The organism is Shewanella japonica (assembly GCF_002075795.1).
Lineage (GTDB): Bacteria > Pseudomonadota > Gammaproteobacteria > Enterobacterales > Shewanellaceae > Shewanella > Shewanella japonica.
Genome location: NZ_CP020472.1, coordinates 2,121,170 through 3,043,915 on the forward strand (window position 1 = coordinate 2,121,170; position 922,746 = coordinate 3,043,915).

A 922,746-nucleotide genomic window follows, 5' to 3' on the forward strand; every position below is an offset into this window, starting at 1 on the left:
TGATGAAATACTCTTCGGTAAGTTAGAGGCTGGCGGTATTGCCAAAGTCGACGCTAAAGATAATGAAATTGTTATTAGCTGTGAATGCGAAGAAAAAGTGTCATAACTTAATCGTGTTAATTCTGGTAATAAAAATGGCTATCTGAAAACAGATAGCCATTTTTGTTTGCATCAACGTTAATCATTAGCCAACAAAAAACCCGACAATCAAGCCGGGTTTTTAAATAGATGAGGCAGAATTAACGTGCGCGGAAGACGATACGACCTTTACTTAAATCGTAAGGAGTCAATTGAACCGTGACTTTATCACCCGTTAAAATACGGATGTAGTTTTTGCGCATCTTGCCAGAAATGTGTGCAATCACGACATGACCATTTTCAAGTTCTACGCGGAACATTGTATTTGGCAAGGTCTCAAGGATTGTGCCCTGCATTTCAATGTTGTCTTCTTTCGCCATTAATTGGTTACCTTTATGCCTTCAAATATAAAAAAAATTCGCAGTATCATGCCCCAAAAAGCGCTTGCTGTAAAGGATTGAAACACTAAAGCGTGGGTTCTTTTTCAATATGTTGCCATCCATTCGCTGTTAATATTTGATATGGACGATATAAACGTTTGTAATTCATTTTTCTATTTTCATCAATTTGATAGCCCAGATATACAAATTGCTTACCTAGTTGCAGGGCTAAATCACACTGCAACAAGATCATGAAGCTGCCGAGTGAGCGTTTAGCATAGTCAGGATCAAAATAACTATAAATGGCTGACAAACTATTATTGAGTTGATCCGTTACTGCTACTCCAATGAGTTTATCTTGGTCAAAAACTTCAATGTAAGTGGGTTTAAGCCAGCTGCACAGCAGGAAGTCATTATATTGATCTTCACTCGGAGGATACATTGGCCCATCAGAATGGCGGCCACTGATATAACGTTCGTATAATGCGTAGTGTTCAGCTGAACACTCATCTGTGACTTGCCATCTTAAGTCCTGATTGTTTTTGATGGTGCGTTTTTGTCGTTTAGAAAGTTTAAATTCAGGCACCACAACGCGAATAGATTGACATGCTGAGCAACTCGGACAGCGTGGTTTATAAATAGAGTTGCCATTTCGCCTAAAGCCCATGCCAAGTAATTGTTCAAATAGCGCGCCGTCCAACTGTGGCTCTTGAATAATTAATAGCTGCTCTTGAAGCCCATCAATATAGCTACAATCAAAAGGGTGACTAATGCCGACACTGATGCTTCTAGATGTCAAAATATACCTCTTGAGTAACCCAAGCTTGATTATCAATAACTTGATTACGTAATTGTTTTAAGGTTTGTAAAAACTCATTTCTAGGTACAGGTTTCGCACCTAAGTTTTCTAAATGTGGGTTCATAATTTGTGCATCAATCAGCTTAAAACCATGTTTGGCAATATGCTGATTAAGCATTGCAAATGCAGCTTTTGATGCATTAGTTTGGCGATGAAACATTGATTCTCCACAAAATACACTGCCTACCGCTATTCCATATAAACCGCCAACAAGTGTTTTATCATCCCACACTTCAATTGAGTGAGCTTTACCCAAAGAGTGTAATTTAATATAGGCATTTTGAATATCGGATGAAATCCAAGTGCCTTGCTCACTGGCTCTTGGTTCTGAACATGCTTTGATTACCTCTGCAAAGGCATGATTAATGGTAAATCGCCACGTTGATTTTTTCAGGCATTTTCGCATTGTTTTGTTTAGCGGCTGAGTTTGTGGAGTAAATACCGCTCTTGGGTGAGGTGACCACCATAGGATGGGATCATCATCGTTAAACCAGGGGAAAATGCCTTGATAATAGGCTTCGACTAATCGAGTTGGTGATAAATCACCGCCAACCGCCAGTAAGCCATTTGGTTCGTCAAGTGCTTGCATGGGATCAGGAAATTGAGGAAGGTGATTTAAATAAGACAGTGAGTTCACAATTAAGTATATTATTAAATAGGTCTTATCTATACGTTAGCGGAATTTTGCTTATGTTGAAACTCACAAACAGCTCAGTGATGGTTTTTAGTGCACTTTTGGTCATATTATCAGGGGTAATGAGTAGCACAGCACTAGCGGCATATGAGCGTAATCAGGCAGTGCCAGTTGAAAAGGTAATCTATGGCCAAGTCGAATCAATTAAACACGTTACTCAAACGCAATTAGTTGAAGATCGTAACCTTGGCTGGAAAACCTTTGGCGGTGCATTAATAGGTGGCGTTATTGGGCATCAGTTTGGTGGTGGCTCAGGACAGGATGTCGCAACCGTATTAGGCGCATTACTTGGTGGTGCTGCAGCCAACCAATACGGCAACTCAACTCGTACACTTGAATATAAACTAATTGAAATGATGATTAATTTAGACGATGGAACACAAGTCATGGTGATACAAGACTTAGATCCTGGAATGTCATTTGTTGCAGGTGACGAAGTGCGTGTTGTGTATTTAACCGGTTATGTTCGTGTTGATTTAGCCATGTAATGAGCGGGTAGTAAAATCACATTTTTTGTGTGATTCGCGCAATAAAAAAGGAGCCTCAGTGGCTCCTTTTTTGATTGGTCGCTAGATCAGTAACAGTAAGCTTGTATTAGAAACCGCGAGGTAAGGTATTTTTACCTGCATTTGCTAATTTTTCACGCCATAGTTCTTTAGGTGTTTTACCGCCTGAAGTGTTGGCTTTTTTAGCAGTAGGCTTTTTCGCTTCAGTTTTGGCTGTAACAGCTTTTTTAGCTGCAGGCTTTTTAGCGACAACTTTTTCTGCAACAGTTGCTTCTGTTTGACCTTGAGTCACTTCAAGGTGCATTTTCTCAAGATCGCTAAAGCGTAAAGACTTGCCGCCATCAATTTTATACCAGCTGCCTTTCTGCTCGATTTCAACAGTTTTTGAAGTTTGTTTTTCAAGAGCAGCTTTAAGTTCGGCGATAAGCGCTTCTTTAGTCAAGTTTGACATATTGAGACCTATTTTTCTGTAATGAATAGTTTTATTTAATGTTTTCAACATCCCTTAGCGCTAATTTTAGTGTTTAAAGTACCCAAAAGTCCAATTTAAGCCAAAATCGCTTAGCAAATAAGCAATGTTAACAAGGGTTTTTCAATAAGTATTGGTCTGCGTTACACTATTAATATCAAAAATTTTAGGGTTAGTTTTATGTCATTAACGTCTGTATCTCGCGAGCAATTATCCAACTATCTAAATGATTTCCTTAGCGTTAGCCAATTTAAAGATTATGCACCTAATGGACTGCAGGTTCAGGGCACAGATACGATTAGTACCATAGTCACTGGGGTAACAGCCTGCCAAGCGCTCATTGACCAAGCGGCTGCAGTGAATGCTGATGCCATATTGGTTCATCATGGATTTTTTTGGAAAAATGAACCAGAAGTGCTTACAGGGATGAAATATAAGCGAATTAAAACGCTTATGAGTCACGATATGAATTTATTCGGCTATCATTTACCACTAGATGCCCATGAAACTATTGGGAATAATGCAGAACTTGCTAAAAAGTTAGGATTAGTCGATGTTGAAGTGTGTGCAGATATTCCACAAAATTTACTCTGGAAAGGAAAGCTTGCAACGCCACTTTCGTCACTACAATTAAGTGAGTTATTGAATCAAAAATTATATCGCCAACCACTTCATATAGGCGATGATGAGCAGTTAATTTCATCGTTGGCTTGGTGTACTGGTGGAGCACAAGATTATATTGATCATGCTGCGGCTTTGGGAGTTGATGCATTTATTAGTGGTGAAGTTTCTGAGCACACGTATCACTGTGCAATGGAGCAGGGAATCCATTATTTTGCTGCTGGTCACCATGCAACAGAACAATTTGGTATTCAAGCATTAGGTGAACATTTAGCTGAAAAGTTTGGTTTGACACATCAGTTTATTGATATTGTTAATCCTGTTTAATCAATAGAAAAACCAAAGGTTAACGCCATGACTGAATATTTTATTCAAGCATTTATTTATTTATCCGCAGCGGTTATCGCAGTGCCTATTGCTCAACGCATGGGCTTAGGTTCCGTACTTGGCTATTTGATCGCAGGGGTTGTCATTGGACCGATTGTTGGGTTAGTCGGAAGTGAAACCAACACCATTCAGCATTTTGCAGAATTTGGCGTCGTCATGATGTTATTTTTAGTCGGTCTGGAGCTTGAACCTAAAATGCTCTGGTCGATGAGACATCGATTAGTGGGCATGGGTGGGCTGCAAGTCGGCTTATCGGCGGGTATTGTGATGGCTATTGCTATGATGTTTGAAATGTCATGGACGGTCGCGTTAACTATTGGCTTAATTTTCTCCTTATCTTCCACAGCGATTGTTTTACAAACATTAAATGAAAAAGGCTTAACCAAAACAACGGCTGGTAAGAATGCATTTGGCGTGTTGTTATTTCAAGACATCGCGGTAATCCCTATGCTTGCGCTTATTCCGCTCCTAGCGCTTCCTGAATTAGTTGAAGCTGCGCAGTCCTCAGTGGCAGCTGCTGCTGAGCACCACGAAGAACTTTCTTTAGTTGCAGACTTACATGGTGGTTTATATGCGCTGGTATTAGTGCTTTCAATCGGCTTGGTTGTTTTTGGGGGGCATTACTTGAGTCGGCCTGTATTCAGGTTTATCGCAGATTCAGGGGTGCGTGAGATCTCAACTGCGGCGGCTTTACTTTTGGTGATTGGGATTGCAACACTAATGAGCTTGGTGGGGGTATCACCTGCACTTGGTACTTTCTTAGCGGGTGTCGTACTTGCAAACAGTGAATTTAAACATGAGCTTGAAACACATATAGGTCCATTTAAAGGGTTATTGCTAGGCTTGTTTTTCATTACGGTCGGCGCAGGTATCAACTTTGAAATCCTTTGGAATTATCTCGGAGTGATATTAGGCGTCACAGCCGCTGTGATGATATTGAAAGCGCTGGTATTATTAGTGCTGAGCTTTATATTTCGCATCAAAGGAAGTGATAGATGGTTATATACTCTTAGCTTGGCGCAAGCAGGTGAGTTTGGCTTTGTATTGTTAAGTTTTAGTCAGCAAAACCATGTAATTTCGCAAGAAATTGCGCAGCCGTTATCTATAGTCGTTGCGTTATCTATGTTCCTTACTCCTGGGTTATTCATTTTTTACGAAAAAGTCATCTTGCCTAAATACGAGAAAACCTCGAATGATCGAGAGCAAGATGAAGTCGATGAGCAGGGAACAGTCATCATTGCAGGTATTGGTCGTTTCGGACAGATTGTGAATCGTTTACTGCTGTCTAATGGCGTTAAAACCGTCGTGCTGGATCACCAAGCGACCCAAGTAGACAACTTACGTAAAATCAATACGAAAGCTTACTATGGTGATGCAACTCGTCCTGATTTACTTGAGGCGGCTGGCGTTGCCACAGCGTCGGCATTTGTTGTCGCGATTGATAACCCACAAAGTAGCGTTGAGCTCGTCAAGCACCTTAAGCACAAGTATCCTCATTTAAAAGTGATCAGCCGTGCATTTGATCGGGGACATGGTCATTTGTTACGTCAAGCTGGAGCCGATTATGTTGAATCTGAAACATTCAGGTCGGCATTGAAAGTAGGCGCTGAATCAATGAAAGCAATGGGGTTCTCTTCAGAGTTGGTCGAGCGACAAAAACAAACGTATATGAGAGTGGAAAAAGAAGCTTCTGAAGTACTGTATAACGAATGGGCTGGTCGTTCTGATGGTGAGAAGTTTGGCGGTGACTTTATTAATCTATTCATTGAATATGAAGAGCGTTTGAAGGAAGCGATTGAAGCGGACACAGAGGCTTATAAAAGTCAGCGTTTTGCTCAAGAAGCGCCATGCGATCCTGAAAATGTGAACGCTTGCGAAGATGCTAATCTAAAGGTGATGTCATAATATGTTTTCTGGGTAGCTAGAAGCTGACTGATAAATAAAAAGGCCGTCAATTGACGGCCTTTTTTGTATTAACTCACCAGAGACTACATCACTCGCATGCCTGGTTTAGCGCCAGCGTGTGGTTCTAAAATCCAGATATCTTTTCCACCAGGGCCTGCTGCTAACACCATGCCTTCAGATTCGCCAAACTTCATCTTACGCGGCGCAAGGTTAGCGACCATGACAGTGTGTTTACCAATTAAATCTTCTGGCGCATAAGCCGATTTAATGCCAGCAAATACTTGTTTAGTTTCACCGCCTAAATCAAGCTCTAAACGAAGGAGTTTATTCGCTTTTTCAATGTGCTCAGCTTTAGCAATGAGTGCAATACGTAAATCAACCTTAGCAAAATCATCAAAAGTGATTTCAGGTGCTAACGGCTCTTTTTCAAGTTCTGTTTGCACTTGCTCAGCTTTAGGGGCTTTGGTTTCTGCAACTTGAAGATTTTCAGTTGACGCTTCAATAATCGCCTCAATACTCTTCATTTCAATACGTTGCATTAACGCTTTAAACTTAGCAATTTCGTGGCCTGCTAAATCTTGGTTTAAATTGTCCCAAGTTAAGGTTAACTGTAGGAAGCTTTCAACTTTTTCAGCTAACTGAGGCAACACTGGTTTTAGGTAAGTCACCAAAATACGGAACAAGTTAAGTGCATTACTACAAACTTGATGCGCTTCTTCTTGTTTTGCTTCGTCTTTGATTAACTGCCAAGGTGCAGCATCGGCAACATAAGCGTTCGCCATATCGGCAAGTGCCATGATTTCACGCATCGCTTTACCGAATTCACGGGTTTCATATAAATCAGCAATAAGATCTTGTTTAGCTAAGAAAGCCTCTGTTAACGACATATCGTTAATTTTAGCTAACTTACCTTCAAATCGTTTACTGATAAAACCAGCCGTGCGAGATGCTAAGTTTACCAATTTACCGACTAGATCTGAGTTTACGCGTTGAGCGAAGTCTTCAAGGTTTAAATCTAAGTCATCAACACGGCTATTTAATTTAGCGGCATAGTAATAACGAAGGTACTCAGGGTTTAAGTTATCTAAGTAGGTACGGGCTTTGATGAAGGTGCCTTTTGATTTAGACATCTTTGCGCCGTTCACTGTGACGTAACCATGAGCAAAAACACTCGTAGGTTTACGCACACCTGCGCCATCAAGCATTGCAGGCCAGAATAAACCGTGGAAGTTTACGATATCTTTACCGATAAAGTGATAAAGCTCGGTGCTTGAATCTTTATTCCAGTATTCGTCAAAGTTCAGATCATCACGTTTATCACATAAGTTTTTGAATGAACCCATGTAACCAATTGGGGCATCTAGCCACACATAGAAAAACTTGCCTGGTTGCTCTGGAATTTCGAACCCAAAATACGGCGCATCACGTGAGATATCCCACTGTTGTAATCCTTGGTCGAACCATTCTCTTAATTTGTTAGCAATTTCAGGTTGTAAAGAACCTGATGAAAGCCACTCACCGAGCATGGTTTCAAATGCTGGTAAGTCAAAAAAGAAGTGTTCACTGTCTTTCATGACTGGAGTTGCACCTGATACAACAGAGTAAGGATTGATTAAATCTGTTGTGCTGTAAGTTGCACCGCAGTTGTCACAGTTATCACCGTATTGATCTTCACTTTTACATTTAGGGCAGGTGCCTTTAACGAAACGATCCGGTAAAAACATTTCTTTTTCAGGATCATATAATTGCGAGATGGTTTTGGTTTTGATGTAACCGCCATCGCGTAATTTTAAGTAAATATCACTGGCTAATTCACGGTTCTCATCACTGTGAGTACTGTGAAAGTTATCAAATTGAATATTAAAGTCCGCGAAATCTTGTTCATGCTCTTTTTGTACTTGAGCAATCATTTCTTCTGGGGTAATTCCCATTTGTTGAGCTTTGAGCATGATTGGGGTGCCATGGGCATCATCAGCACAAATATAGTGACATTCATGTCCACGAAGCTTTTGGTAACGAGACCAAATATCAGTTTGAATATACTCAAGCATATGACCTAAATGGATAGGACCATTGGCATATGGGAGGGCACTTGTCACCAGGATTTTACGTTGTGAATTTGTCATTTTGTCTCAACAATCGATTACACTAAATATATGGTCAAGATACTAACCGATCAAAGTGATTATTTCATCAAACAACAACAAAAACGGCTAAATTAGCGCTCATTTTTCTCTAATTCTGGTACACTTGGGCAAATTTTTCGCTGGGAGTTCTGCTTTTGTCTACTTCGCATACAGATTATCAATTAAGTGATGACCTTCTTGGTCCAGTATTGAGTATTTTAGATGCATATCAAGATCCATATTTAGCCGAAGGGTTAGTGTCTGCAGGTTGTGTTAATAAGCTTGCGATAGAAGGCAAACGACTGCTTCTTGGCTTGGTATATCCTTACCCTTGTATGACGCAATATCGCGATACGGTTATGGATGTGACAAAAAAGCTCGCCGTGTTAGACGCCATCGACGAAGTCGAATGCGAAATTGATTTCCAGCCTCGCGTATTTTCAGCCATTGCTTCAGTAGAACCTATTCCAAATATCAAGCAAGTGATTGCTGTGGCTTCTGGTAAAGGTGGTGTTGGTAAATCGACAACCGCTGTCAACCTTGCGTTGGCATTAAAAGCAGAAGGCGCTGAAGTCGGTATTTTAGATGCTGATATTTATGGCCCATCAATCCCAATGATGTTGGGGCTTCAAGGTTTTCAACCTACATCACCAGATGGCAAAATGATGACAGCAGCTTCTGCACATGGCATTTCAGCTCAATCAATTGGCTTTATGCTAGATGATGGTGAAGCCGCTGTTTGGCGCGGTCCAATGGCAGCAGGTGCGTTGAACCAGTTATTAACTGAAACTCAGTGGCCAGAATTAGATTATTTGGTGATTGATTTGCCACCAGGGACTGGTGACATACAATTAACACTGTCACAAAAGTTTCCAGTCAGTGGCACGGTTGTTGTTACAACACCACAAGATATCGCACTTGAAGATGCTAAAAAAGGCATCACCATGTTCCAAAAAGTGGATATTCCAGTTTTAGGTATCATCGAAAACATGAGTTTTCATTTATGTCCTGAATGTGGTCATAAAGAACATCCTTTTGGTACCCATGGCGGCAGCAAGATTGCTGAACGTTATGAAGTGCCATTATTGGGCGCATTGCCGCTCAATATTAATATTCGTGAGTCAATGGATGAAGGTAACCCTGCGGTTGCCAGTAAGCCAGACTCAGAAGTTGCTGCTATTTATCGTGAAATTGCCCGTAAAGTGGGGGCGCAACTTGCCAAGCAGCAAAACAAAAACACAGTTTCAATCAGTATTTCAGACGACGAGTAAGGTTAAGTAATGAATTCTCAGCAATGTGTCATTATTGGTATCGCAGGTGCTTCAGCATCAGGCAAAAGTTTAATTGCCCAAACGATTTTTGAAGAACTAAAGCGCGACCTGGGCACCGATCAAATCGGTGTGATTAATGAAGATGCGTATTACCGTGACCAAAGTCATATGACAATGGAAGACCGTGTTAAAACCAATTATGATCATCCTAAAGCACTGGATCATCAACTATTAGCTGAACACCTTAAGCAATTAAAGAAGGGTGAGCAGGTAAATATTCCTTGTTATAGCTACAAAGAACATACTCGCATGAGTAAAACTCTGGATATGCAGCCTAAAAAGGTCATTATCTTAGAAGGTATTTTATTGTTAACTGATCCTAAATTACGTGAACTTATGGATGCGAGTGTATTCATGGACACACCGCTGGATATTTGTTTCTTACGTCGTTTAACTCGTGACGTTGCAGAGCGTGGCCGTACAATGGAGTCGGTCATTGCGCAATATAAAGCAACAGTGCGCCCAATGTTCTTACAGTTTATTGAACCTTCAAAACAGCATGCTGATATCATTGTACCTCGTGGTGGTAAAAACAGAATTGCGACGGATATTTTAAAAGCTCGTATTCAGCATCTATTAGCAAGATAATATCTTCGCTTTTATACAGATGCTTGTTTAAGTGATAAATTATAGGCTCTAATTCAGAGCCTATTTTTTAATGACGCTTTTAAATAGTATTACACCGCTTGTTATTTTAACTATCACCTACAAGATAAGTAAATAGGGCGTTGCGGCGGGGTGTTACAAATGGCTTGCAATAACTCATTGATGTAAATTGATAACAGATTAAGTAAAAAAGTAGTTTTCACCCGCAGGGATAGATTCAGGATAAAACATGGCTTTAGTATTTGTGAACGGACAATCTGAGAATACTATACAAGCGCTTGACAGAGGGCTTGCATATGGCGATGGCGTATTTGCAACTATGCGAGTTTCCAATAGTCAGGTGATGTTTATTGAAGCGCACCTGTCTCGGTTAAACCAAGCTTGCCTTAGATTAGGTTTCCAACCTCCAGTATTATCTGATCTACAGTCCCGTTTGCAAAAGCATGCACAATCACTCGGTGAGGGATGTATAAAGCTCTTAATTAGTCGTGGTGTTGGTGGACGCGGTTATACCGCCCCATCGAATCCGACCATAACTGAAGTGATATCTCTGCATGAGATACCAAAGCATTACCAAGGTTGGCAGCAGCAAGGCATTAGTTTGTCAGTTTCATCCGTACAGTTGGCTAAACAGCCGTTATTAGCGGGAATGAAGCATTTAAATCGCCTTGAACAAGTGTTGATTAAACAGTATGAATTAACAGCTAAGGCAGATGATTGGCTTATTTTAGATACTGATAATCATGTTGTTGAAACTTCAATGGCTAATATATTTTTGGTCAAAGGTAACCAAGTGATTACCCCAAAACTTTCTGATAGCGGTGTGGCGGGCGTAATGCGAGAGCAAGTCATCAACACATTGCTAGATAATCATTTTGCTGTCATGGCGACAAAAGTGACAATGGATGATATTAAAAACGCTGACCATGTCTTTATCACCAATAGTTTATTGGGTATGGTAAATATTAATTCAATTATTGATCGCCAAGTTAATGCCAGCTTAAGCTCGACCACTCACTATAAACCTTGGCAGTACACCACACCATTATTAACCCAGCTAACATTGTCACTATAAAATAATATGAAAAAAACACTCACGATACTTCTTACATCTTTGATGACACTGACTACGGTTGCGTGTGTGGTAGGGTTTTGGGCCTACCAACAGATTTTGGCCTACCCCAAACAAGTACTCAAGCTTGAAGAGCCGACCGAGTTAGTGATTGCCCAAGGTATGAATATTACTAAGCTAGGAAAAGAACTTGAAACAAACGGAACGCTTTCTGATAGTTGGAAATTTAAATATTTATTAAAAATTAAGCCTGAATATGCGCATATAAGAACAGGGTTATATCAAATTAATCCTGGAGACAATATCGAGACATTATTAACAAAACTAAACCGAGGCGACGAAATGACTTTTTCGTTGACCTTAATTGAAGGTAAAACCATTAAAGAATGGCATGAAGCATTAACTGATTTGCCGCATTTAACGTTTGATGAGGACGTATTTAATCGAGTGCTGCTAAAAAATGGTGATGATTCAGGATTACCTGAAGGAAAGTTTTTTCCCGAAACTTATCAATATCAAGCCAACGAATCACTTGAGTCAATTTTAAATCGCAGCTATCAGATGATGCAAAAGACCTTAGAGCAAGCTTGGGAAGAGCGAGATAAGGAACTTAAGCTCAAGACGCCTTATGAATTACTAACAATTGCATCTATTATTGAGAAAGAAACAGGTAAGCCATCAGAGCGTGATTGGGTTGCCGCAGTGTTTAATAACAGATTGAAACTTGGGATGCGCTTGCAAACCGATCCAACAGTGATTTATGGCATGGGTGAGCGCTATAACGGAAATATCACGCGCGCTGATTTACGCGAGAAAACAGCATTTAATACCTATCGAATAAATGGGCTACCGCCTACACCAATCGCTGCCCCAAGTAAGGCTGCTATTTTTGCCGCTGCGAAACCAGCTGACGTGAAGTATTTATACTTTGTATCAAGAAATGACGGTAGTCATGTATTTTCAGAGACATTAGCACAACATAATCGTGCCGTTAACGAGTATCAGAGAAACAGAAAATGATTGAACAAAAAGCGAAGTTTGTCGTAATTGAAGGCCTCGAAGGCGCAGGAAAATCAAGTGCGATTGAACTTGTAAAAACACTCATTACCTCCCATACCGGAAAAGCGCCGGTGTGTACTCGTGAGCCTGGTGGAACACCATTAGCTGAGAAAATGCGCGATTTAGTAAAAGTTGCTGATGAAACCGATCCTTTATGTGATGAAGCAGAATGCCTACTTTTTTATGCTGCAAGGGCTCAGCTTATTGCCAATGTAATTAAGCCTGCACTTGCTGACAATACATGGGTATTAGGCGATCGCCATAACTTGTCATCTTTAGCCTATCAAGGCGGTGGAAGAGGGTTGATGCCGCTTGTAAAATCAATCAGTGATATTACCTTAAAAGGGTTTAAACCGGATTTGACCTTGTACTTGGATATTGAGCCAAAACTTGGGCTTGAGCGAGCTGCAAATCGTGGTGCACTGGATAGAATTGAAGTTCAAAAAATCGAATTTTTTGAACGCGCGCGAGCAACATTTTTAGATTTTGCGGCAAAAGATGACTCTATTATTGTTATTGATGCCAGTAAAACCCTTGAAGAAGTGCATCAACAAATTACGACAGAATTAACGGCAAGATTATCTTGAATAGCACCACTTCACGACAAACAGTGAGCCAATAATGCAGGCATTTTATTTGAACCAACTTCCGTGGTTAGATGCGCCATTTACGCGTTTTGTTAACGAACGACTTAGTGGTCATAGTGCTCATGCGCAACTGGTAAGCATTGAACAAGGGTATGGCGGGCATATTCTTGCTAGGGAAATGGCTGAAGCTGCAATGTGCACTCAACTAACACCTGTTGGCGCATGTGGGCAATGCAAAAGTTGTTTATTGTTTAAAGCAGGAACACACCCAGATTGTCATGTTATTAAAGCTGATGGTGCACAGATTAAAGTGGATCAAATACGCGACTTGTGCCAAAAACTCACGGTGACAGCGCAGCAAGGTGGTCAACGGGTTGCAATTATTCAAAATAGTGAGCAATTCAACCTTGCTTCAGCAAATGCACTATTAAAAACATTGGAAGAACCTGGGAATAATATTTTAATTATTTTACAAACTGATGTGCCGTCTCGATTACTTGCTACAATTAAAAGTCGTTGCCAACAGGTGGCTTACCTTAAACCTAACAAGCAACAAGTGCTTGATTGGTTAAATCAATTCCAACTACTGCCTCCTGCACCAGAAGGCCAAAAAACACATGATGTCACTTGGTGTTTAGGTATGATGGGTGGACCGTTAAAATTGGCTGAGAGTTTAGAAAATGAGCATTATCATAAGCTATTAACTTTCCGACAAGATTGGGCTAAAAGTATTCAGTCAGGTCATCTTAGTGGCAGTTTAATCAAGGTTTCTGAACAGCAAATTGTTGACGCACTTAATGTTTTATATTTGTACTTGCGACAATATGTGTTAAAAAGTAAAAAGATAGATCCATTAGCGACAAGTAACATTATTGGTTTGTCTTCGAAAGTGGCACAAATGTGTCAGCGATTAACGACAATGGCGAGTATTAATGCCCCAGCATTATGCCAAGACTATATACTCGAATTTAGACAACTTATTCATCTTAAATAATAGACTGAGACTATGACCGATCTTGTGGTAAATTTTGATACTCTGCACCAATTGTACAGAGCTTATATGCCTTTTATTAAACCTGCGGGTTTATTTATTTCAACGACTGAAAGCCATTTTTTAGGGCAAGAGTTGTCTATTTCATATAAATTACCTGGTACATCTCAAATGACCGACTTTAAAGGTGTTGTGGTTTGGATTAACCCTTTAGGCGCATCAGGTGGCAGGCCAGCAGGTATTGGTGTCAAAATTAAAACCGATCCTGAAAGCCATAAACACCATATTGAAAAATTGCTTTCAAGTGAACTTTCTTCAAGTGATTTGACCTGCACTATGTAGCTAGGTATTCTTGCTGGCTTATTTTCGTTTTAGATAAAATACCCATGTTAATTGACTCTCATTGCCACTTGGACCGTTTAAAAGCGGCGCCAGATCAACCTAGTTTACAAGCTATCATCGACGCTGCTAAATCTCGCGGTGTAGATTACCTGTTATGCGTTAATGTACGCCAACAAGGTTTCGAATCAATGCGTGAGAAAATGGCGCAATTCGATAACGTATTCCTTTCTTCTGGTGTGCACCCATTAGATGTTCAAGAAGGGCTAAATGTAGCTGAAATCAAACAATTTGCGACTGATAAAAAGGTGGTTGCAATTGGTGAAACGGGTTTAGATTATTTTTACGCACCAGAAACGAAAACGCTGCAACAACAATGTTTCGAGCAGCAAATTGCCTTGGCTGTTGAAGTGAATAAACCGCTGATTGTCCATACACGTGATGCCCGTGAAGACACTATTTCAATGTTAAAAGCAGGCGGCGCTGATAAAGTTGGTGGTGTATTACATTGCTTTACTGAAAACTGGGAGATGGCGAAGGCGGCGATTGACTTAGGTTTTTATATTTCTGTGTCTGGTATTGTGACGTTTAAAAATGCTGGTGAATTACGCAGTGTTATTCGTCAAGTGCCGCAAGATAGATTACTTGTTGAAACTGACTCACCGTATTTAGCGCCCGTTCCGCACAGAGGTCAGGAGAATCAACCAGCTTATGTGCGTGATGTCGCTGAATTTGTCGCTGAACTTCGTGGTGAGAAATATGAAGAGTTAGCTCGTTATACCTCTGAGAACTTCTTTAACCTTTTCACAGATGCAGCGAAACTCATTGGTCGCTAGTTTCAGACAAAAAAAGACCCAAAACTATCCAATTGTTCTGGGTCTAGGGGAATGGCTCTTCATAAAAGAGCCTTGCGCTACTGTTGAGAGGCTATTCTCAGTAAATCAGTTAAGTTGTATTGTGGTCTACATTCAAGAATGTTTCGCGAGCACAACTTGATTCACAAATTATAGTTATCATTTGTCATATTGCACATTTATTGAACGATAATTATGCGAATAACCTACTTTGGGATGACGCTAGTGTATAAAAGCAGCCACGAATTGACTTCGTGCATAGCTTATATTGGTTTGATTTAATTAAACTTTATCTATTTTATCTTTAACCAAGTCACGTGGTAGGTTGTTCTTCAATCTATGGCCTAAGTGCTTGACGACACCTAATGGTGTTTGATTAAAACTAACCAACATTTCTCCCATTGCCGACTGTTCAATCCCATCAATCTCTTGAGTTGAAATGTCTCTGCCCATCAAAAACTCAATGGCTTGACCGCGGCTCAGTTCAATGACTCGCTCTGTATTTTGGATATAATGACTTAACGCCATGATGGCTTCGTGCTTAACCTTAAAGCCTTTCTTCATCACATCTGCGAGCTTAAACCCGATACGTTGGTAGCGCATCAAACCAATAAACTCGTTGAACTTAGTAGGGAATAGCCAGTACTCATCATCACGCAGCATCACAGTATAATTTTCAGGAAGCTGGATATTGAATTGTTGGCTGAAGTAGGCTTTGATAGCCATTACTTGTTTGCTATTAGCCGATACAAACGGGAAGTTGCGTTGCGGTTTGGGGCATTTTTTCAATCTTGGTACTGAGGTTATTTTTTTATTTTAGCGACAAAAAAACCTTCACTGTCGTAAATCTGTGGCCAAACATGTAAAAAGCCTTCTTCAGTACATGCTTTTTCAGCACCAGGAAATAAACCATTAAGTGGCATAAACTCAACCGCATCTGGATACTGTTGCTGAATATAGTGACAAATCTGCTGATTTTCGATTTGGCTGAGTGTACAAGTGGAATACACTAAAGTTCCACCAGGCTTGAGCGCTAATAATGCTGATTCTATAAGGACTTTCTGTGTTTCAGCTATGTCAGTAACGTCATCTAATTGCCAATGCTTTAGGGCGTTCGGGTCCTTACGTACTGTGCCTTCACCGCCGCACGGGGCATCAAGTAAAATAGCATCAAACTTTTCATATAAGTATTCACCGAACACTTTACCGTCGAAATGGGTAAGGGCACATTGATTCACTCCCATACGCTGCACATTAGCATGTAATATTTTAACTCGGCTTGATGAGTATTCATTTGCTATGAGTAAGCCATGGTTATTCATTAGGGCAGCGAGTTGTGTGGTTTTAGAACCGGGTGCAGAGGCAACGTCGAGTACCGTCTCCAGTATGTTGCTATCTGTGCTATCAAATAGTGCTACGGGCGGCAACATAGAGCTAGCTTCTTGAATATAAAATAGCCCTTGTATATGTTCTACCATGTTACCTAGTTGCTGATCTTCAGAATGAGTAATCCAAAAACCTTCACTACACCAAGGGATAGGTTCATAACTCCAGTTTTTTTGCTTCATTATGTCGATAAAAGCAGCCACAGAAATTTTGAGAGTGTTGACTCTAATGGACTTTCTAAGCGGACGCTGACACGCTGCAATAAACTCATCTAGATCAAGATGTTCAGGTAGTTCTGAAGAAATGTGAGTGAGGTAATTTGGGTTAATTTGCGCCATAGTAAAAAAATTCGATAAAACAACTGTGTAATTATGGATTAGATTATATCATGCATTTATCACCGTGAGTTCCTTGGGCAATAATGATGGAGTATTAAGTGCTGAATCGAGTTTGGTTGTTCTTTTTTGTAACGGCTGCTATTGCGATTGTTATTCAACTATTCAATGGTCATGTCGGAGTATTGAGTGATGCTGTAAATGGCATATTTAGTAGTGCGAAACTCGCCGCTGAGATATCAATTGGCTTAATCGGTGTGCTTGCTCTGTGGATGGGGCTAATGCAAGTAGGAGAGAAAGCTGGTGTAGTTGGTGTTTTCGCCAAATTATTTGAACCGTTATTATCTAAATTAATGCCAGAGGTACCTCGAGGTCATCCCGCTTATGGCAGTATGACGATGAACCTGACAGCTAATATGCTTGGTCTAGATAACGCAGCAACTCCACTTGGCTTAAAAGCCATGCACGACTTACAAAGCTTGAACCCGGATAAAGCTGTCGCTACCAATGCACAAATTCTTTTCTTGGTATTAAATACTTCATCTGTGACTTTAGTACCTGTAACCGTTTTTCTATATCGAGCGCAGCAGGGCGCGGCAGCGCCGGCTGACGTTTTCTTACCGATATTATTAGCAACGGTTGCATCAACCGTTGTCGGCTTGACTGTGGTGGCGATAGTGCAGCGGTTATCATTGCTAAATACCGTGGTACTGGGGTATGGCGCAGTTCTATTTAGTGGTTTAACCGCAAGTGTATTCTATCTGCTAACCTTATCAGCATCAGCCATTGGCACCATTTCTACAGCGCTCGGTAACGGGATTTTATTATTATTAATTTTGAGTTTTATCTTAATTGCAGGCTACCGGAAAGTCGCAATATACGATGAGTTTGTAGAAGGTGCCAAAGGAGGTTTTTCTCAAGCTATAACGTTAATCCCTTATTTATTAGCGATGCTGTTAGCGATTGGAATGTTAAGGGCATCCGGTGCGCTAGATTATGCATTACAGGGGCTTGCAGGCCTTGTGTCCATGATGGGGTTTGATAATCGTTTTGTTGATGCCATGCCTACTGCGTTAATGAAGCCTTTTAGTGGTTCCGGCGCACGGGCCATGATGTTAGAAACGATGGAGCATCATGGTGTTGACTCTTTTGCTGGCCGATTATCAGCAATTTTCCAAGGTAGCACAGAAACCACTTTTTATGTGTTAGCTGTTTACTTTGGTTCTGTAGGGATCCGAAATAGCCGCCATGCACTGGGCTGTGGTTTGGCTGCCGATGTCGGCGGAATAATTACTGCTATTGCAGTGTGCTATTGGTTCTATGGTTAAGTGAACGTCAGACATTTACCAATTTATTTAAGCGTTTACTGTGAATTCAGGTTTTAATGAGCTTATTGATGTTTGATTAGAAAAAGTCGGCAAATGCCGACTTTTTAAATGTTCCTTGAAGCTAACGTCACTTAATCTAATGTAACTAGAAAACTAACCCAGTTCAGTTTACATAGTGTCATTTTAATGATTACGGCTTCACTTGTTCTGGCTGCCATCTACGCCACTCTTCTTTCATCTTGTTGTAAAGGTTAAATCTCGCACCTGAAGCGATTTGATTTGCTGGGGTAGTGATGTCTTCGGTAACAACAGAAATTCCCCCTGACAGCAGTGTTTCTAGTGAACCGGTTTCGATTTGTGCACCAGAGAAAATCCCAACCTCAAGTTTGATACCGGATGCGTCCCAGAAGCGGCTGCTTTGATTAACTAAGTGCGTGTATTGCTTTTCGATATGCGAGTACATCAATACCTTGTTGCCGTTTTCTGATAATGAATAACCATCAACTTGGCCAATAGAAATACCTCTGAAGAAAATAGGGGTCCCCACTTTGATAGAACCCAGTTGACTATCTTCAAGGACTAACGTGACTGCATCAGCATCTATATTTGCATCATATCGGGCTGACAAATGTGCGGTAAAGTTATCGCTAATATCAGTTTGATTGCCCGGTAAAACACCGATATAAGGGCCGGTGATTAGGGTTTCTGGGGCTGTTATACCCGTTAAAGATATTTGCGCATCAACCACAAAATATTCACTGTCCGCTTTAGTAAAGTGATCAGCATATTCACCGTATAAATAGGCACTTGCTGTTAACGTATCGAGGTTTTGATTTAACTTCACCTGCTGCACTACACCAATTTGATGGCCTTGATAGCGAATCGCTGCTTTTTCAGAAACTTTTGCTTCAGCAGGCAAGATTAAGGTAATGGCTTTAGCCTGTTTAAGCGCTAAGGCTTTGGAGTCATACAAGCGAGATACATTGCCTGGTTGGTCATTATCAAGTAAACCAAGGCTAATACTGCCTTTGAGTGCACCTTCTAAAGGTGCCACATCGACTTCGATACCAGACAAGCTTGCATTGATATTTGCTGCATCGTTACGCCAAAATACACTTGAGTCTTTAATCAACTGTTTAAACTTATTTTGTATTGCGATACGAATCGAGAATTGGTCTGTATTGCTGTTCCAATAAACTTCTTTAACACTACCGATTTGCATTTTTTTGTAATAAATAGGAGAACCTGTAGATAACCCCGCGCCATCGATACTGTCGAGTGTTAATGTGGTGATGTTATTTTTATTAAGGGCGATAAGTGCGTCATCATTAGAACGATACAAGGCAAATTTTGCCTGCGGGGTAACTAATGCTTTATTTTTTCCTTTAACCAAGGAAACCGCACCTTCAATAACAGTGTTTAAATCTCTTGTTGTTACAGATACGCCGTCTAAAGAGGCGTCAATACTTAACGCTGACTCTGTGACGAAATAACTATCAGTTGTTAATAGTGAGGCGAACTCAGGTAAAATTTCGACTTGGTACAGAACACCGGTAAAGTCTTCGGTTAATGTCACTTCAGTGATAGTACCAATAGGCATCTGTTTAAATCTAACTTCTGCGCCTGCGGTTAAGCCACTGTGTTCATCAGAAGTAAGTTGTATTGTGAGCTTTTGCGCTTGAAGTAAATCTGGCGCTTCAGGTTGTAAAGTAAATAGCTCTGGTAACGCTTGGTCACTGGTGCCTGGGAGCACATTGACGACACTCCCAGTTAATAAACGTGCTGCATGTTTCACACCTTCAAGCGAAATGTCGGCACCAGCAATCCAGAATTGGCTATCGGCATTTAATAAGTGCTGATATTGCACATCAAACTTGGCTAAAAATTTAACGCCGGATTCAGTCAATTGAGTTTGATGAACTTTACCCACCTCAACGCCACGATAAACCAGCGCTGAACCTTGGTTTATCTCATCTGCATTTTCGGCGGTAAGTACAAATTCAATCCCTTTAACTGCACTTTCTTCATCAGGGTAAAGTACGTAGGTATCGCCACTAACTGCTTTGTTCGCTTTTGTATCTGAGTTGAAACTGATCCCGCCAGCGAGTAATGATGCCAAACTTTCGGTATTCACCTTAATTCCTGACATAGAGGCATCGATTTTGAGCCCTGAGACATTCCAAAATTGTGACTCTTGATTGACCAAGTGTGCGTATTGCTGCTCGATAAAGGTACTGATAGTAATGGTATCACTATCGATTAACCGGTAGTTAACCACCTTGCCGACTGGCACTTGGCGGTAAAATACCATTGAGCCGACATCAAGGGAGCCTAGTGTTGAAGTGGTAAGGTTCACAACTATGCCTTCTTCATCATTGGGGATCATCGTAGGGGCTTCTGTTAAAGCAACAAACTCTGAAGCAGAACTGCCATCTCCTGGCTGAATAGCAATATAGTTACCTGAAAATAAGGTATCTAATCCTTCTATCCCTGTGATACTTGCTTTTGGAGTCACAAGCCAAAACTGGGTATTTTTGTTTAAAAATGGATCAGAGCGATAATCCATAATGATTTTAACATTGACGCCAGAAAGGTCTTTATCAATGCTGATATCGGTGACTTTACCGACCGTTAATCCCTGATATTTAACTAGGGTTTTACCGATATCGATACCGATAGCACTAGGGAAGTGCACTTGAACTTCAATTCCCGACTCTTTGATACTTTTAACACCTAGCCAAGCCCCTAATACCAGGGCAACAATAGGAAGTAACCAAATCGGAGAGAAAAGTTTCTTTTTAACGACTTTTGGTGATTCAATTCGTGTCATTTTTTTTGTCCAAGCGATCCCAAAGTAAACGTGTATCAAGCACCTTAGCTGCCAATTGAGTCAGTAAGATAACGAGTGCAAATGCGGTTGCTGCCGGAGCGGGTTTAGCATCTAAAAGTTGACCCATATTGACTACCGCAACTGTCAGTGCAATAACGAATAAATCCAACATAGACCAACGGCCAATCCATTCAATAATATGAAACCCCACCATGAGCTTCTTTTTTGAAACTGGTAAGTTAAAACTAATCGCAGTTAAATATATCGCTAGTCCAGCAATTTTTAGCCATGGTACTAAAATACTGGCGGTGAATACGATAATGGCAATAGGGATCATATCCGAATGCACTAAATGTACTATCCCAGTAAAAATAGTATCGTAAGTCACTTTGCCTTGGTTTGTGAGCATAGTGATTGGATAAATATTGGCTGGTATTAATAAAATCGCTGCAGTAATTAATAACGCCCAGCTTTGTTGCAAGCTCTGTTCATTACGGGGTTGTATTTTTGATTCGCAGCGGCTGCAATACCCTTGCTCAATAGGGTTAATGTTGCGACATACCCCACACAAGGTCATTCCGATATCTTTACCTTGCTGGTAATCATTGCTTTTAGCTTGTTCTATTTTATTAGTCATGAGTCAGCTTCCACATATGTTCCAGATTATACTCACGTTGCAAAAACAAAATAACCAAAAATAACATTCCGAAACAAAAAGTTCCCATGCCTAAATAGATATCCGCAAAGTCAGATAAATTGAATGCGGCCACCAAGAAAGAAATGACATAAATTTCTAACATTGATAATTGGGTGAGTAAGGCTTGGTTTTTCAGCAAACGCCGATAAGTTCGTTGCCAAAAATAGCTGTGTAAGTTGCTTTTTACGATAATGATTTGTAGCAATATCGACAGTATTAATAAGCCAGGGGCAATAACTGCTGAGGCAATAACAGCAACAGCGACAATCCAATAACCTTGTGCCCAAACTGCGATGGCTGTCTCGTAGACAGTCGTTGCACGGATGCTACCCAAAAAATGGATTTCTAAAACGGGTAAAAAATTAGCTGGGATAAAAAAAGTAGCGCGGTAATACACAAAGCTAGCATGCCGTTAATAGAACAATATGGCACATCATAGAGTGCCGTATGGCAGCGAGGACATAGGGCTCTGACATTCGAAGGTAGCGCACGGCGCTGAACTGCTAAGTCACAAGAGCGACATAAAACGATGCTCTCTTGATCTACATTTTTTGGCATATAAAGCGCAAACCATCCATCTATATAATTAAGAGCTCTAAATTACTGAACAATATCTGACTAAAGTGCACAAAATATGGCTTTAAATAGTCAAAACGTCAATTATTCAAGATACAATAAAACCAGATAATACCAGAATAATCAGAATACTTGCATCAGAAGTTAGTTCTATGACACTCTATGCACTGTATATAAAAACAGTAAGAGGTTAATCATGGCGGTAATTACAAAGTTTGTCGTGGTAAGAGAAGGGGTGGAAAAGATGACATTTACATCTAAAAAGGAAGCCGATGCCTATGACAAAATGCTCGACATTGCTGATAACTTAGTTCCTTTTATTACTAGCGCTGAACTCGAAATTGACGAGAATAGTGTAGAGAAGCTTGCTTTTTACTTAGCTTCTAATAAAGATGAGCTAGCTAATTTATTAAAAGGCGTAGTAAAACCTAAGCCAGTTGCCAATAAAGCAGCCACGAAAAAAACTAATAAAAAAGCGCCAACAGAATAAAATATTTTAGGAAGTAGAATGAAAGCTGAGTTTTATGACACATTGAACCGTCAAGTATTAGCATTAATGGAAGGCGAAGATGATCTGATTGCTGGCATGGCAAACTTTTCGGCGTTGTTAAATGATAATTTAGACAATATAAATTGGGTTGGCTTTTACATTAAAAAAGCAGACCAATTAGTCTTAGGCCCGTTTCAAGGTAAAGTTGCCTGTACTCGTATTGTGATAGGCAAAGGAGTTTGTGGGACAGCTGCGGCACTAGATCAGACTCAACTTGTTGAAGATGTACACCAATTTGAAGGGCATATTGCTTGTGATGCAGCCAGTAATTCAGAAATCGTTGTGCCGGTTCGTAACGGAAATGATGTGGTTGCCGTGCTCGATATTGACAGTCCATTGTTGAATCGTTTTGAAACAGACGATCAAAAAGGTCTCGAAATCTTAGTAAAAAGCTTCGAATCTTGCTTATTTGCTTAATTTGCGAACAAATAATCTAAATTGCAGGTCGCAATCGCTGTGATGCGCTTTATAATACTGAGCTGCACGCATTAACTACTGGAAAATTTATTTACTGTAAAATTGCAGCTAACTAAGTTAATTTGTTAAGGCATGTTTCAATTGCTTTAGCAATCATGTAGGAAGTGCTAATTTGAACGTTAAGCAAGACTCTGTTTAACGAAAGATAAACGACTGTACTAGCCAAGAAAGCTATTAACCAGTCCCCTTATATAACGTGGAAGTAAAAATGGAATCAACAGACAAGTTGACCGACACCAACGCAGTTTTAGCGTATTTATATGAAACTTTTCCTTTATGCTTTATTGCAGAAGGTGAAACTAAGCCATTAAAAATTGGTTTGTTTCAAGATTTAGCTGAAAGGTTGGCTGATGATTCTAAAGTAAGTAAGACACAATTACGTGTTGCACTTAGACGTTATACAAGTAGCTGGCGCTACCTTAAAGGCGTTAAAGCAGGCGTACAGCGTATCGACTTAGATGGCCAAGATTGTGGTGAGCTTGAGCAAGAGCATATTGATCACGCTCAGCAAACTCTAAAAGAAGGCCAAGAGAAAGCAAAGGCGAAGCGCCAAGCACAAGCTGCAAAAGCAAATCCAAAGAAGCCTGCTAGAAAAGCACCTTCAGCAAAAACTGCTCCAGTTAAGAAAGACCGTCCAGCAAAAGCGAAAAAGCCTGCTGAACCAAAAGTTAATTATGTGCCAGCAAAATTTGACGAGCTTAAACAAAAACAACGTGTTAGTGTGAAGTTAGGGCAAAATCCAGTTGCCGGCGTTATCACTGATATCAAGAAAGAAGATGTCCATGTACAGCTTGATTCTGGTTTAGTCGTTAAAGTACGTGCCGAGCATATTTTATTATCGTGATCATTTAAGGAGTAACTTGTTGATGCGAAAACTCACTTTGGCTGCGTCGATTGCCACTTTATTTGTCGGTTTTTCGGCTTGGGCAATTTCACCCACTATTCAAATCAACGAGTTACCCAAACTTGAGCAAGAGCCTCAACATAAGGTTGCGAGTAAAAGAGTAACGAATTTATTTACCCGTTCTCATTACCATCGCTTTGAACTTGATGATGCTTTTTCTAAGCTCATTTATGACCGTTATCTGCAACAGTTAGATTTCAGACGTAATGTGCTTACCCAAGCTGATGTTGATAGCTTCAAGCAGTATCAAACTCAGTTTGACGATATGGTCAAAACGGGCAATATCGCTCCTGCCTTTGATATGTTCTCTTTATTGCAAAAACGTCGCTATGAACGTTTTGCCTATGCGTTAACTTTACTTGATAAAGAATTCGACTTTACCGAAGCTGGTGATGCTTATGAGTTCGATCGTGAAGAAGCTGCTTGGCCAAAAGATGAAGCTGAACTTAATGAGCTTTGGCGTCAGCGTGTTAAATACGATGCATTGAATCTTAAACTTGCTGGTAAAGACTGGGAAGAAACAGTCGAAGTGCTCGGTAAGCGTTATAACAATGCTATCAAGCGTCTGAGCCAAACTCACAGTGAAGATGTATTCCAAGGTGTGATGAACGCGTTTGCGCGTACAGTAGAACCTCATACAAGTTATTTATCTCCTCGTAATGCTGAACGTTTCCAAATGGAAATGAACCTAAGCCTTGAAGGCATTGGTGCTGTGTTACAGATGGATGACGATTACACTGTCATTAAAAGTCTTGTTGCTGGTGGCCCTGCGGCCAGTAGTGAAAAACTATCACCTGAAGATAAAATCATTGGTGTAGGCCAAAAAGACGGTGAAATTGTTGATGTTATCGGCTGGCGATTAGATGATGTAGTTGAATTAATCAAAGGGCCAAAAGGCAGTGAGGTTAATTTACAAATACTACCTAAAAAAGGTGGCGCTAATGCGAAAACTTTCGAAGTAACTATCATTCGAGATAAAATTCGCTTAGAAGACCGAGCTGCAACATCTAAAGTGGTTGAACCAACAGAAGGTGAATATGCCAACCGTAAGGTCGGGGTTATTCAAATTCCTGGTTTCTACATGAACTTATCTGTAGATGTAGAAAAAGAAATTGCCAAACTGAAAGAAGATAACGTCGAAGGCATTATTATCGATTTACGTGGCAATGGCGGCGGTGCGTTAACCGAGGCTACTTTGCTTACCGGATTATTCATCGATATGGGCCCAGTGGTTCAAATTCGTGATGCCAATGGCCGCGTAACTCAAAATCGTGATAACGACGGTAAGAGTGCTTACAACGGTCCACTAACAGTAATGGTCGATCGCTATAGCGCTTCAGCTTCAGAAATTTTTGCTGCAGCACTGCAAGATTACGACCGTGCACTCATTGTTGGTGAAGCAAGTTTTGGTAAAGGTACTGTGCAACAACACAAGAGCCTTGGCCGCATTTACGATATGTATGAAAAACCAATTGGTCATGTTCAATACACTATCGCAAAGTTCTATCGTATTAATGGTGGCAGTACTCAGCTTAAAGGTGTAACTCCTGACATTAAATTCCCAAGTGCCTTAGAGCCGGGTGAATATGGTGAATCTGAAGAGAAAAACGCCTTACCTTGGGATAAAGTGCCAGTTGCGCAATACGGAACACTAGGCAATATCTATCCTGAGCTGATTACCAAGCTTGATACTAAGCATCAGCAACGTATTAAAACGGATGTCGAATTCGGTTATATTTTTGATGATATAGCAGAATTTAAAAAGCATCATAACGATAAGACGATTTCATTAGTTGAAAGTGAGCGTATTGCATCACGTGAAGAAGACGAAAAACGTATTCTAGATCGTACCAATGAGCGTCGTGTTAAGAATGGACTCGAGCCTCTTGCATCTTTAGATGATGAAGATGAAGAGTCAGCTGAGACTGAAACAACTGAAGTTGCAGAAAGCGAAGCCGCTGAAAGTGAAACAGACGCGTCAGATGAAGATGAATTAGAAGTGCCAGATGCGTTCTTAGAAGAAACAGCATTAATCACTTTAGATATGGTTGATGCTAAAAAACTAGCTGCGAAGTAATCATTATTTCGCCAGAAAAAAACGCGCTTTAAGCGCGTTTTTTATTAAGTAAAATTTATCGCATAATTTGCTAAGTGTTATTCAAGGATTATTTATGACTCAAGCTCAAGCAAAACACCTAAAAGATTACCAAGCACCCGCTTATACCATTAGCCATATTGATTTAAATTTCGATTTAAAGGGCAATGAAACCACAGTTGTAGCCACCAGTAAGGTGCAACGTGTTGGTCAACATACCGAAAATTTAATCTTGGTTGGTGAGCAAATAAATTTACAGTCTGTTTTGATAAACGGTGACAAAGCTCAATATCAAGAAGCAAATAACGAATTAGTGATTCAAACGAACCTTGATGACTTTGAATTAACCCTAGTGACCTTACAAGATCCTGAGGCTAATTCTAGCCTAGAGGGCTTGTATATGTCAGATGGCGCATACTGCACCCAGTGTGAAGCCGAAGGTTTCAGAAGAATTACTTATTTCTTAGACCGTCCAGATGTCCTTGCTATTTATACTGTGAGAGTTGAAGCGGACAAAACTGCATTTCCTTTCTTATTAAGTAACGGCAACCTTGTCGAGAAGGGGGAAACAACTGCAGGCCGTCATTATGTCCGCTGGGAAGATCCATTTCCAAAACCAAGCTACCTTTTTGCGCTAGTCGCGGGTGATTTTGACTTATTAGAAGATAAGTTTGTTACTCGTAGCGGCCGCGAAGTCAAGTTACAGGTGTTTGTCGATAAAGGTAATTTACACAAAGCTAATCATGCAATGGTATCACTGCAAAAGTCGATGGCATGGGATGAAAACCGTTTTGATTTAGAATATGACTTAGACATCTACATGATTGTTGCTGTTGACTTTTTCAACATGGGCGCCATGGAAAATAAAGGCTTGAATGTCTTTAACACCAAATATGTATTAGCTGACACAGCAAGTGCTACCGATGAAGATTATCATGGTATCGAGTCTGTCGTGGGTCATGAGTATTTCCATAACTGGACGGGTAACCGTGTCACGTGTCGTGATTGGTTCCAACTAAGCTTGAAAGAAGGCTTAACTGTATTTAGAGATCAAGAGTTTAGCTCTGATTTAGGTTCCCGTGCTGTTAATCGTATTCAAGCAATCCGCGTTATGAAAAATCAGCAGTTTGCTGAAGATGCAGGCCCAATGTCGCATCCAATTCGTCCAGAATCAGTCATTGAGATGAATAACTTTTACACCGTGACTGTTTACAACAAAGGTGCTGAAGTCATTCGCATGATGCACACCATTTTAGGTGAGAAAAATTTCCAATTAGGCATGAAGTGCTATTTCGAACGTCACGATGGACAAGCTGTGACTTGCGATGACTTTGTTAATGCAATGGAATCAGCGAGTGGTATCGATTTAGGTTTATTTAGAAATTGGTACAGCCAAGCAGGTACCCCCGTTGTTAGCGTGACAGACAGCTTTGATGCCGATAAAAAGCAATATCAGTTAACAGTTAAACAATCAGTGCAATCACAAGGCGAGAAAGGCAAATTGTTGCATATACCTTTCAGCGTAGAATTATTAGATGCCGAAGGTCAGTCGATAAATAATCAAGTGTTGGCAGTCAAGCAAACTGAGCAAACCTTCACCTTTGACGGTATTGAGTCAATGCCAGTGCCTTCATTACTGCAAGATTTTTCAGCGCCAGTGCGTCTAGATTATGAATTTAATGTCGATCAATTAGTGCACTTAACTCGATTTGCAACCAGTGAAGTCGCTCGTTGGGAAGCATCTGTTGGTTTATTCAGCCAAGCGGTTTGGCAAAATGTGGAGAGCCTTTCAGCAAAAGAATCAATGCATCTTGACCCAAGAGTTATTGAAGCGGTTCGAGGCGTAATTTTAGATGAGAATATCGATAAAGCGCTAGTTGCTGAAATACTTGCTTTCCCAACAGCTGCGGCGCTTATTGAACAAGTTGATACGGTAAACTTAGATGCTTTACAAGCTGCTAGAGAGTTTGTTGTAGATGAGCTTGCTGAAGCCTGTTTAGATGAGTTAGTCACTCGCTATCGTTCATTAATTACTGAAGATAACCCTGCAGCACGTGCATTTAAAAACATCTGTTTAGTCTTGTTGTCTCGAGTGTCTTCTGAATATGAACAGTTAGTGACTGAACAATATAAAGCAGCAGCCAATATGACCGATAGCTTAGCAGCACTTAAAGCCGCTGTTTCTGGTCAATTAAGCTGCAAAGATGCATTAATGCAAGATTTCGAACAAAAATGGTTATCGACTCCGTTAGTGATGGATAAGTGGTTTAGCTTACAAGCATCTCAAAATACACCAGAGGTACTCGAGGTTATCAAATCACTGACCAAGCATGAAAGCTTTAGTTTTAATAACCCAAATCGTGTTCGTTCTTTGATTGGTTTCTTTGTGGCGGCAAACACTTACCAATTCCATGAGGCAAATGGCTCTGGGTATGAGTATTTGACTGATATTTTAATTAAGTTAAATGAGCTGAATCCACAAACGGCAGCAAGAATGATAACGCCACTGATTCAATTCAGTAAGTTTGATCTCGAACGTCAGCAAAAAATGAAACAGTGCTTACTTCGCTTAAAAGGCTTACCTAATTTATCAAAAGATTTATTTGAAAAAGTTGAAAAAGCCCTCGCTTAACCCTTAATAAATTACCACTGATAATGTGATGTTATCAGTGGTAATCTTCATATTAATTACTTCAATTACCGAGTGACAATACCTGCCAAATTAATTAGCATTACCTTTCATATCACAGCGCCTAGAGTTTGTTTCTCACCATGCAATTTACTTTTTCCATGTATATTAGTTTTGAAGACTTCCTTCCTTATTACCGAGGCTATGTAAAAAATGTTGAGGTGAGGGATGTAAGAGGCAAACTATTACACATTAATGGTAAATATTTCAGACCATTTGTTACCACTTCTGGTATTCAAGGTCAGTTCGTTTTGCAACTGGATGCCTCTGGAAAATTTATTTCTCTAAATAAAATTTAGAGTAAATACTTCAAACGTTCAATTGATTTTAAAAAAGTAAATTAGCTAAGTCTTGTTTCAATTAACTTTATGATTTTATTTGTTATTTATTAACTAATATCATCTAGTAGTCAATTCGTGTGATCTAATTCAAATAAAGTTCAGTTTAATCTCTCAAAAAATCTCCTAACTACACCAATTCGTTAACAAATTTTCTGTTTTTTGAACTTGCTCAATGATGTTAATTGCTGTAACAATGGTGTTGCCTGCAGGCTAACAAAATGTTGGTTCAAATCCTATAACAACGAATCCGGCAGGTTACGGAGAGAAGCAAAAATGAATATTGTTAAAAGACGCTTTAACAAGTCGGCACTCGCTTTGGGGGTGATGTCGGCATTGACTTTAGGGATGAGCAGTAGCGCTAGTGCTGTTTCATTTGATTGGGGTGAAGTACGAGGCACTTTCGATTCTACTTGGACAGTCGGGGCTAGCTGGCGTGTGTCTGAGCGTGATTGGGAAGGGCAAATCGGTAAAGTTAACCAGCCACAATTTGATTGGTCTGGTTATTCTGCTTTTGGTGCGCCTTTTGGGCAAACACCAAAGTACACCACTTCTCAAATCTGGAGCCAACCAGGCTCATATTCAAGTAACAATGACTTAAGTAATCTACTTTATTCTCAAGGTGATACCACCTCAGAAATTTTTAAAGGCTTACACGAGTTATCGTTGGAATACAAAAATTATGGTTTATTCGTTCGTGGAATGTATTTTTACGATCGTAAATTAAACGATGGTGATTATGATTTTAACGATCCTCTTACTGGTAACGAATTTGATCCGTGTGAAGATGACCGCGCATCAGAAGTTCAGTGTAAAGATGTTCGCTTATTAGATGCCTTTGTTTACGCTAACTGGGACTTTAATGATGGCCAAAACCCATTATCTGTTCGTGTTGGTAACCAAGTGGTTTCTTGGGGCGAAAGTACTCTAATTCCTCATGGCATTGGTGTTATTAATGCTGTGGATTTAAACATTTTGAATGCACCAGGTGCAGAGCTTAAAGAAGCGTTCCGTCCACAAGGTATGGTGTGGGCTTCTTTGGGTATTACAGATAATTTATCGGTTGAAGCTTATTACCAATATGACTGGGAGCCAATTTGGGTACCTACACCTGGTTCTAACTTCGCAACCAATGATTTTGCCGGTTTTGGTGGTTATGCCCAAAATGCTCAATTAGGTTTTAATGCCAACCCAGACATTAATATGGAATTTTTAATGTCTGAGTATTCTGCTTTATACGGCGCTGCAGCTGCTGCTAACTTCGACCCAGCTTATGCCGCTTATATGGTGCCATATGCGACTAAGGTTGCATTAGTACAAGATGAAGCCAAGCCAAGTGATGATGGTCAATATGGTATCAAGTTAGGTTATTACGCGCCAAGTTTAGGTGAAACTGAATTTGGTCTGTATTACATGAATTACCATAGCCGTCGTCCTTTAATTAGTGGTACTGCTTCTAACTTTACTTCTGAAGCGGTTGCTCGTGATTATGGACGTTTAGCTGCAAGTGGCGGTGAAATTGACCGTGAATTGCTGTTAAGTATGGAAACCTTCACTAAAGCGCAAATTGTTTATCCTGAAGATATTCAACTTTATGGTTTCAGCTTTAACACTTTAGTGGGTGATACTTCGGTTGCGGGTGAAATTGCTCACCGTGTTGATGAGCCATTACAAATTGATGACGTAGAGTTATTGTTTGCTGGTATGCCTCAACAATTGGCTGAAGCGGGTCTTCGTCCTGACTTAGATGGTATCTCACAAATTGAAGGTGTTAAACCTGGTGAGTCAATTGATGGCTTCATTTTATCTGATACAACTCAAGCTCAAGCAACATTTACTCATTTATTCGGACCTACATTAGGTACGGATAACCTGACGATGCTTGCTGAAATTGGTGGTGTGTGGATCCATGACATGCCTGGCTTTGATGAGCTTCGCCTAAATGGTCCTGGTACCGCTCGTTCTGGTGGTAATCCTGATATGCCAGGTATTATCGAAGCTCTGCATGATGGTCCTGAAACCAATCCATTCCCAACTGATTTTGCTTGGGGTTATCGCTTAGTGGCTAAAGCCGACTACAATAATATCTTCGCAGGTGTAAATATGTCACCACGTGTGATTTTCTCACATGATGTTGACGGTATTACACCAGATCCAATGTTCTTATTTACTGAAGGTCGTAAGTCTGTCGCTGTCGGTGTTAACTTTGATTACCGCAGTCGTTGGGGCGCTGATATTTCTTACAACAGCTTCTTTGGTGGTGTAGGAACAACTAATGCAATGACTGACCGAGATTATGTCTCGTTTAACGTCAAGTATTCTATCTAGAAGGACAATAATAATGAAGAAACTGACGATATTATCGGCTGCAGTAATCATGGCGTTTAGCGCTCCTGCAGCGATGGCGAAAGTATCTGAAGCTGAAGCAGCGAAATTGGGTAATGAGCTTACTCCAGTGGGTGCTGTTAAAGCAGGTAATGCTGATGGTTCTATCCCTGCTTGGGATAACGGCATTACTTCTCCAGTTGCTGGATATGAAAAAGGAATGCATCATCCAGATCCTTTTCCTTCAGATAAAATTTTATTCACCATTACTAATGCAAATAAAGCGCAATATGCTGAATTTTTAACGCCGGGCCAAAACAAGCTTTTTGAACTGTATCCAGATACATACAAAATGAATGTTTACGAGACTCGCCGTACAGCCTCGCTGCCTCAGTATGTTTATGATGCAACTAAGGCTAATGCATTAAATGCTGAACTTGTAGCAAATGGTAATGGTGTAAGTGGTGCGTCGATCAGTGTACCGTTTCCAATTCCAAATAACGGGTTAGAGGTCATTTGGAACCATATTCTTCGCTATCGTGGTGTCGATATTAAAACTGCACGTAGCCAAGCGGCTCCAACAGCAAGTGGTTCGTACACATTGATTGAAACTGCTGAAGAAATTCGTTTCAGTTATAGCCGTCCAGAAGTGACGTTAGATCAATTAAAAGAGTCGAACACCTTGTTCTTCTTCAAGCAAGTTGTACGTCAACCTGCGCGTCTAGCGGGTACGGCACTACTTGTAAAAGAAACGATGGATCAAGAAGCGCTTCCACGTCAGGCTTGGACCTATAACACAGGACAACGTCGTGTACGTAAAGCACCAAACGTTGCCTTTGATACTCCAGGTACTGTTTCAGATGGTTTAAGAACCACTGATGACTTTGATATGTTTAACGGTTCTCCAGTGCGTTATAACTGGGAATTAGTCGGCAAGAAAGAGCTTTATATCCCATATAATGATTACAAGCTTCACTCTGACGCACTTGAATACGATCAAATCTTAACACCTGGCCATATTAATCCAGAGTTTGCTCGTTGGGAAAAACACCGTGTATGGGAAGTTAAAGCAACCCTTAAAGATGGTATGCGCCATATCTATAAAACACGTGTTTTCTACATCGATGAAGATTCTTGGCAGGTTTCACTAACGGATATGTACGATAACCGTGATGAGTTATACCGTGTAGGTACTGCGCACTCGATTAACTACTATGAAGTTCCGACCCATTGGAGCACGTTAGAAATCTTCCATGATTTACAATCTCGTCGTTACTTAGCGATGGGGTTAGACAACGAAGGGCGCATGTATGATTTTGATGCAAACCTTTCTGAAGCTAACTTCACGCCTGATGCGCTTCGCCGTGCAGGTATTCGTTAAGACCAAATAGGGGCGCAATGCGCCCCTACAATTTCTAAGGAAGTTTGTATGTCGTTCCGCACACTTCGCAATGTTGTCGCTTTTAGTGCCAGTTGTTTTTTAGCTCAAGCGCCAGTCCATGCTCAATTCGATCCACTTTCTGTTCAGATCCAACCTTTAGCGCAATCTTCTCTTGTTCTTGATTTAGCCAAAGCAGGTAACAGCCTTGTTGCCGTGGGAGAAAGAGGGCATGTGCTTGTTAAGCAAGATAATCAATGGCAACAAGTTGCTACGCCAGTCATCTCACAATTAACTAAAGTGTTCTTTCTTGATGACAAAAAGGGATGGGCAGTTGGTCATGATGCCACCATTATTCACACCGAAGATGGTGGGTTGACTTGGCAAGTACAGTTTCAGTCTATCGAAGTAGAAAAGCCATTACTTGATATTTTATTCTTCAATGAAAATGAAGGCATCGCAGTGGGTGCTTATGGTTTGTTTTATCGCACAACCGATGGTGGTAAGCAATGGCAGGAAGAGTTTCATGAAGAGCTACTATTTCCGGAAGATGTTTCCTATTTAGCAGATTTAAAAGCAGAAGATGAAGCATTGTATCTATCAGAGCGAGCTGCATTATTACCGCATTTTAACCGTGTTATTCAATTAAGTGATACTCAACTGCTCATGGTTGGTGAACTTGGGTTAGTAGCAACTTCAAATAATAATGGCCAAACATTTGAGACCAAAGATTTTTATTATGAGGGGTCTATGTTTAATGCTATTGAAACAAACGATGCTATTTATGTCATGGGGCTTCGTGGTCACGTGTTTAAAACTGATAAACAATTTACTCAGTGGAATGAAATCGCACTGCCTGTTAAGTCATCCATTAATAATGCCTATATCAAAGATAACTTAGTCTATTTAGTGGGTAACGCTGGGGTGGTGATTGAGCTTGATACTAACGATGCCGCTAAAATTGTCACTCGAAGACAAGGCGAAAACATTGTAGCAATCGAAAGTGACGCTAAAGGTGAACTTTGGTTTGCAGGTTCTAAAGGGTTATTTCAGCTTAAATAGATAATTTAGGCTAAGTTTAATCGAGTTATTCAAGATAAGTTCTAGGCTTTGACATTGAAATTCATTTTAGACTGATATTTGATTTACGTTAGATAAACATAAAAATAAAACAACAATAATAGGGCCGATAAGATGTTAGAAAAACTGGTCAATGGATTTGAAACCCATCTTTTCAGAAACCGTATGTGGGTGATTTTGTCATTCATACTCATTACAATTTTTTTGGGTTACCAAGCTAGCCAATTAAAAATGGATGCGGCGTTCAGCAAAAATATTCCGCTGAATCATGAGTACATGAAAACGTATACCAAACATCAAAAAGATTTTGGTGGGGCGAATAGGATTATGGTGTCTGTTGAAGATACCAGTGGCAATATTTTTAACCCTGAATACTTCGAAACACTTAAAAACGTTCACGATCAATTATTTTTCATCCCTGGAGTTGAATGTTCTCAAGTTAAATCACTTTATTCGCCATCAACTCGCTTTACTGAAGTCGTTGAAGACGGTTTTGCTGGCGGCCCTGTCATTCCAGCAGACTTTCGTAATGATGAATACGGCTTAAATGTAGTCCGAGATAACGTTGAAAAGGCAGGAATTGTTGGACGTTTAGTATCAAATGACTACTCATCAGCCATGTTAACGGCTCAGTTAATGGATTTTGTGGCCAAAACTGACGAAGAAATGGCAGAGTCTGAAGGCGCAGAAAAAGATATTACCACCAAACCATTGAATACCATTCAATTTGCTAAGCAACTTGAAGAAGAGCTACGGGGTAAATACGAAACTGATACGATAAAAATTCATATTATTGGTTTTGCTAAAATGGCAGGTGATGTCGCTGAAGGTGCAAAAGGCGTTTTACTTTTCTTCTTGATTGCGATTTTAATCACCGCTGTCATGGTTTACCTTTTTTCTAAGTCATTAATTTTAACTTTATTGCCTTTGATTTGTAGCTTGGTTGCAGTTTGCTGGCAATTGGGATTATTAACGGTAGTGGGTTTCGGACTTGACCCTATGTCAATTCTTGTACCTTTCCTGGTATTTGCTATTGGTGTAAGTCATGGCGTACAAATGATTAATGCTGTTAGACGTCGTGTTATTGATGGTCAAAATACAAAAGCCGCTTCAGCGTCAGCTTTTCGCAGTTTATTAGTTCCAGGTGGCGTCGCATTACTGTCTGACACAGTGGGCTTTTTAACCTTATTAGCTATTGATATCGGCATTATCCGTGAGCTAGCTATTTCAGCATCCTTAGGTGTTGCGGTTATTATTTTAACCAATCTCATTTTATTGCCTTTGGTGATTTCATACACCACGATAAAGCCAGAAAAAGAAGACCCAGTTAAAAAAGCAAAAATTGAAGGCTTATGGAGGTCGCTATCACGTTTTGCAACGCCAAAATATGCCAGTGTAGTATTAGCCTGTACGGCACTGCTTTATGCCTTTGGTTTTCAGCAAGCTAGCAATATGAAAATTGGTGACTTACAAGGCGGAGCGCCAGCATTGCACCTTGATTCGCGTTATAACCAAGATACTTTTCATATTACCGATAATTACTCAATTACTACCGATTACATGACGGTAATTGTTGAGGCGACACCTGAAGCGTGTACTTATCATTCGATTCTTAATGAGATAGACCAATTTGAATGGATGGTAGGTAATACGCCAGGTGTTGAGTCAACAGCAAGTCTTGCGTCGGTGTCGAAGCAGGTGAATGCTGGCTTTAATGAAGGTAATCCTAAATGGCAAGTGCTTCCACGTACTACAGCAAGTTTGGTTTAAGCTGTAGGGCGGGTGCCTACTACATCTGGTTTGCTTAATGGTAACTGTTCGGTCATGCCAGTGTTTCTTTTCTTAAAGGATCATAAAGCAGAAACGATTGAAGTTGTTACAGCAAAAGTTAAACAAGTTGCAGCACAACTAAACACTGATACCTTGCAATTTAAACTGGCATCAGGACCTGTAGGAGTAATGGCTGCCACTAATGAAGCTGTCAGTGAAGCGCAATTGCCTATGATGATTTATGTGTATGGCGCTGTATTTGTTCTTTGTTTGATAAGTTTCCGTTCAATTAAAGCCACCATAGCAGTCATCGTGCCTTTGTATGTCGTGTCGACTTTAGCTCAAGCATTAATGACTTGGTTAGATATTGGTCTTGCAGTGAGTACGTTACCTGTTATTGCGTTAGGTGTCGGGATTGGTGTTGATTACGGTATTTATATTTTATCGACCATGTCCGGCAAATTAACCCAAGGAATGGCAGTTCAACAAGCGTACTTCGAAGCACTTGTTGAACGAGGTAGTGCGGTTATCTTTACAGGCTTAACATTAGCCATTGGTGTAAGTACTTGGTTCTTCTCGGCACTTAAGTTCCAAATGGACATGGGTATTTTGTTAACTTTCATGTTTTTAGTGAATATGTTGGGTGCGATAATTATTTTACCTGCATTATCAGCAGTATTTTGGCGCAAACCCAAGTAGCTAAACGGTTTAGAATTATAAAGAGGAGCTTAGCTCCTCTTTTTTTTTGCATACTTACTCTATCTAAACGCTTGATTGGTCAAATAGTGACTATAATTGCTGTGTTAACAAGGATTTTAGAGGATCTACCACTAAAATAGTGCTCGAAATAGCATTAAATTAGTAATAAACTTTGCTCCAGATCTCAGTTCTAAAACTGAATCAACAAGCCGAAGCATCCAATATAATGATAAAAGCGCTGCCATAAACGCTTAAGGAAACTGCAACATGGCCTTTAAAGATGCAATGCCTTCAGTACTACTAGAAAATGTAGTCAATTTAATTCATAAAAAAATCCCTAATTCTCAAGCTAAACAAGTTGAGCAATTTGCCAATTGTATATATGCACATATGTCTAAAGACGACTTAAATGCTCGTAATGACAGCGACCTTTATGGTGCAGTATTAAGCCTTTGGAATGCCCTCAATAAATCTGCTGAAACCAACAGCCACATCCGTGTGTTTAACCCAAGTCAGTCAAAACATGGCTGGCAGTCTACCCATAGTATTATTGAAATTATTCAACCTGATATGCCATTTTTGGTTGATTCAGTGACTATGGCATTAAACCGCATGGGCATTACGGCGCATATGGTGTTACATACACCACTTGCTTTACAACGTGATGAGGAATTGGTTAAAGAAGTGTCATTTATTAAAGATGCGCCAGAAGCAACTGAAAATGTTGCGGTATTTTTAATTGAAATTGACCGTCAAAGCAGTGAAAAAGATATTAAAGCCATTGGTAAAGAACTAGAGTCAGTTTTTGCCGATGTCGTGTCATCTGTTGATGATTGGCAACAGATGTCTGACAAATTATCAGAAACCATTAAAAAGTTACCTAAGCAGCCATTTCCTGGTGAAAAAGCCGAAATGGAAGAAGCGACTAACTTTTTAACCTACTTGAATAATCATCATTTCACACTGCTAGGTTATCGTTATTATGAGCTTAAGCGAGTAGAAGGTGATGTTGAGCTTGTTCCAGATTTAGAATCAAGCCTTGGTTTGATGGGACGTTCAAGCAATCAACATAGTGACCGTGGCTTATTACTGTCAACGTTCTCAGCATCTGCCCGTAAAGAAGCATTAGATTCTAGCCTACTCGTATTAACGAAAAGCTCGACTAAAAGTCGTGTTCACCGCCCTGCATATGTCGATTATGTTGGGATTAAGCGCTTTGATAAAGCCGGAAACGTGATCGGTGAAGATCGCTTCTTAGGTTTATATGCATCTAACTTATATAACCGTAGCCCTCGCGAAATTCCTTTGCTTGCGGGTAAAGTTGAGCGTGTTATGGAGCAATCAGGTTTAGCGCCTCGCTCCCATGACTATAAAGCCTTGATGAATATCCTTGAGAACTTACCACGTGATGAGCTAATACAAGCTAAAGAAAATCAACTCGCTGATATAGCTCGTGGTGTTCTAGAAATGCAAGATCGTGACAAATTAAAATTATTTGTCCGTAAAGATGGCTTTGGTCGTTTCTTATCTTGTTTGGTGTATGTATCAAAAGACCGCTACAACACTAAGTTACGTCAAGATACACAACGTATTTTAGCTCAGCATTTTAACAGTAGTGAAGATGTTGAATTTACTACTTACTTTTCTGAATCAACTTTAGCGCGTACGCATTACATCATCAAAGTTGATAATAATAATATGGATGTCGATGTGGCAGCTATTGAGAAAAACCTAATTGAAGCTGCTCGCTCTTGGGAAGATAAATTACACAGTTCTTTAAATAATGCCTTAGGTGAACAGTCTGGTACTGGATTAACCAAGCGTTACTTAAATGCATTTTCACCAAGCTATAAAGAAGATGTTCTACCAAGTTCAGCTGTGGTTGATATTCAACACCTTGAAGCATTAAATGATGAACATAAGTTAGGAATGTTGTTCTATCAGCCTCAAGAAACGGCATTAAATGACAATAAAGTTAGGTTAAAACTGTTCCATAAAGATGAGCCAATTCATCTTTCTGATGTGCTACCTATGCTTGAAAACTTCGGTTTGCGTGTGATTAACGAGCGCCCATATGAAGTGAAAACAGCTGATGGCCATACATACTGGATTTTAGATTTCTTAATGACAGTTCAAGGTGCTGCAGTCGACAATTTAGCGGACAGTCAAGATCGCTTCCAAAATGCGTTATCTCAAGTTTGGGATAAAGAGCTGGAAGATGATGGATTTAACCGCATGATTTTAGCGACTAGCTTAACCGGTCGCGAAGTGTCTATTTTACGTGCATATGCAAAATATATGCGCCAAATTGATGCGACTTTCAGTCAGTCTTACATTGAAGAAACATTCAATCGTTACCCACAAATTGCTGATTTGTTGGTTAAAATGTTTATTCGTAAATTCAATCCTAAGCTCAAAACTCGTACCTTGAGCAAGTTCCTAGAGCAAGTTGATTTACGTCTTGAAGATGTTTCAAGTTTGGATGACGACCGTATTATTCGTCGTTATTTAGATTTAATTAATGCCACATTGCGTACTAACTTCTATCAAACTTTAGAAACAGGTATCAATAAGCCTTATATCTCGTTTAAGTTTTCGCCAGAAGATATCCCAGAGATGCCACGCCCATTACCAAAGTTTGAAATCTTTGTGTATTCGCCGCGTGTTGAAGGTGTTCATTTACGTGGAGGTAAAGTCGCACGTGGTGGATTACGTTGGTCTGATAGACGAGAAGATTTTCGTACCGAAGTACTCGGCCTTGTAAAAGCGCAACAAGTTAAAAACACCGTCATTGTTCCAGTGGGTGCTAAAGGTGGTTTTGTTTGTAAACAACTCCCTACTGATGGGGGACGTGAAGCGTTCTTTAATGAAGGCCAAGCATGTTACCGTCTATTTATTCGTGGCTTACTCGATATAAGCGATAACATTATCGAAGGTAATGTCGTGCCACCTAAAGATGTGGTCCGTCACGATGAAGATGATGCTTACCTTGTTGTTGCAGCTGATAAAGGCACAGCGACTTTCTCTGACATTGCTAATGAAATTGCTATCGAATACGATTTCTGGCTTGGTGATGCCTTTGCATCGGGTGGTAGTAATGGTTATGACCATAAAAAAATGGGCATTACTGCAAAAGGGGCATGGGAGTCGGTTAAACGTCACTTCCGTGAAGAAGGCATTGACTGTCAAACCACAGACTTTACCTGCTTAGCGGTTGGCGACATGGCGGGCGACGTATTTGGTAACGGTATGCTGTTATCGCGTCACACTAAATTAGTGGCTGCATTTAACCATATGCATATCTTCGTTGACCCAAATCCGGATGTGGAGAAAAGTTATCTTGAGCGTGAACGCTTATTTAACTTACCACGTTCAAGCTGGGAAGATTACAACACTAAGTTAATGTCTAAGGGCAGTGCTATTTTCCAACGTTCAGCTAAATCATTGAAGCTGACTAAAGAAATTAAAGCGATGCTTGAAACTGATTTAGACACCATGACGCCAAATCAATTGATGCAAGCATTACTGAAAATGCGTGTCGATTTAATTTGGAATGGTGGTATCGGAACTTACGTTAAAGCAACTTCAGAAACACATGCTGAAGTTGGTGATCGTGCTAATGATGCTATTCGAGTAAATGGTAATGAACTGAAAGCTAAAATCATTGGTGAAGGCGGTAACTTAGGTGCGACACAATTAGGTCGTATTGAATTTGCAGCCAATGGCGGCCGAGTCAATACCGACTTTGTTGATAACGTTGGCGGCGTAGACTGCTCAGATAACGAAGTTAACATTAAGATTTTACTTAATACATTGGTTGCTGACGGCGAACTGACTGTTAAGCAACGTAACCGTTTACTTGAAGACATGACCGATGAAGTTGGTGAAATTGTACTTCAAGATTGTAACGACCAAACTCGTACTATTTCAGTCACTCAAGCCCATGGCATTTCTCAGTTAAAAGAGCACATACGCTATATCCAATATCTTGAAAAAGATGGCAAATTAGATAGAGCGCTTGAATTCTTACCGACTGATGATGAGCTTGCCGAGCGTTTAGCTAATAATCGCCCACTGACTAGACCTGAGTTATCAGTATTGGTGGCTTACGGTAAAATGGTGCTGAAAGAGCAGTTAGTGACTGAAGAAATTACCGAAGATACTTTCTTAAGTAAGTTGCTTACGGATTATTTCCCGCAGCAATTACAAGCTAAATATGCTGACAAAATGATTGCACATCCACTGCGTGGTGAAATTATCGCAACATCATTAGCCAATGAATTGGTTAATGACATGGGCTTTAATTTCGTTCAACGCATGCAAGATGAGACAGGTGCCACAGTCGCAGAGGCTGCTATTTGCTATACTATGGCCCGTGAAGTTTTTGGTCTAGCAGAGTTAACTCAGTCAATCACTGAGCTCAATGGCGTCGTATCGGCTGATGTGCAAAGTGAGATGCTACATCAACTACGTCGTAATATGCGTAGAGCCTGTCGTTGGTTTATTCGTCACCGCAATAAAGGTGAGAACATTGAGCAAACAGTGGCATTCTTCAAACCAGTATTTGAAGAGTTAAAAGCCAATGTTGATCAATATATGATTGCTGCAGAAGTGATTGCGATTTCAAGTGAAATAAAATCACTAACAGAGCAAGGTGTACCTGAGTCATTAGCGCAAGTTGTTGCTAAAATGAGTACATTATTTTCAGCGTTAGATATTGCTCAGATTGCTGAACTCGAAGGAAAGACTGTTCAATTAGTGGCAGAAACTTACTTCAGATTGGGTGCGAAAGTTGAATTGCATTGGTTCCTAGAACAAATCAGCAATCAACCTGTATCGAATCATTGGCAAGCTTTAGCACGTGCAGCCTTCAGAGAAGAGCTTGATTGGCAGCAACGAGCATTGAGCTCTACAGTACTTAGAGCATGTACTGATACGTGCAATGCAGACACAATCATTCAGCAGTGGATTGATAATAATGAGAAGCTATTGGAACGCTGGTTCCATCTACTAGCGGACTTTAAAGTGTCTCAAAGCCATGATTTCGCAAAATTCTCGGTGGCGTTACGTGAACTTAATTTATTGATCCTTCATTGCGAAGGCCCAAGATAATTATTTATAATAAGTGAACAAGCCCTGGCAAATAGCCGGGGCTTTTTTTAGGTTTAGGAGAAAGCATGTTTTTTTACAAAGTTGCACAAAAAGTGATGTTTCAAATGGATCCAGAAGTAGCGCATAACATCGCTATTGGAAGTTTAAAAAACACTGGAAACAACCCTTTAAACCTATTTTATAGTCAAAATGTAAGTGCTGCTCCAGTCACATGCATGGGAATTACATTTAATAACCCTGTAGGGCTTGCTGCGGGCTTAGACAAAGATGGCGAATCAATTGATGCATTTCATGCAATGGGCTTCGGTCACGTTGAAGTAGGGACTGTAACACCACGTCCTCAACCTGGTAACGAACAACCACGTTTATTTAGACTTAAACCTGCTAAAGCGATTATCAATCGAATGGGTTTTAACAATAAAGGTGTTGATAACTTAGTTAGAAATTTAATGGCTAAGAAAACTGACATTATTGTTGGTGTTAATATCGGTAAAAATAAAGATACTCCAGTTGATGAAGGTAAAAATGATTACCTAATTTGTATGGAGAAGGTTTATCAGCATTCAGATTATATTGCAGTAAATATTTCTTCACCAAACACACCAGGTTTGCGTACTTTACAGTATGGTGAGCTTTTAGATGACTTATTAAGTTCTTTAAAAGCAAAGCAAGCTGAATTAGCTGAAAAACACAATAAGTATGTTCCTATTGCGCTTAAAATTGCGCCAGATTTAACAACAGAAGAGATTGAAAAAATTGCTCAGTCTTTATTAAAGAGTAAATTTGATGGTGCTATTGCCACAAACACCACATTAACTCGTGATGCAGTCGTTGGTTTAGATAATGCAAATGAGATGGGTGGGTTAAGCGGTAAGCCATTAACTGATCTTTCAACTAAAGTGATCAAACAATTAGCTGAATTTTTGAACGGTGAGATCCCAATTATTGGCGTCGGTGGAATTAATAGTGCAGAAGATGCATTAGCTAAATTCGATGCAGGATCGCAATTGGTTCAAATATATACAGGCTTTATTTATCAAGGGCCTGGTTTAATTAATGATATTGTTAATGCTTATAAAGCGAAATAAGATCTTAATAGCTTAAAAACCATACTAAGATCTAAATAATAGATCTTAGTGAGTTATAGCGATCGCGTTTTTGATCTTTCGATCGTTATAACTTTTTGATCTCTATATCAATTATTTGAAATAACTTTTGATATTGTTGGAAATATAATCTATTATCAGACTGTATTCTTATAATTAGGTACTAAAAATGTTATTAATGCCAAATAAGGACTGGCAGTGGGAATTTAATGAATGCTATAAGCAATTAAGTATTTCATTGGGTCCTGACATGGAGTTCTTAACTCCATATAAAAGTAAATCTCTCATCCCTGATGCGTTAATAACATCAGAGTTTAGTGTCGAGCACGCTAAATTCTATATTCACATGCTTGAAACCTTACCTAAAATTGTCAATATGTCTGATGCGGCGATTGTTCAAACTGCATTAAATGCTACCGCCTCACATTTTTTGCTTAAACCACAAATGCCGAAATCATGGTTTTTTGAAATAAGCCAAGAATGTGTTTATTGCGAAGTTGGTAAACTATTTCTGTTAAATGCTAGTGGTAATAACGTACTGGTATTAGTGGTAGAAAATAGTTTGCAAGCAGCTTTAGTTATGGTGCTATCTAAAGAGTGCCCATTAACCGAAACTAAAGTTTTACAGCAATTTGAAACGATTAAAGTGATGCATAATCGATTAAACCCGCTGAAGAAGATTGCACAGGTTGTTGCTGCGTAACTGCTATAGAGTAGGGTAGTTAATTCAAGTTTATCTCTCAATGAATGCATTACATGTCTGAAAATCTAGATGCTATAGAATAATTTCTTTTTAGCTAGCTATATTTTACTTATAAATTCATATTCTTTGTTCCATTTTTCGATATCTCCTACTTTATTTAAGCTTTTATTTCCTATCCCACAATCTTGGTTTCAGTTACAACTCTAGATATATTGATTAATAAAAGCTCAGTATCACCTGATAATTAGTCACTGTATATTGCTGATAAATTGTTCGTTAAGTTTAATTATTAAGCTATAACTTCGATGCGTTTTCATTTGCATTGTTAGTTAATGAGGCTACCAGTTAATGAGGTTGATAGTTATAGCTATTGTTACTCATAATATGGTTTTTAGCTCATGATATATTTCTCATAGCGAATGGTTATTTTGTTTATGAATTAACTTTTAATTGAAAGCCTGTTAAATCGTGAGTAGCTCTTGAGCTGACTGATATGTTGTCATCATTCAAAACTTACAGTAAATTTCGGCGCTAATATTATTACTACGCGTATCCCTTTCCCTCTTCCTTTCACTAAAGCTTTCATTAACAGTTAACGCTGACCTTTAAAATAATTCTATTAACCTTGAATGCTGTTAAACACTCTTATTATCTAAACCCGAATAAAGAACCATTTACATATTTGATGCAAAGCATAGCTCTCTGTTTAAAATACACTTAACTAAACCGAGCCATTATGCAGTGTTTAGCTTTAGTTATTTGTTCTTAAATCTAAAAATGAATAAACAGGGGGAGATATGTCAAGGATGACGAATTGATATTATTTTTGATATTTCTCGCTGATCTACAATCTCATATTTCATGTCTTTTGCTACGTTTCGGTTTTTAATGACTGCTTATCAATATTGGATGTTCTTCAAGTTATTGTTTTTATAACCTATTGCAAAAATTATTTGAAAAAGTAACTTTTTAATTGTGAGCGGTAACATTTTAATGTAATGTTTATGTTACTTTCATTTGGCGAAGTATTGTTCTCCAATGAGCCTTAATTAAGAACTGTTCGAGGAAGAGACTGTGTACTTAGGGATTGATTTAGGAACATCTTGTATAAAGCTAGTTTTAGTCACTGAAGGCGGCACTGTTGTAGATACAGCGAGTGTGTCGCTCACCGTTTCTCGTCCACAACCATTATGGTCAGAACAATCTGCTGAGTCTTGGGGTGAAGCAGCGATGACAGCAATGGACAAACTTGCTGCTAAAGGTCAACTCGCAGATTTAAAAGCAATTGGACTTTCAGGCCAAATGCATGGCGCAACATTACTTGATAATCATGGTGACGTACTTCGTCCTGCAATGTTATGGAATGATGGTCGAAGTGCAATGCAGTGCTCTAGTATTGAGGAATCAGTGCCTAATGCTCGTCAGCTTACCGGTAACATGATTATGCCAGGTTTTACTGCGCCAAAGTTATTGTGGGTTAAAGAGAACGAGCCTGCGATTTTCGATAAGGTCGCAAAAGTATTATTACCAAAAGATTATGTTCGTTACCTTCTAACTGGTGAATTTGCATCTGATTTATCCGATGCAACAGGCACTGTATGGACTGATGTGGCGAAGCGAGATTGGGATGACAATTTACTGGCTGCTACAGGCCTTTCTCGTGACCACATGCCAACTCTTTATGAAGGGTCTGAAATCACTGGTTACATTAAACCAGAATTAGCCAAACGCTGGGGTATTAAACAAGTGCCAGTCGTTGCCGGTGGCGGTGATAATGCTGCTGGTGCGGTAGGTGTAGGCATCATTAAGCCTGGTCAAGCTATGTTGTCTCTTGGGACTTCCGGTGTTTATTTTGCGGTGACTGACGGTTACAAATCTAACCCAGATAGTGCTGTTCATAGCTTCTGTCATGCGCTTCCTGGTACATGGCATTTAATGTCTGTTGTATTGAGTGCTGCTTCTTGTTTGAGTTGGTTAGCAAATTTAGTCGGTAATGTCAGTGTACCTGAGTTATTAAATGAATTAGCACAACAACAATCAGATAACCAATCAGATCTTATTTTCTTACCTTATTTAAGTGGCGAACGCACGCCACACAATAATCCACACGCTAAAGGTGTTTTCTTTGGGCTTACTCATTCAACTGAACGAGCTGACATGACTAAAGCCGTGTTAGAAGGAGTGGGCTATGCATTTGCTGATGGCTGCGATGCATTGCATGCATCGGGCGTAAAGCCTGATGAAGTGTCCTTGATAGGTGGTGGTGCTAAAAGTGAATATTGGCGCAAATTATTGGCAAATATTCTTGGCCAAAATCTCGTTTATCGACAAGGCGGCGATGTTGGTCCCGCGCTTGGCGCTGCACGACTTGCGCAACTCGCGGTAACACCCAATGCCAATATTGAAGATATTTGTCCTGTACCAACATTAGTTGAGTCATATGAACCCAATCAAGCCGAATTTAACCATCACAAAGAGCGTCGTGAAAAATTCAGCCAAATTTATCAAAACCTAAATTCATTATTTTAATGATTAATAATAAGCGTATTGAAAAAGTAGTGACTTTTTACATGCGTATTTACCTTACTGTTTGGAGAGAACTATGAGTGAATTCTTTAGTGGCGTCAGCAAAATAAAATATGAAGGCCCAGAATCAACTAATCCTTTGGCGTTTCGTTATTACGATGAAAATAAAGTCGTATTAGGTAAAACAATGAAAGAACATCTGCGTTTTGCAGCATGTTACTGGCATAACTTTTGTTGGAATGGTTTTGATATTTTTGGTGCTAATACCTTTGACCGTCCTTGGTTAGAATCTGGCGAACCTTTAGCAATGGCAAAACAAAAAGCCGATGTCGCGTTTGAGTTTTTCCAAAAGCTTGGCGTGCCTTATTACTGTTTTCACGATGTAGATGTTTCTCCAGAAGGTGCCAACATTCGTGAATATCTAAATAACTTTGCTGAAATGACGGATGTGCTTGCACAGAAGCAAGAAGAGACCGGCATGAAGTTACTATGGGGTACTGCAAACTTATTCAGTAATAAGCGTTATATGTCAGGTGGCGCGACGAATCCAGACCCTGAAGTGTTCGCTTATGGCGCAACCCAAGTTTGTACAGCAATGAATGCAACACAACGCCTAGGCGGTGAGAACTACGTTTTATGGGGCGGGCGTGAAGGTTACGAAACGCTATTAAATACCGATTTAAAGCGTGAGCGCGAACAGTTTGCTCGATTCCTTACCATGGTAGTTGAACATAAACATAAAATTGGATTTAAAGGTGCTCTATTAATCGAACCAAAACCACAAGAGCCGACTAAGCATCAGTATGATTACGATACAGCTACGGTACATGGTTTCTTATCTCAGTACGGTTTAGAAAAAGAGTTCCAAGTGAACATCGAAGCGAACCACGCAACGCTTGCAGGGCATTCATTCCATCATGAAATTGCTAATGCCTTTGCACTTGATGTGTTTGGCTCTATCGACGCTAACCGTGGTGATCCTCAACTGGGTTGGGATACGGATCAGTTCCCAAATAGTGTCGAAGAAATGACATTAATCATGCATGAAATTTTGAAAGGTGGTGGCTTTAAGTCAGGCGGCTTTAACTTTGATACCAAAATCCGCCGTCAAAGTATCGATCCAAATGATCTATTCCACGGCCATATTGGTGGTATGGATACGATTGCTGTGGCATTGCTTAAAGCGGCTGACATGTTTACAGATGCAACCTTAGAGAAAAAGGTTGCGCAACGCTATGCTGGCTGGGATGGTGAACTAGGTCAAAACATTTTAAATGGCAAGCTAGATTTAGCAGGCTTAAGTGAATTCGCCCAAGCTAAGCAGCTTGACCCTAAACCGCAAAGTGGTCAGCAAGAGTTATTAGAAAATTATGTTAATCGCATGATTTTTTAATGTTCATACTTTTTCACGTAATCTCATTCTACAAGAAGGTCGCTTGTGAATATTGATTACTTTTTATTGGCTCTTATCAATGCAATGCTTGCTAAATAAGAGTTGCGATAACTTTGGTTGTCGTATTGGTAAACCGCCGTTAATACTAATTAACGGCTTTTTTATTGTCGTGACGGTTAATCGCCAATAGTATAAAAATAGATAATGATAAAAGTTAATCTTGCTCATGCCTTTCATTAAATGGATAAGCTTGGACTATTATTTTGGTTTAAAAAGTTACGGAAGATTATTGATTATATTTTGTCCATGCGACTCAGAACAATCAGAGTGGGATAAATAATGAACAAATAAGGATTAGAAATGAAGCAAGTTAGCTGGGGAATTATTGGGGCAGGTAGGATTGCTCATCAATTTGCTGCAGATATGTCATATGTCGACAATAGCAGATTATATGCCATCGCAGCACGTGACTCTAAAAGAGCTGAAGCTTTTAAGACGCAATATGATATTTGTCAATCTTACGGAGATTATGACAGTTTATTCAATGATGAAAATGTCGATGCTATTTATATTGCGACCCCACACAATTTTCATTTCGAGCAAGCAAAGGCTGCAATTCTGGCAGGAAAGGCCGTACTGTGTGAAAAGCCAATTACCATCTCTACTGAAGAAGCAAAGGCACTTTATCAATTAGCAAAGCAAAAAAAAGTTTATTTGTTAGAAGGAATGTGGACGTATTTTTTACCAGCGATTCAGCAAGCAAAGGAATGGGTTAAAGAAGGACATATTGGCAATTTAATGCACATTAAAGCTGATTTTGGTTATCCGCAGGCTTATGAACCTAACTCAAGAGAGTATGCCAAAGAGCTTGCTGGTGGCTGTGTATATGATATGGGAGTATATCCTATTGCCATTACTCAACTTTTCATTAATGAAACGCCAATATCAGGATTTGTTACCTCACATCTGGCACCTAATGGAATCGAAAATGATGCAGCTTTCATATTTGAATATGAAAATGTAACGGCCACCTTAGCTACATCTTTTAGATGCAAATTACAGAATTGGGCTTACATCATTGGTGACAAAGGTTATATTGCTATTCCAGACTTTTGGCGAGCAAGTCAGTGCTTTTTATATCAGGGAGATGAGCTAATCTCAGAGTTTACTGATAAACGTAAAAGTATCGGTTTTAATTTTGAAATAGAAGCTGCTGCAAACGATATTTTGGCAGGTAAACTCTCATCTAATATAGTGACTGAGCATATGTCATTAGCATTTCAAGCACGGATGGAATGGATCAAATCCCAAATAAACCAATAGTTTTTTGACTCGAAGATACCTTTTGAGTTTGACAAAGTGCTAGTTAATTTGGAGTGGAGTAAAAATGAATATTGAAATCAAACCGATCACACCAAATCAAGATCAGACAGTTGCAGATATTATTGCAAAAGTAGGTACAGAATTTGGTGCAATTGGGGAGGGGTTTGGTCCTTCAGATCCTGAAGTAAGTCAAATGAGCCGATATTATTCTTTAGAAAATAAAAGCCAATATTATGTAGCCACATTAAATGGCCAAATTGTGGGATGCGGTGGAATAGCAAAGTTTAATGACAGTGAGCAAACTTGTGAATTACGAAAATTGTTCCTGTTACCAGAATCAAGAGGCTTTGGCATTGGTAGAAAACTTACTAAAGTGTGTTTGGATTTTGCGCAATCTCAAGGATACGAGCAGTGCTATTTAGATACCTTAGCATCAATGAAAGCTGCTATTTCTTTATATGAATCTATGGGATTTACACATTTAGATAAGCCTCTTACAGGAACTATTCATGGTGGCTGTGATATATGGATGCTTAAGCGTTTTTAATAACATAGTGCTTAAGACGCAAGCAATGATTAATCGTTTTTGTAAGTTATCGGTATCATAATTATTCTTGTTTGGCACTTTATAAGATTAATGTTACTTATTGCTATGTTTCTATTCGTTTTATATTGGTATGTTTTGTCTTAATAAAGCATAAACAGATAATTTTAATAAGTTCAAACTGGGTTATTTGTTGAGTAATCCTGTTATTTTTTCCTTCGTATTGTTACATTTGAATTTCGTAACATTTTTAAGCTGCTGGCGAGTCTGTAATGAGTCCAATAAGTAAGAGTAATTCTAAAACAAAATCCACGATTCAGGATGTTGCTGAATTAGCTGGTGTATCAAAAATGACAGTTTCTCGAGTGTTGAACAATGATGAAAAGGTCAGTGATAAAACGCGTTTAAAAGTTAAAGAGGCGGCCAATAAATTACATTACAGACCAAATATTTCGGCTCGTCGCTTAGCCAGTGCAAAATCTTACTTCATTGGATTACTGTACGAAAACCCTAGCCAAGGTGGTTATGTCAGTCAGTTTATGATGTCAGCGTTAAAAAGCTGTCGGCAGCGTGGTTATCATTTAGTCGTTGATGAATGTGAAGGGACTCAGGTAGAAAAACTGACTATTACTCGTGATCTCGTTGAAGAAACCCGTGTCGATGGCGTCATTTTATTGCCGCCATTTTGCAATAATATTGAAATTCTAAATGAGCTTAAAGCATTGAACGTTCCTTACATTCGTGTTTCACCTGATGTCGAGCTGACTCAATCCCCATTTGTTTGTATGGATGATTATCAAGCCGCTTTTGAAATGACTAATCTATTGATAGAGCAAGGGCATAGAGATATAGCGTTTATTATTGGACATCCAGATGTAGGAGCAAGTCGATTACGTTATCAAGGCTTCTTAGATGCAATGCGTTCAAATAAGTTAACTATACCGCCAGAATACATTGAGCAAGGTTTGTTCAGTTATAAATCTGGATTAAGCGCGGCTAAGGCGTTGTTAACTTGTAATAATATGCCAACAGCTATTTTCGCAAGTAATGATGATATGGCGGCAGCGGTTATCTCTGTGGCAAATTCTTTAGGGATACAAGTCCCTCAGCAACTTAGTGTTGTAGGTTATGATGATACGCCAATAGCGACGACGATTTGGCCCAACATTACAACGGTTAAGCAACCAATTGAAGCCATGGCAGAAGCTGCAATAGCAATGTTGACGACAGGAAAGTTTGATCAAGGCTTGAGTGATAAATTGTCTGACTTACGCCACGTGCTTGATTTTGAATTAAAACAGCGTGATTCAACGAGCCGGGTTAAGTCATAGCTCATTCCTAACGCCTGATCACACCACACCAAGTGAATTTTTATTAGCAGCAATCATTTGCTGCTTTTTTGTGTCCTCGTCTGTTGTCCCTCTTGATCATTTACAATGCTTTTATTTGTCAAATTGACACTAAGCTAATTTGGTAATATGTTATCGCTAACATATGCATGTTGTATCATACTGTTAACATCCAGTTGTTTCATATTAGCGATTAAAAGAGTGTGAAGGCATTTAACTTATCAAACTGAAAAGGTGAGCTATGAATTTACCCGATATTAATCCCATACTGCCAGGGTTTAATCCAGATCCAAGCATTGTACGTGTGAATGATGATTACTATATCGCTGTATCAACATTTGAGTGGTATCCAGGGGTACAAATCTATCATTCAACAGATTTGGTTAATTGGACCTTAGTCCATCGACCGTTAAATCGAGCTGATTTATTAGATATGACTGGTGTCCCAGACTCATGTGGTATATGGGCACCATGTCTTACACACAATAATGGTAAGTTTTATCTTATTTATACCAACGTCAAACGATTTGATGGCAACTTTAAAGATTCACCTAATTATTTAACTACCTGTGAAACAATCGATGGAGAGTGGACTCGTCCGGTTTATCTCAATAGTAGTGGCTTTGATCCATCTTTATTTCACGATGACGATGGGAAAAAGTGGCTATTGAATATGGTTTGGGATTATCGGCCAGATAGAAGTTTCTTCGGTGGTATCGCTTTACAACAATATTGCGATAAAACAGAAAGATTAATTGGCGAGTCGAAAATTATTTTTACGGGTACAGAGTTCGGGTTAACTGAAGGGCCTCATTTATATAAAAAAAATGGTTACTATTATTTATTAACTGCTGAGGGGGGGACTGGGTACGAACATGTTTGTACTATGGCCCGTTCAAAACATATCGATGGCCCTTATGACGTTGATCCTCAAGGTCCTATTGTAGCAACGGTTCCTCATTTACAGCACAAATTGCAACGTAATGGTCATGGTAGCTTAGTAGAAAGTAAAGAAGGGGAATGGTATTTAGCTCATCTGACTTCTAGACCACTTGATATTGAACAACCTACATCACAGCGTAGCAGTCCTATGGGCAGAGAAACAGCAATAGAATCTGTTCAATATACCGATGATGGTTGGTTTAGGTTAGCGACTAACTCATCGCTGGCACAATTAAATCCAATTGGATTAACAGCTAAACCGCAGCGAGATTTCTCGTTTAGAGATGAATTCACAGATAGATTTATCGCGGATCAATTTCAATGGCTTAGAAGTCCAACCCCTGAAAACTTTGTAAGCACAACCCGTAAACCAGGTAGCTTATTGCTGACAGGAATGCATTCATTAGGTAGCACATTTGAGCAAGCGTTGGTTGCGACAAGGCAGCGTCATTTTTCATTTGTTGCTCAAACCAAAATCATGTTTGAATCTAACCACTTTCAGCAAACCGCAGGATTAATTTGTTATTACAACGCTCATAAATTTCATTATTTATATTTATCTTATGATGAAAAAATTGGGCTAAACCTAGATATTATGAGCTGTGAAGGTGAGCAAAGTTTAGATCTTGTATTTCCAATATTTGAACAGCGTATTCCCTTGTTACAATCATCGGTTTATCTACGAGCAGATGTGCACTATGAAACACTTAAATTTGAATACTCATTAAATGGATCTGACTGGTTTCACATTGCGTCTTTAGATTACAGTTTAATTTCTGATGAAGCAGGCAAAGGAGAAGGTTCCAGTTTTACTGGTGCATTTGTTGGTTTATGTGCTCAAGATTTAACTGGGCAAAACACAGTTGCAGAGTTTAGTTACTTTGACTACAAAGAACGCCATCAATAGGAATGGACATACATACTTTCTGACTTAATGTGAATAACATGGCGATAGAATTTGTGTTATTCACATTATTGAGTGGTGTGGTAAATTTATGACATATTTATTCAATCATATGGAGGATGATTTCGTAGCTAGTATTTGAAAACTTTGCTATATATAAAGACATAATATTAATAATGTTTTACCTGTTTTTGCTGCTTTTAAGCAAAATTTAGGAAAAATGGGTAGTCTATGTTCGACTTTATTTTACGGCCTTTTCATCAAAAACTAACCGGTTTTTCGTTATTGCGTTTTAAGCATTATCACGTCCATCAAGTCATGTTGCCGTATTCCGGATTTTTGTTATCTGTCATTCCTATTTATCTTTTATTTGGCCTTTTAGATTACCAGCACTTAACTGAGCATGCTTGGGTTGCGACACTCAGCAGAGTCTTCTTATCGATACTTTGCATAGTGGTGTTAATTACCTTGCGGCGTTATGCATCCAAGTATTTAGAGCTCGCCGAGCTGTTTTTAGTGTTAACGGTATACATGTCGATTATTACTATCGGAAAATTGGCGATGACCCAAGGTAATTTTGATTATCAATCAGGTGGCGTGTTAGTCATGGTTTACATCGGGGCATTATCTCGAATGCCATTTAAGCTGAGCCTATTTGGTTTATCACTGATGTTGTTGAGTTATTTACTGATAATCGCACCAGATAGAATTGGACAAGATTATGGTGAAGAGCTCGATAGAATATCTATCTTTTTTGCTGTGTTCCTAATTAGTTTAGTGGCTAGCTTACGCCGAGATTCTGAAACTCGTAAAAGCTTCCAGCAGTTTAGCCAAATTAGAAGCCAACAGTTACGGCTTAGAGCAAGTCAAAAAAAATTAGCGTTGCAAACAGTTACGGACCCATTAACCGAGCTTAAAAACCGTTTGTATTTAACTAAAAATGGTCCGCAAATTGAACAAAGCGCGCAACACACGAATAAACCATTAAGCGTGTTAATGATAGATATTGATAACTTCAAATCAATTAATGATACCTACGGCCACCAAGTAGGTGACAATGTTATTTATGGAGTAGCGCAAATTATACGTCAACATTGCGGTCGGTATACTGGAATGAATGTACGATACGGAGGAGAAGAGTTTTTATCTGTTTTTCAGTGCTTCAATGAGCAACAGTTATGTCAGATTGCAGAGAAAATCTTAGATGATGTTCCCAAATTGTATTGGCCGAATACCAACCTCAGGGTCACGATTTCTATTGGGGCGTCAATAGATGTAAAACAACGTTGGGATTTGAACGAGTTGGTTTCTCATGGTGATAAAGCCTTATATCTTGCAAAACAGAATGGTAAAAATCAGATTCAATTGATAACGCAGTAATGTACGTCATATAGTGATGACCTTAGTTAACTTTTGCTTAATGCTTGCTATTATTTTTTGATGAACACCTTTTCGACAAGCGTTATTACATCGCGAACACCTCTCACTATTCTATATTTAATTATTCTATTCACCACGAATCATTTGCGGCTTACCCATAGTTGCTGAGTTTATTGATTGATTTTTATTCATGTGCTTTGCTAAATAATTTCTTTAATCGGTCGATTATAAGGAATAAGGTATGTTTATAAGCTAAATTTGAATGATGATTGTTTGGGGAAATAACAATCAATTCATTACTTATACATTAGCTTTAACCATAGTCTAGTTTGTCTCGATATTTATTCTAATAATACGGTGAACGACAATGAATGCTATAGATCATTTTTTTCGTAAAACGAGTATTTCTAACCGCTTGATGGCCATGATTGTGGTTGCAGCTTTTGCAACTGTGCTCATGTTTTTGTTCGCTTTTAACCGTATCGAAAATGTATTGGTGCAAGAAAAGCAGGCCAAACTTACTGGTATTATTGAGGTCGCAAGCTCTGTCATCAATCAGTTTTATTTGGCTTCTGAGCAAGGTGATATGTCGGAGGCAGAAGCGAAACTTGCTGCTATTAATGCCTTAGATAATTTACGTTATTCTGGTAATGAATATTTTTTTACCGTTGATACCAGTGGGGTCATGGTACAACACGCATTTGCGAAAAAACTCATCAATACAAATGTGTTATCAATGCGTGACCCTGATAATGTGCCGTTATTTCAATTAATGATTGAACGTACTCATAATGCCAAAAATGCCACGGTTAACTACATGTGGAATAAACCCAATCAAGATACTCCTAGCCCTAAAATGAGTGTTGTCGAACGTTTTACTCCATGGGGATGGGTCGTTGGTACGGGGATTTATATCGACGATATCCAAACGCAAAAAACTGAATTTTTAATGCAATATTTATTTTTACTCTTATTGGTTTGGTTACCGATCCTGATTATTTTGTTTGTTATCACTAAAAGTATTTCAAAGCCGATGCAACAGACTATTTCAGCTTTTGAGAATATTGCTAAAGGTGAAGGGGATTTGACACTGAGATTAGCTGAAGATGGTCAAGATGAACTTAAGCAAATTGCCCATAATTTTAATATTTTTACAGACAAGATCCAAAATCTAGTATCTTCAGTTGCGGGAAATGTCACTCAAAGCCAAGCTCTTGCTCAACAGCTTGCATCTATATCATCTGATGCAAATCAAGTGTCGAGTAATGTTCAAATGGAAACCGAAAATGTTGCTACTGCGATAAATGAAATGTCGATGACAGCCGCAGAAGTTGCGTCAAATGCACAAGCTGCTGCACAGAGTGCAAATATTGCCGACACTGAAGCCGACAATACTGCCATGATTGTAGATAAGGCAATGTCAAAAATTGGTGATTTGTCTTCTGAGCTACAACAAACCGAATCTGTTGCAAAAGGCCTAAAAGTTAGCTCAAGCCAGATTGGGCAAATATTAGATGTTATTGTTGGTATTGCTGAGCAAACCAATTTATTGGCATTGAATGCTGCTATTGAAGCCGCTCGTGCTGGTGAAGCGGGTCGAGGCTTTGCTGTGGTTGCCGATGAGGTTAGAACGCTTGCTAGTAGAACGCAAGATTCAACCCGTGAAATCAATGGCATTATTGACGCTATTAGAGAGGCTATTGAAGATGTAAACCATTCAGTAGAACGTGCTTTAACACAATCAGATGAAACCGTGGGTGAAACGCAAAAAGTAGAACAAGCACTTCATTCAATTAAGTCAGCGATTGGGGATATTTCTCAAATGAATATTCAAATAGCAGGTGCAACAGAAGAGCAAAGTGCAGTGATTTCAGAATTAAATATGAATATTACCCGCATTAATGATATGTCGGTAGAGAATAAAAATCATAACGAGAAATTACTGGATAGTAGTGACAATATAGCAAAAGGCTCAAATGAGCTTGAAAAGATAGTAGGGCAGTTTAAAGTGTAAACCATAAATAGTCTTATTGATGAACACCTCGCATTTATAAACTAATAAAGCCTTGTTGGAAATATTCAACAAGGTTTTTTTATTCGAACTTGTAAATGCAAATTTATTTCATTTTTGTTAACTGTTTATGGTTAATTTGCATAGCTGACGAATTGATATTTGCGTTAAACACATTAAAAATAACATAAGCTATCTGATAGACCACTTATGGGTTTAGAAATGAGTGCTAGACTGGGTTGGAGATTTAATGCTGCATATATAATACAGCACATATAAATCAACGATGGTTGATAGTAGTTAGCAAAGGGTAATTATCGAAGAAGATGAATCGGTATTAAGCCAATACATTAGTAGGCCCAGTCATTACTGGTGTTTCAACTTATTCATTATGTTGATAACGTCTTGATATGAGATTTTATACTCTCTTGATAACTGTATGATTTTTGCTTTGTAGGTTTGAATATGTTCTTGCTTTACCAATTCAGTTTGTTTTTCTTCGACAATTTCAGAAACCACCTCTTCTAAGATTTTTAAGCGTCGTAAACTGTAATCCAAAGAAGATAAATACGTCTTCATTTGCATTCTATTACGTGCATTCTCAAGATTTTTAGTTGTTCTATTTTCAAAATCTAATTCATCGAACGCATTTATTACATTTTGTAAATTGATATCAGTCATATTGAAAACTACTTAAAAGTTAATTGGTATTTCGCAATAAATGAGAAATTCAAATACTGCAATGTTTTCATCCATGAACAAGTAAAGTATAGGCGACAGTTTATTCAGATTAATGAATTGTTTCAATAGCTATGGACGTTTATATTATGAGGTAACCTATTCATTTTAGTACATGGAGTGTGAGATGTTAGATTTATTACCCGACTTATTTGACCATTACGAAAATAAACTGACTTTAGTTCAATCGAATTGGAACTCTTATGGTGGTAAAACTATTTTTTATGGCGAAGTGGTCACCGTTAAATGTTTTGAAGATAACTCTAAAGTTAAGTCAGTATTAGCCACACCGGGAAAAGGTAAAGTGCTAGTGGTTGATGGTGGTGGCGTCTGTCGACGGGCCTTATTGGGCGATATGATTGCGGAGTCTGCATTTAATAATGAATGGGAAGGGATAATCATTTATGGCGCAATCAGAGATGCAGGTACTATCGCAACCATAGATATTGGTGTGCAGGCACTTGCGACAAACCCAATTAAAACTGAGAAAAAAGATGTCGGTTTAATTGATGTTGCCATCAATATTGCTGGTGTCGATATTAAACCCAAGATGATGATCTATGCTGATATCAATGGTATTGCCATTGCTGAAAAACCTTTAGATTTAACGGTTTTGAGCTAAACTGTTACATAACAACATAGTAACGCTAAATTGAGAACCAATTTACTGACAAGGAAGCAAACATGAAGGCACTTAAATGGCTGTTAGGTATCGTGGCTGGGGTAATATTAATACTTGCAGTGTACTTAACGGTATTTTTTGATTTGAATAGTTTTAAACCGCAAATTGTTGAGGCGGTTGAAAATCAAACTGGACGTACATTTGTCATTAAGGATGATTTGAGCTGGAGTGTATTCCCATCGATTGGCATAAAATTGGGCGGGATATCATTATCTAATCCAGAAAATTTTTCTACTAACAACTTTGTTGAAGTGAATGAAGCTGTTGCCAACGTAGAATTAATGCCGCTATTAAGCCAAGAAGTTGAAATCGCGATGCTTTCATTAGATGGCTTAACGGTCAATATGATAACGCAAAAGGACGGTACCACGAGTATCGATGGTTTGAGTGGTGACAGTTCGGCAGCTGTGGCAGAAGACAAAACGACTGATTCAGCAGCTAAAACAAGTGTTGAACTACAAAGTTTACAAATTGGCGGAGTATCAATCACTAATACCACTATTAATCTGATTGATGAAACGACAGATACGACTCAAGTCTTCAAGCTTAATAGCTTAACATTGGGTGAGTTTTCACTGGGTAATGACGCTGACTTTGCATATGACTTTTTAGCGCAGCTTCCTGATATGACGGTTAACAGTAACGGGGAAGGCAAGCTAAACGTCAGTAAAGACTTGGCTAAATTAGTCATTAACGGCTTCACGATTAATACTGATGTCAGCGGTAAGGGCATTCCTAATAATCAATTATCCACGCAATTAGTGACAGATATAGCCGTTGCACTTGATTCACAAAACGTAGAAGTCATTATTAGCAAATTATCTGCAATGGAAATTGATGCTACAGGTAAGCTAAGTGTCAACTATGGTGCAAAAATCCCGAAAATAAACATGCAAATGGACTTTGGTGACATCGATGTGGATAAGTTAATGCCCGCTTCTGATGAACAAACTCCAGCAGAAACAGAAAAGGTGGCGAGCACGGCACCTGCAACAGAGCCTGACTTATCCGCATTGAAAACCATTGATGTGACTATGGGCGTCACTATTAAGTCAATTAAAGTTGCTAATTTACTAACTCAAAATTGGAAAATGAATGCCACAGTTAAAGATGGTATCGCCAATTTGAGTGAATTTTCTGCAAACCTATATGAAGGTAGTATTCAAGCAACGGCAAAACTTGATGCACGCCAAAAAGTCGCAAGTTATCACTTTGAAGAATCATTGACTGGCGTACAATTCAGGCCGCTACTAAAAGACGCTGCTGATGTGGATTTAATTTCAGGTGCAGCAAACTTCAAAGTTAAAGGCTCTGGTAAAAGTTTAATCCCTGACAATATAAAGAAAAACCTATTAGCGAAAGGGGATTTTGAAATCGCTGATGGTTCACTTTATGGGGTTAATATTCCGCAAATGATCCGCAGTGCGCAAGATAAACTCAAAGGTGATCTTTCTGCGAAAAATACTGAAGAGTTAAAAACAGATTTTACAAGTCTGACAGGCAGCTTTGACTTAAATAGTGCAGTACTGACCAACCCTGATTTAGCGATGTCATCACCACTTATACGTTTAAGCGGTAATGGTAATGCCAATATAGACTCACAAACAGTAGATTATAAATTAACTACGTCTTTAGTGGGTTCTTTAGCAGGACAGGGTGGTGAGAAAGATGCATTAGCGGGCGTTGATATTCCGTTAACGATTACAGGTAGCATGCAAGACCCTAAATTTGGTATCGACACGAGTGCGTTATTTGATGCCAAAATAAAAGGTGAAACCGATAAGCTTAAAGATAGCTTGTTCAAAAAATTAGGAGGGTTTTAATGAAACGTTTTATAGGTTGCTTAAGTTTACTGTTAGTGGGCTGTAGTACAACAAGTACAGATGTCACTGCACAAAACACGGATGTCGATACTGCGAAAGAGACTAAAAGTGTCGTAAAAGCAAAATCAATTTCGCTTGGTGCTGGAGTATCAACAATGGCAGAAACCTTATTAGTCGGCTTTTTAGAAGCTGAAACCTATACAGACTCTACTAAAGCAATGTCGGTAAAACATACGGCAACTAACAGTCAGAGTTATCCTGTTAGCTTGATGTTTAATTCAGGGATGACCGCTGATTTAGGACTTTATGATCCTAAAGGTCAACAAATTTGGTCTTCTTCTCAGGATATGATGTATACCCAAGCATTGCGTACTGTTACGTTAGCACCAGCACAAACAATCGAAACTCGTTTTAGTGTCCCTGCTGCTGTGATGGCAAAAGTGTCAGGACCGGGATATCGATTCAGTGTCAAGTTTGCCGGTAAAGCTGAAGAAAGTGCAATGCCAGTGATAAATGCAGGTTCAACACCTTTGGTTGTTAACTAGCATTTCGTTTCCATTAGCACTAATCAGCGTAAAAAAATGGCAAGTGATATTATCACTTGCCATTTTTATTGGTGGGATTTAATTAGGTAAATAAAACCAATCATTTTTGGTCTAAGTAACCGATTTAAGCTTAACGAACCAGCACTTTTGTAATCAGTAATGAATAGCGAAACTCAATTAAGCGTTCACTTTTGATACATCAACAATTAAACGTAACATTTGCCCAGGCTGAATATATTTGGTGTTATGTAACTTATTCCACTTGATTAAGTCATCTACAGATACGTTAAATTTATTGGCAATACGGGCAAGTGAATCACCTGAGCGAACTTTGTAGTTAACTGTTCGCTCAGTTGCATTTGTTGATGCACGGCTACCAATTGTCAGTTCTTTTCCAATACTTAACGCGCCATTTTTAGGCAGACGGTTCCAGCGAATTAAATCATCGACCGAGACATTGTAACGCTTTGCGATAACCCACAGTGAATCGCCAGACTTCACTGTATAAGTGATATTCTTAGGTGTTAATTGATTTTGCGCTAATAACTGATCTGTTGTTAAGTCAGCGCCTTCAGGTGGCACTGGGATAATTAAATATCTGCCAGCTCGAATATTGTTGTTTTTAAGATTGTTACTTGAGCGAATAAATGATGCTGACGTATCGAAGCGTTTGGCGATATGACTCACAGTATCACCTGATTGAATCTTATAACGATGCCAATTGAGCTTGTCTTTTGGGTCAAGTTGCGCCAGTTTTTGCTCAAATACATCTCTTTTGTCATAAGGCAGCACTAGAGTGTGCGGGCCTTCGGGTGACGTGGCCCAGCGATCAAGACCTGGGTTAAGTGCTTTAAGTTGGTTTATGTTCATGTCCGCTAAATCAGCAGCCAGTTTTAAATCAATTTGGCTTTGGGTATCGACAACGGCGATATGAGGCTCATTAGCGATAGGTGTTAAGGTAATGCCGTATTTATCGGCATTTTTGATGACATCGGATAAAGCGATGAGCTGCGGGACGTAACGTCGGGTTTCTCGAGGTAATGATAATGCCCAAAATTCAGTGCTTTTACCTGCGGCTTTATTTCTGCGAACGGCATTATTTACTCTGCCTTCACCAGTGTTATACGCTGCTATGGCATACAACCAGTTTTCGCCAGTTCTGTCGTAAAGATATTCTAGAAAATCTAACGCAGCAGTCGTCGCCGCGGGTACATCTCTGCGTCCGTCGTACCACCAATCACTTTTTACCCCAAAATGATTCGATATTGGGGTCGTGAGCTGCCAAAGCCCCGAAGCTGCACTTGCTGAATAAGCAGATGGGTCAAATGAACTTTCAACGATGGGCAATAGCGCAATTTCAATTGGCATGTCACGCTTTTCAAGCTCTTCTACAATGTAATGTAAGTATGGCTCAGCCCGCTGTGAAACGATTTCCAAATGCCTTGGGTTCGCCAAATACCAGTCACGATATTGATTGACGAGCTTTTGGTCATCAATCGGCATTTTCATCTGTAGGCTAATGCGTTGCCATACATCTGTGATCTCGACGGGCTTTTCAACTTTAACGACCGTTTCTTCAGGCTCTACTGGCTTTTGAATGGTAATAGGCTCTTTAGCCGGCTTAGGTGTTGTTAGTGTTTGACAGCCACTTAAAAAGGCCACACCACCAACGATAAAATATAAAGATTTATGCATCAAAAACGAAATTCCTAAGTCTTGCAAAACTGACATGTTTAGTACGTCAGCCTAAAGTATTGGTCAAAATTGAAGCGGCATTGTAGAGCAAAATGCGCTAATTGTCTTTGTTAAGTTAACCTGCGTGGGATATCAACCCTAAACTAAAAGTGATTCTTCCATTCTCTGAGAAGAGTAAATGTTTGTAGTTCAGTCAAATTTTGTTGATTAAACTGCTTTGAAATAGATTGTTTAATTTCTGAACTACTACTTCGTAAAAATGGATTAATTGCTAATTCTGTTGCAATGGTAGACGGGATTGTTGAAATTTTGTGCTGTCTTGCTGCTGCAACTTTTTGCTCGTATTGCAGTAAAGCTGTGTTATTAGGCTCTACCGCGACCGCAAAAGTGATGTTAGCTTGGGTGTATTCATGTGCACAGTACACTTTTGTGTTGCCATTTAGTTTGGTCAATTTTGCCAATGATGCTGCCATTTGCTCAGGCGTTCCTTCAAATAATCGACCACAGCCGCCACTAAATAAGGTATCTCCGCAAAATAGAGCATCATCAATGCAATAGGCGATATGGCCGAGTGTATGTCCTGGTACCATAAGTACCTGCACTGACGAATTGATAAAAGGTAACGTTAGGGCTTGTTCGCATTCAATAGGATGAGTTAATCCTGCGATGTTTTCTTTTTGAGGACCATATACGCTCAGTTGTTGGTTGTATGCTTGCTGTAAACCTGCGATACCGCCAGTATGATCTGCATGGTGATGTGTGATTAGAATACCGACTAATTCAAGGTCTGTGTCATTGATATGGTCTAACACACTTTGACTACATCCAGGATCGACAACGTAAGCTTTATTGGTTCCTTGCTGATGAATTAACCAGATATAGTTATCATTAAATGCGGGAGTAGCGTTAACAGAAAGCATGATTTAACCTTAGTAAAATATGTCGATACAGAGTAACGGATTATTGGAAGCTCGCCAAATGTTGATCAACAGTATGATGAGCCTTGTTGGATTAATACATTCTCTCAATAAACAGTGCACTCTATATTTTGACTTTGATTAAAGACTGTCATTTAACAAGAAGTAAAGGCGACGTTATTGCCACTAGAATAAAGAATGTCATTAATTTTACTTATTGATCTCAAAACAATAAATATTTTGTTATCCCTTGACGACTTTGGGTTATAAATCGTTATACTCAATTATCGATATGTATTTTATAAGGGGCTGGGCGTTTATGTCGATTCATCACAAACCGCAACAGTGGCATCAATTACCCTGTGGTGATGAAATACAATTGGCTGTAGAACAGCGCTTAGCAAGTTGGTGGCCAAGAATATTCGGCTACCATTTATTAAAATTAGGTCCTTTAAGTCATCAAATCTCCAGCTTAAATTGTAATATCTCTCGCCATTTTTCTATTCATGAGGAAGAAGGTGCTTCGATTATTGCTGATCCACATCACTTACCTTTACAAAGTGGCTCAATGGATGCGGTTTTAATGAGTTTCTTAATTGAGTTTGAACAAGATCCTTATCGACTACTACGTGAAGTCGATAGGGTAATGATTTGTGGTGGTTATATTTTCATTTGTGGCCTAAACCCGGTAAGCACGGCGTTTGCGGGTAAATTGTTACCTAAGTACCAAACTCAAATTCCTTGGTCTGGGCAATTTTTTATGCCTGCTCGAGTCAAAGATTGGTTAGGATTGCTCGGTTATCAAATACTTCAAGATGAACGGTTTATTTATCACCCTTTAATAGGCGATATCAATCAAGGTAGTTGGTGGCAAAACCGCTTAGAGCGATGGCTACCAGGAATCGGCAGTGTCTATTTAATCGTTGCACGTAAAATGGACTCGCCATTAACACCTATACGAGAAAAGAAAAAAGCTCGAGCGCCGCAATGGGCCCAAGCATCAACAGCGGGGCGAACGGGTCATTCTAAACAGACTAACCAATAATATGGCTAGTCTGCATTATAATTGACATCTTCTTGCTCAGGCTTCGCTTCAGCAGCCCATCGAGCTAAATCATCACAACGTTCGTTTTCTGCATGGCCAGCATGACCTTTAACCCAACGCCAATCCATTTGATGGATTTGGCTGACCTTATCTAAACGTTTCCATAAATCGACATTTTTTACTGGGGTCTTCGTTGAGGTAATCCAACCCTTTTTTTTCCAACCGTGGATCCATTGCGTGATACCCTGTCGCATATATTGGCTATCACTGGTTAATATGACTTGGCAGGGCTCATACAAGGCTTCTAATGCGATGATTGGCGCGAGCAGCTCCATTCTATTATTGGTGGTAAGCTTAAATCCGTCAGACATTTCTTTGGTTTGGCGCTTATATTTCATTACAATACCGTATCCGCCAGGACCTGGGTTTCCTAAACATGAGCCGTCAGTATAGATTTTGATAAGTTTTAGTTCTGACATTGAATTGTTACCATACGTTTGACCTTATTTTTGGCAATTATACCTAAACATTTATTAATGAGTTACCTATGAATATTATTTCTAGCGCGAGCCGTCAGGTTATTTTAGATACCGAAACAACAGGTATGAACCAAGCTGGTGGCCCTGTATATATTGGACATCGCATTATTGAAATTGGTTGTGTAGAAGTCATAGATAGAAAACTCACGGGCCGTACTTATCACCAATACATCAACCCAGGTCAAGCAATTGACCCTGAAGCAATTGAAGTTCATGGCATCACTGACGAAAGGGTTGCCAAAGAGCCGCGTTTTCATCAAATTGCTCAAGAGTTTATCGACTTTATTGATGGAGCTGAAATTGTTGCACACAACGCTCCCTTCGATATCAGCTTTATGGATCATGAATTTGCTAACTTGCAGCCTAACGGACCGAAAACTGCCGACATCTGTGGCATTCTCGATTCATTAACCGTTGCTAAGCATTTGCATCCTGGTCAAAAGAACAACTTGGATGCCTTATGTAAGCGCTATGGCATTGATAACTCAAGAAGAACCTATCACGGTGCATTACTCGATGCTGAAATCCTCGCAGATGTTTATTTAATCATGACGGGTGGACAAATTAAGTTTAATTTGTCCAATGAAAAAGCTGGTCAAGAGGCGGGTGGGATTCAGCTTATCGATCAAAATGAGTTTAATCTTAAAGTGATCTCTGCAACGGCCGATGAACTAGTATCACATGATCAACGTCTTGATTTAGTTCAAAAGTCAGGAAAGTGCCTCTGGAGAGGTGAAGCGTAGCCGATGACCGCATTAAAGCCGTATTGTTTATTGTTCATTTTGCTGATTGGGAATTTGATTCCTCAATCGGCTTTTGCTGTTCCATACACTCAAGCGAGTGAACTCAAAAACCGTTTTCGAATTGATCATATGGTTGATGAGTTAACCTTGTTAGTACAGCGAGAATACGGCACTGCGCCTGTAATTGTCATTTTACCTGACGGCTCAAAATGGTATTCAGACCGTCACCCTGAATCAGTTAAGTGGGTTGATGGCTTAACTGGCGATATGATTAAAATCACCAAGCCTATGCCTGGCCCTTGGCAATTGTTGGGTAGTCTTGCTGAAGGCTCAAGTATTCAGAAAGTTTCAGAACTGGAAATCGAAGTTGAACCCATTCCGCAGCCTTTATATCAAGGTGAACGCCTAAAAGTCACTGCACGATTATTAGGTGACGGGTTAACCGTTAGATTACCTGGCTTAGATTTTATGGTGGAGTGGACCACAAAATTTGCAAGCCATCATAAAAACACCGATGCCAACTTTACAACGGGCACAATCATTGTCGGTTCCTATAAAGACAATGGCGAAGGATTAGATGAAGCACCTGATGATGGTGTGTTCACTGGTAAAAAGAATTTAAATCAGCCTTGGGGTAATTATACTTTAACAGTAGAAGCTCGTAATAATATCTTTCAGCGAGAAGTCAGTTATCCGTTCTATTTGTCTGAAAAGCCAATTGAAGTCGAAATTATTGAGCCAGAAGATAAGCTCAATGGTATTTGGCAGATTCAAGCGGTGGTAAATGAAGAAGCATTAAAACTGGAACAAACGCATTTTCACTTTGATATTGTTGGTCCCGCAGGGCTTAAATTACCGCTAAGCTTTAATGAAGTGACGAGTACTGAAACATTGATTTCGATCCCTCAAGTGACTGACTTTGGTAGTTACCGAATTAAAGGCACTGCGGTATCTACAACAGTCGAAGGACGAGAAATAGTGCTCGATTTACCCGAGCAGTTTTTTAATCTCATCGAACCGCCAGCACCGCCACCTTCAGCTGAAGAGCTCGCTAGACGAGCAGCGATACAAGCTGCAAATGAAGAAGCTGCAGCTAAGGAAGAAGCTATCTTCTGGATCCTTGTCGTTAATGGCTCTTTATTAGTCATTGGTATTCTAGGCTTAATCATTTGGCGGAAAAAACAAGCGCTTAATAAAGCATTAGCTGCGACTAAGCTGCGACTAGAGCAAGAGGGAGGCGAGAAGGAAGATGTCCCGTCTCTTGATGATCTTGATTTAACAATGCCAGATGAAAAGTAGTGTTATTTTGATGGTTGGATTTAAATCCTCTTTATAAGCAGGATGACTTGAGTCGTAAACGACTTTACAGATAGCCGCTGCAAAGCGGCTAGCTAATTCAGCAATAACCACTTTAACACCGAGTCTGTATTGATGTTTTGTCCACAGGCTTTTTTACCCTTTGTATTTTCGTGCGTTATGTTTCTACTATACTCTTAAAACTAAAACTAAAACTAAAACTAAAACTAAAACTAAAACTGATTTTTTAGCTAATTTAACAGTAAGTTTTTTAGTTCATTAGGCCTGCTTGTCGTTATAATCCTGTCCCGCTTGAAATATTAACGCTATTTGATTTGCTAGTTTTATCATCAATAAGTGTATCTTTTAGCCTTTGCTGCGCATTTTTTAACTAAACAGACAAAAAGTTCAAAAAAATGGTTGACGGTTTTTCACGACAACTTTATTATTCTTCGCAACTTAAGTGGAGCGGTAGTTCAGTTGGTTAGAATACCGGCCTGTCACGCCGGGGGTCGCGGGTTCGAGTCCCGTCCGCTCCGCCAGTTAAGTTACTTAAATTTTGTTTATCTGTTTATACAGGTGACACAGTTTAGGAGCGGTAGTTCAGTTGGTTAGAATACCGGCCTGTCACGCCGGGGGTCGCGGGTTCGAGTCCCGTCCGCTCCGCCAAACAGATTAGCCCTTGTCATATGACAAGGGCTTTTTTGTGTCTTTAATTTAACCTACTGAATATACAATATTTATTGCCACTTTTAATACTAGCTCTTCAATGTTAATCAAATTCGATAAAATGCTATCAAACTGTCAATTACTGCTTGCTCTATAATCACATTTAGTATTTTATTAAAGGTATTAGCGTCAACATTTGATGGCATAAGTATTTAGTGTCTTTATAAGGAAATAACATGGTAGAACACATCACAGGCATGCTTGCGTTAATTGGCGTCTTGTCTCTATTGTGTCAATGGTTAGGTTGGAAGTTTCGTTTACCCGCTATTTTACCGCTACTTCTTTGTGGGTTATTACTTGGCCCAGGTCTAGATATATTAAATCCAGATGCCATTTTTGGTGATTTACTTTTCCCTATCATTTCGTTAGGTGTGGCGGTCATTTTATTTGAAGGCGCACTGACGCTCAATTTTAAAGAAATAAAAGATCACGGCAGAATGGTGACCAATTTAGTGACTTTTGGCGCTTTTATTACATGGGCTTGTATTGCACCAGCAGCACATTGGTTATTAGGTTTTGAGTGGCCTATGGCTATGTTGTTTGGCGCATTAGTTGTTGTTACGGGCCCAACAGTGATTGTTCCCATGCTGCGCACCGTGCGTCCTAAATCAAACCTTGCCAGCATATTACGCTGGGAAGGTATCGTTATTGATCCTATAGGGGCTATTCTCGCTGTTCTGGTTTATGAGTATATTGCAGTCGCCGCTGCAGCAGATCCTACGACGCATGTTTTGTCAGCTTTAGGAATGACACTTTTACTTGGTTTTGGCATGGGCGCCATTGCAGGCTACCTCATCGGTATTGCGCTAAGAACCAATGTATTTCCCCATTATCTAAAAAATACCGCAGTATTAACCCTCATGCTGGGTATGTTTGTTGGATCGAACTTGCTTCAAGAAGAATCGGGGTTATTGACGGTGACGGTCATGGGGATATGGCTTGCCAATATGCGTGGCGTCGACATTGCCGATATTTTAGAGTTTAAAGAAACGCTTACTGTACTGTTGATTTCGGCACTGTTTATTTTACTCGCCGCGCGATTAAATTCGACAGCGATGTTGGATCTAGGATGGGGAGGCGTCGGTGTATTACTGGTTGTTTTATTTATTGCCCGCCCGCTGAGTATTTGGATTTCAGGAATTGGGACAAGTTTATCTCGGGCTGATAAATGGTTTTTAAGTTGGGTAGCTCCAAGAGGTATTGTGGCTGCAGCCATATCATCACTCTTTGCCATTAAATTGGAAGCCATTGGCGTTAACGGAGCAAGTTCAATCGTACCGTTAGTGTTCTTGATCATTATAGGCACTGTGGTTATTCAAAGTCTTACTGCGAGCCCTTGGGCTAAGTTTTTGGGGGTTAAGGCTGACTCATCTCAGGGATTGCTATTATTTGGCGCGTCTAAGTTCTCTCGAGAACTAGCAAAAGTTCTGACTGATAAAAATGTTAAAGTGGTATTGGCTGATAATAACTGGGACAACATTCGCCAAGCAAGAATGGCAAATATTCCGGTGTACTTTGGTAACCCTGCATCAGAACATGCTGAAAACTTCATGGATTTAAGTGGTATCGGCAGAGTACTAATTTTATCGCCTTATCGACAATTAAACCCATTAGTAAGCTTTCATTTTCAGGATTTATTTGGCGTTAAAAAAGTATACGGCCTAAATAACGCCGAAGGTGGTAGCGCAAGACACCAATTGTCAGAATCATATTTAAAACGATTATGTTTATTTGGTGAGTCTGTATCATATGCCCGCATTGCGAGCTATATGTCAAAAGGCGCAGTAATTAAAGTGACCAACATTACCGAAAACTTCACCTTGACTCATTTTAGGGAGCGTTACGGTGAAACCGCAATGCCACTGATATATTTAACCAAAGAGCAAAAAGTTAAAATTGTCACAGGTGAAGACACTGACTTACCCGTTGGAATTGAGTTAATTAGCCTGTTACCACAAGAAGCGCAAGAGCAAGCGATTATTCAACGTAATTTAGCTGAAGCAGAAGAACAAGCCAATAAAGCTGCTCAAAAGACCCTTGACTCACAAGAGCAAACAGCAGTGCTAAACAATGAAGAAGCACCAACTGAGCAAACGTTAACTGCAGTTGATTCAGAAGGTGATGCAGAAGCTGACACTACAGTGAATAATGCAATTAATGAAAAGGACGAAACAAAGCAATAGTTTTGTAGATTAAACGTCATTATTACCAACAAAAAAAGCTTCGTCGAAACGAAGCTTTTTTATTGAGGTTTTCACTCGATATCTTAGTGTTATTGCTCAGCTAATACCGAAAGGACCACTTCATGGTGATTTTTAGTTTTGAACTTATCGAATACATGGGCAACTTTGCCATCTTGGCCAATCAAAAAGCTTAAACGATGGATACCGTCGTAAATTTTACCCATAAATTTCTTTTCACCCCATACGCCAAATGCATCGGCAACAGCGTGGTCTTCATCGCTAAGTAATGAGAAGTTTAATTCTTGCTTATCATTAAATTTAAGCAGTTTGGCCACGGGATCTGGACTTAAACCGAAAACCGTAACATTGTGATTAGCTAACTCAGCTTTACTGTCACGTAAGCCTTGTGCCTGTACTGTGCAACCTGGTGTTGATGCTTTTGGGTAAAAATAAACTAATACTGGCCCATTTTTTAATGCATCACTTAACGATACGGTTTCATCAAACTGATTTTGTAAGCTAAATTGCGGTGCTGAATCACCAACGGTTAGGGTATTCATTAATAGTCCTTATTTTGATTACTTATTTTTCACTTGCTTGCATGTGATTGATTGAACAATCTAACGAAAGTTCTGCTGCGAGTTCATGGATACTGTTTTCAAGCTTAACCAGATCAACTTTTTCAGGCACATTGATGGTGAATAAAATTGTCTGAGTGAGATTATCGTCATCAGCGTGAGAACGAACTGCGGCTAAATCCAGTGAGCGGTCGGCAAGAAACTCGGTAATACGCTTCATGGTACCGCGCTGATCTTGCCCATTTACACTAACTTCAATTCGTGAAATGAAATTCTTAGGGGTGTGCTTAGAGGTACGCTTCATTACCATCAATAATTCAAGCTCAACACTTAAACCAGGTAATAGAGTTTCTATCTTAGTGATGGCAGCCCACGAGCCAGAAATCATCATGATTAAGGTGAATTCGTTTCCGAATAAAGCCATGCGGCTATCAACGATGTCACATTCACATTCACTGGCTAAACGTGATAGACGACTGACTAAACCTGGGCGATCAGCACCCATAGCAGTAACGACCAGATAGTTGGTCATGGATTTTCCTCACTTTTTCGATATCATAGAGCGTAAACTAGCGAGCTAACGCAAAGTTTTTTGCGGGTTGTAATGCTACCATAACTAAAAGAAAACCACATAAGTATGTGTGTATTTGCCTTTAATCTGTTTGAATTATGACTAGTTTAGTGAATATATTTTAATAACTGTTGATTTATAAGGAAATAAAGTTTATTTCTTCTGTAAACAACGTTGATATTTACGCAAATTATTCGCCTATTTTTGGCGAATAGTGAAACGTTTTAGATAAATGCATTTAAGAGCCCCGTTAATGCTTGTCATTAGTAGTAGGCATAAGTAACATAGCGAATCCTGAAACCTTGGGGAATTTAGATGATAAACGGAAGCATCGTTGCCTTAATCACACCAATGAATAGTGATGGCACAGTAGATTACGCGAGTCTTGAAAGGCTGGTAGAGTTTCATATTGACCAAGGCACAGATGCGATTGTCGCCGTTGGGACAACAGGTGAGTCTGCGACTTTACCGATGAAAGAACATGCACAAGTTGTAGCGCAAACGGTTAAGTTTGCTGCAGGACGCATTCCTGTTATTGGCGGAAATGGCGCCAATGCCACTGCCGAAGCTATTGAGCTGACTCAATCTATAGCCGATTCAGGCATCGTAGGCATGTTAGGCGTGACCCCATATTACAATAAGCCAACGCCAAAAGGGCTTATTGCACATTATAAAGCCGTTGCAGCTTGCACAGATATTCCTCAGATTTTATATAATGTACCTGGCAGAACTTCTGTTGATATGTTACCTGAAACCGTCGCTGAATTAGTCTCAGTACCTAATATTATCGGTGTTAAAGAAGCCACTGGCGATTTAACCCGTGTCGCTAAATTGCGTGAATTATGTGGTAATGATTTTAAGCTTTACAGTGGCGATGATGCTACGGCTAGAGATTTCTTATTACTTGGTGGTGATGGGGTCATTTCCGTTGCCAACAATATCGTTCCAAAATCCTTTAAGGCTATGTGCGAAGCTGCTCTGGCTGGCGATTTAGCGTTATCAGAAAGTATAAACCAGCCAATGAAAGGTTTATATGAACACTTGTTCTGTGAAGCAAACCCAATTCCTGTGAAATGGGCCGCTCATCAAATGGGTTTAATTAGCCATGGACATATTCGTTTACCTTTAACTGAACTTTCTGAGCAGTTTCATGGTCTGTTGTTAGAAGCGATGAAGCAAGCCCAGATAGAGGTAAACCAATAAATGTTGAAGCAAGTCACCCCAATTCTCGTTATAGCAGCACTATCTGCATGTAGCACTCCGACAGATCGACGTATTGCAAATGGCAATGATGACTTTGTTAATGCCAAAGCTGCGCCGTTATTAATCATACCTGAAGGGCTTAAAACACCAACTTATGGTAAAGAGTATGATATTCCTGAGCCAGGTAGTGAAGTTAATAAAGAACTGGTTGGTAAGCGTTTAGATATTCGTCCTCCATTACTTGTATTGCCGATGTCTGAAGGCACACGTGTGGAAGAGGGCAGCGATAATATTAAAGTTATCGTTGAATCTATCGCAACAACTAAAGACTTAAAACAAGAAGTGTTTGAAAACTTAAAAGGCTTCTTAAATAAGTACGAAGTGCCAATTGAAAAAGAAGATTACGAAGAAGGCGTTATAGAAACAGGCTGGATTGAAAACCGTGAGGTGATTGATTCAAGTTGGTTTGGTGAAGATAAAGTTTACTTATTACGCCAACGCTACCGTTACGATGTAGATGTTAGTCCTCATGGCCGTTCAGGTAGTATGAGCATTGATCTTATCGAACATGAAGAATCTTACGACGGTGAAGACCAAGAAGTATTCTTAAGTGGTGAAGATAAACGTCGCTACACAATAGATATGCTGAATAACTCTATTGCTTACATGAGTATTACTCGTGATAAGCAAATTAAAGCTGACCGTATCGAGCAGAGTCTAGGTATTACTTTAGATTTAGTGGCAGAAACTGAAGATAAAGGTGCTTATTGGATTGCTGAAGCGGATTACAGTAAAACTTGGGACCGTCTACGAATAGTTTTACCAGAGCTTGGTTTTGATATAGTCGATATGAATAATGCTGAAGGCTTATTTTATATCGTGCTTGAAGAAAGCGGAGGATTCTGGAGCTCATTATGGGGTGATGAAAAGTTACCTTTAGAGCGCGGTAATTACCGTGTTGAGCTAGAGCCTACAGAAGATAAACAGCAAACGAAGATTTTTGCTAAAAATGCCGTAGGTGATCCATTATCAAATGAAGTCATCACTGAAGTATACCGAGTACTTAGCGATGCCATGGAAGCTGACCGTAAGGTGAGATAATCACCCATTATTGTTTGTTTTGCTTCACTGACATACATACTTACAAAGAGACACATTTATGTGTCTCTTTTTTTTTATGCTAGAAATGCCAATTGAGTTGGCGAAAACGCTAGGTTTACATGACAGGTTAGGATAATCCACCAAAAGTGAACTTAGATTCAGGTTATTTCGTACTGAAGTTAAATGTTAATTAAATGTGTAATTTGTAAGTAAAGGTAAAACGCCTTGATACCGAGTTACCGCTAGGTAAACTAACGTTTGCCACAAAACTGATACTCGCTAACATCAAACCTCTTTCGATAGAGGGATGAACGGAATAACGATGAAAAAAACAATTATATTACTCGTAGCATTAGCTCTGGCTTGGTTTGGTTATCAATCAACCTTGGCTCCTGAAAAATCTAATCAACGTGTCAAACCTATCCCTAATGTCGTTGTGGCTAAAGTTGCCATGCTTCCTGTCCGTGACGAAGTTGAAGCGATTGGAACAAACAAAGCGTTTGAGTCGATAACCATTACCCCGAAAGTCACTGAGCAGGTCGCGAGCATTAATTTTAATGATGGTGATATTGTTTCTAAAGGTGATTTATTAGTACAACTAAGAAATCGTGAGCAAGTTGCAAAAGTAAGAGCTGCTGAAGTCAAAGTTACTGATAACCTTCGTGAACTTGACCGTATTAGAAGCCTAGTAACCAGTAAAACGGTTGCTGAGCTTGAAAGAGACAGACTTCAAACATTAATTGACACCACCAGAGCGGAACTTGAACAAGCTAAAGCGGCACTAGAAGACAGAGCCATTCATGCCCCATTTTCTGGGCGCCTTGGTTTAAAGCAAGTGAGCGTAGGTAGTTTAGTTTCTCCCGGCACACAAATAACCACGTTAGATGATGTCAGTAAAATTAAACTCGACTTTTCTGTACCAGAGCGATTTATTCAAGAATTACAGTTAGGCAAGAGTGTTGAAGCAAAAGCGATTGCGTTTCCTGATCGTATTTTTAAGGGCGAAGTCACATCGATAGATAGCCGAGTTAATCCATCAACCCGCGCTGTTATTGTTCGTGCGATTATAGATAACGCAGATTCTGCTTTGTTACCGGGTATGTTGATGAAGGTGAAACTAATCAAGCAAAACCGTGAAACCTTGCTATTACCTGAGTCAGCCATTATTCCCATTCAGTCAAAGCACTATGTATACATAGTGAATGATGAAAATATTGTTGAAAGTAAACAAGTTTCTTTAGGTATTAGAAATCGTGGCTGGGTAGAAATCATTGATGGACTTGTGATTGATGAGCCTGTGATTATTCGCGGCCTATTAAAGGTGAGACCTGGCGATGAGGTAAAAACAGAAGCAGCTGAAGCATTTAACTTTGCTAAGGTCGCCGGAGCGGAGAACGCCGCATGATATTAACTGATATTTCAGTAAAAAGACCGGTATTAGCCTCTGTAATTAGTATTTTGATTATCATTTTGGGTTTAGTGTCTTTTGAAAAGCTACCCTTACGAGAATATCCCAATATTGACCCGCCAGTTGTGTCTATTGATACCCGTTATCGTGGTGCGAGTGCCACGGTAGTTGAGAGTCGTATTACCCAACTTATTGAAGATAGGATTAGTGGGGTTGAAGGGATTAAGCATGTTAGCTCAACAAGCCGTGACGGTCGCTCTTCAGTGACGTTAGAGTTCGATGTTGGGCGAGATATTGAAGCTGCAGCTAACGATGTACGAGATCGAATCTCTGGATTGTTAGACAATTTACCTGAAGAAGCCGATCCGCCAGAGGTTGAAAAAGCTAACGGTGGTGATGAAGTGATCATGTGGCTAAACCTTGTCTCTGATCAAATGACAACGTTGCAGCTCACCGATTACGCACGTCGATATTTAGTTGATCGCTTTTCTGTCGTAGACGGTGTCGCCAATATTCGTTTAGGTGGCGGTAAAGTGTATGCCATGCGAATTTGGATTGATCGCCAAGCATTGGCATCTCGAAACTTGACGGTAGCGGATGTTGAATCAGCGCTTCGCTCAGAAAACGTTGAATTGCCTGCTGGTTCTATTGAATCAAAAGAGCGTCACTTTACAGTGCGAGTTGATAGAAGTTTTAGAACCGAACAGGACTTTGCCAATTTAGTGATTACCCAAGGTGACGATGGTTACTTAGTTAAGCTGGGTGATGTCGCCAAGGTTGCGATCGGCTCTGAAGAAGAGCGTATTATGTTCCGTGGTAACACTGAATCAATGATTGGACTCGGTGTATCTAAACAGTCAACATCTAACACGTTAGAAGTGGCGCGTGCGGCTAATGCACTAGTGGATGTGATTAATCCAACTCTACCTGCTGGAATGGAAATTAAACGCTCATACGATAGCTCAGTGTTTATCGAAGCTTCAATTAAAGAGGTTTATCAGACACTCTTTATTGCTATGATCTTAGTCATTATCGTGATCTATCTGTTCTTGGGTAGCGTGCGGGCTATGTTAATCCCAGCGCTAACCGTGCCTGTATCGCTCATGGGAACATTTATTGTTCTTTACAGTCTTGGCTACACAATTAATCTGTTAACGCTGTTAGCGATGATCCTTGCGATTGGTATGGTGGTTGATGATGCCATCGTGATGCTTGAAAACATTCACCGCCGTATTGAACTTGGCGACTCACCGTTGAAGGCGGCTTACCTTGGTGGTCGAGAAGTTGCGTTTGCTGTTGTCGCTACAACACTTGTTTTGATTGCTGTATTTATGCCAATAAGCTTTTTGGACGGTGATTTAGGCAAACTATTTAAAGAGTTTGCTGTGACGATGAGCGCAGCGGTCATATTTTCGAGTTTAGTGGCATTAACCTTAAGCCCAATGATGTGCTCTAAATTATTAAAGCCTGCTGGTGAGAGCTCATGGTTAGTTAAAAAAGTTGATGCCTTAATGGATTATCTGTCATCAATTTATCAGTCAAACCTTAACTCCGCGATTAAGCAGCCGTATTTAATTGGTCTGATTGTGGTCGTTGCCTTTGCTGTCAGTGGTTATTTGCTTAATAAAATTCCACAAGAATTTGCACCAAGTGAAGATAGGGGCTCAATGTTCCTAGTCGTTAACGGCCCTCAAGGTGCAAGCTTTGAGTATATTGAAAAGTACATGGATGAAATTGAAGGTAGGTTGATGCCTTTAGTTGAGTCTGGTGATATTAAGCGTCTGTTAATTCGTGCACCAAGGGGCTTTGGAACCGCGGCTGACTTTTCTAATGGCATGGCGATTATTGTTTTAGAAGATTGGTCTGTTAGGCGACCTGCGAATGAAATTATTGTCGATATCCGTAGTCGAATTTCTGATTTAGCTGGGGTGAGAGCATTCCCGATCATGAGACAAGCGTTTGGGCGTGGTGTCGGTAAACCTGTGCAATTTGTATTAGGTGGCCCAAGTTACGAAGAGCTTGCGCTTTGGCGAGATATGTTATTAGAAAAAGCCTCTGAAAATCAGATGCTCGTTGGACTTGACCATGATTATAAAGAAACCAAACCGCAGTTAAGAGTGGCGATAGATAAAGATCGTGCTGCAGATTTAGGCGTGTCTATTTCACATATTGGTCGTACTTTAGAGTCAATGCTAGGGTCACGTTTGGTGACAACCTTTATGCGTGACGGTGAAGAGTATGATGTCATTATTGAAGGTAATCGCGACAATCAAAATACAGCCTCTGATCTTGAAAATATCTATGTTCGCTCGGATAGAACCAGTGAGTTAGTGCCGTTATCTAACCTAGTTAAGGTCGAAGAATATGCTGATGCAAGTTCGTTAAATCGATATAACCGAATGCGAGCAATCACCATTGAAGCGAATTTAGCGGATGGTTACAGCTTAGGCGAAGCGTTAGATTACTTAAACGATATTGCCCATACTTATCTTCCAGCTGAAGCTGTCATCAGCTACAAAGGACAATCGTTAGATTATCAAAGTTCTGGTAATTCTATGTACTTTGTATTTGTTTTAGCACTCGGTATTGTGTTCCTTGTATTAGCGGCGCAATTTGAAAGCTATGTGCATCCAATGGTGATTATGTTAACTGTGCCATTAGCTACCTTAGGGGCGTTAATCGGTTTATGGTTTACAGGTCAAAGCATCAATATCTACAGTCAGATTGGTATTATTATGCTGGTGGGACTGGCAGCTAAAAATGGTATTTTGATTGTTGAGTTTGCTAACCAATTGCGAGATAAAGGGATTGCTTTTGATGAAGCGATAGTTCAAGCCTCGGCCCAGCGTCTAAGACCTATTTTAATGACGGGTATTACCACAGCTGCAGGCGCAATTCCTTTGGTGTTATCAAGTGGTGCAGGAGCTGAAACTCGTTTTGTGATTGGTGTTGTTGTGCTTTCAGGCATTTTATTAGCCACTTTCTTCACCTTATTGGTGATACCTGTTGCTTATAGTATTTTTGCTCGAAACAGTAGCTCACCTGAAGCTATCGCTAAACTGTTAGATGAAGAATTAAAAAATTAATTAGCCATTTAGCTGTCGGTTTATTCGGTAAAAGCCAGTTATTTAAAACTGGCTTTTTTTTTGCTAATTCATAAAGCTAAAAGGAAAGTTACTCGATGATTGTCGGAAAGGTTGGTAACGGAGAAGTGATGATATGAAAAAAACAGATAAGAAAATAGAAAAACAAATTATTCAAACACTGACAGAAGTTTGCGATAGGTTACTTGAGCAATATCCAGGTTTTGAATGGCTAACTCATACGGTTAACTTCAATGCATTTCCGACATCATTAAAAGTCGTCTGTATTTTTGAAAATGATGCTCAACTGACGGATTTATTGTTAAACAAGGAAGATGTTTATATCCAGAATTTGATTATCCATCAATTACATCAGCAGGGCATTAAGCTGCAAACCAAACAAATTGTGTTTGATAGCGAAACACGTTGTGAGGCGCAGCATAATGGCAATTGGGCAAAGCGATTGAAGTAATTTTCTTTGCTTAATTCAGTTCGTAATAATTAATCTTTTGATTAGGTAATTAACATTAATCTGCCTTTCTAATAAATTGAGTCATGTTGTAGCCATACTCACCATTGCTCACCATGTCACTTGGGCCATAATGGCGCATCAAGACATTGAATTTACCAGTGGTATTTCCTTCTAATACTGGAATATTATTTGGCTGGCCTTTACAACCAAAACGCAAGGTGTAAGTTCCATCTTTATTTTGCTTTGGGTTCATTTCACTTGATATATTGGCTACGTCATTAAACATATATCCGTCACCGTTATAAACAGTCGCTGACCAAAAGTATTTTGCTTCTGGATTGACGAATGTAGTTTCATAACATCCATTAGCGTCAAAATAGGGGCTGGTTTGATAAATGTTATCCATGACCATTGCGCCGCCCCAGCCACCTGCAACTCCAACATAGTTCATGTATGGAGTTTGACCGCTTTCAACATTACTAAAAGCACCAGCTTGGTAATAACCATCACTGAAATCAGCATTCCCTTCTTTTTCAGTTTTTTGGAAAGATGGTTTATCCCAGTTTTTTGTTTTGAATGGCTTTGGTTTCGGCGCCTCTACCACAATATTGTCACGTAATTCACTATCAAGAGTACGGACTATGACGAATGCATGATCTGTCTTAGCGGTTATTAAGTGTCTGCCAGGCCCATATATCATTCGTTGTGTTTCATGGTTTTCATCGACGATTTGTATGGTGACATATTTATCCGTTTTCGGGATGGTGATATAAACCTTCCTGCTAGATAAATCGAAAACAGAAGTTGAATAAGCCGTATCTCTGTTCATTCTGACAACGAATTGCTGTGTCGGATCACTACTTGGAACTGGCATCTTTAAGAACGTGTTTAAGCCACCCGCTTTTTCAATTATCGCAGCAAACCTAAGGTTGGTGTAAGCCTGAGGGAAGTTATCTTGATTGACGATGATAGGGTCAGCGCTCACGCTAGTTGAGGTCAATAGCGCAATAGCAGCAAGTTTGGATACAATTTTCATAGTTCTTCCTTGAGAGTAAGTGATCTGTTTATAATCTAAGCTAACTCATTGGCGCAGTTATAACAAATGACAATTAAGCTAGTGCTAATTGGCTGACGACAAGGGAAATTTGTTTATTTGTAATAGAGTTAATTTAACAGGTGCTGTGAAAGTGCTGCGTCTTTGGGCAGGAAGCTTAATGTTAAGACCATATTTTATCAGGGCTAAAAATAATGAATACGACGATTGAATACACTGCATTCGGGTGCAGAATGAATGACTCTATGCACGTTAGAGGGGCATTTTTAGGTATAAAAAAGGGAAAGCAGATGCTTTCCCTTTGGCTTTAATAGACTAAAACAAATTAACTAGCATTACGCTGCTTGTATTTGATTAGCTACGGCAGCAGTTTTTGCTTCAAGTTCTTCTGGGTCGAAATCATCCACATTGATGGTTTTCAAACGCCCAACTTCAGCTCTTTCGAGTAAGGCTACTTCAGCATCGCTTAACACGCCTAGTGCTTTACCTTCTGCGGCAACCTTGTCTAACCACATAAATGGTAGACGTTTGCCAGCTGCTTTACATACCTTGTCATACACTGGCTCAGAAGCCAGAATATCAAGTAAGGTTTGTTCTTGAATGCCCACAACGTTGTGCTCTGAAGGAGTCCAGAATTGGCCTTGACCTAAACGGTCACGACTCGCACATGGCGTTTGCATGATCTTAGAAACCTTATGATCAAGCACATCGCTAGGACGTTTTAATGGGCGACCGAATGGGAAGATAACAGCACGAAGTGCAATGCCAAGACCCATAGGGAAATTATCTAATAAATCATCAAGTGAGCTTTGTAGTTTATACAGTGAATCTTCTACAGCCCATTGAACTAAAGGTAAGTCTTCAGTTAAACGTCCTTCGTCTTCATAACGTTTTAAAGTTGCAGATGCGAGATATAGTTCACTTAACAAATCACCTAATCGAGCAGAAATACGTTCTTTACGTTTTAGGTTGCCGCCCAAGGTTGCCATCGCTAAATCAGATAGCAAAGCTAGGTTGGCACTAAAGCGGTTCATATGTTGATAATAACGTTTTGTTTTATCGCTATAAGGTGATTTAGATAGTCGACTTGACGTTAACCCCATCCAAAAGCTTCTAACAAAGTTAGACATAGCAAACCCAATATGACCGAAAATGGCATTATCAAAGTTACTTAATCCTTTTCCTGAAGTGGTATCAAAAGAAGATTCCATTTCAGCTAATACATATGGATGACAACGGATTGCACCTTGACCATAAATGATCATTGAGCGGGTTAAAATATTTGCACCTTCAACGGTAATGGCAATTGGTGCAGCTTGGTAACCACGGCCTAAATAGTTATTGGGGCCGAGACAAACACCTTTACCACCATGAATATCCATAGCGTCAATAACGCACTTTTGCATTCTGTCGGTTAAATGGTATTTAACAATGGCTGAAATAACCGAAGGTTTCTCACCTAAACCAATACCAACAGTCGTTAACGAACTCACAGCATCCATCAGATAAGCGTTACCACCAATGCGTGCCATTGGCTCTTCAATACCTTCAAGCTTACCAATCGGTAATTTAAACTGACGACGAATACGTGCATATGCACCAGTTGCTAACGCAGCAGTTTTAACACCACCTGCAGAATTAGATGGTAGGGTAATACCACGACCTACAGATAAACACTCAACTAGCATGCGCCAGCCTTGGCCGGCCATTTCTGGGCCACCAATAATAAAACTAAGTGGTACAAATACTTCATTACCGCGTGTTGGTCCATTTTGGAACATACAGTTTAGTGGGAAGTGACGACGACCCGTTTCAACGCCTGGAATATCTGTCGGAATTAACGCACAGGTAATACCTAGATCTTCAGTATCACCTAATAGTCCATCTGGATCTCGAAGTTTAAATGCTAAACCCAGAACAGTGGCAACAGGAGCTAGGGTGATGTAGCGTTTGTTCCATGTAAGCTTCATACCTAACACTTCTTCGCCTTCAAACTCACCTTTACATACAATACCAAAATCAGGAATTGCACCCGCATCACTACCAGCTTCAGGGCTTGTTAATGCAAAACAAGGAACTTCCAGTCCTTTAGCGAGACGAGGTAAGTAATGATCTTGTTGTTCAGGGGTACCATAGTGCTGTAATAGCTCACCAGGACCTAATGAATTTGGCACGCCGACAGTTGACGCAAGTTCACTGCTCAGACCGGCTAATTTTTGTAATACACGTGATTGTGCGTACGCAGAAAACTCAAGACCACCGTATTTTTTCTTAATGATCATGGCAAAGAAGCCTTCATCTTTAAGGTATTGCCATACATCTTGTGGTAAATCAGCAAGTTCGTGTGAAACTTGATGTTGATTAACCATTTTACAAACGGTCTCAACTGGTCCATTGAGGAAGGCTTGCTCTTCTGCGGTTAACCGTCCTTTAGGGTAGTTATGAAGCTTGTTCCAGTTTGGGTTACCCGCAAACAGATCAGCTTCCCACCAAGTTGTTCCCGCTTCGATGGCTTCTTTTTCAGTAGAAGACATTTCAGGCATGATGCCTTGATAAACTTTAAGTAGTGGACGAGAGATAAAGTTTTGACGAAAAGATTTTATATTCAGTGGTAATGCGAGGGCTAAAAATACTATCCATGTTACACCACCAACAATATCTAATACGCTGCCAATGAACATGACAGCAGCTGCAGCGATTGTTGCCGTTAATAACGACACCCGCATATAAGTTGCGGCGCCAAGAACTGCGATCATGGCGATGATCCAGGTAAGGGTAGTCAAAGTCTTTCTCCTTAAAGCCCTCAAAAAATTGAGCACTTACAAATTAATGATCCTATTCACAGAACTGAACGTGGTCAGACCTGTATCACATAAAATTAAACCTTACTGACCACGATTACAAGTTTTTTCAAACAATTGTTTAAAATATTTTAAGCAATAAATATCCACAAAAAGTTTTTCACTAGGTACAATAGTCATTAGGTAATTTTTTGACTTTTAAAACATTTTTAAGGCGTGTTTCATGTGTGAATTACTAGCGATGAGCGCTAATGTTCCAACTGATATTGTGTTTAGTTTCACAGGTTTAGCTGAAAGGGGTGGGGTGACTGGCCCACATGTTGATGGCTGGGGAATTACTTTTTATGAAGGTAAGGGCAGTCGAACTTTTAAAGATGCTTGCCCAAGTAGTGAGTCGCATATTGCGAAGTTAATTAAATCATACCCTATTAAAAGTGAAATAGTTGTAAGCCATATTCGTCAAGCAAATCGTGGATGTGTTTCTTTAGAAAATACCCATCCTTTTACACGTGAATTATGGGGGAAGTATTGGACTTATGCTCATAATGGTCAGCTTTCAGACTATCAAGATAAGTTTGTTGTTGAACGTTTTCAGCCTGTTGGGGATACCGACAGTGAATTAGCTTTTTGTTGGATTATGGAACAGGTGTTAGCTGAATTTGGCCATAAGCAACCAGAAGACATGAAAAAGGTCTTTAGTTTCATTTCTGGGCTTGCGGATGAGATCCGTGCTTTAGGTGTATTTAACATGATTTTAAGTGATGGGGTTGATTTGATGACTTATTGCAGCAACAACTTATGTTATATCACTCGTCGAGCACCGTTTGGTAAAGCTACTTTGATTGATACAGACGTGGTAATCGATTTTGATAAAGAAACCACACCGAATGATGTTGTTACTGTTATTGCAACAAGACCACTGACCAATAACGAGCAATGGCATATATTATCGCCAGGCGAATGGAAGTTGTTTAGACAAGGTGAACTACAAGTCTGTTAACAATATTATGGTTTTATACTGAACCAAAAATAGTCTGCTATATATGGCGAATGATTTAACAGAGATTGTTTAACAAGAATTGTTTCTAAGAGGCTGTTTTAAGAAATAGCTTTTAAGAGATAGTTGCTACAGTGAATATTACTGACGAAAAGCAATTATCTCTTAAGTCAGCATATCCTTATTCCTTAGAATGTACTGTTGGGGCTTCCATTTTTTGTGATTCAAAAAAATGGTAATTGTCTAATTGGATATCCAGTTGTTTACTGCCTTTAGAAAAATGGCTTAATCGAACAGGTAAATAATTTAAATCAGGTGCCATCCAAAAAAACGTTTGTCGCTTTTTACTGTTACGAACCACTTCAATTTTGACCGTTTGATATGTACCACTATCAATAATGACTTGTTCTTTACCCACAATTTTAAATTCGTAGTCATCAAACTCTTTTTCTTTGACCATATCGTAATGTAATGTTTTAGGGTTTGAGTACATATCCATTCTAAATTGCAGTTGTGAGGTTAATGGATCAAGCACATTTTCTGCGTATTCAAGTTTTTCTCTCTCTTCTTTATATATTGTATGAATGACACCTTGTGACGCTGCAAATGCAGTTTGCTCACTGTAGTCGCTGCCAGTACCCGAGCGTTCACTCATATAGCGAATTGGTTTTATTTTTCCCTCTACTAACTGAAATTCACTTTTAATATTGCGTACATCGGAGAGCATTAACAAACTGACATCACTATCAAAACGATATTCATAATAGCCGTCACTACTTGCTGGTAATTGATAGCGTGCTTTACCTAATTCAATACTGCCATAATAGACTTTGTATTCCGCATTGTGTGGAGTCAATGGCTTCAAAAAGTTTTGATGTAAACTTGTTTCAGCAGGCTCTGCAGCGATTACGGGGCTTGAAAAAGTCATCATACCTGTGAGTATTACAGAACATATCTTAATCAAAATTAGGCCTATACATGATGTTAAAAAGGTAAGGACAAAACCAAGGTTGCCATGTCTGGTTTCCACTCAAATTTCGACAATGAAATCTTGCCTTTGTTCACTTCTATTCCTTCTGATCTTAGTCGTTCTTGTTGATTTTGGAAATGAAGGGTGTTGAGTTTAAATGAAATTTTGCCTTGGCTATTGATGACTCGGTGCCAAGGAAGATTAAGATGCTCAGGTGCTTCTTTTAACGCTTTAGATACATATCGGGCACGACCTGGAAGTCCTGCGAGATCGGCCACTTTACCATAGGCTAACACATTTCCAGATGGGATCATGTTAACGATAAACCAAATTCGTTGTTTCGGGGATAGGGTGGTCATAACTATGTTCTATAGCAGTAAAAACAACAGCATAAATCATTCAATTCGTTATAGGAAACCCTCAGATGATTATATTTTTAATGCGAAGTAAATGATAATTAAATGACAGTTAAGTAAATACACAAGAAATGCGATAGCGCACCAGCAAGGACAAAGAGATGCCAAATAGCGTGATTGTAAGGAATACGTTTATTTACGTAAAATACCACGCCAACGCTATAAAATGCACCACCTGCAAGGAGCAAATTGAAACCTAAATCTGTCATACCTTTTATCAAATCACTCATTACGGTGACACACAACCAGCCCATGATGAGATATAGAATGACTGAAAAGGCTTTAAATTTTCCTATAAACAAGGTTTTAAAAATGATACCCCCTAGCGCTAATAGCCAAATGGATGCTAAAACAATATTGGCTTGTTCACCATCGAGGCTAATGAGCATTAAAGGTGTGTATGTACCTGCAATCAAGGTATAAATTGCACAATGGTCCGCCATTTTGAATCGTTTTCGCCAAATTGGACTGGTACTAGAGTGATATAGGGTTGATGCAAGAAACAGCAATACAATACTTAAACCATATATAGCAACACCAAGTAATTCCAAAGTCGTTAACTGCCCATATCCCTTTATTAACATTGCGGAAAATGCTGCGATACCTGCAACAACACCAAGCCCATGAGTGAGACTATTAGCCATTTCTTCAGTAGCACAATAGTCAGCCTGATGACTGCTTGTTTGATTTAATTGTTGTTGCGCTCTTAACTCAATTGACATTGTTGCATACGACCTAGATAAGCAAATAGGAAATTAGAGTAACAGCTTAAATCTGAAAAAACCACCATTTTAGCTTACACGTGTAAGCTTATTTATGGTGTTTATTTTCAGTAGCTTAGATAATTATAAGTAGAAATAGTCGGAAATGCGGATAAGAATTGAACTAAATTTAATCTTTAGTATCTGAGGTTAACTGAGTATGTTAAATGATTTGTATAGGTTATTTTATGATTGAATTCATAGGGCTAATATTTCATTAAGCCGTATTCATGCTGCCAGTATATAGAGTAAGTGACCTGCTAAATGTTAACCATCATAATGCGATAGGAAGCGCTAATGAAACAACCTCGAGACAACTCTGTTGAATCTAAAGCACATGTTGATAAAGCTTTTAAAGTAGAGTCTCGTAGTGAAGAGGTTGTGCCAATTGAGTTTAATCAATATGAATTGGCAGTTATCTCGAATAAAGCTGACCCTATTAAGTCGTCTTTGACTCTTGCTCAATATGAGAACGCGATTGTCACCCCTGTATTACCCCCTGTTATTTCATCTCAACATGAACGTCATAATAAAGCTGTTAATCCAATAAATCATTGGAAAATGGCTCTGATGATCATTGGAATTTCAGCCGTTCACATAGTAGGTTTTTGGTTATTAATGCAAGTCGCAGACAAAACGGTTGATGCATTTGTCGAGGTTGTTGAGTCACAGGAAAATGTGGCAGAAACTCCAAGTAAAAAAGAAATTAACGCCTACTTTATGACGGCAGAGCAGCTAGCCGCAATACAGGCATCTTTGCAGCAAGAAGATGAAACGCCAAAACAAAATACTCAAGATGTTGCCACAGAACTACCAGCGATTGATGAGGCATCAGATAAGCAGCGAGAACATAAAGCTGAAGAAGCATCGATAAAAGAAAATGATTTGCAAAAATCAGCACCTGAGCTAGATGAGAATGCTGCAACTGCCAGTCAAGAAAGAACAATGGCGCCTGAACCAGAAAAAGCACCTGTTGTTGAAGTGACAATGCAACAGATTCAATCACAACAGGACTCTGAACTCAAAGCGGTGGTTAAATTAAGTTATACCGTTAAAGCGAAACCTTCACTGTTACAACAAGTTGAGTCAGAACAAGCGTTTAATTGGAATAACGTTGAAAGTATGTACTTGCAAGATATTGAGCAAGTGAATAGCGATAATCATCTTTTTGACAGTGATTTGTTTTCGTCCGAATCAGGGGCAATAGGTATTGGTAGTAATGACAAGCTCGCCATTATTAATCAAGCGAGCCATGACATGTTAAAAAACTTGAATCAGCAATCGCTGGATTTATTAATCGGTAATCAAGCACGCAATGCAACATCAAACAGTGGTGCAAGTGTGAGTGAAATGACACCGGAGATGGAAGATATTGAACTCATTATTATTGAAGATACTCGTCAAGCAACAACATTTGATCACCGTTTAGATCCGAATCGAATTATGCGTCAAGGTGATACCTGCTATCGTGTTGTTAAACTGCCTACGCAAATAAATCCTCATGCTGAAGGGTTAGGTTATGCAGAGCCCTGTGATAGTGCCAAAATGAAGAAAGCCATTTCAAAGTCAATTGAGAAAAGGTTAGCTAAAATTCGACTTCCCTAAATGATTTATTCGTTTGTTAGAGATTTATTTAACTTATTTGCTGTCATTAATATTCATTCAACTTATGCTTTAATAAGTTGGTTTTAGAATACATGCAATAATATCAGTTGGTTAACTGAGTGTAATTTTCAAACGCAAGCTTAATTAACTTTATATAAATTCACTTGTAATTTGTTATTTAAGCTGAGTATACTGCTGACATCTTGTCGGAGTGCCTTATGGCTGAGACCGTTTATTCGGGATCCGTTGAACCTGATCAGGTTAAAACCTGCGAAGGAAACAAGCAGTTAATTTGCTCGTTTTTTTGCTTAGCGTGTAAATGATTCGTTTCAAAATAAAGCCGTTTATGCTTTGTTTCTAGCAAATTATTTCTAATGTAAAAGCATAGAAAGTTTACGCTCAAGGAGCATTTTTGAGTAAACTTCATCAGCAAATTACAGAGTTTTTATAACTCGCTCGTCATCAACATCATTCTCCAGACAAGCAACTCTATTTAATTAATTTTGAGGTTGCTAATGTCAAATCGTCGTCAAACCCGTGAACAAGCCCAAGCGTTTATTGATACGCTAAAACCACTACAACATCCTAACTCTGAAAAAATTTATCTGACAGGCTCTCGAGATGATTTGCGAGTCGGCATGCGCCAAATTCATCAAACGGACACCATTATTGGTGGCAATGACGAGAATCCGGTTACCGAGTCAAACCCACCAATAAAAGTTTATGATTGCGCGGGGTCTTATTCAGATCCTGATGCCAAAATTAATGTCCGTCTAGGTTTGAACAAATTTAGACAAGCATGGATTGAAGAACGTGAAGATACTGAGCAGCTTAAAGGGGTTAGTTCTAATTTTACTCAGCAAAGATTAGCTGACGATGGGTTAGATCATTTACGTTTTGAGGCTTTAGTGTCTCCTAAACGCGCCAAAACGGGCAAGTGTGTTACGCAGATGCATTATGCTCGACAGGGGATTATTACTCCTGAAATGGAATATATCGCGATTCGTGAAAACATGGCTCGGGAGCAGGTTACCGATAAGATCTTAACTCAAAAAGCTCAAGGTGAAACCTTTGGGGCAAGTATAGGTCAGCCAATAACTGCTGAATTTGTTCGTTCAGAAGTGGCTCGTGGTAGAGCAATTATCCCGCTTAACATCAATCATCCTGAAGCTGAACCAATGATCATTGGCCGAAATTTTTTGGTTAAAGTGAATGCCAATATTGGCAACTCAGCGGTGACCTCGTCTATTGAAGAAGAAGTAGAAAAACTTGTCTGGTCAACTCGATGGGGCGCCGATACGGTGATGGATTTATCCACTGGTCGTTATATTCATGAAACCCGTGAATGGATCATCCGTAATTCGCCAGTGCCGATTGGAACTGTACCCATTTATCAAGCGCTTGAAAAAGTTAATGGCGTTGCTGAAGATTTAACATGGGAAGTGTTTAGAGATACTTTGATTGAGCAAGCAGAGCAAGGGGTTGATTACTTCACGATTCATGCTGGAGTATTGCTTCGCTATGTGCCAATGACTGCAAAACGACTTACTGGCATTGTTTCTCGTGGTGGTTCGATCATGGCGAAATGGTGTTTAAGCCATCATAAAGAAAGTTTTTTATACGAGCATTTTAGAGAAATTTGTGAGATTTGCGCCGCATATGACGTGTCACTGTCACTAGGTGATGGCATGCGCCCAGGCAGTATTGCTGATGCCAATGATGAAGCGCAATTTGCAGAATTAGAAACGTTAGGCGAATTGGTTAAAGTGGCATGGGAGTATGATGTTCAAACCATTATCGAAGGTCCTGGGCATGTACCAATGCAGCTCATTAAAGTGAATATGGAAAAACAATTGGCTCACTGTGATGAAGCGCCGTTTTATACTTTAGGTCCTCAAACTACAGATATAGCTCCAGGATATGATCACTTTACGTCAGGTATTGGTGCTGCGCAAATGGCCTGGTATGGCGTTGCAATGCTGTGTTATGTCACGCCTAAAGAGCATTTAGGTCTGCCAAATAAAGAAGACGTTAAGCAAGGGTTGATCGCTTATAAAATTGCGGCTCATGCTGCGGATGTTGCCAAGGGGCACCCTGGCGCACAAATTCGTGATAATGCCTTATCTAAAGCCCGTTTTGAGTTTCGTTGGGAAGATCAATATAACCTAGGTTTAGACCCTGATACAGCAAGAGCGTATCACGATGAATCATTGCCACAAGAGTCCGCTAAAGTCGCGCACTTTTGCTCAATGTGTGGCCCTAAATTCTGCTCGATGAAAATCACGCAAGAAGTACGAGATTACGCTGCTAAACAAGAACGTGAAGCAGGTAATAACGTGGTTTCTCAAACCATTTCTGTGGTAGATGCAACTGCATTTAGTGCTTCTCAGGTTAATGATCCTCAGCATATTGAAGCGGCCATGGCACAAAAGTCGGCTGAATTTAAAGCCACAGGGTCAGAAATCTATCAACCACTCAATAAGACGAGCGATAAGCTTGAAATGGAATTGGAATCTGAGTCTGTTGAGGGGTGATTCATGGACCAATTTCATCAACAGCGTCAACAACCACAAAGTACCAAGCCTATCGTTTGGACGATTGCTGGCTCTGATAGTGGTGGAGGCGCTGGTATACAAACCGATTTAGCGACAATTAATGATTTGTCATGCTTTGGCTGCAGTGTTATCACAGCATTGACGGCGCAAAATTCCGTGACTGTTGCAAAGGTTGACGCTGTTTCTCAAGAAATGTTACTCGGCCAGCTAAATGCTTTGGCCGAGGATTTAGCGCCATCAGCAATAAAAATTGGCTTAATTGCCAATCAAAAACAGCTTGAATTAATAGCCCGTTGGATAAAATCATTTAAATGTCGCTCATTGGCCTTTAAGACTATCCCTATCATTTTAGATCCGGTTATGGTCTCAAGCTCTGGAGACAGCCTCAATAGTGAGTCTGAGTTAGATTTTACTCCATTCAAAGGGCTAGTGGATTTGATTACCCCCAATGCCCATGAACTTATAAAGCTAACCCAATCGAATATTGATATTGATGCTCAGCATGGCTTTTATCAAGCGTCATGTTGGTTAAGTGAATATCTAGATTGTCATGTGTTGGCTAAAGGTGGTGATACTCATGGTTGGCAAGGTGATAATGCCATTGATTTATTTGTCTGTGAGGCAGTTTTAGGTGTCAGTGAAGAACATCAATTTCAGCGATATTGGCTAACCGCACCACGAGTATTAACACCAAATAATCATGGTACTGGTTGCACGCTTTCAAGTGCAATAGCTGCCTTTATGGCCAAAGGTTTTGTTTTGCATGATGCGATTGTCATGGCAAAAGCATATGTTTTAAAAGGCTTAACCTATAGTGTTAGTTATGGGAAAGGCGCAGGACCTGTAGCAAAAACAGGATGGCCAAGTGATATTAGTTATTATCCTAAGATTGCATATTATATCTATAATGCATTATTACTCGATAGCGAGTTAAACAATGATGCACAAGCTAATGAGTTTGTGCGTTTGCAACGTGATATCGGCATTTATCCTGTTGTTGATGACATAGCGATGCTAGCGCAATTACTGCAAGCGAATTGCACGACCGTACAATTACGAATTAAAGCCGACAGTCTTGTTTCTAGCGAGCAGCTTGAGCGAGATATTAAGCAAGCTATTGCATTAGGTAGACAATACAATGCGCAAGTATTTATCAATGATCATTGGCAACTGGCTCTAAAACATAATGCATTCGGAGTGCATTTAGGGCAAGAAGATGCGATTCTCGCTGATTTACCAGCCCTTAAAAGTGCAGGCATTGCATTAGGTCTTTCTAGCCACAGTGTGTTCGAAATTTTATTGGCCAATCAATTAAAACCTTCGTATATCGCACTGGGGCATATCTTTGCCACCACAACCAAAGTGATGCCTTCTAAACCGCAAGGTTTAGAAAAGCTTTCGATTTATGCTGAGTTGTTAAAACATGTTTGTCCAACCGTAGCAATAGGTGGGATCAATGAATCGGTACTCGCACAAATTAAGCACACAGGTGTAGACAGTGCTGCTGTAGTGAGAGCCGTTACAACCGCAAATGAGCCAGCTAGCGCCTATTTAAAGCTGCACAAACAATGGTTAGCACCAGAGTTTAGTCCTCATCGTGCAAGTGATAGCCCTATAGATCTAGTCACTCGTAGACCTCAGTTAGAAGAGGTGTGCGATGAGTAAGGCTTATGGACTGAGTGACCAGCAATTTATGCGTTTTTCTGCGCAAATATTGCTGCCTGACTTTGGCGAGTTGGGACAGCAAACACTGCAAATGAGTAAGGCTGTAGTCATTGGACTCGGTGGCTTAGGTCATGCAGTGGCTCAACAACTCGCTGCAGCAGGTATCGCTGAATTAATATTATTTGATGATGACAAGGTTGAACTTTCTAACTTACCTCGGCAGCTGTTATTTACAGATTCGGATATTGGTAAAGCTAAAGTAACCGTTGCCGCGCAAAAACTATCGTCAGCTTATGAAGACTGCACAATAACAGCCCGCCAAAAACGCTTCACTGAACAGGATGCTGATCTACTGCAAAGTGTCGATATTATTTTCGATTGTACTGATAACTTCGAGTCTAGATTGCTGAATAATAAAGTCGCGGTTAAGTATCAAATACCTTTAATTAGTGCTGCTATTAGTGGTTACCATGGGCAATTATTGTGTGTTGCGCCGGCTTATGAGCCTTTATCAATAACCGCATCTATGCATGACACGTCACTAGCAAGTTCAACACAAGCTAATTCAATACAAACTAATTCAACACAAACTAAGTCAGCAAAAGCACTGCCAAATATCCGTAGTGGCTGTTTTCAATGTCTGTTCCCAGAAGATACCTTAATGGCTCAAAAGTGTTCTGATCTCGGTGTATTAAATGCAGCAGTGCTTAGTGTCGCATCAATGCAAACACTGATGGGATTGCAATGGCTTAGTGGTGACGATGACGCGAAACAATCATTAATAGGGCTGTTACATCTTTTTGATGCTCGCAGTTTGCAATGGCGTCAAGTTACGCTGAGTCAAGATGCTGAATGTCCCGTTTGTTATACAAGTTAACCTAACTGAGCTAGGTAAGGCTGGAATATATGATTACGATAAAATTTAATGGCTTACAAGAAGAAGTAGGTCATAAGCCGAGTTTGTTGCAGTTAATTGAGTCAAAGGAAATTAATCCTAAAACAGTGGCCTTAGTGCTGAATGAACAAGTGGTACCAAGAAGTCGTTGGGCTCAAATTGAGTGTCAAGATAGCGATAAAATAGATATTTTTTCAGCGGTAGCAGGAGGCTGACATGTTAACTATTGCCGATCACCAATTTGAATCTCGGTTATTTACCGGAACTGGCAAGTTTTCTGATACTGAAACCATGTTAGCTGCATTATCGACTTCGCAATCGCAGCTGGTCACATTAGCCATGAAACGTATCGATCTCAGCAAGAACTTTGATGACTTACTCACGCCTTTACAAGAAATGGGGGTGAAACTATTGCCTAACACCGCTGGCGCTCGTACAGCGAAAGAAGCCATTTTTGCTGCTGAGTTAGCTAGAGAAATGCTCGGCACTAATTGGGTTAAACTTGAAATTCACCCAGACCCTAAATACCTGATGCCTGATGCCATAGAAACGCTTGCTGCAGCCTCAGTGTTATGTGAAAAAGGCTTTACGGTGTTGCCATATGTTCACGCAGATCCAGTGTTATGTCGTCGACTTGAAGAAGTTGGCTGCGCTGCTGTGATGCCACTGGGCAGCCCAATAGGCAGCAATCAGGGTTTAGCGACAGAACCATTTTTAGAAATCATCATTGAGCAAGCTAATATTCCAGTCGTCATCGATGCTGGGATAGGTGCGCCTTCACAAGCGTGTCGGGCAATGGAAATGGGAGCTGATGCTGTGTTAGTTAACACAGCAATTGCGAGTAGTGCCAATCCTCAACATATGGCGACATGTTTTAAAGATGCTGTTAACACTGGGCGTATGGCTTATCTTGCAGGTCTTGGTAGTGTGACAAAACATGCTGAACATACCAGTCCATTGACACAGTTTTTAGAGAGCTGATCAAACTGAGAAGTTTATCATCAACCTTAGAGGTTATTTGATGGACGGTAGATTTTCTATCAGGATGAAACGATGAGTTTTAGTGATTATTTTAAACAATTAGACCTCGATAAGTTGTCCATGCAGTTATATTCCTGCACAGCTAATGATGTTGAGCGTGCACTTGCCGCCCCGCAGCGTGATATCGACCACTTAATGGCACTGTTATCACCAGCGGCATCTGCATACTTAGAGCAAATGGCGCAGCAAGCATATCAGATAACAAGACAACGCTTTGGTGCCAATATTGGTATGTACTTACCTCTATATCTATCTAATTTATGTGCTAACGAATGTGATTATTGCGGCTTTTCAATGAGTAATAAATTGAAAAGAAAAACATTGTCTGATGATGAGTTAATAGCAGAAATTTCGATCATTAAACAACGTGGTTTTGATTCAATCTTATTGGTGTCAGGTGAGCACGAAACCAAAGTAGGAATTGACTATTTTAGCCATGTTTTACCAATAGTTAAGCAACATTTTAGCTATGTTGCTATTGAAGTGCAGCCATTAAAAACAGAAGAGTATCAAGCGCTTGTAGCATTAGGCTTAGATGCTGTTATGGTCTATCAAGAAACGTATCAACCCATAACCTATGCTAAGCATCATACGCGTGGTAAAAAACAAGACTTCGTCTATCGGTTAACGACACCTGAGCGTGTAGCTAGTGCTGGTGTTGATAAAATTGGTCTCGGAGTATTACTCGGTTTGGATGATTGGCGTTTAGATGCACTGTTAATGGGCTATCATCTATCGTATTTAGAACGTCGCTTCTGGCGTTCTCGTTATAGTATTTCTCTACCAAGATTAAGACCTTGTACTGGTGGTGTGACTCCGAAAGTTGAGTTAACTGATAAAGGCTTAGTGCAAATGATTTGTGCATTCAGATTATTCAATGCACAACTGGAGATTAGCTTGTCAACACGTGAAGAACCCAGCTTTAGGAACAATTTACTGCCGCTTGGCGTCACCAATATCAGTGCAGGGAGCTCAACAGAGCCTGGCGGGTATCAAAACCCTAATACACAATTGGATCAGTTTGAAATAAGTGATGAACGTAGCGCCAGTGAAATGGCAAATACTATGCGTACTATAGGCTTAAACCCCGTCTGGAAAGATTGGGAAAAAGCTTGGTGCTAGAAGGTAGATTGATAAACAATATTCTTTGTGAAAGTGAAGAAAATTGAAGCTCGCTCTCACTGTACAAATTGCATATTTTGTTTGATAATTGTTGTTAGTTTGATTGTCTACAAATTAGGGGCAACGAGTATGCAAATACCTTCAGCAATGAGTTCAGGTGTTCAAGGCCTTCAAGGGGCTCAGAATGATCTTGCTCAGGCAACCACCACAGTGGCTAAACTAGAACCGGTTCAAACTTCATCTTCGGCCTATTTAGCTGAAGATACAGTTAGCTTGAGTAGTCAATCAAATTCGACAGATAAAGTGTCAGCACTAATTGATGCTCAACAAGCGGTTAATCATGGTCAAGCATCTGCAGAGGTCATTAATGTCGCCAATGAAAATGTCGGCACAATTATCGATTTATCTGTTTGATTATGATTAATGCGGTTAGCCACAGTTTAAATCCTAAAATGATTCAAACTGAACAAACTGTCACTCAATATAGCCAATCAGCTATAGCTAGGAATGCTGTAACTCCGTTAACGGCAGTTTCAAATTCCGAAAAGACCACGACTTCATCAAGCCTGGTTTCAACTCAAGCTTCAAGTCTAGCAGCGCCAACCTTTATTTCACCATCAACACTAGTCGCACCTTCAAAGACTGCACTAGTGACGTCAAGTAAGAGTGAACCTACAGCGCTACATGCGCCTGAAATATCACCTTCTCAAATTCGTCAGATGGATGGTGCTAGCCATGCTGATAAGCTAGCATTTCAAACGATAATTCCTACGGGGGCCTCATCACAGACTGCTATTTCTCAAACTTCATCAGAAAGTAGCGCAACCTATAATTTAAAAACCGGTGCGGTCAATGTTGCGGGGCTAATGGGAGCGAGTGATATCAATCAAGCCGCTACTGTCATGCTAAAGAATGAGAAATCAACGGAACAGGATCCGATCATTAATCCTAATGCTGACACTTCTCAATCTGTGAAGTCAGAACAAGCGGTCACAAGTTCTAGCCAGCAAGAGCCGACTGAACAAGAACAATCTGCAGAGAAAGATAAATTAGAAAAGCAAGACCAAGTAGAGCAGGCAGAAAAAGAACAAGCTGATCAGGAAAAGGTTCAACAACAAAAAGATGAAGCAATTATCAAGGCACTTGCAGCAAGAGATCTTGAAGTTAAAACTCACGAACAAGCTCATGCTGCAGTCGGTGGCAATTATGCTAACTCTCCTGAATATACCTACGAAAAAGGTCCGGATGGTAAGCGTTATGCAGTAGAAGGTAAGGTAAATATTGATGTCGGCGTGATAGAAGGGGATGCTCAAGCTACGGTTACTAAGATGCAGAAAGTTTACGCTGCAGCAATGGCACCCGTTCAGCCTTCATCAGCAGATTTACAAGTCGCTGCAGAAGCGACTCGAAAATTAAATGAAGCTAAAAAAGAGCTTATAGTCGAGCGACAAGAAAAAGTAATGTCGACAGAGGAAACTCAACATATTAATGACTTAGGTCAGATTTTTAACAATGATGATGGTGACAGCCTCAATAGTGGACTAGAGCTTGAACAGCTTAATTCCACATTGTCTGATCAATCAAACTTTCAACCAGCCCCTCAATCAGAACGTGAAACCAATACACGTTTATCAGCCATTGATATCGCTGTTTAATCAATTATCTGCAATATGCTACAGCGTTATCGTCTATTTAATAAAAGCCTAAAGTCGAGTAAGCCCATGCTGTTGTAGAATCAGCGATTCCAATAATTGGCTAGCAGGACCTTGTCTATCGCGGTTGGGTACAACCAGTGAAAGTTGTATTTTCCGACTTGTGCTGCCGATTAATGACAATCTATGTAGTGACTTATTAGCAATGTCTTCACTGACTAAATAAGCGGGTAACCAACAAAATCCCAACCCATTTTTTAAAATGGTAATGGCCTCATGAAAATTGGTTACCGTCCAGCGTTGTTCTGACTTAAGCCAACCTGTCTCGATGGTTTTTTCTTTTGCGGTATCTTTAATAACGATTTGCAAATGTTGCGCTAATTCTTGATCGTCATTAATCACTGATTGTTGTGCTAATGCGTGTTCAGGGGAGCATACTAATATCATTTCTGATTCACAGATAGATTCTGCAATAAAGCCTTTCGGGGGAACACAACAAATAGCGATATCTGCTTGTTGTTGCGTAATTAACTCATGAGTACCAGAAATGACAGAATCGATAATAGTGACTCGAGTGCCCCGACTATGTGGTAAGAAGGCTTGCAATGCACCGACTAAATAATGCATCGGATAGATGAGTTCTCGAGCAATAGTTAAATTTGGCTCCCAACCTTGCCCTAGATTACTGGCAAGTAACTCTAAATCATCCACAGTTTGAGTTAAATGACGGGAGCGTCTTAGTAATACTTCGCCTTGCTCAGTTAGATAGGCTTTTCTGCCTTTAACTTCAAGTAACTGAATACCGAGCTGCGATTGTAATTTAGCGACTGCATGATTTAGTGAAGATTGACTTTTATTCAGTTTTTCAGCCGCTTGCGCGTATCCACCGTAATCCACAACTGATTGTATTATTCGCCATTGTTCTAGGGTGGATTTAGCTCTACTCATTTTTTTCTCTATTTGTATTTTACTATTTTATATAAAAATGGCGCGTTGTATAACGCGCCATATAACAAGTTAAGCTTACTTGTTTGGTTTAATCTTCTCTTTTGAAGTGACTTGCACTGGCAAATACTTTTGAGTTGCTTTGATATTTGCTAAGTATGGGCCTTTATGCAGCGTTTTTGGCCAATCTAATAGCATCATTGCCAGCACATTTCGATGTTCTCCCATGACCATATCAGGATTTCCTCTTGGTGATGGAATAAGCTGATACTCAGGATTAAACGATGAGGTTATGTGATCTTGAGTTTTCTTCACCACAGGATGATCTCGCTGGCCTGTAAGTAAGAAACTAATACCTACTTCGGCAATAATATCGTCAGTGGCGTCAGTTAAAATTCGTTCAATATTGCTATCGAAATAGTCTAAAATCCATTGGAATTCTTTTTGACTCACTTCTTGTTGATAATAGCCGCTTGCAGCAAAAATAAAGTGCGTCATACCGTAGAGTTTGTTTCTAAATTGCCTTTTATCTAATTCAGAATCCTGCTCATTTGGGTAAGTCTCAATAAACGCTTTTTTATATTCTGCGACATAATCGCCAACATTAAGCTGTTTAGCCCAATAGACATAGTTTACCAGTTGTGCTGCCCATGCTTTTATCATTGCAGGATCGGTTAATGCTGGCGCTAAATCATATGATTTTACTGACTTAACCATTTGCTGATGACAAGGTCCCATAAAGCCTAATTCATCAGTTCTACTTGCATAACGTAATAAAATATCACTGTAGAAAATGAACTCAGGGAAGGGCGTTAGTGCTTTTTTACGAGCTTTAGCACGAGGGCCTTTACCTAACACGCTAATCGCTTGTTGGCTTTGTTCATTGATAAAATTAGGTTTATCTACGTTACAAGCAAAGAAGTTTTGGCGCTCAGTAATGGTAATAAGATCAATTAATGCAGCATTAGAATACTTTTCATCACCTGTCATTCGATACATTCTTAAACCATAGTGCCCTTGAATTCTTGGCGGCAAAGAATACATGTTTTGTTCTAGGTTCACTTGAATTGCACTTCGTACTTGTTCATGTGTGAGCTGGTGATCGTTGGATTCACCAGTTTTAGCGAAACTTGCACCAGAGGTGAGTAACAAAGAAAAACTAGCTAAACAAGCAAATGATTTAATCTTTCGAATTGCCGTCATTTATGATTCTCCTGATGATGGATGAAATATCAGTGGGTGGCGCTAGTATAATGGCCAATTGCTCGCTGAGAATTAAATTATCTTCATTAACAATAAAAATTTCAAAAACTTGACGCGCTGTTACTGACGATTTACGAGAGTGAATAATGACATTAACAAGTGCTTGATACCATAGCGGTAAATAATACTCGATGCCTTCGTTAGCAATGCCGTTAAAACTATAGGTTAAATCTGCCGCTTCATACCAGTGTGAATTAAAACTATTATAAAAAGTGTTGTGTAAACTTGCTGTGTCTAAATGAGATGTTGAATAGAACTGCATTATTAACTGACTTCTAAACGCTCTTAATTGCTGCTGATAAACGCTAGCGGCTTGCTCACGCGCCGAGGCTTGCAAGTGTGGGACACGCAGTTGTATATATTGGCTTAACCAATGCTGGCCAAGTTGATGGTGGTCCGCTGAAGCGCCAAATTTATTGTTTAAGTAAAATTGACTGCCTCTAGCAAGTCCCGAAATAGCCTGCGCTATCGCGTCAATAACGTTTAATGCTTGTCTTCTATTTTTGATTTTTTCTCGATAACTGATGCTAACCTGCGCAAATTGATGCCCGATCACAGGGTAACGTATGGTGTGGCTCGTTGTTTTCTCGCCAGGGTGGATAAATAACTCGCCTAATAAACGTTTGTCATGCCAAACACGTATGGTCGTGTTTTGATTTGCATTTAACGTGAGATTTTCAGTATCAGTATCAGTATCAGTATCAGTATCAGTATCTTTATCTGTACCGGTAAGGTTTAAATTATTAGTTTGTTGCGAGGGTAGATTATTATCGAGCTTATGAGCATAAGGCTTAATCACGTCGAATGTAACGCCAAAATCACTTAGCACGTCCATGCTTTGTTCGATTAACGTTAACGCTGACGTTGTGCCTTGATATGCTTGATGAGGCAGCGTTGCGAGATGCTGACCAATATTCCATGGAGCTACATTGATGTTGTTTGTTTGAGAATCTAAAAATCTTGTGATTTGTGCAGAGGTTAAATTGCTGTCGTAATATTGCGCTGAGTAAATTGATGGCTTAGCGGCATTAGATGCCATTTTAATTGTTTTAATTGCAGCAAGTGGCGTTTTATTTTTTTCTTTCGCTCTTGTTTGGTAAGCAATCCAAGCACTTTTTCTGCATTGTTCATCAGGTTGTAAAATAAGGTATTTTGCTAAACTGATATCAAAATCTTTCTTATTTCTTTCGTTAGTTTCTACGTTACTCATGTCGAGCGTTTCTTTTGACTTGATTTCCGCTGTCGCTGAGTTAATTGGTTGAGGTAATTCACAGCCAGATTGATTAAATACCATTGAGAGATATTGGCTTTGTAAGTTTCGCCTAATTGTTGCTTGCGCATTATGGAGTTGCGACTTGAGGTTAATATCTAACTGTGTGGCTTTTAATGTGGCCAGTCTTAACGATAATTTGGCGTAGGTAGGCTCATCATTTTCAAGCTTACTGATCAACTTCGTTAAGTTAGGAGAATTGAGCATGGCTTGTAATTCATCAGCAAGATGTAGCTGACACATTAAGATGCTTTCACGTTGATTATCTTGGGCTAAGTCACGATAGTAATTCAGTCTATCATTGATGTTATTAAAGCCAAGGGTGAGCTGCTCAAATTGAACTGCTTGAGTTGAAGTACTGGCTTGAGTATCAAGCTGAGATAATGTTGGCTTAAATTGCAAACATTGCTGAATGAAGAGGTTTAAAGGACTGGCAACTGCCGGAGCAGTTGCCATAAGACTAAAAACTAGGATTACTACAAAAGTGTTCTTTTGCATAAGCGACGCGTTCTTCCACTGATAACGTCGGTCCTTTTAGACCTTCGACATGTTTAAGTCTTCCTACTATCCCTTTTCCATTTGCTGTTTGAATAGCAAGTCCGGGACGTGCATTGAGCTCAAGTAATAAAGGCCCACGTTCTTTATCTAATACCATATCAGTACCTAAGTAACCCAGTTCACACATCTCATAAGCGCTTGATGCGGTATGTAACAGTGTGTCCCAATTGGGTACTTGAATTTTTGATAATTCAAAGTTGGTATCTGGGTGTTTAAGCACTGGTTTATCGAACTGTACAGCATGCAGGCTCTTACCTGTCGCGATATCTAAACCAACACCAACTGCGCCTTGGTGCAAATTAGCTTTGCCGTCTGAGGCTGCAGTAGAACATCGAAGCATTCCCATGACGGGGTAGCCTTTGAAGATAATCAACCGAATATCTGGAACACCTTCATAACTGAAACCGTCAAAAACCGGATCAAATTGAATTAAGCCTTCAACAATACCGACATCTGGCTTACCGCCTAAGGAGAATAAGCCACTCAATATGTTTGATACATGACGGTAGACTTCATTAGGGGTAACTTCATCACCATTAGGTTTGTAGTAACGTCCATTTTCTACATGGGTAATAACTAAAATCCCTTTACCACCTGATCCTTTAGCGGGTTTGATAACAAAGCCACTTCTTCCTAAAACCATTTGTGGGATTTCATTAATTTTATGTTGTTCTTCAACAACACCAATTAAGTCAGGCACCGCAATATCGTTAGCTAGCGCAAGCTGCTTTGTAATCAATTTATCATCAACACGCTTGTAAAACTTACGTGGATTATATTTGCCAATATAATCGATATTGCGCTTATTCATGTTTAACACGCCATTTCGGCGTAACTCCCAAGGCCAAGCAAAGTTCATTACTTATCTCCAGCCAAAGGCTTAAAGCGTTTAAGCTCTGTTAAGCGATATCCTGTGTATTGTCCCATCACAAGAACTAAGGCTAAAATCACCAAGTGAATACCTAAGAAGTTAAATACCCAATGTTGGATTAGCGTGTTACTCATTGCCAAATAAGCTAAGGTTGCGACAAATAGACTGCCGCCACCTGCCATCATGACTGATTTAGGGCCTTCTTCTTCCCATAAAATCGACATTCTTTCAATCGTCCAAGCAAGAATAATCATCGGGAAGAAGGTAATAGTTAATCCTTCACTAAGCCCAACCTTATAAGAGATAAGGGTAAATAAGCCAATGATGAAAATAACCACAATGATGACGGCCGATATTCGGGATATTAGCAGTAAGTTGAGCTGCGATAAGTAAGAACGAATCATCAAACCAAACGCCACAATTAGCAAGAAGCCGATTAGACCTGTCAATAATGTAGTTTGTATAAAGGCGAGGGCGATTAATACTGGCATAAACGTACCAGACGTTTTAATCCCGATGATGACGCGTAAGAATACGACGACTAACACACCAATAGGAATTAATAGAATGCCTTTAAAGGTGCTTTGCTCTTCAAGTGGTAATTGATACAAAGAGAAGTCTAAGCTATCGGTATTCATCATCATATCGATAGAGGTCGCTAAGGCTGAGCGAGTCTCTTGTAACATTGAGAAGTTAACTTGTGAATTACTCCCCCAGTTACATCGAGTACTGATAAGCCATTGTGCTGCCAAAGAACCAAGTTTTCAGGACGGCCTTGTTTATTATTTTCAACGTCAAATAATACCCACTCACCATCTTGGTAGACTTGAACATACGGATTTAATTGTTGACGACGACGCTGATCTTCAAGCATTAAGCCGCTAACTTGTTTAGCAGGAACCCCTTTAGATTGCATCATATGTAAAAATAGTTGGGTACGCGTATTTACCGATAACAATAGGGCGAGATTTTGAGATTGATTACTGTCATTAATCACAGACATAAGCTGCTGCGCGAAAGACAGATTACTGGCGCTTCGTTCCCATACATCATTGATAATTTGTTCAGCTGCACCGCGCTCTGTAACTTGCCAAAGGTATGGTTCAGGAGTTACAGGTTTTTCTTCTGCATCGACTGATAACTGACCCGTAGGCACTAATGTGACGCGATAGTACAGAGATTGGCGGCCTGAAGCTTCACGTATTGACCACACAGCACGGCGATCTTCACCTTCAGAGATGTTTAGGCCATAACCTGCAGATGTGGCATTTTCAGCAAGCACGTCAAATGCGGGATCTTGTGGTAAAGACAAAGATGCTTCAGCAGGTTTGTCTGTGCCATTGAACATCACTTTGGCTTCAACTGACCAGCTTTGAACTTGTTTGCCCGGAAAAAACGGTACGTTATGCTCAACACTTCGATAAATACTGGTACTAATGCCAAATATAAAAAGTAGGGCGACAAAGATAAAAAACGGTTTACGAGAATGCATTTTAAGTCCTATTGGCTGTTAGTCGCTGCTTGTTGCGGTTTTTTACCGTGAATATAAATTTGGCCGACATCAACAACTGCAATGTCTTTCATAAACTTACGACCGAGCAGTAATGGATATTCAAGATGGCTTCGGTCGGTTAAGTTTAAATCTGTTTCAGCTGCATATTTGCCAATTTTTAGATGAGCATGGATTACTGGGCGTCTATCGTCTGGTGCATCTGCATCTTGTTTAATACGTACAAATCGCTCAACTTTATGCTCGAATGTATTACCTGGTTGATCTTTTCCATTGGTCATTACATCAAAACGAACCCACTGAACACCGTTTCGTTCAAAAAGAACGATATTTCTGGCGTCTAATGAAGAAGACTCAGCACCGGTATCAATACGTGTTTCAAATGACGCTTTAAGTTCATCGACATAAACATGTTCAACTTCACCAAGCATGATTTTGTCAGACACTGCAGATTCAGGACATTGCGGAGCTTCACTTAGCTGTGCAAGCGCAGCTGCATCATCATTCATTTTTTTAGATTGTTTTGCTAGTGCATCGGTAATCTGTAATTTTAGATCGTTTACTTCAGCGCTTAAGCTTTGCATCTCGGCGGTAGAGTGGGCGCATTGTGCATTAATGGCTTCAATGATGGCAGTTTGAGACGAAGCTAAATTTGCATTTAACTCATCACTTCCAACTGGCGTGATTTTGTCTTTACTTGCACAACCGGCCATTAAAGTAGCGGTGATTGATAAAACGATTACCTGCTTTAACATGACAATTCCTGTTATTAATACATCTGAATTTATTATTTTTACTATTTGTTATTACTAACAAGTGTAAGGTTAGACTAAATCATGATTGGGTTGATTTTTTATTGCTATGATTGTGGCTCTTTTAGGAGCAGGGTAACCCTCTACTGTTAAGCTCACATCATTAGGGTCAAGATAATCCACTAAAGATTCATTCTTCATCCACTGCGTAGAACGTTGTTCTGCCATGGATGTAATATCTACGTCTACACATCTAATATCGGTAAAGTCGCATTTCTTTAACCATAGCATGAGTGCATCTACAGAGGGTAAAAACCACACGTTATTCATCTTGCCATATCTATCTTCCGGTACGAGAACGGCATTTTCATCACCATCTATGACTAACGTTTCAAGCACAAGTTCGCCACCCATTCTTAATTGGTCGCGTAATTGAAGCAAGTGATCTATAGGTGAACGGCGGTGGTAAAGGACTCCCATTGAAAACACGGTATCAAAGGCGTCGAGTGGAGGTAGCTCTTCAATGCCTAGCGGTAATAAATGAACAGGGTGCTCATTACCTGCTAGGCGTTTAACCGCTTCAAACTGGCATAAAAATAGTGGTGAAGGGTCAATACCAACCACACGTTTAGCACCAGCACCAAGCATTCGCCACATATGGTAACCACTGCCACAACCCACATCTAAAACCGTACGGTTTTCAAGTGGTGAAATATGTTCTTTTACTCGGTCCCATTTCCAATCACTTCGCCATTCAGTGTCAATGTTGATACCATGGATTTGAAATGGTCCTTTACGCCAAGGTTGAAATAATCCGAGTAAATTCTTTAGCTTTTCAGCTTGTCCCGTAGTTAATTGCGAGCCATCTCCAATTTGTACACCATTGAAGAGGTCTATTGTAGTTGGCGCTGGGTAATGTAGCTTATTGAGTACTTTTTCCCATTTAGGTAAATTGCCGTGTTTATGTTCACGTTGCCATTTACCTAATATTGCTGGAAGTTCTTCTAACCAATGTTGAAGATTCGAGTCTGCTATTTGCTGATAAAAAGAACTAAAACTAATCACTTTATTGCCACCATAGATGCAAAGTTAAAACATTGAAACCACACTGTCGAATGGCTAAAACCATTATCGGCAAAACGCTGTTGATGCATAGATAAGCTATCAGGGCGCATGACATTTTCTAATGCACTGCGCTTTTGGCTAATTTCTAATTCGCTATATCCATTGGCACGTTTAAAGTCTACGTGTTGCTCATCCAGTAATGTCTAAATAGTAGCATCTTCAAAGCGTAATTTTTCTGATATGACTAATATACCACCTGGCAATAGTCCTTGATAAATTTTGGCGATGATTGCGTCTCTATCCGTTACAGGTAAAAACTGTAATGTAAAGTTAAGCACCACCATTGATGCGTTTGATATTTCGATGTCTCTTATATCACCACAAATTAATTCGACTTCGGTATCGCTAACGTAGGCTGATAGATTCTCTTGGCAACGAGACACCATTGATTCGCTATTATCAACGGCAATGATACGGCATTGACGCTGCTCAATTTGACGACGAATACTTAGCGTAGCTGAACCTAACGAACTTCCTAAATCGTAAACGTTAGATTTTGGTGTTACGTAACGATTAGCAAAATCACCTATGGTGCTAATGATTTGGGTATAACCAGGAACAGAGCGACGGATCATGTCGTTAAAAACACCTGCTACACGATTATCAAACTGAAAATCTGATATTTGTTCGCTAGCGGAAGCATAAATTGTGTCTTGTTGAGAATTCATCTGCAGTAACTTGAAAAAATCGTAATTTCATTTTAGCTAATCCTAGCAAATAGCAGCAAGTATCCTATTGGTATTTTTTGTATTTTTTTATTTATTTAGCTAATTTTGCATAATTTTTTAATGTAAGAGGTCAAATGGTCGATATAAATCGGTATGATGAACATAAATGTAAAAACTTTTACATTGTTAGCAGAAGTTCTTAATAAATTTTTTACAGAAGGGAATCACTGATAAAGTGGTAAACCTCATTATAAATCATTGTAGAGTTGGGACAATTTACAAAGGAATGCGCTTGAATTTAATTAGAACATTATTAGTAATAGTACTGGTTATCCCTTTTTTCTTCTTCGTTTCAGCCAATGAAGGCACTTCTTCTGTTGCTGAATCGCTACCAAGTAGTATGACATTATCTATGAGTGAGGATGCTTATCCTTATCAATTTGTCGACGCTAAAGGTAACGCTGCAGGGGTCATGGTCGATTTATGGCGCGAGTGGTCAATAGTCACAGGTACCAAAGTGACATTTAAACCCATGCAATGGCATCAGTCTTTACAAGCCTTAACTGATGAAGATGTTGATTTACATATTGGTATGGCGGTGACAGAAGAGCGACTGCGACAATTCTCCTACGCTGATAAAGTTTCGTCACTTCACTCCTATTTATACCTGCATAAAGATATCGCAAATAAAAAATCCATTACTGAAATTAAACCTTTTAAAATTGGCATCATTGAAGGGACTTCTCACGAAGCCGATTTATTAGCCATAGAACCTAAATTAACCTTTAAATATTTTAAAACCAAACAAGCGCTATATGATGCTGTGGTAGCAGGTGAGTTATATGCCTTTGCTGCTATACAGGGTTATTACAATGGCATTCCAATCAATTTTGAATTAGCTAATAACTTTCATATTTCATCAAGATTACTGATCAAAGAAATTGATTTGTCTCCTGCAGTAAAGATACAAAATGCAGCTTGGTTACCTGCGATTAATCAAGGTTTTGAGCAAATACACACGCAGTTAGTTGATGAAATTGAAAAGCGTTGGTTTGGTTATCGTCGTGAATCAAGTGGTGTTGTCATTGCGATGCAGATGAATGTCGAACCTTTCGTTGATATTGGTTTAGATGGTTTACCCCATGGTTTGTTTGTTGATCTTTGGCGTTTATGGTCTGAAAAAACAGGCATTGCTATTGATTTTATTCCAAGTGATATGAACGGCAGCATCGAGTTGATTAAGCAAGGTCATGCTGATGTGCATATTGGCTACCCGGAAAGCGATCAAATCAATACGGGGCTTAATAGGGCTAATCATATCTATTCTGTAAAAAGTCGATTTTTTAGCTATGAAAAAGAAATAAAAGACATTAGCGAAGTTGATGGAAAGCGTATCGGTTTATTTGCGACATCGCCTTACATCATCGAATTAAGAAAATTAGTTCCTAATGCGCAAATTCGTTATTACGACTCAATCGACCAATTAATAAAGGCCAGTCGCGACGGCGATATTGTTGGATTCGTTGCATCGAGCGCGTATACCTCACACTATTTACTTAACCATAAATCTTGGTCTGAGTTTTATCAGTTTAATGCCGTAGACTTTGATACCAATATTTATAACCTCACAAATCTAGAAGATGTTGAGCTTGCAGAGCGAATTGCCAATGGTTTTAAGCTGATTAGTCAGTATGAAATGGCGAAAATAGAGCAAAAATGGCTACTCAATAAAGCTGATAGGACGTTTTCTACTATTGATAAAAAAATCTATATAAGTAATAAGGAAAAGCAATACTTAGCTTCACTAGGTGCCATTAAGTTAGGTTACTTAACCGAATGGGCTCCAATGGAATATCAAAATGAACTAGGTGAATTTTCTGGTATTAATAAAGATGTCGTCAACATTATTACTCATCAGCTTGGTATCGACATTATTCCAGTTGCGTATCAGAACTGGAGCATGCTCAATCAAGATTTAAAAATGGGGAAAATTCACCTTGTCGGGAGTATGGCTAAAAATAGCCATCGTGAGCCAAACCTTGAATTCACTGAGGGCTATTGGCCGTCACCTTGGGCAATTGCCACTACGTTAACCCAGCAACCATTGTTTAACCTAAGCCAATATAATGGTAAGCGTATTGCTGTAGTTAAAGATTACAATGTGATTAATATTTTAAGACAGCAATTTCCAGGCCTTGAAATTGTGCAAGTAGAAAGCACGAAAAGTGGCTTGAATGCAGTGTCTTCGGGTCACGTAGACTTGTTCATTGAACAGGTTGTTACACTGGCTTACGCCCTTAATGAAGGGGGCTTTCCTGATTTGAAAATGGCCTTGGTTGCTGATTTAACTGAGCAAAAAAGTCATATTGGTGTTTATCCAAAATTAAAAGAACTGGTACCGATATTAAATCGAGCAATTGAAACCATTGATGAAACTAAACAGCAGCAATTATACCAAGACTGGGTCGCAGTCGATTTACGGTCAGAAGCTGACAAGTACCAAAAGTGGTTCAACATTGTGCTATTTGGCTTGCTGATTATCAGTGTGATTACGTTTGTTGTGTTCTTAGGTAATAAGCGCCTTAAACTTGAAATTTCTCGTCGCAAGAATGCCGAAAAGAAAATAAAATTTATTGCAGAACATGATCCTGTGACCAAGTTACCTAATAGAGGATTATTAGATGATCGTTTGGCTTGCGCAATCAATAGCCATCACCGAGAGCAGGTGAAGTTTGCGTTGTTATTTATCGATTTAGATAAATTTAAAATGGTGAACGATCAATATGGTCATCATATTGGCGATGCGCTATTGATAGGCATTGCTGACTTGCTTAAGACGGTGGTGAGAAAGTCGGATACCGTGTCGCGATTTGGCGGTGATGAGTTCGTTATCTTACTTAATAAAATTGAAAGTGCTCAATGTGCAGCTAAAGTCGCCGACAACATTTTAAACGTGCTCAGTGAGCCAATTAAGGTGGGAGAGATTTCGTTAATCGCATCTGCAAGTATTGGCATCGCCGTTTATCCAGATGATGGTGATGACCCGATTTCATTGTTACAGTTCGCTGATAAAAAAATGTATACAGTGAAAAAGCAGGGTGGTGATAAACACAGCTAATCGTTGCCATTGGCTCAAAAATGGCCAAAAGCAGCCAAAACATTATTGTTTGCTGCTTTTTTGCACGCTTATGCTGCTAAGTTTTTCCTAAACTCTAGCCAATTGCAGTAAACTGATTGATACTTCCTAGCAAAAATTACGCACTCATTTATTAAACGCTAAATTGGCGTATTATAAGTGCTATAGTTGCCAGCATTATTTTAATATAATGCAAAAATACATTCTTTTAGACATCTATTTCCGAATAAAGGGTAGAGTTAAATGCGCAGTCATTATTGTGGAGACGTCAATAAGTCTCATCTTGGTCAAGAAGTCACCTTAGTCGGTTGGGTTAACCGTAGCCGTGATTTAGGCGGTGTTATATTTTTAGACCTTCGTGACAGAGAAGGGATTGTTCAGGTTGTATACGATCCTGACTTAGAAGATGTGTTCAAGGTGGCCAGCAGTCTACGCGGTGAATTCTGTGTGCAAGTTAAAGGCTTAGTACGTGCGCGTCCTGATAGCCAAATCAATGCGCAGATGAAAACTGGGGAAATTGAAGTATTAGGTAAAGACCTAACCATTATCAATACTTCAGCGCCATTACCGCTGAGCATGGATAATCACCAAAACAATAGTGAAGAACAACGCTTAAAATATCGCTACCTAGATTTACGCCGCCCAGAAATGGCTGATCGTTTGGTTTTCCGTTCAAAAGTGACTAGCGCTGTTCGTCGCTTTTTAGATGACAGTGGCTTTTTAGATATTGAAACACCAATTTTAACCAAAGCCACACCTGAAGGTGCGCGTGATTATTTAGTACCAAGTCGTACTTATAAAGGTCAGTTCTTTGCTTTGCCTCAGTCTCCACAATTGTTTAAGCAATTGTTAATGATGTCGGGCTTTGATAGATATTACCAAATCGTAAAATGTTTCCGTGATGAAGATTTACGTGCTGATCGTCAGCCTGAATTTACTCAAATTGATATCGAAACGTCATTCATGTCATCTGAGCAAGTGATGGCAAAAACGGAAGAAATGGTTCGCGGTTTATTTAACGATTTACTGAATGTGGATTTGGGTGAATTTCCAAGAATGTCATATGCAGAAGCAATGACACGATATGGTTCAGATAAGCCTGATTTACGTAACCCGCTTGAATTAGTGGACGTCGCTGACGCATTAAAAGACGTTGAATTTGCAGTATTCAGTGGTCCTGCAAATGATGAAGAAGGCCGTGTAGCAGCATTACGTATTCCGACAGGTGCATCATTGTCTCGTAAACAGATTGATAACTACACTAAATATGTCGGCATTTACGGCGCTAAAGGTTTAGCGTGGATGAAAATCAATGATTTAAGTGCTGGGATGGAAGGTATCCAATCGCCTGTGCTTAAATTCTTGAACGAAGACATCGTTAATGAAATTATCGCTCGCACTAATGCACAAACTGGTGACATTATTTTATTTGGTGCAGATAAAGCTAACGTAGTTGCGGAAGCCATGGGCGCATTACGTCTTAAAGCCGGTGAAGACTTTGAGTTGTTAGAAGGTGAATGGCGTCCATTATGGGTTGTCGATTTCCCTATGTTCGAAAAAATAAATGGTGGCTTCCATGCTGTTCACCATCCATTTACCGCACCTCGTGGTGTTTCGCCTGAGCAATTAGAAGCCGATCCAGCTGGTACTGTTTCTGATGCTTATGACATGGTACTTAATGGTTGCGAATTAGGTGGCGGTTCAGTCCGTATCCACAATGCAGAAATGCAAAGTGCAGTATTCCGCATCTTAGGTATTTCAGACGAAGAAGCAAACGAGAAGTTTGGTTTCTTATTAGAAGCGTTACGTTACGGTACACCACCACATGCTGGTTTAGCCTTTGGTTTAGATCGCATTATTATGTTGATGACCGGAGCAAGCTCAATTCGTGATGTGATGGCATTCCCTAAAACAACAACGGCAGCATGCCCACTAACCAATGCTCCAGGATTTGCCAATCCACAACAACTGGTTGAGTTAGGTGTGAGTGTCATTCCTCAAGAGAAACCTGCTGCTGACGAGTAAGCTTAATGATTAAGTCGATTTTTTTGTATGTCGACATCAAGCATTAAATGACAAACCGAGGCAATTGCCTCGGTCTGTTTTTATATAGAACAAAATAACTGAAGGAGTCGTAATGGCAGGTCACAGTAAATGGGACAACATTAAACATCGTAAAGCAGCGCAAGATGCAAAACGAGGAAAACTTTTCAGTAAATTTATCCGAGAGTTAACAGTATCGGCACGTGAAGGTGGTTCAGATCCTGATGCAAACCCGAGACTGCGTGCCGCGATTGATAAAGCCTTATCCAATAACATGACCCGTGATACAGTCGAACGTGCTGTTAAACGTGGGGCTGGTGAGCTGGATGGGCAACAACTCGATACCATCATTTATGAAGGTTATGGACCTGGCGGTACTGCAGTGATGGTTGAAACCATGACTGATAATAAAAACCGAACCGTATCAGGTGTGCGTAATGCGTTCAGTAAATCGGGTGGTAACTTAGGTACTGATGGTTCAGTTGCTTATATGTTTACTAAGTCCGGTGTTATTTCTTATGATGCAAATATCGACGAAGATGAATTGATGGATGCTGCATTAGAAGCGGGTGCCGAAGATGTTATCACCCATGACAATGGCGCATTTGATGTCATGACTACGCCGGATGCTTTTGGTGTGGTAAAAGATGCATTAGATGCAGCAGGCTTTGAAGCGATTAATGCTGAAGTAACTATGATTGCAGGAACTAAAGCTGAATTAGATGCGGATACAGCTGCTAAATTTATGCGCTTAATTGATAACCTTGAAGATCATGATGATGTTCAAGAGGTATATCATAATGCTGAAATTTCAGATGAAGTAATGGAGACCTTGGGTTAACACGCTCAAGCAATGGGTAAACCATGACAATTATATTGGGCATTGACCCAGGCTCTAGGATCACAGGTTACGGCGTTATTCAATGCCAAGGTCGCCAACAACGCTATCTTGGTAGTGGCTGTATTCGAACTTCTGCCGATGATTTACCCACAAGACTCAAGCAAGTTTTTGATGGTATAACAGAAATCATTAAACAGTATCAGCCAGATCAATTTGCCATTGAACGTGTGTTTATGGCTAAAAATGCCGATTCAGCACTCAAACTCGGCCAGGCGAGAGGAGTGGCAATTGTTGCTGCTATGAACGCCAACTTACCCGTTGCTGAATACAGTGCAACTCAGATCAAAAGTGCAGTTGTTGGAACAGGACGGGCCCAAAAAGAGCAAGTTCAGCACATGATCCAACAAATTTTCAAATTGCCAGCTGCCCCGCAAGCAGATGCCGCAGATGCATTGGGTGTTGCCGTTTGCCATCATCATACTTTTCAAAGTTTAATTGCAATGGGCGGTAAAGCCCAAAGCCGAACATACGGACGTTATAAATGATAGGAAGATTAAGTGGGTTGGTTGTTGAGAAACAAGCACCGGAAATCGTGTTGGATGTAAATGGTGTAGGTTATGAGTTACAGGTACCTATGACCAGTTTCTATGAGCTCCCTGAGTTAAATCAACAAGCAATGTTATTCACCCACTTTGTGGTGCGTGAAGATGCACAGCTTTTATATGGTTTTATAACCAAGCAAGAGCGGGCGTTATTTAGGTTATTAATTAAAACTAACGGTGTTGGTCCTAAACTCGCCTTAACAATATTGTCTGGTATGACGGCGGCTGAGTTTGTTAATTGTGTCGAACGAGATGATATAGTCACTTTAGTTAAGTTACCTGGAGTCGGTAAAAAAACGGCAGAGCGTTTAGTGGTTGAGATGCGAGGTAAGCTTAAAAGCTTACTAGAGGCCTCCGTTGGATCTGAGCGCGAGTTTGCTTTACAGAGTAATTATAAGCCAGCAGCTGTTGAAAACAATGCAGAAGAAGATGCCATTGCAGCACTTGTTTCTCTAGGCTATAAACCTGCACAAGCGAGTAAAGCTGTATTAAGTGCATACACTGACGGTATGAGCAGCGAAGTCCTGATTAAGGCTGCATTAAAGTCAATGCTATAAAGAGGCAACAATGATAGAAGCGGATCGTTTAATTCAGCCACAAGAGTTTGAGCAAGAAGTGCATATTGACCGTGCTATGCGGCCGAAAATGCTCGATGATTACACAGGGCAAGATGACACTCGTGCACAGCTTAAAGTATTTATTGAGGCTGCACTGAAACGTGAAGAAGCACTGGATCATATGTTGATTTTCGGCCCTCCAGGTTTAGGTAAAACAACATTGGCCATGATCGTAGCTAATGAAATGGGCGTAAACATCAAATCTACATCAGGCCCTGTACTGGAAAAAGCCGGGGATCTTGCAGCCTTATTGACTAATCTTGAGCATGGCGATGTGTTATTTATTGATGAGATTCATCGATTAAGTCCAGTTGTAGAAGAAATCTTATACCCAGCAATGGAAGATTATCAATTGGACATCATGATTGGAGAGGGGCCTGCTGCTCGTTCAATTAAACTGGATTTACCGCCATTTTCTTTAATTGGTGCGACAACTAGAGCAGGGGCATTAACATCGCCATTAAGAGCGCGTTTCGGTATACCGTTAAGGCTAGAGTTTTATAACGTCAAAGATTTGTGCACCATTGTGACTCGCTCTGCCAAGGTAATGGAGTTGCCGATTGATGAAGCAGGCGCTTTTGAAATAGCAAAACGCTCTAGAGGTACCCCTCGAATTGCCAATCGTTTATTAAGACGCGTTAGAGATTACGCTGAAGTTAAACATAATGGCTTTGTTACTGAAGATGTGGCTAAAAAAGCGCTGGACTTACTCGATGTCGATTTAGAAGGCTTTGACTATTTAGACAGAAAGCTATTGTTAGCCATTATTGATAAGTTCATGGGCGGGCCTGTTGGTTTAGACAACCTTGCAGCTGCTATTGGTGAAGACAGAGAAACAATTGAAGATGTATTAGAGCCATTTTTGATTCAACAAGGCTTTATTCAACGAACACCTCGAGGTCGTATTGTAACAGATAGAGCTTATCAACACTTTGATATAATAAAACCTGCAGAATAAAGTGTTAACATTTTTAAAAGGGAAAGCATTAGCTTTCCTTTTTTATGTTTTTATAAAGTGAATAACTATTCAAAAGTTACTGTTATCATTTTTATAACAATTGCTGCTGTGTAAAATTCATTCAAAAAATATTTTTCTTCAGTATGTTGTTGCTGGTTTGTTATATCTAGGCAGTATATATCTCCAATGTAAAAATATCTTATTGATTGTTCCAATAAATCAACTCGTAATTAGTACAACTAACTCAAAATAATTACCCTCCATTGTTAATAATAATGCTGATGAAATAGTCATCATTATTTGATAATCCTTGAATGCTAGTTGTGGCGGTGCTTTCAGCGTTTTCTGAGTAAAACTATCCAGTAGCTGAACCAATTCTGAATTAATTAACGATTCTCCAATCATGGTTCAATATATTTGTGTGATCTATATCACACTTTTGATTAGAAGTAAGTTTTAAAAATGTTATAACGGCACCAGTGATTAATGCTGAGTAATTTGCAATTAAATAGTTTTTTATCCTGCTTATTTAAATTGAGGGTGTTTTGGGATGTAGATCACTTATTTTTGATTACAATCGCAGTGCATATTTATTAACAAAAAATGGCTTAAAAGTTACAACTTCGTGGTTTGACGAAATATCTCTGGTTATTCAGTATCTAGGCCAACGCAATTTTAAATATTTATTTATTTGCGTAAACAGAATAAGAAAAGATATCACCAGGGAGCAACAAATGATTAAAAGATCAAAACTATCAAACAGCATAAACGTGGCTTTATTAGCCTCAGTTTCCGCTGCTTCAGCCGTATCGGTAAGTGCTTATGCTGAAGAAGAATCAGCTAACGTAGAAAGAATTGCAGTTACTGGCTCCCGTATTCAACGTCAAGACATGGAAACTGCTTCTCCAGTCACTGTGATTGATGCTGCTGCGATTCGTTCAGAAGGTTTTACAACAGTCGATGAGCTACTTCAGGCTCAAACGTCAATGGCTGGTGCTGCAGTTGGTTCAAGCACCAACAACGGTTCTGACGGTGTTGCTCAAGTCGACCTTCGTGGTATGGGCTCACAACGTACATTAGTATTGCTTAACGGCCGTCGTATGGTTAACTCAGGCTCTGGTGCTGATAGCTCTGTTGATTTGAACGCTATTCCAGTTGCAATGATTGCACGAGTTGAAATACTTAAAGATGGCGCTTCAGCAGTATATGGTTCTGATGCGATTGCTGGTGTAGTTAACATTATTACTAAGAAAGACTTTGAAGGTTTCCAAATAGACGTTCAAGGCGGCATGACTGATAAGAGTGACGGTGAAAACGGCGAAATCAGTGCATTATACGGTTTCAACACTGATACAGGTAACTATACGTTTGGTGCTGCTTACTCTGAGCGTAAAGGTGTTATTCAATCAGATCGTGATTGGACAGATCCAGGTAACAGTTCTACTACACCAAATGGTTCTCTAGATGGCATGGTTAAAGATGCTGATGGTAACTGGGTTGAACGTGAAGAAGGTTACGACTTTACTCAAGACAGTTTCTATCAAACACCAAGCAAACGTTACAGCTTATTTGCAAATATGACGCAAGAGCTAGGCAGTGACATCATCTTAACTGGTGATATTCTTTACACTAAACGTAAATCTAATCAGCAACTAGCTGCACAGCCTGCAATTTTGGCATTAGATGTGTGTGAAGCTGGAGATGATCCAACTAAGTGTTTTGAACTTGATCAAGACATGATTGATGCGGGCATGGCTCCTAATGATGACGGTCAAATCGACTACCGTAAGCGTATGAATGATGTTGGCCCACGTATTTACAGTCAAGATACTGATACTTGGAGAGTTTCTGCTGGCCTTGAAGGTTCTTTAGATATCAACACCGGTATGAACTGGGATGTATCGTATACCTATGGTAATAACAAAGCAGAGACTGCTGTAGAAAACTCAATCAATGCGACATTAATGGCTGACGCTATTTACGCTGACCAAGATGCTTGGTTAACAGGTCAACCAATGACTGATCAAGCCTTATTAGACAGTGTTGCATACACTGAAAAAGCAGATGGCGGTAACGAGCAGCATGTATTCTCTGCAGGCCTAAATGGTGAGTTATTTGACTTAGACGCAGGCCCAGTAGCTTTCGCAATTGGTGCTGAATACCGCTACGAAAGCGGCTATTACAATCCTGATCCAATCATCGTCGCTGGTGAAGGTACGGCTGCACAGCAAGATCCAACAGATGGTAACTACAATGTTATCTCTATCTTCCAAGAAGTGAGTGTACCGTTTACTGAAAAACTAACCGGTGAATTCGCATTACGCTTTGATGATTACTCTACTTTCGGTAATGCATCAACTTGGAAAATTGGTTTAACCTACGAAGCGACTGACGACTTAATGATTCGTACCGTAGCTGCGACTGGTTTCCGTGCTCCGAGTGTTAGTGAGCTATACGGTGGTAACTCAGGTTCATATGACTACTTGGAAGATCCATGGGGAAATGAACAGGATGAGCAAATCCTAGTTAACTATACGTCTGATGAAGATCTAGAACCAGAAGAGTCAGAGTCTTACACAGCAGGTTTAGTTTACTCACCTAGCTATGTAGACGGTATGTCGTTAACTCTTGATTACTGGCGCTTTAAAGTTAAAAATGCGATCACACGTTTAGATACACAAAATGGTTTAAATAACTGTTTTGCAGGTGACCAAGCAACTTGTGAGCTATTCAACATTGGTCCGAATGGTGATTTGTCTAACCTAACGAACTCGTTAACTAACGTAGGTTACCAAGACACAAGTGGTATTGATTTCAACTTAGCTTACCGTTTCGACGCGTTAAACTTAGATTGGACAATCAGCAACGATACAACTTACTTGTTGAACTTTGAACAAGATGGCATTGACTACACTAATACTATCGACGGTAACTTCGGCGCATACGCTCAAGTACGTAACAACTTTAGTATTAAAGCAGCTCAAGATGATTGGAGTGTAATGTACTTCAACCGTTATATCGGTGAAATGGATGACTTAAGTGCAGGTACTAAAGTTGATTCAGTGCTTTATCACAACATTTCAGCTAGCTACTTTATCAATGATTCTTGGATGCTAAGTGCTGGTGTTAAAAACTTAACTGATGAAGAACCATCAAGAGTGTCTAACGGTAGTGACGGTGGTACAGTACCAGAGGTTTACGACACAATTGGTCGTACATACTTTGCTGGTGTTACCATGAAGTTCTAATCGAACTTAACATCAAAAAAAGCCAGCGTATGCTGGCTTTTTTATTGGTTTTTTCTTATAAAACGAATTAACCTAAACCTTCACTCATCGCTTTCTTTTGAATAAGTTCGATTTTATAACCATCTGGATCTTCAACAAATGCAATCTCTGTTGTGCCGCCAGCAACGGGACCTGGTGCTCGAGTAATTTTTCCGCCAGCAGCTTCAATTGCTTTACAGCGTTCATAAATATCTTCTTCACCAATAGCAAGGTGGCCAAAGCCATTACCTAAGTCATAGCTATCAGTGCCCCAATTATAAGTTAATTCGATCACTGCTTGACCAGTAGACTCTTCACCAAAACCGACAAAGGCGAGGTTATATTCATATTGGGCATTTTCAGATTTTCTCAGTAATGTCATCCCCATAACCTGGGTATAAAACTCAATACTGCGTTCAAGATTACCGACTCTTATCATGGTGTGGAGCAATTGCGACATAATAAACTCTTTGTAGTTAGTTGTTTTGTTTAGGGTAACAAATTTTAAGCCTGTTAAAAAATTGATTTAGCGTGCCATTTTACTGTTTGAGTTCACATAATTACCTCTAAAAGGTAGGAAAACTGTCTAGACACGCTAAAATTAATTTATATTCATTTGGAGACAAGATAATGACAACAGAAATAAAAATGGCTCTTGGTACCTCAGTGGTAATCGTAATTTGTTTTAGTGCTTTCTTTGTTTCAATGTTTTAAGAGCATTATTCAAGTAGCCAAAAAAACCGCTTAACGCGGTTTTTTTGTGGCTGAATTTCAAGTGAGTGTTAATATTTGTGAAGAGTTTACTAACGCTATAATTCCCAATTAAAAGCAGTTTGTTGTTCTGATACTGTCCACAGCTTGCTTAAAACAGATGCATCTGTAGCAAAGGATTCAAGCTTACACTCACCAACAGGGCCAACCCAATTCCATCTTCCTGAAGGCCCATAGTATGCACGTTGCGCAATGGATTGTTCAGTTGCGCACATGACTTCAGGATAAGCACCTTGCTCGGCGGTTTGAACTAAGCCAAGTTTGACCATCACCGACCATGATGCGCGAGTAAACAGGTTTACTTTTTCGTTAATCAGTGAAGTATTTGACGCACCAGGGTGGCAAACATATACCTCAACATGCTTATTCGCGGCGGCGATTTTGTTTTGTAATTCATACGCAAACATCATCTGCGCTAATTTACTATGACAATAAGTTTTGTTTGGATGATAGTTTTTATCCCAATTCATATCATTAAACTGAATTGTTTTAAGCCCCATCTTATACCCTTCACTTGCAACAACCACAATGCGTCCTTTTGATGCTTCAATTTTGTTAAACAGTAAGCCGCACAGTAAAAAATGACCGTAATGATTTACACCCAACTGACTCTCAAAACCGTCTTTTGTGAATTCTTGTCTAGCAATCTGTGCTATGGCGCCATTACAAATGAGGGCATCTATGTTTGTTACTGTGTCAAGGATGATTTTAGCTGCACCTCGAACAGATTGAAGTTCAGCGAGATCAAGTTTGATAAAGCTGACATCGGCTTCTGAGCCAAATTCTTGCTTTAATTTTGCTATCGCAGCAGAGGATTTTTCTGGGTTACGATTAAGCATTATCACTTTAGCGCCTTTAGATAATAGTATTCTAGAAGCTTGAAATCCTGCTCCTGCATTAGCGCCTGTGATGAGATAGGTTTTACCTAAAAGTGAACCTAACTGTGTTGGTGTCCAGCCCATAGCACCAAATGGATTGTTGTGTGACATGTGTTTCTCCTAAGGCGATGGCGTGTGCATCGTGAATAGTAAAATGAGTTTCTTGTTCATTAAGGTGTCTGTTTAATGAACTGATGAAACTACTATAACTCTCACTTTTGGCGCTAACTAGGCGATATAGTCTCTAAAATATGCCTATTTGTATCACCTTGTTGAGTTGGCTGTTTTTCAGTGCTACTTTTGAGTTACATGAAAACAAACAAAACATGGTTTTATTTATTGTAGCTGTGGCAATTAGCAGCTCAGCGATTGTAGCTTGTGCCACTAAGAAGACATTTATGAGTAAATCAGAAATTAAACGATTAATAGAAGCTAAAATCACGCAAGATGGTGTAATAGAGACTGGGATAAAAGGCGTGCAACTGTTTCGCGTGACTGAATCTATGCGCTGTGCACCTGCTGTCTACGAACCTTGCGTTATTGCGATTATTAGTGGTGCTAAACAAGCCATATTAGATGGTAAACATATAATATATGATGAAAACCGTTATATGTGTTGTCCTATATCTATGCCAGTTGAAGCAGGAACCCCAACAGCATCACCTGATAATCCGTTATTAGGAGTGATGATATCACTAGATACAAAAACGATGACTGAACTTAGCATTGAAATGGCAGCGAGTGGGGGGCACAAAAATAAACATAATACCGGCTCTCAAGGCTTATCTTTAGCGCGTTGGGATGACACGTTTACAGATGCGTTATTGCGTCTGTTACAACTACAAGGTAGTGAACTTGATATTGCGGTTCTTGCTGCAAGCCGACTGAGAGAATTATATTTTGCGGTACTAAAAGGCGATGCAGGCGAAGCTGCGCGAGCAGCATTCGGAGTCGGAAATGAGATAGCACGTTCAATCGAATACCTTTCTTCACGTTTACATGAATCTGTCACGATTGAAGAGATGGCTGAGCAGCTAGGTATGAGCCGCGCAGTGTTACATCGAAAATTTAAGCAAGCAACTGCCATGTCGCCGATTCAATTTGTAAAAACAATGCGGTTAAATACCGCTGCAATGAAAATTGCTACAGGAATGAGTGTAAATGTTGCAGCAATGGCTGTTGGCTATCAAAGTTCTTCGCAATTTAGTCGTGAGTTTAAACGATTGTACGGACAATCACCTAAACAGTGGAGCCAAGCTACAGAGCTACCACAAGGGGCAATAGTGTAATGAGTTTGATGCCTTGCTGCATCTAATCAGGAGTCATGATGGAAGATAGAATACTTATCAGAGGGCTGGGTTTTATACTCCTTTTGATTGGGTTAGTGCTGTCAGCTAACCCAGAGTTAGTGAGTAATAAACCCATTCCGGACGATACGTTTAACGCTGTTGAGCGACGGATCTGGTGGGGGTTATTTATTGGTGCAGGGCTTTTGCTTCAGTTTCATTTTCAATTAACGCCATGGCAAGCGACTGTTTCTGCAACACTAACCTCACTACTCATTGGTTTGTTAATAGCAAGGCTTATTGGCATTGTGCTTGATGGCTCTGTACCTAAGCAATGGGTCAATGTCGCGATAGAACTTGTGATGTTAGTGCCTTTAGTTTGGTGGACGATTAAAACACGAAGTTAAATAATTTATTGTAGCTGAAATAAATTAGTCACTTAAGTGCATGGAGCGGCAAGGCTAAGTTTATCTCAATGGTCCTATAACGACATAAAACAAGCGTAAACCTAAAGCTATTTTCTGCTAATAATATGAAGAGTAGCTTTCAGGTTTGAAGCTTTTATTTAATGCTAGTTAGCACCATTAACTTTAGTGCTATTAACTTTAGTGCTATTAACATTAATCTCGTTCGTTTTGCCTTATTTACTTTAGTCTTTATTAGCTTGAGTCCAAGTCACTTCGGCTAATTGATTAGTTGCTGTTTGATGAATAATTAGACCATTTTCTCCCATCCTCATGTGCCGTATAAGTCCTGAATAAACCCCATCCTTACTAGGAATTTGCCAGCTTTGCATGGTTTCATTTTTAAGATCAAATCTGACTAGTGTCTCTGGTCTTTTAGCGGATTCATTAAACCAAATTGCATCATTTGCATACTCTATTGCATAAGGATGACTATATTGACCACTAGGCGTATCCCATTGTGTTATTTCCCCTGTTTTAGGGTTATACCTGCCGAGCTTTCCCATGCCTGAATTGACATAAAACACCATATCATCAGGAGTAATTGCGAGACGTCGCGTATGAGTCTGATCACCAGGCAAGCGAATTTCATCTAAAGCCATAGATTGCTTGTCTACTTTAATCAGACAGTTTGAGCCATTACATGAGACCCAAGGTGTACCTGTCGAGTCGAGTTTAATGCCATAGGGGCGAGATTTTTTACTTGGCAATGAAACAAGCTTAATGTCGCCATTTATAGGATTTAATTGGCCAATCATATTACTGTGTTGGAGGGTAAACCAAAAAATGCCGTTATCATCGAATACACCAGTATGAGGATCGCGAGCGTTTTTGTCAGGCATGTTAAACACGGTAAACTTTTCTGTTTCGAGGTCTAAATAACCCACTGTGCCATTTTTATTCCCAAGAAACCAAGGCGTTAGATTTTTATCTAAGGATACGCTGTGGGGGAAGGTGCCTTCAGGTAGAGGGTATTCCTTCATTTCACCCGTTTTGGGATCCAGTCGCCCAAGGATATTCCCCCATTGTCCGACCCACCAAATAATGCCATCTTTTCCTTGAATTGGGTCCCTTGCTCGCTGGCCCAGTGTGGGGACTTGCCAGTAGGTAAATTGTAACTCAATGTCACCATCGACTACTGTCGAAGCACGTTTGTCATTAGGCGGGGTGTTATTGGCAAGATATTCACTAATTTGACTGGCAGAGTTAGGATCTAGTTTAACCATGGATGATATAAGTGACTGCCAATGAACTTGTGAATACCCAGCACTGCGATCAATATTGTTAATGCCATGGCAACTCGAGCATAGCTGGTTAACTATTGATGCTTGATCATCACTTAACACCGACGTTGAGCTTAACGTTAATGTAAATAATGCAGTTAATGAAGCTAGCCGCTGTAAATTGCTTTGCTGATGTCCCACTGAAGCCTCCTAATCACATTGATTGAGTATCCACTATGCACCCAAAATGTAACTGTTTATTAAGCCAACATATTCGGTGATGGTTTAAACAATTACTAATTTACACACAGACTGATTATGATGGTCAAGTGATATTAAGTCACAGGTGCGTTATCGAGGGCGTTTGTAATAATCGTTGAGTGGAGATGAGGCTAAGGTAAGGCGCCTTTGAAAAGTTTAAAATACTGTTTGTTCAAAGGCGATATAGTTGAAAGACGTTGGTAAACCTTAGTCTGTTTTATCTTTAAATTCGCATAAATCTTCAATAATGCAACTGCCGCAACGAGGTTTACGGGCGATACAGGTATATCTTCCATGTAAGATAAACCAGTGATGCACATCAACTTTAAATTCAGCAGGTGTCACCTTAAGCATTTTTTCTTCTACTTGGTCGACATTTTTACCCATTGCAAACTTAGTGCGGTTTGCCATTCTGAAAATATGGGTATCAACGGCGATAGTAGGCCAGTCATAAGAAAATCATGGTAGATGTAAGTGCATGTTTAACTATCTAAGGCTGTTTTGCCAAAAGCGGATTTTAAGATTACATAATGAAACTGCTCACGATGGTTTACTATTCACCAAGGTATTCATTCACGTAATTATATAAGCATTATTTTTTGCCAAAGTTGTCAAATTAGTATTCAATATTAACGCAAGTATTAAAGCTGAGATAATTAGAACTCAAATGAGGGCTCACATCGCTAAGTGAAACTTAGGCATCTATTATTTTATGGTCAATAATGCCATTCTATGGCAACAATTTTTATTGTAAGAGCATCCAAAAATAAAATTAAATAGAAACAAATGATTCTCAGGTTTTCATACTAGGCAGACGTAAAGCAATGTGAATTGCAGTGCTGGTCTATTTATAGATATATAGAAATAAATGAGATTGAGCAACATTAGTGTGTTAGACTGGCGCCACGTTGTTATCTATTAGCAACAACACTCATTCGAGTCAGTTACTTGATGCTGTACGAACTACCTTGTTAGTAAATTTACAGCGTTGAAAGAGCTAATACCGACAACAATACCCACAAATTGTTCTCTCTTTAGATTAAATTCCCGTAATTATATTCATTCCACTGAGAGTCATTTATGCCGTTAGCAAAAACTGGAAGCAATCCGTCAACCCCTCCTTCGATATTATCGCTGGCATATGATTTACCTAATATTTGTTCTTTGGTCGGTCTTTTATCGGCGCTATTAGCATTGTACTTCGCAATGACGGGCAATTATCAAGCTGCAATGATAGGACTGATTTGGGCGGTTTTTTTTGACTGGAATGATGGCAAGATAGCACGAAAAATGAAGGGCAGAACAGCGCAACAAAGTCAGGTGGGCGCGCAAGTTGACTCACTTATTGATATTGTTAGTTTTGGCATTTGTCCCGCGGTTATTTTGCTCTCTTACGGTGACTACAGCCCGTGGCTAATCCCAGGTGCTTTTCTTATTGTTGCTGCCGGTGTTTTACGACTAAGCTATTTTAATGTTTTTGGCTTGGGTGGAAAATCTACATATCAAGGCCTAGCGTATGACAACAATGCCATCATCCTTGTATTTGTATTTTTACTTGAAAGCTTTATAACAATCTCAGCTTTCACAGTTGTTCTTTATATCACGCTGATCGCCTTGTCAGCGTTAAATGTAGCACCAGTAATAACACCAAAGCTTAATGGTGGCGTTTGGTACTATGTGCTTGCTTTATACACGCTAGCAATAACATTAATTTATGGCTGGTTGTTACTCTCTAATCCATGACGTAAATAGTGTTAATTCTTATAGAATATCCACCTGTAGTAACAATAAATGGTGGTTAGAAGTCCACATAGCATTCTATATTCGCTTTTTAAAAGGCTTCATTGTTATCTAACTTACTCAGCATAAGTAAAGCCCAAGCATAATGCAGCATTGGGTGAATACATACACTGACTAGAGAAAACTCTACAAAAGAATGCATTGGTGGCGAGATATTTGACAGAGTAGCTAACGAAAATTTTTTCGCTACCTGTTTTGTGAAGGGAGCAATAAAATGAAAAAAGTATATACCAGTGGTGTATTCGATTTATTTCACGTAGGGCATGTATCGGTTCTAAACAAAGCAAAAGAGTTTGGTGACTATTTGATTGTAGGCGTACATTCTGATGAAGATGTTGAGTCGTATAAACGTACACCTATTATTTCTTGTGAGCAAAGGTGTGAAATCATCAGGAACATGAAATGTGTTGATGAGGTTATTGTCGCACCACTGACCCCTAATATAGATGCTAGTTTTTACGAGTTAAATAAAATTGATATCCATGTCGCAGGCGATAACATGCAGCACATGTATGAGTTACCTCATAAAATGGGAATAATGCGCTATGTTACAAGAAGTCCTAAGACTGACTCGAGTTCAATTATAAATAAGCTGAATAAAATCGATAAAGTCGACAAAGTTAACAAGATCAATGTTGCTTAGTGATTTAGTCTTTTATCTTGTTTTTATGGTTAAACAACCATTTTTAGTGCGCTCAATGAATCGAGCATGTAACAGATATTAGAACGAACTCGATAGAATTTGTTTTAGGTTTAATTTCAACATTTCATTATTTTTGAAGTTTCAAATTTCCAAATTTCTACGTTTCCAAATTTCCACCGTTTACACATGCAAGGGTGAGCTTTCCCCTTGATTACATCCCTAAATTATTGAGAGAAAAAATGAGAATCGCCATCATTGGAGCCGGTAATGCTGGTTCTGCTTGTGCGTTTATGGCTGCTGAGGCAGGACATAAAGTTAGATTGTTAAAGACTTCAAATCATATTACCCATGATGAACATTTTGAAAAGATGGTCGAAAACAAAGGTATTTATTGCATCGACAATACGACAACTGGCCATTTTACCGACAGCGGTGACAATGTCGAAAAAACCTTTCAACCACTAGATATGGTCACCAGAGAGCCTAAAGAAGCGATTGAAGGTGCAGATGTAGTCATGATTTTTATTCAAACTACCTATCACCCGGTGTTAGCTGAAAGGGTCGCAAAGCACTTCCAAGATAATCAACTGGTTATATTAATCCCTGGGTATGCAGGTAGTATTCATTATCGCAGGTTTTGCGAAAATGACCCCATATTTGCAGAAGGGGAGTCGACACCTAATGACGCAAGGGTGGTTGAACCTGGCACAGTGAAAGTGTTGTTTAAAAACGCTAGAAATTCACTTTCTTTTTTCCCTGCGGCAAGAACGTCGCAAGGCATGGATATTGCCGTTAATTTGTTTCCTGCCTATAACATTGACAGAAAAAAAGTGCGAAAGCACATATTCGAATCAGCACTGCATAATCCCAATATTATTGTTCATACCGTGGGGTTATATGTCATGTATCCAATGCTTGAATATTGTATCAAACATCACCCAGATGAAGTGCCATATATGTACAGAGATGCCCTTTCAACTGATATGGCATGGCTAATGATAGAAAAACTAGATGCAGAAAAAATGGCGGTATTAAGTGCCCTTGGCTGTGAACCTATACCTTATCTAGAAGCCTGCTTATTTAGAAATGAAGAAGATTTAACACAAGATCCAAAAGAAGTATTTGAAAGCTACAAAATATCATCGCCTCCAGGACCATACAGTTTTGATAATAGATACGTAACAGAAGATGTCCCTATGGGGTTAGTTTTACTTTCTTCGTTAGGTGAAAAGTTAGGTATTAAGATGCCAGAATGTAATCGCTTGATTGAAATGTGCGGTGGTCTTTTAGCAAGAGACTTCTTTAAAGAAGGAAGAACACTCGCTTCACTAGGGTTAGGTGACTTAACAAAAGAGGAATTATTGTCCTTTGTTGAAGGTGAAAGCATCACCCTAAATCAGAACCTTGTTTGAATTACCTATAATGAGTTCTTCTAACGATAACGCCTCATTATTTGAATCTATCTCAAATAACATTGTTGATAAGGGTTATAGCATCAGCCCTTATGCTTTACCCAAAGATTTAACCAACTTGTTATTAGAACGTATCACAATGTTATCAGAGGAGAACTATGCCCGAGCGGGTATCGGCAGGACCAAGGAACATACCATTAGTGACTCTATTCGCACAGATGAAATCTCTTGGATATCAGGTGATAGTGAGGCGAGTTGTGCATGGATAAAGTGGACAACGTCACTGCAAGACTATCTAAATAGACGATCATTTCAGGGTTTATTTTCTTTTGAAAGCCACTTCTCCCATTACGCTATTGGTGATTTCTATAAGAAGCATAAAGACGCTTTTAAAGGAGAAAAGAATCGTGTGTTATCAGTCGTCGTATACCTTAATCAAAACTGGTCTGCAGCTGATGGTGTGAGTTGGTTATTTATGAAAATCACTTGTCAGCTATCCCAATTGTTGATAATCGTGTCGCCGCTGTAACGCCAAGTTTAGGTACTATTGTCGTATTTTTAAGTGAAGAATTTCCACATGAAGTATTACCTGCAAAACTTGACCGCTACTCAATCGCGGGCTGGTTTTGTTTAAACAACAGCATTGCAAATAAGGCTGAGCCACTCAGTTAATATTAAGCCATGCTGAATGAATATCTATTTATGGGAGGAAGTGGTAATTGTCGAAATCAAATGACAAGCTCCATGTGCTAAGTGAATTAACTGATATCAATAATGAACTTATTCCATTAAAGGAAATAGCCGACAGAGAACTTATTTCTATCTATGGGCTAACTGGGATGGTTTACAGGCCACACCAAGATGCCTACATGCAAGTATGTGTGAAGAAAGCAATAATATTAGCCTGTTTAAAAAGGCAAAATATTTTGCCACTATCGAAAGTAGAGCTTGTTAGTGCGGCTTTAGATAAGATACATTCGAGAGCAAAAAGTCGCGCTATCGTCGAATATCAAGGTGGTCATTATGAACGTAAATTTTTACCTTTAAAACTAAGTAAATCAGGAAAAATTGTTCAAAAGTGGGCTAAGGTTTGGTTTTTACATCACACTAATGGAAAAATTGACTCGCAATGGGAAAGCCAAGTACGAGAGACTTGGCCGACATATTTTTTGATTAGAACAGTCGATTTATAACTAGATTACTTAATTGCCTTTGCTTTATGCAATCGAGCTTTAGCGTATTAAAAGACGATATAAAGTTTCCATATTTAGAATAACATTAGGTACATTTCTTCAACATGGCGCTAAACAGGTTTTCTGTGACATCTTTTTATAACCAGAAAGGTGTCGGTAAAGTGGTAAAAGTTTCCATGCCAAATTAGTTGAATAAAACAGTCTCATATACGCGTTAGATGTACATCTAAAAAGAGCCATCTACGACGATTAAGCTCATAGTTAAGGTTAAAATAGAAGCGGAAAGCAGCCTATATTTATTCGGTTTTATCTTTAAATTCACATAAATCTTCAATAATGCAACTGCCGCAGCGAGGTTTACGGGCGATACAGGTATATCTTCCATGTAAGATAAACCAATGATGCACATCAACTTTAAATTCAGCAGGTGTCACCTTAAGCATTTTTTCTTCTACTTGGTCGACATTTTTACCCATTGCAAACTTAGTGCGGTTTGCCATTCTGAAAATATGGGTATCAACCGCGATAGTAGGCCAGCCAAAAGCAGTATTTAGTACAACATTAGCGGTTTTACGACCGACACCTGGTAGTGCTTCTAATGCTTCACGGTTCTCTGGCACTTCACCGCCATGAAGGTTTATCAACATTTCACAGGCTTTAATGACATTAATTGCTTTATTATTATAAAGACCGATGGTTTTAATGTAGGTCTTTAATCCTTCAACGCCAAGGTCATAAATTTGTTGGGCTGTATTTGCAACGGGAAAGAGTTTATCAGTGGCTTTGTTAACACTGACATCCGTTGCTTGTGCCGACAAAGTTACAGCAACTAACAATTCAAATGGTGATGAAAAGTTGAGTTCTGTTTCCGGCTTAGGGTTGTTTGCCCGTAAGCGAGTTAAAATTTCATGGCGTTTTTGTTTGTTCATGACTTAGCTAACCTTTGTTATCCGAGCACGTGCAATTGTCTCTGTTTCTTGTTGTGGTTTTCTATTTTCAATTTGCGCGTCTATGACATTTTTTAATGCAATCAATAATCCCATGGCGATAAATGCACCTGGTGGTAACATCGCCAAGAGGAAAGGGCTTTCGACATTAAATACTTGAATGGTTAATGAGCTAGCCCAATCGCCAAGTAAGAGTTCAGCACCATCAAATAATGTGCCTTGACCCAGTAGTTCCCGCATTCCACCTAGCACCACTAGAATACCTGTGAAACCCACACCCATCATGAGTCCGTCAAATGCTGCACTGGTCACATTATTACGTGAAGCAAATGCTTCAGCACGGCCGATAATGACGCAGTTAGTGACAATCAGTGGCAAGAATATACCTAATGAAAGGTACAAACCATAGGCGTAAGCATTGATAAGTAATTGCACGCAGGTGACGAGCGCTGCAATGATCATAACAAATACCGGTATACGAATTTCTTTTGGTACATAGTCCCTTACTAACGAGACTAAGATGTTAGAGCCCACTAATACCAATAGCGTCGCTAAACCGAGTCCTAACGCATTTGTCACAGTGGCAGTGACTGCCAGCAGTGGACATAAGCCTAATAGTTGTACTAAACCTGGGTTATTTTTCCATAAGCCTTGCCAAGCTATTTCACGATAATTAGTCATGTTCACGTCCACAATGATTGACGGTTGATAACAACTCATCACGATGTTGTTCAACAAATTCAAGTGCTTTATTGATAGCGCCTACATAAGCACGAGGAGTAATTGTCGCACCTGTAAATTGGTCAATGTCGCCACCGTCTTTTTTAACTGCCATTGGTTTGGAATTAGAGTCATAAGTCATACCGCTAAAACCAAGAACCCAATCAGATTTTCTAAGTTCAATTTTATCGCCAAGGCCTGGTGTTTCTTGATGAGTTAATGTACGAACACCCAGTAATTCGTTGTCATTACTGATACCAAGAATAATTTTTATATCCCCATTGTAGCCATCTGGAGCCACTGCTTCTATGGCAAGAGCAACAGCTTGCTGATCCATTTTAGCGATATAAACGGGTAATGGCTCATCTGTGCCTAAATATTCAGCATTGGCCACTAGGATACAATCATCAGTAAGTTGATTGTTGTGCATTGAGTTAGGAATGATTTGCTCTAACACACTGACAAGTTGCTTGCGCTGTTGTTCGATAATCGTATCTTTAGTTAGAAAATTAACCGACGCTACAAGGCCTGTACAACACAGCGCAAATAGCCCGAGTAATAATCCATTTTTAGAAATAATTTTTAACATTGATAATCCAGTTAGCTCGCAGGTTAATTACCCGCACGGTGGCCATATGAACGAGGACGAATGTAATAGTCAATAAATGGTGCGCACATGTTGGCCAATAATACGGCAAATGCTACGGCATCAGGGTATCCACCATAAGTGCGTATCACAAAAATTAACACGCCAATTATTGCGCCGAACAGTAATCTGCCTTTTGGACTAGTTGCTGCTGTTACAGGATCTGTAGCGATGAAAAATGCGCATAACATTGTGCCACCAGAAAACAAATGCAGAATCGGGCTTGCATGGGTGTCAGGGTTAAGTAAAAACGCAAAACCTGAACAAATAAAAATACTGAGTAATATTGCACTACTGATATGCCAGCGAATGACCTTGAGCTTCAACATCACCAAGCCACCAAGAAGGTAAGCCATGTTTACCCAAAACCAGCCGATACCTGTCATACCGTCAAATACGTTACGCTGCAGACTTTCTGTACTGGTCATTCCCATAGATAAATCTGTTTTAAACGTATCTAATGGCGTGGCCATCGTGTGTCCATCAACAGTGATTTTGAAGTAATCTAGACTCGCTGGGCTGATTTCAAAAATTTGGCTTAAAGCCGCTATTATTCCAACATGGTTGGCAGTCAGTTCTGCAGGTGCTACCCAATTGGTCATTTGCAGTGGAAATGAAACAAGCAGCAATACATAAGCAGCCATTGCTGGGTTGAAAATATTATTGCCCAGTCCGCCATATAGATGTTTAACGATCACAATGGCAAATAAACAGCCAATCACGGTCATCCACCAAGGCGTTAGCGGAGGAATGGCAACAGCAATAAGTAGTGCGGTAACTAGAGCGCTGTTATCTGATAACGCACTTTTTATCGACTTGTTTCTTAATTTCATCACAGCAGCTTCAGCAGATAATGAAACCAATACGGCAATTAATATTTGCACCAAGGTGCCCATGCCAAAAAAGTAAACTTGCGCTGCAATACCTGGAATAAGGCATAGTGCGACTCTTTGCATCACCTTATTGGTTTGCAAATTGGTACTCACATGGGGTGAAGAAGCAATTTTAAATGCCATGTTTATTCCTTTTCACTGCTCTGTTGATTCGCTAATTTTTTCGCTTTAGCTTTGGCTACAGCAGCGGCGATTCTTGCTTTTTTTACCTCAGCAGCCGATTTTATTGGCTCAATTGAGGTTTGTTCTGCTTGGGTGTCGCTAATGTCGGTTTCAACTGCTTTTGCTTCACTTTGCAGTGGTTGAGTTGCGCCTAGTGCGAGCTTTTTCGCTTTTGCTTTAGCGACAGCAGCGGCAATTCTTGCTTTTTTCTCATCTGCAGGTGACAAAGTGGCTGTTTCAGTTACCGAATCTGATTGTGTTTCAGGCTTAACGGTAACGGGAGTGTCAATTACTTGTGTTTGAGCAAGGTGTTCATTATCTTGCTGCGGTTGACCAGCACTTTGACCAGCGCTTTGAGCGAGCTTTTTCGCTTTTGCTTTAGCGACAGCTGCGGCAATTTTTGCTTTTTTCTCATCAGCAGGAGATAAAGTGGCTGTTTCAGTTACCGAATCTGATTGTGTTTCAGGCTTAACGTCAACGGGTGTGTCAATTGCTTGTGTTTGAGCAAGGTGTTCATCATCTTGCTGCGGTTGACCAGCACTTTGACCAGCACTTTGACCAGCGCTTTGAGCGAGTTTTTTCGCTTTTGCTTTGGCGACAGCAGCGGCAATTTTTGCTTTTTTCTCATCAGCAGGAGATAACGACGCTTGTACTGACGACTGCTCGTTAACTGAAGACGACTCTATGGTTTGCTGTTTATCTTCTGATTGATTTTCAGCTTGTTTAGCCAGTTTTTTAGCTTTTGCTCGTGCAACTGCAGCAGCTATCTGGGCTTTTTTATCATCAACAGGTACAGATTCATTAGTGTTATCGGGTACTTGCTCAGAAAGCTTATTATCACTCTGTTGCGCACGTTTTTTGGCTTTTGCTCGTGCAACTGCCGCAGCTATTTGTGCTTTCTTGTCATCAACAGGTGAAGCCTGTTCTGTTGTTTGATCTAACTGTGCTGATGGGTCCTGATCTGATGCTTGATTTTCTGCCTGTTGCGCGAGCTTTTTCGCTTTAGCACGTGCAATGGCTGCGCTAACTGCTGATGACTTATCTGTGGAAGCGGCAGGTTTACTATCAGCTTGAGTGTTTTGTTCTGCCATTTTCTTTTTCGCAGCTACTCTAGCCATTGCTTCAGCAACCGCGTTTTTCTTATCACTATTTTCCATCGCAGCTTTACGTTTTTCTGCGGCTAAGCGTGACTTTTCTTCCCGTGCACGTTTTTCATCTTCTAAACGCTGCAGTCTTGCCTCAAATCGGACTTTTGCTTGTTCTGCTTGTCTTTTTTCTTCTGCTTCGTTTTTAAGAGCAGATTTTGCAATACGATAATATTCAACTAAGGGGATATCGCTTGGACAAACGTAACTGCAACAGCCGCATTCGATACAGTCTTTTAAATTAAAGCTGGCTGCTTTGTCATACTCTTCTGCTTTTGCATGCCAAAATAATTGCTGAGGCAATAATAGTGCAGGGCATGCAATCGCGCATTCTCCGCAGCGTATACACGCTTTTTCTTCAGCATCAGGCGCTATTTCATTTTGACTTGGGGTCAATATACAGTTGGTGCCTTTTAGCACTGGTACATCAAAATCTGGTAGCGCGTAACCCATCATTGGGCCACCAATAATCACTTTTTGTAAAGGTGCCTCATCAAAACCAACTTGTTCAAGTATATCTTTAACACTTGAACCTATGGGTAACCAGTAGTTACCTGGTGTTGAGACTTGTTCACCAGTTAAAGTCACTAGGCGCTCAATTAACGGTTTCCCATGTAGCACGGCATCTTGAATAGCGAAAGCCGTACCGACGTTATGAACAACAATGCCTTGCTGAGCAGGAATGCTGCCAGTTGGTACTTCACGGCCAGTAATGATTTGTATAAGCTGTTTTTCGCCACCAGAAGGATACTTAGTAGGGATGACTGTCACTTTGACAATCCCTTGTAATTCAGTAGCGTTATCAAGTGCACTACGCATTGCAGTGACAGCTTCTGGTTTATTATCTTCAATAGCAATAATAATGCGCTGAGGAGAGAGCAAAGTATTAATGATGTTAATGCCTGAGAAGATCTCGGTAGCGTTTTCACGCATAATTACATCATCTGAGGTAATGTAAGGTTCGCATTCCACACCATTAATGATAACTAAATCGATTTCACTGGCTGGGTTTAATTTTATATGGCTAGGAAAACTTGCTCCCCCCATACCCGCTATGCCAGCTTGCTTGATTTTATCTAGAATTTGTTGATTAGATAAGGTTGCTAATTCACTGCTCTGATAATCAATGCTGTCGTCTTTACCATCGGCTTGTATCACACATGTCAATACGGGTAAGCCTGATGCATGATTACTTGGCTTTAACGCAATATCAGCAATAATGCCTGATGTTGGCGCATGCACTGGTAAGTACATAAAGCCTTCACCTTCAGTCAGCATTTGGCCTTTTAATACTTTGTCGCCAACCTTTACTTGTAAGCGTGCGCTGTCACCCACTTGCGGGACAGGTACAGAATAATAACGCGATAACGGTAGTCGAGCGCTACTAACTTGATTGGAAACGCTTTTTAATTGTGGTGGATGGATCCCGCCTGGAGAGTGCCATAACGTCCCTTTATCAATTTGTTCTAATAAAGTTAGCACTGAGATTCCTCTTTTACTTCACGGTTAGGCGATTGAACACCTTCTACAATGGTTACTGGGATACGGCTTAACTTCCAATCCCAATTTTTAAGGTTTTGTTCAACAGGTATCATGTCAATGCAATCTACCGGGCAGGGCTCGACACACAAATCACAGCCTGTACAGTCTTTAGCGATAACGGTATGCATTAACTTACCAGCGCCTAATATGGCATCCACTGGACAGGCTTGAATACACTTAGTGCAACCAATACATTCGTCTTCGCGAATAAAGGCGACCTTTTTAATATTTTCTTGAGCGACTTCATTTAACGGCTCAGGATCAACGCCCATCAAACTGGCAATTTTTTCCATTGTCGCAGTGCCGCCTGGTGGGCATTTATTGACATTATCACCATTGGCAATTGCTTCTGCGTATGGGCGACAGCCAGGGTAGCCACATTGGCCACATTGTGTTTGCGGTAGCAGCGCTTCAACTTGTTCAACAATGGGGTTGCCTTCAACTTTAAACTTGATGGAGGCGTAACCTAAAATGAGTCCGAATATGAGTGCTAATACGGTGAGCACGATAACTGCGATTACAATACTAGACATGATTATTTAACCAGCCCCGCAAATCCCATGAAGGCAAGAGACATTAAACCCGCTGTGATCATGGCGATAGCGCCGCCTTTGAAAGGTAGAGGGACATCTGCTGCAGCAAGACGTTCTCTCATGGCTGAAAATAAAACAAGCACTAATGAAAAACCAATAGCGGCGCCAAAGCCATAAACTGCAGATTGAATAAAGTTATGATCTTCATTGACGTTCAATAGGGCAACACCTAATACAGCACAATTGGTTGTGATAAGTGGCAGGTAAATACCTAAAGCTCGATGTAATGATGCACTGGTTTTTTGAACCATCATCTCAGTAAACTGCACGACGACAGCAATAACCAAGATAAAGCTCATGGTTCTTAGATAGTTGAGGTCGAAAGGCTTTAATAAGAACTCATTGGTTAAAAAGCTGAGAATACTAGCTAGGGTCAACACAAACGTTGTCGCCATGGACATACCAATGGCTGAGGCGAGCTTGCTTGATACTCCCATAAAAGGGCACAAACCAAGGAATTTTACTAACACAAAGTTATTGACTAACACGGTGCCAATTAACAGTAAGAGATAGTCTGTCATTACTACACTTTTTAATTCAGATATTAGTTGTATTATCTAAGGTTTAGGCTTGAGAAACAACGGATAAAAAAAAGGGTTATGTAAATATTAACCCTAATTTGTAAGATTGGACTGACATTGGTCGATTATTTATCTGTTTTAGCGATAATTTCTGGCCTAGCAATATAATAACCTTGTAATCCGTCGACTAACATTTTTTCTAATGTGAGTTTCTCATCTTGTTTTTCAACGCCTGTGGCTATGACTTTAATCCCAATTCTGCGTGAAATATCAACGATCATTCTGACAAAGAATTTGTTGTTATTATCTTGATCAATGTTTTCGCTGTAACTGCTGTCTAATTTAATGACATCTGGTTTTACTTCGCGGAAAAATTTAAACGAAGAAAAGCCTAATCCGAAATGTTGAATGGCCACTTTTGCGCCCACTTTATGCATTTCGTTGACGAAACGGCGACTGGCAGTGACATTTTTTTGCATGCCAGATTCATTAAGCTCAAATACGATTCTTGCTGAGGTAGAGCGGTGACTCGACAATATATCGCGTAACCATGACACAAACACTTCCTGTAAGGCTGATGAGGCACTGATGTTAATACCGAAGTTACCCGTTAGGCTTGGGTTTGAATTTAATAGTTGTAGCGTGTGCACCACAATCATTTTATCTAAATCCACATTTAGCCCATGACGTTCTGACATGGCAATGACACTGGCTGTGGGCAAGTTTGAACCTTCACTATTATAAAAACGGGCAAATAACTCTCGATAAACATCCACTTGATTGTTACAAGGTAAAATAGGCTGCTGGAAAAACTTGATGCCCTTACGATTAATTAATTCATTAATGGTTACTTTCCAGTGATCGTCGCCCAATTGCTGATTACCAGAAAACTTCTCGAGTATATGGTAACGATTAGGCCCTGATGTTTGAGCAATGCTGACTGCTGTATCTGCAAGTGTCAGCAGGGCATGAGAGTCACAGTTTTGTTCAAACGGCACCATTCCGCTATGGGCGATGCTATCGGTATCAACCGTTTGAGCATATTCATCCAGGTAACGTTTTAAACTGACTAAAAACTGTTCACCTTCTTTGACGGTAATATCGTTGATAAATAGCGCAAAATCACTGCTCGATACTCGATAATATTCATTGACCCCAGTTTTGGCTGCTGCTTGTCGTATGCACGTGGCAATTTTACTTAGATAATCATCGCCAGCTTCACGGCCATGAAGTTGATTAATACTTGATAATTCGGCGGCTTTAATAATGCAAAGCACTCCAAATTGTTGTTTATCTGAATCAGTAATCGTTTTTAAATAATCATTAAATCGACGACGAGTAGAGAAGCCAGTTACAGGATCTTGATAAGCGGCTTTGGTTAATAAGTCGTTTTCTTTATGGAAGTTACCAATACTGGTTTTTAGTTCAATTCGGCTTTTCTCAAGAGCAACGCCAATGGGTTTTAATGAACCACGTAAGCGTGAGGTCTCAACAGCCTGAAAAGACAGGTTGGGGATATTATCTACGTAATCACAAATGTATTTTATGCCACGGCGATGAATGGCCATAAGTATTGCAAAGCTAATCATTATCAACAAGTAAGCAACAATTGTTAAGGTTGCTGCTTTTTCAAGGTTGACAAAACTTGCAGAAATCACCGAACTTGTACTCAGTCTGACTTGTAGTCGGCCTTGTGAGAATGCTTTTGTATGGCCAAGCTCAATTTTAAAAATGGTATCTTCAAAATTGCCTTCAGTTTTAGCGAGTAAACCAAACGTGAAGTTCTTATCACTGTCACTTTCATGTATGTATTGAAAGAATTGAAAAGTAAACTGTTGAGAAAGTAATTCATATAGTGATTTGCCGTCACCTGTCCAATCAGACATTTGATTAACATATTCAGCGTACTTTTCAGTCGCTATAGAACCTTGGCGCTGCATTTCTTTATTTTCTAGATCGTAAATCCGATAAAGTAATAATCCGAAAATGACAAATAAAACTAATTGGAAAGATTTTGATAAACCCATGAATAGTCCATTTCCTATAATACACAGTTGTCTTCATTCAATTTTGGTATAGCGGAAAAATAAAAAGCTACAACAAATAAAGGAGTTAACGAATAGAATTGTAGTGTAATTTACAAAAAAATATAAGGGAATTAAAAAAAGATAGTAATAGGAGGAAGGTAGTAATTTTAACGATTGAATTCTTCTTGGCTCCCCAGACTGGACTCGAACCAGTGACATACGGATTAACAGTCCGCCGTTCTACCAACTGAACTACAGGGGAATTGAAGAATATATAAGAATTGGCTCCCCAGACTGGACTCGAACCAGTGACATACGGATTAACAGTCCGCCGTTCTACCAACTGAACTACAGGGGAATCGCTATTTCTTAATTGTGTTTTAATTGGCTCCCCAGACTGGACTCGAACCAGTGACATACGGATTAACAGTCCGCCGTTCTACCAACTGAACTACAGGGGAATCGATTAAAACTAAGATAAAATTGGCTCCCCAGACTGGACTCGAACCAGTGACATACGGATTAACAGTCCGCCGTTCTACCAACTGAACTACAGGGGAATCGCATTTTATCTTTATTTTCAACAAACTAAACTAAATTGGCTCCCCAGACTGGACTCGAACCAGTGACATACGGATTAACAGTCCGCCGTTCTACCAACTGAACTACAGGGGAATCGTTTTTAGCAATGTATTGCTGAGAACGGAGCGCATAGTAAAACGCCCTGATCAATGAGTCAACTCGAGATATAAAAAAAAGTGAAAAATTGATGTTAACTGCTCATCTAATACCCATCGTGGCTTATAAATGCCCATAATGGCTATTTTTTACTAATCAATTTGAAAAGTAACACTTTTACTCAACGGCAATGAATCTTGTCATTTAACTCATCATCTCCACTTTAATCGGTTAATTCAAGTATCAACCACACCAAAATAAGGTTTTAACTGCTGTCAGCGCCGATTTTCGGTTGTCTTTTTGCTTTTTAGGATTGATTCAAGACGAGTATGTTATGTCGTTTAGCGATTTGGACTGCCACTAAGCTTGTTTTGAACTAAGCATGAAGCATTAAATATTGAGTTAATGAACAAACAATGCACGTTAATTAATGTACAGCTGATAACCTTTAGCGAACAGCGCATAGAGTGTAAGGCGCATAGCGGCAAATGAACAGCAGATGAAGATAAGGTTCAATAGAACCGATCAAGTAATGAGAAATCTTTAGTCAATAAAGAGGCGGCAGAAATGACAAACCGACGTTATTACCTATATAGGTAGAAGGTTCGCGTTAGCTATAAAAGCACTTAATATAAAAGCAATTTGTACAAAACATTTTGTGTAGAGCGCTAAAGAAGGGCGCTAAAGAAGACCGCTAAAAGAAAAGCACTATAGAAGAGCGCTTGCAAGCGTGTGCTAGAAGCATGCTGAGTATCGAGCATTTTAACATGGGTAATTATCATTAGTTAATACTACTAGGTAATTAACAATATCGCTTTGAGTAAAGTAGCGTTAGAGCATCATCCTATAGAACTGCTTTCTATTGAGCTGCGGGAGTATTCAAAAAATACCGTCGTTTTTGATACTAAGCATTAAACCTGTTCTGCAGCCTTTACTCAAAAGCATCAAGAAATGTGCTGTAAATGGCATTGTATTATTGAACCTAAACCATAGGTTTTCATCAAACCATTGTACGAGTCTTGTATGCGCTAAAATAGGGCACTAATTTAATCAACTTACAAATGTAATTTTATTTCATGTTGCTTTTCTTACGGTTTTATTAATTTCTGTTTACGTCGATAGCCCACGATTAATGGGTTTGAAGCACTTATCCACTAAATCTGTGGATAAGCCTGTGAGTTACTCCTTAAATATGCTCTGTAACCCTTATTTTTATTGAAACAGACTTAAATTTGGCTGATATTCAACAAGATTATTTTTTATATATTTTTCAGCATGTTGAAAAAAGCAATAACTATTTTTTAGCACCTGTTATTTAGGGATGGGTAAAGTATTCAGTTATTGCACCAGATTGTGTATTAAATTGCCTAATAAACGGGGTTTTTGGCGGTTTTACGTACAAATGACATAGTGTGTAACTGTTGTAGCATTATTTCATCTTTCTTTCTTTATATTGTAATAATCTCTTGATAAGGAAGTGGGGTGCTCTATCCGTTAGCGACTTGATTAAAGTTTATAAGGGGTGGGTATTTACGCTCCTAACCCATCACTTTAGCTCATCAATTGAATACACTTTGTTTTTTGTTTTGGGAAATTCAATCGAACGGTTAGCTAAATTTATCGGGTTCAGTATAAAATAGCATGACGTTATATAAAGGGTATTTGCTTTGACTGACACAGTATTCAACCTCGTTTCAGATTATTCCCCCGCGGGTGATCAACCGACTGCGATTAAACAACTTGTTGATGGCTTAGAAGCGGGAGTGGCTAAACAAACGCTGCTTGGGGTAACGGGGTCTGGTAAAACCTTTACGGTTGCTAACTTAATTCAAACCTTAGGCCGCCCAACGATTATCATGGCGCCTAATAAAACCTTAGCTGCACAATTATATGGAGAAATGAAAGAGTTTTTCCCACATAACGCGGTTGAGTATTTCGTTTCATATTATGACTATTATCAGCCTGAAGCTTATGTGCCTGCTTCCAATACCTTTATCGAAAAAGATGCTTCTGTAAACGCCCATATTGAACAAATGCGTTTGTCTGCAACTAAGGCCTTGTTAGAGCGCAAAGATGTAGTATTGATTGCTTCAGTTTCTGCCATTTACGGTCTAGGTGATCCTGAACTTTATATGAAGATGTTATTGCATCTTCGTCAAGGCGACTTTATGGGGCAACGTGACATCATTACCCGCCTTGGTGAGTTGCAATATACTCGCAACGACATAGATTTGCAGCGTGGTACTTTCCGTGTTCGTGGTGAAGTAATCGATATTTTCCCTGCAGAGTCAGAAAGAGATGCTGTCAGAGTTGAATTGTTTGATGACGAAATTGAACAGTTAAGTGAGTTTGACCCGTTAACAGGTCAAGTCACTCGAAGATTAGCGCGCACCACGGTATATCCTAAAAGCCATTATGTGACGCCAAGAGAAAAAATCATCGAAGCGACAGAGCATATTAAAGAAGAATTAAGAGAGCGACGTCAGGAATTATTGGATAACAATAAGCTGATTGAAGCGCAGCGTATCTCTGAGCGAGTACAATATGATATCGAGATGATGGTTGAGCTTGGGTATTGCTCAGGTATCGAAAATTACTCTCGCTATCTTTCTGGTAGAGCTGAGGGGGACGGGCCGCCAACCTTGCTTGATTACTTGCCTGCCAATGGGTTATTAATTATTGATGAGTCACATGTTACCGTACCGCAAATAGGAGCCATGTATAAAGGTGATCGTAGCCGTAAAACGACGCTTGTAGAATATGGTTTTCGTTTACCCTCTGCATTAGATAACAGACCATTAAAGTTTGAAGAATTTGAGCAATTAATGCCACAAACGGTATTTGTGTCGGCAACCCCAAGTGATTACGAACTTGACCAAAGCGACGGCGAAGTCGCAGAGCAAGTCGTACGACCTACAGGATTACTTGACCCTGAAATTGAAATTCGTCCAGTGGCGATACAAGTCGATGATTTATTATCTGAAATTCCTAAGCGGGTCGCTGCTAATGAAAGGGTGTTAATCACGACCCTGACAAAACGAATGTCTGAAGATTTAACCGAATACCTTGATGAGCATGGGGTTAAAGTGCGCTACTTGCACTCAGATATTGATACTGTAGAGCGGGTGGAAGTGATACGAGATTTACGACTCGGTCATTTTGATGTGCTGGTAGGGATTAACTTACTTCGTGAAGGATTAGACATGCCAGAAGTCTCACTGGTGTGTATTTTAGATGCGGATAAAGAAGGTTTTTTACGCTCAGAACGTTCACTAATTCAAACCATTGGCCGCGCTGCACGAAACGTTAACGGCAAAGTTATCTTGTATGCCGATACGGTGACTAAATCAATGGAAAAAGCGATCGGTGAAACTGAAAGGCGTCGTGAGAAACAGCACGCTCATAATGTTAAATTGGGACAAACGCCAAAAGGTGTGACTAAAAAGATCACTGATGTGATGGATTTAGGCGATCCACATCGGGGTAACAGCAAACATAAATATACTGCATTTGGTAAAGTTGCAGAGTCTGAGCCTCAATACGATACCGCTACCAGTAAAGTACAAAGCGTTGCTGAGCTATCACAGCAAATCGACGAGCTTGAAAAACAAATGCATCAACATGCAAGGGATCTTGAATTTGAACAAGCAGCGGCGCTCAGAGATCAAGTTAAGCAGTTAAGAGAGCAAATCATCTTAAACAGTTAACAAGGTTTGATCACATCGCTTTAGTATGAAACAAGCTCAGCTTTTGCTGAGCTTGTTTGTTTGTGGCTTATGTAAACGGGGCAAGACAAAAATAATTGATATTTAACTAAAAATTATTTTGATGAAAAACTCAACTCATCGAAACAATAACCCGCCGATTTGCCATTTTACGCATTCATTTTGTTAAAAATATCTAACTTTTGGTGTAAATAGTGACATGAAACAAGATTGTTCTGGTCATTTCTCAGCAAAAGATCACCTTATAACGTAAAATATAAATACAATTTTCGAATGAAAATTTCTTCTAATTGAGGATCAATGAAAAAGAATAAAGATAAGTACAGTATAGATAATACCGATTACACAGTCGGTCAGGATAATATTCAAAAATGGGGCTTTGATGTCCACAACCCTGTTTTTGGGATCAGCGCTTCTCTCATCGGCATATTCATCATTGCCTTACTCGTTTTAGACCCTGCCACCTCCAAAGCCGTACTTGATGGAATTAAATGGAAAATCATCGGTGCATTTGACGGCTTGTTTATGTGGTCTGCCAACATTTTTGTTTTGTTCTGCCTGCTAATGATTATTTCTCCTTTTGGTAAAGTGCGTTTAGGAGGAGAAGAGGCGAAAACTGACTATTCAAGATTATCATGGGTGGCAATGTTATTTGCTGCCGGTATGGGAATTGGCTTGATGTTTTGGGCGGTTGCAGAGCCTGTTGCTTACTTCACAGGCTGGTATGAAACCCCGCTAGGCGTTGAAGCGAATACGCCTGAAGCAGCCAAATTAGCAATGGGCGCGACCATGTTCCATTGGGGACTGCATCCTTGGGCTATCTACGGTGTGGTGTCATTATCGCTAGCATTTTTTGCTTACAATAAAGGCTTACCTTTATCAATGAGATCGGTTTTCTATCCTATTTTAGGTGATAGAACCTGGGGCTGGCCTGGTCATATCGTGGATATTCTTGCGGTATTAGCCACTTTATTTGGACTTGCTACTTCACTGGGCTTAGGTGCTCAACAAGCGGCAAGTGGTTTTCATCATATCTTTGGCATTGCTAACGGGTTAACGCTACAAATTACCATTATTTTTGCCGTCACCTTAGTAGCCGTTGTGTCAGTGATGAGGGGGATTGATGGTGGTGTTAAGGTCATTAGTAACATTAATATGTTAATGGCGTTAGCCTTATTGGTGTTTGTCGCATTAGTGACGTTTGCGGTTTCAATGGGCACCATCCCGACAACGGTCATGGGTTATATCGAAAATATCATTCCCCTCAGTAATCCTATTGGACGAGAAGATGAAGCTTGGATGCACGGTTGGACTGTTTTCTACTGGGCTTGGTGGATATCTTGGTCCCCATTTGTGGGCATGTTTATCGCACGTATTTCACGCGGTAGAACCATTCGTGAGTTTATGACTGCGGTGTTAATCGCTCCAACAGCTGTTACCATCATATGGATGTCAGTATTTGGCGGTGTGGGCATTGACCAAGTGGTCAATGGCGTAGGGGCATTAGGTGAAAAGGGCTTAACTGAAGTGCCATTAGCCATGTTCCAGGTATTTGATGAGTTGCCTATTGGTAACATCATTTCGCTATTAGCAGTGGTGCTTGTTTTGGTGTTCTTTGTTACCTCTTCAGATTCAGGTTCACTGGTAATTGATAGTATTACCTCGGGCGGTAAAGTTGATGCGCCAGCACCACAACGTGTTTTCTGGGCACTGGTTGAGGGGGCAATTGCTGCAGCACTTGTTTGGGTCGGCGGCACAGAAGCTATCGAAGCACTGCAAGCTGGCGCCATATCCACCGCATTACCTTTTACCATCATTTTACTGGTGATGTGTGTGAGTTTAATCATGGGGCTTAGAACCGAGAAGCGCTAATTAAGGATTCGCTGTGCTAGCAATACTAATGTGTGCTAACGCCAGTAATGTTCATTAACGCTAGTAATGTTCGCTAACGCTAATAATCCAAACAATAGAAAAAGCCGATGAGTGTGTTGCACTCATCGGCTTTTCATTTGTGGTTTGTGAATAACAGCTTAAACACAATAAGGTTACTGGGTGAGCCAGTTAAACAAACAAAATTAGAGCCATAACTTTTTAATCGGTGTTTCGGGGCTGAAATGATGCCTAATTTGCGCTTGTAATAATTCAGCAGTAGCAATCGCATCGGTGAGTGCATCATGGGGTGGGTAAGTTGGTAAATTATAGCGTGTGCGGCTATTGGCTAAACGAATAGAGTGAGGTTTAGGTTTAATAATCCAATCAAGAAACTGCTTAGGTCTAGCTTGATAAATATCAGCTTCAATTTGCATCGTATCAATCACAGGAAACACTATGCCTTCGTTAATTAAACTGCGAAGTGCAGCATCAAAGAAATCGCGTTCAATACGGCGGTAATGCACTACTACAATCTTGCCTGCTAATTGATCTAATAGCTGTTCGAGTATTCTTAATAAATCTGGCGCACCTTTTAAATCTGAGTGGGTTATGCCGTGAATGATAATTGAATCTTCTTGTAGTTTATCTTCTGGATTAATAAACCAATGCTTAGCTTGTCGACATGCGATTCGGTTTAGGGTAAATGGAACGAGCCCAATGCTAATAATGCTATTTTGCTGGGCATCTAATCCTGTTGTTTCAAAATCTAATGCCACGAACTCAATATCTTTTAACTGAGTCTCACCATGGTAGGTGTTAGCTTCGTAAAAGTGAGTTAAGCGGGCATCTTTACTTTTTAAGGCTTTGTTTTGTAAAAAAACCTTCCAGTTAAGCACTTCTTGATTCGCAAAATTTCGCATAATTACCCTTGCATGCTATTAGCGCTATAACGGAATTTCAAAAAGTTTTGCGCGCTACTTAACACCAAAAAAGCATCTTTTAAGTTACGGCGTTCAAAACCAGACATGTTTTCAGGCTCAATATTGTTATCTGGTTCCTGATCTGCCTCAATATCCAGTGCTTGATGACGAATACGCACAAGCGAGATAAGCTCCATTGCATGCTGTAAATCTTTACCTTTGGTTGGCGGTAAAATACCAGCTTCAATAATATCTTCTAATCGATCAAATGAATTTTGAGATTGTGAACCAATTGCTAACGCATGCACACGTATTAAATCAGCCAAGGGTGCTGTGCCGCGGCGTTTTAAATTTATAGAGTTATTATGGCGACCATCTTTTTCCATTACAAAATCTTTGAAAAACCCCAGCGGTGGGGTGCGATTAAGGGCATTTCTCGCTAAACAAGCAAGAAAGCGGTTATTCTTTTTGGCTTTACGTAATATGAACGCATTGAGTTGCTCAGCCCATTTAGGGCGACCATACACCCCGTATAAATCAAAAAATATCGAACAGTTAAGTAACGCTTGTGCATTAGGGTGTTCAATCCAATCAGTAAAGCATTCTTCCCACTCTGTTTGGGTTTTACGGTATTCAGGGTTAGTGGCCATAATATTGCCAGTACAATACGAATATCCGCATGACGCTAATCCATCACATACAAATGTGGCTAAGGATGTAAAGTATTCACCATGAAGCGCTTCTTGATAATCGTTATCTAGAATAATGGCGTTATCTTGGTCTGTTACGATTAACTGCTCGTCACGCGCCATAGAACCTAATGCAAGAAAACAATAGGGAATTGGCGGGGGGCCTAATTTTTCTTCTGCAAGTTCAAGTAACCTTTGTTTAAAGCTCCTGCCAATTTCAGACATAGCGCGACCCACCATGTGGGAGTTTGCATCCTCATTCACCATGCGAACAAAGCAATCTTTAATTTGGCTTGAAAGTACGATCAAATCATCAATACTGTTTTGCTGAAAAATACTGCTAACGATTAACAGGCTGTTTTGTGATTCATAGCGAATGATGTCAGTGACTTCAATTAAACCTATTGGTTGTTTATTCTTGAGGATAGGTAAGTGATGCACGTTATAACGAAGCATCATTAACATGGCTTCAAAAATATAAGCGTTGTGATCAAGTGAGATTAATTCTGTCGACATGATCTCATCGACTTGGGTGTTTACATCTAGCCCTTGAGCGATAACCTTGGCACATAAGTCTCGTTCAGTGATGATGCCGACAAAACTGTTTCCGCCTTCACTTGGCAAGTTAGGATTATGGATCATGGCTGCTGATACATTCTCATCAGACATGATTTTTGCCACTTGCTGAATGCTGGTGGTTGTCGCAAACGTGACGGGCTCACCACTGACTAATGTTTTAACTTTTGAGGTGGTTAGCGAGTTTGCATCGTCGTTATTATCTTCAACTGCTTGCTGTAATCTAATACTGCCTTCAACTTCTACAAAGTCCGCAAAAACGTCATAACGTTCGCAAAATGCTTCAAACAATTTTTCAGGAATACAATACAGTAAGGTGTCTTTAATCGACTTAGCAGGGTAACGGACTTTATTATTGGTCAATAAGCCCATTTGACCGAATAAACCGCCTTGATCTAAACGATTGTATAACTCACCGTTGCGTCGATACACTTCTACAACGCCACTTCGGATCATAAATAAATCGTGTATTTTGTCTGCAAATTCAATGATCATACTATCAGCACGATAGTAAGAAATTTCAACGCTTTGCGAGACTTCTTCTAACGCCTGTTCAGGTAGCTGATCAAAAGGAGGATATTGGCGGATGAAGTTACGAATTTCTAATAGTTCGACTTCCATTATTCGCTCGATATTTTTAAGAATTGATTTTGTTAATACAGTATATGATATCAATGATATATATGCAGCTTAGCTAAGCCTAAATTAAAGGATTCGTTAAGGTTTAATTGATATTTTATTGACAAAGTGGGGCGAAGGTTTGATGTTAACTATCGCTATCATAATGTTTCTTCAAACAGTTAATACGGAGTGATGATGACCAATATTGCTAATACCCCTAAGCCGCCATATTACGCTGTGGTATTTTCATCAACACGTTCCGACGTTGATGAAGGTTACAGTGAAGTTGCGACCCAATTGGTAGCGTTAGCAGCGCAACAACCTGGCTTTTTAGGAATAGAGTCAGCAAGAGAAAATATAGGTATAACGGTGTCTTATTGGAGTGATATTAATGCGATTAAACAATGGAAAGCCAATTCAGAACACATGTTAGCCCAGCAGCATGGCCGAACCAAATGGTATAGTGATTTTAAAGTTCGTATCGCGAAAGTTGAACGGGATTATGGCACGTTATAGTGCGACAAGCCTTACATTGTTAAACGGAATATTGTTTGGCAAAGGTAAGTCCAAGTAGCGCAGTTAACGGGCGGCTGAAATATTCTTTTATTACATGACAGACAATGCATGGTTAACGCTTATAAATCTAACGCCCGGCTCTGCAGCTGACGAAAATGGCGCTGCTTTGCGCAAGCAAAGGGGGTGACGCTTTTGGCAGTCCGACAACAGCCGTTTGTTAGGCGCGGCCATCATAGCGTACCCGCTTCAGGCCAATTTACCCAATGTGTATTTTGTTTTCCAGTAGCCTTGTAGGCTTGTTTATTACCAGTTTCGAGCATTTTAGCGATTAGCTTGAACGTTTCAGATGAGCTTGGTAATTCTTCTCCTGAAATGTCTGGATGCGCCCATTCATCAAGCTGAAGAACTAACTCTAGCTCAGGAGAAACACTGACTCGGCGTTCAGATTCTGAGCACAGTACTTGATCCCTATATTTAGCGGCTATGAGTCGACAAAACTCAAATGTTTGCGGGTTTTCCTCTTCTAACTCGATGCCAGAGTTTTGAAAGTCGGCATTTTCAGGGATGATCACCTCGATTTCTCGTAGTATGCATTTAGAGCCAAATTTTACATACTCCAAATCCTCTTCATCTTGCCAGTCACTATTCGAAATTGGATAAATAAACCGTGACTCATTATAAACGTTGTTGGCTAGATAGTTTCTGTACGCTTCCTCCGTCAGATAATTTGAAGAAGGGTTTCTATCATGCAACTTGCTGGAAAAAGTATAAATTTGTACGTCGGGAGCACCAGACCTTGGTTAGAACCCGAACACCTCTATTACAATGGCCCACTCATCATCAGATCTATATGCAGACATTCTTGTTGCAGCGAGATAGACATATCCATTATCTAAAACTGGAAACGTGAACTCTTCTGCGCACGCATCCAAAACTTCCAATATTCTCTCTGACTTCCAATTCATACTAGATTTCTCGTCCGTTTGAATGTCTTAGCTTTATTTTTACACCTAATCCTATTTTGCATTGGGCCAAGTATAAACACCGTTATTTATGTAATATGACTTTAACTTAGGCATACAACGTTTTTTAAACAATTGAGGTACATCGCCATAGCGTTTTTCATAGATACGAACAGCTAAAATACGTCGAGAACGCCAAATAAAAAAACTAGCATGACCTTGGCGGAGTAATTTAGCTTCCCGTGTGGCAAACCTTTTAATTAATGTTTGGAGTTGCCTTTTATTTAATTGCTGCCAAATGAGTCCCTTCAATAAAGGACTACCTTTAAGCAATTTATACTTACACTTAATACCCAAATTCTCCAATAAAGCTAACGCCCGCTTAAGCGGACAAAAATTGTTTGTTAAAATGTTGCGGAACGAAAACAGCCAACTGTTTTTTGTTCTTATTAATTAGCTTGTATGGATAATAAACCCACCTAATTTACAAATACTTCCCTGTTTCGGGTAATGTGAGACCCAGGCTTTAGCTGCAACTAAAGCTTTCCTTGTCGTAGTTCGATTGATTGCTGGCTCCTCTATTGAGAGACCGATAACAAGAAAGAACGCGACAAAGGACTCCAAGCAAAACACTCGAATAGTCTACTGGGTCTCGAACCCGCATTTGCAAGCAAGAGTTAGCTTATTATGAATTCAAAAACTAATCAAAACATTAACATCGGTGTCGATACGGGTAAGTTTCAGCTCGATATTTATATCCGACCACTCGATATCTTTTTCAACGTCAAAAACAATGAGAAAGGCATTAAAGAAGCTGTTAACCTCATCAAGAAACACCATCCTGAACGTATTGTTATTGAAGCAACAGGTCGCTTAGAAATGCCATTTATCATGGCCTGCGCTGAAGCAAATCTGCCCTTCGTTATTGCGAACCCAATACATATAAAACGATTTGCTGGTGCCATTGGTCAAAAAGCTAAAACAGACAGGCTAGATGCGCAGCTCATCGCTCATTATGGAGATGCGATTAAGCCTAAGCTATCTACTTTAAAGCCTGACATCATGCAGGCTATGAGCTATTTAGTCTCAAGACGCAATCAAATTATGGCAATGCAAACGATGGAGAAGAACAGGCTGCAAATTCTGCCGAAAGAGGTCGCGATGACCATCAAACCTATCTTAACTGTATTTAAAAATCAGATAGAAAAGATAGAAGCAAAAATAGTTAAACTCATCGAGTCCAACCCCGACTACCAAGCCAAAAATATCATTCTACAAAGCATGAAAGGAATAGGTAAAATCGCCGCTGCTTCAATCATCAGTAACCTGCCTGAACTTGGATATATTAATAATAAAGAAGCGAGTTCATTAGTTGGTGTTGCACCAATGAATAAAGAAAGTGGTCGTTTCAAAGGCCAACGAAAAATTCAAGGTGGACGGCATCAGGTCAGGACTGTTTTGTATATGGCAATGATGTCAGCCATACAATCAAACCCTGTTTTTAAAGAAACTTACCAACGTTTAGTCGAAGCCGGAAAACCAAAGAAAGTAGCTATTATTGCCTGTATTAGAAAGATGGTCGTGACGCTTAATTCAATGCTAAGAGATGGTGTGATGTGGGAAGCGCCAAAAGCTTGAAATTAGCTATTGACGCCATAGTCTCTTGTTATGTTTCATTATTGCACACCAAAAGCTCAGATACTTGCTCTTTATTAGGCTGGAATGGCGCACAAATAATTTTAATTAAATCCACTTTTTCTTTTTCACTTAGATCAATCCAAACCTCAGTTTCTTTGATTCGCTTTTTGATATTTTCGAAGCCAACCCATTCAGAATCTAAGCCTCTAATACTTGCCCAATGTTCTGCTTGTTCGGGTTCATTTTGCTCTTTTAGAGTTTTGATAATATTATCGAATATCTGGTTTGAAAGGTTAGCTAAAATTTCACTATAAGGAATAGGCCCATCTTTAGGTTCTTCACTGAATTTAGCTTCTACAATTGCTCTATGTAAGGCCATAAGATCAGAGTCTTTGTTGATTTCCATATTGCCAATATCTCCGATAGTCTGATAGAAACATAACGCCCTGTTAAGGGGCTGATAATTGTTGGCTAAAATGTGTAGCGAAGCGAAACCGAGCCAACTGTTAGCAGTCCCGCTTGAACAGCTTGATAATCATTGAGCCTCCTCCCTAGCAAGCCGCATCAGCGGTATGCTTAAGGTGACCAAACCAACAGGAGAAAGCTCAATGAGATTTTATAATAACTCACATCCATACTACTGTGGTATTGATTTACATGCACGTTTACTTTATGTCTGCATCATTGATTCTAAAGGGGAAGTTGTCGCTCACAAAAAGATTGGGGCTAACAAAGATGACTTACTACTCATACTCGAACCCTATATCGGCAATGTCATTGTCGGGGTTGAGTGCATGCATTGTTGGTACTGGGTATCTGATTGGTGTGCCGAACTCGGCATCGACTTTGTTCTAGGCCATGCCCTTTATATGAAGGCCATTCACGGTGGTAAAACCAAGAACGATAAAATCGATTCTTTTAAAATTGCCACACTACTACGTGGTGGCAACTTTCCAATTGCCTACGATTATCCAAGTGAAATGCGTGCTGCCCGAGATCTGTTGCGTCGACGAATGAAGATTGTCCGTCACGGCGCCATGCTCAAAGGTCATGTGGTTAACACCAACAGCCAATACAACTTGCCAGCCACTGACCTAAACCTTAAAAATATCTCTGCTAGACAAAAGCTACGCGAGCAATATCAAAACCCTATCGTGCAGCGTAATATCGATTTAGACATGGCTCTCCTTGATTGCTATGCCAAGGAACTAGCTCAAGTTGAATGGTTCATTGAAAAGCAGGCTAAAAACCATAACCCAGTGTATCTAGAATTGCTTAAAACCGTACCAGGTATTGGTAAGATTTTATCGCTAACAATTTTGTATGAAATCGGTGATGTAGCCCGATTTGAATCGGTACAAAAATTTGCCTCATACTCTCGTTTAGTCAAATGCAAAGCTGAGTCTGCGGGCAAAACCTATGGCACTAATGGCAATAAAATCGGTAATGCTCATTTAAAGTGGGCATTCTCTGAAGCTGCTGTGCTCTACCTGCGAGGCAATGATAAAGCCCGTCATTATCTTAATCGATTACAAAAGAGAATGAGTAAGGCTAAGGCATTATCAGCACTGGCTCATAAGCTTGGCCGCTGTGTTTATTTCATGTTGAAGAACAAAACGGTGTTTGATGAACAACGATTCTTAAAAGGATAAGTCGCGCAATAAGGTGAGCTGAACACCTAACTAGATACTCTTGAAAAAGAGAAGCGAGCATGACTGTGAATGATGTGACTAATGAAGCAATGACTTCTCACCATCATCACTATGCCAAATGCGATTTAAGCTACATCGACTTGATTAGACACCTTATTGGCGCGCATTAATGAGTACAATCACCAAAGTCGTTTACACCTTAAATGAGCCTGAAACTAACTGTGCACAAAGCACCTCTGACTTGAATAGTGCCATCTTAGGGTTAACCGATAAATGTCTAGTGCCCCTGATATTTCAAAGGATTGAAAAGCGTCAGGCAGCGATAAGATCGCACTAAGAGAGCCTCTATATGTGTTTGCTGTAAACGATGATTTGACAGCTAAATGACAGACGAAGTAGATGAATTTGTTGATTGATTTTAATTTGACTGCAAAAGCAGTCAAATAAGTTAGGCTCGCCTATTGACTGGCGGAAGGCTCATATGTGTTAAGTTGCTACTGCACCGTTTGAATATGTTTAGTACCATCAGATTTAACCAAAATTGACTCAACAGTGCAAAGATAATTATCACCTGCATAAAACACAAATTTAAGCTTTAGAACACTTACGAACTCCAATTTCATTTCACGTTTAATTAATATGGAATGAAACTTATCTTTTAATGCGCCAATAGCTGATTTCAATGGTTTATACACTCGCAGATCTTTTGGGTACGAGTTATCTGCCATCAAATCTATGACAGCTTCATTAACACCTACTTCTTTGCATAGTTCACCCATATGTGGGTGCAAGTAGCTCAATCCACTTTGAGCGTGATGTGCAATATCGTACGCAACACCTTTTAACGGTTTCTGAGATGCCATGATTCCCTTAGCAACTTAACGCCCGCATAAGGTGCGGGAAACGCTTGGCTATAATTGGCGAAGAATGAGCGTCAGCCAAGCGTTGGACGTCACTCTTAATGCTCTTGTGTACGCCCAGCATGGGCATGAACTAATGAGGTGAAAGTCCTCTGTAGGAAGATCACCGTTCAAATAACATATTGTTATTAAACGTTAACTACTAGCGAATGGCAAGGGCTTATCCGTGAGGGTTGGTCTGAAGGAAGCCGCTAGCAAATTTGCGAGCTGATGAACAAGAACATCATATGAGGCGTAGGCTAGAGGTGAGTTGGCACAAGACGACGAAACCACGTGATCTAATGGCCACCGTAAATGATGCAGCAGTGCAAAGAAAGTTCATGTTCTTATCTGGGGAGATCTGCTTAACACGCGATTGGTCATTAACCAGTCAGGCTCTGGTTTATAAGTGCCTTGGCTTTTCAGCGTCATCGACTGAAAAGAGCGAATCAGATGGAAACCGATAGCGCATGGCGGGGTAACTCAGCGTGTGATTAAGCAGAAGTCAGCAGATGGCATAGTAGCCCAACGCCCATCGTAATGGATGGGATAGCATACCCCGCGCTAGCGTTGTGGGTACATGGTGAAGGCCTGAACATTTAGAAGAAGGAGGAGTCTTGTCAAACTTGTCGATACCCACTACGTCGCCAGACGATTACTATCGGCAGCGTATTGATATGCAACCGGCCTTCAACCGCGATCTATTTCAACAACTGCTCGAACCTGAAAATCTACACCGAGCTTGGCGTCAAGTTAAAGCCAATAAAGGTGCGGCGGGCATCGATGGCATGACCATCGAAGCCTTCCCGCTCTGGATGCAACAAGGCGGCTGGCAACAGTGTAAATATCAATTAGAGCGAGGTGAATACCAACCCTCAGCGGTCAGGCGCGTAGAGATCGACAAACCCGATGGCGGTAAACGCAAATTGGGGATCCCTAACGTCATTGACCGTGTGATCCAGCAAGCAATCGCTCAAATACTCACGCCGTTGTTTGACCCCTTTTTCTCGGCGAATAGCTTTGGTTTTAGGCCGAATAGAAACGCCAAACAAGCGGTACTGCAAGTTAGGGATATTATCAAACAGAAACGTAAATTTGCCGTTGATGTTGATCTGTCCAAGTTCTTTGACCGAGTTAATCATGATCTCTTGATGACTCAACTTAGGAGCAAGGTGCAGGATAAGCGTCTGTTGGCGCTTATTGGTAAATATCTACGTGCAGGTGTGATGGTCAATGACCAATTTGAAGCAAGCTTTGAAGGTGTACCTCAAGGCGGGCCACTCTCGCCATTACTATCAAACATTATGTTGGATAGTTTGGATAAAGAGCTGGAAAGCCGAGAGCATAAATTCGTCCGCTACGCGGACGACTTTATCATTTTGGTAAAGTCACTTCGCGCGGGTGAACGGGTACTAAAGAGCATTACTCGCTACCTTGCCATGAAACTAAAATTGGTCGTTAATGAACAGAAAAGCCAAGTGGTTAAGGTAGGAAAAAGTAAGTTCCTCGGGTTTACATTTAACCGAGGAAAGATCCAGTGGCATGCTAAAACATTACGCATTTTCAAACAAAAGTTGAGACGGCTAACAAACCGAAATTGGGGCGTAAGCATGGGTTATCAATTGTTTAAGGTGCGGCAATATATGCAAGGCTGGATTAACTACTTTGGCATCGCTAATGCTTATCAAGGATGTGTCGACTTAGACCATTGGATCCGCCGTCGGGTACGTATGTGCTACTGGCGTCAGTGGCGAAAACCACGGACGAAGGTGCAAAATTTACTAAAGCGTGGCGTCAGGATCCAAGCCGCTGTTGCTTGTGGAATCACAAGCAAAGGCCCATGGAGAAGTTCAAAAACACCAGGGATACAGCAAGCGCTAAGTAATGAGTATCTGAAGAAAGCGGGTTTATGTTCACTAAGAGATGGATGGATCGCAGTTCACTATTGTAATAAATAGGCTAACCAGAAAGTTTAGGTTAGGCGTTCTAAATGAACCGCCCTGTGCGGAGCCGCATGCAGGGTGGTGTGGGGGCTGGAGGCTAGATACCTCCGGCTACCCGATTAGCTGTACTACCCGACAAATAGCGCCTTTGAACATAAACCAAATGTAACGTAACAAATAATGGTGCAATTATAAAAGGCAATAAGTATACATTTGTGCCACCAACTGAATAACTTGCAATTGCTGAAGATATCACACCTAATGCGACATATACTTTAAGCCTTTTAGGTTTAGTGTTCTCCTGCTCAGGATGCAAAGTTAAAACTAATAAACTTATTGCTCCCCAGAAACCGCACAATCCAAAGAAAACCAATGCCGCATACAAGAGAACAATTAGATCCCCAGAAAATAAGCCAACAAAAATTACCGGACTAAACACAACACCTAAAGTTAATAACAATAGTGATGGTGCAAACCCAATCATAAATTCGATAATGTACGCAAAACGTTTTAATTTATTCATGTACAGCTAACAGCGTATTATATAGCTGCTCGATAATCTTCTGGCTAAAATCTAATTTAGCAGTAACCATACCAAGCCAACCGACTGTTTAATAATGATAAAAATAAAAAATTAAGACTGATATTATCAATATTAAGCCCGTATAAAGTGAGCGAAATAATAATGTAGAGGTCTCTTCAACCTTTTATCAATCATCGAAAATTCAATAAGCTAACAGTAAAGTAGATGTTTATTGAGCATAGAATATCGTTTCTTTGCTCACTTTGCTCACTTTGCTCACTTTGCTCACTTTGCTCACTTTGCTCACTTTGCTCACTGCTCTCTATTTTAGTTATTGGATGTCCACAACTCTTGCCAATTTACTTTGAGTTAGGATGAGAGGCGCTAACATCTCGATAAATTATTTAGTTAATTTGATAAAAAATACTTCTTTTTTAAATTCACTTCACTTCATTTCACTTATTGAATTGTAATCCTCTACCTGTTGTAGGTGACAGGACGGTTGTCACTACCTCTCTCACATATATGTATTCCAGCTGCCTTGTATGTAGGTATATCTATGACAGCTTGTGTGTTCACACCTGCTAGTGAATGTTAAAAATTCACACGCACTCATCATTTTATGCCAAAGCTGTATGGCAAAAGTTTTAACAGGTTTTTTATCATTTTTTCAATTACTTAAGCCATGCTGCTTACGCCTTCTTGTTGATATTTTCTCTCTATTACCATCGCTCAATCTTATCTATTGTTTATTAAATGATAAATTATTTAATGTTAATTGTTGACAATAATGATTAATTGATAGATTGTGTAATCCAACAGTATTTGCTGCTTTTTTGAACTTGCTTGCAGGTTTTTGACGCAAAAAATGCTGTTACTAACTCAGGATTATGTGCAATCAAGCTGCGGCACTAAACAATATCTGTGTGCCAAATGGGACGTTATGCAATTAGAAACTGATATTTATAGCAGGATTTTAGCTGATATTGCGCAGGGCGAATTAGTCAGTGGCGATAGATTGATTACGACCTTGTTAGCTAAACGCTATGACTCTAGCGTTAATCCCGTCCGTGAGGCGCTAAAGCTGTTAGAGGGGGAAGGGTTTGTAACCTTTAAAAAAAATAGCGGTGCTAGGGTCGCTAATTTTGCTTATTCAAGCATGAGGGATGTTTTTGAAATTTTGCAATTGTTAGAGCCATATTTTTTGTCTTGGTATGTCACTAACGCAAGCCAAGAAAGTTTAGACAAGTTAGCAAGAATACATCAAAAAATGATGTTATTACCTAAGCATGAAGCGAGTCAACTTAGGCAACTTGATACAGAGTTTCATTGGGAAATGTATCGCCATCACTATAACCAAAGTGCCTTAGTGTTGTGGAAAAACAAGAAGTTAATGTTACAGGCTTTATTGGGTAATTTGGCAGTAAAACCAAGTCGATACGAAGCTATTTTACGTGAGCACAGCCATTTACTGTATTTGATAAACGCAAAAGATGAAGAGTCTGCGGTTAGAACGTTAACAAAACACGTTAAAAGTGGCGGTGATTACTGGCAAAGCAATGTTGCACTTGAAAGCTGAAAAGTGAAACGGCTTAGGTTTAATTATGTATAGGGAATGACAGATGATCATAACGGATATTAATACCTTTAATTTCTGGTTGGGTTTTAGAAATGTTTGCCTGGTTAAAGTTGAAACCGATTCCGGCGTTTATGGTTGGGGAGAATCTGGTCTTTCTGGTCGTGAGCTTGCGGTTACTGGTGCAATTGAACATTTCAAACAGTTTTTAATTGGTCAATCTGCGTTAAATATTTCTCATATTTGGCAAGAGCTATACCGAAGTCAGTATTTTGAAGGCGGTCGAGTGCTTGCAGCTGCGATTTCGGCCATCGATATAGCGTTACATGACATTGCAGGAAAGCATTTTAATGTGCCTGTTTATCAACTATTAGGGGGTAAACAGCGAAAACAGATCCCGCTATTTGTCACTTCTACGTTAGCCTTTAATGCCGACTTTGTTGATGATGTAAAAAGACTAAAACAACAGGGTTGGCAAGCTATTAGAGCCACCACAGGCGAACATGGCTGTGCAGAACAATCAAGCTTGTTTGATGCACGAAAATCAATTGCAATCGCCGCTGAGTGGTTAACTAAAACTCGGGAGAGTATTGGCCAAGAGATTGTTTTAGGTATTGATTATCACCATAGGTTAACAGTTGCTGAGACCGTATCTTTTTGCCAAAAAATGCCTGTAGGTACCTTAGATTTTATTGAGGAGCCTATACGCGATCAGTCCTTAACGAGTTATCAAAATCTACGCTCAATGACGGACGTTCCATTTGCTATTGGCGAGGAGTTTTCCAGTAAATGGGATTTTGCTCCTTATGTTGATACTGCGCTAACCAATTTTGCTCGAATTGATATTTGTAATGCTGGTGGCTTTACCGAGGCTATGAAAGTGGCCGCGATGTGTGAAACCAAATATATCGACATGATGCCACACAATCCATTGAGTCCGATTTGTACCGCAGCTTCGATTCATTATTGCGCTGCAATAAGTAATTTAAGCTGGCTGGAGTTACCGCCTTATGATGGTGATTTATCTGAATATGACGCCATTTTTACTCATCGGCCTCGAGTATCTCACAATGCATATCCCGTTTCTGACCTGCCTGGTTTAGGCATTGATGTTGATGAGGCCTCATTACCGAAGCAGGCTTTCAAGTTCTGGGAGCCGCCAAGATTACATAAACCGGATGGCTCTTACACCAACTGGTAACAGGCAACATAACGAATTAAGTCAATCTAGCCAACAGCATCGTGCATGACTCATCTTAGAGGCTTGTATGAAGCTGTTATTAACAATGCTAACGCTTTCATGGATAGAAAATGAAACAAGAACAAGTTACACCTCATCAGCCTAAACAAAAGTTTGCTGTACTGGCGCTGATATTTTGTAGTGTGGTTATTAATTACATGGATCGCACCAACATTTCGGTTGCAGCGCAGGCAATTTCTGCTGATCTCGACATCAGTAAATTAGAAATGGGGATGATATTTTCAGCATTTGCATGGACGTATTCCATTATGCAAATTCCCGGCGGCATGGTGGTCGATGCAATCAAGATCCGTGTTTTGTATCCCTTTATATTAGTGGCATGGTCGTTAGCAACCATAGTGCAGGGGATGGTCAGTTCATTAGCGGCATTAATCGGTTGTCGAATGGCAATTGGTTTTTTCGAAGCGCCTTCATATCCTGCTAATAATAAAATCGTGACGCAATGGTTTAAAGAACAAGAAAGGGCGAGCGCCATTGCTGTGTATACCTCAGGTCAATTCATTGGTTTGGCATTTTTAATGCCTGTGCTGGCGGTTATTCAAGAGTATTTTGGTTGGCGTGGTTTGTTTTATGTTTCAGGTGCCATCGGCATTATTTGGGCTGGAATATGGTATTGGCTTTATAAAGATCCTGATGAGGCTGTCTCTGCTGAGACAGAAAAGACGCTGTCAGATAAGCCATTATCAAAGCAATCTCAAAAGCCTGTTCAACAAGCTGTAATCAACTGGTCAAATCTAAAAGTCGCCTTTACCAGTCGCAAGTTATGGGGCATTTACATAGGTCAGTTTTGTTTAGGCGGGACTTTGATTTTCTTTTTAACTTGGTTTCCTACCTATCTGGCTGAATATCGTGGATTAAGCGATATCAATACCGGATTTCTTGCCGCTATTCCATTTTTGTGTGCTTTTGCCGGTGTTTTGGTGTCTGGCTTTGTTTCTGATTGGTTGGTGCGAAAAGGCATTTCAAATGAAGTCGCCCGAAAAGCACCGATTATTATAGGGTTGCTGCTTTCTAGTTGTGTGATTTTCGCAAATTATGTCGATAGTACGGCTTGGATGACATTCTTCCTGTCAGTGACATTTTTTGGAAATGGGTTAGCGTCTATCAATTGGGTGTTTGTTTCATTACTCGCGCCTAAACATATGGTTGGTTTAGTGGGAGGGTGTTTTAATTTCATTGGTGGATTATCTGCCGTGATCGTCCCCATTGCCATTGGATACCTAGCACAAGATGGCGACTTTAAACCTGCATTAATATTAATCGCAGCCTTGGGTATGTGTGGTTTGTGCTCGTACTTGTTCTTGGTCGGTAAAGTCGAGCAGATAACTGTGCCATCTGACATGGAGCTTGATTCAGCGGCTGAACTAGTTGAAGCGTCAATCATTGAGGGCAAATCAAAATGAGTTTGCTCTTTTTTGGTGAAATGATGCTGCGATTAACGCCTTCAATCGCACAACAGCAACTGGTGTGTGCAGAACAGCTATCTGTAGATTTTGCCGGTGCTGAATCGAATGTGGCCAGTTCCTTGGCATTAATGGGCCATGAATGTCATTTTGTTACTAAGCTGCCAAGTAATGCACTGGGCGATCATGGCATTGCAAGCCTTAAAAAATACGGGATTCAGACTGATTATATCCGTCGAGGTGGTCAACGTATTGGCAGTTATTTTATTGAAATGGGCATGTCTATAAGGCCATCTAAAGTGGTTTATGACCGCGCTTATTCCGCTTTTTCGCAAATCTCTAATGACGAGTTTGATTGGCCAAGTATTTTGTCAGGTAAGCGTTGGTTGCATGTTAGTGGTATTTCTCCAGCATTATCGACCCAATGCGCAGCAGAAACGATTAAAGCGGTCAAAATTGCCAAGTCTCTAGGGGTAAAAGTCAGTTTTGATCTTAACTATCGACGTTCGCTTTGGGATGACAGCCAAAAGGCACGTGATTATTTCAGCGAAATCCTAAACTATTCCAATCTAGCCTTTGGAAATGCTGGCGTTATAAGTGACGTGTTTGATTATCAGACGCCAGATATCTCTGAAAATGAACTCGCCCACGTTATTTCTCAACATTCTCTTGAACGATTGGACAAAACTAGCCAACGCAGTTGGTATCAAGCTAATAATTTGGCTGAATTTTTACGGGCTAAATTTGATGTTGATTTTGCAATGACTGAGCGAGTGCATCATAGCGCTAATCAAAATACCTTAACTGGTTTTTATATTACTTCGACAACATGCAGCTTTTCAGCACCGATTACCGTAGAAATTAAAGACCGTTTAGGCACAGGTGATGCCTTTGCCGCTGGGGTATTGCACGGGTTAGAACGTGGTTGGCATGGGCAGCAAATTGCGCAATTTGCCAATGCTGCATTTGCTCTAGCTCATACGGGTATTGGCGATCAAAATTGGTCAAATGAAGCTGAGATTCAATACATTGCGGACGGTAATTTATCTGGCCACATTATTCGTTGAACAAGGTTATCAGTTCAGTCATTTAGGATAAAAATAGACAAAGGGAGACGACATGAGACACGAGGTGGTTGAGCAATTAATCAGTCATAAATTGATTGTCATTATTAGGGTAAAAGACCCCAGTGACATTGAAGGCATTGTTCAATGTATGTCTGATGCTGGCGTACTGGCGGTAGAAGTCACCAGCAATACTCCAGGTTATGAAATGGCTATAACTCAGCTCAGGCAGCAATTCCCACACATGTTAATTGGTGCAGGAACGGTGACCGATCATCGAATCGCAAAACGGGCAATTAAAGCAGGTGCTCAGTTTTTGGTAACGCCTAATACTAACGAGGCGATTGTGCGACATGCCCACGCGTTGGATGTGCCTGTGGTCATGGGCGCAATGACCCCGACAGATATCGTCGATGCCTCTCAATTTAACGCTGACATTATTAAGTTATTTCCCGCAGGACCTATGGGAGCAAACTATTTACAAGCATTAGCTCAAGGTCCTTTTCTTGATAGCTACTTTTTTCCCGTTGGTGGTATTGATGCCTCCAATATCGACGCTTGGTTTGACAGTGGAGCGTCAGGTGTTGGTATCGGCGGGAGTTTGGCGCAACCCGTTTACAGTCCCCAACAAGCCGAACAATTGACCAGAAATGTCAGTGAAATAGTCGCAAAAATTAATGCAAAAGAATTAACAAGGAAGGCAAGCTAATGACAATTAAACCTAGCTCAAGGCACAAACGTTTTTATTCATCTTTACTGATATCCAGTTTATTACTTGCTTGCAGTGATGGTGTTAATGATAACGGCAATATTCAAATCACCGAAAAAGACATGGAAGCAAGGGGTGAAACTGAGGCTGTAAACAGTATCGAACAGCAAAAAGCCCAAGCAACAGTTTTATTGTCGCCGTTAACAGGTTACGAAGATTTAAGTAAACCGGGAATACTAAATCAGTTTGATTTTGAAAATTCTCGTGGTGAGATTAAAAAAATTGATGATAAAGAGCAATTAGTTGTTCATCTTGATTCAAAGCAGCACCATAGCGCTAGCTTTAGTGTTAAACCTGATAAAAGTTTTAATTGGCAATCGAATGAGCCAATTGGTTTTGCTGTCTCATTGGCTAACCCGAAGTCAACCTCAGTCTTTATTCATGTCAAAGTAAAAGACAGTGCTGGCTTAAGTCATAATCGAAATATTGTGTTACCAGCTAAAAGCCAAGATAACTACTTTATGGCGTTATCTGGTGAAGACTTGTCAATTGAAACAGGCATTAGAAGTAATCCTAATCCTTGGTTAACGGATTATACGCCTATAATTTGGCGTTATGGTGTGAAAAATATTAACCTTAAAAATGTCGCTGAAATTGAGTTTAGTGTCCATGGTGTGCCAGAAGACAAGCAAATCTTGTTGAGCAATTTACAATTGATTAAAGCGACAAAACTTAATGACCAATATTTAGAAAATTTAGTGGATGAATTTGGCCAAAGCACCAAGATTGATTTTATCAATAAAGTGAAATCTACAGATGAATTAATTGCCATTTCTGCAAAAGAACAAGCTAGTTTACGTAAGACCGTACCAGAGGGACGCTCAACTTTTAATGGTTGGAAGGCTGGACCTAAGCTTGATGCAACAGGATATTTTAGAGTTGAGAAGTATCAAGGAAAGTGGAGCCTTGTTGATCCTGAAGGTTATTTATTTTTCTCAAATGGTATTGCCAATATACGCATGGCAAATACTTCTACCATCACAGGGTATGATTTTAATACCACGCATATAACCCCAAGAGCTGAAGGCGATTTCACGCCTGAGGATTCTATTGGATTAAATAGGGCGCCTGAATCTGCTTGGGATACAAGGTATGTCAGTTCTGAGTTAAGAGCTAAGATGTTCAGTTGGCTGCCTAAATATGGCGAGCCGTTATCTGAACATTTTGGTTATCGTCGTGAAGTACATACTGGTGCAGTAGAAAAGGGCGAAACCTTTAGTTTTTATCAAGCAAATCTTGCGCGTAAATATCAATCTAACGACGCTGATGTGTTTATGCCTAAATGGCGAGATACCACAGTCGATCGCATGCTTAGCTGGGGCTTTACGTCATTTGGTAATTGGGTCGATCCCAGCTTTTACCAACTTAATCGAATTCCATACTTTGCTAATGGTTGGATTATCGGCGACTTTAAAACGGTCAGTAGTGGTAATGATTATTGGAGTCCACTGCCTGACCCTTTTGATCCCGAATTTGTAAAACGGGCTCATTTCACTGCAAAGCAAATTGCCGCTGAAGTTCAAAATAATCCTTGGTGTGTTGGTATATTTATCGATAACGAGAAAAGCTGGGGACAAATGGGCAGCATAGAGTCTCAATATGGTCTTGTCATCAACACGTTAGGTATAGACGCAAGCGATAGCCCAACTAAAGCTGAGTTCGTTAAGGTATTACAGACAAAATATACCAACATCGGCGAATTAAACCGCCAATGGGGAACAAATTTTCCTACATGGAAGCGAGTTGAAACCGGTATAGAGATTACTGATTTTAAGGATGAAGTGGTAACGGATTTATCGTTATTACTTGAGCATTATACCAGCGAGTACTTTGCGGTGGTGAGCGATGCTGTTGCGCAGTACTTACCAAACCATTTGTACTTAGGTGCTCGCTTTGCCAGTTGGGGCATGACACCCGAAGTGCGATCGGCCGCGGCTAAACATGTCGATGTAATGAGTTACAATTATTACAAAGAATCGGTAAATGACTCCTTCTGGTCATTTCTGGAAGGCATTGATATGCCAAGTATCATAGGTGAGTTCCATAATGGTTCAATGGATTCTGGTTTACTAAACCCTGGACTTATTCATGCTTCTTCACAAGCCGACCGAGGCGCTAAATATCAAGAATACGTTAACAGCGCACTAGATAATCCGTATTTAGTTGGCTCGCATTGGTTCCAATATATTGATTCTCCTCTGACAGGTCGTGCCTACGATGGTGAAAACTATAACGTTGGGTTCGTGAGTGTGACAGATATTCCTTATCAGCCATTAGTTGATGCAGCAAAAGCCGTCAATCAGCAAATTTATACGAGGCGTTTTGGTGATGTTCACGTTAAATAAAATGATGCCTCGGCTAATTTGCAACACTATCTCAGCCGCTGGCTATAACCATGACTATAACAGTGTTTATAACAGTAGTGATTACAGTATCTATGGCAATACGTGCAGTAACATAACTCGCCGTTTCGGGTCACAGTTATTGGCGCTGTTAGTGATGTATTACACTTTATCTGTGAGTCATCATAGCCAAGCTGCGCCGGTGCTGAATTTACCAGAGCAAGAAAAATCAAGCTTAAGTAATATTCGATATGAGATCTTTGATGATAGGGCGTACGAAGTGTTAAACACATCTGCGCCGCTTCATACGTTAGCCTCTGGGTTTCAGTGGGCAGAAGGGCCTGTTTGGTCTTCTGCTGGCCAGTATTTGCTGTTTTCAGATATCCCTGCAGGCAAAGTGTTTCAATTTCATCCTGAGTACGGGCTTAATGAGTATTTACCTGTAAGTGGCTTTTCTAATGGGCTGATGATTAAAACATCTGATAGTGAAGCTGAGCAATTAATATTGCTACAGTCTCGATCTCGTCAGGTTGCAATAATGCAGGCGTCACTTGATAAACCTAAGGGTAACTATCAACGAGTAGTTAGTCAGTTCAACGGTATGCGCTTAAATAGCCCTAATGATGGTGTGTTAAGCCAAGATGGTAGTTTACTGTTTACAGATCCGCCTTATGGACTAGCGCAGCAGCTTAACGATCCTGAAAAGGAATTGGCATTTCAAGGGGTGTATCGGCTATCTAAGCAACATGAATTAAGCCTAATTGATGACAGTTTACGCTATCCCAATGGGATAGCGTTGGCTGCATCCGTGCCGTCGAGCGACAATACCTATACCTTGTACGTTGCAGCTTCAAATCCACAAAAGCCTGCCTGGTATCAATATACCTTGAATACTGATTGGCAAGTGATACAGCGTCAGGTATTTCATCAATTACCGCCAGTGAAAGACGAAGGACGCGGTTTACCCGATGGATTAAAAGTCCTGCCTTCTGGAGATGTTCTCGCTACAGGCCCAGATGGACTATGGCTATTTGATCATTCGGGAAAGTTACTAGCCAAAGTACATTTGCCCAGTATTGCTGCCAACCTTGCCTTTAACGATGACTACTCCACGGTTTTTGTTACTGCACATCAATATCTTTATTCGCTCGATTTGGTCAAACAACCGCAATAGCACTTGTGGTTGATATTACCTTGGTTCATTAAAAGGATGATAAAAATGAAAAGGAAGTTTTATCTTACTAATACGCAAGCATTTCAAGCATCTGTTATTCCTTCAGCAGATCACTGTGCGGCAAATTCAAGCACTTTACCTGTTACTTTTAGTCAATCTAAAACAAAATTGAGTTCGCTATTGCTAGGCGTTTTGGTTGCGTTAACAGCTTGCCATTCACAGGAGGCAAGTATCGATAAAGCAAGTAAGGGGCAAATAGTTAATACGCAAAACCATCAAACTGATGATGTGTTTGCTGACGAAGTGGTCCTTAAACACTTGGTTGATTTTAATAATGATGAGCAGCTCAGTTGGCTAAAACTTACTGATACGCAAACCGCAGTTGTTCACAATTCCAGTAATAATAGCCAAAGTTTAAAAGTGGATTTTCCGCAAACAGCTAATATTCCCAAATTAACCATCAAACCTGATTCACCTTGGAATGTTGCTGAGTTTCCTCGTGCAAACTTAGCATTGAATGTCACGAATACCAGTGATGAATCTATTCAGCTTTATGTGGACATTACAAACCCTCTTGGACAGTACCAAAGTCGCTCTATCAGTTTAGTTGCTGGATATAATGGCACGATATATTTTCCACTGAGTGGAATTGAGGCGCAAACCGATACCGGAGTATGGGGTGACGTAATACCTTGGAATACCAATGACGATATGATGGTGTGGCGTTCATGGCGTGAAAAAGGCGCCTCATTTACTGAACTGTCGTCATTATCATTTTTTACTATTGGCAATTTACGCGCTAAGTCGGTGATAATTGATGACATTCGTATCCGTCAAAACCCGCCTGTAAAGACAGATAACCCCTTTGACTATCTCGTTGGCTTAATTGATCGCTTCGGTCAAAATAATAAACAACCCACGGCGCTACATATCAATTCAGAAACGCAATTAAAAGCGCTGGCAGATAACGAGCTCAGTCAGTTACAAGCGTCTAGTGGCATGCCTAACCGTTCACAATACGGTGGGTATACCCAAGGACCTAAATTAAACGCGACTGGGTATTTTCGAACTGAAAAAGTCGATGGTAAGTGGTGGATGGTCGATCCAGAGGGCAATCTGTTTTTCTCCCATGGGCCAGCTAATGTACGAATGGCCAACATGAGTACGTTAACAGGGATTGATTATGATGAACCTCAGATAAGGGTAAGAACCAGTGATGAAATTACACCTGAAGATTCGATGGGGATTGTGGATGTTGCTAAAGAGGTGAAAGAAAAACGCTACGTTATTTCATCATTAAGACATGACATGTTCACTTGGTTACCTGACTATGATGCGCCACTAGCTAAACATTACAGTTATCGCAGAACAACTCATAAAGGGCCAATACCTTATGGCGAAACATACAGCTTTTACCGCGCTAATTTAGAGCGTAGATATAATGAGATGGATGTTGCTTCCTATCCTGCGGTATTTAAGCCATCAAACTATCTAGAAGAAAATCAGCATCTGGAACAAAAAACACAACATTCTTCGCAAGCTAAATACTTACAAGCTTGGCAGGATGTCACTGCAAAACGTATGCATGATTGGGGCTTTACTTCATTTGGCAACTGGGTTGACCCTGGTTTTTATCAATCCAATCAGGTTCCTTATTTTGCCAATGGCTGGATAATTGGTGATTTTAAAACCCTGTCAGGTAAAACTAATCATTGGGGCTTAATGCCAGATCCGTTCGATCCCGTATTCGCCGAGCGAGCACAAATTACCATTGATGCCATTGCAAAGGATATTCAATCTTCACCCTGGTGCGCCGGTATTTTTATTGATAATGAGAAAAGCTGGGGTGAGAGAGAAGGCTCAGTTGAAGCGCGTTATGGTGTGATTCTTGATGCGCTTTCAAAACCCGCTAGCCAAAGTCCAGCTAAAAAAGCCTTTGTTAAGGTGCTGCAAGAGCAATATGGCGCTATCGATAACATTAATGCAGCGTGGGGAGCGCAATATAGTCAGTGGAGCGATCTAAACCTTGGACTCGAGTTTGCAGACCATACTCCTGAGTTAATTGCCGATTTATCACTGCTGTTAGAAAAACTTGGCGAGCAATATTTTAACGTTGTTCACAACACGCTAGAGAAGGTATTGCCGAATCATTTATATATGGGGGCAAGAATGGCAAACTGGGGGATGCCTGATGAAATCATTAAAGCATCGCTTAAATACTCAGATGTACTCAGCTTCAATATTTATGAAGAAGGGTTACAAACTGATTATTGGCAGTTTTTAGAAAAAGTGGATTTACCTGTTGTAGTAGGAGAATTCCATATTGGCACAGCAACCGACTCAGGTATGTATAGCCCAGGTATTGTCCATGCTGCGAATCAAGCCGATCGAGCGCGTATGTATAAAGCTTATATGAAAAGTGTGCTAGAAAAACCGTATATGGTTGGCGCACATTGGTTTCAATACATTGATGAACCCATTACTGGCAGGGCGTTTGATGGCGAAAATGCCAACATAGGTTTTGTAACGGTCACTGACGTACCTTATCCTGAAATGATTCAAGCTGTTAAACAAGTCACCTCTACCATGTACCAACAGCGATATGGCCAATAGTGATTAGCCCTATATAAATCCAGCTTTAGGCTGGATTTATTTTTGTTCATCTTTCATTGATTGCGTGTTTTTAGTTACTGTAACATCATGAAATATAAATGATATTAATGGATTATCTGAATGAACAAGGCTGTTAAGGATACAAAGCAACAGAGTAATAAGGCGACTTGCAACGTCTTAAATACTGATACCAAAGCGCATTGCAAAACTTATGCAATAGCTGATATGGACATTCCCCAACAAAACCTCCAATCAAATCTCCAACAAACGCCTCAACTACGTACCCAAGATATTGATTCTCAGTCGGGAGCAACAGCGCCAGTTTCATCAGAACAGCATGGAGTTAAAAGCCGTGTGCGGACCCAAGTTCCTTTATTGAGTTTGGCATTGGTCAGTTTTGCTACTTTTATTGGCTGGATAATTTATCAAGCCAATACTGGTGGCAATAACATATTTTTTGATTTAGTGAGAGTCGTTCCTTACGGCGATAAAGTTGGCCACATGATGCTGTTTGGCACGCTGACATCACAGGCCTTGATTGCATCTCGAGCGGCATATTTTAACTTTTTTGAACGTAAAATTTATTACGCCATTGTCGCAATCAGTAGCTTAGTGTTTATTGAAGAAGTCAGTCAGGGATTTATCGCGACACGTACCTTTGATATCGGCGATTTAACGGCTGATGCAGTAGGCATCACTTTATTTAGTATGATCACCATTAAATGGATTAACCGCAACCGATAGTTGAGCGGGAAAATGACATAGGACTCATCAAGATTTAATAAGTAAAGTTTTCAATCAGAAAAGCTATCCTTTGTTTGACTGATTGACAGTATCGCCACAAGTATAATAGGTTTTATATAAGTGACTTATGATAATGTGTTAAATATGGACTAGACTAAGGCGCAAGTATCAAGCTGTGTCTTGCTACCGCCGAATGGCTAGCTTTTCAATTTCATTAGGTTGCACTCGTTAATAAGTTGCACGAGTTTTATTTTTCCTTTCTAGATACAAGAACTTTCATAAGGATTTTGAATGGTCTTCTTTATCGTTTCTTCATTGTGTTCACTACAGCCCATGGGCTTAAAGCTGTGGCTCACTATTCAGTTGTACATTCAAATTTCAACGACATTACTCGCTAACTCAACGACAATTTACAAAGGTGATTTATGACTGTTTGTTTTGATGAAATTCAACGCTTAAAGCAAAGTATTCAAGCATCAGTCATTGGACAAGAACATGTTGTCGATGCGCTCATATTATCCTTATTAACGAATGGTAATGTGTTGCTAGAAGGCTTACCTGGCACGGCTAAAACTCGTTCAATCAAAGCGCTTTCAAATGCATTAGAAGTGAGCTTAGGGCGTGTGCAATTTACACCCGACTTATTGCCATCTGATGTGACAGGGACTGAGATTTATCAAGAGGTTGAAGGAAAATCCACGCTGACTTTTCAACCTGGACCAGTATTTAACAACTTACTATTGGCAGACGAAATCAATCGTTCCCCAGCTAAAGTGCAAGCGGCACTGCTTGAAGCAATGGAAGAAAGGCAAATCACTGTGGCAGGTAAAACCCATGTGCTACCTAAACTGTTTATGGTGCTTGCGACTCAAAACCCAATTGAGCAAGAAGGAACTTATCCTTTGCCTGAAGCGCAAATGGATCGCTTTATGATGAAAGTCTTGTTGGATTATCCTGATGCTGAGACTGAAGTAAAGATTATTGAGTTAGTACGTGCTGAAGAAGCCTTATCAGTGGACAAACCGGCACCGATAGATCCTACTCATATCTTTAATGCACGAGATATTATTCATCAAATTCATATGAGTGATGCAATAACCACTTATATAGTTGCTATTGTGATGGCCACTCGTCAACCTTCTCGTTATCCAGATTCCCCCTTGGCTCAATGGTTATCCGTCGGTTCAAGTCCTAGAGCCAGTATTGCGTTAGATAAATGTGCTCGCGCCTCGGCATGGCTTGCTGGTAAAACCTTTGTGGATCCTGACGATGTTCGCTCCATAGTACATAGTGTATTGCGTCATCGTTTGGTACTTAGCTACGATGCAATTGCTGATGGGGTAACGCCTGATCAGGTTATCGATGAAATATTACGTCAAGTGATAGCGGCCTAGTCGAGCTTTATGATGGATAAATCTGACAGTGATATTTATGTTTCTATTGAGCAACTTAGAAAGCTGCAATACCAAGCTGTAGGGGTTAATTTTACTCCACGCCAAGCAGTGAACAGTGTCTTAAATGGCCGCTATTCATCTAAGTTACGTGGCCGTGGATTAAATTTTGAAGAACTCCGGCATTATCGTCCAGGTGACGATATCCGCTGCATGGATTGGAAAGTCACTAAACGCACAGGTAAACCCCATATAAAAGTCTATACCGAAGAGCGAGAACGCAACGTATATTTGATTGTCGATCAACGTGCTGCGATGTTTTTTGGAAGTAAAGGCAAAATGAAATCAGTAATTTGTGCCGAGTTAGCAGCACTGATTGGTTGGCGCATTGTTGGTGCAGGCGATCGAATTGGCGCGTTGGTATTTAATGATGATTCAGCGTCGGTTATTCCTGCCAAAAGAGGCGGTCAGCATCTTGCGCAAATTTTTAAATCGATAGTAAAACAAAATCATCAATTAGGTGCGAGCAACAATAGCACTCGTGCAAGTGACAGCTTGAATCAAAGCTGGCATAAAACTGCACAAGTTTGTGGTCACGACTCGTTAATTATTTATATTGGTGATGGTAATGGTTGGAACGATAAAACAACGCATTTAATGAAGAATATTAGACGCCATAATGAAGTGATCGCCTGCAACATTATTGATGCGTTAGAGCAAAAATTACCGAGTATGGCGCAAATGGTCGTCAGTGATGGAAAACTTCAAATCCAATTTGATGCTTTAGGCAAAAATCAACAGCAATATCAACAACAAATAGAGTCAAAATTGACTTTATATGCGCAAACCGCCCGTAAATATCGCGTACCCTTATTGACCATTAATACCATTGACCCTGTTAGCACGCAGTTGATCAATGCGTTTCGCCGAGGTGGTGAATGACTCAATTTGGTGATACGTGGGGCAGTAGTATTGTAAAAGACTTAATTGAAACAGATGCGCCCAATGCCATTAGCTGGTGGCCACAAACTTTTGGCTGGCAGGTTGTTGCACTAATCGGCCTTACGCTTGTTTGTCGTAGACTGTATTTTGCTTGGCGTTTATACCAGCATAATCAGTATCGTCGTGATGCGATAGCATGGTTAAACTTATTACCTCCCTTTGAACAATTATCTGCTCAACCTATCTATCGTCAATTACCGAATCTTGTTCGTAAAACCGCTTTAGGTGGTTATAAGCGCACCGAAATTGCAACATTATCAGCTGATGAATGGACACAGTGGTTGAGTAAACAGTGTCCTCAAGCCAAGTTTGAAGATATCGGCTTTACATTACATGAGTTAGCTTATGATTCTGCTTTAGAAGTGACTACTGCACAGATGACGAAGTTAATTAACCAGATACGAATTTGGATAGAACAACATCGAGGTGAGTATGATTGAGTTTGCTTACCCAGTATGTTTTGTTTTGCTGCTTGCCCCAGTCATTATGTATTTTATTGCGCCTGCTTATAAAGAAAAGCGCAGCTCTATTCAAGTGCCGTACTTTGAACAGCTAGTTGATATTACAGGTGAGAAACCGCAAAAAGGGGCGGTAATACTGTCAAGAAAGCATATTCAAAAATTGCTGTTAATACTTGCTTGGCTATGCATTGTTGTCGCGATGGCCAAACCTGAAGTTATCGGTACACCCGTCACCCAGCAAAAGTCGGCTAGAGACTTAATGATTGCAGTGGATCTATCAGGATCTATGGCGGTAGAAGATTTTGTATTGCCAGAAAATCAGTCTAACGAGGTTGATAGATTAACGGCAGTAAAACAGGTTTTACGTAAGTTTGTCAGTCAGCGCGACAGTGACAGGTTAGGGTTGATTCTTTTTGGCGATGCGCCATACCTTCAAGCGCCATTTACCAATGATTTAGATACATGGTTAACACTGTTGAATGACACGCAAGTTGGGATGGCTGGACAAAGTACCGCTTTTGGAGATGCCATTGGGTTATCCATTAGCGTGTTTAACAGCCATGAGACACAAAATAGAGTGCTTATTGTGCTTACCGACGGAAATGATACCGCTTCGAAAGTCCCCCCTGTTGAAGCTGCAAAGGTTGCTGCGGCCTCTAACATCAAAATTTACACCATTGCCATTGGCGATCCTATCGCTGTTGGTGAAGAAAAAGTTGATATAGCTGTACTAGAAAACATTGCCTCAATAACAGGCGGGCAAAGTTATCAAGCTATTGATACACAAGCGCTTGAAAATGTTTATGAAGCGATTAATGAATTAGAGCCAGAATTATTCGAGTCGCAAACCTTTAGGCCAAAAACCAGTATTCATTATATTCCCATCGCACTGTTTTTAGGTTTGTATCTAGTGTCGTTGTTAATCGTCACCTTGCGTTTCCCTAATGTGAAAAAAGGGGCTAACTAATGGATCAATGGTTAATTCAATTACAGCACTTTCACTTGCTCAGACCTTGGTGGCTATTAGCCTTATTACCGCTGGCATATATTGTTTATCGTATAAAGTACCGTCAAGATAATTTAGTGAATTGGCATGAGCATATGTCAGCTAAAATTTTACAGACATTGACAGTCAAAGGGGATAATCAACGGATTATTTCACCTTTAAATTTGACCATAGTTTTAGGCATTATCAGTGTATTGGTTTTAGTAGGTCCAACATGGAAACAGCAACCAAGCCCATTTACAGAAGATAAGTCAGCGCTGATTATTGCGTTAGATTTATCTGAGACGATGGAGCAAACGGATGTATTACCTACACGCTTAACACGTGCGAAACAGAAAGTAATTGAGTTATTGGCTATTCGCGGTGATGCCAACACAGCACTGATTGCTTACACTGGCTCGGCACATACAGTAATGCCGATAACTAATGACAGCGAGATGATAAAGCAGTTTTTAGATTCACTGAGTTTTAAGATAATGCCTAATTCAGGGAAGCAACCACAGACTGTTTTACCGATTGCCAACGGATTACTTGAAGCAACCCAAACCCCTGGAACCATTTTATTCATTACCGATGGCACCAGTGATAATGCATTTAGCGCTTTTGACACCTATTTTTCCAAGGCACAACATCAGTTAGTGGTTTGGGCGATTGGGCGTGATAATGCAAGCTCGGTCGAATCTGGCTCAACCATTATTCCAATGCAGCAAGAACGATTAGAAACCCTTACAGATAAGGCTGGTGGACGGATAGTTATATTGACTGATGATAAACAAGATATCGAAAAGGTAAATGGGTATATAAATAACAATCTCGTTATTAGTGAAGATGAAAGCCGGCCTTGGTTAGATGCTGGCTATTGGTTGGTGTATATCATTGCAGCAATATATTTACTCTGGTTTAGACGAGGGTGGACACTGCAATGGTAAATTCGTCGATCAAATTTATCGTAAATGAACTCACCATGGTGATTGTGAGTTCGTTATCGAAAGTATCTGCATGGTATACAAAGTGGCGCACTCGAATAATGGTTTTTCTTATCATTGTTGGTGCTTTATTCGCTATTTTAAAACCTCAATCTTTTGCTGATTTATGGCTAACTCGAGATCAACAAGGAATGTTGCTGTTTAATATGGGTTATTACCAGCAAGCGAGTAATCATTTTAGTCTTGTACGCTGGCAAGCATTCAGTTTGTATGGCGCAGAAGAATTTGATCAATCTGCTATTTTATATGACCAGTTTGAAGATGAAATAGATCAAATTGCTCGTGCCAATGCATTAGCGCACGCAAGGCGATATGTAGCAGCTAAAAATATCTATCAACAAGTATTACAAACAGCACCAAATAATAAGCAAGCGAAGCATAATTTAGCCCTTGTTCAAGGCATTATTGATGAAGTGAATCGCATAGCTGAAAGCCAGCAGGGTGAAGTAGGAGACTCGCCACAAGAGCTAGGTGACGATCCGCAAACTGGTGATGGTGCAAAGAAAAAAGAAATGGTGCTAAAGGTAGCTGAGCATTATGACGCAAGTCAGTTGTTGCTTGACCCTAAGTTAAATGAAATGTGGTTAAGACAAGTTCAAAAAGATCCTGCGCGGTTCCTAGCGAATAAATTTCAAATGCAAACTGCCCCAACATCGCTAAACTCGCGACCGTTAACCACCAATGAGGAGAGTCAATGATGTCTTTTCTCTGCGATGTTTTTACAAGGCAGAACTTGCTGTTTAAACTCTTAGTTTTGCTAGTTTTAGTCCTTTATAGCTTGAGCGTGGCTAAACTTAGCCACGCTGTTGAATCTGCAGACTCAAGTATCACACTTGAGTCCTTGATAGATAAGAACCAACTAAGCATAGAGATTCGTGTTCAAAGTAAAGCTCCTTTTGTCGTTAAACAACCTATTATTGTTCAAGTTGAAGTGTCCAGCGATCGCTGGTTTTCAAAAGGCGTTCATGTAACGCCTCCTGCTTATAAAGATATTGTCTTTTTACCTACTTCGAGTTCATCGATTACTGGAACAAAAAAGATTAATGGCCAAACATGGACATACATTATTCGAGAAATAACCTTATATCCCATGCAAGAGGGCGTTTATGAGCTGCCAGCTTTTGATGTATTTGCATCGGTTAATACAGAATATGGCATTGTTGAAGGCGTATTTAAAACTGACGACTTTCAAATTGAAGCTAGAATGCCAAAAGTGGTAACAGAACTGGATACAGGTGTAGGTTTTACAACTGAGATTGAAGATAACTTAATTGTTTCACCTTCTGTCACACTGTCTTTAAAGCATGATATCGGCAATGAAGTACTCGATATAACAGACGTAGCGAGAACGTTTAATGTCGGGGATGCAGTCACCCAAACGGTTTCTATCACCGCAAAAGGTGTCCCTGCAATGATGTTACCAGTTTTAGCACAAACACAATTGAGTGGGTTAAGTGTTTACCAGCAACCCAGTAAACTCAGTGATAAATCTAACCGAGGTGAATTAACTGGCATAACGTCGCAAACGACGAGTTATATATTTGAACAAGCGGGTGAGTTTACTACGCCTAAGCAAGTTTTGTATTGGTATAACTTACAACAAAATGAGGTAACAGAACTCACTGTGCCTTCAGTAACTTGGGTAGTCAAAGGTGGTGCCATAAGCGCGAGCAGTGATGGCAACGCTTCATCATTTAAAACGTGGTTGAGTAAATATAGTTTATTGATTGTCAGCCTATTCATTCTGATTTACGTGCTAACGCGACTTGCCCCGTATCGTACTAACCTTAAGGCGTTATATTTATCTTTATCTCAGTATGAAATTAAGCAATTACAAGTAAGCTTACGACAGGAATATGAGCAAGGAAATTACGCTAAAGTGTGTCAATTGTTGTACCGCTATATTGAATATCAAGATGCGCAATTATCAAAAATTGGTTCAGCAGTTTCATTGTTAAATCATCATCACTCAAATGAAAGAGGCCTAGATAATAGTCATTTAAATAATGACATTATTCTGAGTCTTAAACAGTTTTACAAATCTGACAGTGAAAAACATTCACTGCTAGAGCGGTTATTAACTCAAACATACTCAATAGATACTGCTGCACCGCTAACAGATGAACAGTTTAATACCTTATTACAGGTGACGGTATTGCTAAAATATAACCAGAGTAAGGGAAGTGGCGATATTTCTGCTAGTGCAATAAAATTAAATTAATCACAATAGCAGTAGAGGGTTATCTGATTATTTAAAGTTATAGGTAAGTGCTCGGGGCAAGTAAGGTAAGTGGCGCTTGTTTTTTATACGCGTTTTTTAATGAGGTATCCATTCTGTAATCAATATTTTTGAACCAAAAGTCAAGCTACACTTTTTCACTTATTCTGAATGTTAAGTATCTCTATCATTGTCAGTGCTATTAAAAGTTGTGAATATCAATCCATACGAACAGTCTTTGGCCTAAATAACCGACTAACTGCAACGCTCAACTGATTCATTAACTGTGATATATTGAGTTTTTAGGCTGTCTCATCTCACCGACAATGATGCATTATCTTCAGTTATGATTGGCGTGATTAATTGGCCTGATTGGTGAGTTTGATTGGTGTTAGTGAAACACTTACTTTTAATTGATGCTTATTGTCGTTTAGTTTTGACAGTACAGTATGAAACATGATGTTAACTGAGAATGTATGTCTAGCGTTTTACGATTTATTGTGGTTATTTTTGCAGCATTGGCAGTGACGTTTTTAGTGTTTTTTGTCATTGCAGCGCTAATTGAATTCCATATTCCAGAGCAAACGGCCCAACTCGTTCTTGATTCAAATGCTGATTCTTATGCTGATTTTTATGTTAATTCTTTAGCGAACAGTTCAGCTGCACAGTTTTTAATGATTTTGTAAGGCCGTTATATGTATAGACAACACCATTATCGAGCTTGGGTTTACCTGTTGGTAAGTTCTATTTTTATCGCACAACCCCTCGTAAATTATGCTCATGCGGATGATATCGTGCCATTTACCTCTGATGGTTGTAGTGTTTTCCCCGATGGCACTTTGGCCGACAATCAATTATGGCTTGCATGTTGTACTGCACATGATTTTGACTATTGGCAGGGCGGTACGGCCAAGGAACGCCTTGAATCAGATCAACGCTTAAAGCAATGCGTCGCCAACCTTGGCCAACCGCATATAGCTAGCCTTATGCTTGCAGGTGTGAGAGTTGGTGGCAGTCCATATTTTCCAACTACCTATCGTTGGGGTTACGGCTGGCCTTACCCAAGAGATTATCAAGCCCTGTCAAAACAAGAGAAACAACAAATTCAACGAGTCCTAAATAATCAGAAATAAGTAAAATATTCGCTATAACAGTAACTCAGTGCTAGGTTAACTAACAGTATATTAACGTTCAGAGTCGTTACGTTAGTAAGTTAACCCTTTTTCAAGCAAAATAAGGACATATTATGCTGAAAACATTGATTAGTAGTGCAGTGATAACGCTAATTCTAATGCTCACAGGCTGCTCGACTGCTGATAAGCAAGTGCAAGTCACCCCACAAATATCCCCACCAGCGCAAAGTGTTTTTAAAACTTATACTGCTGAGGACTTTTATAAAACCACCAGTGTGTTCGGCTCTTCTATCAACCATGATGGCACTGCAGTACTGGTAAGTAATGATAAAACAGGGATATTTAATGCTTACAAAGTGCCTGTTGACGGTTCTGAAATCACTCAATTAACATTTTCCACAGAAGAGTCAGTATTTGTAAAATCTTGGTTTCCCAATGACAATCGTTTTTTGTTTAGTGCCGATAAAGGAGGGGATGAGTTAGATCATTTGTTTGTACAAGATGTCGAAGGGAATCAAATCGATCTCACTCCAGGTGAGGGCCTCAAAGCAGTGATGTTATCCTGGCATGAAAATGATGAGTCTTTCTTTGCGTTGACCAATGAACGTGATGCTAAATACTTTGATATTTATCAATACAACACTGACGACTACAGCCGTAACTTAGTGTACAAAAACGACTTAGGTTATACCGTTGAAACCATGAGTCCAAATGGCCGATTCATTGTATTGAGTAAAGACCATTCAAACAGTAATACTGACTTGTATCTCGTTGATTTACGCTTGAAGATGGCCAAACCTCGTTTAATTACCGAGCACCAAGGTAACGTTTCTTATTCCGCCTACACGTTTACTAAAGATAACGAGCAACTATTATATTCAACTAACGAATTTGGTGAGTTTAAGCAAGCGTGGGCATATGACATTGCAACGGGTTCTCATAAAGTTAATTACAAAGCGGATTGGGATGTTAGTTTTAGTTATTTCTCAAAAGATGGTCGATATCAAGTTACTGGGATTAATGCTGACGCACAAACGCAATTAACCATCACTGATCTTGTCGAGCAAAAAGAGCTGTCCTTACCTAAGCTTCCAAGCGGCGATTTACGTGGCGTTAACTTTTCACAGGATTCTAAATCAATGGTGTTCTATATCAATTCTGATACTTCACCATCCAATTTATACAGCCATACCATTGGTTCTTCATCTGTAAAACGTCTGACCAATTCTGGTAATCCAGCTATTTTGGAGCAAAACCTAGTGACTGGTGAGGTGGTAAGGTTTAAAAGCTTTGATGGACTTGAGATACCAGCAATTTTATATAAGCCCAAACAAGCTGAGTTTAAAAAGGTACCTGCGTTAATCTATATTCATGGCGGGCCCGGCGGTCAATCTCGCAAGGGCTACTCTGCAACCGTTCAGCATTTGGTTAATAATGGTTACGCCATTATCAAAATTAATAACCGTGGCTCAAGTGGTTATGGTAAAACCTTTTTTCATTTAGATGATAAACGACACGGTGAAGATGATTTACAAGACGTGGTTTTTAATAAAAAATACTTACAAACTTTAAATTGGGTCGATGCTGACAAAATTGGCGTTATGGGAGGGAGCTATGGTGGCTACCTTACTATGGCGGCAATGGCGTTTACCGATGAGTTTAAAGTAGGTATTAATATTTTCGGCGTGACTAATTGGGTAAGAACCTTAGAGAGTATTCCGCCTTACTGGGAAGCATTTAGAAAAAGTCTTTATGATGAATTAGGCGATCCTGCAACTGATAAAGAGCGCTTACATAATATTTCACCCGTGTTCTTTGGTCATCAAGTCAAAAGCCCTGTTTTAGTGGTTCAGGGGGCAAATGATCCAAGAGTGTTGAAGATTGAGAGTGATGAAATGGTTGAATCTATTCGAGCTGGCGGTACACACGTTGATTACTTAGTATTCGATGATGAAGGCCATGGTTTTAGTAAGAAAGACAACCGTATTAGTGCATCAAATAAATATTTAGTCTTTTTACAGCAGTATTTATAGCCTATTGTTGCAAGTGATTAGAAAGCCATTTGATTATCAAATGGCTTTTTTATTAGTTGTTATACAAGGTACTTTTTAATAAATTAAAGTTAAAATCGGTATTAAGTCACTCACACTTATAGAGTAAGGATGTCAATTGAACACAGAGATCATTCATTCTGAAGCCCCAGATATTGTCGACCAACTGGTTGATGGGGTAAGAGCGTTTAACATAATGAATATGGGAAGTGAGCTATCAAAGCCATTAACTATTGTAATGCGAGATGGAAATGACAAGATCATTGCTGGTATTGCAGGTAGAACGATATATCAAAAATTTTTAATCAATGTGTTATGGGTAGATGAGACTTTGCGCAGCGAGGGATTAGGCCATAAATTAATGATACTGGCAGAAAAAGCTGCTATTGAACGTGGTTGCCTAGCTGCTCAAGTAGATACCTTAGCATTTCAAGCGGCAGGGTTTTACCAACGACATGGATTTGAAGTCATTGGTTCTGCACCTGCATTTGGTAAAAGTCCTGCACAATATTTTCTTTTTAAGCATTACGGCTAACTACTCAGCGTTAAAGGCATCAAGTAAACATTGATACTTGTCGATAAAATACTGATTTTTCGTTTAGGTAAGCCAATAATTGGTTCGTAAATTATTGATTAAACACGGCCTAGGTAAATATCAGTATTGAGCGAGTTAATAATCGCCTTTTTTACGAGAGCGAGATGCTGTCTGTACTGAATTGATCATTTTCCCTAAGGCTTTATCTTTAGCGCGTTTTTGCGCTAATGTTGCCCCGTTTAATGCTTGTTCTCGCATTAGTTTTTGGTAACTAATAAGTCGTCTTTCAGTTAACTCACCTGAAGCAAGCGCGGCTTGAATTGCACAGCCTGGCTCCGCTTGATGTTGGCAATCTGAAAAACGACACTGCGATGCAAGTTGTGTTATTTCACTGAATGTTTCACTAACGCCTTGCTCACACGCACCTAGCTGTAATTCACGCATCCCCGGAGTATCGAGTATTAATCCACCACTTTGATCACCTCGAGACATCCATTTAAGTGCTCTTGATGTGGTTGTATGACGACCTTTACTGTCATCTTCTCGTATTGCGCTAGTGAGCTGAGTTGAACTTCCCAATAATCCGTTGACTAAGGTTGATTTCCCTACGCCAGAAGATCCTAACAAAGCGATAGTCTGTCCTTGCTTACAATAATCGAGTAGCGGTAATATTTCGGTTTCATCAAGAGCATTGACTGAATGCACCATCATTAAAGGATTCAATGATTGAACTAACAGAGTTTTATCTGCCACATCGTCACACTGATCTGCTTTAGTTAATATAACAATAGGCGTGACTTGTGACTCATTGGCCAGCGATAAATATCGTTCAATTCGACTTAGATTAAAGTCATTATTTAATGAGCAGACAATGAACAAACTGTCTACATTAGCTGAAATAAGCTGCGACTCAACCTTACTTCCAGGCGCTTTTCGTTGAAATACTGATTTGCGTTCAAGTAATCGAACAAACTTATGCTGTTGATCACATAACACCCAGTCTCCAACACACAATCTATCAGTGACACTGGCTTGATGTGCCGTTTGCGACATTGCCCATTGACCGCTTGTGGTGAGTACGATCATGCCACTACGGTGTTGTTCAATAACTCGGCCAATAATTAGCCTATCATCTGCGTTGTCATCGCTAATTAATTCCATCTCATCCAGCGATAATTGTTGCTGAAAAAAAGGCTGCCAACCGAGTTGTATTAATGAAGGGGATTCACTCATTTACTGTCCTAATAAGGCGTCTTATGTGGTGTAACGTTAAGTATAGTCATCAGCTTAACTTTGCTTATTACGTGAGTCATTACTCGTGATAAATAGCATGTTATCAGATTACGAATTAACGACTTGTGACTATGGTAGCTAATTTAACTAGCGATACAGGGCGAGCAGCAAAGATACTACACGTTATCAGTACGACGGCTCAATTTGTAGCCTAATTGAAGCCTGAAAATGTCAAACTGACGAGTTGATGGTATTTTGCTCAGCAGTGTTAATTAATTGCACTACAATGGCACAAATGTTATTTAACATGTCATATCCCCACCCAGGATAAAAAACTGAACATGCTTTGTTTTTAGGCAATAAATTCACGCTTAGTATCTTTTAAAACATATCCTTCTAAGCAAAATCTAAGTTCATAAAAGCTTTAATTACAATATCTTATCTTTATGCTTAGAGCATGGGATATTTTATCGTTGTAATGCTATGATTTTGAAAAAATGATTGATTCTGCTTTAACAAATTGAATAAAAATGACTCAAAATAGATATTGCAAATACAAACATCATATGTTTACATAGTGGTTAATTTAACAAGTTTCACAAATCTGTAAACAAAATCGTTAGTAATAACAGGTTGCAATTGTGGAATGATTATTAGCTAGTATTTCCTTAATTTATTCAGATGATTAAGGTTGAATTAAAAGGACGTCCTTCAATGAAGTCTATCGTTGCCAAGCCACTATTGGTCAAATCGATGTTTAAAAAAACTGCATTAGTACTTTGTATATCTCAAAGCTTGATGGCTTGCCAAAATAAAGAAGCTAATGCAGAGGTTGAGTCTGTTGTAAATAGCGCAACAGTAGAACAAGAAACATCTACTCAAATTTTGCCTTTCTCTGATCCAACCAATTCAGGTGGTTGGGTGCTTAATACTGAAATCAGTGATGAATTTGATGGCACTGAAATTGACCAAGAAAAGTGGTTTGTCCAAGGGGAAAACGGTGATTACTACATTTGGAAAGGTCGAGCACCGTCTCAGTTTGCTCCTCATAATGTGATTGTTGAAGACGGCTTTTTAAAATTACGTAGTCAGTGGGAACCTGATTTTGAATTTGCTAATGAAAACTACGCTGACGGCAAAGTTGATGCGAAATATGGTTCATTGGCTAATGGCGATCCTATGCCAATAACAACCGCTGCCATTGTCAGCAATAAACGCTTTTTAAATGGCTACATGGAAATACGTTCCAAAGCGGTTAACGCTTCAATGACCAGTGCGTTCTGGGCCATTGGTTATCAGTCTGAGTTAGATATTTATGAACAAATCGGTAATCCGAAAATCATAGGCGATATCAAACCTGATCAATCTAAGTCAACTGTTCATGATTGGAGCCCACCAGCAAAACGTCCAACTCGTGTATTCCATCACAAGGAAAATTTACCATATCGCGTTGCTGACGAGTTTCATATTTACGCAGCAGAGTGGGGCGAAGATTACTTAAACTTATATCTTGATGGAAAATTACTGCAACGCTTTACTCAAAAAGAGCTAGGCGATCGTTGGGTGCTTAATAACCCGCTAGAAATTTGGTTGGATTCTGAAATTTTTGCTTGGTTAGGTATGCCTAATAAAGAAGAGCTTCCAGCTGATTTTGAAGTTGACTATATGCGAGTATGGCAAAAGCCTACCCCAGAACTACTCGACCGTGCATTCTTCGGATTTGAAGGGCCTATACTGTTTCAAGAAAATAAACGTCCGCTTAAATTGGTACCTGAAAATTCTGAAAATAATCAATATCAAAAGTTTTGGGATATTGATGCTAACTCAGCAAAATATGCAACCATCACTAAAGAACAGCGAATCACAGGTTTACGCAGCCTTAAAATTGCCGCAGACAAAGATGCCACAGATGAGCTAATCAAGGTTAGTTCACCTGAAAAAGCAGTGAGATTAGACAAAGGAGATTATCGTTTCTCAATGCGTCTTTGGGTTGATACTAGTAACTCTCATAGTGAGTTTAACGTGACTGTTAATAATGCAAATGGTGATGATGCAGGCTTTGTTTTAGCGCCATTCAATCTAAGCGAAATTGACCATGCGCACAAAGCACAATGGATTACAGTAAGCCAAGATATAAGCCTTAACGCGCCTGTAGCCAATGACGCTAAGTTAACAATCACGGTTGATCCAAGCCAGATTAAAGATGCGTCTGCATTATTTTATATCGACGACATTTCAGTCGTTAAACAATAAGTTAAGCTAAAAGGAAAGCCACATAATGATTTAGTTATGTGGCTAATTTTAATGGATTTAAACCGCGTTAATAGCAGATGAAAATGTATGTTGGCGCAGTAATATACGAGATTGACTGAAGTCTGATGTATCGAGCGGTCTCAAGAGAGTGATTATGATATTTCACAATAAAACGACAGCACTAGCACTTGCATGTGTCACTGCCATGGCATTGAGTGTGTTACCGATACAAGTCAGCGCAAAGGATAGCGAGAAACAGCCCGACGTGTTGATTTTGATGTTTGATGATATGCGCTTTGATACATTCTCTTATCGTGATGGCCCGGTTAATACCCCTAATATTGATGCATTAGCGCACGAAGGCATCAGATTCGATAATGCAATGACGAGTACGGGATTATGTTCACCTTCAAGAGCCGCGATGTTTACTGGTCGCTGGGGACATAAAACGGGGCTTGATGACAACGTTGGCCTGTATCATTCTCGTTTAGACGAACTGCGTGTCGAAGAAGGTGGAGTCATCAGACGTGCCGTTGATGCCGGATATAAAGTGGGCTATGTTGGCAAATGGCATATTGGCGCACAAGGCCCTGCGTTAAGAGGGGCTGAGTTTGTTTATGGTCATGATAAAGATGTAGAGCGTCATGGTCGCCAATGGGCGCCTTACGAAACGAAAGAAAATATCGCTAAATTCAAACGTGGTGAACGCGATGCTAATGGTGAAAAGCACGAATATTACCGCACAATGCCAGGCACTTTTGAGGATACCAAAGCGGGTAAGGAAGTCCGAGAAGGGCAAAAAATGCTTAAAGCAGCGGCTAAAAAAGATGAACCATTTTTTGGCATTATCAGTTTCGAACAACCTCATCCACCATACCGTGTGCCAGAACCTTACGCGAGTATGTTTGATCCAAAAACCGTAAAACTTCCTAAAAACCATGGTGTTGAACGCGTTAATAAACCAATGTCTCAAGATGATATTTGGTGGCCTTGGCATGATGTAAGTCATATGACCGATGAAGATTGGCGCAAGTCACGCACCTTTTATTATGGCGCGATTGCCATGATAGATCATGCGGTTGGTGAGTTAATTAAAACCGCAAAAGAAGTTGGTATGTATGATGATTTACGCATTATCGTTATTGGCGATCAAGGCAGTATGTTAGGCGAGCATAACCTATACGATAAAGGCCCATATGCTTATGACGAACTCATGAGAATGCCACTTATTATTCGTGATCCGAATGTCGAACCCAAAATCATTGAACGCCAAGTGTCTATGTTAGATATCGCGCCTACGTTGGCTGATTGGATGACATTACCCAATGATGGGGACGTCGATGGTCGTTCATTAGTTCCGCTTATGGAACAAGGTGATATCGTTGATAGTAACAAAGCCGATATCGCTTTGTATGCTTACGAATGGTACAACGGCGGCTGGTTTGGTATTCGGGCGATTAGAACACCAGAGATGAAGTTTGTATGGAACCCTGGGGATAGTCGAGATGAGTTATACGACTTAAAAAACGATCCCTATGAAATGACAAATTCAATTAACGACCCTAAGTTCAAAAAACAACTGAAACAGATGGTTAAGTATATGCATGATGAGCTTGTGAGAGTCGATGATCCTGCTATCACCAAATTTAAACAACATATGAAAGATATGTTGTAAACAGAATTTACGCTGGTCGGTTTGACATAACAATACTGATCACCGTAAACCTCGGCATTCATTGCCACTAACCCCTGTTTTAGATTGGAAACAGCTTTTGGCCAATGGCTAAAAGCTGGGTTTTTGCGGCTCCAATGTTGGCAAAGCAGTAAAAATAATTTCAATTAGGAGACATTATGAATAGCGTTATTAATCAAAGCATAGGTAAAACAATTCAGCATTGTTTAATGGGAACTATGTTAACGCTTTCTATTGCATCAATGACTTATAGCACGTCAACAGAAGCTGCAAGTATTGGTAATCAAGGAAGATATTTCACTAACAAAGTGACTGGAACGTCAGAAACAGTCAATTTATCAGGAAACGCATCGCAGCAAACGAGTCAGCTGCAGGCTGCAATTAACCGTGCGAGTAATAAAGCAAATGGCGGTGTTGTTAAAGTTATGGGCAACGACATCAAATTAGCTCAAATCGATCTTAAAGCGAATGTAAGGTTAGAAATTCAGTCAGGCAAAACCATTAAAATGGCAGATAAAGTGCTATTTAACTTAAACCGTAATGGCCAAGGTCCCCGTGCGCCGTTAATGCAGAATGTTGAAATAACCTCAACGGGTAGCGGTCGTTTTAATATAGACGTAAATAAAAGTGCCATCTTCTCTAATGCAATTCCAGTAAGAGTGGGGCATGTCAAAAACTTCGCATTATCAAACTTTAACATCAAAGATAACTATTCTATTTTCCCTTCGTTATTTATGGTGGCAGACAGTGACGCAAGAACGGTGGCTAATAACGCAACTTATGGCCGGATCCCCGAAAAAGGCGTAGTAGAAAATATTTCTGCAACCAAAGTGGCAGCAGGCTATGCCTTAATTCAGCTATTTAGTGGTAAGAAAATGCGTCTTAAAAACTTAGACGCTGAGGGTGGGTTAACGATTAGGTTAGAACCTGGTAGTGGCCGTCCTTCTGATTATTTAAATCAGGCTGGGCCAAGAGTGGGTAACATCGCTGATATTAAGATGATTGATATTGAAAACACTGAAGGAATGGCAGCTTTGTTCCTCAAACCTCATCAGAAGATATGTTCAGACATTACCGGCTCAAACATTCGCGGCGTGAATAGTGCTTTTACTATTATGAGCAATTCCAGCGACTCTAATACATTCAGTCGTGGTTATTTTGAAAGAACAAAGTTTACTGGGCGTATTTCGTTAACTAAAACCAAAAATACACCACTGGCAGATATTGGAGCCTCTTCACAATATTTTGTTGAACCAAGTGAAAGTGTTGGCAGAACGAAAATTGCAGATTTTCCAAATGATCCATCAGGACGTCGTTGGCATACCAAGCCAATGGCACCAGTGTTAATAGCTTCGGCGTTAAATCGCAATACGGTTGGTACCTCTGCTAAAGGTCGTTTTGGGATAGATATTTCAAATGCCAATATTATTAAAACTGGCAACTATGAGCGTTCAACGAAAGTATTTTATCGTGAAGATGCAATAAAGCTGAACAATAAGCCTGCAACTGCCTGGATTAATAAATAATGCTTAATTGCCGTGAAGCAAACCATATATTGGCTTGTTATTAATACATAACCCAGTGCGGTAATTAACTTTACCGCACTGTTGATATTTGATGGGGCTATATGGATATCACAAACAAGCGAGTTCAGCTAAGTGCATTCACTGTGGTTTTGCTCATCCTAGTTGCCAGCTTATTTTCAAGTATTGCGGGATACCGATATGCCGTTATTTCTTTAAAGGGAAATCAGTTTATTACCGCTGCTGAAGAAGCGCATCATTTAGCTAGTGAATTGCATCTTGGTAATAGCAAAGAAAACAAACGCGCTTTACAGAGTAGATCTTTCGCGAAGTTCGATGTTAATACATTGCCAAATAATGCCATAAATGAATTTACAACAAGCTGCCAATTATTGGTCGGATTAGACAATAAACTGAACAATTTAAATACGGAATTAAATTTTATTGAGTTATTGGGTGAAATAAATTCAATAAAAAACACTCAAGCTAAAAGCTTAGTAATCAACATGGTAGTTGATGAAAGTATTGGTTTTAACGAGAGGGTTGCCAAGGGGTTATATGATTTTGTACTAGATAACCCGGATGATGAAATCGCATTCGAAATATTGGAACAAAAATTTTCACATAAAATAACCTCAGAGCAGCGACAAGCGTTAAGACGTCAATTACATGCAATGACACAGCCTGAATACATTAAGCGTGCTATTCAACTCACTAGTCAAACAGGGGCAATGACAGACGCTGAAACACAGTCTTTTAATCTGGAATATCAGCCTTTTTACGACTCTCCCTATGCTGAAGTTAGAGCCGCGGCAATAGAAGTGATTGGGCTTGTACAGCGAGAAGATGAGATTGAATTACTTGAACAAGCTTTGTTTGACGTTGATAACGATGTCAGTAATGCAGCCTTAACAGTGATAGGCCAAAGGCAATTGAATGATCCTCAATTAATTAATGCCTTAACAATGTTACACGCACAAAATGGGCATAGTTTAGCTACCGAGCATCAACAACATATTGAAGCTTTATTGTATGAGTTTGGTGTCATTTGAATGAAATAATTATCAGTAATACCTTGTGTCATTACAAAGAAGATTTTAAAAATATTAAATATAAGTAATAACTTAGCGATAGAGAAATGGATGTTATGAACAATAAACGGATAAATAATATAGTTGAGGCTGTGAGTCATTGGCGTGGTGCGCTAATGGGGGAGTCGTTAACGCGTAATATCACAACTAGAAATATGACTGCACTGTTAACAATGGCAATGCTGGCCATTTCTGTATCAGCAGAAGCTGCACCAGCGTTATCGGTTGATGCTAATACTGAAATAACGAAGGGTAAACAGCCTAATATTTTATTGATATTAACTGACGATCTTGGGTACAACGATGTCGGCTTTAATGGTTCAAAGGAAATTAAAACGCCTAATTTAGATCAACTGGCAGCGAATGGGACATCTTTTTCACAGGCATATGTCGCGCATCCATTTTGTGGCCCAAGTCGAGCAGCACTCATGACTGGTCGATACCCGCATAAAATAGGTTCTCAATTTAATTTACCGACTAAAGGCTCGTTTGTTGGGGTGCCGTTAGAAGAACAGTTTATTAGTAAACTATTACAAAGTAATGGCTATAACACCGGGGCTGTTGGAAAGTGGCATCTTGGCGAAGCGCCTGAATTCCATCCAAATGCTCGTGGTTTTGATGACTTTTATGGATTCACAGGAGGCGGTCACAATTATTTCCCACAACAATTCAAAGCGCAATATGCAGAGCAGTTAAAGCAGGGGAATACGAATATCAATCACTACATTTTACCTCTTGAGCATAATGGTAAAGAAGTAGACGAAAACGAATACATTACTGATGCTCTTTCGCGTGAAGCTAGCCGTTTTGTCAAAGACGCCGCTAAGCATGATAAACCTTTCTTCTTGTATCTTGCTTATAACGCACCGCATGTGCCACTTGAGGCGAAACAATCTGATATGGATCAGTTTCCAACTATCAAAGACCAAAAACGTAAAACCTATGCTGGCATGGTGTATGCCGTTGACCGTGGTGTCGGTCAGATTGTTGAAACGCTCGATAAAACTGATCAACTTAATAATACTTTAATCGTTTTTATGAGTGATAACGGCGGCAAGTTAAGTAAAGGCGCCAATAACTATCCTTTAAAAGAGGGTAAAGGCAGTGTTTATGAAGGTGGTTACAGAACGCCAATGTTATTCCATTGGCCTGACAAGGTGGCATCAGGGCAACGTTTTGAACATCCTGTTTTAGCATTGGATTTGTATCCTACTTTTGCAGCGCTTGCTGGCGCGGACGTCCCGCAACAGAAACGTTTAGACGGTAAGAACATCTGGCCAGCATTCAGTGCCAATAAAAACCCACATCAAGATGAATTATTTTATGTCCTTCGTCATCGCAAAGGCTATAGCGATGCGGCAGTGAGACGTAATGAATGGAAAGCTGTTAAACACAGTCAACAACCCTGGAAACTGTTTAACGTCGAAACTGATGCCAACGAAACTGAAGATCTCAGTTCAAAGCATCGCAATAAATTGAATGATATGGTTCGTGAGATGGAAAAGTGGAGCTGGGATAATAAACAGCCTTTATGGTTTCACGAAAACTTTGAAGGAGCGGAATGGCGTCTACATGGCATGCCACGTTTTGACAAAACTTACTCTACTGAAAAGTAATCATCACACTTTTCCATTTTTAGTTAAGTCATCATCGTAAGCCCTTACGGTGATGCATTGCAGCAGGATGTTCAAATGCATAATTTATCAAAGCGATCCCTTTCACTTGTTAGCCTTGCCGTTATGCTGGCTATAGGCGGCTGTCAATCCACCCACGATAATAACATCGATAATGTGAAGCCTTTGGTGTCATTTAGCGACACTCATGAAGACATCAAACTTGAGAAAGTGAATCGCCGTAAATGGGATAACCCAGTCATTGCCGATTTTGATCAAGATGGCTTTCAGGATTTATTACTGACTGATCATGGATATAGCGTCAAACTATATTGGAACAATAATGGCGTTTACGACAAAGGTTATGATCTGATTGTCGGTGATATGCATGGTATTGGTGTAAGTGACTACAACCATGATGGCAAATTAGACGTACTCATTTCACGTGGCGGTGGCTCGGGTTCTAATGCTCGCAATGCAAAGCTTTACCATTTTAATGGCCGTGAAATCATCGAGGGAAATGAATTTAAACCACCGCTACAAAATTTACGAGGCCGAACCAGTAAGTTTTTTGATGCTAATAATAATGGCGACCTAGACCTGCTCTTAATGGGTTTTCCTTCAAGAGCAAAAGGGCCTAAGCCTAAAAGCGATTCTGAAAACTTTGTCTACAAAAATGACGGTAAAGGCAATATTGTACATGTGACAGATTTACCTCAAACCTATCAAGATGGACAAAAGGTACTTATCACGGACTTTAATCAAGATCAGATAGATGATTTATTAATTTATGGTCATAACAGGCTGATTGCCCTTAAAGGCACAGGGGGTTATCAATACCAAGATGTCACCGATACTTTATTTGAACAGGATATTAGGCATGTTACTGGCATTGCTGAAATAGATTATGACAATGATGGCGACTTTGATTTATACCTGACAAGAGCAAGGCCATTAGAAGCGGGTGACACCTTTTTCGATGAAAAATCTAACACTTTTGCGTTTTATACAAAACGTGGCAAATTTCGGTTTAAAGACTTGGTCATTGGCGACACTTTCGAGTTAGAAAATTATCAATCACCTTATCCGAGCCAAGATATTTTTGTGGGTGAAGGCACTTATAAATATCAATTTGAAGGTGAGCGTCATCGTGGCCAAAATGTCAAACTTGTGAGCAGTAATGCCTTAGGTTGGCCCGATAAACTGCCTAATAAAGGCATGTATGTCGGATATATAGGCAATGACACTTGGCGCATTGCTGGTAATACATTTTCGCCGACCACCGGTGTTATAAAAGGGGTAAAACAGTATGATGCGAATGTGCAACCTAGTGCACCGACTGATTTACTATTAGAAAATAAACACGGACGTTTTGTTGATGTGACTCAAAAAGCTAACTTAGCGATCAACGAGCATACTTCAAGTGTGACCGTTGCCGATTTCACTAATTCGGGACATCAAGATTTATTAGTCATAAAACAAGGTGATTTATCAACTGAAACAAGTCAATTGTTATGGCTCAATAATGGTCAAGGACAGTTTACCCTTGCAAAAGGGCATGGAGTCGTCTCGAAAGAATTAGGCGCGCTGGGTGCTGGCAGTGATAGCTTTGATTATAACAAGGATGGTTTTGTCGATATCATTTATGCTAATGAACGTGGTCAATGGCACCTATTTAAAAATGAGTCGCTAACGAAAGACAATACCAATTATGTTGTGCTAGACATTGGCAATTCGCCATCAAACGATGCCACAGCTATGGGAGCGGTGGTGTTATTGAAGGCATGTGGCCAAATTCTTTCACGTAAAGTCGGTGCAACAGGAGCGCCGTATACTCAGTCTTATAATAAGCATTTACACTTTGGTCTAGGCAGTTGTGAAAAAGTGGATTCTGCTCATGTTAAATGGACTAATGGTGAAAATCTAAATCAAACCAATATCAGACTGAATCAAATCAATGTCATCAACTAAACCTTATCAATACGACTAAGTTAACAACGCCTCGATAATATCGGGGCGTTTTTATTGGTAATAAGGGTTGGTGAAATAATCATCATAGCTTAGGATGATATAAGTCACTGTTTTTCAATCTAAGAAGTTATGGCTTATATGATTGCGACGCAGTATTCAATGGTAATAAACACAATATTGATTGGCTTAAACCTCGCACTTTTTGCCTTAATGACCTCAATATGGAGATTGAGTTATGTACGAAGAGTTAGCAATTTTAACTATTTTTGCTTTCAGTTATTGTTTAATCGCTGGCCGAGTCGAAAACTCGATGATTTCCGGGCCTATGGTGTTTGTGGTTGTTGGTTTTGTTTTAGGGCCTGAGATGCTTGGCTGGTTAGGCAAAAGCGTTGATGGTTCAGGCATGAGAGTATTCGCAGATTTAACCTTAGCAGTCGTGTTATTTTGTGATGCGTCAAACAGTAATTTATCCATTTTAAAGCGCCATATTGCGATTCCATCAAGAATGCTGCTTTACGGATTACCTGGTGCTATTTTAATGGGCTTTGCTGTTGGATACTTATTATTTCCTAATTTGAGTGTTTACGAAGTGGCAGCCCTTGCGACTATGCTGGCAGCGACAGATGCTGCGTTAGGTAAAGCCGTAGTGACGAGCCCAATAGTGCCATCAAAGTTACGTGAAGGCTTAAATATTGAAAGTGGCCTTAACGACGGCATATGTGTGCCTATTCTGTTCGTATTTCTTGCATTAGCAGCGGGCAGCGTTGTAGAAGGGCAAGTGACCCATATTGCATTTGAATTTTTATTAGAAGAACTAGGTATTGGCTTAATCGTTGGGTTATCTGCCAGTTATTTGGCCAGTAAACTGATTCATTACTGTTATAGCAAAAATTGGATTACTGAAATTTGGAGCCAAAATATTGTTCTTAGCTTAGCGCTTTGTTGTTTTGCTATTGCGCAATCATTAGAGGGAAGTGGTTATATCGCAGCGTTTTCGGGCGGATTATTATTTGGCTACTTAATGAAAGAACACAAACATAAAATGATATTACCCACTGAAGGCATCGGCGAGATTTTAGCGCTACTAACTTGGATGCTCTTTGGCGCGGTGATTATCAGTCGTGCGTTTGAAGCATTTACCTGGACTATGTTGATTTATGCGTTGCTAAGCTTAACGGTAGTGCGAATGTTGCCAATATTCTTATCCCTAGGCCTTAAAGGGGAAAACGTGGCGTCACGGTTATTCTTAGGCTGGTTTGGTCCTAGAGGTCTTGCATCAATCGTGTTTGTTGTCATCATGCTCGAGCGAGATTTACCGGGCGGAGAGTTCATGGCAATGACAGTAATCTGTACTGTGTTTATTAGTTTAATTTTGCACGGTATGACGGCAAAACCATTATCGAAATGGATAAGCAGTCGAGTGAATTAGGCCAAGACAAAGCGGCATAGACATGAGTCTGCATGTAAATCTGAGACTGATGCCTATGCCGCGAATGATAGCGTTAGTTAACTAGCTGCATAATGATAACGATAATGAGCAGTGGACAAATAAATTTGACGTAAACAGGCCATACTCGCCAGAACAAGCTATCTGCATCTACGCCTTCTTGATTGGCAATATCTTTTAATAAATCATTTCTATGCCATACCCAGCCAACAAATACCGCAATACCCAAAGCAATTAATGGCTGAGCTCTTTCAGTTGTCATGGTAATAATAAAACCAAATAAACTAGCAAAATTAAACACGATTAATGAGGCAAGGATTGCAATAACCCCGCCGACCAATAATGTCGCCTTATTTCGGCTGATAGTGGATTTTTCTACTATGTAACTGGTGGGTACTTCAACAATAGATATCGCTGACGTTAAGCCTGCTATGGTCATTAAGGCAAAGAATACAATAGCCAGTATATATTGACTATACCCACCAATTGAGTCGAATAATGCCGGTAATACTGTGAACACTAATGTATCAGAATTGAGTAAACTGCCGTCTTCTGCAAATATTTGCACCCCATTATGTTGTGCGACATACATTGCTGGAATAATCATCAGCGCGGCCAGAAATGCTACTGAGGTGTCCGTGAGAGTCACGTATGCAGTAAGCTTAGCTAAATTTTCTTGTTTATTTAAATAAGCGCCATAAACCATCATCGCACCCGTACCCACAGATAATGAAAAAAAGGTTTGTCCTAGTGCGCTAACCAAAACATCAGTATGAAATACCATAGTAAAATCGGGTACCAATAAGGCTTTTAATCCCTCAATTGCACCAGGCTGACTCAAGATATACATTGCACCAGCAATAAGCATGATTAACAGTAGTGGCATTAATCTTTTTGACCAGCGTTCAATACCCTGTTGTACACCTTGTCTGATGACTAAGATAACTAATGCAATAAACACTAATGTGAACACTAAATTACGTGATACTGAAAATTTGGTGAGCCAAGCAGAAAGTGATTGCTGTTGAGTGAGTTCTGCAACGGGGGCTAATGCAAAACTAACAAACCAACCAGATAAAATACTGTAAAAAGTACAAATGAGCGTAGCGGTAATGATGGAAACAAAGCCAATGGCTTTACCTATTTTTCTTGAAAGGGCATTTGAGCCAAGTTTTGCCATTGAATCAGCTGGGTTAGTTTGACCATGACGACCGACCATTAATTCCGCCATCAACATCGGGTAACCCAGCAATACGATCAGTAAAGCGTAAACTAACAAAAATGCACCACCGCCGTAGGTCGCCGCTTGTGTTGGAAACCCCCAGATATTGCCCACTCCTACAGCTGAACCTGCTGCAGCCATAATAAAACCGATTCTTGAACTAAATTGTCCGCTTGTATTCACGCTCATGCTTACGCTTAACTCTATATGTTAAAAAAGAGAGCGCATCATAGTGAAAATCAATAATGGGTCAATAAATTAAATAGCTTATTCGGTAAGTTATCGTGCAATAAATGATATTTTTAGATTCTATTTTTGAAATAAAATTCTTTTATTTGGTCGATTCTAGCAATTTGTTGTTATGTTTTTATCAATTGCGTTAACTGACGCAATTTAATTTGAGTTAAGTGACTTAGACAAAGTGAGAGTTACTTCACAAAGGTCAGGGTCAACCCATAGGAATTGCAGTGGTACTTTTTACTTTTTTGAGTACGAAACTGGATTGAATACCCACAATATGCGGGTTTGTGGTCAACTTATTAAGTAAGAACTCTTTGTAATCTTCCATATCCTTAACTAAGACTTTGAGTTGATAGTCAGCCTCACTGCCCGTGATCAGACAGCATTCTTGCACTTCATCATACTCACTAATGAATAACTCAAATGCGTTTAATACGTCACTTGCATGTTTGGCGAGTCTGACTTGGATATAAACGGTGAGTTTTAGGTTAAATTGTTCAGGATTGAGTAATGTTGCATAACCATTGATATAACCCGCCTCTTCAAGAGATTTAACTCGCCTTGAGCAAGGAGAAGGTGACAAATTAACCTTTGCAGCTAGATCTTGATTTGAGAGTCTGCCATGGGTTTGCAATAACGATAATATGGCAAAATCTGTGGGATCTAATACTAAGTTGGTCATAGTCTATTCAGCACTCTCGTTAAGAAATAACAACATGGGTTAATGTGAAAACGACATGTTCATTAAAACTAGTAAAGGTTAATTATAAGCGGGTTAGGACTTATTGTAATTAACTGAGTATAGCCAGTAAATACTGTTACTCATTGACTCATTTGCAATAATTAAAATCGAACCAGTAACCAATAAGCATGAAGCTGACTTCACGCGGGGAGTCGCTCAGAAAGCTTACATGCTTATTCGTTAAAACTTAACAGAAGGGCGGATACCGAGTGATACCCATACTGGCAAACAATAACGTGATGCTATCGAGTAAAACCTATTAATTTAAGACGGTAAAGAATAAATACAAGCCTTAATGAAGGTAATACACCAGAAGGTTGAATATTAAAATTACATTATGATATTTAAAGAAAAATCGACAACGAAAGTTGCAGAAAGGGATGCAAGATACGTTGTCGATTGCTTAAATACAGCGGTTAAATAACTCAGTTGTCATCATTTACCAGACGCCTTTAATAAGGAATGTAACCGTATTAATTGGAGGCTGTTGGGGCAGCCTCCACAAGGTTAGCTATATAGCAAATGTGACTTCAGTTAAATCAGTGTCAACTTAGAAAATATACTGAACACTGCCACCGTAAAAGCGATTCCAATCACGTGGGTAGAACCCTTGACCGTAACCTTCTTGGTTGGTGTTTTGACGTGTAGTGTAAGCTTGGTCAAATAAGTTTTTCACGTATAAACTGAAACGTAAATTATCTTGGCCAAAGTTAAAGTACAGATCCCAAATACTTGATGATGGGTTAGCACTTTGGTTTAGTGCTAATTCATTAATTGATTGAGTATGTGCACCGTTATAACGCCAGTTAGCTTGTAAGCTACCGTTCCAACCAGTATTACCGAACTCGGTAGAGTATTTAAGCGTACTGAACAATTGCTGCTCGGCATTATTCGGGAATGAAAGACCGGTTTGATCGAAGCGTTGTAAACCTGTTACTGGATCAGTAGTACAACGATCTGCTAACTCTCCACCGTCACCAGCAGGACAGTTGATTGGCGTATCAGAAAAGTCTTCATAACGTGCATCAAAGATAGCGTAACTTGCTGTCCAACGAAGATCTTCGGTGATATCGACAATTGCATCGGCTTCAAAACCAGTAGAGCGTGCTTCATTCGCATTAACATAACCTGCAAACACAACGCCGTTTTCTTCGTCAATAACACGTGTTGCACGAACTTGATAGTCTTCAACAGTCATATCAAAGTAGGTGATGTTAAATAACACATCATTATCGAAGAAGCCTGAACGTAAACCAACTTCAAAGTTAGTAGATTGTTCGGGTTTAGTTGGGAATTGATCGGCATCAGCTGGATTCGTATTCGTTGTTACAAAGTAAGATGCACCTTTGTAACCAGTCGAATAGTTGACGTAACCTCGGATAGAGCGAGTAAAGTCGTAACCGATAACTGCTTTATAGATAAAGGCATCATCTGAATCAGAAAACGTTGTTTTTTCAGTTTGACGTTTAATTAATGATGGGTCAGTTTGCGACATGGCTAATACATCGGCGTATGTATCCATTCCGATACCATCAGCAGGAGTGAACAAGTCTGTACGCTCAAATGTTGCTTCACCGTTTTCATGTAATGCTCGGAAACCAAAAGTTGCATCAAGCTGGTCAGTAATCTGATATTCAAATTGACCAAAAATTGCGTAGTTTTCGAAATTCGTTGTGAAGTTACCACCAGATAATAAACGCCCTGGGGTCAAGTCAGCCATCATGCTTTCATCGAATACTTGGCCTTCATACATACTTAAGAAGTTACGGGTAGATTGACGATCATAACAACCAGATAACTCTCCACCGTTAATAAAACCGAAGTTACCTGCAATACAGCCATCACGGTTTTCAGAACGTTGACCTTCAGTATTGTGGTAGAACAAACCGACAATCCAATCAAACTTTTCATTATCAAAAGAGCTTAAGCGTATTTCGTGTTGGCTCACATCGACAGATTCATTACCACCAAAGGCTGAGCGCTCTAATGGGAAGTTTAGAGTGAAGAATCCAGAGCTATTATATAAGTCAAAATCACGGTAGCTACCGTTATACGATAAGGTAAAATCGTCATTCAGATAATAATCAGCTGCGATAGAAAAACCTAAATTTTCAGTAGAACCATAGTTCGCTTCTGGGTTACGTGCAGTAACTGGTTTTCCAACATCATCAAATGATTTAGATGAATTAATACGGTTGTAGGTTGTCCCTTCGATAGTACCGTCATCTTTCACGTTAATAATAGGTCTTGGCCCGTAATCTGGGTTTACAGGTCCAATTTGAGTCATAGAACAACAGTTGGTATCTGTTTCAGCATATTCTGCACGGAATAAAATATTAAAGTCTTCGCCGTCGTCATATAACAGTTGGCCACGAAGTCCTGATTTATCTTGTTCACCGATTTTGTAGTCTTCATGACCTGGCATGGTATTGTCGATCCAACCATCAACTTCACTCCATTGTGCATTCATTCTGAATGCCCAATTATCACCGATCGGTACATTTACTACACCACTAACATCAATACCGTTATCTTGAGTGACTTCAGTTCGGATATTGCCGCCAACAGCATTTAAGTTAGGTTTTTTGGTGACATAATGCAGCATACCCGTGGAGGTATTTTGGCCGAATAGGGTACCTTGTGGACCACGTAAAGCTTCAACACGTTCGACATCAGCGACCGCAAGGTTAAGCATTGACTGTCGAGGTAAAACTTCACCATCAATGACTACTAAATTTGATGATTGCAAACCAATAGAGTTAGTGAATGTTCCAATACCACGTGATTTTAGTGTAGTTGTTCGGATCTCACTGCTTTCATCAATACCGAAACCTGGTAGGTATTTAACAAGATCAAAGCCATTTTGTACGCCTAACTCTTGAACTAAGTCGCCATCGAGTACTTCAATAGAAACAGGAACATCTTTTAATGCTTGCTCACGCTTTTGCGCGCTGACCATGATGACTTCAATATCTTTTGTTGAAGTGGCCTGTTCAGCATTATCCGTTCCATCCTGCGCATATAGATTGCTTGATGTGGCTGCAAAAGAACAACCAGCCAGCAATATTGCTTTGTGCAATTTACTATATTTCGGCATTTTCTTACTCCGTGTATTTATTATTTATGTCTCATTGCGGGAATGTGACTTCCCCCCCCATACAAAATGAACCGAGTAAACGACGACTAACTGTTCACGATGTATTAAAACCTGCTTGTTGGTATATGTATAAAAAACAGGCAATACAGTTCATGTGAAGTATTTAAACATATGATGTTTAAATGTGCAACATGTTAAACTTTTGTTATTCTCACGGTCTATCGCATTGATTTTCTGTTATTTATTGGTGAAATTGTCCTTGCTTGTGGTATTTTTGTAAATAAAAAAATCAATTTATTGTGGTGATAAGAACCCAAAGCAAAGATTTCAAAATGGATGGTTTATCAATAAAAGAAATAGAATTTAGGACAGGTTGTAGATGTCTTTTTACAGTAAGCTCAATGATTAACGTTACTTTTCATCATCATGCGAAATCGATTTACAGCTGTTCAATATTGCTAGTTGTTGGCTGACCTCGAAAACATTGTTTATAAATCCAAACATCATATGTTTATTAAATTGCTATGTTTTAGTGTTAATTTAAGGTAGGTTAACAATATGTTGCGGCTTGGCTGAGTATATGAGGTCGCCAATCCTTTAACAGTGATGTCGGTATTAATGTCATGTTGTCTAAGCACGTTTTATATAGTCGCTGGGCATGTAATTAGTCCTTATTAATGTTTATGGCGTAAAGACCTTAGCTTGTAAGTCACGATTGTCAGCATGAAGTTGTAAATCATCGTGTATATGAAATGGAGTATTTTCTAAATGAAAGCATCAATAATAGGCAGTCTGGTATTGTTATCGAGTACCTTGCCTTTTAATACCTTTGCCGAAGAAGTCACTGAACAACCTAATATCATTTTAATCTTTGCCGATGATGCAGGTTATGGAGACTTTGGATTTCAGGGCAGTAAGGTTATGCAAACGCCACATTTGGATGATATTGCACAGCAAGGGGTTATTTTTGAGCAAGGTTATGTCAGCGATGCAACTTGCGGCCCTTCAAGAGCTGGGCTTATGACAGGTAAGTATCAACAACGATTTGGTTATGAAGAAATTAACGTGCCTGGCTTTATGAGTGATAACTCGGCTTTAGATGGTGCTGAAATGGGGTTACCACTAGATCAATTAACCATGGCTGATTATCTTAAAAAGCAAGGTTATAAAACCGCTATGTTTGGTAAATGGCATCTTGGTAGTGCAGATAGATTTCATCCATTAAATCGTGGTTTTGATGAGTTTTTAGGTTTCAGAGGTGGCGACCGCAGTTATTTTCCTTACCCTGACACTACACATAGTAATATCAATGACATTATGTACGATAAACAACTTGAAAAGGGCATGGGTAACTTTGAAGAACGAGAAGGTTACTTAACTGATATTTTGGGTGATGCCGCGGCTGACTTCATCGAAAGAAACCAATCTGATCCTTTCTTTATTTACCTAGCATTTAATGCTGTGCACACTCCACTTGAGTCAAAGCCTGAAGATTTAAAGCAATTTCCTCATTTAACAGGAAAACATCAAGAACTCGCTGCTATGACATTAGCAATGGATCGTGCAACAGGTGTCGTCATGGACAAGCTAGATGCATTGAATTTAACTGATAACACTATTGTTGTTTTCACGAATGATAATGGTGGGCCATCAGATAAGAATGCATCAAACAATGCCCCTTTAGCTGGCACAAAATCAAATCACTTAGAAGGCGGTATCCGTGTGCCATTTATTATGAGTTGGCCTGCGAAAATTAAAGAAAATCAGCGTTATACTTATCCTGTAAGCACAATCGACTTACTGCCTACTTTTGTCGCTGCGGCGGGTGGTTTAGATACTGTTACTGATACAGATGGTGTGGATTTAGTTCCGTACATTAATGGTGAAAATACTTCACGACCACATCCAGTCATGTACTGGAAAAAGGAAACCAGAGCCGTTATCCGTGACGAAGACTGGAAACTTATTCGTTACCCAGATAGACCTGCAGAGTTATACAATTTAGCATCTGATACAGGCGAGCAACACGATTTAGCTGCGAAACACCCAGAGCGTGTGAGAGCAATGTTTAAGTCATTATTCGATTGGGAATTAACGCTTGAGCGCCCAAGATGGTTATTAAAGCGTAAGTTTGAAAAATATGATTTAGACAGAATGGATAAATATCGTGAGCCTGCAACTCAATAAGTATAAAAACAAAATAATAAGCCGGTGAATACAAATGAAAATTGAATCAGTAGAAGCCTTGTTGGGCTGCGTTGGCGCAAGAAATCAGTTACTTGTTAAAGTCGTGACTGAATGCGGCATCGTTGGGTGGGGCGAATCAGGTTTATCCAATCGTGAATATGCAGTGATGGGGGCTGTTAAACACTTTGCGTCATTCCTTAAAGGTAAGGACGCACGACAAATTGGCCGTATTTGGCAAGAATTATACCGCAGCCATTACTTCGAAGGTGGCCGTGTTGTCACCGCTGCCATCTCTGCAATTGATATCGCCTTGTATGACATACTAGGTAAAAAGTTAAATGTACCTGTATATCAATTACTCGGTGGCAAACAGCGTGACACTATTCCTTGTTTTGCTTGTTGTTACACAGAGGCTGATCCCGATAAACTTGACGAACTTGCCAAAGAGGCCTTGGCCTTAGTTGAGTTAGGTTGGACGACCATTCGAGTGATACCGAGTCGTTTTGATGATCCAGTTTACTTTGAACCGCAAGAGTCTATCACTCGCACAGCTCGCTGTTTAAATGACTTACGCAAAATACTGGGGCCAGATATTACCTTAGGTATTGATTATCATCATAGGTTGAGCGTGGCTGAAACCGCCTCATTTTGTCAGCGTTTAGCGCCAGACACCTTAGATTTTATTGAAGAGCCTATTCGTCACGAATCTCCTGATGCGTACAAAACTTTAAGAACCATGACAAACATTCCATTTGCTATCGGCGAAGAATTTAGCTCTAAATGGGCCGCCAAGCCTTATATTGAGCAAGGTTTGACGCAATATTTGCGTGTGGATGTGTGTAATATTGGTGGTCTCACTGAGGCGATGAAGGTTTCAGGCTGGGCAGAAGCACATTATATTGATGTCATGCCTCATAACCCCCTAGGGCCAGTTTGTACTGCTGCAACCAACCATTTTGCAGCAGCTTTACCTAACTTTAGTTTAATGGAAACCCATCAAGGGCCGTTCAGCCCATTTGGAGCCCATGATAAGGCACTATTTCCTGTGCAGCATACTTTATCTGGCCCTCAATTTACGGTACCTGAATTACCCGGCTTAGGTGTCGAAGTGAATGAAGCCGCGTTTAGAAAAGCGACGCCGATTGAAGTTGAAGCGCCGCATTTAAGCAAACGTGATGGTTCACATACCAATTGGTAGTTTGACTAGGGACTGATTGAATGCAGTAAAATAACAGCATGTGTTACAAGGGATGTTATGAGTAAGCTTTTTGATGCAAGAATTAACTATGTTGGTGAAAGCCCGTTGTGGCATCCACTTACGCAAACGCTTTATTGGGTTGATTTTCCCAATAAATTAATCAGAGGTAAGAGTGCTACACAAACTGTGGAATATCAGTTAGCAGAAATGGCTACGGCCATAGGTTGGATTGATGAAGCCCATTTATTAATTGCGACAGAAACAGGCTTATATCAGTTTCACTTATTAACTCAAAAAACAGTGTTAATTATTAATGTAGAACATACATTAACAACGAATCGCAGTAATGATGGAAGGGCAGATCCTTGGGGCGGCTTTTGGATCGGCACAATGGATAACGAGGCAACCCTCAATAAAGGCAGTTTTTATCGTTACTATCAAGGTGAGCTGACTCAATATATTTCAGAACTGACTATTCCTAATGGGATGTGCTTTGATAAGTCTCGTTGCCGGGCATATTACGCCGATTCACAGTCGCAGAAAATGTTTAGTCTTGAACTAGACCCTGAAAATGGTGCACCGCTAGCGGGCGTTAAGCCGACGTTATTTGCAGATTTTTCTTCAACAAAATTTTCACCCGACGGGGCTGTTGTTGATGCAAGTGGCAATGTGTGGGTAGCACTATGGGATGGCGCTTGTGTGGTGTGTATTTCACCATCAGGTGAAGAGTTATCACGCATTGATGTTGGGACTCTGCGGCCAACTTGTCCTGGTTTCGGAGGCGTTAATGCCCATCAACTTTATACGACGACAGCGCAATGTGGACTTGAACAAGAGCCTGTATTACCGCATGAACATGGCACAACACTGTTAGTCTCTGAGCAGATCAAGGGCGTATATGAGCCAGCTGTGATCATTGCCTAGATTATTGTTGTTTTTTCATTGAACGGAGTCACTGACTCCGTTTTTTTTATCTCGTCATTCTCATCCTGGATGAATTTCTTCATCTCTGAGTAAATCCGGACTTTCTAAGCTCAGGAATAATTTTATTAACATTCCTATAAACATATTGCCTATTTAAACATCATATGTTTAAATCTTGTTAATAAATTATAACTAAACCCTCTTATCAGTAAATTGTACCTTGGTGAAACTCAAGTGAATTTACCAGACATAAGCAAGGTTAACTGACTGCAAAAAACTGGGGATTTCACCGTGATAGAGACATCAACCGCAGACAACGCCATAACAAAAACGAATAAACATATTCAAGCCATTAAATTTTCGATGATTGCCGCTTTCGGTGGATTTGTATTTGGACTTGATGCTGCAAACATTTCTGGCGCACTTCGTTATGTGAGTTCTCAATTTGAGTTGACCAGTCTGCAAACGGGCAATGTTGTGGGCTGTGCGATTGTTGGGGTTATTCTAGCGTTATTTTTTACAGGCAGTTTATGTCAACGTTTTGGGCGTAAAAAGGTGCTGATTGGGATTTCGCTTACGTATTCACTATCAACAGTTATATCTGCATTTGCAGTAAGTTATGAAATGTTAGTGGTAGGTCGATTTATCGGTGGGGTTGCTTTTGCCTCCATCACAGTGTCCGCCATGTATATCGGCGAAATAGCGCCAGCTAAACAGCGTGGTCAGTTTGTGTCGGTCAATCAGTTATTAATTACCTTAGGCAGCCTCTGTGCATTTATTATTAATTACTTCCTTGTAAAATCAATTGGAAACATTGAATCATTAACAGATGAAAATATTTGGCGATTAATGTTAGGTTTCGAAATTATTCCTAACATCATATGGTTCTCACTATTATTGACCATCCCAGAGTCTCCTCGGTGGTTAATCAGTAAACAACGTGATCAAGAAGCCCAAACAGTCTTTGAAAGAATTACTGAGCAGGATGAAGTTGCCCCTTTGATGGCTGAGATTAAACAAACTGTTAAGCAAGACAGTAGCCAGTCAGTGATGCAGCAACTTAAATTATTATTCAGTAAGCCAATGCGGTATTTAGTGTTAATAGCCGTGTGTTATGCGGTGGTTCAAGGGGCAACGGGTATGAATGCGGTGCTATTTTATGCGCCTACCGTATTTGAACAAATAGGCATGAGTGTTGAAAACACCTTTTTGCAGACCATTGTATTAGGTAGTGTGTCGGTGTTGTTTACCTTAGTGGCTATTTTTACCGTTGAAAAACTGGGTCGAAAAGCGCTGACCGTGATTGGCTTGTTGTTAATTACCTTAGCCCATGTCTCTATTTGGTATGGTTTTGATAATGCAAGCTACGTGATTAACCAACCTGTGATTGAAAAGGTTGCAGAGCAGCAAGTTGATGCCGATAAATTGTTACCGTTATTAGGTAAACACTACCAAACTGACGTTGAACTCAAAGCTGACTTAGCGAGTGTATATACCAAAAAAGAGTTGCCGTTAGTGAGTGGCGCTGTGATTAACGCATCAATTAATATTAATCCAGCTTTTGTATTGTTCGGTTTATTTGCATTTCTCGCTGCTTTTAACATGTCAATTGGCCCAATCATGTGGGTCATATTTTCAGAAATTTTCTCCAGTCGAGTACGGAGTGTCGCTTTACCTTTCGCAGCATTAGTGCAAAGTATATCAAGTTGGAGTATTCAGCAGTTTTTCCCTTGGCAATTAGAAAATATGGGCGCTGCCAATACGTTTTTGTATTATGGTGGCGTGGCGTTTATTGGCTGCATTGTAATGTGGTTAATCTTGCCAGAAACAAAAGGTAAAACGATTGAAGCGATTGAACGAGACTTGGTCAATGCAAAATAGTGGCAAAGAAATGAGCTGCATTAATCCTAAAACTGGCTCATACAAGAAATATCAATAACACAAAACAATAATAGAGATAACTATGTCTGAACGTTTATTAGGTGAAGTTGCGATTGTTACAGGCGGCGCAGATGGTATTGGAGCTGCTATTGCACAAGAGTTTTGCCTGCAAGGTGCTAAAGTGTGTATTGCTGATAGGAACGAAGCACTAGGTATGCAAGTGGCAAGTCAACTTGTTGCTCAAGGATTTGATGCCACTTTTTTTGCCGTGGATATCTCAGATGAAACATTAGTCAATGCCATGGTTGCTCATACAGTCGCAGAGTTAGGTGAGCCAAGTATACTCATTAATAATGCTGCATTAATAAGTCCAGGCAATGATATAGATGCTGTGGGCGTAGATGCGTGGAAAAAAAGTTTTTCAGTTAACGTGGATGGAATGTGGTTTTGCAGTAAAGCCGTGTACCCATACATGAAAAAGCATCAACGAGGTAGCATAGTCAATGTGGGCTCGGTTCATTCTTTTAAAATTGTACCGGGTTACTTTCCTTACGCAGTGACAAAGCATGCCGTTATCGGGTTAACAAGAAATATGGCGGTTGAGTTTGCCCAATTTAATATCCGCGTAAATGCGTTATGTCCAGGTATGATTGAGACGCCTATGGCATTCAAGTCATGGGATAATACCGATGACCCACAAGGCTCACGTAAAGCAATGGGCGACGTACATCCATTGAAACGTAATGGCACGACAGCTGAAATTGCCAAGCCTGCATTATTTTTAGCCTCAGACGATTCAAGTTTTATGACTGGCCAAAGCTTAGTTGTTGACGGTGGACGTTCTGTTATTTATCACGATTAATTATCATTGATGTTGACGTTGACTCGTTCTTTCGTAAAGGCTTTATCAGGCAAGAAAGAAACCAATGTTGAAGTGATTACCTTAGCAAATGCACGTGTATCTATGAGCATCGTACCTGAATTAGGGGCTAAGATTGTCTCGTTAAAGTCGTTAACGAATCAATATGAATGGTTGCAGCAGTCACCTTATTCCAAGATGTCAGTGCCAGAATATGGCGACTCCTTTATTAATGGATTCGATACGGGAGGTTGGGATGAATGTTTTCCAAGTATTAAGCAAGAGATTTACTCAGCAGAAGGTTATAAGGATTTAGCGCTGCCAGATCACGGTGAACTATGGTGCTTACCTTGGAAGATAACTAAAATCATCGAAACTGATAACTTTGTGACATTGTCTTTATGTTGCCAAGGTAGGCAGCTGCCATATCAATTTACTCGTAGTATTACTTTACATAAAGACAGTCATGAATTTGTTATTCACTATCAACTGGTCAATCTTGGTCTTAATCCACTGCCTTATATGTGGTCAATGCATCCAATATTTGCTGCGCAACCAGGCATGCAAATACAACTTAGTGACAACATAAAACAATTTTATACAGATAATGGCTTTCATCGGTTTTTTAATCATTCAGAGTCTGTAATTCATTGGCCATACACTTACGCTCCTTCCAACATCGATAGCCTAATTGAAAACCATACCTTTAAAGCAGGTACTCAGGCTTTAAATCAGCCCTTCGCGAGTCAGTCCTGCGATAATCAGCGATATTCTCAATATTGTTGTTTATCTTATGTGATGGACAAACAAAGCCATTTTGCATCAAAGCTCTTTAGTAAGCCCATGAATAACAATGCTCAAAATAACTTGATCACAGTGGCACTGACTCGTGATAACGGTGCGCAGCGCTGTGGCTTTTCGTATTATTCAGATGAAGTGAGTCATGTTGGTCTTTGGCTCAATTATCAAGGATGGTCAGGAAGTGCATTAGCACCAGCCTATGTTGTTGGGCTGGAACCCTGTATAGGCGGGCATGACTCACTGCAACAGGCCATGACTAAAAATGAATATGCGCAGGTTCCTGCGAGCGGCAAGCACAGCTGGAGTGTTAGCTGTTTTATCGAATAACTGTCTGAATTTACGCTATTAACCAATCTTGCTTTAAAACCCATGTCGAGGGTAAAACATTTTTTTAACAATTTTAAGAGAATCTCTGCCGATAGGATTGTTATTTTAAACATCATATGTTTAAATAGTTATCATGTTATGTGGTTGTGAATTTTTACTTGTGATGAGACCTATTAATAGGTGACTTAGCTTTGCGCTAACTAGGCAAGCAGTTAACAACGAGTAATGTTTTAGAATGATACAAATGGAGCTGTACTAATGCTTTATAAAAAACTTTATATCGGTGGCGAGCTTGTTACAAGCAATGTAACGACAGATGTTGTTAATCCAGCAACATTGCAACCTGTAGGCAGTATCGCCGCTGCAGATATTCCACATGCTGAGCAAGCATTAGTGGCAGCAGAAAATGCATTTCCGATTTGGTCGAAAACATCGATTAAAGAGCGTACTGATTGGATGTTTAAACTCCGTGATGCGGTAGTAGAAAATGAGCAGCATTTACGAGATTGTATTCAGCTAGAAATGGCAAAGCCTTGGTCATCAACGAAAGATGATTTCCAAATGTTAGTCGATAGTTTAGAGTTTTATGCTGATGCGATGTTAACCATGGAGCAAGAGCCGCTCGAAGACAAAGAGGGCACCCATTCACATGAGTTAAGACGTGAACCGTTAGGGGTCGCTGCCGCGTTTTTAGCTTGGAACTTTCCTTTACTTAATTTGGCTTACAAAATAGGTCCTGCGATGGCTGCAGGCTGTCCCATTGTCATTAAACCATCGGTAAAAACGCCATTATCAGCTTATGCAGTAGGTGAACTTTGCGCTCAAATTGGTTTGCCAGCCGGTGTTGTTAACATCATATCGGGTCCTGATCATAAAGTCGGAGATGCTATTTCGTCATCCACTATTCCAGCACTTTTAACATTAATCGGTTCAACCAATGTAGGTAAACATGTTATCGGAACCGGTGCGACATCGATCAAACGATATTCAATGGAACTAGGTGGTAATGCGCCCGCTATTGTGTTTGCAGATGCAGATTTAAATACTGCTGCTGATGTCATAAGTGGCGTTAAATTCAGTAATGCGGGTCAAATTTGTGTAACACCAAACCGCGTATTTGTGGATGAAACGATCGCTGCACAATTTATCGACATGCTACTGACTAAAGCAAGCAATGTTAAGGTCGGCTTCGATAAAAATGCAGACATCGATATGGGACCTTTAATGGATGAGGCTTCTTGGATTCGTATTGATAATCTCGTTAAGGATGCAATCAAACAAGGTGCAACACTACTTACAGGTGGCGGAAAGCCAAAAGGATTAGAGACTGGCTACTACTATAGTCCGACCATTTTGACGGGTGTCACACCAGAGATGGCGATATATCAGGAAGAAATCTTCGGTCCCGTTATTTGTATTTCAACCTTCTCAAACGATGAGGCTGTGCTAGCTGATGCTAATGATACTGATGCGGGCTTAACCTCATATATTTTCACCCAAAACGAAACCAGAATTGCCCATTTTTCGAGTGAACTGAGGTTTGCCGAAGTGCAAGTTAACGGCATTAAATATGCGATTAATCTGCCGCACTTTGGGATCAAGCAGTCAGGAGTTGGGGTTGATTGTTCGTTGCTAGCGCTCGACGATTACCTTAGCTACAAACGTATTTCACGTGCTCTTTAATCAGTATCTAGGATAGTTACTCATGAAAATTATTGAAATAAAAAGTCACGTACTGCAATACGATCTTGAAGAAGAATTGGGTTATTCACAGCAATATTACGCTCAAAGAACAACCCACCTTGTTGAGGTTATAACAGATGCTGGGATTACAGGTTGGGGTGAATGTTTTGGTGGCGGCGGGATCGCTTTTGCAAACAAAACCATAGTCGAGAAAGTTATCCAACCAATGATCTTGGGGATGGATCCATTAGACAGAGAAGTGATTTGGCACAAAGTCTATAACTTGATGCGAGATCATGGTCAGAAAGGGATGCCAATCCAATCCTTATCAGGTGTCGATATTGCCTTGTGGGACATTGCAGGAAAATTCCACAATCAACCCGTTTATAAGCTACTTGGCGGTGCGTTTAGAGAACGTATCCCTGCTTATGGTTATGGGATGATGTTACAGCGCTACGATGATCTGGAAGCTCGATTTACTGATGAAAGTGCAAGAATAAAAGCGATGGGCTTTAACGCAACCAAGATGAAAATTGGATTAAGCCCTGAGCGCGATATTAAATTAGTCGAAGCGGTACGAAAAGGCATTGGCGATGACATGCGTTTAATGGTTGATGCTAATCATGCTTACACCGCAAGAGAAGCGATTCCACTAGGACGTGAGTTACAAAACCTCGGCGTTTATTGGTTTGAAGAACCTGTGGCACCAGAAGATAAACAAGGGTATCGCGATTTATGTGAAGCCTTAGATATGACTATTGCTGGTGGCGAAGCTGAGTTTACTCGTTGGGGCTTTAGAGATCTCATTGAAAATCGCTGCGTAGACTTATTACAGCCAGAAGTCTGTGCACTCGGTGGCATTACTGAGTATCAAAAAGTGCTCGCAATGGCGCACGCACATTTTATTCCAGTGATTAACCATGTTTGGGGCTCTGCCATTGCGGTAGGCACAAACTTACACCTTTTGGCTGCATTACCTGATTTGCCAGGTGCTGCCCATCCAGTTCAACCTATGCTCGAATATGACACAACGCCAAATAGATTTCGTGAAGACTTGTTAAAAGAGCCATTAAACATTCTTAAACAAGTTAAAGAAAATCAAGGAAGTGTTGCTTTACCTCAAGGTCCAGGGATCGGAGTCGAGCCAGATCCTGACTTTATTAAGCATTACGAAGTCTCTTAATAGCATATCGAGAACATTCTCATGATAGAAAAATCATCATCTCAACCTGCATTAATCGCGGTTGACTGGGGAAGTAGTAACTTTAGATCCTTCTTATTGGATCAACGGGGTCAAATATTATCTGAAGTAAGCGCAGCAAAAGGCATGCTTAATTTAGACAAAGAGCAATTCGAATCAACCTTATTACAACAGATAAGTCCTTGGATAAATGATCAAGGCAAAAATGAAAACAGTTCAAATACCAAAAAACGCTTGCCAATACTGATGGCCGGAATGGTTGGCAGTGCGCAAGGCTGGAGTGATGCAGGTTATATCAGCTGTCCAGCGGATGCCATGCAAGCGGCTGAACAGTTACATAAAGTGAATAATCAAGCGCAACTTAATATTCACATTGTGCCAGGAGTAAAGTGCCAAACGAGTAATTTACAACCCGATGTCATGCGCGGTGAAGAAGTACAGGTATTTGGCGCAGTGGCTTTATTGGAGCAAGAGTTAGGCTTATTAAATAACGCACAACTTGAAAAACTCGTGTTTTGTTTACCTGGTACACACTCAAAGTGGATCAAAATGGCAAAAAGTGATGCGGGTGACGCAGTAATTGATGATTTATCTACGCATATGACTGGTGAGGTTTATAACCTGATTGTTGAACATAGCATTTTAGGTAAAGGTCTATCCAACACCAATAACGAAATGGCTTTTGATATTGCGAGCTTCTTGCAAGGCGTTCATACCAGTCAACGCGAAGGTGGATTATTACATCATTTATTTAGCGCCAGAACATTAAGGTTAGAACAGCGCTTAACTGAATCAGATGTCACAAGTTATATTTCTGGTGTACTCATTGGGGCAGAACTCAATGCAGTACTGACATCATCGCCTAATCTTGAACATATTTATCTTATTGGTGGTTCACAACTTAATTATTTATACAGCGAAGCATTAAAAGAATTGGGGTATTTATCAACGACGGTTAGTAGTTCGAAAGCGTCTGCCGTTGGCATGTTAAATATCGCAAAACAAGCAAAACTTGTAACATCAAAGGACAATGGATAATGACTATTTCATTAACAGATGCATTAAAAGAATTACCTTTAGTGGCAATTTTACGTGGCGTGACTCCTGAAGAAGTGATCGCTATAGCTGATGTACTTGTAGCAGCAGGATATCGTGTAATTGAAGTGCCACTGAATTCTCCTAATCCTTATGAAAGCATCAAACGCTTAAGTGAAAAGTATGGTGAATCTGTTGTAATAGGTGCAGGGACGGTAGTATCGAAGGAGCAGGTTGATTTAGTCAAAGAGGCGGGTGGGAGAATTATTATATCGCCTCATGCAGATATCGACATTATTCAATACAGTAAAAAGCTGTCTTTATATAGCGTTCCAGGTTTTTTAAACCCGACTGAAGCTTACGCCGCAATTAATGCAGGTGCAGATTCATTAAAGTTATTTCCTGCTGATACAGTTGGTCCTAAAGGATTAAAAGCGATGTCAGTTGTGCTACCAAAAGAGATGCCGATTTTACCAGTAGGTGGCGTATCCCCAAGTACAATGAAAGCGTTTTTAGATGCTGGAGCCAGTGGTTTTGGTTTAGGTAGCGGGTTATACAAAGCGGGCATGTCAGCTGAGCAAACGAAGCAAAATGCATTGTCTTATGTTGAGGGGTTTCAAGCCGCCGTTAACATTCATTAAGTAATAAATTGCTAAATTAATTACCTTTTTATTTTACCTTGTTAGTTGCCTATTTCACTTCTGTATCTTTAGCAGCCGTAAGGCTGCATTTTTTTTAGTTTTTTATGCTACTTAACCGCTATTAATTTTTATGACCTATAACAAATGGCTAAAAATATAGAATAAAGACCAAGGTGTTGATTGTTTTCAATTGACACTGTAAACATACTATGTTTCTATAGGACTTATGAGTGAATTAATATATTACGATTTAAAATGCACCCAAGGAATGTCTCCAAGTCTATCGGTGCAAGTCGCGAAAGAGCTTGGTCGCAGAATTGTGTCAGGCGCTTTTGAAGCCCATAGTCTAATTGATGATGAAAATGCATTAGCTGCCCGTTATCAAGTTAGCCGAGTTGTTGTTCGTGACGCAGTTAAAATCCTCGTAAGTAAAGGACTGTTAGAAGTTCGACGTGGAATTGGTACTCGTGTCCAATCTAGAGATAAATGGAATATGCTGGATGACGATATTCTTGCATGGCATTTATCTGCGCCACCAAATCTTAGCTTTTTAAAACAATTGATGGATGTGCGATTAGCTTTTGAGCCTAAAGCGGCTAGGTGGGCTGCTGAGCGTGCTACTGCAGAAGATTTAGCCGACATCGAATCAGCTGTTGAGAGAATGGCTCAAGCTAATAATACCGCAGAAGATTTTATCATTGCCGATTCACTGTTTCATAAGTCAGTGATGAAAGCCGCCAACAATGGCTTTTTAGCGTCAATGGAAGGAGTGATTTACTCTGCGTTATTAGTGAGTATTAAAGTCACGAATAAAGACCCTCGTGAAAATGGGGCGTCGGTGCCTTTTCATCGAGAAGTTTATGAAGCTATTGCAGCTAAAGATGGTGATAAAGCAGAAAAGCTCACTGAAAAATTGCTGAATGATGCCAGTATTCGACTTTCTTTGACTCAAAACAGCAATTAATCGTCTCTGGCGGTTGTCTATTGTCCTAAAATCAGATAAATAGTATGTAGTTATTTTTATGGACAATATAATTACATGAGTGAATTAACATACTACGATTTAAGACGAACAAATTCGATGTCACCGAGTTTACCTGTTCAAGTGGCGAAAGAACTGGGTCGTAGAATTGTTGCCGGCACCTATACTCCTGGGACGTTAATTGATGACGAAAACAAGCTAGCTGAGCGCTTCAAAGTTAGCCGTGTTGTAGTGCGTGATGCCGTTAAAATTCTAGTAGGTAAAGGCTTATTAGATGTTCGCCGTGGTATTGGTACGAAAGTTAAAGCGAGAAATCATTGGGCTTTACTTGACGATGACGTACTGGCTTGGCACCTTTCAGCACCACTAAATCCAGAGTTCCTAACTCAGTTGATGGAGTTTCGACTTGCATTTGAGCCCAAAGCTGCATCGCTAGCGGCCATGAATGCGACCGATGAAGATATTCAAGCAATAGCCGCCGCCCTTGAAGAGATGGCTTCTTCAACCAATGATGTTGATCGCTTTGTCGTTGCCGATGCCCACTATCATGGCGCAATTCTACGCGCATCTCACAATGAATTATTTATTTCTATGGAGTGTGTGATTTTTTCATCACTTTTGGTCAGTATTCGAGTCACCAACCAATATGATGCAGAAAATAAAAGCTCAATTCCATTTCACCAAGAAGTCTTTGATGCCATTAAAGACCGTAATGGTGAGTTAGCGCAATCGTTAACTGAAACACTATTAAGTGATGCTAAAGCACGACTGACGCAGTTAATGAAGTAAGTTTCTCTTACTCGCAATCATTGTTAAGTTGTAAAACATAAGCCCAACAATAGTTGGGCTTTTTTTGTGCTGACTAAAAACTTAGTGAATATATTTACATTGTTTATCTAAACATCATATGTTTAAATTTGTTTAATAAGGAATCGAAGCAACGTGTTGCTCAATCAGTTAAAAATCAATTGATGTTATTAAAGGAATTATTGTGAGCGGGTTTAATCAAACAAAGCAGGGCGATGTGCAAGAACATCAATATTTGCACATGAACGAGGACAAACAAAAATACAGTCAATCTCAATTAGATGCCGCAACGCATTTATTAAAGCAGCGACAACAAGCTATACCTGTTTCGGATTTACGAAACAATGCGCCTAAGACACTTGATGATGCGTTTGCTATTCAACAAATCATGATGGCTCAAACCTCCAGTGAGCATATTGGGTGGAAATGCTTAATTCCACAACAAAACGGGAATGTGATCGTTGCGCCATTATTATCCCAATTAGCCGCAGAGCAGCAAGATTGTTCAATAAAATCAATAAAAGGTTATGCCCTAATCGAACCTGAAATTGCATTTGTATTAGCAAATGATTTATCTGCAGGTCAAACATACAGTAATGCTGAAATCGATGATGCAGTAGGGGAAACACGCTTAGCATTAGAATTAATTGAACCACGATTTTCTAAAGACTACGATGCCAATCATTTTGAACGCTTAGCTGATGGCTTAAGTAATCAAGGCTTGTATTTAGGCCCAGTTATTGACAAACCTATTGCTTATAAAGCTGCAAAAATTGACATTAATATTAGCCAAGAAAAAACTGAGCAAGTCTTTGCAGGTGTTCATCCATGTGAGTTACCTCAGAACCCACTCTATTGGCTTGTTTATCACTTAACAGCAAGAGGAATATCATTGAGAGCAGGGCAAGTTATTATTACAGGTTCCTATTGTGGTGTTGTAAAGGTAGCGATGAATAGCCCTGTTAACATTAATTACCAAGGGATAGGCCAATTTTCAGTGAATTTTACTGGCTAAGGCTATGGCGGGAATTTATTAAAACAAACTGAGTTATTCGTCGGTTTTACCATAACTCAGTTTTTTTATGTCGTCATATTAGTCTAGGTGTTTACTTGAATGAATCTAATTTGATTTCTCTGTCAAAAATTCTTATTTTATTTTCTATTATTGTATAAATTATGTTGACTCAGTGACATAACGACATTATTTTGCATCTCCATTTTTGACTTACATTACCAACAAGGAAAAAAATCATGACAGAGCCATCAGCGATCAGTTTGATCCCGCCAGTGGTTGTTTTGATATTAGCAATTGTATTAAGAAGACCTATTTTAGCGTTAGTAATAGGTGCTGTTGTGGGTTTATTAATGCTTGATCCTGTTGAAGCATTAAATAATTTTTCGGAAATATCGTTAAGTGTCATGGCTGATGAAACCATTGGTTGGTTAATCTTAGTATGTGGCACGTTTGGTGCGCTAATCGCTTTACTCGTTCGAACGGGCGGGGCATTCGCATTTGGAAAAAATGCACTGAAGGTAGCTAAAGGCCCTAAATCATCATTAATGATGACATTTGTTTTAGGTGTTGCCATTTTTATTGATGACTATCTTAATGCATTAACTGTGGGTGAAACCATGAAGCGAGTGACGGATAAATTTCGTATTTCTCGTGAAATGTTGGCGTATGTTGTCGATTCTACAGCCGCACCTATTTGTGTTCTCGTCCCTTTATCGGCGTGGGCTGTGTTTTTTGGCGGCTTACTTGTTGATAACGGTATAGCAGAACCTGGGCAAGCAATCTCAGTTTATATGCAAGCCATTCCATATATGCTTTATGCATGGGTTGCTGTGATTATGGTTCCTTTAGTCATTTTAGGGGTGATGCCGCTTATTGGTCCGATGAAAAAGGCTGAGTTAAAAGCAAAGCAAGGTATTGGGATACCGGTTGATGAGTCAGCTGATATTCAAACCAGTAATGACTATGCCGTTAAGGCGATGGAAGATGAATTTAAAACGGCTGATCAACAAGGAAAATTACATAATTTCCTTGTGCCGATTATGATGCTTGTTGGTTTTACCGTATATTTTGATATTGATGTGTGGCTTGGTTTGTTAGCGACCATGACAATTACGATCCCTTATTATGCTGTGCAGCGTTTAATGCCTTTTGCTGAAATGATGGAGCAAATGATTGATGGCTTTAAAAGTATGTTACCCGCAATTGGGACAGTGATAGCAGCATTTATTTTTAAAGATGTATGCGATAAGTTGCTGTTACCTCAATATGTAATTGAGAGCTTAAGTCCCTACATGACAGCACAGTTTTTACCTGCAGTCGTGTTTGTTGCAATGGCATTATTAGCCTTTGCTACGGGGTCAAGCTGGGGGATTTTTGCCGTATCGATTCCCATTGTTATGCCGCTTGCTCAAGCAGTAGGCGCGGACATTCCGTTAGTGATCGGTGCATTACTTTCAGCATCATCCTTTGGGAGTCAAGCTTGCTTTTACAGTGATTCTACAGTGTTAGCAGCGCAAGGTGCAGGGTGTAACTTAGTCAGCCATGCCATCACTCAGTTGCCATACACTTTGATTGCGGCAAGCATCACCGTGATAGGTTTTATTGTGATAGCGTAATTGTGACCACATGAAGTCGACGCGACTTATCTGTTGTGGCTAATGATGTTAAAACCAGTGCTTGTCACTGGTTTTTTATTATCTGGAGTTCAGCCTAATGAATGACAAGAACACTGAAAAGTTTACGGGTTGTAAAATGGCGTTAATTTCAGGCCGACAGTTGGTTATGTATTTAAGAGATAACCTTGCAACCATTCCTTATCCCAATTGTTGGGACTTTCCAGGTGGTGGGCGTGAGGGGAACGAAACAGCTGAAGAGTGTGTGCTTCGAGAATTGTATGAAGAGTTTTCACTTGTTTTAACTAAAGCGTGTTTGGTATATAAACAAATCGACATTAATCAAACTGGTAATGGTAACGCTTATTTTTTTGCAGCTCATATTGATAATGAACAGCTTGATAAGATTAGGTTCGGAAATGAAGGCCAATATTGGAGGCTGATGGATATTCAAGATTACCTGAATCACCCACAAGCTATTAACTCTTTACAGCAGCGACTTAAACGATATCTAGCCGAAATAGATTATTGATGAATACTTAAAATGAAATCAACTAAAACAAGGATTTGTTTTGTATATTCCAAAAAATCTAAGAATTAATGATTTAACATCACTCCATAAGTTTGTTGCTGATTATGGTTTTGCTGTCATCACAACTGCGGATCTAACAGCGTCCCATTTACCCTTATTACTTAAACCAGATGAAGGTGAATTGGGCACACTCTATGGCCATATGGCTCGAGCTAATCAGCACTGGAAGATAGCCGATGGGCAGTCAGTTTTAACTGTTTTTTCAGGCCCACATGGCTATATCTCGCCAACATGGTATGAGAGCAGTCCCGCTGTACCCACATGGAATTATGCGGCTGTACATGTAAAAGGGACTGTCACATTGACAGACGATGAAACAACCTTGTCTATACTTAACGACACTATTGCGAAATATGAACCCAGTTTACTGAGTAGTGAAACCCATGGTCATGATGGTTTTATACCGCCTGACTATAAATTGAAGCTAGCCAAAGCGATAGTGGGCTTTAAAGTAAAAATCGATTCAATTGAAGGCAAAAATAAATTAGGCCAGCATCGTTCTCTGGCCGATCAAAAGGAAGTGCTTGCTGGACTAAGCGAATCAAGTCGATTAGACGATCAGGCGTTACTGGCATATACCAAACTGCACTACCAATAACATGAGTAAGCCGCCCATTTAAAAAATCAACATGAAACACCAGTAATCAGTAGTCTATAAGCACATACAGTAAATCGCACAGTAGGGAGCGACAGTGAATCAGCATAATAAGTTTGAGTCTGTTCAACCGGTAGACGGGTATTATATCGATACGGATAAAACTAAAATCGATATAAATGTCGTCTATGGATATATTTCCAATTCTTACTGGGCGAAAGATATCCCAATTGAAGTGCTGACCAAAGCCATTGCCAATTCATTATGTTTTGGTGTGTATACCGTGGATGATCAACAAGTTGGTTTTGCCCGTCTAATTACTGATAAAGCCTCTTTTGCCTATCTCGCTGACGTGTTTATTCTTGAGCAACATCGAGGTAAAGGATTAAGCAAATGGTTAATCCATGACATTATGACTCATCCTGAAATTGTCGGTTTACGAAGAATGATGCTAGCGACACGTGATGCTCACGGATTGTATGCTCAGTTTGGTTTCCTCCCAATAGAAAATCCAGAAATTTTAATGCAAATTTGGCGTCCTTCAATCTATTTAAGCTCTCAAAATGATGATTAAAAGACGTTAAAACGATGTAATAATCCATATATCGAACAAGATAAATGTAATCAATTTGCACATTCTGTGACATTTTCAGCTGTTTATTTATTTTCAACCCAGCATTGATAAGTTAAAGTAATTACTTAATATTTTACTATTTTGTTCATTACTTTGGATTTGGTATGTCGAATTCTCAACAAATTGATAAGACACAAGATTTAGATTTTGTCCGTAAAGCAACGCTCGATACGATCGCAAAGACCATGATTCACTCAAGTGAATTACATGGGTTTGGTTTGTTTGCTACAGATGCCATTAAAGATGAGCAAATTCTTTATTTATTTGATGGCCAAGTGGTATCAATTGCAGACTATGAAAAAATCGAGTCGCTCATGGCAAAAGACATTGCCCCTTATTCGAATTACATTTTCATGGAATGTAATTACCTCAATAATGAAACCTTATTAGTCAGAAATTTCAGAACTAAATACAGTTATATTAACCACTCAAGAACGCCGAATACTGAAATCCGGTATCACCCAATGCGTCTAGTGGCTATCAAAGAGATTCAAGTTGGTGAAGAACTAACAATTGATTATCGCAAAGAGCAACTTTCTGACGACTATCTAACTAACCCAGAAAAACAATTTTTATAATAATAAGAAATCGTTATGCCGAAAATTCGCGTTATGTGTGTACAGCCTATTGAGGTTGATTCAGAGCAATATGAACAACTCATCAGTAAGAAAAGCCGTATTGGCAAGTTAATTGGGACATTTGATAGAAACCATTTCAAAATTGAATGGCTTAAACAATTCAACGCATTACATCGTGATTTATCAAATTTTAAATGTATTTATCGCAGTGAAGAAAGCAAGGTTTCAAATCTTTTATTAAAGCAAGATCTACAGTCTATAGACTTTCATGTAAATGGTTTGCATGACATCAGTGAGTATCTTGATCTTGAAAATACAACCTATGAATTGGTTTTTGATCAACGATTTTTTAACTTTGTTTTGGTTGTTGAAATACACTTAAACTTACCTGATGACAAAACAGCTGAACTATTATCAACAGAGCTGACAGCAGATGAGCTCGCAGAAAATCAAGGCGCTGATTTTTATAATAATCTGAGAAATTTATTAGTAAAAGAGCACGACACTAGCGCACTCAGTCAATGGGGTAATGCAGTACGTTTAGAAGTGTGTAAAAGAATTCAGGCTATTAGCCATATTCCGTTAAAAAGTAGCCACAGACCATTAGCTTATATCGGTAATAATTCAGGAAATTTCACTTTCTTTGTCGAAGCTAGCCCGCAAGATAAACAAATGAAGCAGCAGTTTCTAGCCTGTAATGCCAAAGCTGAGCGTGTTAAGGGTAATAATACGACAATTATCGATAATGATTGTGTACATTATGCCTTTTTCAGTCGTTTTCATACGATTATGACGTTAGATATAGGACGATATTACCGATTTGCGCCGATTCAGCATCATATTCAATCAACTTGGTATTACGTCAGTTTTTATAGCCGTGTTTTAGATAAACTAAATAGTCATATTCTTGCAAATGACTCGAAGAAAACCCTTAACTCAAAACGTAATGTTATTGATGAATATATTAATAAGATTGAGTTGCTACGAATGAATAACGAAAATTTCAAATTAGCAATTGAGTCAGACAACGAAGATGTTTATCAAAAAATTGAGTCTAAATGGAATGTCGAAAGCAGCCTAGAGCATGCTAAAACTTATGTTAGTTTTTTTAAAGACTATTTAGAACGTGCTTACGCTCGTAAAGCAGAGCAATCTAATCGTCGCCAAAATCAAATATTGTTCATCATATCCTGTATCCAAATATTGGGGTTGATTAGTATTTGGAGTGATTACCTAGGGTTAAGTAAAATAGAGCGCTTTATTAACTCAACAGGTATTCATACTGGTTCCAATGTCGACACCGTTTTGCAAATCAACACTTGGTTACCACTGGGCCTTATTGCAGTATTGGTTTTGTTGATGATGTTGGCTTATATGCGCCGAGACTAATCATCTTAGAAAAGAAAAAAGGAGCAATTGCTCCTTTTTTTATTGGCTTTGTATTTTTTGGTGTTTAAAAAAACGCGTTAATGGCAGCCAGATAAAGCCACAAAATAACCCACCGAGAACGCCAATAAAATGAGATTCGGTCGCGACACGTGCATTGATAATAGCGCTGACACTTTCGCTGGCACCAAAGTACATTTCGTATCCCACTTTGGCGAACACACCTAGCAATAATAAATAACCTGAATTATAGCCTTTTCGTATATCTAATAGGGCACCAAAGGTAAATAGGCCATGTAATAACCCGCTGAGTCCGACATAACCTTTAAGCTCTGGAAAAAACCAGTAAAGACCTAATCCTTCTAATACACACAAACTGATAAACAACGAAGCAAACTGACTTATATGGCCTTTGTAATGAGATTCATGTAAAAATAAAATAACCCAAAAGCCTGCAAGGTTCATTAATAAGTGCCACAAGTTTGTGTGTAACAAATTACCTGTGATGATGCGCCAGTACTCACCTTGAGCGATGTTATCGTAGCGATAACTTAATAGATTATCGACATCAATTGTTCCCAATGGGTTCATCGACAAAACAAAGAATACACAGCATGTAATACTGACCAAAATTGCAAAGTAATAGGCACTTGCACTGTTACGACTTCTTCTTGCCATGTTTTAAGTCCGTTTTACCTTATAATATTGTTTATTATAGTGAATCGTTAACACTTTGCTTAACTAAATGCTGTTAAACACAGTCAGGCAATAGAGGTTTATGGCTGACGTTTCAAATCACCTAGCGATTTGTTGGTAAATGATTTGATAAAGTGACACGCGTTTTAACGTGCTGACTTACGATCTAAATCAGCCATAACGCTTTGACGATTGTTAAGGTAATCTTCTAAACCTCTTTGTCTCAATAAACAAGCTGGGCAATCTCCACAACCACTGCCTTTAATGCCGTTGTAACAGGTTAAGGTGTCATCTTTAACGAGAGTGAGTGAGTGGTACTTATCGGCCAATGCCCATGTTTCAGCTTTATTCAGCCACATAAGGGGGGTAACAATATTGAGCGGTTTGTCCATACCAAGCTCTAATGCTTGTTGCATTGATTTCACAAAATCATTTCTGCAATCTGGATAACCTGAAAAATCAGTTTCACATACCCCAGTGATGATTGCATCGCAGCCTAATTGATAGGCATAAATCCCGGCTAATGTTAGAAATAATATATTGCGACCAGGAACGAAGGTACTAGGTAGGCCATTGTCCATTAATTCATGTGAAACCGGAATTGCATCTCGTGTTAATGAAGAAATGGCTAATTCATTTAATAAACTGACATCCATGACTTTATGGCTTGCTACTTTAAGCTTTTTTGCAAGCGCTTGGGCAATGTCGATTTCTTCTCTATGGCGTTGACCATAGTCAAAGGTAATGGCATGGACTTCATCGTATTGAGTCAAGGCTTGAATAAGGCATGTGGTGGAATCTTGACCACCTGAAAAAACTACAATTGCTTTGGACATTAAAATCACCGGAAAGACAAATATAAGGTAATGGACGAAAGTCATCATTACTATGTACATGTTTGTCTGTTTATTAATAACAAAAGTACATTTTATCTTATCCAGCATAAAGTTGGCAAAAACTTGCAGCTAGAAACAAAATCATCTATAAATGCGCCCTTGAAATTAATAAGGCTTGCAAATGAATTATCCTGTAAACGAAGTATTTGAAACAATTCAAGGTGAAGGTAGCTTTACCGGAGTACCTGCCATTTTTGTCCGTTTACAAGGCTGTCCAGTGGGTTGTGCTTGGTGTGATACTCAGCAGACCTGGGAAGTGTTAGCTCAAAACAAGGTAAACCAAGCTGATGTCATTCAAGTTGATGGCACTATTGGACGTTGGGCCGAGCATGATGCCAGTAGTTTAATTCAAGCTTTTCAAGCCAAAGGATATACCGCAAAGCACATTGTACTGACTGGCGGCGAGCCATGTATGTACAATGTCACTGATTTAACCAGTGAGTTTATTGCTGCAGGTTATGCTGTGCAGATTGAAACCAGTGGCACTTTTGAAGTGCTATGCCACGACAAGGTCTTTGTGACGGTTTCACCTAAGGTAAACATGAAAGGCGGATATGAGGTGCTTGAGCAGGCGTTAACACGCGCGAATGAGATTAAGCATCCCATAGCAACACAAAAGCACATTGATGAATTAGATGACTTATTAGCAAATATTGATACGCAAGATAAAGTGGTGTGTTTACAGCCAATTAGTCAAAAAACCAGAGCGACTGAACTTGCGATGAAAACATGTATTGCTAGAAATTGGCGCCTTTCGATTCAAACGCATAAATATTTAGATATTGATTGATTAAAAAACCGCTCATTGAGCGGTTTTTTATTGGTGAGGCTAATTGCTTAAGGTTTTAACGAACCACTATGATTAAATTGTGTAAGTTGCTGGTCATAAAATGCAGTATCGCCAATGTTTTTACTTATCCACTCAGGGTCGTAATAGGTGTCTAAATACCGATCCCCAGAGTCACATAATAAGGTGACTAACGAGCCTTGCTGATTGCGCTGTTTCATTTCACAAGCTAGCTGAAGAATGCCATAAAGGTTAGTTCCTGTTGATGGACCTACTTTGCGTCCAATCAGTTTGGCTAGCCAATTCATTGTTGCTAATGACGCTGCATCAGGTATTTTTTTCATATCGTCCACAACCCCAGCGATAAAAGAAGGTTCGACTCTTGGTCTACCAATCCCTTCAATTTTACTGCCGTTTTCACACGTAATGGTGAGATCTCTTTTGTGGTAATAATCGTAAAAAACCGAATTCTCAGGGTCGACCACACATAACTGTGTTGGTAATTGTTGGTAATTTAAGTAACGGCCAATGGTTGCAGATGTACCGCCAGTGCCAGGACTCATGACTATCCAAGCGGGAGTAGGGTGCGGCTCTTTCAGCATTTGGTTAAAAATAGAGTCAGCAATATTATTATTGCCACGCCAGTCGGTTGCTCGCTCTGCATAAGTAAACTGATCCATATAATGGCCATTAAGCTCAGTGGCTAACTTTTGAGATTCAGCATAAATTTTACTGCTGTGATCGACAAAGTGGCACTGACCACCATAAAACTCAATTTGTTCAATCTTGGTTTTTGCAGTTGAAGAAGGCATAACGGCAATAAATGGTAAGCCTAATAATCTTGAAAAATAGGCTTCGGACACAGCGGTGCTGCCTGATGAAGATTCGATTATGGTGGTGTTCTCGTTTACCCACCCGTTTGAAAGCGCATATAAAAAGAGTGAACGTGCTAAACGATGTTTTAAACTGCCTGTAGGATGGGTACTCTCGTCTTTAAGGTATATATCAATACCGGAGAGCTGCGGTAAATCGAGTTTGATAAGGTGAGTATCGGCACTTCGCTGAAAATCTGCTTCAATTTTGGCGATTGCTTGATTTACCCATTGCTTTGACATGATGAGATCCCGATTAACAAATAAAAAATCATCATAGACTCAAAGTGGCAATGCTAAAAGGTATACAGATCACTTTATCGATTAAATAACATTAATTGGCGCATCAAACGGGTATACATAAAGTTTATTCGACATATTTACTGCTTTAAAGAGAATAGTCTTGAATAGAGAGATAATGGGAGATATTTGAAGCGAGATATACAAGATAAGAAGTGGTGGAGGGAGAAGGATTCGAACCTTCGAAGGCTGAGCCGTCAGATTTACAGTCTGATCCCTTTGGCCACTCGGGAACCCCTCCACATTTTCTTACTTGTCTTACAGTATTGTTGGCCACAACAATATTTTTTAATAATCAATAAACCGATAAATGGTGGAGGGAGAAGGATTCGAACCTTCGAAGGCTGAGCCGTCAGATTTACAGTCTGATCCCTTTGGCCACTCGGGAACCCCTCCACGAAACGGTATATTTATCATTGGTGCAAATGGTGGAGGGAGAAGGATTCGAACCTTCGAAGGCTGAGCCGTCAGATTTACAGTCTGATCCCTTTGGCCACTCGGGAACCCCTCCTCAATTGCGGCGGCAATGATAGTCACGAATTAAATATAAGTAAAGCCAAAATCGAAAATAACTCTCAAGTATTTGTTTAAGTGGTCGATAAAATATCAATCTTAGTAATTAATGATGTTTTTATATGCAAATCGAGTTTCCTTTAGTCAATGAACTGCAGTTAGGTCGTCGTTTAAATGACGCGATTGAACATGACCGCCGCGGCGAATTTGGCTTACTATTATCAATGCTATCGGCAGACGCTAGAGATATGTCTCAATTTCAGCTTGATAAAGAACTCGATGATAATCAAAAGCTGTATAAAGCCTTTGATTTACCCAAGCAGCAGCAATTGGTTTGTGATTTATCGAAACAACAAGCAATAGATAATGCTAGTGCATTTCATCAAAGCGGCTCATCTCAATTTCAGTTGACTCAAGCATTACATCCTGAGGCCATAGTGACTCGTGGTGAGTTTGATGATGACATGCAAATAGCACTAGCAAACTGTGATGTATTAACAAAATTAAAGCATCAGCAAAAACTACCTGAAGTATCTGAGTTAGCTAAAATGCACTTTTTAGATCAGTTATCAGTACAGCGAAAAATCAGCGAAACGATTGCGAATCAGCTGTACGCAGTTGCATAACACAATATAGAGTATCGAGAAATAACCACCCGAGTCAGAATGAAATAACAGAAATCGCTAATAGTGTGAACTAGTTATAAAATTAATCTCAGTTTTTACGTTAAGCTGACGCTTTCTTTATCATTGTGATAGGTGACTAATTATGATTAAAACAATTACCCAGCAAGAAGTTCAGGTAAGCGATAGCTGTAATGATTGTGGATCATTTGTCGATATTGGCACTGTAATTGACGAGCAGGATACACGCCTTATTTTGAAAATTACTGGTGATGCAGTTGCCGAAGAAGCAGAAGATATCATTACTAAAGCAAAAATTCGTTTTGACTCAGTTAAGGTTAATAGCGAGCAAACGGAAGCAGATATTACAGTCATTATAGATTTTGAATTCACTGCTGAAAAAATGATCTTTCAATTAGAGAATGGCTTGTAAATAGCTAAAATATATCAAATATATAATGATTTATGCGGTAACAACTTGCAATTTAATTCAGTGAGTGTAACCATCGTTACATTACTACTTTATGCTTAGACATATGTCATAAGCGCCAAGGCCATTTTACATTTGCTTTGGTACATGAGGGATGTTGATTTTTATCAAGTCATCCCTTATTTTAGCTGGAAAAAGCCTCCAAAGAATGAGGTGACCCGACTGTTATGCTGTCTTTTTGGGAACAATAATGAAGCAAAATGAGCAACAACATTTATTAGAGTTAATTGTTAACTCAAAAGCAAAAGAAAAGGGCGACTTTACTGCGACCTCTGAACTTGCCTGTAAATTGTTATTGAAATACTTTAATGCGACTTGTGTATCAGTTATTTCGCTACGAAATAAAGCACTTGAGCAAAAAGTCGTTGCTTGCGCCTCACCCAACACAGCTATGGTTGAAGTCACCAAGAAATTCCGTCATAAGCACTTTGCATCAGAGCTGTATTTTGATGAAATCCGACGTTATCGACACATTGTCAGTAATATTTCTCCTACAGATAAACGCCTTACTTGCTTTTCTGAGTATTATCTCCAGTCTGGAATCCAATCAAATTTAGATGTCGCAATTCGAATCAATGGTCATATTGAAGGACTACTGTGCATTGAATTTGATCACCAAATTGAACTGCCAAAACAGTCGATTGAATTTGCTTGTCAATTTGCAGACCAATTAGCACTGACACTTGCCACCCGTTACGCTTATGACAAAGACGAACGTTTAACCTTGTTCCATAGTGCAACAGAGCAAGCTAAACATGTGTTGATGTTGGTTAACTTAAAAAATCAAATTATTGAGTATATCAATCCTGCACATGAAAAAATGACAGGGCTGTCTCGTGACGTTGTGCAAAACAATGAACTCATTACCTTGGACTTCTTTAGAGGTAAGCGTGAGCTTGCTAATGAATTAACACAAGAATTGATAGCGGGTAAAACCGTTCAAGGCGAAACCGAACTACAACGAATCGACGGCACAAATTATTGGGTACAATATCAAGCAAGTCGTTTCGTTACCGAGCAAGGCAACTATTACGCATTGGTGTCGTGTTTAGATGTTTCAGAACAGCGACGTCATAAAGATGAACTTGAAAAGCTCGCATGGAACTGCACGTTAACGGGTTTACACAATCGACTACATTTTACTCAACAGCTCGACGTCACGTCTGAAGGTGTTCTGATACTAATCGATTTAATGGGCTTTAAGCGTTTCAATGACACAAGTGGTCATGAGCAAGGGGATTCGTTGCTCACTGAAGTGGCAAGAAGACTCAAGCATTTTGCTGAAAGTAACGGTGCAATTGATGTTGCCCGAGTAGGCAGCGATGAGTTTGCGTTGATTTTACCAGCGATACATTCAAGTGACATTTTAGAAGAAACGATTGTTAAGCTATATCAAAAGCTTAGTGTTCCATCTGTGATCGGAAGAGAAAAAGTTGACCCGAAAGCCGCTATTGCTGTGGTTGATATTGCGCCTGTTGTTGGAGAGTTTTCACCGCTTTCTTGCGCTGATATTGCGCTTCAATATGCGAAAAAGAAAGCTATGATGAATTATCAAATTTTTAATGATGATTTATTAGCGACCTTTAAAAATAATGCAGAAATTGAACGTGACTTACAAACAGCAATACGTGGACGTCAGTTCGAGCTTTATTACCAACCTTTAATGGATTTAAAGAACCATAAGTTCATTGGCGCAGAAGCCTTAATACGTTGGCATCACCCTAAGAAAGGAGTGCTCTACCCAGGCGCATTCATTGATATTGCCGAACAAACGGGCATGATCAATGCCATCGGAGATTGGGTATTAGAAGCTGCTTGTAAACAACTTAACTTATGGCAGCGTAAAAATGTCGATATTGTTATGCATGTTAACGTAGCGGCAAGACAATTCTTTAGCGGGAATTTATTTGAGCAAGTTTGGAATTTAGTGACTCGCTACCGTTTAAAGCCACAAAGCTTGATATTAGAAATTACCGAAACTGAATTAATGGGTGATGTGCGCCATGCGACTTGTTTGTGTCAAGAGTTGGCTGATTTAGGGGTAGGCTTGGCCATTGATGATTTTGGTACGGGTTACAGTTCAATGCGTTATTTAAAACAGTTCCCAATCACCAAATTAAAAATCGACCGTTCTTTTATTTCAGATTTAACGACCAGTCATCAAAGCAGAGAAATTGTAAGTGCGATTATCGCAATGGCGAAAGCATTAAATATTTCACTGACGGCTGAAGGGGTAGAGACAAAAGAACAAGAGTTGTTTTTAGAAGATAGTCTTTGTAATCACGCTCAAGGCTATTTATACAGTCCCGCTATAAGAGAAAATGAGTTCTCTCGGTTCATTTCTGAGCAAAATGAAACGGTACATTAACTTCGAAACTCTCTACTCATAACTGCATATTCATAACTGCACATCCATAACAGCCAGCAAACCAAATTCTTTTTGCTAAACCAAATTAGTTAAGTCTGATTATTTTGACCTAACTGGTTAAGTAAGTTAAATCAGTTAAATCAAACCTCTTAAATTAAATCTTTATAATCACAGTGCTTTTATGAAGCGATATTTATAAAGCGAAAATGCTTACGGTGACGATGCATATCTAAGTGTGGAAATAGGTTAATGTTTGAAACGACAACCTAGGTGTTATCTGACTCATTCACTTTTCAACTAATTTATTCAGATTGTAAATTAACTTATTTTCTTTAAACAACAGGTTTTAAACTTTTTGCCGCTGTGGCAGATACACGTTTCATTACGTTTTGGTAATTTAGCTTGTTTTTGCTCGCCAGTAGTATAGAACCATTGTCCACCTACACGCTCAAATTGTGATGTTTCAAAAATGGCATCAATAATACCATCATGTAAGAACCATGCTTTAAAGGTGACAGTACCATGGTTAGCGGTTTGATTGGCCTCATCGACAGTTAATCCCAGCCAAGTTGTTGATGACGCATTTTCAGCGAGTAAGGCAATGGTAAGTCCGTTCAGAAAATCAGGGTGATGGGTATCGAGTAAATATTGAAATTCTTGAAATACAAAAGCGCAGTAACGAGAGCGCATTAATGTCTCTACGTCAGCTGCTGTATTTACGTTTAAGTGATAAGGCTCACAGCACTCAGAATAGTGTTGATTTTGACCGCAAGGGCACCTTGTATTGGCCATTTGCGTCTTAGCTGTTTGAGTATTGATTAAACGAGTATTCATTACTGGTCGCTTTAATGATTATGGGCATCTGTCGAATCTATAGGCTGCTGCGTATTTTGTTCTGATTCAGTTTCAATGATGATGTCTGGTTTGGGGGCTTGGTTGAATTGTCTGCCGTAATATAAGTTTGAAACAGGCTTGGCGGTAAAATAGTACTTAGGATCTGTTTTAGTGTTTGAATCAACAATAAATTGCCACTGATCTTTCGCTGTCTTTCGTGATACTAAAACAAACTTACCAGAGAAAACACTTGTAGGATCGCCAGTTTCTTTACGAGGATGAAACCTTACTAGGTAGTAACCAACATCTGTGGCACTTGATTCAGTTAATTCACGGTTAATCACTCTAAAATCAACTTCAATATGAGCATCTTTTTTGGCTATTTTCTTGAAAAATACCGTATAGAGATCGAGAATATTTTGTTTACCGATGACGATTTCTTGATCTAACACCTCAGATATATATGTGGCATCATCCGTGTATATTTTATTAATAAAATCCAGATCAAGATTCTCGAAACCTGTGTGGAAGGTTTTATAATTATTATTAATGATGTCGTTGTCTGACAAAGTTGTTTCAGGTGTTTTTCCTGCTAAGGCATTGATGCTGAGAAGCATAAAAGTACAACAAAACAACAATTTGATATAAGTCATCAAGATTTTTTACTCTTTACTCTGGCTAATGAATAATTTCAGGTGCAGATTTTGATAATGCATGACACTATAAATTATTCTATTAATTAGCAACAGTAAGTAATCTTTACAAAGTGTGTAGGAGTTGATTATGAGCGTTGATGATACAGCATTATTTTTAGCTGAAATGGGCGACGTTAAACCATTAACCACTAATGACAAGGTATTTGTCTCATCAAAACAACTTGATACGGATGCACATCGAGCAAGACGTAAAGCTGCAATGCAAAATGAGTATTTGGCGAAATTACCCATTGAACCAAGGTTATTAACTCCAATAGCGCCTGACGAGATAATGAGTTACAAACGAAATGGTGTCCAAGAAGAAGTGTTCCGCCATTTGCGTTTAGGCAAATACAAAAAGCAAACAGTATTAGATTTGCATGCCTATCGATTGAGTCAAGCCAGAGAGTTGCTTGTTGAAACGATTATTCAAGCACAAGAAAGAGGCGAACGAAATTTATTAATCATTCATGGTAAAGGAGTGAATAATAAACCCTATCCAGCGCTTATGAAATCTGCGGTCAACGATTGGTTGATGCAGTTTGAACAAGTACAAGCATTTCACAGTGCGACCCGTGAACAAGGCGGAACTGGTGCATTGTTTGTGATGTTAGTTAAGTCTGATGAGCAACGCATTGTATCAGGAGAAACGAATAGAAAAGGCAGTGGCTTTCGGTAACGCTTGTATATGTTGGTCTATGACATATTCACAAGGGCTTTTAATAAAGCCCTTATCAAACACCGTTATAAAACAATTCTTAAAAAGATGCTTGCAAGTTAAACGAGTAAGAAAGCTAGGATGGCAAGGAGTACAATAACAGCCACTATCATTTTAGGATTCGTTTCTCTTGGCGTCTCTTCATTATTTAATCGTTTTGAACGTTCATTTCTTAATTTTTGGTAATGACTTTTTTTCATGCTACACCTAGGCTAACAAACAACAACAAGTGTAATTCACACAAGCAGTGACGCTAGACTTTGTCACTTTCAAGGATGCTAATAACCTTGTTTGGGTTAGATTTGTGATCTTTGCAGAAAATGACTGCTTTTCATTCTAGAGATGCTAAAGAACCTAGTTAGAAATGTAAGTGTACTTTAGTGAATTTGTTAATCTCGTTATCATGTTAACGTTATTTTAGTTATCACTAATTCAGCACAAAATATAAAATAGCGATGGTAATAAACAATAAATGAATACTACTCTTATGATTACTATAATTAAGGGTTGAACCTTTACGGATCCGCTTAGCACGGCCATTTCTTAATTTTACGTAGTTTCTTTTTTTCATTAGCAATATCAAACGACAAAACAGAAATGAATCTGTATCGTTATACTCAAAATATAGAAGGTTCTAATACTTGATAAGCGTAGATAAAACGGAAAGCCGTATTGATACTTAATGTGACTTCTGGCTTTTATTACACTTGTCATAATGACGTGTACAAGTAACTCCATTCACTTTGTGTACCGCGTAAAATTATCATAAACGACAGGGTTGAGAATGGGTTTTTATGTGATCTCGATCACGCATTGGTACAAATTGACACGTGTCAGAATATTGTCGTTAAAGCACTTGGTGCTTTGTGTTTTAGGAATGTTTTTGCTCTGTTGGTTTAATGTTGATTCTTGATGGGGTATACATTAACTGAGAATTGCGATGATTGAAGCCAAAATATAAAGCACCCTAAGGTGCTTTATATTTATCTTTATATTGCTATTGATTTTAACGTATTTTGAGTCGATACATTACCAGCCACATTGACGGCTTTTAGATTGGTTTTGTTTGTCGAGCCATACATGTAAAGGCGCAAAATAATCTAAAACTGCGTTTGCATCCATTGCTTTAGTGCCAGTCACTATATTAAGTGCTTCAGGCCAAGGTTGGCTTAATCCAGCTTCTAGCATTTCATTTAACTTATGACCCGCATCTTTATTACCGTAAATACTACAACGGTGAACTGGTCCTTCGTTACCCGCTATTTCACATAATGATTGATGGAATTGGAACTGTAATACGTGAGCTAAAAAATAACGTGTATATGGCACATTACCAGGTACATGATATTTGGCGCCAGGGTCAAAGTCAGCCTCAGTTCGTGCTATTGGTGCTGCTACACCTTGGTACTTTTCACGCAGATCCCACCATGCTTGGTTATATTGCTCTGGTGAAATCTCACCGTTGAACACTTTCCAGCGCCATTGATCAATCATTAAACCAAAAGGCATGAAAGCGATTTTGTCTAATGCTTGTTTGAGTAATAAACCTATATCTTTCGATTCGTCAGGTACTTGTTCTAGTAAGCCAATTTGTTTTAAATAACTGGGTGTAATGGAGAGGGCGATAGTGTCACCAATTGCTTCATGAAAGCCATCATTAGCAGAGCCTTTAAACAAATGTGGTTGGTTTTTGTAGGCACGTTGATAATAGTTATGACCCAGTTCATGGTGAATGACTGTAAAGTCTTCCGCTGTTTTTTGAATACACATTTTAATGCGGATATCATCTTCGTTATCTAAATCCCAAGCAGAAGCGTGGCAAACGACATCACGGTCTTTTGGTTGAACAAACAACGACCGAGTCCAGAAAGTATCAGGCAATGGACTAAAACCTAGTGAAGAAAAGAAGCCTTCAGCTTGTTTGACCATCTTAATTTCATCATATTGATTCTCTTCTAGCAATGCGGTGACATCATAGCCTGGATCTGCATCTTGCGGCGCAACAGAATCATATATTGTGCCCCATTGCTGAGCCCACATATTACCTAATAAATGCGCTGGGATAGGGCCTTGATTTGGTACAATAGTATCGCCATATTGTTCGTTTAACTCACCACGTACATAACAATGTAGTGAATCATAAAGTGGTTTAATATCTCCCCATAACCTATCTAGTTCATTTGAAAAATCATCAGGTTTCATATCATATTGGCTACGCCAAAGCTCTGAGAGGTCTGTAAAGCCGAGATCGCGTGCGCCTTCATTAGCGAGCTCAACCTCGCGTTTGAATAAAGGTCGCATTGGTTTGGCAATTTCACGCCAGCCTTGCCATGCTTCTAATAAAATTGCAGGATCTTTAGAGTCTGCCATCAACGCTGACAGCTCTGGCTGAGTCATGCAACGACCATCAGCGAAACAATATTTACCTTTACCATATAAGCCATTTAATTCTGAACTAATTTGCGCAAGCTCTGCATTTTTAGCAGGATCTAATGGGGCTGGTAGTACTAAGCTACTGCGAAGGATGTGAAGTTTACGCGCATTGATTGGATCAAGTTTTACATCGGCATACTTAGCTGCTTCTGTAGCAAAGTATACTGATCGTGATGTCAGCTTTTCACCAATCGCTGCCGACATCGCTGCAGTATCTTCAGTAATAAAATTACTGTAAACCCATTCGGTTCGAGCACCTTCAACGGATAATTGAGCTAATTCAGCTTCTGCTTCATTTATAAATGCAATAGCAGATTCCGTTGAAATACTTGCTGATTGTTGAGTGACTTTTACGGTTGATGTAATGATTTCTTCTTCAGCTTGCTGGCATGCTGTTAATCCCAATACGACTGAAATGACGATTGCAATTTTAGACGGCTGTTTAAAAGGCTGGTTCATCTTACAGGTTTCCTTATTTTTATTGTCGTCGACAGTTTACATAATTAGGGTAAATATTGCATTTTAGTTAATAAACAGTGCCAGAAGAGTACTAAAGACGGCGTAAGCTTGAACATATAATCTGATTTAACATTGACAAGTGTGCGCTCAGTGTTTAATTTAAACGGGTGTTTTAAATTGAATTGGGTCACGGAATGGCAAGCAGAACTGATACAAAAACAAGAATTCTCGATGCTGCTGAAAAACTTTTTGCAGAAAGAGGTTTTTCTGAAACATCTTTGAGGCTAATTACCAGCAAAGCTGAAGTAAATTTGGCCTCTGTGAACTATCATTTTGGTTCAAAGAAAGAGTTAATTCGCGCTGTTTTAGCACGGTATTTAGATGTGTTTATGCCTAGCGCAGCATCTGAAATTAAAAGACTTTTTAAGAATCCAGAGCTGGCGAATTTGAATGAAATTTTTTCATCACTAATAAAGCCGCTTTTAGAATTAAATCAAGTTAGGCAAGGTGGTACAACCATCTTTCTTCAATTACTGGGTCGTGGATATATAGAAAGCCAAGGCCATTTAAGATGGTTTATCACTACGCATTACGGTGAATACTTACAAGTGTTTGTTAAAGCCGTTTCAGCTAGTGCGCCACATATTCCGCCTGCTGAGATGTTTTGGCGACTACACTTTACCTTAGGCACCATCGTTTTCACTATGGCATCAGCTGATGCATTAAATGAAATCGCAGAGGCTGACTACGGTGAACATAATGATACTGAAGCGATTATTCGTAAGGTTATTCCATATATGGCAGCTGGTGTATCTGTACCGATTTTAGGAAAGGAATAAGGGATTAACATGACTGTCCTCATACTCGTATTAATAGCACTGCTAGTGCTATTTGGTGTTCGAAATTTACGTATGCGTTTTATCACGCGACCTGTATTTAGCTTCTTTAAAAAAGTGTTACCCCCTCTGTCCAGTACAGAGAAAGAAGCCATGGAAGCTGGAGATGTTTGGTGGGAAGGAGAGTTATTCCGCGGTAAACCTGATTGGAATATGCTTCACAATTATGGCAAACCTCAATTAACGGCAGATGAGCAAGACTTTATCGACAATCAAGTCATGACAGCGCTCACCATGATTGATGATCATGACATTGTTAATAACCGTAAAGATTTACCTCCTGAATTATGGGATTACTTTAAGAAAGAAGGCTTCTTTGCACTTATCATTCCTAAAAAGTTTGGTGGTCGAGAGTTTTCTGCATACGCCAATTCGACCATTGTCAGTAAAATTGCCACGCGCAGTATTAGTGCTGCCGTAACCGTTATGGTGCCAAACTCATTAGGCCCAGGTGAATTACTAACGCATTATGGCACTCAAGAGCAAAAAGAACGTTGGTTACCAGCGCTTGCTAAAGGTGAAGAGTTACCTTGTTTTGCATTAACAGGTCCTGAGGCTGGGTCGGATGCTGGTGCTATTCCTGATTCTGGTATTGTTTGTCGCCGTGAGTTTAATGGTGAAGAAACACTCGGGTTAAGCCTAACTTGGAATAAACGATACATCACACTAGCACCTGTAGCGACAGTGCTTGGTTTAGCATTCCAAATGCGCGATCCTGATGGGTTACTTGGTGATACAGTTAACTTAGGTATAACTTGTGCGTTAATTCCGACTGATCACCAAGGTGTAGAAATTGGTCGTCGTCATAACCCGTTAATGATGGCATTTATGAACGGAACGACAAGTGGCGAAGATGTGTTTATTCCGCTTGATTGGATTATTGGTGGGCCACAATTTGCAGGTAAGGGCTGGCGAATGCTTGTTGAGTGTTTATCAGCTGGGCGTGGTATTTCATTGCCTGCGCTGGCGACCGCTTCTGGTCATATGGCCACTAAGACGACTACAGCTTATAGTTTTGTAAGACAACAATTTGGCATGCCAATTGGTAAGTTTGAAGGTGTTCAAGAAGCTTTAGCACGTATTATTGCCAATACATATCAACTGGAAGCTGCACGTTGTTTGACTACGACAGGAATTGATTTAAAAGTTAAACCTTCGGTTGTTACAGCAATTGCTAAATATCATATGACTGAGTTAGGTCGTGATGTAGTTGAAGATGCAATGGACATTCAATCAGGTAAAGGGATCCAGCTGGGTACTAAAAACTATCTTGGTCATGCATATATGGCAAGTCCCATCTCAATTACGGTTGAAGGGGCAAATATTTTAACGCGTTCGTTAATGATATTTGGTCAAGGTGCAACCCGTTGTCATCCATATGTGCTCGCTGAAATGGAAACAGCAGCAATGGAAGATCAAAAAGCGGCTATCAACCGATTTGATGCTTTACTCATGGGACATATGGGCTATGCTGCTCGTAATGGCTTTATGGCGTTTTTTAATGCGCTAACAGCAAGTAAAACGAATTCAGCGCCAGTGAGTGGTACAACACAGCAGTATTACCGTGATATGAGCCGTTTATCTTCTGGTTTAGCTATCATGACTGATTTATCTATGTTGATCATGGGTGGCGATCTGAAACGTAAAGAAATGATTTCTGCACGAATGGGCGATGTATTAAGTCAGTTGTATTTAGCGTCAGCGACGTTAAAGCAATTTGAAGATAATGGTCGTCAACAAGATGATTTGCCGATTGTTCATTATGTGATGACACAGCGCCTCCATTTAGCTGCTGAAGCATTGCAACAAGCTATCCGTAACTTCCCGAGTAAGTTTGTGGGCATTTTATTAAAGCTAGTGATATTCCCATTAGGCAATCATTTTAATGCGCCAACGGATAAGCAAGCGACAGTGTTAGCTGATAACTTCTTACAACCTTCTCCTGCTCGTGATCGAATTACTTTCTTATGTGCAGAATTTGAAGGTGATAAGAGCGGCATAGCAGAAGTCGAACAAGCATTTTTAGCTAAATACGCTTGCAAGCAGTTATTTAAACGATTAAAGAAAGCGCAAAAGGCCGGAGAGTTAACGCCTAAACAGCCTACATTAACGTTATTTGCTCAAGCATTAGAGAAAGGGGTTATCAATGATGAAGAGCATGCTCAACTTGTTGATGCAGATACCAAACGTTTAGCTGCTATCAATGTTGATGACTTTGAAAGTCTATAGCGTGCTAATGAAACTAGCCTGCTAAAAAACGATTTAAGCACAAATAAAAAACCACCTCTTTGAGGTGGTTTTTTTATACTTTTATTTGCTAAGTTAATTTTATAACAGACCAACTTAACTTATATTTGCGATGCCAGAATTATGCAACAACCAGCACTTTACATGTATTGGTGCCACCGACAGTTTCCATCGCATCGCCTTTAGTCATCAATACCATATCACCTGATTTTAAGTAACCCGCTTTAGCGACTGCTTTTAACGCTTCAGATGCTAATGCATCGGCAGGTACAGCTGTTGAATCAAATTTAACTGGCAATACACCACGGAACAAAGCTAATTTAGCTAATGTCTTTTCGTGACGAGACAGAGCAAAGATAGGTAAAGAAGAACTAATGCGCGACATCAACTTAGTTGTCTCACCAGATTCCGTTAAACTAATAATCGCTTTAACACCTTCAAGGTGGTTCGCTGCATACATAGTTGAAAGCGCAATCGTCTCTTCGATAGAATTGAACTTCTGGTCTAGTCTATGCTTAGAAGACATCACTGAAGGGTGTTTTTCTGCACCAGCGCAAACATTACCCATTGCGAGTACAGTTTCTTCTGGGAAATCACCTGCTGCAGTTTCTGCTGATAACATAACTGCATCAGTGCCATCTAAAACTGCATTAGCAACGTCCATGACTTCTGCACGTGTTGGCATTGGACTTGAAATCATAGATTCCATCATTTGAGTTGCAGTAATAACCACTTTGTTCAACTGACGAGAACGTTTAATTAGTTTCTTTTGAACAGCAACAAGGGCAGCATCACCGATTTCAACACCTAAGTCACCGCGTGCAACCATTACAGCATCAGATGCTTTGATAACGTCATCCATTGCTTCGTCAGTGCCTACCGCTTCAGCACGTTCAACTTTTGAAACGATCAATGCAAAACTGCCGGCTTCTTCTGCTAATTTACGAGCATAATCTAAATCAGCACCTGTACGTGGGAAAGATACAGCTAAGTAATCAACTTGAATTTGAGCTGCAGTTAAAATATCAGCTTTATCTTTATCAGTTAGTGCTGGGGCAGTTAAGCCGCCACCTTGTTTGTTGATGCCTTTATTATTTGAAAGGGGACCGGCCACAGTGACAGAGGTAAATACCTTGTTACCTTCAACTGATTCAACTTTGAGTTGAACTCGACCGTCATCCAGCATCAAAATATCACCAATGGTGACATCTTTTGGTAATTCTTTGTAATCAATGCCGACTTGCTTTTCGTCACCTTCGCCTTTTGCTAAATCAGCATCTAAGATAAAGGTATCACCTAAATTCAATTGAATTTTTTTGTTATCTTTAAATGTAGAAACGCGGATTTTCGGGCCTTGTAAGTCACCAAGAACTGCAACATGAACACCTAACTCTTTAGCGATGTTACGAGCGTCTGTAGCACGTTTTAAATGATCTTCTGGTGAGCCATGTGAGAAGTTAAGACGTACAACATTTGCGCCGGCTGCGATGATTTTACGTAGGTTGTCATCACGATCTGTTGCTGGACCAAGTGTTGTAACGATTTTAGTTCTGCGGAACATAAGATACTCCGTTAATATTAAGAAAAAGAATTCGGTACAAATATGAAACTATATTAACAGAGATTTTAGTATTTTGTAGGAAAGTTACGAACAAAAAGGTCATTTTTAATGTTTTATTTTTGTGACAGATTCGATATTTACAGAAAATAAAGGCCAAACAGTCAAGACTGTTCGGCCTTTTGGAAGTGTCATTCAACAGAAATATTTAGATAGTAAGATCTTTATTAACTCGTGATTCTTTCAATACTTCCTTAACTCGCTTCAAATTGTCACGGAATCGAGGTCCACGTCTTAGGGTAAATCCAGTTGCGAGAACATCGATAGTGACCAACTGAGCTAGACGAGATGCCATGGGTAGGTACATATCGGTATCTTCTGGTACTTCCATGGTTACAGGCAACGTACATTCATGGGACAGTGGGGAATTACGTGCTGTAATCCCAATCACTGCAGCACCATTTTCACGTGCGATACGTGCAATTTCAATCAATGATTTAGTACGGCCTGTATGGGATATCAACACAACAACATCACCTTCATTACAACCAATGCAGCTCATACGTTGCATGAGAACATCATCAAAACAAATTACTGGGACGTTAAAACGAAAGAATTTATTTTGAGCATCATGTGCAACAGATGATGAGGCACCAAGACCAAAGAATGAGATTGTTTTTGCTTGAGTGAGAATATCGACGGCTTTGTTGACAGCAACCACATCAAGGCTTTGACGTGCGGTATCAAGGGATGCCATTGAAGACTCAAAGATTTTTGTTGTGTACGACTCAGGTGAATCATCTTCTTCTACATGTCGACTTACGTATGGCGTACCATTAGCAAGACTTTGAGCAAGATGTAATTTAAAATCAGGGAACCCTTTAGTATCCAGTCGTCGGCAAAAGCGGTTTACGGTCGGCTCACTGACGTCAGCCATTTTGGCAAGGGTAGCGATACTTGAGTGGATAGCTGTTTGAGGAGAAGCTAAAATAACTTCTGCCACTTTACGCTCTGACTTACTAAACTGTGTCAGGCTCTTTTGCACCTTTTCAAGGGTATTCATAAGCAATTGTCCGCTAAAATGGATGATGTAATTTTATATCATAAATTACAATTTGAGAGGAAATGAAGTAATTTTTATCCCTCTAAAAACAAAATGTAGTCACTTTTCATCGTTGTTTTGTAACTAGACTAAGATAGTAAAGTAATTTAATCACCAAAATACTATCAGGTTTTATGTTAATAATGCTAGATACAAAACAAAGGATTATTTTCAAATTATAGATGCACAAAACTAATTCTGTTGTTATATTACAACAAAAGTGTGGTTTAAATCGTCGGATACTTAAATTTCGTAAGGTGAATCACACAAAATAAAGGAGTATGTAGAGCAATGAGTAACTCAACTTCAGGGGCTAAAGCTTGCGATTTTGTGCTTTTTGGTACAAAGGGCGATCTCGCGAGACGTAAATTGTTGCCTTCGCTTTATCAACTAGATAAAGCTAACCTGTTAGATACAGACACTAAAGTGATTGGCGTTGCAAAAGATGCCTTCACTCAAGAAGAATTTATCGCGTTAGTACAAAAAGCATTAAATACCTTTGTAAAAGATGAATTATGTGAAGAGACCTTAGAACGCTTTATTGGGCGTTGTCATTATATAGGGACTAATTTTACAGAAGCTGAAGGTTACAAAGCATTCCATGACCTATTAGAACCAACAAAACGTGTCATGGTTAGTTACTTCGCAACGCCTCCTTCTATTTTTGGCGATATCTGTCGCTGTTTAAATGAACAAAACCTCATCCATCCTGACACTCGTATCGTTTTAGAAAAACCAATCGGTACGTGTTTAGCATCATCAAAAGTCATTAACGACAAAGTTTCTGAATACTTCAACGAAAACCAAGTTTATCGTATTGACCATTATCTTGGTAAAGAAACCGTTCAAAACCTAATTGCACTTCGATTTGCTAACTCGCTATTTGCGTCAAAGTGGGATAATCGAACAATTGATCATGTACAAATTACAGTTGCTGAAGAAGTGGGCATCGAAGGGCGTTGGGGCTACTTTGATACTGCTGGTCAAATGCGTGACATGATTCAAAACCATTTATTACAAGTGCTGACACTGGTTGCAATGGATCCGCCTGTCAATCTTGATGCTGACAGCATCCGTGATGAAAAAGTAAAAGTACTTAAATCTCTTCGTCCAATTACGCCATACAATGTTTTTGAAAATACCGTACGTGGTCAATATACCGCAGGTTTCTTAAAAGGCAGCCCTGTTCCTGGTTACCTTGAAGAAGAGGGCGCTAATGTTAAGTCTAATACTGAAACGTTTGTCGCACTGCGTGTTGATATTGATAACTGGCGTTGGGCTGGGGTGCCATTTTACTTGCGCAGCGGTAAACGTATGCCGTTCAAGAGTTCTGAAATTGTGGTTTATTTTAAAAACCCACCATTGAATCTATACCGTGACAGTATGCGCAACCTGCCACCAAATAAATTAACCATTCGTCTGCAGCCTCACGAGGGTGTAGAGATCCAAATGATGAATAAAGTGCCTGGTCTTGAAGAGAAGCAGCGCATTCAAACTACTAAACTTGATTTAAGTTTTACCGATACTTTCAAAAATGAACGTATTGCTGATGCTTATGAGCGTTTGTTACTTGAAGCCATGATAGGTAATCAAGCCTTATTTGTTCGTCGTGATGAAGTTGAAGAAGCGTGGACATGGGTTGATGGCATCATGAACTCTTGGGAAAAAGGCGGTGAAAAACCTAAGCCTTATCCAGCAGGGACATGGGGCCCAGTTGCTTCAGTTGCACTGATCACTAAAGACGGTCGCTCTTGGGACGAATAAGGAATGAGTCATGATTAAAGAATCTGTATTTAAATCATTCGATACTCCTGCTGATTTAGAAGCTAAATTAGCAGAGAAAATTTCTAATCAATTGCAAGATGCTGTTGATAGTCGTGGTAAAGCCAGTCTTGTAGTATCAGGCGGTTCTACACCGTTAAAACTGTTTAAATTACTTAGTAATAAAGCAATTGATTGGAGTGATGTTTACATTACATTAGCTGACGAACGTTGGGTTGATGCTGAAGAAGCAGACTCTAATGAGCGCCTAGTCCGTGAGCACCTTCTACAAAACCGTGCTGCTAGTGCTAAGTTTCGTGGTTTGAAAAACATGTTCGATAGTCCAGAAAAGGGCTGCGAAATGACCATTGAATCATTAGCTAACTTTCCAAAGCCTTTCGATGTGGTGGTATTAGGTATGGGAACAGATGGGCATACATGCTCATGGTTCCCATGCAGTGCTGAACTTGAAAACGCTTTTACGACTGATTTGTTATGCGCAGCTGTCAATCCGACAACAGCACCGCATCCCCGCATCACATTATCCAAAGGGGCAATCTTAAACAGTCGTCAGATTTATCTTCATCTTGTTGGTGAATCTAAATTATCCGTATATCGCCAAGCATTACAAAATGACGATGTGAACGAAATGCCTATTAGAGCCGTATTAGCGCAGCGTAAAACGCCCGTTGATGTGTTCTATAGCGCTTAAGGAGTCAATTATGCACTCAGTAGTTCAAGCTGTTACCGATAGAATAATCGAACGAAGCAAAGATACACGTAAGAAATACCTTGAAGCTCTTAACGATGCTAATGCAAAAGGCGTACACCGCAGTGCTTTAAGCTGCGGTAACTTAGCCCATGGGTTTGCTGCTTGTCAGCCTGCAGATAAAGAATCATTACGTCAATTTACTAAAGCTAACATTGGTATTGTTACAGCATTTAATGACATGCTGTCGGCTCATCAGCCATATGAAGATTATCCAAATTTCTTAAAGAAAGCCTGTCAGGAAGTAGGCAGTGTTGCTCAAGTTGCCGCAGGTGTACCTGCGATGTGTGACGGTGTGACACAAGGTCAACCTGGTATGGAACTCAGTCTACTTAGCCGTGAAGTCATTGCGATGTCGACTGCTGTAGGGTTATCTCACAATATGTTTGATGGCGCTTTATTATTAGGTATCTGTGACAAAATCGTGCCGGGTTTATTGATCGGTGCGTTAAGTTTTGGTCACTTACCGATGTTATTTGTGCCAGCTGGCCCAATGAAATCGGGTATTCCTAATAAAGAAAAAGCGCGAGTACGCCAACTTTTCGCTCAAGGCAAAGTTGATAGAGAAGCATTGTTAGAAGCTGAATCTAGCTCTTACCACAGTGCTGGTACGTGTACTTTCTACGGTACTGCAAATTCAAATCAATTAATGCTCGAAGTTATGGGGCTTCAATTACCTGGTTCGTCATTTGTTAACCCAGATGATCCGTTACGTGATGCATTAACGTCAATGGCAGCTAAACAGGTATGTCGTTTAACTTCAATGGGAACGCAATACAGTCCAATTGGTGAAATCGTTAATGAAAAATCAGTTGTTAACGGCATCGTCGCACTATTGGCAACAGGTGGTTCTACCAACTTAACCATGCATATAGTTGCTGCTGCTCGTGCTGCAGGGATCATTGTCAATTGGGATGATTTTTCAGAACTTTCTGCAAACGTGCCTTTACTTGCTCGTGTTTACCCTAATGGCCATGCTGATATTAACCATTTCCATGCCGCTGGCGGTATGGCGTTATTGGTTAAAGAACTATTGGATGCCGGCTTGTTACACGAAGACGTTAATACAGTTGCAGGCTTTGGTTTACGTAAATATACCCAAGAGCCTCGATTGGTCGACGGCGAACTGATTTGGGTTGAAGGCCCAACAGAAAGTTTAGACAAAGAAGTGTTAACCCATATTGATACACCATTCCAATCAAATGGTGGCTTAACATTGCTCAAAGGTAATATCGGACGAGCTGTTATTAAAGTATCGGCAGTGCCAGTTGCTAATCGTGTTGTTGAAGCGCCAGCAGTTGTTATTGACGATCAAAACAAGTTAGACGCTATCTTTAAAGCGGGTGAGTTAGATAAGGACTGTGTTGTCGTGGTTAAAGGTCAAGGACCTAAAGCCAATGGCATGCCAGAACTTCATAAGTTAACCCCTTACTTAGGTACGCTACAAGATAAAGGCTTTAAAGTCGCACTAGTGACTGATGGCCGCATGTCAGGTGCGTCAGGCAAGGTGCCTGCCGCTATTCATCTAACACCAGAAGCGTTAGACGGTGGCATGATTGCAAAAATTGAAAACGGCGATGTAATTCGTGTTAATTCTGATACTGGTGAACTAACACTTTTAGTTGACGATGCAACATTAGCCGCTAGGACAGCTGCTAAAGTCGATTTACATCATTCAAGTTTTGGCATGGGACGTGAATTATTTGGTGCTTTACGAAGTAATTTAAGTGGTCCTGAAACCGGCGCTCGCTGTACCAGTGCCATTGATGAAAAATACTAATTGTAAGGAAGAATAACGAATGCTTGAGAATAACTGGACGATACAGCCACAAGATATTTTTAAACGCAGTCCGATTGTTCCTGTAATGGTTATCAATAAAATTGAGCATGCAGTACCGTTAGCGAAAGCGTTAGTTGCGGGCGGTATCAGTGTTTTAGAGATAACTTTACGCACAGAGTGCGCTTTAGAAGCAATTAAATTAATTGCTAAAGAAGTGCCAGAAGCCATTGTGGGTGCAGGTACAATTTTAAACGAACAACATCTTCAGCAAGCAATTGATGCAGGTTCGCAATTCATCATCACCCCTGGTGCAACAGAAGGGTTATTGAAGGCGGCTATGAAAGGCGCTGTACCTTTAATTCCTGGTGTTGCGAGTATTTCTGAAGTCATGGTCGGAATGGAATTAGGTTACACTCATTTCAAATTCTTCCCTGCTGAAGCCTCTGGTGGTGTTGGTGCGTTAAAAGCATTTTCAGGTCCTTTGGCAAATATTCGTTTTTGCCCAACAGGCGGTATTACTCCAACTAGTTACAAAAACTATTTGGCTTTACCCAATGTTGATTGTATTGGTGGTAGCTGGATAGCACCAACTGATGCTATGGAGCAAGGCGATTGGGACCGAATTACCCAGTTATGTAAAGATGCGATTAGTGCGCTTTAATTACTCTCTTTAAGTGAGCATTCGTTAAATTAAACCACCTTCGGGTGGTTTTTTATTGGTTAAAATAGACTAATGTTTAAAATGCACATTCATTAAAATAATGTTCAAAATTGAAATGGTTGATATCACTTGGTTAGGAGTTAGGAGTTAGGAGTTAGAAGTTAGGGGAGAGTTTAATTGTTAGCATCTTAACCATCGTTTTACTCTTTTATTCCTTATAAAGGTCATATGGATAAATCAGCGCAAAGTGTGGCAACATTTAATAGAATGGCACAACAATATCAAGATAAATACATGGATTGCAGTTTATATAGCCACAGTCTTGATAAGTTGTGCGACTATGTTTTCAAAATGGCTTCATTTCCCGATGTTGATCAAGTTTCGGATGTTGACTCAGTCACTTATACAAAGCCCATTTTCATATTGGATATAGGTTGCGGCCCAGGTAATGTGAGTTTGTATTTATACCAGCAGTGTAAAACTTGGCAAGCGACTCGACAAATAAGCATAGATATTTGTGTCTATGGTTTCGATCTTGCTGAACAAATGGTTGCTTTAGCAACAGCTAACAATCCACTGTTTCATTATGAAGTGTTGGATATGCGTAAGGTACGTAATGCCTCTACTGCGTTATTATCTAATAAGTATCACTTTGCTATTTGTGCTTTTTGTTTTCCGTATTTAAATCAACACGAACTGAAGCAATTTATTGCTGACTTGCCTCAGTTTATGGCCAATAACAGCATCTTGTTTGTCAGTTTTATGACCTCAAATAAGTTCTATTCACAAACTCAAACCTCAACCCAAGGACATAAAGTACATATGTATTTTTACCCGTCAAAAAATGTCGCAAATTTATTTCGTGAGAATGGCTTTGAGGTTATTGAACAATACGAAAAAGACTATTTAATTGAAGGTGAGAAACAAGCTACAGATTGTTTTATGTATCTTAAGCGTTTAGGGTAAATAAATTGATTTACTGACAGTTTTACTGATTGAAATGGACATTCATGAATATACAGCGCGTATACGTTATTGAAAAACTACCACTGGTATTTCTGATATTGATGGCTGCAAGCTGGTGGCATTTTTTTAATTATGACACCTGGCTAAATGATTTCGGCCAGTCAAAAAATGATTGGTTATTTTTGATTGATATTGGTGTTACTTTACCTTTGCTGTGTTTTATTTGCATTAAACCTAAAAAGATAGCTTTAATGAAATCAATTGGTTATTTTGCATTGTTGGTAGCTGCAGGTAGCTACATTATTCCCAATCAGTATCAAGTTGCATGGCCTTACCTTACTGACCTACGTTACCTCATTTTATTAGGCTTCATTGTCGTTGAATTGAGCGTTATTGCTTGCGTAGTATTTGCAATTAAACAGGCGATAACCAAGGGGCTTGATCCCGACTTTGCAATCGAAAAGCCAATCAAAGGTTTTATTGGTGATAGTGCTATCAGTAAGTTAATTATTTTTGAAACGAGAGTGTGGAGCTTTATTTTTTGCAGTCGATTGATTCATTCAAGTGCTTATGAAGGAGATGAACAATTCAGTTATCATTTAAAAGATACAAATCAATCTAATTCCCTAGGTTTTATATTAATGATTGCATTCGAAATTCCACTCATGCACCTAGTATTACATTTTATTTGGTCACCCTTAGCAGCTAATATCGTGACATTGTTAACTGCACTCAGTTTAGTTTTCTTTGTCGCCGAGTATCTAGCCATGTCTAGACGACCTATCTCGATTAATGATCGCCAGATATATTTACGTTATGGGCTGTTTAACGTGTTTACCATTGCGTTGGATAATATTAAAACAATAGAATTTAATCAGGGTGTGATCAGAAGGCAAAAAGGCGTTAAGCGATATAATTTTAGTGGTGCACCCAATATCCACATCGTTTTGAAGACTGAAATTGATGATGCAAAACAGATTTATATTGGTGTTGATAGCCCACAAAAAATGATTTCGCTAGTTCAGCATCGGATAAACTAACTTAGTTAACCATTATCGGTTTCCCATTTTTTATTATTGCGTAGACTATCAACAAAGCTACGCGGTGAGCTTAATGGTCTATCACAATGAATTAATAGACACTGGTTAAATGATGAGAAAAAAGATTGGATAATATTACTTTTAGAACAGCGTCACTGGCAGATATAGCCATTTTGCGAGAGCTAGAACAGAAGGTGGTTCAAGCGGAAAGGCCTTATAATTCGAGTATTAAACCCGAAAACGCTATTTATTATGATTTAGAATCATTACTGATAGACCCACTTAGTTGTGTTTTAGTTGGCGAAATTCAAAATGCCATTATCGCAACAGGTTATGCACAAATCAGACAGTCTAAAATATCTTTGAATCATGCTAAACACTGTTATTTAGGCTTTATGTTTGTTGAGTCTGAATACAGAGGCCAAGGCATTAATAAATGTCTGATAGACAAACTTGTTCACTGGAGCAAGGAACAAGGTGTTTTGGATTTTTATCTAGATGTTTATGATGCTAACGATGCAGCAATTCGAGCCTATGAGAAAGTAGGCTTTACAAAAACCTTAGTAGAAATGAAGTTAAACTTGTAGACAGTACCAAAGTTCGTTTTATGTTCGAGTGATAATTTCACTTAGGTGGTTATTAATGTGCATGACATGGGCAAGTTCATATTCTGCTTTTGTTAATGCGCCATAAGCAAAGTGGGGCATTAACGTTCCTGCGTAAGATTCAAAATCGGTTAATGATTTTCTTAGTCTCGATAAAGCCAATAAATAATAGCTAACGTCTTGATTTAATGAAAGCTGAGGTGCTCCTGGTATTGTTTCATGAAGACTATGAGTCATTTTTCCTTTAGCTGAGAATGCCGAAAAAGCGATATGGCCTAAGGTGTTTTTAAATATTGCTGATTTATGTTCAGGGTAACCTGTCATCGAATATTCAACACTCTGGGCGCAGTGTTCAAATATTTGCCCCAATTTCCATTGTCCTGCTGATGATATGTACTCGGAATTGGATTCACTCTGGGTGACTAAAATCATATGGAGTGTATTTAAGGTGTTAATCGTCTGCTTGATTGTCAGAGGTTGGTTTTCTGGTGAAATAGAAAACCAAGTTATACCAGCTGCACTGAACACTGCACCACCTGCAATTAATGATTTTAAAACCAATCTACGCTGCATCGCTTGTGAGTTACCGTCTTATATTTATTTTGTAGACTAGTAAATCAGATGTGAACGATTTCAGCAAATAGCTTGCTTTGCTAATTATCTAATCATAGAAATGCTATATAAAAAAACGCTAACAAATTCAACATTGTTAGCGTTATTCTTTATGCGTAATGAAAACTAAAGGGGAAATGTTTAGCTATCTTGATACGCCTTACCATAAAAGCTATCGAGTAATATTTGCTTTAACTCTTTGATCAAAGGATAACGTGGGTTAGCACCAGTACATTGATCATCAAATGCATGTTCTGCTAGTTCATCGAGTTTTGCTAAAAAGTCTGCTTCATTAACACCTGCTTCTTGAATTGAAGCTGGTATTCCGACAACCGATTTTAGTTCATCAATTTTTGCTATTAGTAGTTCAACTTTGTCATTATCAGTTTTAGCTTTTTCCACACCGTCAAGTTTTAGGTGATCTGCAATCGTTGCATAACGACACAGGGCTTTTGGACGATCATATTGGCTGAAAGAGGCTTGTTTAGTTGGCATGTCAGTCGCGTTAAAGCGAATGACATTACTGATTAATAATGCATTTGCAAGACCGTGGGCTAAGTGGAATTCAGCGCCAAGTTTATGAGCAAGAGAGTGGCAAATTCCTAAGAAAGCGTTAGCAAATGCAATACCAGCAATCGTGGCGCCATTGTGAACTTTCTCTCTGGCAACAGGTGCATTCGATCCTTGCTCGTAAGCTGCTGGTAGATACTCAACCAGTAAATCTAGTGCTTGTAGTGCTTGACCATCGCTAAACTCATTTGCCATCACACTAACATAGGCTTCTAATGCGTGAGTAACCGCATCAATTCCACCAAAAGCGGTTAATGATTTTGGCATATCCATTACTAAGTTAGGATCGACAATGGCGATATTGGGTGTTAACTGGTAATCCGCAATAGGGTATTTCATCCCAGATACTTCATCAGTTACAACTGCAAAAGGGGTCACTTCAGAGCCTGTTCCTGACGTGGTTGGGATGGCCACCATTTGAGCTTTTACGCCCAGTTTAGGGAATTTATAGATACGCTTACGGATATCCATAAAGCGTAGTGCTAAATCTGCAAAATCAACGTCAGGATGCTCATATAAAACCCAAATGATTTTAGCCGCATCCATTGGTGAACCGCCACCTAGTGCAATTATGACATCAGGTTGAAAGCTTTGAGCGACCTTTGCACCTTGTTTAACAATCGCTAAGGTCGGATCCGCTTCAACTTCATAAAATACTTCAGTTTCAAGTCCTTGAGCTTTTAAAATCTTGATGGTTTCGTCGCAATAACCGTTATTGAACAGGAACTTGTCGGTAACGATCAAGGCTCGTTTTTTAGTTTCAAGTTCTTCAAGTGCGATAGGTAAACTGCCACGGCGGAAATAAATTGAAGATGGAAGTTTATGCCACAACATATTTTCAGCCCTTTTCGCGACGGTTTTCTTATTAATTAAATGACTAGGACCCACATTTTCTGAGATAGAGTTACCGCCCCATGAACCACAACCTAAGGTTAATGATGGTGCGAGTTTAAAGTTATATAAATCACCAATTCCACCTTGAGAGGCTGGAGTATTAATTAAGATACGGGCGGTTTTCATTCTAAAACCAAACGCTTTAACTCGATCGCTTTGACTATCTTGATCGGTATATAGACCTGATGTGTGGCCTATACCGCCTAGGGTGACTAATGCTTCAGCTTTATCCATTGCATCGTTAAAGTCGGTTGCTCTATACATACCTAGTAATGGCGATAGTTTTTCATGGGCGAATGCTTCTGCATCAGAAATGTCAGAGACTTCGCCAATCAATACTTTGGTCCAGCTTGGGACAGTAATATCTGCCATAGCAGCAATCGTCGCGGCGCTTTGACCAACGATATCTGCGTTTAAGCCGCCATTTTTAAGAATGACACCTTGCATAGCCTTTGTTTCTTTTTTAGATAGCATGTAGCCACCATGGCTAGCAAAACGCTCTTTGACTTGATCGTAAATACTATCAACAACCACAACGGCTTGTTCAGAAGCACACACAACACCGTAATCGAACGTTTTAGATATGAGAATCGAACTCACGGCACGTTTGATGTCAGCTGTTTCGTCAATCACGATAGGGGTGTTACCCGCACCGACACCAATTGCTGGCTTACCAGAAGAATAAGCCGCTTTTACCATACCAGGACCACCAGTTGCTAAAATGAGATTAATTCTGTCATGAGTCATTAACTGATTCGAAAGCGCAACTGAAGGTTCGTCAATCCAACCAATGATATCTTTGGGAGCGCCAGCTTCAATGGCGGCTTCAAGTACAATTCTTGCTGCTGTTGTGGTTGATTCTTTTGCTCGAGGATGGGGTGAAAAAATAATCCCATTTCGCGTTTTAAGGCTAATTAGCGCTTTAAAAATTGCTGTTGAGGTTGGGTTAGTGGTGGGGACTATGCCACAGATAATACCGACAGGTTCTGCAATTGTTATTGTACCGAATGTGACATCTTCATCGATAATGCCGCAGGTTTTATCATCTTTATACTTGTTATAGATGTACTCTGATGCAAAGTGATTTTTGATGACTTTATCTTCAAGTAACCCCATACCGGTTTCACTTGCTGCCATTTTGGCCAGCGAAATACGAGCATCAGTTGCAGCGAGTGCAGCAGCTCTAAATATATTATCGACTTGTTCTTGGCTGAAATTAGCAAATTCTTTTTGCGCCTTGGCAACACGATCGACTAATTGGTTAAGTTGTTCAGAATTGGTGACAGTCATAATCACTCCCTTAAAAATAGTTAACTAAATCAGTTTAGTTAACGACTCTTTCAAATTCTTAATTTGTCCCTCTGTTATAAAATTACCTCTTTAGAGGCATTTATGTCGTGATCAAGCCCACAGATTCAAGTTAAGTGTAATTTTATTACAGTTAGCGTGAGCGGATTTAACGTTGCAGTTGCTAATCATATGCGGATTTATTGAACTAAAAATGGAAGTCATTGAATAGTGCACTTTAGTGTTAATTTAGCAGGTAAATTGATGAATAATCTCAGGTCATTAGCAGATTGCCACTAGGCTAATTTACTTATGGAATCACAGTTAGGATTATATATAGATAACGAGCGATAACGCTAAAAGTCAGCTTTAAAGGGGTTATGGGTTAATAAGGGGCATACGGCAGTGCTACTTGATAGGTCGACTGCCGTATATGTCGGGTTAGCGCTCTAAACTGATTTCAAAAATACCCGCTGACTTTGGACCGAACAGTTGCTGATGTAATCGTCCAGCAAATTCATCTGTCATTCCCGAAATATAATCGGCAATCACACGCATTTCGTTCAAATTATTTTCCTTGGCATGTTGCCAACGCTCTTGAGTATTTAGCGGTAATAAACGTTGCGGGTCGGATTCAAATGCTTCGAATAACTCCATAATGATTTGTTGTCCTTTGTATTCAAGCATTTGAATTTCAGGTTTTCGAATAACGAACTTGAATACGAAATTTTTCAGTGTCGTTAAGGCATCAGCAAATGCTGGCTCTAGTTTGGCATTAAAACGCAGCAAGGGTTCATCAAACAGGTGATCTTCATCAATGACAATCGCAGTGACAAATCCATTAACTAGGGTACCAATGGCATCTTTACGGAGGTGATGTTGATGTGAAAACAATTTCTCTGCGATATGAGTAAACTCATTGCTAAGCCATTCATCCTCACTCAGTGATAAATGAGAAGCAACATCTTGTTGCCATTGTTTTGGTGACACAACACCCATCACGATAGCATCTTCTAAATCATGGACTGCATAAGCAATATCATCAGCTAATTCCATAATGGAACAGTCAAAAGATTTATATTGCGTTTTAAGATGAGGGTAAACAGATACGCCAGTGCTTTTGTAACTGACAAACCGGTTTCTGTCTTGGGTCGACAGGGCTGATAATACCCAATCATAGATATCTTTATCATCATCGAATAAGCCTTTTACTGGCGGCCACTCGGATGGTTTAAGTTGACGATGGTTTTTAATTTCTTGCTGTCCGAGATCAATATGAAGCTGATGATAAAGGGCTGGGTACTTTAAAATACCGAGTAACGTTCTGCGGGTTAGGTTCATTCCCCAATACTCAGTGTAAGGCTCAAGACGAGCTAAAATCCGAAATGTTTGCCCATTTCCTTCAAATCCTCCGTGATTTCGCATCATATAATTTAATGCGACTTCACCACCATGACCAAAAGGCGGGTGGCCAATATCATGTGCTAAACATAATGATTCTATTAAACTCATTGAATCTAACAAATGGCTTATGTGTGGGTATTTACGTTTTAATTGAGCCGCTATACCAGTGCCTATTTGCGATACTTCTAATGAATGGGTTAACCGAGTACGAAAAAAGTCATTCATACCAATACCATGAACCTGGGTTTTAGCTTGTAGTCTTCTAAATGCTGCGGAATGTAATATACGAGCTCTATCACGTTGAAAAGGGCTGCGATGATCATTGCGTCGGGCTTTATCTTCACCTAATCGTCTTGCATGCCAAGGAGTTTCATTTGATGCGTTATTATAAGAAATGGTATCTGACATGGCGCTTCCTTTACGTGCTTGCAATTGGGTCGTTCATTGAACAAAAGATTTTAATTGTTGAACTAACTATAGATGGGGATCATCTTGGGTTAGTTTATCGAGTGTTGAAGTGCAGCTATCTAAAAATATATCTATAAAGCATTTTACTTCAGGTAAAGCCTGTTGGATCTCACTTAGTTTACGATCTAAGTTATCTTTAACATGGTGAAATTCATCATTGTTAAATCTCAATTCGTTCATAGTTTTAACGTATGCTTGTAATATATCAGCGGCTTTGACTATGGCCTTATATTCAGGATCGACCTCTGATTGCACCAGTAAAGGTTCCATTTCATCTCTAAGATCGTCAGGAAGGGATGCTAAGCATTCCTTTTCAGCTAAATCTTCAAGTTTTTTAAATGCTTTAGTAAATTCAGGGCTGTGGTATTTAGTGTTTGAATTGATATCTTGTAATTTGGTTTCTGATACTTCGTGATACAAGGCTATGGTAGCGGCTTTTTCTGGATTGAGTTGACCACCAAAGCGTTTGTTTTTAATCACGACCAAAAGGTGTGCTATGACAGCGACTTGGTGACAATGTTCAGATACATTTTCTTTTTGAAAGCAATGCATCAATGCCCAGCGTTCTAATAATGGCATACGTGTTATCCATGCCATAAAGGTACTTGGTTTCATGTTCGCCCCTTAGTGAGTAGTGACTCGCTGAATTCAAAAAGCCTCAGGCTTAAACGTTATTATAAATAAGCCTTTTTGTTGGTTAACATTACTGCAGTTATTCAGTAACTGCCAGAACATTACCTTGTTTTTATTCATTAATTTAATGATATTTGTCGATATTGTTGAATTTAGGATGTGATAGTTTTACTCTGACTTATTGATCTAATCATAGAGTATTGACATGGATGATGCCCACTGCGTTGAGTTAAATAAACGCATGACTAATGAAGATTTGTACCTCCTTGAAAACGTTAAATCCCATACCTTTATATGCGATGAATGCGGCGTTGAACTAATCCCATGTTCTTATAAAAAAGCCATTAACTTACGTAAACCTTATTTTAAAACCGGTAAGAATAAAGAACATAAGCCACATTGTTTTGCTAAAGCCGTGTCTACAATTAGAGAACAAGCTAAGAAGTCTAGGATTACTACTGAAGAAGGCTTTCCATTATCTTATCCTAATTGTTTTAATCTAACTGCAGCAAAATCGGTAAAACAAAGTCCTGAAGTGTCAGATGAAAAGGGGACTGACACGTCTCATTCTAAAAGAGCTGCTAAAGCAGATTTGGGCGTTCGTCAGAAAAATAACTATGTGACGAGTTCATTTCAAACAGTAGTTGATCAATATTTTAATTTTCCTTACGACCGAGATAGAAAGCTTAACTTTGAAGGAATAACTGGTTCTGAATATCGAGATGTTTTCCAAAAAATCTTAAATCCAGTGGGCAAACAAAAATTTCGATTTCAAAGCAAAGATGATGAAAATAAAGTGTTCTATTCCACATTATCTTGGGAGAAACCTGGCATTACAGAAAATACCATAACAGTAAAACTTTCGGCTGGCTGGTGGCAAGAAGTGGACGGTAAAAAGCAAAATCTAAAGCCATATTATATCGAAATTAATATTGCTAGTTGGACCCAAACAAGCATTAATCACTTGGTCGAACGCTTAAAACACATACAACAACTGGTCAAAGGCACTGATAAAAAGGCTGCGATCGTGTTTGTTGGTAGGCAAGACAGAGAAACTGATTTTTATCGCTTTACTTGTAATGAGCCACGTTTAATTAACCTCAAAGTCTTCTAGCTCTGCATTGTGACAGATTGAAATACAATACTAATTAGGCTCTCTAAGGGGCACCGTTATTCATTCATCAACATGAATTGTGTTTTGATCGGGTTATGATCTGATGCTGTCGTCCTATCAGAATTAGCCTCAACCAAAGTAAGCCCACGGTAATATAAATGATCTAATGGCAAGCCAAATACGCGTTTTCTAAAATCAGTTCTATAGTGCGCTTCTTGTAGTCTTATTCCCTGTGTCAGATGCTTTACGATGTTAAGCCTGCCATCACGCCATGTATTAAAATCACCAGCAAGAATAATAGGCCCACGGTGTGAACTGATTTTGTGGATGACTTGTTTAAATTGAGCTTCGAAACGATTTAATCGAATGTCAAAATTGACTCCATGGAGATTAACCACCATAAGCGTTTCACCGGTTGATAATGGATAAGATGCGACAAGCGTTGATTTTGCAAACCGTATTAAAGGCTCAGTGGTTTGATAAGCACAAGCCTGATTGGCTGGCTGTGATGAAATGTTCATGACACCCATAGGTACATTCAATAACTTAAAGCCTTTAGCCATCACTACGTGATGATGAATCTCTTCAAGATAAGTGGCAAATGTATGATTGAGTTTGGCTTCTTGTAATAATACAAGATCATTATGATCTGTTAACTGCTTAAGTACGGGTTGCCAATCTTGCTTTTTTTGCTTGTATATATTCCAGACAGCAATACTCAACCGTCCATTTCTATCGAGTGGTGAAGTGGTGTCTTTGGAAAGGCATTGGCTAGAAAAATAGGGTTTTGATTCCGTCATCATGATCTCGGGATTACCGTTAAAATAGCAAATAGCAACGATATAAATCCCTAAAATCGTTACAAACGTAAATAACAGCCAATATTGAATACTTCTTGTCTGCAATTGAGCCTCACAATAGCGAAGTTTAGTCACTAGAATGCAATTTATTAACGAAGATTAATGCCATTTGTGACGATTTATAAAGAATTGAGTACAATCAAACTTTACTATTAATCATTCTACTATTCTCTAGCACCAAGGATAACATTTTTAAAAATGGATCAGTTAACTCAAATCATTGCGGTCCTTGGTGTCTTTCTATATTGGCTGATATTAGGCGCCGTAGCGACCCGTATTGTCATTAAACGTCGCAGTATTGGCGTATCTTTTTCTTGGTTACTGATCATTTATTTTCTGCCTTTTGTCGGTGTATTTGCCTATATGCTTTTTGGCGAATTGCATCTAGGCAAAGCTCGCTCAAGCCGCTCAAAAGCAATGTATGAACCCTATGGGAAGTGGTTTAGTACGCTATATAGCCATAATTCACACCAACCAGATAAGCAAAGTGATTATGCCGCTTCAATTAGTAAGTTGTGCGACTCACAGCTTAATATTCCTTCACTCACTTCAAATGAATTAGAGTTACAGCACACGCCCGAGCAAATATTACACGCGATAATTAACGATATTAATCACGCTAAAACGACCATCAATATGGAGTTTTATATTTGGCATCCCGGTGGATTAGCGGATGAAGTTGCTAAGGCGTTAATTAGCGCTGCGAATCGAGGTGTAAAAGTTAACTTATTATTAGATGCCGCTGGCAGTAGACAATTCTTTAAGTCTGAATGGCCTAAAGCGATGAAAAAATCTGATATCAACGTAGTTCAAGCGTTAATTGTTAGTCCTATACGGATGTTTTTTAGAAGGATGGACCTGCGACTTCACCGTAAAATAGTGGTTATAGACAACCATATTGGTTATACAGGTTCGATGAATTTAGTTGACCCTAAATACTTCAAACAGGGAGATGGTGTTGGAGAGTGGATCGATATGATGGTTCGGATTACTGGACCAGTTGTTCCTGTTATCAATACCGTTAGTGCTTGGGACTGGGAAGTTGAAACTAACGAACGTTTATTGCCAGCGTTCCCAGACAAAGCACAATGTACTGATACGTCATCTTTAGTACAGGCCATTCCATCTGGTCCAGGTATGCCTGAAGAAGTCATTCATCAAGTTTTACTGCAAAGTTTGTATCAAGCGCAAAAGAAAATTGTTATCACCACGCCATATTTTGTACCAAGTGAACAATTGTTAGATGCGTTAGTTACTGCCTCACTACGTGGGGTTGAAGTAAACATTATTATTCCTAGGCGCAATGACTCGACAATGGTGAAATGGGCCAGCAGTTCGTTCTTTAGTGAGCTGTTAGCTGCTAATGTCAATATATATCAATTTAATGATGGTTTATTGCATACCAAATCCGTGTTAATTGATGACGAACATTGTTTGATTGGTACTGTTAATATGGATATGCGCAGTTTATGGCTAAACTTCGAATTGACGCTTGCGGTAGATGACATCAAATTTGCCACAAAGCTAAAGGGGTTGTTACAGACTTACATGGATAATTCTGACAGGTTATCGCATGATGAATGGCAGAAGCGTCCGATGTATCGCCGAGTCATTGAGCAAGTGTTTTATCTATTTAGCCCCTTACTATAAGCCTTTATTCAGAGGCATAAAAAAGCCACTGTTTAAGCAGTGGCTAGTTAATCTTCAAGCTTTTGATGTTTATCTTGTTTGTGTACAAGCATCGTGTGCTTTATTTATTGAGAATAATCTTCCAAGAAATTACCAAAGTCTGATAATGCTTTATGCAAATCTTCTTTATGAGGTAGAAAGACAACACGAACATGATCGGGTTCTGGCCAATTAAAAGCGGTACCTTGCACTAATAAGATTTTTTGTGACTTCAACAAATCAAGTACTAGGCGTTCATCATCTCGTAGATTGAATTTCTTCATATCGAGCTTAGGGAAAGCGTAGAGCGCTCCTTTAGGCTTTTTAACACTAACACCAGGAATACTGTTTAATACTTCATAACAGACATCACGCTGCGCCGTTAAGCGACCATTGGGTAGGATTAATTCATTAATACTCTGATATCCACCTAATGCGGTTTGAATTGCATGTTGATTGGGCACGTTTGAGCATAAACGCATTGAAGCCAACATGTCTAAACCTTCAATATAGTTTTTGGCCGATTTTAAATTGCCACTGAGTACCATCCAACCGACTCGGAAACCTGCAGCTCGATAAGCCTTAGATAAGCCATTAAACGTAACGGTTAAAATATCATCTGACAGGGACGCTGCATGGGTATGAACGGCTTCGTCATATAAGATTTTGTCATAAATTTCATCGGCGAATAAAATAATGTCATGTTGACGACATAACTCAATGACTTCTAATAATAACGCTTTGCTGTAAACAGCGCCTGTCGGGTTGTTAGGATTAATGATCACAATGCCACGAGTTCTAGAAGTGATTTTGCTTTTAATATCATCTAAGTCAGGAAACCAATCAGATTCTTCGTCACAGCGATAATGAACCGCTTTACCGCCTGCAAGGTTTGCAGCAGCTGTCCAGAGCGGATAATCAGGCGATGGAATAAGGACTTCATCATCGGTATTGAGTAATCCTTGTAACGCCATACAAATTAATTCAGATGCGCCATTTCCAATGTAAACGTCTTCAATATCGATCCCATGAATACCATGGGCTTGATAGTGCTGAACAATCGCCTTTCGGGCAGAGAATAACCCTTTTGATTCACAATACCCTTGCGCACTAGGCAGGTTTAAAATGACATCACGAACAATTTCTTCAGGTGCTTCAAATCCAAATGGGGCGGGGTTGCCAATGTTTAACTTTAAAATACGATGGCCTTCGTCTTCTAGTCGACGAGCTTCTTTGTGAACAGGGCCTCGAATATCGTAGCAAACGCTATCGAGTTTATTGGATTTGATAATGGGACGCATACTTGCTTAACCTTACTAAATACGACTTAAGTCAGCGAACAATAACGAATTTAATAGGGATATAAAAGCACTATTTAATTTTTGAGAGTATATTTTTAGCGTTTTATTCTGACGAGCAGGTTTTTAAGTGAAATTGCTGAAGTATTGTTCTGGAAAAGGTGTGGTTTAAAGTGTTTTTACTTGTTTGTGAGGGGTGAAGAAGGTAAAGACGCTAGTGAAATAAAGTCTTAATAATTTCAATGTACCCAATAAAAAAGCCAGCAATTGCTGGCCTTTGATTCACTTAATTACCACTTAATTATCACTGTATTAACAATGATCAATTATGCTGGCGATTATACGCGTTTTTTGAATTCGTTAGTGCGAGTATCGATTTCGATTTTATCGCCGATTTTAACGAATTCAGCAACAGTAACAGTCCCGCCACCAGTGATAGTTGCAGGCTTCATTACTTTACCAGAAGTATCGCCACGAGCAGCAGGCTCAGTGTAAGTGACTTCACGTACGATAGTGACAGGTAATTCAACTGAAATCGCTTTACCTTCGTAGAAAGTAACAGAGCATTGCTCTTCCATACCATCAACGATATATGCAGCAGCGTCACCTAGGTTGTCAGCTTCAACATCGTATTGGTTATATTCTGCATCCATGAATACATACATAGGATCAGCATAGTAAGAATAAGTACAGTCTAAACGCTCTAAGATGATGTCTTCCATCTTATCTTCACCTTTAAAGGTGGTTTCAGTAGTAGAGTCTAAAAGTACGTTTTTAAGCTTCATTTTAACGATAGCAGCGTTACGGCCAGAGCGAGTTGTTTCAGTTTTTTGAACAACCCATGGGCTGCCATCTAACATGATCACGTTTCCAGGACGGAGTTCATGAGCAGTTTTCATTGCATTATTCCTATATGTTTAGGTAGTAATTTTAATTGTGCAGTATCTTAGCTGGTTTTAACGAATTGAACCAGTCGAGACGCAAGATCTGCACCTGTTTTAGCATCAATTGCCCATTGTTTTGCATGCTGCAATAACGGCAATTGCGCTGAAATTAGTTTTTGCCAATGTTTAACGACATCAGCACCTTGTTGATTGAACGCAAAATTGGTTTTAGACCAATTAGTTGCAATGTCATCATCAAGTTTCTGAATGTAGATATTAACAAAAGCCTGCAATTTTACTAGATGATAATCATCTTCTTGCGGGTATATGTGCCAAATAAATGGTTTTGCAGCCCATTGAGCACGTAAAAACGAGTCTTCCCCTCGTACAATATTGAAGTCACAGCTCCATAATAGGCGGTCAAACTGAGTTTGATCTGTCATGGGCAAAACATGAATAGTTAAATGGTCTACAGTAAATGATTGACCGCTGTTGATAGAGTCGATTGGGATATCTAAAAATGACGCAAGACTCGATAAACTTTTACCTTTGGGTATCAAAGCATGAATAGGAGTAATAACATCACTAGTTTGATCAAATGTACCCTTTGTCCAATGCTTACATAACTGAGTTAATGCAGTGGATTCGTAACTAAATACACTAATTACAGTATCAGATGACTCGATACCTTTAAGATTTAGTTGGCTAAACAAGGCCATTTTATTAGAAACATCTGATTGCCATTGATCCCGTTCATCAAATAATGAAGATTCACATATTAAGCCGCCTGACTCTCGGGTAAAACCTGGGAAATAGAAATGCTTCTTGATGCCACTAGGCTGCATAGATGGAAGGCCATGACAGCTGTTTACCCAATCTTCTGCCGATAAGTATTCAAGGTTAATCCACTTTGGTGGTGCAATAGCATGACCGTTTGATTGCTTATACGCTTGATGTTGACTCTCAATTACTTCAATTACCTGTGAGGGAAGTTCACAGGCAAATCCCTCAATTAATAGCTCCCCTGGTATAAAATTAATATCTAGTGGCTGGTTCCATTGATAAATATTCACACCATAAAAGCATTGAATTGAAGCGAACGGGTCAAGCTTAGGTAAAATATGTGAGAAACTTTTGAGATCATCAACCCATAAGTTAATCGTAATGCCATATTCTGCATGTAACTGTTTTGCTAATCGCCAAGTGACACCGATATCACCGTAGTTATCAACAACAGCACAGAAGACGTCCCAGTGAGGAGTATTATAATTAACTTGTTTATTCACGGCGTTGGCATCACTTTAATTAGCTAGATTATCATGTTGAAATTATGACTTATTCTAATGAGTTTGTTGCGGACTCAAAAAAAGCGGCTTAAGCCGCTTTTTAATAGGAGAATTGAGACGAGATTAGTCTTCCAATTCTGCTAAGCACATTTCTTCGTAAATTTGCTTAACCCATGCATCAACACGTTCTTCAGTTAATTCAGGTTGACGATCTTCGTCAATACCTAAGCCGATGAAATGTTTGTCATCAACTAAGCCTTTAGAGGCTTCAAAGTCATAACCTTCGGTTGGCCAATGACCAATGATGATACCACCACGTGCAAAAACAATATCACCAACCATGCCCATAGCATCCAGGAAGTACTCTGCGTAATCTTCTTGGTCACCACAACCAAAAATAGCAACTAGCTTATCTGTGAAATCAACTTGCTCTAGATCTGGAAAGAAATCATCCCAGTCACATTGTGCTTCACCGTAATACCAAGTCGGGATACCGAATAATAGTAAATCGAATTCAGCGATTTGCTCCTTGGTGCTTTTGGCGATGTCTTTAACATCAACCATTTGCTTACCCAGTTTTTTCTGGATCATTTTGGCTACAGCCTCGGTGTTACCCGTGTCACTACCGAAAAAAAGACCTACAGTTGCCATTGTCTATCCTTTAAATATCTAGTTCGTCTTGCGAATTGTAAAAAACGGTTCAGTTGTCGATTTGTTGTTGCAGGATTAATTCGATTAACTGGCTACGGCTGATGTTACTGGCCAATGCTTGTTCGTTCAAGGCGTCATACAAAACTTGTGACACCTTTAACTCTATTCGTTTTAATCCGTTAGCGCGATCACGTTGGATCTGATTACGCTTATTGATTTTTAGCTGTTGTTCCCGACTTAAGGGGTTGCTTCTTGGACGTCCACGACGTTTTTCAGAAGCAAACAGGTCAATCGTTGTTCTGTCTGTTGATTCTTTTGCCATCGTTTTGTTTAACCGACGCCTGAGCCTTCCCAGGTCATCTGAATAATACCTTTTGCTACAAACCCGGCACAGCCAAGGAATAATACTAACCAAACGATATAACGACCAAACTTAGGTACTTTACCTTGTTTGAGCACATCGTGAATCGCCATGCCTATAAAGAAAAAGATTAAAGCAAAAAACAAGTTTAGACCTAAGGTCTCAATTTGATCCATGTATTGATTCAACATGTTTTTACCATTCGTTTTGCTTTAAGGCTAAAAAGAGGGCAGGAATATATCACATTGATGATACGTGGGCTATATCTGCTTAGTTCAATTGATTAAAATTTACGTAAAGATTTATACCGAATGCTTGTCAATAAACTCAACAACTAAACGATTAAAAATCTCTGGCTTTTGTGCATGTAACCAATGGCCAGTACCGTTTATCGTTTTAGCACTCACCTTTGGAAACTGTTGCATAATAGCGTCTGTATGTTCTGCTGTAACGTATTCAGATTCTCCACCTCTAATGAAAAAACAAGGTTTATTGAAGCTGGTGTTAGGCATATCCCAGCCAATGATTTGCGGGTAATTTTCAATGAGACCAGCAAGATTCATTTTCCATTCAAAACCCGTATCTGTGCGTTGTAGATTCTTAAGTAAAAACTGCGCAGTGCCGACATCAATGTCAGCAGCTAAAAGATGTTCTAAAGCCGTTTTACGGGTGGTTTTGCTATCAAGAGGTAAGCTTGTTAATCCAGCAAACACTTTTTGATGCCTTGGTGAGTAACTCACAGGCGCAATATCAGCGACCACCAAACTGGTTACTTTTACTGGATGAAGTAGCGCCAATGCCATTGCGACTTTGCCGCCCATCGAGTGACCAACAAAGTGGGCTTCTGGTATTGCTAATGTAGACAATAGGTTCACACATTCTTGTGCTAATTGAGGGTAATCCATTTGTTGCCAGTGCTGACTTTGTCCATGGTTTGGCAAGTCAACACGAATAACTTGATAATGAGGCTCTAATGCATTCGCTAGATTCTTTAGGTTGTCTAAATTACCGAATAAGCCGTGGATTAATACCACTGCTGGTCCTTGTCCTGTCGAAACGTAATGCATTCACTTTTCTCTACATGATGATTAATGAGGCGTGATTTTGCCTTTAAACCTAGCTGGATTTCAAGTGAGTTATCAGATTAAAAAAATCTAAAATGTTCATTAATCAATCCACCAGCAAGATTAACTGATGAAATCGACTCATTTTTAAGAGATTAAGTGACATTAGCTCTTTATCGTTTTGCCACACATGGGTAGACTGTGAACATGATTAAGATCGATCAAAATCGATCCTTTAGCCGCCCTTAACTTGTTTATAACTATCATAATGATTAAGAGTATGACGTTTTACAAGGCAATGCATTTGGCGGCATTCGTTTAAGCCAAAAGGAATAAGACTAATATGAAATATATTGAGGTAGATGAAGAGCTCTATCGTTATATTGCTAGCAAAACAGAACGTATTGGCGAAAGTGCATCTGATATTTTACGTCGTTTGTTAGAGTTATCTGTAGAAGCTGTTGAGCACGCAGAGCCACTTGATATTAGTCACCCAAGTCTAGAAGCTTCTGCAAATACCCAATCTGTTGCCGTTTCATCTGAAGCTACTTCAATAGAAAATGATCAGTCAGCCGTTGAAGCAGAAATAGAAACCAGCTCTGCAGAAGTTAGCACCGTCAGTAACACGGCTGCACTTTCAGGTAACGAGGCAAATATTGCAACGCCAAACACACCTGTTGATTTTAGTAACTTGGTTCATGAACATATGCTAGCTCAGCAAAAAGGGGCAGTAGGTCGCTTTATGTTCTTACTTGAATCACTATCAGTATTAACACCTTCAACATTTGACCAAATCCTTAAAATTCAAGGTCGCGGTCGTTTGTATTTTGCACGTTCAAAAGCTGAATTATTATCAGCAAGTCAATCTGCTAATCCAAAGGAAATTGGTGACAGCGGTTATTGGGTAACAACCAACAATAATACGGCGAAAAAGCGTACGATTTTATCGGAAGTATTATTGCAATTAGGTTGTAATGAATCTCAGGCAAAATCGATAGCAGATAACATTTAATTACGATAGGGAGATTACGGGTGGCGATTCATCAAAGAGCAGGGACTGTGGCTCAACAGTTAGATTTAATCAATTTACCTAAATTAATGAGCCATTATTATCGCATCATCCCGAATGTTGACGATGTTCAGCAAAAGGTGACTTTTGGGACTTCTGGCCATCGTGGTAGCGCATTAAAAGCGAGCTTTAACCAGAACCATATTTGGGCAATCACCCAAGCTGTCGTTGATTACCGTCAACAAGCCGGCATCAAGGGCCCAATGATTGTTGGCTTTGATACTCATGCATTATCTTATGCAGCGTACATGTCAGTACTTGAAGTCCTAACAGCAAATCAAGTCAAAGTCTGCGTTCAAAAGGATGATGGATTTACCCCAACTCCTGTGGTTTCTCAAGCTATCGTTGCAGCTAATCGAAACAGTACCGATTTAACTGATGGCTTAATTATTACTCCTTCTCATAATCCTCCACAAGATGGCGGGATTAAATATAATCCACCACATGGCGGGCCTGCTGAAGCTGAGATTACTAAACAAATTGAAGGTAAAGCTAATGAATATCTTGCCAAACAACTCTCTGGTGTTAACAAGGTTAATTATGGTGTTGCAGTAGATTCAGGTTGGATTGATCACGTTGATTTTATCGCTCCATATGTCAATGCATTAAGCAGTGTTATTGACCTTGAAGCTATTGCAAAAGCTAACATTCGTATTGGTGTCGATCCATTAGGCGGATCTGGTATCTATTACTGGTCCCAGATTGCACAAGCACATGGGTTAGATATTACCGTCATTAATGACAAAGTTGATCCGTCATTTAGCTTCATGCCATTAGATAAAGATGGCAAAATTCGTATGGATTGTTCTTCTCCTTACGCTATGGCTGGCTTATTAGCACACAGTGAAAACTTTGATGTTTGTGTCGGTAATGATCCTGATTACGACAGACATGGCATTGTTTGTCCCGGTTTTGGCTTAATGAATCCAAATCATTATTTAGCTGTAGCAATCGACTACTTACTCACTTACCGAAAAGATTGGTCTGCTGACTTAGCTATCGGCAAAGCGTTGGTTTCGAGTGCAATTATCGACCGTATCTGCCAATCCCATGAGCGTCAATGTCTAGAGGTGCCTGTCGGATTTAAATGGTTTGTTGATGGATTGGCTCAAAGTACGATTGCGTTTGGCGGTGAAGAAAGTGCAGGTGCAGCCTTTTTAAATAAAGATGGTAGCACTTGGTGTACAGATAAAGATGGCTTTATTTTAGCTTTGCTTGCTGCTGAAATCATCGCGGTAACTGGCAAAACGCCAGCACAGCGATACGCTGAGTTAACCGACAAATTCGGTGAAAGCTTTTATACCCGAATCGACAGTCCAATTAGCTTAAAGAAAAAAGCTAAGTTTGAGCAATTATCATCAGATAGTTTTACCGATAAAACCCTAGCAGGCGAAGACATTACCGCTATATTGTCTCACGCTCCAGGTAATAACGCTGCGATTGGCGGTATTAAGGTGACAACCGAAAATGGCTGGTTTGCTGCACGTCCTTCAGGTACTGAAGCACTTTTCAAAATATATGCAGAAAGCTTTGTAAGCGAAACCCATCTGCAAGACATAATCAGTCAAGCTCAGGTGATGATTGATACTGCCTTAAAAGCATAGCTATTTATTAATTAATAAATAGTGACTTCAAAGCCCTCAGTAGAGGGCTTTTTGTTTTGAGGTTGTCATTGCTACTTAGATTTCTTGTAGAAAATAAAAGCAACGATAGCGACTAATACTATCGCTGGCACTACTTCATACATGTGATGGAAAAGGCCAACACCGCCATGACCTTCATGTGCCATAGCGAGTGACGGTGTGATAGCCATGAGTACCGCTGCGATTTTAGTTTTCATAGTCGTGTCCTTTATCATTAAGTTGGTTATGTTAAACAATCAATTTTGAACAGTGTTAACTCTTTCAAATCGAATTCATTTCAAGTTGCATGAGCATCATATCTTCGCCATCAATGACTTGTGTCTTATAGCTTAAACAGTGTGGGCAAACGATATTTCGCTGAGTTAATTCAGTTTGTTGATTACATTGCCGACACTTGATAACTAATGCCTGTTGTTGCAGATTTAATTCAGCATTATTACAAATAGTGCCCAGCTTAAAGGTATCGAAAGCCGTTTGAAGTAACTGTGGTTCAACGCCACTCAAAACACCGACTTTTATATCGACCCTTATGATGTCAGTTGCATTATTATCTTTAGCGAGCTGAGTAATTTGTTCCATTAGAGACATCACAATCGAGTATTCGTGCATTAGCAAATCCTTGGTAGTAATTCACCCTGAGGGATATCTAAATATCGGCTACTACCCCAAGGTGTATTGAGCACGACTTTACCTGGATTCTTGTCTGTTACATTGCCAATAATGGCTGCTTGATTGCAATGGCAATACTGAGCCATGACTTCTAGTGCTTTATCTGCTGCACTGCGTGGCAGGGCAATAATAAACGTGCCTTCATTGGCTAAATCAAAGGGTTCAAATCCATACAGCTCACAAAGCCCTTGTACTTCCGAAGAGACTGGAATGGCGGTTTCATTGATATTGATACCAACATTAGATGCTTGCGCCCATTCATTAAGCACAGCTGAAAGGCCACCTCGAGTAGCATCACGCATCGCATGAATGTCTACATTTGATGCAATAAGTTGCTCAACTATCGGCCACAATGTCGCGCAGTCGCTTGTGAGTGTCGATTCCAACGTTAAACTGTCTCTTGCCATTAGAATTGCAGCGCCATGTCTACCTATATCTCGAGAAACGATTATCACATCGTCGTGTTGTAAGTTTTTCACGGAAATATCAGGTTTAACAATTTGGCCAATGCCTGAGGTATTGATAAAAATACCATCAGCACACCCTTTAGGCACAACTTTAGTGTCACCGCACACGATGTGTGCACCGCAGTGCTGCATCTCGTCAGCCATACTCGTCACTATTGTTTGCAGATCTGTTATTGCAAAGCCTTCTTCAATGATAAAGCTGCAACTTAAGTATTCTGGTATGGCACCCATCATGGCTAAGTCGTTAACAGTACCGGCAATAGCGAGTTTGCCAATATTTCCACCCGCAAAAAATAACGGGTCTACAGTAAAAGAGTCTGTTGTAAAAGCTGTCGTACCACACAGCTGCAGTTGTGCGGCATCTTCTTCAGCGGCCAAAATTGGATTGGCAAAGGCTTTAAAAAACATGTCATGGATCAATACATTCATTTCTTTACCGCCACCGCCGTGACTTAGTTGGATCCGATCGTTTTTACGTATTGGCATGTGCGACTCCTGCGTAGCGATAATAAGCGTTACACGCTCCTTCTGAGCTGACCATACAGCTACCTAATGGGTTGTCTGGCGTGCAGCCTTTACCAAACACTTTGCAATCTGGCGGATTAGATAACCCCCGCAGTATGTCACCGCACTGGCAAGCTTTATGGTCATCAATTTCTTCACTGGGTAATTGAGATTGAAAAATGACTTCAGCATCTCGGTGAGCATATTCATGTTTTAAAGTAAGCGCTGAATTGGGTATAGGACCTAGGCCACGCCAACGAAAAGACGTTTTAGTTGTCAGATATTGATTGATGAGTGCTTGTGCTGCGACATTGCCATCTTCAGTTACTGCGCGGCTATATTGAATTTGTAATTCTGATTTTTGCTGGGCCTTTTGTTTAACAATATTAAGAATTGACTCCATAACATCGACAGGTTCGAAGCCTGAAACCACGACAGGGGTTTGATATTGGTCTACAGCTGGACGATATATTTTAGCTCCGCTTATAACACTCACATGCGCGGGTCCAATAAAGGCATTTACTTGGGTTCTTTTATCAGCCATAACAGCATCAATGGCTGGTGGAACAAGTACATGGTTTATATGAAATAATAAGTTATTGATTTGCTGCTTTTCAGCTTGATCAATCAGTACCGCAGTCATAGGTGTAGAGGTTTCAAAGCCAATTGCAAAAAATATCACCTGTTTATCAGGGTGCTGTTTTGCAATATTTAAAGCATCCATTGGATCATATAAAGGCCTAATATCTGCACCTTGTGAGCGAATTTTGGCTAAACTGCCTTTTGAACCGGGCACTCTGATCATGTCGCCTAATGTGAGTAAAATGACATTAGGCTGCATTGCTAACGTGGCGGCATGGTCAATGCGTTCTTTTGGCATGATACACACAGGGCAGCCAGGCCCATGAATAAATTTGATATTAGATGGTAGTATTTGATTTAAACCGTATTTCATAATGGTGTGTGTATGCCCACCACACACTTCCATTATGTTAATATCTTGATTAACCGTCTTAGCATAAGATTTAATAGCATTAGCAAGTGCTCTAATGGTTTTCGGATCGCGAAATTCTTTATACAAGTTGGATAATTCCATTATGCTTATTCCTCTTGCTCAAGTTTTTCAACGATTTCTCTGTATAACGCTAAGCTCAGTTTTGCATCTTCCTCATCAATTTTATTCATTACAAATCCGATGTGTATCAACACAAAATCACCGATTAATAGAGGCTCAGACATTAGATGAGAACTAACACGACGTTTTACACCTAAGGTATCGACAGTTACTGTGGAGTCAGCATGCACTTGCGTTACTTGAGAAGGCACAGACAAGCACATAATGTTATTCCTCTAATTGCTTATTAAGCCAATTTGCTACGGCAGTGATAGATTGTGGGTCCTTAATAGATATTGGCATGAGGGTGACATCTGGATTGAGCTTTTGAAGTTGTTTACGACACTCTAGTAATGAAAAATCAAAGTGTTCTGCTAAATCCATTTTGGTGATTAATACCAGATCAGCACGTCTAAACATGACAGGGTATTTTTCAATTTTATCGTCACCTTCTGGTACTGACAGTAAAACGATATTTCGATGGGTACCAACATCATAGCTTGCAGGGCAGACCAGATTACCAACGTTTTCAATAAAACAGATATCAATAGGCGCAAGATCGATATGATGTAATGCTTGATGAACCATAAATGCGTCTAAGTGACAAGCTGAACCCGTTTGTACTTGGTATGCTTCTATGCCTTTAGCAATAAGACGATCCGCATCGCGTGAGGTTTCTAAATCGCCTTCAATGACAGCATACTTTTTAGCTAAATATTCGTGTAAGTGTTCGAGTAATGTTGTTTTGCCACTACCAGGGCTACTCATTAAATTAAAAGCACGAACCTGATTAGCTTCAAAATGCTCACGATTATGCTGAGCTTCATGATCATTTTTGTCGAGTATTTTATGAATAACCGACAAGGTTTTCGTGTCATTCAGCTGTGGGTTACTATGAAGATGATTATGATCTGTCAGTGAGCATCCGCAATCTTGGCACATATATTTACTCCTTTAAAACGCCCTGAATCTAGTACAAACCAGTATCAATAAGCGTTGGTAATACTTCTTTGATTCATATCAGCTATTTATCTCTTATCATGAGTTAATGCTGAGTTTGTGATCTATTAAGTTGCTGATACGCGTACCAAACTTGCCCAACTGAAATTCCCGAATCATTAATGGGTACTTTGTGACTAGGTAAAATACGTGTGTTTTTCATCGCATTTATTTCTGAGCGGTTGGCATAGGTTTTAAGGTTACTAACAAGGTGAGTGTCATGGGTAGTGAGCTTAATTCTTACGAGTTCATTCAAAAGTTTATTTTGAAAAACGCCGCCGCAGAGTACGACTTTAAGATGTGAAGACTGGTTGGCTATGTCATACACCATGTCAGCGATACTATTGATAAATGCTAAACAAAGGTGCGCTTGCTTATTATCTGACGAGGTTTCAGGTAATGCCTTAACTAGCTGCTGTATTAATAAAGCAGTGTTAAATACGGCCGGACTTTTATTTAGTACCTGATCTTTACTTGTATTTGCTTCCATACTCAAATGGGGAACAGGACAAGCGTCAGGCAGTGTCTGGTCTAAGCGCTGTAGTGTAAGCAGATCTAAAGCATTAACTTGATTTTGAGGGTATTGCAGCGATTTAATGGCTTCATTTGCATAAGTTTCAATTAACATGCCTGATTGAGCTTCAAAATCATTTTGTACAATTAAATCAAGTGCTACAGCGACGGCATCAAACAGTCGCCCCATAGAGCGACTATGGATACATGCCGTATCATTACGCCACATGGTATGTAAATTGGTAATCGTGCTTTTGTCCATTTGTTGTATTGCATTAATGGGTAATGACATGACTTGTTCAATTGTCATACTCTCAAATAACAAAGCCAGTAAAATTCTTACTGGTTGTTTGATAGCTTGTTCACCGCCAATTAATTTAAACGAGTTAAGATGTGCTTTAAGTTCAAAACCGTCAGCATCAGCAACCATACACTCGCTGCCCCAGAGCTGTTCATCATCTCCCAAACCTGTGCCGTCAAAACTAAATGCAATTACGTTATGCTGATAATTGTTAGCCGCTAAAACACTTAATACATGTGCATAGTGGTGCTGAACTTTAGCTAGGGGGAGTTGATGTAAATCAGCTTGTTTTGCAGCCCACAGGCTTGAAGAATAAGTCGGGTGTTTATCAGTAATAATCTGTTCAGGGTTAAATTGATAAAGCCGATTGAATGTCGATAAGGTTTTAATGAAATGCTGATCAGTTTCTAAATTAAATAAATCACCAATATAAGGGCTAACAAATGCGTTCTCATTAAAAGCGTAGCATTGGGTATTTTTTTGCTGTGCACCCACTCCTAGTAGGGCATGTTTTAAAGAGTGAGGTAATGGAATACTTAACGGTGCGCAACCCCGAGCAAGCCTTATCACTTGTAACTCATCATTTATGACCTGCACGACACTGTCATCACACGCATTGACGATATCTCGGTTATGGTCGAGTATTCCATCAATTACATCGCCTAGTTGACTCATGATGTTTTGTGAGTCCGTGATGATTGGCATAGAAGACTTATTGGCACTGGTTGCAACAATAGGTTTTTTAAATAAATCTAACAGTAAGTAATGTAATGGTGTGTAGGGTAAAAATACCCCTAAAGTATCAATACCCGGTGCAATGTCGTCGCATATTGTAGATGCAATATCATCACGTTTTTTTAATAATGTTATGGGCTTTTCAGCTGAATTAAGGATTTGCCACTCTTTTAATGAACCCGAAACTATTTGCTTAGCTTGGTTAATATCAACAGCCATAACTGCAAAAGGTTTAGTTTTACGCTGTTTACGAAGGCGTAGAGTGTTCACTGCTTTGGCGTTTGTTGCATCACATATTAAATGAAATCCCCCTAAGCCTTTTATTGCGATAATTTTACCTTGGTTAAGATCGTTAACCACTGCTTGCAATACATGTTGACTGTTGTGAGATTTGTCATTGGCATTTGATGTGATTGTTTTATCCGAGTTGATTTGAGAGTAGCGTATTTGCGGACCGCAATTAGGACAACTCACAGGTTGAGCATGGTAACGTCGATTTAATGGGTCATGATAGGCATGTGCGCAATCATCACACATTTCAAACGTTGCCATTGAGGTATTAACGCGATCATACGGCAATTGTTTAACGATACTATAGCGTGGCCCGCAATTGGTGCAGTTGGTAAAAGGATACAAATAATGTCTGTTATTAGGATCGCGCATTTCCAGTAAACAATCTCCACAAGTGCTTTTGTCTGCGGATATTGAAACGACTGCGACGTCTTCACTGTGACTGGTTTTTATTTCAAATTGTGTTAAATCGCGATCAATCGCTTCTTCTTTGATCATCAATTTATCAATTCTAGCTAGAGGAGGCGGGTTCACCTTTAATTGATGCACAACACGGTTAATATCGGTGTTTAACCCTTGTAAATGAATACAAACGCCTTGCTGATTATTCAATACTGAACCGACGAGATTCAATTCAGTCGCTAACCGGTAAACAAAGGGTCTAAATCCAACCCCTTGAACAATTCCATTGATGTTAAGTCTGACTTGTTGACGGTAACCTTGGTGTATGGTCATAAAAGACTCCTTAGTAACGTCGACGTTTAGCGAGGAATAAACCACCCACTGCGAGGTTTGCACCGTCTAAATCAAGTAGTCGATTGACGACAATTGGATAATTTTTCCCTAAGCGCAAACACAGCCTATCTGCTAACACTGAGTACCTGAAATCACTTCCGGCTAAGACAACAGCATCAAGACCCATTTCTTGGTCAAGATGATCCATCCAGTTACTTAAATAGTCAGCTAAAGAGTCAAAAAAACCAAAGGCCACTATTGCAGGGTTGGCATCAGCAAGCATAAAACTCATTACTGATGAAAGCGTTTGCTGCCAGTTAATCGAACGTTTTTGTGATTCAGAAGTGTTTGCTCCGTTATATGCACATAACGGGAAGTCGATACGTGGGGCATTGTTTCCATTGTATGATTGAGCTAATTGATGAAATTTAGCGGCTAACTGGGCGATGTGCTTGCAAGTTAGCGGTTGAGTCTCAGCAACAGTCGTTAAGTTACACGGCGTAATTGCCCGTATGTCCGCTTCAGATAATACAAACAAGGCCACTACTGCAATAAATCGCTCTAAGCTATTGCTAGTATTGTGTGAGCTAAAAGAAACAGATTTAATGACTTGGCATCGTTGACTACATTTTTGTCGAAACTTATCGCTAATTTGATGCTTGTTTTTATCTAGTTCAGCGAGAATGCTTGCGCCTGATTTAGCAATATCGGGCATCATTAAAAAGCAATCATGCTTTGCTGATGTATCTTGAGTGATCACACAACTAGGGTGTTGGTTTGATAAGTAGATACAGGCTGCACTCGTTGCTGTTTGTTTATTTATATGACGTCTATTTGCTTTATACTGAGATGCTGAGAAAGAATTCGCCAGTATCCCTGCATGTAATGCACAGCTCGCGGCTTCAAACCCTGAAAATACCTTTGCTATCGGAGTAACTGTATCTGGAATTTTTACATGTGGACTGCTTGTTATACCGCTTGGTAATAGCGTTGATTTACAAGTAATCGTCTCTTTTAAATATGTAGCCTCATATTGATCGTAAGTTTGAATATCATGTCTTGGCATAGGAGCAGGGATGTTAACCTCTGCAGCATTAGTTTTGTTTGCGACCCAGGCAAGGTTTACCCAGCTTAATGCGAGGTCATCTTGTTGTTTATCAATATAAAGCCAATCAATGCCTTGTAGTCGCAAGTGTGTTGATAGTTGCAATAGTAGCCGTGAATCTGCAAAACACACTTGATAATGGGTTTCACTTAATCTCGATTCAGACTCTGAAGGCTGCTTGTTAGCAAGTAATGTTATTGATGGTTTTTCAAGGCTTGATAAAGCATGGACTTGATGTGGCGCAATATGGAAATAACGACTGATACGCTCAGGGTTGGTCGCTAAGATCTGTGGACAAATTTGTTGACGCCATGCTTTTTTGTCAAGCTGCTGGGCTGCTAAAGGAAGTAAAGATAACCTGATGCCATTGGCTTGATCCATACTGCTTGCTTTCAGATCAGAAGTTAACTCAACCGTGTCGCCCTTAATCAGTTTTGTCGTAAGTTGAGCAATATCATGATGACTATAGCCTATCTCATAAGGTTTAAGATTATTTTCACCATGGCATTGTTGGCAAGCGAATGAGATATCAGCTGGAATTGTATGGTCTGCTATGGGCTTACTGCAAGCATGACAAAAATATTGATTGAGCTTTGAATGTAGGATTTGCTCCTGTGAGCCGATTCTTTCTGTAATACGAATAACTTCGGCTCGTTCAAGCCAAATTGAATATAAAAAACGTTCGGCTATCTCGTCTGCAATTACGGTTAGCTGATTTTCTTCAGCTTCAACTTCAATACAATATTGGTGCAACACATCAAATTGTTGCTCCCGATGCAGCTGGTGGATTGTAGTGAAAAAATACCGATTATCATTGATGTACTGATTACACAACTTTGCGTACAGCGCGATTGGTTGATTGCAAAAAAAGTTAAACCTGATTTTAGGCATACATGTTTGCTCCACGCTTATAAGAATCAGGGATTAATGAATTGATGTCTACCTCTGCAATACATTTTGAGCTAAAGCCCTGAAGACTAAGATGCTTAAGTAAGGCTTGTTCCATCACTGGCACTGCGGCCTGTATTTGAGGGGTTAAACCTAATGTCATTGGTTCAATCACAGTTGGTGTTACACCAATAACATGGGTATTTGGGCGGTCGCCCACCATTTCCATCATGATTAAGGTTTGCAGCATTTCAACTTCATGAGCACTACCTTGCCAATCAATTTCTGGTGGAGCTTGATCAAAGTTAAACGAGTAAACTTCGCCTGGTTGAACCCCAGGACTGTTGACGGTATCGACGACGATCAAATTATCGTAACGGCATAATATTGGAATTAACCCTTGGGCTAGGGTACCGCCATCTAATAAATCGAGTGTGATATTAGGATGATAAAATTGATATTTCTCTTGGATATAATTAACGAAATGTACGCCGATACCTTCATCGGCGTACAATACGTTTCCTATTCCTATAAGTAAGGTAGAGGTCAAGGCTTAATGATCCTTATGGTAGTCATAACCTGACACGATAGAATCCACAGCGTTATGTTTGAAGCGAATACCAGACCACACAGCCATATAGACATGAATGACCACAAAGACGATAAATACCCAAGTCAGAATGTGATGCCATATTCTGACTTGTGCTAAACCACCCATTATCGCAGTGAACCATGCAGACACATCCCACAGTAAGCCACCTAAACCTTCATGATAAACGTTGGCGTAAAGTACCAAGCCAGTAATGCACATGAATAACGCTACCAATGAAATGGCAACATAAGTGACAAACTGCAGTGGCCCGTAAACACCGGCTTTATCAAGGTGTCCCATCCAAATGTAGGATTTAATTTGAACAATCCAGCTTTTAACACTGAGTACATCTTTTATAGAACGTCTTTCGATACTGCTTTTTCCAAAAAAGAACAAATAAAAACGAATAAGCGTGACACTAGTTAATACAAAGCCAAAAACAATGTGAGCAAACCTGATCCAGCCTTGTACCAATACATCAGATGACTCTGGTGCCACTAAAAAAGGCCAAGAAATGTAAAAGCCTGTCACAACTAACACAACAATGGCTAATGCTCTAAGCCAATGAAATATCCTTATTGCTGGTGAAAATATGAGTTCTCTGTGATGCGTAGCAACCTGAGTCATAATTCAATCCTCTTCGACAGTCGTCTCGTTATAGTCCATTAGAGTCCATTAGGGTCGATACGAAACTCGCCTAAACTGGTACCTTTAAAGTCCATCACATGTACAGCACATGCCATGCAAGGATCAAACGAGTGGATGATACGAATCACTTCTAAAGGTTTACTAGGATCTTCAAGTTCAAGCCCAATTAAAGACGCTTCATAGGGGCCTACTTTACCGTTTACATCTACGGGGCCAGCATTCCAAGTCGTTGGTACAATCGCCTGATAGTTTTCAATTTTTCCGCCTTTAATGCGGATCCAATGACTTAGCATTCCTCTAGGGGCTTCAATCATTGCGTGACCAACATAATCCTTAGAAGAATCTATTTCTGGTGTAACAAAGGTGCTTTCGTCTGATTGCATATTGACTAGCATCGCATCAAAGGTTTTTAATCCTTCTTCAGCAACAATTACGGTTTGAAGCATGCGAGCTGCTGTGCGTCCTAATGTGGTAAATAAAGCTTCAATGGGTAATCCAGTTGCTTCAAGTAAACCATTAACTGAATTAACAACGACCTTATTACCACGGGCATAACTCACAAGTAATGATGCGAGCGGTCCAACCTCAACGGGTTCATCTTTGTATCGTGGTGATTTAACCCAAGAGTATTTACCATCACCATCGACCGTTGGTAATTTGCCGTAAACCGTGTCTCGTTCAACAAAACCGGTATAGTTAGGGACGGTAGTGCCTTCATATGGATGTTGCGCATTATCTGCTTCATACCAAGCATGAGTTACATCTTCTTTAATTGAATCAGGATCGATATCAGTTACACCTGCTAAATCACCATTCATAATGACGCCTTGGTCAAACATGTATTGACCATCAGCTAATACAAAATCATTGGTGGCCATAAAGTTTTTGACATTAACGCCGCCTAACACACTTGGTTCTGAACCAAATGCTGCCGCTGCCATGACGATATCGGCTTTATAAGCACGTAATATAAAATCCTGTACGATTGCGTGTTTTTGTTTCCATTCTTGTAAGCGAGCAGGGCTTAACATATCTCGAACCGATGTCACTCCACCAACTACTAATGATTGCGGGTGAGGGGATTTACCCCCGAATATCGCCAGCATTTCAGCTGCTACTCGTTGTACTTCTAATGCTTTGAGATAGTGAGATAGGGCTATTAGATTTTGTTCTGGCGTAAATTTATAGGTTTTATTTCCCCAGTAAGCATTGGCAAACGGACCTAGTTTACCGGTATCAACTAAGCCTTTAACACGCTCTTGAGCGGCACGTAAGTCACCTTCACCAGCTGCAATGGGATTTGCTGTATATTTTAATGCCTCTTGTGCAGCGAGCGCGGGATCAGCTGATAATGCTGAAACCACATCAACCCAATCCAAACCGTGTAAATGATAGAAGTGAACAATGTGATCATGCATATAGAGCGAGGTTTGCATTAATGAGCGTAAATACTTTGCATTCAGTGGTATTTTAACGCCAAGCGCATTTTCAACAGCCTCGGTTCCGCAACGGTAATGAGAATAGGTACACACACCACAGATCCGTTGCACAATCAGGCCAACATCCATTGGCGTTCTGCCTTTTAAAATGACTTCTATGCCACGCCATAAAGTTGAAGAAGACCATGCTTTTTGAATGACATTATTTTCATCAACTTCGACTTCAACACGAAGATGACCTTCAATACGAGTAATAGGATCGATTACGACACGTTTGTTCATGAGTTATTCCTCTAAAGGCTTGGCAAAAAGGCTAGCGACGGCATGTGCACCGATTCCTACAACGGTTGCGCCTAAAATAACTGCGCCGATAGTGTCTGCTGTTGCATCAACTCCGTGAAGTAATTGCCTCCCGAGTGGTTTTTCAAAATCAGCCATGTCATCCCAGAAGTTCGGTTCTGAGCAGCCAATACAGCCGTGCCCTGCAAGCACTGGCCAACTGGTGTGGTGGTTAAATCGTTCAGTTGGGCAATTGTTGTAGGTGTATGGGCCTTTACAGCCGACTTTATACAAGCAGTAGCCATCTTTTGCACCTTGGTCACCAAAGGTTTCAACAAACTCACCGGCATCAAAGCGACCACGTCTTTCACAATTGTCGTGTACGCGTGCGCCATATGCCCACTTAGGACGGTTAAACATATCTAAAGCGGGAAGTTTGCCAAACATAATGAAATACATCAGAGTGCCGACGATGTTTTTTTCACTTGGTGGGCAGCCTCCTAAGTTAATAACAGGTTTGTTAATGACATCTTGTACCCCTTTTGCGCCAGTTGGATTTGGCGCTGCTGCTTGAACACCACCAAAGGCAGCACAAGTGCCAACTGAAATAATTGCAGCAGCACCTTCAGCTGCTTCTTTAACGATATGAAGCCCTGTATGTCCTTTACAGCCAACGGTTAAATAGGCGCCATTATTTGCGGTCGGAATAGCCCCTTCAACTGCGAGTAAATAGTTACCTTTATAAGCTTCCAGTGCATGTTCTAAATTTTCTTCAGCTTGCCAGCCTGATGCAGCCATAAGGGTTTCATGATATTCAAGGGAGATATGATCAAATATTAAACTGTCTAAGTTAGGTGTATCAGTTCGTATAAGTGATTCTGAACAACCAGTGCACTCAGCCATATGTAGCCATATAAGTGGCACACGATCGGCCAGTTCTGCAGCTTCAGAAACTAAACTCGTAAAAGGCAAGGGCAGTGCTAATAAAGCCGTTACTGACGCACTCCAAGTCATAAATTCACGACGAGTGATGCCATTTTCCTTTAATTTTTCTTCTAGGGTAACGGTTTGGCGAGGTGCAATTTCACGAAGTTGTGCCAATCGTGTCTTGCAGCGGTTATAGAGAGCTGAGTGTGTATCCATGAATCAACCTTATTCCGTGGTGAAGGATCAAACTATATGGACAAAATATAAAGAGGCTTGAACTGAGGCATATTGATATAAATCAACTTTAAAACACTTGATTGATTTAATTGGCGAACAATGAGGTTTGATTTGATTTTAATCAATTGATGCTAATTTAGGCAGTTGGGGTTTAAGTATGAAATTGCAGAATAAACCCCTTTTTCCTTGTAAAAACAGAGTGAATTGCAATAAATATAATTGCGTTTCTATTTATTGAAAATGCAATTTTTGGATATCTGCTTTAGAGGGGGATTTGGAGTTTTAGAGGTTGTTCTTAATTCGATATAAATATAATTAACTTTTTCAGATTAAAAACGCTCACACAGACTAGTGACTCAAGATTACAGAGTTTATTGTAACCTTGAGTGCACTGTAAGGCGCGTACGTTAATCTAATAATAGTCATTCATGCTTAACGCCCAGTTAATTGCTTAATTACCTGTGGAGGAACAATTTTTGACAGTCGATTAATACAAGCATTCGTTGTTGGGTCACGATGTTTTATTTTAAACTCGCATAACGCATACAAATGTTGTGGGTTATTACCCACTTTATAAGCTTGCTCGATTGAGTTCATTGCTTTTTTTATATCTATTTTCTCTTGCGCGAGTCCTAATACATACCAGTATTGAGGATTTCTTGGTTCTACTTTCGTTGCTTGTTCGAAGTAGTCAATTGCTTCTGCAAGTTGCTGTTGTCGATATAAATTAAGTCCTGCGCTATACCTTAGTAACCCCGCTTTAGGTTGATTATTCATTCCTTGTTTTAAAATAGCTAAGGACTTGTCATCATCACCGGTTTGTCGATATAAATCAGCTAAATTGGCATAACTTGTGGCAAAAATAGGTTCAATTTCAATTGCTTTTAAATAGATCTTCTCTGCTTGTTGTATTTTTCCTTGGGCTAAATATACGTTAGCTGTATTCATCAAACCAAAACCTCGATCTGCATTAAAGGATTGAATTGCTAGATACTCATCCAAAGCGGGGCGAAGTTTTTCTTGTTGGGAATGAGTCATACTTGCCCAGTCATTAATGAGAGAACTTGCCGTTTCTGTTCTTACTGCAAGTACAGGGTCATCAAGTAACGGACTTATGATTTGCCAACGGTCAGAAAATGGATATCAGGTCACACCAGCAATAGCACCTAGCCTGATTTGTGGATCTTCATGTTTAACACCACGCATGATTGCAACTAGTGCATTTTGTCCAGGGTAATCACTTAATCTACTTAATGCTGAAGCTCTTATGATATCTGGGTTAGCATTATTTTGAGCAATATACGATAAGCTATCTCCGCTCGTCGGTACGCCTACAGCAGCTTGAGCAAACACTGTAGCAAAAGAGTCACTTTGTCGATAATTTGATTGTGGGTAACGCTGCTTAATTGCATTATCAGCCCATTGGTTGTCTTTATCGGTATGACAAGATGTGCAAACGTTAGGGGTGCCGATTTTTAAACTGATATCAGGTCTAGGAACTTTAAAACTATGATCGGCTCGAGGGTCAACGTCCATATACGTCGTTTTAGGCATATGACAGGTCACACACTGCGCTGCGTCTGTGCCTGATTTGTGTTGGCTATGAGTGTCAGCGGTATATTCACTAGGTAAGTGGCATTTAAAACAAATCGACTCGATTGGCGCATTAAGTTTATTACTATGAGGGTTATGGCAATCACTGCAGACGACCCCAGCTTGATGCATTTTGGATTGTTTAAATGAACCTAAAACAAACACTTCATCATAAATTTGGCCATCTGGATAATATAGATCTGCAGTGACAGCATTCAAAATGTATTTATCATAAAAACTGTTTTTAATGTGATCATTTTGGTCACTTATTTGCGCTCTACGGCTATGACATTGACCACAAGTGGCTAATTGATCAGATCCCTTAACTTCAGTTGGGGTTAATATTTTCTGACCTTTTTTATAGATCCATTTTCCTACTTTCGGCGATAAAGTACGCTCAAACCCGAAAGTCGCCTCATTTATTTTCGTTTTACTATCATCTTGGTGCGTCGCTTGGCTATTGCCTTTGATTTTAGCTTTTACATTTGAGGTGTTAGGTTGCTGGCTTGCCCAATACAAGTGATCGCTGGCGGGGCCATGGCAAGCCTCGCAACCTACATTAATCTCGGACCAAGTCGTATTGTATTGATTTTTTTCAGCATCATAATTTTTGCTGATGTTTGTAGAATGACAATCAGCACACATGTAATTCCAGTTCTGGCCATTATTAGTCCAGAAGAATTCATCATAGGGTTCCATATCTGGGTAAAGGTGAAACCATCTTTGCCCACCTTGCTCTTGATCTCGGGCATCCCATGCTAATGGAATAAGTTGTAGCCTACCATCAGGGAACTCAACCATATATTGTTGTAATGGATGGTAGCCAAACGTGTAGCTGATTCGATAATCATTAAACTTGCCGTCAGGCCCTTTTGTATTCACCCAGTATTGGTCATCTATTTTAAATAATCGATATACTTCACCTTTGACTGTGAGAGAGGTATTGTCGAAACTCCCTAATACCGATTCGACATTTGCATGACGCATTGACATATCATGATGTGAACCTTGCCAGTCTTTATATTCAGTTTGATGGCAATCTATACATTGATCCGTTCCGACGAACTCAGCGGCTTGTGTTATTGAGTGGTAACAATAAGAAGTAATAAGAATGCTGGCAAACAAAACTAGCTGATTGAATTTCATATTAAAACTGCTATTTATCAAAAGGACTTTTATAGTAAAGCCAATTTTACAATTTACCAACACTAACTGATGACTAATTGAAAAAGCCAAACATAAGTTTGGCTTTTTGTTTGCAATAGATATAACCACGAAACGTCGTTATTTTGTAAAAGTGATTAATCGTTAAATTGTTTAATCACTTCTTTTAATGGAAAACCAGCAGCACTCGATGGCGCATTAATACCAAGAATGGCACTTAAGGTAGTGGCCACATCGACGGTGGCGACAGGCCGTTCAATCTGTTGCCCATCGAGTTTAAATCCAGCAAAGATTATTGGAACATGAGTGTCATAACGCCATGGGGAACCATGTACAGATGCGACATTGAGGCCATCGAAATCTGCTACGAATACATTTGGCTCAAATACGATGTAGATATCACCTGAGCGGCTGGGGTAAAAACTATTAATGACCTTTTGAGTTATCTCATCTTTAGGCACTGCACCTTCTAGTAAATGATGATAACTATAGGCACGATGTATGCCTGCAACATTATTTAGAACGTTAGCGACTATAGACGTTGCATCTTTCAATTTAATTCCACTTTTTTTAAGGGCATCGTGATCTAAATTGACATAAGGTTGCCAAGCATTGGTAAACAAATTACCGCTAATCTTCCAGTCTTTTTTTAGTTTAACGATATCTTGTTGTTTTTCTAGAGAGGCTAAATCAAAATGAGTGGCTTTGGTGCCAAATTGGGTTAAATACCCCGGTGCTTCAGGTGCGCCATGATCTGCTGATAATACAATTAAGGTATTATCTAAACCTACTTTGTCATCGACATAAGAAAATAAACTGGCTAGCGTTCTATCAAGACGAAGTAAATTATCTTCTGCTTCTAAACTAGATGGCCCAAAAATATGGCCAACATAATCCGTAGACGAAAAACTAACAGATAAATAATCAATGACTTTGTTTTGACCTAATTGATTATGTTCTATGACTGATTTAGCAAAATTAGCCGTCATTTCGTCACCGACTGGGCTGACAGTTAAAAACGTACTGAAATACGGATTGTCTCGCTTTCCAAATTGATGTGGGAATGTAATACCGTAACCTGGTAATTTAGTTTTCCAGTCATGAGCCGCATTATCACCAAACAAATATTCAGTTGATTCTTTGGATAAAGTCCAAGACGTATCTGCATATTTTGCAATATCATTTTGTTGGTTGAATTCATTAACCCATTGTGGATATTGATCAAAATAATATTGACTGCTGACAAACTCACCCGCTGATTTAGAGAACCAAAAAGCTTTTCCTGTGTGACCTGCAAGTGTAATTGCACCTCTGTCTTTTACTGACACTGCAAATACTTTGGATTTACCATTGTTACTAGCAGTGAGCTCATCACTAAAGGTGGTCGCTAAGATATTTTTAGGTGAACGGCCTTCAACTTTACTGGCTTTTTGCGTGGGGTCTATTTCATTTTCAGCATCAACAGCGGCATTGGCACTGATCAAAGGGTGAGTTTTATCTTGAACGTTATAGATGGGCTGCTGTAATTGTTTATCAAACCATAAATTACTCACCATACCATGACTCGAAGGATGTGCGCCTGTCGCCAAAGTGGTGTGGCCAACAACTGTTTCTGTAATGGCATGTTGGTGATGGGCTTCGGTATAATACACGCCTTCATCAATAAGGTAGTTGAATCCTTCATCGGTAAAGTGATGTTGATAGCGGTTGAGTAAATCAGCGCGTAATTGGTCAACAGTGATCTGTAAGATTAATTTAGGCTCTTTAGCATCAACCTGATTTACAAGACAAACCGATAAAGCGGCAACGATTGGCGTCCATTTCATTTGATATCCTTTTCAACATAGTGGTCGATGTGTGTACTCAATATTGATACTTACTTAGATATGTTTAACAGAGATCCTTAAAATGATAAATAAGACAATGGTGTTGTAACGCTGTTTATTTCAATAATGCTTGCTGACAGAGTGCTAACGATAAGCGAATTGAGTCAAGATATTGTGATGCGTGATTGTCAGACAAATACCATATGCCTGCGTTTTTTTCAGGTTGTTGGTTAAAGAAAAGGGGTTCTACGTCTAATAAGTTAGATTGTGTAGAACATGCTAACCAGTGTGATAACGGTAAATTCGCTAGTTTCTCTAGCGCTATAACACCTTCAGGTGTGCTTGATTGTAAGTTGGCAATTTTAGCTAGTAGGGTAAAAGGAGAGTCGTTAATGCTTTGCTCTGATGTGACGTCTACTGCACGATAGAGGGTTTTATTGTTATCTGATGATAACAATAAAGCAGGCCAATTAATTTGTGATCTTGGTGACTCTTTAATTTGGCTTAGTGCGATTCTTCTTTCTCCAAGCCAGTTATGAACAACGCAAGGCAGGTGCTCGTTTTTTGTCATGGTGTTATTACGGGCTAAATTAGGCAATAACGACATTCTTGTTAATGAAAGGGGAATCGTTAAACGACTAAATAAGATAAAACATGCCAGTCCAGAAGAAGGCCAGCAATTCAATCTGCTTTGAAGTTCATGAGCAGTAGCGGAAAGTTGAGTGCTTAACCATTTATTATGGTGGCCGGTAACGACAAAATCTTCTGTTGAACCTGCAAAAGGGCCATTACAAATAATAATAATATGCTCTCCTTCAGCAACAGTTCCATTAAAAATTATCGAGTAGCCTTTTTTAGATGCTTGCCAATCTCCGTTGGCATTGCCAATAATTGTCACTTGGCCAAAATGTGGCGACTCAATTAATTGCATGTTAGAACCATAACGACGGATGAGAAAAAGAGTAATATTTACCAGTAAGCTTAACAGTAATCCAGTAATAGCGCTAAAAATTGCCTTGCAAACGCCTGCTTTATAGGCAAAAAATATGTTCTTTTGAATTACTGTATTTAATTAAAAACACTTTCTTGTAAATCTTAGCGTCAAAAGTGGCATTATTTGATTGAATTTTAAACTGTGTGATCTACATTCTAAATACGTTAGATTTATTCTTGTAAATTTATAAAGAACGAACATGGTTTATTTAATAATCAAATGAGGCTTTTATGTTAGGTGAAAATCACTCTCTTAGAAATGAATTTCCAGATCATTTAGACACAATCACTGCACTAAACAGTAGTGATGCGAACTTTGCTGAGATTTTAAAGCGTTATGATGAACTCGATAAACAAATACGTGATTTAGAGCTCAAAGACTCGCCAATTGCCGATGATGCAATCCATGATTTAAAACAACAACGCGTTGAAATGAAAGATGCGCTTTATCATAAAATAATGGAATCTGAAGCTAAGTAACTATCGCTATATTGTCTACTCTTTGGTGATAAAAAAGCCTGTTGATGACAACAGGCTTTTTTATCACCAAATAGGGGATCCGTTAAGTCATAGAGTTACGGTTTGCGCAGCAAAGGCGACAAAAAACGTAACTCACCATCAATATCATCGGGTATCGTTAGCCCTAAAATATTGGCAATCAAAGGGTAGAGATGAATATTATCTGCTTGAGCAATTGTTGCCTGATTAAATGCAGGCCCTTTGGCGTATAAAACTGTATTCATATCGTGAATAGTTTGTGGATCATAGCCATGCTTTCCGATCACGCCAGGTTTTGCATCTGTGGAAGTAATATAGTGATTGTTACTAATAATAACGGCATCACCAATTGAAGGGTTTCCACTAAAATGGAGGCGTTCTGGCATTTCAGCTTGTAAATAAAACGCTAAACCTTCTACCTCTTCCACAAGCGCTTTCAGCCTAGCTAAATCTTGCTTTTTATTTTCTCCTATAGCTGTGACTAATGAGAAGGCAGCATCATTATTAAAGATAAACTTATCCTTTAAATCAGCGACTTTACCCACTAATTTATCAGTGTAAATTCTATCAAATTCATCTACTTTAGCCATGCCGTGATCTGAAGTGATGATGACATTGATATCAATCGGTAAGTCATTTATTTGTTTAAGTAAACTCGCAATAAGTTTATCAATGTATTGCACTGCGTTGTATGTCTGTGTTGACTCTGGGCCGTGATGATGGCCTGCGCTATCAACATCCGAAAAATATAAGGTAACGAATTGTGGTCTTTCGCTTTCTGGTAATGAAAACCACTCAACGACTTGTTGAATGCGTTGCTCATTTGGGGTTCGGCCATCATATTTAAGCCAGTAATTAGGTCTAAAGCCAGCAATTTTAGCTTCAGACCCTGGCCAGAAATAAGTGGCAGATTTTAATCCTTGTTGACGGGCCAAAGACCATAAAGGCACACCTTGATAGAACTGGCCATCGGTGACTGCTTCATGAATATTCATTGCATAATCACGTTTTAATACTGGATTATAAAAACGATTCGACACAATACCGTGATTTGCCGGATACAGACCGGTCACTAAAGTTAAGTGATTAGGAAAAGTTACTGTAGGAAAAGCCGGAGTGAATAACTCAACCGTTGCGGCATCCTTAGCAAATTGATTAAGTGCTTGAGGGTTATGTAGCTGATTGTAATCGTATCGATAACCGTCAATAGAGATTAATAGAACATTTTGCTGTTTAGCTGCTTTTTGACTGTCTGCGTTAACATTGGCGGAAAGTAATACGCACCAGGTTAAAAGTACGACTATGAACAACCTATTTTTGAAGGGAACACTTGCTTGCATTGTGATAATTTTCCTTTGAAAGAAGTGAAGCACTGCTGAGATTAAATTTTCGTTTTCGTTAACACTAATAATGCTTTGCGCGAGTTAATATAACCTAGTTATATGACAAATCGACAAAGACAGGTTTAAAAGTAATAAAAAAAGCGAAACCTAAGTTTCGCTTTTTTAATCGTTAGCCGTTAATTCTTTTTCAGGCCAATTCAGAAGTTAATCCCTTGCTAGCTTGAACTATTCGTTAACGAATTAAGCTCTGCTAATGCTTGTTCCTTTGTTTGTGGTACATAAAGATGATAAATCTTACGTGCAATACGTCGCATATCTTCTATCGCAATATACAAACACGGGATTAAACATAAGGTAACCACAGTCGCAAACAACACGCCAAATGCTAATGAGACAGCCATGGGAATAACCATCTGAGCTTGCATGCTTGTTTCCGTCATAATAGGTACAAGCCCTATAAATGTGGTTAATGACGTTAACATTATCGCTCTAAAGCGGCGACAACCTGCATTAATAACAGCTTCATTCAGTTTAATGCCTTGTTTACGGGAATTATTGACATAATCGACCATAACGAGGGAGTCATTGACTACAACACCTGCAGCGGCGATGATCCCGAATACCGATAGGGCACTTAAATCAATGCCTAATATGATATGTCCTAACATAGAGCCAATCACACCAAACGGGATCACTGACATGATCATAAAAGGTTGCACATAGGATTTAAGCGGAATCGCTAACAAACTATATATCACTAGCATTGAAATAATAAAATCACGCATTTGAGTGTCTGCACTATCAAGCTGCTCTTGAATACTGCCTGAGACTTCACTTTTTACACGAGGATATTTGGCCAACAACTCTGGCATAAAGTTATCGCGGATATCTTTAGCCAGTTTGAAAGGCTCTGCTTGCTCTGCATCAACTGAAGCCCATACATTGATGGTGCGATTACCATTTTCACGACGAATACTACTCACACCTTGTACTACAGTAATGTTAGCCACTTCAGATAAAGGCAGTTCTGCGCCTTGTGGGGTTTTGATTAATACATCTTGAACCAAGGCGATAGAATTACGTTGTTCCTCAGGATAACGAAGCATCACTTTAATTTCTTCACCGTTGCGAATAATACGTTGCGCCTCAAGACCATAAAAACTGTTACCTACTTGCGATGCAATATTGGCTAAGGTAAGACCTAAGCTATGGGCTAACGGCTTTAAATCAAATTGAACTTCTTTGGCTGAAGATTGGCGGCTGTCATTGACGTCACTGACACCTTTTAAGGTGTTAAGTTTGTCTTTTAATGCTTGAGAAGCAGCTAACAGTTGTTGTTCATCATTTCCTTCCAACCTAAAGCTAATATCACCGTCATCACGTCCACCGCCAAATAAACTATCTTGAACAGTAAACGATTTGACTCCTGGGATTTTAGGCATTGCTTGGCGCCACATCTCTGCGACTTCAAATGTATTGATAGGACGTAAAGATGGATCAACAAGCTTAGTTCTTACTTCCGCACGAGTACGACCTTGTAATTCAACTTGTAGCTCTGCAATCATGCCTTGACCATATTGATCCTCTAGCTGCTTTTCAACGGTACGTAGGGCTTTTTCGATTGAGTGAGCTGCATCTAATGTTGCTGTTTCCGCAGCATCGACATTCATTTCCAAGCTGATGCGAGGGAAATCATGTGGGATCTTAGGTTGGCCAATAAATCTAACTAATCCACTGATATATAATGATGCGCATATAACAATTAACATCACAAAGGTTGCAATAACCGCATAACGGTATTTAACCGCAACAGTAAGGCTTGGTTTATAAACGTTTTTTATGAACCAAGTCAGATTAGTTTCGATTTTCTTCTGAATGAAATTGACCCCATTTCTCAGCCAATCCAACGGATTCTTTGAACCTGGTTGAACAACTTTGGGTTTGTTCATATGGGCTAAGTGAGAAGGTAAAATCAGCTTTGACTCAACTAAAGAAAATAATAGACACAATATGACGACATAGCCGATTGCTTGGCCAAAGGCGGATGAAGGTCCGTCATCTAAAGTAATAGGTAAAAACGCGGCAATGGTGGTCAGTACGCCGAATGTCGCAGGCATAGCAACTCGTTTTACCCCTCTAATAACACTATCTATGTTTTGGCCATTTTCTTCACATTCTGTGTGAGCACTTTCGCCCATGACGATGGCATCATCTACCACGATACCGAGGACGAGAATAAATGCGAATAAACTAATGACGTTGATTGTCACGTCAATAAAACCCATTGGCATAAATAAAAGGGTACCAAGGAAACAAACAGGTAATCCCATCATTACCCAAAAAGCGAGCCTGACACGTAAAAATAGCGCTAACATGAAAAACACAAGAACAGCACCTGTTTTCATACTATCTAGCATCAAATCTAACCGACCATCTAGGTAATAGGTCATATCTACCCAGGGCTCTAATGTTACACCTTCTGGTAACAGCGCTTGTTTCTTAGCAATGTATTCCTTCATTGTGTCAGCAACATCGGTGATACTTTGATTTTTTGCTGCTCCGACAAAAAAAGTGACGGCATTTTGTCCATTAAATTTTGAGTATTGAATACCTTCTTCAAATCCATCATTAACCGTGGCAACATCGCCTAATAAAAGGTTAGTACCATCATCTAAGGTTAACAGTGGCAAATCTTCAAATTCATAACCAACATAAGCTTGGTTTTCAACACGTAAGTTTATATAGCCGTTTTCAGCTTTGATTTGTCCAGCAGACATATTACGTGAGTAGCCACGCACAGCTTCTGCAACATCATTAAAGTTAAGACCAAATTCACGCAAACGGTCTTTACTTACCTCGACACTGATTTCGTAATTTAAGCCACCATAAAACTCCGAAATATTCACATTCGGTAATTGCATGATCTCTTTATGGATTTTTTCGCCTAAATCTTTTAGTTGTCGCTGAGATAGATCGCCATACAAACTTAAATACATGACTTCTTGACGAATTTTAATTCGATCAACTTTTGGAAATTCCATCCCCGCAGGAAAGGTTGATACAGAACCAATTTCAGATTTTACTTCATCTAAAACAATCTGTGGGTCATAAGAGTCTTCAATCCTGAAGTAGCCGTTTGCTTGGTTGCGGTTAGAGTAGGTGATGACACGTTGTAAACCTTGAACTGTTTCAAGTGCTTGTTCAATTTTTACTGTTATACCTTCTTCAACTTCTTGCGGTGCTGCGCCAGGGTAAACTGCACTAAATTCAATCCAGTTAATTTCAACGGCAGGGAAGAACTGCTTACGAATCGTATTAGCAGTCAGTAAACCACCAAGTAAAATAATGATCATCAGTAAGTTTGCAGCAACACTGTTACGAGCAAACCAAGCAATTAAGCCTTTATTTGTATCTTCCATGAATTATTCCTTGTCTTCCATGGCTACAGCGGTGTCAGAATTCACCCCAATTGTTGGCTCAGTTTGTAAAACCTTATCCTGTGGTAAAGCAACTGACATCCCTTCAACAGGATAATCTAGGGCTGAAGTGATAATGTTCATACCATTTTCTAATCCACTCGAAATAATGACGTTACTGCCATCTTGTCGAATGATATTAACGGGTAAATAACGCAGCTTATTTTCTTTATCCATGGTGGCGACAAGACCATTTACTATAAGGTGCCTTGGAACCACAGCAACTTCACCAGCATGGGTTCCACCAATATGTGCTGTAACATAAGTGCCGTAACGTAACTCTTTATGCTCCCCTTTAAGACCATAAGGATCATCGACTTCAGCCACGAGGTAGGTCATTCTACTTTTACTATCAATAATGCCTTCACTGCGGACAATAGTGCCTATCCACTCTTGCTTTTCACCGGCAAAATTACCAACAAGTTTAACTTCAGCATTGGCACCTTTACGGTCAAGATATTGCATTTCTTTATCTGCGAGAGGTAATCTCACTTCCGCTTTGTCTGTGCTATAAACCAACCCAATTGAAGCGCCATTACTGACGTAAGTGCCAAGACCTATGTTACGACTGCCAATAAGCGCATCGTATGGGGCTTTAATAATGGCACGTTCAAGGTTGCGTTTAGCCCGTAATAGTCCAGCTTCAGCGCTTTTTAGTTTAGCAATCTCTTGTGCCAGTTGTGGTTTACGAAGACTTAAGTCACTGGGTTTGCTATCAGTAATTTCTGCCCATTCACGTTCGGCTACTTGAGCGTTTGCTTTTTCTTGTACTAATGTCGCTTTTGCTGATGCAAGATTGGCTTGTGCATCTAACAGCGCTGATTCATAGTCACTTGGATCAATTCTGGCTAGAACATCTCCTTTTTTGATGAAGCCGCCTTTAACAAAGTTATCTGATAGATAGGTAATTTCACCACTGACTTGAGCGACTATTTCAGTATGGTATTTCGCATTAACAACCCCGTAAGAACTGACAGTAAACGTCATTGGTTGGTATTGTATTTTTTCAATTGATACGAGAGGCGTATTATCTATTGGTGGCTTTTCTTCAGGTGGTTTTTGCATTGAAATAAACACGCCTGAAATCAAAAGACCTACACCAATGATCCCTATTGGGAATAAAATTTGTTTTGCTGTAGCCACGACACTTCCTCTTGTTGAAGCTTATACAGGCCAAATGCCCGCTTAAATATTATGGTTATAGATATTATACGAGTATGTTACACGCTTTGTTAAAAGGTGACTGTTTCAATGTGTAATTTTTTGTGTCAATTAGGTATACATAATATGCTGCGTTTTAGATCACTTATTGTTTCCAATAATCAATCATTTAAATTCGATTATTATAATTTCTAAGGTTTGTTAAGTACGACTAAATTCATATTTAAGGTGAAGTTCAAAGGTTTATACAGTTCACTTTGTAACCATTTTGTTACTCGTGACGAGGGTGGGTAGGCCTCAGTCAGCATGTCATTGTTAATCATTCTTTGGTGAATACTGCATATCGTTAACAAAAAACAATCTGTATAAAGGTACATTTTTACGATAGACTTAATTTTATTAGCTAATTTTGTCATTAACGTTCAAAATTACGCTCAGTAAATAGCACATTTAAGTAAAAGTATTTCACAAGGAATAGAAATGAACGTTTTAGTCACTGGTGGTGCGGGTTATATTGGTTCGCATACGGTTTTATCGTTACTCGAAAATGATTGTAATGTAATTGTTTTTGATAATTTATTTAACTCAAACCTAGAATCGATTAAGCGAGTTGAAAACCTAACTGGAAAGTCTGTTCATTTTATTCAAGGTGATATCAGAGATAAGTCGCAGCTTAAATCATTATTTAGTCAAAATAATATTGATACAGTCATTCACTTTGCTGCATTAAAAGCAGTTGGTGAATCAGGACAAATTCCATTGGCTTATTATCAAAATAATGTGCATGGTTCTGTTTGCTTACTGGAAGTGATGGCTGAACATAATGTGCATAATTTTATTTTTAGTTCATCGGCTACAGTATACGGAGAAGAAAATGATGTTCCGTATGTTGAAACGATGAAATTAGGTACGCCTTCAAGTCCGTACGGTGCCACTAAAGTAATGGTTGAGCGCATTATGGCCGATACCGCTGCATCAAATCCCGATTTTAGAGGGGTGTCACTCAGGTACTTTAATCCGATCGGCGCACATGAGAGTGGTCAGATTGGCGAGTCGCCTAAAGGAATACCAAACAATTTACTGCCATATGTCGCACAAGTTATGGTTGGGAAAAGAGAAAAGTTAAGTGTCTTCGGCGATGATTATCCGACTAAAGATGGTACTTGTGAGAGAGATTATTTACACGTAATGGATCTTGCTGAAGGTCATGTAGCAGCGATGAATTGGTTAACTCGTCATCCTGCATTTACCGGGGTTGAAGCGTTCAATTTAGGTACAGGAAATGGCGTTTCAGTATTTGAAATTGTTAGCGCTTTCGAATTAGCGGTAAAAAAAGCCATTCCTTATGAAGTTAGTCCAAGACGTGCTGGTGATTTACCGGCTTTCTGGGCCAATGCTGAGAAAGCCAATAAACAGCTTAATTGGAAAGCCACTCGTACATTGCAACAAATGATGGAAGATACATGGCGTTGGCAATCTGCCAATCCAAATGGCTACGACAAAGAATAAGTTTCTAATTATAAGGGCGATGAATACATCGCCTTTTTTATTGCGTTATAAACGCCTTTATCAGGTACCGTTAAATCAGACCCTTGAATGCTTTTACTCATAATAATGTCCTTATACGGTTACGTTAAACTTTACTAAGTTAACCATCCTCAGTCAGCCGCTTCAAATCTTGAACGCGAAGAAATGAATGTCTTCTTGTCAATGTCTTTTATCATTGTCGTAACTAGTCAATAACGCTGAGCACATTCTAGTTAGCCGTTAATTTCTCTTTATATTACTCCACATCAAGCTTGTTGTTACTATATGGTTAAATTTTCATTAAAAGGTATTTACAATCTAATTTTAACCATATAGTATTTTAGACTATAACAAGTTAATTACATTTGGCTGGGGAATAAATGGAAAACGCAAAGCTGACCATCAAAGAAAAAATGGGGTATGGGTTAGGTGATACTGCCAGTAATATCGTGTTTCAAATGGTCGCTAATTTCATGTTGATTTTCTATACCGATGTTTATGGCCTGTCTGCAGCTGCAGCGGGTACCTTATTGCTGTCGGTCAGGTTATTTGATGGATTTACTGATCCAGTCATGGGCGGCATTGCTGATAGAACGAGAACCCGTTGGGGATCGTATCGTCCTTATATTTTGTTTCTTGCGATTCCTTATGGTGTTTTAGCGTGTTTAGCCTTCATTACTCCTGATTTTGATGCCACTGGAAAACTTATCTATGCCTATATCACTTATGGACTATTGATGACCTGTTATACCGCAATCAATATTCCTTATGGCGCACTTGGTGGTGTCATGGTTAATGATCCTAAGGAAAGAACGTCATTACAGTCTTACCGATTTGCAATGGCTATGGCTGCGTTAGTGATTATCGTATGGGCAATTCCTAGATTAGTTGAGTTTTTTGGTCAAGGTTCTGATACCAAAGGTTATCCATTAGCAATGGTGTTCATGGGAGCCTTAGCTGCAAGCTGCTTCTTGTTATGTTTTAAAATGACGAAAGAAACTATTCAGGTAACAGAGAGAAAAAGCTTTAGACACATTTATAAAGACTTCTTCGAATTATTTAAGAATGACCAATGGTTAGTGATAGCCATTATAAGTTTAGCGACGTTAACACTCATAGGGATCCGTGCATCTGTCGCACCGCATTACATTAAATATTATGTGGGTGACGAGAGCCTTCTATCAAACTTTTTAACAGTAGCAGCTATTGGCTCTGTTCTAGGTGCAATTTCAACAAATTTCTTATCTAAATACTTTGAAAAAAAGGTGTTGTTTCAGGTTGCTTTAGTTGTTGTCATTATCTCTCATAGCTTATTTTACGTGATTGCTAACGATCAAATACTGCTGATATTTATCATCTATTTTATTGCTAATTTTGCACACATGATTATTACGCCCATTATGTTTTCAATGGTGGCAGACACCGTTGACTATGGTGTTGAAAAGATAGGTAGACGCCTGACTGCAATTACTTTTTCGGGCCATTTATTAGCTATCAAATTTGGTTTCGCAATAGGCGGAGCATTAGCAGGATGGATGCTGTCGGCTTATAACTATATACCCAATCAACAACAAACAGATGAAACCTTGTCTGGCATATTATTAGCCTTTGCCGGCATACCTGTGATTTGCACTGTCATTTGTTTAATTGTGATTGCGAAATACAAGCTAACAGAAGTTGAAGTTAAAAAAATTCAACTCAAATTGATAGGGACTGAGCAGCAATAGGCAAAGACTTGTTAATCGCTACAGAATATAGACGGTAAGGATTGTTTCTATAACAAGTTTGCCAACGTTTAATAATGGATGAGATGTAAACAACATGGAATCGGAAAAGAAACCAGAAGCTGAAATGAGTGATGCTGAGCGTAAACAACAACTTGACTTAAAGAAAGCGGGATCTTTTAAGCCAAAGAATCCGCCTTTAGTCACTAATATTTATACAGCAGATCCTTCGGCTCATGTATTTAACGAAAAGATTTATATTTACCCTTCACATGATATTGAGACCGACAGTGCGATAAATGATGATGGCGACCATTTTGCTATGCGTGATTATCATGTTCTTTCGATAGATAACCATAGTGAAGAAGTGACTGATCACGGCGTGGCATTAAGTTTAGAAGACATTAAATGGGCTTCAAAGCAACTATGGGCACCTGATGCCGCAGAAAAATCGGGTCAATTTTATTTCTATTTTCCAGCTCGTGATTATGACGGTATTTTTAGAATTGGTGTTGCGATTAGTGACACGCCATCTGGGCCTTTTAAAGCACAGGAAAACTATATCGAAGGGAGCTTCAGTATCGATCCCGCCGTGTTTAAAGATGATGATGGCAGTTATTACCTTTATTTTGGTGGTTTATGGGGCGGTCAGCTACAAAACTGGCGTGATGGTAAATTTAGTATTCAAGATAGCTACCCAGCTGATAATGAGCCTGCGTTACCAGCAAAAATGGCTAAATTATCAGACGATATGTTAACGCTTGCTGAGCCTGTAAAAGATATTGTGATTGTTGATGAATCAGGCGCTCCAATCACAACAGGTGATAACGAGAGACGCTTTTTTGAAGCATCGTGGCTACATAAATATCAAGGCAAGTATTACTTTTCATATTCGACAGGTGATACCCATAAAATTGCTTATGGCATAGCAGATAACCCTTATGGACCATTTGTTTATCAAGGTGTGATTTTAAATCCAGTTTTAGGATGGACGAATCATCATTCAATTGTATTTCATCAAGAAAAATGGTGGTTGTTTTATCATGACTCTAGTTTGTCATCAGGAAAAACCCATCTGAGATGCGTAAAGAAAACAGAATTAATACACGATATAAATGGCAAGATTTTGCCAATAACCGCGTATGACTAGCATTAGAGCAAATTTTTTTGCTTATTTTAGTTATGGTCAAGTTGACATTAAATTATTAAGTCAATACAGACGATGTCAACGAGAATTAAAGCTGTAGTCAATTTTTTACAGCTTATGAAGCAATAAATGTACAGAGTATCGGTAAGGACTTGATAGTTAATGTTTTTAACTATTTAATAACATCTAAACCGATAGCAGTCTTTGTTAGCACTCTTTATTGATAATGATAATTAGGTTTTCAAGTTTTTTATTGGCTTGTGTAAACCAAAAAGGAGTCATTGCCGATTTGGCAATAATGAAGAAAAGGGGAGAGTTAGATGTTTAACAAAACGATTATAACAACTTCGATTCTGGCAGCATTAAGTTCAATGGCTGCTAATAACAGCTACGCTGATGAAGAAGTTGAAGTCATTACCGTTACCGGTATTCGTGGAGGCTTAGAAAGAGCCATGGATATTAAACGTGAATCAGAAGGTGTTGTTGATGCAATTTCTGCAGAGGATATCGGTAAATTTCCTGATACCAACTTAGCAGAATCATTACAGCGTATTACTGGTGTATCCATTGACCGAGCTAGTGGGGAAGGCAGTCGTGTCACTGTACGTGGTTTTGGCGCTGCTAATAACTTAATTACTTTAAATGGCCGTCAATTACCAAACACAACAGGCGACAGAACGTTTGATTTTGCCAACGTTGCAGCTGAAAGTGTTAATGGGGTGCAAGTTTATAAAACCTCTAATGCCAGTGTTACATCAGGTGGTATTGGTGCAACGATTAATCTTACTACTTTTAAACCACTTGATAATCCAGGATTAAAAGCCACTATCAGTGGTAAAGCAATTGAAGATAAGTCATCAGATAAAGCCAGTACAACACCAGAGCTAAGTGGTCTTTATTCACAAACTTTTGCTGATGATAAATTTGGTATTGCCATTTCAGGCAGTTATCAGGAACGTGAAAGTGGCATGCAGCAATTCCTTCAAGATCAAGGCTATCGTGCAAGTGACTATACTAATACTGGCTGGGGTGGTGTTCCTGCAGGTGCTGAAGGTGGTACAAATCGTCCAACTTCCGGTATTTACTCAAATGCACAACAACCTCGTTATATCTTTGAAGAACGTCAACGCGAACGCATAAACGGTCAAGTAACTCTGCAATATCGCCCAGTTGAAAACTTCACTGCAACAGTCGATTACACTACGTTTAGAAATAACATCGAAGAACAGCATACTGATGCATCTGTATGGTTCAACTATGCTGGTGATAGAAGTGAATCTGTTTGGAGCGGAGAACCTAACGCGTGGCCTGAGATTTACTCTGAAATATATAACATCAATAGTCCTGCAGATTTACAAGATACGTCATTAACTGTCGGTGCTTGGGGCCGTGAAGAAACAACAGATTCTATTGGTATCAATTTAGATTGGGATGTGACTGACGATTTGTCTTTAACGTTAGACTATCATAACTCCTCAGCGGCGATGGAAGCGAGTGATCCTAGGCACGGAACACGAAATAACGTACAACTTCCTTCTTATACCCGTAGCCGTACAGGTCTTGATTTAACCGGCAGTCTTCCGGGGATTGCGACTGGTAATATCGAAAACTTTAATCCTAGCACGATGCGTTTATCGGGAAGTTGGTTTGCTAATGACAAATACTCTTCTGATATTGAGCAAACTCAATTAAGTGGTAAATATCACTTAAATGAAGATTTAAATATCGACTTTGGTGTCGCTTACAATAAAGTGAATAACCATTATCGTCATACTCAAGTTCAGCGCCCAGATTGGGGTGGTGTTGGTGAGGTGGGTGACTTCGCTGGTATTGATTGGACTGAAGACACTATCTTAGATAAATTTTCTGGTACACCAGGCAATTTCGAAGGAACGCCTACGCAAGAAGAATATGATCTATTCAACAAAATCTTTTATGCCGATTTCGACCAGATTGTTAATGCTGCAGAACTTGCTGATCCTGAAGCGAATGTTGATGGTTTATACGGTGATTGTCAGGCTGCCCCTGGCGCGGCATCAGGCCCTAATGGTGAAGGTCAATTCTGTGCTTCAACGCAATGGGATGCGGGAACAAACCGCTTTACAGAAGAGAAAACTACAGCTGCTTATTTGCAAGCCAACTACTTTGGCGAAATCTCGGATATGCCTTTTAGTGTTCACGTAGGATTACGCTATGAACAAACAGATGTGTTCTCACAAGCGTCTGCTCCAGGTTATAGCCGTGTTGAATGGACCGAAGCAACCTCAACTTCGGTAACAGGTATCACAGGTATTGAATCTTTGAGTCAATCAGCTGATTACGACCAATTCTTGCCTAATTTAAACTTCAATTTATCAGTCACTGATGATGTTATGGTGCGTGCTGCTGCAAGTAAAACCATTTCACGTGCAAGTTACAATGATTTGCTAGGTGGAACTTCAATTAATACTGGTGGCAGTTTAAGTGGTTACTCTGGTAGTTCAGGAAATCCAGGACTTGAACCTTTAGAATCAATTAACTACGACTTCACCGGTGAGTGGTATTACGATGAAGGCAGCTATGCCTCTGTTGGTTACTTTAGAAAAGATGTTTCGAATTGGATCCGTACCGGAACAACCACCTCTAATATTTTCAATTTATCAAATCCATTAAGTGGACAAAAGTTTGATTCAGCGGTGGCTGCATTGGGTGCTGGTGCAACGAACGAAGAAATTCGTGAGTATATTTTCGAAAATTATGAAAATGATCCGAATGTTCAACCAAACTATGATGCAGACGGTAACTTAGATGGCGGAACAATTATTGGAGATCCTGCTACCGACGACGAAGTCACATTTAACTTGAATGTTCCTGTTAATGGCGATGAAGAACACACCATTGATGGCTTCGAATTTAATGTTCAGCATTTATTTGGCGAAACTGGCTTTGGCGGTATCGTTAACTACACCATGGTTAACTCAGATCTTGAATACGATAATAATTCGCTAGAAGACACCGAAGCATTAGTTGGGTTAAGTGATACGGCCAACTTAGTTTTATTCTACGATAATTATGGTTTACAAGCGCGCGTTGCTTATAACTGGCGTGATGCATTTTTAAATGAGCGTCGTGTAAATGGTGATTTAACTGCGCCTATTTATACTGACGAATATTATCAGATAGATTTCAACGTAAGTTATGACATCCCTGCTGTAGAAGGCCTAACAGTATTCTTAGAAGGTATTAACGTGACTGAAGAGTACGTGAAAGAATACGGTCGTGTTGATCAGTTAGTGTATAAAATAACTCAAACAGGAGCACGTTATGGCTTAGGAGTTAGATATACATTCTAACAATGCGTCACTGGCTCATCTATTTCGGTAGATGAGCCAGTACGATTAATTTGAATGTTTATCTGGTGGATCACAACATGACTTCAACAGCCATTAAAAATATCGTTATTGTTGGGGGCGGAACTGCGGGGTGGTTAACCGCTGCAATTTTGGCTTCTAAAATAACTCATGATGCTGTCACTATTACCTTAATCGAATCGCCCGATATCGCAACAATCGGTGTCGGTGAAGGGACGTGGCCTTCAATGCGTCAAACTTTACAAGATATAGGTATTAGTGAGGCTGAGTTTTTAACAGAGTGCGATGCAAGTTTCAAACAAGCCTCAAAGTTTATTAATTGGAATGTGAGTGATACTAGTGGTAGTGATAATTCTGTCACTCATAGTTATTACCATCCATTTTCACTAATTAACTTCCCCTTTACCGATGCTTTCAAGCAATATCAAACGGTAAAAAATAAGTTACCGTTTGATATCAAGTTTGCTGATGCTATGGGATATCAAACCCAGTTATGTCAGCAAAATCTCGCACCTAAGCAAATATCAACCCCAGAGTACCAATTCGTTTGTAATTATGGATACCATTTAGATGCAGCAAAATTTGCAAACTTATTAAAACAACATTGCGTGAATAGACTTAAGGTGAGTCATATCGCTGCTAATGTGATTGGTATAAATAACGTAAACCAATGCGTAGATGTTCAAATTTCAGATACCGAGTATTCTGAAAATAATAGCGTTACTTGCCGCCATGGGCATATTGAATCAGTGACGATTAAAGATTCAAGTAACAAGGATAGAAAGATTCAAGGTGATTTGTTCATTGACTGCAGCGGTCAGCATTCATTGTTATTAGGCCAGCATTACAAGATCCCATTAGCGTGTCAAAAATCAATATTATTTAATGACAGTGCAATAGCGGTTCAAATCCCTAACGACACTACAGCCAGCATAAACTCAAGTACGTTATCAACAGCTGTAAGTGCGGGGTGGATTTGGGATATTGGGCTACAAACAAGAAGGGGTGTAGGTCATGTATATTCATCTTCTCATCAAACAAAGGATGAGGCCTTAACTGAAATTAAGCGCTATATCGCGACAAGTACGCCTAATTTATCTGAGCAGCAACTAGAAAATTTGTCATTTAAACATCTTGCTTTTTCACCAGGTTTTCGTCGCCAATTCTGGCATAAAAACTGTGTTGCAGTAGGGATGTCTGCGGGATTTATAGAACCACTTGAAGCGTCTGCCATTGCGCTTGTTGAACAGTCTGCAATTGAAATTGCACAACAATTTCCAACAGATATGGCAATTCTTCCAATCGTTACTGAACGTTTTAATGAGCGCATGAAGTTACATTGGCAGCAAATTATCGAATTTTTAAAATTGCACTATGTCTTATCCAAGCGACGAGATAGCCAATATTGGTGCGATCATCAAACATTAAGCTCAGTACCTGATTCACTAAAAACATTACTCAATCTGTGGCAACACCAATTACCAAGTGCAGCGGATATTACTCACGTGAATCCTCTCTTTCCTAGTGCGAGTTACCAGTATGTTTATATGGGGATGAAGGAGGCGACAACAGCGAATACACCTGATCCAAAAGTTCATTTATTGAGTCCAAACTCAGGCATCACTCCTCGTTATATCGCCTTTTTAGAAGATGTGATGAGTAAGCGACAAACATTATCTCAACGAATGAAATCTAATCGGGAACTGTTAGATCTTGTTAGGCAACAAGGCTTTTCTGCTATCTAACTAAAACAAACTAACCAAGATAAACAAAATAATATGAGATTGTGGGTAAGGGCAATCTTGTCGGGAGAATAAGATGAATCATGTATTACTTAATAATGTAGAGCACAAAGAATTACGTATCAATACTCAGCGTTCAGCAAAACTTGGCGATGATTTATGGTTTGCTGCAACTTTTTTAGCAGAGATCAAAACTGCGCAAGCCCATTATCCCATCTTATTTCAGAAGCATTCTGATACTGGCGAGTTTAGCCCTGTCACCTTATTTGGTTTTAAAAACCAAGAAAATCTGTTTTTAACTGAAAACGGCTGGGAAGCGAGTTATATCCCACTATCAGTTCAAAGGATGCCTTTTTATATTGGCTATCAAAAAATAGCGCAAGACGGTGTTACTGATATGCAACGTGTCATTACTTTAGATACAGACTCTCCGAGAGTGAGTAGCAACCAAGGAACAGCTTTGTTTCTTCCGCTAGGTGGTAACAGTGATTATCTAGAACATATTGGCAGTGTGCTTGAAACCCTACACCTAGGTTTACAAGAAAATCAGCAATTTATAGCAGCGTTAATCCATTGTGATTTATTAGAATCGGTGTCAATGGACATTAAATTAAATGATAGCTCTCATCATCAATTAATTGGATTTTATATCATTAATGAAGAACGACTAGCCAAATTAGAAGATGCAGAACTCCTAGGACTTCACCATGCAGGTTATTTAGAAGTCATTTACATGATTATCGCATCTCAAGCTCACATTAATAAGCTGATTGAACGAAAAAATAAACAGCTAAACAATTAACTTCAGAGTGTTAACAGCAAAGGTTGACTTACCCCCTCACAGAGTTGATTGAAGAGAATGATATGGCCAATAAAAAATTAGTAATTAGTGAATATACTGGTGTCACGCCCCAGAATATCGACAGAACACTGCTATATTCAGAGCAACCAGTCATATTAAAAAACTTTGCCAGTGACTGGACACTTGTTCACCATGGTAAAAAGTCATTACTTAAAGCCATGGATTATTTACGTAAAAAATTTGATGGTAATAGTGTTAATGCTTGTTATTTACACAACGACCATCAAGGGCGAGTTTTTTATAATAAAGATTTGTCAGGATTTAATTTTGATCCTGTGCAGTTGCCTTTAAATGATGTGTTAGCACAACTCATTGACCAAATCTCAAAGCCGCATCCCGATACCATTTATGTAGGTTCAACGAGCATTAAGCACTATTTCCCTGAGTTATTGGAAGAAATTACAATCGATACCATGCCAGATGATGCATTAACGAATATCTGGATGGGTAATCAAACAAATATATCAGCGCATTATGATGTTGCGCAAAACTTAGCATGTTCAGTCGTTGGAAGGCGTCGTTTTACTTTATTTCCGCCTGAACAAATAGATAACCTTTATATTGGTCCAATAGATCTTGCTCCTGGAGGTCAGCCAATAAGCTTAGCTGATTTAACAAATCCTGATTTTGAGCGATATCCAAAGCTTAAACATGCATTTAACGCTTCTCAAGTTGTCGAATTAGAAGTGGGTGATGCGTTGATTATTCCTAGCATGTGGTGGCATCAAGTTGAAGCCTTAGCACCATTTAATGTGTTAATTAACTACTGGTTTACATCAGGCTTGGGGCATTTAGGACAACCGAGTAACGCTTTAATGCACGGTATTTTAAGTCTCCGTGACTTACCTAAAGTGCAAAAAGATGCTTGGAAAAAATTGTTCGATCATTATGTTTTTAACGATGAATACAGTAATTTTGAACATATCCAACCATCTGCACAAGGTGTTTTGCGATCTCCATTAAATGAAATAACGGCAAGAAAATTACGTGCGCAAATTCAAAATCAGTTAAGGCGTTAAAGTTTTAATATATAATAAAAACAATAACCTAATAATCTAGGTACAAGTGGGGATTACAATGTCCAATAAAATTAAAAATGTAATTATAGCTGGTGGCGGAACGGCTGGTTGGATGGCTGCTGCGGCTTTCTCAAAATTATTAGGAAAGCATATTTCAGTCACTTTAATTGAATCTGATAACATTCCTACCGTTGGTGTTGGTGAAGCGACAATCCCCACGCTTCATTTATTTCATGACCTGTTAAAAATTAAAGAGTCAGATTTTATGGCGGCAACGAATGCGACTTTCAAGCTTGGGATTTCTTTTGAGAACTGGAAACAAGTGAATGAAGATTATATGCACTCGTTTGGCTATATTGGCCAAAGTTGCTGGGCTGCAGGTTTCCAGCATTTTTGGCTCAAAGGTTATCAACAGGGGCTAGCGAGTGACATTGGTGACTATTGCCCTGAACATTTAGCCAGTCGATTAGGTAAATTCGCCGCTTTACCTAATCAAGACCGCAACCATGCTTTTCATACCGATGCCGGTTTATATGCAAAGTTTTTACGTGCCATTTCTGAACAACATGGTGCCAAACGTGTTGAAGGTACTATTTCAAAAGTTAACCTTAATCATTCAAACGGTTTTATAAAATCGCTGACCTTAGCTGATGGTCAACAGATCAACGGCGATTTATTTATTGATTGCACAGGATTTAAAGGATTACTCATTGAAGAAGCACTTCATACTGGTTACGAAGATTGGCGACACTGGTTACCTTGTGATAGCGCTATTGCAGTGCAAACAAGACAAACTAAACCCTTAGTGCCGTACACACGCTCAATAGCGCATCCATCGGGTTGGCAATGGCAAATACCACTTCAAAATAGAATGGGTAATGGCTTAGTGTTTTGTAGTAAATACATGACAGACCAGCAAGCAAAAGACCTGCTGCTTGAAAACATTGAAGGTGACAAGCTCAATGAACCTAGAGTCCTGAAGTTTAAAACTGGTACTCGCCGTAAACACTGGAACAAAAACTGTGTAGCAATTGGTCTTGCTAGTGGCTTTATTGAGCCACTAGAATCCACGAGTATCCATTTAATTCAACAAAGTGTCGTTAGATTGATGCAAAGCTTACCTTCTACAGAAATGGAACCAGCTGTAGTTGATGACTTTAATCGAAAAATGCGACTTGAAATCGAAAATATTCGCGACTTTATTGTACTGCACTATCATGTAACTCAGCGAGATGACAGTGAGTTTTGGCGCTATTGTAAATCGATGGAAATACCAAAAAGCTTACAAGATAGAATTGATTTGTTTGTACAAAGTGCACAAGTATATAAAACAGATCAAGAATTGTTTGGCGAAGCGTCATGGTTACAAGTGATGATTGGTCAAGGACTCATGCCCAAAGAATATCATCCAATCGTCGATAACATGTCTGACGAGGAGTTAGCGGGTTTTCTAAATACCATAAAATCAACAATTCAGAGAAGGGTAAACAGCTTACCTAATCATGTGGATTTTATTCAAAATTATTGCCGCTCTGCTGAAATGAGGTAAGTTAATTTTAAACTTCTGCCATTTGTTATTTAACGTGGCTTTGAATAATAAAGTAGGGCTAAATTTTTATAAGCTTGCTAGTAGCTGATAGTTAACTGCTAACTTTTCAAATAATTCTATTAGGAATAACAGATTATGATCAGTAAAAATTATCAGTTAACTCGTGATTTTGTATCTAGTTTTTATCAATCAAAATTACTTGGTTTTTTGCTTCTATTATTTATTTCAACTTGGTGTTGTACGATTAAACAAGTTAATGCAACGGGGTTTGATACGTTGCCTAAAAAGCAATTTAACGTATTGGTTTTTAGTAAAACCTCTGGTTGGCATCATAAATCTATATTAAATGGAGTGAAGGCAATAGAAGAATTGGCCGAGAGACATTTCTTCAATGTTATCTGGCATCAGGAAGCACATTATATTAATACACAATACCTTGTAGATGTGGATGTGGTTATTTTCTTGGCAACAAGTGGCGACATTTTAAATGAAAAGCAAAAGCAAGCACTCGAAACATATGTTCAAAGCGGTAAAGGTTTTGTAGGTATTCACAGCGCTGCTGATACTGAATACAGTTGGGAGTGGTACCATAAATTAATTGGCCATACGTTTATCATTCATCCAACAGTGCAAACTGCGCTCGTTAATAAAACTGCCATTGATTTTGTCGGATCTGAACAATTGCCAGCTTCTTTTTGGTTTACTGACGAGTGGTACGACTTTAGTGAGGCCAATACACCATCTTTGCAATACTTATTAACCGTGGACGAACAGACTTATCAAACGCAATCTGATTGGGGAGAAAAACAGGGTGATGGGATGGGAGATTTTCACCCCATTGCATGGTTTCAATATTATGATGGTGGTCGCTCATTTTATACAGGCTTAGGTCATCTGGGTGCAGTGTATCAAGACCCGTTGTTTTTAGCCCATTTATACGGAGGCATTTATTGGGCGGCAACAGGTCTTGGATATCGTCAGTAAAGTGTTCTTTAACCAGGAACTTTTGTTGTCAGTCTGAATAGCCCATTACCTGTTGTAATGAGCAGTGTTTTCATATCTTTTCCACCAAAAGCGACATTAGTCAATTTGGGGGCAATGAACACTGACTGAATCAAATTTCCTTTTTTATTATAAATTTTTATAATCCCCTTGTTATGACTTGTAGCATATAAATTACCAGCACAATCAATAGCCATTCCATCTGGTGTATCTATGCTAATTTTCTGCGTAATTTCTGCTAATGTTTTATCCGTTGTTAAGCGATAAACATAAATATGATGCGAGTAATCCCCGATATAAATGTGCTTTTCATCTTTAGATAAAGCGATTCCATTAGGTTTATTAAGTGACTTATTAATAAGCTGGGCATGACCTTGCTTGTTTAACGTATAAACACCAGTATAAGGAGTTTGCTGCTCTCGTGGCCCTAACTGCCAATCAGGATCAGTGAAATACAGTATTTCATCTTTATCCATGACGGCATCATTAGGAGAATTAAAATGTTGGCCTTGAAACTGGTTAGTAATGACGTGTTGATTTAATGACGACAAATTCATCTTGCTGATACCACGGTTAGCATGATCAAGCAGGTATAACTCATTACCTTTAGCGTATAACCCATTCGTACCAACATCATTGATTAGTTTTTTGACACCGTCTTGATGACTCCATGTATAAATTGTTGAAATAGGTCCTGATGTCTGAGGCCCGTCTAAATCCATTTCTGAAAAATAAAACTGTTGTTTCACTGATGACCAGGTTGGTCCTTCGAGAAATCCAAGATCTTTAGTAATCAATTTTGGTGTGGGATTAACAGGTAAAGGTGGAATATCTGAATGACATTGTGCTTTTGTATCTATCGCAACATTTACCATGTTGTTTGAATGAGAGTTGATTGACCTTGTATCACTTGAGTTTTGAATAAATTCTTGTTGAGTGGCTTTATAAGGTTGAACAGGGTTAGCGAAAACAGGAGAAGTAAAATAAAAGATCATGCTAAAAACCAAAACCATATTTATGAAACAAAGATGTTTGCTGCCCATTTGATCCTTTTCCCAATATTCCCTGTTAACGATTGCTTAACATCATAATCTTCTCGCACCTAATAGTCAAATTGACATTTAGCTTCGTCGTTATATATGCTTAAAAAAGTGAGGATTATTAAATCACTCATGAGGAAAAGCTAATTACAAAAGGAGGGGTAAATTGAATAGTCAAAGGTGTTCCAAGGGAAAAAGTTACAAGAATATTACCAGTTCACTATGTGGTGTTTATCTTAAGCCAATAATTATCTGTATTTTTACAAGTCTGTGTTTCTTTTCAGGGTATACGGTGGCGAATAATGAACAAACCCTAACTTTAGAGACTTTAAAAAATCACTACAATGGCCACTTTAAAGTTGGAGTTGCGATAAATGAATCAATCCTCAACGGTAATTCGCCTAAATTGACCGATATTGTTACGACTCAGTTCAATAGCATAACGTTAGAAAATGCCATGAAAGCTGAAGTTGTTAATCCTACTCGTTCATATTATGACTTCACTGAAGCTGACAATTTTGTTGAGTTCGGTTTACAACATAAGATGTTCATTATTGGGCATACATTAGTTTGGCATAACCAAACACCTGATTGGTTTTTCTTACAACCTGACAACTCAGCAAATTCTTCTGAGCAGCAATTAGACAGAATGAAACAGCACATTAAACTTGTTGCAGGAAGATATGCTGGCAAAGTCGATGCATGGGATGTTGTTAATGAAGTGATTGGTGAGGATGGATATTATCGCCAAACGAATTGGGTTAAGGCCGTGGGTGATGGGGATAAACTCGTGAAATATGCATATCAGTTTGCTGCTGAATATGCACCCGAAACAGAACTATATTACAACGATTTTAATGCATGGAGGCCAAATAAACGTGATGGCATCATCCGAATGGTCAAGTTACTACAGGATGAAGGCATTAGAATTGATGGTATCGGTATTCAAGCCCACTGGGGACTTAATTACCCTGAAATTGAGCAAATTGAAGCGGCAATTGATGCATATGCAGCGCTCGGGTTAAAGGTAATGATTACAGAATTAGATATAGACGTACTACCATTTACCAAGCATGGGCAAGTCATTGGACAGGCTTTCTCGCACCCACAATTTCAACTGTCAGAGTTTAAAGCATATTTAGACCCATATCGTGATGATTTACCTGATTCGGTTCAAGTGCAACTTACTAAAAGGTATCAGGCTTTGTTCGAATTGTTTTACCGTAAGAAGGATAAAATTGACCGAGTCACGTTTTGGGGAGTACATGACACAATGTCTTGGAAAAATGATTATCCTATTCCACAAAGAACAAACTATCCATTGTTATGGAATCGCGATTTAAGCTATAAACCTGCTCTAACTTCAATCTTGAACATACCGAAAATTCAATAACGGGCTAAATCTAGTATTGTGTAGCTAGTTCTAAGTTACGCAATATTTGATCAAACAATATTTTTAGTAACTATCTGAATTATTGTGAATAGATACATGACAACTGATTTATAAGTTGACCCCAAATCGCCAACAAATGATCTAAATTTTATCCTTGAAGCCTTTTGTAATGGGCATCAAGGGTATCTTTCAAAAATGATTGTTTATTGAAACTGCGTTAAGTGAATTTATCTGCTTAAAAATCACATCAGAAAAAATAAACAATTAAACTTTATCAAGCCCAAATTGCCATCATTTAATTTTACTGAACATTAAGTAATGCCTTTATTTGCCAATAATTTAGTAAACCAGATTGCTTATCATTTGTGTGTATTACCAGTATCGGTATTGTGCTCTTTAAAATAGATAGATTAAAAATTCAACTTGTTGTCAAAAAGACCATATGCTAGTTTTTTGTTATTCAGTTTAAAAAGCAGTCACTGAATAAGAGTTAAAACAATCAAATAATCATTTGGGCTTTCTTTGCCTTAAAACTGAATCTATTTAAGGATTAGTTAATGAACAAGCATGTAAAAAACGGTGGGTTATGCGCGTTAGCATTAGCCACGTTAACAATAAATATTGCGGAGGCTGCTCCGCAAAAAAAATCGGATTGGAGAAAGTTTAATTTTTTCAGCCATGTCGAAACTCTTGCAGATGCAAGTAAAAAAGCACGTAAAAAAGTGGGGACTGCACCAAGTTATGGTGTCATGGCTTCAGGTGAAGAAGATTATTTATCACTACTTGCATCTGAGTTTAACTATATTACTCCGGAGAACGTAGCAAAGTGGGGACCTTTGCAACCCGTTAGCGCTAATGAATGGGATTTTAGTGCTTTTGATTCCATGTTGGCGGTTACCCAAGACAACAAACAAAAAGTTAAAGGGCGCGCATTAGTTTGGCACAGACAGGCACCAAATTTTGTCAATGAACAAGTTGATGCAGCAACGCTAGCACAAATGATTGATAATCATATCACCACCACAATGCAATATTATGCAGGTGAAATTTATGCCTGGGATGTTGTTAATGAGGTTATGGGTGACGATGCTAACTATAGACAATCAGTTTTTTACAAAAAATTAGGAAAATCTTATATTGCTGATGCCTATATTTCAGCAAGGGCTGCTGATCCAAGAGCGAAATTATTTTACAACGATTATGGTATTGATTCCATCAACGCTAAATCAGATGCCGTTTATACCATGATGGCTGAATTAATTGCTGATGGTGTACCTATTGATGGAATAGGGTTTCAAATGCACCTAGATGCCGCTTCTGCACCTAGTACTGAAGAAATGACTGCAAATTTACAACGTTTTGCGGATCTTGGCTTATCAGTCAACATTAGTGAGATTGACGTTAGAATATCTTCACTTTCTTGGGACGACGTCACCAATCTAGCGATACAACAACAAGTTTATCATCGTGCTGTGAATGCATGTATGAATGTACGTCAATGTGATGCGTTTACGCTATGGGGATTCACTGACAAATACACCTGGATTGATGGAGAGTTTGGTGAAGATGATCCACTTATCTATGATGATGAATATCAACGTAAACCGGCATATTTTGGTGTTGCAGATGGTTTATTAAGAATTGAAGCTGATGAAGCAGGGCAACTACCCAATTTAATCGCTAACGGTAATTTAGAAATCGGCCTTGATGGCTGGTCGACCTGGGCTGGTGAACTTAAACGAACCGCTTTTTTTGCAAAAAATGGCCGTGGTGGATTAAGAGTAAAGAACCGTACTGAAAATTGGCATGGTGCAGTTTACGATATCAGTGAAGTAATAAAACCCGCTCAAGAGTACGATACCAGTGTTTGGACTCGCGTACTTGCACGAAATCAACAAGTATCGTTAAGTTTAATGACACAGTGTGATAGTGAAGGTGCGATATACCAATCCTTAGATACAGTCTCTCCTCGACTTTTTCGTTGGTCTCAAATTACGGCAAGCTTTACAACACCTGATTGCGACTCATTAACGGCATCTTTATATATAGAAGGCCCACAAGCAGGTATAGACTTATTTGTTGATGGCTTAACCCTTAGACCTAAACGCTTAGTGCCGAATACAGAAGGATTTGGGCCTAATCTAATTGATAATAGTGATTTTGAGCAAGTTAATCATGAATGGTTTCCATTTGGTGATCCTGTCTTAACAATAACAACTGATAATGCCTATTCGGGGTCGCAAAGCCTGCTTGCTGTCGACAGAACAGAAACCTGGCAGGGACCTGCATTAGATTTAACCAACATAGTAACAGCGGGTAATTCATATCAGTTATTTGCACAGAGTTTAATTTCAGCTTCTCAAGCCACCGTAAAAGCGACTATTCGAGTAACTTGTCCTGCTGGGGATCAATATATTGGTGTAGGAGGGACGACAGCCAGCAATACTGAGTGGCGTTTACTTGGCGGCTTGGTCACTATTCCTAATTGTAACTTCATTGAAGCTGTATTGTATTTTGAAGGGCCATCTCCTGAGGTAAATATATACTTAGATGACGTGGTATTACATGAAGCCATCACGCAACCCATTAACGCGGTTATACAATATAGTGATTTTGAAAATGGTCTTGATAGCTGGAGTGCGTGGGGCGGAGATTTACAAGTTACTTCAGCGCAGGCATATCAGGGGACTCAAAGTGCATTATTATCTAATAGAACTGGCACATGGCAAGGACCGTTAATTGACTTATTATCACGTGTTCAAGCGGGTCAATTGATTAATATTAATGGATATACACGCATTGAAGGTATTGAATCCAATTCTGTTAACATTACAGTTAAAACACTCTGTGCTGGTGAAACAGAGCAATATCAACAATTAGCCAGTGTTCAAGCAACTAATGATGGTTGGACAGCTATAAATGGTTCGTTAACCTTACCAAATTGCCAATTGGAAGAGGTATTTGTTTACTTTGATGGACCTGTTATTGATGCAAATATCTATCTAGATGAAGTGACTATAAGTACAGAATTACTTGAAGACCCAAATAATCTCATCACAAACCCTCATTTTGAACAGGATACACAAGGTTGGGTAACATGGGGAGATGCAAATATTAGCCAAACTGATATCGATGCTCATTCAGGAAATTTTAGTGCATTGGTTCAAAATAGGACTGCAGAATGGCAGGGCGCTGTATATGATTTATTACCTAAGGTAACTTCTGGTCAGACTTATCAAATCACAGCTTGGTCTAAAATCAGCAGCATGAGCACTATTGAACACAATATCTCTATTACGGTTAAATCACGTTGTGAAGGTGACAGTGAACTGTATAACGGCGTAGGTGCTGAATTGATCAATAACCTAGATTGGCAAACAGTCACAGGTGAATTAGTGGTACCAGAATGTACATTAGCGGAGTTATTTATGTATTTTGATGGATTACCTATAGGAGTGGATTACTTATTAGATGACGTATCAGTTAATCCATAACTAACATTTTTATCTCCCCCAACAAAACACCATTGATTATTGATGGTGTTTTTTTGAGGTACAAAAAAACCAGCTTTCGCTGGTTTAAAAGTTAAAGATGGTACAACTGAGTGGATTCGAACCACCGACCCCCACCATGTCAAGGTGGTGCTCTAACCAGCTGAGCTACAGTTGTATAATATCTTTTAAATGGTACAACTGAGTGGATTCGAACCACCGACCCCCACCATGTCAAGGTGGTGCTCTAACCAGCTGAGCTACAGTTGTATCGTTTAAAGACTACATATTCATGTAATCTTTGGAACGAGCGATATATTACGGTATACGTCGCTTGATGCAAGTAAAAAAACAAAAAAATTGTTTGAATGGTGAATTGCTGTTCAAATTGAATCTTATTACAGCACAAAGGCTAAGATTTATTTAATTTCCGCTGTAAAACTAAGATTTTATTTGGTTAATTCAAATTCATAGTCGCTATTAACTGCGTTCTTCAATGACTGCTTTCAATTTCCCAGATTTTTGTATGTATCTTAGACGCAGGGCAAATAATATTGCAGCACTAGTTAGGCCTGCAATAAGACCAATCCAAAAACCGTGTGCACCCATGGCTGGTACAATGATATCGGTTCTTGCTAATAAGTAACCTAACGTCATTCCGATAGCCCAATAAGACACAAGGGTAATATAAAAGGCACTTTGAGTATCTTTATAACCACGTAATGCACCTGCAGCAACCACTTGGATTGAGTCAGATAGCTGATACAGTGCCGCTAGGAACATTAAGCTACCAGCTAACGCGACCACTTCAGGGTTGTTATTATACAGTAGGGCAATTTGGGTTTTAAATAACACTGTGATCACGGCCGTAATGACGGCTAATGAAAAAGCAATGAATAACCCTATCTTGGTAACTAAGTTAGATATGTCGAGTTTGTCTTGTCCTAAGTAATAACCCACGCGGATAGATACTGCAATACCAATAGATAATGGCAACATAAATACGATAGATGAAAAATTTAGCGCTATCTGATGTCCAGCAACAACAGTTGCACCTAGTGGAGCTAACAATAATGCAATGACGGCGAATAAACTGACTTCAAAAAATAATGCCATTGCGATCGGCATACCGTGCTTCAACATTTCCCAAATGGTTTTCCAATTAGGTTTATTAAGGCGTTTAAAGGGTTCGATTTCGGCGAATTTTTGATGAAATTGCATGTAAATCATCATAGCAATCATCATGGCCCAAAATACGAGTGCTGTTGCAATACCACAACCTGCGCCGCCCATCGCTGGAACACCAAAATGTCCATAAATAAAAATATAATTAGCAGGAATATTCACAGCTAAACCAACAAAGCCGATGATCATAGTCGGTAGTGTATAGGAAATACCTTCAGAGCAACCTCTAAGTATCTGATACAAAATAAACGCTGGAACACCCCACATAAATCCATGTAAATATCCAGCACTTAACTCAGCAAGTTCTGGTTCTAATTCCATCATGTCGAAAATAGTTTGCGCAAATGAGAGGAACAGCAACACACCCAGACTACCAATTATGGCAATATAGAAAGCTTGTGACATGAGAGGTTGAATCGCTTTAGGATTATTTGCACCATGATGATGGGCAAATACAGGCGTAAATGCGAGAATAAGTCCTTGCACAAATAACAGTGCTGGTAACCAAAGACTAGTACCAATAGCAACCGCTGCCATATCAACAGCACTAACTCGACCTGCCATTACAGTGTCAATAAAGCCCATCATGGTTTGTGTAACTTGGGCAATTAAAACGGGCAAAGCTAATTGGATTAACTTTTTGGCTTGAAAGCCTGTGTGATTCATTAAGAAACCTTATAACTAACGAGTGAAAATATGTTTACTGGTATCGTTCAAGCCACTTGTGAAGTGGTTTCAATTATAGAGCAAAGTGGTTTAAAAACATTTGAAGTTAATATTCCAGAAGAACTACAACAAGGACTTGAGACAGGTGCAAGTGTTGCCAATAATGGAGTTTGTTTGACTGTCACTAAACTTGAGAATAATAGTGTTTATTTCGATGTAATGGAAGAGACCTTACAAGTGACAAACCTGAATTTTGTTGAGCCAGGTAACAAAGTTAATATTGAGCGTTCATTAACGTTCGGTAAAGAGATTGGCGGACATATTTTGTCTGGTCACGTACACACAATGGCAGAAGTGACAGAAATTAGTCAAACGGATAAACATTACAACATAACACTTGCTGTACCTGCACAGTGGATGGACTATATTTTTTATAAAGGATTTATAGGTGTTAATGGTTGTAGTTTAACCGTTGGTGAATTAAGTGATAACAACTTTAAGCTGCACTTGATCCCTGAAACATTAAAATTGACTAATTTGAGTGATATTACTATTGGCGATCGAATCAATATAGAAATCGATAGCCAAACTCAAGTTATTGTAGACACTGTAGAACGTATATTAGCTAAAAAAGCGCTAGGCTAGTCTAACCCAAACGATGAGCTTCGTTCATCGTTTAATGTTACACCAAGCACTAGCGTAGGTTAATTAATATAGTTGCTCATCATCGGTATCTATAAATAGTTGAATGGTGCGATTGGCATCATTCACTAATAAGGTCATGTGAATTGGGTTACAGCATACTCTGCAATCGTCATAATATTCTTGATCTCCGCAACTTGTATCTATATGAACATGCTGATTATGTCCACAATGTGGGCAACTGATCACTCTGCTGACTAAATTCATAACATACTCCTTTATATAGCTTCAACATTGTCCGAAACCTGTTCAATTGGGTCAAAATTACGCTTTACGAGTAAATTATAGTTGAGTGTCAAAGTAAGGATATAAAATCTTAGTATGGGATTAACTATCAGCATTTCTTTGTATTGATCATCTATTATGCTGTTCATATCAATTAATTTATCGATAACAAGCTCTATTACTCCGCATTACTTGATTGCAAAAGGGCTTTTCAATTAGAATGCAAACTCATGCCGCTATTAACTCAGGCTCCTGTAATGTCTGTAGTTTGGTGGCATTTCTTTTTTATTTATTATTACCAAGTGGCCCTACGTGTGGGTCACCACTGGATAAGGAAATACAATGCCTATTATTACATTGCCTGATGGCAGCAAACGCGAGTTTGCAGATTCTGTATCAACATTAGATGTCGCAGCCGACATTGGTCCTGGTTTAGCTAAAGCTTGTATTGCTGGCCGCGTTAATGGCGAGCTAGTAGACGCTTGCGACTTGATCACAACAGACTCAGAATTGTCTATCATTACGGCTAAAGACGAAGAAGGTGTTGAAATTCTTCGCCATTCTTGTGCGCATTTATTAGGGCATGCTATTAAGCAAATGTGGCCTGAAACCAAAATGGCGATTGGTCCTGTTATCGATAACGGTTTTTACTACGACATCGATTTAGACCACAAGCTAACGCAAGAAGATATTGATGCGCTTGAAAAGCGTATGTTGGCATTAGCAAAAACAAATTATAGTGTTGTTAAGAAAGTTGTTTCTTGGCAAGAAGCTCGTGACACTTTTGAGTCACGTGGCGAAGAATACAAAATTGCAATTCTTGATGAAAATATTAGCAAGGATTCAACACCTGCTTTATATCACCATGAAGAATATACTGACATGTGTCGTGGTCCGCATGTGCCAAACATGAAATTCTGTCATCACTTTAAACTAATGAGTGTTGCAGGTGCATACTGGCGCGGTAACTCTGATAACAAGATGTTGCAGCGTGTTTATGGTACAGCTTGGGCAGACAAAAAAGCATTAAAAGTGCATTTGAACCGTCTTGAAGAAGCGGCAAAACGTGATCACCGTAAAATTGGTAAGCAACTTGATCTATACCATATGCAAGAAGAAGCACCAGGTATGGTGTTCTGGCATAACGACGGTTGGAGTTTATATTTAGAGCTTGAGAAGTTTATTCGTCAAAAGCTAGGCCAATATACTTACCAAGAAGTTAAAGGTCCGTTGATGATGGATCGTAACTTATGGGAACGTTCAGGCCACTGGGACAAATATGCTGACGCGATGTTTACCACAAACAGTGAAAATCGTGAGTATGCGATTAAACCAATGAACTGTCCTGGTCACGTTCAAATCTTTAATCAAGGACTAAAATCTTACCGCGACTTACCATTGAAAATGGCTGAGTTTGGTTGTTGTCATCGTAATGAACCATCTGGTTCACTTCACGGCTTAATGCGCGTACGTGGCTTTACCCAAGATGATGCGCATGTTTTCTGTACTGATGAGCAAGTTCAAGAGCAGGTAAGTGAATGTATCCAAATGGTTTACGATACTTATGGCAGCTTTGGCTTCAACAATATCGTTGTTAAATTATCGACACGCCCAGAAAAGCGTATCGGTGATGATGATATGTGGGATAGAGCAGAAGAGGCACTTAAGCAAGCTTTAGATGCAAATAACATTGAATTTGAAGTGTTACCAGGTGAAGGTGCATTCTACGGCCCGAAAATCGAATTTACATTACATGACTGCTTAGACCGTGCTTGGCAATGTGGTACAGTGCAATTAGATTACGCATTACCAGCGCGTCTTGGTGCAACTTACGTTGCTGAAGATAACACTCGCCAGACACCAGTTATGATCCATAGAGCTATTTTAGGGTCTCTTGAACGTTTCTTAGGTATTCTTATTGAAGAATATGCAGGTAAATTCCCAACATGGCTTGCACCTGTGCAAGTAATTGTTATGAATATTACTGATAAACAGTCTGATTATGTTGACGAAATTGTTAAAACTTTCAAAGAAAGTGGCATTCGTGCATCTAAAGACTTGAGGAATGAGAAAATAGGCTTTAAAATACGTGAACATACGCTTAAGCGTGTACCTTATTTATTGGTCGTAGGCGATCAAGAAATGGAAAATAAGGAAGTTGCGGTAAGAACACGTGACGGTATCGATTTAGGTAAGATGAAAATCAATGATTTCGCTGCCAAGATACAAGAACAAATTTCTAGCCGTAGTCTATTATTGTTGGAGGAATAGGTCATAAAGATCAAGAGAGCAGCAGGGCGACAGCCAGCCCCTAATCGTATTAACGATGAAATCACTGGCGTACCAGAAGTTCGTTTATCGGATATCAATGGTGAGGCAGTTGGAATCGTTAGTATTTCACAGGCACAGGAATTAGCTGACGAAGCAGGTGTAGACCTAGTTGAAATCAGCCCTAATGCTGAGCCACCTGTCTGTCGCATAATGGACTACGGTAAGTTCCTTTTTGATAAAGCGAAAGCGCAAAAGGAACAAAAGAAGAAGCAGAAACAGGTCCAGCTGAAGGAAATAAAATTCCGTCCTGGCACTGATGAAAACGACTATCAGGTAAAACTACGCAACCTGATTCGTTTTCTTGAAGATGGGGACAAAGCGAAAATTACGCTGCGTTTCCGTGGTCGCGAAATGGCACACCAAAGCCTAGGTATGGATCTTTTGAACCGTATCAAAGGTGATTTGGAAACATATGCTGTAGTTGAATCTTTCCCTAAAATGGAAGGTCGACAAGCAGTTATGGTCCTCGCACCTAAAAAGAAATAGTAGGGCAACCCACTAAAAAGTAGCAAAGTCCTTTTGAGGGTTTTGCTCGCCTTACGTTTTATTAATGTCCCAATGCGGAGTTTTAGCAATGCCTAAAATGAAAACAGATAAGGGTGTTCAAAAGCGCTTCAGAAAAACCGCTAATGGTTTCAAGCGTAAACAAGCACACTTACGTCATATTTTGACAAAGAAGAGCACTAAGCGTAAACGTCACTTACGTGCTAAATGTTTAGTTGCAAAGTCTGATGTGCCAGCAATCGCACGTCAACTACCATACGCTTAATTAAAGGAGATATGAACAATGCCTAGAGTTAAGCGTGGTGTAACCGCTCGTGCTCGTCACAAGAAAGTACTTAAATTAGCCAAAGGTTATTACGGAGCTCGCTCACGTACTTACCGCGTTGCTGTTCAAGCAGTAACTAAAGCTGGTCAATATGCTTACCGTGACCGTCGTCAGAAGAAACGTCAATTCCGTCAACTTTGGATTGCACGTATCAATGCGGCTTCTCGTCAAAATGGTCTTTCTTATAGCCGTTTCATTAATGGCCTTAAAAAAGCATCAATCGAAATCGATCGTAAGATTTTGGCTGACATCGCTGTATTCGACAAAGTAGTTTTCACTACTTTAGTTGAAAAAGCAAAAGAAGCTTTAGCTAAGTAATTAGCTATTATGCTTAAAGAAGGAGCCTTCGGGTTCCTTTTTTTATGCCCAAAATTCTTATAGGATAGTAAAAACACCGAATAAAATGTTGTGTTAATACTTTAGAGAATAGGTGTACTTACATGGAACAGTTACACACTGAACGATTGCAAATTAGTTTAATGACACTCAACGATGGCGACTTGTTGTTTGAGTTAGATCAAGACCCTGCTGTGATGCAATACATAAACGGTGGCAAAGTCACTTCAGCACAAGAAATAGAAGACATTTATATTCCGAGGTTAGCTAAATACATCAACCCAGAACGAGGTTGGGGACTTTGGAAAGTATCTCTTAAAGAGCATCCTAGTTCTTTTCTTGGTTGGATACTCATTCGACCTATGCATTTCTTCACCCTGTCTCCTTCATATTCTGATTTAGAAATTGGCTGGCGTTTTAAACAATCAACATGGGGAAGAGGAATAGCGACTGAAAGTGCAAAAGCTGTGATGGAGCATTTGCTTGCAACTCAGCAAAACATAAAGTATTTTTCCGCCATTGCAGATGAAGAAAACCTAGCTTCAATTAATATAATGAAAAAACTGGGTATGAAATATATTGAAAAACTGTCGCATCCTGATGTGGAAGGCGATGTAGACGTTGTTTTATATTCAAAAGACACAAAAAAAGCCAACTAAATAGTTGGCTTTTTTCTATAATAGCATGTCCCGTCCTGAGATAAGTTGACACTTTGGAGACTTATCTATGAAACCTTCAAGCGCAATCAGCGTTAAACGAACACAGCGTGATTACACATTAGGCTTTAAATTAGCCGTCGTCAGCCAAGTAGAAAAAGGCGAGCTAACCTATAAGCAAGCTCAAGAGCACTACGGTATCCAAGGTCGAAGCACCGTCCTTACATGGTTGAGAAAGCATGGTAGATTAGACTGGACACTCCCTACTGAGCACTCTCTTATGTCTAAAAGTAAAGAAACCCGCGCCCAGAAAATTAAACGATTAGAGAAGCAAGTTTCTAACCTAGAAATGAAAAATATGATTTATGGCGATATGGTTGAACTGTTAAAAAATGAATATGGTATCGATTTAGAAAAAAAGTACTTAGCCGAGCGCTCTGGATTGCCAAAGAAAAAGGCACGGTAAAGCTAGCGGCAGCGAGTCGGCAATTTAATTTATCAAGACAAGCGATTTACCAGTGGAAACAACGTGCTGAAACAAGAACCGAAAGGCTTAAACCCGTTGTGTCGATGGTGAAGTATTGGCGCCAGTTTATGCCAAGATTGGGGACACGTAAGCTCTACCAGCTCATCAAGCCACAGTTGGTTGAGCAAGGCATAAAACTCGGTCGGGATGGGCTATTTCAATACTTGAAACAGCGAGATATGTTGGTGAAGCCGAGAAAAAACTACACCAAAACAACGAATAGTCATCACTGGCTTAGAAAGCATCCTAATTTGCTTAAAGACAAGATTGTTGAACGAGTAGAAGAAGTGCTAGTTAGCGACATCACCTACGTGAAATCAGATGAAGGAACACATTACTTATCGCTGGTGACAGACGCATATTCTAGAAAAATAATGGGGTACGAGTTAAGTCATGAGATGAAAGCGAGCGATGTCGTCAAAGCGCTGGATATGACGGTAAAGAGTCGTCAAACAACAGGTCATATCATTCATCACTCAGACAGAGGGATGCAGTATTGCTCAGAGGAATACCAAATGGCATTAGCAGTGAACGGTATGACGCCATCAATGACGGATGGGTATGACTGCTACCAAAATGCACTGGCTGAGCGTGTGAATGGTATTTTAAAGCATGAGTTTTTGCTTTATCGCTGCCGAACGATGGAGGAGCTCAGGACCTTGGTCAAGGAATCGGTAGCAATTTACAATGAATTACGACCGCATCTTAGTTTAGGGATGAAAACCCCAAACGAGGTGCATGAAAAAGCCAGTAGGGAGTACCAACTGGCTTAACAAAAACCGTCAACCTATTTTAGGGCTAGACAGCAATTTATTTTTGAGCGTCTAAGAAACGTTCAGCATCTAACGCTGCCATACAACCAGAACCGGCCGATGTAATAGCTTGACGATAATGTTGATCCATAACGTCACCACAAGCATAAATACCTTCAATGCTTGTTTGCGTAGCATTTCCTTGCAGTCCACTATTTACAGTAATATAACCATGATTCATGGTTAATTGACCATCAAAAATACCGGTATTTGGACTATGACCAATAGCAATAAATACACCCGCAACGTCTAAATCTGAAATTGCACCATCTTTAGTGCTCTTCATCTTTAGACCCGTAACACCCATATTATCGCCAACAACTTCATCGAGAGTTTGATCTAAATGTAGAATAATGTTGCCACTCGCTACTTTATCCATTAATCGGTTGATTAAGATTTTTTCAGAGCGGAAACTATCTCTACGATGAATCAAATGAACTTCTGATGCGATATTACTTAAATATAGTGCTTCTTCAACGGCAGTATTACCACCACCTACAACGGCCACTTTTTGATTTCGATAAAAGAATCCGTCACAGGTTGCACAAGCAGAAACACCACGTCCCATGAATGCCTCTTCAGAAGGCAAACCTAGATATTTAGCAGACGCACCTGTTGCGATAATTAAGGCATCACAAGTGAATTCACCGTTGTCACCTTTTAATTTAAATGGGCGCTCACTGAAATCAACTTCGTTGATATGGTCGAAGATAATCTCTGTATCAAACTTCTCAGCATGCTGCTGCATTCTTTCCATTAATGCAGGGCCAGTAAGATCATTCGCGTCACCAGGCCAGTTTTCAACTTCGGTCGTTGTCGTAAGCTGTCCACCTTGTTGCATACCAGTGATCATAACTGGTTTTAAATTTGCGCGTGCAGCATAAACTGCAGCCGTGTAACCAGCAGGGCCAGAACCTAATATCAGTAGGTTAATATGACGTGCTTGACTCATTGTTGTATATCTCCGTATTCATATGCCTAAGCAATTTGAATGGATTGTAGGGAATTTAACGGGGCGGGTAAAGCGCAGTTCGGTCTAACTTATAGATTGCTTTAATCGACTATGTACACAAAAGACACCAAAGTGGTGCCTTTTTATACTTATTTTCAGCGCTTACTTGTTAAAACGAAATATGACAGCTCGGCAAGTCATTCTTTTCTAGATAATTTTGGTGGTATTCTTCAGCTATGTGGAAACGCTTTAATGGTACAATTTCTGTAACAATTTGACGGTTTCCCCATTTTCCACTGGCGATTAATTGTTGTTTTGCTGACTCAGCTATTTCTTTTTGTTGATCATCATGGAAAAAGATAGTGCTTCTATACTGTGTGCCAATATCTTCACCTTGTTGATTCAAGGTCGTCGGATTGTGATTTTGCCAAAAAACAGCGACTAAGGTTTCGTACGAGACGATGGTTTCGTCAAATTCAACTTGAACTACTTCGGCATGGCCAGTGTTACCCGCTTTAACTTCAGCATAAGTTTGGTATTGATCATTCCCGCCCATATAACCGCATTTGGCATCTAAAACACCTTCTACTTGTTTAAAGAAGTATTCGACGCCCCAAAAACAGCCTGCACCAAATGTTGCTAATGTCATAGTTATACCCATAAAGAAGTCTAGATGGCTAAAAGTATATTTGTTCACAGCAGGAATGCAAGCAAAGATTTACATTTTGTTAAATGACACTTAACGTTAGCGTTCATTGAATGTGTTAGAATCAACACGATTATGAAACCTATTCGTTTAAACGTCTTTCAAGGAGTCTTTGTGTTTCAGCAATTAATGGACGATCATGACTTTCTCGCTTTTACTTTGGCCAATATTGATAAGCCTTTAAAAAGCCAAGCATTCACATTATCAAATCAAACAACAGTCACAATCTTAGATAATGGTGTAATCAGCTTTAGCCCCGCATCTGGCTCTACAAAGGATGTGGTTTTATCATGTGCCATTCATGGTAATGAAACCGCGCCTATAGAAATATGTAACAAACTCATCAGTGATTTACTTACTTGTAAAATAGAAACGCTGCATCGTGTTTTATTCATTATTGGTAACCCTGATTCTATATTGACTCAAACACGCTTTGTTGAAGAGAACATGAACCGTTTGTTTTCAGGTGCTCATTCAGATGGAGAAGGGCTGATAAATAAAGAGCGAGTGAGAGCTAAAGCGCTAGAACAATACGTCAGTGATTTTTTCAATGACAATGATAACTCGCAGCGTATTCATTACGATTTGCACACTGCTATCAAGCCTTCAAAGCATGAAAAGTTTGCGATATATCCCTATAGACCAGGCAGAGCATTCAGTGCAAAACAAATAATGTTTTTAGCAGGCTGCGATGTAGATACGATTTTGTTTCATCACGAACCCACAACAACATTTAGTTATTTTTCATCAGAGCAATTTAAAGCTGATGCGTTTACCGTTGAGCTAGGTAAAGTTATGCCATTTGGTGAAAATGATATGCATAAATTTGCAAATACCCACAAAATGTTAGCGGCGCTAATTACTCAAATAGAACCAGAATTAGCAGTATTCGATAGCAATAAACTCAACCTGTATAAAGTATCACGTTCAATCAATAAGCATTTTGATGATTTTGCTTTTTCATTTTCTAAGACGACTGAAAACTTTACAGGCTTTGAGCAAGGCCAGACTTTAGCAATTGAAAATAATCAACAGATAAAGGTTATAGAGCCCTACGAAGCTATCGTTTTTCCAAATGAAAATGTACCTGTTGGGCAACGCACGGTATTATGTTTAGTACCAGCGCCCAATGAAGATATTCAATAACTTGTAAAGTTAGATATACAAATTTTTTGCAAGGTTATTTACCAACAAGAAAGCACATTAGTTGATAGTAAGTTTACGTTAACGTAATGTGCTTTCGCATATAATAAATTAAGCTTTATTTTATAAGGCCTCAGATAACAAGAGCATAATATGAGCAACGCACCGCTGAATAATGAAACAGTGCATCGTGTCAGCTTCTTAGACAAAGCGTCATTGCACATTCCTATTTTAAAAATTCTGCAAGCAGACGGTACCACATATGAAAATGCGGTGATGCCTGTCATTGATCAAGCACTAGCTGAACGTATTTACGACACTTGTGTATTTACCCGTGTTTTAGACGAACGTATGTTAAGTGCGCAGCGTCAAGGTCGGATTAGTTTTTACATGACCTGTACTGGTGAAGAAGCCTCAATTATTGGTAGTACAGCTGCGCTTGATGATGGCGACGTAATACTTGCCCAGTACCGTGAGCATGCTTCTTTACGCTATCGTGGTTTCACCACAGAGCAATTCATGAATCAAATGTTCAGTAATGAGAAAGATTTAGGCAAAGGACGTCAAATGCCAATTCATTACGGCAGTAATGAACTTAATTATCAAACCATTTCTTCACCTCTAGCGACGCAAATACCTCAAGCAACTGGTGTTGCTCATGCATTCAAGTTACAAGGTAAACGTAACGTAGCAATTTGCTATTTTGGTGAAGGTGCAGCTTCAGAAGGTGATTTTCATGCTGGCTTAAATATGGCCGCAGTGCTTAAGTCTCCGACTATCTTTTTCTGCCGTAACAATGGTTACGCCATTTCAACTCCAACTGAAGAGCAATTTGCTGGTAATGGTATTGCGAGTCGTGGTGTTGGTTATGGTATGCACACTATTAGAGTTGATGGTAATGACATGCTTGCAGTATTAGCTGCAACACAACAAGCTAGAGCTTATGCACTTGAACATAATGCACCAGTGTTGATTGAAGCGATGACATATCGTCTTGGTGCGCATTCATCATCGGATGATCCTTCAGGTTATCGCTCTAAAGAAGAAGAAGCCAAGTGGGAACAACATGATCCCGTAAAACGCTTTAAGCTTTGGATGATCAATAAAGATTGGCTAAACGAAAAAGACGACGCTGCTCAGTATGAACATTACCGAGAAGAAGTGTTAAACGCAGTAAAAGTCGCAGAGAAAGTGCCATTACCGCACCTTGACTCATTGATTACAGATGTATTGGATAAGCCAACGCCAGCCCTTGAAAAGCAATTGGCAGAGCTAAAACAACATATTAAGAAATATCCAAAGTCATATCCAAAAAGTGCAGGGAGAATTTAATCGTGGCTGAAATGAATATGTTACACGCCATCAACGATGCGTTATCAATCGCAATGACTGATGATGAGCGCATGGTAGTATTTGGCGAAGATGTTGGCCATTTTGGTGGTGTTTTCCGTGCAACTTCTGGTTTACAAGAAAAATTTGGTCGTGAACGTTGTTTCAATACACCGTTAACAGAACAAGGCATTGCAGGTTTTGCCAATGGTCTTGCCTCTAACGGCATGACAGCAGTTGCTGAAATTCAATTTGCTGATTACATTTTTCCAGCCTTTGATCAAATCGTGAATGAAACTGCAAAATTCAGATACCGCAGTGGTAATCAGTTTAATGTCGGTGGTTTAACCTTTAGAACACCTTACGGTGGTGGTATTGCAGGTGGTCATTATCATTCACAATCTCCTGAGGCTTACTTCACACAAACTCCAGGATTAAAGGTTGTAGTACCCCGTAATCCAGAACAAGCTAAAGGATTATTGTTAGCATCAATTCGCGATCCTAACCCTGTTATCTTTTTTGAACCTAAACGTTTGTATCGTGCATCTGTTGGCGAAGTACCTGCTGGTGATTTTGTTATCGAACTCGGTAAAGCCGAAGTCGTTAAAGTAGGTAGCGATATAACCTTATTAGGTTGGGGCGCTCAGATGGAAATTTTAGAAAAAGCGGCCAAAATGGCAGAAAAAGACGGTATTTCTTGTGAAATTGTCGATTTACGTACTTTGTCTCCATGGGATGTTGATACCGTAGCTGCATCGGTTAAGAAAACAGGAAGACTTCTGATTAACCACGAAGCACCTTTAACAGGTGGTTTTGCTGGTGAAATTGCTGCGCAAATCCAACAAGAATGTTTTTTACACCTAGAGTCGCCAATCAGTCGTGTTTGTGGTCTTGATACACCATATCCTTTGATTCTTGAAAAAGAATACATGCCTGATGAGCTAAAAACTTATGAAGCTATTAAAGCCTCAGTCAATTTTTAGGAGCAAGATATGATTAAAGATTTTATTTTGCCTGACATTGGCGAAGGTGTGGTTGAATGTGAGTTAGTTGATTGGATGGTCAAAGAAGGCGATGTTATCGTTGAAGATCAACCTATCGCTGACGTTATGACAGATAAAGCATTAGTACAAATTCCTGCACCACATGGTGGCGTTGTGACAAAGTTATACTATGCAAAAGGTGAAATCGCTAAAGTACATGAGCCTTTATACGCCGTTGATATTGAAGCTACGTCAGCCGAGCAAACAAAACAAAGCTCATCACAGAATAACGATGCTCAAGTATCGACTGATCAGCAGAATGTAGAAATTGGCTCAACGACTGATTCAGTAACCGTATTAGGTAAAGCTGTTGAAGAATTCCTTTTACCGGATATAGGTGAAGGTATTGTCGAATGTGAATTAGTTGAGTGGCTTGTAGAAGAGGGGGATCAAGTCGTTGAAGATCAACCCATCGCCGATGTCATGACTGATAAAGCGTTAGTACAAATACCTGCAATTAAAAATGGTAAAATTGTTAAGCTGCATTATCGAAAGGGTCAACTTGCTAAAGTTCATGAACCTTTATTTGCTATTGAAGTTGAATCAACAAGCTCAGTGGTTGAATCTACGCAAGTAGAAACGGCAACGACAGCTGTGGCTTCAACGACTTCTTCTGTACCACAAGGAAAAGCATTAGCAAGCCCTGCCGTTCGTCGCTTAGCGAGAATGTTAGATATCAACATTGCTGATGTACCCGGTAGTGGTAAGAGTGGTCGAGTATATAAAGAAGATGTAGAAAACTTTGCCAATGGCAGTTCATCTAATGCTCAGGCTCAACCTGTGACGACTCCGACACAATCACCTGTTAACGACACGGTTTCACAGTCTATTGTCAAACAAGCTGCAGATACAGTAGAGCCAATTAAAGGCGTAAAAGCGGTTATGGCTAAGATGATGGTTGAGTCAGTTTCAACTATTCCTCACTTTACTTATTGTGAAGAGTTTGATTTAACAGAATTAGTTGCACTTCGTACTGAGATGAAAGAACGTTATTCATCAGATGAAGTAAAACTAACCATGATGCCTTTCTTTATGAAGGCAATGTCTTTAGCAATCAATTCATTCCCAGTGATGAACAGCCAAGTTAATTCAGATTGTAGCGAGTTAACATACAAGGCAAGTCATAATATTGGTATGGCCGTTGATTCAAAAGTGGGTTTGCTCGTACCAAATGTCAAAGACGTACAAGATAAATCTATTCTTGATGTTGCCGCAGAAATCACGCGACTAACTAACGCTGCTAGAAGTGGACGAGTCAGCCCTGCGGATTTAAAAGGTGGCACGATTTCAATTTCTAATATTGGCGCTTTAGGTGGCACAGTAGCCACGCCAATTATCAATAAACCAGAAGTCGCAATTGTTGCTTTAGGTAAACTACAGGTATTGCCTCGATTTAATGCTAAAGGTGAAGTTGAAGCACGTAAGATTATGCAAGTGAGTTGGTCTGGCGATCATCGTGTTATTGATGGTGGCACCATTGCTCGTTTTTGTAATTTGTGGAAACAATATCTTGAGCAACCACAAGAAATGCTATTAGCGATGAAGTAGTCATCATTGTTTTCAGCATAATCAAATTAAAGGACGCTAATGCGTCCTTTAATTTTGTTAAGTGTTTTTGTATAATCCTCGGACGTTGTAACTTCTCGGAACCATAATGATCACCTCGGCACCGAATATTGACTCTATTGAATATCCTTTTCCTGCTAAACCTGCTGTGTTGTCAGACGCTGAAAAAGCAGATTACAAAGCAAGAATTAAACAGTTATTAATCGAACAAGATGCTGTTTTAGTTGCACACTATTATACCGATCCTGAAATACAAGCTCTGGCAGAAGAAACAGGAGGGTGTGTATCTGATTCTCTTGAAATGGCTCGTTTTGGTCGTGATCATCCTGCAAAGAAACTCATCGTAGCAGGCGTTAAGTTTATGGGCGAAACGTCTAAAATCTTAAGCCCTGAAAAAACAGTTTTGATGCCTACTTTAGAAGCTACATGTTCGCTAGATATCGGCTGTCCAATCGATAAATTTTCTGAGTTCTGCGACGCACATCCTGATCATACTGTTGTGGTTTACGCTAATACATCTGCAGCTGTAAAAGCAAGAGCAGACTGGGTCGTGACATCAAGTATTGCCTTAGAAATCGTTGAACATTTAGACGCCGAAGGTAAAAAAATTATCTGGGGTCCAGACCGTCACTTAGGTAGTTATATTGCCAAAGAAACCGGCGCTGACATGTTAATGTGGCAGGGTGATTGTATTGTCCATGATGAATTTAAAGCAAAAGCGTTAAGAGAACTAAAAATTCAGCATCCCAACGCAGCAATTCTTGTCCACCCTGAATCACCAGCAAATGTGGTTGCTCTTGCAGATGCTGTTGGGTCAACTAGCCAGTTAATTAAAGCTGCGCAAACAATGGCTAATCAAGAGTTCATTGTTGCTACAGATCGCGGCATTTTCTACAAAATGCAGCAAGCTGCGCCAGGTAAAACATTAATTGAAGCACCGACTGGTGGTAATGGAGCGACTTGTAAAAGTTGTGCTCATTGTCCTTGGATGGCAATGAATGGTTTACAAGCAATTGAAGCTTCGTTAAGCGCTGAAGATAAAACACAGCATGAAGTGTTTGTTGATGACGCGCTGCGTGATGAAGCGCTTATTCCATTAAATAGAATGTTGGATTTTGCAAAAACCTTGAATATGAAAGTTAAAGGCAATGCTTAGTATTTCACTTTAATTTATTTCAGATACAAAAAAGCCCTGTATTAACAGGGCTTTTTATTATCTATCATTACTTAGCATTCATTAATGCGACAGTATTATCTAGCATGCGGTTACTGAAACCCCATTCGTTATCGTACCAAGCCATTACTTTAACTAAACGACCATTAACACGAGTTTGTGTTGCATCGAAGTTAGATGAGTAAGGGTTGTGATTGAAGTCAATAGAGACTAATGGTTCTTCATTGACAGCAAGCACTTCACTCAATGGTGCAACTTGAGCAGCTTTAGTGATGATCTCGTTAATCTCTTCCACGCTAGTATCTCTACCTGCAACAAACGTTAGGTCAACTAATGACACGTTTACTGTAGGTACACGAACGGCTAAACCGTCAAATTTACCTTGTAGTTCAGGAACAACAAGTCCAACAGCGGCTGCCGCACCAGTTTGAGTTGGGATCATCGACATTGCAGCGGCACGAGCACGACGTAAGTCAGTGTGATAAACATCTGATAAACGTTGATCGTTTGTGTATGCATGAATAGTAGTCATTAAACCAGACTCAATACCGATAGAATCGTTTAATGGCTTAGCAAAAGGTGCTAGACAGTTGGTTGTACAAGAAGCGTTTGAGATAACTGTCATATCTGAAGTTAATACTTCATTATTAACACCATAAACAACGGTAGCGTCCACTTGTTTACCTGGTGCAGAAATGATGACCTTTTTAGCACCCGCATCTAAATGAGGTTTAACAGCGTCTTTAGATGTGAAAATACCTGTACATTCATAAACAACATCAACGTTTAATTCTGCCCATGGTAATTTAGAAGGGTCACGTTCTTGGAAAGTTAAGATTTTGTCGCCGTTGACATAAATAGCTTCGTCATCGTGATCAACTTTAGCATTGAAACGGCCATGAACTGAGTCGTATTTAGTAAGGTGAGCATTAATTGAAGCATCACCCAAATCGTTTAAAGCAACGATTTCGATTGGATAATCCTTTTCGCTTTCATAAAGCGCACGTAAAACATTTCTACCGATACGGCCATAGCCGTTAATTGCAACACGGATAGTCATCGCATATCCCTCAAGTGATTATAAATCTGTTACGTAAATCGTATGGTAGTAAAATTACCAAATTAGAGCATTTCGTCAAGTAAAAAAGCCCAAAAAGCGACATTTATCGTGAATATGTCTGTATTTTATTTACAGAATTCAAAATAAAAGCGGTTTTGAGCTTTTTTATGAAAGTCCAATACAGCGAGTGCTGTAAATGATTTGTGTTTTAGTGTAGCTAATAATTTTACATTTGGTTATTCAAAACGATGTTTTATCTTACTGCTTGCAAACTTTCCTTGCTTGATGTCCTTTACTAGTTCTTTCGCTTCCGCATCGAGTTGCACCGCTAAGTCTGAATTGTTTGCTATTAACGCTAATAATTTTTCTTCTGAGGCAGTGTTATCACTTATTAAAGTATTAGCCTTAGTTAACAAATACTCGTTTTGTACATTTTGTTCTCTTCTATATATGGTTGCTAGAGCGAGGAGCCAATCTGAATCAATATTGCTCGCCTTAACATGGGAGAGTAAATGCAAATAAAGTAATTTGGCTCTGGCAACATCTGTTTTTATATAGTGAGAGGCAACTTGAGCGAGCATAAAGGTTTCAGTGAGCTCACCGGCTTGTTCGGCTTTAATAACAATATCGCGAGAGGGGAAGTCATTAAATTTAGTCCAACGATAATACGCAAGGTAAATATCAGGATTGTCTTTGGTGTACTCTTGTAATTGGGCTAAGTTTTGAGTGCTAACAGCATAAGCACGTTCTCTGTCTTCTGTTCGATGTGTGTTTATTATATGTTTAACGCCGGCTGCGAGTTCAATGCAGTTGCTATAAGATTCAAGTTTAATTAATTGATCATATAGTTGCTTACCCGACGGATTTTCAGTGATCTTTAATTGATAACGACTACGGATTAAGTCTCCTTTTTCTACTAAACACCAACTATCCTTGTGTAAATCGGCACAAAGTTCAGGATTTTTTTTACAAATGCTGCCACTATTTCGGCCAACATCACAACCAAATAAGCCGAATAAAGCAGCAAAAATTGAAAATGATGTAATTATTACTAAACTTTTGTTCAAAACTAGCTCCAAAACAGGAAATTATCTAATAAAATTACAGGTTTACTAAAAATTTCTTACTGGCGAAAACGCATAAATTTCATTACAATGTCGCCGACCAAAAGGGGTTAACCCTACCAAATAATGATTATTGGTCTTTTCTTTTCGTTACTCAATTCTTTCTGCGACAAAAAGCTGAAATATGAGATAAAGGATCTTTTTAATGAGCGCTGATAAACACCTACAAAGTTGGCAAGAACGTTTCGAAATGGCTGAAGCAATGCAGCCTTTATTAGGAAAACTATACCGCAATCAAGGCGTTGAAGTCTTAGTGTATGGTAAACCTCTACTAAACGCATCTACAATTGAAATTATTAAAGCGCATCGACTTGTTCGTCGCCATATTGGTGAAAAATTACGTCTACGTGAAAGCTTCCCGTTTGTTGAAGCATTAAGTAAGTTGTCAGTAAAACACTGTAAAGTTGATATCGGTAAACTAGCGATTAATTACTGGCGTGATAATAAAGACGCTTCACAAATTCAAGCTTACATGACTCGTGAGCTGGAAGCGGGTCTTAATTTTGGCGATGATGTTGAATCAAAAGACGTAGTATTATATGGCTTTGGACGTATCGGCCGTTTATTAGCGCGATTAATGATCGAAAAAACAGGTAAGAGTAATAAACTTTGTTTACGAGCCATTGTTTTACGTGGTGGTAAAAAAGGCGATTTAGAAAAGCGCGCTAGCTTATTACGTCGTGATTCAGTTCATGGGCCGTTCAACGGTTCTGTTGAAGTTGATGAAGAAAACAACGCTATCATTGCCAATGGTACGTACATTCAAATCATCTATGCCAATTCACCTGATCAAGTCGACTACACACAATATGGCATTAATAATGCTCTAGTAGTTGATAATACAGGTATTTGGAAAGACGAAGATGGTTTAGGTCTTCACCTTAAGAGCAAGGGCGCAAGCAAAGTATTGTTAACTGCACCTGCTAAAGGCGCGATTAAAAATATTGTTTACGGTGTTAACGAAAACGATATTTTACCTGAAGACATGATTGTTTCAGCAGCAAGCTGTACTACTAATGCTATTACACCAGTATTGAAAGCTGTTAACGATAAGTATGGTATTGAAAACGGTCACGTAGAAACGATTCACTCTTATACCAATGACCAAAACCTAATTGATAATTACCATAGTGCTGACCGTCGAGGCCGCAGTGCACCATTAAACATGGTTATTACTGAAACGGGTGCAGCAAAAGCTGTTGCAAAAGCATTACCCGTTATGGAAGGTAAATTAACAGGCAACGCTATTCGCGTTCCTACACCAAATGTCTCAATGGCAATTATCAGTGTTAATTTAAATGGTGAGACTAATCGCGAAGAATTAAATGAATATCTTAAGGATATTGCGTTAACTTCAGATCTTAAAAACCAAGTAGATTACACCGATTCAACTGAAATTGTTTCGAGTGATTTAGTCGGTTCTCGCTATGCAGGTGTTGTTGATTCACAAGCGACAATTGCTGATGGCAAACGTGCGATATTATATGTTTGGTATGACAACGAATTTGGTTATAGCTGCCAGGTTGTTGGTGTTATGCAAAAAATGCTTGGATTAACGACGTTATCTTTACCAGAAGCTTAAGATTTTTAATCTGTCTTTAATTATCTAAAAGTGTCTAGTCCTAAAATAGGTTGACGGTTTTTGTTAAGCCAGTTGGTACTCCCTACTGGCTTTTTCATGCACCTCGTTTGGGGTTTTCATCCCTAAACTAAGATGCGGTCGTAATTCATTGTAAATTGCTACCGATTCCTTGACCAAGGTCCTGAGCTCCTCCATCGTTCGGCAGCGATAAAGCAAAAACTCATGCTTTAAAATACCATTCACACGCTCAGCCAGTGCATTTTGGTAGCAGTCATACCCATCCGTCATTGATGGCGTCATACCGTTCACTGCTAATGCCATTTGGTATTCCTCTGAGCAATACTGCATCCCTCTGTCTGAGTGATGAATGATATGACCTGTTGTTTGACGACTCTTTACCGTCATATCCAGCGCTTTGACGACATCGCTCGCTTTCATCTCATGACTTAACTCGTACCCCATTATTTTTCTAGAATATGCGTCTGTCACCAGCGATAAGTAATGTGTTCCTTCATCTGATTTCACGTAGGTGATGTCGCTAACTAGCACTTCTTCTACTCGTTCAACAATCTTGTCTTTAAGCAAATTAGGATGCTTTCTAAGCCAGTGATGACTATTCGTTGTTTTGGTGTAGTTTTTTCTCGGCTTCACCAACATATCTCGCTGTTTCAAGTATTGAAATAGCCCATCCCGACCGAGTTTTATGCCTTGCTCAACCAACTGTGGCTTGATGAGCTGGTAGAGCTTACGTGTCCCCAATCTTGGCATAAACTGGCGCCAATACTTCACCATCGACACAACGGGTTTAAGCCTTTCGGTTCTTGTTTCAGCACGTTGTTTCCACTGGTAAATCGCTTGTCTTGATAAATTAAATTGCCGACTCGCTGCCGCTAGCTTTACCGTGCCTTTTTCTTTGGCAATCCAGAGCGCTCGGCTAAGTACTTTTTTTCTAAATCGATACCATATTCATTTTTTAACAGTTCAACCATATCGCCATAAATCATATTTTTCATTTCTAGGTTAGAAACTTGCTTCTCTAATCGTTTAATTTTCTGGGCGCGGGTTTCTTTACTTTTAGACATAAGAGAGTGCTCAGTAGGGAGTGTCCAGTCTAATCTACCATGCTTTCTCAACCATGTAAGGACGGTGCTTCGACCTTGGATACCGTAGTGCTCTTGAGCTTGCTTATAGGTTAGCTCGCCTTTTTCTACTTGGCTGACGACGGCTAATTTAAAGCCTAATGTGTAATCACGCTGTGTTCGTTTAACGCTGATTGCGCTTGAAGGTTTCATAGATAAGTCTCCAAAGTGTCAACTTATCTCAGGACGGGACAAAGACACTTTGAAAAAAGCACTTCAATTGAAGTGCTTTTTTATTGTTTGAGTTTTATTCGTATTGTTAATTATTCACTCAATACGTAGATTTAAACATCAAACAAATTCAAAACTGCTATTATTTAAAAAATCTGCATTGACAGTCATGTGTAAAACGGTAAAATCCATTTCGAAATCAACAACGGAGTTTAACTCCTTATTGATTACTTGCATTGAAATGCGACATTAGCTCAGTTGGTAGAGCGATACCTTGCCAAGGTATAGGTCATCGGTTCGAACCCGATATGTCGCTCCAATTCAATTACAAGTTTCGGCGCGATGGCAGAATGGCTATGCTGCGGATTGCAAATCCGTCGACCTCGGTTCGACTCCGGGTCGCGCCTCCACAAATTTTGTTTAATTGTATTGATTTACATACAGTTAAAACAACACTTTTGCCCGAGTGGTGGAATCGGTAGACACAAGGGATTTAAAATCCCTCGCTTAATAGGCGTGCCAGTTCAAGTCTGGCCTCGGGTACCATCATTTACATATGACTTAGTATTAAGGCGTATGTGTAATTCCAACCTTTAGAGACTCAAATCCTTCTAGGTCTAAAAGTATTAAATGCATATGCGGATATTTATTCATCATACGAGTTAAGAGGGGGAAACTTGATAGGTTCAAGATTGTTGCGAAGTTAGTGAATGCAGGATCAGAAGGGTAGCATTAAATGAAATACAGTGTGAGTAAACATCAATATAAGAACTCATTATAGTCAGCAAAATAACGATTCTACCCGCATCTTCAAAACACGTACGATAGCGAAATTGAAAACTCTCCATGTCTCGCATGAATGTCTATTTAATATGTGATATCTACTGAAGTTTTCTAAGAGAACAGAATCTTTATTGTATTTTATTTATTTTATACTGATAAAAAATGATAAATCCTTAAAGTGTGAACAATTTCTGATTAGTTGATTAAATGTCACTATTTCCAATGCCAATACAATGGTATAAATACTAAAAATTGTGGTTCACTTTATAAGTAGGAAAGAAGTAATGATATTTTCTCAAATCCCTCAAGCTCCAGCAGATCCCATTTTAGGTTTAACAGACGCATTTAAAAAAGATCCACGTGCCGATAAAGTTAATCTTGGTGTTGGTATTTATAAAGATGAAGCCGGACAAACCCCGGTACTCAAAACAGTTAAAAAAGCTGAAGCCATTTTATTAGACGCTGAGAAAACAAAAAACTATCTTGGCATTGAAGGTGTAGAGCTATACAACACAGCAGTTCAAACATTATTATTTGGTGCTAAAAATGACATTATTAATGCTAAACGAGCATACACAGCTCAAGCACCAGGCGGAACGGGTTCATTACGTGTAGCCGCTGAATTTTTAGTTCGTAACACTGATTCAAAAACATTATGGGTCAGTAATCCTACCTGGGCAAACCATCAAAATATTTTCCAAACAGCTGGTTTAACAATAAAAGAGTACGGTTATTACAAAGCAGAAACCCACGATATGGATTTCGATGCAATGATAACTGATTTACAAGCTGCTCAACCTGGTGATCTTATTTTGCTTCATGGTTGCTGTCATAACCCTACAGGGATTGATTTAAGTTCATCTCAATGGGAGACAGTAGGTCAATTGTGTGTTGACAAAGAATTAGTCCCTTTATTTGATTTTGCCTACCAGGGCTTTGGCGCTGGTATCGAAGAAGATGCGCAAGGCTTACGGATTGTTGCTGCTAAAGTGCCAGAACTATTAGTCGCTAACTCTTTCTCAAAAAACTTTGGTTTATATAACGAACGTATTGGTGCTATTACTGTCGTTGCTGCAAATGAAGAAACAGCACAAAAAAGTTTTAGTCAGATTAAAAAAACAATTCGTGCTACTTATTCTAATCCCCCTGCGCACGGTGGTTTAATTGTAAGTACCATACTTTCTGATGAGACTTTACGCCAAGAGTGGGAAGTAGAGTTGGCTGAAATGCGCCAACGTATTGCAGAAATGCGAGTTCTATTTGTAGAAACGTTAAAAAGCGAAGGTGTGAAACAAGACTTTAGCTTTATCTCTCGTCAAAATGGTATGTTTAGCTTTTCAGGTTTAAGCAAAGAACAAGTTAATCGTTTAAAAGACGAATTTGGAGTATATATTGTTGGCTCAGGACGCATCAGTGTTGCGGGTATGACTAAACAAAATATTCCTGTAATTTGTAAAGCAATAGCTCAGGTTTTATAAGTACATTAACCTATTTTTAGTTTAGAGATTGTTTTTCTTGTAAGTTAAATTAGTTGAGCAAAACAGTCTTAAATTATTAGCTAAAAATGCAAAAGCCCTTAGACATTGTTTAAGGGCTTTTCTATAACTTTAAACATTTCATTATGCTTTCTGGCTAACGACCGTTGCTATCGCTTCTGCTAATGCTTCTTTGTGATGCAAACCTAAATGATGGTCACTGACTAAAGGGAAATAACTTACTAATTCACCAATATCAACTGCATCAGAGTTTCTAATAATTTTATTAATTCTATTTGTCGATATTGATTGATTGATCCATTCTATTTTGTCATCCAAAGTTAAAGACGATGCACACGAAGGCTCTGACGTTAAATTGTCGATTAGAATCACTTTTGCAGATGAGTCTTTAATCGCATTAGCAATACTTGGGATAAGTAAGGGTGGCATTACACTCGTAAAAAAACTGCCTGGCGCAATGATGATAATGTCAGCTTTATTGATTGCTGGTAGTGCTTCACAAGTTGCAGCAACGTTAGGAGCTAAAGTCAGTTGACTTGGTATTTCTTTCATATCGTCAACATTCATTTCACCAAAAACGGTTTCACCTTGGGCATTAAGCGCACTTGGGTGAGTTGGTGATTCAGACATTGGAATGACACGAGTTTCAATTTTTAAAATGGTTCTAATTAGCTTGATTGCTTCAAGAGGGCGAACACATAGTTGCTCTAGTGCATGTAAAATAATATTCCCGAGATTATGACCGTTTAGCTCATTATCTCCATTAAATCGATGATCAAACAGCATTGTGCCAATGGCTGGCCTATGTGCAAGTTGCGAAAGGCAGTTTCTTAAATCACCCCAGGCAATGGTTGTTTCATCTTGTCGGATCCGCCCGGTGGAACCACCATTATCGGTAGTCGTTACAATACCTGTTAATTTAGGACCAAGGAAAGAAAGTGAAGATAACACTCGACCTAAGCCATGTCCTCCTCCAATAGCCACGATACTATCGACACTATTTAATTCATGTTTCATCATATTGATTCCTTTCATACAGTAATGATGATTTTTTAAGCTATTGTACTGATTGATTTATTTAAGCTGTCACAAGATGCTAAAATAGAATCATCATTAATATTAGCATAAATACTTCGCTGCTATTAATCTTGTTTCTCGGTATAATTAAGCAAATTATTTTTTAAGGATTTTTTTTGAGAACCGGTAGAATTGGAAAGTTTACCCTTGGTTTAGGGTTTGTAATCATCAGCATAATGCTAATCAGAGTGTGGTTAGTTCCTACAATTGAGAACATTCTGGTTGAAACACCTGAGATCGAACAAAATCAAGTCGATGAAGAAACTGTACCTGACTTTACAGCAATCGCAGATATACCTAGCAAAAAGTCTGCCTTTTTCGATTATATGTCTCCAGCGGTTAACCATCAAAATGCGCTGATAGAAAAAGAGCGAAATTTTCTGAAGGTGGTTTTAGTCAACCTTGCTAACGAGCAGCCATTAACTAACGCAGAGATTTTTAATTTAGAAAAATTAACTCAAAAATATAAATATACAGTTAAAAAGTTTGATCTCGTTACATTGACTCCTTTATTAGAGCGAGTTGATACAGTACCTGCAAGAATGGTACTTATTCAAGCCGCCAATGAAACCGGTTGGGGAAGTTCTCGTTTCGCCAAAGAAGGTAATAATTATTTTGGCCAGTGGTGCTTTTCACAAGGCTGTGGATTAGTTCCTTTATCTAGAAAAGCAGGGATGAATCATGAGGTTGCCTCCTTTGAAACGCCAGAGGACTCCATTGCTGCATACATGCTGAATTTAAACACTAATTCAGCATATCGCTTATTACGTTCTATTCGAGCGGATCTTCGAAGCCAAGGAAAAGAGCCTGCAGCGGAAGATCTCGTTTACGGATTATTACACTACTCAGAAAGAAAAGATGCCTATATAGACGAGTTATTAGAAATGCTTCGTCATAACAAAGCTTATTTAGCAGGATTATAAATGAATAAAATAAGAAAATTAGCTTCTTGTTTAGCGCTATTTTTATTATCACCAGCAGTTTTAGCAGATTTAGTATCAATTCCTTATGCAGGGTTTTACGAACGGCTCAAGCAAGTTAACAAAAATAACTACCAGCTAGTTGAAGTTGTATTTAGTGTCCCAAGGAATGAAAATTGTAAAATTATCTCAGGGGATATCACCACTGAGAAACATCAATATCCATTAACTTATGACAAACAGCAGCGTCTTTACTTACCCTATGATGCTCAATTGAAATCAGATAGAGGCTTAATAAATTTGCAAGTATCTGGTGACGCGAGTCAATGTGGTGTGGCCATGCAAGTAAGAGCTAAGAAAGTACAATCTGTTTATAATCAAGACGAATTAGTTGCTGTAAAAAATGACATGGATGCCTTGCTTGATGGTCAACAAGGATTTCCTATGAAGTATTTTCGTAAACCGATTACTGGATTAACGTTTTCATTTGCTTCATCTGACTTACCTGTAGAGACGAACATAGATGGTAAAGTCAGCATTGTTAGCGATAAATTACAGCTTACCTCTGCAGAAATTGAAACGATAAAGCAGCTCTCTTTTTCAAAACAGCCAATAATTTTAAGCCCATACGTAAATTAACAGTTTGCGTTTGAATCAAGCAAAGACAAAAAAGCCCTCATTCGAGGGCTTTTTATTGTGGGACGTAATGTATGTTTTTACGGTTTATAAGTCGTTACAATATCAATCTTAGCTGCTTCATCTAAATTAATGTGACCATTATTGGTCGTATCTAAAAAATCAAAAGCGGGTAAATCTGATTCAGCGACATCACCTGAAAGTGGCGCATCTGCATCACGTTGTAGTGATAAGAAATCAAACACATTTCTATCAACGCCTTGAGATGGAGAAGTATTTTGCATAGCTGTAAATATGGTTTCAATACGTCCAGGGTAATCTCTGTCCCACTGGTTAAGCATATCTTTAACTGCACCACGTTTAAGATTTTCTTGAGAACCGCATAAGTTACATGGAATGATAGGGAATTGTTTTAATTCCGCATATTCAGCAATGTCTTTTTCTTTACAGTAGGCTAGTGGGCGTATAACCATGTTAGCGCCGTCATCAGATAATAACTTTGGCGGCATAGCTTTCATTTTTCCACCAAAAAACATATTCAAAAATAATGTTTCGATAATATCGTCGCGGTGATGGCCCAAAGCTATCTTAGTCGCTCCAATTTTTTGTGCAAACCCATAAAGTGTGCCACGGCGTAAACGAGAACATAATGAGCAGGTCGTTTTACCTTCAGGGATTTTATCTTTTACGATTGAATAGGTATCTTTTTCTAAAATGTGGTACGCGATATCAAGAGTATCAAGATAAGCAGGCAGGATATCTTCAGGGAAACCAGGCTGTTTCTGATCTAAATTAACCGCAACAATATCGAACTTAATTGGCGCTCGTTTTTGAAGGTTTAATAAGATATCTAGCATTGCATAACTGTCTTTACCGCCAGACAGACAACACATTACTACGTCACCATGTTCGATCATTTGGTAATCGCCGATGGCACGTCCAACTTCATGACGTAATTTTTTTTGTAATTTAGATTGGCGTTCTGCCAATTGTTTTTCTTGTTGTTGCAATTCAGACATTAAAAAGCGCCCAGTAACTATCGTTTCAGGGCGCGTATTATTTCAGCATTCTTGCTTATGGTAAAGCCTTTAGTCTTCGAGAGGTGATTTATAACCGTCAGGTTTTACAGCGAGTAAATCACAATTAATGCTATCAATTACATGTTCAGCTGTATTACCAATCAGTGCTGCTGAAAAACCAGTACGACCAACGGTTCCTAAAATAACCAGCTCAGCATCTAATTGTTGTGAAAGTTCAGGTATTACGTCTTCTGGTAAACCTTCTTCAACGTGGCAATTTTCAAGCGGAATATTAAAGCTATTGGCTAAGTATTGAATGCGTTGCTCGTGCTGCATTCTAACTGTATCGTTATAACTAACAGCATCAAATTCTGGTAACTCAATTGCTAAATTGACTGGAGTACCAGGGTATCCATTAACTAAGTGAATTTGTGCAGAGAACTTAGCTGCTAAGTTAAGTGCGTTTTCAATGATTTTTGTGTTTAATGTAGAATGTTCTTCATCTTCTGTTGCTACATTTACTGCACATAAAATCTTACCAGCAACAGGCCAATCATGTTCTTTGACCATTAAAACTGGGATAGGCGCTTTACGTAATAAATGCCAATCCGTTGGAGTGAAGATAATTGATTTTAGCTTGTCATGTTCATGAGTGCTTTTAACAAGTAAATCATAATTTTGTTCTATGGCAAATTTAATAACGCTTTCAAAAGGGCGGTTATGCCAAACAACTTTGGTGTCAATATTTAAGCCTGTTTGGGCATACGGAGTAATAGCTTCAGCTAACCAACTTTCTCTTTGATCTATCACACCTTGACGCATGGCTTCTCTTTCTTGACTAGAAAGAATAGAGGTCATTTCATAAGAAAAATCAAATATCGTAAGGAAAGCAGTAATAGTGGCATTGGATTTGGAAGCTAGTTCAACGGCTCGAGCCAATGCAGGTTGATGGTCGGTCATTGGGTTAATGACAACTAATATCTTATTATAATCCTTCATAAAACCTCCAAGCTGTTTTATATCACTATCACTGTTATTGCGTTTTAAGTCGTTGCGTCAGATCATAAAACGGAAAATTTATTAGGTGGCAATCCGTGCATTACCAGCAAGTTGACTTAATGCGACATGATCAATAATTGTAATGTATTTACCTTTAACCTCAATTAAGCCAGACTTTTGAAAACGGCCTAATAAACGGCTGATTGTTTCGACAGTTAATCCTAAATAATTACCAATATCACCACGTGTCATGGTTAATCTAAACTCATGTGGCGAGAAGCCGCGGCTACCAAATCGATTAGCTAGGTTGTTAATAAAGGCTGCTAAACGTTCTTCTGCATTCTTCTTAGAAAGTAATAAAATCATTTCCTGATCGCCCATAATTTCATTACTCATTAGGCGCATGATTTGCTGTCTTAACTTTGGCATCGTGCCAGATAAAGTATCGAGCGTTTCAAAAGGGATTTCACATACCATTGCAGTTTCAAGGGCTTGTGCGAAACTTTGATGAGTTTGAGAATGAATACCATCAAATCCAATAACATCACCTGCAAGGTGAAAGCCAGTAATTTGTTCATCACCTTGTTCAGTGATAGTGAAACTTTTAATTGTGCCTGAACGGATTGCAAAAAGAGATTTAAGAGGATCACCAGATTTGAAAATTTGATCGCCTTTTTGAACGGGCTTTTTGCGCTCAATAATCTCATCGAGCTTATCTAGCTCGTTGTTATCTAGCGTAAAAGGAATACAAAGCGACTCCATACTGCAATCATGACAATGAATGGCACAACCACCTGTTGATGCGCGAAGTTGTTTTGTTTGATCTGTAGGCATATATATTCTCAATTAATTACTACATCACCATGTTAAACTAATAACATTACTTGAGCTAGTTTAGCTGCATGATTGCGATATAAATAGTCTGTAATCCAAATACTACAATAAGGATCCCACTTAAGCGCCTTACGTTCTTCTTTTGAACCCAAGTCGATAATGTTTTTGCAGCAACGCCGGCACTTAATAAAGCAGGTAGAGTACCCGCACCGAATGCCAACATAATTAATGCACCAGTTAAAGCATCCCCTGACGCCACTGACCAAGTTAATGTGCTATAAACTAAGCCACAGGGAAGCCATCCCCAAATCATGCCAGCAATAACAGCTTGATATCGATTCTTAATTGGCAATAATCGATTAGCTATCGGCTTAAGCGCACGCCATAACCCTTGGCCGAGTTTTTCTATCTGTACAATGCCAAACCAAAATTGAGCGATATACAAACCTGTTGCTATCATCATAATGCCAGCAAATAATCGTAGGGCGATCAAATAACTGTCAACATCAAACATATAGCCTAAAGCTGCAGTACTGGCGCCAGCTAACGCACCAGCTAATCCATAACTTATAATTCGACCTGCATTGTAGCTAATTAAAAAGCTTAACTGGTTTGCGAGTCTATTACCGCTAGTATTAGGTAAATTACTCGCAAAGGCACCAATTAAGCCACCACACATGCCGAAACAATGCGCAGCTCCCATTAGCCCTACTAGAAATGCTCCCCAAACATTGTACTCAATCAACTTGTGTAGACTCGGTTGCTTTTGTTGATTTTATCGCTGTTGAAGATTCAGATTCAGAATCAGTTTCTTGATGACTATTTTGTTGTTCGGTATTTTTCTTAAGTGTTTGAGTTGCATTGTCTTCATCAAATAAAATTGAAACACTTTGTCTATCGAGATCATCAAACTGTTCAGATTTTACAGCCCAAAAAAATACGGCGACAGCGACGGCAACAAATAACATTGCTATTGGAATTAATACATAAATAATGCTCATGGTTTTATCCTTAGCAAACGAAGGCTATTTGAAACAACAATAATTGAGCTTAATGACATCCCTAAAGCGGCAATATAGGGAACAACATGACCAGTTACCGCAAGCGGTAAAATAATTATATTATAAGCAAACGCCCAAATTAAATTTTGCTTTATGATTTGATTAGTTTTTTTAGCCACGGTTATTGCTTGGCTAAATTTAGATAATTGATCGCCAAGAAGAATGACATCTGCGCTATTTTTAGCAATAGCACTACCACTTCCCATTGCAACAGATAAGTTTGCCCCAGCAAGAACCGGTGCGTCATTGATTCCATCACCAAACATAGCGACGTTTTGCTTTTGTTGTAACTTGTTGACTAAGTCCAGTTTATCTTTTGGACTTAATCCCGCAAAGCTGTTTTTAATGTTAAGTTCTTTCGCAATAGCTAATACATGCTCTGAAGTATCACCACTCGCAATACTGACGTCTATATTTGCGCTAATTAATCCATTCACAGCGGTATAACTGTTTTCTCTTATCGCATCTTGGAGAACAAAACATGCACATATTAAATCATCTACTGATAGCCAGAGTAGTTGGCCGTGACATAAACTTGCATCAACGCCAACGAATTGTGCGTTGCCTAACTTTACGGTTGAATCATTAATAACAGCAGAAAGCCCCAAACCAACATGGTTAGTAATATTTTGAGCTGTAATCCCATCAAGCTCGATATTTGCGAATGCTTTGGCAATTGGGTGCAGTGAACCGACTTCCATTGCTGCTGCATAGCGGCTAGCAGTTAACTCATCTATGTTATCGGTGACGACAATATGGTTAATTGACACTGAACCACAAGTTAATGTTCCAGTTTTATCAAAAACAACATGTTCAATTAAAGGAAGTTTTTCAAATACACCAGGTTTACGAATGATTATCCCAAGTTTAGTCAAAATCGCTGTCGAACATGTTATTGCTGTTGGTGTTGCTAAGGCTAGGGCGCAAGGACATGTAGCGACCAACACTGACAACATGACCCAAAACGCATCTTCTGGTGAAATAAAATGCCAAAAAACATAGGTTAAAGCAGCAATAGCAATAATGGCTGTTGAAAAGTAACTTGCGGATTTATCGACCATTAACGCAATTTTAGGCTTGTTGTTTGATGCGATTTCTTGCAGCCGTATTATTTCAGCAACTAGCTGGTCTTGACCCAGTGCCGTAACAGTAATTGTGATGGGCTGGTCGATATTGATAGTGCCTGCAAACACACAGTCATCAGTGGCTTTTAAGACAGGCAGTTGCTCTCCCGTTAGCATCGCTTCATTGACGCCGGACTTACCAGAAATAATGACGCCATCAGCAGCAACAACATCGCCAGGTTTGATCAGTATTTTATCACCAATATTGAGCCTTTTAGCAGGTATATCTTCAATACTGTCAGTACCATTTTCATCGACGGTAATTCGGTGCGCTGTTAGCGGTATGAGTTTATGTAAATTACTCGAACTTTCTGATGCTGTCTGCTTGGCCTTTTGTTCAAAGTATCTTCCAAGTAACAAAAAGAAAGTGAACATAGAAACTGATTCAAAATAGACTTCACCTGTTCCATTAATTGTGGCGATACAACTTGCAATATAAGCACCAATAATGGCAATTGAAACGGATAAATCCATGTTGACTCGAGCGCCAAGTAAACTTCTTACTGCACTAAAATAAAAAGGTTGAGCTGAGTAAAACACAACGGGAGCGGCTAATGTCATACTGACCCAGCGAAAATAATCTCGCATTTCAGTATCGTAGGTTACAAAATAATCTGAATAAAGTGCCAGTGCAAACATCATGACCTGCATCGTCGCAAAGCCAGCGAGTCCAAGTCTTAACAGGAATTTTTTTCCCTCTTTCTTACTTTGTTTTTCTTGTTCATCGACTTGATACGGAGCAGCTTGGTAACCGATACGACTTATCTCAGCGAGGATTTCACTGAGTTTAACGCATTGATTATCCCATGAGACTAAAGCACGTTGGGTAGTGGAGTTTACTGAGATACTGATGATGCCATTGAGCTGCTTTAATTTATGTTCAATTAACCAAGCACAAGCTGCACATGTAATACCGTCTATTGATAATGATAGGGTACTATTGTTTTCGACTGCATGAACCAAATCCTGCTGAATTTCTGGCAAATCATACGCTGAATATTGTAATAATTCAGTTGGAACCAAGGCCGTTTGACGACTTCCTGGTTCGCTTCGATACTGATAATAACTGCTTAAACCTGAATCAATAATCGCTTGAGATACAGCCTGACAACCTGGGCAACACATCTGACGTGGCTGATTGTCGATAACCGTTATAAACTCGTCTTTTGTGATTACGGGCTCGTTGCAATGAAAACAATTCTGCATTTAAATTAGTTCAACCAATATTCAACATCGTCTGTAATTTCAATTCGTTGCTGAATTCTCCAACTTGCATCGAAGCCTTCTAGTCGAACATTCCACGGTCCAGATATAGCATTAGATAAACCAATTCGGTAATTACCTTCGCCATCAGCTGTAGCATTGATATTAAAATCTTTTTCTTCAATAGTGGGATGGATAAAGCTTACTTTAAGTGCTGCTGTATATGCTGGCCCGCCATGTTGAGAAATTATTAATTCGTGATCATCAACTTCTACCAAGTATTGCATACCAAGATTTTTAGCCTGCTTTATTTTACGCAAATCCATATTGATGGCTTTGCCTTCTTTGTAATAATCATCTGAAACTAGCGAATCTGCATTGTCGATGGCAATACTCATTGCAACCATACTTTTAAGTACAACGACTAGTAAAAGTACAATGATGAACCATGGCCAAAAATGCTTATACCAAGGGAGAGGGGCAGACATAGAACGGTCCTAAAAATAAGAATTATTATGTGTTTATTTTAACTCGAAAAGCCTTAATAATCACTTAAAAAAAAGGCTTCGTTTTCACGAAGCCTTTATGTTATCAAGCTGTAACTATTTGTTTGATAAGCTATAAACGTAAGCAGAAATCACATGGACTTTTTCTTCGCCTAGAATATCATTCCATGCAGGCATTACACCTGAACGGCCATTAGCAATAGATTGCATAACTTGTAAACGGCTGCTTCCATATAACCAAGCATCGTCAGTTAAGTTTGGTGCACCCATGAACTTATTACCAGTTCCATCCATACCGTGACAGGCAAAACAACCTTTCATGAATGATGCCTGACCTTGCGCAGCAAGTGTGGCGTCATGATCACGGCCAGAAAGTTTGAAGACATATTCAGCTAAACCTTGAATTTCGCTGTCTTCAATTGGTAATCCACCTTTAGGCGGCATCATACCGTTACGTCCGTTCATAATAGATGTTTTGATCGTAGCTAACTCACCACCGTATAACCAATTATTATCAGTTAAGTTAGGGAAGCCAATGCTACCTCTAGCATCTGAGCCATGACACTGAGCACAGTTTTGCAGGAATAAACGTCCACCAACCTTTAGAGCTTCTTCATCTTTAACTAACTCTTCTAAAGGAGTCGCTAAGTATGCAGCAAAGATAGGGCCGTATTTTTCATCTGCAGCGGCAACTTCACGGTCGTATTGTGAAAGACGGTTTTCACTTTTAGCAAGTTCAACAGCCTTTTTTGAATCAACTTTAATACCTTCTTCATAACCAACACTTTGATTAGAGCTTGTCCAACCAAATAACCCCTGGTAACTACCAAGACCAGGATATAAAGCCAAGTAAATTAAGCCAAATAAAATACTGATGTAGAACATATAAGCCCACCACTTAGGGAGTGGGTTATTGAGTTCTTCAATACCATCAAACTTATGCCCCATTGATTCACCTTCTTCAATACCTGTTTTGTTCTTTGAACAAGCACGAAGAAGTAAGAAACAACCTGCAATAACTAACAGTGTTGGGAAAATAATCCAAACATTCCAAAAGATACTCATTACTTATTATCTCCTGAATGTTGAGTTTGTTTTGCAATTTCTTCTTCTGAAAAAATTAAGTTTGCGGCTTCATCAAAGCCAGCTTTACTTTTTGAGCTATAGGCCCAGTAAAATATGCCGGCAAAAACGACCATAACAATAATGGTTAGAATGCCTTGTAACGTTCCATAATCCATAATTGCCTCCTTATTTAAGCGCGTGGCCTAAAGACTGAAGATAAGCGATTAACGCTTCTAATTCAGTTTTGCCTTCAACAGCCGCTTGTGCGCCAGCAATTTCTTCTTCGGTATACAAATTATGATCCGGGTGGAAATTACTTAAGATTTGCATCTTATTACCAGTGAGTTTGCCATCTAGTCGGTTGTCAGCTAACCATGGGTAAGCTGGCATATTTGACTGTGGTACAACATCACGTGGATTGATTAAATGCACTTCATGCCATTTGTCACTGTAACGTCCACCAACACGAGCTAAATCTGGACCTGTTCGTTTAGAACCCCATTGGAACGGGTGATCCCATACAGATTCGCCAGCTACAGAGTAGTGACCATAACGTTCAGTTTCAGCACGTAAAGGGCGGATCATTTGACTGTGACAGTTATAGCAGCCTTCACGAACATAAATGTCGCGACCTTCAATTTCTAAAGCATTATACGGCTTTAACCCTTCAACTGGTTCAGTCGTATCTTTAGCAAATAAAAGCGGAGTAATCTGTACCAAACCACCAAAACTGATAGCAATAACGGTAAAGATACCTAGCAGACCGATGTTTTTCTCGATTATTTCATGATTAAATTTCATCGTTCTGCTCCTTATGCTTTTTCTTCAGCTAATGCTGGTAAAGAATCTTTAGGGGCATTCACTGTACGCATAACGTTGTACGCCATAATGAACATACCAGTTAAGAAGAACACACCACCAATAAAGCGTACAAAGTAGAATGGGTAAGAGGCTTCTAAACTCTCAACGAAACTATAAGTTAATGTTCCATCAGAGTTAACAGCACGCCACATAAGACCTTGCATAACACCAGAAATCCACATTGCTACGATGTATAACACAGTACCAATTGTTGCTAACCAGAAATGAACATTAACAAGGTTAGTGCTGTACATACGGCCGTGACCGAACAATACCGGGATAAGGTGATATAAAGAACCAATAGACACCATCGCAACCCAGCCTAACGCACCTGAATGCACGTGACCTACAGTCCAGTCTGTGTAATGGGAAAGGGCGTTTACAGTTTTAATTGCCATCATTGGTCCTTCGAAGGTAGACATACCATAGAAAGATAGTGAAACAACTAAGAAACGTAACACAGGATCGGTACGTAGTTTATGCCAAGCGCCTGATAAGGTCATAATACCGTTGATCATGCCACCCCAAGAAGGAGCGAATAAAATCAGCGACATCACCATGCCTAACGTTTGTGTCCAATCAGGTAAAGCAGTGTAATGTAAGTGGTGAGGACCAGCCCAAATATACAGTGCAATCAATGCCCAGAAGTGAACAATAGACAGTCTGTATGAGTAAACAGGACGTCCAGCTTGCTTAGGAACAAAGTAATACATCATACCCAAGAAACCAGCAGTCAGTAGGAAACCTACCGCATTATGGCCATACCACCATTGCACCATGGCATCGACTGCGCCAGAGTACATAGAATACGATTTGAATAAGCTGACAGGTACTGCCATTGAATTCACAATGTGAAGTACTGCTACCGTGATAATGAAAGCACCAAAGAACCAGTTTGCAACATAAATGTGCGACGTCGTTCGTTTAATGATTGTGCCAAAGAACACTACTGCATATGCTACCCACACAACGGTGATTGCAATATCAATAGGCCACTCAAGTTCTGCATATTCTTTACCAGAGGTAAAACCCATTGGTAGCGTGATTGCAGCTGAGAGAATAATGGCTTGCCATCCCCAGAATGTAAATGCAGCTAATTTAGGTGCAAATAAACGGGTTTGACAGGTGCGTTGTACGATATAGTAGGATGTTGCGAATAGGGCTGAAGTACCAAACGCGAAAATCACGGCATTCGTATGAAGCGGTCTAAGACGACTATACGTTAACCATGGTGTTTCGAAGTTTAGTTGAGGCCAGATTAACTGGGCCGCAATCAATACACCTACTGCCATACCAACGATTCCCCACAAAACAGTGGTTAATGCAAATTGGCGAACAATAGTGTAGTTGTAATCAGCGCCTGTAGGCTGGGAATGATTCATCATAATGCTTCCACGGCTTATTACTTTTACTTTTAATTATAGTAAAGACGGTGCTTTACCTGTTCAGGTGACATTTGACGAAAAAACAAACTGTTTTGAAGTAGGTTTTTACCGCTATGTCAAGGTATTACCTCATGTTTTTAATATCTATCACGAGGCAATGCAATGATACTTGAGCTGCGTCAAAAAAGATACTCACTGGCCATGAGTAAACTTGATCCAGATCAATTTCCTAAAGATAATGTTATCAAAATGAGTCATGAGGTTATTATTTGTGCAGTTTTTAACAAAAGCCGTTTTCTTGTTATTTTTTATCACTAATTTAGTAGGATGCGATTCACAAACGCATGCAGAACATAAAGTATTACAATCGATCGATCAGACTTTATGTCAGTTTCATCGTGAAGTTTGTAATCAAGATGTTAATGATCTCGTAGTGGGGCTTATGATTAACCCGGTTTTTGCGCCAAGTGAAAAACCATTACAGATTAAATTACACTTTTCTGCGCCTGTTTCAGATGTTGAGATGCGAATTGAAGGGCGAGATATGTTTATGGGAGTCATCCCTGTTAATCTTCAATCTGTTGATGAAGTTAATTACACTGGCACTGGTATTTATGGTTCATGCAGCAGTGATTACATGGTATGGCGAGCATTTGTCAGCTATTCATATCAAGGTCAAACTCAATCTACTTGGTTTGACTTCTTAGCTGACAACTCCGGTTAATGTGTTCGTTGTTAGCTTGACTGATATAGGAGGGATTATTTCAATCTGTATTTAAAAACGAATAAACGCTATTGATAATCATTATCATTAAGCTATAATTAGTCTAGGTTCAATTAGAGATTAACATTATGGCTAATTTAAACATATCTATCCCATTAGAAAAAATGGCTCTACTTATTCAAAGCGGACATTTATGTGTAGCAGACTTTAAAAGTTTGGATCAACAAACAAAACAAAAGCTTTGGCAACTGTGTTTATTATCATGCAAAAAAAGGGTTAATTGTACTAACGCCAGTCAATTTATGGATCTGATTGAACAAGAAAGTCAGCTTGAAACTGACAGGATTGACATAGCCGACCTTACTTGAGTTTAAGCGTGATAGAGCTAATTAAGCTTAAAGGACTTGTTTATTCAATAGGTTACTTAGTTTCGTTGTTCAGGTTGGTATCAAGAAATCTCCTAAGAATAGATTAGCAATAACTCTGTAATTGAAGAGTATATCTTGCTTATAACTTTCATTTTATAGGCTATGTATACCTGGCAATAGCTTTGACTTCTGAGCTGTCTTTAAATCTGCAGGCTATTCTTCAAACTAAGAATACCTGCCATTAAGTATAAGAACATGGCATAACCGTGTTCAAGACAACAGCCATTGAATATACGCGCTGCTTTGGCTAAAACAATCAAGCATGAATGTCTCCAATGAGATGCTTCATGAGATCACATTTACATCTCACAAGTATTATTTATAAAGTCACAATTAAAGTCACAATCTAAAGTCATAGTTAAAACCAATAACCATAATGGTTTAATAACTGCCGAAGTTCTAACAAGAACCAATGATTGTCTCAAGAACGAATCAATGTCTTTGGAAAACAACTGAGTGATAAACTCGACATCTGTCATAGGCAAGTTAATCTAAAGATATACACATTTAAGACTACAAACACTCAATCAGCAATCATCTACACAAGACTTCGCACAATGTATATTATGTTAAATAGGATAATTATCAATATACATACTCAATTTAACTACGTAACCGAACTCACTACCTTAGCCCGTATCCTTACCCATTTCTGTTAAATTGATTAAATAACACGCGTCGCTGTGTAAATTCTATGGGTATTGCCCTTGATTACCTTTTCAGATTTTACGTAGCGACGCGATAAATTAGATGTGATCTAGCGGTTTGTTTGCTGCACTTTGGTGTCTTTCTATTTGTGTGGTGTGTAAATACTGGGATGTAGTATCAATGCTTTCATGACCCGCATCAGCTTGAACGTGCGACAATGGCCTTTGGTTTATATTAATATCATGTGTTATCCCAGTATGGCGAATATTATGCGCAGTTAGTTTTCTCATTAATAAGCTATCTTGTTCAAACCCATCTTCAAGTGCTTTATCTGCAGCCAGGTCAATGATCTTATCTAGCTCGTCTCGAATTTGTCTTATGCCTAGGTTCGCGCTAATTTGTCCAGCTTCTCGACCATGTGCTGCCGCTTTATGCCTAGTAAACAATGGATGTTGTTCAGTAATACTTGGTAAGTCTGTTAACCCTAAGTAAGCTCGGTAGTGAGTTAAACTTTTTAATAAACTTTTTGAGACTGCAATATTTCTGGCTTTGCCACTTTTAGAAAATGGCACATGGAAGTACCAAGTTTTAGTATGACTGTCTTGTCTAAATTGCGACATCATTGGTGAATAACCAGCTCTGGCACTGATTTCTGATATACGTAAATAACAGCAATACATCAGATTAATGAGAAACAAGCTACGCTGATGTTTTTCAGGTTCGTGTTCAGCCATATTGTTTACGGTACTGACAACATAAGACCATTGTAACTTCGTGAATGCATGATTGTTATCATCTTCATTCTTTACATATTTATGGTTAATCGCAAAACGGCTATGCTTAAGCCATAGTTGAGCTGGGTTTCTTTCTGTGTATTCTTCACTATTTAAATATCCATAAAATGAAGAAAGAATAGCGATTTTTGTTTTAAGTGCATTGTCACTCAATACATAAGGTTGTTTTTCACCGTACTGTTTTTTGCCAACAAATGGGCGCCATTGCGCATTTGGCACTCGTTCATCCAATGCTTTATCTTGCTTAAATTGGGCAACATTGAAGTAGCCAATAAGCTGCTCAGGTGGTTTTTCACAATAACTAATATAACGACTGATATCTTTTCTAGTGAGTTGAATTGGTGATAATGAGGCTACATCAAAACACCAGTGTAGAAATGTAGTCAGTTCGCTACGATAGGTTTTATAGTTATTTTCTGATTGTCTTTGTTCAAACAACCAATCTGAACAGTGCTCAATAATTAAACCAGCATCAGGAACTTTGGTTAAGGAAACCTGAGTAATATACTGATTAACATAACTATTTCCAGTTAATATAAATTCAGATTTATCAAACAACGGATATACAGGGGGAAATTCTTGCGACATAGTTCATCTGCAATATAAACTCAATAAGGCGTTGATTATAACAAGTTTATTCCCAAATGATTAATGCCGATAACGTTATTTATCGGCATTAAAATACCTGAAATTAAATGATGATTAGATTACAGCGAGTACTTTTTTCAACAAGGTTTCCGCATTAGTTGGTTTCACAATGTAATCTATAGCGCCAAGTTCTCTGCATTCAATAAAACTTTCTTTATCGGAATTACTTGTCAGCATAATAACTGGCAGTTTATCGAGTATGTTCATTTTGTTCATCGTTTTTAAGGTATCTATGCCATTTAGAACCGGCATGTCGATATCGAGCAATACTAGTTCAGGTTTGCAGTTTTTTAGTTTATTGATGGCCTCTGCTCCATTAGTGGCGACTTCTACATCAAACCCTTTGGGTTTTAAAATCGTGGTAATGATTTTTAACATCACATTCTGATCATCAACCACAAGAACTAACGGCATTTTCTTTTTAAAACTCGGTGTAGCGCCCTTCACTTTGCTGCCTATCTCTTTGAAATAGCTTTGGTTATGTGCCTTGAAATTTTCAACTTTAGGTTTTATTTTTGATACATGGCCATTCATTGTTTCAATTGAATCAGTAGGTTCAAGGCTACAGAGGTTATCTATCTCAGTGATGAGCTCATTTAACAATTCATGTTGAATCCCCTTCTCATCGCTGATTGAAGTTTCAACTTCATGCAATTGTATAGAGACGTTTTGTAATTTATTAATAATCGTTTTTTTGTCTTCTTCGTATAAGTGCGCTTTATCCTGACTTGTAAGCAAATCGCACATCTGGGCTATTGAAAGTCGAATTCGGTTCATATCATATATTGGTTTAAACGTTTCGTAACTGTAGAACCGCCCTTTTGAACACTCAAAATATGCTGCTTCACGATGCTCTCGACAGCAAATTAACAAAGACAAATGCTCCTTATTGAATAAATCTTTTGAATCGTTCAGTTTTTCAATAATTTCATTAAATTCTACCGCCTCTTTCGGCTCTTCAAATGCATAAATGAACAGCAAAGGTCGGGTCTTATCTTCGGTAAATTTTATAAATTGGTCTTGGTTTGTGTTTATTTCGCAATACAATATCTTTTGATACTTATTCCTAAGTATCTCTTGTATCACTTTTTTTATCTCTATAGATTGATAAAACACAACGACATTTACCAAATTGTCCATAGGTTGTCCTTCTTATATGAGTTATCGACCATGTCGTTTAACACAAGGCGCAGTTATACAACTTCTCTTTGTTTTAATATTTGATTAATTGCGCTGAGTTCTTTATCTATTTCAGGATACTTACTTTCAATACCATCAAAGTCAGTGTTATTTTTTTCTATCCATTTAAAAATATCACTCAACTCAATCGCGCCACTAGAAACTGATGCGCCTTTCGCTGCATGACTTTTACTGCGAATGATTTCTGAGTTTCTTTCGGCGCAATGTTGTTTTAATGCTTCATAGTCTTCATTCACGCTAGTCCAAAACATGGCTAAAATTTCATTAGTGATACTTTCATCATCTGTTCCAATGACCGCTTTTAATTTTTCAAAATCAATTGAATTATTGTGTTGCTCAAAACCATTTGTCATTGAGTAAGAAACACTTTCGGGCTGTTGGTGAATACCAGTAAGCGGTAAATATTGAACTAGCTTTTCTTGAAGAAGTTCTATTTCTATTGGTTTAGCTAAATAGTCATCCATACCTGCTTCTAAACAGTTTTCTGATTCGCCCACCATTGCGTTTGCTGTTACTGCAATGATGGTTATTGGTGAACAATTTTGTTTTAACTCTTGCTCTCTAATGGTTCTAGTCAATTCAAGACCGTCCATATTTGGCATATGACAATCAGTAAGTAATAAATTGAATCGACCAGACTGCCATTTTTCAAGAGCTTCAACACCATCATTTGACATTTCATATGCATAACCCAGGCTTTCTAATTGTTTACCTAGTACGAGGCGATTTGTTGGCTGGTCTTCCGCAACCAATATTAAGCTATTAGTTTGTTCTGCTTCTTCAATCGTTTGCGTAATGACTTTCTCAAACGATTGACTGTTTTCAGTTGACCAATCTAATGCAGGGCTTTCAAGGCCGCACAATACCGCCATTCCGAATATAAACTCTGTGGGTTTGTAAGGATGAGCGGCACAAACATAAGTATAAGGATCTAAATGTCCCTTTGTTGCAATAGGATCATCATTAAGAATAAGTGTTTTAATTGACTGACTTATTTCAGTAAAAGATACACTATTGTTATCGGTAATCAGTAAAGCATTAGAGGTATCCTGAGCTAGACTTTCAAGTTCATCGAACTCAACACTTGATACTCGATTACAACACAATTGATTTAGAATCATCAAACACGCATGTTTACGTTCTTCATTACTTATCGATACTAAAACATTGAACTTTTTAAAATCAAATTGTGAAAAAGCGCCGTTATCAAGTTGCGTTAGCTTTTCTATTAAGGGCAAAGTGACCGTAAAGTTACTTCCCTTACCTACTTCACTTTCAATTTCAATGTTTCCATTCATTAGTTCAGTAAATGACTTAGTAATACTTAGCCCCAAACCTGTTCCGCCAAATTTACGCGTCGTTGAGGTATCAGCCTGTGTAAATGGAACAAATAAGGTTTCTTGTTGAGACTGTGATATCCCAACACCGTTATCTATGACTTCTAAAATAAGATTCTCATTAGTTAATTGAGTCCTGATAACCACTACACCTTTTGAATTAAGGCTTTTCGAAAACTTAACAGCATTGCCCGTTAGATTTAAAATAATTTGTCTCAACCTAACTGAGTCAAATAACAATTCTTTCGGTATTGATAAATCTGGGTAAATATAAATTTCCACATTATTGTTTGAAGCATTAATCCAAAGGCTATCGATAGTTTTTTCTATAATAGACAGTACGTTACATGGGTTTATATCTAACTCTATTTGTCCCGATTCAATTTTAGAAAAATCCAAAATATCATTAATAATATCTAACAGTGAAAAAGACGAATCACGAATAGTCGTGGCCATTCGTTTTTGGTCTGCATTTAATGGCGTATTTTTGAGCAGATCAATCATACCAATAACACCATTCATCGGCGTTCTAATTTCGTGGCTCATGGTCGCTAAGAAACGAGATTTAGCTTTACTCGCCTGACGCGCTGACTCTGTTTCTTTTTCTAATTTTTGTTGAACTTGTTTTTCATAGGTCAGATCGACATTAATTCCGTACATCGTCACAGGTAAATTATTTTCATCCAGTGATAGGTTTGCAGCACACTGCAGCCAATGAATGGTTTTATCTTTTCGATTTATGATTCTAAATTCGGTCTTTAATGATGTGATGTTAGAAATAGCATCGCTGACTTCTTGTTCAGCCTGTTCTACGTCATCAGGGTGCACATTATCTCGCCAATCGTTGTATTCAATACTCTTACCGTCTTCAACTCCGTATAAGCGGTACATTCTTGAATCCCAATTTAACTGACCTGTTTTTATATCAAATGACCAATTACATACGCCGCCAGCTTCTGATGCTAAATTTAAACCGCTCAATAACTTATCACGTTCAAAATTTGCACGATGTAGCTCTTCTGCAGACTGTTGACGCTCAGTAATATCTTCCACTACAGCAATAAAGAATTTAGGTTCGTTACTGTCTGCATCTCTTACTAATGACACAGATAAATTAGCCCAGAAAAAGGAACCATCATTTCTTATATAACGTTTGTCGGTATTAAAATACGTTATTTCATCTGCTAATAACTGCTTAATGTACTGATAAGATTGCTCCAAATCATCTTTGTAAGTCACATCTTTGATACTTTTAGTAAGCAGTGTATCTTCGTCATAACCTAATATTTCGCACATCTTGGTATTAACTTCGACAAACTTAGTATCTACCCCAATCCGACCGATACCAACGGCTGCTTGGTTAAATGCCGTTCTATAAATCAATTCTTGTTCATACAATTTTGTTTGTAATGCTAATTCTCTTTGCTTAATTTGTTCTTGGAATGAAATATCTCTGATTATGGCGACATACATAGCTTTAGCATCTAATGTTGTTTCGCCAACTGACATTTCAATTGGTATCTGGTGCCCAGCTTTATGGAGTCCAAACAGTTTTTTAGGTTCGCCAATGTAATCTTTTATCCATGAGTTGAATGGAATATTGTTTGCCTGTTCTAATTGTGTTGGCTGTAAACCTGCTAATAGAATATTAATGTTTTTATCGAGTAAGTCATTACGGTTTCGGCCGAATATTAATTCTAAAGAGCGATTAGCATCTTGAATGATACCGTTCTGATTTAATACGATTGTACCGTCTAGCGCCGCATCAAAAACGGCTCTTAATCTATCAGCAGAATCTTTTGACTCTTTAGTTCGCTCTTCTAGTATTAATGACATTTCTGTCATCGTTTCTTCTTCTTTTCTTTTGTCTTCGGTTATGTCATTTTGCACGCCAATGAAGTGAGTTAACTCTTTGTTTTTATTGTATACAGGACCTATAGACAAATTATTAATAAAGGTCTCACCCGTTTTGGTGTAATTAGTAATAACCACATTACAGGACATGCCTTTGTTAATGGCATGAGCTAGCTGTTTTACTTTGTCTTTTTCTGTTTTAGCCCCTTGTAAAAAACGGCAATTTTTACCTAAAACCTCTTCGGGCCTATAGCCAGTAATTTGGGTAAAAGCTCGATTAATAAAGATAATCGGTTGATCGGGTAACCGCACATCTGTAACGATAATACCTGTGGACGTAGAATTAATCGCACTACGTTGTAACTCGAGTAGTTCTCGCTGTTCTTCGTTTTTATTAATTAGCTTTGTTCTTTCTATAAATTTGCTTTCAAGCTCTTTTAATGCGACATGTAAATCTGCTGAAATATATTTACTATCAATACTAGTTGAAGAGTCTGTAGCCAAATCACTGACAAAATTAGAAAGTTCGTTCAAAGGATTCAATAAGTTCTTAAATACCGAATACATTAATATGAAAAAGACAATAAATAAGAAAAATAAAAAGATACTGGCGTTTTGTATCATCACAACCGATGCGGAAAAGGCCTCATCATGATCAATTCTGACGAGTGTAGACCAACCTATTCCTTGTAATTCATTGTAACCCTCAAAGTGATTATAAATAGTTATTTGTTGCTCATCACTTTGATCATGGGATGATATTTCAGTACCAGAAAAACCGGCTATTGCTCTATCTGCACCGATAACACCCTCTTTAACAAGGTTAATGTTGCTGATACGGTCAAAGTTACGAACATATTTTGATTGTTTAAAACCAATTGGATCATATTCAACTATCAATACACCTTTGGCATCAATTAGGGACAGCTCTACATGATGAAGATCTTTTTCTGCAAGCTGGTTATAGATATTTTTAAATACTTCTTCGACCACATAAAAGTCGATGATATTGACCCAGATGCCTATCATTTCTCCTTCAGTGCTCAGTAAAGGTGTGCCAATAAGTAGATCAAATCTATTTTCATACTCATCAATAAAACTTCGTTGCGGACCGAATAAATAAACTTGATTACTTCTATTATTTTTATGATTTTTAATGGCTTTAAACCATTGGGAATTAGCGATGGTAACTTGGTCTAAATTAGATGGCGGTATAGAAATTGAATTGTAATTCTCTGTGTTTTCGACAAGAATTTTACCTTGTAGATCAAGTACAGCAATTTTAGTCAATGTATTGCGACTTTTAGCTAGATTATTTAATTCTTGTTGAAACAGTTCAGATGTTACCTTTGCATTAAAACTCGTTTGATCTATCTCACCTAAGAATAATGGCAAAAACACAGCATCAAGATAACTTTGATAAAGGCTCTTTTCTATTAAGCTTGTGAGTAATTTTGCTTCACGTTCATAGAAGGAAATAGTCTGCTCTTTTAACAAATTATTTATCGAAATTGAAAAGACAAGTACACCCACAAACAAGATGCATATAGATATAAAAAATATCGTTGGAATAGGCTTAGAAAGTTTCAAAGTTTTGATTCCTCTAACGAGTTTACCCCAAAGCTCAAACCGCTTTCATTTATCTCATTAACAATGTCATGAGCGGCCAGCGGTTGACTAAAATAGAAACCTTGTGCAACTTTACATCCGAGCTTTATGATTAATTGCTTGGTTTCAAAATCTTCAACCCCCTCTGCCACGGCTAACAGATCCAAATCTTTTGCTAATGAAATACTGCGTCTAAACAAGGCTTTAGATTTATCGTTGTTTAGTATGTCAGCAACGAAGCAACGATCAATTTTAAGTTCGTTAAAAGGCAACATGTGCAGTTGTTCAAGTGAAGCGAACCCAGTACCAAAATCATCTATAGATAATTTAAACTTCATCATTCTAAGACGCAGTAAGGCAACAATCATCACTGACGGATTAGAAGGAATCGCAGTTTCAGTTAATTCGCAGGTTATTGCGTCATTGTTTATGCCGTGCGTTGCCGCTGTTTCTTCAAGCCAATGTGGAATAGTCTCATCATCTAACAACTTGCCAGATAAATTAATCGATAAGTTTAGTTTTTTATATTCAGGTTTTAACATTGAAAAATACTGAAACGCATCATTGATAACGGCTTTAGTCAACGGCATGATTAAATCAGTTTCTTCGGCTTTATTAATAAACTGTGAAGGCAAGATAATTTGACCATTGTCTACAATTCTTGCTAATGCTTCAAAACCACATATTTCATTGGTCAATAGATTATATTGTGGTTGAAAAAACGCTTTTACATGTCCATTAACAATATAATCCTTGAGATCATGCTCGGTAATATCTGGCAATGGAGTTTGGTACTGCTTCATGTTTATTGATGCTGCTTGCTTAATAAACGACTGAAGCATATCGGAGGTGATTGGTTTAGGGACAATACCTAGAATATTAAGGTGATAATGGGTTGCGAGCACTTTAGCAGAGTTAAGTAAGCTCTGATCTTCTCCACTAAATAATACTATTGGGGTAGCATACTGTAACTCGATGAGTCTTTGTAAAAGGTATAAGCCATCCTTCACTGGCATATTTAAATCACAAAATATCAGGTCGAAATGATTTGTTTTTATTAATTCGAAGGCCTCTAATCCATCGGCAGCTTCTGCAATAGTGTATTGACCTAATAGGCCAAGACTTTTCGAGAAAATTTTTCGGATGACAGCTTGGTCATCAACTATTAATACAGAGCGTATTTCCTTCGTCACCGTCCCTCCGTTATGCGAATATCCCTTTCTTAAATATGAGTATAGTCAGGAATATTAAAAACGGGTAGCTAACTAAAAGTATAAGTCCTTGTATCTGATGAATGTTATGTTTTGCTTATTCGTTTAAACCACGAAGCGCTATTTTAGAAACAAAAAAGCCGCCAAAGGCGGCTTTTTTCGAATAAAAAATTTGATTAGAAATTCATTCGAGCATTTAAACGGAATGTACGACCCGTTTGATATTGATAAACGGTACGCGAATCTGTTGCTTCTCCACTAATTGGGCTTCCCTCATCTAACACATTGCCATTCACATTTAAGAATCGGCTTGTATAGTATTGGCGAATGCCTTCATCAGTTAAATTCACTGCTTGGAATGAAAAGGTAACAAAATCATTTAGTTTATAACTTGCTGAGAAATCGAGGGTTTGACGTCCTTCTTCCCATAAAGAGCCTGACTCCCAAGAACGTTTAGCTAATTGATCACTATTACCTCGGTATGACAACCTAAGTTGATGGCCATTCTTTTCCCAAAATGTGGTGACATTATAACTGTGCTCTGGTGTGTAGGCGACTTGTAAAGCAGGTAATTTCACTGAATCATCAATCGATGACACCTCTTGGTCATATTCACTATCTTGGTATGTATAATTTGTTTGAACACCTAAACCAGATAACCAACCAGGCAACATGTCAAAGGTTTGAATATATTGTAATTCAACGCCTTTAATCGTCGCACCTTTACCATTTTTAATTCGTGTGGTTTTAAATTGCGCACACATTTGTTCTAAATCACCTGAGTACATCCAGTCTTCACGGAATTCATCACTGCCTTGAAAGCGCTTAGGCATACATTGTTCAAGACTGTCTTGTCCTGCAACTAACACGAGATCATCAGGATTATATGACTCACCTTCAGTTAAACCAACATCACGTAGATCATCCATGTAGGTAACAACGGTTTCTGATTCTTCAAAGTTAGTCATATCTTTGTAGAATAATCCTGCTGAAAGCATACTGGTTTCATTGAAATACCATTCATATGATAAATCTAAGTTGACTGACTCAAGTGGGTCAAGCTTTGGTGAGGTTAATGTGATTGTATTATTACGGTTGTAACCACCCCATTGTGTTTCACTCACTTTAAAACCTGGACGTAATGAGTCTATTTGTGGTCTAGACATGGTTTTAGATGCAGCAAAACGTAAAATCGTATCGTCTAAAAGCATGTAATTTAGATTTAAACTCGGCAAAAATACGTCATAGTCATGCGTACCAGTAACATCAAAAGTTCGACGGCTGCGATCTTCTGTAGCAACTAATTGACCATTCTCATCAAACTGACGATCACCATATACATAGAATTTTTCAGTAGAGACATCACTGTGGCGCCATAACCACCAGTCACTCTCATTAGGATTTCCACGTACGGTATTTGGGTCAAAACATGGGCCTTGATCAGCAATTGAAATATCATCGGTTAAATCATTTGTTCCAACGGTATCATAACCTTGTCCATCAACTCGTCCCCAGCGCGCTTCAGCATTCCAGTCTGTACCATAAAATGGGATGCCACTACATTCAGGTAAACTAGAGTCACGTAGCTCTGCTAATTTAAAAGGGTCCATTAAGCGACCAGCGTTACCTGGGTCAAAAGCAAATTGTACCCCTGAAGAGCCTGCTGTTGATACTTCTGTTTTTACATAACGCACACCAAGATCACCTGACAATCGGCCGTCAAATAAGTCAAAGTTTGCTTTTAAATAGGTAGCAAAATTTTCAAGTTCAGCTGAGCGAGTATTTGAATCATCTGGTGTAAAACCGATTAAAGGAGAGCCTAAGGCTAAATCAAACGCTTTAAACGCTGAAAATGTTGACCAACCATCTGTCACAGAGTCACGGGCGTATCCATTACTTGACATAAAGTCGTCAACAGGGAAACCGTCATCTGCAGCAAACAAGTCACCACTCAGTGAGTTTAAACCATCATTTAATACGACTGTTGCGCCTGTATAAGGGTTGTTAATTACGACACCTTCACCAACACTGTTAAATGCATTTTGTTGATCATCAACATATTTTTCGCGTTCTGTATATTTAGCACCAAATTCAACGCTGGTGATAGGCCCAGCATCTAACACCCAGTCAAAATCTACAAATGCTGATTTTTGGGTGTCTTCAACAGCAATAACAGAACGATTCAAGAAGGTTAAATGCTGGGCATTTAATTCATCCGCATTAAAGCCTGTTGTTGAGTAATTATCCCAAACATTTAATGGGTCACCAAATTCATTGTTAGCACCAAAGTCAATTAAGCCATTGCCATCAACAATAGTACAAGGTCCGTTAGTACAGTCGTAACCTACTGGCTCGATGTCTGTTGCAGGTACATTCTTAATTAACCAACGGTTAATATTACTGTAGTTTTGTAAGGCAATATAAACTTGGTTTTCTGGAATTCGCTCTGATTTCGAATATCCTAAGCCGGCTTCCATAATGAAGTTATCTGTAATGTCATGGCGCACATCAAATGAGACTACACTGTTTTCTTCTTCATACTTGTTTTCAGACTGGCTTAAGCCACCATCACCAAAGCGGTTTAAGTATTTAGTGAATGTATTGGTTTTAGTATCAATAGTATGCCAATTTTCTTGCGGGTCAGTCCATTGTGACGGACCGCCACCTAAACCTGGGTCAACCCCTTCTATCATGTTACCTTGCTGGCCGCTGCGTACCTGTACACCATGCATTGAACTTTCAAAAGCCTGCTTTGTATAGTTAGTATTTAAATTAAATTCTGTAGAGCTTGTTGGTGCCCACTGTAAACCTAAGTTAAAATTCATACGGTCTACATCATTGTTATACAACTCATAACGAGTATTTTTATTAGTAAGACCCCAAACGTCTTGTACTTGATTACCGTCGGTATCGGTTGCTAAGTGTGAAAACTCAGACACCCAATTATCAGCAGTATACTGATCTTTACGATATGAATTTGTTTCGGATACCGCGGTAAATATAAGACCAAACGTGTCATCTAAGAATTTTTCTGAAATCGTCCCAGATAAACGATAATTTTCATCTTCCAGTAAATCGTTATAACGGCCTTCAACAGTCAAATTACGGATTTCATAATTTAAATCTAACGGCTTATTCGTTATTAAATTAATGTTTGCACCTAAAGCGCCTTCTTCATGATCAGCACTCGGTGTTTTTACTACCTCGATTTTCGATAAAATATCTGATGAATACTGCGATAAATCGACACTTTGGCTAAAGTCTGTTGAACCTAACTGTACGCCATTTAAGCTAATATTATTTTGTTGTGAATTTGCACCACGAACAGTAATTCTCGACCCTTCACCATCAACTGATTGAACAGTCACACCGGTAACACGAGATAATGCATCAGCAATATTTTGATCCGTTGATTTACCAATATCTTCTGCATTGATTGAGTCAGTTAAATTTTCTGCAAAGCGTTTATCGTTAATGGATTTTTTTAAACTCCCTTTTAATCCTTTTACTTGGATAACTTCCATTTCTTCTGTGGAGTCATTATTCCCTTCTGCTGCTGATACCTGTAATGACATCGCAGTTAGCAAAGCCAGATATACTGAGCTGTATTTATAAGTTTTGTTTTTAAATGGCATGTCTACTCCCCCAAGAGCGTTTATGTTTCTGCCTCATCGAGCTGCAAAAGTTAAAATTATGTCGCAACTCTGTTTATAGACATTACTGATCAATAAAATAACTGTCAACATAATTTTGTTAACAATCTTCAATTAATCATATTCCTAAACAATGCCATTTATAATTAAGGTTTATTTTATATTAAACGGTTTTTTTACAATATATTAACGTGTATTGCGTAAGAAATAAATTACTGACACTAATCTATTAGTCGCTGATTTTATTGATAATATCTATCTAATAATAATTAGCGGTATAGTCATAATTTTGAAATAAAGCGCAACAGCATTATCTACTGTATTGAGTCAATATCTAGATAAATACGCCACAAAAATGCAGTATTTGTTATTGAATCCTTGTTCAAATAACGGAAGATAAAAGAGTGATTTTATGAGTTGATAGGTGTGAAATGTTAATTTTTTGATAAAAATATGCCGGTAAATCTTAGTGTTTGGCTTTAGCCGGCATATATCATTTTATGAATTGTCGCTTGAAAATGGCTTAAGACCATTTGTGCAAAAAAGGCCAACCTGGAAATTGCTTGCCTTTGTTTGGATTGGTATTCCATTCCCAACATTCAAATTCAAATTGATGGGCTTTGTGGTCAACCTTCACAATACCATAGCCTTCGCTCTTCAATGAACGGTCAGCCAAAAAGTTACTCCATGAATTTTTGGTTTGTTGCTTAAAGTCATCATAAGTTACTTTCGGGTTGGCAACGGCCAATACGCGCATTTTATTACCAAAGATGTCGGTAAAGTTGCCAGTATTAGGGTCATTATTAAACGGGTTATCAAGTTTGCCTAACCCCTCAAACCAACGCTGCCAGAATGCAGCAGCTGCAGGACCGGCAAAAAATAGCGGTCCATCATCAAAGGTATCAAGCCCTTGTTTGGCCATCATTGGTAAATGTTGGTCGCCACAGATCACCACGGCACCGGCGTCTTTAATCAACTTAACTGCACGGGTTCTACCATCAGGTGGATAGCCGTTTGAGTCATAATCTAATAGCGGCTCTAAGTTGCTTTTAGTTTGAGGTGATCCCCAAATAGAGGAGGCAATACACACTTTAGGTAAGCCTTTGTCCATATCCGCCCATGCACGCAAAAACTGCTCTTGACGATGACCTAACAACTCTCCCTGAGTGTGTAATGGATTGATATTAATATTACGCCTTGATTTAAACTTTCTATCCTCAACCAGCGCAAAACTAACGCCACCATAAACAAAGGCACCATAAGTTACCGGAATATCGTGATCTATTGGCGTAGGATCATACGCATCCGGATTATGACCATGCTGCATACGGTAAACCATTTTAACCAGCGCTTTGGTTTCCATATAGCCGCCATCTTCTTCAGTGCGTTTGTCTCCTTCTAGTACCACAGGATCCCTACCGCCTACTCCCCACAAATTGCCTTGTAATACATCATGGTCATCGGCTAGCAATATCGACGGTTTATTTCGTATTGAATCTCTAAATGTCCAATACCATAAGTACCAGCGATACAACATATCTAAATGAGAATCAGGTCTGCCCCGCCATACTTGCGTGGGCGTTGCTTCATAATATTGATCACCACAAAACACATACATATCGGGTTCATGACTATCACAATTACCGACTAACTCAGTATGCGGAAATAATATGTTTTCAGGACCAAAACGACCTAATAGCTTTTCTTGTTTCAAGCGCGTTTTGTAGTGTTCAATATCTAATGACAAGTTGGTTGGAACTAAACAAGAATATAATGCTATCGACAACGTCTTAGACTGACCAGGATCTTTTAATATTTGACCTTGATAGAGCACATCTGCGTTACCGTTATCTTGGCTAACAACCCGGTAATCATATTGTTGTGTATTATCCCACCCTTCAACTCGAAATTGAATGACATAACCGGGTTCAATTTGCGAAGTAGTAGATTGCCATTCGCTGTTTGATGATTGACGATATTCAAGTGTAACCTTGCGATATTCATCGTCAGCAACAGGCATAAATTGTGCACTTAGCTTTAATACTGATTTATTCAGGCTATGCATACAGCCAATAACTGGCCCTAATCCTCTATCATCAAATTTAGACAGTTTGTCACCACCGGACTGAATATCTTCAAACGCCCATCTTGCGCCGCTTTGTTTAGATGGCATTGATGACAACAACATGACGCCGCCAAGTAATTCAGAACTAGGCACACCAGTACGTACAATAAAACCTAATTCTTTGTTGGTTTTACTGTCTATGGCGATCAAACGTACATCAAAGTTATTATTTGATACTGGGTCAATATGGCAATCTAAAATGATTTCACGGTCATGAAGTTGGCCGATGTTCACTGTATTAGTTCTAACCACTTTTTCGAAAGCCAGCGGCTTGTTGGTGTCAGAAAAATCTCTAAAACTTAGCTCACCTTTGTCATTAATGACCGCCATAAAGCCGCCATTTTTACCCGATGCGCGTTGAATTAACGCACTAGCACGGTAATCAAGTTGGTCTGCGCCTGCCGCTAATAAAAAACCACAAAACCCGGCTTTAGTCGGCGTTAAGTTACTGACTTTAGCTTTGATACGTGCCGGCTTTGGTGCGTCGTTGAGTTGGCGAGTTAAAATGGACACTGTGCGCATTTCAAAACCGCGCTCACCGCGAATACATTCAATTTTACCCGCATTCAAGCGCCAATCTTGTAAACGATTGCCCCAAAACGCTTTCCCAAGCCAAGGGCGTTGAACATTGCTTGGCAATAATTCAACGGGGGTTGTTTTTGTTAATGAGCGTCTACTAGCTGCAGCTCTTGCTGCTTGTGTCGGAAACAGCATGCTTCCTGTAGCTAACGCCGACAGCTTTATAAAACTTCGCCTATCCATAACCGCCTCATTTTTTAATTAGTCACTGACATGACTTAGATAGTTAAACCTTCAACAATTAGACCTAGTAATTAAACGGTGTTTAGTTACTGTTTTGAAATGTGCCTGCATCAAGGATTTGTCGTTTTATGCTAAAGCGACAAATATAATTCCAATTCCAGCTTGGATCATACTTATGACATAAGCCCCAATCTAAGCCTGGTTTAGCTGTTTCAGAGCCGCCACGAAACAAGCCAATAGCTTCAGGTGCACCTTTAATATGAGCTTTGATTTCGAAATTTTGGCCATCTTCAGCGAACTGTATGGTATTTTTTTCTGGTCCGTCTGTTGTTAATAAGGACGCTATGCCACCTTCAAAATTCCAAACCACCACTTCATGTCCACTATTTGAAATTGGGTTTAACTCTGATTTGATATACGGTCCTTGAATATTGTTTGCAACTGCCACACCATGCTTAATTTCACGTCCGCCAAAATTCATTTCTTCACCCATAGTTTCACCTTTGTAATAAAGGTAGAACTTGTTATCGAAAAACAGTAAACACGGATCATGTACTTTATGGCTGTCAAAACTCCCTTTGCTGGTAACATGAAAGCGATTATCTTCATCTCCTCGCCATTGCCCATCTTTACTTGGACTTAAGATAGGAGAAGCTGATTTATGCCAAGGGCCATAAGGGCTATCTGAACTGGCCAATGCAATTTCTTCATATTGTCTGTTGGTGTAAGGTGTCGTCACAGTTTGATAGACAAGGTAATAACGACCTTGGTGAGCTAATACTTCAGGTGTAAAAATAGCGCGATCATCATATTGGCCACTTTGGCCCCGTTCAATCGCTACACCTTGTTCTTTCCATGTTTCACCATCTGTCGACGTTGCATGCCAGACTTCCGTTAAATCCCAAGGAAACACTTTGTCGTCTACGTTGTCAGAACCAAAACCGACCGTTTCACCGATACCTTTGGTATACCAGCAATGTAAAACCCCATCGACACTAATTACAGATGAAGGATCCCGTCTAATTACACCTTCTTCATAGGCAAAATCACCTTTCAAAGGCGTTACATCAAACTCAACTAACCAATCAGACGTTGTTTGGTCATATCCTCTTTCGATTGCTCGTTTACTAGCAAGGCTCAACGGTTTATTCGGGTTCATTCGGGTTCCTAAAATATCTTTTGTTTTTCTAGTTAATGCGGCTATTAATTTTTAAAGTCGTAATCACTAATCACGTTTATGCACAATTATTGTTGATTTTAGATGTCATCATTTGTTGATAAACATCACCAGGGAGTAAAGCGCCTTTGTGCTGCACAACTTCACGAGCAACAAAACAAGCGTCTGCAAGTGCTAGAGAAATACTGTTGCCAGCTAACCTACTGGAGAGATACGTACCAGCAAATGAGTCACCTGCAGCTGTTGAATCAACTTGTTGAGGAGCTGGATTAAATGCTTGATGGTCTATTAACGAACTAGAGTCATATATATATGTACCATCAAGGCCACTCTTTACTACAATTTCTGATACCGCTAAGGATTGGCAATACAAAGCGACTTCGGTAGCGGTGTTATGGTTATAAATTATCTGATGTTCTTCTACACCAGGTAAGGCAATATCACAGTGCTGGTAAGCTAAATCAAACCACGTTTTTGCATGTTCCACAGACTGCCACATTGCGATGCGGTAATTAGGATCAAAGGCGATTAATGCACCCTGTTGGCGAAATTTTTGTATGAGATTAAGCAGTAAATGTTTATCTTCATCAGTGAGAATCCCTAACGAAATACCACTAAAAAACACGAGATCTACTTTACCAATACGGTTTAATAATTTATTCGTCGTTAGCACTTTCATCATCTGGGTGGCTGCAGACTGATTACGCCAATAGCTGAAACTGCGTTCACCTTGATTATCAGTAGCGATGGCATAAATACCAATTGTTGCTTGCTCAATACTTAACGCCGATTGACTGTTAATACCGTTTTTATCCCACGCAGCTCTCATTGCTTTACTAGGTTGATCATGACCAATTGCACTAAAGAATTGACAGTTAATTTTTGGCTCATATTGTTTGGCGTAGACCAAAGCATTGTATGTGTCACCAGCAAAAGCACGGTGTAACAATGACGTAGAATGTTCAGATAGTTCCATCATGCACTCGCCAATGGCTAACATAGACTTCATGTTTATGCCTCTCTTTTAGCGAGTGGGATACTATTGTCTTTGTTATCTGTGTGTTTGCCTGAGAGCAAAATTTCTATTTCTTCAATACTTTTGTTTTTCGTCTCTGGCATGATTTTGAATAACAAAATAAATCCAATTGCACCACAAATAGTATAAAACAAGAATATTTCATCAGCACCAAACACACTTAATTGCCAAGGGAAAAACTGCTGCACTAAATAACTTACGAAGCTTGTGATAAACGCAAAAACAGGAATCGCAACACCACGAATATGTGTTGGGAATATTTCAGAAAATAACACCCACATTATTGGGCCAATTGAAAAATGAAAAGCTGCAATGAAGCCAATAATACCCGCGATAATTAAGTTAGCATTGATAGTTGCAGCACTTTGCAGCAGCACACTTTCATATTGCTTAGCATCCGACTCACCTAGCACACTAATCAAGGCTGTCTTAAATTCAACGTCACTTTGAAAAACAACGTTTAACATAGATGTTAAACGTTCAATGTTCACTTGTTCTGCTAGAGACACTAATGATTGTTCTGTTAATGAATAAGTAGCCTGACTAAAGCCCCAGTAACAAGCAAATAAACTTATGGTGGCTGTAGCAAGTCCCCAAATAACTAAGGGTCTTCGACCAAGCTTATCGATTAATAAAATAGCGACCACAGTAAAGATAATACTAACGAGTCCGACTACAACAGCTTGGAAAAATGCAGCATCAGTGCCTATTCCGAGCTGTTCAAATACTGTGGGTGCGTAAAACATAATCGCATTGATCCCAGTGATTTGTTGCACAATACCTATGGTTAATCCAAGAATCACCACGCCCCGGACTTTACTATCAAAAAGACTTTTAAAGAGTACCCAAAAAGATTCTTTTTCATTATGACTTTTAAGGCTTTGTTTGATCTGGGCGACTTCATCTTCGCACTGAGTCGTATTGTTAAATTGATTAATAATTAGTTTAGCTTTGTCGTCTTTTCGCTTCATGATTAACCAGCGTGGACTTTGCGGGATGTTAAGTAGTAATAAAAACCACACTATAGCAGGTAAAATTTCGATACCTAACATCCAACGCCATGTATGGGTGTCGATATGCAATGATGAAACCCAAGGGTATGCACTTTCTGATATTTCTAATATGGCAAAGTTTGCAAAGTAAGCTATGGATAAACCCACTACGATGTTGATTTGAATTATAGAGACTAACTTACCGCGTAAATGCGATGGTGCGATTTCACCAATATACATTGCAGCTACGGATAAAGAGGTAAATGCGAGCCCGCCAACAAACCTAGCGACAACCAATGATTCAAAGCTGGTGGCCATGACTGATAACACCGCTGAAATAATGTAGATAAATGAGATAATAACTAAGGTTTTTTTACGTCCTATCTTGTCGCATATAAACCCTGTGACCATCAAAGCAAATATGACTCCGAAGCCAGGTGCACTGACAACAGTTCCAATTTGAAGATCCGTTAAATCAAATTCTGTAGTGACAAAACGCACTGTGCCAGATATCAACGCTGCATCTAAGCCAAAAATAAAACCGCCCAATGCCACAACCAGCGCACAATATAAAACACTGTGACTTTTAATAATCATATTAACATCCACTATCTATTTAATTATCTACTTATATTTGTGCTGAGCAATGTAACCCAAATGTTTGGTATGCTTTTAACAGCACACTTATTGGCTCTTCAGACTTTGACTTCATCTCGCGACCAACAATGCAATTAACATTACATTAGCACTAACAATAAATAGATAGCAACTATTGTTAACAATTTACCAAAATCAATTTAATTATTCTGCTAAAACAAAGTAAACAAATTACCCCATAACCTTAAAAGGCTATATTTTATAATTACTTAAAAATCTACAGATCGTTAATCCATAACAGTTCTGCTTAATTCAACATTCAAAATTATCAGATTTTTACCTTGTTTCAGTATTAACGTATTGCTAATAAAAAATTAACAATGTAGATTGTTAACAATAATTATTAACTGTTTAGCTAAGTCAAAATGCTTTGGGAAAAAGATGAATATAAAATTAGATACTCGAAATGCGCTTAGGTATAGCTTCATAGCGACAACAATTTTGTCCACTATCGCTTGTCAACATGACACACAAAATATAGGCCAAAACACGACACCAGCCGAAAGTGTGCCTTTGGTAGTTAACAGCAAACAAGCGATGGATTTGATTAACTTCAATAGCCAAAGTAACAACATAATTAAACCTGTTGCCGCTCAGACGAGTATCTCTGATGGCAAATTACATGTCGCTTTTAACTCAAAAGATAATAATTATAGCGGTGTCAGTTTTGTTCCAAAAAAAGCATGGGACTGGAGTGACTTGAATGACTTTAATTTAGCTTTTGATATCGTTAATACCAGTAATCATAGTGTGCAGTTGTATCTTGATATCAGTGATATTGATGGGTTTACTTATACACGAACGGTAAATGTCCCTGTTGGAGATAACATTCAAACCTATTACGCAAAAATGGCTGGCCATGATTTAGGTGTGATGAATAGCGATCATAAAGTAGAACTCAACTTCACCTCAGGTTTACGTTCGAATCCTGATACTTGGCAAAGTAATGAACATCAATTTACCTCTATGTGGGGGAAGAAGAATCTCAATACGGCTGGCATCGCCAAAATCAGTTTAAGTGTTCAAAGCAATCTGCATGACAAATCTATCGATATTAGTCGAGTACAAATTAGGCAAAATCCAAAATTTGATCCCCTCTTTCTAACTGATATCGTTGATCAATACGGACAAAATAAAAAACAGGACTTTATTGGGAAAGTTCATAATGATCTAGAGCTAGAACAACAACGTGTCGATGAGGCTAAAACATTTACCGGTAAAGTCGCAGAAGATAGAAGTCGTTATGGTGGATGGTTATCAGGTCCTAAGTTAACGGCGACAGGCTTTTTTAGAACAGAAAAAGTGAACGGTAAATGGTCATTAGTTGACCCTGATGGATATCTATATTTGGCCACAGGCATTGATATTATCCGTTTATCTAATTCCTCAACATTAACCGGATATGACTTTAAGCAAGCGTATATTGTCCAACCACCTAAAGATAATGTCACACCAGAGGATTCTCAAAAATTAAACCGCGTATCTGATGAGGCAATAGCGAGTCGATTTATCGCATCTGACACACGCACAAACATGTTCAGTTGGTTGCCCGACTACGATGCCCCTTTAGGTAAACATTTTGGTTATCGACGCAGCGCACATTCTGGTCCATTAAAGCATGGAGAAACGTTCAGTTTTTATTCGGCAAACTTAGAACGTAAATACGGTCAACAAGCTGAAGGCTATATGCAGGCATGGGAAGATACCACAGTAAATCGAATGCTAGATTGGGGCTTTACGTCCTTAGGGAATTGGACCGACCCTAGGTATTACGATAACAACAAAATCCCCTATTTTGCTAATGGTTGGATCATTGGAAATTATAAAACGGTTTCTAGCGGTGATGATTTTTGGGCGCCAATGCCAGATGTATTTGACCCTGAATTTGAAAAACGTGCCCATGCTACCGCTAAGGTCATATACGATGAAGTAAAAGGCAATCCATGGTGTGTAGGTATTTTCGTTGATAATGAAAAAAGCTTTGGCCGTTCGGATAGTACAGAAAGCCGCTATGGCATTGTTGTCAATACATTAACTAAAAACGGTGCTGAAGTACCAACCAAAGCTGAATTTACTCGTCTGATGAAACAAAAGTATGTGGATATAAATAAGTTAAATCAGGCTTGGAACAAATCGATTACTGATTGGGCAGAATTTGATAGTGGTATTGATTCGAGTATAAACAACTCTGAACAAATCAATGATTATGGATTATTGCTAACAGCCTATGCTGACAAATATTTCAGCACTGTTAATAAAGCAGTAAAGCATTACATGCCAAATCATCTGTATTTAGGCTCTCGTTTTCCAGATTGGGGAATGCCACGAGAAGTCGTTAATGCATCAGCTAAGCATGTAGATGTTATAAGCTTTAACTCTTATAAAGAAGGCTTAACCAAAAAGTCTTGGGCATTTTTACAAGAAATTGATATGCCGAGCATAATTGGTGAATTCCATATTGGTGCTAAAGATTCAGGTTTATATCATCCTGGGCTTATTCTCGCATCAGACCAACAAGACAGAGCTGTTATGTACAAAGACTACATGAAGTCTGTCATCGATAATCCCTATTTTGTCGGTGCTCATTGGTTCCAATATATTGACTCACCTATTACCGGACGTGCCTATGATGGCGAAAACTACAATGTGGGTTTCGTTTCGGTAACTGATACGCCTTATCCCTATATGGTGGAAGCTGCAAAAGCAATTAACAAAGAAATGTATCAACAACGTTTTAAGGAAAAATAAACAGATTCAATTTATAGAAGTATTTCTCTCCCCAGTGAGTACTTCATTTTGCTCCAACCTATTAAGGTTGTTTGTCATCTGAACAGGTCTTCAGGTTGCCCATTTTACCGTTAGTTAGCCATGTAATTTGTTAACAATATAATGGTAAATGGGCATTTTTTTGCTTTTTTAAAAGTAGGATATAAATCTTGCACTTTAAATTCAGACACTTATAAAAATTTAAAGTGTATATTTTTAACAATATGACATTTGACAATTGTAATAAAATAGCTCAATGTCTAGAATGTTAAATAATATGAATAAATTGGATATATCATGGCTGCAGCTAAACCTACCAAAATCTTATCGGTAAAAGACCAAATTGCTGATCAATTACGTTCAGATATTATCTCGGGAGATTTGGCCCCGAATACCAAATTAAATGAACAAGAACTTGCTAAAAGATTTGGGCTTTCACGTGGGCTAATCCGTGATGTTATCCTTCAGTTAACCAAAGAAGGCTTGCTAATTTCTAAGAACAATTGCGGCGCTTCAGTTAACAGTATATTAGAACCTAAGCTGCAAAAGTTAATGATAAATCTTCGTCAAAATATAGAGGTTTATGCGATTGAAAATCTCAAGCAAAACCCATTAACAGATGATGATGTTGCTCAATTAGAGTCGATTCTAGATGAACTACAAGCGGCGTTTGATAGAGAAGATTTCACAGAAGTCACTAAGGTTGATATTTCCTTCCATAATTACCTAATTTATAAAGCCGGTGGCGAAGATTTGGTGAATATTTGGTATCCATATGTAATGCGTATGCGTTTAAATTATAAACGTATTACATCAAGTTCTGAGTGTGTTGAGGAGCACAGAGGAATATTACAGGCCTTACGTGAAGGTGACATTAGTCGAGCATCTAAAGCGATAAAAGCTAATATTAAATAAATCAGCAAGTTTCTCTTATCTATTATCAAGGGCAGTTTTCACTGCCCTTTTGCCTTTTTAAAATTGAATGTTTTTTTCGTGAAACGCTCAACCATTAAACTTAACAGCCAACAATTAACAAGTATCGATTAACTAACAAGGATTAATCCTTGTTCCCTAGGTGAATTCGAATCCCTTGAACAACAAACACTCCAAAACTTTGGCTTCAAGCTCATTAATTAACTCAATGGTTAATTCAAAATAGTCTTGATACTCGCCTTTTCGAACCTTTAGATCAGACGTTATTACTTTCAATTTTTTACTTAGATAAGTTATTAACAATACATCGAATCACATGAATAACTCTATCTTGATGCTTGTTTTTATATTGATTAGGGATTCTTTACAGTATTTACCCGTGAATTAAATTGCATTTAAAAACCAATTGGTTATCAATTGCTATTTTTAAGTCCAAAATACAATTGTTTACACTAGCAATTTAATTCAACGCCTCAAATAGTAAAAATTAACCTTAATAAATTTTGTTAACAATATTCATTAAACAATGTTAGATTGGCGATATCTTAATTAAGGATAGATATGTTTGAAGGTGATCCGTAAATCGTCACCTTGTTGTCTACGAAGTTATTGTGTCCTGTTATGTTAATAAATAAAAGTGAACATATATGACCTCGAATAATCGAGACGATAAACAACGTCTCAACGCTATTATTATCATTGCTATGTTTATAACTTTGTTAGGTTGTGGTTCTTCAACTGCAGATAACAATGAAGTAAATGATCCCATAGTCAACAATCTCATTGTACCTGACAGCGCTCCAGATCCATTTCATTTTACGCCAACAACAAATGCGCCACTAGCGAGCAAGCATGTCTCTGAGGTTATCCATATCTCAGGAATAAATACCTCGGTAGATGTCAATGTCACCGGGGGGGTACATTACCTCTATTTCGAAGCAATATTTTGCTCAATCAAAACCACTGAAACATTTTGAATAACTGATAAGACTATTTTTATTCGTTCAGTTTATTTCTGAGCAATCATGCTCTTGCTTGTATAGCACGCAGGAGCTGAACACATCTTGTCAGTTTGTAAGTGGTATTCAATCTGGCTGGATCTATTTTTGTTTAATCAAAAATAGCCATTAGTTAAACACTTTTTACAAGAAAGTGTTCTTCATAAGAAAGGGAAATTTATGAAACCTAGTATGAATGTTATCTATGCTACTACTTTGATGGCCACCAGTGCATTAACCACTGTTTGTATTGCAGCTGATTGGGATAATATTCCATTACCTGCGGATCCTGGTAACGGTTTAGTTTGGCAACTAAATGAACAATATTCTGATTCATTTAATTATCAAGGTAAAAATGCCACTTTTAACAGTAAATGGAATGATACCTACTTTAATAATTGGGAAGGCCCTGGTTTAACTCGATGGAGTCAAAACGAATCATGGGTTTCTGATGGTAATTTAATTATTAGTGCCTCACGTAAAGCGCCAAACCTAGTTAATGCTGGTGTCATTACCTCTAAAACAAAAGTTAAGTATCCTATATTCCTTGAAGCTAACATCAAGGTTAGTAACTTAGAGTTATCTTCCAATTTCTGGCTCCTGAGTGAAAATGACGAACGTGAAATTGATATTCTAGAAGTATATGGTGGATCTCGTGAAACCTGGTTTACTCAAAATATGTCAACCAACTTTCATGTTTTTTTACGCAATAGCGATAACAGCATACGTAGTGACTTTAACGACCAAACTCATAATACTCCCACTTGGGGAAACTATTGGCGTGAAGGGTTTCATCGCTTTGGCGCTTATTGGAAAAGCCCTACGGATGTGACTTTTTATATTGATGGACAAGAAACCCCTCAAGGCTCATGGGCTGAAGTCGTAATGAAGGATAAAGATTATACTGGTGCCATCATGGACAAAAACCAATATACGATGAATGAAGAGATGTTCATTATATTGGATACTGAAGATCATTCATGGCGTTCTGAAGCTGGCAATGTGGCAACGGATGCTGATCTTGCCGATCAAAGCAAAAACAAAATGTATGTTGATTGGATACGAGTTTATCAACCAGTAAGTAATGGCGGCTCTGGAGGCGATAATGGTGGTAATGATGGCAGTATAGAACCAAATACTCAGTACAACCTTGTCGCTAAGCACAGTAATAAGTGTATTGATGTTATCAATAGTCAAACCTATAACGGCTCTCAGTATCAGCAAGCATCATGTACTAACACCAATGCTCAGAAATTCACTCTTAATCAATTAAGTAACGGCTTTTATACGATAAAATCAAACGTTAGCAATTTATGTTTAGATTTATCTGCCGGTAGCACAAGTAATGGCGCTAAAATTCAACAGTGGGTGTGTAATAGTAGTAATCAAAACCAAATGTGGAATTTAGCAGATAAAGGTGATGGATATTACGAGATAATCAGCAAAGTCAGTAATAAGTGTCTTGATATCGCCGGTAAATCCACCAATGATGGCGCTTCTCTGACTCAGTGGAGCTGCTATAATGGAACCAATCAACAATTTAAAGTAGAGTAATAGCAAAAGTGATTTAACCGACAGCACCCAATGCTAACAAGGTCGTGACTGCCATGCTAAAAGCATAACAATCACAGGTTAGCGAAGTATGGGCGCTTTTAAATCATGAGTGTTAAGTGCCATTAATATGAAGGGGTTATTTAACGTTATTATGAGCTCGTGATTCTTGGTTTAAAAGTTGATTAAAGTGATCAACCAATACAAAACACAGCTCGATATACTGTACCGCTTCTAATTTACCAACCTGATAATCTTTTGCATGGGCAACTTTGTTACGTAACTGACGTAATTCATTAAATAGCTTAGCTTTTTTAGTATCAACTAAATGCTGTGAAATCAGGGTTTCTTCAATTAATTTGTAGCGAGTACTAGATTCAAGATCCACGTTATCGAGCTTTGCTACTATCAGGTTTTCAGCTGCATCATCAACCTCTCGCCAAGCTTCTAGAATTGAGGAGCTAGGTAAGTTATCTACAGAGGCAATCAAAATTGCTTTTTTATTTTGTTTAAGCTCAGGAAAAGCCCCTTGTGCATGTTTTGATACAGCCTTTAATTCTTGGCCAAATTCAACTTCAAAGTCTTTAAACTTTAATTTTCTAGCCAAAGGGATCAAACGAGCGATGGGTTTTTGTAACATCAAAACGCAAAATACAAACACTAAAGGCCAAGCGAGTTTATCCAATAACTCTATAATAAATTGCATACCATTCATTAAGATACATATCCTTTGTTATTAAGTTTGGCGCAGCAAGAGAATAGCCTAAAACGCTTTTAATCTTCAACTGTTAACCGTTTTCGTTCTTCAACACATTCAAAAGAACCCATTTCAAACTCTCTGCATATCCAAGGCCTATTTTCATAAATCGTGCACATCAATGTGCCTCGATCAACAGCTGCGCACCAACCATCATCCAGACGCTTCATGACTTGCCCTCCCCAACTATCTTCACTGATGTATTCATCGGGTACGCCGGTATCAGAAATAATCATTACTTCTAATTTACAGCAGCAAGCCTTACAAGTTATGCACGTTGCGTTGGGATCAATCTCATTTAGGGTTTGGCTCGGAATTTCGTTGATGTCTATTTTCATGTGCTCACTTGATATTGATTAGCATCAACACCTGGATAAGAAGAACACCATAATAACTGATTGGGTAGATATTAGATAACGGAGACTTTAATAAACCCATATTGACGCATTATGCTTGTTGGCTATACATTCCGAAGGAACTAATTTCAGAGGCCGTTAAATGACGCCATTGCTTTGAATCAAGATCCAATGATACAGCACCAATTTTTTCACGATGTAGTTGATTGACTCTGTTTCCTACAGCAAAAAACATTCGTTTAACTTGATGGTAGCGCCCTTCAGTAATCGTTAATAGCACGTGTAAGTCATCAATTTTAATTATCTTAGCGGGTCTTGTGCTAGTTGACTCCCCCTGTAATAACAGTCCTTGTTCTAATTTAGTTATAGCATCTTCAGTGATCGGTTTTGCTAATGTAACCCGATACACTTTGGGGCAATCCATATCTGGACGAGTAATATTGAAGGACCAACGGCCATCGTCAGTAATTAATATCAAACCAGATGTGTCAGCATCCAAGCGACCCACAATGTGTAGCTCATCTTTATTTTCGATATCGATGTCATTAAATACAGACGGGTATTCACCATCAACATTTGAGCACAGTGTATCAGGGGATTTGTGCAGTAAAAGATACCTAAAAGGCCGTGGTGTTAACCGGTTACTATTGTAAGTTATATGATTGTTTTCGTGTACTTGAATAGCACAGTCGGTAATGATTTGTTGATTAACCGAGACTAATCCCGACTCTATGACTTTCACTACCTGTTGTTTATTCAATTGTGTACTACGAAGCACAAACTTATCTAACCGCATCGGACTTATATAGCCTTATTTATTTTCGGGCATTGATGAAAATGAAAAACGGCCTTGCGGCCGCTTAAAATGATAAAAACAACTATGCTAACTAAGTTAATACCAAACTTGTTCAATTGCATCTGCAATTACTGGCGCGAAATTACCAAGTATATTCGAGTGACCACCAGTGTACATAGCGAAGCTAGTATCTTCCTCTTCGGTTTCACCATCAGCTGTTAACACATAGGTCAATGAAGGAAACTCAACGATACTGATATCATCCATAATCTCAGCACCAGCCACTAATTTATACTCATCATTACTTAACTCAGTATAGGCGATTTCTGATAGTTCAGAATTTGAGATGGCGTCGATTGTTGTCATGTTTGCTAATGCAATTGGATTATCTGAATCACTACTTAGTACTAAGTTCGCTACGTCATAACCTTCAGGCTCTGACCATGTGTAGCTGTAACCATCATCTTGTTTGTAAGTACGGCTATTTTCAAAAAAGACTTTCGAAGCACTGTCATCGGTTTCAAGGTGAAAAACAACACGACTGACATTATACGATTTAGCATTACCATTACTGATAACGGCTTCTTCCATGGTGTACTCAACTTTTACTTCTCTCACGTTATTCGCATTAACGACATTTATACAATGAGTTTCTATTTTTTTAGTTGCAGTACATAGGCGATTAATAACAGCTTCACTTAAACCGAGTTGTGCAGCTTGGTCTTTAAAGCCAGAATCAATTTTGGCTTCTGGATCTGTAGGCGATGGATGAACTAACTCTTCTAAAATATCACAACCGGATAAACTTAACCCAATGATACAAATAGCCACTGCTTTATACATTTAAACGCCCCACCCTTACAAAATAAGAGTACACCGTAGGCTAAATAAAAATCTTAGTCAATGGAGATTATTGGCTAATTATTAGGCCTTTGACCGTCGCTACAAAATCATTAATCGGTAACTGTCAAAGTAAAACCAGATACAAACCTATTTTTAAAAAACATGACAATATTTTAAAGTTGCTGTTCTCGTTTAACCTCGGTTAACAAATAAGACAACAGACGGCTAAACTATTTTAGTTGATTACATGTTGCTTTTTGATGGGTTCAATCCTACATAACCGATTCTGCTAAGCCCTTTATTGTTTGTAACATACCAGTATTCGAACTACAGCACTTTTGAAGCTGAATGACTAGGTATATAAATGATGAAGAAAACAATAATAGCGCTAACTATGATGACGTTAAGTGCAGGTGCGCAAGCAGAATCTAATCAAGTATCAACCGATAAACTTAATTCTGCTATGGAACAACTTACCGTTGTCGATGAGCAAACGGATATTTTTATTACGGTAGATGAAGATGCAAGTTTTGAAAGCGTCACTTATCAGGGATTTATTACTGACATCTACAGTGAAATCTACGTAACTAGCCACGAGGCCAAAGAACACGGTTTAGAAAAAGTTAAAAAATTCTATATCTATAATGAAGTTGATATTGATGCATTGAGTCATAAAATAGCGGCAAGGATAGATGCTGACAAACCAACCGCTTTTTCTGTTGATTTATATCGTGATTATCGTAATGACTCTGGTAAATTTACCTTCATAGCCCGTGTTATAGAGTATAAATAATCATTACGCTTGTTAATGATAAGTTTGAATAGGAATTTACTACAGAGCTGACACAAGATGTTCAGCTCTTTTTAATAGCCTTTTGTCAGCTGTTACTGAAAACTATCCTTCAGATTTAGCCTGTTGTAATTGTTGGTTTTTTAACTTGATCAACTTTTGTATATTTCCCATCGATGCAATCATTAAATAACATGCTTGCAAATACCCTTGCTTAGTTAACTCAGTCAATGCTGCGGGTGTTAAGTTGATTAACTTAGTCTCATTAATGAAATATAAGCCATTAAACGTATGCTGTTGTCCATCAATGAATGTAACAGAAACTTCAACTGCCTCAATTAAGTCGAGTTCAATCAGTGTTGTAATAAACGCATCTGTTTTTATGATCCCTTGTGCCAATTGATACACTAGCTGATGCATGTCCTTTAAATAGGCACTGGCTGAACCATCATTCTCAAACAATCGCTTCGCATCGACATTAGAGCAAGGGATTTCAACAACGCGTTTCGCGTTCATATCGATAGTTAATGCGGTATTGTCGGTGTTTAGTGACTCGTTGTCAGCGCCACGTAATCGGGCAAGCATGAAAGGCTGTCGTTTCACATGCATAGGGATCATAGTTGCATCCCAATTATCCTTAGTTAGAAACAGATTTTCACCTGGCTCAAACCCCAATAAAGCATGTAATCCAAATTGACCTGTTTGATTGTTTTTAAGTAAACAACAGGGGTATTCAATCACAAGCTTTCTTAATTCATCAGCAATAACTGGCACATAATGGACATTATCGCCAAATTGTTTGCCATATTGGGTTAGCACGGCGGTATTAAGATGTTGTTTAGGGTCGACTATTACATTATTCATTATGATCCCTCAGGTTTATTATATTTTTTGTAAACCATACTGATGAATTAAATTAAGCAGTGCCCGATTACTCGGTAATGTATTCATTAACTGCTGCGTTTTTTGCTTTGTTAGGTTGAATTGAGTTTGCGCTAAGTCATGTTGTTTTTCATTAAGTGTCCAGGGAGCACTGTGAGTATTAAAGCCCATTCCATAAAGCACATATTGATAACTCGCTGCAGGAAAAACCTCTGTAGCATGAATAAAATCATTATCAGACGGCACTTGTGTCTGCCATAACGTTAATAGGGTCTGTAAACTGTTTGGAATTGAGGCAGCCTTTCGATTATCTATCCAAAAAGCACTGTCATTGCGCTGATTCAACATGTAATGCAATTTTAGAAAATCAATAATTCGTTCCCATCGATATAAAAATGTATCATTAAAACGTTGGGCAACAATTTCCATCGCTTCACGGTTAACAGGTAATTGTTCTGCAATCATTGCCGCTGATATTTCTACTAATAATAATGCTGACGCCTCTAACGGTTCTAAAAAACCAGCAGATAAACCCACAGCGACACAGTTTTTATGCCAGAACTTTTCCCTATGACCAGGGTTGATTGGAATTTTTCGAAACGATAATGACTCAACGTCATCTACTGAGTCAGCTAAATACCTTTTTAACTCATTTAAAGCTTCTTGCTCGCTAATGTACTGACTAGCATAAACATGGCCAACCCCCCGTCTATTTGACAGACCAATATCCCAAATCCAGCCACAAGACTGCGCAGTTGAAATGGTATGTGAAGCAATAGACGATTGCTCACTTTCATAAGGAACTTGAACTGCTATAGCAGAATCCACAAACAAAATGTCTTTGCAGCTTTTAAATGGCACATCAAAATGCTTACCCAGTAATAATGAATTAAAACCTGTACAATCAATGAACAAATCGCCATGAATATCACCTTCGTCTTCAGTGGTTAACGAATCAATATAACCATAATCATCATTATTTATGGCAACCACATCTGTTATAAGGTGACGTACATCCAGTTTATTCACACAATGGTTTTTTAAAAACTCAGAAAACCTACCAGCATCCAAATGATAAGCATAATTAGCTTCAGCATCATATTCAGCCGTTGTTATGTATTTAGGAGCAAGGCCGGCTTCGCACAGTGATTCTTGTGGACTCAAGGATGTAGAAAGTGAATGGCTATAATCGGTAGTAAACCACTGACGAATCGTGTTTTCACCGTTATTCCCTTCTGGCAACATCAAGGGATGATAATAATAGTCATCCTGTTTACCTGTCACCCACTTAGCAAATTTTGCTCCCTGTTTGAAAGATACATGACATTGTTTAATAAAGTCTGTTTCTCGGATCCCCATTTTTTTTAACGTCGTTCTCATTGTTGGCCACGTTCCCTCGCCGACCCCAATTGGCGCAACGTTGGCAGATTCAACCAAGGTGACAGAGTACTGACCAGCAAAGGTATTGTTAAGTTTAGCAGCTATGGTTCCAGCGGTTATCCAACCAGCACTACCACCACCAACAACGACAATATGTTGAATATTTTTAGACTGTTCTTTGGCCGCATTCGCGGTGTTACCCGAGTCGATTGGATTAGGCATATTAACTCCAATTCTTGTTGTGAAAACTTTTAACTGTTATTTATAAATAAAAATGTGGTTACCATACATATGGCAACCACATTAGATTTTAGCGAACAATTTTAATCATCAGACTTAGAATACTAGCCCAAGTCAGCAAGATGTTGTCTTGATGATTTGGACTGATACCTTGCTTATATAACATAGACATAAGCGTTGAGGTACTGATTAAAACTTAGCACTGATGCCAACGGTATAACGTGGACCGTATTGCTCTGCAGTTAATAACTGCTCTTCAAAACGACCATAACGTCTTACTGTTTCGTCAGTTAAGTTTAAGCCATCAAACGATACAGTGAATGTATCATTGATATCGTAGCTGAGACTTAAATCAAGTTGACCATACGCCTCAGTAAATGTTGGCTCATTACCCAAAGCGAGCAAGAACTCATCACGCCAGTTATAAGCGATACGCGCTTGGAAACTATCATTTTCATAAAATGCGACCAAGTTACCCGAGTCACTTAAACCTGTTAATGCAATGGTTTGATCAAAATTATAAGGGTCAAACGATTCATCACTGTTAACAATGGTGTAGTTAGCAACTGCGCCAAAACCACTATCCCAGAACATGTATTGAGCATTAAGCTCCCAACCGTCTACTTCACGATTTTGTAGGTTATCTGGTGTTGCCACTTCCCAAGTAATCACTGGATCGGTAGCCTGACCTAAACAGTTAGGGTTCGGCGTATCAGAGGCATCAGGACAACCCGCTCTTGGGTTAACACTTGGATCTGTTAACGCTTGACCGTTAACGTCATTGATCGATCTGTTTTCTGTGCCAGCACCGATGAAGTTTTCTACGTATTTTTTAAAGTAACCTGCAGAGGCAAAACTGCCATCATCAAAGTACCACTCCAACGACAAATCAAAGTTGTCAGAAGTAATTGGCAGTAAATTCGGGTTACCTTGTGAGGCATTAAATGGCCCACCAGGTCTTGCTGATACATTGGTCGCAGGGAACATTGCACTGATACCAGCACGAGATAAGGTTCGGCTATATGAGAAGCGGGTTACGAGTTCATCTGTGACTGACATATTAAAGTCAAAATTCGGCAAGATGCGAGTATAGCTACCGGTTAGCTCTTCAGCCGTAGGCGTATCATCATATACAGGTCGCAACTCCTGTGCATGGCGATAATTCATTGCAATGATGCCATTTTGTACTGAGTATGCTGTAACGTCAGTATCTTCGTAACGTACACCCACATTCATTTTAACAGGCATATCATTAAACTCAGTATCAAAATCAAATGATAAATATGCTGCTAACGTTTCTTCATTAACCCCGTTTGTTTTGATATTCGGTTCAGCAAATAAACCTTCTGCTTTGACAATATCGATAAATTGGTGAACATCATATTGAGAGATATATGGGAAAAGGTTATTCGCCCCAGGGAATTGATCTGCAGTGTCACCCAAAGGGATGAAACCTAAATCAAGGTCGTCAAGAGGAACATCGACAAAAGAAAATACCTCACTTAAGCGTGTATCAATCGTATAGTCCGTATTCATGATACCAAAGTTGATTTTGGTTAACGCACTGTCAGACGCTTCGTTTTCCCATGTACCAGAAAAACGATATTGCTTAATGTTGTTATCCATAGAATAACCACGCTTTTGATATAAATCAGAGACAATATTGTCTTTGTTATATGCGCCGCCTGGTAAATTAGAATCATCAACAATGACTTCTGGAATATCACCAATGAAGTTTGCACCAATTAATGCAACTGAACCCGAAGGGTTTTTAAGGTTCGCAAGGGTTTCAGCTGTTTGACCATCAGGATTTGATTTAGATGTTGAATCATGAACATCAAGTTCAAACTTTAATGTATCTGTTGCTTGCCATTCTATGTTTAGACCTAACGAATCATTTTCTTTTTCTTCATAATATTCCCAAGCCCAGAAGTTTAATTCATCGTCTTGATCTCGAGGGTTCCAAAGTGTGCCATTTGCATTTGCTGCCCCACTTGGGTTATCAAACCAAAATGCTGAACGATTGGTATAACTGGTTTGCTCGAATCGAGAAATAGTGTAATCAACAGTCGCAATGACAGAATCAACAGGCTGAATTTGCAGTACAGCTTGTGCATTTTGGCGAGTTCGCTCTGTATCAAGTAATTCAGTTTTAGCTGTCCAAGGTGTCCAAATGGCTTGTTCTGGGTTTTTATTGGTATCAATTGCAGACAAATCAACATTATCTCTGCTGCGGTTTCTTACCCAGCCATCTGTACCCACTATATCAGTATGGCTGTCACGCTCAGCATGAGAGGCAGATAATAAAAAGCCAACCTTGTCATCTGCAAATGTTTGGCTAATCATGCCCGAAATTTCGGGCGTCACAGAATCACCAGTTTCAACACTAGTATCGTAAATACCTTTCGCACTCACAAATGCTTTAAAGCCGTCATAATCAAACGGTCTTGCAGTGGTAATATCAATTGTTGCCCCAATACCACCTGACGTAATATCAGCTTTACCTGTCTTATAAACATTTACTCCAGAAACGCTTTCAGCTGCGATTTCACGGAAGTTAAAGCTACGAGACACCCCTTCTGATTGTAATGCTGACGAGTTTGGCATTTGACGACCATTTAGCGTCACCAAATTAAATTCCGGACCAAAACCACGAACCGTAACCTTGTTACCTTCGTTGTTTGCTCGGTCAATAGATACACCCGCTATCCGTTGTAAAGATTCAGCTAAGTTAGTATCGGGTAACTTACCTATATCTTCTGCACTAATGGCATCTACAACACCATCTGAATAACGTTTAGTTGACGCGGATTTGGTCAGCGAGCTTCTGATCCCTTTGACCTGAATGACTTCAGTTTCTTGTGCTTGTGTGTCAGCGGCTAGGTCATCAGCCTGTACGCCTGTACTGGTCGCAATGATCATTGCTGCAGATATCGCGTTGAGTTTGAACTTACACTGTTTCATCTTAAAACCTTCTTATTATTTGGTTTAAAAGGTGTCTTGCTCACAAGAACAATGTAAATGACATTGTCAACGGCATAGCGAAGCCTGACCCCGTTAACAATCTAGCTACTTTTTAAACATTGTGTCAACTGTTTTTTGGAGTTAGTTAATTGTTGACAATTATCAATTGCATACAATATGGTGTTCGTAAGTGGTGAATTTACACACAAAAAAGTGAGTAATTAATACAACTAATTATCTAATAAATTCTACTGAAATGAACTTTTTTAGATTTATATACAGATACTTACCAATGATTCGAGATAAAAAGGCTCAAATACCTGACAGTCAAGATAACAATTTTTTGCTTTTAAGTATTATTCTGAACAGAAAACTATCTTTAAGGTTTATTAGACTAATTGGTTACCTACTTTTTGCTGTGTTGAATCGTACTTTTTGATGACAAATAAACACTAAGGATGGAATATGTTTGCACAAAACGAAGAATACCTTATCGGTAATTCTTGGGAACAACTGAATACTATTAGCGCGACAATTAAGCCTTATCTCTACTCCATGGCTTTTATTTTCATTACGGGATGTCAGCAAGTAACAGAAACGGGTTCATTTAAAAACACTGATAATGATGTTGCACATCTTCCTGCTCAGACATCCTCCACCAATCAACTGGATAATAACTTAGGCAGTAAGAATAACAAAGACACTGACTTGGTCTCGGGCTTACCTGTTCCAATTACCTTAACCAAACCCAGGTTCAGTAATGTCACCCAAGCGGTTAATTTACATACCACTGATGCTTGGAAATATGGCGGCCCCAGTATTGCAGATATCAATAATGATGGCTTTTACGACATGGTTTTGACTAACCATGATACGACGCCCATAGTAATTTTCACATCAAGCCTCGCTGCAACACCTGCTTATAAAGATCCGATGGCGCATGTTCAATATGCCAAACAGCCAAGTCCTTTTGCAAAAGCTGACGCCCATGGTGTTGCATTAGGAGATTATGATAATGATGGTGACAATGACCTGTTATTAGCTTTAGGTGGCGGTAATGGAACACAACCACAGCCGCAGCGACTGCTTCGAAACGATAACGGTTTGTTTGTTGATGTCACTGAGCAATCAGGGTTAAGTAAAATGGGGGCTAGAGGCCGCTCAGTACGTTGGGTTGATCCGGATTTAGACGGTGATTTAGATTTTTTACAAATTAACGCGGCGCAAATGATGGGAGAAACTATCCCCAGAAACATTATTTTTGAAAACATTGGCAACGGCCAGTTTATCTATAAATCGAGCCCTACTTTTGAACAAGTTGATGCTGAACGAGTCATTGTTACTGACATCAACAAAGATCATATCGCTGATTTAATAGCATTTTCACCCTATTCTCCTGTAACAGTCCTTTTAGGACAAATAGATTTTTCGTTTAAAGATGTCACCAGCCAATACTTAGGGAAAGATCCAGATACGACACATGTAACGGCGATTGCACAAGCTGATATCGATAATGACGGCGATATGGATTACTACTTATCCAGAGGTAAAGTTCATTATCAAATTGCCAATAATGCGGTGTCTTTTAACGAACAAAAAAAGCGATTAGATTTACGTGATGAAGGTAATAAAAGCCATGATGGATTAAGCTTTAAAGCAAGCAGTGAAATCTTATTAACGGATTTTTATCACTTTCCCCGTGGCGCTGATAAAATCACTATTCCATTATTTTTAGGCGCAGATAAAACCCCATCAGAAAGACTCACAACAGGGTTTCCTGACAAGCAAATTAGCGTTTCTCCTCAGCAAGCGTTAGGGTTTCCTTCATCTGTATCTCAAAGTGGCTGGTACTTAGGTTATTTAGGTGATGATCAATGGCGATTAGAATGGTTATTAACTGATAATCTTGCTTGGGATTTACGAGCATCTATCATAGGTGTCGATAGTGTTGAACTTGATTGGATACCACAAGATTTAGGCGTCAGCGATATTTTACTTAGAAACGATGGCGATCACTTTACTTACCTAAGCCACCTCCTTCCTGCGCAGCACCATGACAACAATTGGGGCGTTATCACAGCTGATTTTAATAACGATAGCTACAATGATTTCTTTATTTATCGCTTTGGCGAGCTAACACAACGAGTCAATGATGTTATGTTGCTCAACACGCTTCATCTCAGTGAACTAGATAACACCCCAAACAGTAACCTCAGCGAAAACAATTTACCCACTCACCACAAGTCTCATATACAAGCTATAGACGATAATGCAACACCATCAAGGGGCTTTGTAGCGCATGAAAGTCACAACGCAACCATGGTAAACCGTCATGCTCATGGCGATATGGGGAGTGCATTTGATCACAATCAAGATGGTTATGTCGATATACTCAGTGGTGACGATGACAATGGCCGTTGGTACCTTTATCAAAACCGTTTAAAGGATCAACTCCTTACTGACAATCACACCAAACAAACGACTCATTCTATTCATCATCAATATTTACTCATGCATGTTGGCTATTCAAAGTCTGGGATTGACCCGCATGCCGCTGAGGTAAGGATATTTACAAGCAACAAAGCCACGCCGCAGCGCTTCTCAAACAACAAAACCATGACAAGCGCAAATACAGTTCAATTTAAATGGATCGGTTCCGACAGTGCAAGTCATTCACAAAGTTTGAAAAATATTGTGCATTTTGGTTTAGGTAACCAAGATCGTATTGATAAGATACAAGTGCGCTGGCGAGATGGTTCGGAGCAAACAATGAATAACGTTAACGCAAACCAATTAATTACAATGGGTAAAATGAAACGTTAATGTGAAAGTTTAGGTACAGGTGCAGTTTGGTTATATCAGTCCTGCTGCACACTCTATTTAAAAAATCTGTATGAATTATAAAAGCTATAAAATCAATTCTCTAAAGTCGCTTATCACTTTGCTTGCCACCGATAAATTATTGTTAATATTAAATTCATGTTGTATCGCGATAACATCACACCCACTGGCTATTCCAGCACTAATACCGGCGAATGAATCTTCAAATATCACGGTATTGTTTGGCGACATTGATAATTTATTAAGGGCTAATAAATAAGCAGCAGGATCAGGTTTATGCTTGCTAACATCTTCTTTGGTAATAATAACTTCAAACATGGCAGTTAAATTGAGAGCTTGAAGAATATCATTGACCATCCACTTGGCGGCTGACGTCACTAGCCCACAAGTTCTACCTTGTAATTGTAGATAGGTTAAATATTGAAGTGCACCAGGAGTTAACTGCAACGCTTGCAGTAGCAAAGCTTGATAGCGTTTTTTAAATATCTGATTAAATTCATTAATATCTGGAGAAATATTCGCTTTATCGAAGAAGAACTGAGTCACAATCCCCCAGTTTTGCCCCATCACTTCTTGATAATGATGATAATCAACTTTTGCGCCGTATACAGCACAGGCCTTCGCTATAGCTTGACCTTTGAGTGGCTCAGAGTTGACTAAGGTGCCATCCATATCAAATAGAAATAGTTGATAATCTTTCACTTTTTTCTCCAGCGGTGACTGCTTTTGATTACTTTACTACGATTAATCCCTTATACGCACGTTGATTTTGGGTTGATTTGGGGTTGATTTTGGCGCTAACTGGTGGATTGATTTGATATTCAATAACTATTTAATCAGTTATTTTATTAATTATACTGCTTACGGTCTTAGGTTGTGGGTAAACATGGCTAGATTTACGAAAACCAAGATAACAGGCTCTAACACCTTTACCTAGCCCAAAAAAAACCAACTGCTGGAGGGGATACAGTTGGCTTTGGTTAACACTATAATTTCTGTTGAATCTCAATACTAGGACTCTGATATAGAAGATATTAGGCTTCGTTAAAATATACCGTCTTTTTCTCTACATATTGCTCAAGTCCATATTTACCATCTTCACCGCCGACACCACTCATTTTCCAGCCATTGTGAAACCCCTGGTGCTGCTCACCCAAACCACGGTTTACATACACTTCGCCTACTTCCATTTCTGCAATAGATTGATGAATATAATCAAGGTTTTTGGTGTACAAGTAAGCTGATAATCCATACTCACTATCGTTAGTATAAGTAATAGCATCTTCAATACTGTGAATTTTAATGATAGGAAGTACTGGTCCAAAGGTTTCTTCATGCACTAAAATGTTGTCTTGCTCTACATCCACTAACACAGTTGGCTCATACCAATTGCCACCTTCAAAACCTGCAACCGATGCGACTTGGCCACCTGTCACCAGTTTCGCCCCTTGTTCAATACTCTTCTCTACCAATGTATGAATATTTTTGATTTCACTCTGGTTAACTTTTGGGCCCATATCTGAATTTGAATCCATAGGATCACCAACTTTCAGCGCATTCACCTTTGGTACAAACTTTTCAATAAATGTATCGTACACATCCGCATGCACATATAAACGTTCAGCACACGTACACACTTGACCACAATTAGCAAAGCGAGCAATCAGCGCATCATCTACCGCTTTATCTAAATCAGCATCTTCCATCACAATAAAGGGAGCTTTACCGCCGAGTTCTAACATCACTGGCGTTAAGTGCTTACCACTGGCTTGATAAATAATTTGCCCAGCTCGAGTACTGCCAGTCATTGTAATTAACTCTGTAATCGGGCTTTCACATAAATGCTGACCAACAATGGAACCACTCCCATTTATAATATTCAGCACGCCAGCGGGGATTCCTGCTTCGTTAGCAATACGGCCAAGTTCCATAGTAGCCAATGGTGTTTCTTGTGTAGGCTTAACAACAATGGCATTACCAGTAATTAATGCAGGACCGATTTTACGACCCGCTAATGCTAATGGAAAATTCCACGCTGTAATTGCGACCACAACCCCTTTGGGAACTTTATGAATATAAATTTTCTCGTTTTCATTATCTGACGGTAAAATATCACCTTGTAGCGTCAAAGCATTATCGCAAGCATATTCAACGAATGTGGCTGTTGCTTCAACTTCCATGCGTGCAACATCAATTAATTTGCCTTGCTCTTTTACAAGCAACACCGCTAACGCTTCGCCACTTTGGCGAATACCACTGGCAAACTTTCTTAGGATGGTTGCCCGGGCTCTTGGCGTTTTTTTAGCCCAGCCTTTTTGTGCTTGCTGGGCAATTTCTAATGCATCTTGTGCATCATCAACGCAGCCTTTGGGAATCACACCAACAAGCTCACCCGTACTCGGTGAAAACACCGAAATAGTGCCATCCGCTTTCGATGGCACATACTCACCGTTAATAAAGTTTACCTTATTTCTAATTTCCATTGGATTATCTCCCCATCCAACCGCCATCAACCAATAAAATACCGCCATTCATATAATCTGATGCAGCGGACGCTAAAAATACCGTTGGCCCTTTAAAGTCTTCAGGTGTACCCCAACGGCCTTGTGGAATACGCTCTAATATTGATTTAGAACGAACGGGATCATCTCTGAGTGCTTCTGTATTATCAGTGGCAATATACCCAGGAGCGATTGCATTTACATTGACACCTTTGCCAGCCCATTCATTTGCAAGCGCCTTAGCCAGTTGCCCAATTGCGCCCTTACTCGCTGCGTAACCAGGAACAGTAATTCCACCCTGAAATGTGAGCAATGAAGCCGTAAAAATAATCTTTCCTTCACCACGTGCTACCATTTTTTTGCCGATTTCACGACTGAGGATAAACTGAGAGTTTAAGTTTATCTCCATGATTTTATCCCAGTATTGATCGCGATGTTCAATGGCTGGCTCACGCAATATCGAACCTGCATTATTCACAAGAATATCAATGGTGTCATGTTGGCCGTTAACGGTTTCTACAAATTGATACAGGCTTTTTCGGTCTGAAAAGTCACACTGGTAGGCATAGAATTGACGTCCTAAAGCGGTAACTTCAGATTCAACATCGGAACCTGACGCCGCTAAAGAAGCAGATACACCAATGATGTCAGCACCAGCTTCTGCTAAGGCTACCGCCATGGCTTTACCAATACCACGACTACAACCGGTCACTAAGGCCAGCTTGCCAGTTAAATCGAATTTACTTAGTACATTATTTTGCATGATGCTTCCTTTACTCTACTGCACATGACACAAGTGCTTTCATTCCTGTTGGGTTGTTATCCATATTCTCGAATGCATTACTGATATGACTTAACTTGCTCACAGAGGTAATAAATGGCGCGAGATCTATGCTACCTGAAGCAACTAAATCAATTGCCATATCGAAATCTGCGTGTTCGTAAACTCTCGCACCGAGTAACTCGAGTTCTTTCCAGAAAAATTGAAACAAATCAACTTGTGGTTTTTGTGCATGTATTGCGACCATACATATACGGCCACGAACTGAGGCGATATCGACCATTGCATCAACTGCAGGTTGTACCCCAGAAACTTCAAACACCACATCAGCCCCTTTACCTTGCGTCCATGTATCTACAAAATCCTTAAGATCTTGCTCAATAGGGTTCACCGTTGGAATAGCAAACTTATTTGAAAAATCACGACGGCTTTCATTTGGCTCAGAAATAATCACTTCAGCCCCAACTGATTTTGCAACTAAAGCAACTAGCTGGCCAATTGGCCCGCCACCAATAACAACGGCTTTTTCACCCGCAGTTAAACGTGAACGTGCGACATCATGGCAAGCTACAGACAAAGGCTCTATCAAAGCACCTTGTTGTAAGCTAACGTTTGCGGGCAGTTTATGTAAAGTGCGAGACTTTACAGTCCACGAGTTTTGAAAGGCGCCTGGTGTATCAATCCCCATAAATTTAAGGTTTTGACAAACATGCGAATGCCCTGCATCACAGGCTGGACATTCTCCGCACCAGTCTAATGGTCTCACTACAACGCGCTCGCCAATCTCATAACCCGCTACATTTTTGCCAATTTCAGCAATGGTGCCTGAAATTTCATGGCCTATCGTGTGCGGCGGATTCACTCGAGTGTCCATTACACCATGGTATATGTGCATATCTGTGCCACAAATACCAACATAGCCTACGTTTAAACGTACCTCATCATCACCAGGACTAATTGCTTGTGATTCAACAACTCTAAACGATTTATTACCTATATATTGAGCAGCTTGCATAATCTTGACCTTATGAGCTCATTTTTAAATGAGGAGTTAATAATGCATCATCAAAAACAACGCCAGTACCTGGAATATCAGGTGCGACCGCTTTGCCATTAATGATTTTTAAAGGGGTTGTGGTGTATTCATCAATTGGAAACGAATGTACTTCGAGGTAACCAGAATGTGGCTGCGAGGCAAGTAAACTAACGTGTAATTCATGCATACCATGGCTACACACTGGAATGTTATTAGCGTATGCCAGTTGCGCCACCATTAAAAAGCCCGTTATGCCGCCAATATTTGAGGCGTCAGGTTGCAAAAAACCTAACTTAGATTGCGAAATTGCATAGGTAAACTCATGAATGGTATGTAGGTTTTCACCCATAGCCAATGGAATATCAATAGCATCTGCAATATCTGCATAGCCTAAATAGTCATCTGGAATTGTTGGCTCTTCAAACCACTTAATATCGCAATGGGCAATTGCATTAGCAAAACGAATAGCTTGCTCTTTGGTCATCGAATAATTTGCATCAACCATGAAGATACGATCGGGTCCAATTAATTCCCGTACAGCTTCAACACGTCTGACGTCTTCTTTGTAATCGCTTTTACCAACTTTAATTTTTACCGCTTCAAAGCCACGATCTAGATAAGTTTGAATATTGCTCAGTAACTTTTGATGGTCAAAATTAAGATCAATGCCACCAGCGTAGCAATTAACTTGGTTACTCGCGCCACCAGCAACTTTCCACAGAGGTAAACCTAGGTTTTTACATTTAATGTCCCACAGTGCAATATCTACAGCAGAAATAGCAAAGCTTAATAACCCTCCTCGGCCAACATAGTGAAAGTGCCATTGAAGCTCATCCCATATCGCCATAATATCTGAAGCATCTTTACCTATGAGTAATGGCTTCATTTCATCATTTAGTAAAGAATAGATAGCTCTTCCGCCCTTGCCTCCTGTATATGTGTATCCCACGCCCTCTATACCATTCGACGTTTTAATGCGTGTCAAAATCAACTCAAAATGAGTGTGATCACCATGCTTAGCATCAGACAAGACTTCAGCCAAAGGGACTTGATAGTACTCAACCTTAACCGACTCAATCTTATTGGCTTCCTTTGTCATTGACTCACCTTTAAATGAAGCTTACAAACAGTTTATTGTTAACAATCTACACAAGAGGTTTTTAAATGTAAAGTAATTGTTAGCGCTAATTTGTTTATTGAGTCAAACTCAAGTTTGCAAAAATCGAATGCTCTACCTGTTTAAATTATCTGACAATGACAGCGGTTACATGCCCTAATATCCAACACTTACCATTTAAGTGACAATTGACACTATGTTTAATTTTGTCAGTATCGCTGTTAACTAAGCTGTTTCCAGAGCGCTTTTCGATATTGATTTGGCGTCTTTGAGAAGTAGCGTTTAAACATAGAAATAAAATGAGATGGGTTTGAAAAGTTAAGATCGTAACTTATTTGGGTAATGCTTTTTTCACTTTGTCCTAACCAACGTGCGCTGGTATACAGCTTATGCTGTACAACAAACTGCGAGTAGTTACAGTTAAAGGTGCGTTTAAACAATCTAGAAAAGTACGAGGTAGAAATGTGACACATTACTGCGGCTTCAACTAAAGTAAGCTCTACCACATCTTGTTCTCTAAATAAGCTTAAAATAGGACTGAGTTTTTTGTACGAGGCGTCGGTCACTAGAGCACGCTCTGCATTGGGTAAAACCGCTTTACCTTGGGCGACAAGCCAAATAATGATTAATTTTAATAAGGTTGCACTTTTTACGCTGTGTGGGTCGTCTAAATAGCTTTGCTCTAGCCAATTAACTTGTTGTTGAATGCTTTGCCAATCTTGCTGACTAAAACGTAGTTGTAAACCACGCCTTAGTATCGCCTCTTCATACAGCAGACCATTATCAATTAAAAATTGCGGCATAAACTGGATAATATACCAAGCTTTTGCATGTTCAGTTAACTCATAGTCATGGGTCTCGAGTGCTGGGGTAAATACCACATCACCTTTTTGGATCGCTGACTGACCTTGTGAGTGATAGTACATTCCTTGTACATCTTCAAAAATAATAAACTCATGAACTTGATGAAAATGCATCATACATGCATACACTTCATTTCGTTGGTAAGCCACACGATGAACTTCAAATTGATATCCCGGTTTAATGGAAATTGGTTCGCAATGTATGCCTGCTTTATTACGCGTGTGCATTTGACTCCCTGTTTTATCTGGCTAAATAGATCGTACTATTCAACAAATGTCCTGCACACATAATAAGTGCAAATATCTAACAGTTTTTATCTTATACATATTTATCATTGTTAACAATTAACCAAAATTGCTAGTGCAGATTACAAGGATAAAATATGAATACAGCTATTCCAGCTTCCCGTGATAATGCAAGGTTTGACCCTCATGGGTTAATCATTGGTCAAGGGGAGTTCACTTATCGAGTTAATACTCAATGGAATAAAATGACCGCTTCACAGCTACCTATTGAGAACTGCCATGACTTAGCGTTTGACTCACAAGGCAGAATTATTATGGTCAGCGATCATCCGCAAAATAATATTATTATTTACAATAAAGACGGCAAATTAATTGATGCTTGGGGCGGACAATTTCCGGGAGCTCATGCAATAAAGATAAACCATGAAAATGGTGAAGACTTTTTATATGTAGTTGATTGTGGCTGGGTCATTAACCGTCAATGGACGCCAACCAATGGTTTAGAAAGAGTGATCCCTCAGACTGGTTTTATTGCCAAACTGACGTTAACAGGCCAAGTCGTTTATACGATTAGCCATCCTCAAACCATTGGCGTTTATCAGCCTAACCAAGCCTTTCGTCCCACTGATATCGCGATCGCTGATAATGGCGATTTATATATTACTGACGGCTATGGCTCTGATTATGTACTGCAATATGACAGCAATGGTCAGTTTATTCGGTATTGGGGCGGACATGATAATCTTGATACACGTTTAAATTTACAAAACACCCATGGCATTGCCATTGATAAGCGACTCGTATCAAGCTCTCATACTGATGCTTCCCCGACACTGCTGATAAGTTCTAGGGCTGAACATGCATTAAAACAATATTCTCTATCTGGAGATTACCTTAATACTATCAGTGTTCCAGGTGCCTATATAGGCGGACCCGTTTTTAAGGGAGAGCATTTTTTCGCGCCTGTATGTTGGTCACATATTAATGGTACAAATGCAGATAACTCTGGTTTCATCAGTGTATTTGATAAACACAATCAAGTCGTCGCTAATCTTGGGGGGGCTCAGCCTGAGTATGTAAACGGTGAACTTCAACCTATGCATACCAGTTGGGATGTGTTTCGTCATTGTCATGGCTTATGTATCGACGATGATGACAATATTTATGTTGGACAATGGAATGCAAATCAAAGTTTTCCAATACAATTAGTCAGAGTGTAATAACCGTTTTAAAGATTTAATGAAAACATTTTTGATTTTATAAAAAACGATTAATGACACTTTCGTTAAAATAGGTCGGCACCGCTTTTTACAAGCGGTGTACTGGTTTTGACTGAGGTTAGGTTAGCGTTGACTTAGTCGCTAACATAATTGCAGAGATAGGATCTGTATTAACTATTATCCCAGTCCGCAGCTCCTAGTTTTTCAACTAAAAAGTCAATAAATACCCTCACCTTAGCGCTTAACGCATTGGCCTTAGGGTATACCAGCCATATAGCTGTATGATCATCGACGTTATAATCGGGCAATATTCTAACCAAGCTTCCTTGCTTTATATCTTCAGCCACGCTCCAATAAGAATTCATTGATATCCCAGCTCCTGCCACAGTCGCTAACTTCATGCTGGTACCGTCATCGCAATTCAATCTAATTCGGCCATTTACCGGCGGAAACACATATTCGTTCTGGTCGTCTTGTACGGCACTAATCAGTTTACGGCCTTTAGCATCTTTAAATACAATTAACTGATGGTCTACTAAATCTTTGGGCGTGTCTAATGTGCCATGCGCCGCGATATAGTCGGGTGATGCACATAAAATACGTTGGTCATCGGCTAACTTGCGTGCTCTTAAGCCACTGTCTTTCGCCTCTGTGTTTCTTAGCGCTAAGTCTATGCCATGCTCTATCAGGTTCACTTCAGTATCACTCAACCTCAGCTCTAAATCTAACTCTGGATACTTAGCTAAAAACTCAGGTAGAACCGGTAAAATATACAATTGTGCAAAGGTATTTGATGCGGTAAATCTTAGTAACCCTTTCACTTCATTAATTTCACTGCCAATGGCAGCCATGGCTGCATCTTGCTGTACTAAAATCTCTTTCGCATATGGCAAGAAGCCTTCGCCTTCTGTTGATAACGACACTTTCCTTGTAGAGCGATGTAATAGGTCTGTACCTAATTGATTCTCAAGTTTTGATAACCTTGCAGACGCAATGGCTGGGGATATTCCTAAGGTTCTGCCAGCAGCACTAATACTTAATGACTCTGCAACCTTAACAAATAGACGTAAGCTCTCTGTGTCCATATTTATTTGTTCCTATTTAACCTTCTTCTACAACTCGCCATGTGACAGCTGCCCATCCCAAACTTTTATTCTTAAATGACCGATTAAGCAAATACAACACCAGATAGCCCTAATTTAGTTAATAGAAATACTAAATTCTCTTTATCAATAATTCGGATTCACTTAGCAGAGTCAATCGCCTACTTTTTATGAATGTGAACCAGATGATAACCAAGTGTTATTCAGCCACATAATTCATTCATGCTAGGACATTACAAGGACATCAACAATGGAATATAAGAACTTTACAACTTTTAATGTGAAAAAAGACAATGGAATTGCATGGGTTACTATCGATTTTCCCCCTGTGAATGTTCAAGGGCAAGAGATGCTAGCAGATTTAAACAGTTTAGCGTTGCGTCTTGAACGTGATAGAGAAATAAAAGTCGTGGTGTTTCAATCTGCTCATCCTGAAATTTGGGTATGTCATTACGATACCAACTTACTTAGAGACATGTCTAAGGATGCTGTATCGCGTGACGAAGCGAAATTACTCGACCTACAATCTGTATTAGAGCGTATCAGTCGTTTACCACAAGCAACCATCGCGAAATTAGAAGGCTTTGCTCGTGGTGGAGGACATGAGTTTGCATTAGCTTGTGATATGCGTTTTGCTGCCCGCGGCAAATACAAGTTTATGCAAATGGAAGTTGGCATGGGTATTTTGCCTTGTGGTGGTGGCGCTTCTCGAATGGCAAGACAAGCAGGACTTGGCAGAGCCCTTGAAATCATTCTTAGCGCACGTGATTTTACTGCAGATGAAGCAGAAGCATACGGCACTATCAATAAAGCGCTTGAGCCAGATGAGATAGGTGAATACGTAGAAAATCTTGCAAGACGTATTGCACAATTTCCTGCAGAGTCTATCAATGCATGTAAGCAAACTGTGTATGAGTCTATTGATAAATCAATTGAAGACGCACTCAAGGCCGAAGCTTATTGGTTGTATCAAGCAACCAGTAAAACTTCTGCAATTACACGATTTACTTGGGCTGATGAACAAGGCGCACAGTTTGACATTGATAACCAACGTAACTGGGAGCAACTTGTTATTAATGTCCAAGAAGTGAATGACTAAACAATGACTTAATAATAGATGTACTAACAAAAAGGTTCAGCTTATGCTGAACCTTTTTTATCTTTGGTTAAGGCGACTTTCGTTTAAAAAGTGTAATCCACTTTAACCCAAGCTGTCCGACCTGGTTCATTAACTTGAAACAATGGTTCACTGCCAGGAATATCATTGCCTGCACCTGAACGACTAATATGTTCTGCGTAGGTTAGATCAAACAGGTTCTCAACACCAAAGCTGACTAATAGGTCATCATGCTTCCATGATCCATTTACCGACAAGGTGCCAAAGCCACTACTTTCACCCAAATCTTGGCCCGATATATTGCCTTGTCCTACTGCAACTCTATCTTGCGCTGCAACAAGACGCCAAAATAGTCCAGCAGTCCAATTATTCGATTCATAGTTAACTGATAAACGCCCTTCTAATGGCGAGATTTGTCCAAGAGGTGTATCGGCGGTGTCATTGTCGCCATGGCTGTAGCTAACCGTCGTTTGTGCAGACCATTGTTCATTAAAGGGGTACATTACACCAAGTTCACCACCCCAAATGGTCGCATCAACATTGTAGGCAGATGTTTTAGCCCCATTTGAATCAATTAAAATATAATCGTCGACCTTGCCATAATAAAATGCCGTCGAGATTTCATAATCATTTTGATATATCCAACCGACATCAAGCTGGGTCGTTCTTTCAGGTTCTAAATCAAATGCCTTAATGGCCATATTGCTATCATCAGCTTTCATAAACTCCCAGTAATCAGGAATGCGCTCAGCACGGCCAATACCTGCATAGTACTGACTGTGACCAGACATGTGCTCGTAACGAATAAAACCACTGACAAGATCATCCTCTCGCTGACCTTTTTGGCCCACATGTAACTCGGTATCCCATTGATCCAATCTCAACCCTGTTAAAATTTTCCCTTGGCTTGTCGCATAACTGATATCGTAATTGGCTTCAACAAACACGCCGATATTCTCATAGCTCATGTTTTTGTTAAAAGGCTTAGCCAATAGATCATCAAGGCCATTATCCAACTCTTTGTCTATGCTTCTGCCTTCATGCGCACTGTCCATATAATCGATACCGATTAGGATTTCCCACTTATCACTCAACGCTAGATCCAACCAAAGATGCCCTCCTGTGGTCTCACGGCGCACATTGGTACCAGCATTTACTCCTTGATCAAATTGATCCATGATGTGATCGTTTTCATTGGAATAAAATTGAAATTCGACGTTGTTTAACCATGTTGAGTTAACGTCTCGTTTCGCCAAAAGCGTTAAGTTTTCATTGTCAATTTGGCGTGCTTTATTTGCTCTGTCTGCATATTCAGCTTCACCACTTGAACTGCCATAGGCCAATTCAACAACGGTATCTTCATCTGGTGTCCATCCAAGCGCCACATTGACATTACTGCGATCATAACTTGATTGTATTGTGTTTCCATCGCCATCTTCATAGTGATCGCTTTTGGATTTATTCATATCAAAGTCAATATAATGCGTCTCAGTGCCGGCTTTCATTTCAACCAAATAGTCTTCTCGGCCAAAGCTGCCGCCTGTCATACTCAATCGGCCTTCCATGTCTTTTTCTACAAAGCTATGGCGCTCTTTTTCAAATAAAACGGTTCCGGCTGAGCCCACTGGACCATATTTAACCGTTTGCGGTCCTTTAATGACAGTAATGGCGTCATAGGCTTCAGGATAAATATATGCGGTTGGAGGATCCATACGGCCACCGCAGGTACCGTAAACATGTTGGCCATCATCAACAATACTGACCCGTGATCCCCCCATTCCTCGCAAAGAAGGGTCGCCACCAGCGCCGCCCTTACGACTAATGCTAAAGCCTGGTATCGTTTTCAAGAAACCTGCGCCATCGTATGCAGGTAAAGGTAAGCGAGGTTTCTTTGGATCGGTAGTAACCTTAGATGGCTCTTTCATTAATTCACCCGTGACAACGATATAATCATCGCATTGCTCGCCATCACAGGTCTTTGTAGTATGATCTGCTATTGCCAAGTTTGGCGTTAATGTTGCCGCAATCAGCGCAGCTAAAATTGAAGTATTAAATTTCATTACAACGTCCATTTATTATTTATCTATGAACGTTTTCGCAGATTAATTCGCTTTGCTCAATCAGAAGCGTAGACAGTGCGACAATCTGTCACAGGCTAATTTGATGCGAATCACACTACTGATTTTAAAGTGCTTTTATTTGATATCGTTGCCGCAAAAAATATCCTTAAAAGAGATATGAATCCGGCATGATTTAATTGCTCACATTCACTAGATAAATACTGCCTTATCCCCACTTTATTTATTCGTAATCGCTTATTTAGACATATTGAAATAGCGGTTTAATTTTCATCCCGATATTTATATAATTACGATTATTTTTTAAGCCCATTGAGCCCATGGAAGGTATTCATTGAAAAAGCTATTTGTGTTGTTGGTCCTTTACGCCGCTTACCAACACTGGAATCAATCACCGGTCGAGCCTATCCGTGCCACCTATGCCGCCAGTAATGAAGTTATTATGTATGCAACAGCTTGGTGCAAGTACTGCCAAAAGGCACGTATCTTTTTTGACGATAATGGCATTGCTTATCAAGAGTTTGATATTGAGAAATCTTTCGCTGCTAATGAACGTTATCAAGCATTAAACGGCCAAGGGATCCCTTTATTGCAAGTTAATGGAACGCTTATCAGGGGCTTTAATCAGGATAAAATAGTCTCTTCACTGCATTAACGATTTACTTAGCACCCTATTAAATAAGGGCACTGCTAAATAAATATACCCGGTCACCAATTGTGGTGACCGGGTATATTTTTATTCGTATGGTTATTACCACCGATATTGATAATAAACCGTTAACTAGTTATTACTAGCATAGTGAACACACTGGTTTTGCACTGCTGTGGTTTTTAATAACTGAGTGAATTGCGCCTTGTTGCCATCGGCTTTTTGCTCTTTTATTAAGGTTTCCATATGCGTAGCTTGGCTCACAACCTTTTCCATCGCAATTTGCCTTGCTTGTTGTTCTGTCTGACCTGTTAATACTAATTGCTCAACTAGGTTAGAATAGTTCTCGTAAACCATGCCTTTATAAAAGTCTGCTTCTGACGCTAACGGTGTATGCGAGTAAATTATTGAGCAGCTTACAGCGCTATCGATATTGGCAATAGATTGGTCTATTTGAATGACCACAGATTGCTGAGTTGAAAAACTGGCATTAGCAGCCACTGAAAATAAACTGAATGCAATAAATGCAGTAATCGTTTTTAACTTTTTCATACTCACTCCGATTTAATCAATTATGTGCCCGGTTAATTGACACTATCTTATCCATCTCACTGACGCATTAGTTACCATTTCGCGCCTCATTAAGACAAAGAACAACTAGAAGGCACATATTTCATATTATTAAGCGACAGTAAATAATCATTATCTGACTGTTATAGTAATGAATTTTGCTAAACCTAAGCTGAACAGAAAGTTAACTTCTCAAGCTGGCAGTATTTTCTACAACTTGACCTGTTTATTTATCAAGTCGCTACACCTATTACTCACTTATCAATATGACCTCTGTCGCTCCTAGCTAAAATCCGTTCGCAAACGCACGCTTCGTTCAAAAAACCGCCAAAACTAGATAAATTATTGCCAATTTTACGGGGAGCACTATAATACTGTATAAATATACAGTTATTTTTTGTGATGTGAGATTTATGAATGTGATCCCTATTTTTGCCAGTGCTGGCATTACAGGTTTTGAGTCCCCTGCTGCTGAATATCGACAGCTACCACTCAGTTTAGATGAGCTACTAATTGAACACCCAAGCGCAACATTTATTGGTCAAGCCAGCGGCGACTCAATGGAAAAGATAGGGATTTTTGATAAAGACATTTTGATAGTCGATCGTCATGTTACTGTGGAAAATCACGATGTTATTGTGGCGAATTATAATGGCTGCTTCGTCTGCAAATTAATTGATACTCAGCGGCGATTATTGTTATCAGCAAATGACAATCACCATAGTGTACTGATTCAAGAACATGACAGCTTTACTGTTGAAGGTGTGGTGATCCGTTCAATACGTTGTCATCGTCAAAGTCCAATATTGTCGGGTCGTTAACCCATGTATGCCTTAGTCGATGCCAACTCTTTTTATTGCAGCGCAGAACAAGTGTTTAGGCCTGAATGGCGTGGACGCCCTATTGTTGTCCTATCCAATAATGACGGTTGTATTGTCGCGGCCAACCGTCAAGCTAAAGCATTAGGCATTGGTAAATTTGGCCCTTACTTTGAAGTTAAACATCAATGTGAAAAACTAGGGGTTATTGCACTTTCTTCTAATTATGAGCTTTATGCCTCTTTGTCTCATAACATGATGGATGTCATTGGTCGCTTCGCCCCCGAACAGCACATATACAGTATTGATGAATCTTTTCTCTCTTTTAAGCGTAGTTACCCAGCAATTCCATGTTTAAGCCATCACGCCTCTCTTATTCGCAGAGCAGTATGGAAAGAAACGCGTTTAGCGGTTTGTGTTGGCATTGGCGAAACCTTAACACTCGCTAAAGTGGCCAACCACGCAGCCAAAAAGCTTGCTGGGTATGACGGTGTTTGCTGCATCGAGTCCGATGAAGAGCGCCGCGCTATTCTAGCAAACATGAAAGCCACCGATGTCTGGGGGATCGGCTCAAGAATAGGTAAAAAACTCCAGGCAATGGGGGTTCATACTGCTTTAGCATTAGCGAACTTACAGCCTGGGATCGCCCGTAAAAATTTTAGTATTGAAATAGAACGTACGGTGCGAGAGCTCAATGGCGAGCAATGTAAAGGATGGGATAGCGCAAGAGCTGATAAGCAGCAAATTTTTTCCACCCGCAGTGTTGGCCAGCGGATCACTGATAGAGAATCTTTGCTGCAAGCCCTGAGTAAACATGCAGCCATCGCTGCCGCCAAAGCAAGGCAGCAAGGTTCAGCAGCCAGTAGTCTACTTATTTTTGCCAAAAACTCTCCATACGATGAGCAGCCTTCCGGTTTTAAATACCATTATCGTTGTGCATTTCCGACCAATGACACATGCGAACTCATTAGTTATGCAACAGCCATAGGGAGTCAGTTATTTAATCCAAATACACGGTATTACAAAATTGGCATTGGTCTTATTGACCTTTCTCCGGTACAGCATTTACAGGGAGACTTATTTACTCCAGCCAAAGATCCGACACTCATGCAGGTTTGCGATAAGCTTAACCAGCGCTATGGCACTGACTCAATATTTGTTGCCGCCCAAGGGATTACTGGAAAATGGCATATGCGCAGAGAACTACTGACCCCACAATACACAACCTGTTGGCAAGATATCCCAAAGGTCAGTTGTCGTTAAGTGAGTATTTAAATGAAATGTTGAAAAACAATTAAGAAGTAACGTGAATAGTTATTAAAACGGGATAGTATACAGCGACCACGAACCCAACAGGCGCAACAAATAACAAACAAGGCCATTACCCATCAAAAACAAACCTTACACCTTTGAAGCACACTAAATCAGAAAATAACTATTTTTAGGCTGAATATTGAGGCTAAAGCTGAAAACCTCGTTCAGATCAAATTAATACTGCTGAAAATATAGACAATACGCCCTTCGATTTTTTAGTGAGTATCATCTGCGTGTCTGAGTTTGCGTTTAATCAACTATTCTTTGTGCAATTACTAGGCTTCATTTCAATGGCTATCGGCTGGTGGGCAAATAGCCAAAAACAAGATTGCAAATTTATTCATGGCAATATGCTTGCATCCATTCTTACAGCCATTCACTTAGGCTTACTAGGCAGCTTTCTTGGAATTGCGAATCAACTTGTAAATGTGGTTCGATTCCGTTGTTGCCAGCAACTCGGCCATACAACGAAATCGGAATTAGTGCCATTAATGATGAGTGTTACCTTCTCTACTGTAGCGATTTTACAGGGAGTAATGTGGGCAGAACATTGGAGTGAATGGTGTGCAGTTTTTGCCGCAGTGGTAATGAGTATAAGTCTATTTTATTGTAAAGGAATGGCACTTCGCGCCGCTATGCTAGTGAGTAATGCATTGAACTTAATGCTTTCAATATATTTGATGTCATGGTCTGGAATTTTATATCAAGTGATGACAATAACGATTCTAGCTCAAAGTGTGTTTCAGCAATACAAGCAAATTAAATTGGCGACTAATAATGACACCATTTCCTCAAATCAAGCGTTAAGTCAATAAGGAGTTATTTGTTTTAACGCTCTAGGGAATCTTATTGTAAGCACGCTAAGTGATACACATAAAACACATAAAAAAGGGAGCCAAAGCTCCCTTTTATATTTCCGCAACTATCTATTACTTCTTATTACAAAGCGCTTAGGTAAGCTTTAAGGGCTTTAAGTCTGACTGTTGCAGCGCCAATAATATCCATGAAGCCTAAGAAACTCGCTGGCTTTTCAGCCGATATCCAGCCTGAACCTGTCGCGCCAATCGGGATTGAATAGCCTTCTGGCTCTTCAAATTCAATAACCACTGTACGCCCATGACTTCCAGCGTTATTACCAACATGTTGCCTAACTTGCTGAGTTCCTGCTAATGGGCTGATCATCGATTCACCTGTACCTGAAGTCACACTGTGCACTCGACCTCGAAATATCTCACCAGGAAAAGCATCAACGTAAAACTCGGCAAATTGGCCAGGCTTAATATAACGATACGATTGATCTGCAATTCGCATTTCTAAAAACTTCTTAGAGGTATCATAAAGGTGCATGTTACCAATACGACTACCTACTGCTACATTCGTAATAGAAAGTTGACCGTCAAATTGAGCTCTAATTTCACGACGTTCATCATTCCACTGAGCAGAACCAATCTGTGCATCAAACGCGCGTAACTGCGCACGATGAGTTTCAAGCTCAGCAACCACTGATGCGATTTCAGCTTCGGTAGATTGTATTTTTGCTTCTAAGTCATCTCGTGTCATTTCACTGGCATAATCACGTAAGTCTGTGACACGAACAAAGTTACGTTTGTCATTGTTAAGCGTCACTTCTAGCGCTTCCATACGCAGTTTAAGTGCTTCTTTCTTAGCAAGCTCAGCAGCTTTTTGCGCTTTTAACGATCTGATTTCTTTTTCACTGTCGACTGACACCAATTTGTAAATCAAATCGCCTTTTTTAACCATTTGGTTATGAGTAACAAAAATCTCTTCGATTTCTTGACCAAACAAAGGGCTAAGCACCGCATGAGGAGCTTTAACCGTTGAGCTGTCAGTTAAGTCTGCTGGAGACCAAAAACGATGAGCCGTAAATAGCATGAAGGCAATAAAGAACCCTAAACCAACTGAGCGAACAGCATTCGCTAGATTCCACTGTATAACACCAAGTTTAACCAGTAACCAAATGATTAATACATAAGGGAGCATAATCTCTTTCATTTACTTATCTCCTTTAATGCCGTTGCTGATAATGCTTGAAAGTCTATTGGCAAGTACATCCCAACGACCAAATGCAATGATTATGGCAAGAACCCACCAGGCTTTATCGATGAATAATCCACACAGTGACAAAGCAAATACAATTTGCGTGTGTGCACTCGACATGGCTTCAGCCTTGTGTACTGCCACTTCATGCAATCGCCAAAATAAAAGTAATGTGTAGCAAATGATCGAGACGGTCACGACAAACACAAACCCCATAAATAACTCAGAATCCAGAAGCGCTAAAATGGATGGATAACCATTAACAAAGTAACTTTCGGGTAATGATTTCCCGTGAATAGCTGTTAATAATGAAAACAGATAACTCAACAAACCGATTGTTGTTACGGCGATAATGAACCACATACTTTTTTTGGCAATAACAAGCACTATGCTTGGTTTTTCTTCTGGGATGGTGGCAAGTTCGTGCTGTTCTGACATGTATTCTCCAAGGGGTAATAAGATAACTAAATGGAATATTAACAACCTCTATATGTAAATTTGGAATAAGGCATATTCCATATGTGCAAATTAGCGAATGCCATTACTGTGTTTGACGTTTTAATGATGTAATATGAAATTAAGATGTTCTTATTTATCGGTATATTATGGATCTTAATGCACTTAATGTGTTTATTACCCTGTATAAATCAGGTTCAACCCAACGTGCTGCCAAACTACTTGGACGATCACAGTCGTTTGTTTCAAAAGTACTTGCACAATTACGTGAAGAACTAAACGACCCTTTGTTTATCCGAACAGCAAACGGTCTGCAGCCCACCAGTTACGCCGATAAAATTGCGCCTAAGATTCAAAGCTCAATAGAACAAATCAATATTGCTTTAGAGCCTGAATATTTTGATCCCAAAAACCTGCAATACATCACAGTCCATATCGGAGAGCCATTAGCGGTGATGATGGGTAAAGCGTTAATCGAAGCCATTCGCCGAGAAACCAACGCAGTAATTGAATTAAGGCAATGGCGTAAAACCAGTAATGATGGTTTGATTGAAGGCTCAATCGATATTGGTATACAAACACTGAAAGATCGCCCCCAGCAGCTATATCAGAAAAAAATAGCTTCAGGTTATGGATCATTAGGTGGAAATTTAGAGGGTGAGTTCGTTAAGTTAATCGTCGATGACTTAAACGAATACGTAGAGCTATATCGTGCCTTTGATGAGAAACGTAACCCTACTATAATTGTAGATAACTATATGGTTCAGCAGGAATTATTGAAAAATAATTACTCGTATCAATTTAATTTAGAATCGAACGGTGCACATAAGAATTTGGCCGTTGACTTAGCTATCATTACCAGTGCAGCAAGAAGACATGAAGCAAAAATTGTCTGGCTGTCTGAGCTTTGTCAAAAAGTGATATTAGAAGCGGTAAATAATAAAAACAAAATTTAACGCCTAATCGCCATTCAGCTTTAGGGTTACGTTAGCCAATAAATTCGATAGTGAGGCAATATGAGTCAACGAAGTATTCACACCTTGTTTAAGCCTAAATCAATCGCTGTCATAGGTGCCTCCAATACCGAAAAACGTGCTGGTCGAGTATTAATGAAAAACTTACTCGGAAGCGGTTTTTCTGGGCCGATAATGCCTGTCACCCCAAAATATGACGCTGTTATGGGCGTTTTGGCTTACCCTAATATTGAATCCTTACCGATAAAACCTGATCTTGCCATTATCTGTACTAGGGCAAGCAGAGTACCCAATATCGTTGAAACCTTAGCCCAATTCGGCTGTAAAGTCGTCATCATCATGGCTTCTGGCATGGCTGATGAATATGATGAAAATGGCGAAAGTTTACTTTCAGTCACATTACAAAATGCGAAACGGTTTGGCATGCGCATATTAGGCTCCAATAGCCTAGGTATGATCATCCCTACAATAGGGTTAAATGCAAGTTTAGCTCACAGTGGTGCTAAAAAAGGTAAAATAGCCTTTGTCTCTCAGTCCGCTGCAATATGTACCACTGTACTGGATTGGGCCAACAATAAAGATATTGGCTTTTCATCATTTATCTCCCTTGGTGATGCGACAGATATTGATTTTGACGAATTACTCGATTATCTAGGACGAGATAGCCGTACCAGTGCCATCATGCTCTATATCGACTCTATCAGTGAAAAAAGACACTTTCTTTCCGCGGCGCGAGCCGCTGCACGTAATAAACCAATATTTGTGATTAAGTCAGGACGCAGCCAAGAAGGCATAAAAGCAGCCATGCTTCATACTGGAGGCATGGGAGGCAATGATGCTGTATATGAAGCTGCGTTTAGACGTGCGGGTATGTTAAGAGTAAATGACTTAATTGAATTATTTGCCGCAGTTGAAAGCTTGGCTCATTCAACCCCGCTTAAAGGTGAGCGTGTTGCGATCATCAGTAATGGCGGAGGACCTGCAGTCCTTGCTGCAGATGAGTTAATTATTAAAGGTGGCAAGCTTGCCAAGCTATCGCCTGAAACAGTCGATAAGCTGAACACATTATTACCCACAACATGGTCAGGCCAAAACCCCATAGATATTGTTGGCGATGCCAATAGCAAGCGGTACACTCAGGTGTTAGAAGTCTTGATGGATAGTCAAGAAATGGATGCTATTTTAGTACTACATTCGCCATCGGCATTAGAAGAAAGCGATGAAATAGCACAAAGTTTAGTAACAACAATCAGCAATCATACAAACCGCAATAAATTAAACATCTTAACTAACTGGAGTGGTGAAGACTCTGCCTATGTGGCAAGAAAGATCTTTAATAAAGCGGGAATTCCAACTTATCGAACACCTGAAGGCGCAGTGAAAGCCTTTATGCATATGGTTGAGTATCGTCGTAACCAACGATTACTCCAAGAGGTACCTCAATCTATTCCTGATAATATTCCTGCAAATGTTAATGTGGCTCGTGGATTACTGCAAAAGGCGCAGCAAGAACAAAGATTCATATTAGAAACCCATGAAACACGCGATATGTTAAAAGCATATGGACTTAACACCATTAAAACCTGTTTTGCTGACAATGCTGAATCAGCCGTCAAATTAGCCAATGACGTGGGTTATCCAGTGGCATTGAAAGTACAATCACCGGATCTCATGTATAAGTCAGATGTTCATGGTGTCATGCTAAACCTAACTAATGATGATGAGGTCCGTCAAGCAGCGCAGTCTATTGTTAGCCGTGTTAAAGAAATCAATCCTGATGCCAAAATTGATGGCATGATAGTGCAGAAAATGGCACTGACAGCAGGTGCACAAGAAGTCAGAGTGTCAGTGATTAATGACCCCGTTTTTGGCCCTGCTATTTGTTTAGGTGAAGGAGGCTCCGAGTGGGATCCCACCCGTGATGCCGCAGTTGCCCTACCACCTTTAAATATGACACTCGCTCGTTATATGGTTATTCAGGCGTTAAAAACCAATAAACTGCGCGATCGGCATCTTCCACTCGGTCTAGATATGCATGCACTATGTGTCATGCTTACGCAAATTTCACATTTAATCATTGATTGCCCAGAAATCGCTTCACTGGATTTGAACCCTGTATTAGCGGCAGGTGAAACCATTACCTTACTTGATGTAAACATGAAGCTAAATAGTATGGATATTGATCCAAAAACACGTTTAGCCATCATGCCTTACCCTAAAGAGCTTGAACAAACCGCGATACTAAAAAATGGTCAAGAGGTCATGCTAAGACCAATATTACCAGAGGATGAACCAAAGCATTTAGCCTTTGATAACTCATTAAGTGACGAAGACCGCTATAAACGTTACTTTGGGGTGCGCTCACGTATGACCCATGAAGAAATGGCAGTGCTAACTCAAATCGATTACGCTCGAGAAATGGCCTTTATTGCAACCGCAATGGATGAAAATGGAGAATCAATAACCTTAGGGGCCGTTAGAGCATCAACAGACCCCGATAATACAGAAGCAGAGTTTGCTATGGCCGTCAGAGGCGACTATCAAGGTATTGGTCTTGGCAGATTGTTACTTGAAAAACTAGTGAATTATTACAAGGATTCAGATACCCCCGTCCTTGCTGGTTTTACAATGTTTGAAAATCGCAGTATGGCGAATTTAGCGAAAAACCTAGGCTTTACCGTGTCTTTTGATATGGAGGAGCATTTAATAAAAATGCATATGGCACTTAAGCTTGAAAATGATAAAACATAGAAGACAATAAAAACTGGGCAATAAACCAGTTAACGCTTTGCTCTTGTCTGTTTATCACCAATTAAAGGCCGGCTACCACTAGTTGATCGCAATAGATCGCAAGTGATAGTAAAAATAATCGCTTAAAAACTGCCGAAAGCTTGCTAAAAAAATGCAGGCTTAAACGCCTGCATACAGTTAACCTTTTACGCAATTCCTTCCTGATGACTTAGCTTGATAAAGCATGTCATCTGCACGTTTTAATAACGTTTCTGAATCATCACCAGGTTGAATATTAGCAAGACCAATAGACACAGTAATATGGCCTAACTGCTGTTTGTTTTCTTTTCCTATGGTGAGCTGCCTCATAGCAATACGTTCACGGATACTCTCTGCTACTGTCATCGCATCTTTAAATTCAGTATTAGGAAGCATAACCACAAACTCTTCCCCGCCGTAACGCGCAACAAAATCATTTCCTTTAACGGATTGCTTTAAAGCAAAGCCAACAAAAGCCAATACCTTGTCACCAACTAAGTGTCCGTGCGTATCATTAAAAGACTTAAAGTGGTCAATATCCACCATTAACAAACAACATGGAATTTGGCTTTGAGTAAATAAGCTCACTTGCTCAGTTGAAAATATTTCATAAGCTCGGCGGTTATTTAATGAGGTTAACTCATCTGTCATCGCTACCTTGCTTAAATTATCCATGTCCATTTTTAATTGAGTTAATTCATCACCTAAGGTTGCTAAGTCTGCTTTCATTGAATGATTTAAGCTAACGACCTTTTCGACTTCAGCACTGATGTTATTCACTAATGTATTGAGTAATTGTGGCGTAGGTTCAGACTGTAATTCATGACTGAATTCAGATAAGTGAGCAGAAAAGTCATCTGTGCCTGTTGAGATTTGGCCCATTTTATTCAGCAAGCTGTTAATTAAGATTTGAGTTTCTATCTGAACATTCTCAATCACCTCTGGAGATTGCTCTTGAATAAAATTATTGTAAAGACCTTGATTCACTGACGCAGTAAACTCAACTTCGTTAGCCAATAAACCGTCAATAGCGCGTTTTAAACTGAGGTTGGTTTCAGCATAATATTGATACCAAATAGCATAGTTTTCAGGCGTAACAGGAATATTTAGCGCTGACATTTGTGGAACAGCCATGCGTAAAATTTGCGCTGAGTTTTCAAGGTTAGTATTCAATTTAACATCCTATGTCATTAGTGTCTTACATACTTAAATGTGAACCGACATCCTAGCAAGTGCGCTTTATTTTGACGCTATATGCTGCATATTAATAAAATTAATATCATACTTAACAGCCTAATCCAACATAAAAGATATTGAAAATTAAGACTATTTATTCAACCATAACATTATAAAAAGCAGAGAGTGAAACGTTATTGAAAAAAAATTGAAAAAATAAAACCCTTTTTCAAAAAGCATCCGTTTATATCAATAACAGTCGAATCAATCTATCGTATTACATTAGCATTTTAGAGGTGAGAATCCATATGAAAAATATTCTGAATACTAAATTAAAAAGTCTAACTAAACTTTCTGCACTCAGTTTATTAACAGCCCTGACTTTCTCGGCAGCTGCAACAAGTCCAGTACCAAATCAATTTGAGAAACCACAAATGATAACCACCTATAAATATAGTCAGGACAATTACCAAGTGGTTGACGCCGCAAAAATGTTTCCTAAACCTTCAGCTAATCAAGTACAACACATACTGTCTTTGGGCACGCTGGAGAATGAAGCAGACTATAAAATTGAAATACAAATCGGCCAAAATAAGCTGGTGGATTGTAATCGCCATCATTTATCAGGCAAATTAGACAAAATTAGCTTACAAGGTTGGGGTTATCAATATTATAGCGTTGAGCAACTCACGGACGGTCCAACGACTATGATGATGTGCCCAGATCCTAAAACCATGAAATTCGTCACTATGGGCAAAAGTTTGATGATTGATTATGACAGCAGACTGCCAAAGGTATTCTATTTACCTGAAGGTGCTGAACTGCGTTATCGAGTTTGGCAAGTTAAAGACACTTATCAATTTTCAGGGCAGTAATCGACCCTGTGATGGTAACTTTAATTTATATAAGCTTAGCGTTATATATGTTTTAAGTCAGGAGCTGTATAACAGGCTACGATGCTATGTTGTTAAAATCGTTTGACACGAACAACTTGCATCACTTCAATCGAAAAGCCTGCAAGCATCTTTTCTTCTTTATAATACGTTAAACTAACGAATTGATCTTTTAGCGACTTATATTTTTTAGGTCGCTTAAAAGTGAAAGCCACATCATAACCGTCAATCATTAAAGTATGTAACACCCATTCGTCTTTATCGCGTTGGGTGTGCGAAACAACTTTTACCCCCTCTAGGTGGTTTAATTGTTCGTGTTTTTTGAGTAAACCATCAACGACTTTGTTTTTCATATTGGCTTCTTTTAAGGTTAACGACGCTCTTCAATAAGTTGAATGATTTCTTGATAACGATACTCGCCACAATAGCCAAATCCTGGTAATTGTTTCACTCGTATACGAGCGAATATTGGCAATGTCATACCAGCAAGAAATTTAGCTTTTACAGCAGTAGAGATACTTGAGTGCCCTTTTGCGCTCATATGGGACACAAATTCTGATAGATACTGCTCAACGTTGGCTAACTGATTTAACGCTATATGACTTTTTTGCGGCAGAATCGCGACTTCACCACGACAAACGCTACAATGTCCACACTGCTGCGGCGCTCTATTATCATCAAAATAATGGTTCAAACGAGCTGTGATACACGTCTTTGATTCGAAAAAATCTAACAACTGATTAAGACGTGAGATTTCTTTTACTTCATTGCTTTGAAAATATTGAGAGAGTTGAGCAACAAGATCTGCTTGAACTAGCCTACTGCTGTTAACTTCAAAAACTTGGGTAATTTTTTTAGTTTCAAGAAGAATCATCTGCTTGTCAGCCAAATAATCTAATGCTGCAACAACTCGTTGTCTTTCAGCACCAAACTCTTGATAAAGTGAGTCAAAATTTAACTGGCCCCATATTTTTTTAAAGTGAGTATGGGCAAAGATTTGAGTTAAAAATGCTTGTCTTGATTCATCAAACTGCGCTAAGACAGCCGCTTTATCTTGAACAAATTGATATTTAAATTCGGCAAAGTAAGCAAAGCTAGGTTTTAACACATTCGCCAACTCAAGTTGTACAAGCAAAGTCTTTAACGGTAAAAGTTTTATATTGGTACTGGTTGAAATAGCAGACTCTTGCATTTCCCACTGACCATTATCAGTTTCTTGACTAATATGTTGGATAAGCTTTTGTATTGCACTAGCTTCAGGCGTGTCGCCATAAACAAAATTCTCTATGGTATTTAAACCATCTTTGTTAGCTAAAGTGACACAATGAGACAGCTGGCCATCTCGCCCTGCTCGTCCAATCTCTTGGCTGTAATTTTCAATAGACTTTGGCAAATCGTAGTGAATGACAAATCGAATATCGCTTTTGTCTATTCCCATACCAAATGCAATTGTCGCAACAATAATCGGGATTTGACCTGTCATAAATTGCTGTTGGATCCGATGGCGGGTTTCAGCATCTAACCCTGCATGGTATGCAGTACAATTAACTCCCTGTGAGCGTAGATACTGCGCCACATCTTCTGCCGTTTTTTGCAACGTCACATAAATAATCCCAGCACCTTGATGATGGTGAATGGCATTCAATAATTCGATGTTTTTATCTTGTTCTAATGTTGCCTTAACACTGATATCAAGATTGGGTCGATAAAACCCCGTCTGTACAATTTGCTCCGCTGAAATAGCAAAGTGTTGAGCAATATCCTGTTTGACTTTAGCCGTTGCCGTAGCGGTAAGTAACAATACCTGAGGGATAGCAAAGGATTGACAGTAAACCGGTATTTTTAAGTAGTCAGGTCGAAAATTATGACCCCACTCAGAAATACAGTGCGCCTCATCGACCACTAATAAAGAAATCTGAATAGAAGCGAGAAATTGTCTGAAACGTTCATTTTTAAATCGTTCAACTGATACCATTAAAATTTTAGTGTGGCCACTTCGAACGTCTCGCATCACTTGTTGACTTTGATCGTAACTCTGACTCGAATCAATACTAGCGGCATTGATCCCTTTATCCTTGAGGAAAGCAATTTGATCTTTCATTAATGCTAATAAAGGTGAGATAACCAAAGTAACGTTAGCTAGCTGTAAGGCACTAAATTGATAACACAAAGATTTACCAGAGCCAGTAGGGAAAATAGCTAGAGAGGAACGTCCTAAAAGGATATGTTCAATAACAGCTTGTTGTCCTTCACGAAATTCATCAAACCCAAATTGTTGTTTAAGTTGCTGATGTAGAAATTCACTATCAGCGGCTTGTAAAACTTGAGTTGAGTCATGCATAGGATTCATTTGAATACCTTATGGAAAAAGAAGAACAGTCAAACTGTTATGATTTTCGAGCAATATACTGGTTGATTAATAATGTTAATTTATCTTCAAACGTTTCCTGTACAAGCTCTAAATCTTGTCCGAAACGATGAAGATACTTTGCGGCTTGTGCACGAGTTAACATCTTATTGGCTAAACAATAAGCCATTTCATCGCGCTTTTTATCAAATCGCGGTTCAAGAAACCATTGGCATGTTTCTGTATCTAAATTCGCTAATGTTTGTTGTGCTAGTTGGCAGAACGTGTCGATGTGCTCTATTCCATCTGGCCCTAAGCATCCTGGCTCAAGGCGATACAGCACGATTAATTTATTATCAAACATGTTGAGCGTCGCATCCTATGCGTAAACAAGAATTCTTATAACATTTATGAAAAATAACAATCATAAATTTATAGCTGATTGGCGTTAATCATAGCCTGTTTAAAGTTATCAATATAGTGCTGAATTGGAACGATATCTTCTTTAAGTCGGCGATTACGCCCAAGCAATGATGATTCAACAAATAAATCAAACCATGCTGATAATGCCAAGCCTTGTAATGGTTCATCAATTGCGTGAAATGCTAATGCAGCAACTTCTGCAGTAGATAATTGAAAATCATGGCTGCCTTTTCTTAACTCATAAGTGGCTAACGTTTCCGGTGTGAAAGATAACAATGGCAGTTTATGAAGGTAAGGGCTTTTTTTGAACATTTTAATTGCTTGGCGCCAGCTACCATCCAATAAAATCAATAAAGGTATCTTTGGAGCAGATGAACCATGTTTAGCCTGCGGGATAATATGGGGATTGTCATTCTCTGTCGAGCAGTTCAGTTGATTAATATGTTCAATCACTGGCTGACCCTCTTGGGCATACTGTTCTGGAAATATCAACATAGGTTGATATTTAGGATCATTTATCATATCGACCATCTGCTTACTCGGCTCAGTACGAGACCACAGAAAAGCACTGGTATTAGGGACAAGATCAGCTATTAGTCTGCCACTATTGGTAGGTTTTAGTACTTCATCATCGTACATTATCAACATGAAGTTAGCAGACGTTTTAAGATACTCTCTATGCAAGCAAGTGCAAAAAAGTTCGCCTAATAAACACCATGGGCAACGGACTAACTTTTTGCCTCTTGCTGCAAAAGGTTTAGTTGAAATGGATTTACGATATTGATAAAGACGATGAACAGCATGTTGCTGCTCTTTAGGTAACGCCAACATGCAAGACTCTCTTTGAAAATGACTATAGCATCATGATGATGTCAGCTAGTATTTGGAATATGGTTAACGAACAGCAATCACATAGCCATTATGGCTTAATTCAGATTATAACACGCGATTAATGCTGTTAAAATAACTCATCACCCGAAGGTGATGAATTATAAACTTAGAACTAAAGTATTCTGCGAAGCAAGAAATCTGCTTTAAGCCGCTTAATTCTAGTCATAATTTTTTTCACAGGAACAGGATACTTCTGTAACGTTTCAATTTGGCTATAATGGAACAGCTTTTCAGTATGCGTCAGAATATAGTCTTGTTCTTGCTCAAACTTTTCTTTCCAAGCGCCAGATTCATCATGCAACAACAGACCGTTTTCTAAATCTAACGCCCAAGCTCTTGGGTTTAAATTTGAACCAGTAATCAGATGCTTTTTACCATCAGCACTTATCCCTTTTAAATGGTAACTATTAATACCATTTTTCCAAAGGTGGATGCGTAGTTGACCACTTTCAACTGCCCATTGTTGGCGTTTAACAAACTTTCGTAATGATTGCTCATACATATACGGAAGCGCACCAATGGTTGAAAATTCTTTTTCTGGCGGAATATAAAAGTCATTTGCCGTTTTATCACCGACAACAATATCAATACTTTTGCCATTTCTTAAATGGCGAGTAAGTGCCCTAACCAATGCATTCGGCGGATTAAAGTAAGGCGTACAAATGAATAGTGACTCTTGTGATTCGTCAACAAGCTTTACTACTACCTCATTTAACTTATTCTTTTTTCGGCCCAAGCCAACTAGCGGTGTAACCCGGTTACCAATACGTGTGCTTTCAAATTCATATTTAGAACGACCTAAACGCACTTTAAAAGTACGAACATCATTTTTCTCAGGACATTGCTCAACGTCTTTATCTTGAGTTAATGAACATACAGCGGGATCGCTGACTAAGAACTGATGAATATATTGACGCATGCTTCGAGCTAACTCAGCAGACTCAATTAAGTGATAGCGATCGAAACGATATTTTTCAAACTGTTGGAAGTAAATATTATTGATACTGGCGCCACTAAAAATTACGGCATCATCGATAATAAAACCTTTAAGGTGCAGAACCCCCATAAATTCGCGAGATTTTACAGGTACCCCAAGGATATCGAACGGTACCTCAGCCTCTAACATAGCTTTTCGGTACATAATATAATTGCCACTATCACCTTTATGACCAATAAGTCCACGGCGAGCGCGGTGATAATCAACTAACACGACAATGTCTAAATCGGGGTTTGCTGCTTTGGCAGCAAGTAACGCAGTTAAAACTTCACGGCCAGCCTCATCATCTTCAAGATAGAGGGCTGCGATATAAATGGCATTCTTTGCCGTCGCAATACGTGATAATAACTCAGTTTTAAACTGAAGCGGTTCTAGCAACCATTTTAATGAATCCGCTTGTAATGCGATACCACCTAGCTTATCCAGCAAGGCAACCTCCTTAAATGTTCCTCAATGACGTCATTGAGCAAACGTACGCGCAATTTTACGAATACCTAATACAGAAAGTAGTTCTTTAAAGAAGTACTAAACGTATTGATGTGGTACTCATTCTGTTTGTAAATATAACGCGTCGTAAAAACTAATTAACAAAATATTTGGAAATAGAAATTACCTACTAATAGGCTGCGGGGCAAGGTTTTTCTGCATTCAAACAACTGTTTGGTTAGTTTATGAGAGGCAATTAATACAATTAAGAATAAAACCTAACGAATTTCTCACGAAATAACGCAAGTATTTACAGGTATCAAAGGTTAAAAAAATCGAAATTTTAACTGATTATAGATTCATTAGGTGTAAACCTAAGCTAAATGGCGTATTTTATCGATAACACAACCTTCCTTAGCTGCTTATGTCTTTTATAAAAAAATCTTGGCTAACCTCCTTCAAGCCAACGCCAATGATACTCTTACTTGGCTTGAGTTTACCTGTCAAAGCTAATGAGTACATCGATAACATGATGAAAATCATTAGTCCTGCGCAATCTCAAATTGCCGTGAATATTTGGGATGTATCTAATGGTAAAACTGTGTATCGCATAAATGATCAAACATTAATGTTACCTGCCAGCATTCAAAAGGTAATCACTGCCGTTGCTGCAAGTAAGCAGTTAGGCAAAACTTTTCAATATGAAACAAGTCTTACCTACGACGGCGCTATCAATGATGGCACATTAAATGGGAATCTATATCTGCACTTTCAAGGTGATCCAACCTTAAAACGCGCCCACTTAACGACGTTAATCAACCAACTCACTGAATTAAAAATCAGCCAGATCTCAGGTGATGTAACCTTGATTGCTCATGCATCTAATCAAACCAGAGCACCTGGTTGGGCGTGGGACGATTTAGGTATTTGTTATGCGGCGCCAGTATCAAATTTTATTATTGATAGAAACTGTGCCAAAGCTACATTAAGCCCAACTGAAGAACGTTCAACTGTTAAAGTAAAATCGATTTACCCTATAAACATCAAAACGACAGCAGAGTTTGATCCAACAATTCCGGTCAAAGATGCGCAAATGCATTTTTGTGAATTACACATGCAACGCTTTGACGGCAACCATTATAAAATCGAGGGCTGCTATCCAGGGAAGAAACCAATCAGACTCGCTATCGCAGTCAATAACCCTAAATTATATAGCCAACAGGTCATCAGTGATTTATTAACCCAAAAAGGCATCCAGTTTACTGAGGTCAAAACGGCCGAAAATGCCCCGACTACACAAACAGTAATCGCAACCCATTATTCAAAGCCTCTACCTGATTTACTTAAAATCATGTTGCAAAAATCAGATAATTTAATCGCTGATAGTTTATTAAAACAAATTGGCCTAAGCTATTTCCATCAAAAAAAGCATAAAGTTAATCACCATGATGATATTACTCAATCTGCTCGCAGTGATAGCTTTACTCTAGGCGCAAGAGCGATTGAAAGTATCATGCTAGAGATTGGTCTCCCGTTCATTGAAGCCAATATAACTGACGGCTCGGGTTTATCTCGCTATAACTTATTGACCGCACAACAAATGATGTCCTTATTGCAGTTCATAAAACAAGATAAAGACACTCAGTATATTGAGCAGTTATTACCTGTATCAGGTCGCTCTGGCACTTTAAAACACAAAGCTTATTATAATCAGCCACCGCTAAAAAATGTGGTTCAAGCAAAAACAGGGACTATGATGGGGGTTGAGAATTTAGCGGGTTATATCACTGCGAGTAATGGTAAACAATATGCTTTTGTCATCATCGAAAATGGCCTAAGTGCTAAGGCAAAAAAAGCTCGCCTGGCGCCATTTAGTGCCCTTTTTCTGCAAACCTTAAATGACTTACCAAATTAACAATAAAGATTTAACCTTTTAAAACGACATAAAAAAGCACTTTGAATAACTCAAAGTGCTTTTAATTTTCTTATTTGCTCGCATACAAGCCAAACGGTTTTAGCAGACGAGATTGTTCCCTAAAATAACTCTGCTGGCATATCCATAATAGCGCTATCGCCTCGAGAAACCTGCGCTAGATGGAAGTCAGCTTTAGGTAATACTTTCTCCATATAAAACTTAGCGACGTAGCTTTTTTGTTCGGTAAAGTTTGCATCGTCATGCCCTACCGCTTTGTCAGCTAGCAGTAATGAATAGTAACCATAAAGTATGTAACCAAAGGCATCTAAGAAATCTACAGCGCTTGCATTGATTAATGCAGGCTGAGTTAGCTTATTATCATTGATGTGACTCGCAATGCTAAGTAGGTTATCAAATCGAGTGCTAATAGCAGATTTATCTTCAGCTGAAACGTGTTGTAACTCATTTAGCTCAGCAGTAATTTCTGCAACAAATTGACTCAATGTTGCTAGGTTATCACCTGTCACTTTACGGCCTAAGAAGTCAATGGCTTGAATACCATTAGTCCCTTCATAAATTTGTGCGATCCGTGTGTCACGCACAAATTGCTCAATGCCTGTTTCGCGAATATAACCATGACCACCAAATACTTGCTGAGCCATAATTGTTGCATCTAAACCACGATCAGTTAGAAATGCTTTAGATACTGGCGTGAGTAGTCCAACGTATTTTGCAGCCTTTGTTTGAACGTCACCTTCGCCATGTTTGGCTAAATCTAATTGCTTGCCAGTGAAAACTGAAAGTGCTCTACCCGCATCTGTGATTGATTTAATAGTCAGTAACATTCTACGGACATCACCGTGAACGATAATGGGGTCAGCTGCAGCGCCTGTAGGTGAGCCGCCAGCAGCAACCCCTTGAACACGTTCTTTGGCATAATCAGCAGCCATTTGATACGCACCCTGAGCACTGCCTAAGCCTTGAATACCTATCGCAAGACGCTCATAGTTCATCATAGTGAACATACACACTAAACCGCGGTCGACTCTACCAACTAAGTAGCCTTGTGCATTATCATAATTCATAACACAAGTCGCTGACGCTTTAAGCCCCATTTTGTGTTCAATTGAGCCAACAGATACGCCGTTAGGCTCGCCCAAAGTCCCATCATCGTTGACTGAAATCTTTGGAACTAAAAATAACGAAATACCATTAGAGTTCGGCAGTTTAGCAAGCACTAAATGAATAACATTTTCAGTTAAATCATGATCGCCGCCAGTAATGAAAATTTTACTACCAGAAATTAAGTAACTGCCATCTTCTTGTGGTTCAGCTTTAGTACGAATATTACGAAGATCTGAACCTGCTTGCGGCTCTGTCATGTCCATGGCACCAGACCATTGGCCTGAATATAGATTTGGTAAATATTTCTCTTTTAATTCTTCTGTAGCATGAGCATTGATACATAAAGCAGCACCAGCAGTCAGTGAGCTGTATAAAGTGAAAGAGTTACATGCGCTGTAGTTCATTTCATCAACTAAAACGCCTAACATTTTTGGCATTCCCATACCGCCAAAATCCGGCTCACCACATAAGCCAACCCAGCCACCATCGGAAAATTGTTGATAAGCTTCTTTAAATCCATCTGGCGTAATAACCTTGCTACCTTCGTGCCTTACTTCTTGCTCGTCACCATTTCTGTTAATAGGTTGAATCAAGTCACGGCTAATCTTGCTAGCTTCATCTAGAATAGCGACTGCGGTGTCCATATCGACCATTTCAGCCATAGCTGGCATGTTTTGCCATGTGGTATTGGCATCAAAGACGTTTTCTAATAAGAATTGCATGTCTTTCAAAGGAGCTTGGTAAGGATTCATATCACACTCTTAAACAGATAATTAAAACAGTTGTTTCAATTTATACAAAAGGACTATGAAACACAAGCTGTATCTGTAGTAAAAAGCATAAATAATGAATAAATTTTACAAATAAACATCCCACTCACTACTTGGTTATGAGTCGCATAAATACGCCTAAAAATAGCGGAAATTAGACAAGGTTTTGAATTCGAAGTGAGTATAAAAGGAACAACTACATATTTGCTAAAGAAAACAAAAACGCAATTGAGTGAGATAACGGCTTAAACATGTTATTGAGCCGATGAACGTTCGAATGCTGCACCAAGTAGAGAAAAGTAATCTAAAATAGCAGCCATAATTTGCTCTCTATGGCCGACATTTGGATATATTAACCGAGTGGCTTGATCTGATTTAGTCGTCCCTGACACAAGATAATTATTTCTTAATGAACCAAACGATTCTATTGAAGATTCAAAAGCACGCGCCATTAGTTCTGTAGGCTTAGAGAAATAATAACTACCTTGTACCTTATCAACCTTAATTGCATTGGTTACAAACTCACTAGCAGACTGTCCATCTTCACTTAATAAAACAAGTTTAAACAAGTTAGATAGCTTATCGTTAAGCGCATGTGGTTTTAATAGATGATCATTAAGCCATAAATCTGATGCACAAGCATACTTGCTGTGACGATCTTCAAAGGCTTTTGCCACTATATAATGATCAAATGCATGCCAAAACTCATGCGCTAACGCACCAGCACCGGCATTTTTAGCTAATGCTAACTCTCTTGTGCTTGGGGAATAATGTGCTTGCACACCTTTTTGGCCACCACGACCAAATAGCATATTTAATGTCTTTCTAAGACCAATAAGTTCAGCGGGAACATTCAGTATCTGAGAAAGATCTGCTAAAGAATCAAAAACTAAATTTGCTGCAATTTTTGACTCATCAGCAGTCACCCATTTACCCACACTGATATGCCTTAAGCCAAACGTTTGTTTGATATCATTGAAATTGGCTTGCTCGCCAAGGCGATAATCTAGTCCATTGCGAAAATATTGTGTATGTTGCAGCAAAACTGAATAACCTATTCGTGGCTAAATTTAAAAAGGATAAAACAGTCATAAAAAATGCCTCAATATGAGGCATTTTTTAAGATAATGAATTACCACATAAGGTCATCAGGGATAGCATAATCCGCATATGGATCATCTTCTTTAGTCACTTGCTCTGTTTGGTTATCATCAGTATCAGTCCAAAGATAACCACACCATTCTGGAACCAATAAATTGACGCGTTCAGCTAATTTATGCGGTACTAAATAGCTTTTATCTTCGTAACGGATAATACCAACTGCACCAGAAAGTAACTGACCTTGTAATTTCTCATTCACATAAACTGATAAGATTTTATTATTAACCGTGAAGTTAAATTTGATTTCAGCATCAGTAGGAATTGAAATAGCGAACTTGGTAAACTCAGTGATGAGTCCACGCACTTGGCCTTTTTCTTCAGCTTCTGCAAAACGTTTTTCATTTAATGCACGATCTTTCTCAGCTTGCTCAAGTTTTTGCTGTGCAATTTGTTGCTTTAAATCTGCACTACCATCATCTATCTTGACTTTCTTCTGCTTACGTTTTTGAGTTTTAACATCACGCGCTTTTTGTTTGCTCGCTAATCCTGCTTTAAGCAATTGCTCTTGTAATGCGTTTGCCATTTAAATCACCTTAAAATTATTTACTATTCTGGCATGTGTTTAGCTAGTGCATCCATTGCCGCGCCTGCACCACCTAATGACCAACCACCATCAACGGGTAAAATTGTTCCAGTGATGTAAGACGCCATATCCGATGCTAAAAATAATGCTGCGTTTGCAATATCTGATTTAACTCCATTGCGTTTCAATGGAACACTGTCAGCTATCATTGATTTTAATGCTTTACTTGGTGCTAAGCGATCAAAACCTTCTGTTTCGTCAATAGGTCCTGGTACTATCGAATTGACTCTAATTCCATCTACACCCCATTCTATTGCTAACGTGCGAGTTAGCATATCTACACCGGCTTTGGCTGCACAAACATGTACTTGCAGCGCCATTGGCACATAAGCTTGTGGCGCAGAAATCTGAATAACATTGGCACTGGTTTTACCATCAGTTTGACTAATAGCTTTTGTCAGCAGTGGATAAGCTTGCTTAATAACTTGGAAACTTCCAAGCAGGTCAATGTCCATTACTGATTTAAATCCATTCGCTGATAGATCTTTAGCGCACGAAGGAAAATTCCCTGCGGCGCCGCTTACCAGAACATCGATATGGCCAAATGCTTGTTCTATATTGGCAAAACCTTGACTAACAGCCTCAATGTCACGGACATCAAAACTGACCCCAAGATGCTTTCCATTTGGGTTTGCTAATTTAAGTTCATTTACAGCTGAGTTAACTTTTTCAACACTACGACTCGCTACAGCAACATTGGCTCCTTGCTTAGCAAAAGCGCATGCTATGCCAAGGTTAATACCACTGGTGCCTCCTATAACAACAACATTCTTTCCTTGATAATCAAACATTAAACGCCCCTGATTTGTTGTGTTGTAAAGTAAACCGTATTGACACTAGTTAAACGCATCACAGGTTTACTTTTACTCTCAGCTGTAATCGACTCTATTTAAGTGAATCAACAATTTGGTGCAATGAAGCCAGTGGATCTGCCGCTTTAGTTATCGGTCTTCCAATCACTAAAAAGTCAGAGCCTGCCGCTACTGCTTTAGGTGGTGTCATCACGCGGTGTTGATCGCCTACATCGGCGCCAACAGGCCTAATACCTGGAGTCACTAAATTAAACGATTGGCCAAAAGATGACTTTAACATCGTCGCTTCTTGGGCAGAACATACAACCCCGTCAAGGCCTGCTCTATGTGTAAGCGCAGCTAAGCGCTTAACGTGCTCTTGTGCAGGCACATTAATGCCCAAAAGCGCTAAGTCTTCATCGCTCATCGATGTTAAAACAGTTACAGCGATAAGTAATGGCGCATCATTGCCGTAGTTAACAAGTGCTTTCTTGGCAGCCTCCATCATGGCTAGCCCACCACTTGCATGAACGTTGGTCATCCATACCCCTAAATCTGCAGCAGCTGACACTGCCTTAGCAACGGTATTTGGAATATCGTGAAATTTTAAATCTAGAAATAAATCAAAGTCACGGTCATGTATGTCTTTAACCAATTGTGGCCCAAATAAAGTAAACATTTCTTTACCCACTTTTAAACGGCACATCGTTGGATCAAGCTTGTCGATTAACGATAACGCTTCATTTTTATTATCGTAATCTAAGGCTACTACAATTGGTTTATCAGTCATGTTTACTCCGTAAGATAATCATTAAGCATACTCACAATGAATACGTAATGACGTATGGGTGTTCGTTTTGTAACGCTAGATTGTTGATGTCTTGGTTTACTCACCATCAAGTCCTTTAACACGCTTAATGCTGCCCCACTCTTTGCAAGATGGGCAATGCCAATACAAGCTATGCGCAGGGAACCCACATGAACAACAGCGGTAACTTGGTCTAAATTTAATTTGTTGCTCTACTAACTTTTCAAGCATCGATAAGCTTTGTTTTGCTTGTCCATCTTCAGCCTGCTTGATATGTAACTGCATTAGATGTTGAAACCCCTTCATTGTAGGATGACGATACAAGTGGTCTAGCACCATTTTTTCAGCATTCTTAGTATTCCCTTGCTCAATTTTGTGTTTAGCAAGGGCAATAATAACACTGGCTCCACCGCCGGACTCCAGTGCTTGCTGTAAAAGAGATTGATAGCCTTCTAAGTCATTACTGTCTCGGTAAACTTGTCTAGCAACACCAATAGCGTCGGCAAATAATTCTATATCTGCAAGCTTTAATTCTAAGATGGCTTTTTTACATTGGGAGACTTGATTTGAATCAAGATAGATTTTTGCGAGGGTTAACCAAGCTCTGCCACAATGCTCATCAAGCTTAATGGCTTGTTGAAGTAATTTGATTTTCTCATCGCTTTCAGTCGCTTCATCAGATAACTGGCAATAAAAATGTGCAGTGATGGATTTGAGTGCTTGCTGACGTTTGCGACTTAAGCCTTTAGTGATGTTAATGGCGTTTTGCCATTCTTTGGTCACTTGATAAATCGAGATTAATTCACTTTCTGCTTCTTTGCTATGTTCATCTTGACTAACGAGATTGAGAAAAATTTCTTCTGCTCGATCATAAAAGCCCGCTGCTAAATAATCTTTTCCCAGTTCCATCATGGCAATGTCACGTTGCTCGGTGGTGAGACTGGGCCTTGCGATGAGGTTTTGATGGATACGAATTGAGCGATCAACTTCACCACGTTTACGAAATAATGAACCTAAAGATAAATGTGTGTCGATTGTTTCATCATCGACATCTAGCATAGTAATAAAGAGATCAACCGCTTTGTCTGATTCATTTGAAAGCAAAAAATTAAGCCCAGTGAAATAGTCTCTACTGAGTTTCTTACTTTGTTGCTTTTGATTCTGTCGTATACTTCTACGCCCCATATACCAACCGTAACCGGCTGCTATAGGTAACAACAGAAAGAGGATTTCTAGCATATTATGCAGTGGTATCCTGTGCTATTGGATCAGACACTTTATCAGTTAACTGAGCAATGGTTTTGTTTCGCTTACGAATGACCATTTTCATTTTGAGAATATAGTAACCGGCAAATAACCAGCTAATCAAAAAACCTGCTAAAAACACAATGGCCAAAACAACAGGTAAACGATATTGGCCTTCTGCAACAAAATAGCTGACCGTCACAATTTGTTCGTTTTTGGCACCAAACAATAAGGCGAGAACAAAAAATAATCCAACAATGATAATGGCAATAAACGATTTCACATGCAGCTCCATTCAATCTGTGAGTGATAAAAATTCAATCTTATCAATACAACTGATTATCCAAGATATTTAGCCAAGTAACCAGCTTTGAAAAGCAATAGATACAAAAAAGCCTCCAAAAGGAGGCTTTTTAATCAAGCGTTAATCAATGATTAACCGCATCGACACGTTCGCGCAGTTCTTTGCCAGGCTTAAAGTGCGGTACGTATTTGCCTTCCAATTCAACTGAGGTACCAGTTTTTGGATTACGGCCAACACGCGGTGCACGATAGTGAAGAGAAAAACTACCAAATCCACGGATCTCAATACGATCACCGCCTTCTAATGTTGTTGCCATTTGCTCCAACATTTCTTTAATAGCACTTTCCACTTCTTTTGCCGACAACTGCGACTGCCTAGTGGCAAGTTTTTCGATCAGTTCGGATTTTGTCATCCTATACCCTCTATTATCAAGCCAAACACAGTCGCCTAAAGGGAAACACCAGGTGTTTCCCACACTACAGGCGATTTATTACTTACGAGCTGCTTTAAACGCTTCAGCCATAGCATTACTAATAACAGCATCATCTTGCTTGTTAATAGTTGCCATTGCTTCTTTCTCATCTGCTTCATCTTTCGCACGGATAGATAAGCTGATAGAACGGTTCTTACGATCTACGCCCATGAACTTAGATTCAACTTTGTCACCTACAGAGAATACTGTAGATGCGTCTTCGATACGCTCGCGAGAGATATCTGCAACGCGAAGGTAACCTTCAACAGTTTCAGCTAGTTCAATTGTAACGCCTTTAGCGTCAACAGCAGTAACTACACCATTTACAATAGTACCTTTCTTCTTGTCTGCCAAGTAAGCATTGAAAGGATCGTCTTCAGTTTGCTTAACGCCTAAGCTGATACGCTCACGCTCAGGGTCAACAGAAAGAACTACTGCGTGGATTTCGTCACCTTTCTTGCACTCAGATACAGCGTCTTCGCCAGTACCGTTCCAAGAAATGTCAGATAAGTGAACAAGACCGTCGATGCCACCGTCAAGACCAATGAAGATACCAAAGTCAGTGATAGACTTGATCTTACCAGAAACTTTATCGCCCTTGTTGAAACGAGTAGCGAAATCATCCCATGGGTTAGTCTTACATTGCTTAAGACCTAGAGAAATACGACGACGTTCTTCATCGATGTCTAGAACTAGAACTTCTACTTCATCACCTAAGTTAACAACTTTAGATGGGTGGATGTTCTTGTTAGTCCAATCCATTTCAGAAACGTGAACAAGACCTTCAACGCCTTCTTCGATTTCAACGAAACAACCGTAGTCAGTTAAGTTCGTTACGCGACCAGTTAAACGTGTGTTTTCTGGGTAGCGCTTGCTGATTTCTAACCATGGATCTTCGCCAAGTTGCTTAAGACCTAGTGATACACGAGTACGCTCACGGTCATACTTAAGAACTTTAACGTTGATTTCGTCACCAACATTAACGATTTCAGATGGGTGCTTAACACGCTTCCAAGCCATATCAGTGATATGTAGAAGACCGTCAACGCCACCTAAGTCTACGAATGCACCGTAGTCAGTAAGGTTCTTAACGATACCTTTAACTGCTTGACCTTCTTGAAGGTTCTCAAGAAGAGCATCACGTTCTGCACTGCTTTCTGATTCGATAACAGCACGACGAGAAACAACAACGTTGTTACGCTTCTGGTCAAGTTTGATAACTTTGAATTCTAATTCTTTGTACTCTAGGTGAGCAGTATCGCGAACTGGGCGAACGTCTACTAGAGAACCTGGTAAGAAGGCACGGATACCGTTTAATTCAACAGTGAAACCACCTTTAACTTTACCATTGATGATACCGATTACTGTTTCAGCATCTTCATAAGCTTTTTCTAGAACAATCCAAGCTTCGTGACGTTTCGCTTTCTCACGAGATAATTGAGTTTCACCGAAACCGTCTTCAACAGAGTCAAGTGCAACATCAACTTCGTCGCCAACAGCGATTTCTAAAACACCTTGAGCGTTTTTGAATTCGTCAGCAGAAATTGGGCTTTCAGACTTAAGACCAGCGTCAACTAGTACAGTACCGTTTTCGATGCGAACAACTACACCACGTACGATAGAACCAGGACGGAACTCAAGTTCATTTAGGGATTGTTCAAATAGATCAGCAAAAGATTCAGTCATTTTATGATTACTTTCTTTTATAAACCACCATCCATCCTAGATGTGGAGTCAATTAATTTATTTACATCATCCGTGATATAAATGTTGTTTCATAACTTCTCAGAATTAAGAAATTACGTTAAGTTTTTATTGATGTGTTCAAGCACTAGCTCAAGCACTTCATTAATACCTATGCCACTAGTATCAATCACTAGCGCATCATCCGCAGGCACTAAAGGCGAGACTGAACGATTAATATCGCGGTCATCACGTTCAATGATTTCAGATAAAAGGCGATCGATATTAACATCGAACCCCTTGTCCTGCAACTGTTTATAGCGACGCTGCGCCCTTTCCTCTGCTGATGCAGTAAGGAAGATTTTGGCTGGTGCATTAGGAAAAACGACGGTTCCCATGTCACGGCCATCAGCTACTAATCCAGGTTCAGCACTAAAAGCACGTTGGCGTCTAAGTAGTGCTTCTCTAACACGTGGAAAAGCGGCTATCTTAGAAGCTGCATTACCACATTCTTGAGTACGAATACTGGTTGATACATCTTCGCCTTCTAAAATGACTTTCACTAAATCATTTCCGGCTAAAAACTGCACGTCTAAATGAGAAGCTAACAAGGTAATGGCTTCTTCATTTTCTAATTCAACATCGTGATGAATGGCTGCAAGGGCTAAAACACGATAAATAGCGCCGCTATCTAGTAAATGCCAATCTAATCGTTCAGCAACGAGTTGGCATATTGTCCCTTTTCCTGCACCGCTTGGTCCGTCGATTGTGACTACTGGAGCACGTTCAGACATAAATTCCTCCGAAAAAAAAACAATCTTCCATGAATGTAAAAAAGGTTCATCAAAATGAGCGGGCGGCATTGTATAACAATTTGAACCAAAAAACTGGAGAATTTTGTAAGTTCATAAAGAAGATCATAACAACGGCAGTTAATTGACTGCCGTCATTATTTTTATGCTTGGTAAGATAAAATTAGCAAGCTAAACGTGCGAACTCACTGAAATAAGTCGGGAAGGTTTTAGAAGTACAATCAGGATCGTTAATCGTAATTCCACAAGGCGCAAAGGCCATCATTGAAAAACACATCGCCATACGATGGTCGTTATAGGTATCGATATCAGCAGTATTCAATTCAGCAGGAGGCGTGACTGAAATATAATCATGACCCTCTTCTACTGTTGCTCCAACCTTTCTAAGTTCTGTAGCCATAGCTGCTAAACGATCGGTTTCTTTAATACGCCAATTGTAAATATTGGTTATTTTGGTTGTACCTTCTGCAAATAATGCCGCTGTTGCAATTGTCATTGCAGCATCAGGAATATGATTCATATCTAAATCAACCGCAGTTAGTTTCGCTTGACGTGAAATAATATAATCATCACCCCACTCGATATCAGCGCCCATTTTCTCAAGGACATCTGCAAATTTGACATCACCTTGTATGCTTAATTTACCAACACCTGTTACTTTGACTTCACCGCCTTGAATCGCACCAGCAGCAAGAAAATAAGATGCCGATGAAGCGTCACCTTCAACTAACACTTTACCTGGTGATACATATTGCTGGCCGGATTTAATTTCAAATCTGCGGTAGTCGTGGTTTATGACTTCAACCCCAAATTGAGCCATTAAGGCTATAGTGATATCAATATACGGTTTAGAAACTAATTCACCTTTAATATTAATATTGACTGAGTCTTTAGTTAATGGGGCAACCATGAGTAATGCAGTTAAGAACTGGCTCGACAAATCGCCAGCTATCTCAACTTCTCCACCATTTAATCCATCAGCATTAATGGTTAAAGGTGGAAAACCATCATTTTTTAAATAAGTCACATTAGCGCCTAATTGACGCAGAGAATCAACCAAATCGCCAATTGGTCTTTCTTCCATTCTCGGCTCACCTGTTAATGTAAATTCCCCTGAACCAAGTGTTAACGCTGCGCAAAGCGGTCTCATTGCTGTACCAGCATTACCTAAAAATAGCGTTTCAGCTTGCTTTGCAGTGATAGGGTTTCCTAAACCTTCAAGTTCGCAAACGGTATTATTATCTGATAACTCATATTGAACGCCTAGCTGTTTAAGCGAGGCTAACATGTATCGAATATCATCAGAGTCCAGTAAATTCGTTAAGGTTGTTTTACCTTTAGCGAGAGTAGCCAATAGTAAGGCTCTGTTAGAGATACTTTTTGAGCCTGGAATGTTAACAACACCACTAACTTTTTCTACGGGTTCAAGACGCAACTGTTTCATGAAAAATTCTTCTTAAATGAGTTCTAGCAAAATGCAAGAATGGATATGATTAAAGACAAAGCGACGTCTATGTCAATTTATCTATACGATTCTGATTGATAGTTAGATAATAATTATTCTTGACTACAAATTTACTCATTGCAGCCCACGATACAAGGGCTTTTAATAAAAAAATGACGGATTTATGTCGAACTTGAATAAAATGAATGAAAAAACCACTATTTTACTTACTGATTTAGCTTAAATGACAAAAATTAACCTTGCACTGTAAACCTTCATTTAGAAAAACAGTTAATTTTAAAATTAGTTATTTTTTTACATTTCAATCCGCAATTAAACCACGTTATCCTAAAGCGAATCCTACCATTATTTGATATTTATAAGGTCAATGACCATGCTCAAAACATTAACAGCCATGCCAGCAGATCCAATTCTTGGTTTGCTGACACAATATCGACAAGACTCTCACCCACAAAAAATCGACTTAGGTGTTGGCGTTTATAAAGATCCTGCTGGCCATACGCCCATTTTAGACTGCGTAAAAATAGCAGAGCAACAACGCACAGACACCGAAACAACCAAAGTCTATATCGGCCCTACAGGCTCTGAAAACTTTAATCAGTTAATGTCTGAACTTGCATTCGGACAAACCCACCCCGCTTTACTCGCTAATCGTGTAAAAACGGTTTCCACACCAGGTGGCACTGGCGCATTAAGAGTTGCAGCTGAGTTTATTAAAAGCTGTAAACCAAATGTTGTTATTTGGGTAAGCGACCCAACATGGGCAAATCATACTGGATTGTTTGAAGCTGCAGGCTTAACAGTTAACACGTATCCTTATTACGATTACGATACTAAAACCTTAAAATTTGATGAAATGAAGGCAGCACTTAGTCAAATTGGTCCGGATGATTTCGTTTTACTTCATGCCTGTTGCCATAACCCTAGTGGTATGGATTTATCCACCGAGCAGTGGGATCAAGTCATTGCAATTACTGCAAAACAAGGATTTACTCCATTAATTGATATGGCATATCAAGGCTTTGGGGATGGCGTTGATGAAGATGCTTATGGTGTACGCCAAATGGCTGCTGCAGTAGAGGAAATGATTTTATGTAGCTCTTGCTCTAAAAACTTTGGTCTTTACCGCGAAAGAATTGGGGCGTGTACGCTTGTTGCTGACAATAGCCAAACTGCAAACATCGCTTTTTCTGTGCTTTTGTATGTAGTTCGCTGTATTTACTCAATGCCGCCTGCCCATGGTGCAGCGCTAGTTGAAACCATTCTCGGGACTGCAGAGCTTAAAAAGCAATGGCTAAGTGAACTAACCGTAATGCGTGATCGCATAAACGGTAATCGTCAAATGTTAGTGGATAAGCTAATTGAAAATGGTGTAACACAGGACTTTAGCTTCATTGCCAAACAAAAAGGGATGTTTTCATTCTTGGGTATTAATCCTGCTCAAGTGGAGCAATTGAAACAAGAGCACAGTATCTATATGGTCGATTCAAGCAGAATGAGTATCGCTGGTATTAGCGAATCAAATGTAGATTATCTTGCTAAGTCTATTGCTAAAATTCTGTAAGTTTTCTTTTATTCAGAAATGTAAAAGCGAATTGTTTTCATCAATTCGCTTTTTTTAAGTTTAGACTTTTGGGTTTTTACATTTGGTTAGCCTTACTTGTTAACTTAGCATCATGAATCATGTTTTTAATCAGCTAGCGTAAGGTTAAATCTTACAACTTGATTGCATCTCAAACGAACTGTCATTAATAAAAAAGCCACTCATAAAAGTGGCTTTTTTAAGGCAATGGTTTTATAGGGACGAAAGCTGAGTCATTATTTGTACTGACGTGCAAAAGCTTCCATAAATGTCACTAAGGCTTTTACGCCTTCTAATGGCATTGCATTGTAGATACTGGCACGCATGCCGCCAACAATCCTATGACCTTTTAATGCCACTAAGCCTGCCTGTTCAGCTTGTTTTAAAAATTCACCATCGAGCGAGCTATCCACTAATTGAAAAGTCACATTCATTCGAGAGCGATTATGAATTGCAACCCCATTAGTATAAAATGGATTATTATCAATGCATTGATAAAGTAAGGCTGCTTTTTGCTTATTAAGGGCCTCCATAGCTTTAACGCCCCCTTGCGCAGATAACCAATCAAACACTTCAGCAGCAAGGTACCATGCAAATGTTGGTGGGGTATTAAACATTGAGTCATTCGCTTGTGCGACTGAGTAATCCATTATTGATGATTGAGTTAGACTCGGTAATTTCAACATATCATCACGTACAATCACAATTGATAAACCTGATGGACCGATATTTTTTTGTGCACCAGCATAGATAACCGCGTATTTACTGACATCGATATCACGTGACATTATGGTTGATGATAAGTCGACAACTACAGGCCATGGACTGTCTAAGTCATCAAATATTTCAATTCCATCTACGGTTTCATTGGCACAATAATGAACGTAACGATAATCACCATCCAGTTTATGTAAGTCAGGCAAGACCACTTGATTTAAGCCATCTTGTTTTTCGACAATGTTGATTTGATCAATGTTGTTTTCACCGACTATCTTGACGGCTTCTTTTACCGCAGCCGAAGACCATTGTCCATTAACTAGATAGAGCGCTTTACCGTTGTCACCAAGAAAATTGTTAACCACACTAGTAAATTGCCCTCTTCCACCGCCATGCATAAACAGAACATGATAGTTAGAAGGTATGTTCATTAGTTCACGTAATGTTTTTTCAGCATGCTGAGTCAGGGCAATAAATTCTTTACTTCGGTGGCTTATTTCCATCACGGACACGCCAAGACCATTCCAATTAATTAATTCTTGCTGAGCTTTTTGCATCACAGCTTGAGGTAACATGGCAGGTCCGGCACAAAAATTGAAAATATCGCTCACAGCAGTATCCTTTATCGTTTGATGGTAAAACTTTCTTTTTATAGCAATTTGATATGCAGTATATAGCAACTGTTTGCTTGCTAAAATGAAAAAAAATCATTTAAATTTTGTATTAGAAACTTGTTTATATAAACTTGAACTGAATTAACTTTTTGTACACTTTTTTTGATAGAATTCACTGCTGTTTTTAATTTTTATGTACTTACTGAGCTGACCTTAAAATCAAACTCAATGAATAAATAAAAATTGATAACGGGTAAACCACTTATGATTACACAAGCGTAATCACAAATAAGTCAGTAAAATATGGTCTTAGTAATAAACTGAGACTGTAACAATAATGAATAATCCGTTTTAACGGAAATTGGATCGATTGATGTATTTAAAACCCTTTTTGCTGTTTGGCACTGTAACAATTGCCAGTATCTGCTCACAAGCCAATGCAAAACAATCTGACTACATAACCGTCGCAGATCAGTTTAAACAACACTTTCACCAGCAATTGAAGCAAAGCAAGGTACCTGGTGGGGCCTTCGTTATTGTTGAGGGAAATGAAGTTTTATCATTAAGTACCTTCGGAAAACGTAAAAAAGGTGGCAAACTCAATGTAAATCAAGACACTGTTTTTCGTTTGGCATCTGTATCAAAAACCTTCGCCGGTACCTTAGCGAGTATGTTAGTCAATGAGCGAAAGCTAAGCTGGCAACAACCTATTGTTAAGTACTTACCAGAATTCACCCTCGCCAATAAAGCTAACGCTGAAGAAATAACCTTAGCGCATGTAATTGGTCAAAGTACCGGTTTGATGCCTAATAGTTACGATAATTTAATTAATGCCAATGTTAAAATGGACAAAATTATCAACAAGCTCTCTGAGCTAACCCCAATGTGTAGCCCCGGAGTTTGTTATGGCTATCAGAACGTAGCATTTTCATTTATTGAAACGGCCATAGAGCAGCAATCTGGAATGGCTTATGAAGATTTATTGCAACAAAAGATTTTTTCGCCTCTAGATATGAATACTGCAACAGTCGGCTATGATGCTTTCATGGCAAGAGAGAACCGCGCTGAACCTCATGTAAAAACAAAATCGGGTTTTCGTAAAGTCACGGTAAAGCCTAATTACTATAAATTACCATCCGCTGCAGGAGTCAATGCCAGTATCAATGACATATCGAAATGGCTAATTGCCAATTTAGGTGAGAATCCTGGTGTCATTTCAAACAGTGTGATTAAAGATGTCACGACGCCAGGCGTTAGAACAACCAAAGAGTTACGCCGCCGTGACTGGCGAGCACACCTTGATAATGCACATTACGGTAAAGGCTGGCGAGTATATGAATTTGAAGGCCGTCCATTAATTTATCATGCTGGTTGGGTCGCAGGTTACGTTGCAGAAATATCCTACTCACCCGAGTTGAATATTGGTATGGCGATGTTGTTAAACGGTGAATCAAGAGTGATTGCTAAATTAAGCTCTACCTTTTGGAAAAATGCTTTCGAACAAGCGAATAAAAATAAATCTTAGTGCGTAACTCGCCCTATCCACCTGCTATCTTTATAAACATCCAAGCGTAAAAAAGGATGCCATTTGGCATCCTTTTTTGTATCACACTATCAGAATGTTATTGGTGATTAAGCATCTGATTCTGGTGTAGCTGAATCGTCAGCAGCACTCGTTTCAATGCTCTCAACGGTTTCGCCTTCTGCACCTTCTTCGATTTGCTCATCTTCTTCAATTTCATCAAGACGCTGCAAGCCAACCACTTTCTCATCGTCAGCTGTTCGAATAATGGTGACACCTTGCGTGTTACGACCAATCAGTGAAACACCATTTGAAGGAGTACGTACAAGCGTACCTTTGTTACTAATGAGCATGATTTCTTCTGATTCAGTAACTTGAACTGCGCCAACTACGGCACCATTACGTTCACTGACTTTGATAGAAACAACACCTTTCGTGCCACGACTTTTCGCTGGATACTCTGATAAGTCGGTACGTTTACCGTAACCGTTTTCGGTAACAGTAAGAATTGCGCCTTCTTCTTTCGGAATGATCATGGAAACAACTTTTTGACCATCTTCAAGTTTAATACCGCGAACACCTGTAGCCGTTCGGCCCATTGGACGGATAGCAATTAAGTCTTCACCAGTTTCAGGGTCTTTTTTCACTTCACCCGTTTCTGAATCACGTACTTTTTCGTTGAAGCGAACCACTTTACCTTCGTTAGAGAACAACATAATGTCGTCACTACCGTTAGTAATATCAACGCCAATTAATTGGTCATCATCTTTAAGGTTTACTGCAATAATGCCGTTTGCACGTGGATTACTATATGCAGTCAATGCCGTTTTCTTAACCGTACCGTGCGCTGTTGCCATAACTATAAACTTATCATCAGCGTATTCGCGTACAGGTAAGATAGCAGTAATGCGCTCACCATCAGCAAGAGGTAATAAGTTAATAATTGGACGGCCACGAGCTGTTCGACTTGCAAGTGGTAACTGGTACACTTTAAGCCAGTACATTTTGCCAAAGTCAGAGAAACATAAAATCGTATCGTGAGTATTCGCAACAAGCAGTTTTTCAACGAAATCTTCGTCTTTCACTTTCGTTGCCGCTTTACCCTTACCACCACGACGTTGAGCTTGGTAATCAGTTAGAGGCTGATACTTCGCATATCCCATATGAGATAGCGTTACAACAACATCTTCTTCATTGATCAAGTCTTCAAGACTCATATCAACTTCATTTTGATTAATCACAGTGCGGCGTTCATCACCATACTGCTCAAGCATTTCTTCGAGCTCTTCTTTGATCACTTCCATTAAGCGTTCAGGGCTACGAAGAATGAACAGCAAGCTTGCAATGAACTCAAGTAATTCTTCGTATTCGTTAAGAATTTTCTCGTGCTCAAGGCCTGTTAAGCGATGAAGACGTAGTTCAAGAATGGCTTGCGCTTGTTGCTCAGTTAAATAGTATTTGCCATCGCGGATACCAAAATCTGGTTCTAACCATTCTGGACGAGCTGCATCATCACCAGCTTTTTCTAGCATGCCTTGTACGTGGCCTAGATCCCACCCTTGCTCAACTAATTTCACTTTTGCTTCAGCTGGCGTTGGTGAGTTCTTAATCAGCGCAATAATCGGATCGATATTCGCTAATGCAATCGCAAGTGCTTCAAGGATATGTGCACGGTCACGCGCTTTACGTAATTCAAAAACAGTACGACGAGTAACAACTTCACGGCGATGAAGAATAAAGCACTCAAGCATTTCTTTAAGGTTGAACAATTTAGGCTGACCGTTAGTCAGTGCCACCATGTTGATACCAAAAGAACATTGCATCTGAGTTTGAGCGTATAAGTTGTTCAGAACAACTTCGCCTACTTCACCACGTTTAATCTCAACAACGATACGCATACCGTCTTTGTCAGACTCATCACGTAAACCAGTAATACCTTCAATTTTCTTATCCTTAACAAGCTCAGCGATTTTTTCAATCAAACGTGCTTTGTTAACTTGATAAGGAATTTCGGTAACGATAATACGTTCACGACCGTTATCTTCTTCAATCTCAGCTTTAGAGCGCATGACGGCACGGCCACGACCCGTTTTGTAAGCATCAATAATACCTTTACGGCCATTAATTGTTGCAGCTGTTGGGAAATCAGGTCCTGGAATATGTTCCATTAACTGTTCGATTGAAAGACTTGGTTCAGCAATCAATGCTAAACAGCCATTAATCACTTCAGTGATATTATGAGGCGGGATATTGGTCGCCATACCCACAGCAATACCTGATGAACCATTAATTAATAAGGTTGGTACGCGTGTTGGTAATACTGCTGGAATAAACTCTGTACCATCATAGTTAGGTACAAAATCTACTGTTTCTTTTTCTAAATCGGCTAAAAGTGAATGAGCCAATTTTTCCATACGGATTTCGGTATAACGCATTGCCGCAGCAGAATCACCATCCACTGAACCAAAGTTACCTTGGCCGTCTACAAGCGTATAACGCATTGAGAATGGCTGCGCCAAACGAACGATTGTGTCATATACAGCTGTATCACCATGTGGGTGATACTTACCGATTACGTCACCAACAACACGAGCTGATTTTTTATAAGGCTTATTGTAGTCGTTCTTTAATTCGTTCATTGCGAATAGAACACGACGGTGAACAGGTTTTAACCCGTCACGAACGTCGGGTAATGCACGACCTACGATTACACTCATCGCATAATCTAAATAAGAATTCTTTAGTTCGTCTTCGATGTTAATTGGCGAAATTGATGTTGCCAGATCAGTCATAAACTGCTCGTTCCCCTAAAATTAGCGCACAATAATTATTCCATTTTATTGTGTAGCTCAAAAACGTGATTTGGCATTCTAACACAGATATATAAAGTGGCTAGACCCTAGAACAACAATAAGTGAATGCAAGTGAAAAACTTAATAAAAACAGCGATAATTCCCCTAATTTGATTCGTAAGTTCTACTTTTTAATTTCCTGATATACGTGTTTTGAGAATTAATGTGTTTTTTATCGGCACAGATTGCTGCTTATATAATCAATTGAAAATTAATCTTGTTTTATCTCACTTTGTTTATTGAAACGGATGGTTATAATACCTGCAATAATCATAAATATATTATGGGTCCTGTTATGTCTAATCACGAAAACCAAAATCAACAAAATGTTGATCACCAAGAAATCGAAAAGTTTGCTCAAATGGCACAGTCTTGGTGGGATCCAAATGGTGATTTCAAACCACTACACCAACTTAATCCTTTAAGGTTAAATTATATCGATCAAACTTGCGGCGGATTGTTTGATAAACACGTTATTGATATCGGTTGTGGCGGCGGTATTTTATCTGAGAGCATGGCAAAAGTCGGCGCTAAAGTAACCGGTCTTGATATGGGTGATGCGCAAGTTGAAGTGGCCAAGCTTCATGCGCTCGAAACTGGTATCGATATTCACTATGACACTATGACTGCAGAAGAACACGCTGCTAACAATAGCGAAAAATATGATGTCGTAACGTGTATGGAAATGCTTGAGCACGTACCGGATCCATTATCAGTGATTCGTGCATGCTGCGATATGGTAAAACCAGATGGCTTTGTTTTCTTTTCTACCATTAATAGAAATATGATGTCTTACATACAAGCGATAGTAGGCGCAGAATATGTATTAAAGATGCTGCCTGTTGGTACCCATGATCACAGTAAGTTTATTAAGCCGTCAGAATTAATCAATTTGGTCGATCAAACTGATTTAATCTGTAGAGACGCCTTAGGCATTACTCATAACCCGTTAACAGGTGTGTATAAATATACCAATAAACTTGACGTAAACTATATGATAGCGACTCAAAAAGCTGGATAAATCACACAATTCAGGACATGTCCTTGATTCATAGTTAATGGTTAATGATTAAAGGACATGACCACTTATTGCCTATTAGCAGTGTTCAAAACCAGGCTAGTTGATGTTCTACACTTTTATGTAATGTCATTATTGGTCTGTTTACTTAGCTTGCTTAGTGAACCTATTTATTCGTTTGATTACTTAACCCAATATAACGTGACGTTACTCTTTCCATTATTGATAAACGAATTAAAACCTAAGGTAGTACAATGAATCAAATTAGTGCGACGGATCAGATTAAAGCAGTATTATTTGATTTGGATGGAACCTTGGCTGATACCGCACCAGATCTGGTATATGCATTAAATTTAGCCTTGCAAGAGCGCGAAATCTCCCCTAAGTCCGTCGAAGCACTACGCTATTCAGCTTCACACGGAAGTTTGGCCTTAGTAAATGCTGCTGTACCAGAGTTAAATGAATCAGAGCAAGTAACCATTCAACAGAGTCTGCTTGAACACTATAAAAAAGTGAATGGTCAAAAAGCCTCTTTATTCGAAGGTTTAGCTTCATTTCTCACTTTACTTGAAACAAAAGCAATACCGTTTGGGGTGGTAACAAATAAACAAGCAAAGTTTACTCGTCCGTTAATTGATGCTTTAGGGCTAACTGAACGTTTAACTAGCATCGTTAGTGGCGACTCTACCCTTCACCCTAAACCTCACACTGCCCCTATGTTATTAGCAGCTCAGCAAATTAACTGTGCGCCTGCAAATATATTGTACCTAGGTGATGCTGAGCGAGATCTAGTCGCAGCAAGTAATGCGGGCATGATTGGCGGCACTGCTATGTGGGGATATCTTTCAGACGATGATCAGCCAGAATTATGGCCAAGTAAAATTGTATTTAACACAGTTAACGATTTACTCCAATTTTTTGAATAACAAGAACAACTAAAATAGTACTCTTCATAAATTCAATGCTTACATGTAAATCTTAATGTAATGATGCAAAAGTGATTGGTAAATTGCTGCTTCAAATGTCACAGTTGAAACATCATTGACATGACTCACTTTCGATACATATCAGCAAGCCTTTAATGCTCTCACTATAGAGTTTCTTTACTAACGACTTTTCTGCACTAACGGCATTGCTGTCACTTCACTTTTTATCTCACTGTTCTAAAGATAACAGTAGTCAATTTAGTGCAATGAACTCATCAATGACACTGTACTTTGACTCATAAAGCTAAATGAAAACTCATTTTTCATTTTACATTCAAACATCACAAAAAAATCAAACTATTTTTATATAAAAACAATCGATCGCTGAATATTTTAGCGATCAATCTAATCACGTTAACTGTCTAAAAAAACAACGTCACAAGAAATTCAACGGCTATTTTGCGTTAGCAGGTTAGCTTTTACTAACTTGAATGACTATCCATAAGATATCCACAACTTATTAATTAAAATCCTACTTGCAAATGGTGACCAACCTCACTATCTTGTATGTTAGTTTTTATAAAACACCATATCTTGTGTGTGACATCAATACGAGGCACTAGCGATAAAAGCGCAGTATCTCGCTGTAACACTAGTATTTTTATCAATATTAGTTTGTTAATTGAATTTGGATGATCAACTTACAAGGGACGTATTGTGATTTATTGGCGATCGTAACGTAGTCGATAAAAAAAGATCCAATGAATAAATTACACCAATAAATATCGAATCAAGGCCTCTTTTTAATGAACAGCAATATGACAGTCACTAAACGCAGTGGCGAACGCGAAACAATCGATTTAGATAAGATCCATCGCGTAATCGAGTGGGCAGCCAAAGGCTTAAACAACGTATCAGTTTCAGAAGTAGAATTACGTTCTCACTTACAGTTTTTTGAAGGCATTCCTACAGAGGCTATTCACGAAACAATCATCAAAGCAGCAGCTGACTTAATCTCTCCAGAGTCACCAGATTACCAATTTCTTGCTGCGCGTTTAGCTGTTTTTCATCTGCGTAAAAAAGCCTTCGGTCAATTCGAGCCTCCAAAATTAATTGATCAAGTCAATCGTTTGGTTGAGTTGGGTAAGTACGACAAGCACATTATCGAAGACTACACAGCAGAAGAGTTAACTATCTTAGATAGCTACATCGACCACTGGCGTGACATGGACTTCTCATATGCTGCTGTTAAGCAACTCGAAGGGAAATACCTAGTTCAAAACCGTGTGACTAATGAAATTTACGAAAGTGCACAGTTTCTCTATATCTTGGTAGCTGCTTGCTTATTTGCTAAGTATCCAAAAGAAACACGTCTTGACTACATTAAGCGTTTCTACGATGCCGTATCGACATTTAAAATTTCACTTCCAACGCCAATCATGGCTGGTGTGCGCACCCCTACTCGTCAATTCAGTTCGTGCGTATTAATTGAATGTGACGATAGCCTTGATTCAATTAATGCGACTGCTTCTTCAATTGTAAAATACGTAAGTCAACGTGCGGGTATTGGTATTAACGCAGGCCGTATTCGAGCTTTAGGTAGCCCAATCCGAGGCGGTGAAGCATTCCACACTGGTTGCTTACCGTTTTATAAATATTTCCAAACTGCGGTAAAGTCTTGCTCACAAGGCGGAGTTCGTGGCGGCGCAGCGACATTATTTTACCCATTATGGCACTTAGAGGTTGAATCACTTCTTGTGCTTAAAAATAACCGTGGTGTAGAAGATAACCGTGTTCGTCATTTAGATTACGGCGTGCAATTAAACAAATTGATGTACCAACGCTTAATTAAGTCTGAAAATATTAGCTTATTTAGCCCATCTGATGTACCTGGTTTATACGATGCATTCTTCGCTGACCAAGTAGAGTTTGAGCGCCTATATCTTCAATACGAAGCGGATAGCAGCATTCGTCGTAAAGAGATTAAAGCCGTTGAATTATTTTCATTAATGATGCAAGAACGAGCATCAACTGGCCGAATCTATATTCAAAATGTTGATCACTGTAATACTCATAGTCCATTTGACCCGCAAGTAGCGCCAATTAAACAGTCTAACCTTTGTTTAGAAATCGCTTTACCAACTAAGCCAATGCGTAACATTGAAGATCCTAATGGTGAAATTGCATTATGTACTTTATCAGCGCTTAACTTGGGTGCTATCAAAGACTTATCTGAATTAGAACCGCTTGCAGACCTAGCCGTTCGTGCATTAGATAATTTACTTGATTATCAAGATTACCCAATTATCTCTGCTCAACTGGGTTCTATGAACCGTAGAACGCTAGGTATAGGCGTTATTAACTTCGCAAATTACCTTGCGAAAAATGGCATGAAATATTCTGATGGCTCTGGTAATAACTTAACCCATAAGACGTTTGAAGCGATTCAGTTCTACTTACTTAAAGCTTCTATGAACCTAGCAAAAGAGCAAGGTGCATGTCCTTTATTTAATGAAACGACTTACGCTGAAGGTGTTTTACCAATTGACACATATAAGCGTGATTTAGATAAAATCTGTGATGAACCATTACATATGGATTGGGAAGGATTACGTAGTGACATTAAAACTCACGGCTTACGTAACTCTACTCTATCAGCATTAATGCCATCAGAAACGTCTTCGCAAATTTCTAACGCAACAAATGGCATCGAGCCACCACGTGGCTTAATCAGCGTTAAAGCAAGTAAAGATGGGCAATTAAAGCAAGTTGTTCCTGACTTTGATGAGCTAAAACATCAATATGAATTGCTGTGGAATATGCCAAATAATGATGGTTATTTACAGCTCGTTGGTATCATGCAAAAATTCGTCGACCAAGCAATTTCGGCTAATACTAACTACGATCCAACACGTTTTGACGGTCAAAAAGTACCGATGAAAACCTTGCTGAAAGATCTATTAACAGCCTATAAACTTGGTGTTAAAACACTTTACTATCACAACACCCGTGATGGTGCATCAGATAACCTTGACGACATTACCGTCGTTGAGAAAGAAGATGATGGCTGTGCAGGCGGCGCTTGTAAGATTTAATTCAACAATTTGCATTTAAATGCGGGGACTTATCCCCGCTTTTTTAGGATATATAAATGGCTTATTCTACTTTTTGTCAAACACCAAATAATCCGATGAACGAACCTATGTTCATGGGACAGTCAGTTAACGTTGCTCGTTATGATCAACAAAAATATGAAGTTTTTGAAAAGCTAATTGAAAAGCAATTATCTTTTTTCTGGCGCCCAGAAGAAGTAGACGTAAGCAAAGACAAAATTGATTACCAAGGTTTACCAGAACATGAAAAACACATTTTCATTTCAAACCTTAAGTACCAAACATTATTAGATTCTATTCAAGGTCGCTCACCGAATGTGGCGTTATTACCGTTAGTATCGTTACCTGAATTAGAAACATGGATTGAAACTTGGTCTTTTTCAGAAACAATTCACTCGCGTTCTTATACCCACATTATTCGTAATATTGTTAATGATCCGTCTGTCGTATTTGATGATATCGTGGTGAATAAAGAAATTTTAAAACGTGCAGGTGATATTGCTCAATACTACGATGATTTAATTGAACTGACCCAAGTGCTTAATTTACATGGTGAAGGAACACATTTGGTTAACGGTAAACAAATCACTGTTAGTCCACGTATCCTTAAAAAGTCTCTGTATTTATGCATGATGTCTGTAAATGCATTAGAAGCGATTCGTTTTTATGTCAGTTTTGCATGTTCATTTGCTTTCGCTGAACGTAAATTAATGGAAGGCAATGCGAAAATTATTCGTTTAATTGCTCGTGATGAAGCCTTACATTTAAATAGCACTCAGCATATTCTTAATATTATGCAAGGTGGCAAAGATGATCCTGAAATGGGTGAAATTGCCAAAGAGTGTCACGATCAAGCCTACGATATTTTTTATAAAGCAGCAGAGCAAGAGAAAGAATGGGCTAAATACTTATTCAAAGACGGTTCAATGATCGGCTTAAATGAGCAAATTTTATGTCAGTACGTTGAATACATTACTAACCAACGTATGAAAGCCGTTAACTTGCCTCAACCCTATGCAGAACAAACTAACCCGTTACCATGGATGAAAAACTGGCTTGAAAGTGATGCTGTACAAGTGGCACCACAAGAAGTTGAAGTCTCATCTTACTTAGTTGGTCAAATTGATTCGGCCGTTGACAGCGATGAGTTTTCTGACTTTGATCTATAAGCCCAACTTCAAAAAAGCACCTATTGTTAGTTTAAATGGTGAGCCAGTGTTGTTGTTTAATCAACAGCAACACACCTTACTAGATGTACTCGAGATAAAAAAAGTAAATATCTTTTCTGAGTGCAGAAATGGTTTTTGCGGTTCGTGTAAAACTCGTATCAATAAAGGTTCAGTGACTTATATCTCTGAACCTTTGGTCGAACTAGAAGCTGATGAATGCTTGCCTTGTTGCTGTGTACCTGAGACGAACCTAGATCTCGATCTCACTACAGATGAACCAAGTAACCTTTATGTTCAGCATAACAAAACACTTATTACACTAGATTAAATATGAAACGAACCTTCTCGTTCGTTTCACTTTTCAATAGCAAGTATTCGTTTTTACCGATTATCTCATCACCGTAATAATCCAAATATCAACAAAAAAGTCGCTAAGATAAATAGTTAACCCTAATTTTTGTTCTTTTTAGCCTCAAGAAACATAGCTTCAAGTTCAGCAAACATCCAATTCATAATATTGCCAGCACCTTTGTCTCGTCGTTTAACTAACCCCATTTCAATCAACAATGATTCGGGTATATGGTAAGTGCTCAACTCTTTTATTTCACCTGAATACCACTGAGAACCGGCAATATGTTCTGGAACCAACGCCCAACCCAAGCCACGAGTAACAAGGGATGTCATGTAATAGTAACTGTCAACATGCCAACAATTTGCAGATATGGGTTTACTTGCAGTTTGCAAGTCACAAATTACCAGTTGTCGATATTCATTTAGCTGCGATATGTTTGGAACCGGGATATCTGCTAATGGATGATCAACCGATACGATAAGAGATTGATGAAAGCTATCAATAGTAAAAAACTCTAGACGTTCACAAAGTTGCTCGCCTTGAAATAACACACCTAAGTCCGCTTTTCCAATATCTACCCAATGGGCAATATCATCCCTTGAGCCATTTAAAATAGTGAGTTTCAACAATGGAAAAGTCTCAGCCGTTTTATCAAAAAAAACTTCGAAAGTAGAAATTGGAACAGCTTCGTCAATTGCAATGGTTAATGCTAATTCGTTATTTGTTTGAACTGACATTGCTCTTGAGTTTAAACGCTCACACTGCGCAATCACGGCTTTAGCTTCAATTAATAACTGTTCTCCCTGCTCTGTTAGTACAGGTAAACGGTGGCTACGATCAAATAGCTTAAATCCCAAATCGATTTCTAAATTTGAAATTGCCGTACTGACTCTTGATTGCGCTTTACCTAAATCACGTGACGCAGCTGAAAACGAACCTGTATTGGCAGCGGCAACAAATGCTTTTAATTGTTCTATAGACCAGTTCATCTTTTTCCAACCGTAATGGCTCATTCCAATCATTATAACTATCCGATTATCGGATGGATACTAACTTTTTCCTATCTAAAATCAGATTATAATAAGCAATATTATTTTGTGTCCTGATAGTATTGAGAAAATCATGTTAGCAATATCAACAGCGTCAATTGATCAATTAACTGTTAAACAGCATTTTTGGAAATACGCTATTCCATCCATTGCAGCAATGTTGGTGAGTGGCTTATATCAAATCATTGATGGGATTTTCGTTGGTCATTATGTAGGATTTGAAGGCTTAGCAGGCATTAACATGGCTTGGCCAATTATATGCTGTGTTGTGGGTGTTGGCATGATGATAGGTATGGGCGCTGGTAGTTTACTATCCATCACCCGTGGCGAGAAAAAGCCTTTAGAAGGACAAAAAGTACTTAGCCATGCCATAGTATTAATTGGCATAATGAGTATCGCATCAGCAATTTTCATTCACTTCTTCGGTGAGACGTTATTGCTCCTGCAAGCAGCAGATGGACAAAGCTTTATCATGGCATCAGATTATATCGAAGTATTTGCCTATGGCGCTTTTTTTACAACTGCAGCTACAGCAATGCCTTTACTCGTGAGAAATGATGAACAACCCGGTTTTGCCACTATGTTGTTAATGATTGGCGCTGTCATGAATATCGCGTTGGATTACTTATTAATCGCTGTTTATCCTTTAGGACTAACAGGCGCAGCAATTGCGACATTGATTTCTCAAGCCATTGTGATGCTACTCGGTTTTTACTACTTCTTTTCGAGGAAAGCTAACACCAGGTTTAAGTTTTCTTATAAAGATATTAAGTTTAAACAGCTACAAAAAATACTCGTGTTAGGCAGTTCGAGTTTGATTATGTTTATGTACTTTAGCTTCATTATTGCTCTTCATAATTTCCTTTTTATGCAATATGGCTCGGCAGTTCATGTCGCTGCTTTTGCAATTGTAGGTTACGTTGCAACGACTTTTTATTTATTAGCAGAAGGTATAGCTGGCGGTATGCAGCCCCCTGTTAGTTACTATTACGGTGCAAAGCAGATCCTACAGATCAAACAAACAGTGAAACTGACCGTAAAAGTTGTTGCTATTCTGGGGGTTTTTACGGTTTTATTTATAAATATTTTTCCCAACTTTGTCATAGGTTTTTTCAGTAATCATGATAATGCTCTTATGGCTGAAACTTTAATCGGTATGCGTCTACATTTATTTGCGTTAGTACTGGATGGGTTTATTTTTATCGCAACCATGTATTTTATGGCTGTCAATCAAGGAAATAAGTCATTGTTTATTTCGATGGCTAATATGGCAATACAAATTCCGTTTTTACTCACGTTGCCCAACTTGATTGGCGTCAACGGTATATGGCTATCTGTGCCACTTTCTAATGTCGCCTTATGTCTTATTCTGACGCCATTGATTTTGTCAGAAAATAAACGGATAAACGAACTACATAACTAATCAGCAATGTGTCATTACATCAGCTTTTTAGACATTTGCTGATGTAACTGATTTATTTTCATTAATGCAGCGCTGCCATACCAAGGCTTTAACTCCATAGTAAGGCTACCAGCTTTAATGGCGGGATCTGATTCAGTGAGTAATTTTGCTTCAGCAACCGTTTTTACATCAAAAATATAAATTCCACGTAAATCATCGTTACCAAGAAAAGGCCCAGCCAGAACTAATTTGCCTTGATTTGCTAACTTAGTAATATTGTCCATATGAGCTTTTTGCAAAGCTAAGGCATCCTCCTCACTTCGTTCGCGATTGGGTCCTCGTTTCAAGAATGCAACAACGTATTGCTTCATGCCATACTCATCTGCGCCAACTTCGTTAGCTAATGCAGGATCAAATTTCGGGTTATCTTTGACCTTGGTAACGGTTTCTGAAGCCCATAATGACGAAATCGACAAGAACAAAGTCAGAAAACACAATAAGCGAAAGCTTGATATGAACTGACAATGTGATGTGTTTGATGCTAAGAAAGTCATTGTTTGCTCCAATCATTATCAAAAATGAATATCATGGAGCATTTAAATTAAGATGTAAATTCGACTCAATGTGGTAAGGATAAGCTGTTATGGTATAAATTACCCTTCGCTACAAATAGTGTTTTTGCCTTGAGATTTAGCAATATATAAACGTTTATCAGTGAGTTTTATTAAATTCTCAACATCGTTTATCATGCGGCAGTCACTTGACTCAGCTAAACCGATGCTCACTGAAACAGAAAATGTATGAGTAGAATCGTTAAAATGCCTTTCAGCAAAACGACTTCTTATCACTTCAGCAGTTTGTAATGCGCCTTGTTCGTTTGCTGAAGGTAAAAATGCAATAAACTCTTCTCCCCCCCAACGACCAACAGCCCCACTATGATCTGCAAACGCATCACGTATAATTTCAGCTAGAGCTTGAATAACGAGATCGCCATTGTGATGACCATGAGTATCATTAACTAATTTGAAATTATCAATATCAAGTAAAACACAGGTCAACTGGTCACTGATTTCAATATGTTTCTGTAACCATTCTTGCACTGCACTGCGATTTAAAAGGTGCGTCAAACCATCATGACTTGCTTTAAATGCCAGTTCTTTTTCTAATTGTACTTTCTCGGTTACATCTTCCATTACCACTTGTACTGCAGGTTCTCCATCCCACTCAATAAGGTTGTCATAAATATTAAAAAACCGATGTATGCCATCAAAGCAGATATTTTCGACCACACTGTTACTGCCAACAGCCACGCCATTAACAATATCTTGATAATGCTGCTTGGCCTGTTGTTGAACTGTTTCAGGAATGAGTGTGAGTAGCGAGCTTAAACTCATCACTTGCTCTATTGAGTCTGCGTGTAAATGCTTTACACAGGCTTGGTTTACCATCAGTGGCTTAAATTCCCGATGCACCATAATACCTTGACCTGATTGTGTAATGAGCCGCTTATACATTAGGTCTTTTTCACGTATACGCTTATTCGCTTCAACTAACGCAGAAAGATCAATCACTGTCACCTGTAATGCTGGACGTCCATGCCATTCAATTAAATGATCCACTGAAAAAACCGTGAACTCACGGCCATTTCTGTCAATATTAACGAATGTATGACCACGTGGATAAAGTGTTCCATTGACTATGTCATGGTAGTTTTGAGTGGCAATTTGATGATTTTCTGCAGGTAAAAGGTCAAGAAAAGAATCGATGCTGGTAAGTAGTTCTTTGGCTGAATTATAACCATATATTTGAGCATATCGTTCATCAACATGAACAGCATTCATGTCCTGAATAATGATAACTCCATAACTTGAATCAATATTAATCTTTGGCATAAATGATTTTTATAAAATTAATCTTTTAATTGATATACAACAATTATAGGCAGAAACAACTTAACTGCACTAGCCTGCTAGGATAAAAATGTTAACTGTAATGTGCTCTAAATCTTTTAGTTATATGAAAAGACTTTTTGCTGGCCCCAAAAAAAAGTAGCGAATAATATCGCTACTTTCATTTTTAAAATCAGTTAATAAGTGTAACTTGCACCCAATCCTAAAGGTAAACCAATGGACCAGTATATGAGTAGCCATGTACTCCATATTGATAAAAGTGCCAAACTAAATGGCAACATCATCGAGATTAAAGTCCCTATCCCAATACCTTTGACATAGCGCTGACAATATACGACGACAAGTGGGAAATAAGGCATTAATGGCGTAATGATGTTTGAACTTGAGTCACCAATACGGTAAGCCGCTTGAGACAAGTCTGGACTAATATTCAGCTGCATTAACATTGGCACAAGTACCGGGCCAATCAACGCCCATTTTGCTGAAGATGACCCAACGAATAAGTTAACAAAGCCAACTAAAATAATCATCCCGACCACGGTCACTTCTGCTGGAAGGTTGAGCGCCTTAAGGCCACCAGCCCCTTCAACAGCAATTAATGCACCTAAATTAGACGCCGAGAAAGCAGCAACAAACTGAGCACAGAAAAATGCCATTACGATGTAATGTGACATGCCGCTCATGGATTTAGACATTGCTTGCACGATGTCTGCAGACGACTTAAAGCTGCCAGTCATATAACCATATACTACACCCGGAAGCATAAAGAATATGAAAATCAATGGCACAATAGATTGCATTAACGGCGCACCAAAGCTAGTCAGAGAACCATGCTCATCTCGTAGTGTTGAAGTTTCAGGAATGGTAAGCGAGAAAAAACCAATTATTGCAACGAACATAACAAGAGAAGCCACACTAAATGCACGCATTTCTTTTGGTGTTGCTTCTTCCATTGCTGGTAAGTCAACTTGGTCACGTTCTACTTTATGCGTTTTATTTAATCTTGGCTCTAAAATTTTATCGGTTAAATACCAAATCACTAAGGTAATCGGAATACACGAAGATGCCGCGAAAAACCAATTGTTCAATGGGTTAATTTGAATGTCAGGATCGACGATCTGGGCTGCCGACTGGGTAAAGCTTTGTAATAAAGGATCGATACCTGATGGAATAAAGTTGGCACAGAATCCACCAGAAACACCAGCAAAAGCCGCAGCAATACCAGCAAGTGGGTGGCGACCAACGGTAAAGAATATTACACCCGCAAGAGGTATCACTACAACATAGCCCGCATCTGTTGCGGTATGCGAAATAATACCGACCACAACAACTGCAGGCGTTAAAAGCTTAGCAGGTGTGACTTTAAGCATTTGTTTTAATGCAGTATTGATAAAACCTGACTGCTCAGCAATCCCCACACCTAGCATTGCAACCAGTACAACACCTAACGGTGCAAATGCGGTGAATGTTTTCACCATAGAAGTTAAAAATTCAGTTAACGCAGTTGCACTTAATAAGTTATTAATAACAATTGGGCTATCGGTTCTTGGATCTATCGCATCAAAACTGACGCCAGATAACAAGGCTGATATAACCCAAACAGCAAACATTAAAATTAAGAATAGCATTGCAGGATCTGGTAGTTTATTACCAATCCTTTCAATACTGTCTAGCGCTCTACCGAGCAATCCGGGTGCATTATCCCCAGATTCTGTTTTCGTCGTCATGATTCCCTATTCCTCACTATGGCACTGATTGAATCTAACTATCACAGTTTTATTCAATAGCACCTTAATATAATTATTAGCATTACATATTAAATATGCAGTCTGTAACTAAACTTAAAATTTACGACATATTGCATACAAAACGAGCGGTTAAGCTTGTTTTAATCTAAATACTCAAAAAGTGTGATGCCCAATACCATAGAAAAGATAAAAACAGAGCATACAAATTTTACCAAGGTAATGTTTGTCCGTTTGAATGTTTGAATACACCAGTTGTTGTCATATCCAGTGAGTTAATTAGCCCCACCAGTCGACTCGCTGACTCTAAGGCCGAAATATCGCCTCCGTGATTTACCATATCGGTTTGAACATAGCCTGGGTGGTATATGCCAACCGCTATTTGTTTTGGAGATAAATCATGGCTTAGCGACATCGATGCGGCATTAAGAGCAGCTTTAGACATTCGATACCCATATCGCCCTCCAGAGGTGTTATCCTCGATTGATCCCATACGTGAAGTGATCATAGCGACTTTGCCGCCAGCATTGAGTTGATGATTTAGTGCGGCAACAATGCGAAGTGGTGCCAGAGCATTAATTTCAAATTGCTGCCTAATGGTATCAAGGTTTAAGTGTGCTAATTGCTCATCACGTAAAATGCCTGCATTACAAATCAAAACATCAATATTCACTCCCGCTAAAGAAGTTTGCATATTATGTATGCCTTCATCAGTTGCAACATCAATTTGAGTGATAACATTCACGTCTAGCAGCTCAAGCTCATCTGAAGTGTGACGGCATAAAGCAAACACTTTATCACCCTGTTGCTTAAATAATTTAGCCAATGCTAAACCAATCCCTCTGTTCGCACCGGTAATAACAACATTTTTAGCCATCGTCGTTCCTTTATTTAAAATCATATTGAAAACACATCATAAAAAGTATCAATAAACCTTACACATACCAAACCCTAATTCTGAGCCATCTCTTACTAAATATTGATATTTTTTATAAAACCCTTCTTTACCTTGTGCGCAAAATAGACCCACTGTAGTGCCTTGTGTGACTTGTTGAGTTAAATACATTTCGATAGCTTGCATAATAAAATGTCCCAAGCCATTACCTTGGTATGCTTTAGCCACAATGACATCTTGAATATAGAAAAACAGCCCGCCATCACCGATCACTCTGCCGGTGGCAATCAATCTAGTTTCATGGAAGACACAAACGAAAAATAAAGAATTATTTAGGCTATTGTTTACTGTATCGACTGGAGCCGATCCCCAACCCGTTTCTGCTCTTAACCGGTTAAATTCCTCAGCACTAGGGGCATTGAGCGTAAAGTTAAACACTAGCTTGGTATCAACCTCATTATGCCAAGACTTGAAAATACCTTTTATTTCGTCCATTAATATTTGTATCATTAATAAAATATGGCGTTTAATAAAAACAAAAAACCTAGCAATTTGCTAGGTTTTATTAAGTTAACGATTACAACCTTATTAAATTCAGTGGTTAAATAGCCATTGCTAGTTCAGCACCTTGTCTAATTGCTCGTTTAGCATCCAGTTCAGCAGCAACATCAACACCGCCAATCAAATGCACTGGTAAGCCAGTTGATTTCATATCGTCTACAAGCGTGCGGTTAGACTCTTGACCTGCACACAGTACAACATTATCAACTCGCAGTACTTCGGATTCTTCCCCTACCTTGATGTGTAAGCCTTCAGTGTCAAATTTCTCATAGCTCACACCTGTTTTCATGTTCACTTTATGCTGTTTAAGAACACTTCTGTGGATCCAGCCGGTTGTTTTACCGAGGCCTTTCCCCATCTTAGTCGTCTTACGTTGTAATAAGTAAACTTCGCGATCTGGTTTATGTTCAGACTCCTCAGTTAAGCCGCCTGGATGTTGATAGGTTTTATCAATGCCCCACTGCTCAAGCCATTTGTCCGGTTGTAATGTGCTCGACTCACGTTCACATAAAAAATGTGCCATATCAAATCCGATACCGCCCGCTCCAATCAGCGCCACTTTCTCGCCAATATAGACTTCTCCTTTCAGGACTTGCTGATAATCGACAACTTTAGGGCTATCAAAACCAGGTAGATCAAGCGCACGCGGGACAACACCTGAAGCGACGATCACTTCATCAAATTTTTCATTCGCTAAAACATCCAAATCTAAACGAGTATTTAAACGTAATTCAACTTTGTGTAGCTTCATTTGGTTGTTGAAATAACGGATGGTTTCGTCAAACTCTTCCTTACCTGGGATCTTACGTGCCAAATTAAACTGGCCGCCAACTTCATTTTTAGCTTCAAATAAAACCACTTCATGCCCACGTGACGCTGCATATACCGAAAATGCCATGCCAGCAGGACCAGCTCCCATAACTGCTAAACGTTTTTTGTGTTGCGTAGGGGTGAAATTGATTTCTGTTTCATAGCAAGCGCGAGGATTAACAAGGCAAGTAGCACGCTTCATTGAAAACGTATGATCTAAACAAGCTTGGTTACAACCAATACAAGTATTGATTAGTTCACTTTGCCCAGCAGCGGCTTTATTAACAAACTCTGCATCAGCAAGGAAAGGTCTTGCCATTGAAACCATATCTGCTTGCCCAGAAGCAATGATTGATTCGCCAATTTCAGGCGTATTGATACGGTTAGTTGCAATCAAAGGAACTGACACTTCAGATTTGAGTTTCTCAGTCACCCAAGAAAATGCCCCTCTTGGAACACTTGTCGCAATTGTAGGTACACGCGCTTCATGCCAACCAATGCCAGTATTGATAATTGAAACACCTTCACGCTCTAACCATTTTGCTAATTTAACGACTTCATCCCATGTCGAACCGTTATCAACTAAATCCAGCATTGATAGTCTGAAAATTATAATAAATTCTTTGCCCACCTTCTCACGGATAGCTTTGACTATCTCTAATGGGAAACGTGCACGTTGAACAAAACTGCCACCCCATTCATCAGTACGTTTATTGGTACGAGAGCTAATGAATTGATTAATGAGATAGCCTTCTGAGCCCATGACTTCTACACCGTCATAGCCCGCTTTTTTAGCAAGCGCAGCACTGGATGCATAATCTTTAATTGTTCCAGCAACTTGTCTAGATGACATTTTTGAAGGCGTAAACGGTGTAATTGGCGATTTAATTTTACTCGGTGCTTGTGAAAAAGGATGATAACCATAGCGACCAGCATGGAGGATCTGCATACAGATTTTACCATCAGCTTCATGGACAGCTTTTGTGACAATGCGATGCTTCTTAACTTGCCAAGGAAAACTTAATTGGCAAGCATGAGGTGCTAGGCGTCCACGAAAGTTAGGCGCGATACCGCCAGTTACGATTAGCCCACAGCCACCTGCTGCACGTTCTTTATAAAACGCAGCCAGTTTCTCAAATCCGCCCTTTTCTTCTTCTAAGCCAGTATGCATGGAGCCCATTAACACTCGATTTTTTAATTGAGTGAAGCCTAAATCTAAGGGTTCTAGTAAATGTGGAAACGACATTCAAACATCCTTTTTAAACAAGTGATTTAAACTAGCATACAACGAGATTTTGTTAAGCTCAATGCTTTCGCTTTGCTATTGTTAAAAACCGTTACAATTCAATTTCCCATAGCCAAGCTTTTTCAGTTAGCATAATAGTAATGAAATGCTATAGGAGTGGCTTAATGTCCGCTAAACCCTCACTGATTAAACGAATTTTCTCTTTGATTTGGAAAACCATCAACGGAATACGTAAAGTCATTCTCAATCTTATCTTTTTTGGTTTAATTGCTATTATCGTTGTCGCGTTAAGTGCTGAAGAAGAAATAGTCATCGAAAACCAATCTGCACTTATGCTCAATCTTGCTGGCACTATCGTTGACCAAAAGCGTCATGTTGATCCTATTGAAGCGGTATTTAAACAAAGTAAAGGCAATGATCCAGAGGGCGAAATGTTGTTATCCGACATCATTTACGTCATAGACAGTGCTATTCAAGATCCTCGTATCAATACCATCGTCATTAACATGCAGCACTTGCGCTCTGCTGGTATCAGTAAGATGACGGCTATTGGCGATGCATTGAATAAATTTAAGCAAGCTGGCAAGTCTGTCGTGGCTTTTGGTAACTACTATGAACAGAACCAATATTTCTTAGCCAGTTACGCGGACACCATTTATCTTAATAATAAAGGGGCTGTTTCTCTTGAAGGTTTAAGCAGTTATCGCTTGTTTTATAAATCAGCATTAGAAAAATTAAATGTCAGCACCCATGTTTTCCGTGTTGGTACATTTAAGTCTGCTGTAGAACCTTTTATTCGTGATGACATGTCAGCGCCAGCTAAAGAAGCAAGTCAGGCGTTATTAGGCGATATTTGGCAAAGTTACGAATCAATTGTAGCGACAAACCGTGACATCGCTCCAGACAATATTGTACTAAGTCCAAATCGTTATCTAACAGAGCTTGACAGTGTATCCGGCGACTCAGCTCAACTTGCAATAAAATTAAACTGGGTAGATGAACTGGCATCTGATGAATCTTTCAGACTTGCCATGGTTGAAAAAGTGGGCGCTGATAGTGACGGCGATAACTTCAAACAAGTTTCTTTTACCGAATACTATAACGCTGTAAAACCGCTTCCTGCCCTTATCGAGAAAGACTCAGTTGGTATTATTGTTGCCAAAGGTAATATTTTAAATGGTACCCAACAAGCTGGCCAGATAGGGGGCGAAAGTACTTCAGCTCTTCTGCGCAAAGCGCGCTTTGATGAGAAAGTAAAAGCGGTTGTATTACGAGTTGATAGTCCTGGTGGCAGTGCTTTTGCTTCTGAGAAAATTCGTCAAGAAGTTATCGCATTAAAGCAAGCAGGCAAACCTGTTGTTGTCAGTATGGGCAGTTTAGCGGCATCAGGCGGTTACTGGATTTCTGCAAGTGCGGATTATATCTATGCAACACCAACAACCTTAACTGGTTCAATAGGTATCTTCGGTATGTTTGCCACATTTGAAAATGTCCTATCTAAATGGGGGATCCATTCAGATGGGGTTTCGACTTCAGATTGGGCTGGTATTTCAGCAACCCGAGCTTTAGATCCTAATGTAGCAGCAGTCGTTCAACGACATATTGAACATGGGTATCAAGAATTTATTTCGTTGGTTGCTAAAGAAAGAAATATGAGCCTAGATCAAGTAGACAGAATTGCTCAGGGCCGAGTTTGGTCTGGTACAAGAGCTGTCGAGTTAGGACTTGTTGATGCACTAGGTGATATGGACAGCGCCATTGCTAAAGCAGCTGAAATGGCACAAATTGAGGTATTTGATACAAAAGTTATCGAACAAGAGTTAACTGCAGAACAAGAGTTTGTACAACAAATGCTTGCCTCAGTAGCAACCTATCTACCAGAAGCATCAACTCAATCACCTGTTCTAAATCAAATGCTAGGTGAATGGCAAACTGTAGTTGATGAATTCAGCATGTTTGATGATCCTAAAGGCATGTATTTGTATTGCGAAAATTGTAACCTTTAAACAGTTTTTGCCTTAAACAGCCAGAAGACTGGCAAAACCTTTAAAATATAGAATATTCAAAAAAGCCCGTTTTACGGGCTTTTTTATTGAGTTTTATTCAGTTAGACACGTATAATTTAACGATTCATCAAATATCAACCCTGAGAAATGCACGAACATGACAACAAGCATGATTAAACGCTCAATTTACGTCGCTTATACTGGCGGTACTATTGGTATGCGAAAAACCGACAATGGATTCGCCCCTGTTGCTGGATTTCTAACAGATTGCGTTAAATCTATGCCTGAGTTTTATCATGAAGAAATGCCCGACTTTGTCATAAACGAATATTCGCCATTAATAGACTCTTCAAATATGGCACCGACTGATTGGCAGTTGATCGCAAATGACATTAAAGCTAATTATGATAAATATGATGGCTTTGTCATTCTACATGGCACAGATACCATGGCATACACGGCATCTGCTCTCTCTTTTATGCTACAAGGGCTATCTAAACCAGTTATTGTAACAGGCTCTCAAATTCCTTTAGCTCAGCTACGTTCAGATGGCCAAACAAACTTATTAAACTCGCTCTATATTGCAGCCAACTACCCTGTCGCTGAAGTATGTTTATTCTTTAATAACAAACTGTTTAGAGGTAATCGTTCTACAAAAGCCCATGCTGATGGCTTTGACGCTTTTGCTTCACCGAATTTTCCAATACTGCTAGAAGCTGGGATTAAAATTAACTTACGTGCAGGCAAAATATCTGAACCTACAACGCAAGCCTTAGATGTTATTGAAATCAGTCCCCAACCTGTTGGCGTCATAACCCTTTATCCTGGTATTTCGACTGAGATATTCAACAACATATTAATGCAACCTGTTAAAGCGCTTATTTTGCTGACATTTGGTGTAGGAAATGCACCACAAGATAACGCTTTATTAGATACGTTAAAACAAGCCGACGAACGTGGCATTGTCATTGTTAACTTGACTCAGTGTTTTCAAGGTAAAGTCAACATGGGAGGTTATGCAACGGGCAATGCATTAGCTCAAGCCGGAGTGATTAGCGGCGCAGATATGACCATTGAAGCGGCATTAGCAAAACTGCATTATTTGCTATCAAAAGATTTGACCTCTGCAGAAGTAAAATTTGCAATGAAGCAGAATCTGCTAGGTGAATTAACCGAGTAAAGACAAATTACAAAAGCAAATCAATAGATAATAAAAAAGCCACTGCAAACAGTGGCTTTTTTGTTAATCAAATATTCTCATCAAATGTGATAGATTTATATGTAAAATATCAAACTCACATATTGAGCGATGTATTACTGCCTTTAAATATCTGATTCTTTGAATTCAGCGATTGATTCACCACGGAATTGTTTTTTAAGTTCAGATTTAGACAACTCATTTATCTTACCACCAGCACCAATAGTAAAGTGATCAGTTTGTTCAAGTTTACGCGCTTGATATAACATGACTACCTGTAATGTTGATTCTTTTTGTTCTGGCGATAATGCCGTGCCATCTTCCCATTTACCTGTTTCCGCAGCAGAGCGAAGACGCTGATAAACTTCATCTGGCATTTCATCAATCACTTTGTTGATATCGTTCATACACTTTTCCGTTTATGTAAGACAATTCTAGCTCGCGTAATCGTATAGCCTACGAAGCCAAACACGAAACAACCCACAGCAATATACGACGTCATTCCGGTTGCTGGTTCACCACCCCAAAACCAAATAACAACACCTGCTATAAATAACGTTAAAAACACAAAGCTATGTGTCATTAACTTATTAGATTGTTGTATATGACTTATCACACGGGCAGATTGATTATCACCATCGACTTTCACTTTGCAATGCTGACACTCTTTCGCTTTGCTAGAAATACGTTTTTGGCACGAAGGACATTCAATTAACGCCATAATTGATTACTCGCTTAAATTGTCTACTACGGCAAGCATCGCCACTAACGAAGCTTCACCTAGGTATTCGCATCGCGCAGGAGACCAACCAACAACTGGATCAGGTAAGTTATCATTATCTTTAAATGGCATTTCTAACGTATTTGCAAGACACTTAAAGGTGTTACCGACCCAGTTAGAACCAACGGTTAAGTTCGCTTTTCCTGGCTCATCTTTGTCATAACCATATTTAGTTTGGAAATCAGCACTTGCCATACCTAACGCTGCAAGGAACTGTTCTTGTAACTTGGCCATATGTGGAGTGTAATTTGGTGCACCTTCACAGCCAGCAACAAACACGTAAGGTAAACCTTCATCACCGTGAACATCATAGAATAAATCGACACCCGTCTCTTTCATCTTATTGGTAACATAATAAACCTCAGGGCTTCGCTCTAAACTAGGCGACTCCCACTCACGGTTTAAGTTAGTACCAACAGCATTCGTACGTAAATGGCCTCTGACGCTTCCATCTGGATTCATGTTTGGCACGATATAGAAATTAGCTTTATCAAGTAACAGCTTGGCCGTTGGGCAATCACTGTCTAATAATTGGTTTAATAGTCCTTCTATTAACCATTCTGCCATTGTTTCGCCTGGATGCTGTCTGGCCGTAATCCAAATGTTCTTTTTAGCTGGATCGTTATCGCCAATTTTTAATAGGCTCATGTCACGGCCATCTAGCGTTAAGCCCAAGTTTTCGAGGCTAACAGCTGGATGTAATTGTACAGAGCTAATGAGATCTAGATGACGCTCGTAACTGTATGGTGCAAAGTAAGCAATTTGAATCGCTTCACAATCTAAATCAACTTGAATAGAAAGCTTTCCATCTTGATAACTCGTTGGCAGACGGAACCAATGTTGACGATCGTAACTGGCTACCGCTTGATAATCTTCCCAACCTTTTGGATAAGATGCAGTGCCCGCATTCATAATGTTCAATGTGTAAGTTTGACCGATTTCACCTTCCATACGGAAGTTAAACCATTGATAAAACTCACCACCTTCATCTGGTCGAATAGCAAGTTGAATGTCATCGTGTTTGTCTAAATTGATAGTCTCAATGTTGCCGCCATCAAAATTCGCGCTAATACGCATAGGACTTCCTTATGTAAGGTAATTATCGATTTTTTATGGCCACATCTTATCAAATGCTGTCACTCAATAAAATCTATTGCTGATTAACTGATAATCATCTGCTCAATTTATCGCTATTGCAGCCCCTCGCGTCATCACAAAGGTAAACTCCTACACAAACAGGGAACGTCACGTTTATTGAAGACATAAAAATGCCGAATAACAATATTCGGCATCATTTGAAATGTGTAAAAGAAACAAACCTAATACTCAGATAGACAAAATCGTTGAGCAAAGACCAAAGACCAAAGACCACAAATCTATATAAGGATTGGACTAAAGCAATAACCTTTACCACGAACAGTATTAATCAGCTCACGAGGTAAACATTTGTTAGCCATCTTACGCCGCGTATTACTGATATGCATATCTAGGTTGCGATCAAACTCACCGAGCTCTTTGTGTAAAACACGCATTTGCAATTCAGCTTTAGTGACAACCTCGCCTTTTCGCTGAAACAAATATTTAAATAATCGATACTCAGTTTGAGTCAGTTTTAAATGCTGTGTATTGAGCATTACAGTATTGTTTGTATCATCGAATAAGATGTCATCAAAGTCTGATTGATGAACAACCTTTTCACTTCGACGGCGCAGTACGTTTACACGCAATAATAATTCTTTCACGTTAAACGGTGATGCTATGTAATCGTCAGCACCAAGTTCAAATGCATGGATTCGTTCTAAGTCATTATTATCATTTGCCAATACGATAACCGGCGTATGGCAATGCTTAGCCATCAGTAACCAAAATGATTCCATTTTAGGTACAGAATAGTCTAATAGAATAACCTCAAATTCATTACGCTCTAATTCTACTAGTGCATTAAAACCATTATCCACGATTTCAATGCTGTAGCCCATCGATTCCATTTGCTGACAAAGGCGAAGACTGTGTGTGAGTTGTTGGTCAATTAGGAGAATTTTTTTCATAAGGGTCTTAATCTAAACGATAACAATTACCATTTAGATTATCACCGAGGATATGATATTACTACCGAATTTATGTAAATTTGAGACCTAAGTTAGCTTTTAGTTAATTTATTAACAATTTAGACGGTCAGTTCGCCAAATTTATTGCAGAAAGCAACAATCAGGCATACTATATCGTTAATCGACGATTAACTATTGAGCTAGCAGAAGCTAAGTACCTAGACAAATATAGACAGGTTTATAGTTAAGCCGTGTAACAACTACTTTAAGGAATGCCCATGGTACAAAATTGTAAACAAAGTTCTGTATCAGCTTTTGAAGTCAATGAGCTGCAATTACTCATCGAAAAAACATTCGCAGCACAAGCGAAAGCCATGTCACACCCTGCTCGGATCCGAATTCTGAAGATATTGTTTAATCTTGATGAAATTGGTGGCTGTTTAAGTAGTGACCTTGTTTCAGAAGTTGGACTTGCTCAATCTACGGTATCGGAACATATACGTATTTTAAAACAAGCCGGTTTTATAACCGCTGAACCTAAGCCTCCTAAAATTTGTTACCGCATAAACCGCACTGCACTGGCTGATTATCAGCAGCAGTTTAACGATTTATTTTAACCAGACACTGATTGTTGAATAACGGAGTATGTAGCAACATACACCACACTATCGCTATTCGACGATATACGATTAAAGTCAATATAAGAGATAGTTACTATGAATGAACCAATTTCAGAAATGGCCAGTAAAAAAATGAGCTTTCTTGAACGTTATTTAACGGTTTGGATTTTTGTAGCCATGGCAATTGGCGTGTCAATTGGCGCATTATTTCCACAAGTAGAACAGCTTGCACAATCAATGAATGTCGGTAGTACCAATATCCCCTTAGCAATTGGCCTTATTCTTATGATGTATCCGCCTCTTGCAAAAGTGGATTACAAATTATTAGGTAAAGTCACTAAAGATAAACAAGTGATTACCCTTTCATTAATCATGAATTGGATTGTAGGTCCAATACTCATGTTCATTTTAGCCATGACTTTTTTAAGTGATTACCCAGGTTATATGGTTGGCATTATCTTAATTGGTATTGCTCGTTGTATCGCTATGGTATTGGTGTGGAATGATATTGGCGGTGGAAATAAAGAACTTGGTGCAGCACTCGTCGCCATTAACAGTGTATTTCAAATTTTAACCTACAGCTTCATGGCTTGGTTGTTTATCACTGTACTTCCACCCGTGTTCGGATACGAAGGTTTTGTTGTCGACATTTCAATGGCCGACATTGCTCAAAGTGTTTTGATATATCTGGGTATCCCATTTTTAGCTGGTTTTTTAACGCGTAAAATCCTAGTCGGAAAAAAAGGAGAGCAATGGTATAACGATGTCTTTATTCCTAAAATTTCGCCTGTGACTTTAATCGCTTTACTAGCAACGATTGTCTTAATGTTCAGCTTAAAAGGTGACATGATTTTAGAATTGCCTATGGATGTATTAAGAGTTGCGTTGCCATTAGGGATCTATTTTATACTTATGTTTTTCATAAGCTTTTTTATCGGCCAAAAAATGGGACTTCCTTACGATAAAAATGCTTCAATTGCATTTACTGCCACTGGTAACAACTTCGAATTAGCCATCGCTGTTTCAATCGCAGTGTTCGGTATTCATTCAGATCAAGCTTTTGCAGGCGTGATTGGCCCATTGATTGAAGTGCCTGTTTTAATCGCATTAGTGAATATTGCCTTAAGAATGAAAGCTAAATCAGAGGGTAAATTGACAAACAAAACGATGAACACAAATTAATCAATTAATGGCCAATATATAGATTTATTTGTTTTTACTTAATCAATAAAATGAACTGCATAAGTAAATAATATTCAAAGGATTTGAAGAGTGACATTTAACGTGTTTATAAAGCGTTTATTGATATTAGCGGTAGTATTAAACCTACCGCCTATTATCACACCACTGATTTTATTAATCGGTCTTGAGCCCACATTGCTTATCATGTCTCTAGGTGTTTGGGTAAATGTACCTCAGTTATTCGGGGTACAGTTAATCGTCGATACAACACAATTGAGTTATGGATCTTTTGGGCTAAATGAAGCCCCTAGCATTGTTTGGTTTGCTATTACTTTGTTTTGGACAGCTTGCGCTGCAATATGTTCTGCATTAAGCCTTATCATATTTAAAGCTAAACCTAGCACTCAAATGTAAAGAAAAATCGCGTTTGCACTTTATTATTTACACCTTATCGTTTAAACCTTGGAAATATTAAGATACGTATAAAAAAGCCGACACATGCTGTCGGCTTTTAATTGTTGCGCTCTACTATGAGAACGGTATCGCAAGTTCTGATAAACAAATTAGGTCATGCAAACTATTGGCTAGTCATTAGTTGCTTAATGTATTTAACCGGTGCACTTCCGTAACTTAGAAACTGTTCATGGAATGATTTTAAATCAAACTCTTCACCTTGAGCTTGTTTTAACTCTTCACGTAAATCATAAATTTCACGATATCCAGAGTAATAACTGGTTAATTGTACTTGGCTTAATGTTGCACGGCGCCACTTTCCTTCCGCTTCTGCTTGCTGCTGGAACGCTTCCTTAGTCATAAGCTCAATGGCTTGCTCTTCAGTCATCCCATTGACCTGAATGCTGTAATCCAAAATGGTATTTGCGATAACACGTAAATTCCACTTGTAGTACATCAACCACATTTCAGGTTCGAAATTACCGTACCCTTCTTCCAGCATCATCCGTTCGGTGTACACTGCCCATCCTTCAACCATGGCACCGTTACCAAATAAACTTTTTATCAAGCTAGGCGATTCGTTTGAATATACAAGCTGAGTATAATGTCCTGGAATCGCTTCATGGATATTTAATACTTGTAGAATCCAATGATTGTATTCACGTAAATAACTTTCTGCAGATTCATCGCTCATACCATCAAGAGGTGTGACATTATAGTAAGTATTAGCAGATTTTTCGTATGGACCGGGGGCACTGATTGAGGCTCCAGCAAAACCACGCATATATTCCGGTGTTTCTCTAACAACTAACGGCTTTGAAGGATCTAAAGTCATCAATTGTTTTTCATTAACAAACTTCACTAGCTCCGGAATTTGAGCTCTGACTTCATCGACAAAATCATCTCGTTTTACATGCTTAACTGATAACACATCAATTAACTGTTTTATCGCGACATTGTCATCTTTAGGGATAGGTGTATCGATATATTTAGACCAAATATCATGTGTTATTTTAGCCATCTCACTTTGAACACGAAGTTTGTCAGCTGTCGCTTTTTCAAACAATGCTTTCCCTGACATACCAGCTTGAATATCTAATGCAAACTTTTCTTCGTAAAGCTCTTCACCAATTCTAAAGCTACGTGCACCTTCTTTTTCAAGTTTAGCTTCTAGTGCTGTTAACCAATCAATATGTTGATTGATCGCTGTTTTAGCTAATTCAAAACGTGTATTGAACAGTGCTTTTTCAGTTGAAGATAAACCAGATTCAGCCACTTTATTCGCTAAGTCATCTGATAATACTGAAAACGCGCCTTTATTTTGCATGATGGCAAGTTGAGTATGTTCTATCGTCGGATTCTCAATATTCGCTTGCGCAGCTAAGTAATATGCAGGCACATTTTCAAGGCGCGCAATAACAGACTGCAGTCTTTCATCTAAAGGGGCAAAATCTTCATTAATGATTTGAGCGAACCCGCCTGCCACATTGTATTGCGAAGGATTCCATTGCCATGCTTTAAACCTTTCCTGTTGCCATTTAATACTCGCCAGAAGGTTCGAAATAAGCTCATAATCAATTAATTCACTCGTGGTTAAAGCGGTTTTATCAAAAGCAGTTAACTTAGCTTGTTGCTTGGCTACAAATGCTAAAGTTTTAGCGCGAGCCTGATCATTTGGCACTTCTAGATAGCCATCATTAACGTGTTTCCCACTGTATAACGCCCAAGTTGGGGACCATTGCCATAATGCGTTGATAAACTCATCAGAGTACTGCTGAAATGATACTGCAGACTGCTGTAACTCAGATTGTTGAACATTTTGGGCTGTTTTGGTGTCATTAGTCATTGAATTACAACCGACTAAACTGGCTAGGCCCAGTGAAATTGCTAAGGTAAGCGCTGATTTTTGCATCTTAATAAGTCCTTTTTATTCATCAAAACGATATTTTTATTGTTTTAAAAGGTTAATTTTTAATATAAAAGCGGATTTACGTTTAGTTGTTATTATTTTTATGGCATAAGTAAATCATGAACGTTATGACTTTGCAGCACAATAAACGTATTTGACATCTTTTGTGACATCTTTTTGTGAATAAAGAATCACAAAGCTGCCTTATCAACAATCGGGACGAGCACATTCGCTTTACTGACATCAATCAGGAAATATCCATGACAGCCAAATATTTCAGTTTAATACTTAATGGAAAAAAAGCCGGTATACCAGAAATTAGAACTGCGGTTTATGCACTAAGAGAAAGTGGAATAAAATTAGATGTTAAGGTCACTTGGGAAGGGCCTGACATGGAAAGGTTAATTAAAGAATCAATCGAATCAGGTGTTGATCGAGTCATTATTGGAGGTGGTGATGGCTCACTCAATGAAGCTGTCACAGCATTAATGCATTTAAAAGACAATGTCTCGTTACCTGAGGTAGCTGTGTTGCCTTTGGGTACGGCAAATGATTTTGCTACCGCCTGTAATATACCACCCAGCATTACAGATGCCCTAACCTTTGCTATTCATAATAAGGCGATAGATATTGATTTGATTGCTGCAAACGATCGACACTTTATTAATATCGCTGCCGCTGGCTTCGGTGCGCAAGTTACTGCAGAAACACCAGTCGAATTAAAAGACTTTTTAGGCGGCGGTGCTTATACCCTTACAGGCTTAGCAAAAGCCATCGGTTTTAAACCCTACGAAGGTAGCATAACGACTGATGAAGGTAAGTTTACTGGTAATATCGTTGTCGGAGCCATGTGTAATGGGCGCCAAGCTGGTGGCGGACAGATTCTCGCACCTAATGCAAAAATAAATGATGGTTTAATGGACGTCACTTTGCTTAAAGGATTTACACCATTAGAACTGCCTCAGGTGTTAGAAGAAATACAATCTGAAACGGCTAAAGGCGAGTTTTGCTTTCACTTTCAAACTCAGTGGCTAGAAATTGATTTCCCATTAAGCTTACCGCTCAACTTAGATGGTGAGCCTTACCGCAGTGAAAAAGTGCGATTTGAAGTGAAACCAAATGCGATTCGATTTGTATTACCAGAAAACAGCCCACTCATATAGATTAACGACAACACCAATGTAATGCTTGCAGTTAGAGATGTAAGCATTACACCCTGAGGTTTATGTCTGCTTATCATTTTATAAACAATCTTCTTGAAGTTTATAAGGAAACTTTAACCCTGCTCCCTGTGTTCCGTAAGAGACTTCTAATTGGCATGTACCCAAGCTGTCATGATCTGGCGCTAAATGAGTTGCAGTCATAAATGAAGCGACACATAACATTAATGAAGCCATGATGGTGGCATTGCCGTAAAACAACATTAATACTTCACCCGCATTCCACTGCTCAGACAATCTATTCGGTTTCATACTCTTCCTAAAAATTGAATCAATAATCAGAGTTAATCTAGTCGAAGAATTATTAAATATTAGGGGTATTAATAGTTATCATTTCACGCCAAAGCATAAAATATATAAGAATAGTACAGGTAAAAATACGAACAAAATGATGTCAGTTGGAAAGGCAAACTGGAGAAAAAGAAGAAATATCAGAAGATAAATTGGCGGTGACGGAGAGATTCGAACTCTCGAAAGGTTGCCCTTTACACACTTTCCAGGCGTGCTCCTTCAGCCACTCGGACACGTCACCTTTTCAATTTATTGTGCTAAAAGCACCGCCACTGTCAATGAAACAAAGTGAATAATGATTTCAATATCCTGTGAACGGACGGTACTTTACGCAAATGCGCTAGGAGGGTCAAGGGAAAATCCCCTCTTGTGTTCCTATTGCGCATTTGCTGTTCAAAAAGTCGATAAAATTCACTAACACTACGGATATTAAGCCATTAATGTCGGGAACAACCCCTTTAATCCTGCAGCGACAACTTCAATACCAATGGATAGCATTAATAGACCCATTAGACGAGTGATAACATTAATGCCTGTTGTGCCCAGAATTTTGAAGATGATTGGCGCCATTCTGAATAAGGCGAAACTCATTAAACCAAAAACGACAACAGTAATCGACATACCGATTAAATCGATCAGTTTATTATGATCAGAAGCAAAAACAATGACCGAACTAATGGCACCAGGACCTGCCATTAAAGGTAACGCTAACGGAACAACAGCTACTGATTCCATACCTGATGCTTCACGATCTTCTTCTTGGTTACGTTTAACTGGACTCAATTTACCTTGCAACATTGACATCGCAATAATGGCAATCAAACTACCACCTGCAATTCTAAATGCTGATAAAGAGATGCTAAACATATTTAATATATGCTGACCAATGAAAATAGTAACAAGCAATATCACTACCACAGCAAAATTAGCAACTTTACCAGTATGATTACGTTCTTCTTCTGTTTGATGACTTGTTAAGCTGACAAATACAGGCAATAAGCCCACAGGGTTGATAATCGCTACCAAGCCTAAAAAGAACTTAACATAAAGCATTAAATCCACATTTATACCCTCAAATATCGTTAGTTTTGTGGCTGAAAAAATAGTCGCGCAACTTTACTGTTTTTTGTTTCTTTTTCAATCGTGTTTTCTTAAAAGTTTGACTTAGTTAATAGTAATTTTACACTTGCTTAATACTCTTTAGTAACGACATCGTCGCCGTCACATTGACCACTGGCGTTGGCTCGTTTTGAATCATAAAAACACATTATTGAAATTAAGTTTCAAAATTCAGTTATTATGAATAATTCTAAGCCTTAAAAGAATAATATTTGTTATAATATCCATAGTTCTGAATTTCAATTACGCTGAGTTATTTCGATAACTTTTATAATAATAAACAGCATAAAAAAGCTAAGTTAAGGTTTTCAATGGGTAAACGTAACCGAATTAGTCAAAAAAATGGGCAGCGAAAATTTACCTGCTCAAGAAGAAGATTAGCTTATTTTTTGTGGATAACAAAAACAGGCCATAAATGTCCTCCAACAGAACTCAAACTTGCTGATAAAGACTAGGTCATTACTATAAAGCTTGCGCTTTGACACAGAGTTACCGCCACTTTATTCGTAGTGATTTTTTAATATCATCAACATAAACTAGCTAAAGTGACACAAAAAAAGAGATGCCATTAGCATCTCTTTTTTATTGGTTAACTGTAATGACAGTTTTATTTATTTTCAGTCCAGCGATCCATCCAGCCTAAAACATTTTTGTACCACTGCTGTAGATTATCTTGATTAAGGATCCAGTGATTTTCGTCTGGGAACATTAATAACTCTGATGGGATACCGTTACGCTGCATATAGGTAAATGCCGCTAAGCCTTGACCATATGGAACACGGAAATCCTTTTCGCCATGAATAACTAGCATCGGCGTTTTCCAGTTTTCAACGTAATTAACTGGGTTAAATTTCTCGTATAAGTCTTTGTTTTCTGTATACGTACCGCCAAACTCGTACTCAGGGAACCATAGTTCTTCTGTGACGTGATACATAGAGCGCATGTCAAACAAACCAGCGTGGTTAACTAAACACTTAAAACCGTCGCTCCAATTACCTTGGAACCAGTTCATCATGTAACCACCGTATGAACCACCTAAGGCACATGCGTTTTCAGTATCTAACCACTTTTGTTGCTGGCCTACTGCAGCCAAGCCTTTTTGTAAATCTTCTAAAGGTTTACCGCCCCAATCTTTAGATATTGAATCAGTAAAGGCTTGGCCATAACCTGTTGAACCATGGAAATCTACCATCACCACACCATAGCCAGCACCAGCCCATAGTTGTGCATTCCAGCGACCACTAAATGAGTTGCCAAATGAACCTTGCGGGCCACCGTGAACTAAATATGCAACTGGGTACTTTTTACCAGACTCGTAGTTAGCAGGTTTAATCCAGTAACCATGTACAGTCTCGTTGTTCCAGCCTTTAAAGTTAAACTGTTGGAATTCACCAAATTGAATTTTGGCTAACTTATCTTCGTTGACATTCGTTAGGCGTGTTAAATTTTCGCCTTCTAAACTAATTTTGTATAAATCACCAGGTTCAACCAATGACTTGTTACTGAAAATAATGCTTGAATCAGTCACAGCAACTAAGCTGTTGCTGCCATCATTATAGATTGGTCGAACATCACCAAACTGTGTGTTGACCTCGAAGATACTGACTTGACCAACGTCTTGAGCTGTCACATACAATGTGCGTCCATCATCACTAAAAGTCAGTGAATGTGGGCTGCGATCCCATAACGGTGCAACTTCTTTTTCTGCCCCTGTTACAGTGTCACGTAGCATAATACGGTAGCGATCGGCTTCAAAACCTGGTTTGCTCATCGCTAAATAGGCTAATTGACGACCATCTTTTGAATAAGTCGGTTGTGCATCCCATGCTAAGTTTTTCTCAGTAAGGTTTTCTGCATCACCACCAGTTACTGGCACTTTCCATAAATCATAATTTGTTGTCCAAGCCTGATCTTTGCTTGGCGCTTTAGCGCTATAAACGATGTGTTTACCATCTGCGGTAAAAGTGACTTCTTCCATTCCTGAAAATGGCTTTGGCGGCGTTTCAGTATCTAAACCAAATGTGACGTCAACAACTTCAGTTACAGGCTTACCATTTAGCTGGCCTACAAATAAATGGCTACGGGCATGATCTTCCCAAGTATCCCAATGGCGAACCATTAATTGCTTATATTCACGCCCAGTTGTTTTCTTATTTTCTTCAGCTTCAATGCGATCGACTGTGCAAGTTAAATCTTTACAGTCTGGGAAAACACGCATATTCATGACAACTTGTTTGCCATCGTTTGAAAGCTTGTAGCCATTGACATCAAGTGGTAAATCGGTGACTTGCATTGCTTCACCGCCAGTTAACGGCAGATTAAAAAGCTGACTGGTACCATTACGAGCCGCTAAGAAGTAAATTGATTTATCATCAACACTGAAATTAACATCATGTTCGGTGCCACTGTGTGAAGTAATTTGTTTTGGTTTAGCGTCTTTATTTGTTAAGTCCAATAAATACAAATCAGAACGGCTTTCACCCTGTTCATCAATTTGTTTGACCGCATAAACCAATTTACTACCGTCATTTGACACAGCAGCAGAATGAAGCTTATTTAAATTAACCAGCTGTTGAACATTAAATGGCGTTTTGCTTGTTTCTGCAGCTTGTGCAGTTAACGCAAAACCTGCGGCAGTTAGCGCAAGTAAAAGCGATGATTTTCTCATTAGATGATGTTCTCTTGTTATTTTTTGTTGTTTATAGCAATAGCATTGCCGATATAATTCGGTTCAACTTTATACGTTGACGCCGTCTAGCGATGGCCTGTTAGATTCTCGTTGTTGTTCTGCAACCGCTATGTTTAAAAAGCTGATTAGCACAGTACCCAAACAAAAACGCTCAGGCAATAGAGCAGTTCAAAAAAATGAAGCATTCTATTTCTGAGCGTTAATTTTTATCCAATTTGGCTAAATATAAACCACAAATGGACCGGATTATCTAGCATCGCAAGCGTTAATTAGCTTTTTGCGTTAGCAATGTTCACTTTCCAGATTGCAGGACCCGTTTCGTGAGCATTCACGCCTTGAGTATCCACCGCCACAGTAACTGGCATATCTTTAACATCGAACTCGTAAATGGCTTCCATACCTAAATCTTCAAATGCAACAACACGAGACTTTTTGATTGCTTTAGAGACTAAGTATGCAGCGCCACCCACAGCCATTAAGTAAACCGCTTTATGTTTCTTAATTGACTCAACGGTTTGTGGGCCACGTTCTGACTTACCAATCATGCCCATTAGCCCAGTCTTTTCAAGCATTAGGTCAGTGAACTTATCCATTCGTGTTGCAGTTGTAGGGCCTGCTGGGCCAACCACTTCATTGCCAACAGGGTCAACTGGGCCTACGTAGTAAATAAACTTACCAGTAAAGTCGACCCCTTCAGGTAAGCCTTCACCTGATTCGATAAGGGTTTGAATTCGCTTATGCGCAGCATCACGGCCCGTTAACATTTTTCCGTTAAGTAATAAGGTATCGCCACTCTTCCAAGTTTCAATTTCAGCTTGAGTGACATTGTCTAAATCAACTCTGTGCGTGTTTTCACCTGCTTCACGGGTAATTTCAGGCCAGTCAGACAATGAAGGTGGAGATAAATCAGCTGGACCTGTTCCATCTAAGTGAAAGTGGACATGTCGTGTTGCAGCACAGTTCGGGATCATCACAACCGGTTTAGATGCAGCATGTGTTGGTACTGATTTAACTTTAATATCTAGCACAGTGGTTAAACCACCGAGCCCTTGAGCACCGATACCCGTATTATTGGCACGCTCAAAAATATCTAAACGTAATTTTTCTTCAGTTGTTTCAGCGCCTCGTTCCATTAATTCATGGATATCGACTGGATCCATCAATGATTCTTTCGCTAATACAGCGGCTTTTTCAGCAGTACCACCAATACCTATACCTAACATTCCTGGAGGACACCAACCTGCCCCCATCGTCGGTAAGGTTTTTTCAACCCAAGCAGCAATATCATCTGATGGGTTTAACATCACCATCTTAGATTTATTTTCTGACCCACCGCCTTTCGCTGCGATCATCACTTCAACATGATTACCAGGTACCATGTCGATATGAACGACCGAAGGCGTGTTATCACGGGTGTTTTTTCGAGTACCAGCAGGATCGGCAACAATAGACGCACGTAACGGGTTATCTGGATTGGTGTATGCTTGACGTACACCCTCATCGACCATTTGCTGCACGGTCATATCCGATTTATCCCACTGTACACCCATGCCGATTTTAACAAACGTCGTCACAATACCCGTGTCTTGACATAAAGGACGCTTGCCTTCAGCAGACATACGAGAGTTGATAAGAATTTGTGCAATCGCGTCTTTCGCCGCTGCACTTTCTTCGCGATCATAGGCTTTAGCCATCGCATCAACAAAGTCTTTTGGATGATAATAAGAAATATACTGTAATGAATCTGCAATGCTTTCGATAAAGTCAGCTTGCTTAATTACAACACTAGCAGAATGTGTAGACATATAGGGGCGCTCCAGCAGCCGATGCGGCATAACTTGTTTTATTTTTATTTGAATACTCTAAATTGTATTCATTTAGCTATTAATCCTTGCAAGGACAATATGATACTCTTTCCAACCTTTTTGGGCTACATCACTTTTTAAATAGGTTTAGTAATGCGTTTAATTAACTCCCCATCATTAGCTGTCAAATCACTCGATTGGGCTCAAGATAGTCATACTGTCTTTAGTGCCATTGCGCAGCAACCATGGGCAATGTTATTAGACTCATCCCATACCAGTCATCAAGATGCCAATTACGATATTATCGTATTCAATCCAGTGGCAACTATAGAAAGCATAGCTGACAATATTCAATGGAAATTTCATCAAAAAATCACAAAAAATCAGGATTTTGCCCCAAAGAGCAAAACACGAGTTTCATTAACTGTTTTTGATGTTATTCAACAATTACAAACCTATCTTTACCCAGTAAAACAATCAAGCCAGCTACCTTTTAGCGGTGGCGTGGTTGGCAGCTTTAATTATGATTTAGGTAGAATAATCGAAAAGCTACCTCAACAAGCACTGAAAGATATTCAGCTTAACGATGTAAACCTTGGTTTTTATGACTTTGCCTTACTTTATTGTCATCAGCAACATCAATGGTTAGCTGTCCATTATTTAGGTGAAGAAGCACTCAATATTGAATTGAATAAAATTGATAACTTAATATCAATAAAAGATAGTACTCACGAAACACAAGAGTTCACATTAACTTCTTCTTGGATAAATCAAACTACAAAACAGCAATATACAGAAAGATTTAATAAGGTTCAGCAATATCTTCATCAAGGTGATTGCTATCAAATTAATTTAACCCAAAGATTTAGTGCAAGTTATAAAGGTGATGAATGGCAGGCATATTGCGCGCTTTCAGATGCTAACAAAGCCCCCTTTTCAGCCTTTATACGGTTAAAAAATCACTGCATTTTATCTATTTCACCTGAACGATTTATCCAGCTTCACGACAATAAAATATCCACCAAACCAATTAAAGGCACCATGCCTCGCGGCGCCACATCAGATCAAGATTCACTGTTTGCAGAGCAGTTACGTCAATCAGAAAAAGACTTAGCTGAAAACGTCATGATTGTTGATTTACTTAGAAATGACATCAGCAAAGTGGCTACAGCGGGTTCCGTGAATGTACCGAAATTATTTGAGATTGAGAGTTTTCCTGCAGTACATCATTTAGTCAGTACAGTAGAAGCGACACTCGACAGCCAATATGATGCAGTAGATTTACTTAAAGCGGCTTTTCCTGGTGGTTCAATCACTGGCGCGCCCAAAATCCGTTCAATGGAAATTATCGAAGAATTAGAGCCTTCAAGACGCAACATTTATTGTGGCAGTATTGGCTATATCAGTCAGGATGGTCGTATGGATACAAGTATCACCATTCGTACCCTTGTCACTGAAGATAATAAGCTTTATTGCTGGGCTGGCGGCGGAATCGTTGCTGACTCGAATGTTGATGCTGAATATCAAGAATCATTTGATAAAGTCAGTAAAATTTTGCCAATACTTACTAACGTTAATCAATCCAACGTTAAATAATCTAACCTTAGACAAAGCTAAATCATCAAACGTTATGGAAATTAACCATCAATAATGCGTCAATTTCCATACCTTAAGTTTTACGCTAAGACTATTAATAACTGCCTTTTAATATCAGCATTTTGATACAAAGCGATTAATTGAAGGGTCTTGATACCGACTATTGATACCTGGCTATTAATAACAGTCTATTGATACAATTTATCTTTGTATTGTTGCGCTACACTATGCCAATCAAAACGCACATCCGCCGCCGACTGTCGCATTTTTTTGTATTGTAATAAATCATTAGTATGTAGTGATAATGCACTGACCACTACTTCAATCAATTGCTGTGATTGCTCAGCTAATCCTTGCCCCTCAAATAACCAACCATTTTTTTTATGGATTATGGTGTCTTTTAAACCACCTACACTGTGGGCTATGCAAACTTGAGCTGATTTCATCGCAAGTAATTGACTTATACCGCATGGCTCAAAGCTACTAGGCATGATAAATAAGTCCCCTTGCTTATATAAGACTTGTGATAATGCATCATCATAGCCGTTTAAAAAGACAAAATTGTCATATTTAGCCGCAATGACTTGAAACTCTTGCGCTATTTTTTCATCTCCACTGCCTAGTAATACAAATATACCATTTGGTTTATGAATATTTAGTTGAATCAAGATTGCTTCTAGCGTCGAACCATACTCATGATGTGGCTGCCTTAAGAGTAATACCTTTTGGTCGGTTAGACGGCCAACAGAGGTCATAACAAAATCAACCGTTACAGCATCAGAGCTAGTCGTAATAGCGCGATGGTCATATGAGTTTTTCATCGACAGCAATTGCAATCGCGATAGTGCAATTTGATCCACGCTTTTTACCCACTGACTTTGTCCCATCCAACGAATTAACGCGCGTTGCGCTGACGCTTCGATCTGAATAAATGCAGGTTGTGAGTCAAGTTCAACTGATGAATCGTCATAAACACAGCCATTTAGAATACCTACAACATCGCCACGTTGATGTTTATCTTGAAGTGATTGCTCCAAGCCTTCTCCACCAAAAAATCCATTTTGATGATCGGATGGCAGTAATACTTCTGTTGCATAGCTTGGCGACACTAAATGTACTTTATCGCTCAATTCTATACCCATTCTCATTGGATTAATGCACTCAGGATAACGAGGGTCGGTAATTTGCAGCTTCTGTTCGTGGGTTAATTGTCTTGCTAAATCAGGATACCAAGCACAAAAGGATGAAACGTCATCTCGAATAGGTCGTATCCCTTGTATCGCTAAATTGTGAATTGAAAAAACACAACGAATATCCTTTAACGTTTTATATTCTGTTGCGAACGCTCTTAACATCACTAAAAAGCCAGTATGCCAGTCATGCATGTGTAAATAATCAACACGGCCAAGCAAACCATCAACATACGCTTGGGCAACTGCAAGATTAAACAAGGCAAACTTACTGGCATCTTCAGCAAACGGCCTTTCACTACTGCCGTTACAGTAAACTTGATTGTTAGGCCCATTAAATAGCGGGTGATCAAACAAAAAAACCTGATTATTTATTTTGGTTGAATTGGCTGCCTTAATCGGTAGTGACACCTGCCATAAAACCACTTTCTCGCTATTAGCACCAAACTTAACAACGACCTCGCCAACGAGTGTTGCCTGCTGCTGTTTTGCAATAAAGCCATAATTAGGCATGCCCACATCAACGTTAATATCAACACCCGCCAAAGCCAAAGGAAGATCACGAATGACATCTGCCATCCCGCCAACTTTGGCTCCCTTTATGGCATCATTTTCAGCAGCAATCATCAGCACTTTTTTCAAAACATCTCCTTGCTCGTAGTTTTTCTATTTAACAAACTCACTCAACATTGAAGCCACAAGTTCTGTGGCTTCAATAGCAGTAAACTTTAGTGATTACTCATATCCAACCGGCAGTCCAAGCATATTGCGAGTAACTAAAGTGATGCCTTTTTCAGATACTCGAAAGCCGCGGTCTATATCTTGTTGTTTGTTATAGCCAATCTCCATCCCCTCAGGAATGATGCAGCCACGATCGATAATCGCATTTTGAATTTTGCAATTTTTCAACACGACAACATCTGGCAATAGCACAGAGTCTTTCACAAACGAGTATGAACATACGCGTACTTCATCAAAAAGCACGCTACGTTTAACCTTCGCACCCGAAATGATACATCCACCAGAAACGATAGAATCTACCGCCATCCCTCTTCGGTCATCGTCATCAAACACGAACTTAGCGGGTGGCAACTGTTCTTGATATGTCCAAATTGGCCATTTTGCATCATATAAATTGAGCGCTGGCGTCGGTGACAGCAATTCCATATTTGCTTGAAAGAAAGAGTCTAAGGTACCAACATCACGCCAATAAGCCGGCTCGTCAGGTACTGCACTCGTAAAAGGAAATGCAAATACATTCGCATCTTTAATAATTGAAGGAATAATGTCTTTACCAAAGTCTCTATCAGATTGATCATTGTCAGCATCTTTGCGTAACTGATCGAATAGGAATTTAGTGTTAAACACATAGTTACCCATTGACGCTAAACAAAATTCTTCATTACCGGGAATAGACTTAGGCACTTCAGGCTTTTCTTCAAAACCTATTACACGTTTATCTTGATCCACTTCCATGACGCCAAACGAACCCGCGGCTTCAGGTATCGGTGTTTCAAGGCAACATACTGTCATATCTGCGCCTGACTCTGCATGTGCAGCTAACAGCCCAGCATAATCCATGCGATAGACATGATCTCCAGATAAAATCATGATGTATTTGGGTAATTCATGTCTAATAATATCGATATTTTGGAATACCGCATCGGCTGTACCTTCATACCAATTACCTGAGGTTTGTTGTGATGCAGGTAGTATTTCAACTGACTCACCTAATTCCTTTTTAAAATGGCCCCAGCCCCGACTGACATGGCGGATCAGTGAATGTGACTTATATTGAGTCACAACCCCAACTCTGCGTATACCTGAATTTATACAATTTGATAAAGGGAAATCGATGATGCGAAATTTACCGCCAAAATATAACGCCGGTTTCGCACGCCAGTCAGTCAACTCATGTAAACGAGAGCCCCTTCCTCCTGCTAATATGATGGCGTATGTATCCCTTGTAAGATTACTGATATATCGAACGTTTGACATATATAATTAACTCCTAACTTCACAACGTAGATCGATTAAAGCGATAAATTGCTCATTGTTTAGCAAGCCAAATATCATCACGATAAGCACTGATGGTATTGTCACTAGAGAAACGGCCGCTTGATGCGGTATTTCGGATACTCATTTGGGTCCAACCTTGTTGATCGGCATACGCCAAAGAGACTTTTTCTTGAGCTTGTTTATAAGCTTCAAAATCTGCGGCGATCATCCATTGATCGAAAGGATCTTCAATTGCAGCAATAATACTGTCGAATATGCCAGGTTCCACTAAGTTAAAGTGGCCACTTTTAAGCATGTTGATGACATTCGCTAATGCGGGGGATTGCTGAATAAAATCATGGGGGTTGTAGTGAGATTTAAGCTCACTGACTTCATCAGCGCGTAAACCAAATAGGAAGAAGTTTTCTTCTCCAACCTCTTCTAACATTTCAATGTTAGCGCCATCGAACGTACCGATAGTCATGGCGCCATTCATCATAAATTTCATGTTTCCAGTACCTGATGCTTCTTTACCTGCAGTTGATATTTGCTCTGATAAGTCAGTACCTGGGCATATTTTTTCCATTGCGCTGACGTTGTAATTCGGTAAGAAGGCAAATCGTAGGTACGGAGATACAATAGGGTCAGAATTCACCATGTGCGCCACATTGTTCGCCAATTTTATTATTTGTTTGGCCATGGCATATCCAGGAGCAGCCTTGCCTCCTATCAACACACATCTTGGCTGTAAGTCTTTTGTGTCACCCGACAAAATTCGTTGATACAAATGAATGACGTGTAAAATGTTTAACAATTGACGTTTATATTCATGTATCCGTTTCACTTGAACATCGAACATCATGTTCGGTTCAAACGCCACTTCACATTCATCAAGAACCAATTTAGCTAATTCGACTTTGTTATCGTATTTCACTTGTTGCCACTGTTTGACAAATGTTTTGTCGTCAGTGAAAGCATTAAGCGCGGTAAGTTGAGTGAGATCGGTTAACCAACTCTCCCCTAAACGGCGATTAATAAGCTGGGTTAATCTTGGGTTACAATGCACGAGCCAACGTCTTGGGGTAACGCCATTGGTCTTATTATTAAACTTATGGGGCCATAATGAATAAAAGTCTTTAAATAGCCCTTGCTTAAGTAATTGAGTATGAAGCCCTGCAACGCCATTGACAGAAAAGCTTGCCACAATTGCTAGATATGCCATACGTACGTGTGGATGCGCCCCTTCCTCAATTATCGACATCGATGCCAATTTATGGGTATCACCTGGCCAATGATGTGCTACATGCTCAAGATAGCGGGCATTTATTTCATAGATGATATCTAATATCCGTGGCAGCATATTACCTAGCATTCTTACAGGCCAGCGTTCTAGCGCTTCTGGTAATAATGTGTGGTTGGTATAAGCCATCGATTCTGTGGTGACTTGCCAAGCTTCATCCCAACCTAGGCCATAGCTATCCATTAAAAGACGCATTAATTCGGGTACAGCAATACTCGGATGAGTATCGTTTAACTGCATCACATTGCGCTGACTAAATTGGCTAAAGTCTGCACCGTAAACGGCGGTATAACGCTGTAAAATATCTTGTAAGCTTGCTGATGATAAAAAGTATTGCTGCCTTAACCTGAGTTCTTTACCATTTTCACTGGCATCATTTGGGTACAGTACCATCGTAATTTGTTCTGCTAGATTTTTACGAGCAACGGCTTCGGTATAATCACCATCATTGAATTCTGCCAAATCAAAATCATCAGTTGCTTCAGCTTTCCATAACCTCAATGTATTAATTCGGCCGTTACGAAAACCTGGTACTGGCATATCATGTGGAATCGCTTGCACATCTTGTGTATCAACCCAGACATAATGGCGATTGCCACTTGGGTCGACATAAGTTTCTGTATGACCAAAGAACGGAACAGTAATGGCATGGTTGGCCATCCTGACTTCCCAAGGGTTGCCTTCACGTAGCCAACGATCAGGTTGTTCGACTTGATAACCGTCCACCAGCTTTTGTTTAAACATGCCGTACTCATAACGAATACCATAGCCAACAACAGACAAGTCTAAACTTGCACAACTGTCTAAAAAGCACGCAGCTAAACGCCCTAAGCCTCCGTTTCCAAGTCCAGCATCTAGTTCAGCTTCTTGTAGCGATTCGAGGTCTGCTGCATACTCCGCCAGTGCCTCATGTGTTTCTTTGGTCAAATCAAGACTTAACAGCGCATTACCTAATGATCTGCCCATCAAAAACTCTAAGGACAAATAAGCAACTTGTTTTTGTTGGTACTGATTGTCTTTGAGGCGTGTCTCTCGCCATTGGTTTAAAAGTTGATTTTTAACTGTAGAAGCAAGTGCACTATACATATCGTTAATGGCATGCTCATCACGGCATAACGACCCATGTATTTGACGCTTAAATTTAGCTGCCAACGTCTCGCACGGATCGCAATCATGATTACTGCCCACGACTTCCAATGTTGATTGATTTACTGCTGAATTGGTATCTAATTCATCAGGCTTCACCTGTTTGGCTTTACCTGACTTTGCCGTCTTGGCTGGCTTTTTTACTGAAGACTTATCTTTAATAGATGGTTTTTCAGTAGTCGATTTCCCTTTCGTTACTGTCATATAGACTCCTTAGCACCTTACAATGTTAATCGTTCAATAAACCGGATCTGACTCGGTTAGCTAATTTGTTAAACAACGCGTTTTACATAGTCTTTTGACGACTGAAATGACGACTACAAAGCGAATTTTCAATTGACTACCTTGTTGTTAAGCTGATGATGTGCATGAAATAATTTTAAACTTCGCCCACAAAGCAAAACTGCCTCTGATTTTTCTTTTTCATTGGGTTTAGTTTGAAATTTTTGATGGGTTAATTGCGTATCAACTAATAGTTGCCAACCTTGATATCCCTCAACTTCGGGTAATTGAAACGGCTTTGATTCTTCACAAGCATTCAATAGGAGTAATAAGGCTTGTGGGTATTGATAAGGTGGTATCACTTCTGAGGTGATCACAACTGCTAAAGTGCGAGTTTCAGCTTCGCTCCACTGTTGTTTGACCATAGGTTCGCCATGACGGCTATACCAAGTAAAGCCGTTTGCGCATTGATCTTCTGGTTCATGAATGAACTCGGCATAACAAAGAATCGGAAAACGCTGGCGCAGTTTAATAAGTTCAGACGTAAATTCTACCAATGGCCAGTCAATTTTCTGCCAGTCTATCCAACAGATGGAATTGTCTTGGCAATATGCATTGTTATTACCTTGCTGACTGTGGCCCATTTCATCACCACTGAGCAGCATTGGTACGCCCTGAGATAGCATTAATGTAGTGATGAAATTTCTTTGCTGCCTAGCTCGAATATTAATAATATTTTCGTTGCTAGTATGGCCTTCAACGCCATAGTTATGACTTAGGTTTTCATGATGGCCGTCTCGGTTGTCTTCGCCATTAGCTAAATTGTGCCTGTGTTGATAACTCACAACATCACGGAGAGTAAAACCATCGTGGCTGGTAATGAAGTTAATACTGGCAGAAGGTGCTCGACCATGATGTTCAAAAAAGTCACCAGAACCATGAAATCGTCGAGCAAACTCTGGCAACATGCCTTTATCGCCCCGCCAAAAACGTCTCATGGTGTCACGATACCTGTCATTCCATTCACTGAATGCAATGGGATAATTACCGAGTTGATAACCGCCTGGTCCAATGTCCCAAGGCTCGGCTATTAACTTAACCTGACACAATACAGGGTCTTGACTTAATGCATCAAAAAAACCACAGCCTGGATCAAACCCATATACTTCACGACCAAGACAACTTGCTAAATCAAACCTAAAGCCATCTACCCCCATGACCTCAACCCAGTAGCGTAATGAGTCCATAATTAACCTCAGAACCTGAGGATGGTTTGAGTTAACCGTATTTCCACAGCCAGTATCATTGATATACAAACGCTGATCGTTTGACACTAATCGGTAATAACTGGCGTTATCAATACCTCGGAAACTAAGTGTTGGCCCTAGGCGGTTTCCTTCTGCAGTATGGTTATAAACTACGTCTAAAATAACTTCGATACCTGCATCATGAAAACGATCAACCATCTTTCTAAACTCACCAATATCCTCGCTACTTAAATAACTGGGATTTGGCGCAAAAAAACCAATCGAGTTATAGCCCCAATAGTTGTTTAGATTTTTTTCAATTAAAAATGGCTCATTTAAAAATGATTGAACTGGTAATAGCTCAACACAGTTCACGCCCAACTGAGTTAAATATTGCAATGAGCTTTTTGAGGCTAAACCTGCAAACTTTCCTTGATGAGCTTTATTAACTTCGGGATTCAGTACACTGAATCCTTTAACGTGCATTTCATATATAACGGTGCTTTCAAGAGGAATGTTAAGTCTTTTTACAGGTGTAGATTTCAGTACTGAATCATCAATCACGACACATTTAGGCATATATTGTGCGTTATCGATTTCACAAAACGACAAGTCTGCATCAACATCATTTCGGCTAATGTCATAACCATAATTTGCATCGTTGGGTGCTAAGTTGCCTTTAAGTTGTTTTGAATAAGGATCGAGTAACAATTTATTGTGATTAAACCTGTGACCCAAGTGAGGTTGATATGGACCGTAAACACGATAACCATATAAATCCCCCGCTTTTACACCAGGCACAAAACCGTGCCAAATTTGCTTGGTTTTATGTACCAAACAAATTTGTTTTTCGTTATTGCCGTTATGATCAAACAGGCATAACACAACTTGTGTTGCATTCGCTGAAAAAATAGCAAAGTTCACCCCACCAGCAATCACCGTTGCACCAAGTGGATATGATTGTCCTTTGGTAACAAGAACATTGAGGTTATTTTCAGCGCCGTTGTTCATCTTTACGCCTCGTTATTTGTTACAAGTTGACTTGCTGCTAACACAACACAGCCTAGAGGTGGCACAGTGATAAGTCCGCTTTGCTCCATGCCTTGCCAAGGTACCTCGTCGTTAATGACAGTTTGATTAATCACATTACTGCCTCCGAACTGGCTCGCATCACTGTTAAGCAGTTCTACATAGTGATTTGGGGTCGGTAAGCCAATTCGGAAATGATGATGTACTTGCGGGGTCATATTGATGATGAAAATGAGTGCGTCATCAGAAGATTGCGCATAACGAATAAATGAGAAGACACTGTCTTGACTGTTATCACAATCAAGCCACTGAAAACCTGTTGATTGATGATCTAATTCATATAAACAAGGATGAGATATATACAGACCATTAAGCGCCTTTACCCAGTCTTGTATGCCTTGATGAGGTGCAAACTGCAGTAAATGCCAATCTAAACTTTGGTTATGATTCCATTCATCACGCTGACCAAACTCAGTTCCCATAAACAATAATTTTTTACCAGGTTGTCCCCACATCATCCCGATGTAAGCACGTAACGTGGCAAACTTTTGCCAATCGTCTCCGGGAATTTTATGTAAAACTGAGCCTTTTCCGTGTACGACTTCATCATGGCTAATAGACAATATAAATTGCTCGGTATAGGCATAGACTAAAGCAAATGTCATTTCATGGTGATGATGTGAACGGTAGATAGGATCCCGTGCTAAATAACGTAAACTGTCATTCATCCAGCCCATATTCCATTTAAAACCAAATCCTAAGCCCCCTTTTTCCGTAGAGTTAGTCACCCCTGGCCATGCAGTGGACTCTTCAGCAATCATTGTTGCGCCAGCAAAGCTCGCATAAATACGCTCATTGAGTAGTTTTAAAAACTCTATGGCTTTAATATTTTCACGACCGCCATATTCATTCGGTAACCATTGACCAGATTGACGGCTGTAATCTAGGTAAAGCATTGATGAAACAGCATCTAAACGTAATCCATCAAAATGAAATTCAGATAACCAATAACAAGCATTACTCAGTAAGAAGCTTTGCACTTCACCACGGCCATAATTAAAGATAAGCGTATCCCAGTCAGGGTGCTCACCTTGTCGAGGATCTTCATGTTCATATAAACAACTGCCATCAAATTTAGACAAGCCGTGGGGATCTTTAGGAAAGTGTGCCGGAACCCAGTCCAACAGCACAGCAATCTGATGTTTGTGGCAAGCATCGACAAACGCCTTTAAGCCATCAGGATCACCAAAACGATATGTTGCAGCATACAAGCCCACAGGTTGATAGCCCCAAGACCCATCAAAAGGGTATTCACAAATAGGCATCAGTTGCAGATGCGTAAAGCCCATTTCAACGATGTAAGGAATTAACTCGCTAATTAGATCGTCGTAGCTAAGGTAAGATTCGCCCCATTCACCTTTTCGCTTCCATGAGGCAAGGTGCACTTCATAAGTTGACATTGGCGCTTGATGTAATTGAGTGTTGGCGCGTTTAGTTAACCATTTGCTGTCTTTCCATTGATACTGGCTATTCGCGGGAACGATAGATGAGTTACCCGGCGCAGCTTCCATCGCTTTTGCATAAGGGTCTGATTTTTCAATCGACTCACCATATTGATTAACAATATAAAATTTATAAAAATCCCCCGTTTTGGCATTGGGCAAAAATATCTCCCATATGCCATTGCTTGGATGAAATCTCATTACATGTTGTCTAGGATCCCAATGATTAAAATCCCCTACAACGGATACACGCTGTGCATTGGGTGCCCATACACAAAAAAGCACACCATCTACCTTATTAACTTGTTTCCAATTAGCACCTAAAAATTGATAACTGGCTTGTTGTTTCCCTTCAGCAAATAAGTACACATCATCCGCATCTAACAAGCTTTCGAATTGATATGGGTCAATTATAGTTTCTACACTTAATGGATATGTCACTTTAAGACTATATAAAAATGGCTTAACCCTTCGCCCCATTACGCCTGCAAATAAACCTTGTTCATCAACCTGTGATAATTCAGCCACTTTTTTACCGTCTTTTATAGCAATAACCTCAACACTAACTGCCCCCTTGATAAAACATCTCACAATCAGTGATTTACCATTGGGTGCCTTGTGCATGCCTAATAAAGAAAAGACATCCGTATAATCTCCTTTCAAGATGGCAATATCCGATCCTTGATTAAATAAAGGCGCATTATTCGTCATTGTGTATTGCTCCATAAAATTAATAACTGTTCTAACTACTGATCGAATTGTGCATCAGTCATTCTGGAATGATTAATCACACTAAGGCGCTGTTTTATCGCATCTGATGTTGTTATATGTTCAAGTGACATTGATAAACGACGGCGCCAATTAGGGTATTCTTTCCATGTGCCAGGGATATTGACAGGCATGGTTTCACAAATAAGATCTTCAAGTTGTACGCTGTATAAAGATGAGTTTCCTGATGCGGAAAGTTGAAGCCAAGCCCTTAAAACTTCATCAAACTCAATGCGGTTTATATCGCCTTCAAACAGCAATATTCCTTTCTGACAAAATAGATGGATCAATTGATGCTTTTCATGGTCACGTTCATTTAGCATCTCTTGCTGTTGCTGAAGATTAATTAGATTTAGTTGCTGTCTTAATTCGATATCATTACCGTGCCACCAAGCAGATAACGTCGGCACATCATGATTCGCTAGCATCATCAAACTCTGGCATTTGTAATGCTCTGGTGATGTAAACCCATCATTTTGCTTTGAAAAATAAAACAACTCATTTGAAAATATGTTGGCATTAGAAAGGTTTTGAACTATTTCTGGCGGAACAATGCCAAGATCTTCACCTATAACGATGCATTGAGCTCGCTGACTTTCTAACGACAAAATTGCAAGTAACGCATCAAGTGGGTAATACACATAGGCCCCACCACCTAAGCTTAAGTTTTTAGGCCACCACCAAAGACGAAGTAATCCCATGACATGATCAATTCGTAAACCACCACAAGATTGCATGTTGCTTCTAATTAGGTCTATAAAGTGGAGAAAATTTAATTGCTGTAATTTAATCGGATCCATCGGGGCAAGTCCCCAATTCTGACCTTGGGGTGCAAAAGGATCTGGCGGGGCGCCAATATTAGCGTTAGCACAAAAATAATCAGCATTTTGCTGCACTTCTGATCCTGTGGGAGAAGCCCCTACGGCCATATCTCGGATTAAACCGATGGACATTCCCACAGATTTCGCCGTTAATTGGCATAAACTAAGCTGACTTGTTGCGACAAATTGTAAGTAGCACCAAAAGTCTGGGTTAGAAAATGTAGCCTGACAGCTATCTTCTTTATGATGACCTACCTGCCAGTCAGCATATTGTTGCAAGGCTTGTTCATGCTGTTTTTTGAAGTCACTAAATGCTTGAAATCGATCTGTTAAAGCCGATTGATTTTCTTCAATAAAGGTATCAAATAATAAACAGAAAACCCGCTGTTTTAATTTATAAACTTCTGCGTAATCTAACAGTGAATTCTCAGAAAGTTTGTGTTTATTTATTTGCCAATCAGGCGTTGATAAAACATGTTTAACGCTGTCATATTCTTTTACTGATTCAATATGAATATAAAGTGGATTCAGTCTACGTCGGTCATCAGGACTGTACGGACTAATATGGCTAGGTAAGTCTAGAGCATGAAGGGGATTGAGCAGAATAAAGTCAGCACCTTGCTCGGCACTGAATACAATTAACTTTTGTAAATCATTAAAGTCACCTACGCCCCACTGGCTTTCACTTTTAATGCTATATAACTGCGTAGAAATCCCCCAAGGATTGGCTTTTTTACTTAGGGAAAAGTTGCCAGTAGTTTGTTGATGATGCCTGACACTTGATAATGGCTCAGAAAGCGATCCTGAGTAGGCTTGTCTTGGTGCGAGCATCAGCTGACACAAATACTCAGTGACATGATTATCTGAGTCTAATGAACACGTCAGTTGATGATAACCAAGCCCAATCGCATTATTTTGATGCTCATTTAATAAAAAGTGATACTTGATATAGAGGCAATCATTTGTTTTATAGTCACCAATAGCAGTTAACTGACTACTGTGTATTTGAAATCTAAATGATTCATTTTGCTCACTAAAAAGATGTAAACGTATATAACCAATAAAATTTTCAGTCAAACATAACTCTACATATGGCTCATCGACGTAAGTCCACTGAAATGCCCCTATGGGTTTAAGCCAGGGTGCCACGTCTAATTCGTGGATGCGCTGCTCGATGAACTTATCATTGAGTACTGACAATGCGCCGTCGACATCAGATTGATGCGGCGCCAAACACATTGACGTTAGAATTCCTTTTCTATCATTAGGCGAAATATGAACATGATTGCCAAAGCAATCAATAAACTCTGCGCCTACGCCTTGCAAATACAGTAACTTTTCCAGTCCCATATTTGTCATCCTCGCAAATAACATGCCTGGTTAATAACTCAGCAGTTACCATGCCAGTCAAACATCACAGTTTAACTACAGTGATATTTCATCAGGATGACAGAATATATTTACAACTTTTCAGTAACTTACTCTAAAGAGGTAAAAGAGGCACAATACGCCTTTGTTTAAAACTCAATGGATAATTCACGATATTTCAATAGTTTTGGTGCAATTTACGCACAAATAACGTGCAGTTAAATAAACAACTACAGGAGTCATAAGTAAATGTTTAATCAAACCTCATTGGCAAAAGTTACACCTTATTGGTTGCAATATGATAATTTAGTTATAACTGATTAATCCATGATGCGACTTTAATGTTAGGAAGGTAAATGAACGCTCAACAGTTTAATGTCCATTTTGCACTTCAAAACCTCAGCGACAATTCCAGCGATATCCCCATTCAACAGGCATTACGTAAAGCTGCAGTGTTAATCCCGCTGATGGAGGTAGATGGCCAACTACACATGCTCATCACACGCAGAGCGCTGCATTTAAGAGCACATCCTGGACAGTACAGTTTCCCCGGCGGAAAAGTCGATAAACAAGATAACTCCATTATCGAAACAGCCCTTAGGGAGGCAGAAGAAGAAATTGGCTTAAAACAAAGTAATGTCGACGTGATTGGTCAGTTCCCCGCCCATGCGACATTCACAGGGTTTCGAATCACCCCTATTGTAGGCATAATAAAACAACCATTTGAGATCAAAATCGATCCAGGAGAAGTATCTGAGACTTTTTGGGTGCCACTAAGCTTTTTCACAACCGCTAGCAATCGATATCAATTAAGGTATATGCGTGATGGACAAACGTTTGATGTGCATTACATGCCTTATAAAGGCAAATTCATTTGGGGTGTTACTGCGGCGATTATTGATTTGTTGTGCAAACACATCAGTACCACTGATAAGAGCTAAATAACGTAACGAATATACAAGCCAGCAGCAATAGAGACCATCAGTAGCAATGGTATATTGATCCAAAAACCTATTTTCTTCGACGTTTGAGCATAAAAATTAACCCCAAGATTAACAAAACTTATTGCAGCACAAGCCCAGATAACATACTCCAGTCTCACAGTTAATTCTGGATCCCAATTTAATCTGACCTCAACACCTTTACTCATAAAATAACCTACCGCACGATCAGGTCTTGCGTCGCCAAAAACAAGCAGCGCATATACGGCCAAAGACCAACCGGCCACAGACAAAATGGTTAATATGATTTGCAAAAATTTTGTTTTGGTCACTAATTCACCCCACTACCAAGTGTTTTATTAAAATAGCGCTTTTGTTCATATGGTTACAAGATAATTTTTACAACCTATTGTACGTATATGACAGGAAATTGGCTCAATTAAGGCATTTATTAGTAAAACTTACGCATTTATCTGCGTCTAAGGGCGTTTTCGGCTTGTTAAACGCCGATATCAAGGTAATATAAAGCACTTATTTTTATCATTGATTCATTGGAGAACTAAGCAACAATGAGCATTACATCTGTCGCTTCTGTATTTAAAGGTGACTTCGCGATTGGTTCGCAAGTTACAGTTCGTGGTTGGGTTAGATCTCGCCGCGATTCTAAAGCTGGTATTTCATTCCTTGCTGTTTATGACGGTTCATGTTTTGACCCTATTCAAGGCGTAGTACCAAATAATTTAGATAATTATACTGATGAAGTGCTAAAGCTTACTGCTGGTTGTTCAGTTATCATGACTGGTGAAGTCGTGGAATCTCCAGGTAAAGGTCAAGCATTCGAAATGCAAGTTACGCAGGTTGAAGTAGCTGGGTTTGTTGAAGATCCTGACACTTATCCTATGGCTGCAAAACGTCATTCGATTGAGCATTTACGTGAATTAGCACACCTTCGTCCACGTACTAACATCATTGGTGCGGTTGCACGTGTTCGTAACTGTTTATCGCAAGCCATTCACCGCTTCTATAACGAACAAGGTTACATTTGGGTATCAACCCCGTTAATCACAGCTTCTGACACAGAAGGTGCTGGTGAAATGTTCCGTGTATCAACACTAGACATGGAAAACTTACCTCGCACAGATAAAGGCAATGTTGACTTCGCAGAAGACTTTTTCGGTAAAGAATCATTTTTGACTGTATCAGGCCAATTGAATGCTGAAACTTATGCATGTGCTTTATCTAAAGTATATACATTTGGTCCGACTTTCCGTGCTGAAAACTCTAACACTAGCCGTCACTTGGCTGAGTTCTGGATGGTTGAACCTGAGGTTGCTTACGCTGACTTAGATGATGCAGCTAAACTCGCTGAAAACATGCTTAAATATTGTTTCCGTGCAGTGTTAGAAGAACGTCGTGACGATTTAGAGTTCTTCGCACAACGTGTTGAGAAAACGGCAATTGAACGTTTAGAAGCATTTGTGACCAGTGACTTCGCGCAAATTGATTACACTGATGCAATCGAAATTTTAAAAGCCTGCGATAAAGACTTTGAATTCGATGTTGAATGGGGTATCGACTTACACTCAGAACACGAACGTTACCTTGCTGAAGAGCATTTTAAAGCACCTGTGGTTGTTAAAAACTATCCGAAAGATATCAAAGCATTCTACATGCGCTTGAATGATGATGGTAAAACAGTTGCAGCGATGGATGTATTAGCACCTGGTATTGGTGAAATCATCGGTGGAGCACAACGTGAAGAACGTTTAGATGTGCTTGATGCTCGCTTAGCAGAAATGAAGTTAGATCAAGAAGATTACTGGTGGTACCGTGATTTACGTCGTTACGGCACTGTACCGCATGCAGGTTTCGGTTTAGGTTTTGAGCGTTTGGTATCTTATGTTACTGGTGTAAGCAACATCCGTGATGTAATCCCATTCCCACGTTCACCTAAATCAGCTAATTTTTAATCGTTGGCTTTATAAAAAAACGCGCTATATGCGCGTTTTTTTTGTGCATAAGAAACGACTAATTAATTTTCTCTACGCACAGTTCAATATATCCATAAATAGCAACAAGTACCATCCAAGGTAGCAGTAACCATAAATAATGTGTACTAGCGGCTTCTTTAGAATATTGATATATAAGCAAGATAATGCTGGCAAAAATGCTCGCGCAATAGGTTAACCACAGGGCAATAATGACAGAGTTGTTTGTTTCAGTAATTTTATAGCCTGTTAACGCGCTTATTCCGAATATCAGCCCCATTGCAAGCACTCCACCGACCAAAAACTGAATGGCTGAAGCCAATATAACTAAACCCATAGATTTTTATTTCCTTATAAAATGACAGCTTCTTATCCCTTGAAGCTCCAGTGTTATGTTGTATTGTGTTTTTATAGTAACAAATGATGAATCATCAACATAAGTATTCATCTCTATGATTAACTACTCATATCAAGCTCGTTTAATTGTTGGCTTTTTCACTCCCCTTCTTAAAATTAGATAATCCCCAAAATAAAATACCCGTGCCACTACAAGAAAGAAAAAAGAATAAACCCAATCCAACAGGCGAACCCCAAGAAAATGCAAAGTACAAAACGTCCATATTTTTTCCTTTTCAACATGTCTAATAGAAGAAGATTGGATGCAATTGTGCACTATCACTGCTTTAATTAGCATTCAAGTTGTTACTTAAATCGTGCAACAACACTTTCGAACCAAGTGCCCAGCGTAGACTTTCTACTATTTAAAAATAAATGTTCGAAATCTGCAGCGACTTCCATTGCAAGAATGCAATCATCAAAATGTGTTTTGAGATTATCGTCAGTAAATACAAAAACCTCTCCATCAAATTGGATACAATGTTCGTTATCATCAAGGATAGATATCAACAAACGTGTATTGGCTATCCATGATGCACGAGCATTAAAAAACATTGCTTGTTCTATCGCTTTTTTCTCAATTTTAGAAACGCCGCTATGAATAGATTGACTCAAGCCCTTCTGTTTATTGTTTACTAATGTATTTAAAAAATCGCTACCAGAATTAAGTACGTACTGACAATAAAAACGTTTGTATTGAGATAATAACAAAGACAAATGATCTAATCGTTCTACACCCTGTTTTCTAAATTCTTTTGAACTGAGATAACTTGGCTCAATAAACTCATGAAGATTAAGCGCATTTTGCTGCGAGGAAAAATAAGACTGAGCTTCAGAAAGCGTCATGTTATCAGCAGTATTGCTACTAAGAACCTGCTCAAACGCTACTGCTTCCATCTCTAATTCCCATAAAGTGTCTGATTTATGCTAAAAGTGCGGTGTCTATTACTTATTATGGCGTTATTATGCACAAAACGAGATAACAAGGCATTAACAATGACAGTTTTATTCAAAAAAAAAGGCTAACGCCTCTTTTTTAAAACACCAATGGATTAATGTTTGGAGCGAACTAAAGATCTTTATAAACCTTGCCATCTTTCATGACAAAACTGACGCTCAATAAAGCTGAAATATCCTTAAGTGGACTTTTTTTAGTCGCAATAATATCGGCAAATTTACCGGTTTCAATGGTCCCTAATTTATCAGACATATCAATTAAATCAGCCGCGTTCACTGTTGCAGACTGTAAAATATCGCTATTGGACATACCAGCTTGGTGCATTAACACCGCTTCTTGTGCATTGATACCATGCTTTGACACGCCACTATCAGTACCAAACGCAATCTTGACGCCCGCCTTATATGACTTTTCGAAGTTAGCTAACATATCAGCGCCAACACGGATCGCTTTCGCTTTGATAGGTTTAGACATAAAATCAGACGTTTCAGCCATATCTACTACCGTCGCACCAGCCAATAATGTGGGCACTAAATACGCACCAGTTTGCTTAAATAGTTTGATGGTTTCGTCGTCTGCATAACTACCATGCTCGATACTGTCGACACCTGCACGCAATGCGGCATTAATCCCTGCAGTTGCATGGGCATGACTGGCTACTTTTCGCCCAAGATCATGTGCTGTTTGCACAATCTCTTTTAGCTCTAAATCAGTCATTTGTTGACCCGTACCCGTATTGGTATCCGATAATACTCCACCAGTTGACGCGACTTTAATCGCATCGGCGCCATATTTAATTGCGTGCCTCGTCATTTTTCGACACTCATAAGGTCCATCACAAAGCGTTTTAGGAGACTTCATTGCTAATAAATCTGGCGCCATTCCATCTGCATCTAAATGTCCTCCTGTGATAGAAATACCTGCAGCGGCAATAATTCGAGGCCCTTCTATCCAGCCCTTTTCAACACCATCTCGTAAAGCGTACATTTGCTCTGATTCACTCAGTAAATCACGCACTGTTGTAAAGCCAGCTAACAACGTTGTTTTGGCGTAATGAACACTTTTCATTGCGATATCAGCATCAGATAACTTTACTGTATCTTTCGTGTTATCTGGACCAAGTTCCATTTGTAAATGCACGTGCATGTCCATTAAACCTGGCATAACGAAACTGTTTGATAAATCGATTAACTTAGCGTCTTTTGTAATAGAGTTAGCTGAAATATAGCCTTCTCTGACATCAAGGATTTTACCATCTTTAACCACAATAGTTTGCTGAGTTAATGGCGACTTCCCTGGTATGGCAAGTAGCTCACCTGCATGAATAACTTGAGTTGCTGCGAATGCTGATTGAGCCATAACGCCACTTAATAACAAGGATACTAGGCTAACAGAACGGCGAATATTAGTAGGTTTAAATGAGTGTTTATGATGATTTAGCAGGGAATGAGTAAACATGAGTAGCGTCTTTTATAAGTTATTTATACGGGTAATATACCTAACAAAACCTAAATGTAAACTAGGATTCACATCCCTTTGATATTATTTCTTTATATGCTAATTTACAGTAAAGACTAAATTTGTTCGTCAAATCAGTATATAAAGGCTTATACAAAAGCAAAAAATTCATACTTCTCCAATGCTTATTTTACTCGTTAAGGAATACACATGAACAAAGGCATATATCTGGTGTTAATGCTGACGCCTATGGCCGTTGCTATTAGCTCAACAATGGCAATTGCGGATACTCAATCAGCAGTTACGCAAGCTAGCCCCGACAATACATTGCAACTTGAGGATATTTTTACCCTCGAATATGCCTCAAACCTTGAAATCAATAACGACGGAGATGAGGTTTACTTCGTTAGAAACTACATGGATATTCAAAGTGATAAAAAGCTCGGCAATATCTGGAAGGTCGACAACAAAAAGCGTTTAACCCCTGTAACTAATGGCTTGCATGTGGACTTTTCTCCAACTTTATCACCCGATAACAGCAAGCTTGCTTATGTATCAACCGCGAGTGGTTCACCTCAAATACATATTAAATGGTTAGAAAGCGGTGATGTAGGCCAAATGAGTCATTTTAGTCATGCGCCTAGTAACCTTACTTGGTCACCAGATGGCACAAAAATAGCCTTTACTCGTTTTGTTCCAAGCAAACCAAAGTCAGTTGCATCTTTACCCGGTAAACCACATAACGCGAAGTGGGCTAAACCAGCTGTTTATATTGATGATATGTACTACCGTTTTGACGGTGCTGGTTTTACGAAACCTGGTCATAGCCATATTTTTGTCATGTCTGCCGATGGTGGCTCTGCTCGACAAATTACCCAAGGACAATTTGATCATCGCAGCAACCTCAGCTGGACAAAAGACGGCAAACAGATAATTTATGCAACGAATACCCGTGAAGATAAAGAATTAGAATGGACTGATAGCAATATATTTAGTGTTGATGTCCAGACTCAAAAAGTTACCCAACTCACTGACCGACTTGGGCCTGACAATGCACCTCATGTATCACCTAACGGTAATCACATTGCTTATTTAGGTTACGATCAACATCATATGAATTATGAGAACACTTTATTGTATGTCATGGATATTGATGGCAGCAATAAACGGGCAATCACGACTGATTTAGATCGCTCAATCAATAGCATCCAATGGGCTGACAATAGTAAAGCTGTGTATATGAGCTATCACGATAAAGGTGAAACTTATGTCGCTTATCAACCATTAAATGGTAAACGTAAGATAGTAGCTAAGAACCTTGGAGGCCTCGCATTTGGCCGACCTTATACAGGCAGTGATTTTGATGTAGCTGAGAATGGTACTATTGCTTTCACTTACTCTGATCCACAACGCCCAGCAGATATTGCAATCACTCGAAAAGGCAAAACTCAACAGTTAACAGATCTCAACAGTGATGCTCTCGATTACAAAATATTAGCCGATATAAAAGAAATCAACGTCAAGTCGTCTTATGATGATCGTAATATTCAAGCATGGATTGCCTACCCACCTGGTTACAAAGCCGCAAAAGAGGCTGGCAAACAGTTTCCATTGATTTTAGAAATTCACGGTGGCCCAGTCACAAATTACGGTCCTCATTTTTCAGCAGAAGTGCAATTAATGGCAGCGAGCGGATATGTTGTTGTTTATGCAAACCCTCGAGGAAGTGATAGTTATGGTAAGGAATTTGCCCAAACTATACATAACAATTACCCAAGCCAAGATTATGATGACTTAATGTCTGTGATAGACGGTGTCATCGCCCAAGAGGCAATTAATAAGGACGCGCTATTCGTCACTGGTGGCTCGGGCGGAGGCGTATTAACAGCATGGATCATTGGTCACACCGATAGATTTAAAGCTGCTGTTGTCGCTAAGCCTGTCATTAACTGGTACAGCTTCGCATTAACAACAGATATTTATCCATTTGTTATCAAAAACTGGTTTAAAAAAATGCCATGGGAAGATGCAGCTCACTACATGAAACTTTCACCAATAAGCTATGTAGGAAACGTTACAACTCCAACTATGCTATTAACTGGTGATGCGGATCAGCGAACGCCTATTGCAGAAACAGAGCAATACTACCAAGCATTAAAACTTCGCAATATCGATACTGCAATGGTTAGAATTCCAGATGCGCCACATGGTATTTATAAACGCCCAAGTAACTTAATGTCTAAAGTCGCTCATATTCTGTGGTGGTTCGAGAAATACCAATAGCTTAAATAGTATTATGCCCTTTCTAAGCCAGAGCCTTTCTCTGAATTAGAAAGGGAAATGAATTTTTATATATACACTAAAACTAAAAAATATCTGAGCATATAAGATCCGTTTATAAATTGTAAAAACAAATTCAAATCAAGTTGTTGTGACACTTGTTACTACTACATTTCGCAATACTTTACTAATCAATGAATAACTGATATGCATATAACATATAATTTTCAACTCACCTTTAAATATTATTAATATTACTTTCTTAACTAAACCGCCAAGCTTCCTTAAACATACCCAGAAGCCAATGCCTAAATATAGATTACTAATAAACAAGTTGTAGATATTTATTGTCAACATTCACGATTATCGTATTACTGATAATGCCGTCTTTATAAGCCTTTAGGGTTGTTTTACCTACGTTAACACCAACAATTGAGCCTGCAGATGCCACTTTGGCAATGTTAGTATCGGCGATTGACCACACCACGGAAGAACCAAGCTTCATACAAGTACCATCGCTGTATCTAGCGAAAGCAAAGAAGAACTGAGTTTGACCTTTTGCCAATTTAAAACCTAAATGACCATGTACAGGCTGAATATCAATCGCAATAATGACTGGCTCAAGGACACTAACTTGCACGGTATTACTACTAATACCACCTTGCGATACCGTTACCGTTGTCTCTCCTGCATTAATCCCAAGCAATAAACCAGCTTCCGTCACTTTGGCAATATTAGTATTACCTGATTCCCAAGTAGATAAACATTCTACAGACGTATAGCTACCATCAGTATAGGTAGCATAAGCAGAAAACTGCTGAGTTTGGCCTTTCATTATTTTAACCGGAGAAGTGACAAATACAGGGTATAAATCAATCTTGACTATCTTCACTTGCGAGATATTAACCCTCACAGGATTGCTACTAATGCCATTTAATTCAGCTACTAGAGTGGTCTCACCAACCCCAACACCAACCAACGAACCAGCTGACACAATCTTAGCGATATTAGTATCACCTGATATCCATGTAGCTGCTCTATCAATTCTAGAATATGTCCCATCACTGTAGGTAGCATAAGCAGAGAAAAGTTGAGATTGTCCTTTCATTAATATAACCGGCGAGGACGACAAAACAGGGTTTACGTCAATGGCAATAATAACTGCTTCAGAAACATTTACCCTTAATAAATTACTGGTAATGCCATTTATCTTAGCCATTACGCTAGTTTCACCAGTCTTAACACCGACTAACAAACCCGCTGACGACACAATGACGTTATCCCCTTCAACTAGTAGCCACGTCACTACACTTGTGACGATTGAAGAACTGCCATCATCGTACTTAGCCGTTGCAACTAATTGCACAGATTGACCTCTTGCTATATTAACCACCGAGGCAGTTATTTGAACAGAAGTTATGATTGCTTCTGAATCACTGATCGTTTTTATTTCATTTTCAATACAATTTTTGTTTGCTTTAGTAAGCATAATGTCACTTACTTCAAGACTAGAATCTTGATAATGTGGGTGTAGAAAACTCATAATAAAATCCGTTAAAGGTGTAAAATGAAGCATCAAACCAGTAAAAATTTTTTTAAGCTCTAGGAACTTAAGCTCTAGGAACAGTTTAATACATATAAAACTGATAAAATCACAATTGTGTAGCTATCAATAAAAATAATAAGAATAAATCTTAATTATCCAAAGTGGTCGAATTGTGTCTTAAAAATTTAATTAGTATATAAATTAGTTTATAACCTAGATAAATATTAAATAGATAGACTTTGCAGATAAGCGCTAAAGTCTGTGTATTAGATAACAAGTTTTTTATTTAATTTAAGGCTCTACTTTTCTTAAATTAAAAAACACTGATCTTTTACTATTTTTTAAAATTATTTTTACTCGTATAAAAGCTCATTTTGCATAGACATTAAATCAATATAAACACAACATGTATATTACACTTAAGTAATATACATATAATGAGACAAATAAAAAATAGCACAATTTGGCCAAAAGGCTGCTTAAATGCTAAGTAACCAAAAACGGTAGGAAAGATTAAAGGCAACAGCACTATTTATTATGCATACACACTGAACACTTACACAAAGCCCACATAATAATCCTCATAAAATTATAGTATTGGTAAAAGGCGCGACAGTTACTAACAAAAAGGTAAAACTTCGGAATGTGGTCACTAAATGAGCGCTAAAAGTAATAGCTAGTCTGCGAGATATATCACCAAGCCATTATTTAGCTACTCAGCTAAAAAGAACTAGGATTATAGGCTCTCGACCCCATTTTAATATACAAAACTGACTCTTAAACAGATTTAACCCTGATTACTAAGGTTGATAATTGGGAGTGACAGCATCTAATTTAGCCACACTAGGCAATCTTAACTGTTCATTGGCTAATAGCATCAATTGAGTTGTGGTGATTAAGCTTTTCGTTGTTGAAATAACTGGCAGCTCTATATCAGTTACCACAAGAAAATTCTTTAACTAATACAGCGTTTGCGGTTGCTAATTAAGGACGTGGTAACCTCAAATGTTACGTTACATAGTAATCAAGTTAGTCTCTATACTAATCAAACCGACCATTTAGTTTATACGATACCAGCGAAAATTTTACGATGAGTGCATTATCTACTAAATAGAACAATGAAGTACATTATAGAAACCTTAAGACGTAATGAATACCGACAATAGGGGTTAGTACATTTATATAAGCTCAAAAGAGGTATTCTGATGAAACGCTAAGAATGTAACCAATAATGGCCAACAGTTGTTGACCAATACCCCCTCACAATATTGTAACGTATACGCCATAGGTGTCTATTCTTCTAAGGGGTCACATCTTATACCATTGCTGTAATTTAACTTTTTAAAATAGCGAAGAACAAAATAGTTCTAGCACTATAAAATAATTTAGGGCATTGAGCTCCATAATTTTATAAGAAGTGTTGAAACTATATGCCTATAGAAAGCTTAAATTCTAACTCTGAAACTAAATAACTTTCAGTTAAACTAGCAAGACTTTCTTTTTGGTCTAACAACCTTAACTTGGAGTCAATTAAGTCACTATTTTCAATAACTCCTTGTTCAATTTTTAATTTACTTTGAGCTAGTAATTTTGCTGCCAATTCCAATTCCTTTTCTTCTTGTCGGATTTTTGTTTGTTGCAATTTTACATTATCTAATTTATTTTTAATATCAGTTAATGCTGACAAAACTGTCGATTTAAAATTAATCTGTGCTTGTTTGTGCTTACTTTCATTAATACCTAAGCCTATTTGTTTTTCCTTCCAGTTAAAAAATGGCAACGATATATCAACCCCCCACGAGGAAACTGGATCACGGATAACGTCGCTAAGGTTGACACTACCAGCAGACAAAGCCGCCCCTATCGATATGTCTGGATAAAAATCGAGCTTCGAATATTCATAATCGAGCAAAGCAGTACACAACTGATACTCAGCTTCACTAACATCGTATCTATACGATATCTTACTCATTGGGATAAAATCATCTTTAAATTTTTCCATATAAACATTATTAAAATTATCTAACTCGATATCGAAATATGTTTCTCCTCCTGATAAAACATACATTTCTCTCATTAAAGAATGATTTAACACCATCAAATTTTCAAAATTTATTTTTTCATTGAGTAGCGCATTTTCCGCTTCTGTTACCATTGTTTCTACAACTACACCATTATTGTACTTTGCCGTAATAATTCTTTTTTTATCCTCAAGTAACTTTATTTTTAATTCACTTATTCCTTTCTGACTATTAACTAATATAATATTCCAGTATTTTTTTGCTACAGCAGTTATCAACTGTAACCTAGCTTCTTTTAAAGTTAATTCTTGCGTATACAAATCGTTACTTGACTTAATTCTTATAATATTATTTTTACCCCAAAGATCAACCGAATAACTAGAAGAGAGTGAAGCATTATGATTATTAGAAATTGATGAATCTTTATTTTTAAATTGCTTAGAACCAGAATAACCTATAGAGCTCGAGAATTGAATATTTTGATTATTTAAAACCAACCTATCATTGAAAACTGCTTGTTCTACCTTCAATCTAGCCACCGCAATATCTAGACTTGTTGACTCGATACTGTTAACTAATCCAACTAAAGTCTCATCAGTCACTAAATCCGAAAGACTTAGTTGACTAACAAGTGAAACGTTTTGATTAATATGCTGACAACTTGAGAACTCATTTTCCGTATTTGTTATAGAGCAACCAATTAAACACCAGGCACAAAAAAAAGATAATAATGCATTTTTCATTACAAATATAGAACCCCTGATGGATTAAGTAGTGAAGCTTTCCTTGCTGGCAAATAGCCAAATACTAAACCAAGCAATATCGAAAAAATGCTTGATATAATGATTGAATAATAACTAATAACTATAGAATACTGACTTATAAACAATGTTATTAACATAAATAGAAAATAAGATGAAACGATACCAACAAGAGCACCAATCGAGGACAATAGGATCGACTCTAGTAGAAACTGGCTCATAATATCAGAAGGACAAGCACCAACAGACAACCGAATACCAATCTCGGGCCTTCTCTCATTTACAGAAGATAACATGACATTCATTATTCCTACACCAGACACAGTTAATGTTATGAACGCTATTGATATTATGAGAACTGTAAGTCTGGTAGCTGTTTCAAGTGACATCCTAACCATCTCAATATCACTATCTACAATAAAATCTTTGCCCAGATATTTTTTTTCAAAATAATGCTGCACTTTTAACTGTGAATCTTCTAGTAAATCTTTTACCTTAACATTAACAATAATTTCGTTGAGAGGTGCTTCACCCACTACAAATTTTTTCATTGATTTATATGGTAAATAGATAACTTTTTGCTGATAGAACATTGTATTTGCATTTTCTACTATACCAATTATCTCAAAAACACTTTTACCTATTTTTAGATAATTATGAGTATGGTTTAATAAATTAATATCATTAGCTTGAGCGAAACTTTGACTGACCAATATAACCTGAGAACTTTCAGAATAATGTAAATCTGAAATTTTTCTTCCTGACACCAATTTAGTTTTAGTTATATTAAAATATTGTTCATTAACACCATAAACATCAACATTCTTACCTAATATTTTTTGATTCATTTTTAATACAGGAGATGCCTGATGAATATTGTCAATACTTAACAATTCATGTGCATCAGTAACGTCAAAACTTTTTAACCCACCATCCAAACTAGTAGATACTTTAATAGTATCTTCACTTATTTTTCCAATATTTTTTAAAATATCGTTTTTAGCACCTTCTCCCACTGAGACAGTTAGAATGATTGAAATAATGGCGAATATAATACCTAGCATTGATAAAAAAGATTGTGTTTTTTTGGCTAAAACAGCTCGAAAAGCCATCTGAAAAGCAACTTTATTTACTTCTCTTTTTCTTAAATCACTTGTAGTTACATGAGCCTTTTTTCTATGATTATTAGGGTTGTTTATTTCACTTTTTACTATTATACCGTCTTGTAACTCTACACTTCTATCACACAATGCTTTTACTTCATTATCATGAGTAACTATAATTACAGCATGACCTTCATCGCTCAATTTACTTAATACGGACATCACTTCATCACGATTTTTATTATCAAGCGCACCTGTTGGTTCATCTGCTATAATTAACTTCGGACTATTAATCAAGGCTCTAATAATACAGACTCGTTGTTGTTGTCCGCCAGAAAGTTCATCAGGTTTATGGTGTAAAATATGAGACAAACCAAAAGCATTAAAAAGCGACTTTGCCTTTCTTGTACAAGCATCCACATCAAGGCTTGAATAATGACTAGGTAGCATTGCATTTTCAAGAGCAGTTAAGTAGGATATTAAGTTATAAGATTGGAATATCATACCAATATTGGCATTACGGATCCGAGCTCGCGCCTTCGGATTGGCCGAAGAAATATCCTCTCCACAAATGCATACTGAGCCAGATGTTGGAGTATCTAAACCAGATATCAGGTTCATTAGCGTCGACTTACCTGAACCAGAACATCCTGTAATAGCAATCATTTCACCAAAACCAACCTCAAAAGAAACATTGTTTAGGGCAATAATTTTGGAGTTTTTTATATCACCCGGCTTTTGAAAATGTTTACTTAAACGACTAACTTTAACTGAGACATGTCTATTATCCATTAACTTTACTCACAATAACTGTCTCGCCAAGTTCAAGTCCTGAGATGATCTCTACATTGTCCAAGTCACTTAAACCCAATACAACCTTTTTTTTCAATGAGTTACCATTATTTAGCACCTCAACAAAGAACTCACCTTGCTTGCCAATATGAATACTTTCTTTAGGAGCAATAACTACATTTTCAACTTTATCTATAACTATTTTTACTGGCAATGTCATAGATGTGAATAATTCATTTCTATTATTAGGAATTAAAAATGAAGCATTATAAAAAATGACTTGTCCTATGGTATTCATTTTTTGTGAATTAGAGTCAGCAAGATAGTCATCAGGAACTATGCGGATAGCAGTCAAACTGGTCGTTATATCTTGGTTTATCAAAATAACTTGCTTTCCTATTTCTATTTTAGACATATCAAACTCTGAAATAGCTACGTTAGCCTTCATCATGTCAGTATTTGCTAAAACCATAATCACTGGAGAGGTCTGTGAGGAGACTATCGTTTGACCTTCACTCATGAGTAAACCTAATACCTTGCCATCTATTGGTGCTCTAATTCTTGTGTAACTTAGTTGTGCTTTAGCAGTGTCTAATTCTCCTTTTAATTGATTAATAGATAAGTCATCAATTCGTAGTTGAGACATGACCTGATGATAGTCTGATCTAACTTGCTCTAATTCTCTAAAAACCCCAGCACCTTCTTTAAACAAATTTTCTTGTCTATTTACTTCTATTTTTAGCTGGTCATATTTGATCTTTGTAATATTTCTTTGGGCCAAGCTGCTTTGATATTGAGATTCTACAATTTCAACTTCGTTTTCTTGTAATTTGGGATCAATTTCTACGAGTATCTGGCCAGCAACAACATTCTGCCCCTCCGATACATGGATTTTTGTTATTTGCCCATTCACTTGTGCACCAATATCCACCCTTTTTATGGGTTCTAGTGTTGCATTTGCAAGAATGTAACTTAAAATATCACCTTTTTTTACCATTGAAGATAGGTATCTACTATTACCTTTATCATAGATTTTACGTGAATTCTGACTCACATTGTTCCAGACAAAAGTAACTGAAACTAAGCAGAATAAAATAATAAGTATGCTTCTTATCATTTTTTTAACTCAATTATATTATCAAAACTTTCTAAGCTGACTTTATTGTGCGACGAAATGACTACAGTCCTTTTTGAACTTAACACTTTATTTATAATTTCCTCGCTATCCTTGCTATTTAAATTACTAGTTGGCTCGTCAAGTAATAAAATCGGCTTGTTAGATATCATAGCTCTAATCAATAAAAGCTTTTGCTTTTCTCCACTTGAAAAAGGATTGTTTGATTCACTTACTTTTGTATGTAATCCGTCTGGTAATGAAGTTACAATTGCATCTAAATCGAAAAAATCAATCCAATAATTAACTAATTCTTTAGGTATAAACTCCATAAATAATGTTAAGTTATCAATTAAAGAACCATCAATAAGCCTTTGGTTGTTACAGTGATAATAAGAAATACTACGTAGCATACTTGAAGTGCAAATTTCACTATCGACAAAAGCATTTCCACTGTCTATTTCATATTCACCACTTAGTATTTTAAGTAACGTTGTCTTGCCAGCCCCACTTACGCCAGTCAACAACAAACTATCATTAGCTTTAATCGAAAAATCGGGGAAAGACATGTTGTTAATATCAGTACTAGATTGAGTTTTAGTTGATTTAAAATGATTAAACATTAGGCCAGATAAACTAATCCTGTTAAAACTAAAATTAACAATCTGTCGCTCATCTTTTTTATATTCAATGAAATCAGCTGCTTTTTGTTCAGTAATAGTAAATAGAGATGACTCTACATACAAAGACACTAGACTAGTTAATGAGTCTGAAGCTACCCCTTTAATAAAAACAAATGAAAACGCAAATGATAGCGGCATTCCTTCTGATTTTACAAAATAAAACATTAACATAAGCACAATAATACTTTCTAAGGACGCTAAAACACTCTTTATAGAAGAGAAACCGAAACTGACAAAAAATCGTTGGCGGTCGACCTCTAAAGTACTTTTAACCATAATTTTAAATTTAGAAATAATTTGGTTATCAGCATTCATTGATTTTATGTCAGAAATAGATTGTGAACAATCTAACAAGAATCTTTCTTTTTTCTCTTCACGTTCAAAGTCTAAATTATGAAATTCTTCTTCTCTAGATTTTTCTAAAAAACTAACAAATATTATCAATAGAGTAAAAACTAAAAATATTAGTGCTGCCAGCCAGTTAATATATAACAAGACTAAATTTGTAAAAGTGGCTATTACAGTCGAAACTAAAATTTCATTATAGAAGATTGACTTCCTTACCTTGACTGAAACATAACTATGTAAACGATTTATAAAATCAGTAGGATGCCGTTTAGAAAAAAAAGACAACTTATTACTTAAAAGTAATTTTAAATTAAAAGAATATTGGTCATATTCAGTTTTTTGAGATATCTGTATTGTTCGTTTACCTAAATAAAAACTTGACACTAGGGATACAATGGCAAACAACAATATATAACATACTGTATCCCAGGATATTTCATTATTAGTTAGGAATGTGTCTTTCTGTATTATACCAAAATAAGGAATTGCGAATACCGAAAGGGAAGAAAAAAGAGAAAGAAAAATGATGAAAAAATCAAGTTTCTTAAAGTCAAAAAAAACTTTTTCTTTTTTAGGCTTTTCTACAGAGCCTACTTTTTCATCTTCAACTAATAGTAGAGCATAACCAGACATTAGCGGCAAAAGCTGACGAATATCAAGCACTTGCTTACCTAACGCAGGATTTAATATCTCAACACAATTATTATTAACTTTAGTTAAAATAACAAAGTGCCCCTGGTTAAGGTGCAATATAGCAGGAACAGAAATATGCCTTATATCATCGACACTAAACTCTACAGCTTTTAATTTTATCCCGATATTATCAGAAACCTTAATAAGATCTAATAAACTAACCCCAAAAACACTAGGTTGAATATAGTTTCTCAGCTCACTCAAAGAAACATACTTGTTAACATGGATGGATAGCATAGAAAGACAAGCTAGCCCGCATTCGGCAGGCTCACCTTGATAAACAATACTGGTCATTACTTACCCGTTATAATAAAAAAAAGAACTAAAATGCCAAAACATCCATTGATTACTAACCTTCGAAATTAGTACCTTCTCGACAGTCTTTGGTATTTCTCTATCAACATCTTGAGCTTCAATGTATGGAAGTGTTTCTAGCTTTAACATCCCCAATCTGATGTGGACATAGTATGGTAATATAACTGCATTTAAAGATTCAGGTAGTTTGAATGGTCCTCGATGCATCAAAGCAACTTTGTTAAACATACTAACTTTCATAAATTTATTACCCTTTAAATATTGAGCAGTATATTCAGGTATGGCATCGAGAAAGACTAAGCATTCCCCAGCCCCCCTTTTAAAGGACCTCATCATAGAAACTATTTCTTTTTTACTTGCACTCTCATTTCCTAGGACGTTTATAAGGTACAGATTATCTATGACATTATCATCATAAGGACAGCCTGAACGGTTCCAGTTTTTTTTCCACCCATTATTTCCGACATTTGATAAACACCATAAACGTTTATCTGTTGAATGAGCAGCGATTAAGCAGGCGAATTCATCAGAAAATATATGCATAGGCATCAAAATAACTTTACTCCCAGTTTTTTCAGATACATTTTTTATTGCAGATTCCAAAACAGAACCGCAATTTGCGATCTGATTTTTTAAAGATTTGTTATTCTTAGCATAATGAGACAAGTATTTTATTTTAATTTTTTCATAATCAATAATTGAATCAAAAAATGATTGTCTTAATTCATCTGAAAGCACTTCCCTTCTATTATTACGTGAAACCCTTCGCATGACCGAGTTAAACCCTAAAAGGCTATTTACAATACAAATTAAATAAGATAACAACAAAAATAAAAAAGAAGTAATAGAGTTACGCATTAATAAAGACATGATATAATTAATTAATGCGATACTCTTTACTTTACCATGTAAAAATAATGATAAAAATTTAAAGTACATATAAACCTTAAAATTACCCCTCGCAAAAACTCAATCAACCAGTCTTGAAGCAAGGAGTAATAACAAGTAAAAGTTAAACAAAAATTAGAAGTAAATTACATCTACCTGTGGCCCCGCCCCCTTACCATTAGCGCCTACGCTGCTACCCCAAACTCTAGCACCATTTGGGCTACCACCATTTGCACCAAACTTATTTAATGCCCACTGTCGACATTGAGAACCACCCATTGAATTTACTTGATTTTTCTTGAAAGTACCCGGCAATGTTGTACTTCCAAGTCCATTTGAACTACCATCATTTAGTTTAGCAATACAAGTAACCTTGTACTTTTTACCACCAAGAACCGACTCCAGCTCTTTACCATTCATTTCCCTAAACATAATTTAAACCTCTTTTTTAAAATTGTTAAAAATCTAGTTGATTAACATTCAAATAAAATATTCAAATAAAATATTCAAATAAAATATTCAAATAAAATATTCAAATAAAATATTCAAATAAAATATTCAAATAAAATATTCAAATAAAATATTCAAATAAAATAATTAAATAAACAACAGGTATAATATTAACCGATAAAGAAGCGCTACTAAATAGCACAAAGACAATACAAAATTAGCAAAATGCTAAGCCATCAATTATCCATAGCGGGCTAAATTAAAATAATAACTGCAATACTCTTAATAGAGGCATAAAAGAAGCCAACCGCCAAAAGTGGTAAGCTTTATCTCTCCAAAAAAAAGAGTATCACAATGAGTTATTAGCAGTTGACCGAGGAAGAAATACCAGATTTAAGCCCTTTGGAGCAAGGAATTCCAGTTGCAGAGATTGCGCGTACAGTAAAATGTCACCGCTCAACCATTTATCGAGAATTAAAACGGTCTGGTAAAACTAAGTGTTACTGCCTTGATGAAGCACATCTAAGAAGACTTCATTTAAGGCAATCCTCACGTAAATACCGCATACCTAGGAAACAAGTTGAATTTATTGAGTGCTTGGTAGGAAAAGACTGGAGCCCTGAGCAGATTGCTAATGTCTTAACAGCAATCGGGCAACCCGTTAGCCATGAGTGGATTTAATGCTTAACGTTCAAGCAACCATCAGTCATTTTTAATCAAATGATGATGGCAGATTGATTTTTCAAGTATCGCACTTGAGAGTTGAATTCGGGCCGTATAAAAATAATGATAAAAATTTAAAGTACATATAAACCTTAAAATTACCCCTCGCAATAACTCAATCAACCAATCTTGAAGCAATGAGTAAGGAGCAAGAACAATTAAAAGTTAAACAAAAATTAGAAATAAATTACATCAACCGTTGGCCCCCGCCCCTTACCATTAGCACCGCGGCTGTGACCCCAAATTTTAGCACCACTTTGACTACCACCAGCTGGACCGAAATGGTTTAATGCCCACTGTTTACATTTAGGGCCACCCATAGAATTTACTTGATTCCTCTTGAAAACATCCGGCAATGTTTCACTTCCAAGTTCTATACCACGAATCAGTTTAGCAGTACATGTAACCTTGTACTTTTTACCACCAAGAACCGACTCCAACTCTTTACCATTTATTTCCCTAAACATAATTAAATCCTCTTTTTTAAAAATAGATAAAGCTCTGGTTGATTAACATTCAAATAAAACACTAAAAGTAATTGAATAAACAACAGATATATTATTAACCGATAAAGAAGCGCAAATGAATAGCACAATGACAATACAAAAATAAGAAAATGCCAATCCGCCAATTATCTATAGAGGCGCTACTATTGAAGTGAAACACATATCCTGTGCAGGGGCTGATCATATTTGATCGCTTTATAGACCTATTATTTAAAAACAATGAGATATAAATAACTTGATTGATCCAACCAGTATGATCAAATAGGTTTCTTTTTCTTTGCCTTTTGACCGATTATGCTAAAACACCTTGATAACATAACCGATTGCCGTTCCTATATAAATCAACAACATGATGTTATTGACATCTGTTTCCTTGTACTAAGTGCCGTCATCTCTAGTGCTCAAAGCTGGTCTGCTTACCATGAATTCGGCACGTTGAAATTGGAATGGTTACGAAAATGCCGCCCGATTACCAATGGTATTCCCAGCCAGCTAGGCATTGGTCGCATCTTTAGGGAAGTAATCCTTGCTAGGCGCCTTGTTGAGTTGGGGCAACGAGCATCGGCCTAGCACTGGTCTATCATCTATAGGGATTGATGGCAAAGTGTTTAAAGCTGCGAAACATCAGCTTCAAGTGCTGCATTACATGTGGTAATGGCATGTGATAAAAGCTCTGGTTTAGTATTTAGAGTTAAATCAGGTGCGAGCAAAAAGAGTGAACTCAAACTCGTTCAAGTATTGCTTACGTGTCTTGATTTGAAATCGGAATTACTGACATTTGATGCATTGGGCTTTTAATCACAAATACCTGATTATAAAGTAAAAGAAGGTGGGGATTGTATTTTACAAATCAAAGGTAACCAGCCCATACTTAGGTAACATTACCTAACCAGACTTCGTTAGGTGCAGTGACAGCGAATTGTCGACCTAAGTGTTTAGGGATTTCAATATGTTCTACTGCCGCTTTTCGGTATTTGTGTTTAGGTACCTGACAGCTAACTATACCCAACTCTTTCATCAACTTAGTGGCACGATAACGGCTTAGCGAGACACCTTGCTGGGTAACCATATCTGCAATCGTTCTAGTACCTGCCGACCCATTACTTGCAGTGTGTACTTAGCTGACTAGGCTGCGAAGCTTGACCTTATCTGCGTTAATGGTTGTTGGTCTCTTTCTGCAATATTTGTCACTACTACGATGAATACTGAACACTTCACATAATGTATTTATGCTGTAGCTCTGCCTGAGTTTTCTCAATTATTAAGAATTGTTCAGTGAGTCCGACATCAACAGAGCTGCGGCTTTTTTTAATATTTCGTTGTTCTGCTGGGGGCTAGCAAGTTTCTTTTTATCTCTCGAAGTTCAATTTATTCTGCTGATATAGGTGATGCTTTAGGTTGCTTAACTTATCGCTCTTTTCTTAATTGTCGAACCCATTTATCCATGGTTGATTAACCTATACTCATGGCTTGAGCAGCTTCAACGATTGAGTCATTTTGATTTAGCACTAATTGAGCAGATTCAAGTTTAAATTCTGCGCTAAAAAGTCTTCTTGTACGTTTTTTCATAGCGTCACCTATTATCTTATGAAGTGATGAAATTACCTCTAACTAGGTGGCCAAATTAACTATGCCACTACAGTTGCCACCCTTTGAGTTCAGGGATAAGTTTATCTGTCACGCTGTTAATCGTACCGCCTGAGACGTTTATACTATACATATCCTCAACGTGTTTAATGATATCTCGCTAGCTCATATCCATACTCAACATTGAGAGGGTTTTAGGTCTATATCATCTGTTAGTATTGTTTGCCTCTTCTTTATGCGCTGTGGCTCGACAGTAACATTTCTATCTCTGTGAGTATCAAGCTCAAAGCTTCCTTAATGCTGTTTGATTGTCTTGGATGTTTTACCGTACTTGACCGTACTTGCAAGTGGGGTGAGACTCACTTTCTATGTGATGCTCTAACTCGGCTGTCAGAGCGGCTTCGGTGAATTGCTTGATAAGCCGGGCCAAGTACACTGTCTTTGCCCGTCAGGCTTTTTCCTGCTTGGAGCGCTATAAGCGCTTGGTCAACATCAAATGGTTGAGTAATGTGTCATTCCTGTTTTGGATATTCTACTGAAATGACACACAATGATGAACACAACAATATATGTTTTAACCAGTGATTATTTAACAATGGCATCAATTGTAATAGTAACCTTGCCTTGATAACTTGTTCCTGAATGATCCTTATATACCCTTTCACTTTCACCTGCTAACGTCGACATTTTAATCTCACCACGACCACGATAATCTATGCCGGAGCTACTTTTATTTGCTAACACAACTAAATCATGATTCGGTTTAAATTTAATATCTTGAGTTTGGCCAGAGTCCGTAATATGTGTTTGAGGGAGATCAATGACTATATCAAAAGGCAACAAATCACCGCTATCAGATTTGGTAGCACAACTATCTGCTGAGCTATATTCACATGTTAAAGACCAGGTATTGTTTGAATTCGACTCATATTGAAAATCAGCTTCCGCTTCCAAAATTTCAGGATATTGGCCCGTCATAAGATAACTACTTTTCGCATCATCTAATTTAATGAATTTATCTGTGGTGAATGTTGTCACAACCGGCATAGTTGCTTCTACTTGTATCGTTATAATTGGATTAGTAACCGTTGCAGGAAACGCCCCACCAGCATTAATGCTTAGATCACAGGCATTTAGTGTCCCGCATACTGTATAAGTTTCAGGTTCAAGTAAGGTATAAACACCAGCTTTCACTCTCTCTATAGGTTCCTCTGTAATATCAAGAGTCAACAAGAAATACGACAAAGATGACATAAGTTCCTCAGACAATTTAGATTCTCCAAAATTTACCGCTGCTGAATAATCAACAATGCACTCTACCCTCTCCTTAGAGACTCCTCCTATAGGGTACCAATACCTTTGGGTTCTAGTTTGGCTAGTTCCGTCCCAGCCTTCTGTCCCAAAAGTATTGGTGCAATTAGTTCCAATCATTTTATAAGGTAAAAGAAAATAATTAGGGAAAAAGAGTCTAGATATATATAATTCCGCGTTTATAATATCACTATTCTGATTCACAAGTTGGACTTTACGATGCACCGCATCTTTGCTAATAACAAATCTAGGCCAACCTTGATCAGTATCCGAATCGAAATAGTCAGTGACAACATCCCCTTTATTTATCGGCCCTTGTAAAATTTTAGCATTAACACTGACGAATGATTCAACACTGTCTGTCGTGTCTAAATTAAGTGTAATTAGTTTTGACGTTGCATTTGCTTGACTGAAAAAGCAAAAAAAGCTGAATACTACAATTGGTACTGAATTTATCATTTTTTTCATATATATCTCAATACTAAACAATCAACCACATAAAAGACTAAAAAAGTTAATAAAGTTTGAATTCCAATAATTGAAACGATTACAGTTCCCATTTTTTACTCTTCTCTCCTTCATTGATTCTTAATTTCACCACTTCACCTGCAAATTTATAAACACTACCAGGGCGTAACAAGAATCGACCTTCTGACTTGCATACCTCCCCTTTGCAGGACTTTAGTTGGTCAATAATAACCATTGAATTTCCGCTATTAGTAACAACCACTTCTTTACCCTTTCTTTCTACATTGGTGTCATATTGCTTTTTAATTGGGTCAATATAAAATATGGTCCCCATTGCCATTTTAATTGTGACTCCGGTCGCTACAACAGCACTGTCTATTTCTTCTTGAGTAAAGCCCAGTTCAATTTTCGGTGAGATTGGCGTAAAACGTACTCTGTATATTTTCAGTTTGTCACTTGGTTTAGAAATAACTCTAAAAGGTACCGTACTCAGTGGAGGTATCACGATACGACTCGGACTGATGACTAAATCTGTAGGATCTGATAGTGCAATTTCATCAAACTTTGCGGTCTCTTTATTAAAATGTAGTTCAGAAACGCTGACTTTTACAAAATCACTTTCGGTTTCAGAGATGTTAGTAATATTTTCCAATTGGATATTACTTTTGGGGTTAAAATACATATCTCTGAGCTTCAATGTTGCATGACTAGGCCAAGCAACAAATGCTAGCAGTAACACAAAAATAATCCTGCACTGACTCGGTTTTATTGAACTCATAATAAAAGGTCTCCAATATAAATTATATTTGCATCACTTGCTTGATTGACGTCAACTAGCACTTCTTGGCCATTAAAAGATATCGATGGATATTTTGCACTTACCTGCAAGATAAACACCCCATCATCACCACTGTATGTGTCTGACACATGGTTTTCAATATGAACACCACTTTTTGCAGTGTTATTATCCATTAATCGCCCAATAACAGTTACGCTATTCTCAATATCTAGATCGATTGATGCTACCTCATCGATACCTACTGTAACTGTCGCCCTATCTTTTGATAATTTGTAGTCTTTTTTATGGATAAAATTAAGCTTAGTCTCTGTAAAGCTCTGCACTGAAACAAAATTATTACCTTCTTTAAGAGGCTGCATATAACCGTCAACCATTATGTAAAGGTCCCCGTCATCAACTTCACTCTCAACATCAATAATAACTCCTGACGAGTGTTTATTTTTAGCCATCACAAGGTTTTGTCCATCAGTATACAAAGAACTCGTTAAATTGCCTCCTACGCTAGTCTGATTATCACTTCCACCACCTTGATGTTCCGCAAATATACTGCCTTTCATATACTTGTGATCTATATACGTACTCCCTCCGAATCTATACATATTGTTTTCATCAAGCTCGGCTGACAAGTTATAATTATTGAAGAAACCACCTTGTAAATTTTTCTGATAACCGGCACCCATAGCGCGTATATTTTTACCATCATCATTTCTTGCTGAAAAATCTAAACTGATGTTATCGTCAGATTCACCAAAGTTCATGTTAAAGCTTACGTAATAAACAGTATCATTTTTATCTAAATAGCTACTATGATTAGCACCGAAAGTAACCGACGGATTAAAGCCACCAATTTCAAATCTATTTTGATAAGTTATCCCTGATGATATACCTATCGAGTCACCCTCTGTGAAATTCTGGTTGTAATTAATGCCTAAGTTACTATCTTTATTTAAACGATAAACTAATGATGCTGTGAGTTGCTGTTCTTTTTCTTCTTTTCCTTTATATAAATAACCCATTGATGTAGAAATCGGGCCTTCATTATATGTCACTCGAAAGTTTTGATTAAAATAATCATCATATGTACTATCAGAATAAAACGATAAATTTTCAAAACGAGAGTCTAAGTTTAATGACAACGCTAAATCTTTATCACCTTCATAAATGGTTTTAACACCTGCGTTTAGTAAATTAAAAAAGTTCTTATTGACATAAAAGCTAGCATATATGTTGTCATCACCGCAGTAAATTGTATCGCAAAAACTGTCATTCACCGGAACACCGAAAGATGCTCCATAGCTAAAATCCTGTTGATTAGCATTATTATATACGAATTTATCCAGTGTATACTCGGTTCCTGACTTCTCCTTTACTTTAATTGTCACATTATAATTTCCCTTCGGATAGTTTTGTACCGAAAGGCGCTGAATACCTTTATTTAAATATTGCGAATCAATTAACCTTCCGCTGTAATAGACCTCAACATTACTACTATCATTTAGGATTAACACTAAATCGTTATCCTGTGAATAGGCCTGCTCTGTATTACTCAAATCAGATTGGTTTGAGAAAAATGCCCCTACAAAGCTCCTGGTTCCATTAAATAAAACACTCTGAGCACCCTGCTCTGCATCGCTTGTTCTAATTAAGCCTAAATCAAGCTGATTCATATCAAATGATTTACGATAATATAATGAATCCAATTTTACGTCGAAACTAGAATCTGAATCATAAAAACTATTAGCTTGTATAGAGCCAAACACTCTATGACCGCCAAGATTAAACATAGCATCAGAATAAATTGATGCATTACTATCTGAAAAAGATGCAAAGCTGTCTAATCTTGCAGATATCGATTCTTTATTAAAAATATTACTTTCGACTTTTGTATGTTCAACATAGGATAACTCTAAGGTCATCTTTTCTAATGAAAAGTTAACAGCGTCAAAAATACCACAAGTATCCTTTTTTTACCATCACAATCGATATAATTTATGCCTAATTTTAAGCTATCTTCCACAGCTATAGGTATATCACCTTTATAAATTTCTTTTAATAATACGCTACCGTCTTGTGATACTTTAAAAAGGCCTAAACTCGATAATTCATTATTTACTAATACCTTTATAACCATTGGCATTTCAAATAATTCATCATAAAATTGTTTAACACTCTGTTTAGATTTTAACATAGAGGGACTTTGCTTTTGCCCTTTATCTTTTACATTACTTGTTTGAAAACCTATAGCCTCTGCTACTTGTGGTTTTATTGTTGCTTTGGTTTTGTCAACAATTTGAATACGGGGTTCTGATTCAGCTTTTATTTCAGTAATTGGTTGCTCAGCTTTTTCATATTTAGAAACCGTTTCCCTTTGAAATACTGTTTGATCTTCCACTGAAAGCGCAGTTTTTATAGTTGTTTCTGCTTGTTTAGCTTCTTGAAGTTTTAGTGTTGTTTCTGTATTTACTCCTATTTTACTTTGAGCTTGAACTGTCACATTAGTGCCCCCAGTATTTTTTTTAAATACAATACTTTCAACAGTTGGCTCAGCGCTTTCAATTTTATTTATGCTAGGTGCCTTATTGATGCTAAAATCCAATAAATAATTATGTTTATTTTCAAATGAATATATTGAAAAGCCCATTACAGAAATTAAGGCTAAAGTTATTACCCTGTTCACATATACACCTTCATTTAATTACACCTAAAAAATTAAAACTTGCTCAATCATCACCATTAAATAAATCAAGATTCAAATTAAACATTCCGCATAATGAATATATCAAGATTGAGATAGTGAGCTTTGCAACAATAATTTTTAATAGGAAAGAGAAACAACTTTATAAACAACAGTAATTCATGAGTTGCTTTATTAATTTAATAAATACATTTTTACTCGGCGAATTTATCACATAGATAAATCTAATAAAGATTTATCTATATGACTCTTCTCATTCAGGTTTAAAAACTATTACACTTCTGGCACTACTGCTTCAAAACTTAATGATACCGTTGAAGTAAATGAACCAGTTTGACCAGCAGTAGGCTCGGCTGGAGTAAGTGTTAATACCTGTGAGCCTTCCTCATTATCTGACCCGCCGACAATTTCAACAGGGTTAGCCTGAGTAATAGCCTTACCATCAATATCAACCACCATGGCAATCTTTTCAGCACCGCCATCCCAAAGTGACGCATCTTCATTCAGTTCTGCAGTGATACCATTCAGTGCATTACCCTTTTTATACGAAAACGTATACGATAAAGGTTCAAGCTTTGAATTAAGAAGATTATATTCCATTTCTTGTACCCCACTAATTGGCGAAGCGGGTCTATAATGAAAATCAGCTGCAGGAATTTCTGCAGAAACTTCAATCTCTGTTGTTTCTGCTGCCATTACACCTGAAGATAAAAAGATATTCATAACGCCAAAACTGGCAACCGCAACTAATTTATTAACACTTAACACTTTCATATTTACTCACCTTATATAAATCACAAAAAAAACAACCGAATTCAACAATAGATTATTTAACCCATAGCCAAATTATATAATTTAATTACATGCAAACTTAATAGCACACAAAGAATAGACAAAAACCAAAATGCTAACTTTAAATAATTTTCACCCCACTAATTTATAAATTATTCACCACTCATCAGCACTGAACAAACAATTTATGGCACTACTGCTTCAAAGCTTAATGATACCGTTGAAGTAAAAGAACCAGTTTGCCCAGTAGTTGGCTCAGCAGGAGTAAGTGTTAATACCTGTGAGCCTTCCTCATTATCTGATCCGCCGACAATTTCAACAGGGTTAGCCTGAGTAATGGTCTTACCATCAATATCAACCACCATGACAATCTTTTCAGCACCGCCATCCCAAAGTGACGCATCTTCATTCAGTTCTGCAGTGATACTATTCAGTGCATTACCCTTTTTATATGAAAACGTATACGATAAAGGTTCAAGCGTTGAATTAAGAAGATTATATTCCATTTCTTGTACCCCACTAATTGGCGAAGCGGGTCTATAATGAAAATCAGCTGCAGGAATTTCTGCAGAAACTTCAATCTCTGTTGTTTCTGCTGCCATTACACCTGAAGATAAAAAGATATTCATAACGCCAAAACTGGCAACCGCAACTAATTTATTAACACTTAACACTTTCATATTTACTCACCTTATATAAATCACAAAAAAAACAACCGAATTCAACAATAGGTTATTTAACCCATAGCCAAATTATATAATTTAATTACATGCAAACTTAATAGCACACAAAGAATAGACAAAAACCAAAATGCTAACTTTAAATAATACTCACCCCACTAATTTATAAATTATTCACCACTCATCAGCACTGAACAAACAATTTATGGCACTACTGCTTCAAAGCTTAATGATACCGTTGAAGTAAAAGAACCAGTTTGACCAGCAGTTGGCTCAGCAGGAGTAAGTGTTAATACCTGTGAGCCTTCTTCATTATCTGACCCGCCGACAACTTCAACGGGGTTAGCCTGAGTAATAGCCTTACCATCAATATCAACCACCATGGCAATCTTTTCAGCACCGCCATCCCAAAGTGACGCATCTTCATTCAGTTCTGCAGTGATACCATTCAGTGCATTACCCTTTTTATACGAAAACGTATACGATAAAGGTTCAAGCTTTGAATTAAGAAGATTATATTCCATTTCTTGTACCCCACTAATTGGCGAAGCGGGTCTATAATGAAAATCAGCTGCAGGGATTTCTGCTGAAACTTCAATCTCTGTTGTTTCCGCCGCCATTACACCTGAAGATAAAAAGATATTCATAACGCCAAAACTGGCAACCGCAACTAATTTATTAATACTTAACACTTTCATATTTACTCACCTTATATAAATCAAAAAAAACATATTCAACAATAGATTATTTATAATCTATGTTTGAATTATATAATCCATTAACACCTAGGTGACATAGCAGAATAAAACCTGCCATAGATTAAAATGCTAATTTCAACTTTCGCTATTAAAATTTGATAAATAACTTAGCTTGAACCAATCATAATCCTATGAAAATGTCACCTTAAAAATTAATAATACTGTCTGGGTAAACCCTACTAGGTTAATTACAGCAGACGAGCTTAGGGTTAACACCAGTAAATTTACACCCATCCTTATTTCACCAAAAAATCACTTCCACAAGCATAGCCTTGGTATTGGTTTTAATCGTTTATATTGCGCCATCGATTTCTTACTCGCTCTGTAATGCTCTAATTCGAACGGACACTAGATTTTGAGTCAGTATGGTCTAATAATTAAGAGGTCGTTATTAGTCTAAAAAATCACATAAGAGTTATCCGCAAGCTTTTGAAGTTGAAGTTGTATTGATGGTGCTAGAACAAGGTTATAACGTTGCTGAAGCAGTACAGTGACGTTTTTATAAGGTGACTACACAGCGTAAACACTCCGGTTCAGTGGCTGACAACCTTTTAAACATGAACTTTACCCCTGGATCAGCTAATCAGATTTCGGTAGGTGATGTAACGTATTTAAAGACGAGTAAAGGCTCGATGTATTTAGCTGTGGTGATGGATTTATATTCACGCCGGATTGTGGGATGGCACATAGACAAACGAATGACCACAGGTTTGATATCTAAGGCATTAATGAAAGCCTACAACCAGCTTCGACCGGCCAGAGGGCTGGTATTTCACAGCGACCAAGGCTCACAGTATACCAGCAAGCAATTCGGTAAGCTGTTATCAACCTATGGTATCCGAGCCAGCATGGGGGATGTGGGTGCATGTTGGGATAATGTCGTCGTTGAACGTTTCTTTGGTAGTTTGAAACACGATGGGATTTTTAAAGTTGCTCAACCAACACAGGAATTTATAAAGCAAGATGTGACTACTTACATGAAATATTACAACTTGGAACGACTTCATTCTGCTATGGTGATCTGTCACCTGTAGAATTTGAGAATTCTCAACTACAAGTGTCCAATTTGGGTTGACCAGTACACTTATATAAATACAATGAGAATAACATTATCTATAAGGTTGCATTATTGATAATAAATTCGTGTTCTATTGATTCCTCATCAAAATAGAATTCTTTAGCACTTAGCATATGTAACGTATTTACTTTAAATAGAATCCATTTATATTGATGATTATAGAGTTTTACTCCATTTTTAGTCTTAAGCCCTTTACCTACAATTTCTGCTTCAAGCGTATCCAAAATGCTAGCGCCAGAATCATTACCAGCCCTAATATATATAGATTTTGGGAGTTCACTTACGCTCATCAAAGAATCGAGAATCAAAAGGTTACGATAGATATAAATTTCTTTAGAGGCACTATAAGTAGTAATTATATATAGAGATGAGCCTTCCTCTAACGATATTTTTTCCTGTACGATTTTAGATAAAGAATCAGCAATAAAGTTATTTTTAGCTATTATAAATAGCAAGTGCCCCATCAAAACATTATTTGAAGAATGAAACTCATATAACCCTACTTTTTCAATATTTTCATTCATACAATTAAAATTAGTTAAGTTTAATTTAATACTATTAACCTCTTCCAAGTAATTAGAATAGAAGTTTAATTTCTCTTCAGGGAGCTTTTCGTAAAAGGTTACGGTAACTTTAGAACTGGGTAACGCATATGGTGCTTCACTTTTTGAAAAAAGATTTTTATATCGTTTCTCTAGTATTTTTGAGAGCTTACCTGCATATTTTATGTCATCTACGGTAAGATCACGAATATCATTTAAAGCATCAAAAAATATCAGTAATGCAATTTGCTTTTTCCTAGAAGGTTTAGTGTGACCATTTTCCCATCGAGATAGCGTTATTTCATCAAGGGCACTGAACATTTCATGATGTGTTTGAATTTGTGCTACAAGCTGTGCTTGAGTAAAACCTGCTTTATCACGAAAGCGTTTAATATGTTTACCAAACATGATTCTCTCCAAATGTCCCTAACATGACAATTACCAGATACCACTTAAACTAATGTTCATTTGCTGTTGGAGCTAGCACCACCACAAAAACTTAAGATGTTGAAAAAATGTTAAAAGCCGAATATGGAGGTTAGCACTTTTCTATCACGGTGTAAATTTAATGCTATGTATGTACCTGCTCATTTAAATGACAATAAATGCAATTAAGCAACAACATTGGTTTTAGATTTTTATGAAAAGTGGTCTGTTTTCAAAACTCATTCGAGATTACCGGAAACAAAATAAAGTTACACAGCAAGACTTGGTTCAACTAATAGTCTCTGCAGAAGATGGTTTTAATGGTTTAGACGCTGTAACTATCAGTCGATGGGAAAATGATGTAACAAAGCCGGTATTGTATAAAAAAATTAAGATAGCAAAGCTAATCGGAATTGATTGGTATAAGTATACTATTGAAAATTTGAGTGCTATCTCACCAAAAACAGGCTCTTTGATCAACAGAAAGTTGTCATTTAGCCAGTCACTAATGATTGAAACTGTAAATATCAAATGTAAGGTAATAGACCAACTCACTTACCTTAAAAGTAAAGATGTGTGGAATGCTATAAGCAAGTATTTATTTAAAAGTAAGCAAAAATACGAAATTAATTTATTCAAAAATATTAATACGTACATATATTTATCACAAACAGGAGTTGTTGGTTACTATAGTACTTATATGTTGAATAAAGAAAGCTTTTGGTTATACCTGTCAAAAAATATTGAAATTTTTCAATTAGAAAAAAAGTTAAATGATTCGATAAATGATTCGATAAATGATTCCGTTATTATAGCCGGATATTTTGGGTTAACGGAAATAATAACACAAATATGCCTTTCTAATATAATTAGTAACATTGTCGACAATCAAATAGTAAGGGTTGGGATTATTTGCCACAACACACAACAACGTATAACTGCTGAAAAGCTTGGATTTAAAGAGCATCAGTCAGTCGAAAAATACAATAATGGAATATCCGTAATGTATGCAGAAACAGAGACATTGAAGTCTTCAAAGCTATTTTATAACTTGTATATCTACAAATATGAAACACTACAATCTAAGGAAATTTTATGATCAACATTCTTATTATTGAAGACGATGAATTCATTAGGAAAACTTATGTAGAATCGTTAAAAGAAGTCTCACCCAACATAAAAATCTTTGACATTAGTAATGGAAATCAAAGTTTAGAAATTTTAAAGCAAAATAAAATAGATTACATAATTTTAGATATAATGATGGAAAAAGGCGACGGTGTCTTTGTTTTAAGAAATTTACCAACTTTAGATTATAAATTAGAAGTTATTCTTTGCAGTTCCATTGATCATGATATGTTTAACTCTGTAAATAATCTAGCTGAGATGTATGATGTAAAAATTATAGGCATGTTAACAAAGCCTAAGCTACCCACATCTATAATAATTAATGCAATAAATGGAAAAATGTCAAATAAGGCTTTAGATAATGCTTCCAATAACCAAGTAAAATCTCACTTACATGACATTGGTCCATTTGTAAAAAATGCTGAAATATCTGAGCATCTAGTTGTTTTTTACCAGCCTCAGAAATGTCTGAAAAATATGCAAATAGTCGGTGTAGAAGCATTAGCACGTCTTACTCATCCTGAATATGGTTTGTTACTACCTTATCAGTTCTTAGATTTCCTAAGCAAAGAGCAAATGAAAGAGTTAACACATGCAGTTATAGAACAGGCAATGAGAAAAGTTTCAAGTTTGATGTTAAGAGGAATTAACATTACATGTTCTATAAATATACCTACTATTATTATGGAAGACATTAGCTTTCCTGATAATATTGATGAAATGACTAAATCTTATAATATACCAAATAGTAACGTTATTTTAGAAATGCTAGAAGATGAAATTGTAGATAACAAACTTTTGTTAGATGTATGCACTAGACTTAGAATGAAAGGGTTCAATTTATCAATTGACGACTTTGGAGAAAACCAATCGTCTTTCGAAAGATTTAAACTTTTTCCATTTAATGAAATTAAGATAGATCGAAAGTTTATCAATAACCTTCTAAATGATAATAAAAAGCTTGCTATAGTTAACTCTCTTGTAAAGATAGGTAAGGAGCTAAATATACCAGTTGTTGCAGAAGGTGTTGAAAGTTTAGATGTGCAAAGTAAGCTAAAAGACCTTGGATGTGATCTGATTCAGGGTTACTTAATTTCAACTCCGATTAACGGAATTGATCTTGACCGTAAATTACTTGAATATAAATAGGTGAAGAAATGTCCGAAGTACAATATTACAACTTGATAAATGACTTTTCAAACAAGACGTCAATATTTGAAACCGAAGTGATTGAAAGTTTATTTAACACATACTTTTCAGTTTTATTGAGTGACTATGACCAATTATGTGATGCCATCAACAACAATGACACTATTAAAATAAATAACATTAAACATAAGATGAAAGGTTCAACTCAACTTATTAACATAAGTGAAATCTACAATTTCATAACATTAGACCAAGAAAAATTGTCAAAAAACTTAATTGAATTTGGGTTGACAATTAAAGAATACCATGAAGGATTAAAATCATATTTTAAAGTTAAAAAGACAACGACATAATGAGGTTACAATGAATTTAATTAATACTTTTAATAAAGTGAAGTTTTCAGTAGCCATATCACTTTTCCTTTTATTGGCAATCACCTTATATCAAACTTTATCTCTACATGCACAAAACACGAATATAAAAATGCAGTATAAAGTAATAGAAAAAGCAAGAGCGACGTATCAAATACGTCAATTGCTAGAAAATCACCTACTTTATGATGATATAGATATCATAGAAGTTAATCATAAACTAAAACTATTAAAAACAATTTCAATTACAAATCAAGAAAATTTTTACTTAACAGAAACGATAATCCAATCTATCAATTCTGTTAATGATGAAATATCAAAAGTAAAATCTAAATCTATTGCAGACATTACATCATTATTAGAACTAAATGTTTTAAAAGAAAGACAAACAAGACTAACCACACAAAACTTAATTACTATTTATGATAACGTTTTAAAATTAAATGAACTAGAATTTAGTGACAGTAAAACAATAACATTAGCATTAAAATCTTTAGAAAAAGTAACAAAAGTAATCGAGTCAGGAAAGAAAATCAATTTTAGCAAAAATGAGATAAACAACATAAACTTACAAGGGAATAAGGTATTTGATGAATTATTCAAACTCACTAAAAACCAATTAAACACTAAGCAAAGAATACACTGGAGTGAATTGGATAAAAATCTACTACTATTACGTAGTAACTTTAACAATTTAACCGAAGCAAATGAAAAACTTGAAAATAAAAAATTAAGCTTTTTAGGATATATAGCGCAAACATCAACTAAATTTAAAAAATCAGTAGATTCAATACAAGAACAATTAGAAGCCCGCAATAAATTAACGCAAAATTTAAGTTACCCGCTATTAATACTTGTTGTAATTTTCCTATTAAATACTCTTGTATTTATTTCATTATTTAATAAATTGAACCAACAAAAAGATACCGTTTTTAACAAAACTGAAGAAAAATCAAAATTTTTAGCTGCGATGAGCCATGAAATCAGAACACCTTTAAATGGTATTATCGGTGTCATTGAATTAGTAAAAGATAATCGAATATCTGATTACGACTTAAAAATCATTAAAATTTCAGCGCTAACACTAAAAAACCATATCGACAATATATTAGATATATCTAAAATAGAATCTGGAAATACAGACGTTGTAAATACAAGTCGTTTTTTAGGCAGCACACTTCAAGATGTTAAATTAATGCTATCTTTGCTAGCTAAAGATAACTCTTGCAACATTCTGATTGAAAATACCGCAATACAGCCAGATATGAAGATAACTCTCGACCATGCAAAACTAAAGCAAATATTAATCAATCTAGTTAGCAATGCTATTAAGTACAGTGATAATTTAAAACAACACAAATTTGTAAAAATTGCTTATGAATACCAAATAATTGATGAACATCAAGGTGATTTATTTATAACAGTACAAGATAACGGTATCGGGATGACAGAAAAAGAAACGAAACAATATACTAAACCTTTTGCACAGTTCTCAACAAATTATAATATAGCAAGCACAGGATTAGGTTCAAATGTTGTAATTGAATTCATACGCGTCATGGGAGGAAGTTTTTTACTTTCATCAGAGAAATTCAAAGGGAGCCAAGCAAAATTTAATCTCCCATACAAAATTACAAACAGTGCTAACAGTGCTAACAGTGCTAACAGTGCTAACAGTGCTAACAGTGCTAACAGTGAAACACAAGATATAAGCTGTGATGAAAAAGCGACAATATCTCATCAGAAAAAAAAATCGTTGAAAGTTTTACTCGTTGAAGACCACCCTTTTAATTTATTCGTATTGCAGCAACAACTTCTAGAACTCGGCTACCTCTATGTCAGTGCTGCGAATGGCATCGAAGCAATACAGTTAATAAAAGCTAACAATGATATAGATTTAATCATAACAGATATCAATATGCCAGAGATGAACGGTGTAGAGTTTGCCCAATACTTAACGCAAGAATTACAATTATATTTACCAATTATTGCTCTGACAGCTGATGCATTTAAACAAGATCATGAAGTTTTTTTACAAAATGGAATTGATACCATACTCACTAAACCTATTTCTACAAAAGAGCTAGAAGAAGCAATACAAGAACAAGTAAAGTAGATAAAAAATGATTTCATTAGTTGCTATGACCATAGGCTTTAGCCAATTTAACCTCCATACTTTTACTTATTTGGGTGTAAAGTTGCGCCTGTTGTATAGTGACTACAGCGGTAATAAAACAATTAGCTCGTTAGTAATCAGTAAAAGCTTTTCTATATATTGTAGAGGTAGGGATTTGAACCCTACTTCGATTGCGCTCCAAACCCATTGCCAATATTTCAAAATCGAAAAAGCAAAAAGCCCGCTAAAAAATAGCGGGCTTCTTTAAATATGGCGGAGAGATAGGGATTTGAACCCTAGATGGGCTACAAACCCATGCCGGTTTTCAAGACCGGTGCATTCGACCACTCTGCCATCTCTCCGAACGAGCAAGATAATAGCTATCACTCTGGTTAGTGTAAAGTATTAATTTAAAGATTATGATTGTTTGGCTAACTATGCATCAAATAGTAAGTTTAGTGAGCAGTAGCGTAGGCTGAGTAAATCAATACTAGAATCTGCAAGAAATAAACATATGGAACTCAGATTCTACTCTTATCTTTATTTCGCTACAAATCCATTGCCAATATTTCAAAATCGAAAAAGCAAAAAGCCCGCTATAAAATAGCAGGCTTCTCTAAATATGTCGGAGAGATAGGGATTTGAACCCTACATCGATTGCGCTACAAACCTATTGCCAATATTTCAAAATCGAAAAAGCAAGAAGCCCGCAATAAAATAGCGGGCTTCTTTAAATATGGCGGAGAGATAGGGATTTGAACCCTAGATGGGCTACAAACCCATGCCGGTTTTCAAGACCGGTGCATTCGACCACTCTGCCATCTCTCCGAACGACGAGAATAATAATGCTCTCGACGTTTGCTGTAAAGTACTAAAACTAATAAAACTAATCGATTGCTTGACTTACAATCAATCTGTCGATTTTTTATCTGAATAGAGCCCTACTCTTGCTGGATCTGGCGCTACAAAACCATTCGACATACTCGCCCAACTATCTTGCTTTGATAACAAGTAACCTAAATAGACTCCAACAGCGCTCAGTAATATGCCCAATCCAATCGTCATTTCAGCATATTGAGCCAGCATAGCAACAATACTCGAAGCCCCAAAGGCCATTCCGATTTGAATAAAGTTTTGTAAGCCAGCTGCTTTAGTCGCATTCTGACTAAACTGCTGTAATGCGTTATTGACCACAATAGGATAAATCGCGCCGTTGGCCGCCGCTAAAACAGAGAAAGAAATCAGCAATGGATATATAGTTTCCATCGTCATAACTAAAGTGACTAACGCAATTACAGCAACACAAGCAAAGAATAAACCTAGTAAGTATTTAAGGGCTGATTGAGCTCCGCACTTTTTAACTAATACCTTACTCATATAACCACCTACGATAAACATGATGGTTTGAGGAATAAAACTGAGTCCAATTGCCTGCGCTTCGTAGCCAAACTTAATCATGACACTTGGCCACACAGTTAAGTAACTAAAGAATGCAGCCGAACACGCTCCAAAAATAACCACGTTCCCTAAGTAATGGGTGTTTTTCACAATGCTTTTATAACTGATGCTTTGCTGCACTTCAGCTTGTTTTGATTCACTTGCCACTAACCATTTAGTGAGTACGATAAGTAAAACGGCCACAATGACTAAAGTAACAAATACCGCACGCCAGCCAAATGAATTAACAATCGCAGCTCCAATTAACGGCGCAACAGCTGGAGATAAAGCCACTAGCGGCATAATATTCGAGAACACTTTTTGCGCTTTGTCAGCGTCGTATTTTTCAACGACGATGGCTTGCCAAATGACACCAGCACTACATGCTCCTAATGCTTGAAAAAAACGGGCAATATTTAACATCGTAATTGAATCACTTGCCACGATGACGCCACTTGCAGCGGCAAATAACGTTAAACCCGCAATTAATGCGTTTTGCTTACCAATTTTTTCAACTAAAGGACCATATAATAATTGGCCTATGGCGAGACCAGCTAGGAATGTAGTCAATGAAAAGGCGACGTTATTCAAGCTTGTTGAAAAAGAATCAGCAATATTCTGAAATGCAGGCAAGTACATATCAGTTGCAATAAAACCTAACATACTCAACAAAGCTAAATAGGCTAATAAAATAAAATACTGCACATTGGCAGTGTTTGAAGACGCATTAGTCATCTTAAAAATAATTCCAAATAAAGGGCTGTTAAAAATCAGCGTGCAGTCTAATGACTTGCAAAATGTTTGTGAAACGTTTACTTTTGATGACTGCATTCATATTTTTTCACAGCAAAGGATCGCCCTCTATGCTTTCAGAACAAGCATTGGAAATGATTGATATTGTCGCTCGTGTAGGTAGTTTCACCGCTGCAGCTAATCAATTGCATAAAGTTCCATCAGCCGTCAGTTACGCAGTAAAACAAATTGAAGATGAACTTGGTGTCATTTTGTTTGAAAGGCATCATCGTAGTGTTAGCTTAACAGAGCCAGGTAAACATTTTGTCCAACATGCAAGAGAGTTGCTGGCTGAAATGAATGACCTAAAACGAAGCACTCAACGTGTCGCAAACGGTTGGCAACCTACACTTTCTATTGCGTTAGATAACATTGTTAGAGCAGACCGAATCAGTGTGCTGATCTCAGATTTTTACCGCCACTTTAGTGATGTAGAATTAATTATTCGCATTGAAGTGTTTAATGGCGTTTGGGAAGCATTAGCTACAGGCAGAAGTGATATTGCCATTGGTGCAACCACTGCGATACCTGTCGGTGGTGTTTTTCAGTATAAAGATATGCGAGACATTGAATGGGCATTTTTAGTCAGTAAAAATCACCCATTAGCAGAAATCGATCGTCCTTTAACTGATGATGAATTACGTATCTACCCTTCTATTTGTCTTGAAGATACGTCAAGAGAGATCCCTAAACGAACCACATGGCTACTCGACAATCAACGCCGTCTAGTTGTGCCTGATTGGATTCGTGCCATTAATTGCTTTAGAGACGGTTCAGGTATTGGTTATATGCCACTTAATCTCGCTAAGCCTTTTATCCAATCGGGTTCATTGATTGCGAAAACCTTAGAAAACCCTAAAAATGCAAGCCCATGTTGTCTTGCTTGGAATCAAGAAAAAATGTCCCCAGCACTTGAATGGGTGCTCGACTATCTTGGTGATACAGACAAGCTCCATCGTGAATGGTTAGCGTAAACACGGCTTTGTCGTCCTTTAAGATTAACCAATTTAATGTTCATTTAAGTATTGTTTTCAACAATAAGGTTAATGCGCAACATATTGTCTGATTTTGCGACATTGAAGATAAATTAATGGCGTAAAATCAACTAGTTCATCATGATGACTTTAAGCTGTAGCAAAGCTGTTGTATCATCAAGTTAAGTTATCAGTAATTTACCATGTGCTGAGAGAGCATTTTGTTAAATTACACTCTTTTTAACGTCTCGGAGACTGTTATGAATCAACAAACTTTGTCGGGTCAACAAGCCACGACGATGGAAACCAACAAACTCATTAAAAACACTTATATGCTGCTGTCTATGACATTAGCATTTGCTGCTGTAATGGCGGGTGTCGCAATGGCGTTAAATATCGGCCCATTCATGTCTATCGGTTTATCTCTTGGTAGTATTGTCGTCATGATGGTCACCTTGAAAAAAGCTGACAATGCCTCAGGATTAGCGTGGATCTTTGCCTTCACAGGTATGCAAGGTGCTTCATTAGGCTATATTCTAAATCACTATGTTGGTTTGAATAATGGCCCAGAGCTTATCATGCAAGCATTTGGTTTAACGTCTGTTATTTTTGTATCTTTATCAGCTTACGCAATCACGACGAAGAAAGACTTTAACTTTATGGGTGGCTTCTTATTCGCCGGCCTACTTGTTGTTATTGGCCTTTCATTAATCAATATGTTCTTTGTTAATAGCGGTGCTATGTTCATGGCATTACAAGCTGCTGTCGCTATGATCATGGTTGGTTTAATCCTTTACGATACAAGTCGTATCGTAAATGGCGGCGAAACTAACTATATCCGCACAACAATTTCGTTATTCTTAAACTTCATCAACCTATTCATGGCACTTCTTCACCTGCTTGGTATGGGAAATGATGATTAATAGCGTCAAGTAACGGGTCAGTCACTTTATAAATCCACTGTGATTAATCAGTTAACTAGGCTAAAATGGCTCCTCATTCAGGAGCCATTTTTTATTGTTATGAGTAAATTTATTATCCAAGTTAATGGCACAGTTTATGGGTCTACTGCCAGTTTTAGAGCGCTTCGTTTTACTGAAAGTGTTTTATCACTAGGTCATCAAGTCAGCCATATCTTCTTTTATCAGCAAGGTGTATTCAACAGTAATAGCCTCGTTTGCCCAGCATCTGATGAGCATGATTTACACCGCGCTTGGACTAAACTGGCATCAGAACATAATGTCAAATTAGTCAATTGCGTCTCTGCTGCATTAAGGCGTGGAGTCCTATCAGCGCAAGATGCATTAGAAAATGACAAGCAGCAATATAATGCTAGTGAACAATTTACTATGGGTGGTTTAGGTGAGTTAGTCACGGGTATTGAGCAATCAGAAAGATTGGTTTGCTTTTAGTGATGCATACAGGAATGGATATGAAAAAAATCTGCGTCATCTTCAGAAAAAGCCCTATTGGAAATACATCCAGTCGTGAAGGCTTAGACTTTGCTATGCTCAGTGCAAGTTTCGAGCAAGAAGTCAGTATTATATTTACCGATGAAGCTGTACTGCATTTACTGCCTGAACAACAACCTGAACTTGTGGGAAGTAAAGATTACCTGTCGACTTTCAAAGCATTAAGTTTATACGATATTGAGACTGTTTTAGTCTGCCGAGATTCAGCAGTACAATTTGGTATTACAGCTAAAGATTTTAACTTTGAAGCTGAATTAGCCTCAGAAAAACACATCCAAACTTTAATTCAGCAAGCAAATGAAGTGGTGGTATACTAATGATATTGCACCTAATACAACACTCAGCAACGACAGATAACGCACTAACCTGCTGTTTACGATACATCGCAGAGCAAGACAGCATCTTATTATCAGACGATGCCATAAACTGCTTACTTAATCATGAGTGGCAACAGCGATTATCAAACATCAAAATTTACGTGTTAATTGAAGATATTGACGCAAGAGGATTAGGCGCTCGCCTACCTCAGACAAACAATATTAAGGTTATCGATTATGACCAGTTTGTACTGGCCACATTGGAACATACGAAGGTGATCACTTGGTAAACTCATTTGACTTTAACGGTCAGCAAATCGAAGTCGATGCTAAAGGTTATTTAAAAAATTATACCGATTGGAAAGCTGATATGGCGCCTATTCTAGCGGCCACAGAAGACATTGTCCTTACAGAGCAACATTGGGAAGTCATAAACTTCGTTCGTGACTTTTACTTAGAATACAAAACTAGCCCAGCTATTCGTGTTTTAGTAAAAGCGATAGGTCAAGCATTAGGCCCAGATAAAGGTAATTCTAAATACCTTTACACATTATTCCCTATTGGCCCCGCAAAACAAGCAACCAAAATAGCCGGTTTACCAAAACCCGCTAAATGCATTTAACCTACTTGATGACTTCAACAAGCCTGACACTTATTCGTTCAGGCTTTTTTAATAGTGTCGTTATCGCACGGGCTAACGGGCTAAATATCTTCAATATAAGCTTAAATAAACTATGCAATTGGCAAATGATCACGTCCAGGTTTAACCACATTACTATTCCCTACTCGACTGTCGTTAAGGGCCATACCATAATTGTCACGACAATACTGGCATGGGCTCATGGTGTTAATTAACCGACCACGCTTACTGTACTTACGAATATAAGCATGAGAAATAGTGACATTTTGTTGAGTTAATAAACTGACATCTGCAACTTTATCTTTTAGATCAATAACAGCTGCATCCTCAGCACAATGACGATCATTAGCTCGCCCCCAACCAATAAACTCATTACCCACTTCATCAACATACTTTGCAGCAACCCATGGCCCACTATGATGACCTGTCGGCTCACCATTAGGTAAGTAAGAAGGTTTATTGGCAAGTTGATATGGAATTAATTCAAGTGGGTCATTAGGTGGTTGCTCACAGCTAACTTCAAGAGCCGATTGAGGCTGTTGTGTAACGAAGAAGTGATGGTTATGGCTTAACTTAACGTCACGTAATTTAGCTACTAGTTCTGCATTGGGTTTACGAGTATCGACTTCAACAATTCGTAATATACTTGCTTGGCTTCCATTACGGGCGATTATTTTGTCACCCGTTTTTAATGATGCAGCGGTGACCCATTGTTTGTTGAAATTACTGAAGATATGAACTTGATCGACATACATTAGGGTGGTGATGTCATCTATGGTGTATTTAATTTCTAGCATGAACTCGTTGATTAAGTTTAGTGTTAAATGCTGAAAAGCATTTTAGCATTAAATACTCGACAGCGTTTACCTGCACGAATAAACAAGAGTGAATCAATACAAGCGAATCAAATTAAACCACTTTTGATGACAAGTACACTGCGCATCCTTACAGCCTAACAAAACGCAAACTATCACTATCATCACTATCGCTTACAATAAGCTGAGTCTAATTCGCTTAATGAGCCAAGCGCTGGCAATGAGAAACACACTAAAAGTCCGGTAAAGATAAATACAAGACTCAATACCAATTTAGCGTGTCCTTTACCTCGATTAGGATTTAGAACATGCAAATAAATGGTTGCGTGAAGATTGAATTAATTGATTAAACTCAGACGCTGATTGAAGATGGTTCTCTACAAAATGTTGATCCAAAAAATATGGAAACTTATCAGCTTTATTAACCAATAACTGATAACGCGTAGTGGCATGTTGCACATACGGAGAGAAACTTGTCTGCTCAGCACCTTCACATTGCTCGGAATAAAGCGTTAATAGCTTAGATGCGATAGCAATTTCATTCGGATAATCATTTATCTCATCTTGAAGTTGAGCTCGGGTTGCTTGAAAACTTGCTAATCCGTATCCGCATACAAAAACAACCAATAACGACATTCTTTTCACTTATTTTTGATCCGTAATAAAAAGGAGAATCTGGCTATTCAAAAAACTGACTAAAATTAAGCAGCGGCCTCGATAAAGTCATAAATTGTATGCTTTAGGCACTAATAACCTTCTATGAGAATCTCTTTTATACTCCTTAACAATGGTCAAATGAAGCGCGTCGTTGTAATTCCACATTTTCTCCTTATTGTTTGCAGAGATTGACGAATTTGTGTATTTCACTTATCCATTATTGCTATGTAAATCCAATAAATCACAGTGTTCATATTGCAATTTTTTATTTCAGCACATGTTTACTGCTTTCAATCCAGATTTAACTTTGCGCTATTTTATTTATGGCATAAAAAACCAAACACAGGGTTTGGTTTTTTGCAAAGAAAACTGGCTTACAGAATATTAGGCCATTTTATTAGCTAATTGCATTAGCCAATCTTCTCTAAGCCACGCATATAAGGGCGCAATACTTCAGGGATCGTGATAGAACCGTCCGCATTTTGGTAGTTTTCGAGAATCGCAACGACAGTACGACCAACAGCTAAACCCGAACCATTTAATGTATGCAGTAATGTAGGCTTTTTATCATTAACGCCACGGTAGCGAGCTTGCATGCGACGAGCTTGGAAATCCTTCATGTTAGAACAAGAAGAAATTTCACGATAAGTATTTTGTGCAGGAAGCCAAACTTCTAGATCGTAGGTTTTAGCAGCGCCAAAACCCATGTCGCCAGTACATAAAATCATTGTGCGGTAAGGTAAGCCTAACCCTTGTAATACTTTTTCAGCATGGCCTGTTAACTCTTCAAGTGCAGCCATAGAATCTTCAGGCTTAACAATTTGAACCAGTTCTACCTTGTCAAACTGATGTTGACGTATAAGGCCACGTGTATCACGGCCATATGACCCTGCTTCACTACGGAAACATGATGTTAATGCCGTCATTTTTAATGGTAAATCCGCTTCATCGATAATCGTGTCACGAACCATGTTAGTTAATGGAACTTCAGCAGTAGGAATTAAGCTTAGTCCTTGGCCTTCTTCAGTAGCAGGTTTTGTGTGGAATAAGTCTTCACCAAATTTTGGTAGCTGACCTGTACCTAATAAGCTTTCTTCATTGACTAGAAGTGGTACATACATTTCTGTATAACCATGGTTTTCAGTATGTAGATCTAGCATGTACTGACCGACAGCTCGAGTTAAACGAGCGATTTGACCTTTCATGACAATGAAACGAGAACCGGTAATTTTAACGGCACTTTTAAAGTCTAAACCATCTAAGCCTTCGCCAAGATCTAAGTGATCTTTGATTTCAAAATCAAATTTAGTCGGCTCACCCCAAGTGCGAACTTCAACGTTATCATTTTCGTCAGCGCCTGCTGGTACTTCATCATCAGGTAAGTTAGGCATGCTCATCGCAATACCATTTAGCTCTGCTAATAACGCTGCTAGTTCTGATTTCTTCGCATCGAGCTGAGAACCTAAGTCACCCACTTTCGCCATGATTTCACTAACATCTTCGCCACGAGACTTTGCTTGACCAATGGATTTAGAGATTGCATTACGGGATGCTTGTAATTCTTCTGTTTCCACTTGTAGCGACTTACGTGTTTCTTCTAAAGCAGTTAAGCGGCTAACATCAAGGATAAAGCCACGTCGTGCTAAAAGCTCAGCTGTGACTTCAAGTTCGTTACGCAAAAATTTTGGATCTAACATGTTATATATTCTTAATAGTTAAATGCGAGAAAATACTAGCTGCTGACCGACATACACCATGAATATACATAGGATGACATTCAACAACACGTTGAGAATTGCTTTAATGAAGAGTCCCTCTTGCATTAGCAATAATGTTTCATTGGAAAAAGTCGAGAATGTGGTTAAAGCACCTAAAAGGCCAACTCCGACCATCGCTTTTAGCTCTGGGCTTAAATGCGAGGTTTCGAGACTAATGGCATATACAATGCCCATTATGAATGATCCCAATATATTGACCAACAGTGTACCAAAAGGAAAACTGCTTCCAAATAGCTGAAGCATTAAAATTGAAATAACATAGCGAAAAACTGCTCCAATAGAGCCGCCGAGTGCCACAAACATGATATTGGTCAAGCTAATCATATCGTTTTACCTCACTTGTTCTGTCAAGTTCAGCCAAATGGTCCAATTTATCTTTTATCCGTTTTTCAAAACCACGTTCTGTTGGATAGTAAAATTGGCTGTCTTGTAATGATTCTGGGAAGTAATTTTCTCCTGGTGCATACGCGCCAGGTTCATCATGAGCGTAGCGATATTCTGCCCCCAATCCCATATTTTTCATTAGTTGAGTTGGTGCGTTTCGTAGATGATCTGGCACTGATTCATGGCCTGACTCACGTGCTAATGCTCTTGCGGCTTTAAAAGCAGTATAAACGGCATTACTTTTTGGGGCACTTGCCATATACACTATCGCTTGTGCAATTGCTCTTTCACCTTCTGCAGGTCCCACTCGGTGGAAGCAATCCCAAGCGTTTAGCGCAATATTCATTGCCGTTGGATCTGCATTGCCGATATCTTCTGAAGCGATTGCTAACAATCGTCTCGCAACATATAGCGGATCGCCGCCACCTTCCAATATACGACAATACCAGTATAAAGCGGCATCAGGAGCGGAACCGCGAACTGATTTATGCACTGCCGAGATTAAATCGTAAAATTGATCGCCATTTTTGTCATAAGCCGCCATTTGATGCCCGGCAACTTGCGTCAACATGTCTGGTGTAAAACTGCCGTTATCGTCAACCAAGTCACTCATTAACTCTAATAAGTTTAATGCTTTTCTCGCATCGCCATCTGAAATGCTGGCTAATTGCTGCATCACGTCATCTGGCATAACAAAATGACGAGTCCCAAAGCCACGCTCTTCGTCCGTTAAGGCTTGCTGGATAATTGTAGCAATGTCTTGGTCTGAAAGTGGTTTGATTAAATAGACTCTTGCTCGAGATAACAACGCGTTGTTTAACTCAAATGAAGGATTTTCAGTGGTGGCGCCAACAAAAATAACCGTGCCATCTTCAATAAAGGGTAAAAATGCATCTTGTTGGCTTTTATTAAAACGGTGTACTTCATCAACAAACAATAAAGTACGTTGGCCTCTGCTTTGTGCTACGGCTTGAGCTTGTTCTATAGCCGCTCGAATTTCTTTTACACCAGACGTTACAGCAGAAATTCGCTCAACATGCGCGTTAGCATAATGGGCAACGAGCTCTGCTAGGGTAGTTTTACCCGTTCCTGGAGGCCCCCAAAGTAACATTGAGTGAGCACGGTTGGCTTCAAGAGCTTGCCTTAAAGGTTGACCTTCACCTAATAGATGAGACTGCCCGACATACTCACTGATATCCCTTGGACGCATTCTAGCAGCTAATGGGCGAAAGTCAGGGGCAAAGTCAAATCCTAAATTAGCCACTATGATTTATCGCTCTGATTGACGCTGATCATCAATATCAACATCTGTAGGGATAACAAACTCAAACAACCCCTTTTCTTCTGTTGATACATTAGTCTGCTCGCTTAAAGCAAATTGACTATGATTACCTTGCTGATCAAGTAAGCTAAAATCACTAATGCCTGAATCGTTAAAGCACACAGTGACAGTCACAACAGACGTATCCAATGATTTAGGCTTAATTAAATAACACGCTTTACCAGACTCTGGTTGCACTTGGCTAACATGGTATTGTTGCCAGGTACTCTCATCTCGATGTACCAATAATGCGATTGGCGATGCTTCAACTGCATCAGCAAAATCCATTACCGTCACCTCTTCTGCAAACGGGTTATATATCCATAAATCAGAGCCATCAGCGACGATTAATGACTCATCAGGTTCAGTCAAATGCCAAAAGAATTTATTGGGGTATGCTAATGCAAAGATGCCACTACCACTTTGAATAACTTTGTCGTTAATATCTGTGACTTCTTGTGTAAAATTCGCTTTTAATGAATCAAGTTGTTCCAATTTGCTACGCAATGCTTGTGAATCATCTGCCATCACGTTAGCAGATAGCAACAAGGCTACCATTGAAATTACACCAACACTTTTTGTCATATTGTTTCCTACTACTTGTTTGAGGTGCAGAACGCTTATTACACACTACCTCATATCTGAGGTGCCATTGCCAATTAGGTTAATGTTAGCCTCTAGGCGGTGGTGGCGCTAATACTTCACGATTTCCGTTATGACCTTGTGTACTGACAATCCCCTGCGCTTCCATCATCTCGATGATTCTAGCTGCTCGGTTATATCCAATTTTAAATTTACGTTGCACACTGGATATTGAGCCACGACGCGTTTCAGTAACAAATGCCACCGCCTCGTCATAAAGTTGATCGGTATCGTCATCAGTCTCAGCTGTTTCACCTGGCAGTAATACTTGTTCACCTTCGCTTACGCCATTTAGAATTTCATCAACATATTGTGGTTTACCTCGAGCATGCCAATCAGCAACCACTTTGTGCACTTCGTGATCGTCAATAAACGCGCCGTGAACACGAATAGGAACGCTTGTCCCTGGTGGCAAGTAAAGCATGTCACCCATGCCAAGTAAGGTTTCTGCGCCTTGTTGATCTAAAATGGTTCGAGAGTCAATTCTTGAAGAAACTTGGAAAGCTATCCGTGTTGGAACGTTGGCTTTAATCAAACCAGTAATCACATCCACAGAAGGTCTTTGGGTTGCTAGTATCAAATGGATACCCGCAGCTCGCGCTTTTTGGGCAATACGAGCAATCAACTCTTCTACCTTTTTACCAACAATCATAATCATGTCGGCAAACTCATCAACCACAACGACTATTGAAGGTAATTTATCTAATTCAGGCGCTTGTTCATCCATGCTTTCCGATGATTTCCACAACGGGTCAACGATCGGAGTGCCAGCTTCTTTAGCCAGTTTAATCTTAGTGTTGTAGCCTTTAAGGTTACGTACACCCAGCGCCGACATTAACTTATAACGGCGTTCCATTTCCCCAACACACCAACGCAGCGCATTGGCTGCTTCTTTCATGTCGGTGACAACTTCACAAAGTAAGTGCGGAATGCCTTCATAAACCGACAGTTCCAACATTTTTGGGTCAATCATGATAAAGCGAACATCATCAGGACCAGATTTATAAAGGATACTGGTGATCATGACGTTCACACCGACAGACTTACCCGAGCCTGTAGTACCCGCCACTAATAAATGCGGCATTTTACCTAAGTCAACAACAACAGGGTCGCCCGCGATGTCTTCACCCAGCACCATAGATAAGTTCGACTGGCTTTCATCAAAGGTTTTACTGTCAAGCACATCTCGCATAAAGACCGTTTCACGGAATTTGTTAGGTAACTCTAAGCCAACATAGGCTTTTCCTGGAATGACCTCTACAACACGAACACTTTCAGCAAGTAAAGAGCGCGCTAAATCCTTAGAAAGGTTTGTAATTTTCGAGGCTTTAACACCTGGTGCAAGTTCAAGTTCAAACCTTGTCACAACCGGTCCTGGAAATACGCCGACCACGTTTGCGACAATGTTAAAATCAGCTAATTTAGTTTCAACAAGCCTTGCAACTATATCTAGCTCATCTTTAGTTATTGGGTTTTCTTTACGATCAGGTACATCTAATAAACTGATACTCGGTAATGGCGGCATTGCCACTCTTGGCTGACTCGTGACCACTTGTGGCTCTTGACCAGGAATAACAATGATACCTTCGGCAACATACGGTTTTTCAGCTGCACTTGCTTGAACGGGTGCGCTTTCAGTAGAAGCCACAGAATCTGATACCGAGTCTGATTGCTGGTTTTTAACCGCAGCAGCCATAACCGTTGCACCAATAGACGTCGTACGTTCAAACTCATCGCCAAATTCAGCAACACTGTTTTGTTGGTTCTGTTGAGTAAGATCAACCGCTGGTGCATCACCTGTTGCAGCCCACGCTGGCGTGTCATCAGCTACAATAGCGTCATTTGTGTTTAATTGAGGTTCGACTCTGCCCTGCTCATTTATATTTGCCTGAGCATGCTCTGAGTCATTCAAATATTCGTCATCCAAAGCATCATTTACTTGTTGACGACGTGGTGAAAGTTTAGATTTTAAACGCGAGAAAACCGAAGGTTTATCTTCGCTATTATCTTCATCAACGTAAACGGAATCATGGTTTGATTCTTCGTTGTCGGCGGTAAACTGAGGTTCTAGTTTTCCGCCATATTCACGTGTCGTTGCAGGGTTAATTTGATTGTCGCCCTGACTTTCGTCATGTTGTGGTGCACTGAATTCCGTATTAACGTCAGCAATTACATTGGCATTGTCATTGTCATTGTCATTGTCATTGTCACGACCTTGTTTGAATTTATCGACAACAGACAAGAAGCCTCGCGTATCTTCTGTTTCTGTATTTCCAGAAAAGTAGGTAGGCAAACTAATAATTTTTTTGACACACCATATCGTACCGTAACCTGTGCCTTCAATGACCGTGAGCCAGCTAATACCTGTCGCTAATGTAAAGCCTGCACCAATAAAGCAAAGCAACAAGAGTGTCGTGCCAAGATTGTTAAAGTAAGGCAGCATAGCTTGGCCAATGACATCTCCCGCAACACCACCTGCTGAAAAAACATAAATATCATCAGCATTCATACTCGCTAACGCAGCTAAGGCTAATACCATAAGCATGAACCCAATGATTCTTAATCCAACCGAAAAGTAGTCAATTTCAAACAATTTATGAGTTCGGTTAAATATGAACCAACCTGTTGCCGCAATAATGATGGGAATAAGGTAAGCAATAAAGCCGAAGAAGTAGAACAAGACATCTGCAGTCCACGCGCCCACAGCACCAGTTAAATTACTGATTTCCCCTTGATAATGGGATTGGCTCCAGCCTGGATCATTCGGGTCAAAGCTACTTAGAGCTAAAAGGATATATGTTGCTGTCATGCAACAAATGATTAGGCCACCTTCAAGAAGACGCTGTAGGCCACTAAGTGTTTGAAGACTATTTCCCTGAGACAAACGAAAACACCTGAATATGAATTAAATAAGAATGATAACAATAACAGAATATCATTGACGTTGCAGTGATTATGCAATGCTTGAAAGCCAAGCTCAACCTAATGTTTTCATATAGATGCCTGCATAACCAATATTTAATTAACAAAGCGATTTTGGAGTAAAAAGTAAGCAATTTAGGCGGTAAAAAAGCCAAGAAGTGGGATTTTAGATAAAAAAATAAAGGGCAACGCCCTTTATTTTATTTGGTCAGAAAGTTTAGTAGCTATCTGCTAATAAATTTAATGCGACTTTATTAGTTTGTTTGACTTCTTCCATGACCACGTAAGTACGAGTATCAGAAACTGATGGCAACTTAAGTAGTGTCTCACCTAATAAACGACGATATGCCGACATGTCAGATACTCGAGTCTTCAATAAATAATCAAAGTCACCAGAAACTAGATGACACTCTTGAATATCATCTAACAACTGAACAGCTTTGTTGAAGCGCTCAAAAATATCGGGCGTATCTCGTGTTAACGTGATTTCCACAAAGACAAGTAAAGATGCACCAAGATAATGCGGGTTAACTAATGCTGTATAGCCATTAATGTAACCTTGTTTCTCAAGACGCTTAACTCGCTCTAAACAAGGAGTCGGACTTAACCCAACTCGCTTGGATAACTCCACGTTTGATATGCGACCATCAACTTGAAGTTCATTGAGGATATTACGGTCAATCCGATCTAAATCTTTTACAGAATTTTTTTTATTATTTGCCATATTATTAACCTTGCTTTAGCACAAAAACAACATATTCATCTTTTAATGTGTAAAGTTTAGCAGCATAAACTGCGTCTAGGGCACTATACTAGACTTCCCTGAAATAAGCACGTTCAGGCGACCGAATATAATAACAATTGAGATGTCGACACCGACAAATTTAAATAGAGGCACAAAATGATTATTGGTATCCCTACTGAAATCAAAAACCACGAGTACCGTGTAGGTATGGTTCCTTCAAGCGTTCGTGAATTAACGATTAAAGGCCATGATGTATTCGTTCAATCTAATGCCGGTATGGGCATTGGCTTTACCAACCAAGATTATATTGACGCTGGTGCTTCTATCTTAGAAACAGCTGCTGAAGTCTTTGCTCAGTCAGACATGATTGTCAAAGTAAAAGAGCCGCAAGCTGTTGAACGCGCTATGCTTCGTGAAGATCAAATCCTATTTACTTACTTGCATTTAGCTCCGGATATGCCACAAACAGAAGACTTAATTAAGAGTAAGTCTGTCTGTATCGCATATGAAACCGTCACTGATGATCGTGGCGGCTTACCGTTACTTGCTCCAATGTCAGAAGTTGCTGGACGTATGTCGATTCAAGCTGGTGCACGCGCACTTGAAAAGTCTTTAGGTGGTCGCGGTATGTTACTTGGTGGTGTTCCAGGTGTTGAGCCAGCTAAAGTCGTGATAATTGGCGGCGGTATGGTTGGCACTAATGCTGCGCAAATGGCTGTTGGTATGGGCGCAGACGTTGTTGTGCTTGATAGAAGTATCGATGCCTTACGTCGTTTAAACGTTCAGTTTGGCTCTTCAGTTAAAGCGATTTACTCAACAGCTGATGCAATTGAACGTCATGTTCTAGAAGCGGATCTTGTTATTGGTGGTGTCCTAGTTCCTGGCGCTGCAGCCCCTAAATTAGTGACTCGCGACATGATTTCACGCATGAAAACAGGTAGTGCGATTGTCGATGTAGCTATTGACCAAGGTGGTTGTGTTGAAACGTCGTACGCAACAACTCACCAAGAGCCAACTTACATTGTTGATGATGTTGTTCATTACTGTGTTGCCAACATGCCTGGTGCCGTTGCACGTACATCAACTTTCGCACTCAATAACGCTACACTGCCTTATATCATTAAGTTAGCGAACTTAGGTTACAAAGCAGCGTTATTAGACGACAAGCATTTATTAAATGGCTTAAACGTTATTCATGGCAAGCTTGTCTGCAAAGAAGTTGCAGAAGCATTAGAACTTGAATTTACTGAGCCTAAAAGCATGCTGGCGTAAACAATATCAGCTTGATTTAGTTGATTAAATCATATTTAAAAGCCGCTGATTAAGCGGCTTTATTTATTTCCTCACCGGTTATACCCAAGCTAAACACGTCTTACTTTTTAATCCCAAATGCATAAACTTCTCAATTTTCAAACACGTTAAATGCCGTTGAAAAGCGCGTTTAATGCACTCCACGTACACACAAAAAACGGCTATAAAACGCAATATAAAATGCATCAATTTGTATCAATCGTTTGTTTTACACTCAGCTAACACGTGTTAACCTTTTCATTAGCTGTTGCTTAAGTAAATAATTTGATAATTCTGCTCTTGACAGCATTTTTAGTGTTTTTTGATTAAGCGTTTAAAGGATACCCTATAAGTCAATGCTGGTAAGGGTTTCAAAAAATACAACAAATAAAACACGCCAAATCATCACGTTAATCACCCTAATAGTGTTTTCTACTGAGTTAGTTTTTTTGAACAGTATTTTAAACTGTTGGAAAAATGACTGATTTTAACTACAATTTGGACTCATTTTTACCATTTCAGTGATTAAGTTATGTGGCTACAAAAGCAAGTACAACTCGCATCAAAAACACGTGGATTTCATATCGTCACAGACGAAATCCTCAATCAAATACCCGAACTTAATCAGCTGAAAGTTGGTTTAATGCATGTCTTTTTACAACACACTTCCGCTTCCATCACTATCAATGAAAATGCAGATCCAAGTGTAAGGCAAGATTTTGAATCTTACTTCAACCGTGTCGCTGCAGAAAATGAACCTTATTATATTCATACCTATGAAGGCAGTGACGACATGCCCGCTCATTTAAAATCTAGCTTATTAGGTTGCCAAGTAACGATACCGATTAAAAATGGCCAACTTGAGCTAGGCACCTGGCAAGGAATATATCTTGGAGAACACCGTAACCATGGCGGACGTCGGCGTTTACTGGTTACAATAAATGGTGAGTCAGATGTCTTATAGTAATCGAAAGCGGTGTTATATTGATTTTATAAGCCGACATTTCACGGTTAAATAACATCAAGTATTAAGGGTTATCTAAGCTTAGTTTATTTCAGTATTTATTTAGTTAGCTTAAGAGCAAAATTGTTTTTCAACTAATGCCAAAAACTCCTGTTGCGGCATTGGTTTATAAAAAAAGTAACCTTGAATATCGTCGACTTTTTGCGTTTTAACGAAATCTAACTGAGTTTGTGTTTCAACGCCTTCAGCTGTAACAGTTAACTCTAAAGCATTACTCATACTCGCAATGGCTTCTACTAATGCTTTATGCCGTGCACCCTGTTCAATTTTTTGGATAAACGCTTTATCAATTTTTATCTGATCGACTGGGAAGTTGGCAAGATAAGATAACGATGAGTAACCAGTGCCGAAGTCATCGACCGAGATTTTAATTCCCCACTCTCTTAATCGTATGAGTAAGTTTTCAATATTTTGATGCTGGTCCATCATTAGCGACTCGGTAATTTCCAAGGTTAATAACTCAAACGGAAATGCGGTCTTGCATGATTGTTCACTGCAGGATTTAATTGAATCAATAAATTGATGTTGTAACTCATCATTTAAGAATTCACAGGTCGATACATTTACCGACAGTGCAATAGGTGTATTTTGTTCAACGAATTGATTAATCAGCTTGATGGCTTTTTCTCTAACCCACTTTCCAATTGGTACGATTAAACCCGAATGCTCAGCTATAGGAATAAACTCCTCAGGTGACACAAACTCTCCGTGAAGCTTCCAGCGCAATAGAATCTCAGCCTTAGCAATATGAGTATTTTGAGTCGACACTATTGGCTGAAAGTACAATTCAAAGCCTTGATCATTTAATGCCTTAGTCATCTCCATTTGCAAATAAGCGGTACGTTCAGCATTTTGCTGCATTGTCTTATTAAAAAACTGATAACCGTTACGACCGGTTAACTTAACGTCATACATCGCTTGGCTAGCACAATTGACCAAAGATTCAACAATGGTAGAGTCTTCAGGGTAACGAGAAATACCAATACTAATAGAGGGGTGAACTTGTTGATTATCAATATTAATTTTATCAGTCACCACTTGGTTGATATCTTTGGCAATGCTGATTAAATCTGAGGTAGAGATTTTGCCAGGAATGAATAAACCAAATTCATCACCCGCGATTCTAGCTAATAAGCCATTTGAAGGAGCAACATTGGCTAAACGGTTTGATACTCCTTTTAACAATACATCGCCATTTTCATGTCCCAAACTATCGTTAATCTGTTTGAAGTTATCAATATCCATCAACAGAACACTACAAGCCGCCCCTTTTTGATGGGTACGCTCTATTTGCCAAACATAGTCATAGATTTTATCTAAGAAACAACGACGATTAGCTAAACTCGTTAATGCATCGTTATTTGCTTGAAAATGAATCAAACGATTAGCATTTTTGTGCTCGCTGATATCAGTAATAAGCCAAGAAAAACAATTCTGTTCACCATGATAATCCCTGAAAGTGGTGACCGTAACATCAGCATCAAAAGTTTGCCCATTTCGCTTATAAGCAAGTAACTCACCTTGCCAAGTATTGCCACGATGAATGTTCTTCAGCATTGACTCCAGTACTACCGGATCGGATTGCTCAAAAAAAACATTAGGATCGAAACATTGCTTGTCAGCAGTAAAATCTCTTGTGATGGTTTTGAACATAGGGTTAACGGACAAAATTGAATGTTCATCATTGGTGATAATCAAGCCCATTGGCAGTTTATTAAATATACGGCTTGTTAATCGTTGTAAATGCAGCCCCTGACTACGCTCTATGGCAAGGCTGCCAAGCTTTGCCGCTTCTTGGATTAACTCAAGATCAACGCCAGCAGGAGATTTAATCGTATCGTAATACATAGCAAAAGTACCAAGTACATTGCCATGGGTATCGATAATAGGCTCTGACCAACACGCTTTTAACCCAGCTTTAAGCGGTAGATCTTTATAGGCGGCCCAATTGGGGTGATTTGCAATATCTTCAACAATGACACGTTTTTTTGTTGCTGCAGCGGCGCCGCATGAACCAACATCAATACCGATTTCAACACCATGAATTGCTTGATTATATTCTTCAGGTAAACTTGGAGCAGCACCAGTCAGTAATCTTTTTTTATCATTGCTTAGCAATAATACTGAGGCTTTAGTACCGATTTTTTGCGTTTCTATGGAAAGCACTAATGAATGGAGGATTTCTCTGAGTGGTGACCCATCTAAAACCATAGAAAGTATCGTACTATAACGCACGATACTTGATGAACGATGACTTAGTACGGCATGTTCTTCAATATTTATTGGTTGATATTGGGCACTTTCCATAGAGCTCCTTAGCATTACAGCTAGCCTACAATGCTAGTTTTTATTTTTGATTTACTCTTGAGATTATTCATAAAAACAAAGAAGATCAACCAAAGTATTACTAAAATTTAACATCTCCATCTGGGACAAACACCTAGCTAGTATGATTATCTTACAAAAATATGCTTTGGTATATTTTGTTCTTAGAACAACAAAAAAAGCAGTAATGTCTGCTGACATGACTGCTTTCATAACTTGTTTTAAATTAAAACAACTGAGTTTACGCTTCGCTAACGCGTTCCATTCTCGCTAAGTAAAAACCATCAAACCCGTGCTCTGAAACTAAAATCTCTTCATCATCGATAAAGCTAAAATGCGGGTTAGCGGCTAAAAATGCATCGACTTGATTACGATTTTCATCAGGCATAATTGAGCAAGTTGCATAAACCAATATACCGCCAACTTTCACCATTCTGCTGTAGCTTTGCAAAATATCTTTCTGTAACTCCATTAGAATAGGTAAACGTTCAGGCGTATCTCGCCATTTTGCATCTGGATTACGTTTTAATACACCTAAACCAGAGCATGGTACGTCTAACAGTACGCGATCAGCCGTTAATTTTAGGCGTTTAATTGTTTTACTGCTGGCAATAATTCGAGTTTCAACATTGTGAGCACCAGCTCTTCTAGCACGTGCTTTTAAATTGTCGAGTTTCCATTGTTCAACGTCCATTGCTAGCAAACGGCCTTTGCCTTGCATTTGCGCTGCAATATGTAAGGTTTTACCACCAGCGCCAGCGCAAGCATCTACAACACGCATCCCCGGTTTAGCGTCGACTGCTGCTGCAACTAATTGAGAACCTGCATCTTGTTGCTCAAAAAAGCCTTCTTTGAACGCTGCCGTTTTAAATAATGCTGAATCAGATCGCACTTCTAATGCACTCTCAACACCTTCGACTTCGTTGGTTGCTACCAGCTCTTTTGTTAAACGTTGCTTTAACTCTTCTCGACTCGCTTTTAAACTATTCGCGCGAATATAACGTTTTGGAGGCATTGCTAATGCAGCACGCTCAGCTGGCCATTTTTCGCCAAGTTGCGCAGCGCCAATGTCATCTAACCATTCAGGACAACCATCCCACAGTGCTGGTTTAGTTTTCGCTTCAGCGAGTTTCTGCGCAAAATCATCTTGATCAACGGGTAAAGCATATTCCATTTTCGGTAGATCTAATTCATGAAACAAATGCCAGCCATTTAATAATTTCGAGCCCATACGTTCGATATCGGAAGCTTGTATATCTACAAGTTCACAATATAAGTTTAGTCGACGCAGGATATCGCCCGTTACCGTTGTAATTCGCGCAAGCTCTGCTGGCGGTAATTGACGGCCTGAGAAATTGTGAGAGTATGCTCTATCTAATGGTTTACCATCAGTTAACACCATGGTTAGCACATCTATTACCAGCTCAGAAGAACTGCCAGAAAGTGGAAAAGTCAGCATTGAAAATCTCACAGAATTATGGAAAAGAAATTTATATAGGAAAAGCGGATGGATCATAGGAGCTATCAAGCTGTAGCGCAAGTATTGATTATGATTTATCAGGTTTTAAGCCGAATTAACAAGGCCTAAGTAGAAAACTAAAAAGCAGCCATAAGGCTGCTTGTTAGTTACGACATAATTATCTAACTGAATTATGACATCTGAGAGCCTTTAGCACCGTAAAATACGATAAAAGCATAACAAACTACAGGCAATATAAATGCTGGTTGAATGCCCATTGAATCAGCCATGACACCTTGCAATAAAGGAATGATTGCACCACCAACAATAGCTAAACACAATATACCACTGCCTTGTGACGTGTGCGGCCCTAAATCTCTTAGTGCTAAACTGAAAATGGTCGGGAACATAATTGAGTTAAATAACCCCACGGCTAAAATGGCATACATGGCAACTTCACCGCTGGTATACATTGCCACTAACACCAATATTGCGGCAACCAAACCATTAAAGGCTAATACTTTACCTGCAGCAATTTTTTGCATTACAGCTGAACCGATAAAGCGCCCTACCATAGCTCCGCCCCAATAATAGGTAATGTATTTAGCAGCATCAGCTTCTTGTAAGCCAACAATGTGCTCTTCACCTAAAAAGTTAACTAAAAAGCTACCAATAGAGACTTCAGCACCAACATAAACAAAAATACCCACTGCACCTAATACTAGATGTAAGCTTTGTACCGCACTGGTTTTGCCTTTATAGCTCACTTCACCTGTGGTTTCTTGTTCTACGTGCTCTTCAATAACGGGTAAAGACAGTTTGGCAAAAATAATTGCTAAAATGGCTAGAGTGGCCGAAAGAAACAGATACGGCATTTTAACGACTTCAGCTTCGGCTTGAGCATGACTCATTTCCCCAACCGCCCCTGTAGCGACCGATAAAATCAAGATAGCGCCAAAGTATGGCGCAACTGTCGTGCCTAGCGCATTGAAAGCTTGGGTTAAATTAAGACGGCTAGAAGCTGTTTCTTCGCTCCCAAGTGCATTTACATAAGGATTAGCAGCAACTTGTAGAATAGTAATCCCTGATGCTAATACAAAAAGTGCCCCTAAAAACAAACCATAAACGGCTAAATCAGCTGCAGGGTAAAACAACGCACAACCGAAGCTTGCAATAACTAATCCTGTAACAATACCGCGCTGGTAGCCAAGTTTTTTGACTAACTTACCCGCAGGTAAAGACACTAAAAAGTAAGCACCAAAAAAACAGAATTGAATCAGCATAGCTTCGGTATAGCTTAATGAAAATACAGCCTTTAAGTGCGGGATTAAAATGTCGTTAAGACACGTTATAAACCCCCACATGAAAAAGAGTGAGGTCAGCGAAACCAATGCAAACCGGTATTTTCCATCACCTGAATGGCTAACGGTCGTATTAGAACTAGAGATAGTAGAGGCCATATTCTTGTTACTCTTGTTATTGTGTAAGACGGTTTTTAATTGAATATATGAACAGCGATCGTAAGATCGCTATTTAAGATTTAATCAATCACAGCGAAGAAACAGTTAAATGCATCGAGAGAAACACTATTGTTTTTATCTACAACTGCACTCGCCAAACCATGGTCAGTAATGACTTGTTTAATTGTAAAGTTCGAAACATCAAACTCGTGAGCTTTATTTGCCAGGTTAAATACCACTAACAAGGTTTGTGTTTCGAAATGACGTGTGAAAGCAAGAATAGGTTCACTGCTATCAATAAACTTAATATCACCTGCAATTAATGCGGGGAAATCTTTGCGCCAGGCTAAGAAATGACGATATGCGTGTAAAGTTGAATTGCTATTTTGCTCCTGAACATCGACAGCTAACTGTTTGTGGGCATCAGGTATGGGTAACCACGTTTGCTTACTTTGACTGAACCCAGCTTGCAAATGGGCATTATCCCAAGGCATAGGCGTGCGACAACCATCTCGACCTTTAAACATTGGCCAGAATGTAATACCGAACGGGTCTTGTAATTGCTCATATTCAATAGGCGCTTCAGTTAAGCCCAGTTCTTCACCTTGATAGCTGCACACACTGCCGCGAAGCGAAAACAACAAGCCATTTAGCATTTTGACTAAGTCAGGGTTCGCTTCACCTTTGCCCCATCGTGTCGCAACACGTTGAACGTCATGATTACCAATAGCCCAACAAGGCCACCCATTTCCAATACTGGCTTCTAATTCTTCAACAGTTTGACGTATATAAGCAGCACTAAAATCATTGGTGAGTAATTCAAAGCTATATGCCATGTGTAAACGATCGTCACCTTGAGTATATTCTGCCATCGTCGCTAGCGAATCTTCAGATGAGACTTCACCTAAGGTCACTGCACCAGGGTACTTGTTGATCAATGCACGTAAGTCTTCGATAAAACCAACCGTTTGTGGGCGAGTGTTATTATAATAATGGTACTGATACGCGTAAGGGTTATCTTCGCTGAAGCCTCGGCCTTGGCGTTGATCTTTAGGTTTTGCCGGGTTATCTCGAAGTTGTTCATCATGGTAACAGAAGGTAATGGCATCTAAACGGAAACCATCGACACCTTTTTTAAGCCAAAACTCCACATTATCTAGAACCGCTTTTCTCACTTCTGGGTTATGAAAGTTAAGATCTGGCTGACTTTTAAGAAAGTTATGCAAATAATACTGCTGACGACGTGGTTCCCACTCCCAAGCACAACCACCAAAAATAGCTAGCCAGTTATTAGGTGCCGTTCCATCCTCTTGTGGATCTGCCCAAACATACCAATCCGATTTATCATTATCACGGCTTAATTTACTTTGCTTAAACCACGCATGTTCATCTGAGGTATGACTCAATACTTGATCAATAACCACTTTAATATTTAACTTGTGCGCTTTGGCGATTAACTCATCAAAGTCATTCATGGTGCCAAACATAGGATCAACATCTAGATAATCACTAATGTCGTAACCAAAGTCTTTCATTGGAGACTTAAAAAAAGGAGATATCCATATCGCATCAACATTTAAGCTAGCAATGTAATCAAGTTTCGCAATAATTCCCTGTAAATCGCCTACTCCGTCGCCATTGGAATCCATTAAGCTTCGTGGATACACCTGGTATATCACTCCACCGCGCCACCATGATAACTGACTCATTGCACACCCTCTGTAATAAGAGAATTAACTATTAAACAACTTAGACATAGTTAACTCTTTGTTGCGACCCAGTAACGAGCCGTCATTATTTTTTAATTGACTCGAGGATACGTGAATATGGAAATCAGGTTCAATAGAGCTGCATACGTATGCAAAGAATTAATACAAATTTTAAAAATACAAAACCACAAGTTAAGTGCTACAATTCAACAACTTAATTAATCAACAACAAGACTTTTGAATGTTAATTAAAAGTAAAAAAACGGCCTTTTTTAGCCTGCATAACCTTTGAATACGTATGCATAACGTTGTCGTAGAAAGAATGCTAGGAGTAGTATCTTCACTGTTCCGCAACAAAACGGACATATACCTCAGCGCTTATGCAGTCATTTAAGCAAGCTGAAGGAAATACTATAAAGACTGTAAATATAAATAATAGAAATCTAGCAGCTCAACCTTACACATTAATTAAGGGCTGCTGGCCATTCAGAAGGGGAAAGATGGATGTCGCTATTTAAACCAAGCTTACTAACGTTAGCAATGGTTGCTGCCAGTACAAGTATGTACGGTTACGCAGCTGAAGCAGAAGAAGGCACAACTGCAGATGAATCAATTGAGGTGTTAAAAGTCACCGGTATTCGTCGAAGCTTACAAGAATCTCAATCATTAAAAATGTCTTCTTCATCAATTGTTGAAGCGATTTCAGCTGAAGATATCGGTAAATTACCTGATGTCAGTATTGCAGAATCACTTGCACGTCTGCCTGGTGTATCAGCACAGCGTCTTGATGGCCGTGCTAACGTTATCTCTATTCGTGGTATGGGCCCTGACTTCACAACTGCAACATTAAATGGCCGTGAACAGGCTTCTGTTAACGACAACCGTGGTGTTGAATTCGACCAATACCCTTCTGAATTATTAAATCGTGTTGTGGTTTATAAAACGCCAGATGCATCAGTAATGGCTCAGGCTATCGGTGGTACAGTCGATATGCAAACCATTAGTCCGCTAGCACACGGCGAGCAAACATTCGCAATTGGTTTACGTGGCGAAATGAACGATCTTGGCGCATTAAATAGCGGCTCAGATGACACTGGTTACCGTGGCAGCATTTCATACATTGACCAATTTGCAGATGATACTATCGGTATAGCATTAGGTTACGCTCGTATGGTGTCACCTAACCAAGAAGAACGCTGGCAGGCTTGGGGTTACCCTGAAAATGATGCTGGTGATAGTGTGTTAGGTGGTGCTAAGCCATTTGTTCGTTCATCAGAGCTTGAGCGTGATGGTGTTCTAGCGGTATTCGAATATGCTCCAAATGATTTTTACCACACAACGGTTGATCTTTATTACTCAAAATTTACTGATGATCAGCGATTACGTGGTATTGAGATCCCAGCAGCATGGGGCGCTAATGGCGGTGTTGAAGCCACTAATACTGAAGATGGTTTGGTAACTGAAGGCATCATTCGTGGCGCTGAAGTTGTTGTTCGTAATGACGTCAATAAGCGTGATGCTGAATCTTTATCTGTAGGGTGGAATAATAAATTCTTCCTAAATGATAACTGGTCTGTTGAAGCTGATGTTGCTTTGTCAAAAGCAGAACGTACTGATATCGGTATGGAAAGCTACAGTGGTACAGGTCGTGGTACTGGTGTTGGTGCTGTTGATGATTTAGGCTTCGCCTACAATGGCAGTGGTGGTTATAACTTCACTCACAATTTAGATTACTCAGATCCAAACGTTATCAAACTAGGTGATCCACTTGGTTGGGGTAGCCCGTTAGGCGCAAACACTCAAGACGGCTTTATTAACAAACCAGAGATTGAAGATGAATTAAAATCTTTCCGTTTGAGTGCTGAATATGTATTTGATGATGGTGCATTCCGTAGTATTGAATTTGGTGTAAACCGTACAGACCGTGACAAAACCAAGTTAGACAAAGGTTACTACTTAACCTTAAAAGGTTATGACGGTACAGACCCAAACTATGTAATGACAGTACCTGATCAGTATTTACTGAGCCCTACTTCTCTTGATTTCTTCGGTATGGGCGACGTATTAAGCTATGATTCTCTAGCTTTTTATAACGACGGTAATTACACAGAAACTGATGTAGCAAATGTTGACTTATCTCGTGCCACAAACTCTTGGGGCGTTTACGAAGAGATTTCTACTGCTTACATTATGGCTAATATTGAAAGCGAGTTATTTGACCTACCACTAACAGGTAACTTTGGTATCCAAGCTGTACATACAGATCAAACTTCAGACGGTACTGTTGCAACAGTTGAAAACGGTGAAGTAGTTGTTACTCCACGTACGGCTGGTGACGATTATTTAGAATGGTTACCAAGCGTCAACTTAGGTTTAGAAGTTGCTGAAGGACAAATGCTTCGTTTTGCAGCTGCACGTACATTAACTCGTGCACGTATGGACAAAATGAATGCAAACGTTAACTTTAGCTACAATGAAAACCCTAATGACGGAGTAAACTGGTCTGGTGGTGCAGGTAATCCTGAGCTTCGTCCATGGTTAGCTCGTCAATACGATTTGAGTTATGAAAACTACTTCAGTGATCAAGGTTACTTTGCCATAGCAGTATTCTATAAAGATTTAGAAAACTATGTCTATGACCAACAGTCAGCATTTGATTTCAGTACTATCTTGCCGCAAAACCCAGGCGATAACCCTATTGGCATCGTAACTCAGCCACAAAATGGTGACGGTGGTTATGTACAAGGTATCGAGGCTTCTTTCTCACTAGATTTTGGCTTCTTTGCTGATGCATTAACAGGTTTTGGTACTGTTATGAGTGGTTCTTATAACGACAGTGAAGTAAAAGAAACACCAGACAGCGATCCTACTACTTTACCAGGTCTTTCTGAGAAAACATTTAATGCGACTGTGTACTACGAAAACTCTGGATTTGAAGCACGTGTTAGCTCACGCTACCGTAGTGACTTCTTAGGTGAAGTCACCGCAATTAGTTTAACGCGTCAAAACGTGAACATCAAAGCTGAAACTGTGGTTGACGCTCAAGTGGGTTATGACTTCTCTGAAAGCGGTATTGATGCCCTTTATGGTTTATCTGTACTTTTCCAAGTGAATAACTTAACCAATGAGCCATTCACATCTTATACAGGTGAAGATGCACGTCATGTTCGTGATTATCAAAATTACGGTCGTAACTACATGTTAGGCGCTAACTATAAGTTCTAATTAAGACGCTTTTGTCTCGTTAGTAACATTGAAAGAGCCTCTGTAACCTGTTACAGGGGCTTTTTTATTATTTCATAATCTGTTTATTACAACCCGGCAAATAAAAGGCGATTACTATGAATAAAAATAAAATAAAAGACATTGTAATTGTTGGAGGCGGTACTTCTGGTTGGATGACCGCAGCCATGTTAATCAAACTATTTAAGGCTCAACTTAACATCACATTGATTGAGTCAGAGTCCATTGGCACCATTGGTGTCGGTGAAGCGACCATCCCTCCTCTTCAAATATTCAATAGTGTCCTTGGAATCAACGAGGCTGACTTTATCAAACAAACCCAAGCGAGTTTTAAACTAGGAATCCAATTTGAGAATTGGGGTAAGGATAAAGACAGCTACATGCATGCTTTTGGCCATATTGGCAAGGATATTGGCTACACTCAATTTCATCATTATTGGTTAAAATCCTCGCCTCAAAATGCTCATTCATTTTGGGGTTACTCACTCAACTATCAAGCTGCTGCAGAGAATAAATTTGCTCCTATAGACACAATTAAGGGCTCTCCTCTTGCTGGAATAACGCATGCGTATCATTTTGATGCATCTCTTTATGCCCAAATGCTAAGGCAATATAGTGAAAACTTATCAGTAAAACGTCTTGAAGGATTCATTAGCTCAGTACAGCTCAAGCAAGAAGGCGACATTCGATCGGTTACTCTTAAAGATGGCCAGGTCATTAACGGCGATTTGTTCATTGATTGTTCCGGGTTTGCAGCACTATTAATAGGCCAGCAATTAAATGTCGGTTACGAGAATTGGCAACATTGGTTGCCGTGTGATAGTGCTTACGCAGTGCCATGTGAGCGCAGTGAGCCATTAGTCCCCTACACTCGCTCAATAGCTCATAAAGCAGGATGGCAATGGCGTATACCATTACAACATCGTACCGGAAATGGGCTCGTTTATAGCAGTCAGCATATAACAGATGATGAAGCTAAATCGTTATTGCTCAGCAATTTAGATGGAAAACCACTTGCTGAACCCAAAAAGATAAGCTTTACAACTGGAAGACGTGAAAAGCAGTGGCATAAAAACTGTGTTGCTATTGGTCTTTCCAGTGGGTTTCTTGAGCCCCTTGAATCAACCAGTTTACATTTAGTTCAGTCGGCAATAATTCGATTAACAAAGTTCTTCCCACATCAAGGTATTCAACAATCCAGCGTTGACGAATATAACCGTCAATCAAAGTTGGAGTTTGAACAGATTCGTGACTTTATCATTTTACATTATCACGTGAATCAACGAAGCAGTTCATCCAATAAAACTGACTTATGGCAACAATGTCGAGATATGCCAATACCTGCATCATTACAGCAAAAAATTGACTGTTTCAGAACAACGGGAGCAGTCACTCGATATCAAGATGAACTGTTTACAGAAGCGGCTTGGATCCAGGTCTTACTTGGCCAAGGGGTGACACCAAAAGATTATAACCCACTCGCTAACAATATTAACCAAAGTGATCTCACTGAGTTTTTAAGTAATGTAAAACAGATCATTTCTGGTGCAGTTACTAATATGCCAACACATAATGACTATATTCAGCGGCTTTAAACGCTATAACCAGTAATCTCATCCCCAAATAAAATATATAAAGCAAGGTTTATAATATGACGGATCAGTTTAAATTAGCTTACCCACTACTAATAAGTTTGCTGTTTTCAGCGCCAGTTGCTTCAGAAGTATCATCATTTTCAGTTGAGCCAGAGTCATGGTGGGCTGGCATGCATAACAGCCAACTCCAATTACTGGTTTATGGTGACAATATCGCCAACAAACAAATCAGACTCGCCCAAGCTAATGGGGTTAAATTAATTGACGTTCATCAATCTAGCAGCGATAACCACTTATTTGTCGATCTTGACCTAGCTAATGCCAACCCACAAATGTTAACGTTCGCCATTTATGATAACGATAAACTAGTGCAGCATTTTGATTACCCTATCCTTGCACGTGAGCCAGGATCACGTGACAGACAAGGCTTTAGCAATAAAGACGTCATTTATCTAATAACACCCGATCGTTTCGTAAATGGTAACCCTGATAATGATAACCACCCAGATATGCTCGAAAAAGTTAATCGTGCAGACAAAGATGGTCGACATGGCGGCGATATTATGGGGATCCGTAAATCACTTCCTTACTTGAGCGAGTTAGGTGTTACCCAGTTATGGATTAACCCGCTTTTAGAAAATAATCAGCAAAAGTATTCATATCATGGTTATTCCACCACTGACTTTTACAACATAGATCCCCGCCTTGGCAGTAACGAAGAATACAAGTCATTAGTCGAAGAAGCGAAGCAGTTCGGAATTGGAATTATTAAAGATGTTATTGTCAATCATATGGGTTCAGGACATCGCTGGATGGCAGATTTTCCAACTTCAACTTGGATAAACGGCCAGCAACAATGGCAACAAAATCCATCTGATATCTTATATACCAGCCATCGAAGAACAACAGTACAAGACCCTTACGCACTGAAAAGTGACAGAGCCGAGTTCGAAAACGGATGGTTTACTGACACCATGCCTGACATGAATCAACATGATCAGTTTATGGCAAATTACCTGATTCAAAATAGCATTTGGTGGGTGGAATATGCAGGGTTAAGTGGGATCCGTGAAGACACCTATTCATATGCCGACAAGACATTTTTAACTCGCTGGTCAAAAGCGATTATGGATGAATATCCAAACTTCAATATTGTCGGTGAAGAATGGACTGCGAACCCGATTACAGTCAGTTACTGGCAAGCGGGAAAACAAAATGCTGATGGTTATGTGTCACATACTCCTAGCATGATGGACTTTCCGCTATATGAAGAAATGATTAAAAGCTTAACCGATAAAGAGGACTGGGGAAGCGGCTTAATCACTTTATATGAAATGCTTGCCAATGATGTGATTTATGCCAAACCGACGGATTTAGTCTTATTTGAGGGCAACCATGATACCAACCGCCTATACAGTTTGATGGGTGAAGACTTAGCGACGTATAAAATGGCGATGACTTATGTGATGACAAGTAACCGTATTCCACAAATGTTTTATGGAACAGAAGTGTTAATGACTAGCCCAACCAAAGACCGAAATGATGGGTTAGTGCGCAGTGATTTCCCTGGCGGCTGGCCAACGGATAAAGCCAATGTATTTGATCAAACAAACTTAACGCCAGATCAATTAGATGCGCTAACGTTTAATAAGACCTTATTAAACTTTCGTAAAAACTCACTTGCTATCCAACAAGGTACCCTGTCTCATTACGTGCCTAAAGACGGTGTTTACGTGCAAGCAAGACGTTATCAAAAATCTGATAAAAATGAAGATATTCTGATCATATACAACAAAAATGAAAACGCTGTTGAGCTTGATTTAAATCGATTTAGTGAAGTGCTCAGTCAGCATACCTCAGGCGTTGAACTGTTCAGTCAACATTCGTATTCATTAGATAAGCCACTCACTTTACAAGAAAAAGGTGTCATTATCTTAAGCTTATCTAACTAATAACAAAAATGACTGCAGCGATTAAATTATTCAACTAAACCGCTGCAATAATAAGAGATAATTATGCATACCCTATCAAGTAATAATAAACCACAACTGCGGACTTCTGTACTCGCCAGCGCACTCGTATTTTTTGCTGCAGGGTGTAGTCACTCCAGCACATCGATTGAAAATCACATTGCAGAATCAGAAGATAAGCTTCACGATACAGCACAACACAACACAAGTGCTTTGACTGGAAAGCCGGTCATATATCAAGTCTTCACGCGTTTATATGGTAATACCAATACAACCAACAAACCCTGGGGAACCATAGATGAAAATGGTGTCGGTAAGTTTAGTGATTTTACTGATGTTGCCTTACAGGACATAAAATCACTTGGAACCACGCACGTTTGGTACACAGGTGTGCCCCATCATGCATTGATCAATGACTACACTGATTATGGGATCAGTAATGATGATCCTGACGTTGTAAAAGGCCGTGCAGGTTCTCCCTATGCAGTAAAAGATTATTATAACGTTAACCCTGATTTAGCTGATGATCCTGCTAATCGCTTAAATGAGTTTGAATCACTTATATTGCGCACCCACAACAATGGCATGAAAGTGGTTATCGATATCGTGCCGAATCACGTTGCAAGGCGCTATGAGTCGATTGATCAATCATCTAGCTTACCTAGTCATCGTAATTTTGGCCAAAACGATGACACTAATGTGGAATACGCTAAAAATAACAACTTTTACTATATTGTAGATCAAGCATTTCAAGTGCCTGACAGTCATCAAGGAAAGCAGCCTTTAGGCAGCGAACGACATCCACTTTCAGATAAATTATTTGAAGAAAGCCCTGCTAAATGGACAGGGAATGGATCGCGATTAGCAAAGCCAGATGCGAATGATTGGTATGAAACTGTAAAAGTTAACTATGGTGTCAAACCTGACGGTACCTATGACTTCCCTACACTTCCTGAAGGATTCAATAAAAAGAACCCTGCTGAGCATTACTTGTTTTGGCAATCTCAACTGCCAACAGCCATACCTGATTCATGGATTAAGTTTAAAGACATCACCGAGTTTTGGTTAGCAAAAGGGGTTGATGGTTTTCGCTATGATATGGCAGAGATGGTTCCTGTAGAATTCTGGAGCTATTTGAACAGTAATATTAAACACATCAATCCAGACGCTTTTTTATTAGCCGAAGTCTATAACCCAAGTCTGTATCGTGACTATATTCACCTAGGAAAGATGGACTACCTTTATGATAAGGTCGATTTATACGACACATTAAAAGACATTATTCATGGTAAAACTGCTACATCTCAAATAGCCGTTGATCAGGCCAAAGTCGCGGATATTGAAGAGCATATGCTGCACTTTTTAGAGAACCATGACGAACAAAGGATCAATACCACTGATTTTGCTGGTAGTCCTGAAGCAGCCTTACCAGCTATGGTCGTATCGACCACGATTAGCCGTTCACCTACTCTTTTGTATTTCGGTCAAGATGTCGGTGAAAAAGGCGCTGAAAACGCAGGTTTCGGTCAGGCCACACGTACGAGTATCTTTGATTATGTGGGCGTACCAGCGCATCAACGTTGGATGAACAATGGTAAATTTGATGGCGGGCAATCAACTGAAGCAGAGAAATCTCTTCGTGCTTACTATCAAACATTGTTAAATTTAAGCCATACTGCATCTGCACTCAATGGCGAATATTTTGAGCTAGATACACATAACCGTGATGCATCTGTAGCAACAAAAAATGGTTACTCAGACAAGCTGTTTGCATTTAGCCGTTATGATGAAAACCAATTTATCGTTGTCATCAGCAATTTTAGTCAACAAGAAGCAACAGACTTAACGTTAAGTTTACCTAAAGCCTTGCTTAAAGCGGTAAGCTTAACTGATGGTGTTTATAAGATGACAGATTTACTAACGACTGAAGAACAGACTGAGATGACGGTTAATCAAGATATTGGCACAATATCGATAACGCTAAAACCATTACAATCTAGTGTGTTAATGATTGAACTATAACGTCTTTCATCATTAATCGTTTAAGCCAGATAGCCATGTTATCTGGCTTTTTATTTACATTTATTACAACGATTTATTTATATAACTCAACTTCAACAACGGTAATACTCAGCTCGGCAGTTAAATCAGCCAACAATAGCTTGCTTAACTGCGCTGCTGCACTGTATAAGCCACTATTATCGTTATCTATAACCAAGGTTAAAAACCGTTCACTCCAAGGTAAAAGATGTTGGCTCAGTAGCACCTCTGTTCGACTTGTCCCCTCTTCACCTTGGCTAGATGCTAAGCCTGAGACACTATCAAGTTCTAAACAATGCACCAAAGCAACTAACATCAGGCTAAAGTGATCTGTCGGTTCATTATGTTCAAGATTAAAATTAAGATCTTGGAGCTTACAAAAGTCCATAAAGGCAAGCGTTGTATGGTCAAATAAACGATTTTGTTTATTTAAATAGACTGATCCCCAAGGATACGCTAACTTGCCCTTCGGCCTCACAAATAAGGCATTAAAATCTTGTTTAAGTGCTAATAATGGCAGTTGTGATGCTAACTGTTTAATTTCATCTATTTTTAATAAAGCTAGATCTTGCAAATTCGTTTTATTTGTTATGAATATTGATATATCGAGTTCAGATAAGGTATTTTTAAATTCTTCATCAGGATTTCGATAAAAAATTTCAGCTAAAATATTAAACATTAACGCTATAGATTTAACGTTATCTGAATTACTCATGTTTATTCCTTATTATTTAATTTACACCATATTATTTCAGGTTATTATTAATATCTGTGATGCATTTCCAGTTATAAAAAGTAATAGCGATGATTTGTAAGCACAGTGATTTAGATCATTATTCAATGCTTAAAAAATTCGTATGATGTTTCAATGCGGTTTATTAATAATAGGTAAACTATGTTAGTCATGAGCTTTAAAGAAAGATGGCGAGCAGCCGAATTGGCCAGTGCTATCGAAAACACCTTAAAGAATGAAGCTGTGTGGTTAGCATCATCTAACCCAGCAAAATCGATAGATGCTATCAGCAGAAAGCTTGCAAGTATGGTAATTAATGACTTCAGACGTGTGGAAACCTTTCCTAAAACCTTAACGGAGTCTGAATTATTAAGCGCTTTTTTTAACGGCTTCAGCGTCGTAATTAATAAAAGTATTAATCAAGAAACCATTACAAAAACCGACTACTCTATCATTGCTTTAGCAAGAGGTTTTGCATTAGATATTGATTTATCCCATGAACAAGCATTATTAGAGCAAGCAAGTTCAGTTATTCAAGTTGCAAATAACTGGGATAAGCATATCAGAAATTTAAATCAAAGACGTAATACTCGATTTACTGTGTAATGATTTTTAAAGCTAGTTTATAAAAAAACATTAAAAACTCTGTCACCTAGATAACAAATCTTTATTTATTATTGTTCGTCTAAAAAACTATACTTTAGTATTAAAAAAGCCTGTTAAATTAACAGGCTTTTACATAACAGCATTTCATTTTGAGCTTTAAAAAGGACATTAATATTTTAAATGCTCATATTATTAACGATTTGTCAGTCACTAACCTCTTAATTTAATAAAGACTGTACTTGGCGCAGTACCTAAATCTTGATGACCATCACCTGACATACTCGCACCAGGTAACGCTAACGCCTCACTGAGATCCATCACATCAAGAACCTGTACGGGACATCCCGTTACACAGAAAGGTTTTTCACCGAGATCAAGCCTATCCTTGCACATATCACATTTGGTTAGCACACCTCGACTTGGGTCGATCTTAGGCGCATCATAAGGACACGCATAATGGCAAACACCACAACCAATACAAGTAGATTCATCTATGTATACAATGCCATCATCTCGTTGGATCATCGCACCTTGTGGACATTTCTCGACACAAACCGGTGACTCACAATGGTGACAAGACTGAGATAAAAATACCGAAACTTCTCTACCTTCACTATTTATTTTTTCGCCTTGGCTAATATCGCGCAAAGTAACGAATTCATTGACGTCGTTACCTGCTTGGCAAGCGACGGTACATGCTTCACAGCCGACACAGTTTTCTTGGCGAAATACAAAACATTTTTGTTCAGACATTTGTTTTTTCCTTAATGTAATGGATTACGCCAAAGCGATATCAACACGAGTTGAGTGGAAAGTTGAACCAAAGTTCATATCGGTTAATTCACTATTGGTAAGCTGATTAATAGCAGTGCCACTGCCGTTTTCATTGAGTTTTTTCCATGCATTTTTCCAAGCGAAAATTGTTCCTGCTGGTGTCATAGCTTCAACTCTTGCAGTGTATTGAATCACCACATCACGCTGACCATAACGACTTGCCGTTAACTTAACTTGGTCGCCATCACTGATCCCTTTGCGCATAGCATCATCTGGGTGAATATAAACCATATGTTGCGGGAAAGTGCCTTCAATATACTTAACGTTTGCCCATTGCGAGTTACTCAGCTTGGGATGCGCTGGTGAAAGTAAACGGAATTCACGTGATTTTTCATCATCTGTCATGCCTTTGGTGACAAAGTCATCTGACTCTGGCGTACCAGTATCGATAACAGGATTGAATTTTTCAGGATCGAAATAAGTACCACTGGTGTCTTTAAATTCAATTTTTCCGCTAGGCGTTGGGAAGTCATAATTTTTACGGAATGGGTAATCAACCACTGGGCTATCCCAGTTTTGAACACAGAGTTCATCGTAGCTAATGTTGCCCTTCCAAGTACCACGTAAAATATCCTCAATACTTTCACTAAACTCAGGGTCGCTGTAACCCATGGCTTTAGCTAAATCTTGGAAGATAATGGTATCTGGTTTTGACTGATATAACGGGCTAATCGCTTGCGTGCTGTGTTTAGCATAATAACAGTGGTAACTATCAATCATATTAGCTTGCTCAATGTAACTTGAGGTTGGCAGTAAATAATCAACGTAGTCCATGGTATCGGTTTGGAATAGATCAATCCCGACTAAAAATAAGTCATCCCGCATTAATCCAATTTCAATTAAATCAGCATCAGGAGCAATAGCAATCGGGTTACTTGAATATACAATCATCGCTTTAATTGGATCGCATGGTTCGTCAAACGCTAATGGGCCGACTTGACCGTCTTCATGCTGATAATCTTCTGGCAGAAGTGATTTACCAATTTCACTAATATTGACAGTATCTCTTACAGCATCTTCTGGTGTTAAATGACTACCGCCAGAATATGCCCAGTCAAACAACCCACCAGCTTGAGTGTTCAGATACACAACGCCTGCACCGACTTTACCAATATTACCTGTTAAAGCAGCTAGCGTTGGAATAGCTTTTACCATACGCCCACCATTTAGTGTACGTTGTAAGCCATAACCAATACGGATCATTGCACATTCAGCGCCAGCATAAGCTCTTGCAAAAGACTGATACTGTGACTTGCTTACCCCTGTTTCAGCTTCAATTTGCTCATGGGTAAATTCTTCTAATCTTGCCAATAACGCATCATAGTCTTGGGTATACGATTCAATAAACCCAGTATCATGCAAGCTTTCTTCAATCAATATCTTAGCAATACCAATAACCAATGTTGCATCAGTCCCTGGTGTCGGTTGTAACCAGATATCTGCCTGTGATGCTAGCGGCGTTCTTGCTGGGTTAACTACCAGTACTTTTGCCCCTTTATCACGTGCTTCATTGATAAATTTTAAGTGATGAATATTGGTCGCTTGTTCGTTTGTTCCCCACGATACAAAACACTTGGTATTGACGTAATCTTCTGGGCTCGGACCGGAGAACTCGCCTAAAATTGAGCTCATGCCAGAATAACCCGCACTAGCACAGATGTTTCGTTGTAAATTACGGCTCGCAATTCGGTTAAAGAAACGGTTAGCACCTGAACTGGCACCAATGCCGCTATAGCCTGAATAGAAATAAGGCACAATGGCATTACCAGAATAGGTATCAATAACTTCATTTAATTTTGCAGCAATTTCGCTATTAGCTTGTTCCCAACTAATTGGCTCGAAGGTTGCGCCAGGACCACGAGGACCAACGCGTTTCATTGGTTGCTGTATGCGGTCAGGACTGTAAATTGATTCGAGATACGCATGGCCTTTTACACATGGCGTACCTGCAGTAACAGGATGCGAAGGATCGCCACTAACAGAAACCGCAACCCCATCTTTAGTTGAAACTAGCAGGCTACATCTATCACCACAGTTTCTTGGACATGTTGTATGAAAAACACCGTCGGGTTCAGGTGTTGGCGGCTCTGTTACAGGTGGTTCTGTTGTATTGTCATCATCGCTACTAGAACACCCCATGATACTCGCAGAAAATGCAAAAGCACTACTGCCTTTTAAAAAACTACGTCTGTTCATTGCCATCATTTAATCCTTATTGTTATTCAAAAAAACCATAGCAAATAGTCGTGTTTTGTTAACAAAAAAAGATTAAAAAATATAATCTGTTCAAACATTTAGAAAATCATTTAACGCTATCACAGTTTCATCTTTTGGATATCAAGTTTTCACATATCAAAAGTTATTGTTAGTAAATATCTCATTAAAAATTTAAAGCAGTAAAAATAAAAACAAATGTATCAGCACGATCAATATTTACATTGTCAGTATCAAACATTCACTGTTACATCCAGTTATTTTCCTAAAAAGTGCAAACTAAGACTTACCAAAAATTTATCCCTCAGCAAAGTGTATTTAAAAACAACAAATTCTAATTTTTGAAATCAGCATTGCGAATTTTTGGTTTGAATACGTATGCAGTCAATTGCGGCAAAAATATGAACAGCTCTAGTATGAAGTTACAAAAATAATTAAATCTATAATGGAGTTGTCAATGTCGCCGGTTTCAAGGAAGTCTCAACCTAATGTCTCGCTGCTACCCAAAAGAAATTTAGCTCGTCTACCTTTATTAATTAGTCTTGTTTTGCTTGGCGCCCACCAATCGGCTCTCGCAAAAACAGTAACCGTAAATTCTCCAGATAAGCGTATTTCAGTTAGCTTGACCGATGACGGTGACAGACCGGAATATAAAGTAACTTTTAACGGTAAAGAAGCCGTACTTAATTCAAGACTAGGGTTAGTTTTTGAAACATTTGGTGAATTTGGTAGCGGTTTTGATATTACAGAGTCCAGTAAGTCAACGCACTCTTCTCGATGGCAACAACCTTGGGGCGAGCGTGAATGGATAGACGACAACCATAATAAGCTGACAGCGACTTTTTCTAATGGTCGGCACCAATTTGCACTGGAGTTCAAAGTATTTGATGACGGTATCGGATTTAGATATCTCGTCCCCAAGCAAGCGTCATTTGATAAAGTGACTCACCTTAATATCACAAATGAGCTGACAGAATTTTCCGTTCCTGATGCGCATCATGCAACTGCGTGGTGGATCCCTGGCCGAGGCTGGAACCGTTATGAGTATTTATATCAAACAACATCGGTTAACAAAGTCGACCGTGCCCACACACCTTTCACTTACAAATTAACTTCAGGGCTTCACTTAAGTATTCATGAAGCGGCTCTAACAGATTACGCAGCGATGGTATTAGATCAGCGCCGAGATGGCACGCTTAAAGCCGATCTCACCCCTTGGTCTGATGGCACCTTAGTCAAAACTCAACCTGGTTTCACTACCCCTTGGCGCACTATTCAAATTGCTGATGCAGCAACAGGACTTCTCAATTCAGATTTAATCCTTAACCTGAATGAACCGAACAAACTCGGTGATGTTTCATGGGTTGAACCTGGTAAATACGTCGGTATTTGGTGGGGGATGCACATTAATGAAAACACTTGGGGTTCTGGCGAAAAACACGGTGCAACCACCTCAGAAACGAAACGTTATATGGATTTTGCAGCTAAGTACGGTTTTGATGGTGTTCTCGTTGAAGGCTGGAATCTTGGTTGGGATGGAAGCTGGTTCCATAACGGTGATGTATTCAGTTTTACTCAGTCTTATGATGATTTTGATATTGATGCTGTCAGTGCACATGGAGCAAACAACAATGTGCGTTTAATTGGCCATCATGAAACTTCAGGTTCTGTGACCAACTACCGCAATCAAATGAGTGACGCTTATGATTTATATAAGCAACACGGCGTAACACAAATCAAAACAGGTTATGTTGCTGATGGTGGCGACATTAAGCGAGTCGACTCGCAAGGTATTGTTCGCCATGAATGGCATGATGGTCAATTTATGGTTAATGAGTATCTTCATAGCATTACAGAAGCTGCTAAACGTCAAATTAGTATTAATACTCACGAGCCAATAAAAGACACTGGTTTAAGACGAACCTACCCTAACTGGATTTCTCGTGAAGGCGCTCGCGGACAAGAATTTAATGCATGGGGAACGCCTCCTAACAGTCCAGAGCATACCTCAATATTGCCATATACACGCATGCTATCAGGACCGATGGACTTCACTCCGGGTATTTTTAATCTTGCCCCTGAGGGACTTGATGCCGTTAACCGCGTCCAGACAACCCTCGCAAAACAACTGGCTTTGTATGTTGTACTATACAGTCCAATTCAAATGGCAGCTGATTTACCAAGAAATTACGTTGAACGATTAGATGCATTTAAATTCATTCAAGATGTACCAACGGATTGGAGCGAGAGTATTGCAGTCGCTGGCGAGATTGGTGATTTTGTTGCCTTTGCACGAAAAGACCGCGCTTCAGAGGATTGGTATTTAGGCGCACTAACCGACGAATCTGAGCGGGAGTTAACAATCAAGTTAGACTTTTTATCATCTGATAAATCCTATCAAGCACAAATATATCGTGATGGAGCCGAAGCTGATTGGAAGACCAATCCATACGATTATGTTATTGAAAACAAGCAAGTAACAGCGAAAGATACCTTAACATTAGCCCTTGCCACCAGCGGCGGTGTAGCGATTCGTTTTATCCCATTCGATTAACACTCAACTTTAAGTCTCCCCCCAAAAACCTGATGCGCAAAGTGATTGTTGCCATCAGGTTTTTCTTCATTTACATTGCCTTAGCTCACAAAAAAACAACACCGAAGACGCCATGACATTTAAGAAAACACTCCACAACCTTGTTACAAATATGATCAGTTTTCGTTGTGCATAAATGATGAATACGTATGTAATTAGTTGTACCAAAATCCACCACAAGGCTAATATAAAACCTGCTAAATTTCTTCCTCTGCTTGTGGGGATGAAATGGGCTAGGTCGTTACTGGCGCATCACCTTCATCGGATTGTGTCAGGTTTAAGAACCTTTCTAACTTCTTTATCAATCGAAGTCAGAATACGAGGTCTTTGGCGAATACCCGTCTTAGGGAGATGTGTATTCGCCATTTTTTTAACTATCGTCTAATCAAGCCGAAATGAATACCTAGCAAAATAACAAGTAACAATAAGAATTCAGCCATGATGCTGAACAGCCCATTTATAATGGAAGATAAAGGAAGATACATGTCTGCCGATAATACATCGCATCAGGGTACACCGAATAAACAATCGCTTCGTCAGCAACCAGAATTAAACTTCTGGCAAATTTTCAATATGTGTTTTGGATTTTTGGGGATCCAATTTGGTTTTGCACTTCAAAACGCTAATGTCAGCCGTATTTTTCAAACCCTAGGCGCTGAGATTGATGAAATTCCAATCTTATGGATTGCTGCTCCGTTAACAGGACTTATCGTCCAGCCCATTATTGGCTACTTAAGTGATAATACATGGAATGGACTAGGTCGCCGTCGCCCTTATTTTTTAATTGGCGCAGTTTGTACCACACTCGCTTTATTTATCATGCCGCATTCTCCAGTTTTATGGGTCGCAGCGGGCATGCTTTGGATCATGGATGCCTCAATTAACATTGCCATGGAGCCATTTCGTGCGTTTGTTGGAGATAACCTACCAAAGTCTCAGCGTACTCAAGGCTATGCGATGCAAAGCTTCTTTATTGGAATCGGCGCCGTTGTAGCGTCAGCCTTGCCGTATTTATTAACCAACTATTTTGATGTGGCGAATACTGCTCCTGAAGGCGAAATTGCCGACTCGGTACGTTACGCATTTTATTTTGGTGGCGCCGTTTTATTCCTCGCGGTTGGATGGACCATCGTAACCTCTAAAGAATATTCACCTGAAGAACTGGCCTCTTTTCATCAAGAAAATGATGAAGAATTAATAGCTGAAAACAATAGTGATAGCCGCACTAGAACAGCTAAGCAATATCAATTTGCTTCTATGCTTTGGATGGCGATTGGTGGTGGTTTAACAGGTTTAGTTTTTGGCCTTTCGTTAGATAAGCAGCTTTATATATTGACCATCGGTATTTTTGTATTTGGCCCTTTGCAATTTTACTGCGCCAAAGCCCTCGCAAAAGTTAATCCAAATGACATCGCTGAGCGCGAAAGTCTAGGCATGGTATTTAACGTAGTTGATAATTTATTCCATATGCCAAAAGCCATGCACCAATTGGCCATCGTACAATTCTTTTCATGGTTTGCCTTATTCGCGATGTGGATTTATACCACTTCAGCAGTCACCTCTTACCATTACGGTACCAGTGATGTACTGACCAAAGCCTACAATGATGGCGCTGATTGGGTCGGTATGCTATTCGCTTCATATAATGGTTTTGCTGCTGTTGCTGCGATTGCAATACCGTTTCTAGCAAAAGCAGTCGGAATAAGATTCACACATACCATCAATTTAACATTGGGTGGTTTGGGGCTTATCAGCTTTTATTTCATTAGCGATCCTGCCCTACTTTGGATACCTATGATTGGAGTCGGCATCGCTTGGGCGTCAATCTTATCAGTACCGTACGCAATGCTATCTGGGATCTTACCACCTAAGAAAATGGGGGTATTTATGGGAATATTTAACTTTTTCATTGTTATCCCTCAATTGCTTGCGGCCAGTGTTTTAGGCGTAATTCTTAATACATTATTTGATGGAGAGCCAATCTTTGCATTAATTACTGGCGGTGTGTTTATGATTATTGCGGGTATCGCAGTGTTGTTTGTAGACCAACCAAAACAATAAGTTATTGAGTCATATTTCTGATTATTCAAATTATAAAACGTTTCGTGACTATACGCGGATCTTGATTGGGGAAAGTTACACATGATGGGTAAAAGCATTAACAGTTATAAAAAATCTACACTGGCAAGTGCGATCAATATTGCAATGATTGGCGCCTCTATTTTCGCTTTATCGGCTTGTTCAGAAACAACAGCCAACAAAGATGTTCCAACATCAACAGACACCAGTTCAGCAGTGACTCAAGTGCAAATAGCACCAGGCGCGCCAGGTGCTGCGCCTACATGGGCTTTTTCTGGTAAGACTGGTATCGGTACATCTTATGAGCCTTACATTGACGGTCAGTACCAAGGAACAACTGAGAACCCAGTCAGTAAAGTGTGGTTTTCACTCGCACAAGGGATCTTAACCGAAACCATGTATGGCATGATCCACAATGCACAACTAAAAGAAATGCAATTTATCATCACTGGTGAAGGGTTTGTCGATACAGAAAAAGATGACACGATCAGCACCATCGAATACCTACATCACGATGAACATGGCCGCCCACTTTCATTAGCATACAAAGTCATTAATAAAGCTAAAACGGCCAATATCAGATAGAAAAGCATTTTTTCACTGATCCAAACCGTGACAGTATGATGATGAAAGTTATTTTTACCGCTTTTGCTGATGGAATAACCCCTCATTTATACGCCAACCCGCATGTAGATAATAGCGGTGCTAACGATATTGCGAGTATTGAAGAGCAAGCACTTGTTGCTTACACCAATGCTAAAGACTCATCTGTGATGACGATTAAATCCGATGTAGACTTTACAAAAGCTTCAGCAGGATTTATTGGCCACTCAGACGGCTTAGTAGATTTGGCAGATAATGGCGTACTGGACAACATCTATCAATCTACCAGTAAAGCATCAGAAACTGTCGGTAACGTTGCGTTAACTGCTCAGTACAAGACGCTCAACAAAGCCACTGGTGAAAACACCTTAGAAATGAATGTGGCTATTGGTTTTGGTGCAGACAAAGCCCAAAGCTTAGCTAATGTTGAAGCCACGCTTTCTGCAGGTTACGACAAATTATTAAGTGCTTATTTAGGTGACGATAAACACCTTGGCTGGAAAGACTACTTAACTGGTTTACCCGCACTTAATGCCATGAGCAGCAATACTACTGATGATGGCAAATTACTTTATACCAGTGCGTTAGTGCTAAAAGCGCAAGAAGATAAAACCCATGCCGGAGCATTAATTGCTTCGCTATCAAACCCATGGGGTGACTCAGTCTCAGCTAAAGTCGGTAGTACAGGCTATAAAGCAGTTTGGCCACGTGACTTTTATCAATGTGCAATGGCCTTTCTTGCTATGGGCGATCTTGAAACGCCAAAAGTGGCTTTTGAATACTTGAAAAAAGTGCAAGTTAGTCAGCAAACGCCTGAATATGTTGGCACGCCTGGTTGGTTCTTACAAAAAACACATGTTGACGGTCAAATTGAATGGGTTGGCGTGCAGTTAGACCAAACGGCGATGCCAATTATGTTGGGGTGGAAGTTATGGCAAGCTGGCGTATTAACTGATGCTGAAATCACTCAGTGGTACCAAGACATGTTAAAACCCGCTGCAGACTTTTTAGTCACTGGGGGTAAAGTTAAATTAGACTGGAACGATACTGAAATAACTCCGCCAAGTACCCAACAAGAGCGCTGGGAAGAACAAGCAGGATTCTCACCTTCGACAACTGCAGCTGTCATTGCAGGATTAGTGGCAGCCAGTGATATTGCCCAACTAGTTAACGATGAAAAAGCAGGTGAATATCTAACGTTAGCCAAAGAACTAGAAGCAAGCCTTGAAACCACTATGGTAACTAACAATGGCGAACTTGCCAAAGAAGGTAAACCTTACTATGTGCGTATCAGTCCAAACGGAAACCCAAATAATGCTGATAAATTACTGGATAATAATGGTAAGCCAGGGTTAGATCAGCGCCAGATTCTAGACGGCGGTTTTCTTGAATTAGTTCGTTACGGTGTTAAGGATGCTACAGATGGTATCATTCAGAACAGCGTCATGCTGATTGACGATACAACTCTTGAGCATAATCTTCGTGTTAAATATGAATTTACTGCCAAAGATGGCAGCAAAATTCCGGGTTACCGTCGATATGGTAATGATGGTTATGGCGAAGATATCACAACTGGTTTCAGCTATGCTGAGCAAGGTAATACCGCCGATCAACGAGGCAGAGTATGGCCATTCTTTACCGGTGAACGTGGTCATTATGAGTTGGCACTTGCCAAATCGACCGGTAGTTTAACGCCAGAAGTCCACCAGCAATTAATTAATACCTACGTTCAAGGTATGGAAACATTTGCTAATGAAGGCTTAATGTTGCCAGAACAAGCTTGGGATGGTGTTGGTAATCCAACTCGTTATAACTACGCGATGGGTCAAGGCACTAACTCAGCAACACCACTTGCTTGGACACATGCTGAATACGTTAAGTTAGTTCGCTCGATGACTGACAAAGCAGTATGGGATTTCTATCCTGTTGTTGCGGATAAACTGGCTGAATAACTTGTAGATTTAGATAGATGGCTTGCGTTCAAAGCAAATTATTAACTATCGCTAAAAGAATGAGTTATTGAATTCAGAAAATTCAAAATCTTCAGTTCAACACCCACAAATCGAAAAATGCCACTCAATGAGTGGCATTTTTATTTTGGAGTTTGCTAAAACAAACCTAGCGAATACCTAAGCGTTTTGACGTTTATTGTCCTTGCTTTAGTTTAGCAAATAGCGAAAATATCGATACGGCAATGGCACCGGCAATAAAACCAAGAATCGCATTGAGTATGCTTGGTGTTATAAATGCCAGTACATAGCCCACATATTCGACTTCAGCAATCCATAGCGCTGTTTGTGTAATTAAACCGCTAACTTGATGAATACCATGTGTCAGAATACCTCCACCTACCATGAACATTGCTATCGTGCCGACAATTGTTAGTCCTTTCATTAAGTACGGTGCAGAGGTTAATAGACCAAAACCAAGCTTATGCCAAAAAGCAACTAAGGCCCCTTTACCTTGTCGTTTTGTTAAGTACAACCCTAAATCATCAATCTTAACAATGCCTGCTACCAATCCATAAACGCCAACAGTCATAATAATCGCAATGACACTTAAGGTTAAAAACTGACTTAACAAACTGCTTTGAGCCACAACACCCAAGCTAATCGCAATGATCTCTGCTGATAATACAAAATCAGTTCTAATTGCCCCCTTCACTTTTGTCTTTTCAAAAGCCGCAATATCTTCTGCTGATTTTTCTATAACAGCCTGCTCTGACAAGTCAGTTTGCCTATCTTTACGATGAACATACCAATGATGGACTTTTTCAAATCCTTCAAAGCATAAAAATAACCCACCAAACATGAGCAGCGGTGTTATTGCCCAAAGAATAAAAGCACTGATTAATAAAGCAGCTGGAACAAGAATTAATTTATTGAGAAAAGAGCCCTTAGCAACGGCCCACACAACAGGTAATTCACGTTCAGAGGCAACACCTGATACTTGCTGAGCATTTAGCGCTAAATCGTCTCCCAACACACCTGCTGTTTTTCTGGCAGCAACTTTACTCATAGCAGCAACATCATCCAAAATTGCAGCAATGTCATCCAATAACATTAATAAACTTGCGCCAGCCATATCTCGTCCTTGTTTGTCGTCAAAGTTCTTGTTTTGACTAATCGGGTTGCGATTAATGATGTTAATCGTATTTTTAAGGTTAAAACCTAAGCTTAATAATGCTTAACGATAGCTCAAGTCGACGTTTTACTTTCGACAAAGCGATTAAAAAGCGTATTGCCAGACTAATCCTAGTGTATCGAAATCATTCCCTATGCGTGTGATCACGCCCGTACTGGCATAAAGCTTCATACTATGATGTTGATTAAAGGCAAGTGAATACGTCAGTCCAAAACGTGAATTGTCCTCAGCATCATCAGCGTCAATTCCATTTTTGCTGGTTTCTCCGCCAACAAAGTAATTTCCGCTCAATGACACCCATTGCCCTGGTCCAATACTGTATATGACATGAGCTTGAAACGTGTATTGTGCTTGTTTCTCAAGTGACACTTGATTGTAAAACTCATCATTATCACTATAAATTCGAATTGACGTCATGGCATCGTAATACCAATTACCCACTCGGTACGACATCCCTATTCCTGGTCTAAATACCCATTGATTGGCACCAGCGTTGATCAGTTTATCTTCATCATAGGTTCCTAATGGCAAGCTAAGTTGCAAACTTGAGCCAACAACTAATCCATCTTTAGATTTAGCAAAATCTTTCCGTTGTAATGCTTGTGCACCATAAAAATTCCAAGTCAGACGCATTTTAGGATCGCCATAACCACATCTGTCAGCTTCAACAATGTCGTTTTGATAATTAGCTGAGCCTGCCATACAAATGCGAGATAAGGACATATCAAATTTTGATGAACTGCCCGCTAGCGCAAATGAGTACGCATAACCAAGCACGGCAGCATCTAACGTTAAATGTGCATCTTTGAGTGGAACTGAAGGTGATGGCGATAAGGCCCCTTCTGAGTGCAGATAGCCCAGGGCTAGAAAATGCATGTCGATAGGGATATTGGTATAACTGCGAGGTTCAAGATCTTGGCTATACACATGGGTATGCCAAAAAAGCGCTGTAATGCCTAACAAACTTATTTTGCTAAACCTTGTGAGCAATGCAAATGCACATCGATTAAATCGGGTTAATTCCTTCATAAATTACAAAGCATTTTCCATAATGACTGATATAAAACGGACTTACACAAGAAACAAAGACTTAAGTGATAGTCATTAGCGTGGCAAATGTCACTAAAACAAAATGCGGCACTGATTACCGCACTTTGAATAACATAACGTGGCTAACATAAGGTGGTTAACATAAGGTGGTTAACATAAAGTGACTATCATAAGGTAGCTAACATAAACCAAAGTCATTATTTGTTACGACTTATCAACGCCACCGCACGACTGCCTAACCACTAAATTAGTCGGAATTAACTGCGGTCCAACGTCCTTACCACGAATTAATTTCAAAAGACTTTCAACTAAAATTTCACCTGCCAGTTTAGTATTTTGTTTGACCGTAGTGAGCGCAGGGTTTGCAAAACTTGCAACCGGAATGTCATCATAACCAACAACGGCAATGTCTTCTGGTACATTAACGCCACGCTGTTTAAGTGCTCTTATTGCACCAATGGCGATTAAATCACTGGCAGCAAAGATTGAATCGAATTGATGCCCGCTATCTAATAATTTCATTGCAGCATCAAAACCTGAGCTTTCAGTGCTAATGGCATCAAATTGACATTTTTTATTGAGTTTAATACCCGCTTTTTTTAGCGCTTCGGCATGACCTAAATAACGGTCTCGAAACTCAGGGCTATGCTCTGATGCATCCCCTAAAAAGGCAATATTCTTAAAGTTTAATGAGAGAATGTGCTCTGTGGCGATAACACCGCCTTGGTGATTATCACAACCGATGGACAGCACTTCTTTGTTATTATGTTCAGCCCCCCAAATAATAAAGTGGGTATTTTGTTCTAATAACTTTTGCAGCTTATGTTCATAGTCTACGTAGTCTCCGTAACCTAATAATATAATCCCATCAGCTTTATTACTGTCTTCGTAATCTGCATGCCAATCACTCGAAAGCTGTTGAAATGAAACGAGTAAATCATACCCTTGCTGTGCAGTTGCACGGGTGATTGAACCAAGCATAGATAAAAAGAAAGGATTAATTAACGACTCATCGTTTGTGGGATCTTCACAAATTAACAGCGCTAAAGTATGGCTATTTTGGGTACGAAGATTACTGGCGTTTTTATCGACTTTGTAATTTAACTCTTTGGCAATAGCTTGAATGCGTTGTCGCGTTTCCAAGTTTACAAGTGGACTATTTCTCAACGCTCTAGAAACAGTAGATTGAGATACGCCAGCACGGTATGCGATATCAATTGAGGTAGCTTTAGATGTCATTTTGCATCAGGCCTTTTTATAGTTATTTTAGATACTCACGTATTGTTTATACCTAAAATAACGCTTCTTTTCACCGTTTAATTTTTTTTATAATCCTAACTCACTCAGTAAGTCGTCAGCATCATCAGCAACCACGACTGCTGGGTCTTTTTTCGCAGTTGATTTATCAGCTTCACCTTGTGTATTTCTGTGGGCTTCAATTAATGAGTCTGGGTCAAATTCTTCATCTAATTCAAACTCTTTTAATTTAATGAATTCAGTTTTATCCATCGCAAATTCTAAGTAAAAGATATGATTATCTGCCGTTTTGAACGACACTCTTCTTGATACTGCTTCATCTAAATTAGTATCAATCGATATGGTTAACTCTTTATTAATGGTCAACATTTTCGGCTGACTTTGACTGATAGATGTTTGTAATTCTTTAGACACAGTTTTAATGAAATCACCTAATATTTGATTCATTAACTCCCCCATGACATTACCAACGTCATCAGAGGTGTGTGAAAAAGCAAGCTCTGACTCTGGCATCCCCATATTTAACATGTATCGACGGTATATTTCTATTGCGGCTTCTTTAGAAAAGTTAATCACCACTAAACCAGAGAACCCGCCATCAAAAATTGAAAAACACCCTAAATCAGGCTTTAAACAAGTACGTGTAATGTTTTGCACCATACCGGCATGTGTAACTTGACTGTCGCTAGTGCTTGAAAGAACGTGGGAAACCGAGTGACATAATTTGAGTAAAATATCATCTGTTGTAACAACTTGAACTGAATCCATAACAATGTATACCTAGTTTTTACTTTTCCCTCATTCTGAGGCTTAACGAGTAATAAATCAAAGCCTAAACATCTCATTATCAAAAATAAACCATCAAGCTAACAAGCGTTACACTAACAAGCTGATATTGCGTATATTCTTTGTCATTTATTTGTGGGCCAACTCTACTCAACATATGTATCTTTTTGTAAAAACCTTTCAATAGATCACATATCAACTATTAAACAGTTCTTTCTGGAACTGTTTCTGTCTATATTTGCGCAATACATTGAACTTACTCTCTTTAAGGACGAACATGATCGCTTTCCTCAGACAGTTAACTATCTTAAAGCGCCTGATCATAATGCTCGCCCTGGCAGCAATAGGAACCGTTTGCTTTGCCAGCTTTTCAATTAACGAACAATACAATAATTTAATTGCCCAGAAGCAAGTTCAAATTGCTGCGCAAGTTAGCACCGCAACCTCAATGATTAATGCGCTATCAGCTGATTTGCCCCAATCTGCTGACCAACAGCAACAACAAGACATTCTTAATATTATTTCTCAACTCCGTTATGGCTCCAATGACGCTTATGTTGTTATCAATGATCAAAATGTCATTATTAGCTTTCCTGAAAGTCCAAACCTAGAAGGCCGCTCTTTTGAGCAATATATTGCCGCTGATGGCAGTAAACCGTTTGCACAACTTACCAGACAAGCTAAATCGACAACGACAAGTCACGTTGAATATAAAGATAATATTGCATCAACATCTGGCGTTGAAACTATTCTCGCAGGAGCCCAGTTCTACCCAGAATGGGGCTGGACTATTATCGCCCATGCCAGTGCGACCGACGTCATGGATAGCATGGGAAGTGTTGTTATCAACTATCTGATTATTATGATGTTGATTTCTATTCCTATCTTTACTTTCTTCTTATTACTGAATGTATCGATTACCTCCCCGATTAATGCAGCAATTGCAGCAATGGAGAATATTGCTAAAGGCGAAGGCGATTTATCACAGCGACTTGATAACAGTGGTAAGGATGAAGTGGCTAAAATGGCCGATGCGTTCAATGACTTTGTGATCAAAATTTCAGCCATGGTGTCGGATTTAAAACCACTTGGCCGTGATCTAGATAATGATGCACAACATTTATTAGTGGCTGTAGAAGAGTCGAACCAAAGCTCTGAGTTGATCCATAGTGAAACTCAAAGTGTTGCTACTGCGGTCAATGAAATGTTAGCGACTACCCATGATATGGCGCAAAACACTTATCAAGCCGCTGATGGTGCTAACAATGTTAAACAGCAAGCCGAGCAATCACACGCATTTATGCAGCAGACTGTGCATGAAACAGATCAGTTAGTAAATGAGTTAAAAAATGCAGAAAGCGCCACACATGACCTAGGCAAGTCTTCTGTAGAAATCAGTACAATACTAGATACCATTGGTGGTATTGCAGATCAAACCAACTTATTAGCACTAAATGCAGCAATTGAAGCCGCACGAGCAGGTGAATATGGCCGAGGTTTTGCTGTCGTTGCTGACGAAGTAAGAGCGTTAGCAACACGCACCCAAGCATCTACCAATGAAATTAATAAAATCATTACTGATATTCATAACGGCGTTGAGTCTGTTATCAAAAGTAATACTGAAACCCAGGAACAATCGATTCAATTGCAATCTAAGGCGTTACAGTCACAAGATGCCATGACAGAGATACTCGCCGTTATTGCTAATATCAGTGACATGAATACTCAGCTTGCCAGTGCCACAGAAGAGCAATCTCAAGTCACTGAAGAAATAAACCGTAACATTACCCGAATTTCTGAATTGACTGAAATAGCTGTAAAAACCAATGAAACAAACTCTGAAGCAGCGCAATCATTACAAACGATTAGCCAAACTGTTACTGAGACACTAGGTCAATTTAAAACCAGCTAATGTAATGACAGCTAAAGCCTAATGTATTAGTAATAAATAAGTCACCTTTTTATACCAGCAAGCGCCATCTTGTGGCGTTAATGCTGGTATATCTCTTAGTCGCTCTCCTAAATGACCTCGTAAAATTCATCTTCAAATAAGCCTTAACACGTAAAGTCTCTGTCAGCCTAAAAAGCTTTGCGGTATCATGCTTCGCAAGCCCATTATTAAGAGTTACCTGTTGATGTACGAAAAGACTGTTACCATTATTGCCCCTCACGGAATTCACACTCGACCTGCCGCATTATTAGTCAAAGCAGCAAAAAACTTTGACTGTGACGTCATTGTCGAATGTAATGGAAAACAAGCAAGCGCCAAAAGTCTATTTAAATTGCAAACTCTTGGCTTATTTCAAGGCCAATCGGTTAAGGTATTTGCTGAAGGAGAACAGGCAGAAAAAGCGGTAGAAACCGTGTCTGAATTGCTAATTACACTCAGTTAACAGGATAGTTTATGGCTTTAACAGGAATCGTAGTGTCACCAGGAATTGCTTTTGGACAAGCAGTTCATATCAATTTGCATCATCAACATGTTGATTACCGATTACTGCCTGTTGCGTCAATTAAAAGTGAATGTGACAAAGCCATTAAAGCCATAGACTTTTTGGCAAAACACCTCAAGCATTGCCAAGTTAACCTTGATACTGAAAGCGACCATTTTCATCTAATTGATGCTGATATCATGCTATTAGAAGATGAAGATTTAGCTGATGAACTCACCCAATATATTACTCGATTTCGTTTCTCTGCCGTTGCCTCCATTGAACGGATTTTTGCGCAACATGCTGAAGAGCTAGCCAAGCTAGAGGATCCTTATCTCGCTAACCGTAGTAATGATGTTATTTGTTTAGGTAAGCGATTAATGTCTGCCGTCAATGGTACGCTTCAATGGGATGTATCAAAACTCACTGATAATAGTATTTTGCTGGCTGAGGATATAACACCTGCAGAATTTGCCACCATTCCGCTTAACAAAATAAAAGGCATTGTGCTTAAAACTGGCGGGCTCACTAGCCACACCGCTATTTTGGCCAAAGCTGCTGGGATACCTGCGTTATTAAGTTGTCAATTCGATGACTATGACATTCAAGATGGTGCCCCGCTAATTTTAGACGCCTTTAGTGGTGAATTGCATGTTAATCCCGTTGCTGAAACACAGCTGCAACTAGAGCAAAAAGCCACCGCAGAAAAAGAACGCCGAGAAGCACTTTTACATTATGTTGATAAACCCAGTGTCACCCGAGACGGCCATCCTGTCTGTTTGCTTGCCAACGTCAGTAGCATGAGTGATTTCACTCAGATAGAGCGCAGCGGCGCTGCTGGCGTTGGGTTATTTAGGACAGAGTTTTTACTTATGCAAGTCGACTCAGTTCCAGATGAAAAACAGCAGTTCAAACAATACTGCGATGCATTACATAGCTTAAATGGCAAGGTCCTTACCATACGTACCTTTGATATCGGAGCGGACAAAGAAATCCCTTGCCTTACTCAACAATATGAAGATAACCCGGCATTAGGCGTACGTGGTATTCGGTATAGCTTACAACACCAACACCTTTTTACGACTCAAATTAAAGCAGTACTTCGCGCAGCGAATCATGGACGTATCCGATTACTATTCCCAATGGTTAATCAAATTGAAGAGTTGGAGTTCGCGCTAGAATTAATTGATTGGTGCAAACAACAGTTAATTGAAGAAGAAAAAGGCTTTGGTGATCTTAATATCGGCATCATGGTTGAAACACCAGCAGCAGTGTTAAATTTACCGCATCTACTGCCACGACTTGATTTTGTTAGTATCGGTAGTAATGACTTAACCCAATATACTCTAGCAGCTGATCGCGGTAATCCTGTGCTAGTTAATGATTATCCGCCAGTTTCTCCAGCAATGATAAAGTTCATAAAAATGGCTGTAGACACCTGCAAAATACACCAAACAAAAGTCTGCCTTTGCGGCGAATTAGCCAGTGACACGAAATTAATTAGTTTACTCGTCGGTCTAGGAATTGATGAGCTCAGTGTTAATACTGCCAGTTTATTGGATGTAAAAGCGACCATTTGCAATGGTCAATACCAACAGTTTTATCAGCAAGCCCAACAAGCATTAGGGTTTAGCCATATTGAACAACTTAATCAATTATTCAGCTAATTTGACTAATTTACTTGAAAACAATAATTATTGTTTATAAAAAAATCAGACAGCACTAGAATAAAACCATAATAACATTACAAAAAGAGGCTATATCTCATGGGATTTTTAAGCCGTATTCGCCGACTTATATCTGGGCAGCCGACCTTAACTGGCGGCATTGAAATTTTTGCGCCTGTTTCTGGCGACCTAGTAGACATTGAAAAAGTACCCGACGTAGTATTCGCAGAAAAGATTGTCGGTGATGGATTAGCAATTAACCCAACTGGAGAGCTTATTTTAGCCCCTATTGATGGCACCATTGGCAAAATTTTTGAAACTAATCATGCTTTCAGTATTGAGTCCCCTCAGGGGCTCGAATTATTTGTTCATTTTGGTGTCGGCACAGTAGAGCTTAGAGGCAATGGCTTTAAGCGACTCGCTGAAGAAGGACAACAAGTTAAAGTTGGCGATCCAATTTTACAATTTGATTTAGACTACTTAACCGATCAAGTAGAGAGTCTACTTACCCCAGTTGTGCTTGCTAACATGGAAGATATTCAATACTTAGTAAAAGCTCAAGGTCCTGTAACAGCTGGTAAAAGTGTCATTTTTACCGTTGAGCTTTAAATTCGATTTACATTGTAGATATGGGTTATAGCTAAAAACAGGCTTGCTTTAACCCATCATTGAACAGAGCGCGTGCAATATTCAGCTATAGATGAAAAGCAATAACTGCAATGCGTAACAATAACTTAATTCAAGGAATACATTACCCCATGAGCAACAGTGTTATTTATGGTATTAAAAACTGCGATACAGTGCGTAAAGCACGTAAATGGCTAGAAGCAGAAAATCAGCCATTCACCTTCCATGACTTTCGTGAAGATGGCATCACAGCTGATATTATCAACCAGTGGTTTGAGTTAACTGATTGGGAGCTACTGTTTAATAAACGTAGCACGAGTTTTAGAAATTTAACCGATGATCAAAAAGCCGATATTGATCAGAAAAAGGCGCTCGAGCTGATGCTGGAGTTTCCAACGCTAATTAAACGTCCTGTATTAATAACAAATAATAAAATATTAATCGGTTTCAAAGCTGCAGACTATCAAGCGTGGTTTAACTAATGACCCAGGACGTACTTGAGCTAACTAAAGATTTACTCGCACGCCCGTCAGTAACCCCACTTGATGAAGGCTGTCAAACTTTGATGGCCGATAGGTTATCTGCTGTTGGTTTCAACATTGAATCAATGGTATTTGAAGACACCACCAACATGTGGGCAAGAAAAGGCATTAAAAGCCCCGTTTTTTGTTTTGCTGGACACACTGATGTTGTTCCCACAGGCGATTTAAACAAATGGCACACTCCACCATTTGAACCAACTGTCATCGATGATTATGTTCATGGTCGCGGCGCAGCCGATATGAAAGGATCATTAGCAGCTATGGTTATTGCTACAGAACGCTTTCTGGCAAAACACCCAGATCATAATGGCTCTATAGCTTTTTTAATTACCAGCGACGAAGAAGGCCCATTTATTAATGGTACAACTCGTGTCATTGATACCCTTGAAGCTCGTAATGAAAAAATTACTTGGTCACTGGTTGGTGAGCCTTCATCGACTCATAAGTTAGGTGATGTGGTTAAAAACGGTCGTCGTGGTAGTTTAACCGGTAATTTAACGGTGAAAGGGATTCAAGGACACGTTGCCTACCCTCACCTTGCTGATAACCCTATTCATAAAGCCTCACCAGCACTTGCTGAACTCGCGCAAATGCATTGGGATAACGGTAATGAATTTTTCCCACCAACCAGTTTCCAAATAGCAAATATTAACGGTGGTACAGGCGCATCTAATGTTATCCCTGGTGATTTACAGGTAATGTTTAACTTCAGATACTCAACTGAAGTCACAGCCGATGAATTAATCAAACGTGTACTAAACATACTTGATGCCCATGGGCTCGATTATGATATTGATTGGGTATTTAATGGTCTTCCTTTCCTTACTGGCGATGGCCCATTGCTGGACGCAACGAAAGACGCCATTTTTGAAGTCACAGGCTATGAAACCGACCCGCAAACTTCAGGTGGCACGTCAGATGGCCGATTCATCGCCCCCACTGGTGCTCAAGTTATTGAATTAGGCCCGGTAAATGCGACAATTCATAAAGTGAATGAGTGTGTAAAAATCTCAGATCTTGAACTATTGGCCAAATGTTACGAGTCTATTCTGGAAAAGCTCCTTTGCTAACCTCTTCACTCAAAAGTATTGCTCATCCGGCTCTTTATGGGCTGGATGCTGAGCATCTTGTCTCTATTGATCAGTTTCTGCTAACTCAAAAAACAGCTGCAGCTTTTCAGCGGTTACAAAAGCATGCGGCAGATTCAGGTATTAATATTCAAATCTGCTCCGCCTATCGTGATTTTCATAGGCAAATGGCAATTTGGAATGCTAAAGCTCATGGTAAACGAGTACTACTCGATATTAATAACCAACCTATTGATAGCAAATGTCTTTCAGAAAATGAACTCATAGATTGTATTTTAACCTGGTCAGCCTTGCCTGGTGCCTCCCGCCATCATTGGGGGACTGATATCGATATATTTGATGCCAACAATATCCAAAAAGCTGACTTAGCTTTGATTACGGATGAATATAAGGGCAATGGACCATGTGCTCAGTTAGCCAGTTGGTTAACGCAACATGCCCATGAGTTTGGTTTCTACCTACCGTATCAACCTAATAAGAGTGGTGTTAGCCCAGAGCCTTGGCATTTAAGTTACTATCCAGAATCGTCGCAATTTATGTCACATTATCAGGTAGAATCTTTAAGACAGCTCTTGTCTCAATCAGAAATCGCTTTACAATCTGCGCTACTTAAAAGACTAGATAAACTTGTAGAAGAATATGTTTTTTACGTTGCGCAGCCGCCAAATCAATAAACATTGATAATGTTTATTGATTCCAGTAACGATAGCTGCCATGACCGTATTCAAATAATCAAACACTATCGCTAAAAACATCGAGAACCACATGACAAAGCCGCTACATTACTTAACTGCCACAATTGATGGCCAATCTATGTATTACTCAGATAGTGATAAACACAATACAGATTCACAACCTATTGTATTCATTCATGGCTTTTTAACAGACAGTAGTATGTGGCAAGCTCAAATCGATGCGCTTAAATCACAACATCGGTGTATCGCCATTGATTTATGGTCACATGGTCAATCAGATCCTATGCCTAAGGGAACAACATCACTGGTCACCATCGCTGAGCAATATTTATCATTGTTATCATCACTTGGCCTTAACCAGTTCAGATTAGTTGCTAACGGTTCAGGTTGTGCAATTGCCGCAGAGATGGCATTGATATCGCCCACATCAGTTACAAAAATGGTGATGGCGAACGGCTTTATTGGTTTTGAGCCACAAGTTAACTGCATCAAATATCAGCAATGGATTGATCAAATCAGCCAACAACAAAGCTGCTCTAAAGAGATGGCTGACCTTATTACAGAGCAGTATTTCGCTAATCTTGCAATTGAGAGCCATAACAATGAGGTGAGTCATTCGGATAATAGTAGTGATGCAAACACGAATAACTCATTAACTCCAGAAAGGTTTTCTCAAGCGCTTCAAAATCTCAGTCCAAATAACATTGCTGAGCTTGTATTGATGGCGCCACTTTTTCTATACAAGCGAGACACACTCGAGTTAGCGGAGCAATTAACTTTGCCTTGCCTCATTTTAGTTGGCGAGCAAAACAAGTTAAGAACAGTTTTAGAAGCTTACTTAATGCAGGATTGCATTACAGGTTGTACCTTAAAACAACTTACTGCAGCAGGCCACTTAGCAAATGTTGAACAGGCTGCCATGTTTAATCAACATTTGATCAATTTTTTTCGAAAACTAACCTAAAGGTTAGTCTTGTACGCTGTGCCTCACACTCGTCAATCAATGACAAATACGCTTAAGAACTCAGCTGTAGTGGCTGAGTTCGCTATTTCTAAATCAGTATTCTCAATCTATTTCGAATGGATAGACCAGCATAACAATAAATACTGATATACTCTAAAAATGATATTAATCAGACAGTTTACGAATCTGAATTAGCATACTTTTATTTATTAGGGTCTACCAAACACGATGAAATTACTTAAACCACTTTTTGATAATAACCGCCGCTGGGCCGAACGCATTAACGAAGAAGACCCTGAATTCTTTAAACAGCTAGCACAACAACAGAGCCCTGAATATTTGTGGATCGGTTGTTCTGATAGCCGTGTTCCATCAAATCAAATTATTGACCTAATGCCAGGCGAAGTCTTTGTTCATCGTAATATCGCTAACATGGTCATACACACCGACTTAAACTGTTTGTCAGTTATTCAATATGCGGTTGAAGTACTAAAAGTCAAACATATCATGGTGGTAGGTCATTACGGTTGTGGTGGTGTTAAAGCATCAATGACTACTGAGCGCTTTGGTTTAATTGATAACTGGTTGGGACATTTAAAAGATATTTATCGTATTCACCGTAGCGATTTAGAGCAGCTTGATGACGAAAAACGATTCGACAGATTGTGCGAATTAAATGTGATGGAACAAGTCGCCAATGTAAGTAGCACCTCAATTGTTCAAGATGCATGGGATCGTGGTCAAGAACTGGCTATTCACGGCTGGATCTACGGCATTAATAATGGATTATTGACTGATTTAGATGTCACGGTATCAAGTGAGCATGCAGACAATAAAGCGTAATAACCAGTAATAATCAATCATACAGCAAACTTAACGTCCATTTACACATTTACAATAATAGGTATATGGACTTGTTTGCCTGGTATTTAACCCTCTCGTATCGCTAGATACTCAATAAACCCCTTCAAATTTGTCATCTTTAGCTATTATTGAACAACATCAATCTTAAATAACGTCGGTTAAATATTAATCGAAATAGAGAAGGTTTAGCTGTTTATGCATTCTTGGGCAAGTAAACTCACCTACTTCGCTCAGATAAGGTCATATTGTTAATGCATTTAGTTGCCTAACACAGTTATAATCTTCGGGTTTATTTAGCGCGACCTCGCGCACTGCATTTTTTAGGAGATAATTTCCATGCCAGGTTTTGAATTATTTGGACCAGAGGAAAAGCAAGAAGTCGCTGACGTGATGGAAAACGGTTTTACCTTTCGCTACAACTTCGATCACATGCGTAACGATCGTTGGAAAACACGTGAAATGGAAGCGCTTCTTTGTGAAAAGATGAACGCAAAACATGCGCATCTTGTTTCTAGTGGTACCGCTGCATTACAAACGGCAATGGCTGCTGCAGGTATTGGCGCAGGCGACGAAGTTATTGTTCCACCGTTTACTTTTGTTGCATCTGTAGAAGCAGTATTTATGGCTGGTGCCGTACCTATTTTCGCTGAAATTGATGAAACACTATGTCTATCACCAGAAGGCATTGAAGCTGCAATTACTCCACGCACTAAAGCAATTAACCTTGCTCATATGTGTGGTTCTATGGCTAAAATGGATGAAATTTTAGCGGTATGTAAAAAACATAACCTAGTGATCCTTGAAGATGCATGTCAAGCTATTGGCGGCAGCTACAAAGGTAAAGCATTAGGCACAATCGGTGATGTTGGTTGTTATTCATTTGATTCAGTTAAAACCATCACCTGTGGTGAAGGCGGCGCTATCATGACTAACAATGAAACCATCTATAACCATGCACACATGTTCTCAGATCACGGTCATGACCATGTTGGAAATGATCGCGGCGCTGAAGGCCACCCAATCATGGGGCTGAACTTCCGCATCTCAGAAATGAACTCAGCGATGGGTCTGGCACAGCTTCGTAAGCTTGATAAAATTATTGATATCCAGCGTACTAATAAAAAGCTAATCAAAGATGCAATGGCCGAAATCCCTGAAGTCACATTCCGTGAAATCCCAGATCCTGAAGGTGACTCAGCAGGTTTCTTAACCTTCTTAATGCCGACCGAAGAGCGCACAATTGAAATCAACAAGAAGTTAGCAGAAAACGGCGTTGATGGTTGTTTCTATTGGTATGTTAACAACTGGCACTACTTAAACAACTGGAAACATATTCAAGAGCTTAAATCGCCAGCTGCTTTACCGATCACATTAATTCAAGATCGTCCAGATTACACTAAAGTGGAAACACCAAAGTCTGATGCAATCATGAGTCGTACTATCTCTATGTTAATCAAGTTATCTTGGACAGAAGAAGAAATTGCTCAACGTATTGAAAACATCAAGCGTGCTTTTGCTTAATTAATCCTACTCTTTCTATTGAGCTAAAGCTTACCAAGCAAGTAATAGCTCAATAGTACTTTTTACAGTACTAGTCTCAACGGAGAATGTTGTAATGAGTTTCAAAAATTTTAAGTGTGTGCCAAAAATGATTTTTGGTCGCGGTTCTTTTGCTCAACTTGATGCCGTACTTGCAGAAGAGCGTAAAGAAGCTAACGATTTCGTGGTTTTTTTAGTTGATGATGTGCATCAAGATAAGCCACTTGCAGGCCGTGTCCCTGCAAAGGACCATGATTTATTAATCTACGTGAATGTAGATGATGAGCCGACAACGAAACAAGTTGATGACTTAACCGCACAAGTTCAAGCATTTAATTCGAAAGCACCTGTAAGTGTGATTGGTTTAGGTGGTGGTTCAACACTTGATTTAGCTAAAGCTGTGTCACTTATGCTGACCAATGAAGGCGGTAGTGCTGAATACCAAGGTTGGGATTTAATTAAGAACCCTGCTATTCATCATATTGGTATTCCAACTGTATCAGGTACTGGTGCAGAAGCATCACGTACAGCTGTACTTTGTGGTCCAGTACGTAAGTTAGGTTTGAACTCAGATTACACTGTGTTTGACCAAATTATCATGGATTCAGAGTTAATTGCTGGTGTACCAACTGATCAATGGTTCTACACGGGCATGGATTGTTATATCCATTGTGTTGAGTCATTAGAGGGCACATACTTAAATGAATTTGCTAAAGCATTTGCCGAAAAATCAATGGATTTATGCCGCGAAGTGTTCTTAGACAATCATGAAGAAAAAGATGACAAGCTCATGATGGCTTCATACATGGGTGGCATGAGCATCGCATACAGCCAAGTAGGTGCATGTCATGCGGTATCTTATGGTCTAGGTTACGTGTTGGGTTACCATCACGGTATAGGTAACTGTTTAGCATTTGACGTACTTGAAGAGTTTTACCCTGAAGGTGTTAAAGAGTTCCGTAAAATGATGGAAGTTCACAACATCACTTTACCTAAGAATATCTGTAAAGACTTACCAGATGAAACCATTGCTAAAATGGTTGCTGTAACTAAGAGCATGGGTCCATTATGGGACAATGTTTATGGCGAAGGCTGGGAAGAGAAAGTAACAGACGAAATGCTGACTAAACTTTTCCGTCGTATTTAATAGCCCCCCTCGCTATAATTAAGGGCTCTTTTGAGCCCTTTTGTTTATCGAATAATGATAAGTAGGTTTTTTAATGAAAGTTACCCTTTTAATCCCTGCTAGATATGGTTCTAGCCGTTTTCCTGGCAAACCACTAGCACCTATTAATGGTAAGCCAATGATCCAGCACGTTTTTGAGCGAGCATCATTAGCCAAAGGATTAGATAATATTTACGTTGCGACAGATGACGACCGTATCAAAGAAGCGGTTGAATCATTTGGTGGACAAGTCGTCATGACAAGCCCAGAAGCTGCGTCGGGTACTGACCGTATAAATGATGCCATTAGTCAATTGGGTCTTGATGATGACGATTTAGTCATTAACCTTCAAGGTGATCAACCGCTAATTGATCCTATTTCAATTGAACAAATCATTAGTTTGTTTGAACGTCACCCAGGTGAGTTTGAAATGGCGACATTAGGTTTTGAAATCATTGATAAGCAAGAAAGAGACGACCCACTTCACGTGAAGATGGTATTCGACAATGAATTTAATGCCTTATATTTCTCTCGTTCTTGTATTCCGTTTGGCCGAGATACAGACGACTATCCTGTATACAAGCATTTAGGCGTATATGCTTACACTCGCCGTTTTGTAAATGCTTTTGCAAAGCTTCCTCTAGGTAGATTAGAAGACTTAGAGAAATTAGAGCAACTTCGAGCGCTTGAGTACGGTCACAAGATTAAGGTTGCAATCAGTGCATTTGACTCGCCTGAAGTAGATACGCCTGAAGATATTCGTAAATGTGAACAACGTTTAGCTGTTGATTAACTGAACATCAAAATTTGAGGCAACTATGGATTTATCTGGATTAGAAGTTTGGATCATTATCATTTTGGTGGTTGGTATTATTGCGAGTAATTTAGCCGTATTGAAATACAGTGCTAAATTTAAAATGCCGCAGTTTGGCGATCCTAAAAAGCCTTCTGACAGCCAAGGCAAATCTAACACTGAGCATTCAGCATCAGATTCAGAGACTCAAAAAGATAAGTAATATTATCTTCACTATCAGTAAAAGTATCCCAAGAAAAAGGTGACATTATGTCACCTTTTTTATATTCAATTGTTAAGGCCGTTATGAGTGCAAACTCGTTGGCTTAATCGGCCTTGACTATGGGTTCGCTTTCAGCATGCTGGCTGTCTGGCCAAGCATTAATAACGGCTTTAACTAGCGATGCTAATGGTATCGCAAAAAAGACTCCCCAAACGCCCCATAAGCCTCCAAAAACCAACACCGCGGCAATAATAAGTACAGGATGTAAATCAACAGCATCTGAGAACAATATAGGTACTAAGACATTACCATCAAGCGCCTGAATAATCCCATAACCAATCATTACATAACCAAATTCAGGGCTCACACCCCACTGAACAAAAGCGACAAGTGCAATGGGTAAAGTCACTAAAGTGGCGCCAACGTAAGGAATTAACACTGACAATCCTGTTAACACTCCTAAAAGTGCTGAATACCTCAAGTCCATAACGGCAAAAAAGATATAACTCACTGCCCCAACAATAACGATTTCAATCACTTTACCGCGGATATAATTAAAGATTTGCTGATCCATTTCAAACCAGACTTTACGTGCTAAATCACGGTTATTAGGGAAAAATCGTTTGCTGCTTTTAATCAGTTGTTCTTTGTCTTTTAAAAAGAAGAACACAAGTAAAGGAACTAAAATGACGTACACCATTAACACAAGTAAAGATGCTGAATAGCCCAGAAGTTGCTTACCGATATCCAGCAAGTGCTGAGTATCCAGTAGTTTTTTAAGCTCAATCACCATCGCATCAATTTGTTCAATACTGATGTATTGTGGGTACTTTTCACTCAGTGACACTAAAGATTGCATGCCTGTATCAATCATTACAGGTAAATCAGTGGCTAAAGCGATACCTTGTCGCCATAGACTTGGCACTAAACCAAATGCGATCAGCACCATCAAGCCGATAAATAAAACTAAAATTAACGAGGCCCCAACACTTCGATTAATGCCAAAACGAGAAATTTGAGCCACTGGCCACTCAAGCAAAAACGCTAAAACTAATGCGACCAATAAAGGCGCTAGCAAGCCACCAGCAAAATACAGTAGTAATCCAATTCCGAGTAAGATAAACAAAAGCGTGATAGCTTGTGGGTCGCTGAATCTCGCTTTATACCAATCGCCTAAATAAGAGAGCATGTAAAATACCTAAAAAAATGTCGCACTTTGAATTCACTATTTAATGATATTAAGTTAACTATACACATAATTAAACTTAGAAAGTGTTACCTTTCGTAATGACCATCGATAGCTTTTTTGGGTTATCATCAGTAATCTCAACCTGATGACCAATTTTTTTTAAAAATGGCGGAACATCTCGACGTGAACCAGAGTCAGAGATACTAATCCCGAGCAATTCTCCAGGCTGCATTTTTTTTAATGCGAGCTTGATTTGCACTAAAGGATAAGGACAATGATGAGCAGTTAAATCAATAATTTTCATTCTAAACTTGCTTTACATATTCTCTGGCTATTATCCTAGCAAGGAAGATAAACCACAAGCCAAACTGTGTGAGTATTATTGTCATTTTACACACCACCCTATTGAAATAATTATAATAAAGGTTTCATTTGCGCAAATTATCGTTTTCTCAGTTTTCCAAAGGTGTTATCACTACTGCAGTCTCCTTAATACTGACGGCAGGAGTTGCGAAAAGTTTCGCCAATAATGACCTTCCAGATCTTGGCACTGCCGCAGTTAATACCTTCAGCCTTGAAAAAGAAATGATATATGGCGATGCCTACATGCGTGTCATTCGTTCTTCGGCGCCAGTTATTAGTGATCCTGTCTTAAATCAATACCTATCAGAGCTAGGAAATAAGCTAGTTGCGCACGCAACAGGGGTAAAAACCCCTTTCTATTTCTTTTTACTGAGAAATGATGAAATTAACGCGTTCGCTTTTTTTGGTGGTCATGTTGGCGTTCATACAGGGCTATTTTTACATGCCGATACGGAAAGTGAGTTAGCCTCGGTTCTTGCCCATGAAATTACTCACGTAACCCAACGACATTTAGCTCGGTCATTAGAAGCCCAAGACAAAAGCTCAACAGCAACAATTGTTGGTATGTTAGGCGCTATTTTGTTAACAATTGCTGCCCCACAAGCAGGTATGGCAGCACTAGCAACCACGCAAGCATTATCGACTCAAGCTCGAATTAACTTTACTCGATTACATGAGCGTGAAGCAGATAGAATCGGCATGCAAATTTTAGCTGATGCAGGCTTTGATCCTAACGGCGCTTCTGATTTTTTCTCAAAGCTGGCCATTCGATATCGTTTTACGAGTACGCCACCACAAATGTTGCTTACTCACCCATTACCTGAATCTCGGATCACGGATGCTCGAAATCGTGCAGCGCAATATCCGCATCGCTATATTCCAGATCAGCTTAATTACCAACTTGCAAAAGCCAGAATACAGGTAAGATTTTCAAATTACAGCGACCAAGCCGCAATGTCTTTATTTGATGATCAATTACGTAAAAAGACCTACACATTTAAAAGTGCCGCTGAGTATGGTAAAGCACTGGCTTTATTCAGAGTTAAACGTTTTGACGAAGCAGAGCAGATCATTGATAAATTATTAGAACAAGATAGAAATAACTTGTTCTATATCGATACCAAAACCGATTTATTGGCGCAAAAAGACGATTATGATGAAGCCATTGCAATGCTTAATCATCACCTTAAATTAAAACCAACATCGTCAGTCATTGCTGCCAATTTAGCGAATATTTATGTAGAAGCCGATCAACCTAGAAAAGCAATTCCTTTGTTGGAAGATTTAATTTTCCTCGACAAACAAAATACCTTGCCTTATCAAATCATGACACAGGCTTATCGTAAATTAGGTAATAAAGCCCTAGAGCACTACAGCAACGCTGAAGCCATGGCACTTGCAGCAAATTATGATGGCGCCATAGACCAGCTTAATTATGCTTATCGTCATTCAGAGGGGCAAGCTTTACAGATTGCCAGAATTGAAGCTCGCATTAGGCAATTTAGACAAGCTAAACGCTCATTAGACGCATTAAAATAACCGCTAAATGAATTAGCCACTTCCATTAGAAGTGGCTAACTTTTTGAAAGATTCTTTGCTAGACTGTCGCCAAAATATAAATAGAAGTGAAGCCCATGACTACTGTGACTTTGTACCATAACCCTCGCTGTTCAAAAAGCCGTCAAACACTTGCATTACTTGAAGAAAATAATGCCTCTATTCAAATTGTTGAATATTTAAAACAAGCGCCGACGGTTGAAGATATCCAACAAATTCTCTCATTACTGAATCTTACTCCGCGCGAATTGATGCGAACTAAAGAAACGGAGTATAAAGAACAGAATTTAGCAGACTCTTCGCTCACTGAAGCAGAACTAATTCAAGCGATGGTTGCAACACCAAAACTGATTGAACGCCCTATCGCGCTTGCAAATGGCAAAGCTGCAATAGGCAGACCGCCTGAAAATGTACTAGCGATTTTATAGGATCATCATGAGCACACATTCTTTGTTTCAGCTGTGCCGGCTAGGATATGTTGCATTGCTAATGCTATTAACAGGTTGGTTTATTCAACAAGGTCTTAGTGGCGTATATTCAATGGCGTTTAGCTTATTATGGATTGTTCCTCTATTGCTCCCTATTAAAGGGATCCTAACAGGCAAGCCTTATACTTATGCTTGGGCGAGTTTCATTCTCTGCTTATACCTATTACATGGGTTAACTTTAGTCTGGGTCACAGAAGACGCATTATACTTTGCCATTATTGAGTCATTACTAATTAGTGCCCTACTCATAGGCTTTCCGTTTTATGCCCGTAAACGCGGTAGAGAGTTAGGCTTAGGCTTAAAGAAAAAATCCCAACAAGATTAATAACATCGTTATAGTTAATTTTTAAAGCGCCTCATGGCGCTTTTTTATTATTTTTATTCCAAGTATCTCGGTTTATTTTATAAGTGAATATATATTTACACTAAAGTTACCAATGGGTTAACACAATCTTTAGGTAACTTAATTCCCATGCTATAGTGAATTAAAATAACTTTGCACTAGCCTTTAGTGCTTAAAAGGTCGTCGAAGTAAGTAGTAATAAGCAACGGAGATTGTGCATGAAACTTGGCCCTATTAATTCGCTTTCAATATCTTCAACACTCGCTGTGAGTATGACAGCATTGGTTTTATCTGCCTGTGGAGGTTCATCTAGCGACTCAGAAAGCAATGGAACCCCTGATAATTCACTGCCAATTAACGCTTGTGAAACCAGTTTAGGCTTAGTTCAAGTCGAAACCGCATCAAATCTGATTTTTAATGTTGAGCAGCAATACACGGCTGGGCAATCAGCAACAATTATCGCCGGCATGAGCGCTGGTCAGTCATCTGGAATGAGCTTCAAGTGGCAACAACTATCAGGCCCTATCATTAGTACGGTTTCTGAAAACAGCCCTTTGCTATCATTTGTTATACCTGAACCAGGCAGTTATTCATTTTCAGTTACTGTTACAGGCAATCAAACCGAGCTTACTGAAACTGTCAATATTGATGCAGGCGCTGCTATTGCCCAATTAAACATCAATAGCGACCATCAAGTCGTAGAAGGTAACGGCGTGAGTTTGAGACTACAGCGGATCAATGGTCAAGTCGCAAATGATATTGAATGGTGTTACTTCTCAGGACAAGAAATCAACCTTGATTTAACCAACGAGGAACGTCCATTATTTACCGCCCCAACTGTCAGCACCGACAGCATTATTGGTTTAAAAGCAACGGGTCAAGTTTCTGGTCAAAGCTTATCTGATGAAGTGTTTGTTTTGGTAACCAATGAACCATCAATTACCTCGCCTTACTTTGATCAACCCGTAGCACGAACTTATTCATATAATACTGAATCAAGTTATGCAGATATTGCCAGTTCATGTGTTTACTCAACTCAATTACAGCAAACTTGTGAGATTGTAGATTTACCTTTAATTGGCCAAATGAATAATGCTGAAAACATCAGTTCTGTGATGGATCGTGTTGTTGTTTCACACGATTGGATGGGTAAAAATTTCGAAACATTTTTAACTCAAGCTGACCCCAATAGTGATTTTATTAAACTGTTACAATCAGTCACAGCCGTCGTAATAAGCTACGATGTTAGACCGTCATTTTATTGGGTTGCGACAGGCGCTATTTACCTAGATCCTGAATATTTATGGTTAACACCAGAGCAACGAGATTCAATTAACGAAGCACCAGATTACCGTAGTGATTTTGGTAATGAGTTACAATTTATAATGCCTTGGCGATATGTAAAGGATAATAATTACGCTTACTCCAGTGTAGAGCGAACAGAGCGCCAAACACGTAGCATTGCAGATATCACCCCCAGTCTAGCCAGTTTGCTATATCATGAATTAGCTCATGCGAATGATTTTTTCCCTCGCTCAGTACATGACACTTTAATAGGGCCAACTCTCATTGATGACTTTTATCGAAGAACCGATAGTAATTCATTGGTGTCAGACCAACTTCAAAATGTCGACCCACTCACCAGCAGTGAAATGTATGGTTTAGCCAGTGTTAGCTTTCAAGGAACTGACGCTAATGCAACCCAAAAAGCCTATTTACCGAGCGACATTACCAGCTTCTTTTTAACAGATCATGCAAATGACTTTTATGCATACTCTTCAACTCGTGAGGATGCAGCAATGCTGTTTGAAGAATCCTTCATGAGTCATAGATATCAAATCCAACGTGATGTTGCAGTAACTGATACAACGGACTTAATCGTTGATTGGGGACAACGTGGCAGAGTTGGCTCAGCTGAACTGTTAAATAGAGCAGCCTTCGTTATTGATGAAATCATGCCAGAGGTTGACGGTAAAACACTGCTTAATGCATTACCTGAACCCATTAATATGGCTGCAGGTATAAATTGGTATGATAATATTGCCATTACGCCAGTAAATTCAAGTAACCCAGCAAGAGTGAGCGGCTTAGAAGCAATATCGACAGAAGTTGAACGTCGTCCAGTTCAAACGGGAAGAGAGCACAAAAAACTGCCACCACTCATTCGTCAATAAATATGTTACGAGTTAATTTAAAATCAATACAATGATAAAAAGCCACCTAAATGGTGGCTTTTTTATGTGAAAAATGACGTTGACAATGACAAGCTAGTGGCTGAAATTATTTATTATAGTCTCAGCATTTCTTTGATAAATGGAATCGTTAATTTTCTTTGATGTACCATCGAGGCTTTATCTAACTTATCTAATACATCAAACAAGGTACGTAAATCACGTGCCATTCTAGTTAACAAAAAACGCCCGACTTCATCAGATAATTGCAATCCACGCATTGCAGCACGACGTTGGAGTGCGACTAACTTTTCTTCATCAGCCATGGGCTGTAATTGATAAATAAGTCCCCACTGCATTCGAGATATTAAATCTGGTAATGCAAAGCCAGCTTCTGTGGGTGATGAACTGCCGCTAACGATTAATCGACAGTCAGGCTGCTCAGCGACACGATTGTATAAATGAAATAACGCTTCTTCCCAGATAGGGTGACCCGCAATAGCATCTATGTCATCAATACAAATTAATTGTAGCGATTCCACACCTTCGAACAAAGCAGGAGAAATACTGGCATGAATACCTAAGGGAATATACAGGGTTCGTCTATCAAGCTCATTGGCATGGGCACAAGCAGCGTGCATTAAATGTGTACGACCTGACTTAACCGGTCCAAACAAATACATACTTGACGATAAACTGCCTTCAGCAGTCGCTTGCAGTTTTTGAATCAATTCATCATTCCCCACAGCGGGGTAATAACTTTGAAAAGTTTCATCGTCAGGTAAATATACAGGCAATGATAATTGTTTTGGTGAGTTTTGGGTCACTCAAAAATTCTCTAATAATAAAACAAGCAAAGTAAAGTATAACACAGCCAAGTTAATAACTGCTGTTGAATAACTAAGCGTTAAAGGTTCCCTAAACACACTAAGATCAACTTTCCCACTTCAACGCTGAATAAATCAGCAATTGCTAACACTTAATGCCACTGATATATCAATGTTTCTGTTAGTTCCGTCTTAAAGTCTTCCTCTGACTCTGGGTTTGGTAACACAGCGTCAACGGGTTCAGACTGATTTAGTGTATCAAGTTGGGTCAATCTTTTATTGATATTCAGTAATTTCTGTAAATCATCAGCAGTACCAAATAGTGATAATTTATAAGTCACTGTATCTGCTTTAAACTGATGTAAACTGACAGATTTTATTGCACTTAATTGGTTTAAATAAGCTTCAATCTCGACTAACTGAGCCATATTTTGGACACCAACTAACGACAAATGTGTCGTTGCACTATTACCACTATCAGCAAAGGCATATTGGCTAACAAAGTACTCGGCAAGTGTTGATAATATTTGATTAGTAGCCGTTTCATAATCAATCACTTCAGCCTGATGATGAATAAGCGGTTGCATTACAGCTGAGTCACTTTCTTTATCAAATAACGAAACTTGAAAGCGAACAAATCCGCCGACTTGATCCATATCCGCAATAGCAAAATAATCTGCGCGGTAACGCTTTGAGGCTTCAGAAACAACATCAGTAAACATACCTCGGACGTCAGAGACATTGATTTTCATCACATCGTCTAAGTCCATCAAGGGCAAAATAACGGGAATGCCTTTATTGCTTGATTCCAGCTCAATTTGAGTACGAGTATCCATATCAGAAATGTCAGACAAGATATGACGCTCGCCATTGTCTTCAATTGACACCCACAATAGGGTTAAAGGACGTTGCTTGCCCCAAACAGGTAACTCAGCCTGGCGAAGTGTTGAAATAATTCTTTTATGATCAAAGTTAGCTTTTAGGACTAACTCATCGTCAATTTCACTGTAACCATATTGAGTCAATAACACTTCAGGCTGGTTAATCTGAGCCTTTACTAATGGATGTGAAACTGCAGAAGGTAAACCGGAATTTTTTACAAATACAGCGGAAAGTGCCGTTTTTAATGCTTGTTGACGTTCAGATTTAGCACGTGAAGAGACAACAATATCCGCTTCATCTAATAAGCCGACTTCAGCAGACATGCTACTTGTTGTTAATCCTACTGAAAGCAGGACAAATAACAAAATTTGTAATAAAAATTTTGGCATATAAAAATCATAAAAAAGTAATAATGATCAGAAGTGTAGCATATTATTTTTATGACTAGAATGAGATAACCAAGACAATATAAGCAGATTTATTATTGAAATTATTCGAATAACTCTGATTAAACTTGATTTGTATTACAGACATTTACCCCTTTATGGCCTATCTTACTGAATAATTAAAACGAGACAGGATACCTACCGGCTTATGAACCGTTTATTCATTCCTTTACAAGGTGCGCAAATGTTATTTGTGGCCTTTGGTGCATTAGTATTGATGCCATTACTGAGTGGTTTAGATACGAGTGTTGCCCTTTTCACTGCGGGTATCGGTACCCTAATCTTTCAGGTCATCACTAAAAGACAAGTTCCAATATTTCTCGCATCATCCTTTGCCTTTATCGCCCCGATTATGTACGGCGTACAAACCTGGGGAATACCTGCCACCATGGGCGGGCTGATGGTAGCAGGTTTTGTTTATGTCATTTTAGGTGCTTTAGTTAAAGTGAAAGGCAGCGGTTTTATTCATAAACTCTTACCGCCTGTCGTTGTCGGTCCGGTGATTATTATTATCGGTTTAGGCCTTGCACCTATGGCTGTGAATATGGCATTGGGTAAAACGGGCGATGGGAGTACAGTGCTGGTCGAGCCTAACATCGCACTGTTTATTGCATTAATGTCATTGGCAACCACAGTCGCTGTAGCAGTATTTGCCAAAGGGGTATTGAAATTAATGCCAATCCTAGCAGGTATTCTTGTTGGTTATGGTCTTAGTTTATTTTTCGGAATTGTAGACTTCTCCCCAGTTCATCAAGCTGCTTGGCTTGCCATGCCAAATTTTGTCGCACCAGAGTTTCACTGGCAAGCCATCCTCTTTATGATCCCAGTTGCTATTGCTCCAGCGGTTGAACATATCGGTGATCTGTTAGCAATATCTAACGTAACTGGCAAAGATTACATGAAAAAACCTGGGTTACATCGCACGCTTACTGGCGATGGTGTTGCAACAATGGCAGCGTCCGCTTTTGGTGGACCACCGAATACAACCTACTCAGAAGTGACTGGCGCAGTGACGCTTACTAAAAACTTCGATCCTAGAATTATGACTTGGACAGCGATTACCGCTATCTGTTTAGCCTTTATAGGAAAATTAGGTGCGCTCATGCAAACCATTCCATTACCCGTGATGGGCGGCATCATGTGTTTGCTTTTCGGTTCTATTGCAGCTGTGGGGCTCGGTACGTTAATTCGTAACCAAGTTGACTTAAACGAACCACGTAATTTAAGTATTGTGGGAGTGACATTAGTATTTGGTATTGGTGGTATGGCTTTCGGTATCGGAGAATTTAGTTTAACTGGGATAAGTTTATGTGGCTTAGTTGCCATTGTAATGAACCTAATTTTACCTAAAACCCCCGAAACAACTAAAGCGCCATAAAAGAGAAAACAAACAGTAAAATAGACAATAAAAAACCTAAAGTGAAAACACTTTAGGTTTTTTTGTATCTGGCCATTAACGGCAACCGATATGAACCAAGCATAGAAACTATAATTTATGCAATAGTGCAGGCTATAGCATAATCTGAAGCTTACTCAGCGCCTTCTTCAGTACGGAACTTATCAGCAGTTTCTTTGATAATTGGCTGTAATTCGCCTTTTTGGTACATTTCAGTGATGATGTCACAACCACCAATTAATTCACCTTCAACCCACAATTGTGGAAATGTTGGCCAGTTAGCAAATTTTGGTAATTCAGCACGGATATCTGGATGCTGTAAAATATCAACGAATGCAAACTGCTCTCCACAGTTAATCATAACTTGAGCGACTTGAGATGAAAAACCACAGCTTGGTAACTTTGGAGAACCTTTCATATATAAAATAATTGGGTTTTCACTGATTTGCTGTTTAATCTTGTCTACTGTTTCCATTGTAATTCCTAAGTGCAACTTAATAATCTTGACCCATTGTACTCGACCCTGAGCCATAACAAAATCCCACAGTTTGTAGGGTTATAATAAAAAACGCTTTTTTAGATGGTCACTATCGACATTATTCATCAAACAATGATTCACATCACAAAAATTTTAAGTACAATGTCGGCAGAGCAATGATGCCTAAGTGGTACTCATAAAATAACGATAACCTATGTCCATGGAGAGATAATAATGGCTTTCGAATTACCAGCATTACCATATGCTAAGAACGCACTTGCACCACACATTTCTGAAGAGACTATTGAATATCACTACGGTAAGCATCACAACACTTACGTTGTTAAGCTTAATGGTCTTGTTGAAGGTACTGAATTTGCTAACAAAACATTAGAAGAAGTTGTTAAAACTTCTACTGGTGGCATGTTCAACAACGCTGCTCAAATCTGGAACCACACTTTCTACTGGAACTGTTTAGCTCCAAATGCTGGCGGCGCACCTACTGGTCCTATCGCTGATGCAATTAACGCAGCTTTCGGTTCTTTCGAAGAGTTCAAAGCTAAGTTTACAGATTCTGCTGTAAACAACTTCGGTAGCGCTTGGACTTGGTTAGTAAAAAATGCTGACGGTACTGTTTCTATTGTTAACACTAGCAATGCTGCTACTCCGTTAACTGACGAGTCAGTAACATCACTACTAACAGTTGATGTTTGGGAACATGCTTACTACATCGATTACCGTAACGTTCGCCCTAACTACATGGCTGCGTTCTGGGAACTTGTTAACTGGGATTTCGTTAACGCAAACTTCGCGGGTTAATCTACCCACAAAGTAACAATTGAGATGAAGTAAAAGGAGCCTATTGGCTCCTTTTTTATTACTCAAAATGAGATATTTTTCATTTACCCATCTAATACCAAACGCATTTATAGTTAAATAAAACTTTTGCAACAGTTGCAATTGCAACTGTTTATCATTGTTTTTATTGATAATTTTTATTTCTAATTTCTCGCCAAGTTCAAATCTCTAGCCTAGACTTAATTTAGCAAGTGGGTTTATTTACTCATTTAAGACAGTCAAATGTCACCGTAAAAACAAACCAAACATGCGCTATCACATACTTTCTTTCTGCTAAGTTTCAAGGGGTTTCTTATGGGCATATTCGAACATTTCCAACAACGTTATGAACAAAAGCTAGATGAAGAATATTCATTACAACAGTTTCTTGAAATCTGTAAGGAAGACAGAAGTGCGTATGTTTCAGCCGCCGAAAGAATGCTAATGGCAATTGGTGAGTCTGAAACAATTGATACATCAAAAGATCCTGTTTTAAGTCGTATTTTTTCAAACCGACTTATTACTCACTATCCAAGTTTTAAAGATTTCTATGGGATGGAAGAATCAATTGAACAAATTGTTTCTTACTTAAAACATTCAGCTCAAGGATTAGAAGAGTCTAAACAAATACTTTATCTACTAGGGCCAGTTGGTGGCGGTAAGTCATCTTTAGCAGAAAAACTTAAGTCACTCATGCAAAAAGTACCGATTTTTATTTTAACGGCAAATGGCGTGCGTAGTCCTGTTAACGATAGTCCACTGTGTTTATTTGACGCAGAAGAAGACGGAGAACTACTAAGCAAAGAATATAATATTCCTACTCGATACATTAAAACCATCATGTCACCTTGGGCAGTGAAACGGTTACATGAGTTTGGTGGCGATATTACTAAATTTAAAGTAGTTAAAGTATATCCTTCTATTCTTGATCAAACTGCAATCGCTAAAACTGAACCAGGAGATGAAAATAACCAAGATATATCGGCATTAGTCGGTAAAGTAGATATTCGTCAGCTTGAACACTTCTCACAAGATGATGCCGATGCCTATGCCTATTCTGGGGCTTTATGTCGAGCAAACCAAGGTGTGATGGAATTCGTTGAGATGTTTAAAGCACCGATAAAGGTACTGCATCCACTATTAACAGCCACTCAAGAAGGTAATTATAACGGAACAGAGGGATTATCGGCCCTTCCCTACAACGGTATGATATTGGCTCATTCGAACGAATCTGAGTGGACAACGTTTAGGAACAATAAAAATAATGAAGCATTTTTAGATAGGGTTTATATCGTTAAAGTGCCATATTGTTTACGTGTATCCGAAGAAATTGAAATTTACCAAAAACTGTTATCAAACTCCGAGTTATCTAAAGCGCCTTGTGCACCTGGAACACTAGAAACCTTAGCGCAATTTAGTATTTTATCCCGTCTAAAAGCACCAGAGAACTCGTCAATCTATTCAAAAATGCGCGTGTATAACGGCGAGACATTGAAAGATACCGATCCCAAAGCAAAATCCTTTCAAGAGTATCGTGATTATGCAGGCGTCGACGAAGGCATGAACGGGTTATCAACCCGCTTTGCGTTCAAGATACTATCTCGAGTATTCAACTTCGACGATACAGAAATTGCAGCTAACCCTGTGCATCTGTTTTATGTCCTCGAAAAACAAATCGAGCAAGAACAATTCCCTAACGAAATCAGTGAAAAGTATTTAGAGTTTTTAAAAGGGTATCTAATTCCTAAATATGTCGAATTTATCGGAAAAGAAATTCAAACTGCCTATTTAGAATCCTATTCCGAATATGGCCAAAATATTTTCGATAGGTACGTCACCTATGCTGATTTCTGGATTCAAGATCAAGAGTTCAGAGACCCAGAAACAGGCCAACTGTTCGATAGATCAGCTTTAAATGCCGAACTTGAGAAAATTGAAAAGCCTGCAGGAATAAGTAACCCTAAAGATTTTCGAAATGAAATCGTTAACTTTGTTCTTCGTGCACGTGCCAATAATGAAGGCAACAACCCACTTTGGACAAGTTACGAAAAACTACGAGTGGTGATTGAGAAAAAAATGTTTTCTAACACCGAAGATTTACTCCCCGTTATTTCATTTAATGCGAAAACATCTGCTGACGATCAACGTAAGCATGATGATTTTATCAACCGAATGATGGAAAAAGGCTATACCCAAAAACAAGTAAGACTGCTATCAGAATGGTACTTAAGAGTCCGTAAGTCATCATAAATGTCGCTTAGTGAGCCTAGTCGTTGTGGGCGATTTTCATCTGAAAGTTGCCCTCATAAGGCCATCTTTTAACGAGCTACATTAGGAGCTGAGTATGGCAAATTTTATTGATAGACGCCTAAACGCTAAAGGTAAAAGCACTGTAAACCGTCAACGATTTATTGAACGATATAAAAAACAAATCAAAAAGTCTGTCAGTGAAGCAGTGACACGCCGCAGCGTGACCGACATTGATAAAGGCGAGAAGATCAGTATTCCGACACGAGATATCAGTGAGCCCATTTTTCATCAAGGACAAGGTGGCATAAGAGAAAGAGTCCACCCAGGCAACGACCAATTTAATCAAGGCGATCAAATCGAGCGCCCTAAAGGTGGTGGTGCAGGTGAAGGAAGTGGCGAAGGTGATGCATCAAATTCTGGTGAAGGTAAAGATGAGTTTTTATTTGAGATATCAAATGATGAATACCTAGAATTGCTATTTGAAGATTTGGCTCTGCCTGACTTACAGCAAACCAACGCCAAACAAATGGTGGAATTTGAAACCTACCGCGCCGGTTTTACCAATGTCGGTGTACCTGCCAATATAAACATCGTTCGTTCTTTACGGTCTTCACATGCAAGACGCATTGCAATGACCGCAGGAAAAAAGAAAAAACTCGCACAATTAAAAGCTGAGTTATCAAATCTTGAAAACACTCCCGGTACCCAAGCTGAAGTTATAATCGATTTAAAACAACAAATTGACGACTTACAGAAAAAAATTGATAGCGTTCCTTTTATAGATAGTTTTGATTTACGTTTTAATAATTTTGCTAAGCGTGAAAAACCTTCAAGCCAAGCGGTAATGTTCTGCCTAATGGATGTCTCAGGTTCTATGGATCAAGCAACTAAAGACATGGCAAAGCGGTTTTATATCTTGTTATATCTTTTTCTAACGCAAACGTACAAAAACTTAGAAGTCGTTTATATACGCCATCATACTCAAGCTAAAGAAGTCGATGAGCATGAGTTTTTTTATTCACAAGAAACAGGCGGCACAATTGTATCAAGTGCATTGAATTTAATGCATGAAATCCAGCAGGAACGTTACCCTGCCGATGAATGGAATATCTATGCAGCACAGGCATCAGACGGCGACAATTGGGCTGATGACTCCCCTGTCTGTAAACAAGTTTTAGCAGAAAAGATTTTACCAGTATCTCGTTATTTCAGTTACATAGAAATTACCCGACGCGCCCACCAAACCCTTTGGCGAGAATACGAAAACCTACAACAAGATTATGCAAATATTGCAGTGCAACATATCCGTGAGGTGGATGATATCTACCCTGTTTTCCGTGAGTTATTTAAAAAGCAGCCTAGCTAAGGAGAACATGATGACGAATCATAAAGCCAAAGCAAAACAGCCATTAAGTGATGGGCCAGATTGGAGCTTTGATTTACTTGAAGCTTACATGACTGAAATTGAAAAAGTGGCTGCTTTTTATAAACTCGATAGCTACCCAAATCAAATTGAAGTGATCACTGCTGAGCAAATGATGGATGCATATGCAGGTATTGGTATGCCAATTGGTTACACTCATTGGTCTTTTGGTAAACGATTTATAGAAACTGAACAAGGTTACCGTCGTGGCCAAATGGGATTGGCCTATGAAATTGTAATTAACTCAGATCCTTGTATTGCTTATTTAATGGAAGAAAACACCATCACAATGCAAGCTTTGGTGATGGCTCATGCAAGCTTTGGACATAACAGTTTTTTTAAAAATAACTATTTGTTCAAAACTTGGACTGATGCAAGTTCAATTATCGACTATTTAGTTTTTGCTAAAAACTACATTCATGAGTGCGAGCTTAAATATGGAGTGGAACAAGTCGAGTTAACTGTAGATTCTTGCCATGCACTAATGAATTATGGTGTGGACCGATATAAGCGACCCGCTGAGGTGTCGTTTAAAGAAGAGCAAATGCGTCAAAAAGATCGTGAGAGCTACTTACAAAGTCAGGTGAACGACTTATGGCGAACGGTACCTAAAAACCTCGATGAAAACCAACAAGAAAACAGTGCATCCTTTCCTGATGAACCACAGGAAAATATTCTCTATTTTATTGAAAAAAATGCGCCACTGCTTGAGCCTTGGCAGCGAGAAATTGTAAGAATAGTTAGAAAAATGGCGCAATATTTTTACCCACAAAAACAAACCCAAGTCATGAATGAAGGCTGGGCAACGTTCTGGCATTACACCATCCTAAATCACATGTTTGATGAAGGTACTGTTACCGATAGGTTCATGCTTGAGTTCTTACAAAGCCACACAGGGGTTGTCGCACAACCTGCGTATAACAGTCCGTATTATAGTGGGATAAACCCTTATGCTTTAGGCTTTAACATGTTTGTAGATATCCGAAGAATATGTGAATCCCCTACTGAAGAAGATATAAAGTGGTTTCCTGATATCGCTGGCAGTGACTGGCTTACAACCGTTACCTTTGCGATGGAAAACTTTAAAGATGAAAGTTTTATCAGCCAATACCTTTCGCCTAAAGTGATCCGTGATTTTAAATTATTCAGTATTCTTGATGATGACAGCTGTAATCGATTATCAGTATCAGCTATTCACGATGATCGAGGTTACCACCTCATTCGTGAAAAACTATCGCAGCAGTATAATCTATCCAACCTTGAACCAAACATCCAAGTTCAACGAGTAGATATAAATGGTGATCGGTCATTAACATTACGGTATGTGCCAAACAATCGAATACCGCTAGCTGGGAGTCATGAAGAAGTGTTAAAACATTTACATCGTTTATGGGGCTTCGATGTCAGCATTGAACAAGTTGATGCAAGTGGTAAAACAACAGTCTTAGCTCAGTGTCCCACAAAGGAAGAACAGCAAAAAATGACTACACTATAGATAGCAATGGTTGATGGTTCACCTTTTTCAACACCAACAAAAAAACCAACCTCTCGGTTGGTTTTTTAATTGCTATTTTTATTTATCGTTTTTTGCAATTTCTGCAGGCATGTCATCACGTAGCTTTTGCCACATTATGCCACTGTTAATGCCGTTGGACTTCATCAGCGCAGGCACTTCAGTATATTTACCTTCCTGAGCTAATTTTTCTAGCGCTTTATAAAAATCCAGCGCAATAGTGCGTGCTTCTTGGCTTGAAAAGTAATAACGACCAACACGACTGTATAAGCCTTTAAAGCCGTTAAGAATTAATACATAAAGTGGATTTCCGGATGAAAAAGCCAAAGCATGATGTAATTCATAGTCATAATCAGCATACGCTTCAGCTGTTTCTTCTAACTCATGAATTTTGGCTAATACTTCTTGCGCTTTTTCAGGGTTATTTCGAACAGCACCACGAAAATAAATCGCACTGACGTTCGCCCTTGCTGATAACAATTGATCGACCAATAACGGAAAACCATCCGGATTAAGATCGGCAATAGTCTCAAGAATATTTAGCCCTGATGTTTCCCAAAAGTTATTTACTTGGGTTGGTTTACCATGCTGAATCTTAAGCCAGCCATCACGTGCTAATCGTTGAAGTACTTCACGTAACGTGGTTCTAGTGACACCAATTAACTCTGATAGTTCTCGCTCAGCAGGTAAAATTGAACCTGGTGGGAATTTATTTTCCCAAATAGAACGGACGATATACTTCTCTGCAAAACTTGCAGGACCTTTTGCATTGATAATTGTCAACTTGAACATCCTGTGATTACTCAATGAACTGATCATACCAGAGGTATTCCAAATAGGCACTATTGATAAAGGTCAAACACACTGTTCTTCAACGTTATTGGTGAATAAACAGACGATACAGGTGAAGAATGTGAGATAGGAGTTATATTCGTTATTTTTTTTCGTCCCAAAAATTAATTCGCATTACAATAGAAACCGTTTGCGCTAAACTAGCGCGAAAATTAATGGATGTAAGTTAGTGGTACAACTAACGAATTTTGAAACATCAAATAAAAGCAATATAAAACAACAACGTAAATAGAGTTAAGCTTTGTCATTTTGCAATCATTAGACAAAATAGTTTAGGGGCAAAATCACCAACCATAACAGCAGTTTTTGTTTTGGCTTAAATTGGTCTACAAAATTCCTTCCTCAAAAATTCACTATCGTAAATTCATAACTGGAGAGGCTATTATGCCGTCAACCACTGGTGCTGCGTTTTTTAGTAACTTTTTGGGTAACTCCCCAAAATGGTACAAATACGCAATATTATCGTTTCTTGTAATAAATCCCCTTTTATTCTTTTTAGTCAGTCCGTTCGTTGCCGGGTGGGTATTAGTAATAGAATTTATTTTTACCTTAGCTATGGCATTGAAGTGCTACCCACTTCAGCCTGGTGGTTTACTAGCGATACAGGCAGTCATGATTGGCATGACTTCCCCAACACAGGTACTGCATGAGATAGAAGCAAACTTAGAAGTTTTATTGCTACTCATATTTATGGTTGCTGGTATTTACTTCATGAAGCAGTTGCTTCTTTTTGTATTCACCAAAATGATCACTAAAGTACGCTCTAAAATCATTGTTTCAATGATGTTTTGCGTATCTTCCGCTTTCCTTTCCGCATTTTTAGACGCTTTAACTGTTATTGCCGTCATCATTGCGGTCGCAGTCGGGTTCTACTCTATTTATCATAAAGTTGCCTCAGGCAAAGACTTTAGCTGTGACAAAGAGCATGATCATACTTCAGAAGAGCGTGAACAACTTAACGATGAAGAACTTGAAGCTTTCCGTGGTTTTCTACGTAACTTGCTGATGCATTCAGGTGTTGGTACAGCACTTGGTGGTGTATGTACTATGGTTGGTGAACCACAAAACTTGATCATTGCAGCGCAAGCGCACTGGCAGTTTAGTGAGTTTTTCCTTCGCATGTCACCAGTCACTATGCCTGTGTTTATTGCTGGTATTACAACCTGTTTCTTGGTCGAGAAATTTAAATTATTCAGCTATGGTGCACAATTACCAGATGCTGTTCATAAAATTCTAAGTGACTATTCAGATTACGAAGATCAAAATCGTACTAAAGCGGATAAAGTGAAGTTACTTGTTCAAGCATTGGTAGGGGTTTGGCTAGTTATTGGTCTTGCATTCCATTTAGCTTCTGTCGGACTGATTGGTTTATCTGTGATTATTTTAACCACAGCATTTAATGGCGTTACAGATGAACATGCATTGGGTAAAGCATTTGAAGAAGCCTTACCCTTTACAGCACTATTAGCCGTGTTTTTTGCTGTTGTCGGCGTAATCATTGACCAACACTTATTCGCGCCAGTGATTCAATGGGCATTAAGCTTTGAAGGAAACGCGCAACTTGTTATCTTCTATATTGCCAATGGATTACTGTCCATGGTGAGTGATAACGTCTTTGTCGGAACAGTTTATATTAACGAAGTTAAAGCCGCTCTTATCAATGGTCAAATCACCCGCGATCAATTTGACTTACTTGCCGTTGCAATTAACACAGGTACTAATCTACCTTCAGTGGCAACACCAAACGGCCAAGCCGCATTCTTGTTCTTATTAACGTCTGCATTAGCACCATTAGTTAGATTGTCATACGGCCGTATGGTTTGGATGGCTTTGCCTTATACGATTGTGTTATCTATCGTCGGTATTATTGCAATTGAATCAGGTTTCTTAACCGATATGACGCAATACTATTATGATAATCAAATCATTATTCACCATTCAGCCAAAGATATTGGTGGAATTTCGGTTGGACATTAATGCCAATTTGAATTAAGTTTGACCTGAAAACACCCTCAATCGAGGGTGTTTTTTTATCGTCATAAATCGACAGGAGATTGATTTGACTGGTTTACAGGAATTTACTCGTTCGCGTACTGCATGGCTAATGCTACTTTTATCCGCAATAGGCCTAGAAGCAGCTGCATTATTCTTTCAGTACGTAATGGAATTAGACCCTTGTGTCATGTGTATCTATGTACGTGTGGCTGTATTAGGGTTAATCATTGCAGGAATTATAGGCGCCTTAGCACCTAAATTCTGGTTAACTCGCTTTCTTGGTCTCATTGGTTGGGGAGTCAGCGGCGTTTGGGGCTTATCGTTATCGCTTGAGTTAAATGAATTACAAGTTAATCCATCACCATTTTCTACTTGTTCGTTTTTCCCAGAGTTTCCAACTTGGATGCCATTAGATCAGTGGCTGCCTTCGGTCTTTTCTCCAACGGGTATGTGTAGCGATGATCCTTGGACATTTTTGTCAGTGAGTATGGCGCAGTGGATGGTTGTCACTTTTGTTATCTATCTACTCGTTCTGGCGGTGATGTTATTTCCAGCAATAAAACCATTAAAGCGCAGCTAACACCACGAAGTTGATTCGTTTATAAAAGAAAAAGCACTCAATCAGAGTGCTTTTTTTTGTGGTCAATCGAACCTAACTTCACTTGTTCTACCCCGTAGGGTTAATCTAGGTCTTTCAAGGGCCACAGAACAATATGGTCAAAAACATCTTTAACTCGTTTCTCGTTAATGGTTTTCCCCTTAACTGAGATACCCGCTGCGTGCATTGCCTCTTTTGAACCGGTTAATAATGGATGCCAAGAAGGAAGCTCCCTGCCATCGTGCAGACGCTTATAAGCACAAGAGTCAGGCAACCAAGTTAACTCTGCAATATTATCGACGGTAATCGCTGTACAAGCTGGCACATATTTAAATCGTTCAGGATAATGACGACAGGCGCACGTATCATCATCGAGTAGATGACAAGCAGCATCTGTGTAATACAGATCCTCGGTTTCATCATCAATTAACTTATTCAGACAACACTTACCACAACCATCGCACAATGACTCCCATTGCACGGTGGTAAGTTGGTTAAGCTTTTTTTCAACCCAAAAAGACATAGTTCAATACGGTAATAACTTACAATTCCAGTATTGTATCATTATTTAATAGGAGGATTTTTGATTCGTTCAGATAGATAGGTCACAGTCAGTAAGAAATGTTCTTTCTTTGACCAAGCTTGCAGCAGTCGGAAATTATTATAAACCAGATACTCTCGGCCCTTCTCGCCATCAGGCATTAAGAAAGACACTTGCATGTCATCACGTTTAGGTAAATCATTGCCGTTGTATCGACGAACGCCCAGCTCTTGCCACTCATTAAATGTTTGAGTGTGGTCAGCACCAATCAGATACTGCGGAACTGGATTAACTGAACTAACTTGTCTTCCCCAAGTTTCATCGTTTTTCCATCCGGTATCTTTAAGCATTGCAGCTGCAGTAGCAAAAGCGTCAAATTGGTTGTTCCAAATGTCTTTGTTTCCATCTCCATTGCCATCCTGGGCATAGGCTAGATATTGAGATGGCATTAACTGCATATGACCCATAGCACCTGTTGAGGAACCAATTAATTGCTCATAGGTAACTTGTTGGCTATCGATAATTTGCAGTGCTGCGATAAACTCATCGATGTAAAACTGTTCTTTTACACCTGAATAAGCGTTAGAAGCAGTGACAGATAAAATAGGAAAATTCCCCTTCTGTTCACCAAATTCTGATGTCATTCCCCATAAGGCGACGAGAAAACGAGGCTGAACACCGTAACGGTCACCCAGCGTAATTAACGCATCTTCTTGTTCTTTAAACATTACCCTAGCAGTGCTGACTGTTATTTCAGGTGCATTTTGTGGAATATAACTTTCTAGATTAATGCTCTTATCAGCGCCGTTAACAGTGGCACGTTTAAACACTTTTATTTTCGAAAAGTGTTTATTAATAGTATTTTGTGAAACACCAGCCTGTATTGCTTTGTCTTTTAATGAAGCTAAATAATCATCGAAAGTAACGGTTTGCTGTGCATGAGCAATGTTAAAAGTAATCAGAGAGATGACTACTGATGAAATGATCTTCCCAATCATAAAATGTCCTAAGTTAACTCATTACTGCTGTTTTTGTTCTTATTAACTAAACGTTAACACATTTGTGTTAACGTCGAAATACTAAAATTGATAACTGTATTAAAAACAAGCTATTGTAAATTTTATATCATTTAAAAAAACGCTTTTCAGACCAATAAACTATCACTGTAATAACAGGCTACGCTAGTCTTTTATCCCTAAACTTTTTCTGTGTTCATCTAACAAATTCGTGACAGGAGGCGGGATTTGTAAATAAAAGCCTTTATCAGCTAATTCTGATTTGACCTTCTCAATATCAGCCATCGCTAACTCAGTACGTTTGGATAAAGGCACCATCATAACCAATTTTGGAGTGCCAAACATTTGCATTAATGCTTCAGGTACAGCGTCAAAAACATCACGTTTTTCAACGAATAAGTAAGTATCAATTTTTCGGCTGCTTTTATATACTGCGCATATCATTTTGAAGTTAAATTCCTATGTTTCTTGCTTGATAGTCAACAACGCACACTATAACATGGACAGTCATAATTTAATTGCAAATCAGTTCACACACTGAAATTTTTGGAGATTAACGCCTGGATGGCCACACAAAGTCTTGAGCTCAAAGCGACCTCTTTTACTCTTTCAGTTCTTCATATCAATACACACGATATAAGTGCGATAGCTGCTGATTTAGACAGAAAGCTATCTCAAGCACCGCAATTCTTTATCGGCGCACCATTAATTTTAAATTTAAGTGCGATAGAACAACACGACGTTAATCTTGCTGCATTAAAACAACTTCTTACTGATAACCAATTAATCATCGTTGGTGTAACATCTGCAAACGATGATATTAGTAAACAAGCAAAATCGTTAGGCCTTGCAGTCGTTAAATCGGGCAAACAAGCCAAGAATATGCCAGCCCCAACCAAAGAAACCAAAATCATTAAACAAAATGTACGTTCAGGGCAGCAAATTTATGCAAAAAATGCTGACTTAGTCATTTTTGGTGCGGTTGGTAATGGCGCAGAAGTGATTGCGGATGGTAGCATTCATATATATGGCGCTTTACGAGGTAAAGCAATGGCGGGAGCTTCAGGTGATCGCAATAGCATCATCATAGCCAATAGCCTTGACGCCGAATTAGTATCAATTGCTGGACAATATTGGCTAGCAGAACATTTGCAGCAGCATTGTAGCGATCAACGCGGTTGTGTTCGTCTTAATGACGAAACACTCATGGTTGAATCATTGCCTCAATAGTTGGCAACATAAAAGGATATAATAACAAATGGCACAAATAATTGTTGTCACATCAGGTAAAGGTGGCGTAGGTAAAACAACTTCGAGTGCAGCTATTGCGACAGGTTTAGCACTTAAAGGAAAAAAGACTGTTGTTATCGATTTCGATATCGGTTTACGTAATCTTGATTTAATTATGGGTTGTGAGCGCAGAGTTGTTTATGACTTCGTCAACGTTATCAACGGTGAAGCTAATCTCAATCAAGCACTAATTAAAGATAAACGTTGTGATAAGCTATTTATTTTACCAGCGTCACAAACCCGTGATAAAGATGCACTGACTAAAGAAGGTGTAGGCGGAGTGCTTGATGAACTCAGCAAAGACTTTGACTATATTGTTTGTGACTCACCAGCGGGTATTGAACAAGGTGCAATGATGGCCTTGTATTTTGCAGACATCGCTATTGTAACGACTAACCCAGAAGTGAGTTCTGTACGAGATTCAGACCGTATTCTTGGTATGTTACAAAGTCGCTCTCGTCGTGCAGAACAAAATCTTGAACCAATTCAAGAGTTTTTATTATTAACTCGCTATTCACCTGCTAGAGTTAAAACAGGTGAAATGTTAAGTGTCGAAGACGTATCAGAAATTTTAGCCATTAAATTAGTCGGTGTAATTCCTGAATCACAAGCAGTATTAAAAGCATCAAACTCTGGTATTCCAGTCATTAACGATGAAGAAAGTGATGCAGGTTTAGCGTACGCTGACACTGTGGCGCGTTTACTTGGTGATGAAGTACCATTTCGTTTTCTGACAGAAGAGAAAAAGGGATTCTTAAAAAGGATATTTGGTAGCTAACTATGTCTATACTTGATTATTTTAGAAGCAATAAAAAAACCAACACAGCGGTGACAGCCAAAGAGCGTCTGCAAATTATCGTTGCACATCAACGTGGTGAACGTGATGCCCCTGATTACTTCCCAAAAATGAAACAAGAGATCATTGAAGTTATCCGCAAGTACGTTCATATCTCTGAGGATCAGGTATCAGTTCAGCTTGACCAAAATGATGACAAGCTGTCGGTACTTGAGTTAAACGTCACTTTACCTGATGGCAAATAACGTTTTTCAGGTCATAGCTTACTAAGTTGAACCTCACTATAAAAAAGCCAAGATAAACACGTATCTTGGCTTTTTTAATATCGTTAACTCAATAGCCTTGCTGACTATATAAAAGTTCCTTTCGTGTTAACCAAACTTTATTCCTTCTAGGCTATCTTTAATGATGCTCGCTCGCCAGCCGGTTAATAATAATGGCGTGTCTGTTTGTTTTTTATGATAGAGCCACAGTAAAAATTCATGAATGAGACGTTTAGAGCCAATAAACTCAATCGCGACATCATGTTGCTCAGCCAGTTGCGTGAGGATCACTTTAACTTCTTTAAATGAGGCTTTATAACCATTTTTAAGGGCTATCACGTCCACAGCTTCTGGTAAATTTTCTAAATCTGCTGTTTGAAGCAGTTTGATGATCTCTTTACCATGGAAACGCTTTTCATGATCGGTTAAGTCATTTAATTGATTCAACTCGACTACCGTTTTCGGCTGTTTTTTTGCTAAAGCGATTAAGGCATGATCTTTAATGATAAAGCCAAGTGCAGAATCTTTCTTTAATGCTTTTTGTAAACGCCAAGTGGCCAATACTTTCAAGTAAGCCAATTGTTTTGGGAATAACTGAAACGCATTTTTCACCTTTAAATAAGCAAACTCTTCATCAGGCGGCGTTAAACGCCCTTCTGTCATCCGCTCCCCCTCTTCCAGCAACCAATCCATGCGGCTGGCTTGATTAACCTTTTCAAGTAATTGTGGGTAAAGGCTATATAAATAGTAAACGTCATTCGCGGCATATTGTAATTGTGCATCGGTTAACGGACGTTTCATCCAATCAGTTCGTGACTCGCCTTTATCAATCTCAATGTCTAAAAACATATTAACCAATTTTGCGTAACCAACCCCATGTCCCAAACCACATAAGCTAGCGGCAATTTGGCTATCAAATAAAGGACTTGGCTGGCATTGTCCGTAACGTGCGAACACTTCTAAATCTTCACTACAAGAATGCACAAGTTTAGTAATTGAAGTATTTGTTAATAACTCCCAAAAACACGATAAATCTGGTAGAGCAACGGGATCGATTAGCGCCAATGTTTTGCCATCATAGGCTTGAATAAGACCCAACTTTGCGTAGTAGGTTCTTGTTCTTACGAATTCAGTGTCTAAGACCAGTAATTCACTTTGTTGATATTGTGCCACTAACGCTTCTAAACTTGCTTGGTCACTAATGTATTCGAACGATAACAAAATTCACTCCAGTATTAACTTATCGCCAATGAAAGGTCTAAATAGGATGCATTAAAAAGCCGGCAACTGCCGGCTTTACTTTACGCTGATTTAACTTCGTCTCGAAGCTCTCGTCGTAAAATCTTACCTACATTGGATTTTGGTAACTCATCTCTGAATTCTACCAGCTTTGGTACCTTATATCCTGTTAAATGATGACGACAATGTTTAATAATATCGCTATCAGTTAAGCTGTTATCTTTTGCGACGACAAATACTTTAACTAATTCACCGCTGGCTTCATTTGGAACACCAACAGCCGCAACCTCAATGACTTTAGGATGCAGTGCAATGACATCTTCAACTTCATTTGGAAATACATTAAAACCTGATACCAAAATCATGTCTTTTTTACGGTCAACAATGAAAAAGAATCCTTTTTCATCCATATAGCCAATATCACCAGTCGCTAGCCAACCGTCTTTGTCGATGACTTTTGCTGTTTCTTCTGGTCGCTGCCAGTAGCCTTGCATGACTTGCGGACCTTTCGCAAATAGCTCACCAGTTTCACCTTGGGCTAATACATTACCTTCATCATCACGCACTTGTATGTCAGTTGAAGGCGCAGGGAAACCAATTGATCCGTTATAACCATCAAGATTATAAGGACAACACGTTACCAGTGGCGATGCTTCAGTTAACCCATAACCTTCAAGTAATCGTGTCTTAGTAATGCTTTGCCATTTGTCAGCAACGGCTTTTTGTACGGCCATTCCGCCGCCAATAGAAAGCTTTAAGCGGCTGAAATCAAGACTATTAAAGTCTTCATCATTAACTAGGGCGTTGAATAACGTGTTAACCCCTGTCAGCGCTGTAAAAGGATACTTCTTTAACTCGCCAACGAACGCTGGTAAATCACGAGGGTTAGTAATTAATAAGTTTTTACTGCCTTTATGTAAAAACAGCAAACAGTTAACAGTGAGTGCGAAGATGTGATAAAGCGGCAATGCAGTAACGACAAATTCGGTACCATCTTTCAAAGCTGGCGAATAGGCACCATTGGCTTGCAAAACATTACTCACAACGTTTTTATGACTCAACATCGCGCCTTTTGAAACACCCGTAGTACCACCGGTATATTGCAAGAAAGACAAATCCTCTGGTGAAATCTCAGGTTTTACGTATTGTAAACGACGGCCTTTACTTAAAGACTGCCTAAAAGACAATGCATGGGGCAAGTTGTATTTAGGCACCATCTTCTTGATGTACTTAACCACGAAGTTGACTAAGGTTCTTTTGGGTGCACTCAGTTGATCACCTAACCCAGTGATGATCACCGATTCTACAGGCGTTTCTGAAACTACTTCTTCCAATGTACGTGCAAAATTCGACACAACGACAATGGCTTTAGCACCAGAATCAACTAACTGATGTTTTAATTCTCTTGGGGTATATAGAGGGTTAACATTAACCACGACCATGCCCGCACGTAATACACCAAATAATGCAATTGGGTATTGCAGTAAATTAGGCATCATCAAGGCGACTCTGTCGCCTTTTTCTAACTTGAGTTCATTTTGTAAATAGGCTGCAAATGCACGACTTCTTTCTTCTAACTTCCTATAAGTCAGTGTCGCCCCCATATTGATAAACGCAGGTTGGTCAGCATATTTAGCTACCGCAGATTCAAACATATCGACAAGGGTTGAAAATTGCGCTGAGTCAATTTCTGCCGGTACGTGTTCTGGTAAATTATTAATCCAAGGCTGGTCCACAAAATTCTCCTATTTATCCTGACCATTGCTAAGAAGACGGGCTTCAATTTTTACAAGGTCGAAGATCACTGCACTTAAAACTAGCTGATATTTTTATTATTGTTATGAGTTGCAGTAAAAACGTTATTGATAGTTATTATTCTTGAGCCGCAAAAAATCATACGACCGTTTTAATTCAGACCATAATCACATAAATAAATTAAAAATCCTAGTGATTTTAAAACAAAGAAAGCTTAATTTAGAATAAATGTTCTAATCGTGTTAGCAACTTGTGCTGCGCTTCCCATATGTAAATGGTGATCGCCTTTAATCTGCACATTCGTAAGCTGTGTAAACCACAGCTTAGCTTGCGGTATTGCCAATTTTAACTGTTTATAGCCCTCTTCGGCTAATATTAATAAACAAGGGGTATCACTGACGCTCATTAAAACATCAACCTGTTCAAAGGTTAATCTATAAGGAGAATCCAGTTTCAAACGAGGATCACTTTTCCAACAATATTGATGATCTTTGATTTCAAGATTTCGCTTTATAATTAACTCACACCACTTAGGATCCATACCAGTGAGCTTATGACGGGCATTTACGGCCCGCTCAAGCGTTAAGTTTGATGATGATTCAGGTTGTTTCTGCCCCTGAATCCCAGCTTGATTGAATCTGATATGCTGCTGAAAGCTTCGATTAACTCTTGCTTTAGATTTCGACACATCTTCAAATAATGGCGATAAAGCTTCAATTAATATGAGTTGCTTTAAGCTATCAGGGAAAGCCGCATTATAAGCTGCCGCAACTATCCCACCTAAAGAGTGTCCGATAACGGTTACAGGCTGGTCCTGCTTAAGTAATAAAACGAGTTCGTGCAAATCGTAGAGGTAATCAATCCAATGCAAAGGATATTGCCCTGGACGATGTTGAGATAAGCCATGACCAGGCCAATCTACGGCAATAATTTGATAATCTGTAAGTACTTGCTGCTCAGATAGCGCATTAACTAACGGTACGAAGCTGTCAGCATTATCTAACCAACCATGTAAAGCCAGTAAAACGGGTTTGTTACTACTTCCATATCGCTTTGCTGCTAAACGAATATGAGCCAATTGAAAATCGACATCTTCAAATTCTAATGCCGCATCAATTGGCTCATTCATCATTGTCTTCTTTATCAGTTATAGCGTGGTTATTTCGCTTTTTTAACAAATTTTAAAGTCATACGATCACTTTCACCAATCGCGAGATATTTGTCTTTGTCCTGAGCTTCAAGGGCTAAACGTGGCGGTAATGTCCAAACACCTTTTGGATAATCTTTTGTATCCTTAGGGTTGGCATTCACTTCCGATGACGCCGCTAATGTAAAGCCTACTTTTTCAGCCAGTGCAATCATTTCAGCCTGATCCATATAGCCGCTATCAAATGACATACCAGGGTTTGCACGATGTTCAACCACACCAAAAACACCGCCATCTTTTAGTACATTAAAAGAAGCTGTAAAAGCATTTTCAAGTTGTTTCTGGCCAGCCCAATTATGTAAGTTACGGAATGTTAATACATAGTCAGCACTGTTATCTTCACCTAAAACAACAGATGCAGGTGGCTGAAAAGTCACCGTTTTAGCATTACCTACAGCGTCTTTGTTATCAGCTAACCAGCTTTGAAACTTTTTACCTGCTTTAGCGTAATATTGAGTGCGCTTGGTATCTTCTTTTGGATTGGTTTCAAAAATACCACCGATGTACTGACCTTTTTCTGCAAGGTAAGGTGCCAAGATTTCAGCATACCAACCGCCGCCAGGCCAAAGCTCAATAACGGTATCATCCGCTTGAACACCTAGAAAAGCTAAGGTTTCAGCAGGATGACGATATCCATCACGGGCTGAATTTTTTTCGCTTCTGAAGCTACTTGCTACAGCTTCTGCGAGTTGAGGGTTAACTTTAACAGCTTGTGCTTTGTCACTTGTTGAATGACCGTGCTCATGTGCAACCACATTTGTACTGATGGTCGATAGACCAATCGAACTTAAACCTAACATTGTGGTTAACAATAACGTACGTTTCATTGTCTTCTCCCTGAAGAAATTGTTTTAAAAAACAGCAACTGATACGGCAAAAATTGCTAAGTTGATCACTCTAAACTGTTTCTGGCTTTTTGTCGTCTACTCTTCGCCAACACATCCATAACATAGTGCAGCTAAACACTAACCAGATTATTACCCAAAGCCAAGCTGGTAGCCATGTTAACTGTGATAGCTTAGCCGCATCTCCTTGAGTTGATAAACCAAAAAGAATTGTCGGGCTCGCCATAGCATTAAGCACAATCATCAAGCCCAGTGTTCGTAACAAACTGTTAAGCCAGGCAACATTATTAAATTTAAGCGGCATTAGAAACACAACGGCTAACGAAATTAAAATGAATATGGTTAATAAATCTCTCGCCCAGAAAATTAATGATGCGAGGACTGTTGTACCAAGAATGCCTAAGGTAAATTTAATGCCCGCTCGCCAAGTCGCCAATAAGAAGATGATATACCCCCACAGCGCAGCACCGAAATAGCCACTAAAAGTGATGAAAGGTGCAAAGCCCCCTTGGGTAAAACATAAGCCCGCACCATTAGGAAATAGTTGAATTTGAGTGACAATGCCACCACTGGCTATAGCCGCTAATCCGTGGGAAATCTCATGAAAATAGCTTTCAAACCATTTAAAAGGAATACTGATAATAGGCAGTTTAGTAATCAGAAAAGCAATCAGTAGTTCAAAAAAGAAAAGCCCTTTAGAAGGAATAGCGGATAAGCGAGCAGGCTTAGGATCATGCATATAAATCAATACCCACCATTTGTTGAATTTGCTCTCGTTGAGCAGCATGTTGGTTTAATAAGTATTCTTTAATCGCACCTCCACTTCCTTGAACATGCTGTTGCTGTGATGCGTTAAAATGCGTTTGCTTGTCGTACTGCAGTTTTGCATCGACGGCATCGTTAATATCAGATTGCTCAACAAAGGCAACGTGCGCATTAGTCGGTTCAGCTGCCTTGGTCAAGGTTTCTTGTTTTGTCGCAGAAGTATGATTCACTTCAGAGACTTGGCGAGAACGAGTTAACCTATCAACTGTCGATTGTTGATTACTTACCGCTTGGTTATTTTGACTATTATTATCAGCAATCTTGTTTGTGTCAGTTCTTAATGTAAATGGATTATAAGAAGACAAAGGCTGAATTGATGATTGCATTGTATGAAGCAAATTGTCCTCCTATTTAACTAAACACATGCTTAACTACATTATTAGAAAGCTAATATTAAACCTATACTTAGCTAATAATAAGCCAAGAGTTAAACATAAACTCATCAATCAAATAAAGCTAACCTATTATTCGCGCCCTGGTAATTTTTTCCAAGTCACCGTATCACACAAATACACGGGAGCAAGCTCATCCACAGGAGTCGATAAACCTTGCTTATATCCCAATTGCGCAAGTGTTAACATCGCTTTGGCATCGGGTAATTTAATATCACTCATTTGTGTAGAATCAAGATTTGACAATAAATCAGGATATGCATCAAACCCAGTGCCACACAGTGTGATCGTTTGCTCAGTATCTAACAGTATATTTACTTGCTCTGGAGTAGATACATGTTCTTCGCCAACTAACGTTGCAATACCATCTGAATTAGTAAACTGTCCCCAGTATATTTCATTCATTCTTGCATCAATGGCTACAAATACTTGTTTAGCACTGTCAGTGTCAATAACCATTTGTGCCATTGCTGCCAAAGTAGAAATACCGATAACAGGTATATCATGTCCTAGTGCTAAGCCTTGAGTCATACTTGTACAGATTCGAATTCCAGTAAAACTACCTGGCCCACGCCCATATGCAATCAAGTTTACATCTGCAATCTTAATATTTGCTTCTTTCAATACTTCATCAACCATTGGCAATAAACGCTGGCTATGTTCTCTTGGTGCGTTTGCTGAACGACAATGTAAATCTTGGTTATGCAACAGCGCTGCCGAGCAAGATTCTGTGCAAGTATCTAATGCAAGTATTGTTAAATCTGAATCAATGTGAGCCATGTAAGACGTGTTAACCCTAGAGTAATTCGGTAAATAATGGTCGCTATAATAACTTATGGGATACTTTTTAAAAAGCGTAACGCAGTATCTAAATCACGAGTCCTGCTCATTGGCGGTAATGAATTGATGAATGCTTCGCCATAGGGTCTATTTACAATACGGTTGTCACACAGTATTAATACCCCTCTGTCTTTCTCGTCCCTAATAAGACGACCTACACCTTGCTTTAAGCTAATAACGGCTTGAGGTAATGATATAGACGTAAAAGGATCGTTATGACTTCTCTCAGCGTTTGCCGCTCTAGCGCGATATAACGTGTCATCAGGAGAAACAAAAGGCAATTTGTCGATGATTACGCAGCTAAGTAACCGCCCTCTCACATCAATACCTTCCCAAAAGCTACTTGTCCCCAGCAATACACCATTACCGAGTTGGCGAAATTTATTTAACAAGCTTTGCTTACTCGCCTGTCCTTGTATCAACAAAGGATAATTCACTTTACGTTGAAGCATTCTCGCAACTTGCTGCAGCATATGATGACTGGTGAATAAAATAAAAGTCCGTCCTTGAGCTGCATTAATTGCTTGAGTACAGACATCTACGAGTTGATTAACATTAGCTTCAGTTTGACCAGACTTAGCAAGATGTCTTGGCACACAAAATAATGCTTGGTTTGGATAATCAAACGGACTATCTAAGATAATTTGCTTTGCTTTACCCAACCCCAACTCGTCAGCAAAATGTTTAAGCTGTCGGTTCACTTGTAACGTCGCCGAGGTAAAAATCCATTGAGTTTGTTTATCAAACAATTGCTGACATTGCTTTGCGATATTAATCGGTGCAATTCTTAACATAGTAAATCGACCACTAGGTTCAACACTGTAAGCGGCATTTTGATCATTACATTCAAAGTACAGTTGAAGCTGTGCAACGATTGAAGAGAGTTGACCTACTACATTATCTAACGTTTCACTGCGGCCAACATGTTCTGTAGTCACAGCAAGCAACGTCGTCAGTTCATTCAATAAATCCCAAGATTGTGTGGCTAAATCTTTATTTGAAATAACGTGGCGCCAATCTGTGACATCCTCCTCAAGCAATGCATTTTGCCAACGAGATAACTTCACTAATAGTCGTTGACTCAGCTGATCCAATTGAATGCTGTCTCTTAGCTCTGTTCGATACACATCAATAATTTGATTTAGCACTCTGTCGATATCACGCGTCGCAATTTGTTGACCAAAATAGTTAATGCAAACATCAGGAACCAAGTGAGCTTCATCAAAAACGACGACATCGGCTTCTGGTAATAATTCTGCAAATCCTGTGTCTTTTAGTAATCGGTCGGCAAAGAATAAATGATGATTAACCACAACAATTTTCGCATCTTGCGCTTTAATCTTGGCTTTACGACTAAAACAGGCATCGTAATAACTGCACTTTTTACCAGTGCAGCTTTCTTTGGTGCTGGTGACTGTGGCAATGGTGGCCGAATGTTCTGCTACTGAGGTTAAGTTACCAATATCACCATCTTTGGTCATACTAGCCCATTGATTTATCTTGATCAGCTCATCAACCACTTGCGGTGACATTTGACTTATTTTTTGTAAGTTCTTTTCCAACCTAAGTTGACATAAGTAATTACTGCGACCTTTTAGTAGCGCCGTTTTGGGCGCGACAGAAAACATGGTTAATAATAGTGGTAAGTCTTTGAAGAAAAGCTGTTCTTGCAGGTTTTTACTCCCTGTACTAATGATGACTTGCTTGCCACTTAATAATGCAGGGATCAGATAAGCAAACGTTTTACCTACACCTGTACCTGCTTCTAAAATTAAATTGTGTTTTTCACTGATGGCACTCGTCACAGCCAAAGCCATGTCATACTGACTTTGCCTTGGACGATATTGATGAACACTTTTTGCTAAAGCGCCCTGAGGAGAAAAAGCCAAGTCGACTTCTTTGTGTAATTTGCTGCTCACTATGATGCTTAATCTTGCCTTTTTAGTGGAAAAAACAAATAACCGTACTCGGCCATCTATCAAGCTTTTCATTATCCAATGATTTACAACAGTAAACAATGAAATAAAGTTTCTTTGAGTTAAAGCTTTTCATTGATGATTGCGACAATAAATATTGATTTATCAGAATTAAACACCTTACCTGTATATACAAACAGAGTAAAAATAAGCCTAAAAATCATACTGATATAAGATATATTTTTTATTTAGCAAAAAAATGCAAATAGTGTTTATTCTGTATTGCAAACAAAATTAAAAGGGGTTAGATTGTTTGTAATGAAATTACACAAGCTAATTTAATAGAGAATTTATTATGTTCATCCGAATCAATACAAACCATCATCATCACCATTTGCGGTAGCCTTCGGATGCTTACTGCCGGAGGACTATTTCCTTCAGGCGGTTGTAAAAACATACACAAACCCCTGAAAGAAATTTCAGGGGTTTTTTAGTTTTAGGCTTTAAATAATTGTTTTTATATCAAATTTAATAGGAATTACATCATGAGCGAAAATAACAGACTGCGTATTGCAATTCAAAAATCAGGTCGCCTTTCAAAAGAATCACAGAAATTACTTAAAAGTTGTGGCGTAAAGTTCAACGTAAACGAACAACGTTTAATTGTACACGCTGACAACATGCCTATCGATTTACTGCGTGTACGTGATGATGATATCCCTGGCTTGGTTATGGATGGTGTCGTTGATTTAGGTATTATTGGCGAGAATGTTCTTGAAGAAGAACAAATAGAACGTCAAACACTTGGTAAGCCAGCTGACTGTGTAAAATTACGTGAATTAGATTTCGGAGCATGTCGCCTTTCACTCGCTGTTCCAAATGAATTTAGCTATGAAGATGCAAGCTCACTAGAAGGTTTACGTATTGCGACTTCTTATCCAAACCTTCTACGTCGTTACATGCAACAAAAAGGCATTAACTATAGCGACTGTATGTTAAAAGGTTCGGTTGAAGTTGCCCCACGTGCAGGATTAGCTGACGGTATCTGTGATTTAGTTTCAACAGGTGCAACTCTTGAAGCGAATGGTTTATACGAAACAGATATCATCTATCAATCAATGGCATGCATTATTCAATCAGCTGAGGAGCAAGTACCAGCAAAACAAGCACTCATCGATAAAATCCTTTCGCGCATGAACGGCGTCGTACGTGCTCGTGAAAGCAAGTACATTCTACTGCACGCACCGAGAGAAACTCTTGATCAAATCGTTGCACTATTACCGGGTGCTGAAAACCCAACCGTATTACCACTCAATGATGATACTGATCGGGTCGCAATCCATGCCGTTAGCACTGAAGATTTATTCTGGGACACAATGGAAGAGTTAACCGCACTGGGTGCGAGTTCAATCCTTGTTATGCCTATCGAAAAAATGGCCGGTTAACTAACACATTTGTCGTAGTGGAGCTGCACATGCAAACACAGCAAACAATGCAAATTCTAGATTGGAATGAATTAAGTTCAACAAAGCAAAAAACTGCGCTAAATCGCTCGCCATTAGTTGGTGACAATAGTGTTGAGCGTTCAGTTAGAGACATCATCAACACCGTTGTGGCTGATGGTGACAGCGCTTTAGTCAAATATAGTCAGCAATTCGATGGGGTTAGTATCGATTCCATTGCTATGTCTGATGATGATATCTCACTAGCTTGTACCAGAGTATCTGAAGAGGTTAAGTCTGCTGTTGCTAATGCAGTGAATAATATTGAAACGTTTCACCAAGCACAAACATTCCAAGCAATTGATGTAGAAACGCAACCCGGTGTTCGCTGTGAGCTTCGCTCTGAGCCAATTCAGAAAGTCGGTTTATACATACCTGGCGGCAGTGCGCCGCTAATTTCAACGGTAATGATGCTGGCTTTACCAGCTAAAATTGCAGGCTGTGAGCAACGTGTTTTAGTCAGTCCTCCACCAATTAATGACGCGATTGTTTATGCAGCAAAGGTCTGTGGCATCACAGAAATTTATCAGGTTGGTGGTGCACAGGCTATCGCTGCCCTCGCCTTTGGTACAGAATCGGTGCCAAGTGTTGATAAAATCTTCGGCCCCGGTAATCGCTTTGTCACTGAAGCTAAACGTTTAGTTTCACAAGATGGCCGCTGCAGCGTCGCAATTGATATGCCAGCTGGCCCATCGGAAGTGCTTGTCATTGCAGACGAACTCGCAAATCCAGCCTTCATCGCGGCTGATTTGTTATCCCAAGCAGAACACGGGCCTGATTCACAGGTTATGTTAGTCACAGATTCTGAATCAGTGGCTAATGAAGTCAACCGAGAGCTCAGTAAACAACTTAACGTCTTATCTCGACAAGATATAGCCGCACAAGCACTCAGTTGCAGCCGGTCTATCATTGTTGATGATATGGCTCAAGCAGCCATGGTATCTAACCTTTATGGTCCTGAGCACTTAATCATACAATCTGAAAAACCTCGTGATGTATTAACCAATATTCGAGCCGCAGGTAGTGTTTTTCTAGGGGCATATACGCCAGAATCAGTTGGCGATTACGCGAGTGGAACCAACCATGTATTACCAACTTACGGATATAGTCGCAGCGTTTCTAGTTTGTCATTAGCTGATTTTTCTCGCCGATTTACCGTACAAGAATTAACTCCACAAGGCTTACAAGGTCTTGGCGAAACAGTCATGGTACTAGCAGAAAATGAGTTACTTGATGCTCATAAAAATGCCGTAGCCATTCGCTTAAATAGCTTATAAAGAGTAAAGATAGATGACAAATAACAGTGAATCCTCATCAAAATCTTCGCTAACGTTAGCAGAATCGTTAGCTAGACCAGAGCTGTTAAGCCTTGTTCCCTATGAAAGTGCGAGACGCATTGGTGGTCGCGGCGATATTTGGATAAACGCCAATGAGTCGCCTTTTAATAATAGCGATTTAGATACATTAAATCGTTACCCTGAATGTCAGCCTGAGCCATTAATTAATGCTTACAGTCAATATGCTAAGGTGCCTGTTGAAAATATCGTTTCAACTCGTGGAGCTGATGAGGGGATTGAGCTACTTATTAGAACCTTCTGCACCCCAGGCGTTGATAAAATAGCTTGCTTTGGTCCGACTTACGGTATGTATGCGATCAGCGCACAAACATACAATGTAGGTGTCAACAATTTAAACCTAACTGATAGCTATCAACTCCCAGAAAATTATGCATCGCAAATTGATGGCGCAAAAGTCGTCTTTATTTGCAACCCCAATAATCCAACTGGCACGATTATTCAAAAGCAGGATATTACAGCGGCCGTTGAAACTATGCCAAATGCCATTGTGGTGGTTGATGAAGCATATATTGAGTTTTCTCCGCAATACTCAGTGGCTGACTTAGTGACTCAGTATCCTAACCTGGTCGTGTTAAGAACCCTTTCAAAAGCATTTGCATTAGCAGGAGCTCGCTGCGGTTTTTTAATGGCTAACAGCGATATTATCAGTTTAATTATGCGGGTTATTGCGCCTTACCCAGTGCCTCTTCCCGTTGCAGAATTAGCGCAACAAGCACTGTCGATAACGGGTATTGAGTTAATGCAGCAGCAAGTTGCACAGCTCAGCACTCAAGGGCAGCGATTATCCAATGCGCTGCAACAAGCTGGCGCTAAAGTATTACCTGCCCACGGCAATTTTGTATTAGCTGAGTTTACTCAACCTGATACGGTCAGTAACGCTTTGCAGCAAGCAGGGATAGTTGCACGGGCTTATAAAGACCCACGTTTACAAAGTCGAATTCGATTTAGTTTTAGCCATGCATCTGACACAGACAGGCTTATCGATGCAATCAACAGCCTGAACTCACCCGTTTGATAGATATTACCCAATTTAAAGAATAAAAATATTTTGAAGGAAAAGAGATGAAACAAAACATTTTATTTATCGACAGAGATGGCACCTTAGTTGAGGAACCAGCAATTGATAAGCAGTTAGATAGACTTGATAAGCTAGTGTTTGAACCACAAGTCATTCCTTCTTTACTGAAACTACAAAAAGCGGGTTACCGTTTAGTGATGGTGTCCAACCAAGATGGTTTAGGCACAGATTCATTCCCACAAGCAGACTTTGACGCACCGCACAATATGATGATGCAAATCTTTGAAAGCCAAGGTGTCAAATTTGATGATGTCGTCATTTGCCCACACTTTGACGCTGATAATTGCAGTTGTCGTAAGCCTAAATTAGGCTTGGTCAAAGAGTACTTAACACAAGGTAAAGTCGATTTTATGACCTCGGCGGTTATTGGCGATCGTTATACTGATGTAGAACTTGCAAGTGCTATGGGGATCCGTAGTTTTCAATATCAACGTGAAACACTCGATTGGGCTGCCATTACAGATGCAATCTTAAATCAAGGCCGTATCAGTGAAGTTGTTCGCACAACAAAAGAGACGGATATTAAAGTTAATATTAACCTTGATGATACTAGCAAAGGCAAAATTGATACAGGTATTGGCTTTTTTGACCACATGCTAGATCAAATTCAAACTCACGGAAATTTCAGAATGGATGTGACTGTTGATGGCGATTTAGAAATAGACGATCACCACAGCGTTGAAGATACCGCCTTAGCCATAGGCGACGCATTACGCCAAGCACTAGGCGATAAACGTGGTATTGCCCGTTTCGGCTTCAGTCTGCCTATGGATGAAGCAAATGGAGAGTGTTTAATGGATATTTCTGGTCGTCCATTTATTAAATTCAATGCTCAGTTCGATCGTGAAATGGTCGGTGAAATGGCCACTGAAATGGTGCCACACTTTTTCCGCTCATTTGCCGATGGCCTGCGTTGTACATTACACATCAGCACCGATGGCGATAATGATCACCACAAAGTTGAAGCGCTATTCAAAGTTTTAGGCCGCACGTTACGCCAAGCAGTAAAAGTCGAAGGTGATTTGCTGCCTTCAAGTAAAGGTGTACTGTAAGGAGCGCAATTCATGTCAGATAACAACACAACCGTCATTCTTGATACTGGCTGTGCAAACCTAAGCTCGGTACGATTTGCATTTGAGCGTCTAAACGCTGATGTCATTGTATCTGCTGACCATCAAGTGATTAAGTCCGCCGCAAGAGTCGTTTTGCCTGGTGTCGGCACTGCTGGCGCGGCGATGGATGCGCTTGTGAGCCGCGATCTAGTGTCCATTATTAACAACCTAACCCAACCTGTCATGGGGGTATGTTTAGGGATGCAAATGCTCACGGAGAAATCCAATGAGCACGGTGGGCGCACAGAACAAGACATAACCTGCTTGGGATTAATTCCTACTCAAATTAATGAATTAGACAGCCAAGGCTTGCCATTACCACACATGGGCTGGAACCAAATAACAGTATCTGACCATCCGTTGTTTAAAGGGGTTGAAGACGGTAGTTATGTGTATTTTGTCCATAGCTTTAAGGCGCCACTCAGTCAGCACACCATCGCATCATCACAATACGGTGAAGCATTTAGTGCCGCCATCGCAAAAGATAACTTTTTTGGTGTGCAATTTCACCCAGAAAAAAGTGCAGCAATAGGCTCGCAGATATTACAAAATTTCCTAAATATGGGGAACCAAACATGATCATTCCAGCAATTGATTTAATCGACGGCCAAGTGGTGCGTTTATATCAAGGCGACTACCAACAAAAAACGACTTTTGATTTAAGTCCATTAGCTCAACTTCAGTCTTATGAATCCCAAGGAGCTAAGCTACTTCATATCGTAGATTTAACAGGTGCTAAGGATCCCGAAAAGCGCCAAATAGCATTGATTTCACAATTGGTTGCAGGCTTAAACACCGATATCCAAGTCGGCGGCGGGATCCGTAGTGAACAGCAAGTAAAAGAGTTATTAGATAGTGGCGTTAAACGTGTCGTCATTGGTTCATTAGCAGTCAAAGAACCCGAATTGGTCAAAAGCTGGTTTGTAAAATACGGCAGTGATGCCATTTGTTTAGCGTTAGATGTCAATATTAACGAGCAAGGCGAAAAAATTGTCGCAGTGTCAGGCTGGCAAACTGGTGGTGGTAAGTCGTTAGAATCATTAGTGTCAGAATACAGCACCGTTGGACTTAAACATGCATTGGTCACCGATATTAGCCGTGATGGCACTTTACAAGGCGCTAATACAGTTCTTTATGCTGAGCTTGCAAGTAAATACCCAAACATTACTTGGCAAGCCTCTGGCGGTATAGCAAGCCTTGATGATGTAGCGGCGGTAAGAGACAGTAACGCCAATGGTATTATCATTGGTAAAGCATTACTGATAAATAATTTTACCGTTGAGGAGGCAATCACATGTTGGCCAAACGCCTAGTCCCCTGCCTCGATGTTCGTGATGGACAAGTCGTAAAAGGGGTTCAATTTCGTAACCATGAAATCATTGGTGATATTGAACCATTAGCAGCAAGATATGCGGCCGAAGGTGCTGATGAGTTAGTCTTTTATGATATTACCGCCAGTGCCCATGATAGAGTGATTGATAAGTCTTGGGTAAGTCGAGTCGCAGCGCAAATCGATATTCCTTTTTGCGTCGCTGGTGGAATTAAAACCATCGAACAAGCACGACAAATGTTAGCTTACGGTGCCGATAAAATTTCAATTAACTCACCAGCACTCAGCGACCCGAGTTTGATTTCACGATTACAGGATGAATTTGGCCGCCAATGCATCGTGATTGGTATTGACTCATTCTATGATGACGAATCAGATAGCTACAAAGTAAAGCAATTTACTGGTGACGAAGCTGCAACTAAAGATACGCAATGGTTTACTCAAGATTGGGTTGAAGAAGTTCAAACTAGAGGTTGTGGCGAAATTGTACTGAACGTCATGAACCAAGATGGCGTGAGAGGCGGTTATGATATTAAACAGCTCAGCATGGTAAGAGCAATTTGTGATGTCCCATTAATTGCTTCTGGCGGCGCTGGCACAATGGCACATTTCAAGGAAGTGTTTCAGCAAGCGAATGTTGATGCTGCCCTAGCAGCCAGTGTGTTTCATAAGGGAATTATCGATATCGCTGAATTAAAGCAATATTTAGCCAATGAAAACATTGCGATTCGTATTTAACAGGCAAAGAAACTGAATAAGAAGTGAAACTGAATTATGACATTATCTGCAACTGTGACATTTGATACCTCAGCACTAGCATGGGATAAACAAAACGATTTATTACCAGCCGTGGTTCAAAACCACTTAACCGGTAAGGTGCTTATGCTGGGTTATATGAATAAAGCGGCATTAGAACATACCTTAGAAACAGGCAAAGTAACTTTTTTCAGTCGCTCAAAACAACGCCTATGGACTAAAGGTGAAACGTCAGGCAACACATTAGATTTAGTTGCCATTGATAAAGACTGTGACAATGACAGTTTACTGGTTCAGGTTATTCCAAATGGCCCTACCTGCCACACAGGAACTGAAAGCTGCTGGCCTAACGGCAATGCTCACAGCTTCATTGACAACCTCACCAATGTGATCATTTCTCGAAAAGGCCAAAGCGCAGATTCAAGCTACACGGCATCGCTTTTTGAACGTGGTACAAAAAGAATTGCACAAAAAGTTGGCGAAGAAGGATTAGAAACGGCGCTTGCTGCTGCAACACATGATAAAGAAGAGTTAATTAATGAAGCTTCGGATCTTATGTATCACTTAATTGTGCTACTTGAAGATCAACAATTATCTATGGCTGACGTTAATCAAAACCTAATGCAACGTCATTTAAACAGTCAATAGCGTTAATCTAAACCGGCCATGTAAGCACATTGCATCCAATAAAAAAGGCACCTACTCGGTGCCTTTAATTTTTTACAAAAACTGATATCTATTTGATTACGCTTGGTCTTGCCAAAGCTTTTCATCATTTTGCATGTTATATAGGCTCTCAGCGCGAGACACCAATAAGTTAGCAAATTTAAGTTGGGTCTCATCGCGAGTTGCGCCAGACTTATGTAAGTTTTCAGCTTTAATTTGCCACATCATTGAAAAGTGACGAATCGCCTCACGCGCAGTACCAGCAACTTTTACATCGACATAGTCAGAAGGTAAATCGCCTGACATTACCCAAAAAGTTTGCTTGGTAGGTTGTTTCGATTCCATTTTCCAAATTGCTAAATATGGCACTAAATAGCGGCTTTCATCAGCAAGGACTTTTGACGGGATAACGCCTTTTTCGGCAAGGAATCGATTGGCTTTTTGAAATTGTGCTTGGACCCATTGTTGTCTTAATACTTCTGGATCTTGTTGTTCTGTTTTAGGCTCAGCCACTGATTCAGTCATTCTTTCTTCCTATTTTATTGTTATATGTCGTCATCATAACACTTACATCTTTATATCAATTTGTGTGACAAATGCAACGAAACGCAAAAAAAGTTTACGTTTACGTAAAGTGGCAAGCTAAATTGCCACGTAGATCACAAAATTATATGAATCTAACTTTGTTGAGAGTATCGCTAAATGCTATCGTTCTGCAATAAATAATAACAAGCAGTCGTTATTCACTTTTATTCTGACGACTATTTAATCGCACAGCGGAGATCACAAGTGGCTCTATTTAATCATGTATCGTTTGATGACCACGAACAAGTCGTATTTTGTCACGACAAAGAAAGTGGCTTAAAAGCAATTATCGCTATCCATAATACTAACCTAGGCCCTGCAGTGGGCGGTTGTCGTATGTGGAATTATGACTCAGACGACGAGGCAATCAATGACGTGTTGCGTCTATCCCGTGGAATGACTTATAAAAACGCACTTGCTGGTTTAACAATGGGTGGCGGCAAGTCAGTTATCATCGCAGACCCTAAAACTACCGATCGTGAAGCCTTATTCCGCTCATTTGGTCGTTTTATTCACACTTTAGGTGGTAAGTACTACTCTGCTGAAGATGTGGGTACTACCACAGCTGATATTATGATTGCTCATGAAGAAACACCCTATATGGCTGGTCTTGAGGGAAAAAGTGGCGATCCATCTCCATTCACTGCTTTAGGAACGTATTTAGGTATTAAAGCCGCGGTAAAACATCAGCGTGGTCTAGATAGCTTAAAAGGCTTAAAAATTTCGGTTCAAGGCGTTGGACATGTTGGTTATTACTTATGTAAGCACCTTCATGAAGATGGCGCTGAACTGATCGTGACTGACATCCACCAAGCTTCTTTAGACCGTGTGGCCACGGAATTTGGCGCTACAGTTGTTGCACCACAAGATATCTATACCCAAGATGTTGATGTTTACGCACCATGTGCACTTGGCGCAACGATCAACGACACGACGATCCCATTGCTTAAAGCAACAATTGTTGCGGGTTGTGCAAATAACCAGTTAGCTGAAGTTCGTCACGGTGAAGTATTAAAAGAGCTAGGCATTTTGTATGCGCCTGATTATGTCATCAATGCTGGCGGTATCATCAATGTTTCTTTCGAAAGTGACTATGATGTAGCTAAAGCCACTGCCAAAGTCGAAAAAATCTATAACACGTTAATCAAAATCTTCGAGCAAGCCGAAAAAGACAACCGCACCACCGGTGATGTTGCTGACGAAATGGCGCGTGAGATCATTAACGCCGCTAAATAATCAACGCTCTCATTTTATAAGCCTATTTTTTATAAAATGAGTTACGGTTATGACCTCACTAAAGGGAGCCATCAGGCTCCTTTTTTATTGGAATTGAATCGCTAGTAATCCAGCGTTAACTTTGCTTTAGCTTCTTATATTAGTTTCTTATATTAGTTTCTTATATTAGTTTTTTATATTAGATACTTATATTAGTTTTCCTATATTCGTTTACTGCCAATGACCAAATTTTGGATCTTATTGTCTCTTAGAGCCTTACTAAATCTTATCCAAAATAACATTGCCTTGCTTAGCCTAGCACTCATTTAACTCGTCTCCGTTCACTGTAAATTGTCATCCCTTTGACATATTGGCGTCATCTTGAGTTCAAAAACCTCTCCTATGCTAGTTTAGACATTCATCGTTGAGCGATATATCAATGACTCAAAATGCTAAAGATAAGACCGGTTTACATGAACTTACACCTAATCCCACTTCTCACTTCAGCCCTTTTGAACATGCGATTACAACCAGAAAATCCCCTAAATCTAGTGGCAAAGTAAAACAAACTTTCAATGCTTTATGGATTTCAGATGTTCACCTAGACAGTGTCGATTGCAAAGCAGAATATTTATTGGATCTGCTTAATCAAACTCACACTAATAAGCTTTATTTAGTTGGCGACATCATTGATATCTGGGCACTAAAACGTAAAGTTTATTGGCCTGAAAGTCATAACCTAGTCCTACAAAAGTTAATCCAACTGGCGCAAAGCGGTATCGAAATCAAGTTTATACCAGGCAACCATGATGAAGAGTTTAAAGCTTATAGTAATTTCCAAATATGGGGTATTACCATCACCCGCCAATATATACATGAATGCATAACTGGCGATAAAATTTTAATGTTACATGGCGATCAATTTGATTCAGAAGTGTGTATAAGTCGCACCTACGCCAAACTTGGCGATCATTTATATGATGTTTTGTTATTACTCAATCGTAAATTACATCGTATTAGACACAGCTTAGGCTTTTCGTATTGGTCTTTAGCCAGTTACGTGAAACTCCGAGTCAATAAAGCACAACATGCCATCAGCATGTATCGAGATGCAGTATTGCGCTACGCACAAACACAGCAAGTACAAGCAGTGGTTTGCGGTCATATTCACCAACCAGAATTATCCCAACACAAGAATATCATTTATGCCAACGACGGTGACTGGGTCGAAAATTGTACGCTGATTGCTGAAACCCACAGTGGTGAGTTACAGCTGCTTCGCTGGAGTGATGAAGCGTGCACGACCAAAGTCATCAATCAAATCACATTGAGTGAAGCCAGTGCTACTCCAATAAAGCAAAAAGTCGCTTAGCACTGACTATTCACTTCTTATAACAATAAAGGCTATGGACATGATTTTTACAGTAGATAATGTGGTAGAAAAAAACTTACCCAAAATCCACCAAACACCTTGGCTAGCAACACCAACAAAAGCCATGTTGCGTTATTTATTAAACGAAAAACAATGTAATGATATCGCGGCAGAATTCGCTTATTTGAAAGGGGTAGATTTTGTCGAGCATGTACTAGATTGTTTTGATTTCAATTACTCAGTGCCTAGTAATGAAATTGAAAATATTCCCATCGACGGAAGAGTGGTTATTTATGCCAGTCACCCTATTGGTTCCCTTGATGCACTCGCTCTCATCAAACTTATTAGCCAAGTTCGACCTGATATCAAAGTCGTCGCGAATGAACTGCTGATGGCACTTGAACCACTACATTCACTGCTGCTTCCCGTGAATAACATGTCCGGTGGTACCCCAAGACAGCACTTAGAAAATATTCACTTGCACCTAAAAAATGAAGGCGCTGTATTAATTTTTCCTTCAGGAGAAGTATCAAGACTCAGACCCTCAGGTGTCACTGATTTAAAGTGGCATTCTGGCTTTTTAAAAATGGCCAACTCCTGCAATGCTCCGTTACTGCCAATGTTTGTTGATGCTAAAAACTCACTTTCATTCTATGGCGCTTCAATGATTTATAAGCCACTCGCTAGTTTATTGCTCGTCAAAGAAATGTTTAAACAGCAAAAGCGCACCATGCCAGTACGAATTGGACAGTTAATTCCTAAAGAAGCTATCACTGGACATGATTTTAATGTCAAAACCAAGGTTCAGTTACTTAAGAATCACCTTTATCGAATTGGAAAGAATCGTCGGCCATTATTTGCTACACAAAAAGCCATTGCCCATCCAGAATCACGAAGTGAACTGCAATCAGCTTTGCAACAATGTGAGATGCTCGGTGAGACTAATGACAATAAACAAATCTTTTTATATCAGCACCAAGGCTGCAATCCAATCATGCGAGAAATTGGCCGATTAAGAGAAATCGCATTTCGTGCCGTGGGGGAAGGTAGCGGCAACAGGCGAGATAACGATCAATATGATCCTTATTATCAGCACCTGGTGTTATGGGATAAGGATGATTTAGAAATTGTAGGATCATATCGTTTTGCAAGTGCTAAGTGGGTTCACGAGCATCAAGGTAAAACGGCCTTATATAGCCAATCATTGTTTCAATATAACGATGAGTTTGCCCCCTACTTTGAAAATGGCTTAGAGCTTGGCCGTAGCTTCGTGCAGCCAAAGTATTGGGGAAAACGAAGCCTAGACTACCTATGGCTTGGTATTGGCGCGTATTTAGCTAAGAATCCACAATTTCGCTATTTATTTGGTCCTGTGTCTATTAGTGACCAAATCCCCGAACAAGCGAAAGAAATGCTTGTCCATTTCTATCAGCAGCAATTCAGTAACCCTGAGGTGTTAGCAATCTCTAATTGCCCTTACCGCTTTACCCAAGATAAACGCCAACAACTCGATGCACTTTATTCCGCTGACGATTACGCATCTAATTTCAAAGTGTTAAAACACACAATGGCGAATATGGGGGCGGCAGTACCGCCACTGTTTAAACAATATGGCGAATTGTGCGAACAAAATGGCGTATCGTTTCTCGACTTTGGTATCGATACTGATTTTGGCAACTGTATTGATGGACTGGTACTTGTTGATGTCCATGCGCTGAAACCTAAAAAGCAGCAACGATACATTAATTACCACTTAACTAAACCATAAAATAACTGTTGAAATAAGCAATGAACTAATCAATCACGATACATGACTCAATTATTCATCATTTGTCGGCTTTTCAATTGTCTGATATAAATAGATTAATTGAAAAGGAGAACAAGATGGTTACTGTTGAGCAAATAATGAGCCACAGAGTAGTCACCGTTGAAATGGATGATCGGTTAGCCACGGCTAAAGATATTTTTGACAATGTACCCTTTCATCACCTTGTGGTGTTAGATGAACATAATCAAGTCTCCGGTATCTTGGCGCGTGCCGATCTGGTTAATGCTATCAATCCAAATCTTGGCACGGCCGCAGAACTAACTCGAGATATTGAAACGCTACAAAAACGTGTCCATCAAGTGATGGCTCACCACCCTATCACTATTCCTCCAGAGTTGGATGTTAACAGTGCTTCAGAACTTATCTTATCTAAAGGGATCACCTGCTTGCCTGTATTAGTGGATAAGGAAATTGTCGGTATTGTGAGTTGGCGTGATCTACTTGCTCATTATTGTGGTTTAGAGCCCCTGAATGACGAACAACCGTAACTAACTGTTTTATATATAAATAAAACCATATAGTTAATGGCAAAAACTATTTTATGCGTTTCTGTCTAACAATTGCTTGCTCCAAAAATAAAATAAAAAATTTTCTTCAATCTCAACAATCACATACTAATCCATTCAAAAAAACTTCATTTATCTTGGTGGAAAACGTCACATTTGTCTGCTTATCTTAAGGTAGGTTTACACGCCAAGGAGAGATTAATGACAAGTTTTAAATATCATTTAAATCATGAAAAAATCGAATTGCTTGCCAGTGATTGGTTTGGATTAGAGCGTGTTTTAGTTAATGATCAGCTTGTATCAAGTAAAATCAACTTTAGCCAAAGAAGTACTCACCGTATTGAGCTTAAAAATGGCAAACCTTGCCAACTTCAGTTACTCATTGACCCACAAACAGAGCAATTAACCTGTCGTTTATACAAACAAAACCAATTAATTGGGAGTTTAAAACAAGGTAAACAAAGCTTATTAAGCAGTAAGAAAGTATTTGAAGCCAGTGTCATGGTAACGTTTATGAGTGTTTTAGGTCTTTATTGGTTTAGTTAACGCTACCGAAATTACATTGAAGATACACATTAAAAAAGGCTGCGATATGCAGCCTTAGCGTAGCGATTATATTTGTTTTACTGTTTTTTTAGTCGCATAAACTGACAGCGTTTTCTGCAATACACACCAACTGGCTTGTTTGATAGTTTCCACTTCCAGCGGTTACCGTAGTAATATTAAGTTGTTGGCCATCACTATTATCTTTAAGGACTTCTACCGATAAAATTGTGCCACCTCTAGGAATAATTATCCCATCAGCAAAATCACCTACATCCAAGTTTTTATATAGCTTAATGCTTATGGTACCAATAGAACGTGGCTCGATACGGCCTTCAGCAATCACCACACTTTGCTGGTTAGAAAAAGAAAATGCTTTAACATAAGTGCCACCATTTGATGTAGTTAACTCGTGTACTTCGTGGGCATTAACCATACTTGCGCTGCCATACAACAAAGGCGCAATCATCAAAAACGACAGCATATTGTTTACACGAGAAGTCTTTTTCATATTTTTCATTATTAGCCCTTCCTATCCATGATGCTTAAAAGTACATCAAGTTAACTATCAACAAAACCTTAGCTTAAGCATTGTTCATATTATTACAGTTCGCGAATTTTAAGCATTAAAAAGGCTGCCATATGGCAGCCTTAATCACGAGCGTCAGTGGCAATAGTCTTTAAAAGACTCTTGCAACCAAGCCTTTAAGGTAAAATCCTTCTGGAAATGCACTACCAATAGGATGATCACTTGCTTGGCTCAATCTATCAATAAATTGAACGTCACGCTTTGCATCAAGCGCCGCATCAGCAACCACTTTTTGGAATAAATCAGCGGCCATTAACCCTGAACAAGAGAACGTTAGTAATGTTCCACCCGGATTTAATAACTGCATCGCAATCATATTGATGTCTTTGTAACCACGGCAAGCACCATTCAGTTGTGCTTTATTGTCAGCAAACTTAGGTGGATCTAGCACAATGACATCAAAGGTTTTACCTTCATCACGATACTGGCGCAGTAACTTAAACACATCAGCTTCATGGTAATTAACGTGATCATCATTAAAGCCGTTTATTTCCATATTTAATCGCGCGGTATCTAACGCAAGTTTAGAGACATCGACATTTTCAATGCTCGCTGCGCCGCCTTTTGCAGCATACAAACCGAAGGTACCTGTATAGCAAAAGCAATTAAGCACTGACTTATTTTTTACGAAGCGTGCTGCAATAGCGCGGTTATCACGTTGATCTAAATAAAAACCCGTTTTATGCCCTTTTGTCACATCAACAGAAATTTTTATACCATTTTCTTCAATTACCACTGGCATTACTGGTAATTCACCGTGCAATAAACCGGTGACAGGCTTTAAACCTTCTTTCTTACGAGAGTCGACATCAGAACGCTCGTAAATGGCACAATCAGGATAGAGTTCTGCTAATACCTCAACTAAAGTATCACGCCAGTAATCAGCCCCTGTGCTCAGTAATTGACAGACTAAAACATTCGCGTACTTATCAATGGTAATACCCGGTAAGCCATCTGATTCCGCAGCAATAAGACGATAGCCGGTAAGGCCTTGTTCTTCAATTAATGCATCACGCCCCAATTGAGCACGCTGAATACGACGAACAAAAAAGTCTTTATCGATTTGTTCTTCTTTATCAAACGTCCAAACACGCACTTGAATTTGTGATTCAGGTGACCAAGCACCACGGCCTAACCAATGACCATCATGAGCGACAACATCAACGGTTTCACCTGCTTGTGGTTTACCTTTTATGTTATGTATACCACTTGCAAATACCCAAGGGTGCTTACGTTCAAGTGATTTTTCACGCTTAGGTCTAAGCTTGATTCTGATTGCCATGATGGTGCCTTTTTAAAATTGGGATAAGGATAATAAGGATCCTGTATAGGGAACGCAAGTTAGAATCTAAAAATTATAGCTTGAAATTGAATGTCATACACTCGAGGCAACTCATCGAAAATCAGTAACATCAACTTGCAGTTAACTAAAAATCCAAATCAAATGGTTATTATAACGTGGTGGGTAATTAAATATAAAAATGCTACTCATAATTGAGTAGCATTCTAAAAAAATATTTCACAGAGTTAACTATCTCAAACAGTGAAATAATTAAGGATGATATGTAAATAACCTTATAAGCAATATTTTATTAAAATCAATGACTATTGTTTTAATAATAGTAAAGTAAATAACTGTGATTGACTCAATAATGTAATATCTTGAGGCTCGCCATCAACTGACAAAGATAGCACTGGATTTTGTAAAAAGTCTTTTGCATCATCAGCTGAGTACAACTCAGGTAAATCTAAATGATACTGCTCATTACCTTCGACATTTAGCTTAAGATAAAGTGGTTCAGACTTAACCCAATGCCCTGAGTCATCGGCGTTATCTTGAAACAGATCGCTATAGCTCACTTCAATTAATTGCTCGCCAGGGATAAGATCCACTTCACGCTGAAATTCGATAACAACACCATTCACACTATCAACATCTAAATCATCATGAAACGTAATGCTTGATGACTGAGCCGTAAAACTGGTTAACATAAAACTAAAAGCGGTCAAAATCATTATTTTGGTATTCATATTTCACTCCAATTAATATCTTCTTATTCCACTTGGCACAAAACACTGCACCGGTTAAATAAAGAGACCTTAAAATGAAAATTAAAATTTCATTTTTTAGAATTATTTTATAAATCTATAAAATATGAGGAAAAAGATATTATAAAAACCATCTATCTATATGAGTAAAAATCAAAAAATATTTTTTTATTTTTTTAAAATTTAATTCTAATCCAGTATTCTTTGATTTAATGCAAAGAAATCAACAAGCTTTAACACTAAGGTTACCTAGGTAACAAATATTCAAGATTGATAGAGGTAAGTTGTTGATGTTAAGTAATCACACGACAGCAGGTTCACGTGTAGCAGGTTCGAAATCAGATGAGTAAGTCATACAAAAGAAGAGTAACTTGCATTCATTGTGACGCAGAAATTGTGGATTTTTCATCCATGTGTCATTGCAAAAAACGTCATATCATGTTTTCCAAACTGACTATTACCATACTGGGCACATTGAGTTTACTCATGGCTATTACCACAAGCCTTTTTTGGCTTGATGTAATTTGCCATCCTTTTAGTTTTCCTGAGCACAACTCAATCACTTATGTATTAGCAGCAGGCTGTTTTTTGGTTAGTTGGTACTGCAGTCTTAAATGGTGTAAAGACACAATTAAAACGGCCAAAAAATCGTCTTAAACTAACAGTGAAGTCTGCCTTATAAAACGTTTCATCTACTGATTAAAATGTGTTTTAGATAAGCTCATTTGACTAATTTGTTTATCAAAATACACCTTTAAAAAATCGAGTAATAAACGCAATTTTTTTGAATCAGCCGCCCCAGGCGGGAATACACCATAAATATTAATATCGGATAAATGGTAATCATCGAGCACGGTTTCAAGGGTTCCTTGCTTAACCTTAGGCCAAGCATCGTAAGTCGGCACCCTTCCTATACCATGTCCTCCTTCAATAAAGGCTGTTCGTGCTGAAGCATTATTTGTGGTTATCGAGCCTTTCATTTCAATGCTGAACGATCGAGCACCTTTCTTCAGCTCCAACACTTTTTTAAGAGGTTTATAGATAACCCAATCATGTGAGCTAAGATCAGCCGGCGAACTCGGGCGTCCGTTACGATCAAAGTAATCAGGAGAACCGCACAAACAAGTCGTTAATACACAGAGTTTTGTAGCTTGTAAACTTGAATCAACTAATGGCGCACCTCTAATCGCTAAATCAAACCCTTGATTTATGATATTGACAATTTCATCAGTCAACATGACATCAAGTTCAATTTTGGGGTACAGCACTTTAAATTCATTCAAGGCTGGCACTATGGTTTCAAGCCCAGCATTAACCGGACAAGTAATACGAATTAGCCCTACGGGCTCACTTTTCATATTTTCAATTTGTCGATTCGCATTAAAAGCTTGCTCAGCAATCACTTTACATGACTGATAATAGGCTTTTCCCTCTTCGGTTAGGCTGATGCTTCTTGTTGAGCGGTTAAGTAACTTTACTGATAAATGCGCTTCAAGCTTTTTTAAATGATAGCTCACCACAGCACGAGATAAGCCGATGTGCTTTGCCGCGCCACTCAAGCTACCTTGCTCCACTACTTGTGAAAAAACCACCATGCTCTTTAACTGTTCAAACGATACGTTCACTTAACAATACTCCGCTTAAAACCTTCCGGCCATTGTATCAATTAATTAAACAATGAAGTCAAAAATATCTGCATTGTACGAATCTAAATGTATTTCTATACTGTGTTGCATTATTGAGGGCCTCATTACACAAACTTGTTTAAGGGAATATCATGACTCAAGCAACACAAACCACCAAAAAAGTATTAATGGTGCTAACTTCACATGACAAGTTAGGCGATACAGGTGAAAAAACCGGATTTTGGATTGAAGAGTTTGCAGCACCTTATTATGTATTTGCCGATGCTGGCTATGAAGTCGTTTTAGCCTCTCCTCTTGGTGGACAGACGCCTATTGATCCCAAAAGTGAATTAGCTGATTTTCAAACAGAGGACACTCACCGTTTTGACAACGACGAGCAGCTTAAATCATTGCTGGCTAACACTCGTGTATTATCTAGCATAAATCCAGCAGAGTTTGATGGCGTATTTTATCCGGGCGGACATGGGCCATTATGGGATTTAGCTGACAATGCAGATTCAATCTCACTGATTAACCAATTTGTGATCCAAAATAAACCTATCGCAGCAGTTTGCCACGCCACAGCAGTGTTATTAAATGTCAAAGACCAAAACGGTAAGCATCTTGTCGCTGATAAAGCCGTAACAGGCTTCACGAACTCAGAAGAAGACGCTGTCCAATTAACGGATATTGTGCCATTTTTATTAGAAGATGAACTTATCGCCCGTGGTGCTGATTACCAAAAAGCGGCAGATTGGCATGCTTTCTCCGTACAAGATGGCTTACTCATAACAGGTCAAAATCCTGCTAGCTCATCATTAACAGCACAAAAGTTGATTAGCCAGCTCAATGCATAACCGTCAATTAGTCTTGATCCCCACTGTGTAATACAGTGCATCACTTTATTATCAGGAACGACACATGTTAAATTTTTCTTTTCAAAACAATACAAAAATTTTATTTGGTGAAAACCAAATCAGCGCAATCAGCCAAGAAATCCCAGCAGATGCCAAAGTATTAATGGTTTATGGTGGCGGGTCGATTAAGTCAAATGGCGTATACCAACAAGTCACCGAAGCACTTAAAGACCATACTTGGTTTGAGTTCTCTGGTGTTGAGCCTAACCCGCAATACGATACGTTAATGAAAGCGCAAGCCATCATTGAAGCGGAAAATATTGATTACCTCCTAGCAGTAGGCGGTGGTTCAGTCGTTGATGGCGTTAAATTTATAGCCGCTGCTGCAAAATTTGAAGCCCAAGATCCTTGGGATATCGTTGCAAAAGGTGCAAGTGTTAAACAAGCACTGCCAATCGGTGCAGTCTTAACACTGCCAGCGACAGGTTCAGAGTCTAATGGCGGCTCCGTTATTACTCGTGATGGTAATAAACTGCCATTTGGTAGCCCATTAGTCAGACCATTATTTGCTGTACTCGATCCTTCAGTGACGCTATCACTGTCAGACCGACAAATAAGTAATGGGGTTATTGATGCTTACATTCATATTATGGAGCAATACTTAACTTACAGCGTCAACGGTAAAGTACAAGACAGATTCAGTGAAGGTTTACTGCAAACCTTAATTGAAGAAGGCCCTAAAGCACTGGCTGCCGAGACAAAACAAGATCTTGAAGTCAGAGCTAATATCATGTGGTCAGCCACCATGGCACTTAATGGCTTAATTGGTGCCGGCGTACCACAAGATTGGTCGACTCACATGATTGGTCATGAATTAACAGCCAGCCACGGTATTGATCATGCACGTACTTTATCAATTGTGTTACCTGCGGTAATGAAAGTGCGCCGAGAACAAAAACATGACAAGCTAGTTCAATATGCTGAACGTGTATTTGGCATCACTACAGGCACTGATGAGCAAAAAATTGATCAAGCGATTCTTGCAACAGAAGCGTTCTTTAAACGAATGCAAGTGCCAATTCGTTTAGGAGATATTGATTTAGGTACAGATCAAGTCGATGTAATGGTTAATGCCCTTGAAAAACACGGTATGACAAAACTAGGTGAACATGGTGATATTGATTTAACTGTCAGCCGAGAAATACTAACGACAGCGTTATAAATGATTTAACTTAATTGAACACAGATTTTTACTCTGTTGTGACTAAAAGCTAGCATCTTGCTAGCTTTTGTTTTTTATACTGTTTTAATATTTTAATCGCCACTGAAAGAAGTGTGATCTAGTGTTGAAATTTTCAATTAATTCATCAAATGTGGAATATTGATGAATTTAAATAGTAAACGAAAGACTCAGGTTGGCTTACTATATTCTACACTTGAAGAATTATTCATACATTAGTGCTTACCGATGCCCATTCTTAAAAAAACTGCTGGTAGACCGTTAACTCAGGTCGATAATCGCAATGCATTAATCGAAGCTGCTCGCGTACTCTTTGTTGAAAGTGATTACGACAAAGTATCTGTACGTGCGATTGCACAGCAAGCGAATGTTGACGCCAGTCTGATCCGTTACTATTTTCAATCCAAATTGGGCTTATTCAGTGAAATGCTAAAAGAAACATTAGCACCACTGACGCAAAAAATATCTCAAACTAACAAAGCAATGATCCACAACTCACCAGAAGAAATACTTAGCACTTATTACAGTATGATGAGTCAAAACCCAGATTTTCCGAAGCTCATTTATCGCACTGCAAGTTTGCCTGACTCACCGCAAAATCGTGAACTACAAGCAAGGCTATTAACCTTAATGCCATCACCTAAATTCGCCATCATAGACAAAATTAAAGATGCCGATATTTTAAAAGCGGATGTTGATGTAATGTGCGCCAAAATGAGTTTTATTAGCTTACTGATTTTCCCTTTTTTGATGCCTGAGCTATTTAAAAAAGCCGTAGGCATTGAAACCTCACCTGAATTTATGCAAAAGCTTGCGAAGCACAATGCATCACTTTTACGTCATGGGCTTTTTGCCGATGACAACCAACCAAGCCAGGACTGCAAAAAATGACCAGCTTAAAAAGACGTTATGTTTTCCCGGGGATTGCTGCCGGATTTATTATTTTATTTATCGCAATTGCAATGCGCTCATCGCCTGAACTGGAAGCAGGTCATGACAAATCTCGTTTAGTTGAAGTCATTAATCTCGACAAACAACAAAGTATGCCAGTGATTAAAGCGTATGGCAGAGTCGCGCCCAAGCACAGTTGGCAAGGTATTGCTGAGGTTGGTGGTAAGATTATTTATCGTCACCCAGAACTTGAAACTGGCCGCTTAATTAAAGCTGGCACCTTAGTATTAGCTATTGATCCACTCGAATACGAACTTAAATTAGCGCAAGCTGAAGCTAATGTGAATGCCGCAGAGGCGCAGTTAATTCAGTTAAACCAAAAAGAAGTTAACCTTGAAACCAGTTTGCAAATTGAAAAGCAAAAACTCACGTTAGTGGATCAAGAGTACCTGCGTAAACAAGCGCTTAATGCTAAAAATCTTATATCTAAGTCAGAACTCGAAACCCAAAAGCAAGCATTACTTGCCCAGCGTAACCTAGTTCAAGACTTAAACAGCAGCTTGAGTTTACTGCCCGATGATAGAAAAGTGACCCAAGCTCAAGTCAAAGTTAATCAAGCGTTACTGAATGATGCACAGCGACAACTCAACAATACCCGCTTTACCCTGCCCTTTGACGCTCGTATTGCTGAGGTGAACATAGAGCGAGCTCAAGCGGTGACGAATGGTTCGGTGTTATTTGAAGCCCACCAGCTCGGCGCTGTAGAAATCAAAGCCGAGCTCTCTTTGCAAGATGCTGAAACACTGATTAGCAGCATCTCTGGGATCCCACGTGACACAGCATCATTGCCATCAATCGAAAAAGTCAACTTTGATGCTTATGTTGAAATCAACATGGGACAAAAACATCACCAGTGGCAAGCAAAACTCACTCGAATAGCCGATACCATTAATCCGGATCAAGCAACCATAGGCTTTTACCTTGAAGTTGAACAAAACTTTAATGATATGGATCTGGTAAAACGCCCACCATTAACCAATGGCATGTTTGTTACAGCTTATATCCATGGCTACCCGTCAGAGCAATTTGTTATCCCTGAAAAAGCCCTCCACGGCGACCAAATCTATGTCATGGATCTTGAAGGAAAACTACAGATTATTAAGGTTAAAGTGATATATCGCACTGATAAGGGCGTCGCAATCGAAAGCCAGTCAACAACTGCACCATTAACGCAAAACATGCAAATCGTTACTAACGATCTTATTCCTGCCATTGCAGGCATGAGTTTAAAAGTGGCGCAACAAAACAGTCAAAGTGATGAGGAGTTAAACCAGTGATTAACTTTTTCACTCGACATCCAACCATCGCAAACTTGATGATGCTGGCGTTTTTTGTTGTCGGCCTAAGTAGTATTGGCAAAATTAAGCGAGAAACATTCCCAGAGTTTAGCCCGCCTTACATTATTGCCAGTGTCGTTTATCCTGGCGCCTCTCCTGCAGAGGTTGAAGAAAGCTTATGTTTGAGAATGGAAGATGCCATTGATGGCCTAAGCGACATAGAAGAAACTAAATGTGATGCACAAGAAGGCTTTGCCTCTCTTACCGTTAAGCTCACAGGTGATGCCGATATGGGCCGCAGTTTAGTCGATATTCAGACTGAAATTAACGCCATTAAAGACTTCCCATCACAAATTGACCCACCGACCGTCAAAGAGCTTGATTGGGCAGAACCTGTCGTCGATATTGCTATTGCAGCCGATGCCAGTTTGCCTCACTTAAAGTCTTACGCTGAAGATTTAAAGCGACGGTTAAAGATTGATGCAGGGGTTAATTTAGTCACGGTATCAGGCTTTTCAGATCATCAAATCCGAGTAGAGTTAAACGAGGCTGACATAAGACGTTTAGGACTTACCGTGGCAGAAGTCGCCGATAAAGTTGGCCGTCAGAACGTTCAAATGCCAGCAGGCAGCGTAGAGTTATCAGATAAAAACTTATTGATCCGTTTTGATGAGCGGCAAATTACCCCAGATAATTTGGGTAAAATAATCGTATCATCAAACCCTGAAGGCGGTGTGGTTCGCTTACGTGACATCGCTAAAATTGAAGACTTATTTGAACTAGAAGAAGAGCACACCATATTTAATGGTAAAGCTGCTGCGGTATTAAAAGTTCAAAAAAATAAAGCTGATGATGCTTTGCGCATTAAAGAGCGTGTCACCGAGTTTGTGGCTCAAGAGCAACTCGTCGCCCCTGATGGCGTAACGCTCACGCTCACAAATGATATGTCATCATTGCTTCAAGACAGATTATCCATGCTGCTTAAGAATGGCTGGCAAGGGATCATCTTAGTGTTCTTTTCAATGTGGCTGTTTTTCTCGTTACGTTATTCTTTTTGGGTGTCCGCAGGTCTGCCAGTCGCCTTCATGGGCGGGTTATTTTTAATGTGGGTGTTTGGCGTATCCATTAACATCATGAGCCTAGTCGGTTTGTTGATGGCTATTGGTATCATGATGGATGATGCCATTGTGATCGCAGAATCAGTTGCCGCCCATGTAGAAAAAGGCTTACCCATTAATGATGCTGTCACTCAAGGAGTTAAAAAGGTCGCACCAGGGGTATTCTCACCCTTTTTAACGACAGTGTTTATTTTTGGCAGTTTGTTGTGGCTTGACGGCCAAATGGGCGATGTACTATCCGTTGTACCACTCGTCTTAATTATGGTGCTCAGCGTCAGTTTGATTGAAGCATTTTTGATTTTACCGAACCATTTAAGCCACTCATTAAAATCAAATAAACAAGAAAAACCACCACTTAAATTTAAGCGTGTATTTTTAGAAAAATTTGAGCATTTCCGTAATAACAATTTAGTTGAAGCTGTCACCTTTGTGGTTAAGTGGCGTTATGCAAGCCTTGGGGCAACCTTAGGTTTACTCTTTGTCTCTATTGCCCTAGTTGCCGGCGGCGCTGTGAAATTTGTTGGCTTCCCTGAACTTGATGGTGATATCGCTGAAGCGCGCATTATATTGCCGCCAGGCTCAACACTAGATCAAACCAAACAAGTGGTCGAAAAGTTAGTCGCCAGCGCAAATAAAGTGGGTGACCGTTATAGCAAAGAGAATCAAGAAGACTCAAATTTGATTCGCTATATCACCGAACAATACAACATGAACGCCGATGCCGGTGAATCAGGTCCCCACGTTGCAACAGTCAGGTTAGATTTATTGTCAGCGGAGACTCGTGAAAGCTTAATCGATGACTTTATTCGAGATTGGCGTCTAGAAAGTGGAGACATTGCTGAGCCATTATCGCTCGTCTTTAAGCAACCAAGTATGGGGCCTGCTGGGCGTGATGTGGAAGTCAGACTTCAACATGATGACTTAGAATTACTCAAAATGGCCTCAGTCGATCTACAATCTTATTTAAGCCAGTTCTCAGGCGTAAATGGTATTTTGGACGACATGCGCCCTGGTAAAGAAGAAGTACTCGTTAAACTGCGTGACGGCGCTGAAAATTTCGGTGTCGATGGCGAGATGATCGCATCACAACTGCGCGCAGCTTACTTTGGGCAAACTGCCGATGACGTGCAAGCAGGACCTGAAAACATTGAAATTCAAGTACGCCTAAATAAACAACAAGCAGGGAATTTACAGGCATTAGCCAACTTCCCTATTATGCTTAGTGATGGGAGTCAGCTACCACTTAATGCTGTCGCTACATTGAATTATGAGCGCTCTTACGTACGTATACAGCGAATTGAAAGTCAGCGTACCGTAACCGTAATGGCTGATATTGATAATGCTAAAGCCAATGGTAGTGAGATTGTCAGCAAAGTACGTAATGAATATGCCAATGAATTACGGGAAAAATACCCAGGTTTACGAGTGGACTATGAAGGTGCGGCTAAAGAAACCGCTAAAACTGGAGCCTCGTTCATGCAAGGTTTCATCATTGGCTTATTTGGCTTGTTCGCCATTTTAAGTTTTCAATTCAGAAGTTACTTAGAACCATTTGTGGTGATGTTAGCCATCCCACTTGCCTTAATTGGGGTATTCTGGGGACACTTATTAACAGGTCACAGCTTATCAATGCCATCAATTTTAGGCTTTGTTTCATTAGCTGGTATTGTCGTCAACGACTCCATATTATTGGTGCAATACATAAGGCACCACGTTGATATAGGTGATGACATTCAAGAAGCAGTAGTCAAAGCGAGCCGAGATAGGTTTAGAGCGGTATTTTTAACATCGCTTACTACAGCTGCTGGGTTACTGCCATTACTAATGGAAACCTCATTACAGGCACAAGTCGTAAAACCGATTGTAATCTCTATTGTGTTTGGTATTTTCACCTCTACCTTATTGGTATTATTTATTATACCAAGTGCTTATGCCGTATTAGCTGACTTTAACCTCGTGCATAAGCATGAAGAATTGTCAGCCTAAACAAACCATAAGCTCAAACTGACAAGAAACAAAAGGCCGTTAATGACAACATTAACGGCCTTTTAATTGATAGATCGATATACCTGAAACTGTAAATAGACTCCCTCTTATTCATGCTCAGGCTATGTATTTATTTTATTCAACAATTGCAATAAAGTTTGCTGTTCTTGCTCATCGAGAGCTTCCAGACACTTCTCATTGACCCACTGCGCTTCATGGATCAAGTCTTGCTCTAGCGCTTTGCCCGCGTCAGTTAAGAAAATTTGGAATGCACGGCGATTGTCTGACTCTTGGTGGCGAGTGATATAGCCTTGTACTTGTAATTGATCTAGCAGACGCGTCATGGTGTAGTTAGCCACATCACATAGCTTTGATAGTTCAGTTTGGCTTATGCCCTCTTCTTGCCATAAAGAAAACAGCACCGGCCAAAGCTTAACGTCTAATTCATAACGTTTTAAGCGTTCATCAAGCTCATTTTGAAGCGTGATGTTGAGGTGAGAGATTTGATAATAAAGACTTTCGTACCGCTTCATAAAACCCTCCTACATGCTCAGCAATCCTTAGCTACTAGGTAAATTAACGAATCAAGCCAAGAATGCAGATTTCTGAGTTGTATTTTAGATTACCATCATATACTCAGGTTAACACCTTAAGCTAGGTAAGATACGTATAAGACCGCTATTTTAGTCAGTCTGTTACAAATTGATTAATATAGCGGTAGTAACAAGCACGCCCTAACCCTGCAATGACGCCTCTTTCTACTGGAAATTCAATAGCATCTTCTAACAATCTCACCAATGAAGGGTTGTTGATTATATGCTCAGTACCAATACTGCTAATTAGGGATAAGCTGTTATCATCATTTTCATTATAATCAACAATCACGAAAGCGTGACGTTCAACTGTCACCTGCACCTTTTCCACTGGCGTAATCAAGAAATACTCCCCATCAATACCATTAAGTACACTAGCAAATAACTTAGCAAACTTTTTCGGCAGTGGACTGCCCAAATACGTCCACTCGCCTTGCATATTAATATTAAATAGTGGTTCATCACTGCATAACGGTGTAGACGATTGCTGGCTTTCGTCATTATTGGGGCTTAATTGCCCCAATTGTTCGGCAATGTTAATGGGTTCAGCCATTATCTTGTTTCGCTTGAACTAACAATTGCAATAAGGCTTCAATTGGATGTTTTGGTTTGAAGCCTGCAAAACGTTTAACTTGGCTTCGACATGAATAGCCTGACACTAAAATTTGCGTTTTATCGTCAATCTTATCTAAGGTCGGCTGCCAAGACATAGCAAACAATTTAGTTGAACGACCTAAATTATCTTGTTCGTGACCGTAGGTGCCTGCCATACCGCAGCAACCAACGTTTATCACATCGAATTCAGCCCCAAAGTGACTAAATATGGTTTTCCATTCTGCTGGCGTGGCAGGTTTTGCCGTAGATTCAGTACAATGGCTGAACCAACTAAATTTTTGCTGCGTGTTATTCAGTTTTGGTATTGAATTGATGGCATCCGTTAGCCATTCATTTGCTAATAACACTTCAAAATTTCCACGACTATTGCCTAATACTTGCTGATATTCATCTCGGTAACATAAGACTAAGGCTGGGTCTAACCCTACCATTGGCATATTAAGGGCGTACACTTGATTCAAAAAATCAGCACTGGATTGCGCTGTTTTTGCAAACTTATCTAAAAAACCTTTTATGTGGGTAGGCTTACCATTAGGTTTAAATGGCAATAATACCGGCTTTAAGCCCATTTCTTTTATTAGCTGAATAAAGCGATACACCAGATCCGCATCATAAAAGCTGTTAAAAGGATCTTGAACCACTAACACATATTGAGCACGCTCTGACTCAGGAATACCCTGTAGCGCTTCTAAATCATAGCCACGACTTTCGTGTCCATCTAAGCGTTGTTTGAGTGTCGGCACCGATAATGCTGGCGCATCGACATAACCAATCGATTTTTTAATCACCCATTGGCTGAGTTTATTTTGCGATGCAAAGTTAGTCACCTTTGGCATTGCTGCCATAATAGGTAACATATCTTCAATACCTGCGACCAAATAGTCTTTTGCTGGGCGCATGTAACGCTTGTAATAGATATTAAAAAATTGCGCTCTGAATTTAGGCACATCGACTTTAACTGGGCATTGTCCAGAGCATGCTTTACAGGCTAAACATCCTTTCAAAGACTCCATCACTTCATGGGAATAATCGTAGTCACGCTCTGCGTTATAGCTATTCTGAGCACGTTGTAAAAAACTTAATGGTTTTGACTTAGCTAGGGCATCAACATCAACACCTTCAGCTTCTAGTAAACGTAGCCATTCTCTCATTAAGCCACTGCGCCCCTTTGGCGAATGGATACGGTCACCCGTTGCTTTAAATGACGGACACATAAAAGAATAACTGCTGTAGTTAAAGCAAAGGCCATTACCATTGCAGTTCATCACATCAGGAAACGCATCACGTACTTGGATTGGGATTTGACGGTCGAATGTGCCACGTTTAACACTGTCGACGTTAAACATCATAGGGCCACTGTCTTTTGGAGCAACCAATTTACCTGGGTTTAAACGGTTTTGCGGATCGAATAAACCTTTAATTTCTTCAAGCTCACCGTACAGTTCATCGCCAAATACCGCTGGACCGTATTCTCCGCGAACACCTTTACCATGTTCACCCCACATCAAGCCGCCATATTTAAGCGTTAACTCTGCCACTTGATCTGAAATGGTTTTCAATAACTTTTCATCTGCTTCATCACACATATCTAGTGCAGGACGAACATGTAACACACCAGCATCAACATGACCAAACATGCCATATTGCAGCTTATGCCCGTCTAATAAATCACGAAACTCCATAATAAAGTCAGCTAGGTTTTCAGGCGGCACTGCGGTGTCTTCGGCAAATGCAAGTGGTTTTCGGCGTCCTTTTGTTGCGCCTAGCAGACCTACTGCTTTTTTACGCATCGCATAAATTTTATTGATACTTGGTTTATCTGAAGTGATTTGATAACCCACAACACCAGCTTCTTCATTGGCAAGTTGGCTTGCCAACACAGATTCCAGTTTGCTAATACGAGCTTTGACATCCTCTTCATCACCCGCAAACTCAACCATGTTAAGCCCCTCGATGACTTTATCAGGTACAGCTTCAATCAGGTGTGAAACTGAATGCCAGATGATATCTTCGCGGGCAAGGTTAAGCACTTTTGAATCGATCGTTTCAACCACTGTGGCACTCGCTGCAACCAAAGAAGGTGCATGCCGTAATGCTGACTCAAACGAATCATATTTGATATTAAGCATCATTCGCGTGTTAGGAAGCGGTGTAATATTAAGTTTAGCTTCGGTTAAGACCGCTAGCGTGCCTTCAGAGCCTGCTATTATCCGCGATAAATCAAATTGAGTCAGATCATCATTCCAGACATGGCGTAAATCATACCCCGTTAAAAAACGATTTAACGCAGGGAATTGCTTAACAATCAAGTCTCGCTTTTCATGACAACGACTCGCAATATGACTGACAATATGTTGAGCAAAGGAATTGTGATTAACTTGTTGGTGTAAATCACCTTGTTTACCCAGTGCAATATCACCTTGCATTGGTGAAGTTGCTAGTACACTGCCATCAACCAGCACGCTGGTTAGTCCTAATACATGATCTGAGGTTTTACCATAGACAAGAGAGCCCGCACCTGAAGCATCAGTATTAATCATCCCGCCAACAGTGGCACGGTTAGAGGTTGATAAGTCAGGACTAAAAAAGTATCCATGTGGCCGCAGTGCATCGTTCAATGCATCTTTAACGACACCGGCTTGTACTCTGACCCAACCTTCTTCAGCGTTGACTTCAAGCACTTGATTCATATGCCTTGAAACATCAAGAATAAAGCCATGAGTTAAAGACTGACCGTTAGTACCTGTACCACCGCCACGGGCACTAAAAGTGACTTGCTTATATTGAGGATCTGAAGCCAGTGTTAACACCAGTTCAACATCAGTTTGATTTAGCGGATAAATTACAGCTTGAGGTAAAAACTGGTAAACAGAATTATCGGTCGCTTGGATTAGCCTTGCGCTGTAACGTTTATCTATTTCACCTGCAAACGAAGAGGCTTCAAGCGCTTCTAAAAAGCGTAAATAGATAGGTTCTAATGTTTGATGATGGGATAGCAGCGGCAGCATAGTCGACTTCTGTTATAGTAATTTTGTCATCATTATAAACAAAAAAATAACAGCTAAGTAGTTGAGTTAGTAAAATTCATTAAATTTTGATATCGATTGAATATTCTACAAAATCATGGCCGCATATTTCATCAATTGATAGATATCTGTCTCATCCTAATGAATATGATGACTTATCATTGAGCATCATTGGCACAATTGTAATGTCTGTAATTAATTGGTAGACAATAATTGGCAAAAATTAATTGGCCAAATTGATAACCGAGCCTAACAATAAACGACCTGTTAATACCTACAGAGTAAGTTCATATCGGTTTTAGAGTAATGTTCAAAATTTAAATAGCGCTTTATTTCTGCTTGATTGTTAACGGTTTACCTTCTATTCCTGCATAAAAAACAATTATCTCGACTGGTTCTACTCCTGAGTTAGTACCGTAATGCCACTTATCAACGACTTCAGCTATTGCATCACCCGCTTTCATAACGAGTTGTTTACCGGCTTTTGTCGTTACAGTTAAATGTCCTTTCGTTAATATGCCAGCATTAATGACCGGATGCTGGTGATATGGCAAAGTTGCACCGGGGGCAATGGTTATTTTTAAAATAGTGACTTCTGGTTGACCTGTTGGATAACTAGGTAGTGTACGACCATCCCAACTTTTGCTTGTTTTAAGGAGTTGCTCAACTGCAATATCATCGGTTGGCTCTATGGCAACAGCTGTACTCAAAAAACTAGAAACGAAAGTCAAGCTTAGACCTAAAAACATTACTGAACGTAAAGCGCTTGCTAGGCACGGTATCTTCTTAGCTGTGAAGTGGTAAATCATGTTATTTCCTTATAGTCGATGATTTTAAATCAGAGATGAATATTAAAGCAGAGTCAAAATCCGTTTTATACAAATCTATCTGAAGCACTAATTTGAGATGCTAAATCCAAAATATTTAATCCAAAGTACTCAATCCAAAGCACTCAATCCAAAGCACTCAATCCAAAGCACTTAATCCAAAGCACTTACTCCAAAGTTCTTAATCAGAAGCGCTAAATAGCCATAGCTGGATTGCTATCTGTTTTTATCAGATTCTTATTATATACAGCTTAAATACCAAGCTTATGAAAAACCAGTGAAAAGATATCCATAAAAAAACACCTATCGAGTCATCATGCAAACTAGATAGGTGATAAGTGTGATGATCAGAATACTAAATTACATGTGTCGTGTAACAAAATAGACGGTATTACAGACGATATAGATTACTAAGAAACAGTAACAATAACGATAAATAACACTTACTTATCTACCGCAGTCGCTCCCTCTTCCGCACTGCATATGAAGATACTTGGAGTCAGGCCTGTTTGCTGCTCGTATTGTGCATTAACCGCTTTAATCACTTGCTCAACCATCTCATCAGGTACGAGTGAAACCACACAACCTCCAAAGCCTCCACCGGTCATTCTTACTCCACCAGACTCTCCTATCTCAGCTTTAATGATCTCCACTAAAATATCGATTTCCGACACCGTTATTTCAAAATCATCTCGCATAGATGCATGCGATTCTGCCATAAGTCGTTGTAATGTTTTGATGTCATTATTTCTCATTGCCTCAGCAGCATCTATAGTACGTTGATTTTCGGTGATAATATGCCTTGCTCGCTTGGCGATAACTGATGAAAGTTCACTTTGTTGATCATTAAATCTTGCGATATCAACATCACGCAGTGCCTGAACATTAAAATAAGCTGCTGCATCTTCACATTGCTGCCTGCGAGTATTGTACTCACTGTCGACTAAACCACGTTTTTTATTGGAGTTTACAATTAATACGCTGAAACCATCAGGCAGTTTTACTGGCTGAGTTTTTAATGAGCGGCAATCAATTAATAACGCATGGCCTTTTTTGGCCTGCGCCGAAATAAGCTGATCCATAATGCCGCAATTACACCCAACAAACTTATTCTCAGCTTCTTGGCCATTTAGGGCGATTTCTTGTTGCGATATAGCTAAGTGATATAAGGTTTTAAAGGTTTGACCTATTACCACTTCTAATGCCGCAGATGAGCTTAACCCCGCGCCTTGTGGGACATTTCCACTAATAACGATATCGGCGCCATTAAAATGATAACCACGTAATAATAAGTGCTTTACCACACCACGAATGTAATTAGCCCAATCATGCTCTGCATGAGTTATTTCTTCACTTACACTAAACTCATCAACAGCTAAGCCATAATCTAAAGAAATAACTCGTACGACATTGTCATCACGACGACTTGCAGCGACTGCTGCGTTGTAATTAATGGCACATGGCAACACAAAACCATCATTATAATCAGTGTGCTCGCCAATTAAGTTGACTCTGCCTGGCGCCGTAACGACATGACTAGAGGCATAACCAAATTGCGCTTCGAAAGCGTGTTTTACATTCTTTATCAATTGCTCACTCATTATTCAATCCGTTATCTGTGTTATCTCTTTAAATAAAGCGCTTCGATGCGCCAGCTACTGGCTATATTTCGTAGTCCTTATACTTGCCCAAATGGCCGCTTATTCTGATTTATAATGCACATCACTTTGCTGACGAAGCATTGTGGCTGCTTGTTCTGGGGTGAGATCCCGTTGAGATTCGGCCATCATTTCATATCCCACCATAAACTTTCGTACACTGGCAGAACGTAAAAGTGGAGGTAAAAAGCTGGCATGTAATGTCCATTCAGGGTGGGTTTCGCCATCAAATGGAGCACCATGCCACCCCATTGAATACGGGAAAGAACAATTAAAAAGGTTGTCGTATTTAATGGTAATTTTTTTAATAATATCGGCGAGTGTCGACTGTTGTGCACAGCTGAGTTCTGTCATGCGAGTTACACTAAAACGCGGTAAGACTAATGTTTCAAATGGCCAAGCCGCCCAATAAGGCACCACAACGACCCAATCTTCATTAGCCACTACAATGCGTTCTGCATTGTCCAGTTCTCTGCCAACGTAGTCATTTAAAAGGCTTGATTGATGGGCCTCATAATACGAAGACAATGCCAGTTGTTTTTTTTGCACTAACGTTGGTAAATGATTTTGCGCCCAAACTTGGCCATGTGGATGAGGGTTTGAGCAGCCCATAACCGCCCCTTTATTCTCAAATACTTGTACCCACTGATACTGCTCGCTTAATTCTCGAGTTTGCTCTTGCCAACAGGCCACGACTTTTGTGATGGCAGCAACAGATAGCTGCGGCAAGCTTTTACTGTGATCAGGCGAAAAACAAATGACACGACTTTCACCTTGCTCTGATTCTATTTTAAATAAAGGATCGTTTTCACTGTGTTTAGGGGTGTCTGGTTTTAATGCAGCAAAATCATTTTGAAATACAAAAGTATCTTGATACTCAGGGTTCACTTCTCCATTAATTCGCGTATTACCTGAGCACAAAAAGCATGACTCGTCATAACTAGGCTTAACGTCATTATCAATGCTTTCAACTTGGCCTTGCCAAGGCCGCTTTGCTCGATGTGGCGAAACAAGTATCCACTCATTTATCAATGGATTAAATCGGCGATGAGGATGCTCAGTAGGATCAAACGTCATGATGCTTTCCATTTCAATTTTATAAACAATAATGCTAATAACTCGATGTCACACGTGCTGTTTAAAAACAATACAATGACAAAAGGGTAAACGTTTACCCTCTTTTGTGCAATAGCTATTTTTAATTGGACTATTTGTTTGCTAAACCCGAGTTAGAAAGGTAATTTACTGCTACTAATAACTTTCATTCAGGATATGTTGTGTCAAAAGCAACCATTAAAGATATCGCCAGAGCCGCCAATGTATCTGTGGCTACTGTATCGCGTGTCGTTAATAATGGACCCAAAGTGGGCGCTAAAACCCGAGAACGTATTCAACACCTAATTAGCACTATGGGGTATCAGCCCAATATTAATGCCCGTTCATTGGTCATGAAAAAAGCAGCTACCATTGGTGTGGTTATTCCTGATGTTGCTGACCCATTTTTTGCAGCACTCGCCAATGGAATCGACCAAATTGCGCGAGAAAATAAAGTGCAGCTACTTATCAGTACAGGCCAAGTGAGTGCTGAATCAGAAATGAAAGCGATAACGTCTTTGATGCAACAGCGCTGTGAATCAATCGTGATTCATAGCAAAAAAATACCAGATGAAACATTAATCGCTTTGTTTAACGATAACCCAAAGTTTGTATTAATTGATCGCTATATTGAAGCAATCAGTCACCGCTGTATTTGGCTTGATAACCACATTGGTGGTCAAAAAGCGGCTGACTATTTCTCCGAGTTAAATCATAGCAATATTGCGTGTGTGAACAGTAATCTGGATATTGATGATCCAAAAGAACGTTTGGCAGGATTTCAACGTGGTTTAGCAAGTCATGGCTTAACACTCAATGATAAATTAATCACCTATGCATCACCTAGCCTGCAAGGTGGAGAACAAGCGGCTCAAGATTTACTTAAACAAAATACTCCCTTCAGTGCCATATTTGTATATAACGACGCTATGGCAATTGGCGTTATTTCTACCCTTGAAGATAAAGGCTTGTCAGTACCTAATGATGTTTCCGTCATCGGCTTTGATGACGTGTTATTATCACGTTATTCAAGACCTAAGCTAACAACCTTACGTTACCCTATTGATTCTATGGCTAAAAATGCGGCCTTATTAGCCCTGTCAGCTAATATTAATCCAACAGCACAATCATCATCTTATTCACCAGAGTTAGTGATAAGAGAGTCTACTCAAGCCTTATAAATTATCGACCATTTTCATTGTAAAAAATTGAAGTACGTTCTGTAAATATTGCAGCAAAAAGCATTAAAACCGACTAAAATAGCGCCTTTTTAGGATCTGGCTAGATAAACTAATGAAACTCAGTAAACGCTTATTACAAATATGTCATATGGTAGAACCAGGGTTTGATCATATTTGGGATTGTTGCTGCGATCATGGTTACCTCGGCGCTGCACTATTAAAACAACAATCTGCTAAGGTCCATTTTGTTGATATTGTGCCAGAATTGATGTCAAATTTAAGCCACAAATTGAACCATTTCTTTGCTGATACCAACACTTGGCAAACCCACTGTATCGATGTTTCCTTATTACCGTTAACTCAATACCAAGGCCATCACTTGGTAATCATTGCAGGCATTGGCGGCGACTTAATGAGTGATTTAGTCACTAACATACTTCATGCTCATCCTGATCAAGTAATAGATATACTCCTGTGTCCAGTTCATCACCAATTTGAACTGCGCCAAAATCTTTCAAATCTACATTTATCGTTAAAAGCGGAAGTATTGATTGAAGAAAATGGCCGCTACTATGAAGTCATTCATGTCACCAATAACGCTGACAAGATGAAACCAATTAGTTTAACTGGTGAGCTTTTTTGGCAAACAGATTGCGAAGAGCAAAAATTGATAAATCAGCAATACCTGCATAAAACGTTAGCGCATTATCAGCGAATTCAAAAAGGACAACCCTTGCTGGTCAAAAACGTCATTAACGCTTATGAACAGTTACTATAAGCTTATGATCGTAAGTACATAAAAGCACAAATTATTGGCATAATTATCTTTGTACGTTCAATTTTATTCAGCCCCTATTAAGCAAATTTGGCTACACTGTTAATCGACATGTAATCAGTTTAATTCTAACGATGTTATTACGTTCTCATTTAAGCAAAAAAGGCACCCATGAAAATCGCACAGTACCAAGCAAGTCAAGCAGAAACCGTTATAGAGCTTTTTGCTAATGTATTTTCCGACTCAGAGGGAGCTGATGAAGGGCAAGTTATTGCAAGGCTTGTCGATGATTTAATCACAACAACTGACTCAAAGGATCTTATTGGTTTTGTTGCCACTGAAAACGAGTTTGTTATTGGTTGCATCTTCTTCAGTCGACTTGTTACTGCGAATAACGCAAACGCATTTATCTTGTCTCCTGTTGCGATTAATACCGAGAACCAAGGTCAGGGAATCGGGCAGAAACTGATTCTTGAAGGTTTGTCTTATCTTAAAGCAACTGGTGTTGAACGTGTGTTTAGTTATGGCGACCCTAACTACTACAATAAGGTTGGCTTTAAGCAGATTAACGATTCCATTATTACTGCCCCCTTCACATTAACGTATCCAGAAGGCTGGATTGCACAAACGCTTAATGAGTTAGAGATTAGCAAACAAGACAGCGTTATAAGCTGTGTTGATGCACTGAACAAACAAAAATATTGGTAATTTATTGTAAATAATTTCAATTACCCGTTCTTTGAATAAACGCTGATATATGAAATTTAATAAGGATTTAATTGTCCGATTAAGCCTGCTTGCAAGAACTTATGACTTAATTACATAACCTACCCCTGCAAGCTGGCACGACTTCCCTCATGTTTTCATTTCTATTGTAACTTTTCTGCGAATTGTTATGAGTACACAACCACATAATTGCTCAATGTTAACTGAAATCAATTCTGGTTAGACAGAAAATATACTCATGCTAATATTAATTCATCAATGTTAATTTAGTTTTAGCTTGTATTATTACCAAGTAATAATACAAGTTACTGAATTATTTATTGATTTAACCAAGGAAAGGATGCAATAGCTCAAGGAAGGAGTGCAATACTACCCCTTTATGCTTCTGAGCAAATGTTTGATTGTATTACCTTTATCTAGACATTAACTATTTTGGGATGTTAAACATGAAAACATATAAATCGATATTAACGACTTTAGGAATCCTATTGAGTTTTAGCGCAGTTGCAAGTGATGACATATCAGCTCCAAACCATAAAGACTACGTTGCAAACGAATTATTAAAAGACCTTTCTGACTGCTATGTAAAATATGATTTTATTGGTAAAGATACTAGTGCTATTGAAAGTGTGCTCAGTCTATATGATCAAGAACAAGTTCGTGTATCAATTAATAAATACAATAGCCGATTTTACCAAGCCATGGCTTTAGGGGTTAATAGTGTTGAGCGAACACAACTAGCTCGTGGATGTGGAAGAATTAATCAAAGAGCAATCTCAATTAACGAGTATGTTGACAATAAAGTAAGTAAAACTGCTGAATAATTTTGTTTATCAGTATATTATAAGTGTGGGAATCGCTTGTAATATACTGTTTTAATATGCCTAGTTAACTTCAATCCTAAAAACTCGTTATACTTTTACTTGCCAACGAATAATTACCTCACAAGAAAACCTCAACTGCTCCCTGACTTTACTCGAATCACAACATCTGATTTAAACCAAATCCGAAATAGATAGGAAGTTCACTTTACACAGGTAACGATAACAATTATCATTAACATTAGGATTTAGATTAAGTTAACCTCGGATTAGACAAATTACTTTTATGGATAAAACAGATAGTTACCAAGGTAATGCAACATTCACACATTTAAAAGCCCGTAGCTTTGCCGCTATTGTGCTGGCATTAATAACAGCGACTGTCATGATCCCAGGGATGACAACTTACCTTCCTTTTCATCAAAATGATGCTATTGGTATCCCGATTTTACTGTTTTCTTTTATTTGGACAGCTCTTTTCATCTACAGCTATATGGCGACCTCAGTAAAGTACGTGTATTTAATTATGTTGACGCTGATTATTTCTCACTCTCTTCTAGCCTATTTCTCATTAGTCGGTTAACGGTAAAGTAATGAAAAGTCTAACAATAAAAAAACTATATAAACTCCATTCCTGGGTTGGCATCATTACTGGAATATTACTGTTCATTATTGCCTTTACAGGTGCCGTTGCTGTTTTTGCAAAACCAGAATTAACTGTATGGGCAAATAACGCAATTCGAGGTCCAATTGAAAGTACCTCTGCACAATTAGCAGAAAAAGTGCATCAGCATGCCGCTGAAGTTGGTCCTGAATATTTAGAAGAAGTTCATATCCAACTACCTGATGCTAAAAACTCGGCCACGGTTCGGCTTATTTATGAAGGTCACTTTATTGATGAAAATGGCAAGGAAGAGCACAAAGGCGTAGTTTATGAGTTAGATCCCAATACACTTAAGATCACTAATAAAACCGATATGGAGAGCTTTTTTAGTCTTATTAAACTCAATATGGCCACGTTCATTGCTCATTTTCATGCAGACTTACATTTAGGGCGACCTATTGGGTTAATTCTCACCGGATTATTAGGCTTAACACTAATGGTGTCGATCGCCACCGGGATAGTTATTCATAGAAAAATTTTGGCTCAATTATTTACTTTTAGACTCAGTAAAAGTTTTTCACTTGCATTAAATGATGGCCATAAAGTAATGAGTGTTTGGGCTGTGCTTTTCCACTCTATGATTGCATTTACAGGTGCTTTTTTAGGCTTAGCAACTGTCATTTTAGTGCCTGCAGCAGCTTACGTCAGCTTTAATGGCGACCAAGAAAAATTAATTGAAACCTTTACCGCAATAAAACCACCTATCATGGCCGAAGTCGCAGCAACAACAAAGCTTGCAACAATTTTACAAGCTAGCGAACAACAAAGACCAGACTTAACATTTAATCGTGTAGCAATAATGGGCTATGGCGATAAAAATGCTTTAGTCTACTTATTCGGAACCGGTGGTGAACAGCTCGGCGGTGAGACCTTAATTTATCAAGGTAGCAATGCTGAGTATATTAACACCCAAGCAAATTTCGGTCGGCTTGAAGGCATAACAGGAAAAATCCTAGACGCGATGTTTCCATTACATTTCGGAAATTTTGGCGGCGTTTTCATTAAAGCGATTTGGGCGATATTAGGCCTGAGTACTGCACTGATACCAATATCAGGCATTATGTTATGGATAGAAAGAGGTATGAATGCCAAGCACCCTGCACATAGTCGAGAAACATATATTAGATTCAATAAATTACTTATAGGTAGTTGTGCAGGACTAGTTTTAGCTACCGTAGTGTTGTTCCCAACTCAATTGATTGTCAATAAATGGTATCCAGGTATTGATGCCACCAGCTTATTATTTTATGTGTTCTTCATAACTTGGTTTCTGGCTTGCTGTCTGCCTTTTGTTATGAGTGCCAAAAAGGCCATGCAATGCCTCACCCTTACCACATCTTGGTTATTGATTCTCATCATGCCAATGGACGCCATCTTAACCAACAGTCACCTTCTTAATGTCTTTGTTACAGGTCATTACGTCTCTGTTGGCGTCGATTTAGTATTATGCATCTTGGGTATTGCTTTATTACTAATGTATCAAAAATTAAATAGCACTTTATCGTTGAATGAAACGTATCAAACTTCAACACTGCAACTTAAAGAAGGAATCTAGCATGACATTATTATTCGCGTTAATGACGGCATATTTTGCGACATTATTATTAAATGCGGCAGGTACATTTACTAATAACAACATTCGTAAAGGTTTTTCGGCATTATTGAATATTACTTCTGTGGTGATGTTTATTACCGTATACGGTACCGCGCGTGGCGTTTTTGTATACCTTGCTGTTGTCGCACTATTCGGGATTATATTGAGTTTTTTCAATCGTAATACAACAATTTCAGCCAACGATATAAGCTAACTTGTTAGCATCAATAGTGAATGGGGCATTGAGTTAACTGTTAATTAATAGCAGTTATTGATAGGTGAGGAATAAGCTAGCCGCTTACTTATGCAAGGCAAATTTCACCGCACTCGCTGCGTGAATCTGTGTCGTATCATAAAGTGGCACCTGAGTATCTTGTTGCTGTAACAATAAGGCAATTTCAGTACAGCCCAAGATGACCGCTTGAGCCCCCTGCTGGTAAAGATCATCGATTATTTCAAGATATTGGTTACGAGATGACTCCTTAATCTCACCAAGACATAACTCTGAATAAATAATGTGATGAATCATCTTTTGTTGTGTTTCGTTCGGGACAATGACATCAATACCATGATGTTCGGCTAACCTTCCCTTATAAAAATCTTGTGACATAGTAAATTGAGTGCCAAGTAAACCCACGGTACGAACACCATCTAGAAGCAGAGTGCTAGCTGTAGCGTCGGCTATATGCAGCAAAGGAATAGAGATAGCTCGCTGTACTTCTTCTGCCACTTTATGCATGGTATTAGTGCAAATAAGTAAACAGTCAGCACCACCCGCTTCAACCGATTTAGCCGCGTTTGATAAAATTTCAGCAGTTTGTTGCCAATTACCTTGGTGCTGTAGTGACTCAATCTCAGCAAAGTTAACACTAAACAGACATATTTTGGCTGAATGAAAGCCACCTAGTGACGCCTTGATTCCTTGATTGATTGCCTTGTAATAGTTGCTGGTTGACTCCCAGCTCATTCCGCCTAACAAGCCTATTGTTTTCATTGTGTCATCCCATCTTACATGCGAAAAACATGATTCATCCAATTCAATTTGTTGTACATACTGCCATTAATACGCCACTCTTTCATACAGTCATTCAGTATGCTCATAACCTTATCGAATAAGGCTCAAATTGTTATCGGGTTTCTTTTACAATTGCCTCAATATTTCATCATTAACAACACTATAATGTGTAAAAGATTTTCAAAATTAAGTTGATATTATGCTGATTCAAGATTTACAAGTGATATTAAAAGTAGCAGAGTTTCGCAGTATAACTGCTGCTGCAAACAGCCTTGATATGCGAGTTGCGACAGCCAGTGCTGCAGTCAAACGCGTCGAGACACATTTAGGGGTTGAACTATTCATAAGAACCACACGACAGCTGAGGTTATCACCAGCGGGAGAGCGTTACCTTCCACACTGTCAACAAGCCGTTCAATTACTCGACAATGCCCAACAAAACGTACGAGATGACTCTGATGTACTACAAGGAGAAATCCGAATAGCACTATCATCAGATCTAGGTCGAAATGTTGTCATCCCTTGGATTGATGAATTCCTTATTTCTAATCCTGACGTTAGCGTTCGTAGCAATATCAGCGATAGTAATATCGATTTTTATCGTGACTCAGTTGATATGGCGCTAAGGTATGGCTCACCCACTGATGCCAGTACTTATGGGTTTAAAATCTGCGATATTCCACGTGTCGTATGCGCAGCTCCCGAATACCTTAAAAAGCAAGGTAAACCGCAGCATCCGCACGAGTTAAAAAATCACAATGCACTTTTGTATCAACTGCGTGAGGTCGTTCAAGATGAGTGGACGTTTACCCAACAGCAGGACACGATTAAAACTAAACTTGTCGGTAACCGAAGTTCGAATGATGGCGATTTAGTGCGACGTTGGTGTGTTTCGGGGCAAGGTATAGCGATAAAATCATGCTTAGATATGGCTGATGATTTACTCAATGAACGCGTCACGCCACTGTTATTAGATTATCAAGCTACCCCGACAGAGCTGTGGTTAATCTGTCCAAGCCGCCAGTCAATCACCCCTACAGTGAGACGATTACGTGATTTATTTAGGGATAAAGTCGCAGGACTGAAAACTCAACTGGTAAATAAAGGCATAATTGCCAATGGTTAATATCAAGTGTTCACGGATGTGCCCTAACCTCTGTTTTTAGTTTACCCACCTGTGACTCCTGAATAGATCATTTTTATGCCAACTAGAAATAATACCCAATAACTAAAGGTATAAATCAACTGCTGTGAAATGCGATTAACCAGCCAAACACCTGTTCTTACACCTAAAAAAGCTATTGGCACTAACAATAATGAGGTATTCAGGTTTGCTGCATCAAACTGCCCCATATAGGTATATGGAATAAGCTTTATAAAGTTAATCAGAGCAAAAAACACCACACTTGTACCAATTAATTGCGCTTTAGGTAAATTTTTAGGTAATAACGCCATACTCACTGGTGGACCACCAGCATGGGCAATCGTGCTGGCAAAACCTGACGTCAGCATTAACAGGTGATTATTAACTTTTGAAGGAGTCTGGCTTTTTTTACATAGAAATTTTTGCGCTAGAAAAGCCATTGCTAAGCCACCAATTATAAACTCCACGATATGTGCAGGCAGACTTCCCATAAAATAAGCAGCAACAATAATACCTATGATGGCAAAAGGCAGCATTTGCTTTAACTCATGGTAGTTACAATTTTTTCGATGGTAATAAAGGGCAATCAAGTCCATAACGCATAACAGAGGTAATAGTATTGCTGCGGCTTGTATAGGCGAAACAGTTAATGCCATCAGCGGTACTGACAGCATTCCCAAAATACCTCCTACGCCCCCTTTGCCCATGCCATAAAAAAACACTGCGGGTATAGCGGCAAGATAAAAGTTAACATCTGAAATCATAAAACGCCAAAAAAGCCTTGTTCAAAAAGGCTTTTATTAAATAATTAACCGATATGAGTCATTTCGTTCAATACAAACGAGTCGACAGCGCCTTCTGTCGCAGCCATGTAGTCAGCTAAATGTGTATTGTTCATATGTGTTTGCCATAACTCACGTGACTGCCAGTTTTCATAAAATAAAAAATGAGCAGGATTTTCATTATCTTGATGTAAGTCATAATTAATACAACCTTCTTCAGCTCGAGTTACATCAATCAATTTTACTAGTTCTGCTTTAACCAATTCGACTTTGTCTGCTTTTGCAATAATGTTGGCAACAATCGTTAATTTACTCATAATTTAGCCCTTAATAATGTATTTGGATCTTTGTGAACCGTGTTGATGAATACATAATATCGCTATTTTTAAAAAACAAAAACACGCTAATGATTGAAACATTTTAAAATTTTAATTGATAACTAACATCACAAATAAAGATGTTTGCTAAACACAAATAGCTGTTTTTTATTCAGGGTCGACAGCTGCAGAGAAGGCTTCTTTAATTTCGTCGCTATTAAAGCCCTTTCGCATTAAGTAGACATAAGCTTTAGATTTCTCGTTGTAATCACTAAGAACATATCTCTTTTTAGCAAGTTGCTTTTGACAGCTCTCATAAAAATCAACCTCTTGACACAAGGTTAACTGATAAACCACGTTCTCAAAGTCACTGACATCAATTAAACGTTGTGTTAGTTCTTGTAAAATGACTTTCTTACCTTTGCCTTTGTTATATAGTTTCATGATTTCTATCTTTAAATCAGCTTTCTCAGCTTTAATAGAGAGCTTTGAGCGTAAAGTGTCTTTTTGTGGGTGAATTGATAAAGCATAATCGATTTGCGCACGCGTAAAGCCTTTAGTGGTCATTTGGCTATACACTTTTTCTTTAGTGGTACTTAAAAAGTTATCATACTTATTACTCAACCTAGCGGAAGCAAGAATATTAAGATCAATATTTTGCTCAAACATAACATGCTCAATTGCACGTTCAATATCGGTTAGTTCAACTCCACGTTGTTGTAATCTACCTTTAATCGCTCCATTACCTTGTTCGTTACTATAGGCAAGCTCACAAAATCGTACAGCAAACTCGAAATTTGTTTTTAGGTAACCCCTTTCAATTAGGTGTGCCAACACTTTATCAACCCATTCAATCTTGTCTGTTTTTCGCAGCAGCTTTTGACGAATTTCTTCAATAGTGAAATCTTGTTGGCTAAGATGCCAATATGCACTATTGAATACATTATCAATTGTTTTCGCTTGCTTTAACGGAGTCCGATTCATAGTTGAATTTCTTTAATAACCAAAAACCTACTGAGTCTAGCAGATATACGTTATTCAGATGAATAGATTGTCGAGTGAGCACTCAAGTCATTTGTAAATTTAGCGCTAATTACTGTTTTTAAGGCAAAAAAAGCCGCTATTAAGCGGCTTTTTGTAAAGTCATTAAGACGTTTCAAGCAATCGATTATGCATGATCTTCTGCTAGGTATAACCAAGTGTCGATTACGGTATCAGGGTTAAGTGATACAGTATCAATACCTTGTTCAACTAACCATTGAGCAAAGTCGGCATGGTCTGATGGGCCTTGCCCACAAATACCAACATATGCACCTTTCGCTTTAGCCGCTTTAATCGCTAACGATAATAATGCTTTAACAGCATCATTACGCTCATCAAATAGATGACTGATGATGCCAGAGTCACGGTCTAGACCTAACGTTAACTGAGTTAAGTCATTTGAACCAATTGAGAAGCCATCAAAGTGCTCTAAGAACTGGTCTGCAAGCAATGCATTTGAAGGTAACTCACACATCATGATAACGCGTAAACCGTCTTTACCACGCTCTAGGCCTTGCTCTTTCAATAATTCAATCACTTGCGCCGCTTCGTCAACTGTACGAACGAATGGGATCATGATTTCAACGTTTTTAAGGCCCATTTCATTGCGTACACGCTTAATTGCTTCACACTCTAGTGCAAAACAGTCACGGAATGACTCTGAAATGTAACGGCTAGCACCACGGAAGCCCAACATTGGGTTTTCTTCTTCTGGCTCATAACGGTCACCACCAACAAGGTTAGCGTATTCGTTAGACTTAAAGTCTGACATACGTACGATAACTTTCTTAGGATAGAACGCACTACCAATCGTTGCGATACCTTCAACTAAGCGAGCAACATAGTATTCAACTGGAGACTCATAACCTGCAATCATCTCATTGATTTCTTGCTGAAGCTCAGCGGGTTGTGAGTTGAATTCAAGTAATGCTTTAGGATGAATACCAATCATACGGTTGATGATGAATTCTAGACGCGCTAGACCAACACCTTCATTTGGTAAACGGGCAAAATCGAATGCGCGATCTGGGTTACCCACGTTCATCATGATCTTCATTGGTAATTCAGGTAATGAATCAACACGATTGGTCACAACTTCAAATTCTTGCTTACCATCGTAAATGAAACCAGTGTCACCTTCAGCACAAGAAACCGTCACTGTTTGACCGTTCTTGATATGGTCTGTCACATCACCACAACCTACAACAGCTGGAACACCTAGTTCACGCGCAATAATTGCTGCGTGACAAGTACGGCCACCACGGTTAGTAACAATCGCACTAGCACGCTTCATGATTGGTTCCCAATCTGGGTCAGTCATGTCGGTAACTAATACATCACCAGGCTCGATTTGATCCATATCGTCGATAGAAGCAAGCACTTTAGCCACGCCTGTACCGATTTTATGACCGATTGCACGACCTTCAGAAACTACGTCACCTTTAGTTTTAAGGTGGTAACGCTCAATCAGCTGTACATCTTCACGGCTGCGAACTGTTTCAGGGCGTGCTTGAACGATATAAAGTTTGCCGTCGTTACCATCTTTAGCCCACTCGATGTCCATTGGACGTCCGTAATGCTGCTCAATGATAACCGCTTGTTTCGCCAGCTCCATGACTTCTTCATCGTTAATTGAGAATACGCCACGTTGCTCAGCTGGGATATCTTCGATTTTAACTTGTTTGCCATGTGAAGCATCATCAGAGTAAACCATCTGAATTAACTTGCTGCCGATATTACGGCGCACAACGGCTTGATGCCCTTGCGCTAAAATTGGTTTGTGCACGTAAAATTCATCAGGGTTAACCGCGCCTTGAACAACCATTTCACCTAAACCAAATGATGAAGTGATAAAGACTACGTCGTTATTACCTGACTCAGTGTCCATAGTAAACATCACACCTGATGATGCTTTATCTGAACGTACCATTCGTTGTACGCCAGCAGATAATGCGACACCTTGATGCTCGTAACCTTGGTGAACACGATAAGAAATTGCACGGTCGTTAAATAGCGAAGCGTATACATGCTTAATCGCAAGTAATACAGCGTCAAAGCCTTTAACGTTTAGGAAAGTTTCTTGTTGACCAGCAAATGAAGCATCTGGCATATCTTCAGCTGTTGCTGATGAACGCACTGCAAATGATGCTTCTTGGGTCTCGCTAGAAAGTTGCTCGTAAGCTTCACGAATCGCATCTTCTAGTTCTGGTTGAAATGGGGTATCGATTACCCATTGTCTGATCTGTGCACCAACTTTCGCTAATTCATTTACGTCATCAACATCCAATGTTGCTAGAATATCGAAAATTTTCTGGTTAACACCACTTTGCTCTAGAAACTCATTAAACGCATGAGAGGTTGTAGCAAATCCACCAGGGACTTGAACACCAGCGTTTGCTAGGTTACTGATCATTTCACCAAGTGACGCATTCTTACCGCCAACCTTGTTTACATCACCCATGCCTAGTTCTTGATACCAGAGTATGTATTGCTGCACAGTTATCTCTCCACAAGTTTATTTCAATGGCCCCTTCACACGAGGGCAGCGGCATTCTACACTCCCACACAAGTGACGTAAATCTATAATTTTATTTGTAATTTTATTACTACAAGAGGTCATAATGGCACCAAAAGTATTTTATATATCAGATGGTACAGCAATCACAGCAGAAGTCTTTGGTCATGCCGTACTCTCACAATTTCCTGTGGAATTTGAGACATTTACAATTCCGTTTGTCGAAACGATTCAAAAAGCAGAGAAGGTTAAGCAACAAATAAATGATTGTTTTATTACAACAGGCGAAAGACCAATACTTTTCCACTCAATCGTTAAACCAGAAATTCGGGACATTATTTATTCCAGCGAAGGGTTGGATTATGATTTTTTAAACACTTTCGTTAGCCCGTTAGAAAAACAATTAGGTATCGAAGCCCAGCCGGTGATGAACCGTACCCATGGTAAAAGTAACTTGGGCTATGACTCTCGGATAGAAGCGATAAATTACACAATGGAGAACGATGATGGCCAAACCATGAAGCATATGGACAAAGCCGACATCATTTTATTGGGTGTTTCACGCTGTGGTAAAACCCCTTCAAGTTTATATTTATCGATGCAATTTGGTATTAAAGCTGCTAACTATCCATTTACTGAAGATGATATGGATAACTTAAAGTTACCCGAGGCCTTAAAGCGTAATAAATCTAAACTGTTTGGTTTAACCATTGATCCCAACCGCCTGCATGAGATCCGTCAAGGCAGAATGGAAAATAGCCGCTACTCTTCTTTAAGGCAGTGTCGAATCGAAGTGAAAGAAGTCGAAATGCTGTATAAAAAAGAACGTATCCCGTTTGTGAACACCACCTTCCACTCAGTTGAAGAAATTTCAGCAAAAATTCTTGATGTCACAGGCTTAAAACGCCACATGTTTTAAGTTTTATTATGCTATTTAATGCCTTAAATCTAATTTAACGTATTATTCATGTTAGCGAAAATGCTGAACTAACAGCATTTTCAGCTAACTTAGGTCAAATTATCCACTTTTGTTCAATAACTTCGTCGATTTCAACGTGTCTATCGCCTGCTAATTCGTTATAATCCCGAGCAATATGATGTTAATTCATCGCAAACATGCTCGGTAAAATGAATGACAATTAAAACTGACGAACTACGTACCTCTCTTTTATGTAAGGTAATTTCACCTGCGCAACTCGCATCTGAATACCCATTAACCCAAGATGCTGCTGACTATTTGGTTGAGCAACGTCGTGACGTCGAAGCCATCATAGCAGGCGAAGATCAAAGACTTTTAGTCATTATTGGCCCTTGCTCCATTCACGATACGGAAGCTGCTTTAGATTACGCTCAACGTTTAGCGAAATTACATCACGAGTTAAAAGAAGACTTATGCATTGTCATGCGTGTCTATTTTGAGAAACCTCGTACTATTGTTGGTTGGAAAGGATTAATTTCAGATCCTGATCTAGACGGTAGTTTTAGCCCTAACAAAGGCTTAAGAATGGCTCGCCATTTATTACAGCAAATCACTGAACTTAAATTGCCAATCGCAACTGAATTCTTAGACATGGTCAATGGCCAATATATTGCTGATTTAATCACTTGGGGTGCGATCGGTGCCCGCACGACTGAAAGTCAAATTCACCGTGAAATGGCATCAGCATTATCATGCCCTGTCGGATTTAAAAATGGGACAGATGGCAATATCAACATAGCGGTTGATGCAGTACGTGCAGCACAAGTGCCACATATTTTTTATTCTCCAGATAAAGATGGAGCAATGGCTGTTTACCGTACCCACGGGAACCCATACGGCCATATCATTTTACGTGGTGGCAAAAAACCGAACTACTCAGCCGAAGATATCGAATCAGTTCGAGCGCAACTTGAAAAAGTGGATGTAACTCAGCGTATCGTTGTTGATTTCAGCCATGGCAATAGTGAAAAGAAACATAAAAATCAGCTCAACGTTGCCGATAGTATTATGGAACAAATGCGTAACGGTAGCACTGCTGTTGCCGGTATTATGGCCGAGAGTTTTATGGTTGAAGGTAATCAGAAAGTCGTTGACGGCCAGCCATTAACCTATGGCCAAAGCATCACCGATGCCTGTCTGCACTGGGAAGATTCTGAAAAATTACTTAGAAACCTAGCGCAAGCATCGAAAGATCGCCGTGCTCTACTAGCAAAATAACAATAATATTGGGTAATGCTAAATAGACTATTTACTGCAATGTGGTAGTAATAGTAATGGCTTAAACAATAACATGAGTTATAGTTAAAAATACCAATCATATGATTGGTATTTTTGTTTCTAAAGCCAAATAACTGAGCCTTTTATGAAGTCCGATTAACTAGCTGGGCAGAAATGTAACACTAAGCGGGCTTGTATCTTCATCCAGAGATTGTAGAGATAACTTTTCAAACAATGTATGAATAGCCATAAAACTCTCCACGAGTTTAGGATCAAAGTGCTTACCTTTACCTTCTAAAATTAGTGAAACCGCTTGTTGATGGGTAAAAGGCTTTTTATAACAGCGTGGTGAAGTGAGTGCATCGTAAACATCCACTAAGGCTACAATTCTTGCAGATAAAGGGATCTCAATCCCAGATAGACCTTTTGGGTAGCCACTGCCATCCCACTTTTCATGATGACCACCGGCAATATCACGACCCATTTTAATATAGCCACACTCAGGAGCAAATTGAGTGATGCTTTCTAGCACTTGGGCTCCAATGACAGGATGCGCTTTAATATGTTCAAACTCATCAGCCGTTAACTTGCCTGGCTTTAATAAAATCGCATCGGCAATGCCAACTTTACCGATATCGTGCAGTACCGAGGATAAGGCTATCTCAGTAATAAACGCTTTAGTCAGCTCTTCTGGTGCATCATGATCTACATAACGTTGTTTGGCTAACATGGATGCATACTGTTGCATTCTCAGTAAATGAGCGCCAGTTTCATTGTCTCTATACTCTGCCAATTTAGCTAACCCAATGACGGTTGCTCGCCTTGATGTTGAAGTGCTTTCTAGTGAACTTGATAACTTACCTAACAAGTAAGCGGTTGAAATGGTAACAATGGCATTGGTCACAATAAAATTGACAACCACAACGGCCCAAATTACCCAATTATAGCCATCAATACTAGGCCATATATGTAAATCAAAATGATATGCAAAACCAAGAATGACCAGTGATACAGCATTGATTACCTGTGCAAGGTTACTGGCTTTTTTTCCCAACAAAATACATGTTAATGGTGGAAAAATGAATAACCAAAAAAAACCTGCCCCACTTGGTCCTATCGCCACTAAAAAACCAAAACCTATGCTAAAAGCTAATAAGCTGCCGATAGAAAACCGAGTCCTATCACTGAGGTTTTTATCGTAAATGATGAACAGTAAAATAGCGTAAACTATGGTATCGAACACAGCCATTGAAAGTAAGTCAGCTTGAATACAAAGATAAACACTAGTGAAATAGACTGGTACACAGGCAATAGCTAACAAGGTAAAAATACGATAAAAGATAACCCGGCGCCAAAATGTAAGCGAATCCCCTTTAGCCGTTTTTTCAATGAGTACGTTATCTGCTAGTGACATATTTCTTCCCTGAAGTAGCATGAGTATTTCTATTACCCCGCTTTCCTTCAAGTAATTATTGTCGAGTTTTTCAATAACGCAACAGACAGCATCTATCATCAGCACATCAATTACTTTGATGAGTAAATTATATTGTTATGAAATAAGGCAAAGGCTACAATCCTCTAATACAACATGGAATGATGAGTAATATTCAAAGGAATTGGAATGAGTCGTAGTACAAATAATGTCAGTTTTACCAGCATACTTTTAAGCACCTTATTACTTTCTTCACAAGTAAATGCAACTCCGGAAGAATTCAAACAAGCTTACGAAGCTTATAATGTCGCATTTAAAGCTGGGAATACCCAACAAGCTGCTCACGCGGCCCAACAAGCTTATGACTTAGGTCAACATATCTACGGTGAAACCAGTATCGATTCGACCAATCTAGGTTTTAATTTAGCCATAGCGCTTAGCAATAATAAGCAACATGAAGACGCTGCACCATATTATGAACAAACATTAGAGCAATATAAAAAACATTACGGCGAAGATAGTGTCCAATTGGTTGATCCTCTCTTAACCTATGCTGATAAAACTAAGGATTTGAAACTTGCTAAAGGTTTACTTTCTAAAGCTCGAAAAATTGCTTCAGATAGCGAACAGCCAATATTATATGCTCACACCCTTTCAGCATCTTATAGCAAGCTTGTACAAACGAAATATGATAAAAAGCAAGTACGTAAATATATACTGCAAGCGAAAGAAATATACAGCGAACTCCTGCCAATGGACTCAACTGTTTTAGTTAACTCAAGATTTGAAAGTTCAGCGGTATATCTTGCTAATAAAAAATATGACCAAGCAGAAATAGAATTACTGGAAGTAATCAAACAATATCAAATGTTGGATTATTCTCACCCATATGAACTAGCAGCCCATGCGAGATTAGTAACACTTTATAGTCAAAAAAATAAAGCTGAACAAGCTACCGAACATTGCCTTGCCATAGGTAGCATGAAACCTTGGAGCCAAGAGCAACAACAAACTCCAATTTACCGTGTCAATCCAAACTACCCAATAAGTAAAGCAAGAAGTGGCGTTGAGGGAATGGTGGTACTAAGCTTTACTGTTAATGAGCAAGGCTTTGTATCTGAACCTGAAATAGTCAACTCAACAGGTGGTAAAGCATTTGAAGATGAAAGCATTAAAGTTCTTGAACAATGGCGCTATGCCCCTAAGTTTGAAGATGGCAAACCCGTTAAGGCTGAAACACGGGTTAGGCTCGATTTCACTTTAGGCTAACAACCCTGATAAATATCTGTTTCTAAAAGCCTTGATGATACGCTACTCAAGGTTTTTTTGTATCAATAGAATTAGCTAAGCCAACCACTGTTTATTACCAGAATAACAAAGTATTGTATCCGATCCTTTCCACCCTACCTCTTCTTTTACAGGTCAATTATCAACGACGCTAGGTTAAAAAGTTGACGAGCACGTCAACTTACGGCTAAGGTCTTAAACAGATAATTGTTGCAGTTCGGTTAATTCACTCTTTATTTGCACTGTAACTTTACATTTTAAACCAATACCGACTGCTAAGGAGAACCACTTGATGACACAATCTAAAACCAGTGCCAGCATTCTTGGCCTTTTATTATTCATCGGTATGGCACTGCTCGGTGTATTACTAAAACAAGCCATAATTGAATACAAGCTACTGGATAGGAGTGTCACTGTTAAAGGTCTAGCAGAAAACGAATATTCTGCAGATGTCGTCATTTGGCCGATACAATTTACCGCAGCCAGTAATCAGCTCGAAGATTTATATGTTGAAGTTGAAAAGCAGAACAAACTTATCAATGATTTTTTAATTTCACACTCAATCAAAACAGACGAGATTACAATATCGGCTCCCATGATTACCGACAAACTTGCTCAGCAGTATGGTGGCAATCAAGCAGTTGAGTTTCGCTATACCGCGTTACAAACAATGACAGTGTACTCTTCAGAGATTGACACCGTTCGACAAGTCATGCCAGAAATATCTCAGCTCGGTAAACAAGGGATTGTATTTTCGCAGAATAACTATGATGCGCAAATCGAGTACATTTTCACTCGATTGAATGATGTGAAACCACAAATGATTGAGCAATCAACCAACAATGCACGTTTAGTTGCTGAAAAATTTGCGACCGACTCACAAAGCCAACTTGGAAAAATCAAACGTGCATCTCAAGGGCAGTTCAGTATTACAAATAGAGACAAAAATAACCCTCACATAAAACGGGTTCGAGTTGTATCAACAATAGAATATTACTTAGCTGACTAATAAAAATAAAAAAGGAAGGCAGATAATGGATAATAACTATAAAAAAGAACTGAATCGAAGGTATATAACTGGTTTACTCATGACCTTTGGTTTATTGGTCATTTTAACATTAATGGTATTTTCAAGCGGTTTAATTGCAGCTGAAACCACGGTAAATGAGTCAAAAACCAAAACATTGATATTAGTTAGACACGCTGAAAAATTATCAGGTAAAGACCCTCAGTTATCAAAAGCTGGTCAACAACGAGCCCATCAATTGGCCCATTTACTATCCTCTGTTTCTTTATCCGCAATTTACAGCACAAATTACAAACGTACTCAGCTCACAGCAAAACCAACTGCTGATAGTCAAAAATTACCTATCACTTCTTACGATCCGAAAGAGCTTGCTTCGTTTTCACAATTACTCACATCATCACACGATAATCATATTTTAATCGTCGGCCACAGTAACACCACGCCTGCGTTAGTCGATTTACTTGGAGGCGAATCAGGTAAAGATATTGATGAAGCGACAGAGTATGATCGTGTTTATATTCTTACTATTGAAAGTCAAGACAACACACATTCAACGAGTGTGTCGACATTAGTTCTTCGCTACTAAATCTTTAAGCGACTCAAGATGACTCACTTTTTGCATCACTCTCGTTAAATATTGTTATTGTTAACAAACCTACCTATTTAAATCACTTATCCGTATAATCCTGCCTCCAACTAGATGTACTAAGCAATTAATTAGGTAGTTGTATGCCCTTTACCCAAAAAGAACAAAACGAAGAAACACCACAGTACTCCGATGATATTTTAGCCAGAATCGAACAATCTGAAGCCAAAGTCATTAAAGCTATTTTCCCTTCAAATACCAATCATCATAATACGCTTTTTGGTGGCGATGCCCTTGCATGGATGGACGAAACGGCGTTTATTGCTGCTACCCGATTTTGCCGTAAAGCATTAGTCACGGTGAGTTCTGACCGAATTGACTTCAAAAAAGCCATTCCTGCTGGGAGCCTTGCTGAGCTCGTAGCTCGAGTCATTCATGTTGGGAATACATCTTTAAAAGTGGAAGTAAATATCTACGTTGAGGATATGTATCAAGATCTTCGAGAGCACGCTATTAGAGGTGTATTCACATTCGTGGCAGTCGATAATGAACGTCACCCAATTCCAGTTTTGCCAGTCCAACACCCTGCTTAGTCATTTCATTATCCCATAGCAATCATTGGCGAATGTATTCATTTTTCCCAATGATTGCTTACACTGTTTATAATTTCGACTAATCAATTAGCTTAACTTTGACACTGCAACCACCTAAAAGTGGTAGCTTTTCTTACTCAAACACCCTGCTTATTAGACAAAGGTCTAAAGCCAGTTTTAAAATCATTGTTTTCGATATACTGTTTCACTTTATCGTGGATCGATTGCCCAATTATCTGTTACATTAAAATTACCTTCACGTGCAACCAAGACAACTAAAAAGCCATGAAGCTTCAAAACTTAAATATTATTATCGCCGATGACCATCCCTTATTTCGTAATGCCTTACGACAAGCATTAAATAATGCTTTTCAAGGTACTAATTGGTTTGAAGCTGACAGTGCCGATGCCTTACAGCAAGTGCTTGATGACAAAGCAGCAGATCTAGACTTAATCTTACTCGATTTGCAGATGCCTGGCTCACATGGCTACTCGACCCTTATCCATCTTCGAGGTCATTACCCTGATATCCCAGTTGTCGTCATTTCAGCCCACGAAGACGTGCAAACAATCAGCCGTGCTATTCATTATGGAAGCTCAGGGTTTATTCCCAAATCTGCATCTATGGATACACTAAAAGAAGCATTAGATGCTGTGTTATATGGTGATATTTGGCTACCTGAAGGCACGGAAATCCTTGAAGTTGATGACGATCCGACTAGCCAAATGGCAAGCAAGTTATCTGATTTAACGCCGCAGCAATACCGCGTATTACAAATGTTTGCTGAAGGTTTACTGAATAAACAAATTGCCTATGACTTTGGTGTATCTGAAGCCACGATTAAAGCCCATGCTACGGCCATTTTCCGCAAACTCGGCGTCAGAAATCGCACTCAAGCGGTAATAGCACTTCAACAATTAGAAATGGAAAAGGTAGATTTATCATAACCTCACTCTCTCAATTACCGTTTTCACAAGCCTGTGAGAACAACAAGCATGCAATCATTAAAGAGTTACAACAGATTTTAGCCACTCGCCAACAGGTTTTAGAAATTGGCAGTGGCACTGGGCAACATTGCGTATTCTTTTCTTCTCAATTACCACACTTACAATGGCAAGCGAGCGATCAACCTAGCTACCTGGCTGATTTAAATCGCCGTATTACGCTCGAAGGGTCAGTTAATCTAATACCTGCAATCGCCCTCGATGTAATGCAACCGTGGCCTCAGGCGCTGAATGAGAGTGAGATTGATGCAGTCTTTACGGCCAATACATTACATATTATGAGCCAAGCTATGGTTAACGCCTTTTTTAACCAAATTGGGAAGCAAATCTCACAAGATGCAGCGCTAATTATCTATGGCCCTTTTAATTATAAAGGCCGCTACACCAGTGAAAGTAATGAGTCATTCGATCAATGGTTAAAAGAAAATAATCCTGAGAGTGGTATTCGCGATATAGAATGGATAGAAACCCTGGTCACTGAACAAGGGTTTAAGCTTCAACATGACTTCGCTATGCCCGCAAATAATCGCTTACTGCATTTCAGCCGGTAAATTCAAAGCAAGTAATTGAGTTACAAACTCAGTTGAAATGGATATTAGAGTTAAGTTAAACGCTAAAAACTTAATCCGTAAAAACAATTAGTGAAATGCTTTTTTTATCTTAAAAACTTTGTAAGCTAACCATTAGAATTTTGAAATTAAATGATCCTCACCAATACAAGGACAGCGCATTATGGGTTCGGTTACCACTAAAAAACACCCTAACGGTTTAGATTATGTCGAAATAAATACCGATTTGTGCCAAGCCAGCATTTTTCTTCAAGGCGCACAAATTGATTTCTTCAAGCCAAAAGACAAAGCACCTCTTCTTTGGGTATCAAGCGCTGATGATTATCAACCTGGTAATGGCATACGCGGCGGGATCCCTGTTTGCTGGCCTTGGTTTGGAGCAAGTGACATCCCCGGATTCCCACAACATGGCTTTGCTAGAACCAGTCTTTGGTCACTCGCCTCTGTAAAAATGCGTAATCAAGTTGTCGATTTAGTTTTTACCTTGGCTATTACAGAGGACAATAAACAATACTGGCCTCATGATACGGAAGTTAGCGTATTATTTACCTTAGGTGAAACCCTTTCAGTCAGCATTGTTAATAAAAATAACTGTGACTACGATGTTAATCTAACTCAAGCATTACACACTTATTTTCCTATCGGTGATATTCATCAGCTTAAAGCAACTGGTTTTACTGGGGCTAAATACATCGAATTTGCAAAAGGCCCTTACCCGCAAGAAGGCGATGAAGTTAACTTTACTCGTGAAACCGATCGTGTCTATACCGATTTAGCCCCTATTCAACATTTACACACACCAGAAGGGACAATTGAAGTAGCAAGAGAGAATAGCCAGTCTGCAGTGCTATGGAACCCATGGATTGATAAGTCTCAGCGATTATCTCGCTTTAACGATGAAGATTACCTCACTATGGTGTGCCATGAAGCGGCTAACGTACTTGAAGACCAAGTTAGGCTAGCACCGGGAGCAAGCCATACATTAACAACTCATATCCGCTGGGTTTAACATTACTATCAGTCTTCACGAAGCTACGTTTAGATTTTTGCTTAAAGCTTAAAACCAAGTTTTATTAGTCGCTAATACTTGGCCAACATAGATTTATGCGCTGTGATTGGCCATGTTTTTCTTCTTACAAAAGACAACACTGTCAAATTGAAAAAACACGAAAAATCAGATTAGCCTTTTTATGTTGCTGATGTATATGACTAACTACAGCCATCAATTTTTAGCTATGCTATTCTTTACTGCACTTCATAAATCAATACCTTAAGACAGAACTTTGACATGACAGTTCGAATTTTCACTGTTAAACGACTTCTCATTGTGTGTCTCACATTGGCCACAATATTTGCTGTGTTCATCCAACAAAATTTTCGGTCGATTGCACTGAATATCGTGAACTCGTTAGCAGAGCCATACAATGTAAGAGTTTTAGATGCCAAGGTTAGTATTGATAGCGCTAATCAATGGCATTTTCCTTTCATATTAGTTCGTTATCAAGATAGTGAAATAGCCCTTCATGAAGTTAAAATCCAACTCAACAATGGGTATAATGTCTTAAAAAATATAAAGTTATCACTAGAAGATATTAGTGATTTCAGTGTGAATAAAATTGATGTTAACTTGGGAGATAGTTTTTTTCAGCCCCAACAGCAAACAGATAACGCTGGGAGTATAGGATTAAGTTTATCGCACATTCCCGAAATAAAATTAGCAGCAATAAATATCTATTTACCATTTCAAAATAATGATCGTGCAATTATTCAAGCTAAGCACCTGAATTTGCTGACACCTAAACTCAGTCATGCACAACCAAGTCGTTCTATACGTAAAACGTTAAGCGGTGAATTTTTAGTCATGCAACAGGCTGTCGCAAACCTATCTCTAACACTCGATTCCACTCAATGGCAGCTTACTCACTACACCGAACTTAACTCACTCCGTGAAGGGTTGGAACAACTGAGCCTCACCCTAAACGAATATGCCTTACATACTCAGAAAGACAGTTTACAGGATAAGGAGCGAGCCAGTTCTTCTTTAGAACAATCCTCTTTTTTATCAACATTAGACTCATTACAAAGTGCCATAAACACGCATATGCTGACAATTAAAGGGCTTTGGAATAGCACAACTTCAATAGATTTAATCACTGGGGCAATCCAAAGCAAGCAAACAATTAATGAGTTAACTATCAGCTCATCAGCAGTTAAAAACGTTGCTTTTAATCCTGCATCGCCAATTCAACTAGAAATAAACTACAAGCCTGAAGCAGATACGGTTTCGCCAAACCTAAACGTTATACTTGCCCCAATAAGCTGGCAACAAAGTACAGACAAACGCCAGTTGGAACAATTGATCCAACTACTGCAGCCTTCAATAGTGTTGCCAACAGATAAACATGAATTAATAAAACAGCTTGAGCACCCTATTCTTTGGCAACTCGCTCTTACCAAACCTCTGACTATACAAACAAGATTGGATGACCAAACAACTATTACAGCGAATTATGATGCCGCTATTAACATTTCTCATCCTGTTTTGTCAGCTGATATCACTTTAAAAAATAATCATATCGTAAAAGATAATTCAGATATCAGCTTTGACGCAGAAGTATTAAGCCACCTTAAGCAGAAACAACACATCAACCTAACCGCTATGGATTTTATCCCCCATGAGATCAGTTTCGAAAATAGTGAACTAACAACGGATATTTCAATCAAGGCAACAAATAATACTGCCGACATGGTTATTAATAGCGCGTCAATATATTCAGATAAACTCGATGCCACCATTAATCATAAAAACCTAAATACAAAAAATGTATATTGGCAGCTAACAGAGACCTCAAGTCTTGCTGTATCTCAAACGCCTTCTTTAACATCTTCTAATGCTGCTTTGCAGCCATCTAACCTTAATCCCTCGAACTCACCTGTACCATTGCGTTCAGTAATTAAGTTTAACGTAAATGGTTTTGCATTAGGCTTCGATTCCTTTTCATTTACTCAGCCAACGCCCTTAGCATTTAATAAGCCAAGTTATGAGGCTCAATTAGGCAAGTTTCGAATTGAAGCTAAACAGAACATTGAATTAACATTGAACGAAACCACGCCTAGCATTGACCTACTATCGCAAGCCTTATCCCAAACCAATCAGTCAACTCTTAGTTGGCAACTGAATAATATTAAGCTTGATAAGCTTATCCCGAGTAAGTCGAGAACACGCCGTTATAAGGCATTAAGATTCGATCAAATAAATTTAGATCAAACACTATCATTAAAACAACAATTACTGACGGGAACTGAGCAATGGCAACTTGACGCCCTTTCGCTATCTAGCTATCACTTATTAAAATTGCCCCAGCAGCACCAGCCTGCCTCACTCGCCGGACAATGGTCATTTGACACTGAACTGGCAGATATTCTTTCGACATTTGAACATACCCAGATGCTGCCTGATAACATGAAAATAGATGGCCGCAGTAAATTAAACGCTGGCTTTGCATTAATCGAGGCCCAAGGTGTGTCACTTTTTGAAATGAAGTTCGAGCAACAGCTGACCAATATCGACGCAAAATACCACGAAAATGTGATGTATGATGCGACAGCTCAAGCTAATTGCCAGTTTAATTGGCAACAAGCACATAGCACACCTGAACGACCCGAAACATTCAGCCAAAGTCGATTGCTATGCCAACAAGCACAAATAGATATTCCCGAGGCATACGCAGGGATAAACCTAGACAACATTAACTTATCAGCCAATTTATCCTTAGGTAAAAACGAACAAGTACCTGCCAAAAATTGGTTACAAGAAATCAGCGGCCTTAGTGATACTGACGTCAATTTGACTGCCAGCGGCGACTTACTTGATGGGGAGTTTCTAATTCCTGAGTTTTATTTAAGGTTACACGATATCTCAGAGGGCTACTTTGTCCTTAATGGGATCAGTCTAGAAGCCTTATTAGCAGCGCAGCCCCAAGTCGGTGTTTATGCAAATGGGATTTTTGATGGTGTACTTCCCGCCACGTTAGTAGATGGCAAAGTCACCATAGCGGGCGGTCATCTTGCCGCAAGAAAACCTGGCGGGTTAATTCAAGTATCTAATAACCCAGCACTTGAACAAATAAGGGCTTCACAACCCCATCTTGATTTTGTGGTGCAAGCTCTAGAACATCTCGAATATAGCCAACTAAGCAGTACATTCGATATGAAAGATAACGGTGATGCGAGTTTGAAAGTGCAAGTAAAAGGCAAAAGCCAAGACATTGAAAGGCCAATACATTTGAACTATTCTCATGAAGAGAACTTATTTCAACTGTATAAAAGTACCCAGATTGGCAATCAACTGCAAAATGACATCGAACGTTCCGTGAAGTAAAAGGACCACTCAGTGAAAACACCTTACGTTGTTAATATTATTTTTATCAGTTTCTGTTGCTTAGCTGCTGTGGCATGCTCGCCTACGGTAAAAATAGCGCCACCAGATAAACCCATCGAAATTAATCTAAATGTGAAAATAGAGCACGAATTATTATAAAAATAGATAAAGAGCTCGATGTATTGCTCGAAGATGACGAATTATTTTAGTTATAGGGAGCAATACCAATGAAAGTTATATTAATTGCTATACTAACCGGACTATTGTTTTCAAGTTCTGCACTTGCATTGACCTTACAGCAGGCTAAGAGTCAGGGCTTACTTGGCGAACAAACTAACGGATACTTAGGGTTAGTCGGCAACAATGAGCAAGCCAAAAAAGTCATGAATGATGTCAATGCAAAACGGAAACTACACTACCAAAAAATAGCTAAAAAGAATAAATTATCGACTGATGATGTAGCTATGCTCGCAGCAAAAAAAGCCATAGCAGCTGCAAAAAAGGATCATTATATTCAAACGATTTCTGGTAAGTGGCAACAAAAGTAATGCCAGTTAACTCATCTTTGTTTGGTTACTGATCAAGCAAAGATTTCAGCAATAGACCTATTTAGTCTTTAATTAACGTTCTTGCTAGCCCTTAACCCCACCATAAGCGCAACCTGTCATTTCCTCTCTGGTATTTTACAAAGTAAAGCTTAAACCATACATTTTTTAATGGTATTTTTTCTAGTTCAAAAGTGTTACATTTGTAACATGTCAATTTTTTGTCTGGTGCCAAATAACCACACATCCAACCGCTAAAATTATATGAATAAGACACTCACTATAATAATTACAATTTGTCTTTTCGTGGCAACCCCACTGCAAGCAAAACCCGTAGTAAACGTCGGGGGCTATTTGTTTGCTCCTTATGTTGATGTATCCGAAGACGGCTTATTTCAAGGTTTTACTATTGATCTCATTGCTGCCTTTAATCAACTACAAACTGAAGTTGAGTTTCAATTTGTTAATACAAGTATTGAGAATCGCTACCAAGCCTATGATATAAGACGGTTTGATATGATGTTTTTTGAAAGTCCTATTTGGGGCTGGAAAAGCTTCATTGCCGAATTTATTCCTCTAGACATTGTTGATGGCGAAGTGTTTATAACACTTAGAGATGGGGTGAAAGATCAGCAGTACTTTGATAGTTTTGGAAATAAATCACTCAGTTTAGTCAGCGGTTATCATTATCAGTTTGCCCAGTGGAATAACAATGAACAAGATCTAATGAGCGATTTTGATATTCAATTTGTTCATACTAACCGAGCATCGATTGAAAGCGTATTAAAAGGCAGAGCTGACATTGCCCCTGTCACCTTATCTTACCTGCAGCATTACATTAAAATGTATCCAAAAATCAGAGATAACCTGCTAATTTCAGAGAAATTAGATCAAACATATTCTCATAGTATTTTGTTAAACCCCAAAGCTGTAATTTCTAAAACGAAATTGCAAAAATGGTTATCTGATTTGCAGGAATCTGGTCGACTCAATCGAATAGCAAAAAAATATGATTTAGCGATAAAACCCAGATAAAAAAATAACCCCATTAATTGTTCAATTAATGGGGTTAATGATTAAAAAAACCAAACGTATTTCGTTCGGCTTTATATTTGATATTACATAGTAACCATAGCCCAATATTCTAGACGTGATTGCGGATCTAAGACGACTTTTTTACATAGCTCTTTATATTTTCCCATTAAAGGGCCTAAACCACTTGAGCCACCTAAACTTGCAATCTGTTGCTCTTTGGCTTCAGCAACTGCGGTAGTCACAGCATCTGCAGCCATATATTGACCAGCTAATTTTTCAGCTTCTTCACCTGAGATTTTTAATCGAGAACCCACAGCTTGCATCTGCGGCGCATCCATTCCCATGATCACACCAGAGGCAATTTCATAATAAGCTGCACATTGAACTAACTCATTACTAAACGCCGCTTCAGCCTTATCTTGCGCACTTGCCTGAAAACTTGCTGTCATCAACACAGCGGCAGATAACATATATCCTTTTTTGCCCATGAAATTTCCTTTACATATTTTATTTCTACAAGACAATCATTACCTTAGATTCACAAGGCTAACGATATTTAATTACTTGTTTTAGTTAGTAGTTTATTTCTGTATTAAGCATCGCATTAGCATATTGCTGACGATAATAATCTAAACGGTGCTTTAAATGCTTTTGAACCGTTGTCCACTCAGTATCAATAATGGAATACACAACCGTATCTCTTACTGTGCCATCTTTAAGAATTTTATGGTTTCTCAGCACACCATCTTGTTTAGCACCTAAGCGCATAATGGCTTGTCTTGATGCTTGGTTATGCCAGTGTGTTCTAAATTCCACTGCCATGACATCTAACGTATTAAAAGCATAATCCAATAACAATAACTTGGTTTCGGTATTGGCTGACGTTCGTTGGGCACGTTTAGCATACCAAGTGTAGCCAATCTCGAGACGACGATTAGGCTGATCCCAATGACAAATTCGAGTACAGCCAATAATTTCACCTGAAGTTTTATCCCTGACCACAAACGCTAATGACTCACCTTGTTTTTCTTGTTGTAGCGCTTTCTCTACATAAGCTTTCATTTCGTCTGGGTGTGGAACCGAGGTAAACCATAACTCCCAAAGGTTGCCATCTGCACTTGCTAAACTAAGAGCAGCAACATGATCGATACTTAGCGGTTCTAAAATGACATGGTCGCCGGTTAGCACACTATGACTGTCTATGTTTGCCATTCTTACTCCCTTACCAAATAGTTAACTTAGTCACACAATGACAGAATACATGATCTTAATCAGAAAAAAATCATCTTTATCAGTAGAGAAACATAATTATTGTTTTCGATTAGTGTGTTAGCGACCTAAAAAGACAAGATTTACTAAGTTGAAACGTAAAAAGGCCAATAAATCAATATTGACCTTTGACTAACCAAATGGACGCCTCAATTACGGCATAATCGTTAACGACTGTAATACCAATGCTTTTAGATACTTATTGCGCAAAAGATAGTTGATAAACACTCGTCGTTCCGCTCACTTCATTACCAACTATCAATAATGGCAAACCATTTGGACTGTTTTCTGGGCTAACAAATTTCATTCCTTCAGGACCAAGATCGCCTGCTAATTCTGGTTGACCAGAAATGTCGCTGCCGTCTATTTCAAATTCAATGTCAAAATCACGATTAACAACATAATCGACAAAACGAACATCAAAAGGGTTACTGATATCGTAAATCATAAAACCAGACGTACGCTCAAGGCCGATAAATGCATATTGTTTACCTGCAATTTGACCAATAGCTAATGCTTCTGGCTCAGGTCCTTTATCATCGCTTCGACTGTCACCTTTACTTTCTTCATTATGATTATTGAAGTTGTCAGCTAAAATTGCAGCGGTAATACGCTCAAATTGACTACCACTATCAAAGACTAATTGACCATCATGAGTCCAAATAGAAAATGAACGAGCACCATAAGAAACGATTCTATCCATATCTCCATCGCCATCATCATCCCCCATTGTCGTTGTCACCTTTAGTCGGCCCAATTGCGTTTTATCTTGAGCTGCAGCGACTTGAGGATGATTAGCATCTAAGAGTAAATCTTCCGCTCGTGCCTCTTCAGAAAAGCCATCATAATCACGGGCATCTCCTTCATTAGCACTGACCACAAATGTTTGTTCATTCCATTGATAAGAAGCGATCGTATCTGGTTGATACATACCATAAACACCTTCATAAGTTTGAATGTTAATAGCATCATCTTTATCACTTGCATCAATTTCATTTCCTACATCACCATAATGCTTAAGACCCAGGGTATTAATCTGCTCAACAGTATTATCAGTCAAATTAATCACCGCAATGGCATTATTTTCCTGCAAGCTAACATAGGCATATTTATTATCTAATGAAACAGCAATATATTCAGGCTCAAGATCTTGTGATACCGAAGCGCCGGGACCATTTAACTTAATCAAGTCGCTCATTTCATCATGGCGCGTACCACCAGCATCAAAGTCATTAAAATCAATGATTGTCGCACTATCAGCAGGACTATTATCAGCAATTGTAATCACGGCAATTGAACCTTGTGGATCAACACTATAATCACTATTGGGCTCACCTTCGTTCGCTACGATGACAAGAGCGCCGTCATGACTAAATACAAGGTTGTCTGGCAAAGCACCAACGGTAACCGCTTTAATATAACTGGCTTCACCTGCTGCTGATAATCGATAAAAGGCTATAACGCCATTGCCTTGAGTCGCATTCCCTAACTCATCGGCCCTTTCAACTGCAACAGCTAACAAGTCGTCATATATACTGATGCTATTTACATTACCTAAGCCTGTTATTTCGGCATCGGTAGCCACATCTATGCTAAACACCTTAGTTAGATTATTTAAATTAGTCGCTGCTATATCATCAGCTGTCATTACAGTGATATCACCTTCTGTAGATAGCACTGAAATATCTAACGCATCAACCTGACCGCTATGAGCATTAACCACAAAAACAAGTCTGCTTTGTGTATGGTAATCAACAATTTCAGCAGCACTTTGTCCAAAAATACCAGACTGATAACGTCCAACTAATTCTGCTGATAATGCACCTTGTTGCTCATGACACATGATTTGAGTTTGTGAAGAATCAATTTCGTCAATGTCCAGTATTCCATTACCGTTGACATCCAAGCCAGTCTCAATCTGTTGTCCGCCAAAAGGACATTGTGCATGTCCAGTCAGTAGCTCACTTGCAAGTAACAATGAACTTTGACCATTGATTCCATTACTGCCGTCCTGTCCATTACTGCCATCATCGCCATCACACCCTGATAAAGTTATTACAGACATCATTGCGACTAAAGGTAAAACTGCTGTTTTCATGTTTGTTCCTGTTGCGTACTTGTTATAAAAATTTCAAGTAAGCTACGCAAACTCAATGACAATCAAACGACGAGACTGTTAAGGTATTGTGACAAAAAACTTGGGTTAACCAGTAAATAAATTGATACAAGTTCATAAAAATTATTTCGCTCTATTAGCAAGTTCTCATGATAAAATTTAAACACTTAATTCTTCATCTACTTCATATTTCCCTATTCTTTCAATAAACTGAGGTTAGAGTGAGCCAGTCTTTAAACACGCATCACAATACTACTCCGCCAAATGTGCCGAATTTAGCAATGCTAATTCCAATGCTTGCTGCCATTGTGGCCATTACGCCACTCGCTATCGACATGTATCTACCTGCCATGTCGAATATCGCTCAAACATACTCAACGCACGTAACCACTGTGCAGCAGTCATTGAGTATCTATCTTGCTGGCTATGCATTAGGTATGCTTACATTCGGCCCGCTTGCAGATCGTTTTGGCCGCAGACCGCTAGTCATTTTTGGTCTCAGCGGATTTACCGTAATCAGCTTCTTTATTTCAATATGTAGCTCAATCGAAGTTTTTTTAGCATTGCGTTTTGTGCAAGCATTTATTGGCGCAGCTGCCACTGTGGTGGTTCCGGGTTATATCAAAGAGGTATATGGTGATAACACAGCAAAAGGGATGTCTTACGTCAGCTTAATCATGATGCTCGCACCATTATTAGCTCCCTCTTTAGGTAGCTTGATACTGGAGCTGGGTGAATGGCCGTTAATTTTTCTCAGTCAAAGCTGCTATGCAATTGCCTTGTTACTGATCGTCTTGTTCAAGTTAAAAATGCCCAGTGATAAAGCCGCTGATACACGAAGTAAGCAGTCTTTCTTTGCTGCGTATAAAACCGTATTAACTCGCCAAGGCGTCAAAGTAAACATCACGTGTGGTGTATTAACCTCATTTGCGTTTTTTTGTTATTTAACTGCTTCACCATTTATTTATATGGAAGTATTCGGACTCGATAAAACCTTATTTGCCGTTTTATTTAGTACCAATGTCGGTGCACTCATGCTGGCAAATATAATCAATTCTAGAATCGTAACTCGATATGGTTCAAGCCGTATGTTATTTGTGGCAACAGTTTTTGGCTCATTAGCTGCCACAGGATTATTAATCGTCAATATTGTCGATTTAAGTTATCACTACACTGTTGCAATGCTGATCCCTTTAATGGGCTGTTTAGGTATCATGTCTGTCAATGCTGATGCCATTGTATTGATGAAGTTTAAAAAAGAAACGGGTACCGCCACTGCGGTTATTGGAACATTACGTTTTGGGTTTGGCTCTTTAGCTGGTCCTTTACTTGCGTTCTTTTATACTGGCACCGCTGTTCCATTCTCTGCATTGATGCTGATTTCAGTGGTGATGGTCATGGCCTGTTTGCTATATCAACGCACGCAACCTTATAACCCGTAAACGACTTGCGAAAACGACAGTTAATAAGCTAACGACCTAGAATAAAACGTTAGCTCATACTGAGACTCGCTAAACAATCATACGCTTCAATTAACTTCCTCTACTTTCATTGGAACTGTAGAGGAAGTCATTTCCCTAATTGGCCTTACAAAACCATCATGTTTTACCCCGTCATTTGCCTGTCACCTGCCATGTATCCGTCATTCAAATCGAGCCTAACGCACTCAAATATCGAGATTTGTCTTGAAGTAAAAAAACAATCATATCTTTAGCTAATTCACAGAACTCTACTAGACTGACTATTGATATGTTAATGAATGAACAAGAAACGGCAGTGAATTGCACACCATAGAATGGATTAAGCTATTGTCAAAATGACACTAAATCCATAGTGACATTGAAGTGCGAATGCTAGTGCAGAGCTGCTAATAACATTTAAGGATGACACAAAGTAAGCACGTCAGCCCATGATGACATTAACGGAGTAATAACCATCATACATTCGGTACTAAAACGGCTATTAACTGATAAGCTTAAAAGACGTTTGTCAGCTTCTACAATTTGTTTAATCACACTATCCATGCTGACGAGTGCTAGCGTGATCGCTGAGCCTTTATCAACACCAGATATTGATGATATTGAATACCCAGTCGATATGCCTCCAAGTGCCGAAGAGATCATGCTTGGCAAGTACCTTTTCTTTGACCCACAGTTATCGGGAAACCACACCATTTCATGTGCAACTTGCCATAACCCTGATAACGGATTTGGTGACGGATTAAAATTAAGTGCAGGTCATGACGGCAAACCATTAACGCGACACACCCCTCCCTTATACAATTTAGCTTGGTCAAGCAGCCTATTTTGGGATGGACGAGCATCATCACTTGAACATCAAGTGCTTATGCCAATTTATAACCCTTCGGAAATGAATTTATCAGAGAAAGTTTTATTAAAAAGAATCGCTAAGAGCCAATTCTATCAATCAAAATTTAAACAGGTTTACCAGCAAACTGACATCACTCCTCATTTAATTAGCCAAGCTTTAGCGGCGTTTATGCGCAACATCATTACCAACAACTCTCCGTTTGATGAATACCTCGCGGGAGCAGAAAACGCACTAAGTCCTCAAGCAAAAAACGGATTAGCTTTATTTGAAGGAAAAGCGAAATGTATTGAGTGCCATGACGGTGCAAATTTTACCGACGACAGTTTTCATAGTTTAGGTATTGCATTTGAGGATAAAGGCAGAGCCAATGTCATTAAAGATAACTCTCTGGCATACCGATTTAAGACACCGACTCTTCGCAATATCACCTTAACCGCGCCTTATATGCATAATGGGTCATTGCCTGATTTAGAGTCCGTAATGACTTTTTATAATGATGGCGGCGGCTCTGGTCCAAATAAAGACAAGCTAATGGAACCATTAAGTCTGTCTCAATCAGAAATTCGTGACTTAATTGCTTTTTTATCAGCCTTAACTGATCCAGTTCTTATCGCGCGTCCGCCAAGCATGACAAAGGCTCAGATATCACCCAATGAGATGCATAAGTGAGAAAACATATGGAAATGAACCCTGCAAAAACGGCAAAGACGAAATGCTTGTTAACTATTCTACTCGCCAATATGCTTGCCTTGCCGGCCGCTTTCGCGACTGAAATTACTGGCACAATATCATTTATAAAAAAGCCGCCAATGGTTGGAATTGTGTATGTGCCATCAAGCCAATCAGACCAATATGCGCCGATTATCGATCAAGTTGATAAACAATTCACTAGCAAGATGGCTGTTGTTAATGCGGGTAACCTAGTGACCTTTAAAAATTCAGATGATGTTGAACACAACGTATTTGCGAATGACACAAGTCAATCCGCAAAATTTGATGTTGGATTAATGTCGCCTGGAGGAGAAAAGAAAATAAAAGTCGATTGGGATAAAAACAGTATCGTGAGAGTTGGCTGTAAAATTCACCCTAAAATGAGAACTTACCTAGCAGCAATAGATACGCCCTTTCATCAAATTCTTGAATTTCAAAAAGGGACACAAGAATATACCTTTAGCATCAAAAATGTGCCAGCAGACTCAAACAAAGTCGTCTTTAGTATTCCCAAATACGACTTACTTACCGTCGAGTTAACATCAGGTTCTATCTGGACAGCTGAGATTACCAAAAAAGGTAAAGTCCGTGGTCTTCTTACCATTAATCAAAAGTAGGCCACCATGAAATCATATCAATTTATAAAGGTTTCCCTAATATTATTGACACTTACCACTTCGACTCGGCTCGCTTCACAAACTGAAATAGCCAACACTCAAGCTTATCAAGTCGATATATTTAACTTCGATCACCAACTCATTCCTGATTCAGAAAATTATCAACAGCAATGGCGGAGACTGACAGGTTTTGAACACTCAGGTTTGCATTGGGAACAGTTCGTAGTGATTTACACTAATCATGGAGAACGTGCTTATCGCAATAACTTTCTAGAATTCAGTGCCTGGTTTGGCGACCCAGAAGATGAAGATAACCAGCCTGAGTATTTCACTTATCCAGTTGGCACCATTTTTATTAAAGAAAATTATCAAATGCTTAATGGCAAACCTGCGGATCCCAAATCCATAACAGTGATGGTTAAGCACCCCCAAGGATACGACGCTGAAGGGGGAAACTGGGAGTACATGCAATTTTCAGTCAATGGGCAACAAATGATCAAAGGGAGCCGTAAAGATAAAATGGTGAAGCAACAATGTGCTGGTTGTCACCAAAACGTTGCAGATAGAGACTTTATATTTTCAAATTTTTACAGTGGCACAAACTAACCCATGATGAATATGTTAACTCGATTTAGTCTCAAACAAAAAGCCATAGCAGCCACAATTGTTCTTGTCTTAGTGCTACTTTCTATCACGTTAGTTTCACTTGTGAGTTTTTCTTCAACCCAAGAAAAACTCACCAAGGTCACATCGCAATATCAACCTAAAATGCTCAGCGCAATGCAATTAACCTCGCATTTTTACCATAGTTTGAGTGTATTAGGGAATTACCTCATTGAGAAAGATGATTACAACATGAACCTATATAGGGAAAAGGTAAATGACATCAATTCCACATTAACTGAACTGGTTAACTTAACAAACTTAAATCCCGAACTGGATGATTCTGAACAACTATTACGAATTAGGCAGTTAGTAGACAAAATCATAACTCATAATTTATCAATGCTAGAGTTAGCTCAAAACAACAATAAAAATATGCCTGCAATTGGGATTGCATCGTCAAAACTTGAGCCTATTGCCATCAATATGAATCAAATCGTTAATGACTTATTACTGGCAACTGCAATTAATGAACAGCAAAGCATCTTACCTTTGATTGAAGACCTTAGGTATAACTGGATTATGCTCGTCAGTGAAGTCAGAAACTACCTTGCCTTTAGGCAATTGCCAACCATAGATGAAATTGCGCTATTTAAAACAGGTGTTAATCAGTCATTTGAAGCATTAGAAAAACGTCGCTATGAAATGGATGACGATCAGCTCGACCTATTGGATGAATTCGAAGCAAATACCGCGGCCTATCAGGCAGCGCTTGTTCAAGCAATTAATATTCATGCAGGCAATAATTGGCGAGCCGATCGTCAATTAATGAAGCAGAACACCACACCAACACTCAAAGAGCTCACAAAAGAATTAGAGGTTCTCGTCACCAAGCAACAACGGCGAATACATGAAAGTAACCTCGCCTTGTCGAAGCAAATTAGTGAAGCGGAAAATACTATTCGTTTCTCAATACAAGTCGCGTTAGCGATTGCACTTTTGGTGATATTCTTATCTTTTAAAAATAAACGCTTATTGAGTGATATCTTAATTCATAAAGAAAGCGAGCGTAAACTGTTCCATAAAGCGCACCATGATACTTTAACAAAACTGGCCAATCGGGCATTTTTTGATGACCGACTATTTAAAATGTTTTTAGATCAAGAAACACGTTCTAATCGCCGCTCAAAAAGAAAAGATAACCTTGATGAAAACAGTCATTTTTTTGGTTTACTGTATATCGACCTTGATGGTTTTAAAGCCGTAAACGACAATGTTGGCCATGATGCGGGTGACTTTATTTTGATTGAAGTAGCAAAAAGAATGAAAAATGTGGTGCGTAATTCAGACATTGTTTGTCGCCTTGGTGGTGATGAATTCGCTGTGTTACTGAATGACATTAATCATATCAATAGTATTGAGAAAATCTCTGAAAACTTATGCAAAACAATCAGTCAACCTTACCACTATAAAGAGCAAGTATTACAAGTCAGTGCCAGTATTGGTTTTTCATATTCTAGACATCCACAATTGCCATTACACAAAAAAGTTAAATTTAGGATGGAAGCAATCATTAAACAAGCTGATACGGCCATGTACCACGCTAAAGAGAATGGCAAAAACCAATACGCACAATTTAAATAAAGCCTGACCTTATGATGTTAAGGTTCAACGAACGAATTTGCTTACGTCAACGGTTCTAGCCGAGGTTACTTCTTCTGGAACTATTCAATAAAATGTAATTTATTAAGGTTATACCTCGTTAATATGACTAAAGAATCAATTTTATTAAATAATCATGAATTTCATTCAAGTTTAGCAAACTATTTTTAAAATCCTCTTGTATCAACGCCAAAAATAAATATGATGAAATTATCTTATTTCATTGAATCTTAGAAAAGTTTCAACCTTGAATAAGTCCATTATCTAATGTGGTTATTGACCACTGAGATAAACGAGTTTGAATTACCGTTCAAACTTAACTTTTAGAACGATTACCGTCGTTGTAACAAGATACTGTTTACCCACAACGGTAACTTAAGAGGATTTAGCAATGGAAAAATTATCCGGCGCAAGTATGATTGTGCGCTCGTTAATCGATGAAGGCGTAAAACACATCTTTGGCTACCCTGGTGGCTCAGTTCTCGATATCTACGATGCACTGCATGAAATTGCAGGTGTCGAACACATCCTTGTAAGACACGAACAAGCCGCTGTACACATGGCTGATGGTTATGCCCGTGCCACGGGTGATGTTGGTGTTGTTCTTGTAACATCTGGTCCGGGGGCAACTAATGCCATTACCGGAATAGCTACTGCCTACATGGACTCCATTCCAATGGTGGTATTATCTGGTCAAGTTCATAGTAACTTGATTGGTAATGATGCATTCCAAGAATGTGACATGATTGGTATCTCACGCCCAATCGTTAAACACAGCTTTTTAGTGAAAGATCCTCAGGAAATCCCTGAGATCATTAAAAAAGCCTTTTATATAGCCTCAACAGGTCGACCAGGTCCTGTGGTGGTCGATTTACCAAAAGACTGCTTAAATCCTGAAATTTTACATGACTATGTTTATCCAGAAAGCATAAACATGCGCTCTTATAGCCCAACAACCTCAGGGCATAAAGGCCAGATCCGCCGTGGCCTACACGCCCTTCTCGCGGCTAAAAAACCCGTATTATATGTTGGCGGCGGCGCAATTATCTCTGAGTGCGACAAGCAAATTCTACAACTTGCTGAACGCCTGAATATTCCTGTTATTAATACCTTAATGGGATTAGGCGCATTTCCTGGGACTCACTCACAATGTTTAGGCATGTTAGGGATGCATGGTCGCTATGAAGCAAACATGGCAATGCATAATAGTGACTTAATATTTGGCATTGGGGTTCGTTTTGATGATCGGACAACCAATAACGTTGAAAAGTATTGCCCTAACGCAAAAATCTTACATATTGATATCGATCCATCATCGATTTCTAAAACAGTGCGTGTCGATATCCCCATTGTTGGTTCTGCTGAAAACATTCTCGACAGTATGCTCAACCTACTTGATGAAACACAAAAATCTAATGACGCAGAAACCATTAACCAATGGTGGGAAGAAATCAATCAGTGGCGTCAACGAGATAGTTTAGCTTATGACAAGTCATCCGATAGAATTAAGCCTCAACAGGTCATTGAAACATTACACAAATTAACTGATGGCGATGCTTACGTCACATCAGATGTCGGCCAGCATCAAATGTTTGCAGCACTCTACTATCCATTTGATAAACCACGTCGTTGGATTAACTCAGGTGGTCTAGGCACCATGGGCTTTGGTTTACCTGCTGCTATGGGCGTTAAAATGGCGATGCCAGATGAAACCGTAGTTTGTGTCACTGGTGATGGCTCAATCCAAATGAACATTCAAGAGCTTTCAACAGCACTTCAATACGATACACCCGTAAAAATCATCAACCTAAATAACCGCTTTTTAGGTATGGTGAAGCAATGGCAAGATATGATTTATTCAGGCCGTCATTCACATTCATACATGGACTCAGTGCCTAACTTCGCCAAGATTGCAGAAGCCTATGGTCATGTAGGTATGACTATTAGCGATCCAAATGAGCTTGAATCAAAATTAGCTGAAGCACTCGCAATGAAAGACAAACTTGTGTTTGTTGATATTAGTGTCGACGAAACAGAGCACGTTTACCCAATGCTAATTCGTGGTGAATCAATGAAAGATATGTGGTTAAGCAAAACGGAGAGAAGCTAATGCGTCGTATTATTTCTGTATTACTTGAAAACCAACCAGGTGCATTGTCTCGTGTGGTTGGCTTATTCTCTCAACGTGGCTACAACATTGAAAGTTTAACCGTGGCGCCGACAGAGGACACCACACTTTCTAGACTGAATATCACAGTCAATGCCGAAGCCAATGTTCATGAGCAAATTGAAAAACAGCTGCATAAGCTCATTGATATATTAAAAGTATCCAACATTACTGAAAATGCGCATATTGAACGTGAGTTAGCATTAGTCAAAGTCAAAGCACAAGGTGAGCTGCGTGAAGAAGTGAAACGCACAGCTGATATCTTCCGCGGACAGATTGTTGATGTAACTTCAAGCTTATATACTATTCAAATGGCGGGTACCAGTGAGAAAATTGATGCTTTTATCAGTGCACTTGCCGAAGTCACTAAAGTCATTGAAGTTTCACGTTCAGGCGTTGTGGGTCTAGCACGCGGTGATAAGGCCATGAAAGCTTAATTGGCATTAGCCCAAAAACTAAAGGAGCCTAGTGCTCCTTTTTTATTTCACCTAATTTTTTACACTGACCTCACTTCACTAGCCTAAGTTTTTCGCACTCTGGTATACTTACCGTCTATTCTTTACTGCAGCAGTCATAAAGTCACTGTTGCGACAGTTAACTGTTGAACATTACCCGAGAAAATACATGCCATTTGCAAAACTGGGATTAAGCGATCCAATCACTAGTGCGTTGAATAAATTAGGCTATACCGAGCCTAGTCCTATTCAAGCTAAAGCCATTCCTGTTGCTCTATCGGGTAAGAATATCATTGCTGCAGCGCAAACAGGCACAGGTAAAACCGCTAGTTTTATTTTACCCATTTTAGAGCGCTTTAAAGCGGGTCAAAAAGTCCGAGGGAAACGAGTTAAAGCTTTGGTACTGGCTCCAACGCGTGAACTTGTTGTGCAAGTTGAGCAAAATATCAAACTGTACAGTCAAAATTTATCCATCAATTCGATGGTGATGTATGGTGGCGTAGACAGTAAACAACAAAAGCAGCGTTTAATTGAAGGTATCGATATCTTAGTCGCCACTCCTGGTCGTTTACTTGATATGTATACCCAACGTGCTGTTAATTTTGATGAGTTAGAAGTTTTAGTCCTAGATGAAGCCGACAGAATGCTTGATATGGGCTTTATTGAAGACATTAACCGCATTATCGAACTTTTACCTGATGACCGCCAAAATATGTTGTTTTCGGCAACGCTTTCTAATCAAGTACGCGCTTTAGCTAAATCGGCGATGAAAAAACCAGTGCAAATATCAGTCGAAGCTGACACAGATGCACAGCCAAAAATCGAGCAATGGTTAACCACGGTTGATAAAGATAAAAAATCAGCATTGTTAAGCCATTTAATTAAAGAAAATGATTGGCAACAAGCCTTAATTTTTATCGAAACTAAACATGGTGCAGCAAAGCTTGTCACTCAACTCGAAAAGCGTGGCATTATTGCTGAATCATTCCATAGCGGTCGTAGCCAGCCAATCCGAGAACAAATTTTAGCGGACTTTAAAGCTGGCAAAATCAGCTATTTAATCGCAACGGGGGTGGCATCTCGAGGCATTGATATTGATGAACTACCGTTAGTGATTAACTACGACCTGCCATTTCCTGCTGACGACTATGTTCATCGCATTGGTCGTACGGGACGTGCTGGCGCAAAAGGCTTGGCTGTTTCTTTAGTCTCAAAGGATGACTTTAAAAATTTATGCGCTATTGAACGTCGTTTAGGCCATATCATCGAGCGTAAAGAAGTAGACGGCTTTGCACCTCGTAAAGAAGTGCCTATTTCAATTTTAGATTTTGTCCCTAAAAATCCTAAAATGCCAAACTCTTCCAAAACTAAGTCAGCAAACGCTGGGGCAAAAACAGAGGATGACAAACCACGCTTGTCACGAGGTAAATCTGATAAGCCCAAGAACAATCATTACAATAAAAATAAAGCAAAGAAATTTAACCAAGAAGACAATAAAAAACCCTACGAGAATTCAAAAAGTAATGCTCGTAAACAGACAAGAGTTGACTCAGCACCTACATCTTCAGTCCCAAATGGCACTGGCGCAGTTAACCCTTGGAAGCAATAAGCACTTCGTTGGTATAGTGGTGTCAATACGATAAAGCCTGCGTTATATTTCGCAGGCTTTTTAGTTGTTGCGATTAAAGCAGCACTCAGACTACTTTTTTATATTAACTCGCCATGGCGGGTTAAGCCGATTTTCTCCAGCCCAGTACAATTTAATTTTATTACCAGACGGGTCAAATAAAATCGCTTCGCGCCACAAATAGCCGGCATCCAAAGGTAGCTGATAAAACTCAATCCCTTTCGTCAATAAATCATTAACCCATTCATTTAACGCTTCATGCTCAAAGTAAATGACACTGGAATTTACCGCATCATCCACTAACTGTGGTTTATCTTGCTTAAAAAGCGAAAATGTTGCGTCGCCGTCTGGACACATAAAACGAGCATAATGATTGCTACTAACAATTTGGATAAAGCCCAGCGTCAGATAAAAATCGCAAGCAAGCGACAAATCATGCACAGGTAAAGTGACTTGGTTTAATCGCATAATGCCTCCATTTATTCGGCTTAGTATTGGTTTCTTTCACTCGGAATATCTGTTGTATATTGAACAAACTCAACTTCATAACCGTTGGGATCGTTATAATAAACACTGTCGTAGTTAGCATCTTTTCCACCAACGATAGCGATTTCAAACCCTGCTTTTTCCATTCTGTTTCGTAAACCTTCGAGATCTGACACCTCATAAGCAAAATGAGCGAGGCCGAGATCATATCCTTCTATTGGCCTCATTGTTCCTTTACCGTTATCGTTAAGTGACAAATAGTTATTATCATCGCCAAAATGAATCCATTTACGCTGCACTCCATGCCACTCGCCCTCACCGCCACCACGAACAGTCCAATGAGGAAAAGCAGCTTGATAAAAAGCCAGCGTCTCAGTTAAGTCATTCACCACTAAATTTAAATGTTCTAATCGCATAGTTTACTCCTTTAATGTTATTAATTAGTTTGTGTACGTTTTTTATTTCACTTCGTTCTACTTGGGTTATTTCAGTGCCATCGTGTTGTGAAACAAAACGCGACTTCTGGCTATCACAGCAGCAATGTCTTGTTGATTGGCTTTTAATGCTGCAGAGCTATCACCTCTAACCAGCACCTGATTGTTATTAGCTCTTTTATTGGCTTTACTTTTTACAACTTGATCCATCATTTGTTGATTGATAATCACCTGAATCATGCTTGGCTCCTTGTCTTGATATAAGGGCTAACTTGCTTGCTATATAAGATGAAGCTACTATAAAACCTCAACCTAAGTTGAGGTAAAGTGATATTTTGAGTTTTCGAAATATATTTTTGAAACCAATTATTAATACGCAAATTTCAATAACTTAAGAATAATTAAGAAATTAATAGCGAAGAGTTTGTAAAAGATATAAGGGATAACAGATGCTCAATGAAATGGATTTAAGTGTTGGTCAAGTAGCTAAGCGTTGTGGTGTTAGGGTATCTAGCCTGCACTTTTACGAAAAAAAAGGTTTGATTAAAAGCCTACGTAATCAAGGAAACCAGCGCCGATACCATCGAGACGTGATCAGAAGAATATCAGTGATTAAAGCAGCACAAAAAATGGGGGTGAGTTTACAAGAAATTAAACATGCATTTAGTTATTTACCCAATGAACGGACACCGAATAAAGATGATTGGGCTAAATTGTCTGAGTCATGGCACAAGCAGTTAACTCAACGGATTCATTATTTGACCGATTTAAGGGACTCTCTAAATGCTTGTATCGGTTGTGGTTGTCTATCTATGAAGTCTTGCCCTATTTACAACCCTGAAGACAATTTGGGTATTGACGGTGTTGGTTCTGTCATTCTTGATAAAGCCTTTAATGATGATTAACAGTCTGTAAATTTAAAACTCGACCTATAACGTAAAAAGCCCAACAAGGAAATAAATTCTTGTTGGGCAAAATAATCAGGGAAGATGAAACTTGCGCATAAGTGCAATAGGGGAAAACTTATGCGCTAGGTTGTTGAAGTTTACTCACTATCAATAGTATTGTTTGCTGTGTTGATTTTAATCTTACGCGCTTTTAACGCTTCAGGTATTTCTCTTACTAAATCAATATTCAACAAACCATTTTCTAAATCTGCACCAACAACATTTACATGATCTGCAAGCTGGAAAGTGCGCTCAAAGCCACGCTCTGCAATACCTTGGTGTAAATATTTTCGTTCGTCATTGACGTTAGCAACCTTGTTGCCCTTAACCAATAACTTGTCACCTTCACTTGTAATATCAAGCTCTTGCATACTAAAGCCAGCAACAGCCATCGTGATACGGTAACGGTTTTCACCGAGCAATTCGATGTTGTAAGGAGGGTAACCAGTGTTACCATTTTGCACTGCAGCGTGCTCAGCCATTTTAGCTAAACGATCAAAACCAATCGCACTGCGGTATAGAGGAGTTAAATCGGGAGTTACATTAAATTTACGCATGTTCATATCCTTGTCTAAAGCAATATGTGAAAAAAATATGCCATTATTGGCGTTTATCATTACCCTTGCGGCGTAATGGCAGTTAGTACCTCTATTGAGCGTGCCTAACTTATAACTAGATATGAGAACGTTATTTTTGTTTTCAAGTAAACTTGATAAATTAATTTCATTTTTATTTTATAAATAAATTTTAATCACTAAGATTCAACAACTTAAAAATTAATTTATTTAATAAAAAAAGGCAACCTTACGGTTGCCTTTAACTATATTGAGTATTGCAGCGTCATTTTACAGCCATCATTAGGGGCTTATAAAGGTTAGTATTAATAAATACTGCACCCTAAACTGCTCTTAGACTGAACAAACTTAACTTCACCATTTGGCTCATAATCTTCAATATTAATTTGCTGTTGCGTCTTAATATAATCATAAAGCTCAATAGCATCCACATAGCCTGCTTCTAAAATATTAATCTTAGGATAGTTATCACCGCCTGCGGCGCTAAAGCTTGGGATCGAGAAGGTATAAGTTTCGTTAATATCAAAAGGCTTGTTGTTTATGCTATGGATCTCAACATCTTGATCGCGACATTTCACTGTCATATCAATACCATAAAACTGTGCATAAGCGCCGCTAGTACGCGTATTGGACGCTACTTTTGATAAGTATTTAACCAGCTTTTCACCGGTCATTTCAGCAAAACCTATGGTATTTGAAAAAGGTTGTACCGTTAATACATCACGATATGCGACCTCACCTGCTTGAATGGATGCCCTTACACCACCTGAATTCATAATGCCAAAATCAGCACGCACTTTTTCACTGTGCACTTTTGCAATCAAACGACCAAGGTTGGTTTGCTGAGAACGTACGACTTTACGCTCACCTTGCAATAAACCATTTACGCGACCAATAACAACATCGAGTTCAGCACTGCCTTTATCTTGGTAAGGTTTAAGCACAGCTTCAACTTCCGCATTTCGTTCAATTGGCTCAGCAACTGGCCAAGCTAACTTTTTACCAAAAGCCATACGCTTAAGGTTAATAGGAATTAATTGATAGTCGACTAAATAAAGTTTGTCATTAATGTACTCAAAATCTGCACGGCCTACATAACGTCCCCATTCGTGAGCTTGCATTATATACGTGCCATTTTGCTTATCTGGGCGACATGAGTCCCCCGGCATAAAGCGTTTATCATACTCACTGTTGCGACCACTCATACACACAGGGTTTTGGGAGTGTCCACCGATAATCGCATCAAGCATGCCTTCTTCAAGCTCACGAGCCATAGTGACATCACCTGGTGCATTACTACCAAATTCGCCATTTTCATAATGGCCCATGTGCGTTGCAGCAAACACAAGATCGACTTTTTCATTTGCCTTTATTTGTGGAATAAGCTGCTTCATTTCTGCAATAGGATTAGTGAAGGTCAGCGTTTCGGTATGTAAAGGATTGGTCAACTTGGGGGTATCATCTGTCGTCAGACCCACTACCGCAATATTCAAATCCCCCAAGGTAAACATCTTGTAAGGCTCAAAATATCGCTCTTGAGTATCTTTATGATAAATATTTGCCGCTAACATTGGAAAGTTGGCCAGCTTTGCTTGCTCATCTAAAACAGATAAAGGGTTATCAAATTCATGGTTACCAACGGCCATGGCATCGTAACCAATCATGTTCATACCAATAAAATCAGGTACTGCTTTTTGTAAATCAGATTCTGGTACACCGGTGTTAATATCACCGCCTGATAACACCAGTGTATGACCACCTTGCGCAGCCACTTCTTTACGAATACCGTCAATCACAGTAAATCGCGCAGCCATTCCTGCTTCGCCCGCTTTATTGTGCCAAAAGCGTCCGTGATTATCATTGGTATGTAGTACAGTAAATTTAGTACAGTTGTTATCGTCACATTGTGGCCGTTGTTCACAGCCCGATAAAGCCACCAACCCACTCGTGGCAATAAGTAACGGCAGTATTGTCTTACTCATTTTGGTTTTCAAAGTGGAAGCCAAAAACGTCGGAATCGTTTTTTTCATTATTTTATCCGTAAAGAGTCAGGTCTTTAGCACTAAAAAGCGCAATCGTTTAAACCTTGGTATTAACAGTAAACGTATATTGATTACAAAATTCGCAGAATATAATAACAAATTACCATCAATTCATGTCAGTTTTTTTAAATCAAAACCTTAAATAACAAATATTTAGTTATATATTTTGAAGTAGATTATCTTTATTTAAGAACAACAATTAAAGTGACTATTACCCATTAAAAATAAAAAAAGCTTAAGCTAGCCAACTTATTTAAGTCGCTTCACTTAAGCCTTTTATTTAACGCTATTTATTACTCTAACTGATACTTCCACCACAACAGACGCATTATCTTTTTACTGAAACAACTAGTTAATTAGTCGCCCTGTGATCCATTGGCCGATTTCAGTTAATTGTTCAGGAATAACACTGTGCGGCATAGGGAACGTTTTCCAAGTCGACGCATAACCGGCTTTATTTAACGCATCATAGGCCATCTTACCTGCAAACAAAGGGACGACCTCATCTTGCTCACCATGGTGTTGTAATAAAGGGGTTTGGCTATTTGATGGATGTAAACCTTCAGGTAACGCCTCGCCAGCAGGCAAATAACAAGACAGCGCCATAATGCCAGCTAATGTATGCTCAAAACGCAAACCAGTAAATAAACTCATCACGCCACCTTGGCTAAAGCCAGCCAAAACAATATTTTCAGCAGCAATACCCGACTCAATTTGTTCATTAATCAGCGCTTTAACCGATTTTTCTGATGCTAATACACCGTTAATATCTGCACGATCATGTAAGTCCATACTTTTAATGTCATACCATGAGCGCATGATGTAACCACCGTTAATAGTTACGGGTTGTTCCGGAGCATGAGGAAAAACAAATCGAATGCTGTGATCTTGTGGTAACCCCAATAAAGGCACCACTGGTGCAAAGCCAGCTCCCGAATCACCTAAGCCATGTAACCAAATGACACAAGCAGTGGCTGCAGTAGTAGGTTCAACAGTAATACGTTCAAGTGCAGTAGTTGCAGACGACATGATTTATTCCCTTTTAATTTTTTGCGGCTATCTTAACTTAAACAATCTAGTCCGTTAACCGAAAACTTAAGAATGAAAAACAAAAAAGGTAGCCTAAGCTACCTTTTTGATTAACTGCGTTTCTTTAAATAAAGGGCTGCTATCAACACCTATTATTCAGCACAGCTTTTAACTAGCGTACCATCACGGTAAAAGTTTAATTGACCTTCTACTGGCGCATAATCTTCTGCTGATATCTCAGGGTTAGCTACAAAGTACTCACGGAATACTGCAGCATCGGTTAACTGAGTATCAATGTAGTTAGGGTGTTGATTGATGATTGGGTAATCATCACCACCAGCAGCACTGAAATGAATCACAGAGAATGTATAGTTTTCTTGTTCATCAAATGCACGGCCACCTAATGAAGCGATATCAACAGTACCTTCTGTACATTGAACATCCATAGCAACATTGTTCAATTGTGGGTAACCACCACCAGTTTTAACTGCTACGTTAGCTAAGTAATCTTTTACTTCGCTACCTGTCATTGTCACGTAAGCGACAAAGTTACCAAATGGTTGTACAGTTAATACGTCACGGTAAGAGATATCACCTTCAGCAATTGATGCGCGAATACCACCTGAATTCATCACACCAAAATCAGCTGTAACATTGAAGTTATTCGTCACAAATTCTGAGTAAGCCGTAGTGAGTAAGTTACCTAAGTTAGTTTGCTCAACACGCACCACTTCACGGTCGCCTTCTAACTTACCGTCAGTGTATGAAATCACGACATCAAGTAACTCTTGGCCACGTTCTTGATATGGTTTTAGCATATCGTAAACCGTTTGATCTTTCTCGATTTCTTCAGTGATAAAGACTAACTCACCGTTATCATCTTCTTCTTTCAAGTTAATTGGTATCAATGAGTAGTTGGCTAACGTTAGCTCACCGTCCATGTATTCAAAGTCAGCGCGGCCTACGTATTTACCCCACTCATGCGCTTGCATGATGTAAGTGCCGTTTTGCTGATCAGGTTTACATTCATCACCTGGTGCAAAATCTGCGTACTCATCCCCTTCCATACATACTGGATTTTGAGAGTGACCACCGATAATCGCATGCAACTGCCCTTCTTCTACTGAGCGAGCTAGCATCACATCGCCTGGTGCCTCTGTACCGTGGTTGCCATCAGCATAGTGACCCATGTGTGTTACAGCGAACACCATGTCGACTTCTTCGTTAGCTTCAATTTCAGCTAAGACTTTTGGTAGCTCAACTTGAGGATCTGTGAACGTTAGATCTTCAACGTTTTCAGGATTCACGATTTTAGGCGTATCTACAGTCGTAAAACCGATAATCGCAACTTTAAGGCCATTGATATCGAATACACGGTAAGGTTCAAAGTAACGCTCATCCGCATTTTTATCGTAAATGTTAGCCGCAAGCATTGGGAAGTTTGCTAAAGTAGATTGCATATCCAAAGTACTTAGCGGGTTATCAAACTCATGGTTGCCGACCGCCATTGCGTCATAACCGAGTAAGTTCATCCCTACAAAGTCAGGAATCGCTTCTTGCATATCAGACTCTGGTACACCAGTGTTGATGTCACCACCTGATAATAAAATCGTTTCATCACCACGGCCTTCTACCTCTGCACGAATTTGGTCAATCACCGTTTTACGTGCTGCCATGCCATATTCGCCGTCGCTGTTTTCCCAAAAGCGACCATGGTTGTCGTTGGTATGAATAACCGTAAAGCTAGTACAAGCATCACCCGCTGCTTCACATGCTGTTTGGTCTTTATCGTCGTCGCTACTACAACCTGATAAGGCAGCAATCACTGCTGTTGCCACTAATCCTTTGTATAACGTGTTTTTCATGATCTAACCCCTAATCAATATATTGTTATATTTACGAGCTACCCAGCTCTGATTGAATGGTATCAAACACTGACAAAGTAATATGTCATCCACATGACAAAACGTGACATTTAACTCAATAATAACAATATCTTACAAAGGGCATTACATCGAACTTAGCAACAATAACAATGCCGTAAATAAAAACCAGTTCCGAATTAAGAACATTGAAAAAACAAACCCGATAAACTGCTAATTTCATGAAGGTTTATACAAAACATCTGCTTGGTTCAATTATGCATAAACAAAAACGCACGCTCCAATGACCAATTAAACGTCAAAATTAGCAGATTGACATTTCAGTAAATTACGATAGCAATGGAACCGATTAACTTAACCCTTCTACAAAATCGATAGATAGGGTTATATTTTTGCGCTTATGCTCTACTTAATCGACCATTATACTCAATGATTCACTATCAATCTTAGGTGCGTAATATGGGGTTACTACAAAACGGTCAATGGGTCGATCAATGGTATGAAACTAAAGAAAACGGTGGAACATTTGTCAGAGAAGACGCCCAACTTAGAAACTGGATCACTCAAGATGGTTCGGCTGGCCCCACTGGTGAAGCAGGGTTTAAAGCGGAATCAAATCGTTACCATTTATACGTATCCCTTGCCTGTCCGTGGGCTCATCGCACCTTAATTTTTCTGCAATTAAAGCAATTGACAGACCATATCAGCGTTTCAGTGGTCGAGCCTCACATGCTCAGTAACGGATGGGAGTTTAGCGGCAAAAACCAATCACCTGAGGCAAAAAGCATTAGTGGTGCAGCTTCTGTCCCATTAATGCAAAAAGACTATTTATATCAAGTTTATCAAGAAGCTAAGCCCTATTATAACGGGCGTGTCACAGTGCCGCTGCTTTGGGATAAAAAACATAAAACCATTGTCAGTAATGAATCGTCTGAAATTATTCGTATGTTTAACAGTGCGTTTAATTTGATAACTGGTAATCAAGAAGACTATTACCCGCAGCGATTACGTAGTGAAATCGATACTATTAATGAACTGGTTTATCACAAGATTAACAATGGCGTTTATCGAGCAGGTTTTGCCACGACACAGCAAGCGTATCATGATGCCGTGTTCCCGCTGTTTGATGCTTTAGACACGTTAGAGAAACGCCTTACGACACAACGCTATTTGACTGGTTCAACAATCACCGAAGCAGACTGGCGACTATTCACTACCTTGATCCGTTTTGATAGTGTCTATGTCGGTCATTTTAAAACCAATTTGCGTACTATTGAATCCTACCCACAATTATCAGGATATTTACGAGACTTATACCAACAACCTGGTATTGCAGCAACCGTCAATCAAGAACATATAAAGCAGCACTATTACTATAGCCACCAGCATATTAATCCCACCCAAGTTGTGCCAGCAGGGCCTATCATTGACTATATGACGCCACATTTTCGTGATGAGTTAAATAATAGGCTAGAAAATAAGCGATAAAAACTGCAGCAACCGAGTTGCTGCTTATGGGTTTATCTCGTCGATTAAATGATTAAAAACCACTTATTCAGAAACAATAGATTCAGGGATTTTTATTCAGGAGCTATGCCCAGAACTTCAATGGCTTCGTAAAACTGCTGATTATTATCAAGCTGTATACTCCAGCGCACAGCGCCAGCATCAGCGATAATAAGTAAACGTTCAGCAATGCATTTGATGTCATCAATCATAGCGGTCAATACGACCTTGCTGACATTTAAACGACATTGTATTTCAAATGGGGTGACGACTAATTTACCTTGAGAAAACTCAATAATCATTTATACAATCCAATCTCTACCAGCACAATACTGGAAATAAAAATCCCAAGTGATTAACTCACTTGGGATTGGCATTAATGCTCTATTAAAGCATTAGCTCGGCGTTGATATTGTGTAGATTAGTGCTGATGACCGCCTTCACCATGTGAATGGCCATGAGCAATCTCTTCATCAGTGGCTTCACGGATATCAACCACTTCAATGTCAAAAGTTAATTCACGGCCTGATAAAGGATGATTGGTATCAATCGTCGCCATAAACTTACCCACTTTAACAACTGTGACTTGGCGTTGACCTTGCTCAGTGTTAACAATCGCAGGCATGCCCGCTTTCCAGACTTTCGCACCTTGTAAATGCTTAACCGAAACTCGCTGCTCAGCCGATTCCATACGTTCACCATAGGTATCTGCTGCAGGCGGTGTCACGCTGAATTTCGCGCCAGCTTCTTTGCCAGCAATGGCATCTTCAATACCCGGCATCATGTTGTCATGGCCATGTAAATAAGCGATTGGCGAACCACCTTCGTTGGTTTCAATTACTTCGCCTTGTTCATCGCGTAATGTGTAGTTAAAGCGCACTACCATATTATCTTGAGCTGTCATCGAATATCCTTAATTCACTTCGATTTCAATAGTTGCCGCAGCTTAACAAATCGACTAACAAGCTGCCAGCAAAAAGCCGATGTTAATCGGCTTTGGTAATGATTTAGCGATTATCTGGTAAGCAAACAACACGACTCATGACTTTTTGATACCTATCTTGCTTATCGCTCACTTCGCTGCGTTACTGACCGTTAAATGGACTCTGGGTTATTGGTTACCAATATCCATTCCCAATGCCGCAAAGGTTTTCTCATCAGGAAAACCATCAGCAATTAAATTTTTGCTGCGCTGAAATGCCTGTACACCCGCAATTGAATTACGCCCCAGCACACCGTCTGGTTTACCTACATCAAAACCAAGTTCATTTAATTTGGCTTGCATTACTTTAATATCACTACGATTGAACATACCATGCTCTGGCGCACTAACATGTAAAGGGGCAGCGCCATTGATACGATCTGCCAAATGACCGACTGCAATGGCATAAAACTCTGAACGATTCCAACGCATAATCACATCAAAATTGTCATACCCTAAAAACGCAGGCCCTGTATGACCAGATGGAACATACAAAGAGGCTTTCATGTCAGGAGTTGATAACGGCTTGCCGCTAGTTTGGGTGATATTCAATGCAGCCCACTGGGTTAAAGGCTGTGAGTGTTTTCGTCCAAGATATTGATAATCATAATTCTCGGGCAAGGTCACTTCTCGACCCCAGCGCTCGTTAGCTTTCCAACCTAATTGCTGTAAAAAGTTCGCCGCTGACGTTAATGCATCTGCTGTGCTGTTCCATAAATCCACTTTACCATCGCCATCGCCATCTACAGCATATTTGGCATAGTTTGTCGGCATAAATTGGGTATGCCCCATAGCGCCAGCCCATGAGCCAACCATGGTCGCGTCGTCAAAGTTATACTTTTCTTTTAATTTTAATGCTTGCATTAATTCATTAGTAAAGTAGTCACTGCGTCGAGGATCGCACGCTAATGTTGCTAGCGAATTGAGCACCGACATTTTACCTTTATAGCCGCCAAAGTTAGTTTCTAACCCCCAGAACGAAATAATGTATTGCCCAGGAACACCATACTCTTTAGTTAACTTGTTAAGTAATTCACGGTTTTCAGCCAGTAACCGACGACCTTCTTTTACACGCCAATCAGTTACGCGTTTATTAAAGTAATTACCAAAGGTTTGGCTAAATTCTGGTTGCTGGTTATCAAGCTCAATAACACGAGGAATAAACTTCAGGTTAGCCACGCTAGTATTGATAGTTTGCTCAGACAAACCCTCACTGCGTGCTGTTACTTTGAGTTTATCGACACATTGGGAAAAATCGTCAACAGCTGCAATAGATTGAAGACTAACAAAACAGCTAGAAAAGAATAACGCTGACTTTAAAACGGAAGAATACTGTGAACTCACCATAAATGAATACTTCTACAAATAATGACTGTCCACATCGTGACTGATAGCGATACAGGAAACAAGAGCCTATAAGGCTTAAATATCGAAATTATGTGTTTATCTGGTTAATTAAGCTTCATGTTTCATCAGCTTTTGTCACATTAGATTAATAGTGTTTTGTATTGAATAGAGTTACCGTATAATCGACACGTTAATTGAATTCATCAAAGAGACTAATCATGATTGAACAAACCCCTGCTGTTGCAAGCTTTATTGAGAACGTTAAAGAACACCAAGTCCTTTGGGGCTTAGCCGATGAAACGGGCGAAGGTTGGGTTGTCTGTGACTCTTCTGAATTTGAAGAAACTGATGTGATGCCATTATGGTCAACTGAAGCACAAGCTGCTGGCCACTGTACTGAAGAATGGGCAGACTATAAAGCGGTACAAATCAGTTTAAATGAGTTTTTAGAGTATTGGGTTGGTGACTTAAATGAAGACGGCGTATTAGTCGGTATTGATTGGGTTGCTAACGAAGATTGTGTAGAAGTTGACCCTATCGTCCTTGCTAAAGAGCTTGTAGACGTAGAAGCGGAATAAGCACTGCGCTGTTAACAGCCACATAATACAAAGCTGCTAGATGTCATCGCAAATCTGTGATGCTTGGCAGCTTTTTTATATAACGTCATGTCATATAGGCCAGTAGTGAATCATTTACCTCCTTTAGTCGACATTCCTTTTGATCTCAGACATCAATGTTGGTTTTGTGCAGAGCCATGCAATGATGTGTTCAGCTATTATGCAAAACCAAGCACGCCACATCCTTCGCTAACGCTACCCGCATGCACTGAATGCAGTCGGCTTGCTAAAAAGCACCTCTTAACGTCGATCTGGGATTGCCGTGATGCCGTTAAAGACGATTTAATGAAGATTTACCACAAAGACTTGGCCATTGGTATTAATTGGACTGAAGAAGAGCTAGCAGAGTCTGGGTTTGACTGCCGTATTTTATCAGGCTTTAAAGAAAGTGCGTGGATGATGTATCAAATAGCCAAAGGACGCATCAACGCCAAAGGTTGGCCGTTAGTACTTAATGGTATTGATATTGAGCAAGGCTACCAACCCCAGTTTGAATTTGACGGACTTAGTTTTAATTCATTAAATAAAGCCATTACTCATTACTGCGACACACTGTCATTGAATAAGCATTTACTTTGCGAACTCCTCAACATTGTCGGCAAAGAGAAATTTGCTTACGCTATCAGGTTATGCCGCATGAACATTGGTATTACCCGTGAGCATCAAAAGCTATTGTTACAACAAGTTAAAGAAGAGTTTGAACAATAATCTTGCTTGAATCCAGTGGCAAAAATAAAGGCTAATCAACAATGATTAGCCTTTATTTTTTAATAGTTTGCGTTTTAAATCGTTAACTCTCTCATTGTTACTTTAATTATCTAATTCCGATAATCATTAACCCAATAAGGTCTTTAATCGTTTTTGCACAACATCAACCAATAAATCAGGTTGGAATTTTGAAATAAACTCATCACAGCCCACTTTTTCAACCATTGCATGGTTAAAGCTACCACTTAGAGAAGTGTTTAAAGTGATATATAAGGCGCTCATTTTCTCATCTGCGCGAATTTCTGAGGTAAGCTTATAACCGTCCATTTCAGGCATTTCCGCATCAGTTATCATCATCAAAAACTCAGTAGTGACATCAATGCCTTCTGCAGTTAACTTTTGTAAATAGTGTAACGCTTGCAAGCCATCCGACGCTTCAATAATTTCAATACCTAACTGACTTAATGTGTCTCTGACTTGTTTTCTTGCCGTAGAGGAGTCATCAACAATAAGCACTTTTTTACCCGGCATATGCTCTGCAAGTTGTTCATCTAATACGCCATCTGACAAACTAATATCGTAATCAATAATTTCAGCAAGCACCTTTTCGACATCAATGATAGACACCAATCGCTCAACATCATTCTCGGTTAACTTGGTTATTGCAGTGAGGTAGTTGTTCGCGCCCGCTGACTTTGGCGGCGGCATAATGTCGCTCCAGGTCATGTTAACGATATGCTCAACTTTGCCTACTAAAAAGCCCTGCACACTGCGATTATATTCAGTAATAATTAGGTTACAATCTTCAGATACAGGCATCGGGCTAAACCCAATCGCTCCTCGCAGATTTATCACAGGTATCGACATACCACGTATGTTGGCTACGCCACTAATATTGTTGTTACTACCAGGTAAGGCACTGAGTGCTGGTAACTTAACGACTTCTTTGACTTTAAAGACATTAATTGCGAATAATTGAGTTGCGCTTATTTTGAACAGTAGTAATTCCAACCGGTTCTCACCCACTAGCTGGGTGCGTTGATCTACAGTATCAAGAACTTTCTTCATTATTATTTCTCAGTTAACTCAACATCGGCTTCACGTAAATTATAAAATGATTTACATCAAAAAACTGCTGACTTCATCGTAATTACTCAGTGTTTTGCAGAAAAACATACCAATTTGCATGTAAATTAAACAATCACATTTTGAATAAGATCTTATCGGCCAAAATCGACGTATCATTAGTTTAAATTACTGAAGTCTTTGGCTGACATCAGAAAAAGCCCCTTGCTACAGACATAAAGGAAATATGATGCGTAAACAATTCATTAAAACTATCGCCTCTGCTGTATTACTTTTATCTACCAGTGCTTGCACCATGCTCGACACTAAAGTCGACGTTGTGGATGATTTTCAGCTAACCAATTACTTAGGTGCATGGCACGAAATAGCTAGACTCGATCACTCCTTTGAGCGAGGTATGAACCAAGTCACCGCTAATTACAGTGTAGAAGGCGACAAAGTCATAGTGATCAATAAAGGGTACTTAACAGACGCACAAAAATGGAAAGAAGCAGAAGGTAAAGCCTACTTCATTGAATCTGAAAAAATAGGTCGCTTAAAAGTCTCTTTCTTTGGCCCGTTTTATGGTGCATATCAAATCCACGATTTAGTTAAAGACGATAACGGAGACTATCAAGCATCATTAGTCATTGGTCCCAATAACGAATATGCGTGGATTTTAGCCCGTGACACCGTGATTTCTGATGATGTTAAGCAGCGTTTTGTATCCAAAATGCGCACATTGGGCATTAACGAGCAAGACCTTATTTGGGTAAGCCAAAACTAACCAATAAATAATGATCATAGTGTTATTTGTATGCGTATATATAGTTGATTTAAAAATAAACCTTAGCCGACAAATAACACTTTCATCATATAGGTGCTGTTATGATACTACCTTTGTTTCCGCTTTCGATTTGCTTACTACCTCAGGGGTTTACGCAACTTAGAATTTTTGAACAACGCTACAAACGTCTAGTGACTGAGTCATTAAAGTCTGGCGAAGGTTTTGGACTGTGTATGCTAAACAGCAAAAACGAACTGATGCCAATCGGTACTTGGGTACACATTATTGATTTTGAAACGTTAGATGATGGTTTACTCGGGATCAGTATCCAAGGACAGCAGCGATTCAAAATCAATGATTTCAACATCGAAGATGATGGCCTTAAACGTGGCAACGTAAGCCTGTTACCTGATTGGCCAAATTCTGACATCGTGCCCAATCAAAAGTTCTTGAGCGAAACCTTGCAGCAAATACTTGAACAATACCCAGCTCAGCTGTCCCATTACAATAAACAAGATTTCGATAACATGTCCTGGGTATGCCAGCGTTGGTTAGAAATAATGCCGATTACCGCAGAAGAAAAATATCAATGCATTAATAGTCATAACCATAAAATGACCGAAGAATTACTTACAAGCATCATTAAGTAACCCAAGCTAATACCACAAACACTGACGTTATACTCTTTCTAGAAATTTTTTGATCCATTCCTGCCGTCTCACGTAATGGTAAATAACAAGTGCATGATTGATTGGTAAAACAAATGCTAATACAGCTAATACAGCTAATACAAACCCTTTCGTCTTTTATGTACATCACCAACGTCAGAATATGCGAGCGAAAATAAATGGAAAATTTTCAATCACAAACTGTTCAAAGTCGTTATGATAAAGGCATGTTATCTAAAAATAATAATGCCATGACGACAAATGATTCCAGTGACAATAACGCAATTGATAATCAAGCCAGCAACGATGAAGCCAAGTACCTTGCAGATTTAATGATGCAAGTGGCCAACCAGCGTAGTAAAGCTGCTTTCGCCAAGTTATTTGCTCATTTTTCTCCCAAAATTCGTGCTTTTGGGGTTCAGCGTTTAAGCCAACAAGGTTTAGCAATGGATCTCGTTCAAGAAACCATGACACGAGTGTGGACCAAAGCGCATTTATACAACGCCGATAAAGCCGCTGTGAGTACCTGGGTGTTTACCGTTATGCGAAATCAATGCTTCGACATGCTTCGTAAAGTACAAAATAATCGTGAAGATGCGTACGGTGATGACATTTGGCCACTATTTGAATCTGATGAGAGTGATGAAACCGATAACGACTTCAAATTATCAGCCACATTACTAAAACATGTTGATGACTTACCTCCATTGCAAAAGCAAGTGGTACAAGGCATCTACATGCAAGAATTAACGCAGCAAGAGCTCGCTGACAAATTAAAAGTGCCCATTGGTACAGTTAAGTCAAGATTACGTTTAGGTTTAGAAAAGTTAAAAGGCTTCATGGAGAAACATTATGATTAAGTACCACCCAAATCAGGAATTGTTATCGCTCCATGCGAAGGGTCAATTACCGTTATCTTTATCTATCGCGGTATCAGCACATTGTGAGCTGTGCCCTCAATGCACTGAGCAATTAATGGCGTTAACTTTAAAAGCCTCTGACGACAGCTTTTCACTGGCGCCGATGTCCTCTATCGACACTGATAGTTCTGATTTAGACGCAGACTTAGATGCCCTACTCGCTGACATGATGCAAGATGACGTACTTGAAGCAAAAGAAGTTGAAGCAAGTAATCAAACTCATGTTGCTAGCCATGTTAACGTAACGATTAAAGGACATGAATACACCTTACCTCGAGCGTTTAGCCAGCAAATTAACAACAGCTGGCAAGGTATCGGTAAGGTCAACCGGATACGATTAGACACAGGTGAAAAGCAAGCGAGAGCGAGCCTGCTGCACATTGCTGAAAATGGTGAAATTCCACAGCACAGTCACAAAGGCCAAGAGCTAACCTTGCTACTCGCTGGTGAATTTAGTGATGAGTACAATACCTATACAGCCGGTGACTTTATCATGCTTGATTCTGAGCATGAACATAGTCCTAAAACCATTGATGGTTGTTTATGTTATACCGTCGTCGATGCACCTTTATACTTTACTAAAGGTATCAGTAAATTGCTTAATCCAATCGGTGAACTAATTTACTAAATAGCCAATCAAAATGTTCATAAACAGCCTGTATTTCAGGCTGTTCTATTTTGATAATTAGCGAATTAATACTAGGTAATCAGCTTTTAAAGTAGGCTTCTTAATAACAATGCTCAAACCTTATGTTTAAACGTTCGTAAACTCGATACGAAATGACATAATTGAGGGATACCATTTAACAAAATAGCGAAGTTAACCACTCATTAGCACACTGAATTAGTGTAACTTTATCAACACCCTTTCAGTTTTAGCTTAGTTTTTATACGACAAAAAGACGTATCGCTCACCTTTTAGTCTTAAACTGTTCTATTTTGTAAAATATGTATTGCTATATTAAAAATATACGCATATTATCCACAATGTTATTAAGTTAACTTGTATTTAACTGTTTACCCTTCTGTTATTCATAACTGCACTCGTAAACCCACACTACAAGTCACGCCTTTTGGTTAAACATTGTCATTTGTTTGTCATATGCCTGTGTTCAACTAGACAAAGCAAGTAAGTTGGCGATTAAAATAAATAATCAACACGACTTGTCAGTGTAATAAGCACAGTTAACTTAAGCACACACATTAGCTTCAATAAGCCCAAACTTACGCAACACAACTGCTTAAGGATATTTATTGTTATTACTTACTCACCAGATAGGTGAAAATTAAAAAAAGGAGTGTGGCACATGTCATACAACATTAATGGTCACGAAATTACAGTCAATTTCCCTGTAAATTCAATATCATCAAACAAAAACTCAATAGCTTTTACTGACAGCCAAGGTAAAACTAAAACAACTTTTTCAAAGCGCACTGAAGCGTTAAAATTTATGAAATGGTTGATAACGGCTAACAAGTAACACCTTCCATAACGCTTGCGTTATTCATTTGCTCAGTTACTCAATAAACATCGCTTCTCGGTATTTCCTCTCACACTTTACCGGACGTTTATTAGAACTGAGCAACATGAAACAACCCCATTCGCTTCACTTCCAGCACTAATACTTAAACAACTTTCTTTAGCTACATACAGTTAACTTACTGACCATATTTGCGTATATACCTAGCTAGCATACTTGGATTACCCAATAAACCACCTTGGTGTAAATACATAACAGGCCAAGTATTATCGACAGTTTCCGCTTTATAATCTTTATTTAAAAAATGCTCCAGCATGATAAATCCCACGGGATCATAAAGTAACTCAAACTCAATGCCAGAATCACTCACACGACGCCACATGTCATAACACTGTCGATTAAGCTTTCCAAAGTGATACTTAGTGCCATTTGATACAATATGCGGGTGAAACTCACTCTGTGAGGTTAACTGAGTAAACTGATGCGTTAGGTACTTGTTTCCCCCCACGCAACTGCAGGTTATTACATTAACTGTTACAGTAGGCTGACTCGCCTGCGGAAGGTAGCGCTTAAAAAATCGTTGCAAGAATAATGCTGTTGTGCCCGTACCTGAAGGCAAAAACAGATTTAATCTAGTCATATTCTGCTGATGCATCCAACTCAAAATTTGCAGGCCTAATGTTTCAAGCCCTTCTGCAGCATACTCACATCGTCCACCTTCAGGAATATAGATCTCATTCGCAGATGCTTGCTTCGCTAAATCTGACACATAGCTATCAAGATTGCCGCTTACATATTTAGGTTTCTCGACAATATTGGCGCCATTATTAAGCGCTGCTAGGTAGTTCCCCTGTGGGTTTTGTTTAAGATAATCAGCGATATGATCCACATGATAATCTAACTGTCATCCGCGCAACTTAGCCAACACTGCAAGTGAATGTAATGAATTAGCTTGAGGTGAACCGTATCCAATAACCTTATTGATATGAGGAAAGTCCTGGGTCAAGAAAAACTGAAACTTACGGGCTTTGTTTCCGCTAAAATCAGGATGAATCAAGTCATCTCGCTTAACAAAAACCTCACGATCAGCAAATCTCATTTTATCAACGGGCGTGTCGATTGAGATATCCGCAAGAGATACATTAGAGCCAGCTGCAAACATAAGTAACGTCGCTTAAATAAAGAGTTATAGTCTGTAGTGGTATTTTAACTAACTATTAGCGATTTTCGCTATCATCAATTGTCGACAGCCCAAACTAAGTCAAGTAATGTCTTCTAACCTTCTAAATAAATCAAAATAAAATCAATAATTATCAAACACTTAAAAGAAACTGAAAACTAATAAAAATATTGGCATAATTTTGGCTTTCTAGTGATTATTATCACCAATGGAATATTGGTCATTTCATTAACCAGTTTTGTATGACTTAGGGAGCACCAATGTCAGTCTTGAGATTAATTTTTAATATCGCATGGTTCATCATGGGCGGATTTGTAATGGGTCTAGCATGGTGGCTAGCAGGCTTATTGTGCTTTATCAGTATTATTGGTATTCCATTTGGCCGTGCTTGCTTCGTGATTGGTGAAATGGCGTTCTGGCCATTTGGACAAGAAAACGTTAACCGTAAACATTTAAAAGGATTTGAAGATATTGGTACTGGTCCATTGGGCATGATTGGCAACGTTATTTGGTTCTTATTCTGTGGTATTTGGCTCGCGATTGGTCACTTAACCCATGCTGTAGCTTGCTTTGTTACCATTATCGGTATTCCGTTTGCAATACAACACGTAAAACTCGCACTACTGAGCTTAACACCAATTGGCCAAACCGTTGTGGCAAAAGAAAGCTACTAACAAGTCACTGATGACTGAAAGCAAAGATATTGGACAGTAGCGTTAAAACAAAAACACCTTATATTCAGCTAGTAGATTATGAGGTGTTTCTGTTCAGTTTTAGATAGAGTAAACCATTCTAAATTTCGTTATTTTTGTGGTTAAAACCAGCAATAAAAAACTCTACTTTGCCACAAGATTTACAGGCAAACATATCAAAATCTTCTTTATTAACAAACAGCTCGCCAAGTTCACCTAAAACGCCCCAGCGCGTACCTTCATGAAAACTTTTAGTACCAATAAATGTAAGGCTACTCTTGCATCGAATACAATCAATACTCGCTTTGTTAGGTGAAGCGACTGGCGCTGGTTGACCCTTTTCCACAGTTACAATTCCAACAAACTTGAAAGCCATCATCATCAATGACGGTATTACAATTTTCGCATGTCCACGACATCCACTTTCTCCTATGACGCTAACACACTAACAATATACTGAAATTCTGCTTCAGTCACAGGTTGAACACTCAACCTTGTCCCTTTACTCACTAATACCATATCAGCAAGATGAGGATCAGCTTTAAGCGTTTTTAAGGTAATAATCTGCTTAAAGGTTTGCCGATAAGTTAAATCCACTGCAACCCAGCGCGGATTTTCAATATCTGATTTAGGATCATAATAACTTGACTCATTATCAAAAGCACTCTGGTCGGGATAAGGCTCAGATGATACTGTCGCCAGGCCAACAATACCCGGCACTTTGCAACTGGAATGATAAAACAATACCGTATCGCCCACTTTTACCGCATCGCGTAAAAAGTTACGCGCTTGGTAATTACGGATCCCTTCCCAAGGTTCAGTTTGGTTTTCACATTGCTGTAAATCGTCAATACTGAACTCGTCTGGCTCAGACTTCATTAACCAATACGCCATTTTGCAATCCTATTGTTTAAGCTACTTTTGATGAGTGTTGTAGTAAGTTTCTTTTTTTAGATCTTTGATTTTGCAATCGGAAGAGATGCATCACTGCCCCACTCACTCCACGATCCATCATATAAGGCAGCATCATATAACCTTGTATCTGCACCACTTGATATAAGCGCTACCAAGCCAATACAAGCAGTAATCCCTGAGCCACAGCTAAATACAACCCGCTTACTATCTTCAGGTAATATGCTGGAAAATAAATGGCGCAATTCAGTAGGACGCTTGTATGTATTACCATTTAGCACATTGGCAAAAGGGAGATTTATTGAGTCAGGAATATGGCCGCTTCTCACCCCTTGTCTTGGTTCATCAACCAAGCCATTAAAACGCGCAGTAGCCCTAACATCAATCACACTAAATTTTTTATCAGTGAGGTTGATTAACACTTCTTGTTTTGACACAAGCTGACGAGCATCGAAACAAGAGTCCATAAATGAGATAACATCACTGCCAACATTAACTAGGCTTTCTACGTTTTTCGTATCAATAGTTAGATATTCAGATGAAGTTGGATAGCCCTGTTTAATCCATTCAGGCAGTCCGCCATCTAAAATAAACACATTACTCAAACCAAACGTATGAAATATCCACCACGCACGTGGAGACGAATATATTCCCTGATTATCATATAAAACAAGTGTTGAATATTCTGAAATACCCAGCTTATTGATAACCTTATTCACTTGGCTTTGGCTCGGAAATGAGTGCACACCAGCACTGTCGGTATCGACTAAATCTACGTTAATATCAAGAAAATGACTATTAGGTATCGTCACTAATTCATCATAAATAATTGGTTCTTTGCCAATCACCTTATCCATACTGACATCAATAATCATCACAGCGTCATCATTGCATTTTTCATACAAGCAGCTAACGGACATTAACGGGTAGTTAATTGGTTTTCGATTCATGTATTTTCAACCGTGCTTTAATTAGCTAATTACTACTCATTGTTTTTTGATACATTAACACAGTGAAAAGGTGAGGTTTAAGCTGGCTTGCAAAAGAATTTTTAATTGGGATATGCAGTTGCTTCCCTATCAATATGCTTCACAAAAGATGGCAAAAAACGCCACGACTTCGGCCTTTCAGCTCCCTAACGGCAATGGATACAAAAACACGATAAAGACGTGCAATTCACAAGCTTTTATTGAGTGACAGTAGATACTTGAATGCTAAGTTAAACGACTGTCGATTGATGTTGTTTACTATCAAACAATGCGAACTCTTCTAAAATAAGATCGGTAAATAATTGCCCCGCTCGCCCTAACGGCCGCTCCAGTGTAGACACCAATTGTGGGGTAAATCGAAAGCGGTGGCCACCAACAAAATCGACAATGGCTAATTGCTGAGTTTCAATTAACTCACTGATTAAAAACTCTGGCATCCAACCAAAACCTAAACCTTTTAATAAGGCGTTTTTCTTCATGATAAAGCCAGATAGGTAAAACACTTTATCACCGCCAAATTGCAGTTCGTCTCGCTGCTTTGTTGGTGATGAATCTTCAATGGTTAATTCAACATGTTGCTGCAGCTCTGACAAGCTCACATTACTTTTATTAGCTAGCGCATGTTGGGTTGAACACACCAATAAACTGGTGACAGTCGGCAATGTGGTGGCAGAAAAATACGGCGCTGCGATATAGTCTTTCACTAGCATTAAATCGGCTTTATCTTGCTCAAATCTATGTTGCACCCCGCCTAAAAATTCCATATTAAGTTGCACTTTCGTCGGCACATTATTCTCTGACATACGTTTTAGGGCAGTCATGATTGGCTCCATTGGTAATGCGCCATCAATCACGAGCTCAAGTTTCGGCTCCCAACCTTCGCTAAAGCGGCTGGCTAAATGCTCGATATTGGATAAATGCTGCAACAAACGCTGGCCTTCGGCCAAAATCACGCGTCCTTCTGGTGTGAGCTCTGCACGATACTGTTCTCGATTAAATAATTCGACGCCTAAATGCTGCTCGAGCTTTTTAACTTGATAACTCACTGCTGATTGCGCCTTGTGTAGTTTTTCGGATGCTTTAGCAAAACTTCCTTCTTCAACAAGTACTTGCAGTACATTAAACGCTTCAACATCAATTTTCATCGTACACCCCAAGCTCAGTTGCTGTTCAGTTGCCGTGACACTCTTGTAAACAAAATAATACCATCTAAAAATCTGATGGAGTTACACGCTTTATTATTCTTTTTTTTGTTCATACTAGCAACTAAATTGATAACTAGATCACAAAGTGGTTGATTTAATTGCGCTAGAAAACCCATGTTGCAGATGCGTAAAGCATGTATTAGGCACATACAAATAACTAAAAAGAATGCGCCAATGACGATATCGATCGCTTATATTTGAATTTAAGGAGTCAGTATGCCGGTTTATGTTCAGCAAGGTCAGATACCTGCTAAACGCCATATCGCTTTTGAAAAAGAATCAGGCGAGCTTTACCGTGAGGAGCTTTTTTCAACTCATGGTTTTTCAAATATTTACTCCAATAAGTATCACCACAACATGCCAACCAAAGCCTTGGCTGTTGCGCCTTATGCATTAGATCACGGTGAAGCTTGGCAAGATTCGTTAATCCAAAACTACAAATTAGATTCGCGCCAAGCAGATTGTGACGGTAACTTCTTTAGTGCCCGTAACAAAATTTTTTATAACGCTGACGTGGCGATGTATACCGCTAAGGTAACCCAAGATACTCACGAGTTTTACCGCAATGCTTACGCTGACGAAATTGTATTTGTGCACAATGGCGAAGGCACACTCCTAAGTGAATACGGCGAGTTAGCCGTTAAACAATGGGACTATTTAGTCATTCCTCGTGGTACCACCTATCAGCTTAAATTTAATGATTTAACGAATGTCCGTTTGTTTGTCATTGAAGCTTACTCGATGGTTGAAGTACCGAAGCATTTTAGAAATGAATACGGCCAAATGCTTGAGTCTGCTCCTTATTGTGAGCGAGATATTCGCACTCCACTACTCAAAGATGCCATAGTTGAACAAGGCGAATTCCCATTAGTCAGTAAGTTTGGTGATAAATACCAAGTCACCACTTTAGAGTGGCACCCATTTGATTTAGTGGGCTGGGATGGCTGTGTCTACCCTTGGGCATTCAACATCACCGAATATGCACCTAAGGTTGGTAAAATTCATTTACCGCCGTCTGATCACATCGTTTTTACTGCTAATAACTTTGTCGTATGTAACTTTGTACCACGCCTGTATGACTTTCATCCGCAATCGATTCCTGCACCTTATTACCACAACAACATCGATAGCGACGAAGTGTTGTATTACGTCGACGGTGACTTTATGAGCCGCACAGGCATTGAAGCGGGTTATATGACTTTACATCAAAAAGGTGTCCCCCACGGACCGCAACCAGGTAAAACCGAAGCCTCCATAGGTAAAACTGAGACTTATGAGTACGCCGTTATGGTCGACACTTTTGCACCACTGAATTTAACCGCCCATGTAAAAAACTGCATGAGCGACGATTACAACCGTTCTTGGATTGAATCATAAACACTGATTCACCTTTACATAATCAAACGTCACCAAAGAGTGGCGCTAAAAGCAAAATAAATTAAGGAAAACACAATGGCGAGCGAAACAAACCCACTTGGTCTTTTAGGCATTGAATTTACAGAATTTGCCAGCCCTGACACTGATTTTATGCATCAAGTGTTTATTGACTTTGGTTTTTCTATGCTTAAAAAAGCAAAAGCGAACGATATTGTTTACTACAAGCAAAATGATATTAACTTTTTACTGAACAAGTCTAAGCAAGGTTTCTCGGCGGACTTTGCTAAGTCACATGGCCCTGCTATTTGTTCTATGGGTTGGCGCGTTGAAGATGCTGAATTTGCTTTTAACGAAGCTGTTGCACGTGGTGCAAAACCAGCTGACGATGCAGCTAAAGATATGGCTTACCCTGCTATTTACGGTATTGGCGACAGCTTAATTTACTTTATTGATGTGTTTGGTGAAGCGCAAAACATATACAAAAATGATTTTGAAGATTTAGCCGAGCCAATGATTGTTGAAGAAAAAGGCTTCATGGAAGTCGACCACTTAACCAACAATGTTTATAAAGGCACCATGGAAAAATGGGCAAACTTTTATAAAGACATTTTTGCTTTCACTGAAGTTCGTTACTTTGACATCAGCGGCGCACAAACGGCATTGGTGTCTTATGCTTTGCGTTCACCAGACGGTAGCTTCTGTATTCCAATCAACGAAGGTAAAGGCAACAACAATAACCAGATTGATGAATACTTAGGTGAGTACAATGGCCCTGGTGTGCAGCATTTAGCATTCAGAAGCCGTGATATTGTTGGCTCACTTGATGCGATGGAAGGCACTGCGATTAAAACGCTAGATATTATTCCAGAGTATTACGACACGATTTTTGATAAGTTGCCACAAGTGACTGAAGATCGTGATCGCATTAAACATCACCAAATTTTAGTTGATGGCGATGATGAAGGTTATTTACTGCAAATCTTCACCAAAAACTTATTTGGCCCTATCTTCATTGAGATCATTCAACGTAAGAACAATCTAGGCTTTGGTGAAGGTAACTTTAAAGCTTTGTTTGAATCTATCGAGCGAGATCAAATGAAACGTGGTGTGCTTTAACCTATTTGTCATGCGAATTAAGGCTTAATCCTCTCCCCGAATTACGCCCTTAAGCGCATGTTAAGGCTAAAGCAAAAGCCCGCTGTTATTAACAGCGGGCTTTTTACATTAAAGGGGTCAGGAAATATTTATCAAAGATTAACTGATGTGCAAAGGAGGTGACTAAAGTTTTCATCGACACAAGCGGCTGGCTTTTACCAAATTAAAACGGCACTTCACATTCAATATTCATCAATTGTTTGGTAACTGGATGGGTAAAGCTTAAATAGCTAGCATGCAATAGTAACCTTGACGCAAGAGCATGTGACTCACTATTGCAATATAAATCACACCCTAAAATGGGATGGCGTATATATTGGCTATGAATTCTTAATTGATGAGTACGCCCTGTTATTGGAGTGAACTTCACTTTTGTGATTGGTATTTGTTGAGTGCTAGCGCTATCTACTATTGTCAGCATAGTTCGCTCAAGTACTTCAAACTCAGATTTCGCTTGTTTGCCAGAATCAGGGCAAATCTTCATGTAAGGAAAGTTTTCAGTATCTTTCGCAATTGCGGCATTAATCTCTCCATATTGAGCAAGCGCACTCGATACGTGACCATGCAAGGTTGCATGGTATGTTTTATCAATGGTTTTATCTTGAAACTGTTTCGTCAGTAGTCCATTGATGGATTTATTTAATGCCACCAGCATAATGCCAGATGTACCAAAATCTAACCTATGCACTAAGGTTGCACTTGGAAAGTCTTGCACAAGCCGATAATGAACCGAGTCTTTATTCAATGGGTTCTTGCCAGATAAACTCAATAAACCACTGGGCTTATTGATTAGCAGTAAATGTTCGTCTTGATACAGAATTGAGATTTGCTCAGCGCAAGGTGGGGCAATAAATTCAGTCATGGTTACCTAAACCGTCAATCAAGGTTGCATAGTAATAAAAAGGTGGCCAATAGGCCACCTTTTGTACTTAACTTGCATTAAGCCAACCGTGAAATTACAACATAAAACCCACTCTTAGTGAGAGTCAGCTAACTTAAATCGAATCAACTCACTAAAAAGCAGTTGATTGACTGTCAGTAGCACCTTGGTTATCAGTTACCGTTAGCTGCACACTATTCGCTGTTCCTGCACGCCTTAAAACCAAGCGACGATTAACCATATGGCCATCATTAAATAGCCACTGCTGAGATGTGATATAGCCATCCTCGTCGGTACTAAATGAAATGAACAGATCAACGAACCAAAGGTCGATATGACGAATATTCGCAACTGGTGGAATATTCTCGATAAGATCTACCACCTCGACAACTTGGCTTTTGCTGCTAAGTAACCCTTGAGAATCTGTCACTGTCAACGTGATGGTATACGTGCCATTACTGCTGTACTCATAACCAGCCACATTACCTGAAGATGTCGCTCCATCCCCCCATGACCATTCATGCGTTAGTTGCTCATCATTATCGTCAGTTGATGTAGAAACAACATTGACAACACCACCTTGCAGAGCCCAAGTAAAATCAGCTATTGGCGCTTGATTGCTGGGTAAAAACTGTAACTCAACAATCATAGGATCATGATCCGAAGAGCGATATGCATCAGCTTGATAATAATCACTTAGTTGCGCTTGTGATTTGTTCTCTTCATTGTAATCAATCACAACTGGTTCATCGGCATTTATATGCCACTCTGACACATTTAGTACATGTTCAATCAATGCACTATTTGCTAATGCATGATCTAATTGCCCTGCTTTACCATTATATAGATACGAATAAGCGTTTGATTGGCCAGTGTGTTCAAACAACTCAATATAACCAGCTTGCTTCAATGCCGTAATAGGATCTTCTTTAGCGTAAGCATTTAAATCGCCTATCACTAATGCCTTTAACTCTTCACCATTGTCCGTAAACTCTTGTGCTAACCAAATAGCTAAACCTTGAGCGGCACGAGTACGAGTTACATTGCAATTGCCTTGAGCGTCATTCATATCTGGATCGCCAATACTACTGCAGCTGCCCCCTTTAGATTTTAAATGATTCACCGCAACCACAAACGCTTCGCCAGATGCATCATCAACAAATACTTGCGCTAACATTGGGCGGTTTTTGCTACTATCAAAAAATACAGCGCCACTTTCATCTAATGGAGAATTAGCACTTGAAAGGATTTTCGCCTCACCAACAGGGCTTACCTTATCCGCTTGATACAACAGCCCTACTGCAATTTGATCAGTACCAATAATAGAGTTAGTTGCGCTAATGAATTGATATTTTGCTTCCCCCACTGCAGCATTAAGCTCAGCGACTAAGGTAGAGATAGCTGAGTTTGCGCCAAAGCCATCATTTTCAATTTCCATTAAGCCAACAATATCTGCATCAATATTTAATAACGCACTGACAATTTTAGCTTGCTGACGCTCAAACTCACTGACGCTATCAGCGCCACGGCTGGTTGGAAATCCTTGGCCTGCGCCATCACCGTTAAAATAATTCAATACGTTATAACTGGCTATCGTGACATCAGCCGCCAAAGAGCGCACAGGCGATACTGTACGAGGGTTGGTCGACACGACATTGACCATTTCGGTCGGCATCACTCGGTATTCATTAAAACCATAATGAAGTACACCCGTTAAGCTCGATACAGAATCACCTGCACGCAGTGTATTTGTTGCGGATAATTGCGGTGCAGGATAAGGGACAACATCAGGGTTTGAAGCCGTTATTCCATCGTCAAGTATCACCCGGTCATATTGGTAGCTAGCTTCTAGTGCAAGCGCATCAGCGCCAGGACTCATTATTTGTGTCCCAATAAAATGCCTGCTGCTACCTAATTGAGCTTCACCATATTTACCTAAATTACTGACTGAATTAACCACTAAGGTCTGCTCAAAACTCACTCGCATACCTTCGTACGGTTCCAGTCCCACACCTTCTAATGTGGGTAATGTCACCATTGCTGGCGTCGGTAAATTTTGTTGGGTTTGACAAATTGTCCATGCTGAGACATCCGCGAGCTCAGTTAGGTTATTATACTCTTTCACTTCTGCCTGAAGGCGGACACGGTCACCTGCATTCACCGCAATCGATGCATTTTCGGTATAAACAAATATGCCTTCTGACGTCATCGGATCGGCATCAGATTCAGCATCTGCCATTTGTAAGTAAAAGCCTTTTAAACCAGCTTGCATATCAGCCGTAACAATTGCCTCAACAACGACAGTCTCACCCAGTAGTGGGCTAATATCGGTTGCACCTTGAATCGCATGAATAGCTGTTGCTGTCTCGCCGCAAATTAACTCCACGGGATCAGTTGGGTCTGTTGGGTCTGTTGGGTCTGTTGGGTCTGTAACTGAGCCATTAAAGCTCCCTAAATCTGAAAAGTCATTTTGAGCAAAACCGAACCAATTGGCTAACGTCACCTCGTCGTCTACAACAACATCAGCCACTACGCCATCATGATCACGTCTTAACGTATTGTCTTTAGTTGATAACTCACCTTCTCCCCATTGCGAACCGGGATCAACCCCAACTTGACCAAGCGAGTCAATAATCTCTGATTGATTAAGTAAAACAATGGCATCATCGCCATTGAAAAAACTACTCGTTGACGTTTGCTGTGCCTTGTCTAGTATTTCGCTGCTAGCATCATTATCAGCAAGAACAAACGTCGCCCCAGCTTGCACTTGGCCGACTAAGTCGATACTTGTGCCACTGGTTGTATTTCCATTAAAGTAAAACTGTAACTGATAACCCGTTAAATCAATGTCGCTTTCTGTCGGGTTATAAAGCTCAATTGCTTTATTGTTACTGCTACCTTCAATATATTCAGAAATAATAAGATCATCTGCAAAGGATGCTGAAGATATCGCCGTACAAGATAATAGCCCCAGCGATAATGCGACTTGGCTTGGCTTAATGTACTGCTTAATGTATTGCTTAACGTTATTTGGTTTAGCATTTAAAAACATGTCGAGACCCCTAGATTTTTTCTTTCGTTATGTATTCGCCTTTTTGGCGTTTTGGTAAATCTAAAAACCAATCGACTATAATGAGCATCGGTTGCAAAAATGTTAAATTCAGATTTCAATTATCTGAATTAATTAAAAATAACACTTTCGACTTATAAAACTTGATAGGTAGTTTGCCAGTCTTATAAACCTGCTCTAGGTTAAATGCCAGACACAAAAAAAACCGCTCATAGAGCGGTTTTTTTAGCTTGATGTACGCCTAACAACTAGAATATAACACGACATTTAAGCGTTAAAGTTTTCGGTTAAAATTCTGACAGCGTCTTTTTAATTTCTTTTAAGAAGTCTGCGCCAAGTTTTGGATCTCTTAATCCGTACTCAACAAACGCCTTCATATAGCCCAACTTATCACCACAATCATGGGATTTACCCGACATATTAAAGGCTTCAACCGTGTCTGACTCAATCAACATATCAATAGCATCTGTTAATTGAATTTCATCGCCTGCACCTGGTGGTGTTTTAGCCAGTAAATCCCAAATTTTTTCAGAAAGTACGTAACGACCTACAACAGCTAAGTTAGATGGCGCTTCTTCTACTTTCGGTTTTTCAACCATTTTAACGATCGGAGATGACTGGCCCGGTAAAATTGCTTCGCCATTACAATCAGCAATACCGTATTTGTTAACTTCTTTCTCATCAACTGGCGCTACCATAATCTGACTAGCCGTTGTTTCGTTATAGCGACTGATCATCGTAGACAAGTTTTCAGTACGTTGATCAGCACTGTAACCATCAAGAATCACATCAGGAAGCACAACGGCAAATGGGTTTTCGCCAATACACGGTTTCGCACATAAAATCGCATGGCCTAGTCCCTTAGCTTCACCTTGACGAACATGCATAATCGTCACGTTTTTAGGGCAAATAGATTGAACTTCGTGTAATAATTGACGCTTAACACGCTTCTCTAACGTAGACTCAAGCTCGTAAGATTTATCAAAGTGGTTCTCGATAGCGTTTTTACTTGCATGTGTCACTAAAACAATTTCAGTGACACCAGCGCTAACACATCCATCAACAATGTATTGAATCAATGGTTTATCGACAATAGGTAGCATTTCTTTTGGGATCGCTTTGGTAGCGGGCAACATACGTGTTCCAAGCCCTGCGACTGGTATTACAACTTTCATATCAATGTCCTTGTTAAAGATTAAGATTTTTGTCGATGAGATTTTTTGTCTGATGGCAGATAACGAACTTGCCAACACAACGTAATAATGGTGAGAAATAGCAATGTATTTGCAGGTGACTGTAAGTTAAAGTCGACCGAAATATGAATCAGCATAAACACGATGGCCATTGCACAACCAAAGGCGATTCCCTTATATAGTTTATTGTTTCTTAGATACATAGTTCGGCACGCTAACCACAGTGCATACAATACCCAAAGCCCTAAAAAACCCGTGACAATGACACCATACTCGATTGAGAACTGAATATACTCATTATGAGCATGGTCATAAAAACCACTGTAAAACTGGGGCTGATAAGCCGGAAAAACCGTATAAAAGCTCCCCCCACCTGTGCCTGTTAAAAGGTGTTCTTTAATGATAGGTAAACTGTCTATAACAACTTGGTCTCGAGTCTCAGAAGCAAAGCTTGTATCTTGAATTCGTTGTTTAACTTTATCGACACCAAACATCGAACCTATGATAATTAAATCAAGGATAAAGATACTCATCACTAAAGGTTTAAAGAACCTAGGCTGGCGTTTATAAATAAAAATCGCGATTAATGACGTCAAACCTAAGGCAGTAAAAAAACCTGCATTACCCATTCTAGAGCGGCTTAGCACTAAGCCTATCACCATGATGACTATGGATAAGCGCAATATTAACTTGCGGCTAAATAAAGTGGATAAGACAGAAACAACAAACTCTCTAACATCAAATTTAGCACTTGATGTTTTTAACTCAGACACTAACCAACCAAATGCTATACAAAGGCACAGACCAAGATAATTAGCGAAATGATTTTGATATACAAATGATCCTCTTGCTTGTGAGCCATCATTAAAACCAAATACCGGTGAAGCATCTAAGTTTACCAAGCTTAAACCTGTACCATAAGTTGCCTGAAAACATCCTGAAATAACAATAGCAATCAACAATAACTTGAGTGTTTTTGGGGTTTGAAAATACTCCGATAACAGCACAATATAAATGACAAAACAGCACGTTTTTATCAGTTGTTGAATTGATTGATAACTGTCAACTGTTGATATACTAGGTATCCATCCCACAATTTGAAGGCATTGATAGGCAACAAAAAACCCAACAGGTAATAGCAGTTTTTTTTTGCCACTTAAACGTCAGAAATAATCGATCATGCTTAACACAGTTAAGTAAGTGGATTAACCCTAATATGACAATAAATATTTCAAGTAAGGACAGTGCCCAAATACGATTACTACCTAGAGGAATGGGTGCCCAGATCACTAGAGCGCAAAGGCACCAAGTCATCAGCATCGAAAAGAAAGTGGTTTTAGCCATTATTAATGCACTTCTTTAATCAGGTTTTCAGAACAAAGCGCACGATTTAGCCAATCAATATTTTCTTCTGATAAAGGTTTTTGTTGATAACGAAAAAAAGAACAAAGTGTGTTCTGTCTGTTATATTTTATTGATAAGTATTCTAATTTTTTGCGTAAACGCCAATTTGAATTAACCGCTAAAAGTGATAAATCAAAAATACGACTCTTTTGCGTTGCAGATAGATTTGACCAATAAGCCAGTCCAATCGCCAAGGCTTGTTCAATATTTTCAGTAATATAAGGTCCGTATTCAAAACTTTGCTCACTGTATTGCCAAGCTTTTGGAAAATCATGCTGAATAAAAGCTAAGTTGTAGGCGTAATCAGCATAAGCATTTGGCCAGGTAGGACGGTTCTCTATTGCGCGCATGTATAAATGATTGAACAACTCATTATTTGCAACGGAGTAACCTTCAAACACTCCCCACTCCATCACTTTGGCAAATGTTAGCAAATAATGAGGGTTGGCAGGTTCAATATTAGCGGCAAACTCAGCAGCAAGATAAGCATTGGAATATTGTTCTTGATTAATGGGCTCATTTTGCCATTTATCAACATAAAACGATGACTTAAAATGATATGCACTCGCCAATATTTTTTGCCCTAAAAGCGGCAATGAAACCAGCATTGATATAATTAAAATGCAATATATGCCATTTCTGATAGTTAGATTAAATTTCATCATGATTTTTAAAATAATGACTCAGAAATGGCTCTAGGATTATCAAGCACCAATGCATCAGCGCGATGTTGACCTACGAGTTTTTCAGCGACTTGATATGCCTGTTTTAATTTAGGCGGACGACGGTTTATCGAATGAGAGTCAGAAGCAATAATAGTATAAAGATTTTGTTCTAAAAATAACTGACTTAATTGCAGCGGCTTTTCTCCCATATCACCAAGAAGTGAAGATGCAGTTAATTGAAATAAACACCCCAACCTTTGAAACATTTGAATTCGTTCAGGGTGAGTTTGAAGTTCCCTATTTCTTTCAGGATGAGCAATCATAGGAATAATATTGCGAGCAACTAACCAGCGAACTAATTTATCAGCACCAGGCGGTATATGACTACTTGGAAGCTCTAACAATAACACGTCTTTATCTTGGTATTTTCCGAGAAAAGGAATTTGACTGTTTTCAATAAATGGGATTATTTCTGGGCAAATTCTCACTTCTGCAGCTGTATTAAGGGCAAGGTTTAACTGGCTAAACCGAGTGTCATTCACCAACAATTCGTATGCGGCATTGATGGACGCCAACGTATTGTCGAAAATTCCCAAATGGATATGTGGCGTAGCAACAACATGGGTTATACCTTGCTCTGCTGCAAGCTGTAGCAGAGCAATCGATTCATCTAGTGACTTAGCCCCATCATCAATACCAGGCAAAATGTGACAATGCAGATCTATCATGATGCTTTTTCGTTATCTTGTTTAATAGCATAGTCTTGGCCATATGCTTGATAATAACCATAATCACCGTTGTAATGCTTCGCTTCTTTAGTATTAAACTGATTAAGCACAACACCAACCACTTTTCCACGTGCTTGATTGATTTTCGCTAAGGTCATTTTTATAGCATCAATCCGTGTATTAGCAGATTTTACAACGACAACTACCGCATCACATTTCGAAGATATAACCAATGCGTCACTGACGGCATGCACAGGTGGTGTATCGATGATGATTTTTGTATAAGACTTTTTCAGCTCAGCTAATAGATCAGCAAACGTTTCAGAAGATAAAAGTTCTTGTGGATTTAGCGGAATAGCACCAGCTGGCATGATGTCTACATTTGGCTTAATATTGCTAATAATACAATTTTCAACTGTGTCCGTTTTAGCCAGTAAATTAGCCAAGCCCGGTTGATATGTTGGTAAACCAAATCGCACACCCAAACTTGATTTACGTAAATCCGCATCTATAAGCAGAACCTTCTCCATCGTCGAATAAGCAAATGCTAAATTCATTGAGACATTTGTCTTGCCTTCGTTGGGCACAGAAGAAGTGACTTCAATGGTATTTAAATCACCACCAATGCTCATCAAAGAGATAGAAGTTCTAATTGTACGTACAGCTTCTGAATGTAACGGGAGGTTTTTGTCATAGAATGCAAAATTAATATCTTCGAAAGAGGCTTTTTTATTTGCTTTCGGAATGTAACCTAATGCACGTTGAGCCAATAGCTTTTCTACATCTTCATTACTCTTTACCGTGTCATTTAAGGCCTCAAGTAAAAGCACCACAACGCCACCAAAAACTAAACTTGCAAAGAAGGTTAATAAAACCAGCACTTTCTTCTTAGGTTTAACCGGTAATAACGGGACAACAGCTCTATCGGTAAACCTTGCAATCGGCGAGTCAAAATCCCCTGTCACTTCGGTTTCTTTTTGACGAGCAAGAAAGCTTTCAAACAATTGCTGATTTGTATCAATTTCACGGACCAAACGGCGATAGTCAGTATCAATACTACTCAAGTTTTGATAAGAGCCTTTTGAATCATTGAACTGTGCTTGCAGATCTTGTAGCTTTTGCGCGGCAGTTTTTGCTTCATCCTCAATACCTTGAACAAGGCGTGTAATTTGTCGATGTAGGTTTTTCTCAACGGTAGCGAGTTCTGCATAAGCTGCAATCATTTTAGGGTGTTTAGGGCCGTAAACTTGTTCTAATTCAGACACTTTTCTTTCGACTAAAACAACTTCCCGTTTCACATTTTGAATTGATTGATGTGACGTCACTTCTGGCAAGCTTTCGAGCCTACTGATGTCAGTTGCACCATATCGTTGTACCACAGACATGAAACTATCAGCTTGGGCTTTTCGTGACCGTGCTAACGTTATTTCGTCACGCAGGCTTTCGAGTTCTTTAGCATCTAGTGCAGTAACACCTTCAACGTCAATAAGTCCATTATTGATTTTAAACTCTTCAAGGCGATTTTCAGATTCATCAAGCTTAAGCCTCAACTCTTCTAAACGACCACCTAACCAGACGTTCGCTTTATGAGTCATGCCAGATTTAGCTTCGAGTTGACTTAATATATAGGTATCACCAATGGCATTCGAAACCAGTGCAGCAAGATTAGCATCAGGGCTTTCGTAACTGATTTTAACTAATTGCGTATTTCTGACAGGTGAAACTGAAATATTCTTTGAAAAGCCTTCTATCAAACGTTGTTTTACCGCATTTTCATCGACATTAAACTCCCCAGCTTGTTCTTTGGGGACAAACTTTAAATTCGATTTTAGCTGAGAAAGTAAACTAGGCGGTTGATTAAAAGTAGGATGATTAATTAAATCTAAATCATTAAAAACTCTTTCTGCAATAGTGCGAGATTTTATTATTTCAAATTGGGTTAAATAATACTCTTGTTGACCAGAGTTTATACCATACACTTCGTCAATTTTAATCGCTTTCGCTTGCTCTGATTCTATTAATAACGTTGAAGTCGCACTGAAAATCGGTGTCATACTTAATAGAAAAAACGAAACTAATACAGATACCAAAACTGAGAACGTCAGTATTCGCCATTTATATCGAAAAAGTGGCTTAAACATTTTCTTAAAATCAACAATCTGATCCATAGGTTGCTGAAGAAAAGAAGTTGCTTGATTATCGTTTTGAATCATTAAAAGAATCTCTGTTCAATTGTAATAGTATCGCCAGCATTTATTTTGCTGTTAATTGACCCTTTTTCTGAGTCGATTTTACTGTTTTCTCGAGATATGAATATTTTATCTCTCGATGCTCTTTCCGTTAATCCACCAGCTAGCGCAATAGCTTGGTTAATTGTCATTCCAGGATTGTAAGGATAACCACCAGGTTTATTAACTTCACCATGAATATAAAATGGGCGATACTCAATCATGCCAACATATACATTTGGTTTAACGAAATAGTCGCCTTTAAGGCCGTTGTAAACTAAGTGTTCAACTTCTTTAATCGTTAACCCTTTGACATTTAAAGAACCTAAAAAAGGGTAATTAATTTTACCGCTATTTGTTATTTGTGTTTCTAACGTTAATGCTTCTTCACCGTAAACTTGAATAATAATGGTATCGCCAGATCCTAAACGATAACTTTCATTGGCATAAACATTTCCAGTTATGGCAAATAAAAAAATAGCAAGTGAACAAATTATAGTTTTCAACGACCTCTCCTTTACATTGTCATTTCAGCACGGATGAAATAAACATTGCGATCATAATCGAATCTATCTTCAGTTGAAGAATTTTGATTAAAGTCGACTCCTGGTTTTATCAATAACCAACGAGTAACTGCGTACTCTAATGCAACTCTTACTGAGCTAGTGTCATCTTCTCGAGCAACCCCTGTGTATTCTTCATTTGTGAATGTATACGCAACTGTACTTGCTAAAAAGTCAGACCATTCATGTTTCCATTTTACCCCATAGTTGGTTTCTTTAACGTAGTCACCAAAGCTATTAGGATCTTTACTATCACGGCCTGTTGTGAAATCAAATTGGCTGTATGTTAATGGTTTCCACGTTAATTTCGCATCCCATGCAATACCACTAAAATCTTCTCTGTCACTATTATCAAACGATTTATTTTGATAACCAACCTTAACGTGACCTTCTGTCGTTGATGTGGCTTCCCAGCTCATACCAAGTTTGGCATTTTGAGTTTGACTATCGCGATCCCCAGTAGGGTCAAGTTCATCATAACTCGTGTCGATGTTCTTCAATTCAAGGAAAAAGCTACTTGATGATTGAGTATCATAAAAAAATGTCGCCCCTAAAATGACATCATTATAATTACGGTACTGTGTCACTGACTTAAAGTTGGTATATTGTTTCTCAAAATACTTAGCGTTAAGTTGAACTCGTGCTGGCGTCCCACGAGCACCATATTCGTAGTACCCCCCTACCGAATACAATTCATATGTATTAGGCTCATCTTGTACACCACCAGCACCAGCAAAAATCCCCGTACCTCGATCGTCATGACCATTAATATACATAGCATTAAGGTTAAATTTATTAGATTGATTTATCTCAACATCGCCATTAGCTTTTAATAAGAAATCAAGATAATTATCATCTGAACTATCAAAGTATTCAGCATACTCTAGACCCGCTTCTACTGAATAAGCATTATTACCATCAAGTAATTCGGCTTTAACAGCAGGCGTAACAGTTAGTATCCAACTGTCTTGTTTATTATCATTTGAACTAGCAATGTTATCATCGTATTTCAGAGCCGTATTTAAACCTGGTGTGATATCAACGCCAGATTCCGTTCTAATAACACTCGCATTTTCATTCGCAGAAAAAGCAGAATGACTCATAAAACTTGTAACAACCAATGCTAATGCTTTTACTTTAAACTTAGGATTCATTTCCTTTGACCTTAATAATTAATCATTAATTAAATAAACTGTTAGTAAGCGTTTTTTCCAACAAAACCTTTAAAAATAGTCATAAATACAATTTTGAAGTCCCACATTAAGGACCAATTTCGTATGTATGCTAAATCGAACTCAACTCTTTTTTCCATCTTATCTAGGGTATCTGTTTCACCACGCCAACCATTGATTTGAGCCCATCCTGTAATACCTGGCACGACTTTATGGCGGAGCATATAATACGAAACAAGGCTTCTATATTCTTCATTGTGGGCTACAGCATGAGGACGAGGACCAACAACTGACATATCACCAAATAACACATTAAAAAACTGAGGTAATTCATCCAAAGATGTTCTTCTTAAAAACCTGCCAACACTGGTGATACGAGCATCGCCTTTTGTTGCTTGCGTGACCACTGATGCGTTTTCCACCACAGTCATGGAACGAAACTTCCATACTTTAATCTTGCGACCATCTAAGCCGTATCTGTCTTGTTTAAATATCACAGCCCCTTTCGAATTCAGCATAATAGCGATGCTAATCGCGATTAATAATGGAGAAAGCGCAATAATAGCAACGGCACTGAAAATAATGTCAAACGTACGTTTATAAAAATGTTTCATTCCATTTAGCGGCGACTCAAATACACTAATAGTATCGATTGAGCCCACACTGCCAATCCTTGCTTGCATCAAGTTTTTAAGCATGAAGTCAGGGATAATGAAAACGTCCACTGTGGTATCACCGGTTTTTTTGATGATTTCGGCAATTCTTTTTTCAGCCACCATAGGTAAGCAAATATACAACTTTTGAATGCGACCAGCTTTTGCTAGATCAATCGCTTTATCGATATTTCCTTCTAACAAATTAATTGGCAGACCAGTCATTCTATCCGGCTGTCTGTCATCGTAAAAACCTGCAAAACGAAAACCTAATTCAAAGTGCTGCTCGATTTCATCGTAAAGTTGATGCCCACTTTTTGTTAAGCCAATGATGGCAATATCTTGATTGTTCCGACCACTTTTACGTCTGTTACTTTTAATAACTTTCGTAACGACTCGCCAACTGATTAATAAAATAAATGCAGAGAAAAACCAACCAACAATAACAACCCTAGAAAATGAATCACCAAGTTTAAAAATAAAAAGAATTGCCGATAAGCACATAAAAGTAAGCGACACAATACAGCTTAATAACAAAATCATTTTCGAGAACTTACCTACTCGCCAAGAGCGATATAATTGCATTGACTCTGACAAGTAAGCGTAAATTAATAGTGTACTTATGATTAAAGTAAAATAGTCTTGCGAAAATTCAATACCATATGATAATGCAGCTATAACAAATGTTGTAATAATTATAAATATATCTACCAAACGATATAGAAAACTATATCCATCAGTTTCTAATGAGAAAGAGTTATTAGCTAACATTATAAAAACCTTAATGTTGATTTAGTTGATTACGACTAAATGAGGTATTCGAACTTAAAAATAAAAATATAATGAAAGTAAGCCAAATAAAGCCAACTCCCATAAATGCACCACTTTCAGAAAATCCAAAACACAAAATAGTGACAATTCCTGAAGCGGAAAGCACTCTATTTGCTGATGCATAATGACTAAATGGAAACTTGAATATGTTAGTTAAAACAAGCGATAGAAAGGCAAATAAACCGACAAATCCTATCCCTAGAAAAACATCTAAAAACGAATTATGTGCAGACTTTGCTTCCCAACCAAAATCCAGTGAAAACTGATGCATAATCTCTGGTCTTGAAAATAGGCCTAGGCCATGACCAAATAAAGGTTTATCCATACCGACATAAAACAGTATTTCCCACAACTCCGTTCTGCCAGTTAACGTAGGGTCTTTACCTAAAGCATAGGTAATTTGCTCAAAGTACACTGAAAAAGTGAACGTACTAACAAACACAATGACGAGAAATAAATAGTAAAGAATGACTCTGACTTTAGGGTTGGACAAACTTAGAATAAATGTAAAAAAGACAAAACAAATCAATCCTAAACCAAATAAAACTAAAGATGTTGTAGATTGTGACTTTGCAACACCGATAAAGCTTAAAAAATAAATAAATGCATATAATTTATTATTACTCGCATTTTTTGAAATTATATAATACAAACAAAATAGTGAGGTTAATACGCAAAAGAAGCCAAATACATTTTTATGTAAAAAAAGCCCTCTTAACGCCCCTGCATGATTTGCTGCCATGATGCCATATTGTGGAAGAAGCAAAGCATAAATAAAGCTGCAGATTAATACAAAAAAAACAAAAACGGAGAAATTATGTACCATCGCATTTATACCAAATCGTGCACGGTAAAAACATAACGGCAAAATCACCACAACAAAAGACAATAAATATCTTACCGAAAGCCCTTTGTAATGCGACAGCACAATAGATAAGACTATAGCTAGACCAAGCAGCATTAATGAAACTGAGTTAAAACGCAGAGCCTGCAAACATTTAGGGTAAATATAAACATATACAATGATTAGCCCCAAAATTAACGCCTGAGCAAGTTTTTGAGGTAGATAACTTGCTGATCCCAATTGAGACTCAACATTTGGATAACCAATGCCGATTCCTGAAGTTCTAAAAAATACCAGGAAAAGCATCGTACTAAGCAAAATGTATTCTAATCTATCCCTAGTTAATCCCAAGATATTGCCTCAAATGTGTAATCCGAATATGAATAGTTAAATCGTTCACCTAAGCGCCATGAAGTAGGTTTATAGATACCTAATTTAATAAATGGGCCTTTGTTGTCATTAAACGTATTCGGCCCCTTCAAAGAAGCAATTTGCTCACCATTAATGTTAACTGTTAGCCATGCTGAATCGGATATTGATAATATTCCTTTTAATTCGAACTCATAGATTTTGTCAGGTTCAATGTCGTAATCAGCAAAAAATAACCGAGAAGAAATAGTATTTCCAGAGTTTGAACAATGACCAGAATCAGTTATTGATAGCTGACTTTTATCCCAACGATTAAACATACGTAATTGACCGTTTAACACTTCTAATGCCATGACAGGGCAACGCCAGTCTTCACCCATTTTTTTATCTGGAAATGAATGTATTTGGAAAATACTGTGCCACTGACTATCTGTTTTATTTACGCTGCTCGTTGAGAAACTGAATGAAAGACTAAAAGGTTTATCTAGCACTAAATCTGCCTGATTAGTTATTTCACAACGTTTCTTACTTCTTTCTCGGTAACCTAAAGACGAGTAAAAATTATCGGTATTTATTTGATGCTCGCTTGAACTGCATTCGCGTCCCCACTCGTTAAAACTCTGCGATGTTTGCGATTGTGCAGCGCTCATTAAAGTCATTAACAGGCAGCAAGCGAAAAATAGGGCTAGGTATATATTACGCATGTAAAGTTGAGTATAAAAATTTAACATTACCAATTACATAGCGCTTAAACATCCGCTTTGGCTCTATTAGAAGCCTGTAAAGCCACTCAAGCCCCATATTTCTGATAAATGAAGGGGCACGTTTCACTTTACCACCAAGAAAATCAACTATTGCCCCACCACATATAATTAATCCTTTATCTAACTCTGTGGTTAACTGCATTGCCACCATTTCTTGTTTTGGCATTCCCATCGCAAGCAAATAAATATCAGCTTGCACAGATTTCGACAGTGAAACGTAATCTTCGGCGCTTGCAAAACCATTCTTTACAGCAACAACTTCTAGGCCTAGTTTTTCAAAAGCGGGTTTAGCAGATTGAAGGATTTCATCGCTAGTACCAAAGATTGCAAGTTTCAGCGGTGTGGAGCTTTGCGATGATTTGTTTGCCAAATGGCTTAATAATTGAGGAATGAAATCAGTGCCATTTAAATTAAAACCAAAATCCATGTTTAAATTTTTAAATAACAATTTGACCCCTATTCCATCTCGAAAGACAAAATCACTATTCAAAAGGTGCTGATAAAAATCTTTATTTTGTTTTGCTAAGTTGAAACCGTGAGCATTAGCAAACGCAACAGTCACCGTTTTTTTGGCTTCTAATGCATTTTGAATGGATTGAATAGCTTGTTCTGGTTGAGAATAAATAGTTAATTTCTCAGCTAAAGTTTTAAAAGTTGAACTCACGTAAAAGCCTTTAGTTTTTGAATGACGAAATCAGCGCGGTTATCCCAGCAATTATTTTTCGCAAAATTGATGCGAAAGTGTTTTTTCGCTACTGTGTTTGTCGTTAATTCATATGAAATTTTTTGAATAAATTCATCTACCGAAGAAGTAACAGACAGGTAACCCTTTGTATTCTCATCTACATCGCAATTGGTACAAACGACAGGTAGACCATACGAGAAAAACTCATAAACCTTTAACGGGTTGCGATATGTGTTAAATGTGTCGAAAGAATATGGACAAATGCCAATATCAAAAGTAGAGATTAACTCGCTTAATTCCTCATAAGGCACATAACCTTTCTCGATAATATTTGAATGGCTATCAATAACCTCTTGCGCCTTAGCATTCGATACCGGACCAACAAGCACTATCTGATATTGAGGGTACTGTGTGGCAATTGATTCAAGTATTTCACTGCTAAAACTGTTATCAATTTGACCAATAAATCCAATAGTGACGCTATCTTTAACCACTATATTATTAGGTACATTCTGGTTAATTAAGCTTCGAGATATTGCATTTGGATAGTAGAAAGAATGACTGCGTTTAACATTTTCCTGTTGAAGTAACCTATTACTGGTAAATAAGCTTACTAAGCTGGTATTTATACATTGTTCGACAGTCTCATCAAATCGCTCATTCCGGCCGTAAAAATATCCTTTATCATCTTTATAGTTATCGTATTGTAAATACACTAAATTGTCGGTTGGAAGGTACAAAAATTGATCTGGCTTATATATCCAGTGAAATAATGAGGATTGTGAAATATCATTCTTCATTCGATATAGCGTTAGCTGACATAAGATTGGCAACTTAACAAATAAAAACAGCAAAAGACTATGCTTAAAAGCGATAGACAGAGGCAATAATGTATATAACTCTTGTTCAGTTACCTTAGATGAGCTTTTAGCGAGCGCGTTTTTATTGTTACGAGAGCCTAAAAAAAACCTTGGTCGATTAAAGAACGTACAACCACCATCCAACTTTTCTGAAATTGCCTCGACTTCGCGTTTTCTATGATAACTTGAGAAATCCTCAGAAGTTGAAAAGAAAAATATGTGCATTTTATCGCCCTGAAGCTATTCCATCATTCACAATCAAGCCGCGATAGAATCCGAGCATCCAATAAATACCGCAAACATACATAAATGGGCTGTAAATAAGTAAGTTCGGAACACTAAAGGCATACTTTAATTGACGAACGTTAATACGAGTCACTTTAGCTAACATCAATAATGGCAAGATCATCGCCATCAAAATTTTCCATAACACTTTTTCTGAGTGATTACCGTAACGAATGAAATATAGGTTATTACCCGTTATTGAAATCTTTTTAAGTACTTTTTTTAATGGAGAGTCTTGAATTTGATAGCCAATAACATCAGGAGCTAGATATAACGTTTCACCATTAGAAACCAAACGTTCTGTTAACTCAGTGTCTTGCATTCTAGGTATATCTTTAAATCCACCGTAATTAAGAAACACTGACTTATCGAAGATCATAAATGCTGAGCTTAAATTACTGCGCTTTTTAACTTTTCGTGTAGATTGAGATTCATGATTGAAATAGAAGTGCTCTACGTTAGCTGAAAAGTCATTATTGATATCACGATTTAACTCTAAAGCACCGCCAAAATTATTGAATCCGTTAGTAATATTTCGGCGTATGTTAGCAATGGCATTTTGCTCCAAAACAACATCAGCATCAATAAATATTAAATGACTGCCTTTACTTGCTTTAGCACCGATATTGCGGCCTTCACCAGGGTTAAACCGAACCTCTGACTTGATAAAGGTAACAAACTGATATTTTTCACAAATACTTTTAACTTCATCGTGTGGAGAGCAATCAACCACGATGACTTCTACATTTTCATCCTTTTGACTATCTATTGATTGCAAGCAAGGATCTAGGTTCTTTTCTGCACAATAAGAAGGAATGACAACTGACAACATCATGTTTTTTGTACTCCAATGACTTCGTTATAAATTTTTTCTAACTTTACTATTTGTTTATTAAAGCAATGTCTTGTCTTAACTTGCTCAATCGCTGCAGTACTAAATGCCTCTCTAATTGATGGGTTATCAATTAAATAAATCAGTTTTTCGGCAAGTAATTGCGTATTTTTGGGTTCGACCACATATCCTGATTGATTATTGATAATGGCTTCGGGCATTCCGCCAGAGTCAAAAACAACTGCAGGGATCCCCATAGATTGTGCTTCTACAATGGTGAGAGCCAAGGCTTCTTCATGGCCATTTTCAAGTTGGATACTAGGTTGACAATAAAGACTTGCTGTACTTAATTCTTGTTTCACCTCATAGCTTGAAAGACGTCCTTTCAATTTAATTTGAGGAGAAATGGCATTTGCTTGTTTTTTTAATGAATCATGTAAAATACCATCGCCGATAATGACCAATTCCCAATCAGGGTGATACTTTAATATGATTGCCATAGCATCAATCAAATACGATAAACCTTTGTATTCAACATTCCTTGCTACACATAATATTTTTTTCTCTTTATCAGCATTATTATTTGAAAAGTATGCTGTATCTATTCCAATATAATTGGTGATAATTTTATGTTCCGGAAATCCCTTTTTGATTAATTTCTTTTTTATAAAATTTGATACTGCAATAAATACATCACCATTATCAGCAAGTTTACTCATATCCTTATGAAATTTATTTAACAGTTTTCCATGTTTTTGTGAATTAACGTGATCAAGGGAAATATCCAATCCATGAAAAGTTGTAATATGCGGAATACTATTTTTTTTTGTTATGCCAATTGAAGCATAACCGTTTTGCCCGAAATGACTATGAACAAGTCTTACATTATTATCTTTAAAAAAGCGACTAATCGATGGAAGCTTGATACCAAGCTTATAAATAATATCTTTTATTTTTCCGAATAAATTAGTATTTAAAACTAGCTCATTATCACACCTTACCGATAATCCATCTGATAATTTTTCACTGACCAATACAACAGCGTTAAATTGCTGTAGGCCCTCGATGTGATTTTTTATAAATGTTTCAGAGTAAGGCAGGTACTTATTAGTATTAATAGCCACTGTTAACTTATTTGCTTTCATTAGAACGCCTTAAAAACGTGGTTAAGAAGCTCTTTTCAAGCAACATAATGAACGAACTATAAATCAATACACCTATAGCAATTGATGCCATTAACATGTAGAAATTATTTAGCACAAAGTTATCTTGTGCCACTAACACCAGTAATGACATAAAAAACAATGAAATAAACGTTTTAGTATGTATAGTGAACTGTTTTAAAACAGGTATATTTAATCGAACACTCATCTGATAAGTCGTAAATGGTAAATTAAACAAAGACCTAAACAAAATTGACATTACAACAGCATATAAACCTAAATATGGAATTAATAAGTAGCACAGTAATAGCGAAATAACGCTTGATAAAATATCAACTTTTAGCGTTGTTTTTGGTGTTAACAGCGCAGTCAAGACTGTTGGGATATACATCGTCGTTAATGACACAACAGTACAAATAGCTAATCCTATGATGATAGGAACTGCATCAATCCATTTTTCGCCAAATATCGTTAAAATTAAAGGTTCAGCAACCAACGCTAAGCCGACAAATAATGGGGCAAAAATTAACATCGACACTTTTGAAAACTTTATAAAATCAGCAAGTAGACAAGTCGATGTTTTATGTGCAGAAAAAGTTGGTAGTGCATAAGAAATTGCACCACTCATTAATGCAGTCCTTGGCATGTCCACAATTCGCCATGCAAAAGCAAATACACCAACGGCTCCTGCTCCGAGGGTTGCACCAATTAGTAATGGTAACCCTTTGATATACCCTTCCCAGCTTAATTTACGCAGTGCTACAGAGACACCTAGATGAGTAATGTTAATAAGCTCTTTGAAGTCCATCCGACCAGACAAAGTAATCTTTTGAGCATTAATTAAAAAGATAAGCCCGAAAAACTCTATTAAAATAGCTTGGATTACCATGGACATGGCGCCAAACCCTAACGTCACCCCTATTATACCTAAAGACGCTCCCAGTAATTTACCAATCAATAAGCGCTGAGATAATGACTTAAATGCATGTCTTCTGCGTAACAGCGCTGTATAAATAGCATTAAGAAACAATATTGGAATAAGCACAGATGAAGTAAGGGCTAATTGCTGATAATCAACACTCTCTGTCACCCAAAAACTAACAAGAACGAGAAGCAAAGCAGTCAATAAGGATAACGTTAGTCCTCCGATAAAAACGGTATTAATTGCTTGCTTTTCGAGTTTCTTAACACACACCATTGGATCTTGAAATAAAGTACCAACAACCTGCCCCAAGCCCATAGATGCGGCTAAGACCATAGTTGCGATACCAATTTCAGTTGGCGTTAGAAAATATGCGTAAATAAAAAACGAGGTCATTGAAATAAATGACGCGCCGAGTTTTTCCGATATTATCCAAATGATAGAATAGAAACTTTTAGACAACTTAATCTCCAACTATATTAAGCGTACCAACGCTTAATATATCGCTCTAATTTTTTATATTTATTATCTAAAGCTTCACAATTCATTTGTAGCAACTGGCTTAAAATCAACCCATGTAATCTATCCGTTTTGATTGTTTTAAATCCAATAAAATAGCTATAGGCTTTATGTACCAATTTTGTATGTAAATTATTTACAAGAAATCCAGTTAAACCGCGAATATTAAGTCTATTGTTTTTCTTAATGATAAACTTGCTTATTTCAAATAACCTATTGAGATGCTTTGGAATAATGTCTATCCAGTCAACAGATATTGCAGTTTCTGTATTGGGTGCCGCTTCAACATCTTTTCTTAGAAAATACAGCTTAGAATCTATAGCGGCTTCTGATGGGTTAAACGTTCCAAAAAGAACAGTCGCGATATCAGGACAAAGTGTTACTTGACTGACATTTTCAGACACAAACTGCTCAAAAGAGTGTTCATCTCTGACAAAAATGCTGAAGTTTCTACATGCTCTGTATAAGTCACAATCATCTTTAAACGTATTTAAGTTACTATAATGTATAGACTGCGGCATCAAAACAAATTGATTATTAGGGAATTTAGACAGAGCTAAATGTCTAAAATTTTGATGCAAGGAGTAAATATCTCCGAAATTACCTCCGCCTTGCAATACGCAAACAACATCTTCCTCAATTTGTAGTTTATCTAATCTCGCTGGTTCATAAGCTGAAATAGAATCAATGACTGTCACATTTAATAGTTTGAACAGTTCCAGTGTTCCTAGATATAGCAGGCTATCACCAACATTTAAATTTACAGGAACATCAAGAAACAAGACTTTTTTATTTTCAAGAAGTGGCTTAAAAACCGTCAGTAACTCTTCTTTTTGCTCTAGCAGCTTACTAACGCTGCAACTCACTTCAATCACTTTATAATTCCCTTAATCCGTCTTAAAATCCTTGTTGGTACACTGCCATCTGCACCAGGGGTATACTTCCTGTAATACTCTTCTGAATCAGGGTTAAATGCACATTCAGCAAGGTTAAAATAAAACTTATTTTTTTGATACATTTTAAAACCAGCATACGTTGCCTTTAATGTATCGATAGGCATCCCTTTTTTTAAGCCATCTATTTGCAACAGAAATGAATGAAACACGACGCTCAACATTGGAGATTTCAGCTTTAAAGATAAATATGTTTTATTTCTAGCATGATAAGTCCAACGACCCGCATTCCATGCAACCCTGTGCTCAGCAGAGACCTTGTGACCAACTCCAATATTATGTAGATACTCTATTTCATAACCTAAATTGATGAACCGTCTCGATAAGTCAACTTCTTCATGGAGAAAAAATAATGAATTATCATAGCCATTAACTTGTTCAAAAGCAGATCTTCTGATTGCGTGACCAGCACCAACAAAACGCGTAGTAAAGAAATCCCTATTGGACCAATCCACGCTTGATAAACCATAAGACCAACTTGACTCATCATTACTTTCTGTACCAAACCTTTTTATATTAAAGGCAATAACAGCAGTTTTTGGCCTAGTATCATACGCTTTTACTACTTTTTCTAATTCAAAAGCCGTTAGAAATTCAGCATCATTATCAAGTGATACAATATAATCCCCGTTACCTAATTCCGAAGCTTGATTACGCCCTTCTGGTACCCCTGTATTCGTTATATTCTTTTGTAAATGAACATTTGGATATTCATTTACAAGCGTCTCAATATCTTGAACACATTCAATCTTGGAACCTTGATCGACTACATAAACATTTAAATCTATATTTTGTTGTTCTACTGCACTAATAATGGCTTTCTTAGTATCTTCTGCACGATCCCAGGAAAGAATAATCACATCAACTTTTTTATCAATTGTCATTTAAGGGTCCAGCTTATCCAAGTAGAAACTAATTTGAACTTAATTTATTCCCGAAGAAAATAAAGTCAGAATACTTATTTTTATTAAAAACAAACTCAATAATTATTGGTCCAAGAATACCGGTAAATAAGCTTGTAAAAATGATGAGTGATGTATTTTCTATACCAAGTTTATGGCTAACGATTCTCGTAGCAGCTGTAAAAAAAACATGAAACAGGAAAATGCTATATGAAAAGCGACCTATGGCACTAAATGTTTTTGATTTAAAATTAAACACATACAATAGAATACAAACAAGCAGGCTTATAAACACTCTATTCGCTCTTTCTAGCATTTCTGCAAACTCACTAAAAAAAAGATGAGAAACAATCAGCGAACAAAAACAAGTCAGCGTAATTTTGATTAACAAACTAAAATCAATACGAAAACGAGAGAATAAACAACCTATTAAAAAAAATGGCAATAAATAGAAAGCCCCCTCTATCGAAAAGTATTTTATGTTTACGCCTAAAATGTATATAGAAGTCATGATGACTAATAATATAAGCCAGTAGGGTTTCGCATTATTACTGATAGAAAAGAATAGCTTTTCAATTAACGCTACAAACAAAAAAATGAGAAATAACGACTCAATGAACCAGTAATGCCCTACTGGTAAAATATGGATAAGGAACAAATTTTCTTCACTATTGCTTGCAGGAACCAACCATTGAGTGATCGCAAATAACGTACCGACCGACAACATGGGCAGTAAAAGCCTTCTTGCCTTTTTAGTGACAAAATTATGATAATTTGCCGAAACAGACCTTAATCCATAAACAAAACCAGCCAACAAACCAAAAAGTGGCATTCTTACATAGATAAAAATATCATTCAGTTCTCTTAAGAAACCGTTTTCGATTTTTAAACCATACTCTAGTGTTGATCCAATGACGTGATACAAGACCAACATAAAACATGCTAACCCTCTTAGACTGTCAATGTTACTTTGAAATCTAGAATTGATTGTAATGGCCGCCGTCACTTTACACACCTTGCAGGGTTATTTTGCCACGCTACCGCCCCTGAATTTATAGCTTCCAGTGCGCTAGGATTTCCAAATTTTGGTTATGCTACTTAAGAACAATCTTCTGATATCGAAAATTCTACTTAGTTAGTCGTTACTTAGCATGGCGATAAACTCTGAAAGCCAACGCTAAATCACAACAAAACAGCAACAAAGAAACACTAAAAAAGATCTTGATGTAACACTTTGTCGCATACCGTTATATTTTAACGACTTAGCTATAATTTACTTTCTTGGCTTCAAAAAAGCGCTCATTATAGTCAAGTTTTTGACACAGGTGAAAGGTTATTTTTATTTTTTTGCCAATTAATCCTGTTTAGCTACAAACGATTATATTTTTTGTTTATTACGACTAGATTAAATTGCACTACAATGAGGCGCCAAAGCACCAATATTTTCAGCACCCTGTTCCACAAAAATAAAACACTCACCTTTTCAACAAGATAGATAGATCAAAAAACTTTCTATTACTCAAAACCCTGTAAACGGTTATGCAATCAATACTTATGCCAACTCGCGAAATTATGGGGTTGAACAAAAAAATTATTATTATTGCTTATTAAATCCCAAAAGTTGGTATCATGCCCGATGACTTTTGCACATAATTCCGTCAATTTTTCGCCAAATACAAGGCACAACAAACCGCAACATCAGTTGATTTTATGTGATCAAAAATTTCTTTTACGTTATTTAATTACATAAAAGCGGCTACTAAAGAGTGGTTTAATTTAACATTTAGATGATAAATTCACCTCGACCAGAGGAAAAAGTGACAGATAACGCGGGGCTAATGTAGCTGACAGACTTAACAACAAGGTAAACACCTTGTTGTTAATTCTATGAATTCTGATGGGTTATTTTGATGAGATAGCAATAAAACAGAAATATTTGTAACCAATACTAAAGTTTAAAATAACGAGAACTAGCTCAATAAAACAACCAGACACACTTGGCATGGCTGTGTAATATATTGATTCAATTACTATAAGTATGGTTTTTATTCTAATGCCGTTACGTTATGATTGTTTAGACATTCACTCAGTTAAGCCATCAATGATAAAAGTGGACAATCGAAAATTTGCTAATTAGTCGCAATATAAATCAACTTAGGCATTTTATTCAGTTGAAAATCAAAGCGCTTAGTGTTGTAAGTCTTATTAGTTTGACTTGCATGGCTACGGTTGCCGATTACTTTTTTACCGACAATTTTTATCAAGACATTGAAAACCGTTATGGCATTAACAGTGTTCAAGATTTTAAAGACTGGCAACAATTGATTGAAGATGGTGAGAATTTAGATGACTTTAGCCGTCTCAATCTGGTAAATCAATTTGCTAATAGAAAGATAAGGTATCGATTAGATATTGATCACTGGGGTAAAAATGATTACTGGGCAACACCTATCGAGTCTTTAGGTACCCGAGGTGGGGACTGTGAAGATTATGCCATTTTTAAATTTTTTACTTTAAAGGCAATGGGGGTTGATGAGTCCAAACTGCGTTTAATGTACGTTAGAGCATTAACGATAAACGAGCCCCATATGGTTTTAGTCTATTTCGAAAACTTGAGAGACATGCCATTAGTATTAGATAACCTTAAAACTAAAATTTTACCAGCCAATAAAAGAACTGATCTGAAGCCGATATATTCATTTAATGGCCAAGGGCTATGGCTAGCAAAGGCTCAAGGTCTTGGTAATGCTAAACCGACTAGTACCGGTAATAAAAATTGGACCGAGTTACTCAAACGAATAGAACAAGGCGATTAAGAGGTATAACTTGAATTTTTCAAATGGACTTTCACTCAGAGCACAACTTTATATCTTGGTTTCAAGTTTATGCATTTTTACCTTGAGCGCGTCTTTATATAATAATGTGTCAAACATGCAAGATTATCTGAATGATCAGCTGGCCTCTCACGCACAAGGGGCTGCGCATAATCTAGGGTTATCTATTTCACCATACATGGATGAAGAAGGCTTAGTGACAGCAGAGATAATGACTAATGCCATTTTCGATTCAGGTTACTATCAATTTATCCGATTCACTGATTTTGATGACAATATTCTATTTGAGCGAACTAACCCAACGTTAGCTCACCGAGTACCACAATGGTTTATGAACTGGTTCACATTACAACCTCCTATCATGCAAAGTGAAGTGAGTGACGGTTGGCGATTGGCTGGGATATTAAAAGTACAATCTAATGCAGGGACATCCTACACAGCACTTTATGATCATAGTATCAGCGCATTAAAATCGACACTTTTACAGTTATTCATTGCCCTAATCTTTTCATACTTCATCTTAAAATCGGTGCTTATCCCGCTGCTTTCTATTGAAAAGCAAGCAAAAGAAGTGACTCAAAAACAATTTAATTTTAACCCTTCGAAGCCTTTTACAACTGAGTTACGTACTGTTGTCAATGCTATGAATACCATGGTTGCCAATATTCAGCGTTCCTTTTCTGAACAAACAGCACTTGCAGAACAGCTATCACAAGAAGTATATGTTGATTCGTTAACTCATCTCCCTAACCGTCGAGCATTGCTAAAAAGATTTGATTCGTTACAAGCTGAAGCCCAGATACAAGGGGATCGTTTTTTTGTCAGTTTAGTATCAATGCCCTCACTCCAATCAATTAATAGTAATGAGGGCTATGGCAGCGGTGATAGCTATATTAGTGAAGGATCGGAGCTGCTTTTATCTCTAAGTCATAATATAGAAGGTATCGATGTATACCGAATTTCAGGTTCTGAATTTGCAATTCTGGCTTATGTCACTGAAGAGATAGCAAATGAATTTAGCCAAAATATGCTAGATGCCTTCAACATTGCCAATTCCTCTCGTTTCGAAGAGGGTTTTGCTAACCAAGTTATTACTAAAGTGTCGTTAACCGATTCTTTTACCGACGTTACAAAGCGTTTAGATACATTACTCACACACGACAATTATTTAGCTTCTCCGATGACGTCCAATATTGCGACTCCCAACGAAGCACGTTCGCGCTCCGAATGGGTCAATATTATTTCTGAGTTCACTGACTATTATCAAAATGAAATAGCAAATGCGAGTAGTGCTGATTTCAGTATTAAATGCATCCCATTGGAAAAATTATTTGATCTCACTATGCAACCTGTAGTCGATAAAGATAATAATATTTTATATGTTGAGTCTTTTGTTCGCTTTAAGCATAACGGTAAAGAGCTTCCCACTGTTGATGTTTTCGCCATGGCAGAACGCCTTGGATTACTCGATAACTTAGAGCGTGCTGTAGTAAGCTTTATTTTTCTTAAACTACAACAAATTAAGCAAACTACTGTTGCCATCAACATCAGTAATACAGCCCTCCATGATGCTAACTTTCATCAATGGTTATTTACTTTATATCGCCAATTGCAACACCGCTTACCGCCAATTTTATTTGAATTTAATGAAACAGCAGCTATGGTATCGCTAAATTCCACGAAGCAATTTATCTCTCAGGCCAAAAGCGCAGGTATTGGGATTACGATCGAAAGATTTGGCTCTAGTTTGACCTCTTTCCAATATATAAAGAATATGGACATCGATTTTGTCAAATTAGATGGCAGCTATATCCGAGACATAGAGCAGGCAGATACGCAATTTTTCATTCAAACGGTGACACAGATTTGTCACGGCATTGGAATCGATGTTATTGCACCACAAATCGAAACAGAACAAGTATCACAGCACTGTTTACACATGAATATTGATGGCCTTCAGGGCAACGGTTTATTCGCTGTAAAGAATTTTAATCATATTGATGGACTAACAATCAATACTGCAACCATGCTAGACTTAGCAGACTTTAATTAATCTATTTATCGAGGAACGATAATGTTAAAGCAAAAATTATTAGCATTAGCTATATCTTCACTATGTATATCTGGAGCATATGCAGAAGTGAACCAAGAAGAATTCACTGCTGGTTTGGTCACTGCCTCTGCTGAAGGGAATTCCCCTGCACAGTACGCTCTGGCTCAAATGCAAAATAATCCTGCTGATAGTGCCGACATACTTGGTTTTGCTTTAATTGCTGCTGATAGCGATATGGCAATCGTTAAAAGTGTCCTAGCTGCAGCCCTTGAAAGTGGAATGGATCCAGATGAAATTCTAGCTATCGCGCTAGCCAATGGCATTGACCCTTCTATCGTTTCTGAGGTTATCGAAGAAACTCAAACTGCTGCGGGTGCATTTGCACTGGGCGCAGCCCCAACTCCAGGTGCACTAGGACTAGGTGGCGGTTCTGGCGGTGGTGGCGGAACAATTTCGGGTAACTAATCGCCTTACACAAAAAAACCTGCATTATGCAGGTTTTTTGTACCATTTTTAATATATAACTATCAAAACTGAATTAACTACATGTCCACATCGACAATGTAATGCCCCTGAAGCCAATTGCGACCAATAAGTAATTTATAGGTCATTTTGCTTCGGTCCCTTAAGTTAACATCAACTTTGAATTCTTGACCTGGTTCACCAATGGTTAACGTCACCATATATCTAATTTCACTACCCTGAGCATTACGAATAAGTGACGTGCTATGAATTCTTGCAGTAACGTCTACTGTTTCATTTTTCTCATTCATGGTTGTAAATGTCACATCTTTACCGACATTGTTTTCCATGTTTTCTTTATCTTCATCTTTAATTCTTAAGTTTGTTGCATGAAGTGAATTCTCGACCGCACCAGTATCAATACGAGTATCAAACATCAAACCAGACTCAACAATGCTAATGCCCGTTGTTGGACCGATAAATTTCTTTTCTGAAACATCAACCACATACTTTCCTTTAAGCCAATTACGACCAATAAGTAGTTTGTAATCCATGGTTGTTCTATCTCGTAAATTAACCTTAACTTTACGAGTGTTATCACCAAACTTAATCGGTAACTTTACTGCATAACGTGTTTCTGTACCTTGAGAGTTACTTACCGTAGATGTACCAACAATTTCAGCAGTAACGACTTGCTTCTCGCCTTTTTCATTAAACGTAGTAAAAGTAACGTCTTTACCCACATTATCTTTCATTTTAGTTGCGCTGCCACCAGCAACAGAAATATCTAATGCATGTAATGACGAGTTCACTGCACCGGTATCCATTCTTGCCTCAAACACGATGCCATCAGCACTGACTGACATCATCTCAGTTTGTCCTAAGACTTGTTTGTCTACAGCAAAACTTGAAAAAGAAACTCCACCTATTAATAGTGCGACAATGACAGATTTAAGCATTTGGATTCCTAATTATGACTTTTAAAAACAAGGTGCGGGTTTATCGTAAAATTTGTTCGATTTCTTTATCAAAAAGGTTTTTGATTAAACCAGAAAACTCTGTAATAAAAACTGATTGCTCTGGCGTGGCATTATGGCTAGCTACACTTGCTAAAATTTCTTCAAGATCATAGACAATAGCGTCGATTTCTCGAATCACCTTATTACGTTGCGCGAAAGATAAATTAGGGTTTTGACCACAAACCATGATGATTTGTGCAGAGAGTTGATCTTCAAATAATTCCATCACCGTTTGATTATTGATGCTGGTATCTTCTGAAGCTTCAAATAAACCAAGGTGTTCTGTTAAATATTGAATTAAGTGAATATAGCCGTCTTTATCAGTGACCATTAAATGCCCTATTAACGTGGCTTAAGCTGTTAACTATAAGCCACATTGTATAATTATTGAGACAGAGTGAGTACAAACGATACGGGAACAGCTAAGCTTATACTGCTTAATCCAGCTATTTCACGTAATTTGTTAACCCCTTCTACTAAATCGAAATCATTCGCCTGTACAATTACTGGCGCTAAACTGCTTACTACCATTTTGGTATCAGAAAGCTTTGCCACCAATACATCAAACGACATTTGGCGGGTTTTACCATGCAAATCAATAGTGCCATCAATTTGTGTCATTAACGTTGAGCCGACACTCAAATCTGCCAGCAATTTCGGGTTAATCACTGAATTTAATTTCACTTGTGGGTATTTAGCCACTTCGAATAACATGGTTTGCATTCTTTCATCACGTATTTCAATCCCTGTATCTACACTGACTAATTCAATCGTTAAATTGAATGCTCCTTCAGGGGTTAAGCTGCCACTGACCTGTTTAAAGTCATGTACTTCTGCAATATCGCCTTTTTTAACAGAAATAAAACTGACCTTTGAATGCCCTTGCTTGACCTGCCAGTCAGCGGCGAACGCCGATGCAGATAATAGCGCTGTTGACACTAATGCCACTGGTAACGCTGTTAGCCATTTTTTCATCATTAATCCCTTTTGTGAATAAAAACAGTTAAATTATAGATTAAAATTTATTAACTCGACTGGAATCAACCAAGCTATTATTTTCTGAACTTATAAACGGCTCAGCCATTTATCTAACGCCTGTGCAAATGCATGTTTATCTGCCTGAGAAAAGCTATTTGGCCCCGTTGTATGGACACCACTGCTGCGAAGCTCTTCCATAAAATCTCGCATAGTTAATCTTTGTTTTATATTGTCAACAGTGTATATATCACCTCTTGGATTAAACACGACTGCGCCTTTGTCTATCGCATCAGCAGCCAAAGGAATATCACCAGTGATCACCAAATCACCCGCGTTAAGCTGCTCAACAATGTAGTTGTCTGCTTCATCAAATCCAGAACTCACTCTAACAACAGAAATATTAGGTGAAGCAGGTACTCGAATTAACTGATTAGCAACAAGTACGAGAGGAATCGTTTTACGGTCTGCCGCTCTAAATAACATGTCTTTTACTGGGTTTGGGCATGCATCTGCATCAACCCATATTTTATGGCTCATTTTTTCTTCTTTAAAGTAAAGTCTGGCTCATTAATCTGGCTTCCCTAAGAAAATTAAGGCGCTAATCTATCGATATTCCAACCGGATGGTAACTTTTGATATATAAATCGATCATGTAATCGTTTTTCACCGCCTTGCCAAAACTCGATACTTTGCGGCTTAACTCTATAGCCTCCCCAAAACTTGGGAAGTGGCACATCGCCTTTTGCAAACTTGGCTTTCATTTCGTTAAATTTGGTTTCTAATGCTTGGCGTGCACTAATTTTACTTGATTGATTTGATACCCATGCAGCAACTTGGCTATCTTTTGGCCTTGTCATAAAGTACTTAGTCACTTCCATCATCGATAATGGCTCGGCTTCTCCGGTAATAGCCACTTGGCGCTCTAGAGGATGCCATGGGAACAATAAGCTGGTTTTTGCATTATTCGCTAAATGGGTAGCTTTTCGGCTTTCAAGGTTGGTGAAAAATACAAAACCATCATTATCAAATTTTTTTAATAACACAATGCGCTGAAAGGGTTGACCATCAGCATCCACTGTCGCAACACACATCGCAGTGGGATCTGTTAACTCAGCATGTTTAGCCTGCTCAATCCACTTTTCAAATAACACAAGTGGGTTTTCAGGTAAGTCTTTGCGGCGTAATCCACCTTGAGTATACTCTCGGCGGATATCAGTTAAATCATTCATTAATATCCCTCTTTTATTCTCATCATTATACTCAAAGATACTGATATATGATCATTACATACTGGATAAATTCAGGGAAACATTAAGCTCGACGATTCAAGTCATTTCAAAAGGCTTCACTCTGAATATAGCCACAACACGGCGTCTGCATACGACGCTAAATAAGGTTCAACCTCTTAAATATAAAAAAGCCAGCAATAATCGCTGGCTTTAATTTAGCTATAAACCTTGGTGCTACTTTTTCACCAAACCTTTACCTTCTGCCCATACGTGCAGCATTTCTAGTCCCAGTGTTGCGCCTGCTAGTGCGGTAATATCAGCAGAATCATATGCTGGAGCAACTTCGACTACGTCCATTCCGACTATGTTCATGCCACGTAATCCACGAATGATTTTCATTGCTTTATCACTTGTTAGGCCACCACACACTGGTGTACCAGTACCTGGCGCATAAGCAGGGTCTAAACAGTCAATATCAAATGTGACATACAAAGGCATATCACCTACCCGCTGTTTAATTTGCGTGACGATTTGATCTGCAGTTAACTCATTCGCTTGTGCTGCATCAATAACATCAAACAAGTGCTCCGCTTTGTTGTACTCGGTTCTGATCCCCACTTGAATTGAGTTTTCAGGCGCAATCAAGCCTTCATTAGGCGCATGATAAAACATTGTGCCATGATCATACTTACTACCTTGGCTATATGTATCGGTATGAGCATCAAAATGCAGCAATGCCATTTTTCCGTACTTTTTGTGATGAGCACGTAGCAAAGGCAATGTCACAAAATGGTCACCACCAAAACTTAGCAAGGCTTTGTCACTCTCTAAAATACGCGTTGCAAATGCTTCTAGACGAGTCGTGAAATCTTCTTGATCGCCACAATCAAAAACTAAGTCACCCGCATCAACGACATTAATGGTTTCACAAATAGAAAAATCCCAAGGCCAGCGAGTCTCCTCCCAAGCAAGGTTAACAGATGCACGGCGAATGGCTTCAGGTCCCATTCTGCCACCAGAGCGGCCTGTCGTTGCCATATCAAAAGGTAAACCGATGACAACAACATCAGCATTGGTTTCTGTTGGTTTAAAATTTAATGGCTGACGTAAATATCCAAATGCATTGGAATACAGTGAATAATCTGCTTTTTCAGCAAAAGTGCTCATAAAACTCTCCGTAAAGGCAATAAGCCAATAACTACAAATATTCTGGGATCAGTACTTCATGACAAAGTTGCTGATAATGACTGAAATCAATGTTGTAACCTTGTTCGGTTGCCAAAGAGCAACTGCCTAAACAAAGGTGAGCAGGAAATCCTTGGGTATTCTTAGGTGAATTAAACCCAATCACATCCCAACTGCCAGGGTTCAAAATTGACAGTAAACGAGCATAAATATCGACACTGTGATTGGCTAAATTAACATTGGTTTCAAGGCTCACATAAGAGCTTTTCTCTTGAGGTGTGATATGAATAGTAAAATATTCATTGCCTTTAATGCCGTTAATTGAATAACCAAATGGCTCAAATAAAAAGTCATCAACAGCGAAATCAGGAAACAGCTCAGATAACGCTAATAAATCCTGTATACCTTGTTTACTCTGATTTACGCCACGTAAATAATCCGCAGCCTTACCGTTAATGTGGTACATCAGTAATTCATTGGTTACGTCTGAATCACGTGCAATAAATGGCCGCTTAGTACTGAACATATAGTGGTGATGCGAATCTAAGTGGCCAATTCGGTATGCATTTCCTGCAATTGTTTTGCGTATTTTTTTCAAGTCATCTTGAAAAGAGCTTGATTGTAAGTGAGACAAATATTCATTTTTACGTTGGTAACTGGCAAATGCAATAGACTCTTCACCAACATGTTCGATGAATGACATCACAGCATCAGCCAGTGTTGTAGTGCCGCAGGTTAACATCACAAAACGGTCTTGCCAGACAAATAAACTAGACTCACTGAGTAAATAAGCATCGCAGTCTTCATTACTGATCGATGACAGAATTTCTGCATTAGCGCAGGCGACAATATCAGCCCAGAATGCTTGTCCAAATTCACGTATATTCAAAGATGAGTCAGCAATAATGACTTCAATCTTTTTCTCTGAACCTTCAAAAAACATATTAAAACCTACAAAAGCAGAGCCATTTTATCGGCTCTGCGGGTACTCGTATTACGAAAAATCTTCTAAATAGGTATAACCTTTAAGACCTAACTGTAACTCTTCTAGTATTGATGTTCTTTCATCCTCAGCAATATGCTGATTGACCAATTCTTCATAAGTTCGCATAAACGCAACGGCGTCTAAATTCACATAGCGAAGTACATCAGCAACTGTATCACCAGCAAGAACAGACTCAATATTTGGAATACCGCTTTCTTCAACCCTAACGACAGCAGAGTTGGTATCACCAAATAAATTGTGCATATCACCTAAAATCTCTTGATAAGCACCAACCATGAAAAAGCCGATCAAATAAGGGCTTTCAGGTGTCCAAGCAGGAACAGGTAACGTAGTCTCAATACCTTGACCGTCTACATATTGATCAACAATACCATCCGAGTCACAGGTAATATCTAACATCACAGCCCGTCTTTCTGGTGGCTTATCAAGTCCGCTCAATGGCAGAACAGGGAATACTTGATCAATCCCCCATGCATCGGGAATAGATTGAAATAAAGAGAAGTTAACAAAGAACTTATCCGCTAACTTTTCATTCAACTCATCAATAATGGGTCTGTGATAACGGTTATTATTACTCAACAAACTCTTAAGAGCATGACAAACACGCAAGTTAGTTTGCTCAGCCCAAGCACGTTGCATTAATGTCAGTTGCCCGACAGAAAATAACGAGTGCGCTTCAGCAATATCGCTTTGAGTATCATGATAAATCTCAATAATAGCCCGATTATCAGGACGCTCACTCATATCAGTCCAAGACATCCACATATTATGAAGTAGCTGCGGCGCATCTTCCTCGGGCGGTTGAATGTCCTCAGGCTTGTATGATTCAGTGCCAATAACGTCAGTGATTAACACCGCGTGATGCGCTGTTAAGTGACGACCCGACTCAGAAATAATACGTGGCATTGGCTGCTCATATTCATTACAAATATCAGTTAACACATTGACGATATTATTGGCGTATTCAGTCAAACCATAATTCATCGAGTTATTACTTTGACTTCGAGTACCGTCATAATCTACAGCTAAGCCGCCGCCCACATCAAAGGTATCGATAAGTGCGCCCATTTTACGCAACTCACAGTAAAAGCGGCCAGCTTCACTTACACCTTGGCGAATATCTCTAATATTGGCGATTTGCGAACCCAAGTGGAAATGAATTAATTGCAGCGAACTCATCATATTGAGCTCTTCTAATTCATTAAGCACCTTAAGCACTTGCGCTGCAGATAAACCAAACTTTGATTTTTCTCCACCGCTGGCTTGCCACTTACCTTTGCCTTGAAAAGCAAGTCTAGTGCGGATACCCAGTCTTGGCGTCACCCCCAAATTTTTAGATTCTTCAAGAATCAACTTTAGCTCAGAGATTTTCTCGATGACGATGTAAACTTTATGACCAAGCTTTTCACCGATGAGTGCTAAACGCACATACTCTTTATCTTTGTAACCGTTACAAACGATAACTGAGCTGGCTTTTTGCGCCATAGCAAGTACGGCCATTAACTCAGGCTTACTACCTGCTTCCAGCCCTAGTTGTGGCACTTCCTTTGACTTTTGGCTAGCCAAAATCTCTTCAACAACGGTTTGCTGTTGGTTTACTTTAATCGGATACACTAACAAGTAATCATTTTGATACTCGTATTTTTGAATCGCCGCATTAAAGGCATCACATAAGTTTTCAACTCTGCGATGTAAAATTTGTGGGAAACGCACTAAAACCGGTAAAGCAACCCCAGCTTTAACCATATCTTTAGCCAGCTCATTTAATCCGATAGTGCATTCTGGTTTATTCGGATCAGGGGTTACTGTCACCTCGCCACTATCATCAATACCAAAATACTGTTGACTCCAATGTGTCACGTTATAACTTGCACGAGCATTTTCGATAGACCAATCTTTCATATTATCCATTCCGTCTATTCAAGCAGATTATGCAGTTACCGACTGTGCGGACTTCACTGCAGTTTCAACAAAAGCGGGCAAAGCAAAGCTCGCCATGTGTAGAGCTGGCGTATAATACTGAGTGCTAATATTCGCCTTTTCAAAACGTTGCTTGAGGCTAGTCAAGTCAAGTTCTCTGGCCGATACATCATCAGTTGCCCAAGCAAACGCCATTGTGCCACCAATATAAGTAGGTACGGCAGCATTGTAAAACCAGCAATCTTTTACATAAGGACTTAACCGCCTTACAGTGTCTTGTAATTCTTCTGGTTGCATAAATGCAACCCCATTTTGAGCAACAAAAATCCCTTTTTCAGTGAGGCATCTTTTACAGTTTTCATAAAATGCAGAGCTAAATAATACTTCGCCAGGGCCAATAGGATCGGTGCAATCTGAAATAATTACATCAAATTGCTGCTGACATTGCTCGATAAAATGCATTCCATCATCAATCACTAACGATACTCGATCGTCATCAAATGCGCCCTGAGAATGTTGTGGGAAATAGGTTTTACACATTTCGACTACGTTAGCATCGATTTCTACCATAGTAACCTGCTCAACGTGTTTATGCTTCAGTACTTGGCGCAGCATACCACCATCGCCGCCACCAATAATCAACACCTTTTTAGCATCACCATGAGCAATAATAGGCACATGAGTCATCATTTCATGGTAAACAAATTCGTCTTTTTCGGTAGTCTGAATTGCACCGTTTAACGCCATTACACGGCCAAAGTGTTTATTTTCAAAAATACTTAAATGCCACTGTTCCGTTTTCTGTTCAAAAAGAACGTGTTCAACTTCAAAGTATTGGCCATAAGCCGGATGTAATGTTTCGTAATAAATATTTGATTTGTTTAGCATGTATATTGTCCAACGTTGTCGCTAATATCCAGACATTAACAACGTAGATTTAAGTAAAAATAACAATGTCGACTCAATTCAGCCACGGTGGTGATTGAGTCTCTATCCATGAGGTTCGATTCTTTGGTAGCCATAACAGTTAATCCGTCAAGCTAAACCCGACTTTTTCAAACTCTAAAACACTCATTGAGCTCAAACAAAAAAGCGGCGCAATTAAACCCTGCAAACCATTATAATGCAAGTAAGAAAAACCTATTTTAGTATAAATTTAATTCAATATTTCTATCATCGCTTTGACATATGTTTTTTTTGTTAAAAACCAGTCATTTCGCAATCTTTTTTCTTTATGATCAACTGCATTTATTTAACGAATTGCACGCCTGTTACTGATTATATTTGTTTAGTTGGCTAACCCAAGTTACATGCCTTGCATATTGAGTATATAATTAGCGTGTTTTTACATTATCTTTAAGTCAAATAGAGTCAACAATGATACAAATCGGAAAGCGTTATTCTTTAGAAGTCGTTAAGCAAGTTAGTTTTGGTGTATATGTTAATGCCCAAGAGTTAGGACAAGTATTACTACCAAACAAATTTGTGCCTAAAGACTGTCAAGTCGGCGACATGGTAGATGTCTTTCTGTATCTAGATTCTGAAGACATTGTTATTGCAACAACCCAGAAACCTTATGCTCAAGTAGGCGAATTTGCTTACCTAGAAGCAATTGCAACAGGACCTTATGGTGCCTTTTTGGATTGGGGACTAGAAAAAGATTTACTTCTGCCTTTTGGTGAACAGCACCGTAGCATAGAAGAAGGTAAATCTTATTTAGTGTATGTCCATGCCAATCATGTTGATGAACGTATTATGGCGTCGTCTAAAGTGGATAAGTTTTTAGATAAAACCCCGGCTGAATACACCGTTGGTCAACAAGTCGACCTTATTATTGGTGGCACCACCGATTTAGGTTTCAAAGCCATCATTAATAACGCTCATTGGGGCGTGTTATTTCAAAATGAAGTATTCCAACGTCTAAGTTTTGGTCAATCTATCAAAGGTTATATCAAACAAGTACGTGCTGATGGCAAAGTTGATTTAATTTTACAAAAAGCTGATAAGCAAAACCTTGATAGAAATGCTGAAACGATTATTAATAAATTGCATCGCGCAGGTGGTTTTTTACCGCTCAATGACAAAACCGATTCAGCGATTATTTATGATCAGATGGCTATGAGTAAAAAAGCATTCAAGCGCAGTATCGGCGGTTTATTTAAAGCAGGCCAAATCAGTATCGAGGATGACGGCATCAGATTGCTCAAATAGTCTGCAACACTGCTGAATTATTTGATAAAAAGCATGGTTCTGTTATAACAAACCATGCTTTTTTATTTGGAGTAATTTATGGAACTTAGCAATCAAGAAGCCCGAGTCATCGGCTGTTTATTAGAAAAAGAAATTACTACCCCAGAACAGTACCCGCTTTCAATCAATAGTTTGACCATGGCATGCAATCAAAAAAGTAGCCGTGAACCTGTAATGAGCTTGTCAGAGCAAGAAACTCAAGACATCATCGATAGCCTCACTAAAAAACGTCTTATCAGTGAACAAACAGGCTTTGGCAGTAGAGTCGTTAAATATAAGCATCGCTTTTGTAATACTGAATTTAGTGACTTACAGTTTTCTGCAGAACAATTAGCTGTCATCATCGTGTTATTGCTACGTGGCCCACAAACGCCAGGGGAGCTCAAAACACGTTGTAATCGACTATTTGATTTTGAGAGCCCACAACAAGTTGAAAGCGCCCTTCACTCTTTAGCCTCACGAGATGAGCCTTTAGTTGTGCAACTTCCTCGTGAAGCCAATCGCCGAGATAGCCGCTATGCTCAACTCTTCTCTGATAAGCATTATCTAGAGCAAGGGACAACGCAATTTGAAGTCAACACAGCGCCAGCAGCAAAAACGTCTACGAACCAAATACTGCAAGAGCGAGTAACCTCTTTAGAAGAACAGGTCGCCGATTTGACAAAGCGCTTATCCGAACTTGAACAACTACTTGATTAAGCTAATGAGTAAAAAGTACAAAGTAACATTGGCTTAACAATAATTAATCTCTAAAGCATGAGCCATAGCGTATGATGGCTTTTCTTTTATCTCTTTCTCAAGGAAATGTGTAAATGGACTCAACACCCAGTTCATCGTCTTTGCGTCAAACCTGGCTAATTGCCAGTTATGAAGTTAGCAAACGATTTACCAATACCAAAGGTATTGCAGCGCTTATCGCTTTTTCATTACTTTGGACGATAATATTATTATACCCAGTTCAAAGCGCCTCAGTTTATATGCTAGAGCCTGGTTTTAAAGAACTGGTGCAACATATTTATGGCCCAGATGCACTTAATCAATTATTTAGTTGGAAAGTCGCTGAGTTTGCTGTGTTTTGGTGTATTGCCTTATATGTCTTTCCAATGTTCAGTATTTTCATTAGTGCCGATCAATTCAGTTCAGATAAGCAGCGTGGCTCATTCCGTTTTTTAAGTTTACGTGTCAGTCGTGACAGTATCTTCTTTGGCCGATTTCTTGGACAAATGCTAATCCAAAGCTGTTTGCTATTACTTACCATTCTAGCGACGATAGTATTGGTTCTCAGCCGTGATACAGGCTTATTTATGGACGCTTTAGTCAGCGCAGTGTCAGTATTTATCAATGTCTTTATTGCTCTGCTACCCTATACAGCCGTTATGGCCGTTTTGTCTTGGTATGCCAGTAGCGCAAGACAAGCTAGTATCTACGCTATTATTTTAGGCCTTGTCAGCTTTATTCTGATCGCAATTATTAATAGCCAATTACCAGCCTTGTCTTTCTTAAGCTGGGCAATCCCAGGCTCTCAGCTATCTCTCATGATTGATACTCAAGGTTTGCAATCATTAATGTACGCACCAATACCTCTTATTCAAGCTGTCGCAATTCTTATTGCTGGGCGTATTTACATGCAACGGAGTGCATTATGAAGCTAATTACATGTGAAGGTGTCAGCAAACAATACGGCACGAAAACGGCGCTAAACAAGATTAACTTGTCCTTAGACACCGGAGCACCAATTGCGCTAGTCGGCCCGAATGGAGCAGGTAAAACAACGCTATTTAGCTTACTTTGTGGTTACCTTCACCCATCTGAAGGCAAGATAACGATTTTAGGTGAAAAACCGGGTAGCCCGCAGTTACAAAACCTGGTATCCGCCTTGCCACAAGATGCCGCATTAGACCCGAATTTTACCGTCGTATCGCAGCTCACCTTTTTCGCGAAGTTACAGGGATTTACTCGTCAAGACGCCAAGCAAGAAGCGTTGAGAGTCTTAGAGCTTGTTGATTTGTCATCTGCCGCTTTAATGCTACCAAAAAGCTTAAGCCATGGTATGAGTAAACGTGTGTCAATCGCCCAAGCATTAATTGGCTCCCCGAAGTTAGTTTTACTGGATGAGCCTACTGCTGGCTTAGATCCCGCTAATGCCAAAAAAATCCGCCAAATCGTTAAGGATTTATCACCTAAAACGACCTTTGTCATCAGTTCTCATAACCTTGAAGAACTTGAAAAATTATGTGATCAAGTGTTGTACCTCGAACAAGGAGAGCTTCAACAATCGGTTTCTATGAAAGCGGATGCAGAAACCGCCTTCTTAACCCTTACGATGCTAAACGCTGACATTGAGCAATTGGCTGATAAGGTCAGAGCGTTACCCAATATTCTTAATGTCAAAATGAATAATGATGAGCAACTTATCATTGAGCATCATATTGATACGAGTTTAGGCCTTGAAATTTCACTTTGGGCTCTATTTGTTGACAACAACTGGCAATATAAGGCCATGATGAAAGGAAGAAGCTTAGAGGAAACCTTATTCTCAAGTTAAATTAACTAGTCAGCTTGTTGTTTTAGAGCCAATAAGCACAATGACTGTTTATGACCATTCATATTTAAAAAGCCTGGTAATCACTACTGGGCTTTTTTGTGTCACCTACACGGCAACACTGGGTAAACACTAATAACGGCCGAAACGCTAATTCTGAAACGCGACTAATAACTGAACTGACAATGATTACAGTACAACAATCAGCAACAAAACTTGCATCATAAGCTCAGCTTTTGGCGGTGTTAGCCAAGTAACATGACCAAAGGCGTTAGCTAACTTAAATACTGGCCATACAAGGCCACATAGACTCATAAACAATGATGAACGGCGTATAATAGAATGCGATAGCCTGTGTTATATCAATGCTGCTAAAGACGGATAGGAAGAGTATTAAGGAGTTTATAACAATGCTTTTAAAGTCATCGATAAATTAATAAAAGGTCTAGCGACAAAAAGCCTGATGAAGATGACCCGTTATATTTTTTTCAGGCAAAAAAAACTGCAGTCATAGACTACAGTTTTATTTAATTATACTAGCCGAAGCTAGGAATAATTAAACTACAGTTACGTTCTCAGCTTGTGGGCCTTTTTGACCTTGAGTAACAGTGAACTGAACTTTTTGACCTTCGTCAAGAGTTTTGAAACCGTCTGAGTTGATAGCACGGAAGTGAACGAATACGTCTGGGCCAGACTCTTGCTCGATAAATCCGAAACCTTTGTCAGAGTTGAACCACTTAACAACACCAGTAACTTGAGACATGATATAAATCCTGTATATATAAATTAAAGCCTTAACGGCGGTAGAGCTGAAAATGCCGGTTTTACTTATGTTCACAGGACGAAACTGGTCGTATTGAAACACATAAACTAAGCCCAACCTTCAAGCCCGATAGATTATGAACCTTTTTGCGGGTATGTCAACTAACATCAGCATTTTAATTCAATTAGTTATTACCATGCCCAAAATTCATGAATTCGATAGCTGTTTCCAACTAAATATCAGATTCAAAAAGTAAAATAGCAAATTTAAATGACAAATCAATTACGTTGATGAATTTCAATACTAAAGTCTAACTCACACCTAAGTCCTTGATCTGCAATTTGGGTCTTTTGTTCTTGCGTCAACTTCCAAGCATAAGGGGTCATGTTTAAAAAATGTTCAATATCAACAGTGTCTGATAAATCCAATTGATAGCAAAGCCTTTCGTTATGCAGACAAGTAAAACCTTCAAGCTCAGCTTTTGGCTCATCATGGGGTTTAGGTTCACTGTAGATGATTTTTTTCATCGCGAAATGGTGCATAGGACCAGGCGAAACCGTAATTAAAATGCCGCCTTTTTTGATCACTCTTTGTAACTCATCCAGTTTAGAAGGCGCATAAATTCTCATAGCTAAATCAAATAACCCGTCTTCAAAAGGCATTTCATAGGCACTGGCTACACAAAAATGTAAATCAGGGTAGCGTTTGGCGGCATACTTAATTGCAGACTTAGAAATATCCAGCCCTTGCAGTACACAATCTACTTCCCTTGTGTGCGCCATGGCTTCAAATAGCCGATGACTGTAGTACCCTTCTCCACAACCTATATCTAATATATTTTCAGCATTAGCTGCGTATTCAATCGCAAGCTCATTTACCCTATCACTTAGTTTTTGGTAGTAGCCTTTATTTAAAAACTCACGACGGGCAAACATCATCGTTTTATTGTCGCCAGGGTCTTTTGAGTTCTTTTTCTGTACAGGCAATAAATTAACATAACCTTCTTTTGCACAATCAAATTGATGACGGTTTTCACAAGACCATGATTTGGCATTTAGGGTAAGCACCGTGCGGCACAAAGGACAAATATATTGCATTTTTTACTCAACAAGGAATTGAAATAACGGTTACTCAACAAGAGCAACGTTTAACATGACACTAAAAATGACAATGGTACGCAATGAGCACCCAAAAGTCAGTTATCTTCGGTTAACTTATCAACCATCAAACTCACATCCGCAGGAGCAAGTAACGCAAAACACTCTAATTTACGTTGTAAATCTTCAACATCTTTGGACAATTCATTTGCTGCTGATGCGTAATTAGTTCGCTGCTGTGATTGACTATACGTCCGTAACAGCCATTGTTGTTTATGATTAAGTAGATTATCAAGCTTTAACAATTGCGCTGCGATAATGGCGTGAACTTTATTTCTTTCTTCAGATAAATAGTGGCTAATATCAGCACGTACTTGTTCAATTTCACTAATATTCAAAGCGATAGTTGCTGGAGGTTCTTCATAATCAAAGTTTCTCGCTAAAATCGCTTTAGCCATGATCAATTCTTTGGGTTCTTGATTAAGGCGTAAATCTTTCTCTAGTGTAATCGCTTCACACACCGATTGTTCATATTCAATGACGACTCCTTCATCAGAATGAATAAAAGAAAACGTTAATGTAACGCCTTTTCTTAGCATGGCGGCAGATATTCGTGGCGCGATACCGACTCTGGCATACAAGCGGCAACCTTGACCTAATGCTCTTGTAACTTTACCGAGATGTTTACTGACGTGACATTGATGAGAAATAGTGCCAGAGCTGGGGCTTGTGTCAGGAACAGAATTTAGCGAATAACCTGCTGACGCTGTTGCCTCGCTCGCTTTATTTACTTTCCCTTGATCAAGTTTCTCTTTATCAAGTCTGTCTTGGCCATGAGTATCTTTGTCATTCAAGCTTTCAACACGACTGACAGTAAAAAAAGGCTGGCAAGTGAGAATGATGCTAGCTCCCTGCTCATTTGTATGAGAGGGTAACTCACTAATAATAATTTCTGCCAAAGGCTGACTCAGCGCAGGAAGTAACACAAAATCACTGACATCATCAGCCAAAGAGACCAAAAGAGATTGATTTGGCTTTATTTCATATTGTATTGGTTGGCTGAATAGATGGTTGTACATAAAGACTCCGATGACGTTATATAAATTGTAACCATCAAACGGACTTACGTCACCTACTTAAAAAGCGTTCAATCACTAACGCCCCCTGTAAACATTAGTAATTAACAGTGTTAAGATATTTGTAATCGAAAAATAGGATAACTCTATATTATGGCAAGCGCTTTTCAACCTACCCTTTTTGGCACGATTATGAAACATTTGGGGTGAGTCCAGCAAAAGACCGACCGTCTCAGTTTGCAGGCATTCGAACTGATTTAGATCTCAATATCATTGGTGAGCCAGAAAACTTTTATTGCAAGCAATCAACAGACTACCTGCCCTCACCTGAAGCGATTCTTGTCACAGGGATAACGCCACAGCTTGCGAATCAAAAAGGCATGGTTGAAACTGAGTTTATGGGGCGCATTAATGCCATTTTCACTCAACCAAATACCTGTGTTGTTGGGTATAACTCATTACGATTTGATGATGAAGTCAGCCGTTATGGTTTTTATCGCAATTTTATAGACCCTTATGCACGTGAGTGGCAAAACGGTAACTCACGCTGGGACATTATCGATTTAGTTAGAGCCTGTTATGCATTCCGTCCAGAAGGGATTAATTGGCCGCTTAAAGAAGATGGATCACCTAGTTTTAAATTAGAGCATTTAACCCAAGCTAATGGATTGAGCCATGAACAAGCTCATGATGCTATGAGCGATGTCTATGCAACGATTGCAATTGCGAAACTCATCAAAGAAAAGCAGCCTAAATTATACGATTACTATTTTGAGCTTCGAAATAAGAAAAAAGTCGCAGAATTAATCCAAGGCGACTTCATGCAGCCGCTAGTTCATGTGAGTTCAAAGATTAGCGCTGCCAATGGTTGCGTCACTTTAATTGCGCCTGTAGCACCTCATCCAACGAACAAGAACGCGATGATTTGCATTAATTTGGCAATGGATTTAAGCCCGCTCATTGACTTAACTGTGGCAGAAATCGTCGAACGTATGTATACACCTCGAAATGAATTAGCCCCAGATGAGCTGCCAATTCCACTAAAGCAAATACATTTAAACAAGTGTCCGTTTATTGGTACTCCTAAACTACTATCAGAAGCCGTAGCACAAAGGCATCAATTTGATATGGACTTTGCCCGCAGCCAATATAAATTATTCAAACAACACCCTGAGCTTCGCGATAAAATGCAAGCGGTGTTTGATGTAAATGATCACCCTGCTGTTACCGATCCTGATTTAATGCTCTATAGCGGAGGCTTTTTTAGTCACGCCGATAAAGCCAAAATGGAAATGATCCGCAATACCAAAGCCGAAAACCTCGCCGCTCTTAATCTCGACTTTGACGATCCTAGGCTCAGTCAAATGTTGTTTCGTTATCGAGCCCGTAATTACCCTGAAACATTGAGCCATGATGAATCAATGCAATGGCGAGAGTTCTGTCAGCAACGCCTTTCTGATGCTGATTATGTGATAAACCTCGAAAACTTATTAGAAGAAACCAGCGAGAATGAACACAAACAAAAGTTATTAAAAGCCCTATGTTTATATCTGCAATCTCTTTAAGCTTTTATCATTAACTTACTTTGTACTTATTGTATTAATAAAAGGAATTGGTCATGCAAAATCGTTTCATTGATAGCATCACCCAACTGCCCAAACCACTGGCAACAGCGCTTATCCCATTACTTAATGATGATTTTTGTGGGCACATCGATGCGAATCAACTGACGGAACTTGTCAACATCAGTCAAATGACAGAAGAAGAACTTCTATTAAGTTTACTGCCAATCGCTGCAGCACTTGCCAAACCAAGCATCAGCGAGTTTTATGTTGGTGCAATCGCTAAAGCTGAAAGCGGCGACATATACATGGGGGCTAATTTTGAATTATCTTCTGAAGCGCTATTTCACACGGTACATGCCGAACAAAGTGCAATCAGCCACGCCTGGCTAAACGGCGAACAAAAAATTATTGATATCGTCGTCAACTTCAGTCCTTGTGGCCATTGTCGTCAGTTCATCAATGAATTAGTCAGCGGTATCGATATTAACATCCACTTACCAGGTCAGCAGCCACAGCAATTAGCACACTACCTACCATATGCATTTGGGCCAAAAGACCTACAAGTCACTAAGCCATTGTTATCAAAAAGTCATATCGAATTTAGTTTACAGTCAGACGACCCAATGATCATCGAAGCTGTCGACCAAGCTGGTTTAAGTTATGCCCCCTATACGCAAAACTACGCAGCGGTGGTTATTGAAACAAAAGACGGTAAAACATACTGCGGCCGGTACGCAGAAAACGCGGCATTTAATCCGTCAATGATGCCAATGCAAATGGCGTTATCAAACTTAATTCGCCACAACAGAGACTGCAGCGATATTAATCGAGTGGTATTGATAGAATCATCTGCCGGTAAAATCAGTTTAGCTAATGCCACTATGGATACACTGCAAGCTGTTGCCGCAATTGAGCTTGAGCATATCGTTGTAGACCCAAGCTAGCCAGCTCATTTTGCTGCACGTTAATTGAAATTACACTGAATTAGCCTTTCTTAGTTTTGATATTAAGAAAGGCTTTTTGTTACCAATCATTATTTAGTACCTCGAAGGCACGTATTAACTTTTTTGTTTGCACAAAACCTGTAAAGCCTTACACTCTTGCTCTTCTCATATAAGAATTGATTTAAGAACTCTAGCCCATGCCTGATTTAGCAATACTTGCTGTATTTATTCCAACATTCTTTTTTGTTTCTATTACGCCAGGAATGTGTATGACATTAGCAATGACACTCGGCATGAGTATTGGTGTTAGAAGAACACTGTGGATGATGGCAGGTGAATTAGTGGGTGTTGCTTTAGTTGCTATTGCTGCGGTTATGGGCGTTGCCAGCGTCATGCTCAATTACCCAGATGCCTTTGCCATTTTAAAATGGCTTGGCGGCGCTTATCTTGCGTATATTGGCGTTAATATGTGGCGTTCGAAAGGCAAAATGGCCATCATTGAGGGGCAGCAAACAGACAAATCGATTAGTAATATTGCGCTAGTTTCCCAAGGGTTTGTCACAGCAATAGCCAATCCCAAAGGTTGGGCATTTATGATTTCACTTTTACCTCCCTTCATCAGTGTTGATAAAGCTGTCGCACCTCAGTTGTTTTGGCTACTTGCGATTATTATGCTGACAGAAAGCGTATCAATGCTCGCTTATGCCAGTGGCGGTAAGAGTTTAAGAATGTTTTTATCTCGGGGCGATAACATTAAACTGATGAACCGTATTGCCGGCAGTTTAATGATTGGCGTCGGTTTTTGGCTAGCGCTTGGCTAAACGTTAAATACACTGAATATCGCTAAACGAAAGAAGTATAGATAAAAATAAGCCAATAATGTAATTGATTACGCCGCTTTGTCGTAATACGGTTTAACACAGTTTCTGCCGTTTTCTTTCGCCATATACAGGGCTTTATCCGCTCTCATCAGTAAGTCTTTAAGCTCTTTCGCAGATGCTGTTTTTTCAGCGATACCAAAGCTCGCTGTGCACTGGAGGTTTTGAGAATCGGTTAACGGAATTTTACACTCAGCAATGTGTTCACGCATTCGCTCGGCCACTTTATTAGCATCATGCAAATGGGTATTTGGCGTAGCAATAACAAATTCTTCCCCGCCAATCCGCGCACATAAATCTTGTTCACGGCACAAAGCTTTAATCGTTTTAGTCACTTCAATTAAACACTTATCGCCAACGAGATGACCGTGTTTATCGTTAATCGTCTTAAACAAGTCTAAGTCGATTAGCACCAAAGTGAATGGGAGTTGATGCGCCACAGCTTTATCGAGCAATGATTTACCCTCGGTAAAAAAGGAGTGTCGATTTGCCAATCGTGTCAAAGAGTCAGTACTTGCTTGCAATGTCAGTTGCTTTTCGTTTTTATCAATCTGTTTAGCAAAAATATATAAGACAACAATCACTTCCAGCATCGTAAAAAATACCACAGATTGATAAAGCATATGGTTAACTTGAGCAGACAGTTCAATTAATGGCGCTTCGTTTACGGTATTTTCGCAATAGAAAAATAACACCATTGCCAGTGCACTTAATGTCACCTGCTCAAGTCGCTCTCTTAATTCAAATAACAAAAAAGCCCCAGTTGGCACAAGGAAGTAATAGAGGTGAAAACCACTCGCATTAGTTACATAAACATTGGTACACACAAGTAGATGCAGCATCAACACGCTAAAAAACCAAATTTTAGCGATTTTAGGCTGCTGTTTGGCGGTAAGTACATTAGTGACGAAATACGCAAACGTAAATCCAAGGTTGATAAAACCGACAGAAGGATTATCAAGAAACAAAATATAGTTAAGCGAATATAAAAATGAGATAGCAACCGTAATTAACCCTATGATATTCATAGTTCTTATTCGGTTAGCTGATGAAAATGACTGTTGATTCGTGCCCAGATTAATAATTGATTTTAAGTTCATTGGGGTAACAAATAAGTTAACGACATGTAAACTTTAGCACAATTTATATTTTTAGTTCTATCCAGATTATTAGTCAACAGAGTACCTAATTCAATTGCCGCTTGTTAAATGAAGATGACTTAACTCCTCTAAGTCGTTGTAATGCTATTCTGAATTTTGTTTATACGGAAGTTTTGCGCTCATTTGCGTCATGTACTGCTTAATGTGAAGTTGTTCTTGCTGGCAATAGTGATTAATAGCATGACTAAACTCGGCATGTGCGACATTGTGATTCGAATAGGTTTCTATAGGCTCAAAACCTCTAGCAACCTTATGCTCCCCTTGTGCCCCTGCATCAAAAGTCGTTAATCCATGTTTGATGGCATACTCTATTCCTTGATAATAACAGGCTTCAAAATGCAGACCGTCAACCTCCTGTAAGCAGCCCCAATAACGCCCGTATAAATGAGTTTTAGAAACAAAATATAACGCCGAAGCCACCATTGTTTGCTGCGGATCAGAAATGATAAGTAAGCGAATTTGATTACCCATAGTGTCTGCTAGCTGCTCAAAAAAATCGCTGGATAAATAACCTGTATGACCAGATCGTCTTAAATAGGTTTGCTGATAACATTCAATAAAGTGTTCCCACTGAGCTGAAGATGCTTGTTCGCCTGTAATAAATTCAAAATGATACTCAGAAACCATACGACGTTCTTTAACAATGGTTTTACGCTTACGTGAGACTAAGTGTCTAAGATAATCATCGAAATTCTGATAACCTCGGTTACCCCAATGAAACTGTGTAGCAAGCCTTGCAATAGACTGTTGACTGGCAAAGTTAAAATCATCTTTAGGTAAGAACAAACAGTGCCAAGACGAAAAATCCTGTTCTATACTGCGATTAAGGAAGTTGAGAATACAGCTTATAAGATGATGTCTAACTGATTTACTGGCGCCTTCCATGATCCCGAAACGCTGCCCTGTTACAGGAGTAAACGGTATAGCCGCGACTAATTTGGGATAGTATTGTAATCCGTTTCTCTCATATGCTTCAGCCCAAGCCCAATCAAACACATACTCTCCCCACGAATGGGTCTTCTCATAGCAAGGTAAAATAGCCACTACCTTATCGCCTGTCTGAACCACAATATGTTTTGGTGTCCAACCCGTAAGTGGGCAAACACATTGGCTTTGCTCAAGAGCCAATAAGTAATCAAACTGAGTAAAAGGGTTATCATCACGAAACATCAGCAGCCAATCTTGCCTACCAATAGCTTCAACTGAATCGTAAAAGCTAATGTGAATATCATCAAGAGCTGTCAGTGCTGAGTCCTCTGCTAATGAATCACTAATTAAGCCAGTTTCAGACATATTTCCTCAGAATACCGTTTTAGATATTGTGTATTAGATCATACTTATGGCACATTGCAACATATGATTATACTTACAAAGGACTGAAAATGAGCGTTTTTTCTCAGATAAAGCCTATCGTTGTTTCTACTTCTATTGCGTTACTACTTGGTTTTACTTCACTATCCGCAAGTTCTGTACAAGCTGCCAACGAACAGTCTATTTACAGTCGAGCTGCAACAGCACAACCAATTTGGGCCGAGCACGGCATGGTCGCCAGCCAAGAGTCATTAGCCACACGAATTGGCGTAGATATTTTGAAACAAGGTGGTAATGCTGTAGATGCCGCAGTTGCTGTGGGTTTTGCTCTTGCAGTCACCCTTCCTCGTGCTGGCAATATTGGCGGAGGCGGCTTTATGTTAGTCCACCTCGCTGAAACGAATAAAACAATTGCTATCGATTATCGAGAAACCGCGCCTTCAAAAGCGCACAAAGATATATTTCTAGATGAAAAAGGTAAGCCAAACCCTAAATTAAGCCGAGAACATGGTCTTGCTGTCGGTGTCCCAGGAACGGTGATGGGTTTTGAGTTAGCGCTCGAAAAGTATGGCACCATGAAGTTAAGTGAGGTGATTGCGCCAGCCATAAAGTTGGCAAAAGAAGGTATTAGTGTTAATCCAGATCTTGCTAACTCCCTTGATGGACTTAAACGCCGAATTTATCAATGGCCCAGTTCAGCCAAAATCTTCTATAAAAAGAACGGTGACAGCTTTGCAGTAAACGATACCTTAGTACAAACCGATCTCGCACATTCACTGTCTTTAATTGCAACTCACGGCAGTAAAGGATTTTATGAAGGTGAAACTGCAGAAAAAATCGTTGCCTCAATTAAGCAAGCCAACGGTATTATGACCTTGGAAGATTTAAAAAACTATCAAGTTGTTGAACGTAAGCCAATTCGCGGAGAATATCGTGGTTACGAGATTGTCTCCATGCCACCTCCTTCCTCTGGCGGAATCCATATCATTCAAATGCTGAACATGCTTGAGAACTACCCTATCAATGAATTAGGCCACAATACCGCTCAAACATTGCACTTAATGGTTGAAAGTATGAAACATGCATATGCCGATAGAAGTGAGTATTTAGGTGATCCTGATTTTAACCCTGTCCCTTTGAAGGCGTTGACGGATCAAAAATATGCTGACTCACTGGTCAAAAAAATAGCTTACAACAAAGCCACTCCAAGTGCTGAGATAAAGCCAGGTAATATAGCTCCCTATGAGAGTAACCAAACCACTCATTACTCTGTTGTTGATAAATGGGGAAATGCAGTGTCGAATACCTACACGTTGAACTTTAGTTATGGTTCTGGACTAGTTGCAGACGGCACTGGGATTTTACTCAATAATGAAATGGACGATTTTTCTGCAAAGCCAGGTACGCCAAACGCCTTTGGTTTAATTGGCGGCGAAGCTAATTCGGTTCAAGGAAACAAGCGACCATTGAGTTCAATGAGCCCAACCATTGTAATGAAAGAAGGCAAACCGTTCTTAGTGACAGGTAGCCCTGGCGGCTCAAGAATCATCACGACGACATTACAACTCATTATGAACGTGATTGATCATAAGCTTAATGTCGCAGAAGCGACTGCTGCGCCAAGAATCCATCATCAATGGCTTCCTGATTATATTGGTGTAGAAAGCAGTTTAAATAAAGATACAATTTCACTGCTTGAAGCTAAAGGCCATACGATCAAGTCCAGCAGTGCCATGGGCAGTACCCAATCAATAGTGGTGACTGAAAAAGGCGTTTATGGAGCATCAGATCCTAGACGTGCCGGTTCTGAAACCCTAGGTTATTAGTAATAACGTAAATAATAACAATGTGCTGTATCGAAAAGCAATGAGTAGATACAGCTTAAATTTAAACAAGATAAAATAAACACTCACTCCCTTTCCAAAATAAACCTACTCCCTTGCTCATTTTTATTGTTTGGATCCCCTTCTCTAAATAAGAATAACTATCATTACAACCCGCAAAAATAACAAAACAGCAACATCAAGATTCGATTTTTGTTATTTCAAATTTATTTCAATTAAAGTTTTTTATCTTTATGCCGATATTGTTATTGCAGGAACAGACCTGTTATACGGTTATTAATTAAAATTAACAAACACCTAATTGCTGATGCGTTTAATTAACAACGCAGGTTGTAAGCGACATTTAATCCGCCAGTATTTTGACAAAGACAAAATACTGGCAGCCTAAACAAAATAGAAAGAATTTAATTAATGCCTGAAATGTTAAAACTTTTATCAAATAAAATTTATTTCATACAGGCGGCAAGCTTAACTGACTGATATTGATAGATATAACTATTTATGCTCATATGGTTACATCAATTAACTGAAATAGACTATTTTTTTAGCATAAAATTCATATTATGATGCGCTAAAAATAACTCAATAATATTAAAAAACAGCAGGATTCAACTTGATGAAGTTAAACAGCTTAAAAATAAAGCACCGGATCGCTTTATTAACAGTCGTTGCAATTTCTTCGTTTGTTATTTCACTTGTAATTAACAATCAAAGCGTGCAACAAAATGCTGAACGTTTAAATGGACTTCAATCACAACTTTACCCAGTATTAAATTTAGCCACGATTAACGATGGCTTGTTATTGCAATTAAATCAAAATATTCAATCTGCAGTAACAACCGGTGAAGAAGAATCATTAATCACTGCTGAAAATATGGTTAAACAAATTAATAGTAATCTAAATACTATTAAGGGTTTATTACCTCATGAAGCTAATGATGCCAATAATATGCAACGCGATTTAGCCACTTATCATGACAATGCCAAAACCTTAGTTGCTGAATTTTTAAAAGATGATGTCGACTTTAACAAGATCACAAACCAGGCTTCAGAAAATGCCAAGCGATTTGAATCCCTAACAGCGGTTTTTGCTAAAAAACAGCAAGATTACTCCGATGCTTTCACAACGAGTATTAGCACGACCTTAGCAAGTTCAGATAATGCGGCATCATTGATGTTGATTATCGGTATTATCGCTTCACTATTTTTGGTGGTCGTTGGCGTACTAGTGAATCGCTCAATCATTGTCACCATTCAGGACGTCACCCACTCATTACAGAATATATCAGAAGGTGAAGGCGATCTTCGTTCTCGGATTGAATATAACGGTAAAGATGAAATCGCGACGCTCGTACATTGGTTCAACCAGTTTGTATCGAAATTACAAGTCTCAATTGCTGACACTAAACAAACTACAGACAGTTTAAGTGCAGTATCTCATACGTTATTAGAAAGCTGTAAAAACAGTGAAAACACCGTTATCGAGCAAAATGAGTCCGTTGAACAAATCTCTAATGCCATGCGTGAAATGTTCATCAGTGTTGCGCATATTGCTGAGTATGCCGCTAATGCTGCATCTGAAGCTGACAACGCAAATGATGAAGCTAAACAAGGTCAAGAGGTTGTGTCTCAAGCCATCACTACCATTAATAAATTAGCAGAAGAAGTACAAACGACTGCTGTTGTAGTAAATCAACTTGAGGCGTTCACCAGTAACGTCAACGATATTCTCGATACCATTCGTGGTATTGCAGATCAAACCAATTTACTTGCCTTGAATGCTGCAATTGAAGCAGCTCGAGCAGGTGAACAAGGAAGAGGCTTTGCCGTAGTGGCCGATGAAGTAAGAACCCTTGCCTCTCGAACACAAGCGTCAACGCAAGAAATTCAACAAGTATTGCAAGAGCTTCGCTCTACTTCAACTCAAGCAGTTGATGCAATGCAACGTGGAATTGAAACCGCTGAAGAAGGTGTCAAAACCACTTCATTAGCCGGAGATGCATTAATCAGTATCACCAATAAAGTGAGTGCGATTACCGTCGTTAACGAACAGATTGCTGCCGCCACTGAAGAACAACATAACACTTCAGAGCTTATCCAGCAGTATGTCGCTGATATTGAAACCAATGCCGCTAAAGTAAAAATGACCACGGATGAAATGGGCGGGATCAGTTATGACATTGAAGGTGTTAGTAAACAGCTTCAAAACATAACAGGTCAATTTAAAGTCTAACAATAATAATATTTTAAGATAAACGAGATTTATCTTGAGTAATGATAAAGATGAACAGGAGTTACACCATGAAATTCAACTTGAAAGCGCTACCTTTAGCTATTTCTGTTGCAATGCTTCCTGCCTATGTCGCAGCTGAAGAAACAAGTGAAGAGAAAATTGCCAAGCTTGAACAACAAGTGCAATCACTTCAAGCAAGCCAAAATGCAAGCTTAACAGAACGTTTTAGCTTCAATGGCTTCATGACTGGTGCATATATCAGCTCTGACAATAACACTGGTTATGCAGGTGCGACTACCTCTGCTAACTTCGATGACGGCAGTAAGTTTGGCCTTCAAGGTACCTTTGCCATTACAGATCAAACTCAAGCCGTAATGCAGCTTATGATGAAAGGCAGCAACGATTGGGAAGTAGAAGCTGAGTGGGCTTATATCTCACACCGTTTTGAAAATGGCCTTCAGGCTCGTGCTGGTAAACTTCGTGTACCTTTATTTATGTACTCTGATTACTTAGACGTGGGTTACGCACAGCCATTCGTACGTCCACCTTCAGAAGTTTATGATGCGGTTCCTTTCACATCTTACACCGGCGGTGATGCAAGTTATGATATTGAGTTTGATGACTCAACATTAACAATTCAAGCTTTTGGTGGTCAGTCTGAAGACTCAGGTATTGATATCGGAAATATTTTCGGCGCCAATGTTAACTGGACTGATTTAACATGGACTTTGCGGGCGGTTTACGGTCAAGCAACCCTTGATGGCACAGTCACACGACAAATGTCAGTAGACGGTGGAACAGACCCTTCAACAGGTTTACCAATTTCTATTGACGTTACAGTTGATATTCTAGACATTAATGATGCTACTGGTACATTCGTAGGCCTAGGCGGAAGCTATGACAACGGCTCTTTCTTAGCCATTGCTGAATGGACTCGTATCGAAACAGATGAAGAGTACCCAGATTCTGACGCAGGTTATGTCACTCTAGGTTACCGTATCAATGCATTTACACCTTATGTGACTGCATCTTATTACGAAACTAAAGATAATGACGTTCGAACTAATCCTGTTCACGCTGCAATTTTTAACGGCGAGCGCACAGCATACAGTGCAGGTGTTCGTTGGGATGCAATGGATAACTTAGCCCTTAAGTTTGACGTAACCCATGCCACTGACTTCGGTGACACCTCTGGCGGTTTTGATACCAACATAGCCCAAGAGTTTGATGACACTACAGTGTACACAGTTCAGTTCGACGTTGTATTTTAAGGAGCGATAAAATGAAAAAAATCCTATCTATTTTAGCGCTTAGCGTGTGTTCAGTTATTTCAGCTCAAGCAGCAGTTGTCGTCATTGGTGCACCTGGTGCGGCAGATATTAGCGCATCAGATGCTAAAAAATTATTTTTAGGTAAAGGCTCAAAATCTGCAGTGGTTTATGAACTTGCTGAAGGTAATGCAACACGTTCAGAGTTTCATGGTGCTGTCACTGGCAAATCTGATTCACAACTGAAAGCATTCTGGTCAAAGCAGGTATTTACTGGTAAAGGAAACCCACCAGCAACAGTAAATGATGCCGCGGCGATGAAGTCAGCAGTAGCTTCAAACCCTAATGCGATTGGCTACATTGATGAAGCTGATGTCGATGGCAGCGTAAAAGTGATTTTAAAGCCATAAAAACGACATAACACCATAGTCTTAAATTAAGTTTTAGTGATTGTGTTTTAAGCATTTCATACTCCCCCCTTCAATTGAAATGCTAGAGGGATCTGATAAACATCAGGTCCCTTTATTTTTTGTTACAAACTAAAACAAGATTGCGACCAAAACTTGATAAACTAGTCACAAATCATAATGTAATAATGATAAACAGAAGCTTAAACCGACCATTCGATTAAAAGCTCATTTTTAACCATTCTTTTGCAAACAGGGAAATAACTATGAAGGGACTAACCCTCAAACCGCTTGTTTCAGCTATGGCACTCACAGTCATGTTAAGTGCTTGTGCCAATGACAATGTACAAACCAACACGACACAAGCACCAAATGTCGTGGCTAGCAACATCATCGAGCAAAATGCTAACAACCCATTCTTTAAACCATACGGTACTTTTATGGAAATCCCTGATTTCGATAAAATAAAAGATGAACATTACTTACCGGGCTTTAAGGCAGGTATCGCCGCTCAAAAAGCTGAAATAGCCGCTATTGTTGCGAATCCAGAAAAACCAACATTTGAAAATACCATCGAAGCAATGGAGTTCTCAGGTGAATTAGTAACAAAAGTTGCTAGTGTTTTCTATAACCTTACTGGTGCGCATACAAACCCAGCGATTCAAGAAATTTCAAAAGAAGTGTCACCAATGCTATCAGCAGCAAGCGATGACATTTTATTAAATGATGAGTTGTTTAAGCGTGTTAAAGCCGTTTATTTACAAAAAGACAGCTTAAACCTCAATACAGCTAAAGCTAAATTGCTTGAAGACACCTACAAACGTTTTACCCGTGGCGGTGCTAACTTATCAGCTGAAGACAAAGCCACATTACGTTCACTAAACGAGCAAATTGGTAAGCTTAATCTTGAGTTTGGCGATAACTTATTAGCTGAAACCAATGCTTTTGAGCTAGTTATTGATAACAAGGCTGATTTAGCAGGTTTACCACAAGATATTATTGATAGTGCTGCTGCGACAGCCACTAAACGTGGCCATGATGGTAAATGGGTTTTCACAACGCAACGCCCTTCTATCACGCCATTTTTAACCTATGCAGAAAACCGTGAGCTGCGTGAAACAATATTTAAAGGTTATATCGAACGCGCTAATAACGACAACGCGAATGACAACAAAAAAACCTTAGCGAAAATTGCTTCATTACGTGCAGAAAAAGCTGAATTAATGGGTTACAAAACCCACGCTGATTTTGTACTAGAAGAGCGCACAGCTAAAACACCTGAAAATGTATATGGATTATTAGACAAAGTTTGGCCTGCAGCGCTTGCTCAAGCAAATGCTGAAGTTGTCGAAATGCAAAAGCTAATTGACTCACAAGGTGGCGACTTCAAATTAGAAGCGTGGGATTGGTGGTATTACTCAGATCAAATCCGTGTAGCTAAATACAGTTTCAACGAACAACAAACGCGTCCATATTTCTCACTTGAAGCAACCTTAGATGGCGTATTTTATACAGCCAACCGTCTATTCGGCATCACAGTGAAAGAACGTTCCGATTTACCAAAATATCACCCAGATGTTAGAACATGGGAAGTCTATGATAAAGATGGTTCATTCTTAGCTGTATTTATGGGTGATTACTACGTACGTGACAGTAAACGTGGTGGCGCTTGGATGAACTCATACCGCCAGCAATACAACATGAATGGCGTTGAATCAAAGCCTATCATTGTAAACGTACTGAACTACCCTCGCCCAACAGGTGATGAGCCAGCACTGTTGACGTTTGACGAAGCAAGCACATTATTCCACGAGTTCGGCCATGCACTACACGGGATTTTGTCTGACGTAGAATATCGCTCACAAGCTGGTACATCAGTACCACGTGACTATGTTGAATTCCCATCACAAGTCATGGAAAACTGGATGACCCAACCTGAAGTATTAGCGCAATTTGCTAAGCACTATCAAACAGGCGAAGTTATCCCGCAAGAATTAGTCAAAAAAATCCAAGCAGCAAGTAAATTTAACCAAGGTTTTGCGACAGTTGAATATATGGCAGCAACAAAACTGGATTTAGATTGGCACACATTAACTGATAACACTGTACGTGATGCAGCAAAATTTGAAGCTGAATCATTAGCCAATATGGGGCTGATTAAAGAAATTGCTCCACGTTACCGTAGTACGTATTTCTCGCACATTTTCGCGGGCGGCTACTCAGCGGGTTACTACAGTTACCTTTGGTCAGATATCTTAGGCGCAGATGCATTTGAAGCGTTTAAAGAAAATGGTATTTTCGACCCAGCAACGGCACAAGCCTTCAGAGATAATATTCTGTCTAAAGGTGGTAGCGCCGATCCTATGCAACTTTACCGTCAATTCCGTGGTAAAGATGCGGGTATTGAGCCATTGTTAAGAAGCCGTGGCTTATTAGAAGATAAGTAATTTATCTCAACCTTTAAAAGGCGCTTCGGCGCTTTTTTATTGTCTTAAGTATTTTCCTTTTAACCCTGCCAGCAACATTAAATCCTGAAATGCTTTAAAAATAAGAGTGATAACCTAATGAAATAGAGGTTTGTTCGTTCAATCGACATAGTTAATTTTATTTTGGCTAAATTATCATTCTGTAATTAACTTTGTATATAATTCCTAGCGATTAAAAAGAATACAAAAATGTGATTAATCAACATAATAAGAGCACTAAAGCATGCTCTGGGGTCAAGTAAGAGAAAAGCTATGTTAAATAAAACCTGTTTAGCCATTGTTATCGCCAGTTCACTAACGCTGGGTGGATGCTACTCATCTGATGAAATTAAATCAGCTGTAGAAGTCGAATTGCGCATCATGGAAACCAGTGATCTTCATGCCAATATCATGGATTACAATTATTATACGAGCCGAGTCGATAACACCATTGGCTTAGCAAGAACCGCTTCCCTGATAAAACAAGCACGCCTTGAAGTTAAAAACAGTGTGTTAGTCGATAACGGTGACTTACTCCAAGGCAGCCCTATGGGGGATTATATTGCGCATACTTTCCAAGCAAATAATCAACTAATCGATACTCACCCAGCTTATAAAGCCATGAATACTCTCGACTATGCTGTGGGTAATATAGGTAATCATGAGTTTAACTATGGTTTAGACTTTTTAGATCAAGCAACAGCAGCAGCCAACTTTCCATACATAAGCGCCAATGTTTATTGTGAGATTGATAATTGCTTTAGAGACGTCAAAGCTGGTGAACCTTTATTTAAGCCTTACATCATTACAGAACAAGAAGTTATTGATAATCAGGGCGCTAAGCACACCATCAAAATAGGCTACATAGGTTTTGTACCACCACAAATTAAAGTATGGGATAAACAAAATTTAGACGGCAAAGTTATCGCTAAAGGCATTGTCGAATCAGCAGAGCGTTACGTACCTAAAATGAAAGATCAAGGCGCAGACGTCATTATCGCGATTCCACACTCAGGCATTGGCTCATCTGAAAACCCAGCTAACATGAATGCTGAAAACGCCACTTGGGCATTAACCACGGTTGCAGGCATTGATGCCATCATGTTTGGTCACAGCCACTCTGTTTTCCCAAGTGCACAGTTTTCTGATGTCGCTAAAGTCAATATTGAAACAGGCACGATTAATGGTGTCGCCGCTGTGATGCCTGGCCGTTGGGGAGATAATTTAGGTATTATCGATTTAACATTACGCCAAGAGGAAGGTAAATGGCGAGTATCCAACAGCTTGTCACAGGCTCGCCCTATTTTTATAAAAGAGACCGATAAAGTAGCAGGGTTCTCTGTCAATCCAGACAAAGAGATCCATACAAAGGTTGCTTCAGACCATCAAGCCACACTCGACTATGTTAATGCCCCAATAGGCAAATCATCTGCGGATATGTATAGCTTCCTATCTTTAGTGCAAGACGATCCTACCGTACAAATTGTGTCGAACGCTCAGATAGATGCAGTCACTAAAGCCGCAGCAAAAATTGATACATTAAAACACCTTCCTGTTTTATCCGCAGCTGCGCCATTTAAAGCCGGCGGGCGTCATCGTACAAGTTCTGATGCTGACAGTTATGTACAAGTGGCAGCGGGAGAATTGTCATACAAAAATGCTGCCGACTTATACCTTTATCCCAATACCCTAGTTGCGGTAAAAGTAACAGGTAAACAAGTTAAAGATTGGTTAGAGTGTAGTGCAAATCAGTTCAATCAAATTGATCCAAATTCTGCAGCAAGTCAAAGTTTAATTAATTGGGGAACTCATCGAACATATAACTTTGATGTCATTGATGGCGTTAACTACAAAATTGATGTGACTCAGCCTAATAAATTTGACGGTGATTGCGCTGTGGTCAATGCTGATGCAAATCGAATTGTTGAGTTAAGTTACACAGATGATTCTGGCACTATTTTTAAAGGCGAAGAGTTTGCAAATAAGAGCTTTCTTATCGCGACCAATAACTTTCGAGCATTTGGTAATAAATTTGCCGGTACTGGCGCTGATTATATCGCGATGGAATTACCAGATACTAACAGAGAAGCCTTAACTCAATACATTACACAATTGTCAGAGCTCAATGGTGAAGTGGATCCTAGCGCTAATAATAACTGGCAATTCAAAACAATTGAATCAAACACTAAGCTTGATATTCGTTTTGAAACGCAGGACTCACCGTTAGCAGATGCATTTATTAAACTGAACCAACAGCGTCCTATGACCAAACTTGAAGCTGATAATATAGTTTCTGGTTTCGCGATTTATAGTATCGACTTAAGTATCGACTTAAATTAATGCGTCAATAATATGTCAACAATACTTGATGACATGTTGGCTAAAAACTATAAAAATTTGCTTAGTCAATGGTTTAAGGTCAATATTCATACGAACGACTTTTGAGTGCCTAAGTAGTATTTAAACAAGGCGCGATAATAAAATTTCCAAGATAAACCCACAGGCTGACGACATGCTCCTATACATCAGGAGCATTGTCATCAACCCTTTTCCATTACTTCATCACTCAAACACGCCCTCTTATTTAACACCAATTGCGATTAGCAAGGTAATTAAGTGAACACTCAAGTTTAAAACACTGAAAAAACGCTAAATAACTACCACAAACTTCAATCGTTAACGCAACTGCAGCTTAAATAACTTATCTTTACATTATCGTTTCCAGATCACAACACAGTAATTTATTTTGAATACAATCTTTATTGATTAATTTACATTTCATCTCTGTAAATTGCTCACAACAATATGGAGCACAAAAAATAATAAGCTCCGGGGTCAGAAAAAAGCGTTTAAAAGAGAGACTATTATGTTGAACAAAAAGCTTTTAGCAGTTGTTATTGCGGGTGCATTAGGTATTACTGGTTGTAGCTCATCAGATGACGATGTTAAAACCATTGAAGTTGATTTGCGTATCATGGAAACCAGCGATATCCATGCTAATATCATGGATTATAATTACTATAGTGGTCAAACCGATAAAACTATTGGTTTAGCCCGCACTGCAGCACTAATTCATGAAGCACGTGCTGAAGTCAGTAATAGTGTGTTAGTCGATAATGGTGATTTACTTCAAGGCAGCCCTATGGGCGATTATATTGCTCATGAATTTAAATCGACTAACCAATTAGCCGATACTCACCCAGCTTATAAAGCAATGAATACTTTAAATTATGAAGTGGGTAACATTGGTAATCATGAATTTAACTACGGTTTAGATTTTTTAGATCAGGCCACAGCAGAATCAAACTTTCCTTATATCAGTGCCAACGTCTATTGTGAAGTTGATGATTACTTCAGAGACGTTAAAGCAGGTGAACCATTGTTTGAACCCTTCATCATTAAAGATCAACTTGTCGTTGATAAAAATGGTGACGAACATACGATTCAAATTGGTTACATTGGATTCGTTCCGCCACAAATCAAAATTTGGGACAAACAAAACCTTGACGGCAAAGTCATTGCACGCGGCATCGTTGAATCAGCAGAGCGTTACGTACCTCAAATGAAGGCCGCTGGAGCAGACGTTATTATCGCGATTCCACATTCAGGTATTGGCTCATCAGAAAACCCAAGTGACATGAATGCAGAAAATGCAACGTGGGCATTAACCACTGTTGAGGGTATTGATGCCATCATGTTTGGCCACAGTCACTCTGTATTTCCAAGCTCTCAGTTTGCTGACGTTGAAAATGTTGATTTAGACAAAGGTACCATTAATGGAGTTGCAGCGGTCATGCCTGGCCGCTGGGGAGATAATTTAGGTGTAGTCGATTTAACGCTAACCCAAGAAGATGGTGCTTGGACTGTAGTCAACAGCCAATCTGATGCTCGGCCAATTTTTATAAAAGCGACTGATACCACAGAAGAATTCGCTGTTGAGCCTGATGCAGATATACACGCTATGGTTGAAATTGAACATAACGCCACCCTTGATTATGTGAATGCGCCAATCGGTAAATCATCTACCGACATGTACAGCTTCCTCTCGCTTGTTCAAGATGATCCAACCGTTCAAATCGTATCAAATGCCCAAATTGACGCTGTAGCTGAAGCGGCCTCAAAGGTTGATGCTCTAAAAGGCATTCCAGTTTTATCAGCATCTGCGCCATTTAAAGCCGGTGGACGTCACAGTACAACTTCAGATGCTGACAGTTATGTGCAAGTCCCAGCTGGGGATTTAACTTATAAGAATGCTGCAGATCTTTATCTTTATCCAAATACCATGGTCGCAGTTAAAGTAACAGGCGCTGAAGTTAAAGATTGGCTTGAGTGCAGTGCGAATCAATTTAATCAAATTGATCCTACTTCAACTGCAGCTCAAAACTTAATTAATTGGGATACTCATAGAACATATAACTATGATGTTATCGACGGCGTTAACTATAAGATAGATGTGACTCAGCCTAATAAATTTGACGGTGATTGCGCAGTAGTCAATGCTGATGCAAGTCGTATTGTTGATTTAAGCTATACAGACGCTGATGGCACGACATTTACAGGGGATGAACTAGCAAGTAAAGAATTTATTATTGCTTCGAATAACTACCGAGCATTTGGTGGTAAATTTGCAGGTACGGGTGCTGAATTTGTTGTAATGGAGCTACCAGATACTAACCGCGAGGCGTTAGCTCAATATATTTCTGAAGAATCAGAGACTCATGGCGAAGTTGACCCAAGTGCGGATAATAATTGGGACTTTGTTACTATCGACTCAGCTACTACACTTGATATTCGCTTTGAAACGCAAGACAGTGCAACCGCCGATAAGTTTGTCGAAGACCATCAAGTGCGCCCAATGACAAAACGAACTGACTTAACTGATGAGTTTGGGTTTGCAATTTACAATATTGATTTGCAAACGCCTGTATCTAACTAGATAAGAATCAGTTTATTAACGTAATTCTCTGTAAAGTTAATTACTTCTGCTAACTAAAAAGGCGCATAATGCGCCTTTTTTCTCATTAGAACTTAATCAAGTTCAAACAACCTCGCCATTGTTTTGATATGGTTCAGTGGCACTTTATGTGTATTTCTTTGAGCACACAAAGCTTGATGCTGACTATCTTTAGGATCACCGATAACTACAACACGAACTTGATATCCTAGGGCTTTAGCAGCAGCCTCGTAAGCCATATATTCCCATTTTGCCACATTGGTATTATCACATATAACTAATGGTTCATTGCTTGCCAACGCATTGATAAATGCCGTTAAATTAGCCTGATGATATTGGCTTAAAAACTTAGGATTAAATAGATACTGACCTTCTTGCTCAAAGTATTTATCCGTTGAAAAATATCCATATTGTTTAACATGTAATGCGGTATCAATACCCTGCTTTGTTAAAAATTCATTCACCCAGTATGACTTACCACTACCAGGTAAACCTCGCATGATAATGGCTAACTTTATATTGGTTTGATTCATTAATTCTTATTTCGAAAGTGACATACGTATAAATACTTAAGCCGATAAAGCATTGGCTAATTGTTCATTGAATGATGGGTTACCCACAACCTCACCTGCTAAAATAGTTTCTACTAATTGCGGCACAATATCACCTGCTTTTCCAGTCAAATGATATTGAAACTGACTGTGTCGATCTGGCTTCGCCAGATTAACCTCAACGGTTTGTGCGCCATGATGATTAGCACTATCGACAAAACCTGCTGCAGGATACACAGTACCAGAAGTCCCTATTGCAATGAATAAATCACAGTTGTCCAGTGCATCATGGATTCTGTCCATGCCAAAAGGCATTTCACCAAACCATACGATGTGAGGACGTAAACGTTTAGCTGGAATACAACAGGTGCAGCAATTATCTTCACTAAATGGTTCGCGTAACACGAACGTTTGCTGCGATTGAGGGCAACGGCCTTTGTTTAATTCTCCATGCATATGTAATAAACGTTTAGAGCCAGCACGCTCATGCAAATCATCCACATTTTGTGTAATAACAAGTAGCTTGCCAGAAAACTCCGCTTCAAGTTTTGCTAAAGCAACATGGGCTGGATTGACCGTAATTTCATCACTGTTAAGGTTATCCCAACGGCTATTATAAAAGCGTTCCACTAAATCAATATCTCGAGCATAGCCTTCCGGTGTGGCGACATCTTCAATATGATGTTGTTCCCACAACCCATCTTGATCTCGGAAGGTTTTTATCCCCGACTCAGCTGAAATACCTGCGCCAGTTAAGACTACAATCTGCCGATACATATTGATTTCCTTATTGTTATAATATGAAGCAACTCAATCACTAGCTTAGCAAAAGATCACTGTAAATTTTATATTGCTAATCATGAGTAAAATACTAACCCTATAGTGATATAAATGCTGCAAACTCACAATAATCCCTTAGTATAAGTAAGACTATTGTGTATTTTTTAACTAAAATGAGCAGCTTATTGAGTAGATCACAGAAAAATCTAGTTATATTGTCGATTAACCTTCAACAAAGGTTCCAGTTTCTGATTTCAACACATATAATAAACTTAACTATCCACGGATGAACCTTTAGGTTCTGCAATCAAGAGATTAGCAATGACAGATGGAAATCAAGCACTCAAAAAAGCAGGTTTAAAAATTACTCTGCCACGAGTTAAAATCCTAGAATTAATGCAAGCCCCTGAAAATCAACATATCAGTGCTGAAGATTTATACAAAAAATTGCTCGATGTTGGTGAAGAAATTGGCTTAGCAACTGTCTACCGTGTATTAAACCAATTTGACGATGCAGGTATTTTAAACCGTCATCATTTTGAAAGCGGCAAGGCAGTTTTTGAAATGTCGACTCAAAAGCATCATGATCACCTTGTTTGCTTAACATGTGACAAAGTTATTGAGTTCTCTGATGAAGTTATTGAGCGTCGTCAGGACGAAATCGCTATGCGCCACAATATCAAATTGACGCACCATAGTTTATATCTATATGGTCACTGCACAAATGATACCTGTGATCACGCAGACGAATAGCATTTATTGTTTTAGTTAATTGACTTTAACAAATAAAAAGCCAGCATTAAGCTGGCTTTTTTTATCGCTAAAATGACTAGACTAAAATCGACCATTCACTCCAATACTATAAGAGAAACCATCAATATCAGAATCCAGCTCTTTTGCTGCGGTAAACACCGCTGCCATTGTGTCAGTTATAGGTAAATAATAATCGGTGCTTAATAACCAGCTGTCATACTCACTTTCATCAAAATCATAAAAATATGAAGCACCTACAGACCAAGAATTAGTGACATACCAATCCGCTTCCACTAAAGCGGTAGAATTACTATCGCTATAGGAACCACCACTATCACTAATGTCAGGGTCGTTAAACACTGAATCTACAGTGTAATCACTGTAAGTATATCGACCACTTAAATACAAACCTTCAGTCCAATCAAATTGAACGTAAGTATCAGCACCTAAAGTAATACTATCTTGCTCAGTATCAGACTTTCTAAAAGATGATGATTCACTGATATCATAGCCCCCTGAACTACGAATATACTCAATATAAAAAGAACTAGATGGATTGAAATAGTGCCCAAGCGTTACACCATAATTATCATTTTCGAAACTAGAGTCAGCTTCAAAATTAGAATATTGTGCTTTGATAAACCATTTTGAATCAAACACATATTCACCAGAAATATTGTATTGGTCAAAATCATTCCCAATTCCTGAGTAAAACCCGCCTATATTTGACACCTGACCAAGATAGCCTGATAGCAAATAAGGGATTTTATTGTCATTTATCGACGAGAAATAATAGCGGTAATCGAGTTTAAAGGTTCCGTCTGAACTTGATTCTGTTTGATCAAAATATGTCACAGTGCCGTCATGTTGGTAATCATCATCTGCCATCACTAGTGTAGATAAAGAAGAAAATGCGGTGAGAATGGCTAAATATAAACCTTTTTGAATCATATTTGTTCCTTGTTTAAATAACAAGAAAGAGCCATAGAAGATAATATCCATATCTTTATTCCTACATCGCAATGTTGCGATCGACTCTTTCCTTAGAGTTTTTTGGGGATACTTCTAAGGCAAAGATAGAAATAACAATATCTACCTTTACTTAGAAGAATCTAAACTAGCGAAGTATAAATTAAATTGCAATCAGATAGGTTAATAATTTATAACATTCTTTGATATACCTGTACCTTATGACCTTTGTACATGTTTTGTTCATACAACGACATGCCATTGTTTACTGCAACTTTTTCAGAGCCTACATTTCCATGTAAGATGAGCGCAATAACTTCATCAATATCAAACATTGGCTTAAGTGTATCCATTACCGCTTTTGCTGCTTCTGTACCTATTCCCTGCCCCCAATATTCTGGAAGAAAGCGATAACCCAGTTCCACTTTATCGTATTCGGGAATGTATTTAGGCCCACAAAAACCAATCACTTTTTTATCTTCTTTATGGTACACCGCCCAGCGTCCAAAACCTTTATCGTTATAGTCTGCTTGTATCACTTCTTTGAAAACTTGTTCAGCCTCTAATAGGCTTTTTAAGGGCGATTGTGGGATGTAAGTCAGCACATCAGGGTTACTATTCATTAATAAAATAGCTTCTATATCGTGCTGATTAAATGGACGAATGAGTAGACGATCTGTTTCTGCAATCACAGCGGGGATCACGGGCGTTATATGAGACACGATTATCCTTAACCTTTATTATTCTGAATTGTTGTGGGCTAACTACATGTTTAACTTTAGTAAAATAACCTTATCAAGATTTGACGATTTATCAATAACCACATGATAAAATGAATAATATTTCACCATCAACCGTTTGTTGCCCAACAAAAAAGGCGCCGAAGCGCCTTTTATATCACTTGCTAGTATTTACCAGCCAGTTTTAGTACGTAACGCTTTACCGATATCAGCTAAAGAGCGAACTGTGCTTACGCCAGCAGCTTCTAGTGCAGCAAATTTATCTTCTGCAGTACCTTTACCACCAGCGATAATTGCGCCAGCATGACCCATACGCTTACCTTCTGGTGCAGTCACACCAGCAATGTAAGAAACAACAGGTTTAGTAACGTTAGCTTTGATGTATTCAGCCGCTTCTTCTTCAGCAGTACCACCAATTTCACCAATCATTACGATTGCTTCAGTTTGTGGATCGTTTTGGAACATTTCCAATACGTCGATGAAGTTAGTACCAGGAATTGGGTCACCACCAATACCAACACAAGTTGATTGGCCGAAACCTTCGTCAGTAGTTTGCTTAACCGCTTCGTACGTTAATGTACCAGAACGTGAAACAATCCCGACTTTACCAGGCTTGTGGATGTGACCAGGCATGATACCAATCTTACATTCACCAGGAGTGATAACACCTGGACAGTTAGGACCGATCATGCGAACGCCAGTTTCTTCAAGCTTAACTTTAACTTGAAGCATATCTAACGTAGGGATACCTTCTGTGATACAAACGATTAGCTCGATGCCACCGTCAATTGCTTCAAAGATAGCATCTTTACAGAAAGGAGCTGGTACATAGATTACAGTAGCAGTCGCGCCTGTTTCAGCTACAGCATCTTTAACAGTGTTAAAGACTGGCAGACCTAAATGAACTTGACCGCCTTTACCAGGAGATACACCACCAACCATTTTAGTACCGTAAGCAATTGCTTGCTCAGAATGGAAAGTACCTTGACCGCCAGTGAAACCTTGACAGATAACTTTAGTATCTTTGTTAATTAATACAGACATTATTTGCCCTCCGCAGCTTTAACAACTTGCTCAGCTGCGTCAGTTAAACTGGTAGCTGCAATGATATCAAGATCTGAGTTAGCTAAAACTTCACGACCTAATTCAGCGTTAGTACCTTCAAGACGAACAACAACTGGTACTTCAACACCCACTTCTTTAACAGCGCCGATAATACCTTCTGCGATCATGTCACAACGAACGATACCACCAAAGATGTTCACTAGAACGGCTTTAACATTTGAATCAGAAAGAATGATTTTAAATGCTTCAGCAACACGTCCTTTGGTTGCCCCACCGCCCACGCCTAAGAAGTTAGCTGGCTTGCCGCCATGTAAGTTTACGATGTCCATAGTACCCATTGCTAGGCCTGCACCGTTAACCATACAACCAACATTACCATCTAGTGCAACGTAGTTAAGTTCAAACTTAGCTGCGTGTGCTTCACGAGCATCATCTTGTGATGGATCGTGCATTTCACGGATTTTAGGTTGACGGAACAATGCATTACCATCGATACCAATTTTGCCATCAAGACAGTGAATGTTGCCTTCGTCAGTGATAACAAGTGGGTTGATTTCAAGTAAAGCGAAATCATGGTCTTCGAACATTTTAGCTAAGCCCATGAACACTTTAGTGAACTGCTTCATTTGAGTTGGGTTTAAACCTAACTTGAAGCCAAGATCACGTGCTTGGTAAGGTTGTGGGCCCGCTAGTGGATCGATGATTGCTTTGTGAATTAACTCAGGCGTTTCTTCAGCAACAGTTTCAATCTCAACACCACCTTCAGTTGATGCCATGAAAACAACACGACGTGTTGCACGGTCAACTACAGCACCAAGGTATAATTCGTTTGCGATATCAGTACAGCTTTCTACTAAGATTTTAGCAACCGGCTGACCTTTTTCGTCAGTTTGGTAAGTGACTAAGTTCTTACCTAACCAGTTTTCAGCAAATGCTCTGATTTCTTCTTTATCGCCGGTAACTTTAACGCCACCTGCTTTACCACGGCCGCCAGCGTGTACTTGACACTTAACAACCCACATATCACCGCCAATGTGACCAGCAGCTTCTACCGCTTCTTGGGCTGTATCGCAAGCGAAGCCTTCAGAAACTGGTAAACCATATTCGGCAAATAAGGATTTTGCCTGATACTCATGCAAATTCATGATGATCTATCCATATACTTCTTAAAAAATCCTACTAGCCCTTATGAGCCAGCTACGAGGGTATTGTCTAGTTGACTCTTAAAGGTCAAGCAATAGACGAGTTGGGTCTTCAAGGAAGTCTTTAATAGCAACCAAGAATCCAACTGACTCACGTCCATCAACAATACGATGGTCGTAAGATAGTGCTAGGTACATCATAGGTTGAATAACAACCTCACCGTTCACTGCCATTGGGCGATCTTTAATAGCATGCATGCCTAAGATTGCACTTTGTGGAAGGTTTAGAATAGGTGTTGACATTAGTGAACCGAAAACACCGCCATTAGTCACTGTAAAGTTACCGCCAGTCATATCATCAACAGATAATTTACCGTCACGGCCTTTAAGCGCTAATTCGCGAACATTCTTTTCGATTTCAGCAAGGCTCATAGTGTCAGTGTCACGTAATACTGGTGTAACCAAACCACGTGGAGTTGATACTGCAATGCTCACATCAAAGTAGTTGTGGTAAACAATTTCGTCACCATCGATAGAAGCATTGACTTCTGGGAAACGTTTCAGCGCTTCAGTTACAGCCTTCACATAGAAAGACATAAAACCTAAACGGATTCCGTGGCGCTTTTCAAAGATTTCTTGATATTGCTTACGAATGTCCATAATTGGCTGCATGTTAACTTCGTTAAACGTTGTTAGCATTGCCGTTGAATTTTTCGCTTCAAGCAGACGGTTAGCAATTGTTTTACGTAAACGTGTCATAGGTACACGTTTTTGACTGCGACCTTCAAGCGGCGCAACAGGTGCTGATGCAGCTGCAGGTTTCGCTGCTGGAGCAGACTTAACAAATGCTTCAACGTCTTCTTTAGTAATACGTCCGCCAACACCAGAACCTTTCAATTGGCTAGCATCAACATTGTGCTCAGCAATTAGACGGCGCACTGACGGGCTTAGTACATCGTTTGATTCATCAGATTCAACAGCAGGAGATGCTGCTTCCGCTTCAGCTTTAGTCACTTCTTGACCAGAAACTGCACCAGCAACAAAGTTAGCAATAACTTGTTCGCCAAGGACAGTATCGCCCTCTTGGAATAATAATTCGCTAATAGAACCATCTTCTGGCGCAACAACTTCAAGTACGACTTTATCAGTTTCAATATCAACTAGATTTTGGTCACGAGAAACCTGTTCTCCAGGCTGCACATGCCATGTCGCGATAGTTGCATCAGCAACTGATTCTGGCAAAACGGGTACCTTAATTTCGATACTCATGGAAAGCTTTCCTTTTTATAAATTTTATTACGACAGTTTTAATGCGCTATTGATTAATTCTTCTTGCTGGCGAGCATGAAGCGCTGGATAACCACAAGCTGGTGCAGCAGATGCTTCACGGCCCGCATAAGTTAATTGAGCTCCAGCTGGAATCGCTGCCCAGAAATGATGTTGGCTACAATACCAAGCACCTTGGTTCTGAGGTTCTTCCTGACACCATACAAAATCTTTAACATGCTGATAATCAGCAAGTGCTGCTTGCATTTCTTCTTGTGGGAACGGGTACAGTTGTTCCACACGTAAAATAGCAATATTGGTAATTTCTTGCTTACGACGCTTGTCGAGTAACTCGAAATACACTTTACCGCTACAGAAGACAACGCGTTCTACTTTGCTTGCATCTAATGCATCAAGTTCACCAATGACACTTTGGAAACTTCCGTTAGCTAATTCATCTAAAGTTGAAACAGCTAATGGGTGACGCAATAATGATTTAGGCGACATAACAACAAGTGGACGACGCATAGGACGTACAACTTGACGACGCAACATGTGATAAACCTGTGCAGGCGTAGAAGGAACACACACTTGCATATTATGGTTTGCACAAAGTTGTAAGAAACGTTCTAGACGTGCCGATGAATGCTCAGGACCTTGCCCTTCATAACCATGAGGTAGCAACATAGTTAGACCACATAAACGGCCCCACTTTTGCTCACCAGATGATAAGAACTGATCGATGACCACTTGGGCACAGTTAACAAAGTCACCAAACTGGGCTTCCCAAATAGTCAGACCACCTGGCTCAGCTGTTGCGTAACCGTATTCAAATGCCAGTACTGATGCTTCTGATAATACTGAGTCAGTAATATCAATTTCACCTTGCTCATCAGCCACATTACGTAATGGCAAATAAGTGGTACCGTCATTTTGATTATGAAGGACCGCATGACGATGGAAGAAAGTACCACGGCCAGAATCTTGACCTGTAATACGAACACGTTTTTTATCTTCCAAGATTGACGCATAAGCCAAGGTTTCAGCAAAACCCCAATCAACTGGTTTTTCACCATCGGCCATAGATACGCGGTCTTTGTAAATCTTAGCGACACGAGACTGTAATTTGTGGCTTTCAGGGATATCAACGATCTTTTGCGCTAAATTATTTAAACGCTCAAGTTCCATTGACGCTTGGTAGCTTTCGTCCCACTCACGGTTAAGGTATGGCGTCCAGTCAACAGTATGTAACGTCATTGGTCGCCATTCTTTAACAACACAATCACCGGCATCTAATGAGTCACGGTAAGTATTAACTAAACCAGTAACATCATCAGCAGAGATGCTGCTTTCTTCGATTAATCGATCGGCATATATCTTACGTGGCGTAGGATGTTTTTTGATTTTTGCATACATCAACGGCTGCGTTGCACTTGGTTCATCAGCTTCGTTGTGACCATGTCGACGGTAACAAACTAAATCAATGACGACGTCACGTTTAAATTCATTACGGTAATCCACTGCTAACTGAGAAATAAAGGCAACAGCCTCTGGATCGTCAGCATTAACGTGGAAAATGGGTGCCTGCACCATTTTAGCGATGTCAGTACAGTACTCTGTAGAACGCACATCTTCATGGTTAGAAGTGGTAAAGCCAACTTGGTTGTTAATAACAATACGAATCGAACCGCCAACCTTAAAGCCACGAGCTTGAGACATGTTGAATGTCTCTTGAACAATACCTTGGCCTGTTATTGCTGAATCACCATGGATAGTAATTGGCATAACTTGTAAGCCATCTTTACAACCACGTCTGTCTTGACGAGCACGAACAGAGCCAATAACAACAGGATTAACAATCTCAAGGTGAGATGGGTTAAACGCTAAGGCTAAATGAACATTACCACCTGGTGTTTCAAAATCTGATGAGAAACCTTGGTGATACTTAACGTCACCAGAGCCTTGAACTTCATCGTGTTTACCAGCGAATTCATCAAATAGTTCTGCAGGACGTTTACCCAGTACATTAACAAGTACGTTTAAACGACCACGGTGAGCCATACCAACTACGATTTCTTTCGTTCCAGCTTCACCTGCGCGGTATAAAATTTCGCGCATCATTGGTACTAATGCATCGCCACCTTCAAGAGAAAAACGTTTTGCGCCTGGAAATTTTGCGCCAAGGTATTTTTCCATACCTTCAGCAGCATTTAGGCCTTCTAAGATACGTTTTTTGGTGCTGATGTCGTAATTAGCTTTACCTAAAGATGGTTCAAGACGTTGTTGAATCCAACGCTTTTCATCCGTATCAGTAATATGCATGTACTCAGCACCAATTGAGCCACAGTAAGTGCTCTTAAGTGCTTTAACGATGTCGGCTAATTTCAATGTGTCGCTACCGTATGCAAACGAACCTGTATTGAATTCACGTTGCATATCTTCAGCATCTAGACCATGAAACGCTGGGTCTAATTCAGATACTGACTCACGCTGCCATAACCCTAATGGATCGAGATTGGCATTTTGGTGACCACGAAAACGGTGAGCATTGATTAACTGGAGAACTTTAACTTGTTTAGCATCTAATTCAGGATCGGTTACACGGCTGGCGCCTTTGGCTCGACCTTCTAATGCTAAACTGCGGAAATAATCACGTACTTTAGAGTGTGCAGTTTCAGGTATATCTTGAGAAGTACCATTTACCGCAGGGAGATTATCAAAAACAACTTGCCAGTCTTCAGAAACTGAACTTGGATCTTCTTGATAGGCTTCATACATCTCTTCTACGTAGGTCGAATTAGAGCCACTTAAATGTGACGATTCGAGCCAAGCTTTCATGATGCCTTGGTGCATTACTTTTCCTTACAAAACTTGATACACGTGCTTCGACATAATCATAATTACGATACCTATTGCACCGCAATCGAATCGTATCTAACTATATAATTTTAATCAGTTAAATACAAAGGACTTCCTAATACACACAATAGAGTCATCTCCAAAGATGAAGATGACTCTCAATGAGAGCTAATTAAACTGTAAACCTAGCTCTAAACTGTGCATTTATACTGCTCGCTTCAATAGCATTGACTTAATATGGCCAATTGCTTTAGTTGGGTTTAATCCTTTAGGACAAACATCAACACAGTTCATGATGCCATGACAACGGAACACACTGTAAGCATCATCTAAACCAGCTAGACGTTCTTCAGTTGCCGTATCACGACTATCAATCAAGAAGCGGTAAGCATGCAATAAACCACTTGGACCGATAAATTTATCCGGATTCCACCAGAACGATGGACAAGCAGTAGAACAACAAGCACACATGATACATTCGTACAAACCATCTAAATGAGCGCGCTCTTCAGGTGATTGTAAATGTTCACGAGCCGGGGTTTTCTCATCATTGATAAGAAACGGCTTAATTTTTTCGTACTGAGTGTAGAACTGAGTCAGGTCAACAATTAAATCACGCACTACAGGCATGCCTGGTAAAGGACGGATTTCAATTTTCTTACCCTTAAAAGTAGAAACAGGCGTAATACACGCTAGACCATTTTTACCATTCATGTTCACGCCATCACTACCACAAACGCCTTCACGGCATGAGCGTCTAAATGATAACTCAGGGTCTGACTCTTTCAGCTTCATCAGTGCATCCAGTACCATCATATCGGTACCTTCTTCCACTTCTAAGCTGTAATCTTTCATATAAGGCTTAGTATCTACATCAGGATTGTAGCGATAAACTGCAAATTCCAATTTCATCGTGGCTTCTCCTAGTAAGTACGCTTGATAGGCGGGAATGCATCACGAAGCTTAGGCTCCATGTTGACTTCACGCTTAGTCATTTGTTCAGTGACAGGATCAAAGACACTGTGACATAACCAATTATCGTCATCACGGTCTAAGAAATCTTCACGAGAATGCGCACCACGGCTTTCTGTACGGAAGTTAGCAGCATAAGCAGTTGCAATAGCTGTAGCCATTAAGTTATCTAACTCTAAACACTCAATACGTTGAGTATTAAATTCTGAAGAATTATCAGATAACTTGGCGTTAGCTAAACGTTCACGGATCTTCTTAAGCTCTTTAAGGCCTTCAGCCATTGCATCGCCACTTCTAAATACAGAGAAGTTAAGCTGCATACATAACTGTAAGTCTTTACGGATTACTGCAGGATCTTCACCTTCTTTATTGCTTTCCCAGCGATTAAGACGATCAAGTGAAGCAGCAATTTGCTCTTCTGAAGGTGCTTTAGGATCAGCAGTCTCATCTAACGCTTTACCTAAATGCTGACCTGCAGCACGACCAAATACCACTAAATCAAGCAGTGAGTTACCACCTAAGCGGTTTGCACCATGTACTGATACACAAGCAATCTCACCAACTGCAAATAAGCCTACGATATCTTGCTCTGAACCATCTTCGTTTTGGCGAACAACTTGGCCACTAACTTTAGCGGGTAGACCACCCATCATGTAGTGACATGTTGGCAATACAGGGATTGGGCCATCTGCTGGATCAATATGCGCAAACGTACGAGAAAGTTCACAAACACCAGGAAGACGCGCTTCTAATGTTTCTTTACCTAAGTGATCAAGTTTAAGTAAACAGTGCGGGCCTAATGGACCATCTAATCCACGACCTTCACGGATCTCAGTCATCATTGAACGAGCAACGACGTCACGAGAAGCCAAATCTTTTGCGTTAGGAGCGTAACGCTCCATGAAGCGTTCGCCATCTTTATTTAAAAGATAACCACCTTCACCACGACAACCTTCAGTTACAAGCACACCTGCGCCAGCAATACCCGTTGGGTGGAATTGCCACATTTCCATGTCTTGCATCTGAACACCAGCACGCATTGCCATACCAACACCGTCACCAGTGTTAATGTGAGCATTGGTAGTAGAAGCGTAAATACGCCCTGCACCACCTGTTGCTAAAATTGTTGCCTTCGACTTAAAGTAAACAATTTCGCCAGTTTCGATTTCAATTGCAGTACAACCCACAATTGCGCCGTCATCGTTTTTAACTAAATCTAATGCATACCATTCAGAAAACACTTCAGTTTTGTGTTTAACGTTTTGTTGGTATAAGCAATGAAGCAAAGCATGACCTGTACGGTCAGCTGCTGCTGCAGTACGTGCCGCTTGTTCGCCACCAAAGTTCTTTGATTGGCCACCAAATGGACGCTGGTAAATAGTGCCGTTTTCGAAACGTGAGAATGGAAGACCCATTTGCTCAAGTTCGATAACCGCCTCTGGACCTGTCTTACACATAAACTCAATCGCTTCTTGGTCGCCGATAAAATCAGAACCTTTCACGGTATCGTACATGTGCTGTTCCCAGTGATCTTCATGGGCGTTACCTAACGCAACAGTGATACCACCTTGCGCAGAAACCGTATGAGAACGCGTTGGGAATACTTTAGATAAAAGCGCACAGCTCTTACCTTCTTTAGAAATTTGTAAAGCCGCTCGCATGCCAGCGCCACCAGCGCCGATCACTACTGCGTCAAATTCGCGAACTGGAATAGCCACTTAAACACCCCACACTATAATGATGCCTGCAGCTAGATAACAAAAAGCCGCTACGACAAATACGAACTGAAGTAATCCACGTACTGATACATTTTTAACGTAATCAGTTAGCACTTGCCAAATACCAATCCAAGAATGAATAAGCACAGCGACTAACGCTAGCAGAGTGAATACTTTCATCGGCAAAGTGCTAAATAACCCATGCCAGATTTCGTAAGTTAATGGGGCGCTACACGCAATAAAACCCACCATAAAAATGGTATAACAGGTTAAAATTACGGCACTAGCACGAATTAAAATAAAGTCATGAACACCACTGCGTCCAAGGCTTGCTGCATTAGTTACCATACCCAAATCCCCACAATGATTGAAAACGCCGCTGAAAGTACAAAGGCGATTTTTGCTGAAGCTAAGCCTGAGGCTAACTCTTCCCAACGACCGGTATCCATAATCAGATGACGTAAGCCAACGATTAAGTGGTAACCCAACGCAGTAAGAATTCCCCAGATAACAAACTTAACGAGCAAGTTATCAAAAAGAGATTGTAGGCCAGCGAAACTCTCAGGAGATGCTAAAGATTCATTTAGCATCCAAATAAGAATACCGACAGCAAACAGCATGATAACACCGGAAATACGGTGAAGAATTGACGCAATCGCTGTTGCAGGAAAGCGAATGGTCTGTAGGTCTATATGGACAGGTCTTTGCTTTTTCACGTTCTGCTCACTCAGCTCCATTGAGCATTATTTTTATTATTCATCTTGCTTTGCTTCTATTTGCAACACCAACATACATATGTAAACAAAATGTTGAAACACAACAGACTACTATCAAACACTTAACTATTTGAGAAACCACTAATTTAGCTAGGTAAAAAATGTTTTCAAAAATGTGATGTCTGTCGCCCTTTGTGGACGCAGGCAAGTATACTCAAGCCCATTGTCAAATACAAACGTCACACTATGCAAAATTTGTTTTTTTGCATTTTTTTTGCAAACAAACCACAGCTGGCAAGGCGTCTAGCAAGGTTTATACCATGGTCTAATAAATTTAAACGCTTATTTAAATTGAAATGTGATCACGATTCACTGTAAAGTAATGTCCGCTTAACATGCCGCACTCACAGAAAAGAATGAAGTAAGGAGAACGGGGTATGGCTGACAATATAGCCAAATTAGAGTTACCGGGGAATGATTCAATCGATTTACCAATTAAGCAGGGAACTGCTGGTTTTGATGTAATCGATATCAGTAAATTAGGAAAGACAGGTCATTTCACCTTCGATCCTGGTTTTCTAGCAACAGCCTCTTGCGAGTCTGCAATTACATACATTGATGGCGAAAAAGGTGTACTAACACACCGTGGCTATCCAATTTATGAGCTAGCGACTGAATCTAACTATTTAGACGTTTGTTACTTACTGCTTTACGGTGAATTACCAAGCAAAACTCAATACGAAGAGTTTGTTGCAATGGTAAAAAACCACACAATGGTTAATGAACAATTAGCTTCTTTCTTTAGAGGCTTCCGTCGTGATGCACATCCAATGGCAATGCTTTGTGGCGTTACTGGTGCATTATCTGCGTTCTACCAAGATTCTCTTGATGTAAATGATGAAAAACATCGTGAAATTGCGGCTTTCCGCCTAGTTTCTAAAATGCCAACGATTGCAGCAATGTGCTACAAGTATTCAATTGGCCAACCTTTCGTCTATCCACGCAACGATTTAAGTTACGCAGGTAACTTCTTATCGATGATGTTCGCTGTCCCATGTGAAGAATACAAAGTCAATCCAGTTGTTGAAAAAGCAATGGACAGAATCTTTGTTTTACATGCGGATCACGAGCAAAACGCCTCTACGTCTACAGTACGTTTAGCAGGTTCATCAGGTGCTAACCCATTTGCATGTATCGCGGCAGGTATCGCTTCATTATGGGGTCCAGCTCATGGTGGTGCTAACGAAGCTTGTTTAAACATGCTTGAAGAAATTGGCAGTGTAGACCGCATTCCTGAATTTATTGCACGAGCAAAAGACAAAGCGGATCCTTTCCGTCTTATGGGCTTTGGTCATCGTGTATATAAAAACTTCGACCCTCGTGCGAAAGTGATGCGTGAAACTTGTCATGAAGTTTTAGCTGAATTAAACGTTAAAGATCCACTACTTGACGTAGCAATGGAACTTGAGCGTATCGCACTTGAAGACGAGTATTTCGTTTCTAAGAAGCTTTATCCAAATGTTGATTTCTACTCAGGCATCATCATGAAAGCAATTGGTATCCCAACAAGTATGTTTACAGTGCTATTCGCACTATCTCGTACAGTTGGTTGGATTGCTCATTGGAAAGAAATGCTTGACCAACCAGGTCATAAGATCAGTCGTCCACGTCAGTTATACACTGGCTCAGAAGACCGTGATTTTGTTAGTTTAGATAAGCGTTAATTCGTATTAAATTAACTTCTAAAGCGCCTATAAGGCGCTTTTTTATTGCCTGAAATTCATGCAAACCTGAATGAGAAGATTTAACAAGTAAATATTGATTAGACTTGATGCCATCGTGTACTCTCGATAGCTCACAAACATTCAAATAAACACCTATCACTAACTGAAATAAGATCTATATTAGCGTGTGAATTAATTGCCCTTGCCTGCGTTAGCGATAAACAAGTTACCTTCTCATTAACTCATCATGAGTATTTGTGCATTGACTAAAGTTATCACTCTCTCCTGATTTTATTCCGTTTGAGCCACTAGCAATAACAATCCGATACGTAAAAATAAACTAAGATAACCATACAAAAACACATAAATATTCATTGAGGTATTGGCCGATTAAGAGAAAGTAGACATCGCAATGTTATAAAATAAAGTCAATTAGGCCATATAGTATGACTCTCACTCCATTCCCACACAATCAAACCATGCACTAAAACGGTGAAAAGTAATTTAATATGCTTGCAAAGGCACATTTTTATGCAAAAAAGTTATAAGTGTACAAAGTAAATTATAACGAGACACTATAACTCAGGAACAACGGCGAAGTATTTGTGCTTTTAAAGGTCAATAACAGCTATTTGTAAAAAAGAAGGATAAACCAGATTGTAAATTTCGCACCATAGTAAAACATGCTTGCTCAGCTATAGTGCGAAAATAATTTAGATGAATTTAATTCATTGTTGAATCATCAATAGTAAAACAGTAACTAAATGCATGCTCTAGAGCAAAATAATACAAAGCATAAGCTTGCATCAGCGAATAATGAAGAATTACATATAGGCACTTACAGCTGGCATAGCAGCGCGAACTAGTGTGTTTAACTTGTCTAACATCAGCATCAATAGATCTTTTACAAACTTATATGTAATATCAACTACCTTGACACTGGGTTTGCCGACGAAATTTAAAATATGTCCCAATAACCCTTTAGCATCAGCTGCATACTCAGTCGTCATTTTTGATATTTCAACAACCCCTCTCGCAAGAGCATCGTATAATGTTAATGTCCCCCCAACCGCTGCTTGCGCTAGAATACTTGATATCTTTCCACTTTCACGCAATAAAGTAAGTAAAGCGTCCCCAATTTTGTCTGACCAATGCGTATTAAAACTTGCTAAATGTCTCTTATCATATTGTAGGCGCACTATTGCTAGATTCTGAATTGAACCAAGTTGCATTTCTTTATAGCTCGAATACTTAGCTGCCGTATTGAGGTAACCAGGTGCATTCCCAGCCATTTTATGAGAAGAAGCATTGAAAGAAACACAGGAACTAAGGCGGTATTCATTACCCGTATGCACAAAGGGCCAAACAGGTACCATCGGAACGGGATCGCTTCTGTGCACAGCTCGATATATACCATTTAATTCTGTTTCTGTTTGCAAGGCAAAGGGACCAAAGCCTACTCTTGGTGCACCAAAAGTATACAAATTCACATTGACTTTGTATTGGGATCTTATCCAATTCGCTGCCAATGTAGCCAAAGCTCCACCTAAACTATGACCGACACAATGTACGGGACGATTGCCAGCTTTTGCCATTAAAGTTGCTAACTGAGGTTTTATAGACTCAAAAGTGCGATTAAAGCCAGCATGTACAGCTTTATAGTTTGGCCCAACAGTAACCCCACAATGCAGGTCGGTTAAAGTATCAGCAAGCCCAGCAGTACCTCTGAAAGCAATTACAACATCACCAGCAAACTGACCTCCTTTTTTACCTAACCCAAAAAAACCAAACCCACTGGAGTGATTTAAAACATGTTCTGCCACAGTGCCACTTATACCGACCAATTTTGAATTGCTACTACTAAAAGCAAAATTTCTATTAATTAACATGCTGGTATCTGTGACACCGTTTTTATTGCTTTTTAGACTTTTATAAGCAAATTCAGCCAGTTCCACAGCTAAAGTAGGAGATAAAGTGTTCATTACAATCCTTTGTATTTATTGTTAAAAGTTTTCGAAGTAATCAATTCCATCGTCTACTTCATAAATTTCAAAATCTTTTTCCCAGCGACAAATCCCCGAACCACTAAAATCCAAATTACGATTCTTCAAATTAGGAATAGTAAAGTGAACCTTTGAAGATAAAAGATCACAATTTAAACTAGCTAACTTTGATTTATACTCAACTAGTTCAGTGATTCCTCTTAAATTAATGCTCCAAAGTACATAGGTTTCATCTTTATAAGTCACAGTTATAAACTGAGACGTCGTTTCTTGTGAAAACATATCACCTGGAATTTTTGAATTGATATTAATAGCTGGTAGATAAAATCGACCATCTGTATCAGTTTTAGTTACATCTTCTTTTTCGACTTTATAAGCGAACTCTAGGCTACGATTAATAACTGCACCCGTTACTGGTTTTCCATCCAATAACACAACACCTTTAACTTCTGAGCACATATGTACGTCAAAATTTTTTACCAAACCGAACATTATCTCCATCCCTGTCAAATATTAACTTTCAAAAAGCCTGTCATATTCATTAGAATTGCAATATACGCAAAAGCAAATTAAGACTTAATTTAAATACTAAATTAAAAATACGTCCCTTCAACTAAAAAGCGCGGTAGTGCGTCAGCCTCAACGGTGACTTGATTGCCTCGGTCGTGCCACATGCAGGCCATACCAAGTAGTTGCAATGAAAGAAAAGACTTCACTGGTGCACGGTCTGGCCCCGAATCTCTGATGTGATATTTTTCTTGGAGTGTTAGGTTTTTGGCTAGTACTTCGTTAAAGTCTAACTCCATATCGGTGGTGAGTGCTGCAAAGGTTTCTAAATAACCCATAGCGATATCTAGTGCCCAATCATTACCTTGTTTAACTGCCATTCCCATACATTCGTTCAACAGTGATGGGTAGCTCTCTAATCCATGGTGGTAGGCCTGAAACACTTCAACTAACTTATAAGAAACAGGACCTGATTGTGTTGCACTTTGTTTCATGGTTTCGATAGGAAAATCCGCCAAACTATTCATGCTTTCGGTATCACGAGTAATCACGGATAAAAAATAAGCATCAAACCATTGACTTGGATGACACCTACCGTCTTCTAACATTCCTTTACCATTCCAGGTCACAGAAGGTAAGTCGTAGATAGTCAATGTCTGCTCTTGCTCTGGATTTATTCCTAATTTCAAAAAGCTGGCATACATTTTAGCAGCATAGCGCAAGCCTGTGGCCGATTCTTTTGTAACCTCTGGGGTTTGCTCTTCCCATGTGAGCCAGCGGGCAAGTCTAATCCTCTTATCGGCGCAGCTTATTAAATTATCACGATAATCACCAAAATAGTCTGGGGTTTCTTCAATTTCTTCTCGTGGAAATTCTAGCCAGTCATCCAAAGGGTTTTTTTCAAAATCAGGCTGATAAGCTCTTGCTACTTTCATTTTTTAACCTTTTTTACTAATATCAAATTCAGAAATTCTCACTTCGCTAACGGATGAACCACGCGCAGTTTTATTAATCGGAGTCTCTACATGTAAATATTGAACTTTATTTCTCTTTCTATCGAATGCTTTTTCAATTGCCTTTGCCGATATTTTATCTGTACTGCCTTTATCACGTTCCCCCATTTCCATTGTTATCGCTGCAGCATATTCCTTTGTGCCTTGTTGATAATCATCATCGCCAATTTGCTTCTTCCCTAACGGACTTTTACCGCCTTTTGCTTCGACAATAATGACATCGCCGTTGGCATTCTGATAGACCATATCAAAACTCCCCGCCCCGGGGCTGGACCTATCTAAGCTCTCGGGATGAATCCGTTCATAACCTGGATATTGCGCTTTAACGGCCATATCTGCAGCTTTTTCACCAATCGTTTCTGTGCTTTTATTAATCGATGAAATCTGTTGATTGTATTCTTCTGTGCCGTATTCGCCACGCAGCGATATCGCCTCATCACGTTCATCTAGATGAGATGCTAATGCTTCTTTCTCTTTTTCTGTGAGGATATGTATCGCCTCGGAACCTTGTTTCTTTTTCGCTAAAATTAATGGTCTTGCATTATTTTGTTTAATTATGCCTTTGGTAGCCCATGCTTCATCGACCACCTTACCATCAAATTCATGCATGCCAGCGAATTCTTCGATGGTCAAATCCATTTCTTTTATTTGTCCATCAATATTTCGTTGCACTGTTATGGTGTTATTCACTTCATCCATCGATTCAAGTGTGTAGGCGTAATTTAATTTATTCACCCCATCAGGCTTTTGTATTTTTAACTTGGCCTCAGGGTCTGTGATAGCTGCGCTGTCAATGGCACTTTGTAGTATCTTCTCTTTTGTTTGTTTATCAATGCCATTACCAACTAATGTACTCAGCATGGCCGATAACTTTTCTCGACCTTCTTTACAAAGTAGCCCAAATGGATCAACCCAATTAACGTGATTCGGTGCATATTGGTAGTGGTTTAATCCCCCAACTAGCCCTATTGGATCTTGATGAATAAACCTTGCCTGCTCAGGGCTATAATACCTAAATCGGTTGTAATGTAGGCCTGATTCGTCATCGAAATACTGACCTTGAAAGCGAATAGGGTTTACTATCGAATTTTCAAACTCATCATCTCTTGCAACATTGCTTTCAACAACAGTATCAAAGGCTTTTCCAAACACATCTAACTGATTACGCCATACTGTTTGGGCATTAGCATCAGTAAGACAAATGGGCGTGTCTAGTTGGTCTAAATGATAATAATAAACCTGACCAGCTTTAATGAGAGCAACCGGCGTAAAGGTATCGGGCTGATAGATGTACCAGGTATATTGACCTAAGGTGCACTCGCCAATTAACTGATTATTATCCCAAATAAAATCAGTACGGCCTTGCTCGGTCACTTTTGTGCTGCGTCTACCTAAAGCATCATATTCATATTGCGTCAGTTTGCCATTATCATTAATTTGAATTAACTGGTTTAAGCCATTAAAACTGCGCTGTTGTTTATTGCCCGTTCCAATTTGAGAGATTTGATTACCACTGGCATCATAACGATAATCCACTCCTGCCATACTCATTAGTCGGTCATTGTTAACGACCACATCTTGAATGGATTTATCAGGACGATTTTGTTCAGAGGTTAATACCTGAGCGTCATGTTGACGAATATGTTGAGTCGGGTTGTCAAATGCATCCCAATGATACTGTTCTTTGTGATGATGTTTTACAGCCATGGTGTTAGAGGTAGTACCGCTCTTACCATTCGCGCTTAATGCTTTTGGTTCATTCTCTCGCGAATGGCTAATCAATTGGCTAACTTTATTGTATTCAAATTGGGTTAAATCGACATTTGGCTCATTCTCATCCTGCAGGCCATTGCGGTTTAATTGACTTTCAGATGCTTTAAGCTGGTGCTGGTTATCATAATGATAGCGTCTATGTTCAAATAGCGGTGAACTTGACACAGTTGTTGCTGCGCTCTCGCTTTCAATTTCACTTTCACTTTCACTTTCTGCAAACTTAGCGTGTTGCCACTGCTGTTCAATAAGCCTTGAATAAGCATCATATGTGTGGGTTGATTCGAGTTGATTACCTAATCTTGTGTGCTGTAATAAGCCAGCATCTGTATATTGATATTGAGCAATATCGATAGTTTGCTGATTATCGGTTAGTACAACACCAATATCCGCTAACAAGCCATTACGATTATATTGATAGTTTACTTGGCTTCCATCAGGTAAGGTTAAGCCACTTCGATTACCTTTAGCATCGTACTGATAAGATAAGTGCCATGCACCTTGATTGACCTGAGTGACTCTACCCTTAGTGTCATATTTTTGCTCTAGCGTGCGATGCTGATTGTGCGCGCGAGTGATATTGCCAATGACATCATATTGGTAAAAATTTTGAGTGTTTAACGTAGCAGAATGAACATTAGCATCAAGTTTTACATGACTGCTTTGCTGAATAATACGACCTAGTGCATCACGCTTTAATTCAATAAAACGAATGTCACTGTCGTTTACTGCCACTAACTTATCATTGGCATCATATTGGTAAACTTGCTCGCGACCATCAAACCCGATTAATTTTTTTGGCTGTTCTGTCGGGGTGTATTCAATTCGATATTGAGCACCATCACTTCGCTCAATTTTGTTTAAATTACGCTCTTTATCATAGAAGAATTTAAGCCAGCTACCATCTGCAAAAGTTTGTTGACACGGTTGAGCTAATCCATCATAGCTAAGCAGCGTTTCAATATCGCTCTGATTTGCATTATTTAAATCAGATGCGTTTTCATCAACAACTGCTTTATCAGCCAATAATTTTTGACTAATTTTTCTACCTGCTTGATCAAACTGATATTGGGTGATAATTGCCTGTTCCGGCTTATCTTGAGGGTATGCTTTTTCTTCAATTATTTGCCCATTGAGGTCGCGAATGTACTCAGTAACTAAACCTTGCGGGTTAATTGTTGCATTTACTCGTCCTAAGCGATCATGACTATAGCGAGTTAAAGCATCGCCAATTTGTGTTGCTAATAATTCGCCATCTCTATCCCAATGATATCGATGTATAACACCATCAAGCTCTGTTTTTTGAGTTACTTGTCCAAAATCATTGTATTGAAAATACCGCTGACGACCATCAAAATGACTTTCAGATAAAATGCGTCCTGTTGCATCAAACTGCTTTGTAAATGTTCGGCCAATGGGATCTTGCGTAAGAATACACTGACCTAAACGGTTGTATTCAAATTGTGTGACACCACCATCAGCATGAATAATGGCTTCAATTTGTCCTGAGGTATTGTATATGAATTGGGTTTGATTATTGTTTGCATCAATGGTCGCTATTTTGCGGCCAACACTGTCATATTGATGCCGTGTCACCGCACCATTAGCATTATGATGTTCAATCAGCAAACCTTGAGAATTATGAACGAATGTTTCTTTATTTCCGAGAGAATCAACACAACGACTTCGCATGCCATTTGGATGTGACTCATAAGAAAAATGGTAGTGATAGATCTCATTATCACCCCACTGCTCTATGCATTTAGCGTTTACGTCCTCAGCATTCCATAAAAAGTGGTGGCTAAACCCTGAAGCTCGAGTTCTGGCTTTTAATAAATAAGTTGTTTTGTGATTACTTCGGGTTGAAACTTTAGCTCCCTGAGTTTGGCTAGGTTTATGATAGCTGTATCGTTCAACTAGACCATTCATGTCAGTTGCTGCAATTAAGGCTTGGTGGTCATCATATTGATAGCTTGCAAGGAGTTCAGGGTGTTGCTGCTTATTACCTTTCTCGTCAAGTATATAAGAAGCAACTTTTAGTAAGTTACCTTGGGCGTTATAACTAAGAAGTACACCGCGTTTAGGCCCTGTGGTTATTTGATTAAGCTTGCCTTGCTTATCATAGTACAGCTGAAAATATTGGCCTTGGTGATTACTAATCGTTTCTAGTAACCACACATCTTGATTGTCTATTTGACGCTTTTTAAACGCCCAATGACTGTCATCTGGTTTTAATAATACCTGTCGACCATCAGCTTGATGAACTAACGACCAACCTGTCGTACTTTGAATACTGGTTTGGCCGCGTTTAACTTCATCAAAAACATGTACTCGGCCTTCTTCATCAGTGAGCTCAAACCAGTATTTACCAGGCTTTTTCGGCCCCACTTTGGGAGGCGCTTGATATTGGCGATTGAGTTGTAAACTAAAATTATGTCGCCAACCAAAACCAAGCCCAACATTTCGATCAACTTTACTAGAGCGGTATAAACGTCGCCAAGTTAACGGCATTAAGCCATTAATTTCAAAATCAGTTAACGGTAAAATTTCCTCGCCAGATAACATAGACACTGGATCACTACGGCATTCTTGTTGATCAATTGGTACTTCAGTTGGAGTCGTATTAGCAATGGTGCCAGACTCAGTTGATTGAGCAGTCTGCTTACCTTTACTTGAAACAGGCGCTTTAAATTTACTTGAGCTGTTTCCGAGTGAGGCCGTTTCGGTAGAAGTTTGAATATTTGCTTTAGGGGTTTCAACATAAACACGTAATAGGTTACGTGAAATTGCTTCATTTAATTTGGTGACGATTTGTTTTCGATTTAACGAAGCATTCAAGCCCGCTTGCAATACTAATGCGCGCCCTTGCATTAAGGCATTTCTATCACGTACCAAATGAGGACTTATTTCATTGACCAACTGCTCAATTTCATTAGCTTGGCTAAAGGTTTGTAACTGGAAACCAGAAGGTGTTGATGCACTGCTGGGAACAACAACGATATGCCGATTGAAACCATTAAAATAAAAATTACTGACCGTCATTGGTACTAACGCCTTCTCTATCCATGAGACTAATGTTAAAAACAGCTAAATGCGTTGTCAGCCATACAGGCTGCATTTGATTCTGATTAGCCATTTGATTCACCGCTGCAACCTAGCCACTCATACCTTAACAGGCCAAGGTAACGTTGCTCAGAAACCTCTAACTGAACGCTTACTCCTGACAAAGCTTGTTCTTTATAGCGATTAAATACGTGTAATAAATTATATAACCCCGCTGCGGCACCAATATTCCCAGTGTAATAATTAGTTTGAGTAATTTGGGTATCTTGATCTATTTTTCCCGCTAGCTGCTCATAGGCATTAAGCCAGCTATCTTGGGTGGATTGATTATCACCGGGGAAATATAATTGTTTTAGTAAACTTGATTCATCTTGCTCAGTAAGCTGAGTAAATAAACGCTTAATTGATTGTGTTAATTGAACCTGGGTAGCAGCGTCTTGAAATACATCAGTCACATGTAGCCCTAGTGATGTTTTTTCTTCAGTGGAGACTTGAACCTTAGTCATTATCGCGGCCTCAGAGGGCCTAATGCCTTCATCAATATCTGCATTAATCAATTGACCAGTTCGATAAAGTTCAGGCATATCAAAATACAAACTATCCACTGCGATAAAGACAATCGAGTCAACACGGCTTCCCATCGTCTTAGCTGCATCAAACGCAATAGGTAAAGATGCACTTCCCATAGGAAAAATTCGCCCATTTGGGTGTTCAAAACAATGAGGAAAAGCTTGATGTAATGCGTTTACCCACTGAGTTAACATTTCAGGTGCTAAATTAGGCAACAACCAAAAAACAGGATTGTGTTGATACGGCCCCCATGCGCTGGCATCAGTTATAGGCAGCTTGCTTAGCAGTTCGATAATGCGTGTTAATTTACATTTCGCACTTAGATCACTGCGCATACCTGAGACTAATTGAGTTCCGTTTGGTAATTGCAGATTGAAATTGAGTCCTTCTGTATAAGGTAAATTAATCAACTGCATTTGATTATCGCATTGACCTACGATTAACTCTGATTCGAGTACATTAATAATCATGAGGCCAACTTTATAGTCATTGACGAAGTTCGCACTTCACCGGTTAATCTAAGCTGATGTAATTTAGCCACCCTTTGATGAACAGGGCTCGATTTAAGCAATATTTTATCGACCGTTTCTAGGCTAACTTCCACGCCATTGAGTAGGCGAACTCCAGGTGTATCTGGCGCATATAATTGCCAGCGATTAAGTAACTTAGCGCTATAAAATTGTAGAAATTCAGCGCGTCTTTGTGTGTTTTCTTCAAATTGTCTTTGGTAAGGGATTGACGAGTCAAGTCCAGGGCCTAAAAGCGTTCTTAAAGCATCAAAAGCAATTAATGTCTTAGCGGGGTGCTGCATTGCTTTTGCTAAAAATGGCACAAATTTACCAAAACCTGAAAAACCCATAAGCTGAATCACTCTATCATTGAGGTTTTCATCACGACTCATTAAATTGAAAATTTGAGTTAAAACCTGTTCATCAAGAGAGGTCACAAATATTTCAAACAAAGGGCTATGGCAATATTCATTTTCAACAAAACGGCTATATAGCGCTAATGGCTCAGAAATTTCTTCTAACAACATTTCTGCATATAGTGCATTCAGCGGCGTAAGATTTAGTGAGGCAATACCTGCAATACTTTTTAGTCGTTTACCTCGGTAGATACAAAACAAAATATATTGGTTAATTTGTTCAGGCGTTTTACCAACCATCGAGAACTGCAAACCTTCAACACCAAACTGGCAAGCCACTAGTGCTAAACTAGGAATGTATTTAGTTAAATCTATTTGATTGTTATTTAATAATAATTCAAATACTTTTGCTTGGTCGTGGGTTCTTTGTTTGAGATGAATTTGCAACAGTAGTTGCAAAACAACCAACTGATTTTCCGTACTGAAATACACATCATTTTCAAACGCTGTCACTATTTCAACGACGCTATTAGCACAGAGAAATGCTTCGCTATTATGTTCTTCGTGAGCTTGCTGCTGGATCATATTGAGTGTGACTAATAAAGATCGGGTGTTATCTTCAACATTTTTAGGGGCACACTGAAACGACGACATTAATATTTGTCGTTGTGCTAAGAGAAGTTCAAAATTCTCAATCAAGTTCATTCAACGCAATCCTTGCTCATACTATCCAATCATTACAGTAGGGTTTCCTACTACAATCTTACCTCCATGGGCAGTACTGTCTCCGAGTCTCGCTGCGGGTTTTCCATTAATCAGTACCGAACTTGAACCTGCGTTGATTGTATCTGGTGGGCCAACACAAATTAACTTGTCACCTTTACGAGCAGCAGGCATAGAACCAATAAGCACGTTTCCTGAGCCCATAATGACAGGTCCGCCTACATGTGGGACTGGGCCTGGGTTAGTTTTTGGGCATACATGCATAGATGTCAGTGTAGCTGCGGGCATTCCCATAAAATCTTCCTTGAATTGTTAGTCTTACATTGGAGCTATCGGCAGGGTATTAATCACTTTCTAACGGTATAACGAGCAAGTCTTGTTGCATTAAGGCTACCGCTATTTCTTTGATTAATTTTATTTGCTCACCCCTTCCTGATGCATACTCGTCATTCATCAAATAGTTGTAAATATGGCTAATTACATCCTGATGATTACGCCACATATGACGATTAGTTAAGAATTGTTCACCATAGGTTGTACTAGTTACATAGGTCTTATCAGGTATATCCAATAGTGGATCTTGAGGTTTATCAACGGGTTTGCAAATCAAATACCGATAACCAAATTGGCAAATCAACTCGTGGCCACGACAAAACGCACCCGTTAATCCAACGCCAGGGTAACTTGAAATTTGCATTGTTAATTCAACTTAATTTGCGCTGCTTTCAACGCAATACTGGTACCGTTTACTTTCACATTAGTACCTTTAATTTGAATGTTGGTACCTTCTATTGATATCGAGCCATCGCTGCTCATTTTAATCGAGGCACTACCCGTTTTAATCACGACTTCTTTCCCAGCTTCGATATTAAGCGCTTTGCCCACTTTAAGCGTGTCGTTACTGCCAATATCATCGCTACGGTCTTTACCGACTTTAAGTGTATCGTTATTGACGACTTCAGTAGTTCTATCATTACCAATTTTGCCGCTGTCATTATTAACAATATCTAAAAATCTATCATTGCCTATAGTATCTTTCTGATCGTTCTTAACATTTAATTGATGGTCTTTTTCTGCTTGTAAAAATAGCAGCTCTTTACCTTTTTCATCATCAAAGCGTAATTCATTAAAATTATCTGCGCCGCCCTCTTTAGTGCTATGCGATTTAATCCCTGACTGCGTTTTTTTAGCCGGTAAAGCATAGGGTGGCATTAGATCCGCGTTATAAACTGCGCCACTGATTATTGGTTGATCAGGATCGCCATTAATAAACTCAACTAAGACTTCTTGACCTACTCTTGGGAAGAAGAAAGCGCCCCATTTATTACCAGCCCAACTTTGGGCAACACGGATCCAGCATGAACTTTTACTATTAAATTCACCATCTCTATCCCAATGAAATTGCACCTTAACTCGGCCAAATTTATCAATATGCTGTTCATCACCAGATTCTCCAGTAACGACTGCAGTTTGCACTCCATTGATAAGCGGTTTATTGATTTGAAGTGTTGGCCGATACGGAGTTGATTTAGGCACACATTCAAAATCATTTTGATAAACACCAATTGAAGCCGATTGACCAGCGCCAGATTGGTTAGGCTGTGTTGCAGATGTCCTTAGGGCAGTAATAAGAAAACTCTTACCTTTATAACTGCTGTTTTCGTGATCCTTAAAACTAAAAAATTTACCTACACTAAAGCTGCGGCAGTCGCCTTGACCACTGCATTTATTCATGTCTTTTTGTAATGCTTCTAGTTGATTATTAGCAAATGGCTGTGCACGTTTATTTAACTCTGACTCGCCAAGGTAGTCGTAAACTTCAAGTGTACTTTGATCAGGTAAACTGGCATTGGCATGGCTGCCTGACGGATATAATTTAGGTTGTTCATAATCATAACCCTTTTGCATAAAGCCGCCACTCACCATACTCATACCGCCTTGCCAGTGAGCAACGTGTGACTCTGCTAAATGACCAGAAAAACAACGTACTTTCTCTTCTGCACAAGGTTTATAAGCTGTAATATCATCGGCAAGTACTAAGGTATGTGCACTCACGCTGTGTTCAAAAAAGAAGAAAATACCTTCTTGCTGTAATAAACGGCATACAAAATCTAAATCAGATTCAAGGTACTGAACACAATATTCGTATTTAGGGTATGTGCGCGTGGTTTTATTTTGGAAGGCAACGTTATGTTGACCAAACAAGTCACTAATAATATCGATTACTGACATGTTTTGAAAAATTCTGCAGTTACTGCGCTTTTTCATCAATGCCATTCTAGGCACGATAACAGCTTGATAATCAATATAATCTTGGGATACATCGGAAGCAGCAGTTCGCATGCCAGCTGATTCTAAGTGACTGACTACACCATGAAAATATCGAGCAGCTCCATCACTTTCTGCGTTGCGTAAAGTGATGCAAACATTTTTGCCCACAAGGCTATCTAAACTAATTTGTGTCCCAACGGTAAACATGGACACATTGATAGAAAATAACTGAGAAATGGCTTCTGTGGCAGTAAGATGCGTTAGGTATAGCGTGTCTTTACCTAATGGGGTGCTGATACTGATTATATTATTTTTTTGAGTCGCCTTTAGCATTCCTTGCCTCAGTCATTAAGAATTAAGATCTTGAGGAAACTGACGTTCCCTCAAGATTAAGATCGCAAATGGATTACATTTGTTGACCTTTAACACCGCTGTAGCCGTAACGTAGCGCTGCAGTAATGTTGTTTTTATCATCAGTAGGCGTTACTGCCATCATCATTTCAGTGTAACTGATAGTGATAGTTTCTACTGGACGATCGCCATGAACTGAAACACTGTAGCTAGAGATCATTGCATCAGTTAATTCGATTTGCATGATTTCTTCAATTTTGTCACCTTGCTTGGTCACATGGAAAATAGCTTTTTTACCTTTACCGATAGTTGCTTCTTTGAAAAGATCAGTAGAGGCATTATCTTGTAATTTAGTGATAGTTACATCACCTAAACGTGTAGAGCTCGCTTCACGGTCTTTTGCAGTACCAGTAAAAGAAGTAATTTCACGGCTAACATTCCAGTCTACTGATAACACAGTAATCATGTCTTTGAATTCTTCAGCAGTAGTTTCGCCTTTAATACCTTCATAATCTAAATACGTGTTCGCTTGCATTATTAATGCTCCTTTTGCGTGATTGTCATCCATTAATGGACAGTTTTATATAAGTTTAATAACAAACTTAATATTTCAATTTATTAAAAATGCACTTACTAACAAATAACACCCAAAAGTATTATTTATTGATAAAAGTAGATATATATTTTTAAAGCCAAAAGATTATAACAAAGGTTTTTTTTAAATCAATCGACCTTACAAAACAAGAGTTAATAATTTACAAAAATAATTAAAAGATATTAATTCAGACACTTATAAGAACCCACTACAATAAAGCTTTATATAAACCCTTATCATTTGTTATTATTAACACTGGCTAACTAATACCTAATAATTATATTTTGTAAGTCATCTCTTACTTTAAAAAAATTAAATTTATACTTTATAGGTAAATTCTTCCTTACTTACATTAACTTTGACATTATTTATTTTTTTATTAGTCGCCATATTCTGTAATATTTGTACTGAGAGTTCAGGTAACATTGAGTTTTGTAAAATATTGTGAACATTTCTGGCTCCAGAACCTGCATCTTGGCACATCGAAACGATCTTACTTACAACGTCATCGGTAAAACTAAATTTCGCCTGATAATGACCCGCAAGGCGATGACCAACTCTCGCTAACTGTAATTTAGTAATTTCACTCAACATGTCTTGAGTTAATGGAATATATGGAACCACATTGGTTCGTCCTAAAAATGCGGGTTTAAAGTAAGTCAGCAAGTCATCTTGTAAAGCTTTTCTTAAACCATTGATTGAGGGCGCCGTTTGCTCATCTTCAAATAAAGACATAGTGGTATCTGTCCCAGCATTAGAAGTCATGATGATAATTGTATTTTTAAAATCAATATCTCGCCCTTCACCATCTTTAATCATGCCTTTATCGAATACTTGATAGAAAATATCCTGTACACCAGGGTGCGCTTTTTCCATTTCATCCAATAAAATAACGCTATAAGGCTTACGACGAACAGCCTCTGTTAGCACGCCACCTTCGCCATAACCCACATAACCAGGAGGTGAACCTAATAGTAAAGAAACTTTATGTTCTTCTTTAAATTCAGACATGTTGATCACAGTCACGTTATCTTCACTACCATAAACATGCTCTGCCAAAGTTAATGCCGTTTCTGTTTTACCTACACCACTTGGGCCCGTCAATAAGAACACCCCTATTGGGCGTTTCTCATCACCTAACTGCGCTCGCGACGTTTGCACTGTCTTCGCAATCAAGTCCAAGGCATGATCCTGACCAATAACTCGTTTAGCCATAATGTCCTTTAGATTGAGCACATTGGTAATTTCATCATCCTGCATTTTACCAGCAGGGATCCCGGTCCAGTCTGAAATCACTTCTGCAACCAGTTGCTCATCAACTTGCCAATGCACCATAGGTTGTTTATTGCTTGCTAATTGTTGTTTTAGCGTCGTGAGTTCGGCAACTAACTGATCAGAATCTTCCTCTCCCTCTTGGATTTTGGTCACTAATTCTGCAATGGTTTCCACTGTTTTAAGTTCGGTTTCCCATTGCTTCATTAAAGGCTTGAGTGCTTTCTCTAACGTTTTTTGCTCTTTATTTATCTCGCTAATGACTTTCTTATGATCGGTACCCGTTTTCTGTTCTCGGGTTAAAATATCAATTTGCGTCTCAAGTTGCTGAATTTGTCTTTGTAATGATTCAACACTGCCTGGTGTTGAAGCCTGACTCATTGCAACGCGCGCACATGCCGTGTCTAACAAACTTACCGCCTTATCGGGTAGCTGCCTGCCGGTAATGTAACGATGTGATAAATTAACAGCTGCACAAAGCGCCTGATCTGACACCAAGATCTTATGGTGACTTTCCATAACAGGTAGCAAACCTCGCATCATTGCTATAGCCTGTTCTGGTTCAGGTTCTTCAATTTTAACCACCTGAAAACGTCGAGTTAACGCTGCATCTTTTTCAAAAAACTTCTTATATTCAGCCCATGTTGTAGCAGCAATTGTACGAAGTTCACCACGAGCTAATGCTGGTTTTAAAAGATTTGCAGCATCATTTTGGCCTGCCTGCCCTCCACTACCAATCATGGTATGCGCTTCATCGATAAATAGAATGATGGGTTTAACCGAGTTTTTAACCTCGTTAATCAGTGCTTTTAAGCGATTTTCAAATTCACCTTTAACACCCGCTCCGGCCTGTAGCAGGGCTAAATCCAAAGTATGAATACGGACATTTTGTAACGCTAATGGCACTTCTTTTTGGGCTATTTTTAACGCTAACCCTTCAACTACCGCTGTCTTACCCACACCTGCTTCACCAGTTAAAATAGGGTTATTTTGGCGACGACGGGTTAAAATATCGATCATCTGACGAATTTCGTTATCTCTACCTAGAATAGGATCAATTTTTCCTGCTTCAGCTTGCTGCGTTAAATTTTGGGTAAACCGATCTAAACTCGGCGTTTTACTGGGTGCATTTTCCATTGCCTGAGTCTCTTCAATATCACTACTTGATACTTTATGCTCAGTAGATTGTCTCTCAAGTTGTGACCATGCGTGCTTTAATTGCGCTGAATCGATTTTGAACAGCTGTTTCGCTGAACGAGAAACTAACGAGTTTAACGAGTCATCGGTCAATAATGTGAAAATCAAATAAGCGGTTCTGATTTCATTATCATTAAATTCAATACTGGTATTTAACCAAGTTTGTCTCAGTAGACTAACAATATGCGGCGATAAACTTGGCGCTGCGCTATTACCTGTTTTAAATTTCTCAAGGCCTTGCCTTACTTCATGAATTAATTGGTCTTTTTGGATTGAAAAACTGGCCATAATGATATCTAAATCACCTGACTCAGCCTCTAACAGCGCAAGTAACCAATGTTCAATTTCTACCGTAAATTGACTTCGGCTGTGACACACACTGGCCGCAGACTCTAAAGACTGGCGACACGTTGGATTAAGTTTCCCTACTAACTTACTTAAAGTCATCGCTGACATATTGATAATCCTTTATTAATTAAATCATTAAGCGTTTTGTTTGTTGCCCATGTTCGGTTCGGCTTAATAAACCACAACCTAACCCTAACGGCACGGCCGCTTTTGAAAGCTGAGCTTTTGGAGCATCTTGTTGTTTTACATCGAGATAAATTTTAAATTTCGCCGTTTGGCCTAAATAGCTTGATACGAGATCTTTTAACGGCTGATAACACTTCTCACCAGGCATGAATGCACTAACGGTTTGACCGTCTTTAGGTGTGAGTTGAATACTAATACTGGAATTAATATCCCAAACTCGACTGCCAATACTCGCATCTACACCTAAACGCGCGTACTGGCCTTCTGGCATTGCTCTGGAAGATAACTTGGTTTGTTCATTGGCTGAAAGCTGCTGCCAACGACCTTGAAATGACGCAATCTCGACTTCACAACCAGTAAAGTCTTTCAGCATGATTCTAAGTGATTCAGCACTCGGCGTTTTTCTATTCAAAAAACCACCGTAGTAACAGTTCAACGACTTTTTACCGCTAAGCAGACTCAGCACATGCGTAAAACTGTCTTTTTGATTATTGAAAGCTGACACACTATCTGGCGGACTATCTTGAAGCGGTTGATAGTTAACAGAGAATCGATACTTTTCCCATGCTCGATAAAATAACGAGATGATGCGATGATTAAATAAATCATAAAAATCCCGCATACCTGTGTCTTTTAAGCGCAATCGTTCAAGTAATAGCTCTGTATAATGTTGAGGTAGCACACCACTTGGGCCAGTTAACCCCATAAAGGAGACATGCATTTCTGCAGCAATTTTTTTAGCAGCACTTGCTTGGGTTAAATTCACTTTACTGATTGCTTGCCCAGGAAAACCCAAATGTTGATCAGACTTAAACCGCAATAACTCTTCTGATGGAATGGCATCATGGCCCACTTTGTGACCTTGCTCTTTTCCTTGAAGTAATTGCTGCTGAAATTGATATACAGCCTGATAAAAGTCATGCTCTGTCGGTGAATCAGCAATCGCTTGTAACTGTTTTGCAGGTGCACTCATGTTCGCCGACTGATTGATTAACTCATCAAAGTCTACTTCTGTGCTCATTGTCATAGTAATGGCCTATTTCCAGAACGAGCTGGCCACGTATGCGTGATGGCATCTTGATCTTTAAACCTCATGCTTAAACGCGTAAAACTATTTACAACAGAAAACTGGGCAAAGAAATGGTCTAAAATGCTGCAAAAAAAGAACACTCCACTACCTGAGTAATGATCTTTGATGAACGTAATTTCAATATGACTACCACTGCAAAAACTGATACGTCCATTTTGATTGACCCGAGCAGTATCGGGGGACACTGATACTTGATAGATGTTTTCAATCAAGTTTTTATTCTCTGGTGAGCATTTGAAGTCATACAGTTTTAACGTTTCTTTTAAATGCGTCAGCGCATCAGGGCCACTAAAACTGTCTATAGATAAATGGCTGACCAATTGCCAACGAGAAGCATCGCTTAATGAAGCTCTCACGGGCATAGTTGGTGCTAAAAGGCATTTTACGTGTTTGATAATATCAGCACGTTCTGGCACAAACATTTTAGGTTCATCGGTGCCAAATGGCAGGTGAGCGGGTAGATTTCTGTTACTGCATAAAGCATTAATACTCAGTATCCAAGCGCCATAATCTTCTTCGGCTTTAAAGCCCTTAAAATTATGATCCACCAGCGATAAATAGGATTCAGTCCCCTGCTCTGCATACCCTCCAGACCAACTCGATGACTCACGCCTTAAGTGCCAAAATAAGTTGTCATGGCCTAAATACTGTGGGTGGGATTCACCATAAAACGGTGTAACCTCAACTTGATTATCTTTAGGATCATAGGCAATGACTTGTTTAACACCGATTATCTCTGCAACTTCTGCATCAGCATAACGCGCTGCCAGTTTATATTCATATTGAGATGCATCGATACTGACAGGCTCAAGTTTTTGCTCAAATAAATTTATGACTGGAGTACACCCAAGCAAAAAGTGATTCGCTGTAACTTGTTTTTCAAGGTCTTGCGAGCCTTCTTTTAAATAGATATAAAGCGAAAACTTATCGTTAATCCCTTGCCACTTTCCTTCAGTGTCATCAATATCAAAAAACAAAAACTTTTCAGGAAAAATGAAGTTTTCAAGTAACATACGGTATCCAGCACTACTGCGTTGGCTGTATGGTATGACTTGCTGATCATCTTCAAAACCCACCGACTTTAAGTGCCGCTGAGTTAAGAAATGACACACGGATTGCTCGTCATTCACTAAGGCAAAGCCTAAGCTATGTTGAAACAGTAATTGGTATAACTGGAAAGTTTGATGGTCCTGACCATTCAAGAAAAATCTCAGTCTGTTAACACCTAAACTCGGCATGCTAATTTCTTCAAACTCACATGCTATATCCAGTTTGATAATGGCTTTAGCCCGTTCTGGCCATTGAGGTTCTGGCGCATTGAATGGAGCATTTTGAAATTGCACTTTTTGCACTTCAATTGGCCACAGTTTCATGTCATAACATGTTTGAAAATGACATGGCTTCATACCATCAACTTGAGTATCAACCTTAGTATTCTTAGGTAACTGTACTCCTGTTGTCGACAAGTTTTCTGTGGTGACTTTTATCACTGACATTGAAGGAATTGGTGCTTGATAATCAGGATACAGTTGACCTAATAACGCTTCTGTCAATTCAGGGAAACTGTCATCTAACTTCTGCCTTACTTGCGCTGTTAGTAGCGAAAAAGCTTCGATAAGTCGCGACACATGTGGATCTTCGACATGTTCATCACTTAATCTTAATCGACCAGCGACCTTTGGGTATTGCTCCGCAAACTCCGAGCCCATATGCCTAATAAATGCTAACTCTCGGTTGTAATATTCTAATAATTCTTGGTTCACAACGCCCCCTCATTCACAATCATCGCCAGATGAACTGGTTCAACTTCTGAGTCAAATGTAATAAATTCAGGTTCAGGATCCGCATATAAAAGTGCATTAATCTTTAACCTTAATACCCGATCTAATGGTTGCTCGTTATCTACCGTTTCAACCATGACTTCAAGAAATCGAGGCTCAAACCGTTTAATCGTGTCAGCAACCTGTTTACACAGAAGTTGTCGCCCATCGAGGCTTGCAACAGGCATAGAAGAAAAATCACGTAAACCATAATTCATTAAAGAATGATCCAGTTCGCTTAAATGTTCTGGCCAAGTTTGCCATTGTAACTTTGCATTAAGCAGATTTTCTAAATCACGACGAACATTGGTTCTTAACTGACGTAAATTAAGGCCTCTATGGCTATCTTTGACATCTTGCTCATCTGGCGCATCATCGATTAAACGATCAAGTACTGATGCCATAATAGGTTGCTGGTTTTGGCTCAAAATGACTTCCTACTGTAAAACGGGAGTGTGGATTTTAGTCACTTGATTCAAAGGCAGTGCATTGTCATCTGCAAACCACATTTTTAATCCTTTACCTGTCATAACGTCTGTGGCGACTTCTTGCCAATCCGTTTCACGACCTAATTTTTGCGCATCTGTTTCGCTATTACCGTAAACAAGTGGGATATGTGCTTCGCCACTTGGGCCGTTTTTAATCGCTAGATCAACACGTCTCCAAACGGTTTCAACCAATGATGAAACTGGTTGAAAATTGATATATTCAATTTCTGAAAGTTGCGCTAAATAGTAATAGCCATCAGTTCCGAAGATTTCTATAAAGCCACCTAAGGTGTCATCCAAATCTCTTATCTCTTCATTAACTTGATCGTCTAATAACAAACTCACTTGAGGGCGTTGAGCTTCTAATCCTTGACTACACTGAGCCACTTCATTGGCAGTATCATTGCCTTTTTGGGCATCAGTTAACGCTAAACGTAACTTCATTAGCGCTTCAACGTGATCATCAGAGTCAGCGAACAGTTTAGGTACTGAGTTGCCTTGCATATAATCCTGTCTACTTTGCTCTGCACGAATTAATTGACGTAAGTTTGAAGCACCGATTAAGAAATCAGGATGTTTTTGCACAAGAAGATTAAGCTGCTTGTCAGCACGCTCAAGTTCACCGTTAATACAAAGCAGTTCAATGAATGCACTTTTTAAATCAACATTCATTGGGTCTTCTCTTAACTGAGCTTCTACATATTTAATTGACTCTTGTAGCTGACCACTTTGCAGCATCTGTTGTATTTTTTTCATGTGATACCTTTTAATTAATTCCTTGAGGTCAGCTCAGTCACTAACTTAATGCTAGAAACCATCTGATCTAATTGAAAATGGGGTTGTAATTGAATAATTGAGTAAAAATGCCCTGGTTTTCCGCGCATTTCCTTTACTTGGACTTGGGCATTTCTTAAGGGATATTTGCTTCTAACATCGTCAGAAGACACATCGGATGCAGTCGTGTAATTATGAAGCCATAGTTGTATATCTCGCTCACAAGCCTCTGCAGAGCTTAATGAACCGATTTTTTCTCGACCTATCACTTTGATGTAATGTGCAAACCGAGATACGCAAAGCGTATATTGAAGCATGGTTGATAGTTTGGCATTGATGGTGTCTTCCAAACGTTCGTACTTTATGGGTTTCTGGGCTGATGCATTGCTGTAAAACACTAAATGTTCGCAGCCTGAAACGGGAGACAATGGAATAAAACCTTGGTCAGAAAATGACTTTTCAGCTCTATCACTGACAAGTAAATCCACTGACGGTTTCTTACGCTTGCGGTATAAGTCAGTTTCATACTGGCTAACTGCTAAGTCACACACTAGCCCTTTTTTACGACTACCAGGCTCTAAGCCTCGAATATGGCCAAACCAGCCTGAATCACTAAATGAGCGGATTAATACGCCACCAAAGGCGTAAGCGGCATTTCCCCATAAATGATCAGTCTTTGGGTGCTTTATTGATTCTTTAAACTTGAAGCCTTCACTGCGCGTCCCGTCAATCAAATATGGCGATCGCATCAGTATGTGAGGCATGGTGAGTCCAATAAACCTCGAATCATCCATTTCACGAAGTGAGTTCCACTTTACATATTCAGTTTGCTCGAATATTTTTTCAATATTCATGTGAGCCGACAAATCAGAGAAGTCATCAACACCAAATAATGTTGGACATGCAGATGTAATGAAAGGAGCAAAAGCTGCAGCAGCGGTGCGTGATATGTCTTTTAGTACATCTATATCATTAGTCGCAACACCTGACCTAGATTTATGGCTAAGCTGATAATCACCAATAAGCGTGCCAAAGGGTTCGCCACCTGACATGTCATATTCATTGTTATAAATGAGTTTGAAAAATTCGCTTTGGTCAAATTCAATAGCCCGATTGATATCTTTAGATAACGTCTGTCAACAACAATCGAGAATTTTTACTTTAACTTTCTGATCTTTATCATGTAACTCTTGCTGCTCTACAAGATAAAACACGCCACGCCAACTCGCCTCTAATGACTGAAAAGCTTTGTTGTGGATAATGCTATTGATTTGTTGCTCGAGCTGCTTATCGATAAGATCTACCGCTTTTAATAAAAGAGGTAGCACTGAATGCTTGTCAAACTGAGTTAAAGAATGACGCGAGTTTTCAAGCCACAATAATAACGATCGGGTTGAGTCTGATTCACGAAGGAATCGTTCAACAAGATGTTTATTTTTCAGCTTTTGTGGTGTTGATGACACAGGCTGTTTAAAGCCTGCGTCATCATTGAAAATTTCACTTGTAACAAATGAAATGGTTTCTTGCGTCATCGTTTGTTTCTATCCTTGAAAACAAATGAGGGTCACTGTCAGTGATTATCCTACTTTAGGAATTTTCGCCACTAGACGTAGCGATGCAGTTAACTCTTCCATTTGCAACCAAGGACGTAACCAAGCTACAGCATTATAAGAGCCCGGTTGACCAGGGATTTCCTTCACTTCCACTTTTGCGTCAGCTAATGGATATTTAGCACGAATATCTTGTCCGCCACCTTCTGATGCATTGACAAAAGAAAGGATCCAACGGTTTAACCATGCTTCAACATCATCGGCTTCCATAAAGCTACCAATCTTGTCACGAGCCATCACTTTTAAGTAATGTGCAAAGCGAGAAGTTGCCATTAAGTAAGGTAGTCGAGATGAAATTGCAGCATTAGCCGTTGCATCGTGACTAGAAAAGATTTGTGGTTTTTGACAGGTTTGTGCACCAAAAAATACGGCATAATCAGTATGCTTGTAATGACATAATGGTAAGAAACCAAGTTTACTTAACTCTGCTTCTCGACGGTCTGTAATACCGATTTCAGTTGGGCACATTAAGTCTGGGTCACCATCATCACTGGTAAAGACATGAGCAGGTAGACCTTCAACTTTACCCCCACCTTCTGCACCACGAATCGCAGTACAGAAACCATACTGGCTAAATGCTTGTCCCATATTGGTTGCCATAACATATGCTGCGTTCATCCAGCAATAATCATCATGAGCTGCAACTTTAGAACGGCCACTTGCCGCATCCATTTCAAACTCTTCGTAGCAGAACTCTTCTACTGGTTTAGTTGCACTACCGTATGGTAAACGCGCAAGTACTCGTGGCATAGTCAAGGTCACAAAGCGTGAATCATCACTGTCACGGAATGAACGCCACTGTGTGTACTCTAATGATTCGAATACTTTTTCAAGATCACGTGGTTTACTTAATTCTGTCCAGTCATCAAATCCAAATAACGATGAACCAGAAGCAGAAATAAATGGGCAGAAGCCAGCAGCAGCCACATTAGACATTAAAGATAAGGTTTCAATATCTGATGGATGATTAGTAAATTCATAATCGCCGACTAAACAACCATAAGGTTCGCCACCTGGTGTTCCGAACTCAGACTCATATATTTTCTTGAACATTTGGCTTTGATCAAACTCAACAGCCTTACTTAAATCCTTATGAAGCTCTTTTTTAGATAAGCTCATTACACGGATTTTTAATGTCGCATTGGTTTCAGAGTTCTTAACTGTGTGATGAAGACCACGCCAGCTTCCTTCTAATTTTTGCAGCTCATCATTATGCATAATCGCTGCAAGCTGTTTCGAAATAACTTCATCCAAACTATCAATCGCTTTGTTAAACGTCACAGTTAAGTTTTTATCCCACTGAACTGTCCCTTTCAACGCTTCTTCAGTCAAAGAGCGAATAAGCTCTTCAGCACGTGTTGAATCAGTTTGTTTCGTAGCATCTATCGCTTGGTCAAGAATCGACACACTCAGTGTTTCTTCGTTTACAGGCTCTAATGTAGCGGCATCCGTGCTCATCATTCAGCTCCTTTAAGATTTAGTTCACCGGCTAGTTTGTCTAAGCTAGTGGTATTGTTTAATACGTCTTCTAAAATATTCTCAAGATTCTCTGAGCGGTCTACTTTAGTCATCAGATCACGCAATTTGTTACGTGTTTCCATTAACTTTTTCAAAGGCTCAACTTGATTGACGATCGCTGCAGGTTCAAAGTCTTCCATGCTCTTGAACTCTAAATCGACATTCATTTCAGAATCATCGTCAGCTAACGTATTTTTCACAGAGATATTTAACTTTGGGCTCATGCGCTTTAGCACGTCATTAAAGTTATCACGGTCGATTTGTACAAAACGACGGTCTTTTAATGGTTTTAAATCTTCAGTGTTATGGCCGGTAAAGTCACCTGTAATACCAATCACAAAAGGCAGCTCTTTTTTTACAACTGTACCTTCTGTTTCTACATCATAGGTAATATGGACGCGGGGTTTTCTCACTCGCTTTAATCTATCATGTACACTCATTTGAACTCCTTTCAATAAAATTGTGAGTAATCGATTACAGATTATTCTTCAGTTTTTATTCCAGATAATTTAAAGAAGCCATTCCTCGCTTCTCCATCTTGGATTAATTCTTGTAACAACTCAGGTAAACTCAGATCACTCCACCTAATGACTTGCTCTATGGCATAGGACATCGGTGAATGTGGCTCAGTATTCTTAAAAAATTCTGCGATTTTCTCTAAATTCTCGATAGCTTGAGCGCGAGAGTTTAGCTGTTGCTCAATGCCATTCGAGCTACTTTTCGCCGTTAGTTCGTCATCAGTTTCTACTTCAACTTCCGTAGATATTGAAGACGTTTGGCTCTTAGCTAAAATAGGTTCGGTTATCGTATGAATTTGAAGCGCACAGGCTTCTAATGCTTTTCGAATATAGCTCGTCGGTTGTGGTAAGCCTCCCATCGCCGTATCCATGACTTCCGACAACCTTGAGAATGCAGCGATTGCAGCATTGACATCAGCATCAAGTTCAATAAAAAAGCTATCTGATGTTTCCTTAATACTTAACTCAACTTCTTCAAGTGATATAGCACCCGCATCGAAACGTTTTTCTTGTTTGTCGCTATCTAGCCTATCGACCTCTAATGCTTGCTCATATTGCCAAGTTGAATAGGCGAACGCCCCTTCTGTGATGGGAATGGTTTTGATTGGTTGAATTAATGAACCTTCGCTTTCAACACCGTTTAAACCAATTAATGGCGCAATTCGTTCTTCAAGATCGTCTGGGTCAGGTATTGGATATAAGTTTTCCCAATAGCGCTCAATTAATTCAGCGGCCAAGGTAAAACCAAAACTTAATCCCTTAAAGCCATGTAAACGGCATGCAGCTTCAATAAACCAAGCGATGTACTCGAGATCTTTGGCTTTATCTCTAGTGATATCTGGCACTTGCTCAAAGATTGGGCGCCACTCAATAGCAACAGAAAGCACATCTTCTTCGTCTATTAACGCTTTTCGTTCATTAGCCCTTGCTGTGCTTCTTACATCTTTAAGTAAGTAATAGGTAGATGTTGGACTGATATCAGAACGCGGATCTTCTCCCGTTACAGCATCATCTGTAATAGGTTCAATTAATTCTTCAATCGATAGATTATTTAATTGGCTCAACTTTATTCAATCCTTGAATATATTATTATCAATATTCGATAACAAAATGTGCTTCTACACAAAACTAATAAAACACTAATACTTAATAGTGTATATTTAAAATTAATACTAAAAATAATACTTTTTGATGTTATATATCAGATCACATATTAGTTAATACTTTATAATGTAAAAAACATCTAATACGCAATAATCATTAAGTATAGATTTATTTTAAATAACATACTTATTAACTATTAATATAATAATTACCATGTAACATTTACACTTTTGTTAATTTATCAACAAGAAAACTTCCGATTTATTCTTTAAATAAATACAGGAATGGTTTTATCAAAGTCATCATTTGACTCACTTATGTCTTTTGAAGATAAACCCGACGTAACTTGAGTATTTTTTACTAAAATACAAGTGACATTATCACGCGCATTTCGAACTAACGATGCATGTAATAAGGCCAATCCAGAATCAATAATATTACCAGAGTTAATTGTGGCTTCGATTTCAGTATCACTAAGTTCTTTATTTAGGCCATCACTACAAAGTAAAAACGTATCGCCTTCAACCACTTTACCCGTCCGATAATCAATATCTAATTGACTATCGACTCCCACAGCACGTGTGATTACATTTGCTAATGGATGTGACTCAGCATCTTCAGCGGCCAACAAACCTTCATCAACCATGTCATTCACTTGACTGTGATCTTTGGTAATCATTGTCATTTTCTGTTGTCTTAACAGATAAATCCTACTGTCGCCGACCCAAAGCAGGTGATAGTCGCCTTGATATAACCACAACACTACAACTGTACTGCCGGCGACTTTACCTTCAAAATCAGTTTGGCTCATTTGCTGAAGCTGGGTATTACTGTTTTGTAATGCGAGCTTTAAAATATCAACACTGATTAACTCTGGAGATAATCCATCAACAGCCTGTTGAATATTGTCGATAACTAATTGACTCGCCACATCACCAGCAGCATGACCTCCCATACCATCAGCAACAACCCATACACCGATATGCGGAAGTTCTAACATGGCGTCTTCATTAATTTCTCGTACTGTGCCTCTGTGGGTTAAAGCTTGACTTAAGTGCACGTATTTTGCTCCTTCACTAAGGCGGCTGTATTCCATCCTCTTTGTATCCATTACCCGCTTAACATAGAGACAAACTGGCTAATTTGAGGCAGCCCTTCTGTGATAATCATGCATGCTTCAACCTCTGATGAACCCTCTGTCCACCAAATACTGTATCGTTCAAACTGTTTACGGTATTGCTGATCAAGTAGTGACAATATATGAGGAGCATTACTACCCTGAATAACCCAAGCTTTTTTTGTAATGTCACTAGATTCACTTTGAGATGAACACAGAGCAGCAACCGGAACCGTGTACTGTTGCCCAGAGACATCATTCAACCAAGTCTCAAGATTGATATCATCTTCAAGTACCTGCAAAATCTGTGCTTCAAACTGTGTCGACCATTCGTTTTCATGCCAACCACATACCGCAGCTTGCTGATGAAAGCCTGCTAAAGTAAAAGGATAATGACGCCCAACATTATCCACGCTCGGAATAAGTGTCCCCACTACTGCTTGCTCGCAGCATACTCCAGCTGACAAAGAAAAATGCCAAACAGGGCTTGTGAGATAATAATCCAGCCATTCATTGCCGCTTTGCTCTTTACTCACCGCAATGACTGCTTGTAACCACTCATTCCAGTTTTTAAAAAAGTCTATATCTAGATTTTCTTGTAAAAAGTCACCCTTTGAGGGGACTTTACCGCAATAACCTAATCGCATTAAAGATTCGACGGACATGAGAAAGTCTCCATATTAGCCATCCAAAATGGATTGTTTACGCTGTTAGCAATCAGTTTCAATTCAGCGTTATATCCACTGAGGTTGATCATTAACTTGCCGTCTTTCTTTGTTTGCGGACGTTTTTTACTCAACTCATCGAGTAAGCGGAAGAATGACCATTCGCCTTCGTACTTCTTATTGATTGAACGGCCACCATTAGGCGGTGAAAACGCAATGCGAGTTTCATTATTGGCGCCTCGACCTGGCCAGAAAAATAACTCTTTACGTGTTGGTCCATGGCGGTATTTAAGTTGTTGTTCATCCAATTCTAATAAGAATAGGCTGACACTACTGTCCAGTAGTTGTGGCTCAAGAGAGAAGTTAATTTTAGGGAATTTAGTTCCCGGCTCAAAGAATGCCTCTTTAATGATTTCAGCTCGTTGGTACATTTCTAACACGTCATAGCTAATACCAATGTTACGTTTAAAGCGCCATGGCTTTTTACTGGTATCAACATGCGCTGCCAGATATTGGTCCCAAAACTGATCTAAGGTGCCGCCATAGCCAAAGAACTTGCTAAAGTCTTTTAGTCTCACATCTTCTTTTGCACGACGATTGAACGGGTAACGACCTGATATCGCACGATTAAACTCAGCTAAGACCTCTGAGCGCCAAATGCCATTAAATCGCTGACTTTGGTTAGTTTTAGCAAATGATCTAGTTTGATAAGCAACATCATTTAACCAATTTTTGACTGGGTATGGTAAATCCATCAATTGCTCTGATAATGTCATTCCCATCTGAGCAAAGTTTTCTTCTACAGCCTGGTTCACAACTCTGCCATCCGATTGAAGGAGTAACTTGCTGTAATTTCGATTCAATGCGCGCAAAGTAGTTTGAATTTGATCGACTTCTACTAAGTTAATTTTAATCAACTCACTAAAGGCAACTTCCACTTCTTTACCAGGCAAGTCGACATTTAACTCAATTGCGGTATCAGGTAGCAACCGATTTAACTGCGCTTTTTTAGAACGAAAGGCAACATCAGTGACATTGGCAGCCACTTCAGATGCAGCCTTTAAATTATTAGACTCCATAGGAAGTTTGGTTAGCTGCACATTTTTTTGCGCCGCGGCTATGATGGTTTTTATGGGTTGATCAGGACTTGATAACGCCGCTGTCACACGCTCAGCTTCTTCAAGACTTGAGTATGGTTTTACAGAAATATCACTTAAAAAGTCTTCCCAATAAAATATATAGTCACGAATATACTTACGTTCTAATTCAGCGGTCAGACGTTTTTTAGCTTGCTCATCTAAATTAGCTAAGTCATCTCCATATACCCAGCTGTCAGCAGTCAGGTTTTTAATGATTTTGGTTTTTTCAATATTGAAAATCCCGTGGAATCCATTAAAAGTATACAAGCCTGGAATACCATCATTAAATGGTCTACCACTCATAAATGTTAAGCCATCAAGACTGTCTAAACTAAGAATATCCACTAGTTTAAAATCAGGAATACTGCTTTGAGAGAAGTCGCTTTTTAATCTCTGATAAGCTCGCTCCACCAGCGGCAACATGGTTAAATTAGCTCGAGCACCATCAACAACCATGTCATCGTATTGATTTCCACGGATCCCTAACGTTAAAAGTGTCTCAATATGTTGATTTAACTGCTCGCGGATTTCGGCATTAACATTCCCAGTAATGTTTCGATCAATATAAGCAGAGAACCAAATTTTGATGTTGCTTTCATCAAAATGCTCCGGCAGATACAACATGAGATATGTTTTTAAGGTTTCATATAAATAATTAAGGTGCTGACCGTTAGCATCCATTTCTTCGCTTAACACATCTAACATAAACGGCAATAAATGCGCTTCTAATGCTCGCTCATATGCCGCTGAAGCAGGTTGCTTTAACTTATCCCCTTGGTACAAACCAAACGTTTGTGCATCCTCAGGTTTTTCTGAGCCAAACCCCACAGGTAAGTCACGAATCAGTGTCAAACCTTTAGTTAACGTGATGACATCAGTGTTCGCATTCAGGCCACCATGAGTAATATCCTCATACTGAGCAAGTTCAGTAAAAGTATTATCGATAAGCTCATGGTTCCAATCATAACTTTGCCACCAAATGTAACTCGCAAATAAAGTGACCACTGCGGCTACACCCACCGAAACCTTACGCAGCATTCTGTTTTGGTTGGTATGTTTGCGGTTTGTAGAGGCTAAGTTCTTCTCAGGAAAAATGACATCTTCCAAAAGTCGTTTAATAAAGTAACTACGCTGCTTATTAGTATTATTGCTTTTAGTTTTACTTTTGATACCGCTGGATAAGTGAGTTGAAAGATGGTCAATCGGCGTGCCTTCTTGGGTCGCACTGGTTAAGTATACGCCACGCAAAAGAGGGGCTTCTTCGTAAGCATTCGGAGCAAATATTTCCTTTAAGAAATCATCAGCCGAACTTTGAAGTAATCGTAGTTGTTTTGGGAACTCATAAATTACTGCTCGGCGCTCAAGATCTCGCTCATTTTTAAGGCGACTATTTAAGCGAGCATTTAAGTTCAATAACAAATGATGAAACTCTTTATTGAAAGTACTCACGATGTCAGTTTCATCATCTTCGGTATTTAACGGAAAAGTCACGCCCCAAATTTGTTCGCAATCTTCTTTGGTTAAATCATCAAAAAACTCGTTAAATCCTGCAACTAAATCAGATTTAGATAACAACACATAAACAGGAAATGTCATGCCTAACTGGTTTTGTAATTCCTGCAAACGCTGTTTAATCGCTCTTGCGTGTAGATTGCGTTCAGTTTTAGTTTGATTAAGTAACTCCGACATTCCCATACTAATAATGACGCCATTGATTGGCCTTACTGGTCGGTATTTCTTCAATAACCCCAAAAAGCCCTGCCATGCACGTGAGTCTTGTTTAACATGACTATCTTGGGTGGTATAACGTCCAGCCGTATCAATAAGTACCGCTTTGTTAGTAAACCACCAATCACAATGACGTGTACCGCCAACACCTTCAATCATGTCGACACCCATTTTATCTTTTAACGGGTATTCCAATCCTGAATGCTGAATTGCAGTCGTTTTACCACTTCCTGGTGGGCCAATCATGATGTACCAAGGAAGCTCATAAATACTTTTGTTTTTGGTTAATTTAGTTTGCTTTAAAATATCTAACGCTTGGGTCATTTTGTTTTGCAGCAGCGTTATCTCACTTTTTACTAGCTCGTCTCCATTAACCGCGGCGCCTTCTTCACCATTAATCAAGCTGTCAGCCATTTCTTCACTTTGTTTTTTACTTTTAATTTGTCGTGAAAAATGAACGCCACCCCAGACCATGACAATAACCAAAAGTACAATGACACGAACTGCTGCAGACGCTAATGGCTCATAACCTGCAATAGCGACTAATGGGCCACCAAACCAAATAAGTAGTGCTAAACACACAAAGCCTAAAATGGTAATAACCCATTTAGATTTAAGTGTTTCGACAATTCCCTTGCCGACTGATTTTAAAGACATTTATACAATTCCTTTTGTCACTCTAAAACAATAAGTCAATTTCAATTCGACGATTTAAAGCACGATTAAGTTCGCTATCATTAGCAAAGCGAGGCTCAGACTCTCCCCTTCCTTCAGGCCATAACCGACCACTCAATGACGCGTTATGTGCCAACACATTGCCAATCGATGTGGCTCTAGCAAGTGAGAGATGCCAATTTGATGGGTATTTTGAAGTAAAAATCGGTTCGTCATCAGTATGGCCAGTGATCAAGATTTTCCCTTTGGTTCCTTCAAGTGTCCTAGCAATCTTAGCTAAAATCGCTTCAAAATCTGATCTCGGCTGAGTGTTACCCGATGCGAATAATTCACCAGCACCAATTCTGATCCGAACTCTGTCACTTAATTGCTCTACTTCAAGTAGTTGCATACTAATTTCTGTCTGCAATAACTGTTGTAGTAAAAGGGCTTCTTCACGGCTTAATTGTTGCTGTGCAGCAACGGTTTTTTCCCATGGTACGATAGATGTCAATTGCTTATATGCCTGTGACGAATAGCTATTAATACTGTAGTTAAATCCCATGTAGACGAATAAAATAATCACCCCAAACAACGCACCAATCACCCATAAAGGGAAAGGCTGTTGAAATGATAAATTTGGCACAATATTATTTCGCCAGTCAGGTGATAACTCCCGATGGAAATCGCCTTTACAAGATTGGATAGCAAGGTAAGTCCGCTCTCTTAACGCTTCCAGTTTCTGGTCGCCTTGAGGCTCAATACGCATTTTCCCTACAAAACCAAGCGTTAAACATAAATACATCAATTCCAGTAAGTTACATTTCTCTGCAGGTTGTAATAAAGACGCATCAAGTAGCGTATAGAAATATTCACCACCGAGTGTTTCATTATGAAAAGTCGACAGTAAACTTTCAGAAGCCCAGTAACTTTGGCCGCCCCATGCTGTATTCAAAACCACTTCATCAATAAAACAGCATAAGCAATAGCGCGCTGACTTTATGTCTTCGGCAGCAATATCAGCATTACGAAGTTGTTGTTCATAATGTTTAATCAACTCAACACAATGCACACGTAAGGTATTCACATCATCATGCTGAGTACTCGTGCGTAATTGAGTACAAATAGATAGTAACGTACCTGCATAATCAACAATTGGATTTTGTGCCAAGCTTAATACAGCACTTTGCGCTCTGTTTTCAACGCTTTGTTCTTGTATTAATGTTTTCTGATTATCATCATTAACTTTAGGTTTTTGGATTGCCATCCCCGCGCCTTTCCCTGGACGTGGTTTAACAATGGTTTTATCGTTCACAAAAATTATCCTTAATATTGTGGTTGTTAAACGCTTACAGCCCAAAGCTCAAGTTGTAAATCCGGATAAGCGCCAGAAATATGCATCGCAACCCCACCACTGGATTTAAGTTTGATCCAATGGCTGTTGTTCTTATCTAATTGGAAATAATGATAGCCAGCATGATATGGCACTTGTCGCGGGGCAACAGGTAGGTTCGTGATTCCGATACCGGCCAGTTGGTTATTTACCAGTTCTCGAATCGTTTCTACCGAGCCAATTTTAATTTGTGACGGCAAACGCTGACGTAAATCATCATTTGGTACATTCGCTTTCACCGCTAAGATGAACTCTGCGCTATCAAGTAAACTCTTATCGGCAATGGTTGAGAAGTACACGCCAAATTTGGTTTTTTCGAGTACCAATTCTGTTGCTGTTTGCTCAAGGACAGTGCTTAAGCCGTGGTTAACAATGACCATGATATTACCGAATACATAGGTCAAATTATCATGCTGATAAGTAGGCAATTTCGGTGGTCTTTTATCTTGGCTACTAAACGTCGATAGCTCACCTGCAAAACTCACTAGAGTTCTAAATAACACTTCAGGATGGATATGATTGATGACACTATAATGCTCAAATAAAGGTTGGTATTTATTCAATAGTTGTAGCATTAAAAAGTCAGCAATTGAGCTTGAAGATCCTTGAGCTTGACTCAATCTGCCAGCAATTGCTTCTGCACGTTGGTTTATCATTCCCGTCACTTCTGAAGTGACATTAAGCAAGGCTTTAATATGCTCTATGCCGGTACAAGCTGGAATAAACTTTTTATCAAGCCTAATTGCCCCTTCTTCAGAAACATCAATAACTCGAGCGATGGCTATGGATACATAGCCTGAACGGTCTTCACTTTGCAGCTTTAAGCGGCAATCAAATTTAGCAACTTGCAACACTTCCATTGCATCAGAACCCACACTAGTATCAACAATATTATGATCTTCGTACAAGTAGCGAGTTATTTGATTTTGTTCAGATGACGAAATATTAAGGCCGTTACTTTTCGCTACAGGAAGCACTAAATAAATCAGTTGATCGATTGTCCCTGCTGGTATCGATAACGCATTAGGAAGCGGACTTTGCTCAGGCATTAACACTAAGGTTTGATCTTGAAATACACACTCAATTCTATCTAAACCAAACTGACCTAGTGGCAACAAGCTATAATTAATTTCGTATTGGGTCACTCCCCATGCAAATGGGTTAGCTTTATTCGCTATTTGAGTTTGCTGATACTGTAAAAAACGTTCTTGTTGTTGCATATGTTGAGGGCGCAAAAACATCCCTTCAGTCCATGCTATTGGGCTAAAATCGCTCATAACTTCCTTATTATTTCCAATGCTTGATATCGTTGTTGAAATATCCGTTATTTCAATTTAAATAAAATCTTTACTGCTCAGAGTTATAAACTGCTATTTTTTCTATATTGACTGTGACACTGTCATATCCAGTAGGGTCAACCTCAACAACTGAGCGCCAGCGAGAAGCATCGATATCGCGATAAGCCACAATCACCCCTACGTATCGTGTGTTTTGACCTAAGCTCATTGGATACTCGTGAATTTCAGAAGGTTGCAATTCAAGCTCATCTTTTCGAATTAAGTCAGGTCCTAATACCGATTCAGCAGACTCGTAAAGAGTGAAAAAATCCTGATTATCAAAGATGGTACGGGAAGAAAGTTCGAATATTTTTACTACCACAGGCGACGGACGCTTATTGATATCAGGGTTAATATCTGCGCTCGCACTAAACGTGATATCGGTATAAGCAGGTACCACGGCATTAATGGTTTTACAGCCCGTATTTATCAACAATACTGAGGCTAGTAAAGCTTGATACAATCCTAATTTTAGTTTCATCGCTTAATCCCTTAAAATTATAATGATTTGATTTTATTATCGTAAGCTTCTACAAAATCATCAGATAATGCTGCGGTGTTTGTGTTAGCAAACTCAGCCTGTAAATCTTCATGTAAACTTTTGTAGACTTTCCATTGTTTAAATTGCTTTTGGCCTGGCACTAACATTTCAGCAAATGATTGGCTTTGACTTTTTTGCTCAACAAGATCGGGATCAAGCTGATTTAACAAGCCTCTTAAAGCACCAAATGTCCCAGCAGTAAGTGCAATGTCATGTTTACGCCCATCATTAAATGCTTCAATAATGGCCTGTTGAGATGACAGAAAACTCGCACTTTTACGCAAATACAAATTTTGAAAAACATCATCAAGACTGGCTGAAAACTTGAGCGGATTATTTTCTCTTTGCTGAAATGTCGTTTGGTTAATTCTGAATTCTGTTTTCAACTTCGAGCGTTGACGCAAAGAGTCCATTAAGCCAGTGAGCATGAGTTGCATGCTTTGACCAAGCTCGAACATTAATTCTTCAGTGAGTACTTTGCTGTACTCTTGCTCATCAATACCAAAACCTTTAAAAAAAGCTTGGCTTAATGATGAAGCAGCTTGTACCTGATTGCTCACTTGTGGTTGAGGTTCTGCTCGAGTTGCTTGTTGAGCTGTTGATTGCGCTGCATGTGGGTTAGTCACTTGCTGCTGACTTGCCATACTTGTTAATTGTTGAGGCGGCATTGATTGCGGCTGTTGGTGAGCGGGTTGCGGCGCAGCTTGATTCGTAACAGGTTGACCAACTGGCATACTAACTTGTGGCTCTGCCACTGGCGCAGACTCATTAAAGAAATCTTGGCCCCACTCTTCTGGAATTGCCATCCCGGGAGGCTGAAAATGATCTTGTAAGTCACCGTTGACATCAGGTAGCGGTTGAGACTGACTCGGCGCTTGATTCAACAAACTTTGTGCGTCAAAGCCAGCAATTTGTTGTTCAAATTCGTTTTCAAACGGATTACTGTCAAGCACTTGGTTAGTCTGAAACGGGTCGGCACTAACACTTGCAGCTGATTGAGTGCTAGAAGCAGCCTCTGTACTAATACCATTAGTCATCTTTGCTGACACTTCATAATCACCCAAGGTGAGTAGATCATCATGCTCAATTTTATGAGGCTTTGTAGATCCTAACGCTTCAACTGAACGGTTTATATATAAGCCATTCGTTGATAAATCTTCAATATAAAAGCCGTCAGAACGTTTCGTAATACGAGCATGTGTACCCGACACCACCTTTTCAGGATCAGGTAAATGCCAATCACTAGTATCAGCTCGACCTATTGTAAGCGAACTGATTACGTCCTTAGATGTGACTTGCTCAGGTGATAACCGATGAAAGCTCACTATCTCTAGCGTTAATTCCATTTTAAATACATTCCTTTAAACAACTTATGCGCAAACAGTCACTCAACACATTTAAAAGCGTAATGCATATCAATCCTTAAATTGATATGCAGTTAAATAAGGTGATTTCATCACCTTACTTGTTATTAGCCCACTCTTTGCAATGCGGTTTACAGTCTCTCAACACCGTTTAGACGTTCATACATCTCATTACCACGAGCAAATAATTCACGGGCAGTTTTTAAATATTGTTTCTCTAAATAAATATTGGCTTGTCTTAGGTAAGAACCCGCTAAACGTTTATCCAAAGTCAATAAGGGTTCAAAATCTTCCGGTACAGTCTCAGCTAGCACTCTGACTTCATCGTCAAATGCTCGAAGATCTTTTGGATTATCAATGGCATCTAATCTGACAGTCAGCTCTTCAAAGGTGTTTCTGTAATAGACCTCTGCATCTTGGTAAGGATATTGCGCATTTTTACCGCTTTGGACAGCATTGTTGTATGCAGTGAGCTGTTCAACCGCCACCTTCATTTCAGCGCCATAAGTCAGTAAAGGCTGTGCTTCAGCTTGCTGTGAAAAAATAACCTCGCCCGTTGTGATAAGTGCCTTTATTTGAGTGACATCATGGGTTTTAAGCGCTACATCGAAAGCTGTTGCATAAAGAGTAAAATCTTCTTCTGATGGCATATAAGTGAACTTAGGCTCGATAAAGGCTAAGTCTTCAACAATCGCTTTTATATTATTTCCGCCTGTTTCATCGTATCTTGACTGACTTAACAGTAAAGCTAATCGCTCAGATAACGCATCTATCACCGACTGCTTGCTACGTTCTGCTTGGTTTTTCATTTTTAATAAGCGTATTGAGTCAGGGTAATAGCGCTCAGTGGCTTCAATGATTAATGAAATTCGGCCATAGTCTTGATATAAACCGTTACTGCTTTTCGGAACTGAAGCAATTCGTTTTTCAACAATATCTAATACTTCAGTTTGGTGTTTTCTTAATAATCCATTACGAATTAGTACTTTATCTTCAGGTATTTCAGCTAGGCGCTCTAATAATGCGGAAGCTGGAATGTATTCATATGACTGAGTTTCATTTTGCACTTGATCAGTCATTGATACTTTTTGCTCTAAATTCGCAAGTTGCAGCTGATGATGATGTTGGACTTGTACTCCCACAACAATCAGCGCCACTGCCGCAGCAATAGCAGTAGGTAGCGGCCAGGCTTTACTCTCAAACTTTTCAATAATCGTCGCTATAGAGTCAGCTCTTTGCGCCTTCTTAATAGCAAGACCTTTTTTGAGTGTAGGCCATAAACGTAAGCTAATATGACTTGGTTTACTCAACGATGCTTTGGCCAAATCGACTTCATTTGCCGCAACTCGTTTGTAAGGGTGTTTACTGGTTAACAGTTCATAGGTAATGCAAGAAAAGGCATAAATATCATCGGCGGCACAAGCTTCTTCACCTATCAGCTGCTCATAGCTGGCATAGGCTGGTGTGTAACCTGTCAGTGGCGAGTCTTGATCAACTTGTTCTAATGCATAATGGTCTTTTTCATGTTGGAATGATTTAGCTACGCCAAAATCAAATACCTTGATATTGCCTTGACGGGTTAAGAAAATATTCGATGGTTTCAGATCGGTATGCACAATTCCTTGTTTATGGGCATAAGTTAATGCCGAACCAATCTGCTCAATAATCTTCATTGAACCTTTAAAGTTAAGTCCAAGCGGCTTAGAACGTTTAATCACTTGATCTAAAGATTCACCATCTAGCCATTCCATGACCATAAAATGGTAACCTTCGTCAGTATCAACGTCGTATACACGAATAATATTGGGATGCGAGAGCTGTTGTGTTTGCACAGACTCTTTAATTAACACCTGTTGCGCTTCTGGAATGTCAGTAAATTGTGATAACAGTACTTTAATAGCGACAAACGGTTCTGCGACGTTTAATGATTCTAAATATAGATCTTTTGCACGGTAGATATCACTCATACCGCCATGACCAATTTTAGATTCTATTAAGTAACGCTTTTTAAAACATTTACCGATTAAATTCGTATTATTTTTGCTATTTGAACCGTTATTAATGCCAGCGACCAAAGTCTTGTCATCAACCATATGTTCGGGGGTTTGACTCTTATCCATAAGTACAGGTAAATCCCTTTATATTACCCTTAAGTATGTAAACTAATGCACTACTCTATTTAATTTACCCCAATATGTTGCAGCATCAATTTAAAAAAAACAATATTAAAAACCATTTATCATTGTAAATATAAAAATAGAGCAAATATCTCACACCCTTTAGTATGTATTTAATTAAAATATAATTAATTAGGATATAAATTTAATTAAACTTATAAAACATTCATTAAAAAACCACCTATTTCTATTGACCAAGCATTCCATAATGGGTAATTTACGAATACTTTTTTAACGGACTAAATAATAGAAGTAGATATGGCATATTCTAAATTATCAGTACCTCTTTTGATCTTACTTGCAGCATCTGGATGTAAATCAACCCCAGAAGTTCAACCTGAACCACCTAAAGTCGTTTCGCTTTCTCCTGCGTGCATGGAATACGCTTTAGAAAATGATAATGAAGAGCTTGTTGGTTTTAGACCGGTTTACTTTGAAGTCAACAGTGCAAAACCTTACAGTAGCTTAGACAGTAATATGTCTTGTATTGTCACTTACCTATCTAGAAACCCTGATAAGTCTGTTGATATTCAAGGGTATACCGACGATAAAGGTACAATTGAATACAACAAGGCGTTAGCTAAAAAACGCGCTGATGGCTTAGTTGAACACTTAGTACTGTTAGGCGCCTCACCAAAGCAGCTTCAGTCTAGTGCACACATTATCGAAGACAAAGGCGTTAAATTGACGACTTCAGAGCGCTCAAAAATACGTCGTGTTAATTTTGCTATTACAGACAAATCTTTATAGTAGCGATGGAAATAGTTCTATTATTTGTCGAACTAACACCTATCCTACTAGCATGAGCATCACGATATAAATACAGGTATACCGAGTTTCGGCTTACCTGTATTTATATAATACTTAGTGATAACAATTTAATAAGTAGACTTTAAAAATCATACTTTAAGGTTTCATTTTATGTCACTTTTAATTTAGGTTAGTTTTAATTGAAGTGACTTTTCAGTTTAAGTTACCTTCCACTTTAGATTAAGTTAAAATTTACTTATTAAAAAACCAGCTTGCATTAATACATTACAAACAACCATTAATTAATCAGTCCTAATAACACAGCCTGACTTGTATCATTGATAACCTAAAAAGATAAGCTTGCGTTGGTCGCGAGTATATTTAAAAATCACAGGCAGATGCTAAGTTTCAAGCTAGCACCCTGTTTTTATTTTGCCTATAAACAATATAATGCGCGATATCTTCAATAGAGTGAATGTCTCCAATATCTACTTTTTCACAAAAGTCTCTGGCTTCACCGCTGAAGAAAAGTGACTTTGCCAATTCATAAACTTGCACAACTTTGCTCGCAACAGCCTCCATTGGATCAATAAAATCAATTGATGAAAAGTGGTTCTCTAAAATAGAGCGAACTAAAGGTAACTCCGTACAGCCCAAAATAACGGTATCAACACCTTGAACTTCTAACGTTTCAATCGCCTTAATCAATAATTTTGCATTACTTGCAAATTCACCAGATTTAATACCAAACGGTTCTCTTATATCCTGACCACATGAGGATTTCTCGCCAGTTTTGGCACCATATATTGCGCTATGTACATATCGTTCTTGAATTTCTAATGACGGCTTAATAAACGGCAAATTTGCCATTGTTAGATAATCATCGTAGATACCCGAATTGTAAGTACCATTGGTACAAAGTATGCCAACGATTGCTGCAGGGTTGTCGCTATGAATTTGCTCTGTGGTTGCTTTCAACATGTCGAGTAAATAAACATCTGTTTGTTCTTGTAGTCTTTGCCTAAAATAATGCGCTGTATTGCATGTCATCACCGCAAAATTGACTTTATTTTTTTCAAGAAATTTTACTGATTCAAGCATCTCAGGAACGGGATCTTCTCCTCCCTCATTGATAGCTTCAGAGCGATCAGGTATATCTGGATTCTTAATGACAACCATTCCCATATGGTCTTGATCCTTCATCGCACCATGCGCGACTTCTTCCTTAAAAACAATATCCTGAAATAGAATGTCAGCTTCCGGCCCCATATTGCCTACAACACCAAATAATAACTCTTTCATATCTAACTGGCCTTTCGCCCTCTGTAAATTTAGGCTTATGGTAAAAGGCAGGTGCAATAGACGTTAATCCCAATTGAAGGATCTAACCCTCTATTATAATGGCGTAGATGTTGTTAAATAAGCGTAATGGGTTAATCAACACGCTTAATATAGTGATCAAACTGGTTGAGTTGTCGGTATCCCTCCCTCTCGTATAATGCTTTAGCCGCGCCATTATTCACCTCTGTTGATAATTTAACACTGTCCGCATGAGTAAATTTAGCGAAAACGTCAACCTGATGCAGTAAAGCTGTAGCAACACCTTGTTGTCTAAAAGCGTGTTCTACATATAAATCGTTTAAAATCCATGTTCTTTTCATCGCAACTGATGAAAATGACGGATACAACTGAGCAAAGCCAACCAACGTATTTTGCTCATTCATCGCAATAAAAATGATTGAATCAGCTTCGACTAACCTTTCCTTAATAAATTTATGGCTTAAATCCAAATTTTCTTCCTGACCATAAAACTGTCTATAGGCGTCAAAAAGCGGTGAGACTTGTAAAAGGTTATCGATTGTTGCTTGTATGATCTTAACCATTTTCCTATTCCTTGACTGAGCCATCGGCTTTTTCGTTGAGTGTCAGAAGTACTCACTGCCACTATTAACCATTAACACCAAAAAATAAACATTTTCACCACATCTTAATATTCACCTTTGCTAACTTAAAGTACAAAAAACACATAAATTACTGTTTAAAAACAAATTAATCATCTTGGCACAACTTATGCCTATTCAAGATTAAATAAGCATTAGCAACAAACCGATTACAAAATAAATTAGCAGGTACCCCATGGATAGGTTAATCAGCATGAAAAAAATGACAATCTCACTACTTTGCTTTGCAACATTAACGTTAACAGCTTGCGGTGGAGAATCTGAAATAGAAAAAGAGGAAGAGAAGTACGCCATTCCTGTTGAAGTATCACCAGTTACTCAAGGAGATGTATCTTCGTTTTATAGCACAACTGCAACATTAGAAGCGCCAGAAGAAGCTCATGTCGTCACCCGCATTGCAGGTCTCATTGAAACAATTGAAGTCGAGGAAGGCGATAGAGTCACCAAAGGTCAAGCTTTAGCCACCATTGACGCAAAACGTCAGCACTACGATTACAAACGCTCTCAAGCTGAAGTTCAAATCATTGAGCAAGAGTTAAATCGACTAAAGCAGATGAAGAATAAAGAATTTGTCAGTCAGGATGTCATGGCGAAGTTAGAATTCAATTTACAAGCCGCTATTGCGCAGCGTGATCTAGCTAAACTGCATGTTATTGAAAGTCAGATAGTTTCGCCAATTAATGGTGTAGTCGCTAAACGCCACGTTAAAAAAGGCAACATGGCTAAAGAGTTTGAAGAGTTATTTTATATTGTTAACCAAGACGAGCTTCATGGCATCGTTCACTTACCTGAGCAACAATTAGTGAGCTTACGCTTAGGGCAAGAAGCTAAAGTAACAAATCAATATGCTAATCAAAGCATCAACAACCAAGAAATCATCGCTAACGTATTGCGTATCAGCCCGATTGTGGATGCCCAAAGCGGTACATTTAAAGTCACCATTGCTATCGATAATAGCGATGCCAAACTAAAAGCCGGTATGTTTACCCGAGTAGAATTAAAATATGACACTCACAAAAACGTTGTTACCGTTCCTTTCAACGCTGTTATTAATCAAGATGATACTCAAGCCTTGTATGTTATCGAAGATAACACCGCAACCCGTCGAGAAGTCAAACTGGGCTATCGAGAAAAAGATAAAGTTGAAATCCTTTCAGGTGTTGAACAAGGTGAACAAATCGTCATTCGTGGTCAGCAAAACCTGAAGGATCAATCTTTGGTCGAAGTGATCACGCCCCTTTCTTATGCCAAAAACAGCCTAGCAGCGCAATAAGGAAGTCACTATGTCATTGATTAATACTTCGGTTAAACGCCCGGTTACTGTGTGGATGTTTATGCTTGCCATTATGTTGTTTGGCATGGTGGGCTTTACTCGACTTGCGGTTAAATTACTACCCGACCTAAGCTATCCAAGTGTGACGGTACGTACTGCCTACGATGGCGCTGCGCCAGTTGAAGTTGAACAGCTTATATCTAAACCCATTGAAGAAGCGGTTGGAGTCGTAAAAGGTTTACGGAAAATCAGTTCTATTTCTCGCTCTGGAATGTCCGATGTTGTCCTGGAATTCGAATGGGGCACGAATATGGATATGGCAAGCCTCGAAGTACGTGAAAAAATCGATACTATTGAGTTACCTCTAGATATTGATAAGCCGCTTTTACTGCGATTTAACCCTAATTTGGATCCCATCATGCGTTTGGCGTTATCGGTTCCTGACGCAACTGAATCTGAATTAAAAACCACACGCACTTTTGCTGAAGAAGAACTAAAACGTCGCCTTGAAGCATTATCTGGTGTGGCTGCAGTTAGGTTATCTGGCGGATTAGAGCAAGAAGTTCATATTTTACTTAACCAGCAAAAATTACAGCAGTTAAACTTAAATGCTGACGATATTAAGCGCCGTATTAATCAAGAAAATATAAATTTATCAGCAGGTAAAGTGATACAAGGAGATAAAGAATACCTTGTACGCACCCTCAATCAATTTAATAACCTAGATGAATTACGAAACGTCATCATCTACCGTGAAGGCCAAACATTAATTCGATTATCGGAAGTGGCTGATATTGTCGACAGCTATAAAGAACGCAGTGATGTCACCCGTATCGGTGATGTCGAGTCTATAGAACTGGCTATTTATAAAGAAGGTGATGCTAATACCGTTTCTGTTGCTAAAAAGGTGCAAGCAGAGCTTGCTAATATCAATCAAGAATCGGCAGATAATCAACTAAAAGTCATTTATAACCAATCAGAGTTTATCCAAAGCGCAGTGAGTGAAGTCACCACAGCAGCCCTATTGGGTAGTTTGCTTGCGATGCTAGTCATTTATTTATTTTTAAGAGACATCATTGCCACACTTATCATTTCAATTTCAATCCCATTCTCTGTTATCGCCACATTCAACATGATGTACTTTGCAGAGATTAGCTTGAACATAATGTCGCTTGGCGGGATCGCATTAGCCATAGGCTTGTTAGTTGATAATGCTATTGTGGTACTTGAAAATATTGACCGCTATAAATCAAAAGGCATGGCAAGATTAGATGCTGCCGTTACTGGCAGTAAAGAAGTGGCTGGTGCTATCTTTGCTTCAACACTGACCACCCTCGCCGTATTTGTCCCGCTTGTGTTTGTTGATGGTATTGCTGGGGCGTTATTTTCTGACCAAGCACTCACAGTGACCTTCGCCTTACTGGCTTCATTATTTGTCGCTCTCACAGCGATTCCAATGCTTGCTTCTAGACAAGGTTTTACTCAACTACCTGTAGAGCAAACCACTACTCCGATTGAAAAACCAACGAGTAAAAAAGCAAAGTTCGCCTATTACACCAAGGCTATTTTAGGTTTTCCTTTTAAACTTATGCTCAGTTATCTACCGACCTTATTGCTTAATCTTGTCATCATACTAACCCGCTTTACGTCTTGGTTTTTCAGCTTGTTCATGCGTCCATTAAGCGCAGGTTTTAATTTGTTTTATCGATTCATTGAGGCGATATACCATCGTGTATTACGCCAAGCAATGAGCCATAAAATGGTGACTGTGGTTATTGCACTCATGTTAACCGTGGGGGCTGGTAGCTTATTCCCAAGATTAGGTGTGGAGCTTATTCCTCCAATGAACCAAGGGGAGTTTTATGTCGAAATTTTACTTCCACCAGGTACTGCCGTTCAAAAAACTGATGCAGTGCTTGAGCAATTGGCATTTTCCATTAGCGATAGTGACAATGTGAAACACACTTTCAGCCAAGCAGGTAGTGGTGGATTAATGACTTCTGATACCGCTAGAGGTGGAGAGAATTGGGGACGATTACAAGTTGTACTAGCCAATCCTGACGCATTTACAATAGTGGTTAATACGTTACGTGAAACCGCTAAGCGTATTCCAGCCTTAGATGCAAAAATTGAACATCCTGAATTGTTTAGCTTTAAAACACCGCTTGAAATTGAACTCTCTGGCTATGATTTAGCCCAGTTAAAGCAAAGTGGTGACCAACTGGTTTCTGCCTTGTCACAATCAACAAGATTTAGCGATATCAATACGAGTCTACGTGATGGACAACCTGAAATCAGTATTCGCTTTGATCATGTCCGTTTAGCAGCCCTTGATATGGACGCACCAACCGTTGCCAGCAGAATTGCTCACCGTGTAGGCGGGACTATAGCAAGCCAATACACAGTTCGTGACCGTAAAGTTGATATTTTAGTGCGAAGCGAACTAGATGAAAGAAATCACATTGAAGATGTCAATTCGCTGATTATTAACCCTAATAGTCAATACCCGATTCCATTAAGTGCTGTAGCTGATGTCTCATTGCAAGTGGGCCCATCAGCCATTAACCGTGTTAGCCAACAACGTGTCGCAATCGTATCGGCAAACCTCAGTTATGGCGATTTAAGTGAAGCAGTAAAAGAAGCCCAACAAATACTTAATCAACAGCAATTTCCGTCTTCCATTCAAGCACGCTTCGGCGGACAAAACGAAGAAATGGAGCACTCGTTTGATTCATTAAAAATTGCCTTGGTATTAGCTATCTTCTTAGTTTATTTGGTCATGGCAAGTCAGTTCGAGTCTTTACTGCATCCTTTACTAATCCTAATTGCTGTACCCATGGCTGTTGGTGGCAGTGTTATCGGTCTGTTTATAACAGGCACTCACATAAGTGTGGTTGTCTTTATCGGCCTAATAATGCTCGCAGGTATTGTTGTTAACAATGCGATTGTTTTGGTCGATAGAATCAATCAACTTCGAAAAGAAGGTCATGATAAAGATGAGGCGATTAGCACCGCAGCTAAATCGCGATTACGCCCAATTATGATGACAACGTTAACCACAACACTGGGCTTGTTACCAATGGCAATTGGTTTAGGTGATGGTAGTGAAATACGTGCACCTATGGCAATTACTGTTATTTTTGGTTTATCAATGTCGACCATGTTAACGCTGTTAGTTATTCCAGCCCTTTACGGCATATTTGATAAAAAACGTTATCAAGTAACGCAAACGGAAGTGGCGCCGACCTTAGCATCAGAGGGGCAGTTATAATGGATAACAATAATATTAATCAAGCTAAACAAAGCTTTAGCATAACTAGATTAGCCATTAAGCGCCCCGTGACCACCAGCATGTTTTTTCTGGCAATATTATTATTCGGCATGGCCTCTAGCAGGCTACTGCCACTAGAAATGTTTCCAGGTATTGATATTCCACAAATTCAGGTAAACGTGCCTTATAAAGGGTCAACGCCTGCTGAGGTTGAACGAGATATCACCAGTGTTCTAGAAGAGTCGTTAGCAACAATGAGTGGTATTGAAGAGGTACGCTCTAATTCATCTCAAGATGGAGCAAATATTCAGCTCAATATGAAATGGGGGCAAGATGTCGCCACCAAAAGCCTAGAAGCACGCGAAAAAATCGACTCGGTAAGGCATTTATTACCCAGAGATGTTGAACGAGTGCTCATTCAGCAATTCTCTACTGCTGATATGCCAGTGCTCACTATTCGTATATCAAGTGAGCGCGAGTTATCCAATGCATTCGACTTGCTAGATAAGCAACTTCGCAAACCCTTAGAGCGTATTGAAGGCGTATCAAAAGTCACTTTGTATGGCGTTGATAAAAAGCAAATTGAAATTAGGCTCGATGCCGATAAGTTAGCAGCTTCTGGTATCAACCCTGCACAGCTTCGCCAACGACTACAAATGGAAAACTTTGTCATAAGTGCTGGTACCATCCGTAACAATGACCGTGTTTTTCAAGTATCTCCAAAAGGCGAGTTTTTATCTATTGAAGATATCAAAGCAGTTAAACTCAATACCACAACCAGCCTAGGTGACATAGCGTCAGTGACCTTTACGCTTCCTGAGGCGTTTGAAGGTCGACATTTAGACCAAAAATATGCTGTTGGTTTAGATGTGTTTAAAGAATCTGGTGCAAATTTAGTGCATGTGTCAGAGCGAGTATTAAAGGTCATTGAACAAACTAAACAAGACAGACAATTTCAAGGCATCAAGTTATTTGTCATGGAGGATCAGGCCTATGGTGTTAAGTCTTCACTTAAAGATTTGCTGCTATCAGGATTGATGGGCGCTTTTCTATCATTCGGCGTACTGTACTTATTTTTACGCAACTTAAAAATGACATTAGTGGTGGTGTCGTCAGTACCTATTTCAATTTGTATGACGTTAGCTGGTATGTACTTACTGGGTTATAGCTTGAATATCTTATCAATGATGGGGTTATTACTGGCAGTGGGTATGCTGATTGATAATGCGGTTGTTGTAACCGAAAGCGTACTGCAAGAAAAGCAACGTAGTGGTATTACAGGTCAGCAAGATACCTTAGCACGCTGTCAAAAAGCCAATGAAAATGCCGTGTTAACTGGTGTTGAAAAAGTTGCTTTAGCAGTACTTGCTGGCACGCTGACCACTGCCATTGTCTTTTTACCTAATATTGTGGGTGTTAAAGTTGAGCTGACCATTTTCCTTGAACATGTAGCGATTTCAATCTGTATTTCTCTTGCCGCATCACTGTTAGTGGCAAAGACATTAATCCCATTATTATTGACCAAATTACATTTCGAAATTGATACCGAGGAAAAAGAGTCTAAGTTACGTCAGTTTTATCAAAAAAGCTTAACTTGGATTTTAACGCATTCGAAGGCCTCAGGGGTGTTAGCCGTGTTCCTATTAGCCTCAACAGCATTGCCATTGAGCTTGGTGCAACAGGACCAATCAGATGGTGAAGGTAATGACCGTTTATATATTAATTACCAACTTGAAGGCAGACATAACCTCAAAGTCACTGAAGCGATGATCAATCAAATGGAAGACTATCTTTATGCCAATAAAGACGCCTTTCAAATCGACTCTGTATATAGCTATTACTCAGCTGATAGCATTCAAACCACCATCTTGCTATTAAAAGATATCGAAACCCCGATGTCTGAGTTAAAAGCGCAAATCCGAGAAGGATTCCCTAAATATGCCGCCGCTTCACCACAATTTGGTTGGGGAAATGAAAACTCAGGATTACGCATTACATTAACGGGCCGTTCAACGTCTGAACTTATCAAGATTAGTCAGCAAGTTGTACCATTGCTGAGTGCGATTGACGGCTTAGAAGACGTGCGCTCTGAAGTGAATGCAGCGCAACAAGAGGTTGTGATTAAAATTGACCGTGAAATGGCTGCTAGGCTTGACCTAAACCTCAATGAAATAGCCTCTCATATTTCAATGGCACTTCGAGGCTCACCACTGCGTTCATTCAGACACGATCCTAATGGCGAGTTACGTATCGAATTAGCCTATGATAAAAGTTGGCAACACTCTTTAGAAAAGTTAAAACAACTGCCTATTATTCGCCAAGGTCAGCGAGTATATAACCTCGACAACTTAGCTGAAATCAATATTCAACCTCGTTTTGATACGATTAGACATTACAATCGCCAAACAGCCCTATCCATTGGCGCTAATGTCAATGACATCACTACAGAAGAGGCTCAAAAGCAAATTGAACAAGTCATGGAAACCATTAATTTCCCGTATGGTTATGGCTACAGTTTACGTGGTGGGTTCCAACGACAAGATGAAGACCAATCGATTATGGCCGTCAATATGATATTAGCGCTAGCCATGATTTATATCGTCATGGCCGCTTTATTTGAATCCCTGTTATTACCAACAGCTATTATCAGCTCAATCTTGTTTTCAATCACGGGTGTTTTTTGGGCACTGTGGATTTCAGGTACGCCGATGTCGGTTATGGCAATGATTGGGATCCTTATCTTGATGGGCATCGTAGTAAATAACGGTATTGTATTGGTGGATCAAATAAACCAAATGACGCCAAAATTATCTGACTTATCAGACACCATTATTGCCATCTGTGTTACACGATTACGTCCAGTATTGATGACAGTCGCGACCACTGTGCTAGGGCTTGTTCCTTTAGCCATGGGTGATACTCAAATCGGCGGCGGTGGGCCACCATACTCACCTATGGCCATTGCCATTATTGGCGGGTTAAGTTTTTCTACCGTCACCAGTTTGTATTTAGTGCCTCTTTGCTATCAAGCGCTATATCGAATTCGTTATCAATCATCAGTTAAATTAGGTTTAGCTGACAAGAGAGCGAAAAAGCTGTTACCTTGGACTGTGTAATATGGATGCCTCATGCCTTTGTGCTAGTTAATCTAGCCAAAGGCGTGAATATTAAAACAGGACACAACAGATGAAACTAAGATTGTTCAGTAAATTACTCGCACTATCATTAATTAGCACTGCAGTTTATGCTGATGATGACCGCTTTAAAGATGTTCAAATCACCTCACAGCAACTTACACCCACAACCTATATGTTTACCGGCTCTGGCGGTAATATCGGTGTATCAGCTGGTGCAGATGGCATATTAATTATCGATGATCAATTTGCACCACTCGCAGATAAAATCAGTCAATCATTAAATAAAATTCAACCAGGACAACCTAAGTACGTCATTAATACCCATTATCACGGCGATCATACTGGCGGTAATGCCCACTTTGGTGAACAAGGGATCATATTTGCTCATCACAATGTACTGAAAAAACTCAGTGCCAAGCAAGATACCCCAAAAGCAGCCCTGCCCGTTGTGACTTATTCCGAGGATGTTGCCATTCATTTTAACAATGACACGTTAACTCTGAAGCATATGGGGCCAGGACATACTGATGGAGACAGTGTGGTGTTTTGGAAAAATGATAACGTTATACACATGGGGGATTTATTTTTTAAAGACCGCTTCCCTTACGTTGATTTAAATGGTGGTGGCTCTGTTATTGGTTACCGAGACAATGTTTCAAAGGTTATATCATTAATAGACAAACAGACACAGATAATCCCAGGTCATGGTTCGCTGGCCACTCAGGATGATTTATTAAAGTTCAAACATATGCTTGATGAAAATATTCTATGGATGGAAAAAGAGCTCACTGAAGGTAAAACACTAGCGCAAGTACAAGCAAGTGGCGTACCTGAGAAATGGAAAGATTGGAGCTGGGGTTTTATCACGGAGAAAAAGTGGATCGATACTTTATATAAAGACTTAAAACCTCGCTAATCATCTACTTATTTGAATAAAGCGATTCATTCTAAAACAAGCCGCTTATCAGCGTAGCAGTGACAAGCGGCTTTTTATTTAATGGTACCTAAAGTGCCATAGCACCCAATACACTGGTTTTAAATCTTTACCACCTATACCTTGAAACGGTTTTGCAAAATAGTATAACCATTGCCAAGACTTTAAAAATTGCTTGGCTTGTTGCCAAATAACCTCACCACCAGCTTGTCGATAAGCCGTTATCGCAGCCGAAATCTTTTCTTTATCATTTATGTAGCGGTATAGGCTATGCACATAAACTAATACATCTCGAATTTGTTGGTTCAACAAGGTGCCCTTTTGCTGATTGGCCTCAAAATCGATAAATTTAACTTCACCGGCATCCCAGCTTATGTCGCGTAAAGCCGGTCTTCCATGTGCATGATCCATCAAATGCAAATGAGCTAAACCTTTACTGGTATCATTCAAAATACGCTGTAATTCATCACTGGCTATATCATCACTTTCAAGCCAATCCCTAACCGTGCGCCCTGCATCTTCAACAACGAGATATCCATCGCCACTGGCATGTACCTTGGGAACTGGTGCACCATCGTTTTGTAAAAGTTTCAAAACTTGAGTTTCTTTGTATAAGGCTTCGGCTGAATCAGATTTTAAAAAGCGCATCGCTCCAGAAAGCCTTTCAACTTGTTTAAGCCAATAGCGCTTACCTTGATATTCAAAATGACTGATACGCACACCTTCATTTAAAATAAGCATTTGTGCGACTTTGTCCTGAAAAGAATGCATTTGAGTCATTTTTTGTCCGCCATACCGAATTAAGTATTCAGTATCTAAGCTATAAGACATAGACTTCAAATTTTTCGAGGTGAACTGGCTGACTTTTACGTCAGCGCATAAATAGTGCAATTACTCTATAATCAGTACCTACATACTAATAACAACAAGTGCACAATAGTTAACCAACGAATTGATATGTAGCATGGAATTTAAATCAAAAAAAAGCGCCTTAAAGGCGCTTTTTTAATAATGATTTTTTAAGACTCTAGCGGTAATGCTCGGTTTTCAAGCAACACAGGAATGCCTTCAGTAATTGGATAAGCGAGCTTGTCAGCTTTACAAATCAATTGATCTGCTTCTTTATCAAATTCCAACTTACCTTTACATACTGGGCAAGCCACAATCTCAAGTAATTTTTTATCGAACGCCATGGAGGTTTCCTTGTTTAACTTTGACGACTTGTTCTAGTCTATTCAAAAATGCTTGATCAAAACTTTTATTAAGCTTCGCATTTACTGGCAGATACCACCAGTTTTGTTGTGCAAAATCGCGACATTTAACCGCATCTTTCTCTGTCATTATCAATGGATTCTCTTCAGAGAGTTGCGCTAATGCCTGTTTATCAAATGCCTGATGGTCTTCAAACTCATGAGTTTGAACAATGTCGTACTCTAACGCGCTGAGACTATCGAAAAAACGTTGCGGATTACCAATCCCCGCCATAGCCACTGCGGGTTCAGATTGCCAAGATGAGGTGTTAGAAGACGCTGCAGAGTCCACCCTTGTTAATGAACACGGTGCTAATTGCATTGCCACTTCATCATTTTGCGCTGAACCACCATTGTTGATCACCCAATCAATAGTGTTTAATCGCCAAATGCCTTCTCGTAATGGCCCTGCAGGAATTAAGCATTCATTACCGTATCGTCTTTGCCCATCTACAATCGCAAGTTCGATATCTCTGGCTAAGGCATAATGCTGTAAGCCATCATCACTAATAATCACATCAACATCAAAATCAGATAACAACTTCTGCGCCGCATCAATACGCTTAGCGCCAACCACCATGGGAACGTTTGTACGCGCCACAATCATGGCTGGCTCATCACCCACATCTACCGCTTTATCGGTTAAATTAACGGATTTCACGCCATTAATTTTAACCCCGTATCCGCGGCTTATTACCCCAGGCTTATAGCCATGCTGGCGAAGTAAATCAATTAAGTAGATAACGGTAGGCGTTTTGCCACTGCCCCCAGCTGTGATATTACCCGCGACAATCACAGGTACAGGTAAAGTTTCAGCTTGTTTTATCCCGAGTGAAAACCCAAGGCGACGCAACCAAGTAATAAGCCCAAATAACCAGCTCAATGGCATAAGTAACCATTTTGCCGGATGACCTTGATACCAAATTTTGTTAACTAACGCCTGCATTTAATTACCAAATTGCATTTTGTACAAGTTAGCGTAAACGCCTTCTTGCTCAACTAGCTCAGCATGCGCACCGCGCTCGACAACTTTACCTTGGTCGATAACAAGAATTTCATCTGCAGATTCAATCGTTGAAAGTCGATGTGCAATAACAATGGATGTACGGTTGTGACGTAAGTTATCTAACCCATGTTGAATGGCTTTTTCAGATTCAGTATCTAAAGCCGAGGTTGCTTCATCTAAAATAAGTACAGGCGCATCACGTAACATAGCACGAGCAATGGCAATCCTTTGACGCTGTCCACCCGATAGCAAAACGCCATTCTCACCGACTTCGGTGTCTAAGCCTTCTGGTAGGGTTTCGATAAACTCCATTGCATAAGCAAGTTCAGCGGCTTTAACAATTTGCTCTCGAGTCACTTCACCTGGGTAGGCATAAGCAATGTTATTCGCGATAGTATCGTTAAATAAGGTCACCTGTTGTGATACTAAGGCGACTTGATTACGCAAAGACTTCAATTTGTAATCATAAATACTGACATCATCTAAGGTAATATCACCTTCAGATACACCAGTGTAAAAACGCGTCATTAAGCTGGCAATGGTCGACTTACCTGATCCACTTCGGCCAACCAAAGCAATGGTTTTGCCTTGTTTTACTTCAAAGTCAATATTGGTTAACGCTGGCTTTTCAGTGTCTGGATAACTGAATGTCACGTTATTGAATTTCAAGTTACCTTTAACTCGCGCCACTTCATATTCACCCGTATCAGATTCAGGGGCGGTATCAAGTAGCTCAAACACGGTTGTACACGCTGCAATACCACGCTGAAATTCAGCATTCACTCGTGTTAAATTTTTAATTGGCTGCAGCATCGCCATCATAGCGCCTAAAATAGCGGCAAAAGTACCAGCGGTCAGTTCTTCTTTTAATCCAGGAAATGTTGCGGCATACAATACAAACGCAAGAGCAAATGAGCCGATAATCATAATCACTGGCTGACTGATTGCTTGGGCGACAGCTAACTTCATATTTTGATGACGGTTAGAATCATTCACCTTGAAAAAACGATTAACTTCCGTTTTTTGACCACCAAACGCCAATACATTTTTGTGGCCTTTGATCATTTGTTCTGTCGTCGCTGTGACCCCACCCATAGCTGATTGGATTTGCTTAGAAACCTTGCGAAAGCGTTTACTAACAAGGCTTATAACTATCCCCATTAATGGGCCAATCACTAATATGCACAGGGATAATTTCCAAGAATAAAAGAACATGATAGCTAACATTGCAATGACTGTAATCGAGTCACGTACTATAGAAATAAGTGCACTGCCGGATGCTCGGGCGATTTGTTCAGTATCGAATGTAACTCGAGAAATTAAATTACCACTGTTTTCTCGGTCAATATAACTGACAGGTAAGCGTAAATAATGTTCAAACACTTGCTGACGCATATCCATGATTAACTTAGCACTCATGTAGGATACACAATAGGTCGATACGAAATTCGCAATCCCCCGAAGTGTAAACATACCAATGACCACAAGTGGCGCCATTAACATAATGTCTTTGTTGGCATTAAATCCGCCGTGGGTCGGAACTTCTACGCCACCAACGACATTAGGCGTTTGACTAAAGCCTTCATCGATAAAAGGTTTAATGAACGCAATAAAAGCGGCGTCGACTAAGCCGTAAGTTAACAGACCTAAGATTGCTAACAAAAACATTCCTTTCATCGGAATGAGATAAGTAAGAAGGCGTTTAAATACGCTCGACATTTCGTTATTAGTTGTTGTCATTGATTACGTTAACACTTGAATAGCAAACAAAGGGTTATTCTACTCTGCTTTAACTTTCTCACCAAATCTAAACAGGCTGTTATACCAAAATGGTGCAATATCTGAACGATATTCACGAATAGCATAGTTTGATGGTTCAAAATCTATACTAATCTGACCCGAGTCACCGCTAACAAGTGTTTTAGCTCCTTTAAGTTTGTAACGATTTTGAATATCTTCTTTAGGAAATCCATATTGATTCGCGTAGCCTGCGGTAAAAATAACATGCTTTGGTGACACCGCATCGATAAAGTCTAGTGTAGACGATGTTCGACTCCCATGATGCGGTGCAAGTAACACATCAACGGGGGCTAAAACTTCTCGCTTAAGGAATTCATACTCAGTTTCTTTTTCAATATCCCCAGCCAAAAATAACCGCCGTTGAGTATCAATAATATAAGCAACACAGGAGCGGTTATTATCATTACTTTCAAGTGTATTAATATGCATCTCAATGGTTAAGTTAAGCCACTTTATTTGGTTATTTTCGCAAAGCAAATGTGCTGGCGCTTCATTAGCCAACTCAGAGCTTACATTAATACTTTTATCGATAACGGCTTGCTCTGCTATGACAATCACCTCTGGGTAATGTTTGGTTATGACATTTAACCCTCCAGCGTGGTCATTATCATTATGGCTCACAATAACGTAATCTAATTGAGTAACCCCTTTTGCTTGTAACATAGGGACAATAGCTCGCTCTGCATAAGAAAAACTCTCCCCATACGCGGCGCCTGTATCATAAAGTACACCACGATTTCCCTGCTGCAATAGTACTGACATGCCTTGAGCTACATCAATAACATGCGCTTGCCAATGAATCGGCTTTAGCGTTGCATCTGTAATGATTGGCTCATTAACGGCGTGCTGAAATTGATCAATGTGATGTAAAGTCCAATGCTGCACTGTCAACATGACAAAGGGAATACACAATAAACTTGATACGACTCGCCATGTTTTATGCACTGACCATTTTATTAAAAATAGTCCCAATATGAAGAAAGCCACACTCAAGATGAGATTATCAGGCAACCTCATTAAAGCGAGTGGCCAGGCGTCACTAAAGCCGATTAACCACTGAAAAGGGCTAAGTGACAAATCAGCTAATTGCATTACAGTTTCGCCAAGTATGTACGACCAGTTTTGCGGTATGGGCATTATCATCAACAGTAAATTGAGCACCAAAGCGATAATGCTTAATGGAATAACCACAAAGCTAAACCAAGGCACCATAAGGAAATTAACCCAAATACTGTGAAATGAGAAAGTGCCAAACAATACCGCTTGCACCAAACCTAAAGCTAATGCCAACCGCCATTGCACTGCCCAAAATACAACAATAAAAGCCTTACATTGACTGATTAAACGTCTAAACCTAGTTTGATGTTCTTGAACAAAACGCTGATAAAGGCTTGGTTGTTCCCTATTAGAGTCAACACTATCTATACAATCAGTGCTATCACTTTCTTGTGAAAGCGCGGTTTGTTGTTGAAGCGAGGTATAGTCGATGGTTAATAAAATAATGGCAAGCGCACTAAAAGACAGCCAGAAACCAGCGCTTAAACTCGCAAAAGGATCAATTAATAAAACAGCAAATAACGCCCAAATGAGTCGCTGCCATGTTGAAGCATATTGATTGACCATGGTGAGGACCACAAGTGCAAGCAACATCACCAAGGCACGTTGTGTTGAAATTGCAAAACCAGCTAAATAGCCATAACCCAAAGCAAACACAGTTGCTGTGAGCATAGATAAAAGCAGATTCCTGCGACTAGAATGCGGCCAACATGTAAACAGCATCCCACGTGATAATAATAGAAAAAGTCCAAAAACAACCGATAAATGCAAGCCGGAAATAGCCACTAAATGCCCAGTTCCAGTTTGACGTAACTGTTGCCATTGCTGCTTGGATAATAATGATTTGTCGCCAAATAGTAACGCCTGCATAACAGCGCTATTGTCTAAGCTCCTTAATACAGGTGTTAGGTTATCTATGATTGTTTGCCTAAAAGGCGCAAAATAGGCGACTAACTCCCCTTGCTTCACCGTGCCTTTTGCGACGATATGACGGCTTAATAGGTACTTTTGTTGATTAAAACCACCTTGATTAAGCGGGCTGGTAATCGGTTTAAGTCTGGCATTTAACAGCCAAGTTTGACCGACTTTTAATTCAGGCGGTTGCTGCCAAATGAGTCTATAGTAGTGGTCATAAAAGCGACTTTGTTCAGAAAGCAGCCGAATATCGAAACTTATCCAGTCGCTGTTTACGCTAACTAGTGATACTATCTCTGCCTTAAATTGTTTTTTGACAGGGATATTTGATTCTTGTGAAGAAAATAGTGAATTAAAACAAATAGAAACTAGCAACACTCCAAAAAGTGTTCCACTGATGAACGACCACTTTTTAAAAGTTACTAACACTATTATCAAAGTGATAGACGCCATCCATATAGGAAGTAGGCTTGGCAGCAAATTGCTAAAAAGCATACTGGCGCAAAAACCATAAATGAATCGATTTATCATTGATTAATTAAAGACAGTAATCGCGTATATGCCAAAAAAATTATTACAAAAATTTATGCCGAAGCCTGAAACAATACGTAATCATAAGTATTTACGTATATTTGGCAGCTTATTAAATGATCCCAATTTATGGACGTTGAATCGAAAATCAGCGCCAGGATCATTTGCTATTGGCCTTTTTGTTGCTTGGCTGCCTTTACCTTTTCAAATGGTTATTGCTGCAGGTATGGCCATTTATTTCAAAGTTAATATTCCCCTCGCCGTTGCGCTAGTTTGGTTAACTAATCCGATTACCATGCCGTTTATGTTTTATGCTGCCTACCTATTAGGTGCAAATATCCTCGGGATGGATACGACTGACTTCGCATTTGAAGCCAGTTGGCAATGGGTTGAAAGTTCAATCGGTACAATCGGTCCACCATTTTTGTTAGGTTGTGTTATTTTGGGGGCAATTTTTGCGTTAATCAGCTTCTTTGTGATTAAAAGTCTATGGAAATATTCGATACTATTTAAGTGGAAAAAAAGAAGCTAACCTAAACCGTGATATTGAATGAAAAGCCAGCATTTAAGCTGGCTTTTTACTTTCTAAAATCGACTTTAAGCAAGTGTGATTGAAACGAGAATACATGAGAGTTAGCTGCACATATTTATTCAGATGCTGATAATTTTCGATAAATCAGTACCACTAAGTGCAAACTTAACAGTCCAGAAAATGCAATGCAGAAAAACAGTAACGCAATCGATTCAACCAACGTCGGGTTATCAGCATAATTCCACCACCACAACGGCCAACAGATAAGACTCAATACAGTAAGTTGCATCATACACGCTCGGCAACGACCTATCTTTTGCTTAAAAATGGACTCTTCACAGTCATTGCAAGACATCACCACTCCCCTTTATATACTTCAAGCAGACTCATAGGAAAGGTGCTCTTTATTTAATAGTGCAAAAGCGCATTCATCCCCCCATTTTCCTTTAAAAAATATGTTTTGTATAAAATGCCCTTCTTTTCTAAAGCCGAGCCGCATCAATAGTGTCATTGAAGCACTATTTTCAGCATCAGTTGTTGCGGTAATTCTATGTTTTTTCAATACAGAAAATAAATAATCAATCACTGATTTCATCGCTTCAGTTGCGTAACCTTTTTTTTGTGCCGTTCTTGCTAAGGTAAAACCGACTTCAACCTGCTGCTCATCAACAAAATGTAGTGCGATATCACCAATTAACTGTTGCGAGTCTTTTTCAATTAAGGCCAATTGAAACCAAAGGCCTGCAACACCGAACATTTGGTAATCCATATTAGAATAAAACCGCAGGGCATCTTCTTCAGTGTAATCATTCCAGCTTTGGTATTGAGCAATGATGGGATCCGCTCGATAAGCTGCAAAATTAGCTAAATCATCAGATTGAAAAGCCCGTATTGTTAATCGTTGTGTATTCAATTGCGGTACTTGAACGGGCTTATTGGTTGTCTTCATTCCTAATACCTTACCTTTTGTGAATGATTAATAGGTTAAGCATGTTTAATTCTCGCCACTAAAAAATCCACTGCTGCTTTGACTTTTGGCACATGGTAGCGGTGTTTTTGATAAATCAAATATACGCCAAAATCTTCACTTTGAGTGGCTGACAAAGGTGGCTCAAAGTGTAACTCAGTTAATTCACTACTGGCTAAAAACGGCGATAAAACCCAGCGTGGCATCATCAAAATACCTTGATGTTGTTTTGCCTTTGCAATTAGCCACTCCCCCACATTGCTAATCGCTGCAGCTGGTGCTGATACGTCTTGCCACTGACCATTTATTTTACTCAGCCAAGGTACACGACCATTTGGTGAGCGATAATATAACCCTTTATGATCTTGCAGCTCTGATGGATGTGTTGGCGTTCCCATTGTGTCGAGGTATTGCTGAGTTGCAGCAGGGATAAATTGATTGTCCATTAATCTAATCGCCATAACGCGATCATTTGGGGCATAACCACCTCTAATAGCGATGTCTACATCATCACGACCAACCGAGGACAATTCATCACTAAGCTCAATATCTAAAATAACTTTTGGGTATAAGCGAGAAAACTCATCTAAAAGCGGAATAAGCACTTCTCTGCCGATACCAACCATGGCGCTTATTCTCAGCTTTCCCATTGGCTCTGTTTGATACGTTCTTACTGCTTCATTGCTTTGTTCAAGCTGCAGCAAAAGTTGTGATACTTGTTGATAGTACTCTGCGCCAATCTCAGTCAATGATACGGCTCTAGTTGACCGTTTCAATAACGTCGCACCTAAGCTTGCCTCAAGATCTGCCACTCGCCTTGATAATGAAGAAGCAGGTACCGAAAAGCTTTTGGCTGCGTGAGTAAAACTGCCAGTTTCTACCACTTTGATAAAATATTTAAGCGCTCTTAATTGATCCATACCCCACCCATTATTGCCATAAAAGCAATAAAGAAAGACAATTAGCCCACTATATCTTATTAATAATCAAAGTAATAATACTGTTTATCTTATTCACACCGATACCTAATTATCGATCTCATTGAAGGAAGCAAAATGAGTACATTTACTGCAATTAACTTAGTCAAACGCCCACAAGGCGGACCAATTACTCAAGATATTTTTGAAATCGTATCCTTACCAACGCCAAAGGTTAACCCGGGTGAAATTCTCGTAAAACAAAACTATATGTCACTGGATCCCGCTATGTTTGGTTGGATGCAACCAGATACTGACAGCTATATCCCCCCAGTTAACTTAGGCGAGGTCATGCGCAGTAGTGGCGTTGGCGAAGTCGTTGAAAGTCATCATCCTGATTTTAAAGTAGGCGATCGAGTGATGGGTATGATGGGTTGGCAAGAGTATTTCCACAGTAACGGAAAAGGCTTAAATAAAGTAGATGCACCTTTACCTGATGAAACTATTCTATCCGTGTTCGCGCTTCCAGGGCTTACTGCAACACAGGGGTTGTTCAATGTTGGCAAACCTAAAGCGGGTGAAACAATAATAGTAACAGGCGCTGCGGGCTCTGTCGGTTCTATTGTTGGCCAACTTGCTAAAGCAGATGGACTTCACGTCATTGGTGTTGTTGGTAGTGATGAAAAAGCCAATTGGATTGTTGATGAGCTGGGATTTGATTCAGCCATAAACTACAAAACAGCTGATTTAGCTGCAGAATTAGACAAGTTAGCTCCACAAGGTATCGACTTATTTTTTGAAAATACTGCAGGTCCAATTCAAAGCCTGATAGTAGACAGAATGAACCCTCACGGACGCGTAATGGTTTGTGGTCTGATTGCTGATTACAGTAAACAGACACCTGCGCCAGGACCAAGCTGGATGAATATTCTAAAAAGACGTATTACAGTGCAAGGTTTTACCATGCCAGATCATTATTCTGAAGTACCAAGCTTACTGGAAAAGCTCACTCCCTATGTGCTGCAAGGTAAAATCAAACACAGATCGCATATTCTGGATGGATTAACGTCATCTATTGAGGGGTTAAACTTATTCTTTAGCGGAGAAAATAAAGGGAAATTGATGGTAAAACTCTAGTTTTACATTAGCTTTCCAAGATAACGATCGCGTCTAACTATCGCGCCTATGTTTAATTAAACATAGGCGTGTTACTAATTAAATTATTTTCTCTAAAACTTATTTCGATTAGGAATAATGTCGATAGTGGAACTGAACTGTTCAAGTAACGTTTTTACGACTCTTTCTGAATCAGAATAAATTTGATCTTGGTGATTGGCTTGCAAATAATACAAGGCGTAACTTAACTGCGATGGTAACAAGCTTGCCAAGCGTTTCGGCGCTTCATAATAATAATGGTCAGGATAGTAATGGCAAGAAAACTTGTCTGCTAACAAGATGGTGTTTTCTTTTTGTAAATAATGAGACAGCAAAGAATGCGACTCTGAACGATATTTAAACTTAAAGCCTTTTGTCAGATCATTATTCTCTAAAATTGGCTGTAAGCGGTTAATGCCCGAAAAAATAATCCCTGCAAAATCATGATCAACAAAGCCAGTCTTTTGCATGCCATCCTCAATCCATTGATTCGGTTTAGCAGAAATAAATACAGCTTGATTAATCACAAGTGGAATTTGTCTGATTTCTTTTGGTGCATTGATTGGAAATAAGTTCAAACCAATGTGCACATCTCCATTAATAATTTGGTCTAAGCTATGATCATTCCAGTGAGTAAAATTAATCTTAGCTTTAGGTAATACCTTCTCAACTGTATCCATTAACGCTTTTGCAATCACATCAATAATCGGACTCGCAATTGAAAAATTAATTTCTCCATCAAAGTCATCTTGATTGAGAAAATCTTCAGGATAGAATCGTTTATCTAATTGAATAAGTTCGCTTGCTAACCCTTCACCTATTTCTGTGGCACGCACAGTCGGCACTAACTGCCCTTGCCCTTTGATAAACAAAGGATCACCTGTGGCATTTCGTAATTTGGACAAAACTTGGCTTACTGCAGATTGGGTTATACCTAATTTGGCCGCCGCAAGTGTTGTACTACGAGAGCGATATAACTCATTAAAAATTCGTAAGTAGTTTAAATTAATTTGTTCTGAATACTTTCTATACACACGCCAATACCAAATCAAAATTCAACACTGATATTAGCATAGCTTATAGCTGTTATAAGTAGCACTCGTCACATATGTTAACTAGGATTTGCGTCGTCTATTTAATAACGTAATCCATTTCACATATGTATCCAGGGGGAAGATAGTGACGACGCAGCTCAATGAAGCAGTTTTTTGCAAAGAAAACTTTGCTACCGTATTAAGACAGTTTCGTAAATCATACCGCTTATCTCAGCAATCACTTGCCGATGATTTAGCGACTAACCATAGCTTATTTAAAAACATCAATCAGTCAATGGTCAGTCTATGGGAAAAAGGCACTATCTTGCCTTCGCTAAATCGCAGAGTCGGTTTAGCCAACTTCTTCAACCAATGTTATCAATATGACGAACATGAATTGAAAGTGGTTATCAAGGCACGTAAGCACAAAACTGCTATCAATGAAAAACCGAATATTTATAATTATAATATCAATCAAATCAAAGAGTTTTGGTTTGATGAAATGACTGAAGATGAGAAAGCATTAATCTATAACGCACATGCGTCTCAAAGTGGATATGACTTTAATGAAACCATCGAGCACATTGACTGTAAAAGACTAAAAGTAGTCTGCTTTTACTACAATAATTCAATCATCGGGCATTTGGCCTTTTGCGCAGCACAAAACGGTTTAATTAAGTTAGCCAGTGTGGTCGCTATCGATAAAAACATTAAAATGAATATCTTTAAATTCATCCAGACATTGTCATCTGACTTAATGTTAGTTATTCCAAGCTTTATTAAATATTACAGCCATATGCTCAATGATATTTACCTTGAAGAAATTAAAAATGACTCACCTATTACACTGCACGCTGGTAAGAGTGAGGTTGTTTTCAATAACCCGTTTGTTAAGCACGTTTTAGACGGTAATGATGATTTAGCCTTGCTTCGTTTCGAACAGCACAATGACTAATCAACCTGTTTTTCTCTGAACGATTTATTGCTAATCGATTTATAGTTAGTCGATTTATAGTCAGCCGATTTATAAGAATTACGCAAAAAAGTATAGCGCCTTGGATAAACGATGTATCACAAGTCGCTGTCTTTTCTGTGTAAACTTTACCGGTATGAACACTACCCAGATTCATCCAACAGCAAACTTAATCACTGAATTTAAAATTGAAAATACATCAATAACCACTAGCTTCAACTTGGCTTAATTAGGCGTCTACCATCTTATCAGCACTCACATTAACTAAGTCAGCCCAACTTTCTAGAACATTTATAGCCTGGTGACAATGATAACTGCTGCACTACTTCAGATAGATGTTCAGATAGATGTTCAGATAGATGTTCAGATATATGACTAACTTGTTGAACTATCTAATGCTGTTAAAGCGAATAACATCTTTATGTAAGCCATAAGCCATATTTACACCTGATGTATGATTTATGAAAAACTGAATCCAACCGTTATTAATTCCAGCTTCCCAGTCATTAATTTCACCGTAACGATTTAAATAGCGATTGACCTTTGAATTAATGCCTTCTTCAGTTTCTCTACCTGCCGAATCGTTATACCAAGTTGAAGTTACGATACCGTTTCTCTCATAGAAACCACATTCCCAATTATCAAAGACGATTTTATAAAATTCACCTTCTTTATCAGTACGCTTTTCTATTTCAGAAGAAAATGACTCAAGTATTTTTAAACCTTCATCTAAACTAATCCCTAATGGAATATGTGGTGACTCTAATTGCATGATACTCCTTACGCATAACGCCACGCCAAGCGTGCAAAAAAATTGTTTGAGGAAATAAGCAAGGAACATACAAGGCTAACTGTATTTGGCCGTTCTTGAGCGCCTTTAATGTGAATTTATTCGTGATATTTACGAATGACAGCCACTTTTCCATCCTCAATTTCTAGTACTTCCATCATTGTTTGAGAGTACTCAATAGGCTGATTACTTTGAGGATGAATACCTTTAGCATAGTCTTTATATCTAATGGCAATGGCTGATTGATTGAAAGCAAATACGTCTAATAATTCAGCTTTGTACTCAGTATGAGCACCTAAATAGAATGTCATCCCTTTACGCATATCACTTTTACCAGACGGTAAGCGAGAATCATCAGTAACCCAAGGCAAATGCGAGTGACCAACATCGTCGGTTAATAATGCTAAATATTCTTCTAATTCTTTTTTTGTAGCTGTCGGGCTTTGCGTGGCGACCATTTTATCAAAATACAACTTCGCAAACGCATCGAGATCTATTTTTGAATCATTAGCTAATAACGAACCGGAAAACAAAATAATCAATGAAAGTATCAATAGTTTGTTCATAAGAACTCCTTTTCTAAGATTTACATAGCGCCTACTAATGGACGCATAAATATCTGGCTAAAATTATCGACGTATAAGCGCAAGCCGAGCGATTTGCGCCCTTTTGGGTAACTTGTTATGTACCGATTTCGTACAAAACTTTGATTACATTAACGTGCTCATCACCGACAAGCCCAAAATCTTGGTGGTACTTAATTCCTGAACGCTTAACCTCTGCGACATCCAATGCCAATTTTGCCTGTTCAGGATCATTATTTATTAACGCAAATGATGCATGCCATTTAAATTTGTCTAACGAAAAAATTAGATGACTCTTATATTTATGAAGCACTGAAAGTATATTGGAATACTCACTCTCAATTGCTTGAGTCGCAACAATATATGGGTAATCGACATAAACTGTTGTCTGGTGATTTGGAAATTCATCTTCTCGTTTAAGTACAGCTCGATAAGCTTTCATTGAGTTATCTATATCATCGATAGTCATAAAAGCGCGAGCTTGCGCAGAGTATGCGCGAACATCTTCATATTTATCTGTTCGTGTTTCAAAATATTCATTTATTAAGCGTAAGGATATTAAAGGATATGAATTTGCTAAATATGAAGATTGAATAACAAGATATTGATCTCGTTGAGTACGAGCACGTTTTAACTTTGCGTAAAACAGCGTTTCTATTTGATCATTCCATTCATTATTTCTATACCAATCATCAGATGACATAGCTTTCCTTAGGTACATAACGAGCTTGTAGAATTACTCGTTTAAAATTAATTGTTCAATCAATAAACAGTATATGAGTTCCTATTTTGATTCAAGCATTTAGCCTAGGTTTCATTATGATTTCAAGCATTGATTTTAAGTGGGGATAATTGCGGTTTAAGTGAAGCTTTAGACGTCACTTTTAAAGGTAAAAAGGGCTTCCCCTCTTAATGCATACTATGTTGCAGTTTCTCGATATTATGAACAAGACAATACAGTTGCCATTGGGCGTTTACTTTTTCTTGGCCTCGTAAGGTCAGTTTGTTCATGCCTTTATTGACCGTAATATTGCCAAATACTGGCTCAATACAACCGAGCCGTTTGCTGTATTGTCGTCGTCCCATCGGGCTGTCTATCTTCACTTTCATCTTATCAATGTAACTGAGCTTTTTGCGTGATTCATCATTCTTAAACTGTACTTGCCGACCCGTTTTTATCGGCGGTTTGCGCATGCATTGCTGTTGTAGCGGGCAGTTTTTACAGTCTTTTAAGTAACCACAGAATCGGGTGCACTCTTGGTTATAACTTTTAACATTGATACCACTTCGCCACATGTCATTGCCCGCAGGACAGCGGCAGGTCTGAGTGGTTTCATCATAATGAAAGTCACTAGAGGTAAATAAGCGCGGCTTGCCCTGACGTCGTTTAAATCTGCGTTTTTCTTGTTCTGTTTCGTAAGTTTCACTGTCTTTAAACAGCGGGTTTCGTTTTCTAAATTGGTTATCGGCAATGTAAACATCAAAGCCACTTTGCGCCATAAATGCCAAATTAGCTTCACTATTGAACCCGCTGTCTGCGGTGAATTTAATGGTGTGTTCGTTTGAGGGCATATCGACATGGAGTTTATCGAGCTGTTGTTTTAATTGCGTGACTGCAGGCTTGAGCGTTTGTTGTTCACCGACCGAGCCCCACGCTTTTGCTTGTAGGATGATTTGATGTTTATCATCATTTATCGCAATCCCGTTATAACCTTGTATGGTGCCTTTAGATGTCGTCATCTTGGCGCTGTCAGGATCGGTGATATTACTTTTTACAGGCTTGCCTTGACTGCCTAACTTCTCTTTGTGTGTCGCAAGGAATGTCGTAATTTTATCCGCACTTTTATCCAGCTTTTCTTTTTGCTTTAAATCTTGTGTGGCGAGCTCTTCACTTAGCCCATCTTGCGCTTGATGACGCTCAATAATACGCTGACTTGCACGCTGTAGCTTAACTCTTTTACGACCAAGTTCATCGAATGTGCCGCTCCATTCTTTACTCGCATTTGACTTCATCTTACAACCATCAATAGCGAACATATTACGACCGATTAATCCTTCTTCGTCACATATCATCAGCACTTGGGTAAAAAGGGGTTCTATTTGCTCATGCATTTTAGCCACAAACCCCGCTATAGAAGTGTAATGTGGCTGAACGTCACCGGACACACTCATGAACAAAATATTGTTTTCGCAAGCTTTGGCAATGCGTCGGCTACTGATTAAACCATGAGCGTAACCGAGTAAAATAACCTTCAACATCACAGCGGGAGAATACGCCGCTGCCCCCCGTTTTATCATTGTTATACCAGGTATCAAATGTCGATAAATCAAGTTTATTCTCGATAATATAACAAAGCGCATACTCAAACGTACCAGGCAGAATTTGCTCTGAAAAATTGATGGGAATGAATTTACTTTGACAGGATAAGTCAGGCTTGTAGTTGGCCATAACAATTTACTGTAGGTGAATAATATCTATTAGATCACAGACATTGATACGCCGCAAGGTTAAAAAACAACCAGATAAGTTTATTTGTAAAAGACGTTGAAAACATCATTTGGAGAGAAATTCTACAGCCTCAACGCCCTAATAATGGGCAAAAAATTGTTTGCTAAAATGTTGAGGGACGAAAACACCAAACTGTTTTTTGTCCTTATTAATTAGCTTGATAATCATTGAGCCTCCTCCCTAGCAAGCCGCATCAGCGGTATGCTTAAGGTGACCAAACCAACAGGAGAAAGCTCAATGAGATTTTATAATAACTCACATCCATACTACTGTGGTATTGATTTACATGCACGTTTACTTTATGTCTGCATCATTGATTCTAAAGGGGAAGTTGTCGCTCACAAAAAGATTGGGGCTAACAAAGATGACTTACTACTCATACTCGAACCCTATATCGGCAATGTCATTGTCGGGGTTGAGTGCATGCATTGTTGGTACTGGGTATCTGATTGGTGTGCTGAACTCGGCATCGACTTTGTTCTAGGCCATGCCCTTTATATGAAGGCCATTCACGGTGGTAAAACCAAGAACGATAAAATCGATTCTTTTAAAATTGCCACACTACTACGTGGTGGCAACTTTCCAATTGCCCACGATTATCCACGTGAAATGCGTGCTGCCCGAGATCTGTTGCGTCGACGAATGAAGATTGTCCGTCACGGCGCCATGCTCAAAGGTCATGTGGTTAACACCAACAGCCAATACAACTTGCCAGCCACTGACCTAAACCTTAAAAATATCTCTGCTAGACAAAAGCTACGCGAGCAATATCAAAACCCTATCGTGCAGCGTAATATCGATTTAGACATGGCTCTCCTTGATTGCTATGCCAAGGAACTAGCTCAAGTTGAATGGTTCATTGAAAAGCAGGCTAAAAACCATAACCCAGTGTATCTAGAATTGCTTAAAACCGTACCAGGTATTGGTAAGATTTTATCGCTAACAATTTTGTATGAAATCGGTGATGTAGCCCGATTTGAATCGGTACAAAAATTTGCCTCATACTCTCGTTTAGTCAAATGCAAAGCTGAGTCTGCGGGCAAAACCTATGGCACTAATGGCAATAAAATCGGTAATGCTCATTTAAAGTGGGCATTCTCTGAAGCTGCTGTGCTCTACCTGCGAGGCAATGATAAAGCCCGTCATTATCTTAATCGATTACAAAAGAGAATGAGTAAGGCTAAGGCATTATCAGCACTGGCTCATAAGCTTGGCCGCTGTGTTTATTTCATGTTGAAGAACAAAACGGTGTTTGATGAACAACGATTCTTAAAAGGATAAGTCGCGCAATAAGGTGAGCTGAACACCTAACTAGATACTCTTGAAAAAGAGAAGCGAGCATGACTGTGAATGATGTGACTAATGAAGCAATGACTTCTCACCATCATCACTATGCCAAATGCGATTTAAGCTACATCGACTTGATTAGACACCTTATTGGCGCGCATTAATGAGTACAATCACCAAAGTCGTTTACACCTTAAATGAGCCTGAAACTAACTGTGCACAAAGCACCTCTGACTTGAATAGTGCCATCTTAGGGTTAACCGATAAATGTCTAGTGCCCCTGATATTTCAAAGGATTGAAAAGCGTCAGGCAGCGATAAGATCGCACTAAGAGAGCCTCTATATGTGTTTGCTGTAAACGATGATTTGACAGCTAAATGACAGACGAAGTAGATGAATTTGTTGATTGATTTTAATTTGACTGCAAAAGCAGTCAAATAAGTTAGGCTCGCCTATTGACTGGCGGAAGGCTCATATGTGTTATATTTCTATTTCACCACTTTTGGCGGCAAATAAATAGTAAATTCATTTATTGGTTCAACCAGAACACTATGAGCTGTTTGTTGCTCTTCTTGAGTGACCAAACCTAAACGCGACAATAACCCAAAGCTGGCAAACTCAAGTTTTGCAGAAGACACTTCGAGTTGCTTATGCCAAACCCTATACGTACCCAATTTACCATCACGTCGATGATAATAACCAGCTAATGGGTGAGTTAAATACACTAGGCCAGTTTCAGTATCAGGAAACCCTGCGAGCTCAATTGAAGCACCTTTTGTTTGAGACAGCTCGACACTAGCTGGAGCCCAAGTAGCATCTGTAGTCATTTTATATTTACGATATATTTTTTGTGATTCGTCAAAGTCACAATCAAATTTAACTTCGCCTGAATACCAAGGTAAATTCCACAAAAATCTTGGTACTGCAAGCGTCCATGAATCCAATGTAGTTCCTAGAAACCAGACACAGCGTTCGTTGGTTTCTTTATCGATTATATAGATTCGATAATTGGTTTGACCCATAGTGAATTTAGGGAATAGATAAACAGCGGAAGTAAAATCGACATCGATAAATGGGACTACTGAAATCAGAGCTTTTTCTACTCCGTTGATTTCAACGGTATCCAATTTAAAACGTTCAGGGAAAAGTCCATCAAATCTTGAAGGATCTACAGCGTAAGTAATTATGGAAAAATGCTGTAGTTTACATAGAACATCAATCCCTTTTGGCGGAGGTCTTGAATGGAGATGATCATTTAACTTTAGTGAATCCAATGCCTAATCATCCTTGAAATATAACGCCCGCATAAGCAGCGGAACAATTTGGGACGCATTTATGCGTCGTTTCTTTTTGCATTAAATGAGGCCGATGTTGAGGCCGTCTGCCTTAATGCCCTTGTATGGATAATAAACCCACCTAATTTACAAATACTTCCCTGTTTCGGGTAATGTGAGACCCAGGCTTTAGCTGCAACTAAAGCTTTCCTTGTCGTAGTTCGATTGATTGCTGGCTCCTCTATTGAGAGACCGATAACAAGAAAGAACGCGACAAAGGACTCCAAGCAAAACACTCGAATAGTCTACTGGGTCTCGAACCCGCATTTGCAAGCAAGAGTTAGCTTATTATGAATTCAAAAACTAATCAAAACATTAACATCGGTGTCGATACGGGTAAGTTTCAGCTCGATATTTATATCCGACCACTCGATATCTTTTTCAACGTCAAAAACAATGAGAAAGGCATTAAAGAAGCTGTTAACCTCATCAAGAAACACCATCCTGAACGTATTGTTATTGAAGCAACAGGTCGCTTAGAAATGCCATTTATCATGGCCTGCGCTGAAGCAAATCTGCCCTTCGTTATTGCGAACCCAATACACATAAAACGATTTGCTGGTGCCATTGGTCAAAAAGCTAAAACAGACAGGCTAGATGCGCAGCTCATCGCTCATTATGGAGATGCGATTAAGCCTAAGCTATCTACTTTAAAGCCTGACATCATGCAGGCTATGAGCGATTTAGTCTCAAGACGCAATCAAATTATGGCAATGCAAACGATGGAGAAGAACAGGCTGCAAATTCTGCCGAAAGAGGTTGCGATGACCATCAAACCTATCTTAACTGTATTTAAAAATCAGATAGAAAAAATAGAAGCAAAAATAGTTAAACTCATCGAGTCCAACCCAGCCTCTCGTAATAAATCAGCCAAGCCAAAAATATCATTCTACAAAGCATGAAAGGAATAGGTAAAATCGCCGCTGCTTCAATCATCAGTAACCTGCCTGAACTTGGATATATTAATAATAAAGAAGCGAGTTCATTAGTTGGTGTTGCACCAATGAATAAAGAAAGTGGTCGCTTCAAAGGCCAACGAAAAATTCAAGGTGGACGGCATCAGGTCAGGACTGTTTTGTATATGGCAATGATGTCAGCCATACAATCAAACCCTGTTTTTAAAGAAACTTACCAACGTTTAGTCGAAGCCGGAAAACCAAAGAAAGTAGCTATTATTGCCTGTATTAGAAAGATGGTCGTGACGCTTAATTCAATGCTAAGAGATGGTGTGATGTGGGAAGCGCCAAAAGCTTGAAATTAGCTATTGACGCCATAGTCTCTTGTTATAAAGCCGTTCTCGGAACCCAATACATTACTTTGTTTACCCCCTGATTTTCAACAACTTGAGGGTGTGAAGCAAATTGCATAATTTTTGCGGTAACTTGCTCTTTACCAAAGGATTTAATACAGGGCTCAATGAACCACCTATTAAAGCTTGGGTCATGCTCCATTAATGCTGCGAGGACTAAATCGTCAAAAAGAGACTTTGGGACAGGGTTTACTTTTTCCAAAAGTTTTACAACAAACCACTTTTTCTCAGAATCAATTAAGGCTGCAGTAAACCATGCTAGTGAATAGGAATTATCTTTTGGAAAATTTGAAGAAATTTTTCCTATTAATTTTCGCACTAATTGATGGCTCTGGTTTTTATCTTTGAGCGATTTAATTTGAGTATATTCTTCGTAATGTGCTTCGAGGTTCATCCCTTACCTTGGGCTTTATAACGCCCCATTCAGGGGCTTTTTATTGTTGGCTAAAATAACGAACGCAGTGAGAAAAGCCAACTGTAAAAAGTCCCGCACTGCAATGGCTTGTTATATGGCGCTAACTTTCAAGCCATACGTCTTTTACCCAATCCCAAATGCTATCCCAAGATTCATCTACTACGCCATTATGAGACCAAAAAACTATTCGACCATCAGATTCCATACAATAAAAGTCACCATTATCGTAACAAATAGGTATTAGATTATTATTTACTCCGCATGTTCTCGCATCATCCAAAACCGTTTTAAAATATGTGTAACATGAGGGTTCGGCAATAGTTACAGGTTCAATAGTTCCAAAGACCACATCGCTAACTTTTAGCAAGTATTCTTTAAAATCGGAGGGAAAATGTATATTAAGTTCTTTTTCTAAAGTTAAAAGTTCACTTTCAGAAGGCAACCGCATTGGAATTGGCACTTCCTCATTATTTTCTCGCAAAAATTTGATTACATCTTCCATACTTATTTAGCCATACAACGCCCCATTCAGAGGCAAAAAATAGTTGGTTAAAATTAGCGACGCAGGAGCAAAAACCAACTGTTTTTTGTCCTTTGGAATGGCTTGTTATGTGAAAAACTTCACTAGCTTAGCAAACAAATTAAATTTTACAGGTTTTAATGCATCATGCCTAACCAATGCATGTTTTGAACCTTGAACTAGAGAATACTGAAGCATGTTAGATATATCAGGGTTAGCAATATACTCAATTTTCCACTGTTGATTTTGAACCCATTTTTTATCTGGAACGATCTTGGTAGAGCCATCTCTATTTATATAGCGAATCTTGCCAGGAACGAACTTAACGAGAGAACCCACTTTGTATGGTTTGATAGAGCTTAAATCATTTGTCTCATTACCAAGAGCTGCCCATATTGAAATAAGTTCCATGTTGATTTGTTTATAAAATTTATGAATTGCATCATTAACATGAAGGGGGTGTTGTGCATCATTTAATGAACCCATACCACCATTTAACGATTCTAATCCTTTCATAAATTTATATTTTTCCTCCATGGTTTTATCATCATATTCAGACTCGTAAACATCAGATAAATTTAAAAAGTAACCTTTCCAAGATTCCATTTGAATATTATCTGCAATGTAAGTGATTAGTTCACCAACGCTATCAGGCTTGCTCATGATTCCCTTTTCACATAACGCCTCATTAAGAGGCAAAAAATTGTTGGTTAAAATAAGCGACGAAGGAGCAAAAACCAACTCCTGCTTTAATGACTTGTTAGGCTACCTTTCGAATAAAGTATGTTTGTTCATCATCGCTATGGAAAACACCAATCTGATGAGTATTTAAGTTAATAATACTCTCTAATTCTTTGTTCTCTATATTCCAAGTTACACCATCATATTTAAATGGAAACTCTGAAGAATTTGGGTTTTCACTATGAATATAAATAGAGTTGTCCATTGTGTCCTCTTTGACTATGGCAAAGCACTGGACTTCGGTATTTCTATGATTAATTAAGGCTTCAGCTTTAACTAAAAATTGAAAAGTTAACTCAATGGCTCGTTTTCTATTTTCAGGCCTAGCGTTTCCTTTGCCATCCCAATCCGGATGAGTATGCCAAAGATCAAACCAATCATTTGGGTCAATTCTTGATAAGGCATCCGCACATTGCTTTTCCATTTTTGACCAATAGCGATCAATTCTTTTTTTATAACGCCTATCCATGATATTTCCGTGGTAGCCTAACGCCCGCTTAAGCGGACTAAAATTGTTGGCTATAATGTGGAGCGAAGCGGAACTAAGCCAACTGTTTTAGTTCCGTTTAAAGCGCTTGTTAACTGGTGTATTCAGGCTGATAACCCTGCGTGTATTCAGCGCCACCGATGATAATTTTTTGTGATGTATTATTTGGTTGAAAGAACTCTACTAAATCGAGATCTACGATGTTATCAGAATAGACAATATCAACAGTGTATTTACCAACAGTGTAATAAATATGGGCGTACTGTAATTTACCGCTTTCATCCCTAGATACTTGAATATCAGAAAGCGCACAGTAGCTATCTGTTTTTCCGTTCTCACTATTACGTATTTTAAGGTAAAGGTGTGGGCAATACATATTTGTTTTGATGCATTCAGCTAATATTTCTAAATCCAAGCTGAAACCAGATTCGGACACTGCACAACCAAATATCTTCGCAAAAAATAGGTGAACATTAATCAAATTAGCATCGCTATCATTACCAAAGACCTTGTTTAATTCTAGCTCTTCACCAGTATTAAAAGAGGCTGTACTAAGATAAGTTGAAAGGATATCCCAACTATAGTCATAAGGTTGCGACAAAGATCCATTACAGTTTGCACAAATGCTTTTATTAAATTTCAGGGCTTCTGCTTTAAGACTACCAATAGGTCTCTTATTTTCACCATTCGAACGGTGATAAATTGGAGAGGTTTGGGAAGGTTTACCACTCATTGAAAGCTTTAAATCACTTTTCTTAATACGATGCTCACCACTATTCGCTTGAGCATTACAAATCCAACACTTTGTCATTTTCTACCTTACAAAACCAGTTAACAGCGTATTAGCGAGAATTCCGATAAACACCCTTAGGTACTTTACCAAAACTTGATCACTAGCAGCTCTATTTATTAATAATTTTAATAACTTAACAGCCACCATTATCTAAATCAATCAGCTTAACTAAGGATAAAAACGAGAATTGAGTTAACCGAGAATTATTTGGGGTCGTTATGTAAATAGTCTTACTGTAAAAGTTAATTATTTTCAGTATCTTAAAAACCTTTAAAATATAAAATGAGAATTTGGCTATTTACATAACGAGAAGCAAAGTTTGCATTTATGTAACATCGGCATATAACTATATGTATATACAGCCATATGCCAGTAGGATATTTATGCGTTCATCACCGTTCATTGAATCTATTAAAAAGAATTACGTACTCGACGCTACAGTATAAAAACTGAGAAGGTTTATTTATTTTGGATTAAGGCATTTATTATATTTAATGATAAGAACCATTAACAATGGGTGGCAATTCATTCAATAACTTACCACATCAAGAAGAAGCAATTCTCGAAAACGCGAGGTTTGAGTGGGTTGCAATTCCTTCTGCACTATTAGGTTAATGTCGTGGCTACACTCGCGAGAAACCATGTCTATTTAATAACTCGCTCATTTAATATTATCGGGGAATAATAGTTGCGACACTAACTATACACCTGTACAACCGCCGCCAATTATACATAAACATATACACGTGTAAAGCAAAGGTATTAATCCTTGATTAATGATCAAAGTTTCCTTTACCCAATTTGTCTCCACATGGAAGTCCGCTTTAAAAACCGCTACCCGGTTGCTGTAAAAACCTCAGTTCTTCTTCTGTAGATTCACGGCCTAACAGCATGTTTCTATGAGGGTATCGTCCAAACCTTTCGATAATCGCTAGGTGTTTTAGCTCAAATTGATAATTAGACTCCAAGCCATCTTGTTTAAATAACGTTAATGCTTGCTGGTGAATCGATAGTGATTCGCTGTGCATGAAAGGCATATACAAAAAACTTCGCTCTGTCGGCTTGAGCCGTTTATCGTCACCACAATGAATAGCTTCTTGCGCCAATACTAAAGCCAGTGAGTCAGAAGCAAAGGCTTTGGACGAATCTCGATAAAGGTTTCTTGAGAATTGATCTAATACGATGATTTCTGCTAAACGACCTAACGCAGTATTACGCCAATGGAATAACTCTCCGACTATAGCTTGACGGTGAAAATGATTAAATTGTTGCTTAATCGTCGCATCAAATCCCTTGTCTTTTGTAAACCATAAACCCGAGTCAATATCAGTAAACCAAAACTGAATAATGTTGGCAGCATCGCCATTCAATTCATGACTTATTATGCAATTACTCATCAACTAATCCTTTATTGTTTTATTCGTCATTTATCTTCATTTTCATGAATAATTTCAGTAACTCAACAAATATATGCTAGGTTTAATTTAGACACTTAGTCATCTTTTACTAAGTCATTTGATAGTAGGAATTATGGACCTAATATGGCTAATACTCCCGACACGTCTTCCAGCAAGTCTATCAGACAAGATCCTCTTATCGAAAAAGTGCTCAAGCGCAGTCCTTCAAATATTGCAGAAACCTTTACTGATGAACAGCTCAATGCAATAAAAATGGCCTTAGGCCCAAATACTTGGGGAGGCCATTTTTTAGATAGTCGAGGAACATTTAAATTTCCCTTTATCAAATGGCGATTTTATTACGTTTTTTACTGGGTAAAAACAAGCGTGCTTACACCCGTCGAGAAAAGAATATGTCGATGTTAATGATGTTTGCCACCATCGGAGGGTTTATTTTGATGAGTACCTTATTCGGCTTATTACTTTTATATCTATTGAAGTCTTGGTTAGGTATAGACCTATTTCCTGACACCTCTTTAGGTATTTGGGATGCTGTTAAAAGTCGATTTGAATAGCGAGGCTACAAAATAAACGCGCCTCAGCGCGTTTATTTTTGCCTTTATCGGCCAGCTAAAGCTGTAGCAGGTGCTATTTTTGTTGCTTTATAAGCGGGGTAAATTGTCGCTAATAAACTCATGACTAACCCCATTGCCACAACAACTATGACATCTTGCTGTTGTAGTTGAGAAGGTAAAAAATCAATAAAATAAATATCAGAAGCGAGTAACTGTATTCCTAAAGTTTGCTCTATTGCACTTGCGATAGCACTCAGGTTCGTTGCTAACAACACCCCAATTACTGCGCCGATAGTGCAGCCTAAAAAGCCATTCAACCCACCTTGCATAATGAATATTGACATAATTGCTGGTCGTTTTAGGCCCATGGTCATCAAAATAGCAATTTCAGAGCTTTTGTCCCTGACAGCCATCACAAGTGTAGACACAATATTAAAACAAGCCACAGCAATCACCAGAGCCAGCACCAAATACATTACCATTCTCACAAGTTGAATATCTTGATACAAATGCCCTTGTGAGCGAGTCCAATTATTTAAATGTAAGTACTGACTTTGGGCATAGCCTAAATCTCGAGTAATGCGTGGCGCACTAAATACATTATTAACCGTGATCCTAAGCCCTGTTGCTGAATTGGCTGGCAGTTTAAGAATGTTAGCTAAATATGCCATTGAAACATAAGCCTGTGTTGACTCTATTTCGCCACCAACATCATAAACTCCCGCAACAATAAAGCGATGACTCTTTGCTGCCGACAATGTATTTGATTGGCTCATATCAGGTGTATACATGGATAAGGTATCGCCAATATCTAAACCCAATTTATCGAGTAACGAACGACCTAAAACGATATTATTTTCAGCTACTGATAAGGTATTCCATGTTTCTTCTGGCATAAATTCAGCAAGAGTTGAAACTGACTGCTCATATTTAGGCTCAATACCGTTAAGCACAATTCCTTGGAAACCACCCGGTTTTTGCACTAATCCCTGCATTCTGATAAATGGCGCTGTAGCAACAATATCTGGCATGTGTGTGGCTGTTTCAGCAATCGCTTGCCAATCATGTAGCGGCTCATTAACGCTTAACAACTCACCATGGGAGACCACACCTAACAAACGTTGTTCTAATTCTCTTTCAAAGCCATTCATTGCAGAAAGAACCAGAATTAATACAGCCACACCAAGGGCAATCCCTGCTGTAGAAGCAAAAGAAATAAATCCAATAAAACCATTCGATTGTCTAGCTCGATAAAATCGCCAACCTATCGTTAGCGGTAATAAAGACTTCATTAATGCTTGTCCGCTGCTGTTGGTTGAACCGAAATATCAGCCATGTCTTGTAGAACTCCATCTTTCATTGTTAGCTGACGATCCATTTTCGCCGCTAATTTATAATCATGGGTTACGACAACAAACGCTGTGCCAAGTTGATGGGCAAGTTCACGAATAAGCTCGTATACACTATCGCCACTGCTTGCATCAAGGTTGCCTGTAGGCTCATCAGCCAAAACAAGCTTAGGTTTGTTGATTAACGCTCTAGCAATGGCTACACGCTGGCGCTCGCCACCAGATAGTTGTGCGGGTATATGTTGAAGTCGATGACCTAGCCCTACTCTTTCAAGTAATGCCTGCGCTTCTTGTAACGTTTGTTTTTTATCACGACCTTGAATGAAGGCTGGCATCGCCACATTTTCAATCGCTGAAAATTCAGGCAATAAATGATGAAACTGATAAATAAAGCCTAAATCCTGATTGCGAATTTCAGCTTGTCTTGAAGCCGATAAGGTATACAAATTCTCACCATCCAGTGTCACTTCACCCGATGTTGGAATATCTAAAGTGCCCATAATATGCAGCAAGGTACTTTTACCAGAGCCAGAACTCCCCACAATGGCCAGTTGCTCACCTTTATAAACACTCAAATCGACATTTGACAGCACTTTTGTTGTCGTTTCACCGTCATGAAACTGTTTACAAACTTGGCTTACTTGCAGGATCACTGAGGTTTTTTCATTCATTATTCATATCTCAAAGCAGTGGCAGGCTGAACCCGCGCAGCGGTTAATGCTGGATAAATTGTGGCAATTAATGTCATTGCTAGCGTGCCCACCACAATTATACTAATTTGGCTTAGTGATACCTCAACAGGTAGCATTTGCCCTGCGCCTAAAACTGATATGCCCAGCACATTTAAAATAATATTCAAATTCAACGTAATCATTACACCCACAATTGCACCAAGTGCGAGGCCAATAATGGCATTCAGTGAGCCTTGAACGATAAAAATGTTCATCACCGCTTGAGTGGTTAAACCTTGTGTTTTTAACACTGCGACATCGGTAGTTTTGTCTATCACCATCATCACTAGCGCTGACACAATGTTAAATGCTGCAACGGCAACAATTAGCGATAACATCAGCGACATCATGTTCTTTTCCATTTTAACGGCTGCAAACAAGTGTCCGAACCCTTCACGCCAATCACGAGTGGTGATGGGTATGCCTTGTTGAGCGAGATCTGCAGTGATTTTCTCCCCCACTTGCGGTGCAGAAAACGGATCAGCTAAATACACTCTTAGCTCGTTAATCTCTTTAGGGTTAATTCGCATTAATCGCCTTGCATCTTGATAATGAACATACGCAAGTGCGGCATCAACTTGTGATCCCATTTCAAATACACCAGCCACGGTAAATTTACGCTGACTAGGTACTGGTCCTAACGGAGAGTAAACCACTCCATCACCGCTTAATAATCTGACTTTATCACCAATATTAATAGACAGTTTACGAGCTAATTCACTGCCTAAAACAATGTTATAACTACCCGCTTGTAGCTGCTCAAACGCACTTGAATAGGTATTTGCGATAATTGCAGATAAGTCCTGTTCATATTCTGGAAAAACCCCATACACTTGAACTGCGCTGATATTTTGATTGGATTGCACCATCGCCTGGGTGGTTACTGATGGGGCAATGCCATGGATACCATTTTGCTGAACAATAATACTGGTATCACCTTGCCAATCATTAAACCCAGCTTCAGAAACTAAAGTTAATTGCGGAACTGCACCTAAAATACGCTGTTTAAGTTGACCTTCTAGCCCATTCATCACAGAGCTAACAATAATCAGTGCAGCAACACCTAAAAAGATACCTGATACGGCAAAAAAGGTAATGAAGGATGCGAACGCATTCGCTTTTCTGGTTCGCCAGTAGCGATAGCCAATGAATAATGAAAACCGAAAGTTCATAAAGGAAACGGCACCCCGAGTGTAGAAAGTAAATATAACGGCTTAGTGAGTCTATTATGCATGAAAAACAGCCGTTTATTTACGTAAGCAGGCTAAAACTTGCTAAATGATAAAGATGGGCATGATAATAGGGGTATTAGTTTGATAAATAAAGAGGCAAACCTTGTTCACTGAATCTAACGCATATTTTACTGTGCCTCATCAATTCAATGTTTATTTGGAAACTTGGCCTGAATCTAACGCTATCCCAACAGAAGAGGATCTTCGCTCAATGCAGTCTGTCGGGCTTAAGCTGTTGTCAGAAGTCAAAGAACTTGAAGCCAATTGCTTATTGCAGCTACGTCAATTAGATAATGAAGCAAAAGCTGTGGTCGACTTTTTAAAATTACAGTCACGTAAAGTCGATTTAGTGTTACAGCATGTGTTAGAAAAAGAAGTGCAATCGGGTGAGCGTTATCAAGGTACCCAATTTGGTGGCAGCGGTATAAGCATCGTCAGCCCTGCTCCCCTTACCATTGGCGATTACTTTAAATCTTCGATTTACATCAGCAGTGAACTCGTTGCGATATTATGTTTATGCCAAGTCAGTCAGTGCCAAAGCACCGAAAACGGCTACCTTGTAACATTCGAATTTAGCCAGATACTCGACTCTGATGTAGAGCAACTCGTCAAAGCCAGTTTAAATGTGCAGCAAAAAATGTTGAAAATGCGAAAACAAAGTCGCCAACAAGTCTCTGACTAATAATATTTGCCTGCAACTTGTTATTGGCTAGCTTATAATAGTAAGCCAATAATAAAGGCAATGAGGATGCTTGCTTTTATTCATATCCGTTACCAATACTTTTACTATTGAGTCCCTTATTAGTATCGGCTGGAACATCACACATTGACAGAAGTAAACTTAATAATTCAATGAAGAATTTTAGCGTTTTAACACCGCCTAGTGTAAAAAAAGGCCAACAATTTCAGACATTAGCAACACTAGGGGGCGTATCTCAAGCCATTACCCTGTCGAGTTTAATTCAGCAACATTCTGGCACAACTCTGATTGTCACAAGTGATACGCCAGCAGCGCTACAACTTGAAGTTGAACTCGGTTACTTATTGTCTCATTACGACGTCAATGTCTGCTTGTTTCCTGACAGAGAAACCTTGCCTTACGACAGTTTTTCACCGCACCAAGATTTGATTTCTCAACGGTTAGAAACCTTAGCGCAAATGAGCCAAACACAACACAATGTTATTATTGTGCCAGTTAACACGCTCATGGTTAAACTGCCGCCTAAATCATTTTTAACTGCAAATGTCATGTTGCTGAAAAAAGGCGACACTTATAGTCTCCAACAAGTAAGACAACATTTAACAGATACCGGTTATTACATTGTTGACCAAGTATACGAGCACGGCGAATTTGCGATTCGTGGTTCTATTCTAGACATTTTTCCGACGGGGTCAGATCAACCATTAAGAATTGAGTTATTTGACGATGAAGTCGAGTCAATTCGATACTTTGATGCTGAAACCCAGCGTTCTCAGCAAGAAATAGACGCAGTAAGAATGCTGCCAGCAAAAGAGTTTCCTACTGACAGTGCCGGAATCGAAGGCTTTAGGCAGCGTTACCGTCGTCGATTTGAGGTCATCTCAAAAGAAGCAGAGTCGGTTTACCAGCTCGTGAGTAGAAACCTTATGCCTGCGGGTATTGAGAATTACCTACCACTGTTTTTTGATGAAACAGCCAATCTGTTTGATTATATTCCTGAGAACACTCAGCTCATTACACTGGGTGATATTGAACAAGCAAGTCAGCACCATTTAAGTGAAATCAACAGCCGCTATGAAGACCGTAGAGTTGATCCTTTACGCCCCTTACTCGCGCCACAAGAACTGTATCTGCTCATCGATGAGTTATTTGCACAATTCAAACGCTATCAGCGCTCGCAATTTGCTCTACCTAGTGATGAAAATGACAAAGCGCAACACGCTAGTGTGTCTGCGCTGCCTGATATCAATGCCAATCACAAACTCAAGCAGCCATTAATCAGTCTGCAAGAATATAATCAAACACATCAACAATTGGTGTTCTGTGCTGAATCAGAAGGTCGACGTGAAGCATTAATTGAGTTGCTAGGCAAAATCGATATTAAGCCTAAGTTGTTCAATCATTTAGATGACTACATCAAGGCAAAAGATCCTATTGGGTTAATTGTCTCGCCGCTATCACGAGGCTGTGTTATTCACGATACGCCTAAAGGTGATATCAGCGTTATTTGTGAAACTGAATTATTCGGACAACGGATTTCTCAGCAACGACGTAGAGAAAAACAAAAGCAAGTCAGCTCTGATGTATTAGTCAAAAATTTAGCTGAATTAAAAGTCGGTGAACCTATCGTTCACCTTGAACACGGTGTTGCGCTATATCAAGGCTTAGTCACACTTGATACTGGTGGTTTAGTCGCTGAGTACTTACAGCTTGAATATACTGGCGGCGATAAATTATATGTTCCAGTATCTTCACTGCACCTTATTAGTCGTTACAGCGTGGGCGCCGATGAAAGCCCAACCTTAAATAAACTAGGTAACGAAACGTGGGCTAAAGCCAAGAAAAAAGCCATTGAGAAAATTCGTGATGTTGCCGCTGAATTACTCGATGTTTACGCCCGAAGACAGGCCAGACCTGGCGATGCAATGAAAATTGAAGCTGAAGAATATGCCCAATTTTCTCAAGGTTTTCCTTTTGAAGAAACTGTCGATCAAGAAACCGCAATCGAAGCAGTGCTTGACGATATGCAAGCGCCAATAGCCATGGATAGACTGGTTTGTGGTGATGTCGGTTTTGGTAAAACTGAAGTTGCTATGCGAGCAGCTTTTGTCGCGGTCAATGCTGGCAAACAAGTGGTAGTATTAGTACCAACCACCCTGCTTGCTCAGCAGCATTATGAAAACTTTAAAGATCGGTTTGCAGACTGGCCTGTCGTCATTGAAGTCATGTCACGTTTTCGCTCTGTAAAAGAGCAAAATGGGGTGCTTAAACAATTGTCTGAAGGCAAAGTCGATATTGTTATTGGTACCCATAAATTACTCCAAGCTGAAGCCAACTTTGACAATTTAGGCTTACTTGTCATTGATGAAGAGCATCGATTTGGTGTCCGCCAAAAAGAAAAAATTAAAGCACTACGGGCAAATGTTGATATCCTGACATTAACAGCAACCCCAATCCCACGAACCTTAAATATGGCAATGTCGGGGATGCGAGATTTATCTATTATCGCAACTCCACCAGCAAAACGCTTAGCTGTAAAAACCTTTGTTCGTGAGTACGATATTGCAACGGTACGTGAAGCTATACTGCGGGAAATACTGCGTGGTGGCCAAGTTTACTTCTTGCACAATAATGTCGAAACCATTGAAAAATGTGCCCAAGACATTCGCGAATTATTACCTGAATCTCGCGTCGTTACCGCTCATGGTCAAATGCGAGAACGTGAACTTGAGAAAGTCATGTCAGAGTTTTACCACCAACGATTTAACGTATTAGTATGTACAACCATTATTGAGACCGGTATCGATGTACCTAGCGCCAACACAATCATTATCGATCGTGCTGATAAATTTGGGCTTGCACAATTGCACCAATTACGGGGACGTGTGGGTCGCTCGCATCACCAAGCTTATGCCTATTTAATGACGCCACATCCAAAATTAATGAGCGCAGATGCTCGTAAACGACTCGCCGCAATTGATGCCTTAGAAGATTTAGGCGCAGGCTTTATGTTAGCCACTCAAGATTTAGAGATTCGTGGTGCGGGCGAGCTCTTAGGTGACGAGCAAAGCGGCCATATTTCTAAAATTGGTTTTAGTCTATATATGGAAATGCTGGAATCAGCAGTTAAAGCATTAAAAGAAGGCAAAGAGCCGTCGCTTGCTTACATGCTAAATTCACAATGTGAGATTGAATTACGTATTCCAGCCCTACTCCCTGATGACTATGTCTCAGACGTTAATATGCGTTTATCTTTGTATAAACGTATTGCCAATTGCGAAACTGAAAAAATGCTAGATGAACTCAAAGTTGAATTCATTGATAGATTTGGTCTACTGCCAGATCCTACTCGCAACTTAATGGAACTAACCTTATACAAACACCAAGCAACAGCGTTAGGCGCCAGTAAGATTGAGATGCATGCCAAAGGTGGTAGCATAGAGTTTAATGACGGCCATAAAATAGATCCTATGTTCATCATTGGTTTATTACAAAGCCAGCCACAAATTTATCGAATGGAAGGCTCAAATAAGTTAAAGTTCACTATCCCTGCTGAAACCAGCAAACAACGTCTAGACTTAGTGAAGACGTTACTAGAACAATTAGCTCAACACCGTATTGGAGAAACCCACTAGTGCTGCGTAACCTTGTTATATCAATTGCCGCTATCACAGCGATAAGTTCGTCAGTAAGTGTTCAAGCCAAGTCGTGGTTTGAAGTCGAAGTTTTCGTGTTTGAAAGACAATCTAACAGCCTAGAACAATGGCAAGAAAATGCCGCAGTTGCGCCTAATCGCAAAAATGTCGACTTAATTACCCCTATGATCAGTAACGACATCACTGGCGTTGCATTAGGGTTATCAGGCTGCACATCAACAGACTGGACGAGTGGTGAAGTTGATTGCCAAGATCCATTGGTCAGTGCCAATAAAACCACCTTCCCAAGTCAGGTGCCTTTTTCTATTGCTGCCGATGAACCTCAAGTCGCCTATTTAGGTGAAGGGCCAATTTTATTAGCTGAGTCCCAGAGCCAATTTGCCGAGATAATCAGCGCTGTAAAGCGTGAACGAGACGTGCGTAGTTTATTGCATATGACATGGCAACAAGATATGCAGTCCCGCAACCGTGCCAAACCGATTCGCATCTACGCAGGTAAAGATTTTTCAGAACAGTTCGAATACGCTGGTAACCCAGTCACAGAACAGCAAGAAGATGAGTTTTCAACTTTTGATTTCAGTTCATCATTTGGCAGCTTTATTGATGAACCCAAAACGACCCCAGTGTGGGAGCTTGATGGTAATATCAATATTTACTTAAGTCATTATTTATTTATCGAAACACGACTGGCGCTTCGTAAACCGATCCAAAAAGAAGTGGTGCAAAATGATTACTATCAATACAGCACCCAAGCGGAAAATGAAAAAGTATTAAGTCCATTTTTGCAATCTATCCCTATGGTGCAAAACAGACGAGTAAGATCAGGTGAAATCCACTACTTTGACCACCCTAAAATGGGGATTGTGATGCAAATTAGAAAAATGGAACAACCGACAACCACTAAGCCAGAAGATCTAGTTTTGGAAGAATCGCTTGAGGAAAGTGCTCAACCACTTAGTGATGATACTCCGACATTGATGACTGAAGGCAATGCAAGCCATGAATCATTAAAGTAAGCGCAAAACTGATTGAATCTAATATAGTCTGGTCAGATGTTGAGCAAACGATTCCGTTAGCATTAGTATCACTAAACCGAATGCACATGAACAAATCTGTTTATGTCATTCGGTTTTTTATTGGCCAGTTTACGCTTGTGAGTGTGTTATTTGATTGGCAAGTTGCTGGGCTTTTTGCCAACGCTCCTCACAACCTAAGGCGCTCATGACTTGTTCCTTATTTGCTTTAAGCTTGGTCGCATTAACACTTGGTGGTGTTTGCGGCCATTCAAAATTAGCTAAAAGCGTGTTAACGCCTTCGGGGTCATTACACACTAAAATCATGTCACAACCCGCTGTTAAAGCCGCTTTAGCCCTACCGAGATAATCTCCCGCAAAAGAAGCTCCTTTCATACCTAAGTCGTCAGAGAATATCACCCCATCAAATTCAAGCTCTTGCCTTAATACCTTTTGCAGCCAAAAAGAAGAAAAACCAGCAGGGTTGGGGTCTAACTGACTATAAACCACATGCGCTGGCATCACCCCATTGAGTAATTTTTTACCCATAAGTTGCTTAAAAGGGACCATATCATGTTCAAATATTTGTGCTTGGCTTCGATTGTCTTCTGCCATAGCAACATGGGTATCCGCTTTAACACTGCCGTGACCAGGAAAATGTTTTCCTACTGCGGCCATCCCTGCTTCATTCATTCCTTCAATAAACGATTCAGCCATCGCGCTCACTTGACTAGGTTCGGCACTAAAACTGCGTTTACCAATCACATCACTAATGCCGTTTACATCTAGCACTGGAGCAAAACTTAAATCAATGTCGCAAGCAAGTAATTCAACTGCCATCAAAAAGCCCAGTTCTTTACTCCAGCTTTGCGCAAGTGTTATGTCTCCAGCGGCAGCGGGTAATATATCCCCCATGGCAGGAATAAGTGAAAAGCCCTCTCTAAACCGTTGTACTCGGCCACCTTCATGATCTACAGCAATCAATAATTCAGGACGTATTTGCCGAACAGATTTAATTAAGTCAATCAATTGTGTTTTATTAGAAAAATTGCGGGTAAATAAAATAATTCCGCCAACTTGTGGATGCGAGAGTAAGCTCGCCTCTTCTTCGCTAACGCTATGGCCAGCTAAATCCATCATTAAATAACTCACGAGAGCTCCTGTTTATATTGGCAGTACAACCTCATAATTGTTCATATTTATGAATAGTTACCATTGAGTTTCCCCTTGCAATAACCTCAACTAATGTGAAGTATGTCGCATAAAAAAATCTAATGAACGAACTCGTAAAAAGTATGGGATACTCAGTAAAATAACTATCGTGATTTGAACCTAGATTATATTTAAGCCATTAATCTAAACATGTTTAGTGGCGACTATTATGCAGAGAAATCTCCTATAGAGAAACAGTTAATAACGAAAACAACCCGCCTATTACTTGTTTTGTTATCTGCATATAGTGACGCATTGGCTCAGGCTCTTATGCTGACAAATCTATCTCAAACGACACGACGAATATAATAAACGACTATAATAAAAAACGACTGAATTAAAGGTTGATAACAATGATTAGTGTATTTGACATGTTTAAAATCGGTATTGGACCATCAAGCTCCCATACTGTCGGTCCAATGAAGGCTGGTAAGTTATTTATGCAGCATTTAGCTGCACAAAATATACTTGCGCAAACCGATGAATTACGCTCAGAATTATTTGGCTCTTTAGGCCAAACGGGTAAAGGTCACGGTACAGGTAAAGCGGTCATTCTTGGATTAATGGGCGAAGATCCTGATACCGTTGATACTGACACCATCGACGCCATTTTAGAGCAAGTATCAGCCAATCAAACCCTAACGATTGCAGATGGACGAACAGTCAAATTTACCCGTGATAACGGGATTACTTATCATCGTCGTAAAAGTTTACCTGCTCACGCCAACGCAATGACGCTATATGCATATAGCGAAGGCAGTTGTATCTATGAACGTACTTATTATTCTGTCGGTGGCGGTTTTATTCTAGATGAAGATGAAATCACCCAAACGAATGCCTCACCTGCAACACCGATAAAATCAGCCCCTTATGATTTTGATTCAGCCACGCAACTTCTTGATGTGTGTTGTGAAAATGGTTTAAGCATTTCGTCATTAATGATGGCCAATGAACTGAGTATTGCTTCTGAAGAAGAGGTAAAACAGGGCTTATGGGACATCTGGCAAACGATGAAAAACTGCATCGAACGTGGTTATCAAAAAGAAGGCATGCTACCTGGTGGCCTTAAACTTCGTCGACGTGCACCCGCTTTATATCGCCGCTTACAAGCCGAAGGCCGTAATAATATGGATCCATTAACAGCAATGGATTGGGTCGATTTATTTGCGTTATCAGTCAATGAACAAAACGCTGCAGGCGATCGCGTCGTCACCGCTCCGACTAATGGCGCAGCTGGCATCATTCCAGCAGTGCTTTGCTACTATCACACCTTTGTGCAAGAAGTGGACATTGATGTATGTTGCCGCTACTTGTTGACTGCCGCTGCTATCGGTATTTTGTATAAGAAAAATGCTTCTATTTCTGGTGCTGAAGTGGGTTGTCAAGGCGAAGTGGGCGTCGCTTGTTCAATGGCAGCTGCAGCACTAACAGAAATTATGGGCGGCACTGTAGAGCATGTAGAGAATGCGGCAGAAATCGGTATGGAGCATAATCTTGGATTAACATGCGATCCTGTTGGCGGATTAGTGCAAGTACCGTGTATTGAACGTAATGCAATGGGCGCTGTAAAGGCAATTAACGCCTCTCGTATGGCGTTGCGTGGCGACGGTAACCATAAAGTCACACTTGATAAAGTGATAAAAACAATGATGGACACCGGTAAAGACATGCGTAGTAAGTACAAAGAAACGGCCAAAGGTGGCTTAGCAGTCAATATAGTTGAGTGTTAACCTATCCACAATAAATTGTTTTTTGCGGAATCACCAAAAATGGTTCCGCATTCCTCTCCCAAAGCTCACTTTCGCTTTTTTTGCTTAAATCATGCACACTACGATTGTTTTTTACATAAAAATGCCTTTATATGATGAAAGCATTCATCAATAAAGAGTAATCAATGAAAAATATTATCTGCGATATCGATGGCGTTTTACTGCACGACAATAAACTGATCCCCGGAAGTGATAAATTTATCCACAGAGTACTCGAGCAAGGCAATCCACTGGTTATTCTTACCAACTACCCTGTTCAAACAGGAAAAGATTTACAAAACCGCCTTGGCGCTGCTGGCATTAATGTTCCTGAAAGTACCTTTTACACTTCTGCAATGGCAACTGCGGACTTTTTAAAGCACCAAAAAGGCAGTAAAGCATACGTCATTGGTGAAGGCGCCCTGACTCACGAGCTTTATAATGCTGGCTTTACGATTACTGATATTAATCCTGACTTTGTGATTGTTGGTGAGACTCGCTCATTTAACTGGGACATGATCCACAAAGCGTCCCGTTTTATCGCTGATGGTGCTCGCTTTATTGCTACAAACCCCGACACTCATGGTCCAGCATACAGCCCTGCTTGTGGCGCTTTATGCTCACCAATTGAACGCATTACCGGTAAAAAGCCATTTTATGTGGGCAAACCTAGCTCATGGATTATTCGATCAGCGTTAAACCACATTAAAGGCCATTCAGAGAATACCGTCATTATTGGCGATAACATGCGCACCGATATATTGGCAGGTTTTCAAGCGGGTCTTGAAACGATTCTAGTCACCAGTGGTGTCAGCCAAATGGCAGATATCGACAAAGAACCGTTCAGGCCTAATCATGTGTTTAAATGTGCTGGCGATATTGACGTCGTTTAATTTCCGACAAAAACTCCATTTATCTACTCAAGTCATCCACTCAGCTAAAATTAGCCTCTTAGGTATCAAGATCTCAGAGGCTAACTAGCATAATCCCATATTTACATCAGCAAAAAAGTTATTTAACAGTTTAAATAACTGAAAATTTCTCTGATTAACATTAGGTAACATAATTTCAAGCCTTCTCTATTGAATGCAATATAGGCTTGATTCATTATGCCTGCATAGTAAAACCGCATTTATACTACATTGAGCGGTTTTAACTCGGATTAAGACTAAAAATAACAATAGGACAACCTATGAAGCAATTGCTGCCATTTTGTGCGTTAGCACTCATCACGGCTTGTAGCCCACAAAATGCCCCTACTGCTCCGAACCAAGCGGAAAAAAACACCTCTGCGGTATCTACAGATACAAAAGTAACGTTTGATGAATCTCGTTTTAGAAACGATATCAAGACCTTATCATCAGATGAGTTTGAAGGCCGCGCCCCGACAACAAAAGGAGAAAAACTCACCCTTGATTACCTATCTGCAGCATTTACTGAAATGGGTTTAACAGGCGCTTATCAAGGCAGCTTTTTACAACCGGTTCCTATGGTGAGTTATACCGCAAGTGAAGACCAAGCTATCAGCTTGGCGGGCATTGATATGCATTATCGCCAAGATATCGTACTGGGAAGCCGTCACGATAAAGGTGGGGTTAATATTAAAAATGCGCCTTTGGTGTTTGTTGGCTACGGAGTTAATGCACCTGAGTATCAATGGAATGATTATGAAAACCTTGATATGAAAGGCAAGATAGCGGTCATTTTAGTTAACGATCCAGGTTTTGCTCACCCAGAGTCAGATAAATTCAACGGCAAAGCAATGACGTATTACGGCCGCTGGAGCTATAAGTTTGAAGAAGCCAGTCGTCAAGGTGCATTAGGTGCAATCATAATCCATGATACGGCTCCTGCATCTTACCCTTGGTCTGTTGTTGAAAACAGCTGGACTGGTGCACAACAAGATCTTGTCTTAAATCAAGCCGAGCAAGATAAACGCGTTGCTGTTGAAGGTTGGATGACAATGGAAAGCGCTAATGCCTTGTTCAAAAAAGCCGGTTTTGAATTGGAGCCATTAATGGCACGTGCTGCAGATAGCGCGATTCATCTTGAGTTAAATCAAACCGCAGATATTCAATTTACCAGTAAGGCTGAATACGCTGACAGCTATAATGTGGTTGCAACTCTTGAGGGAACTGAAGCAAGCGATGAACACATTCTATTTACAGCTCACTGGGATCACATTGGTATAGACCCAAGCAAAGATGGCGATAACATCTATAACGGTGCATTAGATAATGCCTCGGGAACAGCTGGGATAATGGAAATTGCACGTCAATTTGCTGCACAAGCCAAAAATGGCCAAGGCGTGAAACGTTCATTAACTTTTATAGCAACAACAGGTGAAGAACAAGGGCTGTTGGGATCGCGTTACTATGCTGCAAATCCAATCTACCCGATTGATAAAACCGTTGCGGTATTCAACCTTGATAGCACTAATGTTTATGGCAAGACGCAAGATTACACCATTGTTGGCAAAGGCCAGTCAGAACTTGAGCGCTATTTAATTGATGCTGCAAATAAACAAAACCGTCACGCTACTCGCGAACGTAACCCTGCATCAGGCGGATTTTTCCGCTCAGATCATTTCAGCTTTGCAAAATTAGGGGTACCAGCGGTATTTGCTGGTGGTGGTAGTATTCCGCTAGATGACGAAACTGCAGAGTATAAAAAAGCGATGCAACAAAAAATGAAAGGATGCTATCACAGTGTTTGCGATCATTATCATGAAGACTGGGACCTTTCTGGCGCTTTACAAGATTTAGCCGTGTATTTTGAATCAGCGAAATCTTTAGCCAATAACGATGATTGGCCTGGCTATTATCAAGGTTCGGAATTTAATTCGCTTAGACCAGCAAAGGACTAACCTTTACTAATTTTGCAGGAATTAATAACATATTGAGCTAATCGCACATTGAGTTAATCCTGCAATGAGTTAATAGCATTGACCTTTAACAATATAAGTCGTATTAACAGTATCTTTAATTAATATCCCTTGAGTTTGTATACCTCAAGGGATTTTTTGTATAAAACTACCTCAAGCCTCCCCTATTAAAATACCTGAAAAATTTAATCACTTTCGATTCCACAATCTTAAAATTCTTGGGCTATCTGCCCAGTCAAAATAAATATTCATCAATGGTAGCTACAAAAAAATAGATAAACCTCAAAAATAAGGCCAACAAAAACAGATTTAACCAACTAAAAACCTAATAATATTGACGATTATTCAAAAATTACAGTTGAACCTTGAGAAAAATGCTGTCAAAGTAATTTCCAGATAAAGATTATTAAGTGTAGATATAGCGATTCTGGAGCCAAATTATGTGTTCAATTTTTTCAATATTAGATATTCAATCAGACGCAAAAGAATTGCGTCAAGTGGCTTTAGAAATGTCTAAGCTACTGCGCCACCGTGGACCCGACTGGTCAGGTGTTTATGCTGACGATAAAGCAATTTTGGCACATGAACGTTTGGCGATTGTTGACGTTGACCACGGCGCACAACCGCTAATTAGTGAAGATGACAACATTGTACTGGCAGTAAATGGTGAGATTTATAACCATAAACAGCTAAAAGAAGAGCTAGGCGAAAAATACCGTTATAAAACAAACTCAGACTGTGAAGTGATTTTAGCTTTATATCAAGAATACGGCGTCGATTTTTTAGATAAACTAAACGGTATTTTTGCGTTTGTGCTCTACGATAAAGCACAAGATGCATTTCTAGTTGGCCGTGATCATATGGGCATTATCCCGCTTTATTCTGGTCGTGACAGTCTAGGTAACTATTACATCGCATCAGAAATGAAAGCGTTAATGCCGGTATGTAAAACAGTAGAAGAGTTTACACCAGGCCATTACCACTATTCTAAAGACGCAGGATTAACCCAATACTACCAACGTGATTGGCAAGATTTTGAAGCAGTAAAAGACAATGCCGCGAGTAAAGAAGAATTGCGAGATGCTTTAGAAGCTGCGGTTAAACGTCAATTAATGTCAGATGTACCTTATGGTGTATTGTTATCAGGCGGGTTAGATTCATCAGTTATTTCGGCAATTACGCAAACCTTTGCTAAACGTCGTATTGAAAATGACAGCGAAACCGATGCCTGGTGGCCACAACTACATTCATTTGCTGTTGGTTTAGAAGGCGCACCAGATTTAATCGCAGCTCAAAAAGTGGCCGATGCAATTGGCACAATTCACCACGAAATCCATTTCACCTTCCAAGAAGGGTTAGATGCGATTAAAGAAGTTATTTATCACCTTGAAACCTATGACGTTACGACTATTCGTGCAGCGACACCAATGTACTTAATGGCCCGTAAAATTAAAGCGATGGGCATTAAAATGGTGCTTTCAGGCGAAGGCGCTGATGAATTATTTGGCGGTTACTTATATTTCCATAAAGCACCTAATGCACAAGCATTCCACGAAGAGTTAGTACGTAAACTCGATAAATTACACCTATTTGATTGTTTACGAGCAAACAAAGCCATGGCGGCTTGGGGACTAGAAGCACGTGTTCCATTTTTAGACAAAGAGTTTATGGATGTCGCTATGCGTATCAATCCTGAAGCTAAAATGTCAAAAGAAGGTCGTATTGAGAAAAACATTTTACGTGAAGCATTCGAACATGCATTGCCACATGAAGTCGTTTGGCGTCAAAAAGAGCAATTCAGTGATGGTGTTGGTTACTCTTGGATTGATGGCCTTAAAGACATCGCTGCAGAGCAAGTGGATGATTTACAATTAGCCAACGCTAAATTTAGATTCCCGTACAACACGCCAGAATCAAAAGAAGCCTATTACTATCGTTGCTTCTTTGAAGAGTTCTTCCCATTAGAGTCAGCAGCTGAAACAGTACCGGGCGGGAAAACGGTCGCTTGCTCTACACCTGAAGCATTACTTTGGGATGAGAGTTTACAAGGCATTAATGACCCTTCAGGTCGTGCTGTTAAAAACGTCCATGACAGTGCTTATTAGTTGTTATAAATAACCTATTGATAAAAAAGCCATCGACTGTCGATGGCTTTTTTATGCTTGTTTTTATGCTATATTTTCAATGCTAGTTTAACAGTTACTTATAAACTCAATATTTAAAGGATTAAATAATGTCAATTAATGCCTCTTTTATTGGACAATTACTCGTGGTGCTTTGGGTGCCATTTACCATTTTTATTACATGGAGCAGTTATAAATTAGGGAGTAAAAAAACCTCTTCACCTAAGTTAGCCACAGCGATTGGCTTCTTACTCGCATTCTTTCCACCTTTAGCACTAATTTATATTGCAGTTTTAGTCATGATTAAAGATAATTCGCCTTTAGAACCAGTAAGTTGATATCTGCAATCTTATAATCACTGCTCCAGCTATTTTTAAAGGTTTTCCATGTCTGATGTGACAATTTTTCATTTAGAAATGACCCATGCAAGTCAATTAAACGCAAAATCAGATGCTAAAGGTTTAATTGTCACTAAAGCCAAGCTTCCCCAGTTTGAATTCAATCGGTTTCTATATCAGTTTGCTGGGGAAGCGTGGGAGTGGACCGACAAATTGGGCTGGTCAGAGCAACAATGGAAAAGCTATAGCGAAGATCCTCACTTACATTTGTACGTTGCTTATTTTGAAGGTTCACCTGCAGGCTATTTTGAGCTGCAACAACAAACCAACGGCCAAGTTGAAATAATGTACTTTGGACTAGGAGTAAGGTTTATCGGTAAGGGAATGGGCGGCTACTTACTTAGTGAAGCTATAAAGCAAGCTTGGGCACTACCAAATACTAAGCGAGTATGGGTACATACGTGCTCTTTAGACCATCCTAGCGCCTTAAAAAATTATCAGGCTCGTGGGTTTAGCTTATTTAAAACTGAGACTGAGCAATAACAATATTTTGAAATAACAATATTTTGAAATAATGAGATAGAGCAATCACTTCGTCGTCTCAACTGCTACCTGGTTGGCCCTCACATATGTTTGTAATGTATCGGTGGCTTTATCAATTAACCACTTCAGAAGGTAATCATTCGCCTAGAAGACAATTCATTTAGGCGACGTTAATCGTTGAGATAGTGCCTGTATATGCTCTCTTTTTTGGTTGTCGGTCATTTTATGCCACCCCAATATTTCATCTAACCTTCGGTGACAACCCAAACACACATCTTGCTCATCTAAACAGCAATTGCCGATACAAGGTGAATTAACGATCGTATTTTGTTGATTTTCAGCAATGTTATTAGTCTTTAAGTTGGCCATTTTACTCTGACCAAACGGCATATTCGTTGCCATTATTATCACTAAAATGAAACCTTTTCCCACCAGGAAAGCTAAATACAGCTTTAGTAATCAATCCACCAGCAGCCAAAATTCTACGTTCACTGGTTTCAAGGCATTGACTATAAAGCACGATTAACGGACAACCTTTTTCAAGGTTAAAGTGAGTTGATGACAAATAGAAACCACCATCAATGCCAACGTCCAAAAAGCAGCTGTATTCAGGGCCATAATCTTTAAAGTGCCAACCAAAAGCGTCAGAAAAAAACGTTTTTGTTTTAGTAAGGTCGTTAACCGGTATTTCTAAGTAATTGACTTTATGATGATTTGACATAAGCATTCCCTTAGTTATTGGCGAAATGGTCATCCAGCCCAAATTAAGCGATAAGATGTCGAAAAAGTTGATTCTGATTATCCAAAATAGTGGATTTATCAACGGATGTCGAATAACTCAACTAAACTTACTGTCCAGATTGATGAAAATAATGAAATAAAAAGCCACCTTAGTAAAGGTGGCTGAGGTAATATTTGAAGCATTTAAGTCGCGCCAAATACACACTTAACAGAGGCTGTTAGCGTGTTAAATAACGAATTGTTTTAGGCCTGAAGCACTGCTGCAATAGCCCCGATGACACCGCCAAAAACACCGCCCCACACCACTAACCAGCCCAAATGTTTACGTATCATTTCTTGAACAATATCTTTAACCATTGTTGGAGTTAACTCATCCAAACGTTGATCGACAATGTTAGATACTTTAGCTTGCAGATCAGCCATCACGTTGGGCTGTTCTAGTTCATTAACTAAAATCTGATTGAACTCTTCACTCTGTGTTAGTTCAGTTAATGACGCTTTCATCTTTTCAATAAAAGGCTCTTTTAAAGGTATTAGGGCCTCAGTACCACCGAACATCGACAGCATTCCGCCAAATGAAGAGTTTTCTACCGTATTAACTAACGCATCAAATGACGGTTCAAGATCAACTTTGTCGATCACTGGCGTTAAATCAATGGCTGATGCACTGTTCTCTGTTAACAGGCGGTCAATATTTTCTTGAGTAAAAAATTGCGACATCATTAAATGCTTAATGCCTGCTTTAAACTCCTCAAACCGTGAAGGGATCACACCAGAACCATACAAACCAGGGACTTTTTCAAAAAGCATATGCACAGCTAACCAATTTGTTATCGCACCAGATAACGCAAATAACCCTATAGTGAACACCATAGGTAAAGCGGCAACATAACCTACCAATACAAATAATGCAGCAATGATGTTAGTGACTAAACTCTTATTCAACCTAAAACCCTCAGACATAAAAAAACCTTTGGCATTTTATCAATTTCCAAAGGCTAGATGCTAGTTTACAAGCTAATTAAATCAACGCTCACTTACATATCGGAATGGTATAAGTACATCCCTTCTGTCTCGGTCATGTTAGTTAAGTTTTTCTCGAGTTCGTTATCGAGCACTTTTGTTCGTTTAACCAAAATAACCTCAGTACCATCAGCTAATAACTTGGCCTTAGCAATGAGTTTAGCGGCAATGCCTTCGCCACGTCTGGCTGAATCAACATAAACATCGTCAAAGTACCAAACAGGTTTTAGCAATAAAGAAGAATAAGACGGGTAAAGTTGGATGAAGCCAAGGCAATGCTCTTGTTCCCAAGCCAAAAATATCATCGAATCATTTTCTTGTAGACGAGTTCTCACAAAATTTCGACAATTTTTTGGTTCAGATTTAAACCCCATACTTTGACGGTATTCATCAAATAAATTGACCAATACATCGGTATCAAACTCTGAAGCCAGGCGGATTTGCATTGTTTCGTCCTTGAAAATGTTGTTGCTGTTCACTTGCCATCCTTTATCGCTACTGAATGATACAGCTCAATTGCGAAATAAGTCAGATGAGAGTTCATTCTACTGTTATAGCAGAACAGTCAGCTCAATTTTAAAATAAAAATCTCATTAATACATTAGCTTAAATTGAAATACTACTTTTGTCCATTTAAAAACAAAAGTGAATCTTTTTTGTAAAAATATTTAAACAAGCAAGTAACTGAACGATAAATTAGATAAAATGTCAAAATATTCACTGTCTAAAACCAAAAGAAGCAGTCGTACTATGATGTCGTTGTTGACTAAAATGAAGCTCGCCTATTCAAATCGCCCTCGTTACCAAAAAGCTGCGATAACAATTTCATTTATTTACTTATTATTTATTTTGACTTTAGGCTTACTGGTTCCGTTTATTGCCTCAAAACAGCTTCCAAAAATTCTTGAGGAACAACTTGGCAGACAAGTAAGCCTTGAAGATATTAAAATCAACCCATTTACTTTTGAAACCAGCTTACATGGTTTTTCTATCGCGGAGAAAGACAGTACAACTGACTTCATTTCTATCGAAACGCTATCGGTTGATTTTCTCTTTTGGCAGTCGTTACTTAATCTTAACGTTACATTAGATTATCTCACTATTGAAGGAAGCCAGTGGGCAGTCACCCGCCTAAATACCCCTTCAAATCAATTTAACTTTTCCGATATTCTCGATACTTTAGCGGCTAATAACAACAGTTCGGAACCAACAGAAAGCGACAATCAAGCAACGCCGATAGCACTTCACCTTAACCGATTTGAGTTAAACAAAGCGCGTGTTAACTTTGACGATAAGGTAACACAATCAAGCCTTACCTACCCTAATATCACAATTAACGGTCAATTGATTAGAACCGATGCCTTACTGGCTAATTCAGTCGATGCAAATAAAATTAGCCTGTCTATCACTGATGATAAAAAAGGCGTTTTAGCGTTAAACACTCAATTTCAATTGTCGCCTATATTAGCCAATGGTCAGGTTACATTGACTCAAATTACTTTGCCGCAATATTGGTCATTCATTGACAGTATGTTTGATGTGTCATTAACGTCAGCAAACTTGAATGTTTCAACTGATTTTGCCATTTCTGAACCAGTGGCCGCTCAACTTGAGGCAAATGTCGACTCATCAGAATTACCCGTTAATATTGAGCTCACTAATACTGATATTGCACTTGATAATATCGTCACAAAAGATACTGAACGTAATGTCGCAACCATAAGTTTATTAGCATTAGAAGGTCTTAGTGCTTCTTCTAAAGACAAACTCATCGATATCCCATTATTAACAACCAACAATGCTGACTTTTGGTTAACGGTTGCGCCTAAACGAATAAACTTAGTTGAGTTGTTCACTCCTAAACAGCAGCAAGCAATTAATACACAAAGTAAAGATAACGCACCGGATAACCAAGCTACGGCCAATAATCTCAAGAGCCATGACAATAACAACAGCGCGCAACAATGGCTGGTCACGCTGCATCAATTCAAACTTAATGATTACCAGTTTGAACTCACAGAAAGTGTGGCAAACAAAACGAGTAATTTCTGGAAGATGTCCAATATCAATTTATCAACAGGTGTTATCAAATCAGATTTCTCTGCTCCGATTGACTATCAACTTGATTTATCGATTAACGACCAAAGCCAATTCGCCTCACAAGGCCAGATCGATGCGAACTTGATGAGCATTGAAGCTGATATTGATTACCAGAATATGGATCTCACCAAGCTACAACCTTACATTGCTCCTTTTATGAATATCACCTTAGAGGATGGTTTATTTAATACAAAGGGCCACGTAAGTGCCAACAATCAGCAAAAGCTCATTTTTAAAGGGCAAGCATCGGTATTAGATTTAAAAATAAAAGATAACGTATTAAAGCAGCCCTTACTCAACTGGGATGCAATGAAGATTAACCAGCTTACATTCGATAATTTAGCAAGATCATTATTAATCGATGAAATCCAATTTAACCAGTTATTTAGTCGCTTAGTCATTGCTGAAGACAGAAGTACTAATATTGCAGACTTAATCGTACAGCCAGCCAGTAAGGAGGTTGAAGATATTGACCAGTCAGACACGGCGTCAAAAGAAGCGCCTATTGATGTCGAACTCAGTTCAACAGGCTCAACTGAGCCAGCTTTCGCTATTAGCATTAACCGTATCGGATTAAAAGAGAGCTCTGCTTTCTTTGCGGATAACTCACTTACACCTAATTTTGCTTCAGGTATTGAGCAGCTAACAGGCGAAATCACCCAAATTTCAACCAATCCACAAACAAGAGCATCAGTGAATCTTGAAGGTAAAATTGATAAGTATGCGCCTGTCACTTTAAAAGGGGATGTTAACCCGTTACTTGCTAACCCATATCTAGATCTTAATCTTGCTTTTAACAAAGTAGAATTAACCTCAATCAATCCTTATTCAGGAACCTATGCTGGATACTATATTGATAAAGGCCAACTCTCATTGGCTCTTAACTACAAGCTTGAAAACAATCAATTAGTGGGTAGCAATCATTTAGTTGTTGATCAGTTACAACTAGGTAAGCCAAGTAATAGTTCACTCGCGACCTCACTGCCAATCACCCTTGCTATTGCTTTATTACAAGACAGGCATGGGGTGATTGATTTAGGTGTCAATGTAGATGGCGACTTGGATTCTCCAAGCTTTAGTTTTGGCAGCATCATCATGACAGCCATTACCAATGTGATAACTAAAACGATTACTGCGCCATTTTCGTTACTTGCAGGTCTTGTTGATAGTGATGAAGAAATGGATAAAGTGAGTTTTGAATATGGTCAAGCCATCATTGATGCCAATCAACAATCGACGCTTAGTAAACTAGCAACTGCACTGAATGACCGTCCATTATTGATGCTAAACATTAAAGGTAGCGTTGATTTAGTTAACGACCAACAAGCGCTGCAGCAGCAACAACTGCACAGTAAACTAGCTGCACTCGCCAAGCTCGATATAAGTGAACTGCCAGCCAATTTATCTGCGAGTCAATTTCCAACTCAAGGTGAGTTAGTGACAGCATTAATGAACCTATATCAAAATGAAACTCAACAAGATCCACAACTCATCAAACAACAAATACAAGCTGAAACACCAGAAATTACAGCAGAAGAACTAGCAAGAAGATGGCATATCGCGCTGTATAACTTAACGCTAAATCAACAAAACGTTAGTGAATCTGCACTGGGTCAACTTGCCCAGCAACGTGCTAAAGCGGTTAAAACCTACTTGGTTGAGCAAGCACTGATTGACCCAAGTAGAGTGTTCATTCTTGAAAGCCGGGTGCATATGGAAGAATCAGAAGCACAGGCAATACTTACTTTAGATGCTAATTAACATTGCCGTATAACAAAGCCTAGTAATGCAATTGAGCCTTAACCTGCAAGGATAAACACGTTAAGGCTCACAAGTGACTATTATCTGTGAATAACATCACGTAAACTGTCGCTAAATTTGAATGTAAGTGCACTTTTATATGCTGCATTCATCCACAAATATAATTAAATTGATTCATCCAGTTTAAAAAGGAAGCAGTATGTTTGTTATTCGTTGGATCCTCGGTCGTATTATCTTATTAGCTAACTTTATATTTCCAGGTAAAAAACGTCAGCGCCCAGTTGCAGAGCAAGCAAAAATCGATGAGCAAACAAATGGTTTAGCCCTTTACCAATACGCGGCATGTCCATTTTGCGTCAAAGTACGCCGTGCGATTCGCAGACAAGGTTTAGAAATAGCTATTGTCGATGCCAAACAAGATGCCAATAAGCAGCAGCTCATTGAGCAAGGTGGCCAACTAAAAGTACCTTGCTTAAAAATAGACAAAGATGGAAAAACTCAGTGGATGTATGAATCCAATGACATTATTGCTTACCTAGAAAAGCAATACGCATAGTCAAAACGTCAGTAAAACCTATGGTCGCAGTTTACTTTTGTAGACTGCGATATAGCTTCTTTACAGGCGGGATAACACCTTGTTAGTTGACACTCTTCTCACCAATACCGAAGTGCTCAATTCGTTATAAATAACTATCAATAAAAATAAATTTCGTTTTTAATAGACCCAGTTGATTTTAGAAATAGGTAAAGGGATATTCAGGTGCTAAAGATTTTTGCTATTGCAATCAGTATTGTTTTATTAACTGCATGTACTTCTGCCCCTTTGGAGCCTGAAGCTTATGCAGGACAATTCAAAGATAAATTTAGCACTTCCATAAAAGGTGAAGGTATTAAGCTTTTTACTTACAAAGCAAAAGTTGCAACGGCAAGTGACCGTGGCATTGAAGACCCACTCCCCCACCAACAAAGAATCGATCGCCGCCGCCAAAACGCACGAAGTTATGCCATTGAGCAAGAACAGCGTGCAGAACGATTAGAGCTTTGGGGTCAACAAGTTGAAGTCGGTTTACAAAAAACCATCGACATGACTGGTTACTGTAAAGAAGGTTACATGATCCTTAACCGAAGTGTGAGTGAAGGCCGTGGAGAAATCCGTGGCGAATGTAATGACGGTGCAACTGCTGAAGATATTGAAAAATTCAGCCGCAACTTTTAATTAACGCCTTAACTTCAAATATCCATTAATCTATAACTAAGTATCCTATTGCTTAATTTAAAGCGGCATTAACTGATTCAACAGTGCTTTATTCGCCCACTATAGATTATATAAGTAGTTTAACTATATCCTGCAGCCAGTTTGAGCTAAACTTAGCTTAATCATTTAAAGCAACTATGAGCCACTCTTATAGTTGTGAGTTAGACAGTAAAGTGCCACCGGCACCATTAAGCGAGTTAGCAAGTCCCATGAACAGAAAACAGCAAATGATCAAAAAGACCGCTAAGCGGGCTAAAGCGAAGCAAAATAAAATCGTTAAAGATAACCCACAAAAAAATCCAAAAGTGGGGTATATCTCGAAAGCCGTTCGCGCTCAAATGGAATTAGAAGAGCAGCAGAAATTAGCTGAAGCGGCACAAGCTGAAGCCTCGCCTGAACAAGCCCAAGCTGAAGAAGAGTAACCGCAGTATTTGTTATCTAAATAGATAATAATAAAGCCCAGAAACGTCATAGTTTCTGGGCTTTATTATTTAATAGGCCTTATTTTGAAATATAAGTTACTTATCTTTTGATGATAAAGGGTTGTCTAAATCACCATCTCGAATAATCTCTTCACAAAAAGGCTCTTCATTTAACTGGGCTAAATGCACATAAGATGACGATTGCGGTGAAGAGCTAGGACTCATTTCCAGTTCTATTTCACTGTCTTCGGTTTGTTGGGCTTGTTGATGCAGTTTTTGTTCATGCTCTTTATTGGTAATTTTATCAATGAGTCGATAACCAACCCAAACCCCACCGATACCAAATAAAATAGAGCCAACCGCCTGTCCAATAAGTACGCCATACACCCCACCAATTTGGGCGCCAAAATACACAAATGGAATTGTACCTATAGTAGCTTTACCTACATTAAAGAAAGTTGAGTATTTCGCTTTGCCCAAATTGTTAAATGAAGCATTAGCAACAAATAAAATGCCATTAAATATAAAGAAGATAGCGATATAATTACAAAAGAATAAAATCAGTTCCTCAGCCTCTCCTTGCATATCAAATGCCGACACAATTTGATGTTTAAGGACAAATAAAATAATCGACACACCTAATACAAATACCACACAAAATTGAATGGCTTTTGTTAAGCTTTCTCTAACTCGGCCAAACTCAAGTGCGCCATAGTTTTGGCCGATAATTGGCCCCACTGCGCCACTAAGAGCAAAAATCACCCCAAAACACACAGGAATTAATCGCCCTAACACTGCCCAACCAGCTACATAACTATCACCGAAGTCTGCAATGGCTTTAGTTACTACCGCATTACCTATCGGTGTCGCCACATTGGTTAGCATTGCAGGTAACGCAATGGCAAAAATAGTTCGAATATCTTCCACAAAATGTTGGCGATTAAATTTACCCAACATTTTATGTTTAACTACAATGCCGCGAGCAGAAATAACAAATACCGCAATACGAGCAAATACTGACGCTACAGCTGCCCCTTCAATTCCCATACTTAATGCAAAGATAAAAATTGGATCAAGGACTAAGTTAACCCCACCACCTGCAAGTGTAGACATCATAGAGAGCTTGGCATCACCGATCGCTCTTAGTGCCCCACCAAGCGCCATCGCTAAACAAATAAAAGGTAAAGAAGGAACTAAAATGCGAAGATAACTCTCAGCAAGTACAGCGGTTTCGCCAGTAGCTCCTACCAATGCAAGTAACTCAGGAATAAAAATAAATACAGTAATGGCAACAAATACACTGGTGATTAACGAGACAACGGCACTGTTTAATAGCATCCTTTTAGCCAGAACCATGTTCTTAGCACCAACGGCTCTCGATACCAGTGCACCCAGTGCTATCGACAACCCTATGCCGATTGATGTCGTAAAAAATGAAATAGCGCCAGCATAGCCAACCGCAGCAGCTAACTCCACTTCGCCCAATAAACTTAAGAAAAAGATATCTAATAAATCGACCACAAACAGCGCTGAAATTCCCACTGCCGCCGTTGAGCTCATGACTAAAATGTGCTTTAAAATCGACCCTTGAACAAACTTAGCTTCGGTCATGATTTCCCTTCTGATTGATGTTGCTCTAATTCACTACCACAGTGATGACAAAATAAAGCCTGTAAATTATGGCCACGAGTACCACAATTGCTGCACTTTCTTAAATCTCGCTCAGCAACCATTTCATGTGATATTTCAGCGGTTAATATTCCTGTAGGAATCGCAATAATTGAATAACCAATTAGCATGGTAAGTGAAGCAATCGCCTGACCTAAATTAGTCTGTGGCGTGATATCGCCATAACCAACTGTTGTGATAGTCACTATGGTCCAATACATCGATTTTGGAATTGAAGTAAACCCATTTCCAGGTCCTTCAACCACATACATTACGACGCTTAATGCCATTATGATCAAGCTCACTGAAAAGAAGAAAATAAACACTTTCCTGCGAGACTGAATCATCGCTTTTAGCAGCAAGTTTCCTTCACTGAGGTAGCGCAATAATTTTAATACTCTAAATACCCTAAATAGCCTTAATATCCTGAACGCTAATGAGACGTTTGCCCCTGGGAATATCAATGCTAAAAAACTCGGTAAAATCGACAGTAAGTCGACAATACCGTAAAAACTACGCATATAAGCCCAGCGGTTGATTGAGCCATAAAGCCGCAACAAGTATTCAATCGTAAATAGCCAAGTAAACGCCCATTCAGCATAGTAAATTGCTTGGCCATATTGTTGATGATAACTGTCGATGGTATCTAAAATTATCAGTAATACACTGAATAAAATACAAATGATGAGTCCGATATCAAACCATCGACCTAGCTTAGTTTCCGTGCCAAAAATGACAGAACGTATATGCCGTTTTAATGGCGTGTCTTGCTTTTCTTCTGACGTCATAGTTCACTCAAAAATGACCATTAATTAAGTACCGCATAATATGAAAAATACGGTATTATCTTTGTAAATAATAAATTCATTATGACAATTATTGATGCTTCTGCTAGATTGCTTAACGAATTAACCTCATGTTAACACTATTAATAATAAACATATCGAAAAAACTGCTTTTGGAGACTTCATGTACTTGGTTAAATACCTCTTTTTGCTCGCCATTATCACGCCTACTTTCGTCAATGCTTCAGTCGATCAACTTATTAAAGCAAAAGTAGACCTCGTCGTGGTGAATAAATCTGAATCAAGTATGTCGATTTACCATCAGGGTCAAAAGCTAAAAACCTACCGCATTGCCATGGGCGATACCCCTCAAGGACATAAGCTTAAAGAAGGCGACCAACGAACGCCTCAAGGAAGATACACGTTAGATTATAAAAAATCTGATAGTGCTTTTTATAAATCTATCCATATCTCTTACCCAAATGAAGAAGATCGCCTGCGAGCAAGTGCCTTAGGGGTCAGTCCTGGTGGCATGATCATGATCCATGGCCAAAACCCCAACTCACCTTTAACACCTGAGCAAGCGCAACAGTTTAATTGGACCAACGGCTGTATTGCTGTAACGAATAAAGAGATGGACGAATTGTGGCGAGTTATCGAAGAAGGAACTCCCATTGAAATTTGGCCTTAGCCAGTTCGTCGTTTTTCCACCTTATAACCATAAAAACACCTTCAGGATCCCTAATGAATTATGCTCAGTTACAGCAAAGCTGGCCTAAATTTAACCAGCGTATCACTCACTTCCTACATCAATTAGGTTTAGCAGACTTAGCTCTAAAGTGCGATCATTGTGCCCTGAGAGTTAATAGCAAAGAGAAAGCTGAATTACTTGTTGACGCATTTGAACAAGCTGGTCAAGTGATCTCAAACAATATGATTAACGGTCGTCCTATCCTAATCATAAAATTACATACACCAATGCAATTAAATGGTGCTAGCGTGCCATGTGTCGAGCTGCCCTTTCCTTCAGATAAGGTTTACCCTCAAGAAGGCTGGGAGCATATTGAACTTGTCTTACCCACTACAGCAACCACTTGTGAAGCACTCATCTCGGATTTATCAAGAAAAGTCCCGTCAATAACGGCTATTATTGAAGGAAAAACTGATATCAAAGTGAAGTTAAGCTCACCTCAAGGTGATAATGAGCGATTAGCAAACCCTACGGTTGCTTTTAAAAAAGACGGTATTTGTATTAAAGTTCACCCTCATAGCATTGAAACTATTATTGCTAGTGAGCAATAAGGTCTTACTTTATTCGCCATTAGTCATACAAAAACACTAGCCACAAACTTGTTAGCCTGACCCTGTGGCTAATGTTTAACATGAATTTAATAGAATAGGTTTATTTAGTGAGCAAAGTAACCTTGCCAGTTTTTTGTTATGACTTGAAAGTGTTCAATACAAAACGACTTTCTATCAACTCGATAATCCTTTTCAATTTCATTCAGTAATGCCGGATACTTTTCTGGTTCAGAGCCATAGACTAAACACAGGCTTGAAAAGTACCTTTGTAAATCAAAACTATGCTCATCGATATACTCGCCTAGCTCATAAAAATCAGGGCGGTGCTCTGATTCTAAAGCAAACAAATCTGCTGCATTGAGTAAAGCATCATCGCCAGCATCAATATAATTAAGCATGATAATAGCGGCAAAGTTATCTGCAGCATCCTCTTCTTTGCCCAATATTGGAATACCATTATCAGCAATATAAGCATGAGCAATCTCATGGAGTAGCGTATGTAATAACGCATCAACTGCGGCTTGCTCCGCTGAGTCAGCAAGCTCGGCCTTATAAGCATTTTGAATAAAATAGTCTATTGAATCGACGATAAATGAGTACGGGATGTGAATGGTGTGAGAGTTGGGGTCATATAAAGGGCCATCTTGGCTCCCATACTCAATCTGCAGAGGATTGTTAAAAGTGAAGTAGGTTTCAGCCAATGCTTGTACTAACTGATTAATTTCACTTCTTTTTATTATACCTTGATAACGTAAATCAGCTTTACTTGCAGGCAAATAAGTTACACTCATTTTCGCTTTTTCAGATGCTAAGCTGACACCAGATAACAAATAAATCGGTATTATTAGGGCGAGCAATAATTTATTCATAATAATCTCCTTACATCGCCCTGTGATAAATAGCTACACTTAGCAGCGGCTTAACTTACTATTTATATCAATATCTGTATCGGTAATATTATTCTTTTATAGCTTTCTCAGCAGCTAATATTTCTGACATTGGTGGCACGACGGTGACAGGATCTAAACGCATTTGATACCAATTTATGCGCCAATCAAGGTGTGGGCCAGTAGCGCGTCCTGTTGCACCAATCTCTGCTAAATTTTGCCCTTGTTTTACTTCATCACCGACTTTGGCATACAACTTACTTAAATGCAGAAATGTAGAATTAATACCATAACCATGATCAATAATAAGCGTGCCGCCTGAATAAAACATGTCAGGTTCAGCTAGAGTAATCACGCCATCGGCAGGTGAAACAACAACGGTTCCTGTTGGTCTTGCCACATCCACACCATAATGCGGATTGCCTGGTTTACCGTTGTATACACGCTGGCTTCCATAAACCCCTGATATACGCCCTGTAACAGGCCAGATAAAATCCTGCATGAACGCCGTTTGTTCACTAAATGTATTTCTTGCCGTGCGAGTTAGTTTCGCATCTTTAGCAGCGCGTTCTTGTGCAGCTGGATTCGGCTTCATTATTTTTTTACTGATGCCAGTGACGCGATCAATTTTGTATTCTTTTGCTTTGACCGTCATTGGTTTTAATTCAGTTAATCCGTCCGGATATACCACTTCGAGCATTTGCTCTTTAGCGGCATCTCGTTCAAATCCAAACGCAAACTTACCTTGAGGCGTCACTTGAATCGCTTCGCCATTAAGTTTTACAACGCTACCTTCAGGAACAGCGCCTCGGATCAGTGCACCTTGTTCAAATTGTCCTTGAAGCTGGATTTGAGCATGAGCGGTAAAAGCGATAAAACTAGCACTCAGCAGTGAAAGCACACAAAACTTTTTACATTTATTGTCAGACATGTACGATGCATTCCTAGTGTGTATGTATTCTATTTAGATTCAGGTCGTTAAAGAATTAACGAATAGGCATCTTTTCAGCCAATTAATACAATAGTATGGTTTTAAACTAATAGATTCAAACTGTTAATCATGAGCGAAAGTTAACCCATTCAAGACAGCACTCTTTATAGATAAAAGATAGATTAAAAAGAGAATAAAAGGATTCTTGTAAGGCTAAAAAGAACTAATCAGGGGATGTTGATTTGAAAAATGTATAAAGCTTAATAGAGCATCTTGACTCTATTAAGCTTTGTAAAACATGCTACTTAACAGCAATAGCACCTTTGCCAATACCTTCAAAGGCAATCACTTTAAATTCTGACTCAGGTGACTGTTTTGACATAGACTCTGCTAAAAATTGTGCCAATAACTCTACTGTGGTGTCATGGGGAATGATGTCACAGCAAGATTTAGGCATAGCAAGCTGAAAGTCACCTTGGGGGGCTTGATAGTGAAAGCCGTAATGAGTTGCATCATTCACTTTAGCTTGCTTTGATAAAGACAGAGTGCTGAGATCAACAATATCTTCTTCACTTCCTAAATATATATCTTGCCATCTATCGGCCCAATATTGATCCCATTTAGGTGCTGCAATACCGTTTTCAAATACAGTAATTGGACTACGATGTCCGTGGGCGATACGCTGGCAATTGCCGTCGTGCTTTCTAAGACCGTGACTGTAATGGTAGTAAGGCGTATCTAACACTTCATTACGAAGCGTTAAGCTAATACCTTCAACATTATCAGGTAAAGCTTCACGTAGCGCTTTGATTAAGAATGAATTAACACTTTCAAAGTCAATCACTTCGGTAGGCACAAGTGCAAATGCTTGTGACGGACACGCAAGATGAATGTCACCTTGTTGGCTTGAAAAATCCATCCAAACTCTGTCACCCTTTTGCTGCCATCTCACTTCACTGCATGCTGTAGGAATTAATAGGCGGTGGTCTGCGACATCATCGATGGTATTTTTAATGGTTTTTTTAACTTTTGAAAAGTCCAAAACCATATTCTGCTCATCCAGACCGCCATCAAGCAATACATCGACAATCCAGCTTTCTCCCACCATGCCGCGAATTGGACACAAATAAGAGAAATCAATAACGGTTAAATCTTTTACAAACAATTGCATTAAAGCTCCTAGGCAGAAAAACAGTCCGCCTCAGTCAACGTATCCCAATATAGCAATGGCTAAAGGGAATAATAAATATTGTTGGCTATTCTAAACAAAACAAGCGCTAGGAGCGAGTAAACAAGCTGAGAATATGAAATTGTTTTCAAAGGGGCTTATTCTATTTTGTAACCCACACCATAAATTGAATGAAGTAAGTCAATTTGAGTTTGGTGCATTGTTAGTTTGGCTCTTAGGTTTTTAATGTGGCTATCAATGGTACGAGAACTCACTACGCGGTCATCGACATAACAAACTTGCATTAAACTATCACGGCTATGAACTACCCCAGGACGTTTTAACATGGTTTGCAGTAGTCTAAACTCGACAGGGGTTAACTCCACTTCGACACTCGAAACAAAACACTTAAAGCGCTGGATATTGATTAAAATATGTTTATAAGCAATTTCATCTTCACTAATTTTAGGTTCAACATCTATCCGACGTAAAATAGTTTTGACTCTGGCAACGACTTCTCTGGCTGAAAACGGCTTACATACATAATCGTCAGCGCCAACCTCTAATCCGATAAGGCGATCAATCTCATCTACTCTTGCCGTGAGCATTAATAAAGGAATAGATGAGAATTGGCGTACTTCTTTGCAGATCGTTAAACCATCTTTATGAGGCAACATGAGATCTAAAATAACAAAATCAATATTGCCATTTTTAATGGTTTCGACAGCGTGAAGCCCATCATTTAACACCTGAGTCTCGAAGCCTTCTAACTCAAGGAAATCAACGAGTACTTGCGCAATTTTTTGTTCATCTTCAACAATTAACACTTTCATATTAGGGTAATCTATACTCATTATTTTTTATGACTCTTTTTGCAAAGGTAGAACAATTTCAATACATAGGCCACCTAAATTAGATGGTCTTGCGCTAATCAGCCCGTCATGAGCCTCAACAATATTTCTGCTAATCGTTAAACCTAGACCTGCACCATTATTTCGCCTAACTCGTGAGCTATCTTGCCGATGTAGAGGGTCAAATAAAAGTTCGCACTCTGATGCATCGACAGACGGTTTTGTGTCATTAAATACAATCAATAGACGTTCTTTCTCAGTAATGAGGTCTATAGATAGGCGCCCAGGGCTATCAGTGTAGGCAACTGAGTTTAAAATCACATTGGCTAACAATTGCCGAAGCCTCATCGCATCACCAGTGATAAAAATGGGCTCATCAGCGGTAAAACTCACTGCGATGTCTTTTTCACTGATCTTATCTTCTAGTGATAGTAATGTTTCATTAATACATTGGGTAATATTAAGAGACTCAAACTGATACTTTAAGCCGCCAACATCAGATAAAGAAAGCTGATATAAGTCGTCAACCAAATGCTTAATTCGCATCACTTCCTGCTCTAGTGAAGTCAGTTGCTGTTGATTAAAAGGTCGGATGCCAGCTTTTATAGCGTCGATTTCACCACAAAGAATGCTCAATGGCGTGCGCAGTTCATGTGAGATATCGGCAAACCAACGATTTTTGGCACTGCGTGTATTTTCTAAAGTCACAGCAAGGTGATCAATATCATTCATTAGCAGCCCCAGTTCGTCTTGGCGGTCTAAATTAAAGCGTTCTGAGTAATTCCCCTTAGATAAATGAGATATCCCTTTTACAACTTCTCTTACAGGCATAAGTAACACCCGTGCCAATAGCCATGAAATAATAATGGCTAACGATAAACAAAGTAGACCTATCCAAATGCTGGTCCATAATTGTTGCTTCGCAAACGCCTTAGCCGAAATACTATTTACTTCAAAAATAGGGTTACTGTATAACGTGGCAACGACCTCATCGTTATATAAAACAGGCATGCTGATGCTGCCATCAATATCGTCAAATGCATCACCAGCTAAACGCTCACCCGCTGGATTATATATTGATGTTGGTGGGCCTAGTCTTCTGGGCGGCCCTGCTTTTCTAGCATCTCTTAAATGCGGTGGTGGCCCACGCCTTACTCTTTCTTCAGGACCCGAATCAACGCCTTTGATAGCATCAACGAAAAGAGGTCTAGGAGGTAATTTCCTGTCACCATTGGTAACTAACTTTAATGGGTCTGCAGAAAACACTCTTAACAAGGTATTTAATTGTTGTACAGAGACGTTATCCCAACTTTGGCCTGATTGACCATATAAAGAAGAAAAAGAATTGGATAATGTATGTAATCGTTCTTCTTCTAAGGAATGAATGTAATTAACAAAGCCTTGATCAAAACTCCACCTCGCAAGTGATAAGGTTGCGATAAGAACAATACTGGTCAGCCCAATGAATGCTAAAAAAAGTTTTTGAGATATCTTCATGAAACCAAACCCAACAAGCTCTATAAAATTACCCTAAATGATTGCATCTACATTTTGAATCAAGCACATAACTTGATAAATTAACGGATAAATTAGGAAACAGTTCAACAGTATATATAGCTTACACAAATCCCACTACCAAACCTTTAAAACTCCATAAAATCTGCACATTTTCTACATACTTGATTGTTACTGTGTTTATCAATTTAAGGCAATAAGGAACTCAAATGATTAAAACACTTAAAAGCTTTACCGTATTGAGTCTGGTTTTGTGCTTCTCATCCGGCTTGATGACTGAAGCTGCTGAACGTCAAATGCGTAAACCGCCACAAGAAGCGTATGACATCTGTGAGGACAAAAATGAAGCCGATGTCGTCACCATTACAACCCCAGACGGAGATGAAGTGGAAGCAACGTGCCAGCTAATGGATGATGAATTGGTTGCAGTGCCTGATAATCATCCACAACGTGGCCGCTCTAAAGGAAATAGAGGTTAGCATGCAATTTGAAGTCTGTTTATCTGGCAGGAATGTTAAAGTCAACCAATGGAATAAGACTGATAACCATAGGCGGCTAACGCATCAATTACACATACTAGATATAACAGATGATCATATTCATGCTGCGGTTAACTCGCTTTCTGAGGTTGAGCAAACATCAATCTCAGAAATGCTTTCTTTACTAAATATTGCTCAACAAAGTGGTCTTAGAATGTCTATAGAAGGATTAAAGCCACATGTAAGTAACTTATCATATCAAGACTTGGCCACGGTTTTTGTTGATATTTTAAGACAGATTAGTCAGCTAGACTCAGATTTGTTCATGCCTAACTGACTAAAAAGAGGTCAGAATAATAGAATGACAGCATAGTATTAGTGGCTAATAATGCGAAGATGACACCGATGTAAGACACCATTACATTTGGGGCAGTATTGGGGTCAGGGTTGCTGGTAATTGTGGCTTACTGAAAAAGTAACCTTGTGCTTGGTCGCATCCATTTTCTAACAAGAAAGCAGCTTGTTCTTTCGTTTCCACACCTTCAGCGATAACGGTCAGTTTTAATGCATGCCCCATCGCAACTATCGCTTTAGCAATCGCAGTATTGTTACTGTCATCTGGAATATCCGCGACAAACGATTGATCAATCTTTAGTACATTGATCGGCAATTTTTTTAAATAACTTAATGATGAATATCCGGTTCCAAAGTCATCAACAGATAACTGAATCCCCATATTTCCTAATCGCTTTAGATCGTTAATGACTTTCTCAGGCTCATACATCATACAACTTTCTGTGATTTCTAGTTCAAGTCGATTAGCAGGAAAGCCAGTGTCAGCAAGCACCTTTTCAACATCGTCAATAAAACTTGAACGTTGAAACTGCAAACTCGCTACATTTACCGCTAAATGACCAAATTGATAACCTGCTTCAAGCCAGGTTTTACCTTGCTTACAAGCCATCGTTAATACCATTAAACCGATTTGATGAATTAATCCAGTTTTCTCAGCAATCGGGATAAACTCAGCAGGTGAAATGACACCATGCTCTGGGTGTTGCCAACGGATCAATGTCTCTAAACCGACAAGTTTACTATCAAGCAGAGATAGTTTGGGCTGATAAACAAGATGAAATTGATTCTCTTGAATAGCTTCGTGCAGCGCACTTTGAATTTTTAAATGTTCAACAGAATTGAGCGTCATAGTTGAATCATAAAAAGTGACATTGTTACGTCCATTTTGTTTAGCAATGTGTAACGCTGTATCTGTATTTTGTAATAGCTGTTCAAAGTTTAATGTGTCATTTGGGAATACTGACACGCCCATACTTAGCGTAACTCTAATAAGCGGCCTATCATCGAACTTGAAAGGTTGTTCGATCATAGATTTTAATTTATTAATCTTACGTAAAATCAATTCATGTTGATGAATATCAGTCAGTAGAAGCACAAACTCATCACTACTAAGTCGAGCCACAATACAATGCTCACCACTAAGTTGAGATAACCTTTCGCCTACTTCGATTAATAATTTATCCCCAACGTCATGCCCTAAGCTGTCATTGATATGCTTAAAGAAATCAATATCAAAAAATACGACCGCTAATTGTGTTTGCTGATGTAATGCTTTTTCAACCCGCTTTTGTAGAATTGACCTAAACAATAACCGGTTAGGCAATTGCGTCAAAGTATCGTAATAAGAAAGATTTGCGAGTTTTTCTTCATTGCGCTTTTGAGTCGAAATGTCAGCAAACACTGCGACAAAGTAATTAATTTTATCTTCTTGGCTGTAAATCGCATTAATGGTGACTGACTGAGGGAAGATTTCGCCTGACTTACGTCGGTTCCAAATTTCACCATGCCACTTACCTTTTACAAGTAAGGTATTCCACATTTTTGAAAAGAATAGTGAATCGTGTTTGCCAGAGTTTAAAATTCTTGGATTTTGACCCAATGCTTCACTCCGCTCATAGCCAGTTATTTTACTGAATGCTGCATTCACCTCAGTGATATTGCCGTCGCGATCTGTAACTAAGACGCCTTCAACAGTGTTTTCAAATACACTTTCAGCTAATAACAGTTGCGTTTGGGTTTCTTTATGTCGAGCAATGTTACGCGTAATACCAATAATACCGACCAGCTTATCTTGGCTGTCATAGAGCGGCGCTTTTGTAGTTTCTAACCAATGTCGCTTGTTATTTTCATCAACCCGTTCGCATTCTCCGACAACAACTGGCTTTCCTTCTATTTCAGCTTGCCTATCACCTTGAACAAAGGAGTCAGCCGTATCAGAATCAAATAAATCGTGATCATATTGGCCAATAATTTCAGAATGTGATTTATTCCAAGCTATATCCACACTTTGATTACAAACAGCATATTGACCAGAGAGGTCCTTAATCCAGATATGTTCTTCAAAAGCGTTAATAAAATTCTGTAAATTAATCCCGTTTAAATGGACATTTTCATCAAATTCACATTGAAACGACAAACTTTGGGCAGCCATAAGCAAAGTCGCATCAACTTGTTGTGAATCATGGGTTAACTCACACACTGAGCAAATAAATGAAATGACTTGCCCTTCTCTGTCATTACCAAAATATACAGGAAGACTATAGAGCTTATAACGTTTGTCTTGGTGACAAAAATCGGAATGGTTTACGTTAAGCAGTGACGTTGAAGTATTAAAATCTTTGATAAGACTTTTGCTTTCTTTAACGACTAAATGGGTAAACTCAGAAACTGAATCACAAGGTAATTCAATCTGATGTTCAGATGTGATCAATAGGCTTTGCTCATCAACAGAAACGACATATACAGATGAATGTAATGCTTTGGCTGCTAGATCGATAGTTTGCTGCCAGCGGTTCACTGCAGCTTCTGTTAATTTATGCATTATATTAGCTAATCCCTACCAAGTGGTAGTCATCAATTCGCAAAGTATATAACCCCAAATTCAAAATTTGAATAACCTAATTCAGTATATGCTAACCAGATCATTATTGTGCCCAAACAAAATAAAACACACGCAACAAAAGTGCAGCAAAAAACTTACAACTACCTATCTATTTACGCTTTTGTGCTGCGGAGGTATCAGCAAAAAATACCTAAACGAACGCGTTATAAATAATAAAGCGACCCAATCTTATAATGAATGTAATGAAATTATCCCAAACATTCATGATCATACCTTAAGCACAAGATATTAATTCATCTTATTAAAAAGCAAATAGCGTTAAAAATCATGTTTATGTCACTTATTATTAAGAAAACTTATGCACTTAACGATGGTCTATTTTTGCATGGGCATACCGCCCACACTGTATATCGCTACATTCAACTCACTTAACAATCAGACACAAAAAAGCCCGTTACGTCAGTAACGGGCTATCTGCTCTCTTAAAAGAGTAATTAAGCGCTTGGCGATGAGCTACTTTCACATGGGTATATCAATCACACTATCAGCAGTTGATGTGTCTAAACTTAAGCTTTAGCTTCGTTCCTGAACCTGTTTACCTTAAATTACAGACACAAAAAGCCCGTTACGTGAGTAACGAGCTATCTGCTCTCTTAAAAGAGAAATTAGGCGCTTGGCAATAACCTACTTTCACATGGGTATATCAATCACACTATCAGCAGTTGATGAGTCTAAAATTGAGCTTTAGCTTAGTTCCTGAACATGTTTATCTTAAATTACAGACACAAAAAAGCCCGTTACGTGAGTAACGGGCTATCTGCTCTCTTAAAAGAGAAATTAGGCGCTTGGCGATGACCTACTTTCACATGGGGAGACCCCACACTATCATCGGCGCGATTGCGTTTCACTACTGAGTTCGGGATGGGATCAGGTGGTACCACAATGCTATTGTCACCAAGCAAATTCGGGTGTTAATCGCTTATCGCAATTAACTAAATTCGGAAAGCTGTTTGTTTCTTTGAGTTTTCTACTTTATTAAGCGCTTTATAATCTTCACTAAGTCTTACCTTCACAGTAAGTAATAAATCTAGTTACCATCAACTCAGATAAAACTCATCTGGGTTGTATGGTTAAGCCTCACGAGTCATTAGTACAGGTTAGCTCAACGCCTCACAACGCTTACACACCCTGCCTATCAACGTCCTAGTCTCGAACGGCTCTTTAGAGGAATTAAATTCCTAGGGATGACTCATCTTAGGACTCACTTCCCGCTTAGATGCTTTCAGCGGTTATCGATTCCGAACGTAGCTACCGGGCAATGCTATTGGCATAACAACCCGAACACCAGCGGTTCGTCCACTCCGGTCCTCTCGTACTAGGAGCAGCTTCCTTCAATCATCCAACGCCCACGGCAGATAGGGACCGAACTGTCTCACGACGTTCTGAACCCAGCTCGCGTACCACTTTAAATGGCGAACAGCCATACCCTTGGGACCGACTTCAGCCCCAGGATGTGATGAGCCGACATCGAGGTGCCAAACACCGCCGTCGATATGAACTCTTGGGCGGTATCAGCCTGTTATCCCCGGAGTACCTTTTATCCGTTGAGCGATGGCCCTTCCATACAGAACCACCGGATCACTATGACCTACTTTCGTACCTGCTCGACGTGTATGTCTCGCAGTTAAGCTGGCTTATGCCATTGCACTAACCGTACGATGTCCGACCGTACTTAGCCAACCTTCGTGCTCCTCCGTTACTCTTTGGGAGGAGACCGCCCCAGTCAAACTACCCACCAGGCACTGTCCCGAACCCCGATTAGGGGCCACGGTTAGAACATCAAAACTACAAGGGTGGTATTTCAAGATTGACTCCACTCCATCTAGCGATTGAGCTTCAAAGTCTCCCACCTATCCTACACATGTAGGTTCAATGTTCAGTGCCAAGCTATAGTAAAGGTTCACGGGGTCTTTCCGTCTAGCCGCGGGTATACGGCATCTTCACCGCAATTTCAACTTCACTGAGTCTCGGCTGGAGACAGCGTGGCCATCATTACGCCATTCGTGCAGGTCGGAACTTACCCGACAAGGAATTTCGCTACCTTAGGACCGTTATAGTTACGGCCGCCGTTTACTTGGGCTTCGATCATGAGCTTCTCCGAAGATAACCCAATCAATTAACCTTCAAGCACCGGGCAGGCGTCATACCGTATACGTCATCTTGCGATTTTGCACAGTACTGTGTTTTTGATAAACAGTTGCAGCCACCTGGTATCTGCGACTCCCAACAGCTTAGAGAGCAAGTCTCATCACCGTCAGGAGCGTACCTTCTCCCGAAGTTACGGTACCATTTTGCCTAGTTCCTTCAGCCGAGTTCTCTCAAGCGCCTTGGTATTCTCTACCCGACCACCTGTGTCGGTTTGGGGTACGATTCCTACTAACCTGAAGCTTAGAAGATTTTCCTGGAAGCATGGCATCAACTACTTCATCACCTTAGTGACTCGTCATCAGCTCTCAGCCTAATGTTCACCCGGATTTGCCTAAGTGAACAACCTACAACCTTAAACGCGGACAACCAACGCCGCGCTAGCCTAGCCTTCTCCGTCTCTCCATCGCAGTTAGCAAAAGTACAGGAATATTGACCTGTTTCCCATCGACTACGCCTTTCAGCCTCGCCTTAGGGGTCGACTCACCCTGCCCCGATTAACGTTGGACAGGAACCCTTGGTCTTTCGGCGTGGGGGTTTTTCACCCCCATTATCGTTACTCATGTCAGCATTCGCACTTCTGATACGTCCAGTGTGGGTTACCCCTTCACCTTCAACCGCTTACAGAACGCTCCTCTACCGCTTGCTCCTAAGAGCAAACCCATAGCTTCGGTGTATTGCTTAGCCCCGTTAAATCTTCCGCGCAGGCCGACTCGACTAGTGAGCTATTACGCTTTCTTTAAATGATGGCTGCTTCTAAGCCAACATCCTAGCTGTCTAAGCCTTCCCACATCGTTTCCCACTTAGCAATAACTTTGGGACCTTAGCTGATGGTCTGGGTTGTTTCCCTTTTGACGACGGACGTTAGCACCCGCCGTCTGTCTCCCGAGTAGTACTCACTGGTATTCGGAGTTTGCAAAGGGTTGGTAAGTCGGGATGACCCCCTAGCCTTAACAGTGCTCTACCCCCAGTGGTATTCGCTCGAGGCGCTACCTAAATAGCTTTCGAGGAGAACCAGATATCTCCGAGTTTGATTGGCCTTTCACCCCCAGCCACAAGTCATCCGCTAATTTTTCAACATTAGTCGGTTCGGTCCTCCAGTTGATGTTACTCAACCTTCAACCTGCCCATGGCTAGATCACTCGGTTTCGGGTCTACGCCTTGCAACTAAACGCGCAGTTAACACTCGGTTTCCCTACGGCTCCGCTATTCGCTTAACCTCGCTACAAAACGTAAGTCGCTGACCCATTATACAAAAGGTACGCAGTCACGGTCTCAAGAACCGCTCCCACTGCTTGTACGTATACGGTTTCAGGTTCTATTTCACTCCCCTCACAGGGGTTCTTTTCGCCTTTCCCTCACGGTACTGGTTCACTATCGGTCAGTCAGGAGTATTTAGCCTTGGAGGATGGTCCCCCCATATTCAAACAGGATGTCACGTGTCCCGCCTTACTCGATTTCATCTATGGTTAGTTTTCGTGTACGGGGCTGTCACCCTGTGCCGCTGTGCTTTCCAACACATTCCACTAACACCCCATAGACTTAAGGGCTAATCCCCGTTCGCTCGCCGCTACTAGGGGAATCTCGGTTGATTTCTTTTCCTTCGGGTACTTAGATGTTTCAGTTCCCCGAGTTCGCCTCATACAGCTATGTATTCACTGTATGATGACCACTTATGTGGCCGGGTTTCCCCATTCGGACATCGTTAGCTCAAATGCTTGTTACTAGCTCGCCAACGCTTTTCGCAAGTTACTACGTCCTTCATCGCCTCTGACTGCCAAGGCATCCACCGTATACGCTTAGTCACTTAACCATACAACCCAAATAAGTTTCAAAGAAACTTAAGTTGTACCGTAACTAGCTGGTTTATTACATAATTTGCATGTGAATTAACACTACACAAATTCGCCTTAGTTTTAGAATATTCAAGACACTTAATAAAGTGTTTTGAGAACTCAATGTATTACTAAAAAGGGATTAACTTCTCAGTAATACGATTTGTAATTAATACAACGACAGACATCATCGTATTAAATACTATCAGCTTTCCAAATTGTTAAAGAGCGGGCTTAAAAAAGCCAAAGATAAAACTGTCGTTTTATCTTTGGCGTCTCTATCCATGAGCAAGTAAATGGTGGAGCTATGCGGGATCGAACCGCAGACCTCCTGCGTGCAAGGCAGGCGCTCTCCCAGCTGAGCTATAGCCCCATTTACATGCAGTCAAACAAATTTACGTTAATACAAAATCTTGTTTAGGAGAAAACAAAGATTTTGGTGGGTCAGAGTGGACTTGAACCACCGACCTCACCCTTATCAGGGGTGCGCTCTAACCAGCTGAGCTACAGACCCAACGTAATTTGCTCTTACTTTCTATCAAGTAATCTGTGTGAACACTCAACAAACATTAAGTTAGTCGTATAGGTAAGGAGGTGATCCAGCCCCAGGTTCCCCTAGGGCTACCTTGTTACGACTTCACCCCAGTCATGAACCACACCGTGGTAAACGTCCTCCCGAAGGTTAGACTATCTACTTCTGGTGCAGCCCACTCCCATGGTGTGACGGGCGGTGTGTACAAGGCCCGGGAACGTATTCACCGTAGCATTCTGATCTACGATTACTAGCGATTCCGACTTCATGGAGTCGAGTTGCAGACTCCAATCCGGACTACGACGAGCTTTATGAGATTAGCTAGACCTTGCGGCTTTGCAACCCTCTGTACTCGCCATTGTAGCACGTGTGTAGCCCTACTCGTAAGGGCCATGATGACTTGACGTCGTCCCCACCTTCCTCCGGTTTATCACCGGCAGTCTCCCTAGAGTTCCCGCCATTACGCGCTGGCAAATAAGGATAGGGGTTGCGCTCGTTGCGGGACTTAACCCAACATTTCACAACACGAGCTGACGACAGCCATGCAGCACCTGTCTCAGAGTTCCCGAAGGCACCAATCCATCTCTGGAAAGTTCTCTGGATGTCAAGAGTAGGTAAGGTTCTTCGCGTTGCATCGAATTAAACCACATGCTCCACCGCTTGTGCGGGCCCCCGTCAATTCATTTGAGTTTTAACCTTGCGGCCGTACTCCCCAGGCGGTCTACTTAATGCGTTAGCTTGGGAGCCCAGTGCTCAAGGCACCAAACTCCGAGTAGACATCGTTTACGGCGTGGACTACCAGGGTATCTAATCCTGTTTGCTCCCCACGCTTTCGTACATGAGCGTCAGTCTTTGTCCAGGGGGCCGCCTTCGCCACCGGTATTCCTTCAGATCTCTACGCATTTCACCGCTACACCTGAAATTCTACCCCCCTCTACAAGACTCTAGTTCACCAGTTCCAAATGCAATTCCCAGGTTGAGCCCGGGGATTTCACATCTGGCTTAATGAACCGCCTGCGTACGCTTTACGCCCAGTAATTCCGATTAACGCTTGGACCCCTCGTATTACCGCGGCTGCTGGCACGAAGTTAGCCGGTCCTTCTTCTGTAGGTAACGTCACAGTAACAACGTATTAAGCTGCTACCTTTCCTCCCTACTGAAAGTGCTTTACAACCCGAAGGCCTTCTTCACACACGCGGCATGGCTGCATCAGGGTTTCCCCCATTGTGCAATATTCCCCACTGCTGCCTCCCGTAGGAGTCTGGGCCGTGTCTCAGTCCCAGTGTGGCTGATCATCCTCTCAGAACAGCTAGGGATCGTCGCCTTGGTAAGCCATTACCTTACCAACTAGCTAATCCCACCTAGGTTCATCCAATCGCAAAAGGCCCGAAGGTCCCCTCCTTTCCCCCGTAGGGCGTATGCGGTATTAGCAGTCGTTTCCAACTGTTATCCCCCTCGACTGGGCAGATCCCTAGGCATTACTCACCCGTCCGCCGCTCGTCAGCAAAGTAGCAAGCTACTTTCTGTTACCGCTCGACTTGCATGTGTTAGGCCTGCCGCCAGCGTTCAATCTGAGCCATGATCAAACTCTTCAATTAAAGTTTTTTTGAGACTAAGTCTCGGCTCAATGAATTCTGATTACATTATGCAGACTCGGAAGAATCTACATCCTGTTTGTTACATATTGCTATGAACACTCATCACTTTCGTGATTCAGAAAATATTGATAATAATTTTGATTGCTGCATTGTTTACGAGAAAGAAAGAGCAATTTCGATTAACTCAACACCTGTGAGTGTCCACACAGATTACTTGATAAATTGTTAAAGAGCGGACTCGGTAACTAGCGTTTGACGCCTTGTTCCGTGTCAGTGGTTGCGCATTATAGGGAAATCATTTTATCCCGCAAGTGCTTTTCTTAATTAATTTATAAAAAAACGCTCAAAAGCACACTTTTTAAACGTTTCGAGCTAAAATCCATCAAAAAAGCTCGTTACAGCACCTTTCATGGCAATTTTATCGTTAACTAAGAGATGTTTTTATTACGACTTTAAGAAAGCTGGTACATCGGCAATGCTGTCTACTACTCCATCGGCAAGCTCAATACCCGCTTCATCAACGACTTTACCACTTCTCACTAATATAGCTGTGTTAATGCCCGCTGCTTTTGCAGCTCTCATATCATCAGCTTTATCACCCACCATAATTGAATTAGCCATATCAATTTTTAAAAACTTTGCTGCATCAAGCATCATTCCCGGTTTAGGTTTTCGGCAATCACAATCTTGCTTATATTCCCCGAGTCCTTTTTCTGGATGATGCGGACAATAGTAGATGCCATCTAATTCAACACCTTTATCTGCAAAGTTCCAATCCATCCATTCGGTTAAATGGTGAAAGTCATCCTCTGAGTACATTCCACGAGCAATACCAGACTGATTAGTCACCACCACGATTTTATAACCCATTTTCTTGAATGCCAGGCAGGCTTCAAATACGCCTTCGATATATTCAAAGTCATCAACAAGGTGTACATAACCTTTATCAATATTAATGACTCCGTCACGATCTAAGAACACGGCTTTATTCACGGTACTATTACTCCTAAATTCTTTATTATTCTGATTATCCCATTACTGGAAAAATTATGCACTTGTATTATAAAAGGAAGATTTTTTAAGGTTGTACTTTATAAAGCGTTCAGTAAAGGTTACCCTTCCGTAGATATTTTGTGGCATTTATTAAGAAGTAATGAGTCAAATAACACCAATAATTCATAAAACACGAACTCAAGCAGTGGTAGAAGTCTTGCGTGAGCGCATATTATCCGGCTTTATCAAAGCAGGTGAGCCACTTAGACAATCAGCTATAGCTGAGCAGCTTAATGTTAGTCGAATTCCTGTGCGAGAAGCGCTTGTTCAACTAGAAGCTGAAGGATTAGTTAAATTCGAAGCACACAAAGGTGCAACAGCCACTGAACTTTCTGTTGAACAAGTCACAGAATTATTTGAATTAAGGGCTATGATTGAAACAGATCTTCTCGCAAAAGCCATTCCCAACTTGCAAGATGAAAATTTCGAACAAGCTGATCAAGTGCTGTCTCAATTAGAGACTGCATTAAAGGAAAAAGACTCTGTGGCCACATGGAGCGAACTCAATACTCAGTTTCATACCTGTTTATACGAAGCCGCTAACAAACCGCATACACTTGAAGTCGTTCATGGACTGAACAATAGCTGCGATCGCTATATACGCTTACAGCTATTATTAACAGGCGGAATTCCAACAGCAGAACGCGAGCATCGCGAACTGTTTGAGTTGTGCAAAAACAAAGATATCGATAAAGCGACCCAACTTTTACGCCAGCACATTTTAGGTGCAGCAAAGGCAATTAAGAAGCTAGTGATTCAACAAATAGACTAACTATTGCCTCTACGTCGTTTATCAAAAGATTAATTTAAAATTTATTTGAGAGAAAACCACATGCAGTATGCTCATATTACCGGTTGGGGAAAATGCGTCCCACCAGCAAAACTGACTAATGACGACTTAGCCACCTTCATGGATACTTCTGATGAGTGGATTAAGACACGTACTGGGATCAGCGAACGACATATTTCTCACGTTAACACATCTGAGTTAGCGACTGTTGCAGCGAAAAATGCACTCGCTGCTGCAGGTATTGACGGTAGTGAACTGGATTTAATCATACTTGCAACAGCAAGCCCAGACACCTTGATTCCTAATATTGCTTCTACTGTTCAAGCTAATGTAGGGGCAACATGCGGCGCTTTTGATATTAACGCTGCTTGTAGTGGTTTCTTATATGCCCTTGGTATGGGCAGCTCTATGATAAAAAGTGGCCAGAACAAGAAAGTGCTTGTTATTGGCGCAGAGCGATTATCTTTTTATCTAGATTGGTCACGACGTGAAACCGCCGTATTATTTGGCGATGGTGCAGGCGCTGTTGTTATTGAAGCTAGTAATGAACCAGGTGGTGTTTTAGGTTACGAGCTTAATAATGATCCAGCTGCACGTGATATCTTATCATCAGGGTTCGGCACCCAGATGGACCGATTTGATTCTGCATCTCTGGATTTCTTTATTAACCTAAACGGACAAGAAGTCTTTAAACGCGCGATTCATGGTATGGGTGGGTTAAGCACTAAGGTCTTAGCTAATTGCGACATGACCAAAGAAGATGTTGATTTAGTCATTCCACATCAAGCAAACGAGCGTATTATTGATACTTTAATTAGTCGAATGAAGATCCCTAAAGATAAAGCCTTCGTCAACATTGCGAAATACGGCAACACGTCTGCAGCGACTATTCCTATTGCGATTTGTGATGCATTAGAACAAGGCCGCATTAATTCAGGACAAACTATTTTATCATGTGCATTTGGCGCAGGATTAACATCAGCGGCTCTATTATTAAAATGGGGTGAGCGAACAACTCCGATTAATGCACCTACTGCGGAGCTGCCTCCGTGTGAAGTTTCAGCACTTGAATTAATTAAACCTGCAGTAGAGTTTTTTACTAAGCGTTAAGCATTTTTAACCTTTAAGTATTTAACCAAACTCATTACTAAAAAAACCAGCAAAGTGCTGGTTTTTTTTTATTTTAATCATCACAAATAACTACAGTTAAATTGATATGAACTCCGATACGGCAAGTTTTTGACTATCACCAATGGAATTCACTTGAGCAATAAAAAGCTCTGCACACGCAATTGCGTCAACCAATGCTGCATGACCTGAATAGGTAGGTAAACCATATCGCTGCCTGCAAGCATCTAAACGTAAGCTTCCCTCTTTTAATACATCATGCTGACGAAGTAGCCGCTGTTTTTCAGTCGCTAAAGTATCGATAAAGGGTAACCGAATTTGCCTGTTATACACTTTAGCCAAATGAGATTGTATAAAGCTAATGTCCATTGGTGCATGATGAGCTACCAGAATATGTCCCTGAGTACGGTCAATAAACCATTCCATCGCATCAATTAGCGAGGCTCCTTCAGACACATGCTGATCGACAATGCCATGTACTGTTGCACTTTGCCCTACACTCCCATCAATATTAACCATGCACTGCTGAGCTTTTGTTAAAGGGATTGAACATGGGATTGTATCTAATTCAATAGGCACAATGCCGATACTGATTATTTCATCTTTTAACGGGTCAAGCCCCGTCATTTCGAGATCAACGGCCATCAATCTCGATGTGGAAAGTGGTTTGTTTATCACATTGAAATACGCTTTTTGATAGTCATAAAGCTTATCTTTATGGCCAAACATTTCATAATGTAAACGTGCTTTAAGCCAGAGTTCATTCACAGGTTAAAAACTCCGCATAAATTTCATTCTAAGACCTGATTGAGCATCGTGAACGACTTTAAAGGCATCACGTAACTGATGACGCATTAGTGATGACATTTGTTGTGGTTTTAAATAGTTAGTGACGTTTTGTTGGCTTGTATATTGCTCTCCTTGATTTGAAAGACGCATATGAGCAATAAATTCAAGCGCATCGGCGAGGTTGAGTGCATCCTTACGGTTTATGATATTGGCATCCATTAATGCACGAATTCGTTTTGGTGTATTCACTTCGGCAATACCGGCACTTAGTGCATAGACTCTGGCAATATCATTGATTAATGCGACGCCTTTGTGCTTTAAATCCATTCCTTTCACTTCACTGCCATCACGCTCAAGCACAAACTTTCTAAAAAAACCTAATGGCGGCGATTCCACTAATGAATTACCAGCCATTCCAGCGAGAAAGATATCGTTATCTTTAGTACGTTCAAGTACATGACTTTGCAATTGATCAAACAAGCTTTGTGGACCGTATACGGCACGCATATCAAAAAAGATACTGGCATGCATTAACGCTTTAGGTTCAGGAGAATTTAACCAGCTTTCAAAATGTTTTTGCCATTTATCAAGAGGTAAACGCCATTTAGGGTTTTGCGCCATAATATCCCCGGGGCAATAGACATAACCACATTTATCAAGCCCTTCACAAACCGCATGGGTTAGCGCATTAAAATAACCTTTAGCATGTTCATCAGGTTCATGAGCAAGTAACAATCCATTATCTTGATCAGAACAAGCAGCTTGATCTTGTCTCCCTTGAGAGCCAAATGCTAACCAACAAAAAGCCATCGGCGCAGCCCCTAGAATTTGCTGATTTAACACAATTAGCCTACGAGTTAACGCATCGGTGACTGAAGTTAGCACCCGACCAACTTCTTCAGCTCGCGCATCGGCACTTATGAGGTTTTGCAGTAAAACAGGGATTTGTTTACTGACCTGAATTAAACTAGCAATGTCATGTTGCCGCTCAATTTCTCCTATTAGTAAAAGAGGTTGCGAACTTTGACCACGTAATATATCTGTACTGGTCAAAATGCCGACAGGTTTAGTAACTTCATCATCGTTCACTTCATTCGTCATTATCGGCAAATGGTGAATACCGTGCTCACTCATCAATAGCATGGCTTCGAATACGAGATCGTTTTCAAACAATACTTTGGGATTTGCAGTCATTGCTTGATGCACTGCTAATGTACCGTCAAACCCCTCAGCTAAAACCCGATTTCGCAGGTCTCTATCAGTTAATATCCCGATTAGTTTGCCGTTATCTATCACAAGTACCGACGATACCCTAGCGACACGCATTTTTTTAGCAGCTTCACTTACACTAGCGTAAGCATTAATCGTTAGGGGAACAGGTGACATCAAGCTGTTAATCCGACTCGTCGTTGTTAAATCCTTTGCCTTAAAACGAGCTTGATGGCGTAACCTTTTAGCAAAAGCACGATTAAAAAAGCGATCAAACTCTCGGCTTTCTTTTCTTAAGTAATTAAAGGTTTCAGGGTTTAAGTGATAAACCAGGCTATCTTCGAGAATTTGCACCTGATTACTGACTTTCTCACCCGATAACAAAGATGGAAAACCAAAATAATCCCCTTCTCCAAGTCTATCTAACAACTCACCTCCTTGATCCCGTACTTCAAAGGAACCAGAACGAACAATGTATAGCTGTGGATGAGACTCATCTAACGGGACCGTGCGGCTAGCTTTGCTGTAATAGCCAATAGAGAGTTGCTGACAACATCGAGCTAAGTCTGATGAAGATAAAGAATCAAATGGAATTAACCCACTGATAAATTGTGTGATCGGTTGAAGTTCACTTGCGTCTTTCATAACACTCCATCATTTTCTCACCTCGATGAATTCACTATATGAAAAACCACTGCATGACACTATTCGACTTATGGCCAGTAACTTGATGTAAAATAATGTTTGGTTAAAAACAAAAAGAGCGCCGAAGCGCTCTTTACCGTTCAAGTTCATCTTGTTAGTGATCTTGAGCGCCACCAGCTCCTTTAGGGAAGCGAATAGACTCAACCATCTCAACAACATCTTGTGGTACATCTTTAGTCACTTTACTAACAGCGAATGCGACACCAAAGTTAATGAACATACCTACCATACCGAATCCTTCAGGTGAAATACCTAAGAACCAGTTATCGCTGACGTTAGCTGCAGGGTTCACGAATTTGAAGTAAACGATATAACCAGCAGTAAACAGTAGACCCGTTAACATACCAGCAATTGCCCCTTCCTTATTCACAGTCTTAGAGAAGATACCCATAATAATTGCTGGGAATAATGACGATGCAGCCAGACCGAATGCAATCGCAACAACCGCAGCCACAAAGCCTGGAGGATTAATCCCGAAGTAACCCGCCATGACAACACCTAACGCTGCGGCAATTCGGGCATACTTAAGCTCCTCTTTATCAGAAATATTGGGCATTAAATTTTTCTTCAATAAGTCATGAGAAACAGACGTTGAAATTACCAATAGTAACCCTGCCGATGTAGAGAGTGCCGCCGCTAAGCCACCTGCTGCGACTAATGCAATCACCCACGCTGGAAGTGAAGCAATTTCAGGCGTAGCAAGTACCATGATATCGCGGTCAATCTTCATTTCATTGGTATCGCCTTTAGAATAATAAATGTTGCCATCGTTATTTTTATCATCCCAAGTAATTAAGCCTGTTTTTTCCCAGTTTTTAATCCAGTTAGGCGCACTTTCATATGACACACCTGTAGATTCTGGACCATTGATTGTTTCAATCATATTTACACGTGAGAAAGCAGCAAGTGCAGGAATTGTTGTATACATAATCGCGATAAATACAAGCGCCCAACCAGCAGATAAACGTGCATCTTTTACTTTAGGTACAGTGAAGAAGCGCACGATTACATGCGGTAAACCCGCAGTACCAAACATTAATGCGCCCGTAATAAAGAACACATCAATCATGCTCTTTGAGCCTTCCGTATATTGGGAGAAACCGAGTTCCGCTGATAAACCATCGAGCTTATCTAAGAGGTAAACCCCAGTCCCATTACCAGCAGCATCAACAAGCTCAGCACCAAAACCGATTTGAGGTAAAATATGGCCTGTCATCATCACTGAGATGAAAATGGCTGGTACCATGAAAGCAAAAATAAGCACACAATACTGTGCAACTTGAGTGTAAGTAATCCCTTTCATACCACCAAGTGCAGCGTAAAAGAACACCACTGCCATACCGATATAAACACCCGTTTCTACTTCAACTTCTAAGAAGCGGGAGAATACAACACCCACACCACGCATTTGACCTGCTATATAAGTAAAACAGATGAAAATGGCGCAAACGACCGCAACGGTTCGTGCAGCTTGTGAGTAATAACGGTCACCAATAAAATCTGGTACGGTAAATTTACCAAACTTACGTAGGTAAGGAGCCATACACAGCGCTAGCAGAACATAGCCTCCCGTCCAACCCATTAAGTAAACTGAGCCATCATAACCAGTAAACGACACGATACCTGCCAGCGAGATAAATGATGCCGCTGACATCCAATCGGCAGCAGTTGCCATGCCATTCATTACAGGTGGAACCCCACCACCAGCAACATAGAACTCTTTAGTAGAACCAGCACGAGACCAAATGGCGATACCGATATATAGGGCAAATGTGACCCCAACAATGAGATAAGTTAACGTTTGAACATCCATGATTTATTCCTTAGTCTTCGTGTACGTTATATTTTTTATCTAAAGCATTCGCTTTCGCTACATACACAAAAATCAGTGCAACAAACACATACATGGCACCTTGTTGTGCAAACCAAAAACCTAATTTAAAGCCCATAAAGGTAATTTCGTTCAAAACATCTACGAGTAAAATACCGCAACCAAAAGACACGAATGCCCAAATTGCGAGTAACCCCAATACTAAGCGTAAATTTTCACGCCAATACCCCGTTGCCTTGTCTTCATTTTCAAAAGCCATTGTGACTCCCCTGTCTTAATTATTTTTAAAGTCGTTAGTTAATCTAGCAACTAAAAATGTGACGACAATCACGACCTTAGTCTAAAGGTGAACAAAATCAAAAAAGAAAATCAACAATAAATCCCTACAAAAACAGCAATTTACAACGGAACGGTATAAATAAATGGTATACGAGAGAGTTATCTGAGTTAGACCAAGGTCGAATTAAAAATTGAAGAAAAGAGCTTGTGGGTATGCATATGAAGATAGAGAAACGGTGTAATTAGCAGTTTGTCGTACGTACATAATCATGAGAGTGACTCTCTGTCACTCTCATGGTCATAGTCATAATGAAGGGTGTAACCCTATCATTGGCATTAAGATATAACCGACATTCCTCTGCATTCAAAGCCTTCAATCAACCAGCGCCGCTTCATACAATTAAAACAGCTTCTAGGTACATCATCGATCATTTCATCTTCATCATCTTCCATAAAGTGATTGCAATGAAAAGCCGCTTGTTGCGCCATATCCGTGGCTTCATTTGTAAAACGAAACAGCCAACGACCTTGATCTAAATAAAACCAATTGGTGACCATAACTGACTCTTTATTAACCATTTATATTCGCTTATTAGTATTTTTTTAATTGCTGTTTTAAGGCGTTACGCCAATGAAACTCACCAGTCGTTTCATCTTGATGCTGGTACACCAATAACGCGAACTTATGATTGTGCATGACAGCTTTAATTTTACCGCTGACATCAATAAGCTCATCTTCATTGAGTAAAAAACCGTTTAACTCTATTACCGCATCTAAGCCAGTTAACTGCTTAATCTCTCTTACGCTTATGGTTAATTCAGAATGCGCGTCTTTTAGACCGACTTTAAGCTGGCCTTTCACACGTCCATCGTGTCCAGATAAACGTAAGCCCATACCCGCTATTGCACCAATAATTCCCTGACCCGTTCCGCCATGCTCAGATAAATCGACTCCAATTTCAGCTGCTAATTCATAAGCATCTTTCTTGGTTTTTACCAAGCGCTTTGCGTCTTGACCAAATGAAATCAATTGCTGAATGTCATCAGCCGTTATTAAGTCTTTATCAGCTATCGCTAGACCTGGATCAGCTGCTGATGCACACTCAGCGGCCAAATGTGCAATACAGATATCTTTGATTTCAGCTAATGCTAAGCCAGAGGTGACTTCAAAGCACATGGCACTATTATGTGATGTATACGGAATGTCTGGGTGTACAAATAATTGATGCCTTGTTACCCAAGTGGGTGAGTGAACGAGACTCAAACCATCCGAATCATTATCGAAACTTGCCTTTGAAAGCAATAGCTGCAGAATTTCCTCTGCAATCTCACCAGTCCCTTTTGTGCCAATATCATCAGTATCATCAATACAAATTAACCAAGTTCTAATCATTGTTATGACATCCTATTTCTTGTGATTAAATCATGGGCATCCAATCGATTAATAATGATTGGGACAAGTAAAGCACCAGCTATTGCAAACAAACCACCTTTAAAGCTGCTTAGCCCAAACTGCACAAGTGCAACTTGCGGATCCATTCCCACTAGCAGGTTTTGTATCCAAGATTTGCTTGCCCAAGCGATACTGCCAATAACAGCCAATAAAATGCAGCGCCAACGTAAACTAAATAAATTAGCGATAAATATGAGCGCTACATCCATCGCAAAAGCCGGTAATGCAAACTTAAGCAATATAAATGGTCCGCCTTTCCCGACGCCTAAGATCATGGCTAACAGGCCAGCTAACAGTCCGCATAACGTCATGCTGCCAATTTTATTCGTAGCGCCGTAGCAGACTAAATAAAATAAGCTCATTAAAAACATCGAGTGTCCTGTTAAACCTAGTTTCATTCGCATCATGCTTTTAATCGCCACCAACAAGGTGGCGCAAAATCCGATGAACAATGCATTTTGAAGTGTGAAGCCTTGCTTCATTAATGATTCTCCTAAATTAGACGTTAAATAAATGGCCAATGGGAATGATGCCTTTGCCTATCGAAATGCCTTTGCTGTGCAGACTTGGCGATATGTTTTGATAGGCTTAGTAGTTGAATTAGCAAAGGAAATAACACGCAGCGAATAAGCTCGACCCAATTTAAAGGGTTAATCAACTGTTTAGGCGTTATTCGGGCACCACGTAGACATTGGATATGATAAATATCTCGTACTTCTTGAGTGATATAAGGTAATAGTTTGATGGAAGTGGTAATAACGAACGCCCACTTACTTGGTAAAATAAAGCACAATACTTGGCTCATATGGTGTGACGTTTGAGTACTCGCAAGCCACCAACTCGGTAACATCACTAACATAATTCTAAGCACGACAATCAATGCTTCAATGACTTTATCGCTGCCATAAAATAAAACATATAAGCCGACAGTAATGACCAACTGAATAGCAAATAGTTTAAGCAATGGGCTTAATCGCGCTTTGTAAAAACGAGCATGAATAAGTAAAGCAATATTAATGAGCAAAATGTAGCTAAGCTGCGAAGTCGTCACTAAAAACGCACTGCTTGATAAGACAATACTAAACACCATGGCAAGCGCACACAGGCATTTGGCTTTAAAGGATTGTCGAAGCATTTTTGAATACTCGCACCCTTTAGTAGCCTGATTATCATTGCTTGAAGCCAGCTTATGACTCTTCATCATGTGATTTACACTACAACCTTGAAGTCGCTTTTTAGTCATAGGTTAACCTCACACATATCGGCTAAGGCAGGTTGCCTGCCTGAAGCTTGTCCCTTTTGAAAGGCCTGCCCTTGCTGAGAGAGCTGCTCGAGCTGAGAATCTTTCTCGTGCAGAAAGTACCGTTCGCGCTGAAAGCACTGGGTTAATTTCCCACCAGCAATCTGCCAGACTTTACTTAAGTGCGTTTTCATTATTGGCCTATGACTTGTTATAAGAATGGCTCCACCTTGCAAACAAAAGTCTGTCAATGCATCAATCACATAAGAAAAATACTGACTATCTAAACCCGCAAAAGGGTCATCAAGTAATAACACTTTAGGCTTCAAACAAAGTACTGAGGCTAAGGCAACTAAATGTTGTTGACCGTATGACAGCTTATGCGGGGATTGAGCCGCCAAATGACTGATATTGAGCTGAGTTAATATTTCACTCGCACGTGACACTGGTAAACCAAATCGCTTTAAACTAAATTCAACCTCTTGTTGCACAGACACTTCAAATAACTGTCTAGATGGACGCTGCATCAAAAAGCCCAGGTCCTGTCCAAAAGTACCAAGTTTAACCGGCTTGCCTAACATCAAAATCGCGTGCTGATTTTTATCATCAATACCGACAATTTGATTCAACAAGCTTGTTTTTCCGCAGCCATTTTCTCCAAACAACCCAACCATTTCACCAGCGTAAAGCTGCAACTCTTGGCTAAGTTCAATCAATGGCGGCTTATCAGTAAATTGAACCGTCAAGGGTGATATAGCTAACCTGATGTCAGTTTGTACAGATACCGTTATAGCTTGAACAGCTGGCATATTTAACCGCCAAAGTTCAGTATTTTCTCTCAGTTGTGGCTTGTTAGCTAAATGCGTTAAAGGGCAAGTTTCTGCTTTCTGAATGGGCGCTTTATCCTGTTTATTCAGCACGCCGTTTTTTAATAGCCAATGTGTATTGATAACTTGGGAGAATGCCGCAGAATGGTGCTCTGTCATCACGACACTTACCCCCGAATCCACAAGCTGTTTTAGAGCCTCATTTAACTCAACAACACCAGCATCATCCAATTGTGCCCATGGTTCATCAATAAAAATCACATTGGGACGAAGCACAAGCTGCGCAGCTAACATCAGCCGATATTTTTGTCCAAGCGACAAATTACTCACTTGCGTATCTAATGGTAAATCGAGTCCTACCTGCTGTAATGCTTGCAAAACAAGTTGCAGCATCTCAGGTGCAGGAAAGGCTAAGTTTTCTAAACCAAAGGCAACTTCTGCACCCACAGTTTCTCGAATAAGCTGTATATGGGGATCTTGCATAACGAGGCCTAAACGAAGGCCATCGCTATGTAATATCTCACCTTTAAAATCAAATTCACTTGGCATTGCCATCAGCTGTAGCAAGGAGGACTTACCTGCGCCAGTCTCACCACAAATACAGTGGCACTCGCCCGCTATCACGGTAAAGTTCAATTGCTTAAAAAGCGCTACAGATGATGACTGATGTCGAAAACTAACTTCATGCAATGCCAATAATGTCATTGGTTACAACTGCCAATTAATACCAACAAAGATCTGTCTGCCTGCTTGAGGCAATGCTTCACTTTGATAGTAGTTTTCATCCAGTAAATTAGTCGCTCGAATATAGGCTTCTAAATGATCCACCATCAATGGCTGCACAATATTGATATCAACTAATGTGTAGTTATCCACTTCATTTCTAACTGAGATTGTTTCACCTGAAATTTTCTCGCTGGTGTAATAAATTTGATCGGCAATATATTCAACGTTCAGGTTTACACTCATACCGAAATCGAATTGATAAAGGCCTTGGAATCTAAACTGATGTTTTGGTCGATACTCTAATTCGTTCATAAGATCATTATCAGAATCTTCAGCATCTAAATAGCTGTAAGAGACTGTCAAATCTAAGTCATCGAAGTATTCGTTTCTTACAGAAAAATCGACCCCTTTAAACGCGTAGTTACTGATATTTTGATAAACACCGTCATTGTCTTTGGCAATGTAGTTTTCAGCGTCAGTGTAATAGCCGGTAATATCTAAGCTGGTGTTATAAGCTAACCCTTGATTCAGACCTAACTCAACATGTGATGATTCCTCAGGCTCTAGCTCACTGTTACCTGATGATTGCGCATAGAGGTTTCTTAATGATGGAAAACGCACTTTACGAGCAATACCTGCATGCAGTTTACTGTCCTCAGTCACTCGCCAAAAACTAGAAAGTTGCGCCGAGTAATTAGTATCGTCAGCATCATCACGCTCTTGACTGTGCGCCGCACCACCGATAGTGACACCGTACTTACCGTCATTCTGGTACTGATATTCGACGGCCAGCGTATTTAACCAGCCATCCTTATTAAAATCATCACTTGAACCTGAACCATCGCCACTTCCAGAACCTGAACCACTGCCACTGCCACTGCCACTGCCACTGCCACTGCCAAGAATAGAGACGCTACTTGTATTAGCCTCGTAATTAACGGATTCCCAACTTTGCTTTTCGCTAATAATTGAGCCTGTTAATAAACCCGCTGTATCAAAATCAGCAATCAGCTGTAAGTTCCCGCCCTGCACCGTTGATATGCCATCTTGCGTAGAATCAATATCGCTGTAATCGCTACTGGTATAGACAGTTTCAAATACCTGACTTTCGTTATGGTAGCCATAGCCTCGTAACGCGAGACGATCAGAAAACTTATGTGCAAAGCCTAACTGAACAATGGTGCTTTCAAAATCATCAACTCGTTCAAACTTAGATTTACTGGTTCCTGTGCCATCCGTGCTTGGTTTACCCCAATTGCCAGACTTATAGTTTACATTTGCGCTCAACATCGTTTCATCAGAAACAAAGTAGCTTCCTTGGGCGTAAAAATTATCGACAGTCTTATCAGCATTTAAACGTGTATCACCACTTTGCTCATCCGTGTCTTCAAAATCTGATGACATCGGAAATCCATCAGTTTGCTGGCGGTTATAACTAGCAAAACCTTGCCACTTTTCACCGCTTCCAGCTAAGTTCACATTGCCATTTATTGTGTCATTTTCTGCGAACTCAAGGTTACCGGATACACTTGGAGCGCTATCGCCTTGTCGAGTGATAATATTGATCACACCACCCGCACCACCTGGTCCGTAAAGCACAGACGTTGGGCCAACTGAGACTTCAACTGACTCAATTTGTGAAGCTGGTATGACACTTGGATCAAACTGACCGTCTTCAGCATCATTGGCAGGAACACCATTAATTAAGTAAATAACATGGCGCGCTTTAAATCCGCGAATATCGACTCTCGGCGTTCCCTGCCCGCCAACTCGTACGTATATGCCAGGTACATTTGCCAGAATTAAGTCAAGACTTTGTGCGCCTGAGGCTTCTATTTCTTCTCGTGAGATATCCCAGTGAGCCATAGAAGACTGCGCCGCTGTAGGGCCTTCACCTTTTACAACAATCACCTCTTGAATCTTCAGAACGGGATCGCGTTCAATCGTTTCTGCATAGGTATTTAAGCTGGCTAAAATAGCAATGGATAACACTGAATAACGCAATGATTTTTGCGCAGGCTTGCTCATGTTCATTGTGCGACAACATCCTAATTAATAAGTCCTATTTGAGTGCGAGCATTGTTGCGATCGCAATCTAAAAACTCAACTAGGACCCATTAAAACTACAACCAACACGACAAAATCTGACAAATTGGAAATCAAAACCAAAAAAAAGGACAAAATGTCCTTTTAAAGTGCATAAATATCAAACTAGAGGCAAACTTGATGCAATCAGCATTTATGAATTAGTGATGAATTATTGGTTTTCAGTCTTTCGCCCATTCATTTAATTTTCTATCGATGGTTTTGCGAGAGATATTTAAGTGTTCTGCTGCTAATAGCTTATTGCCTTGGTAAATATTCATTACCCGCAAAATATGGGCTTTCTCGATGTGCTTAAGATCCCACTCAATGGGAAAGAAGTGCTGAGTAGATGAAGTAGCCTCGCTAATACTTTGCCTATCAGCCTGTTGGCAATCGGTATGAGGGTTTTGCTTAAAGTACTCATTGGGATGTACATTCATCATCAAACACTGCTCAACCGTATTTTTTAACTCTTGAATATTCCCTGGCCAATCATATTCTGTCAGGGTTTGATAATCAGTAATCCGCCACGCGTTAAAACGTGTGAGTAAATCTTCAGCAACAAAAACGTCAGTTGCAATCAATTGACTCACAAAAAACTTAACGAGTAAGACAATATCCTCAGAACGTTGATTCAAAGGAGGTAAATGAAGGTAGAGACACGCCAAACGATGATACAGCTCTGATGAAAAAGCCCCTTGTTGAACTCGCCTCAAGAGTGAAGAATGACTCAAACTGACTACTCTCAGCTTTAGAGTAGACAACAAACTAACTGAGTCTAACAATTGCATTAAAGCAATTTGACCAGTAACAGATAGACTATCCACATGTGTCAAAACAAGCTGTACATATCGCATTGGATTAGAGGTTGCTTTATCACAACCAGCTAAAGCCGTTTTCGTCAGCTGCAACTCATCACGGCAGTCTATAACAACTTGTTGGTAAGGACTGTCTGCCAACTGCAATAATTGATGAGTCGCTAACTTCTTACCGGTACCAACAAGGCCTTCGATCAATATAGGAGAATTAGATACACTGGCACTGAGTATGTTAGCTCTCATCGTTTCTGCAATGCTACTGTCACCAACAAGCTGTGAGTATGACTTAACGGGCTGACGTGTTTGCAGGGAAACTTGCTTAGATGACAATCGATAACGCTTACACCAATTCGCAATGATAGATTCTGAGTCACGATACTTAATCGGCTTACTTATAAAATCCTTCGCCCCCTTTCTCATCATGGCTAATATATCGTCAGCCTCAGGCACACGACTAAGCACAATGAAATGCTCTGGGTAACAATACTTATCATCAGCAGATTTAAGTTCGATGTTATGGGTTACAGCGTCAAATGAAGAATCGAGTATTGGAAAGTCACTGTTATTAATACCTTGATGAATAACATCACCTGCAAGATGTTGACGGTTTAGCAACTGCCAAAATGTTTCGACCAACTTGATATCGATAACAACCAAATCGAAATTGAATCGCCGAAAATTGACTACCGCTAATTCAAGCGTTCTTGCGTGCTGAATCAACCTGAAGTATCGAGATAATATCGGCTCAAGACTTTGCCAAGCACTTAAGTCCGGCTCAATCACCATGACAGCCATATCCAATTGCATTGGGTCAGAAACATGCTCGTTTAATTTAGCCTTATTCATTAACGGTTATCCAAGCGTAAGTCATCAAATATTATCAATTCAATCAGATAATCTGGATAAATATGATCTCAAAGCGCACATTAATTACAAGTAGGATAAATCCAACATTGCCCACAAAAGTTAACTTTAACTGCTAATGCAGATATGCATCGACGCTCGCAATTATTACACTAACGAATCATTGCCACCTAAGCAGCATCTGGGATTACTATGCCAATTGATTCAAGCATTATCTATATGAGCACTAAGCAAGTCGCTGAATACTTGGACTTAAATGAGAAAAAAGTTTACTCGATGGCCAACCAGCGCATCCTACCTGCAACAAAAGTGACAGGAAAATGGCTATTTCCCAAAGTGTTAATTGATCGTTGGCTTATGGATTCATGCCATAGCGGTATGCTGTCAGATAGAATGCACATCACTGGCAGTGACGACCCTCTACTTTCAATGCTTGTTGCACAATTAATGTCTGAAGGGGAACATCAAGAAATCATCAGCTATAGCGCAACAGGCTCTAAGTCAGGCTTAACTTTGCTTTCCCGTGGTTATGCTGATGTCTGTAGTATTCACTGGGAAAGCCAACATGGCAGTCGAGACAGTTTATACACCCTATTGAAAAGCTACCCTAATCATCAACAATGGATTTTAGTGAGTGGGTTTGAACGACATCAAGGCTTAATGGTTCGCCAAGAAATGGCATCACTTTTTGATAATGTAAACCAAGGCACATTACAGTCTTTAAGATGGGTTTCAAGACAAAAAGGTGCAGGTAGCCAACTTCATTTAGAGCAATGGTTAACGCAGCAGCATATCAATATTAATGAATTACTTTTTACTGCCACAGCAAAGTCGGAACGAGAGCTAGCGGCTTATATAGCTCGTAATAATGCTGATATTGGTTTTGGTTGTCAGGCCGTTGCTGTAGAAAGCGGGTTACATTTTATTCCTCAGCTAACTGAGTCGTTTGACTTTGTCATGTCTCAGAGCATCTTTTTCAGGCGCCAACTGCAAGCGCTATTAACCTTGTTAAATCAACCTCAAACCACCCAGCTAGCTAATTTATTATCGGGTTACCAGTTAACGAAAAGTGGCGAGCTCCTTTGGCGTGGTCAGTAAAAAATCAAGAATAAGCTCACTCACGTTTAGTCAAAGCTTATAGAATGATTCATCCTTAATAGATCAAAGGCTTGTACTACCTGAATAAGGCAGGTAGTATTTTTTTATAATAATGACAAGGATGATTCATTGAATAAAAAATCCATCAATCCACAACACCTTATTTTAGCACTGGTTCTAGGTGTCATTGGCTTTATCGTCAACTGTTACCCCATTCCTATTTTTGCCAACGTCCAGCTGGTCATGGGTAATACCTTTACGGTTGTATCTGCCGTTATTTTAGGCCCTTGGTATGCCCTATTAACAGCTGTTTTCAGTGCAACAGGCTTAATGGTCACTTGGGGAAGTCCTCATGTTTACTTACTGTTTTGTATCGAAGCGGTATTTATAGGTTTTATTCGCCGTAAAGGGGTTTACCCCCTATACGGCAGTGCCATTTACTGGATACTTATCGGAATGCCACTGACGTATTTATACATGAAAATAGTCAGTGATTTACCAGCAAGTCATATGCCGTTTGCCATCATTAAGCAAAGCATTAATGGTCTAATATATGCCTGTTTAGCTTCTTTAATTATTGTATTGGTCCCTAAACTTTGGCAATTTAATGGCCAAGGTACGGCGAAAAAAAGACGTTCATTCAATGCTCAAGTAACCTACTTTATGACATTGATGATCACCTTATGCTTACTTATCTCTGCCCTTAGTTTTAATTATCTGTTTTTAGAAAAGCAGCAGCAGCTATTAAAACAAAACTTAACTGATACGACGCAACATTTAAGCTCTGCAACCGAGCAATACATAGACGATCACAAAAAAGTGATTGAATACGCAGCCAACTTTCTCAGTTTAGCCAATACCACGAACGACGAATGGCAGCCAATGCTGAGTCAACTGCACACAAGTTATCCTAGTTTCATTACCATGTTGATTGCCGATAACAATGCGCGAGTCAAAGCAGGTAGCCCTGGTGTTATGATGCTGGACGAAAAAAACAATATTAAAAATATGTCGATAAGTGACCGGGATTACTTTATTCAATCCTTCCATAATCGCCAATTATATGTCTCATCCGTATTCAAAGGGCGTGGATTTGGTAGTGACTCAATCATCGCTATCAGTGCGCCGTTTTACCAAAATAATAATCAAGCACAAGTTGCTGGTATCATTGAAGGTTCCTTGAATTTACAGTTTTTCGCTAATATCGATAATCAAAATACTTATGGTGAAAAAGAGTTGCTGGTACTTATAGATGACAATAAAAAAATTATCTATGCATCCTCAGAACTTGAGCTCAATGAAGAAGATGAATTTACTTACTCTGATGATAAAGGCGCATACCATATTGCGTTAAATACCATCAATATTCGTGATCTTGAATCCACTTCGCCAGAACATGTATTTGTAAAAAAACGCCTTAATAATGGTTGGGAGTTATATGTATTAAAACCCCTCTCACCGTTGCTTAAAACTGCCGAGCAGCAAATGTTAGGCACCTTTTTGATGCTGATTATTTCAATTATTTTCACCTTTATCATTTCAAGAAAGGTGTGCCAATTATTAACAGCGCCACTCGAAATCGTCGCTAACCAATTTGGTAATATCAATAATGATGATTTAAAAAGCCAAGTGCTGGATGAAAACTCGTCTAAAGAAGTATTTAACCTCTACCAGCGGCTCACCAACAGTAAGCGTGAACTGCTAACACATCAGCTAGAACTTGAAGAGACGGTGGCAATCCGAACTGATGAATTAGAGCAAGCCAACAAAAAGCTACTTGCCTTAGTGGATAAAGATCCATTAACGGATCTTAAAAACCGCCGTTATGCTGAAGATAAATTTGATGGCTTATTAGATTTTTGCTTACGTGGTGAACATGCAATTACCATAGCAATTCTTGATTTAGACTTTTTTAAGCAGGTCAACGATACCTATGGACACTTAGCAGGAGATGAATGTTTACGTACCGTCTCAAGTTTACTTAAGCAAGAGTTTAAACGTGATACGGATATTGTATCTCGCTACGGTGGAGAAGAGTTTTTACTTATTTTACCGATATCAAATGCCCTTAAAATTGAGCATCATTTAAATCAATTCAAACAAAAGTTAGCAGCACTTGTGATTACTTCTCCAACAGATCAACAGCAGTTTTCTGTGACCACCAGTATCGGCGCAATTACTGCTAATGCCAGCTTTTCAACTGACATTGATGTATGGATTAAAGTGGCCGACGATAATCTGTATGCGGCCAAAGAACAAGGTCGAAATAAAGTTATCATTAATGTGATTAATGAGTAAGACGGTTATACCTATGGGTTTATAACCTCATCCATTTTATTAAGCATATACGGGTAAAATGGATTCCACTTCTGACGTAACATTTCAGCAGCAGGGATCCCAAATAAGCCACGTTCGCCAGTAAAAATAGCTTGGCCAATTTGAATGTGGCTCACCTCTTTCAAAAAATCTGGACCATACAAAGGATCCGCTTTAGGGAAAGGTAAAGCCACGTGAGATAAGGAATATACCCCACGTGGCCATTCAAATGGTAGCGCTTCACTTGTCAAGGATTCAGCAGAAGCTAATCTTGTCTCTTTTACAAAATGCTCACGGTCAATATCATTTTCAATCAAGGTCAGTTGATAACCCATTGGCTCTTGTAACCATAGCTTTGCCATTTCATCCATCGGATCATTAATAATCAACTGATGATTATTAGGATTTCGATTAATATCAAAAATGACTAACTCGTGTTGTTTTGAAGGTAAGTACTGATAAAGGTTATTCACCACTGCATTGGAAGAAACGGTATCATCAGCGAGCGACTGGAAAGTTAAAATCGGTGCTAAAGAGCCTAATTGCTCAGTTGAAAGTGATTCAATAATTTGATGATTTCGCTGAGATAATTGATAAACAACATCACCAGCGTTAACTGCAAAAGAGCTATATTTAAACGGGTCGTACTCAACTGAAATACTGTTCCAAAATAACTTTTCATAACCTAAAAACCGGCCTAGCATTGCTTGCCATTTAGCACCTGCTGCAATGGGTTGTAGCCCTATTGCAGGGGAAAGAAAAATCATACCTTGATAGTGCGTTTCATTGCCTCTGGCAATGGCTTCTAACTCAATGTTTAACGCTAAGGCAGCCCCCGTTGAAAAGCCAACCACGTATAACGGCTTACCATTAAGTTGTTGCTTCATATGCTGCGTCGCCAAATCTACAGCGCTGGCTAAATCAGGCCAAGTAATACCGGTTAATCCTGCGGGAATGGTGCCATGTCCAGGTAGCCTTAACCCCAAAATATGAGCATTTTTCTTAAAGTGTTTAGCAAGATGAGACATTGCATAGGGTGAGTCAGGCATACCATGGATCAATAAAACACCAAACTCAGCATCGGCTTTTTTCCATTCAAACGAGCGATTCCAGTTATAATTCCATCCATTGGGATCAGATAAGCTACCAGTTTCATACCGGTTAATGACAGAAGGCGTTTCTGGCAAGTAACTTTGATAAATTTTATTCTCAATTTCACTGAACAAGTCACTTTCGAGCGACAGATATTCAGCAAAGTTTTTTAATCCCAACTGCTGATGGTATTCGTGTTTGAGTTCAGTTGTGTGCCAGATATCTAACTCAGCTCTGGCATTTAATAACCAAACTAAAATCGCAATAAAAACGATAATACTGCCGATAAAGCCATAAACAGCAAAAAATAGAAGTTGCTTTGTTGAGCCGATCACAATCGCTTTCATTGATCTTTCCTTGAACACTAAGCGCTTTGTAAATCTGTGGCTAAAAGACACATCTCGCTGCTTAATGATATCGTTACACTTATCCGATTCTATAGACTCATGTTTGCCTAAAAGCCTATTCGAGTCTAGAGATTAATCATGATAATCTAGTAAAAATGAGTGAATTAACAGACATTAAAATGACATCAGACCTGTCACCAACCAATAATGAACAAATAAAATTTGGCCATAAAAATGCCAAAATGGCGTTTTATTTACCGACTGCACCTATCATCCCAACAGACACTGAACTCACGCTGCCTGATACCAGTAAGATAATCGAACTTAATGGTAATCATTGGCGTAAAATCTTTACCATAATGGCCAAAATTACCGCCGAGAATAACTCAGCCGATTGCTGGAAAAAACGAAGAGCAGATTTGTTTACGACAAAAAGTGAAGCACATGACTCAACATGTTTAATCATCAATTCAGCAGGTATAGACCCGCATGCAGAAGTGCATATTTTATGTGGCCAGGTGACTTATGAACGATTACAACATTCAATAGAAACGCATATGGGCGTGAATTGGCAAGATGAATTAACAGAACTGGGTGAAAAACAAAAAGTAATGGCGCATAAGCAAGTCCTTATTGCGCCATATTTAGATTATCGACAGTTTCCTAACCAGCTCATAGAAGCAGTGAGAGACTACCTAAAACAATATTGAACTTATCACTAATCATAGATTGTTGGGATAGGTTGACGCTTGTGCTGCGTGCGTTTGTATATCGCGACCAACTTATCTTCAACATGACTCTCTACGTCTTTACCTTCTAAAAAGTCATCAATTTGATCGTACGTTAGGCCTAATGCCACTTCATCTTCAAGTTGTGGCTTATCATCTTCTAAATCTGCTGTTGGTGCTTTTTTTACTAATATCTCAGGAGCACCTAAGAAACTTGCAAGCTGTCTGACTTGACGTTTATTAAGACCAAACAATGGCGCTAAATCACACGCGCCATCTCCGAACTTAGTGTAAAAACCAGTAATATTTTCAGCGCTATGATCGGTTCCTACGACTAAACCACCTGTTAATCCTGCAATATGATATTGAGCAACCATGCGCATTCTGGCTTTCACATTTCCTTTAACAAAATCAAGATTATCATTGTTACTTACCCCAATGCCAGCCTCTTCTAAACCAGTCACTGTCGCATTATGTACACCGACAACGCCATCAGCAATATTAACAGTCACTTGTTTAGATGGCTGAATAAACTGACACGCTAATTGAGCCTCATCTTCATCTTTTTGCACTTGGTAAGGCAGGCGAACAGCAATAAATTGATAATTTTGTTCAGGGTTGTCAGCGTTTAAGCTATCTACAGCTAACTGACATAATCTACCTGTTACCGATGAATCAACACCACCACTAATGCCTAGTACCAAACTACGTGTATGTGCTTCAACTAACTTGGTTTTCAAAAATGCGACACGACGTTCGACTTCATAAGCTGGTTCAATCGCCTTAAGTACTTTCATTTCTCTTAAGATTTGTCCCTTCACAACGCTCTCCAATTTCTGTAGTCAATGCTGTTTTATTTACCCGATGGTACTTACAATGAGGTATTTACGCTCTAATTGGTATCCTACTGAATTTTACCACAGGTACCAAGTACTACTTATGCAATTTAAGTGCAATTTACGTAATAAAAAAGGCGAGCATATTACTATGCTCGCCTTTCAATTTATGGTGTAAATTTAACGTTCCCAGTATGACTCTTCAAGACTATCTTCACGCTCTGGTAAGCCACGAGAAAGTCTTGGACTATGTTGTGCCAAAACTTCATAAGCTACACGGTTTGCGTATTTACACACTTGTGAGAATGACGAGTAACATAAACCATCACGTTGATGTTTACTTGAACCAGGTACATTTGTCTTATGGAAGGTATTAGCAGATAAGTCATGTAATAAGGCCGCTAATGCTCCGTCACCCGCTCCGTTAGTGTTTCTAATCAGTTCAGGTCCACCCATATATGGTGAAATATGTGCGAAGACTTTAATCGGAGTTTCACAATCTGCTTTTAATTTCGGGCGAGAAAACTCATAGCGGTTAAATTCAGGGATAGCGCCAGGCAATAGAGTATGACTGGTTGCACGCTTTTCTGAATCTTCTGCGTAGCCCGCAGTATATAAACCCAAAGGTCCTGCGGTACAAAGTACCATGTCACACCATTCAAGTGCCGCATCAGCAGCCAATAGTGGGTCGCTAAAACCTGTTAACGCTTCGCCTTCATCTTCATTCATTGCTAAAATAGTCACATTTTCACGAATAAAGTTTTGCCACCAAATTGGATCTTCTTGAATAAGGAAGCGGGTGCCCAATGTCAATACTACTGGGACCTCTGCTGCTTTTGCATATTCAATTGCTTTCATCGCAGCGGATGTCATGCCATCACCTTCACTGGCGCGCATTAAATAGGCTGTAATAACTAGCGCAGAACTCCCCTGAATGACTTCTTGATTAATATATTCTGGGGTTAACTTATCCATTGAGCCTTTACTAATAGCAAAGGTACGCTCACCACTTTCAGAAATTAACGTAAAACAACGACCGATAGGACCATCTACAGGCTGTAAATAGTTTAAATCTACCTTTGATGAGGTATTACATAAATAACGGTAGGCGTAGCTCCCTACCATAATATTCTGGCTCATCACCCCGAATAACACAGAACGGTCATCCGCTAAAATTGAATAGTTATGAACTGTGTTACCAATGGTACCACCTGCAAATTCATCGCTGATCATCTCATTGTTTTTTAACTCGTTATAGAGTTCATGGGCTTGTTGGTCATCAATAAGGGTTGAGTTACCTTTTGGTAAACCATAACGCTCTAATAGTTCGTCTTCTACTTTGGCTTCAATATCCACCAAGGTTTGATCGATACCGCAAATGTAAGTTGAAAAAGATTGCTCTTGTTGGGTTAACTGAGCCAGTAATGGATCTCTGTTATTTACCGGGAAGTAATGCTTAGATTTGCGTTGACCAGGAAACTTCATCTTAAACTCTCTGAGTAGGCATCCGTGCTTAAAAGGATTGTGGATTGAACAGCATTTTATGCTTTATACCAAACGCTAATTTTAACACAAAAACAATCAACACCAATACTGATGTCAATCTTTGTCTCTTTTTGTGACAACTATTTTATTTATGCCATAAAAAAACCTGCAATGCAGGTCTTTTTATGAACAACAGTCGTTGGAACTGTAATTTTAGCAGCTAATTAACCTAGTAACTGTTTAACTTGCTCACTCACTGCCGCAACAGTTTGTGTGCCATCAAACTTGGTGTACTGAGTGTTACCTTCAGCAGCCACTTTACCGTAGTATTCAACCAATGGCTTAGTTTGCTCATGGTAGATACCTAAGCGCTTACGTACTGTTGTTTCTTCATCATCTGGACGAATTGATAACTCTTCACCAGTTACGTCATCTTTACCTTCCACTTTTGGTGGATTGTAAACGATGTGGTAAACACGGCCAGAACCAGAATGCACACGACGGCCACTCATACGTTTAACGATTTCTTCATCAGGTACGTCAATCTCAACAACGTGATCAATTTCAATACCGTTTGCAACCATTGCATCAGCTTGTGGAATGGTACGTGGGAAACCATCAAGTAAGAACCCTTTAACACAATCATCTTGTGCGATACGTTCTTTAACTAAACCAATAATTAGGTCATCTGATACTAACTGGCCTGCATCCATTACTGATTTAGCTTCTAAGCCTAATGCTGTGCCAGCTTTAATTGCTGCACGAAGCATGTCTCCAGTTGAGATCTGTGGGATACCGTACTGCTCCATAATAAACTGAGCTTGTGTACCTTTACCGGCACCTGGGGCACCCAATAGAATAATGCGCATCTCAAAAGTCCTCTTTATTGCTTTCATATTTTTAGGCGGCGATTTTCGCACATTTAGTCCATCTTTAGAAGGTAAATAACCAAAGAGTTAGACCAATATCTAATAGCTCGCAACCT

Annotated in this window: 756 protein-coding genes, 20 tRNA genes, 3 rRNA genes, 16 pseudogenes and 1 riboswitch (1 of these 796 running past the window's edge); of the genes and pseudogenes, 372 read left to right on the forward strand and 423 right to left on the reverse strand. The window is 39.2% G+C overall.

Features of this window, described 5'->3' with window-relative positions:
• Positions 1 to 106, forward strand: the 3' end of a protein-coding gene (gene clpA / locus SJ2017_RS09050) for an ATP-dependent Clp protease ATP-binding subunit ClpA (protein WP_080915543.1). 2,153 nt of this gene lie to the left of the window's left edge; only the last 106 of its 2,259 coding nucleotides appear in the window; its start codon lies off the left edge, out of view; its stop codon occupies positions 104 to 106.
• Between the two features lie 133 nt (positions 107 to 239).
• On the opposite strand, the gene infA is transcribed toward clpA, so the two are convergent.
• The 3 genes from infA to aat form a co-directional block, all read right to left on the reverse strand.
• Complete coding sequence (infA, locus tag SJ2017_RS09055; RefSeq protein ID WP_011496276.1) at positions 240 to 458, reverse strand: translation initiation factor IF-1; 219 nt, start codon at positions 456 to 458, stop codon at positions 240 to 242.
• 85 nt (positions 459 to 543) lie between these two features.
• Positions 544 to 1,257, reverse strand: coding sequence for an arginyltransferase (locus SJ2017_RS09060; RefSeq protein WP_055024442.1), 714 nt, complete (start codon positions 1,255 to 1,257; stop codon positions 544 to 546).
• Complete coding sequence (gene aat, locus SJ2017_RS09065; protein WP_055024443.1) at positions 1,247 to 1,954, reverse strand: leucyl/phenylalanyl-tRNA--protein transferase; 708 nt, start codon at positions 1,952 to 1,954, stop codon at positions 1,247 to 1,249. The genes SJ2017_RS09060 and aat overlap by 11 nt, the downstream gene beginning before the upstream one ends.
• A gap of 53 nt (positions 1,955 to 2,007) precedes the next feature.
• Here aat and SJ2017_RS09070 point away from each other — a divergent pair, with 53 nt between their 5' ends.
• Positions 2,008 to 2,499 (forward strand): outer membrane lipoprotein, encoded by a 492-nt coding sequence (locus SJ2017_RS09070; protein ID WP_055024444.1) that lies wholly within the window; start codon positions 2,008 to 2,010, stop codon positions 2,497 to 2,499.
• Between the two features lie 106 nt (positions 2,500 to 2,605).
• Here the strand turns inward: SJ2017_RS09070 and SJ2017_RS09075 are convergent, their stop codons facing one another.
• Entirely contained in the window at positions 2,606 to 2,968 is a 363-nt protein-coding gene (locus SJ2017_RS09075) for a hypothetical protein (protein WP_080915544.1), read from the reverse strand.
• A 198-nt stretch (positions 2,969 to 3,166) separates the two neighbouring features.
• On the opposite strand from SJ2017_RS09075, the gene SJ2017_RS09080 reads away from it, so the two are divergent.
• On the forward strand, positions 3,167 to 3,934 hold the full coding sequence (locus tag SJ2017_RS09080; protein ID WP_080915545.1) for a Nif3-like dinuclear metal center hexameric protein: 768 nt from the start codon (positions 3,167 to 3,169) through the stop codon (positions 3,932 to 3,934).
• Positions 3,935 to 3,961: 27 nt separating this feature from the next.
• Positions 3,962 to 5,899 (forward strand): monovalent cation:proton antiporter-2 (CPA2) family protein, encoded by a 1,938-nt coding sequence (locus SJ2017_RS09085; RefSeq protein ID WP_080915546.1) that lies wholly within the window; start codon positions 3,962 to 3,964, stop codon positions 5,897 to 5,899.
• An 83-nt stretch (positions 5,900 to 5,982) separates the two neighbouring features.
• Here SJ2017_RS09085 and metG read toward each other — a convergent pair whose 3' ends face one another.
• Positions 5,983 to 8,025 (reverse strand): methionine--tRNA ligase, encoded by a 2,043-nt coding sequence (gene metG / locus SJ2017_RS09090; protein WP_065108260.1) that lies wholly within the window; start codon positions 8,023 to 8,025, stop codon positions 5,983 to 5,985.
• 155 nt (positions 8,026 to 8,180) lie between these two features.
• Here metG and apbC point away from each other — a divergent pair, with 155 nt between their 5' ends.
• The 8 genes from apbC to SJ2017_RS09130 all read left to right on the forward strand — a co-directional run bounded on the left by apbC (position 8,181) and on the right by SJ2017_RS09130 (position 14,846).
• Positions 8,181 to 9,296: an iron-sulfur cluster carrier protein ApbC gene (apbC, locus tag SJ2017_RS09095; protein ID WP_080915547.1), complete on the forward strand. Its 1,116-nt coding sequence runs from the start codon at positions 8,181 to 8,183 to the stop codon at positions 9,294 to 9,296.
• 9 nt (positions 9,297 to 9,305) lie between these two features.
• The gene (gene udk, locus SJ2017_RS09100; RefSeq protein ID WP_055024449.1) at positions 9,306 to 9,944 is read left to right on the forward strand and encodes a uridine kinase; all 639 of its coding nucleotides are present in this window, start codon (positions 9,306 to 9,308) and stop codon (positions 9,942 to 9,944) included.
• A 247-nt stretch (positions 9,945 to 10,191) separates the two neighbouring features.
• Positions 10,192 to 11,037: an aminodeoxychorismate lyase gene (pabC, locus tag SJ2017_RS09105; RefSeq protein WP_080915548.1), complete on the forward strand. Its 846-nt coding sequence runs from the start codon at positions 10,192 to 10,194 to the stop codon at positions 11,035 to 11,037.
• A 6-nt stretch (positions 11,038 to 11,043) separates the two neighbouring features.
• Positions 11,044 to 12,054 (forward strand): endolytic transglycosylase MltG, encoded by a 1,011-nt coding sequence (gene mltG / locus SJ2017_RS09110; RefSeq protein ID WP_080915549.1) that lies wholly within the window; start codon positions 11,044 to 11,046, stop codon positions 12,052 to 12,054.
• Positions 12,051 to 12,680, forward strand: a complete 630-nt coding sequence (gene tmk, locus SJ2017_RS09115; RefSeq protein WP_080915550.1) for a dTMP kinase — start codon at positions 12,051 to 12,053, stop codon at positions 12,678 to 12,680. The genes mltG and tmk overlap by 4 nt, the downstream gene beginning before the upstream one ends.
• A 34-nt stretch (positions 12,681 to 12,714) precedes the next feature.
• Entirely contained in the window at positions 12,715 to 13,674 is a 960-nt protein-coding gene (locus SJ2017_RS09120; protein ID WP_080915551.1) for a DNA polymerase III subunit, read from the forward strand.
• 12 nt (positions 13,675 to 13,686) lie between these two features.
• Positions 13,687 to 14,013, forward strand: a complete 327-nt coding sequence (locus tag SJ2017_RS09125) for a PilZ domain-containing protein (protein WP_055024454.1) — start codon at positions 13,687 to 13,689, stop codon at positions 14,011 to 14,013.
• A 44-nt stretch (positions 14,014 to 14,057) separates the two neighbouring features.
• Positions 14,058 to 14,846: a TatD family hydrolase gene (locus SJ2017_RS09130; RefSeq protein ID WP_055024455.1), complete on the forward strand. Its 789-nt coding sequence runs from the start codon at positions 14,058 to 14,060 to the stop codon at positions 14,844 to 14,846.
• Between the two features lie 300 nt (positions 14,847 to 15,146).
• Here the strand turns inward: SJ2017_RS09130 and rsmF are convergent.
• Positions 15,147 to 16,588 (reverse strand): annotated as a pseudogene (gene rsmF, locus SJ2017_RS09135) (16S rRNA (cytosine(1407)-C(5))-methyltransferase RsmF).
• Between the two features lie 98 nt (positions 16,589 to 16,686).
• Between rsmF and SJ2017_RS09140 the strand changes: the two are divergent.
• Positions 16,687 to 17,913 carry a nucleoside recognition domain-containing protein gene (locus SJ2017_RS09140; RefSeq protein WP_080915552.1) on the forward strand — a complete coding sequence of 409 codons (1,227 nt, stop codon included), beginning with the start codon at positions 16,687 to 16,689 and terminating at the stop codon, positions 17,911 to 17,913.
• A gap of 190 nt (positions 17,914 to 18,103) precedes the next feature.
• On the opposite strand, the gene SJ2017_RS09145 is transcribed toward SJ2017_RS09140, so the two are convergent.
• The 3 genes and pseudogenes from SJ2017_RS09145 to SJ2017_RS09155 form a co-directional block, all read right to left on the reverse strand.
• The gene (locus tag SJ2017_RS09145) at positions 18,104 to 20,743 is read right to left on the reverse strand and encodes an MlaD family protein (protein WP_080915553.1); all 2,640 of its coding nucleotides are present in this window, start codon (positions 20,741 to 20,743) and stop codon (positions 18,104 to 18,106) included.
• Positions 20,730 to 21,380, reverse strand: a complete 651-nt coding sequence (locus SJ2017_RS09150; RefSeq protein WP_055024459.1) for a paraquat-inducible protein A — start codon at positions 21,378 to 21,380, stop codon at positions 20,730 to 20,732. Before SJ2017_RS09150 ends, SJ2017_RS09145 begins: the two co-directional genes overlap by 14 nt.
• Positions 21,373 to 21,998: pseudogene (locus SJ2017_RS09155) on the reverse strand (paraquat-inducible protein A). The gene SJ2017_RS09150 and the pseudogene SJ2017_RS09155 overlap by 8 nt, the downstream one beginning before the upstream one ends.
• Positions 21,999 to 22,212: 214 nt before the next feature.
• Between SJ2017_RS09155 and SJ2017_RS09160 the strand changes: the two are divergent.
• From SJ2017_RS09160 to SJ2017_RS09260, 21 genes and pseudogenes are all read left to right on the forward strand, one after another.
• A complete protein-coding gene (locus SJ2017_RS09160; protein ID WP_055024461.1) occupies positions 22,213 to 22,506 on the forward strand; it encodes a YebG family protein in 294 nt (97 codons plus the stop codon).
• A gap of 18 nt (positions 22,507 to 22,524) precedes the next feature.
• Positions 22,525 to 22,983 (forward strand): GAF domain-containing protein, encoded by a 459-nt coding sequence (locus SJ2017_RS09165; RefSeq protein ID WP_080915554.1) that lies wholly within the window; start codon positions 22,525 to 22,527, stop codon positions 22,981 to 22,983.
• A gap of 268 nt (positions 22,984 to 23,251) precedes the next feature.
• The gene (gene proQ / locus SJ2017_RS09170; RefSeq protein WP_055024463.1) at positions 23,252 to 23,887 is read left to right on the forward strand and encodes an RNA chaperone ProQ; all 636 of its coding nucleotides are present in this window, start codon (positions 23,252 to 23,254) and stop codon (positions 23,885 to 23,887) included.
• A gap of 22 nt (positions 23,888 to 23,909) precedes the next feature.
• Complete coding sequence (gene prc / locus SJ2017_RS09175; protein ID WP_080915555.1) at positions 23,910 to 26,024, forward strand: carboxy terminal-processing peptidase; 2,115 nt, start codon at positions 23,910 to 23,912, stop codon at positions 26,022 to 26,024.
• A 94-nt stretch (positions 26,025 to 26,118) separates the two neighbouring features.
• Entirely contained in the window at positions 26,119 to 28,674 is a 2,556-nt protein-coding gene (gene pepN / locus SJ2017_RS09180; protein ID WP_080915556.1) for an aminopeptidase N, read from the forward strand.
• A gap of 140 nt (positions 28,675 to 28,814) precedes the next feature.
• Positions 28,815 to 29,030, forward strand: coding sequence for a DUF2835 domain-containing protein (locus SJ2017_RS09185; RefSeq protein WP_055024466.1), 216 nt, complete (start codon positions 28,815 to 28,817; stop codon positions 29,028 to 29,030).
• Positions 29,031 to 29,345: 315 nt separating this feature from the next.
• A complete protein-coding gene (locus tag SJ2017_RS09190; protein ID WP_080915557.1) occupies positions 29,346 to 31,397 on the forward strand; it encodes a DUF1302 domain-containing protein in 2,052 nt (683 codons plus the stop codon).
• A gap of 13 nt (positions 31,398 to 31,410) precedes the next feature.
• Positions 31,411 to 32,775 (forward strand): DUF1329 domain-containing protein, encoded by a 1,365-nt coding sequence (locus SJ2017_RS09195; protein WP_055024468.1) that lies wholly within the window; start codon positions 31,411 to 31,413, stop codon positions 32,773 to 32,775.
• A gap of 48 nt (positions 32,776 to 32,823) precedes the next feature.
• On the forward strand, positions 32,824 to 33,834 hold the full coding sequence (locus SJ2017_RS09200; RefSeq protein ID WP_080915558.1) for a YCF48-related protein: 1,011 nt from the start codon (positions 32,824 to 32,826) through the stop codon (positions 33,832 to 33,834).
• A gap of 132 nt (positions 33,835 to 33,966) precedes the next feature.
• Positions 33,967 to 36,321 (forward strand): annotated as a pseudogene (locus SJ2017_RS09205) (efflux RND transporter permease subunit).
• Between the two features lie 267 nt (positions 36,322 to 36,588).
• Positions 36,589 to 41,433 (forward strand): NAD-glutamate dehydrogenase, encoded by a 4,845-nt coding sequence (locus SJ2017_RS09210; RefSeq protein ID WP_055024471.1) that lies wholly within the window; start codon positions 36,589 to 36,591, stop codon positions 41,431 to 41,433.
• Positions 41,434 to 41,498: 65 nt separating this feature from the next.
• Positions 41,499 to 42,521: a quinone-dependent dihydroorotate dehydrogenase gene (gene pyrD, locus SJ2017_RS09215; RefSeq protein ID WP_055024472.1), complete on the forward strand. Its 1,023-nt coding sequence runs from the start codon at positions 41,499 to 41,501 to the stop codon at positions 42,519 to 42,521.
• Positions 42,522 to 42,708: 187 nt separating this feature from the next.
• Entirely contained in the window at positions 42,709 to 43,242 is a 534-nt protein-coding gene (locus tag SJ2017_RS09220) for a cell division protein ZapC (protein ID WP_065108241.1), read from the forward strand.
• A gap of 1,074 nt (positions 43,243 to 44,316) precedes the next feature.
• Positions 44,317 to 45,771: a xylulokinase gene (gene xylB / locus SJ2017_RS09225; RefSeq protein WP_080915559.1), complete on the forward strand. Its 1,455-nt coding sequence runs from the start codon at positions 44,317 to 44,319 to the stop codon at positions 45,769 to 45,771.
• Positions 45,772 to 45,844: 73 nt separating this feature from the next.
• The gene (xylA, locus tag SJ2017_RS09230; RefSeq protein ID WP_080915560.1) at positions 45,845 to 47,161 is read left to right on the forward strand and encodes a xylose isomerase; all 1,317 of its coding nucleotides are present in this window, start codon (positions 45,845 to 45,847) and stop codon (positions 47,159 to 47,161) included.
• Between the two features lie 360 nt (positions 47,162 to 47,521).
• Positions 47,522 to 48,484 (forward strand): Gfo/Idh/MocA family protein, encoded by a 963-nt coding sequence (locus SJ2017_RS09235; RefSeq protein ID WP_080915561.1) that lies wholly within the window; start codon positions 47,522 to 47,524, stop codon positions 48,482 to 48,484.
• A 64-nt stretch (positions 48,485 to 48,548) separates the two neighbouring features.
• Positions 48,549 to 49,031, forward strand: a complete 483-nt coding sequence (locus SJ2017_RS09240; protein ID WP_065108238.1) for a GNAT family N-acetyltransferase — start codon at positions 48,549 to 48,551, stop codon at positions 49,029 to 49,031.
• A 269-nt stretch (positions 49,032 to 49,300) separates the two neighbouring features.
• On the forward strand, positions 49,301 to 50,359 hold the full coding sequence (locus SJ2017_RS09245; protein WP_065108237.1) for a LacI family DNA-binding transcriptional regulator: 1,059 nt from the start codon (positions 49,301 to 49,303) through the stop codon (positions 50,357 to 50,359).
• 259 nt (positions 50,360 to 50,618) lie between these two features.
• Positions 50,619 to 52,226, forward strand: a complete 1,608-nt coding sequence (locus SJ2017_RS09250) for a glycoside hydrolase family 43 protein (RefSeq protein WP_080915562.1) — start codon at positions 50,619 to 50,621, stop codon at positions 52,224 to 52,226.
• Positions 52,227 to 52,454: 228 nt separating this feature from the next.
• On the forward strand, positions 52,455 to 53,603 hold the full coding sequence (locus tag SJ2017_RS09255) for a GGDEF domain-containing protein (protein ID WP_080915563.1): 1,149 nt from the start codon (positions 52,455 to 52,457) through the stop codon (positions 53,601 to 53,603).
• Between the two features lie 367 nt (positions 53,604 to 53,970).
• The gene (locus SJ2017_RS09260) at positions 53,971 to 55,617 is read left to right on the forward strand and encodes a methyl-accepting chemotaxis protein (protein ID WP_080915564.1); all 1,647 of its coding nucleotides are present in this window, start codon (positions 53,971 to 53,973) and stop codon (positions 55,615 to 55,617) included.
• Between the two features lie 363 nt (positions 55,618 to 55,980).
• On the opposite strand, the gene SJ2017_RS09265 is transcribed toward SJ2017_RS09260, so the two are convergent.
• On the reverse strand, positions 55,981 to 56,295 hold the full coding sequence (locus tag SJ2017_RS09265; RefSeq protein ID WP_055024481.1) for a hypothetical protein: 315 nt from the start codon (positions 56,293 to 56,295) through the stop codon (positions 55,981 to 55,983).
• A 184-nt stretch (positions 56,296 to 56,479) separates the two neighbouring features.
• Between SJ2017_RS09265 and SJ2017_RS09270 the strand changes: the two genes are divergently transcribed.
• The 3 genes from SJ2017_RS09270 (at position 56,480) to SJ2017_RS09280 (ending at position 59,402) form a co-directional block, all read left to right on the forward strand.
• Positions 56,480 to 56,974 carry a putative 4-hydroxy-4-methyl-2-oxoglutarate aldolase gene (locus SJ2017_RS09270; RefSeq protein WP_055024482.1) on the forward strand — a complete coding sequence of 165 codons (495 nt, stop codon included), beginning with the start codon at positions 56,480 to 56,482 and terminating at the stop codon, positions 56,972 to 56,974.
• A gap of 62 nt (positions 56,975 to 57,036) precedes the next feature.
• Complete coding sequence (locus SJ2017_RS09275) at positions 57,037 to 58,857, forward strand: AsmA family protein (protein WP_080915565.1); 1,821 nt, start codon at positions 57,037 to 57,039, stop codon at positions 58,855 to 58,857.
• Positions 58,857 to 59,402: a BsuPI-related putative proteinase inhibitor gene (locus SJ2017_RS09280; protein ID WP_055024484.1), complete on the forward strand. Its 546-nt coding sequence runs from the start codon at positions 58,857 to 58,859 to the stop codon at positions 59,400 to 59,402. Before SJ2017_RS09275 ends, SJ2017_RS09280 begins: the two co-directional genes overlap by 1 nt.
• A 177-nt stretch (positions 59,403 to 59,579) precedes the next feature.
• Here SJ2017_RS09280 and SJ2017_RS09285 read toward each other — a convergent pair whose 3' ends face one another.
• Together SJ2017_RS09285 and gloB are read right to left on the reverse strand one after the other, a co-directional pair.
• Positions 59,580 to 61,097, reverse strand: coding sequence for a LysM peptidoglycan-binding domain-containing protein (locus SJ2017_RS09285; RefSeq protein WP_055024485.1), 1,518 nt, complete (start codon positions 61,095 to 61,097; stop codon positions 59,580 to 59,582).
• A gap of 143 nt (positions 61,098 to 61,240) precedes the next feature.
• Positions 61,241 to 62,017, reverse strand: coding sequence for a hydroxyacylglutathione hydrolase (gloB, locus tag SJ2017_RS09290; protein WP_080915566.1), 777 nt, complete (start codon positions 62,015 to 62,017; stop codon positions 61,241 to 61,243).
• A 316-nt stretch (positions 62,018 to 62,333) separates the two neighbouring features.
• Here gloB and SJ2017_RS09295 point away from each other — a divergent pair, with 316 nt between their 5' ends.
• Positions 62,334 to 63,059 carry a class I SAM-dependent methyltransferase gene (locus SJ2017_RS09295; protein ID WP_055024487.1) on the forward strand — a complete coding sequence of 242 codons (726 nt, stop codon included), beginning with the start codon at positions 62,334 to 62,336 and terminating at the stop codon, positions 63,057 to 63,059.
• A 5-nt stretch (positions 63,060 to 63,064) separates the two neighbouring features.
• On the opposite strand, the gene rnhA is transcribed toward SJ2017_RS09295, so the two are convergent.
• Positions 63,065 to 63,538 (reverse strand): ribonuclease HI, encoded by a 474-nt coding sequence (gene rnhA / locus SJ2017_RS09300; protein WP_080915567.1) that lies wholly within the window; start codon positions 63,536 to 63,538, stop codon positions 63,065 to 63,067.
• A gap of 68 nt (positions 63,539 to 63,606) precedes the next feature.
• On the opposite strand from rnhA, the gene dnaQ reads away from it, so the two are divergent.
• From dnaQ to SJ2017_RS09325, 5 genes are all read left to right on the forward strand, one after another.
• Positions 63,607 to 64,341 (forward strand): DNA polymerase III subunit epsilon, encoded by a 735-nt coding sequence (gene dnaQ, locus SJ2017_RS09305; protein ID WP_055024489.1) that lies wholly within the window; start codon positions 63,607 to 63,609, stop codon positions 64,339 to 64,341.
• A gap of 3 nt (positions 64,342 to 64,344) precedes the next feature.
• On the forward strand, positions 64,345 to 65,640 hold the full coding sequence (locus tag SJ2017_RS09310) for a TIGR03503 family protein (protein WP_080915568.1): 1,296 nt from the start codon (positions 64,345 to 64,347) through the stop codon (positions 65,638 to 65,640).
• Between the two features lie 462 nt (positions 65,641 to 66,102).
• Positions 66,103 to 66,179 (forward strand) — tRNA-Asp (locus SJ2017_RS09315).
• Between the two features lie 50 nt (positions 66,180 to 66,229).
• A tRNA-Asp gene (locus SJ2017_RS09320) sits at positions 66,230 to 66,306 on the forward strand.
• A 236-nt stretch (positions 66,307 to 66,542) separates the two neighbouring features.
• Positions 66,543 to 68,549: a cation:proton antiporter gene (locus SJ2017_RS09325; protein WP_080915569.1), complete on the forward strand. Its 2,007-nt coding sequence runs from the start codon at positions 66,543 to 66,545 to the stop codon at positions 68,547 to 68,549.
• A gap of 89 nt (positions 68,550 to 68,638) precedes the next feature.
• On the opposite strand, the gene bcp is transcribed toward SJ2017_RS09325, so the two are convergent.
• Both bcp and SJ2017_RS09335 read right to left on the reverse strand, forming a co-directional pair.
• Positions 68,639 to 69,109 (reverse strand): thioredoxin-dependent thiol peroxidase, encoded by a 471-nt coding sequence (bcp, locus tag SJ2017_RS09330; RefSeq protein WP_055025875.1) that lies wholly within the window; start codon positions 69,107 to 69,109, stop codon positions 68,639 to 68,641.
• A gap of 22 nt (positions 69,110 to 69,131) precedes the next feature.
• Positions 69,132 to 69,659, reverse strand: a complete 528-nt coding sequence (locus tag SJ2017_RS09335) for a glycine cleavage system transcriptional repressor (RefSeq protein WP_055025876.1) — start codon at positions 69,657 to 69,659, stop codon at positions 69,132 to 69,134.
• Between the two features lie 354 nt (positions 69,660 to 70,013).
• Here SJ2017_RS09335 and dapA point away from each other — a divergent pair, with 354 nt between their 5' ends.
• The 5 genes from dapA (at position 70,014) to SJ2017_RS09360 (ending at position 76,965) form a co-directional block, all read left to right on the forward strand.
• Positions 70,014 to 70,901 carry a 4-hydroxy-tetrahydrodipicolinate synthase gene (gene dapA, locus SJ2017_RS09340; RefSeq protein ID WP_080915570.1) on the forward strand — a complete coding sequence of 296 codons (888 nt, stop codon included), beginning with the start codon at positions 70,014 to 70,016 and terminating at the stop codon, positions 70,899 to 70,901.
• Positions 70,902 to 72,002 carry an outer membrane protein assembly factor BamC gene (gene bamC, locus SJ2017_RS09345; RefSeq protein ID WP_055025878.1) on the forward strand — a complete coding sequence of 367 codons (1,101 nt, stop codon included), beginning with the start codon at positions 70,902 to 70,904 and terminating at the stop codon, positions 72,000 to 72,002.
• A 322-nt stretch (positions 72,003 to 72,324) separates the two neighbouring features.
• A complete protein-coding gene (locus SJ2017_RS09350; protein ID WP_080915571.1) occupies positions 72,325 to 73,407 on the forward strand; it encodes an efflux RND transporter periplasmic adaptor subunit in 1,083 nt (360 codons plus the stop codon).
• Complete coding sequence (locus SJ2017_RS09355; RefSeq protein WP_055025880.1) at positions 73,404 to 76,496, forward strand: efflux RND transporter permease subunit; 3,093 nt, start codon at positions 73,404 to 73,406, stop codon at positions 76,494 to 76,496. The genes SJ2017_RS09350 and SJ2017_RS09355 overlap by 4 nt, the downstream gene beginning before the upstream one ends.
• 133 nt (positions 76,497 to 76,629) lie before the next feature.
• Positions 76,630 to 76,965 (forward strand): hypothetical protein, encoded by a 336-nt coding sequence (locus SJ2017_RS09360; RefSeq protein WP_080915572.1) that lies wholly within the window; start codon positions 76,630 to 76,632, stop codon positions 76,963 to 76,965.
• A gap of 55 nt (positions 76,966 to 77,020) precedes the next feature.
• Here SJ2017_RS09360 and SJ2017_RS09365 read toward each other — a convergent pair whose 3' ends face one another.
• Both SJ2017_RS09365 and fadE read right to left on the reverse strand, forming a co-directional pair.
• Positions 77,021 to 78,001, reverse strand: a complete 981-nt coding sequence (locus SJ2017_RS09365) for a DUF1254 domain-containing protein (protein ID WP_080915573.1) — start codon at positions 77,999 to 78,001, stop codon at positions 77,021 to 77,023.
• Between the two features lie 353 nt (positions 78,002 to 78,354).
• Entirely contained in the window at positions 78,355 to 80,802 is a 2,448-nt protein-coding gene (gene fadE, locus SJ2017_RS09370) for an acyl-CoA dehydrogenase FadE (protein WP_080915574.1), read from the reverse strand.
• 241 nt (positions 80,803 to 81,043) lie between these two features.
• Between fadE and SJ2017_RS09375 the strand changes: the two genes are divergently transcribed.
• On the forward strand, positions 81,044 to 81,820 hold the full coding sequence (locus tag SJ2017_RS09375) for a class II glutamine amidotransferase (protein WP_055025884.1): 777 nt from the start codon (positions 81,044 to 81,046) through the stop codon (positions 81,818 to 81,820).
• A 178-nt stretch (positions 81,821 to 81,998) separates the two neighbouring features.
• Here SJ2017_RS09375 and SJ2017_RS09380 read toward each other — a convergent pair whose 3' ends face one another.
• The 3 genes from SJ2017_RS09380 to trhA form a co-directional block, all read right to left on the reverse strand.
• On the reverse strand, positions 81,999 to 82,748 hold the full coding sequence (locus SJ2017_RS09380) for a DUF3108 domain-containing protein (RefSeq protein ID WP_080915575.1): 750 nt from the start codon (positions 82,746 to 82,748) through the stop codon (positions 81,999 to 82,001).
• Between the two features lie 53 nt (positions 82,749 to 82,801).
• Entirely contained in the window at positions 82,802 to 83,146 is a 345-nt protein-coding gene (locus SJ2017_RS09385) for an MGMT family protein (protein ID WP_055025886.1), read from the reverse strand.
• A 98-nt stretch (positions 83,147 to 83,244) separates the two neighbouring features.
• The gene (gene trhA, locus SJ2017_RS09390) at positions 83,245 to 83,925 is read right to left on the reverse strand and encodes a PAQR family membrane homeostasis protein TrhA (RefSeq protein ID WP_080915576.1); all 681 of its coding nucleotides are present in this window, start codon (positions 83,923 to 83,925) and stop codon (positions 83,245 to 83,247) included.
• A gap of 336 nt (positions 83,926 to 84,261) precedes the next feature.
• Between trhA and SJ2017_RS09395 the strand changes: the two genes are divergently transcribed.
• From SJ2017_RS09395 to SJ2017_RS09435, 9 genes are all read left to right on the forward strand, one after another.
• Positions 84,262 to 85,569 (forward strand): hypothetical protein, encoded by a 1,308-nt coding sequence (locus tag SJ2017_RS09395; protein WP_080915577.1) that lies wholly within the window; start codon positions 84,262 to 84,264, stop codon positions 85,567 to 85,569.
• A 197-nt stretch (positions 85,570 to 85,766) separates the two neighbouring features.
• A riboswitch (TPP riboswitch) is annotated at positions 85,767 to 85,865 on the forward strand.
• A 219-nt stretch (positions 85,866 to 86,084) separates the two neighbouring features.
• Complete coding sequence (gene thiC / locus SJ2017_RS09400) at positions 86,085 to 88,103, forward strand: phosphomethylpyrimidine synthase ThiC (protein ID WP_080915578.1); 2,019 nt, start codon at positions 86,085 to 86,087, stop codon at positions 88,101 to 88,103.
• Positions 88,104 to 88,106: 3 nt separating this feature from the next.
• The gene (gene thiD, locus SJ2017_RS09405) at positions 88,107 to 89,789 is read left to right on the forward strand and encodes a bifunctional hydroxymethylpyrimidine kinase/phosphomethylpyrimidine kinase (protein ID WP_080915579.1); all 1,683 of its coding nucleotides are present in this window, start codon (positions 88,107 to 88,109) and stop codon (positions 89,787 to 89,789) included.
• Positions 89,782 to 90,666: a HesA/MoeB/ThiF family protein gene (locus tag SJ2017_RS09410; RefSeq protein WP_080915580.1), complete on the forward strand. Its 885-nt coding sequence runs from the start codon at positions 89,782 to 89,784 to the stop codon at positions 90,664 to 90,666. The genes thiD and SJ2017_RS09410 overlap by 8 nt, the downstream gene beginning before the upstream one ends.
• 29 nt (positions 90,667 to 90,695) lie before the next feature.
• On the forward strand, positions 90,696 to 90,899 hold the full coding sequence (gene thiS / locus SJ2017_RS09415; RefSeq protein ID WP_080915581.1) for a sulfur carrier protein ThiS: 204 nt from the start codon (positions 90,696 to 90,698) through the stop codon (positions 90,897 to 90,899).
• Position 90,900: 1 nt separating this feature from the next.
• Entirely contained in the window at positions 90,901 to 91,665 is a 765-nt protein-coding gene (locus tag SJ2017_RS09420) for a thiazole synthase (protein ID WP_080915582.1), read from the forward strand.
• A 72-nt stretch (positions 91,666 to 91,737) separates the two neighbouring features.
• A complete protein-coding gene (gene thiH, locus SJ2017_RS09425) occupies positions 91,738 to 92,847 on the forward strand; it encodes a 2-iminoacetate synthase ThiH (protein ID WP_055025893.1) in 1,110 nt (369 codons plus the stop codon).
• Between the two features lie 129 nt (positions 92,848 to 92,976).
• Complete coding sequence (locus SJ2017_RS09430) at positions 92,977 to 93,261, forward strand: hypothetical protein (RefSeq protein ID WP_080915583.1); 285 nt, start codon at positions 92,977 to 92,979, stop codon at positions 93,259 to 93,261.
• 2 nt (positions 93,262 to 93,263) lie between these two features.
• Positions 93,264 to 94,502, forward strand: coding sequence for a putative metalloprotease CJM1_0395 family protein (locus tag SJ2017_RS09435; RefSeq protein ID WP_080915584.1), 1,239 nt, complete (start codon positions 93,264 to 93,266; stop codon positions 94,500 to 94,502).
• 48 nt (positions 94,503 to 94,550) lie between these two features.
• On the opposite strand, the gene SJ2017_RS09440 is transcribed toward SJ2017_RS09435, so the two are convergent.
• The 8 genes and pseudogenes from SJ2017_RS09440 to cmoA form a co-directional block, all read right to left on the reverse strand.
• Positions 94,551 to 95,447: a LysR family transcriptional regulator gene (locus tag SJ2017_RS09440; protein ID WP_080915585.1), complete on the reverse strand. Its 897-nt coding sequence runs from the start codon at positions 95,445 to 95,447 to the stop codon at positions 94,551 to 94,553.
• A 75-nt stretch (positions 95,448 to 95,522) separates the two neighbouring features.
• Positions 95,523 to 96,647 (reverse strand): DUF3541 domain-containing protein, encoded by a 1,125-nt coding sequence (locus SJ2017_RS09445; RefSeq protein WP_080915586.1) that lies wholly within the window; start codon positions 96,645 to 96,647, stop codon positions 95,523 to 95,525.
• Positions 96,625 to 98,433 carry a hypothetical protein gene (locus SJ2017_RS09450; RefSeq protein ID WP_080915587.1) on the reverse strand — a complete coding sequence of 603 codons (1,809 nt, stop codon included), beginning with the start codon at positions 98,431 to 98,433 and terminating at the stop codon, positions 96,625 to 96,627. The genes SJ2017_RS09445 and SJ2017_RS09450 overlap by 23 nt, the downstream gene beginning before the upstream one ends.
• A gap of 4 nt (positions 98,434 to 98,437) precedes the next feature.
• Positions 98,438 to 99,394: an alpha-L-glutamate ligase-like protein gene (locus tag SJ2017_RS09455; RefSeq protein WP_055025899.1), complete on the reverse strand. Its 957-nt coding sequence runs from the start codon at positions 99,392 to 99,394 to the stop codon at positions 98,438 to 98,440.
• Positions 99,394 to 100,898: pseudogene (locus tag SJ2017_RS09460) on the reverse strand (inactive transglutaminase family protein). The gene SJ2017_RS09455 and the pseudogene SJ2017_RS09460 overlap by 1 nt, the downstream one beginning before the upstream one ends.
• A gap of 8 nt (positions 100,899 to 100,906) precedes the next feature.
• On the reverse strand, positions 100,907 to 101,671 hold the full coding sequence (locus tag SJ2017_RS09465) for an ATP-dependent zinc protease family protein (RefSeq protein ID WP_055025901.1): 765 nt from the start codon (positions 101,669 to 101,671) through the stop codon (positions 100,907 to 100,909).
• 69 nt (positions 101,672 to 101,740) lie between these two features.
• Positions 101,741 to 102,733, reverse strand: a complete 993-nt coding sequence (cmoB, locus tag SJ2017_RS09470; RefSeq protein WP_080915588.1) for a tRNA 5-methoxyuridine(34)/uridine 5-oxyacetic acid(34) synthase CmoB — start codon at positions 102,731 to 102,733, stop codon at positions 101,741 to 101,743.
• Positions 102,730 to 103,461 (reverse strand): annotated as a pseudogene (gene cmoA, locus SJ2017_RS09475) (carboxy-S-adenosyl-L-methionine synthase CmoA). Before cmoA ends, cmoB begins: the two are co-directional and overlap by 4 nt.
• Before the next feature lie 292 nt (positions 103,462 to 103,753).
• On the opposite strand from cmoA, the gene SJ2017_RS09480 reads away from it, so the two are divergent.
• From SJ2017_RS09480 to SJ2017_RS09515, 7 genes are all read left to right on the forward strand, one after another.
• A complete protein-coding gene (locus SJ2017_RS09480; protein WP_167692904.1) occupies positions 103,754 to 106,579 on the forward strand; it encodes a diguanylate cyclase domain-containing protein in 2,826 nt (941 codons plus the stop codon).
• A gap of 261 nt (positions 106,580 to 106,840) precedes the next feature.
• Positions 106,841 to 108,622: an aspartate--tRNA ligase gene (gene aspS, locus SJ2017_RS09485; protein WP_080915590.1), complete on the forward strand. Its 1,782-nt coding sequence runs from the start codon at positions 106,841 to 106,843 to the stop codon at positions 108,620 to 108,622.
• A 112-nt stretch (positions 108,623 to 108,734) separates the two neighbouring features.
• The gene (locus SJ2017_RS09490) at positions 108,735 to 109,481 is read left to right on the forward strand and encodes a YebC/PmpR family DNA-binding transcriptional regulator (RefSeq protein ID WP_055025906.1); all 747 of its coding nucleotides are present in this window, start codon (positions 108,735 to 108,737) and stop codon (positions 109,479 to 109,481) included.
• Between the two features lie 23 nt (positions 109,482 to 109,504).
• Entirely contained in the window at positions 109,505 to 110,026 is a 522-nt protein-coding gene (gene ruvC / locus SJ2017_RS09495) for a crossover junction endodeoxyribonuclease RuvC (RefSeq protein WP_080915591.1), read from the forward strand.
• The gene (ruvA, locus tag SJ2017_RS09500) at positions 110,023 to 110,640 is read left to right on the forward strand and encodes a Holliday junction branch migration protein RuvA (RefSeq protein ID WP_080915592.1); all 618 of its coding nucleotides are present in this window, start codon (positions 110,023 to 110,025) and stop codon (positions 110,638 to 110,640) included. The genes ruvC and ruvA overlap by 4 nt, the downstream gene beginning before the upstream one ends.
• Positions 110,641 to 110,650: 10 nt before the next feature.
• Positions 110,651 to 111,658, forward strand: a complete 1,008-nt coding sequence (gene ruvB, locus SJ2017_RS09505; RefSeq protein ID WP_080915593.1) for a Holliday junction branch migration DNA helicase RuvB — start codon at positions 110,651 to 110,653, stop codon at positions 111,656 to 111,658.
• Positions 111,659 to 112,392: 734 nt separating this feature from the next.
• A complete protein-coding gene (locus SJ2017_RS09515) occupies positions 112,393 to 114,906 on the forward strand; it encodes a TonB-dependent receptor (RefSeq protein WP_080915595.1) in 2,514 nt (837 codons plus the stop codon).
• Positions 114,907 to 114,973: 67 nt separating this feature from the next.
• Here SJ2017_RS09515 and gloA read toward each other — a convergent pair whose 3' ends face one another.
• Together gloA and SJ2017_RS09525 are read right to left on the reverse strand one after the other, a co-directional pair.
• The gene (gloA, locus tag SJ2017_RS09520; protein ID WP_080915596.1) at positions 114,974 to 115,384 is read right to left on the reverse strand and encodes a lactoylglutathione lyase; all 411 of its coding nucleotides are present in this window, start codon (positions 115,382 to 115,384) and stop codon (positions 114,974 to 114,976) included.
• Between the two features lie 349 nt (positions 115,385 to 115,733).
• Positions 115,734 to 116,684 (reverse strand): SDR family oxidoreductase, encoded by a 951-nt coding sequence (locus tag SJ2017_RS09525; protein WP_080915597.1) that lies wholly within the window; start codon positions 116,682 to 116,684, stop codon positions 115,734 to 115,736.
• 287 nt (positions 116,685 to 116,971) lie between these two features.
• Here SJ2017_RS09525 and SJ2017_RS09530 point away from each other — a divergent pair, with 287 nt between their 5' ends.
• Both SJ2017_RS09530 and SJ2017_RS09535 read left to right on the forward strand, forming a co-directional pair.
• Entirely contained in the window at positions 116,972 to 117,862 is an 891-nt protein-coding gene (locus SJ2017_RS09530) for an AraC family transcriptional regulator (protein ID WP_080917444.1), read from the forward strand.
• A 38-nt stretch (positions 117,863 to 117,900) separates the two neighbouring features.
• Positions 117,901 to 118,266 carry a DUF4345 family protein gene (locus tag SJ2017_RS09535; protein ID WP_167692905.1) on the forward strand — a complete coding sequence of 122 codons (366 nt, stop codon included), beginning with the start codon at positions 117,901 to 117,903 and terminating at the stop codon, positions 118,264 to 118,266.
• 242 nt (positions 118,267 to 118,508) lie between these two features.
• Here the strand turns inward: SJ2017_RS09535 and SJ2017_RS09540 are convergent, their stop codons facing one another.
• Together SJ2017_RS09540 and SJ2017_RS09545 are read right to left on the reverse strand one after the other, a co-directional pair.
• Positions 118,509 to 119,747 carry a Vgb family protein gene (locus tag SJ2017_RS09540; RefSeq protein WP_080915599.1) on the reverse strand — a complete coding sequence of 413 codons (1,239 nt, stop codon included), beginning with the start codon at positions 119,745 to 119,747 and terminating at the stop codon, positions 118,509 to 118,511.
• A 267-nt stretch (positions 119,748 to 120,014) separates the two neighbouring features.
• Positions 120,015 to 120,263 (reverse strand): annotated as a pseudogene (locus SJ2017_RS09545) (endonuclease III); the annotation flags it as partial.
• 624 nt (positions 120,264 to 120,887) lie between these two features.
• Between SJ2017_RS09545 and SJ2017_RS09550 the strand changes: the two are divergent.
• The 6 genes from SJ2017_RS09550 (at position 120,888) to SJ2017_RS09570 (ending at position 124,855) form a co-directional block, all read left to right on the forward strand.
• Positions 120,888 to 121,550, forward strand: coding sequence for a CDP-alcohol phosphatidyltransferase family protein (locus SJ2017_RS09550; protein WP_080915600.1), 663 nt, complete (start codon positions 120,888 to 120,890; stop codon positions 121,548 to 121,550).
• Between the two features lie 271 nt (positions 121,551 to 121,821).
• The gene (locus tag SJ2017_RS09555) at positions 121,822 to 122,250 is read left to right on the forward strand and encodes an FAD synthase family protein (RefSeq protein WP_080915601.1); all 429 of its coding nucleotides are present in this window, start codon (positions 121,822 to 121,824) and stop codon (positions 122,248 to 122,250) included.
• 239 nt (positions 122,251 to 122,489) lie between these two features.
• Positions 122,490 to 123,662 carry an NAD/NADP-dependent octopine/nopaline dehydrogenase family protein gene (locus tag SJ2017_RS09560; RefSeq protein ID WP_080915602.1) on the forward strand — a complete coding sequence of 391 codons (1,173 nt, stop codon included), beginning with the start codon at positions 122,490 to 122,492 and terminating at the stop codon, positions 123,660 to 123,662.
• 10 nt (positions 123,663 to 123,672) lie between these two features.
• The gene (locus SJ2017_RS09565; protein ID WP_338057694.1) at positions 123,673 to 124,191 is read left to right on the forward strand and encodes a 2OG-Fe(II) oxygenase; all 519 of its coding nucleotides are present in this window, start codon (positions 123,673 to 123,675) and stop codon (positions 124,189 to 124,191) included.
• Positions 124,149 to 124,334 carry a 2OG-Fe(II) oxygenase gene (locus SJ2017_RS21910; protein WP_338057695.1) on the forward strand — a complete coding sequence of 62 codons (186 nt, stop codon included), beginning with the start codon at positions 124,149 to 124,151 and terminating at the stop codon, positions 124,332 to 124,334. The genes SJ2017_RS09565 and SJ2017_RS21910 overlap by 43 nt, the downstream gene beginning before the upstream one ends.
• A 47-nt stretch (positions 124,335 to 124,381) precedes the next feature.
• Positions 124,382 to 124,855: a hypothetical protein gene (locus SJ2017_RS09570; protein WP_080915603.1), complete on the forward strand. Its 474-nt coding sequence runs from the start codon at positions 124,382 to 124,384 to the stop codon at positions 124,853 to 124,855.
• Positions 124,856 to 125,151: 296 nt separating this feature from the next.
• Here the strand turns inward: SJ2017_RS09570 and nth are convergent, their stop codons facing one another.
• The 13 genes from nth to SJ2017_RS09635 form a co-directional block, all read right to left on the reverse strand.
• Positions 125,152 to 125,784 (reverse strand): endonuclease III, encoded by a 633-nt coding sequence (gene nth / locus SJ2017_RS09575; RefSeq protein WP_080915604.1) that lies wholly within the window; start codon positions 125,782 to 125,784, stop codon positions 125,152 to 125,154.
• A 3-nt stretch (positions 125,785 to 125,787) separates the two neighbouring features.
• Complete coding sequence (locus SJ2017_RS09580; RefSeq protein WP_055025917.1) at positions 125,788 to 126,483, reverse strand: electron transport complex subunit E; 696 nt, start codon at positions 126,481 to 126,483, stop codon at positions 125,788 to 125,790.
• Positions 126,476 to 127,111 (reverse strand): electron transport complex subunit RsxG, encoded by a 636-nt coding sequence (rsxG, locus tag SJ2017_RS09585; RefSeq protein WP_119969704.1) that lies wholly within the window; start codon positions 127,109 to 127,111, stop codon positions 126,476 to 126,478. Before rsxG ends, SJ2017_RS09580 begins: the two co-directional genes overlap by 8 nt.
• Before the next feature lie 23 nt (positions 127,112 to 127,134).
• Complete coding sequence (rsxD, locus tag SJ2017_RS09590) at positions 127,135 to 128,184, reverse strand: electron transport complex subunit RsxD (protein WP_080915605.1); 1,050 nt, start codon at positions 128,182 to 128,184, stop codon at positions 127,135 to 127,137.
• Between the two features lie 2 nt (positions 128,185 to 128,186).
• Positions 128,187 to 130,850 carry an electron transport complex subunit RsxC gene (gene rsxC, locus SJ2017_RS09595; RefSeq protein ID WP_080915606.1) on the reverse strand — a complete coding sequence of 888 codons (2,664 nt, stop codon included), beginning with the start codon at positions 130,848 to 130,850 and terminating at the stop codon, positions 128,187 to 128,189.
• Positions 130,844 to 131,443 carry an electron transport complex subunit RsxB gene (rsxB, locus tag SJ2017_RS09600; RefSeq protein WP_055025920.1) on the reverse strand — a complete coding sequence of 200 codons (600 nt, stop codon included), beginning with the start codon at positions 131,441 to 131,443 and terminating at the stop codon, positions 130,844 to 130,846. Before rsxB ends, rsxC begins: the two co-directional genes overlap by 7 nt.
• Positions 131,444 to 131,445: 2 nt before the next feature.
• Positions 131,446 to 132,024, reverse strand: coding sequence for an electron transport complex subunit RsxA (rsxA, locus tag SJ2017_RS09605; protein ID WP_055025921.1), 579 nt, complete (start codon positions 132,022 to 132,024; stop codon positions 131,446 to 131,448).
• 125 nt (positions 132,025 to 132,149) lie between these two features.
• On the reverse strand, positions 132,150 to 134,051 hold the full coding sequence (locus SJ2017_RS09610) for an EAL domain-containing protein (RefSeq protein ID WP_080915607.1): 1,902 nt from the start codon (positions 134,049 to 134,051) through the stop codon (positions 132,150 to 132,152).
• A gap of 186 nt (positions 134,052 to 134,237) precedes the next feature.
• Positions 134,238 to 134,313: transfer RNA gene (locus tag SJ2017_RS09615), tRNA-Asn, on the reverse strand.
• A gap of 20 nt (positions 134,314 to 134,333) precedes the next feature.
• Positions 134,334 to 134,409 (reverse strand) — tRNA-Asn (locus SJ2017_RS09620).
• A 27-nt stretch (positions 134,410 to 134,436) separates the two neighbouring features.
• A tRNA-Asn gene (locus SJ2017_RS09625) sits at positions 134,437 to 134,512 on the reverse strand.
• 23 nt (positions 134,513 to 134,535) lie between these two features.
• Positions 134,536 to 134,611: transfer RNA gene (locus SJ2017_RS09630), tRNA-Asn, on the reverse strand.
• Positions 134,612 to 134,650: 39 nt separating this feature from the next.
• Positions 134,651 to 134,726 (reverse strand) — tRNA-Asn (locus SJ2017_RS09635).
• Positions 134,727 to 136,396: 1,670 nt separating this feature from the next.
• Here SJ2017_RS09635 and uvrB point away from each other — a divergent pair.
• Positions 136,397 to 138,436, forward strand: coding sequence for an excinuclease ABC subunit UvrB (gene uvrB, locus SJ2017_RS09640; RefSeq protein WP_055025923.1), 2,040 nt, complete (start codon positions 136,397 to 136,399; stop codon positions 138,434 to 138,436).
• A 318-nt stretch (positions 138,437 to 138,754) separates the two neighbouring features.
• Positions 138,755 to 140,326 carry a BCCT family transporter gene (locus SJ2017_RS09645; protein WP_080915608.1) on the forward strand — a complete coding sequence of 524 codons (1,572 nt, stop codon included), beginning with the start codon at positions 138,755 to 138,757 and terminating at the stop codon, positions 140,324 to 140,326.
• A gap of 203 nt (positions 140,327 to 140,529) precedes the next feature.
• Here SJ2017_RS09645 and SJ2017_RS09650 read toward each other — a convergent pair whose 3' ends face one another.
• Positions 140,530 to 141,246 carry a 3'-5' exonuclease gene (locus SJ2017_RS09650; RefSeq protein WP_055025925.1) on the reverse strand — a complete coding sequence of 239 codons (717 nt, stop codon included), beginning with the start codon at positions 141,244 to 141,246 and terminating at the stop codon, positions 140,530 to 140,532.
• Positions 141,247 to 141,248: 2 nt separating this feature from the next.
• Complete coding sequence (locus SJ2017_RS09655) at positions 141,249 to 143,132, reverse strand: DUF294 nucleotidyltransferase-like domain-containing protein (protein WP_080915609.1); 1,884 nt, start codon at positions 143,130 to 143,132, stop codon at positions 141,249 to 141,251.
• Positions 143,133 to 143,327: 195 nt separating this feature from the next.
• Between SJ2017_RS09655 and SJ2017_RS09660 the strand changes: the two genes are divergently transcribed.
• Positions 143,328 to 143,648 (forward strand): antibiotic biosynthesis monooxygenase family protein, encoded by a 321-nt coding sequence (locus tag SJ2017_RS09660; RefSeq protein WP_080915610.1) that lies wholly within the window; start codon positions 143,328 to 143,330, stop codon positions 143,646 to 143,648.
• A gap of 230 nt (positions 143,649 to 143,878) precedes the next feature.
• On the opposite strand, the pseudogene SJ2017_RS21960 reads toward SJ2017_RS09660, so the two are convergent.
• Positions 143,879 to 144,613: pseudogene (locus SJ2017_RS21960) on the reverse strand (DUF7003 family protein).
• A 51-nt stretch (positions 144,614 to 144,664) separates the two neighbouring features.
• On the reverse strand, positions 144,665 to 144,922 hold the full coding sequence (locus SJ2017_RS09670; protein ID WP_167692906.1) for a hypothetical protein: 258 nt from the start codon (positions 144,920 to 144,922) through the stop codon (positions 144,665 to 144,667).
• A 375-nt stretch (positions 144,923 to 145,297) separates the two neighbouring features.
• Between SJ2017_RS09670 and SJ2017_RS09675 the strand changes: the two genes are divergently transcribed.
• On the forward strand, positions 145,298 to 146,248 hold the full coding sequence (locus tag SJ2017_RS09675; RefSeq protein WP_080915613.1) for an IS110 family RNA-guided transposase: 951 nt from the start codon (positions 145,298 to 145,300) through the stop codon (positions 146,246 to 146,248).
• A gap of 28 nt (positions 146,249 to 146,276) precedes the next feature.
• Here SJ2017_RS09675 and SJ2017_RS09680 read toward each other — a convergent pair whose 3' ends face one another.
• Positions 146,277 to 146,654, reverse strand: a complete 378-nt coding sequence (locus SJ2017_RS09680; protein ID WP_080915614.1) for a hypothetical protein — start codon at positions 146,652 to 146,654, stop codon at positions 146,277 to 146,279.
• Positions 146,655 to 146,856: 202 nt separating this feature from the next.
• Here SJ2017_RS09680 and SJ2017_RS09685 point away from each other — a divergent pair, with 202 nt between their 5' ends.
• The gene (locus SJ2017_RS09685) at positions 146,857 to 147,900 is read left to right on the forward strand and encodes an IS110 family RNA-guided transposase (protein WP_080915615.1); all 1,044 of its coding nucleotides are present in this window, start codon (positions 146,857 to 146,859) and stop codon (positions 147,898 to 147,900) included.
• Between the two features lie 494 nt (positions 147,901 to 148,394).
• On the opposite strand, the gene SJ2017_RS09690 is transcribed toward SJ2017_RS09685, so the two are convergent.
• On the reverse strand, positions 148,395 to 148,763 hold the full coding sequence (locus SJ2017_RS09690; RefSeq protein WP_080915616.1) for a hypothetical protein: 369 nt from the start codon (positions 148,761 to 148,763) through the stop codon (positions 148,395 to 148,397).
• 653 nt (positions 148,764 to 149,416) lie between these two features.
• On the opposite strand from SJ2017_RS09690, the gene ltrA reads away from it, so the two are divergent.
• Complete coding sequence (gene ltrA / locus SJ2017_RS09695) at positions 149,417 to 150,757, forward strand: group II intron reverse transcriptase/maturase (protein WP_080915617.1); 1,341 nt, start codon at positions 149,417 to 149,419, stop codon at positions 150,755 to 150,757.
• 82 nt (positions 150,758 to 150,839) lie between these two features.
• Here ltrA and SJ2017_RS09700 read toward each other — a convergent pair whose 3' ends face one another.
• The gene (locus SJ2017_RS09700) at positions 150,840 to 151,265 is read right to left on the reverse strand and encodes a hypothetical protein (protein ID WP_080915618.1); all 426 of its coding nucleotides are present in this window, start codon (positions 151,263 to 151,265) and stop codon (positions 150,840 to 150,842) included.
• Positions 151,266 to 152,133: 868 nt separating this feature from the next.
• On the opposite strand from SJ2017_RS09700, the gene SJ2017_RS09705 reads away from it, so the two are divergent.
• The 20 genes from SJ2017_RS09705 to SJ2017_RS09800 all read left to right on the forward strand — a co-directional run bounded on the left by SJ2017_RS09705 (position 152,134) and on the right by SJ2017_RS09800 (position 174,994).
• Positions 152,134 to 152,844 carry a GntR family transcriptional regulator gene (locus tag SJ2017_RS09705; protein WP_080915619.1) on the forward strand — a complete coding sequence of 237 codons (711 nt, stop codon included), beginning with the start codon at positions 152,134 to 152,136 and terminating at the stop codon, positions 152,842 to 152,844.
• Between the two features lie 43 nt (positions 152,845 to 152,887).
• Positions 152,888 to 154,042, forward strand: a complete 1,155-nt coding sequence (locus tag SJ2017_RS09710; protein WP_080915620.1) for a mandelate racemase/muconate lactonizing enzyme family protein — start codon at positions 152,888 to 152,890, stop codon at positions 154,040 to 154,042.
• A gap of 110 nt (positions 154,043 to 154,152) precedes the next feature.
• A complete protein-coding gene (locus SJ2017_RS09715) occupies positions 154,153 to 155,505 on the forward strand; it encodes an MFS transporter (protein ID WP_080915621.1) in 1,353 nt (450 codons plus the stop codon).
• The gene (locus tag SJ2017_RS09720) at positions 155,502 to 156,572 is read left to right on the forward strand and encodes a sugar kinase (protein ID WP_080915622.1); all 1,071 of its coding nucleotides are present in this window, start codon (positions 155,502 to 155,504) and stop codon (positions 156,570 to 156,572) included. Before SJ2017_RS09715 ends, SJ2017_RS09720 begins: the two co-directional genes overlap by 4 nt.
• A 52-nt stretch (positions 156,573 to 156,624) precedes the next feature.
• Positions 156,625 to 157,278: a bifunctional 4-hydroxy-2-oxoglutarate aldolase/2-dehydro-3-deoxy-phosphogluconate aldolase gene (locus SJ2017_RS09725; RefSeq protein WP_080915623.1), complete on the forward strand. Its 654-nt coding sequence runs from the start codon at positions 156,625 to 156,627 to the stop codon at positions 157,276 to 157,278.
• 122 nt (positions 157,279 to 157,400) lie between these two features.
• Complete coding sequence (locus SJ2017_RS09730; protein ID WP_167692954.1) at positions 157,401 to 159,683, forward strand: agarase; 2,283 nt, start codon at positions 157,401 to 157,403, stop codon at positions 159,681 to 159,683.
• Entirely contained in the window at positions 159,667 to 160,854 is a 1,188-nt protein-coding gene (locus tag SJ2017_RS09735) for an SMP-30/gluconolactonase/LRE family protein (protein ID WP_167692907.1), read from the forward strand. The genes SJ2017_RS09730 and SJ2017_RS09735 overlap by 17 nt, the downstream gene beginning before the upstream one ends.
• A gap of 45 nt (positions 160,855 to 160,899) precedes the next feature.
• A complete protein-coding gene (locus tag SJ2017_RS09740; RefSeq protein ID WP_167692908.1) occupies positions 160,900 to 163,467 on the forward strand; it encodes an agarase in 2,568 nt (855 codons plus the stop codon).
• A 225-nt stretch (positions 163,468 to 163,692) separates the two neighbouring features.
• Positions 163,693 to 164,211 (forward strand): VanZ family protein, encoded by a 519-nt coding sequence (locus SJ2017_RS09745; protein WP_156003438.1) that lies wholly within the window; start codon positions 163,693 to 163,695, stop codon positions 164,209 to 164,211.
• A gap of 425 nt (positions 164,212 to 164,636) precedes the next feature.
• Entirely contained in the window at positions 164,637 to 165,605 is a 969-nt protein-coding gene (locus SJ2017_RS09750; protein ID WP_080915626.1) for an AAA family ATPase, read from the forward strand.
• 9 nt (positions 165,606 to 165,614) lie between these two features.
• Positions 165,615 to 166,544 carry a DUF58 domain-containing protein gene (locus tag SJ2017_RS09755; RefSeq protein WP_080915627.1) on the forward strand — a complete coding sequence of 310 codons (930 nt, stop codon included), beginning with the start codon at positions 165,615 to 165,617 and terminating at the stop codon, positions 166,542 to 166,544.
• Entirely contained in the window at positions 166,541 to 167,044 is a 504-nt protein-coding gene (locus SJ2017_RS09760) for a DUF4381 domain-containing protein (protein ID WP_080915628.1), read from the forward strand. Before SJ2017_RS09755 ends, SJ2017_RS09760 begins: the two co-directional genes overlap by 4 nt.
• Positions 167,037 to 168,032 carry a vWA domain-containing protein gene (locus tag SJ2017_RS09765; RefSeq protein WP_080915629.1) on the forward strand — a complete coding sequence of 332 codons (996 nt, stop codon included), beginning with the start codon at positions 167,037 to 167,039 and terminating at the stop codon, positions 168,030 to 168,032. The genes SJ2017_RS09760 and SJ2017_RS09765 overlap by 8 nt, the downstream gene beginning before the upstream one ends.
• Positions 168,032 to 169,000: a VWA domain-containing protein gene (locus SJ2017_RS09770; RefSeq protein ID WP_080915630.1), complete on the forward strand. Its 969-nt coding sequence runs from the start codon at positions 168,032 to 168,034 to the stop codon at positions 168,998 to 169,000. Before SJ2017_RS09765 ends, SJ2017_RS09770 begins: the two co-directional genes overlap by 1 nt.
• Positions 168,994 to 169,755, forward strand: a complete 762-nt coding sequence (locus SJ2017_RS09775) for a hypothetical protein (RefSeq protein ID WP_080915631.1) — start codon at positions 168,994 to 168,996, stop codon at positions 169,753 to 169,755. Before SJ2017_RS09770 ends, SJ2017_RS09775 begins: the two co-directional genes overlap by 7 nt.
• Positions 169,756 to 169,841: 86 nt before the next feature.
• On the forward strand, positions 169,842 to 171,278 hold the full coding sequence (locus tag SJ2017_RS09780; protein WP_167692909.1) for a BatD family protein: 1,437 nt from the start codon (positions 169,842 to 169,844) through the stop codon (positions 171,276 to 171,278).
• Between the two features lie 473 nt (positions 171,279 to 171,751).
• Positions 171,752 to 171,961 carry a hypothetical protein gene (locus SJ2017_RS09785; protein WP_080915633.1) on the forward strand — a complete coding sequence of 70 codons (210 nt, stop codon included), beginning with the start codon at positions 171,752 to 171,754 and terminating at the stop codon, positions 171,959 to 171,961.
• 9 nt (positions 171,962 to 171,970) lie between these two features.
• Entirely contained in the window at positions 171,971 to 172,408 is a 438-nt protein-coding gene (locus SJ2017_RS09790) for a hypothetical protein (RefSeq protein WP_244899792.1), read from the forward strand.
• A 113-nt stretch (positions 172,409 to 172,521) separates the two neighbouring features.
• On the forward strand, positions 172,522 to 174,441 hold the full coding sequence (locus SJ2017_RS09795) for an alpha/beta hydrolase family protein (RefSeq protein ID WP_080915634.1): 1,920 nt from the start codon (positions 172,522 to 172,524) through the stop codon (positions 174,439 to 174,441).
• 136 nt (positions 174,442 to 174,577) lie between these two features.
• Positions 174,578 to 174,994 (forward strand): GNAT family N-acetyltransferase, encoded by a 417-nt coding sequence (locus SJ2017_RS09800; protein WP_055024043.1) that lies wholly within the window; start codon positions 174,578 to 174,580, stop codon positions 174,992 to 174,994.
• Between the two features lie 135 nt (positions 174,995 to 175,129).
• On the opposite strand, the gene rsgA is transcribed toward SJ2017_RS09800, so the two are convergent.
• Positions 175,130 to 176,227 (reverse strand): ribosome small subunit-dependent GTPase A, encoded by a 1,098-nt coding sequence (rsgA, locus tag SJ2017_RS09805; RefSeq protein WP_080915635.1) that lies wholly within the window; start codon positions 176,225 to 176,227, stop codon positions 175,130 to 175,132.
• Positions 176,228 to 176,941: 714 nt separating this feature from the next.
• On the opposite strand from rsgA, the gene SJ2017_RS09810 reads away from it, so the two are divergent.
• The 7 genes from SJ2017_RS09810 to SJ2017_RS09840 all read left to right on the forward strand — a co-directional run bounded on the left by SJ2017_RS09810 (position 176,942) and on the right by SJ2017_RS09840 (position 187,800).
• The gene (locus SJ2017_RS09810) at positions 176,942 to 178,480 is read left to right on the forward strand and encodes a family 16 glycosylhydrolase (RefSeq protein ID WP_218919246.1); all 1,539 of its coding nucleotides are present in this window, start codon (positions 176,942 to 176,944) and stop codon (positions 178,478 to 178,480) included.
• Between the two features lie 154 nt (positions 178,481 to 178,634).
• Positions 178,635 to 180,155: a sulfatase-like hydrolase/transferase gene (locus SJ2017_RS09815; protein ID WP_080915636.1), complete on the forward strand. Its 1,521-nt coding sequence runs from the start codon at positions 178,635 to 178,637 to the stop codon at positions 180,153 to 180,155.
• 176 nt (positions 180,156 to 180,331) lie between these two features.
• Complete coding sequence (locus SJ2017_RS09820) at positions 180,332 to 181,699, forward strand: hypothetical protein (RefSeq protein WP_080915637.1); 1,368 nt, start codon at positions 180,332 to 180,334, stop codon at positions 181,697 to 181,699.
• Between the two features lie 101 nt (positions 181,700 to 181,800).
• The gene (locus SJ2017_RS09825; protein WP_080915638.1) at positions 181,801 to 182,748 is read left to right on the forward strand and encodes a HEAT repeat domain-containing protein; all 948 of its coding nucleotides are present in this window, start codon (positions 181,801 to 181,803) and stop codon (positions 182,746 to 182,748) included.
• 95 nt (positions 182,749 to 182,843) lie between these two features.
• A complete protein-coding gene (locus tag SJ2017_RS09830) occupies positions 182,844 to 184,403 on the forward strand; it encodes a sulfatase family protein (RefSeq protein ID WP_240433858.1) in 1,560 nt (519 codons plus the stop codon).
• Positions 184,404 to 184,478: 75 nt separating this feature from the next.
• Positions 184,479 to 186,371, forward strand: coding sequence for a CRTAC1 family protein (locus SJ2017_RS09835; protein ID WP_080915639.1), 1,893 nt, complete (start codon positions 184,479 to 184,481; stop codon positions 186,369 to 186,371).
• 235 nt (positions 186,372 to 186,606) lie between these two features.
• Positions 186,607 to 187,800: a cation:proton antiporter gene (locus SJ2017_RS09840; RefSeq protein WP_055024037.1), complete on the forward strand. Its 1,194-nt coding sequence runs from the start codon at positions 186,607 to 186,609 to the stop codon at positions 187,798 to 187,800.
• A gap of 73 nt (positions 187,801 to 187,873) precedes the next feature.
• On the opposite strand, the gene SJ2017_RS09845 is transcribed toward SJ2017_RS09840, so the two are convergent.
• The 3 genes from SJ2017_RS09845 to SJ2017_RS09855 form a co-directional block, all read right to left on the reverse strand.
• Entirely contained in the window at positions 187,874 to 189,229 is a 1,356-nt protein-coding gene (locus tag SJ2017_RS09845) for a sodium-dependent transporter (protein ID WP_080915640.1), read from the reverse strand.
• A 259-nt stretch (positions 189,230 to 189,488) separates the two neighbouring features.
• Complete coding sequence (locus SJ2017_RS09850) at positions 189,489 to 189,962, reverse strand: Lrp/AsnC family transcriptional regulator (RefSeq protein ID WP_055024035.1); 474 nt, start codon at positions 189,960 to 189,962, stop codon at positions 189,489 to 189,491.
• 610 nt (positions 189,963 to 190,572) lie between these two features.
• Positions 190,573 to 193,119, reverse strand: a complete 2,547-nt coding sequence (locus SJ2017_RS09855) for a TonB-dependent receptor (RefSeq protein ID WP_080915641.1) — start codon at positions 193,117 to 193,119, stop codon at positions 190,573 to 190,575.
• A 768-nt stretch (positions 193,120 to 193,887) separates the two neighbouring features.
• Between SJ2017_RS09855 and SJ2017_RS09860 the strand changes: the two genes are divergently transcribed.
• From SJ2017_RS09860 to SJ2017_RS09950, 19 genes are all read left to right on the forward strand, one after another.
• The gene (locus tag SJ2017_RS09860) at positions 193,888 to 195,306 is read left to right on the forward strand and encodes a sulfatase-like hydrolase/transferase (protein ID WP_080915642.1); all 1,419 of its coding nucleotides are present in this window, start codon (positions 193,888 to 193,890) and stop codon (positions 195,304 to 195,306) included.
• Positions 195,307 to 195,340: 34 nt separating this feature from the next.
• Positions 195,341 to 196,504, forward strand: a complete 1,164-nt coding sequence (locus SJ2017_RS09865) for a mandelate racemase/muconate lactonizing enzyme family protein (RefSeq protein WP_055024032.1) — start codon at positions 195,341 to 195,343, stop codon at positions 196,502 to 196,504.
• Between the two features lie 57 nt (positions 196,505 to 196,561).
• Positions 196,562 to 197,428, forward strand: a complete 867-nt coding sequence (locus SJ2017_RS09870; RefSeq protein ID WP_080915643.1) for an SMP-30/gluconolactonase/LRE family protein — start codon at positions 196,562 to 196,564, stop codon at positions 197,426 to 197,428.
• 291 nt (positions 197,429 to 197,719) lie between these two features.
• A complete protein-coding gene (locus SJ2017_RS09875) occupies positions 197,720 to 199,309 on the forward strand; it encodes a sugar porter family MFS transporter (RefSeq protein ID WP_244899793.1) in 1,590 nt (529 codons plus the stop codon).
• Between the two features lie 82 nt (positions 199,310 to 199,391).
• A complete protein-coding gene (locus tag SJ2017_RS09880) occupies positions 199,392 to 200,171 on the forward strand; it encodes an SDR family NAD(P)-dependent oxidoreductase (RefSeq protein ID WP_055024030.1) in 780 nt (259 codons plus the stop codon).
• Between the two features lie 18 nt (positions 200,172 to 200,189).
• Positions 200,190 to 201,296, forward strand: a complete 1,107-nt coding sequence (locus tag SJ2017_RS09885) for an aldose epimerase family protein (protein ID WP_167692910.1) — start codon at positions 200,190 to 200,192, stop codon at positions 201,294 to 201,296.
• A 258-nt stretch (positions 201,297 to 201,554) separates the two neighbouring features.
• Positions 201,555 to 202,979: an aldehyde dehydrogenase family protein gene (locus SJ2017_RS09890; RefSeq protein WP_080915645.1), complete on the forward strand. Its 1,425-nt coding sequence runs from the start codon at positions 201,555 to 201,557 to the stop codon at positions 202,977 to 202,979.
• Between the two features lie 22 nt (positions 202,980 to 203,001).
• Complete coding sequence (locus SJ2017_RS09895; RefSeq protein ID WP_055024027.1) at positions 203,002 to 204,162, forward strand: mandelate racemase/muconate lactonizing enzyme family protein; 1,161 nt, start codon at positions 203,002 to 203,004, stop codon at positions 204,160 to 204,162.
• 21 nt (positions 204,163 to 204,183) lie between these two features.
• Positions 204,184 to 205,218: a 2-dehydro-3-deoxygalactonokinase gene (locus SJ2017_RS09900; protein WP_080915646.1), complete on the forward strand. Its 1,035-nt coding sequence runs from the start codon at positions 204,184 to 204,186 to the stop codon at positions 205,216 to 205,218.
• Positions 205,218 to 205,856, forward strand: a complete 639-nt coding sequence (locus SJ2017_RS09905; RefSeq protein ID WP_244899794.1) for a 2-dehydro-3-deoxy-6-phosphogalactonate aldolase — start codon at positions 205,218 to 205,220, stop codon at positions 205,854 to 205,856. Before SJ2017_RS09900 ends, SJ2017_RS09905 begins: the two co-directional genes overlap by 1 nt.
• A 226-nt stretch (positions 205,857 to 206,082) precedes the next feature.
• On the forward strand, positions 206,083 to 206,820 hold the full coding sequence (locus SJ2017_RS09910) for a FadR/GntR family transcriptional regulator (protein WP_065108157.1): 738 nt from the start codon (positions 206,083 to 206,085) through the stop codon (positions 206,818 to 206,820).
• A 75-nt stretch (positions 206,821 to 206,895) separates the two neighbouring features.
• Positions 206,896 to 207,627, forward strand: coding sequence for a FadR/GntR family transcriptional regulator (locus SJ2017_RS09915; RefSeq protein WP_167692911.1), 732 nt, complete (start codon positions 206,896 to 206,898; stop codon positions 207,625 to 207,627).
• 202 nt (positions 207,628 to 207,829) lie between these two features.
• On the forward strand, positions 207,830 to 208,660 hold the full coding sequence (locus tag SJ2017_RS09920; RefSeq protein ID WP_080915648.1) for a hypothetical protein: 831 nt from the start codon (positions 207,830 to 207,832) through the stop codon (positions 208,658 to 208,660).
• Positions 208,661 to 208,896: 236 nt separating this feature from the next.
• Positions 208,897 to 210,276, forward strand: coding sequence for a Na+/H+ antiporter NhaC family protein (locus SJ2017_RS09925; RefSeq protein WP_080915649.1), 1,380 nt, complete (start codon positions 208,897 to 208,899; stop codon positions 210,274 to 210,276).
• Positions 210,277 to 210,373: 97 nt separating this feature from the next.
• Positions 210,374 to 210,805: an NUDIX hydrolase gene (locus SJ2017_RS09930; protein WP_080915650.1), complete on the forward strand. Its 432-nt coding sequence runs from the start codon at positions 210,374 to 210,376 to the stop codon at positions 210,803 to 210,805.
• Between the two features lie 40 nt (positions 210,806 to 210,845).
• Positions 210,846 to 211,463 (forward strand): FMN-binding negative transcriptional regulator, encoded by a 618-nt coding sequence (locus SJ2017_RS09935; RefSeq protein WP_080915651.1) that lies wholly within the window; start codon positions 210,846 to 210,848, stop codon positions 211,461 to 211,463.
• Positions 211,464 to 211,557: 94 nt separating this feature from the next.
• Entirely contained in the window at positions 211,558 to 212,034 is a 477-nt protein-coding gene (locus SJ2017_RS09940) for a GNAT family N-acetyltransferase (RefSeq protein WP_080915652.1), read from the forward strand.
• Positions 212,035 to 212,198: 164 nt separating this feature from the next.
• Positions 212,199 to 212,672, forward strand: a complete 474-nt coding sequence (locus SJ2017_RS09945) for an SET domain-containing protein (protein ID WP_055024018.1) — start codon at positions 212,199 to 212,201, stop codon at positions 212,670 to 212,672.
• A gap of 15 nt (positions 212,673 to 212,687) precedes the next feature.
• Positions 212,688 to 214,061, forward strand: coding sequence for a hypothetical protein (locus SJ2017_RS09950; protein WP_080915653.1), 1,374 nt, complete (start codon positions 212,688 to 212,690; stop codon positions 214,059 to 214,061).
• A 39-nt stretch (positions 214,062 to 214,100) separates the two neighbouring features.
• On the opposite strand, the gene rrtA is transcribed toward SJ2017_RS09950, so the two are convergent.
• Together rrtA and queC are read right to left on the reverse strand one after the other, a co-directional pair.
• Positions 214,101 to 214,736, reverse strand: a complete 636-nt coding sequence (gene rrtA, locus SJ2017_RS09955; protein ID WP_080915654.1) for a rhombosortase — start codon at positions 214,734 to 214,736, stop codon at positions 214,101 to 214,103.
• 164 nt (positions 214,737 to 214,900) lie between these two features.
• A complete protein-coding gene (queC, locus tag SJ2017_RS09960; protein WP_080915655.1) occupies positions 214,901 to 215,590 on the reverse strand; it encodes a 7-cyano-7-deazaguanine synthase QueC in 690 nt (229 codons plus the stop codon).
• Positions 215,591 to 215,771: 181 nt separating this feature from the next.
• Here queC and queE point away from each other — a divergent pair, with 181 nt between their 5' ends.
• On the forward strand, positions 215,772 to 216,440 hold the full coding sequence (queE, locus tag SJ2017_RS09965; protein ID WP_055024014.1) for a 7-carboxy-7-deazaguanine synthase QueE: 669 nt from the start codon (positions 215,772 to 215,774) through the stop codon (positions 216,438 to 216,440).
• Between the two features lie 47 nt (positions 216,441 to 216,487).
• Here queE and SJ2017_RS09970 read toward each other — a convergent pair whose 3' ends face one another.
• From SJ2017_RS09970 to SJ2017_RS09985, 4 genes are all read right to left on the reverse strand, one after another.
• A complete protein-coding gene (locus SJ2017_RS09970; RefSeq protein WP_055024013.1) occupies positions 216,488 to 217,552 on the reverse strand; it encodes a PLP-dependent cysteine synthase family protein in 1,065 nt (354 codons plus the stop codon).
• 213 nt (positions 217,553 to 217,765) lie between these two features.
• Positions 217,766 to 217,850: transfer RNA gene (locus SJ2017_RS09975), tRNA-Tyr, on the reverse strand.
• A gap of 70 nt (positions 217,851 to 217,920) precedes the next feature.
• Positions 217,921 to 218,005, reverse strand: a tRNA-Tyr gene (locus SJ2017_RS09980).
• A gap of 30 nt (positions 218,006 to 218,035) precedes the next feature.
• A tRNA-Tyr gene (locus SJ2017_RS09985) sits at positions 218,036 to 218,120 on the reverse strand.
• A 124-nt stretch (positions 218,121 to 218,244) separates the two neighbouring features.
• Between SJ2017_RS09985 and SJ2017_RS09990 the strand changes: the two genes are divergently transcribed.
• From SJ2017_RS09990 to SJ2017_RS10000, 3 genes are all read left to right on the forward strand, one after another.
• Positions 218,245 to 218,748, forward strand: a complete 504-nt coding sequence (locus SJ2017_RS09990) for a VC2046/SO_2500 family protein (protein WP_080915656.1) — start codon at positions 218,245 to 218,247, stop codon at positions 218,746 to 218,748.
• Between the two features lie 142 nt (positions 218,749 to 218,890).
• Complete coding sequence (locus tag SJ2017_RS09995) at positions 218,891 to 219,178, forward strand: DUF406 family protein (protein WP_156003208.1); 288 nt, start codon at positions 218,891 to 218,893, stop codon at positions 219,176 to 219,178.
• A 247-nt stretch (positions 219,179 to 219,425) separates the two neighbouring features.
• Entirely contained in the window at positions 219,426 to 221,603 is a 2,178-nt protein-coding gene (locus SJ2017_RS10000; protein WP_080915657.1) for a sensor domain-containing phosphodiesterase, read from the forward strand.
• Positions 221,604 to 221,921: 318 nt separating this feature from the next.
• On the opposite strand, the gene SJ2017_RS10005 is transcribed toward SJ2017_RS10000, so the two are convergent.
• Positions 221,922 to 222,437 carry a YchJ family protein gene (locus SJ2017_RS10005; RefSeq protein WP_156003211.1) on the reverse strand — a complete coding sequence of 172 codons (516 nt, stop codon included), beginning with the start codon at positions 222,435 to 222,437 and terminating at the stop codon, positions 221,922 to 221,924.
• A gap of 11 nt (positions 222,438 to 222,448) precedes the next feature.
• Positions 222,449 to 223,054 (reverse strand): YybH family protein, encoded by a 606-nt coding sequence (locus SJ2017_RS10010; RefSeq protein ID WP_119969566.1) that lies wholly within the window; start codon positions 223,052 to 223,054, stop codon positions 222,449 to 222,451.
• Positions 223,055 to 223,220: 166 nt separating this feature from the next.
• On the opposite strand from SJ2017_RS10010, the gene smrA reads away from it, so the two are divergent.
• The gene (gene smrA, locus SJ2017_RS10015) at positions 223,221 to 223,811 is read left to right on the forward strand and encodes a DNA endonuclease SmrA (RefSeq protein WP_080915658.1); all 591 of its coding nucleotides are present in this window, start codon (positions 223,221 to 223,223) and stop codon (positions 223,809 to 223,811) included.
• 98 nt (positions 223,812 to 223,909) lie between these two features.
• Here smrA and SJ2017_RS21435 read toward each other — a convergent pair whose 3' ends face one another.
• Together SJ2017_RS21435 and SJ2017_RS10020 are read right to left on the reverse strand one after the other, a co-directional pair.
• Positions 223,910 to 224,050: a hypothetical protein gene (locus tag SJ2017_RS21435; protein WP_156003214.1), complete on the reverse strand. Its 141-nt coding sequence runs from the start codon at positions 224,048 to 224,050 to the stop codon at positions 223,910 to 223,912.
• Between the two features lie 829 nt (positions 224,051 to 224,879).
• Positions 224,880 to 226,742: a M2 family metallopeptidase gene (locus tag SJ2017_RS10020; protein ID WP_080915659.1), complete on the reverse strand. Its 1,863-nt coding sequence runs from the start codon at positions 226,740 to 226,742 to the stop codon at positions 224,880 to 224,882.
• Positions 226,743 to 226,936: 194 nt separating this feature from the next.
• On the opposite strand from SJ2017_RS10020, the gene psrA reads away from it, so the two are divergent.
• Both psrA and SJ2017_RS10030 read left to right on the forward strand, forming a co-directional pair.
• Positions 226,937 to 227,581: a TetR family transcriptional repressor PsrA gene (gene psrA / locus SJ2017_RS10025; RefSeq protein WP_055024008.1), complete on the forward strand. Its 645-nt coding sequence runs from the start codon at positions 226,937 to 226,939 to the stop codon at positions 227,579 to 227,581.
• A gap of 9 nt (positions 227,582 to 227,590) precedes the next feature.
• On the forward strand, positions 227,591 to 229,867 hold the full coding sequence (locus tag SJ2017_RS10030) for an acyl-CoA dehydrogenase (RefSeq protein ID WP_080915660.1): 2,277 nt from the start codon (positions 227,591 to 227,593) through the stop codon (positions 229,865 to 229,867).
• 139 nt (positions 229,868 to 230,006) lie between these two features.
• Here the strand turns inward: SJ2017_RS10030 and pyk are convergent, their stop codons facing one another.
• Positions 230,007 to 231,446 carry a pyruvate kinase gene (pyk, locus tag SJ2017_RS10035; RefSeq protein WP_055024006.1) on the reverse strand — a complete coding sequence of 480 codons (1,440 nt, stop codon included), beginning with the start codon at positions 231,444 to 231,446 and terminating at the stop codon, positions 230,007 to 230,009.
• Between the two features lie 205 nt (positions 231,447 to 231,651).
• A complete protein-coding gene (locus SJ2017_RS10040) occupies positions 231,652 to 232,506 on the reverse strand; it encodes a MurR/RpiR family transcriptional regulator (RefSeq protein ID WP_055024005.1) in 855 nt (284 codons plus the stop codon).
• Positions 232,507 to 232,836: 330 nt separating this feature from the next.
• Here SJ2017_RS10040 and zwf point away from each other — a divergent pair, with 330 nt between their 5' ends.
• The 7 genes from zwf to SJ2017_RS10075 all read left to right on the forward strand — a co-directional run bounded on the left by zwf (position 232,837) and on the right by SJ2017_RS10075 (position 240,109).
• Positions 232,837 to 234,309, forward strand: coding sequence for a glucose-6-phosphate dehydrogenase (zwf, locus tag SJ2017_RS10045; RefSeq protein ID WP_055024004.1), 1,473 nt, complete (start codon positions 232,837 to 232,839; stop codon positions 234,307 to 234,309).
• Positions 234,310 to 234,319: 10 nt separating this feature from the next.
• Positions 234,320 to 235,018: a 6-phosphogluconolactonase gene (gene pgl, locus SJ2017_RS10050; protein ID WP_080915661.1), complete on the forward strand. Its 699-nt coding sequence runs from the start codon at positions 234,320 to 234,322 to the stop codon at positions 235,016 to 235,018.
• Positions 235,019 to 235,028: 10 nt separating this feature from the next.
• Entirely contained in the window at positions 235,029 to 236,855 is a 1,827-nt protein-coding gene (gene edd, locus SJ2017_RS10055; protein WP_065108140.1) for a phosphogluconate dehydratase, read from the forward strand.
• 19 nt (positions 236,856 to 236,874) lie between these two features.
• Entirely contained in the window at positions 236,875 to 237,516 is a 642-nt protein-coding gene (locus tag SJ2017_RS10060) for a bifunctional 4-hydroxy-2-oxoglutarate aldolase/2-dehydro-3-deoxy-phosphogluconate aldolase (protein ID WP_080915662.1), read from the forward strand.
• Positions 237,517 to 237,744: 228 nt separating this feature from the next.
• Complete coding sequence (locus SJ2017_RS10065; protein ID WP_080915663.1) at positions 237,745 to 238,482, forward strand: class I SAM-dependent methyltransferase; 738 nt, start codon at positions 237,745 to 237,747, stop codon at positions 238,480 to 238,482.
• 44 nt (positions 238,483 to 238,526) lie between these two features.
• Positions 238,527 to 239,522 carry a PH domain-containing protein gene (locus tag SJ2017_RS10070; protein ID WP_080915664.1) on the forward strand — a complete coding sequence of 332 codons (996 nt, stop codon included), beginning with the start codon at positions 238,527 to 238,529 and terminating at the stop codon, positions 239,520 to 239,522.
• 125 nt (positions 239,523 to 239,647) lie between these two features.
• Entirely contained in the window at positions 239,648 to 240,109 is a 462-nt protein-coding gene (locus tag SJ2017_RS10075) for a GNAT family N-acetyltransferase (protein ID WP_080915665.1), read from the forward strand.
• Positions 240,110 to 240,127: 18 nt separating this feature from the next.
• On the opposite strand, the gene SJ2017_RS10080 is transcribed toward SJ2017_RS10075, so the two are convergent.
• From SJ2017_RS10080 to yfbR, 4 genes are all read right to left on the reverse strand, one after another.
• On the reverse strand, positions 240,128 to 240,700 hold the full coding sequence (locus tag SJ2017_RS10080) for a DUF1569 domain-containing protein (protein WP_080915666.1): 573 nt from the start codon (positions 240,698 to 240,700) through the stop codon (positions 240,128 to 240,130).
• 180 nt (positions 240,701 to 240,880) lie between these two features.
• Positions 240,881 to 243,493, reverse strand: a complete 2,613-nt coding sequence (gene adhE, locus SJ2017_RS10085) for a bifunctional acetaldehyde-CoA/alcohol dehydrogenase (protein WP_080915667.1) — start codon at positions 243,491 to 243,493, stop codon at positions 240,881 to 240,883.
• A gap of 438 nt (positions 243,494 to 243,931) precedes the next feature.
• On the reverse strand, positions 243,932 to 245,302 hold the full coding sequence (locus tag SJ2017_RS10090) for an anti-phage deoxyguanosine triphosphatase (protein WP_080915668.1): 1,371 nt from the start codon (positions 245,300 to 245,302) through the stop codon (positions 243,932 to 243,934).
• A 66-nt stretch (positions 245,303 to 245,368) separates the two neighbouring features.
• Positions 245,369 to 245,977 (reverse strand): 5'-deoxynucleotidase, encoded by a 609-nt coding sequence (gene yfbR / locus SJ2017_RS10095; RefSeq protein ID WP_055023994.1) that lies wholly within the window; start codon positions 245,975 to 245,977, stop codon positions 245,369 to 245,371.
• Positions 245,978 to 246,236: 259 nt separating this feature from the next.
• On the opposite strand from yfbR, the gene SJ2017_RS10100 reads away from it, so the two are divergent.
• A complete protein-coding gene (locus tag SJ2017_RS10100; RefSeq protein ID WP_156003217.1) occupies positions 246,237 to 247,109 on the forward strand; it encodes a hypothetical protein in 873 nt (290 codons plus the stop codon).
• A 56-nt stretch (positions 247,110 to 247,165) separates the two neighbouring features.
• Here the strand turns inward: SJ2017_RS10100 and SJ2017_RS10105 are convergent, their stop codons facing one another.
• Entirely contained in the window at positions 247,166 to 248,014 is an 849-nt protein-coding gene (locus SJ2017_RS10105; protein ID WP_080917455.1) for an endonuclease/exonuclease/phosphatase family protein, read from the reverse strand.
• A 153-nt stretch (positions 248,015 to 248,167) separates the two neighbouring features.
• Between SJ2017_RS10105 and cls the strand changes: the two genes are divergently transcribed.
• Positions 248,168 to 249,619 carry a cardiolipin synthase gene (cls, locus tag SJ2017_RS10110; RefSeq protein WP_080915670.1) on the forward strand — a complete coding sequence of 484 codons (1,452 nt, stop codon included), beginning with the start codon at positions 248,168 to 248,170 and terminating at the stop codon, positions 249,617 to 249,619.
• Between the two features lie 104 nt (positions 249,620 to 249,723).
• On the opposite strand, the gene SJ2017_RS10115 is transcribed toward cls, so the two are convergent.
• The 7 genes from SJ2017_RS10115 to SJ2017_RS10145 all read right to left on the reverse strand — a co-directional run bounded on the left by SJ2017_RS10115 (position 249,724) and on the right by SJ2017_RS10145 (position 255,184).
• Entirely contained in the window at positions 249,724 to 250,938 is a 1,215-nt protein-coding gene (locus tag SJ2017_RS10115; RefSeq protein WP_080915671.1) for a pyridoxal phosphate-dependent aminotransferase, read from the reverse strand.
• Positions 250,939 to 251,273: 335 nt separating this feature from the next.
• Positions 251,274 to 251,834 (reverse strand): elongation factor P, encoded by a 561-nt coding sequence (efp, locus tag SJ2017_RS10120; RefSeq protein ID WP_055023990.1) that lies wholly within the window; start codon positions 251,832 to 251,834, stop codon positions 251,274 to 251,276.
• 47 nt (positions 251,835 to 251,881) lie between these two features.
• Positions 251,882 to 253,105: an elongation factor P maturation arginine rhamnosyltransferase EarP gene (gene earP / locus SJ2017_RS10125; protein ID WP_080915672.1), complete on the reverse strand. Its 1,224-nt coding sequence runs from the start codon at positions 253,103 to 253,105 to the stop codon at positions 251,882 to 251,884.
• A 123-nt stretch (positions 253,106 to 253,228) separates the two neighbouring features.
• Positions 253,229 to 253,756, reverse strand: a complete 528-nt coding sequence (gene fldA / locus SJ2017_RS10130; protein WP_080915673.1) for a flavodoxin FldA — start codon at positions 253,754 to 253,756, stop codon at positions 253,229 to 253,231.
• Positions 253,757 to 253,805: 49 nt separating this feature from the next.
• On the reverse strand, positions 253,806 to 254,078 hold the full coding sequence (ybfE, locus tag SJ2017_RS10135) for a LexA regulated protein (RefSeq protein ID WP_055023987.1): 273 nt from the start codon (positions 254,076 to 254,078) through the stop codon (positions 253,806 to 253,808).
• A gap of 8 nt (positions 254,079 to 254,086) precedes the next feature.
• Positions 254,087 to 254,308: a DUF2788 domain-containing protein gene (locus tag SJ2017_RS10140; protein ID WP_055023986.1), complete on the reverse strand. Its 222-nt coding sequence runs from the start codon at positions 254,306 to 254,308 to the stop codon at positions 254,087 to 254,089.
• Positions 254,309 to 254,419: 111 nt separating this feature from the next.
• Positions 254,420 to 255,184 carry an alpha/beta fold hydrolase gene (locus tag SJ2017_RS10145; protein WP_080915674.1) on the reverse strand — a complete coding sequence of 255 codons (765 nt, stop codon included), beginning with the start codon at positions 255,182 to 255,184 and terminating at the stop codon, positions 254,420 to 254,422.
• Between the two features lie 340 nt (positions 255,185 to 255,524).
• Here SJ2017_RS10145 and seqA point away from each other — a divergent pair, with 340 nt between their 5' ends.
• Both seqA and pgm read left to right on the forward strand, forming a co-directional pair.
• Positions 255,525 to 256,193: a replication initiation negative regulator SeqA gene (seqA, locus tag SJ2017_RS10150; protein ID WP_080915675.1), complete on the forward strand. Its 669-nt coding sequence runs from the start codon at positions 255,525 to 255,527 to the stop codon at positions 256,191 to 256,193.
• A gap of 20 nt (positions 256,194 to 256,213) precedes the next feature.
• Entirely contained in the window at positions 256,214 to 257,854 is a 1,641-nt protein-coding gene (gene pgm / locus SJ2017_RS10155) for a phosphoglucomutase (alpha-D-glucose-1,6-bisphosphate-dependent) (RefSeq protein ID WP_080915676.1), read from the forward strand.
• A 71-nt stretch (positions 257,855 to 257,925) separates the two neighbouring features.
• Here the strand turns inward: pgm and SJ2017_RS21585 are convergent, their stop codons facing one another.
• From SJ2017_RS21585 to SJ2017_RS10225, 16 genes are all read right to left on the reverse strand, one after another.
• Positions 257,926 to 258,090 carry a hypothetical protein gene (locus SJ2017_RS21585; protein WP_167692912.1) on the reverse strand — a complete coding sequence of 55 codons (165 nt, stop codon included), beginning with the start codon at positions 258,088 to 258,090 and terminating at the stop codon, positions 257,926 to 257,928.
• 64 nt (positions 258,091 to 258,154) lie between these two features.
• The gene (gene hypA, locus SJ2017_RS10160; protein ID WP_080915677.1) at positions 258,155 to 258,502 is read right to left on the reverse strand and encodes a hydrogenase maturation nickel metallochaperone HypA; all 348 of its coding nucleotides are present in this window, start codon (positions 258,500 to 258,502) and stop codon (positions 258,155 to 258,157) included.
• Positions 258,502 to 259,515 (reverse strand): hydrogenase expression/formation protein HypE, encoded by a 1,014-nt coding sequence (hypE, locus tag SJ2017_RS10165; RefSeq protein WP_080915678.1) that lies wholly within the window; start codon positions 259,513 to 259,515, stop codon positions 258,502 to 258,504. The genes hypA and hypE overlap by 1 nt, the downstream gene beginning before the upstream one ends.
• The gene (gene hypD, locus SJ2017_RS10170; protein ID WP_080915679.1) at positions 259,502 to 260,632 is read right to left on the reverse strand and encodes a hydrogenase formation protein HypD; all 1,131 of its coding nucleotides are present in this window, start codon (positions 260,630 to 260,632) and stop codon (positions 259,502 to 259,504) included. The genes hypE and hypD overlap by 14 nt, the downstream gene beginning before the upstream one ends.
• Before the next feature lie 2 nt (positions 260,633 to 260,634).
• Complete coding sequence (locus SJ2017_RS10175) at positions 260,635 to 260,871, reverse strand: HypC/HybG/HupF family hydrogenase formation chaperone (RefSeq protein ID WP_055023979.1); 237 nt, start codon at positions 260,869 to 260,871, stop codon at positions 260,635 to 260,637.
• A gap of 4 nt (positions 260,872 to 260,875) precedes the next feature.
• Positions 260,876 to 261,589 (reverse strand): hydrogenase nickel incorporation protein HypB, encoded by a 714-nt coding sequence (hypB, locus tag SJ2017_RS10180; protein WP_080915680.1) that lies wholly within the window; start codon positions 261,587 to 261,589, stop codon positions 260,876 to 260,878.
• Positions 261,590 to 261,692: 103 nt separating this feature from the next.
• Positions 261,693 to 264,221, reverse strand: coding sequence for a carbamoyltransferase HypF (gene hypF / locus SJ2017_RS10185; RefSeq protein WP_080915681.1), 2,529 nt, complete (start codon positions 264,219 to 264,221; stop codon positions 261,693 to 261,695).
• Between the two features lie 10 nt (positions 264,222 to 264,231).
• Positions 264,232 to 266,082 (reverse strand): hypothetical protein, encoded by a 1,851-nt coding sequence (locus SJ2017_RS10190; protein ID WP_156003220.1) that lies wholly within the window; start codon positions 266,080 to 266,082, stop codon positions 264,232 to 264,234.
• Between the two features lie 127 nt (positions 266,083 to 266,209).
• A complete protein-coding gene (locus tag SJ2017_RS10195; protein ID WP_080915683.1) occupies positions 266,210 to 266,764 on the reverse strand; it encodes a HyaD/HybD family hydrogenase maturation endopeptidase in 555 nt (184 codons plus the stop codon).
• 3 nt (positions 266,765 to 266,767) lie between these two features.
• The gene (gene cybH, locus SJ2017_RS10200) at positions 266,768 to 267,433 is read right to left on the reverse strand and encodes a Ni/Fe-hydrogenase, b-type cytochrome subunit (RefSeq protein ID WP_065108119.1); all 666 of its coding nucleotides are present in this window, start codon (positions 267,431 to 267,433) and stop codon (positions 266,768 to 266,770) included.
• Between the two features lie 38 nt (positions 267,434 to 267,471).
• Positions 267,472 to 269,175: a nickel-dependent hydrogenase large subunit gene (gene hyaB / locus SJ2017_RS10205; RefSeq protein ID WP_080915684.1), complete on the reverse strand. Its 1,704-nt coding sequence runs from the start codon at positions 269,173 to 269,175 to the stop codon at positions 267,472 to 267,474.
• 3 nt (positions 269,176 to 269,178) lie between these two features.
• Entirely contained in the window at positions 269,179 to 270,315 is a 1,137-nt protein-coding gene (gene hyaA, locus SJ2017_RS10210; protein WP_055023972.1) for a nickel-dependent hydrogenase small subunit, read from the reverse strand.
• 453 nt (positions 270,316 to 270,768) lie between these two features.
• On the reverse strand, positions 270,769 to 271,374 hold the full coding sequence (locus SJ2017_RS21630) for a tetratricopeptide repeat protein (RefSeq protein ID WP_218919247.1): 606 nt from the start codon (positions 271,372 to 271,374) through the stop codon (positions 270,769 to 270,771).
• Positions 271,375 to 271,479: 105 nt separating this feature from the next.
• A complete protein-coding gene (locus SJ2017_RS10215; protein WP_218919248.1) occupies positions 271,480 to 273,075 on the reverse strand; it encodes a multiheme c-type cytochrome in 1,596 nt (531 codons plus the stop codon).
• Positions 273,076 to 273,230: 155 nt separating this feature from the next.
• The gene (locus tag SJ2017_RS10220; protein WP_080915685.1) at positions 273,231 to 274,919 is read right to left on the reverse strand and encodes an alkaline phosphatase family protein; all 1,689 of its coding nucleotides are present in this window, start codon (positions 274,917 to 274,919) and stop codon (positions 273,231 to 273,233) included.
• Between the two features lie 115 nt (positions 274,920 to 275,034).
• Positions 275,035 to 275,850 (reverse strand): hypothetical protein, encoded by an 816-nt coding sequence (locus SJ2017_RS10225; RefSeq protein ID WP_080915686.1) that lies wholly within the window; start codon positions 275,848 to 275,850, stop codon positions 275,035 to 275,037.
• Positions 275,851 to 276,143: 293 nt separating this feature from the next.
• Here SJ2017_RS10225 and SJ2017_RS10230 point away from each other — a divergent pair, with 293 nt between their 5' ends.
• Positions 276,144 to 276,392, forward strand: a complete 249-nt coding sequence (locus tag SJ2017_RS10230; RefSeq protein ID WP_055023969.1) for an HP1242/YdcH family protein — start codon at positions 276,144 to 276,146, stop codon at positions 276,390 to 276,392.
• 95 nt (positions 276,393 to 276,487) lie between these two features.
• Here SJ2017_RS10230 and SJ2017_RS10235 read toward each other — a convergent pair whose 3' ends face one another.
• From SJ2017_RS10235 to SJ2017_RS10245, 3 genes are all read right to left on the reverse strand, one after another.
• Entirely contained in the window at positions 276,488 to 277,750 is a 1,263-nt protein-coding gene (locus SJ2017_RS10235; protein WP_080915687.1) for an alkaline phosphatase family protein, read from the reverse strand.
• Positions 277,751 to 277,968: 218 nt separating this feature from the next.
• A complete protein-coding gene (locus SJ2017_RS10240) occupies positions 277,969 to 281,172 on the reverse strand; it encodes an efflux RND transporter permease subunit (RefSeq protein WP_080915688.1) in 3,204 nt (1,067 codons plus the stop codon).
• Between the two features lie 3 nt (positions 281,173 to 281,175).
• Entirely contained in the window at positions 281,176 to 282,372 is a 1,197-nt protein-coding gene (locus SJ2017_RS10245; RefSeq protein ID WP_080915689.1) for an efflux RND transporter periplasmic adaptor subunit, read from the reverse strand.
• 498 nt (positions 282,373 to 282,870) lie between these two features.
• Here SJ2017_RS10245 and galE point away from each other — a divergent pair, with 498 nt between their 5' ends.
• The 9 genes from galE to SJ2017_RS10290 all read left to right on the forward strand — a co-directional run bounded on the left by galE (position 282,871) and on the right by SJ2017_RS10290 (position 296,294).
• On the forward strand, positions 282,871 to 283,899 hold the full coding sequence (galE, locus tag SJ2017_RS10250; RefSeq protein WP_080915690.1) for a UDP-glucose 4-epimerase GalE: 1,029 nt from the start codon (positions 282,871 to 282,873) through the stop codon (positions 283,897 to 283,899).
• Positions 283,900 to 284,297: 398 nt separating this feature from the next.
• On the forward strand, positions 284,298 to 285,644 hold the full coding sequence (locus SJ2017_RS10255) for a glycoside-pentoside-hexuronide (GPH):cation symporter (protein ID WP_080915691.1): 1,347 nt from the start codon (positions 284,298 to 284,300) through the stop codon (positions 285,642 to 285,644).
• A gap of 94 nt (positions 285,645 to 285,738) precedes the next feature.
• Positions 285,739 to 286,791, forward strand: a complete 1,053-nt coding sequence (locus tag SJ2017_RS10260; protein WP_080915692.1) for a glycoside hydrolase family 43 protein — start codon at positions 285,739 to 285,741, stop codon at positions 286,789 to 286,791.
• Between the two features lie 317 nt (positions 286,792 to 287,108).
• Positions 287,109 to 290,120, forward strand: coding sequence for a TonB-dependent receptor (locus SJ2017_RS10265; RefSeq protein WP_080915693.1), 3,012 nt, complete (start codon positions 287,109 to 287,111; stop codon positions 290,118 to 290,120).
• A gap of 77 nt (positions 290,121 to 290,197) precedes the next feature.
• Complete coding sequence (locus SJ2017_RS10270; protein ID WP_080915694.1) at positions 290,198 to 291,883, forward strand: tryptophan halogenase family protein; 1,686 nt, start codon at positions 290,198 to 290,200, stop codon at positions 291,881 to 291,883.
• 73 nt (positions 291,884 to 291,956) lie between these two features.
• Complete coding sequence (locus tag SJ2017_RS10275; protein WP_080915695.1) at positions 291,957 to 292,682, forward strand: SapC family protein; 726 nt, start codon at positions 291,957 to 291,959, stop codon at positions 292,680 to 292,682.
• A 62-nt stretch (positions 292,683 to 292,744) separates the two neighbouring features.
• Positions 292,745 to 293,761, forward strand: coding sequence for a cupin-like domain-containing protein (locus SJ2017_RS10280; protein WP_080915696.1), 1,017 nt, complete (start codon positions 292,745 to 292,747; stop codon positions 293,759 to 293,761).
• A gap of 58 nt (positions 293,762 to 293,819) precedes the next feature.
• Complete coding sequence (locus tag SJ2017_RS10285) at positions 293,820 to 295,310, forward strand: tryptophan halogenase family protein (protein WP_080915697.1); 1,491 nt, start codon at positions 293,820 to 293,822, stop codon at positions 295,308 to 295,310.
• A 135-nt stretch (positions 295,311 to 295,445) separates the two neighbouring features.
• Complete coding sequence (locus tag SJ2017_RS10290; RefSeq protein WP_080915698.1) at positions 295,446 to 296,294, forward strand: ThuA domain-containing protein; 849 nt, start codon at positions 295,446 to 295,448, stop codon at positions 296,292 to 296,294.
• An 8-nt stretch (positions 296,295 to 296,302) separates the two neighbouring features.
• On the opposite strand, the gene SJ2017_RS10295 is transcribed toward SJ2017_RS10290, so the two are convergent.
• The gene (locus tag SJ2017_RS10295) at positions 296,303 to 297,355 is read right to left on the reverse strand and encodes an SMP-30/gluconolactonase/LRE family protein (protein ID WP_080915699.1); all 1,053 of its coding nucleotides are present in this window, start codon (positions 297,353 to 297,355) and stop codon (positions 296,303 to 296,305) included.
• A gap of 289 nt (positions 297,356 to 297,644) precedes the next feature.
• Here SJ2017_RS10295 and SJ2017_RS10300 point away from each other — a divergent pair, with 289 nt between their 5' ends.
• Positions 297,645 to 298,745 (forward strand): endo-1,4-beta-xylanase, encoded by a 1,101-nt coding sequence (locus SJ2017_RS10300; RefSeq protein ID WP_244899795.1) that lies wholly within the window; start codon positions 297,645 to 297,647, stop codon positions 298,743 to 298,745.
• A gap of 557 nt (positions 298,746 to 299,302) precedes the next feature.
• Positions 299,303 to 302,239 carry an endo-1,4-beta-xylanase gene (locus SJ2017_RS10305; RefSeq protein ID WP_080915700.1) on the forward strand — a complete coding sequence of 979 codons (2,937 nt, stop codon included), beginning with the start codon at positions 299,303 to 299,305 and terminating at the stop codon, positions 302,237 to 302,239.
• A 98-nt stretch (positions 302,240 to 302,337) separates the two neighbouring features.
• On the opposite strand, the gene SJ2017_RS10310 is transcribed toward SJ2017_RS10305, so the two are convergent.
• From SJ2017_RS10310 to SJ2017_RS10320, 3 genes are all read right to left on the reverse strand, one after another.
• Positions 302,338 to 302,414: transfer RNA gene (locus tag SJ2017_RS10310), tRNA-Val, on the reverse strand.
• Between the two features lie 15 nt (positions 302,415 to 302,429).
• Positions 302,430 to 302,506 (reverse strand) — tRNA-Val (locus tag SJ2017_RS10315).
• Between the two features lie 210 nt (positions 302,507 to 302,716).
• Positions 302,717 to 304,087 carry an MATE family efflux transporter gene (locus SJ2017_RS10320; RefSeq protein WP_065108099.1) on the reverse strand — a complete coding sequence of 457 codons (1,371 nt, stop codon included), beginning with the start codon at positions 304,085 to 304,087 and terminating at the stop codon, positions 302,717 to 302,719.
• A gap of 30 nt (positions 304,088 to 304,117) precedes the next feature.
• Between SJ2017_RS10320 and SJ2017_RS10325 the strand changes: the two genes are divergently transcribed.
• On the forward strand, positions 304,118 to 304,732 hold the full coding sequence (locus tag SJ2017_RS10325; RefSeq protein ID WP_080915701.1) for a riboflavin synthase subunit alpha: 615 nt from the start codon (positions 304,118 to 304,120) through the stop codon (positions 304,730 to 304,732).
• 63 nt (positions 304,733 to 304,795) lie between these two features.
• Here the strand turns inward: SJ2017_RS10325 and SJ2017_RS10330 are convergent, their stop codons facing one another.
• Positions 304,796 to 304,996 carry a CPXCG motif-containing cysteine-rich protein gene (locus SJ2017_RS10330; RefSeq protein ID WP_055023952.1) on the reverse strand — a complete coding sequence of 67 codons (201 nt, stop codon included), beginning with the start codon at positions 304,994 to 304,996 and terminating at the stop codon, positions 304,796 to 304,798.
• Between the two features lie 360 nt (positions 304,997 to 305,356).
• On the opposite strand from SJ2017_RS10330, the gene thrS reads away from it, so the two are divergent.
• From thrS to SJ2017_RS10360, 6 genes are all read left to right on the forward strand, one after another.
• Positions 305,357 to 307,285 carry a threonine--tRNA ligase gene (thrS, locus tag SJ2017_RS10335; RefSeq protein WP_055023951.1) on the forward strand — a complete coding sequence of 643 codons (1,929 nt, stop codon included), beginning with the start codon at positions 305,357 to 305,359 and terminating at the stop codon, positions 307,283 to 307,285.
• Positions 307,286 to 307,288: 3 nt separating this feature from the next.
• Positions 307,289 to 307,831: a translation initiation factor IF-3 gene (infC, locus tag SJ2017_RS10340; protein WP_080915702.1), complete on the forward strand. Its 543-nt coding sequence runs from the start codon at positions 307,289 to 307,291 to the stop codon at positions 307,829 to 307,831.
• Positions 307,832 to 307,919: 88 nt separating this feature from the next.
• On the forward strand, positions 307,920 to 308,114 hold the full coding sequence (rpmI, locus tag SJ2017_RS10345; protein ID WP_055023949.1) for a 50S ribosomal protein L35: 195 nt from the start codon (positions 307,920 to 307,922) through the stop codon (positions 308,112 to 308,114).
• A gap of 18 nt (positions 308,115 to 308,132) precedes the next feature.
• Positions 308,133 to 308,492 (forward strand): 50S ribosomal protein L20, encoded by a 360-nt coding sequence (gene rplT / locus SJ2017_RS10350; RefSeq protein ID WP_012325107.1) that lies wholly within the window; start codon positions 308,133 to 308,135, stop codon positions 308,490 to 308,492.
• 122 nt (positions 308,493 to 308,614) lie between these two features.
• Entirely contained in the window at positions 308,615 to 309,169 is a 555-nt protein-coding gene (locus tag SJ2017_RS10355; RefSeq protein ID WP_080915703.1) for a GNAT family N-acetyltransferase, read from the forward strand.
• A gap of 67 nt (positions 309,170 to 309,236) precedes the next feature.
• Positions 309,237 to 310,465, forward strand: a protein-coding gene (locus SJ2017_RS10360) for an IS3 family transposase (RefSeq protein WP_156003126.1) whose coding sequence is annotated in 2 segments (ribosomal slippage) — positions 309,237 to 309,588 and positions 309,588 to 310,465 — 1,230 coding nt in all. Because the reading frame shifts where the segments join, the coding sequence is not laid out codon by codon here.
• A 37-nt stretch (positions 310,466 to 310,502) separates the two neighbouring features.
• Here the strand turns inward: SJ2017_RS10360 and trxB are convergent.
• Both trxB and msrA read right to left on the reverse strand, forming a co-directional pair.
• On the reverse strand, positions 310,503 to 311,456 hold the full coding sequence (trxB, locus tag SJ2017_RS10365) for a thioredoxin-disulfide reductase (protein ID WP_055023947.1): 954 nt from the start codon (positions 311,454 to 311,456) through the stop codon (positions 310,503 to 310,505).
• A gap of 169 nt (positions 311,457 to 311,625) precedes the next feature.
• A complete protein-coding gene (gene msrA / locus SJ2017_RS10370) occupies positions 311,626 to 312,105 on the reverse strand; it encodes a peptide-methionine (S)-S-oxide reductase MsrA (RefSeq protein WP_080915704.1) in 480 nt (159 codons plus the stop codon).
• A 171-nt stretch (positions 312,106 to 312,276) separates the two neighbouring features.
• On the opposite strand from msrA, the gene astE reads away from it, so the two are divergent.
• From astE to nadA, 5 genes are all read left to right on the forward strand, one after another.
• Positions 312,277 to 313,308 carry a succinylglutamate desuccinylase gene (gene astE / locus SJ2017_RS10375; RefSeq protein WP_080915705.1) on the forward strand — a complete coding sequence of 344 codons (1,032 nt, stop codon included), beginning with the start codon at positions 312,277 to 312,279 and terminating at the stop codon, positions 313,306 to 313,308.
• A gap of 150 nt (positions 313,309 to 313,458) precedes the next feature.
• Positions 313,459 to 314,637, forward strand: coding sequence for a thiamine pyrophosphate-dependent dehydrogenase E1 component subunit alpha (locus SJ2017_RS10380; protein WP_055023944.1), 1,179 nt, complete (start codon positions 313,459 to 313,461; stop codon positions 314,635 to 314,637).
• A gap of 2 nt (positions 314,638 to 314,639) precedes the next feature.
• Positions 314,640 to 315,617 carry an alpha-ketoacid dehydrogenase subunit beta gene (locus SJ2017_RS10385; RefSeq protein ID WP_065108094.1) on the forward strand — a complete coding sequence of 326 codons (978 nt, stop codon included), beginning with the start codon at positions 314,640 to 314,642 and terminating at the stop codon, positions 315,615 to 315,617.
• Positions 315,618 to 315,626: 9 nt separating this feature from the next.
• Positions 315,627 to 317,225 carry a dihydrolipoyllysine-residue acetyltransferase gene (locus tag SJ2017_RS10390; RefSeq protein WP_080915706.1) on the forward strand — a complete coding sequence of 533 codons (1,599 nt, stop codon included), beginning with the start codon at positions 315,627 to 315,629 and terminating at the stop codon, positions 317,223 to 317,225.
• Between the two features lie 106 nt (positions 317,226 to 317,331).
• Entirely contained in the window at positions 317,332 to 318,399 is a 1,068-nt protein-coding gene (gene nadA / locus SJ2017_RS10395) for a quinolinate synthase NadA (protein WP_055023941.1), read from the forward strand.
• Between the two features lie 67 nt (positions 318,400 to 318,466).
• Here the strand turns inward: nadA and gap are convergent, their stop codons facing one another.
• Positions 318,467 to 319,477, reverse strand: a complete 1,011-nt coding sequence (gene gap / locus SJ2017_RS10400) for a type I glyceraldehyde-3-phosphate dehydrogenase (RefSeq protein ID WP_055023940.1) — start codon at positions 319,475 to 319,477, stop codon at positions 318,467 to 318,469.
• A gap of 236 nt (positions 319,478 to 319,713) precedes the next feature.
• Positions 319,714 to 320,544, reverse strand: a complete 831-nt coding sequence (locus tag SJ2017_RS10405; protein WP_080915707.1) for a DUF2989 domain-containing protein — start codon at positions 320,542 to 320,544, stop codon at positions 319,714 to 319,716.
• A 202-nt stretch (positions 320,545 to 320,746) separates the two neighbouring features.
• Here SJ2017_RS10405 and SJ2017_RS10410 point away from each other — a divergent pair, with 202 nt between their 5' ends.
• Positions 320,747 to 322,183 carry a glyceraldehyde-3-phosphate dehydrogenase gene (locus tag SJ2017_RS10410; RefSeq protein WP_080915708.1) on the forward strand — a complete coding sequence of 479 codons (1,437 nt, stop codon included), beginning with the start codon at positions 320,747 to 320,749 and terminating at the stop codon, positions 322,181 to 322,183.
• Positions 322,184 to 322,246: 63 nt separating this feature from the next.
• On the opposite strand, the gene SJ2017_RS10415 is transcribed toward SJ2017_RS10410, so the two are convergent.
• Positions 322,247 to 323,475 (reverse strand): IS3 family transposase gene (locus tag SJ2017_RS10415; RefSeq protein WP_156003126.1). Its coding sequence is split into 2 segments (ribosomal slippage): positions 322,247 to 323,124 and positions 323,124 to 323,475, totalling 1,230 coding nucleotides; the frame shifts between segments, so codons are not numbered across the junction.
• 261 nt (positions 323,476 to 323,736) lie between these two features.
• On the opposite strand from SJ2017_RS10415, the gene SJ2017_RS10420 reads away from it, so the two are divergent.
• From SJ2017_RS10420 to SJ2017_RS10435, 4 genes are all read left to right on the forward strand, one after another.
• Positions 323,737 to 323,812: transfer RNA gene (locus SJ2017_RS10420), tRNA-Gly, on the forward strand.
• Positions 323,813 to 323,829: 17 nt separating this feature from the next.
• Positions 323,830 to 323,903 (forward strand) — tRNA-Cys (locus tag SJ2017_RS10425).
• Positions 323,904 to 323,953: 50 nt separating this feature from the next.
• Positions 323,954 to 324,039 (forward strand) — tRNA-Leu (locus tag SJ2017_RS10430).
• A 521-nt stretch (positions 324,040 to 324,560) separates the two neighbouring features.
• Entirely contained in the window at positions 324,561 to 325,754 is a 1,194-nt protein-coding gene (locus tag SJ2017_RS10435) for an amino acid aminotransferase (protein ID WP_065108090.1), read from the forward strand.
• Between the two features lie 141 nt (positions 325,755 to 325,895).
• Here SJ2017_RS10435 and yvcK read toward each other — a convergent pair whose 3' ends face one another.
• A complete protein-coding gene (gene yvcK / locus SJ2017_RS10440) occupies positions 325,896 to 326,792 on the reverse strand; it encodes a uridine diphosphate-N-acetylglucosamine-binding protein YvcK (protein WP_156003223.1) in 897 nt (298 codons plus the stop codon).
• Between the two features lie 173 nt (positions 326,793 to 326,965).
• Here yvcK and SJ2017_RS10445 point away from each other — a divergent pair, with 173 nt between their 5' ends.
• Together SJ2017_RS10445 and SJ2017_RS10450 are read left to right on the forward strand one after the other, a co-directional pair.
• Positions 326,966 to 327,772 carry a glucosaminidase domain-containing protein gene (locus tag SJ2017_RS10445; protein WP_080915709.1) on the forward strand — a complete coding sequence of 269 codons (807 nt, stop codon included), beginning with the start codon at positions 326,966 to 326,968 and terminating at the stop codon, positions 327,770 to 327,772.
• Positions 327,773 to 328,408 carry a DUF2987 domain-containing protein gene (locus tag SJ2017_RS10450; RefSeq protein ID WP_080915710.1) on the forward strand — a complete coding sequence of 212 codons (636 nt, stop codon included), beginning with the start codon at positions 327,773 to 327,775 and terminating at the stop codon, positions 328,406 to 328,408.
• 77 nt (positions 328,409 to 328,485) lie between these two features.
• Here SJ2017_RS10450 and ttcA read toward each other — a convergent pair whose 3' ends face one another.
• The 11 genes from ttcA to ccoN all read right to left on the reverse strand — a co-directional run bounded on the left by ttcA (position 328,486) and on the right by ccoN (position 338,462).
• Entirely contained in the window at positions 328,486 to 329,424 is a 939-nt protein-coding gene (gene ttcA / locus SJ2017_RS10455) for a tRNA 2-thiocytidine(32) synthetase TtcA (protein ID WP_080915711.1), read from the reverse strand.
• Positions 329,425 to 329,493: 69 nt separating this feature from the next.
• Positions 329,494 to 330,423 carry a universal stress protein UspE gene (gene uspE / locus SJ2017_RS10460; protein WP_055024505.1) on the reverse strand — a complete coding sequence of 310 codons (930 nt, stop codon included), beginning with the start codon at positions 330,421 to 330,423 and terminating at the stop codon, positions 329,494 to 329,496.
• Between the two features lie 81 nt (positions 330,424 to 330,504).
• Positions 330,505 to 331,257: an electron transport transcriptional regulator EtrA gene (etrA, locus tag SJ2017_RS10465; RefSeq protein ID WP_055024506.1), complete on the reverse strand. Its 753-nt coding sequence runs from the start codon at positions 331,255 to 331,257 to the stop codon at positions 330,505 to 330,507.
• A gap of 55 nt (positions 331,258 to 331,312) precedes the next feature.
• Positions 331,313 to 332,002: a sulfite exporter TauE/SafE family protein gene (locus tag SJ2017_RS10470; RefSeq protein WP_080915712.1), complete on the reverse strand. Its 690-nt coding sequence runs from the start codon at positions 332,000 to 332,002 to the stop codon at positions 331,313 to 331,315.
• Positions 331,995 to 332,258, reverse strand: coding sequence for a cbb3-type cytochrome oxidase assembly protein CcoS (ccoS, locus tag SJ2017_RS21705; RefSeq protein ID WP_080915713.1), 264 nt, complete (start codon positions 332,256 to 332,258; stop codon positions 331,995 to 331,997). Before ccoS ends, SJ2017_RS10470 begins: the two co-directional genes overlap by 8 nt.
• Entirely contained in the window at positions 332,255 to 334,648 is a 2,394-nt protein-coding gene (locus SJ2017_RS10480; RefSeq protein WP_080915714.1) for a heavy metal translocating P-type ATPase, read from the reverse strand. The genes ccoS and SJ2017_RS10480 overlap by 4 nt, the downstream gene beginning before the upstream one ends.
• A 5-nt stretch (positions 334,649 to 334,653) precedes the next feature.
• Entirely contained in the window at positions 334,654 to 335,133 is a 480-nt protein-coding gene (locus tag SJ2017_RS10485; RefSeq protein ID WP_080915715.1) for a FixH family protein, read from the reverse strand.
• 114 nt (positions 335,134 to 335,247) lie between these two features.
• Positions 335,248 to 336,216: a cytochrome-c oxidase, cbb3-type subunit III gene (ccoP, locus tag SJ2017_RS10490; RefSeq protein WP_080915716.1), complete on the reverse strand. Its 969-nt coding sequence runs from the start codon at positions 336,214 to 336,216 to the stop codon at positions 335,248 to 335,250.
• Positions 336,216 to 336,392 (reverse strand): cbb3-type cytochrome oxidase subunit 3, encoded by a 177-nt coding sequence (locus SJ2017_RS10495; RefSeq protein WP_055024512.1) that lies wholly within the window; start codon positions 336,390 to 336,392, stop codon positions 336,216 to 336,218. The genes ccoP and SJ2017_RS10495 overlap by 1 nt, the downstream gene beginning before the upstream one ends.
• A gap of 10 nt (positions 336,393 to 336,402) precedes the next feature.
• A complete protein-coding gene (ccoO, locus tag SJ2017_RS10500) occupies positions 336,403 to 337,017 on the reverse strand; it encodes a cytochrome-c oxidase, cbb3-type subunit II (RefSeq protein WP_055024513.1) in 615 nt (204 codons plus the stop codon).
• A gap of 11 nt (positions 337,018 to 337,028) precedes the next feature.
• Positions 337,029 to 338,462, reverse strand: a complete 1,434-nt coding sequence (gene ccoN, locus SJ2017_RS10505; RefSeq protein WP_055024514.1) for a cytochrome-c oxidase, cbb3-type subunit I — start codon at positions 338,460 to 338,462, stop codon at positions 337,029 to 337,031.
• A 271-nt stretch (positions 338,463 to 338,733) separates the two neighbouring features.
• Here ccoN and SJ2017_RS10510 point away from each other — a divergent pair, with 271 nt between their 5' ends.
• Both SJ2017_RS10510 and SJ2017_RS10515 read left to right on the forward strand, forming a co-directional pair.
• Complete coding sequence (locus SJ2017_RS10510; RefSeq protein WP_156003226.1) at positions 338,734 to 339,186, forward strand: hypothetical protein; 453 nt, start codon at positions 338,734 to 338,736, stop codon at positions 339,184 to 339,186.
• Positions 339,187 to 339,314: 128 nt separating this feature from the next.
• Positions 339,315 to 339,554, forward strand: coding sequence for a hypothetical protein (locus SJ2017_RS10515; RefSeq protein WP_055024516.1), 240 nt, complete (start codon positions 339,315 to 339,317; stop codon positions 339,552 to 339,554).
• A gap of 806 nt (positions 339,555 to 340,360) precedes the next feature.
• Here SJ2017_RS10515 and SJ2017_RS10520 read toward each other — a convergent pair.
• The 9 genes from SJ2017_RS10520 to SJ2017_RS10560 form a co-directional block, all read right to left on the reverse strand.
• Positions 340,361 to 341,644, reverse strand: a complete 1,284-nt coding sequence (locus SJ2017_RS10520; RefSeq protein ID WP_080915718.1) for a tyrosine-type recombinase/integrase — start codon at positions 341,642 to 341,644, stop codon at positions 340,361 to 340,363.
• 114 nt (positions 341,645 to 341,758) lie between these two features.
• Positions 341,759 to 342,844 carry a response regulator gene (locus SJ2017_RS10525; protein WP_080915719.1) on the reverse strand — a complete coding sequence of 362 codons (1,086 nt, stop codon included), beginning with the start codon at positions 342,842 to 342,844 and terminating at the stop codon, positions 341,759 to 341,761.
• A gap of 53 nt (positions 342,845 to 342,897) precedes the next feature.
• The gene (locus SJ2017_RS10530; RefSeq protein WP_156003229.1) at positions 342,898 to 347,685 is read right to left on the reverse strand and encodes a PAS domain-containing hybrid sensor histidine kinase/response regulator; all 4,788 of its coding nucleotides are present in this window, start codon (positions 347,683 to 347,685) and stop codon (positions 342,898 to 342,900) included.
• Positions 347,682 to 348,896 carry an EAL domain-containing response regulator gene (locus SJ2017_RS10535; protein WP_080915721.1) on the reverse strand — a complete coding sequence of 405 codons (1,215 nt, stop codon included), beginning with the start codon at positions 348,894 to 348,896 and terminating at the stop codon, positions 347,682 to 347,684. The genes SJ2017_RS10530 and SJ2017_RS10535 overlap by 4 nt, the downstream gene beginning before the upstream one ends.
• A 194-nt stretch (positions 348,897 to 349,090) precedes the next feature.
• Positions 349,091 to 352,549 (reverse strand): TonB-dependent receptor, encoded by a 3,459-nt coding sequence (locus tag SJ2017_RS10540; RefSeq protein WP_080915722.1) that lies wholly within the window; start codon positions 352,547 to 352,549, stop codon positions 349,091 to 349,093.
• 541 nt (positions 352,550 to 353,090) lie between these two features.
• Positions 353,091 to 355,454 (reverse strand): alkaline phosphatase D family protein, encoded by a 2,364-nt coding sequence (locus tag SJ2017_RS10545; protein WP_080915723.1) that lies wholly within the window; start codon positions 355,452 to 355,454, stop codon positions 353,091 to 353,093.
• 82 nt (positions 355,455 to 355,536) lie between these two features.
• The gene (locus SJ2017_RS10550) at positions 355,537 to 356,613 is read right to left on the reverse strand and encodes a glycoside hydrolase family 117 protein (RefSeq protein ID WP_080915724.1); all 1,077 of its coding nucleotides are present in this window, start codon (positions 356,611 to 356,613) and stop codon (positions 355,537 to 355,539) included.
• A 76-nt stretch (positions 356,614 to 356,689) separates the two neighbouring features.
• Entirely contained in the window at positions 356,690 to 357,640 is a 951-nt protein-coding gene (locus SJ2017_RS10555) for a sugar kinase (protein ID WP_080915725.1), read from the reverse strand.
• A gap of 2 nt (positions 357,641 to 357,642) precedes the next feature.
• Entirely contained in the window at positions 357,643 to 359,256 is a 1,614-nt protein-coding gene (locus tag SJ2017_RS10560) for a sugar porter family MFS transporter (RefSeq protein ID WP_080915726.1), read from the reverse strand.
• Between the two features lie 441 nt (positions 359,257 to 359,697).
• Between SJ2017_RS10560 and SJ2017_RS10565 the strand changes: the two genes are divergently transcribed.
• The 4 genes from SJ2017_RS10565 to SJ2017_RS10580 all read left to right on the forward strand — a co-directional run bounded on the left by SJ2017_RS10565 (position 359,698) and on the right by SJ2017_RS10580 (position 365,567).
• Positions 359,698 to 362,064, forward strand: a complete 2,367-nt coding sequence (locus SJ2017_RS10565) for a beta-galactosidase (protein ID WP_080915727.1) — start codon at positions 359,698 to 359,700, stop codon at positions 362,062 to 362,064.
• A gap of 315 nt (positions 362,065 to 362,379) precedes the next feature.
• Complete coding sequence (locus SJ2017_RS10570; RefSeq protein WP_080915728.1) at positions 362,380 to 362,997, forward strand: GntR family transcriptional regulator; 618 nt, start codon at positions 362,380 to 362,382, stop codon at positions 362,995 to 362,997.
• A 665-nt stretch (positions 362,998 to 363,662) separates the two neighbouring features.
• Positions 363,663 to 363,992 (forward strand): hypothetical protein, encoded by a 330-nt coding sequence (locus SJ2017_RS10575; protein WP_080915729.1) that lies wholly within the window; start codon positions 363,663 to 363,665, stop codon positions 363,990 to 363,992.
• Positions 363,993 to 364,193: 201 nt separating this feature from the next.
• Positions 364,194 to 365,567: an RICIN domain-containing protein gene (locus SJ2017_RS10580; RefSeq protein WP_240433835.1), complete on the forward strand. Its 1,374-nt coding sequence runs from the start codon at positions 364,194 to 364,196 to the stop codon at positions 365,565 to 365,567.
• A gap of 136 nt (positions 365,568 to 365,703) precedes the next feature.
• On the opposite strand, the gene SJ2017_RS10585 is transcribed toward SJ2017_RS10580, so the two are convergent.
• The 4 genes from SJ2017_RS10585 to SJ2017_RS10600 form a co-directional block, all read right to left on the reverse strand.
• Positions 365,704 to 366,270, reverse strand: coding sequence for a HEPN domain-containing protein (locus SJ2017_RS10585; protein ID WP_240433834.1), 567 nt, complete (start codon positions 366,268 to 366,270; stop codon positions 365,704 to 365,706).
• Positions 366,271 to 366,338: 68 nt separating this feature from the next.
• Complete coding sequence (locus SJ2017_RS10590; protein WP_080915731.1) at positions 366,339 to 366,659, reverse strand: YkgJ family cysteine cluster protein; 321 nt, start codon at positions 366,657 to 366,659, stop codon at positions 366,339 to 366,341.
• Between the two features lie 109 nt (positions 366,660 to 366,768).
• Positions 366,769 to 367,473, reverse strand: a complete 705-nt coding sequence (locus SJ2017_RS10595; protein WP_080915732.1) for a pseudouridine synthase — start codon at positions 367,471 to 367,473, stop codon at positions 366,769 to 366,771.
• A 96-nt stretch (positions 367,474 to 367,569) separates the two neighbouring features.
• A complete protein-coding gene (locus SJ2017_RS10600; RefSeq protein WP_080915733.1) occupies positions 367,570 to 368,316 on the reverse strand; it encodes a hypothetical protein in 747 nt (248 codons plus the stop codon).
• A 364-nt stretch (positions 368,317 to 368,680) separates the two neighbouring features.
• On the opposite strand from SJ2017_RS10600, the gene SJ2017_RS10605 reads away from it, so the two are divergent.
• Complete coding sequence (locus SJ2017_RS10605) at positions 368,681 to 369,109, forward strand: hypothetical protein (protein WP_080915734.1); 429 nt, start codon at positions 368,681 to 368,683, stop codon at positions 369,107 to 369,109.
• Positions 369,110 to 369,211: 102 nt separating this feature from the next.
• Here the strand turns inward: SJ2017_RS10605 and SJ2017_RS10610 are convergent, their stop codons facing one another.
• The 3 genes from SJ2017_RS10610 to SJ2017_RS10620 all read right to left on the reverse strand — a co-directional run bounded on the left by SJ2017_RS10610 (position 369,212) and on the right by SJ2017_RS10620 (position 374,572).
• Positions 369,212 to 369,970 carry a SapC family protein gene (locus SJ2017_RS10610; RefSeq protein ID WP_080915735.1) on the reverse strand — a complete coding sequence of 253 codons (759 nt, stop codon included), beginning with the start codon at positions 369,968 to 369,970 and terminating at the stop codon, positions 369,212 to 369,214.
• Positions 369,971 to 369,988: 18 nt separating this feature from the next.
• A complete protein-coding gene (locus SJ2017_RS10615; protein WP_080915736.1) occupies positions 369,989 to 371,590 on the reverse strand; it encodes a tryptophan halogenase family protein in 1,602 nt (533 codons plus the stop codon).
• 207 nt (positions 371,591 to 371,797) lie between these two features.
• Positions 371,798 to 374,572, reverse strand: coding sequence for a TonB-dependent receptor (locus SJ2017_RS10620; RefSeq protein WP_080915737.1), 2,775 nt, complete (start codon positions 374,570 to 374,572; stop codon positions 371,798 to 371,800).
• Between the two features lie 465 nt (positions 374,573 to 375,037).
• On the opposite strand from SJ2017_RS10620, the gene SJ2017_RS10625 reads away from it, so the two are divergent.
• Positions 375,038 to 377,395 (forward strand): CRTAC1 family protein, encoded by a 2,358-nt coding sequence (locus tag SJ2017_RS10625; protein ID WP_080915738.1) that lies wholly within the window; start codon positions 375,038 to 375,040, stop codon positions 377,393 to 377,395.
• 84 nt (positions 377,396 to 377,479) lie between these two features.
• Here SJ2017_RS10625 and SJ2017_RS10630 read toward each other — a convergent pair whose 3' ends face one another.
• From SJ2017_RS10630 to SJ2017_RS10655, 6 genes are all read right to left on the reverse strand, one after another.
• On the reverse strand, positions 377,480 to 378,115 hold the full coding sequence (locus SJ2017_RS10630; RefSeq protein ID WP_080915739.1) for an HAD family hydrolase: 636 nt from the start codon (positions 378,113 to 378,115) through the stop codon (positions 377,480 to 377,482).
• 332 nt (positions 378,116 to 378,447) lie between these two features.
• A complete protein-coding gene (aldA, locus tag SJ2017_RS10635; RefSeq protein ID WP_119969220.1) occupies positions 378,448 to 379,896 on the reverse strand; it encodes an aldehyde dehydrogenase in 1,449 nt (482 codons plus the stop codon).
• Positions 379,897 to 379,900: 4 nt separating this feature from the next.
• On the reverse strand, positions 379,901 to 380,677 hold the full coding sequence (locus SJ2017_RS10640; protein WP_055024540.1) for an SDR family oxidoreductase: 777 nt from the start codon (positions 380,675 to 380,677) through the stop codon (positions 379,901 to 379,903).
• A gap of 10 nt (positions 380,678 to 380,687) precedes the next feature.
• The gene (locus SJ2017_RS10645; RefSeq protein ID WP_080915741.1) at positions 380,688 to 381,710 is read right to left on the reverse strand and encodes a zinc-dependent alcohol dehydrogenase; all 1,023 of its coding nucleotides are present in this window, start codon (positions 381,708 to 381,710) and stop codon (positions 380,688 to 380,690) included.
• Positions 381,711 to 381,720: 10 nt separating this feature from the next.
• A complete protein-coding gene (locus SJ2017_RS10650; protein ID WP_055024542.1) occupies positions 381,721 to 382,830 on the reverse strand; it encodes a mandelate racemase/muconate lactonizing enzyme family protein in 1,110 nt (369 codons plus the stop codon).
• A gap of 239 nt (positions 382,831 to 383,069) precedes the next feature.
• A complete protein-coding gene (locus SJ2017_RS10655; RefSeq protein ID WP_080915742.1) occupies positions 383,070 to 383,939 on the reverse strand; it encodes a helix-turn-helix domain-containing protein in 870 nt (289 codons plus the stop codon).
• 155 nt (positions 383,940 to 384,094) lie between these two features.
• Between SJ2017_RS10655 and SJ2017_RS10660 the strand changes: the two genes are divergently transcribed.
• The gene (locus SJ2017_RS10660) at positions 384,095 to 385,177 is read left to right on the forward strand and encodes an NHL repeat-containing protein (protein ID WP_080915743.1); all 1,083 of its coding nucleotides are present in this window, start codon (positions 384,095 to 384,097) and stop codon (positions 385,175 to 385,177) included.
• Between the two features lie 170 nt (positions 385,178 to 385,347).
• Here SJ2017_RS10660 and SJ2017_RS10665 read toward each other — a convergent pair whose 3' ends face one another.
• Complete coding sequence (locus SJ2017_RS10665) at positions 385,348 to 386,262, reverse strand: LysR family transcriptional regulator (protein ID WP_080915744.1); 915 nt, start codon at positions 386,260 to 386,262, stop codon at positions 385,348 to 385,350.
• A 268-nt stretch (positions 386,263 to 386,530) separates the two neighbouring features.
• Here SJ2017_RS10665 and SJ2017_RS10670 point away from each other — a divergent pair, with 268 nt between their 5' ends.
• Positions 386,531 to 387,379: an enoyl-CoA hydratase/isomerase family protein gene (locus SJ2017_RS10670; protein WP_080915745.1), complete on the forward strand. Its 849-nt coding sequence runs from the start codon at positions 386,531 to 386,533 to the stop codon at positions 387,377 to 387,379.
• 83 nt (positions 387,380 to 387,462) lie between these two features.
• Here SJ2017_RS10670 and SJ2017_RS10675 read toward each other — a convergent pair whose 3' ends face one another.
• The gene (locus SJ2017_RS10675; protein ID WP_080915746.1) at positions 387,463 to 389,457 is read right to left on the reverse strand and encodes a TonB-dependent copper receptor; all 1,995 of its coding nucleotides are present in this window, start codon (positions 389,455 to 389,457) and stop codon (positions 387,463 to 387,465) included.
• A gap of 352 nt (positions 389,458 to 389,809) precedes the next feature.
• On the opposite strand from SJ2017_RS10675, the gene SJ2017_RS10680 reads away from it, so the two are divergent.
• Positions 389,810 to 390,130, forward strand: coding sequence for a glutaredoxin family protein (locus SJ2017_RS10680; RefSeq protein ID WP_055024548.1), 321 nt, complete (start codon positions 389,810 to 389,812; stop codon positions 390,128 to 390,130).
• 126 nt (positions 390,131 to 390,256) lie between these two features.
• Here the strand turns inward: SJ2017_RS10680 and SJ2017_RS10685 are convergent, their stop codons facing one another.
• Positions 390,257 to 390,676 carry a hypothetical protein gene (locus SJ2017_RS10685; protein WP_055024549.1) on the reverse strand — a complete coding sequence of 140 codons (420 nt, stop codon included), beginning with the start codon at positions 390,674 to 390,676 and terminating at the stop codon, positions 390,257 to 390,259.
• Between the two features lie 431 nt (positions 390,677 to 391,107).
• On the opposite strand from SJ2017_RS10685, the gene SJ2017_RS10690 reads away from it, so the two are divergent.
• From SJ2017_RS10690 to SJ2017_RS10700, 3 genes are all read left to right on the forward strand, one after another.
• Complete coding sequence (locus tag SJ2017_RS10690; RefSeq protein WP_065108052.1) at positions 391,108 to 391,515, forward strand: LexA family protein; 408 nt, start codon at positions 391,108 to 391,110, stop codon at positions 391,513 to 391,515.
• A gap of 3 nt (positions 391,516 to 391,518) precedes the next feature.
• Positions 391,519 to 392,775 (forward strand): Y-family DNA polymerase, encoded by a 1,257-nt coding sequence (locus SJ2017_RS10695; protein WP_080915747.1) that lies wholly within the window; start codon positions 391,519 to 391,521, stop codon positions 392,773 to 392,775.
• Positions 392,776 to 393,044: 269 nt separating this feature from the next.
• Complete coding sequence (locus tag SJ2017_RS10700) at positions 393,045 to 393,641, forward strand: YgjV family protein (RefSeq protein ID WP_080915748.1); 597 nt, start codon at positions 393,045 to 393,047, stop codon at positions 393,639 to 393,641.
• Between the two features lie 124 nt (positions 393,642 to 393,765).
• Here the strand turns inward: SJ2017_RS10700 and SJ2017_RS10705 are convergent, their stop codons facing one another.
• Positions 393,766 to 394,839, reverse strand: coding sequence for an HlyD family secretion protein (locus SJ2017_RS10705; protein ID WP_055024553.1), 1,074 nt, complete (start codon positions 394,837 to 394,839; stop codon positions 393,766 to 393,768).
• Positions 394,840 to 395,322: a magnesium transporter gene (locus SJ2017_RS10710; RefSeq protein ID WP_080915749.1), complete on the reverse strand. Its 483-nt coding sequence runs from the start codon at positions 395,320 to 395,322 to the stop codon at positions 394,840 to 394,842. It lies immediately after the preceding gene.
• Between the two features lie 167 nt (positions 395,323 to 395,489).
• On the opposite strand from SJ2017_RS10710, the gene SJ2017_RS10715 reads away from it, so the two are divergent.
• Positions 395,490 to 396,296 (forward strand): LysR family transcriptional regulator, encoded by an 807-nt coding sequence (locus SJ2017_RS10715; RefSeq protein ID WP_055024555.1) that lies wholly within the window; start codon positions 395,490 to 395,492, stop codon positions 396,294 to 396,296.
• A gap of 60 nt (positions 396,297 to 396,356) precedes the next feature.
• Positions 396,357 to 399,065: a bifunctional acetate--CoA ligase family protein/GNAT family N-acetyltransferase gene (locus SJ2017_RS10720; RefSeq protein WP_080915750.1), complete on the forward strand. Its 2,709-nt coding sequence runs from the start codon at positions 396,357 to 396,359 to the stop codon at positions 399,063 to 399,065.
• Positions 399,066 to 399,242: 177 nt separating this feature from the next.
• Here SJ2017_RS10720 and SJ2017_RS10725 read toward each other — a convergent pair whose 3' ends face one another.
• Positions 399,243 to 400,217, reverse strand: coding sequence for a GGDEF domain-containing protein (locus SJ2017_RS10725; RefSeq protein WP_080917459.1), 975 nt, complete (start codon positions 400,215 to 400,217; stop codon positions 399,243 to 399,245).
• A 350-nt stretch (positions 400,218 to 400,567) separates the two neighbouring features.
• On the opposite strand from SJ2017_RS10725, the gene eco reads away from it, so the two are divergent.
• Entirely contained in the window at positions 400,568 to 401,134 is a 567-nt protein-coding gene (eco, locus tag SJ2017_RS10730) for a serine protease inhibitor ecotin (RefSeq protein ID WP_080915751.1), read from the forward strand.
• Between the two features lie 92 nt (positions 401,135 to 401,226).
• On the opposite strand, the gene SJ2017_RS10735 is transcribed toward eco, so the two are convergent.
• The 5 genes from SJ2017_RS10735 to pssA form a co-directional block, all read right to left on the reverse strand.
• The gene (locus tag SJ2017_RS10735) at positions 401,227 to 401,505 is read right to left on the reverse strand and encodes a hypothetical protein (RefSeq protein WP_055024558.1); all 279 of its coding nucleotides are present in this window, start codon (positions 401,503 to 401,505) and stop codon (positions 401,227 to 401,229) included.
• Positions 401,506 to 401,522: 17 nt separating this feature from the next.
• Positions 401,523 to 403,493: a RecQ family ATP-dependent DNA helicase gene (locus SJ2017_RS10740; protein ID WP_080917460.1), complete on the reverse strand. Its 1,971-nt coding sequence runs from the start codon at positions 403,491 to 403,493 to the stop codon at positions 401,523 to 401,525.
• A gap of 46 nt (positions 403,494 to 403,539) precedes the next feature.
• Entirely contained in the window at positions 403,540 to 403,863 is a 324-nt protein-coding gene (locus tag SJ2017_RS10745) for a hypothetical protein (RefSeq protein WP_055024559.1), read from the reverse strand.
• A 68-nt stretch (positions 403,864 to 403,931) separates the two neighbouring features.
• Complete coding sequence (locus SJ2017_RS10750; RefSeq protein ID WP_080915752.1) at positions 403,932 to 404,753, reverse strand: tRNA-uridine aminocarboxypropyltransferase; 822 nt, start codon at positions 404,751 to 404,753, stop codon at positions 403,932 to 403,934.
• A 172-nt stretch (positions 404,754 to 404,925) separates the two neighbouring features.
• A complete protein-coding gene (gene pssA / locus SJ2017_RS10755) occupies positions 404,926 to 406,239 on the reverse strand; it encodes a CDP-diacylglycerol--serine O-phosphatidyltransferase (protein WP_055024561.1) in 1,314 nt (437 codons plus the stop codon).
• A gap of 469 nt (positions 406,240 to 406,708) precedes the next feature.
• On the opposite strand from pssA, the gene dacB reads away from it, so the two are divergent.
• Entirely contained in the window at positions 406,709 to 408,151 is a 1,443-nt protein-coding gene (gene dacB / locus SJ2017_RS10760; RefSeq protein ID WP_167692913.1) for a D-alanyl-D-alanine carboxypeptidase/D-alanyl-D-alanine endopeptidase, read from the forward strand.
• A gap of 119 nt (positions 408,152 to 408,270) precedes the next feature.
• On the opposite strand, the gene SJ2017_RS10765 is transcribed toward dacB, so the two are convergent.
• From SJ2017_RS10765 to aroA, 11 genes are all read right to left on the reverse strand, one after another.
• Positions 408,271 to 410,028: an acyl-CoA dehydrogenase family protein gene (locus SJ2017_RS10765; RefSeq protein ID WP_080915754.1), complete on the reverse strand. Its 1,758-nt coding sequence runs from the start codon at positions 410,026 to 410,028 to the stop codon at positions 408,271 to 408,273.
• Positions 410,029 to 410,300: 272 nt separating this feature from the next.
• Positions 410,301 to 411,089 (reverse strand): CLCA_X family protein, encoded by a 789-nt coding sequence (locus tag SJ2017_RS10770; protein WP_080915755.1) that lies wholly within the window; start codon positions 411,087 to 411,089, stop codon positions 410,301 to 410,303.
• Between the two features lie 89 nt (positions 411,090 to 411,178).
• Positions 411,179 to 411,730 (reverse strand): DUF2058 domain-containing protein, encoded by a 552-nt coding sequence (locus SJ2017_RS10775; RefSeq protein ID WP_080915756.1) that lies wholly within the window; start codon positions 411,728 to 411,730, stop codon positions 411,179 to 411,181.
• 23 nt (positions 411,731 to 411,753) lie between these two features.
• Positions 411,754 to 412,581: an SDR family oxidoreductase gene (locus SJ2017_RS10780; RefSeq protein ID WP_080915757.1), complete on the reverse strand. Its 828-nt coding sequence runs from the start codon at positions 412,579 to 412,581 to the stop codon at positions 411,754 to 411,756.
• A gap of 94 nt (positions 412,582 to 412,675) precedes the next feature.
• Positions 412,676 to 413,371, reverse strand: a complete 696-nt coding sequence (pyrF, locus tag SJ2017_RS10785; RefSeq protein WP_065108037.1) for an orotidine-5'-phosphate decarboxylase — start codon at positions 413,369 to 413,371, stop codon at positions 412,676 to 412,678.
• 96 nt (positions 413,372 to 413,467) lie between these two features.
• A complete protein-coding gene (lapB, locus tag SJ2017_RS10790) occupies positions 413,468 to 414,628 on the reverse strand; it encodes a lipopolysaccharide assembly protein LapB (protein WP_080915758.1) in 1,161 nt (386 codons plus the stop codon).
• A 1-nt stretch (position 414,629) separates the two neighbouring features.
• A complete protein-coding gene (locus tag SJ2017_RS10795; protein ID WP_247663178.1) occupies positions 414,630 to 414,929 on the reverse strand; it encodes a LapA family protein in 300 nt (99 codons plus the stop codon).
• A gap of 133 nt (positions 414,930 to 415,062) precedes the next feature.
• Complete coding sequence (gene ihfB, locus SJ2017_RS10800) at positions 415,063 to 415,350, reverse strand: integration host factor subunit beta (RefSeq protein ID WP_055024570.1); 288 nt, start codon at positions 415,348 to 415,350, stop codon at positions 415,063 to 415,065.
• A 78-nt stretch (positions 415,351 to 415,428) separates the two neighbouring features.
• Positions 415,429 to 417,117, reverse strand: coding sequence for a 30S ribosomal protein S1 (gene rpsA, locus SJ2017_RS10805; RefSeq protein ID WP_276328894.1), 1,689 nt, complete (start codon positions 417,115 to 417,117; stop codon positions 415,429 to 415,431).
• Positions 417,118 to 417,209: 92 nt separating this feature from the next.
• Complete coding sequence (gene cmk / locus SJ2017_RS10810; RefSeq protein ID WP_055024572.1) at positions 417,210 to 417,887, reverse strand: (d)CMP kinase; 678 nt, start codon at positions 417,885 to 417,887, stop codon at positions 417,210 to 417,212.
• 181 nt (positions 417,888 to 418,068) lie between these two features.
• A complete protein-coding gene (aroA, locus tag SJ2017_RS10815) occupies positions 418,069 to 419,349 on the reverse strand; it encodes a 3-phosphoshikimate 1-carboxyvinyltransferase (protein ID WP_080915760.1) in 1,281 nt (426 codons plus the stop codon).
• 394 nt (positions 419,350 to 419,743) lie between these two features.
• On the opposite strand from aroA, the gene SJ2017_RS10820 reads away from it, so the two are divergent.
• On the forward strand, positions 419,744 to 420,934 hold the full coding sequence (locus SJ2017_RS10820) for an amino acid aminotransferase (protein ID WP_080915761.1): 1,191 nt from the start codon (positions 419,744 to 419,746) through the stop codon (positions 420,932 to 420,934).
• Positions 420,935 to 421,188: 254 nt separating this feature from the next.
• On the opposite strand, the gene serC is transcribed toward SJ2017_RS10820, so the two are convergent.
• Entirely contained in the window at positions 421,189 to 422,280 is a 1,092-nt protein-coding gene (serC, locus tag SJ2017_RS10825) for a 3-phosphoserine/phosphohydroxythreonine transaminase (protein ID WP_080915762.1), read from the reverse strand.
• Between the two features lie 376 nt (positions 422,281 to 422,656).
• Here serC and SJ2017_RS10830 point away from each other — a divergent pair, with 376 nt between their 5' ends.
• Positions 422,657 to 423,808, forward strand: coding sequence for a serine hydrolase domain-containing protein (locus SJ2017_RS10830; protein WP_080915763.1), 1,152 nt, complete (start codon positions 422,657 to 422,659; stop codon positions 423,806 to 423,808).
• 107 nt (positions 423,809 to 423,915) lie between these two features.
• Here the strand turns inward: SJ2017_RS10830 and gyrA are convergent, their stop codons facing one another.
• A complete protein-coding gene (gene gyrA, locus SJ2017_RS10835; protein WP_080915764.1) occupies positions 423,916 to 426,597 on the reverse strand; it encodes a DNA gyrase subunit A in 2,682 nt (893 codons plus the stop codon).
• Between the two features lie 355 nt (positions 426,598 to 426,952).
• Between gyrA and ubiG the strand changes: the two genes are divergently transcribed.
• The 5 genes from ubiG to yfaE all read left to right on the forward strand — a co-directional run bounded on the left by ubiG (position 426,953) and on the right by yfaE (position 433,211).
• Entirely contained in the window at positions 426,953 to 427,678 is a 726-nt protein-coding gene (ubiG, locus tag SJ2017_RS10840; RefSeq protein WP_080917461.1) for a bifunctional 2-polyprenyl-6-hydroxyphenol methylase/3-demethylubiquinol 3-O-methyltransferase UbiG, read from the forward strand.
• A 251-nt stretch (positions 427,679 to 427,929) separates the two neighbouring features.
• Positions 427,930 to 428,601: an HAD family hydrolase gene (locus SJ2017_RS10845; RefSeq protein ID WP_080915765.1), complete on the forward strand. Its 672-nt coding sequence runs from the start codon at positions 427,930 to 427,932 to the stop codon at positions 428,599 to 428,601.
• A gap of 806 nt (positions 428,602 to 429,407) precedes the next feature.
• Entirely contained in the window at positions 429,408 to 431,696 is a 2,289-nt protein-coding gene (gene nrdA / locus SJ2017_RS10850) for a class 1a ribonucleoside-diphosphate reductase subunit alpha (RefSeq protein ID WP_080915766.1), read from the forward strand.
• 56 nt (positions 431,697 to 431,752) lie between these two features.
• The gene (gene nrdB / locus SJ2017_RS10855) at positions 431,753 to 432,883 is read left to right on the forward strand and encodes a class Ia ribonucleoside-diphosphate reductase subunit beta (protein WP_080915767.1); all 1,131 of its coding nucleotides are present in this window, start codon (positions 431,753 to 431,755) and stop codon (positions 432,881 to 432,883) included.
• Positions 432,858 to 433,211 (forward strand): class I ribonucleotide reductase maintenance protein YfaE, encoded by a 354-nt coding sequence (yfaE, locus tag SJ2017_RS10860; protein WP_080915768.1) that lies wholly within the window; start codon positions 432,858 to 432,860, stop codon positions 433,209 to 433,211. The genes nrdB and yfaE overlap by 26 nt, the downstream gene beginning before the upstream one ends.
• A 122-nt stretch (positions 433,212 to 433,333) precedes the next feature.
• Here yfaE and SJ2017_RS10865 read toward each other — a convergent pair whose 3' ends face one another.
• Positions 433,334 to 434,224 carry a LysR family transcriptional regulator gene (locus SJ2017_RS10865; protein WP_055024582.1) on the reverse strand — a complete coding sequence of 297 codons (891 nt, stop codon included), beginning with the start codon at positions 434,222 to 434,224 and terminating at the stop codon, positions 433,334 to 433,336.
• Positions 434,225 to 434,357: 133 nt separating this feature from the next.
• On the opposite strand from SJ2017_RS10865, the gene SJ2017_RS10870 reads away from it, so the two are divergent.
• Positions 434,358 to 435,707 (forward strand): MATE family efflux transporter, encoded by a 1,350-nt coding sequence (locus tag SJ2017_RS10870; protein WP_080915769.1) that lies wholly within the window; start codon positions 434,358 to 434,360, stop codon positions 435,705 to 435,707.
• Between the two features lie 14 nt (positions 435,708 to 435,721).
• Here the strand turns inward: SJ2017_RS10870 and SJ2017_RS10875 are convergent, their stop codons facing one another.
• The 6 genes from SJ2017_RS10875 to SJ2017_RS10900 all read right to left on the reverse strand — a co-directional run bounded on the left by SJ2017_RS10875 (position 435,722) and on the right by SJ2017_RS10900 (position 442,853).
• Positions 435,722 to 436,240: a YciI family protein gene (locus SJ2017_RS10875; protein ID WP_080915770.1), complete on the reverse strand. Its 519-nt coding sequence runs from the start codon at positions 436,238 to 436,240 to the stop codon at positions 435,722 to 435,724.
• A gap of 99 nt (positions 436,241 to 436,339) precedes the next feature.
• Entirely contained in the window at positions 436,340 to 437,578 is a 1,239-nt protein-coding gene (locus tag SJ2017_RS10880; RefSeq protein WP_218919235.1) for a sensor domain-containing diguanylate cyclase, read from the reverse strand.
• 194 nt (positions 437,579 to 437,772) lie between these two features.
• The gene (locus SJ2017_RS10885) at positions 437,773 to 439,323 is read right to left on the reverse strand and encodes an AbgT family transporter (protein WP_080915771.1); all 1,551 of its coding nucleotides are present in this window, start codon (positions 439,321 to 439,323) and stop codon (positions 437,773 to 437,775) included.
• A 229-nt stretch (positions 439,324 to 439,552) separates the two neighbouring features.
• Positions 439,553 to 440,218 carry an SDR family oxidoreductase gene (locus tag SJ2017_RS10890; RefSeq protein ID WP_080915772.1) on the reverse strand — a complete coding sequence of 222 codons (666 nt, stop codon included), beginning with the start codon at positions 440,216 to 440,218 and terminating at the stop codon, positions 439,553 to 439,555.
• A 48-nt stretch (positions 440,219 to 440,266) separates the two neighbouring features.
• Positions 440,267 to 440,731, reverse strand: a complete 465-nt coding sequence (locus tag SJ2017_RS10895; protein WP_080915773.1) for a GNAT family N-acetyltransferase — start codon at positions 440,729 to 440,731, stop codon at positions 440,267 to 440,269.
• A gap of 106 nt (positions 440,732 to 440,837) precedes the next feature.
• Positions 440,838 to 442,853: an oxidoreductase gene (locus SJ2017_RS10900; RefSeq protein ID WP_080915774.1), complete on the reverse strand. Its 2,016-nt coding sequence runs from the start codon at positions 442,851 to 442,853 to the stop codon at positions 440,838 to 440,840.
• A gap of 164 nt (positions 442,854 to 443,017) precedes the next feature.
• Between SJ2017_RS10900 and sppA the strand changes: the two genes are divergently transcribed.
• Both sppA and ansA read left to right on the forward strand, forming a co-directional pair.
• On the forward strand, positions 443,018 to 444,859 hold the full coding sequence (sppA, locus tag SJ2017_RS10905; protein ID WP_080915775.1) for a signal peptide peptidase SppA: 1,842 nt from the start codon (positions 443,018 to 443,020) through the stop codon (positions 444,857 to 444,859).
• Positions 444,860 to 445,028: 169 nt separating this feature from the next.
• Entirely contained in the window at positions 445,029 to 446,039 is a 1,011-nt protein-coding gene (ansA, locus tag SJ2017_RS10910; protein ID WP_080917463.1) for an asparaginase, read from the forward strand.
• Between the two features lie 143 nt (positions 446,040 to 446,182).
• Here ansA and SJ2017_RS10915 read toward each other — a convergent pair whose 3' ends face one another.
• The 4 genes from SJ2017_RS10915 to SJ2017_RS10930 form a co-directional block, all read right to left on the reverse strand.
• The gene (locus tag SJ2017_RS10915) at positions 446,183 to 446,464 is read right to left on the reverse strand and encodes a YeaC family protein (RefSeq protein WP_055024590.1); all 282 of its coding nucleotides are present in this window, start codon (positions 446,462 to 446,464) and stop codon (positions 446,183 to 446,185) included.
• Positions 446,461 to 446,778, reverse strand: coding sequence for a hypothetical protein (locus SJ2017_RS10920; RefSeq protein ID WP_055024591.1), 318 nt, complete (start codon positions 446,776 to 446,778; stop codon positions 446,461 to 446,463). Before SJ2017_RS10920 ends, SJ2017_RS10915 begins: the two co-directional genes overlap by 4 nt.
• Positions 446,779 to 446,784: 6 nt before the next feature.
• On the reverse strand, positions 446,785 to 447,915 hold the full coding sequence (locus tag SJ2017_RS10925) for a M14 family metallopeptidase (RefSeq protein ID WP_055024592.1): 1,131 nt from the start codon (positions 447,913 to 447,915) through the stop codon (positions 446,785 to 446,787).
• Between the two features lie 299 nt (positions 447,916 to 448,214).
• Positions 448,215 to 448,886, reverse strand: a complete 672-nt coding sequence (locus SJ2017_RS10930; RefSeq protein WP_080915776.1) for a response regulator transcription factor — start codon at positions 448,884 to 448,886, stop codon at positions 448,215 to 448,217.
• A gap of 278 nt (positions 448,887 to 449,164) precedes the next feature.
• On the opposite strand from SJ2017_RS10930, the gene SJ2017_RS10935 reads away from it, so the two are divergent.
• From SJ2017_RS10935 to SJ2017_RS10945, 3 genes are all read left to right on the forward strand, one after another.
• Entirely contained in the window at positions 449,165 to 449,503 is a 339-nt protein-coding gene (locus tag SJ2017_RS10935; RefSeq protein ID WP_080915777.1) for an ArsR/SmtB family transcription factor, read from the forward strand.
• Between the two features lie 99 nt (positions 449,504 to 449,602).
• Complete coding sequence (gene arsB, locus SJ2017_RS10940) at positions 449,603 to 450,688, forward strand: ACR3 family arsenite efflux transporter (protein WP_080915778.1); 1,086 nt, start codon at positions 449,603 to 449,605, stop codon at positions 450,686 to 450,688.
• Between the two features lie 90 nt (positions 450,689 to 450,778).
• Complete coding sequence (locus SJ2017_RS10945) at positions 450,779 to 451,102, forward strand: hypothetical protein (RefSeq protein WP_080915779.1); 324 nt, start codon at positions 450,779 to 450,781, stop codon at positions 451,100 to 451,102.
• A gap of 163 nt (positions 451,103 to 451,265) precedes the next feature.
• Here the strand turns inward: SJ2017_RS10945 and SJ2017_RS10950 are convergent, their stop codons facing one another.
• Positions 451,266 to 453,053: a DUF885 domain-containing protein gene (locus SJ2017_RS10950; protein ID WP_080915780.1), complete on the reverse strand. Its 1,788-nt coding sequence runs from the start codon at positions 453,051 to 453,053 to the stop codon at positions 451,266 to 451,268.
• Positions 453,054 to 453,310: 257 nt separating this feature from the next.
• On the opposite strand from SJ2017_RS10950, the gene yegS reads away from it, so the two are divergent.
• A complete protein-coding gene (yegS, locus tag SJ2017_RS10955) occupies positions 453,311 to 454,213 on the forward strand; it encodes a lipid kinase YegS (protein ID WP_080915781.1) in 903 nt (300 codons plus the stop codon).
• 78 nt (positions 454,214 to 454,291) lie between these two features.
• Here the strand turns inward: yegS and SJ2017_RS10960 are convergent, their stop codons facing one another.
• The 5 genes from SJ2017_RS10960 to SJ2017_RS10980 form a co-directional block, all read right to left on the reverse strand.
• Positions 454,292 to 454,522: a hypothetical protein gene (locus SJ2017_RS10960; protein ID WP_055024599.1), complete on the reverse strand. Its 231-nt coding sequence runs from the start codon at positions 454,520 to 454,522 to the stop codon at positions 454,292 to 454,294.
• Positions 454,523 to 454,714: 192 nt separating this feature from the next.
• Positions 454,715 to 454,802, reverse strand: a tRNA-Ser gene (locus tag SJ2017_RS10965).
• 188 nt (positions 454,803 to 454,990) lie between these two features.
• Complete coding sequence (locus SJ2017_RS10970; protein ID WP_055024600.1) at positions 454,991 to 455,623, reverse strand: YchE family NAAT transporter; 633 nt, start codon at positions 455,621 to 455,623, stop codon at positions 454,991 to 454,993.
• Positions 455,624 to 456,287: 664 nt separating this feature from the next.
• Positions 456,288 to 458,348 carry a dipeptidyl-peptidase 5 gene (locus SJ2017_RS10975; RefSeq protein ID WP_055024601.1) on the reverse strand — a complete coding sequence of 687 codons (2,061 nt, stop codon included), beginning with the start codon at positions 458,346 to 458,348 and terminating at the stop codon, positions 456,288 to 456,290.
• A 290-nt stretch (positions 458,349 to 458,638) separates the two neighbouring features.
• A complete protein-coding gene (locus SJ2017_RS10980; protein ID WP_080915782.1) occupies positions 458,639 to 460,174 on the reverse strand; it encodes a fumarate hydratase in 1,536 nt (511 codons plus the stop codon).
• 153 nt (positions 460,175 to 460,327) lie between these two features.
• Here SJ2017_RS10980 and pabB point away from each other — a divergent pair, with 153 nt between their 5' ends.
• Positions 460,328 to 461,770 carry an aminodeoxychorismate synthase component I gene (gene pabB, locus SJ2017_RS10985; protein WP_080915783.1) on the forward strand — a complete coding sequence of 481 codons (1,443 nt, stop codon included), beginning with the start codon at positions 460,328 to 460,330 and terminating at the stop codon, positions 461,768 to 461,770.
• A 188-nt stretch (positions 461,771 to 461,958) separates the two neighbouring features.
• Here pabB and SJ2017_RS10990 read toward each other — a convergent pair whose 3' ends face one another.
• The 6 genes from SJ2017_RS10990 to malQ form a co-directional block, all read right to left on the reverse strand.
• Entirely contained in the window at positions 461,959 to 463,587 is a 1,629-nt protein-coding gene (locus tag SJ2017_RS10990) for a glycogen synthase (protein ID WP_080917464.1), read from the reverse strand.
• A 108-nt stretch (positions 463,588 to 463,695) separates the two neighbouring features.
• A complete protein-coding gene (gene glgC / locus SJ2017_RS10995) occupies positions 463,696 to 464,958 on the reverse strand; it encodes a glucose-1-phosphate adenylyltransferase (RefSeq protein WP_055024604.1) in 1,263 nt (420 codons plus the stop codon).
• Positions 464,959 to 465,010: 52 nt separating this feature from the next.
• Positions 465,011 to 467,608 carry a glycogen/starch/alpha-glucan phosphorylase gene (locus SJ2017_RS11000; RefSeq protein ID WP_080915784.1) on the reverse strand — a complete coding sequence of 866 codons (2,598 nt, stop codon included), beginning with the start codon at positions 467,606 to 467,608 and terminating at the stop codon, positions 465,011 to 465,013.
• Between the two features lie 128 nt (positions 467,609 to 467,736).
• Positions 467,737 to 469,884, reverse strand: a complete 2,148-nt coding sequence (glgX, locus tag SJ2017_RS11005) for a glycogen debranching protein GlgX (protein WP_080915785.1) — start codon at positions 469,882 to 469,884, stop codon at positions 467,737 to 467,739.
• A 2-nt stretch (positions 469,885 to 469,886) separates the two neighbouring features.
• Positions 469,887 to 472,115, reverse strand: coding sequence for a 1,4-alpha-glucan branching protein GlgB (gene glgB / locus SJ2017_RS11010; protein WP_080915786.1), 2,229 nt, complete (start codon positions 472,113 to 472,115; stop codon positions 469,887 to 469,889).
• A gap of 35 nt (positions 472,116 to 472,150) precedes the next feature.
• Positions 472,151 to 474,343, reverse strand: coding sequence for a 4-alpha-glucanotransferase (malQ, locus tag SJ2017_RS11015; RefSeq protein ID WP_080915787.1), 2,193 nt, complete (start codon positions 474,341 to 474,343; stop codon positions 472,151 to 472,153).
• A gap of 374 nt (positions 474,344 to 474,717) precedes the next feature.
• Here malQ and SJ2017_RS11020 point away from each other — a divergent pair, with 374 nt between their 5' ends.
• Complete coding sequence (locus SJ2017_RS11020; RefSeq protein ID WP_055024608.1) at positions 474,718 to 475,302, forward strand: CoA pyrophosphatase; 585 nt, start codon at positions 474,718 to 474,720, stop codon at positions 475,300 to 475,302.
• Here SJ2017_RS11020 and SJ2017_RS11025 read toward each other — a convergent pair.
• Positions 475,299 to 475,634 (reverse strand): hypothetical protein, encoded by a 336-nt coding sequence (locus tag SJ2017_RS11025; RefSeq protein WP_080915788.1) that lies wholly within the window; start codon positions 475,632 to 475,634, stop codon positions 475,299 to 475,301. The two genes, SJ2017_RS11020 and SJ2017_RS11025, sit on opposite strands and share 4 nt — an antisense overlap.
• A gap of 237 nt (positions 475,635 to 475,871) precedes the next feature.
• On the opposite strand from SJ2017_RS11025, the gene asnS reads away from it, so the two are divergent.
• Positions 475,872 to 477,272, forward strand: coding sequence for an asparagine--tRNA ligase (gene asnS / locus SJ2017_RS11030; RefSeq protein WP_080915789.1), 1,401 nt, complete (start codon positions 475,872 to 475,874; stop codon positions 477,270 to 477,272).
• A gap of 58 nt (positions 477,273 to 477,330) precedes the next feature.
• Here asnS and SJ2017_RS11035 read toward each other — a convergent pair whose 3' ends face one another.
• The 4 genes from SJ2017_RS11035 to SJ2017_RS11045 form a co-directional block, all read right to left on the reverse strand.
• Positions 477,331 to 477,627, reverse strand: a complete 297-nt coding sequence (locus SJ2017_RS11035) for a hypothetical protein (protein ID WP_080915790.1) — start codon at positions 477,625 to 477,627, stop codon at positions 477,331 to 477,333.
• A gap of 142 nt (positions 477,628 to 477,769) precedes the next feature.
• A complete protein-coding gene (locus tag SJ2017_RS21445; RefSeq protein ID WP_156003232.1) occupies positions 477,770 to 477,910 on the reverse strand; it encodes a hypothetical protein in 141 nt (46 codons plus the stop codon).
• 82 nt (positions 477,911 to 477,992) lie between these two features.
• Entirely contained in the window at positions 477,993 to 478,583 is a 591-nt protein-coding gene (locus SJ2017_RS11040; protein WP_055024612.1) for a hypothetical protein, read from the reverse strand.
• Positions 478,584 to 478,755: 172 nt separating this feature from the next.
• Positions 478,756 to 480,003 carry a metal-dependent hydrolase family protein gene (locus SJ2017_RS11045; protein WP_080915791.1) on the reverse strand — a complete coding sequence of 416 codons (1,248 nt, stop codon included), beginning with the start codon at positions 480,001 to 480,003 and terminating at the stop codon, positions 478,756 to 478,758.
• A gap of 348 nt (positions 480,004 to 480,351) precedes the next feature.
• On the opposite strand from SJ2017_RS11045, the gene SJ2017_RS11050 reads away from it, so the two are divergent.
• Entirely contained in the window at positions 480,352 to 482,385 is a 2,034-nt protein-coding gene (locus tag SJ2017_RS11050; RefSeq protein WP_156003456.1) for a S9 family peptidase, read from the forward strand.
• A 319-nt stretch (positions 482,386 to 482,704) separates the two neighbouring features.
• Here SJ2017_RS11050 and SJ2017_RS11055 read toward each other — a convergent pair whose 3' ends face one another.
• From SJ2017_RS11055 to SJ2017_RS11085, 8 genes are all read right to left on the reverse strand, one after another.
• Entirely contained in the window at positions 482,705 to 483,925 is a 1,221-nt protein-coding gene (locus SJ2017_RS11055) for an Ig-like domain-containing protein (RefSeq protein WP_162928489.1), read from the reverse strand.
• An 803-nt stretch (positions 483,926 to 484,728) separates the two neighbouring features.
• Positions 484,729 to 484,872, reverse strand: coding sequence for a hypothetical protein (locus tag SJ2017_RS21450; RefSeq protein WP_156003235.1), 144 nt, complete (start codon positions 484,870 to 484,872; stop codon positions 484,729 to 484,731).
• Between the two features lie 482 nt (positions 484,873 to 485,354).
• Positions 485,355 to 486,692: a TolC family protein gene (locus SJ2017_RS11060; RefSeq protein ID WP_080915793.1), complete on the reverse strand. Its 1,338-nt coding sequence runs from the start codon at positions 486,690 to 486,692 to the stop codon at positions 485,355 to 485,357.
• Positions 486,692 to 488,605, reverse strand: coding sequence for an ATP-binding cassette domain-containing protein (locus SJ2017_RS11065; protein WP_080915794.1), 1,914 nt, complete (start codon positions 488,603 to 488,605; stop codon positions 486,692 to 486,694). Before SJ2017_RS11065 ends, SJ2017_RS11060 begins: the two co-directional genes overlap by 1 nt.
• Positions 488,598 to 489,602, reverse strand: coding sequence for an efflux RND transporter periplasmic adaptor subunit (locus SJ2017_RS11070; protein WP_167692914.1), 1,005 nt, complete (start codon positions 489,600 to 489,602; stop codon positions 488,598 to 488,600). The genes SJ2017_RS11065 and SJ2017_RS11070 overlap by 8 nt, the downstream gene beginning before the upstream one ends.
• Before the next feature lie 116 nt (positions 489,603 to 489,718).
• Positions 489,719 to 491,737 carry a cysteine peptidase family C39 domain-containing protein gene (locus SJ2017_RS11075; protein WP_080915796.1) on the reverse strand — a complete coding sequence of 673 codons (2,019 nt, stop codon included), beginning with the start codon at positions 491,735 to 491,737 and terminating at the stop codon, positions 489,719 to 489,721.
• Positions 491,738 to 491,740: 3 nt separating this feature from the next.
• Positions 491,741 to 492,697, reverse strand: a complete 957-nt coding sequence (locus tag SJ2017_RS11080; protein ID WP_156003238.1) for a hypothetical protein — start codon at positions 492,695 to 492,697, stop codon at positions 491,741 to 491,743.
• Positions 492,698 to 492,781: 84 nt separating this feature from the next.
• Entirely contained in the window at positions 492,782 to 493,078 is a 297-nt protein-coding gene (locus SJ2017_RS11085; protein ID WP_080915798.1) for a hypothetical protein, read from the reverse strand.
• 387 nt (positions 493,079 to 493,465) lie between these two features.
• Between SJ2017_RS11085 and SJ2017_RS11090 the strand changes: the two genes are divergently transcribed.
• Entirely contained in the window at positions 493,466 to 493,777 is a 312-nt protein-coding gene (locus SJ2017_RS11090) for a helix-turn-helix domain-containing protein (protein WP_080915799.1), read from the forward strand.
• A 218-nt stretch (positions 493,778 to 493,995) separates the two neighbouring features.
• Here the strand turns inward: SJ2017_RS11090 and SJ2017_RS11095 are convergent, their stop codons facing one another.
• Positions 493,996 to 494,286 (reverse strand): hypothetical protein, encoded by a 291-nt coding sequence (locus SJ2017_RS11095; protein ID WP_080915800.1) that lies wholly within the window; start codon positions 494,284 to 494,286, stop codon positions 493,996 to 493,998.
• Positions 494,287 to 494,619: 333 nt separating this feature from the next.
• Between SJ2017_RS11095 and SJ2017_RS11100 the strand changes: the two are divergent.
• Positions 494,620 to 495,198, forward strand: a pseudogene (locus SJ2017_RS11100) (ISAs1 family transposase); the annotation flags it as partial.
• Position 495,199: 1 nt separating this feature from the next.
• Here the strand turns inward: SJ2017_RS11100 and SJ2017_RS21455 are convergent.
• The 9 genes and pseudogenes from SJ2017_RS21455 to SJ2017_RS11150 all read right to left on the reverse strand — a co-directional run.
• Positions 495,200 to 495,894, reverse strand: a pseudogene (locus tag SJ2017_RS21455) (transposase); the annotation flags it as partial.
• 73 nt (positions 495,895 to 495,967) lie between these two features.
• Positions 495,968 to 496,421 (reverse strand): annotated as a pseudogene (locus SJ2017_RS21710) (transposase); the annotation flags it as partial.
• A 76-nt stretch (positions 496,422 to 496,497) separates the two neighbouring features.
• Positions 496,498 to 497,691, reverse strand: a complete 1,194-nt coding sequence (locus SJ2017_RS11120; protein ID WP_080915802.1) for a hypothetical protein — start codon at positions 497,689 to 497,691, stop codon at positions 496,498 to 496,500.
• 79 nt (positions 497,692 to 497,770) lie between these two features.
• A complete protein-coding gene (locus SJ2017_RS11125; protein WP_080915803.1) occupies positions 497,771 to 498,469 on the reverse strand; it encodes a fimbrial biogenesis chaperone in 699 nt (232 codons plus the stop codon).
• On the reverse strand, positions 498,466 to 500,406 hold the full coding sequence (locus tag SJ2017_RS11130) for a TcfC E-set like domain-containing protein (RefSeq protein ID WP_080915804.1): 1,941 nt from the start codon (positions 500,404 to 500,406) through the stop codon (positions 498,466 to 498,468). The genes SJ2017_RS11125 and SJ2017_RS11130 overlap by 4 nt, the downstream gene beginning before the upstream one ends.
• A 5-nt stretch (positions 500,407 to 500,411) precedes the next feature.
• A complete protein-coding gene (locus tag SJ2017_RS11135; RefSeq protein ID WP_080915805.1) occupies positions 500,412 to 501,167 on the reverse strand; it encodes a hypothetical protein in 756 nt (251 codons plus the stop codon).
• Between the two features lie 291 nt (positions 501,168 to 501,458).
• Positions 501,459 to 501,959, reverse strand: coding sequence for a CS1 type fimbrial major subunit (locus SJ2017_RS11140; RefSeq protein WP_080915806.1), 501 nt, complete (start codon positions 501,957 to 501,959; stop codon positions 501,459 to 501,461).
• 203 nt (positions 501,960 to 502,162) lie between these two features.
• Positions 502,163 to 502,657, reverse strand: a complete 495-nt coding sequence (locus SJ2017_RS11145; RefSeq protein ID WP_080915807.1) for a CS1 type fimbrial major subunit — start codon at positions 502,655 to 502,657, stop codon at positions 502,163 to 502,165.
• Positions 502,658 to 502,860: 203 nt separating this feature from the next.
• The gene (locus tag SJ2017_RS11150; protein WP_080915808.1) at positions 502,861 to 503,355 is read right to left on the reverse strand and encodes a CS1 type fimbrial major subunit; all 495 of its coding nucleotides are present in this window, start codon (positions 503,353 to 503,355) and stop codon (positions 502,861 to 502,863) included.
• A gap of 554 nt (positions 503,356 to 503,909) precedes the next feature.
• Between SJ2017_RS11150 and SJ2017_RS11155 the strand changes: the two are divergent.
• Positions 503,910 to 504,490: pseudogene (locus tag SJ2017_RS11155) on the forward strand (IS3 family transposase); the annotation flags it as partial.
• 38 nt (positions 504,491 to 504,528) lie between these two features.
• Here SJ2017_RS11155 and SJ2017_RS21590 read toward each other — a convergent pair.
• On the reverse strand, positions 504,529 to 505,443 hold the full coding sequence (locus tag SJ2017_RS21590; RefSeq protein ID WP_080915809.1) for a helix-turn-helix domain-containing protein: 915 nt from the start codon (positions 505,441 to 505,443) through the stop codon (positions 504,529 to 504,531).
• A gap of 232 nt (positions 505,444 to 505,675) precedes the next feature.
• Here SJ2017_RS21590 and SJ2017_RS11165 point away from each other — a divergent pair, with 232 nt between their 5' ends.
• From SJ2017_RS11165 to SJ2017_RS11180, 4 genes are read left to right on the forward strand one after another with little or no spacing between them, the layout of a single operon-like run.
• Positions 505,676 to 506,560 carry a helix-turn-helix domain-containing protein gene (locus SJ2017_RS11165; RefSeq protein ID WP_080915810.1) on the forward strand — a complete coding sequence of 295 codons (885 nt, stop codon included), beginning with the start codon at positions 505,676 to 505,678 and terminating at the stop codon, positions 506,558 to 506,560.
• Complete coding sequence (locus tag SJ2017_RS11170) at positions 506,557 to 507,738, forward strand: EAL domain-containing response regulator (protein WP_080915811.1); 1,182 nt, start codon at positions 506,557 to 506,559, stop codon at positions 507,736 to 507,738. The genes SJ2017_RS11165 and SJ2017_RS11170 overlap by 4 nt, the downstream gene beginning before the upstream one ends.
• A gap of 8 nt (positions 507,739 to 507,746) precedes the next feature.
• On the forward strand, positions 507,747 to 508,091 hold the full coding sequence (locus SJ2017_RS11175) for a hypothetical protein (protein ID WP_080915812.1): 345 nt from the start codon (positions 507,747 to 507,749) through the stop codon (positions 508,089 to 508,091).
• Positions 508,092 to 508,101: 10 nt separating this feature from the next.
• Entirely contained in the window at positions 508,102 to 510,225 is a 2,124-nt protein-coding gene (locus tag SJ2017_RS11180; protein WP_080915813.1) for a response regulator, read from the forward strand.
• Positions 510,226 to 510,496: 271 nt separating this feature from the next.
• Here the strand turns inward: SJ2017_RS11180 and SJ2017_RS11185 are convergent.
• The 3 genes from SJ2017_RS11185 to punC form a co-directional block, all read right to left on the reverse strand.
• Positions 510,497 to 510,587: transfer RNA gene (locus SJ2017_RS11185), tRNA-Ser, on the reverse strand.
• Between the two features lie 375 nt (positions 510,588 to 510,962).
• A tRNA-Ser gene (locus tag SJ2017_RS11190) sits at positions 510,963 to 511,053 on the reverse strand.
• An 81-nt stretch (positions 511,054 to 511,134) separates the two neighbouring features.
• Positions 511,135 to 512,397: a purine nucleoside transporter PunC gene (punC, locus tag SJ2017_RS11195; protein ID WP_080917466.1), complete on the reverse strand. Its 1,263-nt coding sequence runs from the start codon at positions 512,395 to 512,397 to the stop codon at positions 511,135 to 511,137.
• A gap of 128 nt (positions 512,398 to 512,525) precedes the next feature.
• Here punC and punR point away from each other — a divergent pair, with 128 nt between their 5' ends.
• The 6 genes from punR to SJ2017_RS11225 all read left to right on the forward strand — a co-directional run bounded on the left by punR (position 512,526) and on the right by SJ2017_RS11225 (position 515,839).
• Entirely contained in the window at positions 512,526 to 513,428 is a 903-nt protein-coding gene (gene punR / locus SJ2017_RS11200; RefSeq protein WP_055026037.1) for a DNA-binding transcriptional activator PunR, read from the forward strand.
• A 260-nt stretch (positions 513,429 to 513,688) separates the two neighbouring features.
• Positions 513,689 to 514,351, forward strand: a complete 663-nt coding sequence (locus SJ2017_RS11205; protein WP_080915814.1) for a Bax inhibitor-1 family protein — start codon at positions 513,689 to 513,691, stop codon at positions 514,349 to 514,351.
• Positions 514,352 to 514,450: 99 nt separating this feature from the next.
• Positions 514,451 to 514,840: a sulfurtransferase complex subunit TusD gene (tusD, locus tag SJ2017_RS11210; RefSeq protein ID WP_080915815.1), complete on the forward strand. Its 390-nt coding sequence runs from the start codon at positions 514,451 to 514,453 to the stop codon at positions 514,838 to 514,840.
• A 20-nt stretch (positions 514,841 to 514,860) separates the two neighbouring features.
• On the forward strand, positions 514,861 to 515,217 hold the full coding sequence (tusC, locus tag SJ2017_RS11215) for a sulfurtransferase complex subunit TusC (RefSeq protein WP_080915816.1): 357 nt from the start codon (positions 514,861 to 514,863) through the stop codon (positions 515,215 to 515,217).
• Positions 515,217 to 515,507 (forward strand): sulfurtransferase complex subunit TusB, encoded by a 291-nt coding sequence (gene tusB, locus SJ2017_RS11220; protein WP_055026033.1) that lies wholly within the window; start codon positions 515,217 to 515,219, stop codon positions 515,505 to 515,507. Before tusC ends, tusB begins: the two co-directional genes overlap by 1 nt.
• Positions 515,501 to 515,839 (forward strand): TusE/DsrC/DsvC family sulfur relay protein, encoded by a 339-nt coding sequence (locus SJ2017_RS11225; protein ID WP_080915817.1) that lies wholly within the window; start codon positions 515,501 to 515,503, stop codon positions 515,837 to 515,839. Before tusB ends, SJ2017_RS11225 begins: the two co-directional genes overlap by 7 nt.
• 110 nt (positions 515,840 to 515,949) lie before the next feature.
• Here SJ2017_RS11225 and SJ2017_RS11230 read toward each other — a convergent pair whose 3' ends face one another.
• The 8 genes from SJ2017_RS11230 to lrp form a co-directional block, all read right to left on the reverse strand.
• Positions 515,950 to 516,654 carry a hypothetical protein gene (locus SJ2017_RS11230; RefSeq protein WP_080915818.1) on the reverse strand — a complete coding sequence of 235 codons (705 nt, stop codon included), beginning with the start codon at positions 516,652 to 516,654 and terminating at the stop codon, positions 515,950 to 515,952.
• A 312-nt stretch (positions 516,655 to 516,966) separates the two neighbouring features.
• A complete protein-coding gene (locus SJ2017_RS11235) occupies positions 516,967 to 517,308 on the reverse strand; it encodes a hypothetical protein (RefSeq protein ID WP_055026030.1) in 342 nt (113 codons plus the stop codon).
• Between the two features lie 431 nt (positions 517,309 to 517,739).
• Positions 517,740 to 519,026 (reverse strand): serine--tRNA ligase, encoded by a 1,287-nt coding sequence (gene serS, locus SJ2017_RS11240; RefSeq protein WP_055026029.1) that lies wholly within the window; start codon positions 519,024 to 519,026, stop codon positions 517,740 to 517,742.
• An 18-nt stretch (positions 519,027 to 519,044) separates the two neighbouring features.
• Positions 519,045 to 519,431, reverse strand: a complete 387-nt coding sequence (crcB, locus tag SJ2017_RS11245; protein ID WP_372036725.1) for a fluoride efflux transporter CrcB — start codon at positions 519,429 to 519,431, stop codon at positions 519,045 to 519,047.
• Positions 519,424 to 520,701 carry a replication-associated recombination protein A gene (locus tag SJ2017_RS11250; RefSeq protein WP_372036968.1) on the reverse strand — a complete coding sequence of 426 codons (1,278 nt, stop codon included), beginning with the start codon at positions 520,699 to 520,701 and terminating at the stop codon, positions 519,424 to 519,426. Before SJ2017_RS11250 ends, crcB begins: the two co-directional genes overlap by 8 nt.
• 60 nt (positions 520,702 to 520,761) lie before the next feature.
• Complete coding sequence (gene lolA, locus SJ2017_RS11255; RefSeq protein WP_065107998.1) at positions 520,762 to 521,397, reverse strand: outer membrane lipoprotein periplasmic chaperone LolA; 636 nt, start codon at positions 521,395 to 521,397, stop codon at positions 520,762 to 520,764.
• An 85-nt stretch (positions 521,398 to 521,482) separates the two neighbouring features.
• Positions 521,483 to 524,338, reverse strand: coding sequence for a DNA translocase FtsK (locus tag SJ2017_RS11260; protein ID WP_080915820.1), 2,856 nt, complete (start codon positions 524,336 to 524,338; stop codon positions 521,483 to 521,485).
• 255 nt (positions 524,339 to 524,593) lie between these two features.
• Positions 524,594 to 525,100 (reverse strand): leucine-responsive transcriptional regulator Lrp, encoded by a 507-nt coding sequence (gene lrp / locus SJ2017_RS11265; RefSeq protein ID WP_055026025.1) that lies wholly within the window; start codon positions 525,098 to 525,100, stop codon positions 524,594 to 524,596.
• A gap of 177 nt (positions 525,101 to 525,277) precedes the next feature.
• On the opposite strand from lrp, the gene ald reads away from it, so the two are divergent.
• A complete protein-coding gene (ald, locus tag SJ2017_RS11270) occupies positions 525,278 to 526,393 on the forward strand; it encodes an alanine dehydrogenase (RefSeq protein ID WP_055026024.1) in 1,116 nt (371 codons plus the stop codon).
• 550 nt (positions 526,394 to 526,943) lie between these two features.
• A complete protein-coding gene (locus SJ2017_RS11275; protein ID WP_055026023.1) occupies positions 526,944 to 527,375 on the forward strand; it encodes a secondary thiamine-phosphate synthase enzyme YjbQ in 432 nt (143 codons plus the stop codon).
• 111 nt (positions 527,376 to 527,486) lie between these two features.
• Here SJ2017_RS11275 and SJ2017_RS11280 read toward each other — a convergent pair whose 3' ends face one another.
• From SJ2017_RS11280 to SJ2017_RS11295, 4 genes are all read right to left on the reverse strand, one after another.
• The gene (locus SJ2017_RS11280; protein WP_080915821.1) at positions 527,487 to 529,742 is read right to left on the reverse strand and encodes an EAL domain-containing protein; all 2,256 of its coding nucleotides are present in this window, start codon (positions 529,740 to 529,742) and stop codon (positions 527,487 to 527,489) included.
• A gap of 259 nt (positions 529,743 to 530,001) precedes the next feature.
• The gene (locus SJ2017_RS11285; RefSeq protein WP_055026021.1) at positions 530,002 to 531,219 is read right to left on the reverse strand and encodes an RsmB/NOP family class I SAM-dependent RNA methyltransferase; all 1,218 of its coding nucleotides are present in this window, start codon (positions 531,217 to 531,219) and stop codon (positions 530,002 to 530,004) included.
• 191 nt (positions 531,220 to 531,410) lie between these two features.
• Positions 531,411 to 532,679, reverse strand: a complete 1,269-nt coding sequence (locus SJ2017_RS11290; protein WP_080915822.1) for a sugar MFS transporter — start codon at positions 532,677 to 532,679, stop codon at positions 531,411 to 531,413.
• 80 nt (positions 532,680 to 532,759) lie between these two features.
• Positions 532,760 to 534,388, reverse strand: a complete 1,629-nt coding sequence (locus SJ2017_RS11295; protein ID WP_080915823.1) for an alpha-glucosidase family protein — start codon at positions 534,386 to 534,388, stop codon at positions 532,760 to 532,762.
• Positions 534,389 to 534,892: 504 nt separating this feature from the next.
• Between SJ2017_RS11295 and SJ2017_RS11300 the strand changes: the two genes are divergently transcribed.
• The 4 genes from SJ2017_RS11300 (at position 534,893) to SJ2017_RS11315 (ending at position 543,218) form a co-directional block, all read left to right on the forward strand.
• Positions 534,893 to 537,613 (forward strand): TonB-dependent receptor, encoded by a 2,721-nt coding sequence (locus SJ2017_RS11300; RefSeq protein ID WP_055026018.1) that lies wholly within the window; start codon positions 534,893 to 534,895, stop codon positions 537,611 to 537,613.
• A 116-nt stretch (positions 537,614 to 537,729) separates the two neighbouring features.
• Positions 537,730 to 539,226, forward strand: coding sequence for a tryptophan halogenase family protein (locus SJ2017_RS11305; protein WP_080915824.1), 1,497 nt, complete (start codon positions 537,730 to 537,732; stop codon positions 539,224 to 539,226).
• Positions 539,227 to 539,282: 56 nt separating this feature from the next.
• Complete coding sequence (locus SJ2017_RS11310) at positions 539,283 to 541,178, forward strand: glycoside hydrolase family 13 protein (protein WP_080915825.1); 1,896 nt, start codon at positions 539,283 to 539,285, stop codon at positions 541,176 to 541,178.
• Positions 541,179 to 541,241: 63 nt separating this feature from the next.
• Entirely contained in the window at positions 541,242 to 543,218 is a 1,977-nt protein-coding gene (locus tag SJ2017_RS11315) for an alpha-amylase family glycosyl hydrolase (RefSeq protein ID WP_080915826.1), read from the forward strand.
• Positions 543,219 to 543,291: 73 nt separating this feature from the next.
• Here the strand turns inward: SJ2017_RS11315 and SJ2017_RS11320 are convergent, their stop codons facing one another.
• Positions 543,292 to 543,951, reverse strand: a complete 660-nt coding sequence (locus SJ2017_RS11320; protein WP_080915827.1) for a TorD/DmsD family molecular chaperone — start codon at positions 543,949 to 543,951, stop codon at positions 543,292 to 543,294.
• Positions 543,952 to 544,131: 180 nt separating this feature from the next.
• On the opposite strand from SJ2017_RS11320, the gene SJ2017_RS11325 reads away from it, so the two are divergent.
• The gene (locus tag SJ2017_RS11325) at positions 544,132 to 544,575 is read left to right on the forward strand and encodes a hypothetical protein (RefSeq protein ID WP_080915828.1); all 444 of its coding nucleotides are present in this window, start codon (positions 544,132 to 544,134) and stop codon (positions 544,573 to 544,575) included.
• Between the two features lie 210 nt (positions 544,576 to 544,785).
• Here SJ2017_RS11325 and SJ2017_RS11330 read toward each other — a convergent pair whose 3' ends face one another.
• Together SJ2017_RS11330 and SJ2017_RS11335 are read right to left on the reverse strand one after the other, a co-directional pair.
• Positions 544,786 to 545,328 (reverse strand): 4Fe-4S dicluster domain-containing protein, encoded by a 543-nt coding sequence (locus SJ2017_RS11330; RefSeq protein ID WP_055026013.1) that lies wholly within the window; start codon positions 545,326 to 545,328, stop codon positions 544,786 to 544,788.
• Between the two features lie 24 nt (positions 545,329 to 545,352).
• A complete protein-coding gene (locus tag SJ2017_RS11335) occupies positions 545,353 to 547,605 on the reverse strand; it encodes a molybdopterin-containing oxidoreductase family protein (RefSeq protein ID WP_167692915.1) in 2,253 nt (750 codons plus the stop codon).
• A gap of 475 nt (positions 547,606 to 548,080) precedes the next feature.
• Here SJ2017_RS11335 and SJ2017_RS11340 point away from each other — a divergent pair, with 475 nt between their 5' ends.
• The 3 genes and pseudogenes from SJ2017_RS11340 to SJ2017_RS11350 all read left to right on the forward strand — a co-directional run bounded on the left by SJ2017_RS11340 (position 548,081) and on the right by SJ2017_RS11350 (position 554,850).
• Positions 548,081 to 550,177 carry a glycoside hydrolase family 97 protein gene (locus SJ2017_RS11340; RefSeq protein ID WP_156003240.1) on the forward strand — a complete coding sequence of 699 codons (2,097 nt, stop codon included), beginning with the start codon at positions 548,081 to 548,083 and terminating at the stop codon, positions 550,175 to 550,177.
• Positions 550,178 to 550,699: 522 nt separating this feature from the next.
• On the forward strand, positions 550,700 to 552,277 hold the full coding sequence (locus SJ2017_RS11345) for an MFS transporter (RefSeq protein ID WP_080915831.1): 1,578 nt from the start codon (positions 550,700 to 550,702) through the stop codon (positions 552,275 to 552,277).
• An 81-nt stretch (positions 552,278 to 552,358) separates the two neighbouring features.
• Positions 552,359 to 554,850: pseudogene (locus tag SJ2017_RS11350) on the forward strand (glycoside hydrolase family 15 protein).
• Positions 554,851 to 555,043: 193 nt separating this feature from the next.
• On the opposite strand, the gene SJ2017_RS11355 reads toward SJ2017_RS11350, so the two are convergent.
• The 4 genes from SJ2017_RS11355 to SJ2017_RS11370 form a co-directional block, all read right to left on the reverse strand.
• Positions 555,044 to 555,982, reverse strand: coding sequence for a DUF808 domain-containing protein (locus SJ2017_RS11355; protein WP_080915832.1), 939 nt, complete (start codon positions 555,980 to 555,982; stop codon positions 555,044 to 555,046).
• Between the two features lie 144 nt (positions 555,983 to 556,126).
• On the reverse strand, positions 556,127 to 557,071 hold the full coding sequence (locus tag SJ2017_RS11360; protein WP_080915833.1) for a transporter: 945 nt from the start codon (positions 557,069 to 557,071) through the stop codon (positions 556,127 to 556,129).
• A gap of 225 nt (positions 557,072 to 557,296) precedes the next feature.
• The gene (locus SJ2017_RS11365; RefSeq protein WP_080915834.1) at positions 557,297 to 558,331 is read right to left on the reverse strand and encodes a LacI family DNA-binding transcriptional regulator; all 1,035 of its coding nucleotides are present in this window, start codon (positions 558,329 to 558,331) and stop codon (positions 557,297 to 557,299) included.
• An 87-nt stretch (positions 558,332 to 558,418) separates the two neighbouring features.
• The gene (locus tag SJ2017_RS11370) at positions 558,419 to 559,117 is read right to left on the reverse strand and encodes a DUF3334 family protein (protein ID WP_080915835.1); all 699 of its coding nucleotides are present in this window, start codon (positions 559,115 to 559,117) and stop codon (positions 558,419 to 558,421) included.
• A gap of 295 nt (positions 559,118 to 559,412) precedes the next feature.
• On the opposite strand from SJ2017_RS11370, the gene SJ2017_RS11375 reads away from it, so the two are divergent.
• The 13 genes from SJ2017_RS11375 to SJ2017_RS11435 all read left to right on the forward strand — a co-directional run bounded on the left by SJ2017_RS11375 (position 559,413) and on the right by SJ2017_RS11435 (position 571,734).
• Entirely contained in the window at positions 559,413 to 561,047 is a 1,635-nt protein-coding gene (locus tag SJ2017_RS11375; RefSeq protein ID WP_080915836.1) for a methyl-accepting chemotaxis protein, read from the forward strand.
• Positions 561,048 to 561,270: 223 nt separating this feature from the next.
• Positions 561,271 to 561,528 (forward strand): HPr family phosphocarrier protein, encoded by a 258-nt coding sequence (locus tag SJ2017_RS11380; RefSeq protein ID WP_080915837.1) that lies wholly within the window; start codon positions 561,271 to 561,273, stop codon positions 561,526 to 561,528.
• Between the two features lie 11 nt (positions 561,529 to 561,539).
• Positions 561,540 to 563,234: a phosphoenolpyruvate--protein phosphotransferase gene (ptsP, locus tag SJ2017_RS11385; RefSeq protein WP_080915838.1), complete on the forward strand. Its 1,695-nt coding sequence runs from the start codon at positions 561,540 to 561,542 to the stop codon at positions 563,232 to 563,234.
• 99 nt (positions 563,235 to 563,333) lie between these two features.
• Positions 563,334 to 563,843, forward strand: coding sequence for a PTS glucose transporter subunit IIA (crr, locus tag SJ2017_RS11390; protein WP_065107979.1), 510 nt, complete (start codon positions 563,334 to 563,336; stop codon positions 563,841 to 563,843).
• Between the two features lie 149 nt (positions 563,844 to 563,992).
• Entirely contained in the window at positions 563,993 to 564,343 is a 351-nt protein-coding gene (locus SJ2017_RS11395) for an ArsC family reductase (RefSeq protein WP_080915839.1), read from the forward strand.
• A complete protein-coding gene (gene dapE / locus SJ2017_RS11400; RefSeq protein ID WP_080915840.1) occupies positions 564,343 to 565,473 on the forward strand; it encodes a succinyl-diaminopimelate desuccinylase in 1,131 nt (376 codons plus the stop codon). Before SJ2017_RS11395 ends, dapE begins: the two co-directional genes overlap by 1 nt.
• Positions 565,467 to 566,165 (forward strand): M15 family metallopeptidase, encoded by a 699-nt coding sequence (locus SJ2017_RS11405; RefSeq protein WP_080915841.1) that lies wholly within the window; start codon positions 565,467 to 565,469, stop codon positions 566,163 to 566,165. Before dapE ends, SJ2017_RS11405 begins: the two co-directional genes overlap by 7 nt.
• Positions 566,166 to 566,256: 91 nt before the next feature.
• Positions 566,257 to 567,150, forward strand: a complete 894-nt coding sequence (locus SJ2017_RS11410; protein ID WP_080915842.1) for an alpha/beta fold hydrolase — start codon at positions 566,257 to 566,259, stop codon at positions 567,148 to 567,150.
• A gap of 228 nt (positions 567,151 to 567,378) precedes the next feature.
• Positions 567,379 to 567,993, forward strand: coding sequence for a carbonate dehydratase (gene can, locus SJ2017_RS11415; protein ID WP_055025998.1), 615 nt, complete (start codon positions 567,379 to 567,381; stop codon positions 567,991 to 567,993).
• A 357-nt stretch (positions 567,994 to 568,350) separates the two neighbouring features.
• Entirely contained in the window at positions 568,351 to 569,535 is a 1,185-nt protein-coding gene (kdnA, locus tag SJ2017_RS11420; RefSeq protein WP_080915843.1) for an 8-amino-3,8-dideoxy-alpha-D-manno-octulosonate transaminase KdnA, read from the forward strand.
• A gap of 94 nt (positions 569,536 to 569,629) precedes the next feature.
• Positions 569,630 to 570,700 carry a 3-deoxy-alpha-D-manno-octulosonate 8-oxidase KdnB gene (gene kdnB / locus SJ2017_RS11425; protein ID WP_055025996.1) on the forward strand — a complete coding sequence of 357 codons (1,071 nt, stop codon included), beginning with the start codon at positions 569,630 to 569,632 and terminating at the stop codon, positions 570,698 to 570,700.
• A gap of 73 nt (positions 570,701 to 570,773) precedes the next feature.
• Positions 570,774 to 571,511, forward strand: coding sequence for an 8-amino-3,8-dideoxy-manno-octulosonate cytidylyltransferase KdsB (gene kdsB, locus SJ2017_RS11430; protein ID WP_055025995.1), 738 nt, complete (start codon positions 570,774 to 570,776; stop codon positions 571,509 to 571,511).
• 25 nt (positions 571,512 to 571,536) lie between these two features.
• Positions 571,537 to 571,734: a DUF2897 family protein gene (locus SJ2017_RS11435; RefSeq protein WP_065107974.1), complete on the forward strand. Its 198-nt coding sequence runs from the start codon at positions 571,537 to 571,539 to the stop codon at positions 571,732 to 571,734.
• A gap of 103 nt (positions 571,735 to 571,837) precedes the next feature.
• Here the strand turns inward: SJ2017_RS11435 and SJ2017_RS11440 are convergent, their stop codons facing one another.
• Together SJ2017_RS11440 and SJ2017_RS11445 are read right to left on the reverse strand one after the other, a co-directional pair.
• Complete coding sequence (locus SJ2017_RS11440; protein WP_080915844.1) at positions 571,838 to 572,923, reverse strand: AI-2E family transporter; 1,086 nt, start codon at positions 572,921 to 572,923, stop codon at positions 571,838 to 571,840.
• A gap of 76 nt (positions 572,924 to 572,999) precedes the next feature.
• Positions 573,000 to 573,227, reverse strand: coding sequence for a sulfurtransferase TusA family protein (locus SJ2017_RS11445; RefSeq protein ID WP_055025992.1), 228 nt, complete (start codon positions 573,225 to 573,227; stop codon positions 573,000 to 573,002).
• Between the two features lie 128 nt (positions 573,228 to 573,355).
• Here SJ2017_RS11445 and bepA point away from each other — a divergent pair, with 128 nt between their 5' ends.
• The 4 genes from bepA (at position 573,356) to SJ2017_RS11465 (ending at position 577,848) form a co-directional block, all read left to right on the forward strand.
• Positions 573,356 to 574,825, forward strand: coding sequence for a beta-barrel assembly-enhancing protease (bepA, locus tag SJ2017_RS11450; protein ID WP_055025991.1), 1,470 nt, complete (start codon positions 573,356 to 573,358; stop codon positions 574,823 to 574,825).
• A gap of 95 nt (positions 574,826 to 574,920) precedes the next feature.
• The gene (gene arsC, locus SJ2017_RS11455) at positions 574,921 to 575,271 is read left to right on the forward strand and encodes an arsenate reductase (glutaredoxin) (RefSeq protein WP_080915845.1); all 351 of its coding nucleotides are present in this window, start codon (positions 574,921 to 574,923) and stop codon (positions 575,269 to 575,271) included.
• A 7-nt stretch (positions 575,272 to 575,278) separates the two neighbouring features.
• Positions 575,279 to 575,656 (forward strand): DUF2069 domain-containing protein, encoded by a 378-nt coding sequence (locus SJ2017_RS11460; RefSeq protein ID WP_080915846.1) that lies wholly within the window; start codon positions 575,279 to 575,281, stop codon positions 575,654 to 575,656.
• Between the two features lie 236 nt (positions 575,657 to 575,892).
• Positions 575,893 to 577,848: a PKD domain-containing protein gene (locus tag SJ2017_RS11465; protein ID WP_080915847.1), complete on the forward strand. Its 1,956-nt coding sequence runs from the start codon at positions 575,893 to 575,895 to the stop codon at positions 577,846 to 577,848.
• Positions 577,849 to 577,961: 113 nt separating this feature from the next.
• Here SJ2017_RS11465 and hda read toward each other — a convergent pair whose 3' ends face one another.
• Positions 577,962 to 578,672 (reverse strand): DnaA inactivator Hda, encoded by a 711-nt coding sequence (gene hda, locus SJ2017_RS11470; RefSeq protein ID WP_055023189.1) that lies wholly within the window; start codon positions 578,670 to 578,672, stop codon positions 577,962 to 577,964.
• A 152-nt stretch (positions 578,673 to 578,824) separates the two neighbouring features.
• A complete protein-coding gene (locus tag SJ2017_RS11475) occupies positions 578,825 to 579,943 on the reverse strand; it encodes a DUF2066 domain-containing protein (RefSeq protein WP_080915848.1) in 1,119 nt (372 codons plus the stop codon).
• Positions 579,944 to 580,148: 205 nt separating this feature from the next.
• On the opposite strand from SJ2017_RS11475, the gene SJ2017_RS11480 reads away from it, so the two are divergent.
• Entirely contained in the window at positions 580,149 to 581,378 is a 1,230-nt protein-coding gene (locus SJ2017_RS11480) for a uracil-xanthine permease family protein (protein WP_080915849.1), read from the forward strand.
• 151 nt (positions 581,379 to 581,529) lie between these two features.
• Here the strand turns inward: SJ2017_RS11480 and SJ2017_RS11485 are convergent, their stop codons facing one another.
• The gene (locus tag SJ2017_RS11485; RefSeq protein ID WP_065107970.1) at positions 581,530 to 581,871 is read right to left on the reverse strand and encodes a Grx4 family monothiol glutaredoxin; all 342 of its coding nucleotides are present in this window, start codon (positions 581,869 to 581,871) and stop codon (positions 581,530 to 581,532) included.
• Between the two features lie 237 nt (positions 581,872 to 582,108).
• Here SJ2017_RS11485 and sodB point away from each other — a divergent pair, with 237 nt between their 5' ends.
• The 4 genes from sodB (at position 582,109) to SJ2017_RS11505 (ending at position 587,879) form a co-directional block, all read left to right on the forward strand.
• Positions 582,109 to 582,693 carry a superoxide dismutase [Fe] gene (gene sodB, locus SJ2017_RS11490; RefSeq protein ID WP_065107969.1) on the forward strand — a complete coding sequence of 195 codons (585 nt, stop codon included), beginning with the start codon at positions 582,109 to 582,111 and terminating at the stop codon, positions 582,691 to 582,693.
• 333 nt (positions 582,694 to 583,026) lie between these two features.
• Positions 583,027 to 584,961 (forward strand): PrkA family serine protein kinase, encoded by a 1,935-nt coding sequence (locus SJ2017_RS11495; protein WP_080915850.1) that lies wholly within the window; start codon positions 583,027 to 583,029, stop codon positions 584,959 to 584,961.
• Positions 584,962 to 585,055: 94 nt separating this feature from the next.
• On the forward strand, positions 585,056 to 586,327 hold the full coding sequence (locus SJ2017_RS11500) for a YeaH/YhbH family protein (protein WP_080915851.1): 1,272 nt from the start codon (positions 585,056 to 585,058) through the stop codon (positions 586,325 to 586,327).
• Positions 586,328 to 586,337: 10 nt separating this feature from the next.
• The gene (locus SJ2017_RS11505) at positions 586,338 to 587,879 is read left to right on the forward strand and encodes a SpoVR family protein (RefSeq protein ID WP_080915852.1); all 1,542 of its coding nucleotides are present in this window, start codon (positions 586,338 to 586,340) and stop codon (positions 587,877 to 587,879) included.
• Between the two features lie 78 nt (positions 587,880 to 587,957).
• Here SJ2017_RS11505 and fadR read toward each other — a convergent pair whose 3' ends face one another.
• Positions 587,958 to 588,674 carry a fatty acid metabolism transcriptional regulator FadR gene (gene fadR, locus SJ2017_RS11510; protein ID WP_372036970.1) on the reverse strand — a complete coding sequence of 239 codons (717 nt, stop codon included), beginning with the start codon at positions 588,672 to 588,674 and terminating at the stop codon, positions 587,958 to 587,960.
• 459 nt (positions 588,675 to 589,133) lie between these two features.
• Here fadR and nhaB point away from each other — a divergent pair, with 459 nt between their 5' ends.
• Positions 589,134 to 590,726 carry a sodium/proton antiporter NhaB gene (nhaB, locus tag SJ2017_RS11515; RefSeq protein WP_080915853.1) on the forward strand — a complete coding sequence of 531 codons (1,593 nt, stop codon included), beginning with the start codon at positions 589,134 to 589,136 and terminating at the stop codon, positions 590,724 to 590,726.
• Between the two features lie 82 nt (positions 590,727 to 590,808).
• Positions 590,809 to 591,324 (forward strand): disulfide bond formation protein DsbB, encoded by a 516-nt coding sequence (dsbB, locus tag SJ2017_RS11520; RefSeq protein WP_080915854.1) that lies wholly within the window; start codon positions 590,809 to 590,811, stop codon positions 591,322 to 591,324.
• Positions 591,325 to 591,424: 100 nt separating this feature from the next.
• Here dsbB and SJ2017_RS11525 read toward each other — a convergent pair whose 3' ends face one another.
• From SJ2017_RS11525 to SJ2017_RS11535, 3 genes are all read right to left on the reverse strand, one after another.
• A complete protein-coding gene (locus SJ2017_RS11525) occupies positions 591,425 to 591,865 on the reverse strand; it encodes a YcgN family cysteine cluster protein (RefSeq protein ID WP_055023198.1) in 441 nt (146 codons plus the stop codon).
• Between the two features lie 41 nt (positions 591,866 to 591,906).
• Positions 591,907 to 592,881 carry a lytic murein transglycosylase gene (locus SJ2017_RS11530; protein ID WP_080915855.1) on the reverse strand — a complete coding sequence of 325 codons (975 nt, stop codon included), beginning with the start codon at positions 592,879 to 592,881 and terminating at the stop codon, positions 591,907 to 591,909.
• A gap of 183 nt (positions 592,882 to 593,064) precedes the next feature.
• Positions 593,065 to 593,343 (reverse strand): YcgL domain-containing protein, encoded by a 279-nt coding sequence (locus SJ2017_RS11535; protein WP_055023200.1) that lies wholly within the window; start codon positions 593,341 to 593,343, stop codon positions 593,065 to 593,067.
• A gap of 120 nt (positions 593,344 to 593,463) precedes the next feature.
• Between SJ2017_RS11535 and minC the strand changes: the two genes are divergently transcribed.
• Genes minC through minE form a run of 3 tightly spaced genes read left to right on the forward strand, consistent with a single transcriptional unit; the run spans position 593,464 to position 595,230 of the window.
• On the forward strand, positions 593,464 to 594,129 hold the full coding sequence (gene minC / locus SJ2017_RS11540) for a septum site-determining protein MinC (RefSeq protein WP_080915856.1): 666 nt from the start codon (positions 593,464 to 593,466) through the stop codon (positions 594,127 to 594,129).
• Positions 594,130 to 594,157: 28 nt separating this feature from the next.
• The gene (gene minD / locus SJ2017_RS11545) at positions 594,158 to 594,967 is read left to right on the forward strand and encodes a septum site-determining protein MinD (RefSeq protein ID WP_055023202.1); all 810 of its coding nucleotides are present in this window, start codon (positions 594,158 to 594,160) and stop codon (positions 594,965 to 594,967) included.
• A 2-nt stretch (positions 594,968 to 594,969) separates the two neighbouring features.
• On the forward strand, positions 594,970 to 595,230 hold the full coding sequence (gene minE, locus SJ2017_RS11550; protein ID WP_055023203.1) for a cell division topological specificity factor MinE: 261 nt from the start codon (positions 594,970 to 594,972) through the stop codon (positions 595,228 to 595,230).
• A gap of 126 nt (positions 595,231 to 595,356) precedes the next feature.
• Here minE and rnd read toward each other — a convergent pair whose 3' ends face one another.
• The 8 genes from rnd to SJ2017_RS11590 form a co-directional block, all read right to left on the reverse strand.
• Positions 595,357 to 596,469 carry a ribonuclease D gene (gene rnd / locus SJ2017_RS11555; RefSeq protein WP_080915857.1) on the reverse strand — a complete coding sequence of 371 codons (1,113 nt, stop codon included), beginning with the start codon at positions 596,467 to 596,469 and terminating at the stop codon, positions 595,357 to 595,359.
• An 80-nt stretch (positions 596,470 to 596,549) separates the two neighbouring features.
• Complete coding sequence (gene fadD, locus SJ2017_RS11560) at positions 596,550 to 598,223, reverse strand: long-chain-fatty-acid--CoA ligase FadD (protein WP_080915858.1); 1,674 nt, start codon at positions 598,221 to 598,223, stop codon at positions 596,550 to 596,552.
• Between the two features lie 233 nt (positions 598,224 to 598,456).
• Positions 598,457 to 599,374 carry an alpha/beta fold hydrolase gene (locus tag SJ2017_RS11565; RefSeq protein ID WP_080915859.1) on the reverse strand — a complete coding sequence of 306 codons (918 nt, stop codon included), beginning with the start codon at positions 599,372 to 599,374 and terminating at the stop codon, positions 598,457 to 598,459.
• Between the two features lie 26 nt (positions 599,375 to 599,400).
• Positions 599,401 to 600,276, reverse strand: a complete 876-nt coding sequence (locus SJ2017_RS11570) for a class I SAM-dependent methyltransferase (protein WP_080915860.1) — start codon at positions 600,274 to 600,276, stop codon at positions 599,401 to 599,403.
• A 70-nt stretch (positions 600,277 to 600,346) separates the two neighbouring features.
• Positions 600,347 to 601,033, reverse strand: a complete 687-nt coding sequence (locus SJ2017_RS11575) for a M50 family metallopeptidase (RefSeq protein ID WP_080915861.1) — start codon at positions 601,031 to 601,033, stop codon at positions 600,347 to 600,349.
• Positions 601,026 to 601,457, reverse strand: a complete 432-nt coding sequence (locus tag SJ2017_RS11580) for a hypothetical protein (RefSeq protein WP_156003249.1) — start codon at positions 601,455 to 601,457, stop codon at positions 601,026 to 601,028. Before SJ2017_RS11580 ends, SJ2017_RS11575 begins: the two co-directional genes overlap by 8 nt.
• A gap of 126 nt (positions 601,458 to 601,583) precedes the next feature.
• Positions 601,584 to 602,291, reverse strand: coding sequence for a tRNA (adenosine(37)-N6)-threonylcarbamoyltransferase complex dimerization subunit type 1 TsaB (tsaB, locus tag SJ2017_RS11585; RefSeq protein WP_080915863.1), 708 nt, complete (start codon positions 602,289 to 602,291; stop codon positions 601,584 to 601,586).
• 53 nt (positions 602,292 to 602,344) lie between these two features.
• Positions 602,345 to 604,270, reverse strand: a complete 1,926-nt coding sequence (locus SJ2017_RS11590) for a DNA repair helicase YoaA (RefSeq protein WP_244899679.1) — start codon at positions 604,268 to 604,270, stop codon at positions 602,345 to 602,347.
• Between the two features lie 542 nt (positions 604,271 to 604,812).
• Here SJ2017_RS11590 and hisG point away from each other — a divergent pair.
• Genes hisG through hisIE form a run of 8 tightly spaced genes read left to right on the forward strand, consistent with a single transcriptional unit; the run spans position 604,813 to position 612,051 of the window.
• Positions 604,813 to 605,712 carry an ATP phosphoribosyltransferase gene (gene hisG / locus SJ2017_RS11595; RefSeq protein WP_055023212.1) on the forward strand — a complete coding sequence of 300 codons (900 nt, stop codon included), beginning with the start codon at positions 604,813 to 604,815 and terminating at the stop codon, positions 605,710 to 605,712.
• A 47-nt stretch (positions 605,713 to 605,759) separates the two neighbouring features.
• A complete protein-coding gene (gene hisD, locus SJ2017_RS11600) occupies positions 605,760 to 607,046 on the forward strand; it encodes a histidinol dehydrogenase (protein WP_080917467.1) in 1,287 nt (428 codons plus the stop codon).
• A 13-nt stretch (positions 607,047 to 607,059) separates the two neighbouring features.
• A complete protein-coding gene (gene hisC / locus SJ2017_RS11605) occupies positions 607,060 to 608,142 on the forward strand; it encodes a histidinol-phosphate transaminase (protein ID WP_080915865.1) in 1,083 nt (360 codons plus the stop codon).
• Between the two features lie 47 nt (positions 608,143 to 608,189).
• Entirely contained in the window at positions 608,190 to 609,257 is a 1,068-nt protein-coding gene (gene hisB / locus SJ2017_RS11610) for a bifunctional histidinol-phosphatase/imidazoleglycerol-phosphate dehydratase HisB (RefSeq protein WP_080915866.1), read from the forward strand.
• A gap of 12 nt (positions 609,258 to 609,269) precedes the next feature.
• Positions 609,270 to 609,896 carry an imidazole glycerol phosphate synthase subunit HisH gene (gene hisH / locus SJ2017_RS11615; protein ID WP_080915867.1) on the forward strand — a complete coding sequence of 209 codons (627 nt, stop codon included), beginning with the start codon at positions 609,270 to 609,272 and terminating at the stop codon, positions 609,894 to 609,896.
• Positions 609,893 to 610,630, forward strand: coding sequence for a 1-(5-phosphoribosyl)-5-[(5-phosphoribosylamino)methylideneamino]imidazole-4-carboxamide isomerase (gene hisA / locus SJ2017_RS11620; protein ID WP_055023216.1), 738 nt, complete (start codon positions 609,893 to 609,895; stop codon positions 610,628 to 610,630). The genes hisH and hisA overlap by 4 nt, the downstream gene beginning before the upstream one ends.
• Positions 610,612 to 611,385: an imidazole glycerol phosphate synthase subunit HisF gene (hisF, locus tag SJ2017_RS11625; protein WP_055023217.1), complete on the forward strand. Its 774-nt coding sequence runs from the start codon at positions 610,612 to 610,614 to the stop codon at positions 611,383 to 611,385. Before hisA ends, hisF begins: the two co-directional genes overlap by 19 nt.
• A 36-nt stretch (positions 611,386 to 611,421) precedes the next feature.
• On the forward strand, positions 611,422 to 612,051 hold the full coding sequence (gene hisIE, locus SJ2017_RS11630) for a bifunctional phosphoribosyl-AMP cyclohydrolase/phosphoribosyl-ATP diphosphatase HisIE (protein WP_055023218.1): 630 nt from the start codon (positions 611,422 to 611,424) through the stop codon (positions 612,049 to 612,051).
• Positions 612,052 to 612,147: 96 nt separating this feature from the next.
• On the opposite strand, the gene SJ2017_RS11635 is transcribed toward hisIE, so the two are convergent.
• Positions 612,148 to 612,594 carry a DUF4826 family protein gene (locus SJ2017_RS11635; protein WP_055023219.1) on the reverse strand — a complete coding sequence of 149 codons (447 nt, stop codon included), beginning with the start codon at positions 612,592 to 612,594 and terminating at the stop codon, positions 612,148 to 612,150.
• Positions 612,595 to 612,858: 264 nt separating this feature from the next.
• Here SJ2017_RS11635 and SJ2017_RS11640 point away from each other — a divergent pair, with 264 nt between their 5' ends.
• The 5 genes from SJ2017_RS11640 to SJ2017_RS11660 all read left to right on the forward strand — a co-directional run bounded on the left by SJ2017_RS11640 (position 612,859) and on the right by SJ2017_RS11660 (position 618,121).
• A complete protein-coding gene (locus tag SJ2017_RS11640) occupies positions 612,859 to 613,890 on the forward strand; it encodes a Glu/Leu/Phe/Val dehydrogenase dimerization domain-containing protein (RefSeq protein WP_080915868.1) in 1,032 nt (343 codons plus the stop codon).
• Positions 613,891 to 614,308: 418 nt separating this feature from the next.
• On the forward strand, positions 614,309 to 615,241 hold the full coding sequence (locus tag SJ2017_RS11645) for a UDP-2,3-diacylglucosamine diphosphatase (protein WP_080915869.1): 933 nt from the start codon (positions 614,309 to 614,311) through the stop codon (positions 615,239 to 615,241).
• Positions 615,242 to 615,281: 40 nt separating this feature from the next.
• Complete coding sequence (gene olsF, locus SJ2017_RS11650) at positions 615,282 to 617,009, forward strand: bifunctional ornithine lipid synthase OlsF (RefSeq protein ID WP_080915870.1); 1,728 nt, start codon at positions 615,282 to 615,284, stop codon at positions 617,007 to 617,009.
• A gap of 116 nt (positions 617,010 to 617,125) precedes the next feature.
• Entirely contained in the window at positions 617,126 to 617,557 is a 432-nt protein-coding gene (locus SJ2017_RS11655) for a CBS domain-containing protein (protein ID WP_080915871.1), read from the forward strand.
• Between the two features lie 219 nt (positions 617,558 to 617,776).
• Complete coding sequence (locus SJ2017_RS11660) at positions 617,777 to 618,121, forward strand: hypothetical protein (protein ID WP_055023223.1); 345 nt, start codon at positions 617,777 to 617,779, stop codon at positions 618,119 to 618,121.
• Positions 618,122 to 618,209: 88 nt separating this feature from the next.
• Here SJ2017_RS11660 and SJ2017_RS11665 read toward each other — a convergent pair whose 3' ends face one another.
• The 4 genes from SJ2017_RS11665 to SJ2017_RS11680 all read right to left on the reverse strand — a co-directional run bounded on the left by SJ2017_RS11665 (position 618,210) and on the right by SJ2017_RS11680 (position 622,381).
• The gene (locus tag SJ2017_RS11665) at positions 618,210 to 618,638 is read right to left on the reverse strand and encodes a PliI family lysozyme inhibitor of I-type lysozyme (RefSeq protein WP_080915872.1); all 429 of its coding nucleotides are present in this window, start codon (positions 618,636 to 618,638) and stop codon (positions 618,210 to 618,212) included.
• A gap of 160 nt (positions 618,639 to 618,798) precedes the next feature.
• The gene (locus SJ2017_RS11670; RefSeq protein ID WP_065107949.1) at positions 618,799 to 619,989 is read right to left on the reverse strand and encodes a class I SAM-dependent rRNA methyltransferase; all 1,191 of its coding nucleotides are present in this window, start codon (positions 619,987 to 619,989) and stop codon (positions 618,799 to 618,801) included.
• A gap of 323 nt (positions 619,990 to 620,312) precedes the next feature.
• Positions 620,313 to 620,738 (reverse strand): DUF2057 family protein, encoded by a 426-nt coding sequence (locus SJ2017_RS11675; RefSeq protein ID WP_055023226.1) that lies wholly within the window; start codon positions 620,736 to 620,738, stop codon positions 620,313 to 620,315.
• A 710-nt stretch (positions 620,739 to 621,448) separates the two neighbouring features.
• A complete protein-coding gene (locus SJ2017_RS11680; protein ID WP_055023227.1) occupies positions 621,449 to 622,381 on the reverse strand; it encodes a LysR family transcriptional regulator in 933 nt (310 codons plus the stop codon).
• A 152-nt stretch (positions 622,382 to 622,533) separates the two neighbouring features.
• On the opposite strand from SJ2017_RS11680, the gene SJ2017_RS11685 reads away from it, so the two are divergent.
• From SJ2017_RS11685 to SJ2017_RS11705, 5 genes are all read left to right on the forward strand, one after another.
• Complete coding sequence (locus SJ2017_RS11685; protein WP_244899680.1) at positions 622,534 to 623,238, forward strand: type 1 glutamine amidotransferase domain-containing protein; 705 nt, start codon at positions 622,534 to 622,536, stop codon at positions 623,236 to 623,238.
• 64 nt (positions 623,239 to 623,302) lie between these two features.
• A complete protein-coding gene (locus SJ2017_RS11690) occupies positions 623,303 to 624,460 on the forward strand; it encodes an iron-containing alcohol dehydrogenase (protein WP_080915873.1) in 1,158 nt (385 codons plus the stop codon).
• 246 nt (positions 624,461 to 624,706) lie between these two features.
• Positions 624,707 to 625,369: a TetR family transcriptional regulator gene (locus SJ2017_RS11695; RefSeq protein WP_065107945.1), complete on the forward strand. Its 663-nt coding sequence runs from the start codon at positions 624,707 to 624,709 to the stop codon at positions 625,367 to 625,369.
• Positions 625,366 to 626,706 carry an efflux RND transporter periplasmic adaptor subunit gene (locus tag SJ2017_RS11700; RefSeq protein WP_080915874.1) on the forward strand — a complete coding sequence of 447 codons (1,341 nt, stop codon included), beginning with the start codon at positions 625,366 to 625,368 and terminating at the stop codon, positions 626,704 to 626,706. The genes SJ2017_RS11695 and SJ2017_RS11700 overlap by 4 nt, the downstream gene beginning before the upstream one ends.
• Positions 626,703 to 629,810: an efflux RND transporter permease subunit gene (locus tag SJ2017_RS11705; protein WP_080915875.1), complete on the forward strand. Its 3,108-nt coding sequence runs from the start codon at positions 626,703 to 626,705 to the stop codon at positions 629,808 to 629,810. The genes SJ2017_RS11700 and SJ2017_RS11705 overlap by 4 nt, the downstream gene beginning before the upstream one ends.
• Positions 629,811 to 629,932: 122 nt before the next feature.
• On the opposite strand, the gene SJ2017_RS11710 is transcribed toward SJ2017_RS11705, so the two are convergent.
• The 6 genes from SJ2017_RS11710 to SJ2017_RS11735 all read right to left on the reverse strand — a co-directional run bounded on the left by SJ2017_RS11710 (position 629,933) and on the right by SJ2017_RS11735 (position 637,606).
• Positions 629,933 to 630,343 (reverse strand): MarR family winged helix-turn-helix transcriptional regulator, encoded by a 411-nt coding sequence (locus SJ2017_RS11710; RefSeq protein WP_080915876.1) that lies wholly within the window; start codon positions 630,341 to 630,343, stop codon positions 629,933 to 629,935.
• A gap of 154 nt (positions 630,344 to 630,497) precedes the next feature.
• The gene (locus SJ2017_RS11715) at positions 630,498 to 630,956 is read right to left on the reverse strand and encodes a DUF1285 domain-containing protein (RefSeq protein ID WP_080915877.1); all 459 of its coding nucleotides are present in this window, start codon (positions 630,954 to 630,956) and stop codon (positions 630,498 to 630,500) included.
• Complete coding sequence (gene ydiJ, locus SJ2017_RS11720) at positions 630,949 to 634,026, reverse strand: D-2-hydroxyglutarate dehydrogenase YdiJ (protein WP_080915878.1); 3,078 nt, start codon at positions 634,024 to 634,026, stop codon at positions 630,949 to 630,951. Before ydiJ ends, SJ2017_RS11715 begins: the two co-directional genes overlap by 8 nt.
• A 347-nt stretch (positions 634,027 to 634,373) precedes the next feature.
• Entirely contained in the window at positions 634,374 to 634,853 is a 480-nt protein-coding gene (locus SJ2017_RS11725) for a cupin domain-containing protein (RefSeq protein ID WP_244899681.1), read from the reverse strand.
• Between the two features lie 461 nt (positions 634,854 to 635,314).
• Positions 635,315 to 636,472, reverse strand: a complete 1,158-nt coding sequence (galK, locus tag SJ2017_RS11730; protein WP_080915879.1) for a galactokinase — start codon at positions 636,470 to 636,472, stop codon at positions 635,315 to 635,317.
• 99 nt (positions 636,473 to 636,571) lie between these two features.
• Positions 636,572 to 637,606 carry a UDP-glucose--hexose-1-phosphate uridylyltransferase gene (locus SJ2017_RS11735; protein WP_244899682.1) on the reverse strand — a complete coding sequence of 345 codons (1,035 nt, stop codon included), beginning with the start codon at positions 637,604 to 637,606 and terminating at the stop codon, positions 636,572 to 636,574.
• Positions 637,607 to 637,806: 200 nt separating this feature from the next.
• Between SJ2017_RS11735 and SJ2017_RS11740 the strand changes: the two genes are divergently transcribed.
• The 7 genes from SJ2017_RS11740 to SJ2017_RS11770 all read left to right on the forward strand — a co-directional run bounded on the left by SJ2017_RS11740 (position 637,807) and on the right by SJ2017_RS11770 (position 643,599).
• Complete coding sequence (locus tag SJ2017_RS11740) at positions 637,807 to 638,805, forward strand: LacI family DNA-binding transcriptional regulator (RefSeq protein WP_080915881.1); 999 nt, start codon at positions 637,807 to 637,809, stop codon at positions 638,803 to 638,805.
• A gap of 112 nt (positions 638,806 to 638,917) precedes the next feature.
• Positions 638,918 to 639,583 (forward strand): tRNA (adenine(22)-N(1))-methyltransferase, encoded by a 666-nt coding sequence (locus SJ2017_RS11745; protein WP_055023239.1) that lies wholly within the window; start codon positions 638,918 to 638,920, stop codon positions 639,581 to 639,583.
• Positions 639,584 to 639,751: 168 nt separating this feature from the next.
• A complete protein-coding gene (locus SJ2017_RS11750; protein WP_080915882.1) occupies positions 639,752 to 640,288 on the forward strand; it encodes a GNAT family N-acetyltransferase in 537 nt (178 codons plus the stop codon).
• Positions 640,289 to 640,752: 464 nt separating this feature from the next.
• The gene (locus SJ2017_RS11755; RefSeq protein ID WP_055023241.1) at positions 640,753 to 641,130 is read left to right on the forward strand and encodes a hypothetical protein; all 378 of its coding nucleotides are present in this window, start codon (positions 640,753 to 640,755) and stop codon (positions 641,128 to 641,130) included.
• A gap of 283 nt (positions 641,131 to 641,413) precedes the next feature.
• Entirely contained in the window at positions 641,414 to 641,710 is a 297-nt protein-coding gene (locus tag SJ2017_RS11760; protein ID WP_065107933.1) for a hypothetical protein, read from the forward strand.
• A gap of 10 nt (positions 641,711 to 641,720) precedes the next feature.
• A complete protein-coding gene (locus SJ2017_RS11765) occupies positions 641,721 to 643,346 on the forward strand; it encodes a PepSY-associated TM helix domain-containing protein (protein ID WP_080915883.1) in 1,626 nt (541 codons plus the stop codon).
• Position 643,347: 1 nt separating this feature from the next.
• Complete coding sequence (locus tag SJ2017_RS11770) at positions 643,348 to 643,599, forward strand: hypothetical protein (RefSeq protein WP_055023244.1); 252 nt, start codon at positions 643,348 to 643,350, stop codon at positions 643,597 to 643,599.
• A gap of 84 nt (positions 643,600 to 643,683) precedes the next feature.
• On the opposite strand, the gene SJ2017_RS11775 is transcribed toward SJ2017_RS11770, so the two are convergent.
• Positions 643,684 to 644,379 (reverse strand): aspartate/glutamate racemase family protein, encoded by a 696-nt coding sequence (locus SJ2017_RS11775; protein WP_080915884.1) that lies wholly within the window; start codon positions 644,377 to 644,379, stop codon positions 643,684 to 643,686.
• Positions 644,380 to 644,599: 220 nt separating this feature from the next.
• Here SJ2017_RS11775 and SJ2017_RS11780 point away from each other — a divergent pair, with 220 nt between their 5' ends.
• Entirely contained in the window at positions 644,600 to 645,526 is a 927-nt protein-coding gene (locus SJ2017_RS11780) for a LysR family transcriptional regulator (RefSeq protein ID WP_080915885.1), read from the forward strand.
• Positions 645,527 to 645,567: 41 nt separating this feature from the next.
• On the opposite strand, the gene SJ2017_RS11785 is transcribed toward SJ2017_RS11780, so the two are convergent.
• From SJ2017_RS11785 to ppsA, 4 genes are all read right to left on the reverse strand, one after another.
• The gene (locus SJ2017_RS11785; protein ID WP_080915886.1) at positions 645,568 to 646,308 is read right to left on the reverse strand and encodes a sulfite exporter TauE/SafE family protein; all 741 of its coding nucleotides are present in this window, start codon (positions 646,306 to 646,308) and stop codon (positions 645,568 to 645,570) included.
• A 44-nt stretch (positions 646,309 to 646,352) separates the two neighbouring features.
• The gene (locus SJ2017_RS11790; RefSeq protein WP_065107928.1) at positions 646,353 to 646,643 is read right to left on the reverse strand and encodes a putative quinol monooxygenase; all 291 of its coding nucleotides are present in this window, start codon (positions 646,641 to 646,643) and stop codon (positions 646,353 to 646,355) included.
• Between the two features lie 168 nt (positions 646,644 to 646,811).
• Positions 646,812 to 647,627 (reverse strand): regulatory protein RecX, encoded by an 816-nt coding sequence (locus SJ2017_RS11795; RefSeq protein ID WP_080915887.1) that lies wholly within the window; start codon positions 647,625 to 647,627, stop codon positions 646,812 to 646,814.
• Between the two features lie 184 nt (positions 647,628 to 647,811).
• A complete protein-coding gene (gene ppsA, locus SJ2017_RS11800; protein WP_055023250.1) occupies positions 647,812 to 650,181 on the reverse strand; it encodes a phosphoenolpyruvate synthase in 2,370 nt (789 codons plus the stop codon).
• A 124-nt stretch (positions 650,182 to 650,305) separates the two neighbouring features.
• Here ppsA and ppsR point away from each other — a divergent pair, with 124 nt between their 5' ends.
• A complete protein-coding gene (gene ppsR, locus SJ2017_RS11805) occupies positions 650,306 to 651,118 on the forward strand; it encodes a posphoenolpyruvate synthetase regulatory kinase/phosphorylase PpsR (RefSeq protein ID WP_055023251.1) in 813 nt (270 codons plus the stop codon).
• 213 nt (positions 651,119 to 651,331) lie between these two features.
• Positions 651,332 to 652,396 (forward strand): 3-deoxy-7-phosphoheptulonate synthase, encoded by a 1,065-nt coding sequence (locus tag SJ2017_RS11810; RefSeq protein WP_080915888.1) that lies wholly within the window; start codon positions 651,332 to 651,334, stop codon positions 652,394 to 652,396.
• 160 nt (positions 652,397 to 652,556) lie between these two features.
• On the opposite strand, the gene SJ2017_RS11815 is transcribed toward SJ2017_RS11810, so the two are convergent.
• The gene (locus SJ2017_RS11815; RefSeq protein WP_080915889.1) at positions 652,557 to 653,810 is read right to left on the reverse strand and encodes an HD-GYP domain-containing protein; all 1,254 of its coding nucleotides are present in this window, start codon (positions 653,808 to 653,810) and stop codon (positions 652,557 to 652,559) included.
• 207 nt (positions 653,811 to 654,017) lie between these two features.
• Here SJ2017_RS11815 and SJ2017_RS11820 point away from each other — a divergent pair, with 207 nt between their 5' ends.
• From SJ2017_RS11820 to SJ2017_RS11870, 11 genes and pseudogenes are all read left to right on the forward strand, one after another.
• Positions 654,018 to 655,097 carry a TonB family protein gene (locus SJ2017_RS11820; RefSeq protein WP_080915890.1) on the forward strand — a complete coding sequence of 360 codons (1,080 nt, stop codon included), beginning with the start codon at positions 654,018 to 654,020 and terminating at the stop codon, positions 655,095 to 655,097.
• 310 nt (positions 655,098 to 655,407) lie between these two features.
• Positions 655,408 to 656,124, forward strand: a complete 717-nt coding sequence (locus SJ2017_RS11825) for an SIMPL domain-containing protein (protein ID WP_420876285.1) — start codon at positions 655,408 to 655,410, stop codon at positions 656,122 to 656,124.
• A 25-nt stretch (positions 656,125 to 656,149) separates the two neighbouring features.
• Positions 656,150 to 656,728 carry a SixA phosphatase family protein gene (locus tag SJ2017_RS11830; protein WP_080915892.1) on the forward strand — a complete coding sequence of 193 codons (579 nt, stop codon included), beginning with the start codon at positions 656,150 to 656,152 and terminating at the stop codon, positions 656,726 to 656,728.
• Between the two features lie 143 nt (positions 656,729 to 656,871).
• The gene (locus SJ2017_RS11835; protein ID WP_080915893.1) at positions 656,872 to 657,321 is read left to right on the forward strand and encodes an acyl-CoA thioesterase; all 450 of its coding nucleotides are present in this window, start codon (positions 656,872 to 656,874) and stop codon (positions 657,319 to 657,321) included.
• 285 nt (positions 657,322 to 657,606) lie between these two features.
• A complete protein-coding gene (locus SJ2017_RS11840) occupies positions 657,607 to 658,269 on the forward strand; it encodes a response regulator transcription factor (RefSeq protein ID WP_055023258.1) in 663 nt (220 codons plus the stop codon).
• Positions 658,266 to 658,877 (forward strand): DUF938 domain-containing protein, encoded by a 612-nt coding sequence (locus SJ2017_RS11845; protein WP_338057701.1) that lies wholly within the window; start codon positions 658,266 to 658,268, stop codon positions 658,875 to 658,877. Before SJ2017_RS11840 ends, SJ2017_RS11845 begins: the two co-directional genes overlap by 4 nt.
• A 181-nt stretch (positions 658,878 to 659,058) precedes the next feature.
• A complete protein-coding gene (locus SJ2017_RS11850) occupies positions 659,059 to 659,904 on the forward strand; it encodes a D-hexose-6-phosphate mutarotase (protein ID WP_080915895.1) in 846 nt (281 codons plus the stop codon).
• A 279-nt stretch (positions 659,905 to 660,183) separates the two neighbouring features.
• Positions 660,184 to 663,276 carry an intermembrane phospholipid transport YdbH family protein gene (locus SJ2017_RS11855; protein WP_080915896.1) on the forward strand — a complete coding sequence of 1,031 codons (3,093 nt, stop codon included), beginning with the start codon at positions 660,184 to 660,186 and terminating at the stop codon, positions 663,274 to 663,276.
• A 36-nt stretch (positions 663,277 to 663,312) separates the two neighbouring features.
• Positions 663,313 to 663,485 (forward strand): annotated as a pseudogene (locus SJ2017_RS11860) (YnbE family lipoprotein).
• A gap of 18 nt (positions 663,486 to 663,503) precedes the next feature.
• On the forward strand, positions 663,504 to 663,824 hold the full coding sequence (locus tag SJ2017_RS11865) for a YdbL family probable chaperone protein (protein WP_080915897.1): 321 nt from the start codon (positions 663,504 to 663,506) through the stop codon (positions 663,822 to 663,824).
• 261 nt (positions 663,825 to 664,085) lie between these two features.
• Complete coding sequence (locus tag SJ2017_RS11870; protein ID WP_080915898.1) at positions 664,086 to 664,856, forward strand: substrate-binding periplasmic protein; 771 nt, start codon at positions 664,086 to 664,088, stop codon at positions 664,854 to 664,856.
• An 83-nt stretch (positions 664,857 to 664,939) separates the two neighbouring features.
• Here SJ2017_RS11870 and SJ2017_RS11875 read toward each other — a convergent pair whose 3' ends face one another.
• From SJ2017_RS11875 to SJ2017_RS11885, 3 genes are all read right to left on the reverse strand, one after another.
• Complete coding sequence (locus SJ2017_RS11875; protein WP_080915899.1) at positions 664,940 to 665,344, reverse strand: hypothetical protein; 405 nt, start codon at positions 665,342 to 665,344, stop codon at positions 664,940 to 664,942.
• An 85-nt stretch (positions 665,345 to 665,429) separates the two neighbouring features.
• Positions 665,430 to 666,068, reverse strand: a complete 639-nt coding sequence (locus tag SJ2017_RS11880) for a GNAT family N-acetyltransferase (protein ID WP_080915900.1) — start codon at positions 666,066 to 666,068, stop codon at positions 665,430 to 665,432.
• Positions 666,069 to 666,324: 256 nt separating this feature from the next.
• On the reverse strand, positions 666,325 to 668,223 hold the full coding sequence (locus SJ2017_RS11885) for a choice-of-anchor I family protein (protein WP_080915901.1): 1,899 nt from the start codon (positions 668,221 to 668,223) through the stop codon (positions 666,325 to 666,327).
• A 299-nt stretch (positions 668,224 to 668,522) separates the two neighbouring features.
• On the opposite strand from SJ2017_RS11885, the gene SJ2017_RS11890 reads away from it, so the two are divergent.
• Complete coding sequence (locus SJ2017_RS11890; RefSeq protein ID WP_055023416.1) at positions 668,523 to 669,683, forward strand: multidrug effflux MFS transporter; 1,161 nt, start codon at positions 668,523 to 668,525, stop codon at positions 669,681 to 669,683.
• Positions 669,684 to 670,118: 435 nt separating this feature from the next.
• On the opposite strand, the gene SJ2017_RS21465 is transcribed toward SJ2017_RS11890, so the two are convergent.
• On the reverse strand, positions 670,119 to 670,265 hold the full coding sequence (locus tag SJ2017_RS21465) for a hypothetical protein (RefSeq protein WP_156003252.1): 147 nt from the start codon (positions 670,263 to 670,265) through the stop codon (positions 670,119 to 670,121).
• Here SJ2017_RS21465 and SJ2017_RS11895 point away from each other — a divergent pair.
• From SJ2017_RS11895 to SJ2017_RS11925, 7 genes are all read left to right on the forward strand, one after another.
• On the forward strand, positions 670,264 to 671,241 hold the full coding sequence (locus SJ2017_RS11895; protein ID WP_080915903.1) for a cytochrome-c peroxidase: 978 nt from the start codon (positions 670,264 to 670,266) through the stop codon (positions 671,239 to 671,241). The genes SJ2017_RS21465 and SJ2017_RS11895 overlap by 2 nt on opposite strands.
• On the forward strand, positions 671,238 to 671,900 hold the full coding sequence (locus tag SJ2017_RS11900) for a cupredoxin domain-containing protein (RefSeq protein ID WP_080915904.1): 663 nt from the start codon (positions 671,238 to 671,240) through the stop codon (positions 671,898 to 671,900). The genes SJ2017_RS11895 and SJ2017_RS11900 overlap by 4 nt, the downstream gene beginning before the upstream one ends.
• Before the next feature lie 45 nt (positions 671,901 to 671,945).
• A complete protein-coding gene (locus SJ2017_RS11905; protein ID WP_167692917.1) occupies positions 671,946 to 672,506 on the forward strand; it encodes a cytochrome P460 family protein in 561 nt (186 codons plus the stop codon).
• Between the two features lie 3 nt (positions 672,507 to 672,509).
• Complete coding sequence (locus SJ2017_RS11910; RefSeq protein WP_080915906.1) at positions 672,510 to 674,147, forward strand: GGDEF domain-containing protein; 1,638 nt, start codon at positions 672,510 to 672,512, stop codon at positions 674,145 to 674,147.
• Positions 674,148 to 674,556: 409 nt separating this feature from the next.
• A complete protein-coding gene (locus tag SJ2017_RS11915) occupies positions 674,557 to 676,275 on the forward strand; it encodes an acetolactate synthase 3 large subunit (protein WP_080915907.1) in 1,719 nt (572 codons plus the stop codon).
• Positions 676,275 to 676,769 carry an acetolactate synthase small subunit gene (ilvN, locus tag SJ2017_RS11920; RefSeq protein WP_055023273.1) on the forward strand — a complete coding sequence of 165 codons (495 nt, stop codon included), beginning with the start codon at positions 676,275 to 676,277 and terminating at the stop codon, positions 676,767 to 676,769. Before SJ2017_RS11915 ends, ilvN begins: the two co-directional genes overlap by 1 nt.
• A 187-nt stretch (positions 676,770 to 676,956) precedes the next feature.
• Complete coding sequence (locus SJ2017_RS11925; protein WP_080915908.1) at positions 676,957 to 678,396, forward strand: DEAD/DEAH box helicase; 1,440 nt, start codon at positions 676,957 to 676,959, stop codon at positions 678,394 to 678,396.
• Positions 678,397 to 678,486: 90 nt separating this feature from the next.
• Here the strand turns inward: SJ2017_RS11925 and SJ2017_RS11930 are convergent, their stop codons facing one another.
• The 3 genes from SJ2017_RS11930 to SJ2017_RS11940 all read right to left on the reverse strand — a co-directional run bounded on the left by SJ2017_RS11930 (position 678,487) and on the right by SJ2017_RS11940 (position 679,574).
• Positions 678,487 to 678,882 (reverse strand): VOC family protein, encoded by a 396-nt coding sequence (locus tag SJ2017_RS11930; RefSeq protein ID WP_080915909.1) that lies wholly within the window; start codon positions 678,880 to 678,882, stop codon positions 678,487 to 678,489.
• 20 nt (positions 678,883 to 678,902) lie between these two features.
• A complete protein-coding gene (locus tag SJ2017_RS11935; RefSeq protein ID WP_055023276.1) occupies positions 678,903 to 679,316 on the reverse strand; it encodes a VOC family protein in 414 nt (137 codons plus the stop codon).
• Between the two features lie 66 nt (positions 679,317 to 679,382).
• Positions 679,383 to 679,574 (reverse strand): hypothetical protein, encoded by a 192-nt coding sequence (locus SJ2017_RS11940; RefSeq protein ID WP_080915910.1) that lies wholly within the window; start codon positions 679,572 to 679,574, stop codon positions 679,383 to 679,385.
• 209 nt (positions 679,575 to 679,783) lie between these two features.
• Here SJ2017_RS11940 and soxR point away from each other — a divergent pair, with 209 nt between their 5' ends.
• A complete protein-coding gene (soxR, locus tag SJ2017_RS11945) occupies positions 679,784 to 680,239 on the forward strand; it encodes a redox-sensitive transcriptional activator SoxR (protein ID WP_055023278.1) in 456 nt (151 codons plus the stop codon).
• A 140-nt stretch (positions 680,240 to 680,379) separates the two neighbouring features.
• Here the strand turns inward: soxR and SJ2017_RS11950 are convergent, their stop codons facing one another.
• From SJ2017_RS11950 to ushA (SJ2017_RS11965), 4 genes are all read right to left on the reverse strand, one after another.
• Positions 680,380 to 680,838: an Hsp20 family protein gene (locus SJ2017_RS11950; protein WP_055023279.1), complete on the reverse strand. Its 459-nt coding sequence runs from the start codon at positions 680,836 to 680,838 to the stop codon at positions 680,380 to 680,382.
• A 323-nt stretch (positions 680,839 to 681,161) separates the two neighbouring features.
• The gene (ushA, locus tag SJ2017_RS11955; RefSeq protein ID WP_080917470.1) at positions 681,162 to 682,838 is read right to left on the reverse strand and encodes a bifunctional UDP-sugar hydrolase/5'-nucleotidase UshA; all 1,677 of its coding nucleotides are present in this window, start codon (positions 682,836 to 682,838) and stop codon (positions 681,162 to 681,164) included.
• Positions 682,839 to 683,246: 408 nt separating this feature from the next.
• Positions 683,247 to 683,927, reverse strand: coding sequence for an alpha/beta hydrolase (locus SJ2017_RS11960; RefSeq protein WP_055023280.1), 681 nt, complete (start codon positions 683,925 to 683,927; stop codon positions 683,247 to 683,249).
• A gap of 152 nt (positions 683,928 to 684,079) precedes the next feature.
• A complete protein-coding gene (gene ushA / locus SJ2017_RS11965) occupies positions 684,080 to 685,792 on the reverse strand; it encodes a bifunctional UDP-sugar hydrolase/5'-nucleotidase UshA (RefSeq protein ID WP_055023281.1) in 1,713 nt (570 codons plus the stop codon).
• A gap of 477 nt (positions 685,793 to 686,269) precedes the next feature.
• Between ushA (SJ2017_RS11965) and SJ2017_RS11970 the strand changes: the two genes are divergently transcribed.
• A complete protein-coding gene (locus SJ2017_RS11970; RefSeq protein ID WP_080915911.1) occupies positions 686,270 to 687,298 on the forward strand; it encodes a glutathione S-transferase family protein in 1,029 nt (342 codons plus the stop codon).
• Positions 687,299 to 687,390: 92 nt separating this feature from the next.
• Here the strand turns inward: SJ2017_RS11970 and SJ2017_RS11975 are convergent, their stop codons facing one another.
• The 3 genes from SJ2017_RS11975 to SJ2017_RS11985 form a co-directional block, all read right to left on the reverse strand.
• Positions 687,391 to 687,618, reverse strand: a complete 228-nt coding sequence (locus SJ2017_RS11975) for a DUF3389 family protein (protein ID WP_080915912.1) — start codon at positions 687,616 to 687,618, stop codon at positions 687,391 to 687,393.
• Between the two features lie 119 nt (positions 687,619 to 687,737).
• On the reverse strand, positions 687,738 to 688,220 hold the full coding sequence (locus SJ2017_RS11980) for an FKBP-type peptidyl-prolyl cis-trans isomerase (protein ID WP_055023284.1): 483 nt from the start codon (positions 688,218 to 688,220) through the stop codon (positions 687,738 to 687,740).
• 207 nt (positions 688,221 to 688,427) lie between these two features.
• Positions 688,428 to 689,645 (reverse strand): lytic murein transglycosylase, encoded by a 1,218-nt coding sequence (locus SJ2017_RS11985; protein ID WP_055023285.1) that lies wholly within the window; start codon positions 689,643 to 689,645, stop codon positions 688,428 to 688,430.
• A 218-nt stretch (positions 689,646 to 689,863) separates the two neighbouring features.
• Here SJ2017_RS11985 and SJ2017_RS11990 point away from each other — a divergent pair, with 218 nt between their 5' ends.
• Together SJ2017_RS11990 and SJ2017_RS11995 are read left to right on the forward strand one after the other, a co-directional pair.
• Positions 689,864 to 690,223, forward strand: coding sequence for a DUF2750 domain-containing protein (locus SJ2017_RS11990; RefSeq protein ID WP_055023286.1), 360 nt, complete (start codon positions 689,864 to 689,866; stop codon positions 690,221 to 690,223).
• A gap of 105 nt (positions 690,224 to 690,328) precedes the next feature.
• A complete protein-coding gene (locus SJ2017_RS11995; RefSeq protein WP_244899683.1) occupies positions 690,329 to 690,970 on the forward strand; it encodes a hypothetical protein in 642 nt (213 codons plus the stop codon).
• Between the two features lie 126 nt (positions 690,971 to 691,096).
• On the opposite strand, the gene SJ2017_RS12000 is transcribed toward SJ2017_RS11995, so the two are convergent.
• On the reverse strand, positions 691,097 to 692,038 hold the full coding sequence (locus tag SJ2017_RS12000) for a chemotaxis protein CheV (protein ID WP_080915914.1): 942 nt from the start codon (positions 692,036 to 692,038) through the stop codon (positions 691,097 to 691,099).
• A gap of 247 nt (positions 692,039 to 692,285) precedes the next feature.
• Between SJ2017_RS12000 and SJ2017_RS12005 the strand changes: the two genes are divergently transcribed.
• The 5 genes from SJ2017_RS12005 (at position 692,286) to SJ2017_RS21470 (ending at position 695,891) form a co-directional block, all read left to right on the forward strand.
• Positions 692,286 to 692,822, forward strand: a complete 537-nt coding sequence (locus tag SJ2017_RS12005) for a lipocalin family protein (protein WP_080915915.1) — start codon at positions 692,286 to 692,288, stop codon at positions 692,820 to 692,822.
• A 101-nt stretch (positions 692,823 to 692,923) separates the two neighbouring features.
• Positions 692,924 to 693,472, forward strand: a complete 549-nt coding sequence (locus tag SJ2017_RS12010) for an LON peptidase substrate-binding domain-containing protein (protein WP_055023290.1) — start codon at positions 692,924 to 692,926, stop codon at positions 693,470 to 693,472.
• A 197-nt stretch (positions 693,473 to 693,669) separates the two neighbouring features.
• On the forward strand, positions 693,670 to 694,350 hold the full coding sequence (locus SJ2017_RS12015) for a sigma-70 family RNA polymerase sigma factor (protein WP_080915916.1): 681 nt from the start codon (positions 693,670 to 693,672) through the stop codon (positions 694,348 to 694,350).
• Positions 694,343 to 695,038, forward strand: a complete 696-nt coding sequence (locus SJ2017_RS12020) for a ChrR family anti-sigma-E factor (protein WP_080915917.1) — start codon at positions 694,343 to 694,345, stop codon at positions 695,036 to 695,038. The genes SJ2017_RS12015 and SJ2017_RS12020 overlap by 8 nt, the downstream gene beginning before the upstream one ends.
• Before the next feature lie 679 nt (positions 695,039 to 695,717).
• Complete coding sequence (locus SJ2017_RS21470; RefSeq protein WP_102527949.1) at positions 695,718 to 695,891, forward strand: hypothetical protein; 174 nt, start codon at positions 695,718 to 695,720, stop codon at positions 695,889 to 695,891.
• A gap of 178 nt (positions 695,892 to 696,069) precedes the next feature.
• Here SJ2017_RS21470 and SJ2017_RS12025 read toward each other — a convergent pair whose 3' ends face one another.
• Complete coding sequence (locus tag SJ2017_RS12025; protein ID WP_338057664.1) at positions 696,070 to 696,780, reverse strand: 1-aminocyclopropane-1-carboxylate deaminase/D-cysteine desulfhydrase; 711 nt, start codon at positions 696,778 to 696,780, stop codon at positions 696,070 to 696,072.
• A gap of 15 nt (positions 696,781 to 696,795) precedes the next feature.
• The gene (locus SJ2017_RS21915; protein WP_338057665.1) at positions 696,796 to 697,053 is read right to left on the reverse strand and encodes a hypothetical protein; all 258 of its coding nucleotides are present in this window, start codon (positions 697,051 to 697,053) and stop codon (positions 696,796 to 696,798) included.
• A gap of 278 nt (positions 697,054 to 697,331) precedes the next feature.
• On the opposite strand from SJ2017_RS21915, the gene SJ2017_RS12030 reads away from it, so the two are divergent.
• Positions 697,332 to 697,745, forward strand: a complete 414-nt coding sequence (locus SJ2017_RS12030; protein WP_055023294.1) for a YccF domain-containing protein — start codon at positions 697,332 to 697,334, stop codon at positions 697,743 to 697,745.
• Between the two features lie 118 nt (positions 697,746 to 697,863).
• Here SJ2017_RS12030 and SJ2017_RS12035 read toward each other — a convergent pair whose 3' ends face one another.
• From SJ2017_RS12035 to SJ2017_RS12050, 4 genes are all read right to left on the reverse strand, one after another.
• Positions 697,864 to 698,109: a hypothetical protein gene (locus tag SJ2017_RS12035; RefSeq protein WP_240433794.1), complete on the reverse strand. Its 246-nt coding sequence runs from the start codon at positions 698,107 to 698,109 to the stop codon at positions 697,864 to 697,866.
• A gap of 83 nt (positions 698,110 to 698,192) precedes the next feature.
• Positions 698,193 to 698,657 (reverse strand): EVE domain-containing protein, encoded by a 465-nt coding sequence (locus tag SJ2017_RS12040; RefSeq protein ID WP_080915918.1) that lies wholly within the window; start codon positions 698,655 to 698,657, stop codon positions 698,193 to 698,195.
• 56 nt (positions 698,658 to 698,713) lie between these two features.
• Positions 698,714 to 699,625: a sulfurtransferase gene (locus SJ2017_RS12045; RefSeq protein WP_218919237.1), complete on the reverse strand. Its 912-nt coding sequence runs from the start codon at positions 699,623 to 699,625 to the stop codon at positions 698,714 to 698,716.
• A gap of 269 nt (positions 699,626 to 699,894) precedes the next feature.
• Positions 699,895 to 700,809: a LysR family transcriptional regulator gene (locus tag SJ2017_RS12050; protein ID WP_080915919.1), complete on the reverse strand. Its 915-nt coding sequence runs from the start codon at positions 700,807 to 700,809 to the stop codon at positions 699,895 to 699,897.
• Between the two features lie 276 nt (positions 700,810 to 701,085).
• On the opposite strand from SJ2017_RS12050, the gene SJ2017_RS12055 reads away from it, so the two are divergent.
• Both SJ2017_RS12055 and hppD read left to right on the forward strand, forming a co-directional pair.
• A complete protein-coding gene (locus SJ2017_RS12055; protein WP_055023299.1) occupies positions 701,086 to 702,246 on the forward strand; it encodes a homogentisate 1,2-dioxygenase in 1,161 nt (386 codons plus the stop codon).
• Positions 702,247 to 702,321: 75 nt separating this feature from the next.
• On the forward strand, positions 702,322 to 703,362 hold the full coding sequence (gene hppD, locus SJ2017_RS12060) for a 4-hydroxyphenylpyruvate dioxygenase (RefSeq protein WP_055023300.1): 1,041 nt from the start codon (positions 702,322 to 702,324) through the stop codon (positions 703,360 to 703,362).
• A gap of 202 nt (positions 703,363 to 703,564) precedes the next feature.
• On the opposite strand, the gene SJ2017_RS12065 is transcribed toward hppD, so the two are convergent.
• From SJ2017_RS12065 to SJ2017_RS12160, 20 genes are all read right to left on the reverse strand, one after another.
• Positions 703,565 to 704,263, reverse strand: coding sequence for an RluA family pseudouridine synthase (locus SJ2017_RS12065; protein WP_055023301.1), 699 nt, complete (start codon positions 704,261 to 704,263; stop codon positions 703,565 to 703,567).
• Between the two features lie 151 nt (positions 704,264 to 704,414).
• Complete coding sequence (locus tag SJ2017_RS12070; RefSeq protein WP_080915920.1) at positions 704,415 to 707,333, reverse strand: ExeM/NucH family extracellular endonuclease; 2,919 nt, start codon at positions 707,331 to 707,333, stop codon at positions 704,415 to 704,417.
• A gap of 305 nt (positions 707,334 to 707,638) precedes the next feature.
• Positions 707,639 to 708,526, reverse strand: coding sequence for a UTP--glucose-1-phosphate uridylyltransferase GalU (galU, locus tag SJ2017_RS12075; RefSeq protein ID WP_080915921.1), 888 nt, complete (start codon positions 708,524 to 708,526; stop codon positions 707,639 to 707,641).
• A 20-nt stretch (positions 708,527 to 708,546) separates the two neighbouring features.
• Positions 708,547 to 709,446 carry an O-antigen ligase family protein gene (locus SJ2017_RS12080; protein WP_156003255.1) on the reverse strand — a complete coding sequence of 300 codons (900 nt, stop codon included), beginning with the start codon at positions 709,444 to 709,446 and terminating at the stop codon, positions 708,547 to 708,549.
• Between the two features lie 444 nt (positions 709,447 to 709,890).
• Complete coding sequence (locus SJ2017_RS12085) at positions 709,891 to 710,556, reverse strand: hypothetical protein (RefSeq protein WP_080915923.1); 666 nt, start codon at positions 710,554 to 710,556, stop codon at positions 709,891 to 709,893.
• Between the two features lie 62 nt (positions 710,557 to 710,618).
• Positions 710,619 to 711,341 carry a tyrosine-protein phosphatase gene (locus SJ2017_RS12090; protein WP_080915924.1) on the reverse strand — a complete coding sequence of 241 codons (723 nt, stop codon included), beginning with the start codon at positions 711,339 to 711,341 and terminating at the stop codon, positions 710,619 to 710,621.
• Positions 711,338 to 713,554: a GumC family protein gene (locus tag SJ2017_RS12095; RefSeq protein WP_080915925.1), complete on the reverse strand. Its 2,217-nt coding sequence runs from the start codon at positions 713,552 to 713,554 to the stop codon at positions 711,338 to 711,340. Before SJ2017_RS12095 ends, SJ2017_RS12090 begins: the two co-directional genes overlap by 4 nt.
• The gene (locus SJ2017_RS12100) at positions 713,554 to 714,075 is read right to left on the reverse strand and encodes a polysaccharide biosynthesis/export family protein (RefSeq protein WP_080915926.1); all 522 of its coding nucleotides are present in this window, start codon (positions 714,073 to 714,075) and stop codon (positions 713,554 to 713,556) included. Before SJ2017_RS12100 ends, SJ2017_RS12095 begins: the two co-directional genes overlap by 1 nt.
• A gap of 11 nt (positions 714,076 to 714,086) precedes the next feature.
• A complete protein-coding gene (locus SJ2017_RS12105; protein ID WP_055023308.1) occupies positions 714,087 to 715,286 on the reverse strand; it encodes an outer membrane beta-barrel protein in 1,200 nt (399 codons plus the stop codon).
• 41 nt (positions 715,287 to 715,327) lie between these two features.
• A complete protein-coding gene (locus SJ2017_RS12110) occupies positions 715,328 to 716,728 on the reverse strand; it encodes an undecaprenyl-phosphate glucose phosphotransferase (RefSeq protein ID WP_080915927.1) in 1,401 nt (466 codons plus the stop codon).
• A gap of 10 nt (positions 716,729 to 716,738) precedes the next feature.
• The gene (locus SJ2017_RS12115; protein WP_167692918.1) at positions 716,739 to 717,950 is read right to left on the reverse strand and encodes an O-antigen ligase family protein; all 1,212 of its coding nucleotides are present in this window, start codon (positions 717,948 to 717,950) and stop codon (positions 716,739 to 716,741) included.
• A 23-nt stretch (positions 717,951 to 717,973) separates the two neighbouring features.
• Positions 717,974 to 718,660 (reverse strand): heparin lyase I family protein, encoded by a 687-nt coding sequence (locus tag SJ2017_RS12120; RefSeq protein ID WP_167692919.1) that lies wholly within the window; start codon positions 718,658 to 718,660, stop codon positions 717,974 to 717,976.
• Between the two features lie 37 nt (positions 718,661 to 718,697).
• Positions 718,698 to 719,429, reverse strand: coding sequence for a WecB/TagA/CpsF family glycosyltransferase (locus tag SJ2017_RS12125; RefSeq protein ID WP_055023312.1), 732 nt, complete (start codon positions 719,427 to 719,429; stop codon positions 718,698 to 718,700).
• Complete coding sequence (locus SJ2017_RS12130) at positions 719,426 to 720,535, reverse strand: glycosyltransferase (RefSeq protein ID WP_080915930.1); 1,110 nt, start codon at positions 720,533 to 720,535, stop codon at positions 719,426 to 719,428. The genes SJ2017_RS12125 and SJ2017_RS12130 overlap by 4 nt, the downstream gene beginning before the upstream one ends.
• A 1-nt stretch (position 720,536) precedes the next feature.
• Entirely contained in the window at positions 720,537 to 721,430 is an 894-nt protein-coding gene (locus tag SJ2017_RS12135) for a glycosyltransferase family 2 protein (RefSeq protein WP_080915931.1), read from the reverse strand.
• Positions 721,427 to 722,572, reverse strand: coding sequence for a glycosyltransferase (locus SJ2017_RS12140; protein WP_080915932.1), 1,146 nt, complete (start codon positions 722,570 to 722,572; stop codon positions 721,427 to 721,429). Before SJ2017_RS12140 ends, SJ2017_RS12135 begins: the two co-directional genes overlap by 4 nt.
• Positions 722,559 to 723,974, reverse strand: a complete 1,416-nt coding sequence (locus SJ2017_RS12145; RefSeq protein WP_156003264.1) for an oligosaccharide flippase family protein — start codon at positions 723,972 to 723,974, stop codon at positions 722,559 to 722,561. Before SJ2017_RS12145 ends, SJ2017_RS12140 begins: the two co-directional genes overlap by 14 nt.
• 17 nt (positions 723,975 to 723,991) lie before the next feature.
• Positions 723,992 to 724,906: a polysaccharide pyruvyl transferase family protein gene (locus SJ2017_RS12150; RefSeq protein WP_080915934.1), complete on the reverse strand. Its 915-nt coding sequence runs from the start codon at positions 724,904 to 724,906 to the stop codon at positions 723,992 to 723,994.
• The gene (locus tag SJ2017_RS12155; RefSeq protein WP_080915935.1) at positions 724,903 to 725,868 is read right to left on the reverse strand and encodes a glycosyltransferase family 2 protein; all 966 of its coding nucleotides are present in this window, start codon (positions 725,866 to 725,868) and stop codon (positions 724,903 to 724,905) included. Before SJ2017_RS12155 ends, SJ2017_RS12150 begins: the two co-directional genes overlap by 4 nt.
• Positions 725,869 to 725,896: 28 nt before the next feature.
• Positions 725,897 to 726,892 carry an acyltransferase family protein gene (locus SJ2017_RS12160; RefSeq protein WP_080915936.1) on the reverse strand — a complete coding sequence of 332 codons (996 nt, stop codon included), beginning with the start codon at positions 726,890 to 726,892 and terminating at the stop codon, positions 725,897 to 725,899.
• 1,213 nt (positions 726,893 to 728,105) lie between these two features.
• Between SJ2017_RS12160 and SJ2017_RS12165 the strand changes: the two genes are divergently transcribed.
• From SJ2017_RS12165 to SJ2017_RS12175, 3 genes are all read left to right on the forward strand, one after another.
• The gene (locus tag SJ2017_RS12165) at positions 728,106 to 728,702 is read left to right on the forward strand and encodes a transglutaminase-like cysteine peptidase (RefSeq protein ID WP_080915937.1); all 597 of its coding nucleotides are present in this window, start codon (positions 728,106 to 728,108) and stop codon (positions 728,700 to 728,702) included.
• A 106-nt stretch (positions 728,703 to 728,808) separates the two neighbouring features.
• A complete protein-coding gene (locus SJ2017_RS12170; protein WP_276328895.1) occupies positions 728,809 to 730,773 on the forward strand; it encodes an EAL domain-containing protein in 1,965 nt (654 codons plus the stop codon).
• Positions 730,774 to 730,794: 21 nt separating this feature from the next.
• Complete coding sequence (locus SJ2017_RS12175; RefSeq protein ID WP_055023322.1) at positions 730,795 to 731,238, forward strand: hypothetical protein; 444 nt, start codon at positions 730,795 to 730,797, stop codon at positions 731,236 to 731,238.
• Positions 731,239 to 731,315: 77 nt separating this feature from the next.
• Here SJ2017_RS12175 and SJ2017_RS12180 read toward each other — a convergent pair whose 3' ends face one another.
• The 9 genes from SJ2017_RS12180 to speE form a co-directional block, all read right to left on the reverse strand.
• A complete protein-coding gene (locus tag SJ2017_RS12180) occupies positions 731,316 to 732,194 on the reverse strand; it encodes a putative ATP-dependent zinc protease (protein WP_080915939.1) in 879 nt (292 codons plus the stop codon).
• A 40-nt stretch (positions 732,195 to 732,234) separates the two neighbouring features.
• Positions 732,235 to 732,585 (reverse strand): DUF3802 family protein, encoded by a 351-nt coding sequence (locus SJ2017_RS12185; RefSeq protein WP_055023324.1) that lies wholly within the window; start codon positions 732,583 to 732,585, stop codon positions 732,235 to 732,237.
• Between the two features lie 53 nt (positions 732,586 to 732,638).
• The gene (locus tag SJ2017_RS12190; protein WP_080915940.1) at positions 732,639 to 733,229 is read right to left on the reverse strand and encodes a YceI family protein; all 591 of its coding nucleotides are present in this window, start codon (positions 733,227 to 733,229) and stop codon (positions 732,639 to 732,641) included.
• Between the two features lie 90 nt (positions 733,230 to 733,319).
• On the reverse strand, positions 733,320 to 733,769 hold the full coding sequence (locus SJ2017_RS12195) for a YaiI/YqxD family protein (protein ID WP_055023326.1): 450 nt from the start codon (positions 733,767 to 733,769) through the stop codon (positions 733,320 to 733,322).
• 53 nt (positions 733,770 to 733,822) lie between these two features.
• Positions 733,823 to 734,461 carry a pyridoxamine 5'-phosphate oxidase gene (pdxH, locus tag SJ2017_RS12200; protein WP_065107867.1) on the reverse strand — a complete coding sequence of 213 codons (639 nt, stop codon included), beginning with the start codon at positions 734,459 to 734,461 and terminating at the stop codon, positions 733,823 to 733,825.
• Between the two features lie 234 nt (positions 734,462 to 734,695).
• Positions 734,696 to 735,628 (reverse strand): agmatinase, encoded by a 933-nt coding sequence (gene speB / locus SJ2017_RS12205; protein ID WP_055023328.1) that lies wholly within the window; start codon positions 735,626 to 735,628, stop codon positions 734,696 to 734,698.
• A 31-nt stretch (positions 735,629 to 735,659) separates the two neighbouring features.
• Positions 735,660 to 736,589: an adenosylmethionine decarboxylase gene (locus SJ2017_RS12210; protein WP_080915941.1), complete on the reverse strand. Its 930-nt coding sequence runs from the start codon at positions 736,587 to 736,589 to the stop codon at positions 735,660 to 735,662.
• A 51-nt stretch (positions 736,590 to 736,640) separates the two neighbouring features.
• Positions 736,641 to 738,554, reverse strand: coding sequence for a biosynthetic arginine decarboxylase (gene speA, locus SJ2017_RS12215; protein ID WP_055023330.1), 1,914 nt, complete (start codon positions 738,552 to 738,554; stop codon positions 736,641 to 736,643).
• A gap of 27 nt (positions 738,555 to 738,581) precedes the next feature.
• Entirely contained in the window at positions 738,582 to 739,460 is an 879-nt protein-coding gene (gene speE, locus SJ2017_RS12220; protein WP_065107865.1) for a polyamine aminopropyltransferase, read from the reverse strand.
• A gap of 489 nt (positions 739,461 to 739,949) precedes the next feature.
• Between speE and SJ2017_RS12225 the strand changes: the two genes are divergently transcribed.
• The 4 genes from SJ2017_RS12225 (at position 739,950) to SJ2017_RS12240 (ending at position 743,367) form a co-directional block, all read left to right on the forward strand.
• Entirely contained in the window at positions 739,950 to 740,783 is an 834-nt protein-coding gene (locus SJ2017_RS12225) for a CvfB family protein (protein ID WP_065107864.1), read from the forward strand.
• A gap of 78 nt (positions 740,784 to 740,861) precedes the next feature.
• Positions 740,862 to 741,521, forward strand: a complete 660-nt coding sequence (locus SJ2017_RS12230) for a YceH family protein (RefSeq protein ID WP_080915942.1) — start codon at positions 740,862 to 740,864, stop codon at positions 741,519 to 741,521.
• A 113-nt stretch (positions 741,522 to 741,634) separates the two neighbouring features.
• Complete coding sequence (locus tag SJ2017_RS12235; protein WP_080915943.1) at positions 741,635 to 742,468, forward strand: ABC transporter permease subunit; 834 nt, start codon at positions 741,635 to 741,637, stop codon at positions 742,466 to 742,468.
• Entirely contained in the window at positions 742,465 to 743,367 is a 903-nt protein-coding gene (locus SJ2017_RS12240; RefSeq protein WP_080915944.1) for an ABC transporter ATP-binding protein, read from the forward strand. The genes SJ2017_RS12235 and SJ2017_RS12240 overlap by 4 nt, the downstream gene beginning before the upstream one ends.
• A gap of 553 nt (positions 743,368 to 743,920) precedes the next feature.
• Here the strand turns inward: SJ2017_RS12240 and SJ2017_RS12245 are convergent.
• From SJ2017_RS12245 to SJ2017_RS12255, 3 genes are all read right to left on the reverse strand, one after another.
• Positions 743,921 to 744,127 carry a cold-shock protein gene (locus tag SJ2017_RS12245; RefSeq protein WP_012155714.1) on the reverse strand — a complete coding sequence of 69 codons (207 nt, stop codon included), beginning with the start codon at positions 744,125 to 744,127 and terminating at the stop codon, positions 743,921 to 743,923.
• 278 nt (positions 744,128 to 744,405) lie between these two features.
• Positions 744,406 to 745,224, reverse strand: coding sequence for a 23S rRNA (guanine(745)-N(1))-methyltransferase (gene rlmA, locus SJ2017_RS12250; RefSeq protein WP_080915945.1), 819 nt, complete (start codon positions 745,222 to 745,224; stop codon positions 744,406 to 744,408).
• A 98-nt stretch (positions 745,225 to 745,322) separates the two neighbouring features.
• Positions 745,323 to 746,303, reverse strand: a complete 981-nt coding sequence (locus tag SJ2017_RS12255) for a hypothetical protein (protein WP_080915946.1) — start codon at positions 746,301 to 746,303, stop codon at positions 745,323 to 745,325.
• A 137-nt stretch (positions 746,304 to 746,440) separates the two neighbouring features.
• Between SJ2017_RS12255 and sbcB the strand changes: the two genes are divergently transcribed.
• The 3 genes from sbcB to SJ2017_RS12270 all read left to right on the forward strand — a co-directional run bounded on the left by sbcB (position 746,441) and on the right by SJ2017_RS12270 (position 749,630).
• On the forward strand, positions 746,441 to 747,865 hold the full coding sequence (sbcB, locus tag SJ2017_RS12260) for an exodeoxyribonuclease I (protein WP_080915947.1): 1,425 nt from the start codon (positions 746,441 to 746,443) through the stop codon (positions 747,863 to 747,865).
• A 53-nt stretch (positions 747,866 to 747,918) separates the two neighbouring features.
• Entirely contained in the window at positions 747,919 to 748,809 is an 891-nt protein-coding gene (gene cdd, locus SJ2017_RS12265) for a cytidine deaminase (RefSeq protein WP_080915948.1), read from the forward strand.
• Between the two features lie 197 nt (positions 748,810 to 749,006).
• The gene (locus SJ2017_RS12270; RefSeq protein WP_080915949.1) at positions 749,007 to 749,630 is read left to right on the forward strand and encodes a LysE family translocator; all 624 of its coding nucleotides are present in this window, start codon (positions 749,007 to 749,009) and stop codon (positions 749,628 to 749,630) included.
• A 68-nt stretch (positions 749,631 to 749,698) separates the two neighbouring features.
• Here SJ2017_RS12270 and SJ2017_RS12275 read toward each other — a convergent pair whose 3' ends face one another.
• Together SJ2017_RS12275 and SJ2017_RS12280 are read right to left on the reverse strand one after the other, a co-directional pair.
• Positions 749,699 to 750,787, reverse strand: a complete 1,089-nt coding sequence (locus SJ2017_RS12275; protein ID WP_080915950.1) for a GGDEF domain-containing protein — start codon at positions 750,785 to 750,787, stop codon at positions 749,699 to 749,701.
• A gap of 144 nt (positions 750,788 to 750,931) precedes the next feature.
• Positions 750,932 to 752,140: a GNAT family N-acetyltransferase gene (locus SJ2017_RS12280; protein WP_080915951.1), complete on the reverse strand. Its 1,209-nt coding sequence runs from the start codon at positions 752,138 to 752,140 to the stop codon at positions 750,932 to 750,934.
• Between the two features lie 89 nt (positions 752,141 to 752,229).
• Here SJ2017_RS12280 and ggt point away from each other — a divergent pair, with 89 nt between their 5' ends.
• The 7 genes from ggt to SJ2017_RS12315 all read left to right on the forward strand — a co-directional run bounded on the left by ggt (position 752,230) and on the right by SJ2017_RS12315 (position 765,311).
• On the forward strand, positions 752,230 to 753,984 hold the full coding sequence (gene ggt / locus SJ2017_RS12285; RefSeq protein ID WP_080915952.1) for a gamma-glutamyltransferase: 1,755 nt from the start codon (positions 752,230 to 752,232) through the stop codon (positions 753,982 to 753,984).
• A gap of 634 nt (positions 753,985 to 754,618) precedes the next feature.
• The gene (locus SJ2017_RS12290; RefSeq protein ID WP_080915953.1) at positions 754,619 to 756,235 is read left to right on the forward strand and encodes a methyl-accepting chemotaxis protein; all 1,617 of its coding nucleotides are present in this window, start codon (positions 754,619 to 754,621) and stop codon (positions 756,233 to 756,235) included.
• 68 nt (positions 756,236 to 756,303) lie between these two features.
• On the forward strand, positions 756,304 to 757,506 hold the full coding sequence (locus SJ2017_RS12295) for a hypothetical protein (protein WP_065107852.1): 1,203 nt from the start codon (positions 756,304 to 756,306) through the stop codon (positions 757,504 to 757,506).
• Between the two features lie 11 nt (positions 757,507 to 757,517).
• Positions 757,518 to 757,913 carry a type 2 periplasmic-binding domain-containing protein gene (locus tag SJ2017_RS12300; RefSeq protein ID WP_080915954.1) on the forward strand — a complete coding sequence of 132 codons (396 nt, stop codon included), beginning with the start codon at positions 757,518 to 757,520 and terminating at the stop codon, positions 757,911 to 757,913.
• Between the two features lie 263 nt (positions 757,914 to 758,176).
• Positions 758,177 to 760,357, forward strand: coding sequence for a M3 family metallopeptidase (locus tag SJ2017_RS12305; RefSeq protein ID WP_080915955.1), 2,181 nt, complete (start codon positions 758,177 to 758,179; stop codon positions 760,355 to 760,357).
• A 291-nt stretch (positions 760,358 to 760,648) separates the two neighbouring features.
• Entirely contained in the window at positions 760,649 to 762,715 is a 2,067-nt protein-coding gene (locus SJ2017_RS12310; protein ID WP_080915956.1) for a bifunctional 2',3'-cyclic-nucleotide 2'-phosphodiesterase/3'-nucleotidase, read from the forward strand.
• Positions 762,716 to 763,241: 526 nt separating this feature from the next.
• A complete protein-coding gene (locus SJ2017_RS12315) occupies positions 763,242 to 765,311 on the forward strand; it encodes a bifunctional 2',3'-cyclic-nucleotide 2'-phosphodiesterase/3'-nucleotidase (RefSeq protein WP_080915957.1) in 2,070 nt (689 codons plus the stop codon).
• Positions 765,312 to 765,403: 92 nt separating this feature from the next.
• Here the strand turns inward: SJ2017_RS12315 and SJ2017_RS12320 are convergent, their stop codons facing one another.
• Both SJ2017_RS12320 and cobB read right to left on the reverse strand, forming a co-directional pair.
• Positions 765,404 to 765,862 (reverse strand): AAA family ATPase, encoded by a 459-nt coding sequence (locus tag SJ2017_RS12320; protein WP_055023349.1) that lies wholly within the window; start codon positions 765,860 to 765,862, stop codon positions 765,404 to 765,406.
• A gap of 36 nt (positions 765,863 to 765,898) precedes the next feature.
• Positions 765,899 to 766,657 carry a Sir2 family NAD+-dependent deacetylase gene (gene cobB / locus SJ2017_RS12325; protein ID WP_055023350.1) on the reverse strand — a complete coding sequence of 253 codons (759 nt, stop codon included), beginning with the start codon at positions 766,655 to 766,657 and terminating at the stop codon, positions 765,899 to 765,901.
• 324 nt (positions 766,658 to 766,981) lie between these two features.
• Here cobB and fur point away from each other — a divergent pair, with 324 nt between their 5' ends.
• Positions 766,982 to 767,413, forward strand: coding sequence for a ferric iron uptake transcriptional regulator (gene fur, locus SJ2017_RS12330; RefSeq protein ID WP_055023351.1), 432 nt, complete (start codon positions 766,982 to 766,984; stop codon positions 767,411 to 767,413).
• Positions 767,414 to 767,494: 81 nt separating this feature from the next.
• Here fur and SJ2017_RS12335 read toward each other — a convergent pair whose 3' ends face one another.
• From SJ2017_RS12335 to sdhC, 10 genes are all read right to left on the reverse strand, one after another.
• Positions 767,495 to 768,415 carry a hypothetical protein gene (locus SJ2017_RS12335; protein WP_080915958.1) on the reverse strand — a complete coding sequence of 307 codons (921 nt, stop codon included), beginning with the start codon at positions 768,413 to 768,415 and terminating at the stop codon, positions 767,495 to 767,497.
• Positions 768,416 to 768,573: 158 nt separating this feature from the next.
• A complete protein-coding gene (locus SJ2017_RS12340; protein ID WP_080915959.1) occupies positions 768,574 to 769,074 on the reverse strand; it encodes a GNAT family N-acetyltransferase in 501 nt (166 codons plus the stop codon).
• 219 nt (positions 769,075 to 769,293) lie between these two features.
• Positions 769,294 to 770,166, reverse strand: coding sequence for a succinate--CoA ligase subunit alpha (sucD, locus tag SJ2017_RS12345; protein ID WP_055023354.1), 873 nt, complete (start codon positions 770,164 to 770,166; stop codon positions 769,294 to 769,296).
• Complete coding sequence (gene sucC, locus SJ2017_RS12350) at positions 770,166 to 771,332, reverse strand: ADP-forming succinate--CoA ligase subunit beta (RefSeq protein ID WP_080915960.1); 1,167 nt, start codon at positions 771,330 to 771,332, stop codon at positions 770,166 to 770,168. The genes sucD and sucC overlap by 1 nt, the downstream gene beginning before the upstream one ends.
• A gap of 78 nt (positions 771,333 to 771,410) precedes the next feature.
• The gene (gene odhB / locus SJ2017_RS12355; protein WP_080915961.1) at positions 771,411 to 772,598 is read right to left on the reverse strand and encodes a 2-oxoglutarate dehydrogenase complex dihydrolipoyllysine-residue succinyltransferase; all 1,188 of its coding nucleotides are present in this window, start codon (positions 772,596 to 772,598) and stop codon (positions 771,411 to 771,413) included.
• 27 nt (positions 772,599 to 772,625) lie between these two features.
• A complete protein-coding gene (gene sucA, locus SJ2017_RS12360) occupies positions 772,626 to 775,448 on the reverse strand; it encodes a 2-oxoglutarate dehydrogenase E1 component (protein WP_055023357.1) in 2,823 nt (940 codons plus the stop codon).
• A 210-nt stretch (positions 775,449 to 775,658) separates the two neighbouring features.
• Positions 775,659 to 776,366, reverse strand: a complete 708-nt coding sequence (locus SJ2017_RS12365) for a succinate dehydrogenase iron-sulfur subunit (protein ID WP_055023358.1) — start codon at positions 776,364 to 776,366, stop codon at positions 775,659 to 775,661.
• Positions 776,367 to 776,377: 11 nt separating this feature from the next.
• Positions 776,378 to 778,144 carry a succinate dehydrogenase flavoprotein subunit gene (gene sdhA / locus SJ2017_RS12370; protein WP_055023359.1) on the reverse strand — a complete coding sequence of 589 codons (1,767 nt, stop codon included), beginning with the start codon at positions 778,142 to 778,144 and terminating at the stop codon, positions 776,378 to 776,380.
• Positions 778,145 to 778,492: a succinate dehydrogenase, hydrophobic membrane anchor protein gene (sdhD, locus tag SJ2017_RS12375; RefSeq protein WP_055023360.1), complete on the reverse strand. Its 348-nt coding sequence runs from the start codon at positions 778,490 to 778,492 to the stop codon at positions 778,145 to 778,147.
• Complete coding sequence (sdhC, locus tag SJ2017_RS12380; protein ID WP_065107843.1) at positions 778,486 to 778,881, reverse strand: succinate dehydrogenase, cytochrome b556 subunit; 396 nt, start codon at positions 778,879 to 778,881, stop codon at positions 778,486 to 778,488. The genes sdhD and sdhC overlap by 7 nt, the downstream gene beginning before the upstream one ends.
• A 416-nt stretch (positions 778,882 to 779,297) precedes the next feature.
• On the opposite strand from sdhC, the gene SJ2017_RS12385 reads away from it, so the two are divergent.
• Positions 779,298 to 780,584 (forward strand): citrate synthase, encoded by a 1,287-nt coding sequence (locus tag SJ2017_RS12385; RefSeq protein WP_055023362.1) that lies wholly within the window; start codon positions 779,298 to 779,300, stop codon positions 780,582 to 780,584.
• An 824-nt stretch (positions 780,585 to 781,408) separates the two neighbouring features.
• Here the strand turns inward: SJ2017_RS12385 and SJ2017_RS12390 are convergent.
• From SJ2017_RS12390 to SJ2017_RS12520, 27 genes and pseudogenes are all read right to left on the reverse strand, one after another.
• Positions 781,409 to 782,566, reverse strand: coding sequence for a lipase family protein (locus tag SJ2017_RS12390; protein ID WP_080915962.1), 1,158 nt, complete (start codon positions 782,564 to 782,566; stop codon positions 781,409 to 781,411).
• A gap of 21 nt (positions 782,567 to 782,587) precedes the next feature.
• The gene (locus SJ2017_RS12395; protein WP_055023364.1) at positions 782,588 to 783,079 is read right to left on the reverse strand and encodes a DUF6795 domain-containing protein; all 492 of its coding nucleotides are present in this window, start codon (positions 783,077 to 783,079) and stop codon (positions 782,588 to 782,590) included.
• A 101-nt stretch (positions 783,080 to 783,180) separates the two neighbouring features.
• Positions 783,181 to 784,029: an immunity 49 family protein gene (locus SJ2017_RS12400; RefSeq protein WP_080915963.1), complete on the reverse strand. Its 849-nt coding sequence runs from the start codon at positions 784,027 to 784,029 to the stop codon at positions 783,181 to 783,183.
• A gap of 3 nt (positions 784,030 to 784,032) precedes the next feature.
• Positions 784,033 to 788,919 (reverse strand): RHS repeat-associated core domain-containing protein, encoded by a 4,887-nt coding sequence (locus SJ2017_RS12405; RefSeq protein WP_080915964.1) that lies wholly within the window; start codon positions 788,917 to 788,919, stop codon positions 784,033 to 784,035.
• Between the two features lie 86 nt (positions 788,920 to 789,005).
• Positions 789,006 to 789,980: a hypothetical protein gene (locus SJ2017_RS12410; RefSeq protein WP_080915965.1), complete on the reverse strand. Its 975-nt coding sequence runs from the start codon at positions 789,978 to 789,980 to the stop codon at positions 789,006 to 789,008.
• Entirely contained in the window at positions 789,977 to 791,080 is a 1,104-nt protein-coding gene (locus SJ2017_RS12415; RefSeq protein WP_080915966.1) for a hypothetical protein, read from the reverse strand. Before SJ2017_RS12415 ends, SJ2017_RS12410 begins: the two co-directional genes overlap by 4 nt.
• Before the next feature lie 21 nt (positions 791,081 to 791,101).
• The gene (locus tag SJ2017_RS12420; protein WP_055023369.1) at positions 791,102 to 791,392 is read right to left on the reverse strand and encodes a PAAR domain-containing protein; all 291 of its coding nucleotides are present in this window, start codon (positions 791,390 to 791,392) and stop codon (positions 791,102 to 791,104) included.
• A gap of 49 nt (positions 791,393 to 791,441) precedes the next feature.
• A complete protein-coding gene (locus SJ2017_RS12425) occupies positions 791,442 to 791,795 on the reverse strand; it encodes a hypothetical protein (RefSeq protein WP_055023370.1) in 354 nt (117 codons plus the stop codon).
• Positions 791,796 to 791,797: 2 nt separating this feature from the next.
• The gene (locus SJ2017_RS12430; protein ID WP_080915967.1) at positions 791,798 to 793,702 is read right to left on the reverse strand and encodes a type VI secretion system Vgr family protein; all 1,905 of its coding nucleotides are present in this window, start codon (positions 793,700 to 793,702) and stop codon (positions 791,798 to 791,800) included.
• A gap of 73 nt (positions 793,703 to 793,775) precedes the next feature.
• Positions 793,776 to 794,255: an Hcp family type VI secretion system effector gene (locus SJ2017_RS12435; RefSeq protein WP_055023372.1), complete on the reverse strand. Its 480-nt coding sequence runs from the start codon at positions 794,253 to 794,255 to the stop codon at positions 793,776 to 793,778.
• A 378-nt stretch (positions 794,256 to 794,633) separates the two neighbouring features.
• A complete protein-coding gene (gene tssH / locus SJ2017_RS12440) occupies positions 794,634 to 797,240 on the reverse strand; it encodes a type VI secretion system ATPase TssH (protein WP_080915968.1) in 2,607 nt (868 codons plus the stop codon).
• A 19-nt stretch (positions 797,241 to 797,259) separates the two neighbouring features.
• Positions 797,260 to 798,339 carry a type VI secretion system baseplate subunit TssG gene (tssG, locus tag SJ2017_RS12445; RefSeq protein ID WP_162928456.1) on the reverse strand — a complete coding sequence of 360 codons (1,080 nt, stop codon included), beginning with the start codon at positions 798,337 to 798,339 and terminating at the stop codon, positions 797,260 to 797,262.
• 2 nt (positions 798,340 to 798,341) lie between these two features.
• Positions 798,342 to 800,171: a type VI secretion system baseplate subunit TssF gene (tssF, locus tag SJ2017_RS12450; protein WP_080915970.1), complete on the reverse strand. Its 1,830-nt coding sequence runs from the start codon at positions 800,169 to 800,171 to the stop codon at positions 798,342 to 798,344.
• Positions 800,168 to 800,656: a type VI secretion system baseplate subunit TssE gene (tssE, locus tag SJ2017_RS12455; protein WP_065107832.1), complete on the reverse strand. Its 489-nt coding sequence runs from the start codon at positions 800,654 to 800,656 to the stop codon at positions 800,168 to 800,170. Before tssE ends, tssF begins: the two co-directional genes overlap by 4 nt.
• A 9-nt stretch (positions 800,657 to 800,665) precedes the next feature.
• Positions 800,666 to 801,472 carry a type VI secretion system accessory protein TagJ gene (locus SJ2017_RS12460; RefSeq protein ID WP_055023377.1) on the reverse strand — a complete coding sequence of 269 codons (807 nt, stop codon included), beginning with the start codon at positions 801,470 to 801,472 and terminating at the stop codon, positions 800,666 to 800,668.
• A 14-nt stretch (positions 801,473 to 801,486) separates the two neighbouring features.
• Positions 801,487 to 803,022 (reverse strand): annotated as a pseudogene (gene tssC, locus SJ2017_RS12465) (type VI secretion system contractile sheath large subunit).
• Between the two features lie 45 nt (positions 803,023 to 803,067).
• Positions 803,068 to 804,558, reverse strand: a complete 1,491-nt coding sequence (tssC, locus tag SJ2017_RS12470; RefSeq protein ID WP_055023379.1) for a type VI secretion system contractile sheath large subunit — start codon at positions 804,556 to 804,558, stop codon at positions 803,068 to 803,070.
• A complete protein-coding gene (tssB, locus tag SJ2017_RS12475) occupies positions 804,558 to 805,058 on the reverse strand; it encodes a type VI secretion system contractile sheath small subunit (protein ID WP_055023380.1) in 501 nt (166 codons plus the stop codon). Before tssB ends, tssC (SJ2017_RS12470) begins: the two co-directional genes overlap by 1 nt.
• Positions 805,059 to 805,099: 41 nt before the next feature.
• The gene (gene tssA / locus SJ2017_RS12480) at positions 805,100 to 806,200 is read right to left on the reverse strand and encodes a type VI secretion system protein TssA (RefSeq protein WP_080915971.1); all 1,101 of its coding nucleotides are present in this window, start codon (positions 806,198 to 806,200) and stop codon (positions 805,100 to 805,102) included.
• A 308-nt stretch (positions 806,201 to 806,508) separates the two neighbouring features.
• Positions 806,509 to 807,300, reverse strand: a complete 792-nt coding sequence (locus SJ2017_RS12485; RefSeq protein WP_080917474.1) for a PP2C family protein-serine/threonine phosphatase — start codon at positions 807,298 to 807,300, stop codon at positions 806,509 to 806,511.
• A 50-nt stretch (positions 807,301 to 807,350) separates the two neighbouring features.
• Positions 807,351 to 808,022: a type VI secretion system-associated protein TagF gene (gene tagF / locus SJ2017_RS12490; RefSeq protein ID WP_080915972.1), complete on the reverse strand. Its 672-nt coding sequence runs from the start codon at positions 808,020 to 808,022 to the stop codon at positions 807,351 to 807,353.
• The gene (tssM, locus tag SJ2017_RS12495) at positions 808,004 to 811,546 is read right to left on the reverse strand and encodes a type VI secretion system membrane subunit TssM (RefSeq protein ID WP_080915973.1); all 3,543 of its coding nucleotides are present in this window, start codon (positions 811,544 to 811,546) and stop codon (positions 808,004 to 808,006) included. Before tssM ends, tagF begins: the two co-directional genes overlap by 19 nt.
• A gap of 22 nt (positions 811,547 to 811,568) precedes the next feature.
• Positions 811,569 to 812,858, reverse strand: coding sequence for a type VI secretion system protein TssL, long form (tssL, locus tag SJ2017_RS12500; protein ID WP_080915974.1), 1,290 nt, complete (start codon positions 812,856 to 812,858; stop codon positions 811,569 to 811,571).
• Positions 812,859 to 812,884: 26 nt separating this feature from the next.
• Complete coding sequence (gene tssK / locus SJ2017_RS12505; protein WP_055023386.1) at positions 812,885 to 814,213, reverse strand: type VI secretion system baseplate subunit TssK; 1,329 nt, start codon at positions 814,211 to 814,213, stop codon at positions 812,885 to 812,887.
• A 70-nt stretch (positions 814,214 to 814,283) separates the two neighbouring features.
• Complete coding sequence (gene tssJ / locus SJ2017_RS12510) at positions 814,284 to 814,754, reverse strand: type VI secretion system lipoprotein TssJ (protein ID WP_055023387.1); 471 nt, start codon at positions 814,752 to 814,754, stop codon at positions 814,284 to 814,286.
• Positions 814,755 to 814,771: 17 nt separating this feature from the next.
• Positions 814,772 to 816,160 carry a type VI secretion system-associated FHA domain protein TagH gene (gene tagH, locus SJ2017_RS12515; RefSeq protein WP_080915975.1) on the reverse strand — a complete coding sequence of 463 codons (1,389 nt, stop codon included), beginning with the start codon at positions 816,158 to 816,160 and terminating at the stop codon, positions 814,772 to 814,774.
• 149 nt (positions 816,161 to 816,309) lie between these two features.
• Positions 816,310 to 818,298 (reverse strand): serine/threonine-protein kinase, encoded by a 1,989-nt coding sequence (locus tag SJ2017_RS12520; RefSeq protein ID WP_080915976.1) that lies wholly within the window; start codon positions 818,296 to 818,298, stop codon positions 816,310 to 816,312.
• Positions 818,299 to 818,613: 315 nt separating this feature from the next.
• On the opposite strand from SJ2017_RS12520, the gene SJ2017_RS12525 reads away from it, so the two are divergent.
• The gene (locus tag SJ2017_RS12525) at positions 818,614 to 819,105 is read left to right on the forward strand and encodes an OmpA family protein (RefSeq protein ID WP_055023390.1); all 492 of its coding nucleotides are present in this window, start codon (positions 818,614 to 818,616) and stop codon (positions 819,103 to 819,105) included.
• Between the two features lie 408 nt (positions 819,106 to 819,513).
• Here the strand turns inward: SJ2017_RS12525 and SJ2017_RS12530 are convergent, their stop codons facing one another.
• Together SJ2017_RS12530 and SJ2017_RS12535 are read right to left on the reverse strand one after the other, a co-directional pair.
• Positions 819,514 to 820,407 (reverse strand): aspartate/glutamate racemase family protein, encoded by an 894-nt coding sequence (locus SJ2017_RS12530; protein WP_080915977.1) that lies wholly within the window; start codon positions 820,405 to 820,407, stop codon positions 819,514 to 819,516.
• A 131-nt stretch (positions 820,408 to 820,538) separates the two neighbouring features.
• Entirely contained in the window at positions 820,539 to 820,988 is a 450-nt protein-coding gene (locus tag SJ2017_RS12535; protein ID WP_080915978.1) for a GNAT family N-acetyltransferase, read from the reverse strand.
• A 271-nt stretch (positions 820,989 to 821,259) separates the two neighbouring features.
• Between SJ2017_RS12535 and SJ2017_RS12540 the strand changes: the two genes are divergently transcribed.
• The 4 genes from SJ2017_RS12540 (at position 821,260) to SJ2017_RS12555 (ending at position 829,663) form a co-directional block, all read left to right on the forward strand.
• Complete coding sequence (locus SJ2017_RS12540; protein WP_055023393.1) at positions 821,260 to 822,339, forward strand: efflux RND transporter periplasmic adaptor subunit; 1,080 nt, start codon at positions 821,260 to 821,262, stop codon at positions 822,337 to 822,339.
• Between the two features lie 10 nt (positions 822,340 to 822,349).
• On the forward strand, positions 822,350 to 825,610 hold the full coding sequence (locus tag SJ2017_RS12545) for an efflux RND transporter permease subunit (RefSeq protein ID WP_080915979.1): 3,261 nt from the start codon (positions 822,350 to 822,352) through the stop codon (positions 825,608 to 825,610).
• Positions 825,610 to 828,726 carry an efflux RND transporter permease subunit gene (locus tag SJ2017_RS12550; RefSeq protein ID WP_080915980.1) on the forward strand — a complete coding sequence of 1,039 codons (3,117 nt, stop codon included), beginning with the start codon at positions 825,610 to 825,612 and terminating at the stop codon, positions 828,724 to 828,726. The genes SJ2017_RS12545 and SJ2017_RS12550 overlap by 1 nt, the downstream gene beginning before the upstream one ends.
• A 70-nt stretch (positions 828,727 to 828,796) precedes the next feature.
• On the forward strand, positions 828,797 to 829,663 hold the full coding sequence (locus tag SJ2017_RS12555; RefSeq protein ID WP_080915981.1) for an MBL fold metallo-hydrolase: 867 nt from the start codon (positions 828,797 to 828,799) through the stop codon (positions 829,661 to 829,663).
• A gap of 78 nt (positions 829,664 to 829,741) precedes the next feature.
• Here SJ2017_RS12555 and SJ2017_RS12560 read toward each other — a convergent pair whose 3' ends face one another.
• The 5 genes from SJ2017_RS12560 to SJ2017_RS12580 form a co-directional block, all read right to left on the reverse strand.
• Entirely contained in the window at positions 829,742 to 830,461 is a 720-nt protein-coding gene (locus tag SJ2017_RS12560) for a BUD32 family EKC/KEOPS complex subunit (protein WP_080915982.1), read from the reverse strand.
• 239 nt (positions 830,462 to 830,700) lie between these two features.
• The gene (locus SJ2017_RS12565; protein WP_080915983.1) at positions 830,701 to 830,874 is read right to left on the reverse strand and encodes a Trm112 family protein; all 174 of its coding nucleotides are present in this window, start codon (positions 830,872 to 830,874) and stop codon (positions 830,701 to 830,703) included.
• A complete protein-coding gene (gene lpxK, locus SJ2017_RS12570) occupies positions 830,861 to 831,877 on the reverse strand; it encodes a tetraacyldisaccharide 4'-kinase (protein ID WP_080915984.1) in 1,017 nt (338 codons plus the stop codon). The genes SJ2017_RS12565 and lpxK overlap by 14 nt, the downstream gene beginning before the upstream one ends.
• Positions 831,878 to 833,677 (reverse strand): lipid A export permease/ATP-binding protein MsbA, encoded by a 1,800-nt coding sequence (gene msbA, locus SJ2017_RS12575; RefSeq protein ID WP_055023398.1) that lies wholly within the window; start codon positions 833,675 to 833,677, stop codon positions 831,878 to 831,880.
• Between the two features lie 39 nt (positions 833,678 to 833,716).
• Positions 833,717 to 836,239 carry a DNA internalization-related competence protein ComEC/Rec2 gene (locus tag SJ2017_RS12580; protein WP_080915985.1) on the reverse strand — a complete coding sequence of 841 codons (2,523 nt, stop codon included), beginning with the start codon at positions 836,237 to 836,239 and terminating at the stop codon, positions 833,717 to 833,719.
• Between the two features lie 28 nt (positions 836,240 to 836,267).
• Between SJ2017_RS12580 and SJ2017_RS12585 the strand changes: the two genes are divergently transcribed.
• Positions 836,268 to 836,771, forward strand: coding sequence for a DUF2062 domain-containing protein (locus SJ2017_RS12585; RefSeq protein ID WP_055023400.1), 504 nt, complete (start codon positions 836,268 to 836,270; stop codon positions 836,769 to 836,771).
• A gap of 115 nt (positions 836,772 to 836,886) precedes the next feature.
• Here SJ2017_RS12585 and SJ2017_RS12590 read toward each other — a convergent pair whose 3' ends face one another.
• From SJ2017_RS12590 to SJ2017_RS12600, 3 genes are read right to left on the reverse strand one after another with little or no spacing between them, the layout of a single operon-like run.
• Positions 836,887 to 837,126 carry a DUF3624 domain-containing protein gene (locus tag SJ2017_RS12590; RefSeq protein WP_080915986.1) on the reverse strand — a complete coding sequence of 80 codons (240 nt, stop codon included), beginning with the start codon at positions 837,124 to 837,126 and terminating at the stop codon, positions 836,887 to 836,889.
• 21 nt (positions 837,127 to 837,147) lie between these two features.
• On the reverse strand, positions 837,148 to 837,720 hold the full coding sequence (locus tag SJ2017_RS12595; protein WP_080915987.1) for a GNAT family N-acetyltransferase: 573 nt from the start codon (positions 837,718 to 837,720) through the stop codon (positions 837,148 to 837,150).
• A gap of 35 nt (positions 837,721 to 837,755) precedes the next feature.
• Positions 837,756 to 838,658, reverse strand: a complete 903-nt coding sequence (locus SJ2017_RS12600; RefSeq protein ID WP_080915988.1) for a LysR family transcriptional regulator — start codon at positions 838,656 to 838,658, stop codon at positions 837,756 to 837,758.
• A 135-nt stretch (positions 838,659 to 838,793) separates the two neighbouring features.
• On the opposite strand from SJ2017_RS12600, the gene SJ2017_RS12605 reads away from it, so the two are divergent.
• On the forward strand, positions 838,794 to 839,792 hold the full coding sequence (locus tag SJ2017_RS12605) for an NADP-dependent oxidoreductase (RefSeq protein ID WP_080915989.1): 999 nt from the start codon (positions 838,794 to 838,796) through the stop codon (positions 839,790 to 839,792).
• Positions 839,793 to 839,884: 92 nt separating this feature from the next.
• Here the strand turns inward: SJ2017_RS12605 and SJ2017_RS12610 are convergent, their stop codons facing one another.
• Positions 839,885 to 840,844 carry a LysR family transcriptional regulator gene (locus tag SJ2017_RS12610; protein WP_055023405.1) on the reverse strand — a complete coding sequence of 320 codons (960 nt, stop codon included), beginning with the start codon at positions 840,842 to 840,844 and terminating at the stop codon, positions 839,885 to 839,887.
• 145 nt (positions 840,845 to 840,989) lie between these two features.
• On the opposite strand from SJ2017_RS12610, the gene SJ2017_RS12615 reads away from it, so the two are divergent.
• Positions 840,990 to 841,799, forward strand: a complete 810-nt coding sequence (locus SJ2017_RS12615; RefSeq protein WP_055023406.1) for a helix-turn-helix domain-containing protein — start codon at positions 840,990 to 840,992, stop codon at positions 841,797 to 841,799.
• Between the two features lie 406 nt (positions 841,800 to 842,205).
• Here the strand turns inward: SJ2017_RS12615 and SJ2017_RS12620 are convergent, their stop codons facing one another.
• The 4 genes and pseudogenes from SJ2017_RS12620 to SJ2017_RS12635 form a co-directional block, all read right to left on the reverse strand.
• Positions 842,206 to 842,589: a hypothetical protein gene (locus tag SJ2017_RS12620; RefSeq protein ID WP_080915991.1), complete on the reverse strand. Its 384-nt coding sequence runs from the start codon at positions 842,587 to 842,589 to the stop codon at positions 842,206 to 842,208.
• Between the two features lie 116 nt (positions 842,590 to 842,705).
• Complete coding sequence (locus SJ2017_RS12625) at positions 842,706 to 843,173, reverse strand: nuclear transport factor 2-like protein (RefSeq protein ID WP_080915992.1); 468 nt, start codon at positions 843,171 to 843,173, stop codon at positions 842,706 to 842,708.
• A 115-nt stretch (positions 843,174 to 843,288) separates the two neighbouring features.
• The gene (locus tag SJ2017_RS12630; protein WP_080915993.1) at positions 843,289 to 843,894 is read right to left on the reverse strand and encodes a hypothetical protein; all 606 of its coding nucleotides are present in this window, start codon (positions 843,892 to 843,894) and stop codon (positions 843,289 to 843,291) included.
• 206 nt (positions 843,895 to 844,100) lie between these two features.
• Positions 844,101 to 845,640: pseudogene (locus tag SJ2017_RS12635) on the reverse strand (transposase).
• Positions 845,641 to 845,937: 297 nt separating this feature from the next.
• Here SJ2017_RS12635 and SJ2017_RS12640 point away from each other — a divergent pair.
• Complete coding sequence (locus SJ2017_RS12640) at positions 845,938 to 846,981, forward strand: IS110 family RNA-guided transposase (protein WP_080915994.1); 1,044 nt, start codon at positions 845,938 to 845,940, stop codon at positions 846,979 to 846,981.
• A 494-nt stretch (positions 846,982 to 847,475) separates the two neighbouring features.
• Here the strand turns inward: SJ2017_RS12640 and SJ2017_RS12645 are convergent, their stop codons facing one another.
• Positions 847,476 to 848,261 (reverse strand): YqjF family protein, encoded by a 786-nt coding sequence (locus SJ2017_RS12645; protein WP_080915995.1) that lies wholly within the window; start codon positions 848,259 to 848,261, stop codon positions 847,476 to 847,478.
• A gap of 350 nt (positions 848,262 to 848,611) precedes the next feature.
• Here SJ2017_RS12645 and SJ2017_RS12650 point away from each other — a divergent pair.
• A pseudogene (locus SJ2017_RS12650) lies at positions 848,612 to 849,576 on the forward strand (IS110 family RNA-guided transposase).
• Between the two features lie 28 nt (positions 849,577 to 849,604).
• Here the strand turns inward: SJ2017_RS12650 and SJ2017_RS12655 are convergent.
• The 5 genes from SJ2017_RS12655 to SJ2017_RS12675 form a co-directional block, all read right to left on the reverse strand.
• Positions 849,605 to 850,024: a hypothetical protein gene (locus tag SJ2017_RS12655; protein WP_080915996.1), complete on the reverse strand. Its 420-nt coding sequence runs from the start codon at positions 850,022 to 850,024 to the stop codon at positions 849,605 to 849,607.
• Positions 850,025 to 850,145: 121 nt separating this feature from the next.
• Positions 850,146 to 850,547 carry an SMI1/KNR4 family protein gene (locus tag SJ2017_RS12660; RefSeq protein WP_080915997.1) on the reverse strand — a complete coding sequence of 134 codons (402 nt, stop codon included), beginning with the start codon at positions 850,545 to 850,547 and terminating at the stop codon, positions 850,146 to 850,148.
• A gap of 105 nt (positions 850,548 to 850,652) precedes the next feature.
• The gene (locus tag SJ2017_RS12665; RefSeq protein ID WP_080915998.1) at positions 850,653 to 851,228 is read right to left on the reverse strand and encodes a hypothetical protein; all 576 of its coding nucleotides are present in this window, start codon (positions 851,226 to 851,228) and stop codon (positions 850,653 to 850,655) included.
• A 97-nt stretch (positions 851,229 to 851,325) separates the two neighbouring features.
• Entirely contained in the window at positions 851,326 to 851,775 is a 450-nt protein-coding gene (locus SJ2017_RS12670; protein ID WP_080915999.1) for a hypothetical protein, read from the reverse strand.
• 109 nt (positions 851,776 to 851,884) lie between these two features.
• A complete protein-coding gene (locus SJ2017_RS12675; RefSeq protein WP_080916000.1) occupies positions 851,885 to 852,604 on the reverse strand; it encodes a hypothetical protein in 720 nt (239 codons plus the stop codon).
• A gap of 424 nt (positions 852,605 to 853,028) precedes the next feature.
• Here SJ2017_RS12675 and SJ2017_RS21920 point away from each other — a divergent pair, with 424 nt between their 5' ends.
• A complete protein-coding gene (locus tag SJ2017_RS21920; protein WP_327272842.1) occupies positions 853,029 to 853,097 on the forward strand; it encodes a hypothetical protein in 69 nt (22 codons plus the stop codon).
• A 313-nt stretch (positions 853,098 to 853,410) separates the two neighbouring features.
• Here SJ2017_RS21920 and SJ2017_RS12680 read toward each other — a convergent pair whose 3' ends face one another.
• Positions 853,411 to 853,983, reverse strand: a complete 573-nt coding sequence (locus SJ2017_RS12680) for a DUF924 family protein (protein WP_080916001.1) — start codon at positions 853,981 to 853,983, stop codon at positions 853,411 to 853,413.
• A 347-nt stretch (positions 853,984 to 854,330) separates the two neighbouring features.
• On the opposite strand from SJ2017_RS12680, the gene SJ2017_RS21720 reads away from it, so the two are divergent.
• Positions 854,331 to 854,558: a hypothetical protein gene (locus SJ2017_RS21720; protein WP_244899687.1), complete on the forward strand. Its 228-nt coding sequence runs from the start codon at positions 854,331 to 854,333 to the stop codon at positions 854,556 to 854,558.
• Between the two features lie 44 nt (positions 854,559 to 854,602).
• Here SJ2017_RS21720 and lolE read toward each other — a convergent pair whose 3' ends face one another.
• The 3 genes from lolE to SJ2017_RS12700 are packed head-to-tail and all read right to left on the reverse strand — an operon-like array spanning position 854,603 to position 857,810.
• On the reverse strand, positions 854,603 to 855,850 hold the full coding sequence (lolE, locus tag SJ2017_RS12690) for a lipoprotein-releasing ABC transporter permease subunit LolE (protein WP_080916002.1): 1,248 nt from the start codon (positions 855,848 to 855,850) through the stop codon (positions 854,603 to 854,605).
• Positions 855,850 to 856,578 carry a lipoprotein-releasing ABC transporter ATP-binding protein LolD gene (gene lolD, locus SJ2017_RS12695; protein ID WP_080916003.1) on the reverse strand — a complete coding sequence of 243 codons (729 nt, stop codon included), beginning with the start codon at positions 856,576 to 856,578 and terminating at the stop codon, positions 855,850 to 855,852. The genes lolE and lolD overlap by 1 nt, the downstream gene beginning before the upstream one ends.
• The gene (locus SJ2017_RS12700) at positions 856,578 to 857,810 is read right to left on the reverse strand and encodes a lipoprotein-releasing ABC transporter permease subunit (protein WP_080916004.1); all 1,233 of its coding nucleotides are present in this window, start codon (positions 857,808 to 857,810) and stop codon (positions 856,578 to 856,580) included. Before SJ2017_RS12700 ends, lolD begins: the two co-directional genes overlap by 1 nt.
• 163 nt (positions 857,811 to 857,973) lie before the next feature.
• On the opposite strand from SJ2017_RS12700, the gene SJ2017_RS12705 reads away from it, so the two are divergent.
• The 3 genes from SJ2017_RS12705 (at position 857,974) to SJ2017_RS12715 (ending at position 863,242) form a co-directional block, all read left to right on the forward strand.
• Positions 857,974 to 858,552, forward strand: a complete 579-nt coding sequence (locus SJ2017_RS12705) for a PilZ domain-containing protein (RefSeq protein WP_080916005.1) — start codon at positions 857,974 to 857,976, stop codon at positions 858,550 to 858,552.
• Between the two features lie 170 nt (positions 858,553 to 858,722).
• Entirely contained in the window at positions 858,723 to 862,205 is a 3,483-nt protein-coding gene (gene mfd / locus SJ2017_RS12710; protein ID WP_080916006.1) for a transcription-repair coupling factor, read from the forward strand.
• Entirely contained in the window at positions 862,205 to 863,242 is a 1,038-nt protein-coding gene (locus SJ2017_RS12715) for a peptidoglycan binding protein CsiV (protein ID WP_080916007.1), read from the forward strand. Before mfd ends, SJ2017_RS12715 begins: the two co-directional genes overlap by 1 nt.
• Positions 863,243 to 863,371: 129 nt before the next feature.
• Here the strand turns inward: SJ2017_RS12715 and nagZ are convergent, their stop codons facing one another.
• Positions 863,372 to 864,391 carry a beta-N-acetylhexosaminidase gene (nagZ, locus tag SJ2017_RS12720; RefSeq protein WP_080916008.1) on the reverse strand — a complete coding sequence of 340 codons (1,020 nt, stop codon included), beginning with the start codon at positions 864,389 to 864,391 and terminating at the stop codon, positions 863,372 to 863,374.
• A 413-nt stretch (positions 864,392 to 864,804) separates the two neighbouring features.
• On the opposite strand from nagZ, the gene SJ2017_RS12725 reads away from it, so the two are divergent.
• From SJ2017_RS12725 to SJ2017_RS12750, 6 genes are all read left to right on the forward strand, one after another.
• Positions 864,805 to 866,181, forward strand: coding sequence for an L-serine ammonia-lyase (locus SJ2017_RS12725; protein ID WP_055026287.1), 1,377 nt, complete (start codon positions 864,805 to 864,807; stop codon positions 866,179 to 866,181).
• A 164-nt stretch (positions 866,182 to 866,345) separates the two neighbouring features.
• On the forward strand, positions 866,346 to 867,092 hold the full coding sequence (locus SJ2017_RS12730) for an HAD-IIA family hydrolase (protein ID WP_080916009.1): 747 nt from the start codon (positions 866,346 to 866,348) through the stop codon (positions 867,090 to 867,092).
• 299 nt (positions 867,093 to 867,391) lie between these two features.
• Entirely contained in the window at positions 867,392 to 869,065 is a 1,674-nt protein-coding gene (locus SJ2017_RS12735) for a M28 family metallopeptidase (protein WP_080916010.1), read from the forward strand.
• 458 nt (positions 869,066 to 869,523) lie between these two features.
• Entirely contained in the window at positions 869,524 to 871,188 is a 1,665-nt protein-coding gene (gene asnB / locus SJ2017_RS12740; RefSeq protein WP_055026290.1) for an asparagine synthase B, read from the forward strand.
• A 128-nt stretch (positions 871,189 to 871,316) separates the two neighbouring features.
• Positions 871,317 to 871,544, forward strand: a complete 228-nt coding sequence (locus tag SJ2017_RS12745) for a hypothetical protein (protein WP_080916011.1) — start codon at positions 871,317 to 871,319, stop codon at positions 871,542 to 871,544.
• 48 nt (positions 871,545 to 871,592) lie between these two features.
• On the forward strand, positions 871,593 to 872,087 hold the full coding sequence (locus tag SJ2017_RS12750) for a GNAT family N-acetyltransferase (protein ID WP_080916012.1): 495 nt from the start codon (positions 871,593 to 871,595) through the stop codon (positions 872,085 to 872,087).
• 156 nt (positions 872,088 to 872,243) lie between these two features.
• Here the strand turns inward: SJ2017_RS12750 and SJ2017_RS12755 are convergent, their stop codons facing one another.
• From SJ2017_RS12755 to SJ2017_RS12770, 4 genes are all read right to left on the reverse strand, one after another.
• Positions 872,244 to 872,477, reverse strand: coding sequence for a DUF1289 domain-containing protein (locus SJ2017_RS12755; protein ID WP_420876286.1), 234 nt, complete (start codon positions 872,475 to 872,477; stop codon positions 872,244 to 872,246).
• Complete coding sequence (locus SJ2017_RS12760; RefSeq protein WP_080916013.1) at positions 872,458 to 872,808, reverse strand: VOC family protein; 351 nt, start codon at positions 872,806 to 872,808, stop codon at positions 872,458 to 872,460. The genes SJ2017_RS12755 and SJ2017_RS12760 overlap by 20 nt, the downstream gene beginning before the upstream one ends.
• Positions 872,809 to 873,071: 263 nt before the next feature.
• Positions 873,072 to 873,773 carry a DUF445 domain-containing protein gene (locus SJ2017_RS12765; RefSeq protein ID WP_080917476.1) on the reverse strand — a complete coding sequence of 234 codons (702 nt, stop codon included), beginning with the start codon at positions 873,771 to 873,773 and terminating at the stop codon, positions 873,072 to 873,074.
• 92 nt (positions 873,774 to 873,865) lie between these two features.
• Positions 873,866 to 874,297, reverse strand: coding sequence for a GNAT family N-acetyltransferase (locus SJ2017_RS12770; protein WP_055026295.1), 432 nt, complete (start codon positions 874,295 to 874,297; stop codon positions 873,866 to 873,868).
• A gap of 259 nt (positions 874,298 to 874,556) precedes the next feature.
• Here SJ2017_RS12770 and SJ2017_RS12775 point away from each other — a divergent pair, with 259 nt between their 5' ends.
• From SJ2017_RS12775 to SJ2017_RS12790, 4 genes are all read left to right on the forward strand, one after another.
• The gene (locus tag SJ2017_RS12775) at positions 874,557 to 877,712 is read left to right on the forward strand and encodes a DUF748 domain-containing protein (protein WP_080916014.1); all 3,156 of its coding nucleotides are present in this window, start codon (positions 874,557 to 874,559) and stop codon (positions 877,710 to 877,712) included.
• A gap of 199 nt (positions 877,713 to 877,911) precedes the next feature.
• Positions 877,912 to 878,268 carry a glutathione S-transferase N-terminal domain-containing protein gene (locus tag SJ2017_RS12780; protein WP_080916015.1) on the forward strand — a complete coding sequence of 119 codons (357 nt, stop codon included), beginning with the start codon at positions 877,912 to 877,914 and terminating at the stop codon, positions 878,266 to 878,268.
• Between the two features lie 204 nt (positions 878,269 to 878,472).
• The gene (locus SJ2017_RS12785; protein ID WP_055026298.1) at positions 878,473 to 878,928 is read left to right on the forward strand and encodes a hypothetical protein; all 456 of its coding nucleotides are present in this window, start codon (positions 878,473 to 878,475) and stop codon (positions 878,926 to 878,928) included.
• Between the two features lie 176 nt (positions 878,929 to 879,104).
• A complete protein-coding gene (locus SJ2017_RS12790; protein ID WP_244899688.1) occupies positions 879,105 to 879,389 on the forward strand; it encodes a DUF2986 domain-containing protein in 285 nt (94 codons plus the stop codon).
• A 96-nt stretch (positions 879,390 to 879,485) separates the two neighbouring features.
• On the opposite strand, the gene SJ2017_RS12795 is transcribed toward SJ2017_RS12790, so the two are convergent.
• Together SJ2017_RS12795 and SJ2017_RS12800 are read right to left on the reverse strand one after the other, a co-directional pair.
• Entirely contained in the window at positions 879,486 to 881,000 is a 1,515-nt protein-coding gene (locus SJ2017_RS12795) for an MATE family efflux transporter (RefSeq protein ID WP_080916017.1), read from the reverse strand.
• Positions 880,997 to 881,845: an ion transporter gene (locus SJ2017_RS12800; RefSeq protein ID WP_055026300.1), complete on the reverse strand. Its 849-nt coding sequence runs from the start codon at positions 881,843 to 881,845 to the stop codon at positions 880,997 to 880,999. The genes SJ2017_RS12795 and SJ2017_RS12800 overlap by 4 nt, the downstream gene beginning before the upstream one ends.
• Positions 881,846 to 882,026: 181 nt before the next feature.
• Here SJ2017_RS12800 and SJ2017_RS12805 point away from each other — a divergent pair, with 181 nt between their 5' ends.
• The gene (locus tag SJ2017_RS12805; protein WP_065107784.1) at positions 882,027 to 882,533 is read left to right on the forward strand and encodes a L,D-transpeptidase family protein; all 507 of its coding nucleotides are present in this window, start codon (positions 882,027 to 882,029) and stop codon (positions 882,531 to 882,533) included.
• Positions 882,534 to 882,586: 53 nt separating this feature from the next.
• Complete coding sequence (locus SJ2017_RS12810) at positions 882,587 to 883,144, forward strand: VOC family protein (protein ID WP_080916018.1); 558 nt, start codon at positions 882,587 to 882,589, stop codon at positions 883,142 to 883,144.
• Positions 883,145 to 883,248: 104 nt separating this feature from the next.
• Here the strand turns inward: SJ2017_RS12810 and SJ2017_RS12815 are convergent, their stop codons facing one another.
• The 5 genes from SJ2017_RS12815 to SJ2017_RS12835 form a co-directional block, all read right to left on the reverse strand.
• A complete protein-coding gene (locus tag SJ2017_RS12815) occupies positions 883,249 to 884,013 on the reverse strand; it encodes a DUF4344 domain-containing metallopeptidase (protein ID WP_156003267.1) in 765 nt (254 codons plus the stop codon).
• 88 nt (positions 884,014 to 884,101) lie between these two features.
• Complete coding sequence (locus SJ2017_RS12820) at positions 884,102 to 884,962, reverse strand: M23 family metallopeptidase (RefSeq protein WP_080916019.1); 861 nt, start codon at positions 884,960 to 884,962, stop codon at positions 884,102 to 884,104.
• Positions 884,963 to 885,263: 301 nt separating this feature from the next.
• Complete coding sequence (locus SJ2017_RS12825) at positions 885,264 to 886,133, reverse strand: 6-carboxytetrahydropterin synthase (protein WP_080916020.1); 870 nt, start codon at positions 886,131 to 886,133, stop codon at positions 885,264 to 885,266.
• A gap of 155 nt (positions 886,134 to 886,288) precedes the next feature.
• Positions 886,289 to 886,963, reverse strand: coding sequence for a response regulator (locus tag SJ2017_RS12830; RefSeq protein ID WP_244899689.1), 675 nt, complete (start codon positions 886,961 to 886,963; stop codon positions 886,289 to 886,291).
• A gap of 27 nt (positions 886,964 to 886,990) precedes the next feature.
• Positions 886,991 to 888,478: an ATP-binding protein gene (locus tag SJ2017_RS12835; protein ID WP_065107778.1), complete on the reverse strand. Its 1,488-nt coding sequence runs from the start codon at positions 888,476 to 888,478 to the stop codon at positions 886,991 to 886,993.
• A gap of 227 nt (positions 888,479 to 888,705) precedes the next feature.
• Here SJ2017_RS12835 and SJ2017_RS12840 point away from each other — a divergent pair, with 227 nt between their 5' ends.
• Entirely contained in the window at positions 888,706 to 888,975 is a 270-nt protein-coding gene (locus SJ2017_RS12840) for a hypothetical protein (protein ID WP_055026307.1), read from the forward strand.
• Between the two features lies 1 nt (position 888,976).
• Positions 888,977 to 889,312, forward strand: a complete 336-nt coding sequence (locus tag SJ2017_RS12845) for a hypothetical protein (protein WP_080916022.1) — start codon at positions 888,977 to 888,979, stop codon at positions 889,310 to 889,312.
• Between the two features lie 81 nt (positions 889,313 to 889,393).
• Here the strand turns inward: SJ2017_RS12845 and SJ2017_RS12850 are convergent, their stop codons facing one another.
• From SJ2017_RS12850 to gmhB, 7 genes are all read right to left on the reverse strand, one after another.
• Positions 889,394 to 891,871, reverse strand: coding sequence for an EAL domain-containing protein (locus SJ2017_RS12850; RefSeq protein ID WP_080916023.1), 2,478 nt, complete (start codon positions 891,869 to 891,871; stop codon positions 889,394 to 889,396).
• Between the two features lie 864 nt (positions 891,872 to 892,735).
• Positions 892,736 to 892,851: ribosomal RNA gene (gene rrf, locus SJ2017_RS12855) — 5S ribosomal RNA — on the reverse strand.
• A gap of 167 nt (positions 892,852 to 893,018) precedes the next feature.
• Positions 893,019 to 895,910, reverse strand: a 23S ribosomal RNA gene (locus tag SJ2017_RS12860).
• 319 nt (positions 895,911 to 896,229) lie between these two features.
• Positions 896,230 to 896,305 (reverse strand) — tRNA-Ala (locus SJ2017_RS12865).
• 64 nt (positions 896,306 to 896,369) lie between these two features.
• A tRNA-Ile gene (locus SJ2017_RS12870) sits at positions 896,370 to 896,446 on the reverse strand.
• Between the two features lie 73 nt (positions 896,447 to 896,519).
• Positions 896,520 to 898,062 (reverse strand): 16S ribosomal RNA (locus SJ2017_RS12875).
• Together the 16S, 23S and 5S rRNA genes with 2 tRNA genes alongside form the textbook arrangement of a ribosomal RNA operon.
• A gap of 444 nt (positions 898,063 to 898,506) precedes the next feature.
• The gene (gmhB, locus tag SJ2017_RS12880) at positions 898,507 to 899,055 is read right to left on the reverse strand and encodes a D-glycero-beta-D-manno-heptose 1,7-bisphosphate 7-phosphatase (protein WP_065110554.1); all 549 of its coding nucleotides are present in this window, start codon (positions 899,053 to 899,055) and stop codon (positions 898,507 to 898,509) included.
• A 160-nt stretch (positions 899,056 to 899,215) separates the two neighbouring features.
• On the opposite strand from gmhB, the gene SJ2017_RS12885 reads away from it, so the two are divergent.
• Both SJ2017_RS12885 and SJ2017_RS12890 read left to right on the forward strand, forming a co-directional pair.
• Positions 899,216 to 899,887 carry a GntR family transcriptional regulator gene (locus SJ2017_RS12885; RefSeq protein ID WP_055024625.1) on the forward strand — a complete coding sequence of 224 codons (672 nt, stop codon included), beginning with the start codon at positions 899,216 to 899,218 and terminating at the stop codon, positions 899,885 to 899,887.
• A gap of 60 nt (positions 899,888 to 899,947) precedes the next feature.
• Positions 899,948 to 901,015 carry a ketoacyl-ACP synthase III gene (locus SJ2017_RS12890; protein WP_080916024.1) on the forward strand — a complete coding sequence of 356 codons (1,068 nt, stop codon included), beginning with the start codon at positions 899,948 to 899,950 and terminating at the stop codon, positions 901,013 to 901,015.
• A 96-nt stretch (positions 901,016 to 901,111) separates the two neighbouring features.
• Here SJ2017_RS12890 and SJ2017_RS12895 read toward each other — a convergent pair whose 3' ends face one another.
• The 11 genes from SJ2017_RS12895 to SJ2017_RS12945 all read right to left on the reverse strand — a co-directional run bounded on the left by SJ2017_RS12895 (position 901,112) and on the right by SJ2017_RS12945 (position 913,841).
• Positions 901,112 to 901,801: a 3'-5' exonuclease gene (locus SJ2017_RS12895; RefSeq protein ID WP_080916025.1), complete on the reverse strand. Its 690-nt coding sequence runs from the start codon at positions 901,799 to 901,801 to the stop codon at positions 901,112 to 901,114.
• 3 nt (positions 901,802 to 901,804) lie between these two features.
• The gene (locus tag SJ2017_RS12900) at positions 901,805 to 903,676 is read right to left on the reverse strand and encodes a DUF294 nucleotidyltransferase-like domain-containing protein (RefSeq protein WP_080916026.1); all 1,872 of its coding nucleotides are present in this window, start codon (positions 903,674 to 903,676) and stop codon (positions 901,805 to 901,807) included.
• Between the two features lie 154 nt (positions 903,677 to 903,830).
• Positions 903,831 to 905,549, reverse strand: a complete 1,719-nt coding sequence (locus SJ2017_RS12905; RefSeq protein WP_080916027.1) for a sodium:solute symporter family protein — start codon at positions 905,547 to 905,549, stop codon at positions 903,831 to 903,833.
• Positions 905,550 to 905,559: 10 nt separating this feature from the next.
• The gene (locus SJ2017_RS12910) at positions 905,560 to 905,826 is read right to left on the reverse strand and encodes a DUF4212 domain-containing protein (protein ID WP_055024629.1); all 267 of its coding nucleotides are present in this window, start codon (positions 905,824 to 905,826) and stop codon (positions 905,560 to 905,562) included.
• A gap of 356 nt (positions 905,827 to 906,182) precedes the next feature.
• Positions 906,183 to 906,404 (reverse strand): hypothetical protein, encoded by a 222-nt coding sequence (locus SJ2017_RS12915; protein ID WP_119969438.1) that lies wholly within the window; start codon positions 906,402 to 906,404, stop codon positions 906,183 to 906,185.
• A 34-nt stretch (positions 906,405 to 906,438) separates the two neighbouring features.
• Positions 906,439 to 907,236 carry a DNA-binding protein gene (locus tag SJ2017_RS12920; protein WP_080917479.1) on the reverse strand — a complete coding sequence of 266 codons (798 nt, stop codon included), beginning with the start codon at positions 907,234 to 907,236 and terminating at the stop codon, positions 906,439 to 906,441.
• 5 nt (positions 907,237 to 907,241) lie between these two features.
• On the reverse strand, positions 907,242 to 907,781 hold the full coding sequence (locus SJ2017_RS12925; RefSeq protein ID WP_080916028.1) for a core component of ECF transporter: 540 nt from the start codon (positions 907,779 to 907,781) through the stop codon (positions 907,242 to 907,244).
• A 23-nt stretch (positions 907,782 to 907,804) separates the two neighbouring features.
• The gene (locus tag SJ2017_RS12930) at positions 907,805 to 908,542 is read right to left on the reverse strand and encodes an energy-coupling factor transporter transmembrane component T (protein ID WP_080916029.1); all 738 of its coding nucleotides are present in this window, start codon (positions 908,540 to 908,542) and stop codon (positions 907,805 to 907,807) included.
• Positions 908,539 to 910,071, reverse strand: coding sequence for an ATP-binding cassette domain-containing protein (locus SJ2017_RS12935; protein WP_080916030.1), 1,533 nt, complete (start codon positions 910,069 to 910,071; stop codon positions 908,539 to 908,541). The genes SJ2017_RS12930 and SJ2017_RS12935 overlap by 4 nt, the downstream gene beginning before the upstream one ends.
• A 3-nt stretch (positions 910,072 to 910,074) precedes the next feature.
• Positions 910,075 to 912,120 (reverse strand): TonB-dependent receptor plug domain-containing protein, encoded by a 2,046-nt coding sequence (locus SJ2017_RS12940; RefSeq protein ID WP_156003464.1) that lies wholly within the window; start codon positions 912,118 to 912,120, stop codon positions 910,075 to 910,077.
• Between the two features lie 239 nt (positions 912,121 to 912,359).
• On the reverse strand, positions 912,360 to 913,841 hold the full coding sequence (locus SJ2017_RS12945; protein ID WP_080916032.1) for a sigma-54-dependent transcriptional regulator: 1,482 nt from the start codon (positions 913,839 to 913,841) through the stop codon (positions 912,360 to 912,362).
• A gap of 210 nt (positions 913,842 to 914,051) precedes the next feature.
• Between SJ2017_RS12945 and SJ2017_RS12950 the strand changes: the two genes are divergently transcribed.
• Together SJ2017_RS12950 and SJ2017_RS12955 are read left to right on the forward strand one after the other, a co-directional pair.
• Entirely contained in the window at positions 914,052 to 914,957 is a 906-nt protein-coding gene (locus SJ2017_RS12950) for a helix-turn-helix transcriptional regulator (protein ID WP_080916033.1), read from the forward strand.
• A gap of 129 nt (positions 914,958 to 915,086) precedes the next feature.
• Positions 915,087 to 917,255 carry a diguanylate cyclase gene (locus tag SJ2017_RS12955; RefSeq protein WP_244899690.1) on the forward strand — a complete coding sequence of 723 codons (2,169 nt, stop codon included), beginning with the start codon at positions 915,087 to 915,089 and terminating at the stop codon, positions 917,253 to 917,255.
• An 11-nt stretch (positions 917,256 to 917,266) separates the two neighbouring features.
• Here the strand turns inward: SJ2017_RS12955 and SJ2017_RS12960 are convergent, their stop codons facing one another.
• Complete coding sequence (locus SJ2017_RS12960; protein WP_080916034.1) at positions 917,267 to 918,712, reverse strand: alpha/beta hydrolase; 1,446 nt, start codon at positions 918,710 to 918,712, stop codon at positions 917,267 to 917,269.
• A 179-nt stretch (positions 918,713 to 918,891) separates the two neighbouring features.
• Here SJ2017_RS12960 and SJ2017_RS12965 point away from each other — a divergent pair, with 179 nt between their 5' ends.
• The gene (locus SJ2017_RS12965; protein ID WP_167692922.1) at positions 918,892 to 919,422 is read left to right on the forward strand and encodes a DUF6942 family protein; all 531 of its coding nucleotides are present in this window, start codon (positions 918,892 to 918,894) and stop codon (positions 919,420 to 919,422) included.
• Positions 919,423 to 919,430: 8 nt separating this feature from the next.
• Here SJ2017_RS12965 and nadE read toward each other — a convergent pair whose 3' ends face one another.
• The 3 genes from nadE to adk all read right to left on the reverse strand — a co-directional run bounded on the left by nadE (position 919,431) and on the right by adk (position 922,630).
• Positions 919,431 to 920,261, reverse strand: coding sequence for an ammonia-dependent NAD(+) synthetase (gene nadE, locus SJ2017_RS12970; protein WP_080916036.1), 831 nt, complete (start codon positions 920,259 to 920,261; stop codon positions 919,431 to 919,433).
• A gap of 195 nt (positions 920,262 to 920,456) precedes the next feature.
• Entirely contained in the window at positions 920,457 to 921,761 is a 1,305-nt protein-coding gene (locus SJ2017_RS12975; protein ID WP_080916037.1) for an inosine/guanosine kinase, read from the reverse strand.
• Positions 921,762 to 921,985: 224 nt separating this feature from the next.
• Positions 921,986 to 922,630: an adenylate kinase gene (adk, locus tag SJ2017_RS12980; RefSeq protein ID WP_055024642.1), complete on the reverse strand. Its 645-nt coding sequence runs from the start codon at positions 922,628 to 922,630 to the stop codon at positions 921,986 to 921,988.
• Positions 922,631 to 922,746: the final 116 nt, after the last annotated feature.

What these genes read in the sequence shown, in the direction of transcription:
- infA (WP_011496276.1), bottom strand. Translation starts at nt 458, where the DNA reads ATGGCGAAAGAAGACAACATTGAAATGCAGGGCACAATCCTTGAGACC.
- SJ2017_RS09070 (WP_055024444.1), top strand. Translation starts at nt 2,008, where the DNA reads ATGTTGAAACTCACAAACAGCTCAGTGATGGTTTTTAGTGCACTTTTG.
- SJ2017_RS09075 (WP_080915544.1), bottom strand. Translation starts at nt 2,968, where the DNA reads ATGTCAAACTTGACTAAAGAAGCGCTTATCGCCGAACTTAAAGCTGCT.
- SJ2017_RS09080 (WP_080915545.1), top strand. Translation starts at nt 3,167, where the DNA reads ATGTCATTAACGTCTGTATCTCGCGAGCAATTATCCAACTATCTAAAT.
- SJ2017_RS09085 (WP_080915546.1), top strand. Translation starts at nt 3,962, where the DNA reads ATGACTGAATATTTTATTCAAGCATTTATTTATTTATCCGCAGCGGTT.
- metG (WP_065108260.1), bottom strand. Translation starts at nt 8,025, where the DNA reads ATGACAAATTCACAACGTAAAATCCTGGTGACAAGTGCCCTCCCATAT.
- udk (WP_055024449.1), top strand. Translation starts at nt 9,306, where the DNA reads ATGAATTCTCAGCAATGTGTCATTATTGGTATCGCAGGTGCTTCAGCA.
- pabC (WP_080915548.1), top strand. Translation starts at nt 10,192, where the DNA reads ATGGCTTTAGTATTTGTGAACGGACAATCTGAGAATACTATACAAGCG.
- mltG (WP_080915549.1), top strand. Translation starts at nt 11,044, where the DNA reads ATGAAAAAAACACTCACGATACTTCTTACATCTTTGATGACACTGACT.
- tmk (WP_080915550.1), top strand. Translation starts at nt 12,051, where the DNA reads ATGATTGAACAAAAAGCGAAGTTTGTCGTAATTGAAGGCCTCGAAGGC.
- SJ2017_RS09120 (WP_080915551.1), top strand. Translation starts at nt 12,715, where the DNA reads ATGCAGGCATTTTATTTGAACCAACTTCCGTGGTTAGATGCGCCATTT.
- SJ2017_RS09125 (WP_055024454.1), top strand. Translation starts at nt 13,687, where the DNA reads ATGACCGATCTTGTGGTAAATTTTGATACTCTGCACCAATTGTACAGA.
- SJ2017_RS09130 (WP_055024455.1), top strand. Translation starts at nt 14,058, where the DNA reads ATGTTAATTGACTCTCATTGCCACTTGGACCGTTTAAAAGCGGCGCCA.
- SJ2017_RS09145 (WP_080915553.1), bottom strand. Translation starts at nt 20,743, where the DNA reads ATGACACGAATTGAATCACCAAAAGTCGTTAAAAAGAAACTTTTCTCT.
- SJ2017_RS09150 (WP_055024459.1), bottom strand. Translation starts at nt 21,380, where the DNA reads ATGACTAATAAAATAGAACAAGCTAAAAGCAATGATTACCAGCAAGGT.
- SJ2017_RS09160 (WP_055024461.1), top strand. Translation starts at nt 22,213, where the DNA reads ATGGCGGTAATTACAAAGTTTGTCGTGGTAAGAGAAGGGGTGGAAAAG.
- SJ2017_RS09165 (WP_080915554.1), top strand. Translation starts at nt 22,525, where the DNA reads ATGAAAGCTGAGTTTTATGACACATTGAACCGTCAAGTATTAGCATTA.
- proQ (WP_055024463.1), top strand. Translation starts at nt 23,252, where the DNA reads ATGGAATCAACAGACAAGTTGACCGACACCAACGCAGTTTTAGCGTAT.
- prc (WP_080915555.1), top strand. Translation starts at nt 23,910, where the DNA reads ATGCGAAAACTCACTTTGGCTGCGTCGATTGCCACTTTATTTGTCGGT.
- pepN (WP_080915556.1), top strand. Translation starts at nt 26,119, where the DNA reads ATGACTCAAGCTCAAGCAAAACACCTAAAAGATTACCAAGCACCCGCT.
- SJ2017_RS09185 (WP_055024466.1), top strand. Translation starts at nt 28,815, where the DNA reads ATGCAATTTACTTTTTCCATGTATATTAGTTTTGAAGACTTCCTTCCT.
- SJ2017_RS09190 (WP_080915557.1), top strand. Translation starts at nt 29,346, where the DNA reads ATGAATATTGTTAAAAGACGCTTTAACAAGTCGGCACTCGCTTTGGGG.
- SJ2017_RS09195 (WP_055024468.1), top strand. Translation starts at nt 31,411, where the DNA reads ATGAAGAAACTGACGATATTATCGGCTGCAGTAATCATGGCGTTTAGC.
- SJ2017_RS09200 (WP_080915558.1), top strand. Translation starts at nt 32,824, where the DNA reads ATGTCGTTCCGCACACTTCGCAATGTTGTCGCTTTTAGTGCCAGTTGT.
- SJ2017_RS09210 (WP_055024471.1), top strand. Translation starts at nt 36,589, where the DNA reads ATGGCCTTTAAAGATGCAATGCCTTCAGTACTACTAGAAAATGTAGTC.
- pyrD (WP_055024472.1), top strand. Translation starts at nt 41,499, where the DNA reads ATGTTTTTTTACAAAGTTGCACAAAAAGTGATGTTTCAAATGGATCCA.
- SJ2017_RS09220 (WP_065108241.1), top strand. Translation starts at nt 42,709, where the DNA reads ATGTTATTAATGCCAAATAAGGACTGGCAGTGGGAATTTAATGAATGC.
- xylA (WP_080915560.1), top strand. Translation starts at nt 45,845, where the DNA reads ATGAGTGAATTCTTTAGTGGCGTCAGCAAAATAAAATATGAAGGCCCA.
- SJ2017_RS09235 (WP_080915561.1), top strand. Translation starts at nt 47,522, where the DNA reads ATGAAGCAAGTTAGCTGGGGAATTATTGGGGCAGGTAGGATTGCTCAT.
- SJ2017_RS09240 (WP_065108238.1), top strand. Translation starts at nt 48,549, where the DNA reads ATGAATATTGAAATCAAACCGATCACACCAAATCAAGATCAGACAGTT.
- SJ2017_RS09245 (WP_065108237.1), top strand. Translation starts at nt 49,301, where the DNA reads ATGAGTCCAATAAGTAAGAGTAATTCTAAAACAAAATCCACGATTCAG.
- SJ2017_RS09250 (WP_080915562.1), top strand. Translation starts at nt 50,619, where the DNA reads ATGAATTTACCCGATATTAATCCCATACTGCCAGGGTTTAATCCAGAT.
- SJ2017_RS09255 (WP_080915563.1), top strand. Translation starts at nt 52,455, where the DNA reads ATGTTCGACTTTATTTTACGGCCTTTTCATCAAAAACTAACCGGTTTT.
- SJ2017_RS09260 (WP_080915564.1), top strand. Translation starts at nt 53,971, where the DNA reads ATGAATGCTATAGATCATTTTTTTCGTAAAACGAGTATTTCTAACCGC.
- SJ2017_RS09265 (WP_055024481.1), bottom strand. Translation starts at nt 56,295, where the DNA reads ATGACTGATATCAATTTACAAAATGTAATAAATGCGTTCGATGAATTA.
- SJ2017_RS09270 (WP_055024482.1), top strand. Translation starts at nt 56,480, where the DNA reads ATGTTAGATTTATTACCCGACTTATTTGACCATTACGAAAATAAACTG.
- SJ2017_RS09275 (WP_080915565.1), top strand. Translation starts at nt 57,037, where the DNA reads ATGAAGGCACTTAAATGGCTGTTAGGTATCGTGGCTGGGGTAATATTA.
- SJ2017_RS09280 (WP_055024484.1), top strand. Translation starts at nt 58,857, where the DNA reads ATGAAACGTTTTATAGGTTGCTTAAGTTTACTGTTAGTGGGCTGTAGT.
- SJ2017_RS09285 (WP_055024485.1), bottom strand. Translation starts at nt 61,097, where the DNA reads ATGCATAAATCTTTATATTTTATCGTTGGTGGTGTGGCCTTTTTAAGT.
- gloB (WP_080915566.1), bottom strand. Translation starts at nt 62,017, where the DNA reads ATGCTTTCTGTTAACGCTACTCCCGCATTTAATGATAACTATATCTGG.
- SJ2017_RS09295 (WP_055024487.1), top strand. Translation starts at nt 62,334, where the DNA reads ATGTCGATTCATCACAAACCGCAACAGTGGCATCAATTACCCTGTGGT.
- rnhA (WP_080915567.1), bottom strand. Translation starts at nt 63,538, where the DNA reads ATGTCAGAACTAAAACTTATCAAAATCTATACTGACGGCTCATGTTTA.
- dnaQ (WP_055024489.1), top strand. Translation starts at nt 63,607, where the DNA reads ATGAATATTATTTCTAGCGCGAGCCGTCAGGTTATTTTAGATACCGAA.
- SJ2017_RS09310 (WP_080915568.1), top strand. Translation starts at nt 64,345, where the DNA reads ATGACCGCATTAAAGCCGTATTGTTTATTGTTCATTTTGCTGATTGGG.
- SJ2017_RS09325 (WP_080915569.1), top strand. Translation starts at nt 66,543, where the DNA reads ATGGTAGAACACATCACAGGCATGCTTGCGTTAATTGGCGTCTTGTCT.
- bcp (WP_055025875.1), bottom strand. Translation starts at nt 69,109, where the DNA reads ATGAATACCCTAACCGTTGGTGATTCAGCACCGCAATTTAGCTTACAA.
- SJ2017_RS09335 (WP_055025876.1), bottom strand. Translation starts at nt 69,659, where the DNA reads ATGACCAACTATCTGGTCGTTACTGCTATGGGTGCTGATCGCCCAGGT.
- dapA (WP_080915570.1), top strand. Translation starts at nt 70,014, where the DNA reads ATGATAAACGGAAGCATCGTTGCCTTAATCACACCAATGAATAGTGAT.
- bamC (WP_055025878.1), top strand. Translation starts at nt 70,902, where the DNA reads ATGTTGAAGCAAGTCACCCCAATTCTCGTTATAGCAGCACTATCTGCA.
- SJ2017_RS09350 (WP_080915571.1), top strand. Translation starts at nt 72,325, where the DNA reads ATGAAAAAAACAATTATATTACTCGTAGCATTAGCTCTGGCTTGGTTT.
- SJ2017_RS09355 (WP_055025880.1), top strand. Translation starts at nt 73,404, where the DNA reads ATGATATTAACTGATATTTCAGTAAAAAGACCGGTATTAGCCTCTGTA.
- SJ2017_RS09360 (WP_080915572.1), top strand. Translation starts at nt 76,630, where the DNA reads ATGAAAAAAACAGATAAGAAAATAGAAAAACAAATTATTCAAACACTG.
- SJ2017_RS09365 (WP_080915573.1), bottom strand. Translation starts at nt 78,001, where the DNA reads ATGAAAATTGTATCCAAACTTGCTGCTATTGCGCTATTGACCTCAACT.
- SJ2017_RS09375 (WP_055025884.1), top strand. Translation starts at nt 81,044, where the DNA reads ATGTGTGAATTACTAGCGATGAGCGCTAATGTTCCAACTGATATTGTG.
- SJ2017_RS09380 (WP_080915575.1), bottom strand. Translation starts at nt 82,748, where the DNA reads ATGATGACTTTTTCAAGCCCCGTAATCGCTGCAGAGCCTGCTGAAACA.
- SJ2017_RS09385 (WP_055025886.1), bottom strand. Translation starts at nt 83,146, where the DNA reads ATGACCACCCTATCCCCGAAACAACGAATTTGGTTTATCGTTAACATG.
- trhA (WP_080915576.1), bottom strand. Translation starts at nt 83,925, where the DNA reads ATGTCAATTGAGTTAAGAGCGCAACAACAATTAAATCAAACAAGCAGT.
- SJ2017_RS09395 (WP_080915577.1), top strand. Translation starts at nt 84,262, where the DNA reads ATGAAACAACCTCGAGACAACTCTGTTGAATCTAAAGCACATGTTGAT.
- thiC (WP_080915578.1), top strand. Translation starts at nt 86,085, where the DNA reads ATGTCAAATCGTCGTCAAACCCGTGAACAAGCCCAAGCGTTTATTGAT.
- thiD (WP_080915579.1), top strand. Translation starts at nt 88,107, where the DNA reads ATGGACCAATTTCATCAACAGCGTCAACAACCACAAAGTACCAAGCCT.
- SJ2017_RS09410 (WP_080915580.1), top strand. Translation starts at nt 89,782, where the DNA reads ATGAGTAAGGCTTATGGACTGAGTGACCAGCAATTTATGCGTTTTTCT.
- thiS (WP_080915581.1), top strand. Translation starts at nt 90,696, where the DNA reads ATGATTACGATAAAATTTAATGGCTTACAAGAAGAAGTAGGTCATAAG.
- SJ2017_RS09420 (WP_080915582.1), top strand. Translation starts at nt 90,901, where the DNA reads ATGTTAACTATTGCCGATCACCAATTTGAATCTCGGTTATTTACCGGA.
- thiH (WP_055025893.1), top strand. Translation starts at nt 91,738, where the DNA reads ATGAGTTTTAGTGATTATTTTAAACAATTAGACCTCGATAAGTTGTCC.
- SJ2017_RS09430 (WP_080915583.1), top strand. Translation starts at nt 92,977, where the DNA reads ATGCAAATACCTTCAGCAATGAGTTCAGGTGTTCAAGGCCTTCAAGGG.
- SJ2017_RS09435 (WP_080915584.1), top strand. Translation starts at nt 93,264, where the DNA reads ATGATTAATGCGGTTAGCCACAGTTTAAATCCTAAAATGATTCAAACT.
- SJ2017_RS09440 (WP_080915585.1), bottom strand. Translation starts at nt 95,447, where the DNA reads ATGAGTAGAGCTAAATCCACCCTAGAACAATGGCGAATAATACAATCA.
- SJ2017_RS09445 (WP_080915586.1), bottom strand. Translation starts at nt 96,647, where the DNA reads ATGACGGCAATTCGAAAGATTAAATCATTTGCTTGTTTAGCTAGTTTT.
- SJ2017_RS09450 (WP_080915587.1), bottom strand. Translation starts at nt 98,433, where the DNA reads ATGGCAACTGCTCCGGCAGTTGCCAGTCCTTTAAACCTCTTCATTCAG.
- SJ2017_RS09455 (WP_055025899.1), bottom strand. Translation starts at nt 99,394, where the DNA reads ATGAACTTTGCTTGGCCTTGGGAGTTACGCCGAAATGGCGTGTTAAAC.
- SJ2017_RS09465 (WP_055025901.1), bottom strand. Translation starts at nt 101,671, where the DNA reads ATGTTAAAGCAGGTAATCGTTTTATCAATCACCGCTACTTTAATGGCC.
- aspS (WP_080915590.1), top strand. Translation starts at nt 106,841, where the DNA reads ATGCGCAGTCATTATTGTGGAGACGTCAATAAGTCTCATCTTGGTCAA.
- SJ2017_RS09490 (WP_055025906.1), top strand. Translation starts at nt 108,735, where the DNA reads ATGGCAGGTCACAGTAAATGGGACAACATTAAACATCGTAAAGCAGCG.
- ruvC (WP_080915591.1), top strand. Translation starts at nt 109,505, where the DNA reads ATGACAATTATATTGGGCATTGACCCAGGCTCTAGGATCACAGGTTAC.
- ruvA (WP_080915592.1), top strand. Translation starts at nt 110,023, where the DNA reads ATGATAGGAAGATTAAGTGGGTTGGTTGTTGAGAAACAAGCACCGGAA.
- ruvB (WP_080915593.1), top strand. Translation starts at nt 110,651, where the DNA reads ATGATAGAAGCGGATCGTTTAATTCAGCCACAAGAGTTTGAGCAAGAA.
- SJ2017_RS09515 (WP_080915595.1), top strand. Translation starts at nt 112,393, where the DNA reads ATGATTAAAAGATCAAAACTATCAAACAGCATAAACGTGGCTTTATTA.
- gloA (WP_080915596.1), bottom strand. Translation starts at nt 115,384, where the DNA reads ATGTCGCAATTGCTCCACACCATGATAAGAGTCGGTAATCTTGAACGC.
- SJ2017_RS09525 (WP_080915597.1), bottom strand. Translation starts at nt 116,684, where the DNA reads ATGTCACACAACAATCCATTTGGTGCTATGGGCTGGACACCAACACAG.
- SJ2017_RS09530 (WP_080917444.1), top strand. Translation starts at nt 116,972, where the DNA reads ATGAGTAAATCAGAAATTAAACGATTAATAGAAGCTAAAATCACGCAA.
- SJ2017_RS09535 (WP_167692905.1), top strand. Translation starts at nt 117,901, where the DNA reads ATGGAAGATAGAATACTTATCAGAGGGCTGGGTTTTATACTCCTTTTG.
- SJ2017_RS09550 (WP_080915600.1), top strand. Translation starts at nt 120,888, where the DNA reads ATGCCGTTAGCAAAAACTGGAAGCAATCCGTCAACCCCTCCTTCGATA.
- SJ2017_RS09555 (WP_080915601.1), top strand. Translation starts at nt 121,822, where the DNA reads ATGAAAAAAGTATATACCAGTGGTGTATTCGATTTATTTCACGTAGGG.
- SJ2017_RS09560 (WP_080915602.1), top strand. Translation starts at nt 122,490, where the DNA reads ATGAGAATCGCCATCATTGGAGCCGGTAATGCTGGTTCTGCTTGTGCG.
- SJ2017_RS09565 (WP_338057694.1), top strand. Translation starts at nt 123,673, where the DNA reads ATGAGTTCTTCTAACGATAACGCCTCATTATTTGAATCTATCTCAAAT.
- nth (WP_080915604.1), bottom strand. Translation starts at nt 125,784, where the DNA reads ATGAACAAACAAAAACGCCATGAAATTTTAACTCGCTTACGGGCAAAC.
- SJ2017_RS09580 (WP_055025917.1), bottom strand. Translation starts at nt 126,483, where the DNA reads ATGACTAATTATCGTGAAATAGCTTGGCAAGGCTTATGGAAAAATAAC.
- rsxG (WP_119969704.1), bottom strand. Translation starts at nt 127,111, where the DNA reads ATGTTAAAAATTATTTCTAAAAATGGATTATTACTCGGGCTATTTGCG.
- rsxD (WP_080915605.1), bottom strand. Translation starts at nt 128,184, where the DNA reads ATGGCATTTAAAATTGCTTCTTCACCCCATGTGAGTACCAATTTGCAA.
- rsxB (WP_055025920.1), bottom strand. Translation starts at nt 131,443, where the DNA reads ATGTCTAGTATTGTAATCGCAGTTATCGTGCTCACCGTATTAGCACTC.
- rsxA (WP_055025921.1), bottom strand. Translation starts at nt 132,024, where the DNA reads ATGACAGACTATCTCTTACTGTTAATTGGCACCGTGTTAGTCAATAAC.
- SJ2017_RS09610 (WP_080915607.1), bottom strand. Translation starts at nt 134,051, where the DNA reads ATGGGTTTATCAAAATCTTTCCAATTAGTTTTATTTGTCATTTTCGGA.
- SJ2017_RS09645 (WP_080915608.1), top strand. Translation starts at nt 138,755, where the DNA reads ATGAAAAAGAATAAAGATAAGTACAGTATAGATAATACCGATTACACA.
- SJ2017_RS09650 (WP_055025925.1), bottom strand. Translation starts at nt 141,246, where the DNA reads ATGCGAAATTTTGCGAATCAAGAAGTGCTTAACTGGAAGGTTTTTTTA.
- SJ2017_RS09655 (WP_080915609.1), bottom strand. Translation starts at nt 143,132, where the DNA reads ATGGAAGTCGAACTATTAGAAATTCGTAACTTCATCCGCCAATATCCT.
- SJ2017_RS09660 (WP_080915610.1), top strand. Translation starts at nt 143,328, where the DNA reads ATGACCAATATTGCTAATACCCCTAAGCCGCCATATTACGCTGTGGTA.
- SJ2017_RS09675 (WP_080915613.1), top strand. Translation starts at nt 145,298, where the DNA reads ATGAATTCAAAAACTAATCAAAACATTAACATCGGTGTCGATACGGGT.
- SJ2017_RS09680 (WP_080915614.1), bottom strand. Translation starts at nt 146,654, where the DNA reads ATGGAAATCAACAAAGACTCTGATCTTATGGCCTTACATAGAGCAATT.
- SJ2017_RS09685 (WP_080915615.1), top strand. Translation starts at nt 146,857, where the DNA reads ATGAGATTTTATAATAACTCACATCCATACTACTGTGGTATTGATTTA.
- SJ2017_RS09690 (WP_080915616.1), bottom strand. Translation starts at nt 148,763, where the DNA reads ATGGCATCTCAGAAACCGTTAAAAGGTGTTGCGTACGATATTGCACAT.
- SJ2017_RS09700 (WP_080915618.1), bottom strand. Translation starts at nt 151,265, where the DNA reads ATGAATAAATTAAAACGTTTTGCGTACATTATCGAATTTATGATTGGG.
- SJ2017_RS09705 (WP_080915619.1), top strand. Translation starts at nt 152,134, where the DNA reads ATGCTGTTACTAACTCAGGATTATGTGCAATCAAGCTGCGGCACTAAA.
- SJ2017_RS09710 (WP_080915620.1), top strand. Translation starts at nt 152,888, where the DNA reads ATGATCATAACGGATATTAATACCTTTAATTTCTGGTTGGGTTTTAGA.
- SJ2017_RS09715 (WP_080915621.1), top strand. Translation starts at nt 154,153, where the DNA reads ATGAAACAAGAACAAGTTACACCTCATCAGCCTAAACAAAAGTTTGCT.
- SJ2017_RS09720 (WP_080915622.1), top strand. Translation starts at nt 155,502, where the DNA reads ATGAGTTTGCTCTTTTTTGGTGAAATGATGCTGCGATTAACGCCTTCA.
- SJ2017_RS09725 (WP_080915623.1), top strand. Translation starts at nt 156,625, where the DNA reads ATGAGACACGAGGTGGTTGAGCAATTAATCAGTCATAAATTGATTGTC.
- SJ2017_RS09730 (WP_167692954.1), top strand. Translation starts at nt 157,401, where the DNA reads ATGGAAGCAAGGGGTGAAACTGAGGCTGTAAACAGTATCGAACAGCAA.
- SJ2017_RS09735 (WP_167692907.1), top strand. Translation starts at nt 159,667, where the DNA reads ATGTTCACGTTAAATAAAATGATGCCTCGGCTAATTTGCAACACTATC.
- SJ2017_RS09740 (WP_167692908.1), top strand. Translation starts at nt 160,900, where the DNA reads ATGAAAAGGAAGTTTTATCTTACTAATACGCAAGCATTTCAAGCATCT.
- SJ2017_RS09745 (WP_156003438.1), top strand. Translation starts at nt 163,693, where the DNA reads ATGGACATTCCCCAACAAAACCTCCAATCAAATCTCCAACAAACGCCT.
- SJ2017_RS09750 (WP_080915626.1), top strand. Translation starts at nt 164,637, where the DNA reads ATGACTGTTTGTTTTGATGAAATTCAACGCTTAAAGCAAAGTATTCAA.
- SJ2017_RS09755 (WP_080915627.1), top strand. Translation starts at nt 165,615, where the DNA reads ATGATGGATAAATCTGACAGTGATATTTATGTTTCTATTGAGCAACTT.
- SJ2017_RS09760 (WP_080915628.1), top strand. Translation starts at nt 166,541, where the DNA reads ATGACTCAATTTGGTGATACGTGGGGCAGTAGTATTGTAAAAGACTTA.
- SJ2017_RS09765 (WP_080915629.1), top strand. Translation starts at nt 167,037, where the DNA reads ATGATTGAGTTTGCTTACCCAGTATGTTTTGTTTTGCTGCTTGCCCCA.
- SJ2017_RS09770 (WP_080915630.1), top strand. Translation starts at nt 168,032, where the DNA reads ATGGATCAATGGTTAATTCAATTACAGCACTTTCACTTGCTCAGACCT.
- SJ2017_RS09775 (WP_080915631.1), top strand. Translation starts at nt 168,994, where the DNA reads ATGGTAAATTCGTCGATCAAATTTATCGTAAATGAACTCACCATGGTG.
- SJ2017_RS09785 (WP_080915633.1), top strand. Translation starts at nt 171,752, where the DNA reads ATGTCTAGCGTTTTACGATTTATTGTGGTTATTTTTGCAGCATTGGCA.
- SJ2017_RS09790 (WP_244899792.1), top strand. Translation starts at nt 171,971, where the DNA reads ATGTATAGACAACACCATTATCGAGCTTGGGTTTACCTGTTGGTAAGT.
- SJ2017_RS09795 (WP_080915634.1), top strand. Translation starts at nt 172,522, where the DNA reads ATGCTGAAAACATTGATTAGTAGTGCAGTGATAACGCTAATTCTAATG.
- rsgA (WP_080915635.1), bottom strand. Translation starts at nt 176,227, where the DNA reads ATGAGTGAATCCCCTTCATTAATACAACTCGGTTGGCAGCCTTTTTTT.
- SJ2017_RS09810 (WP_218919246.1), top strand. Translation starts at nt 176,942, where the DNA reads ATGAAGTCTATCGTTGCCAAGCCACTATTGGTCAAATCGATGTTTAAA.
- SJ2017_RS09815 (WP_080915636.1), top strand. Translation starts at nt 178,635, where the DNA reads ATGATATTTCACAATAAAACGACAGCACTAGCACTTGCATGTGTCACT.
- SJ2017_RS09820 (WP_080915637.1), top strand. Translation starts at nt 180,332, where the DNA reads ATGAATAGCGTTATTAATCAAAGCATAGGTAAAACAATTCAGCATTGT.
- SJ2017_RS09825 (WP_080915638.1), top strand. Translation starts at nt 181,801, where the DNA reads ATGGATATCACAAACAAGCGAGTTCAGCTAAGTGCATTCACTGTGGTT.
- SJ2017_RS09830 (WP_240433858.1), top strand. Translation starts at nt 182,844, where the DNA reads ATGAACAATAAACGGATAAATAATATAGTTGAGGCTGTGAGTCATTGG.
- SJ2017_RS09835 (WP_080915639.1), top strand. Translation starts at nt 184,479, where the DNA reads ATGCATAATTTATCAAAGCGATCCCTTTCACTTGTTAGCCTTGCCGTT.
- SJ2017_RS09840 (WP_055024037.1), top strand. Translation starts at nt 186,607, where the DNA reads ATGTACGAAGAGTTAGCAATTTTAACTATTTTTGCTTTCAGTTATTGT.
- SJ2017_RS09845 (WP_080915640.1), bottom strand. Translation starts at nt 189,229, where the DNA reads ATGAGCGTGAATACAAGCGGACAATTTAGTTCAAGAATCGGTTTTATT.
- SJ2017_RS09850 (WP_055024035.1), bottom strand. Translation starts at nt 189,962, where the DNA reads ATGACCAACTTAGTATTAGATCCCACAGATTTTGCCATATTATCGTTA.
- SJ2017_RS09855 (WP_080915641.1), bottom strand. Translation starts at nt 193,119, where the DNA reads ATGCCGAAATATAGTAAATTGCACAAAGCAATATTGCTGGCTGGTTGT.
- SJ2017_RS09860 (WP_080915642.1), top strand. Translation starts at nt 193,888, where the DNA reads ATGAAAGCATCAATAATAGGCAGTCTGGTATTGTTATCGAGTACCTTG.
- SJ2017_RS09865 (WP_055024032.1), top strand. Translation starts at nt 195,341, where the DNA reads ATGAAAATTGAATCAGTAGAAGCCTTGTTGGGCTGCGTTGGCGCAAGA.
- SJ2017_RS09870 (WP_080915643.1), top strand. Translation starts at nt 196,562, where the DNA reads ATGAGTAAGCTTTTTGATGCAAGAATTAACTATGTTGGTGAAAGCCCG.
- SJ2017_RS09880 (WP_055024030.1), top strand. Translation starts at nt 199,392, where the DNA reads ATGTCTGAACGTTTATTAGGTGAAGTTGCGATTGTTACAGGCGGCGCA.
- SJ2017_RS09890 (WP_080915645.1), top strand. Translation starts at nt 201,555, where the DNA reads ATGCTTTATAAAAAACTTTATATCGGTGGCGAGCTTGTTACAAGCAAT.
- SJ2017_RS09895 (WP_055024027.1), top strand. Translation starts at nt 203,002, where the DNA reads ATGAAAATTATTGAAATAAAAAGTCACGTACTGCAATACGATCTTGAA.
- SJ2017_RS09900 (WP_080915646.1), top strand. Translation starts at nt 204,184, where the DNA reads ATGATAGAAAAATCATCATCTCAACCTGCATTAATCGCGGTTGACTGG.
- SJ2017_RS09905 (WP_244899794.1), top strand. Translation starts at nt 205,218, where the DNA reads ATGACTATTTCATTAACAGATGCATTAAAAGAATTACCTTTAGTGGCA.
- SJ2017_RS09910 (WP_065108157.1), top strand. Translation starts at nt 206,083, where the DNA reads ATGAGTGAATTAATATATTACGATTTAAAATGCACCCAAGGAATGTCT.
- SJ2017_RS09915 (WP_167692911.1), top strand. Translation starts at nt 206,896, where the DNA reads ATGAGTGAATTAACATACTACGATTTAAGACGAACAAATTCGATGTCA.
- SJ2017_RS09925 (WP_080915649.1), top strand. Translation starts at nt 208,897, where the DNA reads ATGACAGAGCCATCAGCGATCAGTTTGATCCCGCCAGTGGTTGTTTTG.
- SJ2017_RS09930 (WP_080915650.1), top strand. Translation starts at nt 210,374, where the DNA reads ATGAATGACAAGAACACTGAAAAGTTTACGGGTTGTAAAATGGCGTTA.
- SJ2017_RS09945 (WP_055024018.1), top strand. Translation starts at nt 212,199, where the DNA reads ATGTCGAATTCTCAACAAATTGATAAGACACAAGATTTAGATTTTGTC.
- SJ2017_RS09950 (WP_080915653.1), top strand. Translation starts at nt 212,688, where the DNA reads ATGCCGAAAATTCGCGTTATGTGTGTACAGCCTATTGAGGTTGATTCA.
- rrtA (WP_080915654.1), bottom strand. Translation starts at nt 214,736, where the DNA reads ATGGCAAGAAGAAGTCGTAACAGTGCAAGTGCCTATTACTTTGCAATT.
- queC (WP_080915655.1), bottom strand. Translation starts at nt 215,590, where the DNA reads ATGTCCAAAGCAATTGTAGTTTTTTCAGGTGGTCAAGATTCCACCACA.
- queE (WP_055024014.1), top strand. Translation starts at nt 215,772, where the DNA reads ATGAATTATCCTGTAAACGAAGTATTTGAAACAATTCAAGGTGAAGGT.
- SJ2017_RS09970 (WP_055024013.1), bottom strand. Translation starts at nt 217,552, where the DNA reads ATGTCAAAGCAATGGGTAAATCAAGCAATCGCCAAAATTGAAGCAGAT.
- SJ2017_RS09990 (WP_080915656.1), top strand. Translation starts at nt 218,245, where the DNA reads ATGCAAATCGAGTTTCCTTTAGTCAATGAACTGCAGTTAGGTCGTCGT.
- SJ2017_RS09995 (WP_156003208.1), top strand. Translation starts at nt 218,891, where the DNA reads ATGATTAAAACAATTACCCAGCAAGAAGTTCAGGTAAGCGATAGCTGT.
- SJ2017_RS10000 (WP_080915657.1), top strand. Translation starts at nt 219,426, where the DNA reads ATGAAGCAAAATGAGCAACAACATTTATTAGAGTTAATTGTTAACTCA.
- SJ2017_RS10005 (WP_156003211.1), bottom strand. Translation starts at nt 222,437, where the DNA reads ATGAATACTCGTTTAATCAATACTCAAACAGCTAAGACGCAAATGGCC.
- SJ2017_RS10010 (WP_119969566.1), bottom strand. Translation starts at nt 223,054, where the DNA reads ATGCTTCTCAGCATCAATGCCTTAGCAGGAAAAACACCTGAAACAACT.
- smrA (WP_080915658.1), top strand. Translation starts at nt 223,221, where the DNA reads ATGAGCGTTGATGATACAGCATTATTTTTAGCTGAAATGGGCGACGTT.
- SJ2017_RS21435 (WP_156003214.1), bottom strand. Translation starts at nt 224,050, where the DNA reads ATGAAAAAAAGTCATTACCAAAAATTAAGAAATGAACGTTCAAAACGA.
- SJ2017_RS10020 (WP_080915659.1), bottom strand. Translation starts at nt 226,742, where the DNA reads ATGAACCAGCCTTTTAAACAGCCGTCTAAAATTGCAATCGTCATTTCA.
- psrA (WP_055024008.1), top strand. Translation starts at nt 226,937, where the DNA reads ATGGCAAGCAGAACTGATACAAAAACAAGAATTCTCGATGCTGCTGAA.
- SJ2017_RS10030 (WP_080915660.1), top strand. Translation starts at nt 227,591, where the DNA reads ATGACTGTCCTCATACTCGTATTAATAGCACTGCTAGTGCTATTTGGT.
- pyk (WP_055024006.1), bottom strand. Translation starts at nt 231,446, where the DNA reads ATGTTCCGCAGAACTAAAATCGTTACAACACTTGGTCCAGCAACAGAT.
- SJ2017_RS10040 (WP_055024005.1), bottom strand. Translation starts at nt 232,506, where the DNA reads ATGAATACCCTTGAAAAGGTGCAAAAGAGCCTGACACAGTTTAGTAAG.
- zwf (WP_055024004.1), top strand. Translation starts at nt 232,837, where the DNA reads ATGAGTAACTCAACTTCAGGGGCTAAAGCTTGCGATTTTGTGCTTTTT.
- pgl (WP_080915661.1), top strand. Translation starts at nt 234,320, where the DNA reads ATGATTAAAGAATCTGTATTTAAATCATTCGATACTCCTGCTGATTTA.
- edd (WP_065108140.1), top strand. Translation starts at nt 235,029, where the DNA reads ATGCACTCAGTAGTTCAAGCTGTTACCGATAGAATAATCGAACGAAGC.
- SJ2017_RS10060 (WP_080915662.1), top strand. Translation starts at nt 236,875, where the DNA reads ATGCTTGAGAATAACTGGACGATACAGCCACAAGATATTTTTAAACGC.
- SJ2017_RS10065 (WP_080915663.1), top strand. Translation starts at nt 237,745, where the DNA reads ATGGATAAATCAGCGCAAAGTGTGGCAACATTTAATAGAATGGCACAA.
- SJ2017_RS10070 (WP_080915664.1), top strand. Translation starts at nt 238,527, where the DNA reads ATGAATATACAGCGCGTATACGTTATTGAAAAACTACCACTGGTATTT.
- SJ2017_RS10080 (WP_080915666.1), bottom strand. Translation starts at nt 240,700, where the DNA reads ATGCAGCGTAGATTGGTTTTAAAATCATTAATTGCAGGTGGTGCAGTG.
- adhE (WP_080915667.1), bottom strand. Translation starts at nt 243,493, where the DNA reads ATGACTGTCACCAATTCTGAACAACTTAACCAATTAGTCGATCGTGTT.
- SJ2017_RS10090 (WP_080915668.1), bottom strand. Translation starts at nt 245,302, where the DNA reads ATGTCAGATACCATTTCTTATAATAACGCATCAAATGAAACTCCTTGG.
- yfbR (WP_055023994.1), bottom strand. Translation starts at nt 245,977, where the DNA reads ATGAAACCAAGTACCTTTATGGCATGGATAACACGTATGCCATTATTA.
- SJ2017_RS10100 (WP_156003217.1), top strand. Translation starts at nt 246,237, where the DNA reads ATGACTAATGAAGATTTGTACCTCCTTGAAAACGTTAAATCCCATACC.
- cls (WP_080915670.1), top strand. Translation starts at nt 248,168, where the DNA reads ATGGATCAGTTAACTCAAATCATTGCGGTCCTTGGTGTCTTTCTATAT.
- SJ2017_RS10115 (WP_080915671.1), bottom strand. Translation starts at nt 250,938, where the DNA reads ATGCGTCCCATTATCAAATCCAATAAACTCGATAGCGTTTGCTACGAT.
- efp (WP_055023990.1), bottom strand. Translation starts at nt 251,834, where the DNA reads ATGAAAACTGCTCATGAACTCCGTCCTGGAAACGTGATCATGTTAGAT.
- fldA (WP_080915673.1), bottom strand. Translation starts at nt 253,756, where the DNA reads ATGGCAACTGTAGGTCTTTTTTTCGGTAGTGACACGGGTAACACCGAG.
- ybfE (WP_055023987.1), bottom strand. Translation starts at nt 254,078, where the DNA reads ATGGCAAAAGAATCAACAGACAGAACAACGATTGACCTGTTTGCTTCT.
- SJ2017_RS10140 (WP_055023986.1), bottom strand. Translation starts at nt 254,308, where the DNA reads ATGTTGAATCAATACATGGATCAAATTGAGACCTTAGGTCTAAACTTG.
- SJ2017_RS10145 (WP_080915674.1), bottom strand. Translation starts at nt 255,184, where the DNA reads ATGCATTACGTTTCGACAGGACAAGGACCAGCAGTGGTATTAATCCAC.
- seqA (WP_080915675.1), top strand. Translation starts at nt 255,525, where the DNA reads ATGAAATATATTGAGGTAGATGAAGAGCTCTATCGTTATATTGCTAGC.
- SJ2017_RS21585 (WP_167692912.1), bottom strand. Translation starts at nt 258,090, where the DNA reads ATGAAAACTAAAATCGCAGCGGTACTCATGGCTATCACACCGTCACTC.
- hypA (WP_080915677.1), bottom strand. Translation starts at nt 258,502, where the DNA reads ATGCACGAATACTCGATTGTGATGTCTCTAATGGAACAAATTACTCAG.
- hypE (WP_080915678.1), bottom strand. Translation starts at nt 259,515, where the DNA reads ATGCCAATACGTAAAAACGATCGGATCCAACTAAGTCACGGCGGTGGC.
- SJ2017_RS10175 (WP_055023979.1), bottom strand. Translation starts at nt 260,871, where the DNA reads ATGTGCTTGTCTGTGCCTTCTCAAGTAACGCAAGTGCATGCTGACTCC.
- hypB (WP_080915680.1), bottom strand. Translation starts at nt 261,589, where the DNA reads ATGTGCCAAGATTGCGGATGCTCACTGACAGATCATAATCATCTTCAT.
- hypF (WP_080915681.1), bottom strand. Translation starts at nt 264,221, where the DNA reads ATGACCATACACCAAGGTTACCGTCAACAAGTCAGACTTAACATCAAT.
- cybH (WP_065108119.1), bottom strand. Translation starts at nt 267,433, where the DNA reads ATGACTCAGGTTGCTACGCATCACAGAGAACTCATATTTTCACCAGCA.
- hyaB (WP_080915684.1), bottom strand. Translation starts at nt 269,175, where the DNA reads ATGAACAAACGTGTCGTAATCGATCCTATTACTCGTATTGAAGGTCAT.
- hyaA (WP_055023972.1), bottom strand. Translation starts at nt 270,315, where the DNA reads ATGGATACACACTCAGCTCTCTATAACCGCTGCAAGACACGATTGGCA.
- SJ2017_RS21630 (WP_218919247.1), bottom strand. Translation starts at nt 271,374, where the DNA reads ATGACTCATTCCCAACAAGAAAAACTTCGCCCCGCTTTGGATGAGTAT.
- SJ2017_RS10215 (WP_218919248.1), bottom strand. Translation starts at nt 273,075, where the DNA reads ATGAAATTCAATCAGCTAGTTTTGTTTGCCAGCATTCTTATTACTTCT.
- SJ2017_RS10220 (WP_080915685.1), bottom strand. Translation starts at nt 274,919, where the DNA reads ATGAAATGGACGCCAATCGTTGCCGCTTTATCGGTTTGTCTTGTAAAT.
- SJ2017_RS10225 (WP_080915686.1), bottom strand. Translation starts at nt 275,850, where the DNA reads ATGCAATTAATTGAGTCGCCACATTTTGGCCAAGTGACAATTATTGGC.
- SJ2017_RS10230 (WP_055023969.1), top strand. Translation starts at nt 276,144, where the DNA reads ATGTTAGGTGAAAATCACTCTCTTAGAAATGAATTTCCAGATCATTTA.
- SJ2017_RS10235 (WP_080915687.1), bottom strand. Translation starts at nt 277,750, where the DNA reads ATGCAAGCAAGTGTTCCCTTCAAAAATAGGTTGTTCATAGTCGTACTT.
- SJ2017_RS10240 (WP_080915688.1), bottom strand. Translation starts at nt 281,172, where the DNA reads ATGGAAGATACAAATAAAGGCTTAATTGCTTGGTTTGCTCGTAACAGT.
- galE (WP_080915690.1), top strand. Translation starts at nt 282,871, where the DNA reads ATGAACGTTTTAGTCACTGGTGGTGCGGGTTATATTGGTTCGCATACG.
- SJ2017_RS10255 (WP_080915691.1), top strand. Translation starts at nt 284,298, where the DNA reads ATGGAAAACGCAAAGCTGACCATCAAAGAAAAAATGGGGTATGGGTTA.
- SJ2017_RS10260 (WP_080915692.1), top strand. Translation starts at nt 285,739, where the DNA reads ATGGAATCGGAAAAGAAACCAGAAGCTGAAATGAGTGATGCTGAGCGT.
- SJ2017_RS10265 (WP_080915693.1), top strand. Translation starts at nt 287,109, where the DNA reads ATGTTTAACAAAACGATTATAACAACTTCGATTCTGGCAGCATTAAGT.
- SJ2017_RS10270 (WP_080915694.1), top strand. Translation starts at nt 290,198, where the DNA reads ATGACTTCAACAGCCATTAAAAATATCGTTATTGTTGGGGGCGGAACT.
- SJ2017_RS10275 (WP_080915695.1), top strand. Translation starts at nt 291,957, where the DNA reads ATGAATCATGTATTACTTAATAATGTAGAGCACAAAGAATTACGTATC.
- SJ2017_RS10280 (WP_080915696.1), top strand. Translation starts at nt 292,745, where the DNA reads ATGGCCAATAAAAAATTAGTAATTAGTGAATATACTGGTGTCACGCCC.
- SJ2017_RS10285 (WP_080915697.1), top strand. Translation starts at nt 293,820, where the DNA reads ATGTCCAATAAAATTAAAAATGTAATTATAGCTGGTGGCGGAACGGCT.
- SJ2017_RS10290 (WP_080915698.1), top strand. Translation starts at nt 295,446, where the DNA reads ATGATCAGTAAAAATTATCAGTTAACTCGTGATTTTGTATCTAGTTTT.
- SJ2017_RS10295 (WP_080915699.1), bottom strand. Translation starts at nt 297,355, where the DNA reads ATGGGCAGCAAACATCTTTGTTTCATAAATATGGTTTTGGTTTTTAGC.
- SJ2017_RS10305 (WP_080915700.1), top strand. Translation starts at nt 299,303, where the DNA reads ATGAACAAGCATGTAAAAAACGGTGGGTTATGCGCGTTAGCATTAGCC.
- SJ2017_RS10320 (WP_065108099.1), bottom strand. Translation starts at nt 304,087, where the DNA reads ATGAATCACACAGGCTTTCAAGCCAAAAAGTTAATCCAATTAGCTTTG.
- SJ2017_RS10325 (WP_080915701.1), top strand. Translation starts at nt 304,118, where the DNA reads ATGTTTACTGGTATCGTTCAAGCCACTTGTGAAGTGGTTTCAATTATA.
- SJ2017_RS10330 (WP_055023952.1), bottom strand. Translation starts at nt 304,996, where the DNA reads ATGAATTTAGTCAGCAGAGTGATCAGTTGCCCACATTGTGGACATAAT.
- thrS (WP_055023951.1), top strand. Translation starts at nt 305,357, where the DNA reads ATGCCTATTATTACATTGCCTGATGGCAGCAAACGCGAGTTTGCAGAT.
- rpmI (WP_055023949.1), top strand. Translation starts at nt 307,920, where the DNA reads ATGCCTAAAATGAAAACAGATAAGGGTGTTCAAAAGCGCTTCAGAAAA.
- rplT (WP_012325107.1), top strand. Translation starts at nt 308,133, where the DNA reads ATGCCTAGAGTTAAGCGTGGTGTAACCGCTCGTGCTCGTCACAAGAAA.
- SJ2017_RS10355 (WP_080915703.1), top strand. Translation starts at nt 308,615, where the DNA reads ATGGAACAGTTACACACTGAACGATTGCAAATTAGTTTAATGACACTC.
- trxB (WP_055023947.1), bottom strand. Translation starts at nt 311,456, where the DNA reads ATGAGTCAAGCACGTCATATTAACCTACTGATATTAGGTTCTGGCCCT.
- msrA (WP_080915704.1), bottom strand. Translation starts at nt 312,105, where the DNA reads ATGACATTAGCAACATTTGGTGCAGGCTGTTTTTGGGGCGTCGAATAC.
- SJ2017_RS10380 (WP_055023944.1), top strand. Translation starts at nt 313,459, where the DNA reads ATGAGCAACGCACCGCTGAATAATGAAACAGTGCATCGTGTCAGCTTC.
- SJ2017_RS10390 (WP_080915706.1), top strand. Translation starts at nt 315,627, where the DNA reads ATGATTAAAGATTTTATTTTGCCTGACATTGGCGAAGGTGTGGTTGAA.
- nadA (WP_055023941.1), top strand. Translation starts at nt 317,332, where the DNA reads ATGATCACCTCGGCACCGAATATTGACTCTATTGAATATCCTTTTCCT.
- gap (WP_055023940.1), bottom strand. Translation starts at nt 319,477, where the DNA reads ATGACTATCCGTGTTGCAATTAACGGCTATGGCCGTATCGGTAGAAAT.
- SJ2017_RS10410 (WP_080915708.1), top strand. Translation starts at nt 320,747, where the DNA reads ATGAGCGCTGATAAACACCTACAAAGTTGGCAAGAACGTTTCGAAATG.
- SJ2017_RS10435 (WP_065108090.1), top strand. Translation starts at nt 324,561, where the DNA reads ATGATATTTTCTCAAATCCCTCAAGCTCCAGCAGATCCCATTTTAGGT.
- yvcK (WP_156003223.1), bottom strand. Translation starts at nt 326,792, where the DNA reads ATGATGAAACATGAATTAAATAGTGTCGATAGTATCGTGGCTATTGGA.
- SJ2017_RS10450 (WP_080915710.1), top strand. Translation starts at nt 327,773, where the DNA reads ATGAATAAAATAAGAAAATTAGCTTCTTGTTTAGCGCTATTTTTATTA.
- ttcA (WP_080915711.1), bottom strand. Translation starts at nt 329,424, where the DNA reads ATGTCTGAATTGCAACAACAAGAAAAACAATTGGCAGAACGCCAATCT.
- uspE (WP_055024505.1), bottom strand. Translation starts at nt 330,423, where the DNA reads ATGAAGGATTATAATAAGATATTAGTTGTCATTAACCCAATGACCGAC.
- etrA (WP_055024506.1), bottom strand. Translation starts at nt 331,257, where the DNA reads ATGCCTACAGATCAAACAAAACAACTTCGCGCATCAACAGGTGGTTGT.
- ccoS (WP_080915713.1), bottom strand. Translation starts at nt 332,258, where the DNA reads ATGAGCATTATTTATGTATTAATTCCAATAGCAATGTTATTTGTTGCC.
- SJ2017_RS10480 (WP_080915714.1), bottom strand. Translation starts at nt 334,648, where the DNA reads ATGCAGAATTGTTTTCATTGCAACGAGCCCGTAATCACAAAAGACGAG.
- SJ2017_RS10485 (WP_080915715.1), bottom strand. Translation starts at nt 335,133, where the DNA reads ATGTCTGCCCCTCTCCCTTGGTATAAGCATTTTTGGCCATGGTTCATC.
- ccoP (WP_080915716.1), bottom strand. Translation starts at nt 336,216, where the DNA reads ATGAGTATCTTTTGGAATGTTTGGATTATTTTCCCAACACTGTTAGTT.
- SJ2017_RS10495 (WP_055024512.1), bottom strand. Translation starts at nt 336,392, where the DNA reads ATGGATTATGGAACGTTACAAGGCATTCTAACCATTATTGTTATGGTC.
- ccoO (WP_055024513.1), bottom strand. Translation starts at nt 337,017, where the DNA reads ATGAAATTTAATCATGAAATAATCGAGAAAAACATCGGTCTGCTAGGT.
- ccoN (WP_055024514.1), bottom strand. Translation starts at nt 338,462, where the DNA reads ATGATGAATCATTCCCAGCCTACAGGCGCTGATTACAACTACACTATT.
- SJ2017_RS10515 (WP_055024516.1), top strand. Translation starts at nt 339,315, where the DNA reads ATGGCTAATTTAAACATATCTATCCCATTAGAAAAAATGGCTCTACTT.
- SJ2017_RS10520 (WP_080915718.1), bottom strand. Translation starts at nt 341,644, where the DNA reads ATGTCGCAAGAATTTCCCCCTGTATATCCGTTGTTTGATAAATCTGAA.
- SJ2017_RS10525 (WP_080915719.1), bottom strand. Translation starts at nt 342,844, where the DNA reads ATGGACAATTTGGTAAATGTCGTTGTGTTTTATCAATCTATAGAGATA.
- SJ2017_RS10540 (WP_080915722.1), bottom strand. Translation starts at nt 352,549, where the DNA reads ATGCCATTTAAAAACAAAACTTATAAATACAGCTCAGTATATCTGGCT.
- SJ2017_RS10545 (WP_080915723.1), bottom strand. Translation starts at nt 355,454, where the DNA reads ATGGATAGGCGAAGTTTTATAAAGCTGTCGGCGTTAGCTACAGGAAGC.
- SJ2017_RS10550 (WP_080915724.1), bottom strand. Translation starts at nt 356,613, where the DNA reads ATGAACCCGAATAAACCGTTGAGCCTTGCTAGTAAACGAGCAATCGAA.
- SJ2017_RS10555 (WP_080915725.1), bottom strand. Translation starts at nt 357,640, where the DNA reads ATGAAGTCTATGTTAGCCATTGGCGAGTGCATGATGGAACTATCTGAA.
- SJ2017_RS10560 (WP_080915726.1), bottom strand. Translation starts at nt 359,256, where the DNA reads ATGATTATTAAAAGTCACAGTGTTTTATATTGTGCGCTGGTTGTGGCA.
- SJ2017_RS10565 (WP_080915727.1), top strand. Translation starts at nt 359,698, where the DNA reads ATGAATATAAAATTAGATACTCGAAATGCGCTTAGGTATAGCTTCATA.
- SJ2017_RS10570 (WP_080915728.1), top strand. Translation starts at nt 362,380, where the DNA reads ATGGCTGCAGCTAAACCTACCAAAATCTTATCGGTAAAAGACCAAATT.
- SJ2017_RS10575 (WP_080915729.1), top strand. Translation starts at nt 363,663, where the DNA reads ATGACCTCGAATAATCGAGACGATAAACAACGTCTCAACGCTATTATT.
- SJ2017_RS10580 (WP_240433835.1), top strand. Translation starts at nt 364,194, where the DNA reads ATGAAACCTAGTATGAATGTTATCTATGCTACTACTTTGATGGCCACC.
- SJ2017_RS10585 (WP_240433834.1), bottom strand. Translation starts at nt 366,270, where the DNA reads ATGCAATTTATTATAGAGTTATTGGATAAACTCGCTTGGCCTTTAGTG.
- SJ2017_RS10590 (WP_080915731.1), bottom strand. Translation starts at nt 366,659, where the DNA reads ATGAAAATAGACATCAACGAAATTCCGAGCCAAACCCTAAATGAGATT.
- SJ2017_RS10595 (WP_080915732.1), bottom strand. Translation starts at nt 367,473, where the DNA reads ATGCGGTTAGATAAGTTTGTGCTTCGTAGTACACAATTGAATAAACAA.
- SJ2017_RS10600 (WP_080915733.1), bottom strand. Translation starts at nt 368,316, where the DNA reads ATGTATAAAGCAGTGGCTATTTGTATCATTGGGTTAAGTTTATCCGGT.
- SJ2017_RS10605 (WP_080915734.1), top strand. Translation starts at nt 368,681, where the DNA reads ATGATGAAGAAAACAATAATAGCGCTAACTATGATGACGTTAAGTGCA.
- SJ2017_RS10610 (WP_080915735.1), bottom strand. Translation starts at nt 369,970, where the DNA reads ATGAATAATGTAATAGTCGACCCTAAACAACATCTTAATACCGCCGTG.
- SJ2017_RS10615 (WP_080915736.1), bottom strand. Translation starts at nt 371,590, where the DNA reads ATGCCTAATCCAATCGACTCGGGTAACACCGCGAATGCGGCCAAAGAA.
- SJ2017_RS10620 (WP_080915737.1), bottom strand. Translation starts at nt 374,572, where the DNA reads ATGAAACAGTGTAAGTTCAAACTCAACGCGATATCTGCAGCAATGATC.
- SJ2017_RS10625 (WP_080915738.1), top strand. Translation starts at nt 375,038, where the DNA reads ATGTTTGCACAAAACGAAGAATACCTTATCGGTAATTCTTGGGAACAA.
- aldA (WP_119969220.1), bottom strand. Translation starts at nt 379,896, where the DNA reads ATGGAAATTAGAAATAAGGTAAACTTTATTAACGGTGAGTATGTGCCA.
- SJ2017_RS10640 (WP_055024540.1), bottom strand. Translation starts at nt 380,677, where the DNA reads ATGCAAAATAATGTACTAAGTAAATTCGATTTAACTGGCAAGCTGGCC.
- SJ2017_RS10645 (WP_080915741.1), bottom strand. Translation starts at nt 381,710, where the DNA reads ATGCAAGCTGCTCAATATATAGGTAATAAATCGTTTAGAGTTGTTGAA.
- SJ2017_RS10650 (WP_055024542.1), bottom strand. Translation starts at nt 382,830, where the DNA reads ATGACAAAGGAAGCCAATAAGATTGAGTCGGTTAAGGTTGAGTACTAT.
- SJ2017_RS10655 (WP_080915742.1), bottom strand. Translation starts at nt 383,939, where the DNA reads ATGCACACGCGTAATAAAGCAGGCATACATTGCGAACCAATTTCCATT.
- SJ2017_RS10660 (WP_080915743.1), top strand. Translation starts at nt 384,095, where the DNA reads ATGAATACAGCTATTCCAGCTTCCCGTGATAATGCAAGGTTTGACCCT.
- SJ2017_RS10665 (WP_080915744.1), bottom strand. Translation starts at nt 386,262, where the DNA reads ATGGACACAGAGAGCTTACGTCTATTTGTTAAGGTTGCAGAGTCATTA.
- SJ2017_RS10670 (WP_080915745.1), top strand. Translation starts at nt 386,531, where the DNA reads ATGGAATATAAGAACTTTACAACTTTTAATGTGAAAAAAGACAATGGA.
- SJ2017_RS10675 (WP_080915746.1), bottom strand. Translation starts at nt 389,457, where the DNA reads ATGAAATTTAATACTTCAATTTTAGCTGCGCTGATTGCGGCAACATTA.
- SJ2017_RS10685 (WP_055024549.1), bottom strand. Translation starts at nt 390,676, where the DNA reads ATGAAAAAGTTAAAAACGATTACTGCATTTATTGCATTCAGTTTATTT.
- SJ2017_RS10690 (WP_065108052.1), top strand. Translation starts at nt 391,108, where the DNA reads ATGAATGTGATCCCTATTTTTGCCAGTGCTGGCATTACAGGTTTTGAG.
- SJ2017_RS10695 (WP_080915747.1), top strand. Translation starts at nt 391,519, where the DNA reads ATGTATGCCTTAGTCGATGCCAACTCTTTTTATTGCAGCGCAGAACAA.
- SJ2017_RS10705 (WP_055024553.1), bottom strand. Translation starts at nt 394,839, where the DNA reads ATGAAAGAGATTATGCTCCCTTATGTATTAATCATTTGGTTACTGGTT.
- SJ2017_RS10710 (WP_080915749.1), bottom strand. Translation starts at nt 395,322, where the DNA reads ATGTCAGAACAGCACGAACTTGCCACCATCCCAGAAGAAAAACCAAGC.
- SJ2017_RS10715 (WP_055024555.1), top strand. Translation starts at nt 395,490, where the DNA reads ATGGATCTTAATGCACTTAATGTGTTTATTACCCTGTATAAATCAGGT.
- SJ2017_RS10720 (WP_080915750.1), top strand. Translation starts at nt 396,357, where the DNA reads ATGAGTCAACGAAGTATTCACACCTTGTTTAAGCCTAAATCAATCGCT.
- SJ2017_RS10725 (WP_080917459.1), bottom strand. Translation starts at nt 400,217, where the DNA reads ATGGCTGTTCCACAAATGTCAGCGCTAAATATTCCTGTTACGCCTGAA.
- eco (WP_080915751.1), top strand. Translation starts at nt 400,568, where the DNA reads ATGAAAAATATTCTGAATACTAAATTAAAAAGTCTAACTAAACTTTCT.
- SJ2017_RS10735 (WP_055024558.1), bottom strand. Translation starts at nt 401,505, where the DNA reads ATGAAAAACAAAGTCGTTGATGGTTTACTCAAAAAACACGAACAATTA.
- SJ2017_RS10740 (WP_080917460.1), bottom strand. Translation starts at nt 403,493, where the DNA reads ATGCATGACTCAACTCAAGTTTTACAAGCCGCTGATAGTGAATTTCTA.
- SJ2017_RS10745 (WP_055024559.1), bottom strand. Translation starts at nt 403,863, where the DNA reads ATGTTTGATAATAAATTAATCGTGCTGTATCGCCTTGAGCCAGGATGC.
- SJ2017_RS10750 (WP_080915752.1), bottom strand. Translation starts at nt 404,753, where the DNA reads ATGTTGGCGTTACCTAAAGAGCAGCAACATGCTGTTCATCGTCTTTAT.
- dacB (WP_167692913.1), top strand. Translation starts at nt 406,709, where the DNA reads ATGATACTCTTACTTGGCTTGAGTTTACCTGTCAAAGCTAATGAGTAC.
- SJ2017_RS10765 (WP_080915754.1), bottom strand. Translation starts at nt 410,028, where the DNA reads ATGAATCCTTACCAAGCTCCTTTGAAAGACATGCAATTCTTATTAGAA.
- SJ2017_RS10775 (WP_080915756.1), bottom strand. Translation starts at nt 411,730, where the DNA reads ATGGCAAACGCATTACAAGAGCAATTGCTTAAAGCAGGATTAGCGAGC.
- SJ2017_RS10780 (WP_080915757.1), bottom strand. Translation starts at nt 412,581, where the DNA reads ATGTTTGATTATCAAGGAAAGAATGTTGTTGTTATAGGAGGCACCAGT.
- pyrF (WP_065108037.1), bottom strand. Translation starts at nt 413,371, where the DNA reads ATGACTGATAAACCAATTGTAGTAGCCTTAGATTACGATAATAAAAAT.
- lapB (WP_080915758.1), bottom strand. Translation starts at nt 414,628, where the DNA reads ATGCTAGAAATCCTCTTTCTGTTGTTACCTATAGCAGCCGGTTACGGT.
- SJ2017_RS10795 (WP_247663178.1), bottom strand. Translation starts at nt 414,929, where the DNA reads ATGGAGCTGCATGTGAAATCGTTTATTGCCATTATCATTGTTGGATTA.
- ihfB (WP_055024570.1), bottom strand. Translation starts at nt 415,350, where the DNA reads ATGACAAAATCCGAACTGATCGAAAAACTTGCCACTAGGCAGTCGCAG.
- cmk (WP_055024572.1), bottom strand. Translation starts at nt 417,887, where the DNA reads ATGTCTGAACGTGCTCCAGTAGTCACAATCGACGGACCAAGCGGTGCA.
- aroA (WP_080915760.1), bottom strand. Translation starts at nt 419,349, where the DNA reads ATGAAACAGTTGCGTCTTGAACCCGTAGAAAAAGTTAGTGGTGTTGTT.
- SJ2017_RS10820 (WP_080915761.1), top strand. Translation starts at nt 419,744, where the DNA reads ATGCTCAAAACATTAACAGCCATGCCAGCAGATCCAATTCTTGGTTTG.
- SJ2017_RS10830 (WP_080915763.1), top strand. Translation starts at nt 422,657, where the DNA reads ATGTATTTAAAACCCTTTTTGCTGTTTGGCACTGTAACAATTGCCAGT.
- gyrA (WP_080915764.1), bottom strand. Translation starts at nt 426,597, where the DNA reads ATGACTGATCTGGCAACATCAATTTCGCCAATTAACATCGAAGACGAA.
- ubiG (WP_080917461.1), top strand. Translation starts at nt 426,953, where the DNA reads ATGTCTAATCACGAAAACCAAAATCAACAAAATGTTGATCACCAAGAA.
- SJ2017_RS10845 (WP_080915765.1), top strand. Translation starts at nt 427,930, where the DNA reads ATGAATCAAATTAGTGCGACGGATCAGATTAAAGCAGTATTATTTGAT.
- nrdA (WP_080915766.1), top strand. Translation starts at nt 429,408, where the DNA reads ATGAACAGCAATATGACAGTCACTAAACGCAGTGGCGAACGCGAAACA.
- nrdB (WP_080915767.1), top strand. Translation starts at nt 431,753, where the DNA reads ATGGCTTATTCTACTTTTTGTCAAACACCAAATAATCCGATGAACGAA.
- yfaE (WP_080915768.1), top strand. Translation starts at nt 432,858, where the DNA reads ATGAGTTTTCTGACTTTGATCTATAAGCCCAACTTCAAAAAAGCACCT.
- SJ2017_RS10865 (WP_055024582.1), bottom strand. Translation starts at nt 434,224, where the DNA reads ATGAACTGGTCTATAGAACAATTAAAAGCATTTGTTGCCGCTGCCAAT.
- SJ2017_RS10870 (WP_080915769.1), top strand. Translation starts at nt 434,358, where the DNA reads ATGTTAGCAATATCAACAGCGTCAATTGATCAATTAACTGTTAAACAG.
- SJ2017_RS10875 (WP_080915770.1), bottom strand. Translation starts at nt 436,240, where the DNA reads ATGACTTTCTTAGCATCAAACACATCACATTGTCAGTTCATATCAAGC.
- SJ2017_RS10880 (WP_218919235.1), bottom strand. Translation starts at nt 437,578, where the DNA reads ATGCCAAAGATTAATATTGATTCAAGTTATGGAGTTATCATTATTCAG.
- SJ2017_RS10885 (WP_080915771.1), bottom strand. Translation starts at nt 439,323, where the DNA reads ATGACGACGAAAACAGAATCTGGGGATAATGCACCCGGATTGCTCGGT.
- SJ2017_RS10890 (WP_080915772.1), bottom strand. Translation starts at nt 440,218, where the DNA reads ATGGCTAAAAATGTTGTTATTACCGGTGCGAACAGAGGGATTGGTTTA.
- SJ2017_RS10895 (WP_080915773.1), bottom strand. Translation starts at nt 440,731, where the DNA reads ATGGACGAAATAAAAGGTATTTTCAAGTCTTGGCATAATGAGGTTGAT.
- SJ2017_RS10900 (WP_080915774.1), bottom strand. Translation starts at nt 442,853, where the DNA reads ATGTCGTTTCCACATTTACTAGAACCCTTAGATTTAGGCTTCACTCAA.
- sppA (WP_080915775.1), top strand. Translation starts at nt 443,018, where the DNA reads ATGTCCGCTAAACCCTCACTGATTAAACGAATTTTCTCTTTGATTTGG.
- ansA (WP_080917463.1), top strand. Translation starts at nt 445,029, where the DNA reads ATGATTAAACGCTCAATTTACGTCGCTTATACTGGCGGTACTATTGGT.
- SJ2017_RS10915 (WP_055024590.1), bottom strand. Translation starts at nt 446,464, where the DNA reads ATGAACGATATCAACAAAGTGATTGATGAAATGCCAGATGAAGTTTAT.
- SJ2017_RS10920 (WP_055024591.1), bottom strand. Translation starts at nt 446,778, where the DNA reads ATGGCGTTAATTGAATGTCCTTCGTGCCAAAAACGTATTTCTAGCAAA.
- SJ2017_RS10925 (WP_055024592.1), bottom strand. Translation starts at nt 447,915, where the DNA reads ATGCGTATTAGCGCGAATTTTGATGGCGGCAACATTGAGACTATCAAT.
- SJ2017_RS10930 (WP_080915776.1), bottom strand. Translation starts at nt 448,886, where the DNA reads ATGAAAAAAATTCTCCTAATTGACCAACAACTCACACACAGTCTTCGC.
- SJ2017_RS10935 (WP_080915777.1), top strand. Translation starts at nt 449,165, where the DNA reads ATGGTACAAAATTGTAAACAAAGTTCTGTATCAGCTTTTGAAGTCAAT.
- arsB (WP_080915778.1), top strand. Translation starts at nt 449,603, where the DNA reads ATGAATGAACCAATTTCAGAAATGGCCAGTAAAAAAATGAGCTTTCTT.
- SJ2017_RS10950 (WP_080915780.1), bottom strand. Translation starts at nt 453,053, where the DNA reads ATGCAAAAATCAGCGCTTACCTTAGCAATTTCACTGGGCCTAGCCAGT.
- yegS (WP_080915781.1), top strand. Translation starts at nt 453,311, where the DNA reads ATGACAGCCAAATATTTCAGTTTAATACTTAATGGAAAAAAAGCCGGT.
- SJ2017_RS10960 (WP_055024599.1), bottom strand. Translation starts at nt 454,522, where the DNA reads ATGAAACCGAATAGATTGTCTGAGCAGTGGAATGCGGGTGAAGTATTA.
- SJ2017_RS10975 (WP_055024601.1), bottom strand. Translation starts at nt 458,348, where the DNA reads ATGAGAAAATCATCGCTTTTACTTGCGCTAACTGCCGCAGGTTTTGCG.
- SJ2017_RS10980 (WP_080915782.1), bottom strand. Translation starts at nt 460,174, where the DNA reads ATGTCTACACATTCTGCTAGTGTTGTAATTAAGCAAGCTGACTTTATC.
- pabB (WP_080915783.1), top strand. Translation starts at nt 460,328, where the DNA reads ATGCGTTTAATTAACTCCCCATCATTAGCTGTCAAATCACTCGATTGG.
- SJ2017_RS10990 (WP_080917464.1), bottom strand. Translation starts at nt 463,587, where the DNA reads ATGATTGCTGCTGAAAATGATGCCATAAAGGGAGCCAAAGTTGGCGGG.
- glgC (WP_055024604.1), bottom strand. Translation starts at nt 464,958, where the DNA reads ATGTCAAACGTTCGATATATCAGTAATCTTACAAGGGATACATACGCC.
- SJ2017_RS11000 (WP_080915784.1), bottom strand. Translation starts at nt 467,608, where the DNA reads ATGACAGTAACGAAAGGGAAATCGACTACTGAAAAACCATCTATTAAA.
- glgX (WP_080915785.1), bottom strand. Translation starts at nt 469,884, where the DNA reads ATGAACAACGGCGCTGAAAATAACCTCAATGTTCTTGTTACCAAAGGA.
- glgB (WP_080915786.1), bottom strand. Translation starts at nt 472,115, where the DNA reads ATGACGAATAATGCGCCTTTATTTAATCAAGGATCGGATATTGCCATC.
- malQ (WP_080915787.1), bottom strand. Translation starts at nt 474,343, where the DNA reads ATGGGACTGGAAAAGTTACTGTATTTGCAAGGCGTAGGCGCAGAGTTT.
- SJ2017_RS11020 (WP_055024608.1), top strand. Translation starts at nt 474,718, where the DNA reads ATGAACGCTCAACAGTTTAATGTCCATTTTGCACTTCAAAACCTCAGC.
- asnS (WP_080915789.1), top strand. Translation starts at nt 475,872, where the DNA reads ATGAGCATTACATCTGTCGCTTCTGTATTTAAAGGTGACTTCGCGATT.
- SJ2017_RS11035 (WP_080915790.1), bottom strand. Translation starts at nt 477,627, where the DNA reads ATGGGTTTAGTTATATTGGCTTCAGCCATTCAGTTTTTGGTCGGTGGA.
- SJ2017_RS21445 (WP_156003232.1), bottom strand. Translation starts at nt 477,910, where the DNA reads ATGGACGTTTTGTACTTTGCATTTTCTTGGGGTTCGCCTGTTGGATTG.
- SJ2017_RS11040 (WP_055024612.1), bottom strand. Translation starts at nt 478,583, where the DNA reads ATGGAAGCAGTAGCGTTTGAGCAGGTTCTTAGTAGCAATACTGCTGAT.
- SJ2017_RS11045 (WP_080915791.1), bottom strand. Translation starts at nt 480,003, where the DNA reads ATGGCTCAATCAGCATTCGCAGCAACTCAAGTTATTCATGCAGGTGAG.
- SJ2017_RS11050 (WP_156003456.1), top strand. Translation starts at nt 480,352, where the DNA reads ATGGCCGTTGCTATTAGCTCAACAATGGCAATTGCGGATACTCAATCA.
- SJ2017_RS11055 (WP_162928489.1), bottom strand. Translation starts at nt 483,925, where the DNA reads ATGAGTTTTCTACACCCACATTATCAAGATTCTAGTCTTGAAGTAAGT.
- SJ2017_RS11060 (WP_080915793.1), bottom strand. Translation starts at nt 486,692, where the DNA reads ATGAAAAATGCATTATTATCTTTTTTTTGTGCCTGGTGTTTAATTGGT.
- SJ2017_RS11065 (WP_080915794.1), bottom strand. Translation starts at nt 488,605, where the DNA reads ATGGATAATAGACATGTCTCAGTTAAAGTTAGTCGTTTAAGTAAACAT.
- SJ2017_RS11070 (WP_167692914.1), bottom strand. Translation starts at nt 489,602, where the DNA reads ATGGTAAAAAAAGGTGATATTTTAAGTTACATTCTTGCAAATGCAACA.
- SJ2017_RS11075 (WP_080915796.1), bottom strand. Translation starts at nt 491,737, where the DNA reads ATGACCAGTATTGTTTATCAAGGTGAGCCTGCCGAATGCGGGCTAGCT.
- SJ2017_RS11080 (WP_156003238.1), bottom strand. Translation starts at nt 492,697, where the DNA reads ATGTACTTTAAATTTTTATCATTATTTTTACATGGTAAAGTAAAGAGT.
- SJ2017_RS11085 (WP_080915798.1), bottom strand. Translation starts at nt 493,078, where the DNA reads ATGTTTAGGGAAATGAATGGTAAAGAGCTGGAGTCGGTTCTTGGTGGT.
- SJ2017_RS11095 (WP_080915800.1), bottom strand. Translation starts at nt 494,286, where the DNA reads ATGTTTAGGGAAATAAATGGTAAAGAGTTGGAGTCGGTTCTTGGTGGT.
- SJ2017_RS11120 (WP_080915802.1), bottom strand. Translation starts at nt 497,691, where the DNA reads ATGAAAAAAATGATAAATTCAGTACCAATTGTAGTATTCAGCTTTTTT.
- SJ2017_RS11125 (WP_080915803.1), bottom strand. Translation starts at nt 498,469, where the DNA reads ATGAGTTCAATAAAACCGAGTCAGTGCAGGATTATTTTTGTGTTACTG.
- SJ2017_RS11130 (WP_080915804.1), bottom strand. Translation starts at nt 500,406, where the DNA reads ATGACCTTAGAGTTATCCTATGTTGAACATACAAAAGTCGAAAGTAAT.
- SJ2017_RS11140 (WP_080915806.1), bottom strand. Translation starts at nt 501,959, where the DNA reads ATGAAAGTGTTAAGTGTTAATAAATTAGTTGCGGTTGCCAGTTTTGGC.
- SJ2017_RS11145 (WP_080915807.1), bottom strand. Translation starts at nt 502,657, where the DNA reads ATGAAAGTGTTAAGTGTTAATAAATTAGTTGCGGTTGCCAGTTTTGGC.
- SJ2017_RS11150 (WP_080915808.1), bottom strand. Translation starts at nt 503,355, where the DNA reads ATGAAAGTGTTAAGTATTAATAAATTAGTTGCGGTTGCCAGTTTTGGC.
- SJ2017_RS21590 (WP_080915809.1), bottom strand. Translation starts at nt 505,443, where the DNA reads ATGTTTGGTAAACATATTAAACGCTTTCGTGATAAAGCAGGTTTTACT.
- SJ2017_RS11165 (WP_080915810.1), top strand. Translation starts at nt 505,676, where the DNA reads ATGAAAAGTGGTCTGTTTTCAAAACTCATTCGAGATTACCGGAAACAA.
- SJ2017_RS11170 (WP_080915811.1), top strand. Translation starts at nt 506,557, where the DNA reads ATGATCAACATTCTTATTATTGAAGACGATGAATTCATTAGGAAAACT.
- SJ2017_RS11175 (WP_080915812.1), top strand. Translation starts at nt 507,747, where the DNA reads ATGTCCGAAGTACAATATTACAACTTGATAAATGACTTTTCAAACAAG.
- SJ2017_RS11180 (WP_080915813.1), top strand. Translation starts at nt 508,102, where the DNA reads ATGAATTTAATTAATACTTTTAATAAAGTGAAGTTTTCAGTAGCCATA.
- punC (WP_080917466.1), bottom strand. Translation starts at nt 512,397, where the DNA reads ATGACTAATGCGTCTTCAAACACTGCCAATGTGCAGTATTTTATTTTA.
- punR (WP_055026037.1), top strand. Translation starts at nt 512,526, where the DNA reads ATGCTTTCAGAACAAGCATTGGAAATGATTGATATTGTCGCTCGTGTA.
- SJ2017_RS11205 (WP_080915814.1), top strand. Translation starts at nt 513,689, where the DNA reads ATGAATCAACAAACTTTGTCGGGTCAACAAGCCACGACGATGGAAACC.
- tusD (WP_080915815.1), top strand. Translation starts at nt 514,451, where the DNA reads ATGAGTAAATTTATTATCCAAGTTAATGGCACAGTTTATGGGTCTACT.
- tusC (WP_080915816.1), top strand. Translation starts at nt 514,861, where the DNA reads ATGAAAAAAATCTGCGTCATCTTCAGAAAAAGCCCTATTGGAAATACA.
- tusB (WP_055026033.1), top strand. Translation starts at nt 515,217, where the DNA reads ATGATATTGCACCTAATACAACACTCAGCAACGACAGATAACGCACTA.
- SJ2017_RS11230 (WP_080915818.1), bottom strand. Translation starts at nt 516,654, where the DNA reads ATGCTAGAAATTAAATACACCATAGATGACATCACCACCCTAATGTAT.
- SJ2017_RS11235 (WP_055026030.1), bottom strand. Translation starts at nt 517,308, where the DNA reads ATGTCGTTATTGGTTGTTTTTGTATGCGGATACGGATTAGCAAGTTTT.
- serS (WP_055026029.1), bottom strand. Translation starts at nt 519,026, where the DNA reads ATGTTAGATCCAAAATTTTTGCGTAACGAACTTGAAGTCACAGCTGAG.
- crcB (WP_372036725.1), bottom strand. Translation starts at nt 519,431, where the DNA reads ATGATTAGCTTGACCAATATCATGTTTGTGGCACTCGGCGGCTCTATT.
- SJ2017_RS11250 (WP_372036968.1), bottom strand. Translation starts at nt 520,701, where the DNA reads ATGCGTCCAAGGGATATCAGTGAGTATGTCGGGCAGTCTCATCTATTA.
- lolA (WP_065107998.1), bottom strand. Translation starts at nt 521,397, where the DNA reads ATGACAAAAAGTGTTGGTGTAATTTCAATGGTAGCCTTGTTGCTATCT.
- lrp (WP_055026025.1), bottom strand. Translation starts at nt 525,100, where the DNA reads ATGGCAAATAATAAAAAAAATTCTGTAAAAGATTTAGATCGGATTGAC.
- ald (WP_055026024.1), top strand. Translation starts at nt 525,278, where the DNA reads ATGATTATTGGTATCCCTACTGAAATCAAAAACCACGAGTACCGTGTA.
- SJ2017_RS11275 (WP_055026023.1), top strand. Translation starts at nt 526,944, where the DNA reads ATGTGGCTACAAAAGCAAGTACAACTCGCATCAAAAACACGTGGATTT.
- SJ2017_RS11280 (WP_080915821.1), bottom strand. Translation starts at nt 529,742, where the DNA reads ATGGAAAGTGCCCAATATCAACCAATAAATATTGAAGAACATGCCGTA.
- SJ2017_RS11285 (WP_055026021.1), bottom strand. Translation starts at nt 531,219, where the DNA reads ATGCTGACTTTTCCACTTTCTGGCAGTTCTTCTGAGCTGGTAATAGAT.
- SJ2017_RS11290 (WP_080915822.1), bottom strand. Translation starts at nt 532,679, where the DNA reads ATGGCCTCTACTATCTCTAGTTCTAATACGACCGTTAGCCATTCAGGT.
- SJ2017_RS11295 (WP_080915823.1), bottom strand. Translation starts at nt 534,388, where the DNA reads ATGAGTCAGTTATCATGGTGGCGCGGTGGAGTGATATACCAGGTGTAT.
- SJ2017_RS11300 (WP_055026018.1), top strand. Translation starts at nt 534,893, where the DNA reads ATGTCGCTATTTAAACCAAGCTTACTAACGTTAGCAATGGTTGCTGCC.
- SJ2017_RS11305 (WP_080915824.1), top strand. Translation starts at nt 537,730, where the DNA reads ATGAATAAAAATAAAATAAAAGACATTGTAATTGTTGGAGGCGGTACT.
- SJ2017_RS11310 (WP_080915825.1), top strand. Translation starts at nt 539,283, where the DNA reads ATGACGGATCAGTTTAAATTAGCTTACCCACTACTAATAAGTTTGCTG.
- SJ2017_RS11315 (WP_080915826.1), top strand. Translation starts at nt 541,242, where the DNA reads ATGCATACCCTATCAAGTAATAATAAACCACAACTGCGGACTTCTGTA.
- SJ2017_RS11320 (WP_080915827.1), bottom strand. Translation starts at nt 543,951, where the DNA reads ATGAGTAATTCAGATAACGTTAAATCTATAGCGTTAATGTTTAATATT.
- SJ2017_RS11325 (WP_080915828.1), top strand. Translation starts at nt 544,132, where the DNA reads ATGTTAGTCATGAGCTTTAAAGAAAGATGGCGAGCAGCCGAATTGGCC.
- SJ2017_RS11330 (WP_055026013.1), bottom strand. Translation starts at nt 545,328, where the DNA reads ATGTCTGAACAAAAATGTTTTGTATTTCGCCAAGAAAACTGTGTCGGC.
- SJ2017_RS11335 (WP_167692915.1), bottom strand. Translation starts at nt 547,605, where the DNA reads ATGAACAGACGTAGTTTTTTAAAAGGCAGTAGTGCTTTTGCATTTTCT.
- SJ2017_RS11340 (WP_156003240.1), top strand. Translation starts at nt 548,081, where the DNA reads ATGTCGCCGGTTTCAAGGAAGTCTCAACCTAATGTCTCGCTGCTACCC.
- SJ2017_RS11345 (WP_080915831.1), top strand. Translation starts at nt 550,700, where the DNA reads ATGTCTGCCGATAATACATCGCATCAGGGTACACCGAATAAACAATCG.
- SJ2017_RS11355 (WP_080915832.1), bottom strand. Translation starts at nt 555,982, where the DNA reads ATGGCTGGCGCAAGTTTATTAATGTTATTGGATGACATTGCTGCAATT.
- SJ2017_RS11360 (WP_080915833.1), bottom strand. Translation starts at nt 557,071, where the DNA reads ATGAAGGAATTAACCCGATTTAATCGATGTGCATTTGCATTGCTCACA.
- SJ2017_RS11365 (WP_080915834.1), bottom strand. Translation starts at nt 558,331, where the DNA reads ATGACATCTAAAGCTACCTCAATTGATATCGCATACCGTGCTGGCGTA.
- SJ2017_RS11370 (WP_080915835.1), bottom strand. Translation starts at nt 559,117, where the DNA reads ATGGATTCAGTTCAAGTTGTTACAACAGATGATATTTTACTCAAATTA.
- SJ2017_RS11375 (WP_080915836.1), top strand. Translation starts at nt 559,413, where the DNA reads ATGATCGCTTTCCTCAGACAGTTAACTATCTTAAAGCGCCTGATCATA.
- SJ2017_RS11380 (WP_080915837.1), top strand. Translation starts at nt 561,271, where the DNA reads ATGTACGAAAAGACTGTTACCATTATTGCCCCTCACGGAATTCACACT.
- ptsP (WP_080915838.1), top strand. Translation starts at nt 561,540, where the DNA reads ATGGCTTTAACAGGAATCGTAGTGTCACCAGGAATTGCTTTTGGACAA.
- crr (WP_065107979.1), top strand. Translation starts at nt 563,334, where the DNA reads ATGGGATTTTTAAGCCGTATTCGCCGACTTATATCTGGGCAGCCGACC.
- SJ2017_RS11395 (WP_080915839.1), top strand. Translation starts at nt 563,993, where the DNA reads ATGAGCAACAGTGTTATTTATGGTATTAAAAACTGCGATACAGTGCGT.
- dapE (WP_080915840.1), top strand. Translation starts at nt 564,343, where the DNA reads ATGACCCAGGACGTACTTGAGCTAACTAAAGATTTACTCGCACGCCCG.
- SJ2017_RS11410 (WP_080915842.1), top strand. Translation starts at nt 566,257, where the DNA reads ATGACAAAGCCGCTACATTACTTAACTGCCACAATTGATGGCCAATCT.
- can (WP_055025998.1), top strand. Translation starts at nt 567,379, where the DNA reads ATGAAATTACTTAAACCACTTTTTGATAATAACCGCCGCTGGGCCGAA.
- kdnA (WP_080915843.1), top strand. Translation starts at nt 568,351, where the DNA reads ATGCCAGGTTTTGAATTATTTGGACCAGAGGAAAAGCAAGAAGTCGCT.
- kdnB (WP_055025996.1), top strand. Translation starts at nt 569,630, where the DNA reads ATGAGTTTCAAAAATTTTAAGTGTGTGCCAAAAATGATTTTTGGTCGC.
- kdsB (WP_055025995.1), top strand. Translation starts at nt 570,774, where the DNA reads ATGAAAGTTACCCTTTTAATCCCTGCTAGATATGGTTCTAGCCGTTTT.
- SJ2017_RS11435 (WP_065107974.1), top strand. Translation starts at nt 571,537, where the DNA reads ATGGATTTATCTGGATTAGAAGTTTGGATCATTATCATTTTGGTGGTT.
- SJ2017_RS11440 (WP_080915844.1), bottom strand. Translation starts at nt 572,923, where the DNA reads ATGCTCTCTTATTTAGGCGATTGGTATAAAGCGAGATTCAGCGACCCA.
- SJ2017_RS11445 (WP_055025992.1), bottom strand. Translation starts at nt 573,227, where the DNA reads ATGAAAATTATTGATTTAACTGCTCATCATTGTCCTTATCCTTTAGTG.
- arsC (WP_080915845.1), top strand. Translation starts at nt 574,921, where the DNA reads ATGACTACTGTGACTTTGTACCATAACCCTCGCTGTTCAAAAAGCCGT.
- SJ2017_RS11460 (WP_080915846.1), top strand. Translation starts at nt 575,279, where the DNA reads ATGAGCACACATTCTTTGTTTCAGCTGTGCCGGCTAGGATATGTTGCA.
- SJ2017_RS11465 (WP_080915847.1), top strand. Translation starts at nt 575,893, where the DNA reads ATGAAACTTGGCCCTATTAATTCGCTTTCAATATCTTCAACACTCGCT.
- SJ2017_RS11475 (WP_080915848.1), bottom strand. Translation starts at nt 579,943, where the DNA reads ATGCCAAAATTTTTATTACAAATTTTGTTATTTGTCCTGCTTTCAGTA.
- SJ2017_RS11480 (WP_080915849.1), top strand. Translation starts at nt 580,149, where the DNA reads ATGAACCGTTTATTCATTCCTTTACAAGGTGCGCAAATGTTATTTGTG.
- SJ2017_RS11485 (WP_065107970.1), bottom strand. Translation starts at nt 581,871, where the DNA reads ATGGAAACAGTAGACAAGATTAAACAGCAAATCAGTGAAAACCCAATT.
- sodB (WP_065107969.1), top strand. Translation starts at nt 582,109, where the DNA reads ATGGCTTTCGAATTACCAGCATTACCATATGCTAAGAACGCACTTGCA.
- SJ2017_RS11495 (WP_080915850.1), top strand. Translation starts at nt 583,027, where the DNA reads ATGGGCATATTCGAACATTTCCAACAACGTTATGAACAAAAGCTAGAT.
- SJ2017_RS11500 (WP_080915851.1), top strand. Translation starts at nt 585,056, where the DNA reads ATGGCAAATTTTATTGATAGACGCCTAAACGCTAAAGGTAAAAGCACT.
- SJ2017_RS11505 (WP_080915852.1), top strand. Translation starts at nt 586,338, where the DNA reads ATGACGAATCATAAAGCCAAAGCAAAACAGCCATTAAGTGATGGGCCA.
- nhaB (WP_080915853.1), top strand. Translation starts at nt 589,134, where the DNA reads ATGCCGTCAACCACTGGTGCTGCGTTTTTTAGTAACTTTTTGGGTAAC.
- SJ2017_RS11525 (WP_055023198.1), bottom strand. Translation starts at nt 591,865, where the DNA reads ATGTCTTTTTGGGTTGAAAAAAAGCTTAACCAACTTACCACCGTGCAA.
- SJ2017_RS11530 (WP_080915855.1), bottom strand. Translation starts at nt 592,881, where the DNA reads ATGATTGGGAAGATCATTTCATCAGTAGTCATCTCTCTGATTACTTTT.
- SJ2017_RS11535 (WP_055023200.1), bottom strand. Translation starts at nt 593,343, where the DNA reads ATGATATGCGCAGTATATAAAAGCAGCCGAAAAATTGATACTTACTTA.
- minC (WP_080915856.1), top strand. Translation starts at nt 593,464, where the DNA reads ATGGCCACACAAAGTCTTGAGCTCAAAGCGACCTCTTTTACTCTTTCA.
- minD (WP_055023202.1), top strand. Translation starts at nt 594,158, where the DNA reads ATGGCACAAATAATTGTTGTCACATCAGGTAAAGGTGGCGTAGGTAAA.
- minE (WP_055023203.1), top strand. Translation starts at nt 594,970, where the DNA reads ATGTCTATACTTGATTATTTTAGAAGCAATAAAAAAACCAACACAGCG.
- SJ2017_RS11565 (WP_080915859.1), bottom strand. Translation starts at nt 599,374, where the DNA reads ATGATGAATGAGCCAATTGATGCGGCATTAGAATTTGAAGATGTCGAT.
- SJ2017_RS11570 (WP_080915860.1), bottom strand. Translation starts at nt 600,276, where the DNA reads ATGAAACGTACGTTATTGTTAACCACAATGTTAGGTTTAAGTTCGATT.
- SJ2017_RS11575 (WP_080915861.1), bottom strand. Translation starts at nt 601,033, where the DNA reads ATGCATGATCCTAAGCCTGCTCGCTTATCCGCTATTCCTTCTAAAGGG.
- tsaB (WP_080915863.1), bottom strand. Translation starts at nt 602,291, where the DNA reads ATGGCTCACATTGATTCAGATTTAACAATACTTGCATTAGATACTTGC.
- hisG (WP_055023212.1), top strand. Translation starts at nt 604,813, where the DNA reads ATGAGCGAAAATAACAGACTGCGTATTGCAATTCAAAAATCAGGTCGC.
- hisD (WP_080917467.1), top strand. Translation starts at nt 605,760, where the DNA reads ATGCAAATTCTAGATTGGAATGAATTAAGTTCAACAAAGCAAAAAACT.
- hisC (WP_080915865.1), top strand. Translation starts at nt 607,060, where the DNA reads ATGACAAATAACAGTGAATCCTCATCAAAATCTTCGCTAACGTTAGCA.
- hisB (WP_080915866.1), top strand. Translation starts at nt 608,190, where the DNA reads ATGAAACAAAACATTTTATTTATCGACAGAGATGGCACCTTAGTTGAG.
- hisH (WP_080915867.1), top strand. Translation starts at nt 609,270, where the DNA reads ATGTCAGATAACAACACAACCGTCATTCTTGATACTGGCTGTGCAAAC.
- hisA (WP_055023216.1), top strand. Translation starts at nt 609,893, where the DNA reads ATGATCATTCCAGCAATTGATTTAATCGACGGCCAAGTGGTGCGTTTA.
- hisF (WP_055023217.1), top strand. Translation starts at nt 610,612, where the DNA reads ATGTTGGCCAAACGCCTAGTCCCCTGCCTCGATGTTCGTGATGGACAA.
- hisIE (WP_055023218.1), top strand. Translation starts at nt 611,422, where the DNA reads ATGACATTATCTGCAACTGTGACATTTGATACCTCAGCACTAGCATGG.
- SJ2017_RS11635 (WP_055023219.1), bottom strand. Translation starts at nt 612,594, where the DNA reads ATGACTGAATCAGTGGCTGAGCCTAAAACAGAACAACAAGATCCAGAA.
- SJ2017_RS11645 (WP_080915869.1), top strand. Translation starts at nt 614,309, where the DNA reads ATGACTCAAAATGCTAAAGATAAGACCGGTTTACATGAACTTACACCT.
- olsF (WP_080915870.1), top strand. Translation starts at nt 615,282, where the DNA reads ATGATTTTTACAGTAGATAATGTGGTAGAAAAAAACTTACCCAAAATC.
- SJ2017_RS11655 (WP_080915871.1), top strand. Translation starts at nt 617,126, where the DNA reads ATGGTTACTGTTGAGCAAATAATGAGCCACAGAGTAGTCACCGTTGAA.
- SJ2017_RS11660 (WP_055023223.1), top strand. Translation starts at nt 617,777, where the DNA reads ATGACAAGTTTTAAATATCATTTAAATCATGAAAAAATCGAATTGCTT.
- SJ2017_RS11665 (WP_080915872.1), bottom strand. Translation starts at nt 618,638, where the DNA reads ATGAAAAATATGAAAAAGACTTCTCGTGTAAACAATATGCTGTCGTTT.
- SJ2017_RS11670 (WP_065107949.1), bottom strand. Translation starts at nt 619,989, where the DNA reads ATGGCAATCAGAATCAAGCTTAGACCTAAGCGTGAAAAATCACTTGAA.
- SJ2017_RS11675 (WP_055023226.1), bottom strand. Translation starts at nt 620,738, where the DNA reads ATGAATACCAAAATAATGATTTTGACCGCTTTTAGTTTTATGTTAACC.
- SJ2017_RS11685 (WP_244899680.1), top strand. Translation starts at nt 622,534, where the DNA reads ATGACTCAAGCAACACAAACCACCAAAAAAGTATTAATGGTGCTAACT.
- SJ2017_RS11690 (WP_080915873.1), top strand. Translation starts at nt 623,303, where the DNA reads ATGTTAAATTTTTCTTTTCAAAACAATACAAAAATTTTATTTGGTGAA.
- SJ2017_RS11695 (WP_065107945.1), top strand. Translation starts at nt 624,707, where the DNA reads ATGCCCATTCTTAAAAAAACTGCTGGTAGACCGTTAACTCAGGTCGAT.
- SJ2017_RS11700 (WP_080915874.1), top strand. Translation starts at nt 625,366, where the DNA reads ATGACCAGCTTAAAAAGACGTTATGTTTTCCCGGGGATTGCTGCCGGA.
- SJ2017_RS11710 (WP_080915876.1), bottom strand. Translation starts at nt 630,343, where the DNA reads ATGAAGCGGTACGAAAGTCTTTATTATCAAATCTCTCACCTCAACATC.
- SJ2017_RS11715 (WP_080915877.1), bottom strand. Translation starts at nt 630,956, where the DNA reads ATGGCTGAACCCATTAACATTGCCGAACAATTGGGGCAATTAAGCCCC.
- ydiJ (WP_080915878.1), bottom strand. Translation starts at nt 634,026, where the DNA reads ATGCTGCCGCTGCTATCCCATCATCAAACATTAGAACCTATCTATTTA.
- SJ2017_RS11725 (WP_244899681.1), bottom strand. Translation starts at nt 634,853, where the DNA reads ATGATTTACCACTTCACAGCTAAGAAGATACCGTGCCTAGCAAGCGCT.
- galK (WP_080915879.1), bottom strand. Translation starts at nt 636,472, where the DNA reads ATGAGTGAGCAATTGATAAAGAATGTAAAACACGCTTTCGAAGCGCAA.
- SJ2017_RS11735 (WP_244899682.1), bottom strand. Translation starts at nt 637,606, where the DNA reads ATGACGTTTGATCCTACTGAGCATCCTCATCGCCGATTTAATCCATTG.
- SJ2017_RS11745 (WP_055023239.1), top strand. Translation starts at nt 638,918, where the DNA reads ATGAAACTCAGTAAACGCTTATTACAAATATGTCATATGGTAGAACCA.
- SJ2017_RS11750 (WP_080915882.1), top strand. Translation starts at nt 639,752, where the DNA reads ATGAAAATCGCACAGTACCAAGCAAGTCAAGCAGAAACCGTTATAGAG.
- SJ2017_RS11755 (WP_055023241.1), top strand. Translation starts at nt 640,753, where the DNA reads ATGAAAACATATAAATCGATATTAACGACTTTAGGAATCCTATTGAGT.
- SJ2017_RS11760 (WP_065107933.1), top strand. Translation starts at nt 641,414, where the DNA reads ATGGATAAAACAGATAGTTACCAAGGTAATGCAACATTCACACATTTA.
- SJ2017_RS11765 (WP_080915883.1), top strand. Translation starts at nt 641,721, where the DNA reads ATGAAAAGTCTAACAATAAAAAAACTATATAAACTCCATTCCTGGGTT.
- SJ2017_RS11770 (WP_055023244.1), top strand. Translation starts at nt 643,348, where the DNA reads ATGACATTATTATTCGCGTTAATGACGGCATATTTTGCGACATTATTA.
- SJ2017_RS11775 (WP_080915884.1), bottom strand. Translation starts at nt 644,379, where the DNA reads ATGAAAACAATAGGCTTGTTAGGCGGAATGAGCTGGGAGTCAACCAGC.
- SJ2017_RS11780 (WP_080915885.1), top strand. Translation starts at nt 644,600, where the DNA reads ATGCTGATTCAAGATTTACAAGTGATATTAAAAGTAGCAGAGTTTCGC.
- SJ2017_RS11785 (WP_080915886.1), bottom strand. Translation starts at nt 646,308, where the DNA reads ATGATTTCAGATGTTAACTTTTATCTTGCCGCTATACCCGCAGTGTTT.
- SJ2017_RS11790 (WP_065107928.1), bottom strand. Translation starts at nt 646,643, where the DNA reads ATGAGTAAATTAACGATTGTTGCCAACATTATTGCAAAAGCAGACAAA.
- SJ2017_RS11795 (WP_080915887.1), bottom strand. Translation starts at nt 647,627, where the DNA reads ATGAATCGGACTCCGTTAAAGCAAGCGAAAACAATTGATAATGTATTC.
- ppsR (WP_055023251.1), top strand. Translation starts at nt 650,306, where the DNA reads ATGGCACCAAAAGTATTTTATATATCAGATGGTACAGCAATCACAGCA.
- SJ2017_RS11810 (WP_080915888.1), top strand. Translation starts at nt 651,332, where the DNA reads ATGACAATTAAAACTGACGAACTACGTACCTCTCTTTTATGTAAGGTA.
- SJ2017_RS11815 (WP_080915889.1), bottom strand. Translation starts at nt 653,810, where the DNA reads ATGTCACTAGCAGATAACGTACTCATTGAAAAAACGGCTAAAGGGGAT.
- SJ2017_RS11820 (WP_080915890.1), top strand. Translation starts at nt 654,018, where the DNA reads ATGAGTCGTAGTACAAATAATGTCAGTTTTACCAGCATACTTTTAAGC.
- SJ2017_RS11825 (WP_420876285.1), top strand. Translation starts at nt 655,408, where the DNA reads ATGACACAATCTAAAACCAGTGCCAGCATTCTTGGCCTTTTATTATTC.
- SJ2017_RS11830 (WP_080915892.1), top strand. Translation starts at nt 656,150, where the DNA reads ATGGATAATAACTATAAAAAAGAACTGAATCGAAGGTATATAACTGGT.
- SJ2017_RS11835 (WP_080915893.1), top strand. Translation starts at nt 656,872, where the DNA reads ATGCCCTTTACCCAAAAAGAACAAAACGAAGAAACACCACAGTACTCC.
- SJ2017_RS11840 (WP_055023258.1), top strand. Translation starts at nt 657,607, where the DNA reads ATGAAGCTTCAAAACTTAAATATTATTATCGCCGATGACCATCCCTTA.
- SJ2017_RS11850 (WP_080915895.1), top strand. Translation starts at nt 659,059, where the DNA reads ATGGGTTCGGTTACCACTAAAAAACACCCTAACGGTTTAGATTATGTC.
- SJ2017_RS11855 (WP_080915896.1), top strand. Translation starts at nt 660,184, where the DNA reads ATGACAGTTCGAATTTTCACTGTTAAACGACTTCTCATTGTGTGTCTC.
- SJ2017_RS11865 (WP_080915897.1), top strand. Translation starts at nt 663,504, where the DNA reads ATGAAAGTTATATTAATTGCTATACTAACCGGACTATTGTTTTCAAGT.
- SJ2017_RS11870 (WP_080915898.1), top strand. Translation starts at nt 664,086, where the DNA reads ATGAATAAGACACTCACTATAATAATTACAATTTGTCTTTTCGTGGCA.
- SJ2017_RS11875 (WP_080915899.1), bottom strand. Translation starts at nt 665,344, where the DNA reads ATGGGCAAAAAAGGATATATGTTATCTGCCGCTGTGTTGATGACAGCA.
- SJ2017_RS11880 (WP_080915900.1), bottom strand. Translation starts at nt 666,068, where the DNA reads ATGGCAAACATAGACAGTCATAGTGTGCTAACCGGCGACCATGTCATT.
- SJ2017_RS11885 (WP_080915901.1), bottom strand. Translation starts at nt 668,223, where the DNA reads ATGAAAACAGCAGTTTTACCTTTAGTCGCAATGATGTCTGTAATAACT.
- SJ2017_RS11890 (WP_055023416.1), top strand. Translation starts at nt 668,523, where the DNA reads ATGCTAATTCCAATGCTTGCTGCCATTGTGGCCATTACGCCACTCGCT.
- SJ2017_RS11895 (WP_080915903.1), top strand. Translation starts at nt 670,264, where the DNA reads ATGCTGACGAGTGCTAGCGTGATCGCTGAGCCTTTATCAACACCAGAT.
- SJ2017_RS21465 (WP_156003252.1), bottom strand. Translation starts at nt 670,265, where the DNA reads ATGGATAGTGTGATTAAACAAATTGTAGAAGCTGACAAACGTCTTTTA.
- SJ2017_RS11910 (WP_080915906.1), top strand. Translation starts at nt 672,510, where the DNA reads ATGATGAATATGTTAACTCGATTTAGTCTCAAACAAAAAGCCATAGCA.
- SJ2017_RS11915 (WP_080915907.1), top strand. Translation starts at nt 674,557, where the DNA reads ATGGAAAAATTATCCGGCGCAAGTATGATTGTGCGCTCGTTAATCGAT.
- ilvN (WP_055023273.1), top strand. Translation starts at nt 676,275, where the DNA reads ATGCGTCGTATTATTTCTGTATTACTTGAAAACCAACCAGGTGCATTG.
- SJ2017_RS11925 (WP_080915908.1), top strand. Translation starts at nt 676,957, where the DNA reads ATGCCATTTGCAAAACTGGGATTAAGCGATCCAATCACTAGTGCGTTG.
- SJ2017_RS11930 (WP_080915909.1), bottom strand. Translation starts at nt 678,882, where the DNA reads ATGCGATTAAACCAAGTCACTTTACCTGTGCATGATTTGTCGCTTGCT.
- SJ2017_RS11935 (WP_055023276.1), bottom strand. Translation starts at nt 679,316, where the DNA reads ATGCGATTAGAACATTTAAATTTAGTGGTGAATGACTTAACTGAGACG.
- SJ2017_RS11940 (WP_080915910.1), bottom strand. Translation starts at nt 679,574, where the DNA reads ATGATTCAGGTGATTATCAATCAACAAATGATGGATCAAGTTGTAAAA.
- soxR (WP_055023278.1), top strand. Translation starts at nt 679,784, where the DNA reads ATGCTCAATGAAATGGATTTAAGTGTTGGTCAAGTAGCTAAGCGTTGT.
- SJ2017_RS11950 (WP_055023279.1), bottom strand. Translation starts at nt 680,838, where the DNA reads ATGCGTAAATTTAATGTAACTCCCGATTTAACTCCTCTATACCGCAGT.
- ushA (WP_080917470.1), bottom strand. Translation starts at nt 682,838, where the DNA reads ATGAGTAAGACAATACTGCCGTTACTTATTGCCACGAGTGGGTTGGTG.
- SJ2017_RS11960 (WP_055023280.1), bottom strand. Translation starts at nt 683,927, where the DNA reads ATGTCGTCTGCAACTACTGCACTTGAACGTATTACTGTTGAACCTACT.
- ushA (WP_055023281.1), bottom strand. Translation starts at nt 685,792, where the DNA reads ATGAAAAACACGTTATACAAAGGATTAGTGGCAACAGCAGTGATTGCT.
- SJ2017_RS11970 (WP_080915911.1), top strand. Translation starts at nt 686,270, where the DNA reads ATGGGGTTACTACAAAACGGTCAATGGGTCGATCAATGGTATGAAACT.
- SJ2017_RS11975 (WP_080915912.1), bottom strand. Translation starts at nt 687,618, where the DNA reads ATGATTATTGAGTTTTCTCAAGGTAAATTAGTCGTCACCCCATTTGAA.
- SJ2017_RS11980 (WP_055023284.1), bottom strand. Translation starts at nt 688,220, where the DNA reads ATGACAGCTCAAGATAATATGGTAGTGCGCTTTAACTACACATTACGC.
- SJ2017_RS11985 (WP_055023285.1), bottom strand. Translation starts at nt 689,645, where the DNA reads ATGGTGAGTTCACAGTATTCTTCCGTTTTAAAGTCAGCGTTATTCTTT.
- SJ2017_RS11990 (WP_055023286.1), top strand. Translation starts at nt 689,864, where the DNA reads ATGATTGAACAAACCCCTGCTGTTGCAAGCTTTATTGAGAACGTTAAA.
- SJ2017_RS12000 (WP_080915914.1), bottom strand. Translation starts at nt 692,038, where the DNA reads ATGAAGAAAGTTCTTGATACTGTAGATCAACGCACCCAGCTAGTGGGT.
- SJ2017_RS12005 (WP_080915915.1), top strand. Translation starts at nt 692,286, where the DNA reads ATGCGTAAACAATTCATTAAAACTATCGCCTCTGCTGTATTACTTTTA.
- SJ2017_RS12010 (WP_055023290.1), top strand. Translation starts at nt 692,924, where the DNA reads ATGATACTACCTTTGTTTCCGCTTTCGATTTGCTTACTACCTCAGGGG.
- SJ2017_RS12015 (WP_080915916.1), top strand. Translation starts at nt 693,670, where the DNA reads ATGGAAAATTTTCAATCACAAACTGTTCAAAGTCGTTATGATAAAGGC.
- SJ2017_RS12020 (WP_080915917.1), top strand. Translation starts at nt 694,343, where the DNA reads ATGATTAAGTACCACCCAAATCAGGAATTGTTATCGCTCCATGCGAAG.
- SJ2017_RS21470 (WP_102527949.1), top strand. Translation starts at nt 695,718, where the DNA reads ATGTCATACAACATTAATGGTCACGAAATTACAGTCAATTTCCCTGTA.
- SJ2017_RS21915 (WP_338057665.1), bottom strand. Translation starts at nt 697,053, where the DNA reads ATGTTTGCAGCTGGCTCTAATGTATCTCTTGCGGATATCTCAATCGAC.
- SJ2017_RS12030 (WP_055023294.1), top strand. Translation starts at nt 697,332, where the DNA reads ATGTCAGTCTTGAGATTAATTTTTAATATCGCATGGTTCATCATGGGC.
- SJ2017_RS12040 (WP_080915918.1), bottom strand. Translation starts at nt 698,657, where the DNA reads ATGGCGTATTGGTTAATGAAGTCTGAGCCAGACGAGTTCAGTATTGAC.
- SJ2017_RS12045 (WP_218919237.1), bottom strand. Translation starts at nt 699,625, where the DNA reads ATGAATCGAAAACCAATTAACTACCCGTTAATGTCCGTTAGCTGCTTG.
- SJ2017_RS12050 (WP_080915919.1), bottom strand. Translation starts at nt 700,809, where the DNA reads ATGAAAATTGATGTTGAAGCGTTTAATGTACTGCAAGTACTTGTTGAA.
- SJ2017_RS12055 (WP_055023299.1), top strand. Translation starts at nt 701,086, where the DNA reads ATGCCGGTTTATGTTCAGCAAGGTCAGATACCTGCTAAACGCCATATC.
- hppD (WP_055023300.1), top strand. Translation starts at nt 702,322, where the DNA reads ATGGCGAGCGAAACAAACCCACTTGGTCTTTTAGGCATTGAATTTACA.
- SJ2017_RS12065 (WP_055023301.1), bottom strand. Translation starts at nt 704,263, where the DNA reads ATGACTGAATTTATTGCCCCACCTTGCGCTGAGCAAATCTCAATTCTG.
- SJ2017_RS12070 (WP_080915920.1), bottom strand. Translation starts at nt 707,333, where the DNA reads ATGTTTTTAAATGCTAAACCAAATAACGTTAAGCAATACATTAAGCAG.
- galU (WP_080915921.1), bottom strand. Translation starts at nt 708,526, where the DNA reads ATGAAAGTTGTAATACCAGTCGCAGGGCTTGGAACACGTATGTTGCCC.
- SJ2017_RS12085 (WP_080915923.1), bottom strand. Translation starts at nt 710,556, where the DNA reads ATGCTGGTTTCATTGCCGCTTTTAGGGCAAAAAATATTGGCGAGTGCA.
- SJ2017_RS12090 (WP_080915924.1), bottom strand. Translation starts at nt 711,341, where the DNA reads ATGATAGATCTGCATTGTCACATTTTGCCTGGTATTGATGATGGGGCT.
- SJ2017_RS12095 (WP_080915925.1), bottom strand. Translation starts at nt 713,554, where the DNA reads ATGATTCAAAACGATAATCAAGCAACTTCTTTTCTTCAGCAACCTATG.
- SJ2017_RS12105 (WP_055023308.1), bottom strand. Translation starts at nt 715,286, where the DNA reads ATGAATCCTAAGTTTAAAGTAAAAGCATTAGCATTGGTTGTTACAAGT.
- SJ2017_RS12110 (WP_080915927.1), bottom strand. Translation starts at nt 716,728, where the DNA reads ATGTTAGCTAATAACTCTTTCTCATTAGAAACTGATGGATATAGTTTT.
- SJ2017_RS12120 (WP_167692919.1), bottom strand. Translation starts at nt 718,660, where the DNA reads ATGACTTTAATGAGCGCTGCACAATCGCAAACATCGCAGAGTTTTAAC.
- SJ2017_RS12130 (WP_080915930.1), bottom strand. Translation starts at nt 720,535, where the DNA reads ATGCACATATTTTTCTTTTCAACTTCTGAGGATTTCTCAAGTTATCAT.
- SJ2017_RS12135 (WP_080915931.1), bottom strand. Translation starts at nt 721,430, where the DNA reads ATGATGTTGTCAGTTGTCATTCCTTCTTATTGTGCAGAAAAGAACCTA.
- SJ2017_RS12140 (WP_080915932.1), bottom strand. Translation starts at nt 722,572, where the DNA reads ATGAAAGCAAATAAGTTAACAGTGGCTATTAATACTAATAAGTACCTG.
- SJ2017_RS12155 (WP_080915935.1), bottom strand. Translation starts at nt 725,868, where the DNA reads ATGACAATTGATAAAAAAGTTGATGTGATTATTCTTTCCTGGGATCGT.
- SJ2017_RS12165 (WP_080915937.1), top strand. Translation starts at nt 728,106, where the DNA reads ATGGCTACGGTTGCCGATTACTTTTTTACCGACAATTTTTATCAAGAC.
- SJ2017_RS12175 (WP_055023322.1), top strand. Translation starts at nt 730,795, where the DNA reads ATGTTAAAGCAAAAATTATTAGCATTAGCTATATCTTCACTATGTATA.
- SJ2017_RS12180 (WP_080915939.1), bottom strand. Translation starts at nt 732,194, where the DNA reads ATGCTTAAATCTGTCATTGTCGCACTATTAATAGGTGGAGTTTCTTTT.
- SJ2017_RS12185 (WP_055023324.1), bottom strand. Translation starts at nt 732,585, where the DNA reads ATGGTCACTGATAAAGACGGCTATATTCACTTAATTCAATATTTAACA.
- SJ2017_RS12190 (WP_080915940.1), bottom strand. Translation starts at nt 733,229, where the DNA reads ATGAAAAAATGGCTAACAGCGTTACCAGTGGCATTAGTGTCAACAGCG.
- SJ2017_RS12195 (WP_055023326.1), bottom strand. Translation starts at nt 733,769, where the DNA reads ATGAGCCATAAAATATGGGTTGATGCAGATGCATGCCCAAACCCAGTA.
- pdxH (WP_065107867.1), bottom strand. Translation starts at nt 734,461, where the DNA reads ATGAATGATTTAACTGATATCCGCCGAGAGTATACTCAAGGTGGATTA.
- speB (WP_055023328.1), bottom strand. Translation starts at nt 735,628, where the DNA reads ATGAGCACTTTTGCTGAAAAAGCAGATTATTCACTGTATTCCAATGCA.
- SJ2017_RS12210 (WP_080915941.1), bottom strand. Translation starts at nt 736,589, where the DNA reads ATGTTTTTTGAAGGTTCAGAGAAAAAGATTGAAGTCATTATTGCTGAC.
- speA (WP_055023330.1), bottom strand. Translation starts at nt 738,554, where the DNA reads ATGAAAGATTGGTCTATCGAAAATGCTCGTGCAAGTTATAACGTGACA.
- speE (WP_065107865.1), bottom strand. Translation starts at nt 739,460, where the DNA reads ATGCTAAACAAATCAAATATTTATTACGAAACATTACATCCGGCTTAT.
- SJ2017_RS12225 (WP_065107864.1), top strand. Translation starts at nt 739,950, where the DNA reads ATGATACAAATCGGAAAGCGTTATTCTTTAGAAGTCGTTAAGCAAGTT.
- SJ2017_RS12230 (WP_080915942.1), top strand. Translation starts at nt 740,862, where the DNA reads ATGGAACTTAGCAATCAAGAAGCCCGAGTCATCGGCTGTTTATTAGAA.
- SJ2017_RS12235 (WP_080915943.1), top strand. Translation starts at nt 741,635, where the DNA reads ATGGACTCAACACCCAGTTCATCGTCTTTGCGTCAAACCTGGCTAATT.
- SJ2017_RS12240 (WP_080915944.1), top strand. Translation starts at nt 742,465, where the DNA reads ATGAAGCTAATTACATGTGAAGGTGTCAGCAAACAATACGGCACGAAA.
- SJ2017_RS12245 (WP_012155714.1), bottom strand. Translation starts at nt 744,127, where the DNA reads ATGTCTCAAGTTACTGGTGTTGTTAAGTGGTTCAACTCTGACAAAGGT.
- rlmA (WP_080915945.1), bottom strand. Translation starts at nt 745,224, where the DNA reads ATGCAATATATTTGTCCTTTGTGCCGCACGGTGCTTACCCTAAATGCC.
- SJ2017_RS12255 (WP_080915946.1), bottom strand. Translation starts at nt 746,303, where the DNA reads ATGTACAACCATCTATTCAGCCAACCAATACAATATGAAATAAAGCCA.
- cdd (WP_080915948.1), top strand. Translation starts at nt 747,919, where the DNA reads ATGCAAAATCGTTTCATTGATAGCATCACCCAACTGCCCAAACCACTG.
- SJ2017_RS12270 (WP_080915949.1), top strand. Translation starts at nt 749,007, where the DNA reads ATGCCTGATTTAGCAATACTTGCTGTATTTATTCCAACATTCTTTTTT.
- SJ2017_RS12275 (WP_080915950.1), bottom strand. Translation starts at nt 750,787, where the DNA reads ATGAACTTAAAATCAATTATTAATCTGGGCACGAATCAACAGTCATTT.
- SJ2017_RS12280 (WP_080915951.1), bottom strand. Translation starts at nt 752,140, where the DNA reads ATGTCTGAAACTGGCTTAATTAGTGATTCATTAGCAGAGGACTCAGCA.
- ggt (WP_080915952.1), top strand. Translation starts at nt 752,230, where the DNA reads ATGAGCGTTTTTTCTCAGATAAAGCCTATCGTTGTTTCTACTTCTATT.
- SJ2017_RS12290 (WP_080915953.1), top strand. Translation starts at nt 754,619, where the DNA reads ATGAAGTTAAACAGCTTAAAAATAAAGCACCGGATCGCTTTATTAACA.
- SJ2017_RS12295 (WP_065107852.1), top strand. Translation starts at nt 756,304, where the DNA reads ATGAAATTCAACTTGAAAGCGCTACCTTTAGCTATTTCTGTTGCAATG.
- SJ2017_RS12300 (WP_080915954.1), top strand. Translation starts at nt 757,518, where the DNA reads ATGAAAAAAATCCTATCTATTTTAGCGCTTAGCGTGTGTTCAGTTATT.
- SJ2017_RS12305 (WP_080915955.1), top strand. Translation starts at nt 758,177, where the DNA reads ATGAAGGGACTAACCCTCAAACCGCTTGTTTCAGCTATGGCACTCACA.
- SJ2017_RS12310 (WP_080915956.1), top strand. Translation starts at nt 760,649, where the DNA reads ATGTTAAATAAAACCTGTTTAGCCATTGTTATCGCCAGTTCACTAACG.
- SJ2017_RS12315 (WP_080915957.1), top strand. Translation starts at nt 763,242, where the DNA reads ATGTTGAACAAAAAGCTTTTAGCAGTTGTTATTGCGGGTGCATTAGGT.
- SJ2017_RS12320 (WP_055023349.1), bottom strand. Translation starts at nt 765,862, where the DNA reads ATGAATCAAACCAATATAAAGTTAGCCATTATCATGCGAGGTTTACCT.
- cobB (WP_055023350.1), bottom strand. Translation starts at nt 766,657, where the DNA reads ATGTATCGGCAGATTGTAGTCTTAACTGGCGCAGGTATTTCAGCTGAG.
- fur (WP_055023351.1), top strand. Translation starts at nt 766,982, where the DNA reads ATGACAGATGGAAATCAAGCACTCAAAAAAGCAGGTTTAAAAATTACT.
- SJ2017_RS12335 (WP_080915958.1), bottom strand. Translation starts at nt 768,415, where the DNA reads ATGGATATTATCTTCTATGGCTCTTTCTTGTTATTTAAACAAGGAACA.
- sucD (WP_055023354.1), bottom strand. Translation starts at nt 770,166, where the DNA reads ATGTCTGTATTAATTAACAAAGATACTAAAGTTATCTGTCAAGGTTTC.
- sucC (WP_080915960.1), bottom strand. Translation starts at nt 771,332, where the DNA reads ATGAATTTGCATGAGTATCAGGCAAAATCCTTATTTGCCGAATATGGT.
- odhB (WP_080915961.1), bottom strand. Translation starts at nt 772,598, where the DNA reads ATGAGTATCGAAATTAAGGTACCCGTTTTGCCAGAATCAGTTGCTGAT.
- sucA (WP_055023357.1), bottom strand. Translation starts at nt 775,448, where the DNA reads ATGCACCAAGGCATCATGAAAGCTTGGCTCGAATCGTCACATTTAAGT.
- SJ2017_RS12365 (WP_055023358.1), bottom strand. Translation starts at nt 776,366, where the DNA reads ATGAAATTGGAATTTGCAGTTTATCGCTACAATCCTGATGTAGATACT.
- sdhD (WP_055023360.1), bottom strand. Translation starts at nt 778,492, where the DNA reads ATGGTAACTAATGCAGCAAGCCTTGGACGCAGTGGTGTTCATGACTTT.
- sdhC (WP_065107843.1), bottom strand. Translation starts at nt 778,881, where the DNA reads ATGGAGCTGAGTGAGCAGAACGTGAAAAAGCAAAGACCTGTCCATATA.
- SJ2017_RS12385 (WP_055023362.1), top strand. Translation starts at nt 779,298, where the DNA reads ATGGCTGACAATATAGCCAAATTAGAGTTACCGGGGAATGATTCAATC.
- SJ2017_RS12390 (WP_080915962.1), bottom strand. Translation starts at nt 782,566, where the DNA reads ATGAACACTTTATCTCCTACTTTAGCTGTGGAACTGGCTGAATTTGCT.
- SJ2017_RS12395 (WP_055023364.1), bottom strand. Translation starts at nt 783,079, where the DNA reads ATGTTCGGTTTGGTAAAAAATTTTGACGTACATATGTGCTCAGAAGTT.
- SJ2017_RS12400 (WP_080915963.1), bottom strand. Translation starts at nt 784,029, where the DNA reads ATGAAAGTAGCAAGAGCTTATCAGCCTGATTTTGAAAAAAACCCTTTG.
- SJ2017_RS12405 (WP_080915964.1), bottom strand. Translation starts at nt 788,919, where the DNA reads ATGACGGTCAGTAATTTTTATTTTAATGGTTTCAATCGGCATATCGTT.
- SJ2017_RS12410 (WP_080915965.1), bottom strand. Translation starts at nt 789,980, where the DNA reads ATGATTATTAATGTACTCGAATCAGAGTTAATCGTAGGTCAATGCGAT.
- SJ2017_RS12415 (WP_080915966.1), bottom strand. Translation starts at nt 791,080, where the DNA reads ATGAACTTGATTGAGAATTTTGAACTTCTCTTAGCACAACGACAAATA.
- SJ2017_RS12420 (WP_055023369.1), bottom strand. Translation starts at nt 791,392, where the DNA reads ATGGGAATGCCCGCAGCTACACTGACATCTATGCATGTATGCCCAAAA.
- SJ2017_RS12425 (WP_055023370.1), bottom strand. Translation starts at nt 791,795, where the DNA reads ATGCAAATTTCAAGTTACCCTGGCGTTGGATTAACGGGTGCGTTTTGT.
- SJ2017_RS12430 (WP_080915967.1), bottom strand. Translation starts at nt 793,702, where the DNA reads ATGCTAAAGGCGACTCAAAAAAATAATATAATCAGTATCAGCACCCCA.
- SJ2017_RS12435 (WP_055023372.1), bottom strand. Translation starts at nt 794,255, where the DNA reads ATGCAAGCGAACACGTATTTAGATTATGAAGGTATTAAAGGCGAAACT.
- tssH (WP_080915968.1), bottom strand. Translation starts at nt 797,240, where the DNA reads ATGTCAGCGATGACTTTAAGTAAGTTAGTAGGGAAACTTAATCCAACG.
- tssG (WP_162928456.1), bottom strand. Translation starts at nt 798,339, where the DNA reads ATGAGCACAGAAGTAGACTTTGATGAGTTAATCAATCAGTCGGCGAAC.
- SJ2017_RS12460 (WP_055023377.1), bottom strand. Translation starts at nt 801,472, where the DNA reads ATGAAAAAAATACAACAGATGCTGCAAAGTGGTCAGCTACAAGAGTCA.
- tssC (WP_055023379.1), bottom strand. Translation starts at nt 804,558, where the DNA reads ATGAGCACGGATGCCGCTACATTAGAGCCTGTAAACGAAGAAACACTG.
- tssB (WP_055023380.1), bottom strand. Translation starts at nt 805,058, where the DNA reads ATGAGTGTACATGATAGATTAAAGCGAGTGAGAAAACCCCGCGTCCAT.
- tagF (WP_080915972.1), bottom strand. Translation starts at nt 808,022, where the DNA reads ATGTCCGTCGAATCTTTAATGCGATTAGGTTATTGCGGTAAAGTCCCC.
- tssM (WP_080915973.1), bottom strand. Translation starts at nt 811,546, where the DNA reads ATGTCTTTAAAATCAGTCGGCAAGGGAATTGTCGAAACACTTAAATCT.
- tssK (WP_055023386.1), bottom strand. Translation starts at nt 814,213, where the DNA reads ATGAGCGATTTTAGCCCAATAGCATGGACTGAAGGGATGTTTTTGCGC.
- tssJ (WP_055023387.1), bottom strand. Translation starts at nt 814,754, where the DNA reads ATGAAACTAAAATTAGGATTGTATCAAGCTTTACTAGCCTCAGTATTG.
- tagH (WP_080915975.1), bottom strand. Translation starts at nt 816,160, where the DNA reads ATGGAATTAACGCTAGAGATAGTGAGCTTTCATCGGTTATCACCTGAG.
- SJ2017_RS12520 (WP_080915976.1), bottom strand. Translation starts at nt 818,298, where the DNA reads ATGGATAAGAGTCAAACCCCCGAACATATGGTTGATGACAAGACTTTG.
- SJ2017_RS12525 (WP_055023390.1), top strand. Translation starts at nt 818,614, where the DNA reads ATGGCATATTCTAAATTATCAGTACCTCTTTTGATCTTACTTGCAGCA.
- SJ2017_RS12530 (WP_080915977.1), bottom strand. Translation starts at nt 820,407, where the DNA reads ATGAAAGAGTTATTATTTGGTGTTGTAGGCAATATGGGGCCGGAAGCT.
- SJ2017_RS12535 (WP_080915978.1), bottom strand. Translation starts at nt 820,988, where the DNA reads ATGGTTAAGATCATACAAGCAACAATCGATAACCTTTTACAAGTCTCA.
- SJ2017_RS12540 (WP_055023393.1), top strand. Translation starts at nt 821,260, where the DNA reads ATGAAAAAAATGACAATCTCACTACTTTGCTTTGCAACATTAACGTTA.
- SJ2017_RS12545 (WP_080915979.1), top strand. Translation starts at nt 822,350, where the DNA reads ATGTCATTGATTAATACTTCGGTTAAACGCCCGGTTACTGTGTGGATG.
- SJ2017_RS12550 (WP_080915980.1), top strand. Translation starts at nt 825,610, where the DNA reads ATGGATAACAATAATATTAATCAAGCTAAACAAAGCTTTAGCATAACT.
- SJ2017_RS12555 (WP_080915981.1), top strand. Translation starts at nt 828,797, where the DNA reads ATGAAACTAAGATTGTTCAGTAAATTACTCGCACTATCATTAATTAGC.
- SJ2017_RS12560 (WP_080915982.1), bottom strand. Translation starts at nt 830,461, where the DNA reads ATGACTCAAATGCATTCTTTTCAGGACAAAGTCGCACAAATGCTTATT.
- SJ2017_RS12565 (WP_080915983.1), bottom strand. Translation starts at nt 830,874, where the DNA reads ATGGCGTTCGATAAAAAATTACTTGAGATTGTGGCTTGCCCAGTATGT.
- lpxK (WP_080915984.1), bottom strand. Translation starts at nt 831,877, where the DNA reads ATGCAGGCGTTAGTTAACAAAATTTGGTATCAAGGTCATCCGGCAAAA.
- msbA (WP_055023398.1), bottom strand. Translation starts at nt 833,677, where the DNA reads ATGACAACAACTAATAACGAAATGTCGAGCGTATTTAAACGCCTTCTT.
- SJ2017_RS12580 (WP_080915985.1), bottom strand. Translation starts at nt 836,239, where the DNA reads ATGATAAATCGATTCATTTATGGTTTTTGCGCCAGTATGCTTTTTAGC.
- SJ2017_RS12585 (WP_055023400.1), top strand. Translation starts at nt 836,268, where the DNA reads ATGCCAAAAAAATTATTACAAAAATTTATGCCGAAGCCTGAAACAATA.
- SJ2017_RS12590 (WP_080915986.1), bottom strand. Translation starts at nt 837,126, where the DNA reads ATGTCTTGCAATGACTGTGAAGAGTCCATTTTTAAGCAAAAGATAGGT.
- SJ2017_RS12595 (WP_080915987.1), bottom strand. Translation starts at nt 837,720, where the DNA reads ATGAAGACAACCAATAAGCCCGTTCAAGTACCGCAATTGAATACACAA.
- SJ2017_RS12600 (WP_080915988.1), bottom strand. Translation starts at nt 838,658, where the DNA reads ATGGATCAATTAAGAGCGCTTAAATATTTTATCAAAGTGGTAGAAACT.
- SJ2017_RS12605 (WP_080915989.1), top strand. Translation starts at nt 838,794, where the DNA reads ATGAGTACATTTACTGCAATTAACTTAGTCAAACGCCCACAAGGCGGA.
- SJ2017_RS12620 (WP_080915991.1), bottom strand. Translation starts at nt 842,589, where the DNA reads ATGCAATTAGAGTCACCACATATTCCATTAGGGATTAGTTTAGATGAA.
- SJ2017_RS12625 (WP_080915992.1), bottom strand. Translation starts at nt 843,173, where the DNA reads ATGAACAAACTATTGATACTTTCATTGATTATTTTGTTTTCCGGTTCG.
- SJ2017_RS12630 (WP_080915993.1), bottom strand. Translation starts at nt 843,894, where the DNA reads ATGTCATCTGATGATTGGTATAGAAATAATGAATGGAATGATCAAATA.
- SJ2017_RS12640 (WP_080915994.1), top strand. Translation starts at nt 845,938, where the DNA reads ATGAGATTTTATAATAACTCACATCCATACTACTGTGGTATTGATTTA.
- SJ2017_RS12655 (WP_080915996.1), bottom strand. Translation starts at nt 850,024, where the DNA reads ATGAACCTCGAAGCACATTACGAAGAATATACTCAAATTAAATCGCTC.
- SJ2017_RS12660 (WP_080915997.1), bottom strand. Translation starts at nt 850,547, where the DNA reads ATGGAAGATGTAATCAAATTTTTGCGAGAAAATAATGAGGAAGTGCCA.
- SJ2017_RS12665 (WP_080915998.1), bottom strand. Translation starts at nt 851,228, where the DNA reads ATGAGCAAGCCTGATAGCGTTGGTGAACTAATCACTTACATTGCAGAT.
- SJ2017_RS12670 (WP_080915999.1), bottom strand. Translation starts at nt 851,775, where the DNA reads ATGGATAGGCGTTATAAAAAAAGAATTGATCGCTATTGGTCAAAAATG.
- SJ2017_RS12675 (WP_080916000.1), bottom strand. Translation starts at nt 852,604, where the DNA reads ATGACAAAGTGTTGGATTTGTAATGCTCAAGCGAATAGTGGTGAGCAT.
- SJ2017_RS12680 (WP_080916001.1), bottom strand. Translation starts at nt 853,983, where the DNA reads ATGAGTAATTGCATAATAAGTCATGAATTGAATGGCGATGCTGCCAAC.
- SJ2017_RS21720 (WP_244899687.1), top strand. Translation starts at nt 854,331, where the DNA reads ATGGCGATTTTATTACGTTTTTTACTGGGTAAAAACAAGCGTGCTTAC.
- lolE (WP_080916002.1), bottom strand. Translation starts at nt 855,850, where the DNA reads ATGAAGTCTTTATTACCGCTAACGATAGGTTGGCGATTTTATCGAGCT.
- lolD (WP_080916003.1), bottom strand. Translation starts at nt 856,578, where the DNA reads ATGAATGAAAAAACCTCAGTGATCCTGCAAGTAAGCCAAGTTTGTAAA.
- SJ2017_RS12700 (WP_080916004.1), bottom strand. Translation starts at nt 857,810, where the DNA reads ATGAACTTTCGGTTTTCATTATTCATTGGCTATCGCTACTGGCGAACC.
- mfd (WP_080916006.1), top strand. Translation starts at nt 858,723, where the DNA reads ATGAAGAATTTTAGCGTTTTAACACCGCCTAGTGTAAAAAAAGGCCAA.
- SJ2017_RS12725 (WP_055026287.1), top strand. Translation starts at nt 864,805, where the DNA reads ATGATTAGTGTATTTGACATGTTTAAAATCGGTATTGGACCATCAAGC.
- SJ2017_RS12730 (WP_080916009.1), top strand. Translation starts at nt 866,346, where the DNA reads ATGAAAAATATTATCTGCGATATCGATGGCGTTTTACTGCACGACAAT.
- SJ2017_RS12735 (WP_080916010.1), top strand. Translation starts at nt 867,392, where the DNA reads ATGAAGCAATTGCTGCCATTTTGTGCGTTAGCACTCATCACGGCTTGT.
- asnB (WP_055026290.1), top strand. Translation starts at nt 869,524, where the DNA reads ATGTGTTCAATTTTTTCAATATTAGATATTCAATCAGACGCAAAAGAA.
- SJ2017_RS12745 (WP_080916011.1), top strand. Translation starts at nt 871,317, where the DNA reads ATGTCAATTAATGCCTCTTTTATTGGACAATTACTCGTGGTGCTTTGG.
- SJ2017_RS12750 (WP_080916012.1), top strand. Translation starts at nt 871,593, where the DNA reads ATGTCTGATGTGACAATTTTTCATTTAGAAATGACCCATGCAAGTCAA.
- SJ2017_RS12755 (WP_420876286.1), bottom strand. Translation starts at nt 872,477, where the DNA reads ATGCCGTTTGGTCAGAGTAAAATGGCCAACTTAAAGACTAATAACATT.
- SJ2017_RS12760 (WP_080916013.1), bottom strand. Translation starts at nt 872,808, where the DNA reads ATGTCAAATCATCATAAAGTCAATTACTTAGAAATACCGGTTAACGAC.
- SJ2017_RS12770 (WP_055026295.1), bottom strand. Translation starts at nt 874,297, where the DNA reads ATGCAAATCCGCCTGGCTTCAGAGTTTGATACCGATGTATTGGTCAAT.
- SJ2017_RS12775 (WP_080916014.1), top strand. Translation starts at nt 874,557, where the DNA reads ATGTCAAAATATTCACTGTCTAAAACCAAAAGAAGCAGTCGTACTATG.
- SJ2017_RS12780 (WP_080916015.1), top strand. Translation starts at nt 877,912, where the DNA reads ATGTTTGTTATTCGTTGGATCCTCGGTCGTATTATCTTATTAGCTAAC.
- SJ2017_RS12790 (WP_244899688.1), top strand. Translation starts at nt 879,105, where the DNA reads ATGAGCCACTCTTATAGTTGTGAGTTAGACAGTAAAGTGCCACCGGCA.
- SJ2017_RS12795 (WP_080916017.1), bottom strand. Translation starts at nt 881,000, where the DNA reads ATGACCGAAGCTAAGTTTGTTCAAGGGTCGATTTTAAAGCACATTTTA.
- SJ2017_RS12800 (WP_055026300.1), bottom strand. Translation starts at nt 881,845, where the DNA reads ATGACGTCAGAAGAAAAGCAAGACACGCCATTAAAACGGCATATACGT.
- SJ2017_RS12805 (WP_065107784.1), top strand. Translation starts at nt 882,027, where the DNA reads ATGTACTTGGTTAAATACCTCTTTTTGCTCGCCATTATCACGCCTACT.
- SJ2017_RS12810 (WP_080916018.1), top strand. Translation starts at nt 882,587, where the DNA reads ATGAATTATGCTCAGTTACAGCAAAGCTGGCCTAAATTTAACCAGCGT.
- SJ2017_RS12815 (WP_156003267.1), bottom strand. Translation starts at nt 884,013, where the DNA reads ATGAATAAATTATTGCTCGCCCTAATAATACCGATTTATTTGTTATCT.
- SJ2017_RS12820 (WP_080916019.1), bottom strand. Translation starts at nt 884,962, where the DNA reads ATGTCTGACAATAAATGTAAAAAGTTTTGTGTGCTTTCACTGCTGAGT.
- SJ2017_RS12825 (WP_080916020.1), bottom strand. Translation starts at nt 886,133, where the DNA reads ATGCAATTGTTTGTAAAAGATTTAACCGTTATTGATTTCTCTTATTTG.
- SJ2017_RS12830 (WP_244899689.1), bottom strand. Translation starts at nt 886,963, where the DNA reads ATGAAAGTGTTAATTGTTGAAGATGAACAAAAAATTGCGCAAGTACTC.
- SJ2017_RS12835 (WP_065107778.1), bottom strand. Translation starts at nt 888,478, where the DNA reads ATGAAGATATCTCAAAAACTTTTTTTAGCATTCATTGGGCTGACCAGT.
- SJ2017_RS12840 (WP_055026307.1), top strand. Translation starts at nt 888,706, where the DNA reads ATGATTAAAACACTTAAAAGCTTTACCGTATTGAGTCTGGTTTTGTGC.
- SJ2017_RS12845 (WP_080916022.1), top strand. Translation starts at nt 888,977, where the DNA reads ATGCAATTTGAAGTCTGTTTATCTGGCAGGAATGTTAAAGTCAACCAA.
- SJ2017_RS12850 (WP_080916023.1), bottom strand. Translation starts at nt 891,871, where the DNA reads ATGCATAAATTAACAGAAGCTGCAGTGAACCGCTGGCAGCAAACTATC.
- SJ2017_RS12885 (WP_055024625.1), top strand. Translation starts at nt 899,216, where the DNA reads ATGAGTCAAATAACACCAATAATTCATAAAACACGAACTCAAGCAGTG.
- SJ2017_RS12890 (WP_080916024.1), top strand. Translation starts at nt 899,948, where the DNA reads ATGCAGTATGCTCATATTACCGGTTGGGGAAAATGCGTCCCACCAGCA.
- SJ2017_RS12900 (WP_080916026.1), bottom strand. Translation starts at nt 903,676, where the DNA reads ATGAAAGACGCAAGTGAACTTCAACCGATCACACAATTTATCAGTGGG.
- SJ2017_RS12905 (WP_080916027.1), bottom strand. Translation starts at nt 905,549, where the DNA reads ATGGATGTTCAAACGTTAACTTATCTCATTGTTGGGGTCACATTTGCC.
- SJ2017_RS12910 (WP_055024629.1), bottom strand. Translation starts at nt 905,826, where the DNA reads ATGGCTTTTGAAAATGAAGACAAGGCAACGGGGTATTGGCGTGAAAAT.
- SJ2017_RS12915 (WP_119969438.1), bottom strand. Translation starts at nt 906,404, where the DNA reads ATGGTCACCAATTGGTTTTATTTAGATCAAGGTCGTTGGCTGTTTCGT.
- SJ2017_RS12925 (WP_080916028.1), bottom strand. Translation starts at nt 907,781, where the DNA reads ATGAAGCAAGGCTTCACACTTCAAAATGCATTGTTCATCGGATTTTGC.
- SJ2017_RS12930 (WP_080916029.1), bottom strand. Translation starts at nt 908,542, where the DNA reads ATGACTAAAAAGCGACTTCAAGGTTGTAGTGTAAATCACATGATGAAG.
- SJ2017_RS12935 (WP_080916030.1), bottom strand. Translation starts at nt 910,071, where the DNA reads ATGACATTATTGGCATTGCATGAAGTTAGTTTTCGACATCAGTCATCA.
- SJ2017_RS12940 (WP_156003464.1), bottom strand. Translation starts at nt 912,120, where the DNA reads ATGAGCAAGCCTGCGCAAAAATCATTGCGTTATTCAGTGTTATCCATT.
- SJ2017_RS12945 (WP_080916032.1), bottom strand. Translation starts at nt 913,841, where the DNA reads ATGAATAAGGCTAAATTAAACGAGCATGTTTCTGACCCAATGCAATTG.
- SJ2017_RS12950 (WP_080916033.1), top strand. Translation starts at nt 914,052, where the DNA reads ATGCCAATTGATTCAAGCATTATCTATATGAGCACTAAGCAAGTCGCT.
- SJ2017_RS12960 (WP_080916034.1), bottom strand. Translation starts at nt 918,712, where the DNA reads ATGAAAGCGATTGTGATCGGCTCAACAAAGCAACTTCTATTTTTTGCT.
- SJ2017_RS12965 (WP_167692922.1), top strand. Translation starts at nt 918,892, where the DNA reads ATGACATCAGACCTGTCACCAACCAATAATGAACAAATAAAATTTGGC.
- SJ2017_RS12975 (WP_080916037.1), bottom strand. Translation starts at nt 921,761, where the DNA reads ATGAAGTTTCCTGGTCAACGCAAATCTAAGCATTACTTCCCGGTAAAT.
- adk (WP_055024642.1), bottom strand. Translation starts at nt 922,630, where the DNA reads ATGCGCATTATTCTATTGGGTGCCCCAGGTGCCGGTAAAGGTACACAA.